A 912353-nucleotide genomic window follows, 5' to 3' on the forward strand; every position below is an offset into this window, starting at 1 on the left:
ACGGTGGTCGTCGTGTGCGAGAAACGCGCCGAGGGCATCCGCCGCATCCGGGCCGAACACCCCGAAGTGGACCTCATCATCATGGACGACGGCTTCCAGCACCGTTATGTGGAGCCGAAGATCAATATCGTGATGATCGACGCGACGCGCCCCATTCAGCATGACAGGATGCTGCCGCTCGGAACGCTGCGCGACCTGCCCGAAGAGCTGCACCGCGCCCACTATTTCGTGGTCACGAAGTGCCCAGAGAAGATGGCCCCCATCGACCGGCGCATCATGCGCAAGGTGCTGATTCAGGTCGCCTACCAGCGGGTGTATTTCACCCGTTTCGAGAGCTTCATGCCCCAGCCGCTCTATCCCGATGCGGCTCCTGACGAACCGCTTCTGCACGGGCGGCAGGTCATTGCGCTTTCGGGCATCGGCAATCCCAAGCCGTTCCTTGCGACGCTGCGCGAACGCTACGAGGTCGTGCAGGAGATGACGCTGGAGGACCACCATGTTTACAAGGTCCGCGACCTGAACCGGCTGCGGGAACTGCTGGCCCGCTGGCCCGGTGCGGTCATCGTGACGACCGAAAAGGACGCCGTGAAACTGACCAACCGCGCCAAGATCCCCGAAGAGATCCGGCGCAGCATATACTATTTACCGATAAATATTTCATTCATAGAGGATTCGGCTACGGATTTTCTGCAAAAACTAGAAGAAGATGTTAGAGGAAATTAAAAAAACGGCGGCTTTCATCGACGCCGCCACCGACTCTTTCGCTCCCGAAGTGGGCGTCATCCTCGGCACCGGTTTGGGCGGCTTCGCCGATAAGATCGAGACGCGCTTCGCCATCGAATACAAGGATATTCCGGGATTCCCCGTCTCCACGGTCGAAGGACACAAAGGCCGTATGATTTTCGGCATGGTCGAGGGCCGCAGGGTCGTGGCCATGCAGGGCCGTTTCCACTATTACGAAGGCTACGGCATGCAGCAGGTGACGTTCCCGGTGCGCGTCATGCGGCAGCTCGGCATCAAATACCTCTTTGTATCGAACGCTTCGGGCGGCATCAACACCTCGTTCCGCGTCGGCGACCTGATGGTCATCACCGACCATATCAACCTGATGCCCAATCCGCTGATCGGCCCCAACATCGCCGAACTCGGTCCCCGCTTTCCGGATATGCACAACTGCTACGACAAGGAGCTGATCGCCAAGGCGACCGCCATCGCCGAGGAGGAGAATATCAAGCTCCAGTACGGCGTGTATGTGGGCGGCACGGGGCCGACGTTCGAGACGCAGGCCGAATACCGCTATTTCAAGAATATCGGCGGCGATGCGGCCGGCATGTCCACCGTGCCGGAGGTGATCGTGGCGCGCCATATGTCGATCCCGGTCTTCGGCGTTTCGGTCATCACCAACTGCGGACTCTCGGACGAAGTGGGCGACCACGAAGACGTGCAGCGTCAGGGCAAAAAGGCCGGAATCAAGATGGAGGTGCTCTTCAAGCGTATGATAAAAGCGCTTTAGAAGGAATGTCGTTTCGGGCCGTGCCGGTTGTGTTGCGGCGTTGGACGGACTGGCCTTCCGGATTTTTGTCACGGACGTTCGCTGCGGAGTCGTCGGGGAGGGACTTGGATCTTCACCGCTGTATCCCGGCTTTGGCGCCGGGCCGCTCCGCAGAAGTGCCGGATGTGGATTTCTCCCGGTCCGTCGTGTGTTTATTGATAATTTTAATGTTATAGATTATGGTAAATAAGGTAATTTTGATCGGCAACGTCGGTATCGACCCCGAAATCCGGACCACCGAAGGCGGCGTGAAGGTCGCACGTATCCGTCTGGCTACGACCGAACGGTTGTTCGACCGGCAGGCCAACGAGGCCAAGGAGCATACCGAATGGCATACGATCACGCTTTGGCGCGGTCTGGCCGACGTGGTGGACAAGTATGTCCGCAAAGGCACGCAGATTTACGTCGAGGGGCGTCTGCGTACCCGTGAATGGATGGACAAGGACAATAACAAACGCTATACGACCGAGATTCTGGCCGATGTGATGAATCTGCTGGGCCGCCGCAGCGACAACCCGTCGTCCGACGGACAGCAGGGCTATGGATCGCAGCAGGGTTACGGTTCGCAGCAGTCCTCTGCCGGACAGTCTGCAGGCGGCTATCAGCAGCCTGCGGCTCCGAAGCCCGCCCCCGCGCCGTCGATTCCCGCCGACGATCCGGACGACCTGCCGTTCTGATCCGGACGCCCTGTCATTCTGATCCGGATGACCTGCCGTTTTTGAAATATGAAAACAAGACCTCCCGGCTCCGCAGAGACCGGGGGTTCGTTTTATCTGCATCGTCTTGACCGCCGGACCCGTTTGGGCCGGAGGCCGACTTTTGTGTGGAATCTGTTTGTGTGGAATCCGACCTCGGTGAAGAACCGGATTTACGGACCGGATGCACCGATAATTCGGGAGATAGGGGGCTTTTCTTGCTGTTGCCGTTCAGCCGCACCTCCGTTTCGTTTTTATGTGTCGGCCTCGTTGAGAGTTTCTGGCGGCACCTTTTCGAGCCGCATCTGTATCGGATACGGTCTGCCGTCGGTCCGCAGGGGTGTAGCCGCGAACCCTTCATTAAGGGTATCTTATTACGGGTGTTTTGCCGTCAGTCGTTCTTGCGGATGTTGAGCCGCTCCCAAAGCCATTCGGGAATCATCTTCCAGAAGAATACCATGACCGCATAGCGGCGATCGATCACCACGCGGCGGCGCTGCCGCTTCAGGACCTTCATAATCCGTGCGGCGACTTTCCCGACCTGCATCAGCATCGGATAATGCCCGTCGCCGGCCAGCAGGGGCGTGGCCACGAACCCCGGTCGTATGTCCGTAAAGCGGATATTCAGTCTCTCCATATGCGCCAACTGCGACAGTGCGTCGATGTAGGTGTTCTGCATGCGTTTGGTCGCCGAGTAGGCCGGTGCGCTGCCGAGTCCTTTGGTGCCTGCGATCGAACTGATGACGGCCAAATGCCCGCCTCCGTGAGCGCGGAAATAGCCGAAAGCCGCCGTCACCATGCGCACGAATCCTTCGCCGTTGGTGCGCAGGGTGTCGATCTCGATGTCGGGATGCAGCTCGGTGTTGCGTTTCCCGATGCCCGAACAGTGCAGGTAAATGTCCATTCCGCCCAGCTTGTCGATCAGGCGTGACAGATGTTCGGGCGCATCGTCGCGCGTGATATCCAGCGATTCGGTCACGATCAGGTCCGGAGCTTGGGTGCGGAGCTTTTCGAGCGCCTCCTCGCGCCGGCCTGCGGCCCCGATCTGCCAACCCGCCTGAATACAGAGTTTTGCGACTTCGAGTCCGATGCCCGATGTCGCTCCGACGATGACGATGCGTTTCATACCGATGCGGTTTTAGTGGTTTATACCTTAAAAGTAATGATTCTTTCCGGGAAATGCAAATCCGCCTTTTGCCGGGGACGCTTTGTGCGTCTGTGAAATAAGGAGCCGCACGCGGCTCCTTATCCGGATTGTTTTTTGGTCTGCACAAGCTGCCGTCGGTCGGAAAGAGCCGGAGACGAAATCATATCGCAAGCCCCTTCACGGTGCATCGCCGTTCCGGTCAGCAATCTTCCATTGCGTGCTGGACGCATTCGATGCCTACTTTGCGCAGCAGATTCAGCCCCTCTTCCGAGCGGTATTCCTCGCAGTACACCACCCGTTTGATACCAGCCTGAATGATCAGCTTCGAACATTCGATGCAGGGGGCGGCGGTGATGTAGAGCGTCGAGCCGTCGCAGTTGTTGGCGCTTTTGGCGACCTTGGTGATGGCGTTGGCTTCGGCGTGGAGGACATAGGGCTTGGTGTGGCCGTTTTCATCCTCGCAGATGTTCTCGAACCCCGAAGGCGTGCCGTTGTAACCGTCGGATATGATCATCTTGTCCTTGACGATCAGCGCTCCGACCTTGCGGCGCACGCAGTACGAATTCTCCGCCCAGATGCGCGCCATGCGCAGGTAGCGGATATCCAGCTGACGTTGTTTTTCTTCGTTGTAGCCCATTTCCGGTTTACATTCCTTTGCCGTGGCACTGTTTGTATTTCTTGCCGCTTCCGCAGGGGCAGGGATCGTTGCGGCCCACTTTCTTCTCGACGTGCATCGGCATCGGTTTCTGTTTGTCCTGCTGCCCGGCCTGTGCCGCCGCCTGCATGCGCGAAGCCTGCAGTTTGTTCACGTCCACCTTGGCGCGCTCCTGACGCTGGCGCTGTACGGCTTCGGCGTTCTGGTCCCGCACCGGAATGTAGGCCTTGTTGAGGATCGACAGCACGTCGCGGTTGACCTTGACGATCATCTTCGAGAAGAGTCCGAACGATTCGAACTTGTAGATCAGCAGCGGGTCTTTCTGCTCGTAGGTGGCGTTCTGCACGCTCTGGCGCAGGTCGTCCATTTCGCGCAGGTGCTCGCGCCATGCGTCGTCGATGGTGGTGAACATCACCACTTTCGAGAATATCTTGTAGATCTCCGCGCCGTCCGTGTTCTTGCATTTCAGCAGGTTCACCGGGACGTTGTAGCCCAGATGGCCGTCCGTAATCGGGAAGTAGATGTTCGAATCCAGCTGATCCTTCTTGTCCTCGTAGATGCGCTCCATGACGGGGCGTACCGTGTCGGCCACGGCCTTGGCACGGCGTGCATAGGTCTCCTTGAGGTCTTTGACGATCAGTTCCACCAGTTCGGCGGGCTTCGCCGAGCCGTAGGTCTCTTCGCCGAACGACGGTTCTACGGCCACTTCGCGGATCAGCTCGAAGCGGAAATCCTCGAACTCGATGCCGCGGTTGGTCTCCACGAAATTGTCGGCGTAGTCGTACATGATGTTGTTGAGGTCGATCTCGATGCGCTCGCCGTAGAGTGCGTGACGGCGGCGGGTGTAGATCACCTCGCGCTGCGAGTTCATCACATCGTCGTATTCCAGCAGACGCTTACGGATGCCGAAGTTGTTCTCCTCGACCTTCTTCTGCGCACGCTCGATGGCGCGCGTCATCATGCCGGCCTGAATCACCTCGCCCTCCTTGAGTCCCATGCGGTCCATCATCGAGGCGATGCGGCCCGAACCGAACAGACGCATCAGGTCGTCTTCGAGCGATACGAAGAACTGCGACGATCCGGGGTCGCCCTGACGTCCGGCGCGTCCGCGCAGCTGGCGGTCCACACGGCGGCTTTCGTGGCGTTCGGTGCCGATGATCGCCAGACCTCCGGCCTGCTTGACTTCGGGCGTGAGCTTGATGTCGGTACCGCGGCCGGCCATGTTGGTCGCAATGGTCACCTGTCCCGAACGTCCGGCCTCGGCCACGACTTGGGCCTCCAGCTGGTGCTGCTTGGCATTCAGAACGTTATGCTTGATGTTGCGGAGCTTGAGCATGCGGCTCAGCAACTCCGAGATCTCGACCGACGTGGTACCCACCAGCACCGGACGGCCCGCTTCGACCAGCTTCACGATCTCTTCGATCACGGCGTTGTATTTCTCGCGCTTGGTCTTGTAGATCAGGTCCTGACGGTCGTCGCGGACCACGGGACGGTTGGTCGGAATCACCACGACGTCGAGTTTGTAGATGCTCCAGAACTCCGAAGCCTCGGTTTCGGCCGTACCGGTCATACCGGCCAGCTTGTGGTACATGCGGAAGTAGTTCTGAAGGGTGATCGTCGCGAATGTCTGCGTCGCGGCTTCGACCTTGACGTGCTCCTTGGCTTCGATCGCCTGATGCAGTCCGTCCGAATAGCGGCGTCCGTCGAGAATACGGCCCGTCTGCTCGTCGACGATCTTCACCTTGTTGTCCATCACCACGTATTCGACATCCTTCTCGAACATGGCGTAGGCCTTGAGCAGCTGATGCACCGTGTGCACGCGCTCCGACTTGATCGAGTAGTCGTTGATCACCTCGTCGCGTTTGCGGGCGCGTTCCTCGGCCGAGAGATCGCTCTTTTCCAGCTCGGCCACTTCCGCACCGATGTCGGGCATCACGAAAAATCCGTCCTCGTTGAAGTATTTCGACAGCACTTCATGGCCTTTGTCCGTCAGTTCCACCGAGTTGAGTTTCTCGTCGATGACGAAGAACAGGTCGTCGGTGATTTCGGGCATGCGGCGGTTGTTGTCCTGCATGTAAGTGTTTTCGGTCTTCTGCATCAGCGCCTTGACGCCCGTTTCCGAGAGGTATTTGATCAGCGGCTTGTATTTGGGCAGACCTTTGTGCGCACGGTAGAGTTTCACGCCGCCTTCGTCGTTCTTGCCCTCGGCGATGAGCTGGCGGGCTTCCGCCAGCAGCCCCGTCACGAGGTTCTTCTGCAGGTTGTAGAGGTGGTCGATGGCCGGGCGGTACTGCTCGAACATCTGGTCGTCGCCTTTGGGCACGGGACCCGAAATGATAAGCGGCGTACGTGCGTCGTCGATCAATACGGAGTCCACCTCGTCGACGATGGCGAAGTGGTGCTTGCGCTGTACGAGGTCGGCGGGCGACGAAGCCATGTTGTCGCGCAGGTAGTCGAAGCCGTATTCGTTGTTCGTGCCGAAAGTGATGTCGGCCATGTATGCCTTGCGCCGGGCGTCGGAGTTGGGCTGCGTGTCGTCGATGCAGGCCACCGACAGCCCGTGGAACTGGTACATCGGCCCCATCCACTCCGAGTCGCGCTTGGCCAGATAGTTATTGACCGTCACGAGGTGCACGCCCTTTTTTGCGAGGGCGTTGAGGAATACGGGGAGCGTCGCCACGAGGGTCTTTCCTTCGCCCGTCGCCATCTCGGCGATCTTGCCTTTGTGGAGCACAACGCCGCCGAACAGCTGTACGTCGTAGTGGATCATGTCCCACTTGAGGTCGTTGCCGCCGGCCATCCAGTGATTGGCGTATACGGCCTTGTCGCCCTCGATGGTTACGAAATCCTTGACGGCGGCCAGATCGCGGTCGAAATCGTTGGCCGTGACCACTACCGTCTCGTTCTGGGCGAAGCGGCGCGCGGTGTCCTTCATGATGGCGAACGCTTCGGGCAGTATTTCGTCGAGTTTCTCCTCGATCTTTTCGTCGATGCGTTTGGTCGTCTCGTCGATCTCCTTCGAGACCTTCTCCTTCTCTTCGAGCGATGTCTCGGCCAACTCCAGCTTGGCTTTCAGCTCCACGATGCGGGCTTCGTCGGCTGCGATGAAATCGGCGATCTGCTTCTTCAGCGCTTCGCTTCGGGCGCGCAGTTCGTCGTTGGAAAGGGCTTCTATGGCAGGGTAGACGGCTTTGATCTTTTCGAGATAAGGCTCGATCTGCTTGCGGTCCTTGTCGGCTTTGGAGCCGAAGATGAGTTTGATTAAACTGGCAGCTATATCCATATTCGTTTTCTGATATTTCGGGGTTGTGGTTGTAAATCCTACAAAGATACTTATTTTTCCCGAATGCACAAAAAAATAGGTCCCTATAAAGGGACCCAATGCGGGGTTTCCGCGATTCGGAGCCGCATTCCGGCCGACGGGTCACCGTCTTTTGTGGAGCCGGTAATAGAGGACGAAAAGCGCGGGGGTGCGGTTTATCAGGAAATGGCGGAAGTTGTATTTGCGGAATGCGAGCGGCATGACTCCCCGCTGCCGGGCGTCGCGCAGCATTTCGCGGGCGTTGCCCTGTCTGCCGAGTATCGTCTGTTTGCAGGCGAAAAACATCGTTTTGCCCACGTGCAGCCGCATCAGGCGTGCGCCTTCCGGATCGCTTTCTTCGATACGGGCCGCGAAGTCGGTCAGGCTTTTCATCGCCCGGACAAAGTCCGAGCGGCGCTTCGGATCGTAGCTTCCCATGAACGATCCGTTGTGCTGCAGGTAGTTGTACACCCGGATCGGGACATATCGGATCCGTTTTGCGAAGTAAATGGCGCGCGGGGTGAACTCTTCGTCCTCGTGCCGCATCGGGAGCATGCCGAGTCCATGCCGTTCGAGCATCGTCCGGTCGTAGACGTAGGCGCAGGCCATGGGCAGGAAGCAGTCCCGACGCAGGAAATCGCGTCCGCTCTGCACCTCCCCGCCGCCGCGTGCGAAAAGCCCGTCGCTCCAGAGCGGAAGGTCGCCGCCGTGTTCGTCGACGCCCGCCATGTCGAAACAGAGCATGTCGAGCCGCTCCCGGTCCATGATCTGCGTCAGCCGTCCGAGAACGCCGGGCGAAAGGTAGTCGTCTGCATCCACGTACATGACATATCTGCCCGCGGCGCGCTCCGTGCCGTAATTCCGGGCCATGCTTACGCCTTCGTTGGGTTTGGCGTGCACTTGGACGTTCGCATGCCCGCAGGCCGCCCGCTGCGCTGCGGCCAACGAACCGTCGGTCGATCCGTCGTCCACCACGATCACTTCGTACTCTTCGGGCGGCAGGTCCTGATCGAGGGCCGAAGCGATACACTTGCCGATCAGCCCTTCGAGGTTGTACAGCGGAATTATGATGCTGATTTTTTTCATGACGCGAGAAGTCGGACGAGGAACAGACGCTTGTGAATCCAGACTCTCCACGACGGATAGAAGAGTCCGCAGGCCATTTTGTACCGGCGCATAAGCTGCCGTTTGAGCAGCTTGGGATCGTGTGAATGCCGGATGCCGGCCTTGTAGAGACGTGTGAGAATGCGGCGGTACGAGGCGAGTTCCCTTTTCTTTACCTCCCCGGTCCGCAGGGAGAAACGGGTGAAGATGCGGGCTTCGTCATCCGAGAGCCGGACGCCCAGTTTGCGCGCGAGTTGTTCCTGCTGGGTAAGCTGGGCGCTGAGGGTCTGGCGGTCCAGTTGGCGTGTCGAGATTTGGTCTTCCCATCGGCGGTAGAAGGTCAGGTACTCCGGAATGTTGGCCATGCGGAGGTGTTCCGAAAGATCGACCCATAGCTGATAGTCTTCGGCCATACACTCCCGGAAGCGTATGCCGGTCCGTTTGAAAGGTTCGCTGCGCAGCATGACGGACGACATGCCGAACGGGCACCCGAAAAACAGTTGGTACTGGATTTCCTCGTGGGTGAGCGGCACTTGGATTTTCAGTTCGTCATTTTCCCCCCCCCTTGTGCCGAACATCGTGTAGTAACTGCCGCAGATGTCGGTTTGCGGGTGTCGTTCGAAGAAGGCGAGCTGTTTGGCGAAGCGTTCCGGAGAGCAGAGGTCGTCCGCATCCATGAAGGTGATGAATTTTCCGCGGGCGGCGTCCAGCGCCCGATTGCGGGTGCGTGCGGCTCCCGAATTGAGTTCGTTGTGCATCAGTACGATGCGGTTGTCCTTTGCGGCGTAGGCGCGTGCGATCTCGGCCGAAGCGTCGGTCGATGCGTCGTCGATGACGATCAGTTCGAAGTCGCCGACCGTTTGCCGGAGGACGTTCTCGATGCTTTCGCCGACGAATCGCTCCGCATTGTAGAGCGGCATGATGACGCTGATCAGTGGTGTTTGTTTTTGCATGGTGGTAGAGTTAGTTGTTTCCGATTTTCAGATTGTTCAGGATGCGCCGCCCGACGGGGCACTCCGCGCACCGTTTGGCGGCGCAGTATTCCGTCGCCAGCTGCAACAGGGCCTGCGACTCGAAGGCGCTGCGGGGCGTCAGCCCCGCGTCGTGCCAGCCGCGCATGTAACGGTTGTCCTCCGCGGGCAGGCGTTCGAGCAGCGTCAGGGCGCTGTCGCGCAGGGCTTCGCGTCCGGTGTAGCTGCCGTAGGCGAATTGCAGCACCGAGACGAGGTTGATGCCGATGATGTTGGCCTTGAAAGTCCCCAGACGCTTGGGCCTGTCGTCGCCTGCGATTCCCGGAATATGGTGCGTCCGCCAGTAATCCGAGGCCTCGACGCAGAAGAGCCGCCGGATCTCCTCTTCCGTGCGGCAGGCCATGGCGCGCTCCATGACGAACTCGTCCTGAGCGAAGAATTCCGCGGCTTGCGCCAGCCGCAGTACGGGGTGGTTGGCCGGGCGTATGTCGCCCAGCTGCCAAGCTCCGGCCTGCATCGGTTCGATGTCGTATTTGGCCGCCAGATATTCGAAATTGCGGGCGAGGTTGAGCGTGTAGGTGTCGTGCGGATAGAGCGCCAGCAGTCCCGACGCTCCGAAAAGCAGCGATTCGACGGCATGCGGCGCCAGCCGTTCGCGCAGAACGGTTTTGTAGGATACGCGCCGCGCCAGCGTGAGGTAGGCTTCCTGATTCTGACGGTCGCCCAGCGTGCGGAAGTAGAGCAGGTAGAAGGTCTGGTTCCAGTTCTCCGCCGCTTCGTGCCGCAGCGCCTCCACCATGCGCATTTTGCGTTCGAGCCGGTCGAAGAGCAGCGACGTGCATATCTCGCTGCGCTGCAAGGCTGACTGTCCCGCGAGGAATCCGCCGCAGGCGTAAGCCCCGGCTCCGGCCCGAAGCCGGTTCATCGCGCGCTGTTCCCGCTCCGCCGTCATGCTAAAACAGATTGAGCTCCAGCAGTGCCTCTTCCGACATCATGCTTTTGTCCCATACGGGATCGAACGTGAGAATCACGTTCACCGACTTCACGCCTTTGACCTTGGCTACCTGCTGGTTTACGTCTTCGACGAGCATGTCGGCCATCGGGCAGTTGGGCGCGGTGAGCGTCATGCGGATGTTGGCGACGCCGTCGGGCGTGTAGTCGATCTCGTAGATCAGTCCCAGATCGTAGATGTTTACCGGGATTTCGGGATCGTATATGTTCTTGAGCGTAAGGACGATCTCCTTCTCGACCTTCAGTATCTCTTTGGGTGTCATCGTGACATTGAAATTAAGCGTTGAAAACTAAAAACCGCCGGAAACTCTCCCTTCCGGCTTTCCGGTTCCGGCCGATTCGCAGGGCCGGACGCCTCTTCTGCCGAAAGAAACGTTGGTTTCCGATTTTTTATTTTTCGTTCGCACCGTCCTTGCTCGCGAAGGCCAGCGCATAGAGCCGCATCTGCTTGACCATTGACAACAAGCCGTTCGACCGCGTGGGCGAGAGGTTTGCGCTCAGGCCGATGGCGTCGATGAAATAGAGCTCCGTGTCGAGAATCTCCTGCGGCGTGCGACCGTTCAGCACGCGGATCAGCAGGGCGATGATGCCCTTGGTGATTATGGCGTCGCTGTCTGCGGCGTAATAGACCCGGCCCTGCTCCATGCGGGCGTCCACCCACACGCGCGACTGGCATCCCTCGATCAGGTACTGCACGGTGCGGTGCTCGGCGGGGATGGCCGGCAACGAATCGCTCAGACCGATGAGGTAGTCGTATTTGTCGAGCCAGTCGTCGAATACCGAGAACTCCTCGATGATCTCCTCCTGTATCTTATCCATGTCCGTATATTTTTTAATCCTTAAAAATCGATGATTTCCGGGAGCACTTCGCCCTCCGACGCCGCAGGTTCGGTGATCTCCAGCACCCGCGCCACGGTCGGCGCCACGGCCGTCATGTCCACGCGGCGCTTCACGCGCAGGGGACCGGCTCCGAAGCCGTAAAATACCAGCGGCACCTGCGTGTCGTAGCCGTACATCGAACCCGACGACGATGCGCAGCGGTCGTTCTCCTCGATCCAGCCGGGCATCAGGTTCATGATCACGTCGCCCGAACGCCGGGGATAGAAGCTGTTCTGCATCTTGCGGGCGTAGCCGCTGCCGAAGTAGCTCGTGCGCATGGCCGTGGCCGAGAGGGCGTGCGAGACGCCGCGGAACTGCATGGCGAAGATCGCCACCTCGTTCTGCACGTCGGCCAGATTGAGTCCCCGCTCGTAGATGAGGTTGTGGTTCAGGTAGAGGCATTTGTCTTCGTACTCCAGCACCCAGTTGCCCATGCCGTAGCGGACGTTCAGGAACCCGTTTACGATCACCTCGAACTGCCGGGCGTTGAACCGGTCGGCCTCTTCGCGGCCCGCGTCGTACGAGGGGCTGGTTCCGTGGTCCGACGTGAATACGACGAGCACTTCGCCGTTCTTGACCTGCGCGAATACGAACGTCAAAAAGTCGGCCAGATCGCGGTCGAGCCGGTAATACATGTCCTCCGCCTCGACCGATTCGGGACCGTAGGCTTCGCTGATGCGGCGCGACGAATCGAGACAGATGTTCAGCAGGTCGGGCGTGCCGTCGGTGCCGAGCTTGAACTGGGCGATGGCCTGCTTGGCGAAGCCGAATACGGCGGTGTTGCCCGCCGGGGTGTAGAGCATCCGGTCGAAATCGGTGGTGAGCTTCAGGCGGCCGCTGCCCGTCTCGTCCTTCTCCTTTTTGTTCTTGCCCGTGAGGATTACGTCCCAGTTGCGGGAGTTGACGTAGCGGCCCTTTTCGTAGAGCGTCCGCCATTCGGGGGCGATGTACGAGAGGTTGTAGCGTTCGCGGTTGCTGCGCGCCACCCATTCGGGAACGTCGGCGGCGTAGTAGGGCGAGGTGGTCCAGCCGCAGCGCGCCGAGTCGAGCCAGAAGACCTCGCCGCCGCGTCCGCCCAAGACGATCGCCGACGTGGCTTCGGCCGCCACGGTGACGGCCTTGCTGCCGGGTTCGTGCTGCAGGAGCGCTTCGGAGAGCGTCGGGGCGATCAGGTTGTAGGGGCCTGCGCCGTTGCGTCCGGCGATCAGTTCCACGGCCTCGTTGGCGACGTAGTCGCGCCAGCGCGAGCCGATGACCCCGTGCGTCGAGGGCATCGCGCCCGTCGATAACGTGGCCAGCGACACGGGCGTGGTGGTCTGCTGGTAGTCGTAACGGCTGTCGGCGAAGACCGTGCCGCCGTCGATCAGGCGCCGGAGTCCTCCTTCGCCGTAATTGTCGGCGTAACGCGAGAGATCCTCGGCGCGCATCGAGCCGACGACGATATTAACGACCAGCCGGGGCCGTGCGGCCGAGACTTCGAGGGCCGCGAAGGCGGCTATGGCGAGTAAAATGATTTTGTGCTTCATGGTGTGCGAATGATAGGCCGCAAATTTACGAATTTATTTCGATACATCGGCGGAAATATTCCGCTTCGGTCCGAAAATCGATCTGCGGCAGCGCCGCGATCTCTTCGAGCCTGCGGCGGCAGAACTCGCGGTAGGTTGCGCTCTGCGGGTTGCGGGGCCGGTGCGCCGCGGCCACGACGATATGGCGGACGTCGGGCAGCAGACGCCGGGCCTGCTCCGAGAGAACCGTCGCCGAGAACTTCTCCCAGACGTATTCCACGGCCTGCGGAGACGGATGCACCAGATCGTCGGCGTAGAACCGGTAGTCGCGCAGGTCGTCGTTGAGGATTTCGTATGCGGGGAAATAGTGAACGTCGGGAAAACGCTCCGCCAGCTCTTCGGCGGCCAGACGGAGTGCGGCTTTGCTCACGGCGTTGCCCGCCAGTGAGTCGCCGAGATGCCGCACGGGGCTGACCGTAAGGATCACCTCCCTGCCGCCGAGCGGACCTGCCATGAGGTCTGCGAAAGCGGTGACGATCTCGTCCACGCCCAGCCTGCGCCGCGTGAACTCCGCGGCGGGCCGGCGGTGGCAGTTGGCGACCACCGCGCCGTCGTGTTCGTAGACCCACGCCGTGCCGAAGGTCAGCACGATCCGGTCGGCCGCGCGCAGCGCTTCGGCTCCGCTCTTCCGGGCGGCGTTCATCGCCGCGAGGGCTTGGTCCGCTTCCGGGGCGGAAAAAGAGCCGTGGAACCCGTAATGGAACCACAATTCGCCGTCGAATCCCAATTCCGAATGTCGTACGGGCTTCTCCCCTGCGTAGCTGCGCAGCGCGGCGGCGATGGAGAGCGGGTTGAACAGAATGCCCGAAGGATTGGCCGTGACGCGGAATTTTGCCTGTGCCAGCCGCCCGGCGATGTGTTCCGCGAAACAGGAGCCGAGGGCCAGTATGCGGTTCTCGTAGCCGATCTTCGTTCCAAGGGGCGCAATTTCGATTTCGGTGCGGAATTTCATACTGCAAAAGTACAAATTTTATATCTTTGCCGTATGATCTTACGGGCAAACTGCAAAATAAATCTGGGGCTGGATATCCTGCGCCGCCGTGCGGACGGTTATCACGACCTCGAAACGGTGATGTTTCCCGTGCGCGGACTTTACGACGAAGTCGAGGTCGTGCGCACGGCCGGGGCGGGCGTGGATTTCCGCGCCGAAGGGCTCGCGGTGGACTGCGAACCCGAACAGAATATCTGTATCAGGGCTTTCCGGCTGATGCACGACCGTTACGGCGTGGACGGCGTCGCTATCCGGCTCGACAAGCGGGTGCCGTTCGGCGCCGGGCTGGGTGGCGGTTCGTCCGACGGCACGGCGGTTCTGCTGGCTCTCGACCGGCTTTTCGACCTGCATCTGCCCGAAGCGGAGCTGATCGCCCGCGCCGCCGAGCTGGGCAGCGATACGCCGTTCTTCGTGCGCAACACCCCGCAGTTCTGCACCGGACGGGGTGAGATCATGTCGCCTTTCCCGCTCGACCTTGCGGGGCTGACCCTCGTGATCGTGAAGCCGGACGAGGGGGTCTCTACGCGCGAAGCCTATGCGGGCGTACGTCCGCGGGTGCCCTCCGTGCCGCTTGCCGAGCGTCTGCGGCGTCCCGTCGCGGAGTGGCAGGAGATTGTGACCAACGATTTCGAACCGCATATCTTCGCCGCGCATCCCGCCATCCGCGCATCCAAGCGGAACTTACTCGATGCTGGTGCCCTTTACGCTTCGATGTCGGGCAGCGGCTCTGCGGTTTTCGGGCTGTTCGACCGTCCCGAAAAAGCAGAGAGCCTGCGGTCGCAGACTCCCTTCATCTTTTCGTTGTAGGCGTTGCCCGGTCTTGGGCGGATGTGATTACGGCGTTTGCCGGTTCGATGTCCGGCTGGCCGTGCCTGCATCGCATCTGTTCTGCCCGCATTCGTTTCTGGTCGCAGGCGTCTCCCGATCGGCTATTTTTCAGCCGCAACGCCGCAGGGTACGGCCATCTTCTCGATACGGTGCTGGTGGCGTCCGCCTTCGAACTGCGCCCCGAAGTAGGCGTCGAGCATCGCCACGGCCTCGTCGTTGGTGATGAAGCGGGCCGGGAAGACGATGATGTTGGCGTTGTTGTGACGGCGGATGAGCGATGCGATCTCCGGTTCCCACGCCAGTCCGGCGCGGATGCCCTGATGCTTGTTGAGGGTCATGGTCATCCCTTCGCCCGAACCGCAGAGGGCGATGCCGCATTCGAATTCGCCTTTCTCGACCGCTTCGGCCAGCGGGTGTGCGTAGTCGGCATAATCGACGCTTTCGGGGGAGCCGGGGCCGAAGTCGTGGACGTCGTAACCCATGGCCGAGAGGTAGCCCACCAGAAATTCTTTCATTTCGTAGCCGGCGTGATCGCTGGCGATACCTATTTTAGTCATCGTATTTTTGTTTTTGTGTTGTTTTTAGGTTCTGTCATACAAAGATAGGCAAAAATAACGGTCGCCGCTCTTCCGGGTTCCGAATTTATGCTATTTTTGCTCCATGAAATTTTTCCTCGCCGCCTTGGGGTGTCTGTCGTTCGTGCTGGGTGTCGTCGGTATTTTCGTGCCGCTGCTCCCGACCACGCCGTTTCTGCTGCTCTCCGCCGCATTGTGGGTCCGCTCTTCGCCCCGGCTTTACGATTGGCTGTTGGCGCACCCCTGTCTGGGCGGGTATGTCCGCAACTTCCGCGAAAATCGCGCCATACCGCTTCGCGCCAAGATCGTTTCGCTCACGCTGATGTGGGGAACGATGCTCTACTGCGTTTTTGCGCCGCTCTCCGGATGGTGGTGGGCGCAGGCCGCGCTGCTCGCCGTCGCCGTGGGCGTTACTTGGCATATTCTTTCGTTTGCGACGCTAAAGAAATGAGGCTTGAAGGGAATGCCGGGCGGATAATGTCGGATGAATGGCGCCGGACGGATGGCGCCGGGCAATAAGCGTCGGATGAATAACGCCGGACGAATGGCGCCCACGAAAACGGCCCGGAGTCCGGAAAGTAAAAGCCGGCCCCTCCTCCGGGTTTCCGGGGATTTACAAAACAATGCTGTAACCTAATAAGTTACAGCGTTGTTTTTTTATGAGGTAATGATTTAGAAACGTAAGTCTCGAATAAACTTACATCGAGGTTCATCCTGTCAAACAACTCTATATAAATATACGAAATATCTGATAAAAAAGCAAATAGAATTTTTATCTCTCTATTTGCCGATTTATGACGGACATCAGCGTCATCGCGGATCATTTTTTCATTTGAGCGGACTGGAACGGTCTGGAGCGGACATGGAAATCGTTTTCTGAAGGCTTGGATTATCTTGCACATCCTTACCGCAGAAATCACCTAAACCCAACAATTATGGATTGCGTCCTTATGGAAACGAGCGCCTATAAAGAGTTGCAGGCGCACCTTCAACGTCTTCTGGAGCGAATAGCTGCGCTCCATTCTCTCTCCGTCCAACCGACAACTGTCCGGGGCTTACGGCCGAGGAGGTCTGCAAGGCTTTGAGCATCACCAAGCGAGCCTTGCAATACTATCGTTCCGCCGGCATCATCCCCTATACGGCCTTGGGGAATAAAGTATTGTTCCGGGACGACGACATCCGGCAACTTCTGGAAAAGAACCTGATAAAAAGCCTGTAGCATGACCGAAGAGATCATCACCCGCGACAGCGCCGCGTTCAAGGAACTGCGCCGCGATATCGTCAAAGCCATCCGTGCCGTTGATATTCTAATCGACACGCACCTCCCAGTCATCGGCAATGAACTGTACCTGACCAGTGAGGAGATTTGCAGCATCTTCAGCATCTCGAAACGCTCCTTGCAGAATTACCGGGACAACCGCCAAATCCCTTATACTACTCTTGGTGGAAAGATTCTTTATCCGCAGTCATCGCTTTATAAACTGCTGGAACAGCATTATATGAAAGCGCAGCGCTGATGCGGTCTGTGAAAAGGGGAAGATCACTTGAACTGCACCCCAAAAGTTGGACATAACTTTTGGGGTGTTTTATGAAGTACAGTTATGAGGAGAAATTAACAGCAGTTTTGTCTGTTGTCAATGGCCAACATTCCGTATCGTCCGCCTCCAAGCATTTTGGAATAAGCTATACGCCTTTGTCGCGTTGGATTGCGCGTTATAAAGAGTTCGGCGAAGCAGGTCTTCGTATACGGCAATATACTTACAGCGGCGATTTTAAGTTGTCAGCTATCAGGCACATGCACGAGAATCACTTATCTTTAACGGAAACAACGGCAAAGTTCGGTATTTACAATGAGAGTACGCTGAGCAGATGGGAGCGTATCTATTATGAAGAAGGTGAATCCGGTCTTTACCGTGATAATCGGGGTAAGATGAGAACCAAACCTAATAAACAGGAACTACAACCACAGGAAGAAAATGACTTGCGAGTCGAAAACCAACGTCTTCGCGCCGAGGTCGCTTACTTAAAAAAATTGAGGATCTTAGTCGAGGAACGCATCGTCCGCGAGAACGGGAACGGGCAAAAGCCATCGAAGAACTAAGACCGGAACATACCCTTCCCACGCTATTGGAAGTTACGGGGATGGCGCGTAGTACGTTCTATTATCATCTGAAGCAGTTAAAGTTCCCCGATAAATACAAACAAGAGAAAAACGAGATTGTAAGTATATACCACGATCATAAGGGACGTTATGGTTACCGCCGTATCACAGTAGAGATGCACAATCGCGGATATTCTATAAACCATAAAACGGTACTTAGGTTAATGAACGAATGTGGAGTTAAATGCCGGGTGCGCCTAAAAAAATATCGTTCATACAAAGGAGAGGTTGGTGCCGTTGTGCCTGACTTGCTGAAACGTAATTTTATGGCGGAACGTCCTAATCAAAAGTGGGTTACAGACCTTACTGAATTTTCTCTGTTCGGCAAGAAACTTTATCTGTCGCCTATTATGGACTTATATAACAGGGAAATAATAAGTTATAATATAGCTGAACATCCGACCTTTTACCAAACAATGAAAATGCTTGAAGATGCCATAAAGGATCTGCCCGATGCTCCGGAACTTATACTTCACTCGGATCAGGGTTGGCAGTACCAGATGAAACGCTATCAATATCGGCTGCGTGAAAAAGGTATTAGTCAGAGCATGTCTCGTAAGGGAAACTGTTTGGATAATGCGGTCATGGAAAACTTTTTCGGACTGTTAAAATCAGAATTATTATATTTGCAGAAGTTCGAGTCTGTCGATCATTTCCGCAAGGAACTGGAGGAATACATAAATTACTACAATAACAAGCGAATAAAGACCGCATTAAACAACATGAGCCCGGTACAATACCGAACTCATGCTATCTGAATTATTAATCAGTCCAAACTTTGGGGTGCACATCATAATATATTTATATACTTTATCGCAAAGTGTCTACACGGAGAATTTCGTTGCCAGTTTCTCCCGGAGCATGGTAACCTCACGGTCGATCATCGGCGGGGTGACTTTCGCATAGATTTGAGTGGTGGTGATATTTTTATGTCCCAGCATCTTCGAAAGCGTCTCCAGACTCACACCGTTCGACAGGCAGATCGTCGTGGCGTACGTGTGCCGGGCAAGGTGGAATGAGAGTTGTTTGTCAATGCCGCACTCCCGGGCGATGTTTTTCAGGCTGTCGTCGATCGAATCGAGTGTAGACATGGCAAAAACACGTCCGTCGCCGGTCAGACCCCGATACTTGTTCAGGATGAACAACGCATAAGGCAGCAACTTGACAACGTATTTGGTTTCGGTCTTCTGGCGGTTGCCGCTGATCCACCACTCGCCCTGCGCATCCTGCTCGATCCGGTCATAGGTCAGCGAGGCCATATCCGCATAGCAGATGCCCGTAAAGCAGGAGAACAGGAACATATCGCGGTTATAGTCCTGACGCTTATACCGCAGCTCGGTAGTCATCATACGCCGGAGTTCATCTTCCGTTAAAAAACTACGTTCCGGATTCGGAGCCGTATATTGATAGAGGGAAAAGGGGTTGCGAGGCATCCAGCCGTTGTTGAACGCGATTTTGACAACGTATTTCAGGCATTTGAGATAACCGCTGACGGTCGTAGGCTTGAGCCCCAGATCGGATTTAAGGTAGACGTGGTATTGCTCGATGAACGACTGTTCCAACTCCGCCAACGGCATATCGCTCACGTTATACTCCTTACGCATGAAAGTCCGCAGATGGTCGATGGATTTATAGTAGCGGTTCCATGTACCGTGGCAGCGGTCGATGCCGACACGTTTCTTGAGGTCGCCGGTGAATTTCTCGAACGCTTCGAGAAGCAGCCGGTATTTCTCTCCGAAGCCGAGATAGGCATTCTTGACCTTTTCGGCCGTAACGTATGACTCCCGGTCGCAGATATCCTGATAGTGCTTGCCGATCTGGGTGCGGATGTTGTCCAGATGACGGTTGATGCGATCCGCTTCGAGACTGCGGCCTTTGGCGCGGCCGCCGCTGACCTCCCAAAGCGTTTCCGGGACGGAGAGCTTCGCGCTGAACTGCGCGATGCTGCCGTTGACCGTGATGCGACCCATGACAGGGACGACTTTCTGATCTTTGTCTTTGTTCCTTTTAAGGTAGAACAGAACCTTGAACGTGCTGCGCATAAACTCTGCTTTTTAGGGTTGCAAAAATAATTTCAGCAGAGTCGTATGTCAAGATGAATAACGATGCAAGAAACTGAAAATCACGTTTCTATGAATAATAGAGCGAAAGAAACGAGGTAACGATTTGGAAACCGAAACCTCGTTTAACATTACCTTATTCTACTTTTTCTCTAAAACAAAGGCACTGAAGAAAAGTGTATAATTATTTGATTATCTTTTGCTTTACACTTTTTTACACCTCTGTTTTTTATCCCCGGAAATCGTAAGAAGGGCCGGTTCTTATGTATCTCTGCCGGTTTACTCCTGCGCCGGCTGTTTGTCCAGCATTTCGAGCACCGAATACTGTACCGTGTAGTATCCTTCGTCCACTCCGACGACCGAGGTGCCGACTTTCAGCTTGTAGCTGTAGCCCTGCTCGTAGTCGAATCCCTCGATCCGGAACGGCCACCGCTGCCAGTCGTTCAGGCCGACTTCGGGGAAACGGACGCTGAGGTACAATTCGCCGTAGTAACTGACGGGTTCGGGGGCTACCTCCATCGTGAACGTGGGGTAGTAGCTGTCGGGAATATTGGACCGCGTCGGGATTTTCGAGATCAGTTCCAGCAGCGAGTACCGTACGGACGATGCGTCCTGCGGCGGTTCGGCCAGCTGCTTGGCCTTGATGCGGAGTTTGTATTCGTATCCGGGTTCGTAGTCGAATCCCTCGATGCCCTCGTATACGGCGCGCCACGAAGTGTCGTCGTTGGCTTTGACGAGCAGCACGGGCTGCAGCGTGTGGAACCCGTGGGAGATGCCCAGCTGGGATGCGACGGTCCATTCCCGGACCGTATAATCGTCGTTCTTGTCGCATGCGCCGAGCGCAAAAGCGGATATGAAGAGCAGTATGATGTATTTTCTCATGGCTTTCCGTGTCGTTTCATTGTATAAATGGAGACAACCGCCTGATACTGCATGGGATATACGAAAAAAAACGGACATATGTCCGTTTTTTGCATCTTTTACCCCAAATAGCGTTCCGCCACGCCGATCAGGAACCCGAACAGCAGGCCGTTGAACACCACGACCGGGATCGCCTTGCGGTCCTTGCCCGAAAAGGTGAACAGCACCGGAATCATCAGCATCAGCGTGACGGCCATGCCGTCGGCCCACCACGGCAGGTAGGGCAGGTCGCTGTAGAAGACGATGACCGCGGCGAAGAAGTAGATGAAGAACGCCGAGAAACACGACCGTGCCGACAAATTCTGGAAAATCATCGGAATCACGTCGAGCGCTCCGGCCACGGCGCCTACCGCCAGCGAAAGGGTGAAGTGGTCCATATCCCGGAGTTTATTTCGATGCCCGTTTGCGGTCCACCTCGTGCAGCAGAATCTTGCGCAGACGCATCGAATGGGGCGTTACTTCGACGTATTCGTCGGCCTGAATGTATTCGAGCGCCTCTTCGAGCGAGAAGATCTTGGGCGGGGCGATCGAGGTCTTCTCGTCCGAACCCGACGCGCGCATGTTGGTCAGCTGCTTGGCTTTGGTGACGTTTACCGTGATGTCGTTCTGGCGCGTGTGTTCGCCGATCACCTGACCTTCGTACACCTGCTCCATCGGGCTGATGAAGAAGCGTCCGCGGTCCTGCAGCTTGTCGATCGAGTAGGCGTAGGCCGTGCCGGTCTCGCCCGAAATGATCGAGCCGTTGACGCGCATCTCGATATCGCCGACCCACGGTTCGAAGCCTTTCAGCCGGTGGGTCATGATGGCTTCGCCGGCCGTCGCCGTCAGCATGTTCGACCGCAGGCCGATGATGCCGCGCGAGGGGATGCTGAATTCCAGCCGCGTGCGGTCGCCGTTCGACGCCATGTTCGTCAGCGTGCCTTTGCGTTTGGTCGCCAGTTCGATGACCGTTCCCGAATACTCTTCGGGGCAGTCCACGGTCAGCTCCTCGATCGGTTCGCATTTTTTGCCGTCGATCTCCTTGACGATTACGCGGGGCTGGCCCACCTGCAGTTCGTAACCCTCGCGGCGCATGGTTTCGATCAGCACCGATAGGTGCAGCACGCCGCGGCCGAAGACGTTGAAACTGTCGGCCGAGGGGCCGGGAGTCACGCGCAGGGCGAGGTTCTTCTCCAGTTCGCGGTCGAGACGATCCTTGATGTGGCGCGAGGTGACGTATTTGCCGTCCTTGCCGAAGAAGGGAGAGTTGTTGATCGTGAAGAGCATCGACATCGTCGGTTCGTCGATGGCGATGGGGGGCAGCGGTTCGGGATTCTCGTAGTCGCAGATAGTGTCGCCGATCTCGAATCCCTCGATGCCCATCAGGGCGCAGATTTCGCCGCAGGGAACTTCGTCCGCCTTCTTCTTGCCGAGACCTTCGAAGACCATCAGGTCCTTGATCTTGGTCTTCTGCATCGTCACGCCGTCGCGCTTGGCCAGCGTGACGTTCTGGCCCGCCTTGAGCGAGCCGCGCGTCACCTTGCCCACGGCGATACGGCCCGTGTAGGAGGAGTATTCGAGCGACGTGATGAGCATCTGGGGCGTTCCCTCGACGATCTTCGGTTCGGGAATCTCGTCGATGATGGCGTCGAGCAGCGGAACGATCGAGTCGGTCGGCTCGTTCCACCTGTGCGACATCCAGCCCTGTTTGGCCGAGCCGTAGATGGTCTTGTAGTCGAGCTGCTCCTCGGTGGCGTCGAGCGAAAACATAAGGTCGAAAACCTGTTCGTTCACCACTTCGGGGCGGCAGTTGGGCTTATCGACCTTGTTCACGACGACGATGGGTTTCTTGCCCAGCGCCAGCGCTTTCTGCAGTACGAAGCGCGTCTGGGGCATGGTGCCTTCGAACGCATCGACCAGCAGCAGCACGCCGTCGCACATGTTCAGGACGCGCTCCACCTCGCCGCCGAAGTCGGCGTGGCCCGGAGTGTCGATGATGTTGATCTTATAATCCTTGTAAATTACCGAGACGTTTTTCGAGAGAATCGTGATTCCGCGTTCACGCTCAAGGTCGTTGTTGTCGAGGATCAGCTCTCCGGATTGTTTGGCGTTGTCGCGCAGAATGTTGCCGGCGAGGATCATTTTATCGACGAGCGTGGTCTTGCCGTGGTCCACGTGTGCAATAATTGCGATATTGCGTAGTTTTTGCATGTGAATAGATTTTGTGGTGCAAAGGTAACAATTTCTCCGGAAAATGTACTAAATTTGTTGGCTTCTTAAAAAAGTTAAAGATCATGAAACCCACCTTCAACGTTCGGGAACAAAGCGAGATTTACATCGGTCCCACGGCCGACATCCTCTCCGGGGTGCTGCCTGAGGGGCGCGTGATCGTCGTTTCCGACGCTACGATCGACCGCCTTTACCATCCGCTGCTGGCGCCGTACGACACGGTGCTCATCGGTGCGGGCGAAAGCATAAAGACCCTGCAGACCGTGGAATCCATCTACCGGCGTTTTATCGAGCTGGGCGCGGACCGCTCCACGTTCGTGCTCGCCGTCGGAGGCGGCATCGTGACCGACGTGGCGGGTTTCGCCGCGGCGACTTACATGCGCGGACTGTCGTTCGGATTCGTCTCGACCACCTTGCTGGGGCAGGTGGACGCCAGTGTGGGCGGCAAGAACGGCGTGAATGTGGACGGGTACAAGAATATGGCCGGAACCTTCAAACAGCCGCGCTTCGTGATCTGCGATCCCGAAATGCTGCGCACGCTCTCCGACCGGGAGTTCCGCACGGGGCTTGCCGAGGTCGTCAAGGCGGCCGTCATCGCCGACGCCGATCTTTTCACCCGGATCGAAAACGTCTCTTTCGAGGCCCTGCGCGCCGATACCGACCTGCTTACGGACGCTATTTCCGCCGCGGTCCGCGTCAAGGCCGATATTGTCGAACGCGACGAGCACGAGACGGGCGACCGCCGCAAGCTCAACTTGGGGCATACGCTGGCCCACGCCATCGAGAAGTGCTCGAACCGGATGAATCATGGCGAAGCGGTGGCCGTCGGCACGGCCCTGATCGCCGACGCCGCGGTGAAGCTGGGCGTTCTGCTGCCTGCCGACCGCGACCGGATCGTGAACGTGCTGGAGAAGCTGGGTTTCGACCTCACGCCGCCTGTCGATGTGAAACGCCTGCTCAAAGAGGTGGGCAAGGACAAGAAGAGCGAGGACGGCATGCTGCGCATCGTGCTGCCCGTGGGAATCGGCGACTGCGAAGTGCGCCCGATGCCGATTGCCGATTTCGCCGCGCTCTTTGCGTAGGGCATACGACGCATATCCATAAACAGAAAGACCCCGCTCGACGGCGGGGGCTTTTCTATATACGACTTATCGTTAAATCTCGGTCATGGTCCTCAGCTTTTCGATGTAGGCGTCCCAGTCCGTGATGGGCTGCCGGGCTACGCCCGATTCGATCGCGGCGCGTGCCACGGCGGGCGTCACGGTGCAGAGCAGACGCGGGTCGAGCGGTTTGGGAATGAGGTAGCCGCGGCCGAATTCCAGTTTGCCCAGCGCATAGGCGCGCAGTACCATGCTCGGTACAGGCTCCTGCGCCAGTTCGGCCAAGGCGCGTGCCGCGGCGAGCTTCATCGCTTCGTTGATCTTCGTGGCCCGTACGTCGAGCGCCCCGCGGAAAATGTAGGGGAAGCCCAGCACGTTGTTTACCTGATTGGGGTAGTCCGAGCGGCCCGTCGCAAAGATGATGTCGGGACGCGAAACGACGGCTTTGTCGTAGGCGATCTCCGGATCGGGATTGGCCAGCGCCATGACGATCGGATTGGTCGCCATCGTGCGCAGCATTTCGGGGGTCAGCACGTCGGCCTTGGATACGCCGAGGAATACGTCGGCGTCGTGTATGGCTTCGGCGAGGGTGGTGATGCGGCGGGTGGTGGCGAATTCGCGTTTTATCTCGTTGATGTCCGTGCGGTAGGTGGTGACCACGCCCTGACTGTCGCAGAAAATCATGTTTTCGCGGCGGACGCCCACGGCGATGAAGAGCCGCGCGCAGGCGATGGCCGCCGCACCGGCGCCGTTCACTACGACGCGGAGTTTGTCGAGCGCTTTGCCGGCGATTTTCGCCGCATTGAGCAGCGCGGCCGTCGAAATCACGGCCGTGCCGTGCTGGTCGTCGTGCATCACGGGGATGTCCAGCTCTTCACTCAGCCTGCGGTCGATTTCGAAGCACTCCGGAGCCTTGATGTCTTCGAGGTTGATGCCGCCGAAGGTCGGGGCGATGGCCTTAACCGTGCGGATGAACGCTTCGGGGTCGGTCTCATCGACTTCGATGTCGAAAGCGTCGATGTCTGCGAACGTCTTGAACAACATGCTTTTGCCTTCCATCACGGGCTTGCCTGCCAGAGCGCCGATATTACCCAGTCCGAGGACGGCGGTGCCGTTCGAAATGACTGCTATCAGATTGCCTTTGTTGGTGTAGCGATACACGTCGTCGGGATTGGCCTCGATGGCGCGGCACGGGGCTGCGACGCCGGGCGAATAGGCCAGTGACAAGTCATGCTGCGTGTGATAGGGCTTCGTCGGTACGACCGCTATCTTCCCCGGACGGCCCTCACTATGATAGCGAAGCGCCGCCTGATCCATTTTGTTACCTTTGCTCATTATCCTAACTGTTTTGTTTGCGTCTAAAAGACAAAACGTTAAATAACCTGCAATTATTGCGCCCGGCCGGCATTAAAAATAGAACCGGATGCCTCCGCCCAGCTGAACCCGGAAGATGCCGGCCAAGTTCAGCTCGGCCCCGTCGTCCACGTCGGGCGAATCGACGATCAGCCACTGCCCGCCGACGGTGACCCCCAGTCCGAGGAAGCGCGTCAGCATGAATTCGGCCGATACCGACTCGTGAATTCCTACGCCGCCCCTGCTGCCAGTCAGGCCGGCGTAGCTGCGGATGTAACGGCCGTAGCCGATACCCGCGTTTTCGCGGAAGAGCCACCTGCGTCCGACGCGCTGCCGTGCGACGAATTCGGGGGCGATGTAATGAATGCGGCTGGTGCGTTCGAAACCTCCGCGCCGGGCCGAGATGAACCCGCCCGAATAGACGACGCCGACGCCCAAACCCCGGCGCGACGTCCAGTTGTATCCCGCGGTGATCTCCAGTCCCTCGTTCAGCGAACCGGAAGAACTCTTGCGGAGGTAGATCGTGGAGAGGATCGCCGTGTACCCGGCGTTGGCGAAGAACGTGTGCTGCGAACGGCCCCGCGGGGCGAGATGCCGGGCGCGTTTGCTCCGGTCGTCCGACGGCGCCGTTCTGAGCGGCGCTTCCGCCGTCCGGGTTTGCACTTCCGCCGTCCGGGTTTGCACTTCCGCCGTCCGGGTTTGCACTTTCGTTGTCCGGCCCCGCTCTCCCGTGGTCCTTACCTGCATTGCCGGTCTCCGGGCTTGCACTTCCGTTGTCCGGCCCCGCTCTTCCGCCGGCGTGCAAGCCGCCGCAGACCCACTCGTGCCGGATACGGCCGCTCCGGGGGCGGCCGCATGGAGCCGCGCGGCGCAGCAGGTCAGCAGGACGAGCGCCGCCGTGCCGCAGATTCGTGAAGCCAGTGATGATCGTTGAATCATAGTCGCATCTGTTTTATGCTAGGTCTCCTGCGAGACTTGTCGCTAAAAATAAAAACGCAGGCCGCCGTTGAGGCTGATGCGCGAAATGCCGCCTTTCTGGTCGTCGTTGTATTGCGACACCGCGTCGTCCATCGAACAGAACCATGTGCCGTAAGCTCCGACGCTGGCCCCGATTCCGACGTTTTGCGTCAATTTGTATTCAAAGCCGGGCGGACGGGTCAGAACAGCAGGGTGTCGCTTCCGCCGGGCGGAGTGAATCCCATGTGGCGGTACGCCAGTTCGGTGGCTTCGCGGCCGCGGGGCGTGCGTTTGAGGAAGCCTTCCTTGATCAGGAACGGCTCGTAAACCTCCTCGATCGTTCCGGCGTCCTCGCCCACGGCGGTGGCGATGGTGTTCAGTCCTACGGGACCGCCGCCGAACTTTTCGATGATCGTTCCGAGAATCTTGTTGTCCATCTGATCGAGTCCGCGCGAGTCTATGTTGAGCGCCGCGAGTCCGATCTGCGTGATTTCGAGGTCGATGTGCCCTTCGCCCTTGACCATGGCGAAGTCGCGCACCCGGCGCAGCAGCGCGTTGGCGATTCGGGGCGTGCCGCGCGAGCGGAGCGCCACCTCGTGCGCCGCGTCGTCGTCGATCGAGACGTCCAGAATGCGCGCCGAGCGTTTGACGATGCCGGCCAGCACCGGAGCGTCGTAGTATTCCAGATGACACTGGATGCCGAAGCGCGCCCGCAGGGGCGAGGTCAGCAGGCCGCTGCGCGTGGTGGCGCCTATGAGCGTGAAGGGCGCCAGCTCGATTTGGATCGAACGCGCCGAAGGGCCTTTGTCGAGTACGATGTCGATTTTGTAATCCTCCATGGCCGAGTAGAGATACTCCTCGACGATCGGACTGAGCCGGTGGATTTCGTCGATGAAGAGCACGTCGCCCGGATTGAGACTCGTGAGCAGCCCCGCCAGATCGCCCGGCTTGTCCAATACGGGACCCGACGTGACGCGCAGCTGCGCGTTCATCTCGTTGGAGATGATGTTGGCGAGGGTCGTTTTTCCCAGTCCCGGAGGGCCGTGCAGCAGTACGTGGTCGAGCGAGTCGCCGCGCATGAGCGCCGCCTTGATGAAGATGCGGAGATTATCGACGATTTTATCCTGCCCGGAGAAGGTTTCCAACTCCTGCGGGCGGATCTTGTTTTCGAATTCGAGATCGCTCTCGGTGTTGCGTACGATAGACATGATGCAAAGATAGCATATGCCGCGGCTAAAAACAAATTTATTTGCGGCGCGCCGGAAGGCCCGGTTTTGGCCTGAAAGGATGGAGTGTTGCGGGGTTTTCGCGGCAAGACAAAAAAATCCGGCCCGCAGATTCTGCGGGCCGGAGCGATCATGTTTCGGGAGTGGCTACTTCTCCTTCGACATGTTGATCTGAAGATATATTACGCCGTTCTGACGGGTGTTCATGCGCAGGATGACACCGCTCATGCCTTCGAGGTCCTCCTTGAACTGATCCAGTTTGAACGAGACGTAACGGTCGTCGTAGCTGTATCCTCCGCTGGTGTCGGTTCCGGCGTCGTGACGCAGTTCGAGGTTGAGGTATCCCTCTTTCTTGTTGTCGGGGTCGATCTGCGTGAAGTCGTTGCGCACGAGCAGGAATTTATGCTTCGAGAGGTCCGAAGCGTTGAATCCGATTCCCACGTTGAGCCAGTTGGCGTTCATGCTGCTGCCGAAATAGCTGGTTTGCGCGTCGGGTAGTTCCTCCACCTCTTCCTGCGTGGTCACGATTTTGGTCTCTCCCGTGTAGATGTTCCGCGCGTCGTAAAGCGCGATGTTGTAATCGTAACCCTCGACTCCCGTTTTCAGCAGGTTGAAGAAGATGATGACGCGCTGGTCGTCTTCGGGCTTGTAGCCGGCTACGCGCGATTTGTCGCTCGGATAGACGGTTTTATTGTCGTCCAGCACGAAGTAGTAATCGTTGCTGTTGAGCGTCTCTGCCGAGGCGAATGCCCAGCTGCTCGCGTAATCCCCGTCCGAGTCGTTGCAGGAGGAGAAGAATACTGCGGTCAGGACCGCAAACGTGATAAATCCGAATCTTTTCATATTTTTATACTATTTTTGTATTATCTTTCATGTCAGTAAACGTATTCTGGAGGATAATACTGCATGCGGATTAAAATTTTTTTTGATCCCGTGCAGTCTTTTGGTCTTTATACCATTTATAAGAGGGAACGCAAATATGGAAATGGAGGAACAGATACTGGCCGAAGGGTGCAGAGAGGGGGAAGATACGGCCCGGCGTGAGCTGTACGACCGCTATGCAGCCCGTTTGCTGGCCGTCTGTCTCCGTTATTCGGGCGACCGGGCTACCGCCGAGGACCTCATGCACGATGCGTTCCTGAAGATATACGGGGCTTTCGACCGATTCTCCTACCGCGGACCCGGTTCGCTGCGCGCATGGATAGAGCGTATAGCGGTGAATGTGGCGCTCGAATGGCTCCGGAACCGGAATAAGCTCAACTTCAGGACGCTCGACGAAGGCCGGGCGCTTCCCGACGTTCCCGAACCCGATCCGTCGGAGGTGGCGCGTATTCCGCGCGACGTGCTGATGGAGTTCGTGGGCGAGCTGCCCGACGGTTACCGTACGGTGTTCAACCTTTACTGCATCGAGGGGTATTCGCACCGCGATATCGCGCAGATGCTGGGGATCAACGAAAAAAGTTCCTCGTCGCAGTTGTTCCGGGCGCGGACGCTGCTGGCCCGCAGGATTGCGGCGTATATGGAGACACATTAGATTATGAAACAAAATAAAGACTGGACAGATGTAATGCGGAGCGCGCTCCGGGACGCTGAGGTAACACCCCCGGCCGACGGATGGGCGCGTCTGGAGCGGGAGCTGAAAACTCCGGCGCCCCGGATTTCCGTATTGCGCAGATATTGGCCGCGGATTGCTGCTGCTGCCGTGCTGATTTTTGTCGGAGGCGGGGAACTGCTGCTGCATGAAAATCGTAGTTTGGGGGATAAAGGGTTTGTTATCGCATCGGCAACAGACGGCGGCAGTTCCGCCGCGGACAATCGGACATATCCGGCCGGGGGGATCGGAACGCTCGAAGAGTCGCTTCGGGCCGTTGTGCCGTCGCAGGAGGCGGTGCAGGCCGAGTCGCTTCCGGGCCGAGAGACCCAAACCCGGCAGGCGGTGCGGGCGGCGTATCCTGCGACTGCCGTTGCGCGGAACGCTGCGCCGGCGGTCGTGGCGGTTGATGTGACGGACTCCCGGCCGCAACCCGTTCCGGAGAATGAAGCTGCCGCAACTTTGCGATCGGAAGAAACGATCGCGCAGAAACAGGCCGCCGCAGAGACTTCCGGCGTGCAGGAACGGACGGCTCCGAAAGAAAACGCTGCATCGGCGAGGACCTATCCGAGCACCACTTCTTATTACGGCGACCAGATCGCCTTCGAGCAGCCGAAATCCCGCAGGCGGACTTCCGTGTCGCTCTTTGCGGCAGGCAGCGTGACGGGCGGGGGAACCGTGTCGGCGGGGCCCGGCCCCGGCATGATGATGTCCGACGCTCCGGTAGGCGGCGGCGCCGGCACGATGGCCCAGCTGAAATACAATTACGACGATTATTCCTTCAAACATCACCAGCCGCTCAGTTTCGGACTCTCGGTGCGCAAGGAATTCGCGCACGGTCTGTCGCTCGAAAGCGGCGTCAATTACACGCTGCTCTGGGCCGACGTCCGCATGAAGTCCAGCCGGCAGGATATCAGTCAGAAACTCCATTTTATCGGCGTGCCGCTGCGTATGAACTGGCAGTTTCTGGATACGGGGCGCTTCTCGCTGTATGCAGGCGCCGGCGGTATGATCGAGAAGTGCGTCTCCGCAAAATTCGGTTCGAGGGCGATGGACGAGCCGGGCGTGCAATGGTCCGTGCTGGGCGCCGCGGGCGCGCAGTACGATCTGGGCGGGCTTGTCGGGCTTTATTTCGAGCCTGAAGTCTCCTATTATTTCACGGAAACCGATCTGCGGACCTCGCGTACCGACTCGCCGCTGGCGCTTACCTTGCGGCTGGGCGTGCGTCTTTCCTTCTGACAATCCCTCTGAAACAAGCTTTTGCAGTGCCTTTCGGGCACGAAATACGACCGGAAAAGTCCGTATCTTCTGTTGCGCGGACTTTTTTCGGTCGTGTCTGAATGTGCTATTAAAAAGCTTAATTGTGCTATTTTCTATTGTCTAATGGAAATTTGTTATTATTTTTGTTGAATAATAGATTGTGACTGGAGTTGAATAAAAAAAACACAAGTGCTTGAATCTCTGCACTTGTGCTTTGTAGTCCCGACGGGAATCGAACCCATATCGTAAGAACCGGAATCTTATATTCTATCCATTGAACTACGGGACCGGGAGTGCAAAGATGCAAATTTTTTTTTAATTATTGCTAAAAAAATGCGAGAAAAGCAGAATAATTGGCAAAGAATCGAGGCCGTAATCAAGTGGGCGAACATGTCGACCAACTATTTTGCGCGTTATATCGGGTTGGCCCGCGGGGAAAACCTTTATCAGATCAAACGTGGCAACAACGGCATATCACTCGATGTCGCCGACCGAATCGTCTCTAAATTTCCTCAGGTGGACAAGTTGTGGCTGCTGACGGGCGAAGGACAGATGTTCTCCGACGAAAAGCTGCGCGGCGTGCAGATACCTTTTTATAATGTGGATGTCGAACAGGCCGTCGCCCATGTCGCGCACCTCGAAGCCGAGAGCAGCCTGATGGTGCCGCAGGCCGGGCAGTGCGATCTGGCGATGTGCTACATGGGACGCGCCATGGGACCCGCGCTGCCGCCCGGTGCGGTGGTCCTGCTGAAAGCCGTGGACCCGGATGCGATTATTCCGGGGGGCGAATATGTGATTGTCAGCCGAAAAATTGTAACTTTGCGGATAGTTCGGCTCTCCGACGGGGACGATAAACTCCGTCTGGTGGCCGGAGACAAAGAGAATTATGACGACATAATTCTGAATGTCAGCGACATAAAGTCGGTCTACAAGGTAAAAGGCAAGTTGATAATTAACAGTTGAGAAGTATGTTTTCAGGTATCGTGGAACGCATGGGGGAGGTCGTGGAGATCCGCACCGACCGTCAGAACAAGGATTTTACGCTTCGCGCGGACTTCTGCAAAGAGCTGAAAATCGATCAGAGCATAGCACATAACGGCGTATGTTTGACAGTTGTGGACATCCGCGACGACACCTATACCGTTACCGCGATGAAGGAGACGCTCGACAAAAGCAACCTCGGCCTGCTGAAGACGGGCGATCTGGTGAACCTCGAACGCTCGATGAAACCCGATGCGCTGCTCGACGGCCACATCGTGCAGGGGCACGTCGATCAGACGGCCGTCTGCACCGCGAAGGAAGACGCCGACGGCAGCTGGTACTTCACTTTCGAATACCAACCGCAGGGCGGCGGTCTCTGCACCGTGGAGAAAGGCTCGGTGACGGTGAACGGCGTGAGCCTGACGGTCTGCGATTCGAAGGAATCCAGCTTCCGCGTGGCGATCATTCCCTATACGTTCGAGCATACGAACTTCTGCCGCATCGAAGTCGGCTCGGTCGTAAACCTCGAATTCGATATCGTGGGCAAATACATCGCCCGTCTCATGCAACAATATACGAAGTAGCTATGGTGTATATTAAAACAAAGGAGGGGGCGTCGCTTCTGGTCGCACTCCTCGCTGCGGTCATCGTCGCCGTGACGACGACCCTGCTCGATGTGGTCTGGTGGATGACGCTCTGCGCCGCCGCCGGCGTTTTCGTCGTCATGGCTCTCGTGGCGCTGTTCATCATCCGCAAGTACGTGGCCTACAAGCTCAAGCCGATTTATTCGATCGTCCTTTCGCGCGACGTGCACACCAACGAGATTTTTTCGGAGCTGAAGGACAAGCACGTCGAGAATATCGGCGAGGAGCTTACGGCGTGGGCCGATACCAACGACAAGGAGATCGCCCGCCTGAAGGAGACCGAGCAGTTCCGCAAACAGTACCTCGGCAATGTGGCGCATGAGCTGAAAACCCCGATCTTCAATATTCAGGGATATATCTCGACGCTGCTGGACGGCGGACTGGAGGACGAGCTGATCAACCGCAAATACCTCGAACGGGCCGAAAAGAGCATCGACCGCCTGATCAACATCGTGAACGACCTCGATACGATCTCCAAACTCGAAAGCAACATGAACCGCCTGAAGATGGAGCGGTTCGACATCGTTGCGCTGACCAAGGAGATCGCCGAGCAGGCCGAGATGGAGGCCGACAAAAAGGGGATCAAGATTTCGGTCAAAGGGGCCGAAAACCTGCCGTCGCCTTTCTGGGTGCTGGCCGACAAGCACTATATCGGTCAGGTGATGGTAAACCTGATCATCAATTCGATCCGTTACGGCAAGGAGGGCGGACAGACGCGCGTCCATTTCCGCGACATGCTCGACAAAATCCTGATCGAAGTCGAGGACAACGGTTCGGGCATCGGCAAGGAGGACCTGCCGCGCGTTTTCGAACGTTTCTACCGCACGGACAAGGGCCGTTCGCGCGAGCAGGGCGGCACGGGACTCGGTCTGGCCATCGTGAAACATATCGTCGAGGCGCACGGCGAGCGTATCACCGTCCGCAGCGAACTGGGCGTGGGAAGCACTTTCTCGTTCACGCTCAAGAAAGTAAATCTGCAGGACATCAAATAACGGCAGAAATCCATAGAACCCATTCCAAATAATATGATACAACCGCTAAGCATCGTCTGGGATTTCAATCCGGTGTTTTTTTCCATCGGGTCGCTCGACATCCGTTATTACGGCCTGATGTGGGCGCTGGCAATCCTGATTGGCGCCAAATTCTTCGATAATTTCTGCAAACGCGAGGGACTTCCGTCGAAAGTCTCCGAGTCTATATTCATATACGGTACGCTGGCGACGATCCTCGGCGCACGTCTGGGGCACTGTCTGTTCTACGACCCGATGGAGTACCTGAGCAGGCCGTGGACCATCATCACGGGCTTCCGCGACGGCGGCATGGCCAGCCACGGCGCCGCCATCGGCCTGCTGATCGGTCTCTGGCTCTTCTCGCGCAAGAACAAGCTGCCTTACGTCTGGTCGCTGGACCGCATTATGATCGCGGTGGGTATCGGCGGCGCCGTCGTGCGTCTGGGCAACCTTTTCAATTCGGAGATTTTCGGCATGGCGACGACTCTGCCGTGGGGTTTCGAGTTCGTCCGCTCGGCCAAATGGGTGAACGAGTTCGCCCCGGCGGCGGTGCATCCGACCCAGATTTACGAAGCGCTCTGCTATCTGGCGACGTTCGGTCTGCTCTGCTGGCTCTATTATGCGAAAGACATGGCCCGCCGCCGTCCGGGCATTCTGTTCGGCATCGGACTGATCGGCATCTTCCTGACGCGCTTCTTCATCGAGTTCATCAAGACCGAGCAGGAGGCGTTCGAACAGGGATGGCTGCTCGACATGGGACAGTGGCTGAGCATTCCGTTCATTCTGCTGGGTATCTATATGATTTACCGGGGTGCGACGCAGCCGGAGGTGGTTCCCGTTGTGCCGAAATCCCCGGCTGCAACTGCCAAAAAGAAGAAAAAATGAGTAATTATCCGATGGTAAACGAGATCAACCGTCTCGTCGGCGACCTGCTCGCCGAGGGCGGAGAGGTGTTCCTGCCGGGTGTGGGATCGCTCTATACGGAACGCCGCGGCGCGCGGCGCATTTCGCGGCGGAGCGTGTTGCCGCCGAGCCGGGCCGTGTCGTTTACCTCGCAGGAGCGGGGCGTGTCGCTGGTCGCTGAAATCTCCGGCGCCGTGCAGTGCGACGCCGCCGAAGCGCAGGATGTATACGACCGCTGGCTGGCCCGCACGCTCGAAAACGGCGTGCTGACGATCGAGGGCGTCGGCGTGCTCAAACTCAAACATTTTACGCCCGATGCGGCGTTTGACAGGCGACTCAATCCGCAGGGGCGTGAGCCGGTGCGGATAAAACCCGCCCGCAAGTTCGACTGGGCCTTGTGGATCGGCATCGCGGCGATTTTGGTCGCCCTCGGTTTCGGGGGGTATGAGTTTCTGAAGCTCTATGACGAAGGCCCGGAGGAGATCGCGCAGACAACCGGTATTCCGGGACCGGATACAAACGCCGGCGCCGCGCCGGCTGACAGTCCGGCCGCGATTCCGGCTGCTGCGGATTCCGGTGCGACGACCGGACCGGCGGCATCTGCGTCCGGTGCGGACGCCGCAAAGGCCGCGGGCACGATGGCCGACACTGCATCGGGGACGAACGCCGAAACGCGATCGGAACCCGCTGCGTCCGGAGCGAATGCCGGCACTGCCGCCTCGTCGGTTGGCGGTCAGGGGAGTGCTCCTGCCGGGCAGAAGGATGTTGCCCCGGCGAAACGCCCTGAAACCCGTTCCGCAGGGACGGCCGATGCGCCCGCATCGCTTGTTTCGGGCCGCCGTTATGTCGTGCTGGGAGTGTTCAGTACGCCCGAAAATGCGGCCCGCGCCGTCGATGCGGCGGCGGAAAAGGATCCTTCGGTGCGCTGCGGAATCTACCGTTTCGGGACGAAATTCATGGTTTCGCCGTTCGAATCGGCCGATACGGAGGCATGTGCGCTCTTCGTCCGCAATTACAGCGACCGGTTTCCGGGCCTTTGGACCTATACCGCCCGTTGATGCGCATTTCCGAGCTGATAATCCGTTTCATCGACTGGTTCTACCGCAAGCCCGTCGCGGCGATCCTGCCGCGGCAGACGTTCCGTTATGTCGTTTGCGGCGGTGCGAACGTGGCGTTCAGCTGGGTGTGTTACTTTCTGGTTTATAATTTCGTCCTCGATAAGGAGCAGCTGGACCTCGGTTTCGTGGTTGTCTCTGCGTATGTCGCGACGATGCTGCTGATCTTTCCCTTCACGTTCTTCACCGGGTTCTGGCTGAACCGCTATGTGACATTCCGTCACTCGCCGCTGCCGACCGGGACGCAGTTGTTCCGTTATCTGCTGTCGATCGGCGGCTCGGTGGTCGTGAATTATGTCGGACTGAAATTTTTCGTGGAGTTCTGCGGCTTGTGGGCCACGCCGTCGCAGATGCTGGCGACTTTCGTCACGATGATCTACAGCTATCTGGCCGCCAAATACTTCACCTTCCGCCATGCGGAGGTCTGACGCCCCTCCCCGATCCTTACTCTATTATAACCTGCCCGGCGCCGTGGGAGAGGGCGAACACGTATTGGTATACGGCTTTCCACGCTTCGTCGCAAAATCCTGCGGGCTTTGCGTAATCGGCGTAAAATACCTGCCCTTCGTGCATCATGGGACACTTCGTGAACCCCGCCCCGGCATATTGGCGGGCGAGGTCCTCGTGGATCGTCGTTTTGAGAATGGTGATTTTACAGCGTTTCATGGTGTGCTGTTTTGCGGGAATTTCCGTTGCCGGTCTCTTCCCTGAGTTTTTGCAGTTCGTACATCCGGTCGCGGAATTTCGCCGCGGCGAGGAAGTCGAGCGACTTGGCCGCACGCTCCATGTCTTCGCGCGCCTTGACGATCAGCGCATCGAGGTTTTCGCTCGCGGCATAAGTCTTCTGCACGTCCGCCGCAGCCATGTAATGATCCTCGGCGATGGGGTAGACCGCCGCGATTTCCGGTACGTCGGTCCGCGTGGTCAGCAACGTGCTCTGTCCCGAACCGCTTCGCTGTGCGCGGCGCGGCAGCATGCCGTGCTCCATGTTGTAGCGCACCTGCTTCTCGCGGCGGCGGTTGCTCTGCTCGATGGCGTAGCGCATCGAATCGGTGCAGGTGTCGGCATAGAGGATCACGTTGCCCTGTGAATGACGCGCCGCACGTCCCGCGATCTGCGTGAGCGAACGCACGTTGCGCAGGAATCCCTCCTTGTCGGCGTCGAGGATCGCCACCAATGCCACTTCGGGCAGGTCCAGACCTTCGCGCAGCAGGTTCACGCCCACCAGCACGTCGAACATGCCGGCCCGCAGGTCCTCCAGAATCTGTATGCGCTCCAGCGTATCCACGTCCGAGTGGATGTAGCGGTTGCGCACCCCCACGCGGTCGAAATATTTGGACAGCTCCTCGGCCATCCGCTTGGTGATGGTCGTCACGAGCACTTTGTCGTCGTTCTTCACCCGCTTGTCGATCTCTTCCAGCAGGTCGTCGATCTGGTTCATCGTTACGCGCACTTCGAGCGGCGGATCGACCAGCCCCGTGGGGCGGATCAGCTGCTCGACGATCACGCCTTCGCTCTTCATCAGCTCGTAATCCGCGGGCGTCGCGCTGACGTAGATCGACGTGCCCTGCAGCTGTTCGAACTCGGCGAAGGTCACCGGACGGTTGTCCTTGGCCGCCGGGAGCCGGAACCCGTACTCCACGAGGTTCTCCTTGCGCGCGCGGTCGCCGCCGAACATGGCGTGCACCTGCGGGATGGTCACGTGGCTCTCGTCCACGACCAGCAGGTAGTCTTTCGGGAAGTAGTCGATCAGGCAGAACGGACGCGTACCCTCGCTGCGGCCGTCGAAGTAGCGCGAGTAATTCTCGATGCCGGGGCAGTAGCCCAGCTCCTTGATCATCTCGATGTCGTATTCCACGCGCTGTTTGATGCGCTGGGCCTCCATCGGCCGCCCGGCCCGCTCGAAGAATTCGATCTGCCGGCCGAGGTCGAGGTATATCTGCTGTACGGCGCCGTTGATGCGCTCCTTCGTGGTTACGAAGAGACTCGTGGGGTAGAGCGTCAGGTTGTCGAGCGAATGGATGCGCTGTCCCGTCACGGGGTCGATGGTCTGGATGGCTTCGATCTCGTTGTCGTAGAACATCACGCGGAAACACTGGCTGCCGAACTCTCCGAACGCCGCCATGATGTCCACCGTGTCGCCGTTCACGCGGAACGTCGCAGGCTCCAGCTCCCGCTCGGTGCGGGTGTAGAGCGCTTCGACCAGCTTGTAGAGGAAGTGCTTGTAGCTGACGATCTGTCCGACCTTGATGTCGATCGCCGTGGCGTGGAAATCCGCGGGATTGCCCGCGCCGTAGAGACACGACACGCTCGACACGACGATCACGTCGCGGCGCCCCGACAACAGCGTGGCGACGGTGCGCAGACGCAGTTTCTCGATCTCGGCATTGATCGAAAGGTCTTTTTCGATATAGGTGTCCGTCGAAGGCAGGTAGGCCTCCGGCTGGTAGTAATCGTAGTAGGAGACGAAATACTCCACGGCGTTTTCGGGAAAGAAGTTCCTGAATTCGCCGTAAAGCTGCGCCGCGAGGGTCTTGTTGTGGCTCAGGACCAGCGTCGGCCGGTTCAGCTGCGCGACGACGTTGGCCACGGTGAAGGTCTTTCCCGAACCGGTGACGCCCAGCAGGGTGTTGTGTTTGGAGCCGTGGCGGATCGAGCCGACGAGCTGTTCGATCGCTTCCGGCTGGTCGCCCATCGGGGCGTAATCCGATACGAGTTTGAAATCCATAGGACAAAAATAACGATAAAATCCGAAATAAATTGCGGCCTGAGCGAATACTCGTTTAAAATACCCGTATTCGGGCCGGGTGCGGCGCCGTCGCCTTTTTACGGGAATTTTGCGCCGAGGGGCCCGCTCTTCCGCTCCTTTTCCCGAATTATTCCTATCTTTGCAGGTATGATTGACAGGGAAACAGTAGACCGCATTTACGCCGCCGCCAATATCGTGGATATTATCGGCGAATACGTCACGCTCAAACGCAAGGGCGTGAACTATCAGGCCTGCTGTCCGTTCCATAACGAGAAGACCCCTTCGTTCGTCGTCTCGCCCTCGAAGGGCGTCTACAAGTGCTTCGGCTGCGGCAAAGGCGGCAACGCCGTCACTTTCCTGATGGAGCACGAGAACATCACCTATCCCGAAGCCCTGAAGATGGTGGCCAAGCGCTACGGCATCGAGGTCAAGGAGAAGGAGATGACCGACGAGGAGGTGCGCCGCAACGACGACCGCGAAAGCATGTTTGCGCTCAACGGCTGGGCTGCCGACTATTTCGCCGATTACCTCCACCACGAGACCGAAGGCATGAGCGTGGGCATGACCTATTTCCGCCAGAAGCGCGGCATGGCCGACGCCACGATCAAGAAGTTCGGTCTCGGTTTCTGTCCGGCCAAAGGCGACCGGATGTCGAAAGACGCACTGGCGGCGGGGTATAAGAAGGAGTTTCTGGTTGCGACGGGACTTTCGCTCCAGCGCGAGAGCGACGGATCGCTCTACGACCGTTTCCGCGACCGCGTGATCTTTCCGGTCCACAATATTTCGGGCCGCATCGTCGCTTTCGGCGGCCGTACGCTGCGTACCGACAAGACGGTCGCCAAGTACCAGAATTCCCCCGAAAGCGAGATATACAGCAAAAAGCGGGAGCTTTACGGACTTTATTTCGCCAAAAAGGCAATCCAGCAGCTCGACTTCGCCATCATGGTCGAAGGATATACCGACGTGATTTCGATGCATCAGGCCGGTGTCGAAAACGTCGTCGCTTCGTCCGGCACTTCGCTTACGACCGAGCAGATACGCCTGCTGAACCGCTTTACGAAGAATATCACCGTCATTTACGACGGCGACTCGGCGGGTATCCACGCTTCGCTGCGCGGTATCGACATGATCCTCAAGGAGGGCATGAACGTGCGCGTGGTGCTGCTGCCCGAACCCGAAGACCCCGACTCCTTCGCCCGGACGCATACGGCCGCCGAACTGCAGGAGTATATCCGCGCCAACGAGCAGGATTTCCTTGCCTTCAAGGCCAGACTGCTGCTGCAGGACGCCGAGGGCGACCCGATCAAGAAGGCGGCCCTTATCGGCGACATGGTGCAGTCGATCGCGCAGATTCCCGATCCGATCCAGCGGTCGGTTTATATCAAGGAGTGCGCCCGCATCATGGACATCGACGAGAACATCCTCATCTCGGAGGTGGCCCGCAAGCGCATGTCCACCACAGGGGACCGCGAGACGGACGAATTCGTCCGCCGTCAGACGGCCCAGCGGCGCGCCGAAGTGCGGGAGCCGGAGGTCGAGTTTGTGAAGCAGGTGCAGGCCGGCAGCAGCGTCGAGGCGCTCGAACGCGAACTGGTGAAATACCTGCTGAAGTACGGCCACTGCTCGTTCGACTTCAAAGAGGGGCGTACGATGGTGGCGTGCAACGTCGCCGAGGTGATCTTCATGGAACTTGACAGCGACGGACTCTCGTTCAGCAACCCGCTGTACGACAAGATTCTGGCGACCTACCGGGAGCAGTGGAAGCTGCTCGGCACCGGAGCGGAGGTGCCGGCGCACTTTTTTCTGAACCACCCCGATCCGGAGGTGTGCAACGTGTCGGTGGACATCCTCACGTCGGACGACAATTATGTTCCCAGCGAGTTGTGGCGGCGCAAGGAGATTCATATCGACACCGATGCCGAGATGCTGGCCGTGGGTGTGCCGAAGGCCGTGACGCTCTACAAGTCGAAGGTGATCGAGGGCTATATCAAGGAGTGGCAGGCCAAACTTGCCGACGAGAGCCTGACCGAGGAGCAGCAGAACGAGGTGATCCAGCGGCTGGCCGGCTTCAACAAGGTGAAGGTGACTATTGCAAGGAAATTGCAGCGGCTGATCTTGTAGCCGCCGGAATAATATATGTGGTGTTTTGAATTTTTAACGAAAAAAGGGGCGGGTATCGGGTCGTACACGTATCACTACGCATACCGTGTGCAAACAGAAAATAAACAGAAAGATGTGTAAAACATATCAAAGATAAAAGAATTAGTTACCTTGACCGATTCCCACCCCTGCGAATAAATGGGCAATTATTGTGCCGTTTCCGAGTATATGAGTGAACAGAAAAATATAAATATCCGCAACAAGCGCGCGACGTTCGACTATGAGATTCTGGAAGAGTACGTTGCGGGCGTCGTATTGGTCGGCACCGAGATCAAGTCGATCCGTGCGGGCCGGGCTTCGCTGACCGATTCGTTCTGCTATTTCGACCGCGGCGAGCTTTGGATCCGCGGCGTCAATATCGCCGAGTACGCGTGGGGCACCTGCAACAACCACACGCCGCGCCGCGACCGCAAGCTGCTGCTCAACCGCCGCGAGCTGGACAAACTCCAGCGCGCCGGACAGGACAAGGGCCTTACGATCGTGGGCCTGCGCATGTTTCTCAACGAGCGCGGGCTGGTGAAGATCGTCATAGGACTTGCCCGCGGCCGCAAAACCTACGACAAACGCGAATACCTGAAGGAAAACGACGCCAAGCGGGAGATCGACAAGGCGATGAAAAACTACAGACGATGATACGGGCGATTTTTCTGGATGTGGACGGGACGCTGATCAGTTTCAGTACGCATGAAATTCCCGCTTCGGCGCGCCGGGCATTGACGCAGGCGCATGAGCGCGGCGTACGGCTCTTTATCGCCACGGGGCGCGCCGCGAACGATCTCGGACCGCTCGAAGGAATTCCTTACGACGGCGTGGTGTCGCTCAACGGCGCCCGTTGTGTGGCCAACGACGGGCGTGTCGTCAGCCTGCATCCGATTCCGCGGGCCGATTTCGAACGCGCTTTGGCGCTCTCCGAGGAGCAGGACTTTGCAATGGGGCTGGAACTGGAGGAGGGCGTTTTCGTCAATCGCGTGACGCCCGACGTCAAGCGGGTCGCGCATATGGTGGCGCATCCGGTGCCCGAACAGACCGACCTGCGCGAGCTTTTCGGCCGGGTCGAATGCTGTCAGCTCTGCTTCTATTTCGACGCGGAGACCCAGCGGCGGGTCATGGCCGAGCTGCCGACACTCGTGGCGAGCCGCTGGTGCCCGATTTTCGCCGATGTCAATGTCGCCGGCATCGACAAGGCGACCGGAATGGAGGAGTTTATGCGCAGTTACGGCTTCTCGGCGGCCGAGGTCGCGGCGTTCGGCGACGGCGGCAACGACGTGGCGATGCTGCGTGCCGCAGGAGTAGGCGTGGCGATGGGCAACGCCTGCGACGAGGCGCTGAACGCCGCCGACTACGTGACCGCTTCGGTCGATGACGACGGTATCGCAAAGGCGTTGGCGCATCTGGGGGTGATTTGACGGGGCGGCGCATGCGCCGGCGGGAACGGAAGTTGGTGAGGTAAATTACAAAATCATATGAGTCTTATTCTTTGTATCGAGACCGGCACGGACATCTGTTCGGTCGGTATTGCGAAAGACGGGGAGTTGCTTTCGCTGCGCGAGAGCGACGAGGGGCGCGATCATGCCCGCAAGGTCGGCGTATTTGTCGATGAGCTTCTGCGCGAGACGGGTATTGCGCCCGACGAGCTGGACGCCGTGGCGGTCGGCAAAGGTCCCGGCTCCTATACGGGACTGCGCATCGGCGTGTCGTTCGCCAAGGGATTGTGTTACGGATTGCAGAAGCCGCTGATCGCCGTGGGATCGCTCGACGCGCTGACGGAGGTTGCCCGCGAAGATTACGAAGCGGGTATTCTTTCTGTTTCCGACTGGGACCGTGCGCTGCTCTGCCCGATGGTCGATGCCCGCCGCATGGAGGTTTATGCGCAGGTCTTCGATGCGGAGGGCCGTCCGCAGAACGAGGTTACGGCCGAGGTGATCGATGCCGGCAGCTTCCGGGAATTCCGGGAGCAGGGCCGTCCGTTCGTGATTTTCGGCAGCGGCGCTCGCAAATGCGCCGAGGTGCTTGTCGGCGCCGAGTTCGTCGAGGTGGCCCCTTCGGCCCGCGGTCTTGCGCGGCTGGCCCAGCAGGCGCTCGACGAAGGCCGTACGGAGGATATCGCTTACTTCGAACCTTTTTACCTGAAGGATTTCGTCGTCACGACCTCGAAGAAAAGTCTGTTTTAGTTCCGTTGCCGACATATGACCGAAGCGGAACTGGTAAAGAGTCTTTCGGAGCGGTTCTATTCGGACTTCGCAGATACGGTGGCCCGGCGGGTGCGCGATGCGGGGGCGGTGGAGCTGCTTTATCGGGTGGCGACCTCGCCGTATGCTAACCTGCCGAAGCCTGCGAGACACAAAGCGGCTTTCCGGAGCGCCTATGTGCTCGAAAAGATCTATTTCGCCGCTCCCGATGCGTTCATGCCCTTCGCCGGAGCGTTCTGCGACAGGGACTTCCCCGCTTGTACGGACCGGAGCGCGCAGCGCCATTTCGCAAAGATCATGGCCGACCTGCTGGGACGTTATACGCCCGATTCCTCTTCGCTGGAGCGGATCGCCGAGACGGCGGCGCAGTGGGCCGCCGATCCCGGCACGAAGGTCGCGGTGCGGATCTGGGCCGTCGAGGTGCTGAAACACTGCCGTGAGCGGGTCGGCTGGGTAGCGGAGGCGTGGGACGATCTTGTCGAGACGATGGCGCACGGCGCGACGCCGGGCATCGAATGCCGGATGCGCAAGAGCTGGAAGCCGGGCCGGAGCGACAAAGCCTGAAAAAATAATCCGGGATTAATTCGGACCCGGGATGAGTCCGGAGCATGTAATACCTCGGAAAACAAAAATCCCCGTGAACTTGCTTCGCGGGGATTTTTGTTGCGGTATGTCGTCCGGTTATTTCACGCTGCCGATCACGGCCTTCAAGCGCTGCTTGAAGTTGTCGCCGATAATGGTCATGGAATCGGTCTTTTCGAACAGTGCGGCCTTGTTCTTCGCATAGGCTCCGATGAATTCGGCGATGCGGAACGGCTCTTCGAGGATGAAGTTGGGGCACTGCGAAACGCGCAGGTACTCTTCGGGCAGCATCAGGTAGGGTTCGCTGTGGGCGCCCTGCTCGGTCTTGAATTCGACGGTCAGGTCGAGACAGCGTTTGAAGACGCCGCTCATGCCGTACAGGTCGGCCTGATGCGCCGTCGCATAGTCGTCGAACGCGAGTTCGATCTCCACCGGAGCGTCGCAGGCCGTCGTGCCCGTGTAGATCACCGGTGCGAGCGTGTAGCCGTCGTAGGTCCACTCCCCGGCCTTCGGAAAGCGCGAGTAGGCCAGTTCTTTGCCGTTGACCTTTACAGACTTGGGCGGGAAGACGGCCGGGAAGCGCAGCTCGTAGCTGCGGTTGTCGGACGCGCCCGCAAACGAACCCTCGCGGGGCGAAATGCGTACGCGCACCGTGTTGCCCTCCTGCTTTTTGCTGACTGTTGTCACCGCGTAGTTCGTCTTGTACTGCTGGCTCATGCCGTCGTCCTCGTAGTGGCGCAGCTGCCCGTCGCCGCCCGGAATGAAGGTCAGCACCAGCGTATCGCACGGCTGCTGGAGGTTCTTCACCGTAGCCGGGTTCATCGGAATGATCGAACCTGCTTTTGCATAATGGGGATTCTCCGCCAGCGTGTAGTGCAACTCTTCGGTGCGGCCGCCTTCGTACATCGAGCCGGTCGCGCAGTCGAACCACGCCCCTTCGGGGAACCAGATCGTGCGGGGGGCCAGACCCGTTATGCTGTCCACCGGCTGGGTGATGGTCGTGGCGAGAATGTCGTTGCCGAACATGAACTGTTCGGGCGTCTCGTACGCCTTGTCCGATTCGGGATAGTCGTAGTACATCGGGCGGCACATGCCGACGCCCGTGTCGTAATTCTCGCGGGCCGCATTATAAATATAGGGTGCCAGCGTGTAGCGCAGGCGGATGGCGTCGCGCATGAGGAACATATGGTCGGGAAAGCACCAGATGCAGCGTTCGATGCGCGGGTCTTTGGTCGAATGGGTTTTGAAGATCGGAGTGAATACGCCGTATTGCAGCCAGCGCGTGTAAAGTTCCGGGTCGGTCGCCTTCTGTGTCTTGTGGAACATGTGGCCGCCGATGTCGTGGCCCCACCAGCCGTAGTTGACGTTCGAAGCCGTAGCCGTGAAGTAGGGCAGGTAGGCGAGCATGGGCCATGTGGCGTAGGTGTCGCCCGAAAATGCCAGCGGATAGCGGTGGCTGCCCAGCCCGCCCCAGCGGTGGTAGATGAAGGGGCGCAGTCCGGGGTTCTGACGCTCCGCATGGTTGAAGAAGGTGTGGTTGAGCCAGAAGGTGTTCGACAGTCCGGGGGTGTATTTCGACTCTTTCCACTGCTGCCAGTCGAGCCACCAGAAGTCCACGCCGTCGCGTTCCATCGGTTCGAGTACGGTTTTGAAATAGGCGTCGGCCCATTTCCGTTCGTCGATTTTGAACGGTACGCTCTTGCCTTTCTCAGACCATCCGTATTCCTTGGTAAAGTCATCGTATACAGCCTCGTAAGGTTGGATACCTGAAGCGGGATGGAGGTTGAGCGCCACCTTCAGCTCTTCGTTCTCGGTCCACTTGAGGAAGTTCGCGGGCGAGGGGAACAGCTCCTTCTGCCACGTGTAGCCCGTCCAGCCGATGCGCTGACCGTATTCGTCCTTCGGCGAATTGCTCTTGCGCAGGCCCCATGTCTCGTGCCAGTCCATATCGACGATCAGCACGTCGATCGGCACGTCCATCGACTTGAGTTTGTTCACCAGATCGACGAATTCGTTGTCCGAATACTGCCAGTAGCGGCTCCACCAGTAGCCCAGCGTATATTTCGGAGGCATCGGCGCGCGGCCGGCGACGAGCGCGTAGTCGGCCAGCGCCTGTTTGTAGTCGTGTCCGTAGGCGAAGAGGTAGAGGTCCTGACGGTCGCCTTCGGGACGCGCTTCGATCCACTCTTCCCATTCGGAACCGTCGGGCGTCAGCACATGACGCTGCGAATCGTCGATCAGGGACCAGCCCGCGCGGGAGAGGATGCCCTGCTCCATCGGCTCCTTGAGTTTCGAACCGTCGGCGCCGTCGAGCGTGCGGGTCGTGCCCAGCAGGTTCTGCGGATTTTCCATGCCGGGAGTCCAGACCACCTCCTTGCCGTTGAGCGTGAATACGGCTTTCAGGTTTTTGTCGCTGAACTTGCCGTTCTTAAGATACGTAAGCGTCAGCGCCGGGGTCGTGATCGTGAGTTTCGATTTGCTTTCGCGGACCTTGAATTCGGGAACCGGAGTCTCGCGATTGACGAACGTCAGCGTCGCACGGTCTTCGAATTGTCCGTCGGCACTCCACTCCATACGGATCAACTGCGGTGTGAGCACCGTAAACCGGGCGTTTCCCGAAGTTACGACGGCTTTGGCGTCGGCCTTCGGGTTGTCTGCGATTGCAGGCGACAGCGTGCAGGCGAGCGCTGTCAAGAGGACAAGAAATCGTTTCATCTTTATTTGATTAGCTTGGTTACCGGGTAAAGGTACGCAATTCGGAACGAATCCGCAAATATTTTTCTTTCGAAACGAAAATTATTGGTTTCGGAAAGCAAGTTTTGCCGGAGGGCTATTGCGCCGTCGTATCGGTCGCAGCGGCTTTCGCCGCGGATTTTGCAGCAGTTTCCGCCGCGGATTCCGTTGCGGAGAGGGCCGCCGGGTCTTCGTCGGCTCCGGCGATTTCGAGCGTGCGGGCCGAATGGCGTTTCTTGGTTTGCAGGCTCGCCGTTTTGCGCAGCCGTTCCCCGACGCGGACGATGTTGTCGTTGCCCGTGCAAAGCCGCTTGTGGGCGTCTTCGTATGCGTCGCGGGCCTTGTCGAGCGCGGTGCCGACCCCTTCGAGCGAAGAGGTGAAGGCTACCAGCTGTTCGTAGAGTTTCAGTCCGCAGGCGGCGATCTCCTTGGTGTTCTTGTCCTGATCGTTGTATTTCCAGAGGTCGGCCACCAGCTTGAGCAGGGCGAAGAGGTTCGTCGGCGAGGAGACGATGACTTTCCGGTCGTAGGCGTCCGCCCAGATCGCCGGATCGTTCTGCAGGGCGGCGAGGAATGCCGGTTCGTTGGGTATGAACATGATGACGAAGTCGGGCGAGTTGAGCCGCCGCTGGTACTCCTTGCGGCCCAGCTCGGCGACGTGCTGGCGCACCGAGGCCACGTGCGCTGCGAGGTGACGGCGGCGCTCCTCCTCGCTTTCGGCCGAGGTGTAGCCGACGAACGCCGTGAGCGAAACCTTCGAGTCGATGACGATGTCCTTCTTTTCGGGCAGGTGCAGCACTACGTCGGGGCGCAGGTTGCGGCCCTCCTCGTCCTTGATGTTGTATTGGGTCTGGTAATGTATGCCTTTGATGAGGGCCGAGCTGTCGAGGATGGTTTCGAGCAGCATCTCGCCCCAGTCTCCCTGCACCTTCGAGTTGCCTTTCAGCGCGTTGGTGAGGTTGGTCGTCTCGGCCGTGATGCGGCGGTTCAGCTCCATGAGGTTTTTCAGCTCGGCTTTCAGCTCGCCCCGCTGCGAGGTCTGCGTGGTGTAGATCTCTTCGACCCGCTTGCGGAAGTCGGTGATGTTGTCGCGGAAGGGTTTCAGCAGACTGTCGATCTGCTCCTGACTGGTTTGGCGGAAGCGCACCGAGTGTTCGCCCAGAATTTCGGTCGCGAGGTTTTTGAACTGCGCCCGGAAGGTCTCCTCCAGCTTTTCGCGCTCGGCCTTCTCGGCCGCACGCTCCTCGGCGTTTTTCGCCCGCAGCGACGCGAGTTCCGTCTCGGACGAGGCCCGGAGCGCCGCCAACTCCGCTTCGGTGCGGGTCCGCTGTTCGGTCAGTGCTTGTGCCTGCGCTTCGTACCGCTGGCGAAGCTCCCTTTCGGCCGACACGGCCTGCTCGGCTGCGGCCAGCCGGGCTTCGGCGGCCGAAAGACGGGCGGCGGCGGCGCGTTCGCGCGCTTCGGCGTCGGCGTTCGACGCGCCGAGACGGCGGGATTCCCGGTGCCAGAGCAGCAGGACGATGGCGAGGATGGCTGACAGGCAGCAGATTGTCAGTATGAAAAGCGAGATCGGGGTCATGGCTTGTGCGGTAATCTATTCCATGCAAAAATAGCAATTTATTCCCGGAAAACGAGCCGTTCGGAGCGCATGCGGAATATTTTGGCGCCGAATGCGAATTTATTTGCCTGAAACAGCGTGCGGTTTGCCGATTTTTTATAGTTTTGTTCCTTAATCGGATTCATTTTAAATTTGAAGCATATGAAGAATTTCTTACGACCTTTGAAGCTGGTCTGCCTTGCGGCGGCGTCCATGCTGATTGTTTCCTGCGGCAGCGGCGCGGATTACCGCAGCATCCTGCCCGCAGACTCGTTTATGACCGTGTCGGTCAATCCCGCATCGCTGATGCAGAAGTGCGAAGCCGGCGATTTGGACCAGCATCCGCTTTATGTCCGGATCAAGGCCGAACTGGATAAAGACCAGAACCTCTCCGCCGAGGAGAAGGAGTACCTGCTCGCCTTGTTGAAGAATCCGGGCGAATCGGGTATCGACGTGAAAAAGGATTTCTTCTTCTTTGCGGCGATGGAAGGCACTGTCGATGCTCCCGTTATGCGGGGCGGTCTGCTGCTGCCGATCGGCGACAAGGCCAAATTCGACGCTCTGCTTGCGCGGATCAACGAAAAGAGCGGTGTCGCGCCCGAAACCAAGGGCGGCGTTTCGGTCGTCGATCTGGGTAAAGAGGGCGATGCCGGCGTTTTGTGCGCCTACAACGACATCGCGTTCATGGTCTATTTCGTGCAGAACGGCGTTGACGATCTGGCCGGCGACGTGCGCAAGCTGTTCGCCCAGCAGAGCGGCGAGAGCCTGATGGGCGACAAGGCCGTTGCGGAGCAGCTCGCCCGGAAGAACGACGTCAACATGGTGCTTTCGTACGGTGAGATACTCCCCATGATGAACAATCCGATGCTCAGCTCGATGCCCATGATGGATGCGCTGAAGGGGGCGACGATGGTCGGTTCGGTCAATTTCGAGAAGGGCCGGATCGTTACGGAGGCCGCCGTGTCGTACAAGGACAAGGAGAGCGAAGCCAAGATGATGGATTTCTATGCCTATGTCAAGCCCCAGACCGGAGCGCTGCTGCGCTATGTGCCGGCCGCTTCGATCGGCGCGATGTCGCTGGGACTCAACGGAGAAAAGCTCTATTCGATGCTTTCGGCGATGCCCGGTTACGGCATGCTGATGGCAAATCCGATGGTCAAGCAGGTGATGGAACCCTTCGACGGCGACTTCCTGCTTTCCTTCTCAGGAATGGGCATCGACGGCAAATATCCCGTGGCGTCGATGCTGGCGCAGGTGAAAGACCCGGCCGTGCTGCAGACGATCGTCACCAACTTGGCCGGCATGCCGGTTCAGCAGACCGCCGAGGGTGAATACACGTTGAACATGGGCGGCGTGACGATCCTGTTCGGCGTGAAGGGCGACGTGCTCTACTGCACGACCGACGCGGTCGTGAAGATGGCGCTCGACGGCGGCGAAATCGCGTCGATGGAGTCGATGGATAAGATTTTCAAAGGTCAGTCCTCGACCTTCTACCTCGATTTCGAGGGGCTGAACGCGATGATCGCCCAACTGCTCGGCGGCAATGTCACTCCGCAGGCGGAAGCGGCGCTCTCCGTGCTCGGCATGTTCGACGACATGGAAGCCTATGGTACGATGAAGGGCGGCACGATGATCGTAAACATGGTGGACAAGGAGCAGAACTCGTTCAAGACCATTTGCGGCAAGACCGGCGAGCTGATTCGTCAGTACGTGCCGGAAGCGAATTTGTAATATCCGTGGAAACAGAGAAAAGCGGCCGTCCTCGAAGAACGGCCGCTTTTCCTGAAACAGATGATGTATGGAGTCGATTACTTTGCAGCAGGTGCTGCCTGACGCCTTTGCGGGCAATCCGGAGCCGCCGAAATCGGACTTGTGGCTGCATGACGTGACATTCCGCAAGGGGGAGTATTATCTGGTCGAAGCCGCTTCGGGAACCGGAAAGTCTTCGTTGTGCAGTTTTCTGTACGGGGCCAGAACCGACTATGCGGGCCGCATCCTGTTCGACGCTGCGGACTGCCGGACGCTTTCCGTGGCGCAGTGGGGCGAACTGCGCCGCCGGTCGCTGAGCATGCTCTTTCAGGACCTGCGTCTGTTCGGGGAGCTGACCGTGGCGGAGAATCTCGCGCTGAAGAACGAACTTACCCACTTTTTGACACCGGACCGGATCGAGCGCCTGCTCGAAGCTGCGGGGATCGCCGGCAAGCGGGATACTCCGGCCGGGAAGCTCTCGTTCGGACAGCAGCAGCGCGTCGCATTCATCCGCTGTTTGTGCCAGCCCTTCGATTTCATCCTGCTCGACGAGCCGGTGAGCCATCTCGACGCCGCCAACGGGGAGGTGCTCTCGGCGTTGCTGCTGGAGGGCGCGCAGGCGCAGGGAGCGGGAGTGATCGTCACCTCGGTCGGCAGTCGGCTCCGGCTGCCGTACCATAAAATCTTTACGTTATGAGGTTGCTTTGGAAATTGCTGCGCTGTCATCTGAGCATGGCCCAGACCGTCGGATTCACTCTCGCCGGATTGGTCGGCATGGCGATCGTGCTGACGGCTTTGCAGGCATACCGCGACGTCCTGCCGGTTTTCGACCGGCCCGATTCGTTCATGCGGGGCGATTATCTGGTGCTGTCGAAGCAGGTCGGGGCGCTTCAGGCGATCGGACTGGGCAGCAGCGACTTTACGGCTGAAGAGCTGGCCGACCTGCGGGCGCAGCCCTTCGTGCGCGAAGCCGGGGCCTTCACGCCTGCCGATTACCGGATAAAGGGAACGGTCGGCATGGGCGGCGTGGAGCTTTCGACCTACCTGTTTTTCGAGTCGGTGCCCGACCGCTTCCTCGACGTCGGGGCCGAAAATTGGGATTACAAGGCCGGGGACAGGGACATCCCCATCATCATTCCGCGCAACTACCTGAACCTCTATAATTACGGATTCGCCCGGTCGCAGGGACTGCCGCAGATATCGGAAGGCATCTTCCGCCGGGTCTCACTCGGCATCGAGATTGCGGGTAACGGACATCGGGAGCAGTTCCGCGGGCGGATCGTCGGGTTGTCCAACCGTTTGAATACGATTCTGGTGCCCGATGCGTTCATCCGCTGGTCGAACGGGCGCTTCGGGAGCGGAGCCGCGAAACAGCCGGCGCGGATTATCGTCGAGACTGACCGTCCGGTCGATGCGGCCGTGACGGATTACCTCGCCCGCAAGGGCTATGAAGCCGAGGGGGACCGCCGGGACGACGGCAGGGCGGCCCGTTTCCTGCGGATCGCCGCGGGCGGCGTGGCCGGCGTGGGACTGGTGTTCAGCGCGATGTCGTTCTATATCCTGATGCTGAGTATCTTCCTGCTGTTGCAGAAGAACAGCGGCAAAATGGAGAACCTGCTCCTGCTGGGATATGCCCCCTCCCGTGTGGCGCGCCCCTACCAGCTGCTGACGCTCGGACTGAATCTGGGCGTGCTGTGCGTGGCTCTGCTGGCGGTGTGGCTGGTGCGTCTCTGCTATTTGCCCTCGCTGGCCGCCCTGCAGGAGGATTACCGGCCTGCGGGATTGGGGCTTACGGTTTTGTGCGGCGTTGCGCTTGCGCTTCTGCTTTCGTTGTTCAACGGGGCGGCGATCCGCCGGAAAATCAATAGCCTGAATCGGGTGAGGCGCTGAGGCGCGGCAGTCCGGGCGGTTTGTCCGGAAACGCATGGCCGCAGAGCCTGCCGAATTGTATATTCCGCGGCGCAATCCCGCTCCGGAGTGCGGGAATCTGCGAAAAATGACTATCTTTGTCTGTAGAACACGATATTAACCGAGCAATGAACAGAATAGTAGCACCTTCGATGCTGTCGGCCGATTTCGGCCATTTGGAGCGCGATACGCAGATGATCGACCGCAGTGCGGCCGAATGGGTCCATATAGACGTGATGGACGGTGTTTTCGTGCCGAATATCTCTTTCGGATTTCCCGTGCTGAAAGCCATTCGCAAGGCGACGGCGAAGTGTCTCGACGTGCATCTGATGATCGTCGAGCCGGAACGTTACGTGGCGCGCTTCGCCGAGGCGGGCGCCGACGTGGTGACGTTCCATTACGAAGCCACCTACAACCCCAAGGGATGTATCGAAATGATCCGCAACGCGGGTGCAAAGGTGGGGGTGTCGATCAAGCCGGCCACTTCGGTCGAGGTGTTGCGCGACATTCTGCCGCAGATCGATCTGGTGCTGATCATGAGCGTCGAACCCGGTTTCGGCGGACAGGCGTTCATTCCCGCGTCGCTCGAAAAGATCGCGCAGCTGCGCGCATTGGCCGACGAGCTGGGGACGGAGACGATCATCGAGGTGGACGGCGGCATTTCGTCGCACAACGCGCACGAGGTTTTCGGAGCGGGCGCCGACGTGCTGGTGGCCGGCAACGCCGTGTTCGGGGCCGAGGACCCGCAGGCCGAGATCGTGAAGATGCTCAACGCCTGACGTGCCGTCCGGTCTCTTCGTCGAGTAGCAGCCGCAGATCGCTTAGCAGTGCTCCGTCGTCGAAGTATTCGCTTCCGTAGGTGAGGTTGAATGCGTAATCGAATCCGGCGGGATTGGCGCCCTGATTGTGCTGGATGATCGTTTCGGCCTTGTCGAGGGCCTTCACCCAGCGTGCCTCCGGCGTCTGGCAGGCTTCGTACTCTTCCCATATTTCCCGTATTGTGGCTCCCGCTTCCGGCGGGAGCAGTCGTGTCAGCCGCTCCATGGCCGCCAGCTCCGAGGCGGCTTTGACTCCGGGCGCGGTCTGCGCAATGGCCGGAACGTCGCCGTCGAAGGCTTCGCCCAGATCGTGAATCAGACACATCAGCACCACCCGTTGCATGTCCAGTTCGGGCCGCTCGCCGGTCAGCACGGCGGCCAGCAGCGCCAGCCGCCACGAGTGTTCGGCGGTGCTTTCGTGCCGTCCTTCCGAGGTGTAGGCGGTGCGCAGTACGTTTTTCAGCCGCTCGGCTTCGCGGATGAAGCGCAGGTATCGGATCAATTTTTCCATGACAGACTTCGTTTCGGATTTCAAAGATAGCGAAAACCGGGAGACAAGGCGGAATTTATTTCGGGCTTCTCCGGGGAGTATCCTATCTTAGGACTTGCAAAGATAGCGATATGTCGGATTAAATCATTAACTTTGCGGTGATTTTACAGATGCCATGATTTCGTTAGACAACCTTACTGTAAGCTACGGGGGCTGGACCCTCTTCGACAATATCTCATTTCTGATCAACCCGAAGGACCGCATCGGTCTGGTGGGCCGCAACGGTGCGGGAAAAACCACGCTGCTGCGCATCATCACGGGCGAACAGCAGCCCACGTCGGGCCATGTGACCCTGAACGGCGAATGTACGATCGGCTATCTGCCGCAGACGATGCGCGTGGCCGACACCACGACGCTGGCCGAAGAGACGGCCAAAGCCTTCGATGAGGTGCTGCGGCTGGAGGCGGAAATCGCCTCTCTGACGCGCGAGATCGCCGAACGCACCGATTACGAAAGCGCCGGATACGAACAGCTTCTGCATCGTCTGAACGACGCGCAGGACCACTACCATATCCTCGGAGGCGACACCCGCGAAGCCGACATCGAAAAGACGCTGCTGGGCCTCGGATTCAAGCGCACGGATTTCGGCCGCGCCACGAGCGAGTTTTCGGGCGGCTGGCGCATGCGTATCGAGCTGGCGAAACTGCTGCTGCGCCGTCCTTCGATCTTTCTGCTGGACGAGCCGACCAACCACCTCGACATCGAGTCGATCCAATGGCTGGAGGAGTACCTGAAAAACTACAACGGGGCGGTGCTGCTCATCTCGCACGACCGCGCTTTTCTGGACAACGTGACCAACCGCACGGTCGAGTTGTCGCTGGGCAAGGTTACCGACTACAAGGTCTCCTATTCGAAATACGTCGTGCTGCGCGCCGAACGCCGGGCGCAGCAGATGGCCGCTTACGAGAATCAGCAGCGGATGATCGAGAAGACCGAAGAGTTCATCGAGAAGTTCCGCTATAAACCCACCAAGTCGAATCAGGTGCAGTCGCGCATCAAGCAGCTGGAGCGGCTGGAGCGGCTCGAAATCGAGGAGGAGGATCTTTCGACGCTCAACATCAAATTCCCGCCTGCGCCCCGTTCGGGACAGATCGTGGCCGAGATCAACGAGGCCGGCATGTCGTTCGGGACGAAGCATGTCTTCAGCGGTGCGAATTTCATCATCGAAAAGGGCGACAAGATCGCGCTGGTAGGGCGCAACGGCGAGGGCAAGACCACGCTGGCGCGCATGCTGATCGGCCAGCTGACGCCGACCGAGGGTTCGGTGCGGCTCGGTGCCAACGTCAATATCGGTTACTACGCCCAGAATCAGGACGACCTGATGGACGGCGAATTTACGGTGTACGATACGCTCGACCGGGTGGCGGTGGGGGATATCCGCACCCGCCTGCGCGATATTCTGGGAGCGTTCCTGTTCCGCGGCGAAGACATCGACAAGAAGGTCAAGGTTCTGTCGGGCGGCGAGCGGGCGCGTCTGGCGATGGCCCGCATGATGCTCGAACCGCGCAACCTGCTGATTCTCGACGAGCCGACGAACCATATGGACATGCGTTCGAAGGACATCCTGAAGAGTGCCATCATGAAGTACGACGGCACGGTCGTGGTCGTTTCGCACGACCGTGAATTTCTGGACGGCATGGTGCAGAAGGTCTACGAGTTCCGCGACGGCGGGGTGAAGGAGTACCTCGGCGGTATCTATTACTTCCTTGAAAAGCGCAAGCTGGAATCCCTGCAGGAGATCGAACGCCGCGACGCTCCGGCAAAACCGGCGGCGAATCCCGCGGCGAAATCCGCCGCGCAGCCCGCTGCGAACAGGGACGCCGCGGCGTCGGGGAAACTGACCTACGAGCAGCGCAAGGAGCAGGAGAAGCAGCTCCGCAAACTGCGCCGGGCGGTCGAGACGGTCGAAGCGGAGCTGGCCGAAATCGAGAAGCAGATCGCGGCGTATGATGCGAAATTCGCCGCCGCGACCGAATACAACGAAGCCGACTACAAGGCTTACAACGACCTGAAAGCCCGCTACGACCACCAGATGCACGAGTGGGAGAAGGCGTCGTACGAACTTGAAATAGTCGAAGAGCAGGGATAGCCTGCTCGGCCGCATCTCCGGTGTGCGGGATAGGCGATTGGAAAACAGTAAATCATACGGATATGGACAATATCATTTTCGGGATACGTCCCGTGGCCGAAGCGATCGAGGCCGGAAAACAGATCGAAAAGCTCTACATCCGCAAGGGCGCCGAGGGGCAGTTGATGTCGGAGTTGAGAGACCTCTGCTTCCGGCATAAGGTGCGTGTGCAGGAGGTGCCGGTCGAGAAACTCAACCGCCTGACGCGCGGCAACCATCAGGGCGTCGTGGCGCAGATCTCGGCCATCGAATATGTCGGGCTGGCCGATATTCTGGAGCGCGTGCCCGAAGACGAAACGCCGCTGGTGGTGATTTTCGACGGGGTGACCGACGTCCGCAACTTCGGAGCCATCGCCCGCTCGGCCGAGTGCGCCGGGGCGCACGGGCTGATTACGCCGCTGAAGAATTCGGCGCCGGTGAACGCCGAGGCGATCCGCTCGTCGGCGGGGGCGCTGACGGCGATTCCGGTCTGTCGCGTGGGTTCGATCCGCAATACGGTCAAACTGCTGCAAACCGAGGGATTCCAGATCGTCGCCGCGACCGAGAAGAGCCGCAAACTGCTTTACGACGCCGATTTCCGCAAGCCGACGGCTTTGGTGATGGGCGCCGAGGATACGGGCATCTCGAAAGAGGTGCTGAAACTCTGCGACGAGCAGCTGGCGATTCCGCTGATCGGCCATATCGAGTCGCTGAACGTCTCGGCGGCCGCCGCCGTGATGCTGTTCGAAGCGGTGCGCCAGCGAATTGCCGAATAATTCATCGAACCGTATAATTGACCGAAGACCATGAAAGCGAAACTGGAACGTTATCTGCGCTGGCTCCGGGAGGGGTTTCTGCAGATGCTGCGCCTGCATCCCGTCGAGAGCGCGCTTACTGTATACGCCTGCGCCGGATGCCTGCTCACCTATGAGTTGGATTGGGACCACTCCCTTCCGAAACTGGCCCTCGCGGCGTTGTTTTTCGCCGTCGCGCTGGTCGTCAATAACCTTGCGGGCCGCGGCCCGTGGCGGCGCGTCTACTGGGTAAGCTGGACACCGATCGTCCCGCTGTCGCTCTGGGGAGGACTCGAAGCGTGGATAGTCTCGGAGCCGGCTTTCCTGACCTTCGGCATACTGGTCCCGCTGGCGCTGCTGATGTGCCGCCGCGCCGTGCACAACGAACGTTTCGTCTGCGACGCGCTTTTGTGGCTGCGGTCGGGCGTGCTGGCGGTGTTCTTCGCCAATGTCGCCCTCGGACTGTTCGGGGCGATTCTCTTCTCCACGACCTATATCTTCGGGCTGGAGGGGGCGTGGATCGACCATGTGTGGACCTATGCGCTGATCGTTTTCGAGACCTTCGCCGTGCCGGTACTCTTCCTGATGATGGCGGACCGCTGGCGGGAAGCCGGGTACGAGAGCAACCGCATTCTCGAAATCCTGCTCAACTACATCGTCGCTCCGGCGCTGCTGATCTATACGGCCATTCTCTACCTCTATATGGCCAAAATCCTCGTTACGTGGTCGCTGCCCGAAGGCGGCGTCGCCTATCTCGTGTTCGGATTCACGCTTTTCGCGCTGGCCGAGAAGGCGCTGCAGTTCCTGATGCGGAAGCGGCTTTACGACTGGTTTTTCGACCGGTTCAGCCTGATCTCGCTGCCGACGCAGCTCCTGTTCTGGGTCGGTGCGATTCGCCGTACGAGCGAATACGGGCTTACCTCGCCGCGTATCTACCTGCTTGTCTGCGGCGGTCTGATGACCCTTTGCGTGGTGCTGTTCCTCTTCCGGCGCGCGGGACGCTATATGTATGTCTGCCTGACGGCTTTCGCGGTCTTCGCGGCGTTCGCTTACGTGCCGTCGCTCGAACCCGAACGGCTGGCCGTGCGCTCGCAGGTCGGCCGCGCCGTCCGCATCGCCGAATCCCTCGGACGGCTCGGCGACGACGGGCGTTTGATCCTGACCCCCGTGCCGCCGGCTGACAGCGTATATCGGGAGGCCTATCACGGACTTTATGAATCGCTGAAGTTCGTCGAGAGGCGCGATACTGCGGTCTTTGCCCGGTTCGGGACCGACCTCGACGGGTTTGCCGCGATTTTCCCGGAGCGGATGCGCAGCTACGTGAGGTGGGGTTACGATTACTGCAATTCATATTGCGTCAATAATATCATCGAGCTGGAAGCGCCTGTCAATGCCCGGTTCGAGGTAAATGCCGAATATCCGCATTACTATATGAATCTCCGGGGCTGGAGTGACAGCAGCTATCATTTCGGTGGTGATACGCTCCGGCTGTTTCTGGGCGAGGAGCGTGCCGTACACCGGATTCCCTGCCGGGAACTGCTCGAACGCCAGCTGAAAGAGAGCGGATTCGAACCCTCCGAAGGGTGCGAGCCGACGTCCGATCAGCTGCTGCGGCTGCTGGACTACCGCGACGACCGTTGCCGGATTCTGTTCGAGAATATCAGGTTGGAACGTACGGATTCGGCCGTTGTGATACAGGGCATGTCGATCAACGCAGTGCTGATGCGATGATTTCGACCGTGACGCATCCCCGGCTGGGCGAGGTGACTCTTTCCCGGACGCGGCGCGCACGCCGCATCTCGATCAGCGTGCGCGGTACGGGGGCTGTGCGGGTCTCTTTTCCGTACGGCGTTTCGGTCCGCAGGGCCATGGAGTTCCTCGACCTGAAGGCCGACTGGGTCGAGCAGGCCCGCGTACGTATGGCGGCACGGATGCCTGCGGAACCCCCGCTTCCGCCCGCCGAGGCCAAAGCCCGCATCGAAGAGCTGCGCCGGGCCGCCAAAGCCGATCTTCCGGCGCGTATCGAGCGGCTGTCGCAGCTGACGGGGCTGAAATACGCCAAGCTCACGATTCGGGCTTCGCGTACCAAGTGGGGGAGTTGTTCGGGGCGTAATACCATTTCGCTGAGCCTTTTTCTGATGACCCTGCCCGAACACCTGCGCGATTACGTGATCGTCCACGAACTCTGTCATACCGTCCACCACAACCATTCGCCGCGTTTCCATGCGCTCGTGGACCGCATGGTCGGGGGCAATGAAAAAGCCCTTAACCGTGAGTTAAGGGCTTTCGCAATTCGTTGAGTCTCGGCAGTCCTATTTCTGGCCGAGTATCTCCTTTTCACCCTTGTAGGTGAACGCCATGAATACGATCGAGAGGAAGCAGGCCGCGATGAGCAGGATAAACGTCCAGTCCCAGCCTGCGGCTTCGGCCACGGAGCCGATCACGATATTGGCCAGAATGGCCGTGCCGAGGAAGTAACCGAAGAATCCGGTCAGTCCGGCGGCCGTTCCCGCCGCGTTTTTCGGAGCGAGGTCGAGCGCCTGCACGCCGATGAGCATTACCGGACCGTAGATGAAAAATCCGATGGCGATCAGCGACATGGTGACGATGAAATAGTTCGACGAGAACTGCCAGTAGAGGAAGATGAATACCGCGACGATCGCCATGAAGAGGATCGTGGGAACGGCGCGCCGTCCGTGGAACACCTTGTCGCTCAGCCAGCCGCAGATCAGCGTGCCGGGAATGGCGGCGAACTCGTAGGCGAAGTAGGCCCAGCCGGCCTGCTTGATGTCGTAACCCTGCGCGTCGCGGAGGTAGGTCGGGGCCCAGTCGAGACATCCGTAGCGTACCATGTAGACGAAAGCGTTGGCGATAGCGATGAACCACAGCAGTTTGTTGTTCAGGACGTATTTGAAGAAGATTTCGCGGGTCGTGAGCACTTCCTCCTGCTTGGCGCTGTAATTTTTCGGGTAGTCGTTGCGCCATTTCTCCACCGAGGGAAGGCTGCACGACTGCGGCGTGTCGCGGATGAGCACGTAGGCGAGGATGGCGATGAAGATCGCGACGACCGCCGGGAAAAGATAGGTTCCTATCAGGAAATAGAGTTCCGTGTGGCTGCCGCAGAACCATGAGCCGAACCAGATGGCGCCGTAGACGGCCATCGGGCCGACCAAAGCCCCGCCTACGTTGTGGGCGCAGTTCCAGATCGACATCTTCGTGCCGCGCTCCTTGATCGAGAACCAGTGGGTCATGACGCGGCCGCACGGAGGCCAGCCCATTCCGTTGAACCAGCCCACGAGGAAGTTCAGGACCGCCATGATGAAGATGGCCAGCCGCTTGTGCTCCGGGCCGAGCAGCGTAACCGGAACGATCATGAACATCATCGACAGGGCGGCCAGCACCAGTCCCAGCGGCAGGAATACGCGCGCGTTGCTGCGGTCGGAGACGCTTCCCATCAGGAATTTGGACAGGGCGTAGGCCACGGCGTTCATCGCCAGCACGATGCTCAGTTCGCTCTGGTCGAAGCCGAGCAGGGCGAGCTCCGGGATCGCCATCGAGAAATTTTTCCGGACGATGTAGAATCCGGCGTACCCGATGAAGATGCCGAGAAACACCTGCAGACGCATGCGTTTGTATTTCGCATCGACCTTGTCGGCCTCCATTTCCGGTTTATAGGCAGGGGGTTGAAGAATTTTCCACATAATTGACGTGGGGCTCGACGCAGGAACCCGATTGAGTTGAAGTTGGTATTGGTTCATTCATGGCGACGTGCGTCCCTGCGTCGGACCCGCGTCGGGGCGTTCGGCTACGCCCGGTCATTTTCCAAATCCTCCCGAATCCCTCCTCGCGGAGAGGAGAAATTCGGGATTCTTCGGATTTGTTCCCTATAAAAGTTGTTTCGTTCGTTCGGAACTCCGTTCGGCCTAAGCCTCGGCTTCGCCTGCAAAGATATAAGTTTTCGCCAATTCCGTGAAATCTTTTACCTGCCCGTCGATCCATGCCTGATCGCGTCCGAGTTCCTTGGCCATGAGTTGCGCCACCTTCGGAGCCGCGGCCATAGCTTCGCGGGCGTCGACGAAGAGCAGGCGTACGCGGCGCGAAAGCACGTCTTCGACCGTCATGGCCATCTCTTCGCGTACGGCCCAGAGTACTTCGGCATAGGTGTAGCCGTACTTCGGTGAGAGTTTTTCGCCCAATTCGGGCTGCTGCTTGATAAGCTCCAGAATCTTCGGCTCGTCGCTGCCGTATACGTACATGTGATCCGTCAGATCGGGATTCTTGCGGTAACCGTGGATGTGCAGTTTCTTGGTGACGCACTTGCGGGCCGGAAGTTTCGCGACTTCGATCGCCTTGTCCACCGTGTCCTCGGCCATCAGACGGTACGAGGTCCACTTGCCGCCCGTGATCGTAACCAGACCGTTGTCCGATACGATGATCTTGTGGCTGCGCGAAATCTCCTTCGTGTTCTTGCCCTCCTTCTTGGGCGCCGCCAGCGGACGCTGGCCCGCGAAGACCGAAAGAATATCCTTGTAGGTCGGAGCCGGGTTCATGTAGAGTCCCGCCGTGCCGAGGATGAAGTCGATCTCCTCCTTGAGCGGGCGCGGGTCTTCCTCTGCCTTGGGGCGTACGATGTCCGTGGTGCCGACGACGACTTTGTCGTGCCAAGGCACGGCGAACAGCACGCGGCCGTCCGAGGTCTTGGGAACCATGATTGCGTAGTCGCTCTGCAGGAACTTCATGTCGAGCACGATATGCACGCCCTGACTCGGCGTCACCATTCTGCGGTGCGTCGGGCTGTCCATGTGCATGATGTCGTCCACGAAGCAGCCGGCGGCGTTTACGACGCTGCGCGCTTTGAGCGTGTGCTCCTCGCCGGTGAGGTTGTCCACGAACTTCACGCCTGCGGCGCGGCCCGCCGCGTCATGCACGATGCCCGTGACGGTAGCCTGATTGACGACCGTGCCGCCGTTTTCGACGCAGGTCTGCGCGAGGTTCACGGCCATACGCGAGTCGTCGAACTGTCCGTCGTGGTACACCACGCCGCCTTTCAGACCCTTCTCGACCGAAGTCGGAATGTATTTCATTACCTTTTTCGCCGAAATGTATTTCGAACGTCCGTAGCCGAAACCGAACGAAAGCATGTCGTAGAAGGTCAGACCGCAGAAATAAAGAAAATTATCCCAATACCTGTAGTTCGAGATCACGAAGGCTTGGTCTTTCACCAGATGGGGGGCGTTCGCCTTCATGCGGCCGCGTTCGCGCAGCGCTTCGAGCACCAGCATGACGTCGCCCTTCTGCAGGTAGCGGACGCCGCCGTGTACGAGCTTGGTACTGCGGCTCGAAGTGCATTTCGCAAAGTCGGTTTTTTCGAGCAGCGCCACGCTCATGCCGCGCGTCGCGGCATCGACGGCGACGCCGAGACCCGTTGCGCCTCCGCCGACCACGACGATATCCCAAACTTTGTCTTTTTCGGATAGTTTTTTGATTTGTGCAAGTCTTTCCATAGTTAGTGAATTTCGTTTCGCAACAAAATTACATATGATTTTTTGTATTTCAAAATAAAATATGTTTTATTTCATAATATTCCGTTTCGATATGCTTCCTTTGCGCAAGAATGGTTATTTCTTCTGCCCGTTTCGGCAGATTTCGAATTATTTTTCTTATCTTGCATTACGAAACGATTAAACTTTACTCACATGAACAAATCCGGCGAAGAGACTATTTTGAGCCTTCCGGAACGTCATAACCGGATTCTTGCGCTGCTTCAGCAGAACGGCTCCATCTCCGTGGCCCAGCTGGCCGAACTGTTCAAGGTCTCGGAGGTCACCATCCGCAAAGACCTCTCCTATCTCGAACAACAGAAAAAATTGTACCGAACTCACGGCAGTGCGATTCTGATCAGTCCCTATATCAGCGACCGCCATGTCAATGAGAAGGAAAAAAAGAACGTCGCGGAGAAGCGGGCCATCGGCGCCAAGGCCGCCAGCCTGATCGCGCAGGACGATTCGATCATCATCGCGTCGGGAACCACCATGGCGTTTCTGGCGCGCGAAATAAAGCCCGTAGGTCACCTGACCGTCATTACGGCGGCGGTGCCCGTCACTTCGATCCTTTCGCAGGACGCCAACATCGACGTGATTCAGCTCGGCGGCATCACCCGCAGCAGTTCGGTGTCGGTCGTAGGGCCTTTCGCCGAACAGATGCTCCGCCACTTCAATTGCAGCAAGCTGTTCGTGGGCGTGGACGGCATCGATCTGGAATTCGGTCTTACGACGACCAACATGCTCGAAGCGACGCTCAACGGGGCGATGATGAACGCCGCCCAGAAAGTGATCGTGCTGGCCGACAGTTCGAAGTTCGGCCGTCGCGGCTTCAGCAAGATCTGCGATCTGGAGGCTGTAGACCGCATCATCACCGACAGCGGCATTCAGCCCCTTTACCTCGAACGGCTCCGCGAGCGCGGAATCGAGGTGATCGTGGTCGATGCCTGACGAGCCTTTCGGCAACTTTTCCATGATCGTATGATTCGTTAAAACAAAAAACAACCGTGATTTTCACGGTTGTTTTTTGTTGTGTTTGAAGAACGCTTGATGGAGTTTCAGGAGATAAGGTGCATATATTCGGCGATTCGGCATGCTTCGATCGAAGTGTCGGCCTTCAGCTTGCTCAGGATATTCTGGCGGTGGCGGTTGACGGTATGGATGCTGATGGAGAGCAGTATGGCTATCTCTTTGCTCATTTTGCCGGCACTGATTAATTGCAGGACCTCCTTCTCCCGGTCCGACAGCAGGTTGTCGGACCGGCGTGTTTCGGGTGATATTATTTCGCCCGTGGCAGAATTGACGAACGTGTAATCCGGCTGAACCGTGCAGACCGAGTCGTAGAGACAGAGCGCCATGCGCAGGCTGCCGTTCGGGGTGCTGCCGATGTAGAACATGCGGTGGCGGATCGGGACGTAGATGTCTGTTGCATCACGCATGCGAATTTGCCCGGAGACATAGTAGTTGACTCGCTCCGCAATCGGGATTTCTTGCAGGAATCCGAAAAAGCGGAGTTCCTGCGTGTGTTTTTCCAGCAGGTCGTCGGGATGTATTCGGTCGAAGATTTTTTCTTCCCAGATCGAAGCAATCGTTTCTTCGGTAGTGTGTTCGGCTAGCCCCAGCCGGACCGCGGTTCTGCCGTTGTAAATACGGCTCGTATTCGATTGCAGGTCACTCAACACGGCCAATGCGTTTTCCGTCCGCACGTATGCAAGTGCCGTCTGCCTGCACTCCTCCCATAGGAGGGCTTCGGAGTGTTCGTCGTCGAAATTCTGACGTAGCAGTTTTTCGTTCAGTGTGCTTACGATATTCATAGTTTGGGAATGGTTACTAATCAGTATTGCTCCGGTCGTTGGGATGCCGTACCTTTGCAAAGGTAATTTAATCATCAAAAAATCCGAACATATGAGGAAAATACTTTTGGCTTGCTTGGCTTTGGCGGTTGCAGAAGTCACATGCGCCCAGAGTCTTGAAAAGATTCAATGGTTCAACGAGCCGGAACGGTGGACGGCCGAGGACGGAATTCTTACGATGCAGGTTCCGCCGCATTGCGACTACTGGCGGGTTTCACATTACGGTTTCACGGTTGACGACGCTCCGTTCTGTTATGCGACCTATGGCGGGGAGTTCGAAGCGAAAGTGAAAGTGACGGGTGATTACAAAACCCGTTTCGATCAAGCGGGACTGATGCTGCGCATCGATGCCGAGAATTATATTAAGGCGGGCGTCGAATTCGTTGACGGAAAATTCAACCTCAGTACTGTCGTGACTCATGGAACCAGCGATTGGAGCATCATTCCGCAGGATGGAGCGGTTCCGTTTGTGTGGATCAAGGCCGTACGGCGGCTCGATGCCGTGGAGATATTCTATTCGTTCGACGATAAGGAGTATGTGATGATGCGAAATGCATGGCTGCAGGACAACACCCCGGTTATGGTGGGGCTTATGGCTGCCAGTCCCGATGGAGAGGGATTCGAAGCGAAGTTCGAAAACTTTTCTGTAAAACATCTGCCCGATATGCGGCGAATGGAATGGTTGAAGCGGAATGCCGAATAAGGCGGACGGGCTGGAAGTTGGCTCGTAAAACAGGAGCGGTCCGGGAAAACCGGACCGCTCCTGTTATATATAAGGCCACAATTGTTATTTCAGCAGCGCCTGCAGGCGTTCGGGGTAATCGGTGGTGATGTAGTCCACGCCGAGGTCGATGAAGTAGCGCATGTCCTCCTCCGTGTCCACGGTCCAGACGTTGACTTCGAGGCCCTCTTTATGGGCCTGCTCCACCCACTTGGGATTTTTGCGGAGCACGCTCATCGAGTAGTCGATACCGGTCAGGCCGAGTTTTTTGATGCTGCGGGGAGCCAGATCGCCGTTGAGGTAGAAGATGCGGCCGTCGGGCATCAGCTTCTTGAACGCAAGACAGGCATTGATCGAGAAGGCGATGATGTCCGTGCGGTCGAGCAGGTTGTATTTGCGCAGGGCTTTGATGATCTTTTCAGCTGCGAGATCCTCGCGCTTGAGGTCCGAAAGCGACTTCATTTCGAGGATCAGGCGCGTATTGGGCTTGGTGGCTACCAAACGCAGGTAGGCGTCGAGCGTCGGAATGTTCTCGCCGTTGGGGAGCACGATCGAGGTGATCTCCTTGAGCGTCGATTTCTCCATATTGATGTCGGTGCCCTTGTAGACGCGGTCGTGGTTGACGATCAGCTTGTCGTCGGCCGTGAGCCATACGTCGATTTCCGAGCCGAAAACGCCGACCGAATCGGCCTTCGTGAACGAAGCCAGTGAGTTCTGGGCCGAATTGGGGGCGGTCCAATAGCCGCGGTGCGAAATTACTTTGGGTTGTGCGGCGACCGCGGCGCTTCCGGTGAGGAGCATGGCGGCTGCAAGGATGAGTTTTTTCGTCATATCGTTTGAAATGTTGGTTGAGTGCTTATAAAACGAAACTTTCACAAAGTTAGAAAACATTTCCGGAATAACAAGCTGAAAGCCCTGCAAAGCGTAATTTTTCGTAATGATCGGCCGCTTTGGTCTCTTTCGGTGCATTTTGAAACGAAACTGAAAATGACGAATAGATGGATTTTTCGGTCGGAAAATGCTGGAAATTCAGGATTTTTTTTCTATCTTCGTATGATGCAGAGACGATTTATTAACTTAAAAAACTTCAATAACCAATGAAAGAAAAAGTCAGTAAGAAGTTCGGAGAGCTTTACGGCTCCGGGGCTATCCTCTTCGCTTCGCCGGGTCGTATCAACCTGATCGGCGAGCACACGGATTACAACGGGGGCTTCGTTTTCCCCGGCGCCGTCGATAAGGGTATCGTCGCGGCCATCAAGCTCAACGGCACGGACAAGGTGCGCGCCTATGCGCTGGACCTCGGCGAAAGTGCGGAGTTCGGACTGGACGAGGCGGACAAACCCGCCCAGAGCTGGGCCTGTTACATCTTCGGCGTCTGCCGCGAGATTCAGAAGCGCGGCGGCAAGATCGGCGGCTTCGACACGGTATTCGCGGGCGACGTTCCGCTGGGCGCCGGCATGTCTTCGTCGGCGGCGCTCGAATCGACTTACGCTTTTGCGCTGAACGATCTCTACAGCTGCGGAATCGATAAATTCGAGCTGGCGAAGATCGGCCAGTCCACCGAACACAATTACTGCGGCGTGAACTGCGGCATCATGGACCAGTTCGCTTCGGTGTTCGGCAAGAAGGGCAACCTGATCCGTCTGGACTGCCGCTCGCTGGAATATGCCTATTTCCCGTTCGATCCGAAAGGCTACAAACTCGTCCTGCTCGACTCGCGCGTGAAGCACGAGCTGGTGGGGTCGCCCTACAACGACCGCCGCGCGTCGTGCGAGCGCGTTGCCAAGATGCTCGGACAGGAGTTCCTGCGCGGAGCTACGATGGAGCAGCTCGACGCCATTAAGGATAAGATTTCCGAGGAGGATTACAAGCGCGCCCGCTATGTGATCGGCGAGGAGAAGCGCGTGCTCGACGTTTGCGAAGCGCTCGAAAAGGGCGATTACGAAACTGTCGGCAAACGCATGTACGAAACCCACTGGGGCATGTCGAAGGACTACGAGGTATCGTGCGAGGAGCTGGACTTCTTGGCGGAGGTCGCCGAGGCGTGCGGCGTCACGGGTTCGCGTATCATGGGCGGCGGCTTCGGCGGCTGCACGATCAATCTCGTGAAAGACGGGCTTTACGACAACTTCATCGCTACGGCCAAAGAGAAGTTCAACGCCAAGTACGGCCATGAACCCAAAGTCTATGAGGTGGTGATCTCCGACGGCTCGCGTCGGTTGGAGTAACTCCCCGAAACCTATCAAGCAAAGGCCCCATCCGAAGATGGGGCCTTTTTATGTCGTTACGATCGTTTTATTCGGGCAGCAGGGACTGCGTGGTCAGCGGATGCTGGATATAAATGGGGTTGGTCAGGGCGATCATGCTGCCGTCCTCGGCGCGGAGTTCGGCCCGGATCCAGAGCGAACGCTCTGGAATGGAGACGACGACGGTGCCCGGCGCGATCGAAGTGTCGGAGAACCATCCCTGCTGGTCCGTAAGCCGCAGCCGGCCGGCGGTGTTGCTCCGGAACTCGGCCTGCATCTTGCCGCTGCGGAGCAGGGTGTCGCCGATGTCGGCATGCTGTACGGGCGTCGCCGAATTGCGGACCTGCATGCCGATCTCGACCGAGGTGTCCCGCGCCATGTAGCTGCGGCCTGCGGCGATCGCGTCGATGACCGCCTCGGCGGAAAGCGCTTCGGCGCGGACGACCGTGTGGGGCGAGGCGATGTTGCCGCCGCGATGGAAGTCGGTCGAAGCGACGGCGAATTTGCGGTTGCCGCCCACGAGCAGGGTATGCCATAATTCTACGGCCCGTTCGTTGGCGGGACTCCATGCGCTGTTCCAGACCTCGATGCCGTCCATCGGGGTTACGTCGTACAGGAAGTCGAGGTTGTAGGGGTGGTTGGCGACCAGCAGCCGTCCGGCCTTTCGGGCTTTGGCCACGGCCTTGCGGTAGCGGAGCGTGTCGTTGTGGTGAATCCGGAAGTCGATCCATGCGTGCGGGTCGAGACCGAAGATGTTCCAGTGTCCCTGACCGTAGGTGACTTCCATGCCGTTGATCACGAGGAATTCCGGGTCCTGAACTTCGCCCCAGTGCAGGAGGGCCGAGGTGGTGTTGTGGTCGGTCGAAACGATGCCGTCGAGTCCCGAAGCCTTGCCGAGCGCGATGACTTCGGCCGGCGTCAGCCGTCCGTCCGAGTGGACCGTATGTACATGGGGTGCGATGCGGTACCAGCCGGGTTTGTCGTTCAATTGCGGAGCCGCGTACGACGGCGCGGGGAGTTTTTTTGCCCGCGGACCTTCCGTAAGGGTGATTTTCAGCGTCCAGTCGGTGGTGCGCCCTGCCGTCGTGGGCATCTGGATGACGGTCCACCGGCCCGGATTGATCCGCCCGGCGAGATAGCCGGGCGTGGCTTCCGTTTCGCCGATTTCGAAACTGCGGCGTGCGCCGCCCGACCAGCCGCGGAATCCCGGACCTTCGAATCCCGCTCCCCGCTCGTCGAAGATGCCGAGGTCCAGATTGCCCGGACGCGCTTCGCCCGAACCGAGATGCTGGGTTACGCTGATCTTTACGATGCCTTCGGGTACGGTGAACGAGGTGTAGACCGGAACATAGTATTGTTCGGGAGTAGCCTTGCCTGAGAAGGTGAGTTCATGGGTTTTGGGTGCTTTGCCTGCGCCGAATGCGGCCGGGTGCGGCGTCAGCAGGCCCGATATTGCCAGCAGGAGCGCTGAAATCCGGATGCGGGTGTTTGTCCTGGGTGGAGCGTTTATGGGGCGGATTGTATTGCGATCGTTTATCCGAGGATTTTCTGCAGCAGAATTTCATCGCCGTAGCCGCCCGGCCGCCATAGCCAGTCGCGTTTGACGCCGACTTCGGCGAATCCTGCGCTGCGGAACAGTCGCAGGCTCGCTTCGTTGTCGGCCCCGACGTTGCACCACAGCTGGTGCAGGTTCAGCACCTCGCGGGCGTAACGGCATGCCGTCTCCACGGCATCCGACGCATAGCCTTTGCCGCGCAGCGCGTCGTCGTGGATCAGGATTCCGATGCCTGCCCGGCGGTTGATCGGGTCCAGCTCGAAAAAGTCGAGCGCCCCGACGGGGATGCCGCCGAGGGTCTCGATGAAGAGCCGCTGCTGGCGGGTCTGAAAGATGTCGAACTGTTGTTCCTGAATGAACCGTTCGAGCGTGTGGCGCGAAAAGGGGGTCAGCGTGCCGCTGACGCTCCATACCGCCGTGTCGTTCTCCCAAGCGTACATCAGGTCGATGTCGCCCGGTTCCAAGGCTCGCAGCCGCGTTGTCCGGCCTTCGAGGTTCATCAGATGCCGATGATCTTGTTGCGGATAAGCATCGCCACGCCCCAAGCGTTGGCATTCTCGGTCATCTTCGATACGCGGAATTTGGTATCCTTGTAGACGAGGTTGAGCGAGTATTTGTTGGTCGCCGATTTGAGGGGCAGCATGATATAGTCGCCGGCCGCGGCCATGTTGCCGCCGACGATGACCGTTTCGGGATTGAACGTGTTGATGAGGAAGGCGACGGCCTTGCCGACCTTTTCGCCCGCCTCTTCGATCAGTTCGATCGAAAGGTTGTCGTCGTTCTTCGCCGCGGCGATGATGTCATCGATATGGATGCTCTTCTGCTTGTCGTACTTCTCCTTGAGGATCGTGTTCACGCCTCTTTCGATCAGGTGGCTCATCTTGTCCTCGATGGCGATGCCCGAAACCTCGGTTTCGAGACAGCCTTTTTTGCCGCACGAGCAGATGATTTCGTTGTCGAAGAACGGAATATGGCCGAACTCGCCTGCGAAGCCGCTTTTGCCGTAGTACAGCTGTCCGTCCACGACGATGCCGATGGCCACGCCGCGGCCCATGTGGAGGTAGAGCACGTTGCTCTCGTCCTTCGACTTGCCGCAGGTATACTCCGCGTAGCAGCGGGCGCGGGTGTCGTTTTCGAGCAGGACGCGGATGCCCACGCGCTCTTCGAGCAGGTCGCGCAGCGACTGTTCGCTGGTGGTGAAGTATTTGTAGCTGCGGCCCGTGTCGGGATTCACGCGGCCCGTCATGCAGACGCCGAGTCCCAGAATCTTGCCGCGGTCGATGCCGCAGGTGGCGATGAAGTTTTCGATGTTGGTGCAGATGCGTTCGATGCACTGCGGACGGTCGAGCAGTTCGAACGTGTAGTCGTACTCCTCCTTGATGATGTTGTTCTGCAGGTCGGTGATCAGGAACGTCATGTTGTCGCGTCCGACGTTCACGCCCGCGAAATAGATAGCCGAGTTGGCGAGACCGAAGATGTTGGGACGGCGTCCGCCGGGGGTCTCTACCTTACCCAGATCCGTGACGATGTTCTCATCGACCAGCTCCTGCACGAGTTTGGTGATTGTCGGCACGCTGATATGCAGCTCTTTGGTCAGCTCCGAAAGCGTGCATTCGCCGTTCACCGCCATGTGGGCGATGATGTTGCGCTTGATGATACTGTTCTTGTGTGAAATACCCTTCAGGGTATCGTCTTCGTGTTTGTTGAAAAATTCGGTGAGTGATGTCATCCGTGCTATCCCATTTTTAACTAAACCTTTGCAAATATAATAAGTATATTTAAAAAACGCAACATGTTTTTAATAAAATTTAATAAATTTTGTTTCAAAAGTTTTTAAACGAAAAGGAACGATCTGATTGTCAGACCGTTCCTTTTACCGTTGCGCCTTTTTATTTTATAGTGTCGATTTCGATTCGACCGTTGCTTCGGGGTTTACTTTCTTGATAAGACCCTGAAGTACAGTGCCGGGGCCGAGTTCGGTGAACTCCGTCACGCCGTCGGCGAGCATGTTCTTCACGATGTAGGTCCAGCGTACCGGAGCCGTCAGCTGTGCGATCAGGTTCGCTTTGATCTGGGCGGGATCGGTATAGGGTTTTGCGTCCACGTTCTGGTATACGGGGCAGACGGGTGCTTGGAACGGCGATTCGTTGATCGCCTTCTCCAGCTCCTGCTTGGCGGGCTCCATCAGCGGCGAGTGGAACGCTCCGCCCACGGGCAGACGCAGTGCGCGGCGGGCGCCTGCGGCTTTGGCTTTCTCGCAGGCGGCTTCAACAGCCTCTACGGCGCCTGAGATGACGAGCTGTCCGGGGCAGTTGTAGTTGGCGGCCACGACCACGCCGTCGATCGACGCGCAGATATCCTCGACGGTCTTGTCGTCCAGACCGAGGATGGCGGCCATCGTGCCGGGCTGTGCCTCGCAGGCGGCCTGCATGGCCAGAGCACGTTTCGATACGAGTTTCAGGCCGTCTTCGAACGAGAGCGCTCCGGCGACGACCAGCGCCGAGAATTCGCCCAGCGAGTGTCCTGCGGCCGCATCGGGTTTTACGCCGAGCGCCTTGGCCATGATTACCGAGTGGAGGAATACGGCAGGCTGCGTTACCTTCGTCTGCTTCAGCTCCTCGTCCGTACCTGCGAACATGATGTCCGTGATGCGGAAACCGAGAATCTCGTTGGCTTTCTCGAACAGCTCCTTCGCTTCGGGTACGTTGTCGTAAAGGTCTTTGCCCATACCGACTGCTTGGGCACCCTGACCCGGAAATACGTATGCGTGTTTCATAATCTTTGCTTAAATTTTTTGTTAGCGACGGCAAAGATACGAATTTATTTCCTAACTTTGCACCGCAATGGTTCACAAAGGGCCGGGCAAGGCCCCGTGTGATTAAATGGGAATGCCGTGTAAATCGGCAGCAGTTCCCGCTGCTGTAAGTTCCGTCAATTGCCGCACACTCTTTAGCCACTGGCTCCGGCCGGGAAGGCGTAGCGGCAGGAACGAGCCAGAAGACCTGCCTTGCGTCTCCCGGTGGGAGAATTCTCGATTTTCGGACAGGCTCTGCGGAGAACGGAGCGCTTCGGACGGTGGCACTGGGTGTCGGACGTTTGTTGTGAAGGCGGCATATATAATAGGTATGCGCCGGGCTGTGTAAAACGGGGATTCGATTCCGGGAGTTCGGGACCGGATTTTTTTATTTTATACAGATAACTTAAACAAACGAAAGATGAAAAAACTTTTACTGATCGCTTTTGCGGCGCTTGCGTTCGCGGCCTGCTCGGACGATGACAAGACGCCGACCCCCCCCCATGTTGAAACAATAACTTTTAGTGATGCCGAACTTGGTGCTGACGGATACTTGTGGGGTAAGAAGCTGGCTACTGATGAGGATGGCTCGTTGGTGTTCGAAGGGGTTATTTATAAAGAAGGCAAGGCTTCCTTCCTGTCTTATTTTTCAGATTTCGGCGGCGTATGGGATACTTGGTGCAAGTTTGCCATATCCGGCTGCCATGATAAGGTGACCGAGGGGACAGATAATCAATTTAGTGTTTATACGACAGTCGATGACGGTCAGAATAAATTTGCGGTTGCATACGATATGAAGGGAATGGGCCCCGGATATACATTTAATCCTGCAGTTGAGTTTTCGACGCCTGTTTCTCCTGTTTCGGTTCGTGTTGCCAATAATACGTGGACCTATCTCCACCTTAAGGGTGATTATAGTGATTACAGCGTGTCGATTATTGGCTTCGACGGTGAAACCCAGACCGGAAAAGTTGATGTCCCCCTTGCTGCGAATAACAAAATCGTTGCAGATTGGAATACCGTGGGACTGGATAAATTGGGAGTGGTGACAAAAATAATTTTTTCTGTCGAGTGTAGTGACAAGATGGCTCCGACGTATTTCTGTATCGATGATCTTGTTTATTCGGAATAATTTTTATTTATAGAATCGTGATGAAAAATTTAGTTTGAATTTTTATAGCTGCTTGCATTTTTGCCGCCTGCTCGGACGATGACGGCCCCAAGACGCCGCCCGTCGAGTACGATGTGATCTCTTTCGAACCCGCGGAGGGGATGCTCGACTTCAAAGGCAACGCCGCTGCGCTCCGGACCGTGACGATCGTCGGAGAATGGGCCGGCGGCTCCTTCGACGATGTGTTGTGCGGCAGGGAATACATGAACGAAGAGGATGCCAACGGTAATTTTTTCGACGGACTCCTCTTCACGACTGCTGACCGAAAGATCGGTTTCGGCTCCTATTTTTGCGACATGTCGAAAAACCAGTTCGGAGCCTATGACACTTGGGGCGGTTTTGCGCTTTCGAAGAACTATTCGCAGACTCCGACGGCCGACGGGTCGCCAGATTACAAAGGGAGCCATTTTTCGGCGTGGACCAAGTCGGGAGCCAACAATACCGCGACATTCGCCCTCGCTTATTTCAACGATTACGGCGCTTATGATTACAATACGCCCAAGATCGAATTCAGCGAGAGGCGGGAAGTCGCCCATCTGTATATGGCCAACGCGACCGTAACGGGACAGTCCCAATCCTCCCTGAGCGATTACTGGTTCAAGGTTTCGGTGACCGGATATAGCGGAGGTGTCAAAGGAAAAACGATCGAGCAGGTGCTTATCAGCGGGAAATCCATCGTTTCCGATTGGGTGAAGGTCGATTGCTCGTCGCTCGGTGCTGTCGATGAACTGCGTTTCGGTGTGATGTCGAACGATGTGAGCGGCGGATTTCTGAATTGCCCCTCCTATTTCTGCATCGACGAGATCGCTTTGGTGAAACAGACGAAATAAGTTGAGCCGCGCTGTTTGGAGATTAGTACAGCTCAAACGAATTCCCCGTACGGACTGCCTTGCCGTACGGGGAATTTTATTTGTATGGGAGCGTCCGGATGCCGGGGCGAAATCCCGCCGGAAATCCGGGCCTCCGGAATGTGCGGATACGGTTTCGGACGGGTCGTACGACCGTCCGAAGGGCCGCTCCGGCATTATCAGATCAGGTTCTCTTTCTCGATGTCCTTGAAATAGCGGTACGTGCCGACTTTCAGTTCGACGGTCGCGGGTTCGTCGCATACGACGATTCCGTGCGGGTGTACCTGCATGGCCGAAATCGTGCAGACATGCGAGTAGGGACCTTCGACGCACTGCTGCAGGGCGCGGGCTTTCTTGTGGCCGAGCGCGAGGATCAGCACCTGCTTCGAATCGAGCACCGTGGCGACGCCTACCGACATGGCCTGCTTGGGAACCTTGTTCACGTCGTTGTCGAAGAAGCGCGAATTCACGACGAGCGTGTCGTAAGTCAGCGTCTTGACGCGCGTACGCGAGTTGAGCGACGAGAACGGCTCGTTGAACGCCAAGTGTCCGTCTTCGCCGACACCGCCCATGAAGAGGTCGATGCCGCCCGCCTTGCGGATTTTCTCCTCGTATTCGTCGCACTCCTTCTGCAGGTCAGGGGCGTTGCCGTTGAGGATATTGACGTTGTCCGGGTTGATGTCCACGTGGTTGAAGAAGGTGTTCCACATGAACGAATGGTAGCTTTCGGGGTGCTCTTCGGGAAGCCCGACGTACTCGTCCATGTTGAACGTAACGACATCCTTGAAGGAGACCTTTCCGGCCTTGTTCAGCGCGATTAGCTCCTTGTATGTCGTCAGCGGGGTCGAACCCGTAGGAAGTCCCAGTACGAAGGTGCCTCCGGCCGCCTGTTTCTTGTTGATTTGCTCTACGATGTAGCGCGCGGCCCAGCGGCCTGCGTTTTCCTGCGTGTCTTCGATAATCAGTCGCATAGATTGAATGGTTGAATTATTGGGTTATGGATTGTTTTTCATTTGCGGGGTCTCGTCAGAACATCTTCACGAATACCTCGATCGCCTGATACTCCGCCATGCCGAGCTTGTCGTAAAGCTTGGCGGTGTTCTGCGTGCGCTCTTCGGCGCGCTGCCAGAACTCGCGGGGGTCGCTGCCGGGGAAGGGCATGATGTCCTTCTGCGAGAGGTGGCGGTAGATGGCGTGACGCTTCATGATCAGCTCGTCGGGCGACAAGGGCACCGCCATATCGACCATGCCGAGGTCCCATTCCATCCATGCGCCGCGGTAGAGCCAGAGATGGCACTCCTTGAGCCATTCGTCGTCCTTCACCACGTCGAGCGCGCCGAGCACGGCCTCCATGGCGGTGCGGTGCGTGCCGTGGGGGTCGGCGAGGTCGCCGGCGGCGTAAATCTGGTGGGGCTTCACCTCGCGGAGCAGTTTGACGATGATTTCGATGTCCTTCTCCGTGAGCAGTCCCTTCTTGATGCCGCCCGTCTCGTAGAACGGCAGGTTGAGGAAATGGGCGTTGGTGTCGGGGTTCAGCCCGAACGAGCGCACGGCGGCGCGGGCCTCCGCACGGCGGATGGCGCCCTTGAGGTCGAGCAGCGGACGGGGTTCGGGTTCGCCCTTCTTCTTGCCGGCGATGATCTTCTCGACTTCGGCGTAGTGGTTGCCGTAGCCCAGCTCGCGGGCCGTGTCGATGTTCTGGAGCACCACGTCGTCGTGTACGGCGACATTGCCCGATGTTTCATACGCCACGTGCACGTCGTGTCCCTGCTGCACCAGACGGATGAACGTGCCGCCCATCGAAATCACGTCGTCGTCGGGGTGGGGCGAGAAAATCACGATGCGTTTGGGATACGGATTCGACGGCACGGGGCGCGTCGAATCGTCGGCGTTGGGCTTGCCGCCCGGCCAGCCGGTGATGGTGTGCTGGAGGTCGTTGAATACGTCGATGTTGATCTGGTCGTAGGCGCGGCCCTGTTCGAGCAGTTCGCCCAGCGAATTTTCGATGTAATCCTTGTAGGTGAGCTTCAGGATCGGTTTCTGCACCACGCCGCAGAGCCACACCACGGCCTTGCGGGTGAATTTGGGCGTCCATTTGCAGGGGCCTACCAGCCACGGCGTCTGCTCGCGGGTGAGCAGCTGGGCGGCGTTTTCGTCGATTACGACTTCGATGTTGGGGTGGGCCTGCAGGTTCGATGCCGGCACTTGGGTCGTGATCTCGCCTTCGACGACCTTCTGGATGATCTGGGCCTTCTCTTCGCCCCAAGCCATCAGGATGATCTTGTCGGCCCGCATGATCGTGTCGATACCCATCGTGATGGCCAGCTTCGGGGTGTAGTCCAGTCCGAAGAATGCGCCCGACTGGATTTTGCGGGTGTTGTGGGTCAGCTGCACCAGCCGGGTGCGCGACTTGGCGTAGGAACCCGGCTCGTTGAATCCGATCTGGCCGTCTTCGCCCACGCCGATAATCATCAGGTCGATCTTGCGCACCGAATGGTCGTACGAGGCGCAGTACTCCGAAACCTTGTCCTCGGAGATGGTGCCGTCGGGAATGTGGATGTTTTCGGGCAGGATGTCGATGTGGTTGAGGAAATCCTCGTGGATGCGGAAGTTGCGGCTCTGCTGCTCGGTCGAGCGGATGGGGTAGAACTCGTCGAGACTGAATACGGCAACGTTGCGGAAGCTGACGAGACCCTCTTTGTGGCGTTTCACCAGCTCGCGGTAGAGTCCCAGCGGCGTGCGGCCCGTGGTAAGGCCCAGCACGAAGGGCTGCTGCTCTTCGTAGACTTCGTTCGAACAGTGGAGTTCGTTGTAGGTGCGGATCGCCTTGACGATGGTGTCGGCAACGTACTGAACGCCCAGATATTCGTTTTCATAGACCGTCGTGTGAATTTTCTCGTAACGATGGATGATGTCGCGCGGCGTCGATTCTGCGATCAGGCCGCCGTCTTTCGGAAGTGAATATTTGTTGTTCATATCTCTGAAAATTTAATTTGTTCGAAAAAATCGGGCCGGTGGAAGTCGGGTTTCGGCGTCTCGATCGGCTTCCACGAAAGGAAATGGGGCTGCGAAAGTTTGTCGCCGCATTTGTAGAGGTTCACCGATGCCTTCAGACCGCTCCAGTCGCTCAGCTCGTGCATGAACAGCGCCTGCGGGGGAATGGCCAGCACGACCGACCAGCGGTTGTCTCCTTCGTGTTCGGGGAACGGCCGCAGTCCGAGGCTCGGATTCCGCAGGATGGCGGCCATCACCTTGGGCGCGGCGTGCGCCGGGTGCTCGCGCTCCTTGCGGAAGCCCAGCAGCAGGCGTCCGATGCAACTGCACTCGAAGTTGTAGTAATAGCCGCTGTCGTCGGGGGCGATGAAGAACTCCACGCACGAATCGGTCCAAACTTCGCCGTTGTCCTCCGTGACGCGGGCCATCGTGCAGCGTTCCGCGACGTCGAAGCGCAGCATCAGGTAGTCGCCCGTGTGGAACATGCGGAACGAAACCTCCGGCGCGTAAGGAAATTGGTCCGGCCAGTTGCAGCAGGCTAGGGCCTGCGGTTCGATGCCGGCGAAAGCCGCTTCGACGGCAGCCTTGTTCGTGGGGACGATGCCCGTGATTTTGCGTATTTCCGTCATGCCTTGCGGTATTTGTCCACGGTTTCCCGTACGATGCGGCACATTTCGCCGTAATGCTCCTCCATGCTTTGCAGCAGGCGGTACTGGGCGTGGGTGCGCACAAGGTTGTGACCGGGGTATTTGATTTTATAATAGGTGTCGCCGTCGATGTAGTCCATCAGGAAACGCAGGACCTGTTCGAAGGTGATGTATCGGGCCGAGAAAGCCAGATGGTCGATTTCGGAGTCGGTGAGCTGTTTGGCCCGCTGCGAGAGGTAGCCCTCGGTGTAGGCCCGGAACATTTCGAGTGACAGCCCGACGCGCGAAAGGTCGCGGTCGTCCTCGTCGCCCGTGTTGGCGTAGGAGCGGATGGCGTCGCCGAAGTCGTTGAGCGACGTGGAGGCCATCACCGTGTCGAGGTCGATGGCGCAGAGCACCTCGCCCTGCCTGTCGAAGAGAATATTGTTGATCTTGGTGTCGTTGTGCGTCACGCGCGTCGGAATCGTGCCGTCCTCGACCTTGGACCAGAAGCCGAGCATCTCTCCGCGCCGCGATTCGATCCAGCCGATCTCCTCCGAAAGCTCCTTTTTGCGGCCTGCGGCGTCGCGCTTCAGCGCCTCGTCCCACTGCACGAAGCGGTGGCGGATGTTGTGGAATCCCTTGATCGTTTCGGCCAGCGGCTCGGTGAAGTCGGCCAGCTGGGCTTGGAATTTGCCGATTCCCTCGCCGCCCTTGCGGGCCAGTTCGGGCGAATCGGCCTTGTTGTAGGCGACGGTGTCGTCGATGAAAACCGAGACGGCCCAATATTCGCCGTCGCCGTCGATGTGGTACAGCGCGTCCTCTCTGGTCGGGACCACGGTCATCACTTCGCGCCGGGGATCGCCGCCTGCCGCGATGACTCCGCGGCGGATGTGGTCGGTAACCCGGCGGATGTTGTCCATCATGGCCGGAACGTCGGGAAATATGTTTTTGTTCTTGCGCTGAAGAATGTAATCGGGGGCCTCCCCTTCGGTGCGGATGATGAACGTATCGTTGATAAAACCCTCGCCCAGCGAGTCTATGGCCGCGATGCCTCCCTCCAAAGCGAAGTGCGATGCGATCTCTTGCAGTTTCTTCTCCATGTCGTAAGATCCTCTGTTTTTTAGTGTTTCGGTTGCACCTCCAAAGGTACTAAAAAGAACGGAGTCCTGCAACGGAATTTTGTTAAAAGAAAATTTTTTCCTCGATTTGCCGAGGCGGGCGATTATTTTTACGATGCAATGAGCCGATGAAGATAAAATTTATTATCGGGGTTGCCGCGGAAAATGAAAAAATCCGGCAGTCGGAACCGCCGGATTTATCTGTCAGAGTGCATTCCATTTACTTGATGCAGCTGGTCAGCATTTTGAGCTTCCCTTCGGGGACGACGCGGAGCGACTTCACGGTAGCCGGAAGCAGTACCGTCTCGCCCTGATGGATCGGCATTTCGTTGCCGCTGTCGTCAGCGATCATGCCTTTGCCTTCGACGCAGATCACAACGACGAACGAGTCGAGCGCCGCGTAATCGAGCGTCAGCGGAGCGGTCAGGTCGCAGAGCGACGTGGTGAAGTAGGGACACGACACCAGTTCCGTTTCGCGGTCCTGCACCTGCTCGTACTTGGTGCGGTAGTCGGGCAGCACGGTGTAGTCGATGGCTCCCTTCGCCAGCTCGGTGTGCAGTTCGCGGGTATTGCCGTCGGCGTCCTTGCGGTTGAAGTCGTAGATACGGTAGGTGATGTCCGAAGTCTGCTGAATCTCGGCGATGAACGCGCCCGCGCCGATACTGTGGACGCGGCCTGCCGGCAGGAAGAAGAGGTCGCCCGGATGTATCTCGTACTCGGCGAGGATGTCGGTGATGGTGTTGTCCTCGACGCTGGCTTCGTACTGGGCGGGCGTCACCTGCTTGGCGAATCCCGACCGGAGCCGTGCGCCCTTGTCGGCGTCCACGACATACCACATTTCGGTTTTGCCTTTCGACTTGTGACGCTCCCACGCCAGCCGGTCGTCGGGGTGTACCTGAATCGAGAGATCCTGCCGCGCGTCGATGAACTTGATCAGCAGCGGGAACTCCTCGCCGAAACGTTCGAAGTTGGCTTTGCCGAGCAGTGCGGCGCCGTGGCGGGCGATCAGGCCCGGCAGGGTAGTGCCCGCTTCGGGACCTCCGGCCACGACCGATTCGTTGCCTTTGACGCCCGAAAGCTCCCAGCTTTCGCCGACCTGCGTCTGGCCGGATGCGATTTGTTTGTAAGGGACGATTTTTTCGCCGCCCCAGATCGTCGATTTGAGAATGGGTTGGAACTTATACATAATAGTTTTATTGTGCTTTTTGCGCGTCGAGCTGGCTCAGGGCGAACGCGTATGCGCCCACCGAAATGGCGTTGCTCGCGCCGAGTTTCGAAATAGCGACGCCGATGCGCTTCTGGGGGTCGTAAGCCACGTAACGGTCGGTTCCGTAGACCTTCAGCGTGCGCTGATCGCCTTTGGCGAACTCCTTGAACTCCTCTTCGCTGTCCAGATCGTAAACCTTCATCTGCACGCGGTTCAGCTCGTCGCCCGCGATGGTGTGCATCTTGCTGCGCAGCTCTTTGAGCAGGCTGGGCATGATCCATTTGCGGGCGCCCGTGATGCCGCCGCCGATGACGATCAGACCGTCGATCAGCGTCACGGCCGTAGCCATGGCGTCGCCGGCGATCTCGCCCATCTCGGCGAAAGCCTTGCGGGCGGCTTCCGTGTCGCCTTCGCGTTTTCCGTCGGCGATATCGCAGAGGTCCTTCGGTTCCAGCCCGTGGTTCGGGTTGCCCGTCAACTCTCCGTAGACGCGCTTCACGGCGCGGATCGCGGCGCCGTCTTCGACGATAATGTCGGGCATCTTCTTGTGCTTGAGACAAAAGGTCTCGACGCACGAGTTGTCGCCGCGGTTGAGTTCGTTGTTCACCACGATACCGATGCCCAGACCCGTGCCGAACGTGTAGCCCACCAGATTCTTGTAGCGTTTGGGGCTTCCCAGCGCTTCGAGCCGGGCGTTCACTTCGGGCAGTGCGCCGCCCAGCGCTTCGCCGTAGGAGAAGAGGTCGCCGTCGTTGTTGATGAAAACCGGAATGCCGAATTTGTATTCGAGGAACGGCCCCAGCGCCACGCCTTCGCGGAACGAGGGGAAGTTGGGCAGATAGCCGCCGATGATTCCGTTCGGGTAGTCGGCCGGGCCGGGGAACGCGAAGCTGATGGCGACGGGTTTCTCCTCCAGTTTGTCGATGATGGCCTGAAAGCCTTCGACCATCGTTGCCAGACATTTGTCCAAGTTGTCGGCGTTCGACGGCAACGTGATGGGATCGACGATGAATTTGTTGGCCTGCATGGCGCCGAACACCAAGTTCGTGCCGCCTGCGTCGAGTGTGATGACCACACGGTTGTCGTATCTGTACATGGTATTTTGGTTATTTGTTGGCTTTGGATTTGATGCTGTATGCGCAGAAGGTCAGGTATACGGCGCAGACGGTCAGGATGATGAGCGAGCCGACCTGCGATCCGACGGTTTCGGTCAGCAGCCCCATCAGCGGGGGGATGATCGCGCCTCCGCAGACGCCCGTAATCATCAGGCCCGAAATTTCATTGGCCTTGTCCGGGCGGCGGCGCAGCGCCAGCGAGTAGACGATCGAGAAGACGCACGAGAGGGCGAAGGCGAAGACGCCCACGCAAATCAGTATCTCGATGTAGCTGTTGGCGAAATAGAGCACGCCCAGCGCCGCGAGCATCACGATGAGGTTTACGCGCAGGTAGCGGACGTCCGAGAGACGCGCCAGCAGGAATGCGCCGATGAATGCGCCGGCCGTACGGCAGAAGAAATAGACGCTCGATCCGAGTCCTGCGTCGGTGATTTCGAGTCCGCAGCGTTCGATCAGCAGTTTGGGCGTCAGCGTGTTCATGCCCACGTCGAGACCTACGGTGCAGAGGATGCCGATGAAGAAGAGCAGGATATGGCTGTCCTTCAGCAGCGAGAACGTTGCGCCGACCGAACTGCCCGACTGTAGGGAAACCTCCTCTTTGGGAATCGAGGTCATCATCAGCCAAAGCGACGAGAGAAGCGTGATCGCGGCGAAGATCGGGAAGAGGTACTGCCAGTTGCCGAAGACGTTCACCGCGAAGACGGCGATAATCGGACCCATGAACGACGAGACGGCCTTCACGACCTGTCCCGCCGTGAGCGAGCTGGTAAGCGATTCGCCCGACACGACATTCGTCAGCAGCGGATTGAGCGACACCTGCAGGATCGTGTTGCCGATTCCCAGCAGCGCGAAGGCCACCATGCAGGTCGCGAAATTATACGATACGAACGGAATCAGCATGCCGACGATCGTGATGACGTTGCTGATCTGGACGGTGCGTTTGCGTCCGACGCGGTTCATTGCCAGTGCTACGGGGACCGAGAGCAGCAGGAACCAGAGGAATACCATCGACGGAATGAATCCGGCGAGGGCTTCGCTGAGGTTGAAATCGTTTTTGACATAGGTGGTCGAGATGCCGACCACGTCGCAGAATCCCATCACGAAGAAGCTGAAAAGGATGGGCATTACTTTGGTTACGGAGGTTTTACGGGCTGATTCCATAAGTTTGGTTTTTTGCACCCCAAAGATAGTAAAAATATGGCGAACCCCGTATCCTCAAGCCTGAAAGTGTACTAATCCGGCAGAAAAATTTACTTGCGGAAGTGCGGCCGGAGGGGATTTCGTGCGTTTTTTATATCTTTGTTCGATTTCTAACCCGTTAAACGATCCTTTGAAATGAAGAAATTGCTGATTCTCGCGCTGTTTGCCGCCGTGACCTTTTGTGCCGCTGCTCAGGAGCTGACCGTGGCCACCTATAATATCCGCAACGCCAATCGGGGCGACGCCGAACGCGGCAACGGCTGGGAGCGTCGCGGCCCGTGGGTGTGCCGCCTGATAGAATTCCACGGCTTCGACATTTTCGGCAGTCAGGAGGTGCTCGACGGCCAGCTGCACGACATGCTGGCGCAGCTTCCCGACTACGACTATATCGGCGTCGGCCGTGACGACGGAAAGACGCAAGGCGAATATGCGCCCGTATTCTATAAAAAGGAGCGTTTCCGCCTGCTGGACGAAGGCCACTTCTGGCTTTCGGAGATCACCGACCGTCCGAACAAAGGCTGGGACGCCGCGCTGCCGCGCATCTGCACGTGGGGGCATTTCCTCGACCTGCAGACCAAGCGCCGCTTCTGGTTCTTCAACCTGCATATGGACCATATCGGGGTGCAGGCCCGTGAGGAGAGCGCCAAGCTTGTGGTGGCGAAGATCCGTGAAATGTGCAAACCCAAAGAGTTCGTGATCCTGACCGGAGACTTCAACGTCGACCAGAACAATCATATCTATACGACCTTTGTCTCGTCGGGCATTTTGGCCGACTCGTACGAGACCGCCGGAAGACGCTACGCCCCGAACGGTACGTTCAACAGCTTCAACCCTTCGCTGAAGACCGACAGCCGCATCGACCATATCTTCGTGACGCCGTCGGTTCGCGTGCACGATTACGGGGTGCTGACCGATACCTACCGTACGGAGACCGCCGCCAGCGGCGAGGAGATCAAGTCGGGCGCCTTCCCCAAGGAGGTTTCACTGCACAGTTACGAGGCGCGCACGCCGTCGGACCATTTTCCGGTCGTCGTGCGTCTCGAATTCCGGAAATAGCGTCATCCCTGCGGAACCCGTTGCCGGATAGAAAACCGGGCAAGCCTTAGTCGGACTTGCCCAGTTCTTTGTTTGTCTGTTTCTGTCCTTGTTTGTCGGCAAGGGGCGGCCCGGTGCCAGTGTCCCGTCCTGAAAAAGTTTGTCCCGTCCTGAAAAAGGTTTACAGAAAAGAGTAAATCTTATGCAGCAAAAAACGAATTCAGACTTATCACGTCATTATTTACCGCGTCAGTTGCGTCATCTGATTTTACAGGAGTATTTGAGCGGAGTCAAGACGGCTCGCCAACTCTCCGAAGAACATGGTATTCCCATGTCTACGATTCATAAGATGGGTCAGCGGTGGAAAGCGAAAAACAGTTGTAGCTTTGTGAGTACCCCTAATCCTTATCCGATCATGTCCCGCGTTACGAGTGAAGAAGCCAGTGAATTATTATCCGAGAACAAAGCCCTTCGGCGGCGCTTGGAAGAGGCTTTATTACGTCTGGAAGGCTATGAGATCATGGGAGATATCCTCCAAGAAGAATACGGTATCGACCTGCTAAAAAAATCCGCAGCCGGACAGTCCAGCGTCTCAAAGAAAGACACACAGCAATGAGCCTGTCGTTTCTGTGCGGGTTGTTCGGCTATACCCGTCAGGCCTATTATAAACATTTACGGCGTAATAGGGAAGGATCCTTGTCCGACACCCTTCTTTTGGAGCGGGTGGGTTACTACCGGAAACTGATGCCCAGGCTCGGCGGTCGCAAACTGTGGCATTTGCTGCAACAAGACGGATTTCCGGTCAGCCGGGATCGGTTATTTACGCTGCTTTCGGAAAACAATCTTCTGGTCAAACGTCGGAAGAAATACAGCGTTACGACCTGCTCGCGGCACTGGATGCGTAAATATCCGAATCTGATCCGGGGTTTCGACCTCGAGCGGCCGCATCGTTTATGGGTCGGAGATATTACGTACATTTCTTTGAAAGAAGGATTTGCATATCTGGCTTTGATAACGGATGCCTATTCCAAACGGATCGTAGGCTATGATCTGAATACGACATTGGAACGGGACGGAGCGCTCCGTGCACTGAGGATGGCCATAGACCAGACTCCGCAGCAAAAACGGCAAGGGTTAATCCATCATTCGGACAGAGGATGCCAATATTGTTCAAAAGAATATGTGAAATTGCTGACCGATAATGGGATTCGCATCAGCATGACTGAAAAGGGCGATCCGTATGAGAATGCCGTTGCCGAACGGGTGAACGGTATTCTGAAGAGCGAATGGATCGACGAGGAATGTTTTGAAAGTTTTCAGGCAGCAAAAGAACGCATCGATGAGATCGTTATCCTTTATAATTCATTCAGACCTCATGCCAGCTGCGATTGGCTTACGCCCTTGGAAGCGGAACTTAGAACCGGGAAACTCAAACATCATTGGGGCCGAAAGACGGTTGTTCGGAAGGCATATGTAAACTTATATCAGGACAATATTTTTTGAACCAAAATGTTTATCTTTAATTATCAATCACTGTAAACCTTTTTCAGGACGGGACACGGCATCTGATTTTAACTCCTTTTACCGGAACAAAAGCACCTGCATAATCATCGTAAACTCTGATAGTTCCCTCCGGTCTGCGTTTTCCGCGAGTTTCCGGTTCCTGTTCTTCAAGGGGGTATCCAAGACTTAAAAAAGCAGCTTCCTCCACATTTATAATACCCCCGCGAGTGGGTGAGATTGTTTCATCTTCTGCCGGAATATAGCATTCTTCAATCACCTCATAAGGTATTTCTTTGGGAAATGCGAAGTCTGGCTTTACGGTTGTATACAACCAAGTAAAACTACCCTCCGGAATAGTCGGGTCTTGATAAACCGCATCTTCCGGAAGTTCGATATTGAGCGGATAGTCGAACAGTTCGAGGTCATAATCGTTTTTCAGGGCAATAAGTTGTAAACTGTCCTGCGGTAAGAATCTGACGTACAAATCCGTCGGTTCAATAGTTTTAGAAACATTATACGAATCGTAAACACCCTGTATGACATCAACCGTGTACGGATTCGGTAAAAGTTCATATTCTACCATATCACTTCCATCCGAACGGGTTTTTGCGAGTGCCGGCGCGTTGGAATTATCATCGGTCATAATGTCTGTTTCGTCTTTGGTACAAGAGGACAGCATCACAGCCAATAATAATATCACCGAATATATTTTCTTCATAAAACAGTTTTATGTAATTCCGTCAAAATTCAATGATTTCCTATTTCCCGGCGGCTTTTAATTGACTTTCCAATGCAGCGACGCGCGCGGTTAATTCCTGAATGGCGCCCGTCAGAATCGGGATAAGGGCGGAATAATTGACAAGACGGTCACCCTCTTCTGTCATGGCGACTGCTCCGGGAATGATAGCTTCTAATTCCTGCGCCAAAAAACCGTATTCCTCCACACCGCTTTGCACTGGACGAATATTGAATCTTTCGTATTCGCTTTCATCCCTCCAATGATATTTCACGGGATTCAATTTCAGCACCATATTCGTTGACGGGTTAGATTGTGCAGTCGCTATGTTAATGGAAAAAGCAGACCGGGAAACGGGTGTCGTTTTCAATGAGCGAATATTGGTTTTCAGTTTTTCATCCGAAGTCTGATACATCGTGCGGCAATAAAGGTCGATATACAAGGACCTGTCGCTATCCAAAAACACAAGTTTATTGGTTGTAGTAGACATACGGGGATCGGCTGCATGAATGTGCATTTTGATACCGTTTTGGTCCGTGGACCCCCAATAGTGCGCCCATCCCGCCCAACTCGTCGTATAGGTTTTATACATACCTCGTCCTACGGTGAGTTTGCCGTCCTTATAGGTCATTTGGGCCAAGCAGTTAATCGTAACTGAAAGAACAAACAGAATGGTGAAGATCGTTTTTTTTCATAAGACAAAATTTTAAGGGTTAAAAGTTATTTTGAGGTTTGGAAATTGGCGTTTTGAATATTGTGGACACGATCATTTTCCGAACGTGCGGGTATATGAAACCGACGGCATGATAGGTATTAGCACCGTTGCCTTATAGCTGCCCCGGTAAGGATAAATGCTTACGGGGTTTTTGTGCCATGTGGCGTTGATGATCGAGAACTGCCAGTTGCGCACGCCGTTGCGCTTGCAGCGCTCCATGTTGTAGCTGACATCGGCGCGGAAATAGTTGTGCATCCGCATCGTGGGATAGGCCGTGATGCCGATGATCGGATTACCGTCCGTATCCGGATAGCTTTCGTTCGTCAGGCGATACGGAAGCCCGGAACGCCATGCAACATTGAGTGAAAAGGTATGTTTTCGGCCCGGTCGCTTCACCACGTCGTAGCTGACGAACGCATTGAAATCGTGCGGTACGTCATATTCAAACGGATAGGTTACGCCGTCCGAGCGGCGGCGGGAATCGGTATAGGTATAGGAAGCCGTCAGGCTCAGGCGTTCGGTCTGGTACTGGAGCATTGCTTCAATGCCGAACGCTCGTCCCGTGCCGTAAATGAAGCCGCCGTTGCCGAGCAGGTAATCGTCGCTGTCGTAAATCAGCGGCAGGTTGCGCATCCGTTTGTAATAGCCCTCCACCGAAAGGGTCAGGTTTTCGTGCAGCTTCGCACGGCCGCCGAGCGACACCTGCCATGCGTGTTGTAACCTGCCGTCCCGAAACGGGGTCCAGAAGTCGATCGGCATCGAGTAGTAATAGCGGTTGAATTGAACAAGTGCCTGTGAATTTATCGTCCCCGAAAGCCAGACCGCATTGTCGCGGCCAAAATCATAGGATAGCTGCGCACGCGGCTCTACGGCATATTTTGTCTGCTCCGAATTGTCATAGACCGCGCCCCGCACACCCACGTCGGCCCGCCAGCCTCCCCATTGAAAGCGGTTGTTCAGGAACAGCGCCCCCGAAACAAGCTGCTCGGAAGAATAGCCGCGGTCCTTGTGCTGTCCGTTGATGATGCTTTTTGTGTGCATCGGTTCGAACCGCTGGTGCGAAAACGTAGCCCCGTATTCCAGCGACCAGACACGCGAAAGCCGTTGGTCGAACGTCATGCGTGCTCCGAACTCGTGGGTTTTGAAAGTCGTTTTGCCCCAATTACTGAAACCGTCGTCTTTAAATTCTGTTTCCTGACGGTTTTGCAGGTAGGTATAGTAGGCCACCACCGAGGAGCGCAGATTATCATTCCAACGCGATTCCAGCCGCAGGGATGCCGTAGTATTGCCCCAGCCGAACCCGTTTTCTGCGTGATCTTCCTTGTTCTTCATGTGGTCGTCGCCGGAATAGATTCCGAGCGAAAGCGTATGATTTCGGTGAATGTCGTAAGTCAGTTTCCCCGTCACGTCGTAGAAGCCGTAGCGGACAGCGTTATCGACGATTGCAAGCACCGCTTCGGGAAAGAAGTAACGTGCTGAAATGAGGTAGGAACCCTTATCGCGTTTGATAGGCCCGTCGAGGGTCCCGGCCAACGACAAGGTTCCCACCGTGAGCGACTGGCGGTGATTCCGTCGGTCGCCCTCGCGTGTGCGAATCTGCGTCAGGGCCGAGAGCCGGGAGCCGTAGGCGGGCGATATGTAACCTTTCGACATCTCGGCCGATTGCACCGTTTCGCCGCTGAATATCGAGAGGATGCCGTAGGCATGCGCCTGATTGTAAATCGGCACGTCGTCGTAAAGAATTAATGTCTGGTCGTTGCTGCCGCCGCGTACCAGCAGACCCGACATACCGTCCTTTCCGGCCGAGACGCCCGGAAGCAGTTGCAGGAATTTGAATATGTCTTTTTCGCCCGCGAACAGCGGAGCGTATTTAAGCTGCTCGATGTCCACGGCGATATTGCCCGTCTGCTTGTAGACCATCAACGGCCTGCGGGCGGTGACGACTACCGAATCTATCGCTTCGGTGCGTGAAATGCTGTCGGCGGGAGTTTGCGCCGTAAGTAAGGCGGGAATGCAAAGCGCCAGACAGCCTGCGAGCAGTTTCCTCATAATTCGGGCGTCGTGTAATAGTTATATCCGGCGAAGATGCCGATACCGTTGTCAATGTTCGAGTAGACCGTGATCTGCTCGATAAAGGGATTTTCCTGCGCACTTTCTCCCGTATTCAGCTCATGTTTATATCGGGAGCGCATATAGCGGTCGTAGGTGTCGGACGCCGCAATAATCTGAAATGTGTGCCTGTTTTCAACGGCTCCGAAAACCGAGAAGCGGAGCGGGAATGCTGCGCCGAGATTTTCGCGGGCGACACGCAGAAAATATTCGAAATCTATGGTGCTTCCTTTTTCGTCGGATTCGTAGGCGTCGTTCGCGCCGTTCACCTGATCGACAAATACGGAAGTCGTATAGAACGCATATATATCTTTTTCTCCGTTATTGTCCTGTTCCGTACCCCGGAGCCAGATAGCTTTGGCATCCACGCCTGCAGTAAGGTCCGTCATGTCGAAATGCCGATACCATCCCTTTTGGTGCGCGAACGATATGCGGGCTGCGGGTGCTTCGGGAATCGTCGTCCGGGCGGATAACTCGCCGTAGCCGGGGACCGACACGACAAGACGGTATGAGCGCCCGGCAACAGCCCGGAACGTTGTTTGGGTCGTGCCCTCCGGATCGGCCGGACAGCGCACAACCTCGGTATTATCTTCGTACAGGCGGATTTCGGCTTCCCCAACGGGAGTAAACCCGCTTTGGGCCGAGTAGCTGCGGCTCCAATGCAGGCGTACCGCAAAGGGTTCCTGCGGCGAGATCAACGCATTGACAACCACGCGGGGCTTAAAATCCTTTTCGCCGAACGAATAATCGACCTCGCAGGCCCAGCAGATAAAAACTACAAAGAATACCGAAATGCAGCGCAGCATGGTTTATTTAACCTTAATTATCAACTTATCTCCCTTACGGCTTTCCGGACTGCATTCGTCATAATAGCCGTAATCAAGACGTAGCACGATTTTTTTACCGGACGTGCCGCCGCTGATATTTACTCGTAAAGGAAGTTGCAGGACATCCTTATTCCTGAAATTGAAAACCTGCTCGCTGAGAATGAAATCACCGCCGGGTTTTGCCGTGGATAGATTCTCCTCGACAATGACCTTTACCGTCTGTTTGGGATGAGCTTTGGCTGCAAAAGCATTGCGTGTAACCAATAAATCCACCTGCGCACCGGGTCCGACAGTTATTTTCGTAACAGGTTCAACCCAGCCCTCCTGCGATGGATCGTTATGCAGGAAATAAAACATGTCCTCGAAGCTCCAAACATGTTTTTCATCGTTGCAAGAAATGAATCCGATGGCAAACGCAAGCAAGAAAAGAATCTTTTTCATAATAAATTTTAGAGTGTGGAATAATCAAGGAAACAGAGAATTATGTCCCTGTTTCCTTGATATGGAATAGTTAGATACATTCGGGAACCGGCAGGTAAATTCCTTGGCAGCAATTAATATCTGTAACAACTCCGCAATTACCCATCTCACGGCTTCGTGCCCTATGTACAATGCAGTTGAATCCGCTCGGCATAGGTACTTCCGTAGGGGTCATGTTGAATTGACCGTTTCCGAAACCGATGGTCGCATACAGGTTCTTTGTGGATTCCGTTTTCGAATAATTATTTCTGTATGTTTCGAAAGAAATTCGTTTCCCGGCGATGGTTAAATCCCAATGCAGATTCTCAATATAAAAGCGGTCATTGTAGGTATTCCATCCTATCAGGGTCTTCTTCTTTTGTCCCGAAACATGCACCTGAATAGCAAAGGAGGTGTTATAGTATTTCTGTCCATTTACCTCTTGTACAACAGAGTGACGCAATACGTTGGTGCGAGAGAAAACTTTGTACTTTTTTGTTTCACGACGGCGATCCGTATACTTCTGCGAAATCTCTCCTCTGGTCTGGGTTTCATCGAATACAGGCGCAACATAACCTATTTCTTCAACTTCAACAGCCCTTGTTTTTGCATCGGTCCTCTCGATAGTTACGGATTCCGCGTTCACGGTATGTTTGACATCACCGACATAAAAAACTCCATTAATGTCGGCAATGCTGGCATAACCGACAGAAGTGATAACAGGCATCAGGCGGTCATTATCCATTTTAAGATAGCCTGCGCAGGTTTCAAGAACCGCTTGGTACTCCTCCGGAGTTTCACAGGCGATAATATCATCCAACATACCATCCGTGAACGAACGCCACGAGGTGAAATTATGCGCTTTCTCGAAAGCGTGCAGAGATTCTTCCGAAGTCAGCGATTCCAAAGTGTTCAGGCAAACTTCACCTGATGAAAAATGCAGCGTGCCATTGATGCACTGAATCTCGTCATTCTCCACAGGCACCAGCGTTTCCGGGGTGACGGATGATGTATCCACACTGTCACTTTTCGCACAAGCATAAGCTGCAAATGCAACTATAGTAAAAATACAAATTTTGGTAATCTTCATAATCGTATGGGTTTATTATTTTAACTACTCGTAAAGTTTTTCGGCTTCCTCTTTTATTAGAAAGCTATTTACGTCCGCCGCCAAATACAACTCCTACGGAAATATTGAAATGCCGGTTGGCCTTTTCTTCCAATTTATAATTGAAGGTTACGCGAAGATGGTGAAACAACTCCACGCCAATACGCGGCATGAAACAGAAAGACCCCGTCTTGGTTCCCGTCGAGAATCCGCCCCAGTTGGGCTGCGAGTCATCAAAGGTAATCGGAGCCGAATTATCCAAAGAGGCATAACCCAAACCGATACCCGCGAAGAATGAAATTTTCTTATAACGCCGAAAATTGTAATCCGTCACAGCCATCACGTTCCATGTCTTGAATTTCAGCTGTCCAGCATTGACGGACTCTCGGTGGAAAATTGTCCCTCCTACCTGTACACCGACATCCAACGGAACGCGCTGTATATTATATCGCACTTCAGCATAAAATGTTGCGCCGAGTTTGTTCTTGTCGAAATTCAGTTTGTCGGCACCGAAAGCAAAGCCTCCGCCGATTTCACCCTCGATACAGCCAACCTTACGATCTGCAACTGTGGATTGGCTGGTTTGAGCATTACCCTGCATGAAACATAGCAGGGCAAATGCAAAGATTAACTTTTTCATACTTGATAAATAATAAACGCTGGAAATATACTTATTTTGTTTCAATTACGCAAGCGCGCCACTGATTGTCGTATTTGACGGCTCCGTATATGCGCCCTCGAATGATAGATACATCTTTTGCCGGTGAGAAACTCGAATTCTTATAATGGAATCCACCTCCGGACATATTGGACTTGAAGCCAATCATGAAATTACCGGAGAACCACTGCTTGTCCCATCTTACAACCTCTCGTCCAGTGTGATAATCCACCTCTTCGCTTTGTGGGAATATTACTCTGATTTTGCGATCTCCGTCACGAGTAGTAAACAATCCGCGAGGATTATTCAAGAGTCCCTTGTTCTGAGAATCATTGAACCAACTATTTATGCTACTTGCCAATTTCTTCATTCCGGCAGCCATTGCTCCGTTCACATCACCTGTTGTAACATCATAATTTGCAAGCGGAATATGAAAAAGGACAATTTTGGAGTTTGCAAACGGGAATTTCTTTGTCATTCCGGTCGGATATTTATTGTATTGCGGCAAACCATTCGGCATTTTAGGAGGGTCGATGAAGGTCGGAGACGGGAATTTATATTCACATTCGATGGCCGACCATCCATAACGAAATTCTTGAGCTTTTTTTCGCCACCAGATGCCTAATGTGCGTTTTTGCATACGAACCGTCATACCTACAGCTCGGTAGATAATATAATCCTGTTCGTACATACGCAATTTCATGCGATGACGCTTATTGTAGTTGTTCGTTATAGTTACATTCAGCCCAAACCATCCGGAGAGACCTTGCGCCAGCCAACTTCCGTTGCCGCCACCTTTCGTGTAGGTTGCGCGGCGAATCCTGTCCTTCGGAATCTTCATACCGTTCGTCAGCGTAATACTTCCATCATAATTATACGTTACCGAGCTATTATTTCCTGAATTACCAGAGCCGACTGACGAGAAGCCGCCTCCACCTGAATTACCCCCATCAATGATAACGCGATCTTGAAGGATTAGATCTTCTTTGATATAATCGACTTTAACAAATTGCGCCTTAACTCCCTTTGTGTCTGCTATTTCAACAACTTGACCATGAGAACATTGACTCGACGGCTAATTTCTGTTCCACCAAATTAGGGTCGAAAAGCACCTTTTCGTTAGCATCGTACATCATCATACCATCCTCAACGAAGCGACAAATCTTATCGCCGACCTGCACCTCACGCTCGCCATTGAGAATTGCTGTCATGTACGGATCTACGATGAGGCTGTCTTCAGGTTCGTATTCCAAAGAATCTGCGGCGATTTCAGCCAATTCTACATCCGTAAACTCTCGAAGACCTTGATCGAGCAAGTGCTGGCGGAGCGAAACGAACTCTCCGTTCAACGCTTGAGCTGCAGCGCGGGTCGCTGGAAGATGTTTGATGTCGAAAGCCTGTCTCTCTTTCATCTGAGAAATCGTGGAGGATAGATCATCAACAGAGTTAAAATGTAAGACTCCTGACTTAACCGGTGCTGTCGTTTCATCTGATTGAGGCTGCATGTTCTCATTTTGTGTGAGATCCTGTGTACATGATGACACATACAATGCCATCACAAACAATAATAAAATTTTCTTCATAATTGATACGTTAAAATTGGTTGAAATTTATTTCAATTAAAGTTACTTCACGGAAACTATACAATGAATAGAGTCCATTGCAATTGGAGAAACCCGTACTATATAAATAAATTAATCGTTACCCAACGATTTATCTGCGGCAGGAAGTCTCACTCAAATTGGTCGGATCTATTCTGTAAATTCGATCTGTCCTGTGTAAATCGTACCGTTTTCATATTCGACGGTAATCAGGTAAACCCCGCAGTCGAGGTCCGACACGTCGAGCGTCGCAGTCTGATCGGTGAAAATCACCATTTCCGTAAGATAGGTTCCATTGCCGGAGATCGTAACGAATGCCCGGTCGCAATTCTCCGGAGAGTGGAGCGTAATGGTGTTGCCATCTGAAGAAAGCACCGCATTAATCGGCGGCATGACGCTGCGCGGACCCTTAACCGTCATTTTCTTTTCCAGATAAACGGACGTGGTTTTCGGTCGTTTCCGATTTGCATACGCTTCAAAGCAAATTCCGGCTCCGATGCAGCACAGCACAAGTAATAAAAGTAATTTTTTCATGTGATAAGATATGTGGGTTAGACAATAGTAAAGTTAGGCTTTCGGTTTCTTCCGATAGCAAAATCAGCGCCGATAAAATCTATCACACAAAGCCACTAAATAATTGATATACAAATAAATAAAAACTGCAAGAATTGCATAAATCTCGCAGTTTTTATAATGTATGCGATAATTGCCTGAAAAACAAAATATTACATGTTAATTTTTTTGGAGTTTTTCAACGGAGGGGGGGGGTAATTTATTTGACAATCAGTGTGTTACTACATTTTCTGAATAAAAAAGTCCTTTTCGGCCGAATCCGACGCCGCAATTCGGGCTTTCAATCTCGATTTGCGGTTGTAGACATTCGATACCGAATCGCCGATTATAACGCTGATGATTTGCGCCGAGAATCCGGCGTAGATGTAACATAGCAAATCTATATCCGCAGGTTTGAATTTCGGGAACTGCTTCCGCAGTTTCACGATGATATTGTCATTTACCGTGTTTACGATCTCCTCCAATTCTTTTTTGGTCGCGGGATTGGATGCAAGGTTCGTAAAGAAGTTTCTCACTTGTTTGTAAATGACCTCCTGCTGCGCTTTTGTATTGTTTCGTTCATAGAACGCCCGGCCGAGTTGGTCGAGGAACTCGAAGCGGGACAACACCAATTCTTTAAGTTGCACCTCCTGTCCCTCCTTGACGGCAAGATGTTCGAGGATGCGGTTTTTTGATGCCCGGATGGTGTCAACGGCCAACATGTAGCGTTCAACCTGCTGCTGCTTTCGTTTCATGCGTTCCCGATAGTAGTAGATCAGGAAAATTGCGACGGTGCAGATCAGCAGTCCGACAATATATTCAAAGTAAGTTCGTACTTTCAGGCGGTAACTCGCAAAAGCAGTTTGCTCTTTATAATATTTCCCCTCGGCGGCGGTTGCTGATTGAGATACCACCATGCGGGATATGGAATCGCTCAACCAGATATATTCGTTGATCGAATTGGCTGCTTCCTCTGAATTTCCGGATGCCAATTCAATTTGAATAGATAGATATGCCAGTTGTGCATCGTCCCGAATATCCTCCGCCAACTCCGAAGCGATATTGAAATAATATCGTGCGCTGTCTATCTTGTGTTGCAGATAATATACTTTGGCTAATACTCTATATTGATAAATTGAAAGACCATCTGGAGCGGTCCGTTCAATTTCCTTTACGGCCTGCAAGGCTTTTGGATAATCGCCCTCATTTACATAAATATCCCCCAAATTGCTTAAACAAGCAATAACCATATCGTTATCTTCCTGCTGTGCGGCTGCTTGCAGAGCTTGCGAATAGTATTTCACGGCATTGTCGTTATCGCCCAAACTGGAATAGGCATTGGCGATATTAAGTGTCGCATTATTCATAAACGCAGGCTTGCGTAGTTTTTCCCAAGCGCCATAAGCATTCCGATAATATTCCAGCGCTCCGTTAAAATTCATCTGCTCGGAATAGACCTCCCCGATACGGGAGTATACCAAACCCAGATAATAATTCTTATGCGCCGCGAAAGCGTATTTTTCCGCAGTCAGATAATAGCGCATGGCTTCCTGATAATCGTCGCCGTTTTGATAGATTCGCCCATAGTGATAGTTAATCAGAAACTTCACCGAATCCGAACAAATCCGGTTGTCGTAATACCGGTATGCAATGCGTATCAGCGAATCATCATCGGCATCCACATAATTTTTATCGAGTGCCGCGGAATACAAGAGAGCGTATTTTGCCCGCGTGCTGCGCCGCAGAATCCGGTCGGGGTCAATGTTCTCGATGATGCGCAACGAGCTGTCCGGTTCGATGCGTAACAATCTTGTCGCAGTAGACAATTCTTGCTCGATTTGCCTGTTGCTGCCACAGCCGCATAGGAGCAAAACCATTGAAAGAGATAACAGATATTTCATACAATTGCCGGAATTGATCTGAAATATAGCAAAAAAACAGAGAACATGCAACCTTATTCGCTATACTGCGGACCGGGATTTTTATTCCCGTTCTGTTTCCTGCGCTTCGATTCGTTCGATGATTGCGTCGTAATTCTCCACGTCGAAAATATCGAACTCGATCAGGGGCCGTCCCGCTTCCCTCATTCCGAAAATGTAATTCAGCAGCAGGATATATATTCTTAAATCCCCGCCCGCGATTTCCATTTCGGCGTCGTCGAATGTCGATATATCCCGGTTGAAGCGTTTTTGTAGAACGTGGTCGAACACGAACACAGGCAGTTGAGTTTGGGACAACGTATCGTTTTGGCGGGCAAAACTGCGTTTGTATTCCTCCGCCTGCTTCTCGTCCGGCATCGGCATCAGCCACTTTTGAAGCAGGTCGTCCGGCAGTTCGGTAGACAGAACCCGGTAACGATGCTTACGCAGATAGGCGTAACTCTTTTGAAGCAGTATCAGGAACTCCCCCAAAGGGATTACGCCGCCCGAAGAAAAGGGGCCGAAAAGTCTGTTCAGTAATTTTCGCAGCATGCAGCGTTCTTGTTATTTCAACTCCTGATATTGGAAAATCCGGCGCATAATCTCCCCGTAGCGCGGAAAGTCGAAGATATTGAAGTCCGGGATTTCGATGTTGTGCGCCCGCGTAAGCCGGATAATACGCAGGATATTTTGGAACGTATCGAAGTATTCGCGGCTCTCCCTCCAACACTTTTCCGGCAGGGCAAGATTCGTTATCACCGAATTCGAAAGCGCATAGAAAAATACCCGCAGGGGCAACAGCTTCGGGTCGCAGACTCCCGTATCGCGCAGCAGCACGACGGCGGTTTCTTTGGGTGCTCTGAAATACTTCCTCAATTCGTCCGTGTCAGGCGCAAGCCAGTCCTGCAGGTAGATTTTATCAATACTATTCGCCATGACAACCAAATCCCGTTCGCGCATATAGCGTAGGCTGGCTTCTTTTGCCACGAACGCCCGGCCGCTCTTGTCCGACAAGTCGCAGACATTTTTCCGCGGGTGCTGCTGTTCCAGATAATAGGATATGAATTTGTTTCGGAAATCGTCGCGCAACTGCGTAGAATAATAGAACAGCAAATCGCTCTTATCGACGATATGGCGGTCGCGGAGCCTTTCGGCTTCCAGCGGTGTTTTCCCCTCGATAATTTCCACCTTGTCGGCCTGTTCGATGATGCGGTGTGCTTCCGAAAGCCGGAGATTGTCGCGTTTATAACGCAGATAGGTTTTGTACTTGCCCTGCGTTATGGCTATGTGCAGCTTTATTTTCAATCCCTCGCCGCGCAGCCGCAGGGTCGCAGCCGCACAGCCCATTTCAAAATTTCCCTCGATGCCAGTCAAAACCGTTCTGTAACCCAGCGGAACATTGCCGCGGATCAACTGTCCGAAAGCATCGTCAGGCAGCCGACGCGCATGTTTGGGATTATTGCCGACGAATCCGAGTATCAAGCCTTTTCTCATAATCGAACGTGCGGGAAACAGAAAGCACGGGGAAAGTGCTGTTTACTCCAAACAGGTACGCCCATACCCACCAGATATACAGACCTAAACCCCGTGCCGCAGCACGAAATTAAATCTGCATGACAATCTGGTCTTACAAAGTGGGCGTTTTGTTGGAGATCAGCAGTTTATTCCGTTATGTAGATTCTATTATCCCATGTTTTACAGTTTGTTGTCGTTATTTCATTTTCATAGCCCCAGCCGCGGTGTTTCAGCTTACCGGCATTTGGGCATCTTCCTCCCCGTTTTGCATTGCGACGATCCGGTCCAATGCTTCTGTCATGTGCTCACTCATGGCAGCCATCATCCGCTCGTCGTAATAGGTGGACAAATCCGTCTCCGGCAGCACGTCCGACATGGCCATCGCCATCAGTTTGGAACTTAATACCGTCAGGTAGATAAGCGGGATATACGGGGGCCTGCTTATCCCGTCGGTCCGCACCGTGATCCGCTGCTGCGGAGCCGCCAGACGCCCCGGTTTCTGGCCTTTTTTCTCGATGTTCCACAGTACGTTCTCTTCGGCCTGCGTGACATAAAGGTTGAATGACAGATCATCGACATACTCCGCCCGGTCAACCCAAAAATCGACGCCGTAATCTTCGGCCGTGGGGTCGGCGCAGATGCCGCAGTCGGGCATGTCGCACATAATGGCCCGCAGGATGATGTTTTTGTCGGCCAGCTCCGCAGACCGCATTCTGCCCAATGCCGCGATGCAGATACTAACCTGCGTCGTGTAAAAGTGGTCGATGGCCCGCAGGGTTTGTTCTTCTTCGGTGTGCTGCTCTATCATAATCTGTAAAAAACGGGGCGGAACAAATTTTCGACGTATCAAGCCTTTGTATTATGGAAAAGACAGTCCCGCCCCGTGCTTATTCGTTTTTAAAACAGGGTGCAGGTCGCTGCGGGGTCTAACCATTATGAAAAAATCTAATTCGACGCTGCACCCTGAACCCGGACGCGTTACCCCATGCGCCGGGGCGGTTCTTTGGAACGGTACGTATTTCGATTGGTTGGTGGGGCGAGGGAAAGGTCCAAAAAATGGAACAGCCGCAATTCCGTGCCACCCGTCCTACTTGTCGGGTTTGTTACGGCTGTTCCGCCGCCAGTCGGATTACTCCCTTTTGCAATCTTGTGCTTATGATGCGCTGACCGACGGTTTAACGTTTCCCGGCCATCGGACCGGGAATATAGGGATATAGGGTTCTTGGCGAAGAAAGGGGCGGCAATGATCCGGCCGCCCGTAAGTGCCGCGCAAACATGCGTGCCATTTCCATACGGAGCAGGACAGCAAGACCAGATTTTAAAGGGCCAACCTTGCAGGCAGGATTTATTAGCTGCGACCGAAAGGCGGGATTTGCTTTTTTGCACGGCAAGACCCGGCGTCCGGTTCCACGCCGGAGCCGCCGTAACATACCGATTCCGCCTGCTCCCGGTTCGGGGGCAGGTGCAATCCGCAGGTGCGGCGATATTACGCATGGACGGCAGGACGCGACGGGGTTCCATAAACTCGTGGGATTTTGGAAATATGCGTCCCGGATAGGCATAAAAAAAGCAAGGGACGCAGATACATTTCGCGTTGAAGGTATTAGGAAACCCAATCAGAAAATGCACCGCGCCCTTGCAAGTCCCGTCCGTAAGGACGGAACAAAACAAGGGCTGGCAACATTTATACCTCTGATTATGAAAAGTTCCTAATTTTTCAACACGGTATAAAGAGTTGCTGCTCTTTATTATGTCCGTCGGCTATGCCGAGCTATGATAATTCCTTAAAGTTAGCATGGTAATTGCCTTTTCAGTTTGTTCTCGGACAACCTATGTTGCCCCGGTTCAACGAAACTGCCTTTAAGGAATCGTAAGGCAAATATACAAAGAAAATCGAATCTAACGCAGTCCGGCCGTGTGTTTTTGGAAAAATCTTGCTAAATTTGTGGGTATGAAGCAATCCATTGATTTTCTGCCCGAACGTAAACAGCGGGATTTACATGAACTGGTCGGCCTGATCCGCGATGAAGTAAAGGATGTCGTAATGATTATCTTGTATGGCAGTTATGCCCGCAACACCTATGTTGAACTGGATATACGGCGGGATTACGGCGGCGGTAAAATCCAATATATGAGCGACTATGATATTTTGGTTGTGTCGAAAAAAAGGCTGGGTTCGCGCACGGTTACGGTATCGAGCCGGGTTAAATCCAATTTCTTAAAAAATAAAAATGCCAATACTCAAACCCGTCCGTCGATTATCAACGAAAGCATAACCAAATTCAATAATGCTCTTTCCGAGGGCCGTTATTTCTATGTAGATATTCTGACCGAGGGAATTGTGCTTTACAATTCGGGAGAGTGTCAATTAGCCACGCCACGCGACTTGAATTTTTCTGAAATCTTACAAATGGCGGAAGAATACTATAATGGAAAACTAAATCGGGCTGTAAGCCATTATGAGTATTATCAATTAGATTATTCAAAAGAAAGGTATACTTATAGCACATACAATCTTCATCAGGTCGTTGAACATCTTTTGAAAGCAATTCCGTTGGTATTTATTCTATACGGACATAAAGAACATGAGCTGGATACATTGATAGAAAAATGTAAGGCTTATACATTGGAATTAGTAAAGGTGTTTCCATTAGACACCGAAGAAGAAAAACACCATTTCGAATTGCTCGAACGCTCCTATATCGAAGCACGCTATAACGACAAATTCGTTGTACCAAAGGAGGTTGTAGACGCGCTTGTCCCCAAAGTGGATTTATTGTTTAATATTGTAGAGGATGTTTGCCGTAAACAATTCGACTACTACAAACAGCAGAGCAAGAAACAACTCCCGAAAGAAAGAGGGTAAAAATGTAATTCTCTTTTAGATTCAATTCTATCCAAATTTGAGCATGAAGAAGTGGACAAAACATGAGGCATTAGGCTATTTAGATAAACAAATAGAGGTTATACATACGCTAAAATTAGGTCGGCGCGGTTCTTCGGAACATGTAAGATGGCTGACTAACACATTAGTCTTTTTGGAAGAAATATTCGGTTCTGATTCCTATTATTATTGTAATATTAAGAATCTTACGTGGCAATTTCATGGGCAACGCATATATAGAGGTTGGGATATTGACGGGGCAATGGAAGCATACAATCAGGAAGCTTATGTAGAGCAACTTGAACAAGCTAATGGATTCTTGTTAGCCGCAAAAGATTACCTTGATGCAAATGATATTGATACTGTTTACAGCGCATCGGTCGAAAAACAAGCTACCGGAGATTTAATGAAAGTTCTTTCATTGTCAGAACATAAATTAAGAAAAGTTATTCGCACCAAGCCTGAACGTGAAAAAGAAATACAAGATCAATTTGAAAACCTTTTAATCGGAGCAGATATAGATTTTGAGAGAGAGGGACCGCACATAGATTATTCGTCAAAAGCGTATATTCCTGATTTCAGTTTTAATAGCATAGATTTAGCAGTAGAGATCAAATTATGTAAGACAGAAGAAAAGACATTTATTCAACAAATTAACGACGATATTTTGGCCTACAAAACAAAGTTTAACAATCTGCTTTTCATAATATATGATTTAGGGGTCATACGTGATGTTGATACATTTAAGCAGTCGTTCGAGGAAACGGAAAATGTTATTGTTCATGTCATAAAGCATTAATCGGTAAGTTACAAACAGATGACCCAAAAACAAGCTATACAACTTTTCGAGGAACGCAAGGTGCGGACCGTCTGGGACGACGAAACCGAGAAATGGTATTTTGCGATTGTCGATGTTGTCGCAATTCTGACCGAAAGTGCAGATGCCGCCGCCTATTGGCGTAAACTCAAACAGCGACTTAAAGCGGAGGGAAATGAAACCGTGACAAATTGTCACGGTTTGAAAATGCTGGCTGCCGACGGAAAGATGCGTCTTACCGACGTGGCGGACACGACACAGCTTTTCCGCCTGATTCAGTCGATCCCCTCGCCGAAGGCCGAACCTTTCAAACAATGGATGGCGCAGGTCGCCAGCGACCGTTTGGACCAGATGCAGGACCCCGAAATGTCCATCGAGCAGGCAATGGCCGATTACAAACGGCTGGGATATTCCGAGAATTGGATAAACCAACGCCTGAAAAGCATGGAGGTCCGCAAGGAACTCACCGACGAATGGCAGCGCCGGGGCGTAGAGGGCCAGCAATTCGCAACTCTGACGGACATTATCACCCAAGCGTGGGCGGACCGCACGACAAAATCCTACAAGCAGTTCAAAGGGTTGAAAAAGGAAAACCTGCGCGACAACATGACCAATATCGAATTGGCGTTGAATACGCTGGCCGAAGCGTCCGTTACGGAGATTTCCAAACAACGCCGTCCCAAAGGATTCCAGCAGAATGTTAAAGTCGCCCGAAGCGGTGGCAGCGTGGCAAAGGCCGCGCGGACACAGCTTGAAAAGCAGTTAGGCCACTCGGTCGTTTCCCCCATCAACGCCGCACAGGTATTGGCCGCCAAAAAAACCGAGCAGATCGAGGGCGAAAAAGACAAAGATTGACCGACGCAGTTGTTTCCAAATTGGAAATAGCTGCAATAATGTCAAACCGGGACCGCAGGGTTCCTGTTTTTTGTTCAAATAGTTTGTTTCTTATCCAAAATTCTTATCTTTGTAAATGAATACCTTATATTTCGGACGATATGCGCAAGGATGCCGTGCCGAAATAAAAATCGGGAACGCTATTTGATCGTCAAACTGAAAAACCAAAGCTATGAAAAAGATCGTTTGTCTTATCGCAATGGCTCTGTTTACCGCGACGGGTTGTACGTCCGTGGAGATGAATCAAACAAAGACTGATACCCCAGATGATAATACACAGGGAAAGGCTACTACTTTGTCCTGCGCCGATTATACGCTGAATCCTCTTTGGAACTGGGCTGAAACGCCCGCCAATCAACTGATCGTGATTCGCAGCCAGGCGGAACTGGCGGATTTTATATTTCCCAACGACAAATTGCCCGAAGATATAGACTTCGAAAAGAACACGCTCCTTTTGGTTGCAGGACAGGCCACAAACGGAATCGAAAGCGTCAAAAAGAACTTTGTAAAGGCGGATGCTCAATATATATATTCCGTAACCTTTCTGCTGAACGACACCACCGAAGCCCCGAAATGGCGTGTAGCGCAGTTGGTTCCGTCTGTTCCGAACGAAGCGAAAATATCGCTCGATCTGGAGGTTAATTAGCCCCCTCCTGCATTGCCAGCAGACAGTAGCAGGTCGTCGTGAAAAAATTTCTCACATAAGGTATTTTCCCGATAACGGGAGATAGTATGCGCGGTTTCAATCCGAATTTCACCTGATAATTCGGGTTTATGAAATATAGCCGCTGATTCACTATGCGTAGTCCCGTTGCCGTTACTAATTTATGGAAACCCTCGATAGTGATGCGCGTATCCCGGATTTCGAAAAAACATTTCACCGTGCTTTCCTTTTCGCCGCATGCCCTGAACACGAAACGGAAAAGAGGTCGGGGCAGCAGGTGGATGTAAGGACAGTTGGCGATAATCCGGTTCTTCGCCATTTGCTGATGTCCCCCGAACGGCATTTGCCATGCGGGGAATCCCAGATACAAAAGGCCGTCAGCTTTCAGAAAGGATTTTAAATGCAACATCAACCGCTCCTTTTCGGGAATATGCTCCAACGCATCGTGTAGGATAATCAGGTCGTAAGGTTGTGTGTCGCTGTAATCGAAAATATCCGAACAGATAAACGTTCCTTTCAACCCCCTTTCGGCGAAAAGTGTCTTTGCGGTTTCGATTGACGGTTTGTGAATATCTATTCCCGTTACCGTGGCCCCCATTGCCGCAAAAATAGAAAGGATGCCGCCAATGCCGCAACCGACCTCCATTACCCGGCACTTACGACCGAATTTCAAAGACGTATGCTGTTCAATATAAGGCAGATAATAATTGCGGCAGGAGGTGGCTGTTTCTTCAAAATAGGCGGAGCGGTCTTGATGGCGTGTCTGCATGGTGAAAATCCTATAAAAACCAAAGGCGGAGAATCCGATTCTCCGCCTTATCGGTAAAAATTACTGTAAAGAAAGTTCTAATGACGAAGTGAGTTCGACGGTAAAAGGTTGAGTGATAATAATACTCTTGGCGTTGGTAAACGTCAGCTTGGCATTGTTCTTAACGGTTACGTTCGTCGCAGATATTTCGCTGCCCGAAACTACCGTATTCGTGGTAACTGTCTTGTCATTGAAATAGACCGTCGTACTTGCATTTTGAGCTTCCATTACGGCAGCATAGGCGTCGATCAGGCCGTAACCAACTTCTGTATGCCATGTGCCGTTCGGTCTGCCGCTAACCGTCGAATAGCTATATCCGCCGACCTTGCGGGCTGTTTTCTCGATGATCGTGGCTACCTCCTTTTGGGTCAGGTTCGGATTTACCGACAGTATCAAAGCCGCTACTCCGGCAACATGCGGGCAAGCCGATGATGTGCCGTTAAAATTTGGCATATAATCGCCCGAAACATACCCGACACTTCCGGTTCGGTCCGTAGTATAAATAAGAACGCCGGGAGCCATTATATCTAACTGCGTTCCGTAATCACTTCCCCACCAGCCTTCGTTATCAATAGTCGTTGAGGATTTACGTTTACCCGAAAGACTTAACGCTCCGACGACGATAATATCGGGCAACGATCTCGCAGGATAGCCCACGGTATTCGAATCATAATTACCTGCAGAAAAAGTTACGACACACCCCAGACCGTTACGTCCATTTGTCATGGCCGACTGTATCGCATCTTCTAACAACTCCGAGAACGTCGATGATCTCCAAGAATTTGAAATAACAGACGCACCGTTTCTCCAAGCCCAATTAAATCCGTCAGCCCTTTTCTGGGGAGCATCCGATGTTCCCATTAATTGATTGCTGATCGACATAACGGGACAGTTCGGGGCGATGCCCGCAACCCCCAGATTATTGTTGGTTTTGGCAGATATGATTCCGGAACATGCTGTACCGTGGTTGCCCCAAATCTGACTTGGCGACCTCCCTGTTTCGGTGTCATAGCTTTTCGACGAAACATTCAAATCGGGGTGATCCAACTGTGTGCCGTGGTCCAATACCGCGACGATAATATCGCTGCTTCCCTGCGTTACCTCTCTGGCCGGGAGATAGTTGATGTCGATTCCTGCAGTTCCTTGATTCTGCCCCGTATTCTTCAACGCCCATTGAGCGGAAAACAACGGGTCATTCGGGGCTGCCGTAGTTTCGTCCTCGCTGATGAAACAAGGCTGGCAGGCGGCAAACGGGCCATCTTCATAAAACTTATTCGCCATTTCCAGCGCGTTTCCCAGCGATTCGTTCGTACAGGAAAGCGTGTACCAAAGCGGCAGGTATTCATTGTTTCCGAGTAAAGTTACCTTATTCTCCGTTGCAAGTGTTGTCAGGATTCTTACGTCGCGTATGGACTTCACTTTGACATAAAACAAATGGCTCAAACCCAAATCAGCGCCGTCGGAAGTCTTGAAATAAGGTGCGCTGTAAACCAATGCCTTATCTTGTGCGTTTACGTCCGCAGTTGCAACTTCGGCCCAATACAGGTTATCGTTGGCCGCTGATCGTGTTGCATCTTGCAACTGGAGCCGGGAAGATAAAGTTACTTTTGCCGCACTCAATCCCGATTTGGAGTTCAGGAGAGGTAACTGCAAATTCGCTTCATCGGAGGATTCAAAAAGAATGTACGATTTTGTCGTATTAATTGTAATCGGGATTTTGTTCCCCTTATACCAATAATAGTGCGTACCGGAACTTAATTGTGCCCTTGTTTGCGGGGACATTTCCATTTCGTCCTCCGTAAAATTCTGGCATCCAGTGAAAACTATTATCGACAGAAAGAAAATACCGATTATATTCAGTATTCTTTTCATAATAATAATCGTTTAATTATTTTCCAGATTTGAGCGCTTCGATTTCTGCTTTCAGGGTTTCGATCTGGCCGTTAAGCTCCTGAATAGACTTCGTAAGCAGCGGAATCAATGCGCTGTAATTTACGACACGGTGGCCCTCGCAATCCACGGCCACGATGTCGGGAAGTACCTGCTCGATCTCCTGGGCAATGAATCCCATTTCTTTGGGATTGGAAACGCCCGTCGAACGTCGGCTGGTCTTGAAATAATGCGCCTTATCGGCCCATTCGAACGACACGGGACGCAGTTGCGTGAGGGTTGCCGTTGCGCTGCCTAACGACTGGATATTTGTTTTCGACGCAGCGTCGGAGTTCGTATAGACGTTGCGGGCGTACAGGTCGATGAAACCGCCGTTCTCCGTATCGTAGAGTACGAGTTTGTCGGAGTTGCTGGAAACGCGCGAATCTGCGGGGCCGAGGTCGAATTTAATCATTCGATTCCCGAATTTCCAGCAATGCGCCCAGCCCTCCCAGTTGGTCATATATCCGTTGTAACGCTCCATAGCGTTATAAACCAAATAGCCGTTCTGATACTTTAATTGCGCATGGCTATTAAATGCGATGAAACACAATACGATTAATGCTAATACTTTTTTCATGGCCTTGAAATTTAAGTTGGTAGTGATTTTTGTGTGAGCAAACAAAGACGTTACTCACAGAGAGTTTTGGTTTAGTGGATTAGCTGTCAGACAAAAAGTTAGTTGCTGCTTCTGTCATCTATTCGTTTCCCCTTTCTTTGTCCTACATTCTATGTCATTCGATAAAAAAATCGCCTGCGAAAACATTTTTGTCTATTGACAGTTCAATCGTGTAAAATCCCGGTTCCAGTTCGGGGATTGGAATGATACTTTTTCCATTGAAAAGGTCGAAACGTTCACATGCAACCGTGCCAAAGTTGCCGGAAATTATCAACTGCCCCGTCTTGCTCTCTGCGCCCGATGCAATGACCTCTACTATACTCATAGAACTATCATAGAATACGAGCGGGATATTTTCCGATAGGCAGACGGGGCCGCCGCCGACTTTTACCTGTTTGACAATAACTGCCGTCTTGCCGCCGCCATAGACCGAATAAATACCTGCGAATAGCATAAACAAACCGACAATTACAGACATTGCGGGAGAGAACTTTTTCATAGGCTTAAATTTGAAAGTGAGTATGAGATATTCGTACATTTCAAAAGTAGAGCGATTGTTTCCGAAAACCAAGAAATCAGAGCCTCTAAAATTTTTCAACCGCAAAGTGATTTCGACTGAAAAACAAACAGTTACGCACACAAAAAAGCCCGAAAATTTTTCAGTTTTCGGGCCTTGCTCTAATATGCTCTAAATCAGCAAATTACCAGCAAATCTTTATTGTCAACAAGTTTTGCTGGCAAAAATATTGATTATCTGATATTTACGAAATAATATTGAGAATCACATCTTTGGTTGTAATATGCGAAGCTATTATTTTCTTTTTCAAATGGAACTTCCGCATGTATATTGTTTTTAGCGTTTCATTGGTAATAACGCTTATCTGTTGCGGTGAAAATCCGGCATAGAGCAGGCATAGCAATTCCACGAAACATGGCTTGATTTTCGGATATTCGGACTTGAAATTAGAAATCACATTATCGTATTGTTGATTTAGGGTATTCTCTAAATCCGATATTATCGTTTTATCCAAAATCTTTTCGGATAAAATGCCTTTGACTTTCTTGGTAAGAGCCGGGGAATTTTCAAACTCGTAATAGGTTTTTGCAAGTTCTTTCAGGACTTGAAAGCGCGTATTAAGCAGTTCACTAATTTTTGCGGCATCGGGTATTTGCAATTTGGTCTTATTTAGTTCTTCAATCAGCGTCAGATATTCCTCGATTCTTTGTTTCTGCATCTTATTTCTGCGGCGGAAGATATAAATAATGCCGCAGATCGCTATGACTGATACCAAAGCGATAATATAAATTACATTTTGTCTTACGCTGGAGCGGTAGCGTTCAAATTCCAAACGCTCGTTTTTATATCGCAGTTCGGTTTCTGCCGCAGAATTATTCATATAGCTTAAATGTATCGAATCACATAAAGCAAGACACTCCTTTTGCATCGAGTAGGCCGCTCGGTAATCTGCATTCATCGTATAGGCTTCGGCAAGGAGAATTTTAGCTGCCGCATCGTTTTCGCGCGGCCCACCAATATTGGCTGAAATCGCTGCGTTCAAATAATATTCGGCGCTGTCCGGTTTATTGATACGCAAATAATATTCTCCCAAAACACAGTAATCATTCGGCGATAAATCATCCGACAACTGGAGAAAACGACCTACATAATTGTAGGTTTCGTTGGTTACGCCTTTGTTCGAAAGAATCCCGATTAGGCAACGCAGGCAGTACACCTGAAAATCCTCATACCCGAATTGTTCGGATAGATTCAATGCTTCCCGATAATCCCGGAGCGCGTTATCGTTATCGTTCTCCATGTAGTAAACAGCGGCAATGGCAGTTTTAGCGCTGACTTGGTGTTTGGTCTTATTTGCGGCCTGATAGTTTTCGTAGGCTTCTTGGTAATAAAACAAAGCCCTTTGATAATTATTCTGCTTCAAATTCAGTTCTCCTAACACGAAGTTACACACTCCGATCAGGTAAGGATCATCTATTAGGTCCTGATACTCCAGCGCTTTAAGATACGATTCGGTTGCTTTCTGATAATTATTTGCGCTGTATTCCATGCGTCCCAGACAATACCAAGAAAGGAACTTTTGCCGATTCGTGCCTTTCCGCAGAAAATAGTTTACGGCAGGACGAAGCATCGAATCGGAATCTATGGTTTGCCCTGTTTTATCCAACGCCAGCGAATAAAGAAGCCCGTAATGCGCTTTTGTCGATTTTTTGCAAATACTGCCGGGAGCAATAGCTTGCAAGGAGCGTAACACGCTGTCCGGATAATCGTTAATTATTTCCTCCGTTCGATTCAGTTCTTCGGATATGTGTTTGCTTTCGGAACACGAATACAAGCATAGAAAGACACAAACATAAATAAATATTTTCATAATCAGCCCACAATAATATTACCCAATATACGAAAAAATAGCGATTCAACCTGCATTTGGTAAAGCTGACATGACATAATTCGTTACATTTGCTATGAGGACTAATTCGGGAGGATCATACAATTCAAAAGGGTCTGCGCATTGCGCGCAGGCCCTTTTCACTCTCTCTTACACTTAAAATCTTCAAAGAAAAAACTCCAAAAACAATCACCTCACAAAGATATGATGCCTACATCTTTGCTTTTGCACTTGCGTTATTCTTCTAACGAATTGAACAAACCTTTATATAACTTGAATCATTGCAAATATAGCTTTTCAGTTCTATAAATCAAACAATTAGCCATAATTATTATTTATCGGAAGCAACACCCGGATCACCCATGCGAATAACGTTTAATTTGCACCGATAACGATATAATTCATAATAATTTAACGGTCATTCTTCGTATTAGGGCAAGAAAAGAAAAACGCGGGGAACGGCGAAAGGAATCAGGCACGGCAAAGAGCCACGAAACAGACAGCCGAACCCCGCGCCGTAAAAGCACGAAGTTCGACCTGTCCCGCCTGTTTCTCAATCAAATTTTTGCCGTTTCGATTCCTTACTGAACAGGCCGCGAGTATGTGGGCGTACCCTTGTTGCAATGACAAAGGTAGCAAAATATCTTAAAAATGTACGGGGAACAATCTGCGGCAGTCAGGTCGTGGAAAACCCGGAAACAGTCAGACCGAACCCCGCACAAACGATGTACGAAGTTCAGCCGTCCCGCCTGCTTCCCATTCAAATTTCCACGTTTGACTGCCGGGAACAGGCTATGATGAATATTCAGGCATGCACCTTTCGAATATTCGCCTACAAAGGTATAGATTTTTTCCGATTCCAGACATATCCCGTAGCCAATTAGGGCGAACGAGGGCGAACGGCAGCCTACAACGTCGGGAATTGTCGCGTCCGACTTACTTTTGCCGCCGAAACCAAAAACTATATTTATGCAACAAGAAGATGATTTGAGGGCGCTGGCAAAGATTGTCGCGTTCATTTTGGCCGTAGGCATTATCTGCAATGTTACCAACATTTATTGGTTCTGTTACGAATGACTGGCCGACAACGGCTGAACATTCGGGATTATCGACCGTATTCTGCATGGATTCCAGCAGACGACGGGATTCTATTCCTCACCCCTCTACTCAAAACTGTTCGCCTTTCTGCTGCTCCTGATCGCCTGTCTGGGTTCACGGGGCGTTAAATCGCAGAAAATCGGCTGGCCGCATATCATCACGGCGGGCTTCGCTGGCTTCTTCCTCTACTTTTTCAACGATTGGCTTTTGCATATACACGCAATGCCCGGCGTGCGCGTGGCATGGTACACCGGAACTCTGTTCGCGGGTTATCTGCTCATGCTTACGGCCGGAATATGGATATGGCGGCTTCTGCGGCACGACCTCTTGGACGACGTTTTCAACGACGAAAACGAATCCTTTATGCAGGAAACACGCCTGCTTTCGGACGAATATTCGGTGAACCTGCCGACGCTGTTCCGTTATCGGGGACAAAATTTTCGCGGCTGGGTGAATATCGCGGTTTTTCGTAGCTGCATGGTGGTCGGCTCACCGGGCAGCGGAAAATCATTCACCGTAATCAATAATTACATCAAACAACTCATCGAGAAAGGATATAGTCTGTATCTCTATGATTTCAAATATCCGGATTTGAGTATGCTGGCTTACAACCACCTGCTGCGTTTCACGCACAAGTACGAAGTAAAGCCGCAGTTCTGCGTGATAAACTTCGACGATCCCCGCCACTCGCACCGCTGCAATCCCATCAATGCCGATTTTCTGACCGACATTGCGGATGCCTATGAAGCTGCTTACGTCATAATGATCGGTCTGAACCGTTCGTGGGCACAGAAGCAGGGCGATTTTTTCGTCGAATCACCCGTCGTGCTGCTCACGGCGATTATCTGGTTTCTGCGTATCTATCAGAACGGGAAATACTGCACCTTCCCCCACGCAATCGAACTGCTGAACAAGAAATACGAGGAGGTTTTCACCATCCTCATGGCCCGGCCCGAACTGGAAAACTATTTGAGTGCGTTCGTCGATGCTTGGCAGGGCGGCGCACAGGAGCAGTTACAGGGACAAATCGCGTCCGCGAAGATCCCGCTGTCACGGATTATCTCGCCCGCGCTCTACTGGGTCATGTCGGGCGACGACTTTTCCCTCGACCTGAACAATCCCCAAGCCCCGAAAATCCTTTGCGTGGGCAGCAACCCCGACCGCCAGAATATCTATTCGGCGGCATTGAGCCTTTACAACTCGCGCATCGTGAAAACCATAAACCGCAAGGGAAAACTCAAATGCGGCGTCGTGATCGACGAGCTGCCGACCATTTTCTTCAAAGGTCTGGACAACCTCATAGCCACGGCCCGAAGCAACCGCGTAGCCGTATGTCTGGGGATGCAGGACTTTTCCCAACTTACACGCGATTACGGCGAACACGAAAGCAAAGTCATACAGAATATCGTAGGAAACGTTATTGCCGGGCAGGTCGTAGGCGACACGGCCCGCATCCTCTCCGAACGCTTCGGAAAAATCGTGCAGCAGCGGCAGTCGCTCAATATCAGCCGTGAAGATAAATCCACGGGGATAAACACCCAGCTTGACAGCGTGATCCCCGCGTCGAAAATCAGCAATCTTTCGCAGGGCGTGTTCGTCGGAGCCGTGGCCGACAACTTCGGGGACAATATTCCGCAGAAAATGTTTCACGCCCAGATTGTCGTCGATGTCGAAAAGGTCAAAGCCGAAGAAAAACAGTATCGTCCGATTCCCGTGCTCTCCGACTTCACCGACGAAAACGGCAAGGACCGAATGGCCGAGGTTATCGAAGCCAACTACTACCGCATAAAGCAGGAAGCGGCCCAGATCGTAGAGGACGAACTGCGACGCATAGCCGACGACCCGAAGCTAAAACACCTGTTTAAAGGCAACGAAACCGTAGCCAATTAGGGCGAACGAGGGCGAACGAGGGCGTAAAGAGTATCTTTTTGATGATGGCGGATATACATTCGCAGAGCAAACAGTTTCACATAATAACTTAAAATTCAAATTATGGCAGAAGAACAACAACAGTCGCCCGGTGCTGCGCAGCAGCCCAACGACAATTCACTCAACGAGCCGAGTATCGGCATGATGTACGACAAGGAGAAAGACCAGGCAAAGGTCTTTTCCCAGAACCCCGACGGGAGTATCGGCACGGTGGACCCGACCCCGGAAAATGAAAGCCTGTTTTTTGTCATGGACAAGAACATTCCGCTGAACTTCTACAAGAATTTGCAGAAGTATCACAACAACCCCACCATCAACATTTACGTTCTCCCGCGGCGTGCGCTCGGACGCATGAAAGATGCGCTGAAACGGTATTGGAAAAATACCACCCGCGACGACGTGAAACTCTATTACAACTACAAGATACACCCGGACGGAAAATTCGAGTGCAAGATGAAAACCCGCGGCATCCCCGTTGCCGAAATGCCGTGGGACACGCTCAACCGCATGGGGTACAGCTTCGGCGGGCTGGAAAAGATGAACTATCTCCAAAAGTTGCAGAATTACGAACAAACGGGGATGCACAAGCTCAAATACCATGACGATATAATCAACTATATCGGCGAGGGTAAAATCCGGCTCAAAAAGAGCGGCAACGGCTACAAAGTCGATGTGAAAAGCTATGCCCGGATTCTCGACGAGGGACTTTTCGATCAGAAATTCACCGAAACGGATATGAAGAACCTCGAAATGTACGGCAACCTCGGCCGCGTGCTGGAAACGTCCGAGGGTCCTCTGCTCGTGTCGCGGGACTTCGATACGCGGCAGTTGGATTACACGAATACTGAAAATGCTTTTGTTCCCCGATACATCCGCGGCACGGAACTCACACAGGAGGACATCAACAGCTTCCGTCGCGGTGAAGTGCGCGAAATAGCGATTGTAAACAGGGACGGCAGCGTGAACATCGTGCCCTACCAGTACAACGCGGTTTTCCGCAAACCTATGGAGGTATTGACCATTGAGCAGCGGAATGCGCTGGCAACCAAACTGCGCGAGCAGCGCGACATGGAGCGTATCATTTCCTCGATGCCCGAAACCGCCGACGGGCGGACCCAATACCCGCAGGCCCCCAAGCAGTCGGCAGAACAGACCGCCGAGACCGCCGGACAGGGACAAGCACCCGCAGCCGTGCCGGAGCAGAACCAGCAGGGGCAGGCCGCCGAAACGGCCGGGCAGGGACAAACTCCCGCACCTGACCTTTTCGGCGCAGGCCAAACCACGCAAGGCAAAACCCCGGTGCAGGGCCAGACATCCCCGCAAGGTCAGAAACAGCCGCGAGCCGGGCAGAAATCACCGCGTCCGGAGGTAGCGACGCCCACCCCCAAAGCACAACGGAAAACAGGTCAACACGTTTAGCGCTATGGAAAGATTCGATGAATCGGCTATTGACTGGGTAGCCGCCGCCAAGCGCGGCATAAGTCGCCGGATGCTCAAAGAATACGGTTTTCTGGAATTGCTGCTGGAGGGCGGCACGACACCCGTAATTCCCTTGACGCTAACCCTCGCGGACGTGACTATAAAACTGGACGGCACGCTTCGACTGACCGAGGACTGCGACAAAAACGTGCGTTTCGAAGTCCTCGGTTACGGCTGGGAAGAATAACCTCCTAAATCCTAAAATATGCGAAAGTGACGATTTTCGCCCGGAGAGCACCGAGGGTGCGGACCGGGACAGGACGGAGCGGCCCTGCCGCAGACAACAAACACAACATCAAAACTTTAATTCACAGCAAATTACACTCAAAACACAACGATTTAACATGAAAAAGATTCTTTTCGCGGCCTTTGCCGCACTTTCGATGATCGCCTGCAACAAAGACGATGCAACGACTGTCATTCCCGACATCGACAACACCCTCAACGGCGCAATCGTCGCCATGAGGTTCACCGACGAAACCCCGACCCGTGCGTTCTTCGCCGAAGCCGCGGCCGCCGAAGCGTGGGAAAAATCCCTCTCCTCGCTCTCCGTGTACGTGTTCAACGCCAAAGGTGACCTTATCACCCTGCGCGACTTCACCGCATCGGAACTCACGGCCCGCACCGCGACCTTCGCCCTGCCGCACGCCACAGCCGGAACGACCTGCGACTTCTATGCCGTAGCCAACATGTCCCTGACGGGCGTCACCACGAAATCCGCGCTGCTGGCAAAGCTGGAAACATCCGCCGCCGACTATAACGGGACATTCGCCGAGGTTTCGACCAAAGCCAAGCGCAGCGGCGGCTTCGTAATGACGGCCGGAGTGAGCAAGGCCATCGCCGAGGGCGGCACGACATCCGTAGCCCTGACACTCAAACGCACCGTCGCCAAAGTCGCCGTGCAGACCTCCGTCGATGCGTCGTTCAATAGCAAGTATTCCGGAACGCTGACCGTAACGGGAACGAAGGTGGTGCGTGCCGCCAGCCAGACGCCGATCATCGCCCCGGCCACACCGACGCCCGGAGCCATGACCTACACCCATACGCAGGCCCCGGCAGCGGCATCCGGCAAGTATAACAACCTTTTCTACATCTTCGAAAACGGAGCTTTGGCAGAAGCAAGCCGCGTCGCGCTGGAGATCACCGCGACCTATGACGCCGACGGGAACGCTTCGACAACGGCCGACCGCATGGAAGTCGTCTACACCGTTCCCCTCACGGGCAAGGCCGGGGGTGAAATCGCCCGCAACGGCTACTACCGTGTGGCCGCCAACATCACGGGTCTCGTGGGGCAGGATTGCCAAGTCAGCGTGTCGGTCGCCGAGTGGGAAACACCCGTAACGCAGTCGGTCGATCTGGGCGCATAAACAACCTATTCATTAACCGCCGCCCGCACCTTTCGGGGCGCGGGCGGTTATCATAAATCCCGATGAAACAAACCATATTCATTTTGCTCGCCCTCGCTCTTTGCTGGGGCTGCATTACCGACCGCGAGCCGACCGCACGGTCGAAAGTGGCCGTAGAACTGACCGTCAGGTCCGCCCCCATGACAACGACGACCCGCGCGACCGACGAAACGACGATCCGCGACCTGAATTTCTACCTTATGGACAAAGCGGGCCGCGTAGTGGTATTCCGCTATCTCACCACGACGACGCTGCGCTTCGAATGCCCTCCGGGCGTCTACCTGATGCGCATTGCCGTCAACGTCGGCCGCAGTCTGGGTGAAAGTGCCGACCTTTCCCGATACATGGTAACATACCAGCAGGATTATGACACACTACCGATGTTTTACGAACAGGAAACGACGATCTCATGTTCGTCCGGCAGCGTAGTGCAGTTACCGCCGATAAACGTTAAACGCTTCGTGTCGAAAATCTCCTACAACCTCACCGCAAAACCTGCCGACATGGAACTCAAATCCGTGCAACTGCTCACCGTTCCCAGCACCGCGGCGCTCTTTGCAGGGAACGGCCCGGCATCCGGCAATCCCGACGACTACACCCACGGCCCGGAAATGCTCCTGACGGGACGGCAGGCCGCAGGCAGCTATTACATGCTGCCCAATCTTCAAGGCGTGAGGACCTCGATCACCGACCAGAAGCAGAAGAATGCCGACAATGCGCCCCCTTGTGCATCGTGGCTGCTTATCCGCGCCACGCGGGGCAGTAAGGTGCTGGCCTACTCGGTCTATCTGGGCGAAAACAATACGTCCGATTTCAACGTCCGGGCCAACTGCCATTACAGGCTCAATATAACCCTGCTGAACGACAACACCGCAGACACCCGAATCGCGGCATATACGGCTGCCGTGTACGACGATTTCGACGACGGCAATATCGGCGGCTACTGCGTGTACGACCCGGATTACAGCCTGCATGTCGATATGGTGAACGAAAACAGCTCGCTCGCTATCAGCGGGCGGCTGGAGGTGACACAAGGCGACAGCGACTATTTCGAATTTGACCGTACCGACTGCAATAACAGCTTCGACTTTGAAATCTATAACCCCAAAGGAGGTAATTACTTTTACCTCGATTACGGCCCGTCCGTTTTCACCAAAGACAATTCAACGCTGGCCTACCGCGTAACGCTGACCGACGAATACGGATTCGCACAGTCTTACGATTTCAAACATACGATGGCAAATATAGTTTACGCCCATACTTCCGCAGGCGGGAGCGTCACGGCAGACAGATGCCTATATACCCAAACTGCGAACGAGGGCGGCGGCAAGCGCACCGCAGCGTTATGCCACGAGGACGGATGCCGACTGACCGCCGCAGCGACGGGGTCCTATGCTTTCGTGGGCTGGTACGCCGACGCCGCATATTCCCGGCTCCTTTCATCGTCGGAGAGCTACAATTATGTCCCCCGCGATTCGCATGCCGACATATATGCCCGTTTTCGGGTCATGGAAACACCCCTCGACAGTAAGGGAACGGCGAACTGCTACATAGCCCCGGCCCTCGACACCCGCTATTCGTTCGATGCGACGGTGCAGGGCAACGGCAAGAATACGACGAATATCTGGCCGCAGCAGCTTCACGGAGTTTCCGCCCGCGTGCTTTGGGAATCGGGGACATTGAGCGAAACGGTTGTCAAAGATGCGGCGTACTCAAACGGCCGTATATCCTTTTCGACGGGAGCCGTGCGGGGCAACGCCGTGATCGGGTTGTTCGACGCTGCGGGAAACTGCATCTGGTCGTGGCATATCTGGTCGGTCGATTACGACCCGGCAACAATGGCGCAGACCTATTCGTCCGGGGCTGTCTTTATGGACCGCAATATCGGAGCACTCACCACCGACTGCACGCAGCCCTCATCGCGCGGGCTTTACTACCAGTGGGGCCGCAAAGACCCCTTTCCGCATCCGGCGACTTGTCAGGATATAAACAAACGCGCCGACGCCGTATATGCCGAGGGATTCGAATACGCTGTCAGCTATCCCCGAAACGCCGGGACTGAAAGCCCTTATGACAATATGACCGTGGAGTGGTCGATTGCTCACCCGACAACCTTTATGAGCGATGCCATGTACGAAGATTGGGAAGAGTGGACATCAGTAGCCGATTGGCTTTATAATCATCATCCGAATCTTTGGGGGAACGTCACGACAAGCAACAACAATATTAGCAAGGTAAGCCTCAAATCAATTTATGACCCGTGCCCCGTTGGTTGGAAAGTCCCCAGCCCCGAAGATTTTGCCGGAATCGAGCGGGTAAGTCAGTCGTCGCCCTATTATGTAACGATTCATTACAACGGTAATCGCACCACGAATATCCCGACTGGAGGGACTTTCGTTGAAACACGCTTTATGAATAACGGACAGCTCGGACGGCTTTATACCAATGCGCCCTACAATATGCACTGGGGAACGTGGGCTTGTCGATATGGCGATATTTCCTGCACCTCGATTTTTTTCTCGACGGGTTCCGTACCATCATTTATCGGCACAACAGATTATTACCGCTATGCCGCAAATCCTATCCGCTGTATTCGGGAGTAGGCTTCCAAAGAATTACAACCATGAAAAAAAGACACATCATCACCTTAATGCTCTGCCTACTGGCTTTGTGGGGCAAGCCCCATCGGGTCGCAGCGCAGTTTTTCAGCGCCAAAGTAAACGCGTTGGCCGCACTCACCGCAACGGTGAACGTAGGAGTGGATGCCGCCGTCGCGGACAAGTGGACGTTAGACCTTTCCGCCTACTGGAATCCCGTAAACTCCGATTCGTTCAGTTGTCGGCTGTATGCCGCGCAGATCGGCACGAAACGCTGGCTTTACGAAGCGTTCGTGGGCCATTTCATCGGCAGCCAGCTAACCTATGGAAATTACCTGTACGGCGGTTCCCGACGCTACTACAAAGGCGGAATGGCCGGGCTGGGATTCAGCTATGGTTATGCTTGGCTGCTCTCGAAGCGTTGGAACGTCACGGCCGAAATCGGCATCGGGGTCTTTTACATGAAAGACACCCGCCGCGACCGCATCCCGCCCGAATACGAATCCATCTTCATACACCACTACAAGCGGTGGGTTGTAGGCCCCTCGCGGGCAGAGATCAGTTTTAACTACTTATTCTAAAAGCAGCATGAAAAAACTTATTTATACCGTCGTCTGCATGATGCTTTTTTGCTGCGCCTGCTCGGATGCGGACATAGAGCTTAATCCGGCGACGCAGGCCAAACAGCAGCTTGCAATGACATTCCGCTGCGGGGCCATGTCCCCGACACGCGCCGCGACGAACGACACCCGCATCGACGACATCAATCTGTACTTGTTCCCCGTAAACGGCGGTCAGGCCCGGCACGTCTATATTGCTCCGGTGCGCCCCGTCGTGCTGGAACTGCCCAAAGGCGACTATACGCTTTACGCCATTGCCAACCTCGGACACGACGCGGGCGAGCGGACGCAGGATTTCGTTCGCTCGCTGCGCGTCGAACGGGAGCCTGCGGCCCTCGCGGATGCTCCCTTTCCCATGTCCGCGCAGCAGGCCGTCACCGTGCGCGGCGACACGCAGATCGCCGTATCTTTGCTTCGCGCCGTGGCAAAGGTCAATTTCAGCTACACCGTGGCTGCTGATTTCGCAAAGTCTTTTCATGTGAAGTCCGTGCAGTTTCGCAGCGCACCCCGTTCGGCGGCTCTCTTTGACTTCAGCCGCGCCGAGAGCAGCGAAGCCGTTGCCGACATGCCGCCCGTCGAAGCGTCGGCAACGGCCTATGCCGCGACCTGCTATTTATTGGAGAACAGGCAGGGAGAGGTTGCAGGCATCGGCTCCCAGCAGCAGAAAGATCAAACCCGCGCCCCGGAACATGCCACCTACATAGCCATAGCGGGCGAAGCCGACGGAACGCAGGTTGTGTACCGCATCTATCTCGGAGAAAACAACACGACGGATTTCAATGTCGGCCGCAACCGGGTTTACAACATCGACGCCCGCATCCTCGGTCTGAACACCGTGGACTGGCGGGTATCGACGGCAGAACTCACCGTCACGCCATTTGCCGAAAACCATGCACCGGGGGAACCTGCGACAACCGAACTGCGGCTTACATCCACGAACAACCCCGAAAATGTCTATTACTTGTCCTATCATATCGACGCCGGGACGGGGATAGTCGCCATCGACGGCGTGAATCGGAACCCCGGTACGCCTTATCCGTTCTTTTCGGGCAACGGAACAGTAACGGCCGGTATCAGCTATACGCAGGCAGAGCCGGGCGACGTGCGGCTCCGTCTGACGGTTACGGACAAATACGGATTCAGCATGGAGCGTGTGCTGACAACGGTATTCAAAAACCCGGAACTGACGATAACCTATGCCCAGCAGGGAAATGAACTGACGGTTTATGACCGGGCATATATCGACTATACCGTGTCACAACCCGGTTACTCCGGGAACTACACCGTAAAAGTGGAAGGTGTTCCGTCCGTGTACTATGGTCGTTATGGCTCCGACGTTCCCCTGACGACATTCACCCAATACGGGAACGGCACAAATACATTACGGGTGAAGCCAAATATGCTTGGGCCGAACCCGCTGAAAATAACCGTAACCGACACCGACGGCCACAGCGCGGAGATCATCACATCGGTAATGGGTATTAAGACCACCGCCGACCTCCAACCGACATTCAGCACATCGGGGGGCTTGCTCTATGTTACCGTGGAATCTTCGCAGCCCGTAGTGGACGACCTGACCGTGAAAGTGACGGCCAATGCCGACATATATTCTTTCGGTGGGGCCGTGACAAAAAAGCAGTATATCGTAACGGTGAAGATTGAAGCCGACCATACGACAGGAAAAGGGTCTGTATCATTGAGCGGGTTAGGGAGTTACGCCACGTTCACAGTAACGTCTTATTCCGCGGAATTTAAGCGCACATCGGATAACGGATTGGTCGAATATAAATTGCAGTAGAAAATGAAAAGGATAATGAAAACTATTGCCGTATGCTTGGCCGCGTTGCTTTGCGGCTGTTCGATAACCGGGCATCTGGAGCGTCGCCAATACTGCGCCGACGTGTTGCACGTCAGCCGCGAACAGCGCGAACGCGAGCAGCAGACCTACCAGCCGCCCGCCTTGAAGATCGAATGGGACAGCAACCGTTTCTACCTCGTGCCGACCGAAGTACAGGAGAACGGCGAACGTATAATGGCAATGCAGATTCAGCAGGTAACCATACGCGCCAAAGCCCGAACGCTTCCCGAACGGCTGGGAAAGGTCATAATCGACTTCGTGATCGACATGCCCCGGCAGTTGCAGGGCGCATGCCGGAGCGTCATCGTAACCCCCTATCTGCACAAGTACGGCGAAGCGCATGCTTTGCAGGACATCACCATTCGGGGCGGGCTGTTTTCACGGGTGCAGCAGCGCGACTACTGGCAGTTCGGCAAGTATGTCCGGGCTTTCGCACCCGACAGCAGCGCCGAAGCCCGCGCTTTCGCCCGCTTCGTGAAATATCCCTATCCGGAGGGCGTGCGGCTCGACAGCGTGGCGGCCCATCCCGGCCATATCTCGTACTACTATTCGCAGGAGGTCCCGACAGACGAAACGTCGAAAACGATGCTTGTAACCTTACAGGGCCGTGTCGTGGCCCTCGACGACAGCAGCTACACGCTGCCCCCGTCCGATACGCTGACCTATCACGTTTCGTCGATGCTCTCGTTCGTCGATACCACGACGCGCTACAAAATAAAGGTCATAAACAAGTACGCCACCGTGCAGGACCGCAACTACATTCAGTTTTTGGTGAACGACACCCGTGTACTCGACACCCTCGGCAGAAACACCGCACAGCTCGGTAAGATTCAGGCACGCATGGCCGGACTGATCGCCCAGCAGGAATTTTTCGTCGATAGCGTCGTGCTCACGGCCTCGGCATCCCCGGAGGGAAGTTTTGCCCGCAACCGTAGTCTGGCGCAAGGCCGCGCCCATGCCCTCAAAGGCTACCTGCGGGAGCGCATCGGCCCCCAGGTCGATACGCTCGTTCGGGTGCGGTGGGTGGCCGAGGACTGGCCCGAACTGGCGGCCCGCATCCGTGGTGACGAAAGCCTGCCGCACCGCGCCGAAATACTGGAGTTGATCGCCGCCGAGAAAGACCCCGACCGACGGGAGCGGCTGATCCGCGAACGATACCCGGCGGATTATCGCTATCTTAAAGAAAGCGTCTATCCGTGGCTGCGGGCCGTGACATTGCGTTACGACCTGCGCAGGCAGGGAATGATAAAGGACACCATTCACACCCGCGAGGTCGATACGGCTTATATGCGGGGTGTGGACCTGCTGCAAAAGCGCAGGTATGCGAAAGCCCTTTACATCCTGCATGAATACCACGACCGGAACACCGTTGTTACGCTCCTTTCGCTCGGCCATGATGCACAGGCGTTTGAAATGCTCGACGGGCTGGAACAGACCGCGACCGTCGAATACCTCAAAGCCGTGGCCTGCTCCCGCCTGGGCCGCAAGGCAGAGGGCCGCGAACATTTCCTGACGGCCTGCGGCATGGACGAGCGGATGCAGTACCGCGGGAACCTCGACCCCGAAATAACCGAACTTTTAAAGGAATAAGCCATGAAGATAGGACTGATAGACGTAGACGGCCACCACTTCCCGAACCTTGCCCTGATGAAACTTTCGGCATGACACAAAGCGCACGGCGACAGCGTGGAGTTTGCCGACCCCATGTTCGGGCAATACGACCGGGTGTATATGTCCAAAGTATTTACATTCACACCCGATTATCCGTACGGATTCCCCTGCGAGGTAATAAAGGGCGGAACTGGGTATCGGGACTATGCGACCGTGCTGCCCCCGGAGGTCGAACACACCTGCCCTGATTACGGGCTGTATAACTATCCTGCGGCAATAGGTTTTCTGACCCGCGGATGCGTGAATCGCTGCCCGTGGTGCGTGGTTCCCCGAAAAGAGGGCGCATTGCGGGGAAACGCTGACATAGAAGAATTTCTGGACGGACGCCGCAATGCCGTACTGCTCGACAACAACGTACTTGCGTCCGGGTGGGGACTGGAGCAGATCGAGAAGATTATCCGGTTAGGGGTGCGCGTAGACTTCAATCAGGGACTTGATGCCCGGCAGATCGCCCGGAATCCCCCAATCGCCGAACTGCTCTCGCGGGTGAAATGGATGCGTTATATCCGCATGGCTTACGACAGCACCGCCGTCCGCGACGATGTGCGCAAGGCCATAGAACGGCTGAAAAAATGCGGTATGAAGCCCGCAAAGATGTTTTTCTATGTGCTGGTCCGGGAGGTGGACGACGCGCTGGCCCGCATCGAAGAACTGGACGCGCTGGGATGTCAGCCCTTTGCACAGCCGTACCGCGATTTTGAGAATAAGATACGCCCGACACCCGAACAGCGGCGACTGGCCCGCTGGTGCAACCATAAACCGACGTTTCACACCGTGAACTACAAAAACTACAAAGAATAACGCTATGAAAAGGAAATCATTCGTAAGCATTTTAATCGTGCTGCTGGCCCTGTTCAGCCTGACCCGCTGCAAGCTGGCAGAGGTCGAAACAATCGACGAAATACCGTGCCCCGGAGTGGGGATAGACACGGTGATAATCCCCGGCTGGGACAATCAGCCTGATGACTAAAACAAATGTCCAGCCTTTCAGGGCTGGACATTTGTTATTTGAACGGATTAAGTTTTGCATCGTGTGCTTTTTTTTCGATCAAATTCTGCCTTTCTTTTTCGAGAATTGATAACACATTTGGCTTGATGTTGGCATTGCGTTTTTTGCATTCCTCTTTTAAGAGGTTAATTCTTGTTTTGACTTCTGAAACAAGAAATTTAATATCCTCTTTTACTCGTTCTTTCCATTCATCGCTTAGTGGGATGCGTGTATATTCTGTTATAATGGTTAAGGTTAATCCATTTGCATTTGCACTTCCCTTTATAGGAGCATAGTGTGTATCGGTAGGAGTATTGAAAAAGAAAGTATAATCACCTTGGATTTTGAATTTATAATCGACTGCGACAAAATCATAAAACTCATGGATTGCACCAATTCGTAATTCTGGTCGTAACGCTTCTCGCGAAATGGGCATAAGATAACTAATTGGCTCAACATCTTCTGTTGTAAACTCCGTGTCGCAGATAATGCTATATTGTTGTTCTATTCTGTCCGCGATCTTTTGCAAGTCGCAATTTAATAGCTCATTATCTGTTATTTTGTTAAGTTCGGATGCGATTTTCTTATCGCTTTCATCGAATCGGGTTTGAATGGGAGTATTGTTGAAGAGATACATAATAGGAATGGGTTAGTGTTTCACAAATGTATGAATAATTATTTTTTAAGCTAAAAAGTTTTATTGATTGTTGTGAGAGTATAATTTCTCTGCATATAATCCATAGGTATGTGATTGTTGTCTGAATTTATATACATCAAATTTCTTTTCTTTTGCTATATTGATTATAGTATCTATGTTACCGTCAAATTTGCATCCTAAATACACTCTATTAATCAAGTTACGCATTTGTAATTTTACCGGTTCGTCTAAATTCAGATAGGGATTAGGAGTTTGCCGCAGTATCAGACGATACTCCTTTTCATGTTCCCACCACTTCGCTTTTGTCGATAGAAAACCGTTGATTTCGTTCTGGGCTTTTTTGGATGGGGTGTTATCAATCCGGGGTGTCTGATAGTCAAATGGTACTATATTGATAAGATTTAAATCTGGAAGTTTATTTTTGTATACAACCTTTCTGAATGAGAGGTAACTATTGATTTTATCGTGAAAATGGTTAATTAAAGAGGTATAAATGTCTTTCATATTGACACCTATACACATGCCTTTGTGCTCGTTGTAATAACTCCACATCAAAAAGGTGGTAGCAGTTTCACTTAAACTACAAATTCCGAAATATTTGGTGAGTTCATTTAAGTCAAAGGACACACTAAATTCCGGGTATTTTCCCTGACATTCGTGCGAAAGGTAACAATCGTAAGGGTCATTCAGAAAGCCTGTTCGCCTGAACCATAATTCTTCTTTTTGCAGCATGGATAAACCACCAGTGGTATCAATGTACTTATATAGAATAGCAGGATGTTGGTCTTTATTGGTCATAGTAGATTCTTGCGCTTTAAATCGTTGATAAAGATACAAAAAAATGCCATTTACCATTAAGATATTTTCACTACCTTAATGGAAAATTTGAACGATATGTTTGACTTGAATAACCTTATCGGTCGTCTCCGGCGAATTGAAAATGATCCTGCAGCTCAATTCGAAGATATTGAAGATGCGTTTAATGATATGATAGGGCAGCCGATTGTTGCGCCAATTATAACCATGCCTGCCGGGATATTGGTATTACGCGCTCGTCAGGTAAAATCATTTAATGAAGTTCAGAGTGAAGAACAAATCAGCTATTTGCCGCAGCAACTTTGTGAAAAATTCGGACGGGCGAATATGCCGGATAATCCCTTATTCTATGGTGTTCTTGTAAATCGAGATAACGAAGAAGAAATCCCGCGTCTAACAAATAGTATTATACTGTCGCTATTTGAAGCCTGTCCCTTTTTTCGAGGACCGATGATAGATGAAGAATATCGTGCTGTTGTCGGATGTTGGGAATCATATAAACCACTTGACGGATTGACGATTATAAATCCAGATTTACGTGAAAACAGGTCCGGGATTAATCGTCAGGTAGCGAATGGACTTTCGAATTTCTTGGCAGAAATTGAAGAATTGCGTAGGGCTGGAGCGGATTTCTATTCTGATGACGAAATAATAAATTTTCAACGATATATGCACCATAAATTTACAGATAACGTTAATGCAGACAGAGAGTACTGGATTCCCGCAAAATTTACGTTTGATGTGTTAGTGCAACCCATTATTGACGGAATATTTTACGAGAGTTCACAAGGACGTGTAGACGATCGACTGAAGGATTGTATTAGTGTTGCGCTTAAACCGCAATCAGTAGATACGAAATTGCATTTTCTTGGGGTCTATGATGTTCTGATAAAAAATGATGGGGAGAAAGTTACGATTTCTGCACCTATATTTCGGAACCTTTAATTGTATAAATTACATGGCCTTTACCTGAATAATGTCGTCCCAACTGGTCGTATATCGTTGGGAAAGGTGTTCGCGGTTCATGCGGTAGGGCGGTGTCGCGCCCTGCGTGGCGAGGCTTATCTTGTTTCGGCCGTAGGTCTTGTTCAAGGCGTCCATGACCGCCATGATCCGCGTATGTTTGTCCCGGTCAATCGGGTCGAACATATTGATTTGTACTCCTTCGTTCGACCGAATATCCGAAAGAACCACGCCCGCACGTTTGTAGCCGTAGCCTTTGGAGTACAAGTCCCGCAGTATCTTGCCCGCATATTTTACCAATTCGATGGTGCTGTCTGTCGGGTTGGGCAGTTTCAGCAGCGCATTTTCATAGCTTTGCGGCTTGTCGGGGCGGTGGCGGTTCGTCAGGATGAACACCCGGATTTCCCCGCAGACGGATTGCTGCTTGCGCAGCTTTTCGGCGCTGGTGGCGGTGAAAAGCGCGATATTACGGTGCAGTTCGCCGTAATCGGAAACGTCGTTGTGAAATGTTCGGGAGGTGCGTATCTGCTGCTTGGGCTGCGGCATATCATCAAACCCTATACAAGCTTCGCCCCGCAGCTCTTTCCACATGCGCAGAGCCGTAATGCCGCCCATGTTCAGGCGCACCCACTCCGGGGATAACTGCGTGAAGTCGTATGCCGTGGCGACGTTCGCGGCCAGCAGCTTCTTTTCGAAGCGTCTCCCGATGCCCCATACGTCGCCGATAGGGAACCGCCGCAGTACTTTCTCTATATCTTCCGGGCGGTGCATGTAGCAGCAGCCCGCCAGCTTCGGATATTGCTTGCACAACTTACTGGCGATCTTCGCCAGCGTTTTGGTCGGAGCGATACCCAAGCTGATCGGGATGCCCGTATTCTTTTTCACTCGTTGCACGATCTCCAGCCCGAAGTCCCGCAGCGTGGCCGGGTCGATGCCCGTGAAATCCATGAAACTTTCGTCAATGGAATAGACCTCGGTAGCGGGGGAGTACGATTTAAGGGTATTCATAACCCGCGTACTCATATCCCCGTAGAGTTCCAGATTGGAAGAAAAGACAGCGACATTATTTTGCCGGAGAAATGCAGCCTGCTGAAAATAGGCATCGCCCATCTTCAAACCGAGCGCTTTTGCTTCATCGCTGCGGGCAATGATGCACCCGTCATTATTCGACAATACGACAACAGGCCGCCCGTTTAGATCGGGGGCGAACATTCGTTCGCAGGATGCGTAGAAATTATTGCAGTCCGCAAGGCCGTACATTATTTTTTGACTTTCTTTATTACATACCGGACAACGCCCCACACACGGAAGTCGCAGTCCGTAGTGACCTCGATAGGCTTGTACTTTTCATTGGCAGGGACAAGCCAAACCTGCGCCCCTTTAAACCGGATCGTTTTCAGCGTAAATTCCTCGTCGATAAAGGACACCACGACATCCCCATCGAGCGGATCGGCGGACTTATCGACCGCCAGCAAATCGCCCTCCTCGATATGCGCGTCTTTCATGCTGTCCCCGACAACACGTGCGAAAAATGTAGCGTTCGGATTCGGGGCTACCAATTTATTCAGATCAAGCGGTTGTTCGATGCTGTCGTCCGCAGGGGAGGGGAACCCTGCGTGTACGCCGCTATCCATCAGAGGAACCTCCAACGGTGCAGTAAGGTCCGGTTTAAACCATTCCAATCTTATGTTTTCATTCATAGTCGAAGCAAATGTATATAGATTTTATATTCTAAACAAGCCAGAATATAACGAAAAAAGCCGCCCTGAAATTGCAGGACGGCTATTCGTTTGAGTGTTTGCTATTTCGGTTTGCGGGTGATTGTATGCTTTACTTTCAGCACGACAAGGTTGCACTCGATTGTCGTTTCGGACTGCGTGGTTTCAAAAGCATCGTCCAGCAAATCGCTGATGATACGGCTGCCTTTCTCGGCAAGCCGCTCTTGCAGATGCGGGTCGTTAGGTTCTTGCAACGCCGACATCGTGCGAGACAGTTCTTTCACCTTTGCAAAGGTTTCGATAATTCCGATTGTCGTCTGTGTGGCAACAGGCGATTTCAGGATTGTCGCCAGCATATAAAGTCCCTTTTCGGTAAAGGCTTTGGGGGCATAGCGGACCTTTGCGGATTTTGTGGTCGAAATTTTCGACCGCAAATCTTCCCATTCTGACGGGGTAAGCTGGAGAATGTACCCGTCCGGGAATTTGTCGGGGTTGTTCTTGATCGCTTCGTTTACGCGCTTCGTTTCGACGCCGTAAAGGGCTGCTACGTCGCTGTCGAGAATCACCTGACGACCCTGAACAACGATGATTTTGTCTTTGATTGCTGTCTGAACTGCATCCATAATATAGTAGTTTATTGGTAAAGAGTTTGTAATGTTTGCGTTGCCGTGTTCAAAACGTTAATGTCTTTGATGATCTTTTCGGGAAGAACGCGGGCGTAGTGCTGCGTCATTTTCATATTCGCATGTCCCATTGTCTTGGCGATGGTGGCAATAGGAACGCCGAAAGACATGGCGGTAGTGGCATAGGTATGCCGGGCCATGTGGAAAGTCATATTCTTTTTGATGCCGCAACTACTTGCAATTTGCTTCAAGTAGGCGTTTACGTGCTGATGCGGGGAACGAGGTAGTACGTAGCTGTCATTCTGATTCTCGTATTTCTTAATTATGGATTTCGCAATATCCATAACCGGGATGATCGACGGAATATTTGTTTTCTGACGGGTAATTTTAATCCACATATCCCCGTTTTCAGCAAGCGTAATGTTTTCACGTTTTAGGTTCATGGCATCGACAAAAGCTAAGCCCGTAAAACAGCTGAATACGAATAGGTCTTTTGTCGTTTCCAAACTTCGCAATGAAAATTTCTTTTGGATGATTAATTTAAGTTCATCGACCGTCAGGAAATTCGGGTCCACAGGGTCAAACTTAATTTTGTAATCGCTGAACGGGTCCTTTTTCAAAAGACCTTTCTTGATGCAGATTTTTGTAACATGTTTGAATACCTGCATGATTTTTTGAACTTGATTGTTTGAAACCTTATACGTAGTGAATAGATAGTCTGAAAAATCATCGACGAAAGAACCGTCGATCTCCGCGGCGTACATATCCGAACGGTGATGTTTTACCTTGATGAAATCCGCCACCCGGTTATATACAAGGGTAATACGTTTGTAGGTCGAAAGAGAACGGCATTTGCCGATCATATCCTTTTGATGTTGCTTGTACTCTTGGAAAACGCTTAATAGGGTAGTGCTGGAATCATCAATCCCTAAAAAAGCATTTTTAACTTGCTCGGCAGACAGCACAGGACCGCGCAGAAACATTTCCTGATAGGTAGTTCTGATTCTTGCTTCGATATTGCGCAGTTGGCTATTTAGGGAACTTGCTCCCTTTCCATTGATTTTCTTTGTTTTGCTGTCCCATTCCGTAGTTTGCGGGTCAATTTCCAACTGCGTGAAGAATTGTGTCGTCTGCTTATTGACAGTAATACGCCCCATAATGGGCAATAATCCGCTCTTTTTCTGTTGCTTTTTTACATAAAAAAGCACGCTAAATGTGTTTTTCATGGTTACTTTTTTTGGTTACAAAATTAGTCTAATTGTGCCTTAAAACTCTGACAATCAGCGGACAACTGACGGACTTTTCAAGGAATTCGTAACCAAAATCGGGGAAAATTCGTAACCAAAAATATTTTTGGGTTTTGGTTACGAATTAGTAACGATTTTTTGTCGCAGTTTGGCATTCTGCTGTCGTAACCGCAAAAGAAAAAAGCCTTATAGTAGACAACTATAAAGCTTTTACGTTGCTTTGGCCGTTGTTTGGCACTTATTTGTGCCGGCTTTTAGCATTTTCTGTACCCCCTCAGGGGCTCGAACCCTGGACCCCAACATTAAGAGTGTCGTGCTCTCCAAGCCACCAAAACGCTCCGCGTTTCGGCGTAACCAACTGAGCTAAAGAGGCATCAATCATTATCTGATTGCGAGTGCAAAGGTAGCTATAAGGTAAGTGTTAAACAAAGTGTTAAACAATAAATGCGGATAAACCTGCTTGCAATTAATATATTAAGTGAATTAGTATTATTGTAGTCAAAGGAAAACCGCATTTTTTCGGCCAGCCCTTAACCTTTTAAGATATATAGTATATATAACTCCATTTTTTGTGGAGTAATATTCTTTATCTCTAATACGTGCGTCTGTTCCGTACTACCGTACGGTTCCTGCCGCTACTTTGCAAACTGCATCAGATAGTTTTCGCAGAATCCCGCTAACGGGAATTTCACCATCTCGTCCCGTCCGTCGGGCGTGGTGTAATGAAATATTATAGCGTTCGCTTTGACAAGGCAGTCGAATAAATTTACCGTTTCGCTCATGCCCTCCATCTTCATCTCGTTGGCGATTATTATTCCTATTATATCGTTTATCTCTTCAAGGTCGCTTTTCCACCCGATTATTCATTGTTTGTTCTTTACAAGTGCGATTTCAACGGGTTTATTTATGTCCGCTGTTTCGGGAGAGAAAACAAAGTAAAACATTTCGGGATAAATCTCATTTTGAGGTTTTATGACAATTAAGCCTATTCCCTCTGTCTTGCTCCATTCGACCAACTTGCAAATAGCTTGTTTATCCTCTCATGCTTTGGTCATTCATTCCGTTTTCGGTTGTTTGTATTTATTCATCATTAACGTAATTTCAATTATTATTAAGTAATTGTCACGATAATCCTTAATTACCATTCTATGTTACCGCGACATTCAATTTCGGCCTGCTCCTCCCAATCTATCTCATAAGGATTACTACTCTTTATGTATTCTTTTGAATCTCTCATATCACGTTCATTCCGTTGTTGCCAATATTTGGCAGACGCATTATCCGTGTGTTTTATGTTTATGCGCCATTCATTTTCTTCAAATATCCATTCCCAATCTACTCCCTCTTTCAATCCTGTTTTTATTAATCTATGTGCTATAATATGTTCGCTCAAGTTATGATTTAGCATTGTATCAATTATATGTTTTGCTTTTTCACTATGGCCAATCAAAGAGTATGGTAGCCAAATCCCAAAGAAATTAGGGTTGTCGTTAAGAATGCGAAGAAGCTCATTTTTTGAACCGCGCGAGTAACCTTCATATCGTTCAAGGTTTTCATAATATATTTTTCGATAACGCTCTAATAAATCAGCATAATCTTTTTCTGAAATATAGTATTGTTGTTTTTCATAATCTAAAGACCATCGCAGTACAGACATAGTGTTTAATTTTTAGAGTGTTAATCGGTTGAATGTTATGTAAATATAGTGAATATTTCTCAATATAGCAAGTAATATAAAAGTGACAAACTCTGCAAAAGGGTCTTATAGATTAACCTTTTCACAAAGTCTGTCACTTCATTGCTTTATGCGGATTTTAGTTTCCGCAATATTTCCACATTTCCTTTAACTCCTTTTCCAACTCTTCATCATCTGTTAACTGAAAACTGGTATAAATATCTTTGCTTGCCGCTTTCTTATCATCCATTTCAATGTAAATCATAGCTCGAAGATAATAAACGTAAGCGTCTTTTTTGAAATCATTAGATGATATAAGTTGATCCATATCAGTTAATGCCGATATATAATTATTTAGTTTGCAATATGTCATAGCTCGATGATAGTAATAATCGGGTTGAGCAGGATCTATTTCAATGGCTTTAGAAATATCTGTCAATGCAGATTGATAATCTTTTTTTGCTTCCGAGATAGCAAAACGATTCAAATAAGAAAGTACATTTAAAGGATTTTCTTCTATGGCTGTATCAAAATAGGACATAGCATCCATTTGATTATTCGCAATATATGAGATAAGTCCTAATCCGTTCAAGCAATCAACGTCTGTTGGATTATCATTCAGTATTTCTTGGAACATTTGATATGCACCACCCAATTCGCCTTCTTTCATTTGGGACATTGCATATAATTTTTTGTATAGATTCATATCTACAGATAGATTATTTCGATAGTAATTCAAATCTATATCTGTAAATCTCCAAGAGCGAGAATCGTCTCCATTGAAAATGTCTATTCTTTCGAGTTTATTCTTTATAGTAGGAAAATAGACTTGGAATTGATAAGAGTCACAAAGAGGGACATCCGCTCCATTGGCTTTATTCGCTCCTATTGATGATGAAACGATATAATATTTTTTATCGCCAGCTTGATCTTTAATGCAGAATCCGTGGTCGTTTTCATCCTTATATAATTCATTCCATATTGTTACTGCGTCTCCGTACATAAGGTTCATGTTGATAAATGTAAAATAGGCCGTTGTTTGGTTTTTACCAAATTCGATAGCATTTAAGATAATGTCAGACCCATTGTCACTTGGAAGATTAAGGATAACAAAATCGTCTTTTAAATTGAATTTTCTGTTTTCTTTTTCAAAGTCATTAGATGAAAGTTCATCTACATTTTTTGTGGCAACAGCAAAATTCAAGTTCTGTCCTCCAACTCGATTAAAAGTTGCAATGCCAATAACTTTACCGTTCTTTGTAAGGACAGGACTTCCGCTATTTCCTGGCGAAATAGGTGCTGAAATTTGGATAACATCTCCATGAGACCTGTCGGTTCGTAATGCGGATATAATGCCCGTCGTTACTGAATTAGTTAAATCAAGAGGGCTACCTATCACAATAATTTCATCTCCTTTTTCGTAATTGCCCCGATGTAAGGACAAATTAGGCAAATCTACATTGTCGGGGTTGTTTATCGTAAATTTGACAATATCTTTATTTTTATCGGACATTAAAATATCTTTAATTTCATAAGAGTGCCCGTCTATTGTTTCGATATATGCCTTTACCGCCCCGTCCAAAACATGATAATTAGTAAAAGCCGTACCTTCATCATCAATAAAAAAGCCTGTTCCTGTACCGCTTGGAGCCCCGAACTTATCGTATGTATAGACGGTAAAAACGGCTTTCTCTGCATCTTGAATTGTATTCTTTATCGAGCAGGAAGATAATATTAGGATGCATCCAATTACTGCAAAATATTTTGTAATCTTCATGGTTTTATTCTATTTTAAAACTTTTATCTTTAATGAGCTGTGTTGATTTTTTAGCGTTGGTACTTGTCGGATTTTGTTGTGTTTTTATTATTTTCTGCAACATTTCTTGGCCTTCGGCTCCGCCATTTTGAAGATATTTCCTATAGTCAGATTGCCCAAGTATGTATTTGAGCCCACCACAACGCATATTAATTTCTTGAAAAACTTTGGCATCCAGACTATCTGTAAAATTTGCTATAATTAGTTGATAATTATTTACTGCTGACAAAGCGTAAGGTTTCCAATTTTCCCGTTGCTGGCTGTAATCGAAATCAAAATTAGCTTTAAGATAAAGAGCGTCTAATATCGCATCTTTATAATTTGCTAAATATTCGGAGATAGGGGTGAAATATTTTACTGCTCTATTCGCAAATCCATAAGCATCATCCATTTTGCTCAAATGATAATATGAAAAAGATAAATATATGTAAACAAGCCCTATTTCATGTTTTTCAGTCCCCAATGAATGTAAGAAATATTCAATCGCTTCGGAATATTTTTCTTGTTTGTAGTTTTCAATTCCTTTATCAAAGTTTGGGGTCTTTGGGGTCTTTTGTTCATTCTCGGTTGAAGGTGCATCATCGGAGAAAGAGAAATCACATGGGAGTGTGTATCTAACTCGTACAACTTTGCCTTTTTGTGTGCCAGGAGTCCACGCTGGCGCCAATAGCAAAACTCGCATAACTTCTGCCGACAATATCTTATCTGGAGATTGAATAATCTCGATATTACTTAGACTGCCATCTTTCTCAATAACAAAAGATGTGACTACGCGTCCCGATATGCCATTCTCTAAAGCTAATTGAGGATAGACAACATTGGCATTTACCCATTTGCGGAAAGTGTCTAAATCTCCGCCTTGAAAAGAAGGCATAACATCAAGGGACGCCTTATTTCCATCGAATATTCCCAAGTCATCAGGAATTTGAGTAAACGCTGCAAGATGAGAAAAAATGCCAAGCCGAGAGCGGTGTCAGTAGCTTTTTCATGATAAGTAGTTTTATGTTAGTTGCTATTAGTGCTTTTATTTTGATTCTAAACAAGCTATAAGAAATCTATTTGCATGAATGAAATTATCTTTTTGAGCTATCCATGAAACAACTGCTTTGTTCCCATGAAACAAATTATTACGGTATCGATAAATAATAATAATGATAGCTAAAACCGTTTCACTTTCATTATTTATTTTGCCCAATAGTACATCTTTAATCAAAGGTTCATTATCATTGTGTCTCAATCGTAAATTGGCATAGTAAGGAGTTGTTGCATTATTGGCTATGTAGCGATTTCTAAAATATGTAATAGTGTCAGTAATCAACTGTTTATCCAATTGTAGTGATTGGCTTTTGTGAATCGCTTTTAGATTGGAATATGACCCTTGAAATAATAAGGATTCGAATAGATTCCATAAGATCATGAAATTACGAACTTCCTCGAAACTCGGATTATCAATATCCGAAATTCCCAAATATTGATCAATCCATTGGGTGCTAACAGGCGTTTCCATTATAATTTCCCGCCGTTCCAGCCCCCGTAACGGCAATAATTAAAAGAGAAAGCGCAGGGCTGAAAGCTCATTTGAGGATAGTAGGCCGTAGGATTGCCCGAACATTCAAATAAGCAACAACCCCGCGCCGTATCCGTAAAGGATATGACGGGAGATAAGGTCTGCCTATTCTCATGTTCAATGAATTTCCTACGTTCACTATCCGAGAATAAACTTACGCTTCCGTAAATTTCAATATGTCATCCACAAAGGTAAAAAACATATTCTGAAAACGCAATGACCTTATCCCGCTTTTCGGGATTGTTGCCGTATCAAATTTCTGAAAAACAAAGTTTCTATCCAATAGCAGGGAGTATGGAATCGAAACTTTGTTAGTTGTAAGTTGGGTTAATCGTCCCCGCAGATTTCTTGTATTACGCCGTCCATGTAAATCGCCTGTCCGCTGGATTGTCTGCCCCACCAGTAGCAACCGTATTCCTCGATGATAACCTCGCCTTGCGCTTTCAGTCGTTCGGCCAGCCATGAATCAATCAGCCACCATTCCATAACATCATCCGCGAACGGATAAAGATATTCTTCGGAAATAAGGTTTGCCCGTATCATTTCCTCGATAACTGTGCTTTGATTCTTCAAAACACAATTCTGTACTATTCGTTGCGCATTCATATAATCGGTTTTTGCGAGTTCATGCGTATTAGCCATCGGTTTGCAAAATTTGTGTGGTCTGCCTGTCGTTCCTCGGCGCAATTCTCCATTCCGTTTTCAGTCGGGTACGCACTATGCGATTCAATGCGGAGAGTTTTGTTGCAGTAATAGTACGGGATAAACTGCTTTGTACTTGTGTCAAATGCAAAATTCATTTCTGTATTCTGCGCAAGTTTACCTTTGGATTCGTAGTATTCTACCAGCGAAATAAGGTTGTACTTTCCATTGCGCCCAATCATTGCGGCACGTAAGCGTGTGTAAACTCCGTTTCCGTGGTCGATTCTGTAAGCCCGCACGGCTAACAAGGCTTGCAGAATTTCTGTCGCCCTTTCATTTAATGTTTTCATGGTCTGTAAAGTTTAGAGTTATTCCCCATTACTTGTAAAAAGATAACTCCATTCATAACCAACTAAACAGGGCGGCATATCTCCATGTAAGAATAGCTTTCCGATTCTATATAATTCCGATAATTCTATGCTGTTATATGGTTTCGGGCATAAATAGGGGGTGGTCTGTTTTATGTGGAATCCTATTAAATAGTAAGTAAAAAATTCGGTTTTCCATCCGAAAATGGGGAGGGGTGAAAAATAGGGATTGTCCGCGCGGGATGTTCGTCGGCAGGTGGTCGGGCGAAGCCCGGCCACCGCTTCGCGGGGCCGTGGCTCGCCCTCTATCTTCTCACGAATTTGTCCCTGATAATTGTCACACACGCGGTCGGTTTACCCTCTATTCGTGTCGGCGCATCCTTTATCTCGTATCATTGCGCAAGGTCTGTCGCTTTGGCTTTTCGTTGCAGACCCAGCGTGTCGTAAATCTCCTGCAAGCGTTCTTTGGCCTTGTTCTTGGCAATCGGCGTCTGTTTCTGAAATGCGTCGTTTATCATCTTCACGATTTTATAGTCGTCGCCGATTGAAAGCCCCTTTACCAACTCGCGGCGGATGTTGCCTACATGGTATTTCAACGCCTGCACTTTGGCCGTTCCCAACTCGTCGTAAGCCTGCTTCACCAGCGGATGCCGCTGTTCTATTACAGCGCATAATTCGGCGGGGCTTTCTACCACGAAAAATTGCTCGGTCATTGTTTTCAGTCGGCTGTATTCATCGAACAACTCCTGAAAAGTAGTCCGCGCCGAGGGATTGGCCGCGAGGTGCTCCACGACTTTGCTGTATGTCTGCACCGTTACCTTGTAGCCGTTTCGTTGCAGTTCGTCGGTAAGGTTTACATAGGTTGCGTAAATATGTCGGCTTATCTTAAAATTCACGATGTCCATGTTGGCGAGGTTCTTTTCCACGATTAGGCGGTTATCGGCTATCCGCACATATTGTTCATTGATGTAGGGAATCTTCGATAGGGTTTTAACCCGTGTAGCTTCACTCAACGAGTTTATCTCGGCGGCATAGCTTTCGGCGTCTGCAAGCGTCCGCTGGGTAGCCGCAACAAACTCGTCGAGCGTTACGGCCTTGCTGTATTTGGTCGTGGAATAGACGTGCACGATTTGCGCCTTGTAACGGGAATCTCGGATGCGTCCGCATATCTGCGTAAAGAGCGTTGAAATATCCAACAGCGTGTGCGCCTTTCGTCCGTCGCTGACGATGAATGTAACGCCGTCGGGGTCGAAGATGTCGCACCCCTCGAAGCAGGTCGAGGTGTAAAAGTTTATCTTCTTCGCAGGGTCGGAGGGCTGGCCGATGGGATAGGCATTGCCTAATTTGCGCTGGTTCTCCTGCCTACTCTCCCCGCTCGTAGAACACACCACTTTGACGGCTTCGGGAGCGAGTTTGAGCGTGTCGATAACCTTTGCGATAAATTCCACGCTGTTGACGAAGATATGCAGGTTGTAGGGCAATTCGTCGCGCAGGACTTTGACGCACTCCGACACGATGTATTTATCGGGTTTGTTGGTCTGCCGCGAACGCACCTTAACCTCCGTAAGGTCGGGTCAGTCGATTTCGCAGGTCGGCAGGTGTCGCAGTTCCTCCAACATGTATTCCCGCTCTATGGGTGTCGCCGTCATATATGTTGCCTTATCGAATTTAGCGGCTTCTGCAAGTAAATTCTTAATGGCATTATGTCGGAACGAATAGGAGTTGAACAGCACGTGCCACTCGTCCACCAGCAGGAACAGCTCTTTGTAAGGGTCTATGCCAATGCTCTGTAAAGCGGAAACGACGCGCGGCAGGGAATCGTAAGTCGTGGCTATCTTTAAGGGGGAATGGGTACGGGCGAATTGCGTGATGTCCCACTCGGTAATGTCTTCGTAAACGCCCAGCACCTCTATATCGTCGGTGCGGCAGACGGTCTTGTTCTTCACCAATGCCACGTAAGGCATAGCGATAAGGGTTGGAATGGAGTTGCGGATAGCCAGTTCGGTAGCCCCGCACCCCGTCTTTTTCTTGTTAAAAAGGCAATTCACGGGAATTTCGGTCATAAAGTCCCGAAGAAAGTTTGCACCTTTGGGTGCGTCGATGGTTCAATTTTGCATAAGTAATTCGTTTTTAGTGAAATAAAATCTGTAATTATTTTTAATCTTGTATAGTCTTTTAAAATGTGTTATTATTCTTTCTCTGGCTCAACAATTTTAGGCAAGGATGCGTTAATGAATAGTTTAGCAACAATAGCCCCATCGTCGGTAAATGAATAAAAAGAACCACTTTTTTCTATTAAATCGTGTAAAACTGCATATTCAACAATAGCACTATCAGGTACGTATTCCTCTGCTTTAATTAGGTGGATTAACCTTCTAAAATCATTATCTAAATTCTTCTCTTGAATATCCTTTAATATCTTATGATAGTGTATATTTTTCTCCTTATTTATAGTATCATTATTTGGAATGGTTATTTCTAGGTGCGGATTATCAATGCTTTGCGGATTAGAGACAGCTTGCTCATTTTGTAATTTAATAAACTTCTTTTGTAATTCATCTATTTCATCCTCTGCCTCCATGCGCTTCTTTCGCTCGTCATCTGCTTTTGTTTGCAAAGCAGTAATTCGAGATGCCAATTTTTCATATTCGGCTTTGTCTACTACTAATCCTTTATCAACTTGTTTCAGTAGCCATGGTTTTAGTCGCAACTCAAACCAATTTGAAAGGTACCCTGAAGCATTCAGTAATATATAATAAATTATAAATGGGATAAATGCAATTAATGCACATTTTACAAACAGCCATGACAATCCGCCTTCTCGGCTTATATAATCAGCGATAATGCTTATTCTAGTATCTCTTGTCTCGTAAGAGCTAAATGTAAATAGCGTGTATATAAGTTCCCAATTATCTATTAATAGAACAGCGATATATGTTCCAAAATATGGATTACTTACGCGCTTAACAATGCTGTCTTCGCATGATTCAAATATCTTCTTAAACATAAAGAATAATTTTTTTCGAAATTAGCTATAAAAATATGGATGCCAAAAAATCTGTAATTATTTTTAATCTTGTATTGTTATTATTAAAGAGAAAGTCCATTTCGGAATCAAAAAATATTACACTCGGAAACAAGAAAAAGAGGTGCTGAAAAACACCTCCCGATTATGGACGGACTCGACATTAGGACTGCTCCTTTTTCGTATTATAAAGATAGCACCTTTTTTATTGGGAACAAAGGTCGGACAGCAATTAATCCGAACATTTTTATCTATGTCTTAGATGGCATTATTTGGCTGTTTACGGGGTAGCGGAGTGTGTTCGACGGGGAAATTAATGTGCAAAAAGTAGTATTAGCGGGTATTTTACATAGCTCGTTGTTCTAAAACACCTTTCGTGTCATGCAATTCAGTACTATTAGCGGTTCGGTACATGGTGCGGCTGTTCTGAAATTCCTCTCGAACATGTGTTTTAAGTGCTAATAGCGGTTTTTGCATGGTAAATAAGTGCGATGTACATGTAAAAAGCCGTAAATTTGGGTGTAAAACGCTATTTTATGAATGAAAAGGATGTCGATGCCATCCGTGAGAGTATGTATGAATCCTTACTGATGGATGAAAACGATAAGATTGTGCATTGGGATTTCGACCCGATGCGCCGTGAGTTGCGCGAGTATGTCGATATTGCCTGCGGATGTGATGAACAGACGTATGGAATCCGCACACCGCAATTCGAATATCGCTATTGTACGGGGAAGATTAAGATGCCCTTTGCCAAGTCGGATTATCTCGCTAACGACGATATAATCGCTACGGTTATGGGATTGGGGCTGGATGTCGAGAAATTCTGGTTTGCGCTGGTCTTTATTTACGATTATGTCGAAACCTCGTTTAAGAACTGCGGCCTTGTGAAACCCGCGTCTTTGGATAAGGCGGTGCAAAATCTGTTCAAAGAGTTGGGCGAGGATTTCACGGACGATGATATTGAAATAACCCTTAAAAAGAACAGAAAGAAAGTCGAGGTTCTGCCCGTTATAAAGCGTGGGATTTTGGACTGGCTGCGGGAAACCTATGAACGGGAATGCAAAGGCAGGAAGATTCACTATTACGGGATTGACACGGGTAATTTCGACGAAACCTATCCGAGTACGTCGTTTCGGATTTATCGGACTGTGGAGATGTATCGGGATATGCTGAACACCTTATTGGGGGACAACCGCCCGAAACAACCCGATAAGAGTGTTTCATTGAATCGGCTGTTGCTGATTTCGCGTATCTGCTACCTCTATGAATTTACCTATAACGACAGCTTTTTGTATAGCGACGATTCGTTAAAAGGAATAATTAAGTCCTGCAAAGGGCGCATGCCTGCAACTTATTCCGCTGTTTATCTGTAATTTGCAAAGGGAGAGTAAAAACGCCCTTTATTTCACTCCCCGTGTTTGGGGTGCGAAAAGTCAAATCTTTGTAGTGTCGAAAGGGATAAACCCGACGACCTGCAAACGCTTGGGCAAGGGATGCAGAATAATTTTAGCCCCTCCCGTAAGGGAGTACTTAAAAGATATGGCAAATGCTATCATTCCCGCAGCCGAGGTCGCTGCAACCAACCAAGTAACGGCTCCTGCCGCAACCATCCTGACTGCCCCTGCCACCGAGCAGAAAGAGCCGCAGACAAATTCGACCTCGCGCCGCCGCCGTTCGACTACGCCCCCGATGTGGCGGGTAATGACGCAGGCGCGGCCCGTTTTCGATGTCCAACTGAAAAAGGATAACGAAATAAAATTGGCCTGCATCGACAAATTCATGAATGCGGCTTACTCGGATGCGAACAAATTCTGGGCTGATTTCATGGAGCAGGTAAATATCCTGCTTGACAGCCGCAGGTATTGCCGTGAGTGCAAAATCTTGGGCTTGAAGCCTGAATATGTCGCGGAACATATTGTGTTCCTCGGTAGTGCCACGATGAAAAAGGTGCTGAAAGACGGTGTATCCCGCACATTAGGGGCTGATGTGCAACTTTACGGGAAACGCTTCTCGCCCGAAGATGCGGACAGATTTCTGTCGGAAGATATAAAACGTCTTCCCGAACAAACGACGGTCGCCTAATTTCAGCCTGCTGTCGTTGAAAAAAAGGACACTCCGTATATTCGTCGGAGTGCCCTTTTTCGTTCACAATAGATTCTGCATCGCCGCGTCGATTTGGCTGTTTTCAAACGAATCCAAGTAAATCTGTGTCGTGGATAAGTCGGAGTGCCCCAGCGATTCGGAAATGATTGCAATATTCACTCCCGACCGCTTCAAAACCGTTGCGAACGTGTGCCGAGCGACATAGGTAGTCAATGGCATTTCCAATCCTATCTGCTCTCCCAGCGTCTTTAATTCCCGATTGACTTTCCGCAGAACCTTGTGTGTGCGGTTGAAAATCTGTTGTGCTGTTTTGTGTTCCGAGCGGTCGAGAATAGGGAAGATATAATCTTCCTGTGCGTGGTTGGCCTTGCTGTATTTCTCGATAATCTGCAAGGCGTTCGGTACGAGTTGAAAGGACAGCAATTTCTGCGTTTTGTGGCGGGAATAGTAAATTCTGCCATCCACAATATCGCAGTAGCGCAGGGTAGCCATATCCGTAAAATTAATGCCTGCCGTGTAGTAGGAGAACAGAAAGATGTCTCGTGCAAACTCGGCATAGTCCGTTCTATAATTAGGGGCTATCTCCAATGCAACGAGTTTCTGTATATCTTCTTTCGTGATGGCTCGCTTTCTCGTCCGTGTCCATAGGCTCCCAACCTTGTATTTGGTGAATGGGGTAGTTTTAGGCACGAATAAACCCTCGGCGAGTGCCTTGTTATAGGCGGCCTTAAAGATAGCGTATTTGGTGGCTATGCTGTTGTTTGTGTTGCCCTCTTTACGCAGGAACAGTTCAAAATCGTGAAGATATGCAAGGTCTATTTCGTCAAATCGGATATTCAGCGATCGAAATTGCGAAAGGCGGGATAACAAAGAGCGGTGTTTGGATGCCGAGCCGTATTTGCCGAGTGTTTCCAGCCGTTCAATGGTCTGTTTCAAATATTCGCCGACCGTGCAGTTGATTTTCCGTCCGTTGGTTTCTAAAAGATTATCGAGAGTAACCTCTACCTCTAATGCTTCCAAGCGTTTGATTTTGCGGCGGAGTTCGTCGATTTTGGTGTCGATGCGGAGTTGTAACGCCTGCAATTCGGGAGTTTGGCCCATAACACGTTGATTTTCAAAATCCCATTCATTAATGTTGAGTGTTACACCCGTGCTGATGTGTTTAAGTTTTCGGTTTTGTGTTAAACGCAGGTGAACGGGCGCGGCGTTTTGGCTGTTCAGTCTGTCTTTGCGAAAGACGGCGTTAATGCTGATATTCATTTGTTTGCATTGTTGCGCAAACAAGTTTAACCAACCGATTTAGTGTTAAACAAAGTGTTAAACATTTCCCCGAAAACACCCTCTTTCCCGCCCGAAAATGCCTGATGATAGGGCAGACGCACAAAAACAAAAAGACCGATAATCATTGATTATCAGTCTTTTGCTTTGTACCCCCTCAGGGGCTCGAACCCTGGACCCCAACATTAAGAGTGTCGTGCTCTACCAACTGAGCTAAAGAGGCATCAATCGTTATCCGATTGCGAGTGCAAAATTAGTGATAATTTTTATTATTGCAAAAAAATCCTGAAAAATTTTCAGGATTTTTTTTCGCATATCCGCCGACGGACCTGATGCAGATGCGTTTTCGGGTCGTTTCGGATTATTCCAGTTTCAAACCGTCGCTGTTCCACTCGCCTGCAGCGTCGGGATAAATGAAGGGCCGGGTCTCGCTGAACTTCTTCATATTCAGATAACTCTCATAGAGATTGATGCCGTTGGCCGATTTCGTTGCCAGCGAGAAGGCGATTACCGACGGGTGGCGCTTCGAAGTGTGATAGCTGTCTTCGGTCCGTTCGACGTAGGCGTTCTGCCAAGCGGGATCGTTCGACGGGTTGCCCCCGATGCGACGCGATTCGCCGCTGCTGCGGGTGTCGATCGGAGCCTGCGGGATCACATACATGCCCATCGTGTCGCAAACAGCATACAGCGCCGGCGACACGGGCCCCGGCAGGAGCCTGAGGGTGTTGAATCCCTGCTCACGGAGCTTGGCTATCTCCTCCGCCGGGAACTGGGGCGGAACCTCGCGCGTGCGGAGTGCGACGGGATTGCCGTTTACCGCCAGCTGCCCGTTGCGCAGTTCGACGGTGCGGAATCCGAGCGGCAGTTCGATGTACTCCATGTAGCGGCCTTCGTGCTGGGTTTTTACGCGCAGCGTGTATTGCGTCGGCCGTCCGGGGTTCCACAACATGCTGTCTGGAATGCGGGCCAGAAAGCGCACGGTGTCCTCGCGGCGCATGTCGAGTGTGACGTCCTTGTATCCGATGGCGGCATTGGAGCCTGCCGGAGTGAGCAGTTCATAGTGGATGCGTGAAGTGCGCGGATTGAGGGACTCGGTTTTAACGACGAGGGCGATTTCAGCCATGACCTTGTCGTTCTCCTCGCTGCTGCGCCACGATTTGGTCAGTACGTCGCGTACGCGCAGCGTGGGCTGGCTCATGACCCATGCAGGACCTATTGCCGGGGCCGGATCGCTTTTCCAGCTTTCGAGACGCGCCACCTGCGACGGAGCGCTGACGACGATTTCCAGCGTGTTGCGGCCCTCCTGCGCATGGCGCGTGAGGTTGAATTCCGCCGGAGCGCTGCAGTCGCTGTCATAGGCCACGGCTTTGCCGTTCACGCGCACTTCGTAATCGGCCGAAGCCCATCCCAAATGGAAGAATACCTGCCGGTTGGCCCATGCGAACGGCACGGTGAACTCGGTCGAGAAAACGTTGCCTTTTTGCGTCCAGTCCGCCAGACGGGTGAAGTAACGGGTGTCGCCCGCAAAGGCTGCGGCCGCTTCCTGCGCCGTGGGGTAGGCGATCACTTCGCCGCGCGGCAACTCGCGGCCGTAGGTCGGAATATACTCCTGCGCCGCCAGCGTGCAGCACGAGAAGAGTGCTATGATCGAAAGAATACTCCTCATATATTCGCTTTTTTAACCTTCATTTTCGCCGCCCGGCGAAACGAGTTTCTCTGCTCGGCTCCCGCTTAACGAAAATGTTCGTATATTTGTGCAGGTCAAAGATAGTAAATTTTCCGGAACTAAAGATGTCAGAACTTCCCAAACTCAACTTTCCTGCCATCCGGCTGCGTGCCCGCCGCCGCGGTGAGCAGGTTGAAGTGTGGGACGACCTGCGGGGAATTTACCTCGTGCTGACGCCTGAAGAGTGGGTGCGGCGTCATCTGATCGCCTACCTCGTGTCGCACTGCGGGGTGCTGCCTAAACGCATCGTGCAGGAGTATGCCGTGCCGGTCAACGGACAGCCGCAGCGCGCCGACGTCGTTGTGGTCGGCGACGGCGCCGAACCGCTGGTGCTGGCCGAATGCAAGGCCCCGGAGATACGGATCGACGAACGGACCCTTTCGCAGGCCGTGCGTTACAATTCGGTGCTGGGGGCGCAGTTCGTCATTCTGACCAACGGCCGGAGACACTATTGCTGCGAGTACCGCGACGGCCGGTATGTCCAACTGGCGGGATTCCCGGACTTCGCGGCTTTATAGATTCTTGAAATTGGCGTCGATATAACGCTGAAAGCTCTCCTTGTAATTCTCCCCGATGGGCACGTACTCCGTGTCGCTCAAAAACACGCGGCTGCGGACGTAGCCTTTGATGCAGCGCAGATTCACGATGTAGGAGCGGTGTACGCGCATGAACATCTCCGACGGTAGCGCCGTCTCCATGTTCTTGAGACGGAACAGGGTGGTGATCGTCGAGCCGTCGGCCAGATGCATGCGCACGTATTCGCCTTCGCTTTCGAGATAGACGATGTCGCTGATTTTCACCAGCGATACCTTGTAGTCCGCCTTCACCGAGATATACTCCTTGTCTTTGGGCAGCGCCTCCGGAACGGGTTCCGATGCGTCGGCCGGTCGCTGGTTGTGGCGCAGTTCGTAGAGCGAGTTTGCCTTGCCCGCCGAACGGCTGAAGTCGGCGAAGCTGAACGGCTTGAGCAGGTAATCCACCGCGTCGAGCTTGAACCCTTCGACGGCGTATTCCGAGTAGGCGGTGGTGAAGATCACCATCGGCCTTTCGACCAGCGAACGGACGAACTCCACGCCGCTCAGGTCGGGCATGTTGATATCTACGAAGATCAGGTCGGCATGCTGTCCGGCGAGAAACTGCTGGGCTTCGAGTGCGTTGTTGCACGAAGCGGTAAGCTCCAGATAAGGAATCTTCCGTATGTAACTTTCGATCTGACGCAGAGCCAGCGGCTCGTCGTCAATGGCGATACACTTAAGCATTGAGGGTCGGTATTACGAGTTTTACGGTGTATGTCGTAGTGTTTTCTTCTATGTCGAGCGTGTAGTTCCGGGGGCCGTAGATCAGTTCCAGACGCTTGCGGACATTGTCCAGTCCGATTCCGGCGCTGTGTCTTTCGCCTTTCTGCGTGTGGCGGCTGTTGCTGATCGTGCCGGTGACCTTGCCGTCGGCGTAATCGACGTGCATGTGGATGAACGACGGGTTGTTGTAGCTCACGCCGTGCTTGAATGCGTTCTCCACGAAGACGATCAGCAGCAGCGGCGGAATGGAGACCTGCGTCGGCAGGTCGTGCGGATACTCCACCCGGATGTCCACGTCGTTGGTGTAGCGGATGCGCATCAGCCCGATGTAATTCTGGATGAACTGAATGTCCTTGTTGAGCGAGATGATTTCGCGTCCCGAATCGTAGAGCACGTAGCGCATCATCTTCGAAAGCTCGATCACGGCGTTTTTGGCATATTCCGTGTCGATGTCGATCAGCGCATGGATGTTGTTGAGCGTGTTCATGAAGAAGTGGGGATTGATCTGGTACTTCAGATAATCCATTTCGGCCTGCATGTTCTGCTGTTTGAGCTCCTCCATCTGCTGTTCGTCGCGTATCGACTGGTACATGAGCTTGATGCCCGTATTGGCCCCCGACATGAAAAATCCCAGAATCACGTTCCAGTACATTTCCAGATCGGTGAACGACGCCTTGCGGTGCTCGATGAACTGGTCTTCGGAGAGGTCCGAGAAGAGCAGGCTGTCGGTGATGTGCTGTTCGTAGAAGTCCACGAACCAGAACGTGCCGATGATCAGCGTCAGATTGGTTATCAGATACTTCCAATACTTGTGCTTGAGCATGAACCGCGGCGCGATGACGCTGTTGTGGACGATGAATATGATGAGGTAGGGCGCGATCTTGCGCCATGCGATCAATACGTTTTCCCAGCTGACGTGAAGCTCTGACATCATCAGCGAGTTGAGCACCGGCACCAGAATGATGGCCGACCAGACCATCACATAGAGCAGGTTTTCGCCGATCGTCTGTTTCTTGGTGATTTTCATGCCGTAAAGATAGAGTTTTGAATGATAATATGAAAATTCAATCTAAAAAGAAATATGTGGGTATATTTCAAGAATATTTTTTAGATGAAAATATTGATGAAGAAATTATTTTCATATTTTTGTAAAAAAGTGTTAAGTACATGACAAAATTTTGAATACATCGAATTTAGGTGTGTATGTCGGTCGGAAAAGCACGTTTGAGATTTCCTCAAGACCATACTTGACCAAAGACTTAGCCCTTCGTCCATGCTTCAGAATTTTTATCGGTTTAACGTATATATCTTTATGTTCACCAACTAGATACGCCCATACAAAAGCAATGCAGACTATCGCAAACAGACGCGCGATGCGCCCTCTGTCGCGCAGGTGGGTGTCCTCGATATTGAAGCCCGAAGATTTCATGGCACGGAATGCCGTTTCAATCTCCCAGCGTTTTTTATAGGTCGCAACTCCATCTTCAGGTCGGTTGAAACAGAGCAGAATCTGAAGTTCGGGTATCCCGTCAGAGTTCTTGATTCGACTTCCGGCGAGATAGACATACTGCCCTTTGTGCAAAAAGAGCTTGTTGTAGAATTTCTCCTGTCCGACTTTGAGGGAATTGAAGAGCGACCATGCTCTAATTCTTTCTCCTGTGGAAGGCTTGACAACCCAAACGTCCTGCCGGATACGGATATAGTATCGAATTCTGTTGTCGTTAAGCCAGCCTATCCACTCCTTGCCGATAAACTCGCGGTCGGCCACAAGGCAGTCGGTACAGTCATGTCCAAAAAGTCGGAAGAACCGCTCCATGATATCCTTGCGTTCTTCCCAATTGGAATTTCCGCGCTTGTCCAAAAGGCTGAACAGCAATGGAAAGGCAATACCCTTGTAGGTGATGCCGAGGGTGAGTATATTGATGTAGAACTCTCCGAACTTCCAGTTGGTGCGGTCCATACTCAGAACCAAACCGTCCTTAACAGGAAGCAACGAGAAGATCATCCTTGCTACCAGGTCGAGGTTCAAGGCATAGTTGGCAATGAATCGCTGAATGCGGCGCAGATTGGAATCACGCTCAACCGACGTAGGCATTGCCGAAGCCAGTTTGTGAAGGCTCACAGTCTGCACCACACAAAGTGCATGGAGCATGTAAGCCATAAGCTTTATGCAGGCCAGATTCATCGATTTTCCAAAATACTCTTGCATAATCGGGAGGATTTGGTTAACTTTGACCAAGTCCTTGGAATCAGTAGCCTTCATGGAAAAAGCAGCGAACTTTTCTTTAAAACTACTAATTTTCAGGGACTTTTGCAAATATAATCTATTAATAATTAGATGTTTAACAATAGAATTTTAACTTTTGTCATCTACTAAAAAAAAAGTGGTATATGATTTATGTAGTATTTATCGTTTTTGCTGTAATCGTAATTTTTATCATTAATATTAATAATACGAAGAGTAAGGAAGATGCGAATAAGCAATATTTTAGTGAGTCGATAAAGTCATATGAAAATTTTAATCCAACTTATATAAAATATGGGTTAGATAGTGAGTATATTTTTGCAATTGATGAGCATGCTAAGATGTTATTATATCATAGGGTAAATACAGAACCTGTTTTTTTAAGATATGAAGATATAATTGATGCCGAGTTATTAGTTGAAGGGAAGGTTGTATCTAAATTGTCGTCTGTTGGTATTGGGAGTGCAATAGGAAGTTTTGGAGTGGAATATGGAATAGGTGCAATCAAAGATAAGGCAAAAATAGATGCTCTAGGAGTTAATATACTTGTGAATAATATTACTATGCCTCGTCTATTAGTGGTGTGTTATTCTGGGTATACAATTTCTAGTAGCGGAATTACTGCCATTACATTTAATCAAGTACTTGATGATGCAAATTGCATATTGGACCGTTTGAAGATTATAGTTGCTCGACACCAAATTTACCAACAAAAGGAGTTAAGTCCAGAGTTCAGATCATCGACTGTAGATCAAATATTAAAATTAGTGCAATTGAAAGAATTAAAAGTAATAACAGAAGAGGAATTCCAAGTCGAGAAGCGAAAGGTGTTGAAAAATAGTTAACAAAGATAGATGTCTGCAAAAAATAAAACCTTCGGGATTTACCCCGAAGGTTTTATTTTAAAAAGCAGGTAACCGAACTATTAGTGACGCCTCATTGTTGGAATTGGATTCAGTGACTATGAAGAATTTGGGATAGAGAATCCAAAGTATGCGGTTACCTGCTGAGACTTGTTTTATTTGGTCAATAGCGACGGACTGTATAGATAACGTTTGATACTGCGTTTTGGTGTTTTTTCGAACTCGGTCGGATAAATTGCCAGCTCCGAGACGCGTTCGTACGCCGCCAGCAGCGTATTCAGCTCCGTGAGGTTGTTCTGCATGATCTGCGGCAGGTCGTTCTTGTCCACGCCTTCCAGCTCGGCCTGCTCGTAATCGGGGACGACCAGCGCCTTGAGCTTTCCGTTTTCGGTTTCCAGTATGAGCGACTCCAGCACGAGATACATGTTGTTGAGCTTGTCCTCGATCTCCTCCGGGTAGATGTTCTGTCCGCTGCCGGAGAGGATCATCGTCTTCGAACGGCCCCGGATGTAGAGCGTGCCGTCGGGGTCCATCGTGGCCATGTCGCCCGTATGCAGCCACCCGTCGGGTTCGAGGACCTTTTCGGTGTCCTTTTCGTTCTTGTAATATCCCTTCATCACATGTTCGCCGCGGACGATGATTTCGCCCGCTTCGTGCTGCGGGTCGGGCGAGTCGATCTTCACTTCGAGCTGTTCGTGCAGGTAGCGCCCGCACGATCCGGCCTTGAACTCGTTGTCGGGCGTGAAGCTGATGAGCGGCGCGCACTCGGTCATGCCGTAGCCGATGGTGATCGGGAACTTGATCTTCATCAGGAACGCTTCGGTCTCCTGATTCATCGGTGCGCCGCCGACGATGAATATGTCTACGTTGTTGCCGAAGGCCTCCAGCAGTTTTTTGCGGATCACCGAGTAGATGGCCGTGTTGAGCAGCGGAATCTTCACGGCGATCGACATGGGGCCTTTTTCGAGCATCGGCATCACCTGCTTGCGGTAGACCTTTTCGAGAATCATCGGCACGCAGCAGATGACCGTCGGTCTTACGACGCCCATGGCTTCGAGCAGAATCTTGGGCGACGGAATCTTGCCCAGCAGGGTGATGTGTCCGCCCACGGCCAGCGGCGAAAGGAAGTCGAACGCGCAGCCGTAGGCGTGCGCCAGCGGCAGGAACGACAGCGTGCGCCCGCCTTTGCGGAAATAGAAGGTGCCGGTCTGGGTGTTGATCATCCGCTGGGCGAAAATCACGTTGCCCGTCAGGTTGTTCACCGTGAGCATGACGCCCTTCGAGTATCCCGTGGTTCCCGACGTGTAATTGAGCAGGATCACCTGATCGTTGGGAATTTCGGGGTATTTGATGTCGTTTATGCTGAATCCGCGCGGATATTTCGAGCGGTAATTCTTCAGGATGTCGCGCTGGAACTTGGTGAGCGCCTTGCCGTCGCGTTCGTAAATGGTATGGAAGTCGGTCAGCGAAAAGACGGCTTCGATCTGCCGGATCTGCTCCTCTTCGATATTGTCCCAGAAGTTGTCGCCCAAGAAGAGCATGCGGCTCTCCGAGTGGTTGATGATGTGGATGATGTCGGCGGGGGTGAAATCCTGCAGGATCGGGACGATGACCGCTCCGTATGTGATCGTGGCTATGTAGGTGATGCACCAGCGGGGATTGTTGCGGCCTATGAGGGCGATTTTGTCGCCCTGCCTGATGCCGGCCTTTTTGAAGAGGAGGTGCAGCTTGGCGACCTCCTTGGCCATCTCGTAATACGAAAAAGTTTCGCCCTTGAAATAATCGGTCAGGGCGGGCATTTCACGATTGTCGCGGAAACTGGTTTCGTATATTTTGATCAGATTCTCCTGTAACATGGTCGCGTCCTAATTGCTGAGCAAAGATAGGCGAAAAAAACGATTTTACCGCCAAATCGCGGTATTTTTTATCCTATATTGCCTATGTTTTGAACCGTAAGCCCTGCCGCAGAGCTTTTTGAGCCGTTTTTATTCCTCTTTCTTTTCCGGCTTGGGGGGCTGCTGTTTCACGTGGCGGGGTTTCCAGATGTAGATTTTCGATTCCGTGCCGGCCTTGAGCCTTTCGATATTTTTGCGGTGCGTGTAGATCAGCAGCACGGCGATGATGAACGAGAACACGACGAACGGAACCAGATGGTTCACTTTCGGCGAAATGAGCGTGAAAATGGGGAAGCTGCACCCTGCGACCATCGAGGCCAGCGATACGTAGTGCGTAATCATCAACACGAGGAACCAGACGCCGAAGCAGAGCAGCACCAGCGGGGCGTTTACGCCCATGATGGCGCCGACGAGCGTCGCCACGCCCTTGCCGCCGCGGAATCCGGCGAAGATCGGGAAGATATGCCCCAGAACGGCGGCGAATACGGCGATGAAGCGCAGGATGTAGAACCACGTTTCGTTTGCGCCGTCGGCGAAAACGCTGTCGTATTTCATCAGGTCGATGATCGTCACGGCGACGAATCCCTTCAGCACGTCCAGTCCGAAAACGGGCAGGGCCGCGCGCTTGCCCAGCACGCGCAGCATGTTGGTCGTGCCGGCGTTTTTGCTGCCGTGTTCGCGGATGTCGATGCCGTAATATTTTTTGCCGATCCACACGGCACTCGGAATCGAACCCAGCAGATAGGCGATGATAATCAGGGTCGTGGCGGTGTAATATGTCAGAATCATAGTGACTTTTCCGGGGTTTGTATAATGCAAATATAATAAAAAAATCGTATTTGCAGCTTCCGGATGAAAAATCCGGCGCAGGGACGTCGGGTTTTCGGAGAATTGCGTTATCTTTGCCTAAAAATATACCTTTATGAATACAAAGGCTTTGCTGGAGCCGATGGGGTCGTGGGCGTGGTGGCGCTCGTGGTTCCTGATTTTTCTCGGCTGTTCGATCATGGGCGCGGGTTTCGTGCTGTTCGTCAATCCCTACAATTTCGTGCCGGGAGGTGTCTACGGTATGGGTATCGTACTCCACAACATTTTCCCGTCGATTCAGGTCGGTACGTTCGGCTATATGTTCGACGTGCCGCTGATGCTCACCGCGATGCTGGTTTTCGGCGGGCAGTTCGGTACGCGCACGGTGCTGGCTGCGCTCTATACGCCCGGTTTCATGAACGTGCTGACGCGGCTGGTCTATCCCGACGCCGCGGCCGTCGAGAGTCTCGATCCGGCGTTGTTGCTGGGCGGCCGGCTCGACCTGTCGAACGACCTGCTGCTGACGTGTATCATCGGCGCCGTGGTCATCGGTATCGGGCAGGGCGTCGTCGTGCGCCAGCAGGCGACTACGGGCGGCACGGACATCGTGGCGATGCTGCTGCAGAAGTTTGCCGGCATCAAGTTCTCGACCGGCATCCTGCTCGCCGACGGTTTCGTCGTGCTGTCGGGTCTGGCCGTTATCGGTTTCGGACTGGGTACGGGCGACGCTGCTTCCAACGGCTGGATGTTGACGCTCTATTCGCTCATCACGATCTACATCACCTCGCGCGTGATCGCCTATCTGCTGAACGGCGCGTCGTACGACAAACTGCTGTTCATCATCAGCGACCACCACGAGCAGCTCAAGCGCTTCATCATCGAAGACCTTGACCGCAGCGCCACTTATATCAAGTCGAAAGGCATGTACACCGACGCGCTGCGCGACATGATCTTTTTGGTGGTCAGCCGCAAGGAGGTGCGGCTCGTGCAGCACAAGATCAAGGAGATCGACCCTTCGGCGTTCGTGGTGGTGACCGACGCCTACGAGACTTTCGGCGAGGGCTTCAAGCAGTTCCCCGACAAGAACGAGATTCATGCCGAATAACAGAAACGAAAACGTGGAATTAAGACTCGATACGAATACATTGCGCCCCCTGTCGGGCGCCGGACGCAAACTTTTTGTCGAAACCTACGGCTGCCAGATGAATGTCGGCGACACCGAGATCGTGGTCTCCGTGATGCAGCGCGAAGGGTACGTATATACCGAGCGGATCGACGAGGCGGACGTTATCCTGATCAACACCTGTTCGATCCGCGACAATGCCGAACAGCGCATCTGGGGCCGTCTGGCCGAGATGAAACGCTACCGCCGGGCCAACCCCGGACTGGTCGTGGGTGTCATCGGCTGTATGGCCGAGCGCCTGAAGGAGAAGCTGGTCGAAGGACCGCACGGCGTCGATGTCGTGGCCGGGCCTGACGCCTACCGCGACCTGCCCCGGCTTGTGCGCGAAGCCGAAGCGGGCGGCAAGGGCGTCAATGTCCTGCTCTCGACCGAGGAGACCTATGCCGAGATCGCTCCCGTGCGGCTCGACCGCAACGGCGTAAGCGCCTTCGTCGCCATCATGCGCGGCTGCAACAACTTCTGCTCATACTGCGTGGTGCCCTATACCCGCGGCCGCGAACGCAGCCGCGATCCCGAAACCATTCTCGCGGAGGTCCGGACGCTGTTCGGGAACGGCTACCGCGAGGTGACGCTGCTGGGGCAGAACGTCAACTCCTACCGCTTCGGCGAGGTGGACTTTCCCGGCCTGATGCGCCGCGTGGCCTCCATTTCGCCCCTGCTGCGCGTGCGTTTCGCCACGTCGCACCCCAAGGATATCAGCGACCGCCTGCTGGAGGTCATGGCCGAAATGCCCAATATCTGCCGTGCGATCCATCTGCCCGCCCAGTCGGGTGCCTCGTCGATGCTCGCGCGCATGAACCGCAAATATACCCGCGAATGGTACCTCGACCGGGTCGCGGCCATCCGCCGCTACCTGCCCGACTGCGCCGTTACGACCGACCTGATCGCCGGATTTTCGGGCGAGACGGAGGAGGAGCACGCCGCGACGCTCTCGCTGATGCGCGAGGTCGGCTACGAGTTCGCCTATATGTTCAAATATTCGGAGCGCCCCGGCACTTACGCGCACAAGCACCTGCCCGACGACGTGCCCGAAGAGGTGAAGTCGGCGCGGCTGGCCGAAATCATCGCCCTGCAGAACGAACTGAGCCGCGCGAGCAACCTGCGCGACGTGGGGCGCGAATTCGAAGTGCTGGTCGAGGGAACGTCCAAGCGCGACGAGAACCAGCTTTCGGGCCGTACCTCGCAGAACAAGGTCGTGGTCTTCGACCGCGGCGGCCACGGCGTCGGCGACTATGTGCGGGTCCGCATCACGGGCTGCACTCCCGCGACGCTTTTCGGAGAAGAAATTTCAGAAGGATAAAATTAAGATACGTAAAATGCGATTTGACGAACTTGAGTTGGAGGATGAGATCCTCGACGGACTCTACGATATGAATTTTCAGGAGATGACTCCGGTGCAGGAACACACGATCCCGGTGATTCTCGAAGGCCGCGACATCATCGGATGCGCGCAGACGGGAACGGGCAAGACGGCGGCCTACACGCTGCCGTTGCTGAACCGGCTGCTGCTCGAAGGCAACGAAGACAATGTGATAAAATCGGTGATCATCGTGCCCACGCGCGAACTGGCGCAGCAGATAGACCAGCAGTTTCAGGGCTTTTCCTATTACCTGCCCATCTCGACCACGGTCGTTTACGGCGGCGGCGACGGCAAGGGCTGGGACGTGCAGAAGCGGGGTATGCTGATGGGGTCGGACGTGGTCATCGCCACTCCCGGCCGCATGATTTCGCATATCCAGAACAGCGGCATCGACCTCTCGCATGTCGAATGCCTGATTCTCGACGAAGCCGACCGCATGCTCGACATGGGTTTCAGCGAGGACATCATGAAGATCGTCTCGTACATGCCAAAGGAGCGGCAGACGATCATGTTCTCGGCGACGCTGCCCCCGAAGATCCGCGAACTGGCCAAGACCATTCTGCGCAATCCCGCCGAGGTGAATATCGCCATTTCGAAACCCAACGAGGCTATCGACCAGTCGGCCTATGTCTGCTATGAGAACCAGAAGCTGGACATCATCCGCGAGATGTTCGCCGAGCCGACCGAGTCGAAGACGATCATCTTCTCGTCGTCGAAGATGAAGGTCAAGGAGCTGGCCCATACGCTCAAACGCATGAAACTCAACGTGGCGGCCATGCACTCCGATCTGGAGCAGGCCCAGCGCGAGGAGGTGATGCTCGACTTCAAGAACAACAAGGTCTCGATCCTCGTGGCCACCGACATCGTGGCGCGCGGCATTGACATCGAGGACATCGGACTGGTCATCAATTACGACGTGCCGCACGACCCCGAAGATTATATCCACCGCATCGGCCGTACGGCGCGTGCCGCGGCGACCGGCGCTGCCGTGACCTTCGTCAGCGAGGAGGAACAGGGGAAATTCCACGCCATCGAGAAGTTTATCGAGCGGGATATCCGCAAAGCCGAACTGCCCGCAAGCGTGGGCGAAGGCCCGAAATACGCACCCGACGAAAACCGCGGACGTTTCGGCCGCGGCGGCAGGGGCGGCCGTGGGGGATCGGGACGCGGAGGTTCCGGCCGCGGCCGTGGACGCGGCGATAAAGGCGACGGAGGACGCTCAAGCAGGGGCGACGGCGACCGTAACCGCGACCGTCGCGGCGACAGAGAGCGTGCAGCTGCGGCGCCGGCCGAAAACGGCGCCGGGACTCCGCAGGCTGCGCCGGCGGATAACGACCATGCATCGGGCCGCGGCGAAGGCAACCGCGGAACGCGCGACCGCAAACGCCATCGCGGCGGCCGTAACCGCAATCGCAACCGCGGCGGAAATCCGCAGGAGGGCGGGGCTACGCCGGCGGCGAATTAGACCGGCGGACACTTCAAGATAATAGAGACCGGACTCAGTCGGAGTCCGGTCTTTCTGTTTTCCTTCCCGTTTGAAGCCGGGTTACTTCCGCCGGGAATGGACCTGCACAGGTACTCCGGAGTATAAAAAGTCCCCCTTTGTCAAAGGGGGACTTGGCGGGATATCGGTTCCTGATTTCGCTGTGCGAAAGAGGTCCGGTAGCCTTGTATTGCGGCCGTCTTACTTCTGCCGGAAATAAATCTGCATCGGCACCCCGGCGAAATCCCAGTGGTCGCGGATGTTGTTTTCGAGGAACCGGCGGTACGGCTCCTTGATGTACTGCGGCAGGTTGACGAAAAACGCGAACTGCGGCGTGGGCGTCGGGAGCTGGGTCACGTACTTGATCTTGATGTATTTGCCCTTGGTCGCGGGGGGCGGATAGTTCTCGATCAGCGGCAGCAGGAAATCGTTCAGTTCCGAGGTCGAGATGCGGCGTTTGCGCGACTGGTAGACCCGGATCGCGGTCTGGAGCACGTCGAATATGCGCTGTTTGCTGAGTACCGAGGTGAAGATGATCGGAATGTCGTTGAACGGCGCGAGTTTCTTTTTCAGGAACTCCGTCCACTCCTTCATCGTGTTGTTGTCTTTCTCTATGAGGTCCCACTTGTTGACCACGATCACGCAACCCTTGCGGTTGCGGACGATCAGGTTGTGGATGTTGAGGTCCTGCGATTCGAGTCCCTGCTGGGCGTCGAGCATCAGGATGCAGACGTCGGAATTCTCGATGGCGCGGATCGAGCGCATCACCGAGTAGAATTCGAGGTCCTCCATCGCCTTGCCCTTCTTGCGCATGCCTGCCGTGTCCACGAGGTAGAAATCCATGCCGAACTTGTTGTAGCGGGTGTGGATCGAGTCGCGGGTGGTGCCGGCGATCGAGGTCACGATGTTGCGTTCCTCGCCCAGCAGCGCGTTGGTCATCGACGACTTGCCGACGTTGGGACGGCCGACGATGGTGATATGGGGCAGGTCCTCGTCCTCTTCGGGGACGGTCTCCGCGGGCAGCGCCGCGAGGATGGCGTCCATCAGGTCGCCCGTACCGCTGCCGCTCATCGAACTGATGCAGAACGGATCGCCCAAACCGAGGGCGTAGAACTCGTGCGAGGAGTAGATCTGGTCGTTGTTGTCCACTTTGTTGCAGACGAGGATCACCTTTTTCGAGGTGCGGCGCAGGATATCGGCCATCAGCTGGTCGAGGTCGGTGATGCCGGTCGCAACCTCCACCAGAAAGAGGATCACGTCGGCCTCGTCGATGGCCAGCAGTACCTGACGGCGGATTTCGTCTTCGAAAATATCCTCCGAATTGACGGTGTAGCCGCCGGTGTCGATCACCGAAAATTCCTTTCCGTTCCAGTCCGTTTTGCCGTAGTGGCGGTCGCGGGTGGTGCCGGCCGTCGCATCGACGATGGCCTTCCGCTGGCCCACCAGACGGTTGAAGAGGGTGCTTTTGCCGACGTTAGGACGGCCCACGATTGCTACAAGGCTCATATTCTTTTCTTTTTTCTTAGGGCAAAGATAGTGCAAGTCGGGCGCAATGCCAAATTTATTTGAGCATTGTCCGTACGCCGCCTGTATGCTGCACGGATAGTGCAGGTCGGGCGCAAAACCAAATGCGCGGGACTCTTGCGGAACACACTCTGTAAAAACTGCAGGACAGAGAATACTCGTCCGGATACTTATTATATATACCAGCTCTCCGTGTCGCCGGCCTGTACGGGGTAGACCAGTACGAAGCTGTTGTCGGCGAAGAATTGCTCCATGCAGGCGGGGACCTTGCTCATGGCGGGGTGGTAGGAGACCCGCTCGCGGCGGCTCATCACGACCCACAGGCAGTCGTCGCGTTTGGTCTCGTAAGTGAGCGCCGTGAGGTCGTCCCACGGGTTGGAGACCACGTATTCGGCCTTGGCCGAGCGTTTGCCGCGGGTGGGGCGCAGGTACTGCATGGTGCTTTCCGGGGCGTAGAACACGATCCGGGCGCCCGAATTGTCGGCGATGTTGCGCAGTTTCTGAATCCACATCTGGAACCCGGCCTCCTTTTCGGCCTTCTCCGGTACGACCACCAGATGCCGCTTGATGGTCGGCAGGGGTTGCGCGGGGTGGTAGAGATAGGTGGTGACATTGCTCTGTCCCAGCACGTCGGCGGCCATGCGGCCGATGCCAGAACCGCCCGGCGTGCGGTCGTGGTGCATGCCCATCACGATGTCGGTGATGCTGCGCTCCTTGACCACGCTGACGATGGCGTTGGCGATGTTTACGTCGTAGCGGAGCAGCGCCTGCAGGTAGTTGTCCGACGCGGCGGCGGCTTTGGCGGCCGTGTCGAGGATTTTGCGGCCCCGCTTTTCGACCGTGGGGTCCTCGATCTTGTTGTCGATGGCGTTCAGGGCGTAGAGTCCGTTGCGGGATTTGGCCTTCTTGAGGGTCGTGCTCAGGCTTACCAGCTCGCTCACGGTCTGCTCGTTGGCGACCGGAATGAGGATGTGGTCCTCCTGCTGGGGCTGTTCGTCGTCGTCCTGCGCATTGCGCATGGCGATGTTGTGCGCGCCCCGCTGCGTGGCGAAGGTCGAGACCGTGCAGGTGGCCAGAATCATCAGGATCGTGCCGTTGAGCACGCTTTCGCTCAACAGGCGGATCGGCTCGCCGTCGGGCGTGTGTCCCAGTATGACGTTGTAGCCGACCATCACCGCCGCGAGCGTCGCCGCGACATGGGCGCTGCTCAGTCCGAAGATCACGGTGCGCTGGTCCGGTGAGAGACGGAATGTCTTCTGCGTGAGATAGGCGGCGATGTATTTGGCGGCCGTGATCAGGACGATCATGATCAGCGCCACTTCGATGCTCTCCCAGTCGCGGAAGAAGGCCCGGTAGTCGATGAGCATGCCCACGCCTATGAGGAAGAAGGGGATGAAGATGGCGTTGCCCACGAACTCGATGCGGTTCATCAGCGGCGAGGTGCGGGGTATGAGCCGGTTGAGGGCCAGACCGGAGAGGAAGGCGCCGATGATCGGTTCCAGCCCCGCGAGCTGTGCGAGGTAGGCGCCGAGGAAGACCATCGCCAGCACGAAGATATACTGGGATACGTTGTCGCTGCACTGTTTGAAGAACCAGTGCGCCAGCAGCGGAAAGAGGAACAGGATGATGCCGATGCACAACAGCACCGAGGCGCTGAGCCTCCACCAGAAGCTTTCATCCACGTTGCCTGTGGCCATGCCGACGATCACCGTGAGCAGCAGCAGGGCCAGCGTGTCGGTGATGACCGTGCCGCCGACGGCGATCGTGACGGCCTTGTCGCGCGAGATGCCGAGCTTGCTGACGATGGGATAGGCTATAAGGGTCTGGGAGGCGAAGAGTCCGGCAAGCAGGATCGAGGAGTAGATCGGGAATCCCATAATGTAATAACCTGCCAGAATGCCGAGCGCGAGCGGTACGCAGAAGGTGTAGAGTCCGAAGACGAGACTGCGCCAGCCGCTTTTTTTGAAGTCGGACGTATCCATGTCCAGTCCCGAAAGAAACATGATGTAGAGCAGGCCGGCGGTCCCCGAAAGGATGATGCTGCTGTCGCGCAGCACGAGGTTGAGTCCGTGAGGGCCGATAACCGCGCCGGCGATTATCAGCCCCAAAAGATAGGGGATCTTCAGCTTGTTCAGGAGCAGCGGCGCCGCCAGAATGATGATCAGAATCAGCAGAAACTTCAGGATCGGGTCTTCGAGCGGCAGTGTTATCGGTGCTATATGGGCGAATTGAAACATCATGCGATCATTTGGCTTTCCTACAAATATATAAAAATCTGCGGTTAAAAACAAGCCCCTGCCGCATTTTGCTGCGGCGGAGTCCGAACGGCCGATCCTGCGGGCTGTTTTTTGCGTGAGTGAATGGCGAGGGGCAGAGTTTGCGGGGAAAGGCGGGACATAAGGCGTGGAGAGTGGAACGGCGTTTCTCGCACGTTTTTTGTCGGTCGGGATTCGGCGTCGGCGCCGCAAAGAGAAAAAATTGTGAAATAATCGCGGTCCGGAAATCGGTTTTTATGGAAAAAAATGTAACTTTGAAAAATTGTATACCTGAAATTTCGCCGCTCATGCGTGTCGGTAAAGTAGATAAACGAGTGCTCGGCCCCGTGCTGATGGGCTTCTTCATAATGGGTTTCTGCGATATGGTGGCCCCGATCACGGGACGTATCGCACTGGAGTTTCCCGCGTCGCGGCAGGCGGCCGTGAGTTTCCTGCCCACGATGGTTTTCCTGTGGTTTCTGGTGCTCTCCACGCCGCTGGCCGCGCTGATGAACCGCATAGGCCGCAAGGCAACCGCGCTGATCGGCTACGCCTTTACGGTCGTCGGTCTGATGGTCCCCTACGTTGCGGGCGAAGGGTGCGCGCTGGGGTGGTATTTCGCCGGCTTCGGACTGCTGGGCGTGGGCAATACGGCGATTCAGGTGGCGATCAACCCCCTGCTGGCCACCATCGTACCGGGCGAGCGGATGACCAGCTACCTCACCGTGGGCCAGATCTTCCGCAACACCTCGCTCCTGCTGCTGGCGCCGATCGTCACCGCACTCGTGGCGCTCACCGGATCGTGGCGTCTGCTGCTGCCGATCTATGCGGGCCTTACGGTGCTGGGCGGCATCTGGCTGCAGGCGACTTCGGTAGCCGAACCGCCGCGCAGCGACCGCGCCGCGGGCATGGCCGACTGCTTCCGGCTGCTGGGAAACCCGACGGTGCTGCTCTGCACGCTGGGCGTGGCGTGTTTCATCGCGGGCGACGTGGGGATCGGATTCCTCTCGGTGCGGCTGATCGACAACCCCGATTCGATACTCACCACCACGGGCTTCTACGCCTGCCGCATCGTCGGCACGCTCGTCGGGGCGTGGGTGCTGGTGCGGGTGTCGGACGTGAAATACCTGCGCTGGAACATGGCGGGGGCTTTGGCGCTCTGCGCCGTGCTGCTGCTGGTGCGCGGCGAAACGGCGGTCTACGCCGCCGTGGGGCTGACGGGATTCGCCATGGCCTGCGTTTTCGCGACGTTCTACGCCGTGGCGACCAAGGCCGTGCCCGAAAAGGCCAACGAAGTGGCGGGACTGATGATTCTGGCCATCTCGGCGGGAGCCGTTTCGGGACCCGTCTGCGGGGCCATTGTCCGCTGGAGCGGCGATGCGCACTGGGGCATGCTGTTCGTCGCCCTGTGCGTGGGCTACATGCTCTGGGCGAGCTTCAAACTGAAAATAAAGCAATAAAAACTGAAAACGATGATTCGTAAGATCGTAGTAACCTCTTTGCTGGTCGTTTGCGCGCTCTCTGCCGCGGCGCAGCGGCCCCGCGCCCGGATCGAATGGGGCGTATTGGGCGGCATCAACATCCCCGACTATACGACCAACATGTCGGGCACCGACGTCAAGAACAAACTGGGCTGGCAGGCCGGTATCACCACGGCGGTCAATCTGGGGGCTTTCGCCGTCGAACCGCAGATACTCTATGTGCGTCAGGGACTCCGCATCCGCCCCGAAGGGCAGAAGGAGATCAACCTCAAGTCCAATTCGATCGACGTGCCGGTGCTGTTGTCGTTCCGCCTGCTGCGTCCCGTGCGGATCTATGCCGGTCCCGTCTTTACGGTGATGAACGACTGCAAGCAGAAGTCGGGCGGCGACCTGCTCGATTTCGGCCGCGTGCGTCCCACGATGTCCTACACGGTGGGCGCGGGAGTCAAGCTGCTGGGCCATCTGCTGGTGGACCTGCGCTACAACGGCCAGTTCAAAAGCAAGAAGGACGTGGTGCTTCCCGACGGCGGCAAGCTCGACAAACTCCGCACGTATAACGTGGCGCTTAACTTCGGATACCTTTTTTAGCCTATGACAGACGCAGTCGGAAAAGAGATACTCATCGAGGGCGCAGACCCCCGCGAGCTGTACGGGCCCCGGAATGTCTACCTCGATCAGATGAAATCGCTTCACCCCCAGCTCAGGATCGTCGCGCGGGGCTCTTCGCTCAAAGTCCTCGGTTCCGAAGCCGAGACGCGGCGTTTCGAGGAACGCATGGAGGGGCTGGTGGCCTATTATCTCAAATACGGACACATCTCGTCGCAGGTCATCGACCAGTGCTTTGCGGGCGGCATCGCTGCGCAGGAGGCCCCGGTCGACAAGGACGTGATCGTCTACGGCAACAACGGCAACATCGTCCGCGCCCGCACGGTCAACCAGCTCAGGCTGGTGAAACTTTATGACAGGAACGACCTGCTCTTCGCCGTGGGACCCGCCGGATCGGGCAAGACCTATACGGCCATTGCGCTGGCTGTGCGCGCCCTGAAGGAGAAGCAGGTGCGGCGCATCATCCTCACGCGCCCGGCAGTTGAAGCGGGCGAGAAGCTGGGTTTCCTGCCCGGTGACATGAAGGAGAAGCTGGACCCCTACCTGCAGCCGCTGTACGATGCGCTGAACGACATGATTCCGCCTGCCAAGTTGGCGAAGTATCTGGAGGAGGGCACGGTGCAGATCGCGCCGCTGGCCTACATGCGCGGCCGCACGCTCGACAACGCCTTCGTCATTCTGGACGAGGCGCAGAACACGACGCTCTCGCAGATCAAGATGTTCCTGACGCGCATGGGCCGCAACGCCAAGTTCATCGTCACGGGCGACGTGACGCAGATCGACCTGCCGCGCAAAAGCGACAGCGGGCTGGTGCGCACGATGGAGATTCTGCGCGAGGTGGAGGGCATCGGCATCGTCGAATTCGACGTGCGCGACATCGTGCGCCACCCATTGGTGAAGCATATCGTCGAGGCGTTCGACAAGTGCGGGACGGACCTGTCCAAAGTTGAAAAGTAAGGACGGAACCGCTCCGGGACGGGCCTTCCGGCCGCATGCGGGAGGTTCCCGCCGGGGAGAGGATTACGGCGCGTCGCCGAAGCGGCAGGCTAGGGGAGAAGCAGACCTGTAAACGACGCCAAAGGCGGCGGCAACGACGGCAGGGCTGAACGAGAATGAAAGAATACGCAAAACGATAACATATCATTAAAACCTACTTTTATGAACGACACACGCAATCTCGCGGCCCTGAAGCCGGCGCTGGTCTGGAAGCATTTCGCTCAGATCGTACGCATTCCGCGCCCCTCGTCGCACGAGGAGAAGATCCGCAAATACGTCATGGATTTCGCACGGGAGAAAGGACTCGAATGCAAGGAGGACGCCGCACATAACGTCTATGTCCGCAAACCCGCCTCGAAAGGCATGGAGGACCGCAAGGGCGTGGTCCTGCAGGCCCACCTCGACATGGTGCCCCAGAAGAACAACGACAAGAAGTTCGACTTCACGAAAGATGCGATCGACGCCTATGTCGACGGCGAGTGGGTGACGGCCGACGGCACGACGCTCGGTGCGGACAACGGCATCGGCGCGGCGGCCATTCTGGCCGTGCTGGAGGACGATTCGCTGGTACACGGTCCGCTGGAAGCGCTCTTCACGGCCACCGAGGAGACGGGGATGGACGGCGCGTTCGGGCTGAAAAAGGGGCTGCTGCACGGTGACATCCTGCTGAATCTCGACTCGGAGACCGAGGGCGAGCTGTACGTGGGCTGCGCCGGAGGGTTGGACGCGAACATCGTCTTCAAATATGCCGCCGAGCCGACGCCCGCGCGCAACTACACCGCGGCCCGGATCACAGTCAAGGGACTCAAGGGCGGCCATTCGGGCATTCAGATCGTCTGCCAGCGCGCCAACGCCAACAAGGTGCTGTTCCGTTTCCTGAACGCCGCGTCGGCGTCGCGCGATCTGGTGCTCTGTTCGGTGGACGGCGGCGGCCTGCGCAACGCCATTCCCCGCGAAGCCGAGGCGGTCGTGATGGTCAAAACCAAGGAGTACGAAGCTTTCGCCAAGGAGCTGAAAGCCTATGAAAAGGTCATTAAGGCCGAATATGCCGGCATTGAGGACGCCGTGTCGATCAAACTGAAGGAGTGCGAAGCCCCGAAGGAGCGGATCGCTGCCGACGTGGCCGCCCAGCTGACCAAAGCCGTTGTGGGATGTCCCGACGGCGTGCAGCGCATGTCGGTGTCGATGCCCGGACTGGTGCAGACTTCAAGCAACCTCGCGCGCGTGGTCTCCGACGGCAAGAGCGTCAAACTGCAGTGCCTGCTGCGCAGCTCGGTGAACTCGGAGAAGGCCGCGCTGGGCGAAGCGATCGCCGCGGTATTCTCTCTGGCCGGGGCCAAGGTACAGCTCACGGGCAGCTACGACGGCTGGAATCCGAACATGGAGTCGCCGATCCTCAAGGCCATGACTGCTTCCTACAAGGCCCTCTACGGCAAGGAACCCGCCGTGACGGCGATTCACGCCGGACTCGAATGCGGCATCATCGGCAGCAAATATCCCAAGATGGACATGATTTCGTTCGGACCCACGATCTGCTATCCCCACTCGCCCGACGAGAAGGTGGAGATCGCGTCGGTGGGCAAGTTCTACGACTTCATGGTCGATACGCTGCGCAATATTCCCAAAAAGTAGTGCGCTTTGGAAGCCGACAAGGTCAAATGGTTCGTCATTGTCAATCCCGTGGCTGGAGGCGGCCGCGGGCTTGACCATTTTCCGCAGATATCGAAGCTCCTGCGCGACGCTCATATCGTCTGCGAACCGGTCTTCACGGAGCATAAGTTCCACGCCACGGAACTTACCGTGTCGGCCGTCAAGGAGGGTTACCGCAATATCATCGTCGTGGGCGGCGACGGCACGCTACACGAGGTGGTGAACGGACTTTTCATCCAGCAGGAGGTCTGTCCCGACGAGGTGCTGCTGGCGGTGATCGCCGTGGGAACGGGCAACGACTGGGTCCGCACGTTCGGTATTTCGAACCGCTATCAGGATGCCGTGAAGGCCATCGGCGAGGGCTACTCGTTCCTGCAGGACGTGGGCGTGGTGTCGTACGAGGAGTCGCACTACCGCCAGAGCCGCTATATGGCCAACGTAGCGGGCGCGGGTTTCGACGCGCGGATGGTGCGCAAGCTTTCGCACCTCAAGAAAAAGGGCCGCAAAAGCCGCTGGCGCTCCACGTGGTGTCTGGTCAAGAACTTCTTCCGCTACAAGTCGACGGGCGTGAAGGTGTGGGTCGACGACCGGCTGGTTTACAACAACCTGCTGTTCAGCATCGCCATCGGCATCTGTAAGTACAACGTCGGCGGCATGCAGCAGCTGCCCGACGCCGTGGCCGACGACGGTATGCTCGACGTGTCGCTGGTGCGTCCCGTGCATTTCTGGCACCTGCTGTTCCGCTTCCACTACCTGTTCAACGGCGGCATCTACCGCATCCGGCATATCCTGCAGGAGAGGGGGAGCTGTATCCGCATCGAGTCGTCGCCCGAAATTTCGGTCGAGGTGGACGGTGAGCTGCTGGGCGAGACGCCGCTCGAATTCTCGATTCTCCACAAGGCGGTCCGGATCGTCGTGGGCCGGGAGTTCTACGACCGGCAGGAGCGCGGCGAGTGCCCGTGCGAGGGCAAGTAGCGGCCGCGGCCGGAATTTGCGCCGGAAAACGGCGTGCGGCAAGCGGTCGTGTCGGGCGGCGTTTCCGGGAAGAAGCGGAAAATAATACGTTAGTCTCTTTAAAAACGATGTATAACACTCGGAAGCCGCTTGGAAGGTAAATCCGAACTATAAATCAAGCATGATTATGACGCCTAAAGAAGTTTTGGAAAAGTGGATAGACCGCTTTAATGCCGCCGATGCGGTCCGTCTTACGGAGCTGTATGCCGAAGATGCGGTAAACCATCAGGTTGCGAATAAACCGGTGGTAGGAAAAACGGCGATCCGTGAAATGTTTGCAAATGAATTTGCAACGGCTGAAATGGTTTGTATCGTAGAGAATATTTTTGAAGATGGAGAATGGGCGATAATGGAATGGAAAGATCAGCTCGGACTTCGCGGATGTGGATTTTTTCATGTGAAAAACGATAAAATCGTCTTTCAGAGAGGGTATTGGGATAAACTCTCGTTTTTGAAACAGTACAATCTTCCTGTTGAATAATGCTGTGAATTCGTCGCGGCTGTTTTTTGACGTTCCGTTATCGGGTTGTTCGTCGATCGGGTATGTGAACCGATGAGAATCTGAAACAAAAAAAGCAGGCTTTTGCAAAAGCCTGCCTTTTTTGTGCGCGGACCGTGCGGCTGCGCGTCGTTTGCCGTGCGATTCCGGTTGTCCCGGTTATGCGGTCCCGGTTCTGTCAGTCGGCGGTCTCGGTCACCTCCACTTCGGTAATCACCCAGTCGAAGAGGTCGTTGGCGCATCCGGCTTCCATCTGACGAATCTGCGACATGTCGGTCGTGTCGGCCAGTATGGCGTTGAAGAACTGCGACATGGTGCTGTAGGCAGCGTTCACCTTGCCAGCGAAGCAGTTGTAGAAAGCCTTCTGCTGCTGGTGGTCCAGCCCGGCGGGGAGCACGCCCTGCGCCACCAGATAGTTGTACGGATAAATATGGCGCATGTTGTGTGCGTCGGCGTTCAGTTCGTCCACGATGGTCGTGACGACGATCATGTCGACCGTGTCGGTCACGCCCGGCATTTCGACGAAGGTCGTATAGACGGGGTAGGCCCCTTCCAGATCACCGGCCACCTCGTCGGTAAAGAGCACGAATTCATCGTCCGAAAGGTCGTCGAGATAGACCATCTGACGGTAGCTGCGCAGGGCTTCGCGCATCGCTTTGCGCTGTTCGTGATTCCATTGCCGCTGCTGCGAGCAGCCGACCAGACCCGCTGCGAATGTCGACAGCAGGCAGATACAGAGGAGAATTTTTTTCATCGTTTCCTTGATTTTGGTTTTACTTGGGAGCAGGACGCAATACGTGTGCCAAAAATTATATATCTTTGGGTGGCGAGTAATTCCGGCCGGCCGTGGAAATGCGCCGCTGCGACGGAATTGTGCCGGACCGGAACGAAAAAACGATCGATTATGGATGTACTGACTTTCCGCGACTACTGTCTGTCGCTGCCGATGGCCGAAGAGACTACGCCCTTCGACGAAACGACCCTTGTCTACAAGGTCGGGGGCAAGATGTTCGCCTGCGCCGACATGGCCGAATTCGAATGGGTCGCCGTGAAATGCGATCCGGCCGAAGCCGTGCTGCTGCGTGAGCAGTACGACGAGGTGAGTGCGGCGTGGCACTTCAACAAACGCCACTGGAACGCCGTCCGCACCACGGGCGACCTGCCCGACGGCTTTATCCGCGAGCAGATTCGCAACTCTTACCTGCTGGTGCTGCGGTGCAGCGTGACGCCCAAGGCGCTGCGCGAGGAGATCCTCGCCTATGTCGGGGAGCACGGCCTGCCGGAATAGGGACGCGGAGAAGGTTTTCGGGGCAGGCTTCGCTCTTTGCCGGGCAGGGACTCCGATGCGCCGGAGCGTCGTCTTTCTCAGCGAACAAGAACCGGATGCAATAACGCAGTAACGTGGGACTTACCCTGCGTTACTGCGTTATTCGTAATGGTCGCCGAGTTTCGGCGGCCCAGTGCCGGCGCCGTTCCGCGTTGTGCGGCTCTGCTGTGTCTCACTCGCGTTGTGTTGCTCAGCGTCGGCGGCGCCTTGTGCCGTAGTGATTCTTCGCCTGCGTTACTTTGCGGCGCCGGTCGTTTCTTGTGCCGCGAGCTTGCGCCAGCGCAGGTATCCGGCCACGGCCAGCGCCGAGTAGAGGGCGTAGAGTCCCGCGGTGAGGGGGATTCCCTTGTAGAGATACAGCCCGATCGTTATCAGATCGACGGCCAGCCAGACGAGCCACTGTTCGATGTATTTGCGCGAGAGCATCCACATCGCCACGATGCTTGCCGCCGTGGTCATCGCGTCCCAGAAGGGCACGGTACTGTTGGTGAATCGGGAGAGCAGGAAATAGATTCCGGTGTGCGCCGCGGCGTAGACTGCGGTCAGTCCTGCTGCATAGCACAGGGGCGTATGCCCGATCCGGACGGCGGCGGGTTCTGCGCTCCGGGCTGTTTGGGCCGCTTCGGGTCCTGCATTGCAGGCCGTTTGGTCGCTATGTCCCGCCGTTGTGTTCCGGTCCGGTTGGCTGTTGTGTCCCCCCGCGAGTGCTTCGCTTCCGGCTGTTTGGGCTGGTTGTCCTGCTGCCGCGTTCCGGGCCGTCTTGGCTTTTTTGTGTGGGGCGTTTCGCCACACGAGCCATCCGTAGAGTCCTGCCAGCACGTAGTAGACCTGCATCGAGCAGTCGGCGTACAGCCCCGCCTTGTAGTAGAGCGCGCCGTGGACCAGCGGCATGACGAGTCCCACGATCCACAGCCGGATGTCGGCGCGGTATTCGAGCCAGAGATAGAGCAGCCCCAGCATCACGCCGGCGATCTGCAGGATAAGTTTCCAATCCATCGTTTTATCTGCGTTGCGTCCATCCGGATCGGGTTCCGGGAGGACGGAATTTGCCCGTCAGAACTTCACCGTGACGTTGGCCAGCACGTTCAGGGGCGCCTGCGCGAAGTAGTAGGCCATGTCGATGCGCCGGGGCGTGGGCTCGCTCCACGTGTCCATGTACGAATAGCCGTAGCCGTTGCTTTCGTACTCGGCGTTGAAGAGGTTGTTGATCTGCAGGCCCAGCCGCACGCTCCGGGCGGCGCGGGTGCGGAACGTGTAGCCCAGATTGAGGTTGGTGACGCAGTAGCGGTCGAGCGAGAGTGTCTCGTTCTCGTCATTGGTGAAGTACTGTTTGCCTACGGCCTGCGTGTGCAGCACGGCTTCGAAGCCCCGGTAATGGAAGTCCAGAAACAGCGACCCCATGGCCGACGGCGAGTAGGAGATGGTCCGCTCGCCCAGATTCTGCCCGTAGGTGGGGCTGTTCGAGAGTGCGTCCACATAGTTCTCGATCCGGTTCTGGCTGAAGGTGGCGTTGGCGCCGGCGGTGAACCATCCGGTCACGCGCCACGAAGCCGTCAGCTCGATGCCGCGGCGGTAGCTGTCGGGCACGTTGACGTTCAGTGCGTCGGAGCTGTCGTTGACCATGCCCGTATGCACCAGCTGGTCCTTGTACTTCATGTAGTATAGGTTCACGCCCGCGCTGAAACGGGGCGACGAGTAGTCATAGCCCAGTTCGTAGTCGTAGAGTTTCTCGGACGAGGGGTACGAGTCGTCGCCGGAGAACATGTAGCGGTCCGTGAAGTCGCTGCGCGTCGGCTCCTTCTGCGCCACGGCGAACGAGAAGTAGAAGTTGTGACGCTTGGCGAGCGTGTAGCTGACGCCGGCGCGGGGGTTGAAGAAGTGGGATGTCTCGTCCACGTCGATGGGCTGCATGCCCCCGCTCGCTTCGTCGTAGTTGTCGTTCACGCCCCATGCCTTGTAGTGAACGTAGCGGTACTGCATGTCGGCGAAGAGGTTAAGTCCGCGGGCTACGGTCCAGTTGGCGCGTGCGAAGAGGTTGGCGTCCTGCTTGTCCACGTCGTTGTCGTACCAGCGTTTGCTGCGGTAGTCGGCGGGATCGGTCTCCTGCATCCAGTCCAGCTCGCCCCAGTGGGGACAGCTGTAATAGCTCCACGAACCGCCGAAGGCGAGGTCGAGGTTGTCCGCGGCGTAGGCCGCCGCAGCGTTCAGGCCGCCCAAGTGGTTGCGCATGAGTTTTTCGCGGATCAGGTCCCTGCGCACGGCGATGCGTTCGCCGTCGCCGTCCGTCACGAAATTGCCTTGGTCGTCGGTCTGGTAGGCCAGATGGTCGGGGAAGAGGTATTCGAAGAGCTTGGCGTCGTCCTTGTACTGCTTGTAGTAGCCGTAACCGTAGGTGTAGAAGGCCGTGGCGCTCAGCGTCCATCGGTCGCCCAGCCGCTGGCTGAGGATCAGCTGGTTGTTGATCTGCAGGTAGTTGTCGGTCTCGTCGTCGTAGAAGTTCACCTGCTGCCACTCCCCGTCCTCGCTGTTCCAGATGCGGTGGGAGTAGGCGTCCGAGGTAGAGTACATGCCGCTGCTGTTGTAACGGCGGCCATTGAGACGCATCTCGTCGCGCGTGGCGCCGTTGTAGCTGAGGTTGGTTTTGGCCTTGCCGCCGAACGAAACCAGCTTGAGCATCGTGTTGCCGTTGTAATAGCCGCCTTGGAACATGTAGGAGGTGAGGGAGGTCCCTCCGCGGCGGATGTAGCCGTCCGAGGAGAGGCGCGTCAGGCGTGCGTCCACCGTCCAATGGCCGCCCATCAGCCCCGACGAGACGTGCACGGCCTGTTTGTTGGTGTTGTACGATCCGTACGAGAGCGAGACGTCGCCGCCGAACTCGGTTTCGAGCGGGGCCGTGGACATATTGACCGCGCCGCCGAAGGCGCCCGTGCCGTTGGTCGAGATGCCCGCGCCGCGCTGGATCTGCATCGTGCCGACCGACGAGATGAGGTCGGGCGTGTCGTACCAGTACATCGAGTGCGAGTCGGGGTTGTTCATCGAGACGCCGTTGATGGTGACGTTGAGCCGTGTGGCGTCGGTTCCGCGCAGGCGCATCGACGTGCCGCCGATGCCGATGCCCGTTTCGTTGGTGGCGATCATCGAGGGAGTCAGCGCCAGCACCGACGGAATGTCGAATCCGTAGCTGTTGCGGGCGATCGCTTCGTGCGAAAGGTCGGTATAGGCGACCGGCGTGCTGCCCGATGCGCGCGTGGCGGTCACCTCGATCTCCTGCAGGCGGTACATGCGCACGGAGTCTTCGGGCCGGCCCGGCCCGGCGGCTGCCGTGATCGCTTCGCTTGTCTTTGCAGGGGGAACGGCAGCTGCCGTGACAAACGCCGCGGATCGTGTCGCGTCTGCGGCGGTTGCGGCGTTCGTTACGCCTGCGGTGAGGGAGACGGCAGCCGGAGTTTCGGCCGCAGCGGTAATTACGGCGTTTGCCGGATTCTCGGCGTTTGCCGGATTCTCGGCGTTTGCCGGATTCTCGGCGCTCGCCGTGTTTGCGGCGACGCAGAGCGCGACGGCCGCGATGGGAAGTAGAAACCTTTTCATGTCTGAACTTTTAAAAGTTAATGAACTGAAAAGGGGTATGCGTTGAAAGATTATGCATCCCGGTTTCGGCATTACCCGTATCCGGTTCAATGGGTATAATCTCAGCCTGATAGTAAGGCACCCCTTCGAAATATCGACGGCAAAGGTAATAAAAGATTCGGGAAATCGGGAGCGGGATGTGAAGAATTTCTGAAAAACTCAGCAGGTGCAAGCAGGAACGGTTGTCCGATGGTTTCGTGACGATAATGCAACGACGCGGGCATGTGCCCGCGTCGTTGCACTGCGGCCGATGACTTTTCCTTGCGAATCGGGTTCGGACTGCTCTTTCGGCTCTTTTGGTCCGTTGTTCTGCTGCCTGCGTTGCCCGGTTACGCCTGCGTATCCGCCTGCCCGCCGGCAACCTGCGATGCTCCCGGCTTTCGGATTGCGCCTCCGGGGTCCTTGCTGTCGGAGATGGCCGGGTGCCTGAGTCTCCCGGCCGGGACGCTCTGTTACCGGCAATGCCCGGTCTCAAGGTCCGCCCGGTCCGGTTGCCCGTTGTTGCGACGTCCGGTTTTTGCCGCGGCTCAGTCGCCGTTTTTCCGCCAGAGTTTCGACATCTCTTCGAGGGTTCTGCCCTTGGTTTCGGGTACCCATTTCCAGACGAAGAGTGCCGATGCGAGCGCCATCAGGGCATAGATGCAGTAGGTGCCACCGACGCTCCATGCACTCAGCGACGGGAAGGTCGCCGAGACGAGGAAATTCGAGATCCACTGCGCAGCCACGGCTACGGCCACGGCCTGCGAGCGGATCGTGTTGGGGAAGATTTCGGAGATCAGCACCCAGCAGATCGGGCCCCACGACATCATGAACGATGCGGTGTAGATGATGATGAAGACCAGCGCCGCAATGCCGATCGACCCGGTGAACGAAAGCGCCGCAAGGGCGGCCATGCCGATCATCATACCCGCCGAACCGACGATGAGCAGCGGTTTGCGGCCCACGCGGTCCACGGTGAAGATCGCCACGACCGTAAAGAGGATGTTGACCACGCCCATCACCACGGTCTGGAGCATCGAAGCGTCGCCCGACGCGCCCATTCCGGCGAAGATGCGCGGGGCGTAGTAGAGCACGACGTTGATGCCGATGGCCTGCTGGAAAAACGAGAGCAGGATGCCGATCAGGATCACCGCTGCGCCGTAGGCGAAGAGCCGCTCGGTCTTGGCGTGTACCGTCCGGCGGATTTCGGTGTGAATCGTGCGGGCCTCGGCCGCGCCGTTGATGCGCGTGAGCACCTGCAATGCCTTCTGATCGCGTCCGGTGAGGGTCAGGTAACGCGGGGTTTCGGGCACGAAGAGGATCAGCAGCAGGAAGGTCGCCGCGGGGAACGCTTCGCTGAGGAACATCCTGCGCCAGCCGACGGAGACCCTGGCGGCCTGAATGGCTTCGCCCGTGTCGCCCAGCTGGTTGCGGATCAGATAGTTCACGAAGTAGACGACCAGCATGCCGAAGATGATGGCGAACTGGTTGCACGAGACGAGCGTGCCGCGGATCTTCGCGGGCGAGATTTCGGCAATGTACATCGGACACACGGCCGAGGCAAGTCCCACGCCGATACCGCCCAGAATGCGGTAGATGTTGAACGACGCCAGCAGCGGCAGCGACGCCTCGCCGTAGGGCAGGATGCCGCTTTCGGGCCGCCACGAGCCGACGGCCGAGACGAAGAACAGCACGGCCGCCGCGACGAGCGTGCGTTTGCGTCCCAGACGCGAGGCCAGCAGGCCCGACAGCGCACCGCCGACGATGCAGCCCACCAGCGCGCTCGATGCGGTGAAGCCGTGCATCCACGGCGTGTAGGTGAAGTCCGCCGCACTGCGGAAGAACTGGTCTAGGGCCTGCTCGGCTCCCGACACCACGGCCGTGTCGTAACCGAACAGCAGGCCGCCGATGATGGCCACCAGCACGATCGAAAGCAGATAGGCGCGGCTCCCGGTTTCTTGGGTTTTAGTCATAAGGTCAGATATACATGTTCACGATCGCTTCGAACAGCTCCTGTTTGCCGCTGCGCTGGACGGGTTCGTGCCGGCGGGCGTAGTCGGCGACCTGCTCCAGCGTGAGCTTGCCCTCCTCGAAGAGCCGGCCTTCGCCTGAGTCGTAGGAGGCGTAACGTTCGGCGAGCATCTTTTCGTAGGGCGAGTCGTCGAGAATGTCGGCGGCGATGAGCAACGCGCGGGCCATGACGTCCATCGCGGCGATGTGGGCGATGAAGATGTCTTCGGGGTCGGTCGAATTGCGGCGCGTCTTGGCGTCGAAGTTCGTGCCGCCGCCCTGCAGGCCGCCGCCGCGGACGATGACCATCATCGCTTGCACCATTTCGTAGAGGTCGATCGGGAACTGGTCGGTGTCCCAGCCGTTCTGGTAGTCGCCGCGGTTGGCGTCGATCGAGCCGAGCATCCCGGCATCGACGGCGCACTGCAACTCGTGCTCGAAGGTGTGTCCGGCAAGCGTGGCGTGATTGACCTCGATATTGACCTTGAAATCCTTGTCCAGCCCGTGCGCCCGCAGGAACCCGATGACGGTCTCCGTGTCGGCGTCGTACTGGTGCTTCATCGGCTCCATCGGTTTGGGCTCGATCAGGAAGTTGCCCTTGAACCCCTTCGAACGGGCGTAGTCGCGGGCCATGCGCAGCATGGTGGCCATGTGCTCCTTTTCGCGCTTCATGTCGGTATTGAGCAGCGACATGTAGCCTTCGCGTCCGCCCCAGAAGACGTAGTTCTCGCCGCCCAGAAAGATCGTGGCGTCGATGGCGTTCTTGATCTGCAGCATGGCGCGGGCCGCGGCGTCGAAGTCGGGGTTGGTCGCGGCGCCGTTCATGTAGCGGGCGTGGCCGAAGACGTTGGCCGTGCCCCATAGCAGTTTGATGCCGGTTTCGTCCTGCTTCTGCTTGGCGTAGGCTACGATCTGGCGGAGGTTCTTTTCGTACTCTTCGGGCGTCGCGGCTTCGTCCACGAGGTCTACGTCGTGGAAACAATAGTACTCGATGCCGATCTTCCGCATGAATTCGAAACCCGCGTCCATCTTGGCTTTCGCGCGCTCGATCGGACATGCGGACTCGTTCCACGGGAAGGTTTTGGTGCCGCCGCCGAACTGGTCGCCGCCTTCGGCGCAGAGGGTGTGCCACCACGCCATCGAGAAACGGAACCAATCCTTCATCTTGCGGCCTTTCACGACTTTTTCGGGGTCGTAGTAACGGAAAGCCATCGGGTTCTTCGACTCCGGGCCTTCGAATTCGATCTGTCCCACGGTGGGGAAATACTGTTTTGATGCCATGATATTGAATGATTTGTTAAGTTGTTATTCCATTCTTTTCTCCACTTCCCGGACCCATGCCCGGTAACCTTCTTCCAGCGTCTCTCTGTCAGCTTCGGCGGGTTCCACGACCTCCAGCCTGCGCAATGCGGCGAACGCTTCGCCGCGCGTCTTGTAGTAGCCGGCGCCCAGCGCCGCGCCGCGGGCTGCGCCCAGCGCGCCGTCGGTATTGAACAGTTCGATGCGGGCGCCCGTGAGCGTCGAGAGCGTCTGCCGGAAAAGCGGCGAGAGGAACAAGTTTGCTGCGCCTGCGCGGATGACGTCGGGGCGCACTCCCAGCCCGCGCATGATGTCGATGCCGTAGCGGAAGGAGTAGGCGATGCCCTCCTGCGTCGCACGCAGGAGGTGCGCCGTGGTGTGGCGGTTGAGGTCCAGTCCGATGATTCCGGCTCCGGGGCAGCGGTTGCAGAGCATCCGTTCGGCTCCGTTGCCGAAGGGTACGACCGACAGCCCTTCGGAACCTGCCGGGACGCTTGCGGCCAGCCGGTTCATCTCCGCATAGTCGAGCCTCTCCTGCGTGACGTTGCGGCGTATCCACGAGTTCATGATGCCCGTGCCGTTGATGCAGAGCAGAATGCCGTAACGGGGATTGCTGGCCGTGTGATTGACGTGGACGAAGGTGTTCACGCGCGACTGCGGGTCGGCTTGGCGTTTGTCCGTGACGCCGTATAACACGCCGCTCGTGCCGCCTGTTGCGGCGACTTCGCCCGCCTCCATGACGTTGAGCGAAAAGGCGTTGTTGGGCTGGTCCCCGGCGCGGTAGGAGATCGGAGTGCCTGCGGGGATGCCCAGCAGCCGTTCGGCCGCTTCGTCCGTGCAGGCCTCCGTGCCGATCGAGACGCCGGCTTCGGGGATCGTCTCCTGCGGAATGCCGTACCACCCGGCCACGAAGTCGGCCCGCCGCTCCTCTTCGAAGTCCCAGAGTATCTGCTCCGAAAGGCCGCTGACGGAGGTGGACATGCGTCCCGAAAGGCGGTAGGCGATGTAGTCGCCGGGGAGCATGAATTTGTATATCTGCGCGAATATGCCGGGTTCGTTGCGCCTTACCCACGCCAGTTTCGACGCAGTGAAGTTGCCCGGTGAGTTGAGCGTATGCGCGAGACAGAACTCCCGTCCGATGCCTTCCAGCGCTTCGGCCCCGATCTCCACGGCGCGCGAGTCGCACCAGATGATTGAGGGGCGCAGCGGGCGTCCTTGCCTGTCGAGACAGACCAGTCCGTGCATCTGGTAGGTGATGCCCACCGACACCACGTCGCTCATTGCAAAGCCCTGCGCCGCAATGGTCCGAATGCCTTCGCAGACGTAATGCCACCACATTTCGGGGTCCTGCTCGGCCCAGCCGCTCTGCGGCGATCCGATGGGCATTTCGGTCGCGGGGTTGGCGGACGAGGCCGCGCACTCGCCCGACGCGATGTCCAGCAACGATACCTTGACCGACGAAGAGCCTATGTCTATGCCTAAACTTTTCATATGTTATCTGTTGTTATGGATCAATACCTCCAGTTGTTGATGAATCCCAGCTTCAGCTTCGCCTTGAGCGCCTTTTTGTAGGCGTTTTTATTAAAGGTATAATATTGCGCCGGCTTGTGGGCTACGCCCTGTTCCCGTTCTGCGGTCGGGGTCAGAAACCCCGACGCGAGTATCTTCTTGCGGAAGTTGCGGTTGTCGATTTCGATGCCCAGCACTGCGCTGTAGAGGTTTTGGAGCGCGCGGATGGTGAGTTTGCGTGGCAGCAGTTCGAAAGCCACGGGCGATTGCAGCATCTCGCGGCAGAGAACCGCCAGCGCCGCCGAAAGTATCTGCTTGTGGTCCATCGCCAGCCGCTGGATCGAATCGACATCGACCCATTGCGCGCCCTTGGCCGTGGTGTAGGCGACGGTACGGGTGTCGAGCTTCACCAGCGCGTAATATCCCACCGTCACCACGCGTTCGGTCCGTATGCCGTGATAGCGGTTGATCCACTCCAGCTCCTCACCGCTCACCCGGTTGGGATCGGAGAATATATCCATCTGTTTGAGGTATACGTCCCGCAGTCCGGTGGCCTCTTCGAGCACACGGTAGGCGGCCTGCGGCAGCGTCTCGTTGTCGAGAATCATGGCGCCCGGCAGTTTGAGCTTGTCGAGACGGGTGTCGGGGGCATAGTAGCGCCGCTCGATCAGCAGCACTTTGAGCGACTTGCCGTTGAAACCGAACACGGCGCAGTCTACCGACAGCGATTGGTTCATCTGGATGGACATGGGGCTGGTTTTAGGTTGCAGACGTAAAATTATCCATTCGGCGGATGAAAAACAAACTTACGGCCGTTTTTACGCTAACTGTTCGGCGCGTATGCGCCCCTCGGCCCGGTGAGCGTCCGATTACGGGCGTCGGACAATAGTCGCTTTTTTACGCTAAGTCATTTCCGGCTGCGCGGCGGATCGTAAGTAACGCGGATAACGCAGTAACGCGGGCGTATGCCCGCGTTACTGCGTTATTGCCGAGCAGCGTATCTGCCCGTGTCCGGCCGGTGCCGGGAGTTTGTTTTGGTTGCGCCGCGGTTCTCCGCCGCCTATGCGAAAGTCCCGAACCGGAATACGATTTTCTGACAGTAGGTTTCGCCGGGTCTGAGCAGCGGCGACGGGAATTCGGGGTGGTTGACGGCGTCGGGGTGGTTTTGACATTCGATCGCCACGCCGTCGTAGTCGTTGTAACGGCCGCCCGACTTGGTTTCGGGGCATCCGCCCGCGAGCCAGTTGCCGGTGTAGATCATCACGCTGGGCTGCGACGAAAGCACCGTCACGCAGCGGCCCGAAGTATGTTCGCGCAGACAGCCGACCTCGCCCAGAATGTTGGGCTTCCAGCCGTCGATGACGAACGGGTGGTCGTACCCCTTGAAATCGCGGATGTGGTTGAACTCCGAGTCGATGCCGGGGCGGAACGGACGGAATTCGCGGAAGTCCTGCGGCGTGCCCGCTGCGTCGAGCAGCCGGCCTGTGGGGATCTGCTTGTCGTTCATTTCGAGCACCTGCGAGCTGTTCAGGCGCAGCTGGTGGTCGAGGACCGACCCGCTGCCTTCGCCCGCGAGGTTGAAATAGACGTGGTTGGTGAGGTTCACCACCGTCGTTTTGTCCGTCCGGGCCAGATAGGTTATTTCGAGCGCATTCTCATCGTCGAAATCGAACACGGCCTCGACGTTCAGTTCGCCGGGGTAATTCTGGTCGCCGTCCTCCGAAAGGAGCGACATGACCACGCGGTTGGTCTCCACACGGCTCTCCCAGATGCGGTTGGCGAAGTTCTTCGTGCCGCCGTGCAGGTGGTTGGGGCCGTTGTTCACTTCGAGCGCGTACTCCTTTCCCTCGACGGTCATGCGGCCGAAGGCGATGCGGTTGGCGCAGCGGCCCACGCTCTTGCCCGACGCGGCTCCGTCGAAGAAGTAGCCTTCGGGATGCTTGTAGCCCAGCACCACGTCGGCCATGCGGCCCTCACGGTCGGGCATCGTGACGGAGACGATGGCGGCCCCGAAATTCGAGATTTTCACTTCGGCGCCCTTATCGTTGCGCATCGTGTAGAGGATGATGGCTTCGCCCTCCGGCGTCATGCCCCATACGTGTTGTTCGATCTGTACCATTATTCTGCGGGTTTTAAGGTTGCGAGGATATGGTCGATGCGGCGCAGGGTCTCTTCGCGGCCGATGAACGCCGTGACGTCGTACATGCCGGGACCTTTGCCCGCGCCTACGAGCGCCAGCCGCAGCGTGTTCATCACCTGTCCCATGCCGTATCCCTTCTCTTCGATCCAGCCGTGGACGATTTGTTCGGTGTTCTCTTTCGAGAAGTCGTCGATCGAGGCCAGTACGCCGCGCAGCTCGCGCAGGATTTCGGGGTTTTGGCCCTTCCAGTACTTCCGGGTCTGCTTCTCCTCGTATTCGGCCGGCGCCGTGAAGAAGAACGACGTGAGGTCCCAGAGGTCGGTGATGAACGTGGCGCGCTCCTTCATGATGCCTGCGGCCCGGCCTGCGACCTCGTCCGCGACTTCGATACCGTGGTCGCGCAGGATGGGCTGGAACAGCGCAGCCAGCTCGGCGTCGCTCTTGTGGTGCATGTACTGGGCGTTGAACCATTTGGCTTTGTCGGGCTGGAAGCGTGCGCCCGATTTCGAGACGCGCTCCAGCGAGAAGCTGTCGATCAGCTCTTGCATCGAGAAGATCTCCTGTTCGGTGCCGGGGTTCCAGCCCAGCAGCGCCAGCATGTTGATGAATGCTTCGGGGAAATAGCCGTCCTCGCGGTAGCCGCGGGCCGTTTCGCCCGTCGGGGAGGTCCAGAAGAGCGGGAATACCGGGAATCCCATCTTGTCGCCGTCGCGCTTCGAGAGTTTGCCGCCGCCCGTGGGTTTGAGGAGCAGGGGCAGGTGGGCGAAGCGGGGCTGACGCTCCTGCCAGCCGAAGGCCCGGTAGAGCAGGTAGTGCAGCGGCAGCGAAGGCAGCCACTCCTCGCCGCGGATGACGTGCGAGACCTCCATTAGGTAGTCGTCCACGATGTTGGCGAGGTGGTAGGTGGGCAGTGCGTCGGCCGATTTGTAAAGCACCTTGTCGTCGAGCGTCGAGGTGTTCACCTCCACATGGCCGCGGATCAGGTCGTCCATTTCGACGGTCTGGTTTTCGGGCATCCGGAAGCGGATCACCCACTGGTCGCCGCGTTCGATGCGTGCCTTCACCTCGTCGGCCGGCAGCGCCAGCGACGTGGCCAGCTTTTCGCGCACGGCATAATTGTAGGCGAACGCTTCGCCGCGCTCCTCGGCTTCGCGGCGCAGGGCGTCCAGCTCTTCGGCGGTGTCGAAAGCGTAGTAGGCCCAGCCTGCATCGACGAGCTGGAGGGCGTATTTGAGGTAGATTTCGCGGCGTTCGCTCTGGCGGTAGGGGGCGTGGGGACCTCCCGCGCCGACGCCTTCGTCGATCTCGATGCCGCACCATTTGAGCGATTCGAGGATATACTCTTCGGCGCCCGGCACGAAACGCTGCGAGTCGGTGTCCTCGATGCGGAGGATCATCACACCGCCGTGCTGACGGGCGAAAAGGTAGTTGTAGAGGGCCGTGCGGACGCCGCCGATGTGGAGCGGCCCCGTGGGGCTGGGTGCAAAGCGCACTCTTACGGGTCTGGACATAATGATATGCTGTTTATATATTGTTCCGTGTTTGGTCTCTCTTCGGGTCAGACGTTGAACAGGAAGTGCATGATGTCGCCGTCCTGCACGACGTACTCCTTGCCTTCGACGCCGATCTTGCCCGCGTCGCGGCAGGCTTTTTCCGACCCCAGCGTCACGTAGTCGTCGTATTTGATCACTTCGGCGCGGATGAATCCCTTCTCGAAATCGGTGTGGATGACGCCGGCCGTCTGCGGGGCCTTCATGCCGCGGACGTAGGTCCATGCGCGCGACTCGTCGGCGCCGGTGGTGAAGAACGTTTCGAGGTTGAGCAGTTTGTAGGCCGATTTGATCAGGCGCTCGACGCCCGACTCTTCGAGGCCGAGGTCTTCGAGGAACATCTGCCGCTCCTCGTAGCTTTCCAGCTCGGCGATGTCGGCTTCGGTGGCGGCGGCGACGATGAGCATTTCGGCTTTTTCGTCGGCGATGGCCGCACGGACCGCCTCGGTGTAGGCGTTGCCCGTAGCGGCGCTCTTTTCATCGACGTTGCAGACGTACAGCACCGGTTTGTCGGTCAGCAGGTTGAGGTCGGCGACCAGTTTGCGGTCCTCCTTCTCCAGTTCGACCGTGCGGGCGCTGCGGCCCTGCTCCAGCACCGATTTGTATTGCAGCAGCAGTTCGACCTGACGTTTGGCGTTCTTGTCGCCGCCCACGGCCGCCTGCTTCTGGGTCTTGCCCAGCCGGTTTTCGATCGTTTCGAGGTCCTTGAGCTGCAGCTCGGTGTCGATGATGCCCTTGTCGCGCACGGGGTCGATCGAGCCGTCCACATGGGTGATGTTGCCGTTGTCGAAGCAGCGCAGTACGTGGATGATGGCGTGCGTGTTGCGGATGTTGGCGAGGAACTTGTTGCCCAGTCCTTCGCCTTTCGACGCGCCTTTGACCAGTCCGGCGATATCGACGATTTCGATGGTGGTCGGAATCACCCGCTTGGGTTTGTCGATCTCGGCCAGCCGGACGAGCCGCCGGTCGGGGACGGTGATTACGCCCACGTTGGGTTCGATGGTGCAAAAGGGAAAGTTCGCCGCCTGCGCCTTCGCGTTGGACAGGCAGTTGAAAAGGGTCGATTTGCCGACGTTCGGAAGACCCACGATGCCACACTGTAAAGCCATTGAATTATCTTGTTTGTTTCGAATCGGTTGTCTGCGGCCCGGAGCGTTCCGTACGGACGGCGGTTGTCGCGTGTCCGGCATCTTCCGCGCATCCTGCACCGCAGGCGGTGCGGGCGACGGTTGCTGCGTGTCCTGCGCATTAAGCGTGTGCGGACGGAGGTTTGCGTGCGTTCAGCATCCGCTGCGCGTCCTGCGCGGACGTCGGCGATGCTGCCCGGCAGCATCCGGCGGGAACTCTCCTGCGGGCCGAAGCGCAAAGATACTAATTTCTTTTCATATATGTATTGGCTCGCTCTCCGATGATGAAAAATATTGCTCCGGCTTAGGGGCTGTCTGTGGCGCGGGTGTGTATTATCGTGAACGGTCCGGCCGGCCGCTGGTTTCGGTTCGGAAGTTTTTATTTCCGATCCGATGCTTTTCGGAATATTTTTACTTTCTTTGCATAAACCATTAAAACTTCAACCCGATGAAAAAAACTCTTGTTGCCGTGCTGGCGGTCGCGTTCGTATCGTCCGCCGCCGCGCAGCCTATCCCGCCGCAGGCCAAAGAGCGCGCCGCCGAACTGGTCGGACAGATGACTCTCGATGAAAAAATCGATTATATCGGCGGTTACAACGAATTCTATATCAGGGCCGTTCCGCGTCTGGGCATTCCCGAAATCCGGATGGCCGACGGTCCGCAGGGCGTACGCAACAATACCCGCAGTACGATGTTCCCCTGCGGCGTGGCCGCCGCGGCGACTTGGGACCGGGCGCTGGTGCGCGATATGGGACGCGGTCTGGGGCAGGACGCCCGCGCCCGCGGCGTGCATATCATGCTGGGACCCGGCGTCAATATCTACCGTTCGCCCCTGTGCGGCCGTAACTTCGAGTACTTCGGCGAGGACCCCTATCTGGCGTCGGAGACCGCCGTGCAGTATATCGAGGGCATGCAGTCCGAAGGAGTTATGGCGACGATCAAACACTTTGCGGGCAACAATCAGGAGTGGGACCGTCATCAGGTGAGTTCCGATATCGACGAGCGTACGCTCCATGAAATTTATCTCCCGGCCTTCCGCAAGGCGGTCGAGCAGGCCGGCGTGGGCGCCGTGATGTCGAGTTACAACCTCGTCAACGGCCAGCATGCGACCGAGAACGAGCAGCTTGCGGTCGATATTCTGCGCGGGATGTGGGGCTTCGAAGGAATCTTCATGTCCGACTGGAACGCCACCTATTCGGCCGAGGGCGCCGCCAACCGGGGACTCGATCTGGAGATGCCGAGCGCCCGGTTTATGAACGCCCGCAACCTGCGTCCGCTCATCGAATCGGGCGTGGTGTCGGAACGTACGATCGACCTGAAATGTCAGCATATCCTCCAGACGCTCATCGCGTTCGGATTTTTGGACCGCCAACAGCTCGACCCCGCTATTCCCGAATGCAATCCCTTCTCGGACGCTGCGGCGCTCGACGTGGCGCGCGGGGGTGTGGTGCTGCTCAAGAACGACGGGGCTTTCCTGCCGCTGACCAAACAGCGCGATATCGTGGTGCTGGGACCCAATTCGGGCAATATCCCGACGGGCGGCGGCAGCGGTTTCGTGCATCCCTTCTCGACGGTTTCGGTCGGCGAGGGCATGCAGATGATGGGCAAGAAATACAGGGTGACGGTTTTGGGCAATCTCCCTTCGGCGAGCGATATGGCCGCTCAGGGCATGGTCTACACCTCGGCCGACTGCAAAACGCCGGGACTCAGGGGCGAGTACTTCGCCAACAAGCGTTTCGAGGGAACTCCCGCGCTGACGCGCGTCGATACGAGAATCGGCTTCAACTGGAAGGATAAGGCGCCGGCCGAAGGGCTTCCCGCCGACGGCTTCTCGATCCGCTGGACCGGCGTGTTCGTTCCCGAATCCGACTGCACGGCTTCGCTGGTCATGCGCGGCGACGACGGTTACCGGCTCTTCGTGGACGGCGAAGAGGTGCTCGCCGACTGGGGCAACCACAGCGCGACGACCCGCAAGGGGAGCGTCGAAATGAAGGCCGGCCGGAAATACGCGCTGCGGTTGGAATATTTCGACAACGCCTCGTCGGCCGAGGTGTCGTTCGGCTATATGACCGCCGATCCCCGCGCCGAGGATGCCCGGATCGTCCGGGCCGACGCCGTGATCTACTGCGCCGGATTCGACAGCTCCAACGAAAAGGAGAATTCCGATCGGACCTTTGCGCTGCCCGAAGGGCAGTCCGAAGAGATCGCCCGGCTCGCGGCGCTCAACGAGAATCTGATCGTGGTCGTCAACAGCGGCGGCGGTGTCGATTTCTCGACGTTCGACGATAAGGCTAAAGCGATTCTGATGGCGTGGTATCCCGGACAGCAGGGCGGTCAGGCGATCGCCGAGATCGTAACGGGGCGGATCTCGCCCAGCGGCCGCCTGCCGATCTCCGTCGAGCGCCGCGCCGAGGACAATCCGACGCTGGGCAGCTATTACGAGAATGTGGCGCGCACCCACCGCAAGAACACCCTGCAGAAGCGCGTTACTTATAATGAAGGCGTGTTTGTCGGCTACCGCGGTTACGAGCGCAGCGGGGTGAAGCCGCTCTATCCCTTCGGTTACGGACTGAGCTATTCGACGTTCGAGTATTCGGACCTGAAGGTCGAGAAGTGCGACGGCGGGGTGGTCGTGTCGTTCGCCGTGAGGAACACGGGCGGTATGGACGCCGCCGAGGTGGCGCAGGTCTATGTGGGCGACGTCGAAGCCAGCGTGCCGCGTCCTGCCAAGGAGTTGAAAGGTTATGAGAAAATCTTCCTGAAGAAAGGCGAACAAAAGCGCGTCGAAGTGATGCTGACCGACGAAGCCTTCCGCTTCTACGACATCTTCTCGCACGGGTTCGTGACCGAGCCGGGCGACTTCAACATCTTCGTGGGATCGTCGTGCGAGGATATCCGCCTGCGGGGCGGTGTGACGCTCTGACCGCAGGACGGTCGAACAGAACTAAGCGGCGGCCTTTGAGGGGCCGCTGCTTTTTTTTGTGCATGGATTTGCGGGGCGGTTGGCGGGTATGACAGTTGGCCGTATAATTAATGAAACCGGCGGAAAAGACAGGAGGGGAGGTATTGGGAATTCGGGCGCCCGGATATTGGGAACGGCCCGCCGGGCGGATCACCGTCTTTTGGGCGCGAACTGTTCGCGGTATTCCGAGGGGGTGATGCCCTTGAGCTGGCGGAAGGTGCGCGAGACGTTCTTGATGTCGGAGAACCCCAGCTCGGCGGCCGCTTCGGAGACGCTCTGGCCTTCGCAGAGCAGCTGCATCATCTTTTCGATGCGGACCTGTATGATATAGTCGTAGATGGAGGTGCCCATGCTCTTCTTGAAACGGGTTTCGAGCAGGCGGCGCGACAGGGGGACCAGCTTCACGAGTTCGTTGACCGTGATTTTCTGGCTGATGTTCTCATGGATGTAGCGCAGCACTTCGGCGATGTGCGGATCGTTGTTGGCGTAGATGTCGGTCGATTGCCGCGTGACGATGTGGGTCGGCATCACCATGACGTCCTCCCACTCCGCTTCGGGGTTACGGATCAGCCGGTCGATCAGGCGCGCCACGTCGTAGCCGCCCTGCTCGACGCCCTGATTGAGCGACGAAAGGTTGGGGGTGGAGAGCTTGCAGATCGTCTCGTCGTTGTCCACGCCCAGAATGGCGATGTCGTTCGGGATGCGGGAATTTCCCCCCCCCTCGATCTGCAGGCACGCCTCGGTGATATGATATGCTTGGTTGTCGTCGCACGCCATGATCGCCACCGGCTTGGGCAGCGACTGCAGCCACGTGATGAGCTGCGTCGAGTCGTAGTACCACAAATCGTTCTGGGCGCTGCTGCGCAGCGACGAAAAGGTGAATTCGGGATTCGCCGCCTCGATCGTCTCGCGGAAGCCCTGACAGCGTTCGTCCGAGAAGTCGATGCCCCGCGTGCCGTAGAAGGCGAAGTTGCGGAAGCCCTTTTGCAGAAAATACTCGGCGGCCATCCTGCCCGCCGAATAGTGCGGTCCGGTGATGTTGGGGATGGTGGTGAAGCGTTTCTTGAAGTCCTGTGCGATGGCTATGATCCCGTTTTTGCGGAACAGTTCGACGTTGTCGGTGTTGTAGAACTGGCCGATCACGGCGTCGGCCTTCATGCGCACGGCCCACTCCACGACGGCTTCGATGCCGAATTTGTCGCGTATCGACAGCGGCAGGCGGCACAGGCTCCATGCCTGCGCCGTGTCGTGCGCATAGCGCGCCATGCCGAGGAGCAGTTCTCGTGCGTACGCTTCGGAAAAGTCGGTCAGGAAAATTACGCGTGCCATCGTTCGGGTAGTGTCCGTTCGACGGTAAAGGTAGCTTTTTTTTCGGAAATCCGGGCGGTTTCTGCGATTTTTCGGCGGCGGATCGGGGCGTTTCGGGGGCGCCGGGCGGGAAATGACGGTTCTGCGCGATTTGAGGAAGTAAAAGCGCAAATAGCCACGGCAGGGTGCAATCGCTTCTCTATATTTGTATGACCTAAACTGCGACCGGCTTCGGACAGACGAAGAGAGAAGGGCGCGGAGTTGCAATATCGCTCCGGAATCCGTACCTTTGATTTGTATTTTCCGGACGGTTCGCACTACCGACTACTGTTATGACCAAAAAACTTACCCTTCTGCTGCTGGCCCTCGCGGCCCTTGGCTGTTCGCCGCGGTCCGCCGATCCCGTCGATTATGTGAACCCGTTCATCGGCACCGGATTCCACGGGCATACCTATCCGGGCGCGACCACGCCTTTCGGCATGGTGCAGCTGAGTCCCGACACCCGCGCCGGCAACTGGGACGCCTGCGCCGGCTACCATTACAGCGACACGACGATCGACGGCTTTTCGCATACGCACCTGAGCGGTACGGGATGCGCCGACCTTGCGGACATTCTGTTCCATCCGACCACGCGCGAAATCGTGATCCACGACGGCGAGTGCGTCTTGCAGCCCTATTTCTTTTCGCATGACGACGAGCGGGCTTCGTGCGGCTACTACGCCGTGACGCTGCCCGACGTGAATGTCGGGGTCGAACTGACCGCCGCGCCCCGTACGGGCGTACACCGCTATACCTTTGCGGGCAAAGGTCCCCGGCGGGTGATCGTCGATCTGCTGCATACGGTCACCGAGGAGAAGATCGACCTGTGCGAACTCCGCCGGACGGCTCCCTACGAGCTGGTCGGCATGCGCCGCACGCAGGGGTGGGTGCCCGATCAGTATGTATTCTTCGCGGCCCGCTTCTCGGAGCCGTTCGCCGACGTGCAGCTGTTGGGGGACAAGCAGGCCGTGCTGACCTTCGCGCCCGACGTGCGGACGCTCACGATCGCCGTGGGATTGTCGTCCGTCAGTGTCGAAAACGCCCGTATGAATTCGCTTGCGGAGGTTCCCGAACTGGATTTCGACGCCGTGCATGCCCGCGCCGTCGGGCAGTGGCGCAAAGCGCTGGGCGACATCGTCGTCGAAGGCGGCTCGCGCGACGAGATGACCAACTTCTATACGGCGCAGTACCATACGAAACTGACGCCCAACCTGATGAGCGACGTGAACGGCGAGTACCGCCGCCATGACCAGACCGTCGCGCGGATGCCCGAAGGGGAGTCCTACTACTCGACGTTCTCGCTGTGGGATACTTTCCGGGCGTGGAATCCGCTCCAGACGCTGGTCGATACCGCGCTGGTGAACGACATGATCCGCAGCATGCTCGACATGTACGATTCAACGGGCGAACTTCCGATCTGGCCGCTGGCTTCGGGCGAGACGGGCACGATGATCGGCTACCATGCCGTGTCGGTCATCGCCGACGCCTACCTGAAGGGAATTCGCGGCTATGATGCCGACAAGGCGCTGGAGGCGATGATCCGTTCGTCGAACATCAATAAGAAAGGTTCGGACTATTATACGGCGCAGGGGTATATTCCCTCCAATATCAAGCGCGAATCGGTCTCCTGTACGCTGGAATACGCCTACGACGACTGGGCGATCGCCCGCATGGCGCAGGCTATGGGCCGCGACGACGTGTTCGGGGAATACGCGCGGCGGGCGCTCAACTATGTGAATGTTTTCGACGGCTCGATCTGCTTTTTCCGCGGCCGTCAGTCCGACGGCAACTGGTCCGCGCCGTTCGAAGAGTTCGCTACGGGCCGCGACTATACCGAGGCCACGCCGTGGCACTACCGCTTCTTCGTGCCGCACGACGTGAACGGCTTGATCCAGCTTTTCGGCAGCCGCGAGGCGTTCATCCGTGAAATGGACCGGCTCTTTACGCTCGAATCGGACGAAATGCAGCTCGACGTGAGCGACGTGACGGGGCTGATGGGGCAGTACGCCCACGGCAACGAGCCGAGCCACCATATGGCTTACCTTTATAATTATGTGGGACAGCCGTGGAAGACGCAGGAGCTGACGCGCCGCCTGCTGCACGAGATGTACGCCCCGACGCCCGAAGGCATCATCGGCAACGAGGACTGCGGCCAGATGTCGGCATGGTACGTCTTCTCCAGTCTGGGCTTCTATCCCGTATGTCCCGGCTCGAACGAATTCGCGCTGACCGCGCCCCAGTTCCCGAAAGCCGTCGTGCGGCTGGCCAACGGCCGTACGCTGACCCTTACGGCCGACAATCCGCGCCGCAGCGTCTATATCGCTTCGGTGACGCTCGACGGGAAGCCGATCGACCGGAACTACATCACCTACGACGAGCTGATGCAGGGCGGCGAGCTGCACTATGCGCTCCGGCCGCGCCCCGATTACGAACGCGGGACGGACGATGCGGCCGCGCCCCATTCGCTGACCCGCGGCGAGGTGGTTTCGATTCCCTATACCACGCAGAACGTGAGCCTGTTCACCGAGCCGCTCGCCGTCGCTCTGGCGACGACGACCTCCGGAGCGGAAATCCGCTATACGCTCGACGGCTCGGAACCCACCGAAACGTCGGCGCTCTACGCCGCTCCCGTGCCGGTGGACCGTTCGCTGACGCTCAAGGCCAAAGGATTCAAACCCGGCGCTGCGCCTAGTCGTACGCTGACGCTCGAAGCCGAGAAAGCGGTGTTCCGCCGGGGTATGCCCGCAGAGACCGCCACGCGTCCCGGCGTCGCTTACAGCTATTACGAAGGCGTTTTCTCGTGTGTGAACGATATTCGGAAGGGAAAATACGTGTCGTCCGGCACGATGCCTGCGCCCTCGATCGCCCAAGCTCCGCAGGAGGACCACTTCGCCTATGTCTTTACGGGATTGATCCTCATTCCGGAGCGGGGCATTTGGGAGTTCATGACCAAGAGCGACGACGGCAGCGTGCTGATGATCGGCGACCGTAGGGTGGTGGACAACGACGGGTCCCACGCTTCGGTCATGGCGACCGGACGCGTGGCGCTCGAAGCGGGACTGCACCCTTACACGCTGCTCTATTTCGAGGATTACGAAGGACAGGACCTCGCGTGGGGCTGGAAAGCGCCCGGAGCGGAGGGCTTCGAAGCGATCCCCGAAGCGAATCTGCGGCTGACGAATTGACGGAAATATTGTATTTACATAAAAAAACAGGGGACTATGAAACGATTGATCTATCTTCTTGCGGCGGTTGCGTTCACCGCCTGCGGCTCGGCGACTTCGCTCAGCGTGATGACCTTCAACATGCGTTACGACAATCCCGAAGACGGGCAGAACAACTGGCGTTTCCGCCGCGAACGGGTCGCCGGGGTGATTAAGGCGCAGGAGGTCGATGTGCTCGGCACGCAGGAGCTGCTTTCCAACCAGTTCAATGATCTGAGCGGTCTGCTGACCGGGTATCAAGGAGTGGGCGTCGGACGGCTGGACGGCGCCGAGTCGGGCGAATACTGCGCCGTGTTCTTCAGGAAGGACCGCTTCACGCTGCTCGATTCGGGAACGTTCTGGCTGAGCGAGACCCCCGAAGTGGTGGGGTCGCTGGGATGGGACGGCGCCTGCGAGCGAATCGCCACATGGGTCGTGTTGCGCGACAGGGACGGCCGGGAACTCTTCTTCATCGACACCCATCTCGACCATGTCGGGCAGGTGGCGCGCGACGAGGGCGTGAGCCTGCTGATGAAGCGCATCGAAACCCTGAGCGGAGGACGTCCTGTGATCCTGACGGGCGACTTCAATTCGGAACCCGGATCGTCGGTGGTGGCCCATGTGCAGAAGGACGGCGTGCTGCACGACGCGAAGGCGATCGCGGCGCAGCGGTCGGGAACCGACTGGAGTTTCTCCGATTTCGGACAGATTCCCGAAGCCGAGCGTCCCCTGCTGGATTATATCTTCGTGAGCGGCGACATCGAAGCCGTCCGCTATGAAGTGCTGCCCGACACCTTCGACGGCGGCTATGTTTCCGACCACGCTCCGGTGATGGCCGTTGTCAAAATCGCTAAATGACTCCGACGATGAAAAGGATACTGAAAAGCTGGCTGCTGGCTGCGGCATTGTGCTTCTGCGTAACGGCTGCGGCCGAACGGCCCGTGCTGATCCATTCGCACAACGATTATTGCCGCCGCGCTCCTTTCTGGCAGGCGTACGCTCAGGGAGTCTATTCGATCGAAGCCGACGTGTTTCTGCACGACGGTAAACTGCTGGTCGGACACGATGTCGAGGACCTTTCGCCCGATATGACTTTCGAGTCGCTCTATGTCGAGCCGATCGTGACGCTTTTTAAGCGTAACGGCGGCCGTGCATGGAAAGATTCGGACGAGCAGCTGCAACTGATGGTCGAACTCAAATCGGCGACCGAACCGACGCTGCAGGCCGTTACGGCGCTGCTGGGCCGTTATCCCGAAGTCTTCGACCCGACCGTGAATCCCGAAGCCGTGCGTATCGCCGTTACGGGACGGGTTCCTGCGCCTGCGGATTTCGGCAAATATCCCGCCTATGTCCGTTTCGACGGCAACTGGGAGGTCGATTACACTCCGGCCCAGCTGGAACGTATCGCCCTTGTAAGCGCCGATTTCAAGGATTATTCGCAGTGGAACGGCAAAGGCTCGATCATTCCCGTCGAGCGCGTGAAGCTGGAAAAGATCATCGACCGCGCCCACGGCTGGGGCAAGCCCGTGCGTTTCTGGGGCGCTCCCGAAGGAACGACGGTCTATTATACGTTCTACGACATGGGGATCGACTACATCAACACCGACCGTCCGGAGGTCTGCGCCGGATTCTTCGACGATTTCGGCAACAAGAATTTCCAGATCGGCCAGCGCCGTACGTCCGTCGGTGGCGTGACCGGCACGAAGCGTCTGGACAAGACCACGCGCGATTTCAGGGGATTTCAGAACGATAAACTGCAGCTCACCGAGGGTATCGACGTTTACACGCCGACCTATCGAAACGACGGCGGCAGGGGGAAAGTCAAAAACGTGATCTACCTGATCGGCGACGGCATGGGCCTTTCGCAGATCGTGGCCGCGTTTTATGCCAACAAGGGGCTTTCGACGCTGCAGATGAAGTATATGGGCCTGCAGCAGAATAATGCGCTGGATGCCTTCACGACCGACTCGGCCGCGGGCGGCAGTGCGCTGGCGACGGGCGAACGTCACGATAACCGCCATATTTCGATGAGTTCCGAAGGCGAGCCGTATCCTTCGCTGAGCGACTTTTTCCATGACAAGGGGATGCCGGTGGGCGTGCTGACGCTCGGCAATGTCGCCGATGCCACGCCGACGGCCTTCTACGGACATTCGGTCGAACGCGACAACGCCGACGAGCTGACCCGCTGCCTGATGGACGGCCGCGTGGACCTGCTCTGCGGCAGCGGCATCCGCGAATTCACCCGCCGCAGCGACGGCGTGGAGCTGATCTCCGAGCTGAAAAAACAGTATGACTTCGTGCGTTCGGTCGACGAGATCAAGGCCCGGAAAGGCAAGGTGATCTGCATTGACGAGACGATGGACGATGCCGCCGAGCAGGCCAACCTCACCTTGCTGGCCGACGCCACGAGGGCTTCGATCGCCAAACTGCAGGAGCAGGGCGGCAAAGGCTTCTTCCTGATGGTCGAGGGCGCCAAGATCGACTATGCCGGCCATTCGCGCTGCCTGCCCGGCTCAATTATCGAAATGCTGAGCTTCGACCTCGCCGTGGCCGAAGCGCTGAAATTCGCCGACCGAAACGGCGAGACGCTCGTCGTGGTCACGGCCGACCACGAGACGGGCGGACTGGTGCTGGTGGACGGCGACGAGCGGACGGGCCGCGTGATGGGCGTCTATGTCTCCGACGACCATACCCCCGCGATGCTTCCCGTATTCGCATACGGTCCCGGAGCCGACAAGTTCTGCGGTACGTATATGAATACGGAGATCGCCCGCAGGATCAAATCGCTGATAAAATAAACCGCATATTATGACGCTACGCAAACAAATCGCGGCGCTTCTGCCGCTGGTCTTCGCAGCGGGAGCGGCCGGAGCGCAGGGCCTTAAATCGGGTCCTTACGAGCTGCCTTACAAGAATACCTATGTAAAGGAGGTCTTCGTGGCCGAAAACGAATTCCGGACCGCCAAGCCCGAAACCATCAAGCCCCGTTCGTTCGCCGAGGCCCGCAAGATCCTGCCCGCACCCGTGTGGGAGGGGCACGACAAAGAGATCGAGATGTACTGGCATGCTTGGCGGATCGCCGTGGGCAACATCCGCCAGCCGCAGGAGGGATCGGAATTCGTCTCGCCGTATCTGGATATCGCCTACAACGGCAATATTTTCATGTGGGACGCCTCGTTCATGATGATGTTCGCCCGCTACGGCTACCGCTTCTTCCCGTTCCAGCGTTCGCTGGACAACTTCTATGCGAAGCAGCACCCCGACGGCTTCATCTGCCGCGAAATCCGGGCCGACGGCTCCGACTGTTTCGAGCGTTACGATCCGACTTCGACCGGCCCGAACCTGCTGCCGTGGGTCGAGCTGACGTACTACCGCCAGTTCGGCGATATCGACCGCCTGCACAAGGTCTTCCCCGCGCTGTGCGCCTACGCCAAATGGTGGCGGCTCAACCGCACGTGGCCCGACGGCACCTATTGGTCGAGCGGCTGGGGAACGGGCATGGACAACATGCCCCGCGAGAAGCCCGAATACAACCCGATCTTTTCGCACGGACATATGGTCTGGCTCGACACCAACCTGCAGCAGATGCTGGTAGACGAGTCGCTGCTGAACATCGGTTTCTATATCGAACGCTGGCAGGAGATCGAGGATATGGAGGACGAGATGAAGCGGCTGCGCGCCTATGTGAACGAACATCTCTGGGACGAGCGGACGGCTTTCCTGTACGACCGCTACGGCGACGGAACGCTCTGCACGACCAAGGGAATCGGCGCATTCTGGGCTTTGCAGGCCGATGCGCTGGACAAGGAGCGGCTCGACCGCATGGTGGCGCATCTGAGCGATACGACCGAGTTCGACCGTCCGCACCGCGTGCCGTCGCTCTCGGCCGACCATCCGAAATACAATCCGCTGGGCCGCTACTGGCAGGGCGGCGTATGGCCCGGTACGAATTACATGACCATCGACGGCCTTTACCGTAAGGGCTATCACGACCTTGCGCGGGAGATCGCCGCGAACCATTACGCCGCAGTCTTCGAGGTGTGGAAGAATACCGGCACCTTCTGGGAGTACTACGCCCCGGAGAAGATCGAACCCGGATTCATGGCACGCAAGGACTTCGTGGGCTGGACCGGACTTCCGCCCATCGCCGTCTTCATCGAGTATATCCTCGGCGTGAAGTCGGATTACTCCGAAGGCCGCATCGTGTGGGACATCGAGCATACCGAGGCCCACGGCATCGAACGCTATCCCTACGGGCCGGACGGCGTCGTGGGGCTGAAGGTCAAACGGCGCGCTTCGGCCGGCGAGACGCCCTCCGTGAGCGTTGAGACCAACGTGCCCTTCGACCTGACGGTGACGTGGGGCGACGGCCGGAGCCGTACGGTCCGCGTGGAGAAGAGTGGCAGCGTGAAACTGAACTGAGCAACCCAACCTGCTTATGAAAAAGATAACGACACTTATGTGCGCCGTTGCCTTGTGGTGCTCGGCGCAGGCGCAGAGGCCCGCTCTGGAATTCAACGGGGAGGGGAAATTCAAGATCGCGCAGTTCACCGACGTGCACCTCGATCTGGGGAATCCCTACCGGCAGGCGCAGGCGGAGAAGACGATCGCTCAGATGCGTTATATCCTCGATGCGGAGCGGCCCGATCTGGTCGTCTTCACGGGCGACGTGGTGACGGGAAAACCTGCCGCCGAAGGGTGGAAGCGCGTGCTGGCGCCCGTTGCGGAGCGTAACCTGCCGTTCTGCGTGGTGCTGGGCAACCACGACGCCGAACAGGATATTCCGCGCGCCGGAATCGGCCGCATCGTCACTTCGTATGCCGGGACGCTCAACACGCTGAACGCCGACGGCGAACTGGCCGACGTGGTGCTGGAGATCGCCGGGAAGAAATCGCCTGCGGCGTTGCTTTACTGCCTCGATTCGCACGACTATTCGACTGTCGAGGGTATCGACGGTTACGGCTGGTTCACGCAGGATCAGATACGCTGGTACCGCGACCGGAGCGCCGCCTATACCGGGGCCAACGGCGGGAAACCGTTGCCGGCGCTGGCCTTTTTCCATATCGCCCTGCCCGAATACGTCGCGGCGTGGCGCAATCCCGACAATACGCATATCGGCCGCGCCGCCGAGGACGAGTGTCCGGGCGAGCTGAATCCCGGCATGTTCGCGGCAATGGTCGAGAGCGGCGACGTGACGGGGGTGTTCGTGGGGCATGACCACGACATCGACTACGTCGTTGCCGAGAAGGGTATAGCGCTCGGATACGGACGTTTTTCGGGCGACGATACGACCTACAACAACTTGCGCCCCGGCGTGCGTCTGCTGGTGCTGACCGAAGGCGAACGGGGCTTCGAGACGTGGATTCACGAGCGCGACGGACGGATCGTCGATCACGTGGAGTTCCGCGACGGCAGGATCAGCAAAGTCAAGAACAGCAATTAACAGACAAGAGATGAGAATAGGCGTGGATTTGGGCGGCACGAACGTGCGCGCCGGCCTTGTGAAAGACGGACATATCGTGCGGCTGCTTTCCGAACCCTGCAAAGCCGACCGTCCCGAAGGGGAGGTGGTGGATCATATCGCATCGCTTATCGGGGAGCTTATGCGACCTGAGGTTTCGCGGATCGGTATCGGCGTGCCGTCGGTGGTGGACGCTGCGCGGGGAATCGTATATAATGTGGTGGGCATCCCTTCGTGGCGCGAGGTTTACCTCAAAGACCTGCTCGAAAAGCGTTTCAGCGTGCCGGTGCATGTCAACAACGACTGCAACTGTTTTGCGCTGGGCGTCTGCCGCTTCGGCGAGGCGAGCGCGTTCAGCGACGTGGTGTGCGTGGCGCTCGGCACGGGCGTCGGCGCGGGAGTCGTGATCGGCGGGAAACTCTACTGCGGCCGGGACACCGGGGCGGGGGAGATCGGAAGCATCCCGTATCTGGACCGGGATTACGAATACTATTGCAGCAGCCGCTTCTTCGTGGGCCGCGGCACGACGGGCAAGGAGGCTTACGAGCGCGCCGCGGCGGGCGATCCCGAAGCGTTGGCGCTTTGGCGCGAGTTCGGGGGGCATGTCGGCCAGCTGGTGATGCTGGTGCTCTATACGTACGACCCCGAAGCGATCGTCTTCGGCGGCAGCATCGCCCATGCGTTCGGCTTTTTCCGTGAAGCGATGTACGAACAGCTGAAACGGTTCCCCTATGCCAAGACCGTCGAGGGACTGCATATCTGCTGTTCGAATATCGACCACGTAGGACTGCTGGGAGCTTCGGCCTGCGAATAAATGAGGCGGTGCTTTGGCGAAATCCGTTTTTTTGTTATATTTACCGGGTAAGTTGCACCGAAACCCACGAAAACGATCCGATATGAAGAGACTTTTACCTGTTTTGGCATTGTTCGCCGTATTGTGCGGCTGTTGCAGTTGCGGCAGGGTGATTCCGACCGACGGCGAAGTGGCTGTCGTGCCGCTCCCGGAGCATATCGTGGAGGGGCAGGGCACCTTCCGCCTGACCTCCGACGCCGAGGTGGTCCTGCTGTTCGACGACGAGCGTCTGTCCGGCGTGACTGCCGCGCTGAACAAGGTGCTGATGCCGCTGTTCGGCCGCGGCCCGCGGGTAAGGCATGCCGACAAGGCTGCGGACCATGCGGTGAACGTCACCCGCGACGAGACGATGCCTGCGGAGGCCTACCGCCTTTTCGTAACTCCCTGCCGGATCGATATCGTCGCCGGAGGAGCGCAGGGGGCGTTCTATGCCGTGCAGACGCTGCGCCAGCTGCTTCCGGCGGCAGCGTACGAAGCCGACGACGTGCGGGCCGTCGAACTGCCCGTCGTCACGATCGAGGACAAACCGTGTCTGGGCTACCGGGGCATGATGCTCGATGTCGGCCGTCACTTCTTCACGGTCGATGAGGTGAAGGAGGCGCTCGACATCATGGCCCTGCACAAACTCAACGTCTTCCACTGGCATCTGACCGATGATCAGGGGTGGCGCATCGAAATCAGGAAATATCCGAAACTCACCGAAATAGGTTCCGTACGCAGCCGTACGCTGATCGGCCGCGATCCGGGCGGCACGTACGACGAGAACTGCAAATTCGACGAAACGCCTTACGGCGGTTACTATACGCAGGATGAGATCCGCGACGTGGTGAATTACGCTGCGGAGCGTTTCATCACGGTGATTCCCGAAATCGAATTTCCGGGGCATGCCGTCGGGGCGCTGGCCTCCTATCCGTGGCTGGGCTGTACGGGCGAGCAGTACGAAGTGCGCCAGACATGGGACATCGACGACCGGGTTTTCTGCATCGGCAAGGAGACGACGTTCGAATTCATCGAGGGCGTGCTCGAAGAGGTGTTGGAGCTGTTTCCCTCGGAGTATATCCATATCGGCGGCGACGAGTGCCCGACGGTGATGTGGAAGAAATGCCCGCATTGCAAAGCGCGCATGAAGGCCGAGCGGCTGAAGCGGCCGCGCCGGTTGCAGAACTATGCCACGGCCCGCGTCGAGAAATTCCTCAACGCCCACGGACGCAGGCTGATCGGTTGGGACGAGATACTGGAGGGCGAAGTGACGCCGACGGCCACGATCATGTCGTGGCGGGGCGCCGAAGGCGGCATCAAGGCTGCGAAGATGGGCAACCACGCCATCATGGCTCCGACGACGCACTGCTATCTGGACTATTACCAGACGCGCGATACGGCTGGGGAACCGCTCGCCATCGGCGGTTATCTGCCTGTGGAGAAGGTCTATTCGCTCGATCCTTACGAGATGCTGACGGCTGACGAACAGCGCTGTATACTGGGCGTGCAGGCCAACCTCTGGACCGAGTACATCGCCACGTGGCCCCATGCCGAATACATGCTGCTGCCGCGCCTGAGCGCGCTGGCCGAAGTGGGGTGGAGTCTCGACCGGAAGGATTACGGCGACTACCTGCGCCGCGTACGCCGGCTGGCGAAGATTTACGACGCCTGCGGATATAATTATGCGAAACATATCTTCGGGAAGTGACATGTTTTCCGCAGACGGAATAGGGGGACGATGCGTATGCCGTCCCCTTTTCCGTTTCCCGGCGGCAACGGGGAGGGGCTGCGATATTATATGGGTGATTCCGCTGGGTAGTTCGTAAATTTTTCCTATCTTTGAGGGCAAAAAGTGTACGGATCATGGATTTGAAATACGTGCGGAGCGAATTGCAGAAGCTCTCTGAAATCATAGACAATTGGGACACCCCGCAGGAGACCGCGGCCCTCGAACGGGATCTGGTGCTCGAAAAACTGCGGAAGTTATACGATGCCGTGCGTTTCGGCGCGGATGCGGACTTTGCGGCTGTCCGCGAAGATGCGGCGGAAGAGGCCGTGGCGGAGCCTGCTCCGGCCGAAATTCCGGTCAGCATCGATCTCGGCGAAATGCTTTCGCTCGACCCGTTCGCGGTTGAGGCGCAGGCCGAACCGGATGCTGCCGCCAAACGGGACGCTGTTGGCGAAGCGGGTGCGGCTTTTGAGTCGGAATCTTTTGCCGAGGCGGGGGCGTCCTTTGAGTCGGAGTCAGTCGCCGAAGCTGGTGCGGTCTCCGAGTCGGAATCCGTTTCCGAGCCGGAACCGGAGACGGTGCCGGAATCGAAGTCTGAGTTCGGGTCCGGACAGGCCGTCGAAACGGGCGTAAATTTCGCAGGGCATTCCGAACCTGCCGAAGAACTGGCTGCCGAACCTGAAGTTGTTGTCGATTCTGCCGAAGCATTTGTTGCGCAGTCCGATTCCGACGGCGGGACGAACCCGATTTCAGAACCGGAAATCTCTGCCGCTGAACCCGTGACCGAATCCGGACCGGTTGCTTCTGAGCCTGAATCCGAGCTTTCCATTGAGGAGACGGCTCCGGCAGAACCCGTTGCCGGAAATGCCGCGGAACCAGCCGCCGAGCAGTCAGTGCCGCTGCCGGAAACTGTCCGAGAACCGGAGGAAGCGTCCGAAAAGCCCGAATTCATTGCTGAACCCGTCGTCGAATCCGCGACCGAATCTTTCGCAGAGTCGCTTTCCGAATCCGTTGCGGAGTCCGTCTCAGAACCCGCTGCCGAGTCGGTTGTCGAGTCCGTTGCGGAGTCCGTCGTCGAGTTTCCAGCCGACCCCGTCTTAGAACCCGCTGCCGAGTCGGTTGTCGAGTCACATTCCGAGTCGGTTGCAGAGCCTGCCGCCGAATCAGCCGCCGCACCTGCGCCGTCCGTCGATGCGGAACAGACTTCGGCGCAGGAAGCTCCTGCCAAAGCCGAAGCGCATTCCGCGCCGGGAACTCAACCCATAGCTCCGACACTGTTCGAACTGGAAGAGGAGACTGTCCGTCACCGCCATAAACAGCGCGTCATCATGTCGCTATATAATACGGAGCCTGCGGCGCCTGCCCCGAAACCCGCATCCGTTCCGGCCCTTGAGCCTACCGGAAAACCTGTTGCGGGAGGGAAGCCTGCGGCCGAAGCGTCGTTCGCACAACCGGCGGTGGCCGGTTCCGCGTCATCCGGTTCCGCAGCGTCCGACTCTGCATCGGCCGGAACTGCCGCCGCCGGAGTCTCCGTTTCCGACGCAACTGCCGGAGCCGCCCTTTCTGCAACTCCATTTACGGCGCCCGTGACGGAACCCGCAGCATCCGCGACAACTCCTGTCGGCTCTGTGACAACCTCTCTCGGCTCCGCGACAACCTCTGCACCCGGACCGGACGCTTTTGCATCGCGGACTCCGGTTGCCGCTCCGCAGCCGAAAGCGGCCGAAACGACTGCGCCCGACAATGCCGGGGATGACGACGAGCCTGATTTCGAAGAGATCACGCTCGAAGCGAAAAACACCTCCGGCGCCGTATTGGGCGAGGTGATCAACCACAATGTGCAGACACTGGCCGACACGATCGCGCCGCCGCGCGACGTGGCGTCCGAACTGCGTCGCAGCGAACACGTTACCGACCTGCGCCGCGCCATCGGCATCAACGACAAGTTCCTGATGATCCGCGACTTGTTCGGCGGCGATGCAGCGGCTTACGAGGCGGCGATCGGAACGCTCAACGGTTTCGACGATTTCGACGAGTGCATGATTTATATCGCCGAGAATTATGCGTGGAACGCCAATTCCGACGGGGCCAAATTCCTGATGGAACTGCTGGAACGTAAATTCGCATAGCTGCATGGCAAAGCTTTATATCGTTCCCACCCCGATCGGCAATCTCGACGACATTACGCTGCGTGCGGTCAATGTCCTGCGCGACGTGGATTTCATACTCGCCGAGGATACGCGGACGACTTCGTTCCTGCTGAAACATCTCGGCATCGAGAAGAAACTCTATTCCCATCATAAATTCAACGAACACGCCACGGTGAAGATGGTCGCCGAGTCGATCGCGGCCGGACGCAATGCGGCGCTGGTGTCGGATGCGGGCACGCCCGGCATCTCCGATCCCGGTTTTCTGCTGGTGCGGACCTGCGTCGAAGCGGGGATCGAGGTCGAGACCCTGCCCGGCGCCACGGCGCTGATTCCGGCGCTGGTGCAGAGCGGGTTTCCGTGCGACCGGTTCTGTTTCGAGGGTTTCCTGCCCCAGAAGAAGGGCCGGGCCAAACAGTTGCAGTCGCTTGCCGCGGAGGAGCGCACGATGATATTCTACGAGTCCCCCTACCGCGTGGTGAAGTGTCTCGAACAGTTTGCCGAGGTGTTCGGGCCGGAACGCAGGGTTTCGGTGTCGCGCGAGCTGACCAAGAAATTCGAACAGACCGTTCGCGGTACGGTCGCCGAGGTGCTGGAACACTTCCGCACGACGGACCCCAAGGGGGAGTTCGTGATCGTGCTGGCCGGAAAACCCAAACCGAAGCGGGAGACGGCGGCGGACGAAGAGGAATAAATGAAAGATAGTGCATATTGAAATGGAAAATACGAACGATACGCATAATGTAAAACGCTCTTTCTCGCTCTGGGTGGGGGAGATGCGTGAATTCCTGCGGGGGCGCTTCAGCCTCGACGAAGACAAGGCGCAGCGCGACGAGGTCGTGGCGGCCATCAGCAAGGGCGTGGTGTTCCGCGGGGTGAACCTTTGGGTGCTGATTTTTGCGACGATGATCGCGTCGCTCGGCCTGAACGTCAATTCGGCGGCCGTAATTATCGGCGCCATGCTCATTTCGCCGATCATGGGTCCTATTATGGGCATCGGCCTTTCGCTGGGCATCAACGATTTCGAGCTGCTCAAAAAGGCGCTGCGCAACTATGCGCTGATGTTCATCGTGGCGATTATCACCTCGACGGTTTATTTCCTCGTGTCGCCCCTCTCGTCGAACAGCAGCGAGCTGCTGGCCCGCACGGTGCCGACGACCTACGACGTGCTGATCGCCCTGTTCGGCGGTCTGGCAGGTATCGTGGCGCAGACGCGGCAGGACCGCACCTCGACCGTTATCCCCGGCGTGGCGATCGCCACGGCGCTGATACCGCCCCTCTGCACGGCGGGATTCGGTCTGGCAACGGGGCAGATAAAATTCTTCGTCGGGGCCTTTTACCTCTTTTTCATCAACTCGGTCTTCATCGCGCTGGCGACTTACCTCATGGTCCGTTTCCTGAAGTACGAGAAGAACGCCTTTATCGACAAGGTGCGCGAACGCAACGTCAAGCGGCTGATGATGGTTATTACGCTCGTGACTTTCATTCCGAGCGTCGTCATCGGTTTCCATATGGTCCGCGTCTCGCTGTTCGAAGCCGTGGCCGACAAATACGTCGCGCAGGTCTTCAAGTTTCCGCATACGCGCGTGATCGAGTGCAACAAGCATTATGCGCACGGCAAAGACCCCTCGCAGATCGAACTGCTGCTCGTGGGAGAACCCATCGGCGACGAAATTATCGAGAATGCCCGTGCGCAGATGCGCAACTTCGGACTGGAGAAGGCCGAACTGGTGGTGCGTCAGGCCAACAAGACGGACGAGATAAACGTGGCGTCGCTGCAGCAGAGCTACCTCGAACTGCTGGAGGAGAAGAACCGGCGCATCGGCGAAATGACGGCTCAGCTGAAACGCTACCGGGTTACGAACGTCGAAGTGGACGACATTTCGCGCGAAGTGGGCGTCATGATGGAGAATATCAAGGCCATATCGCTGATGAAGGGCATTACGTTCGATGTCGCGGGTACGCCGCTCGATACGACCCTCGTATGTGTCGTTACGCCCAAGGCGCCCGCCGATTCGATCGACCGGACGACGCTGGCCAGCTGGCTGAGGATACGCACCAAGGTGGATAACGTGAAACTTTTTGTCGAACCCTAACGCCTTGCCGGATGAAACGAGCTGAGCTGAATTTTGCGCAGAAGGTATGGCTGGAGTCTTTGTGGCTCGGCGCCCGTTTCTTTGCCGTGCTGCCGTACTGGTTCAAATATTACGTCGTCGAGAACCTGCTCTTTTTCATACTCTACTACTGCCTGCGTTACCGCATGAAGGTCGTGAACGAAAACCTGCGCAATTCGTTCCCGGAAAAGAGCGTCGGGGAGCTGGCCGTCATCCGCCGCAATTTCTACCGGACGCTGGCCGAGATATTCGTCGATACGGTCAATATGGCCCATATGGGCGAAGAAAAGGCCCGCACGGTACTGACGGTGAAGGGATTCGACGAACATTACAAGGCCGTGCACGGCCGCGACTGGATCGCTATGACGGCCCATTTCGGCTGTTGGGAGTATTGTTCCTACTGGGGGCTTTACGAACGCTCGCAGATGTTGGTGGCGGTGTATCATCCCCTGCGCAGCAAGGTCATGGAGCGGCTTTACCAGCGTTTGCGCAACTATGAAAATTCGATGACCGTGGCCATGAAGGATTCGCTGCGCTTCTACCTGCGCAACCGGGAATGCGGCGTGGACGGCAAAAACCTCGTCATGGGGCTTATCGCCGACCAGAATCCGCCGCGCCGTCCCGACAGCCACTGGTTCCGCTTCCTCAATCAGGATACGATTTTTTTTGACGGCGGGGAGAAGCTGGCGCTGCGCTGCAAACTGCCGGTCTATTTCGTCAGGATGGACCGTCTGCGGCGGGGCCGCTACCAGATGTCGTTCGAGCCGATTTACGACGGTGAAGAGCAGGTCGCCGAATACGAAATTACGGAACGTTACGTTAGGAAGCTGGAAGCGATGATCAGCGAACACCCGGAACTCTGGATGTGGTCGCACCGCCGCTGGAAACACAAACGTACAAATGCCGGTCGCTAAAATAGTCATACTCAACTGGAACGGCGCGGAGCACCTGCGCCGTTTCCTGCCCAGTGTCGTCGCTGCGGCCCCAGCCGGCGTGGAGGTCATGGTCGCCGACAACGGCTCGACGGACGATTCGCTGAGGGTGCTGGCGACGGAATTTCCTTCCGTCGGGGTGTTGCGTCTCGAAGCCAATTACGGGTTTGCCGGAGGGTATAACCGGGCTTTGAAGCAGGTCGAGGCGGACTATTATCTGCTGCTCAATTCCGACATAGAGACGCCCGAAGGGTGGCTCGCTCCGATCCTCGACGTGCTGGAACGCGAACCCGACGTAGCCGTCGTCTCTCCGAAACTGATCTCATGGACCGACCGCACGGAATTCGAATATGCAGGCGCTTCGGGCGGATTTATCGACTTTCTCGGCTATCCGTTCTGCCGGGGCCGCATCCTCAGACAGGTCGAGGCCGACGAGGGCCAGTACGACGACGCCCGCGACGTTTTCTGGGTCAGCGGCGCCGCATTCTGCTGCCGGGCCGATGTTTTCCATGCGCTGGGCGGCTTTGACGCCGACTTTTTCGCCCACATGGAGGAGATCGACCTCTGCTGGCGCATGCAGTTGGCCGGTTACCGGGTACGGGTCGTGCCGCAGAGCAGGGTTTACCACCTCGGCGGCGGTACGCTCACGACCGATTCGCCGACCAAAGTCTTCTACAACCACCGCAATAATCTGGCGATGCTCTACAAGTGCTCTTCGTCCGTGCAGCGGGTCACGGTTGCCGTCGTGCGTCCTGCGCTCGACTTGCTGGCGGCCCTGTCCTATCTGGTGCAGGGGCGGAGCGACAATTTCCGGGCGGTGTTCCGCGCCTACCGCGATTTCCTGCGGTGGCACCGCGATCTGTCCCGCAAGCGGAAGACCATCCGGCAGAACCGCAAAGGGTCCGCGGAAGAGAAGATTTACCGGGGCTCGGTGGTGTTGCGTTATCTTTTAGGCAGGAGGACTTTCGGGCGGATGATGTAAGGCAAATTCGCAAAATCGGAAAAGTCCGTTTCCCCGGCGGAGAATACCTTTGTCGCCGAGATGAAGAACAAACCAGCCACGACAGCCGATTATCAGCGGCGGATCAACATCGTCGTCGAATACATCCGGACCCATCTGGACGAAACGCTCGACCTGCGTACGCTGGCCGAGGTGTCGTCGTTTTCGCCCTGCCATTTCCACCGTATCGTTTCGGCCTTTCTGGGCGAGCCGCCGGGGGAGTTCATCGCCCGCACGCGCATCGAGACGGCGGCGCGCCTGCTGCTTTACTCCGATCTTACGGTCGCAGAGATCGCCTACCGCGTGGGGTACGACGCCCCGTCGTCGCTGACCAAGGCTTTCGGACGGTTTTTCGGCATCTCGCCAAAAGAGTACCGAACCGCTAAAAACCTTCCGTCCATGACAACACGCATGCACTCCGACGCCGGAATCCGGTTGTCGAAACCCAAAATGCTGGAAATTCCCGAAAAGACCGTGGCCTATCTCCGCGCTCAGGGGGATTACGGCGAAGTCGATTACGGCGACTGTTTCGCCCGGCTCTGGCAATACGTCAAAGAGCAGAAACTCTTCTCGGCGGGGATCGAGTCCATCGTCGTTTACCACAACGATCCCGACATTTCGAAATCCGGCGACCTGCGGTGCGACGTATGCCTGACGATTCCCAAAGGCCCGGTGGCCGTCGGCCCCGTGGGCGTCAAGACGATCGCCGCAGGCCGCTATGCGATGTTCGTCCATACGGGTCCTTATGCCGGATTGGGCGGCGCCTATCACAAAATCTTTCGGGAGTGGCTGCCCCGAAGCGGCTGCGAACTGTGTGACAGCCCCGGTTTCGAACGCTACCGCAATAATCCCGACCGGGTGCCGGCGGAAAAGCTGAAAACGGAGATTTATATTCCGCTGAAATAGAAGCCGGTCCGGACTGAAAACCGGTCCGGATGCATGAACCGACCGCCTGACAGGGGCGGTTGGTCCGTCGTACGAAAAAGCGGCCCGCTCAGCGGGCCGCTTTTCGCGGGGAGCGTGTCCCCGTTCGGTATCGCAACTCGATTTTCAGCCGATCTTTACTTGTTGATCTTCGCCCATGAATCCTTGAGCGTCACCGTGCGGTTGAACACGAGGTGTTCGGGCGTCGAGTCGGTGTCGGGGCAGAAGTAGCCCACGCGCTCGAACTGAACGGCCTGACCGACCGGAACGTCGCGCAGCGACGGTTCGAGATAGCCTTTGATTCGGACCATCGATTCGGGGTTGAGATTGTCCTCCCAAGTCTGCCCCTCCTCGACGTCGTCGGGGTTCTCCTTGGTGAAGAGCGGGTTGAACAGGCGGATTTCGGCTTCGACGGCGTCTTTGGCCGACACCCAGTGGATGACGCCTTTTACGCGGCGGCCGTCGCTCGACGAGCCTTGGCCCGACATCGGGTCGTAGGTGCAGCGCAGTTCGGTGACGTTGCCTTCGGCATCCTTGATCACCTCCTCGCATTTGATGAGGTACGAGTAGCGCAGACGCACTTCGCCGCCCGGCGAAAGGCGGAAGAACTTCTTGGGAGGCTCCTCCATGAAATCGTCGCGTTCGATGTAGATCACCTTCGAGAAGGGAACCTGACGTGTTCCGGCCGTTTCGTCCTCAGGATTGTTGATCGCCGTGAAGAGTTCCGTCTTGTTCTCGTCGTAGTTGGTGATGACCACTTTCAGCGGGTTGAGTACGGCCATGCGACGCTGGGCGACCTTGTTCAGGTCTTCGCGGACGCAGTATTCCAGCTTGCCGAGGTCGATGACGTTGTCGCGTTTGGCGACGCCCACCATTTCAGCGAAGTTGCGCACCGAAGCCGGGGTGTAACCCTTGCGGCGCAGGGCGCAGATGGTCGGCATGCGGGGGTCGTCCCAGCCCATCACGGCGCCTTCCTGCACTAATTTGAGCAGTTTGCGCTTCGACATCATCGTATAGGTGAGGTTCAGACGTGCGAATTCGTACTGATGCGAGGGGAAGATCTCCAGCGCTTGGATGAACCAGTCGTAGAGCGGACGGTGTACGTCGAATTCGAGCGTGCAGATCGAGTGGGTGATCTGCTCGATCGAGTCGCTCTGGCCGTGGGCGTAGTCGTACATCGGGTAGATGCACCACTTGTCGCCCGTGCGGTGATGCTCGGCGTGGATGATGCGGTACATGATCGGGTCGCGGAACAGCATGTTGGGGTGGGCCATGTCGATCTTGGCGCGCAGGACCTTTTCGCCGTCGGCGAATTCGCCTTTCTTCATGCGCTCGAACAGGTCGAGGTTCTCCTCGACGGAGCGGTCGCGCCACGGTGACGGCGTACCCGGAACGGATACCGTGCCGCGGTTTTCGCGGATCTGCTCCTGCGTCTGGTCGTCCACGTAGGCCAGCCCCTTCTTGATAAGGACCACGGCCCAGTCGTAGAGCTGGTCGAAATAGTCCGACGCATAGCGCTCTACGGCCCAGTCGAAGCCGAGCCAGTGGATGTCGCGCTTGATCGAATCGACGTATTCGACGTCCTCCTTGACGGGGTTCGTGTCGTCGAAGCGCAGGTTGCACTTGCCGCCGTATTTCTTCGCCAGTCCGAAGTTGATGCAGATGCTCTTGGCGTGTCCGATATGCAGGTAGCCGTTCGGTTCGGGTGGGAAACGGGTCTGTACGCGCGTTTCGCCCTTGGCGATCGACTCTTCGATGATCTCTTCGAGGAAGTTCAGCGACTTCTCCCGTGTTTCGTTTGTTTCGCTTGCCATATGTTTCGCTTGTTGTATTTTTATTTTTTAGCCTTGGGGCCGATGTTGAACAGCTTCTGGATGTCTACCGAGAGCTTGACCATCTGTTGCGTGCCCATGCCTGAGCCGTCGTAATGGAAGACCATGCCCGCCTCGACGCCCATCGTTCCCTTGAAGAACCGGCGGTCGTAACCGATCCACGTGCGGTTGTAGATATGGTCGGTGGTCGAGTAGAACTGTTCGCCGGCATAGAGCGGTTCGCCGACATAGGCGTACCGGAACGGCTGGAGGTTTTCACCCAGATAGAGGTTGTTTTCGAGTTTCACGCCCCATTTGGTCATGACGAAGTCGATCTGGGCGCCCTTCTGCTTTTTCCATCCCGACTCGATGCTGCGCGCCCGCTGGGGTGCGAACAGAAAGCCCGCCTTGATGTCGAAGTCGAAGTAGGCGTTGAACTCCCAGCCCGCATAGGGATTGACCAGCAGGTTGTCCGTCACGTTCTCGTTGCCGATCTTTCCGGCGAAATGGAACATCGAGAAGGCGTAGCCGAAGTAGAACCCCTTGTCGAGCGTGTAGCGGCCCGCCGAGATGATGCGGAACATTTCGCGCGACTCCTCGGAGTACATGCCCTCCCAGTCGATGGCCATTTCAACATAGGTGTTCCTGCGTTCCGTGGATTTGTAGTGTCCCAGAAAACCCGAAAGGCGGTTGTGGTAGAACGCCGTCGAATCCCCGAAGAACGCCAGCGAGTAGTCGCCCAGCAGCTCTTTGCGGTCGAAGATGCCGGCGTTGGCCTGCACGTTCCTGCTGTTGAACTGATAGTAGGCCGAGGGGCGCGCCTTGCTCAGGAATTTGGTGTCGTCGCCGAAGTTCTGCAAGAGGTCCACGCCGACGATCAGCCGGTTTTTGTCCATCCATTCCACGCCGATCCGGGGTGTGAGCCGGGCGCTGAAGAGCGTCTGCGATTCGTTGAAATCGTTGTTGGCGTACTCCCGGTTGTCGAAACGGGTCGTAAAGTCGGCGCCGACGATCAGCTTCTGCGCTTGGAGACCTCCCCCCGTAATGAAGAGAGCGAGCGCGAATGTCAAGACTTTTTTCAGAGACATAGTGTTGTGTTGATTAGGACCCCAAAAATAGGTAAAATATTTTTTATTTGACTACTTTTGACCCCGAAATCACTTATTTGAACACGTTATGCGAAAAATCACCAACGAGGAGCTGGGGCGTCCCACGGCCGGAGAGTTCGCCGCGATGGAGAAAATGCCCGTTACGGTCGTGCTCGACAACGTCCGTTCGCTGCAGAACGTGGGGGCGTTCTTCCGTACGGGGGACGCTTTCGCCGTGGAGCATATCGCCCTGTGCGGGATTACGGCCGTGCCGCCCAACCGCGACATTCATAAAACGGCGCTGGGCGCGGAGCTGACCGTGCCGTGGAGCTATTACGAGACCACCGAAGCGTGTATCGACCGCCTGCACGCCGACGGCTACGAGGTGCTGGCCGTCGAGCAGGTCGAGGGCGCCGTGATGCTCGATGTCTTCCGCGCCGCGCCCGGCGTGAAGTATGCGCTGGTCTTCGGCAACGAAGTGATGGGCGTGGGGCAGTCGGCCGTGGACCGGTGCGACGGCGCGATCGAAATCCCGCAGGCCGGGACCAAGCATTCGATCAACGTCGCAGTTTCGGGCGGCGTCGTTTTGTGGAGTTTTTTCCGCCGGATCGGGCCGGGACGCTGACCGGGCCGGGAGAATGGCCGGCGGACGGCCGGGTTCAAATAAATTTGGCATTGCGCCCGGCTTGCGCTATATTTGCCCCGATTTACAGGAGATAACAGTAAGTCTTCCTTTGCAAAGGGAGGTCCGGGAGGTATTGTCGATATGGAATAGGCGTTTTTGCGCCGTAATACGAATCCGATGGATTCCATGTCGGAACCTTGCGAACGAGTGAAATGTTAAATGCTCCATCGGGTTCGCAGTGAACTATGTCTGTAGAAAGTACTGTCAGGGCCGTTACGACCTACCGGCTGACGGAGATGAAACAGCGCGGCGAAAAGATCGCCATGCTGACCTCGTACGACTATTCGATGGCGAAGATCGTCGATGCCGCGGGTATCGACGTGATTCTTGTCGGCGATTCGGCGGCCAATGTGATGGCCGGTTATGAAACGACGCTTCCCATCACCCTCGATATGATGATCTATCACGCCTGCTCGGTCGTGCGCGCCGTCAATCGCGCGCTGGTGGTCGTCGATCTGCCGTTCGGCACTTATCAGGGCAATTCGAAGGTGGCGCTCGATTCGGCCGTCCGCATCATGAAGGAGACCGAAGCCGACGCCGTGAAGATCGAGGGCGGCGAGGAGATTCTCGAATCGGTCAACCGCATCCTCTCGGCCGGTATTCCGGTGATGGGGCACCTCGGACTTACGCCGCAGTCGATCCACAAGTTCGGCACTTACAATGTGCGTGCGAAAGAGGAGGCCGAGGCCGAGAAGCTGGTGCGCGACGCCCACCTGCTGAGCGAAGCGGGCTGTTTCGGCATCGTGCTCGAAAAGATTCCCGCCGCGCTGGCCGCCCGCGTGACGGGTGAAATTCCCACCCCGACGATCGGCATCGGCGCCGGCGGTGCCTGCGACGGTCAGGTGCTGGTAATTCACGACATGCTGGGCATCAACAAGGGATTTTCGCCCCGTTTCCTGCGCCGCTACGCCGACCTGCACGAGTTGATGACGGGGGCTGTACAGCAATATATCAAGGATGTGAAGGAGTGCGACTTCCCCAGCGAGAAGGAGCAGTATTAGGAGATATTTTAAAGTGAATTGCGGGGCGCGGAACGGCGCCCCGTTTTTTTGCAGCGGCGGATCGCCGGGCTGTTGCCCGCAGTCCGACCGCAAAGGCGGTGGCGATGCCTGCGGTCCGTATCGCGTTGAGATACGGCAGGCTGTTGCGTTTATCATAAATTGTTGATAAAAAAATCGAAGGGAAGGCCCGGAATTTAGGCCGTTTCAAAAAAAAATGATTACTTTTGCATGCAACAAAAATCCACGTTCATTATGTCTTTTATCAATGAAAGGGTTCAGCCCGAAGGACTTACCTTCGACGATGTGCTGCTCGTACCCGCCTATTCGGAAGTGTTGCCGCGAGAGGTCAATATTCAGACCCGTTTCTCGCGAAATATCAAACTCAACATCCCCATTGTGTCCGCCGCCATGGACACCGTTACGGAAGCGCCGCTGGCTATCGCGCTGGCCCGTGAAGGCGGAATCGGCGTGATTCACAAGAATATGTCGATCGCCGAGCAGGCTGCGCAGGTCCGCCGGGTGAAACGCGCCGAGAACGGCATGATCTACGATCCGGTGACCATCTCCAAGGAGAATACCGTCGGCGACGCCCTGAACCTGATGCGTGAGAACAAGATCGGCGGCATCCCGGTCGTGGACGGCAATAACATCCTGATCGGCATCGTCACCAACCGCGACCTGCGGTTCCAGCGCGACATGATGCGCCGCATCGAAGAGGTGATGACTCCGGGCGACCGGCTGATTACGACCCATAGCACCGAATTGTCGCATGCGTCGGAGGTGCTGCTCAACAGCAAGATCGAAAAGCTCCCCGTGGTGGACGACAAGGGCCATCTGGTGGGGCTTATTACTTATAAGGACATTACCAAGGTGCAAGACCATCCCAATGCCTGCAAGGACGCCAAGGGCCGCCTGCGCGTGGCCGCCGGCGTGGGCATTACGCCCGATGCGCTGGAGCGTGTCAAGGCGCTGGTCGCCGAAGACGTCGATGCCGTGGTGCTCGACTCCGCGCACGGGCATTCGATCGCCATGGTGCGCAAGCTGTGGGAGATCAAGGAGGTTTATCCTTCGCTGGAGGTGATCGCAGGCAACGTGGCTACGGCCGAAGCCGCCCGGTTCCTGATCGAAAACGGGGCCGACGGTGTGAAGGTCGGCATCGGGCCGGGCTCGATCTGCACGACGCGCATCATCGCGGGCGTGGGCGTTCCCCAGCTTTCCGCGATCTTCGACGCGGCTTCGGCGGCGGCCGGAACCGGCGTGCCCGTCATCGCCGACGGCGGTCTGCGCTATTCGGGCGATCTGGTGAAGGCACTGGCTGCGGGCGGCGACTGCGTGATGATCGGCTCTATGTTCGCCGGCACGGAGGAGGCTCCGGGCGAAACGATCATCTACAACGGCCGTAAATTCAAATCCTACCGCGGCATGGGGTCGATCGACGCCATGAAGGCCGGATCGGCCGACCGTTATTTCCAGAAAGGGTGCGAAAACAACTTCAGCAAACTCGTTCCCGAAGGCATTGCGGCCCGTGTGCCGTTCAAGGGAACGCTGAGCGAGACGGTCTATCAGTTGGTCGGCGGCGTTCGCGCCGGCATGTTCTACTGCGGTGCGAAGGACATAGAGACCCTGCAGCGCGCGCGCTTCGTCCGCATCACCTCTTCGGGTATGCACGAGAGCCATCCGCACGATGTGGCCATTACCAGCGAAGCGCCCAACTACAGCAGCGAACGTTAGTTATGAATCCCGAAATCGCGGCCTGCGGGCTTTTTTGCGGGAACTGCCGCAAATTCGGCAAAGGAAGCTGTCCGGGGTGCCGCCCGAACGAAAAGGCGTCGTGGTGCAAGGTGCGGGCATGCTGCATCGAACACGGCTGGCAGAGCTGCGCCGAATGTACGCTGATGCCGCCTCAGACCTGCAAAAAGTTCGACAACTTTATCGCCAAGGTCTTTCAGGTCGTTTTCCGTTCCGACCGCCGGGGATGCGTCGAACGTATCCGCGAAGTGGGGCAGGAGGCTTTCGCTGCGGAAATGCGCCTTTCGGGAAGCTACAACCGTCCGGTAAAGAAATAGTAATTAAAGGATTCGAAGTCTTCCTTGACAAAGGGAGATCAAGAGGGATTTTAAGCATGAAACCGGCGTCTGAGACGCCGTAACGTGAGTCCGACGAGTTTCATGGCTTGTAAACCTTCCGAAATTGATGAACCCAGATTCGTCGGACTTACGTTATATTATGGAAAAAATCCTGATTCTCGACTTCGGTTCGCAGTACACGCAGCTCATCGCGCGGCGTGTGCGCGAGTTGAGCGTCTATTGCGAAATCCACCCCTTCAACAAGATTCCGGCGCTCGACGCTTCGGTGCGGGGTGTGATTCTGTCGGGCAGCCCCTTCTCCGTACGGGACGAGAACGCTCCGACATCCGATCTTTCGGCCATTAAGGGCAAACTGCCCCTGCTGGGCGTCTGCTACGGCGCGCAGTTCCTCGCATCGGCCTTCGGCGGCGAGGTGCAGCCCGCCCCCAGCCGCGAATATGGCCGCGCCATGCTCACGGTGGGCGATGCTGACGACGCGCTGATGCGCGGCCTGCCCAAAACCACGCAGGTATGGATGTCGCACGGCGATACGATCACGTCGGTTCCGGCGAACTATAAGATCGTCGCCAGCACGGAAGACGTGCGCGTCGCGGCGTTCCATGTCGAGGGCGAGCAGACGTGGGGCATCCAGTTCCACCCCGAAGTGTACCATTCGACCGACGGCATGCAGCTGCTGAAAAACTTCGTCGCAGGTATCTGCGGCTGCAAGCAGGAGTGGACATCGGAGAGTTTCGTGGAAGCCACCGTGCGCGAACTGCGCGAAAAGCTGGGCGACGACAAGGTCGTGCTCGGACTTTCGGGCGGCGTCGATTCCTCGGTGGCGGCCGTGCTGCTGCACAAGGCCATCGGCAAGAACCTCTATTGTATTTTCGTGGATTCGGGCCTGCTGCGCAAGAACGAGTTCGAGGACGTGCTCGAATCCTACAAGAACATGGGCCTGAACGTCAAGGGCGTCAAGGCCGGCGCGAAGTTCCTCGGCGATCTGGCGGGCGTCAGCGATCCCGAAACCAAACGCAAGATCATCGGCCGCGATTTCGTCGAAGTGTTCAACGAAGAGGCTGTCCAGATCAAGGAGGTGCGCTGGCTGGCGCAGGGGACGATCTATCCCGACGTGATCGAATCGGTGTCGGTGAACGGTCCCTCGGCTACGATCAAGTCGCACCACAACGTCGGCGGCCTGCCTGAGAAGATGAACCTGCGGATCGTCGAGCCGCTGCGCCTGCTCTTCAAGGACGAAGTGCGCCGCGTGGGACGTTCGCTCGGTATTTCCGAGCAGCTGATCGGCCGTCATCCCTTCCCCGGACCCGGTCTTGCGATCCGGATTTTGGGCGATATTACGCCCGAAAAGGTCGAAATCCTGCAGAACGTGGACAGGATTTATATCGAAGCCATGCGCGATGCGGGTCTTTACGACAAGGTGTGGCAGGCGGGCGCGATTCTGCTGCCCGTGAAGAGCGTGGGCGTCATGGGCGACGAGCGCACCTACGAAAGCTGCGTCGCGCTGCGCGCCGTGACTTCGACGGACGGCATGACCGCCGACTGGGTGCACCTGCCCTACGAGTTTCTCGCCAATGTGTCGAACGACATCATCAACAAGGTCAAGGGGGTGAACCGCGTAGTCTACGACATCTCCTCGAAACCGCCCGCAACGATCGAGTGGGAGTAGGGGCCTGTGAAGGGTGAATACCCTGATCGGAGGTGAAATGCCCTGACGATAAAGCCGCCCGGTTCTCGAATGAACCGGGCGGCTTGTCTGTTGGGCCGTGTTTGGGCCGTTTTTCGGTCTGTCTATAGGTTCCGGTTATTCGGAATTGCTATGCGGCCTGCTTTTTCTTTCTGTTGAGGAGCGGGAGGAGGAACGAAATCACGGATGCCGCGATCCAGAAGATCGCCGCCTGCGAGAAGTCGTATATCTTCTCGCCGTTCTCCGCCACCGTAATGTTTGCGTCTATGAGCCATCCGCTCGCCACGTCCTGCAGTCCCGCCGCGATGTAGCTGGCCACGCCTACCACTCCCAGCGCGGCACCCGTCGCCTTCCGCGGCACGATGTCTACGGCCATCAGCCCGCCGAGGAAACAGATCAGCACGCCGATCGCAATGCCGAACAGCACCATGCTGAGGACGTTCACCCATAATGCGTCGCCGCCGTATATGAACAGAATCAGCGCCACGGAATTCAGTACGCCGAATATCAGGGCGGGCATATGCCGGTCCCCCTTGAACAGCTTGTCGGAAAACCATCCGGACAATACGGTTCCGATGATTCCCAGCAGGGCGTTTATCGATACGATGGATATGGCTTGTGCATCGGAGAAGCCTTTCGCCTCCTGCAGGAACAACACGCCCCACCCGTTGATGGCATAGCGGGATATGTACATGAATGCGCTCGCGGCCGCGAGAATCCACACCGCAGGCGTCCGCAATACCTGCTTCTGAATCTCTTTTACGGATAACTCCTGCCCGGTTGCCGGCTCTTCGTGCGCCAGCGTCTCCACGGGCGGCAGTCCCTTCGATTCGGGCGTGTCGTGGAGCATCAGCAGCACGATGACGGCTCCGATGGCGCCTGCAATCGCAGACCCGAAGAATCCGGCCTGCCAGCCGGCTATCGAAACGATGCTCCCCACGAAGATGAAGGAGAAGAACTCGCCGAGGTTGTGGCTTGCCGAGAAAAATCCGTAATAGGTTCCCCGCTCCTTGAGCGGATACCAGCGCGAGAGGGAGATGATTGCGGGCGGCGCACCCATGGACTGCGCCCAACCGTTCAGACCCCACATCACGGCGAATGAAATGAAGATGACGGCTGTCGGAATCACCGAGTGTGCGACGCCGAGCGCTCCCATGAGCATGTTCGCCACGGCCGATACGATCAGTCCTGTGGCCATGAAACGCTTGATGTTGCAGTAGTCTGCGATGAATCCGTTCACGAACTTCCCGACGGCGTATGCGAACAGGAGGGCCGAGCTGATCACCCCGATCTGCGTGGCGTCGAGCGTGCCGCTGTCGAGGATAGGCTTTTTCATGACGTTGAGCGACGTCCTGCACACGTAATAGAGACTGTATCCGAGCGTTGCGGCGATGAATGCCTGCAGCCGGAGCCGTTTGTATAGTTTCTGCTCTTGTGCGGGATCGAGCTGCCGGCGGGGAACCGGTGAAGAGATGCGGTAAAAACGGGTAAGGAAATTCATTGGCTGAAGTCGGTAGTTTTGGTTTATCTGTTTAAGCGGGTGCATGCGGCAGCACCGCACTATTGACAGAACACTTCAGACGTGCCCGATACGTAACGGGAGAGCGGATTTTTCCCTATAAAACGGCAGCGCCGCCGGAGTCCTCACTCCGGCGGCGCTGCTTTCGCCCTGCGGCGGGGCGGTTAGCGTATGCCGTATTTGCCGAGTATCTTGCGGATCTGCGGCTCGATACGGTCGAGCATGTAGGTAAATCCGAGATCGGTCGGATGCGTTCCGTCGGCCGTGGCGATATGGTCGCTGCCCAGCAGATCGCCCGGATCGACGAAATAGATGTTTTTGTCGGTCTTCATGCGGTCGCGGACCTGCGCTTCGGCGGCGGCCTGCTTCTCGCGTTCGAATTTCTCGATCCGGGTGCTGAAGTTGCGGGTTTCGCGCCGGATGGTTTGCAGGAAAATCAGCGGCGTGGTGGGATGCGTGCGGCGGATGGTATCGACGAAAGCGTCGAAACGTTCGTTGATGACCTCGGCGCTGGGATTCGAGAAACAGTCGAAGACGAAGGCGTCGGCTTCGACGCGGGACAGATACGATGCGAATTCGGGCTGCATGGTGCACTGTCCGCTGAAACCCAGATTGATGCAGTAAAGTCCCGTGTCGCGTCCGAGACGAGACGAATAGGCCATGCCTGCGCGTCCGGCCGCGATTCCGTGCGTAATGCTCGAACCGTGGACGACGATCTTGTGGCGGAACGGATTTTCCATCGGGGTGATGACGCTCTTTTCATCGACGCCGATTTCGAGCTTCTTCAGCTGGTCGTAAAGCGGCAGATAGAGCAGGCACTCCTTTTCGCCCTCCGCCATATTGCTGATTATTGCGGCGTCGTGGCGGTCGTTCTTGCCGTTGATCTTCGGTCTGCCGACTCCGGCGAAGACCCACTCTCCGTTGTTGCGGATGTAGAGGTCCAGCCCTTTTTGTGCGACGGCGGCCATGTTGTCGCTCGGATTTTTGCCCGACGTCTCCCAGCGGGCGCGGATCGTGCGGCTGTCGGTGCGGAACACGACGGCCAGTCCCGTCGGGTGGTAGCAGTAGCCGGGGGTCTTTGCGGGCACCCGGAAGCGGGTGGTGTCGATGCGGTTGTAGGGCTGTTCGGTGGGAAGCGCCTTGCCGATGACGGTCAGCGTCGCGGCGTCCACGTAGCGGACGGGGTCTGCGGAGCGGGCTGCCGATGCGGAAAGCAGGCCACCGAGCAGCAGAAGCAGGGGTAGGTGTTTCATAATAGGTAGTGTTGTTTTGGTATTCAGGAATACAAAGATAGTATAATTATAATCGGATATAATCGGACGATATTCGGCCAGCTAAAATTTTTCCAGACCAAGCCCGCCGCGACGGTATGGTTGCGGGCGTTCTGATTGTCAGGCGGGCGATATGCCGGCGGTTCCCGGCGCTGGCCGCCGGAGCGTTGTAACATATTTGAAACGTTCCTCTCTTCGTATTGTCATCGGGGCGTCGCAACGGCGAAACAGGGGGAGCGTAGTTTTGCGGTGTCGAAAGAAAACCGCTCTCCGGATTCCCGCCGACGGCGAATCTATTGACCGATCCTGAAAACTTCACCCCTCCCGTTCGCAATGAACGGGATTTTTTTGCGTTTGCAGGGTGCGGCCGCCGCGGAAAATGCCTATATTTGCGGCGGCGACAAGTCCCGGAAAGCGATATGAAAGATTTTGCAGCGATAGATTTCGAAACGGCCAACGGCAAGCGCACGAGCGTCTGCTCGGTGGGCGTGGTGGTCGTACGCGGCGGCGAGGTGACCGATTCGTTTTACAGCCTGATCCGCCCGCGACCCAATTTTTACAGCCGCTTCACCACGGCCATCCACGGCCTGACCTATGACGATACGGCCGAAGCGCCCGATTTCGAAACGGTGTGGAAACAGATCGCCCCGCGCATTGAGGGCCTGCCGCTCGTGGCCCACAATTCGCCCTTCGACGAAGGGTGCCTGCGCGCCGTCTTCGAACTTTACGGCATGCCTTATCCCGGCTATCGGTTCTACTGTACCTGCCGGGCTTCGCGGCGGACGTTCGGCACGCAGCTGCCCAATCATCAGCTGCACACCGTCTCGGCCGCCTGCGGTTTCGACTTGGCGAACCATCACCACGCTCTGGCCGATGCCGAAGCCTGCGCCCGGATCGCGCTCAAAATCCTGTAAAAGCATACGGTTCTATTGAAATGCACCCCAAAGTTATCTCGCTTTGGGGTGCATTCCATTTGAAAGTGGGTATTTCGTATCAGAGTCCCAGTTCCAGCTGGAACCGGATCTCCCAGCGGTTGTAATTGGGGTCGATCGACTCGCTGCGGTGGTTGTAGGACATGTCGGCCTGCACTTTCAGGCTGTGTCCGATGATGTAGCGGGTAACGCCGAAAGTCGTCTGGTTCCAGCGTTTGTAACCGGCGAAAGGCTGCACCTCGCTTTCGGGGAAGAGCGTCGAGTTGCGCAGGGCGATCTCCCATTTCTTGTCGAAGAGGTAGCTGGTCTGCACGTTGAGACCCTGACCGTTGTACACGAAGGCGTTGCTCCGGGGATCGAACAGCGGTTCGTCGCAGCTGCGGCCCATGAAGTCGGTATAGAATGCGAATCCCCGGTATTTGAGGATGAAGTCGGCGAAGTAGGAACCCAGATTGCGGGTCGCGTCGTCGGGCATGACGGCGCCGCGCTGGCCCTTCAGGCGCGACGCCTTGTGGTTGTAGGAATAGGCTCCCGCCAGCAGTATCTTGACCCGTTCTTCGCCTTCGAAGTCGCCTTCGAGCACGTCGCCTTTCGATTTGAACCGTCCCAGCGGATAGAGTTCCAGACGTCCCGTGTAGGCCACTCCTCCGATCGCCGAACTGCCCCAGTTGCGGCCTTCGCCCAGCGTTACGGAGCCTTTGGCCGAGAGGTTGAACCCCTCGCCCTGACGCATGTTGTATTCGCCGAAGAATCCGAAGCCGCGGTCGAGATTGAATTCGCTGTTGACGATGCTCCGGTCGATGAACTGCAGGGCGCTCGACGAGTTGGTGCGCGCCCGGTTGGCCTTGATCTTGGTCTGGCCGAATCCGATGTTCCATTTGGGGCTGGGCACATAGTAGACGATGGCGTCGCGGACGATGTTCATGTTGCCGTTGGGCAGCGGTTCGGTATCGTACGAGGTGAAGCCCAGTTGTATGGAGTAAACCAGTTTCGGGGAGTAGATGTGTCCGTCGAAACGCAGCCGCAGGCGTTTTACTTGCGCGTCGGTTTTGGCGAGCGTAAAATCCTTGTCGAACGACAGTCCCACCATGTTCTGCATGCGGAAGCGCATGGTCAGCGAGAACCAGTTGCTTTTGGGGCGGAACGTGATGCCCTTGCCCACTTCGAGGTTGGGCATGTTGCGCAGGCGTTCCCGCAGTTCGGCGTCGTTGTCGAGCGAATCGGCGGTAATGACTTCGGTGCGCCTGAGCGGCGAGCGCTCCTGTGCCGCGGCGATCGAGCAGCAACTGGTCAGCAGGAGCAGGAGGAGTGTTTTTTTCATTTCGGTCTTGTCTGTTTTTTCCGTTCGTCCGGTTCCCCGCAAAAATACAAAAAATATGCGCGTCCCGGTTAATTTGCTGCAAAGTTGGAAAGTAAACCTGAAAAGAATATGAAACAGACTTTGGAATCCTGCCGGAAAGGAATTAAATTTGCTGGAGCGGACGGGAGGATCGGACTGATTCGGAGGACTCCCGGCCGCCCGGCCGAAAAACAATAAACCCCGGCCGGGGACGTTTAATAATATAACCGTTAAAGTAAACTGTCATGTCAGAGACAAAATTCAAAGGTTCGCCCGTGCGTGTCGCCGGCGAATTCATAACGGCGGGCGCCGAAGCTCCCGCTTTCGAACTGGTTAAGAGCGATCTCTCGCCCCTGCGTCTGAGCGACCTCAAAGGCAAGCGCGTCGTGCTGAACATCTTCCCAAGTCTCGATACGAGCGTATGCGCGACTTCGGTGCGCAAATTCAACAAGCTGGCCGCTTCGCTGCCCGATACCGTCGTTGTGGCCGTGTCGAAGGACCTGCCTTTCGCGCATGCCCGTTTCTGCACGACCGAGGGCATCGAGAATGTCGTGCCCGCATCGGATTTCCGGGCATCGGGATTCGACGGGGCTTATGGCGTGCTGATGGCCGACGGACCGCTGGCCGGCCTGCTGGCGCGTGCCGTCGTGGTGATCGACAAGGCGGGCAGGGTGGTGTACACCGAGCTGGTGCCGGAGATTACCGAGGAGCCTGACTACGACAAGGCCGTCGAAGCCGTGAAAGCTAACTAACAGACCTAAATAGATACGATCATGATAAGACTGAATGTTTTTATCCGCACGACCGAATCCAACCGTGCGGAAATACTCTCCGTGGCAAAAGAACTGGTGACCGCTTCGCTCAAGGACGAAGGCTGCATTGCGTACGATATTTTCGAGAGTGCGACGCGTCCGGACGTGCTGATGATCTGCGAGACGTGGAGCGACGCCAAGGCGCTGGCTGCACACGAACAGGCGTCGCATTTCACGACGCTGGTGCCGCGTCTGCATCAGTTGGGCGAAATGAAACTGGAGAAGTTTGTTTTCTAAACTCCGGCAACGGTAGACATACCCTCCGCATCAAGATGCGGAGGGTATGTTGTTTTTGCAGCAGGTGTGTTTTGTCCGGGGAAATGGACAGGATGCGGGGGAGGGCTTGTGCGGACCCGCCCCCTATGGCACTTCCTGTTTTGTCTGCTGGATTTGCTTCTCGTTTTGCAGATTATCAACGCGAAGGCGAATCCGGTGCGATGGAAAAATGAAATTTTGACTGCATTTCTTTGTATTTCGTCAAAAAGATTCTATATTTGCACACCCGTTTCAGGATAAAGGCCCGGAACGGCGACCGGAGAGTTGGGTGAGTGGCTGAAACCACCAGTTTGCTAATCGCAAAAAGAGGCCAAACGGCAAAAAATACGCAAATCATTCATTTGCACTGATTTTTAACTAATTAACAGCGTTCGAATTATGTTCGGACGCTGTTTTTTTGTTGCATAATCAGCAGTTGAAAGGTACATTTGCTGTAAGAAGTTTTCTAATAGTTTTATAAAAATTTCTTGCCTTATGCCGACTTTTAAAACCGTTATTCATCCCCCGTACAAAAGAGCAGACGGGACGTTCAGAGTGAAAATTCGAATCACTCACAATAAACAATCGCGGTATCTGCCGACCCCCTACTACGCCAGCGCAGCAGAAGTAAACGACAAATTCGATTTCAAACGGGGAACCTCGTATGTTGATGATACCCGTCCTATAATTGATAAGTATAGAAAGGTCTGCAACAAATACGCCGATAAGATCGACACGATGGATGTCGGGCAAATCGTCGAATTAATCCAGAATTTCAAAGACGAGGAAAATTTCAAATTGGATTTCTTTGCTTATGGCCAATTACACATAGAGCGGCTCAAGGCAACGGGGCGCATACAAAACGCCACTATGTACGGAACGGCGTTAAGTGCGCTCCGGCGCTTCATTGGCCGGGATAATTTAGACATTCGGGAAATCACGTCTAAATTCGTCGGCAGATTTATAGATTTTCTTATTCAAGAACCACCGCGCCCCGGCCATAAGAAAGGCCGTCGGGCACCCTCTCTATATTTTTCGACGTTACAAGCCCTGCATAATGCAGCTAAAAGGGAATATAACGATGAAGATTTGGGGATTATCCGCATTCAACTCTCGCCGTTCTCAAAGGTGAAAAAGCCACCCATCCCGACAACAGACAAACAGCCTTTGAGTTTAGCACAATTCAGAAAACTACTTACCATCCCAGATGATACGTCATTTGTACGCAAAGGAGATTGCAATTTACAGGATTTAGGCCGGGATGTAGGCATCCTAACGTTCCTGCTCATCGGAATAAATACCGTAGACTTATACGAAGCAAAGGGAATACAAAACGGACGCCTTATATACAATAGGAAAAAGACCAAAAATCGCCGAACAGACAACGCACGGGTCAATATCCGTATTGAGCCAGAGGTAATGCCGCTGATCGAAAAATACCGTGATCCGACCGGGGTTCGCCTTTTCAACTTTCATAGGCTATACAAGAGTGTAAATAACTTTAACCGATCAGCGAACATAGGGCTTAAACGGATCGGAAAGATCATCGGATTTAAGGATTTAGAAACCTACACTTTCCGTCGAACATGGGCATCCTTTGCATGGAACTACTGCGGTATCCGGGATGATATTATAGATTTCGCGCTCGGGCACTCTCCGCGCAGCGCATCAAAACTGGCTCACATATACATTACCGAGGATTGGGATGTCGTCGATCAAGCCAACAGGCTTGTAATCGACTGCATTTTCAGCAATCGAGTGAATACAATCATTAAAAACACAATTCAGACCCAGCAGATTACCCTAATTGCCCCGAACAATCCATCCAGCACATTGGGGCAACGACTTATAGCGTCCCGATAAACCTCTTTGTTAAAATTCATTTTTTCGCCTGTTGCCCTAAAAAGCAGCAGGCGCATTTTATTTGATTGTCAGTCTTTTAGATATGTCGAGACCTTTTTAAATTGCTTGTATGCTATCTTTTCATTTTGTACCTTATAGTCACCGCAAAAATGTGATTTTTACATATTTCACACAACCTAAAACAAATATACAAAATGGACTACGAGCACATCAAACAGGGCGAATTACCTCGAACATGGAGTGATATTTTAGGGGGATTTGGCTGCGGGGAGATTAAAAGATTCCCTTTAGAGGGACAAGCATTAACCAATGCCCGGCACGCTATACCGCGCATGGGCCGTAAGGGGTTGAAATTCCGCACACGTTCAAAAGGCGATCATTTCTACATCCTTTGCACCGCCCACCAGCAGGATGGAGCTCGTCTTTCTCGCAAAGAAATTCAACAACTGTTCCGGAGCCTCGAACTCGGAGAATAACCCCCATGCCCTTATGCAAACTCAATGGCATATCAAGATTGACTGTGACTGGCAGACAATCACACACGAAATCACCCCGCGCGTTCGGGTGATTGTCGATCTGTCACACGCAATTCGAACAATAGCGAAAGACGGACAAGCCATCGACACTTGCCAATTTGGGCCCGACATCCTGCGACACTATCAATGGCTACTCCGAATAGCTGAAGATGCCGAACAGGTGAACACACAAAACTATGGATGATCTATTCGAACAGAAGAACCTGATAATGGAAAGCGCCGCGCTGGGTGCCTCTATCGCCCTCAACCGTTTGGGGCTGATTAAGGACGAAATTTCACAGCGTGAAGCGTTCCGTGTCTACGGAGAGAGCCTCGTGCGAACGTGGTTAAATCGCGGCTGGATAACCCGTATAAAACCGGGTGCCGGGAATACGAAAGTAACCTATTCCCGAATCGAACTCGACACCGTAAAGCAACTTTACAACAAAGGAAAATTGCGCTAATAACATGGCAGGCAGAAACGTAAAACGGGGTTTAGTGTATTTCCGGATGGACTGCGACATCTTCCAAGACCGGAAATTAAAACGGCTGATGCGTCGATGGCAAAACGACGGGCTGGCTGTCTACCTCGCCCTGCTATGTGAAATCTACCGGGACAAAGGGTACTATGTTACTGCGGACGACGATCTGATCGCCGACATCGCCGACACCTGCCTGCTCGACGATGAGCGCACGACACTTATATACAACGACTGCATAGACCTCGGCCTATTTGACCGCGAAATACTCAAGCAACAAGGCTTACTGACATCCAAAGGCATACAGGCCCGCTACCTCGACATTATGACCGTTTTGCGGCGTAAAGGCGGTATAGATGCAGCATTATCCCTCATTTCTTCGGAAGAAATAACCGAAGATGCGGAAAGAATACCCGAAAATTCGGAAAGACGGGCGAAAACTGACGAAACTATCCGAAGAAATGCACAGCAAACCCAATTTCCACCGAACAATGCGGAAGCTGTACCGGAAAATTCCGAAGAAACGGCTATTAACTCCGACAATAGAGAAAGAGAAGATAATAAAGCAGATGATAATTCAGAAACAAACCTACATACACATAGTGAAAAATGGAAAGGGGTTAAAGGGGAAAACCAAATCGAAAACGACCGGGCGGCCCTTGCCATGTTCAACCGCAGTTGGAACGAACTCGCCAAGCACGAACGAATGTATATCTGGGTTCGTCGCCACTATCCGATCATGTTGGAATTTGAACGGCCTTTGACCCTCGACAACTGCCGCAGCATCACGGACAGAATAACCGACTGGCACGATGTCGAGCGGCTTATGGAGAGCATAGCGAATCGCCGGAACGTATTAACCGCCCACACCAGCGCAATAGCCACATTCAACAGTTTTGCCCGGATGGATGTTGTATTGCAACGAAAGCAGAAGATATGACAGAACTGTACGACACAATATGCCGAATTGTTGAAGAAAAACGAGCGGCACGCCGCCATCCGACAATAGCCCTGTCGTTGGAAATATCCCAGCGTACAGGATGGCCCGTGTTCATCATAGAGTGGGAAATGCGCGAGTTGGAGCGAGCCGGGATAGTTTATGTCGGCAGAACCGCAGGCCCGGACTATGCCACTCCCCGGTGCGCTATATCGAAACAAATAAAGGCGTCACGCCCTTACATAAATCATTAACTAAAAAACAACCCAAGCCAATGACAAAAAAAGAGTTAGTAGACCTAATCGCGGACAAGCGAGATTTGAGCGCCCAGATGGTGCTTACGGTCGTAGAAGATTTTATGAAAATCATTCAAAGTAGCGTGGCCGATGGCCAGCGCATTTTTCTGCGTGGCTTCGGTGTTTTTCAGCCGAAAGAGCGAAAAGCCAAAGTAGGCCGAAACATCACACGAGGGGAACAACTCTCTATTCCTCCGAAACGTGTACCCCAATTCCGCCCTTACCCCCACTTTAAAAAAGTCGTGGAAAAGGGTAAGTAAAAACTCCAGCCCTGTCCTCGTGGCAGGGCTCCTTTAAGAAACGAAATGAGTGCACTCGAACATAAGATCGCATATTCCATCGCACTTCTCCGACGTGGTGAGGCGTTGGCCTTACGCATGTCCCCAGACGGCTATCATTTAGCATTCTCCGGCGGGAAAGATAGTATGGTATTATACCACCTCGCAAAGATGGCCGGGGTCAAATTCAAAGCCCACATGCAGGTAACAACTATTGACCCGCCGGAGCTCATGCAGTTTGTTCGGGCCAACTATCCCGACGTGGTGTTACACCGCCCGACGATCAACTTTTACGATCTGATCGTAAAGAAACAGATGCTCCCTTTACAGCATGTTCGGTACTGTTGTGCTTATCTAAAAGAACAGGCAGGAGCAGGAACCGTCACACTTTTGGGCATCCGAGCAGCAGAAAGTACCCGCCGGGCAGCACGCAACGAGTTAGAGGTATCTGGTCATAAATTCAGCGGGAGCCTCGACCAATTCAACCGACGATCTGATCGCAGCTTCGCGTGTGTGAACGGCAAAGACAAAATTATGCTTTCGCCGATTTTCCGCTGGTCGGATGCTGATGTCTGGAATTTAATTCGTGGACAAGGCTTACCATACTGCCGACTTTATGACGAGGGCTATCATCGTATAGGCTGCATATTCTGTCCAATGGCATCAACAAAAATTAAAGCCAAAGATCGCATGCGTTATCCCGGAGTTGAAAAAGCAATTAAACGCAGTATCCAACATCTAATCGACAATAATGGCTATATGAATAATTATCAAGCAACAGCAGATGAGATTTTTAATTGGTGGGTATCGAACACGTCCGCAAAGGAGTTTTTCGGAATGTTGAGGTTTCAGAGAACAATAGACTTTAACGATATATGAAACGTATTATCCGCGTGTTCCCAGCCCGAACCCATGCTACACCAGACGACGATCTGGTGCGCATCAACGCAATACCGTCTCTCTTTGACGAGGCCGACGAGGTGCACATCTCGGTCGCCTTTACATGGCACCTCAAATGGGCGGAATGGGCAGCGAAACAATGGGCTTGCGTTGCGCCGGTGAAAGTCGGCGGCCCAGCCCTCAACGAGCCGGGCGGGGACTTTATACCGGGCATGTACCTAAAGAAAGGCTACGTTATCACCTCGCGCGGCTGCCCAAACCGTTGCTGGTTCTGCGCTGTTCCCAAACGTGAGGGCGGCCAGCTTCGGGAACTACCTGTTACGGACGGCTGGATTGTCTCGGATGATAATTTACTGGCCTGCTCTCCCCGACACATTGACGAGGTATTCTCCATGTTGGCCAGACAACCACATCGGCCTATATTCACGGGCGGATTAGAAGCCGCCCTTATGACCTCTCAAATGGCCGCGCAGCTATACCAACTACACCCCCAAAGGCTATTTTTCGCCTACGACACACCGAACGATCTGGAACCGTTGCAAGAAGCAGGTAAGATGCTGACCGATGCAGGATTTTCGAAATCCAATCACGCGCTGCGCTGCTACATACTGATCGGCTACAAAGGTGACACAATGGAGAAAGCCCATAAACGGATGGGCGAAGCATGGCGGGCAGGGTTTATGCCCTTTGCCATGCTATATAGAGATAATAGCGGTCAGTTCGACCCTGCGTGGAAATGGTTTCAAGGGCAATGGGCCAATCCAAGAATAACCTATTGCAACTGTAAACGAGATTTCGGAGATTAACGCACCCCGTGAAAACGAAAAAATATGAGCGGTAACAAAGATAAACTGATCGCATTTAATTATTTCGGAGGAAAATTCGTCTGGTTAGAATACCTCTACGACAATTTTCCGCCCCACTTTACGCACCTGATCGACCTTTTCGCCGGCTCCCTTTGTGTATCGCTGAACTATCGGGGCCGGGTTATACGGACAGCCAATGAGATCAACGGGGAAATAACCAACTTTTTCGAGATACTGCGCGACCATGAAGAAGAACTTATCCGACGATTATCACTCACGCCCCACTCGGAACTGGAATATTTGAATAGCTGGGGCAATACAAATTCGGGTAAGATCGAGCAGGCGCGACGCTTCTATGTCCGGGCCCGGCAATCGTTCTACGGATTAGGGGCCCAAGCACAATCGAAAGGCTGGCATATGACCAAGCAGCACGTAAACGCTCAAGGCGGAGAAACGATTAGCCGGTGGAATAACGGAATTGGAAAGTTGCATACAGTAGCCGCCGAGATCCGCAAAAATTTCCAGATCACCAATACCAGCTACGACGACTGTATCGACCGGCTCGACTTTCCGGGCGCGTTCTTCTATTGCGACCCGCCCTATCCGTTGGCATCCCGAAACTCCCAGAACGACTACCATTTCGATTTCACGGACGACGATCACCGGGCGCTGGCGGCGCGGCTCCACTCGATTAAAGGTTACGCAATGGTGAGCAGTTATGATTGCCCGCTGATGCAGGAGTTATACGGCGATTGGTACATGGTGCGGTTCCCCAGAAAACGAAACAACCTACGTTCTACCGTTGTAAACGGCAGCGGGACGCTCGTACAGGAGTGCGTTTGGTGTAATTATACGCCCCCTGTCGTAACACAAAAATTATTCTAACCACAAAAAAATCAAAGCTATGAATGAAACACTTGTTTTTCTGGTTTCGGGCGTGATCGCCGCCCTTATTTCGGCTATGGTCTGTCTGCTGTTCCGCCTCTGGGACAGTCAGCGGGCCAAATGCAATGCCGTACAACGTCCTACTGCCGACACCCTCGCCCGGGGCGGTTCCCGTGGAAAATGAAAACATGGGTTAGCTTCCGGATCGAACGGACAAAAATCGGGATAATCAACTACAACAAAAAGACAACGGCTGGCAAAACGCCAGCCGTTGTCTTACATTAATCTATTGCATGTTCGAGAGCGTATTCGTAATCCTCTTTTGTGAACACAAAGACTGCCAATGATAAGCCATCGGAAACCTCAGAACATTGATATCCATATTCAATAAAAATGCTTCTATTATCCGGTAGTTGATTTGCATAGATTCGGATAATATCATCAAATTCTAATATACAAAGTTCCTTTGCCTGAAACGGGAAAAATCCGGGTCTGTGTTTTGAATTTCCCCATGAAAAGCTTTCTTCATTCTCCAATATCAGCGGATTCGGAAAATTACCATATTCATCTATTAACTGGATTGTTAATTTATGTCCGCTTTGATTTTTAAACTCATACTCAAATACAGGTGGTTCGTTTCGGCTGCTATTGTCAGAACAGCCCAAACAGAATATTACTAAAAAATAAAATAGACATAATTTACTCACTGGCATATAGACGGCTTTTAATGTTTCAAAGTTATAAATAAAATTCAAATAAATCGTCCAATGATTTATCTGTTATTCCATATTGTCCTTTGTATTCTTTCAATGCTTCTTTGAGTTGGGGGATGGTCTTAGATTTATATAATACCTGCTGCAACTTATCAATATCGTTCAAGTAAATATTATCATTGACATATATCATTGCATCGGTATTTGGTCTATACTTTTGATAATACACCCTTTGATTTGAGCCGTCATAAATATCAATAAAAATTGGTGTATATTCTCTGCCATAATCCGTATTTATACTGTATTTCGACCAACTTTGGAAATTATACTCATCAGGCACTTCAAAAAGCATGTGATACATTGGCGGCTGGAAAAATGTTTCGTATTTATGCACTTCATGGGCATATCCACGTAAGGTATATTCATTTTCCGTTACTGCCCACCCGATCAAATTAGACCAACTTTCTCGTATCGTATCTACATAGCCTTTATAAGCATTTCTTCCATTGACACGATAGAAAAAAGCACAATGGCCCAATTCATGAAATGCAGTTTCAAGAATACCGTATGTGGGACGCCAACCACCTGCATCTTCTCCATAGATAACTATATCCGGTTGAATACCTCTCAATGCTTGGGTTTTAAAATGTCCTCTTTCATCTCCTTTTTTATGTCGATAACAGATTTTAATTTTCCGTAAAGTCAAAATCTTATCGAATAGATAGGGCCCAAAGAAATGATGATAAAGTGCCCTTGTTAGCGTTGCATAACGCAAAGATTTACCCCCTCCGATATTTAAATTCCAATATCCACGCTGTTTGGGCCCATTGTAAAATGCTTGCACAATGCTTCCATCTCTAATATCCCAATAATTACTTTCCCAACAAATAGAATAATTAGCAGGCCGTTCAAAACCATCGCCGCGACACAGATAATGTCCATTTCTATCCGTATATCCTACACGAGTGGTAAACCAACGACGGGCTCGAACTTTTACACCACCAATAGGAACATAATCCTGCGCTATATCATCCCACGCTTTAATATATCCTTGTGGATAATATCTACTTGCACGAGTTTCTGGTTCCGTATCAATATTTCCAGTTAATTCAAGTGATTTATCTACAAGAGCCTCAATAAAATTAGAAGAAACCATACCGGGACGTGTAATAGGTTCGTCATCAAGATTTTCGTCTGGGATATACAATTCTTCAAGTATAGAATATGGAACATTAGACGGCAGTGTTTTTCCATATGGCCACGAGGCATATAACGATTCGACTTGGGTATCTTCAAGGGCCCCCGCAGTGTCAAATACGCCCGTGCCTATCAGTTCATAATCAAGAGGATAACTATAAAATTCAATAGTCGTATCTGCTTTTAAAATATCAAGTTGTTCCTTTGATTCTGGCGAAAATTCAATGTATAAATGAGTGGGATGAATAGATGATTCTGGCACCTCAATTTCTATATTACCTGTTGCTTTAAGAGCCCTTACAGCAGCTTTCATATTCCTTACAGAATAAGGATTTTCCAGTTTATTCCCAAGTTTTACAGTAGGCTCAACAGATTCATTGGCTAACATCGCAGAGCGTGTCATAATTTCCTGTTTATTGGCGGCTTTATCCTGATTAGGAAGCACATTATCAGTCAAATCCTCTGAACATGCATAAAAACCAATAATCATTAGGAGAAATAATAATTTTTTCATGATGGGATAGTGTTATTATTTTTTAAGGGCAACCAACAGTTTATCACAACCTCCTTTCCTAAAAACTGTTTTTATATGCTATATACAATATAAATATTATTATTTTAACCAAACATATATAACAAGACTTTAATAGCATCTTACATATATGTAGTAGTAATAAGACGAAATAGAACATAATATAACATAATGTAACACTCTACCGGAGCCGTCCCACAAAACGCGGGTAGAACTCGACATCGACACTGGTGGTCGAAATCCGACAATTAGCTGTCAGATGCAGTCGCAGCCGGAAAAACTTGTATGATAGAGGTGTCCTGCGCAACCTCGCATCCATGCCCTGAACGTTACACCATGCGTCACGGAGAACGCTCCATGTGTTACAGTCGTTCGACCCCTCGACGATAATATGGGCGAAGCAATCCTGCGACATAATGCGTGCTACGACGGTTTCAAGACGTTTAAACTCCGTTGTACCGAGTTTCAGAGGTCGTGTTACGGCCCAACATTCGACCGGCTCGATCATCTGCTCGTCGGTAAGTGTAGCGAGAGCATGGGCCGTCACAACCTCGTCATTGTTGAGCACTCGCCCGGCCATGTCGCGTGTCGCCCAGACGCCTGCTGCTATGGAATATACATAAGCATAAGAATAGGCACGGTTAAAGACGATCAGATCGCCGTATTTGAATTGAAAATAGATACGGGCTTCTGTAAGATACTCGGCCAGTTCGCCGGGGTATTGCTCCAGTTCGCGGGAGATCACCTCGGAAGAACGTCCCCGCAGGGCATGAACGCCCCGTGAGGTGATATAATATACTGTTTCAAGGGCCGCACAAGTATTCGGGTTTACGATCTGATCGTGATTCACCGGCAGAATGTTCGAATAGAGCACCTCGCCGGTGCCGCTTTCCAGCGACCACACGCCCCGGTCGGTAAAGACATACAGCGGGAACGCACCAAACCGGGTGGCTGACAGTTCATCCACGACGGTCGCAATGGCAAATATGGTTTCTTCGTTCAGTCCAACACGATACGAGTTTGCAAAGGGCTGCGAAAACAAATTGTTCAACGCCGACACCTGTACCCGATTAGGCTCTGTATATACATCGTCCTCTTTTTCAAAGATTTCATGCTCTATCGGGGTTTCGGGCATCCAGAACGACGGATATTTAGACCGTGAGGTCGGCGATGGAATAGCATAGGCATAGTTATTCCCCTTACAGGATTCAAGGTTCACATCCAACCACCAAAGCTGCGCCATAGAGCCGGGATCGTTGGTACAAACCGCAAATTTAATGGCTCTGTAATCGGGGTATGACACTACACGCCGGATTCTTGTAGGTTTGAAATTTCGAATTGACTGGCACACCTGCTTTCGGGTGTTATCAATATCCACTGTACAAATCATTTTCGTTACAAAATTCGCAGCATCCTCGCCGTCATTTCCCAAACAAAAACGCGAATATCCGGGGAATAGCTGCGTGCGTAAATTCGCCTTATGCAGCCTGCCGTTGTACTCATAGTAACATTTCCCCACTTGCGTATGGTGTGATTGTGTAGGCTCGTAGACAGGCATACTTTCGACATTTTTCATGTCATTATAAGACAATGATTCCGAATGTCGATTGTCTACAAAGTCCCGGATTTCTATTTCTTTGATCCTATATAACGGTTCTTGCATTAAATCAACATCTTCCGTGAACAATTTTCTAAAATCATAAGTCTGATAATAACCGCCACCGCCGCGATCTGACAGGCTCCAGTTATCTTTCCACGTTTTTTCAAAATCGTAAATTGGGACGATACGAGTAGAGCATATTACGACACTTTGAACGATTCGGGTATCTATTCCTGCGGGAATTTTGATTGTTACCTGCGGTTCAATGTAGAACGTATTGCTTCCCGGCGAAATTTTTGCCTTACAGCCAAAGAAAATGCCCGTTCTGTATTTTTCCGGCACGTAGTTAGGCATCCCGTCGGCCACAACATCGCCATAATCCTCTTGCCAACCGTCGTCTCCGGCGTCAGAGGCAAATATCATCAACTCAGAGTTAGCAACGACCGTTCCGTCCATCATCCTATAAGCCACCATTAGAGCAATAGCCCCCTGCCAGTATTCTCCGTTGTACATGGGCAGGTGTAGCGTTTGATTCACACGGTCGGTTATTCTCGTATAATAATATCCACCGTCCGGGGCTATATTCGGATGCCGCGCGAGGTTGTCCCCGTCTGCAAATTCTTCTTTTATATCATGGTTTTCCCAATACCTACGATAATAAAAATCAACTCCAAAACGAACTTTATCCGCCTTTGATTCGCTTATATCCGGTGGATCGGGCATCTCAAAGCGGACATATTCGCCCCCATACAATACAAAATAAAGCTCTTTATTATCCGTGACAATAACAAGTACATGTCCGAACGAAAAGACGGTAGAAAGGCCCGAAACTGCGGGCATGATCGTCTGCGTCGAGGAGAAAGCTCCATCCGCATAGCGTACCTCGTGAACGGCTCCGGTAGTGTCAATAGCGATATACAGATCGTCAGCCGTCATGGGATGCTTATAGAGTAGTTCGAAACCGTGAAAATCTGTCACAGCCCCGATACGCCGAAACGCTTCGACATTGCGCCAAGCGCCCGCGTCATAACGCAGGTTGTGTAGCGTTTCGCAGCTTCCGTCCTTAACCGTCAGATCGGTTTCCGCCCGATTGATTCCCAGCACCGGGACTGGTTGTTTCATTCGTTCCATCTTGTAAGTAGTAGTTGTTATTGATTTCCTTATGAATACGTTGATTCAGCACCATAAATAGGCTGCCGGGCTCCGTCTGAGGCTGCTCGGCCCCAATGCTGATGTCGTGCAGGGTTTTACAGGCTGCTATCAGGTTCTTATCCGTCATTTTGTTGCGATGCACAATATTGGTCAGCCGATTGTAGAGCTCGTTGATTGCCGCATTTCGGGCCTGTATCACCCGTTCCAGATAGTCCCCGGTGAGCTCGCTTTGCACGATCACCGTTTCAACCTCTTGCCGAACCTCTTCGACCGATGCCCGTATTACCTGCTGCTGGTCGCTGCCTATGCTATCCCATAACCGCTTTACTCGCATCGCACTTATTCCGAACTCGGCAGCAACGGCGCGTAAACTCCCCGTCTGCACGTATCTCACACAGACTGCGTTCTTTTCATCGTCGTCGAGTGTTTTGCGCGACATAAGTAGCTGATTTATTGATATATTCCGATCAAAAATAAGGATAATTCTTATACACGCGGTCGCTAATTTTACAGAGTGATAAAATTTAGACACTATGTTTCCATTAATCGCATTGGCCGCCATTTCCGTCGCTTCGTCGATTGCAGGCGGCATTTCTGCCAATAAAAAGCAACGTAAGGCCGATCAGATACTCAGCGACCGCGAGCGGAACCTCAAGGAGTGGTACAACTCCGAAATGAATATGCCTTACCTCGACCGAGCTGATTCACGGGCCATGCTGAAACGCATCCGGGACTACAACGAGGACGAACTAAAGGCCATGAACACCAACGCCGTGAAAAGCGGCGCTACGGACGAGGCAAAAGTTGCCGCCGCCAACAAGCTCAACAAAAACTATTCGCAGACCCTCGCCCAGATCGCGGGGCTTGGAGAACAGCACAAAGATCAAGTGCGCCGCGACTATCAAGCCCGCATGGACAACCTTACAGGGACGCGCTATCAAGCGCAACTTGGCAAGGCCGCAGGCACGCAGAATATGATTAGCGGCATCGGGAGCTCCCTCGGCCAGTTAGCCATGCTCTACGGTATGGGCAGCGGTTCCGGCGGCGGTTTAGCAAATTTTGCAGGTGGGAAATAGTATGGAACAGGAGAAGCCAACCACACCGGTATTCTCGATTGCTGACGAGATACAGCGGCGACAAAAAGAAGCCGACGAACGCCGCGCCACATGGGAGCAGAAACGCCAGCGAGCTACCGACCTGTACCGGGACGGCCAGAACCCGATTTTGGCCTTCATCGACACGATGAAGCCCCAGCAGGACACCGACCGGATAAAACGCGCGGAAAAGGCGGCAAAGATCACGGCGTGGTCGAATTTCTTATCAGCGCTGGGTACGGGTATTGTCGGCATGGCCACCGAGGGCTACATTCCCAAGACCGGCACTGATGCTCCGATGAAGATGCTTGGAAAGATCGACGAGTGGGATAAACTCTACAACAGCCAGAACCGAGAATACCAACAGTTACGCCTGCGGGCACTTATGGGCCAGCAACAAGGCGAGCAGCAAGCCGCCAACATGGACGCTACCGCCGCCGGGCAGGATTACACGTTGGCCCAAAAGCAATACGACACATTGATCGGCAACCTCTGGAAAGCCCAGCAGGAAAAAGAGAAACGAGCCGATACTTTGGACGATAAAATGAAAGTCGAAAAATTACGAGGCGAAAACAACATCAAAGCAGCCCAAGTGCGGGCCGCAGCTTCGGCAGCGGCAGCCAGCGCCCGATCTGCTGCGGCAGCGGATAAATCCGCCGTTCAATTCCTCGATCGGGACGAACAGACCGTCGTAAGGCTCAATCCGGCACAAGAAAGCCTGCTATACGAGAAAGGCCGCGAAATGGGTATAATTCCCGAAGATGGCACCCCGACAAAAGAACCGACATACACGGGTGAAAAGGTACCGCAGTTCGTCTTTGGGAAGCTCAAACCGGCACAGAAAGCCCAGATATTACGTGCCGTCTACCTCAAGCTGAACGGCGTAAAGCAGAAGCCGCAAGCCCCTGCCGATCTGGGGCTCCTGTTCCGCCCCGAGAAACGCTATATCGCGGGCCCGGTTTCGAATGATGTGCGCAAAGTGCTGGAAACTCCGCAGGCTGAACGGATGCGTGAGGCTGGTTACAGCGACCAACAAATTATCAACTACTATCTGGATTACGAATAGCTATGCCACTCCCCGAACTCACACCTGAACAACTCGAACAGCTTAATGCGATCTCCGGTCTGGGAAAGACCCGCAAACGCAAAGATGCTCCGTCTGGAGACAACCTGCCGGACGTTGCACCGGCAGACCTTATGCAGACAGCCTTACAGCAGGACGATAACGCCGGATTTGAGCCGTTTTCACTCCCGGAGCGCACCCCGGATATGGATAACGAGGTATACGAGGGGCTTATTAAAGAGAGTTTACAACAGCAGTTAGGGGCGATCTATGACCGAGCCCGACAGCGGGCTGATGCCAACAGGACAAAGATGCTGGCACCCTTTGACGAGGCAATCGAAGCTGATATACCGGCATGGAAAAAGGCATTTATCGCTCAAGCCAAATCAAGCACGCTCCGTAGTCCGTCCGGACTGGGCGGAGATGATACCTACCTAATGCAAGCGACAGAGCGGGCATTGAAGCTCCTAAACCAGAAAACCGTAAAGGACAAGCAGGCCGGGGACAAATCATCCGGCATTGCCCGTGAGGTGTTCGATTGGGGCACCCTCGGCGACCTCGCTACAATGGGGTTTGGGGAGTTAGGCGAGAATATCGCCATCACACGGGCGCTCAAGAAAGCCGCAAAAGGCGAACATCTCACACCTACGGAGCGGGACATGATAGACCTTCTCCGGTATGGGGAACTGATAAACCAATACACGGCCCAACGGGGCGGGCCAACGACCGGCGCAAAGGTCGGCAGCGGCATTGCCGCCTCATTACCTTATATGGCGGGCTTCGGGGCCACCAGCAAGATCGGCAGCAGCGGAGCCAACACCCTCGGCAAAATGCTGCTCAAAAAGGAAGCGAAAACGCTCTTGGGGAAAGGGCTTCGCAAGCTGGGCGAATACACGGCGAGCGCGGCTGTAATGACACCCTTACAGGCGGGTACCTACTCAAACTACCATGAACGGGCGCAGGGACAGTACGAGGTTAAGGACAACGGCGAGGTTGTCGAACACCTCGAACCGCAGTACAACCTGATGTATAAGGCCGCCGCAGATTCATTCACGGACGTATTTACAGAGCATATCGGCGGGGAGCTCGGAGCCGGAGTGAAAAAGGTGCTGGGCTGGCCCGTGGAGCAGATCGGGCGACGCTTGGGTATAAAACTCTCGCTCGACCGCTTCCTGCCGGGATATACCCGCAGCAAGTACCTTACCGATTTCCGAAACCGTACACTTTGGAACGGCCCCGTAGACGAGTGGTTAGAGGAAGTCGCCGGGGGTGTCATGTCCCCGCTGCTGACCGGGGAGCATGAACGCTGGAAAGAAAATCTTTCCGGCGAGAACCTCTGGACAACATTTCTCACAACCTCGCTGATGGGTGCGGGGTTCTCGGCCCTCGAACTGCCGAACGTCGCATCCTACGCCCACAAGAACCATGTTTTGAAAACGCAAGAGAAAAAGGCGCTTTCAAGCATTGAGAATGAAACCTTACGGGCGCAAGTATTCGAAGCGATGCAAAAACCGACGATGGCCGAGCAGTCGCAAGCGCTCGCCGCGATTGATTGGCAGGCGGCAAACATCAACCAGATTGACGCGGCGCACGCTGCTGACTATACCCGGTTTCACATCGAGCGGCAAATCCTCGACGGCATGGAGCTCGGGGATACACAAGGCAAACAAATCCAGCAGACAGCGCAAACTGCGAACGCATGGGCCTACCGTGGTGTTGATGGTAAAAGTCCCACCGAGGACATCATCACTGGACAACGCGCCGACGGGAAAGCCTACGTCGTTCTTTCCGGCAACCTCGATACCGAGGGCCCCGACGGAACATTATTCGTCCTCGATACCGAAACGGGCACGCCGACACAGATCGACCGGGCGGAGTTCGAGAGCTTCGCAAGCACGCCCGTTGCGGAGTTCTCGGCAGAACAGTTACAAATCTCCGAACAGCAGGCCGCAGCGGAACACCAGAAGCGTCAACAGCGACAGGACATGGAGATCGGCACCGAAGCGGGCATAGACCCCGACGAGGTAGTGCGCGTTGTGGCACCCGAAGCTCCGCAGTACACGAATGGCGACGAGGTTGTAACGACAGACGGTGTGCGTGGCCGCATTACCGGCAAACATGGCAGTAGCTATGTGCTCCAACTGGACGACGGACAATTTGTTTCGGCACCGCTCCACACAATCAAAGGGCCCGCAAGCCAGATTCAAGAAACAGACCCCACCGAGGCAGCTATACCCCTCGGCAACAATGACACGAATAGCGGACAAGCCGACATCATGCCTACGGACGTTACACCCCAAGAAGATGTAGCTGCACGGCTCGCAGAAACCATGCAGGCCGCCGTGGGCAAAGACGAGGCCCCGCGTGCTATTCAGCGTATGATCGACGGCACAACAGACGCGAACCAAGTGCAGATTTATTCCGCTGCGTTGGAACGGCTGCAAAACAAAAGTAAGGGCATGCCGAGATCCACGCAATCGCCCGTTGCCGAGGGGCCTGCCGCTGCGGTTCCCGCCCGGAATCCCCGGCCCGATATTCCGAAATTCAAGCGTGAAACCCCGACCCCGTATGCGAAACCCGCTGCGGAGTTGGGCGACTACCTATCCATTGAGGACGTGATACTGCGCGACGTAGCCAGCGGCCTTAAATTCGCATGGAAAGATAACGGTCAACGGCGCGGACTTGCCCGCGAGTTGGGGTTCTCCGGTAGCGAGAGCGAGCGTCGCTCCCGCGTCGGCATCCTATCCCCCGACGGTATGACACCCGACCAATATGCGGAGAGGCTTTATTTTCAGTATGGGGCCGGAAACAACGAGGGGAACGGCTACCGCTGGGATATGGACGACATGACGATCAAAGATGCCGTTCTGGATGTCCTTTCGCGCATACACTCACCCCGGCAGGCTTACATGGCCGCAGCACAGCTACACCAGATCGAGCCGCACCCATACGATGACATGACGGGCGAAGAATACGAGCAGATGCAGGAGCATGAGGCACGGGTGGCGCAAATGCAGGATGAACTACTATACGACAGCGCATTTGTCGAATGGGCCGGACAGACTACACCCGAACAATGGGCCGAGATTGACAATTTATTTACCGAGGGAACGGATAATTTTGCGGAAAATGCTAACTTTGAAGCGTTGGCCGCCAAACCAGCCCCGACAACAGAACAAACACCAAAGACTACATCCAATGACAACAATTCGCAAAGAACCGAGCAACCTGCGCCTGCGGCGGATGGCGAAAGTAGTAGCGACGTTGGCCGAGGCGAACGGAGTGACCCCCGAACAGGTGATGATGCGGATTTCGGACAACCGGAAAGCGAACCGCGAGCAGTTCGACATGGACGCGGACTGGACGCAATATCCGGCGACCTTACCGACGAAGAACGAAAGGTAGCCGAGGACGCCGCCGCATCCACCGATGCCACCGTAGAGCAACTCCGGGCGGCACTCAAACGCAAACAGGCCCAATACACAAGAGAAAAGCAATCTATCGGGAGCGCATACAACGAGGATAACCAAACTATCCTTTTCGAACAGCCGCAAAACACGGCAGAGGGCAACTTGTTTGACGTTCCGCGCGATTTCTCCCAGCAGGTCGTTGAAACTATCCTAAAACCTTTACAGGCTGAAATAGACAACCTGCAAGAAACCATATTCAAAGTAGAAGCGTCGAAAGGAAAGATCATTGCCGATGCGATTGCGGCCCACCGTGCGCAACAACGCCTATCATTCAATGACACGCCCCAAGCAGCCCCGCAAGCCCCTGTCGGGCCAAAGTCCACCGATGCAGAGTTTACCCCGGCTGTCAGAACAGAATATAACCAATACCTTACCCATGCAATCAAGACCTTTCCGGATAAGGTTTTCAGCATCTTACATAATGATCTGATAAAAGCCGGATTCGTGCGGGATGTTCGGCGACTGGCAAAGAAAGACGCTACCGCTGCTATCAAGCTGGTTGCCGAGGTCAATGCCGCTGCCGAGAAATATGCCGGGAAACAAGTACTCACATCCCGCCACAGCATATTTGCGGAATTAGAGAAAATGCAGGCCGCCCAAGCCAGCGCCAGCATGAAAGCTACGAGCCCATCGACGGAGCAAAGTTCGATCTTCAAGCCAACAGAACATACACGACACTCCAAAACCGGGGCCGAACTCTACTCCGTAAAACTGGCCGACCGGGTAGAGCGGGCTATATTCGACGATCTGAAAAAAAGGGCCAAAGCACATGACGGCTATTATAGCAGTTACACCCGTAGTTTTCTATTCAACACCTCTGAGGATGCAGAAGCATTCCGAGCCGAGCAGAAGCGCCCCGACATGCAGGCAACACCGGCCCCTCTAAATGACATGCCAGCAGCCCCCGAAACATACACCGGCAACAACGCAGGACACCTCGTCCCGGCGGTAAGTGCAGAGAAAAAAAGCGATACAGAATACAATGCCGCAGAAAAGCCGACCGAGTACGGAGCCCAGAACAAGCTGGTAACGTCGGAGCGATACGAAGAATTGAAACGGCAGATGCGGGCCAAGCTCGGCCAGCTTAACACCGGATTCGACCCCGAAATACTCGCTATCGGTACACAAATGGCTGCGTTCCATGTTGAGGCCGGGGCCCGAAGATTCGCGGATTATGCCCGGCGGATGCTCGCCGATTTGGGGGAGGCTATCCGGCCTTACCTCAAGCCGACCTATGTAGGCGCACTCCACATGCCGGGCATGGAAGAATATACCGCGCAAATGGACACATACAGCGACGTGATGCACTTTGATCTGGACAGCCTCGACAAGCCGCAATCTGCGGCAGGACAGGGAGCAGCACCGAGCCCGGCCATAGTCCCCGAAGCCGACACACAGCGCCGTCTGGCAGGCCGCTATGACACTACTGGAACCACGGAGAAAGACATACACGAAACCGGCAATCTGCGGCCCGAGAAAAAATTCCGCAAAGACCTTACGCAGTTCAGTAAAGAACTCGTAAAGGCGCTGGGCTGGGAACATAAAACAGACAAAAAAGGTAAGACGTTATATGCCGAAACTAATATCGCACCGGCAGGCGGCGACGGCTCCATCACGCTCTTGCCGGCGGATTCCGAATACGGAATATACATAAATATTCCCGTTCATCCCTCTGGATATATAGCCAGTAGCGACTATACTGATGATTTGGTAATTGAAGATATATTAGGAGCCGGTAGCCCCATCCTATACCGTGTCTGCACGACCACAAAATCATACCTGCTCGATGCTCCAAACCGCTATGCCCCGGCAGATATTACCGTCGGTGAAATGGCCGAACTTGCTAAAAACGAATTAAATTCATATATTCGCCGTAAGAACGCACCGGAACCCACTACTCCCGATGCCTCGGACGGCACAAAACCAAACAACCATGAAAACCCTGCGAACAATACAGACCGAATGGGCCCGGACAGCCCTTTGGGAAATGGCCGAATACCTGCCGGGGATGCTTCTGCGTATGTACCGCGAGGAACCGAGGGAGTTGGTAACGTGGATAGAGGAAACCGTAGACAAAGCGTTGGATTGGAAGAAAGCGGCGCTGGCGAACGGGAGCGACCCGCAGTTAGTCGAAGAACTGTTCCGGGAACGTCTGAAACCGGACTACTGTCCGGAGGAACCCGAGCCAATCACGATCAGCGAGGAACAGATGGCCGAGATCGTCGCCGATCTGGAAAAAATAGCCGAAACCATGTAATAGAGCGCGGGCGCGACATCGCGCCCCACGGCGAGGTCAGCAAGATCAAAGCGAACCTGTCGGCTATCCGATTGGTAAAACAGCTTGAAGCCGAGGAACGCGAAGCAACTGCCGACGAAAAGGCCGTATTGGAGCAATTCACGGGCTGGGGCGGCTTATCATCCGTATTTAAAGGGGGTAATTCCTATTTCAACGAACTACAAGAGTTATTAACCCCCGAGGAATACGAGGCGGCCCGAGCATCCACGACTACATCATTCTACACACCGCCCGAGATCGTTTCGTCCGTCTGGGACATGATCGAGCGGCTTGGATTCGCCGGTGGCTCCGTGCTGGAACCGTCGGCAGGTATCGGACACTTTTTCGGGCTTATGCCTGCTGCGTTGAGTGCAAAATCCAACCTTGCGGGTGTAGAAATCGACGAGATTTCCGGACGCATCCTGCGGGCACTCTATCCGGATGCAACCGTAAGGGTTGAGGGTTTCGAACAGCAGCGCATCCCCAATAATCGGTACGACCTGATCGTTACGAACGTGCCGTTCGGGGCGATCAAAGTACACGACACGTTCGACAAAGACCTGTCGGCCAAGTTCGACATTCACGACTATTTCATCGCCAAAAGTGTACGCAAGCTCAAACCGGGCGGGCTGGGGGTGTTCATCACCGCCACCAGCACGCTCGACCGCAGCACAGCTCTGCGTAACTGGGTCGTTGCCGACGGCAACGCCGATTTTATCGGGGCTGTACGTCTGAATACAGCGACATTCAAACAAGCTGCGGGTACTGAAACATCCGCAGACATCATCATCATCCGTAAACGGGACGAGGCCGGGCAGTCGTCATACGCGGCGAATATGCAGACCACGGTTTTGGAGCGCGAGGCTCCATATATTAAGTACGTCAAAAATGATAAAGGTCGATTTACAAGCGAAGATGCCACGGCACGGATGGTTTACAACAAATATTATTTCGATCATCCCGAGTTCATGGCCGGGCAGATGCGGTTCGGCTTCGAAAGTGGTGTAGAAATCCGTCCCACCGAGCAGCGCTGCATTCCGGTTGTGGCTATCGACCAAAACCAAGTTATAAAACAATTCATCGCGTCACTCCCGACTGATCTGTATTCCGTAACCCCCTCGGTTCCGGAACAAACTCGGACTATGATAGCCCCAGATGGCACCAAAGAGGGTGCCCTTACGCTGATCGACGGCAAACCGCATATAGTCCAATTCGGGTCTGCAATCCCTGTGGATTGGAACCGCCAGAACGTAAAGGGCCGTAGTAAAACCGTAGTATTGAAAGAGTATTTGGAGCTTAAAAAGACCATATACGACCTACTCGATGCAGAAAACAAAGACCTGCCGAATATCGAACGGTTACGGGCAGAACTTAATAATCTTTACACCAAATTCACCCACCGGTACGGTACACTTTCAAAGAATACAAGCCTTACATTTCTGCGGGACGACGTAGACTATCCCGCAATCGCAGCTATTGAAAATGTCGAAGAATCGAATAATCCGGGTGAAAAGAAAAGATTTACCATAACCAAGTCTGATATTTTCTCTCGCAGGGTCATTGAGCCAGTACGTCAGCCAAAAGCCGAAAACGAGAAAGATGCAATCGCACTTTCGCTTTATCACCGTGGCCGCCTCGACCTGCCCTACATCGCCGAATTACTCCATAAGTCGCAAGAGGACGTACAAGATGCAATGCTTACGCAGGAACTTGCATATATCAACCCCGTTACAGGTCTTGTTGAGGAACGCAGCGAATACCTATCCGGCAATGTCCGCGACAAATTATTACAGGCAGAACAGGCCAATGAAAACGGCCTGTTCAACGCCAACATCCGCGCATTGTCGAAGATCATCCCGCTGGACGTTCCGTTACCGCAGATAAAAATTTCGCTGGGTAGCACATGGGTTCCAACCGAGCTATACGAACGTTTTTTTCACGAGAAGTTCAACGTTGAGGCGAAGATCACCAAAACTGCGGCTAACAAATATATTGCACGAATAACCAACAAAGGGAACACGGTCGATGCGAGCATGGGTGTAGCGGATGCCCCCGGCAGCAGGCTCGCGCTTGACCGAATGAACAAGACCCAAACCTACCTATCAAAAAAGGAGTGGGACAGCCTTACGAACAAGGAAAAGAAAGTTAAAGACCCCGAAGCTATGGCGCAGGCAGCCATAAAGCAGACGGAACTGGATGAGGCTTTCGAGCAATGGTGCAAGCAACAAGACGAGGCGACCACCGACAAACTGACTGAAATATACAATACGGCATTTAACAGTATCGTCGAACGTCAGATCGACGTTTCGACATTCGACTATTTCCCCAATGCCGCGCACACGAAGAAACCCCGTGAACATCAAAAAATCGGGGTTATGCGTGGGTTGCAAGGCCCGACCTTACTTGCGCATGAGGTCGGCACCGGAAAAACGATCACGCTCATTTCGACGGCAATGGAAATGCGGCGGCTCGGAATAGCTCATAAGCCCTGTATCGTCGTTCAACGTTCGACCTATGAGCAGTTTGTAAACGAAATCAAATCATTATATCCCGCGGCCCGCGTGCTGGTACCCTCCGCCAAAGACCTTACGGCATCCCAGCGGCAACAGCTTTTCGCCAAAATCGCCTACAACGATTGGGATATTGTCGTTTTGTATCACGGTTATCTGGATGCTATACCCGATGATCCTATTAGGGTCAATCAGTATATCGACGGATTGATCGAGGAAAAGGTAGAGCAGTTGAAAGAGGTTGAGGCAAGCAATCCCGACAATGCGAAACGACTGGCCTACGGCATTAAGAAAGAAATTGAGGGGCTGGAGAAGAAAAAAGTAGGTAGCGAAAAATCAATAAAAGAGGAGGAAAAGGTAAAATCTAACGCTCGGGCCCAAGCTCAACGGCTACTCGACCGTCGCACGGATGAAACCATGACCTTTGAGCAGTTAGGCATTGATGCGTTATTGGTAGACGAAGCACATGCCTATAAGAAACTCGGTTTTACAACCGACCTGCAAAACATTAAAGGAATCGACCCGGCAGCGTCCCAGCGGGCACAAAGTCTACGGCTGAAATCAACCTATATTCTTGAAAATAATAGCGGGAAAAATGTTGTCCTCGCCACCGGAACGCCGATTTCCAACACGATGGCGGAAATGTGGACTTTCATGCGCTACCTGCTGCCGCAAAACGTATTACAGGAATACAACATAGACACTTTTGATGCCTTTGCAAGCAATTTCGGGAGTATCGAAGAATCTGCGGAATTTGGAACAAACGGGAAATTTAAGGTCGCTCAGCGTTTCGCCAGCTATTCGAATATGCCGGAATTACTGGCGATCTGGCAGCAGATCGCGCATGTCGTATTGACGGAGGATGTATCCAGCTTACGCGAGGGGGTTGGCACACCGCGCCTCGACGGGGGTAAGCCGACAGATATAATGCTCGATCAAACCCCGGCCCTGCGGAAAGTCATGCGCAGCATCCGGGATACGCTTGAACGTTTCGACGCTATGCCCGCGAAACAGAAGCGGGAAAACAGCCATATCCCGTTGGTGATGTTCGGGCTGGCAAAGCGTGCAGCTATTGACGTTCGGCTGATAAATCCCGATCTTCCGGATGAACCGGGCAGCAAGGTTAATAATGCCGTGCGGGAGATTCTCGCCGATCTGAAATCCACCGACCACTATAAGGGTACCGCAGCTATCTTCTGCGATTCTTACCAAAGCCGCGACCGGCGGTTCAATGTCTTTGAGGACATAAAGCGGAAATTCATTGCTGCAGGTATTACTGCCGAACAGATCGCTATTATCCACGACTACAACACAGACGAACAGAAAGCGCGACTTTTCCGGCGCGTGAACAATGGCGACGTTCGAATAGTAATGGGTACTACTGAAAAACTCGGTATCGGAGTTAATATGCAGGAGCGTTTGCACCTTCTCGTAAATCTCGACGTGCCTATCCGTCCAATGGACTATATGCAGCGGGTTGGTCGTATCATCCGGCAGGGTAATTCCCATCTGAAAATGGATTTACCGGTGCGTATTCTGCGGCTGGGCGTAAAACAAACGCTTGATGTAACCGGCTATCAACGCTTGAAGATCAAAGAGGCGTTTATCCGACAGGTGATGAAAGGCGATATATCATCCCGCACGCTGGAGGAACCCGACGCCGAGAGTAGCGACAGCACGAATTTCGGACAGATGATGGCGTCATTATCCGGCAGCCAAGCGGCACTTGCGTTGTCGCTTGCACAGAACAACCTGCGCAAGTTGAGAAATGCCCGCGACTACCACTACCAGCATCAGGCATACGTTACCCGCAACCTCAAATGGCTGCAAAATATACTTGACACGACACCGGGCGTTATAGCAACACTTGAAAAGCAAGGGAACGAATTTCGGAAGATATTTCCGGACAATACAATCGTATCAGTAGAATATGGCTCACAGAAAGCCGAAAATGGCGATTATGAAAAACTCTTTGCCCCACTAAACAAGCGCATCGAGGCCGAAGCCGATGCACTACGGAAAACGCCCGAACGCGATCACGCAGAGCTAAAAACTACAATCCGTATCAACGGAAAGACATTTGATATAAAGATAGGACTTAAAAAAACGTGGGCTTTATCAAATGAAAAAGATGTTCGGATATTCCGCGGCATATCCTATGTATGCGAGGAAGCACCTGAAATAAAAGGCGATGCCGGAGCCAAAATATCGAATGTTTTAGAGCAGGTTGCCTATACTATTTCTGGCAAGTGGTACATACAGGAAATAGAATCCCGCCAACTTGGATTGGAAACAGCAAAGCAGGACTATGAACGGCTGCAAGCGCAGGTTAGCGGGGCTTTTCCGAAACAGGCAGAACTGGAAGCAACAGAGGCCCGGATAGCGGAATTAGAGGCACAGATGGCCGCAGAACTGGCTGAGATCGAAGCCCAACAAAAGGCCGATACGGACGAAGAAGCGATAGACATTGACCCGGATGAACTGCTCGACGATGCCGCAGGCGACAGCATCCGGTTCCGGGATGGCAGTAGTTGGTTTGACCCCGAACGTCCCGCGAGTGACAACACCATAGCGCACGCGGCAACCCGTCTTGCAAAAAAGCTCAACACACCGGTTGAGATCGTCGCCGACCTTACACACATCACGGACAACGACCCGCTGGCCCTGCGGAGGAAACGTCGGGCCAAAGGCTACTACGACCCGACCACAGGCCGGGTGGTTATTGTCATGCCGAATATTACGACCCGAGCGGATGCCGAGGCGACCGTATTACACGAGATCGTCGGCCACATGGGGCTGCGTTCCCTGCTGGGTGAACGGTTCGGGCTATTCCTCGATAACGTTCATAAGTCGCTGGATGAAACCGGCGTTCGGGCCGTGGCCGACATGATGGCCCAAGAGCAAAAACAACGTTCCGGCAAACTGACGGCTGTTGAGGCCCGGCGGCTCGCCACAGAAGAATATCTTGCGCGGCTGGCCGAAGGGAACATCACCCCGAGCCGCTTTGCCCGCATCATTGGGCGCATACGCTCCATGCTCCGCGAGGCGTTGAGGTTGCCGCTGCGCATCAGCGACCGGGACATCGCCTATATGCTATGGTTGTCGAAGCACCGTCGTATGACGGCCAAGACCGCAGGCGCAGCCGTAACCGAAGCTGCCACCGCACACCGCATCCGGCAGCAGCTTTACAGCGTTCCCGGCGACACCCGTTACCGCGTGATCTTCGACGATGCCATCCCGGAGAATATCGAACGATATGCCGTTGAGCAATATGTTAAGGAACGACACATTATCGGAACATTATTCGAGAACGAACACGTTGCGAACGATTTCGCATTACGAGCCTATGCCCTAATCGACGACATGGGCCGAACGATCATCGACCACATGGGCCCCGACCGGCTCAAATCCATGCGCAAATACCTCGCACTATTTGATCTGCAAAAATTGACCGACAAAGACAGTTACCGGCGGGTGATCGACGAACTGGTAGCTACACTCCCGTCAGCGACCAAGCAGGAGATTATGCGCACCATGAGCCGACACCTGCAATTTGTCATGTCGGATAAGTACCGCAGCCCCTTACGGCGGCGGACGATGGCCAGCGAACGCCCGCTGCCGGAGAATTTCAAGTATGCCGGAGAATTTGTTGAGGAACTACTCAAACAGAAGCGCAAACAACCCGAAATGGCCCCCAGCGGCAATATCGAACCTACGGTGATTTACGACAAACAAAGTTGGAAAAACCGTCAATACACCCGGCTCATAGACAGCACGCTGCCCGTGCAGCAACTACAAGAGGTGATAAAGCAGCGCGGCGGCCAGATCGACGATCTGACAGACCTACACAAGCACTTAAACCACTTATCAAGCGTCACAAAGACCGCGATAGACAAGTACACGAAAGAGTATTTAGACCCCATATTGGATTGTATTGTGGGTATCTCCAAGCAGACCGGAATGACCGAGGATAATATCATTGACTATATCACAGCCGAATCGTCACTCGAACGCCATGCCTCGGGCATCGCGGCGCTCTCCGAAGATCAGCGCGATCCGTGGAATGATAAGTATGCCCGCAAGCTGGTTGCCGACTTTCGCCGTCGGGCCGGAGACGAACAGACACAACAGCTATGGCAGGCGATCAATGCGGCCAATGATCGGGTACTCGACATTCTCGTTGAGGATGGGATGCTCGCTCCTGAACACCGAAAGTTGATAAAGGGCCACGGCTGGGCATATTATGTACCCTTATGCGATTACGACTACAACTTTGAGGACAGCGAGGGGAACCCGCAAGCGTTCGACGCAACCGAAATATACGACTTTATGGACGAAATCCGTGGCCCGCGACCGCTACGGCAAGTACTACATGAAGCCGAGGGCCGCACGAATAAGCCCCGAAACCCCGTGGCCCAAATGGTAAACATCGGCATTGGGGCTATCATCGCGGCCAAGACCAACCGGGCACGGCAGGCGGCTCTGCGTTTGGCACAGAACAATAGCCGGGGCTCGGATGATCTGTTTCGCGTAGATAAGGTCTGGTTGGCAAAGGGGCTTGGGAACCGCTGGGTAACAACGACTATTAACCCGTCCGTTGAGGATATAGAAATATCGCAGGCTGCACGCAAAGAAATCGCACGGCTGAAAAAGGAACTGGATGCGGCGTTAAATGCCCATGACGACGAATTGGCCGTTTACCTCGAAAACCGCATCGACGAAACCGAACGCCTAAACATCGTGCGACCGGCAGAGGCCGACAGCCGTTTTGAGAACGAGGGGCACATGGGCCAATCCATCGAGCGACAACGCAATATAGAGTGTTTCGTAAACGGGATTCGGTACATGGTAACATTCGCCGATCCAGCCGTGGCCAATGCCATCAATCAGTACAACCGACTGACTATCCCAAAATGGCTGGACGACACCGTGGGCAACGCGACACGCTGGCTGGCCCAAGCGTTCACATCCCGAAATCCGGCATTTGTAGCAGCGAACTTTCTGCGTGACGTGCAACACGCCGCGCTGATACATGGCATCGACCCCGGCGGCGACCTGCGCGGATTCATGCGCAACATTCCCCCGAGCATGGCGACGATCACGCGGAACGTGCGCGGTAAATCCGCACCGCTGAAGGTGGCAGAGCTCGGGCGGCTCGACATACTCAATACCGCCGACCGCAAAATGTTGATCGAGCAATACGGGCCCGAGCGTGTGATGGATGCACTCTACGAATATTTCCGGGATAATGGTGGAGAAACAGGTTTTGTGCATAGTAAAGATGTAGCCGAGGCTGAAAAGGAGATCAAGCGTTATGTAGCGTTCCGCACGGGCCGCGTTGCGGAGCTCGCAAAAGCAGCGCAGCCCAGCGAGCGCCCCGGCATCTGGCTCTCCTATGCAGCGCAGAAAAGCGGTGCGAAAGCGATAGCTACGGGATTGGAAAATGCGTCGAAAGTCGCCGAGAACACCTCGCGTTTCGCTACATTCCTCGCGTCACTCGATCAGGGCAAATCGCTGCTGGTAGCTATTGACGAAGCGAAGAACGTAACGGTGAATTTTAACCGGCGCGGAACGGCAACACGTCCGCTGGGTATGTTCTACGTCTTTTTCAACGCATCAGTACAAGGAGCCGCCCAGATTGCCCGCGTAGCGTTCAAAAACCGTAAGCGATTTGCGAAAGTCGTTGCTTCATTGGCCGCTGCCGGGTTCCTCGACAGCCTGCTACTCGATTTCTTTTTGGCGGGTTCCGGCGACGATGGCCGCGATCTGGTCGTTTCGGAATACGAGAAGCGGAACCACCTTATAATCCCGTACATGGGAAAGAACGGTTTTTTAAAAATTCCACTTCCGCAAGGGTTCCGGGCATTTTATGGTATAGGCTCGCTGCTGCATGACCTCTACCGGGGCAAAGTTAGGGCCGAAGATGCTGCCCGGACAATGCTGACGCTGCTGTACGAGGATTTCTCCCCCGTGGCTTCACCGTCCCCCAAAGGAGATGCAACCCGCGTGCTGATACCTACGGCCCTAACTCCGTGGTATGACATCTGGTATGCCGGTGAGGATGCTTTCGGTTATCCGGTGGGGCGTCGCTCCTATGGCACAACCAACAACTACCCACTATCTGAAATGGGCCTTAAAAACGTGAATAAGGCCATATACTATCTCTGCCGAGGCATCAACCGATTAGGAGGTGGCGACGAGAATACACCGGCTGGCCAGCGCAAGAATGGCGAGATAGACCCGTTATTGCGGGGTATCTTCGAATGGAACCCCAGCCACGTTGAACACGTCTTAACCTACTACGGCGGCGGTATGGGGAAGTTTGCCAAAGACATGGTACATACGACACAGGCCATACTGACCCCCGGCGAGGAAATCAGTAGCCGTGATCTGCCGATACTCAACCGGTTTTACGGCACCGCCCGGCCCGAGAACCCAGCAGGCAGCTATTACAACCTCAAAGACTGTTTAACCAACATTGCGGCAAAGTACAAACGGCTCGGCCCAGCGCTCGACCGCCAAGACCCCGAGGTGCAGCGGAACCTGCAACGGATTACGATTTTTAAAGCCCACCAAACCGCCGTGAACAAGCTACGGAAAATCCTATCTGACACCCGCCCCAACACACCGGAATATGACCGGCTCCGGGAAGAACTGAACGAAACGATGGTAAAAACTCTCAACGAGGACGAAAATGTTACAGAATATTGACACCAAAAAACTGAAGCTATTGGCCCAAGCCAGCAAAGGCATCGCGCAGACGTGCTGCGAGCAGGAGCGCAGCGGACTGCGGTATTCGAACGAAAACCTTTCGCTGTTGTGGCGTTGTGCGCAAGATTGGGATGCTATGCTCTACCTGCGCAAAGAGCACGCCCGGAACCTGCGCTACAAGAACGGCGACCAATGGTGCGACAAGGTGCCCGACCCGGAGAACCCCGGCAAGATGATACGCGAAGATGCCCTTATTTCCCGAAGCGGCAAAATTCCGCTCAAACACAACTATTTACAGCAGTACATCCGAAACATCCACGGGCAGCTTCTTTCATCGCCGACACAGACTGTCGTATATGCCCGAAGCAAAGACGATCAACCGCTGGGCGAAATGCTTACGAATGCGTTGCAGTCGTGTCACCAGCTAAACAAAGTACGAAAACTCGACATTAATGTTGTTGAGGAATTATGTCTGACGGGGTTGGCTTGCGCAAAAGTGCGCTTTGACTATTGGAGTACCAAGAACCGCACCGACGGAAAAATCGACCTCGTGAACATCAACCGCCTATTCTTCAATAAAGACATCGAAGACCCCCGGCTAAACGACATCCGGCGCATCGGCGAGATCCACGACTATACGTTCGACGATCTGGTACGCAATTTCACAATAAACCGCGAAGACGTGCAGGCATTACGCGAGATTTACGGCGTTTGCCACGACCCCGCAAAGCTGGAAAGCATCTACATGCAAACCGCCGAACGGCTCCAAAACCTAAATTTCCTTTTCTGCAACGATCTCGGGAAATATCGGGTAATTGAGGTCTGGGAACGGGTCGGACGCTGGGTGCTTTACGTCCACGACTACGCAGACGGCACCGAGGAAGTTTACACCGACCTTACTATGCAAGAGGTCGAAGCGATCAACAACCAACGGCTCGAACAGGGCACGGCGGTAGGGCTCGCTCCCGAAGCGGTGAAACTGGTCTATGCGCAGGAGCAATACGAATACTACTGGCGCGTGAAATACCTTACCCCGAATGGACATTGTATCAAAGAAATGGAAACGCCCTACACGCATGAGGAACATCCCTATGTCCTCGCAGCCATGCCGATCATCGACGGCCAGTTTAAAGCCGTCATGTCGGATATTGTCGATATTCAACGATATATCAACCGTCTGCTGACCCTGTTGGATTTCATTATCGGCTCGTCGGCAAAGGGCCTGCTTATGGTACCGCAGGAATGTATTCCCGACGACATGGACATCAAGGATTTTGCCCGTGAATATGTAAAGGTAAACGGAGTTATCCTACTGAAAAAGGGAGCCGGGGATAAGCTGCCGAAGCAGATTGCCACGAACAGCACGAATATAGGTGCGTGGGAACTGTTCAATACCGAAATGACCATCATGCAGCAGATCAGCGGCCTAAACGGAGCGATACAGGGCCAAACCCCACACGCTAACACTCCGTCAAGCCTCTATGCACAACAGGCGCAGTACTCCGCGCAGAATTTCGTGGTGCTCTTTGAGAATTACAATATGTTCTGCGAAGAACGCGACGAAAAGTTACTCAAGGTGCTGATGCAGTTTTACACGACACGCCGCTATGTAGATATTAACGGTAAATCGGTCAGCGAACTGGCGAAATACTACGAGCCTGAAATGGCCCGGAAGATCGTGGATTTCAACCTGACGACATCCAAATCAACCGATACGCCGGTGTTCCGGCAACTGACGGACGATCTACTTATGAAGCTATTGGAGAGCGGGCGCATTCCCCTCGAAATATTCCTAAAAAACTGCTCTATTCCGGGAGCGGAGAAGATACAAGCCGAGCTAAAAACGTTCAGCGAACAGGCTGCCGCCGGGCAGATCGACCCCGACCGGTTACAAATGCTACAACAGGCAGCCCAGCAAAACGCCGACCCCAAAGCGATGGATATGCTGAAACGATACATGGATGCAGCGCAATAGAGCCAATATACACGTAATTTGTTGATAATTTGTGCATAAAAGAAAATAAATAAAATAGGTTTTCGGTAAATTTCGCCCCTATTTTGCTACATGATTTTTATATTATTTATTATGGATATATCATCAATCTGGGGCATGATCAAGGATGCCGTAAATGTAAGCCGTATTTTTTCACACACGGAATTAAAACAGAAATTTATTGAGGTTAGCAATACCGCTCTTAATCTTCAAAAACGCAATGACGAATTAGAGCGAGAAATTCGCCAATTACGTGAACAACAAGATTTAAGACACAAGATCGAGCGTACGACCGACGGATATTTTACGCTTAAAGGAGAAAACCCCAACATCCGCTATTGTATACATTGCTGGGATGCAAAACACCTGACCATACAAGTCGGGGAAGATTCAACACCCGGCAGTTTTTTCTGTCCGGAATGTAATGCGTCCGGGGTGTATGATAAACAACAATTTGATAAGTCCCGTGCAGAACGTCAAACCACGTATATTGTACGCAGGAATATAAGTCGTTATTTAGGATAGCATAACCATCGGCCCGGCAGTCGCCGGGCTTTTTTATTTCGGTCAATACGAATTAGATATGAAAACTAATTCCCCGAACCAGAACAATTATTCATTTTTCTGTTATCTTTGTGATAAAGATTGCGTTACCATGTCAGAAAAGCACACAAAGACGATTTCGGTTGAGGGCACCGAAATAACTATTTTGCAGATCGACGATACCGATTATATCTGCATTACAGATATGCTCAAAGCCAAAGACGGTGATTTTGTTGTCAAAGATTGGCTGCGGAACCGGAACACGCTGGAATTTCTCGGCATCTGGGAAAAAGTCTATAATCCCGATTTTAATTGGGGCGAATTCGCCCTAATTAGAAACCAAGCCGGGTTGAACAGATTCCGGATTAGCGTTAAGGAATATGTAGAGAAAACCAATGCTATCGGCCTCAAAGCCCGAGCCGGGCGCTATGGCGGAACCTACGCTCACAAAGACATCGCTTTTGAGTTTGCTATGTGGATCAGCCCGGAATTTAAAGTATATTTGGTGCGCGACTTTCAGCGGTTGAAAGAGCAGGAGCAGGCTCGGCTGGGTTGGTCGGCCAAGCGGGAGCTTACCAAGATAAACTACCGCATCCACACCGACGCGGTGCAACAAAACCTAATCCCAAAAGAGCTTACGCCGGCACAGGCCAGCCGAATCTATGCAGACGAGGCCGACGTTCTCAATGTGGCCATGTTCGGCATGACCGCGCGGGAATGGCGGGATGCGAACCCCGGCAAGAAAGGGAACATCCGCGACTACGCCTCGATCAACGAATTGATCTGCCTATCAAACATGGAAAATCTTAATTCGGTCTTTATTTCCGAGAGCCGGCCCCAACGGGAACGGCTGTTACTGCTAAACCAGATCGCCATGCGGCAAATGGAGATTTTAGAAACAGGCCCGGTAAACAAGGTGCTGAAATAACGAAAAAGGCTATCCGACCGGATAGCCTTTTTAAATGTCTATATCTTTAAAAAATTCGTCGAGCGTTATATTATAGTATTCGCACAACCGCTCAAGGGTGGTAAGGGTAACATTTTTCCGCGCTCCCTCAAGGTGGCCCATATTCAGCCCGGTTTCCGCCGATACTGTTTTCTGCAATAGGCCAGCCTTTCGCCGCAATAACCGTAACTTTGCGGCGATCTTTTGTAGAATTTCATTATTTCGTTCCAGATCGAGCATATTTCATTCCCTTAAAAAAATCCTCTAACGAGGTGTCGTAAGTACTGCACAATTCCACCAGCGTAGCGATGGTAATATCCTGCCGTCCGTTTTCTATATTCGAAAGGTGTATGTTTGTTTCAAACAGCACTTTTTCCTGCGACAGCCCGCGTGCTTCCCGCAGTTCCCGCAATCGCATCCCCGCAGCCCTTATCAGTTTTTCGTTACGATGTCGCTTAATCATGGTACAAAGGACAGAAATTTAGACTTTCTATTTATCACTATTAAAGTCTGCGGATAGACCTAAATTATATATTCGTATAAAGTATTGTCTTTCAACGGTTCCGACCGATCTATTTTGTAATTTTGTTTTTATATTTGTGTGGGAAATTATAACCGCATGACTGTTTTTGCAGATAGTTGCAGGCTGGCCGTACAAGGCAGCCATACCGCAGGCAAATAAGTCCATATCCCCTCTACACATACGGGCAATGGGCTTTTAGGCCCGGCGCGAATATTGCAAAGTACCCTCTATATTCGGTGATTTATGCCTATGCAAATCACGGGACATACCAAGGGTATCCAGTATGCTGTTTGGATTGAATGATAACAAAAGGACGCCACAATAGATAAAAAATACCTGCGCATCGTTGCCCGGATAGAATTTTTATACTACTTTTGGGTAACGATTCGCTGAAAGGGCGAATTGTAGCTTTGTTCCACAGAAAACCGCTAAATTTTCATTGTTCGGAGCAAAGACACATAGACGCTCCCACGGATCGCCGGGTCTACGACCGGCGGCGCGGGGAACAAACTTTGTGGACACCACACGCTACCGGCGTGGGCTCTTGTGTCTTGTATTTTCGAACGGGCTTTAGCGGGCCTTCTGTGGAGTACTTGGCACAATCCCACGCCCTTTTTATGCGGGTTGCATAACTAAAACCGAAAAAGTTATGTTATATTCGCACAAAAATACGGCTTTGCCGTGACATATTAGGGAAACAAATTGTATTGATTACCGAACTCGCGCCCATCCTCGGATGGTGTTCACCAAATCAAAGACAACTTGTTACCTCGGTTCGTGTCTGTCTATCCAGCACTCCGGGGCGCAAGTACGATCTTGATTTGGGGGCTCGCGAGGCCCGGTAGTCGGATTGCTACAAGCGTCCCTTTCTTTTTCCGGGCCGCAAATCATACCCAAACTTATGTCACGGTCTACCAACATCCAGCAAAACTCACTACGTTCCGGCGGTTCGACATCGCCGGGTGTCGGTATGCGTTTGATCTGGCAGATCGTGACGGGGACGGTCGGTGAGGCTCTAAAATCTGGTATGGTAATTAATGTGAACCCGCGCCGCGTCCCCCTTTCTGCAAATTCATTCACTCCATATACTCAATTAAGGAATCTCCCAAAATTTAGCAAAGGACAAGTCACCGGCCCAATCCCCTTTGGGCCACGGGTGCGGGGCCAAATCTGTGTGAATTGCGTCACTACCTCAGCCCCGCACCCTTTATTATTTTCATCCAACATTAATAGCCACACCCGACGTAAACCGGGGGCGGTTGAGGTATTCCGGTATAGCATCTACAAAAGGCTTTCAAAGGGGACAGCATTTGCGGGGATTATTACAACTGATGGCATTACGAATAACTGGAGTGTTGCCTCCTATTTTACCAGCAAAAACACATACAGGGGCATCCCGTCGATCATGGCAATTTGTTCTTTTCCAGCAAGATTTCATAGTCATTTTACAAAGGCGGGGGCCCCTGTTTTTTCATGCGGCAAGGTAAATTCTAACTACCCAATTTTGCCGCACGGAGTAGTCGGCCTATGCGTTAGGGCGCATAATAGGCAATCGGCTATTCCTTTCTTACAAACGAACAAAAAATATTATATGTTTGCTTCGATAAGCAGGCTGAAAAATTGTGGGGCAGCAGAGCCCATTGCACCCTGCCCAGTTCTTAATATTTCAATCTACACCATCGCACACCTGCAAGCAACACACATAAGGGCTGCCCGGAAATCGACCGATTATTTTTTGCGCACAAAACTCGCCGTGTTTGAGGGGCACGGCGGGGCAGCCCCACACGCCGCAAAACCGAGAGTACGCAAAAGCAAGGATTACGACATCTTCCGTGAAAGCTCACCCCTTATAGGACAGAGGCGGGGCAGTTCCGGGCCCACAACCGCAACAGACCGGGACTGCCCTTATACTATCACAACACCCACAAGCAACCCACGGCAAAACGGCCCTGTACTAAGGCGTAACAGGGCATCTACGAGGCGAAGCAATGTCCGGGGTTGCTTTTTTAACCAGCCACTTAAATGTGGATTAATAGATAATGCGTCGCGCACTCCTTTTGCGCGACCCACGGGCAGGCGTCGAGTTTTGAGAACAAATGAGGCGTCACTAAAGTTCAAAAATCTTCATACACAAGCGCCTGCCCGTTCCTTTTTGAAAAAAACGTTTTGCTTTATATCTGGTACTGCTAACCATGAACCGGAACTTTCCTTAACGACCAAACCAAGTATAACAGCAAGACCGGGCCGGGAACATTGGGAGTGCCACTCGCAAACTCCCGGCCCAAACATACCGGGGGATAGGAGATCATCCACCATAGCGGCATTACGTTATCAAACAGATCATTGTCAACCTATCCCCCGTTTTTTAGATGCCAGAAAGCGGGAGCACCCAAAAAAATTGTCATTGGCTTGACGATGTAAGGATTCTTTCCATACACTTATATTGGGGCTCTCGCCTTTCTTCACTCTCCTATATGCCGTCGTTAGCCGCAGGTGTGTTTTGCCTCGGTTGGATGATCGGTCAGCATATCCAACGGTGCCGCATATACACACAACATAGACGGGCAAATACCCCGAACATTACGCAACTGGTTACTACCATATAAGTGATACAACTATGACCAAGACTACAAACGAACAATGGGAATACCTCTTTGAAATCATCCAAAAAAGTGAAACAAAATATACTAAAGCGAGACAGCAAGTACTTGCTTTCGGGGCGAGAATCGGCTTAGAAGAACGACAAAAACTATTTCAGATAAGAGATCAGCAAGCAACAATAACATGGCCTCTTGCCATGCAAATCCTCAATACTTTGCCGACCACAGACCCCTACCGGCTTATGGGGCTAAAGCGGCCACCTATGACAGGCACACTCGCCGGAGCATGGACACATCATATTCTCAGTTCTTACAGAAACGGATTCTGGGAAGATGCCAACATTTGGCTGGGCGGCCATGAAGAATATCTATTTTCAAAGGACAACACCGTTGAAATAGCCACACAATACAATAACAGCATCCAAACCTATTCATTCGACCGCAAGACAAGATATTTACAGATCGGAGAAAGGCGCTACTATGTCGCCAAACTAACCGACAAACACTTGGAAATTATTTGGGGAAATGGGGAATCAGTATACAAGCTGCAACTTGATCGTTTACTTGACGGGAAACTACATATCATACAAAAACAAAGTGATGAGATTTCGTGTGACAACTTGCCGTCCGGTTACTGGCGCGTTGAAAAAGAGTATAGCCGCGAAACCGAAAATGAGAATTGGGTGTTAGAGAAAGACTATACCCAAAAGGCAGGATTCTGGGTTTGGGATTTTAAACTCAACTCCCGTGATATTGTTGAGTATAAATTCGGCCAAAGGGGCACTTACCAAGCCGCGAAACCAGTAACCCCGCATATTATCTATTTTTTCTTTAACCAAAAACGTTATTTCAACGGCCAAATAATGTTTGACGGCAAAAATAATTTTTGGTTATATGTACTTACCGATCAAACGGGCACACCTGAAAACAGCCTGAAAATGTATCGCTTCACCCGGTGGGATAGCAGTAGTTTACAGGTTATAGGCCGTAATATATGGTGGGCGGAAACTTACCCGGTCTTTGCCATGAACACGGATAACTTTCCACTTGAACATTTGGAATTGTGGCATAACGCGCCAAGTGATGCCGCAACTCTATTCGACACGATGGATTTTATAGAACGGCCCAGCGAATATGCAGACGAGAAATATGCGGGGGCTTACGTCTTTGCCCATGCGTTCAAACAAAATAAAAAAGTGCGGACAGCAGCCGATGCAGGTTTACTCTACCGTCAATTTCTCGCCATCCTCGACATGTGGCTACAACTCCGCAGCAAGGCCATAATAATCAGAAATATTCGGTTATTTGCATTCAAAAAATATTCCGAATATATAAATAAATTACAAGCTGAGATTGACCGGCTGAAACAAGAATAGAAAAAACCATAGCCCCACAACGGAAACCCCGGCAGTCAGTCTGTCGGGGTTTTTACATGGATGCTTCCGACAATATGACGTTACCGGGCGGTGGCTTGATACTCTGCCGAATCTCCACGGGTAAATCCATAAGTTGTGAAACTTTGAGTACAATGCCCCGGCTCATATAAATATCGTCATGCTTTCCATCAACAGCCCCATAGCTGCCGTCGGGCTTGAGCTCGTACCAGCCAATTTCATCCAACGCCCGTTTATCCCGCTCAATGTAGAGAATTTCGCGTAGCCGTTTCGTCATTTGGGTTACAAGATCGGTCTTGCTGGCCGCGTTGGTGTGAAAACCATATTTCACCGGCTGGCCCTCTCGGATGCGCGTAGGGTCTGACCGCGAGAACAGGTTGTCGTAATGCTCTTTGATCGTGTCGAGGATTGTCAGCGTATGGTCGCCCTCTTGCCCTTTGGGGTTGAGGCTATTCGCTTCGACGGCCAGCAGCGCATGACAGTACCATTCCGCGACCTGCACGGCCCGCCATACGGTTAGGTCTTGGTCGAGGTGGAATCGGTAGGTAGCGATACATTCTTCCACACCCCCGTCCATCATGGCGATACGGTCGAGTACCGAAATAACACTCCAGTCGGCATTGGGACTGCGCCCGCCAATGTCGAGCGCCACCGCATAGCGGTTGGCGATACGCCGCGAGGTATCAGGCAGCTTCCAAAGGTGAAAATCTCCGGTGGCCGTTGGCACAAAATGTAAATTTTGCAGAGCTTCGGGCCCGTAGGTCGCATCGGCGAGCAGTTCCCCGACATACAGCGGTTCCCGGACAAAGGGCCGCTGCTGGCGGACATACAGCGGGTCATGCGCCGGGCGTCCGGTAGTTTGGAACGCTTCATCGGCGGTTGAGGGAAACTCGCTGCACATCTGCCAATCGGTCGAATACTCGCGTCGCTTCTCCCGGTACCAGTTGAGGCCCTCCAACGTGGCCCCCGCATAGAATCGGGTTAGTTCGTCGCGCGTCATGGACTGTATAAACTCGATCTTCTGCTTTTCGTTGATGAACGGTTTATAGTAAATGTCAATTTCAAACCACGGTACGAATAGCGGAGTATAGGCCGATTTCCCGTCTACCGCATCGCACCATGTATCGTGAAAGAAATTACCGATGCCCTTTGCCGTCGATTCCAAAACCACGACGGTAAACGGTTCCCGTGGCACCGACCCGAGGATAGTCTGTATCACATCCTCGGGGCTCTTCTCTTTTGTCCGCTTCCATAGGCCCACCTCTGAAAGATGGGCCATTTTTATATCCCCTGCTCGCAAACTATCGGGTTTCTGCATGGAGCCTATCGAAACGACACAATCCCGATCTACCAGCATTTTATTCTTGCTCGAACCCTCAAAATTGCAAAACCGTACCGGGCATATTTCTACCGGATGCCGCAGGGCCATGCGCGAGTACATAGAGCGAATCGTTCGGGATTGTTCTTCCACATCAGACACGATTACGCTATTCCAGCCCGAACGGTGGAATATCTGCACCCACGCCATAAGCATCTGCGTAACGGTGGAACCTCCCCATTGTCGCGCCTTAACCAGCACGACCCGGACAGGCTTCCCCGCGAATAAATCAGTAAGGAGAATATGCGCCAGCTTGAGTTGGGCCCGGCGGAGTTTGAACGGGACGAGGCGGCCCGTGGTCTTGTCGAAGATTTTAACGCAGGAGATACACCAAAACTCAAAATCATACACAGCCCGGAGCCGATGCACGACGCCACACATGACCTCAGCAGCAATGCCCTCGCGTGCGGCGTATTGTTCGACACCCCCAGCGTCGATGATTGCAGCAACCGTCGGGGTCTGGGCCATGTATGTCGGTATCAGTACATAGGATTCCGACGAGAAATAAAGCCGGACACGTTCGATGGGCGATCCCTCACCTGTAAGCGGATTGTAGGGCGCAAACAAACGGGACTTATGCTCCTCGTTCTGGGTAAGCAGCGACGGTATATCAAATTCGCCCATTGATGATACGCCGTACATAGTTCGGGCTCAATCCGATTACAGGGTCTTTGCAGAGCATTTCGACAAAATATGTCTTTGATAAGTATTTCAGCCGTTCGGGATTCTCGGCGCGTTCCCGCGCAAGCATTTCTTCATAGCGGCGGCGTATCTCATTGTGCCTCTTCAAAATCTTCTCGGGCACCTCGTCCCGTACCCTCGTTTTCCTGCTCATAGTGATACATTTTGTGCAACTATCGCAAGTTTAATAATAATTATAACATCTTGAAAATTAACAAATAAGATACTTTTACATCGAAATCTATCACACACAAAATCAATGTGAAAAAATGCGAGAGGAAAACACAAATCAGCAGCAGGCGGAAGCTCCCCGCGTATCGCGTGTTCGGGAGTATATGACTGCAAAATTCCCCGACCGGCAGTTCGCCGACGAGGACGACTACGAAAACACCCTTTACGACTACCTCGCAGAGAGCGACAAGAAAATCGCCGGACACGAGGCGGCCAACAAAACGATCATGGAGGTAGTACAGGCATACCCCGAGTTCGCGCAGATCATCGAGGACGTGGCGAACGGTGTGCCGGTGCAGGTTGCTATTGCCCGACAGTTCGATCCGTCGGAATTGGCCGTTCCAGAAGGTGAGCCCGATTATGACGCATACAAAAAGGCAGCAACCGAGCGCAGCCAGCGCCTCGCGGACATGAAAGCCCGCACCGAAGCCCGCGACAAGAACATCGCCCAAAGCAAAACCGACGTAGATGCGTTCTTCGCCGAACATGGGCTCGACGAGGCCGAACAAAAACAGTTCGTCGAATGGGTAGATAACGAGATTCTTGCAAACCTGCTCGACGGCAAGGTGAATAAGGGAATCCTTACCAAACTCTATCAAGGTTGGATATATGACGCAGCCGTAGCCGACGCGCTCGAAACAGGCAAGGTGGAGGGGCGCAACGAGCAGATCGAGGCCAAGCGCAAGCAGGCCCGCAAGACGGACGGCCTGCCTGCCGACGGCGGAAGCGTCGAAACACCCGAACAAGCGGAAACCCCCAAAGATATGTTCGACGAGGTAATCGAGCGCCGTAACAAACGTAAGTTCTAACCAAAATTCAAACTATTATGAAAATTAACAAATTCCTGTACGGCGTTCTGGCGATCTGCGGATGCGTCGTTTCCGTTTACCTGTTTCGTGAATTGCTCGCGTTCTTCTCTCCCGACGACCTCGGCACGACGCTGATGGCCGTGAGCGGCGCAGCAGCGACCGCCGGTGAAACCATGCGCGGCACCGTCACCACGACTAAGCCGGCGAAAGCTGACGGAACGGTGGACGATCAAGACATCAACCGCCCGACAATTTCAAAGAAGATCACAAAGATCAATCCCTCGCTGTTCCCGATGGACACGCTGTTGCGGGAACTCGAAAACGTCCCGTGCAGTTCGTTCGAATATCAGTATTACAGCGTCCGGGGCCGAGGCGTGCAAAGCAAAGTAAAAACAGCCTACACCGTGACCGCTGGAAGCGAGAGCGGGGCAAAGCAAATCAACGTAATCAACGCGCACATCTTTTCGCAGGACGGCAATGTCTTGTTCCCCACGATGAACGTGGACGACACCACAAAGGTCGCCACGCCGGTAGCCTCGGGTGGGTTCTCGCTCAATCCGCTGATCTGCCACATCGTCGCTACCGATTCTATTGCACAGGACAAAATCACGATCTACCCGATCAACGCAGCAGTACTCCCCGCGCTGCCCGCTGACACTCCGATTTACCGGCTCGGGGTGGCAAAGCACGAGAACGCGGGTATGTCGGAAGACCCCAGCCAAATGCCCTATTCGGACAGTAACTACTGCCAAATTCACATGACGACCGTAAGCGAGGGCCTCTACCAACGCCTTTCGGAAAAGGAGGTGAATTTCGGCATCCTCGATATGCGCGAACAAGCTCTGCTGGATTTCCGCATGACCAACGAGGCCGATGCGCTTTTCGGTGTGAAAGAGCGGTTCGTAGACCCCGTGACCCGGAAAGTAAAGTACATGAGCGACGGCCTCGTGCGTAAGATCGAAAAGCATCTCGACATGGGAGCCGAGAGCAAGATCAGTAACGACCTGCTGTATGGCTGGTGTAGCGACGTATTCTGCGGCAATAACGGCAGCGAGCGGCGCATTATGTTCTACGGAAAAGATTTCGGGAGGCAGATGGCCGGGGCCTCGACTGTTCAGAAACAGTTAGAGGCGGGCAGTACCGAGGTCGTATTCGGTATCACGTTCCACCGTATCAGCACTCCGGACGGCGAGTTGTTGATGAAACCGCACGACCTGCTGAACGAATACGGCTATTCGAAGGCCGCCATCGTGATTGACCCGGCAAACGTCTATCGGGCCATACAGAAACCGCTGGAAGCCACGGAGCTCGACCGCGACAAAACGGGTCTGTCCCGCTCAAGTGATGTTCGTATCGACGAGAGCCACACTCTCGCCGTGACGAATCCCGACGCACACGCACTGCTTACGGTGAAATAAGCTACTCACAACGACGGGAGCGGGCAACTGCTCCCGTCATAAAACCCACGACACATGGCAACATTTTTCGTTCTCAACCACAAGAAATACCGCACGTCCGTCCGTTGCGCTGACGGGCGATTGGAAGCGGTACGCTTCGAGCCCGAGGTATATTTCGGCGGGGTCGGAGAAAGCACCTACACCACATCCGACCCGGCCATCATCGACGCGCTGCATGAGCATCCTGCCTATCAGGTGACATTCTGGGAAAAGGCCACCATCACAACCGCCCCTATCGAGGAAACAACACCCGGCAACCCGGCGACCGATCTGGAAACGCTGCTGTCCGACCCGGCCACGGCCACTCGCGAGGAAACGGTAACGTCAGTAGCGGCAGCGCGGGCATGGTTACAGGCCAACCTCGACTATGTGGTGCCCGCAGGTATGAAGAAAGACGACATCAAGATCGAAGCGGCCAAACGCAACATTCTTTTTATTAACTGGTGATGAAGCGCGAGCAGATCATAGCACAGGCGCTTCGGTGTATCGACGAGATTTATCCCGAAGATAACGCAGCTAACAGCCCGAATTTCCCGCTTGCTGATTTCATTGACGAGGCGGGCAGGCGTGTTTTGCTCGCGGCCCCGTTGCATACGATTTCATCGGTAGAAAGTCTTGCGGAATGTCCGTTGAGGCCCAATCCCGACGGGAGCGGCGAAATTGATCTGCCCGCTGATTTCTTACGCCTCGCCCGGTTGCGTATGGACGGCTGGCAACGGCCCGTATTAGTTGCTCTGCCGGAAGATCACCCGGCAGCGACCTATCAGTATCACCCCGTTACACGAGGCGGTATGGCAAAGCCTGTCGTCTTACTTACGCATGGCGGCACCAAGCTGCGCTATTCCAGTATTACGGGCACCGATCACCACATAGCCGAGGGCGAGTACATCCCTTACAAGGGGATCAACGACATCTATCCCGAAAAACTGATCGACGTAACCGCATGGACGCTCGCCGCGCTGGTACTGGGTGTTTCCAACGAACCAGCCGGAGCACAGGCCGCAGATAAACGCGCATCGGAAATATTATCGCTGCTATGAATTTCGACGTGAAAATAGATTGCCGGGCACTTTTTAACGAGTGTGTCGATCAGACATTACTGGACTACCGCAACCGCACGACGGAAGCCGGGCAGAGTATGACTGCGACACATACACTCGAACTCTCCCTGCTCGATGCGTTCATGTTCAATTTACAGAGTGTCGCCGAAGCTCTCCGGGCTCGTATCAGTAAAAACGTAGAACGGCTGTTATTCATTCCCGACCTGCTGTTATTCCGTATGCGCGATATTCTCGACATGGCCCCGGAAGCAACAGCCATCCGCATAAAAGACGCGCTGAAATTCGGGATGCTCATGTGGTGGTATGGTGGTAAGGATGCCCCCTTATTCCAGTATTACCAAATCCTTTTTGGAAATGCGCTCGATGATTTGCGAAGCAAACTTATCGGTTCCCACACCGAACGACCATACCGGATGCTATGATTACACGGGAGAACAAGATTATTCGGTTGTCATGGGCCAAAGCTGACCTGTTCCAAACAATATGCACGGAAACGGCCTACAATGCCCGGACGCTGGCCGACGATAAGGGGTTGCCTCTATTCGACAGGTACGCCATAACTGCTGACGAACGGGCCTTTTTCGATCAACACATTGCCGAAGCCCTCACCACCTTATCGCATCACTTTCGGCGTATCGTTCCGGATAGTCAGCCGATGGCGGTTGAGGGCGACACCTGCGGCCTTACGTTCACGGCACGTCTGGCGGACGACGGACGGGAGCTATACGGACTATCCGAGCTCGACGCAGTAGACCATAGTGCAACCAATGTATTATGTTATTTGATTGTTTCCGAGTGGTATTTATCCGTACAGGCCAGCGATTTATGGAAAACTTATTTACAAAAACTCGCCATCGCTGCTGCTGAATTATCAACGCTTTTATTCCGATTCTACCGTCCGGCCCTAAAACAGTCGTTCATGGTAGCTCCCGACCCGAGCGAGGCCCCACCTAAAGATTATGAAATAAACATCGACGCAGGAACAATCTAACAATATGGAACAATCCGAAATATTACAGTACCTCGCCGAACTGACCGGCATAGAGGGACACGCTTTCCACCGGGCGATCTTGCTGGAGGTCGTCGTATGGTTCGTAATGATAGCAGCAGTTATCATCGACTTTTCCACCGGCATCCGCAAGGCGCGTGTTCTCAAAATCCCGAGGGACAGCCACGGGTTCCGGCGGTCGTTCGAGAAATTCGGCGACTACGGAAAAGTTACCGGAATGTTAATGCTATTTGACCTGCTGGCCATACTGTTCGGCATCTATTCGCTCCCGTATGCTTCCGGGCTGGCCGGGGTCGGTGTGGTTTACACGGAATACAAATCCGTGCGGGAGAATCTCACGGCAATACGGTCGGCAGCGGTGAAAATGACAACCCTTGTCGAACTACTCGCCAATGCCCACGACCCGAAAGAAATAACCGGCTTATTGTTGAAATACAACGAGGTCAAAGACAGCGCCGACAAAGGCAAAGCGCGGCGCGATCAACTCAACACGTTACTAAACCTTACGCAAAATGAAAATATTGATTGACAACGGCCACGGGAAAGAAACGCCCGGCAAGCGTTCTCCGGTATGGCCCGACGGCTCACAGCTTTACGAATACGAATTTAACCGGGATATTGCCCGGCGGGTATATGCAGTACTGACGGCCCGAGGCGTGGACTGCGAATTAATCGTGTCGGAGATCTGCGACATATCATTGGCCGAGCGGGTGCGGCGAGTGAACAAGATCGCGCGAGTTGTCGGCCCAAGCAACTGTCTGTTGGTATCAATACATGCGAACGCGGGCGGCGGTACCGGCTGGGAAGCGTGGACATCCATCGGACAGACCGAAGCCGACAACTATGCGACGATCTTTTACGAGGAAGCCGCCCGCGCATTTCCCGAGAAGCGGATGCGCAAAGACATGACCGACGGCGACCCGGACAAAGAGGAAAATTTCTACATTCTCAAGCACACGTCCTGTCCGACGGTCTTAACCGAAAATTTCTTCATGGACACGAAGGATGATTGCAAACTGATCTTTTCGGGGTCGGGCCGTCAGCGTGTGGCCGACATGCACGTTGCGGCCATCGTCCGCTGTATCGAATATCACAACAACAAATAACCTACAACTATGAAAGTCTATTACAACTCCAAGCTGGCAAAGCGCCTCCTTTTCGGCAATTTCAAAACCTGCATGTTTTTCGGGACTGTCATCACCAAACTCGCACAACTCTCGGCCCGCACCAAGCGACACGAGGGCATCCACATCCGCCAGTTTTGGGAGTGCTGCGTATTAGGAGCCGTCCTCTGGTGCCTCGGGCATGGAGCCGCGCACCTGTTCTGCGGGCACCTTTCGGCAGGATGGCTCCTGCTGGTGCCTTTCACCTACTACCTGCTTTACGGCGGAGAGTGGGCAATATCCTACGCATATCACATGATACGAGGCGATGCCCGCGACCGATGGAACGACGAAGCCTACCACGCTTCGGCATTCGAAATGGAAGCCTACGCCCACGAGAACGAGCCCGAATACCAACATAAGCGCCGATGGTTTGGCTTTGTAAAATATTACGGAAAAATCTGACCCCATGCGCACCGCGACATTCATACTCTCGTTTGCCATCGTCGGACTTGCAAGTTGCTCGGCACCCCGGACACTCATCCAGAGCAGCCGCACCGATAGTGTGGGTATAGATCGGAAAGTAGACATCCGCACACGCATCGAATACGTGCCGATCATCGTGCATATCCCCGACCAGCGGGCAAGCGCGATCATCGAGCCGTCCGACACGTCGCACCTCGAAACGGATTACGCCGTTTCTGACGCTTTTATCCGTCCCGATGGTAAGTTATACCACGACCTACGGAACAAGCCGCAGGAGAAGCCGATAAACATCCCTGTTGAGGTTACAGACACGACGACAACCCAGACAATCGACCGGCAAGAGCGCGAACGCATCGAAATCCCTGTACCTATGCCGCTGACATGGTGGCAGCGGTTCTGGCTCACCTCGGGAAAAATCGGCTGGGGACTGCTGACCGGGGCGATCATCGGCATAATCATCCGCAAAAGACTATAACAATGAATTGCTGGCGCACAAAAGCGATAATTGCAGGCACAAGTTTCGGGATGCTATTCACGGCCATAAAGGACGAGATAGACATACCAGACGTGTTGCCCGAGATCATCCCGTCAGCATGGTTTGACAATCTCGACCGATACCGAATTACGGCCCAGCTTTCGACATCACGACGCGGCGTGTGCATCGTAGCACGTTCGGACACATCGGCGGATTTGAAGATCGAGCGACGCGACAGCGCCCACTACTTTATAAATGTCCCAGCTTCAGCCACGGTCGATATGGACGAGGGTGAAATCGTACTGACGATTGAACTCCGCGACACGCTGACCGATGCAGTACTCAAGGCCGAGCGTCGGACAATCCCCCTAATAAAAGCACGCGAAATACGACCATGAAATTGATTTGCACAATCCAGCAGGGCAATCTAACGGTTGCGGACGGCTCGGCGCTTTCGCATCGGCTGTATTTCGATTTTGTAACCCGTATTGGAATCGACGGAAAAGATGGCATAACCCCTCATGTCGGCCCAGACGGGAATTGGTGGATAGGAACACAAAATACCAACATCCCAGCCGAGGGACTGCGCAGCTTTCAAACATACCACAACTTTCCAAACATCGGAAATCCGAACATGTTGTATCTGGATATGCAAGCCAGCAAACTATATCGGTGGGATGATGAACACTTAACTTACTGCGTCATTGGAAAACACTATGACGAAATAGACATTATCGACGGAGGAAACGCATAAAAACCTATCATTATGGCAAACGTAACATTAAAAGCAAAGCTCGTTCTTCGCAACGATACCGAATCGAATTGGATAAAGGCCAATCCGGTACTGATAAAAGGAGAAATGGGATATTGCACGGACAAGCAGTATCTAAAAATAGGCGATGGCACAAAGGTATTCACAATGCTGCCTAAAAATACTCTTGGGAAAGTCATTCTTTTTGATGATCCCCCAACTGATGAAGACGCGAAAAAATGGGAACCGGGAACAATCTTCATGCACATTATGACAACGCCACCTACGCTGTATATGGTGACATGGAGTGACGATTTGGAAAGGGTATTACAGCAAATTGTTACCGTCGAAAGTTTCGACGCCCTCGGGGTGATGCAGCAAGATAAATATGCGAAATCAGCAGGAGCGGGGCCCGACACCGGATATGTCGATAAGGCATTGATGGCCGACAAACTGAAAACAGCCCGGACAATCGCCCTTACAGGCGGCGTAGGTGGTAGTGCCTCATTCGACGGAAGCGGTAATATTTCAATCGCAACGACTTTATCAATTACCGAAAACGACGTACCATCGCTGCCCCTCTATAAAATCCGGGATGCAGGTACGGCGGCATCGCGCAATGTCGGCACCACCGCCGGACAGGTACCGATATTGGATGCTTCCGGCAAACTAAACACGTCTGTATTGCCGCAGCTTGCGATTGTAGATGTCGTAGAAGCCGCCAGCGACGCGGAAATGTTAGCCAAAACCGTACAGAAAGGTGACATCTGCTTGCGAAGCGATGCGCCGGCAGGGGCGTTTATCCTCGCAGGTAACGATCCCAAAGAACTGGCGAACTGGAAGCGCATACCCGTCCCGGCCAACGCCGTATTATCCGTAAACGGAAAAGTCGGCGTTATAACTCTTACGACTGACGACATAGCAGAGGGCAGCCGTCTGTACTTTACGCCTGCACGCCTCACCAGCTATTTACAGGATGCGAACAATACTTTCATCATGGACGGCGGTAACGCATAGAAACAATGAATCAAATTATCACTATTCATACGCGGTTTCAGCAGCGGCGCGGAACTGCGGCACGCTGGGCCGCGGTCAATCCGATATTACAAGAGGGCGAGATCGGGCTGGAGCTCGATACGCGGCGCATCAAATTTGGCGACGGCGTTACGGCATGGAACGACCTCGAATACAGCACACAGGAATTATTCCCGGCTTCAGCTACCCAATTAGGTGGTATTATTGCCGCAGACAAAGGAAAGAACTACACCGTTGAGGTGCAGATAGACCCCAAAACGCATCGACTGTATATCCCGGCATATCCGACTATGCCGGAGCTGGCCGCCGTCGCCACAAGCGGCGACTACAACGATTTGGATAACACCCCGGCTCCGTATGAACTACCCGCAGCCACAGAAACCGTTATTGGTGGAGTGGCCGCAGCGCAGATAACAACCGGCTACACCGTTGAGGTAAAAAAAGACCCGGCATCCCATAAACTTTACGTCCCCGCAGCCAGCGGCGGCGGGAGTGTTGAGGACGACGGTAAATTACCGGGGTTGGTTATCCGCGTGATCTATAAACAACAAGACAAAAGTACGCATTTCACCAATGAAACCGGAGGGCTGCTTAATGCGGACATCTATTTTCGGCCCATGTGTAGCACGGAATATTTCAACCGGATTATGCCTAAACTATTCATAGGACTTGCTCGATGCACGTCACGGCACCGGCAGAAGCGAGACAAAATACCGAACCGCTCTATAATGGGCACTCAATGGCATTTTGTAGGGGCCCCGTCGATCAACAACACCCTTGCCGAACGTTATCCCAGAATATCGACATTTACAAACCCGACGTTTAATGAAGCTCCACGGTGGACTTACGATGATGTTGTCCCGGTGCGAGTAGCAGACCTGATAAGTAAATATAGTGGAGAATGGATAAGATTTCCGCACGATCTGGAAACAATAGTCAGAAGATTTATCTATATCTATCAGGTGCGCGATACCATAACCCCGCATCAATACTTAATACTCCCAATTCACACGATGCAAAGAACTACATTAGTTAATCGGGGGTATATAAAGATTAGCGGCCAGCGGAATCGTACCGTACTTTCAAAGGCGCGGACTAAACCAAGTGAATTTTACGCCTCTGTAAATCTTGGGTTCTGTTTCGCAAAATACATAGAACATCCACCCAATTTGCGGCATTACATTTTTGGCCCTATTGCTCAAAAACGGGCAATGGCCGTCAGCGCCAAAGCAGAAAATACAATCTGCTATTTTCTGAAAGACATGGATAAAAAAGCACGAATACTATAAATTAGGGCAGCAGGTGAGCATAAAATAAATTGTGTCGGGATGCCGACTCGCGTAAGCATAGATTAGGAGCCTTCGGGAACTTACGAAAGATCAGCGTCGTCTGCGCCCTTTTTACAGGTGGGGATTATCCCCACCTTTTTTTGTAGATAATTTTTTTCTGCACGTTTATTTGGTTATTCACCTTTTTTCATTTACTTTTGTCCCGCTTAACAATAGCAATATTTAGTTTTAGCTGCCCGGAGAGGTGCGTGAGTGGCTGAAACGACCGGTTTGCTAAACCGGCAAGCGGGTAAACTGCTTCACGGGTTCGAATCCCGTCCTCTCCGCAAAATTGAAACCGCCGATTTTTTCGGCGGTTTTTTATTTTCCAAAAGTTTTATAATAGTTTTATAAAAATCATTTTCCTCTCTATAATTTTCATTTTTAAGGTTGAATATACATTCAATAAATTTGCATTTGCAAAAATTATAACATACTTTTGTAGCGTTACTTACAACGATTTACTGGACGCTGTATAGTGTAAAAATATTTTTGCAGAAATTTTTTCCGTACACTGGTTTGCTAAACTGACGTACGGGATTACTGTACCGGGGGTTCGAATCCCCCACTCTCCGCCAAGGAAAGGGTGTCGTACCGGCAGCCTGAAATAAAGACGACCAGAGGGCCGTCTTTATTTTTTTTAGCTCCCCGTTCATCCCGCTTTTTTGCCGTTTTGCCCGCTCTGGACCCAGATTTGCTCTGCTGCGTTATGAAAATGTGAATTGATTTTGTACCTTTGTACGATATTTCGCGCATAATGGCAGAGAAAGATAAAGACATACTGGAGAATATCGGAGAGCAGGAATATAAGTACGGCTTCACCTCGGATATCGAGACCGAAACCATCGGCAAGGGACTGAGCGAGGATGTCGTGCGGCTGATCTCCGCCAAGAAGGGCGAACCCGCATGGATGACCGAGCGGCGCGTGGCGGCCTACCGCCACTGGCTGACGATGGAACCGCCGACGTGGGCCCACCTGACGATTCCCGAAATAGATTTTCAGGACATCATCTATTATGCCGCCCCCAAGCAGCAGAAAAAACTCGATTCGATGGACGAAGTCGATCCCGAACTCAAACGGACCTTCGACAAACTGGGCATTCCCCTCGAAGAGCAGATGGCGCTGGCGGGCGTGGCGGTCGATGCCGTGATGGACTCGGTGTCGGTCAAGACCACCTTCAAGGAGGTGCTGGCCGAGAAGGGCATCATTTTCTGTTCGATTTCCGAAGCGCTGCGCGACTTCCCGGATCTCGTGAAGAAGTATCTCGGCAGCGTCGTGCCCTATACCGACAATTTCTACGCCGCGCTCAACGCCGCGGTCTTTTCCGACGGTTCGTTCTGCTACATTCCGAAGGGCGTCCGCTGTCCGATGGAGCTTTCGACCTATTTCCGCATCAACGCCGCGGGGACGGGGCAGTTCGAACGTACGCTGATCGTAGCCGACGAAGGTGCTTACGTGAGCTATCTGGAGGGGTGTACGGCCCCTCGCCGCGACGAAAACCAGCTGCATGCCGCCGTGGTGGAGATCATCGTCGAGAAAGACGCCGAGGTCAAATATTCGACGGTGCAGAACTGGTATCCGGGCGACAAGGAGGGCCGGGGCGGCATCTATAATTTCGTCACCAAGCGCGGTATCTGCCGCGAGAACGCCCGTCTGTCATGGACGCAGGTCGAGACCGGGTCGGCGATCACGTGGAAATATCCGAGCTGCATTCTCGCCGGCGACAATTCGGTGGGCGAGTTCTACTCGGTGGCCATGACCAACAATTTCCAGCAGGCCGATACCGGTACGAAGATGATCCACATAGGGCGCAACACCCGCAGCCGCATCGTGTCGAAAGGCATTTCGGCCGGGCGGAGCGAAAACTCCTACCGCGGTCTGGTCCGCATGGCGAAGGGGGCTGAGAACGCCCGCAACTATTCGCAGTGCGATTCGCTGCTGATCGGCGACAAATGCGGGGCGCATACCTTCCCCGTGATCGACAGCCGCAACCGCACGGCTGTGGTCGAACACGAAGCCACGACCTCGAAGATTTCGGACGACCAGCTCTTCTACTGCAACCAGCGGGGCCTTTCGACCGAGGACGCCGTGGGGCTGATCGTGAACGGCTATGCCCGCGAGGTGCTGGCCAAACTGCCGATGGAATTCGCTGTCGAGGCGCAGAAACTGCTTTCGATCAGCCTCGAAGGCTCGGTCGGATAACGGGCGGGAAAGATGAAAGTGCTGGTGCTCAACGGCAGTCCGCGGCGCAACGGTCTGGTCTCGCAGATGCTGGAACATATTGCCGGCAGTTTGCCGGAGACGTGCGACGTCGAGCGTATTTTCGTGCACGACCTGACCGTAAGACCCTGCACGGGGTGTATGAGCTGCCGCTCGAAACTCCGTTGCGCGCTGCCCGAAGACGATGCGCACCGCGTCGCGGAGGAGATCCGCACGGCGGAGATTGAAAAATGTAAAAAACTGGCAAGAAAGATATGTTAAGCGTAAAAAATCTGCATGCGTCGGTCGACGGCAAAGAGATTCTGCGGGGCATCGACCTCGAAGTGAAAGCCGGCGAGGTGCATGCCATCATGGGGCCTAACGGCTCTGGCAAATCGACGCTCGCGGCGGTGCTCGCGGGCAATGAGAAATTCACGGTGACCGAAGGCTCGGCCACGTTCCTCGGACGGGACCTGCTGGAGATGCCGATCGAGGACCGGGCGCGTCTGGGGCTGTTTCTGGGTTTTCAGTATCCGGTCGAGATTCCGGGCGTCACGATGGCCAACTTCATGAAGCTGGCCGTGAACGAGCAGCGCAAGTTCCGCGGCGAGGAGCCGCTGACGGCCGCCGAATTCCTGAAACTGATGCGCGAGAAGAGCGCCGTCGTGGAGCTGGATTCGAAACTCACCTCGCGCGCCGTGAACGAAGGCTTTTCGGGCGGTGAGAAGAAGAAGAACGAGATTTTCCAGATGGCGATGCTCGATCCGAAGCTGGCCATTCTGGACGAGACCGATTCGGGACTCGACATCGACGCCTTGCGCATCGTCGCCACGGGCGTTACGAAACTGCATACGCCCGAAAACGCGACGGTGGTCATTACGCATTACCAGCGATTGCTGGATTACATCGTGCCCGACGTGGTGCATGTGCTCTACCGGGGACGCATTATCCATACGGGCGACAAGACGCTGGCTCTCAAACTCGAAAAGGAGGGCTACGACTGGCTGATTAACGATTACAGGGAATGACGGCGATACTCGATATAATCCGTGATTTCCGCACGGCGCAGGGCGAAGTGTTCCGGATCGAAGGGACGCAGGACGGGCCTTATGCGGCGGTCGATCCCCGGCGCATGCGCATCGAGGCCGCCGCGGGCGCGTCGGGACGCATCGTGGTGGTGCATACCGCGCCCGACATGTCGTCGCTGGAAGTCGTCGCGGCGGAGGACGCCCGTCTCGAAATAACGGAGGTGTTCCTCGCCGAAGCTTTCGCGGAGGTTGCGGTGAAGCAGTCCGCACGCAGCCTGTGCCGCCTGACGGCCGTGCAGCTTACGAGCGCCAACGTCTCCTATACGATCGATCTCGACGGCCGCGATGCCGAGAACATGCTGGGCGGGGTGTTCCTTGCCGGCGGTGAAGAACACTGCGTCGTCAAACTGCGCACGAACCACAACGTGCCCGACTGCCGCAGCAATTCCTATATTAAAGGCGTTGCCGGCGGTTCGGCCCGCGGCGAGTTCTGCGGACTGGTCTATGTGGCGCCCGATGCGCAGCATACCGACGCGCAGCAGCAGAACCGCAACATCCTGCTGAGCGAGACGGCGCATATCGCCACCCAGCCCCAGCTGGAGATATATGCCGACGACGTGAAGTGCTCGCACGGCGCGACGGTGGGGCAGATGGACTCGGAAGCCGTGCTGTATATGCGCCAGCGCGGCCTGAGCGAGGTGCAGGCCCGCCGGCTGCAGATCGAAGGGTTCGTGGGCGACGTCGTACGCCGCTGCGGCGTGGAGCCGTTGTGCGAGACGATGATGGAGGCCGTTAGGGCCAAAATGGAAAAATTGTAACCATGTTCGACGTTGAAAAAATACGCGGGGAGTTCCCGATTCTCGGACGCGAGGTTTACGGCAAGCCGCTGGTCTACCTCGACAACGGGGCCACGGCCCAGAAGCCGCTGGCGGTGATCGAGACGATCGATTACCTCAACCGGGAGCTCAACGCCAATATCCACCGCGGGGTGCATTACCTTTCGGAGGAGGCCACGACGCTCTACGAAGCGTCGCGCGAGCGGATCCGCGCCTTTATCGGGGCGGCGGAGAAGGAAGAGGTGATTTTCACGGCCGGCGCGACGGCTTCGCTCAATACGGTGGCCTATGGGTGGGGCGAGAAATTCGTCCGTGCGGGCGACAACATCGTCGTCAGCGAAATGGAACACCACTCCAATATCGTTCCGTGGCAGATGCTGTGCGAACGCAAAGGGGCCGAGATCCGGGTGCTGCCCTTCGACGACGAAGGGCGTCTGCGCACCGAACTGCTGCCGTCGCTGCTCGACGGGCGGACGCGCGCCGTCGCCGTGACGCAGGCGTCGAATACGCTCGGCACGCGGCCCGAACTGCGCGGGATTATCGACGCGGCGCATGCCGTGGGGGCGATCGCCGTCGTGGACGGATGTCAGGGCGTCGTGCACGGGGGCGCGGACATGCAGGAGCTGGATTGCGATTTCTACGCATTTTCGGGACATAAGCTCTTCGCTCCGACGGGTATCGGCGTGCTGTACGGCAAACGCGCGCTGCTGGAGGCGATGCCGCCGTTTCTGGGCGGCGGGGACATGGTCGATACGGTGACGTTCGCAAAGACGACCTATGCGCCCGTTCCGCTCAAGTTCGAGGCGGGAACGGCCAATTTTTCGGGCGCCATCGCGCTCGGCGAAGCAGTGAAATTCGTCCAGCGCTTCGATCCCGAAGAGGTCGAGCGGCACGAGCAGGCGCTGCTGCGCCGTGCGACCGAACGTCTCGCGGCGATCGACGGCCTGCGGATTTACGGCACGGCGCCCGGCAAATGCGCCATCGTGTCGTTCAACGTCGAGGGCGTGCATCCTTACGATATGGGGATGATTCTCGACAAGCTCGGCATCGCCGTCCGTACCGGACAGCACTGCGCCGAGCCGGTGATGGACCATTACGCGACGACGGGCATGTGCCGCGCTTCGTTCGCGCTTTACAACACGCAGGCCGAAGCCGATGCGCTGGCCGACGGGGTCGAACGGGCCGTGCGGATGCTGCGCTGAGAAGAGGAAACTACCATAACTACCACAAACGGAAATAAAACAGGCAACCTATGTTCATTGTACTCGAAGGATTGGACGGAGCGGGCAAATCGACCCAGATACGCATGCTGCGCCAGCTGTTTGCCGACAGGGGCGTCGAGAGCGAGTATGTGCATTTCCCGCGCTTCGATTCGCCCGTATACGGCCAGCTGATCGCCCGGTTCCTGCGCGGCGAATTCGGCGGCGTGCAGGAGGTCGATCCCTACCTCGTGGCGCTGATTTTTGCGGGCGACCGCGCCGACGCCGCGCCGCAGATACGGCAGTGGCTCGCCGAAGGAAAAGCGGTGGTGCTGGACCGTTACGTCTACTCGAACGTGGGTTTCCAGTGCGCCAAACTTCCCGCCGGCGAGGAGCGCGATCGGCTGGCCGACTGGATCGTGAACCTCGAATTCGGCCATAACGCGCTTCCCCGTCCCGACCTCTCGCTGTTCCTCGACGTACCGTTCGCCTTCACCGAGCGCAAGCTCTCCGAAGTGCGCGAAGGCGACGACCGCGACTATCTGCAGGGCGGACAGGATATCCACGAGGCGTCGTTGCAGCTGCAGCAGGACGTGCGCAGCGTCTATCTCGCCTCGGCGGCCAAGGACCCGTCGCTGCGGGTCGTCGATTGCAGCGACGCTTCGGGTGCGATGGAGTCGCCCGAAGGCATCTTCGCCAAAATCCGTGCGGAACTAACCCCAATACTTGGAGCAGATGCGTAAAACACGGGTATTCAAACTGATAGCCAACGTTTGCCGGCTGATCCTCGCCTGCACTTTTATTCTTTCGGGTTTCACGAAGGTTATCGACCCGTGGGGCACGGCGATGAAGGTCAACGAGTACCTCTCGATCTACGGTGTCGAGTCGCTGCAGCCTGCGAGCATGGCTTTTTCGATCTGGTTGTGCGGCGCCGAGCTGATGATGGGGTGCATGCTGCTGTTCAAGGTCCGCATCCGTCTGATTTCGATCTTCGCCGTGCTGTCGATGCTGTTCTTCACAGCGCTGACATTGCTGAGCGCCACGCTGATTCCCGTCGAGGACTGCGGCTGTTTCGGCGAGGCGCTGAAACTGACGCCGTGGCAGACTTTCTTCAAGAATCTGGCCCTGCTGCCCATGGCCTTCGTGGTCTGGTGGCGCTACCGTCCCGACAAGATTTTCGCCTTCAACGCGCTGGAAATCGTGCTGACGGTCACCTTCTTCTTCCTTTCGATGTATCTGGGGTACTACTGTTACCGCCATCTGCCGCTGATCGACTTCCTGCCCTACAAGGTCGGGGTCAATATCTGGGAGGGCATGCACGCTCCGGCCGTCGAACCCGGCGAGACGGAGACCGTGCTCGTTTACCGCAATCTCGAAACGGGCAAACTGCACGAATTTTCGCTCGAAGACACCGCATGGCAGGACGCCGGGAAGTGGGAGTGGGTCGATACCCGGACTACCGAGGAGATGCCCGCCATACGCCCGCTTATGAGCGAATTCGCCCTGCGCGATGCCGAGGGGGACGCCACGGAGGAGATACTGACCGCTCCCGGCCGCGTGTATATGCTTTGCGTCACCTCGTTCGACCGCCTGCCGCGCGCCTGCGCCAAGCGGTTTGCCGCTCTCATACGGCGTGCGCAGAGCGAAGGCGCGCGCGTCGTCTGTCTCACGCCCCAGCCGTTGTACGGCGTCGCCTATCACGATTTCGGATCGGGCGAGGTACGCTGCTATAACATAGACGCTTCGACCATGAAGACCATGCTTCGCGCCAACAACGGCATGGTGCTGCTCGAAGAGGGCGTGATCCGCGCTAAAAAGAATTGTCGCGATATTCGTCCATAGGGACTTTTTGCGGCGAGTGGTATGAAAGTTGACCCCGGAAACGGAGTCAACTTTCTTATTATGCGAACTTTCCAAACTTTATTCATTCTTCTCGCGCTGTGCGGCTGCGGCCGCCGTCAGCCGGCGCCTGAGACGGTCCGCCCGGTGAAGGTCGTCACGGCGTCGGGCGCCGGGGTCATCGACAAGGATTTCGCGGGCATGGCTACGCCCGACGACGCCGTGAATCTGGCGTTCAAGCTTTCCGGACAGGTGCTGGACGTTCCGGTGTCGCAGGGCGAGAGCGTGAAGAAGGGGGCGCTGCTGGCCGAGCTCGACCCCCGCGACATCCAGCTGCAGGTCTCCGCCGACCGCTCCGCATACGAAGAGGCCCGCTCGCAGCTGCAGCGCATGCAGCGGCTGCTGGAGCACGAAGCCGTCTCGCAGCAGGAATTCGAAGCTTCCCGAACCCGCTATGCGCAGGCCCGCTCTGCTTATGACAACTCTCTCGACATGCTCAAGGAGACCAAGCTCCGGGCGCCTTTCGCCAGCGTCGTCGAGCGCAAATACGTCGATAATTACGAACGGGTGCAGGCCGGACAGACCATCGTGCGCGTCGTGAATCCCGTGACGACGCAGGTGCAGTTCACCCTGCCCGAAAGCGCTCTGCCGCTGCTGGCCTCCCAATCCACGCGCTTCGAGGTGGAATTCGACAACTACCGGGGCGTGAAGTTTCCGGCCGTGCTGAAAGATTACGCCAAGACTTCGTCTGACGCGTCGGGATTTCCCGTATCGCTTCGCCTGACCAATGCCGATCCGGGGCGTTATCCCGTCTCTCCGGGCATGTCGTGTACGATTACCATGCAGAGCGCCGACCCGGTTCCCGACGCCGTGTCGCTGCCCGTGTCGGCGATCTTCGCTCCGGCCGAAGGCGGCACCTACGTCTGGATCGTGACCGGCGACGGCCATGTCGTGCGCCGCGAGGTGACGCTGGGCGAGCTGTACGGCCGCGACCGCGTCGTGGTGGACAGCGGCGTGGAGCCGGGCGAGCGCGTCGTCACGGCGGGCGTTTATCAGCTGCGGCAGGGCGAGCGGGTGCGAATCCTAAAGTGATACGGTCATGAGTCTGCCCGAATATTCGCTGAAAAATAAAAAAGTCGTCTGGTTTTTCCTTTTCGTCCTGCTTGCTGGCGGCGCCCTCGGCTTCGTCACGCTGGGCAAAAAGGAGGATTCGACGTTCGTCATCAAAAGTGCGTCGCTGGTCTGCACCTATCCCGGAGCCACGCCGCTGGAGGTCGAACAGCTCATTTCCGAGCCGATCGAACGCGAGGTGCAGTCGATGCGGCTGGTGCATAAAATCACCTCCGAGTCCTATTACGGACTTTCGAAGATCATGGTCGAACTCGATCCTGCGACCGGCGCCGCGGAGATTCCGCAGTTGTGGGACGAGCTGCGGCGCAAGGTGCTCAACATCCAGCCCCGGCTGCCGGCCGGGGCTTCGCCCGTTACCGTGGCCGACGATTTCGGCGACGTGTACGGCATCTATTACGGCCTTTCGGTCGACGGCGGATTCACATGGTCCGAACTGCGCGAGTGGGCGCAGCGGATCAAGACGGCGCTGGTGACCGTGGACGGCGTGCAGAAGGTGACGCTCTTCGGCGAGCAGACGCCCGTGGTGAACGTCTATGTCAGCCTTGCGGCGCTCGCCAACTTCTCGATCCGCCCCGAATCGATCGTGAGGACCATCGGCCAGCAGAACACGATCGTCAACAGCGGCGAGAAGCAGGCCGGGGCGCTCGAAATACAGATCTTGGAGGACGGGGCCTATAAGGACCTCGGCGACATCTCCAACCAGTTGCTCATCTCCTCTTCGGGCAAGCAGTACCGGCTGGGCGACATCGCCCGCGTGGAGCGGGGATACGCCGATCCGCCGCAGACGCTGATGCGCGTGAACGGCCGCAGGGCGGTGGGCATCGGCATCTCGACCGAGGCTGACGTGGACGTGGTGAAGGCCGGGGAGAAGATCGGCCGGGTGCTCGGCGGCCTTACGCGCCAGATGCCCGTGGGCATGGACCTCACGGTGCTTTATCCCGAAGACCGCATTGCCCGCGAGGCGAATTCCACCTTTATCCTGAACCTCGCCGAATCGGTGGCGATCGTCATCCTTATCATCATGCTCGTCATGGGATTCCGCGCCGGGGTGCTGATCGGCAGTTCGCTGCTGTTCTCCAAAGGCGGTACGCTTCTGCTGATGCAGTTTCTGGGCGAAGGTCTCAACCGCACCTCGCTGGCGGGGTTCATCATCGCGATGGGCATGCTGGTGGACAACGCCATCGTGGTGACCGACAATGCGCAGCAGGCCATGCTGCGGGGCGTCGCGCGGCGGCAGGCCGTCATCGACGGGGCCAATGCTCCGCGCTGGAGCCTGCTGGGAGCGACGCTGATCGCCATTTTCTCGTTCCTGCCGCTTTATCTGGCCCCTTCGTCCGTTGCCGAGATCGTCAAGCCGCTGTTCGTCGTGCTGGGGCTTTCGCTGCTGCTGAGCTGGGGGCTGGCCCTTACGCAGACGCCGCTTTTCGGCGATTTCATGCTCCGCGTCAAACCTGCGGCGCACGATCCCTACGATACGAAGTTCTACCGGAAATTCGACCGGCTGCTGGCCGGGCTGCTGCGCTGGCGGTGGGGCGTCGTTGCGGGCGTCGTCGCGCTCTTCGCCCTTTCGCTGGCGGTAATGGGTCTCATGCCGCAGAATTTCTTCCCGTCGCTGGACAAGCCCTATTTCCGGGCCGACGTGCTGTTGCCCGAAGGGTATAACATCCGCGATACGGAGCGCAACCTGCGCCTGATGGAGGAGTGGCTCCATGAGCAGCCCGAAGTGAAGACCGTGTCGGTGACGATGGGCTCCACGCCGCCGCGCTATTATCTGGCCAGCAGCAGCATTTCGCTGCGGCCCAATTTCGGCAATATCCTGATCGAACTGCACGACCGGAAACAGACCGAGGAGGTTGAAAACCGTTTCAATGCCTACGTCGTGGCGAACTGTCCCGACGTGTGGCTGCGCTCGTCGCTTTTCAAGCTCTCGCCCGTGCCCGACGCCGCGATCGAATTCGGGTTCATCGGCGACGATATCGACACGCTCCGCCGGCTGACGCAGGCGGCCGAGGACATCATGTGGCGTACGCCCGGCACGGCGAATATCCGCAACAGCTGGGGCAACCGCGTTCCGACGTGGCTGCCGCTCTACTCGCAGATGAAGGGCCAGCGCATCGGCGTCACCCGCAGTCAGATGGCGCAGGGCATTACCATCGCCACGCAGGGCTACCGGCTCGGCGAGTACCGCGAGGGCGACCAGTTCATGCCGATCCTGCTCAAGGACGAGAATATCGACGCCTATAATCTGACCAACCTGCAGGCGTTGCCGATCTTCACGCCTGCGGGCAAGGTCTACTCCATCGAACAGGCGACCGACGGTTTCCGCTTCGAATACCGCGGCGGGGTGGTGAAGCGTTACAACCGCCAGCGGGTGATGAAGGCGCAGTGCGACCCGGCGCGCGGGGTCAATACGATGGAGCTGTTCGCCGCCCTGCGCGATTCGGTGACCCGCGCCGTGCCGCTGCCCGAAGGCTATTCGATGAAGGTCTTCGGTGAGCAGGAGAGTCAGCAGGAGTCCAATTCGGCGCTGGCCGAGTACATGCCCCTGACGATGATCCTGATCTTCATCGTCCTGCTTCTGCTGTTCCGCAACTACCGCGAACCGGTCATCATCTTGCTGATGATCCCCCTGATCTTTATCGGCGTGGTGCTGGGGCTGGCCGTTACGGGCAAGGTGTTCAACTTCTTTTCGCTGCTGGGACTGCTGGGGCTTGTGGGAATGAATATCAAGAACGCCGTGGTGCTTGTCGAGCAGATCGGCGTCCTGCGGGCCGGGGGCAGAGGGCCTTACGATGCGCTGGTCTCCGCCACGCGCAGCCGTATCGTGCCCGTTGCGATGGCTTCGGGGACCACGATCCTCGGCATGCTGCCCCTGCTGTTCGACTCGATGTTCGGGGCGATGGCCGCGACGATCATGGGCGGACTGCTGGTCGCCACGCTGCTGACCGTCTGCGTCCTGCCGGTCGTCTACGCCATTTTCTATAATATCCGTGAATCATGAAACCGTTTCTGCTGTCAGTCATTCTGTTTTTTTGCCTGCCGCCGACGCACGCTCAGACCACGCTCGACGATTACCGCCGCGACGTGACCGAGTACAGCCGCCGGCTAAAAGTCGCCGTCGCCGGGAGCGATGCCGCCGCCGAAACCGTGGGGCAGGCGCGGACGGGCTACCTGCCGCGGCTGTCGCTCGACGGGAACTTCACGGCCACCGTCCATCATTACGACGGCGTCGAACGTTGGAACTTCAGCGTGCTGCCCCAGCTGGTGCAGGTCGTCTACGGCGGCGGAGCCGTGCGTGCGGCTTACCGGCAGGCCGAATTGGGATACGACATCGCCCTCTGCGACGAGGAGTTCACCCGGCTCGATGTCCGCTATACGGCCGAGTATACCTACTGGAACCTTTCGGCCATGGCGCTCTATGCCGCTTCGATGCGGCAGTATGTCAGCATCATCCGTTCGCTCAAGGAGGTGGTGGACCGCCGGTTTGCCGAGGGGTATATCGCCAAGGGCGACGTGCTGATGATCGACACGCGCCTGAGCGAAGCGCAGTACGAACTGATCTCCGCCGAGCGGAATTACACCGTGGCGCTGCATAATTTCAACATCCTGCGGGGCGCCGATCCTGCGCTCGGCGTAACGCTGGCGCAGGGCATCCGCGATTCGCTTCCGCAGCCCGTGCGGGTGCCCGCCGCCGAAGCGGCGGCATTCAGACCCGACTATGCCGCCGCGCAGCTGCGCAGCGACCGGGCCGAAGCCGGCATCCGCGCAGCCCGTGCGGCCTTCAATCCGCAGCTGAGCGTCGGCGTCGGGGGATCGTGGCAGCCCTATTATCCCAACCGCACGGGCGCTACGACGGTGGACGGCTCGGCGTTCGTGAAACTCTCGCTGCCGATATTCCACTGGGGCGAACGCCGCCGCGCGACGGGCGTCGCACGTGCCGTACAGCGGCAGAGCGAATGGGACGCCGCGCAACTCTACGACGATATCGTGCGCGAAGAGATGAACGGCTGGACGGCGCTGGTGAACAGCCGTGCGCAGGTCGAAGCCATGGAGCAGAGCCTGCGCATCGCCGGCGAGAACCTCGACATCAGCACCTATTCCTACGGCGAGGGGCTGGCGACGATTCTCGATGTGCTGCAGGCGCAGCTGAGCTGGATTCAGCTCTATACCAACGCCATCAAGGCGCATTACAATTATGCCGTGGCGGTGTCGGATTACCGGCGGATTACGGCGCAGCAGTAGCCCGGAAATAGAAATCGGAGGGTCCGTCGGACCCTCCGATTTTTTCGCCGGTTTGCGGTGTCAGGCTTTCGCCGGTTCGGTGCTGACCACCGCGATTTCGTGAGATACCGGGGCGATCATGCGGAACATGCGCATGATGCCGCAGTATTTTTCGTGCGTCAGCGTCGCCGCCCGGCTCACCTTGGCCTGATCGTCCTCGGTGTCGCATTCGATGTTGTAGACGACGTGGAACGACTTGAATACGCTTTCGGACCGGACCTCTTCGGTCGAAAGTTCGCCCGATACGCTGATCTCGAAGCGCTTGGGACGCAGGCGCTCCTTCTTCATAATCATCAGGGCCGTCATTCCCGAACATTTGGCTGCGGCATAGAGCAGCAGGGTCTTGGGATTCATCTCCCCGCAGTCGGGACCGTTTTCGGGTACGAGTTTCGAATCCCCGGTCAGCTGCAACGTTACTTTTTCAATCATATGGCTGAATTTTTATTGAACAACGTGCTGCGGGCAAGAATCGTACCTTACTGCCGCATTCCGGCCGTCTCCGCAGGCTCCCGCCGCGGAGCCGCTTCAGGCCTGCTCAGCGGATGCTGAATCGTGAACCGGGTGCCTTTGCCGGATTCGGACTCGACCGAAATGGCGCCGCCCAGATACTCGGTGATCGTGCGGCAGATCGACAGTCCGAGCCCGACGCCTTTGACGAACGAGTCGGCCTTGTAGAATCGTTCGAAAATCCGGTCCAGATGCTCCTGCGCGATGCCCTTTCCGGTGTCGTGGACGAACAGTTCGACCTGTTCGCACCCCTGCGGGGAGCGGAAGCCGAAGGTGATGCTGCCGTCGTCCGTGAATTTCGCGGCGTTGTTGATGAGGTTGTTGACGACCTGCTTGAGCCGCGACGCGTCGGTGACTATCGGTGTGTCCGCCTGCGGCATGTCGAGCCGCAAACGGACGCCTTCCGGCATGCAGAGCCGCTGAGCCTGATAAATATCCGTCAGCAGGGCGTGCAGCGAGTGCTCCCCGAAATGGAATTCCATGGTGTTCGATTCGATCTTCGAAAGGTCGAGGATGTCCGAAATCAGGCGCAGCAGTTGGTCTCCGTTGCTCGTTATGAGCCGGCTGTACTCCTGCTTCTCCACCTCGCTGAACGGGATGTCTTCGCTGGTGAGCAGGTTGGCGAAGCCGATGATGGCGTTGAGGGGCGTGCGTATCTCGTGGCTCATGTTGGCCAGAAACGCGCTTTTCAGACGGTCGCTCTCCCTCGCCTTGTCGCGGGCTGCGCGCAGTCCGTCTTCGGAGGTCTTGTGGTCGTGGATGCTCTGGCATATCCCCACGATGCGGTAGGGCGATCCGTCGCCGGTCTGTCCGAGGTATACGGACTGCTCCTCGAACCACTCCCACGTACCGTCACCGCGCCGGAGCCGGTACGTGAACGTGTCGGGATTCATCTCTCCTGCGAGTTGTTTTGCGAAGGCGTCGGCCAGCCTGCCGCGGTCTTCGGGATGCACGAGCCTGAAGAAATCTTCGGTGCCGATCGTGCCGTCGCCCGCCGGAAGACCCAAGTGGGCGAACCAGCGCTCGTCGATGACCATCCTGTTGTGGCCGAGGTCGAAAAACCACGGGAATATTTTCGTCTGCGACAGGGCCATGCCGAGGATGAATTTGCGGGTGATCTCCTCCTCGGTGTTGCGGAACAGAAAGACGATCCGGCGCAGTTGCCGCCGCCGGTCGTAACGGCCGACGAAACGGCCTTCGATGTAGAATTTCAGGTTGGAGTTCCGAAGCCGGATATAGCTCCATGGCGGCAGGTCTCCGTAGCGGTGCCGTTCCCTGAGCCGGGCGAAAATGCCGGGCAGAAGGTCCTGCCGGTCGTGACAGACCGAAAGGATGTCGGAGATGTTCAGCGGATGTGAAAAATCCCCCCCCCGCGGATGCGGAGTTCGTCGCATGCCCGTGCGTTGATTTCCGTAATTTCCCCTTCCGGGGTGAGCGTGACGGCGCCGACGGACAGCATGCTCAGCGTGTCGGTATCGGACTGGGCGCCGGTGCGGGAAGCTGCGCGCGGGTCCTTGTGATGAAAAAGACGCGATTTCATCGAATGGAGGTTTAGCGAATCAGTGACGCCGCAAGGTAGGGATAATTTTCGACAGATGCAAAAGCGGCGGTTTGCGGAGAATCCGGCAACGGCATATATTTCGTTTCCCTATGTGAGAAAAAGGTAAATTTTCGTATATTTGCCCTTTGTAAGAATCTAAGTCTCGTATGCGGAAAAATCTGAATTTATTGCTGGCCTTTGCCGTGTGTGCGTTGTGCGCGTCCGGAGCGCAGGCCGGAACCCCCGAATCTGCTGCTTTTATCGACCGCGGCAGGTCGCTGTTCGACTTCGGTCGCTGGACCGACGCCCGGCATGAGTTCCTGCAGGCGCGGGAGACGCTTTCTCCCGCCGACCGCGAGGCGGCGCAGACGGTCGACTTCTATCTGGCGGCCTGCGCCGTCGAGCTGGGCAGCCGTGACGCCGAGGCCGCGCTCCGCCGATTCGAAGCGCGTTACCCCGGATCGGTCTATGCCAACGACGTGCGGTTCTCGCTGGGCTCCTACTATTGCGCCGAGGGCGATATGAAACGTGCCCGCGAAGCTTTCGAAAAGACCGATTACAAAGCCCTCGGCCGGGCGCGCAAGGAGCAATACGACGTTCGCATGGGCTATGTCGAATTCACCGACGGCGATTACGACAAGGCGTTCGGCTATTTCGACCGCATCGGCCCGCAGAGCGAATATGCCGACCACGCGCTTTATTACAAATCCTATATCGACTATGCCGAAGGCCGTTACGGCCGTGCCAAGCAGGGCTTCACGGCTTTGCAGCGCAGCGACGCTTACCGCGACGTGGTGCCGTACTACCTGCTGCAGATCGAATTTCACGAGGGCAACTACCGCTATGTCGTCGAGAACGGCGGCAAACTGGTGCAGCGGGCCGTTCCCGAACGGCGCAGGGAGTTGGAGCGCGTCATTGCCGAGTCGTGGTTCCGGCTGGGCGATTTCAACAGGACGATCGAACATCTGGACGCTTTTGCTGCGGCCGGCGGCGAGCTGGACCGCGACGGCAGTTACCTGATGGGCTTCTCGCTCTACCGCACGGCCCACTATCCCGAAGCGGCGGAATACCTGCGCCGAGCGTGCGGCACCGAGGATGCGCTGACGCAGAATGCCTCGTACCATCTGGCCGACTGTTACCTTCGGGCGGGCGACAAGCGGGCCGCCATGCACGCTTTCGCCATGGCCGCGGACGACCGCTTCGACGCGACGATCGCCGAGGATGCGCTGTTCAATTACGGCAAACTGCAGTATGAGCTGGGCGGCGGAGCCTTCAACGGCGCGATCAACGTGCTGACGCGCTATGTGGAGCAGTATCCCTCGTCGCCGCGCGTGGGCGAAGCCCGCACGCTGCTGATCGCCGCTTACTACAATTCCAACGATTACGACGCGGCCTACCGGGCCATCAAATCCTTCCCGACGCAGGATGCCGACATCCGCGCCGCGTTGCAGAAAATCACCTATTTCCGCGGACTGGAAGCCTATAATGCCGGCGACATGCGCGCGGCGCAGCGCTATCTTGCCGAGTCTGCGGCGATCAACGTCAGCCCCAAATATTCGGCCCTCAACTCCTTCTGGCAGGGTGAAATCGCCTTTGCGCAGGGCGACTATACGGTTGCGGCGGCCAAATACAACGCCTACCTGAAGCGTGCGCCCCGCAGCGAAAAGGAGTATGCCATGGCGCTGTACAACCTCGGCTACTGCGCCTTCTCGCGTATGGACATGGCGCAGGCGCGCGGCTCGTTCGAGAAATTCCTCGCCGTCTATCCCGCACGTGACCGTTACCGCGCCGACGCCTGCAACCGTCTGGGCGACATCCGCTACTCCGACCGGGAGTTCGAAGCGGCGGTAGCCGAGTACGACCGGGCTGCGGCCTTGGGCGGTCCCGAAAAGTATTATGCGCAGTACAAGCGCGCCGTGACGCTCGGCATTCTGGGCCGCACGGAGCAGAAGCAGCAGGCGCTGCGGCAGATCATCACCGCGGGGGAGGGCGATTATGCCGACGAGGCCTCCTATGAACTGGGACGCTCCCACATAGCGCAGGAACAGTACGCCGAAGGCGCCGCGCAGCTGGAGAAATTCGTGGCCGACTATCCTTCGTCGCCGCGCCGGGCGCAGGCCCTCTCCGATCTGGGCCTTGCATACCTCAATCTGGGCGACAAGGAGAAATCGCTCCGCTATTACGACATGGTCGTCGAGACGGCTCCGCAGTCGTCCGAAGCCAAGGGCGCGATGGAAGGCATCCGCGAGATTTACGTTTCGGAGGGCCGGGTGGACGACTACTTCGACTATGCGCAGAAGGCGGGGCTGGAGAGCGATCTGACCGCCGTGTCGCGCGATTCGCTGTCGTTCGCCTCCGCGCAGAAACTTTACCTTGCGGGCCAGACCGATGCCGCCGCCAAATCGCTGCGCAGTTACGTCAAGAGCTATCCCAAGGGCTATTACGTGAACGATGCGCTCTATTTCCTGAGCGACTGCTACCTCCGCTCCGATCAGCGCGACGACGCCATCGAAACCCTGACGACGCTGGCCGGGCAGGGAACGAACCAATATACGGTCACGGTGCTCGAAAAACTCTCGGATATGACCTTCGAGGACAAGCGTTACGACGAAGCTGCCGCCGCTTACCGCCAGTTGTACGACGTTACGACGACGGTCGCCGGGCGTGAGGACGCCATGAAGAGCTATGTGCGTGCGACGCTGGCCGGGGGCGATGCGGCGAAGATCGAAGCGATGGCCGCCGATGTCGCGGCGCATCCCGACGCCGGGGCCGTCGCGCTGCGCGAGTCGAAATTCGCATGGGCCGAGCTGCTGCGTCGGCAGGACCGCCGCGCCGATGCCGTGAAACTGTATAAGGAACTGGCGTCCGACGTCCGTACAAAGGAGGGCTCTGCGGCCGCTTATTACGTACTCGAAGATGTTTTCGCGAGCGGCGATATGGACAAGGCCGAGAAGGCGATATTCGCCTATTCGGAGCGTGAGCCGCAGGCGTACTGGTTAGCCAAGGCCTTTATCCTGCTGGGCGACGTCTATGTCCGCAAGGGCGACAATTTCCAAGCTAGGGCGACCTACCAGAGCGTTGCCGACGGCTATTCGCCTGCCGACGACGGCATTGTGGCCGAAGCGAAAGAACGGATCGCAAAACTGAACTGATGATGAAACGCATATTGTTTGCCGCCGCGCTGCTGGCGGCGCTTCCCTGTAGCGTGAGCGCGCAGGTGGAAAAACGGGTCGAAGTGACCAAAGCCTATGTTCCGAGCGTCGAAAGCGCCGCGAAGCTGGCCGTCGTGCCCGATATGACCGATACGGTGAAGATGCGGCCCGAAATCGACTATACGATCACGCCGCTGTCGCTGCAGACGACACTCGCCACGCGGCCTATCCGTCCGGCGACGGTGACCTATTGGGAATTCAACCGTCCGCTGCCGTTCTACCTGAAGGCCGGGGCGGGCTATCCGCTCAATTCGGTGCTGGATTTCTACGCTTCGAGCCAGAACCCCGGTACGGGTTATGTTGTGGGGTACGTGAACCACGAGGGCCGCTATGCGAAGATCAAAAACGACTTCGGCATCAGAAACAACTCGACGCGGATGCTCAACCGCATCGGCGCCGCGGCCGGCAAGTATTTCGGCAAACACATTCTGGAGGGCGATCTCTCGTATGAAAACCGTATGTATCACCGTTACGGGATGTATGTCGCGTCGGACGTCACGTCGGACATGGCCCCCGGCGCAATGGCCGATTACGGCGATGCGAATATCGCGGTGCGTTTCGGCGATGATTTTCAGGACCTGAGCCGTGTGAATTTCGAAATCGCGATCCGCGGCGGGCTGTTTTTCGACCACTCCGAGTGGCCGGATTACAACGACAAAGCGCGTCAGACCACGCTGGAGACCCATGCGAAGATCGCCCGCGGATTCGGCCGCCACCAGCTTGCGGCGGAGTTCGGTTATACGCGGCTGGCCGGACAGAAAGCGATCGGCCTTTATAATCAGCAGCTGATCCATGCCGCCCTGCGTTACGGTATCGAGGGCGGGGTAGTGCGTCTCGAAGCGGGCGCCGACTATTACCACGACAAGGTCAAGACCGTCGACGCGGAGAATTACATCATTCCTTTCGTCCGGCTGAACCTGAACCTCGGAACGGACGGACTTTGTCCCTTTTTCGAGATGGACGGCAGTGTGGACGACAACGGCTTCCGCTCGCTGACCCGGCAGAATCCTTACGTCGCCGCAGCGTTCTGGCAGACCAAGAGTTCGGTCGATTACAACGGCCGTTTCGGTATCGGCGGCAGTATCTGGCGCGGAAAGTTCGACTACAGGGTGTATGCCGGATTTTCGGTCCGGGACAACCATCCCTATTGGTATGTTTCCGACAATTATGCGATCGACGGGGAAAAAACGGCCGTCGCCGGAGCCATGCGCCCGGCACTGGCCCGTCAGACCGTACTTTCCTTCAACGGCGAAGTGACGTGGCGTCCGGTGAGCAGTTTCCGGACGGAATTGGGCGTACACGGATATATCTACAACGACGACGAAACCAAATTGCACAACGGCGCGCCGTCCTTCGACGGTAGTCTGTCGGCGCACTACGACGGCCGCAAGATTTCGTTCGGCGCGGGAGTCTACTTGCAGAGTGCCCGGAAGTGGAGTGCGGTTTTCGAAAATACGGGGACGGAAACTGCGCCCGGTGAACCTGTGATGCAGTACGATACTTTCGAAGCGCCCTTCGCCGTCGATTTGCGCGTCAATTTCGACTGGAAAGTTTCGGGCCGCGTGACGCTCTTCGCCGAGGGCCGCAACCTGATCAACCGCCGCCTGTACGAATATCCGTTCTACCCCGAATACGGGGCTAACTTTACGGTCGGCGTGAAGGCGAACTTTTAAAAAGATTTCCTCTCCATGCCGGTTGGGCGCATATAAATTGTCTGTGAAGAGTATTCATGGAGGTAAATTTGCTATTTTTGGGAAATAATATTGATTTTGTCAATCACAAACTAATTTAAACGCAATATTTCTTTAATAATATTTATGGCTACACTGAAGAACCTCCCCAAAATATGTCCCTCCTGCGGTAAACGTTTGAGCGTGCACGCGATGCATTGCAACGGATGCCAAACACATATCGAAGGCAATTACAGTCTTCCCGTGATGATGCAGCTGTCAGCACCCGACCAGCAGTTCGTACTCGATTTCGTGAAGAGCAGCGGTTCGCTGAAGGAGATGGCCCATAAGTTGGGATTGAGTTATCCGACCGTGCGCAACAGACTGGACGATATTATCTCTCAACTAAATAAATTCGAAAGCGATGAACAAGATTCTTAACCCGTTCGAATACCTGTCTACAGGGAAAGCGCTCGGTTGGGGCCTCGCGGGAACGCTCTTCTCCATCTGCCTGCTGACCGCGGTGAGTTGGCCCGTCGAGGGCGACGTTTCCAAGATTATCACGATTCTGTCGTCGAATTTGCTGTTGTGGCTGCCCCTCTCGCTGCTGTTGTACGTGATGGCGCTGGTGCTCTCGCCCTCCCGCATCCGGGCCGTGGATATCTTTGCCTCCAACCTGTTCGCGATGCTGCCGATGATCGTTATTCTGGGAGTGCTGAGTCTTTGTTCCATGTGGCTGGGGAGCATTGTCTGCGAACCCCGCAGCGCCTGCGAGGTCTTGAAGCAGGCAGCCTACAATCTGATCGTGATCGTCCTGTCGGTTTCGATGGTCTGGTCGATGGTCTGGGGCTGTTTCGCCTATCTCGTTTCGGCCAATATGAAAGGATGGAAAAGCATCGTCGTTTTTGTGATCTGCTATGTCTTCGTGAGTGTGGTCAACCAATTGCTGATCGAATACACCAAATAGGGCGGAGTGCCGTCCGACGCTATGCGGAACCCCTGCCGGGTTCCGTTTTTCGTTTCGGCCCGACGATGGACGGCCATAAAAAAAATATGGAGCTGCAAACCGGAATTTGCAGCGCCATATATGGTTGGGTGAGCTGATTATATCGCACCGCTACAACCACATACCCTTGCTCGATTCCTCGCCTGGGGGATTCTGTAGGAGCTGGTCGTATAAGACTCACCCGGCACAAAAGTAGGAATTTTTTATATCTTTGCAAAAATTTTCGACCAGATGCGTAAAAAAACTTTGCTCTATATCTTTTTTGCGGGCCTGTCTGTTCTGCTGATCGCGGGATTCGTCCTTCGTCAGCAGTTCTACGGCAATGCCGTGAAGACGGAACGCGAACTCTTTGTCAGCAGCCGGGCCGATTACCGTGCGCTCGTCGATTCCCTGCTGCCGGAGTTGAAACACCATTGGGCGTTCGGGGTCTATGCCCGGCGCATCAATCTGGCCGAGACCTTCAAGCCCGGACACTATCTCCTCGAACGGGGCATGAGCGTCATCCGGGTGGCCCGGATGCTCAAACTGGGCATGCAGACCCCCGTGCGGGTGACGATCAACAACGTGCGGATTCCCGCCCAGCTGGCGCAGAAACTCGCCGGTCAGATCGACGCCGACTCCGCCGCGATCATGCGGGCGCTGACTTCGGACGAAGTCGCCCGAAAAGCGGGTTTCGACAGCCTGACCCTTTTTTCGATGTTCATTCCCAACACCTATGAATTCTATTGGACGGTGACGCCCGAAGAGTTCGTGGAGCGGATGAAACGCGAATACGACCGTTTCTGGACGCCGGAGCGGGACGCGCTGCGCAAACGCAGCGGCCTGAGCCGGTTCGAAGTCATGACCCTTGCGTCGATCGTCTATGAAGAGACGCGCAAGACCGACGAGATGCCCCGCGTCGCCGGCGTATACGTCAACCGGCTGAAAAAGGGAATGCCCCTGCAGGCCGACCCGACGATCAAATACGCGATGCAGGATTTCGGCCTGCGCCGCATCCTGTACAAGCATCTGAAATATGAATCTCCGTATAACACCTATCTGAACAAGGGCCTGCCGCCGTCGCCTATCTGCATGCCGGGCATCAATGCCATTGACGCGGTGCTGAATTACGAAAAACACGACTATATTTTCTTCTGCGCACGGGAGACGTTCGACGGCTACCACAATTTTGCGAAGACCCTGCGCGAGCACAACGCCAATGCTCAGGCGTACAGCAGGGAGCTGAACCGGCGCAAGATTAAATAATTTTTCGTACATTTGTATTCATGCTGACGAAAATATACGAACAGAACCCCTCCGAAAGGGAGTTGCGGAAAGTGGTCGATGCGTTGGAGGACGGCGGAATCATCATCTATCCGACCGACAGTGTCTATGCTTTCGGTTGCTCGCTGCGTTCGCCCAAGGCCATCGAGCGGCTGCGCCGCATGAAGGGCAAGGACGCCGAGGCCTTTACGGTGGTTTTCGAAAATCTGGCTCAGGCGGCCGAGTACTGCCGGGTGGACAATGCGGCGTTCCGCATCCTGAAGCGCAACCTGCCGGGGCCTTTCACGTTCGTATTGACGGCATCGTCGGGCATGCCCGACAAGGCGCTCGAAAAGCGGCGTACGATCGGAATCCGTATTCCCGGCAACGCCGTTCCGCGGGCTATCGTCGCGGCGCTGGGATGTCCGCTTATCACCACCTCGGTGAAGGACGACGACGAAGTGGTCGAATACACCACGGATCCCGAACTGATCCACGAGCGGTACGGCCGCGATGTGGCGCTGGTGATCGACGGCGGCGTCGGCGACAATGTGCCGACGACGGTCGTGGATCTCACGGGCGACGAACCCGAAATCCTGCGCGAGGGCAAAGGCGAGCTGCAATGATTGGGAACTGATAATTCTGAATGATATAATGGAAAAGCAAAATTTCTGGAACGATGCCGCGAAATGCGGCGCGATTATCGGGGCCATACTGGCCGTTTCGATGATCTTGGAGACGATGATGACACTTTCGGGCAGCATGAAGTACTATGCCCTGATGACGGTCGAATGGATCGGAGTCGTCGTCCTGCACTATTACCTGCTGCACCGCTTCACGCGAAACCGTTCGAAACTCTATTCGGCCGAGGAGGGATTCTCCTTCGGACAGGGATATCTCTTCGTGCTGGCGGTGTCGGCCTTTGCTGGCGTCATCGTCGGAGGCGTGCAATATATCTACCTGCACCTGATCATGGGTTATTCGAATTACACCTCCCGGCTGGTCGAAGCGCTGACCGACATGATGGCGTTGGGCGGCGGCGTGCCGGCGTCGATGGAGTCGGTGATGGCCCAGTCGCTGGAGCAGATTCAGACCGCGCCTGCCCCCTCGGTGCTTGCGACCGTCTGGGGCGGTATCTGGGTAAGCCTGCTCTTCGGCGCTGTTTTCGGCCTTATCATTGCAGGTGTGCTTTCGCGCGCTCCGCGGCCGTTCGATACGCAGGCCGGTGAGTAAGAACTGTAAAGCAGAAGATGAATAAACTCGACATATCGGTTGTAGTGCCGCTCTACAACGAGGCGGAATCGCTGCCCGAACTGGTCGCATGGATCGACCGCGTGGCGGCGGAGCACGGCTATACCTACGAAGTTATCTTGGTGGACGACGGTTCGTCCGACGATTCGTGGAGCGTCGTCGAATCCCTCAAAAAGCAGTATCCGGCGGTGCGGGGCATCGGGTTCGCCCGCAACTACGGCAAATCCGCGGCCTTGTACTGCGGTTTTGCGGCTGCGGAAGGGGAGGTCGTCGTCACGATGGACGCCGATCTGCAGGATTCGCCCGACGAGATTCCCGAATTGCGCAGGATGATCCTCGAAGAGGGATACGATCTGGTTTCGGGCTGGAAGAAGAAGCGCTACGATCCGATCGGCAAACGCTGGCCCAGCAAGTTTTTCAACTGGACGGCCCGCACCGTGTCGGGAATCGGGCTTCACGACTTCAACTGCGGCTTGAAAGCCTACCGCCGCAAGGTCGTCAAGGCGATCGAAGTCTACGGCGAGATGCACCGTTTCATTCCGATACTGGCCAAGCAAGCCGGTTTCCGCCGCATCGGCGAGAAGCCGGTGGAGCACCGCGCCCGCAAATACGGTCGTTCGAAATTCGGTCTCGAACGTATGCTGAAAGGTTATCTCGACCTGATTTCCGTACTCTTCATGTCGCACTTCGGCCGCTCGCCGATGTATTTCTTCGGCAGTCTGGGGACGCTGATGTTCCTTATCGGCGGCGGCACGACGGTCTGGATCATCGCCGCCAAAATCTGGAAGCAGGTCCACGAACTGCCGCTGAGGGCGGTTACCGATCAGCCGCTTTTCTATTTGGCGATTCTGGCGATTATCCTCGGAGTCCAGCTGTTTTTGGCGGGATTTTTGGGCGAGCTTATCAACCGCGGCTCCTCCGACAGGAACAAATATTTGATAGATAAAACTTTATGACCCTATGATACAACGAATCCAAACGCTTTACATGCTGATTGTCACGGCGCTTATGGCCGTTACGCTTTTCGCTCCGCTTGCGTGGTTCGCCGGCGAGGCCGGAGAGTTCGGGCTGTATGCCTTTTCTTTGAAAACCGCTGCCGGCGAAGCCGTGCAGCCGACGGTTTATATGGGCGTCGTGCTGGCGCTGGCCTGCGTGCTGCCGTTTATTACGATTTTCCTGTTCAAGCGCCGCCTGCTCCAGCTCCGGCTCTGCGTGGTTGAAATGGTGCTGCTCGTCGGCTCCGCCGTTATGGAAGGCGTGTACTACTTTCTCAGCTACCGGGTGTTTGCGGAACAGACGTTCCATACGCAGGTGCTGAAACCTGCCGTCGTGCTGCCGCTGGTTTGCCTGCTTTTCGCATACCTCGCCGCACGTGCGGTTTTCCGCGACGAACTGATGGTGCGCGCGGCCGACCGCATCCGTTGATCCCGAAAGACTATTAGCCCCGGAATATGCAGAAACGTGCGTATTCCGGGGCTTTTGTCTCCGATTGTGTCCGCATTGGACGCCGATGTCCGCTAATTAACCTAATCGTAATATAAAAAAGGCGTTTAGGCTTTTGTCGGTCCGGAAAATAATGTTAGATTTGAGGCATAATATTACCATTATGTAAGGAATCGTAAGTTTTTTTAGAAATAAAATAAAAGTTTTTAATCAATTTTAAACAACTCTTCTATGAAAAAGTTAAACCTTTTGAGGTTATTGTTCGGTGCGATGTTCCTGATCGCCGCGACGGCGTTTACATCGTGTGTGGATGATAACGATGACGACGGGATGCCTTATCTTGAGGTTGCTCCCGAAGCATTGACCTTTTCCGCCGAGGGCGTGGCCGAAGGTGCGTCTGCCGTTACGGTGAAAAGCAATCGTCCGTGGACGCTCGCTTTCGAATCGGGCGCAGACTGGGTGACTCCTTCCGCGACCGATGGAAAAGCCGGTACGACCGAGGTCGAATTCTCGATCCCCGCAAGCAACGAGAGCCGTACGGCAACGCTGAGTTTCCAGCTCAAGAACTCCTACGGCGCCTATTTCACCAAGACGGTTACCATTAACCAGGGTGAAGTCGTTCCCGAAAAACTTGTTTATAAAGAAACTTTCGGAACGACGGGAGATAAAACTCCGGTTGCTTCATACGATGGCTGGGATAAGACCGGTGAAGGCTCTTCGACCGTAACTTATGCCGGTGAAGGGGTTGATATTCGCAGTAATCTTTCCAGTGTCGGCAACGGAAGTGCCTATGAAGGTTCCGGTGGTTCTAATTTGATGTTTGGCACCGGAAACACTTATTTTACGGTTCAGGATATTACGCTTCCTCAGGGCCAAACCGGATATACTTTGACTTTCGGCGCAAGTTATTTCAATGCTCCCAATATTGAGATCTACGATCAGCTGACCGTTCAATTCAGTAAAGACGGCGAAAAATGGACCAATGCCATTCCCTATACTTTCGAAAACTTTGTGGCTGAGAAAAACTGGAATCTTGCAACGTTGAACTTTACGTTGAAGGAATTCTCGGAGCATCTGTATATTAAATTCTTATCCACTAAGAAGCCTGACGGCAACTATCGTATTGACGATGTTACTTTGGTGACGAGTGCCGGTGGACAGCAGGTCGATTTGGATAATGGCTCCGTGACACCGCCTGTCGGTGATGTAGAGCTTCCGACTACTGTTGTGACGCAGTTTGGCGACAGTTTCAACGATGTTATTAGTGGTGTTGTTTACGATTCTCCCAATTGGGCGTTTACTTCGAGTGATGCTGGGTATCCGGCCAATCCTAAATTGGGATGGTTCGGCAGTGTATTTGGAGACACGTTCTATCTTCAGTGTGCTCCTTACAGCTCAACGCAGAAGACCGTTACGGCTTATGCTATAATGACTCCGTTTAATGTGAAAGCTGCGGATAATAAAGTGTTGACGTTCAAACTGGCATGGTATTTCAATGCAACGGCAAGTGCAGCTGACGACAGCAAGATTGAGATCGTAGCTTCTACTACGGTAACAAACGAAACGATTACCGATCCCAGTGTATGGACTGTTGTTAAGACAATCGAGTATAAAGAGGGGGTAAATGAGATCAACGTGTACTTTGACGAGTCTGCCGATCTTTCGGCTTATGCCGCTTCTGATAAAGTATATGTAGCTTTCCGTTATGTAGGGCATAACAACACCTATCGATTGGATGATGTCTCGTTCAATGGGGGAGCTACCGGATCGCTTGTTGTCGATCCTACGGCCATTTCTCTCGGTGATGCAGCCGGAGCGACGGCAAAAATTACGGTTACGTCTACCGGTGACTGGAAAGCGACTGTTTCCGGTTCAGGCTTCTCGATCGACAAAACTACGGGTACGGCTTCCGACACTTCGATTACCGTAACTGCTTCTGAGGCCAATGCTTCTTCGGAAATAAAAAATCTGGGTTCGATAGTCGTCAGCAATGACTTTGGCACCAAGACGATAGCGGTATCACAGAAGGGGGTGTCGAACGACATATTCTATGAATCGTTCGGTGATTTGGAACAGAAACTCGACAAGTGGCCTTATATCAATGAAAGTCCGTATGTGATTCGCAGCGGATTCGGCTATGTTTCCGGTACGTCAGACTATAAAACAGCTTACGCTTCGAACCGTTGGACGGCAACAACGGCTTCTCCGACAAGCGCGGGCTTTTCAGGTAAAGGCTTGATGTGGTTGCAGGCAGGTAAGAATGCATATTTTACGGTGCAGGATCTTGTTCTTACAACTGAAAAGAATCTGTCAATCCGTTTTGGATTGTATGGTAATACTGATGCTTTCGATCCCCAAAAGGATGTCATTAAACTCTATCTTTCGTCAGATGCCGAAAATTGGACTGAAATAGCGTATAATCTGGAAAATGTAGATGCAACTCCGGCTTGGAAATGGGCATCGGCTGATATTACGCTGAAAAATACTGTTTCACGTCTTTCTTTGAAAATTGAATATCCGAGTGGTGCGACCGGAACTCGTGTTGATGATGTCCGTATTTTCGTTGGCACGGGTGGGACAGAGATCGATTTGGGCGGCGGTGCCGCTACGCCTGCGGTTACGACGGCCAACGCTTCGAATGTAGCCGAGACGACGGTGACGCTGGGCGGCTCGATCGCCAATGCCGATCTGGCCGACTATTCGGCCGTCGGCGTGGAGTATGTGGTCTTCGCCACGGGAAATACGCCCGATTGGACAGGCTCCGTGAAAGTTCCGGCCGCAACGAAGGCTGCGACATGGACCGTAGACGTTACCGGCCTGACGAAGGAGACGCAGTACGCTTTCCGCGCCTACGCGACTCCCAACACCGGTGATATTCTTTACGGCGATCATAAGACGTTCGTAACGACCGGCGGAAGCGGCGGTGCGACAACAATTACGATTCCCGAACTCTTGGCCAAGATCACGGCGACTTCTGCTGCCGAGGTGATCGACGAAAATGTGACTTATACCTTCGAAGGTGTAATTTGCGGTGATCCCAAAGCTGGCAATGCTTCTTTCGGTACGCTTTACGTGATGACTCCCGGAGCTACGACCGGTGGAAACGGTATTTCGCTTTACAACTCGGTATTTTGGAGTGAAGGTGACTATAAACTGGGCGATAAAGTGCTCGTCACGCTAACGGCAGGTGTCGCAAAAGGTCAGATCCGCAATTCGATTCCTCAGGTTTCGGAAATCGGGACCGGTGAAGTGATCGTGCAGTCGAGCGGTAATGCAGTAACTCCTATCAAGGTGAATTCGGTCGCCGATATTTCGAATTATTTCAATATGCCCGTCACGATCGAAGCTACGACGAGTGCTGCCGGCATGTGGATGGACAGCGGAGCGAATACGACCCGTACGCTGACGGCCGGAGGAGCTAACTTAGCCGTATACCTCAATAAAAATGCTTGGACAACTTTCAAAGATCAGCCTTATATCGCAACGACTGCCGAAATTACGGGTATCGGTGCGGTGTATTCCGGTCAGAACCAAATTCTTCCCCGTAATCTCGACGACGTGAAGAACTTTAAGTCTACGGCCCCTATGATTATCGATGTAACTCCTTCTTCGTTATCGTGGGCGTCGGATGATACGGCTGAAAAGACTGTGACGATCGAAGGTGTGAATTTCAATGGATTTACGTTATCTTCGCTGACTTCCTTCAACGCGTCGGTCGAGGGAACGACCGTGAAGATTTCGCCTAAAACCGCCAATACGGGCGATACGGACATTAAAGAGACTCTGACTATTACGGCTACCGGAGGAAACGATGCTACAGTTGCTTTGACGCAGTTGAAAAAATCGTCGGGTGGTGAAGTAACTCCCGGTGTTGCATATGTTTGGAGCCTTGTAAATGGTGATTTAGGTTCGAAAGCCGATGGTGTGACCATCGTTAAAGGTACGCCAGAGTTGGAATGGATTACGAGTCCTACTTGGTCGGGATCATCGTTCTACTTTGGAAACGACAATAATAAAGGTGTTCAGGTTGGATCTAAGAATCAACCGGCCAGCCAATTTGTATTGAAATCCACGGCATATACTGGTGGGGTGAAAAAGATTGTTGTTAATAGCAGTGGAGCTGCTAGTGCTAATGTAACTTTGAAGGTGCAGGTCGGATCTACGACATTTGTTTGTGATGGAAATAGCACTGCTGATTTGACGTCTTTGGCTGCCGAATATACATTTGAAAATGCAGTAGCTGTTGAAGGTGACATTGTTTTAACATGGGATAATGCAACTAGTGTAGCAGGAAGCGGTAAGGCTTTTTATATTAAGTCTGTTGCTATCAACCCGGCAGAATAACCGAATATCGACACTCCCTCTCCCGGCAGGAACATCCTGCCGGGGGAAGGTTGTCTTAAAATGCGTATTTTCGCACTTAGTTTTTAATTGAATGACGTTGATATATAAATATAGTTCGCGGATGTTTGCCGCTTCCCTTGCGGCGATGGTGCTGATAGCTGTCGCCTTTACGGGGTGCGGTAAGGATTCCGACAATAAGGGAGGCGGGGGCGCCAACTCGGTGGAGTGGGACCCTGCCAAGACCGTGCATCCCGATCAGGAGGGCGCTGCCGTGCTGCTCGTGACCGGAGATACGGGGACGCCGTGGACGGCTGAAATCATTTCGGGAGCCGAATGGATTTCGTTTAACCGGACAGCGCCGGGAGGCCAGACTGTCAAGACGGGAAAGGTCGGAACGAGTTTGTCCGACAAGAATCAGTATGTCTATTATTGGCCGAACAACACCAAGGACGAGCGGCATGCCCTGATCAGGTTCGAGTTCGAAGGCGAGATGCCCGTCGAGCTTGAACTCGTCCAGTACAGTACTTCGTCGAACGACAATGTATATGAGACCGGTCACAATCTGGTTTGGCCTGAGATTCCTGCCGAAAAGGTGAATAGCAATTATATTTATGTATCACATTTCGCTCAGCTCAAGAATCAGAATACGAATCAGTGGTATAACGCCCGTAACTATACGTTGTGTCTCGACAAAACCAAGTATGCCGCATGGTGGGTGGCTTATCCGCTGCATAGTTCGTATACGGGGTCGGGACGCGTGGAAACATGGGCGTATGATCCCAAGATCGCAGCTGAATATCAGGCTAATTTGACCCGTAGTTATCCTGCGGCGAATTACGACCGCGGCCATCAGATTCCCAATGCCGACCGTAGCGGAAATGCCACGATGCAGGCGCAGACTTTCTATTTCTCGAATATGACGCCCCAGAACTCCAGCCTGAACCAGCATCCGTGGGCGGACCTTGAGAAAATGGCCCGTGACCATTGGATGTGTTCCGACACGCTGTATGTCGTAACCGGTGCATATTGGAATCCCGGTAGTACGCTTACGACGGCAGACCGCGACGGTAAGTTATGTCCTGTGCCGAATTACTATTTTAAAGTATTTGTCCGCACGGTAAAGGGTAACATCCGTCAGGCTGGTGATAAACTAGGTGATTATTCGGCCGGCCAGCTCAAGTCCATCGGATTCTGGGTGGCCAACGAAGGCGGTCAGGGTGAGGCCAAAAGCTGGGTGAAGAGCGTCAAGGAGATCGAAGAGCTGACCAAGTTCGAATTCTTCCCCACGCTGCCTGCCGAGGTCAAGGAAAAGACAGATGCCGCCTCTTGGGGATTGTAAAACCTTAAAATTTCAGAACGATGAAAAAACGACTGATATTCACTTTGTTCTTGGCGGCGTTCGTCGTAATGTGCTTTGCGCAGAAGCCCTGCAAGGTGATGTTCTATAACTTGGAGAACTTTTTCGACACCATCAACGATCCGGAGGTGCATGACGACGAGTTCACGCCGGAAGGTCCCAAGAAGTGGAATTCCGCCAAGTATTTCAAGAAGCTCGGCAATATCGAGCGGGTGCTTTTCGACATTGCTGCCGCAGACAAGAATTATCCGGCTGTTATCGGCGTCTCGGAAGTCGAGACGCGCTCGGTGCTGGAGGACATTGTGGCGACGCCCAAATTGGCCCCCGGCAACTACCGTATCGTGCATTACGATTCGCCCGAAGCCCGCGGCGTCGATGTGGCTTTCATGTATCGTCCCGATGTGTTCAAACTGGAGGGCAGTTTCCCGGTGAAAACCGTCGTGCCGCAGCTTCCCAACTTCAAGACCCGTGACATCCTGACGATGTGGGGAACCATCGAGAACGAACCCTTCTTCTTTATGGTTGCGCACTGGCCTTCGCGGCTGGGCGGCAAGGACGCTTCGGAATTCAAGCGCATTGCCGTCGGGGAGCAGATGCGCCGCATTGCGGATTCCGTGCTGAAGATCAACCCGGCGACCAAGGTCGTAGCCATGGGCGACTTCAACGACGATCCTACGGACGAGAGCATTGCCGAGGGGTTGGGTGCCAAAGCCAAGATGAAGGATCTCAAGCCGGGCGATTTCTACAACCCCTTTGCCGATATGCTCAAGGCGGGACTCGGAACGCTGGCTTACGGCGATGCATGGAATCTCTTTGACAATATCGTGGTCACGGAGAATCTGGCTACGGGTTCCGAAGGCAGGCTTCGTTTGCAGAAGGCTCCCGGATCGAAGTTCTACGGCAATATCTTCAAGCGGTACTACATGCTGCAGAAAGAGGGACAGTATAAGGGATATCCCCTGCGTACGTACGTGGGAAATAACTTTCAGGGCGGTTACAGCGACCACTTCCCGGTGTATATCTATTTTGCCAAATAAATTACTTACATAGTCTATGAAAATCAAGAGTCTACTAATTTTAGTGCTGTCGCTTGTGACGCTGACCGCCTTTGGACAGGACGGCGGTATCAAGGGCAGGGTCGTTTCGCGTGCGGGACGCATTGCACTCGGCGACGTGAAGATTACGATGACGCCGGGCGGTACGACAACGGTTTCGGATGCGCAGGGTAACTTCGTTTTCGAAAATATTCCTGCGGGCGAATATTCGCTGCAGTTCGAAACTCCCGAATTCGAGACTTCGAATATCGCCGTACGTGTCGGTTCGCAGATGCGCGACATCAATGCGGTGATCCTCGTGCCCGATACGCAGCGTCAGATGATCGACGACGCGGTCTTCGCGGAGTTCGACACCGAAACCACCGACGACGCGCAGGCTTTGCCCACGTCGCTCTCGGCTTCGAAAGACCTCTTCAATAACATCGCGTCCTACAAGTTCAGCGAAATGCGTTTCAACGTCCGCGGTTACGATTCGCAGTATCAGGACGTGTATATGAACGGCATTCAGCTCAACGACGCCATGACGGGCTATACGCCGTGGTCGTTGTGGAGCGGTCTGAACGACGCTACCCGCAATCAGGAAGTTACGTCGGGCATCGTGGCGTCGGACGCCGGTCTGGGCGGCATCGGCGGTACGACCAATATCGTGACGAGTCCTGCGCAGATGCGTCAAGGCCTGCGTGCGAGCCTCGTAAACGGCAACTCGATGTACCGTTTCCGCGCGATGGTCACCTATGCTTCGGGCTATCAGGACAACGGGTGGTCGTATGCCTTTTCGGTTTCGACCCGTCAGGGCGGCAACTCCTATGTCAATGGCGTCTATTACAACGCTTTCGGTTATTTTGCCGCTGTCGAGAAGCAGTTCGGTCAGCGTCATCGTCTGGCGCTGACCCTGCTGGGCGCTCCTACCGAACGCGGTGCGCAGCAGGCGGCGACGCAGGAAGCTTACGATCTGGTCGGCAATAACTATTACAACCCCAACTGGGGCTGGCAGGACGGCAAGAAACGTAACGCCCGTGTGCGCAACAACCACGAACCCGTCGTGATGCTGAACTATACGTTCGACATTTCAGACCGTTCGAAACTCGATCTGGCCACCTCGCTGCGCTTCGGCATGAACGGTTACTCGGCGCTGACGTGGCAGAATGGTCCCGACCCGCGCCCGGACTATTACCGTTATCTGCCGAGCTACTTCGCGCTCGACAAGAATATGCTGGGTGCGGCTTGGCAGCAGGTTTACTGGCAGGCCAACTACCAGAATATCCGCCATTTCGACTGGGATAAGATGTATCAGACGAACTATATCCAGAACGATCCGGTCGATGAGGCGCAGTACGGTCCGGGCCGTCGTTCTAACTATATGGTCGAAGAGCGTCACACCGATCAGCTGGACTGGAATCTGGTTGCCAACTTCTCGCATATCTTCCGCAATAACTCCAAAATCTACGGAGGCCTTTCGCTGCGCCGGAACCGTACGGAGTACTATTCGGAGGTCAAAGACCTGCTTGGCGGCGACTATTGGGCCGACATCGACAAATTCGCCGAGCGCGACTTCGGTTCGAACGCCATCGCATATCAGAACAACCTCGACTATTACTATCGCCACGGTCATGCGCACGCAGCCAAAGTCGGCGACAAATACGGCTATGACTACTATGCGCACGTCCTCCGGACGAAGGCATGGGCTGCCTATAATTTCAATGTCGGCGGTCTGGGCGTAACCGTCGGCGGCGAAGTGGGATATGCTTCGCAATGGCGCGAGGGTCTTTGGCGCAAAGGCTTGTTCCCCGACAATTCGAAGGGCGATTCCAAGAAACTCGACTACCTGACCTACAAGGCCAAAGGCAACTTCAGCTACCGCTTCTCCGCGGCTCATACCGTCGAAGCGAATGTCGTTTACCTGCAGGACGCCCCCGAATTCCAAGCTTCGTTCGTGTCGCCCCGTACGCGCAACACCACGACTCCGGGGCTTTCCGCCGAACGTGTCTTCGGTGTGGATGCGTCGTATAACCTGCGTGTCGGCGACCTGAAAGCGCGCGTTTCCGGTTACTATACCCGCATTTACGATCAGTCGAAAGTGATTTCGTACTACGACGACGTGGCCGCGACCTTCACGAACTTCGCCATGAGCGGCATCGACAAGCTCCACTTCGGTCTCGAAGCGGCCGTTTCGATTCCCCTGTACCGCAGCCTTGCCCTGAACGGAGCCGTTAGCTGGGGCCAGTACACCTACGATTCGAATCCCTATTACCTGCAGACGCAGGACAACAGCGGCGATATCGTCTCCGACGGCTATGTTTACTGGAAGAACTTCCGCGTGGAGAGCACCCCGCAGCTGGCCGCCAACGTCGGTCTTTCGTACCGCAGCAACAACAACATCTTCCTGTCGGCCGACTTCAACTATTACAACAACATGTATCTGTCGATGAGCCCGATCTATCGCACCGATGCGGTGATTACCACCGGCATGACGGCCGAGGACATCGCTCACCTGCGCCGTCAGGAGAAGTTCGACTCGGCTTATACGCTCAACGCCAGCATCGGCAAGAACTGGTATATCCACCGCCAGTATACGCTGGGCTTCAGCCTCGAAGTCAAGAATATCCTGAACAATCAGGACATCCGCACCGGCGGTTACGAGCAGACCCGTCTGACGAAGAACACCGAGACGACGGTGACTACCTATCAAGCCTTCGACTCGAAGTATTTCTACATGTTCGGTACGACCTATTATCTCAATCTCTACTTCCGTTTCTGACGGCTAACGAATAAAACACGAATATTATGAACAAAGTATCTAAACTGTTTCTGATCGCCGCGGCAGGGCTGTTCTTCGTTGGCTGTTACAACGATTACAGGAACCCGAAGGCGGCCAAGATATATACCCGCGCCGATTTCGAGAAAGAGGGGCTGGAATATATATCGATCAAGGACCTGAAGGCGCAGTTCAAAGCCGAGAATCCCGGCATGAACGACGGGACGGTCGCTTCGTGGACGGTGGATGAGCCGATTTTCACCTCCGGCAAGGTCATCTCCACCGACCGTTACGGCAATGTCTATAAATCGGTCTACCTCTACGATGCGGAGTCCGAATCGGCGATCGAGCTTAAGCTCAATACGGGCAACTACCTTTTCCACCCCGCAGGACAGATCGTTTTCGTCAAACTGCAGGGGCTGGTGCTCGGCAACTACCGCGGTATGACCAGCATCGGTACGACCTCCTCCAACGCCAGCTATTCGAATGACAACATCGAGAGCAAGATCATGCAGGACGAGCACATTTTCTCCGGCGAACAGCAGCAGATGCTGAAGTCGGATACGCTGGTGGTTACCAAGGATAACTACAAGACGGCGATTTCGGATGCCGCTCTGGGCCGTCTGGTGCGTTTCGAAGGGCTGGAAAGCAAGTTCGGCACGGCGCCGTGGGGCTACAAGAATACCTTCCCCAACTATTTTGCGAATTCGACGTCGTACGACGTGAACTCTCCCGGCTGGTCGGACATCAACGAGTGGGCGACTTGGGCTACGAAACGCAGGCTGGAAGGCGCTAACGCGGAGACCTATTTCTACGGCTCGGCATGGTTTACCTACGACGCGGCGGCGACCGGCTCCGGTACCAATGCGGCTCCGGGCAACTACGTGGTGCGTACGAGCGGTTACAGCCAGTTCCGCGACAACAAGATTCCCGAAGACGGCTGGGTGGTGAACCTTACGGCGATCTACACCAAGTTCACGAACGGTTCGGGTAATTATGGGACCTATCAGCTGACGCTGAATACGGACAGGGACGTTACCGTCGTCGAGAAGTAGCGGATCCGACCGTAAAAGAGAGACCCGTCGTTGCAATTTGCAACGACGGGTCTCTCTTTTTGTCCGTTTCTCAGCGTTTGTTCCATTCGCCCGAAGTCTGGTAATAGCCGACGGCGCGGGTTACCAGCTCCCGGTTCTTCTCTTCCATCGGTTCGAGGTTGTGGGGATTCTCCGCCGTCGGAACGACGCGGTATTGCTCGAACCGCCGCACGGGCGAGAGGATGGTGAACACGTCGCCTTCGAGGTAGCCCAGATCCTGATAGGTGGCGATGAATGCGCGGTTGACGTACTGCTTGTCGTATATGCTGCGGCCGAAGAAGTGCGAGTCGTAGCTCATGTTGAGCAGCGAGAGGAGCGTTGGCATCAGGTCGATCTGCGAGACGATGCCGTCGACGCACTGCGGCTCCACGAAGCCCGGAGCGTAGATCAGGGCCGGAATGTGGTACTTGTTCAGCGGAATCTCGGTGCGGCCGGCGCTCGATGCGCAGTGGTCCGCCGTGACGAGGAAAATCGTGTTGTCGAACCACGGCTGCCGCGAAGCCTCCGCGAAGAACTCACCGAGGGCGTAGTCGGTATACATCACGCCGCCGTTGCGGGACTTCGAGTCGTGGGGAATGCTGATCTTTCCGGCCGGGTAGGTGAAGGGGCGGTGGTTGCTGACCGTCATGACGTGGGCGAAGAAGGGCTTGCCGCTCTGCGCGTCTTCGTTGAGCGTGCGGATGACCTTGCGGTAGGCGTCTTCGTCGCATACGCCCCAGATGTTGGCGAAAGTGATCTCTTCGGGCGCATACTGCCGCTGGTCCACGATGTCGTAGCCGTTGCCCGAAAAGAAGGTCTCCATGTTGTCGAAGTAGCTGTTGCCGCCGTAGAAATACTTGACGTTATAGCCCTTTTCGCGCAGCAGCGCACCCGTGGAGTGCATGCCGGCATTGTTCGGCCGCTTGATGATGCTCTGGCCGGGGCAGGGCGGCAGCGAGAGGGTTACGGCTTCCAGTCCGCGCACCGTGCGGTTGCCTGTCGCGTATACGCGGTCGAAGGCGAGTCCCTGCTTGTAAAGCGAGTCGAGTACGGGCGTCAGACGGTTCGTGTTGCCGAAACGCTCCATGAACGAAGCACTCATGCTCTCGATCGTAATCAGCACGATATTGCGGCGGATTTCGGGTCCTTCGCAGCGTACGGCGTGCAGGTTGTCGCCCGTGCTGCCGTAAATCCCATGGACGAAGGCTTCGGCCTGCTCTTCGGGTTCGGTGATGTAGAATTGCTTGTAGTTGAGTTCGTTCTTGACGAATGCGTCGTAGAATTTGTAGAGTCCGTTGGCCTGCAGCTCGTTTACATAGACGTTCTGGCTGTCCTGAAACCGGGTGTTGAAGTTCAGCAGTCCGACGGCGAGGAGCACGGCGGCGATGTACGCCGGTCCTGCTACCGCTTTCCAGCGCCAGCCTTTCAGCCGGTCGGCGAGGGCCAGATCGCGGCGGAAGAGATACCATGTCACGACCAGCGTCACGAGGATCAGCCCCAGCGTCATCGGCACGACGGGGTAGGACTCCATGATGTTGCCGACCACCTCGTTGGTGTAGACGAGGTAGTCTACCGCAATGAAGTTGTAGCGTACGCCGAATTCGCTCCAGAAGAAGTATTCGCTGAGTCCGTTGAAGAGGATGGCGCCCACGTAGAGCGTGATGATGAGCGCGAACCATACCGTGGTCCAGTAGCTGCGGAAACCCTTGAAAAAGAGACGCAGGGCGAACGTGCCGGCCCAATAGCCCAAAACGGCGGAGGCGATTTGCGGCGCGACGCTGCCGTATTCGTCGAAGATCGTGTTGCAGAAGGTCACGTAGCAGAATGCCGCAACGAGAATTCCGAGGATGATGTAGCCCCACGGTTTGCCGTACTTGGTTTCGGAGACGCTCATCGAGAAGAGCCATAGGAACGCGAATCCGATCGTCGCGGCGCAGAGGTCGTTCACGGCGCCCAGCAGGAAAACCTGCAGCCATTCGCCGAATGAGAAACCGAGGTCGGTGGTCTGCTCGTTGAAGAGCAGTACGATGCGTAACAGGAAGCCTACAGCGATTGTGAGCAGGCTAAGTTTGAGATACAGGCCGGAAACCAGCCGAAGACTTTGGCGCATAGGTGATAACTGATTGTTTTAATTGTCTGCAAAGTTAATGTTTTTCGTCGGGCTGACAAATAAAAAGCCAGCCGTTGCGGCGGCTGGCTTTTTCAGCGGATTCAGGTCTGTTATTCGGCCTTTTCCTTCGCGGGGCGCATGACGACCTTCACGAGGTTGTTGTCGCCGAGGACCTTCTTGGCCATGGCCTGTACGTCGGCGTTGGTGAGCGACCTGATCACCTGCTCGTAATCTTTCAGGTATTCCAGTCCCGGACCGTATTTGGCCTGAATGTAGTTCATCCAGCCGGCGTTCTGCTCCAGACTGTTTTTCCAGCTCTTGAGCATGAATTCGCGGTTCTTCTCGATGTCCTCGGTCTTGGGGCCGTTCTCGGCGATCTCCCGGATCTCCTTCATCACGATCTCGCGCAGCTCGTCCGCCATCTCTTCGTTCGTGTCGAAGCGGATATCCAGCTTGTAGGTCTCGTCGGGAATATACTCAGTCGAACCCGAAACCTGCACGCCGTACGTGCCGCCCTTCTCCTCGCGGATCGAAATCAGGTAGCGCGAGTTGAGCGCCTGCGTGAGGAACGTCAGGGCCGCTTTGTCCTTGAGCGTGTAGGGCATCTTGCCGGAGAACATGTAGTGTACCGAGACTTTCGGCTGCTGCATCGGCGCCGTAAACTCCTCCGTCACGTCGCCCTTGACGGGGGCGCACTTGTCGTCAGCGAACGTCATGGCCTTCTTCGACACGGGAATCGAACCGATATACTTCTCCACGAGCGGTTTCAGCGCGTCGAGGTCCACATTGCCCACGATGGTGAACGTAAAGCTGTTGGCATCCGGATAGAGCTTTCTGTAGATCGCCGGCAGGGCTTCGAAGCTGAACTTGTCGATGATCTCGGTCGAAATCATCTGGCGGCGCGGGTTGTTGCCGTAGGCCACGTCGATGAATTTCTCCTCCATCAGGTAGTCGGGATTCGACTTCACGTTGTCGAGCTGCGAGCGCAGCATCTTCATCAGCGTGTTGTAGTCGTTCTGGTCGAAGCGCGGCTGCGTGAAATTCAGGTAGAGCAGCTGCATCATCGTTTCGAGGTCTTTGGGCGAGCAGTAGCCGTTCACGGCGCTGGCATAGTTCTCCACCGAGGGCTGAACCGAAGCCGACTTGCCCGAAAGCTGTTTCTTGAGATCCGTCGCCGAGAATTTGCCGACGCCCGACATCGAGTTGAATGCAGGCATCATCTCGCCCATGTAGAACTCCTCGTCCGAGAGGATCGACAGTCCGCCTTTGGCCACGGCGCTCATGCGCACCTCGTCGGCCTTGTAGGTCGTGGGCTTCACGACTACCTTCACGCCGTTGGCGAGCGTCCACTCGGTCGTGCCGAGCGTGGCGTCCTGTGCCGTTTTCTTTACGGGCGAACCTTTCAGTACGGTGCCTTCCGGGATCAGCGGCTCCTTGACGGTGTTGTCCTCATACGCCTCGATTTCGGCGTTGGCGACTTTCTCGCGGATGGCGAGCAGCTCCTCGGCCGTCGGATTCACGATGCCTTCCTTTTCGGGCGCCGTGACGACGATCACCTGATTGCGGGGATATATGACCTGCTGGGCGAATCCGTTGACCGCCTCGACGTTGATCATCTTGATCAGCATGCTGTCCAGCTGCCACTCGGTCTCGGCGTCGGGCATCGGGGTGTTCTTCGAGTAGTTGTTCAGATAGGTCTGTACGAACTCGCCGTTGCGGCGGTCGTTGCGGTTGGCGTAGGCGCGTTCGGCGCGGCGCATCAGGTCGTTCTGGGCGCGTTCGAATTCGCCCTGCGTGAAGCCGTAGCGGCGGACTTTCTCCATTTCGGTGTAGATGGCTTCGAAACCTTCGGCCAGTTTGCCGTCCTGCGTCATGGCCACGAACGTCGTCGCGTTGAGCGTCGGAATCACGCCGATTTCGCCCGAACCCATGCCTGCGCCGAGGAACGGTGCGTCGGGTTTCATCGAAATCTCCTGCAGACGGGCGTTTTCCATGGTGGTCATGTAGGCCTGTATGACGTCGAACATTTCGCCGTATATCAGGTTGTTCATCTGTTCGGGAAGCGCCGGACGCTTCACGAAGAGTTGGATTTTGGAACCCTGCATTTCGGGATCGGTGTAGATGCTGATGATCGGGGCCTCATTGTCGGGAACGGTGATCGTCTCTTTCCGGGCGGCGTCGGCCGCGGGAGTCGGAATGTCGCTCATGAGCGTCTTGATCTTGTTTTCTACGGCATCCACGTCGATGTCACCGACCACGACGACCGCCTGATAATCGGGGCGGTACCACTGGTTGTAGAAGTCCTCCAGCTCCTTGTGGTGGAAGCCCTTCAGTCCGTCGAGGTAGCCGATCAGGTTGCGGTGCTCGTATTTTGTGTCCTTACCGAGCGCCTGAAGCATCTTCATGGTCGAACGCCACGACGCGCCGTCGCGGGTGCGCAGCTCCTCCATGATGACGCCGCGCTCGGAGTCGATCTCCTCAGGTTCGAGCGCGATGAAGTGCGACCAGTCGTGCAGGATCAGCAGGGCGCTGTCGATGATGCCTTCGCGCGAAGTGGGGACGTCCTTCATCATGTAGGTCGTCTGGTCCCAGCCGGTGCCGGCATTGAGGTTGGCGCCGAATTTCACGCCTACTTTTTCGAGATACTCCGTCAGCATCTTGCCGGGGAGGTTCTTGGTGCCGTTGAAGGCCATGTGTTCGAGGAAGTGGGCGAGACCCTGCTGGGAATCGTTCTCCTGAATGGCGCCGACGTCGTGCAGAATGTAGAAGTCGGCCTGTCCTTTCGGCTTTTCGTTGTGGCGGATGTAGTAGGTCATTCCGTTTTCGAGCTTGCCCGTGCGGACGTCCTTGTCCGCCGGAATCGGCTGCTGCGGATTGAACTGGGCCGCTGCGCTTGTCACTGCGAATGCCGCGATGACGAGCATGGTGATTTTTCTCATAATTGATCGTATAAAGGGGTTTTTGTTACTCTTCCGACGGCTGGTCCGGGCGGTATTCGATGATGTCTCCCGGCTGGCAGTCCAGCTCGCGGCAGATCGCTTCGAGCGTCGAGAACCGGATGGCTTTCGCTTTCCCGTTTTTGAGGATCGAGAGGTTGGCGGGCGTGATGTCCACGCGTTCGGCGAGTTCGCCGAGCGACATCTTGCGCTTTGCCATCATGACGTCTATATTGATGATTATAGCCATAATGTCGTCCCCCCCCCGTTATTTGTCGTTCCTGTCGTTATCATGGTAATTACGTTGTTTTTAGATAGTCAGTTTCTGCTCTTCGCTGAGCTGCGTGCCGAGTGAGAGCACTTCGGCCATGAAGAGGAACAGAATGCCGACGATCACGTTCCAGTAACTCAGCGGAAATGTCTGCACGACTTCGAAGGAGGTTCCTTCGAGCAGGCGGACGGCCTCGTTGTTGTTGAGGTACTTCATGAAGGCTTCGCTCAACTCGCCCACGAGAATTAGGATGCCGATGGCGCGCGTGCGCAGGATGTTGCTGTGGCGTAGCGGCTGCTCGTCGCGGATCGACTTGCGGAGCGAGTTGATGATCAGTGCGATCAGTACGAGGATCGTCAGGTACGAAAGGCCCGTGATGACCATCAGCAGGTAGCAGAAGCTGTTGTTGCCCATCACCTTGAATGCGTTGCCCAGCGTGTAGGCTTCGTCCACGGTCACCTTCAGGTCGAGACGGCTGATCGTCGGAGTGATGTTCTCCGGCAGGTTGTCGATGCCTATAGGTTCGCCGGCGGAGCGGATGACCGGAGCCGAAACGTAGTAGGAGCGTATGCCTCCCTGCGGAATTTCCATCTCCAGCGTATTCTGCGCGTTGCGCCATCCCCGCGAAAAGTCGGGCACGAAACTCGCGGCGAAGCCGACGATCAGCGCCGCGAAGTAGATGATGTAGATCATCAGCAAATGTTTGTGCAGTCTCTTTTTGTTCTGCATAGCTTCGGTTTTTAAGTTTCGATAGTGCAAATTTAGTATTTATTTTCGAAAAACAAATAATATTTATCGTTTTTCGATAAAATATTTGGTCCTAGACAAAAAAAGACGACCCGCAGGCCGTCTTTGGGAAATAGTGCCGTAAACTTATTCCACGTTGTCTTTCAGCTGTTTCCAGAACGATGCGTCGATCGCCATCCGGACCGAAGCCGCGAGCACGATCAGGACGAACATGACGAGGAAGGTGATGAAGCCGACGTTGATGGCCAGACAAATGGCGTACAAGATGCCGAACACGATGCCCACCATGATGCCGAATACCAGCGTCACGAGAAACATCGTCCACTTGCTGCCGTACGTCGCGTCGTTCGACGCCTTGATGGCCTGCATCGGTTTTTTGCCCTTGCCGAGCAGGAAATAGAACGAAAGCGCCCATGACAGGGACAGCACGATGCCCGGCACGATCATGAATACGAAGGCGATGTAGATCGGAATCACCATCAGGCCGGCCGTGATGAGGTACTCGCCCATGTAGCGGCGGTATTTGCTGTCGAAAATTCCGAGCGGGTTGATTACGCTGCCTTTGGCCAGTTCGACCGGCAGCAGGCTGATGGCGATGGTCGTCCCTATATTGATATAGGGTATCCAGATCGTCACGAGCCACAAGGCCACTGCCACGACCACCGACGGGGCGTTTTTCACGCCGATGGCGATCGAATCCTTCAGCGTTTCCGCGAAGTCGAGTTTTTTCATTTCCATAACTAACGATTTTTAATAAGGGTTAATAGTCAAACAAATATATGAAAATATCTGCAAAAAACGTATCTTTGTCGGGACGCAACGTTAAAAATCAGCAATATGGCAGAAAAATCGCATTATAATTACCGTGTCGAACCGCAGGACGTGGATTTCACGCTGAGGGCTACGATTCCCTCGCTCGGTTCGGCCATCCTCAATACGGCGGGCGTCGACGCCCACGGCAAGGGCTTCGGCGTGGACGCGCTGAACGCCGACAACCACTCGTGGGTCCTCTCGCGCATGGCTGTCGAATTTGACAGCCAGCCCACGCAGTATACCGATTATACGATCGCCACGTGGATCAACGAATACGGCCGGGTGCTCTCCACGCGTAACTTCACGCTGACCGATGCGGCAGGGACCGAATTCGGCCGCGCCGTGACGCAGTGGGCGATGATCGACCTTAAGAGCCGTTCGGCGCTCGATCTGTCGTGGGTGGGCGACGCCCACGCCGACGCCATCGTCGACGCTCCGTCGCCGACCGACAAGCCCCGCAAGATCCGCGAGGTGAATCCTGCGCAGACGGTCGAACACAAGGTGGTCTACAGCGACATCGACTTCAACCGCCACGTCAATACGATGCGCTATATCGAAATGATGATCGACATGCTGCCCGTCGAACTGCTCATGCAGGAGACGCCGGTGCGCTTCGACATCCATTTCCTGCGCGAATGCCGTTACGGCCAGACGCTTAGCGTCGGTTACGAGCAGCGTGGCCGCACGGCGCTTTTCGAGATACGCAGCGACGAGGGCACTCCGGCCGTGCGCGCCTCTATCGAGTGGAAATAAGCCTGCGGGGCGTGTCCCGCATCTGCTTCGTGGAACGGGTTTTGCAGTTACGGCTGCAAAACCTTTTTCATTATGGAAAACGCAGTTAAAACACAAAACAAGTATCAGGTGAGCATCGACCTGCTGAACGATGCCGTGGGCAAGGAAATCGCCACTTCACTCCAGTACATGTATTTCCACACCCATTTCGAGGATGACCGCTATCAGTACCTTTCGAAGATCATGCGCGAAATCTCGATCGCCGAGATGCGCCATATCGAAGAGTTCTCCGACCGCATCCTCTTCCTGCAGGGCGACGTCGATATGAACGCTTCGTTCCGCACCCGGCAGGTGACCGACGTCAAGGACATGCTCCGTTTGGCGCTGCAGCTGGAGCAGAGCACCATAGATTCCTACAACGAGGCTTCGCGCATCGCTTCCGAGCACAAGGACGCCGTCACGCACAAGATGTTTCAGGACATCATCGCCGAGGAGGAGCAGCACCTCGACACCTTCCGTACCGAACTGCAAAACGTACTCGACTACGGCGAGGAGTACCTCGCGCTGCAATCCGCCGCGGGAAGCAAGCATGCCGCCAAGAGCTTCGGACACCCCGGCGACGGAGAATAGTCCGTCCTGCCGGACCGGTACCGCGGATGTCTTCCGGGCCGGATCCCGTTTTTTAATCGTATATGCGTTTCTGCCCTCTGCGGCACGGGAAGTCCCCGCTTCGGCGGGGATTTTCCGTGCCTGCGGGCGGCCGATCCGCCGATGCGCCCTCTGCGTCGGCGATAAAGAGCGGGAAAACGGTTGCCATGTCGCATATTTTCCTATATTTGTACTATGAAAATTACGATTTTAGGACCTGCGCACCCCTACCGCGGGGGATTGGCTTCGATCATGGAGATCATGGCCCGCACGTTCCGGCTGCGGGGCAATGAGGTCGATATCAAAACCTTCACGCTGCAATATCCTTCGCTGCTCTTCCCCGGCAAGAGCCAGACCGTCGATACGCCGCCTCCCGCCGACCTCGACATCTGCCGGTGCGTCAATACGGTCAATCCCTTCAACTGGCTCCGCGTGGGCCGGCGCATTCGCCGGGAGCGGCCCGACTTCGTGCTGATGAAGTACTGGACGCCCTTCATGGCGCCCTGCTTCGGCACCATCGCGCGCATCGCGCGCGGCAACGGCCATACGAAGGTCCTCTGCCAGATCGACAATGTCGAGCCGCATGAACGCCACCTGACCGATAAGCCCTTCAACCGTTACTACCTGCGGGCCGTGGACGGCTTCGTCTATATGTCCGAGCAGGTGCACCGCGAACTGGAAGCCTACAGCAAGGCTCCGGCACTCTTCTCGCCGCATCCGCTGTTCGAAAATTTCGGCGAGCGGGTGGCGCGCTCCGAAGCGTGCGTCCGGCTGGGGCTCGATCCTGCGGTGGGTTACGCGCTGTTTTTCGGCCTGATCCGCGATTATAAGGGACTCGATCTGCTGCTCGATGCGTGGGCCGAATTGAAACGCGCGGGGCGCGCCGAAGGGCGCAAACTCATCGTCGCCGGCGAGTTCTACACCCCGAAGGAGCGTTACCTGCGTCAGATCGCCGACAACGGCTTGCAGGACGACGTGATTCTTCACGACCGCTTTATTCCCGACGAGCAGGTGAAATACTATTTTTCGGCCGCCGATTTCGTCGTGCAGCCCTATAAAACGGCCACGCAGAGCGGCGTGACGCAGATCGCCTATCAGTTTTGCGTTCCGATGGTCGTCACCGATGTCGGGGGGCTGGCCGAGATCGTGCCCGACGGACGGGTAGGGTATGTGTGCGAACCGACGGCGCGGGGCGTCGCCGAAGCCGTTGCGAAGATGTACGAGGGTGACGCGATCGAGCGTTTCCGACTGAACTGCATCGAGGAGCGCAAGCGTTTTTCGTGGGAAGAGATGTGCAGCCGCATCACGGAGCTGTACGAACGGGTCCGCTGATCGGCAGGTCCGCTGATCCTGCGAGTCCGCTGATCCCGCGGGGCATTGGGATGCGGGCCGCATCGAGTCGTTGCGGAGCGTATCGAGATGCTGGCGCGGGCGTGCCTTAATCGTAGCTGCCCTCCGAACCCAAAAAAACACGATCGCCCGAAACATTTGTTTCAGGCGATCGGAATAGAAAGAGGGGTGTATCTCGCGGCGGAGCCGGACCTCGGTCGCAGGAACAGCGCCCGGCCAAGTTCCCGAACTGCAGCCCGAAAACTCCGGGTAACCCGAAAACTCCGGGCAACCCTGCAGATTCCGGGCAATTCAGCAAGGTGCTGGTATCCGGCTGGCTCCGGAAATCTGCCGGCGGATAGGTCCGCCCCGGCGGGGATTACCGTTTTTCATCCCCGTTGCGAATCTCCTTGCGTCGGATTTTGCCGCTGATCGTCTTGGGCAACTCCTCCACGAATTCGATGATGCGCGGATACTTGTAGGGCGCCGTGATCCGCTTCACGTGGTTCTGCAGCTCTTTGATCAGCGCTTCCCCGGCCTGCGTCCTGTACTTTTCGCCGAGGATGATCGTCGCTTTGACCACCTGTCCGCGGATTTCGTCGGGCACGCCCGTAATGGCGCACTCCACCACGGCGGGGTGGGTCATCAGCGCGCTCTCCACCTCGAAGGGGCCGATGCGGTAGCCCGAACTCTTGATCACGTCGTCGGCACGTCCCACGAACCAGAAATAGCCGTCCTCGTCGCGCCATGCCACGTCGCCCGTGTAGTAAACTCCGTCGTGCCAGACTTCGCGCGTGAGTTCGTCGTTCAGGTAGTACTCCTTGAACAGCCCCAGCGGTTTTCCCTTGTCGGTGCGGATTACGATCTGCCCCTGTTCGCCGTCCTCGGCCGAACGTCCGTCGGGCGTCAGCAGGTCGATTTCGTACTGGGGGTTGGGCACGCCCATGCTGCCGGGCTTCGGCTACATCCACGGGAATGTGGCGAGCGTGAGCGTCGTTTCGGTCTGCCCGAAACCCTCCATCAGCCGGACGCCCGTCAGCTGCTTGAAGGTGTCGTAGACGGCTCCGTTCAATGCTTCTCCGGCCGTGGTGCAGTATTCGAGCGACGAGAGGTCGTATTTCGAGAGGTCTTCGCGGATCAGAAAGCGGTAGATCGTGGGTGGGGCGCACAGCGAGGTGATGCGGTACTGTTCGATCTTGTGCAGGATGTCCGCCGGCGTAAATTTCTCGTGGTCGTAGACGAAAATATTGGCCCCGGCCAGCCATTGCCCGTACAGCTTGCCCCAAGCGGCCTTCGCCCATCCCGTGTCGGCGATCGTCAGGTGCAGGCTCCCGTCGTGCAGGTTGTGCCAGAAACACCCCGTGCTGATATGCCCCAGCGGATAGGTGAAGTCGTGCGCCACCATTTTAGGTTCGCCCGTGGTTCCCGATGTGAAGTACATCATCATGATATCGTCGTTGGCGTTCACCCGCTGCGGACGCACGAAAGGGGCGGCGTTTGCGATTCCCGCGTGGAAATCGAGGAATCCTTCGGGAATTTCCGGCCCGACGCTTATCAGCAGTTCGGTCGTCGGGCTTTCCGGCATGGCCGCCGCCACGTGGTCGGTGATCACCCGTTCGCCCGCCGCGACGATCGCCTTGATTCCGGCCGTGTTGCACCGGTACACGACGTCTTTCTTGGTCAGCAGGTGAGTCGCCGGAATCACGACCGCCCCCAGCTTGTGCAGGGCGAGGATCGAAAACCAGAATTCGTATCTCCGTTTGAGAATCAGCATCACCACGTCGCCCTTTCCGATGCCGAGACGCTGGAAATAGGAGGCCGTGCGGTCGGTCTCCCGCTTCATGTCGGCGAACGTGAACTGAATCTCCGCACCCTGATCGTTTGTCCAGAGCAGCGCTTTCCGGTCGGGCTGTTCCTCCGCGTAGGCGTCCACCACGTCATACGCGAAGTTGAAATTCTCCGGGACGCGGATATGCAGGTTCTTTCTGTAATCCTCCTGCGAGCGGAAGGCCGTTTGCTGTAAGAATCTCTCTACCATAGCTTACATGATTATCGCCAGAAAGCGGACCGGCCGCCCGTCGAGCGCCTTCATTCCGTGCGGCAGGCTGGAATCGAAATAGAGACTGTCACCGACGTTCAACATCAATTCTTTCCCGTTCAGGCTCAGCAGCAGACGCCCTTCGAGCACGTAGTTCATCTCCTGCCCCTCGTGACTGTTCAGGTGCATCGGGGCGTCGGCCGGAGTGGGTTCTACCGTCACGATGAAAGGATCGGCTTTCCGGTCGCGGAATCCCGACGCCAGCGCTTCGTACTTGTAGGCTTTGCGCCGTTCGACCGACACGCCCGCACCCGCACGGGTGATGAAATAGGCGTTCATCTTGGGCTCTTCGCCGAACATGAGCACGTCCAGACTGATTCCGTAACGGCGGGCTATGGTCTGCAGGACGTTTACCGAGATGTCGCTTTCGCCGCTCTCCAGCGCCATATACTCTTCGACCCGGAGATGACAGCTCTCCGCCACCTCCTGCGCCGAGAGTTCGAGCACTTCGCGCAATCCGCGCAGGCGGTTGGCGATTGATTTGATGGGATCACACATTGTTTTTTCGTTTTAATCGAACAAACCGTATCCGCCCCGCTTCCGCCGGGTGCGAAGTCTGAAGTAACAAACTGTAAGTTCGTTACGCTGATTTTTACGTTTTATCCTGTCTGTTTTAACCTAACAACTTGGTTGTAAATATAGTAAAAAATATTACTAACAGCAACCTTCGGCTGTTTTTCTCTCCCTCGATGCGGTGCCGCCGCTTCGGCACTGTACGATTAACGGGCTATGTAGCAGTAAATTATAAAGGGCCGCCGTGCATCGCACGACAGCCCTTCCTCTTCATTTACTTATCGTAGTTTGGCTACTTCTTGATATTGGGCAGTTCAAGCCCGTAATGTTTCCTGCGGTCCTCGGCTTTGAGCCATATGCCGAGCAGCATGGCGACGACGCCGCAGCTTGCGAAGATCACCATCGGAAGCGTATAGTTGTAGGCTGTACCGTCGATATGGCCGGGGTTGCTGAATTTGAGCGCATAGCCGATCACGGCCGGGAAGAGGCACAGCCCGATGTTCTGAATCCAGAAGATCAGCGAGTATGCCGAACCCAGATAGCGGGTCTCCATGATCTTGGGAACCGAGGGCCAGAGGGCCGCGGGAACCAGCGAGAACGAGATGCCGAGAATGATGATCGCGCCGTAGGCGATCAGCGTGCTCGGATAGGCCGGAAGTACGAAGGCGAAGATCAGGTGGCAGACCGTCATCAGAATTGCACCGAAGATCAGCATCGTAGCGCCCTTGCCCTTATGGTCGAGGTAGCTGCCGAGCAGTGGCGTGATGGCCGCGGCGCCCATCGGGAACCAGCGGAAGATGTCGGCGGCCGTCTGGGCCGAGACGCCGAGGTTGCTCTCCAGCATGTTCGTGGCGAAACGCTGGAAGGGGAAGATCGCCGAGTAGTAGAGCACGCAGAGCATGGCGACGATCCAGAAGACCTTGCTGCCGAATATTTTGCCGAGGTCGCTGACGCGGAACTCCTCTTCCGAGCTGTTGTTGCCTTTGGCGTCGAGTCCCAGCTGTTTGTCCAGCTTGCGGTCCATGAACGTAAAGACCACGTAGGTCAGCAGGCCGATCAGCAGCAGCAGGGTGCAGAACGCCACCGGACGTACGACCGTTGCCGGCGCCATGTTGGCCAGCCACGGCGAGATGGTGAACACGGCGAATACGCCCACGCGGGCGATGGCCATTTCGAGTCCCATGGCCAGTGCCATCTCCTTGCCTTCGAACCATTTGGCGATGGTCTTCGATACGGTGATGCCGGCCATCTCCATGCCGCAGCCGAAGATCATGAATCCCAGCGATGCGAGTTTGGCGCTGCCCGGAAACGATACCCACCAGCTGTTGAGCCACGTTTCGATGCCCGAACCGATGAAGGCGTCGCTCACTCCGTAATACTTGATGCTGGCGCCGATGAACATCAGGGACGCCGAGAGCACTCCCGTGAAGCGTATGCCCATCTTGTCGAGGATGATGCCCGCCAGAATCAGGAATCCGAAGACGTTGAAAATGAACTCCGAGCTTCCGTACATGCCGAAGACGTCGGGCGTCCAGCCGCGCTGGGCCTCGATCATGCTCTGCAGCGGCGACATCATGTCTACGAACATGTAGCCGAAGAACATCGTCAGCGCGATCAGAATCAGCGCCGTCCAGCGGACGAATGCCGAATCGTTGAGTTTTCGTTGGATAATTTCCGTCATAGTTATTTGATTTGAGTTAGCTTACTTCTCCGTCGGCGCGTAACGTTTCAGCACCTCGTAAGCCTCGACGATACCCAGTTCGCCGGCCTTCGAAATGTCGAGACACCCTTTGCGCGTGTCCTTCATGAATATCTGTATGATGCCGCGGTTGTAATACGCCTCGGCGAAATTGGGGTTGAGTTCGATGGCCTTCGTGTAGTCTTCGAACGCTTCGGGCAGGCTTCCCGACAAGGCCCGCAGGTTCGCACGGTTGTAGTAGCTGTAGGCCAGATCGGGGAAGAGCTTGATGGCCTTGTTCAGGTCGGCTACCGCCTCGTCGTAGCTGTACGTGCGTTTGCTGTTGTTGTTCAGCCGGTTCGCCGGGTCCGAGTCGATGGTGATGCGCTGGTAGGAGTTGTCGATCGACGAGATGAAGTCGATCATCTCGGCGCGCGTGGTCGAGCGGTTCAGGTAGAGGAACGGGTTGCTCGGATTCAGCTCGATGGCCGACGAGAAGGTATTGACGGCATTGGTGTACTGCTTGATGAGCGCCTGCGAGACGCCGCGCTCGAAGAGCACCGTCCACGAGGTTTCCGCCGCTTTCAGCTCCTCGACATACTGCTTGTCGAGCATCACGAGCGTGTCGGGTGCAATGTTGGTTTCGCGCCACGAAAGCGTCAGGAATTCGTTGTCCACGCGTTTCTTGAAGTCTTCGACGCGCTGCACGTGGTAACGCTCCACGGCCGGCACGGTGTCGGGGCGCATCAGCGTGAATTTGAACAGCGGCAGCAGGCGCATCTCTTCGCGTCCGCCGTTGTGGCCCGTCACGCGGTCGAAACTGCCGCCTGAGAATTTGCTGTCGAATGACAGCAGGCGGTCGAAGCGCTGCGTCGTATCGGCGAATATCGAATAGGTGCTGTCGCTCAGGCGCGAGCGGTATTCCGCGATTTTCTTCTGCGCCGTGTCGCGGTCCTTCTTGGCGCCCTGCGGGTCGCGCAGCAGCTCGCGCAGGCGGCCGCGGTAGATATAGGCGTTGGCGAAGTCGGGATAGAGCTTGATGGCCGAGGTATAGTCCTCGGCGGCTTTTTCGATCTCGCCCAGCTGGGCGTATACGCCCGCGCGGTTGTAGTATACCAGCACGTTGTTGGGCGAATAGAGCGCCACTTTGTCGTAATCCTCCAGTGCGCGGTTGTAGTCGCCGATCTGCGTGCGCAGCATGGCGCGGTTGAAGTAGGTCAGCGAGTTGGTCGAATCGAGCTGGATCACCTTGTCGAAGTCCGACAAGGCCAGCATCGGGCGGTTGGTGTTCGAGTAGACCAGTGCCCGGTTGAAGTATGACAGCAGGTAGGTCGAGTCGCACTCGATCGCCTTGTTGAAGTCGGCTTCGGCTTCGGGATAACGCTTCTGCTCCATGTAGAGACCGCCCCGGCGGTTGTAACCGTTGGGGTTCTCGCGGTTGGTGCGGATGGCGGTGTTGAAATTGTCGTAGGCGCGGACCGTGTCCTTGAGATGCAGGTAACTCAGGCCGCGGCAGATAAAGGCGTCGGCGACCTTGTTCTCCTGACGGATGAACTTGTCGAAATCGTCGATGGCCTCGGTGAACTGCTGGTTCAAAAGACGCGTGACGCCGCGGCTGTAATAGGGTCCCGGCAGGTCGGGACGCAGCTCGATGGCTTCGCGGAAGTCCTGCAGCGCGTCGTCGTAGTTGCCCAGCCGCGAGCGGGTGATGGCGCGGTAGGTGTAGGCCTGCGTGTAGACCGGATTCATGCGGATCGCGGTCGAGAAATCGGCTTCGGCGCCCAGCAGGTCGTCGAGGTTGTATTTGGCGATGCCGCGCAGGAAATAGCCTTCGAAGGCGTTTTCGTCGAAACGCAGCAGGGTGTTGAGCGTGCGGATGGCCTCTTGGTAATCGTTGTTCATCATGCACGAACGTCCGACCCAGAAAAAATATTCCCGGTTGTATTGTGCATACGATTTCGTCCCGCACATCAGCGCGGCGGCAAGGGCGATTCCCAAGATATATTTACGCATTTTCCGACTCACTTGTCCCTCTAACGTTCTTTTCGGGCTGTTTATTATTCCGGTTTATTCCAATTCATATCCGAAACGGCGCAGCTGGCGCTCGTTGTTGCGCCAGTCGTCGCTTACCTTGACGAAAAGCTGCAGGAAGACCTTCTTGCCGAGGAACTCCTCCATGTCCTCGCGTGCGGTCTGTCCCACACGCTTGAGCTTTTCGCCCTTGTGGCCGATCAGTATGCCTTTCTGCGAGTCGCGGGCGACGTAGATCGTCGCGGCGATGCGGTCGATCGTCGGTTCCTCCCTGTAGCTGTCGATCTCGATTTCGCAGCAGTAGGGGATCTCCTTGTCGTAGAATTTGAGGATCTTTTCGCGGATGATTTCCGATGCGAAGAAACGCAGCGTCTTGTCCGTCAGCGTCTCTTTCGGGTAGAACGCCGGACCTTCGGGCAGCAGGGCGAGGATGGTTTTGAACAACCCCTCGATATTGAAGTTTTCCTTGGCCGATGCGGGTACGATCTGCGCTTCGGGCAGCTCCTGTCGCCACTTGTCCACCAGCGCGTCGAGCGCTTCGGGCGTCGAGAGGTCGATCTTGTTGATCACCACGACGGTCGGAATGCCGCTTTCCCGGATGCGGCCGATGATTTCGGCCGAACGGTCGCCCTGCTCCACGGTGTCGGTGACGTAGAGGATGACGTCGGCGTCGGTCACGGCGCCGGTCACGAATTTCATCATCGACTCCTGCAGTTTGTAACTGGGTTTGAGGATGCCCGGCGTGTCGGAGTAGACGATCTGGAAATCTTCGCCGGAGACGATGCCCATGATGCGGTGGCGCGTGGTCTGCGCCTTGGAGGTGATGATCGACAGTTTTTCGCCGACCAGAGCGTTCATCAGTGTCGATTTTCCGACATTGGGATTTCCGATGATATTTACAAAGCCCGATTTGTGCATTTTCTTTCTGGGATATGATCCGGACAAAGGTAACGATAAAATGCACCCCCTCCAAACACGGGAACGATTAATTTACCCGGCATTTTTCCCGATTGGACCCGTCCTGCCGCATTTCCCGATTTTTTCGTTTATATTTGCCGTAAGTGAAATCCCGATGCAACCGCCTATGAAAACCTCGAAAACTCTCTTTTTCCTGCTCGGCGCCCTGCTGGCGGCCCTGCTGACGTGGTGGCTGGCCGGCGACAAACAGGCCGCCGCCGGCACCTCCGCCGTTGGAATGCCAGCTGCGGGAATCTCTGCCGCCGGACTGCCGGCCGCGGGGGAGCGGAGCGCCCTCGACGTGATTGCGACGCGCACGAGCGTTCGCGCCTACCGGGACTGTCCGGTAGGGGCCGATACGGTCGAACTGCTGCTGCGTGCGGCGATGGCCGCGCCTTCGGCCATGAACCGCCAGCCGTGGGTCTTCGTGGTCGTGGACGACAAGGCGCTGCTCCAAAAATTTGCCGACTCCCTGCAATACGCCAAGATGGCGGCATCGGCGCCGCTGGCGGTCGTCGTCTGCGCGGACCTCACCCGCAATCCGGGCGCTTCCGGCGACTGGTGGGTGATGGACGCTTCGGCCGCTTCCGAGAACCTGCTTCTCGCAGCGCATGCCGTGGGGCTGGGGGCGGTGTGGACGGGCGTATATCCCCGCAGCGAGCGGGTGAAGGCCGTTCGCAGTATTCTGGGACTGCCGGGGTCCGTCGTACCGCTGAACGTGATTCCGATCGGGTATCCGGCCGAGACCCCGGAGCCTAAACAGAAATGGAATCCGGACAACATCCGTTATAACGGCTGGACGGAGTAGCCCGGTCCGAATTTAAAAATCCCTGCACCGAATCGGTCGTGCAGGGATTTTCTGATTTTGTTTCGGAAACTTCGGATTTTCCGGGACGGCGGGACGGCTTGTCGTCTGAATTACCGCCGCATGCCGGGCATCTTCGGCATCTTCATACCGCCTCCGGCCACGGCCTTCATCATCTTGCGGGTGTCCTCGAACTGCTTCATCAGACGGTTCACGTCGGCCATCGTCGTGCCGCTGCCTTTAGCGATGCGTTCGCGGCGGCGGGCATTGATGATTTCGGGGCGTTCGCGCTCGGCGGGGGTCATCGACGAGATGATCGCCTCGGTCTGCTTGAAGACGTCGTCCGGAATGTCCACGTTCTTGAGCATCTTGCCCATGCCGGGAAGCATCGACGCAAGGTCTTTCAGGTTGCCCATCTTCTTGATCTGCTGGATCTGGCCGATGAAGTCGTTGAAATTGAACTGGTTCTTGACCAGCTTCTTTTTCAGCTTGCGGGCCTCCTCCTCGTCGAACTGCTCCTGCGCGCGCTCCACGAGCGACACCACGTCGCCCATGCCCAGAATACGGTCGGCCATACGTTCGGGGTGGAAGACCTGCAGGGCGTCCATCTTCTCGCCGCTCGAAATGAATTTCAGCGGTTTGTTGACGACCGAACGGATCGAGATCGCGGCGCCGCCGCGGGTGTCGCCGTCGAGTTTGGTGAGCACCACGCCGTCGAAGTCGAGCCGGTCGTTGAACTCCCGTGCCGTGTTCACGGCGTCCTGACCCGTCATGGCGTCCACGACGAAGAGCGTTTCCGAGGGTTTCACGGCGGTTTTGATGGCCGTGATCTCCTGCATCATCGCCTCGTCTACGGCCAGACGTCCGGCGGTATCGACGATCACGACGTTGAACGCGTGCTGGCGTGCGTATTTTATGGCGTTTTCGGCGATCTGCACCGGGTCTTTGCTGCCCTCTTCGGTATATACCTCGACGCCGATCTGCCCTCCGAGCACCTTCAGCTGGTCGATGGCTGCCGGACGGTAAACGTCGCCGGCGACCAGCAGTACCTGCCGGCCTTTCTTGCTCTTGATGAACGAAGCCAGCTTGCCTGAGAAAGTGGTTTTACCCGAACCCTGAAGACCCGCGATCAGAATCACGGCGGGATTGCCCTCCAGCCGGATGTCCGTCGCCGTGCCGCCCATCAACAGGGCCAGCTCGTCGCGTACGATCTTGGTCATCATCTGGCCGGGCTTCACCGCCTTCAATACGTCCTGCCCCAGCGCCTTCTGCTTCACTTCGTCGGTGAACGACTTGGCTACCTTGTAGTTGACGTCGGCGTCGATCAGCGCACGGCGAATCTCCTTGAGGGTTTCGGCGATGTTGATCTCCGTGATGCGGCCCTCGCCTTTGAGGATTTTGAACGACCGTTCGAGTTTATCCGTTAAATTTTCAAACATAGGTCTGCGAAATTTTGCCCACAAAGATAACGAATAATTCACAAAGAGCAAGGGCCGCGGCAATTTTCGGCGCCGCTGCCGCCGCCGACCGCACTTTTCGGCGTAAATGTTTGGCAGTCCGGCCTATTGTGCTACCTTTGTGACCGAAGCAAACTATGCATTATGAAAAAAACAGCTTTTGCGGTACTCCTCGCGCTTCTGTGTTGCGTCAGCGGGGCGGCCCAGACTCCCGACGAATGGCAGCCCCCGAAGGGCCTGCCCTACGGCAACGAAATCGGCATCCGCTACGGCGCCCAGATCCAGCTCGGCAACGGCGGCCGGCTTTCGCCCGACCTGCAGGCGTTCAGCATCGACTATGCCCGCTACAACTACTACAACATCGGCTTCCGCACGGGTCTGAACGTCTTTCTGGACTCCGACGTCTTCGACTACTATTCCATCCCGATGCAGTTTACATGGCGGACGGGACGTATGGTGTCGGCATGGCGCAGAAGCAGGGACGAAGGCTATCCGAACAACGACCCTTATGGCAACGATTATTACGGGTATTACGGGGAGAGCAAACCCGACTGGGGCAGTGCGTTCCTCACCACGCTGTTCTCGATTCTCCCCTCGGCGTTCGAAGTGCATACGGGTTTCACACCGGGCATGATGTTCGGGCCGCTGAGCCTTCCGCCCTATGACGGGGGATTTCTCGTCAGACACCGCTTCAGCTGTACTTTCGATGTCGGCGCGCGGCTGATTATTCCCATCTGGCGGTTCAATCTCTACGGAGATTTCACCTACCATTGTTATATTACGGATAATTTCGGATTCCGATACGGAGACTTCCGTCCGACCCGCTCCTATATGGGCGTCGGCGTCGGCCTGTCGTTCAACTTCTGACCGGATTGCCGGGTCGCCGCAATCCGGTTGCCCAGCCGTCGCAGCCCGGTTGCCCCAGCCGGTCGCTTACCGCAGCAGTCCGGCTTCGTAATAAATTACGATCTGTTCGATCATCCGGTCTTCGTTCTGCTTGTCGTATTCCGACTTGAGGTTCTGTCCGAAGATGCGCGACACGCCCTGCCAGAATCCCGCCACGAAGCCGCCCCGGAACTCCTTCAGCACCTCGTAGGCGGTGTATTCCGTTTCGCGGTCGATCAGTTTCAGCAACACTTTGCCCTGCGTGCGGGTCATGTGCTTCAGCACCGGCGTATACTCCTCCTTGATTTGGTTGTAAACCTGTCTGATATAGGCTTTCTGCGCCTTCTTCGTCGGCAGGCGGCACAACTCCTCCTCCATGGCCGCCATCTTGGCTTTGGCGATCCGGGCGATGGGGTAGACCTTCTTCACGGCATCGACCAGCTTGCGGTAGCGGCGCAGGTCCACCGGGCGGCTAAATACGTAAACCGGAAGAATGTGCACCAGCGGCACGGAGTCGCCCTTTTCCACGCACCACTCCTGATGCCAGAAGCCGCGGCCTCCCTGCGCCTGCGCTCCGGGGAGTGCGGCGGCCAGCGTTATCAGAAGCAGAAGCCACTTTTTCATGTCCGTAAAAAATTGTTACCTTTGCGAAGGTAATTATTTATCGGTTAAACGTCATACGCCAGAACGATATTATGCTCGAAAAAGGATTGTCGGCCCAGAGCCGCACTACGGTAACGAACGAAAATACGGCCGCCGCGATGGGATCGGGCGACCTGCCCGTATTCGCCACGCCTTCGATGGTGGCGCTGATGGAAAACGCCGCCATGACAGCCGCGGCGGCCGCATTGCCTGCCGGCTCGACGACCGTGGGCGCGGAGATGAACGTCACCCATATCAAACCTTCGGGGCTGGGCGCCGAAATCACCGCGACGGCCGTGCTGACCGAAGTCGAGGGACGCAAGCTGACTTTCAACGTCGGCGCGCGCGACGCCGGGGGGATGATCGGCGAGGGCGTGCATATCCGCTATGTCGTGGACTGCGAGAAGTTCATGGCCAAACTGGGCTGACCGTGGACCGACCAAGTGCCGAACCTCGGCGCCGCAGCCGCTTCCGTCTGTGGTGCGGACGTCTCTGGTACACCTGCCTGCGTTACGGGTTGTGGTACTTCGGCGGCCTGCGTTTCGCCCGTAAATCCGGCTCTCCGAGCTGCGACTATTCGCACTTCCGGCACCGGACGCCCTTGCTGCGCAGGCTGAAGGACGTCGACATGCAGTACCAATACAACAAGATCACCAATCTCCGGCTGGCCGCGGCGCGTCTCGACGGCGTGGTGCTGCGTCCGGGCGAGACGTTCAGCTATTGGCGGCTGATCGGACGTCCCTCCCGCCGCAAGGGCTATCTCGACGGCATCGTTCTTTTCTGCGGCACGTTCCGCCCCGGAGTCGGCGGCGGACTCTGCCAGATGTCCAACCTGATCTTCTGGATGACGCTCCATACGCCGCTGACCGTTGTCGAGCGTTACCGCCATTCGTACGACGTATTTCCCGACTGCGGCCGCACCAGCCTTTCGGAAGCGGCGCGACCTGCGTTTATCCCTACCGCGACCTGATGATCCGCAACGATACGCAGACGACTTTCCGCCTGCATGTCACCGTAGGCGGCGAGTTCCTCGAAGGGGAGTGGCGCGCCGACCGGCGGCCGGAATACTCCTACCGCGTGGTCGAACGGGATCACTGCATGCAGAGCGAATACTGGGGCGGATACAGCCGCCACAACAAGCTCTACCGCGAGGTGTACGACGCCGAAGGCCGCTGCGTCGATGTGCAGTACGTCACCCGCAACGACGCGCTGATGATGTATTCGCCGTTCCTTGCGGAGAACGCTCAGCCCGGAAAACGGCCGGCCGACAATCAGCGGCCCGGCTATGAATAACCGCCTGTAAATGAAAAGGGCGCAGGGGAAAATCCTCCGCGCCCTTTTTCACATCGCTCCTCTCCGGTCATAGCCCGATCAGCAGGTGTTCGAGCAGGATGACCAGAATGCCCGACAGATAGCCGACGAACGCCAGCAGCGTGATTTTCTTGAAGTACCACGCGAAGTTGATCTTTTCCAGCCCCATCGCCACGACGCCCGCCGCCGAACCGATAATCAGCAGACTGCCGCCCACGCCTGCGCAGTAGGTCAGCAGGTGCCAGAACAGTCCGTCCTGCACGAACGACTGCATGTAGGCCGGATCGGCGCTGGCCGCAACCGCCGCCGCGTCCATGACCGGATACATGCCCATACATGCGGCCACCAGCGGTACGTTGTCGATGACCGACGAAAGCACGCCGATGACGCCCGCGATCGTGAAGACCTCGTGCACCTGCTTGTCGAGCCAGTTGGCCACGTCGGTCAGCACGCCCGCGCTCTGCAGTGCGGCCACCGACATCAGGATGCCGAGGAAGAAGAGAATCGTCGGCATGTCGATATGCTTGAGCACTTTCGAAACGCGGCATTTGATCGACTCCTCGATGCCGCGTTTGCGGTCGTAGATGATCTCCGTCAGCACCCACATCACGCCCAGCGAAACCATCATGCCCATGTAGGGCGGCAGGTGGGTGATGCTCTTGAATACGGGTACGAACAGCAGGCTGAGGACGCCCGTGACGAGGATGAACTTGCTCAGCCGCGGACCCACGCCCTTGGGCAGCTCCGCTTCGAACGCGCTTTCGTCCACGGGGGCCGCGTCTTCGTTGCCCACGTAGCGCATCGCGATCGCCGTCGGGATGATTACCGATACGATGCACGGCACGAAGAGCGTTCCCATCAGGGCCGCCGCAGTGACGTTGCCGCGCATCCAGAGCATGATCGTCGTCACGTCGCCGATGGGCGACCATGCGCCGCCGCTGTTGGCCGCGATGACGATCAGGCTGGCGAAAATCCAGCGCTCCTTCTGATCCGCAATGATTCGCCGCAGCAGCATTACCATGATGATCGTCGTGGTCATGTTGTCCAGCGCCGCCGACATGAAAAACGTGATGATGGCCAGCAGCCACATCAGCTTGTGCTTGTTGCGGGTGGTAATGTGGTCGGTGATGACGTTGAAGCCGCCGTGCGTGTCGATCAGATCGACGATGGTCATGGCTCCGATCAGGAAAACCAAGATTTCGCACGTGTCGCCCAGATGGTCTACCATCTCGTGGCTGATGTTGCTGTCGTGTCCCCACAGGCTGAAAACCGTCCATATCGCGCCGCACATAAGCAGTGCGATGGCCGATTTGTCCACTTTTACCTTATGCTCCAGCGCGATGAACGTGTAACCCACCACGAAGAGCAGAATCATTGTCAGAATCATGCTTTATGTGTTAAAAATCATATTCTCCGGCGCGGAAGACCTTGATCTCCCCGGTCGGCTGCCGGTTCATCAGCACCTGCGCCGCAATAAGCGAGCCGCTGTCCGTCCGGTAGCAGATGACCTGAGCCGCGGGCTGGTAGCTGCGGGGCAGATTCTGCAGTACCGCAAAGTTGCCGCATTCGATCGCCGACTGCACTTTGGGCAGATCGTGCGCCTCGAAGGAGTATTCCGAGCGGTAGAGCCGCTCGCGGCTCCGCTTCTCGACCGGGGCCGACGAATCGCCGAACAGCCGGTAGCAGATCATCACGATGCCCGTGCAAAGGATGCAGGAGCTGATCAAAAGGTTCCACTGTGACAGCATGTCGTTCTCGGTAAAGAGACTGGCATGGGAGTTGGCCCACAGCAGGGTGATGCTGCCTGCCGTCAGCACGATGCCTAATGACGGGTTGTAACGGCGGCATGCAATTTCGGGCGATGCGGAATAAATCGCATCATCGATCATATTTTTCATTGATGAGTTTTCGTTTGGTGAAAGATTCGTGAAAGTATTGTCCGCATGTAGGAGCGTGCGGTTCGAACGTGAATCCTCCGCTAAATGATGATCCTCCTCAAATAATAAATATACCGATCGGCCCTGCGTATGCTGGGCGGGCGTACGCCGCATTTTCCGACAGCCGGTGCGGCCGGGTGCGGATTGCCTGCGCAGGCGTACCCGCGGGTCCCCGCCACGATGAAATTCTCCGCGTGGCGGACGCTTCGTCCTGCGCCCTGTTCCGCTCCCGAAAGCTGGGTGCAGCCCGTGCAGGCGGTAGCCAGCAGGGGTGCGTTGTCGGTCTCGAAACGTTCGCTGTCGGCCTGCGAGAGAACGGCGGCGGTGATTTCGGTCCGGAGCGTACGGGACTGACTCTCCCCGGCGGCGTTTACCGTCGCCGCCGCCCAGCACAAAGCCAATATCATCAACCACTGTTTCATCCTTGCAAAAGTAATAAAATTATACCGACTATGCACCTTGATTTGCAGCATTTTTCGCTTCCGGAATTGTATTTTGGGAAAATTTGCTTATCTTTGTGCCGCTTTCGAGCAACGGATTGAGCTGTGGTGTAATGGTAACACAGCAGATTTTGGTTCTGTCGTTCCAGGTTCGAGTCCTGGCAGCTCAACTCACACAAAGGGAGACTTTCGAGGTCTCCCTTTTGTGTTATCGCGCTGTCCATCAGCTGTCTACACCAGTCCGGCACGGCTTTTGCCGGAGGGTTCCGGCGTCATTTCCCGGATTTCTCCGGCTCCGGATTTTCGTCGTCCGTTCCGCCGCACTGCGTCGCATTGTCGAGCATGCCGGTCAACAGTTCCATCGTTTCGATATTTTCCGCCTCTGCGGTGTCGGTCTTGTCGGTTTTCAGTGTGTCCATGATCGAATGATTTAGGTTTATCGGATTTTCTTGCGCGTTATGACGGCGGCGATCCACAACAGCGCGACGGCGCCGATGACCGAAGTCGCCAGACTGCCGAGCGAACCTATCGGCGCAGGTCCTACGGGCGAGAAGAGCCAGCCTCCCAGCACGCCGCCGACGAGTCCTACGATAAGGTTGATGATGAGCCCTGAGCCGTCGCCCTTGACGATGAGGTTGGCGATCCATCCGGACGCCAGACCTAGCAGGAGGTACCAGACAAAATACATAGATTTCCAGTTTTGATCTTATGTACCTGCCGCGTGCAAAATTCGTTCCCGATGTTGCGCCGGGGCGCTAAAGCGCCTGTTTCAGCGCTTTTGCCAACTGGTCGGGGCACGACGTGCCCTTGCCGCGGCAGTCGATGCCTTCGAGCCGCGCGACGGCATCTGCGGCTTTCATGCCGCGTACGAGCGCGGCGATGCCCTGCGTGTTTCCGGAACAGCCGCCCGTGAAGGTTACGCTGCGGATAACGCCCTCTTCCAGTTCGATGTCGATTTGCCGGGAACAGGTCCCGACGGTGGGATAGGATATGTGCTGGGTCATGGTGTCTGATATGAAAATTCGACCGCAAATATAGCAATAAACGGCGAAACGGGAAATCTTTTCTGAATGTAGGGGAGGTGCTTTCGCGGCCGCGGCTGTTGCGGGAATGCGCCGACCTGTCGACCTGCGGATCGTCTGGCTGGCTGGCTGGCTGGCGCTTGACCGGTGGATCGGCGGCCGAAGGGCCGAAGATCGGCGTGTCTCTTTGTGTGAAGGGCCTAAAAAAACATTGCCGAAAAGGGGGTAATCTGTAAGAGGCGCTTAAAAGATTCCCCCCCCCTCGACAATGTTATTGGGATCGTGCCCGGATTGCTCCGGTTGCTGGTGCAAATATAGGGATAAATTCCTAACCGACAAACAAAAAAGCTGCAAAATTTGCAGCTTTTTCTGTTTTCGCGTATTCTGTTTACTGACGCTGGAGGTCGCTGTTGTCGGCTACCACCATGTTCTTGTCGATGCGCAGCGTTACGTTGCCGTCCACTTCGATCAGCAGGGTGGTCTCCTTGATCTCCTTTACCGTGCCGTAGATACCGCCGGCGGTGATGACCTTGTCGCCCTTTTTCAGCCCGTCGCGGAAAGCCTGCATCTGCTTGCGGCGCTTGGCTTCGGGACGCCACATGAAGAGCCATAAAACCAGCACCATGAGGCCGATCATAATGATGAAACTGTACTGCTGCATGAAACCCGGCTGGGGTTCTACGGGCGGCACCTGAAGAAAATTGATCATACGTCGTTATGTTTTAGTGTTTAATTTCTGTAACGGGACAAATATACGAAATATTGTCGAATACGCAACTATTTATTCCACTTCGGCTTCGATAAACAGCCGGAGGGGACTGCGTGCCCCGGCGAACGAGACGTCGAGCGTCTTGAGCTGCCAGCCCCATTCGCCCCTTGCGTCGAAAGTGAGCGTCACCTGCTGCGCATCGCCGGCGTTAATCGGCTGATTGTCATATTCGAGCGTCGTGCATCCGCAGCTGCGGCCGTATTTGGCGATGACGACCGGTCCGCTTGTCTCGTTGGCCAGCCACAGACGCAGCTGGGCGATTTCGCCCGAATGCAGGCGTCCGAAACGCACGGTGTCCGTACCTCCCGTGTCGAGAATCTTGTCCGTGAGGGTGATAATCCGGCCTTTGCGTTCGGTCTTCACCTGCCGGGCGCCGCATGCCGCGAGCGACGCGGCCAGAAGCAGCAACAGACAGACACGCAGCATCGGACCTCAGATCAGGCCGCGGCCCGCTTTCTTGATGCGGCCTTCGGCGGTGAGCGAATCGACGATCTTGTCCAGCACGCCGTTGATGAAAGTGCTGCTGCCGGGTGTCGAGTAGTATTTCGAAATCTCGATGTACTCGTCGAGCGTCACCTTGACCGGAATCGACGGGAACGAGGTCAGTTCGGCCATCGCCGTGCCGATGATGAGGTTGTCCATGAAGACGATGCGCTCCACGTCCCAGTTGGAGGTGAATTTCTCGATATAATCCTGATAGGAGTCGTAATTGACGAGCGATTTTTCGAACAGCGTCCGGACGAACTGCGGGTCCTCGTCGCTCTTGAATTTCGCGGGAACCTTCAGCTCCGTGTGCGTCGGGCGCAGGTTCGAGAGCGAACGCAGGATCATCATCACGATATAGGGCAGGTCGTCGCTCCAGAGGATCGACATCTCCTCCAGCACGTTGTCCAGCGGTTCGCAGCTCTGAAGCTCCTTGAAGAAGTCTTCGAGCAGTTTGCGGTCGTCGGCGAACGAACGCTCCGGACGCGCCATGTAATCCTTGAAGTAGTCGCTTTCGGTCAGCTGGGTGTAGAGCGTGCGTATCAACTCCGGATACCGCGTCCAGTTCAGCTTGCGGGCCGCCGCATAGTCGTTCACCGCGTCGCTGTTGGCGATTACGCGGATGATCTGGTTGTCGACGAATTTGGTGTTGGGGTTGAGGTCTTCGTGTGTCGGCAGTTTTTTCTGCTTGGCCAGCTCCTGACGCTGTTCGGCGTAACGGGCGATTTCCACGGGCAGGATCAGTATCTGGAAGTAGAGGTCGTAGGCCTTGTCGACGGACGTCATCAGCGTTTTCTCGGACGCAATCATGTTGTCTGCACCCGATTTGAGGTGCGCGAACAGCGCTTTGACGACCTTAATACGAAGTAATCTTCTGCTCAACATATCTTTTAGAACGGTTTTAACGGCCGCAAAGATAGAAAAATTTTTCCGTAAAGAAAGAATTATTGCCTATCTTTGCGGTCGTATGGAGCAATTGGAAGAAAAAGAGATCATACCGTACGACGTCATCGTCGTCGGTGCGGGGGCTGCGGGCATGATGGCCGCAGGAACCGCCGCGCGCAACGGAAAACGTGTGCTGCTCATCGAGAAGATGGAGAAATCGGGCCGTAAGGTCCGCATCACGGGCAAGGGCCGCTGCAACGTCACCAACGCCCGCCCTGCCGAGGAGTTCGCCTCGCAGGTGCGGATCAATGCGGAGTTTTTCGCGCCGGCCTTCGCCGAGTTCAACAACCGCGCCGCCATCCGCTTCTTCGAGAGGGCGGGCGTGAAGCTCGAAATCGAGCGCGGCGAACGGGTCTTTCCCAAAAGCGGCAAGGCGTGGGACATCGCTACGGCCCTGTTGGAATATTGCTTCGAGAACGGCGTCAAAATCATATACAATACGCGCGTCACCGGGATTATGACCTTGGGCAGCAAGGTCTTCGGCGTCCGCTATATCAACAAGCGCGGTTTCGAACGCAAGGAGGAGTGCCCGAACGTCATCGTCGCTACGGGAGGGCTTTCCTATCCCGCGACGGGTTCCACGGGCGACGGATACGCCTTCGCATCCGACTTGGGGCACTCCGTAGAGCCGGTGCGCCCTTCGCTGACGCCGCTCGTCTCGTCGCATCCGCAGATCAAATACCTCGACGGCCTTCTGCTGCGCAACGTCCGGGCGACGCTTTGGATCGACGACCAGCCCGTGCGCGAGGAGTTCGGCGAACTGGGATTCTCGCAGCGCGGCATCGAGGGCGCCGTGGCGCTGCGGATGAGCCGCGACGCGGTGGATGCGCTGATCGACCAGCGGCGCGTGAAACTGGTCGTGGACCTCAAACCCGCGCTTACCGAAGAGGTGTTGCGCGAGCGGATCGCGCGCGAGATCGCCGATATGGAGCCGACCGAGTTTTTCACCGAACTGCTGCGTAAGCTGGTTCCGAAGCCGCTCGTCTTGACTCTTGTGCATGAAATGGACGTCAACGGCAAGAATTACGTCAGCAAAATCACCGAAGAGCAGATCGGCCGCCTGATAAAGACGCTCAAGGGATTCACCTTCCCGCTTACGGATTATGCGCCGTTCGAATATGCCGTCGTTACGGCCGGCGGCGTCTGCTGCGACGAGGTGAACCCCTATACGATGGAGTCGCTGAAGGTCCGGGGACTTTACTTTGCGGGCGAGGTGCTGGACCTCGACGCCAATACGGGCGGATACAACCTGCAGATCGCCTTTTCGACAGGCCGTCTGGCGGGCATGCTGAAAAAATAGGGGAGATGAGGATCGGCGGCCGCACTATCGGACTGGGTTTTTACGGACGGATCGCAGAACTGCACAACCGACTTGTCCGCGCCCGTTATTTTCGGGGGCACGGAGTCCATTCGCCCTTCGTATATAATATTGTACGGGAGGTCTTCATGCGCGGCGAGCTGCTGCCGGGCGACCGGCGGCTGTACCGGGCGCTGCGCGGTGCCGGAGTGCCCGAACGCCGGGCGATACAGTTGCAAAACGTGGCGATTCATTGCGGTTACGGTACGTTTGGCCTGAATCGTGCGGATGCCGAATTCTGTATCCTGACGCGGGACCTGCCCCGTGCGGAGACGCTGGCGTTGGTCGCCGCCGCGGGCGAAGCGGGGCATACCGTCGCCCTGATGTCGCCCTGCGAGGGACAGGATCGCCAGATGTTGTGCCGTCAGATCGTGGCGGCGCATCGTTCGACGACGGTGGACAATAGGGGATACCTGCTGATTTTCAATAATAATTTGCCGAAACAACATTTCCGGATATGAAAATATACACCAAAACGGGCGACAAGGGGACCACGTCTCTGGTCGGCGGCGAGCGGGTTTTCAAGACCGACGAACGGGTCGAAGCATACGGCTCGGTAGATGAATTGGCGGCTTTTACGGCGTTGTTGTGCGACAATATGCGCTCCGATGCCGCACTGACGCCGTATGTGGACGACCTGAACCGCATCCTTTCGCGGCTGATGACCGTCGAAGCCCTGCTGGCCCGCGGGAAATCGGGCTGCGAGAAGGTCGCTCCGCTGGCGCCCGAAGCCGTCACGTGGCTCGAAGGGCGGATCGATGCCTTGCAGGCTGCCGTACCGCCGATCGACAAGTTTACGATTCCCGGCGGCAACGCCGTCGTTTCGATGTGCCATGTCTGCCGCACGGTTTGCCGCCGCGCCGAACGCGCCGCACTGCGCGCCGACGAGAAATACGGCACGGACGCCGAGGCGCTGATGTTCCTGAACCGGCTGTCGGATTACTTTTATGCGCTCGGACGCATGCTTACGGCGCATTACGAGGTCGATGAAACCTTGTGGATTCCGTAATTCGTTGATTGCAAGCGTGTTTATCCTGCACCGGCGATGTTTTGTTGTTTTTTCTTTGTTTTTCTCGTTTTTTTTATACTTTTGCAAATCAGTGATGGCGGAACAGTCCCGTTTTTGGTTTGGCTAATCCGCTGATATTTGGGAACTTAAAAACATTGAATTTATGTACTGGACACTTGAATTGGCATCGAAACTCGAAGATGCCCCTTGGCCTGCCACGAAAGACGAACTGATCGACTATGCAGTACGTTCGGGTGCACCTCTTGAAGTGCTTGAAAATCTGCAAGAAATAGAAGACGAAGGCGAGATATACGAATCTATCGAAGACATCTGGCCCGATTACCCCTCGAAAGACGATTTCTTCTTCAACGAGGAAGAGTACTGAAAAGAATTTTGGGCTGAAATAGCTCAAAATGATATAGTTAAATTACTCGACGGCACGATTCATAATCGTGCCGTTAGTATTTAAGGGACATTTCCGGTTAAATAAAATTGACAAAAAATTGACAATTTTTGGATTCATCTTTGTGATGGTAAAAAATCGGAAATTATGGGTAGACTTAAATCAGAATGTCCCTCTGGCAACTTTATTGTGCGCACCAAGCCGAACGCAAAAGGGGAAGTTGCATCCCGTTTCATTCTAATTTTTAAGCATACTCTTGTTGCTATGGAGTAATACTTATTTCTGAGACGTAAGAACGACGGCCAATGTCCGCCCGGTCGGGGATCGTCTGCTATGACGCGAATTTGCTCGGCTGTAGACGAATAAAACGGCCGCTCCCGAAAGAAGCGGCCGTTCTGTTTGCTGTCCGATCCCGTTTACTGAACGATCGAGATCGTGGGGTTGATATTGTTTTGTACGGATATGCGGTGCGTACCGCCGTTGGGAGCGGCTAAGGCTCCCTTTCCGCTGGCCTGCCAGTTGGCCATGCAACGGAGCCGGATCAGAATATCCCCGTTATTGATGGCATGCTCGAACGTCATGTTGCGGTCGATCAGGCAATGGTCCGTATTCATCATTTCATAATTGTAAGAGAACGTCTGCGCCTGATCGCCCTCTCCGACGGTCGTCGTCTGCAAGGGCGCTCCGGGCTTCCATTCGCCGCCGTCGTAGTACTCCAGCATCCAGTATTTCATACCGGTTCCGGATGCGCGTGCGTGGAACTTGGCGTTGATGACCGTTCCGGCCTTTATGGTCATTTCCGGAATGGTGAACAGCCACCAGTCGCCCGGCCATCCGCCCGTGATATAAGGCTCGCCGGCCGTATTGGCGCGGGCTATCTTGTTGTTTACGTCGAGTGCTGGATCGCAGTTGCTGATATAGCTGATATAGCCCTTTCCGGTTGCCGACGGCATTTTGTTGTCCACGACGAACTCATCGACGTTGACGCCCTTTGTAAATACCCATTGCGCCGGCAGATTCGAAGGAATTTCCCGTACGATCGTCTTCTCGTAGACGCCGCCGAACGGATCCGTTACGACGACCTTGATCGTCGAGCCGGGAACCTGCGCTATGGCGGAGAACATATGGGCATTGTAGCCCGTGAGGTAGGTGCTGTTGGGCGATCCGGGGGCGTGGGCCGGTTCCAGTACGTCTTTCTGCCATGTGTAGTGCGTCGGGTCCTTGCGGTATACGCGGGTCGCTGTGAGCGGCTGTCCGTTTTCGGTCACGGATACCGTCCAGTCTTCGTCCCAGTTCCAGACATTGACCAGCACTTCGTTGGCCTTGGCGCCCACGGCGCTCTTGTAGTCGCTCTTCACGAAATTCATGTCGTATACGGCGAACTGCTCGTTGCGGGCCACCTCGATCCCCTTATAGTACCACTGCACGGCCGTTCCGTTGAATTTGAATACGCCGTATCCCGTCGGGGAGCCGTCCTTGCACAAGTCGTAGTCGGCGCCTCCGTTGGCGCTTTTCACGTTGAACCACCACGTGCCGCATACGGCTGCGACGTTATGTTCGCGTACGCCTTCGGCGATCTTCGCGTGGTGATTGGTGTGCGTATGTCCGGTGAGGAATTCCACCTGATAACCCTGCAGCAGACCGAGCAGGTCGTTTCCGCCCGAAAGCGTCACGATCGGGTTCAGACCGGCCGAGGTCATCGGGGCATGCATGGCGACCACGATCTTCTTGGACTTGTCCACGTATTTCAGGTCTTCGGCCACCCACGCCATCTGCCATTTCTGCGGGTCGGAGTCGCCGAGCAGACCGATCCGCTCGATGCGGCTGCCGCCGTTGTAATTGTCGTACTGGTCGTTGTCCAGAACGATGTAGTGTACGTCGCCGATGTTGAACGAATAGTAGGTGGGGGCTATGTGCTGCTTGAAAGGCAGTTCCGTGAAATAGTCTCCGACTACCTTCGGATCGTTGTCGTGGTTGCCGATCACGTTGAAAACCGGGCAGGGGAAGTTCTTCATCAAGTCCTTGTAGTTCGGCAGCTGGTAGCGTACCTCCACCATGTTCTCAGGACCCTGATTCATGGTTTTGTACCAGAACGCATCCCACGTGATGTCGCCCAGACAGAGCGCATACACGTTCGCATACTGCGCCATTTCGGCCGTGATGTCGGGCATGAACTTGTTCTTGTACTGGTCGATGTCGGCATATTTGCCTGCCGTGTTCGGGGTCTTGCTCGCCAGATGAAGGTCGGTGAATACCATCATCACATGGTTCGTGTTTCCGCCGGGGATCTCCGTAAGCGCGAAATCGTGCTGCTCGTTGTCTTCGTTGAGCAGCTGCTGGCTCATGGCCGGGAAGGCCGGATAACCCGCTTCGCTCTCGATGTTGTATCCGGAGGGGATGGAAACGAATACGTACCCCATTTTCTTCTCCGAGGGCAGGTAATAGACGCCGTCCTTGTCGGTCTTGGTGACGATGACTCCGTCGGACACCACCACGTCTGCGACCGCCTTTTTCCCGCAGTAGACGCGGCCCTTGACGGTCATGCCCGCCTGATCGGGAATCGCGGGGAAGTGCGCCTTGTAGATGGTCATCGGACCCAGCACCTGCTGCTTGTTGTAACGCTTCAGGATAAGCTCGTACGAGCGCAGGTCGATCGTTTTGGGAACGGTTATTATGACGTAATCCTCGGCCACCTCGCTGATCTCGGCCTGAAAATATTTGGTCTCCTCGGCAGGGTCTTCCGACGTGGAGCGGAACAGGAATACGTCGTATTTGTCGAATCCGGTTCCCATGATCTTGATGGGGTCCTCCGGGATGAAGATCTCCTCCGCATCGGGCATCACGAGATCTTCGATGAAGACGGCGGGGATAATTTCCTCCTGTTCGGGCGTCGGTTTGGTCCATGTCGGATCTTCCGAACAGCTGATTCCGATGCACAACAGCAGAAATGCGGCTGCGAACAGATACGGTAATCTGAATTTTATCAATCGTTTCATTTTTCTCATTGTTTAGATTTTTGTCTAATCCTGCCGAATCGCTCCGGGAGGGGAGCGGTTCGGCAAGATTATCCTGCGTTACACCGGATTAATTGACTTTTTTCTTCAGGCTCGTATAGATCATGCGGTTCGTACCCGTCGCGCTGTTGGCTGCCTTGCCGTCCACGCGCTCGTCGGAATTGACGCGGAACCGCAGCCAGAGCGAAGACTGGTTCTTGCAACCGTCGGGCAGTTTGAAGGCGAAGTTCTTGGGACCGGGTATTACCTCCCAGTTTCCGGCCTTGTAGTCGGTTACGAAGGTCCACGGACCGGCCTCGGCCGCAGCCCACTCGATCGAGAAGGGACCGGGACCCGACTGCGAGCTGGTGGTGCAGAAGCATACGTAAAGGTCATCCGAAATGCCTGCCGTCGAAGTCTCGAAGTACCATGCCTTCTGGGTCGGCGTATAGGTGTCGTTCGACTGGGCGCCCCAGCCGCCGCAGTTGGCGGAATAGTATCCCTTCTCGGTGCCGTTGACCGACGCATCGACACGGACATAGGCGGCGCCGCTGTAAAGGCGGAAGGTGGTGCTCTGCGCGATGACGGCCTTGGGGGCGAAGTTCACGAACAGCTGTCCCGTGCCGACTTTGGGAACGAGTATCTCCTTGTCGGGAAGCGTTTCGGGCCAGTAGAATTCGGTGACGGGCACGTAACGCCGGGCTTCGGTCAGCTTGTCGCGGTCGTTGATGTTGCGCATCCTGATCGCCCATTCGTTTTCGACCTTGATCAGAATACCCGTTATATCCAGCATCGGATCGTCAGTCAGCAGTTCGTAATGTTTGAACATGGCGCCCGTCTCGACGCTCGTGCCGCCGTAGACGTAGTGGCTGATCGTGTTGCCGTCGCGGTCCAGAAGCAACTGGGCGAGGTCGGTAGGACGTCCGCCGCCGTAAATGGAGCCTTCGTTGGCGTTGTAGTAGGTTCCGTGCGGGAATACGAACTGGAGATTTCTGATCGTTACCAGCGTACCGAGCATTTCGTCCGTCAGGCCCTGCGTGCTTTCCATCACCTTCGGTTCGATCGGAGCGCCGCCCGTGGTGATGACGTCGCGGATGCGTTCGGTCGAAATGGTGATGTAGGGCTGTCCGTCGTCGTCGATCACCGACTGCGTATTCATGAGCGGTATGGTCACCAGCGAATTGAGCTGGAGCGAGTGCGAGCCTTCCTGAACGCGGAACTGAATGGCGCGTCCGCTGGCGTCCTGAACGAAGAACGCGGCGGGATTCGGGCAGTTGCCGGATACGCGGTCGCTGATCACGGTGCCCTGTATCTTGACGTTCTCACGAACGGTTCCCTGCAGGCCGCCCAGCTTCTCGTACACCTCGGCAATGGTCTTGAGTTCGGCGTTTTCGCCGATATCCAGCGGAATGCTCTGGTAGACGATCAGCTCTACCGTCGTCATACGCTCGGTGGTGGCGTTGAATTCGATACGTCCCGTGCGGGGCACCGTTCCCGCATATTTGGGAACGGAGAACTTGATTTCGTTGTCGCTGATCTCGTCGATCGTGATCCAGCCCTCGCCGGAGTCGCCGACCTTGGCCGTCCACTCCACGTTGCAGGTGACGCCTACCGAATATTTCTCCTCGCCGTTGCTGTTGATGACCACCTTGGGAGGCGTCGTGGTCACTCCGAGTTTGAGCGCCGGATCGACGTCCCGCTGCGAAATCGTGATTTCCTGAATGATGTTGTCGTGCTCGTGCTTGCCAACGACGCGGAAGCGGGCCTCCCGCAGTACGGGGTCCTTGGCCGGCTGTTTGGATACCTTCACGGCGAAAACGCCGTCGTCGGAACCCTCCTTGGGCCAGATATTGACCCACGTCTGGGAGGTGTCCGCCATTTCGACCTTCCAGTCGATATTGGAATACACGGTGAAACTGTGCGTCTCTCCCGCTGCGTTGTACAGGAAAGCGTCTTCCGACAGCGTGATATGGGGATCCTGGACAACGTCGGTCTCGTCGTCCTTGCAGGCGACGAATGCCGTTGCCGCCATCGCGCAGAGAGCGAGCGCCTTCAGGCCGGGCCATCTTCCGGAGATGAATTGTTTTATTTTCATATGAATTGTTTTTTCGTTATTTACGGGTTAAATTCAAAACTCGACCGGGATGCTGCGTTGCCTTTCCGGTTGCGATTCGTTTTACGGACACTCTTACCATTTGATGTCCGCATCCCATTTGTGGCCGGTGTAACCGAGGTTGTTGTCCTCCTCCGGATTCTCCAGTTTGACGGCCTTGCGGCTCCACCACACCGGCGTTTTCATGTTGTCTTCGCCCATTTTGGCCAGCTGGGTCGCATAGTTCTTGTTGGACGAACGCAGCACCAGCGGGTAGGGGAAACGGGTCGGATGCACGCCGTCGTTGCGGATGGCTTCGCCCATCACCAGCAGGGGATAACCCGTCCGGCGGTACTCGTGCCAAGACTCGTAGCCCACCGTGAACAGCGAAACGTATTTCTGGGTTATGATGATTTCGGTCGTAGCGTCGTAAGCCACGGCTCCGTTCTGCAGGAAGGTTTCGACGGCCGATTCTGAGATGTCGGGAATCCACTGCTTGAGCGACGCCGTGACCGCAGCATAGTAGGTCTCCGATGCTTCGCCGTCCATCATTCCGCGCTGAATGGCCTCGGCCTTGATGAACAGCACCTCCGAATAGGTCATGAACGTGTACGGGGAGGTGTACTGCCTGAAAGTCGTATTGTTGCTGTTGGACGCGCCGTCGGCCGACTGTTTGGAGATGACCGAAGCCGGGGCGCCGCTCGTGATTCCCACGTAACCGCCCGCGTTGGCTCCGGAGCTTACGCGGTTGCAGTAAACCGAGATGCGGGGGTCGCTTGAGTCCACCATGATGTTGATGAAACGTTCGCCCATCGCGCTGTCGTCGGTGGCGTTGTCGCCGAAATCATTGACGAACGGACGCGTGCCGCTGTATTTCAGCGTGGCGTTGTCGTCGTTGCTCTCGAATATGGGGTACTGCGAGGGGTTCTCGAATACGGTCTTGATGCGTTCCGCCGAATTCATGTCCCTGCGGTTGCTCACGCGCATCAGCAGGCGCAGATAGAGCGAGTTGGTGAACTTCCGCCATTTGGTCACGTCGCCGTTGTAGAGCAGGTCGCGCTTGGCGTCTATGGTCGAGGTCTTCGTGTAAAGCGTGTTGGCCCGTTCGAGGTCCATCAGCAGCGAGTCGTAGATGACTTTCTGATCGTCGAATTTCGGCTGCATGATGTTTTCGTCGATGCCTTTGAACGCCTCCTTGAAGGGCATGTCGCCGAACAGGTCGGTCATGTTCGAAAGGTAGAGCGCCTTCATGGTCAGGGCTATGGCCTGCGCGTTGGTATTCTCCTCCTTCTCCGCGAGCTTATACATCTCTATGGCATTGACGGCCCAGCGTCCGCAGAAGTTCCACGCGCCCTTGAATTCGCTGTCGGTGAGCACGAAGCGGTGCAGCTGATTCAGCGTGCTGGTCTCCACCGTATACTGCATGAACTCGTTGTTGTGGCGCCACGTGCGGTATTTCATGCTTCCGGCGCCCTCGAAAATCAGGTCTTCGAGCATCTGGGAGGAGTTGGCCTTGCCGACCTCCGCCCGGTTGGGGTCCTTGTTGTAATCGTCGAAATTGCTCGTACAGCCGCACAATCCCAAGATTATCACTCCCCCGGTCAATATATATGAATTGATTCGTTTCATCGTCTTATTAGAATTGAAGTTTAAGATTAACGCCATACGTGCGTGTCATCGGGAACGCCGCGGTTTCGAAACCCTTGGTGATTTCCGAACCGTTCATCGTCGCGATCTCCGGGTCGAACTGCGGCCAGTTGGTCCAGCAGAAGAGGTTCGTGGCGAAGAAGGCGATCGAAGCGCCCTGCAGCACCTTGGTCTTGGCCGCGATCTTCTTGGGAAGCGAATATTCGAGACGTATGTCCTTCATCTTCAGGAACGACGTGCTGAAGGTGTTGTTCACCACGTTGTCGCGGTTGAACACGCGCAGGTTGTAGTAGCTCTCGATGCTGGCCGTCACGGTCTTGTTGATCGAGTAGGTGCCGTCGGCGTTCTGGTTCACGCCCTTGTGGATCAGACCGTCATAACGGCCGGGAAGCGTCGCTTTTATCTTACCCTGATAGCCCAGCATGGCGTTGGTGAAGGAGTAGGCCTGCCCGCCCCATTGCGCCGAGAACGAGAAGCTCAGGCGGAAATTCTTGTAGGAGATCGAGTTCATCCAGCCCGCCTTCCAGTCGGCCTGCGTGTTGCCGAGGTTCTCGAATTCCGAAGCCAGTACGGGATAACCGTCCGAATCGACGATGTCCCAGCCCGATACGTCGATCGTCGATCCGTCGTCGGCCGTGACGTAGGAACCCTTGGGGGCCTTCTCGTAGCCCGAACCGTACAGGTCGCCCAGCGATCCGCCCGGAACGGCGCGGATTTCGCCGCGGGGACCGGTTGCGATGGTCCAAGAATCCAGATTCGGGGCCAGCTCCACGACCTTGTTGCGGTTGCGCGACCACGTGAAGTTCATGTCCCAGCGGATGTTCTTGTTCCTCACGGGCTGTATGCGGGCCGATACCTCCCAGCCGCGGTTGTTGATTTCGCCCGCGTTCACGATCGTATTGTAGACGCCGGTGGTGATGTCTACGGGCACCGAAATGATCTGGTTCGTGGTGGTCGCGTTGTAGAACGCCACGTCGAACGTCAGACGGCTGTCGAAGAAGCGGCCCTCGACGCCGAACTCCCAGCTCTCGACGTTTTCGGGTTTGAGGTTGTAGTTCGCCTTGTTGGTCGGCATGTTGAAACCGCCGGTGAAGGAGGAGTTGTTGTAGTAGTTGAGCAGCTGATAGGGCGACGTGTCGTTACCCACGTTGGCCCACGAAGCCCGCACCTTGAGGAAATTGACCATCGGGGTGTCGATGTGCAGCAGGTCGCTGAGAATGACGCTGCCGCTGACCGAAGGATAGAAATAGGAGTTGTTGCCCGGAGCCAGCGTACTCGACCAGTCGTTGCGGCCGGTGACGTCGAGGAATATCATGTTGCGCCAGCTGGCCGATATGAGTCCGTAGAAGCTGTTGATCGACTTCTGACGGCGTATGGAAGTCACTTTGGGACGGTCCACCGAGTTGCTCAGGCGGTAGTCGCGGTCCACGACCAGACTTTCGGCCAGCGAGGTGTTCGAACGGTAGGACTGCATCATGTTGTTGCCGCCGAACGATGCGCTCAGGTCGAAGTCGTTCAGTTTCTTGGTATAGCGCAGCAGGAAGTCGTTGTTCATCTCGTAGTCGAACACGGTCTGCTCCTTGTACATACCGTTGATGTAGGTCTTGGCGCCCTTGGGTTTCTGCTGGGTGCGGAAATCGTTGTTGAGGTCCATGCCGCATCGCAGGATCAGCGAAAGCTCTTCGGTGAAGTTGATCGTCGCTGCCAGATTGCCGAACACGCGGTCGCGGTCGAGTTTGTTGAGCTGTTCGTAAGCCGTGTAGTAGGGGTTGTTGCCGTTGGCCGATACGTGCTGGGTGCTTTTGCTCAGGTCACCGCCTTCGCGCACCCATTTCTTGTAGTCCGCCTTGAACCACTGGGCGTCCACGTTGGGCGTATTCCACAGCAGCGGATACATGATCGACGAGCCGCCGTAACCGGTCATCGGCAGGTTGTCGCTGTCCTTGCGGTAGTAGTTCACCTTGGCGTCCAGCTTGATGTACTTGTTGATCTGCTGCGAGAGCGATATCGAGAAGGTCTGCTGTTTGTAACCGGTGTTGGGAACGATCCAGTCGTTGCGCACGTCGGTTACCGAAACCCGGACCGAGGTGCCTTTGCCGTTGTTGCCGCTGACCGAGATGTTGTTGTTCCACGTTACGCCGGTGTCGAAGAATCCCGCGAAGAAGTTGCGCGGACGCCACTCCATCATCGTATAGGTGCCGTCGTCGTTCAGCGAAGGCCACTCGTAGGTCAGATGGCCGTCGAACTTGTCGCCGAAGGCATAGGACGACCAGTTGCGCGACACGCCGTCTACGCTGTAGAACGAATAGGGGTTGCCGCCGAAGCGTCCTGCGCCGTATTCGTACTGGAAATCGGGCCAGAATCCGGCTTTCTCGAACGAAACCGACGAGCTGAACGTAACGCCTATGCCTTTGGTGGTGCGACCCGACTTGGTCGTGATGATGATGGCGCCGTTTGCGGCGCGCGATCCGTACAATGCCGTTGCGGCGGGACCTTTCAGTACGGATACGTTCTCGATGTCTTCGGGGTTGATGTCGCCCGCGGCGTTACCGAAGTCTACGGCGCCGTCGGTCGAGTTGTATGCGCTTTCCGACGTGCTGGAAGTGGTGCTGCTGGTGATGGGCACTCCGTCGACCACGAACAGGGCCGTGCCGCCGTTCATGTTGATGGAGGTTTCGCCGCGGAGAGTCACGCGCATCGATCCTCCGGGACCCGTCGACGCCTGATCGAAGTTCAGACCGGCGACCTTGCCTGACAGAGCATTCATCCAGTTGCTCGATACCGTGCTGGTGAGCACATCGTTGTCCACCTTCGTAACGGCATAACCGAGCGCTTTTTCGTCTCGCTTGATACCGAGTGCGGTTACGACGACGCCTTCGATTTCCTGACTGTCGGCCTCCAGCGTGACGTCTATCCGCGTTTTAGGGCCTATTAGTATCTTCTGGGTCTTATAACCCAGCGAAGAAAAAACGAGGGTCTGAGTTTCCCCCCCCCTTATTTTGTACTTGCCGTTGATGTCCGTGATAACACCTGTCGGTGTTCCCTCGATCGTTACGGCGCAGCCTACCGCCGGGGTAGTGCCGTCCGAATCGTAGACGGTTCCTGTGATATCCGCTTTCTTCTGGGCGTAGAGCATCGTCGATGCCAGCACCAGAAACAGGGATAACAAAAACCTCTTAACGTAGAATTTAAAATTCATAAGCATTTGTTTTTGGTTAAATGTTTAAGTTGTTTGAATGTTGTCGGTTAAATAAATATAGGTATGGTCGCCAATGGCTCTGTATGGTGCGGGAAGCGCCGGAAGCGATCAGCGGATTCGAGATTCGATTCGGTTTTTTCCGGCAGGGAATGCTGCCGGTGCGGTCCGAAACCGCGTTGCCTGCGGTTGTCGCAGGGGCGTGGAACCGGCATTTTGCTGCGGGTACAGGTGCCGTCGCATCGGCGGCGGCCATTGCTGTTGTTCTTATTCCGGCAGGTTCCGGAATCCGGTTTGGCGGCAGTTTCGATTTCATGGTCAGTTGTTTAGGCGGCGGTCCATATCAGCGTTCATTTTCCGCTCCCGAAGCGACTTGTTAATTTCAATATGAAAATAATACCTTTCGTTTCAAAACAAAAATACGAATTAGTTTTTACTGTGCAAAATATTTCGTATTTTTTTTAGTTTACAAAACGAAAAATATCCTGTTACGGAGGTTTCGTGTAATAAGGGCGTTGTTCCGGGCGGAAAAACGGCTGCTTTTTTATTATTCACCTCGCTGGATTTCAAATATTTGTCAAATGTCGCCCCGCAGTTGACCGCTGCGGCCGCTGATTTCGGCGGCGCAGCCTGCATGTCGAATGTAGGTCCGGGACAATATGACAAGGGCCGCCCCGCAGTGGGGCAGCCCTTGGTTTTTATCAGATGATTCCGTCTATTTTTCCGCCACGAAGAACAGATCGAAACTCTCGTCCGTCACGGGGCCGATCCGGTAGTCGTCCATGCGGATCGAGGTCGTGAGATCGGTGTTGGACTTCAGGAGTCTACGGCGGTTTATGCGGTTGAGAACGTCGTAGGGGAATTGCAGCAGACAGCGGGGGAGCCGGTGCTGCAGGTCGAGGATGTCGAAGCGCGTGATGCGCTTCACGCTGCGGCGGTTCTGTTCGTAATATTCCATGACCCGCGCGTTGCCCGAAACGCCGAGCGCCTCGACCGACGAAAATTCGCTGCCGAGCAGGCTGCGCAGCTCCGCGGCGGTGTATTCCCGGATATGCCACGGGTTGCGCGTGAGCGACATCGGGGCGTTCGGGGTTGTCACGATGAACTTTCCGCCCGGACGCAGCACGCGTTTCACTTCGCGCACCAGTTCGAGGTCCCGTTTTATGTGTTCGATCACCTGAAACGAGATCACGAAGTCGAAACTGTCGTTTGCGAAGGGCAGCGGCGGAACTGTCGCCTGCCGGAATTCGACGTTCGGGAGCTGCGTCGGTTCGGGCGCGGGGGCCAGTTTGTCGATGGTGACGAAACTCCGGGCGCGGGGCGCCACGACCTCGATGCCGTAACCGGCCCCCGTGCCTATCTCCAGCACGTCGCCGCTGATGCGCTGCGCCGCGGCATGGTAGGCCAGCAGCGAACGCTGGAATACGAAATTGTCGGAAGCTTCGCGCGAAACCCGTTCCGCGGTCGTTATCTTGGCCATTACTCGTTGATCTTTATTCCCTGTTCGTCCACCGTGACGGCGCCGCGTTTGAGCAGCATGCCCAGCGAACGTTTGAAAACCTTCTTGCTCGTCTGCGTCAGCCGGTTCACCTCTTCCGGGGCGCTGTCGTCGTTCAGCGGCAGGAAGCCGCCGTTGTCGCGGACCAGCTGCAGCAAAACCTCCGCCGAGTCCTTCACCTGCGCGAAACCCTCCTGCTGGAGGCTGACGTCGATGCGGTTGTCTTCGGTGAGTTTGCGGACGTAACCTTTCGTCCGGTCTCCGACCGCTATGGGGCGGAACAGCTGGTTGCGGTAGAGCATGCCCCAGTGCCGGTTGTTTATGATCACGCGGTAGCCGATCGGACTCTCCGAAGCCACGAGCAGATCGACTTCCTGACGGGGCGCCACCGTGATGCTGTCGTTGTTGATGAAGCTCTTGAGCTTGCAGGTCGCCACGCAGCGGCCCGTGACGCTGTCTTCGTAGAGGTAGACGATGTAGCTCCGTCCTGCGATGATGCCGCCCTGCTGGTTGCGGTTCGGAAGGAAGAGGTCTTTGCCGTACAGCCCCCAGTCGAGGAACGCCCCGTGGGCCGTCTTGTCCACGACGCGGAGATAACCCGCCTCGCCGACGCGCAGCAGCGGCGTTTCGGTCGTCGCCACCAGCCGGTCTTCGGAGTCGTGGTAGAGGAAGACCTCCTTTTCGTCGCCCGGCTTGTCTGTAAGGGATATGTAACGGTTGGGCAGCAGAACCTCGTTCTGCTCCTCGTCCGCAAGGTATAATCCGTAATCCGAGATGCGGCTTACGGTGAGTTTCTGGATGCGTCCTGCTCTGAGCATATTGTCGTTTGTCGGAATTGACCGACTGCAAAAGTACGTTTAATTTCGCGGCTGTGCAACTTTCCGCGCGGGAATAGATCGGACCCGCCGCTTCGAATGAATCCGATTTTCCGCCACGGCTTTGGCTATTGCGGAAAAAAGCGTACCTTTCGGACACTAACCGAAAACTCCCGACCATGAAGCTGCGCCTATTTTCCGCACTCCTGCTCGCAGGATTGCTCACGGCGGCCGCGGCCTTTGCCCGGCAGCCCGTCGATGAACTGTACGACAAGGCCGAATACCGTATCGCGATGCGCGACAGCGTGAAACTCTATACCGCGGTCTATACGCCCAAAACGGATGCCAAAGCCCCCATCCTTATTTTCCGCACCCCCTACGGCTGCGCTCCCTACGGTCCCGGCGAGTTTCCCCGCGGCTTCGGAAGCGGCTATATGCGCAGTTATATCGACCGCGGCTATATCGTCGTCATGCAGGATGTGCGGGGCCGCTTTATGAGCGAGGGCGAGTTCGTCCATGTCCGCCCTGCGGGATACGGCGAAACGGACGAGACGACGGACAGCTACGATACGGTCGAGTGGCTCGTGAAACATGTGCCGCACAACAACGGCAGGGTAGGTTTCGCCGGCAGTTCCTATCCGGGCTTCTACGCCATGATGGGCGGTCTCTGCACCCATCCTGCGGTGAAGGCCGTTTCGCCGCAGGCTCCTGTCACCGATTGGTTCATGGGCGACGACGTCCGCCACAACGGCGTGCTGATGCTCACCGACTCCTACCGTTTCCTGAGCGGCATGAACACCCCTCCGGGCCATACTCCGACCGAAAAGATGCCCCCGATGTCGAAGCGGACCCGCCCCGACGAGTGGTCGTTCTTCCGGGAACATGCGACGCTGGCCGAACTTACGGAACTTCAGCGTCCCAATCCTTTCTGGGAAGAGCTTGCCGAACACCCCTCCTACGACGCATGGTGGCAGGCGCGCGACCTGCGCAGGGCCTGCTACAACGTACAGCCGGCCGTGCTGGTCGTCGGAGGGACGTTCGACGCCGAGGATTGTTTCGGGGCGTGGAACCTCTACCGGGCCATGGTCCGGCAAAGTCCCGCAACGCCGTGCCATCTGGTCGTGGGACCTTGGGCGCACGGAGCATGGCGCAACGGCAGCGGAAAACTCGGAGCGTTCGATTTCGGGCGCGAAGCGGCGTGGGAATACTATATGGAGCATTTCGAACTCCCTTTCTTCGACCATTACCTCAAGGGCGAGGGCGCCGCGGACCCGCTTCCCGCCGCCGCGGTTTTCTCGTCGGGCGACAACCGCTGGCATGCTTTCGACCGCTGGACGCCGCGCGAAGCGCGTAAGCTCACCTTCTACCTCTCCGACGGCGGACGTCTCGAAACCCGCCGCCCGACGGCCAAAAGCTCCGCCTCCGCCTATACGTCCGATCCGGCCGATCCCGTGCCCTATATCGAATCCTTCGGCGAACGCCGCCCCAAAGAGTATATGCTCACCGACCAGCGCTTCGTGTCGGACCGTTCCGACGTGCTGACCTTCGTCACCGAGCCGCTCGACGGGGATATGACCCTCGCGGGACCCGTCGATGTCGAGCTGGAGGTGATCCTTTCGACCACCGACGCCGATTTTGTCGTCAGGCTGATTGACGTTTTCCCCGACGACGATCCGCAGTCCGGCTGCCGGATGCTCGTGCGCGGCGACGTGATGCGGGGGCGTTTCCGCGACGGGTTCTCGCGTCCCAAAGCCTTTACGCCGGGCGTTCCGGCCCGCGTGCCGTTCCGCATGACCGACATCGCGCATACGTTCCGCGCCGGACACCGGGTGATGATTCAGGTGCAGAGCACATGGTTCCCGCTCGCGGAGCGCAGCCCCCAGCAGTTCGTCGATGTCTGGACGTGCGGCGCTTCGGATTTCGTGCCCTGCAAAGTCTCGGTGCTGCACCAGCGGAGCAACGCTTCGTCCGTTACCGTGTGGCGGCTTGAAGAAAGCTGATCCGGTTCGCCGCTCTGTTCCGGCTTACGCCGCGCCGCGTCGGTATGCGCGGATCGCATGAAATTTGCGGGATGTCTTACAGGATGTCCCGCTTTTTTCTTGCAAAAAGTGCAAACTGTAAGAAAATTTCATATATTTGTTACAAAAGAGAAGTTTCCTATGAAAATACGCGTAGCTATCTGTCAGGTCGATATGGAGTGGGAAAACACCGCCCGGAACCTGAAACGTCTGGAGCCGATCGTGGCCGCGGCCGATGCCAATGTCGTCGTGCTGCCCGAAATGTTCGCCACGGGATTCAAACTGCGTCCGTCCTGCGTCGCCGAACCGGCCGACGGGCTGGTCGTCACGACCATGCGCCGCTGGGCAGCGCAGTACGGCAGGGCCGTCGTGGGCAGTGTCGTCGTCGCCGAGCAGGAGCGGTTCCGCAACCGGATGTTCTTCGTCAAACCTTCGGGCGAGACGGCGTGGTACGACAAACGCCATCTGTTCCGCCCCGGCGGCGAAGCGCGCGACTATACGCCCGGCGACCGACGCGTGATCGTCGAATACATGGGCTTCCGCTTCCTGCTGCTGGTCTGCTACGACCTGCGCTTTCCGGTGTGGAGCCGCAACCGGGGCGATTACGACGCTATTCTGTGCAGTGCCTCGTGGGCCGACGACCGGCGCGAGGTGTGGCGCACGCTGCTCCGCGCCCGTGCCATCGAGAACCAGTGCTATCTGGCGGGCGTGAACCGTGTAGGTACGGATCCCGACGCAAGCTATGCGGGCGATTCGGCGCTGATCGACTTCGCCGGCCGTACGCTGGCCGACGCCGGCGACCGCGAACGGACGCTGACCGCCGAATTCGACTCCGAAGCTCAGGCGGCCTTCAAGGAGAAATTCCCCGCATGGATGGATGCCGACGACTTCGAACTGAAGTGCTGAGGCTCTGACGGCTTTCCGGTCCCAGCTCCGTCCTGCCTGTCCGCGGCTCCGCTGTCTTTCGGAACCCCGGCTTGGATTCTCGCAGTTCCTCGGCGTCCGGGCCTGCTTTTTCTCGGAGTGCCGGGCCTGTTCTTCCTCGGCATCCGGACCTGCTGTCTCTTCGGAATTCCGCCTTGCTTTTCTTCGTATTCCGGCTCTGTCTTTCCGGCAGTTGCGCCGCATCTTGTCCCGGCCGAATTTTCTTCCGTTCGTTTTGTTTTGCGCCGCATATGTCGTATCTTTGTACGATATTCCCGCCGGAAAAATCCGCTCCGCTCAATAAACGGAGCTTCCGGTGCGTTTAATTACGATGATGAAAGAAGATACGATCAAAATACTGGGCGCACGGGTCCACAACCTCAAGAATGTCGATCTGGAGATTCCGCGCCGCAAACTGGTTGTCATAACGGGTCTTTCGGGTTCGGGCAAATCGTCGCTCGCGTTCGACACGATCTACGCCGAGGGGCAGCGTCGCTACATGGAGACGCTCTCGATCTATGCGCGTCAGTTCGTGGGGACGATGGAGCGTCCCGACGTGGACAAGATCACGGGTCTCAGCCCCGTGGTGGCCATCGAACAGAAGACGACCAACAAGAATCCCCGTTCGACCGTCGGCACGGTTACCGAGATCAACGACTTCCTGCGTCTGCTCTATGCGCGCGCGTCGCGCGCCTATTCGCCCGTCACGGGCGAGGAGATGGTGCATTACACCGACGAGCAGATCGCCGAGCTGATCATGACGGGCTTTGCCGGACGTAAAATCGCCCTGATGGCTCCCATCGTGAAGGGCCGCAAGGGCCACTACCGCGAACTGTTCGAGTCGCTGGCTAAGAAAGGATATATCTATGCGCGCATCGACGGCGAGATCCGCGAGATTTCGGCCGGCATGCGTCTCGACCGCTATAAAATCCATACGATCGATCTGGTCGTGGACCGGCTCGTCGTGGCCGAGGACGCCCGCGACCGCGTGATGACTTCGCTCAGGGAGTCTATGCGGCAGGGCAAGGGCACGATGGCCGTTTACGATTACGGCACCGAGCAGCAGCGCTTCTATTCGCGCCATCTGATGTGCCCCTCGACGGGCGTGGCTTTCGAGGACCCCGCGCCGCATACTTTTTCGTTCAACTCGCCGCAGGGCGCCTGTCCCCATTGCAACGGTCTGGGCGAGGAGGCGGTGTTCGACGTCGGGAAGATCATTCCCGACATGAAGCTTTCGCTGCGCGAAGGGGCCGTCGAACCGCTGGGCAAGTTCCGCAACAACATGCTTTTCGCCATCCTCGAAATGCTGGGCCGCCGTTATGACTTCACGCTCGACGACCCCGTCGGCACGCTGCCCGAAGCAGGTCTGAACGCTGTTCTCTACGGCGATTCCGAGCCGCTGCCGATCAACCTCTCGGAGTTCAGTTCGTCGGGCGGCAACCACCTCGTTTCGTGGGAGGGCGTCGCCGAATACATCGGCCGCACCGAGGACGACGACTCCAAACACGGCCAGAAGTGGCGCGAGCAGTTCCTCGTCTACCGCAAATGCTCGGTCTGCGGCGGCACGCGCCTGAAAAAGGAGGCCCTGCAGTTCCGTATCGGCGGCCTGAGCATCGCCGACGTTTCGGCCATGTCGATTTCCGAATTTTCGGAGTGGGCCGCCCGTATCGAGGAGCATATGACCGACAAGGAGTGGAAGATCGCGCAGGAGGTCGTCAAGGAGATCCGCGAACGCCTGCGCTTCCTGATGGACGTGGGGCTGGGCTACCTGTCGCTCTCGCGGTCGTCGCGCTCGCTGTCGGGCGGCGAGAGCCAGCGCATCCGGCTGGCTACGCAGATCGGCTCCAAACTGGTCAATGTGCTCTATATTCTCGACGAACCGTCGATCGGCCTGCATCAGCGCGACAACCGCAAACTGATCCGCAGTCTCGAAGAGTTGCGCGACGCGGGCAACTCGGTGATCGTCGTCGAACACGACGAAGACATGATGCGCGCCGCCGATTTCATCGTCGATGTCGGTCCCCGCGCGGGCCGCAAGGGCGGCAATATCATTGCGGCCGGAACGTTCGATGACATTCTCAAATCCGACTCCATCACGGCCGATTACCTGACGGGCCGCCGCCGCATCGAAATTCCCGAAACGCTCCGCAAGGGGACGGGCCAGAGCATCGTGATCCGCGGAGCCAAGGGCAACAACCTCAAAAACGTGACCGCCGAATTCCCGCTGGGCAAGTTCGTCTGCGTCACGGGCGTCAGCGGTTCGGGCAAATCGACGCTCGTCAACGAGACCCTGCGGCCGATCCTCTCGAAGGAGCTTTACCGCTCTTTCGCCCAGCCGCTGGAGTATGACAGCGTCGAGGGCCTCGAACATGTCGACAAACTGGTCGTCGTCGATCAGTCGCCCATCGGCCGTACGCCGCGCAGCAATCCGGCGACCTATTCCAATGTCTTTTCCGACATCCGCAAACTCTTTGAAATGACGCCCGACGCCCAGATCCGGGGCTTCAAGGCGGGCCGCTTCTCGTTCAACGTCAAGGGCGGCCGTTGCGAGGAGTGCCGCGGTGCGGGCGTGCAGACCATCGAAATGAACTTCCTGCCCGACGTTTACGTGCGCTGCAAGGCGTGCGGCGGACACCGTTACAACCGCGAGACGCTCGAAGTCAAATACAAGGGCAAGAATATCGACGACGTGCTGAACATGACGGTCAATATGGCCGTGGAGTTTTTCGAAAACATTCCCAACATCTACCAGAAGCTCCGCGCCATTCAGGAAGTGGGACTGGGCTACCTGACCCTCGGCCAGCCCTGCACCACGCTGTCGGGCGGCGAGAGCCAGCGCATCAAGTTGGCGAGCGAACTTTCGAAGCGCGACACGGGCCGCACGCTCTATATCCTCGACGAGCCTACGACGGGACTCCATTTCGAAGATATCCGCCTGCTGCTGGAGGTGCTGAACAAACTCGTGGAGCGCGGCAACACCGTCATCGTCATCGAGCACAACCTCGACGTCATCAAGGTCGCCGACCATATCATCGACATCGGACCCGAAGGCGGAGCCGCGGGCGGCGAGATCGTCGCCGCCGGTACGCCGCATGAGATAGCCCGCTGCAAACGCAGCTACACGGGCGAATTCCTGAAAAAACTGGGACTTTAGTCACTACGCTAAGCAGTTAGGCACCGATTTTGCACTTCATAGCCGTACAAATCTTTTATGTGCTATGAAAAAAACAGTTATTATCGTCGTGGGCCTGCTGCTCTGCGTAGTCGGCGCTACCGTGATCGGACAGAAAAAGAATCTGTCGCCCAAAGAAGAGCGCCGCGAGGTGCGTGAGAAAAGACGTGCGGACCGTATCGCCAGTTTTGAGAAAACGATGGATTCGGTCATCCTTTCGCGCAATTTCCAGTTCAACCCCCAGACCATGCAGCGCCAGCCGGCCGGCCCCATGCGTCAGATCATGAATCCGGCCTTCAACGTCGGAGTATGGGACGGTACGGTGGACATCTGCCTGCCTTACATCAAAGGCTACGTGCCGCCTTACTACGTCATGATACTCAACTATACGGTTCCCAACGTGCAGGGATATACGACCGAGCAGACCCACGAAGGCTGGATGGTGACCTTCTCGACTTCGCTCTTCTCGGCTTCGACCTATACCTTCACCTTCGAGATCTTCACCCGTACGGGCGGCGCCAACCTGACGATCACCAATCCGTGGTACAACCCCGTGGAGTACTCCGGAAGCATTTCTCAGCTCTATTAGTATGAAATCCGGGTTGCAAAGCCGGACGGGGTTCCGCACCCCGTCGCCGGAGGGCAGGGCAGTGCGCCGCGCCGCCGTGCCGGCAAGTCCGGAACGTTTCCGGCGGCATCCTGCGGAAGACCGCACGCCGGACGCTGTGCCGGAACCGCAGGAATGCAGTCCGCAGTCAGAACCCCCCGCTTCGGCGGGGGCTTTTGTCCTGCGGCGGTTGAAAACAGGCCGGGCGCTCCTCTGCGCGGCGGCTCTTTTCTGGCTGATGCCGGTCGCCGCCCAGTCTCCGCAAGCGGCTGCACCGTCTCCGCAAGCGGCCACCCAATCTCCGCAAGCTTCATCCTCTCCGCAGGTTCCGTCCTCCCCGCAGTTTTCGCTGGGCACTTCGGCCGTGGACAGCGTGCCGCAGACGACCGTGGTTCCCGTCCAGCAGCAGCCCGTGCAGCTCGTCGAGCACACGACGGTCTATGAAGACCCAGCCCGCGGCATGACCCGCCCCGAACGCCGGGCCTACCGGGCCAGACTCTATGCGCAGAAGATCGACTCGCTGGTGCAGTCGCGCGACTACATGTTCTTTCCGAACAGCATGCAGGAGATTCCCGGCGGCCTTATCCGCAGCATCTATGCCGACTACTTCTTTTTCGGCATGTTCGTCGATCACGTCGAAATCCACCTGCCTACCGAACGGGGCGTTACGCAATACGTCGAAATGCTCAATTTCGACTCGATGTCGATCCGCAGTTATCAGGCCGCGCGCTTGCAGTGGGGGTGGTGCATCTCGTTCGATGTCGCCGACGGCAATAGGGTCTATCACGCCGAATTTGCCGTTTCGACGGCTACCGGCGAGACGGTGCTGACGCTGCTGACGCCCGACGTTACGATGCGTTACGTCGGCTGGCTGTGGAACAAGCGGATGGGCGATCCGAAGTTCCGGCGGATAGACTGACGCCGGCGGAAAATCCCGGAACAGGCGGAGCGGCCCCGAAAAGCCGCTCCGTTTTTTTATTCGCCAAGCCGTTTTGGCTCAGCTTTTGTAGATCAATGCCACGGCCGAGACGGAAACTCCCTCCTCGCGCCCTTCGAAACCGAGATGCTCTGTGGTCGTAGCTTTGACCGACACCCGGTCATCGCCTACGCCCATTGCACCGGCCATTGCGGCGCGCATCGCGTCGATATGGGGCCGGAGCTTGGGCCGCTGCATCCGGATCGTACAATCGACATTCCCGATTTCGTATCCCCGTTCGCGCAGCAGCGCCGCAACCCTGCGGAGCAGAATTTTCGAATCTATTCCCGCGAAGTCGTCCGACGTGTCGGGGAAGTGCAGCCCGATGTCGCCCAGCGCCGCGGCGCCCAGCAGCGCGTCGCATACGGCGTGTATCGCCACGTCGCCGTCCGAATGCGCGACGCATCCTTTCGTGTGGGGAATCTCGATTCCGCCCAGTACCAGCCGCAGGCCGTCCGCCAGCGCATGCACGTCGTATCCGTGTCCTATCCTGAAATCGGTCATATGGTCTCCGTTTTTTTGCGTAAAGATAATCGAACCGGCATGTAAAAGCAAATTTATTTGCCCGCCGCGTTTCCGCTGCAAAAAACAGGACCTGAGATACCGAAAATTGCGCTGTTTTTAATATCTTTGTAAAAAATACCCTCGCTCTGCGGAGCCGGATTCGCAGAACGTTCCGGAAATCCGGCGGGGGATGAAGAACGGACTTTAATTTATCATAGGATATGTCAGCAATTACCAATCTGGAACCCCGCATCGTCTGGGAGCAGTTCGACGCCATCACACGGGTTCCGCGCCCCTCGAAGAAGGAGGGCAGGATCATCGAATTTCTGGTCGATTTCGCCCGGAAGCACAATCTCGAATACAAGAAGGACGCCATCGGCAACGTGGTGATGCGCAAGCCCGCCACGCCGGGCTTCGAGAACCGTCCGACGGTTATCCTCCAGTCGCATATGGACATGGTCTGCGAGAAGAACTCCGACGTGGAGTTCGATTTCGACCGGGACCCGATCCGCACGCGCATCGACGGCGGGTGGGTCAGGGCCGAAGGCACGACGCTCGGCGCCGACTGCGGTATCGGCATGGCCGCCGCGCTGGCTGTCCTGATCGACCCCTCCGTGGAGCACGGCCCCGTCGAAGCGCTCTTTACGGTCGACGAGGAGACGGGCCTGACCGGAGCCTTCGAGCTGGGCGAAGATATGCTTACGGGCAAATACCTCGTCAACCTCGATTCGGAGGACGAGGGCGAGATCTTCATCGGCTGCGCCGGCGGCATCGACACGGTCGCCACGTTCCGCTATACGATGGAGGAGGCTCCGAAAAACTACGCCTTCTTCCGGGTTGATGTCTCGGACCTGCAGGGCGGACATTCGGGCGACGACATCGACAAGGGCCGCGTCAATTCCAACAAGACCGTCGCACGTCTGTTGTGGGACGGCATGCAGAGCTACGAGCTGAAGCTGAGCTGGTTCGACGGCGGCAACCTGCGCAATGCGATTCCCCGCGAGGCCTATGCGATCTTCGGCGTTCCGGTCCGGTTCAAGGATGAGTTCATCAAACGCTACAAACTTTTCGCCGCCGATCTCGAAGCCGAGTTCCGTCTGCGCGAACCCAACTTCAAGATCACGCTCAACGAAATGCCGCAGGTCGATCGGGTGCTCGACGCCCGGACGCAGTTCGGACTGGTCTATTCGCTGGTGGGCGTGCCCAACGGCGTGATCGCCATGTCGTTCGCCGTGCCGGGGCTGGTCGAGACCTCCACCAACCTCGCTTCGGTCAAATTCGTGGGGGACGACCGCATCGTCGTCACCTCGTCCCAGCGGTCGTCCGTCGAGAGCGCCAAGACCTATGTAATGCAGATGGTCGAATCGGTATTTGCGCTGGCCGGAGCCGATGTCGCTCACTCCGACGGCTATCCGGGCTGGACGCCCGACCCGCAGTCGGCCCTGCTCGCAAAGACGGTCGATGCCTACAAACGGCTGTTCGGCGCCGATCCCAAGGTCCGTGCGATTCATGCCGGACTGGAGTGCGGCCTGTTCCTCGAAAAATATCCCGAACTGGAAATGGTCTCGTTCGGCCCGACCCTGCGCGGCGTGCACTCGCCCGACGAACGGCTCGAAATCGCCACGGTTCCCCAATTCTGGGACCTGCTGCTCGAAGTGCTTAAAACCGTCTGATTCCGACGATTATGTTATTCGAACCGGGAGACCCTTTGAAAAGGTCTCCCGGTTTTGTGTCATTCGGTCGCCAGCGGGTATACGTATCCTTTGAAATTAACAATATTTTGTCCGGAATGTCCTCTATTGATATTAACAAAGCATTGATTCGTATTTTTATATAATATAATTATTAGTTCTCTGTCCTGCCATTTCTCAGCACCTTTAATTAGCATATGAAATTGTATGTCGCCGTTCTTTTTGGCTGAACCTTTCGTTATTTCGGCATTATCGCTTTCCGTATTCCGGTTCGAGGGAATCTGGGATGGAAAATCCTGTGACATCCGGATAACGGCGTGACTGCCTTGCATGGATACATAGCTGTTCGTGGAATTGACCGGGGCCTTGTCCGACGGAAAATGGAACTCGTCGATTTTAATGATAAAATTCCGCTCTTCCAGTGCTTTCAAAGCCTGCGTATAAAGTACCTCTTCCGCTGTGCTTTTACCGGGGGTATTCCCGCTCTTTTGTGCCGCACAGCCTGCCAGTGCCATAATCAGTATAATTATAGACAGCGGTTTTAATATGGTTTTCATAGTTGGAATGGTTTAATCGGTATAAACTGCCCAACATAATTGATTGAGCAGCTCATGTGGTATTATCTGCATGTCGCAAACGCTTTCACGGCGGCTTCGCTGGCATCAAGTATCCCCGAACCTTTAAATCCCGTTAAGTTTCGCCCTTCGTTGAGTAGAAATCTTGTGTATTCTCTTTCTACGGTTGTCGAATTGTGGTATTTAGGATAGAGAATCCGCACGGTCCGATACCATGCGTATTCGACTGCTTCCGCATAGCCCGGTGTCAGTCTGTATTGCGAGGAATTTCTAAGTTCGTTGTAATACTTCATGGCACAGGGGGTCTCGTACCACGGCTCCGGTGCGAATTTCGGAAATTTTCCATTAGGTAATTCGATTCGGTTATAATCAAATCCCGCACCACCACCTCCTCCCGTGTCGAATCCTACGGTGTTCTTAATGTAATCGGCAAATGTGAGAATCAAAATACCGTGACTATCGCTGTATTCTTCTTTACATCCGGGTCTGCCACAATGACTTTGCCAACCCGCATTTAGATCGAATCCGCATTTGGAATCTGGACAGGTCCAATGGAATGCACTGGATCTTGTTGCGACCACGTCATCCGGAACTGTCCGATCGACGGTCAGATCGTCATTACTGCAATTGCTCGAAAGCAATCCGCTACCTGCAACCATAAAGGCTGTAAAGAAGTTTTTTTCTGAATTCTGAAAGTTTTTTCATAGGAAATAAGTGTAAGTGGGTGGTGAATATTATACAAGCTATTCATTAACTTTATGAGCAATATAATAAAATAAATTGAAACAAACTAATAATAAATTGATTATTTTTTTATCGAACCGTCCTTTTCGGCGTCAAATACCATCAGTCTGAACATCGCTGCTGCAAACACTTCGGTTTTTTATTGGGAAAGTAACAAAATTAGTTATATTTGTATTCCGAAAAGTCGCTGCGCATGATCCCGAAATACGGTTGTCTGCTGCTCGGTCTGCTCACCGTATGCGGTGCCGCGGCCCAGCATCCCGATGACGAATATTACCCCTATGCCGCCCGGCAGGAGGAGCGTACGCCGCTTCTGCTGACCGACTCGACGCTGTTTTACCGCGCCGTGCAGACGACTTCCGACCTCTATGCCGAACATACCGCCTTCAACCTGCCTTATGTCTCCGTGAAACGCCGGGGCCTGAATTACCGCGACGAATCCGCCTCGGTCGGGGTTGTACGGCTTTCGTCTCGGTATTTCGGGGCGATGCGCCTGTTGGGGGCCGATGAAGTCCGCTATGGCGGTCTTGCCGCGGCAGACGGCACGACGGGCGGTCTCGGCGGCCTGCGTTTGTTCCGTTTTGCCGACGATTACCCGCAGGCGTCGCGCTATGCCGCCGTCAGTTTTACGGACCGCAACTATCTGGCCGGGACGCGGTTGTCCGTCACCGAACCGCTCGGCCGCGGCTGGAGCGGTACGACGGCTCTCGACGCCCGTACGGGGCGCGACATGCACGTCGAAGGCGTCTTCACCAATGCGCTGACTGCGAGCCTGCGCGCCGCGAAGCGGTTCGGCGACGATCACAACCTGAGCCTGACGCTCATCGTTCCGCCCTCGGTCCGGGGTACGCGTCTCTCCTCGGCCGAAGAGGCGTTCCGGCTTACGGGCGACCGGCTCTATAACCCCGCATGGGGATTCCAGCACGGCAAGGTTCGCAATTCGCGTGTGCGGCGGGAGTTCGTGCCGCTGGCGGTCGTCTCCTACCGGGTGCCGGTTTCGCAATCGACATCGCTTGCCGCCGATTTCGCTGCGGAATACGGCATGCGCAAATACAGTGCGCTGGGATGGTACGACGCCCGTACACCGATGCCCGACAACTACCGCTACCTGCCCGGTTATACCGGCGACCGCGAGACCGAACAGGCGTGGCGGGCCGGCGACGCGCGCTATACGCAGATCGACTGGGACGAACTGATCGCCCAGAACCGCATGGCGGCGGGCCATGCCGTCTATGCCCTCGAAGACCGCGCCGAGCGGCTCGGCGACCTGAACTTCAGCGCCCTGTTTACGACTGCGCTCGACGCCCGGCTGACACTGCGTTACGGCTTGGTTCTCCGCCATGCGCGGTCGCGCAATTACAAGCAGATGCGCGACCTGCTGGGTGCGGAGTATATCACCGACATCGACCAGTATCTGGTGGACGACGATACCTACAGCAACCTTCTGGAGAACGACCTGCGGCGCCCCGGCCGTACGATCCGCAAGGGCGGCAGGTTCGGCTACGATTATGCGCTGACGACGCGCCGGGCCGATGCGCGGCTGCATGCCGAATACCGCTCCGACCGCTTCCGCGCCGATCTCGTTCTTTCGCTGGGCGCCGCCGCAGTCTGCCGCCGCGGGTATTACGAGAAGGAGCTTTTCCCCGGCGCGCAGTCGTACGGCCGTTCGCGCCGGGTGCGGTTTACGCCCTATACCCTCAGGGCGACCGCCGGCTGGGCCTTCTCGCCCCGCAGTTACCTCGAAGCGTTGGCCGCCGCCGAAGCCGTGCTGCCCGACGCCGCGGACCTTTTCTATCAGCCGCAGTACAACAACCGCGTCATCGACGATCCCTGTCCCGAACGCCGTTATGCCGCCGAAATCAATTACAGCCGTACGGGCGAAACGCTGACCCTGCGGCTCTCGGCCTATCTCTTGGCGATGTTCGACGGCGTCGAGACCCGCCGTTACTACGACGACATGGCGGGCGTGTTCTGCGACATGGCCGCGACGCGGATCGGACGCATGGCCTGCGGCGTCGAAGCCGCCGCCGACATCCGGCTCTCTTACCGTTGGAGTTTGTCGCTCGCCGCATCTGCGGGGCGTTACAAATTCATCCGCAACCCGCGGATAACCGTGATCTCCGACGTCGATAATTCGGTCGTGGACGCCCGTGCCGTGAGCCACTTGAACGGTTGCACGCCCGGCGGCGCGCCGCAGCTGACGGCCTGCGCCGAACTGGGTTACTTCGGCCCGAAAGGATGGGGATTCAAAACTTCGGCGGGGTACGCCGGCGCGCGTTACGTCGAACCGTCGCTGCTTCGGCGCACCGAGCGGATCGCCCGTCAGGGCGGCACGACGCGGGAGATGTTCGACGCCTTCACCCGCCAGCAACGGCTCGGCGACGCCTTTACCCTCGACGCGGCGCTTTTCAAAACCTTCTGGTTCGACCGTTCGCGGCTGACGGCGTCGTTGATCCTGCGCAATCTGCTGGGCGACGGCGACACCGTTTACAGCGCTTACGAGTCGCAGCGCGTGCGCCGCATCCGTTCGGGCGACACGCTCTGCTATGCGCCCCATGCGACGCGCCTTACCTATGCCTATCCCCGTTCGTTCTATCTTACAGTCTCTTACCGATTTTAAGACGTAAGTAAAAAAATGGCCGATTTTTTTGGATTTCGACATGGAATTCGTAACTTAAAGGTCGAAAAACCATTAAAACTTCAAAATTCCATGATTATCGGTATTCCCAAAGAGATCAAGAACAACGAGAACCGCGTTGCTCTCACCCCCTCCGGCGCTCAGGAGCTGACCAAACGGGGTCACAAGGTTTATGTGCAGGCTTCGGCCGGTGTGAACAGCGGTTTTGCCGATGATGCCTATACGGCGGTAGGGGCGGAGATGCTTCCCACGATCGAAGACGTCTACGCCCGCGCCGAGATGATTATCAAGGTCAAGGAGCCGATCGCACCTGAGTACAGGCTGATCCGCAAGGACCAGCTGGTCTTCACCTTCTTCCACTTCGCCAGCAGCGAACCTCTCACCCGCGCCATGATCGACAGCGGGGCGGTGTGCTGCGCCTACGAGACCGTCGAACGGGCCGACCGCTCCCTGCCGCTGCTGATCCCGATGTCCGAGGTCGCGGGCCGCATGGCCACGCAGGAGGGCCGCTACTTCCTTGAGAAACCTCGCGGCGGCAAGGGCATTCTGCTGGGCGGCGTTCCGGGCGTGAAACCCGCCAAGGTCTTCGTCATCGGCGCAGGCGTGGTCGGCACGGCCGCGGCGCGTACGGCCGCCGGAACGGGAGCCGACGTCACGATCTGCGATATTTCGCTGCAGCGTCTCACGTACCTTGCCGACGTGATGCCCAAGAACGTCAAAACCCTGATGTCTTCGGAATACAACATCCGCGAGGAACTCAAGCACGCCGATCTGGTCGTCGGCTCGGTGCTGATTCCGGGCGCCAAGGCTCCGAAGCTCGTCACGCGCGATATGCTGAAGGAGATGGAACCCGGCACGGTGATGGTCGACGTGGCCATCGACCAAGGCGGCTGCTTCGAGACGTCGCGGCCTACGACGCACGAGGACCCCGTCTATTATGTGGACGGCATCCTGCACTACTGTGTGGCCAATATTCCGGGGGCGGTGCCCTATACTTCGACGCTGGCGCTCACCAATGCGACGCTTCCCTACGCCATCCAGCTGGCCGACAAGGGGTGGCGGCGGGCCTGCCGGGAGAACCGCGAACTCGAACTGGGACTCAACATCGTGCAGGGCAAGGTGGTCTACAAGCCCGTCGCCGATGCATGGGGACTCGACTACGAGCCGCTGACGCTGTAGTTTCCGCCGTGCGATTTTTGCTGCGTGATTTTCGCCGTGCGATTTCTGCCGTGCGATTTCTGCCGTGCGATTTCTGCCGTGCACTTACTCCCTACGGCGGTTGCGCCGCATCCGTCCGTCTCGTATGCCGTCGGCAAGGCGCCGGTCCGCCCGGCGCCGCAGTTTACGGGTCCTGCGATCCGGCGGGGCGTGGCGCAGCGTCGTTCGTGCGGCGGGCCGATTCGGACGGCCGTGTGCAGTTTTATTCGTTCAAGGATACGGAGAAGTCCTGCTTCTCCGTTTTTTATGCGTATATTTGAACGATGATCCGCCAACTCCTGCTCATACTCCGTTTTTACTACTCGGCCATGTTTTTCTTCTGCGCGGCGGTGAGCGTGGCGCTTGCGTGGCTGGTCAAGGTGCACGGTCCGGAGATCATTCCGATGTGCATGCTCGGCAAGGCGGCGGTCTATCCGCTGTATCTCTATGTCTGGATCGTACAGCGTTACGGCGATGAATTCTTCTATTACCGCAATCTGGGCGTCCGGCGGCGCGAACTGCTGGGCGTAAGCTGCGCCGCGGACTTTGTCTTGTGCTGCGTATTGTTGAAACTGACGGCCCTGTTCCTGTATGAACCCCTCTGAAAAACATACCCTCGAAATCGACTCGGTCGAATTGTCGTTCGGCGACCGGCGTATCCTTTCGGGCGTATATCTGGCGGTCGAGACGGGCGGCGTCTCTGCCGTTCTGGGCCGCAACGGCTGCGGCAAGAGCTGTCTGATGAAGATTCTCTGCGGCTCCCTGCGGGCCGGTTTCCGGTCTATGCGCATCGACGGCGTGTGGCACGACCGCTTCCGGGCCGACGAAGTGCGTTACCTGCCGCAGCAGGGTTTCATTCCCGGCTGGCTGACGCTGGACCGGGTGCTGCGGGATTACGACACGACGCGCGGCGACCTGCTGAAATGGTTTCCGCTCTTCGAAAAACTGTTCGGAACCAAGATTTACGCGATGTCGGGCGGCGAACGGCGGATTCTGGAGTGTTACCTGATCCTGCGCAGCCCCACGCGGTTCATACTGCTCGACGAGCCTTTTTCGCAGGTTGCGCCCCTGCATGTCTCCGCGCTTAAGCGACTGATCCTGCAGGAGCGGGCGTCCAAAGGCATTCTCCTGACCGACCATATGCACCGCCACGTCACCGACCTCGCCGACCGCCTTTACGTCATGGCCGACGGCCGGGCCTACCTCGCGCAGGGCGAAGAAGACCTCGTCAGATACGGTTATCTGACGCATTTATAGCGATTGTGCGGCCGGCCGATTTGTTTTTGCGCCCGGCTTGCACTATCTTTGCCGCAAACAAACTCCGGCTTAGACAGGCTGCGCTCCGGCATAGCCCAATGAATTTGGCTTTGCGCCCGGCTTGCACTGTCTTTGCACCCCAATACGGCACATTATGGCAGGATCGAATTTTGTAGATTACGTAAAGATATTCGCCCGTTCGGGTCACGGCGGAGCCGGCTCGGCGCATTTCCGCCGCGAGAAATTCGTGGCTTTCGGCGGTCCCGACGGCGGCGACGGCGGCAAGGGCGGCAGTATCGTCCTGCAGGGCGACAGCCAGTACTGGACCCTGATCCACCTCAAATACCAGCGTCACCAGTTCGCCGAGGACGGCCAGTGCGGTTCGGGCGCCCGTTCGTCGGGCAAGGACGCCAAGGACATCGTGATTCCCGTGCCGCTGGGTACGGTTGCGAAACGGATCGTCACGCAGGAGGACGGCACGGAAACCGTCGAGACGGTGGGGGAGGTTACCGCCGACGGAGAACGGCTGGTGCTGCTGCATGGCGGCCGCGGAGGTCTCGGCAACTGGCATTTCAAAAGCGCCACCAACCAGACGCCGCGCTACGCCCAGCCGGGCGAAGAGGGCGACGAAGGGGCTTTCATTCTCGAACTGAAGGTGCTGGCCGACGTGGGACTGGTGGGCTTCCCCAATGCGGGTAAGAGTACGCTGCTCGCGGCTGTTTCCGCCGCCAAACCCAAGATCGCCAACTATGCCTTCACCACGCTCGAACCCAATTTGGGCATCGTGGAGGTCCGCGACCATAAATCGTTCGTCATGGCCGACATTCCCGGCATCATCGAGGGGGCGCACGATGGCCGCGGACTCGGCACCCGCTTCCTGCGCCATATCGAGCGCAATTCGGTGCTGCTGTTCATGATTCCCGCCGACAGCGACGACGTCCGGCGCGATTACGAAGTCCTGCTGGGCGAACTGACGCAGTACAATCCCGAACTGCTCGACAAGGAGCGTCTGCTGGCCGTCACCAAGTGCGACATGCTGGACGAGGAGCTGATCGAACAGATGAAACCCCACCTGCCCGAAGGCATTCCCTCGGTCTTTATTTCGTCGGTTTCGGGGCTGAATATCGCCCGGTTGAAGGATATGCTCTGGGAAGCCCTGCAGCGTTAGCGAATTCGACGCGCCGCTCCGAGACACGGAGCGTGTATTTCCCGTTGAAATAGTCGATAATTCCATATACGGAACCCGTGCCCTGCGGTACGGGTTCCGTTGCGTATGCGCATGTCCCCAGCGTCCGGACCCGGAATGTCCGGCCTTGGGCGTCGGTCAGCGTCCGTTCGGAGGTCTGCGGTTCCGAGGTCTCCGGATCGGTGTCGCACCACGGCCCCGCTTCGGTGAACCGTACTCCTTCGAAACATACGTAGGTGTCTGTCTGCCGGGGGCCGATGGCGTCGAACGTACATACGGCCGGCCGCGGCCGGCGGTCCTTGTCCGGATTGCGGCGCAGATAGCGTCCTAGCTCTTCACGCGGAATCCGCCCTACGCCGTAATCGCCGTCGGGCGCGACTCCGAGCTGAATCTTGCCGCCGTAATCGCCCAGCGTAAGCCCGTTGCAGAAGATGGTGACGGCCGCTCCGACCGGGTAGTCGAAAGCGAGTCGGGTGCCGTCGATCAGGACCGAAATCCCGCCGCTGGCATCCTCGACGACGAGCGTCTTGTAAAATTCGCCGTAGAAATCGTTGCCCGTGACGACGCCTTCGAGCGTGATGTCCTCCGTTACGGCGACGCTGTTTGCGGTGCAGCGCGCCTTGAGGTCCGCAATGGTGTGCACGCCGCCGGGAGCGCCGCCCTCGAACGAGAGTTTCGACGTCCGGTCGCAGGCCGCCAGCAGCAGGAGCGCCAGCAGTTTAATACATGCAGTCGTTTTCATTGCGGAGTTTGAGCAGGTAACGGCCTTTGCCGGCGTCGTCGTATTGCAGAATGCCCGTGAGCGAACAGCTCTTTCCGGCGGGGACCTCTTCGCCGGCGAACCCGGCGTAATTGCGGACATAGGTGTATATTTCGGCTCCTCCGGCGTCGGTGAAGCGTTTGTACCCCGCCCATGTACCGGGCGTAAGGTCTTCGGGCGTGTAACTCAGGCCGTCGATCCGCACCAATGTCCCGCACCGCTTCGGCGTGAGTTCCGCAATCGTCAGCAGGGCGGGTGCGACCGGCTGCGGGGCTTCGCCGGTGCGACTTGCGGCGGCGTCCAGCGCGGCTTTCGAGCCGAGGTAATCCGTTGCGAAGCCGCTTCCCGCTGCGGGTTTCCGCCCGACCTGCAATATGCCGCGGCTTTCGCCCAGCGCCAGCCCCTTCAGCCGCAGCGTGACGCGGCTTCCCGGCGGAAAGTCGTTGTGCAGATGGTCAATACCCGCCATTACCTCAAGTCCCGCTCCATCTTCCTCGACGCAGAACGTGCGGTAGAAGTTTTCCTCCGCATCGCTGGTGTTCACCCGGCCCGACACCACCACGTCGGTCGCAATCACGAACGTCGTCCCGGCGTACAGTTGGCGCAATTGGGCGATGGTCGCCGTCGCCGGTTCCGGCTCCTCGCCGCCGCTCCGTTCCCCGAACCGGGAGTCGTAACATCCGGTCAGCAGCAGAAAGGCGCATAACAGCGGCAGGCGTCGCATAAGCTCCGTTATTCGATGCGTGAATCCTTCAGGCCGAGGAAGTAGAGGATGCCGTCCAGTCCGATGGTCGAGATCGACTGCCGGGCGGTGGCCTTCACTTTGGGTTTGGCATGGAAAGCGATGCCCAGACCGGCGAGATTGAGCATCGGCAGGTCGTTGGCGCCGTCGCCGACGGCTACCGACTGGGCGATGTTGATCTCCTCGAACTGGCAGAGCAGGCGCAGCAGCTCGGCTTTGCGGCGGCCGTCCACCACCTCGCCCACGTAGCGGCCCGTGAGTTTGCCCTCCTCGATTTCCAGCTCGTTGGCATATACGTAGTCGAATCCGTATTTCTGGCGCAGGTAGTTGCCGAAGTAGGTGAAGCCGCCCGACAGAATGGCCGTCTTGTAACCCACGCGCTTGAGGATGGTCATCATGCGCTCCAGCCCTTCGGTGATGGGCAGGCTGCGGGCGATCTCCTCCATGACCGAGACGTCGAGACCCTTGAGCAGGGCCACGCGGCGCGAGAAACTCTCGCGGAAGTCGATTTCGCCGCGCATGGCGCTGGCCGTGATCGCCCGCACCTCTTCGCCGACTCCGGCGCGTTCGGCCAGTTCGTCGATCACCTCGGTCTCGATCAGCGTCGAATCCATGTCGAAGCAGATCAGGCGGCGGCTGCGGCGGTAGATGTCGTCCTTCTGGAACGAGACGTCGAGACCGATCTCCGAGAGATTCATGAATCCCTCCTGCATGGTGCTGCGCTCCTCGTCGGTGAGCGACCCGCGCACCGAAAGCTCGATGCAGGATTTGGCCGCACGGTCGTCCTCGCTGAGCGGGATGCGGCCCGTCAGACGCTTTATGGCGTCGATGTTGAGTCCGTGTTCGGCCACGACGCTGGTCACCTCGGCGATATGCCGCGCCGTGACGGTGCGTCCCAGCAGGGTTATGATGTATCGGTTTTTGCCCTGACGGCCTACCCAGTCCTCGTATTTCCGCTCCGCAATCGGCGTGAAGCGGATCATCACGCCCAGCTCCGAAGCCTTGAACAGCAGCTCTTTCATGATGTTTCCCGACTTGTCGGACGTGGTCTTGAACAGGATGCCCAGCGTCAGCGACTGGTGGATATTGGCCTGACCGATGTCGAGGATGAAGGCGTCGTAGCGCGCGAGTATTTCGGTGAGCGAAGAGGTCATTCCCGGCTTGTCTTCGCCTGAGATGTTTATCTGGATAATTTCAACGTTGTTCTGCATCGTTTCCTGTTTCCTTTTGGTAAATTCGTAGACAAAGTTAGTAAACTTTCTTTTTTTTGGTTATTTTTGCATGATAAACTTAAAAATCGGACTTTATGTGGTCTTTTCTCGTGCCGTTTTTTACGGAAACGCCCGAAGCGCCTTTGATTCTGCCCGACAGCGTGCAGAAAGCCAATCTCGCCGAGGCGGTGAATAAAATCATCCATCTGGACGTGGGCGACATGCTGCGCTCTCTGCTTTCCGAATCCGTCTGGATACTGGTGAAGATCCTGATCGCGCTGGCCATCTATTTCATCGGCCGCTGGATCGTGCGCCGCATCGTGCGGCTGCTCGACGCCGCTTTCGAGCGCCGTCAGGTGGACACTTCGCTCCGCTCGTTCCTGCGCAATACCGTCAAGGTGGTCTTCACGCTCATCCTGCTGATGATCGTCGTGCAGACCCTCGGCGTCAACGTCACTTCGCTCATCGCCCTCTTCTCGGCCGCCACGCTGGCCATCGGTATGGCCCTGAGCGGCACGGCCCAGAACTTCGCGGGCGGCGTGATGATCCTGCTGATGAAACCTTACCGAGTCGGCGATTTCATTTCGGCGCAGGGCCAGTCGGGCACGGTGCGCGAGATCAAACTCTTCTCGACGGTCATCACCACCGGCGACAACCAGACGATTTATATTCCTAACAATTCCATTGCCACGGCGATCATCGACAATTATTCGACCTCCGAGACGCGCCGCGTGGACTGGACGATCGGCATTTCGTACGGCGACGACGTCGATGCGGCGCGGAGGGCGCTTCTCGACCTGCTGGCCGCCGACAGCCGTGTGTTGACCGACCCGGCTCCCGTGGTGTGGGTTGCGGCGCTCGCCGACAGCTCGGTGAACCTTTCGGTGCGCGCATGGGTGAAAAACGCCGATTATTGGGACGTGTTTTTCGAGAACAACGAAAAAATCTACAAACTGCTGCCGCTCAAGGGCATCAGCTTCCCCTTCCCGCAGATGGACGTACATGTGAAACAAAACTAAGTGAGGAGTATATGAAAAAATTATTGTTTGCCGCAGCCGCAGTCTGGCTGCTGGCCGCCTGCAACAAGGAGCTTGGTCCCGAATACGAGACGCCGCCCGTTTTCGACGAAGTGACTTTCACGACGGCGACGCAGCCGGACAAAATCACCGAACCGGTGAAGGTGGACGAGGTCGTGTGGGTGAATGCGACGGTATCCTGCCCGTACAAGGTCAAACAGGTGTGGCTTGCCTACTTCGTGGACGGCGACGAGTCCAATGTGGTGACGACTACGCCTTTCAATTACGACGCCACCACCGTTACGTTCAGGGAGCGGATTCCGGGACAGAAGGCCGGAGCGAAAGTGTCGTTTCAGGTGCTTACCCGTTCCGATTATGTCTTCATGTGGACCCAGACGTATACCTATAAGGTCGAGGGCGGCGAAGACGAAGAAAAGCCGAATCCCGACCTGCCGGACGAAAACTAATTTTTATCAGAGATATCGTTTATGGAATTAAAAGAAATTCTGGCCATTTCGGGCCAGCCCGGACTTTATAAATACGTGGCGCAGTCCACCAACGGCGTGATCGTCGAATCGCTGCTCGACGGCAGGCGGATGAACGCCTCGGCGTCGTCGAAGGTCAGCTCCCTGACCGAGATTTCGATGTTCACCGAAGGCGAGGACATTGCGCTGGCGGACGTCTTCACCAAAATCTATGCGCATACGGGCGGCAAGGAGGCCATCAGCCCCAAGGAGGCGCCTGAGAAGCTGAAAGCCGCTTTCGCCGAGGTCCTTCCCGAATACGACCGCGACCGGGTGCACGTATCCGACATGAAGAAGTGCTTCGCGTGGTACAACATTCTGGTCAGGGCCGGTTTTACGGAGTTCAAACTCCCGTCCGAAGCCGAATAGAAAAAGTCCCGCTCTCGGAGCGGGACTTTTTCGTTGTATCCGGTGTGATTCCGGCTTTTTTCATGCCGCCGAATTCGCGGTTTATATTATCTTTGTGCAATAGCGAAACAAACATTCAAGCAACTGACATTATGGAACGAAGGACGAAAGTGCTGGCATTGGTTGCCCACGACAACATGAAGCACGATCTGGCCGAATGGGTGGACTGGAACAGCAAAAAACTCAGCCGTCACCATCTGGTCTGCACGGGTACGACCGGCAAGATGGTCGAAAAAACGCTGCGCGACCACCGGGAAGAGTACGAGGGTGAGGAGGAGATCGAAGAGCTTCCCGATCTGAGGATCACGCTGCTCAAATCCGGTCCGCTGGGCGGCGACCAGCAGCTGGGTTCGCTGATCGCCGACGGCAAGATCGACGCCCTTATTTTCTTCTGGGACCCGATGTCGGCCCAGCCGCACGACGTGGACGTCAAGGCCCTGCTGCGTCTGGCCACGCTCTACAACGTGCCGACGGCCATCAACCGTTCGTCGGCCGATTTTCTGATCTCTTCGCCGCTTTTCGAGGACGATGGGTACGTACCCGTCGTCAAGGACTACAAAGCCTATGTCGAGCGCGTGCTGAAATAGGGTGGCGCGCCGTTTTACAGGTCGTGCGACAGCGGGGCGGGAACCGTCCCGCTTACGTCGAAGTCGCCCCAGCGCCGGGCGATCGAGTCGAGTGTGTCGAACAGTTCGGGGATGTCGAGCGACGTGACGAGCTTCAGGCGCGTCGGCTTGAAGTCGGGCAGTCCCTTGAAATAGTTGGACAGATGGCGGCGCATTTCGAGGATGCCCACGAATTCGCCCTTTACTTCGAGCGACTTGCGCAGATGCTCCTTGGCGATTTCGACCCGTTCGCACACCGACGGCTGCGGGAGCACTTCGCCCGTGGCCAGATAGTGCTTCACCTCGCGGAATATCCACGGCCGGCCGTAGGTCGCCCGGCCGATCATCACGCCGTCCACGCCGTAGCGGTCGAACATCTCCGCGGCCTTCGGTCCCGAATCCACATCGCCGTTGCCGATGATCGGGATCTGTATCTGCGGGTTGTTCTTCACTTTGCCGATCAGCGTCCAGTCCGCTTCGCCGCGGTACATCTGGGCGCGTGTGCGGCCGTGAACGGTGAGCGCGGCGATGCCCACGTCCTGCAAGCGCAATGCGATCTCCTCGATGTTCTTCGACTCCTCGTCCCAGCCCAGCCGCGTTTTGACGGTCACGGGCTTGCGCACCGCCTGCACGATCCGGCGCGTCATCTCGACCATCAGCGGCACGTCGCGCATCATGCCCGATCCGGCGCCGCGCCCGGCGATTTTCTTCACCGGGCAGCCGAAGTTGATGTCTATGATGTCGGGACCGGCCGCTTCGGCCATGCGGGCCGCTTCGACCATCGGTTCGATCAGGTGGCCGTAAAGCTGGATGCCCACGGGACGCTCCGCCGCGTCGATTTCGAGTTTTTTGAGCGACTTGGCCGCGTCGCGGATCAGCCCGTCCGACGAAATGAATTCCGTGTAGACCACGTCGGCCCCGAACCGCTTGCACATGTAGCGGAACGAAGGGTCGGTCACGTCTTCCATCGGCGCCAGCAGCAGGGGCTTTTCGCCGAGTTCTATATCAGCTATTTTCATGGGTTCTGGTTCGTTTTTTCCGATGTTTCGCAGGCGAGGATCTTGTCTATGCGGGCGCCGTCCATGTCGACGATCTCGAACGTGAAGGTGTTCCACCTCAGTTTTTCGCCCGTCTGCGGAATATGCCCCAGCTCGTCGAGGATCAGGCCGCTGAGGGTGTTGTAGAGGTTGTTCGGGTAGACGTCCTCCAGCCCGTAGCAGACCAGAAAATCGTAAAACGGGCACTGCCCGTCGATCAGGCAGCTGCCGTCCTCCCGGTGAACGATGTCCGGCTCCTCCCGCTCTTCGGGAATCGAGCCTACCAGCGCTTCGAAGATGTCGTGCAGGGTGACGATGCCCTGCGTCACGCCGAATTCGTCGCAGACGATGCCGTAGCCGACCTGCTCGCTGCGGAGTTGTTCCAGCGCGGTGTACACTTGGGTCTCCTCGTGGAAGAATTTTGCCGGACGCAGTATGGATGCGACGTCGAAATCCTCCTCGCCGATGTGCGTGAAGAGGTCCTTGAGGTATATCACGCCGGCCAGCCGGTCGAGGTTGCTGCGGGCGGCGGGGTAGAGCGTGTGGGGTTCCCTGCCGACCAGCTCGCGGATCTCTGCGGGCGTCATGGCGGGGTCTATCCATGCGATTTCGCTGCGGTGCGTCATGATCGAACCCACCTTGCGGTCGCCGAGCGAGAATACGCGGCCGACGATCTGCTGTTCGACGATCTGCACCTCTCCGTCTTCGGTTCCCTCCTGAATGATCGACTTGATCTCCTCCTCGGTGACCTTGCTCTCCGTATCCCGTATTCCGAGCAGGCGGGCGATAAGCTCGATGCTGCGCGAAAGCAGCCATACGAAGGGCGACGTCACCTTGGCGAGCACCTGTATCGGCCGTGCGACGAGTATGGCGACCCGTTCGGCGCTTTTCATGCCGATGCGTTTGGGCACCAGCTCGCCGAAGACGATCGTGAGGTAGGTTACGACGATGACGATAAGTATCTGGGCGACCGGAACGGCCGTGCGGAGCGGCATGCCCAGCGATGCGAGCATCGCGCCGAAGCGGCCGGCCAGCGCTTCGCCCGAATAGATACCCGTCAGGATGCCGATCAGGGTGATGCCTATCTGAATCGTGGAAAGGAATCTGTCCGGGTCCTGAGCCAGCTGGAGGGCTTTGGCGGCCGCCTTGTTGCCCTGCTTGGCGCGTGCCGTCAGGTTCGAGCGGCGCGCCGAGATCAGCGCGATTTCCGACATTGCGAAAAGCCCGTTGAGCAGGATCAGCAGGATAATGATGATGATTTCCATGAAAAGCGTGTAATGTAGCGGCAAAGATAAGCATTGTTTGGAATTTCGGGGGCGCCGCGGCCGCAATTTGTGAGAATTATGGCTTTGCGGGATTGGTTATTAGCCGAAAAACGCTAAATTTGCAGGCAAATCTTTTGTGTTATGAATATTGAAAACTTTATTTCGGATGCGGTCCGCCGTTCGGTGGAGGCGCTTTACGGTCCGCTCGACGGCGAACAACTGCAGATTCAGAAGACCCGCAGGGAGTTCGAGGGCGATTACACCCTCGTGACGTTTCCGTTGCTGCGACGAAGCCGCAAGTCGCCCGAAGCCACCGCGACCGAGATAGGCGAATATATGACGGCCAACGTGCCGGAAGTCAAGTCGTTCAACGTCATCAAGGGTTTCCTGAACCTGACCCTCGACTGCGCGTTCTGGGCCGCCCGTTTTGCGGAGATCGCCGCCGACGCGAACTTCGGGCAGGCTCCCGACACGGGACGTACGGTGATGATCGAATACTCGTCGCCCAACACCAACAAACCCCTGCATCTGGGCCATATCCGCAACAACCTGCTGGGTTACTCCGTGGCGCAGATACTCAGGGCCAACGGTCATAACGTCATCAAGGCCAATCTGGTGAACGACCGCGGCATCCATATCTGCAAGTCGATGCTGGCTTGGAAGCTTTACGGCAACGGCGAGACACCCGCTTCGTCGGGCATGAAGGGCGACCACCTCGTCGGCAAATACTACGTCGAGTTCGACAAGCATTACAAGGCCCAGATCAAGGAGCTGACGGCGCAGGGCCAAACCGAGGAGGAGGCCAAGAAAAACGCCCCTGTGATGCTCGAAGCGCAGGAGATGCTGCGCAAATGGGAGGCCAAGGACCCCGAAGTCTATTCGCTCTGGGAGACGATGAACGGCTGGGTGTACGAAGGTTTCGACGTGACCTACAAGGCGCTGGGCGTCGATTTCGACAAAATCTATTACGAGTCGCAGACCTACCTGCTGGGCAAGAGTCTCGTCGAGGAGGGACTCCGCAAGGGCGTGTTCTACCGCCGCGACGACAATTCGGTCTGGATCGACCTTACGGCCGACGGACTGGACGAGAAACTGCTCCTGCGCGGCGACGGCACCTCGGTCTACATGACGCAGGACCTCGGCACGGCTTACCGCCGCTTCGAGGAGAACAGGCTCGACGACATGATTTATGTCGTGGGCAACGAGCAGAACTACCATTTTCAGGTGTTGAAGCTCATCCTCAAGAAACTGGGCTATGCCGACTGGAGCGACCATATCACGCACCTTTCCTACGGCATGGTGGAGCTTCCCGAAGGCAAGATGAAGTCGCGCGAAGGCACGGTGGTCGATGCCGACGACCTGATCGCAGACATGGTATCCACGGCCCGCGAGATGTCGGACGAGCTGGGCAAGCTCGACGGCTGTACGGAAGAGGAGGCCGACGCCGTTTCCACGATGGTCGGATTGGGCGCGCTCAAGTATTTCATCCTGAAGGTGGACCCGAAAAAGACGATGCTTTTCGATCCGCGCGAGTCGATCGACTTCAACGGCAACACCGGCCCGTTCATCCAATATACCCATGCGCGTATCTGCTCGGTGCTGCGCAAGGCCGCCGAAGCCGGCATCGACTTCTCCGGTGCGGCGCAGGCGGATTACCTGCCCGAAGAGATCGCCCTCGTGAAATCGCTGACCGAATATCCGTCGGTCGTTGCCGCCGCAGGCGAGAACTTCGCGCCTTCGATCGTCGGCGCCTATGTGTACGAGCTGGCCAAGCAGTTCAACGGTTACTACCACGACCATTCGATTCTCAAGGAGGAGAACGACGAAACCCGCAGAATGCGTCTCCAGCTGGCTCAGCAGGTCGCCCGCGTCATCCGCAGCGGCATGAAACTGCTCGGCATCGACGTTCCGGAACGGATGTAATTCTCCGGCGCGGATGTAATTTGCCGCACCGTCCGGGCGGAATGCCTTTTTTTGTGCCGAGACCGGGACGAAGAGGGTGGGGTGTTGCCGCGGCAGAATCCGGCCGGGTTTCCGCCACTTTCGGACGCCGAGCCTGAGCACGGCGTCTCCCGGATGAAAGGCAAAAACCTGGGCCGTCCGTTTCTTCGGCTACGATAAAAAAGAGGAAGAACGTGAAGTGCACCCCAAATATTGGACGGATTAGTATTTGTTTAGATGGCATGAGTTCGGTATTGTACCGGGCTCATGTTGTTTAAGTATTTCTTTATCCGCTTGTTATTGTAGTAGTCGATATATTCTTCCAATTCTTTTCGGAAATGGTCTATGGATGAGAATTTTTGCAAATATAATAATTCGGACTTCAATAATCCAAAGAAACTTTCCATAGCAGCGTTATCCAGACAGTTACCCTTGCGCGACATGCTCTGTGTAATACCTTTCTGTCTTAAACGGAGCTGATACTGCTTCATCTGATACTGCCAGCCCTGGTCGGAATGCAAGACAATACCCGGAGAATCCGGTATTCTGGCAAACGCATCGTCCAGCATCTTCATGATCTGCATAAAGTTAGGGCGTTCAGCTATTTTATAGCTAATAATCTCCCGGTTATATAAGTCCATAATCGGCGATAGATATAACTTTACGCCGCAAACCGAAAATTCCGTAAGGTCAGTAACCCACTTCTGATTCGGTTTTTCGGCTGCAAAGTCGCGTTGCAGAAGATTGGGCGCTATCCGTCCGATCTGTCCTTTGTATGAACAGTATTTACGGAGCCTGACCTGACTTTTTATCCCGCAAATATTCATCAGCTTAAGTACGGTTTTGTGATTTATCGCATATCCGATCTTATTCATTTCAACGGTAATGCGCCGATAACCATAACGCCCCTTATGTTCGTGATATAACCTTATAATACTCTCTTTTTCGCGAGCATATTTATCGGGTTGTTTTGATTTTCTGAAGTGATAATAAAATGTGCTTCGCGCCATCCCTGCGGCTTTGAGCAATACTGAAAGCCGGCACTGCGGCCTTAGTCCTTCGATGGCTTGGGCTCTTTCCCGCTCTCGCGGACAATGCGCTCCTCGACTAAGGCCTGCAATTTTTTTAAGTAAGCATTCTCGGCACGAAGATACTCCAGTTCCTTAAGCAACTCTTCGTGCGGAGTCGTTTTGAGTTTGACTTTTTTAGTCTTCGATTTACTCATGGCCGGCCTCCTTCTTTGCGGTTTACGCCGCAGGCCTTCAGCACCTTGGTTTTGATAGAGCCGCTCCCATTGACGAATAACAAAAGGGCCCGGAATGCCGAAATGCACTGCTGTCTCCAGCAAAGATAGATGATTTTGGTGCATATGCTTCAAAACTGACAACTTAAATTCTGCACTGTAGCTACCGTGGCGCAGCTTAAGGCCGGCAAGGCCATGGCGCTCGAATAATGTTACCCACAAGTGAACTTGCGAGCGGCCACAGCCCAAGTGACATCCGGCTTCCCTAACCGAAAGTCCGCCTTCGAGTACCAGTTTTACGGCCTTTAAACGAATCTCATAATTATATTTCATAAAAAACACCCCAAAAGTGTCCAACTTTTGGGGTGCAGTACACGATTTGTCCGCTTTTCTTCGGCCGGCGCTCCGCCCGCTTCCCATGCACCGCCCCTCCTTGACGCTCCGTTCTTTCATATCCGGTTTTGCGCCTTATCCGAAAATCCGTGCGGAGAATCTTTCCGGCGCGGGTGCGCAGTCGCCATATTTTTACTATTTTTGTCTGCATGAAACTTACCTTTCTGGGAACGGGCACCTCGCAGGGTGTCCCTGTCATCGGATGCCGCTGCCGGGTCTGCACTTCGTCCGACCGGCGCGACGACCGTCTGCGCACCTCGGCCATGGTCGAGGCGGGGGACGTGCGCATCGTCATCGACGCCGGACCCGATTTCCGCTGTCAGATGCTGCGCACCGGCGTCCGCCGTATCGACGCCATTCTGCTGACGCACGAACATAAGGACCATATCGGCGGGCTGGACGACGTGCGGGCCTTCAATTTCGTCGATTACCCGCCGACGATCCACCGCATCGACCTCTATGCGGCTCCCCGCACCCTCGATGTCGTGCGCAAGGATTTCGACTACGCCTTCGCGCAGGACAAGTACCGGGGCGTTCCGGAAATCGAACTGCACGAGATCGACGTTACGCGGCCTTTCAGCGTCAAAGGTGTCGAAATCCTCCCCGTTTCGGGACACCATTCGGAACGCTTTGCAGTGACGGGATTCCGCATCGGCAGGCTGGCCTACCTGACCGACTTCAAGACCATTGCGGACGCCGAAGTCGAAAAACTGACCGGTCTCGACGTGTTGGTGGTCAATGCGCTCCGTTTTGCCGAGCATTATTCGCACTTCAATGTGGCCGAGGCGCTGGAGCTGATCGCCCGTGTCTCGCCGCGCGAAGCCTACCTGACCCATATGTCCCACGACATCGGCCTGCACGCCGAGACGGAGCCGACGCTTCCGCCCCATGTGCATATGGCCTACGATACTTTGGAAATTGAAATAAACGATTGATATGAAAAACTTTAAGGATAAAGTCGTCATCGTGACGGGCGCTTCGTCGGGCATCGGCGAGGCGATGGCACGCGAATTCGCCGCGCAGGGCGCGCGGGTAGTGCTGGGTGCGCGCAGCGTGCAGAAACTGCAGCTCATCGCGGGCGAAATCCGCTCACAGGGCGGGCAGGCCGCCTACTGCGGCGTCGATGTGACGAACGTCGACGAGTGCCGCCGGTTGATCGAGACCGCCGTGAACGAGTTCGGCGGAATCGACGTGCTGGTCTGCAATGCCGGGCTTTCGATGCGTGCGATCTTCGACGATGTGGACCTCGGCGTGCTTCACCGCCTGATGGACGTCAACTTCTGGGGTACGGTCAATTGCTGTAAATTCGCGCTGCCGTATCTTCAGCAGTCGCACGGTTCCATCGTCGGCATCTCGTCCGTCGCGGGGCTGCACGGTCTTCCGGGGCGGACGGGCTATTCGGCGTCGAAATACGCCATGACGGGTTTTCTCGAAACCCTGCGCATCGAGAATCTCAAAAAGGGCCTGCACGTCATGATCGCCTGCCCCGGCTTCACGGCTTCGAACGTCCGCTTCTCGGCCCTCACGGCCGACGGGTCGGCGCAGGGCGAAACCCCGCGCAACGAGGCCAAGATGATGACTTCCGCCGAGGTCGCCCGGATCGTCGCCCGCGGCGTCCTGAAGCGCAAGCGTCTCTGCCTGATGGAGAGCGAGGGGCGCGCCACCCATTTCGTCAAGAAATTCGCGCCGGGTTTCCTCGACAGGATGTTCTATCTGGTGATGTCCAAAGAACCCGATTCGCCCTTGAAATAGCTCCGGACTCCGGCGAAAAATGGAGCGGAAATGGACCGGGCGGTTGCATGTCCGGCACGGCTGAAAGAAAAGGCGTCCTGTTTTCAGGACGCCTCTTTTGTTCGTTCGGAGTCTATTTCCCCTCCGTTGTTGTTCCCTCCGTCCCGGAGCTTCTCCGCAGCGTCCGTTCCGAAATCCGGATGCTGTATTCGTACAATCCGAACAACGGCAGCAGGACCAGAATCATGCTGAATACGTCGGGCGGGGTGATGACCGCCGAGAGAATCGCCAGCGCGACGAGGGCGTGGCGGCGGTAGCGGCGCAGGAAATCGGGGCTTACGAGACCCATGCGGGTCAGGAAATAGACCAGCAGCGGCAGCTGAAACACCACGGCGCAGGCGATCGAGACGTTGAGCACGGTCGAGAGGTAGGAGCCGACGTCGATCATGTTGGTCACCTGCTCGCTGACGCTGTACTGAGACAGGAATCCGATCGTCAGCGGCGCGATTACGAAATAGCCGAACAGCAGTCCCGCGAAAAATCCCGCCGAGACATAGAACACGAATCTCCGGCATCCGCGCAGTTCGCGCTCGGTAAGCGCCGGGCGCGCGAAGCGCCACAACTCCCACAGCAGGTAGGGAAATCCGATGCAGAAGGCCGCGACCATCGAGATTTTGAGGTGCAGGTTGAACTGTCCGGCCATCGCCGTATTGATGAGCTGCATGCGCTCGATCCCCGGCACGAATTCGATCCCTGCCAGTCCGGCCATCCATACCAGCAGCCGGTTGGTCGGAAATCCGGCCGACATAGGGCCGAACAGCACTCCGTCGATCAGCAGCCCTTTGCAGAGGAATGCGGCCACGGCCAGCGCCAGTATCGCCAGCACACCGCGCACCAAATGGGGCCGGAGCGCGTCAATGTGCTCGGCAAAGGTCATTTCGTCCGTGTCGCTGCGTTTTTGGCCGGACATGCGGGCTTATTTCTTTTCTTCGGGGGTTTCTTTCCGGGATTCCTGCGGCGCGGCCTGCTCTTTCCCGTTCTTCTCGTCGCCTGCCGCGGGATTTTCCATGGCGTCCTTGAACTCCCTGACGCCGCGGCCCATGCCGCGCATCAGTTCGGGTATTTTCTTGCCGCCGAAGAAGATGACGACGATCAGCAGGATGACCAGTATTTCCGTCAGGCCGATTTTGCCCAGAAACAGCGGGTGAATGAACATCATTGTTTTATCGGTTTTCGTTCGTTGCGGGGCGGAGTCTCCGCCTCAGCGCAAATGTAATAAGAATTTCCGAAACCTCCCTCTTCCGGTTGAAAAAAGCGGAACGCATTTGTGATGCGTCCCGCCCTGTACGGTTTGCGAAATGCGTTCCGGCTCCGAAACGCATTTACGCTGAATCTTCTCTTTGGAGTTGCCGGCCGAATCTCCGCTACAATGCACCCGCCCGAACCGGTTCGCCCTTTGGGGTATTCCTATTTGAAGAATATCGACGAAATTTCCTTGTAGTTGTGTACGCGCTCGATCACGTCGGCGAACATGTCGGCGATGGTCAGCACCGTGAATTTGTGCAGGTCCTTGTCGGGGTTGAGCGGAATGGTGTCCGTCACGATTACCTCCTCCAGCGCGCTGTCGTTGATGCGCTCGTAAGCCGGGCCCGAAAGCACGGGGTGGGTGATGGCGGCGCGGACACTCTTCGCCCCGCGCGACATGAGCATGTCGGCGGCCATGCAGATCGTGCCCGCCGTGTCGATCATGTCGTCCACGATCAGGATGTTGCGGCCTTCGACCTCGCCGATGGCGGTCATTTTGCCCACGACGTTGGCCTTGGCGCGCTCCTTGTGCGAAATGATGATCGGGGTGCCGAGCAGCTTGGCGTAGGTGTTGGCGCGTTTGGCGCCGCCCATGTCGGGAGCGGCGATCGAGAGGTCCTCGATTTTCAGGCTTTTGATATAGGGAATGAAGATGCCGCTGGCATAGAGCGCATCGACCGGAACGTCGAAGAATCCCTGAATCTGGTCGGCGTGAAGGTCCATCGTCATCACGCGGTCCACGCCTGCGGCCATCAGCAGGTTGGCTACCAGTTTGGCGCCGATCGGCACGCGGGGACGGTCCTTGCGGTCCTGCCGCGCCCACCCGAAGTAGGGGATCACGGCCACGACCTTGTAGGCCGAGGCGCGGCGTGCGGCGTCGATCATCATCAACAGCTCCATCAGGTTGTCCGAGGGCGGGAACGTGGACTGGATGATGAATACCGTGCAGCCGCGGATCGACTCGTTGTAGCAGGGCTGGAATTCACCGTCGCTGAAGCGCAGGACTTCCGATTGTCCGAGTGTCGTACCGAAACTTGCCGCGATTTTCTCGGCCAGATATTCCGAGCCGCGACCTGAGAAAATTTTGATTTTGTGGATAGCCATAGAAGATGGATTTTTGATGGTGCAAATATAGGACAACGCGGCGAAAAAACGTTCCCTCCGGACGACCTTTTTTCAACAATCGGTTAAACATTCAGGCATTCGCCGATAAAACCGAGTATCTCCTCGCGTCCCGTGCCGTGCTGGCTCGACGAGACGAACATCCGGGGCAGCTCCTCCCACTGCTCCGCGAGCGCCGCCCGGTAGCGTTCGACGCTCTTTTCGCGCTGCGTTTTCGAGAGTTTGTCGGCCTTGGTGAATATCACGGCGAACGGAATGCCGTTCATGCCGAGCATTTCGATGAACTGCAGGTCGATCTTCTGGGGTTCGAGCCGGATGTCCGCCAATACGAACAGGAAGTGCATCTTCTCGCACTTGAGCACATAGTCGGTGATGATTTTGGAGAACTCGCTGCGTTTGGTTTTCGACGTGCGGGCGTATCCGTAGCCGGGCAGATCCACCAGATACCATGCGTTGTCGATCAGGAAGTGGTTGATGAGCCGTGTCTTGCCTGGCGTTCCCGATACTTTGGCCAGCCCCTGCCGTCCGGTGAGCATGTTGATGAGCGACGACTTGCCGACGTTGCTGCGCCCGATGAAGGCGATGTCTTTCAGCGCGTCTTTGGGCACCTGCGAAATACGCTCGGAACTGCACTTGAATTCGGCTTTGTTGATCTGCATGTTGTCGGAGTTTGCGGCAAAGACAGTGCGGGCCGGGCGCCGGGCCGCTGTCTGTCTGAGCGGATGTCTGCTGCAAAGATAGCATTTTAGCATCTATATACAAATTATACCGCATGGGAAAACCGCCGGTCGTTTTCGCCGCCTTCGGCGTCGTTTGCAATTCTGACCCACCCCCAAACCCCCGCCTCAGGCAGGGGCTTAGTGCCGCGAAGCGGCAAAATAGGTGCTGACGAACGGTCGTGTAAAATGGTATATGGGGCCCCTGCTCCGGAGTCTACCAGACGAGCGACACCCACAGCGGGCAGTGGTCCGAAGCGACGGTGGTGTAATCCACCGTGCGTTCGGCGATTTTCGCCGACTGCGGCAGGCCGCGGCCCAGTATGTAGTCGATGCGTATCGAAGGACGGTCCGAGGGGAACGTAAGCTGCGCGGTGTCCGACAGCGGCCTGAATTCGCCGCCCAGCCCGCCGAGTACCTTCCCGGCGTCGTCCATGTTGAAGTCGCCCGCCAGCAGCACGGGTTTGCGGCAGGTGTCGGTGGCTTGACGGATGATCGGCAGCGATGCTCGCTGGTCTTCGGGCGTGAGCGATAGGTGCGTGACGCAGACCACATAGCCGGGAAATTCCGCCATCAGCAGCACGCGCGCCTCTTCGCGCCCCGGAAGCGGGATGCGGCGCACCGAGAGCGGCTCGGCGCGCGACAGCAGCCCGATGCCGTAACCTCCGCCGTCGTAATCAATCGCGCGGCAGAAACGGGCGTGCATGCCCGTCATCCGGCCCAGCTCTTCGGGGATGAAGCGGCCGTTCATGCGTCCCGTCACGCTGTCCACCTCCTGCAGGGCCACCACGTCGGGCGCGACCCGGCCGATGACCTCGGCGATGCGGCCGAGGTCCTGTACGTCGTCCGCTCCGCGGCCGTTTCGGATGTTGTAACTCATGAATTTCACGGCCGTGGTCTGCGTCGTGCAGGCCGCCGGCATCAGGGCGCAGAACAGAACTGCCAGTGCGACGGAAAAATATTGCTTCATGACTTTTCGGGATTTTCCGCAAAGGTAATACAACCTCCCCTGAATGGCAAATAATCCGGCCCGCCGTTGTGTCCGCCGTTGTGTCCGCCGTTGTGTCCGCCGTTGCGTCCGGCGTTGTGTCCGGCGTTGTGTCCGGCGTTGTGTCCGGCGTCCTCGTCCGGCGTTCCTGTCCGGCGTTCCCTTCCGCCGTGACCGCGGCGTGGGTTCCGGCGGCGATGGTTAATGCAGACTAAAAACCGGATATTCAGATTTTTCGGACTTTTCCCGTTGTTATTCCCGGTAATTTTTCGTACCTTTTAGCATCCGATTTGCATCTTGCATCGGAGTAAATACATCTATGCTTATGAAAACACAATTTCTGACCGTGTTCGGCGCCGCTGCGCTGGCCGTTTTTCCCGCAGAACCGGAAGCCTGCACGCGCGCCGTCTATCTCGGTCCCGACGGCATGACTGTCACGGGACGCACCATGGACTGGCGCGAAGACCCGCTGACCAACCTCTATATCTTCCCGCGCGGCACCGCCCGCCGCGGAGCCAATACGGACGACACCGTTTTCTGGACCTCGAAATACGGCTCCCTTTCGGCCGCGGGCTACGACATCGGCATCACCGACGGCATGAACGAGGCCGGGCTGGTCGCCAACCTGCTCTTCCTGCCCGAATCGGTCTACGAGCGGCCGGGCGACACGCGGCCCGTCATGGGACTGAGCATCTGGACGCAGTACGTACTCGACAATTTCGCCACGGTGGACGAGGCGGTCGCCGAACTCTCGAAGGAGAAATTCCGCATCGACGCGCCCGACCTTCCGAACGGCGTGCAGTCGCGCCTGCATCTGGCCGTCTCCGATCCTTCGGGCGACAGCGCCATCTTCGAATACATCGACGGCCGGCTGGTGATTCACCACGGCCGCCAGTATCAGGTGATGACCAATTCGCCCTTCTACGACCAGCAGCTGGCGATCCTCGATTACTGGCAGCAGATCGGCGGTCTGACGATGCTTCCCGGCACCAACCGCGCTCCGGACCGCTTCGTGCGCGCGTCGTTCTACATCAACGCCGTCGTGAAGAGTCCCGATCCGAAGATCGCCGTCCCGGCCGTGATGTCGGTCATGCGCAACGTCTCGGTGCCTTACGGCATCTCGACGCCCGACAAGCCCCACATCTCCTCGACGCGCTGGCGCACGGTCTGCGACCAGAAAAACCGGGTCTACTATTTCGAGCCGACGCTGGCCATGGAGACCTTCCGGGTCGATCTGGCGAAGATCGACTTCGGCAAGGGCACGCCCGAACGGGTGTTGAAGCTGGTCGGCGGCCGGACCTACACGGGCGACGCCACGGCCGAATTCCGCAGGAGCGACAAACCCTTCGTCTTCCTGTTCGGGGTCTGACGGGCCGGAATATCCGACCGATCCGCATGTGCCGTGCAGTTCCCTGTCCGGCGCATGCGGATTTTTCGTATATTTGTCCGCTCAATAAACACAATATGAAAAGTTTCGAACATTTAATCATCACGCGGTTCAATCTGAACCTCTATGCGCGGGACAAACACGACGCTCCGACGCGCACCGAACGGTGGCTCGAACATCGTTTCGAGATCTTCGAACGCTATTGCCTGCCTTCGGTGGCGGCGCAGACCAACCCGAATTTCAGGTGGCTCTGTCTTTTCGACGCGGCGACGCCCGCGGCTTACCGCCGCCGCATCGGCGGTTACCAGTCCGTCTGTCCGCAGTTCCGGTCCGTATTTTACAGCGCCGGGCAGGCCGGACGCCTGACCGAAAGTCTGCGCACTACGATTTCAGGCCTGCTGGCCGGGCGTGAAGAGCTGGCCACCCCCCCCCTCCGCAGCTGCTGATTACTACCAATCTCGATAACGACGACGCATTGGCCGCCGACGCCGTCGAACTGCTTCAGCGCGAAATCCGCTTCTCCTCCGGCAAACGCATCTACAGCCTTCTTTACGGTTACCAGTATTTCACCGACCGGCGCTTCGCGCTCAAAATGCGCTACACGAACAATCACTTCCTGACGCTCGTCGAGCCGTTCGATGCGCACTCCGAAACCATCGTTTCCTACCGTCATACCAAAGCCATCCGCCAGCAGCCCACGGTCTACCTCGCCACCGATAAGGGCAAGTGGCTCGAAATCGTGCACGAGGACAACGTCAGCAACGATTTTCGAATCAATATCAAAGTTGTGGTATATTCCCCTGCTCTGGGGCCGCCGGTTCGCCGATTTCGGCCTGCCTGACCTCCATGTTCCGGGACTGCGGCAGTGGTTCTGCACGCTGTGCGTCGTTCCCGCGCGGTTTCTGGTCACGGCGGTCCTGCGCCTGCGCCGCAAGTGGGCGCTGCGGCGGGCTGCGTTACCTTAGTACCGGGTATTTGTTGTTGAAGCGGAATCCCACGCCCAGCATCAGGTAGTTCGGGGTCTGGAAATCCTTGAGACAGTAGCCTATGTGGACGAACGTGCGCCGTGTGGCAGCGATCTTGAGCGTCAGCATCTGATAGAACGACTTGAGGTCGCCGCCCTTGTGCAGGACGTTGACTCCCAGTCCGATGCCGACCGTGAAGTAGGGCATGACGAATTCGGCGCGTCCCGATATTCCCAGTGCGATCTGCCGGTCGATCGACGGGGTGTAGAACGTGTAGCCGGGATCGCGGCCTCCGACCTCGACGATATAATCTTCGGTGTAGACGTTGGCGCTGCCGTCGTAGACGCCGTCCAGCGAGAGACCCGCGCGGAATTTATAACCGAAGTTGTACATCGTCGCGAAGTTGAAGCCCGCCACGCCGTAGGCGTTGGGCGAAGCGTACTGCTTGTCGCCGACCTCCACGCCCTTGCGGCGCCACGATCCGAACAGCACCAGATCGTAGCTGAAATGGCGGGGGAAATCGGGCGCGAGAAGCGGCCTGCGCGGTTTTACGAGCGGATCGTCGGCCCGGCCGAAACAGTAGAGCAGGCCGAACTTCATGCCGATCGAGTTGAGTCCCGCATTGGGAAATTTGGTGTTGCCGTTCGAAAAGTGGGTCATCGAGAGTCCCGCCGAGAAATCCAGCTCGCGCGTGAGCGTCACGTTGAGGTAGAAATCGGCGTTGATGTAGGCGTTTATCTTCGACCCCATCATTATGTTGGCCGGGTTCATCTGCGCGTCGTAGGGTTTCCAGCCGAACGACAGTCCGAAATTCCACTCGTAGTTGAACGACAGCCGCCGGCTTATCCGCGCGATGCGCGCCCCTTGGAAAATATAGAACGCCACGGGCGTGCCCAGCTCCTCCCGGTTTTCGAAACTGTAGTAGGAGAACCCGATTCCCTGATAGGCGCCTCCGTATATCCGGTCGGGACGCGATCCGGGCTGGAAGCGGAACGAGTAGCGCAGGTGGGCGGCCAGCGACAGGTCGATCGGCTGCCGGGCCAGATTGTCGCCCGCGAGGAACGGATTGGTCGGACACACGTATTCCGGACGGAGTTCCAGCCCGATACCGTGGACGAAGCGACGGCGGGGGAATGCTGCCGTACTGTCCGTACGGGTGTTGGCGCCCGTCGCGGAGGCTATGCGGGTGCCCGCGTTTGGCACGAAACCGGTGCTGGAACCGTTGTTGCCGTCGCCCGTCGCGGAACTTCTGTCGGAGTTACCGCTGTTTGGCGCGGATCCGCCCCAGTTGCCGGCGCCCCCGCTCTCTGCCGTGCCGGACCCGGATCCCGGACCCGTTCCGGATGCGCCGTCCGGATGTTTTCCCACTGCCCCCGATCCGGCACTGAACCCAGCCTGAAATCCGGTTTCGTATCCGGTGCGGTAACCCCTTTTATGTCCGTCTCTGTATCCTGCGTCGTACCCTGCGGCATATTCGGCCGAACGCGCCGCGCTCTGCGCCGACGGCTTTGCCGGCCGGGGCGTCGTCGTTTCGGGCGAACCGTTCGCTGTGCCGGGAGCGGATTCGACTGTCGGTTTGGCGTCGGATTTTGCGGTTTCGGGGGATTGCGGAGCGTCCGTTTTACAGGCGCCGGGACCGCTTGCGCCGGTCGGACTGCCGACTGGTTCATTAATCGTACTGTTGACCTGATAGAGATCTGCTGTCGGGGATTCCGTTGTTGTCGGATCGCCGCCGCGGTTTGCGTTCGCCGGGGCAGACGGAGTTTCCGAAACACCTGCCGTCGTCAGATCCTTACGGCTCTCGTCCGCCGCTTCTCCGGCTGTGGCGAAGCCGGACAGAAAGAGCATGCTTCCCGCAAGAAGCCCCGTCAATCCTTTCCGTATTTTACATTCCATAATGGCCTATCCCCGTTTTGATCGCACAAGATACGAATTTTTGCCGGAGCGCAAAGCGACAATTCGAAAAAATCCCGCCTGCAATGCGATTTTCAGCGGCTTCCGATAGCATTTCCGGGGCCTAATCGCCGGCAATACGGACTGTTATTTGGTTTCTTCGATTATTGTCTCTATCTTTGTACCCGAACCAATATCCGCTCCGATGAGAATAAACGATTAGTAGGTCGGTTTCATTAAACCGACGCCGTGCCGTAAAACAACCCGGTCTGAGGTTTAACAGGTCCCCATTCTGCGGGACCGCTATTAATCGTTTTCATATGAGTATTATCCTTAGCGGTGTTTCGTACCGCTACCGCAATCAGCAATTTCTGTTCGAAGGAATAGACCTGTCCGTCGCCGCGGGCGCCAAAGCTGCCGTCGTGGGCGACAACGGCGCCGGCAAATCGACGCTCCTTAAACTTGTCGCGGGCGAACTCGCTCCCGCCGCGGGAAGCATCGCCTGCTCCTCGCGTCCCTACTATGTGCCTCAGCACCTCTCCGCCGCCGGCATCTCCGCCGTCGGCGTTTTGGGCGTCGCGGACAAGCTCGATGCGCTCCGCGCCATCTGCGGCGGCAGCGCCGATCCCCGCTGTTACGACATTCTGGCCGACGATTGGGACGTCGAAGCCCGCTGCCGCGCCGCCCTCGACCACTGGGGACTGCCGCACGTCGGCCTGACCGACCCGGTCGATGCGCTGAGCGGCGGCGAGCGGACGAAACTCTGTCTGGCGGGGATTTCGGTCCATAACCCCTCTGTCATTCTGCTCGACGAACCGACCAATCACCTCGACACGTCGGGCCGCCGCAGGCTCTATGACCTGATCCGTGCCAGCCGCGCGACGATCGTCGTTGTGAGCCACGACGTCGCGCTGCTCAACCTGCTCGGCACGACCTGCGAACTCTCTGCGAAAGGACTGAAAGTCTACGGCGGCAACTATGATTTTTACCGCGAACGCAAACGGATCGAGGAGGAGGCGCTGGCCCAGCAGGTCGATTCCGAACAGACGGCCCTGCGGCTGGCCCGCAAAAAGGCGCAGGAGGTCCGCGAGCGACAGGAGCGGCGGATGCGTCAGGGCGAGCGGCACAAGGACCAGCTTCCGCGCATCCTGCGCCGGACGATGAAGGACAGCGGCGAACGGACCAAGGCGCAGCTCGTCGGGAAACATGCGGAGCTGATCGACGGCAGTCGGGAGCGGCTGGACGAACTGCGCCGCCGGCAGCGGACGCAGTGCGAGCTGAAAATAGATTTCGACGACGCGCAGCTTCACGACGGCAAACTGCTGGTCCGGGCCGACGGCCTGAATTTCGAATATGCGCCCGGCCGCCCGTTGTGGCGCGAACCGCTTGCGCTGGAGATCCGCAGCGGCGAACGTATCCGCCTGACCGGCGACAACGGCACGGGCAAAACGACCCTCGTCCGGCTGCTGACCGGCGAACTGGAACCCACTGCCGGACGCATCGGCAGGGCTGACTTCTCGTATGTCTGTCTCGATCAGCAATACAGCCGTGTGAACACCCCGCAGAGCGTGCTGGAACTGGCGCAGAGCTGCAATCACGGCAATCTGCAGGACCACGAACTGAAACTGCGGCTTCACCGTGCGCTGTTTGGGCAGCAGATGTGGGACAAGCGGTGCGATACGCTGAGCGGCGGCGAACGGATGCGGCTCTGCCTCTGCAGCCTGATGATCGCCAACCACGTTCCCGATCTCTTTGTCCTCGACGAGCCGACCAACAACCTCGACCTTTCGAGCCTTGCGATCCTGACCCGCACGGTCCGCAATTATCGCGGCACTCTGCTGGTCGTCTCCCACGACGACAATTTCACCCGTGAAATCGGAATTACCCGGACGGTCGGACTGGAATCGCCGCCGGCCGAATAAAAAGCGGAACCCCGGACCGGAAGAACGGGACTCAGACGGCAATAATAAATCCGGCCCCGTTGGAAAGGGCCGGATTCATTGTCAACGGGGCCGGGCATTATTTGTTTGGTGCCGCGTCTCGCGTGCGGACTAATATCCGAGTATTCTCAGCATCGAGCGGTAGGACTGCTCCTTGGCGAACAGGCGCGTGTAATACTCGTTGTCGCTCTTGTCGCGGTCGATGATGATGTGCTTGGGCGCGGGAATCAGACAGTGCTGGATGCCGCCGAAGCCGCCCAGCGACTCCTGATAGGCTCCCGTGTGGAAAAATCCGATGTACTGCGTGTTGCCCGGTTCGAGCTTGGGCAGGAAGATGGCGTTGGTGTGCGACTCGGCGTTGTAGAAATCCTCGCTGTCGCAGGTCAGTCCTCCGAGCAGCACGCGCTGGTACTCCTTGTCCCAGTTGTTCACCGCCAGCATGATGTAACGCTGGTTGATGCCCCATGTGTCGGGCAGGGTAGTGATGAACGACGAGTCGATCATGTACCAGTTCTCGCGGTCGTTCTGCTGTTTCTGGTTGACGATCGAATAGAGCGATGCGCCGCTTTCGCCCACCGTGAAGGAGCCGAACTCGGTGAAGATGTTGGGCTCTTCAGTGTCGTTGCGCTGGCAGATGTTCTTGATCTGGGCGATGATCTCTTCGGTCAGGTACTCGTAGTCGTACTCGAAGTTGAGCGAGTTCTTGATCGGGAATCCGCCGCCGATGTTGAGGCTGTCCAATTCGGGGCAGATGGCCTTCAGCTCGCAGTAGACGTTGATGCACTTCGACAACTCGTTCCAGTAGTAGGCCGTGTCCTTGATGCCGGTATTGATGAAGAAGTGCAGCATCTTGAGCTGGAACTTCTTGCTGTTCTTGAGTTTGGCCTTGTAGAAGTCGATGATGTCGTTGTAGCGGATGCCCAGACGCGAGGTATAGAACTCGAACTTGGGTTCCTCCTCGCAGGCGATGCGGATGCCGACCTTGCATTTCTTGGTGAACGAATCCTCGAACAGCTCCAGCTCCTCCTTGTTGTCGAGCACAGGAATGGTGTTCACGAAGCCGTCGTTGACCAGCTGGGCGATGTTCTCCACATACTGCGGCCGCTTGAAACCGTTGCAGATGATGTAGCGGTCCTTGTCGATGATTCCGCTGTCGTAGAGCGCATTGATGATATGAATGTCGTATGCCGACGACGTTTCGAGATGAATGTCGTTCTTCATTGCCTCCTCCAGCACGAACGAGAAGTGGCTCGACTTGGTGCAGTAACAATAGTTGTACGAGCCCTTGTAGTCCACCTTGGCCATCGCCACGTTGAACATACGCTTGGCCCGGTTGATCTGCTGCGAGATCTTCGGCAGGTAGGTTATCTTGAGCGGCGTGCCGTACTGTTTTATCAACTCCATGAGCGGAATGTCGTGGAAATTCAGCTCGTTGTCTTCGACCGAGAACTCATCCTGCGGGAAGTCGAACGTCTGTTCGATGAGGTCGATGTACTTGTCCTTCATGGCTCGTTTGTCGTGGTTTTTACAATCCGTCCCGTCTACATCCGAAATTTTCGGGCAATGTAGCTCGCCCGGATTTTCCGAAAAAACGGGATGCAAAGTAGGCGAATATTTTTCGTATAACCAACACTTTGCCGGATTATTTTGAAAAACTCCCCCGAATTTTGGTTTTTTCTTCGAAAAAAGGTACTTTTGCTGCAAATTTCAAGCAAGATTTCAATCGTGTTGATTCGCACCATATCGCAATATCTTGAGTCGCACAAACGGCTCGTCGTTCCCCAGCTTGGGACGTTTATCGTCAAGGAGCCGGGCGTAAGCATCGTTTTCTCGGAACTTCTGAAGCGTGACGACGGGACGCTCCGCCGTCTGCTTATCGACGGGGGGCTGAGCGAACTGGAAGCGGCGGGGGAGATCGACCGCTTCGTCTTCGAGGTGCGCCACGCCGTGGAGCACGGCGCCGAATTCCGGCTCGACGGTTTCGGCGTGATGAGGCCCGGTCCCAACGGCACCATCGCCTTCGCTTTCGAATCCCGCCGTGCGGAGTCCGCATCCGGCGCATCCGGACTTCCCGGTGCGGCCGCGGCGTCCGACGGACAGCCGAAGCCCGCCCGCCGGCCCTACGACGAACCCCGCATTTCGACTTCGGCCAAGATGGCTCCCGATCCTTCGGTGCGCGGCCTGCGCTACGGCAAGCCGCCAAAAAACACCGACGCCTATACTTACGTCGACCGTCCTCCGCGCCGCCGCAAGGCGGACCGCTTCATCTGGATCGCCCTGATCGCCGCGGCCCTCGCCGTCGCGGCCATCGCGTTCGGCTATCTGCGCGAGGCGAAGGACCGGGAGACCGAGATGCAGTACCTCGAACAGCCTGCCGACACCCATACCGCGGCGTCCGGCGATGCGGCACAACCAGAACAACCCATTACGGAATAAATGACGGATATCACCACAGTCAAACAACGCTTCGGCATCATCGGCGCTTCGGAACTTCTGGACCGGGCGCTGGAGGTCGCCGTGCGCGTGGCTCCGACCGACCTGACGGTACTCGTCACGGGCGAAAGCGGCGTGGGCAAGGAGTTTTTCCCGCAGGTCATCCACGCTTACTCGGCCCGCAAACACAATAAATATATAGCCGTCAACTGCGCGGCCATTCCCGAAGGCACGATCGACTCGGAGCTTTTCGGCCACGAGAAAGGCTCCTTCACCGGTGCGCTCGAAGCCCGCAAGGGCTACTTCGAGGAGGCCGACGGGGGAACGATCTTCCTCGACGAGGTCGCCGAACTGCCGCATCCGACGCAGGCGCGCCTGCTGCGCGTGCTGCAGACGGGCGAATTCATCCGCGTCGGTTCGTCGAAGGTCCAGAAGACCGACGTCCGCGTCGTCGCGGCCACGAACATGAATTTGCAGCAGGCCATCGCTTCGGGCCGCTTCCGCGAGGATCTCTATTACCGCCTGAGCACGGTGCCGATCACCGTCCCGGCGCTGCGCGAGCGTCCGCAGGACATTCCGCTGCTGTTCCGCAAATTCGCCGCCGACGTGGCCGTGCAGTACCGCATGCCCGCCGTGACGCTCGATCCCGCGGCGCGCGAGATGCTGATGCATTATTACTGGCGGGGCAATATCCGCCAGCTGAAAAACGTTGCTGAACAGATATCGGCCATCGAGCAGACGCGTCTCATTACGCCCGACGTGCTGGCCAAATACCTGCCGCCGCAGGGCGGGGGCGCTCCCGTCATGATGGGCGGGGCGCCGGTCGACGATGCGATGTCCACCGAACGCGAACTGCTCTACAAGGTGCTTTTCGACATGCGCGCCGACATCAACGACCTGAAGCGGATGATGTCCGAGCTGCTGCACAACCCCTGTCAGGAGCCGGTCCGCGACGTCAAGGCGCTGCTGTCGACCACGGCGCAAAGCTCCGCGCCCGTCTATGCAGCAGGCTCGGTTCCGGTCTTCGCCGAGAGCGAGGAGGTGACCGACGAGCCGCCGCGCGAGATGACCAAGGCTGACATGCAGCGCGAGCAGATCATCCGCGCCCTGCGCCGCAACAACGGCCGCCGCCGCGAAGCCGCCGCCGAGCTGTTCATGTCCGAGCGCACGCTCTACCGCAAGATCAAGGAGCTGGGCATCGAAGAGAACTGACGGCCCTCCCCGGATCGTCCGGCGGAGTGCACTGAAAATAACCGGTTCCGAACCGGAGTAAAACGATAGAATTTCGGCATGAAGATAAAATTCGCAATCACGGCCCTTTGCGCCGCCCTGCTGACGGGCTGCGGCGTGGCCATCAAATATTCGCTTTCGGGTGCTTCGATTCCGCCCGACGCCAAGACCTTCAGCGTGGCCTATTTCCCCAACAACGCCACGATGGTCGCGCCGATCCTCAGTTCGACGCTCACCGATGCGCTGGTCGACATGTTCACCCGCCGTACCCGCCTGATGCAGGTCGAGGAGGGCGGCGACTTCGCCTTCGAGGGCGAGATCACCAACTACATGTCGGCGACCTCGTCGGTTTCGACCGACGACTACGCGGTGCTCAACCGCCTTTCGATCACCGTCAAGGTGCGCTTCACGAATGCGCTCGACGAAAAAATGTCGTTCAACCGGACGTTCACGGCTTTCGAGGATTACGAATCCACGCGGCTGCTCTCCGAGGTCGAGGGCGAGCTGATCCCCCAGATCGTCGATAAACTGGTTACGGATATTTTTCAGGCTTCGGCCTCCAACTGGTAAAACCTGCGCGGCATGACGGATTTCAGACAATACCTCGCATCGCCCGCCACCGCGGAGCGCCCTTCCGCCGGGGAGCTGGACGCCCTCGCGGCGCGTTACGAATGGTTCGCTCCGGTCCGTATCGCACGGGAGATCGTAACCGGGATATGCGATCCGCGGCTGGCCGTCACGGCCCCGTGGCGGGCGCAGAGTTCGCTGCTGCGCCGACCGATCGACGCGGAGGCCGTCCTGCGGCTTTCGTCGGACGACATCATCGACCGCTTTCTGCAGGAGGACGACCTGCGCATCGTCGCGGCCGACGGCGAACCGGAGGAGGAGGTCCGCACGGCCGCCGAGCTGGACGACGACGACGAGGTCGTGAGCGAAGAGCTGGCCGAAATCTATCTCGCGCAGGGGCTTTGTGACAAAGCAATAGCGATTTATCGCAAATTAAGTTTGCTAAATCCCGAAAAAAGTGTTTACTTTGCCGAGCTAATTGGCAAATTGGAAAACAATAATTAAAATTCAACGATATGTTATACACGATTTGCATTGCCCTGATACTCATCGCGAGCGTATTGATCATCCTTGCGGTATTGGTGCAGAACCCCAAGAGCGGCATGGCCGCCAACTTCGGCGCGTCGAACCAAGTGATGGGCGTGCGCGAGACTTCGGACTTTTTGGAGAAATTCACGTGGACGATGGCCATTGCTATCGTCGTGCTGAGTCTGGTCGCTACGCTGGCTATGGACAAAGGCCTTGTCGCCGAGAGCAACAGCGAGATTTCGAAGGACGTTAAGGCGCTTCAGGAGCGCGTTATCGAGTCGGAAACTCCTGCCACGATGCCGCAGGCCGAGATTCCCGCCGCCGAAGTTCCCGCCGAGCAGTCGGCCGAATAGGGGCTGGGTTTCAGCCGGACAGTGCCGGCCGCGAGGAACGGGGTTCCCGGCCGATGCGGGTGCTGTCTGATATTTTACAAGCCGTGGATTTTCCACGGCTTTTCGTTTTTCCCGTATTCGGTCGTACGTCCTGCGCCGAAGTATTGTCGGGTGCAGGACAATCGCTCGAATCCAAAATCGGTTATTATGACAACGGAAAGTGGAATAAAGTATTTTGAAAACCGCGAGGAGTGGCGGAGATGGCTGACTGACAATTTCGATACGGCCCGTGAGATATGGTTCGTGTTTCCGCATAAGTCGTCCGGTAAGAAAAGCATCGTATATAATGATGCGGTTGAAGAAGCCCTTTGTTTCGATTGGATCGACAGCACGATAAGACCCCTCGACGCAGAGCATAAAATTCAGCGTTTCACCCCCAGAAATCCCAAAAGTCCTTACTCGCAAGCCAATAAGGAAAGACTTAAATGGCTCATGGACAATGGAATGATACACCCGAAATTCGAGGAGAAGATACAGAAGGTGCTTTCCGTCCCTTTTGTATTTCCGGACGATATCATCGACCGGCTGAAAGAAGATCGAACGGTCTAGAGAAACTACTGCCGTTTTCCGGAAACCTATAAACGCATCCGAATTGCCTATATCGAAGCTGCGAGGTCGCGTCCCGAAGAGTTCGGGAAGCGGCTGAACCACTTCATTTGCAAGACGAAGGAAAATAAGACGATACGGGGATTCGGCGGAATTGAAAAATACTATTCGAAATAAAATTCCGGTGCATGGCCGGACGGGCTGCCCGCTCTTGCGGCTGCCTGTTGAGCCAGCCATCCGGCCGCTTCCGGTTTTCTGCTTCCGGTTCTTCGTTTCTGTTTTTTCCGCTCTATTCTTTCTTCTATTTCTCCGTTCCGATCAGGTAGAGCACATGCCGTCGCAGGGGATGGCCTTCGGGCAGGGCGGGGTGGTCGAACTCGCACAAAAGCTCCATGCCGAGCTTCTGCATGACCCGCTGCGAGCGCAGGTTCGTGACGGTCGTGAAGGCTACCAGTTCTTCGATGCCCAGCTTTGCGGCGAGCGCTACGCAGGCCTGCGCCGCTTCCGTCGCATAACCCTGATCCCAGAACTCGGCCCGCAGGCGCCAACCGATTTCGATTTTATCCTTCATGCCCGTAAACGTTACGCGGTGCAGCCCCGTATAACCGAGCAGCTCGCCGTCCTCGCGCCGCTCGACGGCGTACAGGCCGAATCCCTCGGTCGAGAACTCCTCGCGTATGCGTTCCATGAATTCCGCCGACTGCTCCGGCGCCAGCGGTGCCGGAAAGTACTCCATCACGCGCGGGTCGGCGTTCATGGCCGTAAATGTTCCGAGGTCTTCTTCCCGCCATGCGCGCAGCACGAGCCGGGGTGTAGGTGCTGGAAAAATCATTTCGCAAATTCTGTTTTGAATTGGTGGATGTAGATACCGTATTCCGAATGCCGTTCGGATCTCGGCTTCGCATCGCAGCCGGTTCCGCCGCCGTGTGTTTTCCGGAACCGGATCGGCTGCTTCCGATTGCAGTTGTCTGCCGGGCGTTTGCCGCTCCCGGCCGCGGACATTTGTCCGCCTCTTTTTTTATTCGGTCGGGACTTCTGTCCTGCCGTTTTTCGTTTTGTCGGGAGCCGTCCGCTCTTCAACAGCGTCCGGATTCAGCCGGCCCGGTCGTCCGCTCTTCTGCGGCCCGGAGGAAACAGCCCTCCCTTTCTGCGGCCCTACTCGGCCACCTCTTTTTTCGAACGCTTGCGGGTGTTGATCGTCAGATAGCGTTGCAGGGTCTGCTGCAACCGTACCGGATCGATGTCACGGCGCAGTTCGCCGCTCTGTGCGATCGAAATGCCGCCCGTCTCTTCGGAAACGACGATGATGATGGCGTCCGAAATCTCGCTCATGCCGATCGCGGCGCGGTGGCGCGTGCCGTACGATTTGGGAACGTCGCTCTGCGTTACGGGCAGGATGCACTTCGCGGCCACGATGCGGTCGCCTTCGATGATTGCGGCGCCGTCGTGCAGCGGGGCGTTCTTGAAGAAGATATTGCGGATCAGCGGCGTCGAAACCTTTGCGTCGAGTGCGATGCCGCCCTCGGCGATCAGCCGCAGGTCGCTCTGCTGTCCGATGACGATCAGCGCGCCGGTTTTCGTCTCCGACATCTCGCGGCAGGCCGTGACGATCGGCACGACGTTGGTCTGCACCGCATCGTCGCCCGTCGAGAAGATGCGGGTGATGAAGTTGAAATGTTTCTGGCGCATGCCGATCATCTGCAGGAAACGCCGCAGTTCGGGCTGGAAGACGATGATCAGCGCAATGGCTCCGACCGAAATCAGCTGTCCCAGAATTGTGGAGAGCAGTTCCATGTTGAGCGTCCGCACGACGACCCATAGCAGGTAGATGGCGATGATGCCTGAGAGAATATAGGGCGCGTTGGTGCCTTTGGTCATGCGGTAGATCCAGTACATGATCACGGCGACCAGAATGATGTCTATGAAATCGACGAATGTGAACGGAACGAAACCCATTGCGTGTGCGTTGCTTTTTAGTTTTCCTGCAAATGTATAAAAAAATACGGACTTTTCCTCGGTCGGGCCTCAATAAGTCGTGCCGATGTGCTGCCGGCCTGCCGGTCGCCGCAGCCCGGCAGGCATGTTTCGGCGGTTCCCCACGCAGGCGCGTCCACGAAAAAAGCCGTCCCGCAGGGGACGGCTCTTATTCATGCAGCGGAACCGGATTGCTTATTTCTTCTCGGCTTTCTGGTCGGCCGCATACAGCTCGTTTACCTTCGCCAGCACGGCGGGGGTGATGTTGAGCGTCGTGTCGGCGTCGATAAGGGCCGTCGAGTTGATGATCAGCTTGTACTTCTTGCCGGCGTTGATATCCTGCACGGCGCGGTGCAGCAGATCCTGCGCCCGGTTGGTGAATACGAAGTTCTCTTCGTCGAGCGCCTGCGCCTCTTTCTGCGCCGAGGACTGGTAGGCGGCCACGCGCTTTTCGATGCTCTGCTGCTGGGCCTGCGCGTCGTTGGTCGTAATCAGTCCCTTCTGATACTTCTCCTGTAACTGGGCGGCTTCGGACTGAAGGTTCTGCTCCTTCTGCGCCCAGCTCTTCTGCGCCTTCTGGGTCTTCTCCTGCAGGGCCTTGCCTTCGTTCAGGAAAAGATCGCACTGAGCCAGCACGGCTTCCACCTGTACATAGGCGATGTCGCTTGAGCCGATTTCGCGGGTCGCCTCTTCTGCGGCGGCCGCCGTCTCAGTGGTTTTCGTACCGCAGGCCGTCATGGCGCAAGCCGCAACAAGCGCCGTAAAAAGCATTTTTTTCATGTCGTTTTTTATCGGGTTTAGTTAAATATTCCGCTTTTGAATCACAAAGGTAAAAAAAAATCTTTATTTTTGCCCCACGCCTTGTAAATTTTGACTCCATGTATGAATACATCAGCGGTCCGGTGGCCGAAGTCGCTCCCGCATACGCAGTTATAGATGCCGGCGGGGTAGGTTATTACCTCCATATCTCGCTTGAAACGTTTTCGGCCATCGAGCACACCGAGACGGCCCGTCTGTACGTCCATTACGTCGTGCGCGAGGACGCGCAGCTGCTCTACGGTTTCGCGACCAAAACCGAGCGCGAACTCTTCCGCCATCTGATCAGCGTGTCGGGCGTCGGCGGCAATACCGCCCGGATGATCCTTTCGACCTATTCGCCGCGCGAATTGCAGGGCATCATCACTTCGGGCAACGCCGTGCTGCTGAAAAACGTCAAGGGGCTGGGGCTGAAAACCGCCCAGAAAATCATCGTCGAGCTGAGCGGCAAGCTCACCGGACTGGGCGACGCCGACGCCGCTCTTCCGGCTGCCGGCAACGGCGAAAAGCTCGAAGAGGCGCTCGCGGCGCTGGTCATGCTCGGCTTTGCCAAAACTGCCGCCGAGAAGGCTCTTCGCGGCATTCTGCGCGAAAATCCGGGGGCTTCGGTCGAGGATTTGGTGCGAATGGGCTTAAAAAGCCTATGAAAAGTCTTTTTTCATCAACGAAATCGAATAATTCCCCCCCCCGTTTGTTTGGTTTGGTAAGATATTTGCTATACCTTCGCACCCGTTACTTGATATTATTGATTTATGGAAGAACAAATCCCTCTTGGCTTTATCGGTATCCTGCTAGGGGTGTTCGCCTTTGCCTTCCTGATCGGTGTAGGCGTCATATATCTGAAGCAACGGCGAATTCAACGTCTCAAAAATCCCCGGAAAGACTATTATCGGTAGCATAATCGACGGCTTCGGCCGTCTTTTTTTTGCCCCGGCATGCTAACCGGGGCTTTTTTTGCGTTTCATGCTGTAAAATCGGATTGTTTTTGTAAATTTGCACGATTATACGACGATGAGCAGAGTTTTCATATCCATATTCGCGGCGCTGGTGCTGCTGGCCGGATGCTCCGACGAGGAGGACATCCTGCCCACGCAGAAGACGAAGATCGTCTCCTACCTGACCGGCACCCATTCGCCCAAGCTCGTGGCCTATGAGGAGCTGGAGGAGGGGAGCGACGAGCCTTACTTCACCACTTCGGGCAACGCGGTCTACCGCTACATCGCGGGGATCAACAACCCCGACCGCGTGAACTGGACCGAGGTGACGCGCACCTCGAAGGTGACCGTCACTTTCAGCGCCTACGTCTTCACCTTTGCCAATATCGTGACGCCCGCGACGTCCACCACCAACCTTACGGTGCCCTATTATTCGAACGATCCGGTGCTGATCGCGGCGATGGAAGATCCCGAAAACGGTCCCGGTCTGACGCCGGGCGCGTGGTCGTCCGAACCGCTGGAGATAGATATGCGCGGTTCCGGCATAATAAAAGGGCTTTACGAAGCGTTACTTGGTTGTCGTGAGGGCGACTATGTCGAATCCTACATGACCTACAATATGGCTTACGGCGACATCAACTTCAGTACGATCCCGAAGGAGAGTCCCGTCGCTTATTTTTTTACGGTAAACAGTGTCGAGTAAAATACAAACCGAAAATATGAAATTTATTACCCGTTTTTTATGCGTGCCGGTTGCCGGCCTTCTGGCGCTGACATCCTGTGCGAAAGACGAAGACGAATCGTACGTTCAGTTCGAGAATCAGGCGCTCGAAGCGTGGATGACCCAGCACCGTCCCGATCTGGTGAAGAACTACCAGCCCGACGGCGGTTATTATATCGACGTACTCGATGCCGGGGAGCCGGATAAAGATCCGCTCAACAAGGAGCCGATCTGGGTGTCGTTCGACTTCACGGGGCGCGATCTGGCCGGCAATATTATCCTCACACGCAGTGCATCCGACGCCAAGCTGACGGGCGCTTTTTCCAAGTATACCCATTATGTGCCGTTTTACCGCTATTGCGGCACCGAAAATACGGGACTGATGGAGGGCACGTGGCTGGCCATGCGCAACACGCTGAAACTCGACCAGGAGTATTTCGACAAGTATAAAAACGATCCCGAGCGCCGTCTCACCTCTACCGAGCTGCAGCTCCGCATCGGCTCCAAGATACAGCTTTACATGCCCTCTACCGTCGTCGGCAACGGCGTCGAGGGTACGGGAGGCTATGAAGGGCAGGGTTCTCCGAGCAAATATACGCTGAGCGCCAACCGTCCGTTCATTGTCACGATGGAGATCCGCGATACGGTCAGCAACCCCCTCGAACGCGAGGGTAAAAACGTGGACGAATTCAGCGACGGCAACGGCGGCCGGCTGGTCTACGGCAAGGAAGCCGACGAAAAGACGCAAACCGTCGTTCGTCCGACCGATCCCGAAGACCCGAACCACGCCTATGTGACCGACAAACGCTGGGTCAGCGCCTGCGATACCATTCCGCAGCTCTATGTGAACGTGCGCTATGATCCGACGCAGGCCGCAGACCGGCTGGATTATCCGGCTCCGTACCACTCGGGATACGAACCCTATGTGACCGAAGAGTCCGTAAAAACGATCGATGAGAAGATCGCCGAAGCGCTGAAAAAGCGTTTCTATCCTGACGACGACGATAAATACGAAGGCGTCGTGAAGCTCGACGCCGATTCGGTGACGCTCGAAGGTACAGCCAAAATCTGGTATATCGGGCGTTTCCTCGACGGCTTTATCTTCGATACGAATATCGACGAGGTGAAGAAGATCATTTACGGCGAGGTCAAATCCGCCGGTTCGGCGCTCTCCTATAAGCCGTCGGAAAGAAAGATGATCGAAGCCTTCCACTACACGATTCCCAACCTCAAGTACGGCCAGTGGGCCGAGCTGATCACCACTTCGACCAACGCCTATGGCTCGTCGGGCAAGACCGGATCGACCAGCTCCTCCACGTCGGGCACGAGCGGTTATTCGTCGAGCTATTACGATTACCTGAACTACCTGAATTACGCCAACAGCTATTACGGCAGCGGCGGCTATTACGGCGGTTACTACAATAACTATTACGGCGGTTACGGCGGCTACTACGGCGGTTATTACGGCGACATGTACGGCAGCGACTACAACAGCTCCAGCACGGGAACTACGGTCAAGACCATCAATACCGAGATTCCCTCGTTCACGCCGCTTATTTTCCAGCTTTACATCGAGCCGAAGGAGTAATCCGGCGCCGGATACGAAAACTGAAACCGCACTTTCCGTCGGGAAAGTGCGGTTTCTTTTTTATTATCTCCCCGTTTCGTTTTTATTACACATTTTTAAGGCAGAAATTTTGCAGTTCACCAAAAATGTATTAACTTAGTGATGCAGAACTTCAACTTAAAATTCAACTGATATGATTATCACATTTAACGAGTTGCGCCGTATCAAGGACAGACTGCCCAGCGGCAGCTCGCAGCGCATTGCAGATGAGTTAGGAATCGATGTAGACACCGTCCGCAACTATTTCGGAGGCAAGCACGAGGCGAAAGAATGCGTGGGTGTCCACTTCGAGTCGGGGCCGGACGGAGGCGTGGTTACGCTGGACGATACGACGATTCTCGACGTTGCGATGCGTATTCTGGGCGAGCAGAAATAAATATTGTATGCCGGCCTTCGGGCCGTGTCGTCGGGCCTGCGGTTGCGCAGGCCTGTTTTTTTTGCCGCCTGACTCCGCTGTCCTGTCTGTCTTCGTTGCATCGCTCTTTGCGCTGTCTTCCTTCCTGTCTTACGTTTTCCTCTTGCCGGCCCGTAGCTCCCTCTGCCCGTAGCTCCCTCTGCCCGTAGCTCCCTCTGCCCGTAGCTCCCTCTGCCCGTAGCTCTCTCTGCCGGCAGCTCGCCAGCTTTGTCGGTCCGTCCTCCGGCGTCTGTATTCCGTCTGGTTTTTCTTCCGCCATTCCTTACTTCTTTCGCCCGCCGTCCATCGCCGTCCATCGCCGTCCATCGCCGTCCATCGCCGTCCATCGCCGTCCATCGCCGTCCATCCCCTCGCCGCCTGTTGTCCGTCGCCCGTTGCGCCGTCCATCGTCCAGCGCTTGCCGTTTGTTGTCCGTCGCCTGTACCCCGTCGCCCGCCGCCGCACCTCTTTCCGTTGCCGTTCGGTCCGGACCACGGCTTTTGTATCCGCGGAATCCCGGCCTGCATGTCTGCGGGAGCTGCTTGCCGTGTCGTTCCGCAGCGGTTCCGTCGGTCTGCCTTTCCTCGAAAAAGCCTCCGCCTTCCGCAGCTTGGTCGCCGCGCCGTTTCTGACAAAATAACACCTTGCGTCCTGCTTTCCGGGGCGATATTCCCGGCCCGGTCTGCCATTCTGCTGACAATTTGGCAGAGATTGCCGTTTGGTACAACCTTTGTTCAAATTCAGGACGTGACCGGCGCTCCGGACCCGCAGGGCGGAAGAACTCCGGCGGCACGGACAGAAAACGGAAAAAATATAAACAATTAAACTCATATACGATTATGGCAAAGATTATTGGTATCGACTTAGGAACTACTAACTCCTGCGTGGCAGTGATGGAAGGCAGCGAGCCTGTCGTTATTCCCAACTCCGAAGGACACCGCACGACTCCGTCGGTAGTGGCTTTCGCGGCGGACGGCGAGCGCAAGGTGGGCGACCCCGCCAAGCGTCAGGCTATCACCAACCCCAAACGCACGGTCTTCTCGATCAAGCGTTTCATGGGCGAGCGTTACGATCAGGTGGCCTCCGACATCGCACGCGCTCCGTATGAAATCGTCAAGGGCGACAACAATACGCCCCGCGTCGATATCGACGGACGTCAGTACACGCCGCAGGAGATTTCGGCGATCATCCTTCAGAAGATGAAGAAGACTGCCGAGGATTACCTCGGACAGGAGGTTTCGGAAGCCGTCATCACGGTTCCTGCCTACTTCTCCGACTCGCAGCGTCAGGCCACCAAGGAGGCGGGCGAAATCGCAGGTCTGAAGGTGCGCCGTATCATCAACGAGCCGACCGCTGCCGCACTGGCTTACGGTATGGACAAGAAGAACAGCGACATGAAGATCGCCGTGTACGACCTCGGCGGCGGTACGTTCGATATTTCGATCCTCGAACTTGGCGACGGCGTCTTCGAGGTGAAGTCCACCAACGGCGATACGCACCTCGGCGGCGACGACTTCGACCACGTGCTGATCGACTATATGGCCGAGGCGTTCAAGGCCGAGCACCAGATCGACTTGCGTCAGGACCCGATGGCCCTCCAGCGTCTGAAGGAGGCCGCCGAGAAGGCGAAGATCGAGCTCTCGTCCTCGACGACGACGGAGATCAACCTCCCGTATATCATGCCCGTAAACGGCATTCCGCAGCACCTCGTGATGTCGCTCACGCGTGCCAAGTTCGAGCAGCTCTGCGATCACCTGATCCGCAAGACCATCGAACCCTGCAAACTGGCGCTGCGCGACGCGGGGCTCGACGCTTCGCAGATCAACGAGGTGATCCTCGTGGGCGGTTCGACCCGTATTCCCGCGATCCAGAAGATCGTGGAGGAGTTCTTCGGCAGGACGCCCAACAAGAGCGTGAACCCCGACGAAGTGGTGGCCATCGGCGCCGCAATTCAGGGCGGTGTGCTCACGGGCGAGGTCAAGGACGTGCTGCTGCTCGACGTTACGCCGCTGTCGCTGGGTATCGAGACGCTGGGCGGCGTGATGACCAAGCTCATCGACGCCAACACCACCATCCCGACCCGCAAGTCGGAGGTCTTCTCGACGGCTGCCGACAACCAGCCTTCGGTCGAGATCAACGTTTGTCAGGGCGAGCGTCCGCTGGCCCGCGACAACAAGTCGATCGGCCGCTTCCACTTGGACGGCATTCCCGCCGCACCGCGCGGCGTGCCGCAGATCGAGGTGACGTTCGACATCGATGCTAACGGCATCCTGAACGTATCGGCCAAGGACAAGGGTACGGGCAAGGAGCAGAAGATCCGCATCGAGGCCTCTTCGGGCCTTACCGAGCAGGAGATCCAGCGCATGCGCGACGAGGCGAAGGCCAACGAAGCGAAGGACAAGGAGGAGAAGGAGCGTATCGACAAGATCAACGCCGCCGACTCAAACATCTTTGCGACCGAGAAACAGCTCAAGGAGTACGGCGACAAACTTCCTGCCGACAAGAAATCGGCGATCGAGGGGGCTTTGGCCAAGCTGAAGGAGGCTCACAAGAACGCCGACGTCGCGGCTATCGACACGGCTATCGCTGAACTGAATGCCGCATGGCAGGCCGCTTCGCAGGACATCTACGCCCAGCAGCAGGCGCAGGGCGCCCAGCCCGGAGCCGATGCCGGCCAGCAGTCGCAGGCTAACGCCGGCAATGCGTCGAACGGTGACAGCTCGCAGCCTGAGGACGTCGAGTTCGAGGAGGTGAAGTAATTCCGAAGTGTTCCGAACACTTCAGCCGTAAGGCTCACATATATTTTTCGAGATGCGGTCCGGATTTCCGGACCGCATCTTTTTTTGCTATTTTCCGACTGTCAGTTCCACGATGCAGTCCGCTCCCGCAGGCTTTTCGCCCAAGCGCAGCGTCACGCCCGCCTTGTCCTGCGAGAAGGCGACCGCGCGTTTGTCGGCGAAGCGTACCGCCTGCCGGATGCGTTCGTCTCTGACGGGCACGAACAGCTCTTCGTCGGGCCAGTCGAGAATGTGTACGTAGATTTTGTCGCCGCGGCGCGTGGTCACGCCCCAGCTGCGCGGGCTTACGGGTCCCGCCTGCGTGCCGTAGATGGTTTCGCCGTTCGCGCGCAGCCAGCGTCCCATGCTGTCGAGCCGTTCGAGAGCCGCCGCGGGCAGCGCGCCGTCGGGCTGGGGACCGATGTTGAGCAGCAGGTTCGCGCCGCGTCCTGCGGCCCCTGCGAGATAGCGCACGAGCGTCTGCGCCGATTTGTAATTTTGGTCGGTGATCTTGTATCCCCACATGCCGTTCATCGTCTGGCACGTTTCGAGCGGCAGGCGGCTGATCTCCTGCCCCGAATATCCGGCCGTGTTCTCTCCCGGCAGGTCGCGTTCGAACGCCTGCGCGTCTTCGCCTTCGAACGGTGCGAGATGGTGGTTGTTGATGATCAGGCATCCGGGCTGCAATTTGTGTATCAGCCCGTAGAGTTCGCCCAGCCGCCAGTCGAAACCGGGATTCTCGTCCTGATCCCAGATGCCGTCGAACCAGATGGCGCCCACGTCGCCGTATTGTGTCAGCAGTTCGGTGAGCTGCGCCTTCATGAAGCCGAAATAGGCGTCGGCGTCCTCCTTTTCGGCCGGGCGGCCCGTGCCGAGTCCCGTCCGGCCGCGCGGGGCGTCTTCGCGCCACCAGTCGATCAGCGAGTAGTAGAAGTGGACGCGCAGTCCGCGGCGGTGACACGCGTCGGCCAGCTCCTTCACCGCGTCGCGGGCGAAAGGCGTGGCATCGACGATGTTGTAGGGCGTCTGCGCCGTGCGGAACATCGAGAATCCGTCGTGATGGCGCGTCGTGAAGCAGACGTAGCGCGCTCCCGCTTGGCGGAAAGCCTCGGCCCATGCGTCCGCGTCGAATTTCGAGGGATAGAATCCTCCCGCGAGCTTTTCGTACTCCCGGTAGTAGAGGTTGTGGTTGGTCATCGCCCATTCGCCCTGCGCGAGCATGGCGTAAAGCCCCCAGTGGAGGAATATGCCGAACCGGCAGTCGGCGAATTGGCTGCGCGACAGGAGGTTTTCCGGGGCCGGGCGGTAGCCGGCCTGTGCGAAGGCGCCCGTGGCGATCACGAGGGCGCAGAAGGAGGTGAAGAGTCGGGTCATGGTGACGGTCGGGTTTGGTGATACGGACAAATTTAGCAAATAATTTGCAATCCGCACAATGCCGCCGCCGTCGGATGACCGGAACGAAGGGCCGGACGCTCCGCCGCAGGGACGGAGACGGTGGCGGGGTTTTCTATTCCGGCTCCACCAGCACGTCGACGCTCAGCCCGACCCCGGCCTTGCGCATCTTCCACGGCGCCTGACTCGTGTCGCGGGTGTAGGTGCGCGCGAGCAGCCGGGCGCGAATCCAGTATTTCGCCCCCGCCGGCATGTGTGTCAGGTTCTCGACCGAGATCAGGAAGTCGCCTCTTACGAATATCTCGTAGGGCCGCAGGTCTACGGTCGTCGTCTTGTCGGCCTCCGACGCCGGAACCGAGAAATAGACCGGTTCCGCGAGCAGGTTTTTGCGGATACGGTCGCCCCGCATGGCGTAGACGTTTATGCGCATGTGGAGCGTGTCCACGCCCTTGCATCCCGCCAGATTGAGCCGCACCCGCTGCAACTCACCCCGGAGCTCTCCGAGCTTGCATTTCACGCCCATCTCGCCGCCTTCCTGCCCGGCGCGGAACGCCGCGCTGAAACGGTTTTGCTGCCGATGCTGCGGCCGAAGGTATAGCGTTTGCGGGGAATATGGGTTATCACGGGGCTCAGCGGTGTCTGGGGCTGCTCCTGCAGCCGTATCTCCAGCGGCCGTGCGTCGTGTCCGGCGGCCGGAATCTCCCGTGCGGCATACCCGATGCAGGATATGCGCAGCGTGTCCCGGACGCTCAGGTCGGGAATGCGGAGCGTAAACGAGCCGTCCCGTTCGGATACGGTTCCCGCGGGGCGGTTCTTGAGTCCTATGTTGGCGTAGGGGACCGGTCGGGCGTCCGCTCCGACGATGCGTCCGGAGAGTGTTTGCGCCTGTATCGGCAGGGCCGCGAATGCGGCGCAGACGAGTAGGAATTTCAGCATGCTGACTTTGCGGGTTTATCACGGAACGTCGGGCCGTGGGATTTTATTGCCCGATGCGGGCCGCCGTTCCGCCCGCCACATGCCGTAGAGGATCAGGGCCGCTCCGGCGAGGCCGCCGCGGTGATCCGTTCGCCGATGCAGAGCGCGGCCGTGACGATCGTGACCAATGGGTTGAAATAGATATAGTTCGTGGTTCTTACGGCTCCGAGCCGGTGCATGGCGGCGTTCCACAGGATGTAGCAGAGCATCGACGCGATGATGCCCAGAAACAGCAGGTTGCCCCACACCGCGGGACGCGCCAGTACCTCCGCGCCGACCGAGAAGGGCTGGAAGGCGAATACCGGAAGAATCGTCAGCAGTCCGTAGAAGAAGACCTTGCGGGTGATGAAAACGGCGGGGTAGCGCCCTCCGATGCGTTTGACCGCCAGCGAATAGACCATCTACAGCAGCGCCGCGGACAGGGCCAGCAGATCGCCTTTGGGCGAGAGGTGCAGCACGAAACGGTCGTTGAGAACCACCAGCACCATGCCCGCGAACGCCAGCGCCGATCCCCCGATCTGCCGCCGCGTCATCCGCTCGCCGCGGTATGCGAGGCTCAGCAGCAGCGCGGTCCATACCGGCGCCGTGCAGACGATCAGCGACACGTTCGACGCCGGGGCGTATTCCTGCGCCATGTTTTCGGTCAGGAAATAGAACGATCCGCCCGTCACCCCGGCCGCGGCCAGCAGCGCTTCGTCGCGCCATCCGTCGGCCCGCAGGCGGCCTTTCGACAGGGGCCAGATGCAGACGTAGGCCAAGGCGAAACGCAGCAGGAATATCTCCGCAGGCGTCAGCGAATGGGCGATCAGCACCTTCGTCGATACGAACGTCGCGCCCCATACCGCCACGGTGAACAGCGCCGCTGCATGGTACTTGTATTCGGTATATTTTATCATACGGTCCCAAAAATACAGATTTTTTGCCGTCCGGGCGCAAATCTTAATTCTTAATTTCCGATTTTCAATTCTTTTTTCCTATCTTTGCGTGCTATTGTGCGTAATGACAATAATTACAACAAATAATAACAAAATTTTTCAACTCAAATGCAAAGTAAAGGTGCTATTAAATTACTCGCGGTCCTTTTGGCTCTTGCGTGTATTTACCAGCTCTCCTTCACGTTCAAAACGCGGAGTGTAGAGAAAAAAGCGGCCGAGTACGCCGCGCAGTTCCCCGTCGGACAGCAGTCCGAGGCGGAGCAGCATTACCTCGATTCGGTCCAGAATGTCGGGGTCTATAACCTCGGATTCAAGAAATTCACCTACAAGGAGTGCAAGGAGAAGGAGCTGAACCTCGGTCTGGACCTCAAGGGCGGTATGAACGTCATGCTGGAAGTGCAGGTCGAGGACGTCATCAAGGCGCTTGCCGGCGACAGCCAGAACGACCCCGCATTCGTCGAAGCCATCGCCGAGGCGAACGCCGCGCTGAAGGAGGGCACCTCGAAAGACTATATCTCCGACTTCGTGAAGGCTTACCAGCGTCTCTCCAACGGCGGTTCGCTGGCTGCGGTTTTCGTCAGCCCCGACCGTAAGGACATCACGCTCGAAAGCTCCGACGCCGACGTCGAGAAGATCCTCAAACGCGAGACCGACGCCGCCATCGCCGCGTCGTTCAACGTGCTCCGCAGCCGTATCGACCACTTCGGCGTCACGCAGCCCAACATCATGCGCCTGCCCAACTCGCACCGCATCCTCGTCGAGCTGCCGGGCGTGAAGGAGCCGCAGCGTGTGCGCGACCTGCTGCAGGGTACCGCCTCGCTCGAATTCTGGCTGACCTACGACGCCCGCGAGGTGCTTCCCGCACTGGCCGCCGCCGATAAGTTCATCAAGGCCGAGCTGAGCGAAGCTCCCGCCGCCCAAGAGCCCGAAGTCGCTTCCGTCGAAGCCGCTGCCGCCGCCGGGACTCCCGCAGGCGAAGCCGAGGGCCTTCTCGCCGAGATCGGCTCCGACACCACGGCTGTTGCCGAAGCCGAGCACACCGACCGTTACGACCGTGCGAAGAACCCGCTCTTCGCGGTTCTCGATCCCGGTTTTGCGGGCGGCGCCGCCATCGGTGCGGCCTACAAGGCCGACATGGCTGCCGTAAACGAATATCTGGCCAATCCTGCGGTCCGCGAACTCTTCCCCGCCGACATCGCCTTCAAGTGGGGCGTCAAGGGCGACGACAAGATCGACGGCCGCTTCTACCTCTATGCGATCCGCATCTCGACGCCCGACGGTAAGGCTCCGCTTGACGGCAGCGTCGTGACCGAAGCCCGCGAGCAGTACGCCCAGCGCGGCGCCAACGCCGTGGTTTCGATGTCGATGAACGGCGAAGGCACGCAGGAGTGGGCGCGTCTGACGGGCGAGAACATCGGCAAGTGCATCGCCATCGTTCTCGACGGCTACGTCTACTCGGCTCCCCGCGTGAACACCAAGATCGACAAGGGTTCTTCCGAAATTTCGGGCGACTTCACCATTCAGGAAGCCAAGGACCTCGCCAACGTGCTCAATTCGGGTAAGGTTCCCGCGCCCGCCAAAATCATTCAGGACACCGTCGTAGGTCCCTCGCTGGGACAGGAGTCGATCAATGCGGGTATGCTCTCGTTCCTGATCGCCTTCATCCTCGTCCTGCTCTACATGGGTCTGTTCTACAAGACCGCAGGCTGGATGTCCGACATCGCCCTGCTTACCAACGTCTTCCTGCTGATGGGTGTTCTGGTGTCGTTCGGCGCCGTGCTGACCCTGCCGGGTATCGCCGGTATCGTGCTGACGATGGGTATGGCCGTCGATGCCAACGTCATCATCTACGAACGTATCAAGGAGGAGCTTCGCGGCGGCAAGGGCCTTTCGCTGGCTATCAAGGACGGTTTCTCGAAAGCCTACTCGGCCATCATCGACGGTAACCTGACGACCATCATCACCGGTATCGTCCTCTTCATCTTCGGCAACGGTCCCGTGCAGGGCTTTGCCACGACCCTCATCATCGGTATCATCACTTCGTTCTTCAGCGCCGTGTTCATCACCCGTCTCTTGATCGAGTGGATCGTCGCCAAATGGGGCAATATCTCCTTCTCGCGCAAGTGGTCCGAGAACTTCCTGACCAATACGCATTTCGACTTCATCCGCGTCCGCAAGCTCGCCTACACCGTCGCGGTCGCCCTGCTCGCGCTGTCGTGCATCTCGTTCGTCGCCCGCGGTCTGAACCTCGGCGCCGAGTTCACCGGCGGCCGTGCCTACGTCATCCGCTTCGACAAGCCCGTTTCGGCCGAGGAGGTTCGTCAGAATCTGGGTCAGGTCTTCGCGCAGCACGCCGACGCCGACGCTTCGGCGATCAGCTTCGAGGTCAAGCAGTACGGCAACGAGAACCAGATGCGCATCGTGACGCAGTACCGTTACGACGATACGTCGGACGAAGCTACGGCCGAAGTCGAGCAGATCATCTACGACGCCATGAAGTCGCTCTACTCCTACGACATTTCGTTCGAGCAGTTCCGCAATACCCAGACCGACGTCAACGGTATCCTGACGGCCGACAAGATCGGTCCCTCGATCGCCAAGGACATGACGTGGAACGCCATCTACTCGGTGTTGTTCTCGCTCATCGCCATCGGTCTCTACATCACCTTCCGCTTCAAGCGCTGGCAGTGGGCTTCGGGCGCCACGATCGCCCTCGCGGTCAACGCCCTGTTCATCATCGGTCTCTTCTCGATGCTCTACGGCTTCGTGCCCTTCAACCTCGAAGTCAATCAGGCCTTCATCGCCGCGATCCTTACGATCATCGGTTACGCCATCAACGATACCGTGGTGGTCTTCGACCGTATCCGCGAATATCTGGGCATGTATCCCAAGCGCAACCTCAAGGAGAACGTGAACAACGCCATCAACTCGACGCTGTCGCGTACGATCAACACTTCGGGCACGACGCTCGTGACGCTGCTGGCGATCTTCTTCTTCGGCGGCGAGACCATCCGCGGCTTCATCTTCGCGCTGACCGTCGGCGTTATCGTGGGTACCGTCGCGACGATCTTCATCGCCACCCCGATCGCCTACGACCTGATGTCCAAACGCGCCAAATTCGACAAGGAGGCGTAATACACCTTATATCTATTCGAATAAAATGGACTGCACGGTTTGTTGCAGTCCATTTTATTTTTACCTTTGCATCATGGAACTTCAACGCACAATGGATAATTTGCTGAAATGGATGCACCGCTACGTCTCGCCGGTCTTTCTTGCGCTGCTCGTCGCGTCGTTCATTTTGTGGTATATCGCCAAACTGAGCTATACCTATACCACCGAGCAGGTCGTGCGTGTGAGTGTGGACGGGGAGCCTTTCGAGGTGACGTGCGTCGTCGAGGGCGTCGGCACCAACCTGTTCGGCTACCGGGTCTACATGAACAAGACACTGCGCATCCCGCTCTCGGAACTCAAATACAAGCGTTCGCGCGAGGAGGGGCACGAGGGCAAGGTGGTGATCGACCCCCAGTCGTTGCAGAGCGCCATTTCGGTACGCTACAGCGATATCAAGGTGGTCTCCATCGGCGCTGTTCCCGAACTGGATTATCCCGAAGAGAAACCATGATGAAAATCGGAGTAACGGGCGGCATCGGCAGCGGCAAGAGCACTGTATGCCGCCTTTTTGCACAAAAGGGCATTGCGGTTTACGATTCCGACGCCGCGGCCAAACGACTCATGCAGCAGGACGACACGCTGCGTATGCGGCTCACCGAACGTTTCGGAGCCGACACCTTCCGCGACGGACAGCTCGACCGGAGCCGCCTCGCAGGCGTTGTCTTCAGCGATCCGCAGGCGCTCGCCGACCTCAATGCGCTGGTGCATCCCGTCGTGATGGCGGATTTCGATGCGTGGGCCGCCCGGCAGGAGGGGCCTTACGTGATTCTCGAAAGCGCGATCCTGTTCGAAGCCGGTCTCGAAACGTGCGTCGACAAGACCGTCGCGGTCCTCGCGCCGCGCGAACTGCGCATCGAGCGCACCTGCCGCCGCGACGACTGCGGTCCCGATGAGGTAGGCCGCCGCATCGCCGCCCAGCTGGACGACGATACGCTGAGCGGCCGTGCCGACTACGCGATCGTCAATATCTTCGAGGAGGACCTCGAACCCGCCGTTGTCAAACTCGACCGCATATTCAGCCATGAAGCAGCACGACATTGATCTCGACCTCTCCCGGCCGCAGGTGATGGCGATCCTGAACGTCACCCCCGACTCGTTCTTCGCCGGCAGCCGCATGCCCGACGCGACGCATGTCGAACGCCGCGTGAAGGAGGCCGCCGCCGAAGGCGCCTCGATCATCGACGTGGGGGGCTATTCGTCGCGCCCCGGCGCCGACGAAGTCCCTGCCGACGAGGAGTGGCGGCGCGTGGAGCTGGGCATCGGGGCCGTGCGGCGTCTGGCGCCCGGCGTCCTGATTTCGGTCGATACCTTCCGCAGCGAAGTCGCCGCCCGTGCGATCGAAAAATTCGGTCCGCTCATCATCAACGACATCTCCGCCGGGGAACTCGACCCGCAGATGCCCGCCACGGCTGCGCGCTGCGGCGTGCCCTACGTCGCCATGCACATGAAGGGCGATCCCCGGACCATGCAGACCCTCACCGACTACAAACGCGACATCACGGCCGAGGTCACGGCCTATTTCGAAACGAAGACCGCCGACCTGCTCGCCGCCGGGATCAAACGCGAGAACATTATCCTCGACCCCGGCTTCGGCTTCGCCAAGACCACCGAACAGAATTACGAGCTGCTTGCGGGCCTGCACTGTCTCTGCGCATTGGGGTATCCCGTACTGGCGGGCCTTTCGCGCAAGTCGATGATCTACCGCGTCCTCGACGCCACGCCCGCCGAATCGCTCGCGGGCACCGTCGCCCTCGGCTGGGAGTGCCTGCGTCAGGGGGCCGCGATCCTGCGCGTGCACGATGTGCAGGAGGCCGTCGATACGGTCAGGCTCTTCGACGCATACGAACGGAACCGCAAATAACCATCGCAACCGCATGATAAAAGTTACCGACATACACAAGCGTTTCGGCGACCTCGAAGTGCTCAAGGGCGTCTCGCTCGACGTCGCCGAAGGCGAAGTCGTCTCGATCGTCGGCGCCAGCGGCGCGGGCAAGACTACGCTGCTGCAAATCGTCGGCACGCTTTCGCGCCCCGACGCGGGCCGTGTCGAGATCGACGGACAGGACGCCTTTTCGCTGGGCGACAAGGCGCTGTCCCGCTTCCGCAACGAACGTATCGGCTTCGTCTTCCAGTTCCACCACCTGCTGCCCGAATTCACGGCTTTCGAGAACGTCTGCATTCCGGGGTTTATCGGCCGCCGTCCGCGTGCGGAGGTCGAACGCCGCGCCGCCGAACTGCTGGAGATGATGAACCTCACGCCGCGCCGCGGCCATAAACCCGGCCAGTTGTCGGGCGGCGAGCAGCAGCGCGTGGCTATTGCCCGCGCGCTTGTCAATTCGCCCGCCGTACTGCTGGCCGACGAACCTTCGGGCAACCTCGATTCGCACAACCGCGACGAGATACACCGCCTTTTCTTCGAGCTGCGCGACCGGCTGGGGCAGACCGTCGTGATCGTCACCCACGACGAGCATCTGGCGGCGATGGCCGACCGGAAGATCACCATGTCGGACGGCCGGATTCTGTAATGCCGCGTTTTATGGACGACGAACTGAAAGAGCTGCTCGAACGGCTCCACGACAAATACAACCGCCCTGAGTTTATCGAGGACGACCCGATTTCGGTGCCGCACCGCTATACGGACCGCGCCGACCGCGAGATCGCGGGGTTCCTCGCCGCCACGATCGCGTGGGGCAACCGCAGGGCGATCGTCACGAGCGGCCACCGCATGATGCGCTGCATGGACGACGCTCCGGCGGACTTCGTGCGCAATGCTTCCGACCGGGAGCTGGCGACGCTCGAAACCTATGTCCACCGCACCTTCAACGGCCGCGACCTGCGCGATTTCGTGCTGGCCCTGCGCCGCATGGACCGACGCTTCGGCGGCCTCGGCGTCTTTTTCGAGGAGCGCTATGCGGCCGTGCAGAGTATTCCGGCGGTCCTTTCCGAATTCCGCCGCGAATTTTTCAGCTGCGACCATGCGCTCCGCTGCGAGAAACACCTCTCGTCGATCGACAGGGGCGCGGCCTGCAAGCGGCTTTGCATGTTTCTGCGCTGGATGGTGCGCCGCGACGAGCGGGGCGTGGACTTCGGCCAGTGGACGCGGATTCCGATGTCGGCCCTTTACATTCCGCTCGACCTCCATACGGGCGACATGGCCCGCGCGCTGGGGCTGCTCTCACGCCGCCAGAACGACTGGCGGGCCGTGGAGGAGGTCACGGCGGCGCTTCGCGGATTCGATCCCGCCGATCCCGTGCGCTACGATTTCTCGCTTTTCGGCGCCGGCATCGACGGTTATCTGAAAGAGTGTTGACGATGTTCCGCTTCAAACGATTCACCATACGTCAGGACCGCTGCCCGATGAAGGTCGGAACCGACGGCGTGCTGCTCGGCGCATGGGCCGGCGTGCGGCCTTCGGACCGCCGCATCCTCGACGTCGGTACAGGCACCGGGCTGATCGCCCTGATGATGGCCCAGCGCGCTCCCGAAGCCCGGATTACGGGCGTCGATGTGGAGAAGGTCTCTCAGGCCCGCGAAAACGCCGCCGCGTCGCCGTGGGGCGGCAGGGTGGCGTTCGAACAGTGTCCCGTGCAGGAATTCGCGCCGGACGAACGCTTCGACCTGATCGTCTCCAATCCGCCCTTCTTCGTCGATTCGCTGACCTGCCCCGACGAGGGCCGCACCACGGCGCGTCACGCCGTGCGCCTGCCCTTCGACCAATTGCGCGACGCGGTCGTGCGCCTGCTCGCCGCCGAGGGCCGCTTCGCCGTGATTCTGCCGACGGACGAAGCCCGGCGTTTTGTCGACGTCTGCCGCGGATTCCTCGCGCTGACCCGCTCTACGGGCGTACGCACCACGCCACGCCGTCCGGTCAAACGCCTGCTGATGGAATTTGCGCACGAAAACGCCTGCTCCGGCCTGCGCTCCGATTCTCCTCCTGTCTGCTCCGAACTGGTCGTCGGCACGGGCGAACACGAGCAGTACACCCCCGAATACCGGGCCTTAACCCGTGATTTTTACCTGAAATTTTGATAGCACGGCAAAATAAATTACATTTGTATCAGTGAATAAAAACTTCGAGACCATGAAACTCAGACTTCTCGCCCTCGCCCTCGCCGTATGCGGCGGCGCGGCGGCGCAAAATCCATACATCGCCCTGCAGGGCGCGAACGAAACCGCCGACGGCATCGTCGTCTCCCAGCCTCGCACGGTGCTGGCCGTGGACGTCACCGTCGAGAAGGACGTGACCCTCAGCGGTCCTTACGCCCGTTATGCGCAGAAATTCCTCGGCGTCCGCGCTCCGCTCACCGACAAGACCGGCTGGGCCGTTACCGGAGCCGCCGTGGCTCTGCTCGATGCCAAGGCATGCCTCGACGCACCCGCCCCGGCCGAGCTTTCGCGCCGTGTCATGACCCATGCTGCGTCCGACGACGAATTCGCCCGCCTGCAGGCCGACAAGAACGACATGACGGTGCTGGCGCTGGAAGACGCCGCCCGCGAAGCCGCCAATACGATCTTTTCGCTCCGCAAGCACCGTCTCGAACTGATTACGGGCGAAGCCGGTGAAAACGTCTTCGGCGAAGGACTCAAATCCGCCCTTGCGGAGATCGAACGTCTGGAGCAGAGCTATCTTGAGCTGTTTCTCGGCAAACGCATCGTGACCACCGAAACGCGCCGCTATGTGGTTTATCCTCAGGCCGACAAGAAGCAGTATATCGTCTGCCGCTTCAGCCCGGCCGCAGGTCTGCTCCCTGAGAGCGATCTTTCGGGCGACATGGTGCTGTTGCAGATCGAACCTTCGGGCAACACCTCCAATGCGCTCGAAGCTTCGGCCAAGGAGACCAACGTCGTCGCATGCCGCGTGGCCGATCCTTCGGTCTGCACGGTCATCGCCGGCGGCCGCGAATATGCCCGTGCGGTGCTGCCCCTCTTCGAGTTCGGCCGTACGATCAACGTGGCGCTTCCCCGCCGCAAATAATCCCGTCCATGGACTTCACGTCGCGTATGGTGGCGCTGCTCGGCGAGCTGCGCCGCGAGCGGAACGGCGCCGTCGCCGATGCGATGCGCTGTTACGGCGCACCGTACGGTCTCAACTACGGCGTGAGCCTGCCGACGCTGCGCAAACTCGCGCGCGCCGAGACTCCCGACCACGATTTCGCCCGTTATCTTTATTTGCAGGAGGTCCGCGAACTGCGCCTTGCGGCGCTGCATATCGCCCGGCCCGAATCGCTTACGCCCGATGAATTTCCGGCATGGGCGGCCGGGATCGTCAATTCCGAAGTCGCCGAAGAAGCCGCTTTCGCTTTCCTGAGCCGCTCCGCAGCGCTTCCGGCCTTGTTCGACGCATGGATCGCCGACCCGAATCCGCTGCTTCGATACGCCGCCTTGCACTCCGCCGCCCGCAGCGATCTTCTTACGGCGGCATGGATCGCGCCCGCCGTCGAAGCGGTCCGCCGCGCCGCCGTATGCGCCGCCGAATCCCTCTCCAAGCCTGCCGCCGCTCCGCTTTCCGCATCTTCGGCCGCCCGCCTGATCGCGCAGGGGGCCGTCGCGCTGCTGTCTGCCGTCGGCGGCCTGAACGAGGAGAACCGGCAGGCGGTACTCCGCGCAGCCGGTTCTCTGGGTAAGCTCCCTGCCGAAGACTACGTCCACGAGGAGCTTACTTGGCGTCTGGAAGCATAGCTTCCGCCTGTCAGCGCTGCCCCACCTGCTCGCGCTGTTCCAACTCCCTGAGTACGTTCGCCAGATGGTCGTAGCCGATGCGGCCGCTTTCGCGCCACAGCACCTCGCCGCGGCGGAAAAACATCAGCGTCGGTACCGACATGATGTTGTAGCGGTGTACGATTTCGAGCATGTCCCGGTCGTCTATGTCCACCTTGTAGACATCCACGCGGCCGTTCATCTTCTCCTGAAACCGGTCTATGACGGGGTGCATCATCTGGCACGGCCCGCACCATGTTGCGAAGAAATCCACGAACGTCAGTGCGTCCCGCCAGATAATCTTGTCAAAATCCGTTGCTGTCATATTTGTCGTGTTTAGTTCATTTCCGCCCATGTAAGCTCCGTGTAGACCTTGTCTGTCAACTCTTTTTCTGCATAGCTGATCGTGCGGCGCAGCCCCTCGGCCAGCGGCGTGCGGGGCGTCCAGTCCAGTTCGCGGCGTGCGGCCGAAATGTCGGGTATCCTCCGCCGCGCATCGTCCGGACGTGCCGCCCGGTGTACGATCCGCGAGCGGCTTCCCGTCAGGGAGATGATCTTTTCGGCCAGCGCGCGTATCGAGATTTCGTGGTTGCTGCCCAGATCCAAGGTGTGGGTCTGCTCCGAAGGCGTGGCTTCCATCATCCGTACAAGTCCGTCCACCATGTCCTCGACCCAGCAGAAGGTGCGCATCTGTTCGCCGCTGCCGTTGACCGGGATGTCGCGGTTCTGCAGCGCCGCCACGATCATCTTCATCACCACGCGCTGGTCCATGATGTCGGCCCCGCTTCCGTATGTGTTGAAGATGCGTGCGATGCGTGCGTCCACGCCCAGCTCCTCCTGATAGGCCCGGTGCAAGGCTTCCGCCGCGCGCTTGCCTTCGCTCAGAATGTACTGCCCCGAATATCCCGCCGCTGGATCGGTCGCCGGATCGCGGTATCCCGCGCCGTATACGCAGCCCGACGAGGCGAACAATATCCGCGCATGCTCCATGCGCGCGGTGTCGAGGGCGTTTATCGTGCCCTGCATGTTGATCCGGAGCGTCTCGACGGGCAGCGCCTTGTTGTAGCGCACGCGCGACGACGAAGTGAGGTTGTAAATCTCGTCGCAGCGGATTCCGAATGTATTGATGATGTTGTGGTGGACGTACCGGAACAGCGGATGCTGCAGTACGCTGCGCAGCAGCGGCGAATTCACGGCGTCGCGGATATCGACACAAAACACTTCGTGGCCCTCTTCCAGAAGGCGCAGACAGAGGTGTGTGCCGATAAATCCCACTCCGCCCAATATGACAATTCGCTTTTGCATCTTTTACTCCTTTTTGCAGGAGTACAGAGCAAAATCTATTCCACAAAGAGCGCGCGGGGCAGCTGATCGATGCTGTTTATCGTGACTATTTCGATTCCTTTGGGACGTTTGCCGCCCTTGCCGAGGTAGCCGGAGACGATGATGCGTTTGAAACCCAGCCGTGCCGCCTCGCTGATGCGCTGTTCGGTCCGGGGTGCGGGGCGCACCTCGCCCGAAAGCCCGATCTCTCCCGCGCAGCAGACGCCCTCGGCCACGGGGCGGTCATAGTAGGAGGAGATCACCGCCGCCACGACCGCGAGGTCCAGCCCCGGATCGGCGACCTTGAATCCTCCGGCGAAGTTCAGGAAGACGTCTTTCTGAAACATCTTCATTCCCACGCGCTTCTCCAGCACGGCCAGCAGCATGTTCATGCGCTTGGTGTCGTAGCCCGTGGTCGTACGCTGCGGCGTGCCGTACGCCGCGCCGCTCACCAGCGCCTGCACCTCGATCAGGTAGGGGCGCACGCCATCGGCCGAAGCGCCTACCGCGATGCCGCTCAGCGGCTCCTCGTAGTGCGTGAGCAGAATCTCCGACGGGTTGTCCACGCCGCGCAGTCCGTTGTCGAGCATCTCGAAAACCCCGATTTCGAACGTCGCGCCGAAACGGTTCTTGATGCCGCGTAGGATGCGGTATATGTTGTTGCTGTCGCCCTCGAACTGCAGCACCACGTCCACGATATGTTCCAGAATTTTGGGTCCGGCGATGGTTCCGTCCTTGGTGATGTGGCCGATGATGAAGATCGACGTGCCGGTCGATTTGGCGTATTTGAGCAGCGTCGCCGCGCATTCGCGTATCTGCGACACGCTTCCCGCCGACGAGTCCAGCAGGTCGGTGTAGATGGTCTGTATCGAGTCGATCACCACCAGATCGGGCCGGTGTTCGCCGATCTGGTTGACGATGTTTTCGAGCAGCGTTTCGGGATAGATCAGACATTCGTCGTTGCCGATGCCGATGCGTCCCGCGCGCATCTTGATCTGCTCGGCCGACTCCTCGCCCGAAACATAGAGCGTCTTGAGTCCGTTCGCCGCCAGCGCGAGCTGCAGCGAAAGGGTCGATTTGCCGATTCCCGGCTCTCCGCCCAGCAGAATCAGCGACCCCGGCACCATGCCGCCGCCCAATACGCGGTTCACCTCGCTGTTGCCGAGGTCCATGCGGCGGTGTTCGCTCTCGCGGATGTCGCGTACGCGCTGGGGCTTGGCTGCGGGCAGGGAGCCTGCGACATTGGCCGGCACCGAGCCGCTTTCGCGGGCGACGATCTCCTCGGTGAAGGTGTTCCATTCGCCGCACGAGGGACAGCGGCCCAGCCATTTGGGAGCTTCGAATCCGCAGTTTTTGCAGAAGTATGCCTTTTTGACTTTTGCCATCGCGTGTCGGTTAATAGGGGTGCGACGTGTATTCCTTCCGGATCACCTGCGTGATGCCCGCATCGGGATAGAGCTGTTTGTACTCCTCGGTCAGATCGACGCTGAACAGCGTTTTGCGTAGGTCGTCGGTGTCCGTATAGCCCGAAACCTTGCAGGTGTAGGCCTGTTCTCCGAACGTGAAGTGCAGCTCCTCCGGTTTGTCCGGCTCTTTTATGAATGTGCCCGTGACGGTTTCGGCGTCGGCCGCAGGCCGGACGACGAGCGGACCGCCGTTGTGGTGCGTAAAGTCGAGCCGGTAGCTGCCGCCCGCCTGCACGGGAGCCTTGGCCAGCGCGTCGTTCCGGATCTCCTCCAGCAACGGATTCTCCGGCTCTTCCGGATTCTCCGGCTTTTCCGTCTGCGAAGTTCCTGCGTCCGGATTCTCCGGATCGGGATTTTCCGGATCGGGATTTTCCGGATCGGGATTTTCCGGATCGGGATTTTCCGGATCGGGATTTTCCGGATCGGGATTTTCCGGATCGGGATTTTCCGGATCGGGATTTTCGGGGTCGGGATTCTCCGGATCAGGGTTTTCAGGATCCGGCTTTTCCGGTTCGCTCAGGCTTACGGATATCTCGATCCGGGCGACGGGGTAGGAGGTCGTGTAGAAGACGTCCGAATCGTCGCCGCAGGCCGTGAGTGCGGCTGCGAGAAGCAGCGCTGTCAGTATTTTCAGTTTTCCCATAGTCCGTATATCGCTAAAGTCCCAAATCTTGGTCGATCAGCACCACCAGCACGCGCTTGTCCGGCCAGCAGCGCAGCATCTCCATGCGGGTGTTGCATACCCGGTCGGGCGAATTGCAGTCCGAACATACGCCGGTCTTGGCGCAGGGCGTGCGGAATCCGGGGTGGCGCGCTATGTTTTGCGGCGCCGCGATCGTGCGGATGCGCTCTTCGGCCTCGTCCCGGTTTGCGACGATCTTGTTGCGTCCCGCCACGATAATCACCTTGCGAGGCCCGAACGCCACGGGAGCGATGCGGTTTCCCACCTTGTCGAGCCAGTGGAGCGTGCCTTCTGCCGTCACGGCGTTCACGCCCGTGATGAAGAGGTCAGACATCAGCGCCTGCCTGCGTATTTCGAGCCGCTGCGGGTACGTCATCGCGGGGTCGAATCCGTCCAGCAGCCTGTACCTTCCGTCGCCGCGCAGCCATTCGATGACGCCCGTGGCGCGCATGCTCATCGAATCTCCGAACGATACCGTTTCCGGCCGTTCGGTCTCGACGGCGGCCTTTATTACGGCGAAAGCTTCGTCCGTGTCCCGGACCGTCTCAACCTCGAAATGGTGCCGCCGCAAGGCATCTGCGCAATTTGTTATTTTCATCTTATTTTATGAAAAACCGGTATATGTCGTTGCCGTTGGCGTACAGCAGCAGAAGCAGGATGATAAACAGCCCCACGTACTGCGCGCCCTCCAGTATCTTGTCGCTCACCTTGCGGCCCGTAATCATCTCCCAGAACGTGAAGATGGCGTGCCCGCCGTCGAGTCCCGGTATCGGCAGAATGTTCATCACGGCGAGGATGATCGACAGAAACGCCGTCTTCATCCAGAAATCCTCCCAGTTCCAGTCTCCGGGGAAGATGCTGCCGATGGCGATGAAGCCGCCCAACTCCTCGTACATCTTGGTCTTGGGCTGTACGATCATCTTCAGTTGTTCCCAGTAGGACGACATCACCTTGCCCGCCTTGCTGATTCCTGCCGGAATCGCCTGCCAGAAGGTGTATTTCTGCGTCCGGAGCTTGTAGGGATTGAGCGCCGTCACGCCCAGTCTTCCCTCGTCCGACACCGGAACGACCAGCTCCAGCAGCATGTCGCCTTCGCGTTTGACGGTCAGCGTCACATCCTCTCCCGCATGGGCCTTCAGGTACTCCCTGTAAGCGGGGTATTCCAGCCCCTGTGCATCGTTTATCGCCACGATCTCGTCGCCGCGCCTGAGCGCCGACGCCGTTTCGTACACCGCGCTGTCGATCAGGAACGGCATGCGGAGCGCCAGCAAGTCTTCGTAACCTTTGTTCTGGCGCATTTCGATCAGCTCGCCCAGCGGCAGTGTCAGCTCGACCTGCCGGCCCTCGCGTTCCACCACCACGCGGCGTTCGCCTTCGGTGATAATCAGCGCATTGACGATCTTGTTCACGTTGTCCACCGCCTCGCCGTCGATCGAAACGATCCTGTCGCCGTCTTGGAATCCGAGCTTGCGGCCCGCTTCGTTGAAGGTGTATCCCCAGCGCGCATCTTCGTTCGAGAAGTAGTTGTCACCCCACGTGTAGCAGATTCCGATGTAGATGAAGATGGCCAGCAGAACGTTCATCACCACGCCGGCTATCATCACCAGAAAACGCTGCCATGCGGGTTTGGTGCGGAATTCGTCGGGCTTGGGGGGCAGTTTCATCTGCTCCTTGTCCATCGACTCGTCGATCATGCCGGCGATCTTGCAGTATCCGCCCAGTGGCAGCCAGCCCAGCCCGTATTCGGTGTCGCCGCGCTTGAACTTGAAGAGCGAAAACCACGGGTCGAAGAAGATATAGAACTTGTCGACGCGGATTTTGAAGACCCGCGCCATGAGGAAGTGTCCCAGTTCGTGAATGCCCACCAGAATGGTGAAGCAGAGGAAAAATTGAATGATCTTGATGATAATATCCATGTCCGTGTTTTGGTTACAAGGCTAAAAATTCCGCGGCCAGCCGGCGTGCTTCGCCGTCCGCCGCCGCATAGTCCGCGAGGGTGGGGGCCGCAGCGAACGATGCGCGATTGAGCGCATGTTCGATGGCGCGCACGATGTCGAGCCATGCGCACCTGCCGCCGAGGAACGCCGCGACGGCCACTTCGTTGGCGCCGTTCATCGTGCAGGCCGCCGTGCCGCGCCGCCGCAGACAGTCGTAGGCGATGTCCAGCGCCGGGTATTTCACCCGGTCCACCTCGGCGAATGTCAGCTGCGGATGCTTCAGGAAGTCGAACCGCTCGCCGGGACGGTTCGCCCGTCGGGGGTACATCAGCGCGAGGCTGATCGGCATGCGCATGTCGGGCGTTCCGAGCTGGGCCTTGATCGCCCCGTCCTCGAATTCGACCATCGAATGGATGATCGACTGCGGATGCAGCACCACCGAGATTTTCTCGGCCGGCGTGCCGAACAGCCAGTGGGCTTCGATCACCTCGAAACCCTTGTTGACCAGCGTCGAGGAGTCGATCGTGATCTTCGCGCCCATCTCCCACTGGGGATGGCGCAGCGCCTGCTCGGCCGTCACTCCGGCCAGCTCTTCGCGCTTCAGGTCACGCAGCGCGCCGCCGCTGCAGGTGATTATCAGCCGCCGCACGGGGGACTGTTCGCCCGCCAGACACTGGAAAATCGCCGAGTGCTCCGAGTCGATCGGCAGGATCGGCGCACGCTTTTCGGCCGCCAGCCGCATCACGTATTCGCCGCCCACGACGAGCGATTCCTTGTTCGCCAGCGCGAGTTTCTTGCCCGCTCCGAGCGCGGCCACCGTGGGCGCCAGCCCCGCGTAGCCGACCAGCGCATTGACTGCTACGTCGGTGTCGCCGCCCGCCGCGACCTGCGCCACGGCCTCCTCTCCGGCGTAAACCTTGACGTCGGTGTCCTCCAGCGCGTCGCGCAGCCGGGTGTAATATCGTTTGTCGGCGATGACCGCCGTGTCTGCGTCGAATTCCCGCGCCTGCGCCGCCAGCCGCTGCCAGTTGCTGTTGGCCGTCAGCACGCGCACTTCGAAAAAATCGGGGTTCTCGCGTACGATGTCGAGCGTCTGCACGCCGATCGAACCGGTCGAACCCAGTATTGCCAATCGTTGTTTCATGCGGATCTATTGGAAGACGATATATCCTTCGGGATCGACGGGCTTGCCGTTGTTCCAGAGTTCGAATTCGAAGAGTCTCACCTCGCCCTGCTCGGCTTCGGCGTTGTAGCCGATCAGCTCGCCCGCGCGGATGGTCTGCCCTTTGGTCACCAGCGACTGCGAGAGTCCCTTGTAGACCGACAGCAGATTCCCGGCGTGCTGCAGTTCGACCATGTAGCCCGTTTCGGGGGTCCAGAGGCTCAGCACCACCGTGCCGTTGTCCACGGCCGCTATGCGGTCGCTGGCCGCCGCCGCAATACGTATGCCGAAGTTGCCGTTGCGGATGTCGAACCGGTCGGTGATGATGCCTTCGACGGGCGTCGCCAGCTCGATCGCTTCACGCACCGAGCGCCGCGAGCCGCCGCTGCGGCCCGTGACGGCGTACTCGCCGTCGCCCTCCATCTGCGCCCTGAGCACCGAATCTTCGGGCGAGGGCATCACCAGCACCTTCGTGGCCCGCGTGCTGTCCGAATTGGCGAGCACCCGCGCCACGGGCGTCTTGCCCTCCATGATCAGGGCTATGTTCTGGTTGTAGGTGAGCATGTCGTTCATCATGCGCTCCATCGAGTCCAGCCGGATGATGTTCTGTACCAGACTTTCGCGCGAGCGGTCGGCTTCGGTGCGGTAGCCCGGCAGGAATTCCAGTACGGGGCTGTACGCCACCAGCGTGAGGATGAGGATAAAGAGCAGCAGTGCGAATGAAACGAATGCTGCGAAGATGCTGGCCGGCGAGAGGTGCATGTGCCACTCTTCGCTGTTGTCCGTAGCGTTGAGCATGTTGAAGCGGCGTTTGCGGAAAAAGCTGCGCTGCCATGCCCGTATGTTCTTTAAAAATTTCATCAAACCATTGCAATTATCCATGCAAAGATAACCAATTTCATAGAAAACCTTTGCGGAACGCGGTGAATTTTTTAACTTTGTAATCGTTTTGATTTTAACGCCAAAAACAGATAAAAAGTATGGTAAAACCTACATTACTGGTCCTCGCCGCAGGCATGGGTTCGCGCTACGGCTCGCTCAAGCAGATGGACGGGGTCGGCCCCAATAACGAGGCCATTATCGATTATTCGGTTTACGACGCGATCCGCGCCGGTTTCGGCAAGGTCGTATTCGTCATTCGCCACTCCTTCGAGAAGGAGTTCCGCGAGGTCTTTTCGGCCGAGCGTTTCGGCGGCCGCATCGCCGTCGAGTTCGTCTTTCAGGAGTTGGACTATCTGCCCGAAGGCGCTTCGGTTCCCGAAGGCCGCGTCAAGCCGTGGGGCACGAACCATGCCGTGATGATGGCTGCCGACGCCGTGCACGAGCCGTTCGCCGTCATCAACGCCGACGACTTCTACGGCGCCGAAGCCTACCAGACCATCGGCGACTACCTTTCGCAGCTCGGTGACAGCAAAAACCGCTACTGCATGGTCGCTTACGATCTGAACCGGACCCTTTCGGACAACGGCACCGTATCGCGCGGCGTCTGCGGCGTGGATGCCGACGGCAACCTGACGTCGATGGTCGAGCGTACGCAGATCGAGCGCATGCCCGACGGCCGAATCCTCTTCCACGACGGCGGCGCCGACGAAGAGCTTGCCGAGGATACCCCCGTTTCGATGAACCTCTTCGGCTTCACGCCCGACTTCTTCGCCTATTCGAAGGAGTATTTCAAGACGTGGCTCGCCGAGAACCGCGAGAACCTCAAATCGGAGTTCTACATCCCGACGATGGTCAACAAACTCATCGGCGAGGGCGCGGCGTCCCTGCGCGTGCTCCGTTCGGCGGCCCAGTGGCACGGCGTCACCTACAAGGAGGACAAACCCGCGCTGATGGCCTCGATCGAGAAGATGATCGCCGAGGGCAAATACCCCCGCAATCTCTGGGCTTAGTTCCCGGCGTTATAATAAGGGGCGGCCCGAAAGCCGCCCCTTATCTTTTGTCCCGCATTGTCCTATTGTTTTCCGACGTCTTTTCGGCTGCCTGTCCCTGTTGTCTTTGTCCGCGGTTGTCTTGCCGTTTTTTCTGCCGCTTTCCGTCTGCCGCTTCTCGTCTGCTGTTTCTTTCGCAGCTGTTATCCCGCCGCCTTTTCCGGCGCCATTCCGTCCGGGCAGGACCTTCCGTACCTTTCATCCGTTCCGCAAAATAAAAAAACAGGACTCCGAAAAGTCCTGTTTTTATCTTTGGTTAACAACTGTTGGGAACCTGTTGCGCAGCCGTCGAACAACCTGCGGCCGGCCGGTCAGTCCAGAAATCCCTCCCGTACCAGCTGCTCCCGGATCTTGGTCCAGTCCGCCACCGGCCGTTTCACGCCGTCCACGAACCGGATCGGACAGCCCAAGTTGCTGTCGTCGATATAGAGGTCCGCATGAATCTTCGGCGACGAAGTCCAGCGCTGCTGCGACGGGTTTTCGTTGATGGCGTAGAGCGGGATTTCCCGGTCCCTGAACCACTTGACTGCCTTGTCGAGCAGTGCGCCCGAACGCATCGTGTAGAGTATCAGCCGGCATCCGTTGTCGGTGAGTTCTTTGAGTACGGCAACCGCGCCTGCATCGTCCCCGATTTCGGGGTAGGCGTGCGTTACCACCGTGCCGTCGAAATCCACGGCGATCAATGCATTGTGTATAGCCATATTATTTCTTTACTTTACGTGCGAGTTTGCTGAAGAAAAGTTTGATCCGCTTGCGGTAGCTTACCTCCTGATGGTCGTCGCCATAGCCGTATCCGTAACCGTATCCATACCCGTAACCATAGCCGTATCCGTACCCGTAGCCATGGCGGCGTGTGCGTGTGCCGTTGAGCACGATGCACATGTTATGGAACTTCTTCTCGCGGTAGAGCCGTTCGATGTCGGGCAGCTGACGGCGGTCGAGCACGCCTTCGCGCACGATATAGATACAGAGGTCGGCCAGACGGTCCGTAATCACCGCATCGGCTACCGACATGGCCGGTGTGCTGTCAATGAATACGAAGTCGTAACGCTCCTTCAGCTGCTCTACCAGCTTGTCGAGCCGGTTCGAGAGCAGCATCTCGGTGGGGTTGGGCGGCTGTATGCCGGCGCAGATCACGTCGAGGTTCTCGTGGAAGCCCATGTTCGTCACCAGCTGGTCGATGTCGGTGATCGTTCCGGCCAGATAACCGGACATGCCGTTCTTGCTGTTGCTGCGTCCCAAGTGCGTCGTGAGCGCGTGAAGGCGCAGGTCGAGGTCTATCAGCACGACCCGTTTGCCCGCCATGGCCAGCGTCATTGCCAGATTCATCGCCACGAACGTCTTGCCCGCATGGGGGGCCGACGAGGTGAAGAGCACGCACTTGATCTCCTTGCCCGACGAGACGTTCATGAACGTCATGTTCGAGCGCAGGATGCGGAACGCCTCCGACAGCGCGTCGCGTCCGGTTTCCCGGACCACCACGCCGCCCTTGTTGTCCCCTTCGAGGAAGGGTATGTCGCCGAGGAACGGTGCGCTGAGGTTCTCCTCCACGTCCTTGCGGCCGCGGATGGTCGTGTCGAGCATGCCGATCAGGTAGAGTATGCCGAACGGAATGGCCAGACCTGCCAGCAGGCTGATGCCGAGGATGATCGTCGAGCGGGGCGATACGGGGCGCGCGCTTCCGTACGCCATGTCGATCGTGCGCGAGTTGCTCTCGGCCACGGCGTAGTTGAGCTGCGTCTCCTCCTGCTTGTTGAGCAGGTAGAGGAACAGCTCCTCCTTGATTTTCTGCTGACGCATGATGTCGAGCATGACCTTCTCCTGCGAAGGCATGGTCGAGATGCGGCGGTTGACCTGCGCCTCCTCCTTGCGCATGGTTTCGAGCTGTATCTCCAGCGTCGAAATGTGCGAGTTGAGCGAGGCGATGATCGAGCGGCGCACGGCGGCCAGCCCGTTGTCTAGGTCCTGAATGACCGGACTGCGCTCCGAGCTGTTTTCCAGCAGCTTCTCGCGGCGCAGGATGGCCTCGTTGTATTCCGATATCTGCGCGACGATGCCGTTGTTGGTCATCGAGGCCACCATCGGGATCAGGTCGCCCGCATGCGACGGGTCGTTGAGGTATTCGCGGATGAAGTCGGCGACGCTTATCTGATTCTCGATCGTCAGGCTTTCGGCCTTGTAGCGCGTGCTCTCGGTGATGGTGCGGGTCGCCTCCGAGGTGATGTCGATCATCTTGTTGCTCTTCTTGATGTCCTCGATGTCGCGGTCCACGTCTCCCAGCTCGCGGCCGATTACCTGCATGCGCTCCTTGATGAAGTCGGCCGTCACCACCGACAGCTGGCGCTTGTCGGCGATGGCGTCTTCCTCATAGACGGCGATCAGCGTGTTGATCACGTCCTCGGCGCGGCGCGGCACCGAATTGTTCATCGAGATCGTCACGATCGACGCCTGCTTGTTGGCCACGTCGCTCTTCACCGCGGCGCGGTAGGCGTTGGTCGTCGCCGCGAGCGAATTCTTGATTACGGTGATGGGTTTTTTCAGATAGGTCGAGTCCATGAACAGGGTCTTGTGCACGACCACCTGCCCGACGGGCGTGGCGACCGTATCGCCGTATTCGGCCAGAATGACCCGCTTGGTCTCCTGCCGCGTCACGAACTTGTCCTCGAAGTCCGTCAGCTCGATCTTGCCGTTTCTGAGCGGGGTGACCTCCAGCGAAAGCTTCTGCTTGGAGTTGTCGTTGATGAAATCGACTTCGATCGGCGAACGGCCGTACAGGTCCGCCGTGCGCAGCCCTTCCCGCACCGAGTAGTTGACTGTCAGGTGGAGGCGCTTGACCACCTCCGACATCAGCCGGTGCGACTGGAGGATGTAGACCTCGTTGTCTACGTTGCGGCGGTTCTGGAATCCCACCAGATCGCTGAACGCGCCCAGATCCGTGTCGCCGCCCTTGCGGCTGTCCTTCACGAGGATGGTCGCCGTCCGGCTGTATATTTTCGGGGTGCTTGCCAGATAGTAATAGGCCGTTCCCAGACAGATGATCGCCGAGAGCGCGAACCAGTACCAGTTGGCCAGAACCATCTGAATCAGGTCGTGGAGCGTGATGCCGTTCGTGTTTTCGGACTCTTCGTTCAGCAGATGCGGATTGATGTTCTGTTCTGTCATGGCCGGTCTTATTTGGTCAGGGTTATGATGAGCGTCGCCACGGAAATAGCCGTACCCACGAGCGAAAGGTAGAAGTTTCGGTTCTGGCTGATTTCACCGGCCTGCGCCTTGTATTTGTTGGGCTTGACGTAGATCACGTCGTTCTGCTGGATGTAGAACGCGGGGGAGTTGAACAGCTCCTTCGACGTGAGGTCGAGGTACTCGATGGTGCGCACTCCGTCCACTTCGCGGGCCACGGCCACGTCGGTGCGGATACCGTAGATCGTCAGGTCGCCGGCCATGGCCAGCGCGTCGAAGATCGAGAGTTTGTCGCGCGTGACGTCGTAGTGTCCCGGACGTGCCACCTCGCCGATTACCGAAATCTTCATGTCCGCGAACTGCACGTTTACCGTCGGGTCGTTGATATACCCGCCCTCGACGATCTTGTCGGCTATGGCCTGCGCCAGTTCGCTCCGGGTTTTGCCCTTGCACTCGATCTTTCCGATCACGGGCATTTCGAGCTGTCCGTTTTCATCCACCGTGCGGATTTGCAGCGACTGGTTGGTGGCGCTTCCGTAATTGGTCGCTCCGGTCAGGGAGCTCAGCGACGACGACGAGTTGAACGGCACGGCCAGTTCGGGGTCCTTGCTGTTGACGACGATCGTCAGCCTGTCGAGGGGCTTGATGCGTATCTGGCCGTTTTCTGCGATCTGTTCGGGCGTGAACGGCTGGGCATCCTGCAGGTACCATGCACGCTTTTGCGAGGCGCATGACGTGACGAGTAGAGCCGTCAGTACGACCGGCATAAGGAGACGTAAATGTTTCATATTTGATTAAGGCGTTTTTATAATCGTGCGCAAAGGTAAGAATTTTCCATGAAATAAATGCGCCCTGAGTCAGCTATTTCCGTCGAATTATGCCTGTTTTTGATCGGGGCGGAGCGTTTGTCCGGAAAAAAACGTACATTTGACACCCCGAAAACCGACCTTTTTATTTAAGCTATGGAAATGTTACATCCCGAATGGAGTTATCAGGCCGTGCTCTATGAAATGAACGTGCGCCAGCTGACGGCCGAAGGCACGCTGCGCGCCGCGGCCGCGAAACTGGGCTTCCTGCGCGACATGGGCATCGACGCCGTGTGGCTGATGCCCGTCTATCCGATCGGCGTCGAGGGGCGCAAAGGCTCGCTCGGCTCCTATTATTCGGTCCGCGACTATTGTGCGGTCGATCCCTGTCTGGGCACGATGGAGGATTTCGACGCCTTCGTCGTCGAAGCGCACCGGCTGGGTATGAAGGTGCTGCTGGACTGGATCGCCAACCATACGGCGCGCGACGCCCGCTGGGTGACCGAGAAGCCCGCTTCGTGGTACGAGCGCGACGCTTCGGGAGCGCCCGCCGTGCCTTGGGACTGGACCGATACGGCCAAACTCAACTATGCCGAACGCGAAGTGTGGCGCGCGCAGGGCGACGCCATGGAATTCTGGGTCCGCGAACACGGCGTGGACGGCTTCCGCTGCGACATGGCGATGCTGGTTCCGATCGAATTCTGGAACGAGACGGCGCAACGCCTGCGGCGGGTGAAGCCCGATCTGTTCATGCTGGCCGAAGCCGAGGAGACCTACCTTTTCGACGGGGGAGCCTTCGACGCCTGCTATGCGTGGGAGATGCACCACCTGATGAACGACGTGGCGCAGCAAAGGGTCCGCGTCACGTCGCTGCGCGACTACATCTATGCCGACCGCCGGCGCTATCCCCGTTCGGCCATGCGGCTGGCCTTCACCTCCAACCACGACGAGAATTCGTGGAACGGCTCGGAGTTCGCCCGCATGGGCGCCGCCCGCGAGATCATGGCTGTCTTCACCTTCGTCGTGCCGCGCGGCCTGCCGCTGATCTACACCGGTCAGGAGATCGGCTACGACCATTCGTTCGCCTTCTTCGACCGCGACCCGCTTCCCGCCTACGGCTCCAATCCCTTTTCGGAGTTCTACCGCCGTCTGACGGCGCTGCGGCACGCCAATCCGGCGCTCGCATCGGGCGAACGGGGCGGCGAGATGATCGAGATACGCAACAACGCCGAGGACTGCCTGATGATTGCGGTCCGCGAGGCGGAGGGCAACTGCGTCGTCGCGGTCATGAACCTCTCGCCCTATGCGATCCATGCCGATTACTATACGGGCATCTACGCCGGCATGTACACCGACGCCATGACGGGCCGCCCCGGCGAACTCCGCGGCCACGTCGAGGAGGATATGGCGCCGTGGAGCTACCGCATCCTGACCCGCTGACGCCTCTGTGCCGCCGAAAAAAGACCGCCGCGCGACAGGGCGGCCTTTTTTTTGCATTTTGTCCGGTAACTTCCTGCCGGAATCCGTTCCGGTTCCGGAATATTTGCTATTTTTGCCGATGAATATGAGACGCTTTATCATTCTTTGCCTGCTGCTCTTTGCGAGCCTTGCGGCGCAGGCCCGGAGCTACCGCGCCGAGGATATCCCCAATGTCCAGCGCGCCGACCGTACGCGCTACGTGTCGAATCCCGACGGTATCCTTTCGCCCGGCGCCGTAGCGCGTATCGACTCGGTCTGCGGGGCGCTCCGCGACCGGGCGATTGCTCAGGTGGCCGTGGTGGCCGTGGACGACATTGCGGGCGGCGACGTCTTCGATTTCGCCGTCGATCTCTTTACGCAGTGGGGCGTGGGGCGCGCCGAGAACGACAACGGGCTGGGCATCCTGCTGGTCAGGGACCGGCGTGAAATCCGCTTCGTCACGGGCGGAGGGCTTGAAGGCGTGCTTCCCGACGCCGTCTGCAAGCGGATTCAGCTGAAATACATGCTGCCCGCCTTCCGCGAGGGCGACTACAGCCGCGGCATGGTCGCGGGCGTCGAAGCCGCGGCGCAGCTGCTCGAAGGCAGCGAACTGGATCTGGGCGGTACGGATACCGCGGACGGGGAGCTTCCGTCGTGGGCCGTCTTCCTGATCGTCGTCGGATTCGTCGTCCTGCCGCTGGGCGTCGTCATGCTCGGCTATTATGCCCGCAAACGCTGCCCGAAGTGCCACAAACCGACGCTTCGGCAGCAGTCGAACCGTATTTTGCAGGTGACTCCCAGCTACCGGCTGGTCGAGTACACCTACGTCTGCTCCAACTGCGGGGCCGTGGTGAAGCGGCGGGCCAAAAATCTGCGCGACGACAATTTCGGCGGTGGCGGCGGGACGATCATCGGCGGCTTCGGCGGCTTCGGCGGTTTCGGCGGTTTCGGCGGTTTCGGCGGCGGATCGCGCGGCGGCTTCGGCGGCGGTTTCGGCGGCGGGTCGTTCGGGGGCGGAGGCGCCGGATCGCGCTGGTAGGGGCGGATGTCCGTTCGCCGGTCCGGAGACCGCCGGTTCGGCCGTCCGGTCGTCCGTCGGTCCGGGAAACCGCCGGTTCGTTGGTTCTCCGGTCCGGCAGCTCGCTTGCTCGGTTGGCCGCCGGTTGGTTTGTTCTGCAGACCGGTAGTTCCGCCGTCCGGTAGTTCCGCCGTCCGGTCGTCCGGCTGTCCGATAGTCCGTCGGCTGTCTTCACCCGTAATTCCGGCCGCGTGCGGCGACTCTTTTCGCCGGGGGCTTAGGGAGGACCGATTTGAGATTCGTGAGTGACGCCGAAGGCGGCTGCAGCGGCCGAAGGCGGAAAGATATGACTGAAAATTGTGTATTAAAAATAAAAAATTGTCGATTATGAAAAAATGGATTTGGATTGGAGTCGCCGCCCTCGTGGTGATCTTCTTCTATGCAACGTACAACGGATTCGTCAACAAGGAAGAGGGCGTTAAGACCGCATGGGCCAACGTCGAGACGCAGTATCAGCGTCGTGCCGACCTGATTCCCAATTTGGTGAATACGGTCAAGGGCTATGCGGCCCACGAGACGCAGACCTTTACCGAGGTGACCGAAGCCCGCGCCAAAGCCACCTCGATCAACTTGTCGGCCGACGACCTGACGCCCGAAAAGCTGGCCGAGTTCCAGCAGGCGCAGGCGCAGGTGCGCTCGGCGCTGGGCCGCCTGATTGCCGTGTCGGAGAGCTATCCCGACCTGAAGGCCAATCAGAACTTCCTCGAACTGCAGGCGCAGCTCGAAGGCACCGAAAACCGTATTTCGGTGGCCCGCAAGCAGTTCAACGAAGTGGCCCGGACCTATAACGTCTCCGTGCGCCGCTTCCCGGCCAACCTCGTCGCCAAAATGTTCGGTTTCGAGCAGAAGCCCTACTTCGAGTCGGCCGAAGGCTCCGAAGCCGCGCCGCAGGTACAGTTCTAAAGGAAATGGCGAACGCTAAGTCGCGCGGCTGCGTGCTGGGTGCCGTGGCCGCCGCCAGTTACGGATTGAATCCGCTCTTCACGTTGCCCCTCTACGAGGCGGGCATGGGAGTGGATTCGGTGCTTTTCTACCGTTATCTGCTGGCTGCGGCGATGCTGGGCGCGTTGATGCTCGTCCGGCGGCAGTCGTTCGCCGTGCGCCGCCGCGACCTTGTGCCGCTGGCGGTCATGGGACTGCTCTTTTCTTTCTCGTCGCTCTTCCTGTTCGAGAGCTACAACCACATGGACGCGGGCATCGCTTCGACCATCCTGTTCCTCTATCCCGTGCTGGTCGCGGTCATCATGGCCGTCGGTTTCCACGAGAAAGTGAGCCGGATCACCATGCTCTCGATCCTGCTGGCCTTCACCGGCATCGCCATGCTCTACAAAGGCGGCGGTGAGCCGCTCTCCTTTCTCGGCGTCGCGCTGGTTTTTCTCTCGTCGCTCTGCTATGCGGTCTACATCGTGGGCGTCAACCGCTCGTCGCTGCGCGGCCTGCCGACCGAGAAACTCACCTTTTACGCTCTGCTGTTCGGCCTGAGCGTCTATGTCGTGCGCCTGCGCTTCTGCGCCGACCTGCAGGCGATCCCCACGCCCGGACTCTGGATCAACGCCGTCTCGCTGGCGCTCTTTCCGACGATCGTGTCGCTGGTGACGATGGCCGCCGCCATCCGCGCCATCGGCTCTACGCCCACGGCGATTCTCGGTGCGCTGGAACCCCTTACGGCCCTCTTTTTCGGCGTCGTGGTCTTCGGCGAACGGCTCACGCCGCGCATCGTGCTGGGCGTGGTGCTGATTTTGGTTGCCGTGACGCTCATCATCGCCGGTCGGTCACTGCATATTCCCTTTCCGCACCTGCGGTTCCGCCGGGCGCGGTAGGGTAGTGGCGGAGTATGAAAGAGAATGCGGCATTAAGCCGCATTCTCTTTTTCCTGTCCGCCATGGTCGTCAGGGGTGGTTGCCGCGCGGACGATCTACAACCGGCTCTTCTCGTCGGCCGAACCCGCCTCGACGGCCCTGCGCTTGAAGGCCTTGCCCGACTTGAAGTTGTAGCTCAGCGAAATGCGGAATTCTCGGCAGTTCCATTGCTGGGACACATCCACCCTGCGGACGAATCCTTCGCCGCGTGCGCCGACGTGCTGCGGGCGGTCGATCAGGTTGCGCACCGAGCATGCGGCGGTGAACTTGTCGCCGAACCGTTTTTTGATCCCCGCATTGAGGAAGTGCATCGGCTCCACCCAGCAGTTGCCGAAGTCCATGCGGCCCTGAAGGCGGTACGACAGGTCGATGTAGAACTTCGCGGGGAGCGTGAAGGTGGTCGAAGCGTTCGCGAAATAGAAGTTGTAATGCGCTTCGGGCGTATGCTGGTCGACGCGCTGGCCCTGACGGATGTAGGTGGCGTTGAGGTTCATGGTCCACCATTTGGCGAACTGGCACGGCGCATTGGCCGAGACGTAATAACTCTTCGTCGTGTCGTAATTGACCCACGCTATGCACAGCCGCTTCGGGTCGTCGGCGTCGGGACGCATCGTCTGCTGTATTTCGCCGGTCTGGACGACGGTGCCGCCCGTAAGCGTGTATTTGTGTTTCAGCACCAGCGTCAGGCTCGCGTCGTGCTTGTAGGCCGGATCGAGTTCCGGATTTCCCGTCTGATAGGTGTAGTCCGAAATCTGGAACCGCTGCGGGTTGAGGGTCCAGAACCGAGGCCGCTCGATTGTGCGGGCGTACTGTGCGATCAGCGAATAGGCGCCGTCCTTGGTGAGTGCATAGGAGACGTTGGCGTTGGGGAACAGACTGAAATAATTCTGCGCGATGCCGTGCCCTTTGCCTTCGGTGCGGGTGTACTCGCCGCGCACTCCCGCCACCAAGCTCCAGCGTCCGAGATTGGCCGACGCGATGCCGTACGCCGCGGCGATGTTCTCCGTGTAGTTGATCGTGAAACTCTGGTTGTCGTTGCGCGCCCATGCGTCGTCTTTCAGGTATTCGTACAGCGCGTCGTTGTGCATGTCGTTGTAGGTGTACTTGGCGCCGGCCCGCAGCGACCAGCGGGGCGAGAATTTCTTGTCGAAGGCCAGCGTGGCGGTGGTCACGTTGTAGACCGAGACCGAATTGTCGCGGTAGGCCGAGTCTGCGGCGGGCGCGGGGGCCGGAGCGGTTATGCGGCTGAAGTTGTCGTTCTCGGCGTCCGTGGTGCGGCGGTTGTAGTCGGCCAGCACCTTGAGCGTCGAACCCAGCGAGTCGATCTTCCAGATGTAGTTGAACGTCAGCGAGTAGTTGTTGCGCGCTGTGAAATTGTCATAGCGGCTGTCGGTGCGGGTCACCCCCTCTTCGGCCGTGAAGTCCGTGTAGGAGTCGTTGGGACCTTTTTCGCGGTTGCGCCAGTATTCGAACTCCGCGCCGACGCTCTGGCGGGAATTGATCTCGTACACCGAACCGAAGCTCGCGCCGAAATTCCGGTCGCGTTCGAATTTTTCGGAGTGGGCTTCGAGACTGTTGCTCCCCGACGTGTAGCGGGTGTTTTCGTCCGATTCGAATTCGTCGGTTTCGAGGTTGAACCACGCCAGCCCGTAGAGGTCGAGCCGTCCCGAATGGTAGTTGACGCGCGCACGGGGATTGACCGACCGCACCCAGCGGCCCAGCCGCGAATCGACCGACAGCGACCCCTCCATGCCGTTTTCGCGGCGTTTGCGGAGCGTTATCCGGATGATGCCGCCCGACGAATCCGCATCGTAGTCCGCGCCGGTCGTGGGCACGACCTCGATTTTCTGGATGTCGTCGGCGCGCAGCGAACGCAGGTAGGTCAGCAGCTGCGCCGGTTCCATGCGCAGCTCGCGGTCGTTGACGTACACCTTCGAACCGCTCTTGCCGTTGATCGAGATCTTCTCGTCGTCCACCCATACGCCCGGAGCGCGCTCCAGCAGTTCGATGCCATCCTTGCCGATCGCCGCCGGGGCGTTGGCCACATCGACGACAAAGCGGTCGGCCTCGCGGCGGATCAGCTGCGCCTTGACCACCACGCCCTCGATCTGCGTCGAGGAGCTTTTCAGCACGATGTCGCCCAGATCGTTGTCCGCATCGACGCGCACCTGCCGCAGGACGGGATCGAAACCCAGATACTGGATCGAGAGGGTGTATTCGCCCGTCGGGACCTTCAGCTCGAAACGTCCGGCGTCGTCGGTCGCCATGCCGGCCACCTGCTCGCCGCCCCTGAGCAGTACCACCGTCGCATACTCCACGGCCTGTCCCTGCGCGTCCACGACGCGGCCTCCGGCCGGATACATGCGGGCCGCTGTTGCGTTCGCCGCAGCCATTGCGAGCAGCAGGATAAGGAGGATAAGTTTTTTCATAATATTCTGCGTTTAATTGTAATCTGCGTAGCATTTTAGTTGACGTGGCAAAGATATGTAAAAATGTTTATACTTTGCAATGCATAGTACTGTATTTTTGCAGAAAATTTTGATACATATATAAATAAGACCTCCGTACCGGCAGGGTACGGAGGTCCGAAAGGGTAGGACGGCGGGGTTACCTGCCTGCCGGAATCTGAATTTCGGTCAGCCACTCTTCCTCGCTGTCCTTGTTCCAGATGCCGTCGATATAGCTGAACCGGGGGCTTCCCGCGAGCTTGTATCCCTCTTTTTCGACGTATGCGTAAAGCTCGGCGAAGGTCTGCGGCAGGGTGTCGTAGTTTCCGCGGTGATACATGCACACGGCCGTCGGCACGGCCTCCAGCTCCTTGAATTCAATCAGCTCCGACTCCTCTTTCCGTTCGGTCACCGCTTCGCAGTATTCGATGTCGATGTCCCGTTCCCTGAATTCGCAGGTGTGGTCGATCGTGAAGCAGTAGCCCGGTTCGGAACATTCGCAACCCAGCCGCGCCATCTCCGGTCCGATGACATTGGGGCAGAGGTCGAACAGTTCGTCGTAGCCCCTGACGACCCGGCGGTGGCTGGCGACGACGACCGCCGGCAGCTCTTTGATAAATGCTTTTTCCATTTTCTTCGGTTTTGCGAGTTCTTTTCCCAGCCTTTCCAGCTCCGTCATGCGCCGCTCCAGCCGGAGCAGCGTCTCCCGGCACTCCGCGGTTTTGGCCGCGATAAGCTCCGGCGACGGGCGCGTCCGCCCCTCGTCGAACAGCTCTCCGATCTCTTCGAGCGTGAATCCCAGCTCCTTGAGGTAGCGGATAGTGTTCATCCTTCCCAGCTGGCATACGTCGTAATAACGGTATCCGGTCCACTTGTCCACTTGGCTCGGTACGAGCAGTCCGATCTCTTCGTAGTGCCGCAATGTCTTGACGGTAACCCGGTTGAGCTTGGAAAATTCTCCGATTTTGAATTTGATTTTCGTTGTCTTCATAAACTCTGCGCAGTGTTCATGCGGCAAAGATACACCCTGACCTTGGGGACGGGTCAACTGTTTCGCATTATTTTTTTTCGGCGGCCTGCGAAAAAAAAGGTCCGGCCCGACGGTCATCGTGAATATTTTGTTGAAAAATCGTTGCTCCCCGATTTAGGATTCCTGCGAATAATTCCTAAATTTGCAGATTGAATTATTATGGCTCATTGTCCCCTGACGTTATTCCGAACGCTCCGCTATGCCGTTTTCCGCCCGATACGGCGTCCGGACGGGTGCGGCGGGGTGCGGCGGCCGGGCCTTAAAGACTGATTTTATGATAAGCGCAGTTTACTATATCTTTCTGGTCTTCCTCTGCACCTTTTTCATGGTGCTGTCGGCCGTCGCTCTGGTCGTGTGCTATCCTTTCGACAAGGGCCGCCGCGTGGTGCACGAACTGTCGCGCATTCTGGTCCGCATCTTCTTCGCCGTGCCTCCCCGGTGGCGGCAGCGGGTGATCGGCCGGGAGTACGTGGACCGGAAGAAGAGTTACGTCATCGTGCTGAACCACAATACGGTGATCGACATCCCGACGCTTTACTACATTCCGCTCAATTTCCGCTGGGTCTCCAAGCGCGAGGTCTTCAAGACCCCCTTCTTCGGGCAGTACCTCGTCCTGCACGGCGACATCTGCATCAACCGCGGTCGCGCTTCCGAAGCGCTGGAGCAGATGGTCCGCGACGGCAAACTATGGATTTCGCGCGGCGCTTCGGTGGCCGTATTCCCTGAGGGTACGCGCTCCAAGGACGGCGAGATTCACCGTTTCAAGGCGGGAGCCTTCACGCTGGCCAAGGAGGCGGGCGTGGAGATTCTTCCCGTGGTGCTCGACGGTACGAAGACGCTCATCAAAAAGAACGCGCTGTTCAACTGGGGCAACCGGATCACGATCCGGGTGCTGCCCCCCGTCTCCGCCGGGCGGGTCGCCGCGGCCGAGACGCACGAACTGATGCAGGAGGTGCACGACGCCATGTGCGCGGCCCTCGCCGAGATCCGAAACAAAAAATAGACTATGGCAGATTTACTCAATACGAATCCGAACGACAATTACGGCGACGACGCCATCGTCACCCTCTCGCCGCGGGAGCACATCCGCCTGCGGCCCGGTATGTATATCGGCAAGCTGGGCGACGGCGCGCAGGCCGACGACGGCATTTACGTCCTCATCAAGGAGGTCGTGGACAACTCGGTGGACGAGTTCATCATGGGCGTCGGCCGTCAGATCGACATTTCGATCGCCGACAACGTGGTTTCGGTGCGCGACTACGGCCGCGGCATTCCCCTCAAGTCGCTCGCGGCGGCCGTCAGCGAGATGAACACCGGCGGCAAGTACGGCGGCTCGGCCTTCAAGAAGACCGTCGGCCTGAACGGCGTCGGCGTCAAGGCCGTCAACATGCTTTCGAGCGAATTCACGGCCCGTTCGGTCCGCGACGGCGAAGCCCGCACGGTGACCTTCGCGCAGGGACTCGAACAGAGCGATACGTGGGAGAGCGGCGTGAGGGAGAAGAACGGCACTTTCATCTCGTTCCGCGTTGACGAGGAGGTTTTCGGGCAGTACGCCTACAACCTCGAATACGTCGAGCAGATGATCCGCAACTACACCTACCTGAATCTGGGTCTGACGTTCAATTTCAACGGCAGCAGCTACGTCTCGAAAAACGGCCTGCTGGACCTGCTGAACGAAAACATGACCGAGGAGCCGCTCTATCCGCCGATCCACCTTTCGGGCGACGACATCGAAGTGGCGATCGCCCACGGCACGGGTTACGGCGAGAGCTACTTCTCGTTCGTCAACGGCCAGTACACCTCGCAGGGCGGCACGCATCAGGCGGCGTTCCGCGAGGCCATCGCCAAGACCGTCAAGGAGTTCTACCACAAGGATTACGACCCTTCGGACATCCGCACGTCGATCATCGCCGCCATTTCGGTCAAGGTCACCGACCCGGTCTTCGAGTCGCAGACCAAGATCAAGCTCGGTTCGAAGGAGATCGAGCCGGGCGTGTCGATGCGCAACTTCGTCGTGGACTTTCTGGGCAAGCACCTCGACGACTACCTGCACAAGCACTCCGAGACGGCGCAGATTCTCCAGAAGAAGATCGTCGAGAACGAAAAGGAGCGCAAGGCGATTTCGGGCATCCAGAAGAAGGCCCGCGAGACGGCCAAAAAAGTGTCGCTCAACAACAAGAAACTGCGCGACTGCAAGATACACCGCACCGACAAGCATGAGCTGGCCGAACAGTCGATGATCTTCATCACCGAGGGTAATTCGGCTTCGGGTTCGATCACCAAGAGCCGCGACGTGCGTACGCAGGCGGTCTTCTCGCTGCGCGGCAAGCCGCTCAACTGCTACGGACTCACCAAAAAGGTCGTCTACGAGAACGAGGAGTTCAACCTCCTGCAGGCGGCGCTCAACATCGAGGAGGATATGGATAACCTCCGCTACAACAAGGTGATCATTGCCACCGATGCCGATGTCGACGGCATGCACATCCGCCTGCTGATGATGACCTTCTTCCTGCAGTTCTTCCCCGACGTGATCCGTCAGGGCCATCTGTTCGTGCTGCAAACGCCGCTTTTCCGCGTGCGCAACAAGAAGGAGACGCACTACTGCTATTCGGAGGACGAACGCCTGAAGGCCGTCTCCCGCTGCGGCGCCAACGCCGAAATCACGCGATTCAAAGGTCTGGGCGAGATTTCGCCCGACGAGTTCCGCGAATTCATCGGCGAGGGGATGCGGCTGGACAAGGTCCGCATCACCAAGGACGACCCGATCCACGACCTGCTAGAGTTCTACATGGGCAAGAACACCTACGAGCGGCAGGGCTTCATCATCGACAACCTGCGCATCGAGGAGGATATCGTCGAGCAGGACCTTGCAATCAGTTAAAGGAATATGGCAGAAGAAAAAGATATCATCGGGCGGGAAGAGCCGCTCAACGAGGACGCATCGACCCCGGAAACGGCCGACGAGGCAGCCGACGAAACCCCGGCCGCCGGGCCTCAGGGCAAGGCGGGCAAGTTCGACCGGCTGACGCAGGACGAGGGGGGCGTGCGCAAACTGACGGGCATGTATAAGAACTGGTTCTTGGATTACGCTTCGTACGTGATCCTCGAACGCGCCGTGCCCCATGTCGAAGACGGTCTGAAACCCGTTCAGCGGCGCATCCTCCACGCCATGAAGGTCGTGGACGACGGCCGCTACAACAAGGTGGCCAACATCGTGGGCCAGACCATGCAGTACCACCCGCACGGCGACGCGTCGATCAAGGACGCGCTGGTCCAGCTGGGCCAGAAGGACCTGCTGATCGACTGTCAGGGCAACTGGGGCAACATCCTCACGGGCGACGAAGCCGCCGCGGGCCGTTATATCGAAGCCCGCCTTTCGAAATTCGCCAACGAAGTGGTCTTCAACAAGAAGACCACCGAGTGGATGCTCACCTACGACGGCCGCAAGGAGGAGCCGGTCACGCTGCCGATCAAGTTCCCGCTGCTGCTGGCGCAGGGCTCGGACGGCATCGCCGTAGGTCTGGCGTCGAAAATCCTGCCCCACAACTTCGTGGAGCTTATCAACGCCTGCATCGCCCATCTTCAGGGCCGCGAATTCCAGCTTTACCCCGACTTCCCGACGGGCGGCATGGCCGACGTGAGCCGTTACAACGACGGTCTTCGCGGCGGTGCTGTGAAGGTCCGCGCCAAGATTTCGAAGATCGACAAACGTACGCTGGCCATCACCGAAATTCCCTATACCACGACCACCGAGTCGATCAAGGATTCGATCATCAAGGCCAACGACAAGGGCAAGATCAAGATCAAGAAGGTCGATGACAATACGGCCGACCGGGTCGAGATCGTCATTCAGGTCTCGCCCGACGAGTCGAGCGACAAGACCATCGACGCGCTTTACGCCTTCACGGACTGCGAAGTCTCGATCGCCCCGAACGCCTGCCTGATCTGGGAGGACAAGCCCCATTTTCTGGGCGTGAGCGAAATCCTGCGCCGCTCGGCCGAGCATACCAAATGGCTGCTGGGCCGCGAGCTGGAGATCCGGCTCGGCGAGCTGAACGAAGCGTGGCACGCCGCGTCGCTCGAACGCATCTTCATCGAGAACAAGCTCTACCAGCTCATCGAGGGCAGCAAGAGCCGCGAGGAGGCCTACGCCGCCGTGGACAAGGGGCTGGAGCCGTTCAAGAAACTGCTCCGCCGCGAGGTGACGCTCTCCGACGTGCAGCGGCTTACGGAGCTGAAGTTCATCCGTATTTCGCGTTACGACAGCGACAAGGCCGACAATGAAATCCGTCAGATCGAGGAGGACATCAAGTCCACGCAGTACGATCTGAACCATCTTACCGAATATGCCGTGGCCTATTACGAGCGTATCCGCGACAAGTACGGCAAGGGCCGGGAGCGCAGGACCGAACTGCGCGAATTCGACAATATCGAAGCCACGAAGGTCGCCGTGACCAACGCCAAGCTCTACGTGGACCGCGCCGAAGGCTTCTTCGGCATCGGCAAGTCGATGAAGGACGCCGAGCTGGTCTGCGACTGCTCGGACATCGACGACGTGATCGTCTTCACCAAGGACGGCCGCTACGTCATCACCAAGGTCAGCGACAAGGCCTTCTTCGAGAAGGGCATCTATTATATCGGCGTCTTCAAGCGCAACGACGAGCGCACGATCTACAACGTGCTGTACCGCGACGGCAAGAACGGTCCGATCATGATGAAGCGCTGCGCCATCAAGGCCATCACGCGCGACAAGGAGTACGACATCACCAAGGGCACGCCCAAGAGCGAGATCCTCTATATGTCTGTCAATCCGAACGGTGAGGCCGAGGTGCTCAAGATTTACTTCAAGCCCCGTCCGCGTCTCAAGAAGGTGATCGTGGACCTCGACTTCTCGACCCTCGCCATCAAGGGCCGCCAGAGTCAGGGCAATCTCTTCTCGCGCTACGGCATCCACAAGATCGTCCTCAAGGAGCGCGGCACTTCGACGCTCGGCGGCCAGAACGTCTGGTTCGACGAGGATGTCCGCCGCCTGAACGCCGACGGCCGCGGCACGCTGCTGGGCGAGTTCAAGGGCGACGACAAGATCATCGTCTGGACCTCCAAGAACCAGTACTACATCACGGGTTACGACCTCGGCCAGCATTTCCCCGACGAGACCGTGCGCGTGAGCCGTTACGAAGCCGACCGCATCTACAGCGTCTGCTATTACGACCGCTCGCAGCAGTACTACTATATGAAGCGTTTCACGGCCGAGATGAGCGACAAGATGCAGTTCTTCCTCGACGAGGAGGGACAGGCCGATCTGGTCGCCGTGACGGAACGTACGGGCGCCAAGCTCGAAATCACCTACAAGGGCGCGCATGCGTCGCGCCCTGCGGACGAGATCGACGTGGACGAATTCGTGGGCGTCAAGAGCCACCGCGCCAAGGGCAAGCGCCTGACGACCTACGACGTCGTCGCGCTGCGCTTCATCGAACCCGAACTGCCGCCCGAACCCGAACCTTCGGACGACGACGCTCCCGACGATACGCCCTCCGGCGGCGGTGCTTCGGCCGGAGCGCAAGGCGGTTCCGGCAACGGTGCGGCCGACGGTGCGGACAACCGTGCGGTGGGCGGTTCGAACGGTGATGCGGCTGATCGCGGCGCAGCTCTTTCCGGTGGAGTTGGTTCTGCCGTCTCTTCCGGTGCGAATTCCGCCACGGAAGGCCCGGACTTTGCGCCGGCCTCTTCCGCCGCGGACAACCCCGGTGCGCCGGGCAGACCGGGCGGCGATACGGCCGCGCCCGCGCATGAAAAACCTGCGGCCGCCGACAAACCGGCTGCGAAAGACAAACCTGCGGCAAAGACCTCTGATCCGAAGAAAACGCCCGCGTCGTCCGCCGGCCTGCCCCGTACGGGCACGACTTCGGGCGGCGTGGAGTTCGAAATCGAACGCGCCAAAGGCGATGCCGACGAGGTGATCGACCCCGAACAGCTGAATCTGTTTTAACCTCCGGCGATGAAACCTCTTTTTCTGATCGGTTACATGGGGTGCGGCAAGAGCACCCTCGGACGCAGGCTCGCACGCCGTCTGGGTGCGGAGTTCGCCGACACCGACGCGCTGATCGAACGGCGCGAGGGGGCTTCAGTGGCCGATGTTTTCCGTTACGAAGGGGAGGAGCGTTTCCGCGAGGTGGAGCGCGAAGTGCTGGAACAGACGCTCGCCGGAACCGCCGCCGTGGTCTCCACGGGCGGAGGACTTCCCGTCTGGCGCGACAACATGGCCCGCATGAACGCTGCGGGATTTACGGTCTACCTGCGCCGCGAGGCGGAGCAGATTGCCCGGCGGCTGAGCCCTTACGGACGGCAGAAGCGTCCCCGCCTGCGAGGGCTGGACGACGCCGAACTGGTCGAGTTCATGAGCCGTGACATGGCTGTGCGCGAACCGTTTTACGCGCAGGCGCAGCTGATCGTCGATTGCGGCGAGCTGTCCGACGACGAGGTGGTCGAAACGATCCTTCGACACACGATGCAGAACGAATAACCTTCCTCCGCGGCGGTTGCTTTCCCCGAAGCGGACGGAGTGACAAATACACAGAAACGAATGAACGATGCTCCCATAGGTGTTTACGATTCGGGGCTGGGCGGACTGACCGTCTGGCGCGAGGTGCGGCGCATGCTGCCCTCCGAATCGCTCGTCTATCTGGGCGACGGCAAAAACTGCCCCTACGGATCGCGCCCCCGCGAAGAGGTGCGGCGGCTCGCCGACGAAGCCGTTGCCAGCCTCGTCGCGCAGGGGTGCAAGATGGTCGTCGTGGCCTGCAATACCGCCACGGCCGCCGCAATCGACTTCCTGCGGGAGAAATACGCCCCGATGCCGATCGTGGGCATGGAGCCGGCCGTGAAACCCGCCTGCCTGAATACCCGCAGCGGGGTGGTCGGGGTGCTGGCCACCGAGCGGAGTCTCGACGGCGAACTTTTCCGCCGCACGGCGGCCAAATACGGCAGCGGCGTCGAACTCATCACCGCCCCCGGCCGCGGTTTCGTCGAACTGGTCGAGAGCGACCGCGAATCGACGCCCGAAGCCGAGCAGGCCGTCCGCGACGCCGTCGCGGTGATGCTGGAACACGGCGCCGACCAGATCGTGCTGGGATGCACGCACTATCCCTTCCTGCTTCCCGTGCTGGAACGCGTCGTCGCGGGCCGCGGCGTCGAAATCGTCGATCCGTCGCCCGCCGTCGCCCGCCGCGTCGTCCAGCTGCTCGACCAGTACGGCCTGCACGCCGCCCCGGACCATGTCCCGTCCTATACGTTCCGCACCTTCGCCGGCGAAAGCTACCGCCTGCGTCTGGAACATAAGGCCGCAGAGTCGCTCTGAGCGGGCGCGGGATTCAATAAAATTCCCCCTGATACCCCGAATGTCGAAAAAAATGCGTAACTTCGCTTGATAAAATCAAGCGTAACACGAAATGGCATCTAAAAATACGACAAATACAACTGCTTCTAAAAACGGACGTCAGCGCATCGAACGCTCCAACAGCGACAGCGCCCGCTGGATCGCGGGCCTTTTGCTGCTGTTCGTCGGCGTGTTCGCCGCGTCGTCCGTGCTGTTTTCGTTCTTCAGCTGGGCCGCCGACCAGAGCGGCCTGCAACTCTCGCCTGAGGAGCGGCTGACGCTGGGCGTCGAGCCGGAGAACCTCTGCGGCTGGGCGGGCGCGAAGCTGGGACGCCTGCTGGTCGATAATTCGTTCGGCGTCTTCGGCATCCTGATTCCGACGATGATCATTCTCGTCGGCGTGCGGATCATCCGCCAGCGTCCGCTGCTGTTCAACCATTCGATTCTCTCGCTCTTCCTGATCATGATCCTCGGTTCGCTGACGCTGGGCTTCGCCTTCGGCGACAAGTGGAGCCTTTGCAGCTCGACGGGGTGGGGCGGCGCTTTCGGCATCGAGACCGGCGCCCTGCTGCACACGCATATCGGCGTCTTCGGCACGCTTATCCTGCTCGTGGGTTGCTGGATACTGACGGGCGTCTTCATCAACCGCAATTTCATCAACAAGGTCAATCGCGCGGGCAACGTCATGGTGGACAAGAGCGGCCGGATCGTCGAGATCGTCAAGCATAAGGTCGTTCCGGGACACCTCCACGCCGAGGAGGCCGACGGGGCCGTTTCTGCTGCCGCAACGCCGGCCGCGCCGGATGCCGCCGGGGCAGCCGGAACGGAGCGTGCCGCCGAACCCGAAATGCCGCGCGCCGTGCGCGTGCCGGAGCCTGAAACGCCGCGCGCCGCACGTACGCCGGACCCCGAAATCGTACGTCCCGCCCGTGAACCGGAAGCAGCCGCGACGCAGATCGTTCGCGGCGAAGAGGACGATCCCTTCGTCGAAATCTCGTCCGACGGCACTCCCGTCGGCTCGGAACCCGCCCGCGAAGCGGAATCCGCGGTAAGGACCGACGAGGACGGCGAATTTATCGAAGTGGACCTCTCGCGTCCCGAAGGGCGGCTGGTGCTCGGCCCCGGCGGACTCGTCGAGCTGGAGCGTCCCTCGACACCCTCGGCCGCACCTTCCGCCGGAACTCCGGTCCGCAATATGCCCGTTTCCGACGGTCCGTTCACCGAACTTACCGTAGGCGGAGATGCCGGCGCATCTTCTCCGGCTGCCCTCGCCGGAGCCGCTCCCGAATCCCTTTCCGGCACCGCATCTCTCGCCGGCACCGCATCTCTCGCCGGCACCGCATCTCTCGCCGCGGCTGTTTCCGCATCCGGAGATGCGCCTGCGCATGGAGCCGGCTCCGCGCCCGAATATGAATCCGCACCCGCCGACGCATCTGTTTCCGCGGGTTCGGCCGGTGCCGAAGGCGTCGTCGTTACGGTCGAAGCCAACGAGGCCCGCATGGTCGACGAGCGGGCGATCACGACCGAGAGCTACGATCCGCTGAAGGACCTCGTGAACTACAGCAAGCCGCCCGTGACGCTTCTGGAGGACTACCAGTCCGATTCGGAGGTTAGCGACGAGGAGATTTTCGACAACAAGACCCGCATCGAGGAGACGCTCAAGAATTTCGGCATTCCGATCCAGCGCATCAAGGCCACCGTCGGTCCCACGGTCACGCTCTATGAGATCGTGCAGGCGCAGGGCGTCAAGATTTCGAAGATCCAGAGTCTCGAAAACGACATAGCCCAGAGCCTTAAGGCGCTGGGTATCCGCATCATCGCGCCCATTCCCGGCAAGGGCACCATCGGCATCGAGGTCCCCAACCGCGACAAGCAGGTGGTGTCGATGTACTCCGCCGTGCGTTCGCTGCGTTTTCAGGAGTCGAAGGCCGAGCTTCCGGTGGTGATCGGCCGCACGATCCAGAACGAAAACTACGTCTTCGATCTGGCCAAGATGCCGCACCTGCTGGTCGCGGGTGCCACGGGTCAGGGTAAGTCGGTGGGACTCAATGCGATCATCACCTCGCTGCTCTACCGCAAACACCCCGCGCAGCTGAAGTTCGTGATGATCGACCCCAAAATGGTCGAATTCTCGCTCTACGCCAAGATCGAACGGCATTTCCTCGCCAAGATGGAATCGGAGGACGATGCGATCATCACCGATCCCCGCAAGGCGGTCTATGCGCTCAACTCGCTCTGTACGGAGATGGACAACCGTCTGGAACTCTGTAAGAAGGCCGGGGCGCGCAATATCGCCGAATACAACGAGAAGTTCACCTCCCGGCGGCTCAATCCGCATAACGGCCACCGCTACCTGCCTTATATCGTCGTCGTCGTCGATGAGTTCGCCGACCTGATCATGACCGCCCGCGAGGTCGAGGGACCCGTGATGCGTCTGGCGCAGAAGGCCCGCGCCATCGGCATCCACCTGATCATCGCCACGCAGCGTCCCGACGTGAAGGTCATCACGGGCGGTATCAAGGCCAACTTCCCGGCCCGTATCGCCTTCCGCGTGATGCAGATGATCGACTCGCGCACGATCATCGACCAGCCGGGCGCCAACCAGCTGATCGGCCGCGGTGACATGCTCTTCTCGAAGGACGGCGAGCTGACCCGTATCCAGTGTGCGCTGGTCGAGACCAAGGAGGTGGAGCGCGTCGTCGATTACATCTCCCGCCAGCAGGGCTATACCGAAGCCTACCCGCTGCCCGACTATACGCCCGATGCGGACGGCGGCGGCAGCAGTCTGGGCAGCGAGGAGTCCGCTCCGGTGAAATACGACTCGCTCTTCGCCGAGATCGCCCGCGACGCAGTTTCGGGCGGCAATATTTCGACCTCGATGATCCAGCGCAACTACGAAGTCGGCTTCAACCGCGCCGGTCGCATCATGACGCAGCTCGAACGTGCCGGCATCGTCGGCCGCCAGCAGGGGGCCAAGCCGCGCGACATTCTGTTCCACGACCTGCCGTCGCTCGAAGCCAAACTGCAGGACCTCGGTTTATTCTGATGCTTACGCCCATGAAACGACTTTTGTTCGCAATAGTGCTGCTGTCAGCGGCCCGGACGGCCGCCGCCCGCGGGATGCTTTCCGAAACCGCCGCCGTAACCGAAACCGCCGCCGCGTCCGCTGTTTCCTCAGCGTCAGCCGAAACCATTGCATCTGCTGTTGTCTCGTCGTCTGCCGAAACCATTGCATCTGCTGTTGTCTCGTCGTCTGCCGAAGCTGTTGCGTCTGCTGTTTCCACAGCGTCAGCCGAAACCGCCGCATCCGCTGTTTTCTCAGTGTCTGCCGAAACTGCCGTGTCGGGTCTTCGTGCGGTTTTCCCGGAAACCACCGTATCCGCTGTTCCTGTGGCCGCAGGTGATTTCTTCCGTTCCGGCGTTCCGGCTGCTGCTGCATCTCCCGCAGCCTCCGCGGCGGTTGCCGCCCTTGCGCCTTCTGCCGACGGACGGGCCGCTGAGATTCTCGAAAAACTGGCTGCGGGATTCCGTGCGCTGGGCGCTTACGGAGTGGCGTTCGAGGTCAGCTCGGACGAATACACCACCCGCGGCCGTTATGCCGTCGAGGGTGAAAACTACTATATCGCGGTGGGGGAGGCGGAGGTCTACTGCGACGGCAAAATCCGCTACGAGATCGACAACCGCCGCCGCGAAGTGACCATCGACGACGTGGATACTTCAAGCCGTAATCTGCTCAGCAACCCGGCCCATGCCTTCGACTTCATCGGTACCCAGTATGCCCCCTCGCTGGTGAGCGACGCGGAGGGCCGGGCCGTCGTGCGGCTGACCCCGACTTCGGCGGACGCCTCGCCCGCCGGGGAGATTCTCGTTACGGTCGATACCGCCGCGATGCGCCCCGAATCGCTCCGCTACGATTACGACGGCGAGCAGGTCGGCATCGCCGTTCTCGGCGTTGCCCCGCTCGACACGCCGCTCAAAGCCTTCTCCAAAGGGGACTACAAAGGTTACGAATTTATCGACTTCCGCTGATACGCCTGCGCGGATATACTCCGGCGGATACTTTCCGTGGATACACTTAGTGGATACGAACGGCGTGCGTATGTGACGGCTCATGCCCCGGATTGCGCGCCGGACTGCCGCGTCCCTGCTGCCGCAGGAATTTCCTGCCGCTTATTTCCGGTTGAGATACCAGTACAGCCCGCCCACGAAGAGCCCGCCGCCCACGATGTTGCCGAGCGTGGCCGGAACCAGATTGCCGGCGAACAGCTCCGCCGCCGATACCGGTGCGCCGAGCAGCATGCCCAGCGGGATGAAGAACATGTTGGCGATGCAGTGTTCGTAGCCGATCACCACGAAGCACATGATCGGGAAAAACAGCCCCGGCATACGTCCCGGCACGTCGTTGGCGCTCATTCCGAGCCATACGGCCAGACATACCAGCCAATTGGCGCCCACGCCGCGCAGGAAAACCGTGCTCCACGGCAGCGATACCTTCGCCTGCGCAATATTGCAGGCCGCTTCCCGCCACATTTCCGACGACAGCACGCCGGGCAGAACCACCAGAAAATAGGTGAAGAAGAGCGCCCCTGCTAAATTCCCCATCCACACGAGCGTCCAGTTGCGCGCTACTTTGCCCCAGCCGTACCGGCGGGCGAGCGCCCCCGGCATCAGTACGGCGTTGTTGCCCGTGAACAGCTCGGCTCCGGTGAATACCACCAGTATAAGTCCCAGCGGGAATACCGCGCCCGACAGCAGGCGCTGGAATCCGGGCGCTTCGGCCGCTCCGGGGAACCCGAATCCCGCCATCAGCGAGAACAGGCCGCCTATGGCGATGTATGCGCCGGCCAGAAATGCGAGTATGAGGGTCTTGCCGGCCGTATTTTGCAGTTTGTCCGCCGCGGAGCTTCCGGCCAGCGCGAGGACCTCTTTGGGGGTATTGATTCGGGTCATAAAATTCGGGTCGAAGCCGCAAAGGTAAAAAAATCCTCCCGAAACGGCAAAAAAGCGGAGCGTGCTTCCCGGAAATCGTTTTTTCCGACTTTTCCCCTGCGTCTGAAAACGCATGCGCCCCCACCCGGCCGCGGCCGCCGGCTCTCGCCCGGCTGCAAACAGGCTCGTTTTCTCCCGACACCTCGTCGGGAGATTTTTTTCAGGCCGTCAGATCGGCGGAAAAGGGGCAAAAACGGGGTGCCGGTCCGGAAATCTTGTGCGCCGGCGTCAGATTTATCGCCCTAAAGTTGCTCAGATCGGAAATAAATCGTATTTTTGTTCGTTAAAAGACCGTAATTTCAAGAGACAAGATGCTAACTGAAGAAGAAAAGAATGCCGGTTTGGTAGGACGTATCATTCCTATCAATATCGAAGAGCAGATGAAGTCGGCGTACATCGACTATTCGATGTCGGTCATCGTGTCGCGCGCGCTTCCCGATGTGCGCGACGGCATGAAGCCCGTACACCGCCGCATCCTCTACGATATGAGTGCGGAGCTCAACCTCTACTCCGATAAGCCCACCCGTAAGTCGGCCCGTATCGTCGGCGACGTGCTCGGTAAGTTCCACCCCCACGGCGATACGTCGGTCTACGACGCCATGGTGCGTCTGGCTCAGGACTGGTCGATGCGTTATCCGCTGGTCGACGGTCAGGGTAACTTCGGTTCTATGGACGGCGACTCGCCTGCGGCCATGCGTTACACCGAGGCCCGCATGAAGAAGATCACCGACGAGGTGATGGCCGACATCGACAAGGAGACCGTGGACTGGACGCTCAACTTCGACGATACGATTCCCGAACCCACGGTGCTTCCCACCAAGATTCCGCTGCTGATCGTCAACGGCGCGAGCGGTATCGCCGTCGGCATGGCCACCAACATGGCCCCGCACAACCTGAGCGAGGTCGTAGACGCCTGTTGCGCCTATATCGACAATCCCGAAATCACGGGCGAGGAGATGCTGCAGTATATCAAGGGCCCCGACTTCCCGACGGGAGGTATCATCTACGGCTACGAGGGTGTCCGCGAGGCGATGCTTACGGGCCGCGGCCGCGTTATGATGCGCGCCAAGACCGATATCGAACATACCCCCAGCGGCCGCGAGTGCATCGTCATCACCGAGATTCCCTACATGATCAACAAGGCCGAGATGATCAAGAAGATCGCCGACATGATCAACGAGAAGAAGATCGAGGGCATCTCCTACATCAACGACGAATCGGACCGCAACGGCCTTCGCATCATCATCATTCTCAAACACGACGCCGTCGCCAGCGTCGTGCTGAACACGCTCTTCAAGAATACGCCGCTGCAGACTTCGTTTGCAGTGAACAATATCGCGCTGGTGAACGGCCGTCCCCAGATGCTGCCGATGCGCGATCTGGTCAAGCATTTCGTCGATCACCGCCACGACGTGGTGGTGCGCCGTGCGCGCTTCGACCTGAAGAAGGCCGAGGAACGCCTGCATATCGTGCAGGGTCTGCTGATCGCGCAGGACAACATCGACGAGATCGTGCACATCATCCGTTCGTCGCAGACGCCCGACGCCGCCAAGCAGACGATGATCGAGCGCTTCAACCTGAGCGACATTCAGGCTTCCGCCATTATCGAGATGCGCCTGCGCGCCCTGACCGGACTCGAATACGGCAAGCTGATCGCCGAGCGCGACGAACTTACCAAGCAGATCGCCTACCTCAAGGAGGTGCTCGAAAACGTCGGCATGCAGATGCAGATCATCAAGGACGAGCTGCTCGAAATCAAGGAGAAATACGGCGACGAACGCCGCTCGGAGATCGTTTACTCTTCCGAGGAGTTCAACCCCGAAGATTTTTACGCCGACGACGACATGGTCATCACCATTTCGCACATGGGCTATATCAAGCGTACGCCGCTTGCCGAGTACCGCACGCAGAACCGCGGCGGCGTCGGCGCCAAGGGCAGCGCCACGCGCGACGAAGACTTCATCGAACATATCTACGTGGCCTCGATGCACAATACGATGCTCTTCTTCACGGAGAAGGGCCGCTGCTTCTGGCTCAAGGTGTACGAGATTCCGGAAGGCGCCCGCTCTTCGAAGGGCCGTGCCATCCAGAACGTCATCCAGATCGAACCCGACGACAAGGTCCGCGCCTACATCAACGTCAAGCGTCTGAACGACGAGGAGTACGTCAACAACAACTTCATCATCATGTGTACCAAGGACGGTACGATCAAGAAGACCAAGCTCGAAGCCTACTCGCGTCCGCGTCAGAACGGCGTGAACGCCATCGTCATCCGCGAGGGCGACCAGCTGATCGAAGCCAAGCTCACCAGCGGTCAGGCCGAGGTGATGATCGCGGCCCGCGACGGCAAGGCCATCCGCTTCAACGAGAGCACGGTGCGTCCTATCGGACGTGTCGGTGCGGGTGTCCGCGGCATCTCGATCGAGGAGAGCGACGAAGTGGTCGGCATGATATGTGTCGAACCCGATTCGAAGCAGGACGTACTGGTGCTGAGTGAGAACGGTTACGGCAAACGTACCGATCTGGACGAATACCGCATCACCAACCGCGGCGGCAAGGGTGTGAAGACGATCAATGTAACGGAGAAAACCGGCAAACTTATCTCCATTCAGGCCGTTACGGACGACAACGACCTGATGATTATCAACCGTTCGGGACTTACCATACGTACGGCAGTGTCGCAGATCCGCCTTGCGGGCCGCGCGACGCAGGGCGTGCGTATCATCAACCTGCGCGAGGGCGACGCCATTGCTTCGGTGATGGCCGTACCGGCAGCGGGCGATGAAGACGAAGAAGTACAATCCGCAGAGGTCGCTGCAACCGGGAATGACGCCACTCCCGAAGCGGACCGTCCGGCGGAGGAGTAATGAAGAAATGACTTTAAAACATTAAAATTCAATCTGTTATGAAAAAAGTATTTTTGACGGTCCTTGCGGTGGCTCTCGTAGCAGTTACTGCCGTTCAGGCCCAGAAAGTAAACAAGTCGGCGCTTGTATCCAAGATCGAGAAGAGCGACGCCGACATCGCCGATGCGAAGAAGGGCGCCAAGGCTGCGACGTGGATCAACCGCGGCAAAGCCTTCTACGAAGCGGCTATCGAACCGACGAAGAGCCTTTTCGTCAATATGGACGCCGCGATGCTCAAGCTGGCCGTGGGCGAACCCGCCTCGACCGAATCGGTGACGCTCGTCAATGTTCCCTACGAGGCTTGGGTCTATCCTTGGTTCACGGCATATATCAAGGACGGCAAGATCGCGACTTGGAGCCAGACGCAGTGGGTGATTGAAGACGCTCCCGCCAAGGCTATAGAAGCCTACAACAAGGCTTATGAAATGGCCCCCAAGACGGCCGATAAGGTCAAGGAGGGGCTCAAGCAGATCAGCGACTTCTGCTCGCAAGTGGGCAATACGGGCATCGACACCGGCAATTATGCCGATGCCGCCGACGCCTATGCACTGGCTTTCGAAGCCCAGTCCAGCCCCGCTCACGGCAATCCCGAACCCGCGCTGCTCTACTATGCGGGTTATCTGCGCACGGTGGACGGCGCTGCGAACCCTGCATCGTACGTCATCGGTGCCGATTACCTGAACAAGGCGCTCGATCTGGGCTATAACGACGAGGAAGGCAATATCTACTACTACCTTTTCCACTGCTACTACGGCCAGAAGGACGCCGACAAGGCCAATGTCCTGAAAGCCAAGGATGCGCTGGTCGCCGGTATCAAGAAGTTCCCGAAGAACGAGCGTATTCTCGACGGTCTGGTGCAGCTCTATACCAATCCTGAGGATTCGGTGGGCGACCCCGCCGACTTGGTGGCGCTGATCGACGCGGCTATCGAGAGCAATCCGGAGAATGTGGATCTTTGGTTCGGCCGCGGCCGTATCTTCTTCGCGCTGAAGCAGTACGACGAAAGCATCGCATCGTTCCAAAAGGTCGTCGAACTGAAACCCGAACTCTTCGAAGGCAACTACTATCTGGGCGTGTTCTACACGATCAAGGCCGACGAGATGAACAAGGTGATGAACGAGAAGCAGTACAGCAGTCAGGCCGCTTACGATGCCGACCTGAAAGCCGCCAATGCGGTCTATATGGAGGCTATTCCGTGGTTCGAGAAGGCCCACGAGCTGAAAGCCGACGACTTCAATACGCTCGACATGCTCAAACAGCTCTGCTTCCGTCTGCGCGACGAACCCGGCATTCAGGAGAAGTATGACAAATACTTCCCGCTCTGGAAAGCCGCCAAGGGCGAATAACCGCCGCATAACGGGCGGGACAGCCCTCCGGCAATATAGAACCACCCGACTCGCAGGAGCCGGGTGGTTTTTGTTTGCGCTCTTTTGTCCGGCGCTTTATCCGATGCTATGTCCGGTGCGCACTCCGAATAAGGAATAGCCCCCGAACTTAATTCGGGGGCTATTCCTTCTCCAGCTCCATCTGTCGCAGTATTCCCCGGCGGTCGAGGATAAAACGCTTCATCAGCCGGAAGTGGGAGGTCTCCTCCAGCTCGGTCGGTTCCAGCCCGCGGTCCGTGATTTCGTATATCTCGGCGTCGGGGTAGGACATGACGATCGGCGAGTGGGTGCTGATGATGAACTGCGATCCCTGCTCGGCCAGCTGCTTCATCCGGCACAGCATGTACATCTGGCGCGAGGGTGACAGTGCGGCTTCCGGCTCGTCGAAAATATAAAGTCCGTGTCCGAAGAGCCGGTGTCCGAGCAGCGCCAGAAAACTTTCGCCGTGCGACTGCTGGTGCAGCGACTTGTCGCCGTAATATTTCAGTACGCCGTCGGCGACGTTTTCGATTTCCGTCGCCACGTTGTAGAAACTCTCCGCCCGCAGGAAATAGCCGTCGCGCGGCTGGAGTCCGCGTCCCAGAACGACATGTTCGTAAAGGTCCGAATGGCTGGCGCGCGTTGCGAACCGGAAGTTCTTGGACCCTCCTTCGGGATTGAATCCCGCCTTGACGGCTATGGCTTCGAGCAGCGTCGATTTTCCCATGCCGTTCTCGCCCATGATGAAGGTCACGGGCCTGCGGAATTCCAGCCGCCGGAAGTTGGCCAGCGCCGGAACGGTGTACGGATAGGTCTGCGGCGTTTCGTCCTCCTCTTTCAGGCGGACGTATTTGATGTAGAGCGAATCAGGGGTCAGTTCCATGGCGGTCAGACTGTCGCTTTCACATAGATCGACCGCAGGCGGTGCGTCATGAAGTATTGGAGCACCCCGCGCAGGAACATGTAGAGCGTGAACGCCAGCCAGAGCGCGTTGTTGCCGATTATCGCGTAGCCGACGTAGAAGATGCCGAAGTAGGCCGCCGTGGCCCAGAACATCGAGTTGCGCATGACGCGCGTCTCGGTCGCTCCGACCATGATGCCGTCCATGATGAAGGGCATGGCGCTGGCGACCGGAATCAGGATGATCCATACGATATACTCTCCCGCCAGCTCCACGATCGTCGCGGCATTGGGCGCCGTGCTGTCCACGAACAGCCCCACCAGTTCGCGCCACCAGCCGATATAGATGCCTACGAACAGCACCGACACGACCGTGCCCCACGCGATGCAGCGGCGCAGGCAGTCGCGCAGCGCCCCTTCGTCGCGTGCGCCGATGAATCGGCCCGTCAGGGCTTCGGCGGCGTATGCGAATCCGTCGTTCATGTACGAGAAGAGCGTAAACAACTGCAGCAGCAGCGTGTTGACGGCCAGCAGCGCCGGTTCGTCCATGCGGGCCGACGCCCCTGTGAAGAAGGTGTAGACGGCCACGATGCAGAACGTGCGCAGCATGATGTCGCGGTTTACGATGAAGAAGGTCCTGAGCGGTTTCAGGTTCACCACCTCCGCCCAGTCGATTCCGGTCAGTATCCTGCGGTAGCATGCGAAGAGCAGCAGGGCGGAGAGGGCCACGCCCGTCCACTGCGCGATTACCGAGGCGTAGGCGATGCCGACGATCCCCATGTCCAGTCCGAATGCGAACCAGAGGCTGCACAGCACATGGACCACGTTGACCGTGATGGCCGTGAACATCGGTATCAGCGCGTTCTGCATTCCCGTAAACCAGCCGTTGAAGCCGAACAGCAGAATCCCCGCCGGCACGGCCCAGATGCGGGCGTAGAAGTACTCGCGCGTCATGTCGTTGCCGTTGAGTCCCCACAGGGCCAGCTCGCCCAGCGGGTATTGCAGCAGCAACATCAGCAGGCCCATTCCTCCGGCCACGAGCAGCGCCCGGACCAGCATGTTGGTGCATTCGCGGAAGTTGCCCGCGCCGAATGCCTGCGCCGTCAGTCCGCTGGTCCCCATGCGCACGAACGAGCAGTTCCAGTAGATGAAGTTGAAGATCGACACGCCGATGGCCAGCGCGCCGATCGTTGCGGCCGTATCCGAACCCCAGTGCCCGGCGATCGCCGTCGAGACGATGCCCATGAGCGGCACGGTGATGTTCGAGACGATATTGGGGAGCGCAATGCGCAGTATTTCACGGTTCATGTTCATGGAAAGCGACGGGGGAAATACCCGGCAAACGACGCCGGGCATTGTTTATGGACGCAAAGATAACGCAAAAGCGGCGAATTTGTAACGGCCTGCGGCTTTTATCTCCGAATCGGGCACGCAATATGCTTTTATCCGGAAAATTCGATTAACTTTGCCGCGTAAACATTCAAACTGATTATGAAAGACTTTAAAAACGACTCGACCTCGGTGCTTACGCGTTTCGGACGCGACAAGCGTCAGCGTACCGTGACCGCTACGGCGGAGCGTGTCGAGCGTCGCCCGCGTTTGCAGCGTGATGCTGCCGATTCGGAGCAGCCGTCCGATGACCGCAAGCCCGTCAAGCGGGCGTCGTACAATCCCCACTTTACGGAGGACAACCGTCCTGCATTCGACAAACCGCGCCGCAGTTTCGGCGACGAACGGCAGGGCGACCGCGCCCGTTCGGACGAACGTTACCGCGACGGCGACAAACCGCGCCGCTCGTTCGGCGATAAGCCCCGCGGCGAAAAACCCGCCTACGGCGACAACCGGGGACCCAAGAAATTCGGCGACCGCAAGTTCGGCGACAAACCCTACGGCGAACGTAAATCCGGCGACAAGCCCGCCGGCGACCGTCGGTTCGCAGACAAAAAGTCCGGCGATCGCAAGTTCGGCGACAAACCCTACGGCGAACGTAAATTCGGCGACAAGCCCGCCGGCGACCGTCGGTTCGCGGACAAAAAGTCCGGCGACCGCAGGTTCGGCGACAAACCCTATAAGCCCGGATTCCGGAAGCACGACGACAAGCCGGCTTCCTATCCGAAATTCACGCCCGAAAAGCAGATCGGCGAAATGCGCCTGAACCGCTTTCTGGCCCAGTCGGGACTCTGCTCGCGCCGCGAGGCCGACGATTTCATCACGGCGGGTCTGGTGACCGTCAACGGTCAGATCGTCACCCAGCTGGGCACCAAGGTGCTGCCCACCGACGAGGTGAAATTCAACGACAGCCGCGTGCAGGGCGAAAAGAAGGTCTATCTTGTGCTCAACAAGCCCAAGGGCTATGTGACTTCGCTCGACGATCCGCATGCGGGCAAAACCGTCATGGAGCTGGTGCAGGGCGCCTGCACGGAACGCATCTACCCGGTGGGGCGTCTCGACAAGAACAGTCTCGGACTGCTGCTGTTCACCAACGACGGCGATTTGACCAAGCAGCTCACCCATCCGGCCTTCCGGAAGAAGAAAATCTATCAGGTGTCGCTCGACAAACCCCTGACGCGCGCCGACATGGACCGCATCGCCGAGGGCATTACGCTCGAAGACGGCGAGATTTTCGCCGATGAGATTTCCTATGTCAAGGACAACAAGCAGGAGGTCGGCATCGAGATCCATTCGGGCCGCAACCGCATCGTGCGCCGTATTTTCGAGTTCCTCGGCTATACCGTCACCAAGCTCGACCGCGTCTACTATGCGGGTCTGACGAAAAAGAACCTCAAGCGCGGTGCATGGCGTTTCCTCTCCCGCGAGGAGGTCGAACGGCTCAAGTCCGGCCAGTACGAATAACGAAAAAGGGTGATTCGCAAGAATCACCCTTTTTCATTCAATGCGTGTCCCGGTACCAGCTCGTCTGCTTGTTCTCCTCGACGTATTTGTCCGACGGTTCGCTGAACGACACTCCCGAATAGTAGGCGACGGGGTTCATCCGGCCGTTGTACGCCGAGTAGAATCCCGGTGTGCTGAGCCGTGCGGCTTTGGGAAACGCCTTGTCCAGCTGCGCTTTGAAATCCTCTTTCAGCTTCGCGTCGCCGCAGGCCAGTTCGACCCAGTGGCCCAGATCGTAGAATATGTGCGAAGACATTCCCTCGTAGCTTTGCAGCTCTTCGGCATAAGACTTTTTCGGCGCGGCGTTGATGCGCCGCATGACCTCCTTCATGCCCTCCATTTCCGACATCACGGCCAGCGAAATGCAGCCCGATTGGGTCGTCGCGTCGTTCATGTAGAAGTTCCAGAATGCTTCGCATACCTTTGTCAGATCGCGTCCTTTGCCGCCGTCGGTGAAGAACCACGGCATCGCCCGGTCGTAGGGGAATCCCTGTCCCATGATTTCGCAGGGCGCGGCAATCACGTAGTCCGTGCATTCGCGCAGGTCGTAAAGCGTCTCGATATTGGCCATGAAGCAGGCGTCGAAAAGCAGGTAGTCGGTCCTGTAATTCTGGGCCTTGACCGCCGCTGCGAAGTCCGTAATGTCGATCGACCGTCCCGTGTCGCCGAACGAACGGGTCGTCAGCGCTCCCGGCGCCGGGGTCCATAAATCCTCCAGCTCCTTCGACATCCGGGCCGAGTAGCTGAGCGCTCCCTGATTCGCGGGCACCCACGCCTTGCCGTGACAGCCGACGATGATCCCGTAATGCTGCGCCGGGGCGAGCGCCTCCACGTCGGCCAGCATGCGCTGTACGCATGCGGGATCGGCCGCCGCGAAATCGTCGTAGCTTTTCAGCAGCGCGAATGCGGCCGCCTGCTTTTCGGCGTTGAAATACGCCTCGTACATTTCGGCCTGCGAGTGCGCGTTGGGCTGATAGCAGACCAATACGCGGCCGTCGCCCGGAACGTTCGCATCGACGGCTTTCAGGACGCCGTCGATATTCTGCTTGTAGAATTTCAGCAGATCCCGTCCCGGCATGTAGAGCAGCATGGTCTGCGTCGCCGTCGCCGGACTCTGCGACACGGTGACGCTGCACTGCGCGCCTCCTGCGTTCAGAGTCAGTGCGACCGTCCCCAGCTTGACGCGGCTGCGGCCCGGATTCCCGTCCGACGCCGTCACCGTTACCGTCGTCTCGCCCCGGCCCCCTGCGGTGGGGGAGATGCCGAATCCGCTGCCCGTGGTGGTCAGCGTCCACGGTCCGGTCGCCGTCACGGTGAACGCCGCTGCCGATCCGGCCGTGCTGCGCAGCACCGCTTCTTCCTGCGAACTCGCTATTTCCGCCGGCTCCCGTTCCTTTTCGCAGCCGGCGAAAACCGCCAGCGCCAGCAGCAGGGCGAACGTGCGCCGGATTATTTGTACGTACGGGGTTTGAGGTTGTTGAACTGCCATGTGCGGTCGCGTTTATAGGTATAACCTTCGGGTTTGTTCCAGTATATGCGTCCGAAGTCGTAGTAGAGTCCCTTGCGCTTCTTGCCCTCCACCGTGTAGGGTACGGTCAGCGGGATGAACTCCACCGTTCGGCTGATGATGCGGCTCTTGTCGTACGAAAGCCCTTCGGTGGCCATCACGTCGAGCGCGTGGTCGAACATCAGGATATGGCGCGGCGTTTTCTGCGTCAGCGCGTCTCCCGACTCCCGGATCGCCCGGATGACGCCCTGCATCCGGTTGTAGTACATCTTTTCCTGCAGTTTGTTGCCCAGCGCGCCGTGGGCGTAGGCCATCAGGTTGAGGATCTTGGGGCTGAACGGATCGCGGGCCAGTGCATCCTCGCCCGTGTAGAGCATCGCTTCGAGCGTCTCGACGGCCGGTTTGTCGGGATCGAGTCCCGAAGCCATCAACAGCAGCTTGTCCAGATCGGGATTCGAGTCCAGCGGTTTGTAGCTCTCCTGATAGGCGTAGCCGTAATAGAGGTAGTGGTAATCCTCGTCGGTCAGCGTTTCGTCGCCGGCGTTGTAGCGCATCATCAGCGACGGATAGTAGAACGGCGACTCGGCGTCCATCGTCTTGTTCTGAATATCCTCCTCGTCGGGAACTTTCGCCGCGGCCAGCGCCGGAAGCAGAAGCAGTAACAGCAGTAAGTTTTTCATATCCGTGTTTTAGTCCGTATTTTAGACACTAACGCGGAATCAGCGCAAATCGTATTCCGCAATCAGCCGGCTGAACTTTTCGCGCAGCGCCTGCGAACCCTCGACCAGCGGCAGCCGCATCGTGGGGCCGATTTTGCCCATCACCGAGAGCGCGCATTTCGCACCCACGGGATTCCCCTCCTCGAAGAGCGCGTGCACCGCTTCGTCGAGCGCCCTGTACTCCTCTTCGGCGCGGTCGAAATCGCCCTGCTTGGCATGACCGACGCACTGCATGAAACGTTTGGGAAATACGTTCGCCGCCACCGAAATCACGCCTTCGCCGCCGCGGCGCATCAGGTCGAGCGTCATGCCGTCGTCGCCCGACAGCACCAGAAACCCTTCGGGGCGGTTGTCGAGGATGCGCTGCATCTGCTCGATGTCGCCCGACGCCTCCTTGATGCCGATGACGTTCTTCATGTCGCGCGCCAGCCGCAGCGTGGTCTCGGCGGTCATGTTCACGCCCGACCGACCCGGTATGTTGTAGAGTATCACGGGCAGGGGCGAATGCTCCGATACGGTGCGGAAATGCTGGTAAAGTCCCTCCTGCGAGGGTTTGTTGTAATAGGGCGTCACGCTCAGAATGGCGTCCGCGCCCCGCAGGTCGAATTCGCGGAGCTGGTCCAGCACCTCCGACGTCGAGTTTCCGCCGCAGCCCATCACCAGCGGCACGCGGCCTGCGATATGGTTGGTGATGAACATGGCGATCACCGCGCGTTCGGGCATGTAGAGCGTCGGGGTTTCGGCCGTGGTGCCGAGCGCCACGATGTAATCCACGCCGCCCTCTATTACGTAGTCTATCATGCGCGCCAATGCCTGATAATCGACGCGTCCGTCCGATGTGAAGGGGGTTATCATCGCGACCCCCACGCCTGTCAGTTTCTCTCTTATCATCGTATTCCGGTTTTGTTCGTAGTTTCTTTTCCTGCGGCCGTCTTCCGCGGTCCGGCGCTTACGCCGTTCCCGCCGCCGCGTTTCCTGCTTCCGCTGTTGTATTTCCTGCTTCTACCGCCGCATCTTTGTTTGCCGCCCTGCGTTTTAGCCTTCTTTCTGCATTGCGTCTTCTGCCTTCACTGCTGTGTTTTCAACTTCCGCCGCCGCGTTTCCTGCTTCCGCTGTTGTATTTCCTGCTTCTGCCGCCGCGTCTTCGTTTGCCGCCCTGCGTTTTAGCCTTCTTTCGGCATTACGTCTTCTGCCTTCACTGCCGTGTTTTCAACTTCCGCCGCCGCAGCATCTTCTGTTCCCGCCGTTGTCGTCTCTTCCGTTCCCGCCTCCGTTTCTTCGTACCGGCGGGGACGGCCTATCCGGTTGCGTCTGCCGGCTAAAACAGCTTCGGCTCGGCCACATCCTTGTGCGCCGCGCTCCCTTCCGCGCCCCCTTCCGTCCGCTTTTCCGCCGCATTTGCGGCGGGTATTTCGTCGCTGCCGATCATGGCGATAAAATCCTCTTCGGAGATGATCTTCACGCCCAGCTTCTCGGCTTTCTTGAGCTTCGCCGGCCCCATATTCTCGCCCGCCACGATGTAATCGACGTTCGCCGATACGGCCGCGAGGTTCCTGCCGCCGTGTATTTCGATCAGCTCTTTCAGCTCGTCGCGGCTGTGGTTCGAGAATTTGCCCGATATCACGAAACTCTTTCCCGCGAGCGACTCCGACGCCAGCTCGCGCGCTTCGGCTTCGAACTTCACGCCCGCGTCGCGCAGGCGGCGGATGATGGCGAGGTTCTTCTCGTCGGCGAAGTATTCGATGATCGCGTCGGCGATGCGTCCGCCCACTTCGTCGGCTTCGGTCAGCTCCTCGCGCGTGGCTTTCATCACCGCGTCGAGCGACCGGAAGTGTTCCGCGAGGTATTTGGCCGTGGTTTCGCCCACGAAGCGGATTCCCAGCCCGAACAGCACGCGCCTGAAAGGCACTTCGACCGATCCCCGGATACTCCGGATGATGTTGTCGGCCGACTTCTCGCCCAGCCGCGGCAGGCACGCCAGCTGCGGAGCCTGCAGGTCGTACAGGTCGGCCACGTCGCGCACCAGCCCGTTTTCGTAAAGCAGTTCGACGGTCTCTTCGCCCAGCCCCTCGATGTCCATCGCCTTGCGGCGGATGAAGTGGATGATGCGTCCGATGATCTGCGGACGGCATCCGCCCTGATTGGGACAGTAGTGCTTCGCCTCGCCTTCGTATTTCACCAGCGGCGTGCCGCATTCGGGACATACCGTGATGTACTCGAACGGCCTGCTGTCTGCCGGCCGCTGCGAAAGTTCCACGCCCGTGATCTTGGGAATGATTTCGCCGCCTTTCTCGACGTATACCATGTCGCCCGGACGTATGTCCAGCAGCGCCATCTGTTCGGCGTTGTGCAGCGTCGCCCGGCGTACCGTCGTGCCGGCCAGCAGCACCGGTTCGAGGTTGGCCACGGGCGTTATGGCTCCCGTGCGTCCCACCTGAAAGGCCACGCTGTCCAACCGCGTCAAAGCCTGCTCGGCCTTGAACTTGTAGGCCACGGCCCATTTCGGGGCCTTGGCCGTGAATCCCAGCTGCCGCCGCACGCCGAAGTCGTTTACCTTGATTACCACGCCGTCGGTGGGGAAGGGGAGTTCCCTGCGCGCTTCGTCCCAATGGGCGATGTAGGCGTCTATCTCCTCCGCACTGCGGCATATGCGCATCTGGTCCGAAATCTTGAATCCCCATTCGCGTGCCTTCTGCAAACTCTCCCAATGGTTCGTGAAGGGCAGGTCGTCGCCCGCCAGCTGGTAGAGCGTGCAGTCCAGACCGCGCCGCGCGACCACCGCCGAAGCCTGCTGCTTGAGCGTTCCGGCCGCGGCGTTGCGCGGATTGGCGAAAAGCGTCTCCCCGGCCGCCTCGCGTTCGGCGTTGATTTTGTCGAACGAGGCGTAGGGCATCAGTATCTCGCCGCGTATTTCGAAATAGTCGGGCCAGTCGTCGCCCCTGAGCCTGAGGGGCACTGTCCGCACCGTGCGGACGTTGGCCGTCACGTCGTCGCCCTGCGTGCCGTCGCCGCGCGTCACGGCGCGCAGCAGCCGGCCATGTTCGTAGGTGAGCGATATGGCCGTGCCGTCGAACTTCAGCTCGCAGACGAATTCCGTGGGGCCCGTCTCCTTCTCGATCCGCTCGATGAACTCGTGCAGCTCGTCCGGCGAATAGGTGTTGCCGAGCGAAAGCATCGGAAACCGGTGCTTCACGCTTCGGAACTCCGCGGTGATGTCGCTTCCGACGCGTACCGAAGGTGAGTTGGGGTCGGCCATTTCGGGATGCGCGCGCTCCAGATCCTGCAGTTCGCGCATCATGGTGTCGAATTCGAAGTCGGAGATTTCGGGGGCGTTTTCGACGTAATATCTGAAGTTATGGTACTCAAGCTGCCGCCGCAGCTCTTCGATTCTCTCGCGTATCATAATATAATTATAACCTGCGTAAAGGTACGTATTTTGTTCGTAACTACCTGCAAATTCAAAAAAAATGCAAAAAAAAATTGAGTATGTGGTGCGATATGTAAATTTTGCTTATAATTGCAGAAAATTTCCAAGCATTATTATGGCTAAACAGAATACGACGAAGAAACATATCGTAACGAGCTTCCATAATCTGGCCCCCGAACTGCAGGAGGCCGTCAAGCAGAAATACCCGCTGGGGTTCACCGAAGCGATGATGCGCGTGGACAAGCCCAACGGAGATTTTTTCTATGCCGTACCTTTCGATACGGACGAAATCGCCTACATGGTTAAGATCGACGTCAAGATCGACGACAATGCGCAGGAGGACGACGACAAGGACTACTACGACGACGAGATCAAGGGTGCCGACGAGATTCAGGACGACGGCAATTCCGACGGCGGCGACGACTCCGACGACGACGTAAACATCTGAGGCCTATGACCCGCTTCGTTCCTCTCCTCGCGTTTGCGCTTCTTGCGGCCTGCGGCCTTGCGGACGACGAACGCGACGACAAGAACAAGCGCGTATACATCACTTTTGCAGATCCCGCATTCGAGGCTTACTGCCTTGAGCATTTCGACATCGACCACGACGGACGCATTTCGCGCTACGAAGCGCAGCGCGTCCTGAAAATGGACTGCCCTGACCGCGGCATCGCGCATATGTGGGAGATCGGCGAATTCTCGCGGCTCGAACGGCTCGACTGCAGCGGCAACGACCTCACGCAGCTCGATTTGCGCAAGTGTACGCTGTTGCAGACGCTCGATTGTAGCCGTAACCGCATCGCTTCGCTCGATCTGGACGGCCTGCGCGCTCTTCTGGAGCTGAACTGCGCGGACAATGCGCTCACGCTGCTGGACCTCAAATCCGCCGGAGCGCTCCGTCTGCTCGACTGCAGCGGCAACCGGCTCGTGACGCTCGACCTGCGGCCCTGCTCGGACCGGCTTAAGGCCGACGCGGGCGGCAATCCTCCGCTCACGACCGTCTACTGCCGCGCATCGCAGAGCGTCAGCGCCGACGGACATACCGAAATAATCGTCCGCTGATTCCGTATCGTCTTTTTGGTTGATCCGCTCCCGTCCGATCTGCTCCCGGTTTCCGCTCCCGTCCGGTTTCTCCGGGGCGGATTGTCGTTTTTTCTTCGCCTGCGGCATGATTCAGTCCGGCGTTTTGCGAATCTTCCGAATGGCGATGCGGGGTCTCTGCAGTCCGTCCGCTCTGCTTGCCTTTCCGTCCGCTCTGCTTGCCTTTCCGTCCGCTCTGCTTGCCTTTCCGTCCGCTCCGTCCGCCCATCCGTCCGCCCATCCGTCTGCCCATCCGTCCGCCCATCCGTCCGCTTCGCCCGTTTTGGCCGTTTCGTCTTTCCGTCTGTTTGGTTCGTCTCTCCGCCCGTCCGCCCGTCCGCCCATTCGCCCTGTCCCCGTCTGTTCCGTCCGTCCCGTCTGCTTTGTCTCTCCGTTTGTCAGCTTTGTCTGATCCCTGTCTATCCTTTTATCCATTCTGCCCGCCCATCTGCCCGCCCATTCGTCCCGTCCCGTCTGCTTCGTCTCTCCGTCTGTCAGCTTTGTCTGATTCCCGCCTATTCCTTTATCCGCTCCGTTCGTCCCGCCCTCCTGCTCTGACCTTTCTGTCTGCTCCGCCTGTCCACCTGTCTGTCCATCTGTCTGTCCACCTGTCTGTCCACCTGTCTGTCCACCTGTCTGTCCACCTGCCTGTCCGCGCTTCGTCTCTCCGCTCATTCGTGTCCGTCCGCTCCGTCCGCTCCGTCCGCTCCGCCTGCCCCGTCCGCCTGCTCCGCCCGTCCCGCTCCGGAGCCGCCGAATTTTATTCCGCCGATTTCGCACAGTGCTTTGTTTTTTCGTCGCAGGATGTTTTTTCGCACCCGATTTCTGATACATTGTTGAAAAGTCGCCGCGGCGAATTGGGTATTTCGGATAATAATTAGTACCTTTGGATGCAAAAAATGTCTTTTGCACACAAAAATACAACCGGATACAATGAAAAAAGTTGACGTTATCCTCGGCCTGCAATGGGGTGACGAGGGCAAGGGAAAAGTCGTGGATGTGCTGACGCCTGCCTACGAGGTCGTCGCCCGTTTTCAGGGCGGTCCCAATGCCGGTCACACGTTGGAGTTCAACGGCGAGAAATACGTACTCCGCTCGATTCCTTCGGGCATATTTCAGGGCGGAAAAACCAACATCATCGGCAACGGCGTTGTCATTGACGCCGTCCTCTTCCGCGAGGAGGCCGAGGCGCTCGCAGCCAGCGGCCACGACCTGACCAAACAACTCTGCATTTCGAAGAAAGCCCACCTGATCCTGCCGACGCACCGCATTCTCGATGCGGCTTACGAAGCGGCCAAGGGCAGCGCCAAGATCGGCACCACGGGCAAGGGCATCGGTCCGACCTATACCGACAAGGTGAGCCGCAACGGCATGCGCGTCGGCGACGTGCTGAGCGCCGATTTCCGGCAGATTTATGCACGGGCCAAGGCGCGCCACGAGAGCATTCTGCGCGGTCTGGGTTATGAATATGATATTGCGGAACTGGAACGGAAGTGGTTCGAGGCCGTCGAATACCTCAAGCGTTTCAACATCATCGACAGCGAATATTTCGTCAACGAGTGTTTGGCTCAGGACAAGAGCATTCTGGCCGAAGGCGCTCAGGGCACGCTGCTCGACGTGGACTTCGGATCGTATCCGTTCGTCACCTCCTCGAATACCGTCTGCGCCGGCGCCTGCGTCGGTCTGGGCATCGCCCCGAACCGTATCGGCGAGGTCTACGGCATCTTTAAGGCCTATTGCACGCGCGTGGGCAGCGGCCCGTTCCCTACGGAGCTGTTCGACGAAACGGGCGCCCGGATGCGCAGTATCGGCCATGAATACGGCGCCGTTACGGGCCGTGAACGCCGCTGCGGCTGGCTCGACCTTGTCGCGCTGAAATATTCGATCATGATCAACGGCGTGACGCAGCTCATCATGATGAAGTCCGACGTCATGAACGACTTCGAGACCGTCAAGGTCGCCACCGAATACGAGGTCGGCGGCGAGCGCACCGCGCATTTTCCCTACGAGATCGGCGACGACCTGAAACCCGTCTACCGCGAGTTCGAAGGCTGGAAGTGCGACCTGCGCGACTGCAAGAGCTACGACGACTTCCCGGCCGCATTCAAGGCGTACGTCGAATTCATCGAGCGCGAGACGGGCGTTCCCGTGAAGATCATCTCCGTCGGTCCCGACCGCGGCGAAACGATCGTCCGGTAGGGGAGCCTTTGGGCCGCCGCATGTCGCATGCTGCGTATGCTGCGCCGAATGTATCCCGCATGCCGTATTGCGGCCGGAGATGCGGCCCCGTGCGCGGAGTTTTCCGCCTGCCGCGGCGTCCGAAACAACGAAACCGATTTAATTTTGTAACTATAACCTTATGAAAAAAGCACTTAAAATTGTCGTATTGGCCAAGCAGGTGCCCGATACCCGCAATGTGGGTAAGGATGCGATGACCCCCGAAGGGACGGTCAACCGCGCGGCGCTGCCGGCCATCTTCAATCCGGAGGACCTCAATGCGCTCGAAATGGCGCTCGCGCTGAAAGACCGCACCGAAGGCTCCACGGTTCATATCCTTACGATGGGTCCGCAGCGCGCCGCCGACATTATCCGCGACGCCATGTTCCGCGGGGCCGACGGCGGCTATCTGCTTACGGGCCGCGAGTTCGCCGGTTCGGACACCCTCGCCACGTCGTACGCGCTCTCTTGCGCGCTGAAAATGATCGCTCCCGACATCATCTTCGCGGGCCGTCAGGCCATCGACGGCGATACGGCGCAGGTCGGACCTCAGGTGGCCGAGAAGCTGGGCCTGCCGCAGGTGACCTATGCCGAGGATATTACCGAAATCAAAGCGGATTCGCTGGTCATCAAACGCCGCCTGAACTGCGGCATGGAGACGGTCGAGACGCCCGTTCCTGTGGTCGTTACGGTCAACGCGTCGGCTCCCGAATGCCGTCCGCGCAACGCCAAGCGCGTGATGACCTGCAAATTCGCCCTCGCCAAATCGGAGATCGCCGCAGCTCCCGACTCGCCGGCCGCCAAGCGCGCCGCCGCCAAGGAGTACCTGCAGATCGTCGAGTGGGCCGCCGCCGACGTCAATCCCGATCCGCAGCAGCTGGGCCTTGCGGGTTCGCCCACCAAGGTCAAGAAGATCGAGAACGTGGTGTTTCAGGCCAAGGAGGCCAAGAAACTCACGTCTTCCGACGAGGATATCAATTCACTGATGGTCGAACTTATCGCGAGCCACACGCTCGGTTAAATCCGCAGAAGTAATCCATGAACAATATATTCGTATATATCGAGAACGAGGGCGGCAAGGTCGCCGACGTGTGTCTCGAACTGCTGACCAAAGGCCGCGAACTGGCCACGACGCTGGGTGTGAAGCTCGAAGCCGTAGTGCTGGGCGAGCATCTTGCAGGTATCGAGACCGAACTGGCCAAATACGGCGCCGACACCGTCTGGGTCGCCGACGACAAGATCTTCGCACCTTTCCGCACGCTGCCCCATACGGCCGTCATGTGCGGCCTGATCGAACAGGAGAAACCCCAGATCGCGCTGTTCGGCGCGACCTGCAACGGCCGCGACTTCGCCCCGCGCGTATCGTCGGCCCTCTACAGCGGTCTTACGGCCGACTGCACGCAGCTGGTGATCGGCGACCACAAGGACGCCAAGACCGGCAAGGAGTATAAGGACCTGCTTTACCAGATCCGTCCCGCCTTCGGCGGCAACATCATCGCCACGATCGTCAATCCCGACAACCGTCCCCAGATGGCTACCGTCCGCGAAGGCGTCATGCGCCGCGAGTACGCCGCTACGCCGGGCGCCGGCGAGGTGAAGAAGATCGATTGGCAGAAGTTCGTGAAGGACACCGATCTGGCGGTGCGGATCCTCGACCGCGAGATTTCGGAGAGCAAGATCGACATCAAGGGCGCGAGCGTCATCGTCGCCGGCGGTTACGGCATGGGTTCGAAGGAGAACTTCGATCTGGTGTTCGAGCTTGCCGACGTGCTGGGCGCCGAGGTGGGCGCCAGTCGCGCCGCCGTGGACGCCGGCTTTGCCGACCATGCCCGTCAGGTGGGCCAGACCGGCGTTACGGTCCGTCCCAAACTCTACATCGCCTGCGGTATTTCGGGTCAGATCCAGCATACGGCGGGTATGGACGGTTCGGCCATGATCATCTCGATCAACACCGATCCCGAAGCCCCGATCAACAAGATCGCCGACTACGCCATCACGGGCGACGTCAATGAGATAATCCCCAAGATGATTAAGTACTACAAACAAAATTCGAAGTAATGGCAAATTTCTTTTCAGATAACAAAGATTTGCAGTTCCACCTTGGGCATCCGATGATGCGCAAGATCGTGGAGCTGAAAGAGCGCGGTTTCGCCGAAAAGGACCTCTACGATTTCGCGCCGCAGGATTTCGAAGACGCTATGGACTCCTACCGCCGCGTGCTGGAGATCGCGGGCGAGGTCTGCGGCGAGGTCATTGCTCCGAATGCCGAGGGCGTGGACCACGAAGGCCCCCGCGTGGTGAACGACCATGTGGAGTACGCTTCGGGTACGGTTCGGAACATGAAGGCGATCGTCGATGCGGGCCTGAGCGGCATGACGCTTCCGCGCAAGTACGACGGTCTTAACTTCCCGCTGGTCTGCTTCGTGATGGCCAACGAAATGGTGTCGCGCGCCGACGCCGGCTTCGAGAACATCTGGGGCCTTCAGGACTGTGCCGAGACGCTCAACGAGTTCGCTTCGGAGGAGATCAAGGCCAAATTCCTGCCGTGGGTTTCCGCGGGCGCTACCTGCGCCATGGACCTCACCGAGCCGGACGCCGGATCGGATCTGGGTGCCGTGATGCTCAAGGCCACGTGGTCCGAGGAGAAGCAGACGTGGCTGCTCAACGGCGTGAAGCGTTTCATCACCAACGGCGACGGCGACGTTTCGCTGGTGCTGGCCCGCACCGAAGAGGGCACGACCGACGCCCGTGGGCTGTCGATGCTGGTCTACGACAAGCGCGACGGCGGCGTCAAGGTGCGCCGTATCGAAAACAAGATGGGTATCAAGGGATCGCCGACGTGCGAGCTGGTCTTCACCAATGCTCCGGCGCAACTGGTCGGCGACCGCAAGATGGGCCTTATCAAATACGTGATGTCGCTGATGAACGCCGCCCGTCTGGGCATCGGCGCCCAGTCGGTGGGTCTCTGCGAGGCCGCCTACCGCGAAGCCCTGAAATATGCCCACGAGCGCGAGCAGTTCGGCAAGCCGATCATCCGCTTCGCCGCTGTTTCGGAGATGCTCTCCAACATGAAAGCCAAATTGCAGGGCGTCCGCGCGCTGTTGTACGAAACCACGCGCTTCGTCGAGGTTTACAAGCAGTACGGCCATATCGCGCACGAACGTTCGCTCGAAGGCGAGGAGCGTCAGGAGATGAAGTTCTACAACCGCCTTGCCGACGGCTTCACGCCGCTTGTCAAGCTCTTCTCGTCGGAGTACGCCAATCAGCAGGCCTACGACGCCATCCAGATCCACGGCGGTTCGGGCTTCATGAAGGATTACCCCTGCGAGCGTCTCTACCGCGACGCGCGCATCATGAATATCTATGAAGGCACTTCGCAGCTGCAGGTCGTCGCGGCTATCAACTCCGTGACCAAAGGCACCTTCATGGAGCAGATCGAGCGCTACGCCGCCGCCGAATACAGCCAGCCCATGCAGCCCGTCGTTGCGAAGCTGAAGGAGCTGACCGCGAAATTCGCGGAGATGATCGCCCGCGTCGAAGCGGGGGACAAGGAGCTTTGCGGCTTCAAGGATTTCCACGCCCGTCGTCTGGTCGAGACCGCCGGACATATCATCATCACCTACCTGCTGGCGCGTCAGGCCGGCGAGTCGGAGGAGTATGTCAATTCGGCGAAGGTCTTCTGCAAGCTGGCCGAAGGCAAGATTTCGGAGGCATACACCTACGTCATGAACTCCACCTTGGAGGACGTCGAGCTGTTCAAGGCCGTTATCGAAGAGACGGAGTAGTCTGTCCGATACGCACTGTAAAAAAGGTTCCGCCTCTAAGGGCGGAATCTTTTTTTATTTGTGCGGTTCTGTTATTCGAATAAGATGATCTTGCAGTCGGAAAGTTGCAGAATAATCAGTTGTCTTTCGTCGGATAGTCGAGCGGCGCGAAAAATTCGCCGAGGGTGATATTGTAAAACTTGCAAATAATCGAAATTGTCGTCAGATTTGGGAAATTCTTGCCTGATTCGAGTTGTGCGATGCTTAATTCCGTTGCTTCGGCCAATTGTTCCTGCGATTGGTGGTCGTGCATGTGCCTTAGTTCCTTCACCCGCAAAATGATTTTTTGAAGCAATTCTTCGTCGCGGCGTTGTTTTTTCCGTTCCATTACCCTCCCCTTGTGAGTCTTATTTAATAAATTCACATATTCGGATTATTCGACAGGGTAGTCGCTCTCGCCGAAGAATTCCCGGAGGCTGATGCCGTAGAAGCGGCAGAGTATTGTCAGTGAGATAAGGGTAGGAAATTTTGATCCGCTTTCAAAATGGAAAATATCCAGACCGGTATTTTCTATAACGTATTCCTGGGAATAATTATGATCGCGGCGCAACTGTTTCATTCGCGAAATGACATATTGAGCCAATTTTTCGTCCGTTCGTTTTGGTTTCATCTGCTTCATTTATACAAATGAAAGGATCAATCTAATTTTCTGCTCTGTCTATTTGTTCAGAATGAAAATTTTACTATCTTTGTGAGTGCAAACAGAAACTCCGAATACAGAAATTATGCTAACTTTGCGAAACGATACGGCTCCGCCGTAACGACATATTATAAGGTTAAGACAACCTTTACGCCGTTGACGAACTTCCGACTGTTTATATAACAGGTTTATGCATGGTGTAAACATTGTCTGAAACCCTTGTCATGTCCCGGCCTTGCGCCGGGACGGGCTTGGGCGTAAGGACAACTGCCATGCAAGGCTCGGAAGGCCGGTCAACGGGAGTTGCACCTGCGCCCTTGCTTTTTTTTGCGCAGGCCGATATTACCGGGTACGGTTCGGGCAAAGAATTCTTCTAGTCTGTGAAATGCGTCACTTGTCAGCCCTGCCGTACCCGTTTTGCGCTTTTGGGGAATCCGGTAGCCGCCGCATTGCCGGACGGATGATGCGCCGAAGGCGGCTTGGGCGTTTCAGGTTCGTTTGTCGCCGGGGTGCGTTATCAATTCTGACGGACGGCGTATTCCCGTCCGATAGAAAAGGGGCTGCACTTCGGAGTGCAGCCCCTTTCGCCGTACATTACCGCTCGGCCTATGCCTTTGCGGGTTCCTTTTCGGCCATCACGCAGCGCGTCGTGCCGAAGATATTGAGGTTGAGGTGCCCGGCGACATAGGCCAGCGCCTTCTGCGCCTTGACCGAGTTGCCGGCTTCGTCCAGCGGGGGAGCGAACGCCGCAACGCCCATCACGCCCGGAACTACGCCCATGATGCCGCCGCCGACGCCCGTCTTGGCCGGCAGGCCCGTCGTGAAGAGCCAGTCGCCCGTGTGCTCGTAGAAGCCCACCGTCGCCATCAGCGATGCGATCTTCGGCGCCAGTTCCGGTTTGAATACCGGCTGCTTGGTCACGGGATTCACGCCGCCGTTGGCGATCGTCGCGGCCATCGTTGCGAGTTGCTTGGCCGTCACGCCGATCGAACACTGGCGCGTGTAGATGTCCAGCGACATGTCGGGATCGTCGTAAATCCGGTTGTAATTCTTCAGCAGCCATGCGATCGACTTGTTGTTGAAGTTGGTCGCCGTCTCCGATTTGTACAACTCGTCGATCACTTCGACCTGCGATCCGGCCAGCCCTTCGATAAAACCGACGATCGACTTCCATTTGCCGTCGCTGTCGCCGACGGGTTTCACCATCGAGCAGGCGCTGATCGCACCGGCGTTCACCAGCGGCGTCGAGGGGTGGTCGTTCTCCAGCAGGATCGCCATGATCGAGTTGAAAGGCAGTCCCGTCGCGTCGGCGCCGATCTTGTCGAGCATCTCCTGCGCGCTGTACTGGTTCATGGCGAGTATCGCCGTCGGCACCTTCGATACCGACTCGATGCCGAATTTGTAATCGGTGTCTCCCACGGCGATCACTTCGCCGTCGGGCAGGCAGGCCGCGATGCCGAAGAGGTTCGACGGCACGTTGGCCAGATAGGGGATATAGTCGGCGTTCTTGCCGCCCGTTTCGTTCTTGCAGCGCTCGTATGCCTGCTGTACGGCCTCGCGGACCGTAGCGTTGTCTATTTTTTGAATCATTGTCCGATCTGTTTATCGATTTATTTGTTGTGAAGTTCCGTCTCCGAAGGTTTCGCCGTCGGTTCGGGAGTGTTCGTATGCACCGGAGCCGCTGCGACGGGCTGCGTTTCCCAATGGAACGGCGCGAACTCTGCAGCAGCCTGCGGGTCCTTCCACGAGGGTTTGCGCAGTGCATAGATGACGAACGGCGCGCCTACGACCACCACGCAGCCGATAATCAGCACCGAGAACCATACGGTGTTGCTTCCGGTCGAGATCTGGCTGGGTGGCACGAAGCTCAGCACGAACGCCAGCAGGGCGCCGCAGAAACCCATACAGCCGAGGAACCACATCAGCCCGTTGCCCTTGCCCAGACGGAACGGACGGTCGGTGTTCTTCATCTTGTATCGCAGGACGATGGCGGCCGAGAACATGAGCATGTACATGATCAGGTACAGCAGCACGGTGAGCTGCGACAGAATCTGGTAGAACGACTGCACCGAAGGCATCACCACGAACAGCAGCGCCAGCAGCGTCACGACGCATCCCTGAATCAGCAGGATGTTTTTCTGCACGCCGTTTTTGTTGGTCTTCTGGAAGAACGGAGGCAGATAGCCCGCCTTGCCCACGGCGAAAATACCCTTCGAAGGACCTGCGACCCATGTCAGCACGCCCGCCAGCACGCCGAACATCAGGGCGATGGCGATAATCGGGCCTGCCCACGACATATGCAGGTAGTGGAAGTAGTTGTCGAAGCCCACCAGCAGCGACTGCGTCAGGCTGATGTCCTTTGCGGGAATGATGAAGCCCAGCGAGAAGGTGCCCAGCACGAAGATGCAGACCGTGACCAGCGAACCGATGATGATTGCCTTGGGGTAGTTCTTCGACGGGTTCTTTACGTCCATGACGTGTATGCCCATCATCTCCATACCCGCATAGAAGAGGAAGATGCTGCTTGCCAGCACGAGGTTGTCGAATTTCGAGAGGTCGGGGAAGAATCCCTGCGACATGTCCATGTGGTTGTGGCCGCCGGTCGAAATGTAGATGATGCCCAGCAGGATCAGCAGACCCGCGGGAATGATCGTGCCGATCATGCCGCCCCATTTGCTGATTTTACCTACCCATCCGAGTCCCTTGAGCGCGATGAACGTGGCGATCCAGTAGATTGCCAGCACCATGCAGAGCGTGAAGACCTTGTTCGAGGCCAGCGCCGCGTCGTGCACGTCGTTCATGCCGATAAAGGCGATCGACACGGCGCCGAACGTCAGTACGGTGGGGTACCAGATGGTCGATTCGATCCATTGCAGCCAGATGGCAAGGAATCCGGTGCGTGCGCCGTAAGCTTCGCCGACCCAACGGAAAACGCCGCCCTGTTTTGTCGAGAACATCGCGGCCAGCTCCGCGGCGACCATGGCCGTGGGGATGAGGAACACGATGGCGGCAAACAGATAGTAGAATGCCGACGAAAGTCCGTAGACGGCCTCTGCGGGCAGGCCGCGCAGACTCACTACGGCAGTCACGTTCATAATTGCGAGTGTCATGACACTCAGTTTGAACCCGGTACTTGTGGTAGTTTTCTTTACATCCATAATTCAATGAAATTGAGAATTGATTTTAACGGATGAAAACGTTGCAACTACCGTGCAAATCCGCCGGATGAACCTCTTTCGCCGGGAGGATGGTAGGATTGTAGCCGAAAAAAAACTATATTTGCACATAAAACACTCCTTTTATGTACCGTATTGTTGTTATTTTGCTTGCGGCCCTCTGCGCCGTTTCGTGCGGTCGCCGTTCGTCGCGGCAGCAGACCTCCGCCGCTCCCCAGATGCGGGTTTTCCTTCCGGCCATCGCGCCTTCGAGTCTCTCCGACGACGCGAAGCGCGACTACCTGCGCTGGCATTACTGGGACCGTTTCGACTTCGCCGACACCCTTTTTATTCGCGAGGTTGATACGGTACAGATGGTCGAGGCCTATGTCCGCTGGATCGCGCTTATCTCCGACCGTCCGACCGACGGCGTGCCGATGGATTCGCTCATGCGCCGCGCTTCGGCTTCGCGTCCCATGCTCGACTACTTCACGATGCTGGCCGAGCTGGTTATCCACGACCCCAATTCGCCGCTGCGCAACGACGAATTCTATATTCCCGTTCTTCGGGCCGTGCTGGCGAGTCCCTATTACGACGAGTACGAGCGTATCGGCCCCTCCTACGATCTCAATATGGCGATGCAGAACCGCATCGGCGAGCGCGCCAACGATTTCCGCTATACGCTCGCTTCGGGCGCCACCGGAACGCTCTACGGCGTGAAGGCCGAGTACGTCTTGCTGTTCATCAATAACCCCGGCTGCCCGATGTGCAAACAGCTGCGCGAGCAGATCGGCGGTTCGCCGATGCTCTCCGTGATGATCAAGCGGGGCCGGCTGAAGGTCGTCGCGCTTTATCCCGACGAGGACCTCGCCGAGTGGCGCGAATACCGCGGCCATATTCCGCCGAGCTGGATCAACGGCTACGATGCGGGCTGCGTCGTGCGCGAGAAGAGTCTCTACGACCTCCATGCGATTCCGACGCTCTACCTGCTCGACCGCGACAAGCGCGTGCTGGTGAAGGATTCCACCGACGTGCCTTATATCGAGGAGGTTATCGACCGCCGGGGCTGACTATAAGCAGGGCTTATCGTTCTATAAAAAAAGACAATCGTTTTTATATGCGAATTTCGCCCCTAATCGTTACCTTTGCACCACACAAACAGAATATAAACAATAAACATTACTGCGATTATGGCAAAGAAATGGCGTTGTACCGTATGCGGTTACATCCACGAAGGTCCTGAGGCACCTGAGCAGTGCCCGATGTGTAAGGTAGGCAAAGAGAAATTCGTCGAAGTCGTCGAAAAGGAGGGTGACCTCGAATTCGTGACCGAGCACGTTATCGGCGACGGCAAGGGCGCCAGCAAGGAACTCTGGGAGGGCTTGCAGAACCACTTCATGGGCGAATGCACCGAGGTGGGCATGTATCTGGCCATGAGCCGTCAGGCCGACCGCGAGGGTTATCCCGAAATCGCCGAGGCTTACAAGCGTTACGCATGGGAAGAGGCCGAGCACGCTTCGAAGTTCGCCGAGCTGATCGGCGAAGTGGTATGGGACACCAAGACTAACCTCGAAAAGCGCATGAACGCCGAGTGCGGCGCGTGCGAAGACAAGATGCGTCTGGCCCGCATGGCCAAGGAGCAGAACCTCGACGCCGTACACGATACCGTGCACGAAATGGCCAAGGACGAAGCGCGCCACGGCAAGGGCTTCGAAGGTCTCTACAAGCGTTACTTCGGTAAATAACGGCTGATTCAATCGGAGTTTCCACATATTTGCGAGGGTGAACGGTTTGCGTCTGAAACGCCGTTCACCCTTTTTTCATCTCCCTGCCGTGCGGTTTGCCGGAGTCCTCTTTTTCTTTGTTTTTCTGTTTCTCAGTTTCCCGGTGTCCTCTTTCGAACTTTACCTGCGTGTCAGGGGTAGCTGTACGAAAGCATATGTCCACGCGGACTTGCATCTGTAAGGTTGCCGTCCTGTCACAAAAAAACGCCGGTGCAATCCCTTGCACCGGCGTTTTTTCCTACCTTATCTGGATCTTCTGAGGAACGAAAGGAACGAAAACTTGTCGGATAACCAGTCATACCCCTCCTTGATCCGGGAAGCGACCTCGTAGACCGTTTCGATCCGGTCCCGGATGTAGTTCAGGGCCGAACGCACGGCCAGCAGATAGACCACGGCTGCGATTACGGCGAAGAACCCTCCGGTAATGAGTGCTGCGACTGCGACGGACCCGGTCAGCGACGCGAGCCACATGACGAACGCATCGATGAAGAGGATGATCGCAATGGCAGCCGTCACACCGAAAAAGATCAGCGATGTGACGATGTTTCCGGTTGGCGACGGGCTATCTTTCATGGGGCGGTCCCGTTTATTCGTCCTTGTCGCAATCGCAGTCAAGACCGTTGCAGTCGCAATGAATTTTGTCAATTTCATTTTTCAGCTTGCGGGTGCCTTTTTTAGCCATATCGCGGATGTCCTCACGGAATTCGGGTCCCGATTTGGGGGTTACGAGCATGGCGACGACGGCTCCTACCAGAGCGCCGCCCAGAAAGGAAGCGAGACAATTTGCAGAATGTTTCATATTCGTATAAAGTTTTAAATTCAGCAGGAAATCTTGCAAAGTCCGGGCCAAAACGCTACCTTTGGATGTATGACCGAAGACCGCCTTACCACCGTCGCTTTTACCGGCCACCGCACTTACGGGGGCCAAGCCGCTGCGGCTCTGCGCGCGACGGTGGGGGAGTTGTACGCCCGCGGCTTCCGGACCTTCCTCTGCGGCATGGCCATGGGCTTCGACCTCGCCGCCGCCGAAGCGGTCCTCGCGTGCCGCGATTCCCAAACCGCATCGGTCTTTTCTCCTGCCGCGGCTTCCGCTGCCGCCTTTCCCTCCGTTGCGGCTTCTGCTGCTGTCCCTCCCGCATCGGCCTTTTCTCCTGCTGTGGATTCCGTTTCGGCCTTTTTTCCGGAACCGCACTCTCCGCACATGCCGATGCCCGGTTTGCGGCTGGTCGCCGTAATTCCTTTCCGGGGACAGGAGAGCCGCTTCCCGGCCGTGGACCGCGAACGCTTCCGGCGTGTGCTGGCTGCCGCCGACCATAGCGTGACGCTCTCCCCGTCCTATCATGCAGGGTGTTATGCCGTGCGTAACAACTACCTTGTCGAGCACGCCGCACTGCTGGTCGCGTGGTACGACGGTTCCCCCGGCGGCACACATTACACCGTTCGCCGCGCTTTGGGCCGGGGACTCGAATTCATCAATCTCCATCCGCATCCTGCCGCACTCCGGCAGGCAGAACCGACGCTGTTCTGACACTCTCCCGACTCGGAAGCCACGCACTGTACGGCGCTGTTCCGGCCCGTACTTTCTGCTGTCACCGTTCGACTTTTCTGCCCTCGCTGTCCGGCCTTTTGCTGTTGTCTTCTTCCTTTCTGCTGCCGTAGCCCTCCCCGGCCTTTCCTTTCATCGCCGCTCGGTCTTTCTGCAGTTGCCGCCCGTACTCTCGCCGTCGGCATACGCTTTCCCGATGGTCTTTCCCGCATTGCCTTCCGCTTCCTCTAATAAAAAAGGACGGCATGCAAGTGCCGTCCTTATCCGTTTTCGCAGTATCCGCGCAGTTATTCCAATTCGATGCCTTTCAGCAGGCTTTCGATCCGCAGGCGGGTCTCCCGCTTGCCGTAATCCTTTTTCTCGTACCTGAATGTCGCCGTAACGAGCGATCCTTCGTAAAGCATGTCGTAAACGGCATAAACCAATTCCGGATTCTCCGTTATGTATCCTTCGCTGCACAACATTTCGCGGCCGTCGATTTCGGTGCGCTGCGTCGGCGCGATGAATCCGCCCGTGTAGAAGGCCGAATCGCGTTGTGCGCAGTGGTCCGAAATCTCATCGACGGACGTGATCTCCTCCGGAATCATATCCACGACCTTGCCCAGACTGTAACCTATCCGGTCGTTGTAGGTGTCGAAACCGTAGTAGGCGTAGGTTTCGTCCGTTTCGGGCTGCACGGTTTCTTCGAGCAGGGTGTATCCGGCGGGAATTTTTGCCTTGATCCCCTGCGCACCCGTGTAGATTTGTTCGGTATCCACCACCTGCATCTCTTCGCCGCCGGCCAGCCGCACCGACAACTGTCCCAGATAGAGCAATGCTGCGAGCGAACACGCCGCCAGCGCCGCCGTGCGCCAGAATGCCGTGAAACGTCCCTCCTGATGCTGGATTTTCAGGATGACGACGAGACCTTTGATCGCCTGAATCGCGCCCCAGATAATGGCGCCTGTTGCGACTACGTACCGGCCCCCGGCTGTCGCGAAATAGTAGGATAAGAAACTGAAAGCCAGTCCGCCGACGCACCAAAGCGCTCCTGCAAGCAGGTTCTTCTTTGCTTCGGCCATCTTCTGCGACCGGTTGCCGTCCGCAGAGTTTTCCGCCGTAACCTGTGCGGCAGCCTCTTCCGGCATCGGTTCGAACACATCGTTTTTGTTTTCCGGTGTCTCCATGGATAAAGGTATTTTTAAGGGTTAGGGATCTAATGCGGCAAAGATACGGGTATTTTTCCTTTTCCGCCTGAAAAAGTTGGAAAATCACCGCCCTCAACCGTCCCGGCCCTTCTGCCGTCTCCGCTCAGTTTTCCTGCGATCACCGTCCGTTCTTTTGTCGTTGCCGTCTTCCTCCATTCCTCCTTCTTTGGCTTCTCTGCCGTCGCCGGCGGGTCTTGCTGTCATCGCCGTCCGTCCTTTTGTCGTTGCCGTCTTCTTCCGTTCCTCCTTCTTTGGCTTTTCTTCCGTCGCCGCTCGGTTTTTCTTCCGTCGCCGCTCGGTTTTTCTTCCGTCGCCGCTCGGTTTTTCTTCCGTCGCCGCTCGGTTTTTCTTCCGTCGCCGTCCCGGCCCTTCTTCCGTCGCCGCTCCGGTCCTTCCGCCGCTGTCCCGGTACTTCTGCCCTCAACCGTCCGGCCTTTCCGTCCTTGCCGCCGGCTCTCTTTCCCGGCCTGCATGAAAAATCCCCGGAAGCCGCGCTTCCGGGGATTTGCTGAAATCCTGTTTCGGAAAGGATTATTTCCAGTTGAGGATCTTGTGGAAATCGTACTCCTCCGGATTGGGGACATACTGTTTGGCAGCCTCGTAATCCGCGGGCGTGATGGCGTTGAGGATGGTCTCCACCACCGACGAGAACTTGTCCGACTTGATGTCCACCAGACGGGGCGGAATCTTGCCCGTCGTGGGATCCTGCAGGTCCTTGAGGTAGAGCGGACTTACATTGCCTTCCGAATCCACGTAAACCATGCAGCCGGTCTTGCCTTCGGCGAAGAGCTTGTGCACGCCGATACCCAGCTCCGAGCAGTACGTCAGGTCGTATGCGATCGGGGTCTGGCAGCGGATCTCGTAACCCAGCTCCACGGGGCGGCTCTTGACCTTGATGCCCAGCTCTTTCACCTTCTTCTCGATCATCTCGTTGAAGATGTGCGCCTTCGATACCTTGCCCAGTTCGGGGTGTCCGTGCTCGTCATAGGTGAAGTGGATGCCGCTCTTGCGGATCTCCTCGTCGCTCAGCGCGTGGAATACGCCTTCCGAGATAACGGCAGCTCCGTAGTCCATGCCCATGATCTTGCGCTTGATGATCGACGAAATCACGAGGTTCACGATCTTCTCGACGGTGATTTCCGTCTTGTCGAACATTTCGGGAATGACGATCATCGGGTAGTGGCAAGCCTCGCCGATGCCGAATGCCAAGTGGCCGGCGCTGCGGCCCATGGCAGCCAGTACGAACCAGTTGCCGCTCGTGCGGGCGTCTACGTAGACGGCACGTGCGATAACGGCGCCCTTGTCCTTGGCCGACTCGTAACCGAACGTCGGCGTGCCTTTCGGCAGGGGCAGGTCGTTGTCGATGGTCTTCGGGACGTGGATGTTGGCGATGGGGTATTTCTTGGCCTCCAAGAACTTGGCGATGCGGTTCGCGGTCGAAGCCGTGTCGTCGCCGCCGACCGTCACGAGCAGTTTGATGTTGTTGTCGGTGAAGAACTTGAGGTTGAAGTTGTTTTCGAAATCCGAATCCTTGGGTTTGAAACGGCTCATCTGCAGGAACGAACCTCCCTGATTGAAGATACCGTCGGCCATGGGGTAGTCGATGTCCACGGTTCGGGGCGAGGGGTTGAACAGTCCCGTGTAGCCTTCGTGCAGGCCGATTACGCGGTAACCTTTGCGGAGGAAGGTCTTTGCGACGCTGCCCACGACGGTATTCATACCGGGTGCGGGTCCGCCGCCAGTCAGAATTGCGATTGCTTCTTTCATGGTTGTGTTTGGGTTTTTATGTTTGAACCTGAATTAACCTAAAATTGACGCCCAAAAGTACGATTATTTTTTCAAACGGGCAAAAAAAAGCCGTTTCGATTGACCGATGCGGGCCGTGTAATGTCTTTACGGAATAAATAGGAGCATCCTGCGATTTGCAAATCGATATTTTTTCTATATTGCATAACCATATTGCGTCTAACTCTCACATCTAAAACCTGTTGTTTATGAGAAACCATTTACTGCCATTGTGCGTGACGCTCTTCCTGATTTTTGCCGGGGGAATGACTGCCGGCTGCGATAAGTTGGATGATAAATACAAGTCGGAAAAAACGATCACGCTCACCATCGCTTCCGTCAAGCCCGCTGCTGCCGATGACGACTATGATTGGTTGCAGGGGTTGCCTGTCTATATTTACAAAGAGGAGAGTCCGGACTGGCGGTTGTGGTATTCGCATGATCCGATCCGGGGCTTCGATGAAATCTATGAGGAGGGATATGAATACGTAGTCAAAGTCCGGAGACTGACACTGGCCGATCCTCCTCAGGATGCAGGCGCATATGTATACGAATTGAAAAAGATCGTTTCAAAGACGCAAAAGGATTCCGAAGGTGTTCCCGAATCCTATCTTCGGTGAGGAGAGGAACGAAAAACGGTGTTCGGATCGTGTCCGAACACCGTTGAATACATAAAATTCAGTACTGATGAATATGCTGAGTTTCTGTTGCTCTTATTCCCTGAATTTAGAGAACGCCGTGGGGCTTACTCAATTACCGTAACGTTCACAGCCTGCTCGCCTTTGGCACCGCTGCCGACTTCGAATTCGACTGCCTGACCTTCGTTGAGCGACTTGAATCCGTCCGTTACGATACCGGAGAAGTGAACGAAAATCTCTTTGCCGTTCTCTCCCGTAATGAATCCGTAGCCTTTTTTGCTATCGAACCATTTTACCTTACCTGTCATAAAAATTGAAAATTAAATAGTTTGTACAGGGCAAAGTAAAGTAAAAATCACTGGCTTTCAAAACTTTTTGGCATGTTTTTTTCAGGTTCGGTCGAAATTTTTTTATCTTTGCTCTGTAACAATGACCTTAATGACGATGCGATATGAATAAAAAACTGAAACTCGCTCTGGCTGCGCTGCTTGGCTTTTCGACTGCCTGCTCGACGGTCAAAAACGCTCCGGCGAAGGGTGCAGAGGAACAGAAGCAGGAGACCGGATCGCAGGAGATTCAGGACTCGGTGAAGGTGCCGCCCCGCATTGTCGTCATGTACGGCGTGCGTCCTCCGGGACAGGCCGGACCTGCTACGGGCGTGCATATTCCCGATGCGAAGGTGCAGTCCGCCGAACCGGAGGAGCTGGATCCCGTTGCGGAGAAACCGACCGAGGATACGCCCGTCATGGACACGAAGAAGGGCGCCAAGGCTCCTGAGAAATAATCCATGGCGCGCCGCCGTCCGGGCCTGCGCAAACGGCTGGCCCTCAATATCTTTTCCGATCTCTACGCTTCGACGGTCGCCGAGCACCGGCTCACGACGCTCTTCTGGGAGTGTACGCTGCGCTGCAACCTTTCGTGCCGTCACTGCGGCAGCGACTGCCGCGTGGACCCCGGTGTGCCCGACATGCCGCTCGAAGACTTCCTGAAGGTGCTCGACGAGGAGATCACGCCCCATGTCGATCCCTCCGAGGTGCTGATTATCTTTTCGGGCGGCGAGGTGCTGGTGCGCGACGATCTGGAGCGTGCCGGAGCCGAAGTCACCCGCCGCGGCTATGCGTGGGGCATGGTCACCAACGGCATGGCCCTGACCGAAGCGCGCTTGCGAAGCCTGCTCGACGCCGGACTGCGCAGCGTTTCGGTCAGTCTCGACGGCTTCGAACGCGAACACAACCATATCCGCGGCAATTCCCGCAGTTACGACCGCGCGCTGGCGGCCCTGCGCATGATCGTCCGCGAACCCTCGCTGACCTACGACGTGGTGACCTGCGTCACGGGCGCCATGGTGCCGCAGCTCGAAGCGTTCCGCGACATGCTGATTGCCGAGGGCGTTGCATATTGGCGGCTCTTTTCGATTTTCCCCATGGGCCGGGCCAAGAACGATCCGTCGCTGCGCATGACCGACGCGCAGTTCCGCGAAATGCTGGAATTTATCCGCCGCACCCGCAAGGAGGGCAGGATCGGGACCAGCTATGCCTGCGAAGGCTTCCTTGGGGACTACGAGACCGAAGTCCGCGATTACTTCTACCAATGCGCCGCCGGAGTCTCGGTGGCTTCGATCCGTGTCGACGGCGCCATTTCGGGCTGCACGTCGATCCGTGCCAACTTCCATCAGGGCAACATCTACCGGGATAAATTCTGGGACGTGTGGCAAAACCGCTTCGAACCCTTCCGCAACCGCGATTGGGCGCGGCGCGGCGCATGCGCCGACTGCAAGATGTTCCGCTACTGTCTGGGCGGCGGCATGCACCTCCACGGCGACGACGGCGAACTGCTGTACTGCCACTACCACCGACTGTAGATACACCGTATCGGAATTATCATCCTGATATGCTGCTGCGAATCGTTACACGCTCTTTGCCCCACATCTGTCGTGAAAGGCGCTCAAAGCCTGCTTTGGGTTCCGGTTTTTGCCGACTAACTGCACTGCGGCAACACTTCCGGCGGCGGATAGCCGCTTATTGTCTTCGCGTGAATCTGAAATTAAGCCGTTCGGGGCGATGATTTCACGAACCGCCTGCAAGACCGATTTTGGGACAAAAGTTTGCCGGAAAGAAAAAAGCCGCTATCTTTGCATCCCGGAATCGTGACGGTTCCCCCGGCCGGAAGAGTCCGGGATTGACACGAAAAGCCCTGCGGGGCCGATGTAAGGCCAATCACGGGTTGCAGGGCCGGGAACGACGGGGTGTAGCGCAGTCCGGTTAGCGCACCTGCTTTGGGAGCAGGGGGTCGTGGGTTCGAATCCCGCCACCCCGACATGAAGAAAGTTGCTGTGAATTAATATTTGCAGTGACTTTTTTTTTGTTTGGGTATAGTACTGAAACAACGCCGTTTTCAGGCAAATTTCACACAAAAACGGCAATCGGACACCAAGCGCGGTCTGGGGCCGGAAGTTACAGTCTGTCGGAAGTCGTGCGAGGAAACGGGAAGCAGGTACGATCGGATCGGAAAGGGCCTAAGCAGGGCGGAAGATAAAAGAAGCGCATAATTTTGCGGAAATAATTTTGTCTTTTCAGATTTTCGACTTATCTTTGTGCGCTCTTAAAATGATAAGGGTCCCAAATGTTCGGGGTGTAGCGCAGTCCGGTTAGCGCGCCAGCTTCGGGAGTTGGAGGTCGCTGGTTCGAATCCAGTCTCCCCGACAAATTGTAAAAGGTTTAGAATGAGGAATCTCATTTTAAACCTTTTCTGCATATATCCCGCTCTTTATCGGCCGGGGGCCCGTTTTCGCTCTCTATTCGGCCGGAATATACGCATCGGCTCCGGCCGCAGGCGGAGTTGCTTCGCTTGTCGAACCGGCTGCTTCCGCAGCTTTTTCCGAAGACTCCGTCCCGTGCGACCGCAATGGGATTTGTGTCCGTCGCCGTATCCGTTGCCTTGCCGGTTCCCGCCGCTTCTCTGCCGGGGCGGATGCGGCCATGTGTCGAATCCGCCTGAACATTCCCGGCGATATCCTGCATCCGTCACGGCATCCGTCACGGCATCCGATTCTGTATTCAGTTCTGTATCCGCCCCGGCATCCTACTCTGTATCTGTTCCTGCATGCGTTCCTGCATTCGTCTCGGTATCCGATTCCGTATTTGTCCTTGCATCTGTCTCGGCCTCCGTCCCCGCATCTGTACCAGCCCCTGCGTCAGTTCCTGCTCCCGCGTTGCCGTCGTCCGCTTCGACCTCCACGGTCTCGCCGTCCACTTCGAGGGCGATCGTGTAACGGTCGCGGCCCGCGTAATTCGGCAACGCCAGCGAATCCATCGTCTGCACCCGGAACGCCGGAGCCGTCGCGCCGTGCGTGGACTGCATGTAGTCGGTCAGCGCCTTGTTGCGTGCGGCCATCATGCGGGCCAGCTGTCCGGCGGCTTTTTCGCGGTAGAGCGCCAGCGCCTTGTCGTCGGACGAAAGTCCCTGCGGCGAAATTCCCCGCTGGGCGAGCAGCGAATCGGCAAAGGACATGATCGCCGGAGTGCGGATGTCGGTCTGCTGGATCTTTTCGTATTCGAGCATCGACATAGGCTGGCGGCCGGTCGTGTCGGCGCTCTTCAGATGCTCGGCATAGGCCATTCGGAGCGCGCCGGCCGCCTGCCGGGGCAGGGCGCGGCGCATGTTGACGCGCTGCGTCAGGACGATGTGCATGTCGGGCTTGTCCTGCAATGCCTGCGCGATCTTGTCCAGCGAAGCGTACTGCTCCGACGTGAAGACGTATTGCAGCGGGTCGATATTGATGTATTCGAGGTTCTCCTTGTTGCCCGACAGGAACGAGAAGGGCGCCGTCACGACTTTCAGCAGGACGTTGCCGATCGCCTTCAGCACGATCTTGCGGTAGGAGAACTCCGGCGAATCGAGACTCCCCTTGACCGGAAGGTCCATCTTCACATGGCCTTTCTTGTCTTTCAGGACGTATAGCCCCTGTTTGAGCGGAATATTCATCTCGGCCTTGATCTCCCTGCGTTTTTTGTCCACCTTCGGTTCGAACATGTCGAGGTGGTTGGTGCCGTCGAGGTAGCGGTTGCGGATTACGTTCTGGCTGCGGAACGTGAGGTTGCCCTTGGTCAGCGGATAGGCCGTGTAATGTTCGCAGTAGGGACCGAAGTCGCGCAGGTCGAGGTTGGTGAGCCAAAGCGTGATGTTCTGGTTGTTCATGTCGTCGAGCGTCCCTTCCCAGCGCAGCTTCGCCGAGCCGGTCTTCTGCATCCGCGCATCGACGGTCATGCTGTTGCGCTTCGAGGGGGCGAAATCGCGGCTGCGCATGCGGATTTCCGAGACGGTATATTCGAACGGGCGGTGCATCGTCAGGTCGCGCACCGTGACGCGGCCGTTCGTGATTTCGAGGTCGGCGATCCGGAGCGTCGGACTCGGCGTCGCGCTTCCCGCAGTGTCGGACGTCGTGATTTCAGCCGCCGGGGCGGGATTCGCAGCAGTCGGGGCAGGCACGGCAGACGTCGTGATTTCAGCTGCCGGAGCGGGGGCTGCTTCCGGAGCGGGATTCGTTGCCGCAGAGGCGGAAACGGTGGTCGGCGAAGCGGTTTCTGCCGCCGGGGATTTCATCAGAGCGGCGAGATTATTACCTTCGGGCGTCATTTCGAACAGCGCCGAGAGTCCCGAAACGTAGATGCGGTCGAAGACGAAGCGCATTTTGCCCAGATCGCCCTCGGCGAGTTTTACGCCCAGCGTATCGACGCCCGCCACGGGCCGCTGCTGCCGGTCGCGCAGGGCGAAGCCCGCCAGCGAAGCCGTACCCTCGGTCGTGAGCGAAAGCAGGTGTTCCGTGTTGCCGCGCAGGCGGATGTCGGCCGACAGGCGGCCGTCCACGGCCGTGACGTCGAGCGACTGCCGGAAATAGGGCAGCGTGCCCGCCAGTGCGAAATCCTGCAGCCGGATTCCGATGTCGAATTCCGAGCTTTCGATGTTGTAGCCCACGTCGGTCGAGAGCGAACCGCCCTCGGCGAAGTTGAGCACGGCCCCGACGTCGGTTTTCTCGCCGGAGAAATAGACGCCCGGAATATGCAGGTTCAGGTCGTTCATGCCCCACTCGGCATCGAGCGCGAGGTCCTTGTAAAAGACCCTGCCGTTGCGGATCGAGATGTCGTAAATCCCGATTTCCCACGGCTTCGAGGTTTTTTCGGGCGTTGCGGCGACGGCTGTCGTGTCGCCCGCGAAGCGGGCTGTGATGTCATCGAAACTGAAGGCGTTGCCCCGCTGGTAGATCTTCACGTCGGGACCTGCGAACGAGATTTTTTTCACGAGCACACGGTTTCCCAGCAGCGGCCATAGCCGCATGCGCATCTCGAAGCTGTCCAGTCGGAAAAACGTCGTCGAATCTTCGCTTCCGCCGATGCGGAGTCCTTCGATGCGCAGGCGTCCGGTGAAAATGTTCATCCGCAGCCGCTCCATGCGGATCGAGCGGCCGATCAGTTCGCGGTCGTGTTTCTCGATGTAGTTCTTGGCTACGGGCGAAACGGCGATCGCAGCTATGACGATCAGCACGGCCAAGACGGCCGCGGCGATCAGCGTAATTTTAATCCATTTCTTCAGGGTTCGTTCTGTTTGTGGTCAGTGCGGCATCCGGGAAATCCTCCGCAGCCGCCTTGTGTCGTATCGTTTTCATTTCAGGTTTACGCGATCTTCCGCGAAGCCTCCCATCTTACGTCCGGGCGTTCGGAAGCCGACCCGAACGCTGTCGGAGAGCTGTCAGCATGTTGTCGGACCGCTGTCGGAGAGCCGCCAGCCCCCTGTCGCATGCTTCCGGGCGGCTTCGGGACCTCCGCCGGAAATCAGGCCGTGCGGTTGGCGGCTGCGTTCGGGAATCTCCCTCCCCTGCGATCCCTCAGCGTGTTATCTCCTCGAACAGATGCCCGAAATCCTCTCCCGGCGCGGGCATGTAGACGGCGAAGCCCAGCGCCTGCGCGGCGTCAACGTTCTTCCGGCCGTCGTCGATGAAGAGCGTTTCGGAGGGGATCACGCCGCTGTCGGCGATCACCTTGCGGAAAATCGCCTCCGAAGGCTTCAGCTCGTGCAGTTCGTACGAAAGGTATATCTTGTCGAAATAGTCGTCCATCGTATGCCCGTCGGCCGTAAACGCGCCGCGGATGGCGACCATCGCCGCCGGATTGTTGTTCGAAAGCACATAGGTGCGGACGCCCGCCTCGCGCAAACGCATGATCTGCCGCAGTTTGGCGACCGGAATCCCCACCAGAAATGCGCTGTATGCCGCCGCGATCTCGGAATCGGTCACTTCGGGCCGCCCGTCCAGCCGGCGCATCTCGTCGCAGGCTTCGCGGAACGAAATGTCGCCCCGCTCCAGCCGGCCGATCATCTCGGCGGGATAGTAGGGATTGATAAGGTCGGCGACACGGGGCATGTCCAATGCGCGGAACGCGGCGGTGCAGCGCTCGATGTCGAGGTCCACGAGGACGCCGCCAAGGTCGAATATTACGTTTTTAATCTCATTCATAAGCTGTTGTGATTTTTGTTCTTGCACGGCCTGCCGTTACGGCCGCCGTTTTGCCGGCCGTTGCATCTGCTATTCCGCCAGCCGTTTAGTCCGTCGTTGCGCCAGCCGTTCCGTCAGCCGCTTGGCTTCCGATCGTGGCAGACCGCGGGCCGTGTTATTTCTGGAATTGCATCGTGAACCTGCGGATCGGCCGCAGCACCCACATCGGCAACGCTTTGCAAAGGGGAATCCATGCCCGGTTCCACCAGTCGGGCACGATGCAGCGGCGGCCCCGCCACAAAGCCCGCAGTCCCCGCCGCGCGCAGTTGTCGGGCGTGATAAGCACGCCGAGCCGTTTGCCGATGCGCTGCCAGCGGGGCGTCAGCCCGTAAAGGTCGGTCGCCACGCCTGCCGGACAAACCGCCGTGACGCGGATGCCGCGGTCGCGCACCTCCTTGGCGAAAGCCACCGAGAACGACCGCATGTAAGCCTTAGACGCGCTGTACAAAGCCAGCCCCGGAAACGGCATCCACAACGAGTAGGAGGACATGTTGAGAATGTACCCCCGCACCCCGCGGCGGACCATGTCGGCGGCATAAAGGCGGCAGAGCTGCGAGACGGTCAGGTCGTGCAGCAGGATGATGCGTTCGATACGCTCGGCGGGCGTCGTCAGGATGTCGCAGAACGAGAAGATGCCCGCGTTGTTTATCACCACGTCGATTTCGATCCCTTCGGCCGCTGTCCGGTCGTGCAACTCCTGTGCTGCCCCGACCCGCGCGAGGTCCATCGGCATGACCCGGACTTCGGGAAAGGATGCGGAAGCGTTCGCCCCCGCCGCACGGCGTATCTCTCCGGCCACGGCTTCGAGCGGCGCGGCGTTGTTGCCGACGATCACCAGCCGGTAGCCCAGCGCCGCCAGCCGCAGGGCGTAACAGCGTCCGATGCCCGATCCGGCTCCCGTCACCAGCGCCCATGCGCTTCCCGGCCGGACTTCGCCGCGCTTCATCCGCCGGGAATGCCGTGCCGTCTCCTGCCCGGTGCGGATGCCCGGCGCCGTTCCCGTCGTCTCTTGCACGGCGCGGGTGCCCGGCGCGCCTTCGCCGGGCGTATGTCCCGATTGCTTGTCCATCGGGTTTGTGTCGTTCTTATGTTCCATGTTTACGGCAGTTTTGCCAGCTCTTCGCGGATTTTGCGCGGCAGGTCACCGCAGTGCTTGCAGCACTTCATATCCACCGAGTACATGCGCGCGATGCAGTAGTTGCGGTGGTCGCACTCGCTGCGGGTCGCGGCGTCGCCCTCCCGAAGCTTGTTGACGAACGCAGGGTCGTTGACCAGCGCCCGCGCCATCTGCACCAGTTCGAATCCCGCGTCCAGCGCCCTGTCAATGCCTTCGCGGCTCACCAGCCCGCCCACATAGACCAGCGGACACTTCAGCTCGGCGCGGAACTTCTTGGCGTCCTCCAGAAAATAGCACTCCTCGAACGGGAACTGCCGGATCATCCACGGCCCGCACCAGCGGATGAAGTAACGCAGCCACAGCGGCGAGTAGTAGCTCATCGTGTAGATCGGAATCAGCCCCCGCATCACGGCCATCGGGGCCTTCGACACGAATCCGCCCGACAGCACGATGCCGTCCACGCCGAAACGCTCGATCTCGCGGGCGATTTCGAGACTTTCGGGGATCTCGATGCCGCCCTTGAATCCGTCGTACATGTTGTGCTTCACCAACACGGCCGTTCCGGTCTGCGCCGCGGCTTCCATGACCTCCTCCAGACACATCCGCATGAAACGCATGCGGTTTTCGAGCGATCCGCCGTACTCGTCGCGGCGGCGGTTGGTGTAGGGCGAAAGGAACTGCGAAATCAGGTATCCGTGCCCGGCGTGTACCTCCACCGAGTCGAATCCCGCGTCGTGGGCCGTATGGACGGCCCGCCCGAAGTCGCGGGCCACCTGCTCGATCTCGCCGGCCCGCATGCCGCGGACCGGCGTGTAGGCGTAGAGGTTGAAACCCGTGGACGCGCCGATCGGAATCTGCCCCGCGGTGGTCAGGTGGGTCATGTTGCCGCAGTGGCCGATCTGAATTCCCGCCGCCGCGCCTTCGCGGTGCACGGCGTCGGTGATGTCACGCAGCCCCGGCACGATTTCGGGCCGCAGCCACAGCTGCTTGTCGAACGAAAGCCCGCTGCGGCAGACCGCCGCATAGGCCAGCGTAGTCATGCCCACGCCGCCGCGGGCCACCGATACGTGGTAATCCTTCAACTGCTGCGTCGGGCCGAAATGGCGGCCCATCGACTCGAACGCCGCCGAACGGATCGTGCGGTTGCGCAGCGTTACGGGTCCTAACTTATAGGGGGTGAAAAGCGATGACATAATCGGGTCAGTAAATGAAAGGTATGATCTTTTTGCGTCCGAGCGACGTGAATTCGTCGCCGAACTCCTTGGCATAGCGTTTGTTGAGCGATGCGGCGCGGGGCGCGAGGTTGGCGAAGGTCCACCACGCGAACACCGCTCCGGCCCACGACCACGAAGCCACGGCAAAGCCCGTCCATTCGAGCAGTTCGCCGAAGTAGTTGGCCGACGAGACGTAGCGGAACATGCCGCCGCGCGGAATGTAGTGGCGCGTGTCGCCCGGCCGGCGCAGGTTGCGGATGATGTGATCCGAATGGAGATTCACGGCCATTCCCGCGAGGAACATCGCCCCGCCGATATAAATATAAGGTTGCGCGAACCAGTCGGCGTAGTAGCCTTCGGGCGAGACGTAGAAGATCCACCCGCCCTGCATCAGGGCGTTGAGCGTGTTGAAGCACATGCCCATCAGGACGATGCCGAGCGGCATTTTCGACGCGCCGCGCATGAGCAGCGGAAAGATGAACGCCCGTTGCAGGTAGTGGGCCTGAAAGAGCGCGAAGAGCGTCAGCGGCCCGGCTTCCCACGTCCTTTCGGAGAGCAGCCACAGCACGCACATCGCCACGAATACGGGCGACTCCATCAGCACCCAGCCGATCTTGTTGGGCACGGGCGGCCCGTATTTGGGGTTGAAAAGATAGCCGTATCCGGCTTCGAAAAAATGCAGGGCAGCGAAGACCACCAAGGCCAGCAGCGCCATGACGATCAGGAATATATCGAATGTTTGGGCCATATCGGAACGGTTTCGGTAAAACGGCATAAAGATAATAAAACTTTCCCGCTCCGACAAGTCCCCGAAAGGGCCGTTTTTGTTCTTTTTGACAGTTGGGAAACGGGTTTCCTCCCGCTTTTTTTGCACTCTTTTCGCGGCCCATGACGGCTCTGCCTTCCCACCTGCCGGCTTTCTCGTTTTTCGGCGGTTCTCTTTTTTTCTCCGGTGGCCTTTTTTGTCCCGTTGCTGTTTCCTCCTCTTCCCGCCAGCAAACTTTCTTTTTCTTCGGCGGTTCTCTTTTTCGTTCGGCAGTCTTTTTTGTCCCGCAACGGTTTTTCTCGGTGTTTTTCAGGGTAGGGGGAGGCTGCATTTCGCCCGTCTCTTTTTCGCGGCTTGAAATATTGCAAGAGGCCTGATAAAAAAGGCGGCCGCCGCTGTATGCGGAAGCCGCCTGTCAAGTTCCCGTGGCGCCCGGAAAGTGTGCGTGTCGCGGTCGTGCCCGCCGATCCCCCGAAATCGGACCGAAGCCGGAAGTGTGCTCTTTCGACCGCCGTGACGGGGCGCAGAACCGTGAAAACGAGCTGCCTGCGAGAAAGCGCCGCCTCAGGGCGCACGGGAGTTTGATGTGGTAGCCGAAACCCCGGTCTTGCCTGCCGCGGAACGGGCTGGATCGACCTTTTCCGCAATCTCTGCGACGGACTCCGGGGCGTGTCGGCGCACCGGGACAAAAACCCCTGCCGAAGCAGGGGCGCCGGAAGCGACGGCCAGCCGGCGGCGTCCCGCCGTTGACTGAACCTCAATAAATGGGAGTCTTTCCGCCTTCCGGCTGTAATGCCGGTCCGGAAACCGGCCGGAAGTCCGGGGCGAACCCCGGACCGCCGGTCCGGATCCCCGATTCTAGTGCGTGAATACCTTGCCTTTCTGGTGTTCCATGTTGTCGTACTTGATGCGCGACGTAGTGGGGTATTCGAGCTGTTCGAACTCTGCGACGGCGTTGCGGATGTCGCCCATCAGCATGTCGGCCATGTCGCGCGACATGCCCTGACGTACCACGATGCGCATCACGACCACGTTCTCGATGTTCTTGGGCATGGTGTACGCGGGAACCATCCATCCGCTCTGCTGCAGTTTGGCCTGCAGGTCGAAGAGCGTCCATTTGGCCTTCTTGTCGTATTCGGGATCCATCATCCAGATGAAGAGCGGATTGACGACCTCCTTCGAGTAGTTCTTGAAGCACTTCATCGTGCCGATCTGCTGGTGGCAGTACTTGGCGACGTCCATCGAGTTCTGCTGAATCTCTTTGTAGCCCTCGAATCCCAGCCGGATGAAATTGTAGTACTGGCCCAGAATCTGCGCCGCGGGACGCGAGAAGTTCAGACCCACCTGCGTGATGTTGGCTCCGAGGTAATTGACCGAGAACGACATTTCGTCGGGCAGATACTTCTTGTCCTTCCAGACCACCCAGCCCAGACCCGGATATACCAGACCGTATTTGTGGCCCGACGTGGAGATCGACAGCACCCATTTGAGGCGGAAGTCCCACTTCTTTTCGGGTTTGAGGAACGGCAGGATGAAACCGCCCGACGCGGCGTCCACGTGGATCGGAATTTCGTAACCCGTCTTGGCGTTGTATTCGTCGAGCGCCTTGTCCAGCCCCTCGATGTCGTCGTCCAGACCCGTCCACGTCACACCGGCTATGGGCACGATGCAGATCGTGTTTTCGTCGCACATCTCCAGCGCCTGCTTGGGATCGAGCGTGATGTGATCCAGCGTCAGGGGCACGGTGCGCAGTTCGATCTGCCACAGCTGGCAGAATTTCTCCCATACGACCTGAAATCCGGCGCTCATCACCAGATTCGGCTTGTCGAAGGGTTTGCCTGCGGCCTTGCGGCGGTTGCGCCAGCGCAGCCATGCGGCCACGCCGCCCAGCATGCAGGCTTCCGACGAACCGATGCCCAGCGCTCCGGTCTTCCACTCGGCCTTTTCGGGGGTGTTCCACAGATTGGCGACGATATTCAGACAGCGGCCGCACATCACCGCGACACGCGGATACTCCGTCTCGTCGATATAGTTGACGTTGATCGCCTCGTTCATCAGGCGCGTGGCGTAATCATCCATGTAGGTCGTCACGAAGGTGGCCAGATTGAGCCGCGGCTGCGTCTGCGGATAGGTTTCGTCCTTGACTAACTGGTAGGCGATTTCGGGCGATGTCTTGCCTTTGGGGATAAACTCCGTGGGCGCGGGATTGCGCATCTCTTCCGAACCGAAAATATCGGTCAGCGTGTCCTCGTTGGTGTGTCTTTGCTGATTCATAACGTAAATTTATTTTTGGTTTACGAGCATACGACCTTGCATGAACCGTGCCGTGGTGAGGTTGCCCGGACCTGAAATCCGGCGTGCTTTTTTTGCCTGAAAACCTCCGTCTGCGGCCCGCAAGCCCCTTTCCGCTTTGTACTCAACCTGCTGCCGGACCAACCTCCCGCGGGTGATGCCGTTTTCGGCTCCGAACGGTTGATTTTTTTTGCATCATTCCGTCCTGTTCTGTTCCCGTTTCTGCTTGTTTGCATTCCGATCCTGCCCCCCCCCTGAAAAAAGCGGGGGAATATTTGGAATCCCGGAAAAATTCGATATATTTGTGATATCAAAATAATATCACCTAAAACTTACGGATATGGAGAATGGAAATTTTGTCTACAAGGGCTGGAAATGCAATGGTTTTCTGGCTTTGACGCTGATCTTCGTCGGGTTGGCGCTGGGTGTGTGCGCGATCGTGTTCGGCGCGCAGCGTATCGACGCAGGGCTGGCGTTCGGCGTCGGGCCGGTCGTGATCGGCTCGGTCTGGTGTCTCTGCATGCTGATCTGCATGGCGGGCTTCATGCTGCTCGAACCCAACGAAGCCCGCGTCATGGTCTTCTTCGGCAAATACAAGGGCACCTTCTACGAAACGGGCTACTGGTGGGTCAATCCATTTATGTCGGCCAAGCAGATTTCGATCCGCGCCCGCAACCTGAACGTCGATCCGATCAAGGTGAACGACAAGACGGGCAATCCGATTATGATCGGTCTGGTGCTGGTGTGGAAGATCAAGCGCGACGATATCTATAAGGCGGTCTTCGAGATCGACGCTCCGACGACTGCCGGACAAACCGGGGTTTCGGCTTCGGCCCGCATGAACATCCTCGAAAATTTCGTGGGTGTGCAGAGCGACGCTGCGCTGCGTCAGGTCGCCGGTTGCTATGCTTATGACAATAACGGGGTTAAGGACGATGAATTGACGCTGCGCTCGAATAGCGAGGCGATCAACGACCAGCTCGAACACACGCTCAACGAACGCTTGGCGATGGCCGGCATCGAGGTGGTCGAAGCCCGCATCAACTATCTGGCCTATGCTCCCGAAATCGCCGCCGTGATGCTGCGCCGTCAGCAGGCCGACGCCATTATTTCGGCCCGCGAAAAGATCGTCGAGGGCGCCGTGTCGATGGTCCACATGGCCTTGGAGCGTCTGGGCAGCGAACATATCGTCGAACTGGACGAGGAGCGCAAGGCGGCGATGGTCACCAACCTGCTCGTCGTGCTCTGCGCCGACGAAGCCGCGCAGCCGGTAGTCAATGCCGGAACCCTTCACCATTGATTTAACTGCCGATGGCTAAAGAGAACAATAACAAGAGTTTCGTGCTTCGCATCGACGCCGCGACCATGGAGGCGCTCGAAGGGTGGGCGGCCGACGAGTTCCGCTCGATCAACGGGCAGCTGCAGTGGATCATCGCCGACGCCCTGCGCCGCAGCGGCCGCCTGAAAAAGCCCCGTCCCGCCGGACCGGAGTCCGGCGATTCGACGGGGCTTCCGTCGGGCGATGCCGCTTCTGCAAAACCCCCGGTTCCGCCCCGGAGCGATTATCCCGACGATATTTAACCGATACGCTAATTGATATGTGCAATCTATTGAGCAAAAATCGAATAGGATTGTGTGGAAAACTCCGTGGCTCGCAATCAGACCGGGGCATGTCCGCTTTGCGTCCGGGGCGGGGCATGTCCGCTTTGTGTCCGGTTCGGAGCGTGTCCGGTGTGCGTCCGGGTCGGGGTGTGTCCGGTTTGCGTCCGGGGCAGGGCATTTCCGCTTTGCGTCCGGTTCGGAGCGTGTCCGGTGTGCGTCCGGGGCGGGGTGTGTCCGGTTTGCGTCCGGGGCAGGGCATTTCCGCTTTGCGTCCGGTTCGGAGCGTGTCCGGTTTACGTCCGGTTCTGGGTGTGTCCGGTTTGCGTCCGGGACGGAATATGTCCGGTCTGCGGTATGGGCGGATTGTCTCCGGTTTGCAGGTCGTGGGCGGACTGCTGGTCTTTTTTCTCCTGCTTCGGCCCGACTGGCTGCCCCGCTGGGTCTATTGGGGTGTGCTGGCGCTGGGCGCCGCCCTCGCCCTCGGCGAAATGGCGCTCGATTACCGCCGCCGTCGTCCGCGCCGGCGGTGGCGCGATGCGGGGCTGGTGCTGTTGTCGCTTTCGGTGGTCTGGATTGTCATTTTGCCGCCGTTCTTTTTCTGGGGAGTCTCCGGCGAGAAGGAGTTGACCCGCGCCACGCTGGGATTGGGTGTCGCTGCGCTCGTCGCATGCGTCGTCTGCCTGCTGCGCTGGCGGCGTTTGCGCGCCGAGGCTGAAATGCGCCTTTGGAAGCTGAAAGCCGAACGCCGAAGACGCGACATGCTTTGCGCCCGTGCCGCGGCGGAAGGAGGTGGGCGATGAGACTCCGGAGATGGTTTTATGCGATTGCTTCGGTGTTTGCGGTCGCGCTGGTGATGTTCCCGCTCAATTTTTTGTGGGTGGGGCAGTCGCCGCTGCATGCGGCGGTAAGTTCCCTGCTGTTCGGCCTGCCCGCATTGCTCTCGGCATGGACGCCCAAGGAGCGGCGTACCGGCAGGCGCAACGAATCCCGTGGGACTGCCGTGTGTGCGCAATCCCGCAGATGTGCCGGAGCCGGCATCCATGCCGCACCTGCCGGGCGTATTGACTCCGCCGCGAATGCCGGGGCCGCCATGCCAGCCGGGGTCGCAAGGTGCAGCGAATCCGCCGGTCGTGCCGGCGCTGAAAGGTTCGGCGAATCCGCTGCGCATCCGGAATCCTGCGGCCGCACTGCGTCCGCGGACGGCACCGAACCCGCCCGGCGGAAATCCCTGTTGTCGAAAGCCGCGCTGGGGATCGCTTTTTGTGTGCTGGCGGCGATGCTGGCGTACGATATTGTGACCGAAGGCGTGGCCGTCGGTGTTACGAAATCGGTCGGATTCGTCCTGTTGATATTGGTTGCCGCATTGGGAAGTAGATTGGGTTACCTAAAGTTTTAGTTTATGAAAAGAATAGTCGTTTTTACGGGCGCCGGGGTGAGCGCCGACAGCGGCCTTGCCACGTTCCGCGATTCGGACGGCCTGTGGGCCGACTACCGTATCGAGGATGTCTGCACGCCCGAAGCCTTGGCGCACAACCGCGCCACCGTGATCGAATTTTACAACAAACGCCGCCGCGAGATGCTTGCCGCCGAGCCGAACGCCGGGCATCGGGCCATCGCGGAGCTGGAGCGGGATTTCGAGGTCGAGGTGCTGACGCAGAATGTCGATAACCTCCACGAGCGCGCCGGATCGTCGCGGGTGACGCATCTGCACGGCGAGCTGATTCGCCTGCGTTCGTCGCGCGATTCCGGGCTGATCGTCCCGATCGAAGGGTGGGAGCAGCGGCTCGACGCCACGGCTCCCGACGGGTCGCTGCTGCGGCCGCATATCGTCTTTTTCGGCGAGTCGGTGCCGATGTTCGAACGTGCGGCGGAGATCGCGCAGACGGCGGATATCATGGTCGTCGTGGGTACTTCGCTGGCGGTCTATCCTGCGGCGTCGCTGGTGCGTTACGTGCGGCCCGACATTCCGATTTACGTCGTCGATCCCGGCAATCCCGATACGGCGGGCATCCGCAATCCGCTGACCCTGATCCGCAAACGCGCTGCCGAAGGCATGCCCGAACTGGCCGCCCTGCTACGGGAACGCTATGCCGGATAGATAGGGTGTTGCTACGAAAGAGGGTGTCTGCACTGCGGCAGACACCCTCTTTTTTGTTCGTATTTCTCCCAGAAGTTTCCGCAATCCGCAGTTCGCGCGGCGTGCGTCGGCCGGAGGACTATTTCAGGTCCTTGAAATAGATGTCCAGCAGCTCTTTGGCGGCGATGAACGACGAGATCTTGTCGTCCAGCACGCGCTGTTCGTATTCGGCGATGCGCGATTCGACCGCGGGATCGTGGTAGAACGAGTTGCGCAGCACTTCGTTGATCGACTCGTACATCCAGTATTTGTTCTGGCGGTTGCGGTTGTGTCGGAAGTAGCCGTTGGCCTCGATGTGGTCGAGGAACTCCTCGACGCCTTTCCATACCTCTTCCAGTCCCGTTCCGGCTACGGCCGAGCAGGTGTAGACTTTGGGCCGCCAGCCCGATTCCGGCAGAGGGAAGAGCCGCAGCGCCCCCTGAAACTGGGTTTTGGCGAGTTCGGCCTTGTGGATGTTTTCGCCGTCGGCCTTGGTGATTACCATGATGTCGGCCATCTCCATGATGCCGCGCTTGATGCCCTGCAGCTCGTCGCCCGCGCCCGAAATCTGCAGCAGCATGAACATGTCGACCATCGAATGTACGGCCGTTTCGGACTGTCCGACGCCCACCGTCTCGATGAAGATCACGTCGAATCCCGCGGCTTCGCACAGCACGATCGTCTCGCGCGTCTTGCGGGCCACGCCGCCCAGCGATCCCGCCGAGGGCGAAGGGCGGATGAAGACGTCGGGATTGCCCGAAATGCTCTCCATGCGGGTTTTGTCGCCGAGAATCGAGCCGCCGCTGCGTTCCGACGAAGGGTCGATGGCCAGCACGGCGAGCTTGTGCCGCAGCGAGGTGACCATGTTGCCGACGGCTTCGATGAAGGTCGATTTTCCGGCTCCGGGGACGCCCGTGATGCCGATGCGGACCGATTTCCCGGCGTGCGGCAGGCAGCGCTCGATGATCTCCTGCGCCTGCGCGTAGTGCGCAGGGTTGTTGGACTCGATGAGCGTGATGGCCTGCGAAAGGGTGGTGATGTTGCCGGCGAGAATGCCCTCGACGTATTGGTCGGTCGAGAGCTTCGGCTTCTTGCGGCGCGTGAAGTAAGGGTTTACGATCGGCTGATCTTCAACGCCTTCGGTGACGTTCAGAGCCGTGTCGTGGTGCATGTCGGCGTACTCTTTTTCGTAATGGTTTATCTTGGTGAAAGACATGTTGTTATTTGCTTGATTTATCGATGATTTCGGGTGTCAGGTGAAGTGAATTTCCCTGCCAGAGCGCCCTGTTTTTGGAATCGACCAGCACCCCGAACGGAACGTACTGCACGCCGAACGCCGTGAAGATCTTGCCTCCGGCGTCTATCGCCACGGAGATTTGCGGCGATAGGTAGGGTCTGAGCAGGGGGCCTATTTTGTCCTCTTTTTCCTGCGTTATGACAACCACGCGCAGTTTGGTACCCAATTTGTCCGTCATCGCCCGGAGCTGTTTGAGCGACGTGATGCAGGCCGCGTTCGACGACTGGAAGAACTCGACGTAGGTCAGCCGCGGCGTGGCCGCGGGTTTCTGTCCGTCGAGCCATGCAGGGACTTTCAGTTCGGGCACACGCTCGCCCAGAGCGATATTCTGCGCGTCGGCCGCCGCAAAAGGCAGCAGGGCCGCGAGGAGTAAAATAAGCAGTATTTTCTTCATAAGAGCGGACTTATTTTTTAGCGAAGATAACAATTATTTGCCACATAGACGAAATTTTTTACTTGGACTTATGAAAATCGGATTCGACGACACCCCGGCCGCACCTGCCGGAACCTATTCCCAACACCTTGCCAGACTTTTGGCCGAGTATGCCCCGGAGCATGAATATATCATTGACGGAAAGCGCTGTAAGGAGTTCGACCTCTACCACGGCTTCCGGCCCGGACTTCCCTTTCCGGTGCTGCTGCGCCGCATACCGTGCGTCATGACGGTCCACAACCTCAATTTCCTGCGCTACCCGCATCTCTATTCGCTGGGCGAGCGGCTGGTGCTGCTGCGCCTGTACCGGCGGATGCTGCGTTCGGCCAGCCGGGTGATTACGGTCAACCGCGACGCGCGGGAGGAGCTTTCGGACCGGCTGCGGATCGACCCCGGCAGGATCGAGGTCGTGATGCCGCTCGCGGCGCGTATGCCGCAGAATCCGCCCGACGGCGCCGAGCTGGAAGGCGTGCGGCGCAAATATGCGCTGCCGCGCGATTTCGTGCTGATGCTGGGGACGGTCGAGCCGCGCCACAATCAGGAGGTGCTGTTCGAGGCGCTGGCCCTGCTCCGGGAGCGGGAGCGCGAGATGCTCGAAACGAGAGGGGCGGAGATGCCGACGGCAGCGGAACGGACTGAGGTGCGGGCTGCGGAGCGAACCGGGGCGCAAGCCGGGATGCAAAGCGGGACGGAAGCTGGGACAGAAACCGGGGCGGAAACCGGGACTGAAGCTGGGGCGGAAACTGGGATGCGAACCGGGGCGCGGACCGGGGAACAACCTGCAGGAGATGCTGCGGAGCGAACCGGGGAGCGGGCAGCCGGACGGAATGTGGAATCGGTTGCGGAAGAGGGGGCTTTTGCGGAGACTGTTGCGCGATCCGTGCGGGAGCCGGACGGCGGCGGGGACCTGAATCCTGAAAATGCAGGCTGGCGCGACGATACGGCGTCGGATGGCGTCGGAGGGTACGGCGACGTGGAAGCCGGAGCCAGGTTGGCGATGCGCGGCGTCGGTGCGGACACTCCGGATGCGAACCGGAATACGGTCGCGGAGTTCGCCGCCGCCGGTCGGGAGCATCTCCGGCCCGCGGACGGAACCGCACGGAGCGGCGGCGCCGAAACCGCCGAAACCGCCGAAATCGCCGAAATCGCCGAAACCGCCGAAACCGTCGGAGTCGGCGAAGCCATTGGAGCCGCGGACCGCGGTGCCGACATGTCGGTCGGAGGTGTCTGCCGCAGTGCCCGTACATCCGTCGGAGATGCGGGCCGCGACGTCGGTGTATCCGTTGCGGATGCGGGGCGCAGTGACGCCGCCGTTGCCGCAGGGCGGCGGGGCGCTGCCGGAACCGACGGCCGACCTCCGCTGCCGCAGCGCGTCGGAGTTGTGGTGTGCGGCCGCCGCACGGCGTATGCCGACTTCCTGCTGGGCTATGCACGTGAGCGGCATATGGCGGCGCGGGTGGATTTCATCTACGAACTTTCGCCCGAAGACCTGCCGGCGCTGTTCCGGCTGGCCCGGACTTTCGTCTACCTGCCCGACGCCGAAATCGAGGCTTCGATCGTGCCCGTGGTCGAAGCGCTGAGGGCCGGGCTGCCGATAGTGCTGAGCGATACGCGGCTCAACCGCGAAGCGGCCGGAGACGCGGCAGTTTATGTCGATCCCGAAGCGGTGGGAGAGGTCGCCGCGGCATTGGAAAACGTGCTCTGGGACGAGACCTTCCGCAGCGAAATGCGCCGGCGCGAACGCCGCCGCGCCGAGCTTTTTTCGGAATACGCCGTCGCCCGCCGTCTGATCGATATTTACACTTCGTTGTGAAGCGCGCGGCCGGCCCGAAAAGTGACAGATATTCCGAAAAAAATACGATAAAAGGCTTGGGTATTTCGAATTTAATGCCCTATCTTTGTGTTCGTTTTATAACAGTGCCTTGAAATGACACGGAACATCCACTAACTTAAATTAATATTTTGCTATGAAAGTTTCTCATATCGAGCATCTTGGCATCGCGGTGAAGAGCCTCGATGAAGCAATTCCCTATTGGGAGAACGTTTTGGGCCTGAAGTGCTATGCCGTCGAAGAGGTCGCAGACCAGAAGGTCCGCACGGCGTTCTTCATGCTCGGTCAGACCAAGATCGAACTGCTGGAGCCCACTTCGGAGGAGTCTACCATCGCCAAGTACATCGAAAACCGCGGTGTCGGCATTCATCACATGGCGCTTGCCTGCGAGAATATCGAGGAGCAGCTCGCCGACGCCGAGGCCAAGGGCATCCGCCTGATCGACAAAACCCCGCGCAAGGGCGCCGAGGGCATGACCATCGCCTTCCTGCACCCCAAATCGACGCAGGGCATCCTCACCGAGCTTTGCGAGAATAAGAACAAATAGGAACAACGAGCGTTCGTATCGCTCCCTCGGCCCCGTTTTTTACGCCGCCGCCGGCGAAGAAGTCCCCGCCGAGGCGGGGATTTGGGGGTGGGTCAGACCAGTAAACGCGGCCGACGGCCGCGGGGCGGGACAGTCCGGAACGAACGTGCATGAAACTATACTAACAAGCATACTTATGAGTGAAATTCAAAACAAAATCAACCAGCTCATCGAGAACCGTGCCACCGCACGTCTCGGAGGTGGTCAGAAGCGTATCGACGCCCAGCATGCCAAGGGCAAGTTCACGGCCCGCGAGCGTATCCAGATGCTGCTTGACGAAGGCTCATTCGAGGAGTTCGACATGTTCGTGACGCACCGCTGCTATGATTTCGGCATGGACAAGAGCCACACCTTCGGCGACGGCGTCGTAACGGGTTACGGTACGATCGACGGACGTCTGGTCTATGTCTTCGCACAGGACTTCACGGTAACGGCCGGTTCGCTGTCGCTGTCGATGTCGGACAAGATCTGCAAGGTGATGGACATGGCGCTGCGCAACGGCGCGCCCTGCATCGGCATCAACGATTCGGGCGGCGCCCGCATTCAGGAGGGTGTCAACGCGCTGGCCGGCTACGCCAACATTTTCCAGCGCAACGTGATGTCGTCGGGCGTGATCCCGCAGATTTCGGCCATCTTCGGCCCCTGCGCCGGCGGCGCCGTCTATTCGCCCGCGCTGACCGACTTCATCATCATGAAGAAGGAGACGTCGAACATGTTCCTCACGGGCCCGAAGGTCGTGAAGACCGTGACGGGCGAGGACGTGACGCAGGAGCAGCTGGGCGGCGCCACGATGCACACCACCAAATCGGGCGTGGCGCAGTTCGCCGTAGATACCGAGGAGGAGGGCATCGCGCTGATCCGCAAGCTCATTTCCTATATGCCGCAGAACAACATGGAGGACGCTCCGCTGGCGGTCTGCACCGACAAGATCACCCGTCTGGAGGATTCGCTCAACGAGATCGTTCCTGACAGCGCCAACAAGCCCTACGACATGTCGGAGGTCATCAAGGCGATCGTCGACAACGGCGAGTATCTGGAGTCGGCTCCCGGCTATGCCAAGAACGTCATCACCTGCTTCGCCCGTTTCAACGGCCAGAGCGTGGGCATCGTCGCCAACCAGCCCAAGTTCATGGCCGGCGTGCTCGATATCAATGCCAGCCGCAAGGCTGCGCGCTTCATCCGCTTCTGCGACGCGTTCAACATTCCGATCGTGACCCTCGTGGATGTTCCGGGCTTCCTGCCGGGTACGACGCAGGAGTACGGCGGCGTCATCACCCACGGCGCGAAACTGCTCTTCGCATACTGCGAGGCTACGGTGCCCAAGGTTACCGTTACGCTGCGCAAGGCTTACGGCGGCGCCTATATCGTGATGTCGTCGAAGCATATCCGCGGTGACATCAACTACGCATGGCCGACGGCCGAGATCGCCGTGATGGGCGCCAGCGGTGCCGTCGAGGTGCTCTACGGCAAGGAGGTCGCAGCGATCGAATCGCCCGAAGAGAAAGCCAAGTTCGTGGCCGAAAAGGAGAAGGAGTACAACGACAAGTTCTCGAACCCCTACAACGCCGCCCGCTACGGCTATATCGACGATGTGATCGAGCCGCGCAACACGCGTTTCCGCATCATCCGCGCCCTGCAGTCGCTCTCTACCAAACGCCTGCAGAACCCGGCCAAGAAACACTCTAACATTCCGTTGTAGTATGAAGCGTGCGATTTTAACAGCAGGATTGCTCTTCGCGGCTCTGGCTGCTTCGGCTAAAGGCGCCGATACGATCCTCGACAAGGACCCCGTCGGCATCTACGTTACGATCGTTTCGGTGGTGACGGTGCTTTCGGCGCTGATCGTCCTCTTTCTGCTGATCCAGCTTTTCGCCAAAGTCATGGTGAAGAGCGCGCAGAAGAAGGCCGCCAAGTCGAAGACCCGCGGCATACTGGTCGACGACATGAAGGTCTCGGTGCCTGCGGGCTGCGACAGCGTGGTCAACGGCGAGATCATCGCCGCCATCGCGCTGGCCGTGAAGCTCAACAAGGCCGAGATGCACGACCGTGAGAGCGACGTGATTACTATCAACAAGGTGGCGCGCGTCTACTCGCCGTGGAGCTCGAAAATCCACGGTCTGACCCCGATGCCCGAACGAATCAGAAAATAAATTTAGAGAGCGCTCCGCAAGCCGTCCGAAATCCGCTTTCCGCCGCGGGCATGCCGGCCCCGCCGGGGCGATCCCGATCGGTGCGAACGCCGGAACCGGGACTGCGGTCCGGAACCGGAAGACGGCGCGGAATTAAACAAACGAATTTTATGAAAGAATACAATTTCAAGATCAACGGTAACGACTACACCGTCGGCATCGAGATTCTCAACGACACCGAGGCCGATGTGATCGTCAACGGCGCCTCCTATTCGGTCGAGGTGCTCGACACGACCGTGAAACCCAGCGTGGCGGCCAAACCTCAGGTGGCGGCCGTTCCCGCTTCGCATCCCGTGCAGCCTTCGACCGTTCCGGTTACGAAGCCTGCCGCGGCGGCTCCTGCGGCTGCGGGCGAGTCGCCCGTGAAAAGCCCGCTGCCGGGCGTCATCCTCGACATCCGGATCAAGGAGGGCGACACGGTGGCCGTCGGCCAGACGCTGGTGGTGCTCGAAGCCATGAAGATGGAGAACAATATCGACAGCGACCGCGCCGGCGTTGTCAAGTCGATCAAAGTCAACCGCGGCGACTCCGTGCTGGAGGGCGACGTGCTCATAACTCTCGGATAGGCGTATGTTAGACTTCCTTTCATCGTCGTTCCTCGGCGAAAGCGTATCCAAGTTCGTGCACGAGACGGGATTTGCGCAGCTCTTCCTGCAGGAGGGCGGCTACAAGTACCTCATCATGATCGCCGTGGGGTGCTTCTTCCTCTATCTTGCCATCAAACACAAGTTCGAGCCTATGCTTCTGGTGCCGATCGGCTTCGGTATCATCATCGGCAATATCCCGATGGTGACCGGCCACGGAATCGGCATCTATGAGGAAGGCTCGGTGCTCAACTACCTCTATTTCGGCGTCCGTTACGGCGTCTACCCGCCGCTGATCTTCCTCGGCGTGGGCGCCATGACCGACTTCTCGTCGCTGATTTCGAACCCCAAGCTGATGCTTATCGGCGCTGCTGCGCAGATCGGTATCTTCGCGGCCTACATGGGCGCTCTGGCGCTCGGATTCCCGGCCAATGAGGCCGGTTCGATCGCCATCATCGGCGGCGCCGACGGTCCTACGGCCATCTTCCTGACGAGCCGTCTGGCTCCGGAGTACATGGGCGCCATAGCTATCTGCGCCTATTCGTACATGGCTCTCGTACCGGTCATCCAGCCGCCCGTGATGCGTCTGCTGACCTCGTCGCGCGAACGCCTTATCAAGATGCGTCCGCCGCGTGCCGTCTCCTCCACCGAGAAGATTCTCTTCCCGATCATCGGTTTCCTGCTGACGACGTTCGTCGTGCCTGACGCGATTCCGCTGCTGGGTATGCTCTTCTTGGGCAACCTTCTGAAGGAGTCGGGTGTGGTGAAGCGTCTGGCCACCACGGCCAGCAACCAGCTGATCGACATCATGACGATCCTGATCGGCATCACGGTGGGAGCTTCGACGCAGGCGTCGGTCTTCCTGACTCCCAAGACGCTGGGTATCTTCGTGCTGGGTGCATGCTCGTTCTTCATCGCCACGATGGGCGGCGTGCTGTTCGTCAAGTTGATGAACCTCTTCCTGAAGGAGGGCAACAAGATCAACCCGTTGATCGGCAATGCTGGCGTTTCGGCCGTTCCGGCCGCCGCGCGCGTGTCGCAGGATATGGGTATCCGCTACGACCGTTCGAACTACCTGCTGATGCACGCCATGGGTCCCAATGTGGCCGGTGTGGTCGGGTCGGCAGTCGCCGCAGGTATTCTGCTCTCGTTCCTCGGATAGGGGATTTCGATATTGACAGGGACGGCTTCGGGGCCGTCCGGTGTAAAGAGGGTTTCGGGTTGCCGAAGCCCTCTTTTCGTGCGACAAGGCGGAGTCGGAGTTTTCGGTGTGCGGGGGCCGGAGTTTCGGTGTTCGTGGCCGGAGTTTTCGGTGTGCGGGCCGGGGGTATGGGACGGAGTTCGCAGATGCCGGGGGGGGCGGTTGTGGTTGTGGTTGTGGTTGTGGTTGTGGTTGTGGTTGTGGGGGATGTGCGGGCGACGGGCTTGCAATTTCTCCTTTGTATGTTTTCGCTGTTTTTCGTATTTTTGCAAACTGAAAAAACGTTTTTATGAACCGGGTGAAGTGGATATTGCTGGGGGTATGTCTCTTCGGGATGCTGATCGGGGCGGCCGTGGCGTATTCCGGCTATGTGAAAAAGCGGCTGGATGCCGATGGGGCGGAGACCCGTGCGGTGCTCACCGCGAGTTTTTCGCGGACCGAATGCGTCGGATACCGGCCCGGATACCGGGGACGGATGCACCGCAATTTCCGTGAAAAGCGCACCGTCTATTATTTCAGATACCGGTTCAGGGTGGGCGGGACCGATTATACCGGCAAGGTCCGCAAAACGGAAAATCTCATGACGGCCCGCATCGGCGATTCGGTCGTCGTGCGTTATCTGCCGGACGATCCCGACGTACATCGCTTGGTCCGCAGCGAGGGCGGCAAATACAGGGTGATACGGCCCCGGCCGCGCAGCCGCGCCCGTCGTTCGGCATCCTGATTCCTCCTGTCTCCGTGGCCGTGCCCGCCGTTCGGCGTCCTGACCCGTCCTGATCCGTCCCCGTCTCCATTGTTGTGTCTGCCGTGCGGCGGCGTGACCCGCCCTGTCTCCATTGCCGTGCCCGCCGCTCCGGCCTTCGGTGCGTTCGCGGCATGCTTTTTTAGCTGTTGCTGGGACTTTAATTGCCTTAAAATAAGAATTTTTCGGCGATTGTTCAAGTTTTTTGTTTTTCGGATTTATTTGTTTTTGCAGTTCGGAAACTTTTTCGTACCTTTGCGCACCCGCTTTCGTGCGGGAAACGGATTACAATAAGTTAAATTAAACGTAAAACAAAGTGGATTCATTAAGCTACAAGACTATCTCGGCCAATGCATCGACGGTGACCAAGGAATGGATCGTCATCGACGCTACGAACGAGGTATTGGGACGTCTTGCATCGCAGATCGCGAAGATCCTCCGAGGCAAGAACAAGCCCAGCTACACGCCCCACGTGGATTGCGGTGACTACGTCATCGTCATCAATGCGGAGAAGGTGAAGCTCACGGGCAACAAGATGACCGAGAAGGTCTACACGCGTCACACCGGATATCCCGGCGGCCAGCGTTTCGCTACCCCGGCCGACTATCTGGCAAAGAAACCGACGTTCATCGTCGAAAAAGCAGTCAAGGGCATGCTGCCCCGCACCCGTCTGGGCGCCGCCCTGCTCAAAAACCTGAAGGTATACGCCGGCTCGGAGCATCCGCACGCCGCGCAGAACCCGAAGACCATTAAATTAAACGAGATTAAGTAAGAGTTATGGAAGTTGTAAACACCGTAGGTCGTCGTAAGGCCGCTGTGGCTCGCGTATACGTGAAGCCGGGTAAGGGTCAGATTACAATCAACCGCAAAGCGCTTGAAGTTTACTTCCCGCTCGAAATTCTCCAGTATCAGGTGAAGCAGCCGCTGCTGGCTACCAACACCGTGGAGAATTACGACATCGCCATCAACCTCGATGGCGGAGGTATCACGGGACAGGCTTCGGCCGCTCGCTTGGGCATCGCACGCGCATTGTGCGAAATCGACGCCGAGATGCGTCCGGTACTGAAGAAGGCCGGATTCCTCACGCGCGATCCCCGCGAGGTTGAGCGTAAGAAGCCCGGTCAGCCCGGAGCACGCCGCAAGTTCCAGTTCAGCAAGCGTTAATCCGAACGACCTATTTTCGGCAGGCACGGCGAGGGTTACAAACCGGAACGACTACCTATATATTATATATATCGCGTATTACCTTCAGGTTGCCCCGCCGCGGAAAATCCGCGGGACCGGCAAGGCCGCTACCCGCCGGATTGAAGAAAAGAGAATTAAAATTATTAAACACATTGAATTAAAATGTCACGTACAGATTTTAATACATTACTGGAAGCCGGTGCGCACTTCGGTCACCTGAAGCGCAAATGGAACCCTAAAATGGCTCCTTACATCTTCATGGAGAAGAACGGCATCCACATCATCGACCTGCACAAGACCGTGCTGAAGATCGATGAGGCCGCTGCAGCCATCAAGCAGATCGCCAAGAGCGGTCGCCGCGTGCTGTTCGTAGCCACCAAGAAACAAGCTAAGGAGATCGTTGCCGAAAAGGTGGCAGCCGTCGGTATGCCTTACGTTACGGAACGTTGGGCCGGCGGTATGCTGACAAACTTCCCCACCATACGTAAAGCCGTCAAGAAAATGTCGACCATCGACAAGATGAACAGCGACGGCACGTTCGATAATTTTTCCAAGCGCGAGAAACTCCAGATCGCACGCCAGCGCGCGAAACTTGAGAAGAACCTCGGTTCCATCGCCGACCTGACGCGCCTTCCGGCCGCCCTGTTCGTCGTTGACGTACAGAAGGAGTCGAATGCGGTAAAAGAGGCCAAGCGCCTGAGCATCCCCGTATTTGCAATGGTAGACACTTGTTGTGATCCGACCGACATTGATTACGTTATCCCTGCAAATGACGATGCCACCAAATCGATTGCCGTAGTGCTCGATGCCATGTGCAGCGCTATCGCCGAAGGTACCGAAGAGCGCAAGCTCGAAAAGGAGAAGGAGGCGCAGGAGGCTGAGGCCGGTGCCGACGCTCCCGTGAAGAAGGAGGGCAAACCCCGCATCAAGAAAGCCGTGAAGGCCGCTATCGATGCCGAGGAGGCCGCCGTAGCCGACGTCGTAGCCGCTGTCGAGACTCCGTTCGAGGAGCCTGCTGAGGTTGCGGCCGAAGAAGCTGCCGTTGTTGCCGAGGAGGCCGCTGCGGTTGCAGCCGAGGAGGTTGCCGAGGCCAAGGCCGAGTAATTCGGGCCTTTGGGAAAAGAAATTAATCACCTAAAAGAAAGGAAAAGTATTATGGAAATCAAAGCTGCTGATGTAATGAAGCTCCGCAAGATGACCGGTGCCGGTATGATGGACTGCAAGAAAGCCCTGATCGAAGCCGAAGGTGACTTTGCACGCGCTCAGGACATTATCCGCGAGAAAGGTAAGCTCGTCGTTGCCAAGCGTGCCGACCGCACCGCTACCGAGGGTGTCGTCGTTACGAAGATCGTAGGTCAGAAGGCCTATATCCTCTGCTTGGCGTGCGAGACCGACTTCGTGGCTCAGAATGCAGAATATACCGCTTCGGCCGAGGCGATGCTGGAGGTTGCCGTAAACAGCGACGCCGCAGACCGCGACGCCCTGATGGCTGCCAAGAACGCCGAAGGCCACACCGTCGAGGAGATGGTGACCGAGAAATCGGGGCAGACGGGTGAGAAGATCGAGCTGGCATACTATGCCCGCATCGAGGCTCCCTACTGCGCTGCTTACGTACACTTCAACAAGAAGCTCGGTACGATCCTCGGCTTCAACAAGGAGGTTCCGGCAGAGGTTGCCCACACCGTCGCCATGCAGGCCACGGCTATGGCTCCCGTGTCGATCTCGGAGGCCGACTGCCCCGCAGAGGTTGTGGAGCATGAGCGCAAGATCGCCGTCGAGGCGATGAAGCAGGACCCCAAGAACGCCAACAAGCCCGAAGCCATCCTTGAGAAGATCGCCGAAGGCAAGATGCGCAAGTTCTTCGAGGAGAACACGCTGCTGGCTCAGGCCGTAGTGGGCGAGAAAGAGTCGATCGCCGACTTCATCCACAAGGCAGACAAAGAGGCGACGGTTATCGCTTACAAGCGTTTCGCACTGGGCGAATAATCCGACCGAAGGACGGCAAGAAGACCGTTCGTATATTGTGAAAGACCGGAACTCTCCGATGAGTTCCGGTCTTTTCGTGTGTATGGTCTTGTGGGAGCCTTTTATAGGATGTTTCATAGGATGTTTCATAGGAGGCCGGCTTCTGTGCGGAGTATGCCTGACGTATAGTCGGCAGCGGCCGGAAAGAAGCCGAATGGCGATTGCCGAAGGGTGTCGGCTTGGCGGTTTCTTGTGTCCTTATGCCGAACGAACGTACGGCGCTTTGCGCTTGCCGGAAATAACGCTGTCCGGATTTTCCCGGAGCGTTTTCCGGTTGTTCTCGATTGTCTGTTTTGCCCGGCTGTATTATGTCGTCGGCTGTTTTTGCGTCGTCTCCGGTTGCGCCCGATCTTTTCGGCCAATCGGTCGGAAACGACCGAAAGGCGCTTTCCCGGTTATTCACGCTCTGTTTTCAAGACTTTTTCGGATGCCGCAAATCCCGGTTCTATCTGATCCCCAGCCGCCAGAGCGCCCGCAGGATGAAGCGTCTGACGGCGGCGGGCAGCGTCAGCCAACAGCGGGACTGTCGTCGCCACCGGCGGGAAGCGGTGGAGACGATGCGGCCGGAAGGGCGGATGACAGCCGTCATAACGGCCGCTATGTCTGTCGCTGCGCAATGTTCGGTCATCCGGTGGTTGCCGTCGCCTGCGAGGGTGAAACGAAGCCGGGGCGGGGCAGGTGCCGTTTCTGCGGGTGTTTGGCCGGGATTGCTGGTCGCTTGGGGATTTTCGGAATTTTCGGGGCGTGCCGGAAGCGGAGGGGTCGCCTTGCCGGTTTCCCGGAGCGCGGGGAGCGGAGCGGGAGTATCTCCGGCGTTGGAGGCCGTTGCCGACGCAGCTGTTGTCGCCGCTTCCGTTGTTGCGGCCGTTGGTATTGCCGACGCTTCCGGTGTCTTTGTTATTGTCTCTACCGTCGTGTTTGCCGATTGCGGGGGCATCTCCCCGCTCTCCGGTTCGATGCGGAGAATGCGGTGGAGGATATGGCGTCCTTCGCAGCGGAACAGCACCACGTCGCCCGGTTGCAGGGCCTGACTTCCGGAGGGAAGACGGTCGGGGTGGGAATTTGCGGCGGTGTCGGGGGCGGTTTCGTTTCGCGCGAGCCTGTTTTGCTTTCGGGCGGCTGCTGCCGTTTCGGAATTTCCGGTGTATCGGGCGATCGGAGTCAGTACTGCGATGTCGCGTTCGCTGCGCAGCAGGGGCCGCATGCTGTGGCCCTTCATGCGGATCTGGACTTCGTGTCCTTCGGCGAGCATCGCTTCGACCTGCTCGAAAAACAGACGGTTCGAAAGCTGCATCACGGGCGGGGATTTGCGGATTCGCCGCCGAAAATCGTGCGGCAGGCCAGTTCGGCGGCCGCGGCGTCGGGCAGGCATTCGAGGTGGTAGACCGGGACCTGCGCCACCACGGCCGAGACGGTTGCGCATACGGCGTCTTCCAGCGTTTCGTCGTGGGCGAACGACGGCGGGCACGAGGGCAGCAGCGCGCCGATGGCCTCGATCGCCCGCAGGCGGCGAATCCGGTTGTGCGGAGCCTGTGACAGCCGTACGATGGCCCGGATCGGTTGGCATACGTTGCGGTAGCAGGGCGTTTTCCCGCTCCACGGCGCACCGAAGACCATGGCCTGCGGTTTTGGGGCGCCGGTTGTCGCTGCGCTTGCGTCCGGAGTTTCAGCCGCAGCTGCGGGGGCGTTCGCCGGATTTTGGACGGCTCCGCAAATCGGGTCTGCATCTGCGGTCTGCACGATGCGGACGATCGGACTGTCGTCGTTGAGCAGCTCCGCGCCGGGGATATGTTCACGCCACAGACGGGTGTGGGTGCTTTTGCCGGTGCCCGATTCGCCGAGGAACAGCACGGCCCTGCCGTTCAGGCTGATGACCGACGAATGGATGGCTACGGCCTGCCGCGCCACGGCGGCGATGTTGAACATCGACCATAATCCGAAGCGGAACAGCGCCGGGTTGTGCCGCAGTGTGACGTCGGTCGTGACGAGCGGTGCGCCGAACGCCTTGCGGAAACGGGCGGCGGCGCAGCCGTCGCGCGGCGTCATGGTGAGCAGGTAACCTTCCGAGTCGCGGCCGAAACGGCAGTCGGCGTCGGCATCGGCGAAGTCGAATTCGTCGAGTTCGCGGTAGCCGTCCGCTTGGCGGATTTCGCCGCGGGTTTCGACGCTCAGGTCGGCCGGGCCTTCGTCTGCGGCGGCGAAGGGCGCCAGCGCCGTGCCGAAAGACCCTGCGGTGAATTCCTGCGGGACGGCGATGCGTATGCCTGCTATGATGTATTCCATAATTATTCTCCTATTGTGATGATTCGGGTGCAGTATTCGAGCGAACTTTCGCGGTGGGCGATAACCACCAGCGTCAGCCCCTTGTCGCGCGCCGCCAGCTCGGCGACCGAACGGTTGATCTCCTCCTCGGTGCGGCTGTCGAGCGCCGAGGTCGCCTCGTCGAAGAAGAGCACGTCGGCCCGACGGTAGAGCGCGCGGGCGATGCCGATGCGCTGGCGCTGTCCGCCCGAAAGGCGGCAGCCGCATTCGCCGACATGGGTGTCCATGCCTTTGGAAAGTCCCGCGACGAACTCTCCGAGCCGGGCGGCTTCCAGCGCTTCGGCTACGCGGCCGCGGTCGATTTCGTCGTCGGGAACGCCCAGCGCGACGTTGGCCGCGAAGCTTCCGTCGGCGATGAAAAGGTTTTGCGAGACGTAGCCGATGCGGTTTTGCCATGCGCGGCGGTTGGCGGCGGTGAGGGGCGTGCCGTCGATCGTTATTTCGCCCCCGGTCGGTTCGTAAAGTCCCAGCAGCAGGTTGAAAAGCGTCGTTTTCCCTGCGCCCGATGCGCCGCGGATGCCGATGCGTTCGCCCTTGCGGATCGAGAGCGTAAGGCCGCGGAAAAGCTCGTGCCCGTCGTCCGCGAAGCGGAAGCCGAGGTTGCGGACGGCGATTTCATGTTCGAAAGACAGTATTTCGGACGCGCATGCTCCGGATGTGCCGCCGGCCGAAACGGATTTCGTTGATTTTGCGGTGCAGGGCTGTTTGGCCGGGGCTGTTTGGCCGTAAGGAGCCGTTTGTCTGCCGGATGCGGTTCGTTTGTCCGGAGCCGTTCGCCTGCCGCGGGCGGTCTCGCCGCTCTCCGCCGCGGAGTATTCCGACGGCGGGATAGCGGCGGCATCAGTATGGGGGCCTTTCCCGGCTCTCTCGGCGGCTCCGGAGAGCGTGTCCGGCGATGCGGAGGAAGGTTCGTCCCCGGCCGTTGCGTCGCGCAGGACGGCGATCGTGTAGCGGTTGTACTTGATCGAGGTCCAGCCCGCCATGATGCTGCGCACCGAAGGCATCAGGCGCAGCGCGGCTACGGCGAAGACGCCGAAAAGCAGCTGTGCGCGTCCTTCTTCCGCGCCCAGACTCAGCGCGACCAGCAGGGCCATGCCCAGCGCCAGCCCGATTTCGGTAAAGGCCTGCGGAAGCATGCCGATCGCCGTTTCGCGCAGGCGCGTGCGAATCACCTGATCCATCGCCCGGTCGAACGAACGGAGCATCATCGGGAAGGCGTTGTTGATCTCGATGTCGGCATAGCCGCGGAAGGTCTCGGCCACGAGCCGCGCCTTTTCGCGCTGGGCCTTGTTTTCCAGCTCGCCGTAGCGGTTGATGCGGTTGCGCACCAAGCCGTAATAGATCCAGATCGAAGGCAGGAAGACCGCAACGGTCAGAACCGCCGCAACGGGCGCGTACCAGAGCAGCGCCCCGAAAAGCAGCGCCAGCAGCAGCGCTTCGGCGGCGATGGCGGCGGCGGGTTTCAGCACGCCGGCCGTGAAGGCCAGACAGACGACATTGACGTTGCGGGCCAGCACGGCCGAGTTCGACGACTTGACGAACGGCAGTCCCCGGTCGTGGTAGGTGACGTAGAGCCGCCGCGAAAGGGTGCGGTAGAGGTCGTAGATGTAGTTGCGCTCGATGCGCGCCAGCCAGAGATTTGTCAGGCATTTGAGGACGATAACGGCCACCACGGCGGCGCAGACCGTCAGCGCGAAACTGCGCGGCGACGTGAAGCCCAGCGCCGTGTAGATGCGGGCCAGCTGCCCGCCGCCGTCGAGACTCCGGGCGTCGAGCGCCAGCGCCAGCACGGGCAGCAGCACGGCCAGTCCGAGGAAGTTCAGCCCTGCGCGCAGCAGCAGCGTGCAGGCCATGCCGAAGCCCCTGCGGCGGAATTTGTGCGGTATGATGCCGATGATTTCGTTCATGTCATTCCTCCACCTTTTCGATTCTTCCCAGTTTCACGTACCACAAATACCCCTCGGTTTCGGTGTAGCCCATCTGCCGCAGCAGGGCGAGGTATTCGCGCACCTGACGGCGGTAGCGTTCGGGTTCGCGGCCGCCGAACTTGTAGTCCACGACCACGGCCCGCGTGCCGCGGATCATCACGCGGTCGGGACGCCGCGCGGAGGAGCCGCCGGGAATGATGATTTCGTTTTCGTTGCGCACGCGCTCCCAGTCCCCGGCGAACCACTCGCGGGCCGCGGGGTGTTCCAGCGCGCGGGCGATCATCCGCCGCAGGGCGGCGGCTTCGGCGGCGGAAAGCGTGCCGTCGGCCTGCATCCGCTCCACGGCGAGGCGTATCTGCTCCTCGTCGTCGGCGTTTTCGAAGGCCTTGTGCATCAGGATGCCGAAATTGCGGGGCGAGAGTTCCACCTCTTCCTCCTGCTCGAAATAACGCTGCGAGGGGAGCCGCAGGCGCAGGTCGGCGCGCGCCGTGGGGTAGTTTTCCAGCACGACGTGCTCGGCGCCGGACGTTTTGCCGCCGTCGGCGACCGGGCCGCGGAACTGGCCGAATTCGAACCGCTCGCCCGTTTCGGTGACGGTGTAACGCCCTTCGGCACTGCCCGCGAGGACTTTGTCGCCGTCGGTGAGGATGCTTTGGAGGAGCAGTCCGCCGACGGTTTTGCCGCCTTTCTGCGGGATGAAGACATGCAGCGATTCGGCGGCGCGCGTCAGCGCCACGTACAGCAGATTGACGTTGTCGACGTGCGAGTAGACCAGTTCCCGGTAGTACTCCGCCGAGAATCCCGATTCGGCCATCGACTTCTTGTATTTCACCGGAAAGCGTCCCACGGCTTCGGCGTCGCCGTGCGCCTCGGCCCAGACGATGTTGGTCACGTTGCCGCCCGACTTGGGGTCCAGCTGCCACGAGCAGTAGGGGATCAGCACCACGCGCTTTTCGAGTCCCTTGGCCTTGTGTATCGTGGTGATCTCGACGGTCGTTTCGCTCTCCTCGACGCTCAGCGAACGGTTCTGCCCCTGCTGCTCCCACCAGTCGAGGAACAGCGCGATGTCGGCGATCTTGCTGGAACAGAAGCCGATGATCTGTTCGTGGATCGCCTGCAGGTAGGCCGTCTGCTGTTTGTCGTCCTGCAGACCGTGCCGCATGACGATGCGTTCGAACGCCTCTTCGGGCGACAGCAGGCGGATCGAGCGGAAGAACGTCCGTTCGTCGTCGGACAGCGGGCGGTCGAAGCCGCGGCCGAGGTAGTGGTTGTAGACGGCGCGGCTCAGCGAGTCGTCGGGGTTGAGCGACAGCCGCAGGGACGCGGCGATGAACGAACTGACGGGGGCGTTGCCCACGATCAGCGCCTCCTGCGTCATCACGTCGAAACGGTAGCGGGGATCGGTGTTGCAGCGTTTGAAGTCGAGCAGCTCGGCGGCGACCTTGGCGCCGTCGGTGGCCCCGCGTACCAGTATCATGATGTCGCGCGGCCGGAATCCCTTGTCCAGCACCTCGCAGATGCGCTCCACGACGGGCGGCTGCTCGGCGAAGGTCGAGACCGAGACGTAGCCCGGCCGGTCGCTCCGGCGGCGGGGAGTCTGCGCGTGTCCGCGATAGGCGTCGCGCAGGGTGTCGTGCAGTGCGGCCGCCGCCGCGGGGTTGATGCCGCCCTTTGCGGCCGCTTCGTCGAGCGTCTCGTTCAGCGCCCGGTTGTCGGTCTCGACCACGCGGCCGATGATCTCGTTGTTGAATTCCACCACGGCGGGCAGGCTGCGGTAATTCTCCCTGAGTATCTCCACCTCGGTGCTGGCCGGGTCGAGCTGCGCCTGCGCCTGCGAGTGGAGGATTTTCCAGTCGCCGCCCCGCCAGCGGTAGATCGACTGCTTGATGTCGCCCACGATCAGCACCGACGTCGCCTCGCTCTGCGACATGGCGTTTTGCAGCAGGGGCAGGAAGTTCTCCCACTCCTTGACGGAGGTGTCCTGAAATTCGTCGATCATGAAGTGTTCGAAGCGGTTGCCGACCTTCTCGTAGATGAACGGCGCGTCGTTGTGGCCGATGAATTCCGAGAGGATGTATTTGGTCTCCGAGAGGAGCATCATGTTCTGCTCGTCGCACAACTGCTGCACCTTGGCGTAGAGGTCCGACAGCAGCGCGAAGCTGCGGTAGTTCTCGCGCAGCAGGTCGCAGGTGTTCCACGAGCGGACGTTGGCGTCGTACAGATCGCACATTTCGCGCAGCAGGGGTTGCAGCCGGGCGGCGAGCGGCGCGGCGGGCGATCCCTTGGGCGCCCAGCCTTCGGTCGTCAGGCTCATTTTGCCGACCGTGGCGGTGTAGGGTTTCAGCTCTCCGGCCGCGACCGTGAGGAAATAGTGGGCGAAACTGCGGCTCTTGCCCGTGAAGTCCGCCGGGCCGACGCCCGCATCGGCCATGATCCGTACGGCCTCGGCCGCACGCTCCCGCATCTGCTGCTTGGTCGCCGCGGCGCGCGCCGTCGCTTCGCCGACGATGCGGCCCAGCTCCTCGCGCGAGCGGGCGAGGGATAGAGCCTCCTTGTTCTTCTCCTTGAACAGTTCGCCGCCGAGCGTCAGGATGCCGTCGCGGACGTCCCACTTCTTGCCCTCGTCGATGCGCTCCTGCACGAAGTCCGTGAGCCAGCGCTGCAGGTCGCGGTCGGTGGTTATCTGCTCGATGAGCGTGTCGGCGCTCTTGGTCAGCACCGAGGCGGTCTCGATCTCGACGTTGTAATTGAGGTCGATGCCCAGCTCCTTGATGAAGGCGCGCAGGATGCGCTGGAAAAAGGTGTCGATGGTCAGCACCGTGAAGCGCGAGTAGTCGTGCAGGATTTTCGAACGCACCTCCGCGGCCCGCCTGCGCACCGTGGCGGCGTCCATGTCCAGTTCGCGGCAGAGGTTTTCGAGGTAGGAGCTTTCGCCGCCCGAAGCCAGCAGGTGTATCTCCTTGAGGATGCGCGACTTCATCTCCTCGGTGGCCTTGTTGGTGAAGGTCACGGCGAGGATGTGGCGGTAGATGGAGGGCTGTTCGACCACGTCGCGCACGTATTTGTATGCCAACTGGTAGGTCTTGCCCGATCCGGCGCTCGCGTTCAGAATTTTCGCTCTCACTGTCCGAAATGTCGTTTTAGGTAGTAAAAGTACAAAACAAATCCCGAACGGCAAACCGAGGTTTGCAATAATTTCGTAAATTAGCGACGTATTAAAACCGAAAAGTATGAAGAAGATGATTCTGAGCGCGGTGATGCTGGTTTTTGCCGCATCGGGTTATGCGCAGGAAACGGGCGCTGCGGGCGCCGGAGAGCGCAACGAGTGGCTGCCCACCTTCGAGGCGGTTGCGGTCGATGCCGATCTGGACGTCAAATTCGTCCGGGTTCCCGACACCGAGGCCCCGAAAATCGTATACGACACCAAAGGCTCTTACACCACCAAGTTCCGCGCCGAGGTCAAGGACAAGACCCTGCGCATCAGCGAGAAGCCCGATTCGCGCCGTCCCGAACGCACCGAGGTGACGGTCTATTACAACGCGCTGCGGGCCGTTTCGCTGTCGGGCGCGGCCGCGACGTTCGAGGGGACGCTCGACGCCGCGGTGCTCGACGTGACGGTCAACCGCAAGGCTTCGCTGACGGCGAAGCTGGACGTCAAGGACCTCAAGATGGAGCAGACGGGATACAGCACGGCGAACCTTTCGGGTTCGGTGCGTTACCTGACGTTGTATGTATCGACGGGCAAGGTGGCCGCATCCGATCTGGAGGTGATGTCGGCCGAGGTCAATGCCCAGAGCAAGGCCGAGGTGTCGTTGTGGATCACCGACCGTTTCGTGGGCAAGACGACGACCAATGCGCGGATCAGCTACAAGGGCGATCCTAAGATCGTACGCGGCGGCGCGAAGTTCATGGGCGGCGAAATCAACCGCGTGGAGTAGCGGATGAAGGGTTTTCGCATATCGGCCCGCCGGAGCGCTCCTGCGGCGGGGCCTGCCGGCTTCTCCGGGCGGGGTGGAACGGGTATTCCTGCGGCGGACGGCGGAGCTGTCTGGCTTTGCCGGTGTAACCGGCGCACCTGCCGGGATACGGAGACGATTCGGCGGGGGCCGGTGGGGATGCCATTGTTTTACGGGACTGAAAACACTGTAGGGCGGCTATGAAAGGATTTCTGGAAGAGGTCGCCGGGGACCTGTATGCCCGATACGGCGAGGGACTGTCCGAGAGGGCCGTGCTCTTTCCGTCGCGGCGTGCGCGGCTGTTTTTCGTCGATGCCCTGACGCGCATCGCCGGGCGGCCCATGTGGCAGCCCGAATGGGTGACCGTCGACGACCTGATGAGCGAAATATCGGGCCTGCATGCGGGCGACCGCGTGCGGCTCATCACCGAACTCTATAAGGTCTATTCGGAATTCCACACCGAGCCGTTCGACAAGTTCTATTTCTGGGGCGACATGCTCCTCACGGACTTCGACACGATCGACAAGTACCGGATCGACGCGCAGATGCTCTTCCGCAACATCTCCGAAATCAAGGAGATCGAAGCCGACATCTCCTACCTGACGCCCGCCCAGCTGCAGATTCTGTCGTTCTGGTCTTCGCTGGGCGAGGAGGCCGATCTTTCGGAGGAGAAACGCCGCTTTCTGGCGATCTGGAAGACGCTCGGCCCCGTTTACCGCAAATTCCGCCGGCGGCTCGTGTCGCTCGGCATCGCCTACAACGGCATGGTCCAGCGGGCCGCCGCCGACCGCATCGCCGAAGGCGCGTTCGCCTTTCCCGAACCGCGGAGGTATGTAGTGGCGGGATTCAACGCCCTGTCGGAGTGCGAAAAGCAGCTCTTCAAATTCCTTGCTGTTGCCGCCGAAACCGATTTCTACTGGGATTACGACGCTTATTATAAGGACAACCCCGAACAGGAGGCCGGGATGTTCGTGCGCTCGAACGTCGCGCTGTTTCCGCCCCGGACCGAATTCGCGCACGACAACATGCGGGGCGAAAAGGAGGTCGTCTCCGTGGCCGCCGTGTCGAACGCCGTGCAGTGCAAATACGCCGCGGCGATTCTCGCGGACCTCGCACGCCGCCGCGCGCAGGAGGACCCCGAAGTCGCCGCCGGGCTGAAGCCCGCCTTGGGCAAGGAGACCGCCGTGGTGCTGACCGACGAAAACCTGCTGCTGCCGCTGCTGTACGCCCTGCCCGCCGATATAGGCCGTGTGAACGTCACGATGGGTTTTCCCCTGCGGCAGAGCCTTGCCTACACCTTCGTCGAACGCCTTGTGGAGCTGCAGAACCACCGCCGCAAAAAGGGCGGCGGCTGGACCTTCTACCATGCCGACGTGGCGGGTATTCTGGCGCATCCCTATGTCGCCGAGTGCGACGCCGCGCTGACCCGCACGATGCACGAGGAGATCGTCCGCGACCGGCGGATTTCGGTCGATGCCGCATGGCTGGGCCGCAACGAACTGCTGAAACGGATCTTTTCGCCCGCGGCGGAGTGGCGCGAGCTGTCCGATTACCTGCTGGGCGTGATCGCCGCCGTGGCGCGCCAGCCCTACGAGGGCGACGACGCCAGACAGCGGGTCGAATTTCTGGCCGTCATCGCCGAGCAGGTGACCAAACTGCGCAACTCGCTCGACGAATGCGACATCGAGCTTGCGACCGAGGTGTATACCTCGCTGCTGCGCCGCCATTTGCAGACGCTGCGCATCCCCTTCGAGGGCGAACCGCTGGAGGGGATTCAGATCATGGGTATTCTGGAGACCCGCAATGTCGATTTCGAGAACGTCATCCTTCTCTCGATGAACGACGACAATTTTCCGGGCAACCACGTCGCGCAGTCGTCGTTCATTCCCTACAACCTGCGTGCGGCCTACGAACTGCCCACGCCGGAACACCACGAAGGGGTCTATGCCTACTATTTCTACCGCCTGATCCAGCGCGCGAAGAGCGTGCATATGCTCTACTGTTCGCATGCCGACGACAAATCGACGGGCGAGCCGAGCCGCTATATCTACCAGCTGGATTACGAGAGCGGCTTCGACGTGCGCAAGATCGAGGTGGGGGTGGACGTGAACCTCGCCGAGACGGCTCCGATCGAGGTGGCGAAGGACGGGGAGGTGATGCGGCGGCTGGAACGCTTCGTCGATGCCGAAAGTCCCGCCGCGCTTTCGCCGACGGCGTTTTTCCGCTACGTGGCCTGCCCGCTGCGCTTCTATTTCCACTCCGTGGCCCGGCTCGAAGCCGACGACGAGATTTCGGAGGAGGTCGATGCGCCGATGTTCGGCACGATCCTTCACGCCGCCGTGCAGACGCTCTACGCCCGGATCGTGGGCGAGGAGCATCCCGGCCAGACCCTGCGGGCGATGATCCGTTCGGGCGAGGTCGCCGCGGCGGTCGAGCGGGCGATCAACGAAAATTATTTGCAGGACGAACGCGCTTCGGCCGAAGATTATACGGGCAACCTGCTGCTGGTGAAGGATATCGTCACGCGCTACCTGCGTGGCGGGGTGATGCCTTACGATGCGGCGCACGATGCGTTCGCCGTGTCGGGACTGGAGGAGCGGGTGGCTTATTCCTTCCCGTTCCGCGCCGGGGAGCGCGAGCTGGAGATGAAGTTCGGGGGCATCGCCGACCGTATCGACATGCTCGGCGACGGCGCGCTGCGGGTCGTGGACTACAAGACCGGGGCGCCGCATCTGGAGTTCGACGGCGTGGAGAGCCTTTTCACCGGAACCGGCAAACAGCGGCTGTCCAATATCCTGCAGACGCTGCTCTATTCGATGATCCTGCACCATACGCGGGGCTGCGACGCCGAACCCGCGCTCTACTACGTCCGCAGCATGAACCGCCCCGACTATTCGCCGCAGCTGGACGACAAGCAGCTGGGCGTCAGGGGGGCGCGCTATACGCTTTACCGCGAACGTTTCGAGGAGCTGCTGCGCGCGCAGCTGGCCGAAATGTACGACCCTGCGGTGCCGTTCCGCCAGTGCGAGGACGCCGATACGTGCAAGTTCTGCGATTTCCGGATAATCTGCAAACGGGGCTGAGACGGTTCAGAGTTTCACCCTGAAATACGACGCTCCGCTGCGGCGGGCCGCTTCGAGACCGATCTCGGAATCCTCGAAAATCAGGGTTTCGCGCGGCGTGCAGCCCTCGCGGCGCATGGCTTCCAGAAAACAGTCCGGGGCGGGTTTGCTGCGCGCGACGTCGGCGCCCGAAAGAATCCCGTCCACCGCGTTTTCCTCCGGCAGTCTCTCTCCTTTGCGTGACGTGTCTTCGTCCGGCGTTTCGAGACGCCGGACGGCTTGCGGTCCGGCGATTCCCAGATGCCGCATGGCGTTGTCGATATTGGCGCGGCTGCCCGTCGAGACGATCCACACGCGGCCGCCCTGCGCACGGAACTGCCGGCAGAAATCCCATAACGGCCTATTGAGCCGCACGGTGTCGAAAAACGTGGGGTAGAGCGCGATCTTGCGCAGCCGCAGCCGTTCGCGTTCGGCCGGGTCGGCGATGCCGATCCGGGTCAGGAAATCGTCGCACCGCATGCCGAAATAGCGGGCCGCATACTCCTCTTCGGTGAGCGTATAACCCGCTTCGCGCAGCGTGGCGACATAGGCGAGCGTGTTGGCACGCCGGGTGTCGGCCAGCGTGCCGTCGAAATCCAGAAGGATCAGTTTTATTTCGGAGCCGGGGTGTGTCATGTCGTGGCGGAAAATAGGGAACGCCGCAGAAGGCGCGGTTTTTTGAGTTTCGGTGCAGGCTGTCAATCGAACGACTGCATGCCCGACTGGGCGATGCGCATCAGACGCTGGTATTCGGTGGGCGAAAGCTCCATGAAGAAGTAGTGGATCGGGTCCACGCGCATGCCGTTGTAGCGGACTTCGTAATGGAGGTGGGGCGCCAGCGAAAGGCCCGTGTCGCCCGAAAGGGCGATGATGTCGCCGCGGCGCACCTGCTGGCCCTTGCGGACGTTGATCTTCGAGAGGTGGTTGTACGAAGTCTCGTAGCCGTTGCCGTGGTCGATGACGACGGTCTGTCCCGACGTCGAGTTGCGCTGGGCCACCTCGCGCACCGTTCCGTCGGCCGTGGCGAAGACGCGCGACCCTTCGGGAATGGTGTAGTCCACGCCCTGATGCGATTGCAGCGTCTTGTAGAAGGGGTGGATGCGCATGCCGTACGAAGCCGTGAGCAGCGTCAGCTGCTTGTTGATCACGGGCTGGATCGACGGGATGTTGTCGCACCGGCTGCCGGCCGAGTCGATGCGCGCCTGCAGGTCGAGGTAGGTGTCGTTCAGCTCGTCGAGCCGCGTCTCCATTTCGGCCACGCGTTCGCGCAGCTCGCGTTTGAGACGGCGCGACGAACGGTTGAAGATGTTTTCGTAGGTGGCGGCCTGCTTGCGCTCGTACTCCGAGTCGAAGTCGTAGGGGTCCGACTCGAAGAGGATGCGGAAGACGTTGCGGTCGCGTTCCGAGAGGTTGCGCATCACCGTCGTCAGCGTGTCGTATCGCTGGACGAGGGCCGTGTATTCGCGGCGCAGGCGGTCGGTCGAGTGCTTGAGCTCGTACTCGACGGGCGTGTCGAAGAACACCGAGAAACCGATGTAGTAGAGCACGGCGACGCCCGCCCATACGAAGAAATGGATCGTGGCGCGTATGATGTTCTGTTTGCGGCGCTTACGCTTGCGAAGCCGTATCAGGTCCTTTTTTCCGGCCATACGTTACATTTCGAAATTGGTTTCACGCATCCGCGCCATCAGGTCGTCGTATTCGGCGGCGGTCATGTCGCGGTTGAAATAGTTGACCGGATTCACGGGCGTACCCTTGTGAATCACTTCGTAGTGGAGATGGGGGCCTGTCGAGCGGCCCGTGTTGCCCGTTTCGGCGATCACCTGACCGCGGGTCACGCGTTCGCCCGGTTTGACCAGCACCTTGCTCAGGTGGGCGTAGCGGGTCTTGTAGCCGAAACCGTGGTTTACGAGCACCTGATAGCCGTAGCCGCCGTTGTAGCCGCTGCCGACGGCCAGTTCCACCTCGCCGTCGCCGGTGGCGTATACCGGCGTACCCCGGTCGCAGCCGAAATCGACGCCCGTGTGGGCCTGCACGCGGTGGAGTACGGGGTGGTAGCGGCGCGGCGAGAATGCGCCGATGTGGTTGTTGTGCAGCGCCGAACGGTCGATGGGCCAGATGGCCGGAACCGCCGCCGACATCTTCTCCTTGTCCTGCGAGAAGGCCTGCAGTTCGTCGAACGACACCGATTCGAGGTAGAGCGTGCGGGCCAGCGCGTCGAGCTGCCGCCACGTGCCGACCATCAGCGGGGCGTAGTCGTCGTCGAGCAGCGCGGCGTATTTGGTGTCGGGGTAGGGCTGCCAGACGCCTTCGATCGACATCGTGTCGGTCGAGAAGAGCGAACGGTAGACGTAGTTGTCGCGGTGGCGTATTTCGTCCACGTGGCGCTGCGCCGTGCGGATGCGGTCCTGCAGGATGCGGTATTTGATCACCAGATCGCGGTTCTCGCGGATGATGCGGTACATCTTCGGGGTGTAGAAGAAGTAGGAGAAGAGTACGTTGGCGATCGAGACGAGAATGAAGCCGATGAGTATCTTGCGGATCAGACGGTAGGTGCGCAGGCGGAACGGGGCGGTGACCACGTCGCGCGTCAGTGTCTGCGCCTCGTGCGTCAGCGTGTGTGTATCCGATCTTTGCCCTTTTTGCCCCATCGTGGAAAAAACTCCTGTTAATAGGATGCAAATTTAACTTTAATTGTGTAATTTTGCAACCCGAAATCACAAACGAAAGAATCGGATAAAATCTTATATATGGAATCGAATAAAATTCGCCGCGCCTTTCTCGACTTCTTCGAGAGCAAGGGCCATGTGATCGTGCCTTCGGCGCCGATGGTCGTGAAGGGCGACCCCACGCTGATGTTCACCAATGCGGGCATGAACCAGTTCAAGGACATCTTTCTGGGCAACGCGCCCCGCAAATATCCGCGTGCGGCCGATACCCAGAAGTGCCTGCGCGTGTCGGGCAAGCACAACGACCTCGAAGAGGTGGGCCACGACACCTATCACCACACGATGTTCGAGATGCTGGGCAACTGGTCTTACGGCGACTACTTCAAGAAGGAGGCGATCGAGTGGGCGTGGGAGCTGCTGGGCGGCGTCTACAAACTGCCGGCCGACCGCATGTACGCCACGGTTTTCGAAGGCTCGGAGGAGGACGGCGTGCCCTTCGATCAGGAGGCTTACGACTACTGGAAGCAATTCCTGCCCGAAGACCACATCATCCGCGGCAACAAGCACGACAACTTCTGGGAGATGGGCGAGACGGGTCCCTGCGGTCCCTGCTCGGAGATTCATTTCGACCTGCGCGACGAGGCGGAGATCGCCGCCAAGCCGGGCCGCGAGATGGTCAATGCGGGCCATCCGCAGGTGATCGAGATCTGGAACCTCGTCTTCATGCAGTTCAACCGCAAGGCCAACGGCTCGCTGGAGCCGCTGCCGGCCCGCAACGTCGATACGGGCATGGGCTTCGAGCGTCTGTGCATGATTCTGCAGGGCAAGAAGTCCAATTACGACACCGATGTCTTCCAGCCTACGATCCAGCGTATTTCGCAGCTGTCGGGCAAGGTTTACGGCGCCGACGCCAAGTGCGACGTGGCGATGCGCGTCATCGCCGACCACCTGCGCGCCATCGCCTTTTCGATCGCCGACGGCCAGCTGCCGTCGAACGTCAAGGCCGGTTACGTCATCCGCCGCATCCTGCGCCGCGCCGTGCGTTACGGCTATACCTACCTCGGCTTTACGGAGCCGACGATCTGCAAGCTCGTTCCCGGACTGGTGGAGCAGATGGGGGAGCAGTTCCCCGAACTGAAGGCCCAGCAGTCGCTGATCGAAAAGGTGATCGAGGAGGAGGAGGCTTCGTTCCTGCGTACGCTGGCCACGGGCATCAACCTGCTGGACGGCGTGATCGAAAAGACCAAGGGCGAGGGCCGGGAGCTGATTTCGGGCAAGGACGCCTTCGAACTCTACGATACGTTCGGCTTCCCGATCGACCTGACGGAGCTGATCGCCCGCGAGCAGGGCGTCGGCGTGGACCTCGCGGCCTTCGAAACCGAACTGCAGGCCCAGAAGGAGCGTTCGCGCAACGCTGCGGCCGTCGATACCGACGACTGGGTGGAGCTGTTCCCCATCAGGGAGAGCCTCTTCACGGGGTACGATACGCTGACCGAGCAGGTCCGGATCGCCCGCTACCGCCGCGTGACCTCCAAAGGCAAGACCTCTTACCAGCTGGTCTTCGACCGCACGCCGTTCTACGGCAATTCGGGCGGTCAGATCGGCGACATCGGCTATATCGAGAACGCCGACGAGCGCATCGCGGTCGTGGCCACCGAGAAGGAAAACGGACTGATTATCCATATCGTCAGGGAGCTGCCCGAAAATCCCGCGGCCGGGTTCACGGCCGTCGTGGACGCCGCGAAGCGTCAGTCCGCGGCCAACAACCATACGGCCACGCACCTCATGCACGAGGCGCTGCGCAAGGTCCTCGGACAGCATGTCGAGCAGAAAGGTTCGATGGTGACGCCCGAAATCCTGCGTTTCGACTTCTCTCATTTCCAGAAAATGACCCCGCAGGAGCTGCGCGAGGTCGAGATGCTTGTAAACCGCGCCGTGCGGGCCAACTATCCGCTCGAAGAGAACCGCGAAGCCACCAAGGAGGAGGCTGAGAAATGCGGTGCGATGATGCTCTTCGGCGAGAAGTACGGCGACAAGGTGCGCATGGTCCGCTTCGGCTCGTCGGTCGAGTTGTGCGGCGGTACGCATACCAGCGCCACGGGCAACATCGGCTTCTTCAAGATCCTGAACGAAAGCGCCATTTCGGCCGGCGTGCGCCGTATCGAGGCCGTGACGGGCGAGCGCGCCGAGCAGATCATCTATGCCGCCGAGGATACGATGCGCGACATCAGCGACTATCTGCATAACCCGCAGGTGCTGCAGGCCGTCAAGAAGATGTTCGAAAGCAACGAAGCGCTGTCGAAGGAGGTCGAGACCATGCGCCGCGAGCAGGTTGCGCAGTGGGCCGATAAGATCATCGCCTCGACGCCCGAACGCCGCGGCGTGCAGCTGATCGCCACGCAGACCGACCGTACGCCCGAATTCGTCAAGGATCTGGCCTATTGTCTGCGTGCGCGTGCTCCGAAACTGGTGCTCGTGCAGGGTTCGGTCAACGACGGCAAGCCGATGCTGACGGTGATGCTCGGCGAAGAGATCACGGCGCAGGGCGTAAATGCCGGAGCCGTGGTGCGCGAAGCTGCGAAACTGATGCAGGGCGGCGGCGGCGGTCAGGCGTTCTTCGCCACGGCCGGCGGCAAGAACCCCGACGGGTTGCAGGCGGCCATCGACAAGGCCGTGGAGCTGATAATGGCGCAGCTGCATTAGGCCGTCCGATTCCGGCGGCGAACCGCCTTTTGGCAAGTTGCCGGCTGATGAATTTGCGGCGGGGCGGTTGTGATTTTCCGGCGATAATTTCCGGCGGCGAATTCCCGGTCGCAATGTCTGGCGGCGGTTCCGACACGGTTCCCGATCGCGCTGCGGCGGAAATTTGCCGGGTGGGGAATCGGCGGTGCGCAGGCCAAACGGTGCGACGGCATGGGCCGGAGCGAAACAGATGAGATAATTACTAAAAACAAACGATTATGAATAACAAGGTATTATTGATGATCCTCGACGGCTGGGGCAACGGCCATCACGACAAGGCCGATGTGATTTCGACCGTGCATCCCGAATATATCTCGGCCATGACGGAGAAATATCCCCACGCCCAGCTGCGCACCGACGGCGAGAACGTCGGCCTGCCCGAAGGACAGATGGGCAACTCGGAGGTCGGACACCTCAATATCGGCGCCGGCCGCGTGGTTTATCAGGATCTCGTGAAGATCAACCGCGCCTGCCGCGACAACTCGATCATGGAGAATCCTGAGGTGAAGGCAGCGTTCGAATACGCCAAAAAGAACGGTGTGAACATGCACTTCATGGGGCTGGTGTCGGACGGCGGCGTACACTCGTCGCTGGAGCACCTCTTCAAGTTGTGCGACATTTCGGCGGCCTACGGCCTCGACAATACCTACGTGCATTGCTTTATGGACGGCCGCGACACCGACCCGCGCAGCGGCAAGGGTTTCGTCGCCGACCTCGAAAAGCACCTCGCCGCCACGACGGGCAGGATCGCTACGGTGATCGGCCGTTATTACGCCATGGACCGCGACAAGCGCTGGGAGCGTGTGAAGATCGCATACGACGCGCTGGTCAACGGCATCGGCGAACGTTCGTCGGACATGGTCGAAGCCGTCCAGAAGTCCTATGACGAGGGCGTGACGGACGAGTTCATCAAGCCTTTCGTGCGCATCGACGAGAACGGACAGCCCGTCGGCATGATCCGCCCGAACGACGTGGTGATCTTTTTCAACTACCGCAACGACCGCGCCAAGGAGCTGACCGTCGTGCTGACGCAGGAGGACATGCCGGCCGAAGGGATGCACACCATGCCGCTCTACTACTGCTGCATGACGCCCTATGACGCCAAGTTCACGGGCCTGCACATCCTCTTCGACAAGGAGAACGTACCCAACACCATCGGCGAGTACGTCTCGAAGCTGGGCCTGCGGCAGCTGCGCATCGCCGAGACCGAGAAATACGCCCACGTCACGTTCTTCCTGAACGGCGGCCGCGAAGCGGAGTTCGAAGGCGAAGAGCGTATCCTCGTGGCGTCGCCCAAGGTCGCCACGTACGACCTCCAGCCCGAAATGAGCGCTCCGGAAGTGGCTGACAAGCTGGCCGCCGCGCTCGGTGAGCGGAAGTTCGACTTCATCTGCCTGAACTTCGCCAACGGCGACATGGTGGGCCATACGGGCGTTTACGAGGCCATCGTCAAAGCGGTGAAGGCCGTAGACGGATGCGTCGCCAAGGTCGTCGAAGCGGCCAAGGCCAACGGTTACGAGGTCGTGATGATCGCCGACCACGGCAATGCCGACAACGCCGTCAATGCCGACGGTACGCCCAATACGGCGCACTCGCTCAATCCGGTGCCCATCGTGGTCGTTTCGGACCGCGTGAAGTCGGTGCACGACGGCATCTTGGCCGACGTGGCTCCCACGGTGCTCCGCCTGATGGGCCTCGAACAGCCTGCCGAAATGACCGGCAAGGCGCTCGTGGAGCTGAAATAGCCCGCTTGCTGACACAAAAAATCCCGCACCGTAAAGTGCGGGATTTTTGTTTCGGGGCGGAATCCGGTTCCGGGTGCGGAACGGTTTCCGGCCGGATGCTTCGCGCTGCTCTTAGTCGAGCTCCTCCTTGAACTTCTCGATCCGGCCGGGTAGGAGACGCAGGGCGTGCGCCATCTGGTATTCGGTATTCGTCCGGTTGTTTGTGATGAATTCCATGGCGACCTTGAAGCAGTTGTCCTCTCCGTCTCGCTCCGCCGAACACTTGCAAACGAATTTGTCCCGGTTCTGATCGTTGGAAATCGCCAGCAGTTTGTCATAAGGGACGTCGGCAGTGAAATTCGCCGATACCTCCACGTAGGCGTAATCCATGTCCGCCACTTCTTTTATGATGGCGTAGTAGTTGATTCCCTGTACTTTGAACAGAATGTCCCTGTCTTCGTCGAACGTCGGGACATAGCCTTCGCGCTTCAGAAAAGCGAAGATATCCTCCCGGACGCTCTGCTGGGCGAAGAGCGCGGAAACCGTGCCGAAAATCAGGAGCAGGGTGAGCGTAAATTTCTTCATGCCGATTCTTTTTTTTGGGTTTTGCAATAGTCAAAGATAATGAATTCCTGCGCATGGTGGAGCGGAACCGGACGAAATTTGTGCGGGTGTGGGTTCCTCCGAACAACGTCTGCTGTTTCGGCAATCGTACCGCTTTCTGCAGAAGCTTCGCGCCGCGGACCTCCGGGGCTGCCTTGGGTGATGGCGCGGACCGGAAGTTTTTCGTCTGCGGCGATCGCTGCTGCGCATGACGGAGTCAGTAGAGTTCGATGAATTCGTACGTATTGCCTACGGCGGCGAGGTAGCGCAGGAACTCGCTGCGGGAGACGACCACCGTGGCGCGGTTGTCGTTGGGGTGGAACGAATAGGCCGGGAATCTCTCCAGATTCCGGTCCAGAAACAGGTGTACGTGGCGCTCCGGGTCGTTGATCAGCCCGAAGGGCGACACCGAGCCGGGACGCAGTCCGAGCCAGCGCTCCATGCGCTGTTCCGACGCGAACGAGAGCTTGCCCTGCCGCAGGCGGCGTTCGAGGTCGTGGATGGCGAGGTTCTGCTCGCAGTCGAACGCCACGAGGTAGTGGCGGTTGCCCTTGTGGTTGCGGAAAAAAAGGTTCTTGCAGTGCTTCGAGCCGTCGTCGCGCCAGTATCGGCGTGCGATTTCGATGGTCGGGGCTTCGGGGTGTTCGTACCACGTGTAGGCGATGCCGTGGCTGTCGAGCCAGTCGAAGACTTTTTGGCGTCGGTCGGTCGTGGGGACCGTGGCTGTTGAAGTGCCTGCTTCCGCAGTTGTTGTCGGTCCTGACGTTGTCCCCGATGTGCTCGCGGTCTTGCCGGATTCTCGCGCAATTGTATACGTTTCTGCCGATTCTCTCGTCTCCGCCGCATCCGATTCCGTTCTCCTCTGTGCTGTTGTTATTGTGGCCGGCTCCGTTGCCGGTTTCTGTGCCGGTGTTGCCGCATCCGATTCCGCGGCGGTTCCGGGGAGAGCCGTTTTCGTCTTTTCCGTCGTCATGGCATCAGTCGTTGCCATAAAATGTTTTGATATTCTCCTCGACGCATCCTACCAGCACGTCCACGGCTTCGCGGGGCGACCATGCGTTGTGGGGCGAGAGCAGCAGGCGGTCGGGTTCGCGGATGCCGAGCAGCGGACTGTCGGCGGCGAAGGGTTCGCGCGAGAAGACGTCGAGGGCCGCGCCGGCGATCGAACCCCGGTCGAGCGCTTCGGCCAGCGCCGCTTCATCGACGATGCCGCCGCGGGCGACGTTTATGAGGAGGGCCGAGCGTTTCATGACCGACAATTCCGGCGCGCCGATCAGTCCGCGGGTGCGGTCGTTCAGCGGGGCGTGGATCGAGACGATGTCGGAACGGCCCAGCAGTTCGGTGAGCGGAAGCGCGGGGTAAGGCTCTTCGCGCACGACGCCCGACGTCGAGGTGTAGCATACTTCGCAGCCGAATGCCGCCGCCAGCCGCGCCACCTCGCGGCCGATGGCGCCGAGTCCGACGATGCCCCATTTCGAGCCGTAGAGCTGGTGGGTGGGCAGTGCGAAATGGAACTGCTGTCCGGCGGCGGAGTAGGCGCCGCTCTTGACGTAACGGTCGTAATAGACGATGTTGCGACGCAGTGCGATGGCCGCTCCGAGGGTGGTTTCGGCCACGGAGTGCGTCGAGTAGCCTGCGGCGTTCTTTACCTCGATCCCCAGCTCGGCCGCGGCTTCGAGGTCGATGTTGTTGGTGCCGGTGGCGGCTACGCAGATCAGCCGCAGCCGGGGCAGGGACTGAAGCGTTTCGTGGCGCAGGACCACCTTGTTGGTGATTATCACGTCGGCTTCGCGGCAGCGGTCGGGAAGCTCTTCCGGCGTCGTGCGGGCGTAACCCTTGTATTCGCCCAAGGCTTGGAGCCGGCCGAGGTCGGCGCCTCCGAGTGTGTACTCGTCCAGAAATACGATGTTCGGTTTCATAAGGATATGCGGTTTTAGTTCATTTCTCCGATCAGGCCTCGGATTACGACCGACGCGCAGCCGATGCCGAACAGCGCGGGGATGTAGGATATGGTGCCGACGTTCGACTTCTTGTTCTGCTCCTCGCAGAGGATCAGCGCCCCTTCGCGCATCGGTTCGGGCGAGTAGACGGCCCTGAAACCGCTGCGGACGCCGATTTTGTGGAGCCGCTTGCGCAGCATGTGGGCCAGCGGACAGTGGTGGGTCTTGGAGATGTCGGCGATCTCCATCTTCGTCGGGTCGGTCTTGGCCCCTGCGCCCATCGAGCTGACCAGCGGCAGCGAACGGTCCAAAGCACCCTTTATCAGCGCCAGTTTGGGCGAGAGGGTGTCGATGGCGTCCACTGCGTAGTCGTATTTCGCGGCGTCGAGCAGCAGGTCGGTCTCCTCGTCCTTGATATAGCGGCTGACCACCGTGAGTTCTATCTCCGGGTTGATGTCGCGCAGGCGTTCGGCCAGAATCTCGGCTTTCTGGCGGCCGACGGTCGAGTGGAGGGCGACCAGCTGGCGGTTGATGTTGCTCGGCGCCACGGCGTCGGCATCGGCGATGGTCATGCGGCCCACGCCGGCCCGGACGATCATCTCGGCGGCATAGGCGCCCACGCCGCCCAGCCCGACGACCAGTACGTGGGCCTTTCGGAGCAGGTCGAGTTTCTCTTTGCCGAGCAGCAACTCGGTGCGTTCAAGCCAATTATCCGTATTCATTTTCAATTGCTGTGTTCGTTTTATCGGGCCGGGAGCGGCGGCGTTCCGGCCGCCTTGTCCTGCCCTTGCGGCCCGGTCGTAAATATCCGTCCGTAGTTTTCCAGCGTCGCCCGTTGCAGTTCCTCCGGCGTGACGCCTTTTACTTTCGCGGCGCGCGCGTAGATTTCCTCGATCGGGACGTCGCTGTCGTCGGTTTCGAGAAAAAGCTGCGAGAGGGGCGTTTCGCGCAGGGATTCCAGCGTTTTGGGCGATGCGAAGGCACGCAGGCCGAACGAGAGGTAATAACCTTTTCCGACGGCCCGGCGGGCCTGTTCGGGCGATCCGATGAAGCCGTGGAAGATCGCTGCGCGGGGCCGGCAGGCGTCCAGTTCGCGCATGACCGGCTCGAAAGCCCTGACGCAGTGCAGAACCACGGGCAGCCGCCGTTCGCGCGCCAGCGCGAGCTGCGCCCTGAACGCCGCCAACTGTGTTTCACGGTCGGCGCCATGCACGAAATCGAGTCCCGTTTCGCCGACGGCCTGCACGTCGCCGAGCAACGGCACGATCGTGCTAACGTCTTCTTTGTCAGCATTCCACGGATGAATTCCGGCTGTCCGCAGTTCGATGCCGCGGCCGGTCGGGCGGTGGGTGTGTATGTTGACGAATCGATCGGTCATCGCGACAAATGTACGAATTTTAAGTAAATTAAAAAATAATAGATATTGCATACCGGATTCTCGGAAAAAATTCGTATTTTCGCACGCGAATTATGGCTGTTAGCACACTAACAACGCACGACGAACCCAAAATATATCCAAACATAACAATCAAAATCTTTAACCATGTCGAAAATCATTACACTACGCAAGGGTCTCGACATCAATCTCCGGGGAAAGGCTCAGGAGTCTCTGGCCGACGCGCCGCTGGCTTCGGAGTATGCCCTCTCGCCTCTCGATTTCGAGGGCGTGACTCCCAAGTTGCTGGTTAAGGTGGGCGATGAGGTGAAAGCCGGTACGCCGCTGTTCTTCAACAAGTACAGCGAGCGCATCCTCTTCACGTCGCCCGTCAGCGGTACGGTTGCGGCCGTCAACCGCGGCGAGAAGCGCAAGATTCTCTCCGTGACCGTGACGCCGGCCTCCGTACAGAGCTACGAGGAGTTCGCGAAGCCCGATCTGCAGAAGGCTTCCCGCGAGGAGATTGTCGAGCTGCTGCTCAAGTCGGGTCTCTGGCCCATGATCGTGCAGCGACCCTACGGCGTTATCGCCGACCCGAACGACACGCCGAAAGCGGTCTTCATCTCCGCCTTCGATTCCGCGCCGCTGGCTCCGGACTACAACTACGTCCTGCGCGCCGAGCAGAAGAACCTCCAGACCGGTATCGACGTAATGCGCAAACTCACTTCGGGCAAGGTGCATCTTTCGGTGCGCGCCAAGGCCGAGGGGCAGATGACTGCGCTCAAGGGCGCCGAGACGCATGCCTTCGCGGGCAAGCACCCCGTCGGCAACGTCGGCGTGCAGATCCACCACATCGACCCCGTGAACAAGGGCGAAGTCGTGTGGACGGTCAACATTCAGGATCTGGCGATCATCGGCCGTCTGTTCAACGAGGGCCGCGTCGATATGACGAAGATCATCGCCGTGGCCGGCTCGGAGATCGAAAAGCCGCAGTACTGCCGCATCATCGCGGGCGCCAAGGTCGATTCGATCCTCAAGGGCAACGTGAAGCCTCAGAAGGAGGGCGACCATGTGCGCATCATTTCGGGCAACGTGCTCACGGGTACGAAAACCGTGGCCGACGGCTTCATCGGTTTCTATGCCAACCAGCTGACGGTGATTCCCGAAGGCGACAAGTTCGAGCTGCTGGGCTGGGCGATGCCCCGTTTCAACAAATTCTCCGTATCGCGCGCCTACTTCTCGTGGCTCTGCCCCAAGAAGGAGTACAATCTCGATACCAACATGAACGGCGGCGAGCGTCCGTTCGTGGTGACGGGCCTTTACGAGCGGTATCTGCCGATGGACATTTACCCGATGTACCTGCTCAAGGCGTGTCTCGCCGGCGACATCGACAAGATGGAAAACCTCGGCATCTACGAAGTGGTCGAAGAGGATTTCGCGCTTTGCGAGTTCGTCGATCCCTCGAAGATCGAGATTCAGCAGATCATCCGCGACGGTATTAACTTAATGATTAAGGAGGCTTAACGATGAGCGCATTACGCAATTTAGTAGACAAGCTCAAGCCCACGTTCACCAAGGGTGGCAAGCTGGGCTTCTTGGAATCGACGTTCGATGCGTTCGAAACGTTCCTGTTCGTACCCGACACGACGACTTCCAAAGGCGCGCATATCCGCGACTGCAACGACATGAAGCGTACGATGATCATGGTGGTAGTCGCCCTGATGCCGGCGCTTCTGTTCGGTTTCTATAACACGGGTTACATGCACTTCCTCTCGCAGGGCGTGCAGCCCGAATTCTGGGCTTCGCTCTGGTTCGGATTCCTCAAGGTGCTCCCCCTGATCGTCGTTTCGTACGTCGTGGGTCTGGGCATCGAGTTCGCATTCGCCCAGTTCCGCGGCCACGAGGTCAACGAGGGCTTCTTGGTGTCGGGTCTGCTGATCCCGATGATCATGCCGGTGGACATTCCGCTCTGGATGGTGGCTCTCTCGACCGCCTTCGCCGTCGTCTTCGGCAAGGAGGTGTTCGGCGGTACGGGCATGAACGTCTTCAATCCCGCGCTGCTGGCGCGCGCCTTCGCCTTCTTCGCCTATACGCCCTCGATGTCGGGCGCGACGGTGTGGATCGCGGGCATGACCTCCGGCGAGGGCGTGGTGGACGGCTTCTCCGGCGCAACGGCGCTCGAAAACCTGAGCACCACGGGCCAGATGGGCTATTCGGCCATGGACGCCTTCCTCGGTTTCATTCCGGGCTGCGTGGGCGAGACTTCGACGCTGGCGATCCTGATCGGCGCGGCGATCCTGCTCTTTACGGGCGTCGCTTCGTGGCGCACGATGGTCTCGGTATTCGTCGGCGGTCTGGCGATGGGCTATCTCTTCCAAGCGCTCGGCGTGACGACCTATCCGGCATGGTGGCACCTGATCGTCGGCGGTTTCGCTTTCGGTGCGGTCTTCATGGCCACCGATCCCGTCACCTCGGCGCAGACCGACAAGGGCAAATACATCGTGGGTCTGATGACCGGTGCGCTGGCCGTGCTGATCCGCGTGGTCAATCCGGCCTATCCCGAAGGCATGATGCTGTCGATCCTCTTCATGAATGCGCTGGCTCCGCTGGTGGACTACTATGTGGTCGAGGCGAACATCTCGCGCAGAAAGAAACGTGTTAAACTGGCAAAATAGGGGAGAATATGGCAACGAAAAAATTCAAATGCACCGTTTGCGGCTACATTCACGAAGGAGACGCCGCACCCGAAAAATGCCCGGTCTGCATGGCCCCCGCCTCGGCGTTCGTCGAACTGAAGGACGAGAAGAAAAAGGGGCTGTTCAGCGACAAGAACGGCAACGCATATATTATAATGTACTCGACGGTGATGGTGGTCATCGTAGCGACGCTGCTGGCCGTGGCCGCACTTTCGCTCCAGTCGCGCCAGTACGCCAACGAGCTGAACGAGAAGAAGCAGTCGATCCTTTCGTCGCTCTCGGCGCAGGGTGAGAATTACGACGCCTTCATCAAGGGCTACGTGCTCGACGCCGACGGCAACGAGCTCGAAGGCGAGGATGTCTTCGAGCTGCTGAAGGACCTTCAGGGCGCTTTCGACGACGGCAAGTTCCCCGTATTCGAAGCCGCCGACGGCCGCGTGGTGATTCCCGTGACCGGCATGGGCCTCTGGGGACCCGTCTGGGGTTATATCGCCCTCGAAAAGGATATGGACACCGTGGCCGGTATCATCATGGCCCACAAGGGCGAGACCCCCGGTCTGGGTGCCGAGATCGCAACGCCGAAATATCAGGCGCAGTTCGTCGGCAAGAAGATCTTCAAAGGCGACGAGTTCGTCTCCGTGAAACTGCGCAAGGGCGGCGCTCAGGACCCCGAACATGAGGTCGATGCCATTTCCGGCGGTACGAAGACCTCGGACGGCGTGACGGCGATGCTCTACAACAGCATGGAACACTACCTGCCGCTGCTCGAAGCCAAGCGCAAGGCCGCGGTCGAGCAGGTCGTATTTGCTCCCGTGCGGGATGAGTCTAACGAAGAAAATGTAGAAAACAATGAGTAAGAACGAAAAAGAGCCTTTGTTTTCGGCTAAGAACATGAAGTTCCTGACGGGGCCGTTCTCCGCGAACAACCCGGTCATCGTGCAGATTCTGGGTATCTGCTCGGCGCTGGCCGTCACCGTACAGCTCAAACCCGCCATCGTCATGGCCTTGTCCGTGACGGTCGTGACGGGATTCTCGAATCTGGTGATGTCGCTGCTGCGCAACGGCGTGCCCTCGCGCATCCGCATCATCGTACAGCTGGTGGTTATCGCCGCGCTGGTAATTCTGGTCGATCAGGTGCTTAAAGCCTACGTTTTCGAGGTTTCCAAGCAGCTGTCGGTTTACGTGGGCCTTATCATCACCAACTGTATCGTCATGGGCCGCATCGAGGCCTTCGCGCTGGCCAACAAGCCGTGGGCGTCACTGCTCGACGGTATCGGCAACGGTCTGGGCTACGGCCTGATTCTGGTGATCGTGGCTTTCTTCCGCGAGCTTTTCGGTTCGGGTTCGCTGCTGGGCTTCCGCATCGTTCCTGAGAGCTGGTATATCGCCGAGGGCGGTTTCTACTCCAACTGCGGCCTGATGCTCTTCCCGCCGATGGCGCTGATCATCGTGGGCTGCATCATCTGGGTGCACCGTTCGCGCAACAAGGATTTACAGGAAAAATAGGAGAATAGCGTATGGAATCATTGAATATCTTTATCCGGTCGATCTTTATCGACAATATGGTCTTCGCGTTCTTCTTCGGCATGTGTTCCTACATCGCCGTTTCGAAGAGCGTCAAAACCGCCCTCGGCCTCGGCGCCGCCGTTACGTTCGTAATGGTGATGACCGTGCCGCTGAACTACTTCCTGTATGAATACGTACTCAAGGCGGGCGCCCTCGCGTGGGCCGGGCTTCCGGACGTCAATCTGGACTTCCTGACCTTCATCGTCTTCATCGCCACCATCGCGGCTTTCGTGCAGCTGGTGGAGATGGCCGTCGAGAAGTTCTCGCCGACGCTTTACAGCCAGCTGGGCATCTTCCTGCCGCTGATCGCCGTGAACTGCGCCATCATGGGCGGCTCGCTCTTCATGCAGCAGAAAGTCGATGCGCTGGAGCTTACGTCGCTCTGGCAGTCGATCGTCTACGGTCTGGGCTCCGGTCTGGGCTGGTGGCTGGCTATCGTGATGATGGCCGCGATCCGCGAGAAGACGACTTACTCGCAGATTCCTGCGGCGCTCAAGGGGCCGGGTATCGCCTTTATCATCACCGGCCTGATGGGTATCGCCTTCATGATCTTCTCCGGTATTCAGTTCTAACCTTAAAAGAGATTCGGAAAACATGGAATTGACTATTATAGTTGCAATCATTGCCTTTCTGGCTGTAACCCTCCTCTTGGTGGGGCTGCTTCTCTTCGCAAAGGCTAAACTGACCTCGTCGGGCGAAGTGACGATCGACATCAACGACGGCGAGAAGGTCATCACCGCCGAGAGCGGCTCGACGCTGCTTTCGACGCTGGCCAACAACAAGGTGTTCCTGCCTTCGGCCTGCGGCGGCGGCGGTTCGTGCGGCATGTGCAAATGTCAGGTGCTCGAAGGCGGCGGCGATATTCTGCCGACCGAAACCGGATTCATTTCGCGCAAGCTGGCCAAGGACCACTGGCGTCTGGGCTGTCAGGTCAAGGTGAAGGAAAACCTCAGGATCAAGGTGCCCGAAGCCGTGCTCGGTGTCAAGAAGTGGGAGTGTACGGTCGTCTCCAACCGCAACATTTCGACCTTCCTCAAGGAGTTCGTCGTGAAGCTGCCCGAAGGCGAGAACCTCAAGTTCCGCAGCGGCGGTTACATTCAGATCGACATCCCGAAGTACGACGCCATCAAGTTCTCGGACATGGACGTCGATGAGAAGTACCGCGCCGACTGGGACAAGTTCAAGATGTGGGATCTGGTTACGACCAACCCCGAAGACACGTTCCGCGCCTACTCGATGGCCAACCACCCGGCCGAGGGCAATATCATCATGCTCAACATCCGTATCGCCACTCCGCCGTTCGACAAGGCGACGGGCGGCTTCATGAAGGTCAATCCGGGTATCTGCTCGTCGTATGTCTTCTCGCGCAAGCCGGGCGACAAGATCACGATTTCGGGTCCTTACGGCGAGTTCTTCCTGCCGGACGACCTGCCCGATACGCAGGAGCTGATCTTCATCGGCGGCGGCGCCGGCATGGCGCCCATGCGCAGCCACCTGATGCACCTGTTCAAGACCGAGAAGACCAAGCGTCCCGTTTCGTTCTGGTACGGCGCGCGTGCGCTGAAGGAGGTTCCCTATCTCGACGAGTTCCACGCCATCGAGAAGGATTTTCCCAACTTCTCGTTCAATCTGGCGCTCGACCGTCCCGATCCCGAAGCGGACGCCGCAGGCGTGAAGTACACGCCGGGCTTCGTCCACAACGTGCTGTACGAGAATTACCTGAAGAACCATCAGGCGCCTGAGGACTGCATCTACCTCATGTGCGGACCTCCGATGATGATCGCTTCGGTGGTGAAGATGCTCGACAGTCTCGGCGTGCCGCCCGAAAATATCCTCTACGACAACTTCGGTTCGTAATCCGATTTGTCGGTATTCGAATCCCCGGACAGCTGTCCGGGGATTTTTTTGTGCTACGGAACGGTCCCTTTGCGGGGACGCCGTTTCGGGAATTTTCGTATATTTGTAGTAATAACCGATTTACCAACTTAAAACCAAATTCTATTGAAATGAACATTCCTTCCATTTTCTGGTTCATTCCCGCTGCCGCGGTTATCGCCCTGTTGCTGGCTTGGGCGTTTTACCGTGCGATGAAGCGCGAGGATGAAGGCACGCCGCGCATGCGCGAGATCGCCGGGCACGTGCGCCGGGGCGCCATGGCCTACCTGCGCCAGCAGTACAAGGTCGTCGCCATCGTATTCGTGGTGCTGGCGCTGTTTTTCGCCTATCTGGCCTACGGCGCCGGGGTGCAGAACCCGTGGGTGCCCTTCGCCTTCCTGACGGGCGGATTCTTTTCGGGACTGGCCGGCTATTTCGGCATGAAGACCGCGACCTACGCTTCGGCGCGTACGGCCAACGCCGCGCGCCAGTCGCTCGACCGCGGCCTGAAGGTCGCATTCCGCAGCGGCGCGGTGATGGGGCTGGTCGTAGTGGGGCTGGGCCTGCTCGACATTTCGTTCTGGTACGTCATCCTCGAATATTTCGTCGATGTCACCGGACCGCAGAAACTCGTCGTCATCACGACCACCATGCTGACCTTCGGCATGGGCGCTTCGACGCAGGCGCTCTTCGCGCGCGTCGGCGGCGGCATCTATACCAAGGCGGCCGACGTGGGCGCCGACCTCGTGGGCAAGGTCGAGGCGGGAATTCCCGAAGACGACCCGCGCAATCCCGCGACCATCGCCGACAATGTGGGCGACAACGTGGGCGACGTGGCCGGCATGGGCGCCGACCTTTACGAAAGCTACTGCGGCTCGATACTCGCCACCGCGGCTCTCGGAGCCGCCGCCTTCGCTTCGGCGGACGGGATGGCCATGCAGCTGCGCGCCGTGCTGGCGCCGATGCTGATCGCTGCCGTGGGCATCGTGCTTTCGATCATCGGCATCTTCCTCGTGCGCACCAAGGAGGGCGCCACGATGCGCGAACTGCTCCGTTCGCTGGGTGTGGGCGTCAATTTCAGTTCGCTGCTGATCGCCGGCGCGACGTTCGGCATCCTCTATCTGCTGGGAATCGAGAACTGGATCGGACTGTCGTTCTCGGTCATCACGGGACTCTTGGCCGGCATCATCATCGGGCAGGCCACCGAGTATTACACCTCGCACTCCTACAAGCCGACGCAGAAGATCGCCGGAAGCGCACAGACGGGACCCGCCACCGTGATTATCGCGGGTATCGGGTCGGGCATGATCTCGACGGCTGTTCCGGTCCTGACGATCGGCGTGGCGATTATCCTCGCCTACCTTTGCGCCATCGGCTTCGACATGGAGCATATCATGTCTGCGCAGAGCATGTCGCTGGGCCTTTACGGCATCGGCATCGCCGCGGTCGGCATGCTCTCGACGCTGGGCATCACCCTCGCCACGGACGCTTACGGCCCGATCGCCGACAATGCCGGCGGCAATGCCGAGATGAGCGGGCTGGGACCCGAAGTGCGCAAACGCACCGATGCGCTCGACGCGCTGGGCAACACGACGGCCGCCACGGGCAAGGGCTTCGCCATCGGTTCGGCCGCGCTGACGGCCCTTGCGCTGCTGGCCTCCTATATCGAAGAGATACGCATCGGACTGCTGCACAACGGCGTGACGGCCCTCGACCTGCCCAACGGCACGACGCAGCTGGTCGAGAAGGCTTCGCTCCTCGATTTTATGGAGTATTACCACGTGTCGCTGATGAATCCGACGGTGCTGATCGGCGTGTTTGTCGGCGCGATGATGTCGTTCCTGTTCTGCGGCCTGACGATGAACGCCGTGGGGCGTGCGGCCCAGAGCATGGTGAACGAGGTGCGCCGCCAGTTCCGCGAGATCAAGGGCATCCTTACGGGCGAGGGCACTCCCGACTATGCCCGGTGCGTCGAGATTTCGACGCGCGGCGCCCAGCGCGAGATGCTGCTGCCGAGTCTGCTGGCTATCGCCGTGCCGGTGGTCGTCGGCTTGGTGTTCGGCGTGGCGGGCGTCATGGGACTGCTTGTCGGCGGCCTGAGTTCGGGCTTCGTGCTGGCCGTGTTCATGGCCAATGCGGGCGGCGCGTGGGACAACGCCAAGAAGATGGTCGAAGAGGGGCATTTCGGGGGCAAAGGCTCCGACTGCCACAAGGCGACCGTCGTGGGCGATACTGTGGGCGATCCCTTCAAGGATACGTCGGGTCCGTCGCTCAATATCCTCATCAAACTGATGTCGATGGTCTCGATCGTCATGGCCGGCCTGACGGTGGCTTTCCACCTTTTTTAGTCTGCCGGAATCCCTTGCTGCGACGGCTGCCCGCAAATGCGGGCGGCCGTCGCTGATTCGGCGGGAGTGCAGATTCGAGACGGAGCATGCCGTCTGCCGTTTGCCGTTGTCTGTTTACCGCATTCTGCCCGGCGCTTTATTGTTCGCTTTTTGCCTGCGGGGTTCCTGTGCCCGCTGCTTTGCGTCTGTCGCTTAGCGTCCGTTGTTTCTTGGTTGCCAGTCCGCTGCGTTGTTGTTTGCTTTTCCGCCGGTTGTCCGCAGCCGGCCTCTCTCCGGCGGCGGTTCTCTGCGCGTCGCTTTGTATCTGCCGCACCGCCGTCCGCCACCATATGTGAAAAAGCCTTTCGGCCATTAGGGCCGAAAGGCTTTCGTGTGTCGGAAGATCGCGTTTGCGGAGGTGCCGTTATTTCTTGCTCGCGCCGCTTTCGAGAATCGAGACGATGGAGTAGAGCGTGAAGCAGATGGCGCCGAATCCCGTCAGTACGCGCGCCGGGACGAAGTATTTGGTTTCGAACAGCGCCGCTTCGTAGAGGAACGCGGCGAGGAAAAGGCACGCCAGCGCCGTGAGTACCGGAATGATCGGAATGCGGTTGGCCAGCGGGAAATCGGCGTGCCAGATTTTCGCCAGCAGGATCACCTTGCTCGAAATGCTCCAGCAGATCAGCGCCAGTCCGATCAGTACGAAGCCCACGAAATTGATCGACTCGCCCCGGAATGTGAAGATCAGGATCAGCCCCAGCACGAAAGCCAGTCCGCCCATGCAGAGCACCAGACTCATCCAGCGGCGGCGTTCGCCCATCGTGTAGCTGCCCCGTGCCTGACGGGCGATGCTGGCGACCAGCGCGATCAGCGAGGTGCAGACGCAGGCGATGCCGAACATGACGCTGCCCGCGACGATATGCGCCGGGAGCGTCCCGATCGAAAACAGCAGGATGCACCAGAGCCATGCTCCGGCGGCCACGGCCGATACGATGAAGATCAGCAGCGAGCTTTGTCCGCGCGAGAATCCCGCAGGATTGATCGAGAAACTGCTGTCGCCTGAGTTTTTGGGGATCAGGCTGAATCTGGTCGAGGAGGTGGCGGCCGTCGAGACGCAGGCCGTGATGAGTCCGAGTCCGCAGACCACATGCCCCGTGACGTATGCGCCCGTCATGTTCGACGTGATGATGAAGATTCCGCAGATGACCGTCATGGCGGCGAAAGCGTAACCGACGGCCGGGAAAAGATACTTCGCGGCGGCGCTGTAGGTGCCGATGATCTGGCGGATGATGGTCGCGGCCGTGCAGTAGAGCGCGACGCAGATCGAGCCGAGGAAAAAGACGACGGGACCTGCGGTCAGCCGTGAAGGATCGCTTCCGGCGGCGAAGACGTAGGCTCCGTAACCGAAACAGAATGCCGCCATCGCGAGGGGTATGGCGCGGAAAAGAATGCTTATGCCGTGGTTCATAAACTGAGTTTTTGTTCGAACGCAGACCTGCAAATCCCGAACCAAAGAAAAAATGGCTATCTTTACGCCATGAAAAATATCGTTTTCGACCTCGGCGGGGTGCTTTTCGCCCGCGACAAAAATAAGTCCACGCAGGAATTCCATGAATTTTTCAGCTTCATCCGCTCGGAGCGGATGCCCCTTTTCTGGGAGGAGTACGACCGGGGCGCATCGACGCTCGGCGAGGTGACCGACATTCTCGCCCGGACGACCGGCTGCCCGCGCGAAAAGTGTGAACGTTTTCTGCTGCTGTCGATCGACATGCAGGAGCCTGTCGCGCCGACCGAACGGCTCGTCGGCGACCTGAAGGCCGCGGGGTACAGGCTTTACGTGCTTTCGAACATGTCGCGCGAGTTCATCGCCTTCCTGCGCCGTTTTCCCGTCTACCGGCTTTTCGACGGCGAGGTGGTCTCCTGCGAGGAGGGGACGGTAAAGCCCGAACCGCGGATTTACGAAATCCTGCTGGAACGCTACGGACTCGATCCCGCCGAAACCCTTTTCATCGACGACCGCGCGGCGAATATCGCCGCCGCCGAAGGGCTGGGCATCGCCGGATACCTTTTCGACCACCGGAATCCCGCCGCCGCATGCGACGAGCTGCGCCGCAGGCTGCTGTAACAATAGGAAGCGATAAAAATAAGAGAGGCCGGTGAAAACCGGCCTCTCTTTGCATTGCAGTCTTTCGGAGACTTAGTTGAACGTGTAGCGGATGCTGAACATGGCTGACCAAGTCGCAACCGTGCTCGCATACTTCGACCAAACGGGCTTGGTGAAGTTGTAGGCGTTGGTCTTGGTGTTGTATTTCAGAATCTGCGACGATTCGAGACGGTCGATGCCGCACCAGTTGCGGTTGATCAGGTTGGCGAGGTTGTTGATATCGACGCCCAGCGTGATCGTGTTGCGCTTGCCGTTGATATTGATGTAGAAATCCTGCGCGAATTTGAAATTCACCATGTGCTGCCACGGCATCACGGCGCCGCCGCGCTTCGAGTATTCGCCGATGTGCTTCGACAGGTAGGAATCCTTGTTGATGAATGCCCAGAAGTCGTTTTTCTGGTCGGCGGCCGAGTAGATGACCTTGCCGTTGTCCACCAGATCGGCGAACGTCATCTTGTCGAGCTGTTCGCGGGTCGGGATGTAGAGAAGCAGGGCTGCACCGCCGTCGCCGGTGACGTTACCCATCGTATAGGAGTAGCGCGAGTAGGAGTAACCGCCGATATAGCCGTGCTGGAACGCTTCGTAGTAGAGTCCGAAGTTCGATGCGCCGTTCTTCTGCGCCAGACGGTAGCCTACGTTGAAGAGAATGCGGTGGGGCGATACGTACGATGCGTATCCCAGTTCGGGCGTGTTCGAACCGTTGCGGTTGAACGTATTGGTGTTATATGCCGAAGTCACTTGGTCGCCGATGCCGTCGATCACGTTCTTGGCGCTCGAATAGGTGTAGGCAGCCATCAGCGAGAGACCGAAGCCCCAGCGTTTCGACACCTGAGCGGAAACCGATGCGTAATATCCGTCGATATCGGCGTTGTTGATCAGGTAAGGATTGATGGAGTATTTCTCTTCGGGATTCTTGTTTCTGATATTCTGGCTCTTCCATGCCTTGCGCAGAGCAGGTTCGCCCGGAAGCTGAATGCCTGCGGGGTTCTCTTCGATACCGAGTTTGGTTACGGTTACCGAGTTGAAATCCTTGTTGTAGATTCCCTCGATATTCAGGTCAACGTCACCCGGCAGTTTCAGATCCAGCGCCAGCGAGGTCTTCCACGTGGAGGGCATCTTGAGCTTCTTGTCCAGAATGGTAGGCTGCGTGTTGGCCGCCAGATCCTGCTGTTTGTAGGTGCCGCCGTAAATGTTCTTCAGCATGTCGTTGACGTTGGTGTGGAAGCTGGGCATGCGCGAATCGCCCTTGTAGAGCGAGAGTCCGTTCTGGATGCAGTTGCTGTTGCCGGCCACCGACACCAGCCATACGAACGGCAGACGGCCGTTGAAGACGCCCGTACCGCCGCGGAGAATGTATTTGCGTTCGCCGGTCATATCCCAGTTGAAACCTACGCGGGGAGCTACGGCCAGACGTGCTTTGGGCATGTCCGAGGTCTTATAGCCGCCGTAGTTGGCGAAAGCCTGCGTGAAGTCCTTGTTCTCGTTGTTGTCGATGGAGGGGTAGGAGGGCACCTCGAAACGGATGCCGACCGTGGCCTTGAAGCGTTCGCTGAAATTGATCTCGTCCTGCAGGTAGATCGAATACTGCATGTAGGTGAACTGGGGATACTCCTGAGCCAGTGCGTCGTTGTTGCCGTGGGCGATACGGAACGCCAGCGGTTCGCGGTCGTTCTTGAAATCGTCCCATGTCTCATAGACGTAGTAGCCGGCGCCGCCCTGCAGGTAGCCGTTCTTGGCCACGTTGTGCTCGAACTGCAGACCGGCGACGAAACGGTTCTTGCCGACCGTATAGCCGATTTCGTCCGTCACGACGTGCGTGCTGACCTCGCGCAGGTTGCCGTACGTGAAGGGGTCGAGACCGAACGAGGCGTATACGGCGCGGTTGCCTTGGTATTCTTCCAGAATGTCTACGGTCGGGAAGAGCTTGCCGTCGTAGCTGCGCGGCTCGTACTGATGCGAGTAGGTGTAACGCAGCGTGTTGGTCAGACGGCCTTCGAGGAAGCGCGAATTCAGCTCGGCGGCTACCGACGTGAAGTTCTGCTCCTGATAGTAGCGCGAATTCTGGAAATACATGGCGTAATTCGAAGTACGGCCGTAGTTGTTGCGGTCATAGGCCAGTTTGCTGTCCAGCGGGCTGATCGAACTGGACGGCGACGACGAATACTTGTTCTGCGTACGGCTGAAGCGTACGTTGAGCGAGTTGTTGCGGTTGATGTTCCAGTCTACGCGGGCCATGAGTTTGTAGCCGGGCGTTTTTACCGAATAGCCTTGGTAGGGACCGGGGTTGTAGCCGTATTTGTCGATCAGGAAATTGCTGATTTCGTCGAGTTTTTCGACCGTCGGACGGTTGTACTGCGAGCCGCCGCCGAAGCTCTGGCCCTCGCTGGTGCGTGCCAGACGCGACGTTCCCGGCGTGGTGTTCCACTCGCGCTCGAAGTTGGCGAACACGAAGAGCTTGTCCTTGACGATCGGGGCGCCGATGCTGAAGCCGAGGGTGGTGTTGCGCATTTCGCTCAGCGACAGTTTGCCGCCGTCGTACTTGTCGCCCTGAAGCTGGTCGCTCTTGGCGAAAACATATGCCGAAGCCTTGAATTCGTTGGTTCCCGACTTGGTTACGGCGTTGATCGCACCGCCCGTAAAGCCGCTCTGGCGAACGTCGTAGGGGGTGACCGATACCGACATCTGCTCCAGTGCGTCGAGCGAGATGGGCGAGCCGCCTGCGGGCAGGTTGCCGCCGATGCCGAAGGCGTTGTTGAACGCGGCGCCGTCGACCGTTACGTACGACTGACGGTAGTTACCGCCGCCGATCGCCAGACCCGACGTGGTGGTCGAAGCCTGCGGCGTGAGTTTCATGATGTCGTTCATGCTGCGGCTTACCGAAGGCATCAGCTCGATCTGCTCGCTGGAGATGCTCGTAACGGCGCCTGCGCGGTTTACGTTCATCGAGCTGTTGCGGCCGTCGGCCGTAACGACTACGGCTTCGAGCGTCTGGCTGTCCTTCAGGAAAGCGTTGCGCGTGAGGGTTTCGCCCAGCTGCAGTTCGAGTCCGGGGAACTCGACGCCCTGATAACCCACGAACGAGAAGGTCACGGTGTAGGGACCGCCCGTACGCAGGCCCTGCAGGTTGTAGCGGCCGTCCTTGTTGGTCACGGCGCCGTACTGCGTACCCGAAGGGGTGTGCACGGCGATAACGGTGGCGCCGGCGAGGGGCTGGCCCTGTTCGTCGGTAACCGTACCGTTCATGCCCGAAGTCGTCACCTGCGCGGAAGCCGCGGCGACGGTGAAAATCGAGAGCATCAGAATGAAAAGTTTCTTCATACCAAATAATTTAGTTAATAAAAAAGGGTTTTGTTATGGTTTTCGTTGCATTTGCGATTCGCTTCCCTGCCGCAGACTCCTGCAAGGCCGTTTTCCGGAGTGTCCGTAAAAGCAGAGAGGGATACACCTCGTCCGGAGTATCCCTCGTTACTTATATTATATAGTCACGATGATCTAGTTGCGTTCGTTTTCGCACGTTATAAAAGCCACCCCCCCCCGCATATATACGGAAAAGATGCGAACAGACCGATATGTTGACTAAGTCAGCCATAAGTTTCATAGCACAAATATAAATCAAATATTCCGACGCCGCAATAGAACATGCGAAATTTTTATCAAACAAATTTTCAGTGCGTTGCCGGGGCCGTCGGGAGGGCTTCCGGCACGTTCCTTGCGCCCGCTGCGGCGTATGCGGAACTTCAGGGAAAGATACTGGCGCTATTCGCTTTTCGTGCTGATCCTCGGACTGGGGATCACGATCTGCATCGAGCTGACTCCGTTTCTGGGCGGTCTGCTCGGCGCGGCGACGATCTACGTGCTGCTCCGGCGGCAGATGCAGGTCCTGACGGCCTGCCGCCGCTGGCGGCGCAGTCTTGCCGCCTCGCTGCTGCTGGCCGAGGCGGTGCTCTGTTTTCTGGTCCCCATCAGCCTGATCGTCTGGATGGTAGTCAATCAGGTGCAGGACATCACGCTCCGGCCCGATTTGATCATTACGCCGCTCAAGCACATCGCGGCGCTCATTCACGAGAAAACCGGCTACAACCTCTGGCAGGAGGAGAACATCTCCTCGATGATCGGCATGATTCCCAAGCTGGGGCAGTGGGTCGTGTCGAGCATTTTCGATTTCGGGATCAATATCGTCGTGCTGCTGTTCGTGCTTTACTTCATGCTCATCGGCGGCCGCCGCATGGAGGATTACTGCCGCGAGATACTTCCCTTCGACAGCTCGGTGAGCGGCAGCGTCATGCGCGAAGTGCATATGATCGTCCGCTCGAACGCCATCGGAATCCCCCTGCTGGCCGTGGTGCAGGGTATCGTGGCCTACATCGGCTACCTGATCTTCGGCGCTCCCAGTCCGCTGTTCTGGGGCGTGCTGACCTGCTTCGCGACGATCATCCCGATCTTCGGCACGGCGCTGGTCTGGCTGCCGCTGGCCGGATACATGGCCCTTGCGGGCGAGTGGGGGCCGGCCGTGGGGCTGACGCTGTACGGCGGACTGGTGGTGACGCACGTGGACAACGTCGTGCGTTTCGTGATGCAGAAGAAGCTGGCCGACACGCACCCGCTCGTGACGATCTTCGGCGTATTCATCGGACTCTCGCTCTTCGGGTTCATGGGCGTCATCTTCGGTCCGCTGCTGCTTGAGATGTTCGTCTTCTGCGTCAATATCTTCAAGAAGCGCTACCTCGACGGCACGCCTGATAAACAGCTCTTTGTGCCCGGCGGCGCTGTCAGGGCGCATGGCCCGGAAGCCCCTGCGGGGCGGGGTGTTTACGAAAAGTAATCTTTTCGGTCGTTTTTTGTGAAAATTCCGTGCAAAATAGTTGGAATTTGAAATTGTTTATTATCTTTGTTATTGGAATAACAGTAAAGACGGGAAACAAGAACCCTTAATTCAAATATCACAATGGCGAGAAATCTCAAAATCAGAGACCTTACGTTGCGCGACGGACAGCAGTCCTCGTTCGCGACGCGCATGTCGCAGGCGCAAGTAGACCGCTGCCTGCCGTACTACAAAGATGCAAATTTCTATGCGATGGAGGTCTGGGGCGGTGCCGTGCCCGACTCGGTGATGCGCTATCTCAATGAGAATCCGTGGACGCGTCTGGAGACCATTTACAAGGCCGTCGGCAATGTGTCGAAACTCACGGCCCTGTCGCGCGGCCGCAACCTGTTCGGCTACGCTCCCTATCCCGACGACGTGATCGACGGCTTCTGCCGCAACTCGATCGAGAGCGGGCTGGGCATCATGCGTATTTTCGACGCCCTGAACGACGTGGACAACGTCAAATCGACGGTCAAGTACGTCAAGCAGTACGGCGGCATCGCCGACTGCGCGGTTTGCTATACGGTCGATCCGAAATATCCCGAACCCGGTTTCTTCGCCAAGCTCATGGGCAAAAAAGGCCATGAGCAGGTCTTCACCGACGCCTATTTCCTCGACAAGGCCAAGCAGATGGCCGCGTTGGGCGCCGACATGATTACGATCAAGGACATGTCGGGTCTGATTCCGCCGCGCCGCGTCGCTACGCTGGTCAAGCTGTTCAAGAAGAACATCGACATTCCGGTCGATTTCCATACCCACTGTACGCCCGGCTACGGCCTTGCATCGGTACTTGCGGCGATCATCGCCGGCGTCGATGTCGTCGATACCAACTGCTGGTATTTCGCCGAAGGTACGGGCGCCCCGGCCATCGAGCTGGTGCACGTCTTCTGCAAGAAGCTCGGCGTCGATACCGGTGTGAACATGGAGGCCGTCGCCAAGATCAACACCCAGCTGCGCGAGATCCGCAAGGAACTCAACCAGTCGGTATTCGGCACGGAGAAACCCGAACCCAAGCCCTTCAATCCGCTCACCGACACGCTGCCCGCCGAGATCGACGCGCTGTTCGACAAGGCGATCAAGGCCGCTCAGGCCGACGATGAGGCCGCGACGATCGACGCCTGCCGCAAGATCGAGGCTTACTTCGGCTTCCCGGCACCCAACGAACTGGTGCAGAAGGCCGAGATTCCCGGCGGCATGTATTCGAACATGGTCGCCCAGCTCAAGCAGCTCAAGGCCGAGGACATCCTGCCGCGCGCCATGGAGCTGATTCCCTCGGTGCGTCTGGCCGCGGGTCTGCCGCCGCTGGTGACCCCGACTTCGCAGATCGTGGGCGCGCAGGCCGTGAACTGCGCCCTCGACGAGAAGGCCGGACGTCCGATGTACACCAACAAAAGCTCGCAGTTCGTGGGGCTGGTGAAGGGTGAGTACGGACATACGCCCGTGAAGATCGACCCCGAATTCCGCTTCAAGATCTGCGGCGTCCGCGAGGAGACTCCTTACGATACGTCGAAATACCAGATGCAGCCCAATCCGGAGCTTCCCGAAGCCGGCGGCGTGAAACTCGCCGCAAACGAGAAGGAGGTCCTGCTGCTCGAACTCTTCCCGCTGGTCGCCAAGAACTTCCTGACGGACATGAAGGTCAAGGCCTACGCCGCTTCGAAGCCCGCGGAACCCAAGGCCGAGGAGAAGAAGGCCGAGGAGAGTGTTGCGGCCGCCATTACGGGCAATACCGTTACGGCGCCGCTGCCCGGCCGCATCATCGAATTCAAGGTGAAGGTCGGCGATACGGTAAAAGCGGGTCAGGAAATCGTTGTTCTCGAAGCCATGAAGATGGAGAACTCCGTGACGACCGATTACGCCGGCACCGTCAAGCAGATTCTGGCGCATCCCGGCGACAACGTGGCCACCGACGCCGTGCTGGTCGAGATCGTATAGTTCCCTCCGGCCTGTTTATCCGAAGAAAAGCTGCCCGCGCCCTGCGGGCGGCTTTTTTTGATTGCGGATTCGGTAAATATCGCTATATTTGTTCCATCGATTAATTTAACCTCAGATTTATGGCATTTTTCAAAGAATTCAAGGAGTTTGCCCTCAAGGGAAACGTGATGGACATGGCCGTCGGCGTAATCATCGGCGGCGCTTTCGGCAAAATCGTGTCGTCGCTGGTGAATGACATCCTGATGCCGCCGATCGGGGCGCTGATCGGCAATACCGACTTCTCGCAGCTGCGGCTCGATATTTCGAAGTTCCGCGACATGACTTCGAGCGCCGTGCATGCCGTCGGCGATGCCGTGACGGGTGGAGGCGAGACGGTGGCGCAGGCCGCCGTCGAACCCGTCTACTGGAATTACGGCGCTTTCATCCAGCAGTGCATCGACTTTACGATTCTGGCGTTCTGCGTCTTCATGATGGTGAAATTGATGAACCGCCTGATGAAGAAGAAGGAGGAGGCCCCTGCGCCCGCCGCCGGGCCGGTGCTGTCCAAAGAGGAGCAGCTGCTCACCGAAATCCGCGACCTGCTGAAGGCGCAGAAGAAATAGGGGATGTCTCCCCGAAAAGAGGAGTCCGGCCTATTGGTCGGACTCTTTTTTGTGCGAGTACTCCTGCAGTACGTAGGTCGTGAAGATCGGGAAGAACATCATGCCCAGCGAGGGGAGCATCACGCAGAATATCTTGCCGATGGTCGTCACGGGGAATATCTCGGCCCCGACGGTCGTGACGTTCATCCACGCCCACCACAGCGCGTTGCCGAAACCGTGGAGCTTGCTGTTCACGAGTATTTCGTAATCGTAGAAGACCAGCGCCGAAATATAGGTGAAGACGACCACGGTGAAGATGTAGGCGAAGAAGAGTTTTCGGACCTTGTTGTCCACGAGCCACTGCACCACGATGTAAAATGCGAGGAACGCCCGCATCAGCGGCATGATGCCGATCAGCGTGGCCCAGTAGCGGGGGAGTTCGGCGCCGCTCCAGTCGATGATGTTCAGATAGGGTATCGAAATCAGCAGTACGAGGAAATTGCGGGCGAAGAAGCGGCCTTTGCGCTCCGAGGCTGCCCACCGTACGAAGAAATCGCATAGGAAAAGGATGCAGACCACGAGCTGGATGATCAGGTAGTTGCGTGAAAAGTGCATGTGGTCGCCGGCGATTATTTCCCACGAAATGGCGGCGAGCAGAACCACTCCAGCGATTACTTTGAGGATGCTCAGGCAGTTACGGATCTCCGTGCGTGTAGATTCTGACAGGGACATATTTTCGGTTTACGTGCACTCGGCTCAAAATCAGTGCCAAAGCGTCGGAATGCGAATTTTCCGTCGATTTTTTGCCCGAAGATTTTGCACGATCGAAAATTTCTATTACCTTTGCACTCGCTTTGATAGCAATGGCGGGTTAGCTCAGCTGGTTAGAGCGCATGATTCATAATCATGAGGTCCCGAGTTCAAGTCTCGGACCCGCTACGGAAAAAAGCGACCGCGACATTTGTCGCGGTCGCTTTTTGTTTTTGCGCTGTTTGTTTCCCTCCTCAGCTGTGCCGCCGGGCCAGCTCTTTTTCGAGGTCGGCGACCGAACAGCCGGTCGCTTCGAGCAGCACCAGCAGGTGGTATACGAGGTCCGACGCTTCGTAAATCATCGCCTCGCGGTTACCCGCCACGGCTTCGATCACGGTTTCGACGGCCTCTTCGCCTACTTTCTGTGCGATTTTGTTCACGCCGCGGTCGAACAGCCTGCTGGTGTACGATCCTTCGGGCATCTCGGCGTGCCGGCCCCGAATCACGCTCTGGAGGTAACGGATGAAGCCTTCGGTTTCGGGCGCGGCCCCCGCGAAGCAGCTCTTGGCGCCTGTGTGGCAGGTCGGGCCGTGGGGGATGACGCGGATCAGAAGCGTGTCGTCGTCGCAGTCGGCCGTGACCGAAACGATGTCGAGATAGTTGCCGCTGGTCTCGCCTTTGGTCCAGAGACAGCCCCGCGTGCGGCTGTAGAAGGTGACGCGGCCTTCTGTCAGGCTTTTTTCGTAGGCTTCGCGGTTCATGTAGCCGAGCATCAGCACCTGCAGGGTGCGGTCGTCCTGTATGACGGCGGGAATCAGCCCGTCGGTCTGTTTTGCGGAGTCGAGTTCCGCAAAGGGTTTTGCTTTGATTTTCATGGCGTTTATAATCTTACGTTGATGTTTTGCCGGTGCAGTTCCCGTTTGAGCGCGGGAATCGGAATTTCGTTGTAGTGGAAGATGCTGGCCGCCAGCGCCGCGTCGGCCCTGCCGAGCGTCAGCACGTCGGCGATATGCCGCACCGAGCCTGCCCCGCCCGAAGCGATGACCGGAATGGGTAGTTCGGCCAGCCGTGCGAACGTTTCGCAGGGGTAACCGTCGCGGGTGCCGTCGTGGTCCATCGACGTGAAGAGAATCTCGCCCGCGCCGCGCCGCCATACTTCGTGCGCCCACGCGAACAGTTCGCGCTCGGTGAGCCGCTTGCCGCCGTGGGTCGTGACGCGCCACACGCCGTCGATCTTTTTGGCGTCGATGGCCGCGACGACGAACTGTGAACCGTATTTCGACGCGATGGCGTCGATCAGCGCCGGATCGCGCACGGCGGCGCTGTTTACCGTGACCTTGTCGGCTCCCGCGTCGAGCAGCCGGCCTGCGTCCGCGACCGACGCGATGCCGCCGCCCACGGTGAACGGAATGTCGATGCGCGCCGCGATGCGCGACACCAGCCCGGTGAAGGTGCTGCGCCCCTCCTCCGTGGCGCTGATGTCGAGATACACCAGCTCGTCGGCCCCTTCGGCCGCGTATTTCGCACCGAGTTCCACCGGGTCGCCGACGTTTTTCAGCTCTGCGAAGTTGATCCCTTTGACCGTCTGCCCCTCGCGGATGTCGAGACAGGGAATTATGCGTTTTGCAAGCATCGCTTCAGTTCTTCGAGTGTGATACGTCCTTCGTAGAGGGCTTTGCCGACGATGACGCTACGCAGGCCCGCGCCGTCGAGCGCCTCGATGTCGGCCATCGAGCCGATGCCGCCGCTTACGGTGATCTCCACGCCGGGAAAATTGCCCTGAAGTGCGGCGTAAAACTCCGCCGATGCGCCGCAGAGCATGCCGTCGCGGGCGATGTCGGTGCAGATTACCTGCGAGAGTCCCTGCGGCGCGAACTGCGCGATCAGCTCCTGAGCCGAGAGTTCGGACGCTTCCGTCCAGCCCTGAACGGCTGCTTTGCCGTCGCGTATGTCGGCTCCGAGAATCAGCTTTCCCGGCCCGAATTCCGCGAGCCATCCGGCGAAAAGCTCCGGCCGGCGTACGGCGACGCTTCCGCAGATGGCGCGGCGTGCGCCCGCGTCGAATACGCTGCGGAGCGCCTCGGTGCTTTTGATGCCGCCGCCGTACTGCACTTCGAGCGCGGTTTTCGACGCTATGCGTTCCAGCACGGCGAGGTTGCGGGGCTGTGCGGCCTTGGCGCCGTCGAGATCGACCATGTGCAGGCGGCGTATGCCCGTCTCTTCGAAGCGGAGCGCCGCTTCGAGCGGGTCGCTGTAATAGGTCGTCCGGCGGCCGTAGTCGCCCTGCGTCAGCCGCACGCAGGCGCCGCCGATAATGTCCGTTGCGGGTATGATTTCTATTTTCATCGTGTTACGGTTTTAAAAAGTTGCGCAGGATCCTTTCGCCCGCCGAACCGCTCTTTTCGGGGTGGAACTGCGTGCCGAAAAAGTTGCCGCGGCCCAGCGCGGCGCTGAACTCCCCGCCGTAATCGGTGCGGGCGATCGTCGCTTCGCAGACCTCCGCCGCATACGAGTGGACGTAATAGACGTAGGTCTCTTCGTCGATTCCTTCCAACAGCGTTCCGCGCAGGCCGCCGACGGTGTTCCAGCCTACATGGGGAATCTTCAGCCCGTTTTCCGCGGGTTTCAGCCGCCTGACGTGCGCCGGGAAAATCCCCAGACAGCGGGCGTCTCCCTCCTCGCTGTCGAGACACAACAGCTGCATGCCGATGCAGATGCCCAGTACGGGCTGCGTCAGGGTGGGGATGACCAGATCGAGTCCCCGCTCGCGGAGTTTGGCCATCGCCGACGAAGCTTCGCCCACGCCGGGCAGCAGCACCCTGTCGGCGCCGCGCAGGAGCGCGGGATAGGCCGTGATCGTGAATTCGGCCCCGATGCGCCGCATGGCGTCGGCGACCGACCGCAGGTTGCCCGTGTCGTAATCTACTATCGCCGTCATAATACTCCTTTGCTGCTGGGTATGTCGTATCCGAATCCGCTGCGGGCCACGGCCATGCGCAGGGCGCGGGCGAAGGCCTTGAAGATCGCTTCGGCCTTGTGGTGGTCGTTGTCGCCTTTGGCCGCAATCTGCAGGTTGCAGCGCGCGGCGCAGCAGAGCGAGTGGAAGAAGTGGCGGAACATCTCCGTCGGGACGTCTCCGACCCGCTCGCGGCGGAATTCGGCGTCCCACTCGAAGTCGATGCGTCCCCCGAAGTCGAGCAGCACCAGCGCGCGGCAGTCGTCCATCGGCAGGGCGAATCCGTAGCGGCCTATTCCGGCCTTGGAGCCCAAAGCCCGATCGATGGCTTTGCCCAGCACGATCGCCACGTCCTCCATCGTGTGGTGTTCGTCGATGTCCAGATCGCCGCGGGCCTCCACTTCGAGCGCCACGCCGCCGTGGTGGGCGATCTGCGCCAGCATGTGGTCCAGAAAACGCAGTCCGGTCGAAATCCCGTCGCCGCAGTTTCTATTGTCGCCGTTCCCGTTGTCGTCGTTCCTTTCGTCACTGCTGCTGTCGTTGATCCTGCTGTTGTCATTTCCGTCGTCGCGGTTTCTGTTGTCGCCGTTCCTTCCGTCACTGTTGTTGTCGCTGTCGCCGTTTCCGTCGCCGCTGTTCCTGCCGGCGTCGTTCCATTCCCCTGCCGGATTTTTCGCCCCGGCCCGGTTGCCTTCCGGTCCGTTGTCTGCGTCCGGATCAACCGGGTTTTTCGTATCCGCGCCGTTCTCCGGAGCGCCGCCGGTTCCGGCGGCCGGACGGTCTGGCGAAACGCCGCCGAACCCTTTGCCGTCGAGGTCGAGCCGGACGGTGATCCGCGTTTCGCGGGTCTCGCGCGTTACGACCACCCGCCGTTCGCCGCGGCGGATGTACTCGGCGATCTCGGACCACGAATCGCTGATCAGCACGCAGGGCTCTTCCGCTCCGGCTTCGCGCAGCATCCGGCGGCCCGCCGTCTCCTGTGCGAACAGAATTCCCCGCGCTCCGAGATTGCGGGCCAACAGGATGTCGGTCGCGCGGTCGCCGACGACGTAACTCGCCGCGAGGTCGTACCCTCCGCCGGTGTAGCGGCCGAACATTCCCGTGCGGGGCTTGCGCGTCGGGGCGCCGTCGCTTTCGAACGTGCGGTCGATCAGCATGTCGTCGAACAGCACGCCTTCGCCCGCCAGCGTGCGGAGCATCTTCTCCTGCGGAATCCTGAAATCCTCCTCAGGAAAGGAGTCGGTTCCCAGTCCGTCCTGATTGGTGGCCATCACCAGCTCGAAATCGAGTCCCCGGAGGACTTTGAGCGCCGAAATGGCTCCGGGCACGAATTCCAGCTTGGCGAGGCTGTCCACCTGCATATCCACGGGCGGCTCGACGATCAGCGTGCCGTCGCGGTCTATGAACAGTGCTTTTTTGAGTGCTTTTTTCATGGTCTGAAGTTTTTGACGGTTTCCAGCATGCGCCCGTTTTCGGCGGGAGTCCCCACGGTGATACGCAGGCAGCCCTCGCATCCCGCGATCCGCGTACGGTTGCGGACGATCACCCCTGCGGCGATCAGTTCGCCGTAAAGCCGGTCGGGATCGGCGGTCTTCACCAGCAGGAAGTTGGCCTGCGACGGGTAGACCCGCTCGATGCAGCCGCATCCGGCGAGCGCCGCCGCCAGCCGTCCGCGTTCTTCGCGGATTTGCGCGATCTGCGCCGCAATGTTCCGGCGCAGACACTCGGCCGCGGTCTGCTGGGTGAGCGTATTGATATTGTAGGGATACTTGACCTGCCCGAACAGCGCGGCGATCCGCTCCGACGCGAAAGCCAGTCCGAGCCGCAGTCCCGCCATGCCCCAAGCTTTGGAGAGGGTTTGCAGTACGATCAGGTTGGGAAATTCGTCGAGCCGCGGCAGGAATCCCCGCCCTTCGGCGAAGTCGATGTAGGCTTCGTCGAGCACCACCACGCCGTCGAAGCGGCGCAGCAGCTCTTCGATCTCCCGGTCGGGGAATGCGTTTCCCGTGGGGTTGTTGGGCGAGCAGAGCCACAGCAGTTTGGTGCGCCCGTCGGCCGCCGCCAGCAACGCCTCGACCGGAAGCGAGAAATCGGCTCCCAGCGGTACTTCGCGCAGTTCGACGCCGTTGGTCTGCGCCGCCACGCGGTACATGCCGTAGGTCGGCGCGATCGAAACGGCGTTGTCGCGGCCCGGCTCGCAGAAGATCCTGAACGCGAGGTCTATGGCTTCGTCGCTGCCGTTGCCGAGGAATATTTGTCCGCTCCGCACGCCCTTCAGCGCGGCCAGCTGCGCCTTCAGCTCCCGCTGGTGCGGGTCGGGGTAGCGGTTCACGCCGTTGTCGTAGGGGCTTTCGTTGGCGTCGAGCCAGACGCCGATCCCGCCGCCCGCATATTCGTCGCGGGCCGTGGAGTAGGGTTGCAGCGCCAGAATGTTGGGCCGCACGAGCTGCGCCAGCGGTTTCATCGCGCACCTCCTTCCGTCCGGATGCGCACGGCGTTGGCGTGTGCGTCCAGCCCTTCGGCTTCGGCCATGGCCGTAATCGTCGGCGCGAGGGCTTCGAGTCCGCCGCGCGTCAGTTCCTGATAGGTTATCTTGCGCATGAAGCTCTCCGTGTTCACGCCGCTGTAGGCCCGCGCCCAGCCGCCCGTGGGCAGCGTGTGATTGGTTCCCGAAGCGTAATCGCCCGCGCTTTCGGGCGAGTAGCCGCCGATAAATACGCTCCCCGCGGCCGTGATCCGCGCCGCGGCGTCCCATGCGTCCCGCATGGCGACAATCAGGTGTTCGGGGGCGTAGGCGTCGGCGAACGCGATCTGCTCGTCCGGGTCGCTGAAAACCACGATCCGGCTGTTGGCCAGCGAATTGCCAATTGCGTCGCGGCGGCTGAGCCGCGCGGCCTGCTCCCCGACGGACGCTATTGCCCGCTGTGCGAACTCCTCGCTGCGGCAGACCAGCACGGCCTGACTGTCATCACCGTGTTCGGCCTGCGACAGCAGGTCGGCGGCGGCGAATTCGGGCCGGGCGTCTTCGTCGGCCAGCACCAGCACCTCCGAAGGCCCCGCGGGCAGGTCCACGGCGACGTCGGCTGCGCCGGCCAGCTGTTTGGCTTTGGTGACGTAGCGGTTGCCGGGACCGAAAATCTTGTCGACGCGCGGAATGCTCTCCGTTCCGTAAGCCATGGCCGCCACTGCCTGCGCCCCGCCGAGGGCGAAGACGCGGTCCACGCCGCAGAGGTCGGCCGCATAGAGAATTTCGGGTGCGATCCGCCCGTCGCGGCCGCACGGCGTGCAGAGTATCACCTCGCGGCATCCGGCGATCCGGGCCGGCAGGGCGAGCATCAGCACCGTCGAGAAGAGCGGGGCTTTGCCGCCGGGGATATACAGCCCCGCGCGGCCGATCGCCACGGCGCGCTGTACGCACCTGACGCCCGGCATCGTTTCGACCTCGACCTGCGCCGGGAGCTGCGCCCGGTGGAAGGCTTCGATGTTGGCCTTCGCCTGCTCCAGCGCGGCTTTTAACTGCGGCGATACGGCCTTCGCGGCTTCCGCACGCCGTTCGCGCGTCACTTCGAACGTTTCGGGGAGGTATCCTTCGATGCGGCGGACGATCCGGCGCAGGGCCGCGTCGCCGCCCGTGCGCACCTCGGCGAGGATCGCGGCTACGCGCTCCCCGATCTCCTCCTCCTGCCGCGTACAGCGGGCCGTCAGCGCCGGCCATTCGCTGCGCGGGGGATTTACATAGATTTTCGGCATTTCCATTTTTTCGGGTCGTTTTTAGGGGTCAGCGGATCATGTTTTCGAGCGTCAGCACCAGAATTCCTTCCGCGCCGAGGGCCTTGAGCCGTTCGATGCGCTCCCACAACTGCGATTCGCAGATCACGGCGTGTATCGAGCACCATCCCTCCTGCGCCAGCGGCAGGACGGTAGGACTGCGCATGCCCGGCAGGATCGTGATCGCTTCGTCGAGCTTCTCCTGCGGGAGGTTCATCAGCACGTACTTCATGCCGCGGCTTTCGAGTATCGAGTTGAAGCGGAACGTGAGTTGGGCCGTTTCACGGCGTTTATCCTCATCGAGTTCCGGATTTGCAATCAGCACCGCTTCGGAATAAAATACCTTCTCCACTTCGACCAATCCGTTCGAGATCAGCGTGCCGCCCGACGATACGATGTCGAATATCGCGTCGGACATTCCCACGGCGGGGGCGATTTCGACCGACCCTTCGATGGTGTGTATTTCGGCGTCGATGCCCTTCTCGGCGAAGAACCGCGCGAGGATGTTGGGGTAGGAGGTCGCCACGCGCTTGCCGCGGAAGTAGTCCAGTCCGTTGTAATCCGCCGTCCGGTCCACGGCCAGCGAGATGCGGCAGCTGCCGAATCCGAGGTCCATGGTCCGTTCGACCGGGAAGTTCTTCTCCGCGACCTCGTTCAGCCCCACGATCCCCAGATCGGCGACGCCCATGGCCACGGCCTGCGGAATGTCGTCGTCGCGCAGGTAGAGCACCTCCATCGGGAATCCGTCGGCGCGGGAGATGAGTTTGCGCTTGCTTTCGGCGACGCCGATGCCTGCTTCCGAGAGCAGGTCGATGCTCTGCTCGTTGAGTCGGCCTTTGGCCTGAATTGCTATTCTCAGCATGTTTGTTTGTTGTTTTTCAGACACCCGCCTGCGGAACGGACATGAAAAAAGCCCATCCGCAGGGGATGAGCTTCGTTATGATATATAATCCTTATTTACATATGCACATCGATCTTACCCCTTCGGAAAGTGGTTGTGATGATGATGGATATGGTTGAATATTGTCATTTGCAATGTCGTTGGGACAAATGTATGTATTTTTGGATGAAAAATCAAAATTTCTGCCGAAAAGTTTTCGATAATCTTCCGCCGGTGCCGCCGAAAACCCTCTTTGCTTTCGGTGTTCAGTCGTTTGTTGTTTTGATTGTCAGTTGTTTGAGTCGTTTGTAGATTCGCTGCGTCTTTTCGGTTCGCGGGCCGGTGATTTGTCGTCGGACGGCCGCGAATGGCCACCGCCGAGCCGCGAAAGACGGGGTTGCCGGTTTCAATATACGGATTATGCTTATCTTTGGAGGTCTGCCTAAGCAGTCTTTAGTAAAATATTGTTGTTATGGAAACCGAAAAGAAACGTATCGAATATACCAACGGCGAGATCGTCGTGGTCTGGCAGCCGCACCTCTGCATCCATTCGGGCGTCTGCGTCCGCATGCTTCCCGAAGTTTACAACCCGCAGGAGCGGCCGTGGGTGAAACTGGAAAACGCCACGACCGACCGGATCGTCGCGCAGGTCGAAAAATGCCCTTCGGGAGCGTTGTCCTATCGTAAGGCGTGACGCCCGCTCATCCCGTTGAAAAGCCGCCCATGGATGCTGAATTCGTCGATCTGACGGCCTAAAACCTTGCCGACGAGCATTTGTGCTGCATTATCCGCACGAAAAAGGCCCATCCGGGCGTAGAGGCGAAGCGGCGGTGGCTTTCCGACCGGCTCCGCGAGGGGCACGTCTTCCGGAAGCTGAATGCGAAGGGCGTGGTCTTTATCGAATACGCGCCTCTCGAAACGGCATGGGTGCCCGTGATTGGCGACAACTATTATTATATCTATTGTTTGTGGGTTGCGGGTCCTTACAAAGGCAAGGGCTATGCAAAGGCGTTGATGGAACATTGTCTGGCCGATGCGCGGACGCATGGAAAATCGGGCGTCTGCATGCTCGGTGCGGAAAAGCAGAAAGCGTGGCTTTCGGACCAGTCTTTTGCCCGGAAGTTCGGCTTCGAGGTCGTCGATACGACCGACAACGGCTACGAGCTGCTGGCGCTTTCGTTCGACGGAACCACTCCGCAATTCGCGCACAATGCGAAAAAACAGCGTATCGAAAGTCAGGCGCTGACCGTCTATTACGATATGCAGTGCCCCTTTATCCCCGGCAATCTGGAAATGATAAGACAACACTGCGAAGCGCACGGTGTCCCGGCGGATTTCATCGAGGTGGATACGCTCCGCAAGGCCAAGGAGCTGCCCTGCGTATTCAATAACTGGGGCGTCTTCTACAAGGGAAGATTCGAAACGGTGAATCTGCTGGACGCCGCGGCCTTGGAACGGATCCTGAAAAAGTGATTCCCGCCGGGACTGTCTCCCTATATCGGCCCTCCCCTCGAAAAAATCTCCGAACCCTTCGTCGTTCCGGATGCTCCATCCCGCCCGTCCCCGCATTATTCTGCTTTTTTTGCCCGCTTTTTCGGGACTCTTTTCGTATATTTGTAATTCGAATCTGAACTTACGCTTATGACATCCGCCGCCGTTATCGCTACCGTTCTGGGCTACATAGCCGTCCTCTTCGCCGTAGCATGGGTCTCCGGCCGCCGCGCCGACAACGCCGGGTTTTTCTCCGGCAACCGCCGCACGCCGTGGTACATGGCCGCCTTCGCCATGATCGGCGCCGCCATGTCGGGCGTGACGTTCATCTCCGTTCCCGGCTCGGTCGCCGTAGACGGCTTTTCCTACATGCAGATGGTCGCGGGCTTCACGGTCGGACAGCTGATCGTCGCTTTCGTGCTGATTCCCACGTTCTACCGCCTGAAGGTGGTGTCGCTCTACGAATACCTCGACGACCGCTTCGGCGTGCGGTCGCACCGTACCGGGGCGTGGTTTTTCTTCGTCTCGAAGATGCTGGGGGCGGCCCTTCGCATCTATGTGGTCTGCGCCGTGATGCAGTTGCTGGTCTTCAGCCATTACGGACTTCCGTTCTGGCTCAATGCGGCGGTCACGATGCTCTTCGTATGGCTCTACACCCAGCAGGGCGGCGTCAAGTCGCTGATCTGGACCGATACGCTCAAGACGGTGTGTCTGGTGGGAAGTCTCGTGCTGTCGATCGTCTTCATCATGCAGGCGCTGGGCATGTCCCTGCCCGAAATGACCCGCGAGGTCGCCGCGTCGCCCTATTCGAAGATGTTTTTCTTCGACGACCCGGCTTCGGACCGCTATTTCTGGAAGATGTTTGCGGCGGGCATCGTGCTGCTGATCGCCATGACGGGACTCGATCAGGACATGATGCAGCGCAACCTGAGCTGCGCCACGCCGCGCGACTCGCAGAAAAATATCGTCCTCACGGCCGTCAGCCAGATTTTCGTGATCTTCCTGTTCCTCGTGCTGGGCGTGCTGCTTTACATCTACATGGACCGCAGCGGGCTGGCGATGCCCGAAAAGGGCGATCAGGTCTTTTCGCAGGTCGCAGTCAACGGCGGATTGCCGGTATTCGTTGGCATACTGTTCGTTATAGGACTTATTTCAAGCACCTATTCAGCCGCAGGATCGGCCCTTACGGCCCTCACGACTTCGTTTACGGTCGATATCCTTGACGGCACGAAACGTTACGGCGAACGACGTCTGACCCGCCTGCGCCGCATCGTCCATGTGGCGATGGCCCTCGGCATGGCGCTGGTGATCCTCGCCTTCGAATACCTTGCCGACGACAGCGTCATCAATCTGGTCTACAAGGTCGCCAGCTACACCTACGGCCCGATTTTGGGTATGTTCGCTTTCGGTATCTTCACGCGTCTCAGGGTGCGCGACGGCTGGATGCCCCTCGTGGCGCTCGCCGCTCCGCTGCTGAGCGCCCTGCTGCAATACTGGGCGTATGAGGCGTGGGGTTACCGGATCGGTTTCGAACTGTTGATTTACAATGCCGCATTTACGATGGCCGGCATGCTTTTACTGGTCAAACGACATGAAAAATAGACTGTTGTATATTCTCCTGCTGCTCGGTCTGTGCGGGCAGGAGGTCTCGGCCGCCGGAATCGACGGCCCTGCGCGCCGCGAAATCGGACGCACGCTGACGCGCATCGTCGCCCGCGAAGTGTCGGGCGGCTATGTCCGCATCGAGGGGGTGGACGCCTCGCGCAAGCGGGTGCGAATCTACACCTCGGTCGGCCTTTCGTACTATCCGTTCCGCGAAGAGAACCTGCGCGCCATGCGCGACTCGGTGCGTCTGCTCATGCCGCCGGAGTTCCGCAAGGCGGACATCGAACTTTATTCCGACAAGCGGGAGGTCGGCGAGCTGATTCCGATGGCCTGCCGAACCGGGGCGGAATACCGGAAACTTTTGCGCAAGAAGAAGATCGTGCCCTTTACCAACCGCTCCGAGCGGCCGCTGGTGACCCGTTCTTCGGCGCCCGTGGTGCCGTCGCAGGGACTCGCCGGGCGGCATATCGCCTTGTGGCAGAGTCACGGCCGCTATTTCGACCAGCCCCAGAACCGCTGGAAATGGCAGCGTTCGCAGTTGTGGCAGACCTGCGAGGACCTCTATACCCAGAGCTACGTGCTGCCGTATCTGGTTCCGATGCTCGAAAATGCCGGGGCCTGCGTGATGCTGCCCCGCGAACGCGACGTGCAGAAGTACGAGATACTGGCGGACAACGATGCCGCCGGGCAGTACCGCGAGGAGGAGGGGCCTGAGAAATGGCAGCCGGGCGGCATGGGCTTCGCGCATGTGCAGCAGGTCTACACGACGGGACAGAATCCCTTCCGGGACGGCACGACGCGCCGCGTGAGATCGGTGACCGGCGGGGCGGAGAGCCGCGCCGTGTGGACGGCCGACATTCCCGAACGGGGCGAATACGCCGTTTACGTGAGCTACGATTCGACTCCGCAAAACGCTGACGACGCGCAGTATACGGTGCATCACCTCGGAGGGGACAGCAGCTTCGCCGTAAATCAGACCATGGGCGGCGGAACGTGGATCTACCTCGGCCGCTTTCTGCTCGACGCCGGTTCGCAGGAGGTCGTGACGCTTACCAACCGCTCGCGTCAGGCGGGCCGCATCGTCTCGGCCGACGCCGTGAAGATCGGCGGCGGTTACGGCAACATAGCCCGCACGGTGTGCGATTCGCTGCGCCGGCCCGGCATGGTGTGCCATTTGGAGACGAGCGGTTATCCCCGTTTCTGCGAGGGCGCCCGCTACTGGCTCCAGTGGGCCGGATTCGACGAAAAGGTCTACTCCCCGAAGGAGAACCGGGACGATTACAAGGACGACTACATGTCGCGCGCCCATTGGGTCAATGCCCTGACGGGCGGTTCGGAGCGGATGCCCGACAGCGCCGGGCTGCGCATTCCGGTCGATATGGCGCTGGCGTTCCACTCCGATGTGGGCGTGCGGCTCAATGACGACATCATCGGCACGCTGGGCATCTTCTATACGCGCGAGAACAAGGGCAAGTTCGAAGGGGGCGCCGACCGCTACCGTTCGCGCGACCTCACGGATATCGTCATGACCCAGATCGTCGAAGATATCCGCAGCACGTACGAACCGGCATGGAGCCGCCGCGGGCTTTGGAACCGCGCCTATTACGAAGCGCGCGTGCCGGGGGTGCCGACCATGCTGCTCGAACTGCTGTCACACCAGAATTTCGCCGACATGCGCTACGGCAGCGATCCGCGTTTCAAGTTCCTCGTGAGCCGTGCCGTCTATAAGGGTATCCTGCGCTATATCAGCTCGCAATACGGATTACCTTACGTAGTGCAGCCGCTGCCCGTGGAGTCGCTCGCCGTGCAGTTCGCCGAAGGTGGCAAGGCGGCGGTCACTTGGTCGCCCGTGATGGATTCGCTCGAAACGACCGCGGCTCCGACGGGGTATGTGGTCTATACGCGCATCGACGACGGCGGCTTCGACAACGGCCGTTACGTCGATAAACCCTGCCTGCTGACCGCGCAGGAGCCGGGGCGCATCTACAGCTACAAGGTGACGGCCGTGAATGAGGGCGGCGAGAGTTTTCCGTGCGAGACCGTCGCCGCATGCCGCATGCCCGACGAGAAGGGGACGGTGCTGATCGTCAACGGCTTCGACCGCGTCAGCGCGCCGCTGAGCGTGCGCGCCGATTCGCTGGCGGGGTTCTATACCGACATCGACGGCGGCGTGCCCGACCGGCAGGATATTTCTTTCATCGGCGCGCAGCACGTATTCGACATGCAGATGGCCAAATGCGAGGTAGACAGCATCGCTTTGGGTGCCTGCGCCTGCGATTACGAAACGGAGGTGATCGGCGGCAACACGTTCGACTATCCCGCCCTGCACGGACGTTCGGTCGCAGGGGCCGGATATTCGTTCTGCTCGGCGTCGGTGCGCGCCGTCGAGCGCGGCGAGGTGTCGCCCGACGGTTATTCCGCCGTCGATCTCATTCTGGGCGAACAGCGTTCGACGACCATCGGACGCGGGGTGACGGGCTATGCCTTCAAAACCTTCTCCCCGGAGTTGCAGGCCGTTCTGCGCCGGTATATGGCCGGCGGCGGTGCGCTCTTCGTGTCGGGAAGCTATGTGGCGACCGACCTCTGGACGGGCGGCGAGGCCTCGGACGACGACCGCAGGTTCGCCGAGGAGGTGCTGCACTACACCTACGACGGCGGCCGGGCGGCGCAGCGCGGACGGGTGCGGGTTGTGACTTCGCATCCCGGATTTTCGCGCGACGAGTACCGTTATGTCAATGAATACCGTCCGGACCGCTACCGGGTCGAGTCGCCCGACGCCCTGCGGCCCGCCGGGGCGGGGGCCTTCTCGGTGATGCGTTACGTCGAAAACGGCCGCACGGCGGGCGTGGCCAGCGAAGCGGGCGGAACGTTCGTCATGGGATTTCCGTTCGAGTCCATCGAGAGCGACGTGCAGCGCGACCGGCTGATGCGCGACGTGCTGGACTTCCTGCTGAAGCAAAAGGATAGATGATTTGTGTATTTATTTAAAAATAGTAATTTTATGTCACTCGAACAACAGATTTCGAAAGGGATCATGGAGGCCATGAAGGCCAAGGATACCGTGCGTCTGGGCGCACTGCGCAATGCCAAGAAATACATCATCGAAGCCAAGACGGCGGGACCGGAAATCACCGAACTGCCCGACGCCGACGTGCTGAAGATCATCTCCAAGCTGGCCAAGCAGGGGACCGACTCCGCGGCGATCTTCACCGAGCAGAACCGCCCGGACTTGGCCGCCGAAGAGCTGGCGCAGGTGGCCGTATTTCAGGAATTCCTGCCCAAGCAGCTCACTGCCGAGGAGCTTGCCGCCGAGGTCAAGGCCGTGATCGCCGAGGTCGGCGCGACGTCGATGAAGGAGATGGGCAAGGTGATGGGCGTCGCTTCGAAGAGGCTCGCAGGCCGTGCCGACGGCAAGGATATTTCGGCCAAGGTCAAGGAGTTGTTGGCGTAGGGCGGCGGATGAGACGGTTGCTGCTGGTTGTTTGCTGGCTTGCCGCGGCGCAGACGGTCTGCGCCCGCAAACCCGCCGTGCGCTTCGACCTGCCTTACACGCTCGAACGGGGCAAGTATGTCGTGACGGTCGAGACCGCTGCGGGACCGCGCCGCTTTGCCTTCGACACGGGGGCTTCGAAGACCTGCATCAGCGAACGGCTCAGCCGCGAACTGGGACTCGCGGCGTCTGGCCGTGGGACGTCGGGCGATTTCGAAGGTCATCGTCATGCGATCACCTATGTCCGGGTGCCGTATCTCCGGATGGGCGAGGCAACCTACTCCGACCGGCAGGTGATCGTGCTGCCCGACAGCTCCTATATCTTCCGCTGTCTGGGCTTCGACGGCATTGCGGGCAGCGATCTGCTGCGCGGCTTCGTCGTGCGGATGCCCAATGCCGACTCGACGATCACGCTGGCGGGCGACCTGCGCCAGCTCGGCGGGTTCCGCTGCCGGGGCGGTGCGCGGATTCACTTTGCGGGAAACGCTCCTGTAATCGCCGCCCGTGTGGGCTGCGGCAAGTCCCGGATGAAAACCTACATGAAATTCGATACCGGCTCCGGGGCCTTGTTCGACTGCCGTTACGACGAGTGCCGGGCGATGATCGAAAAGGGGATTTTGCGGGAGGTGCGCCGCACGGAGGGACACTCCGGCAATCTGGGGTGGACCAACCGGTCGGTCGTCGGTGAAGCCGTGCGGGGTGTGATTCCCGAATTCGGACTGGCCGGAAATACGCTTGCCGGGATGCCCCTCGAAGTGACCCACGGCGGACACAGCAAGCTCGGATGCGGAGTTTTCCGCTGGGGAACGGTCGTGATCGACTATCCCGGCCGCCGTTTCTGGCTGCTGCCGCATGCCGAACCGCCCGGACCGCCCGATGTGTCGGTAAGCGGCGTCACCGTCGCGCTGGACGGAGGACGGCTGGTCGTGGGGCAGGTCTGGGACGAGACGCTTGCGGATAGGGTGGCTCCGGGCGACCGGATCGTATTTCTCGGAACGGTGGATGTGTCGCGGGTCGATCCCTGCGCCGTAATCCGGGGTGAAATCCGCGGCGACAAACCCCAGATGACGGTCGAACGCAAGGACGGTACCCGTGTGACGGTTCCGGTAAAAAGGATGAAATAAATGCACGTATTGGAATATCTGCACCGCAATGTCAAGACGGTCGCCATGCCCTCGGCCATGGTGGCGGGCGCCTTGCTGTGCCGTCCGGTGACGGCGCTCGAAGCGTGGACGCACCAGATGATTACGCCCTCGCTGATCTTTCTGATGCTCTTCGTCACCTTTTGCCGGGTGAAACCCCGCCAGATGAAGCCGTCGATGCTGCACGTGTGGCTGTTGCTGTTTCAGGTCGTGGTGAGCGCGGCGCTTTATTTCACGTTGCTGCCGCTCGATGCGATCGTGGCGCAGGGTGCGATGATCTGCGTGCTGGCACCCGTGGCGATGGCCGCGGTGGTGATTGCGGGCATGCTGGGGGCCAACGTTCCGACGATGGCGACCTACAGCCTGCTGTGCAATATGGCGATCGCGTTGATCGCGCCCGTCGTGCTTTCGCTGGCCGGAACCGGGGCCTGCTCTTTCACGCAGATACTGGCCCGCATCGCGCCGCTGCTGATCATGCCTTTCGCAGCGGCGCAGTTCTGCCGTTTTCTGCTGCCGAAGACCGCGAAATGGATCGGCGACCACAGCCAGATTTCATTCTATATGTGGCTGGCGTCGCTGGTCGTGATTATCGGACGCACGACGGCATTCATCATCGACCTGCACGATGCGTCGCTCTCGGTCGAGCTGTGGCTGGCGTTCGCCGCACTGGCGATCTGTCTGGTGCAGTTCAAGGTGGGCCGCATGCTCGGCCGCCGTTACGGGGACGCGCCGGCGGGCGGGCAGTCGCTCGGCCAGAAGAACACGGTGCTGGCCGTATGGATGGCGCAGTCGTTCCTCGACCCCATCTCCTCGATCGCCCCGACGGCTTATATCGTGTGGCAGAACTTCGTCAATTCCTATCAGATTTATCGCCACGATCAGCGGAAGTCGGATTGAGCGCCTTCGGCGTCGGGCTTTTCTTCCGCCTGCAATCGTCACGAAAAATAGGACAGCCGCGATTTCGGGTCGCGGCTGTCTTGTGTGTATGCGAGGCTGTTACCGGACGAGGGTTATTTCCGGAAGATGAAATAGACGGCCAGAATCAGGCAGAGGAATCCGGCGAGGTGGTTCCAGCGCAGGGTGTCGGATTTCATGAAGACCAATGCAAAGAGCGTGAATACGGAAAGCGATACGACCTCCTGTATCACTTTAAGTTCCCAGATGGAGAACGGGCCGCCGAACTGCGCGGAGCCGATGCGGTTGGCGGGGACCTGAAAGCAGTATTCGAACAGGGCGATGCCCCAGCTCAGCAGGACGATCGCCAGCATGCCGAAGCGTTCGAGTTTCGATTTGAATGCGATATGCCCGTACCATGCGAGCGTCATGAAGGCGTTCGATATGACGAGCAGAACGACGGTGGAGATTCCTTTGAACATATATGCGTCCGGGTTAAAAATCCCGCAAATGTATCAAAAATTTCCGTACGATATCCGCTTCGGGGAAATATTTGCGTCGGCCGGCCGAATCCCGAATCCGGGAGGAGCAGAGGGAAGGTAATGCTGAGGAGGTTGCAAAGGGGGCGCGAGGGGCAGGAGGCGGGGCGTTTTCTTGGGTCGGGCTTCTGAGAGGGGGCAGCCGATCCGCATGATCCGCCGAAGGGGCGCCGGACAAAAATCCCGACCCTATTGAGGTCGGGAATTGCGGCGGCCTTTTGCGGGGCCGTGCGCTTATTTCAGCAATGTTTCGAGGTTGGTGATGTCGCGGAAGTCGCCGATGATGACGTCGGCGTCGGTTTCGGCGGCCAGCATTTGGCGGGAGTGCGTGGACGCCAGCGCGACGATGCGGCCCGCGCCGGCCCGCCGTGCCGACTCGATGCCCGCCTTGGCGTCTTCGAAGACGACGCATTCGGCCGGTGCGAGTCCGAGTGCGGCCGCCGCCGTCAGGTAGATTTCCGGATCGGGTTTGCAGCGCGTCACCATGTCGCCGTTGATTTTGGCGTCGAAAAAGGATTCGATGTCGCACTTCTCAAGCACGAAATCGACATTGGCCCTGCACCCCGACGAACCTACGGCGCAGCGTATGCCCGCATCGCGGAGCTTGCCCAGCAGGGCGACCAGTCCCGGCATGGGTTCGATTTCGGGAGCGTAGATTTCGCGGTAGATGGCCTCCTTCTCGTCGCCAAGCGCCGCAGTTCCCTTCTCGCGGATCACCTCTTCGGGCATGATGAGCCGCATGATGTCGTCGTTGCCCCTGCCGAAAGCTCCTCCCAGTTTCTCCTTCCAGCCGCGCACGCCGTAGCGGTCGCAGAAGATTTCGAACGCCCGGATGTGGACCGGCGAATTGGCCACGAGCGTACCGTCCATGTCGAATATGGCGCCTTTTATCATATGATTCCGTATTTTAAGCCCCAAAGGTAGTCAAAATCTTCGACACAAGGAACCCTATGTCAGAATTTGAGGTGCATGCTCAGGTTTACGGCGAAGTTCTGCACGTCCTGTCCCGGCTTGGGATCGCGGTGGGTGAGACGCCAGATGCAGTCCACGCGCAGCAGGCGGAAGATATTTTCGACGCCGAAGCCCATTTCGACGTAAGGGTCCGAAACCGACGTCATGCCGCGGGGGAAGAGCAGTGGGGCCTGCGTGTCGGGCAGACTGCCGTCGTTCTCCTTCGAGAGCGTGCCCCACACGCCCTTGCAGACCAGCACTTCGCGCCACTTGAGTTTCTTGACGAGCGGAATGCGGCCCAGCAGGATGCCGTTGAAGTGGTGTTCGAAGAAGAGCGCCACCCATGCGTCCGATGCGAATTCGTAGAAATTCATGCACGAGAAGGCATTGGGATCGTAGAAGTAGGTGCCGTTGCCTTCGTGGAGCTTGAGCAGCGGATAGGGGACCTTGCCGAAGATTTTGCCGCCCTGCAGCGTGATGTTGGAATAGCCCAGCGGCGGCAGTTCGGGTTTGTAGTGGATGCCCCCTTCGAGCCGGTAGTATTCGTAGCTGTCGTTCAGCATGGCGGGAACGCCGGCCGTGAATCCGAGCGTCAGGACGGGGTAGACCGTGCCCATGTACTGCTTGTCGAAGGGCAGGCGGTAGATGCTCTCGTTCTTCGAAATACGCATCCCGACGTGCAGCGCGGCGTCCGATACGGAGTTTACGATCCGGCCGTCGGGACGCACCAGCGGCACGTAGCGGTTGCCGAAGATCTTCTGGATGCGGGCGCCGAGGAAATTGCTGGTGCCGTGGCTCCATTCGTGTTCGTAGCCGATCTCGCCGCGGTTGACCATCGAAAGCCGGGAGTCGCCGCGCGAGAGCAGCGAGCTGAGGATGTTGCTCTCCGTGAGCGCGTTCTGTCCCGCGCCCAGCTGCATCACGTCGTGCCGGCCCGAAACGGTGAGCTTGCGCGTCAGGCGGCGGTTGAAGGCCAGTTCGATGCTGCCGCCGCCCTTGAACATGCCGTCGCGCGTGCCGTAGGCCGCATATCCTGAGAGACGTATGCGTTTGCTGACGGCCGTGGTCGTGCGGAATCCCGGCTGCATGCGGAACCCTTCGAGTTTGTTGAAGCTGGCCAGTTTGTAATAGGGGCCGATACCGATGTATTTGGTGTTCCAGTAACCGACGATCACGGTGTTGATGAGCGTGTAGATGTTGCGGTAGAGCGGCACGTTCTGCACCGAATCGACCATCGAGTAGATGCCCTTCTCCTTGTCGCTCAACCGGTAGGGGCGCACTTGTTCCCAGAAGGCTTCGTCCGTGCGGCTGACTCCCTCTTCGTCGCCGATGACGACGTTGTTGTCCATGCGCGCGACTTCGTCGGGAATGGGAACCCCGACGCGCACGTCGGAGTAGACCACTTCGCGCGTGCCGATGAACGAGGTCAGCTTCGACGAGTCGCCCGTGGCGATCGAAAATTCGGCCGACACCCGGTCGCGGTGGCGGAACCACGTGCTGTCGGCGACGATGCGGTTGTCGTTTTCGAGCCGCAGGTGCTTGATCCAGTTTACATTGACGCCCTTAGGCATGCGCGCCGAGGCCGACTGCAGGGCGTACGACGCCGAGTCGATATTGACTTCGCCGTCGAGTACGGGCGTGGCGAGCCGCTTGGGATGGAAGCGGATTTTGTAGGTTTTGCGCCCCTCCACCTGCATGCTGTCCACCAGAAAATAGTCGTAGAAGGCCAGACCCGAATCGGAGAGCGGACTGGCGAAGCGGACGTTGAAGATGTCGATGTAATTGGCGTAGAAATTGACGTTGCCGTGCATCCGGCCCGTGAACTGGGCGATGGCGAAGCTGTCCTCGACGCCCGACACGCGGCTGGCGCGGATGATTTCGCGCGAAACGGCGGGGGTGCGCCTGCTGTGGTAATAGTCGGCCGTGGCTTCGGAGATCATGGCCGGCAGGTAGGCCTGTCCGGTGAGCGCCGAGGTGTCGATGTAGTCGAAGACGAACCCGAAATTGCGTTGCAGCCGCTTGCTGCGGAACCGGGGCTTGATGTTCGTCAGGTCGAGCTGCATCTTGGTATAGGTGGCGCAGGTGTAGCTGTCGTACAGGTCGGGATCGTTCTGGGGCTTGCGGCGGATGACGCCCCGCAGAATCGGATGCGCCGGGTTGTCGCCGGGGGTGATGACGACGCTGCCGATGCCGAACTCCACGGCTTCGAGGGCGAAGTCGATCTGGTTGAAGCCTCCCTGCACGAGCGGCTTGGTCTGCGAGGCGTAGCCGACCATCGAGGCCTGCACGCGGCTCACCGTGTCGCGGGTTTCGAGTGTGTAGATGCCCGCCTCGTCGGTGGTGATGCCCGTCGTGGTGCCGGGAAAGACGACGCTCACGAACTGCATCGGCGTGCCGTCGGCGGCGTCGGTGACGCGCCCGCGGACACGGGTGCTCTGCGCCGGCAGGACGGTGGGGAGGAACAGAACCGCGATGAGAAAGGCGAGCGGTTTGTATGTGATTTTTCGGCGAAGCATCTGACAAATGTAGCTAAAATGCGACAATCCGGGTAAAATAAACTACCTTTGCGCAACTTAAGCCGAAAAATTGAACATCAAGAGCTGAGATGGCACACGGAAAAGTCGAAAAGACGAATGCGGCGCGGCTGCTCGACCGTGCGAAGATAAATTACGAGCTCGTTCCCTACGAGGTGGACGAAGAGCATCTGGCGGCGACGCACGTCGCTGAACAGCTGGGCGAGGAGATCGCCACGGTTTTCAAGACCCTCGTGCTGAAAGGCGACCGGACGGGATACTTCGTCTGCGTGGTGCCGGGGAATCACGAGGTCGATCTCAAGGCCGCGGCCCGCGTGTCGGGCAACAAGAAGGCCGATCTGATTCCGATGAAGGAACTGCTGCCCGTGACGGGTTATATACGCGGCGGCTGTTCGCCGGTCGGCATGAAAAAGCGCTTCCCGACTTATATCCACTCTTCGGCCGGGGAGCATCCGTTCATCTATATCAGCGCCGGCGTCCGGGGCCTGCAACTGAAAATCGCCCCGGCAGAGCTGATAGCATTCGTCGGGGCGACCGTGGCTGAGATCAGCCGGGAAGGGTAGTGTCTGAGTTTACCGTTCCGGCCGGGGCTTTGCGCATTTTTCATATACTGCGGCCGTTTGTTCGGCGATAGCGTCCCAGTCGTATTTTTCCATCGGATATTCCTTTTGCCGATAGGGTGCGTCGATGTTCTGCTGGAGCTTCTGCGCCAGCGCGGCTATGTCGCCGACGGGGAAATAAGCCTCTTTTTCAAGACCGACCTCCAGATTGGCCGGAATGTCGCTTACGATGACGGGCAGTCTGTAACTCATCGCTTCCAGCAATGCGATCGGAAGCCCTTCGTGCGAAGAGGGCAGCACGAAGCAGCGGGCGTGGGTGAGAAGGGCGTGCAGCTTTTTCCCCTTGATGAAGCCGGTCAGGACGACGCCCTGTTCCCGTGCGTATTTTTTGAGTCCTGCGGAGTACTCGTCTTCGAAATCCGTATCTCCGGCCAGCACCAGTCTGCACCCCTTGTTGTCGGTCTTCGAGAAGGCTTCGATCAGGTGGTGCAGGTTCTTTTCCGGGACGAAGCGGCACATGCTGAAGATGTATTTCCCCTTTTCGACGCCCGTTTCTTCGAGATATTCCGGAAAATCGACGATCTGGGGAGCCGGAACCCCGTTGTAAATCAGGTGACACTCTTTGCGGTGGTATTTGCGGATCAGCATGTCGTTTATGACGTTCGAAATCACGATGATTTCATTGGCGAAGCGTGCGCCCATCATTTCACCCAGTCTGAGTACCGTTTTGGCCGCCGCACCCCATTTGTCCCGGTCGTAATCCGGTCCGTGGTGGGTAAATACCACCTTCAGTCCCAGCAGGCGTGCGACCGGCGTCAGCAGCGCCGGGCCGACGGCGTGGATGTGGATGATCTCGGCTTTCAGCTTTTTGGCTTCGAGGACGGCCCGGAACGTATGGACGATCGCTTCGAACGACTTCTTTTTCGGGGTTGCGAGATCGACGAGCGTGATTCCCTCGTATTGCCGCAGCGTGTCGTGCACGTAGCTTTTCCGCCGTATTACGGTTACGTCGAATCCCTTCCGGGCGATACGCGGAAACAGCTCTTCGCAGTGCGTTTCCACGCCGCCCATGATGCCGGGAATCCCACGGGTGCCGGTGACGACTATTTTCATAGCCGGAAAACGGTCATTCTTTTTGGCATTCACGACTTGGTTAGAATTTTTCCCGCAAATCGCCCTGCATCGGGTCTTGGCCGACATCGCACCACTTCTTGTCCAGACTGGCCGGTTTTCCCCGCAGGCTGCGGAGCTTGTTTCTGAGCGCCCACCTCAGCGGGTATTTCATGTATTTGTGCATTACAGGACTGGCCGTACCGACCATCCAGCAGTTTTTCGGGCATTTCCGGACCATGGCGCGGACTTCCTGCGCCCGGTCGCTCTCCCAGATATTCATGAAGTCGGGCGTTTCGTGGATATTGCCCATAGATTTCTGCCAGTATTTCTCTTCGAGACCGTTGCACGGATACACCTCGCCGAAAGGATCGATGAAGAAGTTCGCCGAACCCGCTTCGCACGGCAGCATGCGGCGGCCGCCTTCGATGTAGTTGATCAGCCCCATATTGAACCATGCGCGGAACCAGCTTTTCGGATGGTTCTCCTGCAACTGCCATTCGATCAGCTGTTCGAAGTTTTTGCACACCTCGTCCTTGTTGGTGATTACGTTGTCGTCCTTGTGGAAATAATAGGAGTTGTGGAAAGCCGCCGTAGCGAACTCCATGCCCAAGGACAGCGACAGCTGATAGAGCGAGAGCATATCCTTGGAATTGTTGTTCGATACGGTGCAGCCGAATCCGATGTCTTTCAGCCCCATTTGCTTCAGCGTGAGCAGTGTTCTCAGCCCTTTGTCGAAGCCGCCGGCATGTCCGCGCAGCTCGTCGTTCTTGCAGCTCAGGCCTTCGATCGAGATGCGGATGCCGATGTTCGGGAATTGTTTGGCCAAGGCCACGACTTTGTCTTCGAACCATCCGGACGTGGAGATGACGATGCGGTCCGTATGTTTGTAGCACTCCTCCACGATCTCCGCCAGATCTTCGCGGACGAAGGGTTCTCCGCCGGTCAGGTTGATGAATTTCAGGCGCGGCAGCGTACGAAGGTCCGCAGCTTTGATTTCGTCGTCTTTTTTCGTGGGGTTGAACCAGATGTTGCACATCTTGCATTTCATCGGACAGCGATAGGTCAGGATGATGCTGGCGTCGGTGGGGTGCGGGATATTTTCAGCAGACATGATTTTGACAGATTTGTATGAATCCAAGGTTTGAATTATAGATTGTACAGCTGTATGAGCTGTTTATAGTATGTTTCCGAATTATAGCGCTTTTTCGCTTCGAGGGCGATGGCGGCATGGTCGAACGGTGCGTCATACATGGCCTGAATTTTGGCGGTCAGATCGTCCGTATCCCTGCTTCTGAAATACAAACCGTTGAAGTCCTCCTGAATCAATTCGGGAATACCGCCGATTTGAGCGCCCAGTACCGGCGTGCCCAAGCATTGGGATTCGATGACGGAAAGCGGATTGTTCTCATATGATTCGGACGGAATGACGCAAAAGCGGGCCTGACTGACAATTCGTTTTATTTCATTCCACTGCTTGAATCCGGCGAATTCGACATTTGGCCCCGCGAGTTTCTTCATTTCGGCATCCAGCGGACCCTTGCCGATGATTACCAATTTGTAAGGCAGTCGGTTCGCGGCGTCGATCAGAGTCTTTATTCCCTTTTCATGCGATATGCGCCCGATGTAGCAGTAGTAATCTTTTTTCAGATAGGCTGCGTCTGCACATTTTTCAACGTCGATAAAATTGCATAATGTATGCAGTTTGCCTCTATCGAAACCGCCTTGTATCATTTTGTCGGCTAGGAACTGACTGGGGCAGATAAATGAATCGGTGCAGGCCTCAAGCCTTTCCCTGTTCCATTTCCGGGCTTCTTTATACGCCAATATACTCACCAGCCACGAGTTTTTCATGCATTTGTTCTCCAATACCTTGTGTTTGTCCGTGAAACATGCTTCGCAGATCGTTTCCCCGTTGCGCAGGCAATCGTACCGGGGACATAGCAGTTTCAGGTCGTGCAGCGTCCATACGACTTTGATACCTCTCCGATGGGCGAGTTCGGCGATCAGAGGGGATAATTGCGTGTGGATATTGTTCAGGTGAACGACATCCGGCTGGAAATCATCCAGCAATGCGTTGAATTTCCGTTTTACCTCTTTCGAACCGAATGGCCGTCTAAAGGTTTCAAGTATGTTGGGACCCGGCGAGAAGCGTATTTCGCTCGGAAAATATTTGCTCCACGGAGTCGGGAAATTTTCCGGATGTTGCATGGCGAATACCGCAGTATCGTGATTGTGGTCTTTAAGCAACTGTTCCAGATTCAGCGTGCATACGCAGTCTCCGCCGCGGCGGTAGTAGAATTTATTGGCGAGCAGAACTTTCATAAAAAACGATCGGAGGTAAGACGGAGAGTTTTCAATTTGCATTTTATATCGGCCGCAACTATTTCCGTATAGGCTCTTGCACCGTTGTCGTTCAAATGCGATGAATCGGCAAAATATGTTTTGTTGTTTGCGAAGCGTTTGTCGCTTAGATAATTATAGTAGGGAATGCTGTACTTTGCACATATGCCTTCCACGATGTCTGGCCAGTCGGCATTGCTCCCGTATTCGGGCGATATGAATACGAACAGGGCGGAATGTCTTTTTACTTCGCAAATGAATTGCTCAAAATAACGGATTTTGACAGGATCTGTTTCGTTTTTCTTTGCGGTGGATTTTGACGGCTCGTAAGTCATCGTATCGTATAAAGGCATGTAGCCGTTATCGGAAGATACGGCTCGATCCGATAGATTATCCATTAGAATGCTCAGGAATTTCGAATTGAACCGGTAGGAATTCGACATCATTTTCCAACGTTCGGACGGATTTATGTCCCAGAATAATGAATCGACTCCCGGATATTGATAATACGGCCGCAAGGGAGCCAAGTATTTGCAATTGTCGTTTCTAAACAGATCGAATGTAGGCTGGATGTCCAGTATGACGATTTTGGGATAGTACCGGGCCGTAATCGTTTTTAGCTTTCCATACCCGTATATGATGCCGTTGCCGTCCATTCCGCAGTTATAGCAACTCATGTCCAATGAATCGGACAATATCGAAGGGACGTAGTGATGAGCGGCCCGCGACGAGCCGAAAATCAGGATGTTTGCATCGACTTCGTCGGATATGAAATTATCCCGTTTTGTATATCCGCCGGTTGCATGGACTGTCAGATAACCGAAGATTTTGCCCAGACCGAAGTCGAGCAGACCGCATAACGCAAGAAATATGGCCGATTTGATCAGAAAATTCCGCATGCGTTAGAAGTTTACATAAATGAATTGTCCGGAATCCAATACGCCTGTCAGAAGGATTAGAAACATTAGAAACAGATAGGAACTCCACCTGATTGCTATGTTTCTGTTTTCGAAGAAGAGAAACCGGCGTGGGAAGAATTCGTCGCGCATGTCTTTAAAAAACAATATGCAGACGGCGACGAGCATGTAGATCATATTGCTGTTGTTTGATAAAAACAGGGTAGTCCCGAAATCCGTGAATATTTTGCCGATGACCTTGCATGCGTCCGTTATCGAGGGCATCCGGAAAAATATCCATGCGAAGTTGACGATAAGGAATGTGATGATAATACGAAGCCGGCGATTCCCCCCCCCTTCATACTTCTGAAGACGCAATGCCTTTTCGGCTATTTGCGCGACTCCGTGAATAATTCCCCATATGATGAATGTCCAATTCGCGCCGTGCCAGATTCCGGAGACCAGAAAAGTCGCGAAAATATTCCAATAGGTGCGTAATTTGCTGCATCTGCTGCCGCCTAGCGGAATATATACGTAATCACGGAGCCAGATGGACAGCGAAATGTGCCATCGGTGCCAGAAGTCGGTTATGCTGGTTGCGAAATAGGGGCGGTTGAAGTTATTGATCAGATCGAATCCCAAGACTTTGGCTACTCCGATAGCCATTAACGAATAACCTGCAAAGTCTCCGTATATTTGCAGCGAATAACACAAACTGGCGACGAACAGGGAGAACCCCGTCTGATAGGTGTAATTGTCATAAATGCTGTCTACGTACAGACCTAATCGGTCTGCTAACACGACTTTTAGGAACAAGCCCCATAACAACAGTTTCAACCCCTGTGTCGCTTTGTCGGCATCGAAAGTTTTGAGACTTTTGATTTGCGGCAGCAGGTCCTTCGCCTTGCTGATAGGCCCCGAAGCTATTTGCGGAAAAAATGAAATGAACAGTGCATAGTCCCGGAGGTTGCGTTCGCAGTCGGTCCGTCTGTAATATACGTCCGCCAGATATCCGTATGCCTGAAATGAAAAGAAGGATATGCCGATGGGAGCGGCCCAATGCATTGTATTTATTTCGATGCGCAGGTGGAGGGTCGTCAATATATCGTATACGATGCCATTTATAAAATTGTAGTATTTGAAGAAAAGCAGCGGCAGCAAGGTCAAAATTCCTGCGACGGTCATTTTTAGCTTGTTCTTGGGGCTGTTGCGGGATATATAATGAGCGCCGGTATAGGTCGTCAGAGTTACCCACAAGAGGATCAATGCGTATACGGGCACCCAGTTCATATAGACTGCATAGCTTATCAGCAATAGAAGCCAGCTGCGCCATTTTATCGGACAGAGATAATATGCGGCGAAGATTGTCGGGAATGCAAGTAGAAATACAAATGAATTGAACAGCATGCTGAGGCTCTCTAGTTAGGCGTTGCGTCTGATATGTCGGAAATGGTATTTTACTGTTTTTGAATTGATTTTTTATAGATGTCCGTTAATAATTGGGCGGAATGGATATTCGTTAGGTTTTCCCGGTAGCCGATACAATTTTTGACATAAAAGGAATTGTTGTCGATGATTTCTTTTAGCTCGTCTACTCCCCATTGATTCTTGGCTATTCCCAGCTTATTCGCTTGGATGTAGCCGGCTGAAGCCGGTTGAGTGTTTGTCAGAATCGGGGTCCCTGAAACGATGGATTCCGGAATGGAAACCATATTCAGATCTTTTCGCGTATTGATAAGAAAGCAAAGAGATTCTCGGATATATTTATTCAGTGTTTGCTGAGGTAAAAATCCAAGAAATCGGACACTTTCCGAGAGTTTTAATTCCGACACTAATTTTTTTAAATTTGCTTCTTCTTCACCTCGCCCGGCTATCAACAATTTAATGTCTTCATATGCTTCCATTTCATGGAATTGCTGGAAAATCCGAATTATTCCGTCGATATTTTTTCTGAGAATCAATTGGGACGAACTGATTATTTGGCGTTCTTTTTTTTCGGAATAGGTGAATTTATCGACATTAATTCCATGATCAACGATTTGCTTTACTGTTTGCGGCATATATTTGCTAATAAATTTGTAAGCTGGCCCTGAGCGGGGAGCTACTGCTGCAATCCTTTGCATGAATAAACGAACAATGACATTATGCCATATTTTCGATGGAAGTCGATGGAATTTGTTTTGATGATCGGTCAGTTCTTGCCAAATTATAGTTTTTTCGGGACAGATTCTTGCTGCTAATAAAGACTGGAACGAAAATACTTCGCTGGAGATCAGCAAATCGAATGATTTTTCATTTTTTTTGATATATGGCCATAGCTCAGGAGAAAAGGGCAACATGGCCGGCGGGAAAATTCGTTTAAAGTCCGATTTAAAAAAAAGAATTTCGAAATCATACGCTTCTTTTTCCGCAGGAGCATACTCTTCGGCGGCGGCTAATGTTACATCGTGTCCCAGTCGTTTGAATCCTAGACACATGTTGTAAATCATCGTGTCTTTTATGGATTTGACTTGCGGAATTACATTGTTGTCCGCCGTAAAAAGGATCGGATTCAATATCAATACCTTCATGGCATCACATCTGTTTGTTCGCAGGGGATGAGTACAGATTTATATAGTCTTGTTCCAATATATTCTCTGAATAGAATTCTGGATACAGATTCGCATTTGTGCTGGCGCTGCCGGAATCCAATGCCTGCTGCAGCTTGTCGGCCAGATCTTCGACATTTCCGGCTTTGAAGAACAGCGAGTCCCGGTTGGCGTATTCTTTGAAAAAAGGCACGTCTGACATCACGACTTTCTTCCTGAAATAGAACGCAAGGGAAAGCACGCCCGACATGGTGGCCGAACGATACGGATAAACTACGATTGCGGCTTTGGTGAATAGATCTCGGACTTCGGCATCCTCGATGAACCGGTTCAGTCTTATGATGTTTGGCTCGGTTATTTTGTCTAAATTACCCAAACCGGCAATGACTAATTTATGTTTGTCGGATTCGGGGTGTCGATTGTAGGCACTGATCAATATGTCTACTCCTTTGTAATGATCGACAGCTCCGAAAAATAAAATATAGTCGGATGTATTTTTTAATTCAGCAACAGCCATCGTTCCTTTTTTTATTTCTTCTGTAACCAATGTGGGGAAGTGGGTGAAAAAAATCTGTTTATTCGGATATTTCTCGCATAATACTGCATACTGACTTTTTGATGAAGTTGTTAAATGAGGTATTATTTCCCGGATATTTTTTGTACACCAATATAGGTATTTATGAAATATATAACTGCAAAATCCCTTGTCTTTAGATTCATGGGGATATAAATCGTGAATTGTGTAATAAAATTTTTCTTTTTGTGGATTGAATAATAAATATGTGAACAGACTGAAGTCTCCTGTTAATAGGTGTACAGCATCTATTTTCTGAGATTTAGTGATTCTTTTTATTTCTCGAATAATTCTTATCGGATAGAATTTGTATATTAATTTGAGAATTTTTGTCTTCGGGTATTCGATGTGTCTTATTTTTCGGTTTACTATGACACTCTTGCTGAATGACCTGTTTGGCGAATTTACAACAATAGCAAACACTTCGAATTTTTCACTGTTGGACAATGTGTTAATTATTGAAGACGCGTATGGGATCATTCCCGGAGCAAATTCGGTCGCTATTAATAAAATTCGCTTCATCTAACTGTGTATGGTAATTTACAGCCGTGATATTCTGGACTGATTTTTCGATATTTCTGAGCGTTGGCGGACTGCCTGTAATACAATTCATAAAGATAAAAAAGTAACCCATGGAAGAAGAAGGAACCTACTCGATAGAATTCTACGGTAGTGAAACTTGACAGCAGCAGAAAAATATAGAAAAATTTCAAAAAGAGAATGTTGTCGTCGCATTTTCTTCTGATGATCCGAAAGACGGGGAAGAGAAGGGCCAATACGGTCGGAATTCCGATCATCCAGCTCAGTCCGACGATCCCCCAGTCATGCCATCCGTTATATGGACCTAATGCAGGATCGACAGTATAGAACGGCTGACCGTATTTTGTTCTGGGGTTGGGGATTCCGCTTCCGAATACATATTCGACGGGGGATTTGAAATGCTCTTTTGTAAAATAGTTGAACTGGATGACTCGTATGTAATCCTCATTGGCGAATGTGGCGCCCGCTTCCTGCCGCTTCATCATGTTGTTTATGGAGTTCTGAACGACCGAAGTTTGGGAGAGAACACCTATGACAATAAGGAAGAGAAACATATATTTTACACTGGCGATTTTCTTTACCGAGTAGGTAAATAGGCCCAATGCCAATAATATGGCAGCCATCTGGGTTCTGAATCCTGCTATAAAAAGGACGAAGAACGCGGGCAGTATGTATAACAGGTATTTGGTCTTGCCTGAAAATAAATATTTCCCGTAAAAATAGAATAGACAGATATAGGCGATCAGTTGTCCGTACATGGTAAATCGTCCGATGTCCATATAGTCCGTTGCCAAATTGAATATTTTGTCGGGATATATCAGTTGGATTGTGAAGCAGCATAGAAAAATAACGTAGGCGATTGCTAATGCCTTTTCTATCTCTTTTATAGAATATTTGCCGGATAAGAAAACAAAATAAGACAGAATTGTGAAAAATTGCAGGCAGGCAATTGAGCTGAATGTTTTGAGTAGGCTTTGCTGTTCGTAATATGAGCTTGAAAATCCGCTGATTATGAAAAAGATGAAATATATGATCAGGTGTTTCTTAAACATTCCGGATTGCCTTTCCAGAATGGCTTTTATCATGTAGAACAACGCGAGAATCACCGGAAGCAAAACAAACTGAGGAGTGAGTAATCCCCAGCAACATGAAAAAAGCAATATCCAGATTATGAGTTTGTTGACATTCGAAATCATCGGCGGTTTGCACTTAGGTCGTTGAACAGTTCTTCCCAATTGTTGACAATCTCTTCTACGCAGAACCTGCGGCAGGAGTGCAGGCCCTTCATTGCCAGTTTTTCCCGAAGGGAGGTGTCTGTCATCAGCTCTTTCATTTTGTTTACATAGCCCGTAAGGTCTTCATTGGAAACGATGATGCCGTTGTATCCGGTTTCGACGATGTCGTGCAGCGACAGGTAGGAATCCATTACAACCGGAACGACACCGCATTGTTGTGCTTCGACCAATGTCATGGGAAACCCTTCGAAGGCAGAGGTCATCATGAAAATGGCGGCCTGCTTGTAATAGGGCTGCGGATTTCGGAAGCCTTCGAACGAAATCCGTTTTAATCCTAACGCCTCCGCCAGTTGTTTATACATGGCCAAATCCGGTCCTTCGCCGACAATCCGGAAGTTCCACTCGTCCAAGCGGGGATCGTTTTCAATAGCGCGCCATATTTTGATTGCCCGCGTTATGCGTTTCTGGATTTCCACCATCCGACCTACGAGAAGAACGGTCTTCTCTTTCGACTGCAAATCTTCGGGCCGCATTTCGTTCGGGTAAACCAGCGGATTGGGGATGGCACCCAACTGGCTATTTGTATTTTTATAGTTGGCAAATTGCTCGTACTGACGTTGAAAGGCTGGAGACAGGAAAATATATTTATCCGTATGCGGTAGGAACTTTGTCACCTGCCTGCAACTATGTCTCTTTTTCCAGAATTTATACAGCGAAGTGCATCTTTTTTTCAGGAATCCGTTTATTCCCGTTCCCTCGATCATTGGGGTATAAAGTGCCTGATGGAGACATGTGATGATCTTTGTCTTATACCGTCCCCTTATTCCACGGATATATTCGACCGGCCACCATTGATTGACAAGATAATGGATGTCGTTTTCCTGAATATATTCTTTCAGATAGCCGGTTACTTTGTCGGCATCGGGAAAGCGTGTCGTAAACTCGTCGCAGCGGATATCGGGTATTTGAACGGCCTTTATGGCTGGATCGATGAAAGGCAGGTCGGCCCGCGTATTGTTTTTAAAATACAAGACGGATACATTCCATCCTCGCTTTATCATTTCGTTGGCAAGGCAGATCGTTACGGTTTCTCCGCCGCCGTATACGGGCCACAGACGTAGCAGAAAGGTTATATTCATCAGTCGGATTTTATTGTTCGTCTCTTGCAGTAAGCGCATTTTCGAGGAAGCACATGGATTTTGAACGCATTTCTTCCAGTTTCGCATTTATGGGCTTCCAGTCTATGGATTGTCTTATGGGGCAACTCTCCAATCCGTTTGAATCGGATAGGGTTCTGTTCTCTATCTTGAACAGCTTCAACAGCGACTCGAATCGTGCGACGCCTCTGTTTCTGTTGACGTATAATACGAACGGTTTGTTGAACAGAATGGAAAAAACGCAGCCGTGAAAGGAGTCCGTGAAAATATAATCGGCATAATACATCGCCTTCAGCCAGTCCGCTACGGATGGCGCTATTCTTTTTTCGAGAGGGGCCAGTCTGTCTTCGGTTTCCGTCGCTGCAAAGTTGTAGTCCATGGCTAAAACTTTCGAGACTTTTTTCAGCGCCGCCAGTTTGTCGTCGGAACGGTCTAATATGAATGCCGTTATTTTGTTTGCGTACTTTTCGGCACCTCCTTCGCCGATGAGTGCTCGATAGTCCGCAGGTGTCAGAAGCATTGTCGGATCTAAAACATGTTCAGCGGTATGGTTGAGATGCCTTTTGCATAATTCCATACCAGAATCTTCCCGTACGCTGACTGCGGTGAACTCCTTTAGCTTCTGGGTGCAGAATCGGGTCTCTTTCTTCGAATATGCCCATTTGTCGATACCGAATGACGCCGCATAGGCAATTAATTTCGCTGTACGGCCGTCGATCGGGGAGAAGTAATAATCTTTGATTTCCTCCATACACCCTTTGCGCCATACCTGATCAGAACCTACGATGTAGGCGTCGCATTTTAAGTCGCGGATGCTTTTGTATGCACTGCTGTTATAATAGACCGGTGAAAAGGGTTGCAGCCATTTGTCGATAAATGGTTGCGTGTGTTGTGTAATTACGGGGTATTCGTCGTAGATTTTCTTGTCGTAGAAAACGCAGGCAGGTTTTCTGAATATGTATTTTTTGACACTTCGTTTTAAGATGTTCCAGCCGTTGAACCGCTTTTTTTTAACGAGACGGCGAATGAGTATGACTTCGTGCCCTTGCCGCGTCAATACCGTTTTCAGCGCATATGCCTGCAATATGCTACCGTATCCTGTTTCCAAGGGCAAGGTCAGCAAGCCGATTCGCATATCTTTTGATTTTGTTTATTAGTCTCAGTTTTTTGCTCTGCCGGTGCAGCGAAGACTTTGCAACCGCCTTATAAAAAGTATCTCTTCTCGGATCCTTGATAAGACTGGCGGTGATCATCGGATTTTGTTTGATGACTTTCTCATAGGATTGCTCCGAACGTAATGTGCCGGTAATATATTTGCTGCCTTGATCCGTATTGATCAGCAACAGACTTATACCGTTGTTGTCATCCGGAAAGTCCTTGGTGCCGCGGAATCCCCAAAAATCGCCGAGTGTGATGTCGCTGCCGCTTTTCAGTTCTTTTGCCGGACAGGCGTAGCATGAATATCTTTCGGTCACATGCGACAGGAAGCAGTAAAAGAATGGATCTTTATAGTGTATTCTGGACACGTCTGCCGTCTCCGGAAGACCGGACCCGGTCTCTCTGCGGAATGAGAACCGCAAACTGTAATGCTGCCATCCGGTCGTCTTGTCCCTGAAATTGATGCCCGTAATTTGGGATGTGGACCGCAACTCGGAATTTGGATGTCGGCCCCCCCCCGTCGCTATTATTTCATGTAAATATTGTCGCCAGATTTCGGGGCTGGGAACACCGTGGCAAACTAAATCTACAGTCAATAGATTTTCATATTCTTTTGCCAAAAAAAGCTTTAAACCTCTTATTTGACAGGGAGTGCCCGAAAAGAGCACCGGACGGCCGGATTCCAGAAATTCTTTTGCCTGCCGGTAAGTGCGGCCGATACGGCTTTGCACATACTTGCTGCCCCGCATGGCCGCGAGTCCTTCGAGCGTTTCGGTACAGGCGTGTTCTACAGCCCAATTCTCGTCGAAACGGGCACCGAAAACCACGCCGTTCTTCTGAATGATCTGTTCCGCTATATGGGTGAAGATACCTCCCGAAGAACTTTGCAGCCGAATCCGAGTCTTTGTGTTTTTTGCCGCATATACATGGAGCGGCTTCCGCTTTTCGCCCTGATTGAGTACCGGACATACTTTTTCGCATAGGCCGCAACCTATACATTTCGACGTGTCTGTTTGCGGATAAAGAAATCCTTCCTCGTCTTCACGCATTACGATGCAGGACGTGGGGCAGCGCTGTTCGCATGCAGCGCAGCCGCAGCACATCTCCTTCGAAGCAATGGAAATCATTTTTTGAATTTTGATGCGATGGATGAGACTTTCGAGCAGATATAGATTTTCTCGCCGGGCGTAAGTCCGAACCAGTAAACGGACATGCTTGTCGATATGGCGCAAATCAGGCAGATCGTCAGAAGGTTCCATATTCCTTCTCCCGGCTGCCAGTATGCCACGGCCAGAGGCGCTGCAAGCGCGATTGCCGTAACTTTGGATATACTCCAGATCACTTTGGCAAAGTATTCCCGCAATGACAACCGAATCATTCGCCGCAGCATCAGCAGCCGGGCGAATTGGGCTGTAATCTCCATGACAAAATGTACGATAAAGACGCTGTATGCAGGGAGCCCGAACCGCAAACAGAGATAGGAAATCGGTAGGATCAGCAGCAGCAACCCTCCGACGACACTTTGGTATAGTTTGATCTTGCCGGTGGCGGAAGCGGCTGTAATCAACGGATTGGAGACGGCATACACCCATGTCGTGCATAACATGATCCGCAGGAATACGACTGTGTGGTCCGGGACGATTTTCAGCCAGAGCGTCAGTATCGCTTTTGTCTCGATAAGGACGGGAAGCGATAACAGCAGCAGCAGGAAAAATGAAAATTTGGCGCTCCGGAAAATCAGGCCATGCATGTATTCCATGTCGCCGGTCGCGTATGATTTGGTTATTTGCGGGTTGAGGGCCGTCTGGAAGTTGCTGCTGAATTGACCGATGGCGGTTTGGGCCTGCACGGCGATACCTCTGGCAGCGTTGACAACCGGACCGAAGAACATATTCAGCAGCAGGTTCAACCCCTGTGTAAATGTGATGGCCGCCAGACTGCCGAACATATTCCAACTGGCAAATCCTGTCATTTCCTTGAATAACCCCTTGTCCCAGCTCCAGCGATATTTTGTTTCGTTGAAATGCCGGTTGCAATACCAGCTGTAACATAGACGTATGAGGAACTGGACAATAACGATTAACGCGGCGTACAATATCAGTTTGTCGGTGTGAAAATACCGAAGGAAACAGACGATCAGCAATTTCAAAGAGACTTCGATAATCGATATATAGGCAAATGCGCTCATTCTTTCATGGGCGATGATGGCCGCATTATACGGTACGCTCATGATCATGATCACCGATGCCGCTACCGAGCACTGGAATACCCAGAAAGCGGCATTCATGCGGTCGGCCGGAATCTGCATTTTGTTCCATAAGAACCAAAGCCCGACCGTTTCCGCCAGCACTATTATCAGAAAGGATATGATGCCATGTATTGAAAGGCTGGTCGAAAAAACCTTTGTCAGTTGCGCCCGATTGTTCTGTCCCAGCTCAAAGGTCAGGTACCGCTGTGTCGCAGAGGTCATGGATCCGTTGATGAATCCGAACATGGCGACGATTCCGCCCACGACATTGTAGATGCCGAAGTCCTCCACCCCTAGAATATTCAATACCACCCGGCTGGTGTAGAGACTTACCGCCATGGTAACAAGCATCCGGAAGTAGAGCAGAAGCGTATTCTTTGCTATTCGTTTGTTGTTAGAGCTTATTTCCTGCATTTCGGAGCCGATGTTCATCCGTTAAGCGCCATATCTACCTCTCCTTATACATGCTCTGATAGTATTGCTGGTACTCGCCTGAGGTTATGTCGTCCATCCACGATTGGTTCTGGAGGTACCAGCGGACCGTCTTTTCGATCCCCTCCTCGAACTGCAGGCTGGGCTGCCAGCCCAGCTCGTCTTTGAGTTTGCGCGAGTCGATGGCGTATCTCAGGTCGTGGCCCGCGCGGTCGGCGACATACGTGATCAGCTTTTCCGAAGCGCCTTCGGGATTGCCCAGCAGCCGGTCCACGGTTTTGACGATCACCCGTATCAGGTCGATGTTCTTCCATTCGTTGAAACCCCCGATGTTGTACGTGTCGGCGACCTTGCCCTTGTGGAAGATCACGTCGATGGCCCGCGCGTGGTCCTCGACGTAGAGCCAGTCGCGGACGTTCTCCCCGCGGCCGTACACGGGCAGCGGCCTTCGGTGGCGGATGTTGTTGATGAACAGCGGAATCAGCTTCTCCGGGAACTGGTAGGGCCCGTAGTTGTTCGAGCAGTTCGTAACCAGCGTCGGCATGCCGTACGTGTCGTGGTAGGCCCGCACGAAGTGGTCCGACGAAGCCTTCGACGCCGAGTAGGGGCTGTGCGGGTCGTACTTCGTCTCCTCGGTGAAGAACTCCTCCCCGAAAGGACCGCCGCCGCTCTCGCAGCCCGCAGGGTCCCCCGCGGGGCGGGTCAGCTCCAGCGCACCGTACACTTCGTCGGTCGAGATGTGGTAGAACAGCTTGCCCGCCCAATTGCCGTTCCAATGCTCCCGCGCAGCTTCGAGCAGCGACAGCGTGCCCATGACGTTCGTACGCGCGAAGGTGAACGGATCCCTGATCGAGCGGTCCACGTGGCTCTCGGCTGCGAGGTGGATCACCCCGTCGATGCCGTACTGCCGGAACAGTTCACGCATCGCCTCGAAGTCGCAGATGTCGCCCCTGACGAAAGTGTAGTTCGGCCGCTCCTCGATGTCTCGAAGGTTGGCGAGGTTGCCAGCATAGGTCAGCTTGTCGAGGTTGACGATCCGGTAATCGGGGTATTTGGTCACGAAAAGACGGACCACATGCGAGCCGATGAAGCCCGCGCCGCCCGTGATGAGGATAGTGCGTTGCATAGTGATTGGATTATTCGGCGAGTTGTTTCAGGCAGTAGATCATTGCCTCCCTCCAGTGGGGGATGTCCATCTGGAAGGTGGTCTTGATCTTGGTTTTGTCCAGCACCGAGTAGGCCGGGCGTGCGGCCTTGGTCGGGAATTCCGACGTGTGGCAGGGGATGATGTGGCATGAGTCGTGACCCGCAGCCGCGGCGATCTCCGTCGCGAAGTCGTACCACGAGCAGACGCCCTCGTCGGTGAAGTGGTACACGCCCTCGTTGCCCGCGTAGCGTTCCGACTCGATGATCGAGAAGATCGCAAGCGCCAAGTCCCCGGCGTAGGTCGGAGTGCCGATCTGGTCGAAGACCACCTGCAGCGTATCCCGCTCCGAAGTCAGACGCAGCATCGTCTTCAGGAAGTTGTGTCCGTACTCCGAATAGAGCCACGCCGTGCGGAAGATCAGATACCGGCACCCAGATGCCATGACGGCGCGTTCGCCCGCAAGCTTCGTACGCCCGTAGGCTCCCAGCGGCGAGGGAGCCGTATCCTCCCTGTAGGGCGTATGGGCCGTGCCGTCGAAGACGTAGTCCGTCGAGACGTGGAACAGCGTCGCGCCCGTCGCCTTGGCCGCCGCCGCGAGATTGCCCGCAGCCTTGTGGTTCAGCAGGTCCGCACGCGGTTCGTCCTCCTCGGCCCGCTCCACGTCGGTGTAGGCCGCGCAGTTTACGATAACGTCGATGCGCCGCTCCTCGACCGTTCGCAGGACGGCAGCCGCATCGGTGATGTCTAGTTCCGCGACATCCGTACAGAAGTAGTTGTGGGGCGAGACGCCGCCAAGACGCCGCAGGGCGCTGCCAAGCTGACCGTTCGCGCCCGTAATCAGGATATTAAGCATAATAGTCTTCGTTATAGTCGAACAGTTCCCCGGCCTCCGACAGCAGCGGGTGGGCGCTGTCCTTGGGCGAGAGGACGACATCTTCGGGGGCCAGACGCCAGTCGATGCCCAGCGACGGGTCGTTCCATGCAATGGCGCCCTCCGATTCGGGGGCGTAGGGGTTGTCGCACTTGTACTGGAACGTCGCTTCGTCGCTCAGCACGGCGAAGCCGTGCGCGAAGCCCCGCGGGATGAAGAACTGACGCTTGTTGTCTTCCGTCAGCTCCACCGCCACGTGGCGGCCGAACGTGGGGGAGCCACGGCGGATATCCACCGCGACGTCGAGCACGCGGCCCCGGACCACGCGGACCAGTTTCGACTGGGAGTACCGCCCTTTCTGGAAATGGAGGCCCCGCAGCACGCCGTAGCGTGAGTGCGATTCGTTGTCCTGCACGAAGCGCACGGGACGGACCTGTGCGTCGAAGCGGCGCTGCGAGTAGCTCTCGAAGAAGTAACCCCGCGCGTCGCCGAAAACCTCCGGCTCTAGAATAACCACGCCCTCTATGGCGGTTGTCAGAACTTTCATGGGATTATTTTTCGTCGAGGAGTTTCAAAAGGTATTGTCCGTACTGGTTCCTGAGCATCGGCTCGGCAAGTGCGCGCAGCTTGTCCGCCGTGATCCACCCGTTGCGGTAGGCGATGCCTTCCAGACAGGCGATCTTAAGTCCCTGACGCTTCTCGATGACCTCCACGAAGATCGAGGCCTCGGCCAAGGAGTCGTGCGTGCCCGTATCCAGCCACGCGAAGCCGCGCTGGAGCGTCTGCACCTTCAGCTCGCCGCTTTGCAGGAAACACTGGTTCACGCTCGTGATCTCAAGCTCCCCGCGGGCCGAGGGACGGATGCCCTTGGCCACATCCACGACCTTGTTCGGATAGAAGTACAGGCCCACGACTGCGTAGTTAGACTTCGGATGGGCGGGTTTCTCCTCGATCGAAAGGCAGTTGCCCTCATCGTCGAACTCCGCGACCCCGTAGCGGCCCGGATCGTCGACGCGGTAGCCGAAGACCGTGGCCTTGCCATCCTCCTCGGCCGTACGGACGGCCTCGCGAAGAAGACCCGTGAAACCGGAACCGTAGAAGATGTTGTCGCCAAGAACGAGGCACGCGGAATCGCCGCCGAGGAAATCCTCGCCGATCAGAAAAGCCTGTGCAAGACCGTCCGGAGATGGCTGTGCCGCGTAGTCGATACGCACGCCGTAGTCGGAGCCGTCGCCCAGCAGACGCCGGAAACCCGGAAGGTCCTCCGGAGTCGAGATCACGAGGATTTCGCGGATGCCCGCTAGAAGAAGCGCCGAGAGCGGGTAATAGACCATCGGCTTGTCGTAGACCGGAAGCAGCTGCTTGCTGACCCCCTTTGTGATCGGGTACAGCCGACTGCCGCTGCCGCCCGCCAAAATGATGCCTTTCATTATTCAAGTGAATTAATATGCGTTTTCATCCCGCTTCAGCGCATTCCACACCGTCAGGAGCATGATGCGTATATCCAGCAGCAGCGACCAGTTTTCGAGATACCAGATGTCGCGGCGCACGCGGCCCTCCATCTGGCTCAACTCGTGGGTCTCGCCGCGGTATCCCGTCACCTGCGCCCAGCCTGTGATGCCGGGCTTGATCAGGTGGCGCACCATGTATTTATTGACCAGCTTGGAGTAAAGCTCGGTGTGCTGGAGCATGTGGGGACGGGGACCGACGATCGACATCTCGCCTTTCAGCACGTTGATGAACTGGGGAAGCTCGTCGATGCTCGATTTGCGCAGGAAGCTGCCGAAACGGGTCTTGCGCGGATCGTTCTTCGTCGCCTGCACCCGGTCGGCCTCGTCGTTTACGCGCATCGACCGGAACTTGATGCAGCCGAACGTGCGGCCGTTTTCGCCGCTGCGCTCCTGAATGAAGAATACCGGGCCTTTCGAAGTCAGCTTGATGCCCAAGGCCACGAAGAGATAGACGAAGGGGAAGAGCGTGCAGAGGAAGACGCCGGATACCGTGACGTCGAACGCGCGTTTGACGAAGCGGTTCGAAACCTGCCGCAGCGGCTCTTCGCGGATATAGAGGATCGGTACGTTGCCCAGCAGTTCGAGGTTCATCGCGCGTTTCATGTAGTTGCGCAGGTTGGGCACATAGTAGAACCGCACGAAATTGTTTTCGCAGTAGTCCATGATCGGGAATATCTCTTCCAGATAGCGGTCGGTGGAGAGGCAGCAGTACACCTCGTTGACCGGGTGGCGTTTCAGCCACGGCAGGGCTTCGTCTACGCTGCCCAGACACGGGGTGTTGCCGGGCAGGGCCTTGTCGTCGTGGTTGCTGAAAAAACCGAGTACGCGGTAGCCGGTGCTGCTGTTGTCCACCATTTCGTGATACACCTCCAGCGCATTGTCCTTGCTGCCGACGATGATGACCCGCCGCGAGTTGCGTCCGTGTCCGCGGGTGATCTTGACCGCCATGCGGCAGATGTAGCGCCACAGCATCAGCGCGACGGTGAGCGATATGTAGAAGGCGCCGGTCAGCCGGAGCGGCAGCAGGCCGTAACTCCACACGGTCTGTATCAGTGTGAAGAATCCGATGTGGCAGAGTACGACGTAAAACACGCGGCGTATGATCTCCTCGTAGGGAACGATCCGCGAGGAGAGGATCACGCCGAACCATGAAAGTCCGGGGATGAAGCAGATGTTGAGACAGGCGAATATCTCCAGCGAGTGGGCGACGTATGCCGGCTGGGGAAACAGCGTCAGCGCGAATATCCAAGAAAGATTGAGTAGAAATAGATCACCGATAATTACAGGAAGCTTGATCAGCAGGGATTCCTGCATGACTTGTTTCATAAATCGAAAATTTAGAGGCGTTAATTTCCGTATTGAACGTATGTCGGATTACGTATGGATATAAAATGAATTGCTAATCTATCTTTGCGATGTATTTCAGCGGAATATAGGCCGTCAGGGCGGTTGCGACGTTGCGGATCGCCACGGCGACCTTGCTGTGTCCCTTGTGGCGGATGTAGCGGCCTTCGATTCCTGCGAACATGCCCTCCGTGACGCGTACCGGATCTCCCTTTTCCAGATCCACGTCCTGCGGCGCGACGATTTCGACGTGCTCGTTCTGCGTGGCGACGACGGCCATGAAGTCCTGCATCTGCCGCTCCGGAATCACCGTCGGCGATTTGCTTTCGCGGTCCATGATGTAGCGGATCGGCAGGGTGGTGGTCGCTTTTATCTCCCGCAGCCGGTCGGCCGACGTCCGGATGAACAGCAGGTTGTGGATCAGCGGTTCCCAGACCTTGCGTCTTTTGCCGCCGTAGGTCCGTTCGGCGAAGTGCATGGGTACGTAGCTCTCGATCCCGATACTGTCCAGATAGCTCTTTGCGGCCATTTCCCGGCTGTACGTGACGCGGATTGCGTACCATTGCTGTTCGTTTTGCGGCTCTTCACACATGGGCACACCTTGGGGACACCTCCGCAGACGGAGTGCGGTTGTCAGTCGTTTTGATTCGGTTTGTTGAAAAAACTTGCTCGCGTGCATTCCTACCCATAGGACCTGCACATCCTTTCGTCCGGTGCAAATATAAGCAATTTTCCCCATACGGCAACATCGCCGCAGGTCGATTCCGTTTGCAGCCTAAACAATAAAGGGCACAAAAAGGTCCGGAAATTCCGGATTCGCGCCTCTTTATGTCCTTTGTCGTACCGGCACGCACCAAACGGTGCATATCGGTTTTCCTTTCGGACGCAAAGTTAATCTTTTATTTTTAATTGGCAATAAACGGACGATTTTTTTTGATTTTTAGGCGAAAGAAGACTTCTTCGCCGGCCCGGCGGCCTGTTCGGCGTATTCGCGGCCGCCGCCGGGTGACGGGCGCCGGTCTGCCGCCCTTGCCGTGCCGATGCGGCGGGCCGTACGGCGCTGCGTCCGCACTTCCCTGCGCGGCCTGCGGCGCATTATCGGAACAGGGTGAACCTTTCGTTCCACTGGGCGCGTATCGTGTCGTAATAATAGCGCCACGGGGACGTCCGCAGGACGCGGCGCAGCCGCCAGCGGTTGTGTATGGGGCTGAACAGCTTGAAATAGAGCTTGGGCAGCGTCCGGGTCGGCATGGGGCGCATGGCGTATATTTCCCGCATGAAACGCTCCAGCATGCCTGCATCGCAGTCCGGCTCCGGAACTTCTGCGCCCAGATACCGGACGGCGGCGGCCGTCATCAGCGCTTCGAAACGGTCCAGCCGGTAGTCGGCCAGCGCCTTGTGGAACAGTTGCCGGTCGATTTCATGGCCGTGCCGCTCCAGAAAGCAGGCCCAGTCGCAGAGATGCCGGACGGCGATTCCCTCCTTCTGGTAGTGTACGGCCGCGTGGCGGAGCAGGTATATCGCGTTGAAGGTTGCCGGCGGGACGGCGATGTTTTCGCCGATTTCGCACACGCCCTCCTGCTCCAGCACTGCCGTCAGCAGGGCGTTCAGTTCCCGTTCGTTCCGGTTGCGCCGGACATTGAGAATGGTCCGGTGATTTTCGATCAGAATGCCGTCCCACGTATGGGACGAATGTTTCGGAACGTCGAAATAGGGCTGCGCCCCCATTTGCAGCAGCAGGCGGTCGCCTTCGTCGGAGGCCCCGAACAGGTAGATGTCGATGTCGCCGCACTCACGATGCGCCGGAACGGGGTAGTCCCTGCTCAGCCCCAGCCCCTTCAGTACGAGCATGCGGATGCCGTTTTCGGCGAAGGCTGCCGCCATCTTCGCGGTCTTTTCCTGCTGGCGGCGGTAGCGTTTCTCCTGCCTTTCGGCCGTCAAGGCCCAGCGGAGCCGAATATCCCGCGGCGGCCGTAGCTTTTCGGGCAGACGCTCCATGCCGTCTCCGATCACCGCGCATACGCCCTGATCGGCCGCCATGCGGAAGATGTCGTCCCATTGCCGTGCTGAGATTTTCCCGGTGACAGCCGGAGCGCAGTCCGGTTTCAGCCCGCTGCGCAGCAGCTGAAAGAAGTGGCGGGTATCGTTTTCCGAATACATAAGATGCTTTTGAGTGTTGCGGTGGTGTAGTGTCGTTGCCGTGCAAAGATAGCGGATTTCCGCAAATATTCAAGATCTTGCCGAACGGCCGGAGTTTTGCGGAGCGGGGCAAATGAAAAAACGTCCCGAATGATTCAGGACGTTTCGCCGAGTTTCGGACTCTTTTCTGTGATCCCGCTGGGGCTCGAACCCAGGACCCCAACATTAAAAGTGTTGTGCTCTACCAGCTGAGCTACGGAATCTCCGATACCAAGAGGGGTGTTTCCCGTTTTTGGTGGTGCAAATGTATAGAATATTTTTGTTTTACCAAAATAAAACGATATTTTTGTAGGCGTTTAAGTGAAAAAATTCAATTCTAAACTCATATTACCTATGTGTAAAGCGTTAATTATCGGTGCCGGAGGCGTCGGAACGGTCGTAACCCAAAAAATCGCCGCCAATCCCGTTTTTACGGACGTGATGCTGGCCAGCCGTACCAAATCCAAGTGCGACGCCGTTGCGGCGGCTATCGGCGGCGGCCGTGTCAAGACCGCGCAGGTCGATGCCGACAATGTGGCCGAATTGTGCGAACTCTTCCGCGCGTTCCGTCCCGACATCGTGGTCAACGTGGCCCTGCCTTATCAGGACCTGACGATCATGGACGCCTGCCTTGAATGCGGCTGCAACTACCTCGACACGGCCAATTACGAGCCCAAGGACGAGGCGCATTTCGAATATTCGTGGCAGTGGGCCTATCAGGACCGCTTCAAGGCCGCGGGGCTGACGGCGATCCTCGGCTGCGGCTTCGATCCGGGCGTTACGGCCATCTTCACGGCCTATGCCGCCAAGCACCATTTCGACGAGATTCATTACCTCGATATCGTGGACTGCAACGCCGGCAATCACGGCATGGCTTTCGCCACGAACTTCAACCCCGAAATCAACATCCGCGAGGTGACGCAGAAGGGCCGCTATTACGAAAACGGCGAATGGGTCGTCACCGAGCCGCACGAAATCCACCGTCCGCTCAACTATCCCGGCATCGGCGAGCGCGAATCCTACGTGATCTACCACGAGGAGCTTGAATCGCTCGTCAAGAACTATCCGACCATCAAGCGCGCCCGTTTCTGGATGACCTTCGGTCAGGAGTACCTCACGCACCTGCGCGTGATTCAGAATATCGGCATGGCGCGTATCGATCCGATCATCTACAACGGCGTCGAGATCGTCCCGATCCAGTTCCTCAAGGCGGTGCTGCCCGATCCCAAGTCGCTCGGCGCCAACTACCACGGCCAGACCTCGATCGGCTGCCGCATCCGGGGCGTCAAGGACGGCAAGGAACGCACCTATTATATCTATAACAACTGCGACCACGAGCAGGCTTTCAAGGAGACCGGCACGCAGGCCGTCAGCTTCACCACGGGCGTTCCCGCGGCGCTCGGCGCGTCGATGTGGGCCAAGGGCCTTTGGCGCGGCGCCGGCGTCTTCAACGTCGAGGAGTTCGATCCCGATCCGTTCTTGGCCGAGCTGGGCGAGCAGGGGCTGCCGTGGCACGAGCTTTTCGATACCGATATCGAGCTTTGATCCGCAGACCCGTTTCCGATATTCCCCGCAAGGTGCGACAATCCGCAAAGCGCGAACAGACGATTCTGTTTGCGCTTTTTTCATACCCGGCAGCGGCCCCTCCCCGGCGCAGATTTCCGCCGGGTTTTGTATTCAGATCGTGGCCCGTCCTGCTGGGGCTGAAGATTATCTCGGTGTGCACAGCCGACCGCGTCGTGGTCGTCGATAGATATTGAACCGGGGCGCGCTCCGCTATGCCGAATCGCGGTCCGATACCTCCGCCGCAGGTCCGCGCTTTTTCCGGAGGGAGATTTTTCCGGCTGAGTATGTATAATATATGATACAATTTTATTATCTTTGGCTGTCAATTAACCCACTTGATAGTTATGAAAATGAAATGTATCCTATGTACGTTAGGCGCGCTTGTGATGTGCACGGCGCCGGTTTTCGCACAAGCTGCGAATAAGCAAGAGAAATCGGAATTCAACCCGCACTGGTTTATGCAGGTGCAGGCCGGAGCGTCCTATACGCTCGGCGAAGGGCCTTTCGGCAAACTCGTATCGCCCGCCGCGGCATTGTCGGCCGGGTATCAGTTCTCGCCCGTCTGGGGGCTGCGTTTCGGCCTGAGCGGCTGGCAGAGCAAGGGCGCATGGGTGTCGCCCCAAACTACCTATCAGTATAAATACCTGCAGGGCAATGTCGAAGCCACGCTCGATCTGGCCAACCTTTTCGGCCGCTTCAATCCCCGCCGGACGGTCAATCCCTTCCTGTTCGCCGGTGTCGGCCTGAACGGAGCGTTCGACAACGACGAGGCCAACGCCCTGAACGACAGCGGCTATCGGCTGGGCAACATCTGGTCCGGAAGCAAAGTGTTCGTTGCGGGCCGTCTGGGTCTCGGCGTGAATTTCCGCTTGTCGGACTGTGTGCTGTTTGGGGTGGAGATGAATGCCAACATGCTCTCCGACAAGTACAACTCGAAGAAGGCCGGCAACCTCGACTGGCAGTTCAACGCGCTGGGCGGCTTCACGTTCCGCTTCGGCAAGAACCATAAGAAAGCCCGCACGGCGGCGGTCGTTCCCGCTCCGGCCCCGGCCCCTGCGCCGGAACCCGCTCCCGCTCCCGTCGAGGAGAAACCCGCGGTGAAGGAGACGCCTGCTCCGGCTCCTGCGGCCGTTGCCGAGCGACCGGCCGAGCTGCGTGAAAACATCTTCTTCCGGATCGGCTCGTCGCAGATCCGCACCACCGAAGAGGCCAAGGTCGGCGCGCTGGTCGAGTACCTGAAGGCCAATCCCGAAGCGAATGTCGAAATCCTCGGCTATGCCGATGCTGCGACCGGTTCGCATGCCGTCAATCTGAAAATTTCCAAGCTGCGCGCCGAGAGCGTCGCCGCCGCCCTGAAGAAGGCCGGTATCGCCGCCTCCCGCATCAGCGCCGAGGGCAGGGGAGACACCGCCCAGCCGTTCCCCGGCGTCGAGAAAAACCGCGTCAGCATCTGTATCGCGAAGTAGGGGACTGCACCCTTACCGGCTTGTAGCGGCTGTCTGACGACTCCCCGAAATTGAAAATCACCCCTGTCAGAACAAATTCTGACGGGGGTGAAATCGTAAGAATAGGACTTGTTGGACAGCCCGGCGGCCGGTTTCACATCATCTCCCTTATCGGCCTGTGTGCTTCCCGCATTCCTGTTCCGATTTGCCGCGTGCCGTCCGACGGCTAAGTATAAATACCTATTTGATGGCAATTCACACCCTGAGCCGTGCGGTTTTAGCAGGGAAATTGCTATTTTTGCAACTGTTTTGAAATAAAACGACTCGATGATTGACTTCTTGAAACTGCCTTCTCCGTGTTACGTCCTCGACGAAGAGTTGCTGGACCGTAATCTGGCGATAATCGACCGTGTGCGCCGCGAATCGGGCGCTGAAATTATCGTGGCTCTGAAGGCCTGCGCCATGTGGAGCATCTTTCCCGAACTGGCCCGCCACAGCGACGGCGCGACGGCCTCTTCCGCCGCCGAAGCGCGTCTTGTTTTCGAGGAGTTCGGCCGCCCCGCCCATACCTACGCCCCGGTCTATACCGACCGCAATATCGAAGAGATACTTCGCTGCAGCGACCATATCACCTTCAATTCCGTCGCCCAGTTCGAGCGTTTCGGACCGATGGCCCTGCTGCGCGGCATTTCGTGCGGACTGCGTATCAATCCCCAGTATTCGCCCGTCGAGACCGACCTCTACAACCCCTGCGTTCCGGGTTCGCGTCTGGGCGTTACGGCCGACCTCCTGAAGGAGCTGCCGGCGGGAATCGACGGTCTGCATTTCCACGTGCTCTGCGAGTCGCGTCCGCACCACCTGCGGCTGGCGCTCGAAGCCGTCGAAAAACACTTCGACCAATACCTCGACCGGATCAAATGGCTCAATATGGGCGGCGGCCACCTGATGACGCACGCCGAGTACGACTGCGACGAGCTGATCGCGCTGCTCCGGGAGTTCAAGGCCCGCCATCCGCACTTGCGGCTGATCCTCGAACCGGGCAGTGCATTTACTTGGCGCACAGGCTATCTGGTGTCGACAATTGAAGACTTGGTCGAGAACGCCGGCGTGCATACCGCCATGCTCGACGTGTCGTTCGCCTGCCATATGCCCGACTGCCTCGAAATGCCCTACAAACCGGCGATTGTCGGGGCGCACGAACCCGCCGAAGGCGAGAAGCGCTGGCGCATGGGCGGCACGAGCTGTCTTGCGGGCGACTATTACGGCGACTGGGCCTTCGACCATGAGCTGAAAGTGGGCGAGCGCATCGTTTTCGAAGATATGATCCACTATACGATGGTCAAAACCACGATGTTCAACGGCGTGGCGCATCCCGCCATCGTCATCGCCCGCCGCGACGGCCGCATCGACGTCGTCCGCGAATTCGGCTACGAGGACTTCAGGAACCGCATGTCGTAAATAACACAAACACAAATAAATGAAAGATTTTACACCTACTCCCTACACGCTTGAGTGCGTCGCCACGGGGCGCGAATTCGAAGATACGGGCTGGATGCTTGCCGATCCGCAGTGCAAGACGCCGTCGCTCGTGCGCGCCAAGTACGCCCGCAGGCAGCTCGAAGTGAAACCCGACGAATACGGTTTCTACAAATTCTGCGACTGGCTTCCCGTCCGCCGCATGCTCAAAGGCTCTTCGGCGCCCGTCACCTACAAGAGCAAGGGGCTTGCCCGGCACCTCGGACTTGAGAACCTCTACATAACCTTCAACGGCTACTATCCGGCCATCGGCGCCACGATGTCCACCTGCTCGTTCAAGGAGACCGAAGCTTTCTCGGTCTGCGCGCGTGCCGCCGAGGACGAAGAGCGCGTGCTGGTGGTGGCCTCGGCCGGCAATACGGCCCGCGCCTTCGCCAAGGTATGCTCCGACAACCACATCAAACTGCTGTTGTCGGTGCCTTACGACAATATCGAGGCCCTCTGGTTCGAGCATCCGCTCAACCCCTGCGTAAAACTCATTTCGTGCGAGAAGGGCGGCGACTATTTCGACGCCATCCACCTGAGCGACATCGCCCTTAAGGGCCCCGGCTTCTATGCCGAGGGCGGTGCGAAGAACATCGCCCGCCGCGACGGCATGGCCACGACGGTTCTTTCGGCCGTGACGACCATCGGCCGCATTCCCGACTACTATTTTCAGGCCGTGGGCAGCGGTACGGGAGCCATCGCCGCATGGGAAGCCAACATGCGCCTGATCGAGGACGGCCGCTTCGGTTCGAACACCATGAAACTCATGGTGTCGCAGAATGCGCCCTTCGTGCCGATGTACGACGCATGGCAGGCCGGTTCGCGCAAGATGCTGGCCTACGAGGATGACAAGGCGCGCCGCGATGCGGAGATCATCGACGCCAAAGTACTCTCGAACCGCCGTCCGCCGTACGGCATTACGGGCGGTCTGTACGACGCGCTGAAGGCTACCGGCGGCGAATTCTTCGTCGCCACCAACGCCATGGCCCGCAAGGCCCGCAAACTCTTCAAGGAGCTGGAGGGCGTCGATATCTACTCGGCGTCGGGCGTCGCGCTCGCGTCGCTTGTCAATGCGGTCGCCGCGGGCAAGATCGAGAAGGACGCCGTCGTCATGCTCAACATCACGGGCGGCGGCGAGGAGCATTTCAAGGAGGACAAGGAGCTGTGGTACCTCAAGCCGAGCCACGTTTTCCCGCTCGAACCCGACACGGACGACGTGGTCGCCAAGGTCGAGGCGCTGTTTGCGAAAAACATTGCAGAATAGTACGATACATAGATTGTCTGCACCTTCGGTTGCAGCGGTCGCCGATTGGTTCCGGGGAGAAAATTCTCCCCGGAATTTTTTTTGCAGGGTTTCCTCGGCGGGAGTGCGCTCCCGTTTCTCCGGACCTTTTTCGAACCGGCAGGGGATGCGGCCCTTCCCGGCTCGCGCCTTTCCCGATGCCGGCAGCTGCCGGTGCGGCGTGCTTCCCGCGGCTCGCCGCTTTGCGCCGGCGCTGACGGCCGTAAACGCGGATGCGGACCTACCCGCCCATGCCGCTCAGCCGGCGGCCGGGAGCGCATAAGCGCGCAATGTTGAAAAAGAAATGGCTGCAAAAGTCGGAAAGCTGCCGGAAAAAGTTACCTTTGCAGCGGTTTGAAAAGCGGGGGCGCAGCCGGACCCGCTTTCCGACCGCTGTAAATTATTTTATCAACCCAACAAAAAACAAGATGAAAAACATCCAAGCAAAGCAGACTCCCTGCTTCAGGCGTTGGAGCCGCAAAGGCTGGTCGGCCTTTGCGAGCCTGCACCGCCATGTAACCATCGGAGTCCTCGCCGCGACGATGTCGATCCTCTTGCTCGCGACGCAAAGTGCGTCTGCGCAGCATGCCGACACGGCCGCCGTCCTCCGTACGCTGAGGATCGACGAGGTCGGCATATCGGGCAGCCAGACTGCCCCGACGCGCAACGTACAGTCGCAAACCCCGCTTTTCGACCGGAAAGCACAGGCCGCAGCGCCCGTCCAGACTCTGGAGTCCGCCCTGCGCCTCGCACCTTCGGTTGATATCCGCGAACGCGGGGGCAAGGGCATGCAGGCCGACATCTTCATTCGGGGAGGCTCTTTCGACCAGACGATGGTCCTTCTCAACGGCATTGATTTTACGGACGCCCGCACCGGGCACCAGTCCCACTCGCTTCCGGTCGATCTCGACTGCATTTCGGCCGTCGATCTGCTGGACGGCGTGCCGGGCGTCGGGGCCTACGCCGGGGCGGTCAATATCCGCACGGCTCCCCTCAGGCCGACCTACCTGCGTTTCGAGGGTACGGGCGGCCAGCATGGCTACGCCTATGCCAACCTTTCGGGCGCCGTGACTGCGGGCCGCTTCTCGCTGCTCGCCGCAGGTTCCTACCGCCGCAGCGACGGCTACCGGCACAACACCGATTTCACCAACGGCAACGCCTTCCTGCGTGCGACCTACGAGACGCGGCGGCTCGGATTCTTCGATTTCCAAGCCGGCTGGCAGAACCGCGGCTTCGGCTCCAACGGTTTCTATGCGGCCTACAATCCCGACCAGTGGGAGGGCACCTCCACTTCGCTGGCGTCGCTGCGGTGGCTCAGGCAGGCCGGACGCTTCTCGCTGGGGGCCTCGGCGAGCTACCGCAAGAATTTCGACCGCTACGACTGGACGCGCGGCACAGTGATGAACCGCCATAATACCGACAATGCGGGCGCGCGGCTCTGGACCGACTTCGATTGGGCCGGCGGTACGACCTCGCTCGGCGGCGACTATGCCTTCAACCATATCTACAGCACCAATCTCGGTGAAAAGCTCTCCGTACCGCACGGCCATTACACGCATGCCAAGGCCCGCCATACGGGCAACGTCTGGCTGCGTCACGCCAAGCAGTGGCGGCGCTTCGATGCGGCCGCTTCGGCCGGCGTCAGCCTGACGCCTTACGGCACTTCGGCGTTGTGGAACGTTTCGGGCGGTTGGCGACCCGCTGCGGGACTGCATCTGGCAGTCGGGGCGTCGCAGTCGATGCGTCTGCCTACCTTCACCGATCTCTATTACTCCTCGCCGGCGCAGATCAACAACCTCGACCTGATTCCGGAAAAGGCTGTGACATACCGCATTGAAGCCGATTATGTAAAGGGCCGCTGGAACGCTTCGCTGCGCACCTACTACCGTGCCGGACGCGACATCATCGACTGGGTGTGGCGCGAGGATATGGACGGCAAGTGGCACTCCGAGCAGACCAGCCGTCTCGATACCTACGGTGTCGAGCTGACGGGCGGCTATGCCGCCGCCGAAGGTTTCCTGCGGCGTGCGACGCTCTCTTACGGCTACATCACGACCGACCGCAATACGGAGGTCGTCGCCCGCAGCGCCATGGACTTCATGAAGCACAAGGCTGCATTGGCCGTCGAAGTGCGTTTCCTGCGCCGCATGTCGCTGGCGCTGACCGCTTCGGTTTACGACCGCAACGGCAGTTATACGGACTATCCGACGCCGGGCGACGCTTCCGTTTCTCAGGTGCGCGACTACGAACCCTATTTCCTGCTCGACGGCCGTCTGTCGTGGGGAAAAGGCGTCTGCCGGCTCTATGTCGATGCCACGAACATCACCGATACTCGTTACTGCGATCTGGGCGGCATCCGCCTGCCCGGCGCATGGGTCACGGGCGGCGTGGTGCTGACCATCGGCCGCTGACCTCTCTCCGGCCGCGCTCCCGCCCGCCGCATAAGGCGCGGGAACCCGGTCGCTCTCCTTTTTCCGGCTGCAATCCTGCCCGTCGCCTCGTGCGGCGGGCTTTTTTGTCGCCGGGCGGCTTTCCCCGGCGGGACCCTCCTTCGGCGGTTTTCTCCGGCGGCTGCGGACGCCCGCTTTTGTACGATAATTCCCCGATGGTGTCATTTCAGCATGTGAACCTCCTTTTTTCCTTACGAATTTTTCAGTTTTGTCCGGGTTTTTCTTATCTTTGAAAAGAAGAATCAATATAACCGCACAACATATGGAAAAGCGTATCGTGGAATGCGTCCCCAACTTCAGCGAGGGACGCGACAAGGCAGTAATCGGCCGGATCGTATCGGCCATCGAAACCTCCGGGGGCGTCAAAGTGCTGGACGTCGATCCCGGCGAAGCGACCAACCGCACCGTTGTCACGTTCGTCGGCTCGCCCGAAGCCGTCGTCGAAGCGGCTTTCGCGGGGGTGAAAAAGGCCGCCGAGCTGATCGACATGCGCAAACACAAGGGGGCGCATCCGCGCATGGGCGCTACGGACGTGCTGCCGCTGATCCCGATCGCGGGCATCACGCTCGAAGAGTGCGCCGAACTGGCCCGCAAACTGGCCGAGCGTATCGCCGGGGAACTGCATGTCCCGACCTATTGTTACGAAGCCGCGGCGTTTACGCCCCGGCGACGCAATCTGGCCGTCTGCCGCGAAGGGGAATACGAGGCGCTGCCCGAAAAGCTGGCGCACGAGGAGTCGGCGCCCGATTTCGGGGCGCGTCCGTTCGACGAGGGGGTAGCCCGCACGGGCGCCACGACCGTCGGTGCGCGCGATTTCCTGATCGCCGTGAATTTCAACCTCAATACCACCTCCACGCGCCGCGCCAACGCCATCGCCTTCGACGTGCGCGAAAAGGGCCGTCCCGTCCGCGAGGGCAATCCGATCACGGGCAAGGTGGTCAGGGATGCCGACGGCAATCCTCTGATGCGGCCGGGTACGCTCCGGGCGACCAAGGCTATCGGCTGGTTTATCGAGGAGTACGGCATCGCGCAGGTTTCGATGAACATCACCGACATCGCCGTAACGCCGCTACATGTCGCTTTCGACGAGGTGTGCCGCAAGGCCGATGCCCGCGGCGTGCGCGTGACGGGCACCGAAATCGTGGGGCTGGTGCCGAAACGCGCCCTGCTGGAAGCGGGGCGGTATTTCCTCCGCAAACAACAGCGTTCGGCGGGCATCGCCGAGGAGGAGATCGTCCGCATCGCCGTCAAGTCGATGGGGCTGGACGACCTGAAACCCTTCGATCCCAAGGAAAAAGTGATCGAATACCTGCTTGAAGCGGAGGATCAGAAGAAGCGGCTTATCGACATGACCTGCAAAGGGTTCGCTGAGGAGACGGCGAGCGAATCGCCCGCTCCGGGCGGCGGTTCCATCGCGGCCTATATGGGCGCGCTGGGCGCGGCCCTCGGCACGATGGTAGCCAACCTCTCGTCGCACAAGGCGGGCTGGGACGACCGCTGGGAGGAGTTCTCCGGCTGGGCCGAGAAGGGGCAGGCGTTGCTGCGCGAGCTGCTGCATCTGGTGGACGAAGACACTGCGGCGTTCAACCGCATCATGGACGTTTTCGCCATGCCCAAATCGACCGACGAGGAGAAGGCGGCCCGCAGTGCGGCTTTGCAGGCGGCGACGCTCTACGCCACGCAGGTTCCGCTGCGGACGATGAAAACGGCGTTCGAGGTCTTTGCGATCGTGCGCGCCATGGCCGCCGAAGGCAATCCCAATTCGGTCTCCGATGCGGGCGTCGGCGCGCTTGCGGCCCGCAGCGCGGTGCTGGGGGCGTGTCTCAACGTCAAGATCAATGCCGCCGGCCTGAAAGACCGGGCCGCGGCCGACGCGCTCGTCGCTGAGGCGAACGCCGTTGCCGCCGCCGCCGAACGGGCCGAGCGCGAAGTGCTGGAAATCGTAGAACGTAAAATCTGAACCATATGACACTGCAAGAGTTCCAAAACGATATTTGTGCGGGTATTCCCGACCGGCTGCCCGCCGCGAAACCTTATGACAGGCAAATCAACCACGCTCCCAAGCGCAAGGAGATTCTGACGCCTGAGGAGCAGGTGCTGGCGATCAAAAACGCCCTGCGTTACTTTCCCGCCAAACACCACGCCCTGCTGGCCAAGGAGTTTGCCGAGGAGCTGCGCAAATACGGGCGTATTTATATGTACCGCCTGCGTCCCGATTACGAGATGTACGCCCGACCGATCGACCAATACCCCTGCAAGTGCCGTCAGGCCGCGGCGATCATGCTGATGATCCAGAACAACCTCGACAAGGCCGTGGCCCAGCATCCGCACGAGCTGATCACCTACGGCGGCAACGGCGCGGTATTCCAGAACTGGGCGCAGTACCGCCTGACGATGAAATACCTCTCGGAGATGACCGACAGCCAGACGCTGGCGATGTATTCGGGCCATCCGCTGGGGCTGTTCCCGTCGCACCCCGACGCTCCGCGCGTGGTGGTGACCAACGGCATGGTGATTCCCAACTACTCGAAACCCGACGACTGGGAGCGCATGAACGCCCTCGGCGTGTCGCAGTACGGACAGATGACCGCGGGTTCCTATATGTATATCGGGCCGCAGGGCATCGTTCACGGGACGACGATCACGGTGATGAACGCCGCCCGCAAACGCTTCACCGCCGATCGCCGCGACGCTCGCGGCATGCTCTTCGTCTCGTCGGGACTGGGCGGCATGTCGGGCGCGCAGCCCAAGGCGGGGACCATTTCGGGCGTGGTGAGCGTCATCGCCGAGATCAACCCCAAGGCGGCGCAGAAGCGTTACGAGCAGGGCTGGGTCGATGAACTGCACCATTCGCTCGACGAGCTGATTCCCCGCATCCGCCGGGCCTGCCGGGAGCGCGAAGCGGTTTCGATGGCCTATGTGGGCAATGTCGTGGACCTTTGGGAGCGGCTCGCCGCCGAAGAGATTCCGGTGGATCTGGGTTCCGATCAGACTTCGCTGCATAATCCGTGGGCGGGCGGCTATTATCCGGTGGACGTGAGCTACGAGGCTTCGAACAAGATGATGGCCGAGGAGCCTGCCCGTTTCCGCGAATGCGTGCAGGAGTCGCTGCGCCGTCAGGTCGATGCGATCAATAAGCTGACGGCTCGCGGCATGTACTTCTTCGATTACGGAAACGCCTTCCTGCTGGAGGCTTCGCGCGCCGGAGCCGCCGTGATGGGCGAGGGCGGCCGGTTCCGTTATCCCTCCTACGTGCAGGACATCATGGGACCGATGTTCTTCGACTACGGCTTCGGACCTTTCCGCTGGGTCTGCACGTCGGGAAAACCCGAAGACCTCGAACTTACCGACCGCCTCGCGGCCGAAGTGCTGGAGGAGATCCGCCGCACGGCTCCCGCCGAAATCGCGGGCCAGCTCGACGACAACATCCACTGGATCCGCGAAGCGGGCCGCAATCGGCTCGTCATCGGTTCGCAGGCCCGTATCCTCTATGCGGACAGCGAAGGCCGCACGAAAATCGCGCAGGCTTTCAACCGGGCCATCGCCGACGGACGCCTTACGGCTCCCGTGGTGCTGGGCCGCGACCACCACGACGTTTCGGGCACCGATTCGCCCTACCGCGAGACCTCGAACATCTACGACGGGTCGAACCTTACGGCCGACATGGCCGTGCAGAACGTCATCGGCGGCTCGTTCCGCGGTGCAACGTGGGTCTCGATCCACAACGGCGGCGGCGTAGGCTGGGGCGAGGTGATAAACGGCGGCTTCGGCATGGTGATCGACGGTTCGGAAGCTTCCGACCGCCGCATCCGCGAAATGCTGCTGTGGGACGTGAACAACGGCATCGCCCGCCGCAGCTGGGCGCGCAACGAGGGGGCTGTGTCGGCGATCCGGCGCGAGATGGAGCGCACGCCCGGCCTGCAGGTGACGCTGCCCAATGCCGCCGACGAAGAAATGATACGCAATGTCTTGAAAGAAAACGAATAAACAAGGATTACCTCATATGGAACATCATCTTATCTCCGCGCAGCATCTTTCGATCGACCGCATCCGCGAAATCCTCTTCCGCCGTCTGCCGCTGGCCCTGAGCGACGATGCCCGCGCACGCATCGTCCGCTGCCGCGAATACCTCGACCGCAAGATGGAAAACCCCGAACGCCCGGTTTACGGCATCACCACCGGTTTCGGATCGTTGTGCGACATTTCGGTAGGGTATGACGAGCTGGCCCAGCTGCAGAAGAACCTCGTCATGTCGCACGCCTGCGGGACGGGCGAGCGCGTCCCCTCCGAGATCGTGAAACTGATCCTTCTGCTCAAGATACAGTCGCTCTCCTACGGCCATTCCGGCGTGCAGCTGGCGACCGTGGAGCGGCTGATCGACTTTTTCAACAACGACGTACTGCCCGTGGTCTATCAGCAGGGGTCGCTCGGCGCTTCGGGCGACTTGGCGCCGCTGGCGCATATGAGCCTGCCGCTGCTGGGACTGGGCGAAGTGGAGTGCGAAGGCCGTGTCCGGCCTGCCGCCGAGGTGCTGGCCGAGCGGGGCTGGCAGCCGATCCGGCTCGAATCCAAGGAGGGGCTGGCCCTGCTCAACGGCACCCAGTTCATGAGCGCATACGGCGTCTGGTCGCTGATCGGGGCGCGCCGCCTGAGCGAGTGGGCCGACCGCATCGGCGCGCTGTCGCTCGACGCTTTCGACGGCCGCATCGAACCCTTCTGCGACGAGGTGCATCTGATCCGCGCGCACAAGGGCCAGCTCACCACGGCCCGCAACATCCGCCGTCTGCTCGAAGGCAGCGAGCTGATCGCCCGTCCGAAGAAGCATGTGCAGGATCCCTACTCCTTCCGCTGCATCCCGCAGGTGCACGGGGCGTCGAAAGACACGATCGACTATGTGGAGGGCGTGCTGACGACCGAAATCAACAGCACCACCGACAATCCGACGGTCTTCCCCGAAGAGGATATGGTCGTCTCGGCGGGCAATTTCCACGGTCAGCCCATCGCGCTGGCGATGGACTTTCTGGCCATCGCGCTCGCGGAGTTGGGCAGCATCTCCGAACGCCGCACCTACAAACTGATCTCCGGTGCGCGCGAGTTGCCGGCCTTCCTCGTCGCCAAGCCGGGGCTGAACAGCGGCTTCATGATTCCCCAGTACACGGCGGCCTCGATCGTCAGCCAGTCGAAGGGGCTCTGCATGCCTGCGTCGGTCGATTCGATCCCCTCGTCGCAGGGGCAGGAGGACCATGTGAGCATGGGGTCCAACGCCGCGACCAAACTCTACCGCGTGGTGTGCAACACCGAACGGGTGCTGGCCATCGAGCTTTTCAACGCCGCGCAGGCGCTCGAATTCCGCCGTCCGGCGCGCTCGTCGGAGACGCTCGAACGTCTCGTCGCCGAATACCGCAAAGAGGTGCCCTTCATCGACAACGATTCGGTGATGTACCCGCATATCGAATCATCCATCCGATTCATCCGCAAATCATGAGACTTCTGGTAAAGAACATCGGCAAAATCGTCGGTATCGAGACCGCCGGACGGCTTCGGCTCTGCGGCGGGGAGATGGACCGCTTGGAGACGCTCGACGATGCGTGGCTGCTGGCCGACGACGGCCGGATCGCCGCATTCGGGCGCATGGAGACGCTCGGTGAAATGGCCGCGGACAGGACCGTTGACGCCGAAGGGGGCATGCTCTTCCCATCGTTCTGCGACTCCCACACGCATCTGGTCTATGCCGGAAGCCGCGAACGGGAGTTTCTCGACAAGATCAACGGCCTGAGCTACGAGGAGATAGCCCGCCGCGGCGGGGGCATCCTCAATTCGGCCGACCTGCTGCACGAAACTTCGGAAGAGGAGCTCTACGCGCAGGCGATGGAGCGCGTGCGCGAGATCGCCGCGAAGGGAACGGGCTGCGTCGAGATCAAGAGCGGCTACGGCCTGACGACCGAAGACGAGCTGAAGATGCTGCGCGTCATCCGCCGCATCCGCGAGACGGCTCCGCTGGCCGTGCGCGCCACGTTCCTCGGCGCGCATGCCGTACCTCGGAGCTATATCGGCCGGCAGGAGGAGTACGTGGAGCTGGTCTGCAACGAAATGCTTCCAGCCGTGGCGGCCGGGAAACTGGCCGATTTCGTCGATGTCTTCTGCGACGAAGGGTTCTTTACCGTGGAACAGACGGCCCGCATCATGAAAGCCGGACGCAAGCTGGGCATGCAGCCGAAGATTCACGCCAACGAACTGGCCGTTTCGGGCGGCGTGCAGGTGGGCGTGGAGTACGACGCCCTCTCGGTCGATCACCTCGAACGCATGGGCGAAGCGGAGATTCGGGCGCTGCGCGGCGCGGTGACCTCTCCGACGATGCTGCCCGGCGCGGCGTTCTTCCTCGGCATGAGCTATCCGCCGGCCCGCGAGATGATCCGCGCGGGGCTGGGCGTGGCGCTGGCTTCGGACTACAATCCCGGCTCGTCGCCTTCGGGCGATATGCGCATGGTCGTATCGCTGGCCTGCATCCGCATGAAGATGACCCCGGCCGAAGCGATCAACGCCGCGACGCTCAACGGCGCCTACGCCATGGGCCTGAGCCGCAGCTACGGTTCCGTTACTGTAGGTAAAGTCGCCAATTTCTTCATCACCAAACCGATACCTTCGGTCGAATTCTTGCCTTATGCCTATACGACGCCGCTCATCCGCCGGGTATTCCTGCGCGGCGAGGAGTATGTGGCGTAGTTTTTGACCCGGAGGGATTCGTATGCGATTATTGATTTTAACAATCGGTCTCCTGCTGTCGGGAGCCGTAAACGGACAGAATATGAAACCGCTGACACCGGAAGAGCGACGTGTGATCGTCGACAAGGGTACCGAAGCACCCTTTACGGGCCGATATTATGACCACCGCGAGGCGGGCGTATACCACTGCCGCCAATGCGGCGCGCCGCTGTACCGTTCCGCCGACAAGTTCGACGCGGGGTGCGGCTGGCCCAGTTTCGACGACGAGATTCCGGGCGCCGTGACGCGGACGCCCGACGCCGACGGACGGCGCACCGAGATCACCTGCGCCAAATGCGGGGCTCACTTGGGACATGTGTTTGTCGGCGAGGAATTTACACCGAAGAATACGCGCCACTGCGTCAATTCGGTTTCGCTTCTCTTCGAACCCGAAGCGAAAGCCGGCGAACAGCCGGCCGCCGGAGGGGAGCAGGCGCAGAAAAAGGAGGGGCCCGAAACCGCGATTTTCGCCGGAGGCTGTTTCTGGGGCGTGGAGTACCTGCTGTCCAAGATGCCCGGCGTGCTGAAGGTCGAATCGGGCTACACCGGCGGCAGGACCGAAAACCCCACCTACGAGCAGGTGTGCAGCCATACCACGGGGCATGCCGAAGCGGTGCGCGTGACGTTCGATCCGGCGAAGGTGTCGTATGAAAAGCTGGCGAAGTTCTTTTTCGAGATTCACGATCCGACGCAGCTCGACGGGCAGGGCCCGGATCTCGGCGACCAATACCGTTCCGAGATTTTCTATACGACGCCCGCCCAGCAGCAGACGGCCGAAAAGCTGATCGGCGAGCTGCGCCGCAGAGGGTACGACGTCGTGACCGAGGTTACCCCTGCAGGCCGGTTCTGGCCCGCCGAAGATTATCACCAGCAGTATTACAAGCGCAAGGGTACGCTTCCGTACTGCCACGCCTATACCAAACGGTTTTAGCCGGCCTGCCGCTGCGTCGGCCGGCCGGGAAGAAAGCCGGCGCGTTTTACAGGCCGGAGAAGACTCTATGTCCGATCCGGTGTGAAAACCGCGGCCGGGTTGCCGGAAAATAAGGCTCTCCGCTTCACAGCGGGGAGCCTTGTCGTATATGCAGGCCGGACTGCGAACCTTCTGAGTTCCCGAAAACCGTCGTTGTTGTATGATCGCGTCGGATCGCCCGGCGAACCATACGGCTCTGCTTGCTCTCGAACCGTATGCAGGATGTCGGCCGGGAATTCTCCTGCGGAATTTATCCGCAGTGCCGTCTCGCCTGCCAGATCACACCAGCTTGTCGATTTCGCCCCGCATGATGCGGGGCAGGTTTGCGCGGATCTTTTCGACCGGCCAGTTCCACCATTGCAGCTCCAGCAGCCGTGCGGCCGCTCTGTCGTCGAAACGCGGCCGTATCGTTTTGGCCGGGACGCCGCCCACGATCGTGTAGGGCGGAACGTCCCGTGTGACGACGGCCCGCGCCGCGATCACGGCGCCGTCGCCGATCCTGACGCCCGCCATGATGACCGCTTCGTAACCGATCCATACGTCGTTGCCGATGATGATGTCGCCCTTGTTGTCCCACGCCGCGGCGACGTTCGCCCGGTCGAGTTCCCACTCCTCGAAGAAGAGCGGAAAGGTGTAATTGGCCAGCGAGCCGAGCGTGTGGTTCGCGCTGTTGAACAGGAACCGCGCGCCGCAGGCGATGGTGCAGAATTTGCCGATGACCAGCCGGTCCTTGTTGATCGGGTAGTGGTAGAGGACGTTGTTCTTTTCGAACTCTGTCGGGTCGTTCACGAAATCGTTGTAGATCGTGTAGTCGCCGACCTCGATACAGGGGTTGTCAATCACCGTATTCAGATAGATCGTCCGGCGGTCGTTCGTGCGGGGATATGTTTTCGTATTCATCGTGTGTTTCGTTGCGCCGCCTTTGCCGGGCCGCCGCATTTCCTGCAAAATTGCGAAAAAATCCCCGCAAACCGGCGGTCCGGCGACGAAATATTTCCGTTGCAGGAATTTGCCGCAGTATCTTGGCAGGAAAGGAGCTGCGCGGAATGCGGCTTCCGGCGGCAATTCCTGCATCGGGGGAGTATCAACCGGGGATATATTTTCTACATTTGCAGCCGTAAATCCGTTTTATGGAACGTGCAAAAGGTATTCTCTATGCGGCGCTGTCGTCGTCCACCTTCGGATTGGCGCCGCTCTTCACGCTGCTGCTGCTCGCCGGGGGCTATTCGCCGTTCGAGGCGCTGTCCTACCGCTGGGGCGTCGCGGCGTTGTTTCCGGGTGCACTGGCCGTGTGTTCGGGACGGAGTTTCCGGCTGGGACGCCGCGAATTGGTCACCGTCTTCCTGCTGAGCCTTTTTCGCGCCGCCACGTCGCTGAGCCTTATCATCGCCTATCAGCATATCGCCAGCGGCGTCGCATCGACCATTTATTTCATGTATCCGCTCGCCGTGGCTCTCGCCATGATGTGTTTCTTCCGCGAGAAAGGCTCTGCGTGGGTTTTCGCCGCTATCGGCATGTCCGTCGTCGGCGCGGTGCTGCTCTCGCTGGGGAATGTCGATTTCACGGTGGAAAATAGCGCGCTCGGCATGGTTTCGGCCTGCGTTTCGGTCTTTTCATACGGCGGCTATATTGTCGGCGTGCGCAAGAGCCGGGCCGTGGAGATCGACTCGGCGGTGCTGACTTGCTATGTCATGGGGCTGGGGGGCGCTCTATTTTATCCTCGGCGGCCTGCTGACGGGCGGCGTCCGGATCGAAACCGACGGCATGACGTGGCTCTGCATCCTCGGTCTCGCGCTTCCCGCCACGGCCCTCTCCAACATGACGCTGGTGCAGGCGATCAAGCGTATCGGGCCGACGCTGACTTCGATCGCCCGAATCGCCCGTGCCCTGCGCGACCATACCGCGAAGTGCATGCTCGGATTTATCGACCATTATCGTCATATTCGCGGTGCGCTGGGTGAGTTGGGCGTCGGGCCGCTGCGCCGGGACGAGATCGAAGTCATGGCGCAATCGTTCGTCCGGACGCTGGAACCGTACCCGGTTGCGCTGGAAACCTGCACCGTGAAGGTCGATCTGCGTCATCTGGGGATTCCGTCCGGAATGTGCATCGACCGCGGGCTGGTCGAGCGGATCGCCGGTTATCCCATAGCTGCGAAAAAAGACAAAAACCAACGGCAGGTGTGCAACTGCATCGAAAGCATCGACGTCGGCACGTACGAAACCTGCCTGAACGGTTGCGCCTACTGCTATGCGATCAAAGGCAACTACAACACGGCGGAATACAACCGCCGCAGGCACGATCCCGACTCCCCGCTGATGATCGGCCGGGTGGGCGGGGATGACGTGATCAGGGAGCGCGAAATAAAGAGCCTGCGGTGCGAACGGCGGCTGCCGTTTTAGCGCGCCGGAACCTCTTCCGCTTCGTGTCGTTTCGATATTTTGCCCCGAAGCTGTTCGTAGGTGCAGTTCAGGATTTCATAGCGGTCGATTGCCTTGGTTTCGCGGTTGGTCTGAACCAGATAGCAGCGGCGTCCCCAAGCTTCGATCGTGTAATTGCACTTCTCCGATTCGCGGACCATCGAGTGTCCGTCCATCAGGTTCCAGAAAATGTGCCTCAGTACATTGGCGTAGCCTGCGAAAGACATCTGCTGTCCGCGCAGGTCTTTGAAATAGACGTCGTTGAAGTTTTCTCTTGCCCGTCCCATAATCGTTCGGTTTTAAGTTTCGGCAAAGATACGCGGCGGGAATGACAGGTTTTGACACGCTGCCGATTGTCGTCGCAAATATCGCCATACCGCCTTTTAGCTATTTCCGCAATTCGAGCACCTTCCGCAGCCGTTCGAGTTCTTCGGCGAGCAGCGTGCGCGGGCAGGCGATATTCAGCCGGATGAAGCCTGCGCCCGCCGCACCGTACATCGTGCCCGAATTGACGCGCAGTCTGCCCTCGGCGAGCAGACGTTCCGCCAGTTCGTCCGACGCCAGTCCCGCGGCCCGGCAGTCCGCCCACACCAGATAGGTGCCTTCCAGCGGCAGTACGGGGTACTGCGGCAGGTGCTGTGCGAAGTACTCCCGCAGGAAAAGGTAGTTGGCGTGCAGGTATTCGTTCAGCGCGTCGAGCCACTCCGCGCCCCGGTCGTAGGCGGCGATCAGCGCGTCGATCGCCAACGGACCGATTTCGCCCGTTTCGTTGATGCGTAACGCCTTTTCGATTTTTGCGCGCACCGTTTCGCCGGCCGCGATGATATTGGCGACCTGCAGTCCGGCGAGGTTGAACGCCTTGCTGGGCGAGCAGCAGGTGACCGAATTGTGCAGGAACTCTTCGCCGAGCGATGCGAACGGCGTGTAGCGGAATCCCGGCATGACCAGCTCGCAGTGAATTTCGTCGGCCACGACGAAGACGCCGTTGCGCAGACATATTTCGCCGATCCTGCGCAGCTCCTCCGGCGACCAGACACGCCCGGCCGGATTGTGCGGGTTGCACAGCAGCATCGCTTTGACCTCAGGATCGGCTGCCTTGCGCTCCAGATCGGCGAAGTCGATCGTATAGGCGCCGCCGCGGTAGGTCAGGTCGTTTTCTGCCGTCCGGCATCCGCTGTTGCGGATCGAGATGAAGAAGTGGTTGTAGACGGGCGTCTGAACCAGAATCTTGTCGCCCGGTTGCGTCAAGGCTTTCAGAATGGCCGAAAGCGCCGGAATCACACCCGTCGTATGGAGTATCCACTCCGGCTCCGTGTGCCAGCCGTGACGCCGTTCGAACCACTTCACGACCGCATCGTAATAGGCCTGCGGCGCCTGCGCATAGCCGAATATGCCGTGCTCGACCCGCCGCCGCAGCGCTTCGACGACGGGCGGCGCCGTACGGAAATCCATGTCGGCCACCCACATGGGCAGTATGTCGGGATCGCTGTCCAGCTCCCATTTGACCGAGTGCGTCCCGCGGCGCGGGACTATTTCGTCGAAATCGTATTTCATCGTCGCATGTTCTTCGTTGTTATATAATACGTCGTGCCGCCCGCCGATGTTTCAGCGGGGCGGGGGATTTTTGCGGCGGGGCGCTATTCCTCCCGGTAGACCTCGCCCCGCAGGGCGTCGTCGGAGTAGACGTGCAGGCTGTGGCCCGTGTCGCTCAGGCAGGTGATGCGGTGTATGTGGTTGTCGAAACGCCCCGGCGCCCCTACGGCGAAGAATGCGCAAGGCCCCTCCACGACGGCGCTCTCCGTCAGCCGCGCCGCACCTCCGGCCGCAGGTTCGAATATTTCGAGCCGGAAGGTGCCGTCGGCAATGTGATAGCCCGCGAATTGGGGATGCGCATGGATGCTGGTCCGGTTGCCGTTTTTCCAGCTCATCACGATCGCCTCCCAGCCGGTGGCGGGGCAGCGTCCGAGGTAGGTGCGCCGGTATGCCGTGTCGGAATAGTCGTCGAACGCGGTCAGGGGATGCGTTTGCAGCCAGCCGAGGACATACGCCCGAATCTGCTGTCCGAGGGCGTCGTCTATCGTTTTTGCGGCGGTCGTCTCCAGCAGGCCGGAGAAGAAATCCCCGAAGCCCGCGGCTGCGGCGGAACATTCGGGCAGGTTGTCGGCGAGTGTCGTCTTTTTCATAATCCGTGTGAAATCCGATATGTTGCAAAAATAGCGGAAATAGGGCGGGCCGCCTACAGCAAAAATACTTATTTCCCGTCCGGCGGCGCCGAGACCGGAACCTGCGGGGGCAGGGCGGTTCCGCCGCCGCGGCCTCCCTGCGGCCGTTCTATTCCCTGCGCAGGCAAAAAAGCAAACTTTTTCATGCAATAATCACTTCTGACAGACAGCGAGTTATGAATCTGTGCGGTTTTCTTTTTTCGAAAAATCCCCGAAAGCATTTGCCGATTAAAAAAATTACACTATCTTTGCACTCGCAATAACCGGAATGGTGCGTTAGTTCAGCTGGTTAGAATACGTGCCTGTCACGCACGGGGTCAGGGGTTCGAGTCCCCTACGCACCGCACCGCTCCGGGAGCCGAAGAGCGAATAAAATCCGGCTCATACATAACCATGGTGCGTTAGTTCAGCTGGTTAGAATACGTGCCTGTCACGCACGGGGTCAGGGGTTCGAGTCCCCTACGCACCGCCAGCCGACCGGGGTCGGCAAATGAAAAACCTGCAACTCCAAGTTGCAGGTTTTTTCGTATGCAGGGGTGCCGGGCGGAAGATAGGGCGGATTTTTGCGGGCAGCTCCCGTATGCGGGGATGTTGCCGATTTTTCCGTTGTCCCGCCGGCGGGGCGTATGAAATCGCTTGTCTGCAAGTATGTTGGGACGTGTCGGCCGCCGGGGAGCCGGATTTTTCCGCTAAAAGGGGCGATGCCCGATACCTGTTTTGCCCGATACCTGTTTTGCCCGTGCCGCCAAGAGGGCCGGACAGCTGCGGGGGCTGGCGCCGAATCCCGGTCCCGACGCTTAGGGTTTCCGGAAGAAGGAGAACTGCACGCTCCCGTAGCTCCTTTGCTGCCAGAATTCCGGATATGCGGAGAAGTCCATCTGCTTCGAATGTTCGAAAATCAGCACGCCTTCGGGGCGCAGCAGGTCGTTTTCGAGCACCAGCCTTACGACCTGCTCGCTGCCCGCCAGATCGTAGGGGGCGTCCGAGAAAATCACGTCGAACTGTTTCGGACAGCTTTTGAGGTAGAGGAAGACGTTGGCTTTGACCGCATAGAGGTTCCCGATGCCCAGCTGCGCCGCCGTCTGGCGGATGAAGTTGTAGTGTACCGGATTGATTTCCACCGAGGTTACGCTCCGCGCTCCGCGCGATGCGAACTCATAGCTGATCGAGCCGGTTCCCGCGAAGAGGTCCAGCACGTCGCACTCCTCGAAATCCAGCAGATTGCCGAGGACGTTGAAGAGGTTCTCCTTGGCGAAATCGGTCGTCGGCCGCGCCCGCAGGTTGCGGGGCGGGTTGATGGCCCGGCCCTTGTATTTTCCGCTTACTATTCGCATACGATCTGTCTGAAATATCCGCCGAGCTTCCGTTTCAACGCCCGGCCGTCGCCGCTTCCGATGCGAAGCGTGTAATCCCTGAGCCGGAATTCGCTTCCGAGCCGTTCGAGCATGTATAGCAGGTCGGCCTCGTCGGGGGCGGGTACGACCTCCGCAAAACGCAGTTTGCCGTCGTATACCTTTATATATAACAGTCCCGCGGCGTAATACATCCACACGGTCGGAACGCTTGTCTGCGGTACACAGAGCAGCGGGGTGGTGTAGCGCGCACGGCCGCCGAGGCGTTCATGCACCGCAGCCAGCGCATTTTCCGCCGCGGCCATGACGGCGACGGCATTCTGCTGCGGCGCGCTCCATACGGGGCACTCTCCGGGCAGTGCGGCCATGCCGGCGGCGGCCAGCAGTTCCCCGGCGCACGCTTCGTCGAAAAACTCCTCCGGCACGAGCGTCGTCCGGGGCGTCAGCAGTTCGACCTCCACGAGACCGTCGCCCGGAAACTCCCCGGACAGCGCAGGCGCCGAAAAAGAGTGTCCATCCAACGTTAGCTGAATGGACACCTTGTTTATGGATTGCGGAGTGTTACTCCCAGTTGCCTGCTTCATTGTTGGCTGCCTCCATTGAACCGAACTTGACACCGGCGTAGCGGTTGAAGTTGTTCTCCTCGTCGTCGATCAGGTTGATGATCTCCTGACGGTAAGCCACCGTGTCGAGGAACATTTTGTACGGCGCGCGGCACTCCACGATGGGCACCGTCACGTTCGATGCGACGGCAGAGCCGGCCTCCATGATGAACTGAGCCTGCTTGTCGGTGGTGGGGATATACCGCAGGTCCTCTACATCCTGACGCGAAAGGCGTTTGGGCGAGAAGATGGTGTCGATAACGGCGACCGTGAATTTCTCGACGTTCTTTTTGTTCATCTTCTTCAGCATGGCCATGGCCACCGAGTCGTCCTCGTCGACAATCTTACGCTCAAGCTCCAGAGAGTCGTTCAGGATAAACGATGCGAGTGTATCGAAGCTGCCCGTAAAGCGCTGGTACTTCGACTTGAACGCGCGCTGCGCAGTACGGATGTCCTTGATGCGGTCGATGACCTGGGCTTTCTTGGCCTTCATCTCCTGCTCGAAACGGATCGGGGTAGAAATCTGGTCGTAGATAACGTAGACCAGCGCCACGATAACTACAGCAAGAATGATTTGAGCGATTTTTTTCATTTTTTAAGCTAATCTAATATTTGTTTGTAATTTTGTACAAAATAAACCGACGCATGTTTAGCACACGTATTGCGACCCAAATTTACGCTAAAATTTGTTTTGAAACAACTTCTGGGCAAAAAAAAATTATAGAAAAGTTGTCCGAATATCTCGCAGACGACGATTTTTCCCGGATTTTTGTCCTGAACGGGTATGCGGGTACGGGCAAAACGACTCTGATCGCGGCGCTGGTCGGTGCGCTTAAGGATTTGAATATCAAACCCGTTCTGCTGGCTCCGACGGGCCGGGCCGCCAAGGTGCTGGCCCAATACGCTCAGGAAAAGGCACTTACCATCCACAAGCGGATTTACCGTCAGCGGACCAACGCCGATTATGAATCGAAATATTCGCTCAACATCAACACCGAAAAGGGGGCCGTTTTCATCGTGGACGAGGCTTCGATGCTGTCAGACACTCCGGGCGACGGGGCGCTGTTCGGTTCCGGATCGCTGCTGGAGGACCTCGTGCAGTATGTCCGCAGCGGCCGCGCGTGCCGTCTGATTTTGGTCGGCGACAGCGCCCAGCTGCCGCCCGTGGGGGCCGATTGCAGCCCGGCGCTCGACCCGTCGGTGCTGGCCCGCTTCGGCGACGTGGAGTACGGTACGATGGACGAGGTCGTGCGTCAGGAGGCCGAGTCGGGCATTCTGTTCAACGCCACGCTGGTGCGCTGCATGCTCGAAAACGGCATCTACGAGATTCCGCACTTCGAAACGGACTATCCCGACATCGAGGCGGTCGAAGGCGGGGAGTTTCTCGACAAACTGCAGGATTGCTACGCCAAGTACGGCCGCGACGAAACCATCGTCATCACCCGCTCGAACAAGCGCGCCAACCGTTATAACGAAGGTATCCGCCGCAACGTGACGTTCGCCGAGGAGGAGATCGAAAGCAACGACATGCTGATGGTGGTGAAGAACAACTACTATTTTACGGAGCGGAACAAGGATTGCCCCATGCACTTCATCGCCAACGGCGACATCGCGCGGCTCAAGCGGCTGCGGCGCTACGAGGATTTCTACGGCTTCCGTTTTGCGGACGTCGTGCTCGAATTCCCCGATTACGAGGATGCCGAGTTGGAGTGCAAGATCCTGCTCGACACCATCGCTTCGGAATCCCCGTCGCTTACGCGCGAGGAGTCCACGCGCCTTTTCTACGAGGTCGAGAAGGATTACCTCGATGTGAAAAGCAAACTGAAACGCTTCAAGGAAATACGTGAAAATCCGCACTTCAACGCCCTTCAGGTGAAGTTTTCCTACGCCGTGACCTGCCACAAGGCGCAGGGCGGACAGTGGCGGGCGGTCTTCGTCGACCGCTGCCTGTTCGGCGACGAGCCGATGACGCGCGACATGCTGCGCTGGCTCTATACGGCCCTGACGCGTGCCACGGATAAATTGTATCTTGTAAATTTCGATGAAAAATTCTATGAATAGCGAACTCCATCCGCTCGAACCGTTTCTTCCCGCCAACGCCCGCATCCTGATGCTGGGCAGTTTCCCGCCCAAGCGCATCCGCTGGTCGATGGACTTCTTCTATCCCAACCTGCAGAACGACATGTGGCGCATCGTGGGCTACCTCGCCGCGGGGGACAAGTCGCACTTCCTGATGCCCGGCGGGCGGAAGTTCGACAAGGAGCGCATCGAGGCGTTCTGCCGCGAGCGGGGGATTGCGCTGTACGATACGGCGGTCGAAGTCATCCGACTGAAAGACAATGCGTCGGACAATTTTCTTCAAGTGGTGCGCGAGGTCGATCTGGCGGCTTTGCTGGCGCGTATTCCCCACTGCCGCACCCTCGTTACGACGGGGCAGAAGGCGACCGATACGCTGCGCGCCATTACGGGCTGCGGCGAACCTGCGGTGGGCGAAAGCGTAGCCTTCGAATATGCCGGGCGCAGCATGCGGCTCTGGCGCATGCCGTCGTCGTCGAGGGCCTATCCGCGCCCGGTCGAGTGGAAGGCAGGATTTTACCGCAAAGTATTCGAAGATAATGAAATTCTGTAATATACGGTGCGCCTTCGTAGCAGATAACCCGAAAATAATTTCCCGTTTAGGCTTGGCGGGACCGTTAAATTCCGTTATCTTTGTGTGAAAATAACATACAATTTTTTATTGTGAACGCAGAGAAGAAAATAGAAAAAAAATATGTCGAGACCCCCCTGATGAAGCAATATTACTCCATCAAGGCGGTGCATCCCGACGCTATCCTGCTTTTCCGGGTCGGCGACTTTTACGAGACGTTCGGCGAGGACGCGATCAAGGCCAGCGGCATTCTGGGCATCACGCTCACACGGCGCGCCAACGGCTCGGCCACCTATGTCGAGCTGGCCGGATTTCCCTACCACGCCATCGACACCTACCTGCCCAAACTGGTGCGGGCGGGCGAACGTGTCGCCATCTGCGAACAGCTGGAGGATCCCAAGCAGGTCAGAGGACTGGTCAAGCGCGGCGTTATCGAGCTGGTGACGCCGGGCGTGGTGCTGGGCGACAATATTCTGGCCAACAAGGAGAACGCCTTTCTGGCGTCGGTCTATTTCGGCCGTCAGACCACGGGCGTGGCGTTCCTCGACATCTCGACGGGCGAGTTCTACGTGGCCGAAGGTTCGGAGAGTTACATCGACAAACTCATCTCCAACCTCGCGCCCAAGGAGGTCATCTACCAGCGCGGCTACGAAGATCGTTTTTCCGACGCTTTCGGGTCGAAACTCTATACTTACCGCCTCGACGAATGGGTTTTCTCCGAGGAGGTGAACCGCGAAAAGCTCTGCAAGCAGTTCGGCACCCGCTCGCTCAAGGGATTCGGCGTCGATCACTTCACCAGCGGTCTCTCGGCCGCCGGGGCGATTCTCTACTACCTCGAATTCACCGAGCACCGTGACATCGCGCACATCACCTCCATATCGCGTATCGATCAGGAGGATTACGTCTGGGTCGATAAGTTCACGATCCGCAACCTCGAACTCTTCTCGTCGAACGGCGCCCGCGAGAAGTGCAGTTTCGCCGACGTCATCGACCGTACGCTGACGCCGATGGGCGGCCGTCTGCTGAAACGGTGGATCGCCATGCCGATCAAGGACCCCGTGAAGATCGGGGAGCGGCTGGACGTGGTCGAGAAATTCGTCCGGGACGCCGATCTGGCCGACGTCGTGCGCGAGCAGGTGGCGCTGGTGGGGGATATGGAGCGTATCGCTTCGCGCATCGCCGCGGCGCGCGTCACGCCCCGCGAGCTGGTGCAGCTGAAAAACTCGCTTTTCGCCGTCGAGCTGCTCAAGGCCGCGCTCGAATCGACCGACGACGCGCAGCTGCACGCACTGGCCGGACAGATCGACCTGCTGGAAGGGGTGCGCGACCGCATCGCCCGCGAGATCTATCCCGATCCGCTCAACAACCAGATTCAGAAGGGCGGCGTGATCGCCGACGGCGTGGACCCCGAACTGGACGATCTGCGCCGCATCGCCCTCCACGGCAAGGACTATCTGGCCCGCATCCAGCAGCGCGAGAGCGAAGCGACGGGCATTCCTTCGCTGAAAATCAGCTACAACAACGTCTTCGGCTACTATATCGAGGTGCGCAACGCCCATAAGGAGAAGGTGCCGGAGACGTGGATCCGCAAGCAGACGCTGGCCAATGCCGAACGCTATATCACCGAGGAGCTGAAGGAGTACGAAGAGAAGATCCTCGGCGCCGAGGAGAAGATGCTCGTCATCGAACAGCGCATCTATGCCGACATCATCGACCACATAAGCCGCTCGCTGTCGCATCTCCTGCGCGATGCGGCCGTCGTAGCCCGTATCGACTGCCTGCAGTCTTTCGCCCGTCTGGCCTGCGAACGCCGTTACGTGCGTCCCGTGCTGGACGACGGCAAGCTCATCGACATTCGTCAGGGACGCCATCCGGTGATCGAGACCCTGCTGCCCGTGGGCGAGGAGTATGTTCCCAACGACGTGATGCTCGACGACAAGGAGCAGCAGATCATGATGATCACGGGTCCCAACATGTCGGGTAAGTCGGCCCTGCTGCGGCAGACGGCGCTGATTATCCTCATGGCGCAGATGGGGTCGTTCGTACCCGCCAAGTCGGCCCATATCGGCGTCGTGGACAAGATCTTCACCCGCGTCGGAGCTTCGGACAACATTTCGCAGGGCGAATCGACCTTCATGGTCGAGATGCTCGAATCGGCCAGCATCCTCAATAACATATCGGACCGCAGCATCGTCCTGCTGGACGAGATCGGCCGCGGCACGAGCACCTACGACGGCATTTCGATCGCATGGGCCATGGTCGAGTACCTGCACAACCATCCGTCGGCGCATGCCAAGACGCTTTTCGCCACGCACTACCACGAATTGAACGAGATGGAGCAGATGTGTCCGCGCGTAAAGAACTTCCACGTGAGCGTCAAGGAGATGGGCAACCAGATCGTCTTCCTGCGCAAGCTCGAAAGGGGCGGCACGGAACACTCGTTCGGTATCCACGTCGCCCGCATGGCCGGCATGCCGGTGTCGGTGGTGTCGCGCGCCGACGAAATCCTGCGCAACCTCGAACTGGTCTACGGCAACAACGAAATCGTGCCCAGCCGGAGCATCAAGAACCGGGGCAAGAAACCTTCGCCTTCGGTCAAGGAAGCTGCCGAAAACGGAGCGCCGCAGAACATGCAGCTGTCGATGTTCCAGCTCGACGACCCCGTATTGGTGCAGATCCGCGACCAGATCAAGGGACTCGACATCAACTCCCTGACCCCGATCGAAGCGCTCAACAAGCTTAACGAAATCAAGAAGATAACCGGGATATAGGCTGGCGTCGTTTATTCCGGTTCGACCGGTTTCGCGACCAGCCTGCCGCACGGTCCCTGAAATCGTGCTGCGCCGCTCCGTGTGAGATTTTCCCTTCCGTGCGAAATCTCTCTTTTTGCGGCCGTGCCGGCGCAGCGTCAAATATAAATCCCGAATCTCGCCGGAGATTCGGGATTTGTAATGAAACAGGGAAGGGGTACTCCGTGCTATTCGTTGCGTGCGATCAGCGAACTGATGTTCTGAATCAGCATCGCTACGGCCACCGAGTTGAAGCCGCCTTCGGGAATGATGACGTCGGCGTATTTCTTCGAAGGTTCGACGAACTCCTCGTGCATCGGCTTCACGGTCGAGGTGTACTGCGTGATGACCGACTGCATCGTACGTCCGCGCTCGCAGACGTCGCGCAGGATGCGCCGCGCAAGGCGGATATCGGCATCCGTATCGACGTATACCTTGATGTCCATCAGATCGCGCAGCTCCTTGTTCTCGAAGATCAGGATGCCGTCCACGATGATTACCTTCGAAGGCTTTACGCTCACGGTCTCCGTCATGCGGTTGTGCTCGACGAACGAATAGACCGGATGTTCGATCGGAACGTTCTCCTTGAGCGCCTTGATGTGGTCCACCAGCATCTGGGTGTCGAATGCCTGCGGGTGGTCGTAGTTGAGCTTCGTGCGCTCCTCGTAAGTCAGTTCCGGATGCGCCTTGTAGTAGTAATCGTGGCAGAGCGTTACGACGTCGTCGCCCTCGAAAGCCTCCTGCAGACGCTTGACGAGGGTCGATTTTCCTGAGCCGGTTCCTCCGGCGACTCCGATAACGGTAACTTTCATAGTGTCGGCCAATTAGTGCGGTTATATAAAGAAAAGGATCGCACCTTTCGCAAGGGCAATCCTCTTCCTGATTTCGATTATGCGTCGATGTTCGCGTAATGTGCGTTCTTCTCGATGAACTCGCGGCGGGGCGGCACTTCGTCGCCCATCAGCATCGAGAAGATACGGTCCGCTTCGGCGGCGTTCTCGATATTGACCTGACGCAGAATGCGCGTGTCGGGGTTCATCGTCGTGTCCCACAACTGATGGGCGTTCATCTCGCCGAGACCTTTGTAGCGCTGTATGTGCACGCCCTTGCCGAATTCGGCCGAGATGGTATCGCGCTCCTTCTCGGTCCAGCAGTAGCGCTCCTGCTTGCCCTTTTTCACCAGATAGAGGGGCGGGGTGGCGATGTAGACGTGGCCGTTCTCGATCAGCTCCTTCATCTTGCGGAAAAAGAACGTCAGCATCAGCGTTGCGATGTGGCTTCCGTCGACGTCGGCATCGGTCATGATGATGATCTTGTCGTAGCGGAGTTTCTCCAGGTTGAGCGCCTTGCTGTCCTCTTCGGTGCCGATCGTCACGCCCAGCGCCGTGAACATGTTCTTGATCTCCTCGTTCTCCCACATGCGATGCTCCTGCGCTTTCTCGATGTTCAGGATCTTACCGCGCAGCGGCATGATGGCTTGGAAGTTGCGGTCGCGGCCCGATTTGGCCGTGCCGCCTGCCGAGTCACCCTCGACGAAGAAGATTTCGGCGATCGAACGGTCGCGGCTCGTACAGTCGGCCAGTTTGCCGGGAAGTCCCGCGCCCGAAAGCACGGTCTTGCGCTGTACCATTTCGCGGGCGTGGCGTGCCGCATGGCGTGCCGTGGCGGCCAGAATGACCTTCTGCACGATGGCCTTGGCATCCTTGGGATTCTCCTCCAGATAGTGGCCCAGCGCCGAGGACATCGCCTGATCGACGGCGGCCGAAACCTCGTCGTTGCCCAGCTTGGTCTTGGTCTGGCCCTCGAACTGCGGCTCCTGCACCTTCACCGAAACCACGGCCGTGAGACCCTCGCGGAAGTCGTCGCCGTTGATGTCGAACTTCAGCTTCGAGAGCATGCCCGAATCCTCGGCGTACTTCTTGAGCGTACGGGTCAGCGCACGGCGGAAGCCCGTCAGGTGCGTACCGCCTTCGATGGTGTTGATGTTATTTACATAGGAGTGTACGTTCTCCGAGAAGGAATCGTTGTACTGCATGGCCACCTCCACCGGGACGCCGTTCTTCTCGGTGTCGAGGTAGATGATCTGGTCGATGATCGGCGTGCCGCGCGTGGCGTCGAGATACTGCACGAACTCCTTGAGACCCTCTTCCGAGTAGAAGTTGTCGTGGACGTATTCGCCGTTCTCGTCCTTGCTGCGCTTGTCCGTCAGGTTCAGGTGGATTCCCTTGTTCAGGAACGCCAGCTCGCGCAGACGGTTGGCCAGAATTTCGTATTTGTATTCGGTCGTGAGCGTGAAGATGCTGCCGTCGGGCTTGAAGGTGATGGTGGTGCCCCGGTCGGTGCACTCGCCGACCACCTCGACCTGCGAGGTGGGCGCGCCCTTGCTGTAGCTCTGGCGGTAAATCTTGCCGTCGCGGCTGTGAATCTCCGCGATGAGCAGGGTCGAAAGCGCGTTCACGCACGATACGCCCACGCCGTGCAGACCGCCCGAAACCTTGTAGCTGCCCTTGTCGAACTTGCCGCCGGCATGGAGCACGGTCAGCACCACTTCGAGCGCCGATTTGCCCTCCTTTTTGTGGTAGTCGGTCGGGATGCCGCGGCCGTTGTCGCGTACGGTGATGGAATTATCTTCGTTGATCGTCACGTCGATGTCGGTACAGTAGCCGGCCAGCGCCTCGTCGATCGAGTTGTCGACTACCTCATAGACCAGATGGTGCAGACCCTTCTCACCAATGTCGCCGATATACATGGCGGGGCGCTTGCGCACCGCTTCGAGGCCCTCAAGGACCTGAATATTCGACGCGGAATATTCTTCTTCTTGCTTTTTTACGTTTTCTAATTCGGTACTCATCTGTTGTCTTTAAAATATCGTACAAATATACGAAATATTTCCGGATAATCCAATAGCCCAAATTCCCAAGATCAGCCCAATTCCGCCTTGAGGTCCACTTCGCGGATTTTGCCCTGCGAGAAGAGGATGGCGCGGGCCGGATGGTTCTCTATGAGGGCGGTGTTGTGCGTGGACATCACCACGGCGCAGCCGCGGCAGGCGATCTCCTCGAAAAGCTGCATGATGCCCTCGGCCGTCACGGGGTCGAGGTTGCCGGTAGGCTCGTCGGCCAGCAGCACCTGCGGGTCGTTGAGCAGGGCGCGGGCGATCACCAGACGCTGCTGCTCCCCGCCCGAAAGCTCGAAGGGCATTTTGTAGCTTTTGGCCCCCAGATCGACCAGATTCAGCACCTGATCGATCCGCTCGCGGATTTCGCTCTCGTGTTTCCAGCCCGTGGCCTTCATCACGTAATAGAGGTTCATGAAGACGTTGCGGTCGGTCAGCAGCTGGTAATTCTGAAACACGATGCCGATTCTGCGGCGCAGGTAGGGGATGTCGCGCCGTTTGAGCCTTCGCAGGTCGAAGCCGGCCACGCGGCCTTCGCCCGTGAGCAGCTGCACTTCGGCGTACAGCGTTTTGAGCAGGGTGCTTTTCCCGCTCCCGACGCGGCCGAGCAGATAAACGAATTCGCCCGGCGCGACGCACAAATTCACATCGGACAGCACCATCTCGCCCCGTTGGAGCAATTTGGCTTCGGACGTGCTGCCGAACGGATTGTCCGCATAATAAATAGCCGCGTTTTTCAGTCTTACAACGTATTTTTCACTCATAGGGCCGCTCTTTGGAATTATTTTTCAAAGATAGTCAAAATATTCGTTCCGAAAAGTTCCCGGAACGAAAAAAAATACCTCCGCTGGGCCTCGGTCCGGTTTCGGAGAGGCGTTTGCGGATGTTTTTGTTTAATGAATCAGCCGTTTGTTTTCATAAAATAACCGCAATAATTTGCATATCCGCCCCGGCATGCCTACTTTTGTATAGACGTGCCGGGAGATTCCGGCCTGACAGTGACGCTAAAATTTATCGAATGAAAGAATACGAAATCCTGCAGGAGATCATGCGGGATGCCAAGATAGGTTGGTGGCAGGCCGACCGCAAACGTCGTATGTTCCACATATCGGAAGGGCTTCGCGATCTGCTGGGGCTTTCGACGTGCGACGTGAGTTACGAAGAGTTTCGGGATATGATAAACCCGACCTACCGGGAGTATGCCTTCGCTTCGGTCGGGGTGCGCGGGGGAGATTTCGGAAACGAACACCTTTATCCGCTGCGGGGGCCTAAAGGCGAAATCTGGTGTTACCGGAAACTGCTGCGTGAGGAGACGGCCGAGGACGGCGGAATGCTGCTGACGGGATATTTCAGGGTGACCGATCCCCCGCAGGAGGCCAATTCGCCCGAAAAGCAGCAGATCAACGACCTGCTGTACCGGCTCAACAGCATTTCGCATACGCTGCTGTCGCTGCTGAAAACCAACGATCTGGATGTCGTCATCGACAAGATACTCACCGACGTGCAGACCATGTTCCACGGCGGCCGGGCCTATATCATCGAATTCGACCGCGAGCGCAGGACGCACGACTGCACATACGAGGTTACGGCCGAGAACGTCACGGCCGAGCAGGATTTGGTAAACAGCCTGTCGATGGACGAGGTGCCGTGGTGGACCCGGCGTATCGAGAACGGCAATCCCATCATCATCTCCTCGCTCGACGAACTGCCCGACGAAGCGTTCCGCGAAAAGGAGGTGCTCGCCATGCAGGACATCAAATCGCTGATCGCCGTACCGCTCGCCTCGCGCGACAAGGTGTGGGGATACGCCGGCATCGACATCGTGAACGAACCCCGGACGTGGAGCGGGGAGGATTACCAGTGGTTCGCGTCGCTGATGAACATTATCAGCCTTTGTATCGAACTCCAGCGCTCCGAACGGGAGGCGCAGTCCGAGCGGACCTATCTCGAAGGCCTTTACCGCCACATGCCGCTGGGTTACGCCCGGCTGCAGATGCTGCGCGACGACGCCGGCGAGCCGGTCGATTTCAGGATTCTGGATGCGAATTATGCCGCCGACAAGATTTCGGGCGTGTTCCGGGAGCAGTATATAGGCAAACGCGCCTCCGAGCTGGGACTCGACACGCGCTTCTACATGCCGATTTTCCTGCAGGTGTTCGACAGCGGCGATTACATCGAACATGACAGTTTCGACGAGAAATCGAAACACTGGATACATTCGATTCTCTATACGACCCACGAGAACGAGGTGATCTGTCTCTTTTCCGACACGACGGACGTGCACAACGCCCACGAAGCGCTTTTCAACAGCGAAAAGCTGCTGCGCAACATCTTCGACAACGTGCAGGTCGGCGTCGAGCTGTACGACCGGGAGGGGTATCTGGTGGACCTCAATAACAAGGACCTCGAAATCTTCGGACTCAAAACGAAGGAGGCGGTGCTGGGCGTCAATTTCTTCCGCAATCCGCTCGTTCCGCAGGAGATCCGCGAAAACGTGCGCAACGGACAGGAACAGGCTTTCAAACTCGATTACCATTTCAACCGGCTGGACGGCTACTATCCCTCCGAAAAGAAGGGGAACGTCCAAATATACACGACGGTCACCATGCTCTACGACATGTACGGCGAGCTGATCAATTTCGTGGTCATCAACATCGACAACACCGAGATCAACGAAGCCTACAGCCGTCTTGCCGAGTTCGAAAGTTCGTTTTCGCTGGTGAGCCGCTTCGGCAAGGTGGGCTATGCGCGATTCGACCTGATGACGCGCGACGGCTATGCCGTGCCGCAGTGGTTCCACAATATCGGGGAGCGGAGCGATACGCCGATGCCGCAGGTGATCGGGGTTTACGACCATGTGGATCCCGAAGACCGCGCCGCCATATTCCGGGAGATCGGGCGCGTCAAGGCGGGCGAATCCAACGGCTTCACGCTCGACCTGCGCGTCACGCCCGAAGGCGAACCGACGGGATGGACACGTGTCAACGTGGTGCGCAATCCGCTGAACACCGACCCGTCGAAGATCGAGATGGTCTGCGTCAATTTCGACGTCACGGAGCTGAAGCAGACCGAGAAGAACCTGATCGAGGCCAAGAACAAGGCCGAGGTCAGCGACAGGCTCAAATCGGCTTTTCTGGCCAACATGAGCCACGAAATCCGCACGCCCCTGAACGCCATCGTGGGATTTTCGAACCTGCTGGCCGAGACGGACGACATCGGGGAGCGGCGTGAGTACATGCGTGTCGTCGAGGAGAACAACGAGCTGCTGCTCAAACTCATATCCGACATTCTGGACCTTTCGAAGATCGAAGCAGGCACCTTCGAATTCAATTACGGCCGGGTGGACGTCAACCGCATGTGCGAGGAGACGGTGCGCTCGCTCAGTCTCAAGGTCAAGGACAAACCCGTCGAGCTGATCTTCGGGGAGCACGACGCGCAGTGCTGCGTGGTCGGCGACAAGAACCGGCTGATTCAGGTCATCACCAACTTCATCAACAATGCGGTGAAGTTCACTGACGAAGGCTCCATTACGCTGGGGTACCGTACGGAGGGCGGCGAGTTGCTTTTCCATGTCGAAGACACCGGATCGGGCATCTCCGAAGAGCATAGGCAGAGCATCTTCGACCGCTTCGTCAAACTCAACAGCTTCGCGCAGGGCACCGGACTGGGGCTTTCGATCTCGAAGAGCATCGTCGAGCAGATGGGCGGCCGTATCGGCGTCGAATCGGAGGTGGGGCGCGGCTCCCGGTTCTGGTTCACGATTCCGGTCGTGACGTGCGACGCGCCCGAAAAAAAGGGCGCCGCTCCCGCACCGCGTCCGGCGGCGGTGCATGGCGACGGACGGCTGCCGCGCCTGCTCGTGGCCGAGGATACCGACAGCAATTACCTGCTGGTGTCGCTGATGCTCCGCAAGGAGTTCGACATCGTGCGCGCTTCCGACGGCGAAGAGGCCGTGAAGATATGCCGGGAACTCAAACCCGCCGCGATTCTCATGGATGTCAAAATGCCCGGCATGGACGGTCTCGAAGCCACGCGACAGATCCGCACCTTCGATCCGTCGGTGCCGATCGTCGCCGTCACGGCGTTCGCCTACGACCGCGACCGGCAAAAGGCGCTCGACGCCGGGGCCAGCGAATATCTGTCTAAACCCCTTAACGGCGAACGGCTGCGGCAGACGCTCCGCGAGCTGCTTTCGGAAGAATAGGACAGCTCCGGAAACAGTGGCCCTGCGGTATGCCGTCCGGCGGGATTCGGGCTGTCATGGGTGTCGTTGCGGCTCTCATACTCTGCTCATGCAGGTGCGCCCGGCCGGAAACGGAAAACGGGCCGTTGCCCGACCGGCTCATAAGCGCATCACGGAGTTTTCCGCAAACAGAGACCTGTCTGCGCCCGGTTCAGCCACCCTTCCCGGCGGCGACTTGTCGCGGTGCAAGGAGACGCTCATGCAGTTGCGCGCAGTTTTTCCTGCCGGGCCGGACAAGTGCGTGAACCGGGACCGGATTCCCCGGCGCAACGCCCTTGGGCGGAGCCGAACAGACGATTTCTCCCGGTGCGGCTGCATTATTCCGAAAATTTGTACTATCTTTGCAATGTTTCCATGAGACTTTGTTTCGCAAAACGGGGGTGCCCGGTTTTGACAGCAGGCAGAGTTTGATTGTAAGCACGCCGAGCGCTGTGTGGCGGCTCGTTAATCCCGATGCTCGATTTACAAATGGCAATAACAGCTATGCACTCGCTGCCTAATTTTCAGAGAAAGTTAGCTTAATCGCCGGGTCCAAGGAGGCTTGGCGACGAGTATCCCGGAGAGTGGTTCCGCTCTTTAACCGCTTTCCATACGGGGTATCATCGATTTAGAGATAGTGCGCCGGACCGTCCCGGCCGGCGTGCGAAATTCAGGGACTGGGACCTCGGTTAGGCGGCCGCCTGCCGGACCGGGGTAGAAGGATCAAGTGGCGGCTAAGCGTGTAGAAAGCTTTCGGGTTCCCTGTTTGGACGCGGGTTCGACTCCCGCCACCTCCACAATTATTAAACGCATCTGCTTTATTTACAAGTAGATGCGTTTTGTTGTTGTATTATCCGTTGTATTGTTCGGTCTCCTGCATGAAAAATGGATGCCGGCTCAACATTTCGGCATTCTCTTGCGCAGACACTTTTATGTATTTTAAGAATGTACTCTCTTTCGTGTGCCCGGTAATTTTCATTATGGCAATAGTTGGAACTCCCGCTTTATAGGCGTTCGTCGCAAAGGACCGACGGGCGGTGTGAGAGGAGACGAGTTTATATTTCGGGATAATTTTTTCGACGTTCTTTCCTCCTTCGTTCTTATTGATTAGAACATCTTCGGTAATTCCCGCCAGCCGGCATAATTCTTTGATCTGCTCATTGAACTTTTGGTCGCTGATCGTATTTGTGAGATCAAATCCGCTTTCAATGATTTCCCGGACTACAGGGTGAATAGGAATAACGACCGGGATGCCGGTTTTATGGGTCTTGATCGTGATATGCCGTCCGATATGAGCGGCACTCAAACGCGAGAAATCGGACACCCGTAGTCCGGTGTAGCAGCCGATCAGGAACAATCCCCGCGCCCGGCTTAAAGCTGCGATTTTGCGGGGAATATTCTCTCCTTCTTGGGCTTTGTTGCAAGCGGCATCCTTCTGAACCGTGGAAGGGATATCGAGGGTGTATATTTTCTCCAGCTCTTTCTGGTCGAGATATACATTATCTACCGAATCCTTTGGCGCTATAAAATCCCGGTGGTCGGTTCCGTGTTCATTGTGAAGGCGGTCGCATACGCGTGATTCCCTATATACCTGCTTCACTATTTTTATAATGTTGCCAAAATAATTTCGGGAATACCCCTGCTCGTAAAACCAATGCTGGAACCGGTTGTAAAAATCAATGTCGATTTCACTGATTTGCAGGTGATGCCGTGTGTCTTTCTCGAAGTCTCGTAATTTATGAAGCGCCTGCGTATATTTCACGACTGTCAGTTTCTCTCTGGCTATGGAATAGCGGGGGATATATATCTTTTCCAAATAATCGGTGAAAAATCGCTTCTCGGCATCCGATGCCTCTTCATTGGTTGCGGTCAATTCGGCAATCTTATCTGCAAATTCTTTCGCAGCAGGGGAAATCCGTGAGTCTGTGAAATATTTCACCGTTCTTTTCCCGATTTCTTCCCACCGGTCGATTTCATCGTTTATCTCGTTTCCCTCCTTGAAATCGGCCGTCGTCCGGGCGCGCTTCTTGGAATCGTTCCAATACTTCACCGGCACACCGATTCCGATGCTCTTCTTGTACTGTTTGCCATACAAACTTACGAGCATCACGATAGTCGCTTTCGGACGGTGCTTGTTGGTGACCGTAAAGGTTATCATAGTCTGGATTCATTATGGAGCGGTAGCGTAAATTATTGCACTTCGCTGACAATAATTATCCGCTCGTATATTTTGCCCTCAAAGGTATATTCTTCGGTCTTGCCGAGAACCCAGCGCCAGTCGGTGATTCGTTTGGCATCGTAGATCGACTGCCATTTACTCCAGTCTGTAGCCTTGAATTTGAAACGAAGGTTGGCTACTTGGTAAAGCTTTATTTCTCTTGATTCGCTGACGTCCGGTCGAGATGTGTCGGTCGGAGCAATTTGAGCAAAAACTTCATCGTCGGGGAAAATGTCATATGGAAGCCGGTCGTCAATGCTTAATAGACTGAATCCTCCACTTACGTGTTTCCCTTGAACATAGAACGTCTGTACATATTCATGTCCGACTTTATACTTGGTCGTATAGGGAACCGGATCGTTGCTGCTGTCCTTGCTGCAAGCGAAAAGCAGAGGAACAAGTAAAACAATAAGAATTTTCTTCACCTTATATTTCGTCTATTATTCGTTGCTCTTTTAGAACTTCATGCTGAGCACTATTTATTTTATCGGTATAATAAATCGCTATTGTTCCTTCTTTTGAAATGCTAATCATAATATCTCCGTTAGGGGTATTCCACATGGTCATAAAGTGTGCATGATCTGTTTTGACAGCTGTCATTTGCATATCAGTAGTGCCGTCGAAAGGATATTCAAATTTATTGACCGAATTTGAGGGTGAACCATATTTTTTTGAGTATAATTCTACGAGTGAGAGGTATTTTATATATAAGCGATCCCAACTCTCTTCTGGCTTGGTGGATGCAATGACCATATGCACTAAATCAGCCCCTTCAACACAGTAAATGAATATATCACACTCATATCCTGCAAAATTGCCCTGCAAAATATTTTCGTGACTATCTGTAGGTTTATAGCCCTTTTCAATTAATTTACTCCGGAAAGTTGCAAGGGAACCGTCAATTTCGATTCCAGCAAATTTAAGATGGGAATTTACTTCTTGATGTATCTGGAGATTAGCTTTATCATTGTTTGTATCTGCGGTGGTTACATCATCTGATTGAGCCTCAATATCGCGTAACATTCCACTAAAAATAGCCTTGCGAATTAATCCGTATTGGCCTATATTGCCAACATATATTCCAAGCGATCTGGCGCCCACATCGTTTTTGTAAAACCCTGTATTACCATCCGGCAGACCCAAATCAAATGAATCTCCTTTTTTTGCTGTTTCTATTGTCTCGATTGCTTGATGTATAAATGAAATAGCCTGTTGCTTATTTCCCAGACTCACAAGCAAAAAGCGTTTGGAGGTATATTTTCGGTCCCGCATATCAAAATGATATGTAGTTCCTTGGGGTGTTGTTGTTTTGTATAAATGATAGTTGCCTAGATCATACGAACCTATTTTTTCTGCATTCGACATCTTAGAAAATTGCGCGAATACAGAAAAAGGAATTGTAAGCGCCAATAAAATTGCGTATAGGATTTTTTTCATACAACTAATGTTTTCAAGTGATTGAAAAGCCTCTGGAATATATTTTACATTATATTTCTCTTGATTACCCCCGTCACCCGCAGCAATCGACGCACGTCCTCGAATGGTATCTCGCTAAGGCACCGGAAGGCCGATTTGTATTTATATTATTAACATACAACGTCAACATATGTACAAATATATAAAAAATATGGACGAATTATGAAAAGCGGATATCACGTACTTTATTTTAAAACAGAATAATTTAAAAAAGAGAGTATGAGAAGAACTAAAGATAGCAGGAATGCAGATAAAACGATGATTGGGAAATTGGGATTCATTTTGGAAGCGGCCCGTAAACGAATCTTCCGGTTTTTCTCCATCCTTCAGGATTATACAGTAATCATTCTAACCGGCTCGGTACTTCTGCAAATGGACTATGTCGAATGCAGGCTTCGTAAGGGCATATGTCGAGAATAAGCTTTGCACTTATGTTCTCGCTATCACAAAAAAAATACGACCTGCCGTCACTGCGGCAGGTCGTATTTGTCTGAAGAGCGGAGTATTATTTCTTGTACCAGTCTTTATTCTTTTCGCCGTTCGTAGCGGCCCATTCCGCATAAGCGGGGTAGACCTGATCGATCGGGGACTTTTCATTTGTCTGGTCGAGCAGTTTGGCCACGTCCCCGTCGTTCGCACCCGAAAGGAAGAACGCGAACGGATAATTCTCGGCGCGTACGTAGTAGATGCCTTTTTCGGGAATCGACTTGTCGTCGTTCGTGCCGAAGAACGACATCTCGGCGCGTGCCGTCGGCGCTTCGTAGGGGATATGCACCTCCCAGCGTTTCCCTGCGGTCAGCCCGTCGCGGTCGGTGCGGTAGATAAACGGCTTGATCGTTCCGGCCTGCGCCTCGGCGACCGGCGCGTCGTATTTCGCCGTAATCCGGTAGGTCGCACCCATCGTCTCCTTAACGTCGGGCGTCAGCAGCACGACCTTGCCGTCGCGCTCGAAATCCGCGGCTTCGAACGTCTCGGCACCGGGCTTGCGGACGCTGAATTCGAGTTTTGCGTCCGCCGCCGCTCCCGTAAGGGTCACGGCGAGTCCGTTGGCGTTGCCTGCGAAGTTGGCGAAGGTCTTCAGCATGAACGACTCCTCGAAAACGCCCTTTTCGTTGAATACCTTCTCGTAATCGCTGCGGACCATCACGTCGTTCATGTCGTAGTCGCCGCGGCTGGGCCAGAGGTCCTCGAAGGCATAGATGCCGCGCAGTACGTTGGCCGTCTTCTTGCCGTCGTTGACATCGACCGACGGAATGTCCGTCACGGCGTCCACGGGGTTGGAGGTCATCGTGAATACCACGTCGCTGAAGTTCTCGTCGTTGGTGTGGTCCTCGAACGAGAAGAGCACCGAATTGATGCCGCTTTTCTTGTCCGTATAGCGGAATACGGCCGTGCGCGGCGTCTGATAGGCGACACCGTTGTTATTGACGCTCAGACCGTCGGAAGTCGCGGCGCGGTACTTTTTGTCTCCGGCTCTCAGCCGGTTGGTCCATGCGTTGGTCGCCAGCACGAAGCCGATGCGGTAATCGGCCGGGAATACGGTCGTAGCTCCGGCCTTGCTGCCGTCGGCGATTTCGGGATAATAGATCAGCTGTACGGCTGTGCCGCGCTCCACGCCCTGATAGAGCCGTGATTCCCACGGCGAGTTGCTCCACCGGCCGTCCTGCGTGTTGGGGAAGATCATCACCACATTGGCGTCGGCGAGCGACTTGGGCTTGTTGCCGGTCTTATAGTAATAATAACCCATCGAGCTGTTCCAGCAGGTGTTGCTGCCCAGTAGGGTGATGACTACTTCGGCCGATTTTTCGAGATAGAGGTCGCGCGAGGAGCGGTACTCCTTCGGACACTTTTTGGTCGTGTCGAACACGCTTGCGTGCGCCTTGAGGAGCGCTCCGTAATTCTTGACCTTCAGATCGCCGTCGTATTCGTAGCCGATGCTGCCGTAGGTCGTGTCGTAGCTGCCCAGCCATGTCTTCCAACCGTCCCGCTCGACAGCCGTCGAATGATACTCCTTGGCGCGCGTCGATGCGGGGGCTGCGTTGGCAGGTGCTCCCGATTCGGCCGATGCGGTCAGCATATCGCCGCTGCGGGTCGCTTCGAGCAGGGTGCGCGCATAGAAGGCGGGGGTCAATACATAAGCCTTCCGGATATACGCGGGCAGTTCGATCGTCCCTTCGAAACGTCCCTGCCCGTCGGTATAGCCGGCATAGAGCGGCTCGACACCTGCGATTTTGGCATAGGCCGTTTCGGTCTCTTCGACGGGACAGGTGTCGTAGACCTCGAAATAGACGTTGGCCGGCATCCCGGCCATGTCGCCGTAATCGACGCAGAGCGTGACCGGGACGGTCGTCGTGAAGCCGAATTCATTGAATTCCCCGCCCTTTGCGGGCGGTTCGGGCGACGGGGTGGGGTTGTCGTGGGAACAACCCGCCGCAGCGGCCATCGCCATGGCCGCAATCGTTAGGATAGTGACGCTTTTCATTATCGTTGTCAATTGCACCTGCTCTGTTTTGTGTATATTTTGAGCGAAAGTGTATATTATACCGCAAAAGTATGCAAAAAAAACGTACGTTGTACGCCGACGCACGAAAAATTGCAGGAAATTATTAAAAATAAGATTTATAGACCCGTTTATGGTATCCGGAAGATCTTGCCTTCGGCGAAAGTCGCCCAGAGGGAGCCGTCGGGAGCCTGCGCGAAATCATTTCCGCCCGAATTGCAGCATTTGACGCTCCACAACAGCGTGCCGTCTTCGCCTACGGCGGCAACGGTGCCGTGACGGCCCGCGACATAGACCACGCCGTCGCGCACGAATGCCGGACAGGAGTTGTACTCATACCCCCAGCCGAGGTCGGTGCACCATAGTTCGCGGTACCGCTCCGCCGAGGTGTCTATGGCCGCCAGCTCGCCGTCCATCGTCTTGTAGTAGAACCTCCGTCCGTCGCCGCTCAGTCCGGTCGTTTCGCGCGATTTGCGGCTGTTGTCGCGCCATAGCTGCTTCCCGGTGGCGAGATCCAGACAGGTCACGACGCGGTCCGGGGCGACGATGAAGACCTTGCCGCCGGCGATGCGGGGTACGACGTGCCCCGGCGAGAAGAAGAGACTGCCGCTGCCGTTGTTCCACTTCCAGAGCAGTTCGCCGGTGCCGGCGTCGAGACAATAGAGATGGCGGTCCCATGCGCCGAATACGAGCCGTCCGTCGGCCAGCGTCGGACGGCCCTGCGCCTGCCCGCAGCCGTAATCGTGCCGCCACAACAGCCTGCCGCTGCGCAGGTCGATCTTGCCTATGGAACCGATTCCCAGACCTATGTATAATGCCCCGCCGTCCGTAAGTCCGTCGCCCACGACAGCGCTCTGCGTCGGAAGGTGCCATTTCTCGCGCCCCGTCCGGGCGTCGAAAGCCCATATGCCGCCCGATGCGGCTCCCGCGATCACGAGTCCTCCGGTGCAGAGCGGAGTGGTGTAAAGCCCGTCCGGAAAGACGTGCCGCCACAATTCGCGTCCCTTGCGCGTGTCGTAGGCGCGCAGTACGCCCTGCGAATTGCCGTAACAGAGCACCTCGCCGCAGAATGCCGCTCCCGTCAGCACCATGGCGCTGTCCTGCACGACCAGCCGCATGCGGCCTTCGGCGTCGGGCGCCGGCGGCAGCGGGTCGCAGGGGAGCGCCGATATCTGCGGATCGTCTTTCAGGCAGACCGTATACCGGGTGACCGGGGGCATGCCGAGCGGCTTCTCGCGTATGCGCACCGAGTCGGCGAAAAAGTCGAGCAGCGTATACCCCGGCGCTTCGCCCCTTTTGCCCGCGAGTGCGCGGCCCGGAATCCCCGCAATCCCGTCGAAGTTGCGCAGCTGCAGCTGGTGGTAATGGCCGTACAGCGATGCCGTGACGCCCACGCTTTTCAGCGTCTCGGTCACCTCCTGCCGGTTCGTCAGATCCCCGTTGAGCGGGTAGTGGCAGAGGCTTACGATCCGCTCGCCGGGCCGTGCGGCGGCCGCTTGGCGTTCGAGCCATGCGAGGTCTTCGCCCCGTATCATTCCGTCGGCCATTTTCATATAAGGCCCGCTGGCATAGCCCAGAAAGAGATAACCCTTGGCGCGGGTGGCGACGCATCCCGCATGTCCGAACAGACGGCGGAATGTCGTGCAGCCGCTTTCGGACCACGTCGTTTCGTGGTTGCCCGGCACCGTGAACCACGGCTTGCGGAGCTGCGACATGAGTCCGTGCACATGCGCCAGCTCGCGGTCGCTCCCCATGTTCGTCAGGTCGCCCCCGAAGATGACCAGATCGGCGTCCGAAGCGTTCGCCTCCGCGACGGCGATCCGGAAGAGCGAATCCTGCGCGTTGCCCGGCGTGACGTGTATGTCGGTGAAGAAGACGGTGCGGAGCGTATCGGCGGGCGGGACCTCCCCGGCCGTTTTCGCCGCGGCAGGCTGCGGCGCCAGCAGGGTCAGGCACATGCAGCCGCATAATTCGATGAACGGGTTTTTCATGGTTTCGGAGCAGTTTTATCATTACAAGGTACGAATTTAGGCCGAAAAAACATATCTTTGCGTCACTAAAAAAACAGAAGTCCATGAAAAAAATAATGCTGCTCGGTTCGGGTGAGCTGGGCAAGGAATTCGTGATCGCGGCGCAGCGGCTGGGACAGACCGTCGTCGCCTGCGACTCTTATGCGGGCGCCCCCGCCATGCAGGTCGCCGACGCATGCGAAGTGTTTCACATGCTCGACGGCGACGCGCTGGCCGCCGCCGTCGGGAAACACCGTCCCGACATCATCGTGCCCGAAATCGAGGCGATCCGCACCGAACGGCTCTACGAGTTCGAAAAGGCGGGCGTGCAGGTCGTGCCGAGCGCCCGCGCCGTCAACTTCACGATGAACCGCAAAGCCATCCGCGACCTTGCGGCCAAGGAGCTGGGGCTGAAGACCGCCCGCTATTTCTACGCGACGTCGTACGACGAGCTGAAGCAAGCCGCCGCGAAGATCGGTTATCCGTGCGTGGTGAAACCCCTGATGTCGTCGTCGGGCAAAGGCCAGTCGCTCGTCAAAGGACCCGAAGAGCTGGAGCACGCTTGGCGCTATGGCTGCGAAGGGTCGCGCGGAGACATCCGCGAGCTGATTATCGAGGAGTTCATCCGCTTCGACAGCGAGATCACGCTGCTCACCGTAACCCAGAAGAACGGCCCGACGCTCTTCTGCCCGCCGATCGGCCATGTGCAGAAGGGCGGGGACTACCGCGAAAGCTTCCAGTCGCCGCACATCGCGCCCGAACATCTGGCCGAAGCGCAGCGCATGGCGGCCGCCGTCACCGAAGCGCTGACCGGCGCCGGGCTGTGGGGCGTGGAGTTCTTCCTGAGCCACGAAAACGGGGTCTACTTCTCCGAACTCTCGCCGCGGCCCCACGATACGGGCATGGTGACGCTGGCCGGCACGCAGAATCTCAATGAATTCGAACTGCACCTGCGGGCCGTGCTGGGGTTGCCGATTCCGGCCGTCACGTTCGAGCGTCTGGGCGCCTCGGCCGTCGTCCTCTCGCCGGTCGCCTGCGCCTCGGCGCCGCGTTACGAGGGCATCGACCGCGCACTGGCCGCCGATCCCCGCACCGACGTGCGCATCTTCGGCAAACCCTCGGCCCGCGTGAACCGCCGCATGGGCGTGGTCACGGGCTACGCCCCGCTCGACGGCGATCTGGAGGCCCTGCGCGAACGGGTCAAGGCCGCCGCCGCGGAAATCAAAGTTCTGGAACCTTAATTTTATCGAACGATATGGCACAATACGCAATTATTTCGACCGAGAAAGGCGACATGAAAGCCGAACTCTATACCGATGAGACGCCGGGCACGGTGGCGAACTTCGTAAAACTCGCGGAGAGCCGTTTCTACGACGGACTGACTTTCCACCGGGTGATTCCGGGATTCGTCATTCAGGGCGGCTGCCCCAAAGGCGACGGCACAGGCGGTCCGGGTTACACGATCAAATGCGAAACCTCGGCTCCGCGCCAGTACCACGACCGGGGCGTACTCTCGATGGCCCATGCGGGACGCGACACGGGCGGCTCGCAGTTCTTCATCTGCCACACCCGCGAAACGACGCAGCATCTCGACGGCCGTCACACCTGCTTCGGCCGCGTCGTCGAAGGGCTGGAGGTCATCGACGACATCCGTCCCGGCGACCTGATCCTCTCGGTCCGTATCGTGAACGAGTAGCGCGCCGCTGCAATCGCAGATTATCCCTGAGGTCGCAGAATTCGCCAAAGGCTCTCCGTACGGAGAGCCTTTTTTCGTCGCGGGAAGATCCGTTGCCCGCAAGAGGAGACCGCACGGCGGCCTGTCCTCCTCTTTTCCGCATCGTCGGCATCAGCGTGGAGCGGCACGAAGAGAGGGTGTCGCCGGTCTGATGCTGCGGGAACCGGCAATGCGCTGCCGCCGCGTCATATCTTCCGGATCATTTCGAACTGCTTTCCCTGCGGCACGATGTTTTTCGCTTGCAGGAATCCGGTTATCGAGCCGCACGAGACGTCGGTATTTATGATTTTGAGGGAGTCGTTCCTGTTCAGCCGGAGCATCTCCCGCAGCAGCAGGCCGGCGATTCCCTTTCTGCGGTACTGCCGCTTCACCGCGATCTGCGCGACGTCGCCCGACGCGGGTTCGAAAACGCAGTAGCCGGCGAGTTCCTCTTCGGTGAAGACGCCCAGACTGACGAAATCTCCGGCGGCTCTTCCTATGGATTCGAAACTGTTCTGCCACGAGGGCGTGAAATCCCAAAAGGAGGAGATCGAAGCGAATTTTTCGGGATCTATCCGTCTCACCGAGTGGGGCAGGCGGGGCGTATCGCCCCGGTCGACGATTTCCGTGTTCGCCCGGCAGAAATAGTTGAACTCCCGAACCGTCTCGAACCCCAGATTCCGGTAAACGGACACGGCTCCGGTGTTGTGCTGCAACACCTCCAGCAGATACTGTCCGACGCCCGCCCGCCGTAGGTGCGGCATCGAGTGTCTGAAAATCTCCGTGGCCAGTCCCGTGCCCCGGTACTCCTTGAGGGTCCCGGTTCCCGTGTCGTAAGCCGTCGGCACGCCGTTGAAATTGCCGATGCCGTTCAGCGTGAAAGCCGCGATCTGCGCTCCGTCGAATGCGGCGAACGACAGGGTGGGATCGAAACCGCGCCGTGTCAGCATGGCCCGCAGCTGTTCCGCGTTCAGCTGCACCTCGTAGTCGGCGAACGCCCGGCCGAAAGCCCTGAACAGCGTGTTGAAGTCTGTCTTTTCCAGTGATTTTATCTCCATATGCGTCGGTTTCGGCGGAAAAATGGCCGCCCGGCAAGGCTATGCCCGCTCTGTTTCAAAGATAGTGATTTTTACCGATCTCCGCTTCCCGAATTCCGCTTTTTCACCGCAGCTCCGGTCCGTGCGACGGCCGGGAAACCCGCAGCAAAAAAAAGAGACCGTCTCAAAACGCTGAGACAGTCTCTTTGTCATTCGGTTCTTGGACCGTATCGCCTCCGGATTATTTTCCGAACTTGGCCTTGATGTTTTCCGTCGCCTTCTTCAGCAGCTCCTCTGGGCAGCAGAGCGTGATGCGGATGTAACGCTTGCCCTCCGAGCCGAAGATGCCGCCCGGAGTCAGGAACACGTCGCACTTGTCCATCACCTCGTCCGAGAATGCGAAACTGTCACCCTCGTACGACTCCGGCAGTTCGGCCCATACGAACAGTCCCGCCTGATGCTCGCGGTATTTGCATCCCAGCGCGTCGAGCAGCGCGTACGCCTGCTTCTCACGGCCGTAGTAGATGTCGTTCAGCTCCTTGAACCACTCCTCGCCCAGCGCCAGCGCCGTGTCGGCCGCAGCCTGAATGGGGTAGAACATACCCGAATCCATGTTCGACTTGAACGTGAGGATCGAGTCGATCCACTCCTTCTTGCCTACGACCACGCCCACGCGCCAGCCGGCCATCGAATGGCCTTTCGACAGCGAGTTCATCTCCAGCGCCACGTCGCGCGCGCCTTCTGCCTCCATGATCGAGATCGGAGCCGCCGCGTTGCGGATGAAGCTGTAGGGGTTGTCGTGCACGATCAGTATGTTGTGCTTGGCGCCGAAATCCACGATCTGCTGGAACAGCTCCATGGTCGGGGTCTGTCCCGTCGGCATGTTGGGGTAGTTTATCAGCATCATCTTCACACCGTCCAGCCCGGCCTTCTCGATCGCCGCGAAATCGGGGTAGAAATTCGTCTCCTTGTTGAGCGCATAGGTCACCATCTCGCCGCCGGCCAGACGCACGGCCGCCGAGTAGGTGGGGTAGCCGGGGTTGGGCACCAGCACCTTGTCGCCCTTATTGAGGAACGTCATGCAGATGTGCATGATACCCTCCTTCGAACCGATCAGGGGCAGCACCTCCGAATTGTAGTCCAGCTCGGTGCGGTACCATTTCTTGTACCAGTCTGCAAAAGCTTTGCGCAGGATCGGCTCTCCCTTGTAGGACATGTATTTGTGCACGTCGGGACGCTGCGCCTCTTTGGCGAGACGGTCGATGACCGACTGGTGCGGGGGCAGGTCGGGGCTGCCCATAGCGAGTTTCACGATCTGACGGCCCGTTGCCGCTTCGATTTCGGCGATCTCGCGCAGACGGCGCGAAAAATAGTACTCTCCGATGCCGTCCAACCGATGGGAACGGGCGATGTTGACTGCTTTTGCCATAGTGTAATCAGGTGTTTGGATTTGCTGTTTGCAAAGATAGGTATTCCTATTAAAAATTAAAAGCCATCGTTGAATTTTATCTCCCTTCGGACTCTCTCCGCCGCTTCGTTTCCCGCTCAGACCTGCTTCGGGGCGGTATGTCGGGCGGGTAACAGTTCGTAACATTTTTTACGAACCGTCCCCTTTTACAGCGCGAAGAGAATGAATATCTGCGCCGTCAGCACGCGCAGGAACATCACTACGGGATAGACCGTCGAATAACCCACGGCCGGCATGTCGTTGCCCGCCGTGGCGTTGGCGTAGGCCAGCGCCGGGGGATCGGTCGTCGATCCGGCGATAAGTCCCATCAGCGTGTAGTAGTTCATCTTGAGCCACAGCCGCGCTACCAGCGCGACGATTATCAGCGGCAGGACGGTGATGATGACGCCGTATCCGATCCAGCGGTAACCGCCGTCGACGATGGCGTCGATGAATCCGTCGCCCGCGCCGATGCCCACCGCCGCGAGGAACAGCGCGATGCCGATTTCGCGCAGCATCAGGTTGGCGCTCATCGTGGTGTAGGTGACCAGATGGAAATGCGTACCGAAGCGTCCGATCAGGATGGCCACGATCAGCGGGCCTCCGGCCAGTCCGAGCTTCACGGGCTGGGGCACGTTGAGCAGCGGAATCGACCCCAGCAGCACACCTAAAGCGATACCTACGAAGATCGTCACCAAATTAGGCTGGTTCAGCTTCTTGAGCGAGTTGCCCAATACGTCGGCCACCTGCGCCACGGCCTTCGCGGGTCCCACGACCATCACGCGGTCGCCGACCTGCAGTTCCAAGCCCTGATAGGGGATCAGATCGACGCCCGCGCGGTTTACGCGCGTGATGGTGATGCCGTATTTCGTGCGCAGGCGCAGGTCGGAGAATTTCTTGCCGTTGAGCGACGATTTCGTGATCAGGATGCGGCGCGACACCAGCTCGGCGTTGGGCGTATTGTTGCCCCACTGCTCGTCGGTCATCTCCACGCGGCGGCCGAAGAAGGCCACGATCGCCTCGATGTCCTCGGCCTGCGAGATCACCCACAGCCGGTCGCCGAGGTGTATCACGCTATCCGCATCGGCCATCGAGATCGTTCCGTCGGGACGCAGGATGCGCGATATGACGAACTGACGGTTGATCAGGTCGCGGACATAGGCCACCGTGCGGCCGTCGAGCGTCTTGTTGGTGAATTCGACCGACACCTTGTCGGCGAGCTTGTGCTCCCGGCTCAGCGCCGCCAGCCCCTCGTCCTCCTTTTCGAACTTCACGCGCAGGGCGTAGCGGATGAAGATCATCGTGAATATGATGCCCACGACGCCGAGCGGATAGGCCACGGCGTAACCCAGCGCGATCGTGGGGTCTTCGATCCCCGACGCATCGGCGTAAGCCTGCTGCGCGGCGCCCAGTCCGGGGGTGTTGGTCACGGCGCCCGAAAGGATGCCGACCATCGTCGGAATCGGCGTGCCGGTCACCAGATGGACGACATAGGCCGTCGCCACGCCCAGCAATACGATCGCCACGGCGCACATGACCAGCGTCATGCCGCCGTGTTTGAACGATGCGAAAAATCCCGGTCCGACCTGCAGACCGATCGAGAAGACGAACAGAATCAGCCCGAATTCCTGCACGAAATGCCTGACCTCGCCGTCCACCGTCATTCCGAAATGACTCAGGACGATGCCCACGAACAGAATCCACGTGATTCCGAGCGAGACGCCGCCAATTTTGACTTTTCCGAGCAGAATGCCGATGGTGATGACCAACGCGAAGGTCAGCACGGCATGGGCGATGCCGTTGCCGAAGAACAAGGTGTGTAACCACTCCATATTAACCTACTTTTGTACGAATTGCCAGTAATTGTGCAAAAGTAGTATTTATTATAGAATTTAAAAAACTTTGATGCGACTTTTATGGTGCCGATATACGTCCGTCCGTCCGCCGCAGGGGTTGCGGCTAATACAGATACCGCTCCATCAGCGGCATGAGCAGCGCCGTCGCCAGCCCCATCAGGGCCATGGCCAGCCCGCTCAGAGCGCCCTCCACGGCGCCTATCTCGATGGCGCGCGCCGTTCCGATGCCGTGTGCGGCGGCTCCCAGCGCAAATCCCCGCGCTTCGGCGTCCCGCACCCCGCAGCGGCGCAGAATCCACTCGCCGAAGATGCTGCCGAAGATTCCGACGCAGAAGACCACGACCGACGTGATCGGCACGATGCCGCCCAGCGGTCCCGACACGGAGACGGCGATCGGCACGGTGACCGATTTGGGGGCTATCGAGGTGAGGATTTCGCGCCCTGCGCCGAACGCCATGGCGATATAGACGACGCTCAGCACGCCCGTCACGCATCCCGCGAGGGTTGCGACGCCCACCGGCAGCAGACTGCCGCGCAGCTGTTCCATCTGTTCGTAAAGCAGGTATCCCAACGCCACGACCGACATGCCCAGCGCGAAATCGAGCGCCGAAGTCGCCTGCTTGTAGCGGGGATAGTCGATGCCCGCCGCGCTGAGGAAGACGATCACCGCGACGAACGTCAGCAGTACGGGATGCAGCAGCGGCACCCGCAGCCGTCGGTAGACGGCGCAGCCCAAGCAGTAGAGTCCTACGGTGAGCGTCAGCAGGAAGAGATCCGAGGAGAGGAATGCCTTGTCAATCATGGTCGGGAGTGTTTGGAGCGGTTTCGCGCAGATGCCGGATGCGCCGCAGGCGCGAACGGCGGTTCAGGCTTTGGAAGGTCTGCCCCGTGACGAGCAGGACGACGATCGTCGAGACGATGCCCGAAATCACGATCGCCCACAGATTGTCGAGAATCACCCGGTAGGAGTCCATCAGCCCCACGCCGTAGGGGACGAAGAAGAGCGCCATGGCTCCCAGCAGGAATTTCGCCGCCGGACGCACGGTCTCGGCTTTGACCCAACGCATGCAGAGCGCCGCGAAAAGCAGGATCATGCCGATGATGTTACCTGACACATAACCTCCGGTCAGGATGCTCAATGCGTTGCCGATCAGCCAGAAAAGGAGTATGTAAAAGAGTCCGAGCATAATTTCTGCACATGTTCGCCTGCAAAGGCATAAAGGCCGTGTACAGCGGCAAAATTAGTCGTCTGTGCACAAGCGGCCTGTTTCGGCGAAATTTATCTGCCGCAAAGATAGCGTTTTTGGCCGTATGTTGTACCTGCAGGAGTTGATTTGTGAGCGGTCACGGTCTCCTGTCGCTTCGTCTGCGTCCCGGAGGATGTCGCGCGCAGATGCGGCGAGCCGAAATCGTCCATCGCATATTGATTTGCAGTTGCCGGGCGGCAAAACGCCACGCCGGCGCATCCTCCCGCGATCAGACGGGGTGCAGGGGCTTCGCCGTTTATCGTTGCGCCGCACCGCTTTGAGCGGACACTGCGCACTGGCGCACGACGCGCATCCGCCGCGCCTGCGCCCCCGGAAGAAGCACCGGAGCCGCCGTGCGAGCAACACCGCGACCGCCGCTCCGATCGCCCATACCGTATAATCCTGCCATCCCATATCAGAGCCACATGACCAAATGATAGACGGCCCATGCCGCCAGCCATGCCAGCAGGGTGTTGTATGCCACGCTGGCGACGGCCCATCGCCAGCCCGCCTCCGAGCCGATGGCCGCGACCGTGGCGATGCAGGGGAAGTAGAGCAGGATGAATACGAGGAACGCCAGCGCCGAGGCGTGGGTGAAATCGCCGCTCGCCGTCAGACGTCGCGCGAGATTCGCCGTCTCTTCGTCTCCGTCCGCCGCGGCATCTTCGGCCGCCGTTCCCGGATTTAGGCCCGGCCGGCCGTCGGCCGTCTTCGCTATGTAGATGGCCGTCGGGCCGTCCGCGCCGCCGATCACGGCGACCTTGCCGTTTGGCAAATCGTTGATCGACAGCTTCGCGGTGTCTGCCATCTCACCCGATTCGGCAACTATTTCGATCGTCCCGGAAGGCTGCGCCGCCGCAGGAGCCCCTTCGGAGTAGAGTACGCCGAGCGTACTGACGATGATCTCCTTGGCCGGGACGCCCGACAACAGGGCCACGCCCGCTTTCCAGTTCAGCCCCAGCGGACTGAACACCGGCTCGCAGGTGCGTCCGAGACGTCCGAGGTAGGAGTTTTCGTAATGTTCGGGCGTATTTCCGGCGTCGGTGCGGGGGTAGTAGCTCAGGAACCATACGACCACCGACGCGACCAGAATCATGCCGCCCATCTTGCGCAGATATTGCGCGCACTTGTCCCACATATGCCTGAGCGTCGTTTTCCATGTCGGCAGGCGGTAGGGCGGCAGCTCCATGACGAACGGCGTTTCGTCCACCGGGAACATGAACCGCCGCATCAGCCGCGCCGTGAAGACGGCCAGCACGACGCCCAGCACATAGAGTCCGATCATCACCAGCCCGGCATTCTCGGCAAAGAAGGTGCCGGCCAGAAGCAGGTAGATCGGAATTCGCGCGCTGCATGACATGAAAGGGGTAATCAGTATGGTAATCAGCCGACTGCTGCGACTCTCGATCGTCCGGCAGGCCATGATCGCCGGGACGTTGCAGCCGAAGCCCATGATGAGCGGAATGAACGATTTGCCGTGCAGGCCGATGCGGTGCATCACGCGGTCCATGATAAAGGCCGCGCGGGCCAAGTAGCCCGAATCCTCCATGAACGAGATGAACAGGTAGAGGATCATGATGTTGGGCAGAAAGACGATCACGGCGCCCACGCCGCCCACGATGCCATCCACCAGCAGGTCGCGCAGCGGTCCGGCGGGCATCATGTAGTCGATCGCACCGCCGATCCAGCCCACCAGCGCGTCGATCCACTCCTGCGGATAGGCGCCCAGACTGAACGTGCACCAGAACATGAACCACATCAGGAAGAAGAAGATCGGGAATCCCCACAGTTTATGCGTCACGAAGGTGTCGATCTGCGCCGTGGTCGAAGCCTCCTCGCGCTTGCCCGGAGTGAAGGTCTCCCTGAGCGCGCCCTGTATGAATCCGTATTTCTGGTTGGCGACTGCCGTTTCGACGTCTTCGCCCAGCGCTTCGCTGATGCGCTTGGCTTCCAGATCGCGGATCGCGGCCCATTCGGGCCAGCGGCTGCAGCCGCGCAGCTGCTCCTCGACCTGCCGGTCGCCTTCGAGCATCTTCATCGCATAGTAGCGGGGCGGGAAGGCTTTGGGCAGCTCGCCGCGGAAAGCGTTCATGTCGCCGTTCAGGCGGCGCAGTCCCTCTTCGATGACGGACCCCATGTTGATGTGGATGTGGCGCACGCGCTCGTCCTGATTCTCGTATACCGCGATCACCGTGTCGAGCAGCTGCTCGATGCCCTTGCCGTTGCGCGCCTCGACGGGCACCATCGGCACGCCAAGCATGCGGCCCAAGTTGTCGTAATCCAGCTCTGCACCGCTTGAGTTAAGCTCATCGAACATGTTGAGCGCCACAACCATGCGCGGGTTTATGTCGATCAGCTCCGTAGTCAGGTACAGGTTGCGTTCGAGGTTCGACGCCACCACCGAGTTGATAATCACGTCGGGAGTCCTCTCGGCGATGTGGCTGCGCACGTAACGCTCTTCGGGCGTGTAGGCCGAAAGGGCGTAGGTGCCCGGCAGGTCGGTCACTTCGAAACGGTAGCCGCGGTAGCAGCGGTGCCCGATCTTGGCGCCGACCGTCACGCCGCTGTAGTTGCCGACGTGTTCGTGACCGCCCGAAATGGCGTTGAAAAGCGAGGTCTTGCCGCTGTTGGGGTTGCCCACCAGTGCCACGCCGATCGTGCGGCTGTGACGGTTGATGACTTCGTCGATCGTCGCGCAGCCGTCATCCGGACCGGGCGTCTCGGCCGTCGGGTATTCCGGTTCCGCGGGCTGTCCGTCGGCGCCGCATCCGCAGTGCCGGCGGTGGTGTTCGTGGTGGTGATGGTGCGAGCCGCCCCCGGCGAGGTATTCGCTGGCTTCGCTGTCTGAGAGCACGACCACCATGTCGGCTTCGCTGCGGCGCAGCGAGATGTCGTAGCCCATGATCTTGTATTCGATAGGGTCCTTCAGCGGGGCGTTGAGAATCACTTCGACCCGCTGTCCGCGGACGAAACCCATCTCCATGATGCGGCGGCGGAAACCGCCGTGTCCCGTCACTTTGAGTATCGTGGCCGATTCCCCGGTCTTAAGTTCGGATAGACGCATTGTCGCTCTTTGGTTTTTGGCTCCAAAGATACGATTTTACGCCGGGATGTGCAATCCCCAAAAATGGGTATTTCCGGATTGTTCACGGGATGATGCGCGGCGGGTGTCCCGTCTTTGCCATACTATTGAATTATATTGTTATATTTGCCTGAATAATTTTCTTGACGCCCATGACACGAATACATTATCGCTTGCCGGCGCTGCTTTGCGGATCGCTGGCGGCCGCCGGCGTGACTGCCGCCGACGGCAAAAACAAAGGCGCTGATCCGAAACGCCCGAACATCTTGGTGCTGATCGCCGACGACATTTCCCGCGACGATTTCGGATGTTACGGACATCCGGTTATCCGCACGCCCAACATCGACTCCCTCGCAGCCTCCGGAGTGCGCTTTACCAACGCCATCCTGACGACCAGTTCGAGCAGTCCGAGCCGCGCGAGCATCCTTACGGGGCGTTATCCCCACAACACGGGGGCCTGCGAACTCCATTCGCCGATCGGTGCGGAGCAGGTTACCGTCGCCGGAGCGCTGAAAGCGGCGGGGTATTATACGGCGCAGGCCGGAAAGTGGCATTTCGGCGATTCGTCGGCGATCCCCGCAGGGCCGGTACTGCATGATTTCGACCGGACGGGAGGCGGCTCCAACGACGGGGGCGGTCCCAGCGGGGCCGAACGCTGGGTGGAATACCTGCGCGACCGGCCTGCCGACCGGCCCTTTTTTATGTGGTTCGCATCTCACGATGCCCACCGCGGCTGGGATGACGACCGTTCGCTGGAACGCTATAGCCCCGAAAACGTTGTCTTACCGCGCTTCTTTGTCGATGATTACCCTTCACGGGAGGATTTCGCCAGCTACTATTACGAAGTGTCGCGCTTCGACCGTTTCGTCGGCGAGGTCGTCGCCGAACTCCGGCGTCAGGGCGTTTTCGACGACACGTTCATCGTCGTCATGGCCGACAACGGCCGTCCCTTCGCCCGTGCCAAGACACGGCTTCTACCCGATGGCATCCACACGCCTTTTGTCGTCCGTTATCCGGCCGGAATGCGTGCCAAAGCGGAGGTTTGCAACAGCTTGGTGAGCGTTGTCGATCTCGCTCCGACGCTCACCGACATTGCGGGCGTCGCAACGCCCCGCGCATTCCAAGGACGCAGTTTCGCATCCCTGCTTGCTCATCCCGACCGCAAATTCCGTACATACGCTTTCGCCGAACACAACTGGCACGATTTCGAAGCCTGCGAACGGATGGTCTGCACGGAACGCTACCTGCTGATCGAAAATGCCCGCCCGTGGTTGAGTGCCGTAGGGGCGGCGGACGTTGTGAACAGCGCTTCGGGACGCTCGCTGTTCGAGGCCTATGCCGCAGGCCGGCTGGATTCGCTTCAGGCCGACATATTCATCACGCCGCGCCCTTCGGTCGAGCTGTACGACTATCGCGCCGATCCGGAACAGCTGGAGAATCTCGCCGCCGGGAAATCCGCCGTAACGGCGAAGCTGCTTGCCGTACTGCGGAAATGGCAGGCAGAAACAGGCGACACGACGCCCGACAGCCTGACCCCCGACTGGCGTTCGCGGGAAACGGCCCGAAAACTCCCGGCATTCGGGGAGCGCCGCGAGATGCCGGGAAAAGCTGCCGGAGCCGCCCTGATTACCGCTCCCGGACCATTTTAGCGTTCCATTGCCGGGGTGTGCGCTCACCATCCGCCGCCCAGCGCCTTGCAGAGATTGACGTAGTTGATATATTGCTGCGCCACCAGATTGACGAACTCCATCTGCGACTGATAGAGGCTGCGCTGGGCGTCGATCACGTCGAGGTAGTCGGACAGGCCGCTGCGGTAGAGCGCCTGCGTCATCGCGGCGATGCGGTCGTTGGCGAGAACCAGCTCGCCGTAGCGTTCGGTCTGCCTGCGGTAGGTGGCGATGGCCACCAGCGCCTGCTCGACGTCGGAAAAGGCCGTCAGCACGGTCTGCTCGTAGGTCAGCGCCGACTGCGTGTAACGTTCCATGGCGGCCTGTTCCGCGCGGCGAAGTCTGCCGAAATTGAAGACGGGGAGTGTCAGCGAGCCTAACGCATCCCACGCCCAAGGGTTGGCCGAAGTTAAACCTTTGATCGAATTGGATGCGATTCCGCCTTTGGCCGTCAGAGCAATGGACGGGAACCGGTTGCCGCGTGCGATGCCCACTTCGGCGGCTGCGGCGAGCATATCGTAACGCGCCTGCATGATGTCGGGCCGCCGTTCGAGCAGCTCCGAGGGCAGTCCGACGGGAATGTCCGCCGGACGGTAATCGGTCAGCAGGCGCAGTCCAGCCCCCGCGCTGTCCGTTCGCCGCGGCGTTTCGCCCAGCAGGATGTCGAGTGACAGCCGCGTCTGCGCCACGGCCCGTCGGTACTGCGGAATGTCCGCTTCGGCGGTGTAGACCAGACTCCGGGCCTGCTCCAGCGCCACGCCGTCCGACATGCCGTAGCGGAACATCGAGTCGATCAGGGCCGCCGATTCGCGCCGCAGGGCGCAGCTCTGCCGGGCGATCGCCAGATCGCGTTCGTATTCGAGCAGGGTGAAATAGGTCGTGGCGACTTCGGCCGCCAGCGCCAGCCGCACGCCCCGCAGCGCCCACTCCGACGAGGCTATCTGGGCTTTTGCGGCGCGTTTGGCATTGCGCAGCTGCCCGAAGAGCGCCACCTCCCACGAGAGCGACGGCTCGACGGCGTACGACTGCACGATCTTCGTGGCAGGCGTATATTCGCCTTCGGCCGTGACGCCCAGCCCGACCTGCGGCAGGTACTGCGCCCGCACGCTCTTGAGGTTCAGCCGCGCTTCCTCCACGCGCGAGGCCGCCACGGCCACGTCGCGGTTGTTGTCCAGCGCCCGTGCGACGAGGTTGTTGAGCACCGTATCGCCGAACAGCGTCCACCATTCGGGGCCGAAGCGGGTCGTGTCCTCCGAGAATCCCCGCCCGTAGATGTAATCGTCGGGCACAGAGACGCGCGGCGGGTAGAAGCGCGGCGTGCAGGCCGCCGTAAATGCTGCGAAAATGATTATGAGGTATCCGGCTTTCATGACTGTTCCTGTTTTTTGCGTTCGCGGCGGCGTTCGAAACCGCCGATGCGTCCCACGAAATAGTAGAGCGCGGGGTAGACGAAGATGCCCAGCAGCGTGGCGAACAGCATGCCGCCCACGAGCGCGACGCCCATGATGTTGCGCGCCGTGGCGTATACGCCGCTGGCGAAGATCAGCGGCATGACGCCGAGGATGAAGGCGAAAGCGGTCATGATGATCGGCCGCACGCGCAGTTTGGCGGCCCCGATCGCGGCGTCCATGAGCGAGGCGCCCTGCTCGTTGAAGAGCCTGTCGGCGTACTCCACGACCAGAATGGCGTTTTTGGCCGCCAGTCCGATCAGCATCACCAGCGAAATCTGCATGTAGATGTCATTGACGTAGAAGGCGTTGAGCAGGTGTGAGACGCCGATGAAGAGCACGGCGCCCAGCACCGCCACGGGAACGCTCATCAGAATCGCCAGCGGCAGCCCCCACGATTCGTACAGGGCCGCCAGCGCGAGGAACACGAAGACCAGCGCCAGCAGGTAGACCAGTCCTCCGGTCTTCGAAGCGTTGGCTTCCTGAAAGGAGGTGCCGCTCCATGCCGTGCCGACGTCGTCGGGCAGTACCTGCGCGGCCGTGCGGGTGATGTCCTGCATGACGGTCGTCGTCGAGGTGCGGGCCGCGGGGGTGACCGTAAGTCCGATCGAACGGTAGAGGTTGAACTGCGAGACGTATTCGACGCCCACGGTATCCACGACCTCGACCAGCGACGAGACGGGGACGCTTTCGCCCGACGAGGAGGCGACGTAATAGCTGTCGAGCGAGCGTTTGTCCATGCGGTAGGCGGGGGCGGCCTGAATGTAGGTCTGGTAGAGCTTGCCGAAACGCGAGAAGTTGTTGACATAGGCGCCGCCCAGCAGGGTCGTCAGGTCGCCGTAAAGTACGCCCAAGTCCACGCCCGAAGCCAGCGCCTGCTCCTTGTCGATGCGCAGCCGCCGCTGGGGGACGCCCGCGTTGAACTGCGTGGTCACCGACGCGACGGAGGGCAGCTTGCGCAACGAGTCCATCAGCCGTTCGCTCTGCTCCAGCAGGTAGGCCGTGCCGCGCCCTTCGAGGTCCTGCACCTCGACCGAAACGCCCGACGTGATGCCCAGACCGGGGATCGACGGCGGGATGAAGGCGAAGCACTCGGCGCCCGGAACCGCCATGTAAAGCTCGTCGGTGAGTTTCTGGGCGATCTCCATGGCCGTCAGTTTGCGGTCGGAATAACCGACCAGCGACACGAAGATGATGCCGCTGTCGGTCGAAGCGATGCCCGCCATCATGTTGAATCCCGCGGCGAACGAGGTCGAAGCGACTTCGGGCAGCGTGCGGATCACTTCGTCGGCCCGGATCATGGCCTTCTGTGTCACCTGCAGCGACGAGGCTTCGGGAGTCGAAACCATCACCATCACGTATCCCTGATCCTCTTCGGGCAGGAATCCGGCGGGCAGTTTGCGCCACACGAGGAAGATGACGGCCAGTACCGCGGCGATAAATACGCCCGTGCGGGCCACGTGGCGGATCAGCGTCGGCGTGAAGGCCGTATATTTGTCCATCCGCCGGGCGAACCAGCGGTTGAAAGCGGCGAAGAATCCCTTCTTGGGCGGTTCGCGGCGGCGCAGGAGCAGGGCGCACAAGGCCGGGGAGAGCGTCAGGGCGTTGAAGGCCGAGATCACGACCGACACGGCGATCGTCACCGAGAACTGCTGGAACAGCCGCCCCGTGATGCCGCCCGTAAACGATACGGGGATGAATACGGCCAGCAGGACGACGGTCGTGGCGACGATGGGCGAAGCCACGTTCTTCATGGCTTCGAGCGCCGCGGCGCGGGGTTTCATCCCGTTGGCGATATTGACCTGCGCGGCCTCCACGACCACGATGGCGTCGTCCACCACCAGACCGATCGCCAGCACCAGTCCCAGCAGCGAAATGATGTTGATCGAGAACCCCAGCAGCGGAAAGAGCGCGAAGGCGCCGACCAGCGACACGGGGATGGCGACCAGCGGAATGACCGTGGCGCGCCAGTCCTGAATGAAGAGGTAGATAATGCAGATCACCAGCACGAGGGCTATGATGAGCGTGGTGAAGATGTCGCTGATGCCGGCGTCGATGCTGGTCGTGGTGTCCACGACCGTCGATGTCGTGATGCCGTCGGGCAGGCGTTCGCCGAGCCGCGCCATTTCGGCCTTGACCTTGTCGCCTACGGCCACGGCGTTGCTGCCCGGCTCCTGATAAATGACGATAAGGGCCGTAGGCTTGCCCTCGAAGAGCGAGCTTACGCCGTAACTCTGGCTTCCGAGCGATACGTCGGCCACGTCGCGCAGGCGGATCTGTTCGCCCTCAGAGGTGGTCACGACGACGATGTCGCCGAACTGCTCGGCCGTGGTGATCTGCGGGGGCATGGTCACCGTATAGGTATAGGAGGTGCCGTCGGGCGCTGGTTCGGCTCCGAACTGTCCGGCAGGGTAGATGCCGCCCTGATTTTCGATGGCGGCGGTGACGGCCGAAACCGGGATGCCGTAGTATTTCAGCACGTCGGGCCGGAGCCATACGCGCATGGCGTACTCTCCGGCGCCCATGATCGAGACCTTGCCCACGCCGTTGATCTTCAGCAGTTCGTTCTGAAGGTTGATGTAGGCATAATTCGAGAGGAATTCGTCGTCGTAGCGTCCGTCGCTGTGCAGCGAGAAGACCAGCAGGAAACCCGTCATGGTCTTGCGCGTGGTGACGCCCTGCTTGGTCACCGTCGCCGGAAGCTGGGCTGCGGCCGAGGATACGTTGTTCTGGGTGAAGATGGCGTCGAGGTCGGGATCGGACCCGATGTCGAAGGTCACCTGCATGACCATCGAACCGTCGTTGGCGCTCGTGGTCTGCAGGTAGAGCATGTCGCTGACGCCCATGACGCTCTGTGCCACGGGCGTGGCCACGGCGTTATTGACCGTCTCGGCGTCGGCGCCGTCGTAGGTCGCCGAGACCTCGACCACCGGAGGCGTGATGTCGGGATACTGCTCGATCGGCAGGTTCAGGATCGAGATCAAACCCACGAGTACGATGACGATGGCCAGCGAGATGGCGAAAATCGGACGTGAAATGAAGAATTTCTCCATGACGTCAGCGTATTACGGGGATTACCTTCATGCCGTTGCGCAGTTTCTGCTGGCCTGCCGTAACCACCTGTTCGCCCTCGGCGAGCCCCTCGTCCACGCACCACATCGTGCCGTAGGTGTCGCCCAGCACCACGCGGCGGTAGGCCGCCGTGCTGTCGGGCCGTACGACCCAGACCGAATTGACGCCCTGCGCCTGACTGACGCTCTGCTGAGGCACGATCACCCGCGGCTGCACGGGGCCGACGTTGGCCGAGACGCGGGCGAACTGCCCGGGTTTGAGCGACCGGTCGGGGTTGGGGAACATCACCACCAGCACGAGCGTTCCCGTGCTGCTCGACACGTCCTTGCGCGTGTAGTCGTAGAGTCCCCCGTAAGGGTAGCGCGTGCCGTCGGCCAGCGTCAGGCGAATGTCCGAGAGCAGCCCCTCGTTGTCGTAGATCGAACCGCGTCCTCCGGCCGCCCTGAGGTATTCGGCCATCGGAATGGCCACATCGACGGTCAGCGTGTCGATATTCGAAATGCTCGTCAGCACGCTGAACTGCGTGCCGGGACCGACGTAGTCGCCCACATGCGCCGCCGTGTGTTCGATGATGCCGTCGATGGGCGAGCGCAGCTCGGTGTAGCCGACGTTCATGCGGGCGCTGCTGAGCGTCTGCTCGGCCGAGCGCACCGAGGCTTCGGCGGCCTTGTACTGCGCCGTATACTGATCGAGCTGCGCCTGACTGATGGCGTTGATCTTGGCCAGCGGCACGGCGCGCTCGTAGTTGTTCTGAGCCTCCAGCGCCTGCGCCTTGGCCGACTGGAGCGCGGCTTCGGCGGCGAGCATCGTGGTCGAAAGCTGGTCGGGGTCGATCGTGAAAAGCAGCTGCCCGCGTTTTACGGGCATGCCGTTCGAAAACCGCTTGGATAACAGAAAGCCATTGATCCGGGGCTGGATCACGGCGTCGAAATTACTCGAAAGGTAACCGATGAAGCTCATGCGGTTGGGGATGCTGTCCGTAACGGCGCGGGCCGTTTCGACCTGCAGGGGCGGCATTGCGGGTTTCGGCTTGTGCCGGCCGCACCCGGCGGGCAGGAGCGCGGAAACGAGTCCCGCCACGATTAAAAGTCTGTTCATACCGGAATGTTTTACGCTCTTGCGGGGACAAAAAACGTACCGCGAACCGGGTGACAGGCTCTTGGAAAGGGGGTTTTATGCTAAAAAACGTTGAATTTTTTGGCAATAAATGATGATGTTTAGATAATTTTTATATCTTTGCGTTGATAACAAACCCAATTAATAAAAAAAGTTATGAAAGAATTAGTAGCAAAGATCAATGCAGAGTACGAAGTATTCGCAGCTAATGCAGCAGCACAGGTAGAGAAGGGCAACAAGGCCGCCGGTACGCGCGCCCGCAAGTCCGCTCTCGAAATTTCGAAGCTGATGAAGGAGTTCCGCAAGGTTTCCGTAGACGCTGCGAAATAATTACAGACACAATGACGCAACAAAGGCTGTCCCCAGGGGGCAGCCTTTGTTGGTTTCATACGGGCCGTGAACTTGCCTAAAGTTTGATGCCGAAGCGGGCGAAAACCTCCATGTCCTCCGGTTCGAGACCGGTTTTGCGGAAGGGAACGGCCTCGTTGTGGTCGTTCAGGTAACGGCGCGGACGCTTGCGGTCGTAGTCGGGGTTCACGAGCGATACCGTCGGATCGACGAAGCGGCCCCGGATCGAGGCCATGTCGGCCATGGTGTGGAACAGGGCGTGGGTCGTGGCCGGCGCCGTCTCATTGATCCCGGCAGCCGCGGCTTTGGCGGGAAAATTCCGCCGGTAGGCGTCGGAGAACCACGCCAGCGAGGCCACGTAGAGCTGATAGGCGGTCGTGGTGGGCGAGGCGTGCAGGAAGCGTTCGCGGTCGTCGTCCAGAATGTCCTCGCCGTGGTCGGCGCAGTAGAGCAGCGCCGAGGAGGTTTGCCGCAGTCCGCGCAGGAAGGCGATCGTCTCGGCGAGAAAATGGTCCGTGTAACAGATCGAATTGTCGTAAGCGTTGCGGAGCGTGTGCGCATGCTCCCGCGAGATCGCCACGTCGTCGTCGGGTTTGAAACGTGCGAATTCGCGCGGATAACGCTGGTGGTAGCTGAAGTGGGAGCCGTAGCAGTGGAGGATGAAGAGCATCTTCTGCGCCGGGGCGGTCTCGACGATGCGGCGCATTTCGTCCAGCAGCTGCATGTCGTGGCGCGGCGAGCGGATATAGATCAGGTGATCGGCGTCGCGGGCCAGCTTGTCGATCATGGCGCCCTGCGGCGACTGGTTGGAGATGAACCACGTTTCGAAGCCCGCTTCGTTGAAGAGGGCAGGAAGCCCTTTGCGGCGGTAGAGCTGGTCGTGCTCCTCGGTCGAGACGGAGGAGAGGATGAGCGGCACGCTCTTGTGCGTGGTGTTGCTCTGCGTCAGCACATCGCGGAAAATCACCAGATCGTCCACCTGCGAGAGCCGGGGATTGGTCTCCCGTTCGTAGCCGTAAAGCTCCCAGCTCATGGCGCGCGACGCTTCACCTATAATATATACGTAAATCTCGCGTCCGGGCGCTTCGGCCTCGCGGCTGGCCTCGTAGGTGAAATCCGCCGAGGTCTTTTCGAAATTGTAGGCCTTGCGGAATTCCGAGGCGCTCAGGTAGACGTTGTAGGCCACGTTGAGCGGGAAAATCTCGTCGCGCAGCACGTGCCGCTGTTCGCTCACATGATAGGCCGGCCACAGGGCCAGCATGCCCAGCGCCATGAGCGCGGCGCCCGAAAGGCCGACGTTCATGCGCGTCGTGCGCGAAATGTAGCGTTTGTGGCCGATCTCGCGCGCCGCGAACCACAACAGTGGCAGATACATCACGCAGACCAGAATGACCGAAGGGTAGATGTTGCTCAGCAGTTCGCCCGCCTCTCCGGGATTGGTCGTCACCAGATTGGTGAACATGTCCGTGGCGATGATCGAGTTGCCGAACAGATAGAGCAGCACGATCTGGAACGCGCAGAGGAAGATAAAGGGAAATCCCAGCCAGATCATCACGCCGGAACGGCTCAGCGCCACGCTCCACATCATGTAGAAGCCCAGCGGCATCAGAATCAGCGCCTCGACCGTCCAGCCGGAGTAGGGCTCGGTATTGGCCAGCACGCAGTTGGGGATAATCAGCGCGACGAAGAAATAGACGGTCAGCAGCGTGGTGAAACGGCTGCGGGTTTTGACCGTGCGTCGTCTGTTTACCCTATTCGGATCAGCATTCATATCGTTACACTAACCTAAAAAGCTTCGTTTATGCTCAGCAGGAAGCCGCTCGTCTTCTTGCCGAAGCCGTAATCGAGTCGCACATTGACCCGTTTCTTCAATTCCCAGCGCAGGCCGACGCCGTAGTTGGGTAGCGTCTCGGACCAGTCGAACCGCTCCAGATCGCTGAATACGTTGCCTGCGCCGCCCCAGAAGGTGCAGCCGATGCGCCGCCAGATGCGCTGGCGCAGTTCGACCTGAAACGTTATCATGTCGTTGTCCGTATAGCGGCCCTGATAATAACCGCGCATCCGCTGCGAGCCGCCCATGCGGGCCAGCATCGGCCACGGGGTTCCCTCGGAGTTGAACTCCGCGTAGAGGTCCGCCGCGAGGATGCCGCCCTTCCACACCTGCCTGTAGTAGTCGGCTGTGAAGGTCGTGCGCCACAGCGAACGTCCGCAGTTGCCCAGTCCCTTGGGAAACAGCGTCTCCTGCAGACTGACGTAGACGCCCCGGAAGGAGTTGGGTATGAAGTCGCGCGAGTCGTATTCCAGAATCGCCCCGACGCCCGTGGCGGTGTAGTGCGTCTTCTGCCCGTAGAGGTAGCTCTCGCCCAGCGGCTTGAACTTCTTGCCCTGCGTATGCTCGAAACTGAGGATGCCGCCCACATAGGTGTTGGGCAGCACCCGGTGCAGGTAGCTTGCCTTTATCAGGTAACGTTTCTCGTTGTAGGAGCTCTCCTCGTTGTAGCGGCCGTCGTTATAGCCGATGCCCCACATGTCGCGGGGCGCCGAAGCGAACATCACCGTATAGTCGATGCGCTTGCCGTTGCGGGAGAAGATGTTGTTGCCCGTGACGCCCAGCGCATAGAATCCCGAAATCGAGACGTTGGCGAAGATCGAAATGTCCGACGGCGAAGTGACCGAGTCCGTACGGTCTATGCGGTAGAGTCCGGCCGCCAGCAGTCCGATGCCGAGACTCGTATTCTTCGAATAGCTGGGGCCTCCGGCGAAGGTGAAGTCGATTTTCTTCTCAAACGTGCGGTCGCGCGTCGATCCCTCGAAATATTTCACCACGCGCCGCGGGAACGAGAGCCGTTTCTGCGGCTGGGGCTGTTCCGGAAGCGGGGTATAGCTGTAATGCAGCGTGTCGCTGCCGTTGATATACACTCCCTCTTGGGCCGCTCCCTGCAGCGCGAAGCAAAGGGCGAAAGCCAGAACGGCGGTTTTGCGCAGCATCCGGTTATTTGTACTTCTCGATCGTTTCGTAGAAATCGGCCTTGTCCTGCTCCGAGAGAACCCCCTTGCGCAGGAAGACCAGCTCTCCCTCCTTCGATACGATCATCAGCACGAACTGGTTGTTGCAGTCGCCCAGCTCCCAAGCCTTGCTCAGGATACGGTCCTGATCGGCGAGCACCAGCGCGCCGTTCTTGGCCGTGCGTTTCTTGGCCATGTTGCGGGCCATGCCGTTGGGGACCATCGGGGCGTCCTTGAGGTTCATCACGCCGAAACCGAAAATATTGTCGCTCTGGGCGCGGTGGTTCTCCTCCAGTTCGACCGTGAAATCGTTGTTCTGCTTGTGACGGTCGGGGTCCACGTAGAATATCATCAGGTTCTTCTCGCCCCAGTGCGGCAGCTTGGCCGGATTGCCGTCGAGGTCGAGCACTTCGACATTATTCACTTTGCGGGGCAGCTCCTGAGCCGCCGCTGCGGATGCGGCGAGCGTGAAGGCGGCCAGCATCCCAATTACTTTCATCTTCATAGTAATCCTGTTTTTTGGTTTCAAAAGAAAACAAATCTGGGCAAAGTTACAACTTTTCCGCCAACATACGGACAATCAGCCGTTATAATATTGTCCGTATGGTTCACTTTTTTGGTTTGGCAGGTGCCAGAGCCGTGTCGAAGGCGTAAAGTCCGCCGCCGGAAATAATCAGGAAGACGTAGACGCCCAGCCACACGAACTCCAGCTCCCCGGCGCCGAATCCGCCCCACGCGAACATCAGCAGGATGCCCAGCGAGAGAATCAGCGCCGACATCCGCACCCAGATGCCCATGATGATCGCCACCGCCAGCAGCACCTCGGCCACCGTCACGACAACGAACGTCGCCGCGCTGCCGGCCGAGGCGAACGACGGGTACGAATTGACGATTTCGTTGTAATCCTGCATTTTGCCGATATTGTGGAAGAGCATCATGCCTCCCGCGAACAGTCTCATGTAGAGCACGGCCCAATCCATGTGCCGGTATTGCCCGATCCAGTCTTCGATTCTTTTTCCCATGCTCCGGCATCGTGCAATTTGTATTCCAAAGGCGTTCCGGGAGCGATTCGCACCCGGCCTGCGCCGTTCCGGGCGCGCTCCCGAACCGCAGACGGCCCGGCATGGACGGATATTTCCGCCCCGAAGTCCGGAGCCGCCGATGACACGGATGCCGACCGGCCTCCTTGACCGACACAAGGTCTCCGGGCGGATATTTCCCGTCCGCCGCCCGCTTCGACGCGCTCCCGGACAGCCTGTTCCGGCAGAAACGGCCCTGAATTTTCGTCTTGTCGCCCGATTTTCGTTATCTTTGCGCCCATGAAGACCAATATCCTTTTCGTCTGCCTCGGAAATATCTGCCGCTCCCCGGCGGCCGACGGCATCATGCACCACATCGTCGAAGAGCGGGGACTCAGCGGCCGGATCGGAATCGACTCGGCCGGAACCTACGCGGGGCACACGGGCGAACTGCCCGACGCCCGCATGCGCCGCGCCGCCGCACGGCGGGGTTACGACCTCGGCCACCGCGCCCGGCAGATCCGGGAGGAGGATTTCGACCGGTTCGACATGATCGTCGTCATGGACGACATGAACTACGAGAACGTCCACCGGCTCGCGCCGTCGCGCAGGGCCGCCGAAAAGATCTTCCGCATGCGGGAGTTTTTCCGCCGCCACTCCCGTTGGGACCATGTTCCCGACCCCTATTACGAAGGCGCCGAAGGCTTCGAGCTGGTGCTCGACATGCTGGAGGACGGCTGCGGGGGAATTCTCGAATACCTCGAAAATCCGCAGTGACATGCAGAAAAAAAGCAATCCGGAGACGTCCCGTCCCCGGATTGTTGTTTTCGCAGCGGCTTGCCGAAGCCGCCGTATCGAGACCGCGCGTCAGAAGTCGAGTCCGAAACTGATGCTGTAGGTATTGTGCAGCAGCGTCTGCTTCTTGGCGATCAGGTAGGCGAAGTCGAGACGCAGGTGCAGGAACCGGACGCCCGCGCCGACCGAACCGTAGGAAGGGTAGTAGTCGCGGCGCTCGCCGTAGTGATAACCCGCCCGGAGCTGGATGAGCTGCATCAGGTTGTACTCGGCGCCGACCGACATCTGGAATCCCCGGACTTTCGAAGGCGAGAAATAGTAGCCCAGATCCGCGCCGACGGTTATCTCGTGCACGTCGCTGAGGAACGTATCCAGCGCCACGCCCGCCGTCAGGTCCATCGGCAGGGTGTAGGGCGTGTCTTTCAGATAGCCGCCCAGATTGCCCAGCTTGGCGCCCGCGCGCAGCGTCGAATAGCTCCCGACGTTTTCCAGCGGGTGCGACCATGCGGCGCTCAGGTCCACGGCCAGCGCGTCCGCCGAGGTTTCGGGACGCTTGAGGTGCATGTAGCGGGCCACGACGCCGACGGCCCAGTTGCCGCCGATGCGGCGCGAGTAGCCCAGATCGACCGCCATGTCGTTGTTGCCCCGCTCGCGCAGGTACTGCCGCCAGCCGATCTGCGCCAGATTGACGTTGTCGAAACGGCAGAATCCCGTCACGGCGTAGTAGTCGAACTGCCCCTGCCCGTAATAGGACGAGGATATCTGCGACGGCATCTGCGAGAAAATGGCCGTCGCGGAGTTGTTGTATATGGCGTGCGACCCAGACAGGGTCGTCATGGCGACGCCGCCCATGCCGAGCGTCTTGGCGTCGGGCGTCGGCAGGGTCGCTTCCTGCGCTGCGGCGCAGAGCGTCGCGGCGAGCAGTGTCAGTGTGGTTATCAGACGTTTCATACGGCAAATATAGCGAAAGGCGGGCGGCAAAACGAAAATTTGTCTCCTGATTTGTCCGGAACGCCTTCCATGTGCGGCAAATATAGCAAAAAAGATGCAAGTTCCACCGGTGCGCCCGGCCTGCGATCGGGCTTCGGGACCCGCCGCTCCGGACGGGCCGCGACGCCGGCGTGCGGAGCATGATGCCGTCAGGCAGAAATCTGCTTCAGGCACTCCTCGACCAGTTTGAAAAACCGGGATATATGCGCGCCGTCCACGAACGCGTGGTTGACGAAGATCGAGAGCGGCATCACGAGCCGCCCTTCGCGCATCACCGCCTTGCCGGCGTTCATCAGCGGATATTCCGTCGGCTGGCCCGGCGCTCCCTGCGCGTAGGTCAGGGAGGTGAAATAGAGGTCCGGCGTGGCGCTCAGCAGGAAGACGTCGTAATCGCCCTGCGCCTGCAGCACCTTTTCGGCGCCGTAGGGATCGCCGTCCTGCGGAATGTCGGTGACGATGGCACGCGCCTCGGCGTAGAAGCGCTCGAAATCGGCATGGTATGGGATGCGGACGGTGTAAAACGTACGGCCCGGAACGGCGATGGGCGAGATGACGTCCACCGTGTCGTGCCAGATCACGTTTCCGCGGCTGTCCGTGCGGTAACGGAACTCCTTGATTTCATTGACCGCGCGCAGCACGGCGTAGAGGTAATAGAGGAAGAAGGAGCGTCCCGCGGCTTTGGCCGCCGCACGGGCTTCGGTGCAGTCGATCTCGGTCGCCACCGAAATCCACGAATTGAGGAAGTTGCGGAAAAAGGCGTAATTGTCCCGCCGCTCCCAAGTTTCGATGTCTACGGTATGTTTCATAAGGTATGGCGTTAAATAAAACGTCCGCTCAAGCAGACTTGGCGGACGCTTTTATTGTCGGTCGATGCCGCGGGGCACCGAACCGCTGCTGTTTTCCGATTGCCGGGAGATTCCTAACAGTTCATCGCGCCGCAGCAGTGGATGACTTGTCCGCTGACATACGACGAAAGATCCGATGCGAGGAACAGCGCGACCTTGGCCACGTCCTCCGGCGTGCCGCCGCGGCGGAGCGGAATCTGCTTGTACCAGCCCTCCTTCACCTCGTCGGGCAGTTTGTCGGTCATCTCGGTCATGATGAAGCCCGGAGCGATGGCGTTGGCGCGGATGCCGCGGGGCCCCATCTCCTTGGCGATCGACTTGGCAAGACCGATCATGCCGGCTTTCGACGCCGAGTAGTTGCACTGGCCCGCGTTGCCGCTGACGCCCACCACCGACGACATGTTGATGATCGAGCCGCCCTTCTGACGGGCCATGACCGGCGTCACGGCGTGGATGAAGTTGAACGCCGACTTGAGGTTCACGGTCAGCACGGCGTCCCACTGGGCTTCGCTCATGCGCATCATCAGGCCGTCCTTGGTGATGCCGGCGTTGTTCACGAGAATATCGATGCGGCCGAAATCCTTGACGATCTCTTCGATGACCTTGTGCGTCTCTTCGAAATTCGCCGCGTTCGACGCATAGCCCTTGGCCTTGACGCCCAGCGCCGCGATCTCGGCTTCGGTGGCTTTGCCGTTGTCGTCGATCACGAGGTCGGTGAACGCCACGTCGGCGCCCTCCTTGGCGAATTCGAGTGCGATGGCCTTGCCGATACCGCGGGCCGCGCCCGTGACGACAGCCACTTTACCTTCGAGTAATTTCATAGCTTTCAAAGTATTAAGAATGTTTGCAAAATATTCTGTTTTTCCTTTTTTCGTCCGAAAGACGAACAAAGTTAAGAAAAATATTTTGAAACGCTCCGCCGCCGCCGGAATTTCGCCAAATATTACTAACTTTACCGTCCGTAAACGAATCATCACAAATCCTTAGAGATATGAAAAGAGACACCCAGATTTTCGATCTGATCGCCGCCGAGCGCAGCCGTCAGATGCATGGCATCGAACTGATCGCCTCGGAGAACTTCGTAAGCGAACAGGTCATGGAGGCCATGGGCTCCGTGCTGACCAACAAATATGCCGAGGGTTATCCCGCAGCGCGCTATTACGGCGGCTGCGAAGTCGTGGACAAGGTCGAGACGCTGGCCATCGAGCGCATCTGCCGTCTCTACGGCGCCGAGTACGCCAACGTGCAGCCCCACTCCGGCGCGCAGGCCAATATGGCGGTATTCTTCGCCGTGCTGCAGCCGGGCGACACCTTCATGGGACTCGATCTGGCGCACGGCGGCCACCTTTCGCACGGTTCGCCGGTCAACATGTCGGGCAAATACTTCAACGCCGTGGGCTACCAGCTCGACGAGGCGACGGGCGTGATCGACTACGACGCCATGGAGCGCAAGGCGCTGGAATGCAAGCCGAAACTGATCGTCGGCGGCGCTTCGGCCTATTCGCGCGAATGGGACTACAAACGCATGCGCGAAATCGCGGACAAAGTCGGCGCGCTGCTGCTCGTGGACATGGCCCACACGGCCGGCCTGATCGCCGCAGGACTGCTGGACAACCCCGTGAAATACGCGCATATCGTCACTTCGACGACCCACAAGACCCTGCGCGGACCGCGCGGCGGCATTATCCTCATGGGCAGGGATTTCGAAAACCCGTGGGGGCTTACCACACCCAAAGGCGCGGTGAAGATGATGTCGCAGATCCTCAACTCGGCCGTATTCCCCGGCATTCAGGGCGGTCCGCTCGAACACGTCATCGCCGCCAAGGCCGTGGCTTTCGGCGAGGCGCTCGACCCCAGCTACAAGGAGTATCAGACGCAGGTGCAGAAGAACGCCAAGGCGATGGCCGAAGCATTCGTGAAGCGCGGCTACAAGATCGTTTCGGGCGGCACGGACAACCACCTGATGCTGGTCGATCTGCGCACCAAGTTCCCCGAACTGACGGGCAAGCTGGCCGAGAAGTGTCTGGTGGCGGCCGACATCACGACCAACAAGAACATGGTGCCGTTCGACAGCCGCTCGCCGTTCCAGACTTCGGGTCTGCGCTTCGGCACGCCGGCCATCACCACCCGCGGCCTGAAGGAGGACAAGATGGACTACATCGTCGGGCTGATCGACCGCGTACTGCACGACCCCGAAAACGAGGACAACATCGCCGCCGTACGCAGGGACGTGAACGCCCTGATGGCCGATTATCCGCTTTTCGCTTGGTAATATGAAAGAGGTAATCGACTTTTTCCGCCGCCTGCACGACAACAACGACCGTGCATGGTTCGACGCCCACCGCGCCGAATGGACGCACGTGAAGGGGCGGTTCGCCGCCTTCACGGAGCGGCTGATCGAGGGAATCGCCGAGTTCGACCCTGCGGTGCGCGGCCTGCGGGTGCAGGACTGCACCTACCGCATCGCCCGCGACACGCGGTTCAGCCCCGACAAGTCGCCCTATAAGACATATATAGGTGCGTACGTCGCTCCGAAAGGCAAGAAGTCGGGATTCGCCGGTTACTATTTTCATATCGAACCGTGCTGCGACAGCCTGATTTGGAGCAACGCGCTTTCGGCGGGGCTTTACTGCCCCGAACCGGTCGTGCTGCGCAGCGTGCGGGACGAAATTACGGACAACGGCGCGGAAATTGCAGCGGCGATCCGGAAAGCCAAAGGGTTCGACCTTGTCGAGGAGAACAAGCTCAAGCGGGTGCCCACGGGATTCCCCGCCGACAGCGAGTACGCCGACATGCTGAAGCTCAAGGATTTCTACATCGCCAAGCGGATCACCGAGGAGTTCCTGCTCGCGGACGACCTGCTGGAGAAGACTTTGGCGGAGTTCCGCCGCACGCAGCCGTTCGTAGCGATTCTGAACCGCGCCGTGCAGTTCGCCTACGAGGAGATGATGTAATTTTATGCAGACGATATGAAACGGATTCTTGTATTATTCGCGCTCTTCGCCGTTGCGGCGGGTTATGCGCAGACGGTCGAAAAGCAGACCTTCGTCTATGCCGTCAAGCAGACCGACACGCTGCGGCTGGACCGCTACGTGGCGCTCACGCCCGACAGCCGGACCAAACCCTGCCTGATGTTCGTCTTCGGCGGCGGTTTCGTGGGCGGCCGGCGCGACAATGCGAGCTTCCTTTCGTATTTCGAATATTACGCCCGGAAAGGGTATGTGGTCGTGTCGATCGACTACCGGCTCGGCATGAAGAAGGCCATGCAGGCCGGAACGCTCAGCGAGGAGACCTTCCCCGAAGCTTGGATCACGACCCTTGCGATGGCGACCGGCGACCTCTACGACGCTACGGCCTACGTCTGCGACCATGCGTCCGCGTGGGGCGTGGACAAAACCCGGATCGTGGCGAGCGGTTCGAGCGCCGGAGCCATTACGGTACTGATGGGCGAATACGGCATCTGCAACGGGCATCCGCTGGCGCAGCAGAAGCTCCCGCAGGACTTTAACTATGCGGGTGTAATATCCTATGCAGGAGCTATTTTCGACACGCAAGAAGAGCTACGCTGGGCCAAGACTCCCGCGCCGATGATGCTCTTCCACGGCGATGCCGACCGCAACGTCCCCTACGACGCCGTGCTGTACGACGGCAACGGGTTCTTCGGCTCGAAGCATATCGCCGATATGCTTACCGAACGGCGCATCCCGCATTGGTTTTACTCGGTCGCCAACACCAATCACGTCATGGCGACCCGCCCGATGTACGACAACCGTTACGAGATCGACGCGTTCCTTGAAAAGCTCGTCCTGAAGCGTGAACCGCTGGTGATCGACACCTACGTCACGCCGCTGGAAGCCCCCGAACTGCCGAAGGCCTTTACGCTCTCCGATTATATCGACGCCAATTACGGCAAATAGCCGGCTGTCCGTTCCGTTTTATACGACCGTCCTCCACAGGAGGACGGTTTTTTTTATGAAAAGCTCACCGTTTTTTTCGGTTTCGAATAGGTGATAGTCCCGTTTCGCTTGTATATATAAGCAAGAAACGAAGTTATGCGACAACAAATCCAGCAATTCGGCAGGACCCTGAGCGGCATGGTCATGCCCAATATCGGCGCGTTCATCGCGTGGGGATTCATCACCGCGCTTTTCATCCCGGAGGGATGGTGGCCCAACGGACAGCTCGCACAACTGGTCGGGCCGATGCTGACCTACCTCCTGCCGCTGCTGATCGCCTACACCGCAGGGCGCAACGTCGCCGGGGAGCGGGGCGGGGTAATCGGCGCCATTGCCGCCGTCGGCGTGATCGTCGGCAGCGACATTCCGATGTTCATCGGCGCGATGATCATGGGGCCGCTGGCGGGATATGCAATCCGCCGGTTCGACCGCATGGTCGAGGGGCGCGTGAAGGCAGGCTTCGAAATGCTCGTCAGCAACTTCTCGATCGGCATTCTCGGCATGCTGCTGGCAGTTCTGGGCTACTATGTCGTCGGCAGCGTGGTCACCGGCCTGACGATGCTCATAAGCAGCGGTGCCGAGCTGGTCATACGCCACGGACTGCTGCCTCTTGTGTCGCTTTTCGTGGAGCCGGCCAAGGTGCTGTTTCTCAACAACGCCGTCAATCACGGAATCTTCTCGCCGATCGGCATCGAACAGGCCCGCGAAACGGGGCAGTCGATCATGTTCCTGCTCGAAACCAACCCCGGTCCCGGATTGGGCGTACTGCTCGCATACTGGCTTTTCGGCCGGGGAAATGCGCGCCAGTCGGCTCCGGGAGCCGTGATTATCCAGTTTTTCGGCGGCATCCACGAAATCTATTTTCCCTACATACTCGCCCGTCCGGTGCTGATCGTTGCCGCAATCGCGGGCAGCGCCGCGGGACTGCTGTTTTTCTCGCTCACCGATGCGGGGCTGGTGGCTCCGGCGTCGCCCGGAAGCATCCTCTCGGTGCTGGCGATGGCCCCCAAAGGCAAGACGCTCATCGTCCTGCTGGGCGTCGTGATCTCCGCAGCCGTGTCGCTGGTCGTCGCCGCGCCCTTTATCCGGCGCGCGTCCAAGACCGAAACGGAAGGCGATCCAGCCGTCGGGAAGCTCCCGCAAAGCACAGCGGGCATATCGCCGCATGCAGCCGGACGACCCGTCCGCAAAGTGATCTTCGCCTGCGACGCGGGCATGGGATCGAGCGCCCTCGGCGCGACCCGTTTCCGCAAACGCTTACGGGACGCGGAAATCGGCGTTGCGGTGGGCAACAGTGCGGCGGACCGTATTCCGTCCGATGCCGATGTGGTCGTATGTCAGTCCGTACTGGCGGAGCGGATCGCCGCGGCCGCAAAAGGCGCCGAGCTGATCGTAATCGACAACTTCCTCTCCGATCCCGGTCTGGACGCCCTGTTCGTCCGGCTGGAGGAAGCGGAACCAACGGCGGCAGGCCCCGAAACCGTATCCTGCGGCGAATCGGACTCCGATATGCCCGCCGCCCGGCTTGCGGAAGCCGTATTGCCTTCCGACGTCTGCGACGCCCGATCTGCCGGAGCGACGCCCTCTTCCGAAACATCCGCGTTCCGACCGGCAGAAACAACAGCGTCTCCCGACATGCCCGCCGCCCGGCTTGCGGAAACTACGCCCTCTTGCGGTGTATCCGGTTCCCGGTCCGCACAATCCGCACTCTCTTGCGACCAATCCGGTCTGCGGGGCGCCGCGGCCGATTCGGCCCCGCAACCCGAAGAAACCGCATCCGCCCCCAAGGACGCCGCTCCGGACGGCGCCATCCTGCAACCCGGAAATATCCGGGTCGGACTGCCTGCGGAGCCGAAGGAGGAGGCGATCCGGCGGGCGGGCGAACTGCTCGTCGCGGGCGGATATGCCCGGCCGGAGTATGTCGATGCAATGCTGCGCCGCGAAAAGCTGGCGACGACCTGTCTGGGGATGGGGCTTGCGATTCCGCACGGAACCTCCGATGCCAAGGAGCGCGTACTGCGCTCCGGCATCGTGATCCTGCAATACCCCGACGGCGTGGATTTCGACGGCGAGAAAGCGCACCTGATCGTGGGAATCGCAGGCGTGGGGGAGGAACATCTGGAAATCCTTGCCCGGCTGAGCGCATCGTTCGAGGACGAAGAGCTGTTGCAGCGGCTTATGACCGCGACCGACCCGCAGGTGATCTACGACGCGCTGAAATAGCCGCAGGATGCACAACCGAAAAATCGACCGAACCAACAACGACTTATATGACATCGCAAAAAGTAACGATTACGGCTCCCAACGGCATGCACGCGCGGCCGGCCGGGGAGCTGGCAAAACTTGTCAAGGGCTTTGCGCCCGTCAGGATCACTTTCCGCACCGCCGCTAAGGAGGTCAATGCCGCGAGCATGCTCGCCCTGCTGTCGCTGGGGCTGAAGTGCGGCACGGAGATCGAAATATGCGCCGAGGGCGGCGACGAAGCCGCCGCCGTGAAGGCCGTCGCGGCGTTCATCGCAAACATGAGCGAGTGATGCGCGTGCTTCGGACCGGAATCCCGGCGGCGGGAATTGCCGCAGGAACGGCGTTCGTCCTCGAACGCCGCGTTTCGGCCGCACCGTCCGCCGCGCCCGGAGATCCGGCGGCCGAAACGGCCCGCTTCCATGCCGCGCTGGCGCAGGCGAAAACGGAGCTGGGCGTATTGGCGGCGGAAAACGACATCTTCGCGGCGCACTTGGAGATGGCCGACGACCCGATGCTGGCGGAACAGGTCGAAGAGCGGATTTCGGAACACGGCTTTTCGGCCGAACGGGCTTTGGACGGAGCCTGTGAAGAGGTGTGCGGCATGCTCGCCGCGCTCGACGACGAATACCTCGGAGGCCGCACCGACGACGTGCGGGACGTATGCGGCCGCATACGCCGTATTCTCACGGGCGAAACGGCCGAAAATCCATTCGCCGGACTTGCTCCCGGAACGATCGTCGTGGCCGAGGAACTGGCGCCGTCGGATACGGCGCTGATGGATTTCAGCCGCATCGCGGGCGTGGTGACGGCCCGCGGAAGCGTCACGAGCCATGTCTGCATCATCGCCCGCGCCAAAGGAATTGCGGCGATGGTCGGAGCGACTGAATGTATGCTTGAAATAAAAACAGGCGACAAGCTGATAATCAACGGAGAAACCGGCGAAATAATCGTCGCTCCCGATACCGCAACCGAACGGCGATACCGCGCCCTGATCGCATCGCGGGAACGGCACGGCGCACATTGCCTGAAAGGTGCGCATACGCCCGCCGTGACGCGCGGCGGACGGCGTATCGCCGTGCTGGGGAATGCCGGCAGCGTCGCGGAGGTGCGCGCGGCCCTCGATGCGGGAGCCGAGGGAATCGGGCTGTTCCGCAGCGAATTCCTCTACATGCAGAGCCGCGGCGGGTTTCCGGACGAGCAGACGCAGTTCGAAGCCTACCGGCATGCGGCGGAGTTGTGCGGCGAACGGCCGTTAGTTATACGAACGCTCGATATAGGCGGGGATAAAGCATTGCCGTACATGGATTTCGGACATGAGGAAAATCCGTTTCTCGGATGGCGCGCCATCCGCGTTTCGCTCTCCATGCAAGACGTGTTCCGTACGCAGCTGCGGGCGTTGCTCCGGGCGAGCGTATTCGGCAACCTGCGGATCATGTTCCCGATGATTACGTCGGTCGGGGAGTTCCGCCGGGCCGAAGCCGCCGTGCGGGAGTGCATGGCGGAGCTGGACGCGGAAAAAGCCGCTTACAATCCCGGAATCGAGCTGGGCGTGATGATCGAAACCCCCGCCGCGGTCATGGTCGCCGACCTGCTGGCCGCGGAAGCGCGGTTTTTCAGCATCGGGACCAACGACCTTACCCAATACGTCATGGCCGCAGACCGGGGAAATCCGCGCGTGGCGCATCTCTGCGACCCGTTCGATACGGCCGTGAAACGCTCCGTCGCCATGACGCTCGCGGCGGCGCGCAGCGCGGGCATCGAAGCCGGCATGTGCGGCGAACTGGCTGCCGACCCGGAAGCCACGGCGTGGCTGCTCGAAGCGGGACTGGAGGAGTTCAGCGTCAGCGCACCCGCCGTCGCGCCGCTCAAAGAGCGGATCCGGACGCTGGACCTGCCTGAGGTGCGAAAAACACCCGGTGCAGCCGAATAAATTTGCCGCGGCACGCGGTTTACACTATCTTTGAACCCGATTTACCTGTTTAATCCAAAACAAAATAAACTGCAAACCATGAAAAAAACACTGCTCCTGCTGGCCGCCCTGACCTTGTCGCCGGCCCTTTATGCGCAGGACTACCATGTCGTACTCTGGGACAACGCGACGGCGCCCACCTCCAACGGCCTGACGGGCGAGGAGATTCAGCCCAAACCCGGCCAGTGGTCCAACACCCAGAAAGCCGAAATGTGGATCTACAAGGCCGGAGACAATGCCACGGGACAGGCGCTGGTATTCTTCCCCGGCGGCGGATACTCGACGCTTTCGGTCGGCAACGGCCACAAGGAGGCCAAGTGGTTCGCCGAAAACGGCGTCACGGCCGCCGTGGTGAAATACCGCCTGCCCAACGGTCACGGCGAAGTTCCGCGCAACGACGCCGACGAGGCGCTGCGCGTCATGCGCGAAATGGCCGCTGAGCTGAACATAGACCCGGCGAAAGTAGGGGTGTCGGGCACCTCGGCGGGCGGCTATCTCGCCGGCAGCGTGGGAACGCTTTCGGAAGTGAAACCCGATTTCATGATCCTCTACTACCCGGTGATTTCGGCCGACGCCGACAAACGCCACAAGGGGACGTTCGTGCAGCTGCTCGGCGCCGACGATGCCGACAAACCCGTCGCGCAGGAGTTCTCGCTCGAAAAGAAGGTCGATGCCCGGACCCCGCCGACGCTGCTGTTCCACTGCGACGACGACAAGGTGGTGCCTGCCGTGAACAGCGCGCTTTTCTACCAGAAGCTCAAGGAACACGGCGTCAAGGCTACGCTCCACATCTATCCGTCGGGCGGCCACGGCTGGGGCATGAACCCGAAGTTCCGCTATTACGGAGACTGGCAGAAAGCCACGCTCGACTGGCTCTCGACGCTGTAACGCAGTTGCAAAAACATGAAAAGCCTCGCCGGAAAGCGGGGCTTTTTGTATGCGGTTTGCTCCGGATGCCGGCGGCGGGGCAGCATCCGGCTGCAACCCCGACCGGCGATGCGGCGGAGCGACGTTATTTCTGGCGGAAGATCACCTCGCAGTGTTCGCCCGTCATGTACTCGACGATATTGAGCACCTCTTCGAGCGAGTTCGAACGCTGGTAGTTGAACGCATAGCGCTTGTCGCCGTAACGGCCCGGCACCGAAATCCGCACGCCGTAGGTCGTTTCGATATGCGAGATGATTTCATGCAGGGTGGCGTTGGCCATCGTCACCAGATCGTATTGCGAAAGCACGAGGTGCGAAGCGTTCACGTGCGAGATTTCGAGGTTGTCGGCCGCCGCGTCGTACAGCGCGCGCTGGTCGGGCTGCAAGGTGACCAGATTGACGCCTTCGGGGGTTTGCAGGCGCACCGAGCCGTGTTCGAGGACCACTTCGGCCTGCCCGGAGTTCTCGTAGGCCTGCACGCAGAAAGCCGTGCCGAGCACCCGGACCCGCAGGTCGTCGGTCGCCACGGTGAACGGCGCCGCTTCGTCCCGCGCGACTTCGAAGAAGGCCGCGCCGGCGAGTTTCACGTTGCGCTCGGTCGGACTGAAAGCCTTGGGCAGCGTCAGCCGGGTGCGGGCGTTGAGCCATACCTGCGTGCCGTCGTCGAGGGTGACGGTCGTCACGGTTTCGGTATTGTTCTCATAGACCCGGTAAATGTCGGGACCTGCGAGGAAATGCCATGCGAATCCCGCACACACCACCAACAGTACGGCCGCTGCAGCGCTCATCGACCAGCGCAGCAGACCGCGGCGGCGACGGGCACGCTCCTCGCCGGCGATTTTCGCGATCCGGGCGTCGGTACTGCGCATGAAGGCCGCGAACCGGCCGAGGTCGGCGCTTTCGGCGAAGACGTTGCGGGCGTTCCAGATACTTTTAAGCTCGAAAAAGTATTTCCGGTGCTCCTCCGACTCCTCCAGCCACGCCATGAGGAACTGCTCCTCCCGATCGCTGGTCTCCCCCGCAAAGTATTTATTGATGACTGCATCCATTATAAGCGTATCTTCCATTTTGGTTTTGCTACTTACTATACAATCCTCAGGGTGAATCTACCCAAAGGACTGCGAATTATTACAGAGGAAAATGAAAAACAGGAGCATCAGCAGTTCCGATTTCGACAATTTCGACCGCAGAGCCTTCAGCGCGAGGTAGATGTGGTTTTCGACCGTACTCTGCGCGATGCCGAGCCGCTCGCTGATTTCGCGGTGCGAGAATCCCTGCAGGTAGCTCAGCGTGAAGACCTCGCGGCACTTTTCGGGCAGAGCGGCCACCGCCGCGTCGATGCCGGCGCGCAGGTCCTGCGAGTAGATCTTTTCGATGATGGGATTGTTGTCGGGATCGTAGTAGGCGTATCCGATGCTTTCGATCCGCTCCTGATGGTAGGAGCGGTAGTTGCCCGCATGGCGGTTTTTGTTCACGTAATTGACCGACTGGTTGTAGACCGAGCGCAGCAGGTAGCCGTAGAGCGACTGCCGGGGATCGAGTGTCTCGCGCCGAATCCAGACGTTTACGAAAACGTCCTGCACGATGTCCTGCGCCCAGTTTCCTTTCAGAAAGAGACGGGCGTAAGCCATCAGCGGCGCATAATAACGGCCGCACATCTCGTCGAAAGCCTCGCGGCTTCCGTCGCGGATCGCCGCCGTGAGCCGGGCGTTGTCTGTCGGAATGGATTCCATGTCTACAAAGATACATAAATCTTACGTATTCGCCACTCCGCACCCGGTTTTTTCACCCTCCTGCAACAAAACGACGGCGCCGGAACACATCGCTGCATTCCGGCGCCGAAGCTGTCAGAGGACGAAAGGCGTCAGTTCTTGACGACCGAAATTTCGTCGAGGTAGTAGCGGCTCTTCTTGGCACCTACGCTGGTGAACATCAGCTTGTCGGTAGGCAGCAGCCCCTCGATCACGACGCTGTGCGATTTCCACGCCAGTTCGTTTCCGGCATCGCCGACCGCGATCGTATCGCCGACCTTGACTTTCGTTCCGTCGTCGTGGACCACATACAGCTCCATCGACTCGAACTGGTCGCGGCACCAGCCCGCCTTGAAGACAACGGCCGGGGCGGTGGTCGAAGCCGCGGTCCAGACGTTTACGGCGGTCTTGAAGGTCACCGTGACATTCGCCGCCGCAGTGAGTCCGCTCATGGCGGGCGTCTGGACATAGCTCTGGTTCGCGTTGTCGCCGCCGAGACGGAAACTGCCGCAGAAGGCATTGTGAACTCCGTTGCCCGTAACCAGCGCACCGGTTTCCCAGCCGTCGTCCTTGAAGAACATCAACCGGTAGGGATCGCCGTAGGTGCCGCTGCCGGCATTCATGGCGCCGCCGCCTGCCGACCAGTCGGTGTAGGTGAACTCGGTCAGCATGGTCGAAAGCCCGGCCTCGCTGGTCACCTTCTTGGCCGATTTGACGCCGACGGCGGTCATGACGGCGTCGCCGCCCATAAAGCGGTCGAAGTCTTCATAGAACACTTCGCCGGCAGGGGCCGTGCGGCGCGCTACGGTGCCCGTAATGTCGTTCGACCACGCCGAATCGGAATCTGCGGCGCCGGCCTTCACCCTGAGCCTGTAGCTTGCCGAGGGTGACAGGGCGGCCGAAGCCCACTCCGTGCCTACATAGTTGAAGGCGAAACGCAGGGGGATGCTTCCGTATCCCGAAGCTTTCGACCAGTCATAGGTGAACCGGGCGCTGCGGGAGGGATCGCCCTCCTCCTCGATGGCCACCGTATATTGCGAGACGTCTCCCGCCTGCTCCCATTCGAGGATGATGCTCGACGTGGTTACGGCGGCTATCCTGACGTAAAGCGTCTTCGACTGCAGCGTCGCCGCATCGGAGTTGTCCGCGGCGAGCGCGGCGAGCGCCACGACCGAGAAGTCGTGCGAAGTGCCCGCCGTCAGCCCGGTCGCCGTGAAGGCGTTGTCCGTCACGGTCTGCGGCGTGCCGTTATCGACCGTCACGCTGTATCCCGTGGCACCGGAAACGGCGTCCCATGTCAGCGCCACGGTCGAGAATCCGGGTTCGGCCTTCAGGTTGGCGGGTGCGTCGAGCTTGCCCTGCGAAGCTTCGGCGGTGGTTGCCGAAGCCTTGGCCGACCAGTCGGAGTCGGTGGCCGTGCGGCCGGCTACGGCCTTGACCTTGGCGTTGTATTTGGTTTCGGGCGTCAGCTTGTCGAGCGTGCAGGCCGTGCCGTCGATCTTTTCGACCAGCGCAGCCTTGCTTTCGTCGGTGCCGTCGGCCCAGCAGGCGACCGTATAGGATGCCGCGCCGCTCACGGCGTCCCATTTGAGCGTCAGCTTGTCGGGCTGAACGGCTTCGGCGTCGAATTTCACGTTCGCCGGGGCCGCGAGCTGCTCAAGATGCGTTTCGCCCTCGCAGGTGACGACGATGTCGTCGAGCAGGAAGCGCGTCTTGTTGGCGCCGGCCTGCGCCGGATTCGAGGAGAAGGCGATGCGCGACGCCGGGGTGAGTCCTTCGAGCGTCACGGTGTAGGTTTCGAACCTGCCCACGGCGGACGAGATGTCGACCGTTTTCGACACGAAGGCGGTGCCTTTCTTGCTCACGACGTTGTTCGAGCCGAATTCCGCCCCTTCGACGGCTTCGACGACGATGTCGCTGCCGTAGACGTTTTCGCCTTCGGCATAGGCGCTGGCCGAGAAGCTGACCTTGACGGTCGTGTTCGCGGGCAGGGCCGTCAGCTGGGGCGTGTAGAGGATGCCGATGCCGCCGCTTCCGCCGCCGCACTTGATGTAGCCCGGACGGGTGGAGGTGTTGCCCGACGAACCCCAGCCCTTCATGCCGAGCGCTTCGACGTATTCGGCCGACGTGCCGCCCGTGTGGATGTGGAACTCGGTCGCCCAGTTGCAGAGGGGACGGTCGCCGTCCGCCTGCGGATTCACGCCCTCGGCCTTCTCCCACGTCTTGCGGAAGTCGGTGCCCGAAACGGCGTTGTAACCGGCCGCCGAATTCACGATGTCGCCGCCGTGGATGAAGGCGGAGAAATCCTGCGCCAGCACGATGTCACCGGCCTTCGCGGGGGTGTTCGCAGCGGCTTTCGGGCCGGCTTGGGCCGTGGTTCCGGCCACGACGGGAGTCTGGATATCGGCAAAACTCAGGTTGGTGATCCGGGCGTAATAGGTCGTTTCGGGATCGAGCCCTGAGAAGGTGTAGCGCACGACGGGGTAGCCGGCCAGCGCGGTGAAGATGCCTTTGCCCGACGAGAGTTTGCCGTCGGCGAGCCAGCTGACGTAGAGATCGGTGCAGGCTTCGTCGCGGAAAAGCTCGACATTGTAGCTGCGCGCAGCATCGGTCGCCTTGTCGTCGGTGTAGGACCACTCGAAGGTCAGCGTCGAACCGCTCGCCGCATGGAGTTTCAGCTGCGGATCGAGGTCGAGGATGCCCACCGAAGCCATCAGCATGGCCGGTTTGTCGTGCTCGGTGACGTACACCCAGTCCGAAGTGGCGGAGTAGGGGTAGTTGGCCCGCACGCGGCCGTAATAGATCCGGTCGGTCGGCAGGTCGGTGAATTCATGGTAGTCGATGTCGGCGGTAGTCATGCAGAGCGCTTCGCTGACGGGGTTCATGTCGCCGTCCACGAGCTGCACGGTGTACGATGTCGCGCCGCGGACGAAGTCCCAGCAGATCGTGAGCGACTTGTTGCCGTATTCGAGCAGTTTCACGTTTTTCGGGGTCTTCGACTTGTAGGCGTCCGAAATCTCCACGCCGTCGTCCTTGCAGGCCGTGAGCGAAACCGCGGCCGAGAACGAGAACAGGGCGAACAGAATGTATATGATGCTTTTTTTCATGGTTGTTGTCCGGTTTTAATATACGAGCTTGATGTCGTCCACATACCAGCGGCCCGCCTTCACCGTCGATCCGGAGAACCAGCTGTCGGCCGTGGAGATGAAGAGTGACGGATTGGCCAGCGATCCGGGGTTGGGGATGACGGCCGACACTTCGACCCACGTGTAGGCCGGGATGTCGAGCGAAACGTAGCTCTTGGTCGAAGCGACGATCTTGCTGAGCGTGCCTTTCGAAATCCAGAAGCCGTCGTTCTTCTCGCAGATGCCGACCATGCCCTGATCGGGTGCGGCGGCCCAGATGCCGACCTTGAAAGTCAGCAGCATGTCATAGCCCGCGGGAATGTTCAGCACCGGGGAGATGATGTTGCCGGGCTGTCCGTCGGCGTTGTCGCTCGCCGCTCCGAACTGCATGTAGCCGGGGCACATGTAGTTGAGGTAACCCGTCCAGCCCTCCATGCCGATGGCGCGGTAGAACGAGGGATTGCCGTTGCGTACGGTCGAGGTGATGCCGCCGATGCTGGCGTTGGTGCCCGCCGTGACGCTCACCGTCTCGTTGTCGAGGCTGAGGTTGGCGACGGTCTTGTCCGCCGAGGTCACGCCGGCTTTCTGGCCGATGCAGTCGCCGCCCCACGGGAATTTGTTGAAGTTCTGGACCAGCAGCGGCGTCTCTTCGCCCGCTTGGTCGAATCCGGCGCGGACGATGGTCGAAATCTCGCCGAAGTCCGTTTCGACGCCCGCGGCGTCGGTGACTTTCAGCGCGAAGGTCACGATGCCCTGTTTGGTCGCGGTGCCCGTGAGGGGTATCTCGATGAAGCCGTTGCCCGGCGAGGAGATCGAATAGCTGCCTGCGGCCGCCGTCAGCCCGTTGCCGCCCGTCTGGGTCACCGAAACGGTGTATTTCTCCGTGCCGACGGCCTTGATGTAGGGGATGCGGAGGCTGGCTTCGGATTCGGCGTTCAGTTTCAGCAGGCCCGACACGCCGAACCGCTGTCCGTTGTCGAAGGGCTTCCATTCGAAGATGCCGTTCTCCTGTTTGATGGCGATGGCGACGTTCTCCTCGCCGCAGCCGTGCAGGTAGATGGTCGCCGTGCGTTCGTCCGAGACGTTCTGGTCGCAGGTGACCGTGATTTTCTGATAGGTGTCGGGGCTGCCTTTTCCCGACAACCGGTCCACGTGCACCCAGCTGTAGGCGCCGGTCCACTCCCGGCTGTCGGGCACATCGCTGATATACCAGTCGCCCGTGGCGCGAATCGTAAACGTATTGCTCGATTCGACGTACGAGAAACTCATCTCGCGCAGGTTGCGTTTGAGGAACCCGCTGTCGTCGTCGCTGCATGCAGTCAGACCGCCGATCCCCGCCAGCGCGAGAATTATCGTCAGTTTGTGAAAAAATTTCATAATGATTGATCGTTAGTTTTGTTTTAAACCGATAAAAAAAATCAGAAACCGACTCCGGGTCCTGCCGGACGTCAATTTCCTACGCGGTTTCTAACGATATCGAATGACTTGCACGACAAATATAGCGAATTTTCCGGACTTCCAAATAAAAACGGCAAAAATTTCACGACCTTCCCGCACGAAAGTAAAATATTGATAAACATAGGTGTGAATATTTAAATTACAAAACGATAAAAAAAGGGTTTTCGTTTGGGTAGTTTCCTGCGGTCGCTTGTATCTAATGCAAACCGGACCCGAAAAGTCCGGCCGCCAACCGAACCGACAGCAACTGAAACACGCAATATTAACTGAAAACAACCTAAAAAACGACCCAAGCGATGCCTACCTAATCAATCACAATCGGCACTACACGGTTTTTATCGGACGACGGATGACTTGCAAGGTTCCGCAGACCGTATGAAAACGAACACGCTCAGGCCCGTCCCGCAGACGGCGCCGGGATTTCATTTTGCACCGGCCGCAGGAAGTAACCATAATTAACCGAATTGAAACTATGAAGAATTTATTCCATAAAGGACTCTGTCTGGTCATGGCGCTCTGCTGCATAGCATTTAAGGGCTATGCGGGAGGAGGAACGCTTCCCGACGCCCAAGGGCACGACCTGAAGCTGTCCTATTCCCGAACGACGCTCAAAACCGTTGCCGACGCGATCACGCAGCAGGTGGGCATCGTATTCTCCTATGAAATCGCACTGGCCGATTATCCGATGGAGAACCTCTACGTTACGGAACAGGGGGCCGCGCTCGACGCCATCCTCAAAACGGTATTCACGCCCCGCGGCATCGATTACCGCGTGGTGGACAAGGTCGTGGTGCTGACGCGCAGCGCGCATCCCGCACAAACCGTCAGGGCCGCTCCGGCCAAGGCGCAGGTGACGGGCGTGGTGCGGGACGCCGCAGGCAACCCGATGATCGGCGTGACGGTCACGATCAAAGGCACGCTGGTCGGCGTCTCCACGGGCGTGGACGGCAGCTACACCATTCCGGCGGACAAGGACGCGATGCTGCTCTTCTCGTACATCGGCTACCGCAATCAGGAAGAGCCGGTGGGGCAGCGCACCCAGATCGACGTCACGATGCAGGAGGACCAGCTGATGATGGACGAAGTGGTCGTCGTGGGTTACGGTACGCTCAAGAAGCGCAACATCGTGGGCGCCGTCGAGAATCTGGCGGGCGACGCGGTGGAGAACCGTCCGAACGCCGACATCACCCGTTCGCTTCAGGGCCAGATTCCGGGTCTGAACATCGTGCAGACCGACGGTAAGGCCGCCCACGGAGGTCAGGTGACCATTCGCGGCGTGAACAACAGCTTCAAGGCCCGCGTCAACGACGGGCAGAAGGAGAACAAACTCGGACAGGGCGGCAGCGCGCTGGTGCTCATCGACGGCGCCGAGGGCGACATGAGCTCGGTGAACCCCGACGACATCGCCTCGATCTCGGTGCTCAAGGACGCTTCGTCGGCAGCCGTTTACGGCGCCCGCGGCGCATTCGGCGTAATCCTTATCACGACCAAGAATCCCGAAAAAGGCAAGGTGCGCGTGAATTACAACGGTTCGGTGTCGCTGCACCGCCGCACGGTGATCTGGGAGGACAACGTGGTGACCGACCCCGTGCAGTGGGTCGAGGCGTTCCGCGAATCGTATCTCAACTCGTCGCCGACGGCCACCGTCCCGTCGCTGTTCAACAACTACATGCCTTATTCGAACGCATGGTTCGAAGAGCTGAAACGACGCCGCGCCGATCCGACGATGGACAACTACAGCATCGACGCCAACGGCAACTACAGCTATTACGGCGAGACGAACTGGCTCAAGGAGATTTACAAGTCGGTGAACTACTCGACCACGCACGCCGTCAGCATTCAGGGCGGCCGCGAGGGCGTGAGCTACTACGTTTCGGGACGCTATTACAATCAGGACGGCATCTACAAGGTGGGCGAGGAGACCTACAAGAAGTACAACCTGCGCGCCAAAGGCTCGATCCGCATCCGCCCGTGGCTGACGCTCGACAACAACACCAGTCTGATGAGCAGCAAGTACCATCAGCCGATGATGCACTACGGCCAGCAGATGATCTCGCGTCAGATCGACATGTTCGCCTTTCCGTTCGCGCTGCTGAAGAACCCCGACGGCACATGGACGCAGACCGCCGCCAAGAGCGGATACGCGGCCTTCGCCGAGGGTACTTCGTGGCAGGAGGACAACCGGCTTGAGGTGGCCAACACCACGACGTTCAACTTCGAATTCGTCCCTGAGGTGTTCAAAGTCTCGGCCGACGTGACCTACAAGGGCGCACGCTGGACGCGCGACCGCATGGAGAACCTCTACACCTACTATACGGGCGTGAACGTTTCGGGACAGGACAACAGCTACTCGTCGCTCGAAAACTGGAACTACATTTCGAACTACATCTCGACCAACATCGTCGGCACCCTCACCCCCAAACTGGGACGGGACCACGACCTGAACGTCGTGGCCGGATGGAACCTCGAAGATTACGACTACCGCGCGCAGAAGACCTACCGGCAGGGCAACCTCTATCCCTCGAAGCCCAGCTTCACGCTGATGGACGGCGAGTATTACTCGACCACGTCGGGCGGTTACACGTGGGGGCTGGTCGGCTTCTTCGGACGTATCAACTACGCCTACGCGGGCCGCTATCTGGTCGAGCTGAGCGCACGCTACGACGGTTCGTCGAAATTCCCGGCCAACTCGCAGTGGGGATTCTTCCCCTCGGCATCGGTGGGCTGGCGCCTCTCGGAGGAGCCGTGGCTCAAACCGCACGTGGAGGGATGGCTCGACAACTTCAAGATCCGCGCGAGCATCGGTTCGCTCGGCAACGCCAACATCGACCCCTATCAGTACCTCGAAACGATGACGGCCACCAACAGCGCCTCGATCGCCAAGTCGTCGGTCATCATCAACGGTCAGAACGTGCCTTACACGTCGGTTCCCGACCTGATTCCCGACGACATCACGTGGGAGAAGGTGACCACCTACAACATCGGTCTGGACCTCGACCTGTTCAACAACCGGCTCTCGTTCACGGGCGACTACTACCGCCGCAACACCACCGACCTCTACACCGTCGGTCCCAACCTCCCGCAGGTGCTGGGCAGCGCGGCGCCCTACGGCAACTACGCCAGCCTGAAGACCAAGGGCTGGGAGGTCAGCCTCGGCTGGCGCGATTCGTTCAAGCTGGGCGGCAAGCCCTTCAACTACAGCCTCCGGGCCATGCTCTGGGACAGCCGCAGCTGGATTACGGACTACTACAACGAGACCGGCGACCTGACCACCTACTACAAGGGCATGGAGATCGGCGAGATCTGGGGCTTCCGCACCGCGGGCATCTACGCCAGCAACGCCGAGGCGCTCAACGGCCCGGCCTACAACTTCTTCAAGAACGGCGAGATGTTCCGCGCCTACGCCGGCGACCTGCGGTTCGTCGACGTGGACGGCGACGGCATCATGACCAAAGGCAACCGCACGCTGTCGAACCACGGCGACATGGAGATCATCGGCAACCAGTCGCCCCGCTACCAGTACAGCATCAACATGTCGCTGAACTGGAACGGCATCGGCCTTTCGATGCTCTGGCAGGGCGTGGGCAAGCGCGACTGGTATCCGTGGACCGAATCGGGCTTCTTCTGGGGCAAGTGGAACCGCGCCTACAACTCGCTGATGAAGACGCAGACGGGCGACAGGGTAGTGAAGATCGACAAGAGCACCGACAACTGGCGCGTGACGAACATGGACAAGAATCCCTACTGGACGCGCATGGTGTCGCTCGCCGCCAACCGCAACGACGGTCCGCTGACGTGGGAGAACGACCACTACCTGCAGGACGCCTCGTACATCCGTCTGAAAAACATCACGGTCGATTACACCTTCCCCAAGCACATATGCAAGAAACTGCGCATCGAGGGGCTGAAGATCTACGTGTCGGGCGAAAACCTCTTCACGCACTCGCCGATGTTCAAGTATACGGACATGTTCGACCCCGAAGTAATCACCAGCGGCGACTCCGACTTCGCAAGCACCCAGAAATCGGGACTCGGCGGCACGGGTAACGGCTACTCCTATCCGATGCTCAAGACCGTGACGCTGGGCGTAAACGTAACATTTTAACCGACTGCAACCATGAAAAAAATCCTATTATACACGCTGATGACCGTGGCGGCCGCAGGAATGACCGCCTGCGAGGACTTCCTGACGCGCGACACCTACGACCAGATCGGCAGCGACGAATTCTGGAAATCGGAGACCGATCTGGAGCTATACGCCAACGGATTCATCCAGAAGATGATCCCCGGCGACGGAACCATCACGCGCGGCGACATCGACGCCGACTACTGCGCCGTGGACATCGCCACCGACCTGCTGCGTCCCGACGGCAACGTCTCGCCCGACAATCAGGGCGGCTGGACCGAAAGCAGCTGGACCAACCTGCGCCGCGTAAACTACATGCTCGACAACATGCACCGCTGCCGGGGCCGCGTAAGCGACGAGGTCTACAACCATTACGAAGGCGTGGCCCGCTTCTGGCGCGCATGGTTCTACTACGACAAGGTGCGGACCTTCGGCGCCGTGCCTTGGTACGACTTCACGATCTCGGCCAGCGACAAGGAGGCTCTGACCAAACCCCGCGACAGCCGCGAATACGTCATGGACAAAGTGCTCGAAGACCTCACCTTCGCCAGCACCTACTGCCTTGCCGACGCCAAGTACACGAAAGGCTCGGCCCTGATCAACAAGTGGGTGGCGCTGGCCTTCAAGTCGCGCGTATGTCTCTACGAAGGCACCTTCCGCAAGTACCATTCGCGCGAGCCGTCGTCCGACAAGCCGTGGCAGAACGACGTCTACAACGCCGATAACAAGTTCCTGCGCGAAGCCGCCGCGGCAGCCAAGGAGATCATGGACAAAGGTCCCTTCTCGCTCGTGACGGGCGACGTGAAGACCGCCTACCGCTCGCTGTTCACCAGCGCCGGGCTGCTGACCCAAGAGGTGATCTTCGGCCGCGAATACAGCAAGGAGCTTTCGGCCTTCCACGAAACCAGCTGGTATTACTATTCGCCGACCTACGGAACCAAGATCGCCATGACCAAGAAGTTCATGAACACCTACCTCACGACCAAGGGCACGCCCTTCACCGACATCGACGGCTACAAGACCGTCGACTTCATCCACGAATTCGACGGCCGCGACGCCCGCATGGCGCAGACGGTCATCAGCCCCTCGTACCAGATGAAGATCAGCGGCCGCACGGTGCCCTATTCGCCCAACTGGAAGGTGACCCGCACGGGCTACCATCCGATCAAGTGGTCGATCGACGACGATGCCGACAACGTGCTTTCGAAGGCGGCCAGCTGGAACTCGCTGCCGATCATCCGTTACGCCGAGGTGCTGCTCAACTATGCCGAAGCCAAGGCCGAGCTGGGCGAAATGGACGCCGCCGTCTGGGATCAGACCATCGCGCCGCTGCGCAGCCGCGCCGGCGTGACGTCGGTCATCCCCGCCAAGGCCGATCCCTACATGGAGGCTTATTTCCTCAATACGGTGACCGACAAATGGATTCTCGAAGTGCGCCGCGAACGAGGCATCGAACTTTGTCTCGAAATGGGTCTCCGCTGGGACGACGACATGCGCTGGCACATGGGCGACCTGCTGACGAGCGACAACAACCCGTGGACGGGCATCTACATCGGCAGCACGAGCTATACCTACGACTACACGGGTCTCAGCACCGACGACAACGGCGATCCCGTGCCCGACTTCTACATCCGTCCGGGCGAGGACACCAAACATTCGATCGCCATTTCGAATACGGGCGCCAACCAGACCTTCTCGCTCAACGGCGAGGGCAACATCGTCTGGGAATACCGGCGCGTATGGAGCGAAAAGAAGTACCTGCGTCCGATTCCGCTGACGGCGATCACGCGCAACCCCAATCTCGAACAGAACGCGCTCTGGAAGTAAGAGGACAATAAAAACGACAAGATATGAAGACAAGAATCATGTTATTCTGCTGCATGGCGGCCGCGCTTCTGCTGGCGTGCAGCAACGACAAATCGGACGGCGAGGGCCGCGAACCCGGCGTCGAGACCGAGCTTAACGGCACGCAGCTCGGCGAGGGCACGACCCTCTACGGACTGGTGACCGACACGTCGGGCAACCCCGTGCAGGGCGTGGTGGTGTCGGACGGCTACAACTGCGTGGAGACCGACGCCAACGGCGTCTATCAGATGATCCGCTACAAGAAGGCGCGCTTCGTCTGGTACAGCACGCCGGCAGGGTACGAAATCAACACCTCGGCGGACAACTATCCGCTGTACTATGCCGAAATCGTCCACAAGAACATCGCCGACCGCCACGACTTCGTGCTCAAGCCGCTGGCCGCTCCCGAAACCGACTTCACGCTGCTCTGCATCGCCGACCCGCAGTGCGCCAGCACGGCCGACATCAGCCGTTACGTCAACGAGACCATTCCCGACATCGAGGCGACGGTCGAAACGTTCAAGGCCAAAGGGCGCGCCGTGTACGGCATCACGCTCGGCGACATCGTCTTCGACACACCCGACTTGTGGAGCAACATGAAGGAGGCGATGGCCAACCGCAACCTGACGATCTTCCAGACCATCGGCAACCACGACCACCTGAAGACCGAGACTTCGGACGACAAGGCCGCCGCCAACTTCGAATCGCAGTTCGGACCGCGCAACTACTCGTTCAACCGCGGCAACGCCCACATCGTCTCGATGGACAACGTCTTCTACGTCGGCGGCAGCACCCCGTCGAGCAACTACAAGGGCGGCATCACCGACCAGCAGCTCGAATGGCTCCGTCAGGACCTGTCGCACGTGGCGAAGGACAAGCTGGTGATCTTCTGCGCCCACATGCCCTTCCGCGGCGGCACGAGCGAAACGGACGAAAGCCACATGAATCACGCCGGGGTGCTCGACCTGCTCTCGGAGTTCGCCGAAGCGCACATCATGATCGGGCACACGCACTACCAGCAGAAGTACATCCACACCCGCAACGGCAAGAAGATCTTCGAACACATCCACGGAGCGGCCTGCGGCGCGTGGTGGACCTCGACCCTCTGCGCCGACGGCACGCCGAACGGATACGGCGTGTATGAGATTTCGGGCAGCACCGTTCCCAACCAGTATTACAAAGCGACCAACAAGGCCGCCGACCACCAGATCCGCGCCTACTCGGCCAAGCAGGTGTTCGGCACCTCCGGCAGCACGACGTTCGGCTTCGCCGCCAACGCCTCGGCCATGAACGACGCGAAGTGCATCGTGGCCAACGTCTGGAATTCGGACACGGGCGGCGACTGGAAAGTGTCGCTCTGGCAGAACGGCGCGAAGGTGGGGGATATGACCCGCATTTCGACCTGCGACTACTGGGCCTACGCCTACCACGTGCTCTACTTCAGCAAGAGCGTGGGCAGCACGTGGGGCAAGAAGCTCGACCACTTCTATTACGGCAGGCTGACCTCCGGGACGCCCGAAACGGCCGATTTCGAGATCGTCGTCGAGGACGGCATGGGCAACACCTACCGCACGTCGAAACTTCAGACCGACTTCATCGGATTCTGATTCCGGCCTGCAAAAAGCGATGCCGCGCTCCTTTCGGGGCGCGGCATTTCTTTCATGCGGAAATCCGTCAGCGGAGTCCCAGCTTGTCCATCATCCTGAGGGGATAGTTCGTGATGCCGTAGACATCGCTGCGGATGCCCTGATACCACTGCATCTGCTCGTCGGTGTCGATCTGCCACAGGCTCAGCCGCACCTTGTTTTCGGGAAAGCTCTTGGCCCGCTTGGTGTCCAGCCCGAAATCGGCGAGCTTCATGTTGGCCCACGGAATGTCTCTGGCGATGAAGTCGCCCGGTTCGTAGGCCGCCGCTCCGTACGACACGGACCACGCCGAGCGGACCGCGGGAATCACCTTGTCGCGTATGGCAAGACGGCCGACGATGAATCCCACGAAATTCTTGGCCCTCTTCTCGTGGACGATTTGCGCGGCGGCGATGCCGGTCCGGCTCGCTTCCGCATTGCCGCCCGCCTCGTCGCCGAGCGTCTTGACGTCGATCCACAACTGCGTGCAGCCGCCTTCGAGCACCACGTCGATGAACTCCTCCAGCAGCGGCAGTTTCTCGCCGTTGGCCAGCGTGCCCTTGGCACACAGCTCGGCATAGGTGGCGTCCTTGAAGCAGGTGTTGCCGAGGTAATAATCGTCGTGGTAGACGACCACTTTGCCGTCTTTGGTCAGGTGGATGTCGCACTCCGAGGCGAAGAGCTTCATCTCGACGGCCTTTTTCAGCCCGGCGACGGAGTTCTGCGGAAATCCGGTCTCGGCATAACAGCCGCGGTGCGCCACGACCTTGTTATCGACGGGTTCGGGTTCGGGATAGACCGCCGGTTCGCCCGTCTGCTCCCACCACCAGTCGGGCAGCGGTTCGTAATCGTCGTCGGAGCATGCCGCCAGCCATACGCAGGCCGCACAGCACACCATCAGCAGATATTTCAGCTTTTTCATCGTTCTTGTCGTTTTTGGACCGGGGAGCGCCCTTCGGCGGGCCGCACCCCGGTCGGTTGATTACTTCTTGACTTTGTAGTTTTTCACGCAGCGGATGCCCACAGCCGGGTTGCCGGCGTCGAGGTTGTCGTTGAACCAGTAGTTGCTCGTCGCCTTGACGTTGTTCAGACGCCACGTCTTCTTGGCCGAGGAGCCAATCAGCGGCACCCACGAATGGGCCGTGTCGCCGTACTGCCCGTAGCCGTTCTTGTTGAGCCGCCATCCGGTCGGATAGAGGTTGAAGTCGAAGGCGTCGGCGCCCGCGGCACGGGCGGGAGTGCTCGTCCAGCCCTCCTGCGTGCGGAGCCACGGAGCCACGTTGTTGGCGTTGGTGGCGACGAGTTTGGCGATGGTCAGCATCTCCTCCCGGACGGGATAGGTCCCATCGCCGCGCGAAGCTTCGAGCGCAGCATAGGCCAGGTCGTACCAGTCGCGGAAGTTGGCGATATGCCAGCCGTAGGGGCAGATGCCCTGAATCTGGGCCGAGAGCGCCGGATTTTCGGCGAAGAACCGCTCGTCGTCGGTCACGGCTTTCATCTCCGCGGACTTGAAGACGCGCGCCGTGATCTGCGTGCCGACGGCATCGACGAATGTCGAACCGACATTGTAGGCCGAAGGCCATTCGATCGAGGTGATGCCGCGGCCCAATCCGCCGGCGGGCGTGCCCAGCAGGATTTCATCGAGCGTATAGAGACGTCCGTGACGGTCCGTGACGGCCTGATCGCCCTTGACCGATCCGCCGCTCTCCTCTTCGTCGTAGGCGGGATTGCGCTCGATGTAGGGGTCTTGGGGATCGTAGCCGCCCGACGTCGCCGAGCCGGAATAGGCCGGCACCAGACGCGACCCCAGTTTCATCGCGCCGATCTCCGGACCGCCGTTCCAGTTCAGGTTGCGGGTCATCCATATCTTCACGCCGCCGTCCTTGGTCCGGAACGCCTTCGACGGGCAGGCGGCCGCCGCGTCGTCGGGCATGCAGTTGGCGATCGCTATGCGCGACAGGGTGTAGGTCATCGCATTGAGGTCGATGGTCAGCGTACGCATGCCGTCGATGTCGATCGCAGGCCCCGCGGGAACCGCATCCGCCGCCGAATTGAGCGTGACGATCCGCCCGTCGGCCGCAAGCGCGTAAGCGGGGTAGTAATCGGCGCGCAGCACGGTGTTGACGCGGATTTCGGGTGCATTTCCGGCAGTGAAATAGGCGTCGAAACGGTAGACGCCCGTCTCGGACTTGGTCATGCGCCGGGCGAGTTCGAACCGGTCGTAATCGAACAGCGACGCACCCCAGACATAGCAGTAGAGGTCTTTGGCCAGCTGCGTGACAGGAATCTTCGCCGTGGCGGCGCTCGTCTCCCCGCTGCCGACCGTGATATAGACGTTGGCCGTGCGCGGCTGCTCCTCGTCGTCCCACGGCGCGGCCGTGAAGCGGATCACGTTGCCGCCCAAATCCTCCCACGAAATCCAGTCGGCGTCCTCGTCTCTGGAGACCGCATAGACGTCGCCCATGTTGGTCGTGAAGCTGACATCGACCGGGACGATCTCGTCGGCGTTGAACTCGATCTGCTTCGGGTCCACCGTGACTTCGGCGTCGGGGTAGACGCCCGTCTGCACGACCCGGAGCGTCTCCTGCGTGCCGTCGGCCGCCGTCAGGGTAACGGTTGCCGTGCGCTTGTAGGCCGTATTTTCGGTCGCGGTGATCCGGAATCCGCGGTGCGTGACGCCGTCGGCGTCGGTGACGCTGCACTCCGTCAGCGTGCACCACGTTTCGGTTTTGTCCGTCTCGGCGCTCCATGCCATCGACCTGCGTGCCTTGGGGTTGAGCGTGACGATGACGTTCTGTCCCTGATCCTCCTCGGCGTTCCGCCCGGCGTTGTCGAGGGTCACGACTTCGGGCGAGAAGGCGATGCGTGTGGCCTGCACGTTGTTGTCCATGTCGTCGGTGTCCGCCAGCGGATTGCAGGCGCATGCGAGGGCCGCGGCGACGAGCGCAATATAACAGTTGATTTTCATTGTCGTTCGTTTTTCGGGTTATGTATCAATACCAGCCCTCCGTCTGTTTGAGCTTGGAATTCTTGATGATGGACTCCTGCGTGATGGGCCACAGGAGAATGTTGGCGTTGCTTTCGCGCTTGTCGGCGACATCCTTGTTGTACTCCCAGACCGCGTCCAGACGGATCAGCGTCCACCACGTGCGCCCTTCGCCGACCAGCTCTTTGAGACTCTCCTCGACGATGGCCCGTTTTACGGCCGCCTCGCTCTGATCGGTGTAGTGGGCGGCGTTGCCGTAGGCGCGCTTGATGATTTCGCCCAGCGCCGTCAGCGCCCCGCCGTAGTCCTTCCGGTAGTATTTGATTTCGGCATCCATCAGGAAGGCCTCGGCATAGCGGTAGAGGATGAAGTCGGAGTCGAAAATGCGCGCGCCGCTTATCATCTGCCCGACGCCCTTTTCGGTCCACTCGATCGACTTGATCGTCGTGCCGTAATCGGCCCTGTTGTAGGTCAGCTTCGTGCGCGTATCGCCCTCGACCGAGGTCAGCAGCGCCTTGTAGCGGTCGGTGTACCACCACCACTGGTTGCCGCCGGTGATGGGCACAGGGTTGTTCTGGTAGGCCGCTTCAACGTAGTTGCTGTTCCAGCCGAGGTAATACCCCGGTCCGTTGACGGCTTCGCCGTTGGCCTGATGGACGGCGAAGATCACCTCCTTGTTGAGCTTGTTGGCCGAGGAGAAGACCTGAGCGTAGTCGCTTTCCAGACGCGACGCCGAGAGGTTCAGCGCCTCGATGGCCTTCTCGGCCATGGTGAGGTACGACGAACCGCCTCCGGCGACGCGGTACATCCACAGCGCGTAGTCAGCCTTGAGCATCTGCACCGCGGCGGGCGTGGCTACGGCCTTGTCCGAATTGTCGGTCACGTACCGCTCGGCTTCGGTCAGGTCGCTTTCGATCCGGGCGAAAATCTCTGCTTTCGGCGCGCGGGGCAGGTAGAGGTCGCCGCCCGTGGATTCGTACCCCGTAAGGGCCAGCGGAGCGTCGCCCCAGATGCGTGCGATCCAGAAATAGCACCATGCGCGGGAGAAATAGGCGTTGCCCAGACTGAAATTGCGGACCGATTCCGAAATTCCCATCTCCGGCACGTGCTTGAGAATCAGGTTGGCCTGATTGACGGTCTTATACATGACGCTCCAGTCGGCATAGGCGTTGCTCGAAGACATGGTGCTGGTGCGCACCTGCGTCTGGTCCACGCCCGACAGCGTTTTGTTCGTGCCCGCGCCCCAGAGACCGTTGCGAAATTCACCCCAGCAGAGGTAGATGTCGTGTACGCTCTTGAGCGCGTCGCGCATGTAGAGGTAGATGCCGTAGGTCGCCGTCTCGGCGTCGCTTTCGTCGATCCACATGTTGCTGGCCGAGAGCTTGTTGTCCTGCATGATATCGAGGTCGCCGTGGCAGCCGCTCATCGTGCACGCCGCAGCCAGCAGGGCAGTCAGTATCTTTTTGCATTTCATGGTTTGGTAGTTTTAAGGGGTTAGAACGTGAATTTGGCGCTGAACAGGATCTTGCGCGCGGGCGGATAGGGGCTGAAACCCGTGGCATAGGTCGAAGCCGAATTGTAGAGTCCCCCGGTGGTCGCCGCTTCGGGCGATACGCCGTGCACGGCCGTCCAGTAGTAGAGCGTGTTGCCCGAAACGGTCAGGGTCACGTCTTTCATGCCCAGCCGGCTCGTCCAGCGCACGGGAAGCTTGTACGAAAGCGAGATGTCGCGGATGCAGAGGTAGTCGCCCTTCTCGACGAAAACGTCCGACATGCGCGAGAAGTTGCGGTTGCCCCAGTCGGGGTCGTTGGCCGTGAAACGGGCGTACTTGGTCTTGTCGCCCGGCTGCGACCAGCACTGCTTCACGTCGTTCACCAAATTCCAGTTGCAGTTGCCCATCGTCGCCATGAAGTAGCGCATCTGCATCTCGTTCTGGATCGAGTGGCCCAGCGCATAGTCCATATAGATATTCAGCGACCAGTTCCGGTACCGGAAAGTATTGCCGATGCCGCCGGTCGAGTGGGGCGTGGCGTAGCCGAGCAGGAACTGGTCCTCCTCGTTGATGATGTCCCGGCCGTCGCGCTGCGTCGATCCCGCGCGGTTGACCCATTCGTAGTCGCCGATGTCCTTGCGTCCGGCGATCTGCCTGCGGTCCGAGCGGCGGTATCCGCGCGACGAAGCGTCGTACATCGCCGCATCGGCGTCGGCCTGCGTCTCGATGATGTGATCGACCTTGTAACCGTAGATGCGGCCCATGCGCTCGCCCTCGGCGATGCCCCCGAACTGGCTGCCGTCGCCGATGGTGATGCCGTCCATGCGGTTGCGCACGTTGCCGTTGTCGGGCAGCTTCAGCACCTTGTTCATGTTGAAGTTATAGGTGAAGTCGGTGGTCCACGTGAAGTCGCCGCGGCTGATGTTGACCGACGAAATCGCCAGATCGACGCCGTAGAAGCGGACCTTGCCCACGTTGGAGACCACCGAACCGTAACCGGTGGTGTTGGGCAGCGTCACGTCGAACAGCAGGTTGCGCGTCACTTTGTCGTAATAGTCGAAACTCACGCGCACCCGGTCGTCGGCCAGCCCCATGTCCAGACCGGCATTGACCTGCGTCGTGGATTCCCATGTCAGGTTGCTGTTCGGCATTTCGCCGGTCGTGGTGGTGGACATGCCGTTGTACTGGTACGCCGAGTTGTAACTGCCGTAGGTGTCGTAAAGCCCGATGCCGTTGTTGCCCGTCAGACCGTAGCTGGCCCTCAGTTTGAGCGAGCTGACCACCTTGTTCCGCGGCCAGAACGCCTCCTCGTCCACGATCCAGCCGGCCGAAGCCGCCGGGAAGTAACCCCAGCGGTTGCCCGCGGCGAATTTCGACGAGCCGTCGGCGCGCATGGTGAACGACAGCAGGTATTTCTCGCGGAAGTTGTAGTTGACACGTCCGAAGTAGGAGATCAGCACCTCGTCGGTCCGCGTGCTGGTCGGGTAGTTGGTGATGTTGGAGGTCCCGACGTTCAGCGTCGGAATCTTGTCCGATGCCGCCCCCTGCACGCGCGCGTCGATGCTGTTGTTCTTGTCCTTCATGTAGTCGTAACCGGCCACCACGTCGATGTTGTGGTCTTCGGCGAAGGTTTTCTTCCAGTTCAGGTAGGTCTGGAAGTCCATGCGGTTGGTCTCCGTGAAGGCCTCTTTCGTGGGCCGGATGTTGGTGCCCGTCGTGGGGTTGTTCTTCACGAAGAAGTGGCTGCGCGAATGGCGGTTGTGGTTCGAGAACTGGGCCACGGCGCGCAGGCCGTCCACGATCGCCCATTCGAGGTTGATGTTCACGCTCGACCGCTTGGTCGTCTCGCCCGTATCGCTGTAGTAATAGTTGTAGTAGGCGGCGGGCAGCGTGGTGTTGTTCGGCCCCATGGCGGGCGTTCCGGCCAAATCCTCCCCGGCTTCGGCGTCGTACCAGTCGCGGTGGGTGGCGGGTACCGAAAGGCCGCGGATCACCGAATTGCGCTTGTTGAGCGCCCCTCCGTCGAGCATCTGCCGCTCGATCTGCGAATAGTCGAAGGTCGTGGTCGCCGTCAGGCGTCTGGTCACCTTGAACGAGGTGTTGCCATGGAAGGTGAAGCGGGAGAATCCGGTGGCCATGCCGATGCCGCCGTCGTCCGTATAACCCGCCGACGCGGCATACCGGATGTTCTCGCCGCCGCCGTTCACGCCGATATAGTAGTTCTGCCAGAAGGCGTCGTCGAACCACTGGCTCTGCTGGTCGTTGTCTTGGAAAACGATGATCTTGCCGGGGTTCACCGGGTCTTCGATCCATTTGTAGCCTTTCGGCAGCGATTCGCCCGGATTGAGGTAGCGCGTCGTCCAGCGCGAAGCGGCGCTGTTGCCGGCTCCCGCCGATTCGGCGCCGTCGAGAATGCTGAGCGGGTCCGCGCCGCCGCAGTAGCCTTCGGCGATCGCCGGGCGCAGCGTGAGCAGGTAATCCCGGCCGTTCATCAGGTCGAACTTCGTGGCCGGACTCTCATAGGCCCACTGCCCCTCGAAAACGATCTGCGGTCCCTTGTGGGGCGCGCCCTTCTTGGTGGTGATGAGAATCACGCCGTTCGATGCGCGCGAACCGTAGATACCGGCCGACGCGGCGTCCTTGAGCACCTCGATCGACTCGATGTCGTTCGGGTTCAGGCCCGCCATTTCGCGTACGGCGCCGTCCACCAGCACGATCGGATCGTTGGAGTTGTTGATCGACGAACCGCCGCGGATCAGGAATTTCGGCGCCGAACCCGGCGTTGCGTCGGTCGTGGCGACCTGCAAGCCGGCGATACGGCCTTTCATACCGTCCCCGACGAGGTTCACGGGCATGCTTTCGAGGGTTTTGCCGTCCATTTTCGAGATCGCCGAAGTCACGGTCTTGCGCGTCTGCGTGCCGTATCCCACGACCACGACCTCCTCCAGCACCGACTGGTCCTCCTGCATCGTGACGTCGATCATCGAACGGCTTCCGACCGGCTCTTCGCGTTCCGTGTAACCGATGTACGAGAAGAGCAGGACCGCGCCGGGCTCCGCCTCGACCGAATAGGTGCCGTCGGCCCCAGTCGTCGTGCCGCGCGTGGAATCCTTCACCAGCACCGTGGCGCCGACCAGCGGGCTTCCCGCCGCGTCGCAGACACGGCCCGTCACGCTGTTCTTCCGCTGCGGCTCCGCAGTGCGGTCGTATGTCAGCACGACCGTGCGGTCCACGATTTTGTAGCGGAATCCCCGTTTGGTGAATACGTTATTCAGAATCCGCTCCAGCGGGGCGTTGCTCTCGCGTACCGACACGTCGCCCATCGGCATGGACGCCAGCGCCGATTCGTAGGAGAAAAGCACGCCCGTCTGCTTGGTGAAAGCGTCCGTAAAAGTCTGTAGGGTAGCGGACTTGACCGTTAGGTCCACATCGTGGTTTTTCCGGAAAGGGGAGCCTCCGTCGTCTTCGGCATAGGCCCTCAGGCTCAAGCCGGTAAACAAAAGAAGCATCGCCACTCCCCAACGGAAGATGGAATTTTTCTTCATGATTTTAAGGTTTGCGAAAAAGGTTAATTTGGGTGAAAAGCCCCGTCCGCGGCGGCCGTCCGCGGACGGGACAGAGGATAGCTAGTTACCGCGCACGACCTCGCAGCGCTGTCCGGTCATGAATTCGACGATGTCGATGACCTCTTCGAGCGAGTTGGTGCGCAGGTAGTTGATGTCGTATCGTTTCCGGTTGTCGGGATCGGCTATGCGTATCCGCACGCCGTAATTCGATTCGATGCGGGCGATGATTTCGCCGATCGTGGCGTTCTTCATCGCCACGAGGTTGTAACGCTCCGTCACGAAATGCTCGGCGTAGATCTCTTCCACCTCGATGTCGTCCTTCGCGGCGTCGAACACGGCCCGCTGGTTGGGATGGAGCCGCACGAGATTATAGCCTTCGGGGGTCTGCAGGCGCACCGAACCGCGTTCGAGCACCACTTCGGTCAGCGGATCGGCGGCATGCGCCCTGACGTTGAACGCCGTGCCCAGCACCCGCACCGACAGGTTTTCGGTCTTCACCACGAAGGGATGCGCTTCGTCGTGCGCCACGTCGAAGTAGGCTTCGCCGTCGATGCGCACGATACGCTCCTCCGACCCCGCGCCGACCGCATATTGCAGTTCGGTCCCGTCCTGCATCCACACCTGCGTGCCGTCTTCGAGACGCAGGGCCGCAATTTCGCCGCTTTCATTCAGATAAGTACGGAACAGCTCGTCCCCCGGCGTACCGATGCTGGCGAACCACGCCGCGGTTACGGCGACGGCGACCACCGCCACTGCGGCCGCAGCCAACGCCCAGCGGCGCCATGCGGGACGCCGCCGCTTCACCTCGCGGCGCATCGCTTCGTCGGCGTCGATCCGCGCGTTGAGCCGGCGCATCATGGCGTCGCAGCGCTCGCCGAGCTGTTTGGACGAAAGGGTTTTGTGGGCGCTCCAGATCGCGGCGATCTCGAAATAGAAGGTGCGGTGCTCCTCCCGTTCTTCGAGCCATGCGTAAAGCCGCCGCTCTTCGGCCTCGGTCGTTTCGTGATTCAGGTGCTTGTATAATACAGAATCGATGCTGTACAATACGGTGTCGTCGGTGTGTGCCAATGCGTATCTTTTTTAGGTGCTTGCATAATAACATACAGGCACCCCGGAGAAAATACCTACTCGGTACGGCAAATTTTTTCCTATCGCATGAACAGCAGGGCGAGCAGCAACAGCAGCTGCTCCTTGGAGAGCTTCCGGCGCAGTTGTTTGAGCGCCGCATACATATGATTCTCGACCGTACTTTGCGAGATGCCGAGCCGTTCGCTGATCTCGCGGTTCGAAAGGTCTTCGAGGTAGCTCAGTCTGAATACCTCGCGGCATTTGGGCGGCAGCGACTCGATCGCCGCGTCGAGACTCGCGCGCAGGTCGTCGGAATAGAGCTTACGGATGATCGGACTGTTGTCGGGCGCATAGTAGGCGCTGCCCATCGAGGCGATCCGCTCCTGATAGTAGGCGCGGTAATCGCCGGCGCGCCTGTTCTTGTCCAGATAGTTGAGCGCGCGGTTGTAAACCGAACGCAGCAGATATTTATACAGGGAGTTCGAATCGTCCAGCGCCGCGCGGTTCTGCCACACGTTGTAAAAGACGTCCTGCACCACGTCCTCGGCCCAGTCGTCCTTCATGAAAAGGCGGGCGTAGGAGACCAGCATGGCATAGTACCGGCCGCAAAGTTCGTCGAAAGCCTTGCGGTCGCCGTTGCGGATCCGTGTCGTAAGCAGAATTTTCTCCATCGGACAATCTGATTCGCCACAAAAGTAAACATTCTGAATTTATGAAACAATCCCCCGTGTTATTTTTAATTTTTTTGTAATTCCGTTAGGTGGTTTCGTCCGATCGGTTGTATTTAATATGTCACAACCGAACTACACGACCGATGGGAAAAAACCTCTTTCCGGCGCCGGACGCCGCAGCGCAGTCCCCGGCAGCCATGCTCCGGCAGTACGGCGGCACCTGCCGCCGCGTTTTCCCATCTCCGGCGCAGACACATCATGCGATTCTGATAATCATCAATCATAGATAGAATGAAAAAAGCTATTCAATTCGGAGCGGGCAACATCGGACGCGGATTCATCGGCGCCGTGCTGGAAAAGGCGGGCTACCATGTGGTGTTCGCCGATGTGAACGAACAGATCGTGGACCGGATCAACCGGGACAAGGGCTACACGGTGCAGATCATGGACACCGTATGCGAGGAGGTGCGCATCACCGACATTTCGGCCGTGGATTCGCGGAGTCCCGAACTCGCGCAGCAAATCGCCGAAGCGGAGATCGTCACCACGGCCGTCGGCCTTACGATCCTGCCCCGCATCGCAGGAGCCATCGCCGCGGGCATCGAGGCCCGCAGGGAGCAGGGCGTCGAGCAGCCGCTCAACGTCATCGCCTGCGAAAACGGCGTCCGCGCCACTTCGCAGCTCAAAGCCGCGGTGCTGACGCACCTCGACGCCGCCGGACAGGCCTACTGCGAGCAGTACGTCGGCTTCCCCGACTGTTCGGTGGACCGCATCGTGCCGCCCGTCAAGAGCGAAAACCCGATCGACGTGGTCGTCGAACGCTTCTTCGAATGGAACGTCGAGCGCGCCGCATTCAAGGGAGCCGTACCCGAAATCCCCGGCATGAATCCGGCCGACAACCTGATCGCCTACATCGAGCGCAAGCTCTTCACGCTCAACACGGGCCACGCCATTACGGCCTATCTGGGCCGCATGAAGGGCTACATGACCATCTGCCAGAGCATTTCCGACGAGCAGATCCACGCCGTCGTCAAAGCCGCCATGCGCGAGAGCGGGCGGGGGCTGGTGGCGCGTTACGGCTTCGACCGCGACGCCCACTTCGCCTATATCGACAAGATCATCGGCCGCTTTACGAACCCCTACCTCTGCGACGACGTGACCCGCGTGGGCCGCGAACCGCTCCGCAAGCTTTCGGCGGGCGACCGGCTCGTAAAACCGGTCCTCACGGCCCGTCAGTACGGCATCGGCACGCCCAACCTGCTGCTGGGCATCGGTGCGGCCCTGCACTACGACAATCCGGAGGACCCGCAGAGCGTGGAGATGATCGCCATGACCGCACGGCTCGGCGCGGCGGCGGCCGTAGCCGAAATCGCGGAACTGCCCGCCGGCGATCCGCTGCCCGCGCTCGCCGCGCAGGCGTACGCCGAAGTAGAACGAATCATCCGCTAATCCCCGCCTGCGACATGAAAAACACGAAACTGCTACTGCTGGCCGCATGCTGCGCCGCAATCATGCCCGCCTGCGCCCAAGCCCCCCGGCTGCACACCGTGAAGATCAATTCGATCGAGGAGCTGCAGGCCTATTTCACCTACGATCCCGCGCGCGACGTGATCGTCAGCGGCCACCGCGGCGGCATGATGCCCGGCTATCCCGAAAACTGCATCGAGTCGTGCGAAAAGACGCTGTCGCTGATGCCTACCTTCTTCGAAATCGACTTCAGCTTCACCAAGGACAGCGTCATGGTGCTCATGCACGACCTGACGATCGACCGCACGACCACGGGCAAGGGCCTCGTCGCCGACTACACCTACGACGAACTGCGCCGCCTGAACCTCGTGGACCGCGACGGCAAAGTCACGCCCTATAGGATTCCGCGCCTGAAGGATGTGCTGGAGTGGGGCAAGGACAAGGTGGTCTTCAACTTCGACAACAAGTACATCAACACCAAAGGCGTGAGCGACGAGGTGCGCCGCGCGAGTCTCGACTACTATATCAGGCAGCTCCGGCCCGGCGGCGAGTGGTCCATGTACCACAACATCATGCTGAGCGTCCGCTCGATCGAAGAGGCGCTCTACTACTGGAACCACGGTATCCGCAACGTCATGTTCTGCGTCGAAATCAGTTCGATGGAGCACTTCCGGGCGTACGAAGCTTCGCCCATTCCGTGGAAATACATCATGGCCTATATCCGTCTGGCGGTCAATCCCGAACTCCAACAGGTCTACGATCTGCTGCACGCCGAGGGCGTGATGACGATGACCTCGATCACCGGATCGTCCGACAAGGTGAAGAATCCCCACGACCGCCGCGTGGCCTACATGCGCGAACTGCTGGCCGAACCCGACATCATCGAGACCGACTATCCCTCCGAATTCATCGGCCTGCCGTGGTCGCGCGACGCGATCCACGCCCTGCAGGACGCCGCCATCCGCGGCAACAGAAGCTCCACCGACCTGAAGTAAAACCCGAACCAACCTGAATAAATGTCTGTAAAACAACTCAATCCGGCATATGCCGGCATGACCGACCAACAGGTCAAACGTTTCAAATACTGGGAATTCCGCACCATGGCGATGTGCATCTTCGGTTACGCGCTCTTCTATTTCGTGCGCAAGAACCTGAGTATCGCCATGCCGTATCTCAACGAGGAGATGGGCATTTCGAAATCCGACCTCGGCCTCTTCCTCACGCTCCACGGACTGATCTACGGACTCTCGAAGTTCGTCAACGGCATCTGGGGCGACCGCAGCAACGCACGCTACTTTCTGGTCACGGGACTCGTTTTCTGCGGCATCTGCAACCTGCTCTTCGGATTCAGCTCCTCGGTGCTGGCGCTGGGCATCTTCTGGATTCTCAACGGCTGGTTCCAAGGCATGGGCGTCCCGCCCTGCACGCGGCTGATGACCCACTGGATCGTCCCCGAACGGCTGGCGACCAAGATGTCGGTCTGGAACACCTCGCACTCGATCGGCGCCGGACTGGCCATCATCTTCTGCGGCTATGTCGTCAGCCTGAACTGGGGCGCATGGTTCGACGCTTCGTCGATGCTCTCGCAGCACTGGCGCTGGTGCTTCCTGCTCCCGGCGACGATCGCCCTGCTGGGTGCGGCCGTCGTCTGGGCCTTCGTCCGCGACACGCCCTCGTCGGTGGGCCTTCCCGAACTCAAGACCGGCAAAACGGCCGAAAAACCGCAGTCCAAAGCGGAGGAGAAGGCCGAATACAAGGCCTTCCTGCGCCGCAAGGTCTTCCTGAATCCGACGATCTGGATCATCGCCGTGGGCAACTTCTTCGTCTACATCGTGCGCTTCGCCGTGCTGGACTGGGGACCGACGATGCTCAAGGAGCACCTGCACATGGACATCAGCCATGCGGGCTGGACCGTCGCGGCGTTCGAAATTGCCGGTATCGCGGGCATGCTGGCCGCAGGCTGGGCCACCGACCGTTTCTTCGGCGGCCGTGCGCCCCGCACGTGCGTCATCTGCATGCTGATGGCCGCCGTGTGTCTGGTGGGACTCTATTCGCTCAACGAGCATACGCCGCTGATCGTGGCCGTTGCGATTCTGATGGCCGCCGGATTCTTCATCTACGGCCCGCAGGCGCTGGTCGGCATCGCCGCGGCCAATATCGCCACCAAGCGCGCCGCCGCTACGGCAGGCGGTTTCTGCGGGCTGTTCGGCTACGGCAGCACGATCGTTTCGGGCTGGGGACTCGGCATGCTGGTGCAGTACACCGACTGGAGCATCGCGCTCTATACGCTGGTGGGCATGGCGCTCGTCGGCACGGCGATCTTCGCCGCCGCATGGAAAGCCAAACCCAACGGCTACGACGACTGACACGAGGTTTTAGGTTAATGATAATGTGTGAGCGAAATCCCCGCAGCCGCGTACGGCTGCGGGGATTTCCATGTTCAGCTATTTTCCGGTGCCGGGGCTATTCCACCGTCACGGACTTGGCCAGATTGCGCGGCTGGTCCACGTTGCGGCCCTTGTTTACGGCGATATAGTACGCCAGCAGCTGCAGCGGCACCGAGACGACGACCGGCATCAGGCAGTCGGTTATCACCGGAACCTCGATCGTGTAATCGGCGCTGCGGCGCACGTGCGTATCGTCGCGGGCGATCACGGCGATGATCTTGCCGCCACGGGCGCGGATCTCCTCGATGTTGCTGGCCGTTTTTTCGTAGGTATTGTCCGGCGTGGCGATGGCGACCGTCGGCATTTCGTTGTCGATGAGCGCGATCGCGCCGTGTTTCATCTCGGCGGCGGGGTAGCCCTCGGCGTGAATATAGGAGATTTCCTTCAGTTTGAGCGCGCCTTCCATCGCCGTGGGGTAGTTGTAGCCGCGGCCCAGATAGATGAAATTGTGGGCGTAGGTGAAGATCTTGGAGAGGTCTTCGATCCGCGGGCCGAGCTTCAGCACCTCTTCCAGTACGGCCGGAAGTTCCAGCAGGCCCTTCGCCACCTCACGGTAGTACTCCTCCGTCACGGCGCCCTTCTCGCGGCCCACGGCCAGCGCCAGCATCGCCATCACGGTCACCTGCCCCGTAAATGCCTTGGTCGAAGCCACGCCGATCTCCGGTCCCACATGGATATAGGCGCCCGAATGGGTGGCGCGGGCGATCGAGGAGCCTACGACGTTGCAGATGCCGAAGACGAAAGCCCCGGCCTTGCGGGCCAGTTCGACGGCGGCCAGCGTGTCGGCCGTCTCGCCCGACTGAGACACGGCGATCACGATGTCGTCCTCGTAGATGACCGGATTGCGGTAGCGGAACTCCGAAGCGTACTCCACTTCGACCGGAATCCGGCAGATATTCTCGATCAGGTGTTCGCCGATCAGCGCCGCGTGCCACGACGTACCGCACGCCACGAAGATGATGCGGCGGGCTTGGAGGAATTTCCTGCGGTTGTCGATCACGCCAGACAACTTCACCTCGCCCGTTTCGGGGTTGATGCGGCCGCGGATGCAGTCCACGATGGTCTTGGGCTGCTCGTAAATCTCCTTGAGCATGAAATGCGGATAGCCGCCCTTTTCGAGCTGCGAAATGCTCATCTGCAGCTTCTTGATGTCTATTTTGCCTTCGTGGTTGTCCAGCGTGACGATTTTCAGCGGCTTGTTGCGGTTGATAACGGCGATCTCCCCGTCGTTCACGTAGACGAAATCCTGCGTATACTCGATGATCGACGCGGCGTCGGAACTGAGAAAGTACTCGCCCCGACCGATGCCGATGGCCATGGGGCTGCTCTGGCGCGCCGCGATGATCTCGTCGCGGTTGTTCTTCTCGACCACGGCGATAGCATAGGCGCCGACCACCTGACGGAGCGCCTGCTGCACGGCTTCGAGCAGCGAACAGGCGTTGGTCGAGCGGATATATTCGATCAGGTTCACCAGCACCTCCGAATCGGTGCTGCTGCGGAACGTGTAGCCGTTCTCTTCGAGCGCATCTTTCAGCACCCGGTAATTTTCGATGATTCCGTTGTGTATCAGGGCGATATTCTCCGACTCGGAGCAGTGCGGATGGGCATTGACGTCGTTCGGGACACCATGCGTCGCCCAGCGCGTGTGCGCGATGCCGATATTTCCGCCCAGCTCCTTCCCCGCGAGGAAATGTTCGAGGTCCGAGACCTTGCCCTTGCATTTGTAAACGTTGAGCGCACCGTCCTCATCGACCATCGCCACACCCGCGCTGTCGTAACCGCGGTATTCCAACCGGTGCAAACCTTTCAACAGGATCGGACAGGCTTCGCGCCCGCCGACATATCCTACAATCCCACACATTGTATATTTGTAATTAGTTAATTAAATTTGAATAGTTAAGACATCAGAGTATGGAATAAGTCCGATCTCTCATTGGTTTTCTAAACCGGGAATTATGTTCTGACCCCATACTCTTTACATCAGAATCCGGATAGTTCGTAAGGTGTCTGAGCCCGTATTCGCAATGAAGGACCAAGATGTAAGCGATGTCGTTAAAACCAAAAAATGAACGGCCATGAGGTACATTGGAATCGACGTGAGCAAGGCTACATTCGTGGTAGCTTACTCCTCCGACAAAGGCGGGGAGATCCGTACTTTTAACAACACGACCGCTGGTATCAGACAGTTTATCGGGACTCTCCCCAAAGACGGCAGTATCCACTGTGTTATGGAGGCGACAGGGAATTACAGCGCCTTGCTGCTGTATATGCTCAATGTCGCCGGAATTACTGTCAGCATGGAGAATCCGCTGAAGGTAAAGAACTTCGCCAAAGCCTTGCTCTCTACGGTCAAGACCGATAAGAGCGATGCACGACTCATTACCTTGTACGGAGAGAAGATGAACCCGCGTCCTTTCAAGGTACAGGGAGAGGCCATCCTGCGGCTCCGACAGAAAAGAACCGTCATTCGCCAACTTACTAAGCAGATTACCGCCATGTCGAACCTTCGTGGCTCTCTTGCATGTCTGCCTGTCCCGGACAAAGGTGCAACTCATACCGTAGACGAAACTATCAAGTTCCTTGAAAAGAAGCGTGACAGGCTCCAGGCGGAACTCACGGATCTTGTCGAAGTGGAGTTCAGCCGACAACTCGCGCTGCTGACGACCATCAAAGGGATAGGCATAACGCTTGCCACGGCGCTCATCATCACTACTGGAGGCTTTACCTACTTCCAAAATGCCAAGCAGGTGTCCCGGTATCTCGGAATTTGTCCCACTTACGAACAGTCCGGAACTTCGGTAAACATCAAAGGGCATATCAACCGAAACGGAGACGCATACACTAGAGGACTTCTCTATATCGCCGCTTGGCCTGCCAGTAGGTTCAATGCCCAATGCAAAGAGACCTATACGAGGCTCAGGCAAAACGGAAAATCGGGAAAACTCGCTATGATCGCTGTCGCAAACAAGCTCATCAGGCAGGCTTTTGCTGTTGTCGCGCACGATAAAGAGTATATCGACGGATTCGTCTCCAACAGACCTTAGTAGGAACCATTCTCCGATATTATTACTCTTTTTCCGCATTTTTTAATATAGTTCGTAATTCTTTCAGCATTTTTATCCCGTCAAAAATAAGAAAATATTTTAAAAACGATATTCGGACACCCCGAAATAAGAAAAAAAGCACCGAAACCGGTGCTTAAATGACATATTTCAGAATCTCCCGCACGAGCGTTTCATTGCCCGCGGCCTGCGACACTCCGCGGTCGGGCCTGAAGTCCGCAACGACGCCCCCGGCCTCCCGGACGATCAGATTCGCGGCGCACACGTCCCACTCGTGCAGATCCAGCTCCCAATAACCGTCCAGAAGTCCCGCCGCGACACAGCTCAGGTCGTAGGCCGCCGACCCCAGCCGCCGCACGTCCCGCACGTAGGGGATGATGCGCGCGACGTTGTCGCTGTTGTTGTCCGGATTGACGTCCTTGTCATACGGAAATCCGGTGGCGATGACCGACGTGGCGAGGGTCTGCTTGTCGGAGACGTGCAGCCGCTTCACCTCGCCTGAGCGGCTCTTCATATAAGCCCCGCCGCCTTTCGACGCCCAGAACAGCTCGTTCAGGTAGGGCGCGTAGACAACTCCGGCGATCGTCTCGCCCCGGTATTGCAGGGCGATCGAAACCGAGAAAACAGGAAGCCCCTGACTATAGTTCGTCGTGCCGTCGAGCGGATCGACCACCCAGCGGTAATCGCTCCCGGCACGCCCCATCGAACCGCCCTCCTCGCCCAGTATCTCATGGTCGGGCCAGCGTTCCAGAATCGCCGCGGCGATGTAGGCTTCGCTCTCCTTGTCGGCGCGCGTAACGACGTCGTAGACATTGGATTTCGTGCGGATCGCCAGATCGTCGCCCCGGAAGTAGGCGAGCTGGATCTTTCCGGCGCCTTCGGCGAGCGGAAAGATGAAATCGAGAAATTCCCGATACATGGCCGCGCGCTACTTCTGCTCCGCGAAATACTTGTAGAACAGCGGAATGGTCTCGACGCCCTTGTAGAACTGTTCGAGTCCGTAGCTCTCGTTGGGCGAATGGATCGCGTCTTCGGCCAGTCCGAAGCCGATGAGCAGCGACTTGATGCCCAGAATCGACTCGAAACCGCTGATGATCGGAATCGAGCCGCCCGAATAGAAGGGCAGGGGTTTCTTGCCGAAAGTCTCCGCCACGGCCTTCTCCGCCGCCTTGTAGGCCGGCATGTCGGTCGGCGCGACGTAGGGCATGCCGCCGTGCAGCGACTTGACCGTGACCTTCACGCTCTTGGGTGCGATCGATTTGAAATATTTTTCGAACAGCTTGCTGATCTTGCGGTAATCCTGATTCGGCACCAGCCGCATCGAAATCTTGGCCGACGCCTTCGACGGGATCACCGTCTTGGTGCCCTCCTCGATATAGCCGCCCCAGATGCCGTTCACGTCGAGCGACGGACGCACGCCCGTACGTTCGAGCGTCGTGTAGCCCGCTTCGCCCTCCACGTCGCCGATCGAGAGCGACTTCTTGTAGGCCGCGAGGCTGAACGGCGCCTTGTTGAAGGCCTTGCGCTCGGCCGGAGTGAGTTCGCGCACGTCGTCGTAGAAGCCGGGAATCGTCACGCGCCCCTCAGCATCGACCAACTGCGCCACAAGGCGCGTCAGCACGTTGGCGGGATTGGCGACCGCACCGCCGAACAGCCCCGAATGCAGGTCCTTGTCGGGTCCCGTCACCTCGACCTCCATGTAAGCCAAGCCCCGCAAGCCGCAGGTGATGGAGGGGGTCTGCATCGAGATCATCGAAGTGTCCGATACCAATATAATATCGGCCTTGAGCATCTTTTTGTTCTGCTCGCAGAATTTGTAGAGACTCGGCGAGCCGATCTCCTCCTCGCCCTCCAGCATGAATTTCACGTTGCAGGGCAGGCACTCCTCGGCGCACATCGCCTCGAACGCCTTGGCGTGCATCCACAGCTGGCCCTTGTCGTCGTCCGCGCCGCGGCTCCAGATACGGCCGTCGCGGATGACCGGCTCGAACGGCTCGGTCCGCCACTCGCTGCGCGGATCGACGGGCATCACGTCGTAATGACCGTAGACCAATACCGTCTTGGCCTTGGGATCGACCGTCTTCTCGGCGTAAACCACCGGATTGCCCTCGGTGGGAAATACCTCGGCATGGTCGGCGCCCGCCTTCACGAGCGCCGCGGCCAGCCATTCGGCGCACCGCGTCATGTCGGGCCGGTGCTCGCTCTGCGCGCTGATCGAAGGGATGCGCAGGAGGTCGAACAACTCGCTGATAAAGCGATCTTTATTTGCGTCTATATATTTCTTTACTTTATCCATTTTTCCGGGGTGTTATTCGGTCTTCTTCAATACGTAGTTTTCGTCCAGCGGACCCGTCACGGGCTGCTTGTCGGCGTCGAGCCGGCGCAGGCGGTTCTCCTCGACCTTGTAGTACTCGACGCCCTCGCCGTTTTCGGGAGTCAGGGTCAGCAGGTTGCCCCTCACGGAGTAGCCGCCCTTCGTATCGAATTCCGCGTCACGGTCGATGTATTTCATGTGCAGGTCGAAAGTGCCGTCCTTTTTCAGTGTCAGACGGGTCTCGATGCCCGGACAATCCGCTGCCGGAAGCGTTCCGGCATAGGTGCCCTGATAGTCGAGCGAGGTCTCGGCCGTATGCATGTCGGGCGCTTCGGCGACGGTTTCGGCACCGCCGGAAGCAGCTTTTTTCTGTGTATTTCCGCCGCAGGCCGCAAGCAGGGCGGCCGCCGCGAGGATCAAAATTCCACTTTTCATAATCTATAAATTAAATGTTGCATATCGCTTTTATCTCGCCGATGAAACGCTGCGCCAGCGCATCGGCTTCCGCTATGGATTTCGCCTCGGTGTAGACGCGGATGATCGGCTCGGTATTGGACTTGCGCAGGTGTACCCAATTTTCCGCGAAGTCGATTTTAACGCCGTCTATATCGTTCACGTTTTCACTGGCATAACGCTCCTTTATCTCACGCAGTACTTTATCCACGTCGATCGCCGGCGTCAGCTCGATCTTGTTCTTCGAGGCAAAGTACGAGGGGTAGGTGGCGCGCAGCTGCGTCATGGTCATCCCCTTGTGGGCGAGCCACGTCAAAAAGAGTGCCGTCCCGACCAGCGCGTCGCGGCCGTAGTGCAACTCCGGATAGATCACGCCGCCGTTGCCTTCGCCGCCGATCACGGCGCCCGTCTCCTTCATCTTGGCCACCACGTTCACCTCGCCGACGGCCGACGCGGAGTATTTGCCGCCGTGCCGTTCGGTAACGTCGCGCAGCGCCCGCGACGAGGAGAGGTTCGAAACGGTGTCGCCGCCCGGATTCTTCGACAGAATATAGTCGGCCACGGCAACCAGCGTATACTCCTCGACGAACATCGAGCCGTCCTCGCTGACCAGCGCCAGCCGGTCCACGTCGGGATCGACGACGATGCCCAGATCGGCTTTCTCGCGGCGGATCGTCTCCGCGATTCCGGTCAGGTTTTCGGGCAGCGGTTCGGGGTTGTGGGCGAATTCGCCCGTCGGGTCGCAGTTCAGCTCCACGACTTCGCACCCCAGCCGCCGCAGAAGCTCCGGCATCACGATGCCGCCCACGGAATTCACGGCGTCCACGACCACCTTGAAGCGGCGTTTGCGGACCGCCTCGGCGTCCACGAGCGGAAGCGCCAGCACCTGCTCGATATGCGTCCGGTTGAACGGTTCGCGCGAAAGCACATGCCCGATGCCGTCCACGCCGGGGTACTCGAAGCCCTCCTCCTCGGCCATCGCCAGCACGCGCTTGCCCTCGGCGTCGGTGAGGAATTCGCCGTCGGAGTTGAGCAGCTTCAGGGCGTTCCACTGACGCGGGTTGTGCGACGCGGTGATGATGATGCCGCCGTCGGCCCGCTTGGTGATGACGGCCATCTCGGTGCCCGGCGTGGTGCAAAGCCCGACGTTGATCACGTCGGCGCCGCAGGCCAGCAGGGTGCCCTCGACCAGATCGGAGACCATTTCGCCCGAAATACGGGCGTCGCGGCCTACGACTATGGTAAGTTTTTTGCCGGGATTCCGCTCGGCGATCAGACGTGCGTATGCGGTGGTGAATTTCACGACGTCGGGGGGCGTCAGGTTCTCGGCCTGCGCCCCGCCCACCGTGCCGCGGATACCGGAAATGGATTTGATGAGTGTCATATTTTAAAGAGGTTTATCTATACATATATTTATGAAAAATTGTCTTCGAAGTTTTGATATTCGAGGTAAATATATTACTTTTATGCCAATTATGAAAATTAAAAAACGACTATTATGAGAACGATTCCTGCTTCCGAATTGATTATCAACGACGACGGTTCGATTTTCCACCTGCACCTGCTGCCGGAGCAGCTCGCCGACACGGTGATTCTCGTCGGAGACCCCGGCCGCGTGGCCTTGGTTGCGGAATTTTTCGACACCAGAGAGTGCGAAGTCTCCAACCGCGAATTCAAGACCGTAACGGGCACCTACAAGGGAAAACGCATGACGGTCCTTTCGACGGGCATCGGCATCGGCAACATCGACATCTCGGTCACGGAGCTGGACGCGCTGGCCAACGTCGATTTCGCCACCCGGCAGGAGAAGGCGCAGAAACGGCAGCTGACGCTGGTGCGTCTGGGCACTTCGGGCGCCATCCAGCCCGACATCAAGGTAGGGGAGTTCGTCTTCTCGCGCACGTCGGTGGGCTTCGACGGCCTGCTGAACTACTACAAGGGCCGCAACGACGTCTGCGACCTCGCCATCGAAAAGGCTTTCATGGAGCACGTCGGCTGGAACGAACTGCTTCCCAAGCCCTACTTCATCGACGCCGACAAGACGCTGTTCGAGCATTTCCGCGACGTGACGCGCGAGGGCATCACCATCGCCGCTCCGGGCTTCTATGCGCCGCAGGGCCGCTGGGTGCGCCTCGAACCGCAGGACGCGCGGCTCAACGAGAAGATCGAATCGTTCGACTACCACGGACGCCGCATCACCAACTTCGAAATGGAGGGTTCGGCGCTGGCCGGTCTGGCGGCCCTGATGGGCCACCGCGCCGCCACGATCTGCACGATCATCGCCCAGCGCATCGCCCAGAACGTCGATACGGACTACAAACCCTTCGTGCGCAAGATGATCTCCACGGCGCTCGACAAACTCGCAGTTTTAGAATAACAGAAACCATAACAGAAAATAAAGAAAGGAAACAAACGTATGAAATTTTCAGTATCAAGCTCGGCCCTGCTCTCGCTTCTGGCTACCACCGGCAAGGTTATCAGCAATAAGAACACGCTTCCCATTTTGGATTACTTCCTGATGGAGCTGAGCGGCAACGAACTGAAGGTCACGACTTCGGACCTCGAAACGACGCTCATCGGCTCCATTACGGTAGACAGCGTGGAGAGCGAGGGAACCATCGCCGCACCCGCCAAACTGATGCTCGACTCCCTGAAGGAGTTCTCCGAACTGCCGCTGACCATCGACGTAAACGATAAGAATTGGGAAATCACGATCAACTGGAAGAGCGGTTCGCTATCGATTCCCGGTGCGAGCGCCGTGAGCTATCCCGCCGTACCGCAGCTGAGCGCCGAGAAGAAGGAGCTGAGCATGGACGTGGATACGCTGGTCAACGGCATCAACAAGACGATCTTCGCCACGGCCGACGACGAACTGCGTCCCGTGATGAACGGCATCTACATCAATCTGGCGCCCGGCGCGCTGACGTTCGTGGGCACCGACGCGCACAAGCTCGTGAAGTACGAGTCCGAGACCGCGAACGAGGTCACGGCTTCGTTCATCCTGCCCAAGAAACCGGCCAACCTGCTCAAATCGGTGCTGCTGAAGGAGGACGACGCCATCGAGATGAGCTTCGACTCGAAAAACGCGCTCTTCAAGCTCAAGAGCCACACGCTCGTCTGCCGTCTGATCGAGGGCAACTACCCGAACTACAACGCCGTGATTCCGGCCAACAACCCCAACAAGGTGCTGGTGGACCGCGTCGAGCTGGTGAACGGCATCAAGCGCGTGGCGGTCTGCTCGAATCCGACCACCAACCTGATCCGCATGGACATCGGCGACAACCGGATCAACCTCACGGCGCAGGACATCGACTTCTCGGTGTCGGCCAACGAGACCATTTCGTGCAGCTACGACGGCGAGGAGATCACGATCGGCTTCAAATCGACGTTCCTCGTCGAGATACTCTCGAACATGGACACGCCGACCGTGGTGATCGAACTGGCCGACTCGACCCGTGCCGGCGTCTTCAAACCCGTATATGACGACAAGCAGACAAGCTCGACGCTCATGCTGCTCATGCCGATGATGATCAACGCATAACGGCCCCTCAGATGAAGTTAAACCTCAAGCGCCCGATCATCTTCTTCGACCTCGAAACGACCGGCGTGGACACCGCCAAAGACCGCATCGTCGAGATTTCGATGGCCAAGATCATGCCCGACGGCGAAGAGATCGTCAAAACCCGCAAGCTCAATCCGGAAATGCACATTCCGGAGGAGGCTACCGCCATCCACGGCATTACGGACGAGGACGTCAAGGATTGCCCGACCTTCGCGCAGGTCGCCAAATCGCTCGAACAGTTTATCCGCGGCTGCGACTTCGGAGGGTTCAATTCGAACCGCTTCGACCTGCCGGTGCTGGTCGAGGAGTTCCTGCGCGCGGGAGTGGACGTGGACTTCAAGCGCCGCAAATTCATCGACGTGCAGAACATCTTCCACAAGAAGGAGCAGCGCACGCTGGTGGCGGCCTACAAGTTCTACTGCGACAAGGATCTGGACGACGCACACTCGGCCGAGGCCGACACGCTGGCGACCTACGAGGTGCTCAAGGCCCAGCTGGATCGTTATCCCGATCTGGAGAACGACATCGACAAGCTGGCCGAATTCTCGACCCGCGCCGAAACGGCCGACTACGCCGGACGCATCCTCTTCAACGAAAAAGGCGAGGAGGTCTTCGGATTCGGCAAATACAAGGGCCGCAGCGTGGAGGAGGTCTTCCGCATGGAACCGAGTTATTACGCATGGATGATGAACGGCGATTTCCCGCTCTACACCAAGAAGGTCATCACCGAAATCCGCATGCGCGAAAAACTGAAATGACGATGAAGCGACTTTGTGCGACAGTCTTGCTGCTCCTGTTGAGCGTGTGCGCCTTCGCGGTGCAGAAGTCGGGAACGATCGTTTACATCAACGGCTCGAAATTCTACATCCATACGGTGCAGCCCGGCGAAACGCTTTACGGGCTGTCTAAGGCGTACGAGGTGGGCGAGAAGGTGATTCTTCAGTACAATCCGTCGGCAGGCGGCGGGCTGAAGGCGGGGGAGAACGTCAAGATACCTTTCGTGACGGCCGTGCCCGAACCCAAGTCGGAGCGGAAGCTGCGCAGGACCTTCGACTCCCACACCGTCGCGCAGGGCGAAACCCTGTACGCCATTTCGCGCAAGTACGAAATCCCGATCCAGACCGTCATCGAGGACAATCCGAGTCTCGATCCGACCAACCTGCGGCTCGGAGAGCGCATCCTGATCCGCAAGAAGGAGATCGGCTCCGAAGACGAGGCCGGCGCCAAGGAGCAGTGGGAAGCCTACCGCAATACGCTCAACAGCGTCGCCGAGGAGGGCTATGCCTATCATATGGTCAAGCCGGGCGAAACCTTCTATTCGCTGTCACGCCGCTTCAGCATCACCGAAGAGCAGCTCGGCTCGCTCAACGGAGGGCTGAAACCCGCCGACCTGAAAGCCGGAGCGATCATCAAGGTTCCGGGTTCCCCCGAAGAGCTGGCCGCCGGGGAGCGGCAGCCTGCCGACACCGTGCGCGCGGACTCCGTCCCCGACCTCTCCGCCGACAACAGGGTGAAGGAGATCGAATTCCGCGCACTGCGCCGTAGTGCGACGCTCAATGTCGCCCTGCTGCTGCCGATGGACGCCGGCACCCCCAATCCCAGCTATCTGGAGTTTTATCAGGGATTCCTGCTCGGACTGGACAGCGTGAAGACCAAATACGGCTATTCGGTGAACGTCTGTCTGTATAACACGGCCCGCGATGCGGAGAAAATCCGCGAAATCACCGAGAGCGACGCCTTCCGCAATACCGACCTGATCATCGGTCCGGTCTACGAGGAGGGGCTGTATCCGGTCATCCGGTTCGCCGAGGAGCACAACGTGCCCGTCGTTTCGCCGCTGGCCAACATCACGGGCATGAACAGCGACGTGCTGTTCCAGATGGCGCCCGACCCGGCGCACAAATGGGAGAAGGCCGCCGAACTGGTGAACGGGGACCGGCAGGTAACGCTGATCTACACCGAAAGTACGGACAAGGAGTTCGAGCAGGAGATGCTGACGCTGCTCGGCGATTCGGACTATAAGAAGCACACCTATAAATATGTCCATCCGTCGGCCCGCACGAACAGCAATTCAGGCGATCTGACGCCGCTGCTGGACAACGGCGCCGACAACGTATTCATCGTCATGTCCGACAACGAGGTGGACGTGGACCGCATTCTGGCGGCCATCGCTTCGGCCGACACCAACATATCGAGCCGCGGCCGCACGGCCCCCCGGTTCGTCGTGCTGGGCAATACGCGCTGGAACCGCATGAACAACATCGACCGCACGATGTTCTTCAAGGACCGCGTGATCTTCATCTCGACCTACCACGCCAAGCGCGACTCGCAGACGATTCTCGACTTCGACAGCGCCTATATCCGCTCCTTCGGGTCGCTGCCCACGCTCTTCTCGTACCGCGGCTACGATGCGGCGGCGGTCTTCTGCCCCGCGATGTACAACGACATCGAATACGACATGGAAGGCCGGAGCTACACGCCCCTTCAGACCTCCTACCTATTCGGGCAGAGCGAGGAGCGCCACAACCACGTCAACCGCAGCTGGATGAGAGTCAACTACAACAGCGATTTCACGATAACCGTCGAATAGTAAGACCATGGCATCTTTGACAAACGCAATACCCGAAAAAACCATCGAGCGCCTGAGCGAATACCGCCGCACGCTGCTGGCCAGCCACAAGCAGGGGATCACGCATATCTTCTCGCACGTGCTGGCGGGCATCCACGGCATCACGGCCGTGCAGGTCCGGCGCGACCTGATGCTGATCGGCTTTTCGAGCGACACGAAGAAAGGGTACGACGTGCAGGTGCTCATCGAATACATCAGCCGAATCCTCGACAGCCCCTCGCAGATGAATATCGCCGTGCTGGGCATGGGACACCTCGGACAGGCCATCACCAAATATTTCAACGGCAAGGGACTCAAGCTGAAAATCACCGCCGCGTTCGACGTCGATCCCGGCAAGGTCGGCAAGACCATCGACGGCATTCCGTGCTACCACATGGATACGTTCGAAGAGGTCGTCGAGGACAAGGACATCAGCATCGTGATCGTCTCCTCGCCGACGCAGGTGGCGCCGAGTCTGGTCGTTCCGATCATCAACGCCGGAATCCGTGGCGTGCTGAACTTCACCTCCACGCCGCTGAACTTTCCGCAGGGCATCGTGGTCGAGAATTACGACATCACCACGCTGCTCGAAAAGGTAGCCTATTTCGTTAAGGAGAACGAAGAGAAAAACAGCAGCAACACCTAAAAAAGAGCGGCAGGAGAGAGAGCAATGAGGGTTTTTCACGGTTTCGAAGCGCTTCCGCATTTCACGCATCCGGCGGTGACCGTCGGATCGTACGACGGCGTGCACAGCGGCCATCTGAAACTGCTGCGCACCGTGACCGCCGCGGCCCGCGGGCAGGGCGGCGAAAGCATCGTATTCACCTTCGAGCCGCATCCCCGCATCACGCTCGGCAAGGCCGACGGCCTGCGCCTGCTGACGACGCTCGACGAGAAAATCTGCCTCCTCGAACGGCTGGGGATCGACAATCTGGTCATCATCCCCTTCGACAGAGCCTTCAGCCGGCTGGCTCCGGACGAATTCGTCCGCGACTGTCTCGTAGGCCATACGGGAGCCGAAACGCTCGTCGTAGGCTTCAACCACCGCTTCGGACACAACAAGCAGGGCAGTTACGATTATCTGGACAGCCACGGATTCGGCCTGCGCGTAATAGAGGTTTCCGAATGCGACGTGGACGCCGAAAAAGTAAGTTCGACGGTGATCCGGCGGTTGGTCGAAAAGGGCGAAATGGCGCGCGCCGCGCATCTGCTGTCGCACCCCTATCTGGTAATCGGCCGGGCGCAGCGGAACCGCATCCGGGTGGACGATCCGCTGAAACTCCTGCCCCCTCCGGGCGAATACGACGCACACATCAACGGCAAGCCGGCCCGGCTCACGGTCGATGCCGCTCAGGAACTGATAACCCGCGACATACTGCCCGAAGGGCGTGTCGTCATAACATTTTAAACCATGCTGAGTTACGACTGTCAAATAAGGGTTTGGTACAAGCATACCGACCAGATGGCGATCTGCCACCACTCGAACTATATCTGCTATTACGAAGCCGCGCGCAGCGAATTGCTCCGCTGGCTGGGCATGTCTTTCGCCGAGGTCGAGAAGCGGGGCATCATGATGCCGATTCTGGAGGTGCAGTCCAAATACCACCGTCCGGCCTATTACGACGAACTGCTCACCGTACGCATCATGCTGAAAGAGCTTCCCACGGCCCGCATCAACTTCTTCTACGAAATCTACAACGAAAAGGGCGACCTGCTCAATACGGGCATGACGCAGCTGGGCTTCATCCACAGCGACACGCGCCGCCCGTGCCGCGTTCCCGACTGGTTCCTGCAGCTGGTCACCAACAAGTGGACGGAGGAGTAGAAGCGGCAGCGACACCTCCGATGATTCCCGCTACGGCAAGGCTCCGGAGCGACGCAATGGCGGAGACTCCAACGGAACGATACTGAAAAACACCGCATACGAAAGAACCGCACCCATCGGGATGCGGTTCTTTTTTCCGGAACGCGACTTCGGCTATTTTTCGATCAGCGAAATCGAACGCTGGATGAAGTCGGTCAGGTTCTTGCCCTTGAGCATGCCGTTGGTCAGCAGCGCAAGGTCGATGATCTGCTTGACGAGCCGGTTTTCGCCGCCGATCTCGCGCAGCCGCTGGTCGCGTTCGTCGCGCAGCGTGACGATCTTCTTCGACAGCTCCTCGCGCGTCGATTTCTCTTCGGGAGTCAGCTCATCTTCCTTCTTGCCCTTCACCACCTCGTCGAAGCGGTTCTCCTCGGCGACCGCCGCGTCGATCTTCTTGGTGATCGACTTCAGCTTGTCGCCATAGGCCTTCTCCGCGTCGGAGAGAATGTCGGCGACGATGGGGTGGTTGCCGTTTACCGCAATGGTGAAGTTGTCGGGCATCTGTCCGTAGAACTGGCTCATGCCGCCTCCGCCGCCCATCGCGGCCATCTCTTTCATACGGCGCATGAATTCGTTCTGCGTGATGACCACGGGCGCTTCGTCGGGCGACATGGCCTCGAACGAAATGTTGTAATGGATCTTGTCGTCCTTGGGCATCTGGCTCTCGAATACCGGGCGCAGCAGCTCCTGCTGGGCTTCGGTGAGCGACATCTTGATATTCTCCTCCTTCTGGATCAGCTTGTCGATCACGTCGCTGTCCACACGCACGAAACGCGTCTCCTTGTTCTTCGACTCGTACCAGTTGATATAGTGGTTGTCCAGCTGACCGTCCATCAGCAGCACGTCGTACCCCTTGGCCTTGGCCGCTTCGAGGAACGTGTGCTTCTCCACGGGATCGTCCACATAGAGGAAGACGACCGTCTTGTTCTTGTCGGTCTGGTTCTCCTTCACCTTCTCCAGATACTCCGCAGGCGTGAAATACTTGCCCTCGATGTTCTTCCAGAGCATGAACTCCTGCGCCTTCTCGGAGAACTTCTCGTCGGTGAGGATGCCGTATTCGATGAATATTTTCAGATCGTCCCACTTCGCCTCGTAGTCCGCGCGCATGGTGTTGAACAGCTCCTGCAGACGGTCGGCGACCTTGCGGGTGATGTAGCTCGAAATCTTCTTCACGTTGGAGTCGCTCTGCAGGTAGCTCCGCGACACGTTGAGCGGAATGTCGGGCGAGTCGATCACGCCGTGCAGCAGCGTCAGGTATTCCGGCACGATGCCCTCGACCTGATCCGTCACATACACCTGATTCGAATAGAGCTGAATCTTGTTCTTCTGTATCTCGAAGTTGTTGTGGATCTTCGGGAAATAGAGGATGCCCGTCAGGTGGAACGGATAGTCGATATTCAGGTGGATCGAGAACAGCGGCTCGTCGCTCAGCGGGTATAGCTCATGATAGAACTCCTTGTACTGCTCCTCGGTAATGTCGGCGGGTTTGCGCGTCCAAAGCGGATCGACGTTGTTGATGATGTTGTCCTTGTCGGTATCGACGTACTTGCCGTCCTTCCACTCCTTGACCTTGCCGAAGGCGATGGGCACGGGCAGGAACCGGCAGTATTTGCGCAGCAGCTCCTCGACCTTCGAACTTTCGGCGTACTCCAGCGAATCCTCCGAAAGATGCAGGACGATCGTCGTGCCGCGGTCATGCTCCGCATCGGTCTCCTCCATTTCGAATTCGGGCGTGCCGGTGCAGCTCCAATGCACGGTCTTGGCCTCTTTCTTATAGGATTTGGTGAAGATCTCGACCTTGTCGGCCACCATGAACGACGAGTAGAAGCCCAGTCCGAAATGACCGATGATCGACTGGTTCTTGTACTTCTCCATAAACTCCTCGGCGCCTGAGAAGGCGATCTGGTTGATATACTTGTCCACCTCTTCGGCGGTCATGCCCACACCGCGGTCGGTCACGGTCAGCGTTTTGGCCTCCTTGTCCACGGCGACGTGAATCGTCAGGTCGCCCAGCTCGCCCTTCATTTCGCCGATCGACGAAAGCGTCTTCAGTTTCTGGGTAGCATCGACCGCATTGGAAATCAGCTCGCGCAGGAAAATTTCATGGTCCGAATAGAGGAACTTTTTAATCACGGGGAAGATATTCTCCGTCGTAACCCCGATTTTGCCGTTTTTCATAGTTTTATATTTAGCTGTATTTTGATTCATTTCATCCGACCATCCATCAACAAACCGTGTGCCACCGCCCGTTTTCTGCCAAACTGTCAGTCGGGCATGACAAAGGCCGCCGTAAAAAGTTGCCGCGGCGGGATTTTTGCCGTATATTTGTCCGACTTCAAACAGTTACCACTATGGATTTTCTCTCTCTGGCAAAAAAGCGGTACGCATGCCGCAAATATGCCCCGGCAAAAGTCGAGCAGGAAAAGCTCGACATCATTCTGGAGGCGGGCCGCGTGGCTCCTACGGGCGCCAACCGCCAGCCCCAGCGGCTCATCGTCGTACGCTCGCAGGAGGGGATGGAGCGTCTGGCACGCTGCACCCGCGACTTCGGCGCTCCCTGCGCCGACACCGGCGAAGCATGGACCCGCAAATACGACGGTAAAACGATCAGCGACATCGACGCTTCGATCGTCACCGACCACATGATGCTGGCCGCAGCGTCGCTGGGGCTCGACACGCTCTGGATCTGCATGTTCAAACCCGAAGCCGTCCGCGAAGAGTTCCGGCTCCCGGAACATGTGGAACCCGTCAATATCCTGCTCATCGGCTACGGCATCGGCACTCCCGCCGATCCCGACCGTCACGACCTGCTGCGCAAACCGCTCGCGGAAACAGTCGTATACGAAACCTTCTGACCGGAACGGAAGCCCAAAATTCCCCGACGGCAAAGGCGGCGGTTTTTGCGAACCTCCGCATCCGCGCACACCGGAAGATTCCGGCTACAACCGACAGCAAAAAATAAGCGAAGGCCTCACGGGCCTTCGCTTATTTCGTATCTGCGCCGGTCAAGCGCGTTATTTGCTGCGCACACAGCGCACCATCATCGCCGTAGCAGGTACGACCCCGCCTGCGGAAACCGACGGATTGTTCGTTGTGCTGGCCGTAGACCATGCCAGATAGCAATACTGTCCCGGCTTGGTCGCGCTCTCATCGGCCGTCCATACTGAGATGATATTCGGCAGCATGGTCTTCGTACCGTCCTTGTACAACTGTCCGGAAGGCACCATGTAGATATTCTGCATGCCGTCGCTGCACATTCTGAACGCATAAGGCTCGAATTCTTTCGCCCCGTCGGCGACAAGTTCCAGAAGCTGCTCCGAAGTGGGCATACGCCACGTTCCGGCAGGCGCCACGAGCGAACACGGGTCTACATCGCCGTAGGGGACGTCCGCATAGTTCGGAATCGACTGTTCACCGGGTCCGTAAACCACACCCTGATATTTCGTCGAACTCGAAACCGTGCCTTCGAACTTGATGCCGTACTTGCTCTTCCACTTGAAGTACATACCGCGCTCCTTGGGTTCCGCAAAGGTATAGGCTCCGTCAACGACAGTCAGGTAGCCTTCGCTCCAAGTCACCGAGAAGGCGTTCGTCGCGGGGTTGGCCTCCTGCCGGACGCTCTTTCCGGTATCGGAGCCGTTGACCCAGATGGCGAGCGTGCGCTCCTCGCCCGAATTTTCGGGAACCGAGAACGAAACGGTCGGATTCTCCTTCGATCCGTTCTGCGTCAGCTCCAGCCCGTCGCTGCCTTTGATGACCACGGGGAACGACGCAAGGTCGCTCTCGCACTTTACGCTCAGCGTAAACGCTTCGTAGGTGGCTTTCGACGGAGAGTGGGATATGTAATCCACATAGTTTTTCTTTCCCGGCTGCACGAACGAGACGCCCGAATAAACCCGGTTGATGAACAGCCGCCATTCGCGGTTTCCGACTTCGTCGTTCTTGGGCACAGTCAGCGTAACCTCCGTCTCGGACGGCGATGCGTCGATGGACCGAATCTCCCCGTCCTCGGCTTCGATATCGACCTCGTAAGCCGGGAATTCACCCGGATCGGTCTTGACGGTAAGCTTGAACGAAGCATTGTCCGTCACCGAAGCCGGCGTATGCGACACATAAGAAGGCTGGCGGATATTCTTCACGCAGCGGAGCGAAGCCATGTTCGTGCCCGCAAGATCGTAATCCACCATCGAATAGTCGGCGTTGAGTACATAAATCACACCTTCACCCGCATAATTGGCGCCCAGTCCCCAATATCCGCCGAACTGAGACTTTCCGCTGATCTGCCCCGAAGCAAGTTCCAGCGCGCCGCAGAAAGGCATGAAATAGTCCGAGCTGAGATACCCCATGCCGGTAATGCCGTCCAATACATGCTGGTTCATGTAGTCTTCCCGGTCGTAAAGACAGAAAAGCTCCATATAAGTCGGCGTACGCAGCCCGGCATCGATCATCGTGCACGGATCGGTATTCGGCTGGCGGTAGGGGATGTCGGCCAGCGCCACCTGCACGGCTTCGGGCGTATAGGCCGTTCCGGCGTACGAACCGCCGTCCGACGGCACGCCGTATTTGCTGCCCTGACGGAAATAGAGTCCGAGGTCGGACATCTTGTCGGCAACGGCGAATTTACCGTCCATAAGCGTAACGTTGCCCTTCGCCCAATAGAAACCGGCCGTCAGTACGAGCGCGGCCTCCTGCCGGGCTTCGACGATCTTCGTCCATTGGGGTTCCGCACCCGCATCGGCCATCTCCACAACGATATTGCGTTCGTTCTCGGTATAGTTGCCCGCGATTTCGACGTCGATGCTCTCGGTCCGCTCCGTCACCGCCACCGGATCGCCGACCTTGTCGCCGAGCGTCACGCGGTACTGCCATTCGACGAAAATCGGATCGGCCGCACGGGTCTCGATGCTCGTGGTGAAACCGAGTTTGTAACCGCCGCCGTTGTAAGGAACCGTTTCCGGAATGGTCGTGGAGTCGTATTCGGTTACACAATAGTCTTTTAAGGCAGGCTCCTGTTCAGCCTCGACGATCCGAATCCACCGGGGGGGGGTAGCGGCATCCTCTGTTACAGCCATTTCCACGACGACCGCCCGCGGTTCCTTGCTGTAGTTGGAACCGATGACGACCGATACTTCCGTTTTGGGTTCGGTCACGGCTATCGCATCGCCGACAGCCTCACCGAGCGTCACACGGTACTGCCACGGTTCGAATACGGGAACGACCGGCTGGGAGCGAGTTTCGGTGCGGGTCGTAAAAGTCATCGTGTAGGCACCGCCTTCGGCAGGTATCGTCTCAGGAATGGTCGTCGATGCGAATTCGGTCACCGTATACTCCGTTTTTTTCGTCGGTTCCGTATTGTCGTCCGAACAGGCCGACAATACGACACACAACATGCCTAACGGAAGGCACAAGCATTTGAGTAAATTTTTCTTCATAGTACAAATTAAAAAATGAGTGGACGGCTAAAGTAGTGATTTTATTCCTCGCAAACAAACCCGGACGAACAAAAAAGTATAATCCGCACAAAATGAGAGATCGGCTAAATCCTTGTAAATATTGATATTTATTACGATTTATCGCTGCCAAGCCGAATCATGCTTACATGTTTTCCGCACATCAGATCAAAATAATACAAATCCGCAGCAAAACACGCCCCGTTGCAAGCCGAAAACCATAATACAAAAAATACCGCTCATCTTGAACGTCCATGACACTTTTTTGTAACTTTACAAGGCAGGAAGGTCCACCGGAAACTGCGCCGGATGCGCGACGAGCGAAAGACAACGGAAAAAGCAAATACGGAACTACAAATCAAAGCAATATGAAGACTAAAAAATCAGGAATACTAATTTTATTCCTTTGCATATTCTGCGTCGTCGGCTGCGACAATGACGAAAAAAAAGGACGAGAAGTAACCGATTACAAAGAATATATTCTTACCGTTGCATCCAGAAAAGTTCCGGGAGTATTGACTTCCGACGGACACAATTATCTGACAGACGTATATGCCGTAAAAAAAGAGCTGTCCGATGAATGGATTCCCTTCGGCAATATCGAAGGATTTGACTTTGAAGAAAAATACGAGTGCAAAATAAAAATCAGCGAAACGAGCTACTTGGATTACGGCATGGGAGAACCCGCATGGACGGAATATGAACGGCTTGAAGTAATATCCAAAGAGAAAAAGGATTCGGAGGAGATGCCGTTGCACTTTATTCCCAAATGGTATTATGAAAACCGTCCCCTTCCTCAATACAGATATGCAATAGAATCTGAAAACAAAGAGCTTATCGAAGAAGTTTTGAAAGCCAATCCCATCCTTCCCTTGGATTATCATTATTTGCTTTATCGGGATGAGGATAATCACCCGAAAGGGATTGCGATAAAAGACGACGACGATTTATTCGGTCCCAGCATTATAAAAAGCACAAATAGAAATCCGGAAGAAATGCCGGAGTCCTACAAGCTGCTTCCTCCCGAAGAACAGGTGCAAGGTTTCATGGAATGGACATTTTCAGATGAATCGGGAAATGCAACCGATTACCCGTCATTCGATGTGTTTGTCGCCCATTCTTCTCGATCGAGGAGCGTTGGTCCCGCACCCGACCTTGTCTGTCTCTATAAAGACCTTACAGAACATTACAAAAACCAATACCCCGATGCCGGAGTAAAAACGGTTGTCGTTTCTTTCACAATAGACATATAACAAAATAAAGGCAACGCCCTAAAACATGTCAATCCGCTGAAACTCTGGAACCGAAACCGGCACGCGGCACGGACATCCCTCAAAATCACCTATAGCGCAAAAAGACAGCGGGCCGAAATTCGGTTCGGTATTTGTAGGTAAGAGAAAATGCAGAAAAGAGTAAATATCTTGTTTACAGGTATTTAATTCTCTGTTCTGCATCTGTTCCGAGCAATAAAATTGCAGAATCGGGCAGGTTTGACGGTGAGTTTTGTTACTTATCCGTTACCTGCCCGAAATGCTTTTGTTTGCATTAAGGCGTTTGTTTTCAGTTTGTTGCATCGGATTTCCGCATAACAAATAACTTGACTTAACGTTTAACCCATCCACAAAGTTCAAGTTATTATGCAACGCAGCACTTTCAAAGTCCTTTTCTATGTAAAAAGGCAGTCGGAAAAACACGGTCAGGTTCCCGTTATGGGCCGTATCACCATCAATGGCACGATGTCGCAGTTCAGCAGCAAACTCTCCGTTCGTTCCAGCCTTTGGGATGCCAAAGCCAACAAAGCCTCCGGCAGAAGTCTTGAAGCCCAGCGTCTCAATGAAAAGTTGGAGAACATCAAGACCAATATCGGCAAGCAGTACCAACGTCTCTGCGACCGTGATTCATACGTTACGGCCGAAAAGGTCCGCAACGCTTTCCTCGGTATGGGTGACGACTGCCGCCTGCTGTTGCAGACCTTCGACGAATATCTTGCAGATTTCCGCAAGCGCGTGGGCAAAGACCGCGCTTATTCCAGTTATGAGGACTACTGCAAACGCCGCCGGCGTCTGGCCTCCTTCCTCGAATACGAGTACCGCGTCAAGGACATTGCGTTCAAAGAGCTGAAGCGGGATTTCATCGAAAAGTTTGTGGTCTACCTCTCCTCGGTACAAGGGATGCGCTCCGGGACGATCCATTCTACGCTCAAGAAATTGAAGCTGATGACCTACACGGCGTATAAGAACGGCTGGATTGCCGCCGATCCTTTCGCAGGGTTCTATGTCAAAGCGGAATACGCTGAACGACGTTATCTATCCGCTTCGGAATTGCAGGCCGTGATGGATGTCAGGCTCCCCAATTACCGAACGGGTATCAACCGGGATGCCTTCGTCTTCTGCGCCTTTACGGGTTTGAGCCATGCGGACGTAGTGAAACTCACCCACGCGGACATCCATACGGACGATAACGGAGAGCGGTGGATTATCGACAAACGGCAAAAGACAGGTACGCAGTTCCGTGTTAAGCTCCTTCCCGCCGCTGAAATGCTCTACAAGCGTTATAAGGATACATATCGCACAAGCGAGAAGGTTTTTCCGCTTAAAGGCACTTATAAAACACTGAACATGTCGTTACGTCATGTTGCCAGACATGCCGGTCTGTCGTTCAACCCGACGATTCATATGGCGCGTCATACCTTTGCCACGACGGTCACGCTTACGCAAGGCGTGCCTCTGGAAACGGTCAGCAAGATGCTGGGGCACAAACGGATCACCACGACCCAAATCTATGCTAAGATCACCAATGATAAAATCGGACAGGATATGGCGGCATTAAGCGAGAAACTCAGCAGCGTCTTCAAGGTCGCACGGTAATGGCCTCCTATCTTACAGCTAATTCGATTCCCGATCTTACTTCGTCAATAGCAGGGTAATTTTCGATGTAAGTTTTCCCGCCGGCAGGGAATTTATCGTCAGAGATGGAAATATGCAAGGCCATGCGAATCGCCCGAGGGGCGAGCCTTGCGGATTTCCATCCCCGGCGTTTTGCTGGTCGCATGTAGATTTGCAGCGTGATGTAATCACAGGTAATTTCGATATGGAGTCGCAGTGAACCGGGGCTTGTCGTAAGCTTTGAGGCTTGGCGGTAGATTTGGACTGCGACTCCATTAACCAGAGAGAATGGCTGTTTAGAATTGTAGGTTTGAAGACCTGGTACATGTGATAGCATACGACTCTCACAAAACTAACAAGTTATGCACTATTTGTATTATGTGGGTCTGGATGTGTCGAAAGAGACTTTCGATGCGTCTTTGGTCGCCTTCGAGGATGCAAACGAGATGGCTCACCGCAAATTCGCCAACTCCCGAAAAGGGATCTGCTCGTGTCTGCACTGGGTTGAGAAGCGGCATGGTATTCGGCTCGACGATGTGATTTTCTGCGCCGAGGATATGGGGAGCTACATATCCGAGATGGCGGTTTGTGCTTCCGACAGGACGCTGAATTTCAATTTTTCACTGATCTCGCCGTTGGTAATCAAGTATTCGATGGGTATTGCCCGTGGCAAAACAGACAGAGTGGATGCCCGGCGTATCGCCGAGTATGCGATCACTCACTATCGGAAGATAGCCCTTTATCTGCCGGCAGAGAAGGAACTGTGTCAGTTGCGCACATGGCTGATCTTAAGGGCTCATCTGGCAAAACAACGTGTAGCGAAACTGGTGTTGCTCGAAAAATTAGACTACAAAGAGAAATTCGCGGATGTATCTATTCAACGTTCCATGCTCCAGGAGGAGATCGCGTATGCAGAAACTCATATGAAAACCATCGAACGGGAAATGAAGGAACTGATAGCCGCCGACAGCAACATTTGCCGGAACTACAAGCTGCTGACCAGCATCAAAGGTGTAGGGCCGATCACGGCCATTGTGATGCTCTGTTCGACGCTTAATTTCACCAAAATCACAGACCACCGCAAGTTTGCCTGCTATTGCGGGCTGGCTCCGTTCGAACATAGCTCCGGCACAAGCGTTCGCGGGGGATGCCACACATCGAGCATGGCGAATCGAGACATTAAAGTACAACTGAACCGCAGTGCACTGATTGCCATCAGGTGTGATCCGCAACTAAAGGCATATTACGAACGCAAAGTGGCTGAAGGTAAACATAAATTCAGCGTCCTGAATGCTGTGAGGGCCAAAATCGCCGCCAGATGCTTTGCCGTCGTAAGGCGTGGAACACCATATGTAGCGTTGCAGATATAATCCGGCATACATATCTGCCATTCGATAAGATTTTGAGATCATTCAAAATCTCAAAATCTTATTGTCGGAACAGTCCGTCTAATTGGGAGCCGAACCTACTCATAATTAATGTATTGTCATTTCCGTACTCCGCAAATTAACGATTCTGACTATGGGATGCAAGGCTATACAAGCGCTTCGCGGCCTTGCATCCCATAACCAGAATCATTTTGCTAAACGCTACGACAAAAAATGACAATTTCCGGGCATGAAACTTTTTGCAGCTTTTATTTGGTTTTATCTTAGAATTCTACCGTCGGAATAGGCGGCTTTCTGCGGCCCGGACGCTACCCTGCGGACTGCCCCTCCAATAGCCATAATCCACGACACGCACGTCATATACCCCAATAGGCATAACAACCGCTCCCGACGTTTCGTTCAGCTGTCCGTTATAATTCGCATTGTCTGTTCAAAACGGTCGTCTGTTGTTCTTCTTCTCGTGGAGATAATTCAGCTCACCGCTGTAAATGTCCATGACAAATCGCAGCATATTGTCGACCAAGGCCGTAAGCCTTGTACTCTCATTCCCTAACAGGTGGAGTATTTCCGATACTTTGTGCTTGGTTCGGGTACTGACATAGATCGCAGAGCGGTTGCGGCAATCCACCGGAGCGAAGAACGTGCGTTCAAAATCCGGTAGCGTGAGCTTTTTCCGACGGAAACCGGAATGTTCTTTTACGGTACTCGCAGTGGAGTCTATGCCTGTTTTCTCAGCAGTCGGTGCCGATGCTCCGGATACCGTTTCCGATGTGTTTTCCTCAAGAGCGTTCGTATCTTCCTCTTCCGGCTCGGGAATCCTGCGGACGACTTCCGAGTCCAAAGGGGCTTGTCCGGCGATCATCTGACGCATCAGTTCCTCGTCGACTTCGATACGGGGACGCTTAGCAGGATTGGGTGCGGGGTTGTCTTTTTCCTTTAATGAATCCATGGTGCAACGTTTTTGAGATTGATTGTCAGCCATACGAGCATAGAGTATGTATGTCTGGTTTATTGGGTTAAACCATTCAAAATACCGTTTTCTATTTCATGCAGTTTATATCGGGATAATGAACGCAATAAGAAAATCGACCTTTCATGCTGCAAGATACAACTGGGTGAAATACCTCGGTTCCGATGTCCGCTCCAGACCGCTCCAGTCCGTACCGAGGGTTTGTTTTGGCGCTGTCCCGTCCTGAAAAAGGTTTACAGAAAAGAGTAAATCTTATGCAGCAAACAACGAATTCAGACTTATCACGTCATTATTTACCGCGTCAGTTGCGTCATCTGATTTTACAGGAGTATTTGAGCGGAGTCAAGACGGCTCGCCAACTCTCCGAAGAACATGGTATTCCCATGTCTACGATTCATAAGATGGGTCAGCGGTGGAAAGCGAAAAATAGTTGTAGCTTTGTGAGTACCCCTAATCCTTATCCGATCATGTCCCGCGTTACGAGTGAAGAAGCCAGTGAATTATTATCCGAGAACAAAGCCCTTCGGCGGCGCTTGGAAGAGGCTTTATTACGTCTGGAAGGCTATGAGATCATGGGAGATATCCTCCAAGAAGAATACGGTATCGACCTGCTAAAAAAATCCGCAGCCGGACAGTCCAGCGTCTCAAAGAAAGACACACAGCAATGAGCCTGTCGTTTCTGTGCGGGTTGTTCGGCTATACCCGTCAGGCCTATTATAAACATTTACGGCGTAATAGGGAAGGATCTTTGTCCGACACCCTTCTTTTGGAGCGGGTGGGTTACTACCGGAAACTGATGCCCAGGCTCGGCGGTCGTAAACTGTGGCATTTGCTGCAACAAGACGGATTTCCGGTCAGTCGGGATCGGTTATTTACGCTGCTTTCGGAAAACAATCTTCTGGTCAAACGTCGGAAGAAATACAGCGTTACGACCTGCTCGCGGCACTGGATGCGTAAATATCCGAATCTGATCCGGGGTTTCGACCTCGAGCGGCCGCATCGTTTATGGGTCGGAGATATTACGTACATTTCTTTGAAAGAAGGATTTGCATATCTGGCTTTGATAACGGATGCCTATTCCAAACGGATCGTAGGCTATAATCTGAATACGACATTGGAACGGGACGGAGCGCTCCGTGCACTGAGGATGGCCATAGACCAGACTCCGCAGCAAAAACGGCAAGGGTTAATCCATCATTCGGACAGAGGATGCCAATATTGTTCGAAAGAATATGTGAAATTACTGACCGATAATGGGATTCGCATCAGCATGACTGAAAAGGGCGATCCGTATGAGAATGCCGTTGCCGAACGGGTGAACGGTATTCTGAAGAGCGAATGGATCGACGAGGAATGTTTTGAAAGTTTTCAGGCAGCAAAAGAACGCATCGACCAGATCGTTATCCTTTACAATTCACTCAGACCTCATGCCAGCTGCGATTGGCTTACGCCCTTGGAAGCGGAACTTAGAACCGGGAAACTCAAACATCATTGGGGCCGAAAGACGGTTGTTCGGAAGGCATATGTAAACTTATATCAGGACAATATTTTTTGAACCAAAATGTTTATCTTTAATTATCAATCACTGTAAACCTTTTTCAGGACGGGACACGCCCGCATGGTTGTAATATTGCAGAGGGAAACGACCCACCCTCGGAAGCCGTAGCGGAGGTTTGGCATAGATTTTTCGAAAATTTTTCCGCCGCGGATTTTTCGCCTCACTTGAGGCGAGCGAGCTGTACCTTTGTATGCCGAAAATTTTTTCGGCATACGAAAGGAGCTCGCTCTGCGAGGCCGGGCGTTCTCCCGAGTCGAACGCCTTTTTAACCGATATCATGAATACCGACCCAAAACAGACAAACAGAAATGCCCGGAAATCTGAAACACCAAGCTACAAGTACTCTTTCTGGTTCAATGAAGAGCACATCCGCTTCAAGAAGCTACTCTGCAAGTCCGGATTGGAGCATAACAGGAGCCAGTTTATCGTAAAACGCATTTTCGGAGAAGAGTTCGTCGTCATCAAACGCGACCCGTCAAAGACGCAGTTTATCGCCCGGCTGAACGACTTTTATTTTCAGTTTCAGAAACTCGGCAATAACTATAATCAGATTGTAAAGGCTGTCAATTCGCACTTTTCCAACGTCGCTATCCCGCATCAGATCGCTATGTTGGAGCAGCGAACAAGAGAATTAAAGGCTCTGAGTATCGAGATTCTGAGCTTTGCGAAACATACTGTGGAGTGGTTGCAAATACGACCTGCTGGGACAGATCACCGAGGACGGTCCCATGTCACAGGAGGAGTTCGAAGCCATGCGCCGAAATCTTTCACGCAAGCGAAAGCCACGGCGAAAACGGACTATATCACGCTAAATGAACAGGCCGGAACATTTATTCCGGCCTGTTGCTAATGTGAAGTGTGCGTCATCAACGGAGGAGCTACAAAAGAGCAATGTCCTCCGGGAGAATATTAAAAACCCACGAGAAGTTTAATTGATCGCTATGACTATATTTTTTCGTATATAGCCGCCAATAAGATTCATTGAAGAATTGTCTGCCCTCTGCGTTCCGGTCTATATATTTCCATATTTTCAGTAATTGACCATCTTTGGAACAGATGCTTATACACCATTCTTGTTCCGGCTTACCGTTCCACGCATCGTAAAATGTGTCAAAAGTGGGTTCTCCTAAATATTGAAACGGACTGAAGCTATGAACTAATACCGAATCTCCGGGATCGACAACAGCATCAGTATCAATGAACGGTGACGTAGTAATAATTAAAATCTGATCGGTATTGTTTTTTGCATACCATGAAGTTGCATGCGTAGCCACCCATTTCTTCGGGTCGCATGATATGCTAATTAGTGTAATCGCAAATATGAAAGCAATCTTTTTCATGGCATTTGTAAGTTACTTAATGTCTGTGGGGTAAATATCGAAAACCCATGTAAAGTTTAATTCGTCGCTATGGCTATATTTTTTCATATATAACCGCCAGTAAGATTCATTGAAGAATTGCCGCTCCTCTGCGTCTCGGTCTGCATAATTCCAACTCTTTAATAAGCTCCCTTCATTCGAAAGAATATCAGTATGCTGATCTTGGACCGCTGTTTTTTTCCAAATGTCATATAAGCCGTTGAAAGACGGAATACCCCAATGTTGCGGAGGACAAAATGAATGAAAACAGACGGAATCACCCGAAATAATTGTTAATATCGACATTAAATGTCCGGGAACAGTTGTTATACTTATTGGCTCATTAGTTGCGTTTTTCACATACCAGTAGGTATAATGAGTCTTTAAATGCTCAGGTGGATCACATGAGACACCACCCAGAATGATTATACATAGGACGAATATTTTTTTCAAAATAGATTGATTTTAATTTATTACAAACTCATGGCATTTGTGAACTACTCAATATCTGCGGGGAGAATGTCAAAAACCCATGCAACCTCACAAGTAGATACATGTTGGAGTTGTGGTTTTTGATAAAATCTCCATGAAGTTTCTTGGAATATTCTTACTGACGGATCATTTTTATCCGAAATTTTCCAAGTTTTAAGTAATTGCCCATTTTCTGACAGGACATCCAGATTTTGTTCCACCCCATTCCCGTTCACGTTCCATAATTCATAAAATAGATCAAAAGAGGGAAATCCCAATTTTTGCATAGGTAATCTATGAAAAACAGATATAGAATCTCCCGGATTCAATAGCCGTTCCGTCCTGAAATCACGCTTCTTAATTACAATTGGTTTCCAAGTCATATTTTTTACGTACCAATGTGCACTATTGGTCGGCTCGGTAGTATGAAATATTCTGCATGATACGAACAAAGTAAGGCTGATAACAGCAAAAATTATTTTTTTCATAGACCATAGTTTTCGTGTAAAGATACAAAGGTTCAGGGAACAATGTCCCTGAACCTGTTAAATATATTAATTACCGCAAGTTATTTCAAGCTGCGCGCCTTGATTAATTGTAAACGGAGAGTTTATAGTAACAGACTTGTTGGCCCGAAAGGTCAGTTTCGCACTATTCGTTACAGTAACATTCCGCGTAAGAATATTATTCCCTGAAAAAACGAAAGACGAAGAAACCGTTTTGTTGGTATAAAAGGCATCATGCGTCAAATCTCCGGTATCAGGTTTGGGGACATTCGGGGTAATCCCGTTGTCCGTAAATGCCTTTTCGATCTCATCAGCCTTTTCGGGATATTTTTCGTACATTTTTGCGACTAATCTGTCATAGGTATCGACCCCAACGACCAAACAATCATATATCTGCTTCTTAGTTAATACTTTATCCCTTTGCAGGTCCCAAAACACATGAGGTTTAAGCCAAGTATGCACATCCGGATAATCATCCAAAAGACCTGACGGATTGTATTTTTCATAGGCCCGGATATGTCCCATTGAGTAACCCCACATTTCACCAATTCCACAAAGTTCTGCATTCTTACCCGTCCCGTTTCCATAAGAACCGTATGTCATAATATAGCTGATATACTTCGCCCAATGCGCACTTCCTACTTGACTGAAATGACTGGCGTGGGACAACTCGTGATTTACAACGTCATAAACCTTCCGGTAAGAGTGTCCACCTGTTCCTATCGTAATATCAGGTAGAACCTTTTTTAGCATTTGATTCAGCACCGTTGCAAGAGTACCGTAACCGATATTGATAAAAAAGTTTTTCCACGATGAATTACCGTTATACCCAATAGGATGTACAATTCGGCGCAACATAGGTGTCGAGGATGTCGTCCAGCGTTTGAAAACCCAAATTTTAAGATTACGGGGCGGTTTGGCAATTCCTGTTTCTTCGCACATTTTATAGTAATCGTAGGTTGCATTATTAACAGCCGCCCAATCCCAAGCAAAACTTCCAGCATTTATATCGCGTGAGTGTCCTCGGTTACTATGCCAACCCATATTAAGATTGGCCCGTGCAATCGGCCCCCAATTACCCCAGATGTCAAAACCTTTCCTGTTGTCAAAAACAATCGCGTAATGCGGTCCGAATCTGAATTTGCTGTCCATTGTATAATGGCCGCTTTCGTCCGTAAATGTCGTAGACCATTTAATAAATCTATGGCATCTGATTTTAACTCCTTTTACCGGAACAAAAGCACCTGCATAATCATCGTAAACTCTGATAGTTCCCTCCGGTCTGCGTTTTCCGCGAGTTTCCGGTTCCTGTTCTTCAAGGGGGTATCCAAGACTTAAAAAAGCAGCTTCCTCCACATTTATAATACCCCCGCGAGTGGGTGAGATTGTTTCATCTTCTGCCGGAATATAGCATTCTTCAATCACCTCATAAGGTATTTCTTTGGGAAATGCGAAGTCTGGCTTTACGGTTGTATACAACCAAGTAAAACTACCCTCCGGAATAGTCGGGTCTTGATAAACCGCATCTTCCGGAAGTTCGATATTGAGCGGATAGTCGAACAGTTCGAGGTCATAATCGTTTTTCAGGGCAATAAGTTGTAAACTGTCCTGCGGTAAGAATCTGACGTACAAATCCGTCGGTTCAATAGTTTTAGAAACATTATACGAATCGTAAACTCCCTGTATGACATCAACCGTGTACGGATTCGGTAAAAGTTCATATTCTACCATATCACTTCCATCCGAACGGGTTTTTGCGAGTGCCGGCGCGTTGGAATTATCATCGGTCATAATGTCTGTTTCGTCTTTGGTACAAGAGGACAGCATCACTGCCAATAATAATATCACCGAATATATTTTCTTCATAAAACAGTTTTATGTAATTCCGTCAAAATTCAATGATTTCCTATTTCCCGGCAGCTTTTAATTGACTTTCCAATGCAGCGACGCGCGCGGTTAACTCCTGAATGGCGCCCGTCAGAATCGGGATAAGGGCGGAATAATTGACAAGACGGTCACCCTCTTCTGTCATGGCGACTGCTCCGGGAATGATAGCTTCTAATTCCTGCGCCAAAAAACCGTATTCCTCCACACCGCTTTGCACGGGACGAATATTGAATCTTTCGTATTCGCTTTCATCCCTCCAATGATATTTCACGGGATTCAATTTCAGCACCATATTCGTTGACGGGTTAGATTGTGCAGGCGCTATGTTAATGGAAAAAGCAGACCGGGAAACGGGTGTCGTTTTCAATGAGCGAATATTGGTTTTCAGTTTTTCATCCGAAGTCTGATACATCGTGCGGCAATAAAGGTCGATATACAAGGACCTGTCGCTATCCAAAAACACAAGTTTATTGGTTGTAGTAGACATACGGGGATCGGCTGCATGAATGTGCATTTTGATACCGTTCTGGTCCGTGGCCCCCCAATAGTGCGCCCATCCCGCCCAACTCGTCGTATAGGTTTTATACATACCTCGTCCTACGGTGAGTTTGCCGTCCTTGTAGGTCATTTGGGCCAAGCAGTTAATCGTAACTGAAAGAACAAACAGAATGGTGAAGATCGTTTTTTTCATAAGACAAAATTTTAAGGGTTAAAAGTTATTTTGAGGTTTGGAAATTGGCGTTTTGAATATTGTGGACACGATCATTTTCCGAACGTGCGGGTATATGAAACCGACGGCATGATAGGTATCAGCACCGTTGCCTTATAGCTGCCCCGGTAAGGGTAAATGCTCACGGGGTTTTTGTGCCATGTGGCGTTGATGATCGAGAACTGCCAGTTGCGCACGCCGTTGCGCTTGCGGCGCTCCATGTTGTAGCTGACATCGGCGCGGAAATAGTTGCGCATCCGCATCGTGGGATAGGCCGTGATGCCGATGATCGGATTACCGTCCGTATCCGGATAGCTTTCGTTCGTCAGGCGATACGGAAGCCCGGAGCGCCATGCAACATTGAGTGAAAAGGTATGTTTTCGGCCCGGTCGCTTCACCACGTCGTAGCTGACGAACGCATTGAAATCGTGCGGCACGTCATATTCAAACGGATAGGTTACGCCGTCCGAGCGGCGGCGGGAATCGGTATAGGTATAGGAAGCCGTCAGGCTCAGGCGTTCGGTCTGGTACTGGAGCATTGCTTCAATGCCGAACGCTCGTCCCGTGCCGTAAATGAAGCCGCCGTTGCCCAGCAGGAAATCGTCGCTGTCGTAGATCAGCGGCAGGTTGCGCATTCGTTTATAATAGCCCTCTACCGAAAGGGGCAGGTTTTGGTGCAGCTTCGCACGGCCACCGAGCGATACCTGCCATGCGTGTTGTAACCTGCCGTCCCGAAACGGGGTCCAGAAGTCAATCGGCATCGAGTAGTAATAGCGGTTGAATTGAACAAGCGCCTGAGAATTTATCGTCCCCGAAAGCCAGACCGCATTGTCGCGGCCAAAATCATAGGATAGTTGCGCACGCGGCTCTACGGCATATCTTGTCTGCTCCGAATTGTCATAGACCGCGCCCCGCACACCCACGTCGGCCCGCCAGCCTCCCCATTGAAAGCGGTTGTTCAGGAACAGCGCCCCCGAAACAAGCTGCTCGGAAGAATAGCCGCGGTTCTTGTGCTGTCCGTTGATGATGCTTTTCGTGTGCATCGGTTCGAACCGCTGGTGCGAAAACGCAGCTCCGTACTCCAGCATCCAGATATGCGAAAGCCGTTGGTCGAACGTCATGCGTGCTCCGAACTCGTGGGTTTTGAAAGTCGTTTTGCCCCAATTACTGAAACCGTCGTCTTTAAATTTTGTTTCCTGACGGTTTTGCAGGTAGGTATAGTAGGCCACCACCGAGGAGCGCAGATTATCATTCCAACGCGATTCCAGCCGCAGGGATGCCGTAGTATTGCCCCAGCCGAACCCGTTTTCTGCGTGATCTTCCTTGTTCTTCATGTGGTCGTCGCCGGAATAGATTCCGAGCGAAAGCGTATGATTTCGGTGAATGTCGTAAGTCAGTTTCCCCGTCACGTCGTAGAAGCCGTAGCGGACAGCGTTATCGACGATTGCAAGCACCGCTTCGGGAAAGAAGTAACGTGCTGAAATGAGGTAGGAACCCTTATCGCGTTTGATAGGCCCGTCGAGGGTCCCGGCCAACGACAAGGTTCCCACCGTGAGCGACTGGCGGTGATTTTGTCGGTCGCCCTCGCGTGTGCGAATCTGCGTCAGGGCCGAGAGCCGGGAGCCGTAGGCGGGCGATATGTAGCCTTTCGACACCTCGGCCGATTGGACCGTTTCGCCGCTGAAAATCGAGAGGATGCCGTAGGCATGCGCCTGATTGTAGATCGGCACGTCGTCGTAAAGAATTAATGTCTGGTCGTTGCTGCCGCCGGTGTACAAGGCTTTCAAGGTGGGGGCAAACCTTAATTACCGGAATCTAAACCGGGATCTGGTAAAGGCAAACACCGTGACGGTCGGCCCGGAGTTGGCCTATTACGCCCTGAAAGGACGGAAATTCTCGCTCCTGGGGATCGCAGCCGGGACGATCGGCTACCAAAAAGCCAAGGCGAAAAGCGATCTTGTGTACCTGGCGAAAAGCAAGGCTTTCGTGTATGGATACGAGGTCGGGATAAGGCCGGAAATGTTGCTAAGCCCGAAAGTGGCTCTTTTTGCCGAATACAGGTTTGAAATGTTGTTTAACTCCATTCTCCGGAATAACAACCATGTCGGCCTGGGGTGCGTGATCTATTTATAAACTTAAATAATTGAAGGTATGAGAAAGTATTTGTATTTGTCGGCCGTATGCGTGTGCATGGCATTGTGTTTCGTCGGTTGCAGCAAGGACGACGACGAACCGGGAGGAAAAGGGGCGATGTATGAGGTAACGATCGAGCAGTCGGGAGATTTCCGCAGCTTCATTAAGTCGGTCGTGGTAGTCGCCAACGGTACGCGGTTGAAAGACGGGGCGACGGGGGAAAGCCTCGCAAGCCCGTTGATTCTAAGCGATGAAGAACTGGCCGTCGAAAAGGTGACGTTAACCACGACGGGAAAGGCGATCGAGTTCGCCGTTTCCGGTAGTGTCGTGGACGGGGAGGACGGTGTCGTGAACGAGCCGATGCAGTGGGTTGTGACCGTTTACAAGAACGGAAAGGAGATCGAGAAAAAGAGCCTTTCTTTCCGGGACGGGAAGGAGATCGGTATGGATGATCTTAATCTGTATTATAATTGACGTGACGACCTGAATGTCCCCCGGATGAATGTTCGGGGGATTTTTTTTCTTTTGGGCGTTCCCGTGGGACGGTCGGGCTTTACGTTTCAAGTCCTCGCCTAAAGGCTGTGGGCTTTACTCTGCAATCCCTAACGCATGGCTGAAAACTCCTCTTGCCGGTGGTGTTCTTCTTCATACAGCCTCATGCGTTCTTGTAATGCTTCTTTTAAATTGTCGCTTTTTTTCAGTCCGAGTTTGGCACGTATGTTCGCTCGTTGGCTGGTTATGTTTCCGCTACTCCGATGTAATAATTCGCATATTTGGCTGACGGTCTTGTCTTGCAGTATTAAACGGCAGATGTTTAATTCGGACGGGGATAAATTGGGATATATTCTCCTGATTGTATCAAGTTTACTTTTTTCCTTTTTCTGGTATGCGGCAAGGGCTGTAAAAAGATTTTCTTTGGATTGTTCCCCTATTATGTTTAACAGGGAGCTTGTCTTTTCTTCCGGGTTATTCTCGCTTAACAACTCGGCGAACGCGAATAGTTCTTCCTTTTTCATTTGGAGACGTTTCAAAAGCATTTCCTCTTCCTCTTTTAGCAAGTTGCTACTTTTTAGCAAGCTGCTGATATTACTGTGTAAGGATCTTCCTAATAAGGGGATCATGGTGTATATGATGATGATCAAAGGCAGATAACTGTATAGGAACGGTTCGTCGGTGATAAGTGTGCAGATTGTATAGGAAGCTATGGTAAGGGAGGACAATAGGATGGAGATATTACTCATATAGGCACAGATGGAAAGCATGGTAAATAAGAGAGAGATAGTAATGTTACTCATTATCAATGCTCTTTGATAACTATATTCATATCCGCTACATATTGAGCAATAAATTATCTCGATAAAAATCTCGATATGTATGGCTATCAGTATAATGGAAAAGGTCGTGGTCAGATTTACTCTCTTTTTAAAATAAGCGAGAGTGCACATAATGATAAACAGGAATAATACGCTGTTAATATAATAAAACTGTTCATTGGGAAATGGAACTGAATATATGTATATGGGTGCGCATAAGGCCAGCATGAGCAGGGATAGATGAAAGACACGTTTTTGTTGATACGTTATTATCATTTCGCTTTCTTTTTTGTCGTAAGTTTGAGTTTTTATTGAACTTAGAAAAGTAGCGGCTTTTGTGCTGAATTTCATGTGTTTTATTGTTTTAAGTGTTATTAAGTATAATGTTTCCTGCAAAAATAACTGTTTTTTTTGTATGTTTAAGTACTTTTCTTTATGATGTTAAGTGTTTTTAATTGTTGTGTAAGCGTGATTGGCTGCTGTGGTAAGTGTTGTAGCTGTTGTGTGGTTGTCTTTTTAAGTATTTATAAGTTTAAAATACTTGTTTTTTGCTTTGGAGGTTGGTTTATAGGTGCATATCTTTAGCGGTTGAAATTCAGGGGGTGTAAAAGCCTGGGTTTGGATTGTCATATTAACAAATGATTAAATGACGAAAAGAGGTTTTTATATTAAATGTGTATTGTTCGTGCTCGTGTTGAGTATAAGCGGAGAAATATCCGCTCAGGAGAAGCGTGATTCGGTAAGGATCTATTTTCATCAAGGAAAGGTAAATATAGATACATGTTTACTTGACAATGGGAACGAGATGGAGCGGTTTGCTAAAATCTGTTCCGCATTGAACGACTCCGTCCGTCTTATCAGGAAAATTCAAATAATAGGAGGAGCTTCCCCGGAAGGAGGGGGGCTGTTGAATGGAAGGCTGTCTGAAAAACGAGCAGAGGTTTTGTGGCGGTATATATCACCTTATATAAAGATTCCGGTATTGGAGAGGGATTTTCATTTTTCGGGAAGCGACTGGAACGGACTTATAACGATGGTGAGAGCGGATGTGAATGTTCCGGAGAGGGAGGATGTCCTTCGTTTGTTGGAGAAGATCGTCCGTTTGGAAAACCAGGACAGCCCTTATTTGGGGGGAGAACTGAAAAGACTGAAAGGGGGGAGGCCATACTCATATTTGTATAAATTCCATTTTCCGAAACTTCGTTCGTCGATGGTGAAAATATGCTATGATAGTGATCCGATAAATCCCGTCAGAGATACGGTATATATACATACACGTGATACGTTGTGCATCCGTGATACCGTTACCGTCATAGCTCCGGTAAAGAAACGGCCGTTTTGCATGGCGGTGAAAACAAACTTGCTTTATGACGCTGTTTTGATACCTGACATCGGGGTTGAGTTCTGTTTGGGGAAGAACTGGTCTGTGGCCGGGAATTGGATGTATGCCTGGTGGAAAAGTGATCGGAAGCATAATTATTGGCGTATCTATGGGGGAGATGTGGAGTTGCGCCGCTGGTTCGGTCGGAGAGCGGTGGAAAAACCGTTTTCCGGGCATCATGTCGGATTGTACGGGCAGATCGTCACCTATGATTTCGAATTGGGTGGGAAAGGTTACTTGGGGGATAAATGGAGTTACGGGGGAGGCGTGGCTTACGGCTACTCGTTACCTGTGGGACATCGGTTCAATGTGGATTTCACGTTGGGAATCGGCTACCTTGGAGGATTGTACAAGGAGTACATCCCTTTGGACGGTCACTATGTATGGCAGACCACTAAAAAACGCTGCTGGTTCGGCCCGACCAAGGCGGGTATCTCTTTGGTGTGGTTGATCGGGCGGGGGAATTATAGCCGGAAGAAAGGAGGCAGGCAGTGATACTGATACGCTTTAGTCTGGTGTTCATATTTTTATGGATGGGACTGACGGCTTGTGAGCATAAGGATTTATGTTACGATCATCCGCACTTTGCCACGGTGCGGGTAGTATTCGACTGGACCAAGATTTCCAATCATGACAAGCCTGAAGGCATGAGGGTCGTATTTTATCCGACCGATGATGAAAGCAACACGTGGATATTTGATTTCCCCGGAGGAGAGGATGGGGAAGTGGAGCTCCCCGAGAATGATTACCGGGTAATTTGCTTCAACTACGATACCGACGGGATGGTTTGGAAAGAAAACGGCAGTTACACGCTTTTTACTGCCGATACGCGTGATGTTCGGTCGCCGGATAACCAGACAATGGCCGTCACCCCACCCTGGCTGTGTGGCGACCATATAGACAGAGTTATCCTCAAGGACATTCCGGAAGGAAGCACGAAGGTAATACGGCTAACTCCCGTAAACATGGTATGTCACTACACGTATGAGGTGAACGGAATTCGGGGACTGGACAGGGTGGCGGATTTGCGGGCCGCTCTTTCCGGCATGTCCGGCTCGCTTAACATGTCCGGCGACAGTTTGCCCGCCGATCTTTCGGAGAGCCTGCTCTTTGATGGAATGGTTTCACGGAATCAGATTATAGGCGGATTCTATACGTTTGGACATTCCGCACTTGAAGGAGAGCCCAATGTTTTCCGGCTGTATCTCAAGAACCGTTCAGGCAGCATGTCTGTATTGGAACAGGACGTGAGCGACCAAGTGCATGATGTCCCGGTAGCGGGGCATATCGGTGATGTGCATCTGGTGTTGAATTTTGATTATGAGGTACCATCCGAGCCGGGAAGTGGCGGTCCGGGATTTGATGTGGACGTTGATGATTGGGATGATGTGAATGTGGATATAGTGTTGTAATCGAGTTTTATTAATTATATTTATTAACAATTTTATTCATTTTATGAAAAAAAGTACAGTAATGTTTTGGGCAATCTTTGGAGTACTACTGATGAGTTGCTCAGAAGAGGAGATTGCGAATGTGGAAACCTCCTCACGAAATGCGATTGGTTTTAACGTGTTAAGTAATGCGGCGGAAACGAGGGCTACCCCTACTACCAACACCAACTTGAAGAACACCGATTTCGACGTGTTCGCTTTTACGGCGGATGGTACTGCCTTCATGGGAAAGAACGACACGGAATTTGCACATGACGGAGTGAAGATCGTGTACAAAAATGGTAAGTGGGATTATGACAATGCGAGCGACCTTCGTTATTGGCCTACCGAGGCTTTGGACTTTTACGCGTTCAATCCCGGAACGGTTAGTGAAGACATGATGGTGTTTTATAGTTGGGAAGCCACCAAGGATGTCCAAAAGATAAGTTATACCTGCATGGATGAGTATGGAGCCGGTACTCATGAAAACTACGACGTGATGTATGCCATGGCCAAAGGCCAGACAAAAGACATGAACAACGGAATAGTGAAATTTAATTTCAAACATATTCTGTCACAGGTCGTATTCAAAGCAAAGACCCAATACGATAACATGCAGGTGGACATCGACGTGATCAAGATTCATAATTTCAAATTTGCCGGCGCCTTCACATTGCCTGCGGCAGCCGATGGAACGGGAAGTTGGAGTTCGTCTGATTTAGCATTTCCACACGCATTTACCGTAGTGAAAAACGCAAACATCACGGTCAATAGCAATACCGAAGCTACCGATATTACCACAAATACTCCTATGCTGAATATACCACAGAAGCTGACTGCTTGGACTGTTTCCGGAGCCAGCAAAACCAAGAAGGGTGCCGACGATGCGAAGCAATGTTATCTGGAGATCTCCTGCAAAATCCGGCAGTCCGGAGTTTATCTGTTGGGTTCAGCAAGCGAATACAAAACAATTTATGTTCCGTTCGGAGATACATGGGAACAGGGCAAGCGTCATATCTACACGTTGATTTTCGGTGGTGGTTATGATGATCAGGGAGAGGCTGTGTTGAATCCGATCCAGTTTGATGCAGAGACAACAGGCTGGGTTGATGCAGATAAAGACGTAAACGTCCAACCTTAATCCAAACGTTTATTAATATCGTACCCGTTGGCAGGTTAAACATACGCAAGATTAACCCTGCCAACGGGTTTTTTATAGGGAATCGCATTTTCAATATACTTTTTGATGTGTAGGGGTGCTTTTTGCGTACCTTTTTCCTGGAGAATTTCTTTTGTGGAGTGTTTGCCCTGTATATTCCCGATACGCTGTTATAGCAGGGAACTGTTTTTATCCAAGTAGTCAGATATAGCCTCTTGCAATACCGATTTTAGCGAATCGCCTTTGCGGATCGCGATCAGCTTTAAGTTCTGGTGATAGGTTTCGTCCATGACAAAATTACAATGCACGGTTTTCGCTTTCTTCGGCTTTTGAGCCTCTTTTTGCCCGGCCGTGGATTGGGTCAGGCTGTCTAATCCCCCGGTCAGCCCGGCCGACATACTGTTTTTTAAATCGTTCTTCTTTGCCATATGGTTACTTTATTTCTGTTAGCAGTTCGTTACATACCTTCTCGTAGTCCTCTGCCCCGGCAGATTTTGGGGCATAGTGAAAAATATCCTGCCCTTGTGTCGGGGCTTCGGCCAGCGTAATGGCGTTGCGTATATGGGTGCTGAACACTTTGCCCTGGAATGTTTCCTGTACCAGTTCCGAAACGCTCTTGTTCAGGTTCTTTCTTCCGTCGTACTGGGTTATCAGGACCCCGGCGATCGAAAGATCCGAGTTCAAACGTTGCTGCACCTTGTGGACGACCTGCATAAGTTTGGCCATTCCACGCATTGCCAGGAATTGAGCCTGAACCGGGATAATCAACCGATCCGAGGCCGTCAGTGCGTTAAGCGTGAGCAGCGACAGCGAGGGGGGGGGCAGTCGATCAGGATATAATCGAATTTTTCCTTTTGGCCCTTGATAAGGTGGGCTAAGATAAGTTCCCGCCCGGCCTCGTTGATTAACTCCGTTTCAACGGCCGAGAGATCCAGGCAGGAGGGAACGACGCTAAGACCGTCCTTATGCTCGTAGATCGGCAGGTCGTATTCGCCTTTCATCGCGCCGTAGATCGTTTGGGGAAGCTCCGCGGAGAAGCCCAGCGATTCGGTCAGGTTGGCCTGCCCGTCAAGGTCGATCAAAAGAACCTTGTACCCTTTTTGACGTAACGCGCCGCCCAGGTTGATCGTGGTTGTGGTCTTTCCTACTCCCCCCTTGTGATTCAATACGGAGATTACTTTTGCTTTGCTCATAAATTCAGTTTTTTAAATGGTTGTCATGTCCGCAAATATAGTTAAAATACTAATATACTAAAATACTAAAAGTAGTATTTCTCGTTTTTTGCGTGTTTTTTGTACCGATCGGGGAAGCGTACCGAAATAAATCCTGTTTCCATCTTTCGGTACGTTTTGTTTCTGTACCGGAATTAATCAAAGATTAGAATAACCATAAATGTTTTTATACGTTAATCATACGTATGTATATATGTATATATTTGTTTTTGAGTATCTTTGTGTGCTATAAATAAAAAATAAAAGACATGAGCACTTATTCGTATAAAAATCCGAAGTTTATAAATTCCCCTAAAGGGGTGGTTGAAGTTGTAGAAGTGATTTATGACGGCAAAGATGATCCGGCCTATTCACTGGCTATTATTAAATGGGAAAATACCTATAAATTAGGTATTCGTTGGAACATCGCTTATAGTGAATGGGACGATTACCGCAAACAGAACGGGCAAGATGAATGTATAGGTAATCCACAGTCGAGAGGTATTCCCACCTGGTTTGTTTTGCCCGATGATATGATGTTTGGTGAGAAGTTCAGCGGTGCGATGCAGAGGCTTGATGAATTAAGAAAAGGTAAGTAAGCAATGGAACAGGGAGAAATCATATTATACCAGCCGGATGAAGCGGTCAAGTTGGAAGTGAGGTTGGAAGATGAAACCGTTTGGCTGACACAAGAACAAATAGCCGACTTGTTCGGGACTAAAAGGCCAGCTATTACCAAACATTTGAACAACATTTACAAAAGCGGCGAACTTGATATAGATAGCACATGTTCCATTTTGGAACATATGGGTAATGACGGCAAACAGAGATATACTACTAAATATTATAATCTTGATGCGATTCTGTCAATAGGATATCGGGTTAATAGCAAGAACGCAACCCTTTTTAGGAAATGGGCGAATAGTGTATTAAAGGATTATCTTTTAAAGGGGTATTCCATTAATAAACGTTTGTCAGAACTTGAAAGGACTGTCGCTCAACATACCGAGAAGATAGACCATGATCCGCTTCAGCTTTCCCAGCAGCCCGTCTATCAGCAGCCTTGTCCTGTAAAAGCCTGTCTGGTGCGAGAGCTTTGTCAGTTGGTTCAGATTGTTCGCCATTCCCGCCAGGCTGCGCAGCAGCGCATTCTCTTCAGGCGTATGCCTTGCCGTAACGGTGGCCGCCAGTGCCACCTCCCTGATATAGACCGCCAGACTCCGGCCGGACTTCCTTGCCCTGAATCTGAGAGCCTCGTAGCTGACGGGGGAGAACTTCACTGTCACTCCCTTGGTCAGCTTCCGCGTCCTGCCCAGTGCCGGACGGCCGCGTTTTTTCTTCATCTCATTCATATCCTTTGTCATATGTTTTTTCTTTTTCGTCCGTACTTCTTTCATTCCAAAATCTGCGACCGGCGGGAGTGGATTTACCCTCCCTGCAACCGCCGGGCGCTGGGGAGCAAGGGTTTTCGGGAATCCGGAAACATAACCTTGCTATTACTATTACAGAATCCACCCTTCAAAACAACAGGAAATATTAATATCAATGGTTTCAGATAACCGTTTCCATTCCTGGTCCGGAAGGTGACAATGAAAGTATATCCGCCGGAGGTGTACATATATTTTCTACAGTCATCCGTTCCGGCTGATATACGACCGGCAGTCATTCACACGGTCTGACAGTCACCGGTACTCTAAAGTTTCCTCCAGCGTTCGATGTCTTGCCGGTAGGTTTCAAGATGCCGTCTTGCCAGATTCTCCAGCAGCCCGGATACGCTCATTCCCCGGCAGCCCAGTCTCAGGACGATCATGTCCAGGGCACTACGAGTTTCCTCACTGATGAACACGGCTTTAGGTCCCTTGATTTTAGGGGGAATGAGATAAGTTTCCCGATACTTTTCCAAAGCCGGGCGCTTCGGTGCCTTCTCCGGCTTTGCCGGCTGTGGGCAGGTTCCGTCAAGTATCTCCCTGAGGGTACTTCCCAACTTCTCACACAGGACGGCCATACGGTGCGTATGTCCTTCCGCCATCGTTTTTCCCACAAGGGGCATGTCTTCTTTTCCTTCTTTCATAGAAACTTGGATTTACGTTGATACGATGGTTTCCCATATACCGGGAAACCGATTGTCGCCGGCAAATAAAACGATAAAAAACAGACGGATCGACACTTAGGGTTCTGTTGGCGTATTCTTCTGTATCATTCTCTGCTTCAGGGTGTACGGACGGTGAGAACTTCATTATTATACGCATCGGAAGCAGGGCATGAACTTTACGGATGCAGTTGCAATCACTAAAGACCGATTGCAACCATTAATGATTATAACCGGTCATTAATGGTTGGTTATAATTATTAATGGCCGGTTACAAACACTGATGCCCGCATCAGTGTTTGTCCGGCAGGCATCTTTCAGTCCGGATATGGAAGAACATCCTGATAACCGGCCTCTTTACCGGAATGGGACAAAACTGATGGACATCCGTCATGTTCATAAGCGTCTCCACGATAACATTTGGCGCATCTTTCTATTGTATAAATCAATAAAAGTACATCTTATGAAAAAGAAAGATCGCTTCGATTCCAATTGAATATCTATTCCGGACATCTGATGACATATAATGACATCTGATGAAGGGCCGGAACCATATCCGGGAACAATCATTTACTTTGCGGATGAAACAGGCACGCATATGGTGTCAAAGGTAGTCATCCTGTCTTGAAATTCAGGATGTTCCGCTGGGATTCACTAAATTGCGGCACGGAATCCGGATCCGAAGAGAGAATGAAACAGATGTCAAACCTGAAATTACAGTGATTATGGAAATAGTGAACATTGAGGCAAGGACCTTCGAGGCGATGCTCTCGGCCTTCCGGACGTTCGCGGACCGGCTGGACACCCTCTGCCGGCTGTACGGCGACATAGAGGAGAAGAAATGGCTGGACAACCAGGAGGTGTGCCTGCTGCTGAAGGTCAGCCCGAGAACCCTGCAGACCCTCCGTGACAACGGCACGCTGGCATATACACAGATCTGTCACAAGACTTATTACAAGCCCGGGGACGTGGAAAGTATCATCCGGATAGTGGAGGAGCGCCGCAAGCGGGCTGAAAGTATGGGAAGGTCGATCTGAAAGGCCATGAAAAACGAATGTCGAACAAAAAAAGATCAAGTCATGATGAATACCGATAACCGTCTGCTCACCCGTGAGAGCAGCGAGCATATAAGAGAGTTCTTCTCTACCGTCGAGCGTCTCTCCGTTTCCATGGAGCGTCTCTTTGCCGGCAGGTCACCGGCGATGGCGGGCGAGAACTTCTATACGGACCGCGAACTGGCTGAAAAACTGAAAGTGAGCCGCCGCAGCCTGCAACAGTACCGGGACAGCAGTCTGCTTGCCTTCACCCGGCTAGGCGGCAAGATACTGTACCGTTCTTCCGACATCGAGAAGCTGCTTGACGGCTGCTACAGGGAGGCGAGAACCAGACCGGAGGAACTTTAGAAAAGTTCCGTACGGGATCGTGAATGAAGGGGCGGGCGGTTGTCATACCGGCCGTCCCTTCGTTTTCTTTCCACCGGATGAACGACTTTAATTTGCTCATAAAGTATTTATACACAGAGTGTTTTCTTTATAAATTATGATCCGGTGACGACATTGGCATAACATGGCGGGACATGGAAACATTTTTCCGGTATGGCAATAAGATACGGGGATTCCATTATAAAAAAAGACCCTTATTTTATTATGTCATTATGTTATTCTGAAATTGGGGCGGGCTGCCCGTGTATCGGTGGAACGGTCCGTTCCTGTAATGGCGGCACATCCCGTACTGATATCATTATCCGCCGGCAATGTTGTTTCCCGGTCTTGCCGGAGTGACCTTATGCCGGCCGGTGACAACCGCATGTCCGTGTGTAAACATGGCGGCGCATAAAAACAGGCACACCCTCCGGGCTCCTGTCCCGTCGGATGCGCCTGTCTCCATCATGTCATATACAGCCGGACTACTCCGGCCCATGCCTCTATCTGAGTATCGGATTCGAGAGCAGTATCTTGTAATAGGCCACCCCGCCAATCTCTACCGGCATCCTCGCCATCATGAACTGCACGCTCTTCCTCTCCACCTTCGCCTGCCGCATGAGCCTCTGCACGATAAACCCGGCCGAGAACCTTGCGCATCTTTTATCCTTCCAGACGATGAACCCCTCGCTGTCGTCGGCCCGGCAGATATACCAGTCACCCGTCTCGTCATCGTGGGCGAAGTTCACCCGTCCACCGCCGAGGATTCCCAATTCGATTGACATCGTCTTTGACAGATAGACGGTTCCCCTGCTGTCAAGGTTGATGGTCCGCTTTCCCTTGTATGTGACTTCCTGCGGACGGGAGTTTTCCCTGTTGTATACTATCAGTGCCATAATTGTCTTTCTTTTATCGGTTGAACTGTTTTCGTTTTTCAATACATGAAGCTTTCCACCGCCAGCATCCGGCTTCTCCATGCGAAACCGCTGTGGGTACGTACCGCGTCCACTATCCTGCATACTTTCTGCGATATGGCCGATGCCGAGATACCCATGCATTCCGCCAGTGCCTTGAACGAGAACTGCGCCTCATAGAACCTGAGCATGAACATCCGGTATTCCTCGTAGGAGAACTTCTGCCTTACGAAACGCAGTATGTCCTTAACCAGCCTCTCGCACCCGTTCAGGTCGTCCTCGGAAAGGAATTTTGCCTCCTCGCCACATCGGAGGAAGAAATCATCTTCAGGGTGTGCATACCGGTTCTCCCTTTTAATCTTTACCAGGGCCGCCTTTTTGTAGCATCCGATGAAATACGCGTCATAGTCCGTTATGTCCTTTCCGGGAACCAGCACCTGCCTTCTTACGAAAAGGTAGGTGTCATGGAAATTGTCCTCGTCCAGCATTCCGTACCGGCGTAACGTCCCTCTCAACCTGTCATAGGATTTTGTGAACCACTCGTTGAACAGTCTTTCCTTTTCTGCGCTCTTGTCTGCCATAGCCTTATGTTTTTTTTGAGTCGTACATTTGTACGTTATACATGGCCTACACGGGTAGGCATTCTTATTTCTTGTGCTTCCTCCAGTTTGTTTTTCGGCGGTCTCCGGCAAGGCTTGCCGTGAAAAAATACGCTCACGCGAAGCGTGAGGAAGATTTTTTCACGAGCAACCAGCCCGCAGGGCCGCCTTGCGGGACCGGCCTGAAAAACAACTATTTTTGCCGCAAGAAATGAGGATGACAGATTACTTCCTTCTATCTATTGTCTGTCCGGTGAGAATTTAGATTCCATGCAGCTTTTCTGTCTTCGGTATGTTTGGAGAAATATTCAAGGATATGAAATGAGAACGGCAATACGTGATGTTGCGGAAGGAATGGATATGGGATTGGAAACAGGAAGCGTGCCCGGGCTTTCATGCAGTTTATACGGCGGTGTTGATTTTGAGGAGGATGACAGGGAAGTGACAGGATGGTCGGCTGTCGGAAAAGAAGCAATACCGGCGGACGTGGATATGGGCAAAACCACCCGTACATGCAATGCAGAGGGAGCAGGAGAGCCTTCACCACAGCCGGAGCCCCTTTTCATGCCGTATCCCGACATGAAAAGGGGCTCCTGGACAATTCTTTTCCTTTTTCCTTGTCGCACATGCACTACGTCGGTCGCAGTTTTCGCCTTCTGAATCAATTTTCCCGTCCGTCACCCGCGCATTCGGAGCGTTTTTCCGGCAGAAAATTTCACCGTACGGAAATTTTCTGCCGGAAACCGGAGGGAAAACGCGCAGATCCGCGGGGACGGCGGAACTTTGATGAAGAAGGGGAAAAATCACTCGTCCCGTAAATGCCTTCCCTCAGATGGCATCGCATATCTCCTTCTCCATCTTTTCCAGCTTATGGGACAGGACTTCCATGTCGCTGCTGATCTTCTGGTTGGTTATCCGGGCATATATCTGGGTGGTTTTCAAATCCGTATGACCCAAAAGACGGCTTACGGTCTCGATGGGCACACCGTGCGAGAGCAGCACGGTGGTGGCGTTCGTATGCCGGGCAACATGGTAGGTCAGCCGTATCTTGAAACCGCACTGCCTACCAAGTTCCTTCAATATGACGTTGCATCTGCTGCTGCTCGGTACCGGAAATACATGATCGTCCTTGGACAGCCCCTTGTACTTCTCTATGATGCGCCTGGGAACGTCCAGCAGGCGGATGTTGGACTCGGTGTTCGTCTTCCGCCGGCGGGTGATGATCCAGAGGTTGCCGTCGAAGAAGGTCTGGAGCCGGTCAGTCGTCAGCGCCTTCACGTCTGCGTATGCCAGTCCGGTAAACACCGAGAAGATGAAGAGGTCACGTACCAGTTCGCAGGTCCCGCTTTTCACCGGGACCTCCATCAGCGTCTGTATCTCACGCTCCGTCAGGTAGCCCCGGTCAACGCTCTCGAAGGAGTTGATGTACCCGGCGAAGGGATTGAAGGGAAGTGCACCGCTGTTGCGGGCGATGGAGATGATGTGCTTGAGCCCGATCATGTAACCCCATACGGTATTGGTGCGGCATTTCTTCTCCGTACGCAGAAAATACTCGAAGTTGTTGATGAAGGTCAGGTTGAGTTCCTTCAGGGGGATGTCGTCACGTCGGTACACTTTCGGGACGAACTCGCACAGGTGCTTGTATATGGTACGGTAGCGGTTGTATGTCCCCTGTACGCGGCTGTGTCCCACTTTCTTGATGAACTCCTCGTTGTGCTGTTCGAAGAGTTTCAGCAAAGTCTCCCGTTTCACGCCCAGTCCGAGGTAGACATCCCTCAGCCTGGCAGCAGTGACATAGCCGTCGGACTGCATCAGTTCCTGGTAACGACGGTTCACGTCCACACGTATCCGGTCAACCGCCGCATTGATTTTCTGTGCCTCGACGCTCTTGCCGGTGGCACGTGCCGTTTTCACGTCCCAAAGTTTCGGGGGTGCGTCCAGCTTGCAGCTGAACTGCTTGATTTCGCCGTCCACCGTAAGACGGCACATCAGGGGGAGATAGCCGTTGGCTCTCTCGCTGCCCTTCTTCACGTAGAAGAGGATTTTGAAAGTCGATCTGCTCATACTCGTTTTCATACTTTTTTGATTGTTACAAAGTTAATATCAAGCGAGTTGTCTCCAAGTATGAAAAATTGTGCAAATTACTGAAATATAACCTGTTGTACCGTTTCTTGTTCCTATTATATCAGTAACGATATGGGAACTGAAGTCTTTCGCAACTTTTATCGAACCTCCTTTTTCAGCTTATGCAGTATTATGAGCTAAACACCTAACTGATTAGTGGACTGCATTTTTGCTGTATTATCATTAACCTTGCCTTTTTCTTTTACGTTTATTTTAACTACTCGTAAAGTTTTTCGGCTTCCGCTTTTATTAAAGAGCTATTTACGTCCGCCTCCAAATACAACTCCTACGGAAATATTGAAATGCCGATTGGCCTTTTCTTCCAATTTATAATTGAAGGTTACGCGAAGATGGTGAAACAACTCTATACCGAAACGAGGCATGAGACAGAATGAACTACTTGAACCACCGATGTCGTATGAGTTATCGCCAATTAAAATTATGGGTGCTGCGTTTTCATGAGAAGCAAGCCCTAAACCCATACCAGCGAAGAATAAAATATTTTTCGATCTTCGAAAATTGTAGTCACCAACAACAAGATAATTAACAGAGGTGAATCCTAATTTCCTGACTTCATCAGATTGACGGTGAAAAACATTTCCGGCGACTTGAACTCCGATATCTATAGGCAAATGCAGAAAATTGTAGCGTATTTCCCCAAAGCCCATTCCCCCGGATTTTGCATTGTCAAAATTAAGCTTACTGGCGCCAAAAACTACGCCGCCACCAATCTCGACTTCTATTTGGCGAATTTCTCGATTCTGCTTTTCCGTAGGTCGGTAAGATTGGGCATTGACATTGAGGAGGTGCAGTAAGGAAAACAAGAAAATAATCTTCTTCATAGATGAACTGATTTGAGGTCTAAAAAAATGTGAGAAAATTATTACGATTTTTTTACGATCGTCATTCCGCCCCAACTATTGCCAAGACGTCCGGCAACATACACAGTCCCGAATTTGAGATTCTTCGGTTTGATTTTGAACTTACCTTGATTGATAATTTTCGCCCACTCCTTGAAAGATTGAGGCATGTGATTCAGATCCAAGTTAATCGTAAATGAAACTTCGCTTAAAAATATCTCCCTTACTTTTTTTACATCGCCTTTGCGCTTTTGTCCACCGGGAAGAATCGTAATGACTTTATCTGCGGAGAAGCATTGGATAGCATCGAGTTGAGTGATATCAACGTTGCTATTTTCTACACGCAACTTAAACCAATTTCTAATTTGTATAGGGTTCATCAGCGAAAGCTGTTGTTGCTGCAGAGCAGTAATATCCAATCCGACAATCGTAAGTACCATGCCTTGATGATTGAAACCGGGAATCGTTTTATATTCCGTACTGACAATCGAAGCCTCTGCATTTTTTGGATAATCGGGAATTCGCTTATAGCCTTCTGAAAAAATAATATTGCTCCACCCTATGAGTAATTCGCTTGCCTGTTTTCCACTCCAACCGATCCAATTCTTTTTCTGCATTTCTGCCGACGCTCCGAATTCCGTATAAAATTTATAGTTGTAATAATAAAATTTGCCCTTCATCCGATGCTTTTTCGATAATTTGTATGTATATCCACGGTTACGCCCGAAGATGCTTTGCCATAGTTTCCCCAACCATGTTTTGGCATCTGCATTGAATCTCGGAAATCTTTCAAAAGGAGGTATTTGTGTCGTAACAGTTCGTGTTGTCATGTTGAGCGTATTAACAATATTAGTCGAAAGGTCGTCGTCGTCGAGAACACCGGGAAGATCATCCGGCAGATCTTCGGCTTCAGCATCCAACACTTCAGTTATTTCAAATGTATTGATACGGTAAATATCCTCTGCTAATTGGTAGGTATTCTCTTCCATCTGGATTCCCTCTTCGGTTTCGAAGCGTTCATAATTACTCTCAAAGAATTTTTGTTTCGATTCCGGGAAGTAGTAGGTTCCTCTCGGTGAGATTTTATATATTGTCTGATCTACCATTACCTCTGCGCGAGCGTTAAGAAGTTTTGCTACTTTGATATTTGGCACAAGAGAATCATAACCTTTAGCTATATAGAGCGACATATCGTTATTTTCGATAAGTGCTTGTTCCTTGAGCGGTCTGCAATCCACACGCAGAATTGGATCAGTTGCAATGGGGAGGTTTTGGACTGGTTCCAGCAGATCAACATATTTTTCATTTGCAGTTAATCCTCCTTGTGCTTTAGTTGCAAAACATGCGCGTGTTGTAACATCATCATCTTGTTGATTCAGGGCCGCGATAAAATCTTCCTCCGATGAGAAAGACAACATGGCGATATTCGCTATATCCGTATTATTCCCATTTTCAGTTTTTGCCCCATCGAATTTTTGACATGAATAGATAGCTAATATACAGACAACAAAAAATAAGCATTGATATTTTTTCATTTTGGTAATTGATCAACTTATGATTAGTGTTATATTTCTAAGAATTCAATATGCCCTGTGTAAATCGTACCGTTTTCATATTCGACGGTAATCAGATAAACCCCGCAGTCGAGATCCGACACGTCGAGTGTCGCAGTCTGATCGGTGAAATTCACCATTTCCGTAAGATAGGTTCCATTGCCGGAGATCGTAACGAATGCCCGGTCGCAATTCTCCGGAGAGTGGAGCGTAATGGTGTTGCCATCTGAAGAAAGCACCGCATTAATCGGCGGCATGACGCTGCGCGGACCCTTAACCGTCATTTTCTTTTCCAGATAAACGGACGTGGTTTTCGGTCGTTTCCGATTTGCATACGCTTCAAAGCAAATTCCGGCTCCGATGCAGCACAGCACAAGTAATAAAAGTAATTTTTTCATGTGATAAGATATGTGGGTTAGACAATAGTAAAGTTAGGCTTTCGGTTTCTTCCGATAGCAAAATCAGCGCCGATAAAATCTATCACACAAAGCCACTAAATAATTGATATACAAATAAATAAAAACTGCAAGAATTGCATAAATCTCGCAGTTTTTATAATGTATGCGATAATTGCCTGAAAAACAAAATATTACATGTTAATTTTTTTGGAGTTTTTCAACGGAGGGGGGGGGTAATTTATTTGACAATCAGCGTGTTACTATATTTTCTGAATAAAAAAGTCCTTTTCGGCCGAATCCGACGCCGCAATTCGGGCTTTCAATCTCGATTTGCGGTTGTAGACATTCGATACCGAATCGCCGATTATAACGCTGATGATTTGCGCCGAGAATCCGGCGTAGATGTAACATAGCAAATCTATATCCGCAGGTTTGAATTTCGGGAACTGCTTCCGCAGTTTCACGATGATATTGTCATTTACCGTGTTTACGATCTCCTCCAATTCTTTTTTGGTCGCGGGATTGGATGCAAGGTTCGTAAAGAAGTTTCTCACTTGTTTGTAAATGACCTCCTGCTGCGCTTTTGTATTGTTTCGTTCATAGAACGCCCGGCCGAGTTGGTCGAGGAACTCGAAGCGGGACAACACCAATTCTTTAAGTTGCACCTCCTGTCCCTCCTTGACGGCAAGATGTTCGAGGATGCGGTTTTTTGATGCCCGGATGGTGTCAACGGCCAACATGTAGCGTTCAACCTGCTGCTGCTTTCGTTTCATGCGTTCCCGATAGTAGTAGATCAGGAAAATTGCGACGGTGCAGATCAGCAGTCCGACAATATATTCAAAGTAAGTTCGTACTTTCAGGCGGTAACTCGCAAAAGCAGTTTGCTCTTTATAATATTTCCCCTCGGCGCGGTTGCTGATTGAGATACCACCATGCGGGATATGGAATCGCTCAACCAGATATATTCGTTGATCGAATTGGCTGCTTCCTCTGAATTTCCGGATGCCAATTCAATTTGAATAGATAGATATGCCAGTTGTGCATCGTCCCGAATATCCTCCGCCAACTCCGAAGCGATATTGAAATAATATCGTGCGCTGTCTATCTTGTGTTGCAGATAATATACTTTGGCTAATACTCTATATTGATAAATTGAAAGACCATCTGGAGCGGTCCGTTCAATTTCCTTTACGGCCTGCAAGGCTTTTGGATAATCGCCCTCATTTACATAAATATCCCCCAAATTGCTTAAACAAGCAATAACCATATCGTTATCTTCCTGCTGTGCGGCTGCTTGCAGAGCTTGCGAATAGTATTTCACGGCATTGTCGTTATCGCCCAAACTGGAATAGGCATTGGCGATATTAAGTGTCGCATTATTCATAAACGCAGGCTTGCGTAGTTTTTCCCAAGCGCCATAAGCATTCCGATAATATTCCAGCGCTCCGTTAAAATTCATCTGCTCGGAATAGACCTCCCCGATACGGGAGTATACCAAACCCAGATAATAATTCTTATGCGCCGCGAAAGCGTATTTTTCCGCAGTCAGATAATAGCGCATGGCTTCCTGATAATCGTCGCCGTTTTGATAGATTCGCCCATAGTGATAGTTAATCAGAAACTTCACCGAATCCGAACAAATCCGGTTGTCGTAATACCGGTATGCAATGCGTATCAGCGAATCATCATCGGCATCCACATAATTTTTATCGAGTGCCGCGGAATACAAGAGAGCGTATTTTGCCCGCGTGCTGCGCCGCAGAATCCGGTCGGGGTCAATGTTCTCGATGATGCGCAACGAGCTGTCCGGTTCGATGCGTAACAATCTTGTCGCAGTAGACAATTCTTGCTCGATTTGCTTATTGTTGCCACAGCTGAATAGGAGAAAACCCGTTAAAAAAGATAATAAACCTATTGGCGGAATTAAATTATAAAAGATTTATGTTTAAAAAGTTGTGCATATTATTGATATTTAGTAAATTAAATGAGATCAAACATTTAATAGACAAATATCGTATGCACAACTTATATGCAATATTCGCAAAATTACTGAACATATGCAAACAAATTGCCGGCAATTTAGTCAATGAATCTGGGAATGTGCCAAGACGAGGAGTCGTCCCTAAATTCTCAGACCTTGAAGTAGTGGCTTTGAACATGGCATCAGAGGCTGTTGGTATTGACAGTGAGTCGCTGTTATTTGCAAATCTACAGGAATATAGAGTTGAAATACCCAACCTTATTTCCCGCCGACAATACAATGACAGACGTAAAATAACTTCCTCCCTATGTAATGCAATCCGAGAAAGAATGGTTGCTAAAATGGATGGTGGTGAAGACTATTTCTGTATTGATTCGAAACCGATAGAAGTATGTCGTATTGCCCGTTCCAAACGTTGCAGTATGGGAAAGAAGGATTTTAGTAAAGCACCTGGGGTAGGCTACTGCGCATCACAAAGCATGTATTACTATGGGTATAAACTCCATGCAGTCTGTGGGTTAAGTGGTGTCATCCACTCCTTTGACCTCACTAAGGCAAGTGTGCATGACATTCATTACCTGAAGGATGTGAAAGTGGATTATAGTAATTGTACAGTCATAGGGGACAGAGGATATATAAGTGCCCAAGTGCAATTGGATCTGTTTGAAACTGCCAATATCAGATTGGAGGTACCATACAGATGTAATCAAAAAGAATGGAAGCCAACATTCCCAGCTTTTGCCAAAGCGAGAAAAAGAATTGAAACCCTATTCTCGCAATTGTGTGACCAGTTTATGATTATAAGGAATTATGCGAAAGATACAGATGGATTGTTTGCCCGGATTATCGGGAAGATTAGCGCACTTACAATCCTCCAATATATTAATTACAAAAATGAAAAGCCTATTGGCAGAGTTAAATATGCGCTATTTTAATTCCGCCAACGGGTAATAAGTATTTCATAATTGTCAAATCTAATCATAAAAATACATATATTTTTTGACATCTATTTCTGAAAGAAAATTATATCGAAAAATTCTTAAATTTGATAATATATTGACTTGCCATTTTATCATCGATATATTTTATTCATCTTAAATAAAAACAGAAGACGAGTACAAGGTTCAGCACTTTGTAATCGTCCAGCTGTTATATTGTTATAAAGAATATTATCTAATTTTATTACCCTTGATGCTTTTCAGTATAATTTGCCTATCGCGAAAATTTTCCGTATCTTGCAAAAGGTTATTTGAAACGCGGTATTTCAGCGCAACAGACTGAAAACAAACCGTTGCCTTTTCGTTACCTACTATCTTATACAAAAATGTAACGACCCGATGAATCAGGTCGTTACATCACTTTAATCCCACACCCCGAAAGGCCCGCTGTCTGCCTTGAAGAATCCGTACGGATTCCCCGTTTCGTAAAGGCAGGTCACTTGGCATACAGCCGGAACTTCATGCGCCAGCTTTCGCCCGGAGCGATCGCCTGAAAACCTTCGGCCGCAGGGTCCGCGGCGTTCGGGGCGTTCGTCGTCCACGACTGCGGTTCGGGACAGCAGTAGGGCACCCGGCCGCCGTTGTTCCAGATCGTCCAATAGGTCGTCTGCCGATCGACCTCGTAGAAAGTGCGGACGCCCGTACGGAGATTCTCGACCAGCGCACCCCGGAAAGGCTTGCCGTCCACCTCGATTTCGCGCAGCGTGAAGCCCGCTTCGATCGGTTCGCAGTCCGTTACCCGCAATCCGCCTTCGCGCAGTCTGGCGAACTGTTCCGACAACGGCAACTTACGCCCTGTCGGGATATTACGCCCGCTCATCTCAACTTGTTCTCCAACTGCGACGCGCATCACATAATCCGCCGCCTCACCGCCCGCAAAGGGAATCTGCATCGGCGTATGAAACCCGACGCCCACGGGCATCGACTCCGCACTGCGGTTGGCGAACATCACCTCCTGCTCCAGCCCTTGGGTCGTAAGGCGGAAAGTGATCTTGCATTTGAACTCATGCGGAAAATCGCGGAAAATCGCGTCGTTTCCGGCGTTCGAATAGTAGCGGCACTCCACCAGCACCTCCTCCCCGGTCTCCCAAGCCTTCGACACGGCGAAAGGCTGGCTCTTGAGGATGCCGTGGTGGTAATGGTGCTCTTTGGCGTTCGTGATGGGAAAGCGGTAAGTCCGGCCGCCGAACGTATAACGCCCGTCCTCGATCCGGTTGGGCGGAAACAGGATCGGCAGTCCGAAGACATGCGGCCGTCCCTTGAACGTTTCGACCTCGTCGTCGGCCGGCGCCCGCAGAATCTCGGCGCCCAGCCGCGTATTGGTCAGCCGGATGAGGTTTGCGCCCATGCCCGGAATCAGCAGGGCCGTATAGTCGCCTTTCGAGAACTCGACGGCCTGCATCCCATGCCAGTCGGTACTGCGGAGCATTTTAGAGCAGTTTTTCGATCTTCTCCGCGAGTGCGGCCTTCGACGCGGCGCCGACCTGCTTGTCGACCAGCTCGCCGCCCTTGAGGAAGACGATGGTCGGGATGTTGCGCACGCCGTATTTCATCGTGATCTCATCGTTCTCCTCCACGTCGCATTTGCCGATCAGCACGCGGCCCTCGTATTCGGCGGCGAGTTCGTCCACAATGGGAGCGATCGTGCGGCACGGACCGCACCACTCGGCCCAGAAGTCGATGACGACGGGGAGCTCCGATGAAATTACTTCCTGAAAATTCTCTTTCGTGATTGCTAAAGCCATAATTATTAAGTTTTAAAATGTTATTATGCGATGGAATACTTTATCTCGTTATCGTCCAGATACGAAACCAGCGACTGCGTCAGGCTCACCTTGTGGCTCTTCGAGAAGAGACTGAGCGAAACATGCGCTTCGCGGTCGATCACGCTGATGCGGAAAAGGGTCTCGCCCTTTGCCTCCTTCACCTTCTCCGTCAATTCGCGTACCAGCGTCGGGGTTACGTCCTCGACGGGCAGCAGCACGTTCATCTCCTTGATCATCGTGTCGCGCATCTCCGAGAGCTGCACCATCGAGATGATCTTGAACTCCAGCTCCTTGTCGTTATAGGGTTTGGGCTGGACCCGTCCCCGGACGAAGAGGAAATAATCCGAGAAGAGGTACTTGCGGAAATTCTCGTAATCCCTGCTGAACAGCGCGAATTCATGCGTGCCGTTGTAATCCTCCAGCACGAATTTGCCCCACGGCTTGCCGGTCTTGGTGATGAGGTTCTGCACGCTGACGACCATACCCGCGACAGCTATCTCCTGCCCCTTGAGCGCTTCGAGGTTTTCCAGCTCCGTGAGCTGGGTCTTGCACATGTGGTTGATGATGATCTTGTAGTCGTCGAGCGGGTGCGCCGAGAGGTAGTGACCGATCATCTCGCGCTCCTTGGCGAGCGTTTCGAGCTGGCTCCAATCGGCGCATGCGGGCAGCACGGGGCGCTGGATGTCAACGTGTCCGCCGCCGCCGAAGAGGCTCTGCTGGGCGTTGTTCTTCTCGGCCTGAAAACGCTGGCCGTAACGCATCAGCTGCTCGATGAAGGTCACGCCCGTATTGTCGCGCGCGTCCGCACCGAAGAACTTGCCGCGGTGGAAGCCCGATATCGAGTCGAAACCTCCGGCATAGGCCAGATTCTCGAAACACTTGCGGTTTACGGCCGAGAAGTTCACACGCTCCATCAGGTCGTATATGTCCTTGAAACGGCCGTTGGCGTTGCGCTCCGCGATGATGCTCTCCACGGCGGCTTCGCCGACGCCTTTCACGGCCTCCAGACCGAAGCGCACGTCGCCCGCCTTGTTGGACGAGAAGGTGCGCATCGACTCGTTGATGTCCGGACCGAGCACACGGATTCCCATGCGCTTGCACTCGTTCATGTAGAGCGTGAGCTGCTTGATGTCCGCGAGGTTTCGGCTCAGCAGGGCCGCCATGAACTCCGAAGGGTAGTGGGCCTTCAGGTAGCCGGTCTGGTAAGCGACATAGGCATAGCAGGTCGAGTGCGACTTGTTGAAGGCATAGGAGGCGAACGCCTCCCAGTCGCCCCAGATCTTGTCGCAGATCTTCTCGTCATGTCCGCGCTGCTTACACCCCTCGATGAACTTGGGCTTCATCTTGTCCAGCACGTCGCGCTTCTTCTTACCCATGGCCTTGCGCAGCGTGTCGGCCTCGCCGCCCGTGAAGCCGGCGAGTTTCTGCGACAGCAGCATGACCTGCTCCTGATAGACCGTGATGCCGTAGGTGTCGTTCAGATACTCCTCCATGTCGGCGATCTCGTAGGTCACCGGCTCCTGCCCGTGCTTGCGGGCGATGAAGTTGGGAATGTACTCCATCGGGCCGGGCCGGTAGAGGGCGTTCATGGCGATCAGGTCCTCGAAGCGGTTGGGCTTCAGGTTGCGCAGGTGCTTTTTCATACCGGGGGACTCGAACTGGAACAGGCCGGTCGTGTCGCCGCGGGCGAAAACCTCGTAGGTCGGCGCGTCGTCGAGCGAAATGCCGTCTATGTCCACATCGACGCCGTGCACCGCCTTGACGTTCTCCACGGCGTCCTTGATGATCGACAGCGTGCGCAGTCCCAGAAAGTCCATCTTGATCAGGCCGACGCTTTCGACCTCCTTGCCCTCGAACTCCACCACGTTCAGCTCGGCATCCTTGGCAATGGCCATCGGCGCGAACTTTTCGAGGTCGTCCTGACCGATGATCACGCCGCAGGCATGCACGCCCGTCTGGCGGATCGAGCCCTCCAGCTTCTCGGCGTATTTGAGCGTATTGCGGATCAGCTGGTTGGGCGACTCGCGCTCGGCGGCCAGCTCCGGAGACTCCTTGTAGACGAAATCGAACGGCGTCTCGCCGTGTTTCTTGTCGGGCGTGACCTTGTCGGGCACCAGCTTCGAAAGGCGGTCGCTTTCCGAGAGGGCCAGCTTCTGCACGCGGGCGACGTCCTTGATGGCCATCTTGGGGGCCATCGTGCCGAACGTCACGATCTGGGCCACGCGCTTCTGGCCGTACTTCTGCACGCAGTAGCGCAGCACGTCGGCGCGGCCGTCCTCGTCGAAGTCCACATCGACATCGGGGAGGGAGATGCGTTCGGGATTGAGGAAACGCTCGAACAGCAGGTCGTATTTCAGCGGGTCGATATTGGTGATCTTCAGACAGTAGGCGACCACCGAACCGGCGGCCGAGCCACGGCCGGGTCCCACCGACACGCCCATTTCGCGTGCGGCGCGGATATAGTCCCACACGATCAGGAAGTAGCCCGGAAATCCCATCCACTCGATCGTGCTCAGCTCGTATTTGATGCGCTCCTCGGTCTTTTCGTCCAGCACGTCGCCGTAACGCATGTGCGCGCCCTTGTAGGTCAGGTCCTTGAGGTAACAGTACTGTTTGGCGACCATCAACCGGTCCGAAAGCTCCTTGTCGCCGGCCACCAGCTCCTCCAGCTCCGGAACGGTGGCGCAGGCGCCGATCTTCGCCAGCATCTCCTCGTCCTCGATCTTCTTGACGAACGACTCGCGCAGTTCGCCGAGGGCGATCGGGAAATCCTCCGGCGGCGGGAAGTTGGGCATCAGCGGGGCGTGCGTCAGCTTGTAATCCTCGCACTTGTCGGCGATTTCGAGCGTCGTGGCCAACGCTTCGGGATGGTCCGGGAAGAGCGCCGCCATCTCTTCGGGCGACTTGAGATACTCTTGAAACGTATAGCGCATACGGTTCGGATCGTCCAGATCGCGGCCCGTATTGAGACAGATCAGATGGTCGTGCGCCACGGCATCCTCGGCGAGGATGAAGTGCACGTCGTTCGAACAGATATACTTGACGCCGTATTTGGCCGCCAGCTCCAGAATCACCTTATTGACGCGCAGCTGGTTTTCGTAGACGTCCGCGTCCTTCTGCGGATCGCCCGAAGGGTGCAGCTGCAGTTCGAGGTAATAGTCTTCGCCGAAGATGTTCTTGAACCACTGGACCACGCGCTCGGCCTCCTCGATGTCGTTGTGCATGATGGCCTGCGGCACTTCGCCGCCCAAGCACGCCGAGCAGCAGATCAGCCCCTCGTGATACTGTTCGATCAGCTGCTTGTCGATACGCGGCTTGTAATAGAATCCCTCGGTAAACGAGTAGGAGACCATCTTGCAGAGGTTGTGATAGCCTTCGAGGTTCTTGGCCAGCAGGATCAGGTGGTCGCCGGCCTTCTCGTCCTTGTCCTTCTCGAAGCGGTTTTTCACCACGTAGACCTCGCAGCCCAGAATCGGCTTGACCCCGGCGTCCGTGGCGGTATCGTGGAAGTTCTTGACGCCGTACATGTTGCCGTGGTCGGTAATGGCGATGGCGTTCATGCCGAGGGCCTTGGCCCGCTTGATGAGCGGCTTGATGGCGGCGGCGCCGTCGAGGATCGAATACTGGGTATGTACGTGCAGATGGACGAAATCGGGCATGGTTCTAACTCCTGTTTTTATGGCTGAACAAAGATAGCGATATTTCCGCAGATTTCGTGGCAGGGCTATTGCATTTTATCAACAAAATGCTTAACTTTAAATATCCAACCAATACCGAGAAATTATGCAAGACGAAACCATGGTTGTATTAGCGGAATACAACACCATCACCGAAGCCGAGATCGCCAAATCGATGCTCGACAGCGCAGGTATCTGGTCGATGATCCGCAACGAATATATGTCGGCCATATACCCCATAGGCACCATGCCCGCACAGGTCGTCGTCCGCGAGGAGGACGCCGAGAAAGCCAAAGCGATGCTGCGGCACAGATAGAACGGCAAGAGCTTCCGGAGGTTCCGGAAGCTCTTGTTTTATCGTCGGGGCGGTCGGCCCGCCAACGGGACGGTCTCACGCTTCCGCCGGCCGGATTCGTCTCCGCCCGGCGTTCCGGGAGCGTCATTCGGCCATCCCCAGAAAATTGACCCCGTATTCATAGGCGGTCCGCTGGGGCACTCCGCGCACCTTGCGGGGCGTCCATTTGCCCTTACTGCTCCTGATGACGCGGATCATCTCGCGCGACAGCTTCTCGTCGGGCGACTTGATTACCTCGCCGATGGTGATTTTCCCGTCGGGTTCGATGTAGAAGCGCACGCGCACGACGCCTTCGCCCTTCGCGCCGCGGCCGGTGAACCTTCCGTCATAACGCAGGCGCATCGTCAGCCGCCAGCTGTAGGTCGTCGGCTTCCCGTCCTTCATCGCCGGAGTCCACTTTTCGAGCCGCCCCAGCGCCTCGGTCATCGCCTCGCGCGTGGGGGGCGTCGCCGGCTCCACGCCGACCGAATCCTTTCCTTCGCACGTGTTGTCCAGAAACCGCCACTGCGTCACATTTCCCGTCTCATCGACCGTAAAGCCAACGACGACCTGCGACGAAAACTCGGCGGCGGGAATCTGCGCCGCATCGACGATCTTCTCGGTCTCGCCGATAAGACGCGCCATAAAAACGCTTCGCATCCGACCCCTGAAAGCGGGGCGGCACGGTCTCCTGAGCCGCGGCGCCGCACCACACGGCCAGCGCCGACAAACAGATAGCCATTCGCTTCATACTGCTGTTGTTTTTCAAGGTCATTCGTTCCAAATCCGCCACGAGGCCTCGGCCTGTTCGCACAGCATCGTTTCGCCGTTGAGAATATGCGCCCCCCGCTGACGTCCGTAGTCGAGGAACTGCGTCAGGGGCGGGTTGTACACCAGATCCAACAGATAGTGTCCGGGCGTCACGAAACCGTAGGGAATCCGCGGCGCGGCATCGACGGCGGGGTAGGTCCCCACGGGCGAAGCGTTGACGATCAGACGGCTCCGCTCCACGACTTCGCACGGCAGATCGTCGTAGGTATAGTTGCCCTTCGCCGTGTCGCGCGACACCAGATCGAACGGGATTCCGCGCTCGGCCAACACATACTGCACGGCCTGCGAAGCGCCGCCCGTCCCCAGCACCAGCGCATGTTCGGGCTGTTCCCCGCCCAGCAGTTCGTCGAGCGAGGCGCGCAGTCCGACCACATCCGTATTATGGCCCGTCAGCGAGCCGTCGGCCGCACGGCGCACACAGTTCACGGCCCCGATCATCCGGGCGTCGTGGGAAAGGGCGTCGAGCAGCGGCATCACCTCGCGTTTGTAAGGTATCGTGACGTTGAATCCGCACAGGTCGGGCGTACGGGCCAGCAACCCCTCCAGCGCGCCGATGTCCGGCAGTTCATACAGCGCATAGGCGCAGTCCGCAATCCCTTCCCGCTCGAATTTGGCGGCGAAATAGGCAGCCGAAGCCGAGTGCCCCAGCGGGCGTCCGATCAGTCCGTAACGACGCATGGCCTACTCCTCCCGTTTTTTCACGACGATACGCGCCGCCAGCTCGATGCAGTAGATCGTGAGAAACCCCACGACGCAGAGCACGACGGCCTCGCCCAGCAGGGCGTCCTGCTGCGCAAGGGCTTCGAAACGCCCCGGCGCGACGTTGCGCTCAACGAGCGGCATGATCTTGCCGTGGCTGTCAGTATAGGTCTCGACGACCTCCTTCCACGGCCACACCTTGTTGAGCGAACCGACCATGAACCCCATGAGCACCGCGACCGTCACGTCGTGCCAGTGCTTCAGCAGCCATGAGAGCAGGTGCGAAAAGCTGATGATGCCCGCCGCGGCGCCCACGACGAAAATCACGATGACGGGAACGTTCAGATCGCCCACGGCCTGCATGATGAACTGGTACTTGCCCAACAGCAGCAGGATGAAGGCGCCCGAAATACCGGGCAGAATCATCGCACAGATGGCGATCGCGCCCGAAAGCAGGATAAACCACCACGTATCGGGCGTCTCGGCGGGCGTGGCGACGGTGATCCACCACGCCGCGGCGGCGCCGATCAGACATGCCGCGACGGTCTGCACCCGCCAGCGTCCGATCTGCTTGGCCACCAGCAGCGCCGAAGCGACGATCAGACCGAAGAAAAACGACCAGATGGCGATCGGATGGTTCGTGAGCAGGTAGGTCATCAGCCGGGCCAGCGAGAAAATCGCAATGGCGATGCCCAGCAGCACGGGCAGCAGGAATCGGCCGTTGATATGCCGCCAGAATTCTTTCAGCCGCAGCGTGCCGAGCAGCCGCAGGGCGGTGGCGTCGACGCTTTTGATCGATTCGATCAGTTCTTCGTAGATGCCCGAAATGAAGGCGATCGTGCCGCCCGAAACTCCGGGAACGACGTCGGCCATGCCCATGGCGCAGCCCTTGAGCGTAAGTAACAGATATTGGGAAAACTTCATAATCCTGATTTTAGCCACAAATATAATAAAATTGCGGGAATCGCACACACTCCGCCAACAGACGCTCCGCACGAAGAGAGCGTGCGACAGGTTTCCGGCATCGAAAACACCCCTGCCAGAGCCAAACTCCGACAGGGGTGGAATCGTTGAAACCGGACATGCCCGACAGCCTTATTCCGGCCGGGAAGGCTATACGCCGACCTTCTCGCGCTCCCGGCGCTCGAAGAATTCGGGTTTGCTGCGCCGGATAAAAGCGACGACCTCGCTCAGTCCGTCCGAAAATTTCTCGAAATCCTCCTTATACAGGAAAATCTTGTGCCGGTCGTACGAAAAACTGCCGTCGGGGTTGGTCACCTTGCGGCTCTCGGTTATCGTCAGGAAATAGTCGCCGCCGCGCGTGCCCCGCACATCGAAAAAGTAGGTGCGCCGGCCGGCTTTCACGGCCTTGGTCAGAATCTGGTCTCCATATTCCTCCGCGTCGCGGCGAGGCGTTGTCTGGGGTGTCATGGCGTGGTAGTTTTGGGATTGGGCTAGGATTAATTTTGTATAACGAATATAAGCAATTTAATCCTAAAATCCAAAACTTTCCGCCTTAATTTTCAGGCATCAGCAGCGGGGCTCCCTCACGTTCCCAGCCGCCGAGAATCTCCACCGCACGCCGATAGGCGCCGTTCTGCGCCGGGTTCATCACCCGGTAGAAAGCCCCCGTATCGAACAGCCGCTGCGCCACGAGCGCCTTCAGCTGGACGCGCATCAGCGGCTCCGATGCCGCAAAACCCGCCTCGTCGAACTCCACGCCGCGCTCCGCCCCCAGCGCCGTCAGGCCCGTGAGCATCTCCTTCCCGACGCCGAAAGCGGCGTCGAAAGCGGCGAAATCGGGGTAGGCGCGCTCCAGCCTGCCGCGCTCGCGGTCCATGTACGAGATGACGTATTCATTGACCACGCCGCGGCGGATCAGATTGGCGTAGTAAACCGAGAATCCCGCAGTATCGGCTTCGACCATGACATCGGGACGGATGCCGCCGCCCCCGTAGACCGTGCGGCCCGTGCGCAGGGTCCGGTACTCCGGCGCCCCGGCGTCGAGCGAATCGCGCACCGCATCGTCGTAGCGGCGCAGGTGGTCGAGGTAGTATTCGCGGCGTTTGCCCTTCTCGTAGGGACGCTGGATCACACGCCCCGAAGGGGTGTGGTAACGGGCCACGGTGATACGCACGGCCGAGCCGTCGCCGAGTCCGATCTGACGCTGCACCAGCCCCTTGCCGAAGCTCGGACGGCCCACGACCACGCCGCGGTCCCAATCCTGCACGGCCCCGGCGACGATCTCGCTGGCCGATGCCGAGTTCTCGTCGATCAGCACCGCCAGAGGCCCGTCGGGCGCCTCACCGTCGTGCGGATTGCGCAGCGACATCGGCGGCACGGCGCGTCCTTCGGTCGAGACGACCAGCGCGCCCCGCGGCAGGAAGAACCCGGCCATTTCGACCGCCTGCTCCAGCAATCCGCCGCCGTTGCCCCGCAGGTCGAGGATCAGGCTGCCGGGTTTGCCCAGTTTGTCGAACGCCTCGCGGAACTCCGACATCGTCGTACGTCCGAAACGATTGACCTTGATATAGCCCACGCCGTCGGCGGCCATATAGGCCGCATCGACCGTGTTGAGCGGAATCTTGTCGCGGACGATCACGAAATGCAGCGGCGCCGGCTCCCCGTGGCGCACGACGTCGATTTCGACCCGCGTGCCGGTCTTGCCGCGCAGGTGCTTCGGCACGTCGGTCTGCTTGAAGCCCACGGCGTCGAGCGTGTCAATGCGCACGATGCGGTCGTTGGGCATGACGCCCACGCGCTCGGCAGGCCCGCCGACGATCGTATTGACCACGATCACCGTATCCCGCAGCACATTGAACTCGATGCCGATGCCGCTGAACTCACCGTCGAAACTCTCCTGCACGCCCTTCATATCCTCCGCGCCGATATAGGCCGAGTGGGGGTCCAGCTCTTCGAGCATCCCCTCAATGGCGCTTTCGACCAGCGGCCCCATCTCCACCTCGTCGACATACAGCCCGTCGAGGTAGCGGTAAACCTGCATCAGTTTCCGCAACTGCTGTGCGGCCCCGGTCTCCTGCGCCGCGAGAGGCAGGGCGAAAAGGGCGGTGAAGAAAAGTAAGACGATACGCATAGCGATAGAATTTTAAGATTCGACAATTTAAAAAACCGGCCGTACTGCTCCGGACAAGCCGGTGCCGCAGCACGACCGGGATATCGGTTTTCGGGGTGCGCCTAACGCCGGGACTCCAAATCCGCTGCCAGAGCGGCGAAAGGTACCTGACGCTGCTCGCCCGAACGCATGTCCTTGACCGTCGCGGCCTGCGTCTCCAGCTCCTGCGAGCCGATGATGACCACGTAGGGGATGCTCCGGCGGTTGGCGTACTCCATCTGTTTCTTCATCTTGCCGCACTCAGGGTAGATTTCGGCGGCGACGCCCGCATCGCGCAGCGAGCGGAGCAGCTCCAGCGACGCGGCCTCCTCCTCGGCGCCGAGGTTGGTGAAGAACACCCGCGTCGTGAAGCTGACCTCTTCGGGGAAAAGGTTCAGCCCCGTCATCACGTCGTATATGCGGTCCGCGCCGAACGAAATGCCCACGCCCGACATGTTGGGCATGCCGAAAATGCCGGTCAGGTCGTCGTAACGGCCGCCGCCGCAGATCGAACCGATGGCGAAATCGAGCGCCTTGACTTCGAAGATCGCCCCGGTGTAGTAATTCAGTCCGCGCGCCAGCGAAAGATCCAGCTCCACCGTCAGGCCGATGCCCGACCGCTGCACGTAGCCGAACACGGTCTCCATCTCCTCGATGCCTTTCAGGCCCGTCTCCGAGACCGCCAGCACCTCGCGCAGTTTCGTGAGCTTCTGCGAATTGTCGCCGCTCAGCTCAAGTATCGGTTGCAGTTTGTCGACCGCCTCCTGCCCAAGTCCGCGCTCCAGCAGTTCGGCCTTCACGTTGTCCAGCCCGATCTTCTCCAGCTTGTCGATGGCGACGGTAATGTCCATCATCTTGTCGGCGTGGCCGATCGCCTCGGCGATGCCGAAAAGAATCTTGCGGTTGTTCATCTTGAGCGCCACGCGGATGCCCAGCGCACGGAACACCCGCTCGACGATTTCGATCAGCTCGACCTCGCACAGCAGCGACCGGGTGCCGATAACGTCCACGTCGCACTGGTAGAATTCGCGGTAACGGCCCTTCTGCGGCCGGTCGGCGCGCCATACGGGCTGCACCTGATAACGCTTGAACGGGAACGTCAGCTCGCCCTGATGCTGCACGACGTAACGCGCGAAAGGCACCGTAAGGTCGTAGCGCAGGCCCTTTTCGCAGATTCTGGACGCCTGACGCACCTCGTCGTCCGACAGCCCCGCGGCGTAATCGCCCGAATTGAGGATCTTGAACAGCAGTTTGTCGCCCTCCTCGCCGTATTTGCCCAGCAGCGTCGAAAGGTTCTCCATCGAGGGCGTTTCGAGCGGCGCGAAGCCGTAGGTGCGGAACACCCCCTTGACGGTGTCGAAAATATACTGGCGGCGCATCATCTCCGCAGGGGAGAAGTCGCGCGTGCCCTTGGGTATGGACGGTTTTTGTATTCCCATTTTATTTCGTGTTTATCAATCTTTGTGCGGACTACTCTTCGATCAGTTTGCGGTATTTCACGCGGTGGGGCGTCGTATCGCCTCCCTGCGCCTTCTTCCACTCCTCGTACTCGCTGTACGATCCCTCGTAGAAGACCACCTTCGAGTCGCCCTCGAAGGAGAGGATGTGCGTGGCGATACGGTCGAGGAACCAGCGGTCGTGGGAGATCACCACGGCGCAGCCCGCGAAGTTTTCGAGACCCTCCTCCAGCGCACGGAGCGTATTGACGTCGATGTCGTTGGTCGGCTCGTCCAGCAGCAGCACGTTGCCCTCCTCCTTGAGCGCCAGCGCCAGATGGAGACGGTTGCGCTCGCCGCCCGACAGCATGCCGCACTTCTTCTCCTGATCGGCGCCCGAAAAGTTGAAGCGCGCCACGTACGCGCGGGCGTTGACCTGCCGGTTGCCCAGCATAATCAGGTCCGTGCCGCCCGAAATCACTTCGTAAACGGTTTTCTCAGGGTCGATCGACTTGTGCTGCTGGTCCACATAGGCCAGCTTCACGGTCGGCCCCACGCGGAACGATCCGCCCGTCGGCGTCTCCAGCCCCATGATCATCCGGAAGAGGGTGGTCTTGCCCGTACCGTTGGGTCCGATCACGCCCACGATGCCGGCGGGCGGCAGCGAGAACTCCAGATGCTCGTACAGCACCCGGTCGCCGAACGCCTTCGACACGTCGTGCGCCTCGATCACCACGTCGCCCAGACGCGGACCGTTGGGAATGAATATTTCGAGTTTCTCCTCTTTCTGCTTGGCGTCCTCGTTCATCATCTTGTCGTAGGCCGACAGACGGGCTTTCGACTTGGCGTGACGCCCCGACGGCGACATGCGCACCCACTCCAGCTCGCGTTCGAGGGTCTTGCGGCGCTTCGACTCCTGCTTCTCCTCCATGGCCATGCGCGTGGTCTTCTGATCGAGCCAGCCTGAGTAGTTGCCCTTCCACGGAATACCCTCGCCGCGGTCCAGTTCGAGAATCCAGCCCGCCACGTTGTCGAGAAAGTAACGGTCGTGGGTCACGGCGATGACCGTACCCTTGTACTGCTGCAGGTGCTGTTCCAGCCAGTCGATCGACTCGGCGTCGAGGTGGTTGGTCGGCTCGTCCAGCAGCAGCACGTCGGGCTGCTGCAACAGCAGGCGGCACAAAGCCACGCGGCGGCGTTCGCCGCCCGACAGCACCTTCACCGACTGGTCGGGATCGGGACACCGCAGGGCGTCCATCGCGCGCTCCAGCACGCTGTCCAGCTCCCAGCCGTTCACCTGATCGATCTGCTCGTACAGCTCGCCCTGACGCTCGATGAGCTTGGCCATCGTGTCGTCGTCCATCGGCTCGCAGAGCTTCATGTTTATCTCCTCGTACTCCTTGAGCAGGGCCACCGTCGCGGCGCAGCCCTCTTCGACCACCTCCCTGACGGTCTTCGAGTCGTCGAGCTTAGGCTCCTGTTCCAGATAGCCCACCGTGTAACCCGGCGAGAAGACCACTTCGCCCTGAAAGTTCTTGTCGATGCCCGCGATGATCTTCATCAGCGTCGATTTACCCGAACCGTTCAGACCGATGATGCCGATCTTGGCTCCGTAAAAGAAAGAGAGGTAGATGTTGTTAAGGACCTTTTTCTGATTGGTGAACGTCTTCGAAACGCCTACCATCGAAAAGATGATTTTTTCGTCTGCCATATTATTATTGTTCGTTGTTCCGATTTTCCTATCCGGCAAAGATAATAAAGATTCCGCAATCTTCCGACACGAAACGACAAATTAGGGTCGGGAACCGCACACCGTTCCGACCGAGAGAGAGCCGGCTTTCCGGCAGGGACTCCCTGCGCCGCAAAAAAAGCGGCCCTGCACCGTTCCGATACAGGGCCGCCAGCTTGCGAACTCCGTCAATAGTTCTCTTTCTTCGGCTCGAAGTAGGCCTGCGGATGCTTGCAGGCGGGGCAGAGCTTGGGAGCCTCTTCGGCTTCGATGACGAAACCGCAGTTGCGGCACTGCCACCAGATCTTGCCGTCGCGCTTGAAGAAGTTGCCGTCCGTCAGGCGGCTCAGCAGCTTGAGGTAGCGGCGCTCGTGCTCGGCCTCGACGGTCGAGATCATCTTGAAGGCCGTGGCGATTTCGATGAAGCCCTCTTCCTCGGCCACCTTGGCGAACTCACGGTAGAGAACATCCCACTCCTCCTTTTCGCCGTGAGCGGCAGCCAGCAGGTTCTCGGCAGTGGTTCCGATCGGACCGGTGGGGTAGCTGGCCGTGATCTCCACGTCGCCGCCCTCAAGGAACTTGAAGAAACGCTCGGCGTGCTCCTTCTCCTGTTCGGCCGTCTCGGCGAACACGCCTGCGATCTGCTCGTAACCCTCCTTTTTCGCCTTGCTGGCGAAGAATACGTAACGGCTGCGCGCCTGACTTTCGCCGGCAAACGCCTTCAGCAGATTCTGCTCGGTCCTTGTACCTTTAATGCTCTTTTCCATAATCTTATATTGTTTAGTGTGTGTCGTTTATTTCCGTACAGCAAAGATAGGAAAATCCCCGACAATTCGCCAAATTATCTTCATCGTTTGTTTTTATACGGCTATTCGGATTACTTATAGACCCGATCGAGCATCTCCGCCACGTCCTTCCGGAACAGGGAATAGGCCGCCGGCAGAGCCATCGTGTCGCCGACCTCAGGCGGAACGATCCGGTAGCCGGGCATCGCCACCCACACCGGCACCGGGTCGAGCGTATAGGTCATACGGCCGTCGGGATGCCGCACGGCTTCGATTTCGGCCATCAGCCCTCCGTCGCAGTAGCGGCGGCGCTGATTGGAGACGAAGTTGCCCAGCGAATAGAGCACCACGTGCGACGAATCGGTCTCGAAGGGCTGCACCACGTGCGGATGGCTTCCGACGATCAGGTCCGCGCCGTTGCGGCGCAGAAAGCGCGCCAGCCGCCGCTGTTCGGCATTCGCCTGCCGTTCGTATTCGTTCCCCCAGTGGATGCAGACCGCGATGCAGTCCGGCGATCCCTCGCGCGCCGCGGCCAGATCGGCCGCCATGCGCAGCGTGTCGATCAGGTTTACCCGCACGCCCTCCGGCACGGGGATTCCATTGGTGCCGTAGGTGTAGTTGAGCAGTGCGAAGCGCACGCCGCAGTGTTCGAGCCAAAGCGGATTGTTGGCCGCACGGTCGAGGCTGTCCGTAAATACGCCCGTATGCCGGATGCCGCACCGCCGAAGTTCCGCGACGGTCGTATGCACCCCGGCGCCGCCGCCGTCGCAGCAGTGGTTGTTGGCCAGCACGGCCACATCGACCCCGGCGTCGCGCAGTGCGTCGGCCAGCGCCGCCGGAGAGCGGAAACAGGGATAGCCCGTATAGCGGTCGGTGCGGGTGAGCGTCGTTTCGAGGTTCACGATCACCAGATCGGCCGCACGGAAGCGGCGGTGCAGATGAGCGAACACCTCCCGGTAGTCGAACCCCGTTTCGCGGCGGGCCGCCGTGACCTGCGGCAGATGCTGCATCACGTCGCCCCCGAACAGCAGCCGCACGCGCACCGGCTTGGGCGGCGGAAGGGCAGGCTTCCGCTCCGACTGCTTCGCCGGAACGCAGCACGCCGCCGCCAGCAGCAGCCATGGAAGAATATGTCGAGCGGATATTTTCATGGTATGCGCCCCAAAGTTAGCTTTCCGTACGATAAAATCCAAAAACCGCACTATATTTGCCGTCCCGAACCGCCGAGCACGGTTTTTGCCGTCGTTCGGGATGCCGCGCGGCGCAGGCCGCGGCAAAAACGCGCAGCGGTGCGGCGGGCCGCTTCGCAACGCCGCCGTGCACCGCAGGCTCCGGCCCGCACCCGCCGTTCCGCATCTGCCGGCGGCGGAAGGGAGCGCACCGCGTGCAGACACGGTGCAGCCATGACAGACGCCAACGCGAAAAAACGTCGAACATATGCGTAACATAAGTAATATAAAGGGAGTGCTCTACGCCGTTGTCTCTTCGGCCACGTTCGGGCTGATCCCGCTCTTCTCGATCCCGCTGCTTCATGCGGGCATGGCCTCGCCGACGATTCTCTTCTACCGCATGCTGCTCTCGGCGGCCATCATGGCGGCGGTGGCGTTGCTGCTGAAACGCAACTTCCGCATCTCGCGGCGCGACTTCGGCGTACTGGCCGGCCTGAGCCTGATGTACGCCGCCACGTCGCTGGGACTGCTGCGCTCGTACGATTACATACCGAGCGGCGTGGCCACCACCGTCAATTTTCTCTATCCGCTGGTGGTGACCATCGTCATGACGCTCTTTTTCCGCGAACGCAGTTCGGTGTGGATCGTCATCGCAGTCTTCATTTCGCTCGTCGGCGTGGCGCTGCTGGCGTGGGGGGACGCGGGAAACAACGATCCGGGACGCGGCCTGATCTATGCCGGGACGACCGTATTCACCTATGCGGTGTATATCATCGGGGTGATGAAGAGCCGCGCCGGACGGCTCGACCCGCTGATCGTGGCGTTCTACGTGCTGACCTTCTCCGCCGCGGTGTTTCTGGTCTACGCCCTCTCAACGTCCGGCATCGCGGTAGTCCACACATGGCACATCTGGCGCAACCTGCTGTTGCTGGCCCTGCTCCCGACGGTGCTCTCCAACCTGACGCTGGTGCTGGCGATCAAGCATATCGGCTCGACGATGACTTCGATCCTCGGCTCGATGGAACCCCTGACGGCCGTACTGGTCGGCGTCGTCCACTTCGGCGAACGCTTCGACCTCGACTCCGCGGCCGGACTGATTCTGGTCGTCACGGCGGTCATCATCGTCATTCTCCAGACCAATCACACGCCCCAGACGCCGCCGGCAAACATTCCGCCCACGCAGCCGCAGGAGTAAGACGCTTCCGCCTTACACAGCCGAAAATCGCGGCCGCAGCCCGCGCCATTCCGCGCCGGACGGCGACTCACTGCCCGCAGGCGATCCGCCGCGTCGCGCCGACTGCCGTTCAGGACCGGCTCGGCGGCAGGCAGACGCAACGGCCGGATCATTTCTTCTTCCGGTTCGGATTGGCCGGGAACCATCCCTTCGCCACACGTCCGCGCTGCTCGAACAGCTCGCCGATCGACCAGAGCGACGACGCGCCCCAGACGGCCAGCAGGGTGGACCAGAGGATATGCCGCACGGCGACCGACGCCGCGATCGCCGCGACGCCCATCAGCAGGAAAAACCACCAGCAGCGTACGCCGAAGTAATATTCGCCCTTGATTACGAAGGGGTGGAACAGACCGATGATCAGAAACGTAGCGACGCCGATCACCAGCCCCGTAAGGTTGTATTCCGTCAGAAATTCCATCATGATTCAGCAACAGTTTGAAAGCAAATATACGAAAAAAAAGAGCGGCCCGCACCGGACCGCCCGAATAAATGACGCCGACAAGGCCGTCAGAAGCTGTACTGCACCATCACGTTCACGCGGTTGGCGTGGTTCTTCATGCTGTTCATGTCCTTGCGCGAACCGTAGAGGTACTCGCCGGCCACCTTGCAGCGCGGCGTGAGCGAATAGAAGATGTTGCCGAAGATATACTGCCCCTGCTTGTACTGGTCGTCGGTGTAATAGCCGTGGCTGCGCTGCACGCGGACGGTCGAATAGCCGCCCGAAACGAACAGGCGCGGCGTGATGTTGATCTGCCCGGCGGCCTGCCAGCCCCACATCGGCATCATGCGCACGAGCGACGGATCTTCGGGATTGGGCGTGAAGTCAAGTCCCGAACCCGTCAGGTCCTGAATATAGGGGGTGATGCCCTCGCCGTAAACGCCGTTCATGAAGAGCCGGAACCAGTCGCAGCACTTGATCGTACCGCTGAACTGCACGCCCCAGCCGAGCAGCGAGGTGGTCGAATTTTTCGAGACCTTGTGCATGTAGGGGTTGCGGATGACACCCGACGCGCGGATATGGCTGCTGCGGTCGTCACCCCACGCATACTGCAGATACATCGGGAAGTCGGGCACGCGCTGGTGCATCGGCTTGAAGTTTTCGCCGTAGGTCGCGCTCACATTGGGCATTTCGGCCGCGACGCCGAAGGTCATGTGCCGGCGGGCGAACGAAACCTCATAGCGGATCATCGTGGCGAAATTGAAGTTGTAGGCGTTCGGTCCCTGAAAGTCGATGGTCGTGGGCGCGGCCTGCAGGTCGCAGAACGTCGTCACGTCGCGTCCGAGGGTCAGCCCCTTGAACGACACGTAAGCCGAGCGCAGGCGGGGCGTATAGCTGCCCTCCGCGCCGCCGCGGAAGTCGGCGTCCATGTAAATCACCACGCGGCCCAGCGCCCGCGTGTTGGTGATCGCCTTCATGAAGAGACGCGAAGTCGAGGCGTCCATCATCAGCTTCTGTTTCGAATTGTAATTGCCCGGAACGGGAATGTCGTAGGGCACGAAGTCGATATTGTCCACGATGCCGTCGAAGTCGTATCCGGCGCGCAGGCTCACGAAGCCGCCCAGCGAGAACGAGAACCGGTTGTTCTTCGACGCGAATACGAACTGGGGCTTCTCGGACTGCTGGAAACCGGGGCGGTGCGTCTCGATATAGTCCTGCGTGGCATTGTCCATCGCCAGCCGGTTGAGCGCCGCGGCCTGACGGCTGCCGCAGCCGCCGCAGTTGTAAACCGTGTCCACTTCGTGCACGGAGATAAGGTAGACCGTGGGCGAATACTCTCCGTTGCGGCCGTCGCGCATGTGTCGCTGGGCCGAAGCGGAAGACGCAAGCAGCAGAGCCACAATCAAAAGTCGAAATGTTTTCATAAGCTGAATTGATTTGGTTTTAAATTTGTCCGATATGTTTTGTTTTTGGAGCACAAGCAGTTGATGTTCAAACCCCCGATCAGCAAGTTATATGCCAAAGGATCCCGCACGCCATTCGATCTGCCGGAACGCGCGGCGCTTCCGTCCTGCGGCAAAAGGCGCTCCGCCGGCTCCGGACGGGCTTGGTTTGCACGCGGTTTTCATTATCTTTGCCGAAGATAAACTCCCGCACGGACAGGCAGCGTCCCCGGCAGCGGCAAAACGATTTGCCCCAGCCCCCGACTTGCACTATCTTTGCCGTGGATAAACCGCCGCACGGACAGACGCCCGGCAAACCGGTTCCGCACCCGGCCCGCATCGTCTTCGTGCGTTAATTAAAATAAGGTATGTTTCTCTGGTTTATTTCGATTCTGACGCTCGCGGCCGCAGCCGCAGACATCATACACTACCGCCGGCTGCGGCGGCGCGGAACCTCCGCACGCAACCTGCGCCTGTTCGTCGCGCTGGCCGCCGCCACCGACGCCCTGCCGCCGGTCATCGCCCTGACCGACGCCCTGAGCCGCGACAACACCACGGGATTCATGCTCTTCGCCATGTGGGCGTTCTGGGTATGGATGATCACCGTCCTGCCGCGCATCGCCTGCTATTTCTTCCGGCTCATCGGCCTGCCGCACGCCGGCATCGCCGCCGGCATCTGCGTGGCCGCGCTCCTGATCTGGGGCACCACTCGGGGCAGGACGCAAATCCGCGTCAGCCGCACCGAAGTCTGCTCCGAACGGATTCCCGCGGGATTCGACGGTTTCCGCATCGTCCAGTTCTCGGACGTCCACCTCGGCACGCTCGTCTGCCCCGAAGCGGAGCTGAGCCGCATCGCGGACAGCATCAACAGCCTGCATCCCGACCTCGTCGTCTTCTGCGGCGATCTGGTCAATATCCGCGGTTCGGAGTTGGACGCCCGCGCCATGCGCCTGCTGGGCGGCCTGCGCGCACCGTACGGAGTCGTGTCGGTCACGGGCAACCACGACGCCGGAGTGTACATCAAGGACAGCATCGCGCATCCCGCCCAAGCGAGTCTGGCCGAGGTCGTCGCACGCCAGCGGGAAATGGGGTGGCGCGTGCTGGAGGACACGACCGTCTACCTGCGGCGCGGCGGCGACAGCATCTCGCTGACGGGCCTTTCGTTCGACCCCGCACTGCGGCACCTGCGCCACGCTCCCGACCTGCCGCCCGCGAACCTGAACGCCGCCTACCGCGGCGTCCCCGACTCGCTCTACAACATCACCGCCGTGCACATTCCCCAGCTCTGGGACCAAATCGCCGGAGAGGGATACGGAGACCTGACCCTTTCGGGCCACGTACACAGTATGCAGCTGAAAATACGCCTTTTCGGACACGCCTTCTCTCCGGCGCAGCTGATCTACACGCGGTGGAGCGGTCGCTACGACGAAAAAGGCCGCACACTCTATATCAACGACGGCACGGGGTACGTCGCATTCCCGATGCGTCTGGGCGCATGGCCCGAAATCACACTCATAACGCTGAAAAGATGCGGGTAACACTTTCCGCCGCGGTTACGGCCGACGGCTTTCTGGACGACAACAGCCCCCGGAGGCTGATTATTTCGACGCCCGAAGACTGGGCGGAGGTCTACCGTCTGCGCGCCGCGCACGACGCCATTCTGGTCGGCGCCGAAACACTGCGGCGCGACGACCCGTCGCTGCTCGTGCGCGACGAAGAGGTTCGCGCCCGCCGCAGGGAGCGGGGATTGCCGCCTGACATCGCCAAAGTGACGCTAACCGGCACGGGCGAACTTTCGCCCGGACTGCGTTTCTTCACCGAAGGCGAGGCCGAACGCTATGTGTTTTCTCCGCACGAAATAGATAGTTTACAGAACATTGAAACGGTTATATCAACCGGAGAACCAATTACGGCGAAGCTGATCGTCACCCAGCTGGAGAAGCGGGGCGTCGAACGGCTGATGGTCGAGGGCGGGGCGGCGGTCCTCCGCATGTTCCTCGGCGAAGGCATGGCCGACACCCTGCGGCTGGCCGTCAACCCGCAACTGCGGCTCGGCTCGGCGGGCGGCGCGGAATTCCGCTTCACACCGCCGCAGGGCACTCCGCAGACCCGTGAAAACTTGGGCGGCATGGAGGTCACGACCTACACGCTGCATCCCGACACCTCCGCCGCAGACCTGCGTTTCCTGAAGCAGGCCGTGGACGAAGGCCGCAAATGCACTCCCAGCGCCACGTCCTACTGCGTCGGCGCGGTCGTGGTCACGGCCGACGGCCGGATCTTTGCAGGGCACACGCACGAAACCTCGCCGACGCACCACGCCGAGCAGGAAGCCATCGCCAAGGCGCTGGCGGCCGGAGCGGCGCTCCGCGGAGCCGCCATGTACTCCTCGATGGAACCCTGCTCGCAGCGGGCCAGCGAACCGGAGAGCTGCACGCAGCTCCTGCTGAAATACGGATTCGCCCGCGCCGTCTTCGCGCTCTACGAACCCGGCTGCTTCGTCTGCTGCCGCGGTGCGCTCACCCTGCGCGAAGCGGGCGTCGACGTACGGGTCTATCCCGGACTGGCCGGGGGAGTGTGGGAAGCCAACGCCCACCTGAAGCGCTGAAACCGGCGCAATTTATGTCCATAAGGGCCTAAAATTGGCCTCTTTTGCCGGAAAATCGCGCAACATATCGGGATAACTTATATATTTGTGTTTTAAACGTATTGATGAATATGAAAACAGCAGTCGGAATAGCTTTTGCGGCGGCATTCGCAACCGTCGCCCCGCTGTCGGCGCAGGAGGTCAAGCAGACGCTTTCGCTCGACGAGGCGATCGCCGTCACCCTCACGGAAAATCCCGCGATGAAGGCAGCCGAGTTCGAGGAGAAGGCCGCGATGCAGGAGCGTCGCGCGGCCATCGGCCTGCGCATGCCCAAAATCAACGTCACGGGCGCCTATGCCTATCTGGGCAAGGACATCGGATTCGACTTCAACGAGATGAAGGGTCCCGCCAAGAACCTCGCGGGACAGCTGCTGGGAAGCGGGCTGATACCGCCCGAAGCGATCCCTTCGATCAACGGCCTGCTCAACCCGCTGCTGAACGCCGACTGGTTCCTCACGCTGCAGGACCGGAGTCTGGGGTTCGTGGGTGGCGGGGTGACCATGCCGATCTGGCTGGGCGGTAAGATCAACGCCGCCAACCGCGCCGCACGCATCAACGAACGCACCGCCGCAGAGCAGGGCAACCAGACGCGCAACGCCCTGATCTCCGAGCTGGTGGAGCGTTACTTCGGCCTTGCGCTCGCCATGCAGGTCGTCGAGGTGCGCCGGCAGGTCGTGGACGGCGTGCGCCGCCACCTCGAAGACGCCATAGCCCTCGAAAAGAACGGCATGATCGCCCAGAGCGAACGGCTCTACGTCGAATTCAAGATGGCCGAGGCCGAGCGCGAGCTGGCCAACGCCAAGCTGCAGGCCGAAACCATCGCCAGCGCACTCTCCAACACGCTGGGACGCGAAAACGCATGGCAGCCCGTGACGTCGATGTTCATGATCGACAAGGTCGAGGAGCTGGCTTACTATCAGGATCTGGCGCAGGACCGCAACCCGCTGCTCAATCAGGTTTCGCTCAAACGCCAGCTGGCCGAGGAGGGCGTCCGCGTCCAGCGCGCCGAATTCCTGCCGCAGGTGGCGGCCATCGGCGGCGGTTCGTTCTACAACTATCAGGTTTCGGGCATCGTGCCCCGCTGGGCCGTGGGCGTGGGGGTCAATATCAAGATCTTCGACGGCCTGAACCGCGAATACAAATATTCGGCGGCCAAACAGACCGCCCGCCGCGTCGGCGCCCTGCAGAACAAGGCCGGCAAGGATATTTCGGTGCTGGTCGAGAAGCTCTACAACCAGATGATGAACTACCGCAACCAGATGACCTCGATCGACGCGTCGCTGAACTTCGCCGAGGAGTACCTCCGCATGAAAAACGCCGCCTTCCTCGAAGGCATGAGCTCGTCGTCGGACCTGATCGACGCCGAGCTGAACCTCGCGGGAGTGCGCACCGAACGTCTGCAGGCGGCCTATAATTTCGACCTGCTGCTGGCGCAGCTGCTCGAAACCGCAGGTATCAGCGACGAATTCCCGGCCTATGCGCGCCGCAGCGACGCACGGCCCGTTCTGTTCGATAAAAAATAAAATCCGAAAAATATGAAACGCAGCAACATCATTGGAATCATCGCGGCCGCCGTGGTCATCATCGTGTCGGTCGTACTGATCAGCTGGTACCTCCGCAGATCGACCCCGACGCTGATTCAGGGCACGGTGGAGTGCACGACCTACAAGGCCTCGTCGAAAGTGCCGGGCCGTATCGACGACATGAAAGTCGAGCAGGGCGACCGCGTGGAGAAGGGGCAGCTGCTCTACACGCTCTCGACGCCCGAACTGGAAGCCAAGCTCCAGCAGGCCGAAGCGGTCAAGAGCGCGGCCGCGGCGTTGGATCAGGCCGCCATAGCCGGCGCCCGCATCCAGCAGATCGAAGCGGCCATGAACATGTGGGAGAAGGCGCAGGCCGGGCTGGAACTGGCGCGCAAGACCTACGAGCGCGTGAAAAACCTCTACGAGCAGGGCGTAGTCCCCGAACAAAAGATGGACGAAGCGTCGGCCAACTACAAAGCCATGGAAGCCACGGCGATGGCTGCCAAAGCGCAGTACAATCTGGCCATGGACGGCGCCCGCAAGGAGGACAAGGAGGCCGCCGCGGCCCGTGTCCGTCAGGCCGAAGGAGCCGTCAGCGAAGTCGAATCCTACATCAGCGACGCCATGGTCTATTCGCCCGTGACGGGCGAGGTCTCGACCATCATCGCCGAGCAGGGCGAGCTGGTCGGCAGCGGCTATCCCGTGGTGGCGATCCTCGACATGAGCGACATGTGGGTGACTTTCAATATCAAGGAGACCCTGCTCCCCGCGATTCGGGTCGGCACCCGCATGAGCGGCTACGTGCCGGCGCTGGGGTATGACGTGGAGTTCGAGGTGACCTATATCGCCGTGCAGGCCGACTTCGCGACGTGGTCGGCGACCCGCACGCAGGGCGGCTTCGACATCCGCACCTTCGCCGTCAAAGCCAAGCCCACGACGCATATCGAAAACATGCGTCCGGGAATGAGCGTACTCGTGGACTGGGACCTGATCGGGAAGTAGGAGAGTGCGATGCTGAATTTCCTGCGTAATACTTATGCCGTTCTGCGGCGGGAACTGACGCGCCTCGCGCACCAGCCGATGTATTTCGTGCTGATGCTCGTGCTGCCCGTCGTGTCGTTCGCGTTCTTCGCCCTGCTGTTCAACAAGGGCGTGGCGCGCGACATTCCGATCGCGGTACTGGATCAGGACCACACCTCGCTCTCGCGCAAGGTCACGCAGATGATCGACGACACGGCGACGGCAATGGTGTCGTACGGCATTCAGGACATGGACGAAGGCGAAAGGCTGATGCGCGAAGGCAAGATCATGGCGATCGTGCAGATTCCGGCATTCTTCGAGAAAAATATCCTGAGCAACAGCCAGACCCATATCGAGACCTACATATCGGGAACGAACATCACGGTGAACGGCCTGCTGTCGAAAGACATCCAGACCGCCGTGACGACCTTTTCGGGCGGCATCCAGATCCAGCTGCTCACCAAACAGGGACTCACCGAGCTGCAGGCCATGGCGCAGCTGATGCCCGTGCGGTTCAACAAGCACGTATTGTTCAATCCCTATATCAATTACGGCTATTACCTCTCGCCGAGCTTTATGCCGATGATGCTCCTGATCTTCATCGTCATGGTGACGGTCTTCACCATCGGCACGGAGCTTAAGAAGGGTACGGCGCGCGAATGGATCGAGACGGGCAACGGCTCGGTATCGGCCGCACTGCTGGGGAAGGTCCTGCCAGTGACGGTGGTGATGTTCCTCATGTCGCTGGTCATGTTCCTGATCATCTTCAAGGTCGTCGGCGTGCCCCTGAACGGCAGTCTGACGGTCATCCTGCTGAGCACGCTGCTCTTCGTGATGAGCTATCAGGCCATCGCGGTCTTCATCGTCTCGCTGCTGTCGAACCTGCGCCTTTCGCTCTCGATCGGCGGCGGCTATTCGGTGCTGGCCTTCACCTTTTCGGGACTCACGTTCCCGATCATGGCCATGTGGCCCGCCATGCAGTACCTGAGCAGGCTCTTCCCGTTCACCTACTACACCGACATCTTCGTCGATCAGATGCTGCGGGGCGCCCCGGTCGTCTGTTCGCTGCCCGACATGTGCTACATGTCGCTGTTCATTGTCTTACCGCTTCTGTGCCTGCCGCGCCTGCGGACCATCTGCACGGAGGAAAAATACTGGGGGAGGTTATAGCATGAGCCGTTTCACACATCAGATGACCTCTTATTGGCAGCAGATGCTGTCGGTCATGCGCAACGAGTTCCGCACGATCTTCACCGATGCGGGCGTGGTCCTGATCCTCGTTCTCGCGCTGATCATCTACGCCACCGTCTACTCGATGGCTTACGGGGCGCAGGTGCTCCGCAACGTGCCGATCGGCGTGGTGGACGAATGCCGCACGCCGACCAGCCGCAGCCTGATCGAGACCTTCAACGCCGGGCCGAACACCTATGTGGCCTACAACCCGACGAGCATGGAGGAGGCCAAGGATCTCTTCTTCAAACGCAAGATCTACGGCGTGGTCTACATTCCGTCGGATTACGAGGAGAAACTGCTCGGCGGCCTGCAGGCCAACGTCGCGATCTACGCCGACGCCAGCTACTTCCTCATGTACCGGCAGGTGTTTCAGGAGGTCGTGACTTCGATCGGCGCCACGGGCGCGATGGTCGAATTCCAGCGTCTGATCGCCAAGGGAGCCAACCTCCCGCAGGCGCAGGCCACGACCCAGCCGGTCATCTACCAGTCCCACAACCTGTTCAACCCCTATCTGGGCTACGGCACATTCGTCATGCCCGCGATCATCATGGTCATCATCCAGCAGACGATGCTCATCGGCATCGGCATGATCGGCGGCACATGGCGCGAATTCGGGCTGTACCGCAAACTCTGTCCGCCCGACCGCAAGCGGATGTCCACGCTCCCGATCGTGCTGGGCAAAGCGCTGGTCTACGGCATGATCTATTCCGTGACGACGTTCTACATCCTCGGTCTGCATTACAGGCTGTTCCACTATCCGATGAACGGCGCGACGGGCACAATCGTGGTCTTCATGCTGGCGTACATGGCGGCCTGCATCGCGCTGGGAATCGCCATTTCGACGCTCTTCCGCTACCGCGAGAATTCGCTGCTGCTGTTGTTGTGGACCTCGATTCCGCTGCTGATGCTCAGCGGTGTCTCCTATCCCCGCGAAGGCATTCCCGACTGGCTGTTCAACTTGGGGCAGATATTCCCCAGCAGCCACGGCGTAAACGCCTTTATCCGCATCCAGAGCATGGGAGCGTCGCTCTCCGAAGTGCTGTCCGAAATCAGGATGCTCTGCATTCTGGCCCTCGTATACGGCGGTCTGGCCTGCATCGGCATCCACTTGGTGCTCAACCGCGCGGACAAGGACGACATCCCGGCGCCGCACACCTCCGAACCGGAAAAGTGACGGCGACGCCCAAGCATCCGCAGGAACCGCCCCGTCCCGTCCGCAAAAAGGGACGGCCATCGGCCCGGCACACCGGCACAAGGACGAAGCGGAAGCAGGCTTCCGGCATAATCACAAAAAAGACGTCAGGCATTGCACCTGACGTCTTTTTTGTCCGAACCGCACTGGTTACCGCGGACCGTGGAAGATACCCGGAGGCGGCCCGCCCGGACCGCCGGGTCCCATGCGGCGGGGTCCCGACTGCACGGCCCCGTCGTAATCGGAGATGTTCTTCGAACCCTTCTTGCCGAAGCGGCGCAGGTTGTAGGTGAACTGCACCATGTAATAACGGCCGATCACGCTGTTGGTCGCATTCTGCGTCCATCCCGAACCCGTCGTGCGGGCGAAAGCCTTGTTGCGGTTGAGCAGGTCGTTCACGCCGAACATGATCTCGCCGCGCTTGTTCTTGAATATCTTCTTGCCGATCCATGCGTTGCAGAGCAGGTACGAATCGTCGTAATCGTTCGTGAAACCGATATACTGCGTGTAAGCCACGCTGCCCGTAAAGGTGAAGCCCAGCGGGAAGACGAACTTCATGTTGCCCTGCGCCCGGTGGTTGAAGTAGCGGTTTTTGGAACCTGACTCGCCCAGCGAGTTGGTCGCCTCGTTGTAGGTGCCGTTCCACGAGAGCGTGAAGTCCACGTTTTCGGAAATATTGCTGCCCAGCACCGTGTTGAAGTCGTAGCCGATATTGCTCGTGTCGTTGCGCTTGCCGCCCGTGATGAATCCGTCGGCGTCCACCTCTCCGCCCAGCATGCTCGGCGTAAGCGAGTAGCTGACGCCCGCCATCACGTTGAAGTTGCTCTTCAGGAAGCCGATCGGAAAACCGTAGCTCAGGTGCGTCCGCAGGCTCCAGTAGCCGTCGAGATTGACGGGCGTGGAGTAGTAGTTGGGCTTGTACTGCACGCCGCCCAACGTGATCGTGCCGGGATTCGACACCACGTGCGTCGCATTGTAGTCGGAGGTGTTCTGCATCGAGAACATCCACATGAAGGTCCGGCCCTTCTCGACGTTGGAATTGATGTAGTGGAAATTGACGCGGTGGCTGTAGGTCGGATTCAGATCGGGATTACCCTTGGTGATATTCTGGGCGTCCGATACGTCGGCCACGTTCTGCAGGTCGGTGATCGACGGGTTGTCGGTATAGGACGATACGTAGAGCCGCAGCGAATTCTCGCGGTTGATGTTCAACTGTCCCATCATGAAATAGGTCACGTTGTTGTACGAATGCCTGATCTTGTCGGCGTCGTCCCGCACGATCTGCCCGTCGAGCGACGAACGCTGATAAAAGACATTGGCGATGAACGTATTGCGCTCCTTCGAATAGCGGAAGCCGGGACCTGCGCTCTGCGTCAGGTAGTTGCTCCGGTAGGAGTTCGAAAGCGCTCCGTCGGGCGCCAGTCCCGCGATCGAATAATCCGCGCCGGTGATATACGACTTCTTGTCGCGCTCCTGATAATCGTACGAAATGCGGTACTGAAGGCTTACCTGCGCATATTTGGCGACGGGTTCCGTGTAGGAGAACTGTCCGCGCAGGCGGTAGCTGCTCGACGGCGCGAGGTCGCGCAGGTAGCGCAGGCGCGTGTAGCCCGTCGTGTCCCATCCCCACGGCGCGTCGACGCCGTCGGGCCGGAGGTCCGAGAGCGGCAGCACGTTCGAGAAGGAGTTCGAGTTGTTGGTGTTGTCCGAGTAGTTCACGTCGCCGTCCACGGTGATCGTACGGCCGTCCTTGCCCAGTTTGGTGCGGTAAACGGCGTTCGTCCGCACGTTGTAACCGTGGCGCAGGGCGTCGCTGCGGTTCTCGGTGCGGCTGTAACCGCTTTCGCCGAACTGCCAGCCCTGCGTCGTGCTCAGCGGGTCGTTCGACTGGTAGCTGAAGCTCGGACGGACCATCAGATTCTGGTTGTCGGAGATTTTCCACTCCAGACGGGCGTTGAAGCGGTGGTTATACGACTCGGTATCCGAGTAGCCGCGCGTCGAGAGCGTATCCACGGGCATCGGCGACTCGTACCATTTGTCGATCGTCGAACGGTTTCTCGTGTCGGTATTGTTGAAGAAATAGCTGCCCTGAAACGACACCTGATCGCGCTTGCCCCACGTATCGGAGTAGTTTACGCCGATGGCGTTCACCGACGCCACGCCGCTTTGGGGGCGCACCATATACTGGCCCACGCCGCCGCGGCGTCCGCGCCCCGAACCGCCCGAAACGCCCAGAATATCCTCGAACGAGAAGTTCTGCTGGTTGATGTTGTTGAACAGGCCGATGACCGACACGCGGCTGCTGCCGCTGAAGATATTGGCGTTGCCGCCCACGACGTATTTGTTCTTGGCTTCGGTCTTGGTGTCGGCGTCGTAACCGTAACCGGCATAGAGCTTGCCGAACTGCCCCTGACGCATGTTGGCGTGCGTAACGATGTTGAGGGCCTTGTAGCCCTCGCCGTCGTCCATGCCCGAAAATTCGGCCGCGTCGCTCAGCTTGTTATAGACCTCCACACGGTCCACGGCCTGCGCCGGAAGCGACTTGATGGCCGTCGTCACGTCCTCGCCGAAGAACTCCTTGCCGTCGACGAAAACCTTCTTGATCTGCTCGCCCTGCGCCTCGACCGTACCGTCCGACACGGTGATGCCGGGCATCTTCTTCAGCAACCCCTCGACGTCGGCGTCGTTGGTGACCTTGAAGGCTCCGGCGTTGTAACTTACCGTATCGCCCTTCTGCGAGGTGCGCAGCGCCTTGGCCTCCTTGACGACCGTTTCGATCTGCACGCCGGGCTTGAGTTCGATCCTGCCGATGTTCTGTTTGCCGGCCGCCACCCGGAAGGTGGTTTCGTAATTGTTGTAACCGAGGAAGGAGACGGTGAGTCTGTATTCGCCGTAGGGCAGCGAGGGAATCGCCACGGCGCCTTTATAGCCGGAAGTGAAATACTGTTTCTGATCCGGAGTCTTGACCGGAGCGACCTCCAGTACGGCTCCGGCAACGCTTTCGCCGGTATCGGCGTCAAGCACCGTTCCGCTGACCGCACCCTTTTGGGCGAATGCGGCCACGGCGAAAAACAGGAATAGGGTTGAGAGTAGTAGCCGTTTCATCTTAATGTTCTGTGTACTTTCTGATTTTGCGCATGCGAAAATAACTTTTTTCCCGCATACGGCCCTCCGACAAGGGGTGAATCGACAAAAAAAGGGCGTCAGCCGACAACCGACGCCCCGACTGCAACAAACCGGTCGATTTTCCTAACCTCACTTTTTCTCCTTTCCGGAGCGCGGTCCGTCGCATTTCCTATCCCCCGCGCAGGGGGCGCACTTGCGGCCTTCACGCACGGCGGCCTTGTCGCCCCGGCCGTCCTTCATCCGGGGACCGCGGTTCATGCCGTGACGCGGCCCCTGCATCTGCTTCCACTGCTCGAACTGTTCGGGCGTGAGGATGCCTTTCATCTTCTCGGCCTGCGCCTTGCGGTATGCGCGCATCTGCTCGGCCTGCGCCTGCATCTCCTTTATATCCTGCAGGTTGACCTCATAGAGCTGCTTCGACTGCTTTTCGCTGAGGTTCAGCTTCTCGGTCATGCGTTCGGTCCTGCGCTGGGCCATCTGCTCGGCCGTCGGCCGCTCCTTCATCATCGGAGCCTTCTTCGAATCCTGCGCAAAAGCGCCCGTTCCGGCCAGCAGGCACAAAGCCGCGGCGACTGCAAAAATTCTCTTTTTCATAATCTCAAATATCAATGGTTAATTCAATCCGTCAATCGGACCCGTTTCGGTCCCCTTACGATGCAAAGGTAAGGCCAAACCGGAAAAACGGAACGGCAATGCGGGTCAAACGCCCGAAGCTCAGGGTCAAACGCCTATTCGGCGGGTTGAACGGACGTGAGCCACGCCTTGAATTCGGGGACGCGGGCCTTAGAAATGACGATGCGCTCAGGAGTTTCGAGCACGAGACTCAACGAAAGACGGCTGCCGAACCACACGGCGATCTCCTTCACGGCGCGGCGCGCCACGATGAACTGGCGGTTGGCGCGGAAGAAATCGGCTTCGGGCAGGACGGCCTGCAGCGCTTCGAGCGTCTTGTCGAGCGGATAGGACGCCCCGGCGAAGGTATAGGCCGTCACCTTCTCGTTGCAGGTATAGCAGAATGCGATATCCTCGCGTTTGAGCGGAATGATCTTGTCGCGGACATGCACCAGAAAGGTCTGCTCGCGGCGCGCCGCGGCCAGCGTGCGCACGCGCGAACCGTAATCGCTGCGCTCGCCCTTGGACAGCCGCATGAGCTTGCCGAGCGCCCGCTGCACGTCGGCCGCATTGAGCGGCTTGAGCAGGTAGTCGATGCTGTTCACCTTGAAGGCCTCCAGCGCATAGCGGTCGTAGGCCGTCGTGAAGATCACCGGCGCCGTGACCTCCACGGCGTCGAATATGCGGAACGAATCGCCGTCGGCCAGATGGATGTCCATGAACAGCAGGTCGGGCTGGGGGTTGGCGCGCAGCCAATCGACGCTCTCCTCGACGCTTTCGAGCGTATCGACGACACGGATGTCGGGAGCCGCCTGTTTCAGAATGGCTTTCAGGTTCAGTGCGGCGGCGGTTTCGTCCTCTATGATCAGTGCTTTCATCCTGCAAGGGGGGTATGCAGCGGCATCCGCACGACGAACTCCTTGTCGGTGTCGATGATTTCGATGTCGCGGCCGGTTATCAGGTGCCAGCGGTTGCGCAGGTTCTCCAGTCCGATGCCGGTCGAAGGTTCGGGTTCGAGCTTCGGCACCTTGGGATTGGAGACCACCAGCCAGCCGTTCTCGGTGCGGATCGAAATATGGAACGGCTTGCTGCGGGTTATGGTATTGTGCTTGACGGCATTGCCGATCAGCGGCTGCAGCGAGAGCGCCGGAAGCGTCCACGTGCGGTACTTCTCCTCGATGTCGATGTCGAAGAAGAGCTTGTCGGCATAGCGTATCTTGAAGAGGTAGCTGTACGCCTCGACGAATTTCAGCTCCTCGTCGAGCGTCATCAGCGTACTCTGTCCGTTCTGGATGATGTAGCGGAACGTATAGGAGAGCTGGTCGATGTAGGTCAGCGCCTTCTCGTCGTGCTTCTCGCGCACGAGCATCGCCAGCGAATTGAGCGAATTGAAGAAGAAGTGGGGGTTGATCTGTCCCACGAGCATGTTGTAGCGGGTCGTGAGGTTCTCGTTCTTGAGCCGCTCGTTCTCCATGACGACGGCCTGCTGCTTCGAATTGAGCACGTAGACCCAGCCGTAGAGCATCGACACCGCCACGGCGAACGAACACTTCAGCAGCAGCATGTAGTCGAAAATATGGTCGCCCATGCAGTTCAGCATGATGCGTCCCGAACGCCACTCCGTGACCGGCGCGACCATATACAGCGCGGCGGCGGCCAGCACGCACCATATGCAGTGGCGCACGAAGCGGCCCGGCGTGTACCTGCGGCGGACGGAGGTGAGGATTGAAAGCATGATGAACGAAACGACCAGATAATAGAAGAGCTGCAGCGCGAGTTCCGTCGTTTTCGAAGGCCGGTTGAAAAGCGTGCTGTAATCGAACTCCTCGCCGTTGCGCATGCGCAGTTCGGTCATCACCGGATGCGCCCCGTGACGGCGCGGCGCGGCCAGATTCGCCACCAGACGGTCGCCGTCCTTCAGGTTCATCCGGTAGATGCGCTGCATCATCACATAGACGCTGTCGCCGTTCTCGTAGACGATGTAGCCGTGGCCGTCGGGACTTACCCGCAGCGTTCCTTCCTCGCCGCGCGCAATGACGCTCGCCTTGGCCGGACGCGGCTGTCCGTCGCTCTTCTGATCGACGATCAGCAGCAGCACGTAGGAGAAATTGACGACCAGACTGACGGCCAGCGCCACCAGCAGATTGAGAATCAGGTCGGAATATTTCGGTTGCAGCCCCATCCGCCGTTTACTCCTCCTCTTTGAACCACGACGCATAGAGCATGTAGTCGCGGGCCGTGCGGCGGATGATCTCCTCGCGCTGCTGGGGCGTCACCTCCTTGACCTTCTTGGCCGGCACGCCCGCATACACCGAATTGGGTTCCAGCTGGGCGTTGGAGAGCACCAATGCGTTGGCCGCGATGATGCAGCCCGACGGAACCACGGCGTTGTCCAGCAGGGTAGCGCCCATGCCGATCAGGCAGTTGTCGCCGATGCGCGCACCGTGAATGACAGCGTTGTGGCCCACCGACACGTCGCTGCCGATAATGGTCTGCGACGGATGCGGCGAACCGTCGTAAAGCGTGTGCAGGACCACGCCGTCCTGAATATTCGTGCGGTCGCCGATGACGATTTTGTTCACGTCGCCGCGCAATACGGCGTTGTACCAGATCGAACAGTCGCGGCCGATGGTCACGTCGCCCAGAATGACGGCCGTCTCGGCCAGAAACGTATTTTCACCGATTGCGGGCGTATGTCCCCGCACCTTTTTAATCAAAGCCATAAGTTTATATGCTATTAAATGTCACTTCGCTTTTGTATCGTCTCCGCGTGTCCGAGGGCGGACATTCACGGCAAAGCCGTGTTTTCAGGTCTGACCCTCCCCTAAATCCCCTCCTCGGAGGGGACTTGGCATTAGTGCGGACACATGCTGTTAAATGTCTCTTCGTGTTTGGCCTCCTGCCAGTACTCCTCCATCTTTTCGAGCGGAAGCTCGTGGAGCGTATGTCCTTCGGCGGCAGCCTTTTCCTCCATGCAATTGAAGCGGCGGATGAACTTCTTGTTCGTACGTTCCAGCGCCGATTCGGGGTCGATGCCGTAGAGCCGCGACGCATTGACCAGCGCGAAGAACAGGTCGCCGAATTCGCCTTCGAGCTTCTCCCGGCAGCCGGGGGCTTCCGAACGCATCTCGGCTTCGACCTCCGCGATCTCCTCCTTCACCTTGTCCCACACATCCTCGCGCCGCTGCCAGTCGAAACCCGTCGCGGCGGCTTTCTCGCCCACGCGGAAAGCCTTGACCATGGCAGGAAGCGAGCGGGGTACGCCGCCCAGCGTGCCGCTCTTGCGGTTTTTCTTGCGGAGTTTCAGGGCTTCCCAGTTCTCCTTGACCGCGTCGGGCGTATTGGCGTGAATATCGCCGTAGACATGCGGATGACGGTATATCAGCTTGTCGCACAGGGCATCGGCGACCTCGCCGAAATCGAAGGCTCCCGCCTCCTCGCCCAGCTTGGAGTAGAACACCACATGCAGCAGCAGGTCGCCCAGCTCCTCCTTGATGCCCTCCATATTGTGGTCGGTGATGGCGTCGGCCAGCTCGTACGTCTCCTCGATGGTATTGCTCCGCAGCGAATCGAAAGTCTGCTCGCGGTCCCACGGACACTCGCGGCGCAGCGTATTCATCACTTCGAGCAAACGGGCCGTAGCCTCCAGTCGTTTATCTTCCATGCTCAGTTACAGTTTACGGCAATGGCTGTTCGGGAAGCGGAGTCGGCCGATCTGCCTGAGCGCGCCCGTCCATGCCGGAATTTATTTTCAGCAAAGGTAGCAATTCGGCGGAAAAAAAGTAACTTTGTCCGAAACAAAATTCCGTACCGCCATGAAACTGCGATACCTGCTGCCCCTCGCGGGTGTGCTCTGCACCTTCCTCACGGCACATGCCCAGCCGTCGCCGGCCCGTCAGGCTTTCTACGAGGGCGCCTGCCGCATCAGCCCCCGGACGATGCTCTGTTACGAAACGCCGCTGGCGCCGCTGGCCGCCTACCTGCGCGAATATATCAACGTCGAAACGGCCAGCGACAGTATGTCGGCCGACGACGCGATCGTGCTTTCGACCGATCCGACGCTGGGCGGCGAAGCCTTCCGCCTGACGGTGCTCCCGCAGCGGATCGAAATCGCGGGCGGTTCGTACGGCGGCGTATTCAACGGCGTGCAGGCCCTGTTCAGGCTGCTGCCCGCCGAAATATACGCCAAGAACTGTCCGCTTCCGGTCGAAATCGCCTGCACGAAGGTCGAGGACGCGCCGCGCTTCCCGTACCGCGGTATGATGCTGGACGTGGCCCGCACGTGGATCGACGCAGCTGGAGTGAAGCGTTACATAGACTTGCTTTCCTATCATGGAATCAACAAATTGCATCTTCATCTTTCAGACGACGAAGGGTGGCGTATCGAAATCAGATCGCATCCCGAACTGACCGAAATCGGCGGCTTCCGCGGCGGCGATTCGCCCGTGCGTCCGGTTTACGGCAAGTGGGACGAGAAGTACGGCGGGTATTATACGCAGGACGAGATGCGCGGCCTGATCCGCTATGCGGCGGCGCGCAACATCGAGATCATCCCCGAAATCGACCTGCCGGGGCACAGCCGCAACATCGCGTCGGTGCATCCCGAAATACGCTGCAACTATCCGCCCGACACGGTTTCGACCAACGGTTACGACTACCGTTCGGCGTGGTGCGTGGCCCGCGAAGAGAACTACGCGTTGCTGGCCGACATTCTCGGCGAGTTATGCGCGCTGTTTCCCTCGGAGTACATACACGTCGGCGGCGACGAGGTGGACATGACCCAGTGGAACCGCTGCCCCGACTGTCAGGCGCTGATGAGCCGGCGGGGCATGACCGATCCGCACCGATTGGAAGACCTCTTCATGGAGCGCATGGCGGCGATTCTCGCGGCCAACGGCAAGCGTCCCGGCGTGTGGAACGAAGCCGTGACCACGGGCGGCCTCTCGCGCGAATGTCTCGTATACGGCTGGCAGAGCGTCAAGGCGTGTCTCGACGCCACGGCGAAAGGCTACAAGACCGTGGTGATGCCGGGCGAATACTTCTATTTCGACATGCGGCAGACGCCGCAGGAGGAGGGGCACGACTGGGCGGCGGTCTTCGACGCCAAAAAGGTCTTCGGATTCGACTTTACGGAAAAGGGCTTCAGCGATGAACAGATGCGCAACGTCGTCGGCCTGCAGGGGACGTTCTTCAGCGAAGCCTACGTTTCGCACGAGCCCGAAAAGCCCGACTATCTGGACTACATGTGTTTTCCGCGCATCTGCGCGCTCGCCCGCATAGCTTGGCGCGGCAACTGCGAAGGCTGGGACGCCTATTACAGGGAGCTGACCGACCATTACGACCGCATGGCGGCCATGGGCATCCGCTTCCGGCTTTTCCCGCCCAAGGTAAGCTACAAGGAGGGCGCCTTCACCGTCGTGGCGGACGACGGCTCGAAAATCTTCTACCTCGAAGGCGATTCGCCCGAAGAGCATCGGTACACCGGCCCCGTCAAAACCGAAAAACCGCATCTCTACCGCTTCCTGACGCGCTACAAGACGGGACGCAGTCCCTACGTGGCCGACAAATCCTACTACAGGACCCTTGCGCCCGCCGTGACGATCACCACCTCGATGGGCGAAAGCACGCAGTTCCCCTACACGAACGCCTCGGCCTACAAGGGACTTGCGCGCACGCGCCGCGCCTGCCGTCAGCAGGACTGGATACTCTACACCTATGAACAGCCGGTGAAGTGCCGCGAAATGTTTTTGCAGACGGGAAACCGCCAGCTGCCCAAAACCATTATAACCACCGGTTATGCAGAGGTGTCGTACGACGGCACGACATACGAGCATGCGGGCGATCTGAAAAAGGGCAGTATAACTTTAAAGCCCGGCCGGCCGGTGAAAGCCGTCCGCATCGTCTCGACCTGCGACGACAACGGCACGCCCTACGTCACGATCCAGCCGCCGCAGATAAAGCCGGTACTGTAAAGAGACGACGCAATCACCGGAAAACCGACAAGAGCAGTATATAACTGTAAATCAATGTTATTTTTCCAATCCGATTAAAAGGATCGGAACGGTTAGCACACTATAGAAATTCTCCAAATACCACTTTACCCGTTCAAAGGAGACTATCGAACAGTGATCTTTGGAAACATATTTCAAAAAGTCCTTTGTCCCACAGACATAGATTCCTACATTAATCATATTCTTGATTTCGGCCCCCGCTTGCAACCTCAGCAAATCACCACCGATAAACGATCTGTGATTGAATGCCACATCGACACCTATGTTATTTTTCCAGAAATCAATTACCAAATCGTTATCCGAATCGTTGAATACTTTCTTCTCCCCTTCCCAACCTTTTTCTAAGAAGAGATCTTTAAGAAGAGCGTTTATCGCAGGTTGTCTTCCCTTTTGAATTTTCTTGCCGATATTCTCTTTCTCCCGATTGATTTCATCAAATTTCAACTCTATATTGCTAAAATTCAGCTGATCCAATATACCGTCGATTTCATTCTTGATCGTATATTCCGAGTTTAAAATAATATCAGCATATCTATGTGCATATTTTTTACATTTCATGTCTATAAGATTATACGCAAATATATAAAATAGATCGACAGAATGACATGCTCAGTTTATTTTATTTCGACAAAAGCAGCCCCAAGCAAGACAGTCTGTTCCAAACAGTCGCAGTCGATCGGTTAAAATCGTGGATCTCGCACCCGAAAAACGGCCTGCATTTCAACGGCCGTATCAATGCGGGGAGTCGGAAAGAGTCGCCGCTCTGACGGCAAAGAGGTAGAAGAGATATTGCGCGGCATAATAGGTAATCATCACGACACAGGTCCGGCAGGGAACGGGCGCGACGAAGCGTCCCCATGCGATCACGGAGTCGGAAAAGACGAACAACAGGGCCGCAAGGCGGAACCATGCGGCATACGCTCCGCGGTACTGAAGCGCGCTGTACAGCATGCCCGCGATGACGAGTCCGTAGACGGCGACGCCCGCGCGTTCGGCCGGATCGGCGGCGCGGGGAACGATGCAGACGAACAGAAACAGCAGCAGGGCCGTCAGCACCGGCCAGACAAAAGGCCGGGGCGCAAGTTGCGCCTGCGGCAAGAAGTAGCACATGTAGGCTCCGTGCGCCAAAGCGAAAAACAGCATCTGCGGAATGAACATCCCTCCGGCGCCCGCCGCATCGCCGACGGCCGACAACAAGAGCGCCGCGCCGACCGGAATCAGCGGTTTCAGCCGGAGATAAAAGAGCGACAGCGACAGCAGCAGGACCGGATAAGCGACCTTGTAGGGAATCACCGCCGCCTTGGTAAAGAACAGCGCGGCGCCGGCTGCGAAAAGCAGCGTGGTCAGGCAGAGCGTTCGGGAGGTTCGTTGCATGGTTTCGGTAAAAAAGCCGCCTGTACTTACGAACAGGCGGCTTCGATTATGGTCAATAAGCTCGTCGGCATGACCGTGGCGGGCGTGTACCCGCACCGAGATGCGACGAGCGGCATTCGGATTGGGATCAACCGCGGACCTGAGCTCCGCACCGCTGTTCGAACTGCGCGGTGAGGTTCCTCATCGCCTTTTCGATCGTCTTCTCGTCGAGCGTGCGGGTCTTGTCTTCGAGGATGAAGCTCAGGGCGTAGGATTTCTTGCCTTCGGGAAGTTTGTCGCCCTCGTAGACGTCGAACAGCGAAACGCTCTTGAGCAGTTTGCGCTCAGTGGCGAACGCCACGTCGCGCAGCGCCGAGAAGGTCACCTGCTTGTCGATCAGAAGGGCCAAGTCGCGTTTCACTTCGGGGAACTTCGAAAGCTCCTCGGCCGCAATCTTATGCTTGCGGGTCGATTTCACGAGCGCGTCGAAATTCATCTCCAGATAGTAAACATCCTGCTTGACATCGAGTCGACGGCGGATTTTAGCACTTACCGTGCCGATCTGCAGCAGCTCCTTGCCGCCAAGCGACATCGAGAGCGCCTCGCCGAAGAGGTCGTTTTGCAGCGTCTCGGTCCGGAGCGCATAGATGTCGATGCCGAAGCGGCGCAGAAGTTTCTCGGCCACGGCGCGCAGCGTGAAGAACGACGCAGCCTGCGGCCGGGCGTTCCACGACGCAGGCTCGGCCACGCCCGTCACGGCGATCGCCAGACGGTACTCCTCGGAGTAGGCCGCGAGGCGGTTCTCCTCCGAGCGTTTCGACTCGTCGTAGAAATAGCAGTTGCCGAACTCGTAGAGTTTCAGGTCGCCGTTCTTGCGGTTGGCGTTGAGCTGCACGGCTTCAAGCATGTTGAACAGCAGCGTCTGACGCATCACGTTCAGGTCGGCGCTCAGCGGATTGAGGATGCGCACGCAGTTTTCGGCCTTGTAGGACTCCAGCCCCTCGTAGTAGGCCGCCTTGGTCAGCGAGTTGGACATGATCTCGGTGAAGCCGTTGGAGGTCAGGAAATCGGCCGCGAGATTCATCAGCTTGCTGCGGTCGGGCTTCGGCGCATAGGAGAGCGTCGAGCGGACGCGCGAGGGAATCTCGACATTGTTGTAGCCATAGATGCGGAGAATATCCTCGACGAGGTCGGCTTCGCGCTGCACGTCCACACGATAGGGCGGCACGGCGACGCTCAGCACGCCCTCTTTCTCGGCGAGAATCTTCACTTCCAGCGCGGCGAGGATCGTGCGGACCGTATCTTCGGGAATCTTCTTGCCGATCAGCGAGTCGATGCGGGCGAAGGAGATGTCGAATTTGAAGTCTTCGACAGGATTGGGATAGATGTCGGTAATGTCGCTCGAAATCTCGCCCCCGGCCAGCTCCTTCATCAGCAGGGCGGCGCGCTTGGCGGCATAGACCTGCATGTTGGGATCGACGCCGCGCTCGAAACGGAACGACGAATCGGTGTTCAGGCCGAAACGCTTGGCAGTCTTGCGCACCCACACGGGGTTGAAATAGGCGCTCTCGATAAATACGTCGGTCGTCGTGTCGCCGATGCCCGAATCCAGTCCGCCGAAGACTCCGGCGATGCACATCGGACGCTCGGCCGAGCAGATCATCAGATCGTCGGCCGTCAGTTTTCGCTCCACGCCGTCCAATGTCACGAAAGGCGTGCCTTCGGTGCAGGTGCGGACCACGACTTCGCGGCCTTCGATCTTCGCCGCGTCGAACGCGTGCAGGGGCTGCCCCAGCTCGAAGAGCACGAAGTTGGTGATATCGACCAGATTGTTCTTGGGGTTGATGCCCGCGGCGCGCAGGCAGTTCTGCATCCACTCAGGCGAAGGGCCTATTTTGCAGTTCTTCACCGTCACGCCCGCGTAGCGGGGGGCCGCTTCGTGGTTCTCGACGCGGACGGTCACCGGCAGGTCATGGTTGTCGGGAGCGAAGGCCGAGACGTCGGGCATCTTCACTTCGGCGTTCAGGCCCTGACTCCTGAGGTAAGCCGCCAAATCGCGCGCCACGCCGATATGCGACGCGGCATCGACGCGGTTGGGGGTGAGTCCCACCTCAATCAGGTAGTCGTCCTCGATGCCGAGGTATTCTTTGGCCGTCATACCGACGCGGGCGTCGGCCGGAAGTTCCATAATGCCGTCGTGCGAGGCCCCGATGCCCAGTTCGTCCTCGGCGCAAAGCATGCCGAGCGACTCCACGCCGCGGATTTTGCTGCGTTTGATCTTGAATTCCTCGTCACCGCCGCCGGGGTAGAGCACCGTGCCGACCGTGGCGCAGAGCACCTTCAGCCCGGCCCGGCAGTTGGGCGCGCCGCAGACGATCTGCAGGGGATCACCGGCGCCGACATCGACCGTCGTGAGGTGCAGGTGGTCCGAATCTGGATGGTCCGTGCAGGTCAGCACCTCGCCGACCACGACGCCGTGAAGCCCGCCCTTTACGGTCTCGATCTTCTCGAAACCCTCGACTTCGAGTCCGATGTCGGTCAGTATCCGTGCGATTTCTTCGGCCGGAAGATCGGTGTCGAGATAGCGTTTAAGCCAGTTATACGAAATATTCATAATTAAAAGCTTTAATGTTCCTCTTGCAGTTCAACATGCCGGACCGCCTTCCCCGCGGCGGAAGGCCGCGTTTGCAGGTCCGGCCGCCCCGGAATCCCCGCCTTGGCGGGAAGTGCCGCCGTCACAGCGTCCGGAACGGCATGCTAAAATCGAACAAAGATACATAAAAATTGTTAATCTCGTCGAGATTGGCGCACTAAATCGCGCCGGCGCTTCGGACCGGCATTTCGGCAGGCGGGCACGGAAAAGGGAGCGACGCCATATATGTAGGTATCGAAAATATCCGCCGAAAAATTTGGATTTAAGGATCGGACCCGTTATATTTGCCGAAAAGAATATGATTCGCAATTTCAACATACAGGCTTGGTGGTGGCGCTCGTTGACTCTCGTGGACAATGAGTGCGGCTCCGTGCGTGTATAGTTGAAACCTGATACCAGCCACAAGCCCGTTGTTTACGAGAGAGTAAACAGCGGGCTTTTTCTTTTGCACTTTCACGAAACAAACGGAAAAATAAAAAAGACTATGAAAACGAAAAAATTCTGCCTGACCGAGAATCAGATGCCCGCGCAATGGTACAACATCGTGGCCGACATGCCCAACAAACCGCTGCCCCCGCTGCATCCCGCGACCAAGCAGCCCGTAACCAAAGAGCAGATGAGCGCCATTTTCGCCGAAGAGCTGATCGATCAGGAGATGTCCGCGGAGCGGTTCATCGACATTCCCGAAGAGGTGCAGGAGATTTACAAAATATGGAGACCCACGCCGCTCGTGCGGGCTACGGGGCTGGAGAAGGCGCTCGGCACGCCCGCGAAAATCTATTTCAAGAACGAGAGCGTCTCGCCGGCCGGATCGCACAAGCCCAACACCGCCGTGCCGCAGGCCTACTACAACTACAAGCAGGGCATCCGCCGCCTGACCACCGAGACGGGCGCGGGGCAGTGGGGCGCGGCGATCGCATTCGCGGCCAAGCACTTCGGCATAGACCTGCAGGTTTACATGGTCAAGGTCAGCTACGACCAGAAACCCTACCGGCGGCTGATGATGAACACTTGGGGCGCCGAGTGCATCGCATCGCCCAGCACGCTCACGGCATCGGGCCGTGCGGCGCTTGAACGCGACCCGAACTGTTCGGGAAGCCTCGGACTGGCCATTTCGGAGGCGATCGAAGTGGCGCTGCAACACCCCGAAGATACGCGGTACTGTCTGGGAAGCGTGCTGAACCACGTCATCCTGCATCAGACCGTGATCGGACAGGAAGCCGTGGCGCAGATGGAGATGGCCGACGCCGAGCCGGACGTGGTGATCGGATGCTTCGGCGGCGGCAGCAACTTCGCGGGACTGGGATTCCCGTTCCTGCGCAAGAACCTCACGGAAGGCAAAAAAATCCGGATCGTGGCGGTCGAGCCGTCGAGCTGCCCGAAACTCACGCGCGGCAGTTTCCAGTACGACTTCGGCGACGTGGCGGGATTCACGCCCCTGCTGCCGATGTATACGCTGGGGCACGATTTCCAGCCGTCGGACATCCACGCGGGCGGACTGCGTTACCACGGCGCGGGGTCGATCGTCAGCCAGCTGCTCAAAGACGGACTCGTCGAAGCGCAGTCGCTGCCGCAGACCGAGACCCTCGCCGCAGGCATTCTCTTCGCCAAGACCGAGGGCATCATCCCGGCGCCGGAATCGACGCACGCCATCGCCGCGGCCATCCGCGAAGCCATGCAGGCCAAAGAGGAGGGGACGCCCAAGACGATTCTGTTCAACCTCTCAGGCAACGGCGTGATCGACCTCTACGCCTACGAACAGTATCTGGCGGGAGCGCTGAAAGACTATGCGCCGGGGGATGCGGAAATCGCAAAGACGGTCAGCCGGCTGGAGCAGCTGATATGACCGGAGCCGACGATACCGCAAATAAAAAAGACAGCCCGCAATGGGCTGTCTTTTTATTTTGACACCGGCGGTTTCGGAACCGGCTTCCGGTCTGCGCCCAAACGGAAGGGTGTGCATGCAAATCCCGCGCTTCGACACGGCCGTCATTACCTCGACCCCAGCCAGAGGAAGAACATGCCGACGAGGATAAAGGCCAGATCGAAGGCTTTGGAGCGGAGGTTGTGCTCGCGGAACAGCACTGCCCCGCACAGGAAAGAGACGACGACCGAACTGCGGCGGACCATCGACACGACGGAGACCATGGCGTCGGGCTGGTGCAAGGCGTAGAAATAGGCGAAATCGGCCAGCACGAGGAAGAACGAGATCAGCGGAATGGCCCAAGTCCAGTGGAACGGGGTGGTCGTACGGCGACGCGGCCACCAGAGGATGCCGACGACGACCGACATCAGGCCGAACAGATAGAGGTTGCACCAGCCCTGCACGAAGACCGGGTCGAGACGCGCCATGATATATTTGTCGTACAGTCCGCTTACGACGGCGGCCAGAGCCGCCACCGCGATACAGAGTATCCAGACGTTGTGACGGAAATCGACCCCTTCGCGGCGGCTCGAACGGCTCAGCAGGAAGAGCGAGAGGAGGGTCAGCACGACGCCGGTCCACTGGCAGGCGTTGAGCCGCTCGCCGAAGATGAGCATGGCGCCGACAAGCACCATGACGGGGCGCGTGGCATTGATCGGACCGACGATGGTAATCGGCAGGTGCTTCATGGCGAAATAGCCGAAAATCCACGAAGTGAGGACGATGACCGCTTTAAGCAGCACCAGTCCGTGCGCCCGGAGCGTGCCCGAAGAGGCGGCCAGTATCGTGCCGTCGAACCATCCGAAGCCGCACTCGGCCGAGACGATCATCGGCAGCAGGAAAAGCGCCGAGAAGAGGGTGTTGAGCAACAGCACCGGAAGCACCGCATTCCCCGTGAGGGATTGCTTCTTGGCCGCATCGTAAAAGCCCAGCAGCGCGGCGGAGGTGAAGGCGAGGGTCAGCCACATAATGCGAATTCGGCGGATTGACGTCCGGTTCGGTTCGGGAGCGTTCGGCGGTTCGGGTTACAGACGGCCCGTCTACCGGATTTCGTCGCTGTAAACCGCGCCCGGAAGGTCGTGGAGGTTGTAGCGCGACGCCATCGACATGCCGTAGGCCCCGGCCGACTTGAGGGTCAGCAGATCGCCGCGGCGGGTCTTGCGAAGCGTGACGTTTTCGTCGAATACGTCGGTCGATTCGCAGGCCGTGCCGACGATGGTGTACTTTTCGCGCACCTCGTCTTCCGAGGTGATGTTTTCGATGTTGTGGTACGAACCGTAGAGCGCAGGGCGGATCAGCTCGGTCATGCTGGCATCGACGATCACCAGCTTGCGGCCCGTGGCGGTGGTCTTGTTGAAAAGCACCGTCGTAATCAGCTCGCCGCACTCGGCGACGATCGAACGGCCGAACTCGAAATGCACTTCGCGGTCGCCGACGGCGAGGTGGTTGTGCACGATCGAGAAGAGCGACGCGAAGTTGGGAATAGGCTCGTTCTCAGGCACGTCGTAATTAACGCCCAAGCCGCCGCCGACATCGACGAAGCGGAACGAGAAGCCCAGCTTTTCGAGGTTCTCGACGATGACGTTCACCTTGTTGCACATGTTCTCGAACACATGCAGCTCGCGGATCTGCGAACCGATATGCAGGTGGATGCCTACGATATTGATATGCTTGAGCGACTTGATCTCCTTGGCATGCTCAAGCACCTCTTCATATGAAATTCCGAACTTACTGTCGGCCTGACCAGTATCAATGCAGTGATTGGTCTTGGGGTCGATGTCGGGGTTGATGCGCAGCGCCACGTCGGTCTTCTTGCCGGCCTCGCCCGCAAGCCGGTCCACGAGCTCCAGCTCCTCGATCGATTCGCAGTTGATCGCCATGATCTCCTGCCCGATGGCGTAACGCAGCTCCTTGTCGCGCTTGCCGACGCCGGCGTAAACGATGCCCTTGGGGTCGAATCCGGCTTCGACGGCCTTGCGCAGCTCGTTGCCGCTCGCGCAGTCGATGCCCAGCCCGTATTCGCGGATAATAGCCAGCAGATGGTCGTCATAGTTGGCTTTGATGGCATAATGCACCTTGTAGCCGTACTTTTTGGACTCGTAGACGACGCTTTCGAGGGTCTGGCGCAACAGCGCCGTATCATAGAGATAGAAAGGGGTTTCGTAGCCCCGAAGCTTTTGTGCGATTTGTCTGCTCAGCATTTTATCCTAACTTTTACCTGATTGAAGTTGCAAATATAAGCTATTTGGTTTATTTGAGCAAATCCACGATTATTCCGGCGGCCAGCGTGAGGCTCGCAAGGCCGTTGAGCGTGCCGAAAGCGATGCCGATATTGCGCTGGCGCGAGGGCGTCACGAGCAGGTGTTCGAGCACCAGCAGGCCCGTGAAAATCCCGGCTCCGGTCCAGAACCACGCCGAACCGGGGCAGCAGGAGGCGAACCACAACAGGGCGGCGACGCTCACAGCGTGCAGACCGCAGCTCAACGCCAGCGCCGTGCGGGCCGAAAAGCGCGCGGGAATGGAGTGCAGGCCCCTTTCGCGGTCGAAGGCGGCGTCCTGCAGGGCGTAGATGATGTCGAAGCCGCCGCACCACGTCATCACCAGCAGCGAGAGGATGCAGGGTTCGAGGGCGATACGCCCCGTGACGGCGATATAGGCCCCGACGGGCGCGATGCCGAGCGAAAGCCCCAGCACCAGATGGGCCAGCGCGGTAAAGCGTTTGCAGTAGCTGTAGAACAGAATGATGAACAGCGCCACGGGTGACAGCAGGGCCGTCAGCAGGTTGATCGTCGAAGCGGCGGCGATGAACAGCAGGGCATTGACCGCCACGAAGCGGAGGGCATGCCGGGCCGGAATCACGCCGGCGGGGATTTCGCGGCCCGCGGTGCGGGGATTTTCGGCGTCGATGCGACGGTCGGCCCAGCGGTTGAAGCCCATGGCCGTATTGCGGGCGAAGACCATGCAGAGCAGGACCTGCACCGCGCGCGTGAGCCACCACGCCGCGTCGTGCGCCCCGGCAGGCAGCGTCGCATAGGCGTAGACGAAGCCGACGGCGGCGAAAGGCATGGCGAAGATCGTATGGGCGAACTTCACCAGCGAAAGGTATTTCGATACGGTATTCATGCGAAAACGGTGTTTGCGGCTGCAAAGATAGCGAAAGCCGAGGGCAATCGCAAAACGAGTTCGGATTGCCGGGACGGGCCGGAAAAGCGGGGCGGCACCGGCGCGACGAAAGGGGAAAATCAGGATCGCACGATTTTCCGGCGGGGCAGGGCGGACGCATCCCCGGAAATCCAAAATAATTCGTATATTTGCACACATTTTTAGACGAATATATGAAGAACATACGCAATTTTTGCATCATAGCCCACATCGACCACGGAAAGAGCACATTGGCGGACCGTCTGTTGGAAAAAACCAACACCCTGAACCAGCGCGAAATGCAGGCGCAGGTGCTCGACGATATGGACCTCGAACGCGAAAAGGGCATCACCATCAAGAGCCACGCAATCCAGATGGAATACAAGGCCCGCGACGGACAGCTGTATACGCTCAACCTGATCGACACTCCGGGACACGTGGACTTCTCGTACGAAGTTTCGCGCGCCATCGCCTCGTGCGAAGGCGCGCTGCTGGTGGTGGACGCCACGCAGGGCATTCAGGCGCAGACCATATCGAACCTCTATCTGGCTGTGGGACACGACCTCGAAATCATCCCCGTACTGAACAAGATCGACATGGACTCGGCCATGATCGACGAGGTGAAGGATCAGGTGATCGACCTGATCGGATGCAAAGACGAGGACATCCTGCTGGCGTCGGGCAAGACGGGGCTGGGCGTCGAGGAGGTGCTCGAAGCGATCGTACAGCGCATTCCGGCGCCTGAGGGCGACGAGAACGCACCGCTGCAGGCGCTGATCTTCGACTCGGTGTTCAACCCGTTCCGCGGCATCATCGCCTATTACCGCGTCTTCAACGGCCGGATCCGCAAAGGCGAGCACGTGAAGTTCTTCAACACGGGCAGTCAGTACGATGCCGACGAGGTGGGCGTGCTGAAACTCAAGATGCAGCCCCGCGACGAGATCAAGGCCGGAGACGTAGGATATATCTGCTCCGGCATCAAGACCTCGTCGGACGTGAAGGTCGGCGACACGATTACGACGGTGACGAACCCCGCGCGGGAAGCGATCGCCGGATTCGAGGACGTGAAACCGATGGTCTTCGCGGGCGTCTATCCCGTCGAAGCCGACCAGTACGAAGACCTGCGCGCGTCGCTGGAGAAACTCCAGCTGAACGACGCGTCGCTGACATTCGAGCCGGAGAGCTCGCTGGCGCTGGGATTCGGATTCCGCTGCGGATTCCTCGGACTGCTCCACATGGAGATCATTCAGGAGCGCCTCTACCGCGAATTCGACATGGACGTCATCACGACCGTGCCCAACGTGTCGTACCGCATCACCACGACGCAGGGCGACGTGGTGGAGGTGCACAACCCGTCGGGACTGCCCGAAGTGACCAAGATCGCCAAGATCGAAGAACCCTATATCCTCGCGCAGATCATCACCAAGTCCGAATTTCTGGGCAACGTCATCAAACTCTGCATCGACAAGCGCGGCGTGATGAAAAACCAGACCTTCATCACGCAGGACCGCGTGGAGATCAACTTCGACATGCCCCTTTCGGAGATCGTCTTCGACTTCTACGACAAGCTCAAGAGCATTTCGAAAGGCTATGCGTCGTTCGACTACCACCGCACGGGATACCAGCCGTCGAAGCTCGTCAAGCTGGACATCCTGCTCAACGGCGAACCGGTCGATGCGCTTTCGTCGCTCACCTATACGGACCACGCCTACGACTTCGGACGCAAAATGTGCGAGAAACTCAAGGAGCTGATCCCGCGCCAGCAGTTCGACATCGCCATACAGGCCGCCATCGGCGCCAAGATCATCGCCCGCGAGACGGTGAAAGCCGTACGCAAGGACGTGACGGCCAAGTGCTACGGCGGCGACATCTCGCGCAAGCGCAAGCTGCTCGAAAAACAGAAGAAGGGCAAGAAGCGCATGCGCCAGATCGGCAACGTGGAGGTGCCGCAGTCGGCATTCCTCGCCGTATTGAAAATGGACTAAACGAACCGACCATGAAGAAGACCATCATCGACCTGTTCGAAAGCTCCGTGGAGAAATACGGTGCCAAGACATTCCTGCTGGAGAAGAAACACCGGGCGTTCGAGCCTACGACCTACGCCGAGACCAAGGAGTTGGCCTTGGAGACCGGGGCCGGGCTGGCCGCGATCGGGATTCGCCCCAAGGACAAAGTCGCCATACTGGCCGAAGGGTCCAACGCATGGATCGTCTCGGAGCTGGGCATGTTCTACGCCGGGGCGGTCAGCGTGCCGCTGTCGGTCAAGCTCGAAGAGTCGAACGACCTGCTGTTCCGCATGCGCCACGCCGAAGTGAAGGCGCTGTTCGTATCGAAATACCAGCTGCCGAAAATCCGCCGCATACGCGCCGAGCTGCCCGAAGTCAAGCATATCATCGTCATAGGCCACATACCGCTGGAGCCGGGCGAAACCGCGCTGGGAACGCTCCGCAGGCTGGGCCGCGACTATCTGTCGAAGCACCGCGAGGAGTTCCTCGCCATCGGGCGGGGGATCGGGAACGACGACTATGCGACGATCACCTACACGTCGGGCACCACGGCCGACCCCAAGGGCGTCGTGCTGACGCACCGCAACTACACGGCCAACGTCGAGCAGTCGCTTTCGCGCATCGACATTCCGTCGTCGTTCCGGACGCTCATCATACTGCCGCTGGACCACTGCTTCGCACACGTCGTGGGGTTCTACATCATGATCGCATGCGGCGCCACGGTGGCGACGGTGCAGGTCGGAGCGACGCCGATGGAGACGCTCAAGAACATTCCGCAGAATATCCGCGAAGTGCGCCCGCACTTCCTGCTGTCGGTGCCGGCGCTGGCCAAGAATTTCCGCAAGAACATCGAGGGTTCGATCCGCGCCAAGGGCCGCTTCACGGAGCGGCTGTTCAATCTGGCGCTCCGCACGGCCTACCTATATAATAAGGACGGCTACGGCCGGGGGCAGGGCTGGCGCGTCCTGCTGTGGCCTGCGGTCAGGCTGTTCGACGCCGTGCTGTTCCGCAAGGTACGCGAAGCCTTCGGCGGAAGCCTGCGCTTCTTCGTGGGCGGAGGCGCGCTGCTCGACGCGGAGCTGCAGCGGTTCTTCTACGCCATCGGCATTCCGATGTTTCAGGGATACGGACTTTCGGAGGCCACGCCCGTCATCTCGACCAATTCGCCCAAATACCACTGGCACCGTTTCGGCTCGTCGGGCAAAATCCTGATTCCGCTCGACCTGAAAATCGTGGACGAAGCGGGCCGGGAGGTGCCGCGCGGGGAAAAGGGCGAAATCGTGATCCGCGGCGAAAACGTAATGGCCGGTTACTGGAAGAATCCCGAAGCTTCGGCCGAGACCGTCCGCGACGGATGGCTGCACACGGGCGACATGGGGTATGTCTCGAAGGACGACTTCCTCTATGTGCTGGGCCGCTTCAAAAGCCTGCTGATCGCTTCGGACGGAGAGAAATACAGCCCCGAAGGAATGGAGGAGGCGATCGTGGACAAATCGCCCTACATCGACCAGATCATCATACACAACAACCAGAGTCCGTTTACGGGCGCCATCGTCGTGCCGAACCGCGAAGCGCTGCGGCGGGAGCTGGACAGCCGCGGAATCGCGGGCGAAAAGCGGGCGGAGACGGCGGCGGAGATCCTCGGCGGCGAAATCGACCGTTACCGGGCCGGCGGCGTATTCGGCGGGGAGTTCCCCGAACGCTGGCTGCCGGCGGGGCTGGCCATCGTGGACGAGCCGTTCACCGAGCAGAACGGGCTGGTGAACAGCACGATGAAGGTCGTGCGCAACAAGGTGGAAGCGCATTTCGGCGACCGTCTCGATTACCTTTACACGCCCGAAGGCCGCAGTCTCAAAAATGCGAAAAACCTCGCATCGCTGAAAAAAATCGTGGCGTAAAGGTAAATTTACCGCCCCGAAACCTTGAAAAATCGAAAAATGCGGAGTATATTTGTACTCCGAAATGCGGGAGTAGCTCAGTGGTAGAGCATCAGCTTCCCAAGCTGAGGGTCGCGGGTTCGACCCCCGTTTCCCGCTCATAAAGCCCTGCGAAAGAGGGCAAACGTGCAAAAGCCCTGTGTATCGACGATACGCAGGGCTTTTCTCGTTCAAATCCGATAACGACAGAAACAAAAAGCGCAAAACGCCCCGTCAGATCAACCGGCCGGACAATTCGCCGAGCCGCTGCGGCAGGGCGCATATTTTCAGCAGGGAGTCGTAACGGGCGAAATCCAGCAGGTCGTGATTACCGATGTCCACGCCGGCTTCGCGGGCTTCGGCGACCAGCTCCAGCAGACGGCGGAACTGCCTGTAGAGGACGGAATTGCTTGTAGAGGACCGCCGCCGCGGTCTACGGATGCGTCTATATCTGCGGCTGACCGGAGACGCGACACGATGAAAACGACCCTCGACGGGGTCGTTTTTTTGTTGCCGCACGTGTCAGGTCATGCAAAAAACGGAGTTTCACCGCAGGCGGATTTTCCCCGGACCGAGCGGAGGGCGAGGAAACGGCATGCGCCGTTCGGGCGAGTCGGCAGGGCAGCGGGTGGCGGGCGGCAAGGCGGCAGGACGGCAAGGTGGCAAGGCAGCGGGCGGCAGGCTACAAGGCAGCGGGCGGCAAGACGGCGGGCGGCAAGACGGCGGGCGGCAAGGCGGCAAAGTAGCAGGACGGCAAAGTGGCAGGGCGGCAAAGTGGCAGGGCGGCAAAGTGGCAGGGCGGCAAAGTGGCAGGGCGGCAAGGCGGCAAAGTAGCAGGACGGCAAAGTGGCAGGACGGCAAAGTGGCAGGACGGCAAAGTGGCAGGGCGGCAAGGTGGCAGGACGGCGGTCGGCAGGGCGGCAGAAAAAGAGGGGATTGCGATTTTTTTTGAAAAAAAATTAAAAACCATTTTGTCCGAAAATCATATGTCCCCGCATCCCGGAGGCAAGGCCGCGTCATCGCAGCGGACAGATCCGGGGCGCCGCCCACACAAACAAAAAACGGGCGAGACCCATAACGTCCCGCCCGTTTTAGCACCGGGATTCCAACCGCCGGGAGCCGCCGGACAGCGAAAAAGCGCACGGAGAAGCAGCCCGGCATCTGCAAAAGGCCAACGCACAGGTTCTCAATACGCTGTTCGGACACCGGGAAGGGTGCAATATTATCCGCACGGCCGCCGTTAGTAAAATAATAGAACGCAACTTTTCGATCTTTTTACATTCCGATCATTCTTTCCAAGCGCACAGCCGGCCCCTTCCGTGGTCTTTCCCGTTCCCGGAACTGTGCCCGGAGGCCGAGCGGGTCTCCGTTTCCGCAAATCTTCGCAGGCATCGTGCGGCCTTTGATTTGCGGTTTTCTATCTTGTGCACGATTTCACACAAAATTCTATTCTATGACGTATTCACCGGATTCAGTCGGCATGCACCGACACACGTTTACGGGGCGGCCCGCATTCACGGGGCAGCCCCGCAGTAAAACGCCCCCCGATTTCATGTCCTGCTTCGCACTCCACGTCGCCGAGTGCGAACAAACGGGAAGAGACGGTTCCGCCGCAAACTACCTGACGGCATACCGCATGCTCGTCAAATACATGAACGGCCGCAAACTGCTGCCCGAACAATTTACCGCCGAATGGCTCGAACGTTACGAACGATGGCTTCTGGCAAGAGGACTGGGGACAAACAGCGTCGTGTTCCACATGCGCTACCTGCGGGCCGTCTACAACAAGGCCGCGGACAGGGGCAGCTTCATCGCATCCCGCGGCAATCCGTTCTACCGCAGGCATATCAGGCAGGTGGCGACCCGCAAGCGCGCGCTACCGCGCGAAACGCTCAGGCGGATCAGCGACGCCGACCTGTCAGAACTGCATCCGAAATATGCGCTGGCGCGCGACCTCTTCATGTTCAGCTTCTACACCCGCGGCATGTCGTTCGTGGACATGATCTATCTGCGAAAAAGCGACATCAGCGACGGTGTGCTGACATACAAACGAAAGAAAACCGGCCAGACACTCACGCTGCGCATCGAACCGCCCCTGCAGCGCATCATCGACCGTTACAACGGCGATTCACCTTATATACTGCCCGTGCTCGCCCGCGACGACAGTTACCGCGCCTACCGTCAGCAACAGCGCGAACTGAACAAATTCATCCGGAAGATCGGCGCGATGCTGGAAATTTCCGAACCGCTGACATTCTATGCGGCACGCCATTCATGGGCGACACTGGCACGCGACTGCGGCACGCCGCTGACGGTCATCAGCGCCGGCATGGGACACACCTCCGAACGAACGACGCGCATCTATCTGGCGCAGCTCGATCACGACGTCATCGACAAGGCCAATCGGAAAATCATCAACCTGTAACGATCAGGCCGATTCAGGCAGCGTTCGGATTTTTCTGGTATCAGGAAAAAATTTTGCAGAAGCGAGAAACAAGGCCCATTACTGTAAATAATGGGTCTTGTTCGTGTAAAATGCTGGTTGTCAGATGCTAAATAGCAGATTCGGACACAATTGCGGGAGAAAAAATCGAATGCGGTGTCCGGATTTTCGATTTTTTAAACAAGGGACGGGTTATTACGCTAAAAGTCAATTAATTAGCTGTGATGCGTAAATTTTTTTGCATGAAATGTTTGGTTGTGATTATAAATAATCCTATTTTTGCCGATGACGGGAAATGATTATAAAACAATTGTTTACGTTCCGAAGACCCATTATTTACAGTAAGGGGTCTCGGAGACGCAGTGTAACTATCTGACTAAAAGGCTGGTACAAATTGACACTTTCACTTAAGATTTTATGGGCAGTAAAGATTCTGCTCGCACTCCGCAAGGCGTCGGAAGCCGGCGCCCCTCCCATGAAGAGCCGCGAACTGATGGCGGCATGTCTGAATCCGGGCGCGGACACCTACATGTACCGCCGGGTCCTGCGCGAACTCGCCGCCAAAACCGACTATGCGACCTGCATCATCCAGTCGGGAAGGACCTACTATGAATGGAATCGCAACCTGCGGCCGACGCTCTACGACCTGACGCTGCGGCTGGAGGGCGGAATGCACGAGGTCACGAACGGCTTCTGGTCGTGCGAGAACCGCCATGTCATGCAGCCTTTATACAAGGCCAACAAGCAGTACGAATCGCTGACGCGCGAATATCTTTCCAATATCCATATCGACGAACTCGACTCCCCGGCGCTCTCCGCGCGCAACCGGGCCAAATAGCCGCACACATACCTGCCTGCGGCCGGACCGACGGAACGACACATCAATCACCAATAAACATTAAAAAATGAAACGTCTCTACCTCATTGCATTATTCGCCCTCGTCTGCGGCGGCGCTTCGGCGCAGGAGAACGGCAACCGGGATGCGCAAAACCGCGTCGTACGCGGCCCCTACGAAACCAACCGGCTCTCCGACAACATCTTCGTCGGCGTCGCCGGAGGTATAAACCTCTATTTCGGCGAGCACGACTCTCAGGGAAAATTCGGCAAACGGCTGGCTCCGGCGCTGGACATTCACGTCGGCAAGTGGTTCACCTCCTCGATCGGCGCGCGCGTCGGGTACACCGGCCTGCAGGCCAAAGGCTGGACCACCGCCGGAACCATGTACGCAAAAAAACAGGACGGCGACTGGTTTCAGGAGAAGTTCGGCGTGTCGTACCTGCATGCGGACGCTCTGTGGAACTTCTCGAACGCCGTGAGCGGCTACAAGGAGGAGCGCACGTGGAACTTCATGCCTTTCGCCGGCGTGGGCTGGGCCCGCTCCTACGGCAACGACACCCATGACAACGAAATCGGATTCGACGTCGGTCTGCTGAACGTCGTGCGTCTGTGCAAGGCGCTCGACCTCACGCTCGAAGCGCGCTGTCTGCTGGTAAACCAGCGTTTCGACGGCGTATCGGGCGGCCGCATCGGAGAGGGAATGCTTTCGGTCACCGCAGGTTTGGCGTACAAATTCAACCGCCGCGGATTCACACGCGTCTCGAAACCGCAGGCGGTGGATTTCACGCCTTACCTCGACCGGATCAGGCGTCTCGAAGAGAACAACAACGACCTCGCATCGAAAAACACGGCGCTCAGCGACGAGAACGAGAAGCTGCGCAACATGCCGCCCAAGGTCGTAGCAGAGAAGAAGGTCGCCGCATCGCCCGTAGCGCTCTTCTTCAAGATCGGCAGGGCCACGCTCGACAGCAAGGAGCTGACGAACCTCGAATTCTATGTCAGGAACGCCATGAAGGCCGACAAGGAGAAGACCTTCACGCTGATCGGTTCGGCGGACAAGGCCACGGGCAGCAAGGAGCTGAACCAGCGTCTGAGCGAACAGCGGATGGAGTATGTCTACGACCTGCTGAAGAACAAATACGGCATCGCGCCCGAACGCCTGATCAAGAAGGCCGAAGGCGATACGAACAACCGTTTTGCCGAGCCGGAGCTGAACCGCGCCGTCATCGTGGAATAACCCCCGAAAACGACCGATTCATGTCCCGGACCGCAGCAACCGTCACGAATGAAACGCCCTCCGGGGCGGCGCATCACCTGCTGGCATATCTGGAGGAGGGGAGGGTGCGCGTGTACGCTCCCCGCCGGCAGAGCCTCTGGATCATGCAGCAGCTCCCGCAGGCGGAGGAGCTGAGGATCGAAACCCAGCTCCGCGAACTGCACCGGACCGGGCGGCGGACGGCCGTGGTGGAGGTGCAGCTCCGCAGGGACGAAGAGACGTTCCGCGTAAGGGTGCTCTGCGTAAGGGCCTGATCCGCACGAATCGGAAACGCACGAACAGATAAAATCAACGCCACACTCATCAATTAAAAAAAGCAATGACCATGAAAAAACAATCAATGCCCTACGAAGCACCGGAGCTAGTTCAGATCTCCGTGCGCGTCGAAAAAGGATTTGCCGTAAGCAGCGACATCGAACCGGGAACCGGCGGCGGCGAGCTGGGAGGCACGCGATCGCTCTCCTACGACGATTACGAATAGCACTCCGAAGTCCCGAAAATTAACGTTCAAAACAAAAAGCCTTATGAAAAAACTATTCGTTATAGCGATGCTCGCCGCAGCCGGCATGAGCGCATGCAGCAAAGAAGAGACTGCGACGACTCCGGCAGAGGCGAAATACATTCAGGTAACCATTCCAGAGGATGCGGTCGCCGGCGAAACCCGCACCGCCGTAGACGGCACGGAGACGACTTGGGTGCAGGGCGACAAAGTCGCCGTATTCCTCTACAACGGCTCCACGACGCAGAAGTTCGAATTCACGGCCGACAAAACGGGCGCCACAACCACCTTTACCGGCGACGTGCCCGTAGGCAGCTACTCGCTGGCGGCGGCACACTATCCGTACAGTTGCGGCGCCACGTTCGACGCCGTAAACAAGGTCTTCAACCACACGTGGGGCACATCCTACTGTACGGAGAATCTGGCCGACTACGACTTCATGTACACGAACGTCTGGGAGACCCCGTTCGAAATCAACGAGGATTCGACGGTGCTGCCCGTCAACTTCACCTTCCGGCCGCTGATGGCACGCATCAGGATGAGTCTCGGACTGGAAAGCAACGAGACGCCCAAGAAGATCATCATCAGCACCAGCGGCGACGTAATGCCGACCGCGGGCACGATCGACCGTCTGGGCAACTTCACCGCATCGTCGGTAACCAATTCGATCACCATTCCCACGGACCGGAAGGAGTTTACGATCGGACTGCTGCCCGTAAGCATCCATTCGACGATGAACGTGCAGGTCATGACCGCCGACGGACTGACCTATTCGGACAAGTCGTTCACCCTCGCCGGCCTGAAGCGCAACCACCACTATACGATGAGCGTACCGTGCAACAGCAAGACGGTCACGATCGGGGTACCCGACGCGGTCGACAAGAAGTACGGCACCGGGACGTGGAAGGACAACGGATTCTATTTCGTCGATCCCCAGTACGATCCCGACGGAATCTTCGACGGCTGGTACTTCTACCGCGGAGAGCTTAAGAATGACAAGAACGACGACGACAAACTCAAGAAGAACCGCATCCAGCTGCAGGTTCCGGCAGGATTCAACGACGACAACAACGGCGCGTTCGTGACGGCTCCGATCCAGTGCGACGGTTCGAAAACCGTGAAAATATCCTTTGAAGTAGCGACCAACCGGGCATTGGTGAATATAAAATATCGGATCGGCGTAACGGGCAACGGCCCGATTACGGAAGTTTGGCTCCGCGACCGGAATAACATTCTGAACGGCAACGACAGGGAATGCAAGTCGGGAGTTCAGACCCACACGTTCACGGTCACGAACGGACAGCGGATCATGGTCAAGATACTGAGCACGGGCGGCGCCTACCACGTCGAGTTCGCGGACTTCACCTACACGGTCGAATAGTTTCGGCGACATGAATGCAGCTATCGGGACGGAGGTGACAGCCGTCCCGATTCAGTTGTAAAAATACCTATCTGATGAAAGCAGCTTACACAAAGCCGGAACTGGAGATACTCACGGTCAGGACGGAAGCGGGATTCGCGATCTCCCAGCCCCACGGCGGCGAACTGGGTCCGAGTTCAGCGGATTATGCAGACGACTGCGAGTATTGACCGAACACCAATTCAAACCAGACACCATGACACATAAACCTATTTTCCGCCTGTTGATACTCGCAGGACTGCTGTCCGGCTGCGGAAAGGATACGACGGAACAGCCCGGCCCCGGAAAGACGGCGGCCGGAGGCGACGCCGTCAGCTGCCGTCTTGCGATCGGCAACGACGAGACGTCCGGACAGGAAAGCGAAACCCGCACGGCCTACGGTCCCCTTACCGACGGTTATTTCCCGATTTACTGGCGCACCGGCGACCGGGTGGGAATCATCAGTCCGCAGACGACTCCGCAGTGGGCCGAAGTGGAGGTCACCGTGTCGGGCGCGACCGAAAGCGAAGCCGACCTGAGCGACACGGGAATGGCATGGGGCAGCGACTCGCATTACGACTTTTATGCGTTTTACCCGGCCGACGCCGTACAGACCAACAGCGGTTCTATCATCGTAACGGCGATTCCGGCCGTACAGACCTGCAACAACGGCGAATGCAACATGCAGTACGCCTACATGGCGGCATGTACGAAAGGTGTGGAACGCGGCGCGGAGGTGCCGTTCTCGTTCCGCCCGCTGATGACTACCGTGACGGTAGACATAAGATTTTCGGAAGCGGCCGAGGTGCAGAAACTCGTCCTGTCGAGCGAAAACGATCCGGTAGCCGGGGCCTTCACGTTCGACATCGAAACACATCGGGCCGCCGTCATTGAGGACAGATGCTCCAAAGTGCTTGCGTTGCACATGCTGACGGGGGAGGAGCCTTACATCCGGATCGGCGCCGGATCGAAGATCATGGTTACGGCATTCATGCTGCCGCAGGACATTCGGGGACTGACGCTGACGGCTGTCACGACGGAGGGGAAAACCTACAGTTACACGACTCAAGCGACACTTAAGGCAGGCAATCGTTATTCGTTTACGATCAGCGACATGCAGAAGCAGGCGCAGCAGACCACGGAGGACTATTCCGACTGGATGAAATACCTGCCCGACAACGTATACCTGTCGCAGGTATCCATGCCCGGCTCACACGACGCATGCACGATGTACGGCTCGCATTATGAATACAAGAGCGGCATGCCCGGCGAAAGGTATCATTTCAAATGGCTGCAAAACGTCGTATTCGGCTACATGAACGTAACCAAGATCATCAAGGCGCAGGAACTTTCGATCGAGGAACAGCTGGCGGCCGGTGTCCGCATGTTCGACCTGCGTCCGTCGGCGTCGGGCAGTTCGCTGCAGGACCTTCCGATTCATCACGGCATCGCCGCGCTGGGCGACCCGACCCGCGGCGGCTACACGCCGGGCGGTTCCGGGCGGCAGGAGCTGTCGCCCTTCATGCTCTCGCACCTGCTCGACCGCTTCGTGAACTTCCTGAACGAGCATCCCGACGAGACGGTGCTGATACATATGAAATACGAGAACACCAGCGGCACCGGAAAAACGGGCTGGGACAAGAGCGTCGTAGACCTGATAAAGTCGCACTGCAGCGGACATATCGCCGATTTCCATCCCCGGATGACGCTGGCCGACGCCCGCGGCAAGATCCTGTTCATGATCCGCGAAGACTACAAGTCCGCCAACGGCGGCCGGTATCTGGGCGCCTACCTGAACTGGACGCACGACAAGGTCGTGTTCGAGACCACGCTCCACGGCAATACGGGCGAAACGGCGCCGATCAAGGTCAATGATCTGTACAACATCAAGAACGGCTCGTCGGACGGCGTGAGCAAGTACGCCGCGATCGACGAGTGCATCGCCTACACGTACGGCGCGACGGACGTCACGCGCTGGTGCATGAACTACGTGAGCTGTTACGACACGGCGCACTGCAGCGTATCGGGCATCAGTATATTCGGAGCCGTGGGGGATTACGACTACTGCGCCAACCTGTATAACAGATACACGGCGGACAAACTGAACCGGAAGGACTTCCGCGGAAACGCCGGTATCGTCCTGATGGACTTCGCCGGAGCCGAAAACGCCACGATGACCTACGGACAGACCTACTCGAACATGCGGGTATACGGCGACGATCTGGTGAAGGCCGTCATCGGCGTCAACAACAAATGGGACCTGCGCCGCAACGCATAATAACCGCCCTCCGGACCGCGCATTTTCCGCTCCCCGTCCGAAACACCCTTACCCCCCCCCAAAAAAACCTCCCGGCCTTGGAAAAGCCGGGAGGTTTCGCACACACAAACATTAACAATACAAACAACGCGAATGGCTGAATTATTTGTTCGGTACAAAGATGCGGGTATTTTCCGAACGGCGCAATCGCCAATAATGGGGATTTTCGGAGCGGCGGCTCCCGAATTATGGTGAAAAGGTCGGACGGAAAGAGGTGAACAGCAACTTTTTATTTTGAATTTCGAAATAATGCACTATCTTTGCAGGCGAATTCCAACACGCCCGGCGACCGCCGGGATTTTCGAAAAAATCACTTTGAAATAGAAATATATGCAGGATTTGAAAGCGCTCGAAGGGAAAAGTCTCGCCGAACTGCGCGAAATCGCCAAAGCTCTCGGCATCGAAGACGTCATGGTAAAGAAGCGCGAACTGATTGAAAAGATCACCGGAGGTTCCGCACAGGAGATCCCCGCAGAGAATAAAGGCAAGCGAGGACGAAAGAAAGAAACGCCCGCGGCGGAAACTCCGGCCGTGACCACGCCTGAAACAGCCGTGGCAGAAGCGGCTGCGAAAACGGCCGAGACGCCAGCGGCGGAACCGGAACCGATGGCAGCGGAAGCTCCGGCTGCGCCCGCGAAACCGCGGGGACGCAGGCCGCGCATGACCAAGGCGGAGAACACCGCACCGGTACAGCCGCAAACGGCGCTGACACCGGAAATGCCCGCCGAACTGGAGTTCCCGACGAATGGCGCGCAGAACGAACCTGCGGCGAAGCCCGTGCAGGAAACAGCCGCTCAGCCGGAGCCCAAGCGGCGCGGCCGCAAGCCCAAGCAGGAGCAGGGACAAGAGCAAGAATCCGCACAGGCGGCTCAGGGGCAGACTCAGGCGGAAGAGACTCCCGCACCCCGGCCGTTAGAGGAGGAGGTGATTACCAAGGACGACTTCGCCGGAGAAATCGAAGGCGAGGGCGTGCTGGAGATCATGCCCGACGGTTACGGATTCCTGCGTTCGGCGGACTACAACTACCTGAACTCGCCCGACGACATCTACGTTTCGCCGTCGCAGATCAAGCTTTTCGGACTCAAGCCCGGCGACACCGTGAACGGAGCGATCCGTCCGCCGAAGGAGGGCGAGAAATATTTCCCGCTGGTCCGCGTGAACGAAATCAACGGGCTGGCGCCCGAATACATCCGCGACCGCGTACAGTTCGAATTCATGACGCCGCTCTTCCCTAGCGAGAAGTTCTGTCTGACGGGAAACGGACACAACAACCTCTCCACCCGCGTCGTGGACCTCTTTTCGCCCATCGGCAAAGGCCAGCGCGCCCTGATCGTGGCGCAGCCCAAGACCGGTAAGACCGTGTTGCTGCAGGCCATCGCCAACGCCATCGCCGACAACCATCCCGAAGTATACATGATCGTACTGCTGATCGACGAACGCCCCGAAGAGGTTACGGAAATGGCGCGCAACGTCAAGGCCGAAGTCGTGGCATCGACCTTCGACGAACAGGCTTCGCGCCATGTGAAGGTGGCCGAAATGGTACTGGACAAGGCTAAACGCATGGTAGAGTGCGGTCACGACGTGGTGATCTTCCTCGACTCGATAACCCGTCTGGCGCGCGCCTACAACTCGGTGCAGCCGGCGTCGGGCAAGGTGCTTTCGGGCGGCGTGGACGCCAACGCGCTCCACAAACCCAAGCGTTTCTTCGGCGCAGCCCGTAACACGGAGGAGAAAGGTTCGCTGACGATCATCGCCACGGCCCTGATCGACACCGGGTCGAAGATGGACGAAGTGATCTTCGAGGAGTTCAAGGGTACGGGCAACATGGAGCTTCAGCTCGACCGCAAGCTCGCCAACAAGCGCGTATATCCGGCCGTGGACGTCATCGCATCGGGCACGCGCCGCGAAGACCTGCTGCTGCCGCGCGACGTGATGAACCGTACGTGGGTGCTGCGCAAATACCTCTCGGACATGAATCCCGTCGAAGCGATGGAATTCCTCCAGAAACAGATGAGTCTCACGGACACCAACGAGGAGTTCCTCGCAACGATGAACCACTGACAACCGATCCGCCCGCAACACAAATCCCGAACATAAATGAAAAAGCTGCTTATTCTCTTTTCCTGCGTCCTTTTCGCCCACGGCGCATTCGCATGGGGACAGAAGGGACACGACGTCACGGCCTACATCGCCGAATGTCATCTGACGCCCGAAGCGGCGGAAAAAATCGACAAGGCGCTGAACGGACATTCGCCGGTATACTATGCCAACTGGCTCGACATCGCCAGCCACACGCCGGAATACGCATACACGAAAACATGGCACTACCGGAACGTGGACGAAGGCAAGACGATCGACACGATGCCGGGAAACCCGGACGGCGACGTGCTGAAAGCCGTTACGACGCTCGTCGCAGAGCTGAAGGCCGGCGGACTGCCGTCCGAAGAGGAGACGCTCAAGCTCAAGATGCTGATTCACCTCGTAGGGGACATGCACTGCCCGATGCACGCGGGACGGCTTTCGGATATCGGCGGCAACCTGCGTCCGGTATTGATGTTCGGCAAGAAAACGAACCTTCATTCGGCATGGGATACGGCCATTCCCGAAGCCGCCCGCAAATGGAGCTATACCGAATGGCAGGAGCAGATCGACCGGCTGACGGACGACGAAGCGATGCTGATTCAGGCCGGCGAACCTTACGACTGGCTCAAGGAGACGCACGCGATATGCGTCGGCATCTACGCAGATTCGCCCGAAGGCACGAAGATCTCCTACGACTACGTATACAAGTACACGCCCGTAATCGAACTGCAGTTCCTGCGCGGCGGCTACCGGCTGGCACGTCTGCTGAACGAGATTTATCGATAATCCGGCCGGATCAAACGACGAAATTACGGAAAAATCCCCGCATATGTTGCGGGGATTTTCGTATGCAGGGACCGACTACAGGACCGAAAGGAGATATGACCCAGGCAGGTGCGGGATTAAAGTAATGTAACGACTTGATTTATATGGTAGTTACATTTTTGTATAGGAGAGTAGGTAACGAGAAGGCAACGGTTTGTTTTCAGCTTCTTGCGCTCAAATACCGCATTTCAAATAACCTATCGCAAGATACGAAAAATTTTCGAGATGGGCAAATTAGGCAGGGTCAACCGGCGAGTGCAATTTTAAGAAATTAGTTTAAAGAACTTTTTTAGACGAAGAAAATTTTAATTTTCCCGATGTCTTCTGTTCATTGTATTGCACTTGTTTAATAAACTCTTCCGTTAACACAAAGAAATCTGCCCCATTCAGTATATATTGCCTGATGGTTTATTCTGATTTTCAATTGCCCCTTTTCTGTCAGGGGAAGCATATGAATCGACAAAACATACTTTTGTACCGATAGTTTTTGCAATTTTCTTATGACAAAAGAATTCGCTGCCATGGTCGCTGTGTCGCAATGGTCGGGGACGGCATCAACGACAGTGCGGTGCTGGCGCAGGCCGATCTGGGCATTGCCATGGGGCAGGGGAGCGACATTGCGATCGACGTGGAGAAGGTCACGATTCTTTCGTCCGACCTGACGAAGATCGCCGCGGCGGTCCGCCTTTCGGCCGCGACCGTGCGCACCGTTCGGCAGAACCTTTTCTGGGCGTTTATCTACAACCTGATCGGCGTGCCTGTCGCCGCTGGCGTGCTCTATCCGCTGACCAGGTTTCTGCTCAATTCGATGCTCGTCGGGGCCGCCATGGCCCTGAGTAGTGTGAGCGTTGTGGCCAATAGCCTGCAGCTGAGTACAAAACGGCTCGGCACGAAAGCCGTCCATAAAATAAATACAGAATTTATAACCAAAAAACAAACAGCCATGAAAAAAGAGTATCGTATCGAAGGAATGATGTGCAACCACTGCCGGATGCATGTCGAAAAGGCCCTGAACGGCATCGAGGTCTCCGTGCCGTTGTTACTCTCGATCCTCCTGCCGCGACGGTCGAATTCACTGGGCGGGAGCCGGAGCTGGCCGAATTGCAGCGGGTGCTGGGCGAAGATTATAAGATCACGGAGCGTTGAAACCCCGGTCTCGGAGCGGCCGCTATCCATCTATAAAGGTATTGCGGCTCCTGAAAACCCCTAAAATTAGGTATTGCCGTTCCCGGCGTAATGTCGTTTCTTTGTATTACTAAAATCTGCCGAGACGCTGCGGGACGGCCCGTTGCGCCGAATGCGGAAAACGAAGAAAAAATTCAAACCGATTATGAGACATTTCGTTTATTGTGCGGCGCTTGCAGCCGCCGTATTTTTCCTTGCTGGGTGCGGCGGGAACCCGAATAAAAAGAACGCTTCGGAGACTCAAACCTCAGAAACGCAGAGTTCCGTCATGGAGGTCGATAACCTGCTCGCCGATGCTGAGAAGTTGACCGGCGGCAAGGTGACGGTCGAGGGCGTCTGCACGCATATCTGCCGCCACGGGGGCCGCAAGATTTTCCTAATGGGAACCGACGATACGCAGGTGATCCGCATTGAAGCCGGAGAGAAGATCGGCAGCTTCAAGCCCGAATGCGTGAACAACGTCGTGCGGGTGACGGGCACGCTGGTCGAAGACCGGATCGACGAGGCTTACCTTGCCGAGTGGGAGCTGCGGCTCAAGGACCAGATCGCCCGGCAGCACGGCGAGGGCGAAGCCGGATGCAGCGCCGAACATCAGGCCCGCGGCGAATCGGTTGCCAGCAGCACCGAAAAGCGTATCGCCGACTTCCGTGCCCGTATCGCCGACCGCAAAGCCAAAGAAGGCAAGGAATACCTTTCGTTCTACCATGTGGACGGCGGGAGTTATGAAGTTTTGAAATAAGAAGTTTTGCACGTCATGGGGACACGGTCGTTTATGTCCGCCGTGAGGAAATGGAGCAGGCCCGTTCACCGCGACCTCTCCTTTTTCTTTTCGGGCGTACTGCTGATTTATGCGGTTTCGGGCTTCATGCTCAACCACAAACGCGATTTCAATTCCGATTATTCGGTGCGCCGGACCGAGCTGGTCTTCGCACAGGAGATACCGCGCGCCGAGCAGGAGTGGACCCGTGCGCGGGCCGAGGAACTGCTCCTGCGCGTCGGCGAGGAGGGCAATTACCTGAAACATTACTTTCCCGAACCGGACCGGTTGAAAGTCTTTATCCGGGGCGGCAGTTCGCTGACGGTCGATCTGGCGTCGGGACACGCCGTCTACGAGTCGATCCGCAAGCGGCCCGTGCTGAGCAGTCTGAACCGGCTGCATTACAATCCGTCGCGCTGGTGGACGGTCTTTTCGGATGTCTTTTTAGCGGGATTGATCGTAATCGTGCTTTCCGGGCTGGTGATGATGCGCGGCCCGAAAGGATTGCGGGGCCGCGGAGGCGTCGAGCTGATCGCGGGGATTCTGATTCCGCTGCTGTTTATTTTCCTGACCTGATCCGGGAAACTGCGTGTGATAAAAGGGCGGACGTCGAAAACGTCCGCCCTTCTCTTGCGTATGGGTTTGTTGTCATCGTTTTGCCGTGCCGAATACCAGCAGCGGGACGAAGAGGAAGAGTCCGAACAAGACGACGCCGACGGTCTGCCAGAGCCGTCCGCCGGGCGATCTGCGGCGGATGAGCGCATAGAACGCGCCGAGCGCGAGTCCCAGCCAGAGGGCCTGAAACGACACCTCCGCAATCCGGGGCTTTACGTAGCCGTCCAGCGGCGAGGTGAACGACAGTTCGAAGGGAAACAGGTATTTTGCGTACTCGGCCCATGCCTGCGGTTTCTCTTCGGGGCGGTATTCGTCCGCCAGTGAATAGTCGCGGGCGTTCACGGCGACATAGCGTTTCGATTCGGCGCCTTGGATGGTGACCGTCCAGTAGAACATGTCGCCGATGATCATCATGTTCTCCCGTGTGGGGCCGAATTTCCCGACGGGAATCTCGTGCAGTTTGTAATCCTCCGCACCGAGCGTATAGAAACGCTTTTCGCTGTCCACCAGAAAACCGAGACTTTTGCGGTCGGCGAACTCCGTGACGAAAATCTGGCCGATTTGCAGCGAGTCCGCAACGTCGGTACGGCGCACGAACGGGCGGCCGCGGACCTGCTTCATGTGGTAGACGCGCTGCGCGTCGTCCACCAGCAGGTAGCCGTTGTCGTACCGCTTGCGCGTCGAGGGGTTGCCGGAGACGACGCGGGCCGGGAACGAAAATCCCTTGTCCCGCAGGACTTTGGTGAATGCCGCGCTCTTCTTTTGGTCGATGGTGTTGGTCTCCATATCGACGAACTCGATTCCCTCGCCGGTGATGCGGAACACGTCCGTCGCCGGTTCTAAATCGATGCGGTCGGGCATCGATTCCAGCAGTTGATAGACCGTCGGTCTGCGGCGGTTGATTTCGCCGGGCGACGTGCGGAACATGAAGTTCGTGCGCTCCACGTCGCGCGATTCGACCGCCACGCCCTCGATTTCGGACGGAAACCTCCCTTCGGCGGCGAGTTGGCGGTAATAGAACGTCGGCAGGATACTGTCGAACTGCTGCTGGGTGTAGGTGTTGCCCTGCAGATCGCGTCCGGCGACGTTGTTTTCGCGGTCGAAATCCACCGATGCGAATCCGTGCGTCACGCAGCTGTAGAGCGTGAACGGCGACCACGAAGGCGATGCGAACACGAACGCGTAGCACCACGGCAGCAGCCATGCCAGCAGAAGCGCCGCAAGGAGGATTATTCCGGTTTTGATACTCTTTATCATAGATTTGTCGTTTTGCGGGTTAATCCTGACATCCCTGCTTGAAACGGTATACCGAAAGCAGCGGGAAGAACAGCGAACATACCAGCAGCAGCGCCAGCCACGGCAGCATGCCGTCGTAGGCCTGCGGGGTGTCGGAGAGGAAGAAGATCCGGCAGACGCCCACGGCGATCAGCAGATTCGCCAGCCGCCGTTTCCATGTGGGTTCGAGACAGATCCATGCCGTCAGCAGGTAGAGCGTCAGCCCGGCCAGATACCACGGCAGCGCCGTCAGCAGAATCCGCGCGACCAGTTCGGGCGCCAGCAGGGCGTGGAAGTACCCCCACAGCACGGCGGTTTGCACGATGAACAGCAATGCCAGCGCTCCCAGCCCGATGCCTGACATCAGCAGAATCATCTTCCACTGTGGAAAGGGCAGGTGAAGCGTCAGCTTCAGCCGTTTCTGGGCCATTTCGGGGACGAACTGAACCACTGCGAGCAATACGCCCAGCAGGGCCGGCAGGTATTGGAGAATGTCGATGAAGACAACTTCCTTTTCGAGCATCACCTCCCAGACGTGCGCCGCACCCTTGAAGGTTATCACCCGTTGGACGCGCAGCAGCGCATAGGCGGTGGCTCCGAAGAGGAACAATGCGCTCAGCGGATAGAAGCAGCGCATTTTGATCCACTCTTTGTAGAATATGGCTTTGATCATAATTCGGGTTTAGTATTTTCCGGTCAGTCCGATGAAAGCGTCTTCGAGGTTCAGCGTTTCGCCGCGCAGGTCGCTGCAGACAATGCCCGCGCGCTCCAGCACGCCCTGTACCGTCGCAGGGGAGTCGAACGAATAGAGTTCGGCGCGCCCGTTCACGACGCTCGGGTGGTAGAGGCCGTCGCCGGCGGGGATCGTGACGTCGGCGCCCGGCGTGAAGGTGTATCGCCGGAACGTGCCGAGCAGTTCGCCGACGGGCATCTGTACCAGAATGCTTCCGTAATCCATGATGATACAGTCGTCCACGAGCTTTTCCATGTCCTGAATGATGTGCGAGGTAAGGAAAACGGTCTTCTCCTCGCTCTGCGCATAGTCGCGCAGGTATTCCACGAACAGGCGGCGGTAACCGGGGTCCAGCCCCATCGAGAAGTCGTCGAGCACGAGCAGATCGGCGTTCTGGGCGAGAATCAGCCCTAAGGCCACCTGCGAACGCTGTCCGCACGACATGCGCGAGATGCGCTGCCGGGGCGCCACCTTCAGCATTTCCATCAGTCCGTAATAGGCGTCGCGGTTCCAGCGGGGATAAAACCGCGCATAGAACCGTTCGATCTGCTCGATGGTCATGAAGGCGTACTGCACGTGTCCCTCGATCAGCAGGGCGATCCGGGCGCGGGTTTCGGGCCGCATCGTGCGGATATCCTCGCCGAAGATCAGACACTGTCCGGCGCGCGGTTGGAGATAGCCGCTCAGAATGTTGATGGTCGTGGTTTTTCCGGTGCCGTTTTTACCCAAAAGTCCGAGGATCCGCCCGCGCGGAACCTCGAAACTCAGGTCTTTGTATATCAGCCGCTCCCCGTAACAATGGGTGAGGTTGCGGCATTCGATGACAGAATCGGTCATAAAGAATGGTCGTTCTTCCGGCTTACTTGATCAGCGACGCCTTCGTATTGGACTCGAAGTCGTTGGTCGAGTTGTTCGAGTCGATGAGTTTGCCGCTGGAACCGCTCTTGCGGATCACCGACTTGCCGAAGCGGCCGGCATCTCCGTCGGCCGTACCGCACCATGCGTAACCTGCGTCGAGCGAAGCGTCCCACGGGGCGATGTAGTATGCGTCGCGGCAGCCTGTGTTCACGGCGTCGAGTATCCATTCGTTAGGCACGCGGTAGCAGTTGCGCAGCGGCAGCGTGTAGTCCGAGCCGTTCGGGGAGTGGAAGATATACTGGGCGTCTTTGAGCGGGTATTCGGCGAGGAACTGCTCTGCAGTCAGGCCGACGGGCGGCATGGCGATAGCCACGGCGTTGAAGCCGCGGTTGTGGAGCACTTGGACCGTCAATGTCGAAGCGTACCATTTGTCGAGGTTGGGCACGTCGGGGTTGTCGATATCCAGATAGTTCTCGTTCGACGAAACGTCGTACCACTCGAAATCGGCTTTCGTGGCGTCCCACGAGTTCGGGTTGCCGATGGTGTGGTTCTGGGCGTTGTTGACGACGATCAGCGACTCGCCGGCTTTGACCAGCACATCCTGTCCGTTGCCGGGAATGCAGTAGAACGCATTGCCCGCACAACACTCCTTGCGGAAGTCCTTGCCTTCGATCATCTCGCTGTTCATGCCCGAATTGAGTCCGCTCGAAAGGATCAGCATCATGCCGTCGGCATAGAGGTCTTCGTCGGAGTTGTTACGGATCTTGATGTACTGGTCGCCCAGCCACCTGTCAGGCTTTCCCGTTTCGGGAAGCGCCGTGCCTGTGAAGTAGATCTCCTCGATCACGAATTCGCCGGCTTGCAGCGTGATGTCGCTCTGTTTGATGGTTACGGTCGCCAGAACGGTGCTCTTGCCGCTCCGCGTCACGTTCACGACGGTCGAACGTTCCGTCCCCGTTTCGTTCTCATCGACGGACAGCACCAGCGCTTTGCCCGAAGATTCGGCTTTATTGATCTGAACCCACGACGCAGCATCGGCGGGAATATTCACGTCGAAATTTTCCTCGGGCACGTTTACCAGCACATTGCCGCCGAGCGCGCGCAAGATTTCGGATACGACGACGGGATTGACCGTTTCTTCGGGATCGTCGGTGCAGGATGCGAAGCCCGCTGCGAAGAGGGCCGTGGTGAGAATTAAGAAAAGCTTTTTCATAATTGGTTTTTATTATTGGTTTGACAAATATTGGTTCGATCGTTTAGAACAGGATGCCGAACGTCGCCGTCAGAACGTGTTCGGACAATCCTCCGCTGTAAAACCGGGGCGTCCACCCCGCCTCGGCGAAGCAGGCCAGATTCCGGCTCAGGCGGCGTTCGGCCCGCAGGGACACCTCGGGGGAGACGGCCCGGCCGCTCAGCCGCGCCGCCGTGTAAGTCAGGTATTCCGAAATGTTGTTCAGCACGTTGCTGAGCGAAACCTCCTCGTCGGGCGAGACGTAACAGCCGATTCCTGCCGTCGCTTTCACGCGCCACTGCGGACGGAGCCATTCTGCGCTGCCGCGTACCGCTCCGCAGAACTGCGCGAGCCGCATCCGCCGTGCCGGATAGGCGTACGTGGCCGTGGACTGCCGCCATTCCGCGCGGGGACTGAACATGTAATTCACCGTGCCGCACCGCCATTCGACGGTCGCTTCGGCGTCGGCGTGCCAGATACGGTTCTTATACATCGCCTGTTCATCGACGATGACGCTGTGTCCCGTACGGTCGGCTATCATTTCGATACTGCGGCGCAGTTCATAGCCGCCTCCGGCGCGCAGGCTCCAGCGGCCGCTGCGGTAGGCTGCGGAGAGGGTCGCCTGACGGGTTTTGAGCCGGGTTATGGGGACCGTGTTGTTGGATTTGTTGAGCCGATCCGTCGTAAGGCTTTCGAATGCGGCACGGGCATACCAGCCTTTCGCGTGCCGCGGCATGAGCTGTGCCGCCAGCAGACAACCCTTTCCGTCATAGCCGATGTTGAAACTATCGCTGTTCAGTGAATAGCGGGTGTAATAACTGCCCAGTCCGGTCATATACAGCTCGGAAGAGCTGGCGCCGGGCGGATAGAAAAAGTCTATGTCCTGATCCTGTTTATAGAGCCGCCCCTGCAGGTCCAGCCCCAAAACGTACTGAGGGAACTGCATGCCTACGCCGAGTTTGATCGTGAAATCCGACACGACGTTGTGGGGCCGCGGATCGACCTGACGGTATTCCTGTCCGGCGCGGTAGTCGCCCCGGATCGCAAGGTCGAAGCGTCCCACCCGGTGGACATAGCCGCCGCCGAAAGCATATTCCTCGGTCGAGAGGTTTCCTCCGGCGGAATCCGCCGTGATGCAGGGATAGAGCAGCAGGTAGTCGGCCGTGGAGTTCCAGCAGACGTTGCGGCGGTTGCCGCGGACGTACCGGGCGTCTGCCCACGCTGCCGACCGCTCGCTGAGCCGCCGGTAGCTTTCGGCATAAAATCCCCCGTCGAAGGCTCCGTCGCCCAGCGGTTGCAGCAGCGCCTCCTGCTCACGGCGCAGGTCGATGCGGAGCGAGATCTGCGAAAGCGACTGTTCGCTGCGGTAGAGCATCATCGCGGGCGACTCCGTATGAAATCCGGCTACGGCCCGTTCGTCCTCCGCGCTGAAAACGGAAGAACGCTCCAATACGCCGAGCGTATCGCGCTGGGCGGAAGCGGCGGCGGGCAGCAGCGCCAGTATCGACAGAAAAAGGGCCTTCATCATCGTCAGATCGATTTTAGTAACAACACGATCGATTCGCTGTCCTCTACCCAAGTCATTGCTGCTGGAATCTGATTGTAATCCGTGCAGCGCAGAATCTTCTTTTCTCCGGTCGAATAGGTCGCGTCGGCTTCGACGATGAACGTGTAAACCCCTTTGCGGAGCCGTATTGTCGCGCTGTTCTGTTCGGCGGCGGGAAATGGCACCCGCTCTCCGGAGTTGATATTGTCGAAGTAGGAGATGTCCGTGCGTATTTCCAGCTTTTCGACGGGGCGGCTGTCCGGCATCACGAACCGGATGGACAGTTCGGTGAAAATCGAATCGTCTTTTTCGCAGGCCGAAAACAGCAGTGCGGAGAGCAGAAACAGGGTCCGTATGGTAGATTTCATCATCATCGCATTACAGTTTGAAGTTGAGTTCCATGCCGAAATAGGGGCTGGAATAGCGGCGTACCAGTGCGCTGGTCTCGTTTCTGTACGAAGGACTGTATGTGAACAGCCGGTTTACGAAAATCGCAATGTTGAGCCGGTCGCGGTAAAGCCGTTTCGAGATTTTGAGATTGACGTTCATACTGAAAGGCGTGAGACGGTAGAGATAGGCTTCTTTCGATACGTTGTCGTGGATCATATGCTGCAAAATACCGTCGGCTGCCGACTCGGCCGTAAACGGATGTTCCTGTAACTGCAGGTCGAGGTAGCTGGTCGGCGCAGGATTGCACCATTCGGCCTTCATGCCGGAAAACCACTGGCATTGGAACGACGTGGAGAAAATCAGCCCCAGTTTGGGAATCTGGGTGTCGAGCAGGAAATTGGTGTTGCATACTTCGTGAAACGTGTTGTCGTCCTGATCGTAAAGCCCGATGTAAGGATAGGGCGTCCCTTCTGCGAGCTGTACGGTCGTCAGGACGTACTGGGGTTCGCTGTTCTCATAGCGGGTTTTGAAATAGGCGCCCGAGACGATGAGTTTCGTGGCCAGCCCCCGGATGCGCCGCGTGGAGAGCGAGAATTCGATGCCCTGCTTGAATGTGCGGCTTCCGTTGGTCTTGACGCCGACGGTCTGGAATACCGTTTTGTCCTTGTAGGGAAGCCATTCGAGCTGCGGCGGTCCGGTGAACTCCATATCCTTGAGCGGTCCGGTGTCGTATTCGCGGTAGGTCCGGGTGAGTACGTCGGTCGAGGTGCGGAATCCCGAGGTCATATTCTCCCGGAAATAGGTTACCGACAATCCGTATCCGTTCCACTCCGCATTGCCGCGCACCTCCCATTTGAAGTTCCGCGCCGCCTTCAGGTCGTAATTGGTGGGGTCGTGCTTGAAGACTTCCACATTGATACGGCGTTTCGATTCGTCGTCCGCCGGGAAATAGTTGAGCCGCGTGTAATAGGAGTAGTCCGGTTCGGGGAAGAGCTGGTCGAGCGTAGGCGTTTTGGTGTGCCATCCCGCGCCGCCCGCGAATGTGATGCGCATCGGGTCGCCTGCCATGTCGAACGCCGGAAGCGTCACCGAGAGGTTGGCACGCGGATCGAAATGGAATTTGCCCTGCAGGGTGTAACGGCTTCCGAGATTGGCCATGGCCGTCGTACGCAGTCCGGCCATTATCTCGATCCGCCACTCGCCGGCCGTAATCGTCGTATTGTCCTCCAGAAACGCCGAGAGCCGGTGCAGCGCCGGCAGGGCGTCGTAACGCCGCGGATGGGAACTCATCAGGTCGGTAAATGGGCGCGTCACGTCGTAAAGCAGACCGCCGCCGTAATTTTTCGACATGTTCCATTCGGCTCCGATGCGGATCGTGTTGCGGCTCAGCGGGGTGTCGGCTCCCAGCAGGGCTACCGCCTTGGCGTTGGCGTAGAACGGTTTGTTGTCCACCTGCAGGGTCGCTTCATAGCGGACCGGCAGCACTTCCATATCGAAGACGCCCTCTTCGACTGCCGTGCGTATAGGGACGTTGCCGCTGTTCGCTCGGTAACGCCAGCGGTCGATCAGGTCGAATTCGGAAGAGACGGAAGCGGAAAAATCGAAGCTGCGGAAAAAATTCGCACCCTTGGATTCGGCGGTGAAATTCACCGCCGCGACGACGTTGTTGTAACTCGATTTGTAGCGTTCGAGGGGGATGCCCGCCGGGCCTTCGTCGATATCCCGGTCGCTTTTTTGGCGGTCGAAAGAGCCGGTGTAGTCGAGCGATCCGCCCAACGTGTAACGGTAGGCCGAGGTGCTTTCCCAGCGTTTCTTCATGCGCCACGATCCGGTCGCACGCTGGTAGTTCTGGCGCGTATTGCGCGGGTCGTCGTGGGAGTTGAGCCATGTCGCGCCGACGTTCATCGTCAGCAGGTCGGCCGGAGCGCCCCATTCGAATCCTTTGCCGACATAGAGCAGCTGGCTGCCCAGATCCGCTTTGAAGCGGGCTTCGAGGTTGCGGCCTCCCTCCTTGCGCTTGATCTTGATCAGTCCGCTGGTCAGATCGCCGTATTCGACCGACGGAATGCCCTGCTGAATCTCTACCGAAGCTATTTCATCGGTCGGCATCGTGCGCATGTCGACGCCTCTGTTCAATGAAATATTATTGCCGACGGTCGTTCCCGAATTGTATGTCATGCCCGCGTCGTTCGACATCGGAATTCCGTCCATGACGAACGAAACGCCGAGCGATGTAGTCTGGTAATCGCTGTTCGAGGTGCCGATCTCGCGCAGATGAATGTGGTTCGAGGAGGAAAACGAGGGGTCGGAGGCCCGTCCGCCGGGCAGCAGTTCGAGCAGGTCCCCGAAACTCGACGGCTGGATGTGGTTCATCGCGTCCCGGCCGATATGCACGCCCGAGACCGGTCCCCGCACTTGGGTCGCCGTGACTACGACCTCGCGGATCTGCGTGTCGCTTGTCCGGAGCCGGACGGTCCGCAGCATGTCGCTGCCGCTGACGGGCCGTACCTCCATCCGTTGGGAGACATATCCGATATATGAGATATCCGCATTGTAGGTATTCGCGGGCAGGGTGAAACGTGCCCGGCCCTCCTCATCGGTCGTCGTCGCGTAGGCCTTTCCTCCCCCCGACATAGGAGTCAGCGCCACCGTAGCATACGCCAGCGGATTGTGCAGGGAATCGGTAACTTCGAACGTGATCCCGGCGTCGGGCCGGCCGGACTGCCCGTACGTGTACGCAGGCAGCAGGATAAATAGCAAATATTTCAGGAGTAGCCGCATAGTTCTGTTTTCACGGGACAAAAGTATAGCGCCCCGGCATATGCGGCAATCGCCATATCTTGGTAAATTGCATTGCAATCATCACCAATAATAATGAGTTGCGTTCGTGCGGCATCCCATCATAATGCTATCCGGCCGCGCCAAAACCCCTAAAATCCGGTATTGACGATCCGGTGGGAATGCTGTTTCTTTGCCGTAAACCAAAAACGACGAAATTATGACTGGTATCTTTTTCGGCAGTACGATGGGCACGACCGAGGCCGTGGCTGCGGATATTGCCAAACAATTGGGCGTCGCGGACGCCGATGTACACAATGTGGCCGATACGCCGGCCGGCGAAGTGCAGAAATACGACCTGCTCGTGCTGGGTTCTTCGACGTGGGGCGCAGGCGAATTGCAGGACGACTGGTACGGCTTTTTGGATCAGCTGAAGGCGCAGGATCTGAGCGGTAAAAAGGTGGCGCTTTTCGGCTGCGGCGACAGCGGTTCCTATCCCGATACGTTCTGCGATGCCGTCGGGCTGATTTACGACGGCTTGCAGCAGAGCGGCTGCACGTTCGTCGGAGCCTATGCGCCCGAAGGGTATGACGAAACAGGTTCGCTGGTCTGCCGCGGCGGAAAGTTCGTGGGACTTGCCGTCGATGAAAGCGCGCCCGACAAGACCGACCGGCGGGTTGCCGCATGGTGCGAACAGATTAAAAACGAGTAACGATGAGCGCCGAGGAGTTCAGCCGTTACGATTCGATGAAGCTGTTCCTGCACCAGATTTACGAGTTCCAGAAAGGTGTACGGAGTCTGGTGCTCTGCACGATGTGCCGCACCTGCGCTTCTCTGCTCTCCGAGCGGCTGGAAAGGCTGGGTATCGCTTACCGGATTCAGTCGGTGACCGACAGCAAGGTGAATCTTTACTTCGGCAACCGCATGTGTCTGGAGACCGTGGCGACATTCATCCACAAGCCGCTCAACGAACTCTCCGCCGAGGAGGATTTCATGCTCGGCGCGATGCTCGGCTACGACATCGCCGGGCAGTGCGAACGTTATTGCAAACGAAAGTCTCCGGGTGTTTCATCAGAACAAGCGGCGGTCAACTGACCGCCGCCTATTCCTTTCTGATCTGCGCCGTGAACGAATCCCCCGCGCCGACACCGTCGGCCACTTCGACGTGCGGCGTGGCGACGTACGACATGCCGTCCGGAGTGAATACATGGCTTCCGACGGCGCCGCAGGTGAGTATCACGGTACGGAGTCCGTATTTTTCGAGCAGGTCGCGGCACTGCGCCTGTATGCCGAACATCCGGCTTACGACGGTCAACTCCTCGTCGTTTGTTTTCAGAATATTGCTGCGGCAGAGCGAGTCGTGGACCACCTCCGGCGAATAGAAATGCTGCCGCAGGTTGATGTCGAAGATCTTATAATGTCCCGCTGCGCAAAAAACGGAACCGCGGAAAAGCCACAGTCCCGATTCTTTGCCGTTGCTCTCCGTTATTCTGTTTCGAAATCATGCGACAGCTTATGTCCGTTCTCATCGACACGCAACGATACCAGATGGAGATGCTCTCTGGAAATGTCATTATGCTTGAAAACAATATAAGGTTGATCTCCATATCCCATACGTTCCATATACTCCTTGGCGGTTTCCCGTAACTGTTCGCCTGTCAGTTTGTCTTCGGGCGAAGGATTCAGTAAAACATGGAATACCGTATTGGTCGTTCTGCGGTTGGCTTCGAGGTATGGCCGGAAACTATCCATACAAGCGTCGATATCCATTCGCCCGTGTTTATCGAACGGTTCGAGCATCTTCTGCCAGAGGAGCACTTCGGCTTCATCCTTATCCACTTTCTCCTTGTTATAATACAACGCTCCACTGGGCGAGGGGCGCGATCTTATATTCGCAACCATTCCTTAGCTTGTTTGGCAAGGTTCAGTATCTTGATACTAAAGGCTTTCAATTCCCTCATGCGCTGTTCCAATGCGGCGATCTGATGCGGAATCGTGACGTTGGAAAAGTGCGAATTGACGACCTTTACGACCTGATTATGCAGGCTAAGTACCCGGCGCCTTGTCTTATTTCCAAGATAGGTTTCCCAATACTCGCCTCCGAACCGGACGTACATCTTCCAGCGTATCCGGCTCTCCGCTAATATTGTCAGTCTAAAACGTTCCATGATGTATCTTTTGATGACAGCTTCCGCAAACGGCCATAGTCTTACGCCGTCTGGCAATCATCAGTTTTTCCCAATTCTCCTTGCCTTTCAGTTCTCCGAGTTTACGCACATGGTGCATAACCAGATTATCCGTAGCACCGCACAACTCACATTTCTGAGCTTTCAGCCTATCTATAAGGCTTGTGGTGCTGACGCCGGGCATTGGATTCGGGCATCTGTCAACCGACCGATCATAGGAAGGTCTTTTTCTTTTGAACCCTTCATTGTATAGGCGACGTTCTTTTGCTTTGCCGTTTTTTACCGTATACCCGACTGTAAAGACTCCGTTGCGTTTGTATTTCCGGCAAATTCGTCTTACTGTGGTTCGGTATTTCCCGGCAAAGGTTTTGTACATACTGTACTGCATGATGTAGTGAAAAGTGTTCAGTTCAGAAGCGTTGTTAGCTATCGAGTAATAGTTGTAAAACCCTCTGATCTCGGCATTGTAACTGTCAAGGATTTCAAGGTCGTCATTATTGATAAGTTCCGACCGGTGTTTGGGAATCCATTGCTCGTGCCCGTTATGATAGCTGAATTTCAGCACGCCGAGTTCCAGCAATTTTTTCTTTATTACTTCGGTCGTCACCTTTAATCTGACCTTGTTTCCATACACACGGGACAGGCTTCCCCGTTTGTTCCGTTTTTGCAGGTTCGACTTGCGGACAGTCACCTCATATCCGAGGAATTTTGCAGGCTTTTCAGTATGAGTGACGAGCGTTTTCTCGTCCGATAGTTCCAATGCCAGTCTGTCTGCAAGGAAACGCTTTATATCGTCCTTGATCTTTACTTTACTTACGATAATTCCAATGAGGAAGTCGTCGGCATACCTCACATATTTAAGCCTCTTGAAGTTTCCGTCCATAGGGTCGAAGCACGGCATCGCGGATCGGGTTTTGTCTATCTCTTTGAGCCGTTTGACGAGCACTTTTCTTTCTACATCATTTGTCGCTGTTTTGAGTTCACGCATAACCAGCCTCTTTTGGTAAGTGAGAGCTTCGTATTCACGGCACGCTCTTACCCTGTTACCCCTGTCGAATCCGGTGGCATATTCTTTCATGTACTTATCCAGCTTGTCCAAGTAAATGTTCGCCAGTACCGGACTGATAATTCCGCCTTGCGGCATGCCGCTGTACGTTCCATGAAATCGCCATTGTTCCAGATAACCCGCCCTGAGGAACTTCCGGATAAGCCGTATGGATCGTTCGTCGGAGATACGTTCCTTCAAGATGTCGATCAGAATATCATGATTGACATTGTCGAAGAAACCTTTTATATCTCCTTCGATGAACCACTTCTTACCCGTAAAAGTCTTCTGTACGGCATTCAATGCGGTGTGGCAGCTGCGATGCGGACGGAAGCCGTGCGAAGTATCTTCAAAGTGACCTTCGTAAATAGCTTCCAGTACCATTCGTACTACCTCCTGCACCAGTTTGTCGTCGAAAGAGGGTACGCCGAGAGGTCGTGTCTTTCCGTTTTTCTTCGGGATGTGTACTCTTCTCGATGGCTGGGGAGAGTAGCTTTCGTCTTTCAACGAAAGGATCAGTTTCTCAATGCGGGGAAGGCTCATACGGTCGATGGTTTCTCCGTCTGCACCTTGTGTCATATTACCCGGCTTGGCATATATTCGCTGATAAGCCAGATAATACATTTCCTCATTGAAAAGAATACGATAAAGCCTCTCAAACCTGTATTCCGTGGTTTGACTATGCTTTGTCAGACTGTTTAATACTCTTGCGGGACTTCTCATAATGCCTCTCGCATTTTCCGTTAATCGTATTAATGAATATTAGCTGCCGCCCTTCGCCTTGTACGAGGCTTTCCCCCGCGCGGACTACTACGGCGGCTCCGTTACCATACCGGATATTCATAGACCTTCGTCCAATAGCCTTACGGCATTCCGGTTTAGGTAATCCCCGTTTACGATATAATAACTATGGCACGACAGATTGTCGGATATGACGTCCGCCTTTTACTGCTTATTGCAGTTGCGTCGTGATAAGTTCTTGCTCTCTCTGTACAACTACCACAATGAGAGTATCACGATATGACGAGTATAGTTACCCTAACGTCACAGTTTCGGCAGGTACCGCTCAGGCTGTCATTCAATCAATCCGGATTTTATCCTCATATCTGTCTTTCATCACCCCATTCAGTCGCAGTCCGATAACTGACTGACTTATGGTTTACCCCGACATGCTACACTCCCTGTCCGGTTTCCCTCTCAGATAAGTCGGTTGATGATAGGTTATTTGCAAAGAACACTTACCTAATAGCTTGCCATCGCTATATTTATTATATCGCCTTGACGGGCGCACAGTTATTGGCCAGTTTCTGAAATTGAAAATAAAACTCGTTCAGCCGGGCAATAAACTGCGTCTTCGACGGGTCGCGTTTGATGACGACAAACTCCTCGGCGAAGATTCTTTTGACGATAAAACGGCTGCGGTTATGCTCCGATCCGGCTTTGCAGAGCAGTTCGTTGAAGCGGATGTTTTGCTCCTCGTTAAGCCGAAACGAGTATTTATAACTCGGCGTTCGGGGCTTCTTGTCGGTCTGTTTTCGGTTGGTATCCATATATAGCTTGAAAAAGGGGCGCGACTTGGGAGCGGCCCCGGCCTCGCAGAGCGAGGACCTTTGTCGGACAAAACGCAGTTTGTCGGACAAAGGTACACCTCGCTGTTATCTGGCGATAACAAAAATCCGCGCCGGAGAATCTCTGACCAAAGTTTCGAAAATCCTCCGTTGCGGCTTCCGGAGCCGGGTCGGTTCCCGGTGCAATATTACAACCGTTTCGGGGTGTCCCGTCCTGAAAAAGGTTTACAGTGATTGATAATTAAAGATAAACATTTTGGTTCAAAAAATATTGTCCTGATATAAGTTTACATATGCCTTCCGAACAACCGTCTTTCGGCCCCAATGATGTTTGAGTTTCCCGGTTCTAAGTTCCGCTTCCAAGGGCGTAAGCCAATCGCAGCTGGCATGAGGTCTGAGTGAATTGTAAAGGATAACGATCTGGTCGATGCGTTCTTTTGCTGCCTGAAAACTTTCAAAACATTCCTCGTCGATCCATTCGCTCTTCAGAATACCGTTCACCCGTTCGGCAACGGCATTCTCATACGGATCGCCCTTTTCAGTCATGCTGATGCGAATCCCATTATCGGTCAGCAATTTCACATATTCTTTCGAACAATATTGGCATCCTCTGTCCGAATGATGGATTAACCCTTGCCGTTTTTGCTGCGGAGTCTGGTCTATGGCCATCCTCAGTGCACGGAGCGCTCCGTCCCGTTCCAATGTCGTATTCAGATCATAGCCTACGATCCGTTTGGAATAGGCATCCGTTATCAAAGCCAGATATGCAAATCCTTCTTTCAAAGAAATGTACGTAATATCTCCGACCCATAAACGATGCGGCCGCTCGAGGTCGAAACCCCGGATCAGATTCGGATATTTACGCATCCAGTGCCGCGAGCAGGTCGTAACGCTGTATTTCTTCCGACGTTTGACCAGAAGATTGTTTTCCGAAAGCAGCGTAAATAACCGATCCCGACTGACCGGAAATCCGTCTTGTTGCAGCAAATGCCACAGTTTACGACCGCCGAGCCTGGGCATCAGTTTCCGGTAGTAACCCACCCGCTCCAAAAGAAGGGTGTCGGACAAAGATCCTTCCCTATTACGCCGTAAATGTTTATAATAGGCCTGACGGGTATAGCCGAACAACCCGCACAGAAACGACAGGCTCATTGCTGTGTGTCTTTCTTTGAGACGCTGGACTGTCCGGCTGCGGATTTTTTTAGCAGGTCGATACCGTATTCTTCTTGGAGGATATCTCCCATGATCTCATAGCCTTCCAGACGTAATAAAGCCTCTTCCAAGCGCCGCCGAAGGGCTTTGTTCTCGGATAATAATTCACTGGCTTCTTCACTCGTAACGCGGGACATGATCGGATAAGGATTAGGGGTACTCACAAAGCTACAACTATTTTTCGCTTTCCACCGCTGACCCATCTTATGAATCGTAGACATGGGAATACCATGTTCTTCGGAGAGTTGGCGAGCCGTCTTGACTCCGCTCAAATACTCCTGTAAAATCAGATGACGCAACTGACGCGATAAATAATGACGTGATAAGTCTGAATTCGTTTTTTGCTGCATAAGATTTACTCTTTTCTGTAAACCTTTTTCAGGACGGGACAGGGCAAAAAAAATCCATCGGTGCGGACTGGAGCGGTCTGGAGCGGACATCGGAACCAAGGTATTTCACCCGGTTGTATCTTGCAGCATGAAAGGTCGGTTTTCTTATTCCGTTCATTATCCCGATATAAACCGCATGAAACGGGAAACGGTATTTTGAATGGTTTAAAACATAAAACCAAACACACGAGCTTTATGACCGTATAACGAATATTCAATCTCAAAAACATTGTACCATGGATTCATTAAAAGAAACTGACAAACCTGCAACAAACCTTCCGAAGCATCCCCGTATCGAAGTCGATGAGGAGTTGATGCGTCAGATGATCGCCGGACAAGCTCCTTTGGACTCGAAAGTCGTCCGTAGGATTCCCGAGCCGGAAGAGGAAAATACGGACGCTCCCGAGGGAAACACATCGGCACCAACTGCTGAAAAAACAAATGTCGACACCCAAACGACTACTGTAAAGGAGCCTGCTGGATTCCGACGGAAAAAGATCATACTGCCGGATTTCGAACGCACCTTCTTCGCTCCGGTAGATTGCCGTAACCGCTCGGCGATTTATGTCAGTGCGCAAACCAAGCGCAAAGTGTCGGAAATCCTCCACCTGTTGGGGAATGAAAGCACAAGGCTTACGGCTTTGGTCGACAATATGCTGCGCTTTGTCATGGACATTTATAGCGACGAGCTGAATTATCTCCATGAAAAGAAAAATAAAAGACGGCCGTTTTGAAAAAGCAGAGGAATTTCGACGGCAGATCACAGGACGGGATGAAATCCGCCGATCGCGGCTGAACATCAGAACCGGATCGTCAGGAGCCGCAGAATGTCGCCTTTTCCGACGGTAGCGACCAGCAAAACGCCGAAGAGGGAAATACGCAAGGCTCGCCCCTCGGGCGATTCGCATGGCCTTGCGTATTTCCATCTCCGGCGATAAATTCCCTGCCGGCGGGAAAACTTACATCGAAAATTACCCTGCCATTGACGAAGCAAGATCGGAAATCGAATTAGCTGTAAGATCGTAGGTCATTACTGCGCGACCTTGAAGACGCTGTCGAGTTTCTCGCTTAATGCCGCCATATCCTGTCCGATCTTGTCATTGGTGATTTTGGCATAGATTTGGGTCGTGGTGATCCGTTTATGTCCCAGCATCTTGCAGACCGTTTCCAGAGGTACACCCTGCGTAAGCGTGACCGTTGTGGCAAAGGTATGCCGCGCCATGTGGATCGTCGGGTTGAACGACAGACCGGCATGTCTGGCAACATGACGTAACGACATGTTCAGTGTTTTATAAGTGCCTTTAAGCGGAAAAACCTTCTCGCTTGTGCGATATGTATCCTTATAACGCTTGTAGAGCATTTCAGCGGCGGGAAGGAGCTTAACACGGAACTGCGTACCTGTCTTTTGCCGTTTGTCGATAATCCACCGCTCTCCGTTATCGTCCGTATGGATGTCCGCGTGGGTGAGTTTCACTACGTCCGCATGGCTCAAACCCGTAAAGGCGCAGAAGACGAAGGCATCCCGGTTGATACCCGTTCGGTAATTGGGGAGCCTGACATCCATCACGGCCTGCAATTCCGAAGCGGATAGATAACGTCGTTCAGCGTATTCCGCTTTGACATAGAACCCTGCGAAAGGATCGGCGGCAATCCAGCCGTTCTTATACGCCGTGTAGGTCATCAGCTTCAATTTCTTGAGCGTAGAATGGATCGTCCCGGAGCGCATCCCTTGTACCGAGGAGAGGTAGACCACAAACTTTTCGATGAAATCCCGCTTCAGCTCTTTGAACGCAATGTCCTTGACGCGGTACTCGTATTCGAGGAAGGAGGCCAGACGCCGGCGGCGTTTGCAGTAGTCCTCATAACTGGAATAAGCGCGGTCTTTGCCCACGCGCTTGCGGAAATCTGCAAGATATTCGTCGAAGGTCTGCAACAGCAGGCGGCAGTCGTCACCCATACCGAGGAAAGCGTTGCGGACCTTTTCGGCCGTAACGTATGAATCACGGTCGCAGAGACGTTGGTACTGCTTGCCGATATTGGTCTTGATGTTCTCCAACTTTTCATTGAGACGCTGGGCTTCAAGACTTCTGCCGGAGGCTTTGTTGGCTTTGGCATCCCAAAGGCTGGAACGAACGGAGAGTTTGCTGCTGAACTGCGACATCGTGCCATTGATGGTGATACGGCCCATAACGGGAACCTGACCGTGTTTTTCCGACTGCCTTTTTACATAGAAAAGGACTTTGAAAGTGCTGCGTTGCATAATAACTTGAACTTTGTGGATGGGTTAAACGTTAAGTCAAGTTATTTGTTATGCGGAAATCCGATGCAACAAACTGAAAACAAACGCCTTAATGCAAACAAAAGCATTTCGGGCAGGTAACGGATAAGTAACAAAACTCACCGTCAAACCTGCCCGATTCTGCAATTTTATTGCTCGGAACAGATGCAGAACAGGGAATTAAATACTTGCAAACAAGATATTTACTCTTTTCTGCATTCTCGTTTACCTACAAATACCGAACCTTGCGGGTCCGCCCCGGAAGTGCAGCCACCTTCGCGGCAGAAAAAAACTCCGGTCAATCAGTCGATTGACCGGAGTTTTGCGTACTCGGAGCGGGAATCGAACCCGCACGACCATTGCTGGTCACAGGATTTTAAGTCCGGCGTGTCTACCTATTCCACCATCCGAGCCACTGTCTTTCGGCGAAAGACGTCGGCAAAAGTACGATTTTTTTACGATTTACCAAAATCTATGTAACTTATAATCGCGTCGGTTTCGTCGGGCCGGAACCAGCGGATCTCCCCGTCGCGGCGAAACCACGTCAGCTGGCGCTTGGCATAGCGGCGCGAATTGCGCTTGATGAGTTCGACGGCTTCGTCGTACGAAATACGCCCGTCGAAATAGTCGAAAAACTCGCGGTAACCGACGGTTTGCAGGGCATTGAGACTGCGGTAGGGGTACACGGCGCGCGCTTCGGCTTCGAGTCCGTCGGCAAGCATCCGGTCAACACGGCGGTTGATACGGTCGTACAGCTCCCCGCGGGGCATATCGACGCCGACCTTCACGATGTCGAACCAGCGCGCGCGGCGCATGCCGGTCCGCAGCTGAGAATAGGGCAGTCCGGTCAGCAGGCAAACCTCCAAAGCCCGGACGACACGCGCGGGATTGCTGCGGTCCACTTCGGCGTAATAGGCCGGATCGAGCGTCCGAAGCTCTTCGGCAAGCCTCTCCACGCCTTCGGACGCCAGCCGCGCGGCGAGATTCCGCCGCAGGGTTTCGTCGGCCTGCGGAAGGTCGTCCATGCCTTCGCACAAGGCGCGGACATAGAGTCCGGAGCCGCCGACGGCCACGACGTAATCGTGTGCGGCAAACAGTTCGCCGAGACGCGCCAACGCCTGCGTCTCATATTCGCCGCAGTTCAAGTTGTCATTTATGTCATGGGATGCAATAAAATGATGCTCAACAGCCTGCAACTGTTCGGGCGCAGGCTGGGCCGTGCCGATAGGCAGCCCACGGTAGACCTGCCGCGAATCGGTCGAGAGAATCGGGGCGTCGTAGTTGAGCGCAAGGCGGATGCTCAGGTCCGTCTTGCCCGATCCCGTCGGTCCCACGACGACGATAAGCCGTTTGTCACTCATCGTCGTAATTGTCGTCCCCTTCGAAATCGCTGAATTCGCTCATCACGTCGTCGAAAATCGAGCCTTCGCCCGAAACGACATTCTTGGACGGATCGTACTGGTCGGGGGCTTCGGCCTGCGCATAGATCTCGCGCGGGTAGGAGATGCCGGGCTTCGATTCGAAGCTGCCCGTCAGTTCGAGGAAATAGGCCCGGTCGCCGAAGATGTCGAACAGATAGATGAGCCGGTCGCGGTTGTTGTGGATGATCTGCCCCAGCGTCACCTTTTCCATCGCCAGCGGGGCGTCTTCCGCACCGTCGTCCATATCCATCCGCGTGAATTCGCGCAGTTTCTCCCAGCGGTCGTCGGCCGTGAAGAAGGACGCCATGCACTCCTCGTATTCGAGCGAACGCAGAATGAAATCATGAAATTCGAGCAACGTCGTGTCGTACAACACTTCGTAATCGCGCACGAAGTTGTCGTTTTCATCGCTCAACATCCGGAATCGGAAAACCATCGACATAGCTGTAGGTGTTTAGAATATATCTCTATACAAATATAATACTTTTTGTCAATTCAGCGCCGCGAGAAACGCAATTACATCCCGGTCGTCGGGATAATCGGTCAGCGCCGGGAACTGGGCGCGGCCGAATCCCGTGCGGCGGCCGTGGGAAACGCACTCCGAAACGACGCATTGCAGTTCGGCGTCGTGCTGCGCGAGCCACGCTTCGACTTCGCCGAGCGTTTTGTAGCGCGAGCAGGCGATGCGGCTCAGCGCGGCGGGGAAAGCCCGCTCTTCGACGGCGACGGCGCTCCCCAGATCCCGGAAAGGACGGCCCGTCATCGTCAGCAGGGCTTTTTGCTGGCGGTAATTGTTCCGGTATTTTTCGTTCACCGCAGGCATCCGCAGCCGCAGGTCGTACCCCTCCGGAACGAAAAGCAGCGACACGCTGCGGCACCCAAGCCCCGAATAGGCCCAGATATCGTCGGCAAGGCCCTCCAACTGCGCTTCGGTCTCGCGGCCCGACAGCACGGCGACCGACTGGCGGCTGCCGCGCAGCAGGGCGGGGATTCCGGCGTACTGCGTCCGGAAATAGCGGTTGGCGTTGTCGCTGCCCGTGGCGATCACCGCATCGACCGGCGACGAGCCGTCGCAAAACCCGACCGGAACTTCGGGATCAAGCTCCCGCAGCATCCCGACGACGTATTCCGTCAGCACCCGGTCCTTGGCCGAAGGCTTCACCAGACAGCGATGGCCGGCGGCCAAGACGCACAACAAGTCGAAGAAGCCGACCAGCGGAATATTCCCGGCCATGACGACCAGCACGCGGCGCGGCACGGCGACCGGAACGGGGTAGGGGGCGAGCCATGTTTCGAGCCGGTCGCGGCGAAGCATGCCGTCGGCGATTGCGGCCACGGCGCGGCGGACATCCGCAGGCGTGAACCAGCCGTTGGCCCGGCAGGCACGCTCCGCGACCTCCTGCGTAGGGGCGTCGCCGCCGAAGTCGGCCAGCCTGCGGCCCAAGGCCGAAAAGAGTTCGATTGCGCTTTTCATGGGGACAAAGATAGTGAAAGCCGAACGGCAAAAAGAAAAACTCGTTTGCATTTTTTTGCCTGAGGCGCATCCTATTTTCCGTAAAGATCGTGAAAACCGCATAAAATATCCAAAGTTGTGCTATATTTGTATTATACGGAAAGTAAAACTCACGACTATGGAAAGAACATTCAAAGAGGCACTCCGCCACCGCCGCAGTTATTACGCGCTGGCCCCCGAATCGCCCGTCGAAGACGCACAAATAGAGGAAATCGTACGCTTCGCAATCAAGCACGTACCGTCGGCCTTCAATTCGCAGTCCACGCGCGCCGTGCTGCTGCTGCACGAACACCACGAGGAGTTGTGGAAAATCGTGAAGCGCACGCTGCGGGCGATCGTTCCCGAAGATGCGTTCGCACGCACCGAGGAGAAAATCGAGCGCAGTTTCGCGGCGGGATACGGCACGGTGCTCTTCTTCGAAGATACGAACGTCGTCCGCGACCTGCAGCAGAAATTTCCGGGTTACGCCGGCAATTTCCCCGTCTGGTCCGAACAGACCTCGGCCATGCACCAGCTGGCGATATGGACGATGCTCGAAGACGCTGGGTTCGGCGCGTCGTTGCAACATTACAACCCACTGATCGACAACGAGGTACGCAAACGCTGGAGTCTGCCCGAAGAGTGGAGGCTGATAGCGCAGATGCCGTTCGGCACTCCGGCGGGCGAGCCGGGCGAAAAGACGTTCAAACCGCTGGACGAACGCATCCGGGTGTTCAGATAAGGGCATTCAGGCCGGTTTCGCAATAAAAAATCCGCAGAACCCGCAGAAAAAATTTGGAGTTTCGGATTTTTTGTTTACCTTTGCACTCGCAATTGCGAAACACGCCATGCGGAAATAGCTCAGTTGGTAGAGCGCAACCTTGCCAAGGTTGAGGTCGCGGGTCCGAGTCCCGTTTTCCGCTCTCGTAAATGGTTGATAATCAGTCGATTATCAACCATTTTCTTTTTTTCGAAAAATACGGAAGACGGGCAGAATGTTTGCCATAACAAGCAAAACGGCGGATAAAACAAGCCGGGCATCAGAGTTATAAACTGCTCCGATGCCCGGTTATTATTTTTGCAATCACATTATTTCTTTTGTCCTTTTGGATAGGTCATTCCCGCAAAAAAATCTTCCAAAGAAATATCGTAAAATTCGCAGAATTTAGAAATCGATCCTAATGAGGGGAATTTTTGTTCACTTTCATAATCCCATATCTTTAAGTGAGTATTATTGGATAAATACTCTTGTGTATGGTCATGCTGTTCCCGAATTTCACGCATTCGTTGAGCGACCAAATTTACTAATATGGGATTTGTCGGTTTCAGTTCGCTGAATTTTTTACAAAAAAATCACCATTTCAATCTTTTTCATTACCCCATAAAGGGGAAATTCGTTTTTTTGTTTATATTTGTAGACCAAACTTTAATGTATGCAGAAATTATGCTAACTTTGCAATTGTATAATTCGGCATAGCCGACGGACATAACATATAGAGAGCAGCAACTCTTTATGCCTTACTGAAAAATTAGGAACTTTTCGAGAATGAGGTATAAATGTTGCCAGCCCTTGTTTTGTTCCGTCCGTAAGGACGGGACTTGCAAGGGCGCGGTACATTTCTCATTCGGGGTCTCCTAATACCTTCAGTAAGGAATGTTATCGCGTCCCTTGCTTTTTTTATGCCTTTGCGGGGCGCGGATTCACACCAACGAAAACCGAAGAAAATGTCCCGCCGCATCCGATTCCGGAATTACCCGAAGGCCCAAAATCCCCATTATATTTTACTGCTCTGGCACAATACGGGCCGGACGTTCCTGCCGCAAGGTTCTGCGCGGCAGGACGTCCGTTTTTGGGCCGGGGAGCGGGGGAACGCCCTCACGCCGCACGATCCGGCGCGGCGGGCGTCATAAGGTTCTCTGAGCGACACATACAATCCCGCATTCCGGATGCAGCCGGCAGGCATTGCGCCGGAAGCGGTCCCTGAAATCTGGCAGCCGGGGCGGTCTCCGCATTGAATTCTTCCTAAAGTGAAGTTGCGTCACTTGTTCGGTCGGAACCGCCCCTTTTTCAAACCCAAAACCACGCGATGAACGAAGAGGACCCCGAATTCGAGAAGACCCTGCGGGCCATCAACCATTATTACATAACGCAGGTGGGCATCTGCACCGCGGCGCTGAGCAAACTGCGGTCGGCGGAGCTAAGCGACAAGAACATCATCATCCGGGCGATCATGTGCGACATGCCCGACTGCGGCGTCGAGACCGAAGCGTCGGCCGACGATTGCGGCGTCGATCTATGGGCCGACCGGGCGGAGTATGTGAACGAGACGTCGTTCAATCTCTACGTCACGCAGGCCGAGGAAAACGTGCTCTGGAACGCCGGGGAGAAAGGCCGGAAACCGGGGCGTCTGGCGGTTCCGCAGCAGCGGATCACGGTGCGGAGCGACGGGATGGGCACGGCGCCGGTCATTCCGCTCATCTACCTGACACTGCTGAGCGCCAAACTGCTGGCGATGGCGTTTCCCGACGGGTGCACGGACGCGGAATTGTCCGGCTACAACGACGAGCGGACGATGGCGGCCCTGACGGACCGTGTGATGACGGTACTGGAGCAGCTGGCCCTGCGGGACGGGGAGGAGGAGACCCGAAGCCCGGCAAGCTGAGCGGGGACGGGCAGGGTAGAGTGCGGAGCAGGCGACGGGGAAACGGGCCGGGCCGGAACGCAGGGCAGGGACGCAGAGCAGGGACGCAGAGCAGGGACGCAGAGCAGGGACGCAGAGCAGGGACGCGAAGCGGGCGGCCGGGAAACAGGCGCCGGGGCCGCGGATGCAAACGGGAGGGGCGCAAGAGGGCGGGCGGAGACGGACGACGGAAGCGGGCAGCAAAGCGGGCGGCGAAAGCGGGCGGCGAAGCCGGCGAAATACGGCAGAAGAGATGAAAAGTGGGGTTCATGACCGATTTGAACCGCACTTTTCGTATATTTGCATCCTGTAAAAGCCAATTCACCCCAAACAACAGCAAAAACAACCACCCATGTCGGAAACAAAAGTCTCTGCGGCGGCATTTGCAGATACGAAACCCCACTACAACATACTCGACGGATTGCGCGGCGTAGCGGCGCTGATGGTCGTCTGGTTTCACGTGTTCGAAGCCTTTGCGACAAGTCACGTCGATCAGAGAATCAACCACGGCTATCTGGCCGTCGATTTCTTCTTCATTCTGTCGGGGTTCGTGATCGGCTACGCCTACGACGACCGGTGGAAACGAATGACGGTAAGGGAGTTTGTCACGCGACGGTTCATCCGTCTGCATCCGATGGTGGTAATCGGCGCGGTGATCGGAGCCGTCATGTTCTACTTTCAGGGCTGCTCCGTATGGGACGTCTCGAAAGTCTCGGTGACGATGCTGCTGGCAGCGACCCTGATGAACGCCTGCATGATTCCGGCCACGCCCGGCATGGAGATCCGGGGCGTGACCGAAATGTTCCCGCTGAACGGTCCGAGCTGGTCGCTGTTTTACGAGTATATCGGCAACATCCTCTATGCGCTGTTCATCCGCAGGCTGCCGACCAAGGCGCTCGCGGCGCTGGTGCTGCTCGCCGGATGCGGACTGGCGGCGTTTGCCGTATGGGGTCCCTACGGCGACATATGCGCGGGGTTCTCGCTGACGGGCGACAACATAGCCGGAGGGTCTCTGAGGCTGTTGTTCTCGTTCTCGGCGGGACTGCTGATGTCGCGCGTATTCAGGCCCGTGAAGGTAAAGGGGGCGTTCTGGATATGCAGTCTGGGCGTCGTCGTCCTGCTGGCCGTGCCGCGAATCGGCGGAGAGGAAAACTACTGGATGAACGGGCTGTACGACACATTGTGCTTTGCGCTGGCCTTTCCGCTGCTCGTCTACCTCGGAGCGTCGGGCAAGACGACGGACAGGACGACCGCAAGGATATGCAAATTCATGGGAGACATATCGTATCCGCTCTACATGGTGCACTATCCGTTCATCTATCTGTACTATGCGTGGGTGAAAAACGGGAACCTGACCTTCGCGCAATCGCTGCCCGGCGCAGCGGCGCTGGTCATCGGGTCCGTGCTGCTGGCATACCTGTGCCTGAAACTGTACGACGAACCGGTGCGCAGGTTCCTGACGAAGCATCTCCTGCGCACGCAAAAGCCGGTACGGCAGACACCCTGAGCCACATAACACGAAACAGACCATGCACCGCATCCGCCTCGCCATCCTCCTGTTCCTGTGCGTCTCAGCCGCAGGCTGCCAGCCCGTTCCCGGCGTTCTGCTCGACGCCGAAGCGATCGTCATGGAGCACCCTGACAGCGCCGCACGGCTGCTGGAGGGCGTTCCGGCTCCGGAGAAAAGACTCTCCCGACGCAACTATGCGCATTATGCGCTGGTGCTGACCCAAGCCCGGTGGCTCGCGGGGGAGAACATGATCGACGACACGCTTTCGGACGTAGCCCTCGACTATTACCGCACCCACACCGACGATTTCGCCGCAGCGCACAAGGCCTATTATTATGCGGCCAAGATCGCCCATCAGCGCCGGCAGCCGGAGGTGGCGATGACGCTGCTGCTCAAAAGCCGCGACATGCTGCCCCCGAAAGGGGAGTGGAGGCGGCATTACGTCGTGGAGACATGGCTCGGCGTATTCTGCGGCCAGCAGCATCTCTTCGAGGAGAAGATACGTCACGCGCAGCAGGCGTACGCCTACGCCGACAGCATGGAGCGTTACGACTGGATGTGCATATCGCTCGGCGACATGGCGCACGCCTATATGGGGCTGGACAATTATGACAGCATGGAATACTATGCGATCAAGGCGCTCAGGCTCGCCGAAGAGAAGGGCATAACCGAAAACACCTCCCCGAAGTGGGCCATGCTGATCGAAAGCGCCCTGAAACGGAAAGAGTACCGCAAGGCCGAAGAGTATTGGGAAAAGGGGTTCGGGCACGCCCCGGCATGGACCCGGTATTCATGGCTGAGCACCAAGGCCGACATCTGCAACCGCACGGGCCGCTACGACACGGCGCTGGAGCTGACAGACAGTTCCCGCCGCATGTGCGCCGACACGACGCACCTCACCTCGCGGGCGTTATGGGCGCTCAACACCTCGAACGCATGGGAGGGGAAAGGCGACGCGGCAAGAAGTCTCGAAGCCCTGAAGCAGTACATCCGGTTCAAGGACTCGATCGACGAGAAGGTGCACAGCGCCGAAGTGCTCAATATCCGCAAACTCTGGCGTTACGAACAGCTCAAAACCCAGAACGCCGCCCTTCAAAGCCAGAAACAGCACCGCGAACGCATCGTCTACGAGACGATTCTGATTTGCGCGGCGCTCATGCTGCTCGGCGCATGGTTGGGACTGCGCATGTGGCACCGCGCCAAATTGCGGGAATTCGCCCAGCAAAAGCGCATCCTGCGGCAGGAAAACGAACTCGACGCCATGCGGCGCAAGGAGGAACACCTGCGCACGACCTTTTTCCGCCAGCTCAACAGCCGTTTCATCGCGCAGGTCCGGCAGGGCGGGGAGAGCAGGAAATGCCGCATGTCGGACGAAGACTGGAAGACGATCTTCACCCATGCCGACGCCGTATTCGACAATTTCACGGTCCGTCTCCGCGGGCAATTCCCGGCGCTGAACGAGGAGGACATCCGCTATTGCTGTATGGTGCGCATGCACCTGTCGCAGGCCGAAATCGCGAGCGTCGTCTGTCTGGAAAAGGATTCGGTGAAAAAACGGCTGAAGCGCATCCGCACCGAGAAGCTGGCTTCCGCGAAGGGTTCGACGCTGGAGGAGATCCTCTCGCGGCTGTAAAATATACCCCCGGCTGCCGCCCCCGACGAATGGAAACAGCAGGCGGTCAGTCTGTTGAAAAACGCCCCGTACATTGCGATATCCCCCTGCAAACCTCCGGAAATAGCCGCGGGGCGTTTAACTTTGCACACGAAACAAGCCCTGCAATCCGGCTCCCGCAGCAGACCCGGAGAGACATACGGCAAGATTTACTAATCCCAAATTCATAGAAAAAAATGCAGAAATTCAACTACACCCCCAGCAACCCGTTCAGCGGCTCGGTCTCCTCGCTGGCCATCGGAGCAGGCATGGTCGTCGTACCTTTGGTCTATCCCTTCGGCATCCGCATCGGCCGCATGCGCATCCTCGGCCCGACGGCCGTCACGATCATCTTCGTGATCGGCGGTCTCGCGCTGCTGGCATTCACGGTCCGCGAAATCATGCAGGCCCGCAAACTCATCGCCCAAGGCGGCGAGATCACCGTGGAGGGCGGCAAGGTGACGATTCCCGTCGTCCGGAAAAAAGAGGTCGTCAACGAGTCGTTCCTGCTTTCGGAGGTGGAATACACCAAATTCGACGAGGAGGAAAACGAATTCAAAATTTCGCTGCCCGCCGACCATCACGTCATCCGCGGCGCGTTTTTCGAAAACGCGGAGGCGTTCGACGCGTTCAAGTCCATTTTCGACAAATAGCATTGCCGGCCGGAAATTCCGGCCGGTCTGCAAACACGACGTACGGAAACCTGCGCCGCTGAAACTTACCGTATAAAACAAAACTCAAACGAATATGACAATGCGCCCAATTATCAGACTCCTCGCCGCAGCCGTCGCCGCTGCCGCAACGATCCAGTCCTGCTCCACCCTGACCGGTTATCCGACCGACGCCGAAGCCAGCTACGCCAAGGCCATCGAACTGACGAAAAAGAGCGTGGACACCGACAAATTCAAAATCTACTCGCTTTCGATCATGGAGGGAGAAACGCTCTCCGACAACCTGTTCCTCGTGACGGTGAAACTGGTGAACAAGGACGATCAGGCATTCAGCCAGAGCTACTACATGAACGGTCTGGAGCCTACCGACCTGCGCGACGTACAGAGCACGTTCGAAGCTCCCGAATACGAAACGACCGTCGGCATCGACCTGTCGGAACTCGATCCCGCCCGGATCGCCGCCCAGATCGCCCAAGCCAAAACGATGCTTCCCGAAGGACACTCCTACAAATCGGTAGGCCGCTACGAAATCGAGGAGGAGGTTCCGGCCGGCAATTCCGCATTCAACCGCAACCGCAAACCGGGCCAACAGCACACCTCGTTCATCGTCCGCTTCACCGAGGACGGCAAGGAAACGGAGAGCAGCGCGGGCAAAACCTCGTACATATATTACGAAGCCAAAGTGACCGTGGGGCCGGACGGCACGCTCACGATCGAAGAAAATTGAGATTTCGATCCGAAAAAACGGGAAGTTTCCCGTTTTTTTTCTAATTTTATATCCCGATGCCCCGCCGGGACATTCCGATAATACCAAAACTATGAAAACTACACACTCATTCGTCGCTCCGGTACTGAACTCCACGCAGAGCAAAGTCAATACGGAGGCCTATGAGCAGGCTATCGACAACTATAACGAGGGCAAACACCTCGAAGCGTTCCGATTGCTGCTCGATCACCTGAACCCGGAATTCCGCACGAAATACGGCAACGCCGAAGGTACGGAATTCCATATTCCCCACGGTTCGATTCTGGTAAACATCCGCATCGGGGAGGGGAAGCTGCACATAAGCGCGGACTTTCTGGAGCTGCCCGAAAAGGGCCACGTCGCCATGCTGCGTCAGGTCGCCGACCTGAACATCAACCGGCTGATGCTGCCGCGCTTCCGCAAGGAGGGCGACAAGCTGAAGATGGAATACGTGTGCCCGCTCTCGCAGAGCCATCCGCACAAGCTTTATTTCATCCTGCGCAACATCTGCCATATCGGCGACCGCTACGACGATGAATTCTGCGCCAAATTCGGCGCCAAGCGCAGTTACGAACCGCAGGTGACGCCTTATTCCGAGGAAGAGGTGACGCGGGTCCACGAGGCGGTGCGGCAGACCTGCCGCGAAACGCTCGAAGCCGTGAAGGAGTATGAGGCGGAACGCAAATACGGCTACTCATGGAACGTGATCGACATCGCGCTCTACAAGATTTCCTATTTCGCCCAGCCGCAGGGCCAGCTGATGAACGACCTCGACAAGGCCGTCGATGACATGGACAAGGAGCTGCCCGTAGCCGAGCTGGTGACCAAAGGCAAGGCGTTTCTTGAACGCCTGCTGGCGATGCCCCGCGAAGAGCTGGCGCGCGACCTCTATTTCGTCGATACGCTGGTTTCGGCCAAACGCCGCTCGTCGCTGAACAACGTGCAGGAGAATTTCAAGGAGGTCTACAAGGAGGCCGCGGATGCCATCGAAGCGGAGAACTACGAACGGAGCGCGGTGCGCATACTCTACAAGTTCTATGAGATGTACTTCTACAACGACGTGCAGGACGACCTGAACGCCGTGATCGCCAATGCGCTGCGCAAATCGGCCGGAAAGTCGATGGAGGAGGCGTCGGAGATTCTGTTCGAAGCGCTCGAAAAGGTGATGGACGACGATCTGACGACGGACGACGACGACGAGGAGACCGGAGAGCAGGGAGCCGCCGCGGCCGCAGCCGTGGAACAGGTACAGCAGATGGCAGCCGCCATGCAGGGCGAGATCGTTCAGATGCAGGCCGCCATGCAACAGGCGCTGATGAAGGGCGACATGGCCGAATACATGCGTCTGGCGCAGGAATTCCAGCAGAAAATGATGGAACAGGCACTCGGACAACAAAAATAACAGCTCAAAATCCGTATATCCATGGAACATAACAATATCTACAAGTCGGTATTCAAAGTAACCCACTCAGGCGGCTCCGGCAGTTGTTTCTACCTGAAAAACTACGATCTTTTCGTAACGAATTACCATGTGGTCGAAGGGTACCGCACCGTCGCCGTACACGACAACGACCGCAATCCCTATCTGGCGAAGGTCGTGCTGGTCAATCCGGCGCTGGACATCGCCCTGCTGGCCGCCGAAGGCGACTTCTCGGCGCTGCCCGAAATGACGCTCGCAGCGGACGACTCGCTTACCATCGGCCGCAAGGTATACGTCGCGGGATACCCCTACGGCATGCCCTTCACGATCACCGAAGGTTCGGTATCGTCGCCCAAACAGCTGATGGACGGCAAATACTACATCCAGACCGACGCCGCGGTGAACCCCGGCAACTCAGGCGGTCCGATCCTGAACGACGCGGAAGAGGTGGTAGGCGTGACGGTCAGCAAATTCACGCAGGCCGACAACATGGGCTTCGGCATCCGCGTCGAAACGCTCCACGGCCTGCTCGAATCGCTCGGCGAGCTGGACCGCACGGCATTCCAAGTGCAGTGCGGCAGCTGCGAGGAGCTGATCTGCGAGGAAGAGGAGTTCTGCCCCTCGTGCGGCGACAAGCTGCCCGAAGGCGTTTTCGACGAGCGCGAGCTTTCGCCGCTGGGCGGATTCGTCGAAAGCGCAATTCGGGAAATGGGCGTCAATCCGGTGCTTGCGCGCGACGGATACGACTCGTGGCTCTTCCACAAGGGCAGCTCCGAAATCCGCATCTTCGTATACGACGGCAACTACCTCTTCTCGACCTCGCCGATCAACCTGCTGCCGAAGAAGGAGGTGGAGAACGTACTGGACTATATGCTCAGCGAGGATTTCGGCCCCTACAAGCTGGGAATCGAAGGCCGGCAGATTTACATCGCCTACCGCATCCATCTGGCCGACATCACGGACGAATCGGAAGACGAAATCCGCAAAAACATCGTCGGACTCGCACTGCGGGCCGACGAGATGGACAACATGCTCGTAGAGCGTTTCGGCTGCGAATTCTCGGAATATTCGAAAACCGACGCCGAGGCATGACCCTCGACAGCGAACGGAAAAGCCGGACCTTTTTGAAAAGGTCCGGCTTTTTCGTATCCGCGTCCCGGCCGGGTGCGCAGGGTCTACCGCGGCGCAAGTCCGCTCAGCGGAAAATCTCCTTCATTTCGAGCCAGAGATTCATCGGCCGGCGGCCCTTGTAAACGCAGTGCTCCGACAACGCTTCGCACAATCCGTCATAGTTTTTGAGGTAGAACGCGGAGACGCGGACGACGCGCCTGCCGGCCTTCATCAGATAGCGGTATTCGTACGCGCCGCCCCGGCTGACGAGTATCATCGAAGTGATGGCGTCGAAACTTTTCAGATCGTACCTGCGCGTAAAACCCAGCCCCGCAAACGATGTAACGGCAAGGGTGCCGCCGTCGATACGCAACCTTACGGCCGAGCGTCTCAGCTCCCCGAACACCAGCCAGCAGACACAGAACAGCATCAGGAGCGTCACGCCGTAAACCGGCAGCCGGGATGCTCCCTCCGCCCGGACGGCACCGCAGATGAACAGGCCGCAAAACCCGATAAAGAGCAGGGCGGCCGCCACGACGAAATACACCTGCCACGAGAAGCGGGAAACGACGGCGTTACGGCCTGCGGCGGGTGCATGATCGCGCACGAAAATCGCCGTCCACAAAAAAAGAAGCACGCCCGCAAAAGCATATACGATCCGCCTCCGGCCGGGCGTCGCAGACTCAGTACCTTCGGGACCGGCTTCGCCTTTCAGCCAGACGACGTAAGAGGGGGCTTCGAACGGTTTTCCGCCGAACGACAGCCGCGGCGTAAGGATATGTTTTCCGGGGGTGTCCACGTCGATCCGGTATCGGTAAATACACTCTTCCCGCCCGTTCCTGCTGGAATAAGCGGTCGAAAACGGGGTGCAGGTCTCCGTATCGTCCAGCACCAGCACCGGATCGGCCTTGTCGGGCTTGCGATCGCAGACCAGCCGGACGATACAGCCGCCCATGGCCGCCATAGCCGCCGAATCCGGTTCCAGCCGGCACTGCGGCTCGCAATGCGCCGAATCGGGAAGCACCGTAATCCTTTTCCGCTCAAAACAACATTCGCGACCGCCGACGACGGCCGTCGTTCCCGGCACGAAGACCTCGCCGCTCACGCGCGAACGGACCCGGTAGCGGTAAGAGAAGAGTTCGGAGTCGGTCCGGACGCCGTTCACGATCGACAGCTGCGAGCCGTGCGACTGTCCCAGTTCGCGGACCAGCGTCAGAGCACCCCAGCGCGGCGGCGCGATCGACTCGATCTCACGGTCCGCCGTGTATGCCACCTCGAACTCCTGAAATACCGTCGGACACGCAGGCGTGACCTCGACGCCGAGCCGCTGCGCCCTCAGGGCGACACTCCAAGACAACGCCGGCAGGAGCATGAACAGAAAATAAAGCTTCCTCATTGCGGGATTTCGTAATTGCACCCCAAAGATACGAATAACCGGCTGAAATTGCGCAATTTCACGCCGCTTTCCTGCAACATTATCCACCCGGAACGCTAAGGCGCCAGCAGTTCGGCGACGGGCTTGATATGGGCGACCATCACCGCAACGAACAGCGCCAGCATGCCGTAACGCAGCCACGGCAAGGCACGGGAATAGGTAAAACGGTTTTTGCGCCGTTTGCCGCCCGCCCACGAAGCGACGTCCTGAAAGACGCCCAGCGGGCAGATCACCGAACAGTAGACCCGTCCGAACAACAGCGTCAACACCAAGAGCGCCGCAACGACGGCGACATTGACCGCCAAAACAGCGGGCAGCAACTGCACTCTGGCCATCCAGCCGAACCACGCATGCAGCGTCCCCGTGAAATCGAGGAAGAGCAGCGTAATCATCGTAAAGAAAACGGCCGCGGCCGCGATTCTGATTTTTCGCAACATCTGGTATAGTTTATTTTGTCAGATTCAATCCCTGAACCCACTTCCGCACGACGTCCCGCGAGTCTTTCACGGCCCCGCCGCGTAGGGGAAGCCCGCCGAGCAGGGTAGCGCCCGCACAAAGTTTCCGAATATCCTCTTCGCTGCGGCCCATGCGGCTGCCTTCGTGGGTCATAAACGGCACGACGGTCTTGCCCGCCCAGTCGCAGTCCGCGAGGAACGTCGCCACCGGCGGCGCGACCGTGGACCACCAACAGGGCGAGCCGACGAAAATCACGTCGTACGCCCCGACATCGGGCAGCCGGCCTTTCAGCGCAGGGCGGACGCCGCCGCCGATCTCTTTCTTGGCCTGATCCACGACGGCTCCGTATTCGGCGGGGTAGGCCGCGGCCGGAACGATCTCGAAAAGATCGCCGCCCGTCGCTTCGGCGATCTGCCGCGCCATGGCGCGCGTATTGCCGCTGTGGGAGAAATAGGCCACCAGCACCTTCGTGCCGGATGCGGTCTGCGCCTGTGTATTCATATCGGGTAAGAACATCGTCATAATCGCTATCAAAACAATCCGTTTCATTTTGTTCTCTATTTTAGGTTTACACCCGGCGGCCCAGCTCATAGACTTCGTCCATCGCAGGCATTCCTTCGATTTCACCCGCCTGCCAAGCTCCGACGCCGTAAACGACACCCCGCTCTTCGGGGTCGTCGAGACAGTCGAGAAATCCGCGGAAACACTCCACGGTGCGCTCCATCATCTCAACGCTCTCTTCGGCGGCCGTCAGGATGAAGTAAAACTCCTTGCCGCCCATCTCCGTATAGCGGGCGCAGGTGCGGTCGATCAGGGTCTTCATCTGCGCGCAGAGCGTATAGAAGTAAACCGGCGTAGCCATCACGATCACCTCCGCGCCGATCATCTTGCCGACCACCTCGGCCGCATCGTCCCGCTGCGGACAGGGCTTCGCCCCGCCGTAACATACGCCGCAGCCCGTGCAGTAATTTATCTTCTTATCCCGGAGGAAAATCTTCTCCACGTCGTGTCCGGCCTGCTGCGCCCCGGCCATGAAACGGTCGCACAACAGATCCGAGTTGCCCCCGCGCCGCGGGCTGGAGGAGAGGATCAATACTTTCTTCGCCATATCTATTTCTTCTTTTTTATTCGTTTTCGGGTATCGCTTCGTTCAGGCAGGCGATCGCATTCAGCGTACGCGGATAGCCTGCATAGGGCAGCAGCTGGGTCACCACAGCCAACAACGTCCGCTTGTCGTTGCCGACATTCAGGTTGCCCTGAATATGTCCCCTGAGCTGGGGTTCGCAGCCGCCCAGCGTGAGCAGCATCGAGAAAGTCAGCAGCTCGCGCACCTTCGCATCCAGCCCGCCGCGGGAGACGTAATCGCCGAAACAGTTGGCCGACAGGTAGTCCTGTATATGTTGCTGGTTCTCCGGCGCGGCGGCGCGCATCGCATCGATCCGCTCCCCGAAAATAGCCTTCTGCACCGCCAGTCCCTTTTCGAAGCGGGTTTCGGGCGAAGTCGCCGACTGGCCTTCGAGCGGAAGCGCAACGCCCCGCGCCGTCAGCACCCCGTTGACGATATGCACGAAATCGACCGTCCGCGCCATGCCGACGTAGGGAACCGCCTGATAGACCACCTCTTTCGCTTCGACGGGCGTCACACCCACGTTCAGCGCGCCTTCGAGCATCGTCCGAAACTCGGTCTGCGCGGCTCCGGCAATGCACGACGCGAGGATGCACATCATCCGCGTCTTAACGTCGAGATCGCCGTAGCCGAGTACTTCAGCGAACGTAAAGTTATCAAAAATTTCGATTAATTCGGGATCGGTCGCCGCAAGTTCCGATTCGCACCCGGAAAACAGCTGCGCACGGGTCTCTACGGCCGCGGCGCGCAGGCGCGGAGCCGCGCTCTTGGCCGAGGACAGGGGCGCTGTTGCGGACATGGACATTGCCGCAGGAATGGGCGCTGCGGAGGACATGGACATTGCCGCAGGAATGGGCGCTGCGGAGGACATGGACATTGCCGCAGGAATGGGCGCTGCGGAAGACATGGACATTGCTGCGGAAACGGCCGCGACCGAAGATTCGGCAGTCGCAGCAATCCCGGCAGCGGGCGCGGTCGCAGAGGCGGGTGTGGAGGCGATCGCGGCAATCCCGGCGGTCGCAGCGGAATAGTGCGCGTCGTCCACCGGTCCGAGCCACGTATTGCGGTTGATCTGCGGATTGGTTTCGATCGCCAGATGCGAGAACCAACTGTCAGGAGCCGCGCCGTGCCAGTGCGCCGCGTCGGGAGCGATCTCGACCACGTCGCCCGGCAGCAGCTCGCGGGCCGGCTCGCCCTCGGCCTGATAATATCCCCGGCCGCCCACGGCGACGAGAATCTGGCCGCCCGTATGGCTATGCCAGTTGTTGCGGCATCCGGGTTCGAACGTGACGTTCGAAATCGGGCAGTTGAGCGCCCCGTTCCGCGTCAGCCGGGCCAGATAAGCCTGACCGACAAAATATTTCGAGAATGTTTCGGGCAGTTTATCCCCGACGGGGAACACGCTGATTTTCTTCGGTTTTTCCATATTCCGAGCATTTATCCGGTTACACGTTCCGGCCGCAAGCAGTGCGGCCGCAATTATCAAAAGAAGTTGCTTCATCGTTTCGCGTTTTCATCATATCCTCAGTTGCCGATCAGTCCATCTCGTATTTCATCGTCCCCAGCCACTTCACGGTCTCAGGATCGCGGTGTGACAGAAAACAGCTCCGCCGGGTGTCGAGCGTTGCGATCAGGTCCATGTCTTCCGGCGCGAGGTGAAAATCGAAGACGTCGATATTTTCGGCCATGCGCTCCGGACGCACCGACTTCGGGATCACGACCACGCCGCGCTGGATCAGCCAGCGCAGGACGACCTGAGCGACCGATTTCCGGTATTTCGCGGCCAGCGACACCAGCGTCCCGTTGCCGAACAGATTGTTACGCCCCTCGGCGAACGGCGCCCACGATTCGATCTGCACGCCCTCAGAGGCCATCACCGCGGCCGCTTCGGTCTGCTGGCAGAAGGGATGCGTCTCGACCTGATTGACGGCGGGGACCACCTCGTTATGAAGGATCAGGTCCACCAGCCGGTCCGGCTGGAAATTGCTCACCCCGATGGCCCGGACGGCCCCTTCGCGGTAAAGCTCCTCCATCGCCCGCCACGAACCGTAGACGTCGCCGAACGGCTGATGGATCAGGTAGAGGTCGAGATAATCGAGCTGCAGGCGTTCGAGCGACTTGGCGAAAGCCCGCTTCGTGCTCTCGTACCCGGCATCCTGCACCCAGAGTTTCGTCGTGATGAAAAGTTCCTCGCGGGGTACGCCGCTCCGCCGGATCGCCCGGCCCACGGCCCGCTCATTGAGATAGGCCGAAGCGGTGTCGATCGAACGGTAACCCGCCGCAATCGCATCGCATACACACTGTTCGCAGACCGTCTCTTCGACCTGATAGACGCCGAAACCCAGAACCGGCATTTCGACGCCGTTGTTTAAAATTCTATGCTCCATTTTTTCTCCTTTTATTGATTTCAAACCCGTATTCCGACCGACGGAACCTCCTTTCGTTTTCCCGGTTTATCGGGTTCGGGTCCGTTTCACACTGCAAAAGTAGGGCGATTCCGGCGGGGCGTGTCATTACCCGAATTACGGTTCGTCATACCATTATTACCGATTCGGCCGCGAAGGTGCGGCGGGCATGAAAAAAAGCATTAACTTTGTGACAGACAACAATAATCGAAGCATATGGACGAGATCGTAAAAATGGAGCACGTCTACCAGTACAACGAAATGATGGGGCAGGAGACGCTCCATCCGCTGGTCAGCGTCATCGACTTTTCGAAATGCCCGAAGGCCCGGCACGCCCGGCGCATGTACGGATTCTACTGCGTCTTCCTGAAAGACGTCAAATGCGGCGACATGCGCTACGGACGCCACTATTACGACTATCAGGAGGGAACGCTCGTATTCATCGCACCGGGGCAGGTGGTCGGCATCGAGGACAACGGCGAGGTGTTTCAGCCCAAAGGCTGGGCGCTACTGTTCCACCCCGACCTGATCCGGGGCACGTCGCTCGGACGCAGCATGGACGAATACACCTTCTTTTCGTACGAAGCCAACGAAGCCCTGCATCTCTCGGAGCAGGAGCGGCTCGTGGTGCTCGAATGCCTGCAGAACATAACGGGCGAATTGAACCATGCCATCGACAAGCACAGCAGACGGCTGATCGTCTCGAACATCGAACTGCTGCTCAACTACAGCATACGCTTCTACGAGCGGCAGTTCATCACGCGCAGCGAGGTCAACAAAGACGCGCTGTCCCGGTTCGAACGGCTGCTGAACGACTATTTCAAAGGCGACACGCCCCAGCGCGACGGGGTGCCTTCGGTACGCTGGTGCGCGGAACAGCTGCACCTGTCGGCCAACTATTTCGGCGACCTGATAAAGAAGGAGACCGGCAAATCGGCGCAGGAGTACATTCAGCTGAAGGTGATCGACATCGCCAAGGAACGGATATTCGACGCGACGAAGTCGATCAGCGAAATCGCCTACGAACTCGGTTTCCGCTATCCCCAGCACTTCACCCGGTTGTTCAAGAAGTGCGTCGGCATGTCGCCCAACGAATACCGGACGACAAACTGACGCCGCAACGAAGCATTATCGCATTCAGGCGGCGGCAACCGGAGCCACCCCAGAGGATCGCATCACCCGCGCCGACGAAAAGCCCCCGCTCGCAATGAGCGGGGGCTAAAACATGAAGGCCGGGAATCCGGCACGGCCGGGAATTCTACTTTCCCGCGCCGGAATTCGCGCCGTGCTATTTCCGACCCTGATCGGCGACGGCGGCCATCAGCGCAGCGATCTCTTCGGGATCGCCGAGGAAATAATCCCTGACGTAATTCAGCCCGTCGTCGAATTCGAAGACATAAGGCACGGCGGTCGGGAGATTGAACTCCGAAATCGCTTCGTCGGAGATGCCTTTCAGGTGTTTGATGATGCCGCGCAGGCTGTTGCCGTGGGCCACGACCAGCAGGGAGTCGTGGCGGGCGAGCGCCGGCAGGATTTCGCATTTCCAGTAGGGCATGATGCGGCCGACGGTGTCGAGCAGCGACTCGGTGCGGGGCAACTCCGCTTCGGGTACGTCGCGGTAGCGGGGATCGAAGCGCGGGTTGCGCGGGTCCTCTTCGCCGAGCGGCGCCGGAGCCACATCATAACTGCGGCGCCAGATGTGCACCTGCTCGTCGCCGTATTTCTCTGCCGTTTCCTTTTTGTTGAGTCCCTGCAAAGAGCCGTAATGCTTCTCGTTGAGCCGCCAGCTCTTCGAAACCGGCACCCAATCCTGATCCAGCTTGTCAAGTACGACGCCGAGCGTCTTCACGGCCCGTTTCAGGTAGGAGGTATAGGCATGCCCGAACAGAAAGCCCTCCTCGCGCAACAGCAGGCCGGCCTTTTCGGCCTCGGCGACGCCTTTTTCGCTCAAATCGACGTCCGTCCATCCCGTGAACCGGTTTTCCCGGTTCCATGTGCTCTCGCCGTGGCGGAGCAAAACAACTTTTTTCATCGTTCAATTCATCGTTTTTTCCGGTTCGGCGCGCACCTCGTTCCGCAACTCCCGGTGCACAGCGAAATCGTTGATATTCTGCAAAGTGGTGTGCGCTATATTATCCAGCGCTTCACGTGTAAAGAACCCCTGATGGGAGGTCATGACGACATTGTTGAACGAGAGCAGGCGCGCCAGCACGTCGTCGTCCATGATCCGGTCCGACGTATCCTCGTAGAAATAGGCGGCCTCCTCTTCGTACACGTCCAGTCCGGCCGCACCGATCTTCTTCTCTTTCAGCCCCTCGATCAGCGCTTCGGTGTGGATCAGCTGACCGCGGCCCGTATTGATGAGCATGACGCCGGGTTTCATCCTGCCGATGGCGGCGCCGTCGATCATGTAGCGGGTTGCGTCGGTCAGCGGGCAGTGCAGCGAGATGATGTCGGAGCGGCGGTAAAGTTCGTCCAGCGACACGTATTCTATCTGCGCCCGCACGGCATATTCCGGGTCGGGGTAGATGTCGTACGCGAGGACCTCCATGCCGAATCCCTTGAGGATGCGGATCAGTTCGCGGGCGATCTTTCCGGTGCCGACGATACCCGCCGTCTTGCCGTACATGTCGAATCCCAGCAGGCCGTGCAGCGAGAAGTTGCCGTCGCGCGTGCGCCAATAGGCGCGGTGGACCTTGCGGTTGAGCGTCAGCATCAGCATCACGGCGTATTCCGCCACGGCATGCGGCGAATAAGCGGGAACACGCACGACGGGAATGCCGTATTCCGCCGCGGCTTTCAGGTCCACGTTGTTGAATCCCGCGCAGCGCAGGGCGATCAGCTTCACGTCCATCGCCGCCAAAGAGCGTATCGTGGCGGCATCGGCCGTATCGTTCACGAAGATACAGACCGCATCGGCCCCCTGCGCCAGCGAAGTGTTGTTGCCGTTCAGGTGGCTGCGGTGGTAATTGAATTCGAATCCGTAACGCTCGTTGGCGCGGTCGAACGACTCCCGGTCATAGGGCTGCGTGCCGAAGAAGGTTATTTTCATAATGCACGATTTTATCTTTTTCTTACTTATATAGAACGGTATACGCCGGGCCGTTATTACGCGATCGTCACTTCGGGATCGAGATATACGTCCTGAATGGCGTTGAGCAGGGCTATGCCTTCGTCCATGGGCCGCTGGAAAGCCTTGCGGCCGCTGATGAGACCCATGCCGCCGGCGCGTTTGTTCACCACGGCCGTCATGACGGCCTCCTGCAGATCGGACGCGCCGTGCGACTCGCCGCCCGAATTAATCAGCCCCACGCGGCCCATATAGCCGTTGGCCACCTGATAGCGGCAAAGGTCGATGGGGTGGTCGGTGGTCAGCTTCGTGTAAACCTCGTCGCGGGTCTTGCCGAAACCGATGGCGCGGAAACCGCCGTTGTTCTCCGGAAGCTTCTGCTTCACGATGTCGGCCTTGATGGTCACGCCCAAGTGATTCGCCTGCCCCGTGAGGTCGGCCGAAGCGTGGTAATCGACGCCGTCCTTCCTGAAGCTCCCGTTGCGCAGGTAACACCACAGGATCGTCGCCATGCCCAGCTCGTGGGCATAATCGAACGCCTCGGCGATCTCGACCAACTGGCGGCGGCTCTCCTCCGAGCCGAAATAGATCGTGGCGCCGACGGCGGCGGCGCCCATGTTCCAAGCGTCGCGCACGGTGCCGAACATCACCTGATCGTAGGAATTGGGGTAGGAGAGCAGTTCGTTGTGGTTGAGTTTCACGATGAACGGAATCCTGTGCGCGTATTTGCGCGCCACGGCGCCCAGCACGCCGAAGGTCGAAGCCACGGCGTTGCAGCCGCCCTCGACAGCCAGCTTCACGATATTCTCCGGATCGAAATAGGCCGGATTCGGAGCGAACGACGCGCCGGCCGCATGTTCGATGCCCTGATCCACGGGCAGGATCGACACATAGCCCGTACCGGCCAGACGGCCGTGGGAGAGTATCCACTGCAGGCTGCCGAGAGTGCGGATATTGCGGTCGGACTCCATCCAGACCCGGTCGACGGTGTCGGGCGCGGGAAGATACAGCAGTTTCTTGTCGATGGTCCGGCACACATGGGAAAGGTAGTATTCGGCCTTTTCCCCAAGAATTTCAATCGTCTTGCTCATAATCTTTCGTATTTTACGACATGCCCTGCAATTCAGGGTCCAAACACGACAGACGGCGCGAAACAAAAACTGCCCCGGTATCGGGGCTGCTTATTTTTTCGTGTTGCGGTACTCGGTGGGAGACTCGCCCGTATGCTTCTTGAAATAACGCCCCAGATAGGACTGGTCGGGAAAATGCAGGCGGTAGGCGATCTCCTGCACCGACAGATCCGTCGACTGCAGGAGCATCTTGATCTCCAGCAGCACCGAGCGGTCGATGAACTCCTTGGCCGAGCTATGCGCGATATTGCGCACGATGGTCGAGAGATAACGTGTCGAAATGCAGAGTTTGTCGGCATAGAACGACACCTCGCGCTGCTGCGAACTGTGTTCGTGCACCAGCGCGACGAAACGGTGGAAAAGCTCCGTCTGGCGCGTCGTCGTTTCGGGCGTCTGCTGCTGCATGTTGGCGTAACGCTGCAATTTGTCGTAAATCTCCAGCAGCACGTTCTGCAGGCGGTTGCGGATGATCGTATTGCGGAACACATTGTTGCGGTCGCGGTAGGTGTATGCGGCCATCTGAAACCAAGTACTGGCGCCTTCCACGATGCGGGCGGGCGGATAGGTGATCGGATTTTCGCGCAGGATTCTGAAAAACGACGGTTCGAGACGGAAACCGGCTTCGGCGAAAAGGTCGCGCGAGAAGGCGCAGAAGGTCATCCGGAAATCCTCCGTGCGGTTGGTCAGCATCAGCAGCGAGCCGGGCAGCACCAGAATCAGCGTGTTGCGCCGCACCTGACCGCAATATTGGTTTACGGTGGCGTCGGCGCTGCCCTTGCGGCAGTAGAGAATCGCCCCGCCTTCGCAGCGGCTCGCATAATTGCCGAAAAAGGCGAAATCGGACTCTCCGACGACGAACTGTTCTTCCGGTGTGGTTATTATGGGGTTAGTCGCTGACATAACAATTCTTTTTTCGAACAAATTTAACGCTTTTTTCATTAATTTCCTAAATTTTGTTCCGGAAAACACCAACACTGTTCGCAATATAATGGCACATCGTCGGCCTTTTTACGGTACTTTTGCACCGTAAAAAGTTTTTTTAGTTTAAAAAAGAGGAGAATTATGAAGCAAACATTTGTGAAAGCAGCCGTCATGGCCTGCTTCATGGCAGCCGTTTCGTGCGGACAGGCACCGACGGCAATGGGCCCCGCGGAATACGCCGTGATGACCATAGCCACTACCGACCGCGAAATCCCGATCAACTACTCGGCGACCATCCGCGGACGTCAGGACATCGCCATCTATCCGCAGGTTTCGGGAACCATCTTCGAACTCTGCGTAAACGAGGGTCAGACCGTTTCGAAAGGCCAGCCCCTTTTCATCATAGATCAGGTGCCGTACAAAGCGGCGCTGCAGACCGCAGAAGCCAACGTGGCGGCTGCCAAAGCCGGCGTAGCCACGGCGCAGCTCACCTACGACAGCAAAAAGGAGCTTTACGCCAAGAACGTGGTTTCGCAGTACGACCTGCTGACGGCCGAAAACACGCTGCTGACCGCCAAGGCCCAACTCGCGCAGGCCGAAGCGCAGCGCGTAAACGCCGCCAACAACCTCTCCTATACGGTCGTGAAGGCTCCGGCCAACGGCGTGGTGGGAACGCTGCCGTACCGTGTCGGCGCGCTGGTCAGCGCATCGATTCCGCAGCCGCTGACGACCGTATCGGACAACTCGGACGTATACGTCTACTTCTCGATGACCGAGAACCAGCTGCTCAACCTGACCCGTCAGTACGGTTCGATCGCCAACACGCTCAAGAACATGCCCGACGTACGGCTGGTGCTCAACGACGGTTCGGTCTATGACCGGACGGGCCGCATCGAGTCGATCAGCGGCGTCATCGACACCTCGACGGGCAGCGTACAGCTGCGCGCCGTGTTCCCCAATGCGGACGGCCTGCTCCATAGCGGCGGCGCCGGCAGCGTGATCGTGCCCAACATCCACAAAGACTGCGTAGTCGTACCGCAGGTGGCGACCTTCGAACTGCAGAACAAGGTATACGTATATAAGGTAGAGGACGGCAAAGCCACATCGTCGATGATCGACGTGGAGAAGATCAACAACGGCAGAGAGTATATCGTCAAGTCCGGACTTACGCCGGGCGACGTGATCGTTGCCGAAGGCGTAGGTCTGCTGCGTGAAGGTACGCCCATTGTCGTCAAGGGGCAGGGCGCCGCAGCACAGACAGCTCCTGAGGCCGCAACCCAAACCGAAAAGGAGGAATAACCTATGACACTGAAACATTTTATCGAACGACCCGTACTGGCGTCGGTCATATCCATCGTAATCGTAATCGCCGGTCTTATCGGTCTCGCGACGCTGCCCGTCGAGCAGTATCCCGACATCGCTCCCCCGACGGTGATGGTGCGCGCCTCCTATCCGGGAGCCAGCGCAGAGACCATCCAGAAATCGGTCATCGTACCGCTCGAACAAGCTATCAACGGGGTGGAGGACATGACCTATATGACCTCCAGCGCCGCAGTCGGCAGCGCATCCGTAACGGTTTACTTCCGTCAGGGAATCAATGCCGACATGGCCGCCGTCAACGTGCAGAACCGAATATCGCGCGCTACCGGACAGCTGCCCTCGGAGGTGACGCAGATCGGTGTGACCACCATGAAGCGCCAAACCTCCATGGTGAAAATATTCTCGCTTTACAGCCCCGACGACTCCTACGACGAGACGTTCCTGTCGAACTATCTGAAGATCAACATCGAGCCGCGCGTTCTCCGTATCGCGGGCGTCGGCGAAGCCTTCACGCTGGGAGCCGACTACTCGATGCGTATCTGGCTCAAGCCCGACGTGATGGCCCAGTACAAGCTCATCCCGTCGGACGTAACGGCGGCCCTCGCCGAGCAGAACATCGAGTCGGCAACCGGTACGCTGGGTGAAAACTCGCAGAACACGTTCCAGTATACGATGAAGTACCGCGGACGTCTGATGACTCCGGAGGAATTCGGGGAAATCGTACTCCTCGCACAACCCGACGGTACGATCCTGCACCTGAAAGACGTCGCCGACATCGAGTTGGGCAGCGAATCCTATGCCTACAAGGGCTACACCAACGGCCATCCGGGCGTTAGCACGATGGTCTTCCAGACTGCCGGTTCGAACGCCACGCAGGTCGTCAACGAGATCAACGCACTGCTCAAAGAGGTCGAAAGCGAACTGCCCAAAGGCGTCGCCATCGCACACCTGCAGAGCGTGAACGACTTCCTCTACGCCTCGATCAACGAAGTGATCAAGACGCTGATCGAAGCCATCCTGCTCGTTATCCTCGTGGTATACGTCTTCCTGCAGGATATCCGTTCGACGCTGATCCCCACGATCTCGATCCTCGTGGCGCTGGTCGGAACCTTCGCGTTCCTCTCGGTGGCCGGGTTCTCGATCAACCTGCTGACGCTCTTCGCGCTCGTCCTTGCCATCGGTACGGTCGTCGACGACGCCATTATCGTGGTGGAGGCTGTCCAAGCGCGTTTCGACGTGGGATATAAGTCCTCCTATATGGCAACCATCGACGCCATGTCGGGTATCACCTCGGCGATCATCACCTCGACGCTGGTCTTCATGGCCGTGTTCATTCCCGTAGCCATGATGGGCGGAACGTCGGGCGTATTCTACACGCAGTTCGGCATCACGATGGCCGTGGCCGTCGGTATCTCGGCGATCAACGCCCTTACGCTCTCCCCGGCCCTCTGCGCACTGCTCCTCAAACCGTATCTCGACGAGAACGGCGAAATGCGCGACAACTTCGCGGCACGCTTCCGCAAGGCTTTCAACAGCGGATTCAGCGCCATGATCAACAAATACAAGCACGGCGTACTGCTCTTCATCAAGCACAAATGGCTGATGTGGTCCACGCTCGGACTGGCGTTCGCCGCCCTTGTCTTACTGATGAACACCACGAAGACGGGTCTGGTGCCCGACGAGGACCAAGGTACGATCATGGTCAACGTCACAACGGCTCCGGGCACTTCGCTCGCCGAAACGCATCAGGTCATGGAAGAGGTCTCCGCCCGCATCAAGGCCATTCCCCAGATCAGGGACTTCATGCAGGTGGCCGGCTACGGTATGATCGCCGGTCAGGGCTCGTCCTACGGTATGTGTATCATCAAGCTGAAGGATTGGGAGGAACGTCCCGAAAAAACGGATGCCGTAAACGCGGTCATCGGTCAGATCTACGGACGCACGGCCGATATCAAGAACGCGCAGATCTTCGCCGTGGCGCCGCCGATGATTTCGGGTTACGGCACCTCGACCGGCTTCTCCATGCACCTGCAGGATAAGTCGGACGGCAGCCTGACCGACTTCTACAACATCTACCTGCGGTTCATCGGAGCGCTGAACCAGCGTCCGGAGATCGCAATGGCCTACTCGACCTTCAACATCAACTTCCCGCAGTACGTCGTAAGCATCGACGCGGCGAAGGCCAAACGCGCCGGCGTATCGCCCAACGCGATTCTCTCGACGCTTTCGGGTTACTACGGCGGCCAGTACGTTTCGAACGTCAACCGCTTCTCGAAGATGTACTATGTGACGATTCAGTCCGACCCGAAATACCGTCTCAACACCGAGTCGCTCAATAACGTCTTCGTGCGTACGAACAACGGGGAGATGGCTCCGCTGGGACAGTTCGTGGACCTGACGAGGGTTTACAGCTCCGAAGTGCTCAACCGCTTCAACATGTACAGCTCGATCGCCGTGAACGGCACCGCCGCCGACGGATATTCGTCGGGCGACGCCATCCGCGCCATTCAGGAAGTCGCGGCGCAGGTGCTCCCGAAAGGCTACGGTTACGACTTCGACGGCATCACCCGCGAGGAGGCGCAGACAGGCAGCAACACGACGATCATCTTCGGCATCTGTCTCCTGCTGATCTACCTCATCCTGAGCGCTCTGTACGAGAGCTTCCTGATTCCGTTCGCCGTCATTCTCTCCGTGCCGTGCGGTCTGCTGGGTTCGTTCCTCTTCGCCAAGATGATGGGGCTGGAGAACAATATCTACCTGCAGACGGGTATCATCATGCTGATCGGTCTGCTTTCGAAGACCGCCATCCTGATTACGGAGTACGCCGCCGACCGACGCGCCGCGGGCATGAGCCTCACGCAGGCCGCCGTATCCGCCGCCAAGGCCCGTCTCCGTCCTATCCTGATGACCGTCCTCACCTGCGTATTCGGTATGATTCCGCTGGTGTTCTCGCACGGTGTGGGCGCCAACGGCAACTCCACCCTCGGTTCGGGTGTCGTGGGAGGTATGATCGTCGGAACGCTGGCGCTGCTGTTCCTCGTACCGACGCTGTTCATCGTCTTCCAGACCCTGCAGGAGAAGGTCAAGCCGCTGGAGTTCGATCCCGATCCGCAGTGGGCCGTGCGCGCCGAGCTGGAGGAGTGTAAAAACGAGAAAGAGTAACAAGATGAAAAAGCTTATTATCATACTGGCCGCAGCGGCCATGACCGGCTGCGGCATCTACAAGCCCTATACGCGTCCCGAAGTGAAAACCGACGGACTCTACGGCACGGCCGAAACCGCCGATACGATGACGATCGGCAATATCGGCTGGGAAGAGATGTTCTCTGATCCCTACCTGCAGACGCTTATCCGGCAGGGACTGGAGAACAACACCGACCTGCAGTCGGCGCAGTGGCGGGTAAAGGAGGCCGAGGCGACGCTTAAATCGGCACGTCTGGCTTACCTGCCGTCGTTCAACTTCGCACCGCAGGGCAACCTGAGCAGTTTCGACTGGGCGACGCCGTCGAAAACCTACAACATTCCCGTGACGGCAAGCTGGCAGATCGACATTTTCAACGGTCTGACCAATGCCAAGCGCAAAGCCAAAGCGCTCTACGCCCAGAGCCGGGAGTACGAGCAGGCCGTGAAGACGCAGCTGATCTCAGGCATTGCAAACCTCTATTACACGCTGCTGATGCTCGACGGGCAATATGAGGTAACCGAGCAGACCGCCGTGAAATGGCGCGAGAGCGTGCGCACGATGCGGGCGATGAAGGAGGCCGGCATGGCCAACGAAGCCGCCGTCGCCCAGTACGAAGGCACCTGTCTTTCGATCGAAGCGTCGCTGCACGATCTGGAATACCAGATCCGTATGGCCGAGAACAGTCTCTGCACGCTGCTGGCCGAAGGCCCGCACCAGATCGAGCGCGGCCGGCTCGAAGGACAGCGGCTGCCCGACGACCTGACGGTGGGCGTGCCCGTACAGATGCTTTCGAACCGTCCCGACATCCGCAGCGCCGAGTATTCGCTCATGCAGTCTTACTACGCCACCAGCGAAGCACGTTCGGCCCTTTATCCCACGATCACGCTGAGCGGCACGCTCGGTTGGACCAACAACAGCGGCATGGGGATCAAGGATCCCGGCAAGATACTGTGGTCGGCAGCGGCATCGCTTCTGCAGCCGATCTTTAACGCCAATGCCAACCGCGCCCGCGTGAAGATCGCCAAGGCGCAGCAGGAGGAGACCAAGCTGGCGTTCCAGCAGGCGCTGCTCAACGCCGGCGCAGAGGTGAACAACGCCCTTACGCAGTGCCAGTCGGCCCGCGCGAAGGCCGATCTGCGGGTACAGCAGATCGAAGCGCTGGAGCGCGCCGTGGAGAGCACGGAACTGCTGATGAAGCATAGCAGCACGACCTATCTGGAAGTGCTGACCGCCCAGCAGTCACTGCTTTCGGCCCAGTTGTCTCAGATAGCCGACCGCTTCGACGAAATACAAGGCGTCGTGAACCTCTATCAGGCTCTCGGCGGCGGTCGTGACATGGCTGAGGAGGCGAAATAATGAAGCGGGGAGCGACCAAGGAGGAGATCATCCGCATTACACAGGCGCTCATCGCCCGGAACGGCATCCGTGCCGTCCGGGTGGATGAGATCGCCCAGACGCTGGGTATCTCCAAGCGCACCCTGTATGAAATGTTCGCCGACAAGGACGATCTGATAAACGCCTGTCTCGACGCGATGAGCAGCAAGCAGCGCGAACGCATCGCAACGTACCGGAAACAACGCAGCGGCAGCGCCCTGCAGAGGACTTTCAAGCTGGCATACGAATATATCGCCAACCTCTACATGGTCGAAAGCAGTTTCCTGTCGGACCTGCGCCATAAAATAATTTATGCGGACCATTTCGACGAACACCGCGAGTTCTGGCGCCGCGAGCTGGCGCACCACCTCGAAGCCAGCAAGGAAGAGGGGTTGCTGCTTCCCGAAATCGAGGGCGCAAGTTTTGCAGACCGCATACTGGAGACGATTCTGGAACTACGGCTCAACAACGCCACGCGAGAGGAGGTTTACCTTTTTTGCAGAACGATTCTGCGCGGTGCGGCGACCCGGCAGGGCATCGAACGCATCGACAGAAAACGATAAACCGTATTTCGTAACATCAGAACGCTTCGCAACGATTCGTTGCGGAGCGTTTTTTTCGACGGTTCAATAGAGGAAGAGGAAGGTCTCCCCACACAAAACAAGCCCGCAGGAAAAACCTGCGGCCTTGCGGTTCGGAATAACCGATACGAATCTTTAATAGAGCATATCCTCGTCGGCTTCGTCCTCGTACCAATCCACATGCTGGGCGCCGCCCGATGCGGCCCATGCGTTGAAATAGGTATAGGCGGTGCGGATGTCCTTGCGCTCGGCAGGGTAGCGGAACTCGCCCGAAATCATCAGCGCCCACATCATGTAGTTGTCCTTCATACCCGTTCCCTTCGACACGAAGTATTTGTACGGCTCGGCTTCGGCGAACGTATTGCCCGAAACGACCGCGAATCCGGTCGGCTTGTAGGTCGGCATATGCACCTCGGTATCGCGGCTGAATACGCCCGAACTCTTCGAATTGACGACGATAAAGGCGTTGACGGCCGATTCCAGCACCGCAGCCGCATCGACGGGCCGGGTGAAAGTCACGGTAGTCGTATGCTTCACGGTCGGAACGGGCGCCGTACCTTTGGAGGTATTGATGTAGGTGCCTTCGCCGAGAATCTCCTGCGCGGTGTTGAAGAGCGGAATGACGGCATATTCGTTGCCGGATTCGAGACCCGGTCCAGCGAATGCCCCCTTGCCGAAGGCCGTGTTCGTCGTCTCGACACTGGCGACCTGCGAAGCGGCGACCTTGTCCAGCTGCACGGCGAACGCATTGAGGTGCGCGGCGCCGGCGGCTTTCAGCTCCCAGTTGATGCGGATGGAACCCACCTTGCCGCTTTCCTTGTTCACGAGCCGGTCGATGCCGGTCACGACGACCACGTCGTTCATATCGTAATCGCCGATCCACGGCCAGCCGTCCTCGAAACAATAGGTGTAGGGCGCACCGATCACCTCGATGATTTCGGGTTCCGGCTCCGGATCGGGAGTCACAGGCTCCTTGCCTCCGTTGCATTTGCTCTCGGCAATCACGACCGTCTGCTTGTCGCGCATCACGGCGCCGCCAATCAGGCTGCCGGCGTCGATGACGTATTTCGCATCGGCCGCATTGTCGTAGACGACCTCCATAAGTCCCTCGAACTTGGTGCCGTAATAACGCGAGCTGACGCCCTTTTCCCGGATCACGACCACGGCCATCGGCTGGTCGGCCTGCGCCTGACTGACGATGCGCACGTTGCCGCCCGATCTGCTCGCATTGTATTCGTTCATGGAGAAGATCGAACCGGCTGCGGCATACAGCTCCGTATTGCTGTTGAAATATACCGTTCCGGCGTCGAGACCCGAACCCGAAGCGATGTAGAATTTCGCACCTTCGGCAATGACGTCGTCCGCTGCGGTATAGCAGTTCACGTAAAGCGTACCGCCGCCGCGGGCTTCGAGTTTATCCATCGTGGCCACACCTTTCTGGTAGGTCACCGAATAGTTGGTCACGTAGAAGGTCCCGTCGATGGCAACCGTGCCGTTCTCGCAGTTGTGAAGCTCGGCGTAGGTATTGAGCCGGAAATCGGCGCTTTCGACCTTGCCGTCATTGTAGAGCTTCGCCTTGTTGGTGACTTCGACTTCACCCGCCTGCAATGCGGCCGACGCTCCGTTGTAGAACTCGCAGGAGGTGTTGACGTTGAACAGTCCGTTGACAACGAACGTGCCTTCGTTGACGATGGTCTTGCAGGAGAAGCTCGTCTGATCGGTGGTGAAAGTACCGCCCTCGAATACATAGATGGCCGGATAGACCGCATTCTGCTGGAGGTTGGCTTTCGCCTCCCTGATATATACTTCACCGCCCGGAAGCACCGCAAGGGTCGCCTGTCCGATAGTAACCGACGCATTGAGCGTCAGTTTGCCCGCCACGTAGAGAACCGGAGCGGAATGGGGCGAGAACTTGCCGTTCAAATTGATATTGCCCGTAATCTCGGCGCCCGCGGGAATGTAATATTCCGCCGCCGCGGCATAGGGTTTGGCGATCCAGATGGCTCCGAGGTCGATATTGCCCGCCGGCGTCTGGCGGATAACCGCGCCTTCGGCGAAGTCGCTTTCCGTCTTAACCGGCAATGTCGGATAATCGGGCATCGACGAGCTTTCGCTGCGTGTAGCAGCGGAAGTGCGGATTTTGTGCGCTTCGGCGCTTTTCATCACGGCGCCCGCAACATTGAGAGCCGCGGAAACCGGCTGCATGCTGACCGACACGGTACCGTCGGGCAGGGTAGTCTGCACATAAAGGTTCCTGACCCCGGCGGGCAGCGTCATGGCCGTCGAGAAAACAGGCTGCGAAGCCTTTACCTTGTGCATTGCGCACATTCTTCGAGACAAAGATAAACATTATTTTCAACTCCAAATCATTTCCGCTCATTTATTTAACAAAACAGGCCACAATCGCATCTTTGGCATGCAAAATTCCGACCGAGGGAAAGGTTTTTCCAAAAAAATATCCCGCGGCGAGCGTAAAACTCAAAAAAACCGCTATATTTGCACCATTGGAAACAGATCCGAAGCTGAAATGACTGCAATGAACACATACGACAGCCCGTACCGCGGAACACTCCGCGGTATGATGACCATGGGTATGATGTGCATGCGCAGCCGATTCCGCCGGGTGTAACCTTTCCGTATGCACGAACGACACAATCCGGCTTCCTTTGAGGTCGGATTTTTTTGTAACGAACAAACAGCGAAATATGACTCCGAAAAACTACCGATTCGAAACGCTGCAGGTACACGCAGGCCAGCAGCCCGATCCCGTGACCGGTTCGCGCGCACTGCCGATCTACCAGACCACGTCCTATGTTTTCGACAGCGCCGAACAGGGCGCGGCACGCTTCGCCCTGCGCGAAGAGGGTAACATCTACACCCGTCTGAGCAATCCCACGACTTCGGTTTTCGAAGAGCGCATGGCTGCGCTCGAAGGGGGCACGGCGGCCGTGGCCGCCGCATCGGGCATGGCCGCCCAGTATCTGGCGTTCAGCAATCTGGTCGAAGCGGGCGACAATATCGTCAGCACGTCGTTCCTCTACGGCGGCACGTTCAGCCAGTTCAAGCATACGTTCGCCCGCATCGGCGTCGAAGTGCGCTTCGCTCAGGGCGACGACATCCGAAGCATCGCATCGCTCATGGACGACCGTACGAAAGCGGTTTATCTGGAAACGATCGGCAATCCCGAATTCAACGTACCCGACTTCGAACCCATCGTCGCGCTGGCGCACAAGCACGGCATTGCGGTAGTGACCGACAATACGTTCGGCGCGGGCGGATTCCTCTGCCGGCCGATCGAATGGGGCGTGAACGTCGTGACGCACTCGGCGACCAAGTGGATCGGCGGGCACGGCACGAGTCTGGGCGGGGTAGTCGTGGACGGCGGCAACTTCGACTGGGGCAACGGCAGATATCCGCTGCTGAGCGAACCCTCGGAGGGATATCACGGCTTTAATTTCTGGAAAGAGTGCGGCAAAACCGCCTTTGCGACCCGCACCCGCTGCGAAGGGCTGCGCGACATCGGCCCCTGCATCAGCCCGTTCAACGCGTTCCTGCTGACGCAGGGACTCGAAACGCTCTCGCTGCGCGTACAGCGCAGCGTGGACAACGCACTTGCGGTCGCGGAGTGGCTGGAAAAGCATCCCAAGATCGAACACGTCAGCTATCCGGGACTCAAAAGCAGCAAGTACCACACGCTGGCGAAGAAATACCTCCGCAACGGTTTCGGCGGCGTGCTGACGTTCCGCGTGAAAGGCAGTGCGGAGCAGGCGTCGAAGATCGTAGACAACCTCGGTCTGATCAGCCATCTGGCCAACGTCGGCGACGCGAAAACGCTGCTCATACACCCCGCATCGACCACCCACGCCCAGCTCGGCGAACAGGAACTGGCCGCTTCGGGCGTATATCCCAACCTGCTGCGGCTTTCGCTCGGCATCGAGCATATCGACGACATAAAGGAAGACCTGAACGAAGCGCTGAAACATCTGTAATGGAACCCCGCATTTACATAGCCCCCGGACCGTTCCGGCTGGAAACGGGACACACGCTGCCGGAGCTGAAGATCGCCTATCACACCTACGGCGAACTGAACGCCGCGCACGACAACGTGGTGTGGGTATGCCATGCGCTGACGGCCAATTCGGACGTCGCGGACTGGTGGCCGCACACGGTCGAAACGGGGAAGTTCCTCGATCCGGCGCGTCATTTCGTCGTCTGCGCCAACATCCTCGGCTCGCACTACGGCACGACGGGACCGCTTCATACGAATCCGCAAACCGGCACACCGTACTACCGGGATTTCCCGCCCTTCACGATCCGCGACATCGTGCGGGCGCACATCCTGCTGGCCGACGCCCTCGGCATCGGACGCATCGGCGCGCTGGTCGGAAGTTCGGTGGGCGGATTTCAGGCCGTCGAATGGGCCGTCACGGAGCCGCAGCGCATCGGCAAACTGGTGCTGATCGCCACCTCGGCCAAGGCGTCGCCGTGGAGCATCGCCATCGACGAGACACAGCGCATGGCCATCGAAGCCGACCGGACGTTCGGCGAGCCGCGCGACGACGCGGGAATGGCCGGTCTTGCGGCGGCCCGCGCCATCGGCCTGCTGACCTACAGGGGATCGCTGGGCTACAACCTCACGCAGCAGGACCGCGAGGAGCTTCCGGCCGTGCACCGCGCATCGAGCTACCAGCAGTATCAGGGAGAGAAGCTCTGCAGACGCTACAACGCCTACTCCTATTACGCCATTCTCAACGCATTCGACACCCACGACGCAGGACGCGGACGCGGCGGGGTAGCGGCCGCCCTGAGTCGGATCGCGGCTCGCACGATCGTCGTCGGCATTACGACCGACATCATCTTCACCCCGACCGAGATGCGTGACCTGCAAGGCATGATCGCCGGAAGCGTCTACCACGAAATAGACTCGCCGTTCGGACACGACGGATTTCTGGTCGAGCACGAACAGCTGAACGACATCCTCCGTCCGTTCATGAATAACGAATAATCAACAAACATGCAGCATATGGGTAAAATTAAAATCGGCCTGTTCGGATTCGGCGTCGTCGGACAAGGTATTTACGAAGTGGTCCGCAAATCGAAGAACGCCAATGCCGAAATCGTCAAAATCTGCGTCCGCTCGCTCGACAAACCCCGTTCGATCGACCGTTCGCACTTCACGGACTCTCCGGCGGAGATCCTCGACAATCCCGAAATCGACCTGATCGTCGAGGTGATCGACGACGCCAAAGCGTCGTACGACATCGTGAAAAGCGCCCTGCTGAAAGGGATTCCCGTCGTTTCGGGCAACAAGACGATGCTGGCGCACCACCTGCCCGAAATGATCGAAATCCAGAAAAAGCACAACGTGGCGCTGCTTTACGACGCTTCGTCGTGCGGTTCGATTCCGGTCATCCGCAACCTCGAAGAGTATTACGACAACGACCTGCTGCTCGAAGTGAAGGGTATCCTGAACGGTTCGTCGAACTACATCCTCTCGCGCGTTTTCGACCACAAGGATTCGTACGCCAACGCACTCGCGCAGGCGCAGGCGCTGGGATTCGCCGAAAGCGACCCGTCGTTCGACATCGGAGGCTACGATTCGCTGTTCAAGCTGGTAATCATCACGGTACACGCACTGGGCACCTATGTCGCGCCGGAGCGTATCTTCACGTACGGCATCTCGACGATTCACGATGCGGACATCCAGTACGCCCGCGAGAAAAACGTCAAAATCAAGCTGGTGGCGCAGGTCGTGAAGGTGAGCGACGAACACTTCACGATGTTCGTCATGCCGGAGTTCGTGACGCCCGCCAAGTATATCTACAGCGTTGACGACGAGTACAACGGCGTGGTGATCCGCGGCGAGTGCTACGACCGGCAGTTCATGTTCGGCAAGGGCGCCGGAAGCCTTCCGACGGCTTCGTCGATCCTGAGCGACATCATGGCCCGCCTGCACGGCTACCGCTACGAATACAAGAAGCTGAGCTATATCCAGAAGCCCGACTATACGACCGACATCACGCTGAAGATATACGTCCGGTACACGGATACCGACATTCACGGCATCCTGAACTTCACGAAGATTCACGAACAGTACACCAGCGAAAAGAGCAACTACGTCATCGGCGACATCCTGTTGAGCGAACTGATCGCCAAACGCGACCGGCTCTGCGGCGACGACGTGTTCGTGGCCAATATTCCGATCTTCTTCCTGAACCGCGACTGACGCCGGGCGCGACCGGGCAAAACACAAAAAACGCAGTGCAACCGCACTACAGAAAAGGTCCCCGTTTTCGGGGACCTTTGTTTCGTTGCAGCGCTTCAGCGCACTATTTCGCGTCTTTCACGCAGCGAAGCGAAACTCCGTTACCCGCCGGCAGCGATGAAGGCGACGGATTGCCGCCGGACGCATAGAACAACAGCGCACTGTAGCTGCTTCCCCCGTCGTCGGTCGCGGCGCTCATCAGATAACCGCTTTTAGCAGACGAGACATAGTTCTTTGAAACGGAATTCCACATGCCGGCGAGCGTAAATCCGCAATCGGGACCCACGGCCAGCGTTTGCAGTTCGTCGATATAAGGTACATGCCAGCCCTCCGGGCAGATTCCCCGGACCGGAGCGCCGGAAACGGCCTGTGCGCCGCCCAGCGCCACAGTAAAGCTGTACAGCATGCCGTGTTCGCGGACGTACTCCGCATCTTCGTTGCCGTCGGGATACCAAATGCCCTTCGTCAGCAACGCTTCGTCGGGCACATAGCGCAGGTTCTCGGCCATCCAGACCGTCTCCCCGACAGTCGTCGTCCGGTAGGTCACGCCCCCGTAGGAGAGCGTCTGCGAATCGTCGCCGTCGTCACCGCCGCCGCTGCCGTCGAGCGATCCGCCGTCTTCCCAATCACCGATATCGCCGCTGAGCGAAATTTGGATCTCCTCGTTGGTAACGAGAACCGACATATCGTACCGTCTGCCGCTTTCGAGCTGTGCCGAAGAGAGGGTTTTAGTGTGGCTCCTGCCGTCGTCCGTGGTGACCGTGACGGTCAGGGCGGCCTGCTGGGGCGCCAGTATCACGCGATAGGTAGCGCCGGGCTTCACCTCGCAGGCTTTGACCTCCGCAGCGGCAACGCCGCTTTTGGCCGCCGCCTTCGGCATCGAATAGTCGATCTCGGCCGTCGGAACGAGTCCGCCGACGCTGACTCCGGTCACCACCGCACTCGAACTGTTGGAGACCACGATCGTCAGCTGCGACATCACATGGTAGAAAATCATGCCGACAGGCGCCGAAACGGGCGTAACATCGGTTTTCACGGCCGCCAGCAGGTCGGACGGCCCGTTGCCCTGCGTCTGGTCCGAGGAGACGGTGAATTCGTCGGGTCTTCCGCCTTCGGCATAGGGATAATAGGCCGTCAATACGGACTTTTCATTCAGGTCGTTGTACCACGACAGCCCGGACGCCGTAAAAGCCGTGCCGTCGTAGGTCATCGGCACGTTCTCGGCGTACGGGGCACTCCCTTTGGAGATCGTCAGACCGATACGGTCGCCGGTATCGAAATGCAGACCCGTGACGCGCGTACGGATAGCCGGAGCGATCTTCACGCAAAGCGTACCTTTCTCGGACTCCGCGCAGCCGGCCGCAATAAGGACCGCCAGAGCCATGAACAAAATCTTTCTCATCTCTTGATAATCGTAAAAAGTGACTTTTCAGTACAAAAATAAACCTTTTTACGTTATTACCAAGTGTTTCCGCTAATTTTTGTAATAGGATTCGTCGAGTCCGAGAATGAAATCGTCCCGGCGGCGGAACGTGACGAGCGTGAGCGCCAGCACCAGCGCCGCATTGAAGAAAAACGGGAAACGGTCGCTGTGGGTTCCGAACAGATGCCGGAAAAGGTCCACGATAAAGGGACAGACCATCACGGCCAGATAGTTCATCGCCATCACGAACGACAGCGCCAGCGTCGCCGAGCGCGGCGGAGCGATCGTCGCCGCCTTGTCGTAAATGACGGGCTGGATCACGCCGTAGCCGAAGCCCGCGCACAAAACCCCGACGACGAGCATCGTCTTGTCGCGGAAAATACCCACGCAGAGCAGCCCGGCGCAGATCAATGCGAGCGAGACGAGATTGACGCTGCGCGTCAGCCGCCGGATAATCTTGTCGATGAAGAGTCCCGGCACCATGATCGCCAGAAAGAAAAGCGAGATCAGCACGCCGGAGAACGAGCTGTCTATCTTGTAGTCGTCGACAAGAAACGAGGCGTAGAACGTCACGACCAGCACGGCGTAGGTGGCGAAAAAATAGAACAGCATCAGCCCGACGAGCTTGCGGCGGTCAATCATCTTATGGCGCATCTGGATGCTCTGCTCCGGTTCGGGAGTGGAGCGTCCGCGCCTGAGGAAAAACGACAGGGCCAGCGAGACGCCCGGCAGGGTATAGACCAGAAAGGGCAGATGCCAGTTCACATCGGCCAGATAGCCGGCGACGACGGTGGCCAGCACGAGGGTCAGGTTGTTGATCGCCGAACTGTAGCCCAGCTGGCGCACGCGGTAATCGCCCGTGAAATAATCGACCACGAGTCCCGTCGAAAGCGGAATCACCATGCCTGCGCCGATGCCGAGAATACAGCTGATGACGATCAGCCACGCCATGCTCTTGGCAAAAATGCAGGCGACGCCGCTCAGGAAGAAGACCGCAAGTCCGACGGTGAGAATCCGGAGTTTGTCCCTGCCCACGGAGAGGCGTCCCGAAAGCAGCACGAAGGGGATGATAAGCAGCGACGGAAGCGAGGTCAGCATCTGAATTTCGAGGTCGGTGGCTTTGGGAAATATCCGGTTCAGATCCCCCAGAATCGGAGATATGGCAAGTCCCGGCAGCGAGGCGATCGCCGACACGGACCAGATCGCCAGCAATACCGTAAGCGTGATCGTACCTTTTCCTGTTTTGATTTTCATTGCCCGGCAGTTTACCGCCCGACACCGCAACTGTTATACCAAACAACAACAGGCCGGCATGCTGCCGGCCCGTTGTCTTGTCTTGCATATCGGTCGTCTACAGATTCTTCACCTTCACGCAGCGCACCTGCATGCCGTTGGCGCGGGCATACGCTTCGGCAGGCGCGATGCCGCCCGTCCCGGTGAGCTTCTCGTACCAGAAATGAAGCGCGTGCGACTGCGTGCCGTTCACGGCGGTAGTCCAGTAAAGTCCCTCCCAAGGCTGCGCGATATCCGCACGGGTATACAACTTCATCTTCGCTTCATCCTTCGGAATATAAATATTCTGAATCTTGCCGTCGTCGTAGCGGCGGCGTCCGCCGCCCATGAAGAACGATTCGGCTTTTCCGTCGGTCAGCGTCCAGCCGAATTTCTCCTCGTCGCCCGCGGCGGGAGTTCCGACGATCTCAAGCCCGGCAAAAGCGGCCGAAGGAGCGACGCGCCAGCCGTAGGGGCAGGGGTCGTTCACGCTCTTTGCGCCGGCATCGCCGTCCGACGACCAGCCGGCATCGGACTTGCTCCAGAGCCAGTCGTTATTCGACTCGGCGACGCCCGTAACAAAGGTAAGCGGGTGTTTGACGGCATAATCCATCGTTCCGGTCTCGGCACTCGACGCGACCATCGTCACATAGGTGCGGCTGCCGCTGTCGTTGTACATCGCGGCGCCCTGACCGCTGGAGATCTTATAGGTGCTCGGCCCGATGAACGGATCCTTGCGGCCCCACTGGTAATAAAGACCGTAGGAGGCCAGTATCTCGGACGTCGTCGCATTGCCGTTGGCCAGCGCGCCCAGATTGCGGGTCATCATCGTATAGCCGTTCAGCTCGACCGAACCGTTTTCGCCTTCGGGATCATAATCCGTCGCCCAGACATGCCAGCTCCAGATCAGTTCGTCGTTGGCATCGTAAGCGCCGATCACGGCGTTGCCCTTGAGAATCTTGTTGCTGTCTTCGGTGTCGGCTCCGATGTAGAACGACGCCTTGCCGTTCTCCATCTGCAGATACTGCACCAGTCCCGACGCAGATTTCCAGATAACGCCCAGATGATCCGTCGCCAGCGGCGAACCGTCGCCTTTGTGCATGACGTCGAACAGGTAGTTGGTCTCTTTCACGGATGCCATATAACTGTTGGCCACGCCCGCCGCGCTCAGGTCCACGGTCTTTACGACGCCGACGAAAAGCACGCCCGAAACGCTCGTCCCGCCCGGAGTGACCCCGGCCAGCACGACCGTACCCGATTCGACGGCCGTACCCTTTTCGAGTGCCGTGGCCGAAGGAGCTATGACCGTAAGCATGCCCGTGGTTTGGTCGAGCATCGGCTCGTCCCAGCCCGTGGGCTGGCTCGTAACGGAGAGCGTCTTGATGTTCCGCAGGGTGAAGCCCACTGTAGCCATGCCGCTCGGCGCGTCGATGAAGACCGCAGGTTTGTCGAACGATACGGCGCCCGAATCCTTGTCCTTACTGCACGACACGGCAAACGCCGCCGCAGTCACGACCACGGCTATCAGTTTTACGAATCCTTTCATATTGCCCAAATTTACTTTATGTCAGTTTAAAAAATCTCTGCAAAGATACCAAAAAGCGGGATAAATCCTATAAAGGCATCCCAAATATTTCATCCGTCGGGATTTGGGAATAATTATTGCCGCCTACACCCAAACGAAATATAAACTCAAATAGTATGTCCAACATGTCCAATTTGAAAATTGAAACGGGAAGCTCCCCCGCAGAGGAGCGGTTCAGCATCACCGTAACCGAAACTGGCCCCTATCTGGTATACGGGCGGCCGCCGCTGGCCGAACAGTTCATCATGCCCGACGAGTCCAACGACAGCTGGTATTTTCAGGAGGGCAGGCACTTCTCGACCGAATCGGAACCCACGGCGCTATGCCGCTGCGGAGCCTCCCGCCGCAAGCCCTACTGTGACGGCAGCCATGAAAAAGCCAGCTGGGATCCGCGACTCACGGCGCAGCGGGATGCGCTGCTCGACAATGCCGAAGTGATCGACGGCGGCACGCTTCAGATGACGGACAACGAAAAATACTGCGTCTTCGCACGCTTCTGCCACCCGCATGGCGACGCATGGTCGCTCACCGAGCAGTCGGACGATCCCGAAGCGCGCAGGCTGGCCGTCCGCGAAGCTTCGATGTGTCCCAGCGGCCGTCTCATGGCATGGGACAAAGAGACGATGAAACCCTACGAATTCCGGTTCGAACCGAGTCTCGGCCTGATCGAAGACATTACGATCGGCGCCAGCGGCGGTTTGTGGATACGCGGCGGCATTCCCATGCGGCGCGAAAACGGGCAGACGTACGAAATCCGCAACCGCGTCGTCGCATGCCGCTGCGGACAGTCGGCCAACAAGCCTTACTGCGACGGCACGCATGCCGCAATCAAGTGGCGGGACGAACTCAACGGCGAACCGGTCGGCGAAACGCTCCCCGAAGAGGTGTACTGAACCGGCGGCGACGGGACGGAGGCTTCCGCGCCGTAGCGCCCCCGGCATCCGAAACGGGAAATCCGGCGCCCGGCTCCGGCGTTATCCGGCAGGGCCGCCTGCGATCCCGCCACAACATCTTCCACGATACGGAAAGAGAGGACCGTCCGGGACGGTCCTCTCTTCGTATTTCAATCCGGCACAATCCCGGAAACGCAGATTCCCGCAGGCTTTCCGGCCTTGCGGGAATCCGGAGTTCTGTCATTTGCAGAGAAAGTCGATATAATCGACAATAGCCTTGCTGCAGACCGGACAGAGCTCGTCCGTTTTGTGCAGGTTGTTCATCAGGCAGTTCCGCCACGGGCGGTAGACACCCTCGGCGGCATACCCGCCGCCTTCGAAAACGCCCACGACACCGTCGTACTCCTCCGTGTCGGGCGTCGGCACGGGAGTTCCCTCCGCCACCATCCGGCTCCAGAATTTATCCCCGAACCCGACGAGCGTCGTCAGGTTGGGTTCCCACGGTTCGATACTTTTCGCGTACATGTCGTCATAGGAGGTCGTGCCGACATATTCGTCGCCCAGCCCCAGCAGCAGATGGCCGAACTCGTGGACATGGATTTTTCCGGTGCGCGTGGGGTGGTGCGCGGCGCTGATGCCGTAAAAGTTGAAAATCCCGCCGCCACCGTATTTCTGTGTGTTCGAAAGCACATAGATATAATCGTAAGGCACATGCGCCGCCATGTCGCGCAGACGCTGGAAATCGGTCACCATCTGGTAGCGTTCCGAATCGAAGGTATAGAAACTCGCGCCGCAGGCCGTATTGCGCCAGACGTTTTCACCGGGGATGGTCACGCCCGAATCGTCGGAGGGAGCCCACACGGCGCGGACGTTGAAGCGCGCGGCGTTCTCCTTATAGGGCGAATAGCTGAAAAATTCGTCGGCGAACGTGCGGCAGGCCGACTCGAATTTGGCCCGCTCGCCGGCCCCGTAGCCCTCAGGCAGCAGGACGATGTCCACACGCTGCGCCGAATTGCCGGAATACATCACCTCGAACGTCTCGCAGCGGGGCGTGAACCGCTCGATAAAATAGGAATCGGGGTCGATATTCTGGCTGAAACGCTTCTCGAAACGCCCTTTGCCGTTGCGGGTGAAAATCTCGATCCGGCACGGACGTTTGGGATAGGGGAATACCACCGATTCGGGATAGGAGCGGCGCACGCTGTCGGCTTCGGGCGTACTCTGCCACTCGTTGAAAAGCGTGCAGAAGCCGCGGGAATAGATCTCCCGGCCCGACGCCCGGTCCACGATACGGAAAAACTGGTTGCCGTATCCGGTCGTATCAACCAGCGAGACCTTAGACCCTGCCCAGTAAGGCTCCTCCTTCAGCGCGTCGAAGAAATACTCCTCCGAGCGGCTGTCTCCGGCGTGATAGTAGTCGAAGCGCATCGTTTTGTCGAAAAAACAGTCGGCGAACGGCGTCTGCGCAGCGGCGGAGACGCCGGCTCCGAGAAACAGCAAAATAAAAATCTTCTTCATGGTTCGCAGCATTTCAGGGCGACAAAAAAGGGGTACGCACAGACGTACCCCCGAATCGGCCCGTTACGGGTTATTTCTTCTCCGGCCGTGCGATCGTCTCGCGCATCGTCGTGTCGGCCATGATGTTTTTCATTTTGTAGTAATCCATGATCCCCAGATTGCCGTTGCGGAACGCTTCGGCCATGGCCAGCGGCACCTCGGCTTCGGCGAGAATCACCTTGGCGCGGGCGTCCTGCGCCTTGGCCTTGTTCTCCTGTTCCAAGGCGACGGCCATGGCGCGGCGCTCCTCGGCCTTGGCCTGCGCGATGTTCTTGTCGGCCTGCGCCTGATCCATCTGCAGCTGGGCGCCGATGTTCTTGCCCACGTCGATATCGGCGATGTCGATCGAAAGGATTTCGAACGCCGTGCCGGCGTCGAGTCCCTTTTCGAGCACCACGCGGGAAATCGAATCGGGATTCTCCAGCACGATCTTATGCGAAGCCGCCGAACCGATCGACGAGACGATACCCTCGCCCACACGCGCCAACACGGTTTCCTCACCGGCGCCGCCGACCAGCTGTTTGATATTGGCGCGCACCGTAACGCGGGCCTTGGCGATCAGCTGGATGCCGTCCTTGGCGACGGCCGCTACGGGCGGGGTGTTGATGACCTTGGGGTTCACCGACATCTGCACGGCTTCGAACACGTCGCGGCCCGCGAGGTCGATGGCCGTGGCCATCTTGAAGTCGAGCATGATGTTGGCTTTCTGGGCCGATACCAGTGCATGCACGACGCTGGTGACGTTGCCGCCCGCAAGGTAATGGGCCTCCAGTTCGTTGGGATCGAGACTCAGGCCGGCTTTCGTGCTCTCGATCATCGAAGAGACGATCGTCGAGGGCGGCACCTTGCGCCAGCGCATCAGGATAAGCTGCAGCAGGCTGATCCTCACGCCCGACACCAACGCCGAGAACCAGAGTCCTACGGGTATAAAATAGAAGATGAGCCAGATCGCAAAGAGGCTCACGAAAATTATAAGAACGATCAATCCACCCTGAAAATCCATAGTTTTTTGTTTTTATTTGGTTGTTTTTACGATGACGCTGAAATTCTCGAACCCGACGACTTCGATCTCCTTCCGGGGGTCCACATAGGCGCCCAAGGATTTGGCCTCATAAGTCCGTCCGTTCACCTCGATCTTGCCCATCGGCGAAAGGCGCGAGAGGGTCGTGCCGCGGTCGCCGACGCTCAGCTCCTGTTCGGGCAGGGTAGGCATGCTCGACGAATTGATTTTCTGTTTGAGCGAGAAGCGCTGCCACGTCTTGGCGCGCAGCGAAACGACGGTGGCGATCAGCGACAACACCAGAATAACCAGCACGACCACCGAACCGGCCACGGGGCCGAGATCGCGGAATGCGAGGTAGATCGAACTGCCGTAGCAGACCAGCGCCAGAATCGCGCCGATCGACACGCCCGGCAGCAGGACCAGCTCCGCCACCAGAAAGAGCAGGCCGAAAAAGATGAGGAGTACAATATAGAACATCGTCATAGGGAAGTTGTTGAATATTGGACTAAAGATAGGAATTAAAATCAATTATTCCGCAATTTCAGCGACTTTTATTTCCAAAGCCGGGTCGGTCTGCGTCACCGCGGCCGCCACGCGGTCGGCCACGGCCTTGTCGTCGAACGTCCCGACGACGAAGAGCTGCTGTCCCACGCGCGAAAGCTCGCACCCCTCGGCCGTATCCGTAATCGCCGCCTTCACCGCGTCGGAAAGCGCTTCGGAGCTGACGATCTCGACCCGGTAGGCGATATGCTGCGCTTCGGGGTCCTTCGAAAGATTGCGGTACTCGCCGTCGGTCCACACGACGATTTCGGGGCGGACGAAACCGCGGGCCTTCAGCAGCTTTTGGGCCGCTTCGGCCTCCTCCCTCGTGGCGAAACCTCCGGCGTAGTAACACCATTTCCTGTCATCGTTGACCAGATAGGAGAGCGGGTAAGCGCCCCGGAAGGTCGATACGGCGCGCTTGGTATTGAACGTGCCGAGCAGGATGCGGTATATCGTCCCGTGCTCGTAGACCTTGCATTCGGGAATGGGGTGCTGATAGCTGTACTTCGGCGTCGAGGAGAAGGAAACGCTGTCGTAATCGAGGAAATAACGCTCTGCGACGTCGATCCGGGGCAGCCGGAAGTCGATGCCCTCCAGCTGCGCCGTCACGCCACGCAGCGAATCGCGCGCGGAGGTCAGCCCCAGCATATCGGCCACGGAGGTTTCATACCCGACGAGCACCTTCTTGCGCAGGAAATAGTCGGTCACGGCGTCCGAAGCGGTCTCGCCGCGCAGTTCCGAGAGCTGACGGGCGGCCTCCGAGAGCCGCTCCTCCTCGCGGGAAAGAATCTCGTCCCGCCCCAGCTTGTCCATCAGGTAGCCGTAAGCATAGCTCTTGTTGTCGAAGATGTAGTTCCATGCGTCGGAGAGCGAATCGGCCAGCACGCGGTTGAAGCCCTGCAGAGTCTTGTATTTGTCGTAAATCTCCGCCGCATCGGCTTCGGCCTGAGCCGCGGCGTAGGCTTCGGCCAGCTCGGAAATCGTGCCGTAATTGGCAAAATAGCGGTTCACGTAATCCACGGCATCGAATTCCAGCCGCTGCGCTTCGACGAGCGCGGCATAGTCGGCCTCCGGGAGCTGTTCCCGGAAATAGGGATTGCTGACCAGATTGCGCACCTTGAGCGAATCGGGAATCTCCGCCGCCGGATTTTCCGCGGCAGGCCCCGCCGGCTGCGACGCCGCGCCGTTCAGGTTGGCGAGCACCCACTCCTGCTCGATGGTGTTGATACGGTCGATCAGGCGGCCCTTAGCATTGCGGATTTCGAATATCCGGCTTTCGAGCTGCAGAATATCCTGCGAATACTGCTGGCGGGCCGCCGGGTTCTCGCGCAGCTGCCGCCGGGCGCGTTCCACGGCATTGACGATCGAATCTTCGCGCATCTGCAGCTGCGCATCCTCGCGCAGAAGCGACATATACTCCTCGTTGCTTTCGAGCCCCGCGATGCGGGCTTCGACTGAAAGCTGCTGCGCACGCAGGCTTCCGGCGCCCAGAAGCGCCGCGAACAGAAACAATATGCAAGTTTTACGAACCAACATTCCGGTTACCTCCACCATTTAATGAAAAAGAGTTGTATAAGCCCGAAAATCTCCAGACGCCCCAGAAGCATCAGCAGCGAACTGGATATCTTGAAAACGCCCGGCACGGACGAAAAATTATCCATCGCCCCGACTTGGCCGAATCCGGGACCGACATTGCCGATCGAAGCCACCGAGCCGGAGAAGCTGGTCATCAGATCGACGCCGAACATCGTCCCCAGCACCGTGCCGGCGAGAATCAGCATCAGGTATGCGACGATAAATATCATGACCGAATGGAGCGCTTCGTTCTCCTGAATGACCCCGTCCAGCTTGATGCGGATGATCGCGTTGGGGTGCTGCTGCTGGCGCAGGCGCGTGCGCATCATCTTCATCGCCAGCACCAGCCGGTTGGTCTTGATGCCGCCCGCGGTGGAACCCGCGCAGGCACACACGATCGAACCGAAAATCAGCAGGATAACCGCAAACGACGTCCATTGGTTGGAGTCGGCCGTGGCGAATCCCGTCGTCGTAACAAGCGACACGAACTGGAAAAGCGCATGATGGAACGCGGCCGAAAACGTAGGGTATATGTTGGCGGCGAAGAGACTGACGGCGATCAGCAGGCCGCCGCCCAGCAGCATGACGAGGTACCAGCGCGTCACCTCCGAACGGAATATGTTGTTGCGTTTGCCGGTCACCGTCGCATAGATCAGTCCGAAGTGGATACCCGCCGTAGCCATGGCGAAGATCAGGATCGTATCGATCATCGGACTGTTGAAATAGGCGATGCTGGCGTTCTTGGTCGAGAAACCGCTCGTGGCGCACGCCGACATGGCGTGGCAGAGCGAATCGAACCAGTTCATGCCCGCCATTTTGAGCAGCACCGTCGTCAGCACCGTAAGCCCCACATAGACTACCAGCAGTATCTGCACGATGATCTGGGTCCGGTAGCGGTAATTATCCTTGGCCAAGGTCGAAAGCTCGACGCTCGACAGCGTCATCTTGTTGCGCCCCAGCGAGGGGAGGATCAGCAGGGCGAACATGACTACGCCCATACCCCCGATCCACGTCGAGGACATGCGCCAGAACTGCAGCCCCCGCGGCAGCACCTCGATATCGTTCAGGATCGTCGATCCGGTCGTCGTAAAGCCCGAAACGCTTTCGAACCAAGCGTTCACCAGACTGAACTCCCCGCCCCAGATCAGGTAGGGGAACATGCCGACCAGACAGGCGACCAGCCACGAGCCGACCACGATGCAGAATCCCTCCTTGTTGGTGATCTGCTGCGTACGTTCGACGAAGATCAGCGGAAACGCCCCCAAGAGGGCCGTGAGCAGCGACGCGAGCAGCAGGGGATAGAACGCCGAATCCATGCCGCTGACAAAGGAAATCCCCGCCGACAACAGCATGAACAGCGCAATGAAAAGCATCACGACCCCGACATATCGCAAAACCACGTCTACTCGCATCGCAATCAGGATTTTGGCTGCTTGGAAACGGTTATCAGGGTCTCGATCTTCTCCTTCAGCTCCAAGACCTCGTCCTTGCAGTCGGCCTTGACGGCGAACGGCACGCGGAACGAGAGGTAGTCGCCCAGCCCCTTGTTCATCCGGATGATGGGGTTGACGCAGTAGACCGACATGAAGTAGTAGAGCATCAGCACGATGGCGATCATCACCACGAGCGAGATCAGCACCGGCGTAACGGCCCGGTAGGCGTTTTTCTTCATCTGCTCGGCACGCGGAGCCAGCGAACTCTGCGTCGAAGTCATATAGTTCTTGATGGCAGCGGTCAGACGGCCGTAGAGGACTTCGTATTCGCTGTCATACCAGCTGCGGCCCACCGAATCGGGCGCGGCCGGATTCGCCGCGGCATGCGCTCCGAAAGCGAGGTAGTTGTCGGTCAGCAGGCGCAGCTCGGTCGTCGCGAAAGCCAGCGAGTCGAGAAACGACTTGTCGAGGGCTTCGCTCTGGGCCACGAGCAGCGTGTTCTCAAGCCGCTCCATACTCGACCGGCAAAGGCTGTCGTAGGAGTTGTCTCCGAACACCGAAAGGCGGATAAGCGCCACGTTCTGCTCATAGGCGGCGTCGAGCATCTCCTTGGCCAGCTCGATATTACGCTTGTTGGCCTTCAGGATTTCGCCCGTATCGCGGCTCAGGTGGCTCAGTTCCACGAACGAGACCATCCCCGAAAAAAACAGCAGGCAGACGATACTCAAAAAACCGATCGTCACTCTTCTGCGCATACCCGTCATACTTCTTTTGATTTTATCAATGCAAATATAGTGAATTAATCGAGAATATCACCCATCAGATCGTGAGATTCGTCCATCGCCCCGAAGCGCACCCGGCAAATGGCGTTGATGCGCGTCCGGTCGTAGGGGGCCTTCACCCGGCGGTAGCTGCCCGTATAGCCGAACATCATGCCGCCGCGCAGGGTGCTTTCGAACAGCACGGTATCCTCGGAGCCGACGGCTTTGGCGCAGAATGCGCCGTGCAGCCGCCCGCAAAGTTCTTCCAGTTCGGCGACGCGGCGCGTCGCCACCGACGGCTGCACCTTGCCGGGCATATCGACGGCAGGCGTTCCGGGACGCTCCGAAAAAGGAAATATGTGAAGGAAAGCGGGCTTGAGTCCCTCCAGAAAATCGTACGTCGTGCGGAAATCCTCCTCGGTTTCGCCGGGAAAGCCGACGATGACGTCGATGCCGATGAAGGCGTCGGGCATCAGCGCCCGCACGGCGGCGATGCGGTCGGCGAAACGCGCCGTGGTATAGCGGCGGCGCATCAGTCCGAGAATTTTGTCCGAGCCGCTCTGGAGCGGAATATGGAAGTGATGCTGGAATTTAGGTGACGCGGCGCAAAACGCTATGATTTCGTCCGTTAGAAGATTAGGTTCGATGGACGAAATCCGGTAGCGTTCGATGCCTTCGACTTCGTTGAGCGCACGCAGCAGGTCGATGAAACGCTCGCCCGTCGTACGGCCGAAATCCCCCGTGTTGATTCCCGTGATGACGATCTCCTTCTGTCCGGCCGCGGCGATCTGGCGGGCTTCGGCGACGAGGTCCGCGATCGGCATATTGCGGCTGCCGCCGCGGGCATAGTGGATCGTACAGTAGGCGCACTTGTAGTCGCAGCCGTCCTGCACCTTGAGGAAAGCGCGCGTGCGGTCGCCGCTCGAAAAGGCCGCAAAGAACGAAGTGAGCGATTCGGTATCGCAACTGTAGATCTGCGCACGGCCCTTGCCGGAGAGTTCGACCACCCGTTTATATAACATTCCTTTATCATTATTGCTCAGCACGATATCAACACCTTCGATTGCCGCTATTTCCTGCGGTTTGAGCTGCGCGTAACAGCCCGTCACGGCGATGATGGCACCGGGATTGCGGCGGTGGAGTTTGCGGATCAGGTTGCGGCATTTCTTGTCGGCGTGTTCCGTGACCGAACAGCTGTTGATGACGCATATGTCGGCCTCGGCGTCGGGTGCGACGCGCACGAAACCGCCGCGCTCGAACTCCCGCGCGAGGGTCGAGCTTTCCGAAAAGTTGAGTTTGCAGCCGAGGGTGTGGAAATTTACTCTGCGTTGTTGCATAAATTGTCGTTATTTACCGGGCGAAATTACGAAAACTGTGCGAAAAGGGAGGGCTTTTCCGAGAAAAAAGCGTAAATTTGCGCGCAATATAAGGAGCGAGGCATGGAATTTTTCAGCGACCTGATTCAATACGGCTACTTGTCGAACGCGCTGGCGGCGTGTGTCCTTTCGGGCATAACGTGCGGCGTGATAGGCACCTATGTCGTATGCCGCCGGATGGTTTTCCTCGCCGGAGGCATCACGCATTCCTCGTTCGGCGGACTGGGCATCGCGTTTTACCTCGGCACCGACCCGATCGCCGGGGCGATGATCTTCGCCGTACTCTCGGCGCTGGGCATCGAATGGGCCGGCAGCAGGGGCCGCATCCGCGAAGATTCGGCCATCGGCATCATCTGGTCGGTGGGCATGGCCGTCGGCGCGCTCTTCATGAGCCTGCGGCCGGGCTACACGTCGGGCGATCTCTCCGCATACCTGTTCGGCAGCATCGTCACCGTGACACACGGCGACGTCGCGGCGCTGACCGCTCTGACGCTGTTCATCATCGCCGGAGCGCTGCTATGGCTGCGGCCGGTGATGTACGTGGCCTTCGACCGCGATTTCGCCCGCAGCCGGGGCATTCCGACCCGCGTGATCTCCTACGTGATGGCGGCGCTGATCGCCGTGACGATCGTCCTCTCGATCCGCATCATGGGAATCGTCCTGCTGATTTCGCTGCTCACGATGCCCGTTGCCATAGTCAATTCGCTCTCGCGCTCGTACCGGACCATCGCGCTCTGCGCGCCGCTGGTCGCCGTGGCGGGCAACGTCGCCGGACTCGTCGCAAGCTACAATTTCGAAGTTCCGCCCGGAGCAGCCATAATATTTACACTCACCCTTACGCTTATTGTAGTAAAACTATTACCTTTGCGTAACAAAAAAGCCGGTGCCGCCGCATGAAAACCATCCATAAACTCGTACTGAAAGCCTACTTGGGGCCGATGGTCCTCACGTTTTTCATCGTGATGTTCGTCCTGATGATGAACATCGTGTGGCGTTACATCGACGAGCTGGTGGGCAAAGGACTCAGCGCAGGCATCATCATCGAGCTGATGACCTACTTCATGGCCAACATGATCCCGCTGGGACTGCCGCTGGCCATGCTGCTGGCGGCCATCATGACCATGGGCAATCTGGGAGAGAACTACGAGCTGCTGGCCATGAAGTCGGCCGGCATGTCGCTCATACGCATCACCAAGCCGCTGATTATTCTGGTAAGCCTGATCTCCGTGGGCAGCTTCTTCATCGGCAACAACCTCGTGCCGTACGCCAACAAAAAGGTGTTCAGCATCCTGTACGACATCCGCCAGCAGAAACAGAGTCTCGAATTTCAGGACGGACTGTTCTTCAACGGCATCGACAACATGTCGATCCGCGTCAGCAGGCAGGAACCCGAAACGCATCTGCTGCACGACGTGCTGATATACGACAACCGCGCGGCCAACGGCGACATGAACACCATCGTGGCCGATTCGGGATACATCCGTCTTTCGGACGACAAGAAATACCTGCTGGTGACGCTTTTCAACGGCGAGACCTACGAGCAGACCCGCAGCAGCCAGTGGTTCACCCAGAGCAAACTGCGCCACCATATCTTCGAAAAGCAGGATCAGGTGATCCCGATGGAGGGCTTCGCGATGGGCCGCACCGACGCCAACCAGTTTTCGAACAGCCAGACGAAGAATATCAACGAGCTGCAGCACGACATCGACTCGCTCGAAAAAATGGTGAACAGCGCGACGACGCGCTCGTACGAACCGCTGCTCAAGGAGCAGATTTTCTCCCGCGACAACTCGGTGCTCCCGCAGCCCGACAGTCTCCGCATCGACAAGAGCCGGTTCCGCGACATGGCGACGATGGACTCCATCGCTACGCTGCAGATGCGGGAAAAGGAGCGCGTATGGAATCAGGCGCGCACGCTGGCCAAGAACTCCCGCAACATGTTCTCGTTCGACGAGTCGGCGGCAAAAGAGGCGCTCAACCAGCTCTACCGCAGCAAAGTCGAATGGCACAAGAAGATGTCGCTGCCGGTGTCGATCATGATCTTCTTCCTGATCGGCGCACCGCTCGGCGCCATCATCCGCAAGGGCGGACTGGGACTTCCGGTCGTCGTGTCGATCATCTTCTTCGTGATCTACTACATCATCAGCCTGTCAGGCGAGAAACTGGCCAAGGAGGGGAGCTGGGACGCCGTATACGGCATGTGGCTCTCGACGTTCATCCTCACGCCCATAGCGATCTACCTGACCTACAAGGCCACGAACGACTCGGCGCTGCTCGACACGGACTGGTACGCCGGAAAATTCAAGGCGCTCTACGAACGCATGCGACCCGCGATCAACAAATTGAAAAACGCTATAAAACTCAAACGAAATGGCAAAAAGCACGATTCTGAATAGTGTGGAAGAGGTTATCGAAGATTTCCGCAACGGCAAAATAGTGATCGTCGTCGATGACGAAGACCGCGAAAACGAAGGCGACTTCATCGTAGCGGCGGAGAAAATAACCCCCGAAATCGTGAATTTCATGCTCAAGGAGGGCCGCGGCGTACTCTGCGCACCGCTTTCGGAGGACCGCTGCGCCGAACTCGGCCTCAACATGATGGAGGAGAACAACACCTCGCTGCTGGGGACTCCCTTTACAGTGACCGTCGATCTGCTGGGCCACGACTGCACAACGGGCGTCTCGATCCACGACCGTGCGGCGACGATCCGCGCGCTGGCCGACCCGGCCACGCGGGCCACGGACTTGGGCCGTCCGGGACATATCAACCCCCTGCGCGCACGCCAGAAAGGCGTACTCCGCCGTCCGGGACATACCGAAGCGGCGATCGACCTTGCGCGGCTGGCAGGCTTGCAGCCCGCGGGTGCGCTGATCGAAATCATGAACGAAGACGGCACGATGGCCCGTCTGCCGCAGCTGATCGAGATCGCCAAGAAATTCGACCTCAAAATCATCTCGATCGCGTCGCTGATCTCATACCGGCTGAAGGAGGAATCCATCGTCGAGAAGGGCGAAACCGTGGACCTGCCGACCGCATGGGGCGATTTCCGCATCACGCCGTTCCGCCAGAAGAGCAACGGGCTGGAGCATGTGGCGCTGACCAAAGGCGAATGGACCGAGGACGAACCGGTGCTGACCCGCGTACACTCGTCATGCGCCACGGGCGACATCTTCGGCTCGTGCCGCTGCGACTGCGGCGACCAGCTGCACGAAGCGATGCGCATGATCGAAAAGGAGGGTAAGGGCGCGATCATCTACCTCCAGCAGGAGGGGCGCGGCATCGGACTCTGCAACAAAATCAAGGCATACAAGCTTCAGGACGAGGGACTGGACACCGTGGACGCCAACGTGCAGCTGGGCTTCGGCGTGGACGAGCGCGACTACGGCATCGGCGCGAGCATCATCCGCGAAATGGGCATCAAGCACATGCGGCTGATGACCAACAACCCGCTCAAAAGGGCCGGGCTGGAGGGCTACGGACTGCGGATCGACGAGATCGTGCCGGTGGTCATCGCCCCCAACGAGCACAACCTGCGCTACCTGAAGACGAAGGAGGAGCGCATGCACCACACGCTCGGACTGGACAAGAAATAACCCGGCTCAGAAGGCCCGCATTCCAAATATAACACACGAAGAAGAATGAATCCGAAAGAGCTGCGCATCGTATTTATGGGTACGCCCGAATTCGCCGTACCGTCGCTCCGGGCGCTGGTCGCCGGGGGCTACAACGTCGTGGCCGTGGTCACGACGCCCGACAAACCCGCCGGACGGGGCCAGAAACTGCATCAGAGCGAGGTCAAGCTGGCCGCGCTCGAACTGGGACTTCCGGTATTGCAGCCCGAAAAGCTGAAAGCGCCGGAGTTCGTCGAAGCCATGCAGGCGCTGAAACCCGATCTGGGGATCGTCATCGCGTTCCGCATGCTTCCCGAAGTGATCTGGGCCATGCCGCGGCTGGGAACGTTCAACCTGCACGCCTCGCTGCTTCCGCAGTACCGCGGGGCTGCGCCGATCAACTGGGCCGTCATCAACGGCGAAACCGAGACCGGCGTCACAACGTTCCTGCTCAACCACGAAATAGACAAAGGCGCGATCATCGCGCAGGTGCGCGTGCCGATTCTTCCGAAAGACAACGTGGGCACGATGTACGACAAACTGATGCACACCGGAACGGCGCTCGTGACCGAGACCGTGGACCGCATCGCCGCAGGGGATGTCCAGCCCATGGAGCAGACGGGAATCGACGAGAGCCGCCTGCATCCTGCGCCCAAAATCTTCAAGGAAGACTGCCGGATCGACTGGTCGTGGGAGGGACGGCGGATCGTGAACTTCGTGCGCGGGCTTTCGCCCTATCCGGCCGCATGGACCGAAATGCGCAAAGAGGGCGAAACGGCATCCCTCACGGCGAAAATTTATGCGGCGGCGTTCGAAGCGGCGGCGCACAACGAAGCGGCAGGAGCCGTCGAAAGCGACGGACGCACCTTTATCCGCGTGGCATGCGCCGACGGGTGGATCACCCTCGGCGAGTTGCAGATAGCCGGTAAAAAACGGCTTCCGGTGCGCGAGCTGCTGCTCGGACTGCGGGAGATCGGACAGTACCGGTTTCAGAAATAACCTCATCCGGCGATCGGCAGGAATATATCAATAAAAAAGGGGCTTGCGCAAGCCCCTTTCGATTATCCTTTGATTTCGTATCCTTTGCCGAGTTTCTTTTCGATCTCTTCCTTCGGCAGCGGGCGCGTGCAGAAGAACCAGTCATAGCACTTCACGCCTTCAGGCTGGTCGTTCATGTCCTCGCCCTTCATCGGAACGATCACCTCGTCGCCCGGACGCCAATCGGCCGGCATCGCCACGCCGAACGCGTCGATGGCCTGCAGGCCCACCAGCACGCGCTTGATTTCGTCGAAATTGCGGCCCAGCGCCAGCGGATAATAGATCATCGCCCGCAGCACGCCCTTGGGATCGACGAAGAACACGGCGCGCACGGCAGCGGTCTGGCTTTCGCCGGGCTGGATCATGCCGTAGAGATTGGCAACCTTCATCGACACGTCGTCGATAATCGGAAATTCCACCTTTATATCCTTCATGCCCTTGTATTCGATCTTTTCGCGGATCGTGCGCAGCCACGCGATATGGCTGTTGCGGCTGTCCACCGAAAGACCGATCAGCTCGCAGTTCAGCGCCTTGAACTCCGCAGTGCGGGCGCCGAAAGTAAGCACCTCCGAGGTGCAGATAGGCGTGAAATCGGCAGGGTGGCTGAAAAGAATCACCCATTTGCCTTTGTAATCGGCCGGGAAGCTGACCTTCCCCTGCGTCGTCATCGCTTCGAATGCCGGAACGGGTTCGCCCAGACGCGGCATTTGCTGTTCGTTCTTGTCCATAACTGAATGATTTAATGTATATGTCCGGACATGCAAAATCAATGCCCCGCATCCGCAAATTCTTCGTCGTACGCTAAGATAATAATTTTAAGAATATGTTATTCACCGATTTACGTTCCTGTACGGATCGGTCTACACAAACGGCGGATTCGCTTACGACCGCAAAAGGCAACCAATACGTCCGGTCCGAAAAATGCGAAAAAGCGGCATTCGGAGACTTCACTTTTTGAAATTATTCGTATATTTGTTCGAATAACTCTAAAAAGCGTTGCCTATGGATATATAGTAATGATTAACTTATCGAAACACACGTACCGTCTCCGCACTAAAAGCGCCGGTACATACATATAAAAAGCGTTAGCTTTATTTCTTGCTTATCGAAACTTCGACAATTTCAGAGCAGACAAGAGTAAAGTGTAAACGCTCACGTTCCAACGTGGGCTTTACTCATTTATTTGTCTGCAAGGTAGTCGAAGACCTCGATAAGCAAATAAAAGTTTAGCCTGCGTTTTTTATATGCCTCTCTCTTTTTTTCAAACTTCTAATTTTGTATTATGGCAACTTGGATTATCAAAACATTGTTCGACATTCTTTTACCCGATGGCACCAAAATATCAAAAGGAACCGGGGTCAATATTGTTGGGAATCATATTAATCCCATGTTCACTAATGCCGGAAGAGAAGCCGTCAAAGAAGCTTTTAAGCGCCAATACGGTGTTGACATTCCCTCGCATAAAATTAATAGTGGAAACATGAAATAGCAAAAACGGGAAACATTTTTGTTTCCCGTTTTTCAATCAATACCATAATAGCATCATCGCACCTTGCGGATGATCTCGCCGCCGTGGCGGATGGCCTCCTCGTTGGCCGGGAGCATCTTCCACGCACGTTCGGGAAGCGACTTTTTCAACCCGACCATCACATTCTCCATCTCGACCACGGGGCGCACTTTCAGATACCCGCCCAGGATCATCGTGTTGAACAGCTTGGCCTGGCCCATCTTCGCGCACTCGGCCGTGGCGTCGATCGAGTAAACCTCGATGTCGGTACGCACGGGGTGGCGCGTGATGCCGTTGGTATCGTAGATCAGCACGCCGCCCGGCTTTACCATCGGTTCGAATTTCTCCATCGACTGCTGATTCAGGATGATCGCCGTATCGAATTCATGGGCGATAGGCGACGAAATCTTCCGGTCCGAAAGGATCACCGTCACGTTGGCCGTGCCGCCGCGCATTTCGGGACCGTAAGAGGGCATCCACGTAACTTCGAAATCCTGCATGACGCCCGAATAGGCCAGTATCTTGCCCATCGAGAGGACGCCCTGTCCTCCGAATCCTGCGATAATTAAAGTCTCTTTCATATCGGTCCTCTTATTTTACGTCCTTGATATCGCCCAGCGGATAGAAGGGCAGCATGTTCTGCTCAAGCCACTCGTTCGACGCGACGGGCGAAAGTTTCCAGCCGCTGTTGCAGGTCGAAACGACCTCGACCAGCGAGAAGCCTTTGCCGGCCATCGAATTCTCGAACGCCTTGCGGATCGCCTTCTTGCACTTGCGCACGTTAGCCGGCGTATGCACGCTCTGACGCGTGATAAAGGTAGCGCCGTCGAGGTGGGCCATCATCTCGGCGATCTTGTAGGGATAGCCGTTCAGACGCGGATCGCGGCCGTAGGGGGTCGTCGCGGTCTTCATGCCCAGCAGGGTAGTCGGAGCCATCTGGCCGCCCGTCATGCCGTAGATGGCGTTGTTGATGTAGACCGCCACGACATTCTCGCCGCGGGCGGCCGCATGGATCGACTCCGCGGTACCGATGGCCGACAGGTCGCCGTCGCCCTGATAGGTGAAGACCAGATTGCCGGGATGCAGCCGTTTGACGGCCGTAGCGACGGCCAGCGCGCGTCCATGCGCCGCTTCGATCCAGTCGATGTCGATGTAATTGTATGCGAATACGGAGCAGCCCACGGGCGAAACGCCCACGGTCTTCTCTTCGAGACCCATCTCTTCGATGACCTCCGCAATCAGTTTGTGTACCGTACCGTGACTACAGCCGGGGCAGTAGTGCATGACGTTGTCGGTAATGAGCTTCGGTTTGACATAAACCAGATTCTCCTTTTTGATTTCAACCTCTGCCATAGTCTTTACTTTTTAATCAGTTTTTCCTTGAGTGCGGCAAGCACCTCGTCGGGGGCGAACATCATACCGCCCTGACGGCCGAAATGCTCGACGGGAGCCGCGCCGTTCACGGCCAGCCGAACGTCCTCGACCATCTGACCCGCATTCAGCTCGGCGGAGAGGAAGCCCTTCACGCCGCGCGCGGCCAGTTCGGCAAGCGGCTTCTTGGGGAAAGGGTAGAGGGTGATCGGACGCAGCAGGCCGACCTTGAGTCCTTCGGCGCGCGCCATCTCGACCGTGGCCGAGCAGATGCGGGCCGACGAGCCGAACGCCACGATGACGTAATCGGCATCGTCGCAGTCGATCGCTTCGTAGCGCACCTCGTTCTCTTCGAGGGCCTTGTATTTCTCCTGAAGGCGTTTGTTGATGATCTCCATCTTCTCGGACTGCAGTTCCAGCGATGTCACGATATTGCGCTGACGGTCGGCGGGTTTGCCGTAGGTCGCCCACGACTTGCACTCGGCGGCGATCTCCTCGTCGGTCTTGCGGGGACGCTGCGGCGCGAGCACCACTTTCTCCATCATCTGTCCGATGGCGCCGTCGGCCAAAATCAGCGCCGGATTGCGGTACTTGAACGCCAGATCGAACGCGACGGCCACGTGGTCGTGCATCTCCTGCACGGAATTGGGCGCCAGCACGATCAGGTGGAAGTCGCCGTGACCGCCGCCCTTGCAGGCTTGGAAATAGTCGCCCTGCGAAGGCTGGATGGTGCCCAGCCCCGGACCGCCGCGCTGGCAGTTGATAATCAGGCAGGGCAGCTCGGCGCCCGCCAGATAGCTAAGCCCCTCGGACATCAGGCTGACGCCGGGGCTAGACGAGGAGGTCATCACCCGTTTGCCGGTCGATGCGCCGCCGTAGACCATGTTGATCGACGAGATCTCCGATTCGGCCTGCAGCACGACCATGCCCGTGGTTTCCCACGGTTTGAGTTCCATCAGCGTCTCCATCACCTCCGACTGGGGCGTGATCGGGTAGCCGAAATATCCGTCGCAACCGTAACGGATCGCCGCATGGGCGATCACTTCGTTGCCTTTCATCAGTTTTACCTCTTTCTCTGCCATAGCTTACTCGATTTTTTGACGATAAACCGTGATGACGCTGTCCGGGCAAATCACCGCGCACGAAGCGCAGCCTATGCAGGCGTCGGGATTTGCCATCCGGGCCACGGGGTAGCCCTTGCTGTTCACCTCAGCCGACATGCCCAGCACATTGCACGGACACGAAGCGACGCACACTCCGCATCCTTTGCAGCGTTCCTTATCGACAACGACTGTTCCTTTTATTTTAGCCATAAGCCGTAGTTTTGTTAAGTTCCTTACAAATATATAAAAAAATCCCGAAGATTCTAAACGAATGCAACAAATCTTATCACGAAAAACGGATAAGTGAAAGCAGTGCGGCCGGAATCCAGCATCCCGAACGCTCTGCACACAAAACATTTCGGAGGTTTTATTCCGCCTTGGGATCGGGTCCGTATTTATTTTCGCCCCTATGGCCGCCGATGCAGAACCAGACGAGGAAAAAGAGGCTCCACACGGAAAAGACCAGCATTACTGCAAGATAGCGATTCCGGCGCATCCGCAAAAAAAAGACAGCCCGAAAAGGCTGTCTTTCAATCGAACGCGGACGGCGGCTACTCCTCGAAGGAGTGGATCACCACGCCGGAGCGGAGTTTCGGCTCGAACCACGTCGTCTTCGGAGGCATGATGTTGCCCGTGTCGGCGATGTTGATGAGCTGCTGCATCGAGACGGGATAGAGGGCGAAAGCCGCCTTCATCTCGCCGCTGTCCACGCGGCGTTTCAGCTCGCCCAGACCGCGAATGCCGCCCACGAAGTCGATCCGCTTCGAAGTGCGCAGGTCTTTGATGTCCAGAATCCGGTCCAGCACCAGATTCGACAGCACCGTGACGTCCAGCACCCCGATCGGGTCGTTGTCGTCGTAAGTGCCGGGCTTGGCCGTCAGGCTGTACCAACGGCCGTCGAGGTACATCGAGAAGTTATGCAGTCCCGAAGGGCGGTACTCTTCGGCGCCCTTGTCCTCGACGGTGAAGTTTTCGGCCAGCTTTTCGAGCAGCTGGGCGGAGGTCAGACCGTTCAGGTCCTTCACCACGCGGTTGTAGTCGATGATGCGTAGCTGGCCCGCGGGGAAGGTCACGGCAAGGAAGTAGCAGTACTCCTCACAACCCGTATGGTCGGGATTCCTGCGCTGGCACTCCTGTCCCACACGCGCCGCGGCGGCCGTGCGGTGATGGCCGTCGGCGACGTACAGCGCCGGAATATCCTTGAAAATCTCCGTAATACGGTTGTTGGTCTTCCTGTCGCGAATCACCCACAACTTATGTCCGAAGCCGTCGGCGGCCGTAAAATCGTACTCAGGAGCGTTGTTTTCCACCACGCCGGCCACGATGGCGTCGATCTCGGCGTTGTCGGGATAGGCGAAAAACACCGGTTCGATATTGGCTTTCTGGTTGCGGACGTGGATCATGCGGTCCTCCTCCTTGTCGGGGCGCGTCAGTTCGTGCTTCTTGATCGCGCCCGAAAGGTAATCCTCGTAGTTGCAGCACATCGTCAGACCATACTGCGTACGGCCGTCCATCGTCTGCGCATAGATATAATAGTACTCTTCGGGATCCTGTTCGAGCCAGCCCTTTTCGCGCCATGCGCGGAAGTTTTCGACGGCCTTGTCGTAAACCTCCTGCGAATGTTCGTCCGCAATGGGGTCGAAGTCGATTTCGGGCTTGATGATGTGCAGCAGCGAACGCTCGGTGGCTTCGGCCTTCGCCTCGGCGGAGTTCAGCACGTCGTAGGGACGCGACGCCACCTCGGAAGCGTACTGTTTCGGGGGGCGTATTCCCCGGAAAGGTTTGATTCTTACCATATGTTATGATTCATATGTTATACACTATTTGTTCACCTGAAACCGGGTATTGCCGTTCTTGAAGAAGTCCACGATCTGATTCGCGGCGGCAAGGCCGGCGTTGATGTTGGCTTCGGCGGTCTCGGCGCCCATCTTCTTCGCCGTGGCGAACACCCGCCTGCCGAATTTTTCGTTCAGCTCGGACTGGATGCCGGCGGCGATGTCGGTAATGTATTTCAGGTCTTCGCGTTCGGTCAGGGCCTTCATCACTCCCTGCTCGTCAATCACCTCCTTGCGGGCGGTATTGACCAGCGTCGCGCCCTTGGGCATCGACATCAGCAGGTCGTAGCCGATCGAGCCTTTGGTCTGCTCCGTCGCGGGGATATGCAGCGAGAGGTAGTCCGAGTTCTTATACAATTCTTCGACCGAATTCACTTTTTTCACGCCGTCGGCCTCGAAAACGGCCGAATCGGTGATAAAAGGATCGTAGGCGATCACGTTCATGCCCATCGCCTTGCCCTTGCGGCCCACCAGCCGGCCCACGTTGCCGTAAGCATGGATACCGAGGGTCTTGCCCTGAATCTCGGAACCCGTGCCGGGCGTGAAGCCGTTGCGGGCCATGAAAATCATCATGGCGAGCGCCAGTTCGGCCACGGCGTTGGAGTTCTGGCCCGGAGTGTTCATCACCACGATGCCGCGTGCGGTAGCCGCCGCGAGGTCCACGTTGTCGTAACCGGCACCGGCACGCACCACGATCTTGAGGTTCCGCGCCGCTTCGATGACTTCGGCCGTCACCTTGTCGCTGCGGATAATCAGCGCATCCACGTCGGCCACGGCCGAGAGCAGTTCCGATTTGTCGGTATATTTTTCGAGCAGGGCCAGTTCGTATCCGGCGCCTTCGACGATCTGACGGATGCCGTCTACGGCCTTCTTGGCAAAGGGCTTTTCCGTCGCAACCAATATTTTCATACCTGTATTTTCGATTAAATGAATAAAATCTATGTCCGACGCCGCACGTTTCCTCGGTGTAAAGGTAAAAAAATGCGCCATGGACGGATGTTATTTCGCGTGTTTGGCGGCGAACTCCTGCATGCACTCCACAAGCACCCTGACGCTCTCGACGGGCAGTGCGTTGTAGCACGAAGCGCGGAAACCGCCCACCAGCCGGTGGCCCTTGATGCCCACGATGCCGCGGCTCTTGGCGGCCTCCATGAATTCGGGAGCCAGCTCCTCGTAACCGTCGGCCATCACGAAACAGATGTTCATCAGCGAACGGTCCTCCTTGTCCACCGTGCCGCGGAAGAGCGGGTTGCGGTCGATCTCGTCGTAGAGCAGCGCGGCCTTGGCCTGATTGCGGCGGTAGATTTCGGGAACGCCGCCGATCGACTTGAGCCACTTGAGGGTCTCCTTGAGCACGTAGATCGGGAACACGGGCGGCGTATTGAACATCGAGCCGTTCTCGACATGGGTGCGGAACGAAACCATCGTCGGCAGGTCGCGCACGATCTTGTCGAGCATATCCTCGCGGATGATGGCGAACGCAACGCCCGCAGGGGCGAGGTTCTTCTGCGCGCCGCCGTAGATCATGGCGTACTTGGTCACATCGACCGGACGCGAAAGGATGTCCGACGACATGTCGGCGATCAGGGGAACGGGCGAAACGAGGTCCTCGTGGTACTCGGTGCCGTAGATCGTATTGTTGGAGGTGATATGCACGTAATCCAGATCGGAGGGGATGGCGAAACCCTTGGGAATATAGGTGAAATTGCGGTCTTCGGACGACGCCAGCAATTCCACTTCGCCGTAACGCTTGGCCTCCTTCATGGCTTTCTTCGCCCAGACGCCGGTATTCACGTAACCTGCTTTCTTACCGAGGAAGTTGGCGGGCACCTCGTAAAAGAAGGTGCTGGCGCCGCCGCCGATATAGAAAATCTTGTAGTTCTCAGGAATGTCGAGCATCTCGCGGAAAAGCGCGTCGGCTTCGGCCATCACGTCGTCGAAATCCTTGGTGCGGTGCGAAATCGAAAGCAGCGAAAGGCCCGACCCGTTGAAATCGATAATCGCTTTGGCCGCATTTTCAAGTACTTCGTCTGCAAGGATCGACGGTCCCGCGTTGAAATTGTGCTTTTTCATAATATTCTGATGTGAATTTAGGGTTTCGGAACTCCATTCTGTTAGTTTGCTAACACAAATATAAATAAAATATTCCTGAGAATACAACACTTGTGCAAAACTTGTTCAAAGAAATTTCACCCGGCGTCCCGAACACCCGGCATTTTTGAATTGTTTTTATTACTTTTGCCGAAACTTAACATCCGCCGCAATGGTAAAATCGATGACGGGCTTCGGCAAAGGCGAAGCCGCTCTGCAAAATAAAAAGATCACGGTAGAAATCCGCTCGCTCAACTCCAAACAGCTCGACCTCGGACTGCGGCTGCCGGCCGTATACCGCCAGTCGGAATACGAAATACGCAACATCATCGCCCGCACGATCCAGCGCGGCAAGGTCGATGTCTTCGTGACCGTCGAGTCGCAGGCCGTGGAGACGCCGGCGCGTATAAATAAAGAGGTGTTCCGCGAATACCTGCGCCAAATGACCGACACGCTGGCCTTCGCGGGCATCGACGCCGACTACGACGCCATCGTGCCCGTCATCATGCGTCTGCCCGAAGTGGTATCGACCGAAACGGAGAGCATATCCGACGAGGAGCATGCGGCGCTGATCGCCGCGACGGAAGCCGCCGCCGCCCGGCTCGACGCATTCCGCATGCAGGAAGGCGCCATCCTGATCGCCGACCTGCTCGGCCGCGTGGACAGGATCGAAAGCTACAAGGAAGAGGTCGTGCCTTTCGAAAAGGCCCGCACGGAGACCATCAAGGCCCGGATTCTGGACAACCTCGAAAAGCTGCAGGCCGACGTGGACCGCAACAGGCTGGAGCAGGAGATGATCTTCTACCTCGAAAAGCTCGACATCACCGAAGAGAAGGTCCGCCTTGCGAACCACTGCAGATACTTCCGCGAAGTGGCCGCGGGCGAAGAGGGCGCAGGCCGCAAACTGGGCTTCATCGCGCAGGAAATGGGCCGTGAGATCAACACCATGGGGTCGAAGGCCAACGAATCGAACATCCAGATTCTGGTAGTCAAGATGAAGGATGAGCTGGAAAAGATCAAGGAACAGGTACTGAACATATTATAATGGGCAAGGTCGTAATATTCTCCGCTCCGAGCGGTTCGGGAAAAACCACCATCGTACGCGAATTGCTGAAGCGTTTTCCGCAGTTCGAATTTTCGGTTTCGGCGACCAGCCGCGCACCCCGCGGATGCGAACGGCACGGCTGCGACTACCACTTCATGACGCACGAAGAGTTCATGCAGGCCGTGGCCGAAAACCGGTTCGTGGAGTGGGAAGAGGTTTACAAAGGCACCTGCTACGGCACGCTGCGCTCGGAAGTTGAGCGCATCTGGGCCAAAGGCAACATCATCGTTTTCGACGTGGACGTGATCGGCGGCATCAATCTCAAGCGTATCTTCGGCGGCGACGCATGCTCGATATTCGTCATGCCGCCTTCGGTCGAGGAGCTGCGCCGCAGGCTCGAAGGCCGCGGCACGGATGCCCCGGAGGTGATCGACCGCCGCGTGGCGAAGGCCGAATTCGAGCTGACGAAAGCCCCCGAATTCGATCACATCGTCGTGAACGACTCGCTCGACGAAGCCATCGCCGAGACCACCCGCATCATCGACGAATTCATAACCGGCCGGTCATGAAACGCGTAATGCTCTATTTCGGGTCGTTCAACCCCGTACACAAAGGCCATATCGCCTTGGCCGAATATGTCGTGGAGCAGGGATTGTGCGACGAAGCGGTGCTCGTCGTCTCGCCCCAAAGCCCCTACAAGCGGGCCGCCGAACTGGCGCCCGAAATGGACCGCTTCGAGATGGCGGAAAGGGCCTGCGCCGCATCGCGCCTGCCGGAGCGGATCAAACCTTCGGTGGTGGAGTTTCTGCTGCCCAAACCCTCGTACACAATCGACACGCTGCGCTATCTGACCGAGAACCACGGCGCGGAGATGGAGTTTTCGATCCTGATGGGCGCCGACCAGCTCGAACGGCTCGACGGCTGGAAGGAGTACGAAAAAATACTCGAATACCCGATATACGTCTATCCCCGCCGCGGCGAGCAGGTCGGGCGTTTCGCCGGACGCATCACCGTGCTGGAGGATGCTCCGCTGCAGGATTTCTCCTCGACGGAGGTGCGCGGACGGATCGAGCGGGGCGAGGACGTCTCGCAGATGCTCGACGCGGGAGTCGCGGAGTACATCCGCCGCAAAGGGCTTTGGAGCCCGGCGGCACGCAAGGCCGCACTGACGGCGCAGATCGCCGCGGAACCCGAAAATACGGAACTGTACACCGAGCGCGGCAAACTCCATTACCGGCTCAACGAGTGGGGCGCGGCGCTCAACGACTTCAACCGCGTGCTGCAGCTGGACGACAGCCACGCCGAAGCGCGGCAGTATGCGCAGATGGTGCAGGAAATACTGGAATTCAGATACAAAGACATATACAACCCCTGACAATGACACGTTTGAAGATTGCCCTCATGGCGGGCGGCGATTCGCCCGAACGGGAAATCGCGCTTCAGAGCGCCGCGCAGATCGAATCGGCGCTGGACCACGAAAAATACGACATTACGGTCATAGACCTCCACCACCGCGACTGGCACTACACGGCCCCCGACGGCCGCCAATGGCAGGTGGACAAGAACGACTTCTCGCTGACGGTGGAGGGCGAACGCAAGGTTTTCGACTATGCGCTGATCATCATCCACGGCACGCCCGGCGAGGACGGCAGGCTGCAGGGTTATCTGGACATGATGGGCGTTCCCTATTCGTCGTGTTCGATGACCTCTTCGGTCATCACGTTCGACAAAGTCACCACCAAGCGCACCGTGGCGGGCCGCGGCATCAACCTCGCCCGTGAAATTTTCCTCTGCAAGGGCGAGACCGCGGACCCGGACGAAGTAATCGCCGAATTCGGGCTTCCGCTTTTCATCAAGCCAAACGCCAGCGGCAGTTCGTTCGGCGTGACGAAGGTCCACACGCGCGACGAGGTGCTGCCCGCCGTCGAAGCGGCTTTCGCCCAGAGCGACGAAGTGCTGATCGAAGAGTGCATCGAAGGCCGCGAAATGGGCTGCGGCATGATGGTGGCGGGGGGCCGGGAATATCTGTTCCCGATCACGGAGATCGTCTCCAAGAAGGACTTCTTCGACTATCAGGCCAAATACACCGAAGGGTATTCGGACGAGATAACCCCGGCGCAGATCGCACCCGAAATCGCGGAGGAGCTGCACCGCATGACACGCATCGCCTACAAGGCGTGCCGCTGTTCGGGCGTGGTGCGCGTCGATTTCATCGTCACGCCCGAAGGCAAACCCTATATGATAGAGATCAACTCCATTCCCGGCATGAGTGCGGGAAGCATCGTGCCCAAGCAGGCGAAGGCCATGGGCATGACGCTGGGGGAGATGTTCGACCTCGTTATCGCCGACACCTGCCGCAAATGATCGAGATAGACGACAAAATCGTAAGCGCCGACCTGCTGCGCGAGTGCTTCGCATGCGACATCGCGGCCTGCAAGGGCATCTGCTGCGTCGAAGGCAACGCCGGAGCGCCGCTCGAAGCGGAAGAGGTCGATATTCTCGAACGCGAATACGAAGCCTACAAGCCCTACATGACGCCCGAAGGCATCGAAGCCGTCGAGCGGCAGGGCTTCATGGTCGTGGACGAGGACGGGGACCTGACCACGCCGCTGGTCGACGACGCCGAGTGCGCCTATACCTACCGGGAGAACGGCATCACGCTCTGCGCCGTGGAAAAGGCGTGGCTGGAGGGGAAGACGGCGTTCCGCAAGCCGATCTCATGCCATTTATATCCGATCCGGCTCATGCGGTTTTCGAACGGCACGGTAGGGTTGAACTACCACCGCTGGTCGGTGTGCGCCCCGGCGCGCGAGTGCGGACGGAAACTGGGAATCCCGGTCTACAAGGCACTCAGGGAGCCGATCGTGCGACGCTTCGGTGAGGAATTTTACAAGGCGCTGGAAGCCGCCGAGGAACTTATCAGACAACAATAGACTGCGTATGAAAAAATACTGCCTTACATGTATGGCCGCCGTAGCGGCGCTCACGGCCGCGGCCGCCGAACCGCAGGCCGCGGAGAAAACCGATTCGCTGCACGTCGCAGCCCTGTCGCCCGAAGAGGCCGCAGCGGTGGATTCCATCGCCGCGCTGCGCCTGCGGCTGGCGCCCAAGCAGATCGAGTCGATTTTCGATACCAACGACGTCGTAGTCCTCGACACGCTCGACTCAGGCAACGACGCGGTGCAGGTGGTGCTCTACAGCAACAACACATGGAAATACGTCCGCAACCGCGAAGTGGCCAAGGACAGCACCATCTTCGAGAAATACTGGGACACGAAGACGCTCTTCCCCTACAAGGAGGTAGACATGTCGTCGATGCCCCAGTCGGTGGTCATCGACCTGATCGACTCGCTGACCGGCTACCACTGCCCGTATCAGGGCTCGGTGCATCCGCGCGGCAAGTACGGTCCGCGCCGTCGCCGCCAGCATCAGGGCGTCGATCTGCCGCTCAAGACGGGCGATCCGGTTTACGCCACATTCTGCGGCCGGGTGCGAATCTCGGAATACAACAAGGGCGGGTACGGAAATCTGGTCATCATCCGCCACGACAACGGGCTGGAGACCTATTACGGCCATCTTTCGGAGCGCATGGTCGAGCCGAACCAGTGGGTCGAAGCGGGACAGATCATCGGTCTGGGCGGCTCGACGGGACGCTCGACGGGTCCGCATCTGCATTTCGAGACGCGCTATTACGGCCAGTCGTTCGACCCCGAACGGCTGATCGACTTCAAGAACGGCATCCTGAGCCGAGAAACGTTCCTGCTGAAGAAATCGTTCTTCAGCATCTATTCGAACGCGGGGCAGGACTTCGACGACGAGATCGCCAACGAGGAGCAGGACAAGAAGGAGGCCGCCGAAAAGGCCGCCATGAAGTATCACCGCATCAAGTCGGGCGATACGCTGGGTGCAATAGCCCGCAGATACGGCACGACGGTAAACAACATCTGCCGCATGAACAATATCAAATCGACCACGGTGCTGCGCATCGGCCGCTCGCTGCGGGTGAGGTAGGGCGGCGCACCGCATACGGGGCTCCCAAGCCCCGGACACGAAATAAGCCGGAGTCTCGGACTCCGGCTTATTTCGTCAAAAGACCGCGCCCCCAAGGAGCCGTCTCCCAGACCGCAGGGGTATCTATCTGTACTTCGCAGGCTTCGAAGAGAGCTCCCGCACGAAGAATCGCAGCACGGCATCCTGCTGTCCGGGCGTCAGGGTGAGCACCGTATGCTTTCCGCGCGGCGTCGGCGTGAAATAGGTGTATCCCTGATCGTCCACGCAGATGATTCCCGGTTCGGACACCCCGAACATTTCGGGACGCAGGACATACAGCACCGACATCATGTCCCATGTAGGACGGTCGTAAGGCATCTTGCGGTAGGCTTTGTAGCCCTCGACCATCGGGTGCTTTCCGGCCCACGCAAAATCGGTTTCGATACTGGCTCCGGGATAATTCACCGTCTTGCCCAGTTCGAGCGACACGACCGCCACGGGTACGGGACAGAGCGCGAAAAGCCGCTTGGCGTTGGGGATGTCGTTCACGATATTGTATTCGGCGCGGGGCTTGTCGCCGAAGCTTCCGCCCATCACCGAACAGAACTTCACCTTGCGCTTCACCAGTTCGATGCCGTCCAGCGGCGAATATTTGTCGCCCCAGCTCTCCAGCAGGCGGCCGAGATTGGTCGAGAAACCGACGGAGACGACCACGACCGAGCTGTCGGGACTCTCGGCCAGCAGGCGGCGGTAAAGGGTTACGGGATCGCCGTAGTCCCGGTCCCTGCGGCTGCGGGGGAAAAGTCCCGACTCGCAGACAGCGCGCGCGTAGTCGTCGCGTTTGAGCACCACGCCGTCACGGACCCTTCCGACCGGTATTTCGGGATAGCCGTACCACGTATTCATCATATCTATATAGCGGGGCGAGAATTCGGTATCCTTGCTGCTGAGGATGCCGAGCAGGATGATTTCACCCCGGTCCACCGCCTTGTAAAGCATATCGAGCGCCAGCGGATCATCCACGTCGTTGCCCATGTCGGTATCGAAAATCACCCGCAGGGGTGCGGCGGGCGTCTGCTGCGCCCGGACCGCCGGCATACAGAGGGCAGCAAGCGCCGCCAGAATCAAAAGTTTCTTCATCGTTTCAGGTTATTCAGTTGCCTCCGGAGAGAATGACACATGCCAGACCGAGAATAAAGAAGAGGAACATGACCGCCAGCAGCCAGCCCACCGAGCGGCCCGCGCCCCGGAACTCCTTTCAGACGAAAACGCCCCAGACGGCGGCGACCATCGGCGCACCCTGTCCCAGCGCATAGGAAATGGCGGCCCCGGCCTTACCTGCGGCGATATAGCTGAACGCCGTACCCAGACACCAGACCGCGCCGCCCAGCATCCCGACCAAATGGGTGCGGGCCGAGCCTTTGAAATAGGCGTCGTAACCGACCGGCGTACCGACGAAGGGCCGTTTCATGACGAGCGTGTTGAAGACGAAGTTGCTCAGCAGAACGCCCACCGAGAAGATGAAGATCGCCGAATAGGGCGTCAGCATGCCGGGGGTGGGGGATTCGAAGTTGTCGAGGTCCATCGCCGCGCCCACGAAGCGGTAGAAGAACGACATCAGGACGCCGGCCAGCACCGCCAGCAGAATGCCTTTGCGGTTTTGCGCCGAGGAACCCGGCTCCTTCCGGACCCGTCCTGAAGCGATTCCGTTGCAGACGATGGCGATGACAATCAGCACCACGCCGAGGAACAGAATGACGGGGTCGCCCTTCGGCGCTCCCATGTAATTGATGACCACGCCCAACACCAACGCCAGACCCACGCCCAGCGGAAAGGCAACGGCCAGTCCGGCCAGCGACACGGAGGCGGAAAGCAGGATGTTCGAGGCGTTGAAGATGACGCCGCCGAGCAGTACGCTGCCGAGGGCCTTGGGCGCAGCCTGCGCGAGATCTTCGAGGAAGGGACGCCCTTCGCTGCCGATGCTGCCCAGCGTAAAGCAGAGGATCAGCGAAAAAAGGAGCATGCCGACGACATAGTCCCAGTAGAAGAGTTCATAACGCCATGTCCTGCCTGCCAGTTTCTGGGTGTTGCCCCACGAGCCCCAGCACAGCATCGTGACAATGCAGAGTATCACGGCTGTCGCATAATTGTTTACTACAAACATATTCGAAGTTTTAAAGGGTTGTCATTCGGTCGGCGGATCGGCCGTTATTCGCAAAACGGGCGTCGTCCACTTCGCGGCGCGTCGGAATCGAGCTTTGCGCCCCGATGCGGGTCACCGAGAGGGCGGCGGCGTGGGTGGCGAAGCGCGCGGCGTCCAAGAGCGGCAAGCCTTCCGCCAGCGCCACGGTCAGCGCCCCGTTGAAAACGTCGCCCGCCGCGGTCGTATCGACCGCCGAAACACGGCATGCGGGCACCACGGCGCAGGTATCGGCATTTTTCACGAGCGCGCCGCGCGAACCGCAGGTGACGATCACGTTCTTCACCCCCTTGTTCAACAGCGTCTCCGCTGCGGCTGCCGCATCCGTCCCGTTCAGTACGGGACGTCCCGTAAGCAGGGCGCACTCCGACTCGTTGGGCGTAAGGAGGTAGACGTATTTCAGGTACTTTTCGTCGATCTGCGCCGCAGGCGCCGGATTGAGAATCACCCTCACGCCCAATTCGGCGGCGGTCTGTATCGCGTATTCCACGGTTTCGAGCGGTATTTCGAGCTGGATCAGCAGATAGCCGGCCTTCGCCAGTTCGGGCCGGACGTCGTCGATATCCTTTCTGGAAAGCCGCGCATTCGCACCGGGAGCCACGACGATGCAGTTTTCGGCCGAATTATCGACCGTGATGAGCGCCACACCCGTAGGGGCCTGAGAATCGCGGACGACATGCGAAGTATCCATCTTTTCCGCGGTGTAGCGGGCCATCAGCTCATCTCCGAAAAGGTCGGTCCCGATACGCGCCACGAAAAGGGCGTCGCCGCCCAGCCGCGCGACGGCGACGGCCTGATTGGCGCCTTTGCCGCCGGAAACGATCCGGAATTCGCCGCCGAGAACGGTCTCGCCGGGCGACGGAATCCGGTCGGCCCGGACGATCAGGTCGGTATTGGCGCTGCCGACAATCACAATTTTTTCCATAGGTTATAATTTCAGATTATCAATGTCAAGTGTTGCGCAATCGTTTGTGCAATCACATATGCAAGTATAAAGACAATAAAAGAAAATTGCAAGCTTTTTTATGGTATTTTTTCATATGCCTATCATTATTTTCTTGCCGCATCCGAAAAAATGGCTACTTTTGTTCGGAACAAAAACCGGGCAACAATACGCACCGGCCTATTCGGGCAGGCGGGACTGCCGGCCGGAGAGCCGGTTGAAGAGCAGGTCGGGAAGCAGGTCGGAGAGCAAGTTAAAGAGCAGACCGGGGACAGACCGGGGAGCAGACCGGAAGGACCGGAAGGACCGGAAACGGGGCCGGCAGCCATACGGGTTCCGGCAGCCATAAGATAAGATAATATAACAGAACGCCGCATGAAAGAGACGCTGGTCACCATATCCAAACGGACCGGATTCGCCATATCGACCGTTTCGCGGGTGCTGAACGGACAGGCGGAGAAATACCGCATCAGCCGGAAAACCGTCGAGCTGATCCTCGCCGAAGCCAGACGGTGCGACTACACGCCGAGCCTTCTGGCGAAAGGACTGCGCATGAAGCGCACCAATACGCTGGGCTTACTGATTCCGCAGGTGTCGAACCCCTATTTCGCCGACATCGCCAGCGCCATCATCCGGGAAGCCCGCAGCCACGGATATACGGTAATGGTGGTCGATACCATGGAGAACGAAGAAAACGAGCAGGAGGGCATCCGGACGATGCTTTCGCGCCGGGTGGACGGCATCGTGGCCGTTCCGTGCGGCCGGACGCCCGACCACCTCGAAAAGGTGGACCGCTCGGTTCCCGTCATGCTGGTGGACCGCAGTTTCGAGCGCACCTCGCTGCCGTACGTCTGCACCGACAACTACCGCGGAGGCGTGGAGGCGACCCGGATTCTGCTGCAGAGAGGACACCGCAGAATCGCCTGCATACAGGGCGTTCCCCATTCGATGCCGAACCGCCGGCGCGTGCAGGGTTATCTCGACGCGCTCCGACAAGCGGGACTGCAGGAGGAAGCCATCATAACCGGCGACGCATTCTCGCTGGAGAACGGCTACCGGCAGACCAAGCTCGCCGTGGCAGGTCCCGACCGCCCCACGGCGATATTCGCCCTGAGCAATACGATCCTGCTCGGCGCGGTCAAAGCCATACGCGAATCGGGTTTGCGGATCCCCGAAGATATTTCCGTGGTGTCGTTCGACGACAATCCCTATCTGGATTTTCTGGTTCCGGCCATAACCCGCATCGGCCAGCCCGTCGAAGAGATCGGAAAAACAGCCGTCAGGCTGCTGCTGGAGAGCATCCGGGAGGAGGTACGCTGCCGGACGCAACTGCAACTGCCGCCTGAAAGGATCGTCCGCGACTCGGTCGCAAACCCGCGTACCGCAAAGTAACGTCCGCTCCGGACATACCCCCGCCGCAGTCACAAGACAAGCGCCGGCATCCAAGTCCGGTCGAACGCGCACGACACGTCCTTCGCGGCGCTCCTGCACACTGACATGACAGACAAAAAAGCCCGGACGTCCGGTCCGGGCTTTTTTAGATAAAATCCGATTACTTTTTGTTCTGAATCGCGTCCACGGCGTCGATCACCGCGCCGCGGAAACCTTTGCGTTCGAGTTCGGCGACGCCGACGATCGTCGTGCCGCCGGGCGAACAAACCGCATCCTTCATCGCGCCGGGATGCTGTCCCGTCGCCAGCTGCAATTTGCCCGTGCCGACGACCATCTGGCTGACCATGCGGTAGGCGTCGGCGCGTGCGATGCCGTGTTTGACGGCGGCGTCGGCGAGCGCTTCGATGAACATCGCCACGAACGCGGGACCGCAGCCGCAGATCGTCCCGGCAAGTCCCAGCAGGGGAGTATCGACCTGCATCACCAGCCCGACGTGCGAAAACAGCCGCTCCGTCTCTTTCCACTCGGCATCGGAGAGCGAGTGGAGACGTTCGCAGACAACGATTCCCTCGCCGACGGCGACCGGCGTGTTGGGAACCGTACTGAGATGGTGCGTTCCGGGCGCAAGTATGGTTTCGTACTTTCCGAACGTCATGCCGGCAGCCACCGAAACGACGATTTTCCCGGCCAGCAGCTCCTTCACGGGCGACAAAACCGCTTCGACCTGATGGGGTTTCACGGCTACGATCACCATGTCGGCGAACTCCGCGACACGGGCGGCATCGTCGAAAGCCAGAAAGCCTTTCGGCTCCGTATTGCGCCGCAGTTTGGCCCGGTCGCGGGCGCAGGCGCCGATCTGGCAGGGCTTCAACGCCCCCGTCGCGGCAAACCCTTCGGCAAGAGCCTGCGCCATATTTCCGAATCCGATAAATCCTACCTTCATAATACGATTCATTTTTCAAATTTAGGCTTCATTCCGGCTGTCCGCCGTTTATAATCCCGCTCCTGCGCACCTCCGGGGATTTACCGCGGCCGGAACGGACGGCTTCTCCGTTTACTTCGCGTAGTCCCTCTCCCCGAAAATCAGCGACCCGACGCGCACCATGTTCGACCCGCATTCGACGGCGAAGGGGTAGTCGTGCGACATGCCCATCGACAACACGTTGAACCGCGCCCCGAAATAGGGCTGCAAAAGGTCGAAACAGCGTTTCAGCTCCGTGAAATCCCGGCGGATAACCTCCCCGTCGTCGGTATTGGTCGCAATGCCCATCACGCCGCGGACGCAGACATCGGGCATCCGGGCGAAGGGCGCCGTGCCGACATACCGCATAAGCTCCCCGATCTCCCAGCCCGACTTGGTCTCTTCGTCGGCGACATGTATCTCCAGCAAAATCTCGATCGTGCGGCCGCATTTGGCGGCCTCGCGCTGGATGGCTTCGGCCAGACGCGCGCTGTCCACCGAATGGATCAGCGAGACGAACGGCGCAATATATTTGATCTTGTTGGTCTGCAGGTGGCCGATCATGTGCCACTCGATATCTTGGGGCAGCGCCTCGTATTTTTCGCGCAGCTCCTGCGGACGGCTCTCGCCGAAGACGCGGTGTCCCGCGTCGTAGGCTTCGCGTATCGCCTCCACGGGGTGGGTCTTCGACACGGCGACCAGCGTGACGTCTTCGGGCAGCGTGCTGCGCACGAACGATAATTGACATGCTATAGACATAGTAAGCTTGATTTCGATGCGTAAAAATACGCAAAATTCGTACAAGACGGAACAAGCCCGGAAAAATTCCGGGCCTGCATGCCGTTATTTTCCCGCAGGATCAGCGCACCAGCACGATTTCCGTACAGTAAACGGTCCCGGAAAAGATGTCGAGCGACTTCGCCGCACGGTCGTAGACCTGCACCCGGCTTCCGCCGTCGCCCAAGTCGCAGAGCATGTAAATACGATCCTGAATATCGCTGTCGGGGAAGGTCACGGCCGTTACCGAGCGTACGGCGGCCGGCACTGCCGCCAGCACCTCTCCGAAGGTCATCGCCACGGGATCGTACAGCCGGAGTTCCGTCGCGCCGTCCTTCACCACGGCATAGCCGCAGCAGACGGAGTGTTTCGGTCCGGCGGCATCGGACGCGGATTCCACGATCCAGAAGGGGATCATCCCGTCGGCATAGACCGGATCGCCGAGCCGCGCTTCGGCGCCTGCCGAACGCATGCCGAACACCATCGGCGTATAGCATCCCTCGGCGTTGTTCACGGAGAGCATCACATAGCCGTCGCTGTTCATCACGAAGGGACTGCCGGTCAGCATTCCGGCGCCGATACCCTCCGGCATCCGCCACGAAGGCGGCACGACGACGCTGGTGCGGGTTTCGGTCATGCCCAGAATGATGCAGTAATTGTCTTCGCACAACAGGTAGGCGGCTTCCGAATTGGGCAGCACGCCGGTCGTCACGACACGGTCGCCGCCGGAATTTCTGAAATAGCGCATCGTCAGGTCGTAGAAGGCGGCCGACCGTTTTCCGCCGTCGAGCGAGAGTCCGAAGATGCAGTTCGAACCGGGGCGGTTCACCGGATGGATGAAGTGGCTGCCGGGGAACCGTTCGGTGCGGACGATTTCGCCCGTTTGCATGTCGAATTCGCTGATTGCGACCTCGCCCGTATCGTCATTGCAAACCCCGTAGAGCGTATACGACGCAGGTGGCGTGCCGTCGGAAACGGAGATCCTGCCGAGCGGCATGGCTTTGCCGCGGCGGAAAAGCTTCACCTCGGCCGTACCCGCAGGATAGCCGCCGGGAGCGAGGAACGTGATGCTCGACTCGGTGCGGGAGGTCACTACGCCCCAGACGCCGTCGGCGTAGCCTTCGCTGATCGCCGCGTTGGTCAGGGGCCACGCGATGCGCAGCATGATGTCGTCGCCGGCTTCGAATCCTTTGGCCGAAACGGTCACCTCGTCGCCGGGGGCGAACGTCCGCGCCTCGGAGGGCATCACCACGTCGGTTACGAAAGGGATTCCTTCGCCGTCGTCCGAACTGCATGCGCAGAGGAAAGTTCCGAGCAGCAGCAAAAGCAGGTATTTCTTCATCGTCGTCAGTCTGTTGTCATCCTCCGGCACCGGGGGAGGGCCGGAATACGACCGGTTCGCATTCGACGCAAAGATAAGGTTTAACGCCCTTATATCCAAATAAAATCGCGCTTTTCACCCGCGCGGCGTTTTGCCGTTTAGGATTTGTTTCGTACATTTGGAATCAAAACCTTAGAAATCTATGAAAAAACTCCGCTATTGCCTTGCTGCAACGGCCGTATTCGCCTACGGCGCGGCAGCGGCCTGCACCAATTTCATCGTCACCAAGGGAGCCTCGACCGACGGTTCGGCCATGGTCTCCTATGCCGCCGACTCGCACGCGCTGTACGGCGCGCTGTACCACACACCCGGCGGAAGCCACAAGGCCGGCACCATGATGCCCGTCTACGAATGGGACACGGGACGCTATCTGACCGACATTCCCCAGCTGCGCGAGACCTACTCGACGGTGGGCAACATGAACGAACATTCGCTCATCATCGGCGAGACGACATACGGCGGCCGGCCGGAACTGGCCGACTCGACCGGACTGATCGACTACGGTTCGCTGATTTACATCACGCTCCAGCGTGCGAAGACGGCCCGCGAGGCCATCGCCACGATCGCCGAGCTGGCCAACACCTACGGCTATGCGTCGAGCGGCGAATCGTTCTCGATCGTCGACCGCGACGAAGTGTGGATCATGGAGCTGATCGGCAAGGGATACAAGGCCGACGGCAAGGGCGGCAACGCCAACAAGGGCATCGTATGGGTCGCACGCCGCATTCCCGACGGATATGTTTCGGCGCACGCCAATCAGGCGCGCATCACGACCTTCCCGAAGAACGACCCCGAAAACTGCCTTTACGCGCCCGACGTCGTTTCGTTCGCCCGCGAAATGGGGTATTACGACGGCCCCGACGCGGATTTCAGTTTCTGCGACGCATATGCGCCGCTCGACTTCGGCGCCCTGCGCGCCTGCGAAGCCCGCGTCTGGGCCTTCTTCCGCACGGTGGCCGACGATATGGACCGATACGCGGATTATGCGATGGGCCACAACGCCGCGAACCGCATGCCCCTGTGGGTCATGCCCCGCGAAAAAGTGTCGCCCAAAACGGTCTTCGACTGCATGCGCGACCATTACGAGGGAACCCCGATGGACATGACCGCCGACATCGGCGCGGGCGGCAGTGCATGCCCTTACCGCTGGCGTCCGATGGAGTTCGAGGTGGACGGCGTGAGCTATGTCAACGAACGCGCGACGGCTACGCAGCAGACCGGATTCTGGTTCGTGGCGCAGGCCCGGCCGTGGAATCCCGCCGACATGGGCATCCTCTGGTTCGGCGTGGACGACGCGGCGACTTCGTGCCTGACGCCGATCTACTGCTCGGCGCAGGAGGTTCCCGCATGCCTGAGCGAGCAGAACGGCTCGATGCTCGAATATTCGCCCACGGCGGCGTTCTGGCTCTTCAACCGGGTCACCAACTTCGCCTACATGCGTTACGACATGATTTCGGCCGACATCCGCAAAGTCGTGGACAAGTGGGAGAACGGCATGCTGAAAACCGTACGCGAGGTGGACGCCGAAGCGCTGTCGCTCTCGCCCAAAGCGCGCGGCAAGTTCCTCACGGCGTTCAGCACGGCGACGGCGCAGCAGTTGTTCGACCGTTGGTCTAAGCTGGACAAATACCTGCTGGTGAAATATATGGACGGCAACGTCAAGAGCGAGAAAGCCGACGTGCTGACCTTCCTCGACGGCGACGGCGGACCGGCGCACTTCGTGGACAACGGCAACGGCAGGAACATTCCCGACAAGATCCAGTTCCCCGGTTACAACGAGAAATGGAAGCGCGCCGTGGCGAAGGACAACGGAGAAATCCTCCGGGTCGTAAAATAACGCGGCAAAGCCCCTTCCGGCAAATCCCGTCCCGACGGGCCGGACCGAGAGGGGAACGGTAACGGACAACAAACATTCAACCGAATTATGAAATACGATATTATCGTCGTGGGAAGCGGACCGGGCGGCTACGTCGCCGCCATACGCGCTTCGCAGCTGGGCCGCAAAGTGGCGCTCGTGGAGCGGGCCGAAGCCGGGGGCGTGTGCCTCAACTGGGGCTGCATCCCGACCAAGGCGCTGCTGAAAAGCGCGCAGGTTTACACCTACTGCAAATCGGCCGCACATTACGGGCTCGACCTCACGGGCGAAGTGAAGCCCGATCTGGAAAAAATCGTGGCCCGCTCGCGCGGCGTGGCCGAGACCATGAGCAAAGGCGTGGCCTTCCTGCTGGGCAAGAACAACATCGACCTCATACCGGGATTCGGACGGCTCACGGCCCCCGGAAAGCTCGACGTGGACGGCACGGAGTACGAAGCCGACCACATCGTTCTGGCCACGGGGGCGCGCCCGCGCGAAATGGCGTTCATGCCCATCGACGGCGAGCGCGTCATCTCGTCGCGTCAGGCCCTGACGCTTGCGAAACTGCCCGAAACGATGATCGTCGTGGGTTCGGGCGCCATCGGCAGCGAGTTCGCTTGGTTCTATGCGGCGCTGGGGGTCAAAGTCACCGTCGTGGAGTACATGCCCCGCATGATGCCGCTGGAGGACGAAGAGGTGTCGAAGACCATGGAGCGCGCATTCCGCAAACTGCGCGCTGCGGTGCTGACATCGACGACCGTAAAGTCGGTCCGCGTCAATACGGAAGGCCGCTGCGAGGTGGAGATCGAGGGCAAGAAAGGCGCTGAAACCCTGACGGCCGACATCGTGCTTTCGGCCGTGGGCATCAAATCCAACATCGAAAATATCGGTCTCGAAGAGCTGGGCGTCGCCGTCGAGCGGGACAAGGTAGTCGTAGACCAGTTCTACCGCACCAACGTTCCGGGCGTTTACGCCATCGGCGACATCGTGGGCGGCCCCGCGCTGGCGCACGTCGCCTCGGCGGAGGGAATCTGCTGCGTGGAGGCCATATGCGGCCTCAATCCGGCTCCGGTGGACTATTCGACCATTCCGTCGTGCGTCTTCACCTCGCCCGAAGTGGCGTCGGTCGGCATGACCGAGCAGCAGGCGCAGGAACGGGGCATCGCCTACAAGACGGGGCGTTTCCCCTTCACGGCGTCGGGCAAAGCCACGGCCGCAGGCGACCGCGACGGCTTCGTGAAACTCCTCTTCGGCGAGGACGACACGCTGCTGGGCGCCCACATGGTCGGCATGAACGTAACGGAGATGATCGCCGAGCCGACGCTGGCACGGATGCTGGGCGCGACGGGGCACCGGATAGCCCGCACGATCCATGCCCACCCGACGATGAACGAGGGCGTCATGGAAGCTGCCGAAGCGGCTCTGGGCGCCGCGATCCATTTGTAAGGCCGAAACAGATCAAGCCGATAAACAAAAGAACCGCCCCTCTCCTGCCGGAAGGGGCGGTTTTCGTATCCGCGGCGGCCGGCCTCGCCTTAAAGCGCAACCACGAGACGCATCCCCCGCCCCGGAACAAAAAAAAGAGTCTCGTTTCCGAGACTCTCCGCAGCTTATCTGAACCACTCTTCCAGATGGTTGCGGCCGTAAAAATAATAGACCGCAAGTCCCAGCCAGCTGGTCAGCAGTACCACGATCGCGGCAATGACTTTGCCGGCGGTCGAAATGTTTTTCTTGAAGATGTCCATGACGCACCAGATTGCGCAGGCGACACCGATCAGCCAAATGATAGTTCCGATCATAATTTTAAAGTATTAGAGTTTAGTAAAACGTTTTTCGTTCGAATACGCCGGGCGGGTAGACCACGTCGCTCAGAAACAATCCCTGCGCCGGAGCGCCGCCGCTCGACCGCGAAAGGTCGCGGCTCCCGACGATCTCGCGGAAGCCGTCGGGCGTATAGCGCCCGCGTCCCACATCGACCAGCGTCCCGACCAGCGACCGGACCATGTTGCGCAGAAAACGGTCGGCGCGGATCGTGAAGCAAAGCACGCCACGCTCGTCGGCCGTCCATGCGGCGTGCATGATGCGGCAGATATTGGTCTTGTTGTTCGAATTGAGCTTGGCGAACGAGGTGAAGTCGTCGTATTCCAACAGCGAAGCCGCCGCCTCGTTCATCCGTTCCATGTCCAGCGGCACGTAATACTGCCACGTCGCATCCCGCGTAAAGGGATTCTTGCGCGGTTCGATATAGTAACGGTATTCGCGTTCGCGGGCCGCGAAACGCGCGTGCGCATCCGCTCCGACGGGCGTCATGCTCCCGACGGCGATATCGCCCGGAAGCAGGAAATTCAGTTTGTAGACGACCTGCGCCGGATCGGGCACCGGTTCCTCACAGTCGAAATGCGCCACGTAATAGGAAGCGTTGACGCCCGTATCGGTGCGGCCCGCCCCCGTCACCTCGATTTTTTCGCGCAGCAGGGTAGTGAGCGCCCGCTCCAGCGTCTGCTGCACCGACGGCATGTCGGGCTGGCGCTGCCAGCCGCAGTAGGCGGCTCCGTTGTACCGAAGTTCGAGAAAATAACGCATGGCGATCAATGAGGTTTCCGCAAAATTACAAAAAATTTTCTAACGCCGCGGCCTGATATTCAGTTTTACGGGACGGATCATGTTTTCGGGTTTCAGCACCTCGTCCAGCTCCTCGCGGCTCAGGATGCCGTGTTCGAGTACCAGCTCGTAAACGCCGCGCCCGGTTTCCAGCGCCTCCTTGGCGATTTTCGTCGAATTCTTGTACCCGATGATCGGATTGAGCGCCGTCACCACGCCGATACTGTTATGCACGTACTGCAGACACCTCTCCTCGTTGGCCGTGATGCCCTCGACACAGCGGATGCGCAGCGTGTCGAAGCCGTTGACAAGCAGTTCGGCGGACTCGAAACAGCACTGGGCCATCACCGGCTCCATGGCGTTGAGCTCCATCTGCGCCGCTTCGTCGGCCATCGTCACGCAGAGTTCGTTGCCGATGACCTTGAAGGCGATCTGGTTCATCACTTCGGGAATCACCGGATTGACCTTGCCGGGCATGATCGACGAGCCGGGCTGGCGGGCCGGCAGGTTGAATTCGCCCAGCCCGCAGCGGGGACCCGAAGAGAGCAGGCGCAGGTCGTTGCAGATTTTGTTCATCTTCGAGGCGATGCGCTTCATGGCCGAAGAGTAGCCGACCATGCAGACCGTGTCCGAAGTGGCCCCCACGAGATCCTCGGCCTGTTTCACGTCCCACCCCGTAATCTCCCGGATGGCGGCCGTACAGCGCTCGGCATAGCCCGGTTCGGCGCAGATGCCGGTACCGATGGCCGTGGCGCCCATGTTGATAGACAGAAACTCCGAAGCCGCATGGTCGAGGTTCTCGACTTCGCCCTGCAGGACGCTCGCAAAGCCGTGGAAAGTCTGGCCGAGGGTCATCGGTACGGCGTCCTGCAACTGCGTGCGGCCCATCTTGAGCACGTGGGCGAACTCTTCGCCCTTGCGGGCAAAGGAGGCGATCAGCTCCATGAGGTGTTTGCGCAGTTCGAGGTGCGTGGCATAAAGTCCGAGGTGGATCGCCGAAGGGTAGGCGTCGTTGGTAGACTGCGAGCAGTTGACATGGTCGTTGGGCGAGCAGTACTGGTATTCGCCGCGCGCGTGCCCCATGATCTCCAGCGCACGGTTGGCGATCACCTCGTTGGCGTTCATGTTGGTGGTGGTGCCCGCACCGCCCTGAATCATGTCCACGGGGAAGAATTCGTGGAATTTGCCCTCCATGATTTCACGGCAGGCCTGCGAAATGGCGTTGAAAAGCTCGTCCGAAAGCAGCCCCATGTCGTGATTGGCGACGGCGGCGCCCAGTTTCACGATCGCCAGCCCCCGGATAAAGAGGGGATACTCGCACAACCGGAACTTGCTGATCGGGAAATTCTCCAGCCCGCGCATGGTCTGCACGCCGTACAATACGTTTTCCGGCACCTCAACACACCCAAGCAGGTCGCACTCGGTGCGTGTCTTTTTCTGTTCTTTTTCCATACTCATTACAAACTATAAAGATTAAAGCCTTCTTTCATTTCGAATTAAAATCGAACAACCATTTAAAGTTAATAAATATTTCCCGAACAGAAAAATATTTTCCCGTTCTTCGTCCGTTCAGCGTCCATTGGAAAGATAAACGCGCCCGCGGCGGCAGTTGAAAAATTTGGCAGTGCGGCCGGGTTGTATTATCTTTGTACGAATTTGCACGACAATAAAGACGGAAAGCATGAAAGCAGCTATCATAGGTTACGGCAAAATGGGCCGCGAGATCGAAAAAATACTCATCGAACGCGGTCACGACGTGACGCTCGTGATCGACACCGACAACGCCGCGGACCTCAACGCCGCGAATCTCGCCGGAGTGGACGTGGCGCTGGAATTCACCATGCCCTCGACGGCCTACGCCAATATCCGCACCTGCATCGAAAACGCGACTCCCGTGGTGAGCGGCACCACGGGCTGGACCGACCGCTTGGGCGAGTTGCAGCAATTGTGCCGCGAGAAGGGCGGGGCGCTGTTCTATACTTCGAATTATTGTCTGGGCGTAAACCTGATGTTCCGCCTCAACCGTCAGCTGGCGGCGATGATCGACCGCGTCGGCGGCTATGACGCGAAGATCGAAGAGGTACATCACACCCAGAAGAAGGACGCTCCGAGCGGCACGGCCATCACGCTGGCCGAAGGCGTCATCTCGGAGCTGCACGACAAGACCGCGTGGGTGAACTACGCGCCGGGGATCGAACACGCGACGAACCGGATCGAAACTCCGGCGGACGCCGCCGCGGACCAGCTCGAAATCCGCTCCGTGCGCGAAGGCATGGTTCCGGGCATACACACCGTGACCTACGAATCGGCAGACGATATTCTGGAACTGAAACATACGATTAAGAACCGCCGTACGTTAGCAATGGGGGCTGTCATAGCCGCCGAGTTCTTATGCGGCAGGCAGGGCGTCTACTCGATGGACGACCTGCTGAAATAAATTTACGAATATGGGAAAAATCAAGGCATTCTTCCGCAACAAATGGGTCGGCTTCGCGCTCGCCTCGCTGCTTTACACGCTCTGGTTCGTCGTATGGACCGGCAATCTCTGGATGCTGCTGGGGCTGGCGGTGATCTTCGACCTCTACATCACGAAGTTCTTCTACCGCTACGTCTGGTGCCACAACGCGCGTATGTGCCAGCAGAGCAAGGTCTACAAGACCGTATACGAATGGGTAAACGCCATCATCTTCGCCACGGTCGTGGCTTCGCTGGTGCATATCTTCGTCTTCCAGATGTACGTCATCCCGACCTCGTCGATGGAAAAGTCGCTGCTGATCGGCGACTATCTCTATGTGAGCAAGGTGACCTACGGACCGCAGATGCCCAACACGCCGCTGTCGTTCCCGTTCGTGCATCACACGATGCCCTTCTCGCAGACCAAAAAATCGTTCTCCGAAGCCGTCAAGTGGCCGTACCACCGGCTCAAGGGGTTGCGCAAAATCAAACGCAACGACGTGGTGGTCTTCAACTTCCCGGCGGGCGACACCGTCCTTCTGGAGAATCAGAACGCCACCTATTACGACGTGCTGCGCAGCTACGAGGATTCGTTCGGCAAAGAGGAGGGACGCAAGCGTCTGGCCGAAAAATACACCATCATCAGCCGCCCCGTGGACAAACGGGAGAATTACATCAAACGCTGCGTGGCCGTTCCGGGCGACTCGCTCGAAATACGCAACGGGCAGGTGTGGGTGAACGGCGCGCCGCAGGAGGGGATTCCGGGCATCCAGTACCAGTACGCAGTACAGGTGTCGTCGCCCCTTTCGCAGTACGCCATCGAGAATCTCGGCATTACGGAGTACCGGGGCAACGGCTCGGTATACGACATGTTCCTGACCGAAGAGGCCGCCGGGAAAATCGAAGCCCTGAACAACGTGATCTCCGTCCGCCGCTACATTTTCTCCCCCAATACGGAGGTCTTCCCGCAGTGGAAGGAGCCGCACTGGAGTCAGGACAACTACGGACCGATCTGGGTGCCCAAGAAAGGCGCGACGGTGGAGCTGACGGCCGAGAACCTGCCGCTGTTCCGCCGCATCATCGAGACGTACGAGGGGCACTCGCTCGAAGAGCACGACGGCAAAATATTCATCGACGGAGCCGAGGCCAACAGCTACACGTTCGGCATGGATTACTATTGGATGATGGGCGACAACCGCCACAATTCGGCCGACTCGCGGTTCTGGGGCTTCGTTCCCGAAGACCATATCGTCGGCAAGGCTTCGTTCGTCTGGCTGTCGCTCGACGCGAACAAATCGTTCCCGGCGAACATCCGCTGGAACCGTCTGTTTACAAAGGTGCGGTAGGGTGGAACCGGAGGACAGCTATCTGACCATTGCGGCGCCCGCCGAGGCGGCGTCGAGGGAGCGGAGCAGCAAGTTCCTCGCCTATGCCTACCCCGTGCAGCAGGAGGAGCAGATACGCGAAATCCTCGACGGACTGCGCAAGAAATACTACGACGCGACGCACCATTGCTACGCATGGCGGCTGGGGCCGGGAGGCGCCGCATTCCGGGCCAACGACGACGGAGAACCGTCGGGAACGGCCGGGAAGCCGATTCTGGGACAGCTGCTTTCGAACAACCTGACGGACTGCCTGATCGTCGTGGTCCGCTACTTCGGCGGCACGAAACTGGGGGTTCCGGGGCTGATCGCCGCATACAGGGAATCGGCGGCGGAGGCGATCGCGGCGGCCCGAATCGTCGAACGCACCGTAGACCGCACGATCCGCGTCGATTTCCCCTACATCGCCATGAACGACATCATGCGCGTCATCAAGGAGCAGCAGCCTAAAATCGCATCGCAGGAGTTCGACAACCTCTGCACGATGGTGCTCACCATCCGCGAAAGCCGCGCCGGGGAGCTGACCGAAAAACTGAAAAAAGCCGGAGGAAGCATCGCCGGCGAGGACATTTGAGAATCGAAAGTTAAAAATCGAAAACCGGAAATGCGGTCCGCCGCATTCCGCGGTTTCAGCGATACGAAATGACACACGAAAAATCCATCTATATCAAAGGCGCGCGGGTCCACAACCTCAAGAACATCGAGGTCGAGATTCCGCACGACAAACTGGTCGTCGTAACGGGCCTTTCGGGTTCGGGAAAATCGACGCTGGCCTTCGACACCATCTTCGCCGAGGGACAGCGCCGCTACGTCGAGAGCCTTTCGGCCTATGCCCGGCAGTTTCTGGGCAAAATCAACAAACCCGACGTGGACATCATCACGGGCATCGCGCCGGCCATCGCCATCGAACAGAAGGTCAATACGCGCAACCCCCGTTCGACGGTGGGCACGACAACCGAGATATACGACTACCTGAAACTGCTGTTCGCCCGCATCGGACACACCTTTTCGCCCGTATCGGGACAGGAGGTGCGCTGCTACAGCGTGGACGACGTGGCGACATACATTCAGGAACTGGGCGAGGGGAGCCGCGCCGTCATCGCCGCGCCGCTCGTGCTGGCCGAAGGGCAGGGAATCATCGAAAAACTGACGCTGCTGCTCTCCGACGGCCTGATGAGAGTCTACACCGACGGTCAGACGCGCCTGATCGAGGAGATACTCCCCTCGATCGACGAAACGACCGGAGCCGCGGATATTCAGGTCGTGATCGACCGCATGCGCATCGCGCCGGACGACGACACGCAAACCCGCATCCGCGACTCCGTGGCGCGCGCCTTCTCCTACGGCGACGGCATCTGCACCGTCATCTCGGACAAGGGCGCGGCCGAATTCTCGTCGCGCTTCGAGGCGGACGGCATCGAATTCGAACATCCGTCGGAACACCTTTTCAGCTTCAACAACCCGCTGGGGGCATGTCCCCGCTGCGAGGGATACGGCAAGGTGATCGGCATCGACGAGGATCTGGTGATTCCCGACAAGGGCAAGACCATCTACGAGGACGCCATCGCCTGCTGGCGGGGCGAGACCATGCGCAAATGGAAGGAAAAGCTGGTGGAGAACGCCTATAAGTTCGATTTCCCGATCCATACGCCGTTTCACGAGCTGACGCAGGAGCAGAAACGGCTGTTGTGGCGCGGCAACCAATATTTCCACGGTCTGGACGAGTTCTTCGCCTACATCGACTCGGAGCGACGGAAAATCCAGTTCCGCGTGATGAAGGCGCGCTATACGGGCAAGACGACCTGTCCCGAATGCGGGGGCAGCCGCCTGCGCAAAGAGGCGCTTTACGTCCGCATCGGCGGCCGGAACATCGCCGACCTCGTGGTGATGCCGGTGGACGAGCTGATCGTATTCTTCAACGGACTGCAGCTCGACGAACACGACACGAAAACCGCGGCCCGCATCCTGATCGAAATCCGCAGCCGCCTGCAATACCTCACCGACGTGGGACTGGGCTATCTGACGCTCGACCGGCTTTCATCGACCCTGTCGGGCGGCGAGAGCCAGCGCATCAACCTCTCGACCTCGCTGGGCAGCAACCTCACCGGCTCGCTCTACATCCTCGACGAACCCTCGATCGGCCTGCATCCGCGCGACACCAACCGGCTTATCAAGGTGCTCAGACAACTGCGCGATCTGGGCAACACGGTGATCGTCGTCGAGCACGAGGAAGAGGTGATCCGCGCCGCCGACTACATCGTGGACATCGGTCCCAAGGCGGGTTACAACGGCGGCGAAGTGGTTTTCAGCGGTACGCTGGCGCAGCTTCTGAAAAACAAAAAAAGCCTGACGGCGGATTACCTGACGGGCCGCCGCGCGATCGCCCCGCCCGCCGCGGAACGCGGATGGAGCAGTTCGATCGTCATAAAAGGCGCCCGCGAGAACAACCTGCGCAATATCGACGTGCGGATTCCGCTGGGCGTGATGACCTGCATCACGGGAGTCAGCGGCAGCGGCAAATCGTCGCTGGCCAAGGGAATACTCTATCCGGCGCTGCGGCGCATGCTCTTCGACACGGGCGTCAAGCCCGGCGACTTCGACGGCATCGTCGGCGACGTGCAGCTGCTCAAATCGGTCGAGATGATCGACCAGAACCCCATCGGCAAGTCGTCGCGTTCGAATCCCGTGACCTACATCAAGGCCTACGACGAAATCCGGCGGCTGTTCGCCGACCAGCCCTACGCCCAACATACGGGGCTGGGGGCTTCGGCATTCTCGTTCAACATCGCGGGCGGCCGCTGCGAAGAGTGTCAGGGCGAAGGGGTCATCAAGGTCTCGATGCAGTTCATGGCCGACGTCGAACTGGTCTGCGAAGCCTGCGGAGGCAAACGCTTCCGCGACGAGATACTCGAAGTCAAATACCGCGGCAAGTCGATCTACGACGTGCTGGAGATGACCGTGGACGACGCGATCGCGTTCTTCGGCGAGGAGAAGAAGGATTCGACCTGCAAACGGATCGTCGAGCGGCTCAAACCGCTGCAGGACGTGGGGTTGGGCTACATCAAGCTGGGCCAGTCCTCTTCGACCCTGTCGGGCGGCGAGAGCCAGCGCGTGAAGCTGGCGTCGTTCCTGACCAAGGACAGCGCGCAGGGCGGCGTGATGTTCATCTTCGACGAACCGACGACGGGACTTCATTTCCACGACATCAACAAGCTGCTGGCGGCATTCAACGCGCTGATCGAACGGGGACACACGATCGTCATCGTGGAACACAACATGGACGTCATCAAATGCGCCGACTGGGTTGTGGATCTCGGTCCCGAAGCGGGTACGGGCGGCGGAAGAGTCGTATTCGAAGGCACTCCGCGCGCATTGGAACAGTGCCCGGATAGCTATACGGGCAAATTTCTCAGCCTGCGCACGAAATTATAATCATGGAATTCTTCACATACAGATTACCCAACGGCATCCGGGGCATCCACCGTCAGGTGAAAAGCAACGTGGCGCACTGTGCGCTGGTCGTCAATGCCGGAAGCCGCGACGAACACCCCGACCAGTACGGGCTGGCGCATTTTACGGAACACGCCTTCTTCAAGGGCACCCGGCGCCGCCGCGCATGGCAGGTGAACTGCCGGCTGGAAAACCTCGGCGGCGAACTGAACGCCTTCACGACCAAGGAGGACACGACCATTCACGCCACGACCCTGCGGGGCGACTTCCCGAAGGCCGTCGAGCTGATCGCCGACATCGCCTTCCGCTCGACGTTCCCCGACCGGGAGCTGGAACGCGAAAAGGAGGTGATCGCCGACGAGATCAACACCTACAAGGACTCGCCCGCCGACCTGATATACGACACGTTCGAAGAGATGCTGTTCGCCGGCTCGGAGCTGGGCCACAACATTCTGGGCCGCAAAGCCGCGCTCATGCGCTACGACGGCGACGCGATCCGCGCCTTCACCGGCCGCACGCACACGACCGACCAGATGGTCTTCTCTTCGATCGGCAACTTCTCGGCCAAGACGGCCGAGACCGTCGCGGCGCGCTATTTCGCGCAGCAGGCGGCCACGACGCGCGGATTCGTCCGGGCCGCGACCGCACCCCGGCCGCCGTTCGAGAAGACCGTGGTGAAGCATACCCACCAGACACACTGCATCATCGGCGGCCGCGCGTACGGCATCGGCGAAGAGAAACGCCTGCCGCTGGCCCTCGTGACCAATATTCTGGGCGGGCCGTGCGCCAATTCGCTGCTGAACGTCGTGGTGCGCGAGAAAAACGGACTGTCGTACAACATCGAAGCCAGCTACACGCCCTACAGCGACACGGGGATCGTGGCCATCTACTTCAGTTCGGAAAACGGCAACACGGCGCAGTGCATCGACCTGATCGAAGGGGAGCTGCGCAAACTGCGCACCGCGCCGCTGACGGGCCGCCAACTGTCGATGGCCAAAAAACAGTTCATCGCCCAGCTCGCCATTTCGAGCGAGAGCAACGAGGGCTACATGCTCGGCGCCGGAAAAAGTTTCCTGACGCACGACGACGTGGACACGATGGAACAGGTCTACGCCAAGGTGCGTTCGCTGACCGCCGTGCAGCTGACCGAAGTCGCCGAAGAGGTATTCTCCGGCATGTCGAGACTGATTTATAAATAAGGTTATGGAAAAAGAGATCGTATTCGTCCTGCTCGACGAATTTGCAGACTGGGAGGCGGCGTTCCTCGCCCCGGCCCTTTGTTCGGGCGTCATGCCGGGCCGTCCGGGTTCGTACGCCGCAAAATACATGTCTCCCGACGGAGAGTCCGTCCGGTCGATCGGCGGATTGCGCGTAACGCCCGATTACGACGCTTCGACGCTACCGGAAAGTTGCGCCGGGCTGATTCTGGTCGGCGGCATGCAGTGGGAGTCGGCCGCCGCCCGGCGGATCGCGCCGCTCGCAGGCGAAGCGCTGAAGCGCGGGATTCTCGTCGGCGCCATCTGCAACGCAGTTTCGTTCATGGCCGCGAACGGCCTGCTGAACAGCGTACGGCATACGGGCAACACGGTCGAAATGCTGAAACAGTGGGGCGGGGCGAACTACACGGGCGACGCGCTCTACGAGGAGCGGCAGGCCGTGCGCGACGGCAACGTCGTGACGGCAAACGGCACGGGGTATCTCGAATTCACCCGCGAATGCCTGCTCGCGCTCAAGGCCGACACGCCCGACCGGATCGAGGCATCGTACAAGTTCAACAAATACGGATTCTGCAGGCAGTAATGGACGCGCTCGAACAATATATCCGCGACCACACCTCGCCCGAAGAGGAGTTGCTGCACGAACTGGACCGCGAGACCAACCTGCGGGTCATACAGCCCCGCATGCTGTCGGGCCATATTCAGGGCCGCCTGCTGGAAATGCTCGTGCGGATGCTACGCCCGCGGCGGGTGCTCGAAATCGGGACTTTCACGGGTTACTCGGCCCTCTGCATGGCCGCAGGGCTGGAAGGGGAGGCCGAACTGCATACCGTCGAGGTTGAAGACGAACTGGAAGAGCTGGCGCAATCGTTCTTCGACCGCAGCGCGCACGGCTCCCGCATCCGGCTCCACATCGGTTCGGCGCTGGATATAGCTCCCGGACTGGGCGGTGTGTTCGACCTCGTATTCATCGACGGCGACAAGCGCGAATACCCGGACTACTACCGGATGCTGATGGGCGACGACGGCGGCTGTCCGCTGGTGCGCAGCGACTCGGTGCTGATCGCCGACAACATCCTCTGGTCGGGAAAAGTCGTGCAGCCGATCGCCCACAACGACCGCCACACGCAGGCGGTGATGGAGTTCAACCGCATGGTCCGGGAAGATCCGCGCGTCGAAAACGTAATCGTACCGCTGCGGGACGGCCTGAACCTGATTCGGATAAAATAAGCCGGAAACAACCGATTAGGATATTGTAAAATGACTTTTTCCTGCTTTCCCCGACACGGAGAAAGCGGGATTTTTTCGTACCTTTCGGAAAAATCAACGGACAAATGGAACTAAGCGAATTACAGCGACGGGTCGATGCGTGGATCAAAGAGTACGGAGTGCGCTATTTCAGCGAACTGACCAACATGGCCGTGCTCACCGAAGAAGTAGGGGAGCTGGCCCGCATCATGGCCCGCAAATACGGCGACCAGTCGTTCAAGGAGGGGGAGAAATGCAATCTCGCGGACGAGATGGCCGACGTATTATGGGTGCTGACGTGTCTGGCCAACCAGACGGGCGTGGACCTCACGGCGGCCATGGAAGCCAACTTCGCCAAAAAAACCTCGCGCGACAAAGAGCGGCACCGCAGCAATCCGAAACTCTGACGGAGCGCATTCTCACACAAGCGGAGCGGCGACTCGGATTAAACTTCCCGACAGGCCCGCTCCGCTATTGCCGTGGAACGTGCCCGGCACGGTACAGCGCGTTTGGTGCGAGCTTTCGCGCGGGGGCCAGCAACTCTTCGTCGTCGGCAATCCTTCGGGCCGAAATCACTCCACGATGTCGATGCAGATCGCACCGTATTTCCCCCGCACGCCATAGGTCTGCACGGCTTCGACGGGAAGCATGTAGAAATAGTGCATCGGCACGTCCGCCGACACCGAGAAGGCATCGGCCCGGCACATCTTCAGCCACGATTCGATCGAGGAAAAAGCACCGTTGAAAACCACGAGCGGCACCCGGTCGGGATAGATGTCCCCGATAACGACGCCCCGGCCGGCGCCGTAGCGCGCCATCGTCGCAGAGTCGGTGTATATTTCGAGCGTGCGCAGGATCAGCCCGTCGATAAACTGGAAGCTACTGCCCGGAACCCGCTCCCCGTCGAGCAGATAAACGGCGTCGGGCGGCAACGTACGCCAAAGTTCCTTGGGAACCTTGAATAGGGAGAGCTCGCCTCCGGCCCTGCGCACCGAATCGTATTCGTCGCGCAGCGTGTAGGCGGCGATATGCTTTGGGGCGCTGCGCCACTTGTGTCCGGGTTCGTCGTATACGTCGTCGGCCCACGTATATCCCGCAACGTTGCCCAGCAGGTGCGGACGCACGCCTTTTTTCCGGTTGCGCTCGGTAAAGAATTTCAGCAAACGCACTTTCTCGCGCCGGGTAGTGTCCGACAAGCGCATCCGGCGGTTTTTAGCCTTCACCTTACGCACGTTCCACAATGTCACCGCATCGTATGCCGCAGCTTCGGTCGTACGCCGCCGGTTGAGTTTATAGGCGAACGGACGCGCGGCGGCCAAGGAATCGGCCGCAAAAGCGGGGGAGGGCAGATCGGCGATCGCTTCCTGCCGCGCCTCGTCGAAGCGCAGCTGCGCTTCAGGCCTGCGGGGTTCCTGCGCCGCCGCACTCCCCATATATATACATGCCGCAACCAAAGCCGCCGTACGGATAAACATATTTTTCATTTCAAAAGCTACTAAAATTTTAGTAAAAGTAATACTAAATTTTTAGAAGTGCAAATTCCAACCGGGGTAATATGACAAAAAGCGCCCCGGCCTGAGGACCGGGGCGCTTTTGTCGGACTGGGCAGCCGCGGCTACTCCAGTTTGAGGTCTTTCTTGATGGCTTCGATCTTGGCGTCGAGTTCCGCCTGCACCCGCTCGAAATCGGCGACCGATTCGAGCGGAGCCTTTACTCCGAAGTAGAACTTAATCTTGGGCTCCGTTCCCGAAGGACGCACCGAGACGATCGAACCGTCCTCGGTGAACCACTGAAGCACATTGCTCTTATCCTGCTCGATAGGGCTCTTCGCACCGCTCTTCACGTCGGTCGTTTCGAGCGACAGGAAGTCGTTGATCTTCACCACGGGCGATCCCACGATGGTCTTGGGCGGGTTTTCCCGGAATTCGACCATCATCTTCTGAATCAGCTCGGCGCCCTCCTTGCCCTTGCGTACGACCGACACGAGGCCCTCGCGGAAGAAGCCGTACTTCACATAAAGCTCCTGCAGCCACTCGTAGAGCGTCAGGCCCATCGTATCCATGGCCCAAGCCGCCGCCTCGGCCGCCAGCGAGCAGGCCGACACGGCGTCCTTGTCGCGTACGTAATCGCCGGCCAGATAGCCGAAGCTCTCCTCGCCGCCGCCGATGTATTTGGCCTTGCCCTCGTTCTCGCGGATAATCTTGGCGATATACTTGAAGCCCGTCAGGCAGTCGTAACACTTCACTTTGAAGTAGTCGGCCACGGCGTTCGCCATCTGCGAGGTCACGATGGTCTTCACGACATACTGGTTGCCGTCCAGCTTGCCGCGCTCGGCCCAGCGAGTCAGCTGGTAGCTCAGCAGCAGCACGAGGGTCTGATTACCGTTCAGCAGCACGTATTCGCCCTTCTTGTTGCGCAGCGCAACGCCGATGCGGTCCGAATCGGGGTCCGTGGCCAGCACCAGATCGGCGCCCTCCTTGGCCGCAAGGTCGATGGCCATCGACATGGTCTTGCGCTCTTCGGGATTCGGCGACTCGACGGTGGGGAAGTTGCCGTCGATAACGGCCTGCTCCGGCACGAGCTTCACGTTCGTGAAGCCGAACTTCTTGAGCGACTCCGGCACCAGACGCACGCCCGAACCGTGCAGCGGGGTGTAGATGATCTTCATATCGTGGTGCTTTTTGACGCTTTCGGGCGACAGCGACAGCTCATGCACCTTATTTAAATAGATTTCGTCGAACTTCTCGTCGAGGATCGTGATGTTCTGCGGGTTCTTGCCCAGCTGGATCATGTTCACGTCGGTAATCTTGGCGACCTCGGCGATGATGTTCTTGTCGTGCGGCTCGGTCACCTGCGCGCCGTCGGTCCAATAAGCCTTGTAGCCGTTGTACTCCTTGGGGTTGTGCGAAGCGGTAACGACCACGCCCGAATGGCATTTCAGCTCGCGGATGGCGAAGCTCAGTTCGGGCGTCGGACGCAGTGCGTCGAACAGAAAAACGGTGAATCCGTTCGAGGCGAAAATGTCGGCGACGCGCTCGGCGAACATACGCGAATTATTGCGGCTGTCATGGCCCACGGCGACCCGGATCTGCTCGCCCGCGAAGTTCTTGCGCAGGTAGTTGGCAAGCCCTTGTGTGGCAGCGCCTACCGTGTAGACGTTCATGCGGTTGGAACCCACGCCCATGATGCCGCGCAGGCCGCCCGTACCGAATTCGAGGTCTTTGTAAAAGCTCTCGACAAGTTCTTTCATATCGTTGTCCATCAGGTATTTAACCTGCTTCTTGGTAGCTTCGTCATAGTGGCCGTCAAGCCATGCCTGCGCCTTTTTCAGCACCGATTGTTCTAATTCGTTAGCCATAAGATTATTAGTTTTACTTATAATTTAAATGTATATTAATTTAAAAAATTTATATGCAAATATACAAATTATATTTCTATTATTCAATATCAGGGAGTTAAAATTGAGTGTCCGGAAACCGTTGTTTTTCTATATATAAAAAAAGTGAAATTGCAACATAAATTCGGAAATCTTTTTG

The 912353-nt window shown here is 57.3% G+C and carries 776 protein-coding genes, 14 tRNA genes, 1 other RNA gene, 15 pseudogenes and 1 riboswitch (1 of these 807 only partly in view); of the genes and pseudogenes, 403 read left to right on the top strand and 403 right to left on the bottom strand.

The window, feature by feature from the left end; translation table 11 throughout:
- From lpxK to ALFI_RS12170, 3 genes are all read left to right on the top strand, one after another.
- Positions 1 to 723, top strand: the 3' portion of a protein-coding gene (lpxK, locus tag ALFI_RS12160) for a tetraacyldisaccharide 4'-kinase (protein WP_014776028.1). 321 nt of this gene lie to the left of the window's left edge; only the last 723 of its 1044 coding nucleotides appear in the window; the start codon falls outside the window, past its left edge; the stop codon is at positions 721 to 723.
- Positions 707 to 1513 (top strand): purine-nucleoside phosphorylase, encoded by an 807-nt coding sequence (locus ALFI_RS12165; protein ID WP_014776029.1) that lies wholly within the window; start codon positions 707 to 709, stop codon positions 1511 to 1513. The genes lpxK and ALFI_RS12165 overlap by 17 nt, the downstream gene beginning before the upstream one ends.
- A gap of 218 nt (positions 1514 to 1731) precedes the next feature.
- A complete protein-coding gene (locus ALFI_RS12170; protein ID WP_009598352.1) occupies positions 1732 to 2229 on the top strand; it encodes a single-stranded DNA-binding protein in 498 nt (165 codons plus the stop codon).
- A 409-nt stretch (positions 2230 to 2638) separates the two neighbouring features.
- Here ALFI_RS12170 and ALFI_RS12175 read toward each other — a convergent pair whose 3' ends face one another.
- The 10 genes from ALFI_RS12175 to ALFI_RS12220 form a co-directional block, all read right to left on the bottom strand.
- The gene (locus tag ALFI_RS12175; RefSeq protein WP_014776030.1) at positions 2639 to 3373 is read right to left on the bottom strand and encodes an SDR family NAD(P)-dependent oxidoreductase; all 735 of its coding nucleotides are present in this window, start codon (positions 3371 to 3373) and stop codon (positions 2639 to 2641) included.
- A gap of 220 nt (positions 3374 to 3593) precedes the next feature.
- Positions 3594 to 4031: a deoxycytidylate deaminase gene (locus tag ALFI_RS12180; protein WP_009598343.1), complete on the bottom strand. Its 438-nt coding sequence runs from the start codon at positions 4029 to 4031 to the stop codon at positions 3594 to 3596.
- 7 nt (positions 4032 to 4038) lie between these two features.
- A complete protein-coding gene (gene secA / locus ALFI_RS12185; RefSeq protein WP_014776031.1) occupies positions 4039 to 7332 on the bottom strand; it encodes a preprotein translocase subunit SecA in 3294 nt (1097 codons plus the stop codon).
- 141 nt (positions 7333 to 7473) lie between these two features.
- Positions 7474 to 8436, bottom strand: coding sequence for a glycosyltransferase (locus ALFI_RS12190; protein ID WP_014776032.1), 963 nt, complete (start codon positions 8434 to 8436; stop codon positions 7474 to 7476).
- Positions 8433 to 9407, bottom strand: a complete 975-nt coding sequence (locus ALFI_RS16665) for a glycosyltransferase family 2 protein (RefSeq protein ID WP_014776033.1) — start codon at positions 9405 to 9407, stop codon at positions 8433 to 8435. Before ALFI_RS16665 ends, ALFI_RS12190 begins: the two co-directional genes overlap by 4 nt.
- Before the next feature lie 10 nt (positions 9408 to 9417).
- Entirely contained in the window at positions 9418 to 10377 is a 960-nt protein-coding gene (locus ALFI_RS12200) for a DUF2851 family protein (RefSeq protein ID WP_014776034.1), read from the bottom strand.
- Between the two features lies 1 nt (position 10378).
- A complete protein-coding gene (locus tag ALFI_RS12205; RefSeq protein WP_009598369.1) occupies positions 10379 to 10699 on the bottom strand; it encodes a metal-sulfur cluster assembly factor in 321 nt (106 codons plus the stop codon).
- Between the two features lie 127 nt (positions 10700 to 10826).
- Positions 10827 to 11255 (bottom strand): SufE family protein, encoded by a 429-nt coding sequence (locus ALFI_RS12210; protein WP_014776035.1) that lies wholly within the window; start codon positions 11253 to 11255, stop codon positions 10827 to 10829.
- A 20-nt stretch (positions 11256 to 11275) separates the two neighbouring features.
- Entirely contained in the window at positions 11276 to 12841 is a 1566-nt protein-coding gene (locus ALFI_RS12215) for an alkaline phosphatase family protein (protein ID WP_009598362.1), read from the bottom strand.
- A 25-nt stretch (positions 12842 to 12866) separates the two neighbouring features.
- Complete coding sequence (locus ALFI_RS12220) at positions 12867 to 13832, bottom strand: GSCFA domain-containing protein (RefSeq protein WP_014776036.1); 966 nt, start codon at positions 13830 to 13832, stop codon at positions 12867 to 12869.
- 33 nt (positions 13833 to 13865) lie between these two features.
- On the opposite strand from ALFI_RS12220, the gene ispE reads away from it, so the two are divergent.
- The gene (gene ispE, locus ALFI_RS12225; RefSeq protein WP_014776037.1) at positions 13866 to 14678 is read left to right on the top strand and encodes a 4-(cytidine 5'-diphospho)-2-C-methyl-D-erythritol kinase; all 813 of its coding nucleotides are present in this window, start codon (positions 13866 to 13868) and stop codon (positions 14676 to 14678) included.
- A 122-nt stretch (positions 14679 to 14800) separates the two neighbouring features.
- Here the strand turns inward: ispE and ALFI_RS12230 are convergent, their stop codons facing one another.
- Positions 14801 to 15256, bottom strand: coding sequence for an RpiB/LacA/LacB family sugar-phosphate isomerase (locus ALFI_RS12230; protein WP_014776038.1), 456 nt, complete (start codon positions 15254 to 15256; stop codon positions 14801 to 14803).
- A gap of 103 nt (positions 15257 to 15359) precedes the next feature.
- On the opposite strand from ALFI_RS12230, the gene ALFI_RS12235 reads away from it, so the two are divergent.
- From ALFI_RS12235 to ALFI_RS16670, 4 genes are all read left to right on the top strand, one after another.
- Entirely contained in the window at positions 15360 to 15725 is a 366-nt protein-coding gene (locus tag ALFI_RS12235; RefSeq protein ID WP_014776039.1) for a YbaN family protein, read from the top strand.
- A 651-nt stretch (positions 15726 to 16376) separates the two neighbouring features.
- Positions 16377 to 16493, top strand: coding sequence for a hypothetical protein (locus tag ALFI_RS17490; protein WP_240046649.1), 117 nt, complete (start codon positions 16377 to 16379; stop codon positions 16491 to 16493).
- A 1-nt stretch (position 16494) separates the two neighbouring features.
- Positions 16495 to 16791, top strand: a complete 297-nt coding sequence (locus ALFI_RS12245; RefSeq protein WP_014776040.1) for a helix-turn-helix domain-containing protein — start codon at positions 16495 to 16497, stop codon at positions 16789 to 16791.
- Positions 16792 to 16862: 71 nt separating this feature from the next.
- Positions 16863 to 18193, top strand: a protein-coding gene (locus ALFI_RS16670) for an IS3 family transposase (protein ID WP_370803655.1) whose coding sequence is annotated in 2 segments (ribosomal slippage) — positions 16863 to 17307 and positions 17307 to 18193 — 1332 coding nt in all. Because the reading frame shifts where the segments join, the coding sequence is not laid out codon by codon here.
- A 66-nt stretch (positions 18194 to 18259) separates the two neighbouring features.
- On the opposite strand, the gene ALFI_RS12260 is transcribed toward ALFI_RS16670, so the two are convergent.
- The 4 genes from ALFI_RS12260 to typA all read right to left on the bottom strand — a co-directional run bounded on the left by ALFI_RS12260 (position 18260) and on the right by typA (position 22606).
- The gene (locus ALFI_RS12260) at positions 18260 to 19477 is read right to left on the bottom strand and encodes a site-specific integrase (RefSeq protein WP_014776043.1); all 1218 of its coding nucleotides are present in this window, start codon (positions 19475 to 19477) and stop codon (positions 18260 to 18262) included.
- Between the two features lie 297 nt (positions 19478 to 19774).
- Entirely contained in the window at positions 19775 to 20377 is a 603-nt protein-coding gene (locus tag ALFI_RS12265) for a DUF4377 domain-containing protein (RefSeq protein ID WP_014776044.1), read from the bottom strand.
- Between the two features lie 98 nt (positions 20378 to 20475).
- The gene (locus ALFI_RS12270) at positions 20476 to 20793 is read right to left on the bottom strand and encodes a hypothetical protein (protein ID WP_009596943.1); all 318 of its coding nucleotides are present in this window, start codon (positions 20791 to 20793) and stop codon (positions 20476 to 20478) included.
- A gap of 10 nt (positions 20794 to 20803) precedes the next feature.
- Positions 20804 to 22606, bottom strand: coding sequence for a translational GTPase TypA (gene typA, locus ALFI_RS12275; RefSeq protein ID WP_009596982.1), 1803 nt, complete (start codon positions 22604 to 22606; stop codon positions 20804 to 20806).
- 83 nt (positions 22607 to 22689) lie between these two features.
- Here typA and aroB point away from each other — a divergent pair, with 83 nt between their 5' ends.
- Positions 22690 to 23706, top strand: coding sequence for a 3-dehydroquinate synthase (gene aroB, locus ALFI_RS12280; protein WP_009596939.1), 1017 nt, complete (start codon positions 22690 to 22692; stop codon positions 23704 to 23706).
- A 72-nt stretch (positions 23707 to 23778) separates the two neighbouring features.
- Here the strand turns inward: aroB and ALFI_RS12285 are convergent, their stop codons facing one another.
- From ALFI_RS12285 to ALFI_RS12300, 5 genes are all read right to left on the bottom strand, one after another.
- A complete protein-coding gene (locus tag ALFI_RS12285) occupies positions 23779 to 25059 on the bottom strand; it encodes a malic enzyme-like NAD(P)-binding protein (protein ID WP_009596951.1) in 1281 nt (426 codons plus the stop codon).
- A gap of 72 nt (positions 25060 to 25131) precedes the next feature.
- Positions 25132 to 26016, bottom strand: a complete 885-nt coding sequence (locus ALFI_RS12290; protein ID WP_014776045.1) for a hypothetical protein — start codon at positions 26014 to 26016, stop codon at positions 25132 to 25134.
- Between the two features lie 42 nt (positions 26017 to 26058).
- Complete coding sequence (locus tag ALFI_RS16995; protein ID WP_155835664.1) at positions 26059 to 26208, bottom strand: hypothetical protein; 150 nt, start codon at positions 26206 to 26208, stop codon at positions 26059 to 26061.
- 26 nt (positions 26209 to 26234) lie between these two features.
- The gene (gene ruvB, locus ALFI_RS12295; RefSeq protein WP_009596942.1) at positions 26235 to 27242 is read right to left on the bottom strand and encodes a Holliday junction branch migration DNA helicase RuvB; all 1008 of its coding nucleotides are present in this window, start codon (positions 27240 to 27242) and stop codon (positions 26235 to 26237) included.
- Positions 27243 to 27407: 165 nt separating this feature from the next.
- The gene (locus ALFI_RS12300) at positions 27408 to 28103 is read right to left on the bottom strand and encodes a NigD1/NigD2 family lipoprotein (protein ID WP_014776046.1); all 696 of its coding nucleotides are present in this window, start codon (positions 28101 to 28103) and stop codon (positions 27408 to 27410) included.
- Between the two features lie 142 nt (positions 28104 to 28245).
- Here ALFI_RS12300 and ALFI_RS12305 point away from each other — a divergent pair, with 142 nt between their 5' ends.
- Positions 28246 to 28794, top strand: a complete 549-nt coding sequence (locus ALFI_RS12305) for an RNA polymerase sigma factor (protein ID WP_009596971.1) — start codon at positions 28246 to 28248, stop codon at positions 28792 to 28794.
- 3 nt (positions 28795 to 28797) lie between these two features.
- Positions 28798 to 30090, top strand: a complete 1293-nt coding sequence (locus ALFI_RS12310; protein ID WP_042493715.1) for a porin family protein — start codon at positions 28798 to 28800, stop codon at positions 30088 to 30090.
- Positions 30091 to 30328: 238 nt separating this feature from the next.
- Here ALFI_RS12310 and ALFI_RS12315 read toward each other — a convergent pair.
- Positions 30329 to 30400: transfer RNA gene (locus ALFI_RS12315), tRNA-Arg, on the bottom strand.
- A gap of 44 nt (positions 30401 to 30444) precedes the next feature.
- Between ALFI_RS12315 and ALFI_RS12320 the strand changes: the two genes are divergently transcribed.
- From ALFI_RS12320 to ALFI_RS12345, 6 genes are read left to right on the top strand one after another with little or no spacing between them, the layout of a single operon-like run.
- A complete protein-coding gene (locus ALFI_RS12320; protein WP_014776048.1) occupies positions 30445 to 31074 on the top strand; it encodes a S24/S26 family peptidase in 630 nt (209 codons plus the stop codon).
- Positions 31075 to 31079: 5 nt separating this feature from the next.
- Positions 31080 to 31676, top strand: coding sequence for a riboflavin synthase (locus ALFI_RS12325; protein ID WP_009596983.1), 597 nt, complete (start codon positions 31080 to 31082; stop codon positions 31674 to 31676).
- 2 nt (positions 31677 to 31678) lie between these two features.
- Positions 31679 to 32728 (top strand): sensor histidine kinase, encoded by a 1050-nt coding sequence (locus ALFI_RS12330; protein ID WP_009596968.1) that lies wholly within the window; start codon positions 31679 to 31681, stop codon positions 32726 to 32728.
- A gap of 33 nt (positions 32729 to 32761) precedes the next feature.
- Positions 32762 to 33631 carry a prolipoprotein diacylglyceryl transferase gene (lgt, locus tag ALFI_RS12335; RefSeq protein WP_014776049.1) on the top strand — a complete coding sequence of 290 codons (870 nt, stop codon included), beginning with the start codon at positions 32762 to 32764 and terminating at the stop codon, positions 33629 to 33631.
- Positions 33628 to 34707 (top strand): hypothetical protein, encoded by a 1080-nt coding sequence (locus ALFI_RS12340; RefSeq protein WP_014776050.1) that lies wholly within the window; start codon positions 33628 to 33630, stop codon positions 34705 to 34707. The genes lgt and ALFI_RS12340 overlap by 4 nt, the downstream gene beginning before the upstream one ends.
- Positions 34707 to 35192: a GtrA family protein gene (locus ALFI_RS12345; RefSeq protein WP_014776051.1), complete on the top strand. Its 486-nt coding sequence runs from the start codon at positions 34707 to 34709 to the stop codon at positions 35190 to 35192. The genes ALFI_RS12340 and ALFI_RS12345 overlap by 1 nt, the downstream gene beginning before the upstream one ends.
- 25 nt (positions 35193 to 35217) lie before the next feature.
- On the opposite strand, the pseudogene ALFI_RS12350 reads toward ALFI_RS12345, so the two are convergent.
- Both ALFI_RS12350 and uvrB read right to left on the bottom strand, forming a co-directional pair.
- Positions 35218 to 35430: pseudogene (locus ALFI_RS12350) on the bottom strand (TIGR04076 family protein); the annotation flags it as partial.
- Entirely contained in the window at positions 35417 to 37492 is a 2076-nt protein-coding gene (gene uvrB, locus ALFI_RS12355) for an excinuclease ABC subunit UvrB (RefSeq protein WP_014776053.1), read from the bottom strand. The gene uvrB and the pseudogene ALFI_RS12350, both read right to left, overlap by 14 nt.
- A 168-nt stretch (positions 37493 to 37660) precedes the next feature.
- Between uvrB and dnaG the strand changes: the two genes are divergently transcribed.
- The 5 genes from dnaG to ALFI_RS12380 all read left to right on the top strand — a co-directional run bounded on the left by dnaG (position 37661) and on the right by ALFI_RS12380 (position 42426).
- Entirely contained in the window at positions 37661 to 39634 is a 1974-nt protein-coding gene (gene dnaG / locus ALFI_RS12360; protein WP_009596976.1) for a DNA primase, read from the top strand.
- A 207-nt stretch (positions 39635 to 39841) separates the two neighbouring features.
- Positions 39842 to 40306 carry an SsrA-binding protein SmpB gene (gene smpB / locus ALFI_RS12365; RefSeq protein ID WP_039939792.1) on the top strand — a complete coding sequence of 155 codons (465 nt, stop codon included), beginning with the start codon at positions 39842 to 39844 and terminating at the stop codon, positions 40304 to 40306.
- Positions 40303 to 41079, top strand: coding sequence for a Cof-type HAD-IIB family hydrolase (locus tag ALFI_RS12370; protein WP_009596973.1), 777 nt, complete (start codon positions 40303 to 40305; stop codon positions 41077 to 41079). The genes smpB and ALFI_RS12370 overlap by 4 nt, the downstream gene beginning before the upstream one ends.
- 57 nt (positions 41080 to 41136) lie before the next feature.
- Positions 41137 to 41844: a tRNA (adenosine(37)-N6)-threonylcarbamoyltransferase complex dimerization subunit type 1 TsaB gene (tsaB, locus tag ALFI_RS12375; RefSeq protein WP_014776055.1), complete on the top strand. Its 708-nt coding sequence runs from the start codon at positions 41137 to 41139 to the stop codon at positions 41842 to 41844.
- Between the two features lie 15 nt (positions 41845 to 41859).
- Positions 41860 to 42426 carry a hypothetical protein gene (locus tag ALFI_RS12380; RefSeq protein WP_009596965.1) on the top strand — a complete coding sequence of 189 codons (567 nt, stop codon included), beginning with the start codon at positions 41860 to 41862 and terminating at the stop codon, positions 42424 to 42426.
- Between the two features lie 117 nt (positions 42427 to 42543).
- Here ALFI_RS12380 and ALFI_RS12385 read toward each other — a convergent pair whose 3' ends face one another.
- Positions 42544 to 45159 carry a glycoside hydrolase family 31 protein gene (locus ALFI_RS12385; RefSeq protein WP_014776056.1) on the bottom strand — a complete coding sequence of 872 codons (2616 nt, stop codon included), beginning with the start codon at positions 45157 to 45159 and terminating at the stop codon, positions 42544 to 42546.
- Positions 45160 to 45274: 115 nt separating this feature from the next.
- Positions 45275 to 46756, bottom strand: coding sequence for a DNA recombination protein RmuC (locus ALFI_RS12390; protein ID WP_014776057.1), 1482 nt, complete (start codon positions 46754 to 46756; stop codon positions 45275 to 45277).
- A 180-nt stretch (positions 46757 to 46936) separates the two neighbouring features.
- Here ALFI_RS12390 and ALFI_RS12395 point away from each other — a divergent pair, with 180 nt between their 5' ends.
- From ALFI_RS12395 to rpe, 4 genes are all read left to right on the top strand, one after another.
- Positions 46937 to 48505 (top strand): DUF4836 family protein, encoded by a 1569-nt coding sequence (locus tag ALFI_RS12395; protein ID WP_014776059.1) that lies wholly within the window; start codon positions 46937 to 46939, stop codon positions 48503 to 48505.
- Positions 48506 to 48572: 67 nt separating this feature from the next.
- Positions 48573 to 49220 (top strand): ATP-binding cassette domain-containing protein, encoded by a 648-nt coding sequence (locus ALFI_RS12400; protein WP_009596981.1) that lies wholly within the window; start codon positions 48573 to 48575, stop codon positions 49218 to 49220.
- Positions 49217 to 50413: a hypothetical protein gene (locus tag ALFI_RS12405; protein ID WP_014776060.1), complete on the top strand. Its 1197-nt coding sequence runs from the start codon at positions 49217 to 49219 to the stop codon at positions 50411 to 50413. The genes ALFI_RS12400 and ALFI_RS12405 overlap by 4 nt, the downstream gene beginning before the upstream one ends.
- Positions 50414 to 50559: 146 nt before the next feature.
- The gene (gene rpe, locus ALFI_RS12410; protein ID WP_009596956.1) at positions 50560 to 51210 is read left to right on the top strand and encodes a ribulose-phosphate 3-epimerase; all 651 of its coding nucleotides are present in this window, start codon (positions 50560 to 50562) and stop codon (positions 51208 to 51210) included.
- On the opposite strand, the gene ALFI_RS12415 is transcribed toward rpe, so the two are convergent.
- Entirely contained in the window at positions 51200 to 51760 is a 561-nt protein-coding gene (locus tag ALFI_RS12415; RefSeq protein ID WP_009596952.1) for an HD domain-containing protein, read from the bottom strand. The two genes, rpe and ALFI_RS12415, sit on opposite strands and share 11 nt — an antisense overlap.
- Before the next feature lie 154 nt (positions 51761 to 51914).
- Between ALFI_RS12415 and abc-f the strand changes: the two genes are divergently transcribed.
- The 4 genes from abc-f to ALFI_RS12435 all read left to right on the top strand — a co-directional run bounded on the left by abc-f (position 51915) and on the right by ALFI_RS12435 (position 57000).
- Entirely contained in the window at positions 51915 to 53888 is a 1974-nt protein-coding gene (gene abc-f, locus ALFI_RS12420) for a ribosomal protection-like ABC-F family protein (RefSeq protein ID WP_014776061.1), read from the top strand.
- A 62-nt stretch (positions 53889 to 53950) separates the two neighbouring features.
- A complete protein-coding gene (gene rlmB, locus ALFI_RS12425; protein ID WP_009596975.1) occupies positions 53951 to 54682 on the top strand; it encodes a 23S rRNA (guanosine(2251)-2'-O)-methyltransferase RlmB in 732 nt (243 codons plus the stop codon).
- 30 nt (positions 54683 to 54712) lie between these two features.
- Positions 54713 to 56431 carry a DUF4153 domain-containing protein gene (locus ALFI_RS12430; protein WP_014776062.1) on the top strand — a complete coding sequence of 573 codons (1719 nt, stop codon included), beginning with the start codon at positions 54713 to 54715 and terminating at the stop codon, positions 56429 to 56431.
- Complete coding sequence (locus ALFI_RS12435; RefSeq protein ID WP_014776063.1) at positions 56428 to 57000, top strand: M48 family metallopeptidase; 573 nt, start codon at positions 56428 to 56430, stop codon at positions 56998 to 57000. The genes ALFI_RS12430 and ALFI_RS12435 overlap by 4 nt, the downstream gene beginning before the upstream one ends.
- A gap of 12 nt (positions 57001 to 57012) precedes the next feature.
- On the opposite strand, the gene pgtP is transcribed toward ALFI_RS12435, so the two are convergent.
- Both pgtP and ALFI_RS12445 read right to left on the bottom strand, forming a co-directional pair.
- Positions 57013 to 58401, bottom strand: a complete 1389-nt coding sequence (gene pgtP / locus ALFI_RS12440; protein WP_014776064.1) for a phosphoglycerate transporter protein PgtP — start codon at positions 58399 to 58401, stop codon at positions 57013 to 57015.
- A 222-nt stretch (positions 58402 to 58623) separates the two neighbouring features.
- Positions 58624 to 60204: a glycerol-3-phosphate dehydrogenase/oxidase gene (locus ALFI_RS12445; RefSeq protein ID WP_009596940.1), complete on the bottom strand. Its 1581-nt coding sequence runs from the start codon at positions 60202 to 60204 to the stop codon at positions 58624 to 58626.
- Between the two features lie 192 nt (positions 60205 to 60396).
- On the opposite strand from ALFI_RS12445, the gene ALFI_RS12450 reads away from it, so the two are divergent.
- Complete coding sequence (locus ALFI_RS12450; protein WP_009596954.1) at positions 60397 to 61191, top strand: DeoR/GlpR family DNA-binding transcription regulator; 795 nt, start codon at positions 60397 to 60399, stop codon at positions 61189 to 61191.
- 107 nt (positions 61192 to 61298) lie between these two features.
- Here the strand turns inward: ALFI_RS12450 and ALFI_RS12455 are convergent, their stop codons facing one another.
- Complete coding sequence (locus ALFI_RS12455) at positions 61299 to 62054, bottom strand: response regulator transcription factor (protein ID WP_009596947.1); 756 nt, start codon at positions 62052 to 62054, stop codon at positions 61299 to 61301.
- A 91-nt stretch (positions 62055 to 62145) separates the two neighbouring features.
- Between ALFI_RS12455 and ALFI_RS12460 the strand changes: the two genes are divergently transcribed.
- Positions 62146 to 62796, top strand: coding sequence for a DUF1349 domain-containing protein (locus tag ALFI_RS12460; RefSeq protein WP_014776065.1), 651 nt, complete (start codon positions 62146 to 62148; stop codon positions 62794 to 62796).
- An 84-nt stretch (positions 62797 to 62880) separates the two neighbouring features.
- Here ALFI_RS12460 and ALFI_RS12465 read toward each other — a convergent pair whose 3' ends face one another.
- Positions 62881 to 63645 carry a glycerophosphodiester phosphodiesterase family protein gene (locus tag ALFI_RS12465; RefSeq protein ID WP_014776066.1) on the bottom strand — a complete coding sequence of 255 codons (765 nt, stop codon included), beginning with the start codon at positions 63643 to 63645 and terminating at the stop codon, positions 62881 to 62883.
- Positions 63646 to 63911: 266 nt separating this feature from the next.
- Here ALFI_RS12465 and galK point away from each other — a divergent pair, with 266 nt between their 5' ends.
- Complete coding sequence (gene galK / locus ALFI_RS12470) at positions 63912 to 65042, top strand: galactokinase (RefSeq protein ID WP_014776067.1); 1131 nt, start codon at positions 63912 to 63914, stop codon at positions 65040 to 65042.
- A 67-nt stretch (positions 65043 to 65109) separates the two neighbouring features.
- Here the strand turns inward: galK and ALFI_RS12475 are convergent, their stop codons facing one another.
- Positions 65110 to 66153: a CehA/McbA family metallohydrolase gene (locus tag ALFI_RS12475; protein ID WP_052312793.1), complete on the bottom strand. Its 1044-nt coding sequence runs from the start codon at positions 66151 to 66153 to the stop codon at positions 65110 to 65112.
- Positions 66154 to 66205: 52 nt separating this feature from the next.
- On the opposite strand from ALFI_RS12475, the gene ALFI_RS17000 reads away from it, so the two are divergent.
- Positions 66206 to 66400, top strand: coding sequence for a hypothetical protein (locus ALFI_RS17000; protein ID WP_155835665.1), 195 nt, complete (start codon positions 66206 to 66208; stop codon positions 66398 to 66400).
- A 193-nt stretch (positions 66401 to 66593) separates the two neighbouring features.
- On the opposite strand, the gene ALFI_RS12480 is transcribed toward ALFI_RS17000, so the two are convergent.
- The 3 genes from ALFI_RS12480 to fabD form a co-directional block, all read right to left on the bottom strand.
- Positions 66594 to 67115 carry a GNAT family N-acetyltransferase gene (locus tag ALFI_RS12480; RefSeq protein WP_014776068.1) on the bottom strand — a complete coding sequence of 174 codons (522 nt, stop codon included), beginning with the start codon at positions 67113 to 67115 and terminating at the stop codon, positions 66594 to 66596.
- Complete coding sequence (locus ALFI_RS12485) at positions 67115 to 68344, bottom strand: ROK family transcriptional regulator (protein WP_009596990.1); 1230 nt, start codon at positions 68342 to 68344, stop codon at positions 67115 to 67117. Before ALFI_RS12485 ends, ALFI_RS12480 begins: the two co-directional genes overlap by 1 nt.
- Positions 68345 to 68509: 165 nt before the next feature.
- Entirely contained in the window at positions 68510 to 69391 is an 882-nt protein-coding gene (gene fabD / locus ALFI_RS12490) for an ACP S-malonyltransferase (RefSeq protein ID WP_014776069.1), read from the bottom strand.
- 50 nt (positions 69392 to 69441) lie between these two features.
- Positions 69442 to 69639: riboswitch (cobalamin riboswitch) on the top strand.
- 191 nt (positions 69640 to 69830) lie between these two features.
- On the opposite strand from fabD, the gene ALFI_RS12495 reads away from it, so the two are divergent.
- Positions 69831 to 70541: a DUF4465 domain-containing protein gene (locus tag ALFI_RS12495; protein ID WP_009596984.1), complete on the top strand. Its 711-nt coding sequence runs from the start codon at positions 69831 to 69833 to the stop codon at positions 70539 to 70541.
- A gap of 140 nt (positions 70542 to 70681) precedes the next feature.
- Positions 70682 to 71410: a DUF4465 domain-containing protein gene (locus ALFI_RS12500; RefSeq protein ID WP_009596974.1), complete on the top strand. Its 729-nt coding sequence runs from the start codon at positions 70682 to 70684 to the stop codon at positions 71408 to 71410.
- A gap of 197 nt (positions 71411 to 71607) precedes the next feature.
- On the opposite strand, the gene nagB is transcribed toward ALFI_RS12500, so the two are convergent.
- The 7 genes from nagB to ALFI_RS12535 form a co-directional block, all read right to left on the bottom strand.
- Positions 71608 to 72399: a glucosamine-6-phosphate deaminase gene (gene nagB / locus ALFI_RS12505; RefSeq protein ID WP_014776070.1), complete on the bottom strand. Its 792-nt coding sequence runs from the start codon at positions 72397 to 72399 to the stop codon at positions 71608 to 71610.
- Positions 72400 to 72454: 55 nt separating this feature from the next.
- A complete protein-coding gene (locus tag ALFI_RS12510; RefSeq protein ID WP_009596991.1) occupies positions 72455 to 74404 on the bottom strand; it encodes a 6-phosphogluconolactonase in 1950 nt (649 codons plus the stop codon).
- Entirely contained in the window at positions 74401 to 75051 is a 651-nt protein-coding gene (locus tag ALFI_RS12515) for a carbohydrate-binding family 9-like protein (protein ID WP_014776071.1), read from the bottom strand. Before ALFI_RS12515 ends, ALFI_RS12510 begins: the two co-directional genes overlap by 4 nt.
- Positions 75048 to 76151 (bottom strand): phosphotransferase enzyme family protein, encoded by a 1104-nt coding sequence (locus ALFI_RS12520; RefSeq protein WP_014776072.1) that lies wholly within the window; start codon positions 76149 to 76151, stop codon positions 75048 to 75050. Before ALFI_RS12520 ends, ALFI_RS12515 begins: the two co-directional genes overlap by 4 nt.
- Before the next feature lie 238 nt (positions 76152 to 76389).
- Positions 76390 to 77355, bottom strand: coding sequence for a type I phosphomannose isomerase catalytic subunit (locus ALFI_RS12525; RefSeq protein ID WP_009596958.1), 966 nt, complete (start codon positions 77353 to 77355; stop codon positions 76390 to 76392).
- 7 nt (positions 77356 to 77362) lie between these two features.
- On the bottom strand, positions 77363 to 78472 hold the full coding sequence (locus ALFI_RS12530; protein WP_009596960.1) for an ROK family protein: 1110 nt from the start codon (positions 78470 to 78472) through the stop codon (positions 77363 to 77365).
- Positions 78473 to 78482: 10 nt separating this feature from the next.
- A complete protein-coding gene (locus ALFI_RS12535) occupies positions 78483 to 79652 on the bottom strand; it encodes an MFS transporter (protein WP_014776073.1) in 1170 nt (389 codons plus the stop codon).
- Positions 79653 to 79826: 174 nt separating this feature from the next.
- Here ALFI_RS12535 and ALFI_RS12540 point away from each other — a divergent pair, with 174 nt between their 5' ends.
- The 3 genes from ALFI_RS12540 to ALFI_RS12550 all read left to right on the top strand — a co-directional run bounded on the left by ALFI_RS12540 (position 79827) and on the right by ALFI_RS12550 (position 82229).
- Entirely contained in the window at positions 79827 to 80747 is a 921-nt protein-coding gene (locus ALFI_RS12540) for an endonuclease/exonuclease/phosphatase family protein (RefSeq protein ID WP_014776074.1), read from the top strand.
- A gap of 181 nt (positions 80748 to 80928) precedes the next feature.
- Positions 80929 to 81342, top strand: coding sequence for a hypothetical protein (locus ALFI_RS12545; RefSeq protein WP_014776075.1), 414 nt, complete (start codon positions 80929 to 80931; stop codon positions 81340 to 81342).
- Entirely contained in the window at positions 81339 to 82229 is an 891-nt protein-coding gene (locus ALFI_RS12550) for an IS3 family transposase (RefSeq protein WP_014776076.1), read from the top strand. The genes ALFI_RS12545 and ALFI_RS12550 overlap by 4 nt, the downstream gene beginning before the upstream one ends.
- 43 nt (positions 82230 to 82272) lie before the next feature.
- Here the strand turns inward: ALFI_RS12550 and ALFI_RS12555 are convergent, their stop codons facing one another.
- The 14 genes from ALFI_RS12555 to ALFI_RS12620 all read right to left on the bottom strand — a co-directional run bounded on the left by ALFI_RS12555 (position 82273) and on the right by ALFI_RS12620 (position 95236).
- Positions 82273 to 82947: a hypothetical protein gene (locus ALFI_RS12555; protein WP_014776077.1), complete on the bottom strand. Its 675-nt coding sequence runs from the start codon at positions 82945 to 82947 to the stop codon at positions 82273 to 82275.
- A 40-nt stretch (positions 82948 to 82987) separates the two neighbouring features.
- A complete protein-coding gene (locus ALFI_RS12560; RefSeq protein WP_009598107.1) occupies positions 82988 to 83596 on the bottom strand; it encodes a tail fiber domain-containing protein in 609 nt (202 codons plus the stop codon).
- 135 nt (positions 83597 to 83731) lie between these two features.
- Positions 83732 to 85729, bottom strand: coding sequence for a TonB-dependent receptor plug domain-containing protein (locus ALFI_RS12565; RefSeq protein ID WP_014776078.1), 1998 nt, complete (start codon positions 85727 to 85729; stop codon positions 83732 to 83734).
- The gene (locus ALFI_RS12570; RefSeq protein WP_014776079.1) at positions 85726 to 86595 is read right to left on the bottom strand and encodes a DUF4249 domain-containing protein; all 870 of its coding nucleotides are present in this window, start codon (positions 86593 to 86595) and stop codon (positions 85726 to 85728) included. The genes ALFI_RS12565 and ALFI_RS12570 overlap by 4 nt, the downstream gene beginning before the upstream one ends.
- Positions 86596 to 86598: 3 nt before the next feature.
- Positions 86599 to 87057 (bottom strand): hypothetical protein, encoded by a 459-nt coding sequence (locus ALFI_RS12575; protein ID WP_014776080.1) that lies wholly within the window; start codon positions 87055 to 87057, stop codon positions 86599 to 86601.
- A 70-nt stretch (positions 87058 to 87127) separates the two neighbouring features.
- Positions 87128 to 88165, bottom strand: a complete 1038-nt coding sequence (locus ALFI_RS12580) for a hypothetical protein (protein ID WP_014776081.1) — start codon at positions 88163 to 88165, stop codon at positions 87128 to 87130.
- A gap of 64 nt (positions 88166 to 88229) precedes the next feature.
- On the bottom strand, positions 88230 to 88823 hold the full coding sequence (locus ALFI_RS12585) for an outer membrane beta-barrel protein (protein ID WP_009596664.1): 594 nt from the start codon (positions 88821 to 88823) through the stop codon (positions 88230 to 88232).
- A 31-nt stretch (positions 88824 to 88854) separates the two neighbouring features.
- Positions 88855 to 89682 (bottom strand): hypothetical protein, encoded by an 828-nt coding sequence (locus tag ALFI_RS12590; RefSeq protein ID WP_039939683.1) that lies wholly within the window; start codon positions 89680 to 89682, stop codon positions 88855 to 88857.
- Between the two features lie 199 nt (positions 89683 to 89881).
- Positions 89882 to 90424 carry a hypothetical protein gene (locus ALFI_RS12595; RefSeq protein ID WP_014776082.1) on the bottom strand — a complete coding sequence of 181 codons (543 nt, stop codon included), beginning with the start codon at positions 90422 to 90424 and terminating at the stop codon, positions 89882 to 89884.
- A gap of 168 nt (positions 90425 to 90592) precedes the next feature.
- Positions 90593 to 90976: a DUF3244 domain-containing protein gene (locus tag ALFI_RS12600; RefSeq protein ID WP_130064081.1), complete on the bottom strand. Its 384-nt coding sequence runs from the start codon at positions 90974 to 90976 to the stop codon at positions 90593 to 90595.
- A gap of 260 nt (positions 90977 to 91236) precedes the next feature.
- Positions 91237 to 92895, bottom strand: coding sequence for a tetratricopeptide repeat protein (locus ALFI_RS12605; protein ID WP_155835666.1), 1659 nt, complete (start codon positions 92893 to 92895; stop codon positions 91237 to 91239).
- 81 nt (positions 92896 to 92976) lie between these two features.
- Positions 92977 to 93465 carry a hypothetical protein gene (locus tag ALFI_RS12610; protein WP_014776085.1) on the bottom strand — a complete coding sequence of 163 codons (489 nt, stop codon included), beginning with the start codon at positions 93463 to 93465 and terminating at the stop codon, positions 92977 to 92979.
- Between the two features lie 12 nt (positions 93466 to 93477).
- Entirely contained in the window at positions 93478 to 94407 is a 930-nt protein-coding gene (locus ALFI_RS12615) for a hypothetical protein (protein WP_014776086.1), read from the bottom strand.
- Between the two features lie 250 nt (positions 94408 to 94657).
- The gene (locus tag ALFI_RS12620; RefSeq protein WP_014776087.1) at positions 94658 to 95236 is read right to left on the bottom strand and encodes a hypothetical protein; all 579 of its coding nucleotides are present in this window, start codon (positions 95234 to 95236) and stop codon (positions 94658 to 94660) included.
- Between the two features lie 1143 nt (positions 95237 to 96379).
- Here ALFI_RS12620 and ALFI_RS12625 point away from each other — a divergent pair.
- From ALFI_RS12625 to ALFI_RS12640, 4 genes are all read left to right on the top strand, one after another.
- Positions 96380 to 97294, top strand: coding sequence for a HEPN domain-containing protein (locus tag ALFI_RS12625; RefSeq protein WP_014776089.1), 915 nt, complete (start codon positions 96380 to 96382; stop codon positions 97292 to 97294).
- Positions 97295 to 97337: 43 nt separating this feature from the next.
- Positions 97338 to 98111 (top strand): PD-(D/E)XK nuclease domain-containing protein, encoded by a 774-nt coding sequence (locus ALFI_RS12630; RefSeq protein WP_014776090.1) that lies wholly within the window; start codon positions 97338 to 97340, stop codon positions 98109 to 98111.
- A gap of 18 nt (positions 98112 to 98129) precedes the next feature.
- The gene (locus ALFI_RS12635) at positions 98130 to 98984 is read left to right on the top strand and encodes a BRO-N domain-containing protein (protein ID WP_009598564.1); all 855 of its coding nucleotides are present in this window, start codon (positions 98130 to 98132) and stop codon (positions 98982 to 98984) included.
- A gap of 211 nt (positions 98985 to 99195) precedes the next feature.
- Entirely contained in the window at positions 99196 to 99669 is a 474-nt protein-coding gene (locus ALFI_RS12640) for a hypothetical protein (protein WP_014776091.1), read from the top strand.
- On the opposite strand, the gene ALFI_RS12645 is transcribed toward ALFI_RS12640, so the two are convergent.
- The 5 genes from ALFI_RS12645 to ALFI_RS12665 form a co-directional block, all read right to left on the bottom strand.
- Positions 99662 to 100456 (bottom strand): class I SAM-dependent methyltransferase, encoded by a 795-nt coding sequence (locus tag ALFI_RS12645; protein WP_009598561.1) that lies wholly within the window; start codon positions 100454 to 100456, stop codon positions 99662 to 99664. The two genes, ALFI_RS12640 and ALFI_RS12645, sit on opposite strands and share 8 nt — an antisense overlap.
- 60 nt (positions 100457 to 100516) lie before the next feature.
- Entirely contained in the window at positions 100517 to 102367 is a 1851-nt protein-coding gene (locus ALFI_RS12650; protein WP_014776092.1) for a S8 family peptidase, read from the bottom strand.
- Positions 102368 to 102383: 16 nt separating this feature from the next.
- Positions 102384 to 103004, bottom strand: a complete 621-nt coding sequence (locus ALFI_RS12655) for a tail fiber domain-containing protein (RefSeq protein WP_014776093.1) — start codon at positions 103002 to 103004, stop codon at positions 102384 to 102386.
- 154 nt (positions 103005 to 103158) lie between these two features.
- A complete protein-coding gene (locus tag ALFI_RS12660) occupies positions 103159 to 103542 on the bottom strand; it encodes a hypothetical protein (RefSeq protein ID WP_227042945.1) in 384 nt (127 codons plus the stop codon).
- Between the two features lie 262 nt (positions 103543 to 103804).
- Entirely contained in the window at positions 103805 to 105430 is a 1626-nt protein-coding gene (locus ALFI_RS12665) for a tetratricopeptide repeat protein (protein WP_014776095.1), read from the bottom strand.
- A 987-nt stretch (positions 105431 to 106417) separates the two neighbouring features.
- On the opposite strand from ALFI_RS12665, the pseudogene mobC reads away from it, so the two are divergent.
- The 10 genes and pseudogenes from mobC (at position 106418) to ALFI_RS17165 (ending at position 119076) form a co-directional block, all read left to right on the top strand.
- Positions 106418 to 108436, top strand: a pseudogene (mobC, locus tag ALFI_RS12675) (conjugal transfer protein MobC).
- A 102-nt stretch (positions 108437 to 108538) separates the two neighbouring features.
- Positions 108539 to 109894: a DUF4099 domain-containing protein gene (locus ALFI_RS12680; protein WP_014776096.1), complete on the top strand. Its 1356-nt coding sequence runs from the start codon at positions 108539 to 108541 to the stop codon at positions 109892 to 109894.
- A gap of 4 nt (positions 109895 to 109898) precedes the next feature.
- Positions 109899 to 110141, top strand: coding sequence for a DUF4099 domain-containing protein (locus ALFI_RS12685; protein ID WP_014776097.1), 243 nt, complete (start codon positions 109899 to 109901; stop codon positions 110139 to 110141).
- 157 nt (positions 110142 to 110298) lie between these two features.
- Positions 110299 to 111321 carry a fimbrial protein gene (locus ALFI_RS12690; RefSeq protein WP_009598551.1) on the top strand — a complete coding sequence of 341 codons (1023 nt, stop codon included), beginning with the start codon at positions 110299 to 110301 and terminating at the stop codon, positions 111319 to 111321.
- Between the two features lie 62 nt (positions 111322 to 111383).
- A complete protein-coding gene (locus tag ALFI_RS12695; RefSeq protein WP_042493722.1) occupies positions 111384 to 113963 on the top strand; it encodes a DUF4906 domain-containing protein in 2580 nt (859 codons plus the stop codon).
- A 20-nt stretch (positions 113964 to 113983) separates the two neighbouring features.
- Positions 113984 to 114538, top strand: coding sequence for a DUF3575 domain-containing protein (locus ALFI_RS12700; protein WP_009598547.1), 555 nt, complete (start codon positions 113984 to 113986; stop codon positions 114536 to 114538).
- Positions 114539 to 114545: 7 nt separating this feature from the next.
- A complete protein-coding gene (locus tag ALFI_RS12705) occupies positions 114546 to 116375 on the top strand; it encodes a DUF4906 domain-containing protein (RefSeq protein WP_014776099.1) in 1830 nt (609 codons plus the stop codon).
- Positions 116376 to 116390: 15 nt separating this feature from the next.
- Positions 116391 to 118025 (top strand): hypothetical protein, encoded by a 1635-nt coding sequence (locus ALFI_RS12710; RefSeq protein ID WP_014776100.1) that lies wholly within the window; start codon positions 116391 to 116393, stop codon positions 118023 to 118025.
- 141 nt (positions 118026 to 118166) lie between these two features.
- Entirely contained in the window at positions 118167 to 118907 is a 741-nt protein-coding gene (locus tag ALFI_RS12715; RefSeq protein WP_227042201.1) for a radical SAM protein, read from the top strand.
- 4 nt (positions 118908 to 118911) lie between these two features.
- Positions 118912 to 119076 (top strand): hypothetical protein, encoded by a 165-nt coding sequence (locus tag ALFI_RS17165; RefSeq protein WP_009598549.1) that lies wholly within the window; start codon positions 118912 to 118914, stop codon positions 119074 to 119076.
- Between the two features lie 34 nt (positions 119077 to 119110).
- On the opposite strand, the gene ALFI_RS12720 is transcribed toward ALFI_RS17165, so the two are convergent.
- Positions 119111 to 119731, bottom strand: a complete 621-nt coding sequence (locus tag ALFI_RS12720; RefSeq protein WP_009598546.1) for a hypothetical protein — start codon at positions 119729 to 119731, stop codon at positions 119111 to 119113.
- A 60-nt stretch (positions 119732 to 119791) separates the two neighbouring features.
- Positions 119792 to 120550: a DUF2971 domain-containing protein gene (locus tag ALFI_RS12725; RefSeq protein WP_227042200.1), complete on the bottom strand. Its 759-nt coding sequence runs from the start codon at positions 120548 to 120550 to the stop codon at positions 119792 to 119794.
- Between the two features lie 96 nt (positions 120551 to 120646).
- Here ALFI_RS12725 and ALFI_RS12730 point away from each other — a divergent pair, with 96 nt between their 5' ends.
- Positions 120647 to 121513: a hypothetical protein gene (locus ALFI_RS12730; RefSeq protein WP_014776102.1), complete on the top strand. Its 867-nt coding sequence runs from the start codon at positions 120647 to 120649 to the stop codon at positions 121511 to 121513.
- A gap of 9 nt (positions 121514 to 121522) precedes the next feature.
- Here ALFI_RS12730 and ALFI_RS12735 read toward each other — a convergent pair whose 3' ends face one another.
- The 14 genes from ALFI_RS12735 to ALFI_RS12790 all read right to left on the bottom strand — a co-directional run bounded on the left by ALFI_RS12735 (position 121523) and on the right by ALFI_RS12790 (position 134194).
- Entirely contained in the window at positions 121523 to 122791 is a 1269-nt protein-coding gene (locus tag ALFI_RS12735; RefSeq protein WP_009598553.1) for a Y-family DNA polymerase, read from the bottom strand.
- On the bottom strand, positions 122791 to 123231 hold the full coding sequence (locus tag ALFI_RS12740) for a LexA family protein (protein ID WP_014776103.1): 441 nt from the start codon (positions 123229 to 123231) through the stop codon (positions 122791 to 122793). Before ALFI_RS12740 ends, ALFI_RS12735 begins: the two co-directional genes overlap by 1 nt.
- 101 nt (positions 123232 to 123332) lie before the next feature.
- The gene (locus ALFI_RS12745) at positions 123333 to 123872 is read right to left on the bottom strand and encodes an ORF6N domain-containing protein (protein ID WP_014776104.1); all 540 of its coding nucleotides are present in this window, start codon (positions 123870 to 123872) and stop codon (positions 123333 to 123335) included.
- A gap of 11 nt (positions 123873 to 123883) precedes the next feature.
- Entirely contained in the window at positions 123884 to 125098 is a 1215-nt protein-coding gene (locus ALFI_RS12750; RefSeq protein ID WP_009598544.1) for a site-specific integrase, read from the bottom strand.
- Positions 125099 to 125386: 288 nt separating this feature from the next.
- Positions 125387 to 125492, bottom strand: a tRNA-Lys gene (locus ALFI_RS17005).
- Between the two features lie 765 nt (positions 125493 to 126257).
- Positions 126258 to 126776, bottom strand: coding sequence for a hypothetical protein (locus ALFI_RS17010; RefSeq protein ID WP_014776105.1), 519 nt, complete (start codon positions 126774 to 126776; stop codon positions 126258 to 126260).
- A 157-nt stretch (positions 126777 to 126933) separates the two neighbouring features.
- Positions 126934 to 128571 (bottom strand): trypsin-like peptidase domain-containing protein, encoded by a 1638-nt coding sequence (locus ALFI_RS16235; protein ID WP_014776106.1) that lies wholly within the window; start codon positions 128569 to 128571, stop codon positions 126934 to 126936.
- Between the two features lie 4 nt (positions 128572 to 128575).
- Entirely contained in the window at positions 128576 to 129523 is a 948-nt protein-coding gene (locus tag ALFI_RS16675; protein ID WP_244264976.1) for a TonB family protein, read from the bottom strand.
- 111 nt (positions 129524 to 129634) lie between these two features.
- A complete protein-coding gene (locus tag ALFI_RS17015) occupies positions 129635 to 130117 on the bottom strand; it encodes a hypothetical protein (protein ID WP_014776108.1) in 483 nt (160 codons plus the stop codon).
- A gap of 387 nt (positions 130118 to 130504) precedes the next feature.
- Positions 130505 to 130783, bottom strand: coding sequence for a hypothetical protein (locus ALFI_RS12770; RefSeq protein WP_042493731.1), 279 nt, complete (start codon positions 130781 to 130783; stop codon positions 130505 to 130507).
- Positions 130780 to 131169 carry a DUF6908 domain-containing protein gene (locus ALFI_RS12775; protein ID WP_014776110.1) on the bottom strand — a complete coding sequence of 130 codons (390 nt, stop codon included), beginning with the start codon at positions 131167 to 131169 and terminating at the stop codon, positions 130780 to 130782. The genes ALFI_RS12770 and ALFI_RS12775 overlap by 4 nt, the downstream gene beginning before the upstream one ends.
- A gap of 410 nt (positions 131170 to 131579) precedes the next feature.
- Entirely contained in the window at positions 131580 to 132740 is a 1161-nt protein-coding gene (locus ALFI_RS12780; protein ID WP_244264977.1) for a hypothetical protein, read from the bottom strand.
- A 21-nt stretch (positions 132741 to 132761) separates the two neighbouring features.
- Complete coding sequence (locus tag ALFI_RS12785) at positions 132762 to 133235, bottom strand: hypothetical protein (protein ID WP_244264978.1); 474 nt, start codon at positions 133233 to 133235, stop codon at positions 132762 to 132764.
- A gap of 140 nt (positions 133236 to 133375) precedes the next feature.
- Positions 133376 to 134194 carry a hypothetical protein gene (locus ALFI_RS12790; RefSeq protein ID WP_014776111.1) on the bottom strand — a complete coding sequence of 273 codons (819 nt, stop codon included), beginning with the start codon at positions 134192 to 134194 and terminating at the stop codon, positions 133376 to 133378.
- 554 nt (positions 134195 to 134748) lie between these two features.
- Here ALFI_RS12790 and ALFI_RS12795 point away from each other — a divergent pair.
- The gene (locus ALFI_RS12795; RefSeq protein ID WP_042493735.1) at positions 134749 to 135588 is read left to right on the top strand and encodes a hypothetical protein; all 840 of its coding nucleotides are present in this window, start codon (positions 134749 to 134751) and stop codon (positions 135586 to 135588) included.
- Between the two features lie 166 nt (positions 135589 to 135754).
- Complete coding sequence (locus ALFI_RS12800; RefSeq protein ID WP_042494118.1) at positions 135755 to 136297, top strand: hypothetical protein; 543 nt, start codon at positions 135755 to 135757, stop codon at positions 136295 to 136297.
- Between the two features lie 63 nt (positions 136298 to 136360).
- On the opposite strand, the gene ALFI_RS12805 is transcribed toward ALFI_RS12800, so the two are convergent.
- From ALFI_RS12805 to ALFI_RS12815, 3 genes are all read right to left on the bottom strand, one after another.
- Positions 136361 to 137578 carry a site-specific integrase gene (locus ALFI_RS12805; protein WP_014776115.1) on the bottom strand — a complete coding sequence of 406 codons (1218 nt, stop codon included), beginning with the start codon at positions 137576 to 137578 and terminating at the stop codon, positions 136361 to 136363.
- A gap of 168 nt (positions 137579 to 137746) precedes the next feature.
- Positions 137747 to 137819: transfer RNA gene (locus ALFI_RS12810), tRNA-Lys, on the bottom strand.
- Positions 137820 to 137957: 138 nt separating this feature from the next.
- Positions 137958 to 139262: a glycoside hydrolase family 2 TIM barrel-domain containing protein gene (locus tag ALFI_RS12815; RefSeq protein ID WP_009598025.1), complete on the bottom strand. Its 1305-nt coding sequence runs from the start codon at positions 139260 to 139262 to the stop codon at positions 137958 to 137960.
- A 125-nt stretch (positions 139263 to 139387) separates the two neighbouring features.
- On the opposite strand from ALFI_RS12815, the gene ALFI_RS12820 reads away from it, so the two are divergent.
- Positions 139388 to 139840 carry a type I restriction enzyme HsdR N-terminal domain-containing protein gene (locus ALFI_RS12820; protein ID WP_009598102.1) on the top strand — a complete coding sequence of 151 codons (453 nt, stop codon included), beginning with the start codon at positions 139388 to 139390 and terminating at the stop codon, positions 139838 to 139840.
- On the opposite strand, the gene ALFI_RS12825 is transcribed toward ALFI_RS12820, so the two are convergent.
- The 3 genes from ALFI_RS12825 to ALFI_RS12835 all read right to left on the bottom strand — a co-directional run bounded on the left by ALFI_RS12825 (position 139835) and on the right by ALFI_RS12835 (position 142883).
- Entirely contained in the window at positions 139835 to 140581 is a 747-nt protein-coding gene (locus tag ALFI_RS12825; RefSeq protein WP_014776117.1) for a LytR/AlgR family response regulator transcription factor, read from the bottom strand. The two genes, ALFI_RS12820 and ALFI_RS12825, sit on opposite strands and share 6 nt — an antisense overlap.
- Positions 140574 to 141647, bottom strand: coding sequence for a sensor histidine kinase (locus tag ALFI_RS12830; protein ID WP_014776118.1), 1074 nt, complete (start codon positions 141645 to 141647; stop codon positions 140574 to 140576). The genes ALFI_RS12825 and ALFI_RS12830 overlap by 8 nt, the downstream gene beginning before the upstream one ends.
- A gap of 132 nt (positions 141648 to 141779) precedes the next feature.
- Complete coding sequence (locus ALFI_RS12835) at positions 141780 to 142883, bottom strand: IS4 family transposase (protein WP_042493737.1); 1104 nt, start codon at positions 142881 to 142883, stop codon at positions 141780 to 141782.
- 128 nt (positions 142884 to 143011) lie between these two features.
- Here ALFI_RS12835 and ALFI_RS12840 point away from each other — a divergent pair, with 128 nt between their 5' ends.
- A complete protein-coding gene (locus tag ALFI_RS12840; RefSeq protein ID WP_014776120.1) occupies positions 143012 to 143710 on the top strand; it encodes a hypothetical protein in 699 nt (232 codons plus the stop codon).
- A gap of 173 nt (positions 143711 to 143883) precedes the next feature.
- Here ALFI_RS12840 and ALFI_RS12845 read toward each other — a convergent pair whose 3' ends face one another.
- Positions 143884 to 145584 (bottom strand): AMP-binding protein, encoded by a 1701-nt coding sequence (locus ALFI_RS12845; RefSeq protein ID WP_014776121.1) that lies wholly within the window; start codon positions 145582 to 145584, stop codon positions 143884 to 143886.
- Between the two features lie 129 nt (positions 145585 to 145713).
- Positions 145714 to 146412: a glycerol-3-phosphate 1-O-acyltransferase PlsY gene (gene plsY, locus ALFI_RS12850; RefSeq protein WP_009598022.1), complete on the bottom strand. Its 699-nt coding sequence runs from the start codon at positions 146410 to 146412 to the stop codon at positions 145714 to 145716.
- A gap of 133 nt (positions 146413 to 146545) precedes the next feature.
- Between plsY and ALFI_RS12855 the strand changes: the two genes are divergently transcribed.
- Genes ALFI_RS12855 through ALFI_RS12865 form a run of 3 tightly spaced genes read left to right on the top strand, consistent with a single transcriptional unit; the run spans position 146546 to position 150438 of the window.
- Entirely contained in the window at positions 146546 to 147535 is a 990-nt protein-coding gene (locus tag ALFI_RS12855; protein WP_014776122.1) for a YitT family protein, read from the top strand.
- Positions 147525 to 148913: a tRNA (N6-isopentenyl adenosine(37)-C2)-methylthiotransferase MiaB gene (miaB, locus tag ALFI_RS12860; RefSeq protein ID WP_014776123.1), complete on the top strand. Its 1389-nt coding sequence runs from the start codon at positions 147525 to 147527 to the stop codon at positions 148911 to 148913. Before ALFI_RS12855 ends, miaB begins: the two co-directional genes overlap by 11 nt.
- A gap of 16 nt (positions 148914 to 148929) precedes the next feature.
- Positions 148930 to 150438, top strand: coding sequence for a DEAD/DEAH box helicase (locus ALFI_RS12865; RefSeq protein WP_014776124.1), 1509 nt, complete (start codon positions 148930 to 148932; stop codon positions 150436 to 150438).
- 219 nt (positions 150439 to 150657) lie between these two features.
- Here the strand turns inward: ALFI_RS12865 and der are convergent, their stop codons facing one another.
- Both der and ALFI_RS12875 read right to left on the bottom strand, forming a co-directional pair.
- Positions 150658 to 151962, bottom strand: a complete 1305-nt coding sequence (gene der, locus ALFI_RS12870; protein WP_009598014.1) for a ribosome biogenesis GTPase Der — start codon at positions 151960 to 151962, stop codon at positions 150658 to 150660.
- Between the two features lie 191 nt (positions 151963 to 152153).
- Positions 152154 to 154217: a cation:proton antiporter gene (locus tag ALFI_RS12875; RefSeq protein WP_042494122.1), complete on the bottom strand. Its 2064-nt coding sequence runs from the start codon at positions 154215 to 154217 to the stop codon at positions 152154 to 152156.
- A gap of 326 nt (positions 154218 to 154543) precedes the next feature.
- On the opposite strand from ALFI_RS12875, the gene ALFI_RS12880 reads away from it, so the two are divergent.
- The 6 genes from ALFI_RS12880 (at position 154544) to ALFI_RS12905 (ending at position 160463) form a co-directional block, all read left to right on the top strand.
- Positions 154544 to 155695, top strand: a complete 1152-nt coding sequence (locus ALFI_RS12880) for an MFS transporter (protein ID WP_014776126.1) — start codon at positions 154544 to 154546, stop codon at positions 155693 to 155695.
- A 12-nt stretch (positions 155696 to 155707) separates the two neighbouring features.
- Positions 155708 to 156304 (top strand): porin family protein, encoded by a 597-nt coding sequence (locus tag ALFI_RS12885; RefSeq protein ID WP_009598037.1) that lies wholly within the window; start codon positions 155708 to 155710, stop codon positions 156302 to 156304.
- Positions 156305 to 156307: 3 nt separating this feature from the next.
- Entirely contained in the window at positions 156308 to 157279 is a 972-nt protein-coding gene (locus ALFI_RS12890; protein ID WP_014776127.1) for a PhoH family protein, read from the top strand.
- A gap of 201 nt (positions 157280 to 157480) precedes the next feature.
- Positions 157481 to 158950, top strand: coding sequence for an aminoacyl-histidine dipeptidase (locus tag ALFI_RS12895; RefSeq protein ID WP_009597900.1), 1470 nt, complete (start codon positions 157481 to 157483; stop codon positions 158948 to 158950).
- 6 nt (positions 158951 to 158956) lie between these two features.
- The gene (locus ALFI_RS12900; protein WP_014776128.1) at positions 158957 to 159943 is read left to right on the top strand and encodes a diacylglycerol/lipid kinase family protein; all 987 of its coding nucleotides are present in this window, start codon (positions 158957 to 158959) and stop codon (positions 159941 to 159943) included.
- Between the two features lie 166 nt (positions 159944 to 160109).
- The gene (locus ALFI_RS12905; protein ID WP_014776129.1) at positions 160110 to 160463 is read left to right on the top strand and encodes a nuclear transport factor 2 family protein; all 354 of its coding nucleotides are present in this window, start codon (positions 160110 to 160112) and stop codon (positions 160461 to 160463) included.
- Positions 160464 to 160659: 196 nt separating this feature from the next.
- Here the strand turns inward: ALFI_RS12905 and ALFI_RS12910 are convergent, their stop codons facing one another.
- Positions 160660 to 161235 carry a hypothetical protein gene (locus ALFI_RS12910; RefSeq protein ID WP_014776130.1) on the bottom strand — a complete coding sequence of 192 codons (576 nt, stop codon included), beginning with the start codon at positions 161233 to 161235 and terminating at the stop codon, positions 160660 to 160662.
- A 150-nt stretch (positions 161236 to 161385) separates the two neighbouring features.
- Between ALFI_RS12910 and ALFI_RS12915 the strand changes: the two genes are divergently transcribed.
- Positions 161386 to 161769, top strand: coding sequence for an MmcQ/YjbR family DNA-binding protein (locus ALFI_RS12915; RefSeq protein ID WP_009598023.1), 384 nt, complete (start codon positions 161386 to 161388; stop codon positions 161767 to 161769).
- Positions 161770 to 162042: 273 nt separating this feature from the next.
- Here the strand turns inward: ALFI_RS12915 and pnuC are convergent, their stop codons facing one another.
- The 9 genes from pnuC to ychF all read right to left on the bottom strand — a co-directional run bounded on the left by pnuC (position 162043) and on the right by ychF (position 175031).
- A complete protein-coding gene (pnuC, locus tag ALFI_RS12920) occupies positions 162043 to 162804 on the bottom strand; it encodes a nicotinamide riboside transporter PnuC (RefSeq protein WP_014776131.1) in 762 nt (253 codons plus the stop codon).
- A gap of 57 nt (positions 162805 to 162861) precedes the next feature.
- The gene (locus tag ALFI_RS12925; protein WP_014776132.1) at positions 162862 to 165396 is read right to left on the bottom strand and encodes a TonB-dependent receptor; all 2535 of its coding nucleotides are present in this window, start codon (positions 165394 to 165396) and stop codon (positions 162862 to 162864) included.
- A gap of 566 nt (positions 165397 to 165962) precedes the next feature.
- Positions 165963 to 167387: a D-xylose transporter XylE gene (gene xylE / locus ALFI_RS12930; RefSeq protein ID WP_014776134.1), complete on the bottom strand. Its 1425-nt coding sequence runs from the start codon at positions 167385 to 167387 to the stop codon at positions 165963 to 165965.
- 4 nt (positions 167388 to 167391) lie between these two features.
- Positions 167392 to 168705, bottom strand: a complete 1314-nt coding sequence (gene xylA, locus ALFI_RS12935) for a xylose isomerase (protein ID WP_014776135.1) — start codon at positions 168703 to 168705, stop codon at positions 167392 to 167394.
- Positions 168706 to 168729: 24 nt separating this feature from the next.
- The gene (locus ALFI_RS12940) at positions 168730 to 170214 is read right to left on the bottom strand and encodes a xylulokinase (protein ID WP_014776136.1); all 1485 of its coding nucleotides are present in this window, start codon (positions 170212 to 170214) and stop codon (positions 168730 to 168732) included.
- Between the two features lie 20 nt (positions 170215 to 170234).
- Positions 170235 to 170981 carry an NUDIX hydrolase gene (locus ALFI_RS12945; RefSeq protein ID WP_014776137.1) on the bottom strand — a complete coding sequence of 249 codons (747 nt, stop codon included), beginning with the start codon at positions 170979 to 170981 and terminating at the stop codon, positions 170235 to 170237.
- A gap of 311 nt (positions 170982 to 171292) precedes the next feature.
- Positions 171293 to 172351, bottom strand: a complete 1059-nt coding sequence (locus ALFI_RS12950) for an aldose epimerase family protein (RefSeq protein WP_014776138.1) — start codon at positions 172349 to 172351, stop codon at positions 171293 to 171295.
- Positions 172351 to 173883 (bottom strand): glutamate--tRNA ligase, encoded by a 1533-nt coding sequence (gene gltX / locus ALFI_RS12955; protein ID WP_009597959.1) that lies wholly within the window; start codon positions 173881 to 173883, stop codon positions 172351 to 172353. The genes ALFI_RS12950 and gltX overlap by 1 nt, the downstream gene beginning before the upstream one ends.
- 47 nt (positions 173884 to 173930) lie before the next feature.
- On the bottom strand, positions 173931 to 175031 hold the full coding sequence (ychF, locus tag ALFI_RS12960) for a redox-regulated ATPase YchF (RefSeq protein ID WP_009598048.1): 1101 nt from the start codon (positions 175029 to 175031) through the stop codon (positions 173931 to 173933).
- Between the two features lie 466 nt (positions 175032 to 175497).
- Here ychF and ALFI_RS12965 point away from each other — a divergent pair, with 466 nt between their 5' ends.
- Complete coding sequence (locus tag ALFI_RS12965; protein WP_014776139.1) at positions 175498 to 177972, top strand: beta-glucosidase; 2475 nt, start codon at positions 175498 to 175500, stop codon at positions 177970 to 177972.
- Between the two features lie 189 nt (positions 177973 to 178161).
- Here ALFI_RS12965 and ALFI_RS12970 read toward each other — a convergent pair whose 3' ends face one another.
- Positions 178162 to 179340 (bottom strand): AraC family transcriptional regulator, encoded by a 1179-nt coding sequence (locus ALFI_RS12970; protein WP_014776140.1) that lies wholly within the window; start codon positions 179338 to 179340, stop codon positions 178162 to 178164.
- 311 nt (positions 179341 to 179651) lie between these two features.
- Between ALFI_RS12970 and ALFI_RS12975 the strand changes: the two genes are divergently transcribed.
- The 13 genes from ALFI_RS12975 to ALFI_RS13035 all read left to right on the top strand — a co-directional run bounded on the left by ALFI_RS12975 (position 179652) and on the right by ALFI_RS13035 (position 197682).
- Positions 179652 to 182543, top strand: a complete 2892-nt coding sequence (locus ALFI_RS12975; RefSeq protein WP_014776141.1) for a GH92 family glycosyl hydrolase — start codon at positions 179652 to 179654, stop codon at positions 182541 to 182543.
- A gap of 36 nt (positions 182544 to 182579) precedes the next feature.
- Positions 182580 to 183419, top strand: coding sequence for an endonuclease/exonuclease/phosphatase family protein (locus tag ALFI_RS12980; protein WP_014776142.1), 840 nt, complete (start codon positions 182580 to 182582; stop codon positions 183417 to 183419).
- 8 nt (positions 183420 to 183427) lie between these two features.
- Positions 183428 to 185359: an alkaline phosphatase gene (locus tag ALFI_RS12985; RefSeq protein ID WP_014776143.1), complete on the top strand. Its 1932-nt coding sequence runs from the start codon at positions 183428 to 183430 to the stop codon at positions 185357 to 185359.
- 10 nt (positions 185360 to 185369) lie between these two features.
- The gene (locus ALFI_RS12990; RefSeq protein WP_014776144.1) at positions 185370 to 186983 is read left to right on the top strand and encodes an MGH1-like glycoside hydrolase domain-containing protein; all 1614 of its coding nucleotides are present in this window, start codon (positions 185370 to 185372) and stop codon (positions 186981 to 186983) included.
- Between the two features lie 16 nt (positions 186984 to 186999).
- The gene (locus tag ALFI_RS12995; RefSeq protein ID WP_039940285.1) at positions 187000 to 188004 is read left to right on the top strand and encodes a metallophosphoesterase family protein; all 1005 of its coding nucleotides are present in this window, start codon (positions 187000 to 187002) and stop codon (positions 188002 to 188004) included.
- A gap of 10 nt (positions 188005 to 188014) precedes the next feature.
- A complete protein-coding gene (locus ALFI_RS13000; RefSeq protein WP_009598085.1) occupies positions 188015 to 188836 on the top strand; it encodes an ROK family protein in 822 nt (273 codons plus the stop codon).
- Positions 188837 to 188918: 82 nt separating this feature from the next.
- Positions 188919 to 190562, top strand: a complete 1644-nt coding sequence (locus tag ALFI_RS13005) for a beta-N-acetylhexosaminidase (protein ID WP_014776145.1) — start codon at positions 188919 to 188921, stop codon at positions 190560 to 190562.
- Between the two features lie 155 nt (positions 190563 to 190717).
- Positions 190718 to 192712: a hypothetical protein gene (locus ALFI_RS13010; protein WP_014776146.1), complete on the top strand. Its 1995-nt coding sequence runs from the start codon at positions 190718 to 190720 to the stop codon at positions 192710 to 192712.
- 4 nt (positions 192713 to 192716) lie between these two features.
- Positions 192717 to 193424, top strand: coding sequence for a 16S rRNA (cytidine(1402)-2'-O)-methyltransferase (gene rsmI / locus ALFI_RS13015; RefSeq protein ID WP_014776147.1), 708 nt, complete (start codon positions 192717 to 192719; stop codon positions 193422 to 193424).
- Positions 193425 to 193446: 22 nt separating this feature from the next.
- Positions 193447 to 194826, top strand: coding sequence for a DUF389 domain-containing protein (locus tag ALFI_RS13020; RefSeq protein ID WP_014776148.1), 1380 nt, complete (start codon positions 193447 to 193449; stop codon positions 194824 to 194826).
- A gap of 11 nt (positions 194827 to 194837) precedes the next feature.
- Positions 194838 to 195758, top strand: coding sequence for a lysophospholipid acyltransferase family protein (locus tag ALFI_RS13025; RefSeq protein WP_014776149.1), 921 nt, complete (start codon positions 194838 to 194840; stop codon positions 195756 to 195758).
- Positions 195745 to 196758 (top strand): glycosyltransferase family 2 protein, encoded by a 1014-nt coding sequence (locus tag ALFI_RS13030; RefSeq protein WP_014776150.1) that lies wholly within the window; start codon positions 195745 to 195747, stop codon positions 196756 to 196758. The genes ALFI_RS13025 and ALFI_RS13030 overlap by 14 nt, the downstream gene beginning before the upstream one ends.
- A gap of 60 nt (positions 196759 to 196818) precedes the next feature.
- Positions 196819 to 197682, top strand: a complete 864-nt coding sequence (locus tag ALFI_RS13035) for an AraC family transcriptional regulator (RefSeq protein ID WP_014776151.1) — start codon at positions 196819 to 196821, stop codon at positions 197680 to 197682.
- Between the two features lie 155 nt (positions 197683 to 197837).
- On the opposite strand, the gene ALFI_RS13040 is transcribed toward ALFI_RS13035, so the two are convergent.
- Positions 197838 to 199514 carry a glutamine--tRNA ligase/YqeY domain fusion protein gene (locus ALFI_RS13040; RefSeq protein WP_014776152.1) on the bottom strand — a complete coding sequence of 559 codons (1677 nt, stop codon included), beginning with the start codon at positions 199512 to 199514 and terminating at the stop codon, positions 197838 to 197840.
- 20 nt (positions 199515 to 199534) lie between these two features.
- Positions 199535 to 200599 carry a hypothetical protein gene (locus tag ALFI_RS13045; protein WP_014776153.1) on the bottom strand — a complete coding sequence of 355 codons (1065 nt, stop codon included), beginning with the start codon at positions 200597 to 200599 and terminating at the stop codon, positions 199535 to 199537.
- Positions 200600 to 200687: 88 nt separating this feature from the next.
- Between ALFI_RS13045 and ALFI_RS13050 the strand changes: the two genes are divergently transcribed.
- The 5 genes from ALFI_RS13050 (at position 200688) to guaA (ending at position 206038) form a co-directional block, all read left to right on the top strand.
- Positions 200688 to 201224, top strand: a complete 537-nt coding sequence (locus ALFI_RS13050) for a TrmH family RNA methyltransferase (RefSeq protein WP_014776154.1) — start codon at positions 200688 to 200690, stop codon at positions 201222 to 201224.
- Positions 201225 to 201469: 245 nt separating this feature from the next.
- Complete coding sequence (gene panB / locus ALFI_RS13055) at positions 201470 to 202285, top strand: 3-methyl-2-oxobutanoate hydroxymethyltransferase (RefSeq protein WP_009597956.1); 816 nt, start codon at positions 201470 to 201472, stop codon at positions 202283 to 202285.
- 252 nt (positions 202286 to 202537) lie between these two features.
- A complete protein-coding gene (guaB, locus tag ALFI_RS13060) occupies positions 202538 to 204016 on the top strand; it encodes an IMP dehydrogenase (protein ID WP_014776155.1) in 1479 nt (492 codons plus the stop codon).
- Positions 204017 to 204018: 2 nt separating this feature from the next.
- Positions 204019 to 204351: a DUF3795 domain-containing protein gene (locus tag ALFI_RS13065; protein ID WP_014776156.1), complete on the top strand. Its 333-nt coding sequence runs from the start codon at positions 204019 to 204021 to the stop codon at positions 204349 to 204351.
- 157 nt (positions 204352 to 204508) lie between these two features.
- Positions 204509 to 206038 carry a glutamine-hydrolyzing GMP synthase gene (gene guaA / locus ALFI_RS13070; RefSeq protein WP_042494129.1) on the top strand — a complete coding sequence of 510 codons (1530 nt, stop codon included), beginning with the start codon at positions 204509 to 204511 and terminating at the stop codon, positions 206036 to 206038.
- Between the two features lie 148 nt (positions 206039 to 206186).
- Here the strand turns inward: guaA and ALFI_RS13075 are convergent, their stop codons facing one another.
- Both ALFI_RS13075 and ALFI_RS13080 read right to left on the bottom strand, forming a co-directional pair.
- Entirely contained in the window at positions 206187 to 207557 is a 1371-nt protein-coding gene (locus ALFI_RS13075) for an MFS transporter (protein WP_014776158.1), read from the bottom strand.
- Between the two features lie 182 nt (positions 207558 to 207739).
- Positions 207740 to 208828, bottom strand: a complete 1089-nt coding sequence (locus ALFI_RS13080) for an SGNH/GDSL hydrolase family protein (protein ID WP_014776159.1) — start codon at positions 208826 to 208828, stop codon at positions 207740 to 207742.
- A gap of 437 nt (positions 208829 to 209265) precedes the next feature.
- Here ALFI_RS13080 and ALFI_RS13085 point away from each other — a divergent pair, with 437 nt between their 5' ends.
- The gene (locus ALFI_RS13085) at positions 209266 to 209760 is read left to right on the top strand and encodes a 3'-5' exonuclease (RefSeq protein WP_009598029.1); all 495 of its coding nucleotides are present in this window, start codon (positions 209266 to 209268) and stop codon (positions 209758 to 209760) included.
- 79 nt (positions 209761 to 209839) lie between these two features.
- Here the strand turns inward: ALFI_RS13085 and ALFI_RS13090 are convergent, their stop codons facing one another.
- Complete coding sequence (locus tag ALFI_RS13090; protein ID WP_014776160.1) at positions 209840 to 211099, bottom strand: porin; 1260 nt, start codon at positions 211097 to 211099, stop codon at positions 209840 to 209842.
- A 263-nt stretch (positions 211100 to 211362) separates the two neighbouring features.
- Between ALFI_RS13090 and tpx the strand changes: the two genes are divergently transcribed.
- The 11 genes from tpx (at position 211363) to ALFI_RS17020 (ending at position 219327) form a co-directional block, all read left to right on the top strand.
- Entirely contained in the window at positions 211363 to 211869 is a 507-nt protein-coding gene (tpx, locus tag ALFI_RS13095) for a thiol peroxidase (protein ID WP_009597966.1), read from the top strand.
- A 21-nt stretch (positions 211870 to 211890) separates the two neighbouring features.
- A complete protein-coding gene (locus ALFI_RS13100) occupies positions 211891 to 212166 on the top strand; it encodes a putative quinol monooxygenase (RefSeq protein WP_009598086.1) in 276 nt (91 codons plus the stop codon).
- Positions 212167 to 212679: 513 nt separating this feature from the next.
- Positions 212680 to 214047, top strand: coding sequence for a site-specific integrase (locus tag ALFI_RS13105; RefSeq protein WP_014776161.1), 1368 nt, complete (start codon positions 212680 to 212682; stop codon positions 214045 to 214047).
- 194 nt (positions 214048 to 214241) lie between these two features.
- Positions 214242 to 214523 carry a hypothetical protein gene (locus ALFI_RS13110; RefSeq protein ID WP_014776162.1) on the top strand — a complete coding sequence of 94 codons (282 nt, stop codon included), beginning with the start codon at positions 214242 to 214244 and terminating at the stop codon, positions 214521 to 214523.
- A gap of 236 nt (positions 214524 to 214759) precedes the next feature.
- The gene (locus tag ALFI_RS13120; protein ID WP_014776163.1) at positions 214760 to 215026 is read left to right on the top strand and encodes a hypothetical protein; all 267 of its coding nucleotides are present in this window, start codon (positions 214760 to 214762) and stop codon (positions 215024 to 215026) included.
- A gap of 4 nt (positions 215027 to 215030) precedes the next feature.
- A complete protein-coding gene (locus ALFI_RS16240) occupies positions 215031 to 215981 on the top strand; it encodes a DUF4373 domain-containing protein (RefSeq protein ID WP_014776164.1) in 951 nt (316 codons plus the stop codon).
- A gap of 271 nt (positions 215982 to 216252) precedes the next feature.
- A complete protein-coding gene (locus ALFI_RS17170) occupies positions 216253 to 216534 on the top strand; it encodes an HU family DNA-binding protein (protein ID WP_014776165.1) in 282 nt (93 codons plus the stop codon).
- A gap of 45 nt (positions 216535 to 216579) precedes the next feature.
- Complete coding sequence (locus ALFI_RS13135; protein ID WP_014776166.1) at positions 216580 to 217431, top strand: phosphoadenosine phosphosulfate reductase family protein; 852 nt, start codon at positions 216580 to 216582, stop codon at positions 217429 to 217431.
- Positions 217428 to 218258 (top strand): radical SAM protein, encoded by an 831-nt coding sequence (locus ALFI_RS13140; RefSeq protein ID WP_014776167.1) that lies wholly within the window; start codon positions 217428 to 217430, stop codon positions 218256 to 218258. Before ALFI_RS13135 ends, ALFI_RS13140 begins: the two co-directional genes overlap by 4 nt.
- Positions 218259 to 218282: 24 nt before the next feature.
- Complete coding sequence (locus tag ALFI_RS13145) at positions 218283 to 219143, top strand: DNA adenine methylase (RefSeq protein WP_014776168.1); 861 nt, start codon at positions 218283 to 218285, stop codon at positions 219141 to 219143.
- A 19-nt stretch (positions 219144 to 219162) separates the two neighbouring features.
- Positions 219163 to 219327, top strand: a complete 165-nt coding sequence (locus ALFI_RS17020) for a hypothetical protein (protein ID WP_014776169.1) — start codon at positions 219163 to 219165, stop codon at positions 219325 to 219327.
- A gap of 97 nt (positions 219328 to 219424) precedes the next feature.
- On the opposite strand, the gene ALFI_RS17025 is transcribed toward ALFI_RS17020, so the two are convergent.
- From ALFI_RS17025 to ALFI_RS13160, 4 genes are all read right to left on the bottom strand, one after another.
- Positions 219425 to 219856, bottom strand: coding sequence for a hypothetical protein (locus ALFI_RS17025; RefSeq protein WP_155835667.1), 432 nt, complete (start codon positions 219854 to 219856; stop codon positions 219425 to 219427).
- Positions 219857 to 219881: 25 nt separating this feature from the next.
- Positions 219882 to 221567, bottom strand: coding sequence for a hypothetical protein (locus ALFI_RS17030; protein WP_014776170.1), 1686 nt, complete (start codon positions 221565 to 221567; stop codon positions 219882 to 219884).
- A 199-nt stretch (positions 221568 to 221766) separates the two neighbouring features.
- Positions 221767 to 224316: a hypothetical protein gene (locus tag ALFI_RS13155; protein WP_155835668.1), complete on the bottom strand. Its 2550-nt coding sequence runs from the start codon at positions 224314 to 224316 to the stop codon at positions 221767 to 221769.
- On the bottom strand, positions 224249 to 224776 hold the full coding sequence (locus ALFI_RS13160; RefSeq protein WP_014776172.1) for a sigma factor-like helix-turn-helix DNA-binding protein: 528 nt from the start codon (positions 224774 to 224776) through the stop codon (positions 224249 to 224251). Before ALFI_RS13160 ends, ALFI_RS13155 begins: the two co-directional genes overlap by 68 nt.
- 94 nt (positions 224777 to 224870) lie before the next feature.
- Here ALFI_RS13160 and ALFI_RS13165 point away from each other — a divergent pair, with 94 nt between their 5' ends.
- The 6 genes from ALFI_RS13165 to ALFI_RS13185 all read left to right on the top strand — a co-directional run bounded on the left by ALFI_RS13165 (position 224871) and on the right by ALFI_RS13185 (position 244924).
- Positions 224871 to 225413, top strand: coding sequence for a virion core protein, T7 gp14 family (locus ALFI_RS13165; protein WP_014776173.1), 543 nt, complete (start codon positions 224871 to 224873; stop codon positions 225411 to 225413).
- Between the two features lies 1 nt (position 225414).
- Positions 225415 to 226497 carry a hypothetical protein gene (locus tag ALFI_RS13170; protein ID WP_014776174.1) on the top strand — a complete coding sequence of 361 codons (1083 nt, stop codon included), beginning with the start codon at positions 225415 to 225417 and terminating at the stop codon, positions 226495 to 226497.
- A gap of 2 nt (positions 226498 to 226499) precedes the next feature.
- Positions 226500 to 241460, top strand: a complete 14961-nt coding sequence (locus ALFI_RS13175; RefSeq protein WP_014776175.1) for an LPD38 domain-containing protein — start codon at positions 226500 to 226502, stop codon at positions 241458 to 241460.
- On the top strand, positions 241444 to 243435 hold the full coding sequence (locus tag ALFI_RS13180) for a portal protein (RefSeq protein ID WP_014776176.1): 1992 nt from the start codon (positions 241444 to 241446) through the stop codon (positions 243433 to 243435). The genes ALFI_RS13175 and ALFI_RS13180 overlap by 17 nt, the downstream gene beginning before the upstream one ends.
- Positions 243436 to 243546: 111 nt before the next feature.
- Positions 243547 to 243978 (top strand): hypothetical protein, encoded by a 432-nt coding sequence (locus tag ALFI_RS17035; protein WP_155835670.1) that lies wholly within the window; start codon positions 243547 to 243549, stop codon positions 243976 to 243978.
- A 130-nt stretch (positions 243979 to 244108) separates the two neighbouring features.
- Entirely contained in the window at positions 244109 to 244924 is an 816-nt protein-coding gene (locus tag ALFI_RS13185) for a KilA-N domain-containing protein (RefSeq protein WP_014776177.1), read from the top strand.
- Positions 244925 to 244954: 30 nt separating this feature from the next.
- Here the strand turns inward: ALFI_RS13185 and ALFI_RS17810 are convergent, their stop codons facing one another.
- Entirely contained in the window at positions 244955 to 245182 is a 228-nt protein-coding gene (locus ALFI_RS17810; RefSeq protein WP_042493753.1) for a helix-turn-helix domain-containing protein, read from the bottom strand.
- Positions 245160 to 245405 carry a helix-turn-helix domain-containing protein gene (locus tag ALFI_RS13195; RefSeq protein ID WP_014776179.1) on the bottom strand — a complete coding sequence of 82 codons (246 nt, stop codon included), beginning with the start codon at positions 245403 to 245405 and terminating at the stop codon, positions 245160 to 245162. Before ALFI_RS13195 ends, ALFI_RS17810 begins: the two co-directional genes overlap by 23 nt.
- Before the next feature lie 2677 nt (positions 245406 to 248082).
- On the opposite strand from ALFI_RS13195, the gene ALFI_RS13200 reads away from it, so the two are divergent.
- The gene (locus ALFI_RS13200; protein ID WP_042493755.1) at positions 248083 to 249441 is read left to right on the top strand and encodes a hypothetical protein; all 1359 of its coding nucleotides are present in this window, start codon (positions 248083 to 248085) and stop codon (positions 249439 to 249441) included.
- Positions 249442 to 249493: 52 nt separating this feature from the next.
- Here the strand turns inward: ALFI_RS13200 and ALFI_RS13205 are convergent, their stop codons facing one another.
- On the bottom strand, positions 249494 to 251461 hold the full coding sequence (locus ALFI_RS13205) for a terminase large subunit (RefSeq protein WP_014776182.1): 1968 nt from the start codon (positions 251459 to 251461) through the stop codon (positions 249494 to 249496).
- Complete coding sequence (locus ALFI_RS17270; RefSeq protein ID WP_014776183.1) at positions 251448 to 251672, bottom strand: hypothetical protein; 225 nt, start codon at positions 251670 to 251672, stop codon at positions 251448 to 251450. Before ALFI_RS17270 ends, ALFI_RS13205 begins: the two co-directional genes overlap by 14 nt.
- 115 nt (positions 251673 to 251787) lie before the next feature.
- Here ALFI_RS17270 and ALFI_RS13210 point away from each other — a divergent pair, with 115 nt between their 5' ends.
- From ALFI_RS13210 to ALFI_RS13330, 25 genes are all read left to right on the top strand, one after another.
- On the top strand, positions 251788 to 252558 hold the full coding sequence (locus ALFI_RS13210; protein WP_014776184.1) for a hypothetical protein: 771 nt from the start codon (positions 251788 to 251790) through the stop codon (positions 252556 to 252558).
- 17 nt (positions 252559 to 252575) lie between these two features.
- On the top strand, positions 252576 to 253976 hold the full coding sequence (locus ALFI_RS13215) for an SU10 major capsid protein (protein WP_014776185.1): 1401 nt from the start codon (positions 252576 to 252578) through the stop codon (positions 253974 to 253976).
- 54 nt (positions 253977 to 254030) lie between these two features.
- Positions 254031 to 254462: a hypothetical protein gene (locus ALFI_RS13220; RefSeq protein ID WP_014776186.1), complete on the top strand. Its 432-nt coding sequence runs from the start codon at positions 254031 to 254033 to the stop codon at positions 254460 to 254462.
- Positions 254462 to 255055: a hypothetical protein gene (locus ALFI_RS13225; protein ID WP_014776187.1), complete on the top strand. Its 594-nt coding sequence runs from the start codon at positions 254462 to 254464 to the stop codon at positions 255053 to 255055. Before ALFI_RS13220 ends, ALFI_RS13225 begins: the two co-directional genes overlap by 1 nt.
- On the top strand, positions 255052 to 255498 hold the full coding sequence (locus ALFI_RS13230) for a hypothetical protein (protein ID WP_014776188.1): 447 nt from the start codon (positions 255052 to 255054) through the stop codon (positions 255496 to 255498). Before ALFI_RS13225 ends, ALFI_RS13230 begins: the two co-directional genes overlap by 4 nt.
- On the top strand, positions 255495 to 256067 hold the full coding sequence (locus ALFI_RS13235) for a hypothetical protein (protein WP_014776189.1): 573 nt from the start codon (positions 255495 to 255497) through the stop codon (positions 256065 to 256067). The genes ALFI_RS13230 and ALFI_RS13235 overlap by 4 nt, the downstream gene beginning before the upstream one ends.
- A gap of 4 nt (positions 256068 to 256071) precedes the next feature.
- On the top strand, positions 256072 to 256614 hold the full coding sequence (locus ALFI_RS13240; RefSeq protein ID WP_014776190.1) for a hypothetical protein: 543 nt from the start codon (positions 256072 to 256074) through the stop codon (positions 256612 to 256614).
- A complete protein-coding gene (locus ALFI_RS13245) occupies positions 256598 to 257191 on the top strand; it encodes an N-acetylmuramoyl-L-alanine amidase (protein ID WP_014776191.1) in 594 nt (197 codons plus the stop codon). Before ALFI_RS13240 ends, ALFI_RS13245 begins: the two co-directional genes overlap by 17 nt.
- 9 nt (positions 257192 to 257200) lie before the next feature.
- Positions 257201 to 257653, top strand: a complete 453-nt coding sequence (locus tag ALFI_RS16245; protein ID WP_014776192.1) for a hypothetical protein — start codon at positions 257201 to 257203, stop codon at positions 257651 to 257653.
- 4 nt (positions 257654 to 257657) lie between these two features.
- Positions 257658 to 258149, top strand: coding sequence for a hypothetical protein (locus ALFI_RS13255; RefSeq protein ID WP_014776193.1), 492 nt, complete (start codon positions 257658 to 257660; stop codon positions 258147 to 258149).
- A 2-nt stretch (positions 258150 to 258151) separates the two neighbouring features.
- Positions 258152 to 258547, top strand: a complete 396-nt coding sequence (locus tag ALFI_RS13260; RefSeq protein ID WP_014776194.1) for a hypothetical protein — start codon at positions 258152 to 258154, stop codon at positions 258545 to 258547.
- Positions 258544 to 258903 (top strand): hypothetical protein, encoded by a 360-nt coding sequence (locus tag ALFI_RS13265; RefSeq protein WP_014776195.1) that lies wholly within the window; start codon positions 258544 to 258546, stop codon positions 258901 to 258903. Before ALFI_RS13260 ends, ALFI_RS13265 begins: the two co-directional genes overlap by 4 nt.
- 12 nt (positions 258904 to 258915) lie before the next feature.
- Positions 258916 to 259917: a hyaluronate lyase N-terminal domain-containing protein gene (locus tag ALFI_RS17275; RefSeq protein WP_014776196.1), complete on the top strand. Its 1002-nt coding sequence runs from the start codon at positions 258916 to 258918 to the stop codon at positions 259915 to 259917.
- Positions 259918 to 259922: 5 nt separating this feature from the next.
- A complete protein-coding gene (locus ALFI_RS16250) occupies positions 259923 to 261224 on the top strand; it encodes a hyaluronate lyase N-terminal domain-containing protein (protein ID WP_014776197.1) in 1302 nt (433 codons plus the stop codon).
- Positions 261225 to 261462: 238 nt separating this feature from the next.
- Positions 261463 to 261550: transfer RNA gene (locus ALFI_RS13280), tRNA-Ser, on the top strand.
- 470 nt (positions 261551 to 262020) lie between these two features.
- Entirely contained in the window at positions 262021 to 263466 is a 1446-nt protein-coding gene (gene sufB, locus ALFI_RS13285; protein WP_014776198.1) for a Fe-S cluster assembly protein SufB, read from the top strand.
- A 12-nt stretch (positions 263467 to 263478) separates the two neighbouring features.
- The gene (locus ALFI_RS13290; protein WP_014776199.1) at positions 263479 to 263745 is read left to right on the top strand and encodes a flavodoxin family protein; all 267 of its coding nucleotides are present in this window, start codon (positions 263479 to 263481) and stop codon (positions 263743 to 263745) included.
- Positions 263739 to 264491: a Fe-S cluster assembly ATPase SufC gene (gene sufC / locus ALFI_RS13295; RefSeq protein WP_014776200.1), complete on the top strand. Its 753-nt coding sequence runs from the start codon at positions 263739 to 263741 to the stop codon at positions 264489 to 264491. The genes ALFI_RS13290 and sufC overlap by 7 nt, the downstream gene beginning before the upstream one ends.
- Positions 264488 to 265309, top strand: coding sequence for a SufD family Fe-S cluster assembly protein (locus ALFI_RS13300; protein ID WP_014776201.1), 822 nt, complete (start codon positions 264488 to 264490; stop codon positions 265307 to 265309). The genes sufC and ALFI_RS13300 overlap by 4 nt, the downstream gene beginning before the upstream one ends.
- A gap of 2 nt (positions 265310 to 265311) precedes the next feature.
- Positions 265312 to 266529, top strand: coding sequence for an aminotransferase class V-fold PLP-dependent enzyme (locus tag ALFI_RS13305; RefSeq protein ID WP_009598088.1), 1218 nt, complete (start codon positions 265312 to 265314; stop codon positions 266527 to 266529).
- 50 nt (positions 266530 to 266579) lie between these two features.
- A complete protein-coding gene (locus tag ALFI_RS13310) occupies positions 266580 to 267269 on the top strand; it encodes a dTMP kinase (protein ID WP_014776202.1) in 690 nt (229 codons plus the stop codon).
- On the top strand, positions 267262 to 268368 hold the full coding sequence (locus ALFI_RS13315) for a BT_3928 family protein (protein WP_014776203.1): 1107 nt from the start codon (positions 267262 to 267264) through the stop codon (positions 268366 to 268368). Before ALFI_RS13310 ends, ALFI_RS13315 begins: the two co-directional genes overlap by 8 nt.
- Before the next feature lie 60 nt (positions 268369 to 268428).
- The gene (locus ALFI_RS13320; RefSeq protein ID WP_042493759.1) at positions 268429 to 269457 is read left to right on the top strand and encodes an efflux RND transporter periplasmic adaptor subunit; all 1029 of its coding nucleotides are present in this window, start codon (positions 268429 to 268431) and stop codon (positions 269455 to 269457) included.
- A 7-nt stretch (positions 269458 to 269464) separates the two neighbouring features.
- A complete protein-coding gene (locus ALFI_RS13325; protein ID WP_014776205.1) occupies positions 269465 to 272497 on the top strand; it encodes an efflux RND transporter permease subunit in 3033 nt (1010 codons plus the stop codon).
- Positions 272494 to 273738, top strand: coding sequence for a TolC family protein (locus tag ALFI_RS13330; protein ID WP_014776206.1), 1245 nt, complete (start codon positions 272494 to 272496; stop codon positions 273736 to 273738). The genes ALFI_RS13325 and ALFI_RS13330 overlap by 4 nt, the downstream gene beginning before the upstream one ends.
- Before the next feature lie 60 nt (positions 273739 to 273798).
- On the opposite strand, the gene ALFI_RS13335 is transcribed toward ALFI_RS13330, so the two are convergent.
- Genes ALFI_RS13335 through ALFI_RS13345 form a run of 3 tightly spaced genes read right to left on the bottom strand, consistent with a single transcriptional unit; the run spans position 273799 to position 275824 of the window.
- Positions 273799 to 274206 (bottom strand): OsmC family protein, encoded by a 408-nt coding sequence (locus ALFI_RS13335; RefSeq protein WP_014776207.1) that lies wholly within the window; start codon positions 274204 to 274206, stop codon positions 273799 to 273801.
- Between the two features lie 47 nt (positions 274207 to 274253).
- Complete coding sequence (locus ALFI_RS13340) at positions 274254 to 275678, bottom strand: PAS domain-containing sensor histidine kinase (protein WP_052312796.1); 1425 nt, start codon at positions 275676 to 275678, stop codon at positions 274254 to 274256.
- Positions 275630 to 275824: a hypothetical protein gene (locus tag ALFI_RS13345; protein ID WP_042493761.1), complete on the bottom strand. Its 195-nt coding sequence runs from the start codon at positions 275822 to 275824 to the stop codon at positions 275630 to 275632. Before ALFI_RS13345 ends, ALFI_RS13340 begins: the two co-directional genes overlap by 49 nt.
- Before the next feature lie 167 nt (positions 275825 to 275991).
- Between ALFI_RS13345 and ALFI_RS13350 the strand changes: the two genes are divergently transcribed.
- The 14 genes from ALFI_RS13350 to ALFI_RS13415 all read left to right on the top strand — a co-directional run bounded on the left by ALFI_RS13350 (position 275992) and on the right by ALFI_RS13415 (position 296214).
- Positions 275992 to 278976 carry a tetratricopeptide repeat protein gene (locus ALFI_RS13350; RefSeq protein WP_014776208.1) on the top strand — a complete coding sequence of 995 codons (2985 nt, stop codon included), beginning with the start codon at positions 275992 to 275994 and terminating at the stop codon, positions 278974 to 278976.
- Between the two features lie 2 nt (positions 278977 to 278978).
- The gene (locus tag ALFI_RS13355) at positions 278979 to 280709 is read left to right on the top strand and encodes a hypothetical protein (protein ID WP_014776209.1); all 1731 of its coding nucleotides are present in this window, start codon (positions 278979 to 278981) and stop codon (positions 280707 to 280709) included.
- Positions 280710 to 280853: 144 nt separating this feature from the next.
- Positions 280854 to 281147, top strand: coding sequence for a DUF2089 family protein (locus ALFI_RS13360; protein WP_009597946.1), 294 nt, complete (start codon positions 280854 to 280856; stop codon positions 281145 to 281147).
- Positions 281131 to 281673 (top strand): hypothetical protein, encoded by a 543-nt coding sequence (locus ALFI_RS13365; protein ID WP_014776210.1) that lies wholly within the window; start codon positions 281131 to 281133, stop codon positions 281671 to 281673. Before ALFI_RS13360 ends, ALFI_RS13365 begins: the two co-directional genes overlap by 17 nt.
- 270 nt (positions 281674 to 281943) lie before the next feature.
- Positions 281944 to 282957 (top strand): endolytic transglycosylase MltG, encoded by a 1014-nt coding sequence (gene mltG / locus ALFI_RS13370; protein ID WP_014776211.1) that lies wholly within the window; start codon positions 281944 to 281946, stop codon positions 282955 to 282957.
- Positions 282958 to 282977: 20 nt separating this feature from the next.
- A complete protein-coding gene (locus ALFI_RS13375) occupies positions 282978 to 283580 on the top strand; it encodes an L-threonylcarbamoyladenylate synthase (protein ID WP_014776212.1) in 603 nt (200 codons plus the stop codon).
- A gap of 28 nt (positions 283581 to 283608) precedes the next feature.
- On the top strand, positions 283609 to 284187 hold the full coding sequence (locus ALFI_RS13380; RefSeq protein ID WP_014776213.1) for a DUF4199 domain-containing protein: 579 nt from the start codon (positions 283609 to 283611) through the stop codon (positions 284185 to 284187).
- A gap of 17 nt (positions 284188 to 284204) precedes the next feature.
- Positions 284205 to 285161 (top strand): glycosyltransferase family 2 protein, encoded by a 957-nt coding sequence (locus tag ALFI_RS13385; protein WP_014776214.1) that lies wholly within the window; start codon positions 284205 to 284207, stop codon positions 285159 to 285161.
- A gap of 4 nt (positions 285162 to 285165) precedes the next feature.
- Positions 285166 to 285630 carry a DUF4293 domain-containing protein gene (locus ALFI_RS13390; protein WP_009597980.1) on the top strand — a complete coding sequence of 155 codons (465 nt, stop codon included), beginning with the start codon at positions 285166 to 285168 and terminating at the stop codon, positions 285628 to 285630.
- Positions 285631 to 285879: 249 nt separating this feature from the next.
- Complete coding sequence (locus ALFI_RS13395) at positions 285880 to 289992, top strand: DUF5689 domain-containing protein (RefSeq protein WP_014776215.1); 4113 nt, start codon at positions 285880 to 285882, stop codon at positions 289990 to 289992.
- Positions 289993 to 290113: 121 nt separating this feature from the next.
- Positions 290114 to 291331 carry a DNA/RNA non-specific endonuclease gene (locus tag ALFI_RS13400; RefSeq protein WP_009598052.1) on the top strand — a complete coding sequence of 406 codons (1218 nt, stop codon included), beginning with the start codon at positions 290114 to 290116 and terminating at the stop codon, positions 291329 to 291331.
- A gap of 20 nt (positions 291332 to 291351) precedes the next feature.
- Positions 291352 to 292386, top strand: coding sequence for an endonuclease/exonuclease/phosphatase family protein (locus tag ALFI_RS13405; protein WP_009597929.1), 1035 nt, complete (start codon positions 291352 to 291354; stop codon positions 292384 to 292386).
- A 16-nt stretch (positions 292387 to 292402) separates the two neighbouring features.
- A complete protein-coding gene (locus ALFI_RS13410) occupies positions 292403 to 295162 on the top strand; it encodes a TonB-dependent receptor (RefSeq protein WP_014776216.1) in 2760 nt (919 codons plus the stop codon).
- A gap of 26 nt (positions 295163 to 295188) precedes the next feature.
- Positions 295189 to 296214, top strand: coding sequence for a DUF5689 domain-containing protein (locus ALFI_RS13415; RefSeq protein ID WP_014776217.1), 1026 nt, complete (start codon positions 295189 to 295191; stop codon positions 296212 to 296214).
- A 70-nt stretch (positions 296215 to 296284) separates the two neighbouring features.
- On the opposite strand, the gene ALFI_RS13420 is transcribed toward ALFI_RS13415, so the two are convergent.
- The 5 genes from ALFI_RS13420 to ALFI_RS13440 all read right to left on the bottom strand — a co-directional run bounded on the left by ALFI_RS13420 (position 296285) and on the right by ALFI_RS13440 (position 303034).
- Positions 296285 to 298342: an LTA synthase family protein gene (locus ALFI_RS13420; protein ID WP_014776218.1), complete on the bottom strand. Its 2058-nt coding sequence runs from the start codon at positions 298340 to 298342 to the stop codon at positions 296285 to 296287.
- A gap of 110 nt (positions 298343 to 298452) precedes the next feature.
- On the bottom strand, positions 298453 to 301266 hold the full coding sequence (locus tag ALFI_RS13425) for a M16 family metallopeptidase (RefSeq protein ID WP_014776219.1): 2814 nt from the start codon (positions 301264 to 301266) through the stop codon (positions 298453 to 298455).
- 40 nt (positions 301267 to 301306) lie between these two features.
- Entirely contained in the window at positions 301307 to 301528 is a 222-nt protein-coding gene (locus ALFI_RS13430; protein ID WP_009597909.1) for a helix-turn-helix domain-containing protein, read from the bottom strand.
- A gap of 60 nt (positions 301529 to 301588) precedes the next feature.
- The gene (locus ALFI_RS13435) at positions 301589 to 302278 is read right to left on the bottom strand and encodes a DUF2975 domain-containing protein (RefSeq protein WP_009598053.1); all 690 of its coding nucleotides are present in this window, start codon (positions 302276 to 302278) and stop codon (positions 301589 to 301591) included.
- A gap of 144 nt (positions 302279 to 302422) precedes the next feature.
- On the bottom strand, positions 302423 to 303034 hold the full coding sequence (locus tag ALFI_RS13440; protein WP_009598091.1) for a hypothetical protein: 612 nt from the start codon (positions 303032 to 303034) through the stop codon (positions 302423 to 302425).
- A gap of 99 nt (positions 303035 to 303133) precedes the next feature.
- Here ALFI_RS13440 and ALFI_RS13445 point away from each other — a divergent pair, with 99 nt between their 5' ends.
- From ALFI_RS13445 to ALFI_RS13455, 3 genes are all read left to right on the top strand, one after another.
- Positions 303134 to 303862 carry an acyl-[acyl-carrier-protein] thioesterase gene (locus ALFI_RS13445; RefSeq protein WP_014776220.1) on the top strand — a complete coding sequence of 243 codons (729 nt, stop codon included), beginning with the start codon at positions 303134 to 303136 and terminating at the stop codon, positions 303860 to 303862.
- Positions 303863 to 303934: 72 nt separating this feature from the next.
- Positions 303935 to 304471 (top strand): ferritin-like domain-containing protein, encoded by a 537-nt coding sequence (locus ALFI_RS13450; RefSeq protein ID WP_009597968.1) that lies wholly within the window; start codon positions 303935 to 303937, stop codon positions 304469 to 304471.
- A gap of 213 nt (positions 304472 to 304684) precedes the next feature.
- Positions 304685 to 305821 (top strand): glycosyltransferase, encoded by a 1137-nt coding sequence (locus ALFI_RS13455; RefSeq protein ID WP_014776221.1) that lies wholly within the window; start codon positions 304685 to 304687, stop codon positions 305819 to 305821.
- Positions 305822 to 306197: 376 nt separating this feature from the next.
- Here ALFI_RS13455 and ALFI_RS13460 read toward each other — a convergent pair.
- The 5 genes and pseudogenes from ALFI_RS13460 to era all read right to left on the bottom strand — a co-directional run bounded on the left by ALFI_RS13460 (position 306198) and on the right by era (position 313056).
- Positions 306198 to 307856 (bottom strand): annotated as a pseudogene (locus ALFI_RS13460) (AMP-binding protein).
- A gap of 3 nt (positions 307857 to 307859) precedes the next feature.
- Positions 307860 to 308414 (bottom strand): helix-turn-helix domain-containing protein, encoded by a 555-nt coding sequence (locus ALFI_RS13465; RefSeq protein WP_014776222.1) that lies wholly within the window; start codon positions 308412 to 308414, stop codon positions 307860 to 307862.
- Between the two features lie 307 nt (positions 308415 to 308721).
- A complete protein-coding gene (locus ALFI_RS13470) occupies positions 308722 to 310110 on the bottom strand; it encodes an MFS transporter (RefSeq protein WP_014776223.1) in 1389 nt (462 codons plus the stop codon).
- A gap of 21 nt (positions 310111 to 310131) precedes the next feature.
- Positions 310132 to 312120, bottom strand: a complete 1989-nt coding sequence (locus ALFI_RS13475) for a tetratricopeptide repeat protein (protein WP_014776224.1) — start codon at positions 312118 to 312120, stop codon at positions 310132 to 310134.
- Between the two features lie 54 nt (positions 312121 to 312174).
- Complete coding sequence (era, locus tag ALFI_RS13480) at positions 312175 to 313056, bottom strand: GTPase Era (protein ID WP_009598058.1); 882 nt, start codon at positions 313054 to 313056, stop codon at positions 312175 to 312177.
- A 166-nt stretch (positions 313057 to 313222) separates the two neighbouring features.
- Here era and ALFI_RS13485 point away from each other — a divergent pair, with 166 nt between their 5' ends.
- Positions 313223 to 313903, top strand: a complete 681-nt coding sequence (locus ALFI_RS13485; protein WP_229100509.1) for a nitroreductase family protein — start codon at positions 313223 to 313225, stop codon at positions 313901 to 313903.
- 110 nt (positions 313904 to 314013) lie between these two features.
- Here ALFI_RS13485 and ffh read toward each other — a convergent pair whose 3' ends face one another.
- A complete protein-coding gene (gene ffh / locus ALFI_RS13490) occupies positions 314014 to 315339 on the bottom strand; it encodes a signal recognition particle protein (protein ID WP_014776226.1) in 1326 nt (441 codons plus the stop codon).
- A 162-nt stretch (positions 315340 to 315501) separates the two neighbouring features.
- On the opposite strand from ffh, the gene ALFI_RS13495 reads away from it, so the two are divergent.
- Positions 315502 to 316224, top strand: coding sequence for a hypothetical protein (locus tag ALFI_RS13495; RefSeq protein ID WP_014776227.1), 723 nt, complete (start codon positions 315502 to 315504; stop codon positions 316222 to 316224).
- A gap of 66 nt (positions 316225 to 316290) precedes the next feature.
- Here the strand turns inward: ALFI_RS13495 and ALFI_RS13500 are convergent, their stop codons facing one another.
- Positions 316291 to 316866 carry a DUF4294 domain-containing protein gene (locus tag ALFI_RS13500; RefSeq protein WP_009598013.1) on the bottom strand — a complete coding sequence of 192 codons (576 nt, stop codon included), beginning with the start codon at positions 316864 to 316866 and terminating at the stop codon, positions 316291 to 316293.
- Between the two features lie 71 nt (positions 316867 to 316937).
- On the opposite strand from ALFI_RS13500, the gene ALFI_RS13505 reads away from it, so the two are divergent.
- Genes ALFI_RS13505 through ALFI_RS17500 form a run of 3 tightly spaced genes read left to right on the top strand, consistent with a single transcriptional unit; the run spans position 316938 to position 318177 of the window.
- Positions 316938 to 317312 carry a thioesterase family protein gene (locus tag ALFI_RS13505; RefSeq protein WP_009598069.1) on the top strand — a complete coding sequence of 125 codons (375 nt, stop codon included), beginning with the start codon at positions 316938 to 316940 and terminating at the stop codon, positions 317310 to 317312.
- A gap of 2 nt (positions 317313 to 317314) precedes the next feature.
- Complete coding sequence (locus ALFI_RS17495; RefSeq protein ID WP_227042165.1) at positions 317315 to 317854, top strand: VanW family protein; 540 nt, start codon at positions 317315 to 317317, stop codon at positions 317852 to 317854.
- Positions 317854 to 318177, top strand: a complete 324-nt coding sequence (locus tag ALFI_RS17500; RefSeq protein WP_227042164.1) for a hypothetical protein — start codon at positions 317854 to 317856, stop codon at positions 318175 to 318177. The genes ALFI_RS17495 and ALFI_RS17500 overlap by 1 nt, the downstream gene beginning before the upstream one ends.
- 67 nt (positions 318178 to 318244) lie before the next feature.
- Here ALFI_RS17500 and nhaD read toward each other — a convergent pair whose 3' ends face one another.
- The 3 genes from nhaD to ALFI_RS13525 all read right to left on the bottom strand — a co-directional run bounded on the left by nhaD (position 318245) and on the right by ALFI_RS13525 (position 320554).
- Complete coding sequence (gene nhaD / locus ALFI_RS13515; protein ID WP_009597990.1) at positions 318245 to 319582, bottom strand: sodium:proton antiporter NhaD; 1338 nt, start codon at positions 319580 to 319582, stop codon at positions 318245 to 318247.
- Positions 319583 to 319592: 10 nt separating this feature from the next.
- A complete protein-coding gene (locus ALFI_RS13520) occupies positions 319593 to 320093 on the bottom strand; it encodes a hypothetical protein (RefSeq protein ID WP_009598089.1) in 501 nt (166 codons plus the stop codon).
- Positions 320094 to 320173: 80 nt separating this feature from the next.
- Positions 320174 to 320554 (bottom strand): hypothetical protein, encoded by a 381-nt coding sequence (locus ALFI_RS13525; RefSeq protein WP_227042163.1) that lies wholly within the window; start codon positions 320552 to 320554, stop codon positions 320174 to 320176.
- A gap of 117 nt (positions 320555 to 320671) precedes the next feature.
- Here ALFI_RS13525 and ALFI_RS13530 point away from each other — a divergent pair.
- Positions 320672 to 320742, top strand: a tRNA-Gln gene (locus ALFI_RS13530).
- Positions 320743 to 320844: 102 nt separating this feature from the next.
- Here ALFI_RS13530 and ALFI_RS17180 read toward each other — a convergent pair.
- From ALFI_RS17180 to ALFI_RS13555, 6 genes are all read right to left on the bottom strand, one after another.
- Complete coding sequence (locus ALFI_RS17180; protein WP_014776230.1) at positions 320845 to 320991, bottom strand: hypothetical protein; 147 nt, start codon at positions 320989 to 320991, stop codon at positions 320845 to 320847.
- A 17-nt stretch (positions 320992 to 321008) separates the two neighbouring features.
- On the bottom strand, positions 321009 to 321260 hold the full coding sequence (locus ALFI_RS13535) for a GlsB/YeaQ/YmgE family stress response membrane protein (RefSeq protein ID WP_014776231.1): 252 nt from the start codon (positions 321258 to 321260) through the stop codon (positions 321009 to 321011).
- A 67-nt stretch (positions 321261 to 321327) separates the two neighbouring features.
- The gene (locus ALFI_RS13540) at positions 321328 to 321576 is read right to left on the bottom strand and encodes a TIGR03905 family TSCPD domain-containing protein (protein WP_014776232.1); all 249 of its coding nucleotides are present in this window, start codon (positions 321574 to 321576) and stop codon (positions 321328 to 321330) included.
- 406 nt (positions 321577 to 321982) lie between these two features.
- Positions 321983 to 322303 (bottom strand): preprotein translocase subunit YajC, encoded by a 321-nt coding sequence (gene yajC / locus ALFI_RS13545; RefSeq protein ID WP_009598011.1) that lies wholly within the window; start codon positions 322301 to 322303, stop codon positions 321983 to 321985.
- Between the two features lie 72 nt (positions 322304 to 322375).
- Entirely contained in the window at positions 322376 to 322789 is a 414-nt protein-coding gene (locus ALFI_RS13550) for a DUF1573 domain-containing protein (RefSeq protein WP_014776233.1), read from the bottom strand.
- Positions 322790 to 322795: 6 nt separating this feature from the next.
- The gene (locus ALFI_RS13555) at positions 322796 to 323731 is read right to left on the bottom strand and encodes a transcription antitermination protein NusB (protein ID WP_009598045.1); all 936 of its coding nucleotides are present in this window, start codon (positions 323729 to 323731) and stop codon (positions 322796 to 322798) included.
- Positions 323732 to 323813: 82 nt separating this feature from the next.
- On the opposite strand from ALFI_RS13555, the gene ALFI_RS13560 reads away from it, so the two are divergent.
- The 4 genes from ALFI_RS13560 (at position 323814) to ALFI_RS13575 (ending at position 326542) form a co-directional block, all read left to right on the top strand.
- Positions 323814 to 325091, top strand: a complete 1278-nt coding sequence (locus ALFI_RS13560; RefSeq protein ID WP_014776234.1) for a BaiN/RdsA family NAD(P)/FAD-dependent oxidoreductase — start codon at positions 323814 to 323816, stop codon at positions 325089 to 325091.
- 5 nt (positions 325092 to 325096) lie between these two features.
- Positions 325097 to 325609, top strand: a complete 513-nt coding sequence (locus tag ALFI_RS13565; RefSeq protein WP_014776235.1) for a hypothetical protein — start codon at positions 325097 to 325099, stop codon at positions 325607 to 325609.
- A complete protein-coding gene (locus ALFI_RS13570; RefSeq protein WP_009598082.1) occupies positions 325606 to 326157 on the top strand; it encodes a cob(I)yrinic acid a,c-diamide adenosyltransferase in 552 nt (183 codons plus the stop codon). The genes ALFI_RS13565 and ALFI_RS13570 overlap by 4 nt, the downstream gene beginning before the upstream one ends.
- 163 nt (positions 326158 to 326320) lie before the next feature.
- The gene (locus ALFI_RS13575) at positions 326321 to 326542 is read left to right on the top strand and encodes a DUF2795 domain-containing protein (RefSeq protein ID WP_009597992.1); all 222 of its coding nucleotides are present in this window, start codon (positions 326321 to 326323) and stop codon (positions 326540 to 326542) included.
- Between the two features lie 434 nt (positions 326543 to 326976).
- On the opposite strand, the gene ALFI_RS13580 is transcribed toward ALFI_RS13575, so the two are convergent.
- From ALFI_RS13580 to ALFI_RS13605, 7 genes are all read right to left on the bottom strand, one after another.
- Complete coding sequence (locus ALFI_RS13580) at positions 326977 to 329556, bottom strand: calcineurin-like phosphoesterase C-terminal domain-containing protein (RefSeq protein ID WP_244264979.1); 2580 nt, start codon at positions 329554 to 329556, stop codon at positions 326977 to 326979.
- Positions 329557 to 329644: 88 nt separating this feature from the next.
- The gene (locus ALFI_RS13585) at positions 329645 to 331648 is read right to left on the bottom strand and encodes a DUF5689 domain-containing protein (RefSeq protein WP_014776237.1); all 2004 of its coding nucleotides are present in this window, start codon (positions 331646 to 331648) and stop codon (positions 329645 to 329647) included.
- Between the two features lie 93 nt (positions 331649 to 331741).
- Positions 331742 to 333274 (bottom strand): SusD/RagB family nutrient-binding outer membrane lipoprotein, encoded by a 1533-nt coding sequence (locus ALFI_RS13590; protein WP_009598098.1) that lies wholly within the window; start codon positions 333272 to 333274, stop codon positions 331742 to 331744.
- Positions 333275 to 333281: 7 nt separating this feature from the next.
- The gene (locus tag ALFI_RS13595) at positions 333282 to 336491 is read right to left on the bottom strand and encodes a SusC/RagA family TonB-linked outer membrane protein (RefSeq protein WP_009598004.1); all 3210 of its coding nucleotides are present in this window, start codon (positions 336489 to 336491) and stop codon (positions 333282 to 333284) included.
- A gap of 16 nt (positions 336492 to 336507) precedes the next feature.
- Complete coding sequence (locus tag ALFI_RS17280; protein ID WP_130062600.1) at positions 336508 to 336804, bottom strand: hypothetical protein; 297 nt, start codon at positions 336802 to 336804, stop codon at positions 336508 to 336510.
- A gap of 399 nt (positions 336805 to 337203) precedes the next feature.
- Entirely contained in the window at positions 337204 to 337968 is a 765-nt protein-coding gene (locus ALFI_RS13600) for a class I SAM-dependent methyltransferase (protein WP_014776238.1), read from the bottom strand.
- Positions 337968 to 338804, bottom strand: a complete 837-nt coding sequence (locus ALFI_RS13605) for a CvfB family protein (protein WP_014776239.1) — start codon at positions 338802 to 338804, stop codon at positions 337968 to 337970. The genes ALFI_RS13600 and ALFI_RS13605 overlap by 1 nt, the downstream gene beginning before the upstream one ends.
- Before the next feature lie 176 nt (positions 338805 to 338980).
- On the opposite strand from ALFI_RS13605, the gene ALFI_RS13610 reads away from it, so the two are divergent.
- The 5 genes from ALFI_RS13610 (at position 338981) to ALFI_RS17505 (ending at position 346441) form a co-directional block, all read left to right on the top strand.
- A complete protein-coding gene (locus tag ALFI_RS13610; RefSeq protein ID WP_014776240.1) occupies positions 338981 to 340801 on the top strand; it encodes a CocE/NonD family hydrolase in 1821 nt (606 codons plus the stop codon).
- 159 nt (positions 340802 to 340960) lie between these two features.
- Positions 340961 to 341725, top strand: a complete 765-nt coding sequence (locus ALFI_RS13615; protein WP_014776241.1) for a nitrilase-related carbon-nitrogen hydrolase — start codon at positions 340961 to 340963, stop codon at positions 341723 to 341725.
- Positions 341726 to 342074: 349 nt separating this feature from the next.
- Positions 342075 to 344897 carry an excinuclease ABC subunit UvrA gene (uvrA, locus tag ALFI_RS13620; protein WP_042494156.1) on the top strand — a complete coding sequence of 941 codons (2823 nt, stop codon included), beginning with the start codon at positions 342075 to 342077 and terminating at the stop codon, positions 344895 to 344897.
- A 64-nt stretch (positions 344898 to 344961) separates the two neighbouring features.
- On the top strand, positions 344962 to 345504 hold the full coding sequence (locus ALFI_RS13625; protein ID WP_009598015.1) for a DUF4251 domain-containing protein: 543 nt from the start codon (positions 344962 to 344964) through the stop codon (positions 345502 to 345504).
- Position 345505: 1 nt separating this feature from the next.
- Positions 345506 to 346441, top strand: coding sequence for a hypothetical protein (locus tag ALFI_RS17505; RefSeq protein WP_014776243.1), 936 nt, complete (start codon positions 345506 to 345508; stop codon positions 346439 to 346441).
- A gap of 78 nt (positions 346442 to 346519) precedes the next feature.
- On the opposite strand, the gene ispF is transcribed toward ALFI_RS17505, so the two are convergent.
- Positions 346520 to 347002: a 2-C-methyl-D-erythritol 2,4-cyclodiphosphate synthase gene (ispF, locus tag ALFI_RS13635; RefSeq protein ID WP_014776244.1), complete on the bottom strand. Its 483-nt coding sequence runs from the start codon at positions 347000 to 347002 to the stop codon at positions 346520 to 346522.
- Between the two features lie 221 nt (positions 347003 to 347223).
- On the opposite strand from ispF, the gene ALFI_RS13640 reads away from it, so the two are divergent.
- Positions 347224 to 348675, top strand: a complete 1452-nt coding sequence (locus ALFI_RS13640; RefSeq protein WP_014776245.1) for an aminoacyl-histidine dipeptidase — start codon at positions 347224 to 347226, stop codon at positions 348673 to 348675.
- 59 nt (positions 348676 to 348734) lie between these two features.
- On the opposite strand, the gene ALFI_RS13645 is transcribed toward ALFI_RS13640, so the two are convergent.
- Positions 348735 to 349250 carry a DUF4251 domain-containing protein gene (locus ALFI_RS13645; protein ID WP_009598010.1) on the bottom strand — a complete coding sequence of 172 codons (516 nt, stop codon included), beginning with the start codon at positions 349248 to 349250 and terminating at the stop codon, positions 348735 to 348737.
- A gap of 62 nt (positions 349251 to 349312) precedes the next feature.
- Positions 349313 to 349927 carry a hypothetical protein gene (locus tag ALFI_RS13650; protein WP_014776246.1) on the bottom strand — a complete coding sequence of 205 codons (615 nt, stop codon included), beginning with the start codon at positions 349925 to 349927 and terminating at the stop codon, positions 349313 to 349315.
- 254 nt (positions 349928 to 350181) lie between these two features.
- Here ALFI_RS13650 and ALFI_RS13655 point away from each other — a divergent pair, with 254 nt between their 5' ends.
- The 5 genes from ALFI_RS13655 to obgE all read left to right on the top strand — a co-directional run bounded on the left by ALFI_RS13655 (position 350182) and on the right by obgE (position 356272).
- Positions 350182 to 352632 carry a TonB-dependent receptor gene (locus ALFI_RS13655; protein WP_014776247.1) on the top strand — a complete coding sequence of 817 codons (2451 nt, stop codon included), beginning with the start codon at positions 350182 to 350184 and terminating at the stop codon, positions 352630 to 352632.
- A 90-nt stretch (positions 352633 to 352722) separates the two neighbouring features.
- Positions 352723 to 353829 carry an alanine dehydrogenase gene (gene ald, locus ALFI_RS13660; protein ID WP_014776248.1) on the top strand — a complete coding sequence of 369 codons (1107 nt, stop codon included), beginning with the start codon at positions 352723 to 352725 and terminating at the stop codon, positions 353827 to 353829.
- 302 nt (positions 353830 to 354131) lie between these two features.
- Positions 354132 to 354452, top strand: a complete 321-nt coding sequence (locus ALFI_RS13665) for a hypothetical protein (RefSeq protein WP_014776249.1) — start codon at positions 354132 to 354134, stop codon at positions 354450 to 354452.
- Positions 354439 to 355104 carry an ATP-binding cassette domain-containing protein gene (locus ALFI_RS13670; protein WP_014776250.1) on the top strand — a complete coding sequence of 222 codons (666 nt, stop codon included), beginning with the start codon at positions 354439 to 354441 and terminating at the stop codon, positions 355102 to 355104. Before ALFI_RS13665 ends, ALFI_RS13670 begins: the two co-directional genes overlap by 14 nt.
- 154 nt (positions 355105 to 355258) lie before the next feature.
- Positions 355259 to 356272, top strand: a complete 1014-nt coding sequence (gene obgE / locus ALFI_RS13675) for a GTPase ObgE (protein WP_014776251.1) — start codon at positions 355259 to 355261, stop codon at positions 356270 to 356272.
- Here obgE and ALFI_RS13680 read toward each other — a convergent pair.
- From ALFI_RS13680 to serB, 3 genes are read right to left on the bottom strand one after another with little or no spacing between them, the layout of a single operon-like run.
- On the bottom strand, positions 356202 to 357032 hold the full coding sequence (locus ALFI_RS13680) for a DUF5689 domain-containing protein (RefSeq protein WP_014776252.1): 831 nt from the start codon (positions 357030 to 357032) through the stop codon (positions 356202 to 356204). The genes obgE and ALFI_RS13680 overlap by 71 nt on opposite strands.
- On the bottom strand, positions 357010 to 357774 hold the full coding sequence (locus ALFI_RS13685; protein ID WP_014776253.1) for a DUF5689 domain-containing protein: 765 nt from the start codon (positions 357772 to 357774) through the stop codon (positions 357010 to 357012). Before ALFI_RS13685 ends, ALFI_RS13680 begins: the two co-directional genes overlap by 23 nt.
- A gap of 8 nt (positions 357775 to 357782) precedes the next feature.
- Positions 357783 to 359003, bottom strand: a complete 1221-nt coding sequence (gene serB, locus ALFI_RS13690; RefSeq protein WP_014776254.1) for a phosphoserine phosphatase SerB — start codon at positions 359001 to 359003, stop codon at positions 357783 to 357785.
- Between the two features lie 95 nt (positions 359004 to 359098).
- On the opposite strand from serB, the gene ALFI_RS13695 reads away from it, so the two are divergent.
- The 4 genes from ALFI_RS13695 (at position 359099) to ALFI_RS13710 (ending at position 361538) form a co-directional block, all read left to right on the top strand.
- On the top strand, positions 359099 to 360022 hold the full coding sequence (locus ALFI_RS13695; RefSeq protein WP_009598016.1) for a mechanosensitive ion channel family protein: 924 nt from the start codon (positions 359099 to 359101) through the stop codon (positions 360020 to 360022).
- 11 nt (positions 360023 to 360033) lie between these two features.
- Complete coding sequence (locus ALFI_RS13700) at positions 360034 to 360486, top strand: hypothetical protein (RefSeq protein WP_009597954.1); 453 nt, start codon at positions 360034 to 360036, stop codon at positions 360484 to 360486.
- A gap of 21 nt (positions 360487 to 360507) precedes the next feature.
- Positions 360508 to 360912, top strand: coding sequence for a DUF5606 family protein (locus tag ALFI_RS13705; RefSeq protein ID WP_009598040.1), 405 nt, complete (start codon positions 360508 to 360510; stop codon positions 360910 to 360912).
- Positions 360913 to 361043: 131 nt separating this feature from the next.
- On the top strand, positions 361044 to 361538 hold the full coding sequence (locus tag ALFI_RS13710) for a methylglyoxal synthase (protein WP_014776255.1): 495 nt from the start codon (positions 361044 to 361046) through the stop codon (positions 361536 to 361538).
- 14 nt (positions 361539 to 361552) lie between these two features.
- Here the strand turns inward: ALFI_RS13710 and dusB are convergent, their stop codons facing one another.
- Together dusB and ALFI_RS13720 are read right to left on the bottom strand one after the other, a co-directional pair.
- Positions 361553 to 362575, bottom strand: a complete 1023-nt coding sequence (gene dusB, locus ALFI_RS13715; RefSeq protein ID WP_014776256.1) for a tRNA dihydrouridine synthase DusB — start codon at positions 362573 to 362575, stop codon at positions 361553 to 361555.
- The gene (locus ALFI_RS13720) at positions 362572 to 363858 is read right to left on the bottom strand and encodes a hemolysin family protein (protein WP_014776257.1); all 1287 of its coding nucleotides are present in this window, start codon (positions 363856 to 363858) and stop codon (positions 362572 to 362574) included. Before ALFI_RS13720 ends, dusB begins: the two co-directional genes overlap by 4 nt.
- A gap of 141 nt (positions 363859 to 363999) precedes the next feature.
- Here ALFI_RS13720 and argS point away from each other — a divergent pair, with 141 nt between their 5' ends.
- The gene (argS, locus tag ALFI_RS13725; protein ID WP_009598030.1) at positions 364000 to 365781 is read left to right on the top strand and encodes an arginine--tRNA ligase; all 1782 of its coding nucleotides are present in this window, start codon (positions 364000 to 364002) and stop codon (positions 365779 to 365781) included.
- A 251-nt stretch (positions 365782 to 366032) separates the two neighbouring features.
- Here the strand turns inward: argS and ALFI_RS13730 are convergent, their stop codons facing one another.
- Together ALFI_RS13730 and ALFI_RS13735 are read right to left on the bottom strand one after the other, a co-directional pair.
- Positions 366033 to 366920, bottom strand: a complete 888-nt coding sequence (locus ALFI_RS13730) for an IS3 family transposase (RefSeq protein WP_117615371.1) — start codon at positions 366918 to 366920, stop codon at positions 366033 to 366035.
- Positions 366851 to 367375, bottom strand: coding sequence for a helix-turn-helix domain-containing protein (locus ALFI_RS13735; RefSeq protein WP_032558195.1), 525 nt, complete (start codon positions 367373 to 367375; stop codon positions 366851 to 366853). The genes ALFI_RS13730 and ALFI_RS13735 overlap by 70 nt, the downstream gene beginning before the upstream one ends.
- Positions 367376 to 367584: 209 nt before the next feature.
- On the opposite strand from ALFI_RS13735, the gene ALFI_RS13740 reads away from it, so the two are divergent.
- Positions 367585 to 368370: an MBL fold metallo-hydrolase gene (locus tag ALFI_RS13740; protein ID WP_014776259.1), complete on the top strand. Its 786-nt coding sequence runs from the start codon at positions 367585 to 367587 to the stop codon at positions 368368 to 368370.
- Position 368371: 1 nt separating this feature from the next.
- Positions 368372 to 369187 carry an SDR family oxidoreductase gene (locus ALFI_RS13745; RefSeq protein WP_009596236.1) on the top strand — a complete coding sequence of 272 codons (816 nt, stop codon included), beginning with the start codon at positions 368372 to 368374 and terminating at the stop codon, positions 369185 to 369187.
- A 112-nt stretch (positions 369188 to 369299) separates the two neighbouring features.
- Here ALFI_RS13745 and tatC read toward each other — a convergent pair whose 3' ends face one another.
- From tatC to ALFI_RS13770, 5 genes are all read right to left on the bottom strand, one after another.
- Positions 369300 to 370136: a twin-arginine translocase subunit TatC gene (gene tatC, locus ALFI_RS13750; protein WP_009596241.1), complete on the bottom strand. Its 837-nt coding sequence runs from the start codon at positions 370134 to 370136 to the stop codon at positions 369300 to 369302.
- A 6-nt stretch (positions 370137 to 370142) separates the two neighbouring features.
- On the bottom strand, positions 370143 to 370385 hold the full coding sequence (locus ALFI_RS13755) for a Sec-independent protein translocase subunit TatA/TatB (protein ID WP_009596234.1): 243 nt from the start codon (positions 370383 to 370385) through the stop codon (positions 370143 to 370145).
- Between the two features lie 248 nt (positions 370386 to 370633).
- Positions 370634 to 371575, bottom strand: a complete 942-nt coding sequence (locus ALFI_RS13760) for a ribose-phosphate diphosphokinase (protein WP_014776260.1) — start codon at positions 371573 to 371575, stop codon at positions 370634 to 370636.
- 83 nt (positions 371576 to 371658) lie between these two features.
- Positions 371659 to 372252 carry a ribosome biogenesis GTP-binding protein YihA/YsxC gene (gene yihA, locus ALFI_RS13765; protein ID WP_014776261.1) on the bottom strand — a complete coding sequence of 198 codons (594 nt, stop codon included), beginning with the start codon at positions 372250 to 372252 and terminating at the stop codon, positions 371659 to 371661.
- Positions 372253 to 372526: 274 nt separating this feature from the next.
- Positions 372527 to 373279, bottom strand: a complete 753-nt coding sequence (locus tag ALFI_RS13770; RefSeq protein WP_014776262.1) for an endonuclease/exonuclease/phosphatase family protein — start codon at positions 373277 to 373279, stop codon at positions 372527 to 372529.
- Positions 373280 to 373622: 343 nt separating this feature from the next.
- On the opposite strand from ALFI_RS13770, the gene ALFI_RS13775 reads away from it, so the two are divergent.
- The 3 genes from ALFI_RS13775 (at position 373623) to ALFI_RS17645 (ending at position 375525) form a co-directional block, all read left to right on the top strand.
- Positions 373623 to 374666, top strand: a complete 1044-nt coding sequence (locus ALFI_RS13775) for a linear amide C-N hydrolase (RefSeq protein ID WP_208854094.1) — start codon at positions 373623 to 373625, stop codon at positions 374664 to 374666.
- 95 nt (positions 374667 to 374761) lie between these two features.
- Positions 374762 to 375130 (top strand): glycosyltransferase, encoded by a 369-nt coding sequence (locus ALFI_RS17640; protein ID WP_042494158.1) that lies wholly within the window; start codon positions 374762 to 374764, stop codon positions 375128 to 375130.
- Positions 375131 to 375159: 29 nt separating this feature from the next.
- Positions 375160 to 375525, top strand: a complete 366-nt coding sequence (locus ALFI_RS17645) for a hypothetical protein (RefSeq protein ID WP_022044055.1) — start codon at positions 375160 to 375162, stop codon at positions 375523 to 375525.
- Between the two features lie 115 nt (positions 375526 to 375640).
- Here ALFI_RS17645 and ALFI_RS17520 read toward each other — a convergent pair whose 3' ends face one another.
- Positions 375641 to 376831 carry an acyloxyacyl hydrolase gene (locus tag ALFI_RS17520; RefSeq protein WP_237958641.1) on the bottom strand — a complete coding sequence of 397 codons (1191 nt, stop codon included), beginning with the start codon at positions 376829 to 376831 and terminating at the stop codon, positions 375641 to 375643.
- A 1031-nt stretch (positions 376832 to 377862) separates the two neighbouring features.
- Here ALFI_RS17520 and ALFI_RS13795 point away from each other — a divergent pair.
- Positions 377863 to 379464 carry an ATP-binding cassette domain-containing protein gene (locus tag ALFI_RS13795; protein ID WP_014776265.1) on the top strand — a complete coding sequence of 534 codons (1602 nt, stop codon included), beginning with the start codon at positions 377863 to 377865 and terminating at the stop codon, positions 379462 to 379464.
- A 129-nt stretch (positions 379465 to 379593) separates the two neighbouring features.
- Here the strand turns inward: ALFI_RS13795 and ALFI_RS13800 are convergent, their stop codons facing one another.
- Complete coding sequence (locus ALFI_RS13800; RefSeq protein WP_009596543.1) at positions 379594 to 380988, bottom strand: type III PLP-dependent enzyme domain-containing protein; 1395 nt, start codon at positions 380986 to 380988, stop codon at positions 379594 to 379596.
- Positions 380989 to 381177: 189 nt separating this feature from the next.
- Here ALFI_RS13800 and ALFI_RS13805 point away from each other — a divergent pair, with 189 nt between their 5' ends.
- From ALFI_RS13805 to ALFI_RS13830, 6 genes and pseudogenes are all read left to right on the top strand, one after another.
- Positions 381178 to 381918, top strand: coding sequence for a hypothetical protein (locus ALFI_RS13805; RefSeq protein ID WP_014776266.1), 741 nt, complete (start codon positions 381178 to 381180; stop codon positions 381916 to 381918).
- Positions 381919 to 383127, top strand: coding sequence for a sigma-54 interaction domain-containing protein (locus ALFI_RS13810; protein ID WP_009596552.1), 1209 nt, complete (start codon positions 381919 to 381921; stop codon positions 383125 to 383127). It begins immediately after the preceding gene.
- A 78-nt stretch (positions 383128 to 383205) separates the two neighbouring features.
- Positions 383206 to 383715 (top strand): LptE family protein, encoded by a 510-nt coding sequence (locus ALFI_RS13815; RefSeq protein WP_009596529.1) that lies wholly within the window; start codon positions 383206 to 383208, stop codon positions 383713 to 383715.
- 12 nt (positions 383716 to 383727) lie between these two features.
- Positions 383728 to 384216 (top strand): hypothetical protein, encoded by a 489-nt coding sequence (locus ALFI_RS13820; protein WP_009596612.1) that lies wholly within the window; start codon positions 383728 to 383730, stop codon positions 384214 to 384216.
- Between the two features lie 11 nt (positions 384217 to 384227).
- On the top strand, positions 384228 to 384593 hold the full coding sequence (secG, locus tag ALFI_RS13825; RefSeq protein WP_009596569.1) for a preprotein translocase subunit SecG: 366 nt from the start codon (positions 384228 to 384230) through the stop codon (positions 384591 to 384593).
- A gap of 186 nt (positions 384594 to 384779) precedes the next feature.
- Positions 384780 to 385355, top strand: a pseudogene (locus ALFI_RS13830) (YdeI/OmpD-associated family protein).
- A gap of 124 nt (positions 385356 to 385479) precedes the next feature.
- Here the strand turns inward: ALFI_RS13830 and ALFI_RS13835 are convergent.
- From ALFI_RS13835 to ALFI_RS13845, 3 genes are all read right to left on the bottom strand, one after another.
- The gene (locus tag ALFI_RS13835; protein WP_014776267.1) at positions 385480 to 386010 is read right to left on the bottom strand and encodes a GNAT family N-acetyltransferase; all 531 of its coding nucleotides are present in this window, start codon (positions 386008 to 386010) and stop codon (positions 385480 to 385482) included.
- 323 nt (positions 386011 to 386333) lie between these two features.
- The gene (gene cdaA / locus ALFI_RS13840; RefSeq protein ID WP_009596597.1) at positions 386334 to 387134 is read right to left on the bottom strand and encodes a diadenylate cyclase CdaA; all 801 of its coding nucleotides are present in this window, start codon (positions 387132 to 387134) and stop codon (positions 386334 to 386336) included.
- Positions 387135 to 387347: 213 nt separating this feature from the next.
- Positions 387348 to 387932, bottom strand: coding sequence for an OmpH/Skp family outer membrane protein (locus ALFI_RS13845; protein ID WP_009596572.1), 585 nt, complete (start codon positions 387930 to 387932; stop codon positions 387348 to 387350).
- Positions 387933 to 388030: 98 nt separating this feature from the next.
- On the opposite strand from ALFI_RS13845, the gene ruvA reads away from it, so the two are divergent.
- The 6 genes from ruvA to dnaK all read left to right on the top strand — a co-directional run bounded on the left by ruvA (position 388031) and on the right by dnaK (position 394404).
- Complete coding sequence (gene ruvA / locus ALFI_RS13850) at positions 388031 to 388615, top strand: Holliday junction branch migration protein RuvA (protein WP_009596600.1); 585 nt, start codon at positions 388031 to 388033, stop codon at positions 388613 to 388615.
- A 105-nt stretch (positions 388616 to 388720) separates the two neighbouring features.
- Positions 388721 to 388864, top strand: coding sequence for a hypothetical protein (locus ALFI_RS17190; protein ID WP_009596561.1), 144 nt, complete (start codon positions 388721 to 388723; stop codon positions 388862 to 388864).
- Between the two features lie 115 nt (positions 388865 to 388979).
- Positions 388980 to 389606, top strand: coding sequence for an FKBP-type peptidyl-prolyl cis-trans isomerase (locus tag ALFI_RS13855; protein WP_014776269.1), 627 nt, complete (start codon positions 388980 to 388982; stop codon positions 389604 to 389606).
- A gap of 16 nt (positions 389607 to 389622) precedes the next feature.
- Positions 389623 to 391212: a hypothetical protein gene (locus ALFI_RS13860; protein WP_014776270.1), complete on the top strand. Its 1590-nt coding sequence runs from the start codon at positions 389623 to 389625 to the stop codon at positions 391210 to 391212.
- Positions 391213 to 391384: 172 nt separating this feature from the next.
- Positions 391385 to 391627 (top strand): hypothetical protein, encoded by a 243-nt coding sequence (locus ALFI_RS13865; RefSeq protein ID WP_014776271.1) that lies wholly within the window; start codon positions 391385 to 391387, stop codon positions 391625 to 391627.
- An 857-nt stretch (positions 391628 to 392484) separates the two neighbouring features.
- Positions 392485 to 394404, top strand: a complete 1920-nt coding sequence (gene dnaK, locus ALFI_RS13875) for a molecular chaperone DnaK (protein WP_014776273.1) — start codon at positions 392485 to 392487, stop codon at positions 394402 to 394404.
- A gap of 87 nt (positions 394405 to 394491) precedes the next feature.
- On the opposite strand, the gene ALFI_RS13880 is transcribed toward dnaK, so the two are convergent.
- The 4 genes and pseudogenes from ALFI_RS13880 to ALFI_RS13895 form a co-directional block, all read right to left on the bottom strand.
- Positions 394492 to 395796, bottom strand: a complete 1305-nt coding sequence (locus ALFI_RS13880) for an alpha-L-fucosidase (RefSeq protein WP_014776274.1) — start codon at positions 395794 to 395796, stop codon at positions 394492 to 394494.
- Between the two features lie 133 nt (positions 395797 to 395929).
- The gene (locus tag ALFI_RS13885; protein WP_009596615.1) at positions 395930 to 396337 is read right to left on the bottom strand and encodes a hypothetical protein; all 408 of its coding nucleotides are present in this window, start codon (positions 396335 to 396337) and stop codon (positions 395930 to 395932) included.
- Entirely contained in the window at positions 396328 to 396750 is a 423-nt protein-coding gene (locus ALFI_RS13890; RefSeq protein WP_022043890.1) for a carboxypeptidase-like regulatory domain-containing protein, read from the bottom strand. Before ALFI_RS13890 ends, ALFI_RS13885 begins: the two co-directional genes overlap by 10 nt.
- 18 nt (positions 396751 to 396768) lie before the next feature.
- Positions 396769 to 397685 (bottom strand): annotated as a pseudogene (locus ALFI_RS13895) (DMT family transporter).
- 147 nt (positions 397686 to 397832) lie between these two features.
- Between ALFI_RS13895 and secDF the strand changes: the two are divergent.
- The 9 genes from secDF (at position 397833) to ALFI_RS13940 (ending at position 406577) form a co-directional block, all read left to right on the top strand.
- Complete coding sequence (gene secDF / locus ALFI_RS13900; protein WP_014776275.1) at positions 397833 to 400859, top strand: protein translocase subunit SecDF; 3027 nt, start codon at positions 397833 to 397835, stop codon at positions 400857 to 400859.
- 91 nt (positions 400860 to 400950) lie between these two features.
- Positions 400951 to 401349: a hypothetical protein gene (locus ALFI_RS13905; RefSeq protein WP_039939635.1), complete on the top strand. Its 399-nt coding sequence runs from the start codon at positions 400951 to 400953 to the stop codon at positions 401347 to 401349.
- Positions 401349 to 401939, top strand: coding sequence for a dephospho-CoA kinase (gene coaE / locus ALFI_RS13910; protein ID WP_014776277.1), 591 nt, complete (start codon positions 401349 to 401351; stop codon positions 401937 to 401939). The genes ALFI_RS13905 and coaE overlap by 1 nt, the downstream gene beginning before the upstream one ends.
- Positions 401920 to 402759, top strand: a complete 840-nt coding sequence (folP, locus tag ALFI_RS13915) for a dihydropteroate synthase (RefSeq protein ID WP_014776278.1) — start codon at positions 401920 to 401922, stop codon at positions 402757 to 402759. Before coaE ends, folP begins: the two co-directional genes overlap by 20 nt.
- Positions 402760 to 402772: 13 nt before the next feature.
- On the top strand, positions 402773 to 403423 hold the full coding sequence (locus ALFI_RS13920; protein ID WP_014776279.1) for an ABC transporter ATP-binding protein: 651 nt from the start codon (positions 402773 to 402775) through the stop codon (positions 403421 to 403423).
- A complete protein-coding gene (locus ALFI_RS13925; RefSeq protein WP_014776280.1) occupies positions 403423 to 404208 on the top strand; it encodes a TIGR02757 family protein in 786 nt (261 codons plus the stop codon). The genes ALFI_RS13920 and ALFI_RS13925 overlap by 1 nt, the downstream gene beginning before the upstream one ends.
- A gap of 2 nt (positions 404209 to 404210) precedes the next feature.
- Entirely contained in the window at positions 404211 to 404927 is a 717-nt protein-coding gene (locus ALFI_RS13930; protein ID WP_014776281.1) for a tRNA1(Val) (adenine(37)-N6)-methyltransferase, read from the top strand.
- Between the two features lie 52 nt (positions 404928 to 404979).
- Positions 404980 to 405873 carry a DUF4831 family protein gene (locus ALFI_RS13935; protein ID WP_014776282.1) on the top strand — a complete coding sequence of 298 codons (894 nt, stop codon included), beginning with the start codon at positions 404980 to 404982 and terminating at the stop codon, positions 405871 to 405873.
- A gap of 8 nt (positions 405874 to 405881) precedes the next feature.
- Positions 405882 to 406577, top strand: a complete 696-nt coding sequence (locus tag ALFI_RS13940) for a DNA alkylation repair protein (RefSeq protein WP_014776283.1) — start codon at positions 405882 to 405884, stop codon at positions 406575 to 406577.
- A 10-nt stretch (positions 406578 to 406587) separates the two neighbouring features.
- Here ALFI_RS13940 and ALFI_RS13945 read toward each other — a convergent pair whose 3' ends face one another.
- Genes ALFI_RS13945 through ALFI_RS13980 form a run of 8 tightly spaced genes read right to left on the bottom strand, consistent with a single transcriptional unit; the run spans position 406588 to position 414026 of the window.
- The gene (locus ALFI_RS13945; RefSeq protein WP_009596611.1) at positions 406588 to 406920 is read right to left on the bottom strand and encodes a thioredoxin family protein; all 333 of its coding nucleotides are present in this window, start codon (positions 406918 to 406920) and stop codon (positions 406588 to 406590) included.
- Positions 406921 to 406931: 11 nt separating this feature from the next.
- Positions 406932 to 407900 carry an NAD-dependent epimerase/dehydratase family protein gene (locus ALFI_RS13950; protein WP_014776284.1) on the bottom strand — a complete coding sequence of 323 codons (969 nt, stop codon included), beginning with the start codon at positions 407898 to 407900 and terminating at the stop codon, positions 406932 to 406934.
- A gap of 35 nt (positions 407901 to 407935) precedes the next feature.
- A complete protein-coding gene (gene radA, locus ALFI_RS13955) occupies positions 407936 to 409303 on the bottom strand; it encodes a DNA repair protein RadA (RefSeq protein ID WP_009596568.1) in 1368 nt (455 codons plus the stop codon).
- A gap of 10 nt (positions 409304 to 409313) precedes the next feature.
- Positions 409314 to 410027: a hypothetical protein gene (locus ALFI_RS17525; RefSeq protein ID WP_014776285.1), complete on the bottom strand. Its 714-nt coding sequence runs from the start codon at positions 410025 to 410027 to the stop codon at positions 409314 to 409316.
- A 13-nt stretch (positions 410028 to 410040) separates the two neighbouring features.
- On the bottom strand, positions 410041 to 410664 hold the full coding sequence (locus ALFI_RS13965; protein ID WP_009596599.1) for a lactate utilization protein: 624 nt from the start codon (positions 410662 to 410664) through the stop codon (positions 410041 to 410043).
- A 1-nt stretch (position 410665) separates the two neighbouring features.
- The gene (gene rseP, locus ALFI_RS13970; RefSeq protein WP_009596564.1) at positions 410666 to 411982 is read right to left on the bottom strand and encodes an RIP metalloprotease RseP; all 1317 of its coding nucleotides are present in this window, start codon (positions 411980 to 411982) and stop codon (positions 410666 to 410668) included.
- 13 nt (positions 411983 to 411995) lie between these two features.
- Positions 411996 to 413147 carry a 1-deoxy-D-xylulose-5-phosphate reductoisomerase gene (dxr, locus tag ALFI_RS13975; protein ID WP_014776287.1) on the bottom strand — a complete coding sequence of 384 codons (1152 nt, stop codon included), beginning with the start codon at positions 413145 to 413147 and terminating at the stop codon, positions 411996 to 411998.
- Between the two features lie 6 nt (positions 413148 to 413153).
- A complete protein-coding gene (locus tag ALFI_RS13980) occupies positions 413154 to 414026 on the bottom strand; it encodes a murein hydrolase activator EnvC family protein (protein ID WP_009596604.1) in 873 nt (290 codons plus the stop codon).
- A 119-nt stretch (positions 414027 to 414145) separates the two neighbouring features.
- Between ALFI_RS13980 and ALFI_RS13985 the strand changes: the two genes are divergently transcribed.
- Entirely contained in the window at positions 414146 to 415057 is a 912-nt protein-coding gene (locus ALFI_RS13985) for a nucleotidyltransferase family protein (protein ID WP_009596562.1), read from the top strand.
- 350 nt (positions 415058 to 415407) lie between these two features.
- On the opposite strand, the gene ALFI_RS13990 is transcribed toward ALFI_RS13985, so the two are convergent.
- From ALFI_RS13990 to ALFI_RS14000, 3 genes are read right to left on the bottom strand one after another with little or no spacing between them, the layout of a single operon-like run.
- The gene (locus tag ALFI_RS13990; RefSeq protein ID WP_009596573.1) at positions 415408 to 415797 is read right to left on the bottom strand and encodes a hypothetical protein; all 390 of its coding nucleotides are present in this window, start codon (positions 415795 to 415797) and stop codon (positions 415408 to 415410) included.
- A gap of 1 nt (position 415798) precedes the next feature.
- Positions 415799 to 418258 (bottom strand): GumC family protein, encoded by a 2460-nt coding sequence (locus tag ALFI_RS13995; RefSeq protein ID WP_014776289.1) that lies wholly within the window; start codon positions 418256 to 418258, stop codon positions 415799 to 415801.
- 8 nt (positions 418259 to 418266) lie between these two features.
- Complete coding sequence (locus ALFI_RS14000; RefSeq protein WP_014776290.1) at positions 418267 to 419064, bottom strand: polysaccharide biosynthesis/export family protein; 798 nt, start codon at positions 419062 to 419064, stop codon at positions 418267 to 418269.
- A gap of 174 nt (positions 419065 to 419238) precedes the next feature.
- On the opposite strand from ALFI_RS14000, the gene ALFI_RS14005 reads away from it, so the two are divergent.
- The 4 genes from ALFI_RS14005 (at position 419239) to ALFI_RS14020 (ending at position 423438) form a co-directional block, all read left to right on the top strand.
- Positions 419239 to 420522 carry an alpha-amylase family glycosyl hydrolase gene (locus ALFI_RS14005; RefSeq protein WP_014776291.1) on the top strand — a complete coding sequence of 428 codons (1284 nt, stop codon included), beginning with the start codon at positions 419239 to 419241 and terminating at the stop codon, positions 420520 to 420522.
- Between the two features lie 124 nt (positions 420523 to 420646).
- Positions 420647 to 421579: a TPM domain-containing protein gene (locus ALFI_RS14010; protein WP_014776292.1), complete on the top strand. Its 933-nt coding sequence runs from the start codon at positions 420647 to 420649 to the stop codon at positions 421577 to 421579.
- 366 nt (positions 421580 to 421945) lie between these two features.
- The gene (locus ALFI_RS14015; RefSeq protein ID WP_009596617.1) at positions 421946 to 422521 is read left to right on the top strand and encodes a LemA family protein; all 576 of its coding nucleotides are present in this window, start codon (positions 421946 to 421948) and stop codon (positions 422519 to 422521) included.
- Positions 422522 to 422526: 5 nt separating this feature from the next.
- A complete protein-coding gene (locus ALFI_RS14020; RefSeq protein WP_009596571.1) occupies positions 422527 to 423438 on the top strand; it encodes a DMT family transporter in 912 nt (303 codons plus the stop codon).
- A gap of 95 nt (positions 423439 to 423533) precedes the next feature.
- Here the strand turns inward: ALFI_RS14020 and ALFI_RS14025 are convergent, their stop codons facing one another.
- Entirely contained in the window at positions 423534 to 425906 is a 2373-nt protein-coding gene (locus ALFI_RS14025; RefSeq protein WP_014776293.1) for a TonB-dependent receptor, read from the bottom strand.
- Positions 425907 to 426084: 178 nt separating this feature from the next.
- Positions 426085 to 426915: a MerR family transcriptional regulator gene (locus ALFI_RS14030; protein WP_175282384.1), complete on the bottom strand. Its 831-nt coding sequence runs from the start codon at positions 426913 to 426915 to the stop codon at positions 426085 to 426087.
- 313 nt (positions 426916 to 427228) lie between these two features.
- On the opposite strand from ALFI_RS14030, the gene ALFI_RS14035 reads away from it, so the two are divergent.
- From ALFI_RS14035 to ALFI_RS14065, 7 genes are all read left to right on the top strand, one after another.
- Positions 427229 to 427957, top strand: a complete 729-nt coding sequence (locus ALFI_RS14035) for a lysophospholipid acyltransferase family protein (RefSeq protein ID WP_195290684.1) — start codon at positions 427229 to 427231, stop codon at positions 427955 to 427957.
- Positions 427958 to 427960: 3 nt separating this feature from the next.
- The gene (locus tag ALFI_RS14040; protein WP_009596528.1) at positions 427961 to 429835 is read left to right on the top strand and encodes a DNA topoisomerase IV subunit B; all 1875 of its coding nucleotides are present in this window, start codon (positions 427961 to 427963) and stop codon (positions 429833 to 429835) included.
- Between the two features lie 6 nt (positions 429836 to 429841).
- Positions 429842 to 432943, top strand: a complete 3102-nt coding sequence (locus ALFI_RS14045) for a DNA gyrase/topoisomerase IV subunit A (RefSeq protein WP_014776294.1) — start codon at positions 429842 to 429844, stop codon at positions 432941 to 432943.
- Between the two features lie 9 nt (positions 432944 to 432952).
- Positions 432953 to 433477 (top strand): shikimate kinase, encoded by a 525-nt coding sequence (locus ALFI_RS14050; RefSeq protein ID WP_014776295.1) that lies wholly within the window; start codon positions 432953 to 432955, stop codon positions 433475 to 433477.
- Between the two features lie 60 nt (positions 433478 to 433537).
- The gene (gene murI, locus ALFI_RS14055) at positions 433538 to 434311 is read left to right on the top strand and encodes a glutamate racemase (protein WP_009596574.1); all 774 of its coding nucleotides are present in this window, start codon (positions 433538 to 433540) and stop codon (positions 434309 to 434311) included.
- Positions 434312 to 434402: 91 nt separating this feature from the next.
- Positions 434403 to 437375, top strand: a complete 2973-nt coding sequence (locus tag ALFI_RS14060; protein ID WP_014776296.1) for an FtsK/SpoIIIE family DNA translocase — start codon at positions 434403 to 434405, stop codon at positions 437373 to 437375.
- Between the two features lie 344 nt (positions 437376 to 437719).
- Positions 437720 to 438358 (top strand): LolA-like protein, encoded by a 639-nt coding sequence (locus ALFI_RS14065; protein ID WP_244076533.1) that lies wholly within the window; start codon positions 437720 to 437722, stop codon positions 438356 to 438358.
- A gap of 141 nt (positions 438359 to 438499) precedes the next feature.
- On the opposite strand, the gene ALFI_RS14070 is transcribed toward ALFI_RS14065, so the two are convergent.
- Entirely contained in the window at positions 438500 to 439279 is a 780-nt protein-coding gene (locus ALFI_RS14070; RefSeq protein WP_014776298.1) for a formate/nitrite transporter family protein, read from the bottom strand.
- 350 nt (positions 439280 to 439629) lie between these two features.
- Here ALFI_RS14070 and gyrA point away from each other — a divergent pair, with 350 nt between their 5' ends.
- Together gyrA and ALFI_RS14080 are read left to right on the top strand one after the other, a co-directional pair.
- Positions 439630 to 442185 carry a DNA gyrase subunit A gene (gene gyrA / locus ALFI_RS14075; RefSeq protein ID WP_009596570.1) on the top strand — a complete coding sequence of 852 codons (2556 nt, stop codon included), beginning with the start codon at positions 439630 to 439632 and terminating at the stop codon, positions 442183 to 442185.
- 38 nt (positions 442186 to 442223) lie between these two features.
- Positions 442224 to 443570, top strand: a complete 1347-nt coding sequence (locus ALFI_RS14080; RefSeq protein ID WP_014776299.1) for a tetratricopeptide repeat protein — start codon at positions 442224 to 442226, stop codon at positions 443568 to 443570.
- A gap of 160 nt (positions 443571 to 443730) precedes the next feature.
- On the opposite strand, the gene ALFI_RS14085 is transcribed toward ALFI_RS14080, so the two are convergent.
- Positions 443731 to 444471, bottom strand: coding sequence for an AAA family ATPase (locus ALFI_RS14085; RefSeq protein WP_014776300.1), 741 nt, complete (start codon positions 444469 to 444471; stop codon positions 443731 to 443733).
- 5 nt (positions 444472 to 444476) lie between these two features.
- Entirely contained in the window at positions 444477 to 445802 is a 1326-nt protein-coding gene (locus tag ALFI_RS14090; RefSeq protein ID WP_042494164.1) for an MATE family efflux transporter, read from the bottom strand.
- A 177-nt stretch (positions 445803 to 445979) separates the two neighbouring features.
- On the opposite strand from ALFI_RS14090, the gene ALFI_RS14095 reads away from it, so the two are divergent.
- Positions 445980 to 447341, top strand: coding sequence for a pseudouridine synthase (locus ALFI_RS14095; RefSeq protein WP_014776302.1), 1362 nt, complete (start codon positions 445980 to 445982; stop codon positions 447339 to 447341).
- 37 nt (positions 447342 to 447378) lie between these two features.
- On the opposite strand, the gene ALFI_RS14100 is transcribed toward ALFI_RS14095, so the two are convergent.
- The 4 genes from ALFI_RS14100 to ligA form a co-directional block, all read right to left on the bottom strand.
- Positions 447379 to 448869, bottom strand: a complete 1491-nt coding sequence (locus ALFI_RS14100) for a clostripain-related cysteine peptidase (RefSeq protein WP_014776303.1) — start codon at positions 448867 to 448869, stop codon at positions 447379 to 447381.
- Entirely contained in the window at positions 448830 to 449567 is a 738-nt protein-coding gene (locus ALFI_RS14105; protein ID WP_009596581.1) for a DUF4919 domain-containing protein, read from the bottom strand. Before ALFI_RS14105 ends, ALFI_RS14100 begins: the two co-directional genes overlap by 40 nt.
- Positions 449568 to 449606: 39 nt before the next feature.
- A complete protein-coding gene (gene dapA, locus ALFI_RS14110; RefSeq protein ID WP_014776304.1) occupies positions 449607 to 450497 on the bottom strand; it encodes a 4-hydroxy-tetrahydrodipicolinate synthase in 891 nt (296 codons plus the stop codon).
- 427 nt (positions 450498 to 450924) lie between these two features.
- Positions 450925 to 453009 carry an NAD-dependent DNA ligase LigA gene (gene ligA, locus ALFI_RS14115; protein ID WP_014776305.1) on the bottom strand — a complete coding sequence of 695 codons (2085 nt, stop codon included), beginning with the start codon at positions 453007 to 453009 and terminating at the stop codon, positions 450925 to 450927.
- A 139-nt stretch (positions 453010 to 453148) separates the two neighbouring features.
- Here ligA and ALFI_RS14120 point away from each other — a divergent pair, with 139 nt between their 5' ends.
- From ALFI_RS14120 to ALFI_RS14155, 6 genes are all read left to right on the top strand, one after another.
- On the top strand, positions 453149 to 453481 hold the full coding sequence (locus ALFI_RS14120) for a hypothetical protein (protein WP_014776306.1): 333 nt from the start codon (positions 453149 to 453151) through the stop codon (positions 453479 to 453481).
- 5 nt (positions 453482 to 453486) lie between these two features.
- Entirely contained in the window at positions 453487 to 454095 is a 609-nt protein-coding gene (locus ALFI_RS14125) for a leucine-rich repeat domain-containing protein (protein ID WP_014776307.1), read from the top strand.
- A 951-nt stretch (positions 454096 to 455046) separates the two neighbouring features.
- Positions 455047 to 456312 (top strand): adenylosuccinate synthase, encoded by a 1266-nt coding sequence (locus ALFI_RS14140; RefSeq protein WP_014776308.1) that lies wholly within the window; start codon positions 455047 to 455049, stop codon positions 456310 to 456312.
- 160 nt (positions 456313 to 456472) lie between these two features.
- Positions 456473 to 457351, top strand: coding sequence for an electron transfer flavoprotein subunit beta/FixA family protein (locus ALFI_RS14145; RefSeq protein ID WP_014776309.1), 879 nt, complete (start codon positions 456473 to 456475; stop codon positions 457349 to 457351).
- A 17-nt stretch (positions 457352 to 457368) separates the two neighbouring features.
- Positions 457369 to 458388: an electron transfer flavoprotein subunit alpha/FixB family protein gene (locus tag ALFI_RS14150; protein WP_014776310.1), complete on the top strand. Its 1020-nt coding sequence runs from the start codon at positions 457369 to 457371 to the stop codon at positions 458386 to 458388.
- Entirely contained in the window at positions 458388 to 460115 is a 1728-nt protein-coding gene (locus ALFI_RS14155; protein WP_014776311.1) for an acyl-CoA dehydrogenase family protein, read from the top strand. The genes ALFI_RS14150 and ALFI_RS14155 overlap by 1 nt, the downstream gene beginning before the upstream one ends.
- A gap of 115 nt (positions 460116 to 460230) precedes the next feature.
- On the opposite strand, the gene ALFI_RS14160 is transcribed toward ALFI_RS14155, so the two are convergent.
- The 4 genes from ALFI_RS14160 to gadC all read right to left on the bottom strand — a co-directional run bounded on the left by ALFI_RS14160 (position 460231) and on the right by gadC (position 463952).
- Positions 460231 to 460482 carry a helix-turn-helix domain-containing protein gene (locus ALFI_RS14160; RefSeq protein WP_009596606.1) on the bottom strand — a complete coding sequence of 84 codons (252 nt, stop codon included), beginning with the start codon at positions 460480 to 460482 and terminating at the stop codon, positions 460231 to 460233.
- A 45-nt stretch (positions 460483 to 460527) separates the two neighbouring features.
- Positions 460528 to 460764, bottom strand: coding sequence for a helix-turn-helix domain-containing protein (locus ALFI_RS14165; protein WP_014776312.1), 237 nt, complete (start codon positions 460762 to 460764; stop codon positions 460528 to 460530).
- Between the two features lie 636 nt (positions 460765 to 461400).
- Positions 461401 to 462384: a glutaminase A gene (gene glsA / locus ALFI_RS14170; protein ID WP_014776313.1), complete on the bottom strand. Its 984-nt coding sequence runs from the start codon at positions 462382 to 462384 to the stop codon at positions 461401 to 461403.
- A 20-nt stretch (positions 462385 to 462404) separates the two neighbouring features.
- Positions 462405 to 463952, bottom strand: coding sequence for a glutamine/gamma-aminobutyrate antiporter GadC (gene gadC / locus ALFI_RS14175; RefSeq protein ID WP_014776314.1), 1548 nt, complete (start codon positions 463950 to 463952; stop codon positions 462405 to 462407).
- A 143-nt stretch (positions 463953 to 464095) separates the two neighbouring features.
- Here gadC and ALFI_RS14180 point away from each other — a divergent pair, with 143 nt between their 5' ends.
- Both ALFI_RS14180 and ALFI_RS14185 read left to right on the top strand, forming a co-directional pair.
- Positions 464096 to 465019: a DUF5106 domain-containing protein gene (locus ALFI_RS14180; RefSeq protein ID WP_009596533.1), complete on the top strand. Its 924-nt coding sequence runs from the start codon at positions 464096 to 464098 to the stop codon at positions 465017 to 465019.
- Between the two features lie 120 nt (positions 465020 to 465139).
- Positions 465140 to 465694 (top strand): NADH peroxidase, encoded by a 555-nt coding sequence (locus ALFI_RS14185; RefSeq protein WP_009596576.1) that lies wholly within the window; start codon positions 465140 to 465142, stop codon positions 465692 to 465694.
- 282 nt (positions 465695 to 465976) lie between these two features.
- Here the strand turns inward: ALFI_RS14185 and ALFI_RS14195 are convergent, their stop codons facing one another.
- Both ALFI_RS14195 and ALFI_RS16700 read right to left on the bottom strand, forming a co-directional pair.
- A complete protein-coding gene (locus ALFI_RS14195; protein WP_014776315.1) occupies positions 465977 to 466306 on the bottom strand; it encodes a hypothetical protein in 330 nt (109 codons plus the stop codon).
- Between the two features lie 13 nt (positions 466307 to 466319).
- The gene (locus tag ALFI_RS16700) at positions 466320 to 466532 is read right to left on the bottom strand and encodes a YtxH domain-containing protein (protein WP_014776316.1); all 213 of its coding nucleotides are present in this window, start codon (positions 466530 to 466532) and stop codon (positions 466320 to 466322) included.
- Between the two features lie 69 nt (positions 466533 to 466601).
- Between ALFI_RS16700 and ALFI_RS17530 the strand changes: the two genes are divergently transcribed.
- Positions 466602 to 467261, top strand: a complete 660-nt coding sequence (locus ALFI_RS17530) for an LOG family protein (RefSeq protein ID WP_014776317.1) — start codon at positions 466602 to 466604, stop codon at positions 467259 to 467261.
- 305 nt (positions 467262 to 467566) lie between these two features.
- Here ALFI_RS17530 and ALFI_RS14210 read toward each other — a convergent pair whose 3' ends face one another.
- Together ALFI_RS14210 and ALFI_RS14215 are read right to left on the bottom strand one after the other, a co-directional pair.
- On the bottom strand, positions 467567 to 468445 hold the full coding sequence (locus tag ALFI_RS14210; protein WP_014776318.1) for a hypothetical protein: 879 nt from the start codon (positions 468443 to 468445) through the stop codon (positions 467567 to 467569).
- A 552-nt stretch (positions 468446 to 468997) separates the two neighbouring features.
- Complete coding sequence (locus tag ALFI_RS14215; RefSeq protein WP_009598504.1) at positions 468998 to 470233, bottom strand: 6-phosphofructokinase; 1236 nt, start codon at positions 470231 to 470233, stop codon at positions 468998 to 469000.
- Between the two features lie 227 nt (positions 470234 to 470460).
- Between ALFI_RS14215 and ALFI_RS14220 the strand changes: the two genes are divergently transcribed.
- Complete coding sequence (locus ALFI_RS14220; protein WP_014776320.1) at positions 470461 to 470871, top strand: DUF4377 domain-containing protein; 411 nt, start codon at positions 470461 to 470463, stop codon at positions 470869 to 470871.
- A gap of 125 nt (positions 470872 to 470996) precedes the next feature.
- Here ALFI_RS14220 and ALFI_RS14225 read toward each other — a convergent pair whose 3' ends face one another.
- Complete coding sequence (locus tag ALFI_RS14225; RefSeq protein ID WP_014776321.1) at positions 470997 to 471197, bottom strand: cold-shock protein; 201 nt, start codon at positions 471195 to 471197, stop codon at positions 470997 to 470999.
- A gap of 143 nt (positions 471198 to 471340) precedes the next feature.
- On the opposite strand from ALFI_RS14225, the gene ALFI_RS14230 reads away from it, so the two are divergent.
- From ALFI_RS14230 to ALFI_RS14245, 4 genes are all read left to right on the top strand, one after another.
- On the top strand, positions 471341 to 471673 hold the full coding sequence (locus tag ALFI_RS14230; RefSeq protein ID WP_014776322.1) for a hypothetical protein: 333 nt from the start codon (positions 471341 to 471343) through the stop codon (positions 471671 to 471673).
- Between the two features lie 3 nt (positions 471674 to 471676).
- Positions 471677 to 472750 carry a TIGR04133 family radical SAM/SPASM protein gene (locus tag ALFI_RS14235; RefSeq protein ID WP_014776323.1) on the top strand — a complete coding sequence of 358 codons (1074 nt, stop codon included), beginning with the start codon at positions 471677 to 471679 and terminating at the stop codon, positions 472748 to 472750.
- 380 nt (positions 472751 to 473130) lie between these two features.
- A tRNA-Pro gene (locus tag ALFI_RS14240) sits at positions 473131 to 473205 on the top strand.
- Between the two features lie 311 nt (positions 473206 to 473516).
- Positions 473517 to 473591, top strand: a tRNA-Pro gene (locus ALFI_RS14245).
- Between the two features lie 379 nt (positions 473592 to 473970).
- Here ALFI_RS14245 and ALFI_RS14250 read toward each other — a convergent pair.
- The 6 genes from ALFI_RS14250 to gad all read right to left on the bottom strand — a co-directional run bounded on the left by ALFI_RS14250 (position 473971) and on the right by gad (position 482807).
- On the bottom strand, positions 473971 to 476478 hold the full coding sequence (locus ALFI_RS14250; RefSeq protein ID WP_208854106.1) for a DUF748 domain-containing protein: 2508 nt from the start codon (positions 476476 to 476478) through the stop codon (positions 473971 to 473973).
- 292 nt (positions 476479 to 476770) lie between these two features.
- Positions 476771 to 477397: an HAD family hydrolase gene (locus tag ALFI_RS14255; RefSeq protein WP_009598507.1), complete on the bottom strand. Its 627-nt coding sequence runs from the start codon at positions 477395 to 477397 to the stop codon at positions 476771 to 476773.
- A 154-nt stretch (positions 477398 to 477551) separates the two neighbouring features.
- Positions 477552 to 478532 carry an SDR family NAD(P)-dependent oxidoreductase gene (locus ALFI_RS14260; protein ID WP_014776326.1) on the bottom strand — a complete coding sequence of 327 codons (981 nt, stop codon included), beginning with the start codon at positions 478530 to 478532 and terminating at the stop codon, positions 477552 to 477554.
- Positions 478533 to 478534: 2 nt separating this feature from the next.
- Positions 478535 to 479746 (bottom strand): NADH:flavin oxidoreductase, encoded by a 1212-nt coding sequence (locus ALFI_RS14265; RefSeq protein ID WP_014776327.1) that lies wholly within the window; start codon positions 479744 to 479746, stop codon positions 478535 to 478537.
- Between the two features lie 7 nt (positions 479747 to 479753).
- A complete protein-coding gene (locus ALFI_RS14270) occupies positions 479754 to 480515 on the bottom strand; it encodes a DUF1295 domain-containing protein (RefSeq protein WP_014776328.1) in 762 nt (253 codons plus the stop codon).
- A gap of 876 nt (positions 480516 to 481391) precedes the next feature.
- Complete coding sequence (gad, locus tag ALFI_RS14275) at positions 481392 to 482807, bottom strand: glutamate decarboxylase (protein ID WP_009598473.1); 1416 nt, start codon at positions 482805 to 482807, stop codon at positions 481392 to 481394.
- Between the two features lie 358 nt (positions 482808 to 483165).
- Here gad and ALFI_RS14280 point away from each other — a divergent pair, with 358 nt between their 5' ends.
- From ALFI_RS14280 to ALFI_RS14300, 5 genes and pseudogenes are all read left to right on the top strand, one after another.
- Complete coding sequence (locus tag ALFI_RS14280; RefSeq protein ID WP_014776330.1) at positions 483166 to 484125, top strand: SPFH domain-containing protein; 960 nt, start codon at positions 483166 to 483168, stop codon at positions 484123 to 484125.
- Positions 484126 to 484136: 11 nt separating this feature from the next.
- A pseudogene (locus tag ALFI_RS14285) lies at positions 484137 to 484316 on the top strand (type II toxin-antitoxin system antitoxin); the annotation flags it as partial.
- A 449-nt stretch (positions 484317 to 484765) separates the two neighbouring features.
- A complete protein-coding gene (locus ALFI_RS17535; RefSeq protein WP_014776331.1) occupies positions 484766 to 485227 on the top strand; it encodes a hypothetical protein in 462 nt (153 codons plus the stop codon).
- The gene (locus ALFI_RS14295) at positions 485224 to 485823 is read left to right on the top strand and encodes a hypothetical protein (RefSeq protein ID WP_014776332.1); all 600 of its coding nucleotides are present in this window, start codon (positions 485224 to 485226) and stop codon (positions 485821 to 485823) included. Before ALFI_RS17535 ends, ALFI_RS14295 begins: the two co-directional genes overlap by 4 nt.
- 3 nt (positions 485824 to 485826) lie before the next feature.
- Positions 485827 to 486525: an SIR2 family NAD-dependent protein deacylase gene (locus ALFI_RS14300; protein ID WP_009598508.1), complete on the top strand. Its 699-nt coding sequence runs from the start codon at positions 485827 to 485829 to the stop codon at positions 486523 to 486525.
- Between the two features lie 118 nt (positions 486526 to 486643).
- On the opposite strand, the gene meaB is transcribed toward ALFI_RS14300, so the two are convergent.
- Both meaB and ALFI_RS14310 read right to left on the bottom strand, forming a co-directional pair.
- On the bottom strand, positions 486644 to 487759 hold the full coding sequence (meaB, locus tag ALFI_RS14305) for a methylmalonyl Co-A mutase-associated GTPase MeaB (protein WP_009598497.1): 1116 nt from the start codon (positions 487757 to 487759) through the stop codon (positions 486644 to 486646).
- A 4-nt stretch (positions 487760 to 487763) separates the two neighbouring features.
- Positions 487764 to 488234: a TlpA family protein disulfide reductase gene (locus ALFI_RS14310; RefSeq protein ID WP_014776333.1), complete on the bottom strand. Its 471-nt coding sequence runs from the start codon at positions 488232 to 488234 to the stop codon at positions 487764 to 487766.
- 70 nt (positions 488235 to 488304) lie between these two features.
- Between ALFI_RS14310 and ALFI_RS14315 the strand changes: the two genes are divergently transcribed.
- The 11 genes from ALFI_RS14315 to tsf all read left to right on the top strand — a co-directional run bounded on the left by ALFI_RS14315 (position 488305) and on the right by tsf (position 498577).
- Entirely contained in the window at positions 488305 to 490086 is a 1782-nt protein-coding gene (locus tag ALFI_RS14315) for a glycosyltransferase (protein WP_014776334.1), read from the top strand.
- Between the two features lie 154 nt (positions 490087 to 490240).
- The gene (gene mce / locus ALFI_RS14320; RefSeq protein WP_009598511.1) at positions 490241 to 490651 is read left to right on the top strand and encodes a methylmalonyl-CoA epimerase; all 411 of its coding nucleotides are present in this window, start codon (positions 490241 to 490243) and stop codon (positions 490649 to 490651) included.
- A gap of 175 nt (positions 490652 to 490826) precedes the next feature.
- The gene (locus ALFI_RS14325) at positions 490827 to 492389 is read left to right on the top strand and encodes an acyl-CoA carboxylase subunit beta (RefSeq protein WP_014776335.1); all 1563 of its coding nucleotides are present in this window, start codon (positions 490827 to 490829) and stop codon (positions 492387 to 492389) included.
- A 1-nt stretch (position 492390) separates the two neighbouring features.
- The gene (locus ALFI_RS14330) at positions 492391 to 492840 is read left to right on the top strand and encodes an OadG family protein (protein ID WP_052312797.1); all 450 of its coding nucleotides are present in this window, start codon (positions 492391 to 492393) and stop codon (positions 492838 to 492840) included.
- Between the two features lie 149 nt (positions 492841 to 492989).
- The gene (locus tag ALFI_RS14335) at positions 492990 to 493445 is read left to right on the top strand and encodes a biotin/lipoyl-containing protein (protein WP_009598478.1); all 456 of its coding nucleotides are present in this window, start codon (positions 492990 to 492992) and stop codon (positions 493443 to 493445) included.
- 4 nt (positions 493446 to 493449) lie between these two features.
- Positions 493450 to 494625, top strand: coding sequence for a sodium ion-translocating decarboxylase subunit beta (locus ALFI_RS14340; RefSeq protein ID WP_009598515.1), 1176 nt, complete (start codon positions 493450 to 493452; stop codon positions 494623 to 494625).
- A 328-nt stretch (positions 494626 to 494953) separates the two neighbouring features.
- Positions 494954 to 495388, top strand: coding sequence for a DUF3592 domain-containing protein (locus ALFI_RS14345; RefSeq protein ID WP_014776336.1), 435 nt, complete (start codon positions 494954 to 494956; stop codon positions 495386 to 495388).
- 334 nt (positions 495389 to 495722) lie between these two features.
- Positions 495723 to 496178 carry a 50S ribosomal protein L13 gene (rplM, locus tag ALFI_RS14350; protein ID WP_009598490.1) on the top strand — a complete coding sequence of 152 codons (456 nt, stop codon included), beginning with the start codon at positions 495723 to 495725 and terminating at the stop codon, positions 496176 to 496178.
- 5 nt (positions 496179 to 496183) lie between these two features.
- Positions 496184 to 496570 (top strand): 30S ribosomal protein S9, encoded by a 387-nt coding sequence (rpsI, locus tag ALFI_RS14355; protein WP_009598525.1) that lies wholly within the window; start codon positions 496184 to 496186, stop codon positions 496568 to 496570.
- Between the two features lie 183 nt (positions 496571 to 496753).
- Entirely contained in the window at positions 496754 to 497695 is a 942-nt protein-coding gene (gene rpsB / locus ALFI_RS14360) for a 30S ribosomal protein S2 (RefSeq protein WP_009598479.1), read from the top strand.
- 51 nt (positions 497696 to 497746) lie between these two features.
- Complete coding sequence (gene tsf / locus ALFI_RS14365; RefSeq protein ID WP_014776337.1) at positions 497747 to 498577, top strand: translation elongation factor Ts; 831 nt, start codon at positions 497747 to 497749, stop codon at positions 498575 to 498577.
- A 484-nt stretch (positions 498578 to 499061) separates the two neighbouring features.
- Here the strand turns inward: tsf and ALFI_RS14370 are convergent, their stop codons facing one another.
- The 4 genes from ALFI_RS14370 to ALFI_RS14385 are packed head-to-tail and all read right to left on the bottom strand — an operon-like array spanning position 499062 to position 505990.
- On the bottom strand, positions 499062 to 499910 hold the full coding sequence (locus ALFI_RS14370; protein WP_014776338.1) for a hypothetical protein: 849 nt from the start codon (positions 499908 to 499910) through the stop codon (positions 499062 to 499064).
- Positions 499910 to 500899, bottom strand: a complete 990-nt coding sequence (locus ALFI_RS14375) for a hypothetical protein (RefSeq protein WP_014776339.1) — start codon at positions 500897 to 500899, stop codon at positions 499910 to 499912. Before ALFI_RS14375 ends, ALFI_RS14370 begins: the two co-directional genes overlap by 1 nt.
- 2 nt (positions 500900 to 500901) lie before the next feature.
- Positions 500902 to 502845, bottom strand: coding sequence for an ATP-binding cassette domain-containing protein (locus ALFI_RS14380; protein WP_014776340.1), 1944 nt, complete (start codon positions 502843 to 502845; stop codon positions 500902 to 500904).
- A gap of 1 nt (position 502846) precedes the next feature.
- Positions 502847 to 505990 carry a UvrD-helicase domain-containing protein gene (locus tag ALFI_RS14385; protein ID WP_014776341.1) on the bottom strand — a complete coding sequence of 1048 codons (3144 nt, stop codon included), beginning with the start codon at positions 505988 to 505990 and terminating at the stop codon, positions 502847 to 502849.
- Between the two features lie 106 nt (positions 505991 to 506096).
- On the opposite strand from ALFI_RS14385, the gene ALFI_RS14390 reads away from it, so the two are divergent.
- On the top strand, positions 506097 to 506804 hold the full coding sequence (locus ALFI_RS14390; protein ID WP_042493792.1) for a GIN domain-containing protein: 708 nt from the start codon (positions 506097 to 506099) through the stop codon (positions 506802 to 506804).
- A 218-nt stretch (positions 506805 to 507022) separates the two neighbouring features.
- Entirely contained in the window at positions 507023 to 509905 is a 2883-nt protein-coding gene (locus tag ALFI_RS14395) for a PD-(D/E)XK nuclease family protein (protein WP_014776343.1), read from the top strand.
- Positions 509906 to 509911: 6 nt separating this feature from the next.
- Here ALFI_RS14395 and ALFI_RS14400 read toward each other — a convergent pair whose 3' ends face one another.
- The 3 genes from ALFI_RS14400 to ALFI_RS14410 all read right to left on the bottom strand — a co-directional run bounded on the left by ALFI_RS14400 (position 509912) and on the right by ALFI_RS14410 (position 512574).
- The gene (locus ALFI_RS14400) at positions 509912 to 510559 is read right to left on the bottom strand and encodes an HAD family hydrolase (protein ID WP_014776344.1); all 648 of its coding nucleotides are present in this window, start codon (positions 510557 to 510559) and stop codon (positions 509912 to 509914) included.
- A gap of 62 nt (positions 510560 to 510621) precedes the next feature.
- Positions 510622 to 511572, bottom strand: coding sequence for a M23 family metallopeptidase (locus ALFI_RS14405; protein ID WP_014776345.1), 951 nt, complete (start codon positions 511570 to 511572; stop codon positions 510622 to 510624).
- A gap of 3 nt (positions 511573 to 511575) precedes the next feature.
- On the bottom strand, positions 511576 to 512574 hold the full coding sequence (locus tag ALFI_RS14410) for a M23 family metallopeptidase (protein WP_009598512.1): 999 nt from the start codon (positions 512572 to 512574) through the stop codon (positions 511576 to 511578).
- 99 nt (positions 512575 to 512673) lie between these two features.
- On the opposite strand from ALFI_RS14410, the gene alaS reads away from it, so the two are divergent.
- Positions 512674 to 515295, top strand: a complete 2622-nt coding sequence (gene alaS / locus ALFI_RS14415) for an alanine--tRNA ligase (protein WP_014776346.1) — start codon at positions 512674 to 512676, stop codon at positions 515293 to 515295.
- A 257-nt stretch (positions 515296 to 515552) separates the two neighbouring features.
- Positions 515553 to 517079: a 2,3-bisphosphoglycerate-independent phosphoglycerate mutase gene (gene gpmI / locus ALFI_RS14420; protein WP_014776347.1), complete on the top strand. Its 1527-nt coding sequence runs from the start codon at positions 515553 to 515555 to the stop codon at positions 517077 to 517079.
- Positions 517080 to 517190: 111 nt separating this feature from the next.
- Here gpmI and ALFI_RS14425 read toward each other — a convergent pair whose 3' ends face one another.
- From ALFI_RS14425 to ALFI_RS14445, 5 genes are all read right to left on the bottom strand, one after another.
- Positions 517191 to 517643: a hypothetical protein gene (locus ALFI_RS14425; protein ID WP_014776348.1), complete on the bottom strand. Its 453-nt coding sequence runs from the start codon at positions 517641 to 517643 to the stop codon at positions 517191 to 517193.
- A gap of 235 nt (positions 517644 to 517878) precedes the next feature.
- Positions 517879 to 518325 (bottom strand): prolyl-tRNA synthetase associated domain-containing protein, encoded by a 447-nt coding sequence (locus ALFI_RS14430; protein ID WP_042494177.1) that lies wholly within the window; start codon positions 518323 to 518325, stop codon positions 517879 to 517881.
- A gap of 313 nt (positions 518326 to 518638) precedes the next feature.
- Positions 518639 to 519580 carry an NAD(P)-dependent oxidoreductase gene (locus ALFI_RS14435; RefSeq protein ID WP_014776350.1) on the bottom strand — a complete coding sequence of 314 codons (942 nt, stop codon included), beginning with the start codon at positions 519578 to 519580 and terminating at the stop codon, positions 518639 to 518641.
- A 14-nt stretch (positions 519581 to 519594) separates the two neighbouring features.
- Entirely contained in the window at positions 519595 to 520323 is a 729-nt protein-coding gene (locus ALFI_RS14440; RefSeq protein WP_175282412.1) for a tRNA threonylcarbamoyladenosine dehydratase, read from the bottom strand.
- A 20-nt stretch (positions 520324 to 520343) separates the two neighbouring features.
- Positions 520344 to 520979, bottom strand: coding sequence for a TatD family hydrolase (locus tag ALFI_RS14445; RefSeq protein WP_014776351.1), 636 nt, complete (start codon positions 520977 to 520979; stop codon positions 520344 to 520346).
- A gap of 165 nt (positions 520980 to 521144) precedes the next feature.
- Here ALFI_RS14445 and ALFI_RS14450 point away from each other — a divergent pair, with 165 nt between their 5' ends.
- The 7 genes from ALFI_RS14450 to ALFI_RS14480 all read left to right on the top strand — a co-directional run bounded on the left by ALFI_RS14450 (position 521145) and on the right by ALFI_RS14480 (position 529461).
- Positions 521145 to 522500 (top strand): Na(+)-translocating NADH-quinone reductase subunit A, encoded by a 1356-nt coding sequence (locus ALFI_RS14450; RefSeq protein WP_014776352.1) that lies wholly within the window; start codon positions 521145 to 521147, stop codon positions 522498 to 522500.
- 2 nt (positions 522501 to 522502) lie between these two features.
- Positions 522503 to 523651, top strand: a complete 1149-nt coding sequence (locus ALFI_RS14455; RefSeq protein ID WP_009598532.1) for an NADH:ubiquinone reductase (Na(+)-transporting) subunit B — start codon at positions 522503 to 522505, stop codon at positions 523649 to 523651.
- A gap of 8 nt (positions 523652 to 523659) precedes the next feature.
- Positions 523660 to 524529 carry an NADH:ubiquinone reductase (Na(+)-transporting) subunit C gene (nqrC, locus tag ALFI_RS17650; protein ID WP_009598541.1) on the top strand — a complete coding sequence of 290 codons (870 nt, stop codon included), beginning with the start codon at positions 523660 to 523662 and terminating at the stop codon, positions 524527 to 524529.
- Positions 524522 to 525178 (top strand): NADH:ubiquinone reductase (Na(+)-transporting) subunit D, encoded by a 657-nt coding sequence (locus ALFI_RS14465; protein WP_009598523.1) that lies wholly within the window; start codon positions 524522 to 524524, stop codon positions 525176 to 525178. The genes nqrC and ALFI_RS14465 overlap by 8 nt, the downstream gene beginning before the upstream one ends.
- An 11-nt stretch (positions 525179 to 525189) precedes the next feature.
- A complete protein-coding gene (gene nqrE, locus ALFI_RS14470) occupies positions 525190 to 525810 on the top strand; it encodes an NADH:ubiquinone reductase (Na(+)-transporting) subunit E (RefSeq protein ID WP_009598469.1) in 621 nt (206 codons plus the stop codon).
- Between the two features lie 22 nt (positions 525811 to 525832).
- Positions 525833 to 527095, top strand: coding sequence for an NADH:ubiquinone reductase (Na(+)-transporting) subunit F (nqrF, locus tag ALFI_RS14475; protein WP_009598516.1), 1263 nt, complete (start codon positions 525833 to 525835; stop codon positions 527093 to 527095).
- Positions 527096 to 527244: 149 nt separating this feature from the next.
- Positions 527245 to 529461 (top strand): sodium-translocating pyrophosphatase, encoded by a 2217-nt coding sequence (locus ALFI_RS14480; protein ID WP_014776353.1) that lies wholly within the window; start codon positions 527245 to 527247, stop codon positions 529459 to 529461.
- A 403-nt stretch (positions 529462 to 529864) separates the two neighbouring features.
- Here the strand turns inward: ALFI_RS14480 and ALFI_RS14490 are convergent, their stop codons facing one another.
- Positions 529865 to 530908, bottom strand: a complete 1044-nt coding sequence (locus ALFI_RS14490; RefSeq protein WP_014776354.1) for a DUF2776 family protein — start codon at positions 530906 to 530908, stop codon at positions 529865 to 529867.
- A 69-nt stretch (positions 530909 to 530977) separates the two neighbouring features.
- On the opposite strand from ALFI_RS14490, the gene ALFI_RS14495 reads away from it, so the two are divergent.
- A complete protein-coding gene (locus ALFI_RS14495; protein ID WP_014776355.1) occupies positions 530978 to 531565 on the top strand; it encodes an HAD family hydrolase in 588 nt (195 codons plus the stop codon).
- A 72-nt stretch (positions 531566 to 531637) separates the two neighbouring features.
- On the opposite strand, the gene ALFI_RS14500 is transcribed toward ALFI_RS14495, so the two are convergent.
- Entirely contained in the window at positions 531638 to 534922 is a 3285-nt protein-coding gene (locus tag ALFI_RS14500; protein WP_014776356.1) for a TonB-dependent receptor, read from the bottom strand.
- Positions 534923 to 535331: 409 nt separating this feature from the next.
- Between ALFI_RS14500 and ALFI_RS14505 the strand changes: the two genes are divergently transcribed.
- The 3 genes from ALFI_RS14505 to mscL all read left to right on the top strand — a co-directional run bounded on the left by ALFI_RS14505 (position 535332) and on the right by mscL (position 539005).
- A complete protein-coding gene (locus ALFI_RS14505; RefSeq protein ID WP_208854096.1) occupies positions 535332 to 536426 on the top strand; it encodes an AI-2E family transporter in 1095 nt (364 codons plus the stop codon).
- Between the two features lie 123 nt (positions 536427 to 536549).
- The gene (locus tag ALFI_RS14510; RefSeq protein WP_014776359.1) at positions 536550 to 538403 is read left to right on the top strand and encodes a biotin/lipoyl-containing protein; all 1854 of its coding nucleotides are present in this window, start codon (positions 536550 to 536552) and stop codon (positions 538401 to 538403) included.
- 119 nt (positions 538404 to 538522) lie between these two features.
- Positions 538523 to 539005, top strand: a complete 483-nt coding sequence (gene mscL, locus ALFI_RS14515; protein ID WP_014776360.1) for a large conductance mechanosensitive channel protein MscL — start codon at positions 538523 to 538525, stop codon at positions 539003 to 539005.
- Between the two features lie 30 nt (positions 539006 to 539035).
- Here the strand turns inward: mscL and ALFI_RS14520 are convergent, their stop codons facing one another.
- A complete protein-coding gene (locus ALFI_RS14520; RefSeq protein WP_014776361.1) occupies positions 539036 to 539716 on the bottom strand; it encodes a potassium channel family protein in 681 nt (226 codons plus the stop codon).
- A 133-nt stretch (positions 539717 to 539849) separates the two neighbouring features.
- Here ALFI_RS14520 and ALFI_RS14525 point away from each other — a divergent pair.
- Positions 539850 to 539923, top strand: a tRNA-Met gene (locus ALFI_RS14525).
- Positions 539924 to 539988: 65 nt separating this feature from the next.
- On the opposite strand, the gene hisIE is transcribed toward ALFI_RS14525, so the two are convergent.
- The 8 genes from hisIE to hisG are packed head-to-tail and all read right to left on the bottom strand — an operon-like array spanning position 539989 to position 547320.
- Positions 539989 to 540609, bottom strand: a complete 621-nt coding sequence (gene hisIE / locus ALFI_RS14530) for a bifunctional phosphoribosyl-AMP cyclohydrolase/phosphoribosyl-ATP diphosphatase HisIE (protein ID WP_014776362.1) — start codon at positions 540607 to 540609, stop codon at positions 539989 to 539991.
- A gap of 5 nt (positions 540610 to 540614) precedes the next feature.
- Entirely contained in the window at positions 540615 to 541367 is a 753-nt protein-coding gene (hisF, locus tag ALFI_RS14535) for an imidazole glycerol phosphate synthase subunit HisF (protein ID WP_014776363.1), read from the bottom strand.
- Positions 541349 to 542080, bottom strand: a complete 732-nt coding sequence (gene hisA, locus ALFI_RS14540) for a 1-(5-phosphoribosyl)-5-[(5-phosphoribosylamino)methylideneamino]imidazole-4-carboxamide isomerase (protein ID WP_014776364.1) — start codon at positions 542078 to 542080, stop codon at positions 541349 to 541351. Before hisA ends, hisF begins: the two co-directional genes overlap by 19 nt.
- Positions 542081 to 542084: 4 nt before the next feature.
- Positions 542085 to 542672, bottom strand: coding sequence for an imidazole glycerol phosphate synthase subunit HisH (gene hisH / locus ALFI_RS14545; protein WP_014776365.1), 588 nt, complete (start codon positions 542670 to 542672; stop codon positions 542085 to 542087).
- The gene (hisB, locus tag ALFI_RS14550) at positions 542669 to 544123 is read right to left on the bottom strand and encodes a histidinol-phosphatase (protein ID WP_014776366.1); all 1455 of its coding nucleotides are present in this window, start codon (positions 544121 to 544123) and stop codon (positions 542669 to 542671) included. Before hisB ends, hisH begins: the two co-directional genes overlap by 4 nt.
- Entirely contained in the window at positions 544120 to 545154 is a 1035-nt protein-coding gene (gene hisC / locus ALFI_RS14555) for a histidinol-phosphate transaminase (RefSeq protein ID WP_014776367.1), read from the bottom strand. Before hisC ends, hisB begins: the two co-directional genes overlap by 4 nt.
- The gene (hisD, locus tag ALFI_RS14560; protein WP_014776368.1) at positions 545151 to 546446 is read right to left on the bottom strand and encodes a histidinol dehydrogenase; all 1296 of its coding nucleotides are present in this window, start codon (positions 546444 to 546446) and stop codon (positions 545151 to 545153) included. The genes hisC and hisD overlap by 4 nt, the downstream gene beginning before the upstream one ends.
- 22 nt (positions 546447 to 546468) lie before the next feature.
- Positions 546469 to 547320 (bottom strand): ATP phosphoribosyltransferase, encoded by an 852-nt coding sequence (gene hisG, locus ALFI_RS14565; protein ID WP_009598221.1) that lies wholly within the window; start codon positions 547318 to 547320, stop codon positions 546469 to 546471.
- 490 nt (positions 547321 to 547810) lie between these two features.
- Here hisG and ALFI_RS14570 point away from each other — a divergent pair, with 490 nt between their 5' ends.
- The 7 genes from ALFI_RS14570 to ALFI_RS14600 all read left to right on the top strand — a co-directional run bounded on the left by ALFI_RS14570 (position 547811) and on the right by ALFI_RS14600 (position 555963).
- Positions 547811 to 548032, top strand: coding sequence for a (4Fe-4S)-binding protein (locus ALFI_RS14570; RefSeq protein WP_009598285.1), 222 nt, complete (start codon positions 547811 to 547813; stop codon positions 548030 to 548032).
- A gap of 80 nt (positions 548033 to 548112) precedes the next feature.
- Entirely contained in the window at positions 548113 to 548811 is a 699-nt protein-coding gene (locus tag ALFI_RS14575; protein ID WP_009598204.1) for a GNAT family N-acetyltransferase, read from the top strand.
- Positions 548812 to 548979: 168 nt separating this feature from the next.
- Entirely contained in the window at positions 548980 to 550431 is a 1452-nt protein-coding gene (locus ALFI_RS14580; protein WP_009598277.1) for a sodium:solute symporter, read from the top strand.
- Complete coding sequence (locus ALFI_RS14585) at positions 550421 to 553405, top strand: golvesin C-terminal-like domain-containing protein (RefSeq protein WP_014776369.1); 2985 nt, start codon at positions 550421 to 550423, stop codon at positions 553403 to 553405. Before ALFI_RS14580 ends, ALFI_RS14585 begins: the two co-directional genes overlap by 11 nt.
- Before the next feature lie 30 nt (positions 553406 to 553435).
- Positions 553436 to 553885: a GatB/YqeY domain-containing protein gene (locus ALFI_RS14590; protein ID WP_014776370.1), complete on the top strand. Its 450-nt coding sequence runs from the start codon at positions 553436 to 553438 to the stop codon at positions 553883 to 553885.
- An 8-nt stretch (positions 553886 to 553893) separates the two neighbouring features.
- Complete coding sequence (locus ALFI_RS14595) at positions 553894 to 555048, top strand: retropepsin-like aspartic protease (RefSeq protein ID WP_014776371.1); 1155 nt, start codon at positions 553894 to 553896, stop codon at positions 555046 to 555048.
- Positions 555049 to 555963, top strand: a complete 915-nt coding sequence (locus ALFI_RS14600) for a transporter (protein WP_014776372.1) — start codon at positions 555049 to 555051, stop codon at positions 555961 to 555963. It begins immediately after the preceding gene.
- Positions 555964 to 556076: 113 nt separating this feature from the next.
- Here the strand turns inward: ALFI_RS14600 and ALFI_RS14605 are convergent, their stop codons facing one another.
- From ALFI_RS14605 to ALFI_RS14615, 3 genes are all read right to left on the bottom strand, one after another.
- On the bottom strand, positions 556077 to 556442 hold the full coding sequence (locus ALFI_RS14605; protein ID WP_009598150.1) for a DMT family protein: 366 nt from the start codon (positions 556440 to 556442) through the stop codon (positions 556077 to 556079).
- 291 nt (positions 556443 to 556733) lie between these two features.
- Positions 556734 to 557393 (bottom strand): HAD family hydrolase, encoded by a 660-nt coding sequence (locus tag ALFI_RS14610; RefSeq protein ID WP_014776373.1) that lies wholly within the window; start codon positions 557391 to 557393, stop codon positions 556734 to 556736.
- Positions 557394 to 557452: 59 nt separating this feature from the next.
- Positions 557453 to 559966: a DUF5686 family protein gene (locus tag ALFI_RS14615; protein WP_014776374.1), complete on the bottom strand. Its 2514-nt coding sequence runs from the start codon at positions 559964 to 559966 to the stop codon at positions 557453 to 557455.
- 89 nt (positions 559967 to 560055) lie between these two features.
- On the opposite strand from ALFI_RS14615, the gene ybaK reads away from it, so the two are divergent.
- Positions 560056 to 560547 carry a Cys-tRNA(Pro) deacylase gene (gene ybaK, locus ALFI_RS14620; protein WP_009598127.1) on the top strand — a complete coding sequence of 164 codons (492 nt, stop codon included), beginning with the start codon at positions 560056 to 560058 and terminating at the stop codon, positions 560545 to 560547.
- A 9-nt stretch (positions 560548 to 560556) separates the two neighbouring features.
- Here ybaK and ALFI_RS14625 read toward each other — a convergent pair whose 3' ends face one another.
- The 20 genes from ALFI_RS14625 to ALFI_RS14720 all read right to left on the bottom strand — a co-directional run bounded on the left by ALFI_RS14625 (position 560557) and on the right by ALFI_RS14720 (position 582100).
- Positions 560557 to 561657 carry a glycosyltransferase family 4 protein gene (locus tag ALFI_RS14625; protein ID WP_014776375.1) on the bottom strand — a complete coding sequence of 367 codons (1101 nt, stop codon included), beginning with the start codon at positions 561655 to 561657 and terminating at the stop codon, positions 560557 to 560559.
- Positions 561658 to 561697: 40 nt separating this feature from the next.
- Complete coding sequence (locus ALFI_RS14630) at positions 561698 to 562768, bottom strand: radical SAM protein (protein WP_014776376.1); 1071 nt, start codon at positions 562766 to 562768, stop codon at positions 561698 to 561700.
- A 35-nt stretch (positions 562769 to 562803) separates the two neighbouring features.
- Positions 562804 to 563979 carry a glycosyltransferase gene (locus tag ALFI_RS14635; protein WP_014776377.1) on the bottom strand — a complete coding sequence of 392 codons (1176 nt, stop codon included), beginning with the start codon at positions 563977 to 563979 and terminating at the stop codon, positions 562804 to 562806.
- Positions 563976 to 564896, bottom strand: a complete 921-nt coding sequence (locus ALFI_RS14640; RefSeq protein WP_014776378.1) for a hypothetical protein — start codon at positions 564894 to 564896, stop codon at positions 563976 to 563978. Before ALFI_RS14640 ends, ALFI_RS14635 begins: the two co-directional genes overlap by 4 nt.
- A 3-nt stretch (positions 564897 to 564899) precedes the next feature.
- Positions 564900 to 566300: an MBOAT family O-acyltransferase gene (locus ALFI_RS14645; RefSeq protein ID WP_014776379.1), complete on the bottom strand. Its 1401-nt coding sequence runs from the start codon at positions 566298 to 566300 to the stop codon at positions 564900 to 564902.
- Positions 566301 to 566350: 50 nt separating this feature from the next.
- Positions 566351 to 567463, bottom strand: coding sequence for a glycosyltransferase (locus tag ALFI_RS14650; RefSeq protein WP_014776380.1), 1113 nt, complete (start codon positions 567461 to 567463; stop codon positions 566351 to 566353).
- Positions 567464 to 567467: 4 nt separating this feature from the next.
- Positions 567468 to 567998: a glycosyltransferase gene (locus ALFI_RS17550; protein WP_244076595.1), complete on the bottom strand. Its 531-nt coding sequence runs from the start codon at positions 567996 to 567998 to the stop codon at positions 567468 to 567470.
- 575 nt (positions 567999 to 568573) lie between these two features.
- Complete coding sequence (locus ALFI_RS14660) at positions 568574 to 569680, bottom strand: hypothetical protein (RefSeq protein ID WP_208854097.1); 1107 nt, start codon at positions 569678 to 569680, stop codon at positions 568574 to 568576.
- 107 nt (positions 569681 to 569787) lie between these two features.
- On the bottom strand, positions 569788 to 570969 hold the full coding sequence (locus tag ALFI_RS14665) for a glycosyltransferase (RefSeq protein ID WP_014776383.1): 1182 nt from the start codon (positions 570967 to 570969) through the stop codon (positions 569788 to 569790).
- A gap of 10 nt (positions 570970 to 570979) precedes the next feature.
- Complete coding sequence (locus tag ALFI_RS14670; RefSeq protein WP_014776384.1) at positions 570980 to 572122, bottom strand: polysaccharide pyruvyl transferase family protein; 1143 nt, start codon at positions 572120 to 572122, stop codon at positions 570980 to 570982.
- A complete protein-coding gene (locus ALFI_RS14675; protein WP_014776385.1) occupies positions 572076 to 573272 on the bottom strand; it encodes a Coenzyme F420 hydrogenase/dehydrogenase, beta subunit C-terminal domain in 1197 nt (398 codons plus the stop codon). Before ALFI_RS14675 ends, ALFI_RS14670 begins: the two co-directional genes overlap by 47 nt.
- A complete protein-coding gene (locus tag ALFI_RS14680; RefSeq protein WP_014776386.1) occupies positions 573269 to 574825 on the bottom strand; it encodes an MATE family efflux transporter in 1557 nt (518 codons plus the stop codon). Before ALFI_RS14680 ends, ALFI_RS14675 begins: the two co-directional genes overlap by 4 nt.
- A 16-nt stretch (positions 574826 to 574841) precedes the next feature.
- Positions 574842 to 575951 (bottom strand): dTDP-glucose 4,6-dehydratase, encoded by a 1110-nt coding sequence (rfbB, locus tag ALFI_RS14685; protein WP_014776387.1) that lies wholly within the window; start codon positions 575949 to 575951, stop codon positions 574842 to 574844.
- A gap of 10 nt (positions 575952 to 575961) precedes the next feature.
- Positions 575962 to 576825: a dTDP-4-dehydrorhamnose reductase gene (gene rfbD, locus ALFI_RS14690; RefSeq protein ID WP_014776388.1), complete on the bottom strand. Its 864-nt coding sequence runs from the start codon at positions 576823 to 576825 to the stop codon at positions 575962 to 575964.
- Positions 576818 to 577390, bottom strand: coding sequence for a dTDP-4-dehydrorhamnose 3,5-epimerase (gene rfbC, locus ALFI_RS14695; protein ID WP_014776389.1), 573 nt, complete (start codon positions 577388 to 577390; stop codon positions 576818 to 576820). The genes rfbD and rfbC overlap by 8 nt, the downstream gene beginning before the upstream one ends.
- Positions 577391 to 577394: 4 nt before the next feature.
- On the bottom strand, positions 577395 to 578273 hold the full coding sequence (gene rfbA, locus ALFI_RS14700) for a glucose-1-phosphate thymidylyltransferase RfbA (RefSeq protein WP_014776390.1): 879 nt from the start codon (positions 578271 to 578273) through the stop codon (positions 577395 to 577397).
- A 12-nt stretch (positions 578274 to 578285) separates the two neighbouring features.
- Entirely contained in the window at positions 578286 to 579680 is a 1395-nt protein-coding gene (locus tag ALFI_RS14705; RefSeq protein WP_014776391.1) for an undecaprenyl-phosphate glucose phosphotransferase, read from the bottom strand.
- A 73-nt stretch (positions 579681 to 579753) separates the two neighbouring features.
- Positions 579754 to 580290 (bottom strand): UpxY family transcription antiterminator, encoded by a 537-nt coding sequence (locus ALFI_RS14710; RefSeq protein WP_014776392.1) that lies wholly within the window; start codon positions 580288 to 580290, stop codon positions 579754 to 579756.
- Positions 580291 to 580793: 503 nt separating this feature from the next.
- Complete coding sequence (locus ALFI_RS14715) at positions 580794 to 581858, bottom strand: nucleotidyltransferase domain-containing protein (RefSeq protein WP_014776393.1); 1065 nt, start codon at positions 581856 to 581858, stop codon at positions 580794 to 580796.
- A 169-nt stretch (positions 581859 to 582027) separates the two neighbouring features.
- Positions 582028 to 582100 (bottom strand) — tRNA-Lys (locus ALFI_RS14720).
- Positions 582101 to 582230: 130 nt separating this feature from the next.
- Here ALFI_RS14720 and ALFI_RS14725 point away from each other — a divergent pair.
- The 10 genes from ALFI_RS14725 (at position 582231) to ALFI_RS14770 (ending at position 597833) form a co-directional block, all read left to right on the top strand.
- Positions 582231 to 583421 carry a saccharopine dehydrogenase family protein gene (locus tag ALFI_RS14725; protein ID WP_014776394.1) on the top strand — a complete coding sequence of 397 codons (1191 nt, stop codon included), beginning with the start codon at positions 582231 to 582233 and terminating at the stop codon, positions 583419 to 583421.
- A gap of 365 nt (positions 583422 to 583786) precedes the next feature.
- Positions 583787 to 584908, top strand: a complete 1122-nt coding sequence (locus ALFI_RS14730; protein ID WP_014776395.1) for an OmpA family protein — start codon at positions 583787 to 583789, stop codon at positions 584906 to 584908.
- Positions 584909 to 585214: 306 nt separating this feature from the next.
- A complete protein-coding gene (gene nspC / locus ALFI_RS14735) occupies positions 585215 to 586345 on the top strand; it encodes a carboxynorspermidine decarboxylase (protein WP_014776396.1) in 1131 nt (376 codons plus the stop codon).
- Positions 586346 to 586364: 19 nt separating this feature from the next.
- Positions 586365 to 587672 (top strand): cysteate synthase, encoded by a 1308-nt coding sequence (locus ALFI_RS14740; protein ID WP_014776397.1) that lies wholly within the window; start codon positions 586365 to 586367, stop codon positions 587670 to 587672.
- A gap of 446 nt (positions 587673 to 588118) precedes the next feature.
- Positions 588119 to 590101, top strand: a complete 1983-nt coding sequence (locus ALFI_RS14745) for a TonB-dependent receptor plug domain-containing protein (RefSeq protein ID WP_014776398.1) — start codon at positions 588119 to 588121, stop codon at positions 590099 to 590101.
- Between the two features lie 301 nt (positions 590102 to 590402).
- On the top strand, positions 590403 to 592100 hold the full coding sequence (gene ftcD, locus ALFI_RS14750; protein ID WP_014776399.1) for a glutamate formimidoyltransferase: 1698 nt from the start codon (positions 590403 to 590405) through the stop codon (positions 592098 to 592100).
- Positions 592101 to 592105: 5 nt separating this feature from the next.
- The gene (locus ALFI_RS14755) at positions 592106 to 594127 is read left to right on the top strand and encodes a urocanate hydratase (RefSeq protein WP_014776400.1); all 2022 of its coding nucleotides are present in this window, start codon (positions 592106 to 592108) and stop codon (positions 594125 to 594127) included.
- A 16-nt stretch (positions 594128 to 594143) separates the two neighbouring features.
- A complete protein-coding gene (gene hutH, locus ALFI_RS14760; protein WP_014776401.1) occupies positions 594144 to 595625 on the top strand; it encodes a histidine ammonia-lyase in 1482 nt (493 codons plus the stop codon).
- The gene (gene hutI / locus ALFI_RS14765; RefSeq protein ID WP_014776402.1) at positions 595622 to 596863 is read left to right on the top strand and encodes an imidazolonepropionase; all 1242 of its coding nucleotides are present in this window, start codon (positions 595622 to 595624) and stop codon (positions 596861 to 596863) included. The genes hutH and hutI overlap by 4 nt, the downstream gene beginning before the upstream one ends.
- Positions 596864 to 596945: 82 nt before the next feature.
- Positions 596946 to 597833: a bifunctional methionine sulfoxide reductase B/A protein gene (locus ALFI_RS14770; RefSeq protein WP_042493801.1), complete on the top strand. Its 888-nt coding sequence runs from the start codon at positions 596946 to 596948 to the stop codon at positions 597831 to 597833.
- A 318-nt stretch (positions 597834 to 598151) separates the two neighbouring features.
- Here ALFI_RS14770 and ALFI_RS14775 read toward each other — a convergent pair whose 3' ends face one another.
- Positions 598152 to 598772 carry a CatB-related O-acetyltransferase gene (locus tag ALFI_RS14775; protein ID WP_042494186.1) on the bottom strand — a complete coding sequence of 207 codons (621 nt, stop codon included), beginning with the start codon at positions 598770 to 598772 and terminating at the stop codon, positions 598152 to 598154.
- 230 nt (positions 598773 to 599002) lie between these two features.
- Between ALFI_RS14775 and ALFI_RS17860 the strand changes: the two are divergent.
- Positions 599003 to 599741, top strand: a pseudogene (locus tag ALFI_RS17860) (DMT family transporter); the annotation flags it as partial.
- Positions 599736 to 600272 (top strand): annotated as a pseudogene (locus ALFI_RS17865) (DUF1848 family protein); the annotation flags it as partial. The pseudogenes ALFI_RS17860 and ALFI_RS17865, both read left to right, overlap by 6 nt.
- Here ALFI_RS17865 and ALFI_RS14790 read toward each other — a convergent pair.
- The 3 genes from ALFI_RS14790 to ALFI_RS14800 form a co-directional block, all read right to left on the bottom strand.
- Positions 600269 to 600577, bottom strand: a complete 309-nt coding sequence (locus ALFI_RS14790) for a hypothetical protein (RefSeq protein WP_014776406.1) — start codon at positions 600575 to 600577, stop codon at positions 600269 to 600271. The pseudogene ALFI_RS17865 and the gene ALFI_RS14790 sit on opposite strands and share 4 nt — an antisense overlap.
- 100 nt (positions 600578 to 600677) lie before the next feature.
- Entirely contained in the window at positions 600678 to 601844 is a 1167-nt protein-coding gene (locus ALFI_RS14795; protein ID WP_014776407.1) for a MalY/PatB family protein, read from the bottom strand.
- 83 nt (positions 601845 to 601927) lie between these two features.
- The gene (locus ALFI_RS14800; protein WP_014776408.1) at positions 601928 to 602473 is read right to left on the bottom strand and encodes a cupin domain-containing protein; all 546 of its coding nucleotides are present in this window, start codon (positions 602471 to 602473) and stop codon (positions 601928 to 601930) included.
- A 309-nt stretch (positions 602474 to 602782) separates the two neighbouring features.
- On the opposite strand from ALFI_RS14800, the gene ALFI_RS14805 reads away from it, so the two are divergent.
- Positions 602783 to 602856 (top strand) — tRNA-Asp (locus ALFI_RS14805).
- A 51-nt stretch (positions 602857 to 602907) separates the two neighbouring features.
- Positions 602908 to 602984 (top strand) — tRNA-Asp (locus ALFI_RS14810).
- A gap of 325 nt (positions 602985 to 603309) precedes the next feature.
- On the opposite strand, the gene ALFI_RS14815 is transcribed toward ALFI_RS14810, so the two are convergent.
- The 3 genes from ALFI_RS14815 to ALFI_RS14825 are packed head-to-tail and all read right to left on the bottom strand — an operon-like array spanning position 603310 to position 605058.
- Entirely contained in the window at positions 603310 to 603846 is a 537-nt protein-coding gene (locus ALFI_RS14815; RefSeq protein ID WP_014776409.1) for an RsmD family RNA methyltransferase, read from the bottom strand.
- A complete protein-coding gene (locus ALFI_RS14820) occupies positions 603837 to 604403 on the bottom strand; it encodes a hypothetical protein (RefSeq protein WP_244264981.1) in 567 nt (188 codons plus the stop codon). Before ALFI_RS14820 ends, ALFI_RS14815 begins: the two co-directional genes overlap by 10 nt.
- Positions 604404 to 604425: 22 nt before the next feature.
- Positions 604426 to 605058 carry a hypothetical protein gene (locus ALFI_RS14825; RefSeq protein ID WP_014776411.1) on the bottom strand — a complete coding sequence of 211 codons (633 nt, stop codon included), beginning with the start codon at positions 605056 to 605058 and terminating at the stop codon, positions 604426 to 604428.
- A 53-nt stretch (positions 605059 to 605111) separates the two neighbouring features.
- On the opposite strand from ALFI_RS14825, the gene ALFI_RS14830 reads away from it, so the two are divergent.
- From ALFI_RS14830 to mutS, 3 genes are all read left to right on the top strand, one after another.
- Entirely contained in the window at positions 605112 to 606527 is a 1416-nt protein-coding gene (locus ALFI_RS14830) for an ATP-dependent DNA helicase (RefSeq protein ID WP_014776412.1), read from the top strand.
- Entirely contained in the window at positions 606520 to 607095 is a 576-nt protein-coding gene (locus ALFI_RS14835; protein WP_009598292.1) for a uracil-DNA glycosylase family protein, read from the top strand. The genes ALFI_RS14830 and ALFI_RS14835 overlap by 8 nt, the downstream gene beginning before the upstream one ends.
- 158 nt (positions 607096 to 607253) lie before the next feature.
- Complete coding sequence (gene mutS / locus ALFI_RS14840) at positions 607254 to 609884, top strand: DNA mismatch repair protein MutS (protein ID WP_208854098.1); 2631 nt, start codon at positions 607254 to 607256, stop codon at positions 609882 to 609884.
- A 206-nt stretch (positions 609885 to 610090) separates the two neighbouring features.
- Here the strand turns inward: mutS and udk are convergent, their stop codons facing one another.
- The 3 genes from udk to ALFI_RS14855 form a co-directional block, all read right to left on the bottom strand.
- The gene (gene udk / locus ALFI_RS14845) at positions 610091 to 610714 is read right to left on the bottom strand and encodes a uridine kinase (RefSeq protein ID WP_014776414.1); all 624 of its coding nucleotides are present in this window, start codon (positions 610712 to 610714) and stop codon (positions 610091 to 610093) included.
- Between the two features lie 77 nt (positions 610715 to 610791).
- A complete protein-coding gene (gene gyrB / locus ALFI_RS14850; protein WP_014776415.1) occupies positions 610792 to 612753 on the bottom strand; it encodes a DNA topoisomerase (ATP-hydrolyzing) subunit B in 1962 nt (653 codons plus the stop codon).
- 71 nt (positions 612754 to 612824) lie between these two features.
- On the bottom strand, positions 612825 to 613562 hold the full coding sequence (locus tag ALFI_RS14855; RefSeq protein WP_014776416.1) for a cell division ATP-binding protein FtsE: 738 nt from the start codon (positions 613560 to 613562) through the stop codon (positions 612825 to 612827).
- A gap of 254 nt (positions 613563 to 613816) precedes the next feature.
- Between ALFI_RS14855 and ALFI_RS14860 the strand changes: the two genes are divergently transcribed.
- Together ALFI_RS14860 and ssrA are read left to right on the top strand one after the other, a co-directional pair.
- Positions 613817 to 617002, top strand: a complete 3186-nt coding sequence (locus ALFI_RS14860) for an ATP-binding protein (protein WP_014776417.1) — start codon at positions 613817 to 613819, stop codon at positions 617000 to 617002.
- A gap of 415 nt (positions 617003 to 617417) precedes the next feature.
- Positions 617418 to 617820, top strand: a transfer-messenger RNA (tmRNA) gene (gene ssrA, locus ALFI_RS16710).
- 50 nt (positions 617821 to 617870) lie between these two features.
- On the opposite strand, the gene ALFI_RS16260 is transcribed toward ssrA, so the two are convergent.
- The 5 genes from ALFI_RS16260 to ALFI_RS14890 form a co-directional block, all read right to left on the bottom strand.
- The gene (locus ALFI_RS16260) at positions 617871 to 619178 is read right to left on the bottom strand and encodes a site-specific integrase (RefSeq protein ID WP_014776418.1); all 1308 of its coding nucleotides are present in this window, start codon (positions 619176 to 619178) and stop codon (positions 617871 to 617873) included.
- 32 nt (positions 619179 to 619210) lie between these two features.
- On the bottom strand, positions 619211 to 619663 hold the full coding sequence (locus tag ALFI_RS14870) for a hypothetical protein (protein ID WP_014776419.1): 453 nt from the start codon (positions 619661 to 619663) through the stop codon (positions 619211 to 619213).
- Between the two features lies 1 nt (position 619664).
- Positions 619665 to 620675: a hypothetical protein gene (locus tag ALFI_RS14875; protein WP_014776420.1), complete on the bottom strand. Its 1011-nt coding sequence runs from the start codon at positions 620673 to 620675 to the stop codon at positions 619665 to 619667.
- A 544-nt stretch (positions 620676 to 621219) separates the two neighbouring features.
- Positions 621220 to 623196: an LruC domain-containing protein gene (locus ALFI_RS14885; protein WP_014776422.1), complete on the bottom strand. Its 1977-nt coding sequence runs from the start codon at positions 623194 to 623196 to the stop codon at positions 621220 to 621222.
- Between the two features lie 149 nt (positions 623197 to 623345).
- A complete protein-coding gene (locus ALFI_RS14890) occupies positions 623346 to 625205 on the bottom strand; it encodes an outer membrane protein assembly factor BamB family protein (protein ID WP_014776423.1) in 1860 nt (619 codons plus the stop codon).
- Between the two features lie 83 nt (positions 625206 to 625288).
- Between ALFI_RS14890 and purT the strand changes: the two genes are divergently transcribed.
- Together purT and ALFI_RS14900 are read left to right on the top strand one after the other, a co-directional pair.
- Complete coding sequence (gene purT, locus ALFI_RS14895; protein WP_014776424.1) at positions 625289 to 626464, top strand: formate-dependent phosphoribosylglycinamide formyltransferase; 1176 nt, start codon at positions 625289 to 625291, stop codon at positions 626462 to 626464.
- A 14-nt stretch (positions 626465 to 626478) separates the two neighbouring features.
- Entirely contained in the window at positions 626479 to 626919 is a 441-nt protein-coding gene (locus ALFI_RS14900; protein WP_014776425.1) for a peptidylprolyl isomerase, read from the top strand.
- A gap of 224 nt (positions 626920 to 627143) precedes the next feature.
- Here ALFI_RS14900 and ALFI_RS14905 read toward each other — a convergent pair whose 3' ends face one another.
- The 6 genes from ALFI_RS14905 to feoB form a co-directional block, all read right to left on the bottom strand.
- Positions 627144 to 627995: a GNAT family N-acetyltransferase gene (locus ALFI_RS14905; protein WP_014776426.1), complete on the bottom strand. Its 852-nt coding sequence runs from the start codon at positions 627993 to 627995 to the stop codon at positions 627144 to 627146.
- Between the two features lie 220 nt (positions 627996 to 628215).
- Positions 628216 to 629403, bottom strand: coding sequence for a pyridoxal phosphate-dependent aminotransferase (locus tag ALFI_RS14910; protein WP_014776427.1), 1188 nt, complete (start codon positions 629401 to 629403; stop codon positions 628216 to 628218).
- Between the two features lie 185 nt (positions 629404 to 629588).
- Positions 629589 to 631253, bottom strand: coding sequence for a putative transporter (locus ALFI_RS14915; protein WP_009596645.1), 1665 nt, complete (start codon positions 631251 to 631253; stop codon positions 629589 to 629591).
- A gap of 127 nt (positions 631254 to 631380) precedes the next feature.
- Positions 631381 to 632079: an LrgB family protein gene (locus ALFI_RS14920; RefSeq protein WP_009596643.1), complete on the bottom strand. Its 699-nt coding sequence runs from the start codon at positions 632077 to 632079 to the stop codon at positions 631381 to 631383.
- On the bottom strand, positions 632072 to 632464 hold the full coding sequence (locus ALFI_RS14925; protein WP_009596636.1) for a CidA/LrgA family protein: 393 nt from the start codon (positions 632462 to 632464) through the stop codon (positions 632072 to 632074). Before ALFI_RS14925 ends, ALFI_RS14920 begins: the two co-directional genes overlap by 8 nt.
- A gap of 475 nt (positions 632465 to 632939) precedes the next feature.
- Complete coding sequence (gene feoB, locus ALFI_RS14930; protein WP_014776428.1) at positions 632940 to 635588, bottom strand: ferrous iron transport protein B; 2649 nt, start codon at positions 635586 to 635588, stop codon at positions 632940 to 632942.
- Between the two features lie 170 nt (positions 635589 to 635758).
- Here feoB and ALFI_RS14935 point away from each other — a divergent pair, with 170 nt between their 5' ends.
- Positions 635759 to 637255: a sulfatase family protein gene (locus tag ALFI_RS14935; protein WP_014776429.1), complete on the top strand. Its 1497-nt coding sequence runs from the start codon at positions 635759 to 635761 to the stop codon at positions 637253 to 637255.
- Positions 637256 to 637278: 23 nt separating this feature from the next.
- Here ALFI_RS14935 and ALFI_RS14940 read toward each other — a convergent pair whose 3' ends face one another.
- From ALFI_RS14940 to ALFI_RS14950, 3 genes are read right to left on the bottom strand one after another with little or no spacing between them, the layout of a single operon-like run.
- Complete coding sequence (locus ALFI_RS14940) at positions 637279 to 638643, bottom strand: efflux transporter outer membrane subunit (RefSeq protein ID WP_009596650.1); 1365 nt, start codon at positions 638641 to 638643, stop codon at positions 637279 to 637281.
- The gene (locus tag ALFI_RS14945; RefSeq protein WP_014776430.1) at positions 638640 to 641774 is read right to left on the bottom strand and encodes an efflux RND transporter permease subunit; all 3135 of its coding nucleotides are present in this window, start codon (positions 641772 to 641774) and stop codon (positions 638640 to 638642) included. The genes ALFI_RS14940 and ALFI_RS14945 overlap by 4 nt, the downstream gene beginning before the upstream one ends.
- A 4-nt stretch (positions 641775 to 641778) precedes the next feature.
- Entirely contained in the window at positions 641779 to 642891 is a 1113-nt protein-coding gene (locus ALFI_RS14950; protein ID WP_014776431.1) for an efflux RND transporter periplasmic adaptor subunit, read from the bottom strand.
- Positions 642892 to 643065: 174 nt separating this feature from the next.
- On the opposite strand from ALFI_RS14950, the gene ALFI_RS14955 reads away from it, so the two are divergent.
- The gene (locus tag ALFI_RS14955; protein ID WP_009596623.1) at positions 643066 to 643239 is read left to right on the top strand and encodes a histone H1; all 174 of its coding nucleotides are present in this window, start codon (positions 643066 to 643068) and stop codon (positions 643237 to 643239) included.
- 76 nt (positions 643240 to 643315) lie between these two features.
- Here the strand turns inward: ALFI_RS14955 and ALFI_RS14960 are convergent, their stop codons facing one another.
- The 4 genes from ALFI_RS14960 to ALFI_RS14975 all read right to left on the bottom strand — a co-directional run bounded on the left by ALFI_RS14960 (position 643316) and on the right by ALFI_RS14975 (position 647285).
- Positions 643316 to 645028: a phosphoethanolamine transferase family protein gene (locus ALFI_RS14960; RefSeq protein WP_014776432.1), complete on the bottom strand. Its 1713-nt coding sequence runs from the start codon at positions 645026 to 645028 to the stop codon at positions 643316 to 643318.
- 14 nt (positions 645029 to 645042) lie between these two features.
- Positions 645043 to 646245 (bottom strand): BamA/TamA family outer membrane protein, encoded by a 1203-nt coding sequence (locus tag ALFI_RS14965; RefSeq protein WP_014776433.1) that lies wholly within the window; start codon positions 646243 to 646245, stop codon positions 645043 to 645045.
- A 4-nt stretch (positions 646246 to 646249) separates the two neighbouring features.
- Positions 646250 to 646768, bottom strand: coding sequence for a hypothetical protein (locus tag ALFI_RS14970; RefSeq protein WP_009596622.1), 519 nt, complete (start codon positions 646766 to 646768; stop codon positions 646250 to 646252).
- A 103-nt stretch (positions 646769 to 646871) separates the two neighbouring features.
- Positions 646872 to 647285, bottom strand: coding sequence for a DoxX family protein (locus ALFI_RS14975; RefSeq protein WP_014776434.1), 414 nt, complete (start codon positions 647283 to 647285; stop codon positions 646872 to 646874).
- 297 nt (positions 647286 to 647582) lie between these two features.
- On the opposite strand from ALFI_RS14975, the gene ALFI_RS14980 reads away from it, so the two are divergent.
- Positions 647583 to 648059 (top strand): low molecular weight protein-tyrosine-phosphatase, encoded by a 477-nt coding sequence (locus ALFI_RS14980; protein WP_009596646.1) that lies wholly within the window; start codon positions 647583 to 647585, stop codon positions 648057 to 648059.
- 90 nt (positions 648060 to 648149) lie between these two features.
- Here the strand turns inward: ALFI_RS14980 and ALFI_RS14985 are convergent, their stop codons facing one another.
- The 3 genes from ALFI_RS14985 to fabG form a co-directional block, all read right to left on the bottom strand.
- Positions 648150 to 649028, bottom strand: a complete 879-nt coding sequence (locus ALFI_RS14985; protein WP_014776435.1) for a PorV/PorQ family protein — start codon at positions 649026 to 649028, stop codon at positions 648150 to 648152.
- Positions 649029 to 649216: 188 nt separating this feature from the next.
- Complete coding sequence (locus ALFI_RS14990; RefSeq protein WP_014776436.1) at positions 649217 to 649873, bottom strand: chloramphenicol acetyltransferase; 657 nt, start codon at positions 649871 to 649873, stop codon at positions 649217 to 649219.
- 113 nt (positions 649874 to 649986) lie between these two features.
- The gene (gene fabG / locus ALFI_RS14995; RefSeq protein WP_014776437.1) at positions 649987 to 650733 is read right to left on the bottom strand and encodes a 3-oxoacyl-[acyl-carrier-protein] reductase; all 747 of its coding nucleotides are present in this window, start codon (positions 650731 to 650733) and stop codon (positions 649987 to 649989) included.
- 170 nt (positions 650734 to 650903) lie between these two features.
- Here fabG and glyA point away from each other — a divergent pair, with 170 nt between their 5' ends.
- The 7 genes from glyA to ALFI_RS15030 all read left to right on the top strand — a co-directional run bounded on the left by glyA (position 650904) and on the right by ALFI_RS15030 (position 658969).
- Entirely contained in the window at positions 650904 to 652184 is a 1281-nt protein-coding gene (gene glyA, locus ALFI_RS15000) for a serine hydroxymethyltransferase (RefSeq protein WP_014776438.1), read from the top strand.
- Position 652185: 1 nt separating this feature from the next.
- Positions 652186 to 652866, top strand: a complete 681-nt coding sequence (locus ALFI_RS15005; protein WP_014776439.1) for a DUF2461 domain-containing protein — start codon at positions 652186 to 652188, stop codon at positions 652864 to 652866.
- 15 nt (positions 652867 to 652881) lie between these two features.
- Positions 652882 to 653829: an alpha/beta hydrolase gene (locus ALFI_RS15010; RefSeq protein ID WP_014776440.1), complete on the top strand. Its 948-nt coding sequence runs from the start codon at positions 652882 to 652884 to the stop codon at positions 653827 to 653829.
- Between the two features lie 135 nt (positions 653830 to 653964).
- A complete protein-coding gene (locus ALFI_RS15015) occupies positions 653965 to 656091 on the top strand; it encodes a PTS mannitol transporter subunit IICBA (protein ID WP_014776441.1) in 2127 nt (708 codons plus the stop codon).
- Between the two features lie 47 nt (positions 656092 to 656138).
- On the top strand, positions 656139 to 656402 hold the full coding sequence (locus ALFI_RS15020; protein WP_014776442.1) for an HPr family phosphocarrier protein: 264 nt from the start codon (positions 656139 to 656141) through the stop codon (positions 656400 to 656402).
- Positions 656402 to 658042 carry a phosphoenolpyruvate--protein phosphotransferase gene (gene ptsP, locus ALFI_RS15025; RefSeq protein WP_014776443.1) on the top strand — a complete coding sequence of 547 codons (1641 nt, stop codon included), beginning with the start codon at positions 656402 to 656404 and terminating at the stop codon, positions 658040 to 658042. Before ALFI_RS15020 ends, ptsP begins: the two co-directional genes overlap by 1 nt.
- 78 nt (positions 658043 to 658120) lie before the next feature.
- The gene (locus ALFI_RS15030; protein ID WP_014776444.1) at positions 658121 to 658969 is read left to right on the top strand and encodes an alpha/beta hydrolase; all 849 of its coding nucleotides are present in this window, start codon (positions 658121 to 658123) and stop codon (positions 658967 to 658969) included.
- A 124-nt stretch (positions 658970 to 659093) separates the two neighbouring features.
- Here ALFI_RS15030 and ALFI_RS15035 read toward each other — a convergent pair whose 3' ends face one another.
- The 4 genes from ALFI_RS15035 to ALFI_RS15050 all read right to left on the bottom strand — a co-directional run bounded on the left by ALFI_RS15035 (position 659094) and on the right by ALFI_RS15050 (position 665260).
- Complete coding sequence (locus ALFI_RS15035) at positions 659094 to 660074, bottom strand: FecR family protein (RefSeq protein WP_014776445.1); 981 nt, start codon at positions 660072 to 660074, stop codon at positions 659094 to 659096.
- A 39-nt stretch (positions 660075 to 660113) separates the two neighbouring features.
- A complete protein-coding gene (locus ALFI_RS15040) occupies positions 660114 to 660740 on the bottom strand; it encodes an RNA polymerase sigma-70 factor (protein ID WP_014776446.1) in 627 nt (208 codons plus the stop codon).
- 131 nt (positions 660741 to 660871) lie between these two features.
- Complete coding sequence (locus ALFI_RS15045) at positions 660872 to 663865, bottom strand: fibronectin type III domain-containing protein (RefSeq protein ID WP_014776447.1); 2994 nt, start codon at positions 663863 to 663865, stop codon at positions 660872 to 660874.
- Between the two features lie 15 nt (positions 663866 to 663880).
- Entirely contained in the window at positions 663881 to 665260 is a 1380-nt protein-coding gene (locus ALFI_RS15050; protein ID WP_014776448.1) for a BACON domain-containing protein, read from the bottom strand.
- Positions 665261 to 665813: 553 nt separating this feature from the next.
- Between ALFI_RS15050 and ALFI_RS15055 the strand changes: the two genes are divergently transcribed.
- From ALFI_RS15055 to ALFI_RS15065, 3 genes are read left to right on the top strand one after another with little or no spacing between them, the layout of a single operon-like run.
- Positions 665814 to 669446, top strand: coding sequence for a SusC/RagA family TonB-linked outer membrane protein (locus tag ALFI_RS15055; RefSeq protein WP_014776449.1), 3633 nt, complete (start codon positions 665814 to 665816; stop codon positions 669444 to 669446).
- 12 nt (positions 669447 to 669458) lie between these two features.
- On the top strand, positions 669459 to 671294 hold the full coding sequence (locus ALFI_RS15060; protein ID WP_014776450.1) for a RagB/SusD family nutrient uptake outer membrane protein: 1836 nt from the start codon (positions 669459 to 669461) through the stop codon (positions 671292 to 671294).
- A 23-nt stretch (positions 671295 to 671317) separates the two neighbouring features.
- Positions 671318 to 672919 (top strand): calcineurin-like phosphoesterase C-terminal domain-containing protein, encoded by a 1602-nt coding sequence (locus ALFI_RS15065; protein ID WP_009598980.1) that lies wholly within the window; start codon positions 671318 to 671320, stop codon positions 672917 to 672919.
- 67 nt (positions 672920 to 672986) lie between these two features.
- Here the strand turns inward: ALFI_RS15065 and ALFI_RS15070 are convergent, their stop codons facing one another.
- From ALFI_RS15070 to ALFI_RS15095, 6 genes are all read right to left on the bottom strand, one after another.
- On the bottom strand, positions 672987 to 673859 hold the full coding sequence (locus ALFI_RS15070; RefSeq protein ID WP_014776451.1) for a glycerophosphodiester phosphodiesterase: 873 nt from the start codon (positions 673857 to 673859) through the stop codon (positions 672987 to 672989).
- Positions 673860 to 673919: 60 nt separating this feature from the next.
- Positions 673920 to 675905 carry an FISUMP domain-containing protein gene (locus ALFI_RS15075; RefSeq protein WP_009598973.1) on the bottom strand — a complete coding sequence of 662 codons (1986 nt, stop codon included), beginning with the start codon at positions 675903 to 675905 and terminating at the stop codon, positions 673920 to 673922.
- A gap of 25 nt (positions 675906 to 675930) precedes the next feature.
- Complete coding sequence (locus ALFI_RS15080) at positions 675931 to 677397, bottom strand: RagB/SusD family nutrient uptake outer membrane protein (protein ID WP_014776452.1); 1467 nt, start codon at positions 677395 to 677397, stop codon at positions 675931 to 675933.
- Positions 677398 to 677417: 20 nt separating this feature from the next.
- Positions 677418 to 680960: a SusC/RagA family TonB-linked outer membrane protein gene (locus ALFI_RS15085; protein ID WP_014776453.1), complete on the bottom strand. Its 3543-nt coding sequence runs from the start codon at positions 680958 to 680960 to the stop codon at positions 677418 to 677420.
- Positions 680961 to 681041: 81 nt separating this feature from the next.
- Positions 681042 to 682049 (bottom strand): FecR family protein, encoded by a 1008-nt coding sequence (locus ALFI_RS15090; RefSeq protein ID WP_014776454.1) that lies wholly within the window; start codon positions 682047 to 682049, stop codon positions 681042 to 681044.
- 80 nt (positions 682050 to 682129) lie between these two features.
- Entirely contained in the window at positions 682130 to 682720 is a 591-nt protein-coding gene (locus ALFI_RS15095; RefSeq protein ID WP_014776455.1) for an RNA polymerase sigma-70 factor, read from the bottom strand.
- A 291-nt stretch (positions 682721 to 683011) separates the two neighbouring features.
- On the opposite strand from ALFI_RS15095, the gene ALFI_RS15100 reads away from it, so the two are divergent.
- Genes ALFI_RS15100 through ALFI_RS15110 form a run of 3 tightly spaced genes read left to right on the top strand, consistent with a single transcriptional unit; the run spans position 683012 to position 686553 of the window.
- On the top strand, positions 683012 to 684169 hold the full coding sequence (locus ALFI_RS15100; protein ID WP_014776456.1) for a mannitol-1-phosphate 5-dehydrogenase: 1158 nt from the start codon (positions 683012 to 683014) through the stop codon (positions 684167 to 684169).
- 14 nt (positions 684170 to 684183) lie between these two features.
- Positions 684184 to 685182: a glycerophosphodiester phosphodiesterase family protein gene (locus ALFI_RS15105; RefSeq protein WP_014776457.1), complete on the top strand. Its 999-nt coding sequence runs from the start codon at positions 684184 to 684186 to the stop codon at positions 685180 to 685182.
- A gap of 21 nt (positions 685183 to 685203) precedes the next feature.
- Positions 685204 to 686553, top strand: coding sequence for an MFS transporter (locus ALFI_RS15110; RefSeq protein ID WP_014776458.1), 1350 nt, complete (start codon positions 685204 to 685206; stop codon positions 686551 to 686553).
- Between the two features lie 97 nt (positions 686554 to 686650).
- On the opposite strand, the gene glmS is transcribed toward ALFI_RS15110, so the two are convergent.
- Complete coding sequence (gene glmS / locus ALFI_RS15115; RefSeq protein WP_009598971.1) at positions 686651 to 688495, bottom strand: glutamine--fructose-6-phosphate transaminase (isomerizing); 1845 nt, start codon at positions 688493 to 688495, stop codon at positions 686651 to 686653.
- 214 nt (positions 688496 to 688709) lie between these two features.
- Between glmS and ALFI_RS15120 the strand changes: the two genes are divergently transcribed.
- Complete coding sequence (locus ALFI_RS15120; RefSeq protein ID WP_014774638.1) at positions 688710 to 689678, top strand: IS110 family RNA-guided transposase; 969 nt, start codon at positions 688710 to 688712, stop codon at positions 689676 to 689678.
- Positions 689679 to 689832: 154 nt separating this feature from the next.
- On the opposite strand, the gene ALFI_RS15125 is transcribed toward ALFI_RS15120, so the two are convergent.
- From ALFI_RS15125 to glmM, 4 genes are read right to left on the bottom strand one after another with little or no spacing between them, the layout of a single operon-like run.
- Entirely contained in the window at positions 689833 to 690615 is a 783-nt protein-coding gene (locus ALFI_RS15125; protein ID WP_014776459.1) for an inositol monophosphatase family protein, read from the bottom strand.
- A gap of 9 nt (positions 690616 to 690624) precedes the next feature.
- Positions 690625 to 691992 carry a dipeptidase gene (locus ALFI_RS15130; protein ID WP_014776460.1) on the bottom strand — a complete coding sequence of 456 codons (1368 nt, stop codon included), beginning with the start codon at positions 691990 to 691992 and terminating at the stop codon, positions 690625 to 690627.
- A 12-nt stretch (positions 691993 to 692004) separates the two neighbouring features.
- Positions 692005 to 692445, bottom strand: a complete 441-nt coding sequence (locus ALFI_RS15135; RefSeq protein ID WP_014776461.1) for a copper resistance protein NlpE — start codon at positions 692443 to 692445, stop codon at positions 692005 to 692007.
- Between the two features lie 10 nt (positions 692446 to 692455).
- On the bottom strand, positions 692456 to 693847 hold the full coding sequence (gene glmM / locus ALFI_RS15140; protein WP_014776462.1) for a phosphoglucosamine mutase: 1392 nt from the start codon (positions 693845 to 693847) through the stop codon (positions 692456 to 692458).
- A gap of 111 nt (positions 693848 to 693958) precedes the next feature.
- On the opposite strand from glmM, the gene ALFI_RS15145 reads away from it, so the two are divergent.
- From ALFI_RS15145 to ALFI_RS15175, 7 genes are read left to right on the top strand one after another with little or no spacing between them, the layout of a single operon-like run.
- Positions 693959 to 694840 carry a nucleoside phosphorylase gene (locus ALFI_RS15145; RefSeq protein WP_208854107.1) on the top strand — a complete coding sequence of 294 codons (882 nt, stop codon included), beginning with the start codon at positions 693959 to 693961 and terminating at the stop codon, positions 694838 to 694840.
- A gap of 39 nt (positions 694841 to 694879) precedes the next feature.
- On the top strand, positions 694880 to 696004 hold the full coding sequence (gene dnaN / locus ALFI_RS15150; RefSeq protein ID WP_009598983.1) for a DNA polymerase III subunit beta: 1125 nt from the start codon (positions 694880 to 694882) through the stop codon (positions 696002 to 696004).
- Between the two features lie 11 nt (positions 696005 to 696015).
- A complete protein-coding gene (locus tag ALFI_RS15155) occupies positions 696016 to 696783 on the top strand; it encodes a 3'-5' exonuclease (RefSeq protein ID WP_014776464.1) in 768 nt (255 codons plus the stop codon).
- Positions 696780 to 698615 carry a LysM peptidoglycan-binding domain-containing protein gene (locus ALFI_RS15160; RefSeq protein ID WP_014776465.1) on the top strand — a complete coding sequence of 612 codons (1836 nt, stop codon included), beginning with the start codon at positions 696780 to 696782 and terminating at the stop codon, positions 698613 to 698615. The genes ALFI_RS15155 and ALFI_RS15160 overlap by 4 nt, the downstream gene beginning before the upstream one ends.
- A 7-nt stretch (positions 698616 to 698622) precedes the next feature.
- Positions 698623 to 699279 carry a redox-sensing transcriptional repressor Rex gene (locus tag ALFI_RS15165; RefSeq protein ID WP_014776466.1) on the top strand — a complete coding sequence of 219 codons (657 nt, stop codon included), beginning with the start codon at positions 698623 to 698625 and terminating at the stop codon, positions 699277 to 699279.
- Between the two features lie 24 nt (positions 699280 to 699303).
- Positions 699304 to 700041: an FAD synthetase gene (locus ALFI_RS15170; RefSeq protein ID WP_014776467.1), complete on the top strand. Its 738-nt coding sequence runs from the start codon at positions 699304 to 699306 to the stop codon at positions 700039 to 700041.
- Positions 700042 to 700044: 3 nt separating this feature from the next.
- Positions 700045 to 700458: an acyl-CoA thioesterase gene (locus ALFI_RS15175; protein WP_009598976.1), complete on the top strand. Its 414-nt coding sequence runs from the start codon at positions 700045 to 700047 to the stop codon at positions 700456 to 700458.
- A gap of 153 nt (positions 700459 to 700611) precedes the next feature.
- Here ALFI_RS15175 and htpG read toward each other — a convergent pair whose 3' ends face one another.
- Positions 700612 to 702675: a molecular chaperone HtpG gene (gene htpG, locus ALFI_RS15180; protein ID WP_014776468.1), complete on the bottom strand. Its 2064-nt coding sequence runs from the start codon at positions 702673 to 702675 to the stop codon at positions 700612 to 700614.
- 173 nt (positions 702676 to 702848) lie between these two features.
- Between htpG and ALFI_RS15185 the strand changes: the two genes are divergently transcribed.
- Entirely contained in the window at positions 702849 to 703352 is a 504-nt protein-coding gene (locus ALFI_RS15185) for a nitroreductase family protein (RefSeq protein WP_014776469.1), read from the top strand.
- A 159-nt stretch (positions 703353 to 703511) separates the two neighbouring features.
- On the opposite strand, the gene ALFI_RS15190 is transcribed toward ALFI_RS15185, so the two are convergent.
- Entirely contained in the window at positions 703512 to 705929 is a 2418-nt protein-coding gene (locus ALFI_RS15190) for a hypothetical protein (protein WP_014776470.1), read from the bottom strand.
- A gap of 386 nt (positions 705930 to 706315) precedes the next feature.
- Here ALFI_RS15190 and ALFI_RS15195 point away from each other — a divergent pair, with 386 nt between their 5' ends.
- The 3 genes from ALFI_RS15195 to ALFI_RS15205 all read left to right on the top strand — a co-directional run bounded on the left by ALFI_RS15195 (position 706316) and on the right by ALFI_RS15205 (position 710202).
- Entirely contained in the window at positions 706316 to 707200 is an 885-nt protein-coding gene (locus ALFI_RS15195) for a DUF4377 domain-containing protein (RefSeq protein WP_009598944.1), read from the top strand.
- Between the two features lie 384 nt (positions 707201 to 707584).
- Entirely contained in the window at positions 707585 to 708814 is a 1230-nt protein-coding gene (locus ALFI_RS15200; protein WP_014776471.1) for a site-specific integrase, read from the top strand.
- Between the two features lie 380 nt (positions 708815 to 709194).
- Positions 709195 to 710202, top strand: a complete 1008-nt coding sequence (locus tag ALFI_RS15205) for an IS110 family RNA-guided transposase (RefSeq protein ID WP_014774945.1) — start codon at positions 709195 to 709197, stop codon at positions 710200 to 710202.
- 448 nt (positions 710203 to 710650) lie between these two features.
- On the opposite strand, the gene ALFI_RS15210 is transcribed toward ALFI_RS15205, so the two are convergent.
- The gene (locus ALFI_RS15210) at positions 710651 to 711169 is read right to left on the bottom strand and encodes a DUF3408 domain-containing protein (protein WP_009596716.1); all 519 of its coding nucleotides are present in this window, start codon (positions 711167 to 711169) and stop codon (positions 710651 to 710653) included.
- Positions 711170 to 711354: 185 nt separating this feature from the next.
- On the opposite strand from ALFI_RS15210, the gene ALFI_RS15215 reads away from it, so the two are divergent.
- The 3 genes from ALFI_RS15215 (at position 711355) to ALFI_RS15225 (ending at position 713598) form a co-directional block, all read left to right on the top strand.
- Positions 711355 to 711858, top strand: coding sequence for a hypothetical protein (locus tag ALFI_RS15215; protein WP_244264956.1), 504 nt, complete (start codon positions 711355 to 711357; stop codon positions 711856 to 711858).
- Complete coding sequence (locus tag ALFI_RS15220) at positions 711855 to 712745, top strand: IS3 family transposase (RefSeq protein ID WP_014775986.1); 891 nt, start codon at positions 711855 to 711857, stop codon at positions 712743 to 712745. Before ALFI_RS15215 ends, ALFI_RS15220 begins: the two co-directional genes overlap by 4 nt.
- Before the next feature lie 280 nt (positions 712746 to 713025).
- On the top strand, positions 713026 to 713598 hold the full coding sequence (locus ALFI_RS15225; protein WP_227042975.1) for a plasmid mobilization protein: 573 nt from the start codon (positions 713026 to 713028) through the stop codon (positions 713596 to 713598).
- A 28-nt stretch (positions 713599 to 713626) separates the two neighbouring features.
- On the opposite strand, the gene ALFI_RS15230 is transcribed toward ALFI_RS15225, so the two are convergent.
- The 6 genes from ALFI_RS15230 to ALFI_RS15245 form a co-directional block, all read right to left on the bottom strand.
- Entirely contained in the window at positions 713627 to 714088 is a 462-nt protein-coding gene (locus ALFI_RS15230; protein WP_042493819.1) for a hypothetical protein, read from the bottom strand.
- 12 nt (positions 714089 to 714100) lie between these two features.
- Positions 714101 to 714559 carry a hypothetical protein gene (locus ALFI_RS16715; RefSeq protein WP_081488119.1) on the bottom strand — a complete coding sequence of 153 codons (459 nt, stop codon included), beginning with the start codon at positions 714557 to 714559 and terminating at the stop codon, positions 714101 to 714103.
- A gap of 44 nt (positions 714560 to 714603) precedes the next feature.
- Positions 714604 to 715065, bottom strand: a complete 462-nt coding sequence (locus ALFI_RS17070) for a hypothetical protein (protein WP_009598106.1) — start codon at positions 715063 to 715065, stop codon at positions 714604 to 714606.
- 66 nt (positions 715066 to 715131) lie between these two features.
- On the bottom strand, positions 715132 to 716949 hold the full coding sequence (locus tag ALFI_RS15235; protein ID WP_014776474.1) for a hypothetical protein: 1818 nt from the start codon (positions 716947 to 716949) through the stop codon (positions 715132 to 715134).
- 40 nt (positions 716950 to 716989) lie between these two features.
- Entirely contained in the window at positions 716990 to 717661 is a 672-nt protein-coding gene (locus ALFI_RS15240; protein WP_014776475.1) for a tail fiber domain-containing protein, read from the bottom strand.
- A gap of 71 nt (positions 717662 to 717732) precedes the next feature.
- Positions 717733 to 719466 carry a TonB-dependent receptor plug domain-containing protein gene (locus ALFI_RS15245; RefSeq protein WP_155835675.1) on the bottom strand — a complete coding sequence of 578 codons (1734 nt, stop codon included), beginning with the start codon at positions 719464 to 719466 and terminating at the stop codon, positions 717733 to 717735.
- A gap of 1 nt (position 719467) precedes the next feature.
- On the opposite strand from ALFI_RS15245, the gene ALFI_RS15250 reads away from it, so the two are divergent.
- A complete protein-coding gene (locus ALFI_RS15250; RefSeq protein WP_167537974.1) occupies positions 719468 to 719812 on the top strand; it encodes a conjugal transfer protein TraO in 345 nt (114 codons plus the stop codon).
- An 18-nt stretch (positions 719813 to 719830) separates the two neighbouring features.
- Positions 719831 to 720286, top strand: a complete 456-nt coding sequence (locus ALFI_RS15255) for a DUF4425 family protein (protein ID WP_014776477.1) — start codon at positions 719831 to 719833, stop codon at positions 720284 to 720286.
- A gap of 128 nt (positions 720287 to 720414) precedes the next feature.
- On the opposite strand, the gene ALFI_RS15260 is transcribed toward ALFI_RS15255, so the two are convergent.
- Positions 720415 to 721476: a helix-turn-helix domain-containing protein gene (locus ALFI_RS15260; protein ID WP_007756689.1), complete on the bottom strand. Its 1062-nt coding sequence runs from the start codon at positions 721474 to 721476 to the stop codon at positions 720415 to 720417.
- A 295-nt stretch (positions 721477 to 721771) separates the two neighbouring features.
- On the opposite strand from ALFI_RS15260, the gene ALFI_RS15265 reads away from it, so the two are divergent.
- From ALFI_RS15265 to ALFI_RS15275, 3 genes are read left to right on the top strand one after another with little or no spacing between them, the layout of a single operon-like run.
- Complete coding sequence (locus ALFI_RS15265) at positions 721772 to 723001, top strand: DUF3575 domain-containing protein (RefSeq protein ID WP_014776478.1); 1230 nt, start codon at positions 721772 to 721774, stop codon at positions 722999 to 723001.
- Complete coding sequence (locus tag ALFI_RS15270) at positions 722998 to 723918, top strand: DUF5119 domain-containing protein (RefSeq protein WP_014776479.1); 921 nt, start codon at positions 722998 to 723000, stop codon at positions 723916 to 723918. The genes ALFI_RS15265 and ALFI_RS15270 overlap by 4 nt, the downstream gene beginning before the upstream one ends.
- A 43-nt stretch (positions 723919 to 723961) precedes the next feature.
- Entirely contained in the window at positions 723962 to 725077 is a 1116-nt protein-coding gene (locus ALFI_RS15275) for a fimbrillin family protein (protein ID WP_042493827.1), read from the top strand.
- A gap of 188 nt (positions 725078 to 725265) precedes the next feature.
- On the opposite strand, the gene ALFI_RS15280 is transcribed toward ALFI_RS15275, so the two are convergent.
- Together ALFI_RS15280 and ALFI_RS15285 are read right to left on the bottom strand one after the other, a co-directional pair.
- The gene (locus tag ALFI_RS15280; protein WP_004328504.1) at positions 725266 to 725523 is read right to left on the bottom strand and encodes a hypothetical protein; all 258 of its coding nucleotides are present in this window, start codon (positions 725521 to 725523) and stop codon (positions 725266 to 725268) included.
- A 4-nt stretch (positions 725524 to 725527) separates the two neighbouring features.
- Positions 725528 to 726288: pseudogene (locus ALFI_RS15285) on the bottom strand (ParA family protein).
- A gap of 287 nt (positions 726289 to 726575) precedes the next feature.
- Here ALFI_RS15285 and ALFI_RS15290 point away from each other — a divergent pair.
- Positions 726576 to 726905, top strand: a complete 330-nt coding sequence (locus ALFI_RS15290) for a hypothetical protein (RefSeq protein ID WP_004327465.1) — start codon at positions 726576 to 726578, stop codon at positions 726903 to 726905.
- A gap of 3 nt (positions 726906 to 726908) precedes the next feature.
- Positions 726909 to 727325, top strand: a pseudogene (locus ALFI_RS17815) (virulence RhuM family protein); the annotation flags it as partial.
- On the opposite strand, the gene ALFI_RS17820 reads toward ALFI_RS17815, so the two are convergent.
- On the bottom strand, positions 727281 to 727670 hold the full coding sequence (locus tag ALFI_RS17820; RefSeq protein ID WP_014776481.1) for a plasmid mobilization protein: 390 nt from the start codon (positions 727668 to 727670) through the stop codon (positions 727281 to 727283). The pseudogene ALFI_RS17815 and the gene ALFI_RS17820 sit on opposite strands and share 45 nt — an antisense overlap.
- Positions 727671 to 727999: 329 nt before the next feature.
- On the bottom strand, positions 728000 to 728377 hold the full coding sequence (locus tag ALFI_RS17825; protein WP_004330044.1) for a DUF3408 domain-containing protein: 378 nt from the start codon (positions 728375 to 728377) through the stop codon (positions 728000 to 728002).
- 743 nt (positions 728378 to 729120) lie between these two features.
- Between ALFI_RS17825 and ALFI_RS15305 the strand changes: the two genes are divergently transcribed.
- Both ALFI_RS15305 and ALFI_RS15310 read left to right on the top strand, forming a co-directional pair.
- The gene (locus ALFI_RS15305; RefSeq protein ID WP_004330047.1) at positions 729121 to 729432 is read left to right on the top strand and encodes a helix-turn-helix domain-containing protein; all 312 of its coding nucleotides are present in this window, start codon (positions 729121 to 729123) and stop codon (positions 729430 to 729432) included.
- A gap of 42 nt (positions 729433 to 729474) precedes the next feature.
- Positions 729475 to 729798, top strand: coding sequence for a helix-turn-helix domain-containing protein (locus ALFI_RS15310; protein WP_009597325.1), 324 nt, complete (start codon positions 729475 to 729477; stop codon positions 729796 to 729798).
- Between the two features lie 521 nt (positions 729799 to 730319).
- Here ALFI_RS15310 and ALFI_RS17205 read toward each other — a convergent pair.
- Together ALFI_RS17205 and ALFI_RS15320 are read right to left on the bottom strand one after the other, a co-directional pair.
- Positions 730320 to 730712, bottom strand: a complete 393-nt coding sequence (locus tag ALFI_RS17205) for a hypothetical protein (RefSeq protein WP_004320820.1) — start codon at positions 730710 to 730712, stop codon at positions 730320 to 730322.
- 38 nt (positions 730713 to 730750) lie between these two features.
- Positions 730751 to 731311, bottom strand: a complete 561-nt coding sequence (locus ALFI_RS15320; protein ID WP_004330050.1) for a sigma-70 RNA polymerase sigma factor region 4 domain-containing protein — start codon at positions 731309 to 731311, stop codon at positions 730751 to 730753.
- A gap of 288 nt (positions 731312 to 731599) precedes the next feature.
- Between ALFI_RS15320 and ALFI_RS17830 the strand changes: the two genes are divergently transcribed.
- Positions 731600 to 731989, top strand: a complete 390-nt coding sequence (locus ALFI_RS17830; protein WP_227042927.1) for a hypothetical protein — start codon at positions 731600 to 731602, stop codon at positions 731987 to 731989.
- A gap of 168 nt (positions 731990 to 732157) precedes the next feature.
- On the opposite strand, the gene ALFI_RS15330 is transcribed toward ALFI_RS17830, so the two are convergent.
- The 6 genes from ALFI_RS15330 to ALFI_RS17580 form a co-directional block, all read right to left on the bottom strand.
- Positions 732158 to 733405 carry a site-specific integrase gene (locus tag ALFI_RS15330; protein WP_039940021.1) on the bottom strand — a complete coding sequence of 416 codons (1248 nt, stop codon included), beginning with the start codon at positions 733403 to 733405 and terminating at the stop codon, positions 732158 to 732160.
- Between the two features lie 305 nt (positions 733406 to 733710).
- Entirely contained in the window at positions 733711 to 734295 is a 585-nt protein-coding gene (locus ALFI_RS16745) for a hypothetical protein (protein WP_014776483.1), read from the bottom strand.
- Positions 734296 to 734336: 41 nt separating this feature from the next.
- Positions 734337 to 735848 (bottom strand): hypothetical protein, encoded by a 1512-nt coding sequence (locus tag ALFI_RS15340; RefSeq protein WP_009597326.1) that lies wholly within the window; start codon positions 735846 to 735848, stop codon positions 734337 to 734339.
- Positions 735849 to 735877: 29 nt separating this feature from the next.
- Positions 735878 to 736264, bottom strand: coding sequence for a DUF3244 domain-containing protein (locus ALFI_RS15345; RefSeq protein ID WP_149881037.1), 387 nt, complete (start codon positions 736262 to 736264; stop codon positions 735878 to 735880).
- Positions 736265 to 736524: 260 nt separating this feature from the next.
- The gene (locus ALFI_RS17575) at positions 736525 to 737037 is read right to left on the bottom strand and encodes a hypothetical protein (RefSeq protein WP_244264983.1); all 513 of its coding nucleotides are present in this window, start codon (positions 737035 to 737037) and stop codon (positions 736525 to 736527) included.
- Between the two features lie 83 nt (positions 737038 to 737120).
- Complete coding sequence (locus ALFI_RS17580; RefSeq protein ID WP_244264984.1) at positions 737121 to 738107, bottom strand: tetratricopeptide repeat protein; 987 nt, start codon at positions 738105 to 738107, stop codon at positions 737121 to 737123.
- A 98-nt stretch (positions 738108 to 738205) separates the two neighbouring features.
- On the opposite strand from ALFI_RS17580, the gene ALFI_RS15355 reads away from it, so the two are divergent.
- Positions 738206 to 739180, top strand: coding sequence for an IS982 family transposase (locus ALFI_RS15355; protein WP_014776486.1), 975 nt, complete (start codon positions 738206 to 738208; stop codon positions 739178 to 739180).
- A gap of 499 nt (positions 739181 to 739679) precedes the next feature.
- On the opposite strand, the gene ALFI_RS15360 is transcribed toward ALFI_RS15355, so the two are convergent.
- From ALFI_RS15360 to dnaE, 3 genes are read right to left on the bottom strand one after another with little or no spacing between them, the layout of a single operon-like run.
- Positions 739680 to 740672 (bottom strand): aldose 1-epimerase, encoded by a 993-nt coding sequence (locus ALFI_RS15360; RefSeq protein ID WP_014776487.1) that lies wholly within the window; start codon positions 740670 to 740672, stop codon positions 739680 to 739682.
- A 1-nt stretch (position 740673) separates the two neighbouring features.
- The gene (gene trxA, locus ALFI_RS15365; RefSeq protein WP_009598939.1) at positions 740674 to 740988 is read right to left on the bottom strand and encodes a thioredoxin; all 315 of its coding nucleotides are present in this window, start codon (positions 740986 to 740988) and stop codon (positions 740674 to 740676) included.
- Positions 740989 to 741011: 23 nt separating this feature from the next.
- Positions 741012 to 744668, bottom strand: coding sequence for a DNA polymerase III subunit alpha (gene dnaE, locus ALFI_RS15370; RefSeq protein WP_014776488.1), 3657 nt, complete (start codon positions 744666 to 744668; stop codon positions 741012 to 741014).
- A 124-nt stretch (positions 744669 to 744792) separates the two neighbouring features.
- On the opposite strand from dnaE, the gene ALFI_RS15375 reads away from it, so the two are divergent.
- Entirely contained in the window at positions 744793 to 745002 is a 210-nt protein-coding gene (locus tag ALFI_RS15375) for a putative signal transducing protein (protein ID WP_009598952.1), read from the top strand.
- A gap of 123 nt (positions 745003 to 745125) precedes the next feature.
- Here ALFI_RS15375 and ALFI_RS15380 read toward each other — a convergent pair whose 3' ends face one another.
- From ALFI_RS15380 to ALFI_RS15420, 9 genes are all read right to left on the bottom strand, one after another.
- Entirely contained in the window at positions 745126 to 745665 is a 540-nt protein-coding gene (locus ALFI_RS15380; protein ID WP_014776489.1) for an energy transducer TonB, read from the bottom strand.
- Between the two features lie 126 nt (positions 745666 to 745791).
- On the bottom strand, positions 745792 to 746529 hold the full coding sequence (locus tag ALFI_RS15385; RefSeq protein WP_014776490.1) for a shikimate dehydrogenase family protein: 738 nt from the start codon (positions 746527 to 746529) through the stop codon (positions 745792 to 745794).
- 3 nt (positions 746530 to 746532) lie between these two features.
- Positions 746533 to 747474, bottom strand: coding sequence for a polyprenyl-phosphate transporter (locus ALFI_RS15390; RefSeq protein ID WP_009598979.1), 942 nt, complete (start codon positions 747472 to 747474; stop codon positions 746533 to 746535).
- A 189-nt stretch (positions 747475 to 747663) separates the two neighbouring features.
- Positions 747664 to 747981 carry a DUF3276 family protein gene (locus ALFI_RS15395; protein ID WP_014776491.1) on the bottom strand — a complete coding sequence of 106 codons (318 nt, stop codon included), beginning with the start codon at positions 747979 to 747981 and terminating at the stop codon, positions 747664 to 747666.
- 85 nt (positions 747982 to 748066) lie between these two features.
- Entirely contained in the window at positions 748067 to 749644 is a 1578-nt protein-coding gene (locus ALFI_RS15400; RefSeq protein ID WP_014776492.1) for a S41 family peptidase, read from the bottom strand.
- Positions 749645 to 749745: 101 nt separating this feature from the next.
- Positions 749746 to 751101, bottom strand: coding sequence for a histidine--tRNA ligase (gene hisS, locus ALFI_RS15405; RefSeq protein ID WP_014776493.1), 1356 nt, complete (start codon positions 751099 to 751101; stop codon positions 749746 to 749748).
- 31 nt (positions 751102 to 751132) lie between these two features.
- The gene (ettA, locus tag ALFI_RS15410) at positions 751133 to 752809 is read right to left on the bottom strand and encodes an energy-dependent translational throttle protein EttA (RefSeq protein ID WP_009598991.1); all 1677 of its coding nucleotides are present in this window, start codon (positions 752807 to 752809) and stop codon (positions 751133 to 751135) included.
- 206 nt (positions 752810 to 753015) lie between these two features.
- The gene (gene rbr / locus ALFI_RS15415) at positions 753016 to 753594 is read right to left on the bottom strand and encodes a rubrerythrin (RefSeq protein WP_009598975.1); all 579 of its coding nucleotides are present in this window, start codon (positions 753592 to 753594) and stop codon (positions 753016 to 753018) included.
- 110 nt (positions 753595 to 753704) lie between these two features.
- Positions 753705 to 754763 carry a CapA family protein gene (locus tag ALFI_RS15420; RefSeq protein WP_014776494.1) on the bottom strand — a complete coding sequence of 353 codons (1059 nt, stop codon included), beginning with the start codon at positions 754761 to 754763 and terminating at the stop codon, positions 753705 to 753707.
- A 286-nt stretch (positions 754764 to 755049) separates the two neighbouring features.
- Between ALFI_RS15420 and ALFI_RS15425 the strand changes: the two genes are divergently transcribed.
- Positions 755050 to 755976, top strand: a complete 927-nt coding sequence (locus ALFI_RS15425; protein WP_014776495.1) for a DMT family transporter — start codon at positions 755050 to 755052, stop codon at positions 755974 to 755976.
- Between the two features lie 148 nt (positions 755977 to 756124).
- Here ALFI_RS15425 and ALFI_RS15430 read toward each other — a convergent pair whose 3' ends face one another.
- The gene (locus tag ALFI_RS15430) at positions 756125 to 756433 is read right to left on the bottom strand and encodes a DUF4491 family protein (protein WP_009598945.1); all 309 of its coding nucleotides are present in this window, start codon (positions 756431 to 756433) and stop codon (positions 756125 to 756127) included.
- An 89-nt stretch (positions 756434 to 756522) separates the two neighbouring features.
- Positions 756523 to 757878: a DcaP family trimeric outer membrane transporter gene (locus tag ALFI_RS15435; RefSeq protein ID WP_014776498.1), complete on the bottom strand. Its 1356-nt coding sequence runs from the start codon at positions 757876 to 757878 to the stop codon at positions 756523 to 756525.
- 386 nt (positions 757879 to 758264) lie between these two features.
- Here ALFI_RS15435 and ALFI_RS15440 point away from each other — a divergent pair, with 386 nt between their 5' ends.
- The 6 genes from ALFI_RS15440 to ALFI_RS15465 all read left to right on the top strand — a co-directional run bounded on the left by ALFI_RS15440 (position 758265) and on the right by ALFI_RS15465 (position 765490).
- Positions 758265 to 759434 (top strand): metallophosphoesterase, encoded by a 1170-nt coding sequence (locus ALFI_RS15440; protein WP_014776499.1) that lies wholly within the window; start codon positions 758265 to 758267, stop codon positions 759432 to 759434.
- Positions 759425 to 760501, top strand: a complete 1077-nt coding sequence (locus ALFI_RS15445) for a dihydrofolate reductase family protein (protein WP_014776500.1) — start codon at positions 759425 to 759427, stop codon at positions 760499 to 760501. The genes ALFI_RS15440 and ALFI_RS15445 overlap by 10 nt, the downstream gene beginning before the upstream one ends.
- A gap of 104 nt (positions 760502 to 760605) precedes the next feature.
- Positions 760606 to 762063, top strand: a complete 1458-nt coding sequence (locus tag ALFI_RS15450; protein WP_014776501.1) for a TolC family protein — start codon at positions 760606 to 760608, stop codon at positions 762061 to 762063.
- Between the two features lie 12 nt (positions 762064 to 762075).
- Positions 762076 to 763065 carry an HlyD family secretion protein gene (locus tag ALFI_RS15455; protein ID WP_014776502.1) on the top strand — a complete coding sequence of 330 codons (990 nt, stop codon included), beginning with the start codon at positions 762076 to 762078 and terminating at the stop codon, positions 763063 to 763065.
- A 9-nt stretch (positions 763066 to 763074) separates the two neighbouring features.
- Entirely contained in the window at positions 763075 to 764253 is a 1179-nt protein-coding gene (locus tag ALFI_RS15460) for an ABC transporter permease (RefSeq protein ID WP_014776503.1), read from the top strand.
- A 1-nt stretch (position 764254) separates the two neighbouring features.
- The gene (locus ALFI_RS15465; protein WP_014776504.1) at positions 764255 to 765490 is read left to right on the top strand and encodes an ABC transporter permease; all 1236 of its coding nucleotides are present in this window, start codon (positions 764255 to 764257) and stop codon (positions 765488 to 765490) included.
- A 168-nt stretch (positions 765491 to 765658) separates the two neighbouring features.
- Here the strand turns inward: ALFI_RS15465 and ALFI_RS15470 are convergent, their stop codons facing one another.
- The 6 genes from ALFI_RS15470 to mazG all read right to left on the bottom strand — a co-directional run bounded on the left by ALFI_RS15470 (position 765659) and on the right by mazG (position 772910).
- On the bottom strand, positions 765659 to 768613 hold the full coding sequence (locus tag ALFI_RS15470; protein WP_014776505.1) for an outer membrane beta-barrel protein: 2955 nt from the start codon (positions 768611 to 768613) through the stop codon (positions 765659 to 765661).
- Between the two features lie 150 nt (positions 768614 to 768763).
- Positions 768764 to 769228 (bottom strand): DUF4890 domain-containing protein, encoded by a 465-nt coding sequence (locus tag ALFI_RS15475; RefSeq protein WP_014776506.1) that lies wholly within the window; start codon positions 769226 to 769228, stop codon positions 768764 to 768766.
- Between the two features lie 134 nt (positions 769229 to 769362).
- Positions 769363 to 770124: a LytR/AlgR family response regulator transcription factor gene (locus ALFI_RS15480; RefSeq protein WP_009598997.1), complete on the bottom strand. Its 762-nt coding sequence runs from the start codon at positions 770122 to 770124 to the stop codon at positions 769363 to 769365.
- The gene (locus ALFI_RS15485; protein WP_009598958.1) at positions 770121 to 771428 is read right to left on the bottom strand and encodes a sensor histidine kinase; all 1308 of its coding nucleotides are present in this window, start codon (positions 771426 to 771428) and stop codon (positions 770121 to 770123) included. Before ALFI_RS15485 ends, ALFI_RS15480 begins: the two co-directional genes overlap by 4 nt.
- A gap of 7 nt (positions 771429 to 771435) precedes the next feature.
- Positions 771436 to 771969, bottom strand: coding sequence for a gamma carbonic anhydrase family protein (locus ALFI_RS15490; protein WP_014776507.1), 534 nt, complete (start codon positions 771967 to 771969; stop codon positions 771436 to 771438).
- Between the two features lie 131 nt (positions 771970 to 772100).
- Entirely contained in the window at positions 772101 to 772910 is an 810-nt protein-coding gene (mazG, locus tag ALFI_RS15495; RefSeq protein WP_014776508.1) for a nucleoside triphosphate pyrophosphohydrolase, read from the bottom strand.
- A gap of 151 nt (positions 772911 to 773061) precedes the next feature.
- Here mazG and ALFI_RS15500 point away from each other — a divergent pair, with 151 nt between their 5' ends.
- The gene (locus ALFI_RS15500; RefSeq protein WP_014776509.1) at positions 773062 to 775218 is read left to right on the top strand and encodes a beta-N-acetylhexosaminidase; all 2157 of its coding nucleotides are present in this window, start codon (positions 773062 to 773064) and stop codon (positions 775216 to 775218) included.
- A 57-nt stretch (positions 775219 to 775275) separates the two neighbouring features.
- On the opposite strand, the gene ALFI_RS15505 is transcribed toward ALFI_RS15500, so the two are convergent.
- From ALFI_RS15505 to pheT, 3 genes are all read right to left on the bottom strand, one after another.
- The gene (locus ALFI_RS15505) at positions 775276 to 775815 is read right to left on the bottom strand and encodes a BglII/BstYI family type II restriction endonuclease (protein WP_014776510.1); all 540 of its coding nucleotides are present in this window, start codon (positions 775813 to 775815) and stop codon (positions 775276 to 775278) included.
- Positions 775816 to 775989: 174 nt separating this feature from the next.
- Positions 775990 to 776631, bottom strand: coding sequence for a lysoplasmalogenase family protein (locus ALFI_RS15510; protein WP_014776511.1), 642 nt, complete (start codon positions 776629 to 776631; stop codon positions 775990 to 775992).
- 127 nt (positions 776632 to 776758) lie between these two features.
- Positions 776759 to 779224, bottom strand: coding sequence for a phenylalanine--tRNA ligase subunit beta (gene pheT / locus ALFI_RS15515; protein ID WP_014776512.1), 2466 nt, complete (start codon positions 779222 to 779224; stop codon positions 776759 to 776761).
- Positions 779225 to 779747: 523 nt separating this feature from the next.
- Between pheT and ALFI_RS15520 the strand changes: the two genes are divergently transcribed.
- Positions 779748 to 781109, top strand: a complete 1362-nt coding sequence (locus ALFI_RS15520; RefSeq protein WP_014776514.1) for a TrpB-like pyridoxal phosphate-dependent enzyme — start codon at positions 779748 to 779750, stop codon at positions 781107 to 781109.
- 146 nt (positions 781110 to 781255) lie between these two features.
- Here the strand turns inward: ALFI_RS15520 and ALFI_RS15525 are convergent, their stop codons facing one another.
- The 3 genes from ALFI_RS15525 to ALFI_RS15535 all read right to left on the bottom strand — a co-directional run bounded on the left by ALFI_RS15525 (position 781256) and on the right by ALFI_RS15535 (position 784310).
- Positions 781256 to 782155: an EamA family transporter gene (locus ALFI_RS15525; RefSeq protein ID WP_014776515.1), complete on the bottom strand. Its 900-nt coding sequence runs from the start codon at positions 782153 to 782155 to the stop codon at positions 781256 to 781258.
- Between the two features lie 72 nt (positions 782156 to 782227).
- Positions 782228 to 783388, bottom strand: coding sequence for a diaminopimelate decarboxylase (gene lysA / locus ALFI_RS15530; protein WP_014776516.1), 1161 nt, complete (start codon positions 783386 to 783388; stop codon positions 782228 to 782230).
- Positions 783389 to 783437: 49 nt separating this feature from the next.
- Positions 783438 to 784310 (bottom strand): UbiA-like polyprenyltransferase, encoded by an 873-nt coding sequence (locus tag ALFI_RS15535; protein WP_014776517.1) that lies wholly within the window; start codon positions 784308 to 784310, stop codon positions 783438 to 783440.
- Between the two features lie 212 nt (positions 784311 to 784522).
- On the opposite strand from ALFI_RS15535, the gene lepA reads away from it, so the two are divergent.
- The 3 genes from lepA to ALFI_RS15550 all read left to right on the top strand — a co-directional run bounded on the left by lepA (position 784523) and on the right by ALFI_RS15550 (position 788370).
- Entirely contained in the window at positions 784523 to 786313 is a 1791-nt protein-coding gene (lepA, locus tag ALFI_RS15540) for a translation elongation factor 4 (protein ID WP_014776518.1), read from the top strand.
- A gap of 11 nt (positions 786314 to 786324) precedes the next feature.
- Positions 786325 to 788232 carry an AMP-dependent synthetase/ligase gene (locus ALFI_RS15545; RefSeq protein ID WP_014776519.1) on the top strand — a complete coding sequence of 636 codons (1908 nt, stop codon included), beginning with the start codon at positions 786325 to 786327 and terminating at the stop codon, positions 788230 to 788232.
- Between the two features lie 66 nt (positions 788233 to 788298).
- Positions 788299 to 788370: transfer RNA gene (locus tag ALFI_RS15550), tRNA-Gly, on the top strand.
- A 114-nt stretch (positions 788371 to 788484) separates the two neighbouring features.
- On the opposite strand, the gene ALFI_RS17085 is transcribed toward ALFI_RS15550, so the two are convergent.
- The gene (locus tag ALFI_RS17085; protein ID WP_009598964.1) at positions 788485 to 788769 is read right to left on the bottom strand and encodes a hypothetical protein; all 285 of its coding nucleotides are present in this window, start codon (positions 788767 to 788769) and stop codon (positions 788485 to 788487) included.
- Between the two features lie 934 nt (positions 788770 to 789703).
- Between ALFI_RS17085 and ALFI_RS15560 the strand changes: the two genes are divergently transcribed.
- From ALFI_RS15560 to ALFI_RS15610, 13 genes and pseudogenes are all read left to right on the top strand, one after another.
- Entirely contained in the window at positions 789704 to 790675 is a 972-nt protein-coding gene (locus ALFI_RS15560) for a site-specific integrase (RefSeq protein ID WP_009598960.1), read from the top strand.
- 412 nt (positions 790676 to 791087) lie between these two features.
- A complete protein-coding gene (locus ALFI_RS15565; RefSeq protein WP_014776521.1) occupies positions 791088 to 791531 on the top strand; it encodes a hypothetical protein in 444 nt (147 codons plus the stop codon).
- Positions 791532 to 791598: 67 nt separating this feature from the next.
- On the top strand, positions 791599 to 792768 hold the full coding sequence (locus ALFI_RS15570) for an OmpA family protein (RefSeq protein ID WP_014776522.1): 1170 nt from the start codon (positions 791599 to 791601) through the stop codon (positions 792766 to 792768).
- A 20-nt stretch (positions 792769 to 792788) separates the two neighbouring features.
- Positions 792789 to 793061 (top strand): hypothetical protein, encoded by a 273-nt coding sequence (locus tag ALFI_RS15575; RefSeq protein WP_009597718.1) that lies wholly within the window; start codon positions 792789 to 792791, stop codon positions 793059 to 793061.
- A gap of 71 nt (positions 793062 to 793132) precedes the next feature.
- A complete protein-coding gene (locus ALFI_RS17090) occupies positions 793133 to 793288 on the top strand; it encodes a hypothetical protein (protein WP_014776523.1) in 156 nt (51 codons plus the stop codon).
- A 43-nt stretch (positions 793289 to 793331) separates the two neighbouring features.
- The gene (locus ALFI_RS15580; protein WP_014776524.1) at positions 793332 to 794687 is read left to right on the top strand and encodes a fimbrillin family protein; all 1356 of its coding nucleotides are present in this window, start codon (positions 793332 to 793334) and stop codon (positions 794685 to 794687) included.
- Positions 794688 to 794761: 74 nt separating this feature from the next.
- Positions 794762 to 794896, top strand: a complete 135-nt coding sequence (locus ALFI_RS17655) for a hypothetical protein (protein ID WP_014776525.1) — start codon at positions 794762 to 794764, stop codon at positions 794894 to 794896.
- Between the two features lie 26 nt (positions 794897 to 794922).
- Positions 794923 to 796983: a fimbrillin family protein gene (locus tag ALFI_RS15585; RefSeq protein ID WP_014776526.1), complete on the top strand. Its 2061-nt coding sequence runs from the start codon at positions 794923 to 794925 to the stop codon at positions 796981 to 796983.
- 369 nt (positions 796984 to 797352) lie between these two features.
- Positions 797353 to 799083 carry a transcription termination factor Rho gene (gene rho / locus ALFI_RS15590; protein ID WP_014776527.1) on the top strand — a complete coding sequence of 577 codons (1731 nt, stop codon included), beginning with the start codon at positions 797353 to 797355 and terminating at the stop codon, positions 799081 to 799083.
- Positions 799084 to 799119: 36 nt separating this feature from the next.
- Positions 799120 to 799890 (top strand): S1/P1 nuclease, encoded by a 771-nt coding sequence (locus ALFI_RS15595; protein WP_014776528.1) that lies wholly within the window; start codon positions 799120 to 799122, stop codon positions 799888 to 799890.
- 559 nt (positions 799891 to 800449) lie between these two features.
- Positions 800450 to 801075: pseudogene (locus tag ALFI_RS15600) on the top strand (heavy-metal-associated domain-containing protein); the annotation flags it as partial.
- Between the two features lie 151 nt (positions 801076 to 801226).
- Complete coding sequence (locus ALFI_RS15605; protein ID WP_009597723.1) at positions 801227 to 801853, top strand: OB-fold nucleic acid binding domain-containing protein; 627 nt, start codon at positions 801227 to 801229, stop codon at positions 801851 to 801853.
- Between the two features lie 33 nt (positions 801854 to 801886).
- The gene (locus ALFI_RS15610; RefSeq protein WP_015547716.1) at positions 801887 to 802447 is read left to right on the top strand and encodes a PepSY-associated TM helix domain-containing protein; all 561 of its coding nucleotides are present in this window, start codon (positions 801887 to 801889) and stop codon (positions 802445 to 802447) included.
- A 72-nt stretch (positions 802448 to 802519) separates the two neighbouring features.
- Here ALFI_RS15610 and ALFI_RS15615 read toward each other — a convergent pair whose 3' ends face one another.
- The 7 genes from ALFI_RS15615 to ALFI_RS15645 are packed head-to-tail and all read right to left on the bottom strand — an operon-like array spanning position 802520 to position 811300.
- Positions 802520 to 803743 carry a DUF4857 domain-containing protein gene (locus tag ALFI_RS15615; RefSeq protein ID WP_014776531.1) on the bottom strand — a complete coding sequence of 408 codons (1224 nt, stop codon included), beginning with the start codon at positions 803741 to 803743 and terminating at the stop codon, positions 802520 to 802522.
- Positions 803744 to 803762: 19 nt separating this feature from the next.
- Positions 803763 to 804434, bottom strand: a complete 672-nt coding sequence (locus ALFI_RS15620; RefSeq protein WP_014776532.1) for a hypothetical protein — start codon at positions 804432 to 804434, stop codon at positions 803763 to 803765.
- Between the two features lie 9 nt (positions 804435 to 804443).
- Positions 804444 to 805331: an ABC transporter ATP-binding protein gene (locus tag ALFI_RS15625; RefSeq protein ID WP_009597708.1), complete on the bottom strand. Its 888-nt coding sequence runs from the start codon at positions 805329 to 805331 to the stop codon at positions 804444 to 804446.
- Between the two features lie 22 nt (positions 805332 to 805353).
- Positions 805354 to 806565: a DUF4876 domain-containing protein gene (locus ALFI_RS15630; protein ID WP_014776533.1), complete on the bottom strand. Its 1212-nt coding sequence runs from the start codon at positions 806563 to 806565 to the stop codon at positions 805354 to 805356.
- 43 nt (positions 806566 to 806608) lie between these two features.
- The gene (locus ALFI_RS15635) at positions 806609 to 808111 is read right to left on the bottom strand and encodes a DUF6850 family outer membrane beta-barrel protein (RefSeq protein WP_014776534.1); all 1503 of its coding nucleotides are present in this window, start codon (positions 808109 to 808111) and stop codon (positions 806609 to 806611) included.
- Positions 808112 to 808113: 2 nt separating this feature from the next.
- On the bottom strand, positions 808114 to 808503 hold the full coding sequence (locus ALFI_RS15640) for a hypothetical protein (RefSeq protein ID WP_009597716.1): 390 nt from the start codon (positions 808501 to 808503) through the stop codon (positions 808114 to 808116).
- 4 nt (positions 808504 to 808507) lie between these two features.
- Positions 808508 to 811300 (bottom strand): TonB-dependent receptor, encoded by a 2793-nt coding sequence (locus ALFI_RS15645; protein ID WP_014776535.1) that lies wholly within the window; start codon positions 811298 to 811300, stop codon positions 808508 to 808510.
- A gap of 217 nt (positions 811301 to 811517) precedes the next feature.
- On the opposite strand from ALFI_RS15645, the gene ALFI_RS15650 reads away from it, so the two are divergent.
- Together ALFI_RS15650 and ALFI_RS15655 are read left to right on the top strand one after the other, a co-directional pair.
- The gene (locus tag ALFI_RS15650; RefSeq protein WP_009597720.1) at positions 811518 to 812009 is read left to right on the top strand and encodes a flavodoxin; all 492 of its coding nucleotides are present in this window, start codon (positions 811518 to 811520) and stop codon (positions 812007 to 812009) included.
- 2 nt (positions 812010 to 812011) lie between these two features.
- On the top strand, positions 812012 to 812392 hold the full coding sequence (locus tag ALFI_RS15655; RefSeq protein WP_009597722.1) for a DUF2023 family protein: 381 nt from the start codon (positions 812012 to 812014) through the stop codon (positions 812390 to 812392).
- Positions 812393 to 812417: 25 nt separating this feature from the next.
- Here ALFI_RS15655 and ALFI_RS15660 read toward each other — a convergent pair.
- The 7 genes and pseudogenes from ALFI_RS15660 to ALFI_RS15690 all read right to left on the bottom strand — a co-directional run.
- Positions 812418 to 812720: pseudogene (locus ALFI_RS15660) on the bottom strand (PfkB family carbohydrate kinase); the annotation flags it as partial.
- Between the two features lie 62 nt (positions 812721 to 812782).
- Positions 812783 to 813136, bottom strand: a complete 354-nt coding sequence (locus tag ALFI_RS15665) for a relaxase/mobilization nuclease domain-containing protein (RefSeq protein ID WP_227042824.1) — start codon at positions 813134 to 813136, stop codon at positions 812783 to 812785.
- 47 nt (positions 813137 to 813183) lie between these two features.
- On the bottom strand, positions 813184 to 813465 hold the full coding sequence (locus tag ALFI_RS17585) for a plasmid mobilization protein (RefSeq protein WP_244264985.1): 282 nt from the start codon (positions 813463 to 813465) through the stop codon (positions 813184 to 813186).
- Positions 813452 to 815251 carry a reverse transcriptase/maturase family protein gene (locus ALFI_RS15675; RefSeq protein WP_014776537.1) on the bottom strand — a complete coding sequence of 600 codons (1800 nt, stop codon included), beginning with the start codon at positions 815249 to 815251 and terminating at the stop codon, positions 813452 to 813454. Before ALFI_RS15675 ends, ALFI_RS17585 begins: the two co-directional genes overlap by 14 nt.
- Positions 815252 to 815820: 569 nt before the next feature.
- Positions 815821 to 816078: pseudogene (locus ALFI_RS15680) on the bottom strand (plasmid mobilization protein); the annotation flags it as partial.
- Between the two features lie 279 nt (positions 816079 to 816357).
- Positions 816358 to 817248, bottom strand: coding sequence for an IS3 family transposase (locus tag ALFI_RS15685; protein ID WP_014774758.1), 891 nt, complete (start codon positions 817246 to 817248; stop codon positions 816358 to 816360).
- On the bottom strand, positions 817245 to 817748 hold the full coding sequence (locus tag ALFI_RS15690) for a hypothetical protein (RefSeq protein ID WP_081488122.1): 504 nt from the start codon (positions 817746 to 817748) through the stop codon (positions 817245 to 817247). Before ALFI_RS15690 ends, ALFI_RS15685 begins: the two co-directional genes overlap by 4 nt.
- A 185-nt stretch (positions 817749 to 817933) precedes the next feature.
- Between ALFI_RS15690 and ALFI_RS15695 the strand changes: the two genes are divergently transcribed.
- Positions 817934 to 818431, top strand: a complete 498-nt coding sequence (locus ALFI_RS15695) for a DUF3408 domain-containing protein (protein ID WP_014774946.1) — start codon at positions 817934 to 817936, stop codon at positions 818429 to 818431.
- A gap of 296 nt (positions 818432 to 818727) precedes the next feature.
- On the opposite strand, the gene ALFI_RS15700 is transcribed toward ALFI_RS15695, so the two are convergent.
- From ALFI_RS15700 to ALFI_RS15720, 5 genes are all read right to left on the bottom strand, one after another.
- On the bottom strand, positions 818728 to 819957 hold the full coding sequence (locus ALFI_RS15700) for a site-specific integrase (protein ID WP_014776539.1): 1230 nt from the start codon (positions 819955 to 819957) through the stop codon (positions 818728 to 818730).
- A gap of 345 nt (positions 819958 to 820302) precedes the next feature.
- A tRNA-Leu gene (locus ALFI_RS15705) sits at positions 820303 to 820388 on the bottom strand.
- A gap of 42 nt (positions 820389 to 820430) precedes the next feature.
- Positions 820431 to 821336, bottom strand: a complete 906-nt coding sequence (gene miaA, locus ALFI_RS15710; RefSeq protein ID WP_014776540.1) for a tRNA (adenosine(37)-N6)-dimethylallyltransferase MiaA — start codon at positions 821334 to 821336, stop codon at positions 820431 to 820433.
- Positions 821329 to 821838, bottom strand: coding sequence for an IS1096 element passenger TnpR family protein (locus ALFI_RS15715; RefSeq protein ID WP_009598246.1), 510 nt, complete (start codon positions 821836 to 821838; stop codon positions 821329 to 821331). Before ALFI_RS15715 ends, miaA begins: the two co-directional genes overlap by 8 nt.
- Before the next feature lie 48 nt (positions 821839 to 821886).
- Positions 821887 to 822870, bottom strand: coding sequence for an acyl-CoA reductase (locus tag ALFI_RS15720; protein WP_042494220.1), 984 nt, complete (start codon positions 822868 to 822870; stop codon positions 821887 to 821889).
- Positions 822871 to 823027: 157 nt separating this feature from the next.
- On the opposite strand from ALFI_RS15720, the gene ALFI_RS15725 reads away from it, so the two are divergent.
- Together ALFI_RS15725 and ALFI_RS15730 are read left to right on the top strand one after the other, a co-directional pair.
- The gene (locus ALFI_RS15725) at positions 823028 to 823630 is read left to right on the top strand and encodes a nitroreductase family protein (RefSeq protein WP_014776542.1); all 603 of its coding nucleotides are present in this window, start codon (positions 823028 to 823030) and stop codon (positions 823628 to 823630) included.
- A 108-nt stretch (positions 823631 to 823738) separates the two neighbouring features.
- A tRNA-Gly gene (locus tag ALFI_RS15730) sits at positions 823739 to 823811 on the top strand.
- 166 nt (positions 823812 to 823977) lie between these two features.
- Here the strand turns inward: ALFI_RS15730 and ALFI_RS16755 are convergent.
- Complete coding sequence (locus tag ALFI_RS16755; protein ID WP_009598271.1) at positions 823978 to 824172, bottom strand: helix-turn-helix domain-containing protein; 195 nt, start codon at positions 824170 to 824172, stop codon at positions 823978 to 823980.
- An 803-nt stretch (positions 824173 to 824975) separates the two neighbouring features.
- On the opposite strand from ALFI_RS16755, the gene ALFI_RS15735 reads away from it, so the two are divergent.
- The 7 genes from ALFI_RS15735 (at position 824976) to ALFI_RS15765 (ending at position 832658) form a co-directional block, all read left to right on the top strand.
- On the top strand, positions 824976 to 825551 hold the full coding sequence (locus ALFI_RS15735; RefSeq protein ID WP_014776545.1) for a hypothetical protein: 576 nt from the start codon (positions 824976 to 824978) through the stop codon (positions 825549 to 825551).
- Between the two features lie 370 nt (positions 825552 to 825921).
- The gene (locus tag ALFI_RS15740) at positions 825922 to 827076 is read left to right on the top strand and encodes an acyltransferase family protein (protein WP_014776546.1); all 1155 of its coding nucleotides are present in this window, start codon (positions 825922 to 825924) and stop codon (positions 827074 to 827076) included.
- Positions 827077 to 827098: 22 nt separating this feature from the next.
- Positions 827099 to 828712 carry a hypothetical protein gene (locus ALFI_RS15745; RefSeq protein ID WP_014776547.1) on the top strand — a complete coding sequence of 538 codons (1614 nt, stop codon included), beginning with the start codon at positions 827099 to 827101 and terminating at the stop codon, positions 828710 to 828712.
- Positions 828713 to 828927: 215 nt separating this feature from the next.
- Complete coding sequence (locus tag ALFI_RS15750; protein ID WP_009598148.1) at positions 828928 to 829383, top strand: hypothetical protein; 456 nt, start codon at positions 828928 to 828930, stop codon at positions 829381 to 829383.
- Positions 829384 to 829483: 100 nt separating this feature from the next.
- Entirely contained in the window at positions 829484 to 830128 is a 645-nt protein-coding gene (locus ALFI_RS15755; RefSeq protein ID WP_009598194.1) for a hypothetical protein, read from the top strand.
- A gap of 91 nt (positions 830129 to 830219) precedes the next feature.
- The gene (locus ALFI_RS15760) at positions 830220 to 831548 is read left to right on the top strand and encodes a hypothetical protein (RefSeq protein ID WP_014776549.1); all 1329 of its coding nucleotides are present in this window, start codon (positions 830220 to 830222) and stop codon (positions 831546 to 831548) included.
- A 21-nt stretch (positions 831549 to 831569) separates the two neighbouring features.
- Entirely contained in the window at positions 831570 to 832658 is a 1089-nt protein-coding gene (locus ALFI_RS15765) for a serine protease (protein WP_014776550.1), read from the top strand.
- Positions 832659 to 832761: 103 nt separating this feature from the next.
- On the opposite strand, the gene ALFI_RS15770 is transcribed toward ALFI_RS15765, so the two are convergent.
- The 6 genes and pseudogenes from ALFI_RS15770 to ALFI_RS15795 all read right to left on the bottom strand — a co-directional run bounded on the left by ALFI_RS15770 (position 832762) and on the right by ALFI_RS15795 (position 838080).
- Positions 832762 to 834072 (bottom strand): hypothetical protein, encoded by a 1311-nt coding sequence (locus ALFI_RS15770; RefSeq protein WP_014776551.1) that lies wholly within the window; start codon positions 834070 to 834072, stop codon positions 832762 to 832764.
- Positions 834073 to 834170: 98 nt separating this feature from the next.
- Positions 834171 to 834548 (bottom strand): annotated as a pseudogene (locus ALFI_RS15775) (4Fe-4S binding protein); the annotation flags it as partial.
- Positions 834549 to 834558: 10 nt separating this feature from the next.
- Complete coding sequence (locus ALFI_RS15780; protein WP_009598160.1) at positions 834559 to 835116, bottom strand: flavodoxin; 558 nt, start codon at positions 835114 to 835116, stop codon at positions 834559 to 834561.
- Positions 835117 to 835135: 19 nt separating this feature from the next.
- Complete coding sequence (locus tag ALFI_RS15785; protein WP_009598263.1) at positions 835136 to 835675, bottom strand: flavodoxin family protein; 540 nt, start codon at positions 835673 to 835675, stop codon at positions 835136 to 835138.
- Between the two features lie 16 nt (positions 835676 to 835691).
- Positions 835692 to 837194, bottom strand: coding sequence for a cupin domain-containing carboxymuconolactone decarboxylase family protein (locus ALFI_RS16765; RefSeq protein WP_014776552.1), 1503 nt, complete (start codon positions 837192 to 837194; stop codon positions 835692 to 835694).
- A gap of 34 nt (positions 837195 to 837228) precedes the next feature.
- A complete protein-coding gene (locus tag ALFI_RS15795) occupies positions 837229 to 838080 on the bottom strand; it encodes an aldo/keto reductase (protein ID WP_014776553.1) in 852 nt (283 codons plus the stop codon).
- A gap of 234 nt (positions 838081 to 838314) precedes the next feature.
- Between ALFI_RS15795 and ALFI_RS15800 the strand changes: the two genes are divergently transcribed.
- A complete protein-coding gene (locus ALFI_RS15800) occupies positions 838315 to 839211 on the top strand; it encodes a helix-turn-helix domain-containing protein (RefSeq protein WP_009598129.1) in 897 nt (298 codons plus the stop codon).
- 175 nt (positions 839212 to 839386) lie between these two features.
- Here ALFI_RS15800 and gpmA read toward each other — a convergent pair whose 3' ends face one another.
- The 4 genes from gpmA to ALFI_RS15820 all read right to left on the bottom strand — a co-directional run bounded on the left by gpmA (position 839387) and on the right by ALFI_RS15820 (position 843198).
- Positions 839387 to 840130, bottom strand: coding sequence for a 2,3-diphosphoglycerate-dependent phosphoglycerate mutase (gene gpmA, locus ALFI_RS15805; RefSeq protein ID WP_009598232.1), 744 nt, complete (start codon positions 840128 to 840130; stop codon positions 839387 to 839389).
- 3 nt (positions 840131 to 840133) lie between these two features.
- Entirely contained in the window at positions 840134 to 841150 is a 1017-nt protein-coding gene (locus ALFI_RS15810; protein WP_009598270.1) for a 2-hydroxyacid dehydrogenase, read from the bottom strand.
- Between the two features lie 56 nt (positions 841151 to 841206).
- Positions 841207 to 842259 carry a class I fructose-bisphosphate aldolase gene (locus tag ALFI_RS15815; RefSeq protein ID WP_009598180.1) on the bottom strand — a complete coding sequence of 351 codons (1053 nt, stop codon included), beginning with the start codon at positions 842257 to 842259 and terminating at the stop codon, positions 841207 to 841209.
- 90 nt (positions 842260 to 842349) lie between these two features.
- On the bottom strand, positions 842350 to 843198 hold the full coding sequence (locus tag ALFI_RS15820) for an AraC family transcriptional regulator (protein WP_009598196.1): 849 nt from the start codon (positions 843196 to 843198) through the stop codon (positions 842350 to 842352).
- Between the two features lie 162 nt (positions 843199 to 843360).
- Between ALFI_RS15820 and ALFI_RS15825 the strand changes: the two genes are divergently transcribed.
- From ALFI_RS15825 to ALFI_RS15840, 4 genes are read left to right on the top strand one after another with little or no spacing between them, the layout of a single operon-like run.
- On the top strand, positions 843361 to 844518 hold the full coding sequence (locus ALFI_RS15825) for an efflux RND transporter periplasmic adaptor subunit (protein ID WP_009598234.1): 1158 nt from the start codon (positions 843361 to 843363) through the stop codon (positions 844516 to 844518).
- A 3-nt stretch (positions 844519 to 844521) separates the two neighbouring features.
- Positions 844522 to 847701, top strand: a complete 3180-nt coding sequence (locus ALFI_RS15830) for an efflux RND transporter permease subunit (protein ID WP_009598268.1) — start codon at positions 844522 to 844524, stop codon at positions 847699 to 847701.
- Between the two features lie 4 nt (positions 847702 to 847705).
- A complete protein-coding gene (locus tag ALFI_RS15835; RefSeq protein ID WP_014776554.1) occupies positions 847706 to 849079 on the top strand; it encodes a TolC family protein in 1374 nt (457 codons plus the stop codon).
- The gene (locus tag ALFI_RS15840; RefSeq protein ID WP_014776555.1) at positions 849079 to 849660 is read left to right on the top strand and encodes a TetR/AcrR family transcriptional regulator; all 582 of its coding nucleotides are present in this window, start codon (positions 849079 to 849081) and stop codon (positions 849658 to 849660) included. The genes ALFI_RS15835 and ALFI_RS15840 overlap by 1 nt, the downstream gene beginning before the upstream one ends.
- A gap of 153 nt (positions 849661 to 849813) precedes the next feature.
- Here ALFI_RS15840 and ALFI_RS15845 read toward each other — a convergent pair whose 3' ends face one another.
- Positions 849814 to 851997, bottom strand: coding sequence for an LruC domain-containing protein (locus ALFI_RS15845; RefSeq protein ID WP_014776556.1), 2184 nt, complete (start codon positions 851995 to 851997; stop codon positions 849814 to 849816).
- On the opposite strand from ALFI_RS15845, the gene ALFI_RS17095 reads away from it, so the two are divergent.
- From ALFI_RS17095 to ALFI_RS15865, 4 genes are all read left to right on the top strand, one after another.
- A complete protein-coding gene (locus tag ALFI_RS17095) occupies positions 851954 to 852307 on the top strand; it encodes a hypothetical protein (protein WP_155835676.1) in 354 nt (117 codons plus the stop codon). The genes ALFI_RS15845 and ALFI_RS17095 overlap by 44 nt on opposite strands.
- 76 nt (positions 852308 to 852383) lie before the next feature.
- Positions 852384 to 853667 carry an O-acetylhomoserine aminocarboxypropyltransferase/cysteine synthase family protein gene (locus tag ALFI_RS15855; protein ID WP_014776558.1) on the top strand — a complete coding sequence of 428 codons (1284 nt, stop codon included), beginning with the start codon at positions 852384 to 852386 and terminating at the stop codon, positions 853665 to 853667.
- Positions 853667 to 854683, top strand: a complete 1017-nt coding sequence (locus ALFI_RS15860) for a homoserine O-acetyltransferase family protein (protein WP_014776559.1) — start codon at positions 853667 to 853669, stop codon at positions 854681 to 854683. Before ALFI_RS15855 ends, ALFI_RS15860 begins: the two co-directional genes overlap by 1 nt.
- 18 nt (positions 854684 to 854701) lie before the next feature.
- Positions 854702 to 855904: a homoserine dehydrogenase gene (locus ALFI_RS15865; RefSeq protein ID WP_042494227.1), complete on the top strand. Its 1203-nt coding sequence runs from the start codon at positions 854702 to 854704 to the stop codon at positions 855902 to 855904.
- A 103-nt stretch (positions 855905 to 856007) separates the two neighbouring features.
- Here ALFI_RS15865 and ALFI_RS15870 read toward each other — a convergent pair whose 3' ends face one another.
- The 3 genes from ALFI_RS15870 to ALFI_RS15880 all read right to left on the bottom strand — a co-directional run bounded on the left by ALFI_RS15870 (position 856008) and on the right by ALFI_RS15880 (position 860184).
- On the bottom strand, positions 856008 to 857345 hold the full coding sequence (locus tag ALFI_RS15870) for a fimbrillin family protein (RefSeq protein WP_042493850.1): 1338 nt from the start codon (positions 857343 to 857345) through the stop codon (positions 856008 to 856010).
- A gap of 72 nt (positions 857346 to 857417) precedes the next feature.
- The gene (locus ALFI_RS15875) at positions 857418 to 858620 is read right to left on the bottom strand and encodes an MFS transporter (protein WP_009598138.1); all 1203 of its coding nucleotides are present in this window, start codon (positions 858618 to 858620) and stop codon (positions 857418 to 857420) included.
- Between the two features lie 97 nt (positions 858621 to 858717).
- Positions 858718 to 860184 carry a hypothetical protein gene (locus tag ALFI_RS15880; protein ID WP_014776562.1) on the bottom strand — a complete coding sequence of 489 codons (1467 nt, stop codon included), beginning with the start codon at positions 860182 to 860184 and terminating at the stop codon, positions 858718 to 858720.
- A 164-nt stretch (positions 860185 to 860348) separates the two neighbouring features.
- Between ALFI_RS15880 and ALFI_RS15885 the strand changes: the two genes are divergently transcribed.
- On the top strand, positions 860349 to 861116 hold the full coding sequence (locus ALFI_RS15885) for a CDGSH iron-sulfur domain-containing protein (RefSeq protein WP_009598144.1): 768 nt from the start codon (positions 860349 to 860351) through the stop codon (positions 861114 to 861116).
- A 240-nt stretch (positions 861117 to 861356) separates the two neighbouring features.
- Here ALFI_RS15885 and ALFI_RS15890 read toward each other — a convergent pair whose 3' ends face one another.
- The 7 genes from ALFI_RS15890 to mtaB all read right to left on the bottom strand — a co-directional run bounded on the left by ALFI_RS15890 (position 861357) and on the right by mtaB (position 869325).
- Positions 861357 to 862634: a M64 family metallopeptidase gene (locus ALFI_RS15890; protein WP_014776564.1), complete on the bottom strand. Its 1278-nt coding sequence runs from the start codon at positions 862632 to 862634 to the stop codon at positions 861357 to 861359.
- Between the two features lie 70 nt (positions 862635 to 862704).
- The gene (gene floA, locus ALFI_RS15895; RefSeq protein WP_009598185.1) at positions 862705 to 863676 is read right to left on the bottom strand and encodes a flotillin-like protein FloA; all 972 of its coding nucleotides are present in this window, start codon (positions 863674 to 863676) and stop codon (positions 862705 to 862707) included.
- Between the two features lie 12 nt (positions 863677 to 863688).
- The gene (locus ALFI_RS15900) at positions 863689 to 864159 is read right to left on the bottom strand and encodes an NfeD family protein (protein ID WP_039940405.1); all 471 of its coding nucleotides are present in this window, start codon (positions 864157 to 864159) and stop codon (positions 863689 to 863691) included.
- 45 nt (positions 864160 to 864204) lie between these two features.
- Positions 864205 to 865773 (bottom strand): SPOR domain-containing protein, encoded by a 1569-nt coding sequence (locus tag ALFI_RS15905; protein WP_014776566.1) that lies wholly within the window; start codon positions 865771 to 865773, stop codon positions 864205 to 864207.
- Positions 865761 to 867206, bottom strand: a complete 1446-nt coding sequence (locus ALFI_RS15910) for a TrkH family potassium uptake protein (protein WP_014776567.1) — start codon at positions 867204 to 867206, stop codon at positions 865761 to 865763. The genes ALFI_RS15905 and ALFI_RS15910 overlap by 13 nt, the downstream gene beginning before the upstream one ends.
- Positions 867207 to 867211: 5 nt before the next feature.
- Positions 867212 to 867991: a hypothetical protein gene (locus tag ALFI_RS15915; protein WP_009598253.1), complete on the bottom strand. Its 780-nt coding sequence runs from the start codon at positions 867989 to 867991 to the stop codon at positions 867212 to 867214.
- 35 nt (positions 867992 to 868026) lie between these two features.
- Complete coding sequence (mtaB, locus tag ALFI_RS15920) at positions 868027 to 869325, bottom strand: tRNA (N(6)-L-threonylcarbamoyladenosine(37)-C(2))-methylthiotransferase MtaB (protein ID WP_009598199.1); 1299 nt, start codon at positions 869323 to 869325, stop codon at positions 868027 to 868029.
- A gap of 102 nt (positions 869326 to 869427) precedes the next feature.
- Here mtaB and ALFI_RS15925 point away from each other — a divergent pair, with 102 nt between their 5' ends.
- From ALFI_RS15925 to fmt, 4 genes are read left to right on the top strand one after another with little or no spacing between them, the layout of a single operon-like run.
- On the top strand, positions 869428 to 870261 hold the full coding sequence (locus ALFI_RS15925; RefSeq protein WP_009598273.1) for a metal ABC transporter permease: 834 nt from the start codon (positions 869428 to 869430) through the stop codon (positions 870259 to 870261).
- Positions 870258 to 871760 (top strand): LptF/LptG family permease, encoded by a 1503-nt coding sequence (locus ALFI_RS15930; RefSeq protein ID WP_014776568.1) that lies wholly within the window; start codon positions 870258 to 870260, stop codon positions 871758 to 871760. The genes ALFI_RS15925 and ALFI_RS15930 overlap by 4 nt, the downstream gene beginning before the upstream one ends.
- A complete protein-coding gene (locus tag ALFI_RS15935; protein ID WP_014776569.1) occupies positions 871735 to 872958 on the top strand; it encodes a bifunctional 3,4-dihydroxy-2-butanone-4-phosphate synthase/GTP cyclohydrolase II in 1224 nt (407 codons plus the stop codon). The genes ALFI_RS15930 and ALFI_RS15935 overlap by 26 nt, the downstream gene beginning before the upstream one ends.
- Before the next feature lie 45 nt (positions 872959 to 873003).
- Positions 873004 to 873975: a methionyl-tRNA formyltransferase gene (fmt, locus tag ALFI_RS15940; protein ID WP_014776570.1), complete on the top strand. Its 972-nt coding sequence runs from the start codon at positions 873004 to 873006 to the stop codon at positions 873973 to 873975.
- Positions 873976 to 874037: 62 nt separating this feature from the next.
- On the opposite strand, the gene ALFI_RS15945 is transcribed toward fmt, so the two are convergent.
- Positions 874038 to 874742, bottom strand: a complete 705-nt coding sequence (locus tag ALFI_RS15945; RefSeq protein WP_014776571.1) for a peroxiredoxin — start codon at positions 874740 to 874742, stop codon at positions 874038 to 874040.
- A gap of 554 nt (positions 874743 to 875296) precedes the next feature.
- Here ALFI_RS15945 and ALFI_RS17100 point away from each other — a divergent pair.
- Positions 875297 to 875503, top strand: coding sequence for a DUF6140 family protein (locus tag ALFI_RS17100; protein ID WP_021979595.1), 207 nt, complete (start codon positions 875297 to 875299; stop codon positions 875501 to 875503).
- Positions 875504 to 875556: 53 nt separating this feature from the next.
- On the opposite strand, the gene ALFI_RS15950 is transcribed toward ALFI_RS17100, so the two are convergent.
- The 7 genes from ALFI_RS15950 to serC form a co-directional block, all read right to left on the bottom strand.
- Positions 875557 to 876102: a 2-oxoacid:acceptor oxidoreductase family protein gene (locus tag ALFI_RS15950; protein ID WP_014776573.1), complete on the bottom strand. Its 546-nt coding sequence runs from the start codon at positions 876100 to 876102 to the stop codon at positions 875557 to 875559.
- A 10-nt stretch (positions 876103 to 876112) separates the two neighbouring features.
- Complete coding sequence (locus ALFI_RS15955; RefSeq protein ID WP_014776574.1) at positions 876113 to 876874, bottom strand: thiamine pyrophosphate-dependent enzyme; 762 nt, start codon at positions 876872 to 876874, stop codon at positions 876113 to 876115.
- A 5-nt stretch (positions 876875 to 876879) separates the two neighbouring features.
- Positions 876880 to 877974 carry a 3-methyl-2-oxobutanoate dehydrogenase subunit VorB gene (locus ALFI_RS15960; RefSeq protein WP_014776575.1) on the bottom strand — a complete coding sequence of 365 codons (1095 nt, stop codon included), beginning with the start codon at positions 877972 to 877974 and terminating at the stop codon, positions 876880 to 876882.
- A 3-nt stretch (positions 877975 to 877977) separates the two neighbouring features.
- Entirely contained in the window at positions 877978 to 878205 is a 228-nt protein-coding gene (locus ALFI_RS15965; protein ID WP_009598251.1) for a 4Fe-4S binding protein, read from the bottom strand.
- Between the two features lie 341 nt (positions 878206 to 878546).
- Entirely contained in the window at positions 878547 to 879791 is a 1245-nt protein-coding gene (locus ALFI_RS15970) for a DUF1015 domain-containing protein (RefSeq protein WP_014776576.1), read from the bottom strand.
- A 24-nt stretch (positions 879792 to 879815) separates the two neighbouring features.
- A complete protein-coding gene (locus ALFI_RS15975; protein WP_014776577.1) occupies positions 879816 to 880739 on the bottom strand; it encodes a 3-phosphoglycerate dehydrogenase in 924 nt (307 codons plus the stop codon).
- 90 nt (positions 880740 to 880829) lie between these two features.
- Positions 880830 to 881903 carry a 3-phosphoserine/phosphohydroxythreonine transaminase gene (serC, locus tag ALFI_RS15980; RefSeq protein WP_014776578.1) on the bottom strand — a complete coding sequence of 358 codons (1074 nt, stop codon included), beginning with the start codon at positions 881901 to 881903 and terminating at the stop codon, positions 880830 to 880832.
- A gap of 202 nt (positions 881904 to 882105) precedes the next feature.
- On the opposite strand from serC, the gene ALFI_RS15985 reads away from it, so the two are divergent.
- From ALFI_RS15985 to ALFI_RS16010, 6 genes are read left to right on the top strand one after another with little or no spacing between them, the layout of a single operon-like run.
- Positions 882106 to 882966, top strand: coding sequence for a YicC/YloC family endoribonuclease (locus ALFI_RS15985; RefSeq protein ID WP_014776579.1), 861 nt, complete (start codon positions 882106 to 882108; stop codon positions 882964 to 882966).
- The gene (gene gmk / locus ALFI_RS15990; RefSeq protein WP_009598274.1) at positions 882966 to 883535 is read left to right on the top strand and encodes a guanylate kinase; all 570 of its coding nucleotides are present in this window, start codon (positions 882966 to 882968) and stop codon (positions 883533 to 883535) included. The genes ALFI_RS15985 and gmk overlap by 1 nt, the downstream gene beginning before the upstream one ends.
- On the top strand, positions 883532 to 884341 hold the full coding sequence (gene nadD / locus ALFI_RS15995; RefSeq protein WP_009598231.1) for a nicotinate (nicotinamide) nucleotide adenylyltransferase: 810 nt from the start codon (positions 883532 to 883534) through the stop codon (positions 884339 to 884341). Before gmk ends, nadD begins: the two co-directional genes overlap by 4 nt.
- Before the next feature lie 2 nt (positions 884342 to 884343).
- Positions 884344 to 885330 carry a D-alanine--D-alanine ligase gene (locus ALFI_RS16000; protein ID WP_009598162.1) on the top strand — a complete coding sequence of 329 codons (987 nt, stop codon included), beginning with the start codon at positions 884344 to 884346 and terminating at the stop codon, positions 885328 to 885330.
- Positions 885327 to 885899: a DUF3109 family protein gene (locus ALFI_RS16005; RefSeq protein WP_014776581.1), complete on the top strand. Its 573-nt coding sequence runs from the start codon at positions 885327 to 885329 to the stop codon at positions 885897 to 885899. Before ALFI_RS16000 ends, ALFI_RS16005 begins: the two co-directional genes overlap by 4 nt.
- Positions 885900 to 885930: 31 nt before the next feature.
- Positions 885931 to 886977 carry a peptidoglycan DD-metalloendopeptidase family protein gene (locus ALFI_RS16010; RefSeq protein ID WP_014776582.1) on the top strand — a complete coding sequence of 349 codons (1047 nt, stop codon included), beginning with the start codon at positions 885931 to 885933 and terminating at the stop codon, positions 886975 to 886977.
- A 123-nt stretch (positions 886978 to 887100) separates the two neighbouring features.
- On the opposite strand, the gene ALFI_RS16015 is transcribed toward ALFI_RS16010, so the two are convergent.
- From ALFI_RS16015 to rbsK, 3 genes and pseudogenes are all read right to left on the bottom strand, one after another.
- A complete protein-coding gene (locus ALFI_RS16015) occupies positions 887101 to 888096 on the bottom strand; it encodes a nucleoside hydrolase (RefSeq protein ID WP_014776583.1) in 996 nt (331 codons plus the stop codon).
- Positions 888097 to 888109: 13 nt separating this feature from the next.
- A pseudogene (locus ALFI_RS16020) lies at positions 888110 to 889120 on the bottom strand (multidrug DMT transporter permease).
- Between the two features lie 10 nt (positions 889121 to 889130).
- On the bottom strand, positions 889131 to 890081 hold the full coding sequence (gene rbsK / locus ALFI_RS16025; RefSeq protein ID WP_014776585.1) for a ribokinase: 951 nt from the start codon (positions 890079 to 890081) through the stop codon (positions 889131 to 889133).
- A gap of 393 nt (positions 890082 to 890474) precedes the next feature.
- On the opposite strand from rbsK, the gene ALFI_RS16035 reads away from it, so the two are divergent.
- Positions 890475 to 891491 carry a LacI family DNA-binding transcriptional regulator gene (locus ALFI_RS16035; protein ID WP_014776587.1) on the top strand — a complete coding sequence of 339 codons (1017 nt, stop codon included), beginning with the start codon at positions 890475 to 890477 and terminating at the stop codon, positions 891489 to 891491.
- Between the two features lie 160 nt (positions 891492 to 891651).
- Here ALFI_RS16035 and proC read toward each other — a convergent pair whose 3' ends face one another.
- The 3 genes from proC to ALFI_RS16050 form a co-directional block, all read right to left on the bottom strand.
- Positions 891652 to 892434, bottom strand: coding sequence for a pyrroline-5-carboxylate reductase (gene proC / locus ALFI_RS16040; protein WP_014776588.1), 783 nt, complete (start codon positions 892432 to 892434; stop codon positions 891652 to 891654).
- 111 nt (positions 892435 to 892545) lie between these two features.
- Positions 892546 to 893211, bottom strand: a complete 666-nt coding sequence (locus ALFI_RS16045) for a YggS family pyridoxal phosphate-dependent enzyme (protein WP_009598301.1) — start codon at positions 893209 to 893211, stop codon at positions 892546 to 892548.
- A gap of 100 nt (positions 893212 to 893311) precedes the next feature.
- A complete protein-coding gene (locus ALFI_RS16050) occupies positions 893312 to 894571 on the bottom strand; it encodes a WD40-like domain containing protein (RefSeq protein ID WP_042493859.1) in 1260 nt (419 codons plus the stop codon).
- Positions 894572 to 894752: 181 nt separating this feature from the next.
- Here ALFI_RS16050 and ALFI_RS16055 point away from each other — a divergent pair, with 181 nt between their 5' ends.
- A complete protein-coding gene (locus ALFI_RS16055; protein ID WP_014776590.1) occupies positions 894753 to 896447 on the top strand; it encodes a C69 family dipeptidase in 1695 nt (564 codons plus the stop codon).
- 87 nt (positions 896448 to 896534) lie between these two features.
- A complete protein-coding gene (gene lpdA / locus ALFI_RS16060) occupies positions 896535 to 897911 on the top strand; it encodes a dihydrolipoyl dehydrogenase (RefSeq protein ID WP_014776591.1) in 1377 nt (458 codons plus the stop codon).
- Between the two features lie 164 nt (positions 897912 to 898075).
- Here the strand turns inward: lpdA and ALFI_RS16065 are convergent, their stop codons facing one another.
- Genes ALFI_RS16065 through ALFI_RS16075 form a run of 3 tightly spaced genes read right to left on the bottom strand, consistent with a single transcriptional unit; the run spans position 898076 to position 900518 of the window.
- Complete coding sequence (locus ALFI_RS16065; protein ID WP_014776592.1) at positions 898076 to 898264, bottom strand: PLDc N-terminal domain-containing protein; 189 nt, start codon at positions 898262 to 898264, stop codon at positions 898076 to 898078.
- A 19-nt stretch (positions 898265 to 898283) separates the two neighbouring features.
- Positions 898284 to 899048, bottom strand: a complete 765-nt coding sequence (gene truA / locus ALFI_RS16070; RefSeq protein WP_014776593.1) for a tRNA pseudouridine(38-40) synthase TruA — start codon at positions 899046 to 899048, stop codon at positions 898284 to 898286.
- Between the two features lie 39 nt (positions 899049 to 899087).
- Entirely contained in the window at positions 899088 to 900518 is a 1431-nt protein-coding gene (locus tag ALFI_RS16075) for an aspartate ammonia-lyase (protein ID WP_042494236.1), read from the bottom strand.
- A gap of 229 nt (positions 900519 to 900747) precedes the next feature.
- Here ALFI_RS16075 and dapB point away from each other — a divergent pair, with 229 nt between their 5' ends.
- From dapB to ALFI_RS16115, 8 genes are all read left to right on the top strand, one after another.
- Complete coding sequence (dapB, locus tag ALFI_RS16080; RefSeq protein ID WP_014776595.1) at positions 900748 to 901503, top strand: 4-hydroxy-tetrahydrodipicolinate reductase; 756 nt, start codon at positions 900748 to 900750, stop codon at positions 901501 to 901503.
- A 10-nt stretch (positions 901504 to 901513) separates the two neighbouring features.
- Positions 901514 to 902866, top strand: coding sequence for a signal peptidase I (gene lepB / locus ALFI_RS16085; RefSeq protein ID WP_014776596.1), 1353 nt, complete (start codon positions 901514 to 901516; stop codon positions 902864 to 902866).
- A 1-nt stretch (position 902867) separates the two neighbouring features.
- Positions 902868 to 903476, top strand: coding sequence for an IMPACT family protein (locus ALFI_RS16090; protein ID WP_014776597.1), 609 nt, complete (start codon positions 902868 to 902870; stop codon positions 903474 to 903476).
- Positions 903477 to 903544: 68 nt separating this feature from the next.
- A complete protein-coding gene (gene uvrA, locus ALFI_RS16095; protein ID WP_014776598.1) occupies positions 903545 to 906334 on the top strand; it encodes an excinuclease ABC subunit UvrA in 2790 nt (929 codons plus the stop codon).
- 2 nt (positions 906335 to 906336) lie between these two features.
- Positions 906337 to 907551: a M16 family metallopeptidase gene (locus ALFI_RS16100; RefSeq protein WP_014776599.1), complete on the top strand. Its 1215-nt coding sequence runs from the start codon at positions 906337 to 906339 to the stop codon at positions 907549 to 907551.
- 4 nt (positions 907552 to 907555) lie between these two features.
- Positions 907556 to 908152: a type 1 glutamine amidotransferase family protein gene (locus tag ALFI_RS16105; RefSeq protein WP_014776600.1), complete on the top strand. Its 597-nt coding sequence runs from the start codon at positions 907556 to 907558 to the stop codon at positions 908150 to 908152.
- Positions 908152 to 908799, top strand: coding sequence for an O-methyltransferase (locus tag ALFI_RS16110; protein ID WP_009598302.1), 648 nt, complete (start codon positions 908152 to 908154; stop codon positions 908797 to 908799). The genes ALFI_RS16105 and ALFI_RS16110 overlap by 1 nt, the downstream gene beginning before the upstream one ends.
- A gap of 104 nt (positions 908800 to 908903) precedes the next feature.
- A complete protein-coding gene (locus ALFI_RS16115) occupies positions 908904 to 909224 on the top strand; it encodes a nucleotide pyrophosphohydrolase (RefSeq protein WP_009598235.1) in 321 nt (106 codons plus the stop codon).
- A gap of 165 nt (positions 909225 to 909389) precedes the next feature.
- On the opposite strand, the gene ALFI_RS16120 is transcribed toward ALFI_RS16115, so the two are convergent.
- Positions 909390 to 910301: a hypothetical protein gene (locus ALFI_RS16120; protein ID WP_227042145.1), complete on the bottom strand. Its 912-nt coding sequence runs from the start codon at positions 910299 to 910301 to the stop codon at positions 909390 to 909392.
- Between the two features lie 131 nt (positions 910302 to 910432).
- Positions 910433 to 912175 (bottom strand): phospho-sugar mutase, encoded by a 1743-nt coding sequence (locus ALFI_RS16125; RefSeq protein ID WP_014776601.1) that lies wholly within the window; start codon positions 912173 to 912175, stop codon positions 910433 to 910435.
- Positions 912176 to 912353 lie beyond the last annotated feature (178 nt).

Origin of the sequence: Alistipes finegoldii DSM 17242 (genome assembly GCF_000265365.1) — a bacterium.
Taxonomy (GTDB): domain Bacteria; phylum Bacteroidota; class Bacteroidia; order Bacteroidales; family Rikenellaceae; genus Alistipes; species Alistipes finegoldii.

Excerpts from the sequence above, each read along its gene's own strand:
- ALFI_RS12165 (WP_014776029.1), top strand. The coding sequence starts at position 707 with ATGTTAGAGGAAATTAAAAAAACGGCGGCTTTCATCGACGCCGCCACC.
- ALFI_RS12170 (WP_009598352.1), top strand. The coding sequence starts at position 1,732 with ATGGTAAATAAGGTAATTTTGATCGGCAACGTCGGTATCGACCCCGAA.
- ALFI_RS12175 (WP_014776030.1), bottom strand. The coding sequence starts at position 3,373 with ATGAAACGCATCGTCATCGTCGGAGCGACATCGGGCATCGGACTCGAA.
- ALFI_RS12180 (WP_009598343.1), bottom strand. The coding sequence starts at position 4,031 with ATGGGCTACAACGAAGAAAAACAACGTCAGCTGGATATCCGCTACCTG.
- secA (WP_014776031.1), bottom strand. The coding sequence starts at position 7,332 with ATGGATATAGCTGCCAGTTTAATCAAACTCATCTTCGGCTCCAAAGCC.
- ALFI_RS12190 (WP_014776032.1), bottom strand. The coding sequence starts at position 8,436 with ATGAAAAAAATCAGCATCATAATTCCGCTGTACAACCTCGAAGGGCTG.
- ALFI_RS16665 (WP_014776033.1), bottom strand. The coding sequence starts at position 9,407 with ATGCAAAAACAAACACCACTGATCAGCGTCATCATGCCGCTCTACAAT.
- ALFI_RS12200 (WP_014776034.1), bottom strand. The coding sequence starts at position 10,377 with ATGACGGCGGAGCGGGAACAGCGCGCGATGAACCGGCTTCGGGCCGGA.
- ALFI_RS12205 (WP_009598369.1), bottom strand. The coding sequence starts at position 10,699 with ATGACACCCAAAGAGATACTGAAGGTCGAGAAGGAGATCGTCCTTACG.
- ALFI_RS12210 (WP_014776035.1), bottom strand. The coding sequence starts at position 11,255 with ATGGATAAGATACAGGAGGAGATCATCGAGGAGTTCTCGGTATTCGAC.
- ALFI_RS12215 (WP_009598362.1), bottom strand. The coding sequence starts at position 12,841 with ATGAAGCACAAAATCATTTTACTCGCCATAGCCGCCTTCGCGGCCCTC.
- ALFI_RS12220 (WP_014776036.1), bottom strand. The coding sequence starts at position 13,832 with ATGAAATTCCGCACCGAAATCGAAATTGCGCCCCTTGGAACGAAGATC.
- ispE (WP_014776037.1), top strand. The coding sequence starts at position 13,866 with ATGATCTTACGGGCAAACTGCAAAATAAATCTGGGGCTGGATATCCTG.
- ALFI_RS12230 (WP_014776038.1), bottom strand. The coding sequence starts at position 15,256 with ATGACTAAAATAGGTATCGCCAGCGATCACGCCGGCTACGAAATGAAA.
- ALFI_RS12235 (WP_014776039.1), top strand. The coding sequence starts at position 15,360 with ATGAAATTTTTCCTCGCCGCCTTGGGGTGTCTGTCGTTCGTGCTGGGT.
- ALFI_RS12245 (WP_014776040.1), top strand. The coding sequence starts at position 16,495 with ATGACCGAAGAGATCATCACCCGCGACAGCGCCGCGTTCAAGGAACTG.
- ALFI_RS12260 (WP_014776043.1), bottom strand. The coding sequence starts at position 19,477 with ATGCGCAGCACGTTCAAGGTTCTGTTCTACCTTAAAAGGAACAAAGAC.
- ALFI_RS12265 (WP_014776044.1), bottom strand. The coding sequence starts at position 20,377 with ATGAGAAAATACATCATACTGCTCTTCATATCCGCTTTTGCGCTCGGC.
- ALFI_RS12270 (WP_009596943.1), bottom strand. The coding sequence starts at position 20,793 with ATGGACCACTTCACCCTTTCGCTGGCGGTAGGCGCCGTGGCCGGAGCG.
- typA (WP_009596982.1), bottom strand. The coding sequence starts at position 22,606 with ATGCAAAAACTACGCAATATCGCAATTATTGCACACGTGGACCACGGC.
- aroB (WP_009596939.1), top strand. The coding sequence starts at position 22,690 with ATGAAACCCACCTTCAACGTTCGGGAACAAAGCGAGATTTACATCGGT.
- ALFI_RS12285 (WP_009596951.1), bottom strand. The coding sequence starts at position 25,059 with ATGAGCAAAGGTAACAAAATGGATCAGGCGGCGCTTCGCTATCATAGT.
- ALFI_RS12290 (WP_014776045.1), bottom strand. The coding sequence starts at position 26,016 with ATGATTCAACGATCATCACTGGCTTCACGAATCTGCGGCACGGCGGCG.
- ruvB (WP_009596942.1), bottom strand. The coding sequence starts at position 27,242 with ATGTCTATCGTACGCAACACCGAGAGCGATCTCGAATTCGAAAACAAG.
- ALFI_RS12300 (WP_014776046.1), bottom strand. The coding sequence starts at position 28,103 with ATGAAAAGATTCGGATTTATCACGTTTGCGGTCCTGACCGCAGTATTC.
- ALFI_RS12305 (WP_009596971.1), top strand. The coding sequence starts at position 28,246 with ATGGAGGAACAGATACTGGCCGAAGGGTGCAGAGAGGGGGAAGATACG.
- ALFI_RS12310 (WP_042493715.1), top strand. The coding sequence starts at position 28,798 with ATGAAACAAAATAAAGACTGGACAGATGTAATGCGGAGCGCGCTCCGG.
- ALFI_RS12320 (WP_014776048.1), top strand. The coding sequence starts at position 30,445 with ATGCGAGAAAAGCAGAATAATTGGCAAAGAATCGAGGCCGTAATCAAG.
- ALFI_RS12325 (WP_009596983.1), top strand. The coding sequence starts at position 31,080 with ATGTTTTCAGGTATCGTGGAACGCATGGGGGAGGTCGTGGAGATCCGC.
- ALFI_RS12330 (WP_009596968.1), top strand. The coding sequence starts at position 31,679 with ATGGTGTATATTAAAACAAAGGAGGGGGCGTCGCTTCTGGTCGCACTC.
- lgt (WP_014776049.1), top strand. The coding sequence starts at position 32,762 with ATGATACAACCGCTAAGCATCGTCTGGGATTTCAATCCGGTGTTTTTT.
- ALFI_RS12340 (WP_014776050.1), top strand. The coding sequence starts at position 33,628 with ATGAGTAATTATCCGATGGTAAACGAGATCAACCGTCTCGTCGGCGAC.
- ALFI_RS12345 (WP_014776051.1), top strand. The coding sequence starts at position 34,707 with ATGCGCATTTCCGAGCTGATAATCCGTTTCATCGACTGGTTCTACCGC.
- uvrB (WP_014776053.1), bottom strand. The coding sequence starts at position 37,492 with ATGGATTTCAAACTCGTATCGGATTACGCCCCGATGGGCGACCAGCCG.
- dnaG (WP_009596976.1), top strand. The coding sequence starts at position 37,661 with ATGATTGACAGGGAAACAGTAGACCGCATTTACGCCGCCGCCAATATC.
- smpB (WP_039939792.1), top strand. The coding sequence starts at position 39,842 with ATGAGTGAACAGAAAAATATAAATATCCGCAACAAGCGCGCGACGTTC.
- ALFI_RS12370 (WP_009596973.1), top strand. The coding sequence starts at position 40,303 with ATGATACGGGCGATTTTTCTGGATGTGGACGGGACGCTGATCAGTTTC.
- tsaB (WP_014776055.1), top strand. The coding sequence starts at position 41,137 with ATGAGTCTTATTCTTTGTATCGAGACCGGCACGGACATCTGTTCGGTC.
- ALFI_RS12380 (WP_009596965.1), top strand. The coding sequence starts at position 41,860 with ATGACCGAAGCGGAACTGGTAAAGAGTCTTTCGGAGCGGTTCTATTCG.
- ALFI_RS12385 (WP_014776056.1), bottom strand. The coding sequence starts at position 45,159 with ATGAAACGATTTCTTGTCCTCTTGACAGCGCTCGCCTGCACGCTGTCG.
- ALFI_RS12390 (WP_014776057.1), bottom strand. The coding sequence starts at position 46,756 with ATGACCCCGATCTCGCTTTTCATACTGACAATCTGCTGCCTGTCAGCC.
- ALFI_RS12395 (WP_014776059.1), top strand. The coding sequence starts at position 46,937 with ATGAAGAATTTCTTACGACCTTTGAAGCTGGTCTGCCTTGCGGCGGCG.
- ALFI_RS12400 (WP_009596981.1), top strand. The coding sequence starts at position 48,573 with ATGGAGTCGATTACTTTGCAGCAGGTGCTGCCTGACGCCTTTGCGGGC.
- ALFI_RS12405 (WP_014776060.1), top strand. The coding sequence starts at position 49,217 with ATGAGGTTGCTTTGGAAATTGCTGCGCTGTCATCTGAGCATGGCCCAG.
- rpe (WP_009596956.1), top strand. The coding sequence starts at position 50,560 with ATGAACAGAATAGTAGCACCTTCGATGCTGTCGGCCGATTTCGGCCAT.
- ALFI_RS12415 (WP_009596952.1), bottom strand. The coding sequence starts at position 51,760 with ATGGAAAAATTGATCCGATACCTGCGCTTCATCCGCGAAGCCGAGCGG.
- abc-f (WP_014776061.1), top strand. The coding sequence starts at position 51,915 with ATGATTTCGTTAGACAACCTTACTGTAAGCTACGGGGGCTGGACCCTC.
- rlmB (WP_009596975.1), top strand. The coding sequence starts at position 53,951 with ATGGACAATATCATTTTCGGGATACGTCCCGTGGCCGAAGCGATCGAG.
- ALFI_RS12430 (WP_014776062.1), top strand. The coding sequence starts at position 54,713 with ATGAAAGCGAAACTGGAACGTTATCTGCGCTGGCTCCGGGAGGGGTTT.
- ALFI_RS12435 (WP_014776063.1), top strand. The coding sequence starts at position 56,428 with ATGATTTCGACCGTGACGCATCCCCGGCTGGGCGAGGTGACTCTTTCC.
- pgtP (WP_014776064.1), bottom strand. The coding sequence starts at position 58,401 with ATGTGGAAAATTCTTCAACCCCCTGCCTATAAACCGGAAATGGAGGCC.
- ALFI_RS12445 (WP_009596940.1), bottom strand. The coding sequence starts at position 60,204 with ATGGAAAGACTTGCACAAATCAAAAAACTATCCGAAAAAGACAAAGTT.
- ALFI_RS12450 (WP_009596954.1), top strand. The coding sequence starts at position 60,397 with ATGAACAAATCCGGCGAAGAGACTATTTTGAGCCTTCCGGAACGTCAT.
- ALFI_RS12455 (WP_009596947.1), bottom strand. The coding sequence starts at position 62,054 with ATGAATATCGTAAGCACACTGAACGAAAAACTGCTACGTCAGAATTTC.
- ALFI_RS12460 (WP_014776065.1), top strand. The coding sequence starts at position 62,146 with ATGAGGAAAATACTTTTGGCTTGCTTGGCTTTGGCGGTTGCAGAAGTC.
- ALFI_RS12465 (WP_014776066.1), bottom strand. The coding sequence starts at position 63,645 with ATGACGAAAAAACTCATCCTTGCAGCCGCCATGCTCCTCACCGGAAGC.
- galK (WP_014776067.1), top strand. The coding sequence starts at position 63,912 with ATGAAAGAAAAAGTCAGTAAGAAGTTCGGAGAGCTTTACGGCTCCGGG.
- ALFI_RS12475 (WP_052312793.1), bottom strand. The coding sequence starts at position 66,153 with ATGCCCACGACGGCAGGGCGCACCACCGACTGGACGCTGAAAATCACC.
- ALFI_RS12480 (WP_014776068.1), bottom strand. The coding sequence starts at position 67,115 with ATGAACCTCGAAGGCCGGACAACGCGGCTGCGAGCCTTGGAACCGGGC.
- ALFI_RS12485 (WP_009596990.1), bottom strand. The coding sequence starts at position 68,344 with ATGACATCACTCACCGAATTTTTCAACAAACACGAAGACGATACCCTG.
- fabD (WP_014776069.1), bottom strand. The coding sequence starts at position 69,391 with ATGAAACACGCATACGTATTTCCGGGTCAGGGTGCCCAAGCAGTCGGT.
- ALFI_RS12495 (WP_009596984.1), top strand. The coding sequence starts at position 69,831 with ATGAAAAAACTTTTACTGATCGCTTTTGCGGCGCTTGCGTTCGCGGCC.
- ALFI_RS12500 (WP_009596974.1), top strand. The coding sequence starts at position 70,682 with ATGCTCGACTTCAAAGGCAACGCCGCTGCGCTCCGGACCGTGACGATC.
- nagB (WP_014776070.1), bottom strand. The coding sequence starts at position 72,399 with ATGCGACTGATTATCGAAGACACGCAGGAAAACGCAGGCCGCTGGGCC.
- ALFI_RS12510 (WP_009596991.1), bottom strand. The coding sequence starts at position 74,404 with ATGAACAACAAATATTCACTTCCGAAAGACGGCGGCCTGATCGCAGAA.
- ALFI_RS12515 (WP_014776071.1), bottom strand. The coding sequence starts at position 75,051 with ATGACGGAAATACGCAAAATCACGGGCATCGTCCCCACGAACAAGGCT.
- ALFI_RS12520 (WP_014776072.1), bottom strand. The coding sequence starts at position 76,151 with ATGGAGAAGAAACTGCAAGAGATCGCATCGCACTTCGCTTTGGAGGGA.
- ALFI_RS12525 (WP_009596958.1), bottom strand. The coding sequence starts at position 77,355 with ATGTATAAGTTCCAACCCATTCTCAAATCGACGATCTGGGGCGGCGAA.
- ALFI_RS12530 (WP_009596960.1), bottom strand. The coding sequence starts at position 78,472 with ATGTACAGATACGACAACCGTGTGGTCATCACACTCGACGCAGGCGGC.
- ALFI_RS12535 (WP_014776073.1), bottom strand. The coding sequence starts at position 79,652 with ATGGAATCAGCCCGTAAAACCTCCGTAACCAAAGTAATGCCCATCCTT.
- ALFI_RS12540 (WP_014776074.1), top strand. The coding sequence starts at position 79,827 with ATGAAGAAATTGCTGATTCTCGCGCTGTTTGCCGCCGTGACCTTTTGT.
- ALFI_RS12545 (WP_014776075.1), top strand. The coding sequence starts at position 80,929 with ATGCAGCAAAAAACGAATTCAGACTTATCACGTCATTATTTACCGCGT.
- ALFI_RS12550 (WP_014776076.1), top strand. The coding sequence starts at position 81,339 with ATGAGCCTGTCGTTTCTGTGCGGGTTGTTCGGCTATACCCGTCAGGCC.
- ALFI_RS12555 (WP_014776077.1), bottom strand. The coding sequence starts at position 82,947 with ATGAAGAAAATATATTCGGTGATATTATTATTGGCTGTGATGCTGTCC.
- ALFI_RS12560 (WP_009598107.1), bottom strand. The coding sequence starts at position 83,596 with ATGACCTATAAGGACGGCAAACTCACCGTAGGACGAGGTATGTATAAA.
- ALFI_RS12565 (WP_014776078.1), bottom strand. The coding sequence starts at position 85,729 with ATGAGGAAACTGCTCGCAGGCTGTCTGGCGCTTTGCATTCCCGCCTTA.
- ALFI_RS12570 (WP_014776079.1), bottom strand. The coding sequence starts at position 86,595 with ATGCTGCGCTGCATTTCGGTATTCTTTGTAGTTTTTATCTGCTGGGCC.
- ALFI_RS12575 (WP_014776080.1), bottom strand. The coding sequence starts at position 87,057 with ATGAAAAAGATTCTTTTCTTGCTTGCGTTTGCCATCGGATTCATTTCT.
- ALFI_RS12580 (WP_014776081.1), bottom strand. The coding sequence starts at position 88,165 with ATGAAGATTACCAAAATTTGTATTTTTACTATAGTTGCATTTGCAGCT.
- ALFI_RS12585 (WP_009596664.1), bottom strand. The coding sequence starts at position 88,823 with ATGAAAAAGTTAATCTTTGCATTTGCCCTGCTATGTTTCATGCAGGGT.
- ALFI_RS12590 (WP_039939683.1), bottom strand. The coding sequence starts at position 89,682 with ATGAAGATTCCGAAGGACAGGATTCGCCGCGCAACCTACACGAAAGGT.
- ALFI_RS12595 (WP_014776082.1), bottom strand. The coding sequence starts at position 90,424 with ATGAAGAAAATTTTATTATTGTTTGTGATGGCATTGTATGTGTCATCA.
- ALFI_RS12600 (WP_130064081.1), bottom strand. The coding sequence starts at position 90,976 with ATGAAAAAATTACTTTTATTACTTGTGCTGTGCTGCATCGGAGCCGGA.
- ALFI_RS12605 (WP_155835666.1), bottom strand. The coding sequence starts at position 92,895 with ATGAAATATCTGTTATCTCTTTCAATGGTTTTGCTCCTATGCGGCTGT.
- ALFI_RS12610 (WP_014776085.1), bottom strand. The coding sequence starts at position 93,465 with ATGCTGCGAAAATTACTGAACAGACTTTTCGGCCCCTTTTCTTCGGGC.
- ALFI_RS12615 (WP_014776086.1), bottom strand. The coding sequence starts at position 94,407 with ATGAGAAAAGGCTTGATACTCGGATTCGTCGGCAATAATCCCAAACAT.
- ALFI_RS12620 (WP_014776087.1), bottom strand. The coding sequence starts at position 95,236 with ATGATAGAGCAGCACACCGAAGAAGAACAAACCCTGCGGGCCATCGAC.
- ALFI_RS12625 (WP_014776089.1), top strand. The coding sequence starts at position 96,380 with ATGAAGCAATCCATTGATTTTCTGCCCGAACGTAAACAGCGGGATTTA.
- ALFI_RS12630 (WP_014776090.1), top strand. The coding sequence starts at position 97,338 with ATGAAGAAGTGGACAAAACATGAGGCATTAGGCTATTTAGATAAACAA.
- ALFI_RS12635 (WP_009598564.1), top strand. The coding sequence starts at position 98,130 with ATGACCCAAAAACAAGCTATACAACTTTTCGAGGAACGCAAGGTGCGG.
- ALFI_RS12640 (WP_014776091.1), top strand. The coding sequence starts at position 99,196 with ATGAAAAAGATCGTTTGTCTTATCGCAATGGCTCTGTTTACCGCGACG.
- ALFI_RS12645 (WP_009598561.1), bottom strand. The coding sequence starts at position 100,456 with ATGCAGACACGCCATCAAGACCGCTCCGCCTATTTTGAAGAAACAGCC.
- ALFI_RS12650 (WP_014776092.1), bottom strand. The coding sequence starts at position 102,367 with ATGAAAAGAATACTGAATATAATCGGTATTTTCTTTCTGTCGATAATA.
- ALFI_RS12655 (WP_014776093.1), bottom strand. The coding sequence starts at position 103,004 with ATGAAAAAAGTATTAGCATTAATCGTATTGTGTTTCATCGCATTTAAT.
- ALFI_RS12660 (WP_227042945.1), bottom strand. The coding sequence starts at position 103,542 with ATGAAAAAGTTCTCTCCCGCAATGTCTGTAATTGTCGGTTTGTTTATG.
- ALFI_RS12665 (WP_014776095.1), bottom strand. The coding sequence starts at position 105,430 with ATGAAAATATTTATTTATGTTTGTGTCTTTCTATGCTTGTATTCGTGT.
- ALFI_RS12680 (WP_014776096.1), top strand. The coding sequence starts at position 108,539 with ATGGCAGAAGAACAACAACAGTCGCCCGGTGCTGCGCAGCAGCCCAAC.
- ALFI_RS12685 (WP_014776097.1), top strand. The coding sequence starts at position 109,899 with ATGGAAAGATTCGATGAATCGGCTATTGACTGGGTAGCCGCCGCCAAG.
- ALFI_RS12690 (WP_009598551.1), top strand. The coding sequence starts at position 110,299 with ATGAAAAAGATTCTTTTCGCGGCCTTTGCCGCACTTTCGATGATCGCC.
- ALFI_RS12695 (WP_042493722.1), top strand. The coding sequence starts at position 111,384 with ATGAAACAAACCATATTCATTTTGCTCGCCCTCGCTCTTTGCTGGGGC.
- ALFI_RS12700 (WP_009598547.1), top strand. The coding sequence starts at position 113,984 with ATGAAAAAAAGACACATCATCACCTTAATGCTCTGCCTACTGGCTTTG.
- ALFI_RS12705 (WP_014776099.1), top strand. The coding sequence starts at position 114,546 with ATGAAAAAACTTATTTATACCGTCGTCTGCATGATGCTTTTTTGCTGC.
- ALFI_RS12710 (WP_014776100.1), top strand. The coding sequence starts at position 116,391 with ATGAAAACTATTGCCGTATGCTTGGCCGCGTTGCTTTGCGGCTGTTCG.
- ALFI_RS12715 (WP_227042201.1), top strand. The coding sequence starts at position 118,167 with ATGTCCAAAGTATTTACATTCACACCCGATTATCCGTACGGATTCCCC.
- ALFI_RS17165 (WP_009598549.1), top strand. The coding sequence starts at position 118,912 with ATGAAAAGGAAATCATTCGTAAGCATTTTAATCGTGCTGCTGGCCCTG.
- ALFI_RS12720 (WP_009598546.1), bottom strand. The coding sequence starts at position 119,731 with ATGTATCTCTTCAACAATACTCCCATTCAAACCCGATTCGATGAAAGC.
- ALFI_RS12725 (WP_227042200.1), bottom strand. The coding sequence starts at position 120,550 with ATGACCAATAAAGACCAACATCCTGCTATTCTATATAAGTACATTGAT.
- ALFI_RS12730 (WP_014776102.1), top strand. The coding sequence starts at position 120,647 with ATGTTTGACTTGAATAACCTTATCGGTCGTCTCCGGCGAATTGAAAAT.
- ALFI_RS12735 (WP_009598553.1), bottom strand. The coding sequence starts at position 122,791 with ATGTACGGCCTTGCGGACTGCAATAATTTCTACGCATCCTGCGAACGA.
- ALFI_RS12740 (WP_014776103.1), bottom strand. The coding sequence starts at position 123,231 with ATGAATGAAAACATAAGATTGGAATGGTTTAAACCGGACCTTACTGCA.
- ALFI_RS12745 (WP_014776104.1), bottom strand. The coding sequence starts at position 123,872 with ATGGATGCAGTTCAGACAGCAATCAAAGACAAAATCATCGTTGTTCAG.
- ALFI_RS12750 (WP_009598544.1), bottom strand. The coding sequence starts at position 125,098 with ATGAAAAACACATTTAGCGTGCTTTTTTATGTAAAAAAGCAACAGAAA.
- ALFI_RS17010 (WP_014776105.1), bottom strand. The coding sequence starts at position 126,776 with ATGTCTGTACTGCGATGGTCTTTAGATTATGAAAAACAACAATACTAT.
- ALFI_RS16235 (WP_014776106.1), bottom strand. The coding sequence starts at position 128,571 with ATGAAGATTACAAAATATTTTGCAGTAATTGGATGCATCCTAATATTA.
- ALFI_RS17015 (WP_014776108.1), bottom strand. The coding sequence starts at position 130,117 with ATGGAAACGCCTGTTAGCACCCAATGGATTGATCAATATTTGGGAATT.
- ALFI_RS12770 (WP_042493731.1), bottom strand. The coding sequence starts at position 130,783 with ATGAATGCGCAACGAATAGTACAGAATTGTGTTTTGAAGAATCAAAGC.
- ALFI_RS12775 (WP_014776110.1), bottom strand. The coding sequence starts at position 131,169 with ATGAAAACATTAAATGAAAGGGCGACAGAAATTCTGCAAGCCTTGTTA.
- ALFI_RS12790 (WP_014776111.1), bottom strand. The coding sequence starts at position 134,194 with ATGTTTAAGAAGATATTTGAATCATGCGAAGACAGCATTGTTAAGCGC.
- ALFI_RS12795 (WP_042493735.1), top strand. The coding sequence starts at position 134,749 with ATGAATGAAAAGGATGTCGATGCCATCCGTGAGAGTATGTATGAATCC.
- ALFI_RS12800 (WP_042494118.1), top strand. The coding sequence starts at position 135,755 with ATGGCAAATGCTATCATTCCCGCAGCCGAGGTCGCTGCAACCAACCAA.
- ALFI_RS12805 (WP_014776115.1), bottom strand. The coding sequence starts at position 137,578 with ATGAATATCAGCATTAACGCCGTCTTTCGCAAAGACAGACTGAACAGC.
- ALFI_RS12815 (WP_009598025.1), bottom strand. The coding sequence starts at position 139,262 with ATGAGGAGTATTCTTTCGATCATAGCACTCTTCTCGTGCTGCACGCTG.
- ALFI_RS12820 (WP_009598102.1), top strand. The coding sequence starts at position 139,388 with ATGTCAGAACTTCCCAAACTCAACTTTCCTGCCATCCGGCTGCGTGCC.
- ALFI_RS12825 (WP_014776117.1), bottom strand. The coding sequence starts at position 140,581 with ATGCTTAAGTGTATCGCCATTGACGACGAGCCGCTGGCTCTGCGTCAG.
- ALFI_RS12830 (WP_014776118.1), bottom strand. The coding sequence starts at position 141,647 with ATGAAAATCACCAAGAAACAGACGATCGGCGAAAACCTGCTCTATGTG.
- ALFI_RS12835 (WP_042493737.1), bottom strand. The coding sequence starts at position 142,883 with ATGAAGGCTACTGATTCCAAGGACTTGGTCAAAGTTAACCAAATCCTC.
- ALFI_RS12840 (WP_014776120.1), top strand. The coding sequence starts at position 143,012 with ATGATTTATGTAGTATTTATCGTTTTTGCTGTAATCGTAATTTTTATC.
- ALFI_RS12845 (WP_014776121.1), bottom strand. The coding sequence starts at position 145,584 with ATGTTACAGGAGAATCTGATCAAAATATACGAAACCAGTTTCCGCGAC.
- plsY (WP_009598022.1), bottom strand. The coding sequence starts at position 146,412 with ATGATTCTGACATATTACACCGCCACGACCCTGATTATCATCGCCTAT.
- ALFI_RS12855 (WP_014776122.1), top strand. The coding sequence starts at position 146,546 with ATGAATACAAAGGCTTTGCTGGAGCCGATGGGGTCGTGGGCGTGGTGG.
- miaB (WP_014776123.1), top strand. The coding sequence starts at position 147,525 with ATGCCGAATAACAGAAACGAAAACGTGGAATTAAGACTCGATACGAAT.
- ALFI_RS12865 (WP_014776124.1), top strand. The coding sequence starts at position 148,930 with ATGCGATTTGACGAACTTGAGTTGGAGGATGAGATCCTCGACGGACTC.
- der (WP_009598014.1), bottom strand. The coding sequence starts at position 151,962 with ATGAGCCTTGTAGCAATCGTGGGCCGTCCTAACGTCGGCAAAAGCACC.
- ALFI_RS12875 (WP_042494122.1), bottom strand. The coding sequence starts at position 154,217 with ATGTTTCAATTCGCCCATATAGCACCGATAACACTGCCGCTCGAAGAC.
- ALFI_RS12880 (WP_014776126.1), top strand. The coding sequence starts at position 154,544 with ATGCGTGTCGGTAAAGTAGATAAACGAGTGCTCGGCCCCGTGCTGATG.
- ALFI_RS12885 (WP_009598037.1), top strand. The coding sequence starts at position 155,708 with ATGATTCGTAAGATCGTAGTAACCTCTTTGCTGGTCGTTTGCGCGCTC.
- ALFI_RS12890 (WP_014776127.1), top strand. The coding sequence starts at position 156,308 with ATGACAGACGCAGTCGGAAAAGAGATACTCATCGAGGGCGCAGACCCC.
- ALFI_RS12895 (WP_009597900.1), top strand. The coding sequence starts at position 157,481 with ATGAACGACACACGCAATCTCGCGGCCCTGAAGCCGGCGCTGGTCTGG.
- ALFI_RS12905 (WP_014776129.1), top strand. The coding sequence starts at position 160,110 with ATGACGCCTAAAGAAGTTTTGGAAAAGTGGATAGACCGCTTTAATGCC.
- ALFI_RS12910 (WP_014776130.1), bottom strand. The coding sequence starts at position 161,235 with ATGAAAAAAATTCTCCTCTGTATCTGCCTGCTGTCGACATTCGCAGCG.
- ALFI_RS12915 (WP_009598023.1), top strand. The coding sequence starts at position 161,386 with ATGGATGTACTGACTTTCCGCGACTACTGTCTGTCGCTGCCGATGGCC.
- pnuC (WP_014776131.1), bottom strand. The coding sequence starts at position 162,804 with ATGGATTGGAAACTTATCCTGCAGATCGCCGGCGTGATGCTGGGGCTG.
- ALFI_RS12925 (WP_014776132.1), bottom strand. The coding sequence starts at position 165,396 with ATGAAAAGGTTTCTACTTCCCATCGCGGCCGTCGCGCTCTGCGTCGCC.
- xylE (WP_014776134.1), bottom strand. The coding sequence starts at position 167,387 with ATGACTAAAACCCAAGAAACCGGGAGCCGCGCCTATCTGCTTTCGATC.
- xylA (WP_014776135.1), bottom strand. The coding sequence starts at position 168,705 with ATGGCATCAAAACAGTATTTCCCCACCGTGGGACAGATCGAATTCGAA.
- ALFI_RS12940 (WP_014776136.1), bottom strand. The coding sequence starts at position 170,214 with ATGAAAAGTTTAGGCATAGACATAGGCTCTTCGTCGGTCAAGGTATCG.
- ALFI_RS12945 (WP_014776137.1), bottom strand. The coding sequence starts at position 170,981 with ATGTCCATCCAGATGAACCAATCGCTGTCGGTAGACTGCGCCGTGTTC.
- ALFI_RS12950 (WP_014776138.1), bottom strand. The coding sequence starts at position 172,351 with ATGGTACAGATCGAACAACACGTATGGGGCATGACGCCGGAGGGCGAA.
- gltX (WP_009597959.1), bottom strand. The coding sequence starts at position 173,883 with ATGTCCAGACCCGTAAGAGTGCGCTTTGCACCCAGCCCCACGGGGCCG.
- ychF (WP_009598048.1), bottom strand. The coding sequence starts at position 175,031 with ATGGCTTTACAGTGTGGCATCGTGGGTCTTCCGAACGTCGGCAAATCG.
- ALFI_RS12965 (WP_014776139.1), top strand. The coding sequence starts at position 175,498 with ATGAAAAAAACTCTTGTTGCCGTGCTGGCGGTCGCGTTCGTATCGTCC.
- ALFI_RS12970 (WP_014776140.1), bottom strand. The coding sequence starts at position 179,340 with ATGGCACGCGTAATTTTCCTGACCGACTTTTCCGAAGCGTACGCACGA.
- ALFI_RS12975 (WP_014776141.1), top strand. The coding sequence starts at position 179,652 with ATGACCAAAAAACTTACCCTTCTGCTGCTGGCCCTCGCGGCCCTTGGC.
- ALFI_RS12980 (WP_014776142.1), top strand. The coding sequence starts at position 182,580 with ATGAAACGATTGATCTATCTTCTTGCGGCGGTTGCGTTCACCGCCTGC.
- ALFI_RS12985 (WP_014776143.1), top strand. The coding sequence starts at position 183,428 with ATGAAAAGGATACTGAAAAGCTGGCTGCTGGCTGCGGCATTGTGCTTC.
- ALFI_RS12990 (WP_014776144.1), top strand. The coding sequence starts at position 185,370 with ATGACGCTACGCAAACAAATCGCGGCGCTTCTGCCGCTGGTCTTCGCA.
- ALFI_RS12995 (WP_039940285.1), top strand. The coding sequence starts at position 187,000 with ATGAAAAAGATAACGACACTTATGTGCGCCGTTGCCTTGTGGTGCTCG.
- ALFI_RS13000 (WP_009598085.1), top strand. The coding sequence starts at position 188,015 with ATGAGAATAGGCGTGGATTTGGGCGGCACGAACGTGCGCGCCGGCCTT.
- ALFI_RS13005 (WP_014776145.1), top strand. The coding sequence starts at position 188,919 with ATGAAGAGACTTTTACCTGTTTTGGCATTGTTCGCCGTATTGTGCGGC.
- ALFI_RS13010 (WP_014776146.1), top strand. The coding sequence starts at position 190,718 with ATGGATTTGAAATACGTGCGGAGCGAATTGCAGAAGCTCTCTGAAATC.
- rsmI (WP_014776147.1), top strand. The coding sequence starts at position 192,717 with ATGGCAAAGCTTTATATCGTTCCCACCCCGATCGGCAATCTCGACGAC.
- ALFI_RS13020 (WP_014776148.1), top strand. The coding sequence starts at position 193,447 with ATGGAAAATACGAACGATACGCATAATGTAAAACGCTCTTTCTCGCTC.
- ALFI_RS13025 (WP_014776149.1), top strand. The coding sequence starts at position 194,838 with ATGAAACGAGCTGAGCTGAATTTTGCGCAGAAGGTATGGCTGGAGTCT.
- ALFI_RS13030 (WP_014776150.1), top strand. The coding sequence starts at position 195,745 with ATGCCGGTCGCTAAAATAGTCATACTCAACTGGAACGGCGCGGAGCAC.
- ALFI_RS13035 (WP_014776151.1), top strand. The coding sequence starts at position 196,819 with ATGAAGAACAAACCAGCCACGACAGCCGATTATCAGCGGCGGATCAAC.
- ALFI_RS13040 (WP_014776152.1), bottom strand. The coding sequence starts at position 199,514 with ATGGCAAGCGAAACAAACGAAACACGGGAGAAGTCGCTGAACTTCCTC.
- ALFI_RS13045 (WP_014776153.1), bottom strand. The coding sequence starts at position 200,599 with ATGTCTCTGAAAAAAGTCTTGACATTCGCGCTCGCTCTCTTCATTACG.
- ALFI_RS13050 (WP_014776154.1), top strand. The coding sequence starts at position 200,688 with ATGCGAAAAATCACCAACGAGGAGCTGGGGCGTCCCACGGCCGGAGAG.
- panB (WP_009597956.1), top strand. The coding sequence starts at position 201,470 with ATGTCTGTAGAAAGTACTGTCAGGGCCGTTACGACCTACCGGCTGACG.
- guaB (WP_014776155.1), top strand. The coding sequence starts at position 202,538 with ATGTCTTTTATCAATGAAAGGGTTCAGCCCGAAGGACTTACCTTCGAC.
- ALFI_RS13065 (WP_014776156.1), top strand. The coding sequence starts at position 204,019 with ATGAATCCCGAAATCGCGGCCTGCGGGCTTTTTTGCGGGAACTGCCGC.
- ALFI_RS13075 (WP_014776158.1), bottom strand. The coding sequence starts at position 207,557 with ATGAATTTCCTTACCCGTTTTTACCGCATCTCTTCACCGGTTCCCCGC.
- ALFI_RS13080 (WP_014776159.1), bottom strand. The coding sequence starts at position 208,828 with ATGAAACACCTACCCCTGCTTCTGCTGCTCGGTGGCCTGCTTTCCGCA.
- ALFI_RS13085 (WP_009598029.1), top strand. The coding sequence starts at position 209,266 with ATGAAAGATTTTGCAGCGATAGATTTCGAAACGGCCAACGGCAAGCGC.
- ALFI_RS13090 (WP_014776160.1), bottom strand. The coding sequence starts at position 211,099 with ATGAAAAAAACACTCCTCCTGCTCCTGCTGACCAGTTGCTGCTCGATC.
- tpx (WP_009597966.1), top strand. The coding sequence starts at position 211,363 with ATGTCAGAGACAAAATTCAAAGGTTCGCCCGTGCGTGTCGCCGGCGAA.
- ALFI_RS13100 (WP_009598086.1), top strand. The coding sequence starts at position 211,891 with ATGATAAGACTGAATGTTTTTATCCGCACGACCGAATCCAACCGTGCG.
- ALFI_RS13105 (WP_014776161.1), top strand. The coding sequence starts at position 212,680 with ATGCCGACTTTTAAAACCGTTATTCATCCCCCGTACAAAAGAGCAGAC.
- ALFI_RS13110 (WP_014776162.1), top strand. The coding sequence starts at position 214,242 with ATGGACTACGAGCACATCAAACAGGGCGAATTACCTCGAACATGGAGT.
- ALFI_RS13120 (WP_014776163.1), top strand. The coding sequence starts at position 214,760 with ATGGATGATCTATTCGAACAGAAGAACCTGATAATGGAAAGCGCCGCG.
- ALFI_RS16240 (WP_014776164.1), top strand. The coding sequence starts at position 215,031 with ATGGCAGGCAGAAACGTAAAACGGGGTTTAGTGTATTTCCGGATGGAC.
- ALFI_RS17170 (WP_014776165.1), top strand. The coding sequence starts at position 216,253 with ATGACAAAAAAAGAGTTAGTAGACCTAATCGCGGACAAGCGAGATTTG.
- ALFI_RS13135 (WP_014776166.1), top strand. The coding sequence starts at position 216,580 with ATGAGTGCACTCGAACATAAGATCGCATATTCCATCGCACTTCTCCGA.
- ALFI_RS13140 (WP_014776167.1), top strand. The coding sequence starts at position 217,428 with ATGAAACGTATTATCCGCGTGTTCCCAGCCCGAACCCATGCTACACCA.
- ALFI_RS13145 (WP_014776168.1), top strand. The coding sequence starts at position 218,283 with ATGAGCGGTAACAAAGATAAACTGATCGCATTTAATTATTTCGGAGGA.
- ALFI_RS17020 (WP_014776169.1), top strand. The coding sequence starts at position 219,163 with ATGAATGAAACACTTGTTTTTCTGGTTTCGGGCGTGATCGCCGCCCTT.
- ALFI_RS17025 (WP_155835667.1), bottom strand. The coding sequence starts at position 219,856 with ATGCCAGTGAGTAAATTATGTCTATTTTATTTTTTAGTAATATTCTGT.
- ALFI_RS17030 (WP_014776170.1), bottom strand. The coding sequence starts at position 221,567 with ATGAAAAAATTATTATTTCTCCTAATGATTATTGGTTTTTATGCATGT.
- ALFI_RS13155 (WP_155835668.1), bottom strand. The coding sequence starts at position 224,316 with ATGGAACGAATGAAACAACCAGTCCCGGTGCTGGGAATCAATCGGGCG.
- ALFI_RS13160 (WP_014776172.1), bottom strand. The coding sequence starts at position 224,776 with ATGTCGCGCAAAACACTCGACGACGATGAAAAGAACGCAGTCTGTGTG.
- ALFI_RS13165 (WP_014776173.1), top strand. The coding sequence starts at position 224,871 with ATGTTTCCATTAATCGCATTGGCCGCCATTTCCGTCGCTTCGTCGATT.
- ALFI_RS13170 (WP_014776174.1), top strand. The coding sequence starts at position 225,415 with ATGGAACAGGAGAAGCCAACCACACCGGTATTCTCGATTGCTGACGAG.
- ALFI_RS13175 (WP_014776175.1), top strand. The coding sequence starts at position 226,500 with ATGCCACTCCCCGAACTCACACCTGAACAACTCGAACAGCTTAATGCG.
- ALFI_RS13180 (WP_014776176.1), top strand. The coding sequence starts at position 241,444 with ATGTTACAGAATATTGACACCAAAAAACTGAAGCTATTGGCCCAAGCC.
- ALFI_RS17035 (WP_155835670.1), top strand. The coding sequence starts at position 243,547 with ATGGATATATCATCAATCTGGGGCATGATCAAGGATGCCGTAAATGTA.
- ALFI_RS13185 (WP_014776177.1), top strand. The coding sequence starts at position 244,109 with ATGTCAGAAAAGCACACAAAGACGATTTCGGTTGAGGGCACCGAAATA.
- ALFI_RS17810 (WP_042493753.1), bottom strand. The coding sequence starts at position 245,182 with ATGCTCGATCTGGAACGAAATAATGAAATTCTACAAAAGATCGCCGCA.
- ALFI_RS13195 (WP_014776179.1), bottom strand. The coding sequence starts at position 245,405 with ATGATTAAGCGACATCGTAACGAAAAACTGATAAGGGCTGCGGGGATG.
- ALFI_RS13200 (WP_042493755.1), top strand. The coding sequence starts at position 248,083 with ATGACCAAGACTACAAACGAACAATGGGAATACCTCTTTGAAATCATC.
- ALFI_RS13205 (WP_014776182.1), bottom strand. The coding sequence starts at position 251,461 with ATGGGCGAATTTGATATACCGTCGCTGCTTACCCAGAACGAGGAGCAT.
- ALFI_RS17270 (WP_014776183.1), bottom strand. The coding sequence starts at position 251,672 with ATGAGCAGGAAAACGAGGGTACGGGACGAGGTGCCCGAGAAGATTTTG.
- ALFI_RS13210 (WP_014776184.1), top strand. The coding sequence starts at position 251,788 with ATGCGAGAGGAAAACACAAATCAGCAGCAGGCGGAAGCTCCCCGCGTA.
- ALFI_RS13215 (WP_014776185.1), top strand. The coding sequence starts at position 252,576 with ATGAAAATTAACAAATTCCTGTACGGCGTTCTGGCGATCTGCGGATGC.
- ALFI_RS13220 (WP_014776186.1), top strand. The coding sequence starts at position 254,031 with ATGGCAACATTTTTCGTTCTCAACCACAAGAAATACCGCACGTCCGTC.
- ALFI_RS13225 (WP_014776187.1), top strand. The coding sequence starts at position 254,462 with ATGAAGCGCGAGCAGATCATAGCACAGGCGCTTCGGTGTATCGACGAG.
- ALFI_RS13230 (WP_014776188.1), top strand. The coding sequence starts at position 255,052 with ATGAATTTCGACGTGAAAATAGATTGCCGGGCACTTTTTAACGAGTGT.
- ALFI_RS13235 (WP_014776189.1), top strand. The coding sequence starts at position 255,495 with ATGATTACACGGGAGAACAAGATTATTCGGTTGTCATGGGCCAAAGCT.
- ALFI_RS13240 (WP_014776190.1), top strand. The coding sequence starts at position 256,072 with ATGGAACAATCCGAAATATTACAGTACCTCGCCGAACTGACCGGCATA.
- ALFI_RS13245 (WP_014776191.1), top strand. The coding sequence starts at position 256,598 with ATGAAAATATTGATTGACAACGGCCACGGGAAAGAAACGCCCGGCAAG.
- ALFI_RS16245 (WP_014776192.1), top strand. The coding sequence starts at position 257,201 with ATGAAAGTCTATTACAACTCCAAGCTGGCAAAGCGCCTCCTTTTCGGC.
- ALFI_RS13255 (WP_014776193.1), top strand. The coding sequence starts at position 257,658 with ATGCGCACCGCGACATTCATACTCTCGTTTGCCATCGTCGGACTTGCA.
- ALFI_RS13260 (WP_014776194.1), top strand. The coding sequence starts at position 258,152 with ATGAATTGCTGGCGCACAAAAGCGATAATTGCAGGCACAAGTTTCGGG.
- ALFI_RS13265 (WP_014776195.1), top strand. The coding sequence starts at position 258,544 with ATGAAATTGATTTGCACAATCCAGCAGGGCAATCTAACGGTTGCGGAC.
- ALFI_RS17275 (WP_014776196.1), top strand. The coding sequence starts at position 258,916 with ATGGCAAACGTAACATTAAAAGCAAAGCTCGTTCTTCGCAACGATACC.
- ALFI_RS16250 (WP_014776197.1), top strand. The coding sequence starts at position 259,923 with ATGAATCAAATTATCACTATTCATACGCGGTTTCAGCAGCGGCGCGGA.
- sufB (WP_014776198.1), top strand. The coding sequence starts at position 262,021 with ATGGCAGAGAAAGATAAAGACATACTGGAGAATATCGGAGAGCAGGAA.
- ALFI_RS13290 (WP_014776199.1), top strand. The coding sequence starts at position 263,479 with ATGAAAGTGCTGGTGCTCAACGGCAGTCCGCGGCGCAACGGTCTGGTC.
- sufC (WP_014776200.1), top strand. The coding sequence starts at position 263,739 with ATGTTAAGCGTAAAAAATCTGCATGCGTCGGTCGACGGCAAAGAGATT.
- ALFI_RS13300 (WP_014776201.1), top strand. The coding sequence starts at position 264,488 with ATGACGGCGATACTCGATATAATCCGTGATTTCCGCACGGCGCAGGGC.
- ALFI_RS13305 (WP_009598088.1), top strand. The coding sequence starts at position 265,312 with ATGTTCGACGTTGAAAAAATACGCGGGGAGTTCCCGATTCTCGGACGC.
- ALFI_RS13310 (WP_014776202.1), top strand. The coding sequence starts at position 266,580 with ATGTTCATTGTACTCGAAGGATTGGACGGAGCGGGCAAATCGACCCAG.
- ALFI_RS13315 (WP_014776203.1), top strand. The coding sequence starts at position 267,262 with ATGCGTAAAACACGGGTATTCAAACTGATAGCCAACGTTTGCCGGCTG.
- ALFI_RS13320 (WP_042493759.1), top strand. The coding sequence starts at position 268,429 with ATGCGAACTTTCCAAACTTTATTCATTCTTCTCGCGCTGTGCGGCTGC.
- ALFI_RS13325 (WP_014776205.1), top strand. The coding sequence starts at position 269,465 with ATGAGTCTGCCCGAATATTCGCTGAAAAATAAAAAAGTCGTCTGGTTT.
- ALFI_RS13330 (WP_014776206.1), top strand. The coding sequence starts at position 272,494 with ATGAAACCGTTTCTGCTGTCAGTCATTCTGTTTTTTTGCCTGCCGCCG.
- ALFI_RS13335 (WP_014776207.1), bottom strand. The coding sequence starts at position 274,206 with ATGATTGAAAAAGTAACGTTGCAGCTGACCGGGGATTCGAAACTCGTA.
- ALFI_RS13340 (WP_052312796.1), bottom strand. The coding sequence starts at position 275,678 with ATGCGACGAACTCCGCATCCGCGGGGGGGGGATTTTTCACATCCGCTG.
- ALFI_RS13345 (WP_042493761.1), bottom strand. The coding sequence starts at position 275,824 with ATGAAATCGCGTCTTTTTCATCACAAGGACCCGCGCGCAGCTTCCCGC.
- ALFI_RS13350 (WP_014776208.1), top strand. The coding sequence starts at position 275,992 with ATGCGGAAAAATCTGAATTTATTGCTGGCCTTTGCCGTGTGTGCGTTG.
- ALFI_RS13355 (WP_014776209.1), top strand. The coding sequence starts at position 278,979 with ATGAAACGCATATTGTTTGCCGCCGCGCTGCTGGCGGCGCTTCCCTGT.
- ALFI_RS13360 (WP_009597946.1), top strand. The coding sequence starts at position 280,854 with ATGGCTACACTGAAGAACCTCCCCAAAATATGTCCCTCCTGCGGTAAA.
- ALFI_RS13365 (WP_014776210.1), top strand. The coding sequence starts at position 281,131 with ATGAACAAGATTCTTAACCCGTTCGAATACCTGTCTACAGGGAAAGCG.
- mltG (WP_014776211.1), top strand. The coding sequence starts at position 281,944 with ATGCGTAAAAAAACTTTGCTCTATATCTTTTTTGCGGGCCTGTCTGTT.
- ALFI_RS13375 (WP_014776212.1), top strand. The coding sequence starts at position 282,978 with ATGCTGACGAAAATATACGAACAGAACCCCTCCGAAAGGGAGTTGCGG.
- ALFI_RS13380 (WP_014776213.1), top strand. The coding sequence starts at position 283,609 with ATGGAAAAGCAAAATTTCTGGAACGATGCCGCGAAATGCGGCGCGATT.
- ALFI_RS13385 (WP_014776214.1), top strand. The coding sequence starts at position 284,205 with ATGAATAAACTCGACATATCGGTTGTAGTGCCGCTCTACAACGAGGCG.
- ALFI_RS13390 (WP_009597980.1), top strand. The coding sequence starts at position 285,166 with ATGATACAACGAATCCAAACGCTTTACATGCTGATTGTCACGGCGCTT.
- ALFI_RS13395 (WP_014776215.1), top strand. The coding sequence starts at position 285,880 with ATGAAAAAGTTAAACCTTTTGAGGTTATTGTTCGGTGCGATGTTCCTG.
- ALFI_RS13400 (WP_009598052.1), top strand. The coding sequence starts at position 290,114 with ATGTTTGCCGCTTCCCTTGCGGCGATGGTGCTGATAGCTGTCGCCTTT.
- ALFI_RS13405 (WP_009597929.1), top strand. The coding sequence starts at position 291,352 with ATGAAAAAACGACTGATATTCACTTTGTTCTTGGCGGCGTTCGTCGTA.
- ALFI_RS13410 (WP_014776216.1), top strand. The coding sequence starts at position 292,403 with ATGAAAATCAAGAGTCTACTAATTTTAGTGCTGTCGCTTGTGACGCTG.
- ALFI_RS13415 (WP_014776217.1), top strand. The coding sequence starts at position 295,189 with ATGAACAAAGTATCTAAACTGTTTCTGATCGCCGCGGCAGGGCTGTTC.
- ALFI_RS13420 (WP_014776218.1), bottom strand. The coding sequence starts at position 298,342 with ATGCGCCAAAGTCTTCGGCTGGTTTCCGGCCTGTATCTCAAACTTAGC.
- ALFI_RS13425 (WP_014776219.1), bottom strand. The coding sequence starts at position 301,266 with ATGCTCGTCATCGCGGCATTCGCAGTGACAAGCGCAGCGGCCCAGTTC.
- ALFI_RS13430 (WP_009597909.1), bottom strand. The coding sequence starts at position 301,528 with ATGGCTATAATCATCAATATAGACGTCATGATGGCAAAGCGCAAGATG.
- ALFI_RS13435 (WP_009598053.1), bottom strand. The coding sequence starts at position 302,278 with ATGCAGAACAAAAAGAGACTGCACAAACATTTGCTGATGATCTACATC.
- ALFI_RS13440 (WP_009598091.1), bottom strand. The coding sequence starts at position 303,034 with ATGGAAATGAAAAAACTCGACTTCGCGGAAACGCTGAAGGATTCGATC.
- ALFI_RS13445 (WP_014776220.1), top strand. The coding sequence starts at position 303,134 with ATGGCAGAAAAATCGCATTATAATTACCGTGTCGAACCGCAGGACGTG.
- ALFI_RS13450 (WP_009597968.1), top strand. The coding sequence starts at position 303,935 with ATGGAAAACGCAGTTAAAACACAAAACAAGTATCAGGTGAGCATCGAC.
- ALFI_RS13455 (WP_014776221.1), top strand. The coding sequence starts at position 304,685 with ATGAAAATTACGATTTTAGGACCTGCGCACCCCTACCGCGGGGGATTG.
- ALFI_RS13465 (WP_014776222.1), bottom strand. The coding sequence starts at position 308,414 with ATGTGTGATCCCATCAAATCAATCGCCAACCGCCTGCGCGGATTGCGC.
- ALFI_RS13470 (WP_014776223.1), bottom strand. The coding sequence starts at position 310,110 with ATGACGGAAATTATCCAACGAAAACTCAACGATTCGGCATTCGTCCGC.
- ALFI_RS13475 (WP_014776224.1), bottom strand. The coding sequence starts at position 312,120 with ATGCGTAAATATATCTTGGGAATCGCCCTTGCCGCCGCGCTGATGTGC.
- era (WP_009598058.1), bottom strand. The coding sequence starts at position 313,056 with ATGCACAAATCGGGCTTTGTAAATATCATCGGAAATCCCAATGTCGGA.
- ALFI_RS13485 (WP_229100509.1), top strand. The coding sequence starts at position 313,223 with ATGAAAACCTCGAAAACTCTCTTTTTCCTGCTCGGCGCCCTGCTGGCG.
- ffh (WP_014776226.1), bottom strand. The coding sequence starts at position 315,339 with ATGTTTGAAAATTTAACGGATAAACTCGAACGGTCGTTCAAAATCCTC.
- ALFI_RS13495 (WP_014776227.1), top strand. The coding sequence starts at position 315,502 with ATGAAAAAAACAGCTTTTGCGGTACTCCTCGCGCTTCTGTGTTGCGTC.
- ALFI_RS13500 (WP_009598013.1), bottom strand. The coding sequence starts at position 316,866 with ATGAAAAAGTGGCTTCTGCTTCTGATAACGCTGGCCGCCGCACTCCCC.
- ALFI_RS13505 (WP_009598069.1), top strand. The coding sequence starts at position 316,938 with ATGCTCGAAAAAGGATTGTCGGCCCAGAGCCGCACTACGGTAACGAAC.
- ALFI_RS17500 (WP_227042164.1), top strand. The coding sequence starts at position 317,854 with ATGATCCGCAACGATACGCAGACGACTTTCCGCCTGCATGTCACCGTA.
- nhaD (WP_009597990.1), bottom strand. The coding sequence starts at position 319,582 with ATGATTCTGACAATGATTCTGCTCTTCGTGGTGGGTTACACGTTCATC.
- ALFI_RS13520 (WP_009598089.1), bottom strand. The coding sequence starts at position 320,093 with ATGAAAAATATGATCGATGATGCGATTTATTCCGCATCGCCCGAAATT.
- ALFI_RS13525 (WP_227042163.1), bottom strand. The coding sequence starts at position 320,554 with ATGAAACAGTGGTTGATGATATTGGCTTTGTGCTGGGCGGCGGCGACG.
- ALFI_RS17180 (WP_014776230.1), bottom strand. The coding sequence starts at position 320,991 with ATGGACACACTGAAAACCGACAAGACCGACACCGCAGAGGCGGAAAAT.
- ALFI_RS13535 (WP_014776231.1), bottom strand. The coding sequence starts at position 321,260 with ATGTATTTTGTCTGGTACCTCCTGCTAGGTCTGGCGTCCGGATGGATC.
- ALFI_RS13540 (WP_014776232.1), bottom strand. The coding sequence starts at position 321,576 with ATGACCCAGCACATATCCTATCCCACCGTCGGGACCTGTTCCCGGCAA.
- yajC (WP_009598011.1), bottom strand. The coding sequence starts at position 322,303 with ATGATCAATTTTCTTCAGGTGCCGCCCGTAGAACCCCAGCCGGGTTTC.
- ALFI_RS13550 (WP_014776233.1), bottom strand. The coding sequence starts at position 322,789 with ATGCTGCGTGTCTGTCTGTTGCTGCTTCTGGCCGCGTCGCTCGCGGCA.
- ALFI_RS13555 (WP_009598045.1), bottom strand. The coding sequence starts at position 323,731 with ATGTTGAGCAGAAGATTACTTCGTATTAAGGTCGTCAAAGCGCTGTTC.
- ALFI_RS13560 (WP_014776234.1), top strand. The coding sequence starts at position 323,814 with ATGGAGCAATTGGAAGAAAAAGAGATCATACCGTACGACGTCATCGTC.
- ALFI_RS13565 (WP_014776235.1), top strand. The coding sequence starts at position 325,097 with ATGAGGATCGGCGGCCGCACTATCGGACTGGGTTTTTACGGACGGATC.
- ALFI_RS13570 (WP_009598082.1), top strand. The coding sequence starts at position 325,606 with ATGAAAATATACACCAAAACGGGCGACAAGGGGACCACGTCTCTGGTC.
- ALFI_RS13575 (WP_009597992.1), top strand. The coding sequence starts at position 326,321 with ATGTACTGGACACTTGAATTGGCATCGAAACTCGAAGATGCCCCTTGG.
- ALFI_RS13580 (WP_244264979.1), bottom strand. The coding sequence starts at position 329,556 with ATGAAACGATTGATAAAATTCAGATTACCGTATCTGTTCGCAGCCGCA.
- ALFI_RS13585 (WP_014776237.1), bottom strand. The coding sequence starts at position 331,648 with ATGAAAATAAAACAATTCATCTCCGGAAGATGGCCCGGCCTGAAGGCG.
- ALFI_RS13590 (WP_009598098.1), bottom strand. The coding sequence starts at position 333,274 with ATGAAACGAATCAATTCATATATATTGACCGGGGGAGTGATAATCTTG.
- ALFI_RS13595 (WP_009598004.1), bottom strand. The coding sequence starts at position 336,491 with ATGAATTTTAAATTCTACGTTAAGAGGTTTTTGTTATCCCTGTTTCTG.
- ALFI_RS17280 (WP_130062600.1), bottom strand. The coding sequence starts at position 336,804 with ATGAAATCGAAACTGCCGCCAAACCGGATTCCGGAACCTGCCGGAATA.
- ALFI_RS13600 (WP_014776238.1), bottom strand. The coding sequence starts at position 337,968 with ATGGCCAAGATAACGACCGCGGAACGGGTTTCGCGCGAAGCTTCCGAC.
- ALFI_RS13605 (WP_014776239.1), bottom strand. The coding sequence starts at position 338,804 with ATGCTCAGAGCAGGACGCATCCAGAAACTCACCGTAAGCCGCATCTCG.
- ALFI_RS13610 (WP_014776240.1), top strand. The coding sequence starts at position 338,981 with ATGAAGCTGCGCCTATTTTCCGCACTCCTGCTCGCAGGATTGCTCACG.
- ALFI_RS13615 (WP_014776241.1), top strand. The coding sequence starts at position 340,961 with ATGAAAATACGCGTAGCTATCTGTCAGGTCGATATGGAGTGGGAAAAC.
- uvrA (WP_042494156.1), top strand. The coding sequence starts at position 342,075 with ATGATGAAAGAAGATACGATCAAAATACTGGGCGCACGGGTCCACAAC.
- ALFI_RS13625 (WP_009598015.1), top strand. The coding sequence starts at position 344,962 with ATGAAAAAAACAGTTATTATCGTCGTGGGCCTGCTGCTCTGCGTAGTC.
- ALFI_RS17505 (WP_014776243.1), top strand. The coding sequence starts at position 345,506 with ATGAAATCCGGGTTGCAAAGCCGGACGGGGTTCCGCACCCCGTCGCCG.
- ispF (WP_014776244.1), bottom strand. The coding sequence starts at position 347,002 with ATGACCGATTTCAGGATAGGACACGGATACGACGTGCATGCGCTGGCG.
- ALFI_RS13640 (WP_014776245.1), top strand. The coding sequence starts at position 347,224 with ATGTCAGCAATTACCAATCTGGAACCCCGCATCGTCTGGGAGCAGTTC.
- ALFI_RS13645 (WP_009598010.1), bottom strand. The coding sequence starts at position 349,250 with ATGAAAACCATATTAAAACCGCTGTCTATAATTATACTGATTATGGCA.
- ALFI_RS13650 (WP_014776246.1), bottom strand. The coding sequence starts at position 349,927 with ATGGTTGCAGGTAGCGGATTGCTTTCGAGCAATTGCAGTAATGACGAT.
- ald (WP_014776248.1), top strand. The coding sequence starts at position 352,723 with ATGATTATCGGTATTCCCAAAGAGATCAAGAACAACGAGAACCGCGTT.
- ALFI_RS13665 (WP_014776249.1), top strand. The coding sequence starts at position 354,132 with ATGATCCGCCAACTCCTGCTCATACTCCGTTTTTACTACTCGGCCATG.
- ALFI_RS13670 (WP_014776250.1), top strand. The coding sequence starts at position 354,439 with ATGAACCCCTCTGAAAAACATACCCTCGAAATCGACTCGGTCGAATTG.
- obgE (WP_014776251.1), top strand. The coding sequence starts at position 355,259 with ATGGCAGGATCGAATTTTGTAGATTACGTAAAGATATTCGCCCGTTCG.
- ALFI_RS13680 (WP_014776252.1), bottom strand. The coding sequence starts at position 357,032 with ATGAAAACGACTGCATGTATTAAACTGCTGGCGCTCCTGCTGCTGGCG.
- ALFI_RS13685 (WP_014776253.1), bottom strand. The coding sequence starts at position 357,774 with ATGCGACGCCTGCCGCTGTTATGCGCCTTTCTGCTGCTGACCGGATGT.
- serB (WP_014776254.1), bottom strand. The coding sequence starts at position 359,003 with ATGCAGAACAACGTTGAAATTATCCAGATAAACATCTCAGGCGAAGAC.
- ALFI_RS13695 (WP_009598016.1), top strand. The coding sequence starts at position 359,099 with ATGTGGTCTTTTCTCGTGCCGTTTTTTACGGAAACGCCCGAAGCGCCT.
- ALFI_RS13700 (WP_009597954.1), top strand. The coding sequence starts at position 360,034 with ATGAAAAAATTATTGTTTGCCGCAGCCGCAGTCTGGCTGCTGGCCGCC.
- ALFI_RS13705 (WP_009598040.1), top strand. The coding sequence starts at position 360,508 with ATGGAATTAAAAGAAATTCTGGCCATTTCGGGCCAGCCCGGACTTTAT.
- ALFI_RS13710 (WP_014776255.1), top strand. The coding sequence starts at position 361,044 with ATGGAACGAAGGACGAAAGTGCTGGCATTGGTTGCCCACGACAACATG.
- dusB (WP_014776256.1), bottom strand. The coding sequence starts at position 362,575 with ATGAAAATAGCTGATATAGAACTCGGCGAAAAGCCCCTGCTGCTGGCG.
- ALFI_RS13720 (WP_014776257.1), bottom strand. The coding sequence starts at position 363,858 with ATGGAAATCATCATCATTATCCTGCTGATCCTGCTCAACGGGCTTTTC.
- argS (WP_009598030.1), top strand. The coding sequence starts at position 364,000 with ATGAATATTGAAAACTTTATTTCGGATGCGGTCCGCCGTTCGGTGGAG.
- ALFI_RS13735 (WP_032558195.1), bottom strand. The coding sequence starts at position 367,375 with ATGAAATATAATTATGAGATTCGTTTAAAGGCCGTAAAACTGGTACTC.
- ALFI_RS13740 (WP_014776259.1), top strand. The coding sequence starts at position 367,585 with ATGAAACTTACCTTTCTGGGAACGGGCACCTCGCAGGGTGTCCCTGTC.
- ALFI_RS13745 (WP_009596236.1), top strand. The coding sequence starts at position 368,372 with ATGAAAAACTTTAAGGATAAAGTCGTCATCGTGACGGGCGCTTCGTCG.
- tatC (WP_009596241.1), bottom strand. The coding sequence starts at position 370,136 with ATGTCCGGCCAAAAACGCAGCGACACGGACGAAATGACCTTTGCCGAG.
- ALFI_RS13755 (WP_009596234.1), bottom strand. The coding sequence starts at position 370,385 with ATGATGTTCATTCACCCGCTGTTTCTGGGCAAAATCGGCCTGACGGAA.
- ALFI_RS13760 (WP_014776260.1), bottom strand. The coding sequence starts at position 371,575 with ATGGCTATCCACAAAATCAAAATTTTCTCAGGTCGCGGCTCGGAATAT.
- yihA (WP_014776261.1), bottom strand. The coding sequence starts at position 372,252 with ATGCAGATCAACAAAGCCGAATTCAAGTGCAGTTCCGAGCGTATTTCG.
- ALFI_RS13770 (WP_014776262.1), bottom strand. The coding sequence starts at position 373,279 with ATGAAGCAATATTTTTCCGTCGCACTGGCAGTTCTGTTCTGCGCCCTG.
- ALFI_RS13775 (WP_208854094.1), top strand. The coding sequence starts at position 373,623 with ATGAAAACACAATTTCTGACCGTGTTCGGCGCCGCTGCGCTGGCCGTT.
- ALFI_RS17640 (WP_042494158.1), top strand. The coding sequence starts at position 374,762 with ATGAAAAGTTTCGAACATTTAATCATCACGCGGTTCAATCTGAACCTC.
- ALFI_RS13795 (WP_014776265.1), top strand. The coding sequence starts at position 377,863 with ATGAGTATTATCCTTAGCGGTGTTTCGTACCGCTACCGCAATCAGCAA.
- ALFI_RS13800 (WP_009596543.1), bottom strand. The coding sequence starts at position 380,988 with ATGAAGGACAAGTACATCGACCTCATCGAACAGACGTTCGACTTCCCG.
- ALFI_RS13810 (WP_009596552.1), top strand. The coding sequence starts at position 381,919 with ATGACGGATATCACCACAGTCAAACAACGCTTCGGCATCATCGGCGCT.
- ALFI_RS13815 (WP_009596529.1), top strand. The coding sequence starts at position 383,206 with ATGAAGATAAAATTCGCAATCACGGCCCTTTGCGCCGCCCTGCTGACG.
- ALFI_RS13820 (WP_009596612.1), top strand. The coding sequence starts at position 383,728 with ATGACGGATTTCAGACAATACCTCGCATCGCCCGCCACCGCGGAGCGC.
- secG (WP_009596569.1), top strand. The coding sequence starts at position 384,228 with ATGTTATACACGATTTGCATTGCCCTGATACTCATCGCGAGCGTATTG.
- ALFI_RS13835 (WP_014776267.1), bottom strand. The coding sequence starts at position 386,010 with ATGATTTTTCCAGCACCTACACCCCGGCTCGTGCTGCGCGCATGGCGG.
- cdaA (WP_009596597.1), bottom strand. The coding sequence starts at position 387,134 with ATGGGTTTCGTTCCGTTCACATTCGTCGATTTCATAGACATCATTCTG.
- ALFI_RS13845 (WP_009596572.1), bottom strand. The coding sequence starts at position 387,932 with ATGAAAAAAATGCTTTTTACGGCGCTTGTTGCGGCTTGCGCCATGACG.
- ruvA (WP_009596600.1), top strand. The coding sequence starts at position 388,031 with ATGTATGAATACATCAGCGGTCCGGTGGCCGAAGTCGCTCCCGCATAC.
- ALFI_RS17190 (WP_009596561.1), top strand. The coding sequence starts at position 388,721 with ATGGAAGAACAAATCCCTCTTGGCTTTATCGGTATCCTGCTAGGGGTG.
- ALFI_RS13855 (WP_014776269.1), top strand. The coding sequence starts at position 388,980 with ATGAGCAGAGTTTTCATATCCATATTCGCGGCGCTGGTGCTGCTGGCC.
- ALFI_RS13860 (WP_014776270.1), top strand. The coding sequence starts at position 389,623 with ATGAAATTTATTACCCGTTTTTTATGCGTGCCGGTTGCCGGCCTTCTG.
- ALFI_RS13865 (WP_014776271.1), top strand. The coding sequence starts at position 391,385 with ATGATTATCACATTTAACGAGTTGCGCCGTATCAAGGACAGACTGCCC.
- dnaK (WP_014776273.1), top strand. The coding sequence starts at position 392,485 with ATGGCAAAGATTATTGGTATCGACTTAGGAACTACTAACTCCTGCGTG.
- ALFI_RS13880 (WP_014776274.1), bottom strand. The coding sequence starts at position 395,796 with ATGACCCGACTCTTCACCTCCTTCTGCGCCCTCGTGATCGCCACGGGC.
- ALFI_RS13885 (WP_009596615.1), bottom strand. The coding sequence starts at position 396,337 with ATGGGCGTGAAATGCAAGCTCGGAGAGCTCCGGGGTGAGTTGCAGCGG.
- ALFI_RS13890 (WP_022043890.1), bottom strand. The coding sequence starts at position 396,750 with ATGCTGAAATTCCTACTCGTCTGCGCCGCATTCGCGGCCCTGCCGATA.
- secDF (WP_014776275.1), top strand. The coding sequence starts at position 397,833 with ATGCAAAGTAAAGGTGCTATTAAATTACTCGCGGTCCTTTTGGCTCTT.
- ALFI_RS13905 (WP_039939635.1), top strand. The coding sequence starts at position 400,951 with ATGGATAATTTGCTGAAATGGATGCACCGCTACGTCTCGCCGGTCTTT.
- coaE (WP_014776277.1), top strand. The coding sequence starts at position 401,349 with ATGAAAATCGGAGTAACGGGCGGCATCGGCAGCGGCAAGAGCACTGTA.
- folP (WP_014776278.1), top strand. The coding sequence starts at position 401,920 with ATGAAGCAGCACGACATTGATCTCGACCTCTCCCGGCCGCAGGTGATG.
- ALFI_RS13920 (WP_014776279.1), top strand. The coding sequence starts at position 402,773 with ATGATAAAAGTTACCGACATACACAAGCGTTTCGGCGACCTCGAAGTG.
- ALFI_RS13925 (WP_014776280.1), top strand. The coding sequence starts at position 403,423 with ATGCCGCGTTTTATGGACGACGAACTGAAAGAGCTGCTCGAACGGCTC.
- ALFI_RS13930 (WP_014776281.1), top strand. The coding sequence starts at position 404,211 with ATGTTCCGCTTCAAACGATTCACCATACGTCAGGACCGCTGCCCGATG.
- ALFI_RS13935 (WP_014776282.1), top strand. The coding sequence starts at position 404,980 with ATGAAACTCAGACTTCTCGCCCTCGCCCTCGCCGTATGCGGCGGCGCG.
- ALFI_RS13940 (WP_014776283.1), top strand. The coding sequence starts at position 405,882 with ATGGACTTCACGTCGCGTATGGTGGCGCTGCTCGGCGAGCTGCGCCGC.
- ALFI_RS13945 (WP_009596611.1), bottom strand. The coding sequence starts at position 406,920 with ATGACAGCAACGGATTTTGACAAGATTATCTGGCGGGACGCACTGACG.
- ALFI_RS13950 (WP_014776284.1), bottom strand. The coding sequence starts at position 407,900 with ATGCAAAAGCGAATTGTCATATTGGGCGGAGTGGGATTTATCGGCACA.
- radA (WP_009596568.1), bottom strand. The coding sequence starts at position 409,303 with ATGGCAAAAGTCAAAAAGGCATACTTCTGCAAAAACTGCGGATTCGAA.
- ALFI_RS17525 (WP_014776285.1), bottom strand. The coding sequence starts at position 410,027 with ATGGGAAAACTGAAAATACTGACAGCGCTGCTTCTCGCAGCCGCACTC.
- ALFI_RS13965 (WP_009596599.1), bottom strand. The coding sequence starts at position 410,664 with ATGAAAATAACAAATTGCGCAGATGCCTTGCGGCGGCACCATTTCGAG.
- rseP (WP_009596564.1), bottom strand. The coding sequence starts at position 411,982 with ATGGATATTATCATCAAGATCATTCAATTTTTCCTCTGCTTCACCATT.
- dxr (WP_014776287.1), bottom strand. The coding sequence starts at position 413,147 with ATGAAACAACGATTGGCAATACTGGGTTCGACCGGTTCGATCGGCGTG.
- ALFI_RS13980 (WP_009596604.1), bottom strand. The coding sequence starts at position 414,026 with ATGAAATTTTTAAAGAACATACGGGCATGGCAGCGCAGCTTTTTCCGC.
- ALFI_RS13985 (WP_009596562.1), top strand. The coding sequence starts at position 414,146 with ATGGTAAAACCTACATTACTGGTCCTCGCCGCAGGCATGGGTTCGCGC.
- ALFI_RS13990 (WP_009596573.1), bottom strand. The coding sequence starts at position 415,797 with ATGGCTATACACAATGCATTGATCGCCGTGGATTTCGACGGCACGGTG.
- ALFI_RS13995 (WP_014776289.1), bottom strand. The coding sequence starts at position 418,258 with ATGACAGAACAGAACATCAATCCGCATCTGCTGAACGAAGAGTCCGAA.
- ALFI_RS14000 (WP_014776290.1), bottom strand. The coding sequence starts at position 419,064 with ATGAAACATTTACGTCTCCTTATGCCGGTCGTACTGACGGCTCTACTC.
- ALFI_RS14005 (WP_014776291.1), top strand. The coding sequence starts at position 419,239 with ATGGAAATGTTACATCCCGAATGGAGTTATCAGGCCGTGCTCTATGAA.
- ALFI_RS14010 (WP_014776292.1), top strand. The coding sequence starts at position 420,647 with ATGAGACGCTTTATCATTCTTTGCCTGCTGCTCTTTGCGAGCCTTGCG.
- ALFI_RS14015 (WP_009596617.1), top strand. The coding sequence starts at position 421,946 with ATGAAAAAATGGATTTGGATTGGAGTCGCCGCCCTCGTGGTGATCTTC.
- ALFI_RS14020 (WP_009596571.1), top strand. The coding sequence starts at position 422,527 with ATGGCGAACGCTAAGTCGCGCGGCTGCGTGCTGGGTGCCGTGGCCGCC.
- ALFI_RS14025 (WP_014776293.1), bottom strand. The coding sequence starts at position 425,906 with ATGAAAAAACTTATCCTCCTTATCCTGCTGCTCGCAATGGCTGCGGCG.
- ALFI_RS14030 (WP_175282384.1), bottom strand. The coding sequence starts at position 426,915 with ATGAAGACAACGAAAATCAAATTCAAAATCGGAGAATTTTCCAAGCTC.
- ALFI_RS14035 (WP_195290684.1), top strand. The coding sequence starts at position 427,229 with ATGATAAGCGCAGTTTACTATATCTTTCTGGTCTTCCTCTGCACCTTT.
- ALFI_RS14040 (WP_009596528.1), top strand. The coding sequence starts at position 427,961 with ATGGCAGATTTACTCAATACGAATCCGAACGACAATTACGGCGACGAC.
- ALFI_RS14045 (WP_014776294.1), top strand. The coding sequence starts at position 429,842 with ATGGCAGAAGAAAAAGATATCATCGGGCGGGAAGAGCCGCTCAACGAG.
- ALFI_RS14050 (WP_014776295.1), top strand. The coding sequence starts at position 432,953 with ATGAAACCTCTTTTTCTGATCGGTTACATGGGGTGCGGCAAGAGCACC.
- murI (WP_009596574.1), top strand. The coding sequence starts at position 433,538 with ATGAACGATGCTCCCATAGGTGTTTACGATTCGGGGCTGGGCGGACTG.
- ALFI_RS14060 (WP_014776296.1), top strand. The coding sequence starts at position 434,403 with ATGGCATCTAAAAATACGACAAATACAACTGCTTCTAAAAACGGACGT.
- ALFI_RS14070 (WP_014776298.1), bottom strand. The coding sequence starts at position 439,279 with ATGACCCGAATCAATACCCCCAAAGAGGTCCTCGCGCTGGCCGGAAGC.
- gyrA (WP_009596570.1), top strand. The coding sequence starts at position 439,630 with ATGCTAACTGAAGAAGAAAAGAATGCCGGTTTGGTAGGACGTATCATT.
- ALFI_RS14080 (WP_014776299.1), top strand. The coding sequence starts at position 442,224 with ATGAAAAAAGTATTTTTGACGGTCCTTGCGGTGGCTCTCGTAGCAGTT.
- ALFI_RS14085 (WP_014776300.1), bottom strand. The coding sequence starts at position 444,471 with ATGGAACTGACCCCTGATTCGCTCTACATCAAATACGTCCGCCTGAAA.
- ALFI_RS14090 (WP_042494164.1), bottom strand. The coding sequence starts at position 445,802 with ATGAACATGAACCGTGAAATACTGCGCATTGCGCTCCCCAATATCGTC.
- ALFI_RS14095 (WP_014776302.1), top strand. The coding sequence starts at position 445,980 with ATGAAAGACTTTAAAAACGACTCGACCTCGGTGCTTACGCGTTTCGGA.
- ALFI_RS14100 (WP_014776303.1), bottom strand. The coding sequence starts at position 448,869 with ATGGCAGTTCAACAACCTCAAACCCCGTACGTACAAATAATCCGGCGC.
- ALFI_RS14105 (WP_009596581.1), bottom strand. The coding sequence starts at position 449,567 with ATGAAAAACTTACTGCTGTTACTGCTTCTGCTTCCGGCGCTGGCCGCG.
- dapA (WP_014776304.1), bottom strand. The coding sequence starts at position 450,497 with ATGATAAGAGAGAAACTGACAGGCGTGGGGGTCGCGATGATAACCCCC.
- ligA (WP_014776305.1), bottom strand. The coding sequence starts at position 453,009 with ATGATACGCGAGAGAATCGAAGAGCTGCGGCGGCAGCTTGAGTACCAT.
- ALFI_RS14120 (WP_014776306.1), top strand. The coding sequence starts at position 453,149 with ATGGCTAAACAGAATACGACGAAGAAACATATCGTAACGAGCTTCCAT.
- ALFI_RS14125 (WP_014776307.1), top strand. The coding sequence starts at position 453,487 with ATGACCCGCTTCGTTCCTCTCCTCGCGTTTGCGCTTCTTGCGGCCTGC.
- ALFI_RS14140 (WP_014776308.1), top strand. The coding sequence starts at position 455,047 with ATGAAAAAAGTTGACGTTATCCTCGGCCTGCAATGGGGTGACGAGGGC.
- ALFI_RS14145 (WP_014776309.1), top strand. The coding sequence starts at position 456,473 with ATGAAAAAAGCACTTAAAATTGTCGTATTGGCCAAGCAGGTGCCCGAT.
- ALFI_RS14150 (WP_014776310.1), top strand. The coding sequence starts at position 457,369 with ATGAACAATATATTCGTATATATCGAGAACGAGGGCGGCAAGGTCGCC.
- ALFI_RS14155 (WP_014776311.1), top strand. The coding sequence starts at position 458,388 with ATGGCAAATTTCTTTTCAGATAACAAAGATTTGCAGTTCCACCTTGGG.
- ALFI_RS14160 (WP_009596606.1), bottom strand. The coding sequence starts at position 460,482 with ATGGAACGGAAAAAACAACGCCGCGACGAAGAATTGCTTCAAAAAATC.
- ALFI_RS14165 (WP_014776312.1), bottom strand. The coding sequence starts at position 460,764 with ATGAAACCAAAACGAACGGACGAAAAATTGGCTCAATATGTCATTTCG.
- glsA (WP_014776313.1), bottom strand. The coding sequence starts at position 462,384 with ATGATTCAAAAAATAGACAACGCTACGGTCCGCGAGGCCGTACAGCAG.
- gadC (WP_014776314.1), bottom strand. The coding sequence starts at position 463,952 with ATGGATGTAAAGAAAACTACCACAAGTACCGGGTTCAAACTGAGTGTC.
- ALFI_RS14180 (WP_009596533.1), top strand. The coding sequence starts at position 464,096 with ATGTACCGTATTGTTGTTATTTTGCTTGCGGCCCTCTGCGCCGTTTCG.
- ALFI_RS14185 (WP_009596576.1), top strand. The coding sequence starts at position 465,140 with ATGGCAAAGAAATGGCGTTGTACCGTATGCGGTTACATCCACGAAGGT.
- ALFI_RS14195 (WP_014776315.1), bottom strand. The coding sequence starts at position 466,306 with ATGAAAGATAGCCCGTCGCCAACCGGAAACATCGTCACATCGCTGATC.
- ALFI_RS16700 (WP_014776316.1), bottom strand. The coding sequence starts at position 466,532 with ATGAAACATTCTGCAAATTGTCTCGCTTCCTTTCTGGGCGGCGCTCTG.
- ALFI_RS17530 (WP_014776317.1), top strand. The coding sequence starts at position 466,602 with ATGACCGAAGACCGCCTTACCACCGTCGCTTTTACCGGCCACCGCACT.
- ALFI_RS14210 (WP_014776318.1), bottom strand. The coding sequence starts at position 468,445 with ATGGAGACACCGGAAAACAAAAACGATGTGTTCGAACCGATGCCGGAA.
- ALFI_RS14215 (WP_009598504.1), bottom strand. The coding sequence starts at position 470,233 with ATGAAAGAAGCAATCGCAATTCTGACTGGCGGCGGACCCGCACCCGGT.
- ALFI_RS14220 (WP_014776320.1), top strand. The coding sequence starts at position 470,461 with ATGAGAAACCATTTACTGCCATTGTGCGTGACGCTCTTCCTGATTTTT.
- ALFI_RS14225 (WP_014776321.1), bottom strand. The coding sequence starts at position 471,197 with ATGACAGGTAAGGTAAAATGGTTCGATAGCAAAAAAGGCTACGGATTC.
- ALFI_RS14230 (WP_014776322.1), top strand. The coding sequence starts at position 471,341 with ATGAATAAAAAACTGAAACTCGCTCTGGCTGCGCTGCTTGGCTTTTCG.
- ALFI_RS14235 (WP_014776323.1), top strand. The coding sequence starts at position 471,677 with ATGGCGCGCCGCCGTCCGGGCCTGCGCAAACGGCTGGCCCTCAATATC.
- ALFI_RS14255 (WP_009598507.1), bottom strand. The coding sequence starts at position 477,397 with ATGAATGAGATTAAAAACGTAATATTCGACCTTGGCGGCGTCCTCGTG.
- ALFI_RS14260 (WP_014776326.1), bottom strand. The coding sequence starts at position 478,532 with ATGGAACATAAGAACGACACAAACCCGATGGACAAGCAATCGGGACAT.
- ALFI_RS14265 (WP_014776327.1), bottom strand. The coding sequence starts at position 479,746 with ATGTCATCGCTTTTCACCCCCTATAAGTTAGGACCCGTAACGCTGCGC.
- ALFI_RS14270 (WP_014776328.1), bottom strand. The coding sequence starts at position 480,515 with ATGGCCCAAACATTCGATATATTCCTGATCGTCATGGCGCTGCTGGCC.
- gad (WP_009598473.1), bottom strand. The coding sequence starts at position 482,807 with ATGAATCAGCAAAGACACACCAACGAGGACACGCTGACCGATATTTTC.
- ALFI_RS14280 (WP_014776330.1), top strand. The coding sequence starts at position 483,166 with ATGGAGAATGGAAATTTTGTCTACAAGGGCTGGAAATGCAATGGTTTT.
- ALFI_RS17535 (WP_014776331.1), top strand. The coding sequence starts at position 484,766 with ATGTCCGGTCTGCGGTATGGGCGGATTGTCTCCGGTTTGCAGGTCGTG.
- ALFI_RS14295 (WP_014776332.1), top strand. The coding sequence starts at position 485,224 with ATGAGACTCCGGAGATGGTTTTATGCGATTGCTTCGGTGTTTGCGGTC.
- ALFI_RS14300 (WP_009598508.1), top strand. The coding sequence starts at position 485,827 with ATGAAAAGAATAGTCGTTTTTACGGGCGCCGGGGTGAGCGCCGACAGC.
- meaB (WP_009598497.1), bottom strand. The coding sequence starts at position 487,759 with ATGTCTTTCACCAAGATAAACCATTACGAAAAAGAGTACGCCGACATG.
- ALFI_RS14310 (WP_014776333.1), bottom strand. The coding sequence starts at position 488,234 with ATGAAGAAAATACTGCTTATTTTACTCCTCGCGGCCCTGCTGCCTTTT.
- ALFI_RS14315 (WP_014776334.1), top strand. The coding sequence starts at position 488,305 with ATGAAAATCGGATTCGACGACACCCCGGCCGCACCTGCCGGAACCTAT.
- mce (WP_009598511.1), top strand. The coding sequence starts at position 490,241 with ATGAAAGTTTCTCATATCGAGCATCTTGGCATCGCGGTGAAGAGCCTC.
- ALFI_RS14325 (WP_014776335.1), top strand. The coding sequence starts at position 490,827 with ATGAGTGAAATTCAAAACAAAATCAACCAGCTCATCGAGAACCGTGCC.
- ALFI_RS14330 (WP_052312797.1), top strand. The coding sequence starts at position 492,391 with ATGAAGCGTGCGATTTTAACAGCAGGATTGCTCTTCGCGGCTCTGGCT.
- ALFI_RS14335 (WP_009598478.1), top strand. The coding sequence starts at position 492,990 with ATGAAAGAATACAATTTCAAGATCAACGGTAACGACTACACCGTCGGC.
- ALFI_RS14340 (WP_009598515.1), top strand. The coding sequence starts at position 493,450 with ATGTTAGACTTCCTTTCATCGTCGTTCCTCGGCGAAAGCGTATCCAAG.
- ALFI_RS14345 (WP_014776336.1), top strand. The coding sequence starts at position 494,954 with ATGAACCGGGTGAAGTGGATATTGCTGGGGGTATGTCTCTTCGGGATG.
- rpsI (WP_009598525.1), top strand. The coding sequence starts at position 496,184 with ATGGAAGTTGTAAACACCGTAGGTCGTCGTAAGGCCGCTGTGGCTCGC.
- rpsB (WP_009598479.1), top strand. The coding sequence starts at position 496,754 with ATGTCACGTACAGATTTTAATACATTACTGGAAGCCGGTGCGCACTTC.
- tsf (WP_014776337.1), top strand. The coding sequence starts at position 497,747 with ATGGAAATCAAAGCTGCTGATGTAATGAAGCTCCGCAAGATGACCGGT.
- ALFI_RS14370 (WP_014776338.1), bottom strand. The coding sequence starts at position 499,910 with ATGCAGCTTTCGAACCGTCTGTTTTTCGAGCAGGTCGAAGCGATGCTC.
- ALFI_RS14375 (WP_014776339.1), bottom strand. The coding sequence starts at position 500,899 with ATGGAATACATCATAGCAGGCATACGCATCGCCGTCCCGCAGGAATTC.
- ALFI_RS14380 (WP_014776340.1), bottom strand. The coding sequence starts at position 502,845 with ATGAACGAAATCATCGGCATCATACCGCACAAATTCCGCCGCAGGGGC.
- ALFI_RS14390 (WP_042493792.1), top strand. The coding sequence starts at position 506,097 with ATGAAGAAGATGATTCTGAGCGCGGTGATGCTGGTTTTTGCCGCATCG.
- ALFI_RS14395 (WP_014776343.1), top strand. The coding sequence starts at position 507,023 with ATGAAAGGATTTCTGGAAGAGGTCGCCGGGGACCTGTATGCCCGATAC.
- ALFI_RS14400 (WP_014776344.1), bottom strand. The coding sequence starts at position 510,559 with ATGACACACCCCGGCTCCGAAATAAAACTGATCCTTCTGGATTTCGAC.
- ALFI_RS14405 (WP_014776345.1), bottom strand. The coding sequence starts at position 511,572 with ATGGCCGGAAAAAAGGACCTGATACGGCTTCGCAAGCGTAAGCGCCGC.
- ALFI_RS14410 (WP_009598512.1), bottom strand. The coding sequence starts at position 512,574 with ATGGGGCAAAAAGGGCAAAGATCGGATACACACACGCTGACGCACGAG.
- alaS (WP_014776346.1), top strand. The coding sequence starts at position 512,674 with ATGGAATCGAATAAAATTCGCCGCGCCTTTCTCGACTTCTTCGAGAGC.
- gpmI (WP_014776347.1), top strand. The coding sequence starts at position 515,553 with ATGAATAACAAGGTATTATTGATGATCCTCGACGGCTGGGGCAACGGC.
- ALFI_RS14425 (WP_014776348.1), bottom strand. The coding sequence starts at position 517,643 with ATGAAGAAATTTACGCTCACCCTGCTCCTGATTTTCGGCACGGTTTCC.
- ALFI_RS14435 (WP_014776350.1), bottom strand. The coding sequence starts at position 519,580 with ATGAAACCGAACATCGTATTTCTGGACGAGTACACACTCGGAGGCGCC.
- ALFI_RS14440 (WP_175282412.1), bottom strand. The coding sequence starts at position 520,323 with ATGAATACGGATAATTGGCTTGAACGCACCGAGTTGCTGCTCGGCAAA.
- ALFI_RS14445 (WP_014776351.1), bottom strand. The coding sequence starts at position 520,979 with ATGACCGATCGATTCGTCAACATACACACCCACCGCCCGACCGGCCGC.
- ALFI_RS14450 (WP_014776352.1), top strand. The coding sequence starts at position 521,145 with ATGTCGAAAATCATTACACTACGCAAGGGTCTCGACATCAATCTCCGG.
- ALFI_RS14455 (WP_009598532.1), top strand. The coding sequence starts at position 522,503 with ATGAGCGCATTACGCAATTTAGTAGACAAGCTCAAGCCCACGTTCACC.
- nqrC (WP_009598541.1), top strand. The coding sequence starts at position 523,660 with ATGGCAACGAAAAAATTCAAATGCACCGTTTGCGGCTACATTCACGAA.
- ALFI_RS14465 (WP_009598523.1), top strand. The coding sequence starts at position 524,522 with ATGAGTAAGAACGAAAAAGAGCCTTTGTTTTCGGCTAAGAACATGAAG.
- nqrE (WP_009598469.1), top strand. The coding sequence starts at position 525,190 with ATGGAATCATTGAATATCTTTATCCGGTCGATCTTTATCGACAATATG.
- nqrF (WP_009598516.1), top strand. The coding sequence starts at position 525,833 with ATGGAATTGACTATTATAGTTGCAATCATTGCCTTTCTGGCTGTAACC.
- ALFI_RS14480 (WP_014776353.1), top strand. The coding sequence starts at position 527,245 with ATGAACATTCCTTCCATTTTCTGGTTCATTCCCGCTGCCGCGGTTATC.
- ALFI_RS14490 (WP_014776354.1), bottom strand. The coding sequence starts at position 530,908 with ATGAACCACGGCATAAGCATTCTTTTCCGCGCCATACCCCTCGCGATG.
- ALFI_RS14495 (WP_014776355.1), top strand. The coding sequence starts at position 530,978 with ATGAAAAATATCGTTTTCGACCTCGGCGGGGTGCTTTTCGCCCGCGAC.
- ALFI_RS14500 (WP_014776356.1), bottom strand. The coding sequence starts at position 534,922 with ATGAAGAAACTTTTCATTCTGATGCTCTCGATTTTCACCGTCGCCGCG.
- ALFI_RS14505 (WP_208854096.1), top strand. The coding sequence starts at position 535,332 with ATGCGGAACTTCAGGGAAAGATACTGGCGCTATTCGCTTTTCGTGCTG.
- ALFI_RS14510 (WP_014776359.1), top strand. The coding sequence starts at position 536,550 with ATGGCGAGAAATCTCAAAATCAGAGACCTTACGTTGCGCGACGGACAG.
- mscL (WP_014776360.1), top strand. The coding sequence starts at position 538,523 with ATGGCATTTTTCAAAGAATTCAAGGAGTTTGCCCTCAAGGGAAACGTG.
- ALFI_RS14520 (WP_014776361.1), bottom strand. The coding sequence starts at position 539,716 with ATGTCCCTGTCAGAATCTACACGCACGGAGATCCGTAACTGCCTGAGC.
- hisIE (WP_014776362.1), bottom strand. The coding sequence starts at position 540,609 with ATGAAAATCAAAGCAAAACCCTTTGCGGAACTCGACTCCGCAAAACAG.
- hisF (WP_014776363.1), bottom strand. The coding sequence starts at position 541,367 with ATGCTTGCAAAACGCATAATTCCCTGTCTCGACATCCGCGAGGGGCAG.
- hisA (WP_014776364.1), bottom strand. The coding sequence starts at position 542,080 with ATGAAAATAGAAATCATACCCGCAACGGACATTATCGGCGGCGCCTGC.
- hisH (WP_014776365.1), bottom strand. The coding sequence starts at position 542,672 with ATGACGGCGATAGTAGATTACGACACGGGCAACCTGCGGTCGGTCGCC.
- hisB (WP_014776366.1), bottom strand. The coding sequence starts at position 544,123 with ATGAAAAAAGCACTCAAAAAAGCACTGTTCATAGACCGCGACGGCACG.
- hisC (WP_014776367.1), bottom strand. The coding sequence starts at position 545,154 with ATGAAACCGCTGGCGCAGCTCGTGCGGCCCAACATTCTGGCGCTGCAA.
- hisD (WP_014776368.1), bottom strand. The coding sequence starts at position 546,446 with ATGGAAATGCCGAAAATCTATGTAAATCCCCCGCGCAGCGAATGGCCG.
- hisG (WP_009598221.1), bottom strand. The coding sequence starts at position 547,320 with ATGCTGAGAATAGCAATTCAGGCCAAAGGCCGACTCAACGAGCAGAGC.
- ALFI_RS14570 (WP_009598285.1), top strand. The coding sequence starts at position 547,811 with ATGGAAACCGAAAAGAAACGTATCGAATATACCAACGGCGAGATCGTC.
- ALFI_RS14580 (WP_009598277.1), top strand. The coding sequence starts at position 548,980 with ATGACATCCGCCGCCGTTATCGCTACCGTTCTGGGCTACATAGCCGTC.
- ALFI_RS14585 (WP_014776369.1), top strand. The coding sequence starts at position 550,421 with ATGAAAAATAGACTGTTGTATATTCTCCTGCTGCTCGGTCTGTGCGGG.
- ALFI_RS14590 (WP_014776370.1), top strand. The coding sequence starts at position 553,436 with ATGTCACTCGAACAACAGATTTCGAAAGGGATCATGGAGGCCATGAAG.
- ALFI_RS14595 (WP_014776371.1), top strand. The coding sequence starts at position 553,894 with ATGAGACGGTTGCTGCTGGTTGTTTGCTGGCTTGCCGCGGCGCAGACG.
- ALFI_RS14600 (WP_014776372.1), top strand. The coding sequence starts at position 555,049 with ATGCACGTATTGGAATATCTGCACCGCAATGTCAAGACGGTCGCCATG.
- ALFI_RS14605 (WP_009598150.1), bottom strand. The coding sequence starts at position 556,442 with ATGTTCAAAGGAATCTCCACCGTCGTTCTGCTCGTCATATCGAACGCC.
- ALFI_RS14610 (WP_014776373.1), bottom strand. The coding sequence starts at position 557,393 with ATGATAAAAGGCGCCATATTCGACATGGACGGTACGCTCGTGGCCAAT.
- ALFI_RS14615 (WP_014776374.1), bottom strand. The coding sequence starts at position 559,966 with ATGCTTCGCCGAAAAATCACATACAAACCGCTCGCCTTTCTCATCGCG.
- ybaK (WP_009598127.1), top strand. The coding sequence starts at position 560,056 with ATGGCACACGGAAAAGTCGAAAAGACGAATGCGGCGCGGCTGCTCGAC.
- ALFI_RS14625 (WP_014776375.1), bottom strand. The coding sequence starts at position 561,657 with ATGAAAATAGTCGTCACCGGCACCCGTGGGATTCCCGGCATCATGGGC.
- ALFI_RS14630 (WP_014776376.1), bottom strand. The coding sequence starts at position 562,768 with ATGTCTGCTGAAAATATCCCGCACCCCACCGACGCCAGCATCATCCTG.
- ALFI_RS14635 (WP_014776377.1), bottom strand. The coding sequence starts at position 563,979 with ATGAAAGTTCTGCTCGCCAATAAATTCTACTACCGCCGCGGCGGAGAC.
- ALFI_RS14640 (WP_014776378.1), bottom strand. The coding sequence starts at position 564,896 with ATGCGGAATTTTCTGATCAAATCGGCCATATTTCTTGCGTTATGCGGT.
- ALFI_RS14645 (WP_014776379.1), bottom strand. The coding sequence starts at position 566,300 with ATGCTGTTCAATTCATTTGTATTTCTACTTGCATTCCCGACAATCTTC.
- ALFI_RS14650 (WP_014776380.1), bottom strand. The coding sequence starts at position 567,463 with ATGAAGGTATTGATATTGAATCCGATCCTTTTTACGGCGGACAACAAT.
- ALFI_RS17550 (WP_244076595.1), bottom strand. The coding sequence starts at position 567,998 with ATGGCTGTTGCTGAATTAAAAAATACATCCGACTATATTTTATTTTTC.
- ALFI_RS14660 (WP_208854097.1), bottom strand. The coding sequence starts at position 569,680 with ATGATAAAAGCCATTCTGGAAAGGCAATCCGGAATGTTTAAGAAACAC.
- ALFI_RS14665 (WP_014776383.1), bottom strand. The coding sequence starts at position 570,969 with ATGAATATAACCTTTCTGCTACGTCTGTGGCCCGTATACGGCGGCGGA.
- ALFI_RS14670 (WP_014776384.1), bottom strand. The coding sequence starts at position 572,122 with ATGCGAATCGGCTTGCTGACCTTGCCCTTGGAAACAGGATACGGTAGC.
- ALFI_RS14675 (WP_014776385.1), bottom strand. The coding sequence starts at position 573,272 with ATGATTTCCATTGCTTCGAAGGAGATGTGCTGCGGCTGCGCTGCATGC.
- ALFI_RS14680 (WP_014776386.1), bottom strand. The coding sequence starts at position 574,825 with ATGAACATCGGCTCCGAAATGCAGGAAATAAGCTCTAACAACAAACGA.
- rfbB (WP_014776387.1), bottom strand. The coding sequence starts at position 575,951 with ATGCAACGCACTATCCTCATCACGGGCGGCGCGGGCTTCATCGGCTCG.
- rfbD (WP_014776388.1), bottom strand. The coding sequence starts at position 576,825 with ATGCTTAATATCCTGATTACGGGCGCGAACGGTCAGCTTGGCAGCGCC.
- rfbC (WP_014776389.1), bottom strand. The coding sequence starts at position 577,390 with ATGAAAGTTCTGACAACCGCCATAGAGGGCGTGGTTATTCTAGAGCCG.
- rfbA (WP_014776390.1), bottom strand. The coding sequence starts at position 578,273 with ATGAAAGGCATCATTTTGGCGGGCGGCAGCGGCAGTCGGCTGTACCCG.
- ALFI_RS14705 (WP_014776391.1), bottom strand. The coding sequence starts at position 579,680 with ATGAAACAAGTCATGCAGGAATCCCTGCTGATCAAGCTTCCTGTAATT.
- ALFI_RS14710 (WP_014776392.1), bottom strand. The coding sequence starts at position 580,290 with ATGTGTGAAGAGCCGCAAAACGAACAGCAATGGTACGCAATCCGCGTC.
- ALFI_RS14715 (WP_014776393.1), bottom strand. The coding sequence starts at position 581,858 with ATGTATTCGGAAAACGATACCCGCCACTTCTTTCAGCTGCTGCGCAGC.
- ALFI_RS14725 (WP_014776394.1), top strand. The coding sequence starts at position 582,231 with ATGTGTAAAGCGTTAATTATCGGTGCCGGAGGCGTCGGAACGGTCGTA.
- ALFI_RS14730 (WP_014776395.1), top strand. The coding sequence starts at position 583,787 with ATGAAAATGAAATGTATCCTATGTACGTTAGGCGCGCTTGTGATGTGC.
- nspC (WP_014776396.1), top strand. The coding sequence starts at position 585,215 with ATGATTGACTTCTTGAAACTGCCTTCTCCGTGTTACGTCCTCGACGAA.
- ALFI_RS14740 (WP_014776397.1), top strand. The coding sequence starts at position 586,365 with ATGAAAGATTTTACACCTACTCCCTACACGCTTGAGTGCGTCGCCACG.
- ALFI_RS14745 (WP_014776398.1), top strand. The coding sequence starts at position 588,119 with ATGAAAAACATCCAAGCAAAGCAGACTCCCTGCTTCAGGCGTTGGAGC.
- ftcD (WP_014776399.1), top strand. The coding sequence starts at position 590,403 with ATGGAAAAGCGTATCGTGGAATGCGTCCCCAACTTCAGCGAGGGACGC.
- ALFI_RS14755 (WP_014776400.1), top strand. The coding sequence starts at position 592,106 with ATGACACTGCAAGAGTTCCAAAACGATATTTGTGCGGGTATTCCCGAC.
- hutH (WP_014776401.1), top strand. The coding sequence starts at position 594,144 with ATGGAACATCATCTTATCTCCGCGCAGCATCTTTCGATCGACCGCATC.
- hutI (WP_014776402.1), top strand. The coding sequence starts at position 595,622 with ATGAGACTTCTGGTAAAGAACATCGGCAAAATCGTCGGTATCGAGACC.
- ALFI_RS14770 (WP_042493801.1), top strand. The coding sequence starts at position 596,946 with ATGAAACCGCTGACACCGGAAGAGCGACGTGTGATCGTCGACAAGGGT.
- ALFI_RS14775 (WP_042494186.1), bottom strand. The coding sequence starts at position 598,772 with ATGAATACGAAAACATATCCCCGCACGAACGACCGCCGGACGATCTAT.
- ALFI_RS14790 (WP_014776406.1), bottom strand. The coding sequence starts at position 600,577 with ATGGGACGGGCAAGAGAAAACTTCAACGACGTCTATTTCAAAGACCTG.
- ALFI_RS14795 (WP_014776407.1), bottom strand. The coding sequence starts at position 601,844 with ATGAAATACGATTTCGACGAAATAGTCCCGCGCCGCGGGACGCACTCG.
- ALFI_RS14800 (WP_014776408.1), bottom strand. The coding sequence starts at position 602,473 with ATGAAAAAGACGACACTCGCCGACAACCTGCCCGAATGTTCCGCCGCA.
- ALFI_RS14815 (WP_014776409.1), bottom strand. The coding sequence starts at position 603,846 with ATGCGAATAGTAAGCGGAAAATACAAGGGCCGGGCCATCAACCCGCCC.
- ALFI_RS14825 (WP_014776411.1), bottom strand. The coding sequence starts at position 605,058 with ATGAAAAAAATCGCTCAAATCATTCTTGCTGTAGTTATCGTGGCGCTG.
- ALFI_RS14830 (WP_014776412.1), top strand. The coding sequence starts at position 605,112 with ATGTTTAGCACACGTATTGCGACCCAAATTTACGCTAAAATTTGTTTT.
- ALFI_RS14835 (WP_009598292.1), top strand. The coding sequence starts at position 606,520 with ATGAATAGCGAACTCCATCCGCTCGAACCGTTTCTTCCCGCCAACGCC.
- mutS (WP_208854098.1), top strand. The coding sequence starts at position 607,254 with ATGAAGCAATATTACTCCATCAAGGCGGTGCATCCCGACGCTATCCTG.
- udk (WP_014776414.1), bottom strand. The coding sequence starts at position 610,714 with ATGAAAGTTACCGTTATCGGAGTCGCCGGAGGAACCGGCTCAGGAAAA.
- gyrB (WP_014776415.1), bottom strand. The coding sequence starts at position 612,753 with ATGAGTACCGAATTAGAAAACGTAAAAAAGCAAGAAGAAGAATATTCC.
- ALFI_RS14855 (WP_014776416.1), bottom strand. The coding sequence starts at position 613,562 with ATGAGTGAAAAATACGTTGTAAGACTGAAAAACGCGGCTATTTATTAT.
- ALFI_RS14860 (WP_014776417.1), top strand. The coding sequence starts at position 613,817 with ATGAAAGAATACGAAATCCTGCAGGAGATCATGCGGGATGCCAAGATA.
- ALFI_RS16260 (WP_014776418.1), bottom strand. The coding sequence starts at position 619,178 with ATGATAACCTTTACGGTCACCAACAAGCACCGTCCGAAAGCGACTATC.
- ALFI_RS14875 (WP_014776420.1), bottom strand. The coding sequence starts at position 620,675 with ATGAAAAAAATCCTATACGCAATTTTATTGGCGCTTACAATTCCTTTT.
- ALFI_RS14885 (WP_014776422.1), bottom strand. The coding sequence starts at position 623,196 with ATGAAAAGCGTCACTATCCTAACGATTGCGGCCATGGCGATGGCCGCT.
- ALFI_RS14890 (WP_014776423.1), bottom strand. The coding sequence starts at position 625,205 with ATGAAAAACCCGTTCATCGAATTATGCGGCTGCATGTGCCTGACCCTG.
- purT (WP_014776424.1), top strand. The coding sequence starts at position 625,289 with ATGAAAAAAATAATGCTGCTCGGTTCGGGTGAGCTGGGCAAGGAATTC.
- ALFI_RS14900 (WP_014776425.1), top strand. The coding sequence starts at position 626,479 with ATGGCACAATACGCAATTATTTCGACCGAGAAAGGCGACATGAAAGCC.
- ALFI_RS14905 (WP_014776426.1), bottom strand. The coding sequence starts at position 627,995 with ATGGAGATAAAATCACTGGAAAAGACAGACTTCAACACGCTGTTCAGG.
- ALFI_RS14910 (WP_014776427.1), bottom strand. The coding sequence starts at position 629,403 with ATGGCAAAAGCAGTCAACATCGCCCGTTCCCATCGGTTGGACGGCATC.
- ALFI_RS14915 (WP_009596645.1), bottom strand. The coding sequence starts at position 631,253 with ATGGAGTGGTTACACACCTTGTTCTTCGGCAACGGCATCGCCCATGCC.
- ALFI_RS14920 (WP_009596643.1), bottom strand. The coding sequence starts at position 632,079 with ATGATTGACAAGGCATTCCTCTCCTCGGATCTCTTCCTGCTGACGCTC.
- ALFI_RS14925 (WP_009596636.1), bottom strand. The coding sequence starts at position 632,464 with ATGCTCGGACTCTTTTACATACTCCTTTTCTGGCTGATCGGCAACGCA.
- feoB (WP_014776428.1), bottom strand. The coding sequence starts at position 635,588 with ATGCGTCTATCCGAACTTAAGACCGGGGAATCGGCCACGATACTCAAA.
- ALFI_RS14935 (WP_014776429.1), top strand. The coding sequence starts at position 635,759 with ATGACACGAATACATTATCGCTTGCCGGCGCTGCTTTGCGGATCGCTG.
- ALFI_RS14940 (WP_009596650.1), bottom strand. The coding sequence starts at position 638,643 with ATGAAAGCCGGATACCTCATAATCATTTTCGCAGCATTTACGGCGGCC.
- ALFI_RS14945 (WP_014776430.1), bottom strand. The coding sequence starts at position 641,774 with ATGGAGAAATTCTTCATTTCACGTCCGATTTTCGCCATCTCGCTGGCC.
- ALFI_RS14950 (WP_014776431.1), bottom strand. The coding sequence starts at position 642,891 with ATGAACAGACTTTTAATCGTGGCGGGACTCGTTTCCGCGCTCCTGCCC.
- ALFI_RS14955 (WP_009596623.1), top strand. The coding sequence starts at position 643,066 with ATGAAAGAATTAGTAGCAAAGATCAATGCAGAGTACGAAGTATTCGCA.
- ALFI_RS14960 (WP_014776432.1), bottom strand. The coding sequence starts at position 645,028 with ATGAATGCTGATCCGAATAGGGTAAACAGACGACGCACGGTCAAAACC.
- ALFI_RS14965 (WP_014776433.1), bottom strand. The coding sequence starts at position 646,245 with ATGCTGCGCAAAACCGCCGTTCTGGCTTTCGCCCTTTGCTTCGCGCTG.
- ALFI_RS14970 (WP_009596622.1), bottom strand. The coding sequence starts at position 646,768 with ATGAAGATGAAAGTAATTGGGATGCTGGCCGCCTTCACGCTCGCCGCA.
- ALFI_RS14975 (WP_014776434.1), bottom strand. The coding sequence starts at position 647,285 with ATGGGAAAAAGAATCGAAGACTGGATCGGGCAATACCGGCACATGGAT.
- ALFI_RS14980 (WP_009596646.1), top strand. The coding sequence starts at position 647,583 with ATGAAGACCAATATCCTTTTCGTCTGCCTCGGAAATATCTGCCGCTCC.
- ALFI_RS14985 (WP_014776435.1), bottom strand. The coding sequence starts at position 649,028 with ATGAAACGTCTGATAACCACACTGACACTGCTCGCCGCGACGCTCTGC.
- ALFI_RS14990 (WP_014776436.1), bottom strand. The coding sequence starts at position 649,873 with ATGAAACATACCGTAGACATCGAAACTTGGGAGCGGCGGGACAATTAC.
- fabG (WP_014776437.1), bottom strand. The coding sequence starts at position 650,733 with ATGAAATTACTCGAAGGTAAAGTGGCTGTCGTCACGGGCGCGGCCCGC.
- glyA (WP_014776438.1), top strand. The coding sequence starts at position 650,904 with ATGAAAAGAGACACCCAGATTTTCGATCTGATCGCCGCCGAGCGCAGC.
- ALFI_RS15005 (WP_014776439.1), top strand. The coding sequence starts at position 652,186 with ATGAAAGAGGTAATCGACTTTTTCCGCCGCCTGCACGACAACAACGAC.
- ALFI_RS15010 (WP_014776440.1), top strand. The coding sequence starts at position 652,882 with ATGAAACGGATTCTTGTATTATTCGCGCTCTTCGCCGTTGCGGCGGGT.
- ALFI_RS15015 (WP_014776441.1), top strand. The coding sequence starts at position 653,965 with ATGCGACAACAAATCCAGCAATTCGGCAGGACCCTGAGCGGCATGGTC.
- ALFI_RS15020 (WP_014776442.1), top strand. The coding sequence starts at position 656,139 with ATGACATCGCAAAAAGTAACGATTACGGCTCCCAACGGCATGCACGCG.
- ptsP (WP_014776443.1), top strand. The coding sequence starts at position 656,402 with ATGCGCGTGCTTCGGACCGGAATCCCGGCGGCGGGAATTGCCGCAGGA.
- ALFI_RS15030 (WP_014776444.1), top strand. The coding sequence starts at position 658,121 with ATGAAAAAAACACTGCTCCTGCTGGCCGCCCTGACCTTGTCGCCGGCC.
- ALFI_RS15035 (WP_014776445.1), bottom strand. The coding sequence starts at position 660,074 with ATGGAAGATACGCTTATAATGGATGCAGTCATCAATAAATACTTTGCG.
- ALFI_RS15040 (WP_014776446.1), bottom strand. The coding sequence starts at position 660,740 with ATGGAATCCATTCCGACAGACAACGCCCGGCTCACGGCGGCGATCCGC.
- ALFI_RS15045 (WP_014776447.1), bottom strand. The coding sequence starts at position 663,865 with ATGAAAAAAAGCATCATATACATTCTGTTCGCCCTGTTCTCGTTCTCG.
- ALFI_RS15050 (WP_014776448.1), bottom strand. The coding sequence starts at position 665,260 with ATGAAATTTTTTCACAAACTGACGATAATTCTCGCGCTGGCGGGGATC.
- ALFI_RS15055 (WP_014776449.1), top strand. The coding sequence starts at position 665,814 with ATGAAGAATTTATTCCATAAAGGACTCTGTCTGGTCATGGCGCTCTGC.
- ALFI_RS15060 (WP_014776450.1), top strand. The coding sequence starts at position 669,459 with ATGAAAAAAATCCTATTATACACGCTGATGACCGTGGCGGCCGCAGGA.
- ALFI_RS15065 (WP_009598980.1), top strand. The coding sequence starts at position 671,318 with ATGAAGACAAGAATCATGTTATTCTGCTGCATGGCGGCCGCGCTTCTG.
- ALFI_RS15070 (WP_014776451.1), bottom strand. The coding sequence starts at position 673,859 with ATGAAAAAGCTGAAATATCTGCTGATGGTGTGCTGTGCGGCCTGCGTA.
- ALFI_RS15075 (WP_009598973.1), bottom strand. The coding sequence starts at position 675,905 with ATGAAAATCAACTGTTATATTGCGCTCGTCGCCGCGGCCCTCGCATGC.
- ALFI_RS15080 (WP_014776452.1), bottom strand. The coding sequence starts at position 677,397 with ATGAAATGCAAAAAGATACTGACTGCCCTGCTGGCTGCGGCGTGCACG.
- ALFI_RS15085 (WP_014776453.1), bottom strand. The coding sequence starts at position 680,960 with ATGAAGAAAAATTCCATCTTCCGTTGGGGAGTGGCGATGCTTCTTTTG.
- ALFI_RS15095 (WP_014776455.1), bottom strand. The coding sequence starts at position 682,720 with ATGGAGAAAATTCTGCTTACGACACGGATCCGCAACGGCGACCGCAAG.
- ALFI_RS15100 (WP_014776456.1), top strand. The coding sequence starts at position 683,012 with ATGAAAAAAGCTATTCAATTCGGAGCGGGCAACATCGGACGCGGATTC.
- ALFI_RS15105 (WP_014776457.1), top strand. The coding sequence starts at position 684,184 with ATGAAAAACACGAAACTGCTACTGCTGGCCGCATGCTGCGCCGCAATC.
- ALFI_RS15110 (WP_014776458.1), top strand. The coding sequence starts at position 685,204 with ATGTCTGTAAAACAACTCAATCCGGCATATGCCGGCATGACCGACCAA.
- glmS (WP_009598971.1), bottom strand. The coding sequence starts at position 688,495 with ATGTGTGGGATTGTAGGATATGTCGGCGGGCGCGAAGCCTGTCCGATC.
- ALFI_RS15120 (WP_014774638.1), top strand. The coding sequence starts at position 688,710 with ATGAGGTACATTGGAATCGACGTGAGCAAGGCTACATTCGTGGTAGCT.
- ALFI_RS15125 (WP_014776459.1), bottom strand. The coding sequence starts at position 690,615 with ATGTATCGGGAATTTCTCGATTTCATCTTTCCGCTCGCCGAAGGCGCC.
- ALFI_RS15130 (WP_014776460.1), bottom strand. The coding sequence starts at position 691,992 with ATGGATAAAGTAAAGAAATATATAGACGCAAATAAAGATCGCTTTATC.
- ALFI_RS15135 (WP_014776461.1), bottom strand. The coding sequence starts at position 692,445 with ATGAAAAGTGGAATTTTGATCCTCGCGGCGGCCGCCCTGCTTGCGGCC.
- glmM (WP_014776462.1), bottom strand. The coding sequence starts at position 693,847 with ATGACACTCATCAAATCCATTTCCGGTATCCGCGGCACGGTGGGCGGG.
- dnaN (WP_009598983.1), top strand. The coding sequence starts at position 694,880 with ATGAAATTTTCAGTATCAAGCTCGGCCCTGCTCTCGCTTCTGGCTACC.
- ALFI_RS15155 (WP_014776464.1), top strand. The coding sequence starts at position 696,016 with ATGAAGTTAAACCTCAAGCGCCCGATCATCTTCTTCGACCTCGAAACG.
- ALFI_RS15160 (WP_014776465.1), top strand. The coding sequence starts at position 696,780 with ATGACGATGAAGCGACTTTGTGCGACAGTCTTGCTGCTCCTGTTGAGC.
- ALFI_RS15165 (WP_014776466.1), top strand. The coding sequence starts at position 698,623 with ATGGCATCTTTGACAAACGCAATACCCGAAAAAACCATCGAGCGCCTG.
- ALFI_RS15170 (WP_014776467.1), top strand. The coding sequence starts at position 699,304 with ATGAGGGTTTTTCACGGTTTCGAAGCGCTTCCGCATTTCACGCATCCG.
- ALFI_RS15175 (WP_009598976.1), top strand. The coding sequence starts at position 700,045 with ATGCTGAGTTACGACTGTCAAATAAGGGTTTGGTACAAGCATACCGAC.
- htpG (WP_014776468.1), bottom strand. The coding sequence starts at position 702,675 with ATGAAAAACGGCAAAATCGGGGTTACGACGGAGAATATCTTCCCCGTG.
- ALFI_RS15185 (WP_014776469.1), top strand. The coding sequence starts at position 702,849 with ATGGATTTTCTCTCTCTGGCAAAAAAGCGGTACGCATGCCGCAAATAT.
- ALFI_RS15190 (WP_014776470.1), bottom strand. The coding sequence starts at position 705,929 with ATGAAGAAAAATTTACTCAAATGCTTGTGCCTTCCGTTAGGCATGTTG.
- ALFI_RS15195 (WP_009598944.1), top strand. The coding sequence starts at position 706,316 with ATGAAGACTAAAAAATCAGGAATACTAATTTTATTCCTTTGCATATTC.
- ALFI_RS15200 (WP_014776471.1), top strand. The coding sequence starts at position 707,585 with ATGCAACGCAGCACTTTCAAAGTCCTTTTCTATGTAAAAAGGCAGTCG.
- ALFI_RS15205 (WP_014774945.1), top strand. The coding sequence starts at position 709,195 with ATGCACTATTTGTATTATGTGGGTCTGGATGTGTCGAAAGAGACTTTC.
- ALFI_RS15210 (WP_009596716.1), bottom strand. The coding sequence starts at position 711,169 with ATGGATTCATTAAAGGAAAAAGACAACCCCGCACCCAATCCTGCTAAG.
- ALFI_RS15215 (WP_244264956.1), top strand. The coding sequence starts at position 711,355 with ATGTCCGCTCCAGACCGCTCCAGTCCGTACCGAGGGTTTGTTTTGGCG.
- ALFI_RS15220 (WP_014775986.1), top strand. The coding sequence starts at position 711,855 with ATGAGCCTGTCGTTTCTGTGCGGGTTGTTCGGCTATACCCGTCAGGCC.
- ALFI_RS15225 (WP_227042975.1), top strand. The coding sequence starts at position 713,026 with ATGAATACCGACCCAAAACAGACAAACAGAAATGCCCGGAAATCTGAA.
- ALFI_RS15230 (WP_042493819.1), bottom strand. The coding sequence starts at position 714,088 with ATGAAAAAGATTGCTTTCATATTTGCGATTACACTAATTAGCATATCA.
- ALFI_RS17070 (WP_009598106.1), bottom strand. The coding sequence starts at position 715,065 with ATGAAAAAAATAATTTTTGCTGTTATCAGCCTTACTTTGTTCGTATCA.
- ALFI_RS15235 (WP_014776474.1), bottom strand. The coding sequence starts at position 716,949 with ATGAAGAAAATATATTCGGTGATATTATTATTGGCAGTGATGCTGTCC.
- ALFI_RS15240 (WP_014776475.1), bottom strand. The coding sequence starts at position 717,661 with ATGAAAAAAACGATCTTCACCATTCTGTTTGTTCTTTCAGTTACGATT.
- ALFI_RS15255 (WP_014776477.1), top strand. The coding sequence starts at position 719,831 with ATGAGAAAGTATTTGTATTTGTCGGCCGTATGCGTGTGCATGGCATTG.
- ALFI_RS15260 (WP_007756689.1), bottom strand. The coding sequence starts at position 721,476 with ATGAAATTCAGCACAAAAGCCGCTACTTTTCTAAGTTCAATAAAAACT.
- ALFI_RS15265 (WP_014776478.1), top strand. The coding sequence starts at position 721,772 with ATGACGAAAAGAGGTTTTTATATTAAATGTGTATTGTTCGTGCTCGTG.
- ALFI_RS15275 (WP_042493827.1), top strand. The coding sequence starts at position 723,962 with ATGAAAAAAAGTACAGTAATGTTTTGGGCAATCTTTGGAGTACTACTG.
- ALFI_RS15280 (WP_004328504.1), bottom strand. The coding sequence starts at position 725,523 with ATGGCAAAGAAGAACGATTTAAAAAACAGTATGTCGGCCGGGCTGACC.
- ALFI_RS15290 (WP_004327465.1), top strand. The coding sequence starts at position 726,576 with ATGAGCACTTATTCGTATAAAAATCCGAAGTTTATAAATTCCCCTAAA.
- ALFI_RS17820 (WP_014776481.1), bottom strand. The coding sequence starts at position 727,670 with ATGACAAAGGATATGAATGAGATGAAGAAAAAACGCGGCCGTCCGGCA.
- ALFI_RS17825 (WP_004330044.1), bottom strand. The coding sequence starts at position 728,377 with ATGAAAGAAGGAAAAGAAGACATGCCCCTTGTGGGAAAAACGATGGCG.
- ALFI_RS15305 (WP_004330047.1), top strand. The coding sequence starts at position 729,121 with ATGGAAATAGTGAACATTGAGGCAAGGACCTTCGAGGCGATGCTCTCG.
- ALFI_RS15310 (WP_009597325.1), top strand. The coding sequence starts at position 729,475 with ATGATGAATACCGATAACCGTCTGCTCACCCGTGAGAGCAGCGAGCAT.
- ALFI_RS17205 (WP_004320820.1), bottom strand. The coding sequence starts at position 730,712 with ATGGCACTGATAGTATACAACAGGGAAAACTCCCGTCCGCAGGAAGTC.
- ALFI_RS15320 (WP_004330050.1), bottom strand. The coding sequence starts at position 731,311 with ATGGCAGACAAGAGCGCAGAAAAGGAAAGACTGTTCAACGAGTGGTTC.
- ALFI_RS17830 (WP_227042927.1), top strand. The coding sequence starts at position 731,600 with ATGCAGCTTTTCTGTCTTCGGTATGTTTGGAGAAATATTCAAGGATAT.
- ALFI_RS15330 (WP_039940021.1), bottom strand. The coding sequence starts at position 733,405 with ATGAAAACGAGTATGAGCAGATCGACTTTCAAAATCCTCTTCTACGTG.
- ALFI_RS16745 (WP_014776483.1), bottom strand. The coding sequence starts at position 734,295 with ATGAAGAAGATTATTTTCTTGTTTTCCTTACTGCACCTCCTCAATGTC.
- ALFI_RS15340 (WP_009597326.1), bottom strand. The coding sequence starts at position 735,848 with ATGAAAAAATATCAATGCTTATTTTTTGTTGTCTGTATATTAGCTATC.
- ALFI_RS15345 (WP_149881037.1), bottom strand. The coding sequence starts at position 736,264 with ATGAAAAAATTACTTTTATTACTTGTGCTGTGCTGCATCGGAGCCGGA.
- ALFI_RS17575 (WP_244264983.1), bottom strand. The coding sequence starts at position 737,037 with ATGAAACGAAAGCAGCAGCAGGTTGAACGCTACATGTTGGCCGTTGAC.
- ALFI_RS15355 (WP_014776486.1), top strand. The coding sequence starts at position 738,206 with ATGTTTAAAAAGTTGTGCATATTATTGATATTTAGTAAATTAAATGAG.
- ALFI_RS15360 (WP_014776487.1), bottom strand. The coding sequence starts at position 740,672 with ATGCTCCGCAGTACCGACTGGCATGGGATGCAGGCCGTCGAGTTCTCG.
- trxA (WP_009598939.1), bottom strand. The coding sequence starts at position 740,988 with ATGGCTTTAGCAATCACGAAAGAGAATTTTCAGGAAGTAATTTCATCG.
- dnaE (WP_014776488.1), bottom strand. The coding sequence starts at position 744,668 with ATGCCCGATTTCGTCCATCTGCACGTACATACCCAGTATTCGATCCTC.
- ALFI_RS15375 (WP_009598952.1), top strand. The coding sequence starts at position 744,793 with ATGCAAGACGAAACCATGGTTGTATTAGCGGAATACAACACCATCACC.
- ALFI_RS15380 (WP_014776489.1), bottom strand. The coding sequence starts at position 745,665 with ATGGCGCGTCTTATCGGCGAGACCGAGAAGATCGTCGATGCGGCGCAG.
- ALFI_RS15385 (WP_014776490.1), bottom strand. The coding sequence starts at position 746,529 with ATGCGTCGTTACGGACTGATCGGACGCCCGCTGGGGCACTCGGCTTCG.
- ALFI_RS15390 (WP_009598979.1), bottom strand. The coding sequence starts at position 747,474 with ATGAAGTTTTCCCAATATCTGTTACTTACGCTCAAGGGCTGCGCCATG.
- ALFI_RS15395 (WP_014776491.1), bottom strand. The coding sequence starts at position 747,981 with ATGACACCCCAGACAACGCCTCGCCGCGACGCGGAGGAATATGGAGAC.
- ALFI_RS15400 (WP_014776492.1), bottom strand. The coding sequence starts at position 749,644 with ATGCGTATCGTCTTACTTTTCTTCACCGCCCTTTTCGCCCTGCCTCTC.
- hisS (WP_014776493.1), bottom strand. The coding sequence starts at position 751,101 with ATGGGAATACAAAAACCGTCCATACCCAAGGGCACGCGCGACTTCTCC.
- ettA (WP_009598991.1), bottom strand. The coding sequence starts at position 752,809 with ATGGCAGACGAAAAAATCATCTTTTCGATGGTAGGCGTTTCGAAGACG.
- rbr (WP_009598975.1), bottom strand. The coding sequence starts at position 753,594 with ATGGAAAAGAGCATTAAAGGTACAAGGACCGAGCAGAATCTGCTGAAG.
- ALFI_RS15420 (WP_014776494.1), bottom strand. The coding sequence starts at position 754,763 with ATGAAAATATCCGCTCGACATATTCTTCCATGGCTGCTGCTGGCGGCG.
- ALFI_RS15425 (WP_014776495.1), top strand. The coding sequence starts at position 755,050 with ATGCGTAACATAAGTAATATAAAGGGAGTGCTCTACGCCGTTGTCTCT.
- ALFI_RS15430 (WP_009598945.1), bottom strand. The coding sequence starts at position 756,433 with ATGGAATTTCTGACGGAATACAACCTTACGGGGCTGGTGATCGGCGTC.
- ALFI_RS15435 (WP_014776498.1), bottom strand. The coding sequence starts at position 757,878 with ATGAAAACATTTCGACTTTTGATTGTGGCTCTGCTGCTTGCGTCTTCC.
- ALFI_RS15440 (WP_014776499.1), top strand. The coding sequence starts at position 758,265 with ATGTTTCTCTGGTTTATTTCGATTCTGACGCTCGCGGCCGCAGCCGCA.
- ALFI_RS15445 (WP_014776500.1), top strand. The coding sequence starts at position 759,425 with ATGCGGGTAACACTTTCCGCCGCGGTTACGGCCGACGGCTTTCTGGAC.
- ALFI_RS15450 (WP_014776501.1), top strand. The coding sequence starts at position 760,606 with ATGAATATGAAAACAGCAGTCGGAATAGCTTTTGCGGCGGCATTCGCA.
- ALFI_RS15455 (WP_014776502.1), top strand. The coding sequence starts at position 762,076 with ATGAAACGCAGCAACATCATTGGAATCATCGCGGCCGCCGTGGTCATC.
- ALFI_RS15460 (WP_014776503.1), top strand. The coding sequence starts at position 763,075 with ATGCTGAATTTCCTGCGTAATACTTATGCCGTTCTGCGGCGGGAACTG.
- ALFI_RS15465 (WP_014776504.1), top strand. The coding sequence starts at position 764,255 with ATGAGCCGTTTCACACATCAGATGACCTCTTATTGGCAGCAGATGCTG.
- ALFI_RS15470 (WP_014776505.1), bottom strand. The coding sequence starts at position 768,613 with ATGAAACGGCTACTACTCTCAACCCTATTCCTGTTTTTCGCCGTGGCC.
- ALFI_RS15475 (WP_014776506.1), bottom strand. The coding sequence starts at position 769,228 with ATGAAAAAGAGAATTTTTGCAGTCGCCGCGGCTTTGTGCCTGCTGGCC.
- ALFI_RS15480 (WP_009598997.1), bottom strand. The coding sequence starts at position 770,124 with ATGAAAGCACTGATCATAGAGGACGAAACCGCCGCCGCACTGAACCTG.
- ALFI_RS15485 (WP_009598958.1), bottom strand. The coding sequence starts at position 771,428 with ATGGGGCTGCAACCGAAATATTCCGACCTGATTCTCAATCTGCTGGTG.
- ALFI_RS15490 (WP_014776507.1), bottom strand. The coding sequence starts at position 771,969 with ATGGCTTTGATTAAAAAGGTGCGGGGACATACGCCCGCAATCGGTGAA.
- mazG (WP_014776508.1), bottom strand. The coding sequence starts at position 772,910 with ATGGAAGATAAACGACTGGAGGCTACGGCCCGTTTGCTCGAAGTGATG.
- ALFI_RS15500 (WP_014776509.1), top strand. The coding sequence starts at position 773,062 with ATGAAACTGCGATACCTGCTGCCCCTCGCGGGTGTGCTCTGCACCTTC.
- ALFI_RS15505 (WP_014776510.1), bottom strand. The coding sequence starts at position 775,815 with ATGAAATGTAAAAAATATGCACATAGATATGCTGATATTATTTTAAAC.
- ALFI_RS15510 (WP_014776511.1), bottom strand. The coding sequence starts at position 776,631 with ATGCAACGAACCTCCCGAACGCTCTGCCTGACCACGCTGCTTTTCGCA.
- pheT (WP_014776512.1), bottom strand. The coding sequence starts at position 779,224 with ATGAATATTTCGTATAACTGGCTTAAACGCTATCTCGACACCGATCTT.
- ALFI_RS15520 (WP_014776514.1), top strand. The coding sequence starts at position 779,748 with ATGAAAACGAAAAAATTCTGCCTGACCGAGAATCAGATGCCCGCGCAA.
- ALFI_RS15525 (WP_014776515.1), bottom strand. The coding sequence starts at position 782,155 with ATGTGGCTGACCCTCGCCTTCACCTCCGCCGCGCTGCTGGGCTTTTAC.
- lysA (WP_014776516.1), bottom strand. The coding sequence starts at position 783,388 with ATGCTGAGCAGACAAATCGCACAAAAGCTTCGGGGCTACGAAACCCCT.
- ALFI_RS15535 (WP_014776517.1), bottom strand. The coding sequence starts at position 784,310 with ATGAATACCGTATCGAAATACCTTTCGCTGGTGAAGTTCGCCCATACG.
- lepA (WP_014776518.1), top strand. The coding sequence starts at position 784,523 with ATGAAGAACATACGCAATTTTTGCATCATAGCCCACATCGACCACGGA.
- ALFI_RS15545 (WP_014776519.1), top strand. The coding sequence starts at position 786,325 with ATGAAGAAGACCATCATCGACCTGTTCGAAAGCTCCGTGGAGAAATAC.
- ALFI_RS15560 (WP_009598960.1), top strand. The coding sequence starts at position 789,704 with ATGACGTATTCACCGGATTCAGTCGGCATGCACCGACACACGTTTACG.
- ALFI_RS15570 (WP_014776522.1), top strand. The coding sequence starts at position 791,599 with ATGAAACGTCTCTACCTCATTGCATTATTCGCCCTCGTCTGCGGCGGC.
- ALFI_RS15575 (WP_009597718.1), top strand. The coding sequence starts at position 792,789 with ATGTCCCGGACCGCAGCAACCGTCACGAATGAAACGCCCTCCGGGGCG.
- ALFI_RS17090 (WP_014776523.1), top strand. The coding sequence starts at position 793,133 with ATGAAAAAACAATCAATGCCCTACGAAGCACCGGAGCTAGTTCAGATC.
- ALFI_RS15580 (WP_014776524.1), top strand. The coding sequence starts at position 793,332 with ATGAAAAAACTATTCGTTATAGCGATGCTCGCCGCAGCCGGCATGAGC.
- ALFI_RS17655 (WP_014776525.1), top strand. The coding sequence starts at position 794,762 with ATGAAAGCAGCTTACACAAAGCCGGAACTGGAGATACTCACGGTCAGG.
- ALFI_RS15585 (WP_014776526.1), top strand. The coding sequence starts at position 794,923 with ATGACACATAAACCTATTTTCCGCCTGTTGATACTCGCAGGACTGCTG.
- rho (WP_014776527.1), top strand. The coding sequence starts at position 797,353 with ATGCAGGATTTGAAAGCGCTCGAAGGGAAAAGTCTCGCCGAACTGCGC.
- ALFI_RS15595 (WP_014776528.1), top strand. The coding sequence starts at position 799,120 with ATGAAAAAGCTGCTTATTCTCTTTTCCTGCGTCCTTTTCGCCCACGGC.
- ALFI_RS15605 (WP_009597723.1), top strand. The coding sequence starts at position 801,227 with ATGCGGAAAACGAAGAAAAAATTCAAACCGATTATGAGACATTTCGTT.
- ALFI_RS15610 (WP_015547716.1), top strand. The coding sequence starts at position 801,887 with ATGTCCGCCGTGAGGAAATGGAGCAGGCCCGTTCACCGCGACCTCTCC.
- ALFI_RS15615 (WP_014776531.1), bottom strand. The coding sequence starts at position 803,743 with ATGATAAAGAGTATCAAAACCGGAATAATCCTCCTTGCGGCGCTTCTG.
- ALFI_RS15620 (WP_014776532.1), bottom strand. The coding sequence starts at position 804,434 with ATGATCAAAGCCATATTCTACAAAGAGTGGATCAAAATGCGCTGCTTC.
- ALFI_RS15625 (WP_009597708.1), bottom strand. The coding sequence starts at position 805,331 with ATGACCGATTCTGTCATCGAATGCCGCAACCTCACCCATTGTTACGGG.
- ALFI_RS15630 (WP_014776533.1), bottom strand. The coding sequence starts at position 806,565 with ATGAAAAAGCTTTTCTTAATTCTCACCACGGCCCTCTTCGCAGCGGGC.
- ALFI_RS15635 (WP_014776534.1), bottom strand. The coding sequence starts at position 808,111 with ATGATGAAGGCCCTTTTTCTGTCGATACTGGCGCTGCTGCCCGCCGCC.
- ALFI_RS15640 (WP_009597716.1), bottom strand. The coding sequence starts at position 808,503 with ATGATGATGAAATCTACCATACGGACCCTGTTTCTGCTCTCCGCACTG.
- ALFI_RS15645 (WP_014776535.1), bottom strand. The coding sequence starts at position 811,300 with ATGCGGCTACTCCTGAAATATTTGCTATTTATCCTGCTGCCTGCGTAC.
- ALFI_RS15650 (WP_009597720.1), top strand. The coding sequence starts at position 811,518 with ATGACTGGTATCTTTTTCGGCAGTACGATGGGCACGACCGAGGCCGTG.
- ALFI_RS15655 (WP_009597722.1), top strand. The coding sequence starts at position 812,012 with ATGAGCGCCGAGGAGTTCAGCCGTTACGATTCGATGAAGCTGTTCCTG.
- ALFI_RS17585 (WP_244264985.1), bottom strand. The coding sequence starts at position 813,465 with ATGGAACGTTTTAGACTGACAATATTAGCGGAGAGCCGGATACGCTGG.
- ALFI_RS15675 (WP_014776537.1), bottom strand. The coding sequence starts at position 815,251 with ATGAGAAGTCCCGCAAGAGTATTAAACAGTCTGACAAAGCATAGTCAA.
- ALFI_RS15685 (WP_014774758.1), bottom strand. The coding sequence starts at position 817,248 with ATGAGCCTGTCGTTTCTGTGCGGGTTGTTCGGCTATACCCGTCAGGCC.
- ALFI_RS15690 (WP_081488122.1), bottom strand. The coding sequence starts at position 817,748 with ATGTCCGCTCCAGACCGCTCCAGTCCGCACCGATGGATTTTTTTTGCC.
- ALFI_RS15695 (WP_014774946.1), top strand. The coding sequence starts at position 817,934 with ATGGATTCATTAAAAGAAACTGACAAACCTGCAACAAACCTTCCGAAG.
- ALFI_RS15700 (WP_014776539.1), bottom strand. The coding sequence starts at position 819,957 with ATGCAACGCAGCACTTTCAAAGTCCTTTTCTATGTAAAAAGGCAGTCG.
- miaA (WP_014776540.1), bottom strand. The coding sequence starts at position 821,336 with ATGAGTGACAAACGGCTTATCGTCGTCGTGGGACCGACGGGATCGGGC.
- ALFI_RS15715 (WP_009598246.1), bottom strand. The coding sequence starts at position 821,838 with ATGTCGATGGTTTTCCGATTCCGGATGTTGAGCGATGAAAACGACAAC.
- ALFI_RS15720 (WP_042494220.1), bottom strand. The coding sequence starts at position 822,870 with ATGAAAAGCGCAATCGAACTCTTTTCGGCCTTGGGCCGCAGGCTGGCC.
- ALFI_RS15725 (WP_014776542.1), top strand. The coding sequence starts at position 823,028 with ATGGAAAGAACATTCAAAGAGGCACTCCGCCACCGCCGCAGTTATTAC.
- ALFI_RS16755 (WP_009598271.1), bottom strand. The coding sequence starts at position 824,172 with ATGCGTGAAATTCGGGAACAGCATGACCATACACAAGAGTATTTATCC.
- ALFI_RS15735 (WP_014776545.1), top strand. The coding sequence starts at position 824,976 with ATGAACGAAGAGGACCCCGAATTCGAGAAGACCCTGCGGGCCATCAAC.
- ALFI_RS15740 (WP_014776546.1), top strand. The coding sequence starts at position 825,922 with ATGTCGGAAACAAAAGTCTCTGCGGCGGCATTTGCAGATACGAAACCC.
- ALFI_RS15745 (WP_014776547.1), top strand. The coding sequence starts at position 827,099 with ATGCACCGCATCCGCCTCGCCATCCTCCTGTTCCTGTGCGTCTCAGCC.
- ALFI_RS15750 (WP_009598148.1), top strand. The coding sequence starts at position 828,928 with ATGCAGAAATTCAACTACACCCCCAGCAACCCGTTCAGCGGCTCGGTC.
- ALFI_RS15755 (WP_009598194.1), top strand. The coding sequence starts at position 829,484 with ATGCGCCCAATTATCAGACTCCTCGCCGCAGCCGTCGCCGCTGCCGCA.
- ALFI_RS15760 (WP_014776549.1), top strand. The coding sequence starts at position 830,220 with ATGAAAACTACACACTCATTCGTCGCTCCGGTACTGAACTCCACGCAG.
- ALFI_RS15765 (WP_014776550.1), top strand. The coding sequence starts at position 831,570 with ATGGAACATAACAATATCTACAAGTCGGTATTCAAAGTAACCCACTCA.
- ALFI_RS15770 (WP_014776551.1), bottom strand. The coding sequence starts at position 834,072 with ATGAGGAAGCTTTATTTTCTGTTCATGCTCCTGCCGGCGTTGTCTTGG.
- ALFI_RS15780 (WP_009598160.1), bottom strand. The coding sequence starts at position 835,116 with ATGAAACGGATTGTTTTGATAGCGATTATGACGATGTTCTTACCCGAT.
- ALFI_RS15785 (WP_009598263.1), bottom strand. The coding sequence starts at position 835,675 with ATGGCGAAGAAAGTATTGATCCTCTCCTCCAGCCCGCGGCGCGGGGGC.
- ALFI_RS16765 (WP_014776552.1), bottom strand. The coding sequence starts at position 837,194 with ATGAAGCAACTTCTTTTGATAATTGCGGCCGCACTGCTTGCGGCCGGA.
- ALFI_RS15795 (WP_014776553.1), bottom strand. The coding sequence starts at position 838,080 with ATGGAGCATAGAATTTTAAACAACGGCGTCGAAATGCCGGTTCTGGGT.
- ALFI_RS15800 (WP_009598129.1), top strand. The coding sequence starts at position 838,315 with ATGGACGAGATCGTAAAAATGGAGCACGTCTACCAGTACAACGAAATG.
- gpmA (WP_009598232.1), bottom strand. The coding sequence starts at position 840,130 with ATGAAAAAAGTTGTTTTGCTCCGCCACGGCGAGAGCACATGGAACCGG.
- ALFI_RS15810 (WP_009598270.1), bottom strand. The coding sequence starts at position 841,150 with ATGAAAATAACCTTCTTCGGCACGCAGCCCTATGACCGGGAGTCGTTC.
- ALFI_RS15815 (WP_009598180.1), bottom strand. The coding sequence starts at position 842,259 with ATGAGCAAGACGATTGAAATTCTTGGGGAAAAGGCCGAATACTACCTT.
- ALFI_RS15820 (WP_009598196.1), bottom strand. The coding sequence starts at position 843,198 with ATGTCAGCGACTAACCCCATAATAACCACACCGGAAGAACAGTTCGTC.
- ALFI_RS15825 (WP_009598234.1), top strand. The coding sequence starts at position 843,361 with ATGAAGCAAACATTTGTGAAAGCAGCCGTCATGGCCTGCTTCATGGCA.
- ALFI_RS15830 (WP_009598268.1), top strand. The coding sequence starts at position 844,522 with ATGACACTGAAACATTTTATCGAACGACCCGTACTGGCGTCGGTCATA.
- ALFI_RS15835 (WP_014776554.1), top strand. The coding sequence starts at position 847,706 with ATGAAAAAGCTTATTATCATACTGGCCGCAGCGGCCATGACCGGCTGC.
- ALFI_RS15840 (WP_014776555.1), top strand. The coding sequence starts at position 849,079 with ATGAAGCGGGGAGCGACCAAGGAGGAGATCATCCGCATTACACAGGCG.
- ALFI_RS17095 (WP_155835676.1), top strand. The coding sequence starts at position 851,954 with ATGGCCGTCGAGAAAACAGGCTGCGAAGCCTTTACCTTGTGCATTGCG.
- ALFI_RS15845 (WP_014776556.1), bottom strand. The coding sequence starts at position 851,997 with ATGCACAAGGTAAAGGCTTCGCAGCCTGTTTTCTCGACGGCCATGACG.
- ALFI_RS15855 (WP_014776558.1), top strand. The coding sequence starts at position 852,384 with ATGACTCCGAAAAACTACCGATTCGAAACGCTGCAGGTACACGCAGGC.
- ALFI_RS15860 (WP_014776559.1), top strand. The coding sequence starts at position 853,667 with ATGGAACCCCGCATTTACATAGCCCCCGGACCGTTCCGGCTGGAAACG.
- ALFI_RS15865 (WP_042494227.1), top strand. The coding sequence starts at position 854,702 with ATGGGTAAAATTAAAATCGGCCTGTTCGGATTCGGCGTCGTCGGACAA.
- ALFI_RS15870 (WP_042493850.1), bottom strand. The coding sequence starts at position 857,345 with ATGAGAAAGATTTTGTTCATGGCTCTGGCGGTCCTTATTGCGGCCGGC.
- ALFI_RS15875 (WP_009598138.1), bottom strand. The coding sequence starts at position 858,620 with ATGAAAATCAAAACAGGAAAAGGTACGATCACGCTTACGGTATTGCTG.
- ALFI_RS15880 (WP_014776562.1), bottom strand. The coding sequence starts at position 860,184 with ATGAAAGGATTCGTAAAACTGATAGCCGTGGTCGTGACTGCGGCGGCG.
- ALFI_RS15885 (WP_009598144.1), top strand. The coding sequence starts at position 860,349 with ATGTCCAATTTGAAAATTGAAACGGGAAGCTCCCCCGCAGAGGAGCGG.
- ALFI_RS15890 (WP_014776564.1), bottom strand. The coding sequence starts at position 862,634 with ATGAAGAAGATTTTTATTTTGCTGTTTCTCGGAGCCGGCGTCTCCGCC.
- floA (WP_009598185.1), bottom strand. The coding sequence starts at position 863,676 with ATGGATTTTCAGGGTGGATTGATCGTTCTTATAATTTTCGTGAGCCTC.
- ALFI_RS15900 (WP_039940405.1), bottom strand. The coding sequence starts at position 864,159 with ATGACGATGTTCTATATTGTACTCCTCATCTTTTTCGGCCTGCTCTTT.
- ALFI_RS15905 (WP_014776566.1), bottom strand. The coding sequence starts at position 865,773 with ATGGTGGAGGTAACCGGAATGTTGGTTCGTAAAACTTGCATATTGTTT.
- ALFI_RS15910 (WP_014776567.1), bottom strand. The coding sequence starts at position 867,206 with ATGCGAGTAGACGTGGTTTTGCGATATGTCGGGGTCGTGATGCTTTTC.
- ALFI_RS15915 (WP_009598253.1), bottom strand. The coding sequence starts at position 867,991 with ATGACGGGTATGCGCAGAAGAGTGACGATCGGTTTTTTGAGTATCGTC.
- mtaB (WP_009598199.1), bottom strand. The coding sequence starts at position 869,325 with ATGCAACAACGCAGAGTAAATTTCCACACCCTCGGCTGCAAACTCAAC.
- ALFI_RS15925 (WP_009598273.1), top strand. The coding sequence starts at position 869,428 with ATGGAATTTTTCAGCGACCTGATTCAATACGGCTACTTGTCGAACGCG.
- ALFI_RS15930 (WP_014776568.1), top strand. The coding sequence starts at position 870,258 with ATGAAAACCATCCATAAACTCGTACTGAAAGCCTACTTGGGGCCGATG.
- ALFI_RS15935 (WP_014776569.1), top strand. The coding sequence starts at position 871,735 with ATGGCAAAAAGCACGATTCTGAATAGTGTGGAAGAGGTTATCGAAGAT.
- fmt (WP_014776570.1), top strand. The coding sequence starts at position 873,004 with ATGAATCCGAAAGAGCTGCGCATCGTATTTATGGGTACGCCCGAATTC.
- ALFI_RS15945 (WP_014776571.1), bottom strand. The coding sequence starts at position 874,742 with ATGGACAAGAACGAACAGCAAATGCCGCGTCTGGGCGAACCCGTTCCG.
- ALFI_RS17100 (WP_021979595.1), top strand. The coding sequence starts at position 875,297 with ATGGCAACTTGGATTATCAAAACATTGTTCGACATTCTTTTACCCGAT.
- ALFI_RS15950 (WP_014776573.1), bottom strand. The coding sequence starts at position 876,102 with ATGAAAGAGACTTTAATTATCGCAGGATTCGGAGGACAGGGCGTCCTC.
- ALFI_RS15955 (WP_014776574.1), bottom strand. The coding sequence starts at position 876,874 with ATGGCAGAGGTTGAAATCAAAAAGGAGAATCTGGTTTATGTCAAACCG.
- ALFI_RS15960 (WP_014776575.1), bottom strand. The coding sequence starts at position 877,974 with ATGGCAGAGAAAGAGGTAAAACTGATGAAAGGCAACGAAGTGATCGCC.
- ALFI_RS15965 (WP_009598251.1), bottom strand. The coding sequence starts at position 878,205 with ATGGCTAAAATAAAAGGAACAGTCGTTGTCGATAAGGAACGCTGCAAA.
- ALFI_RS15970 (WP_014776576.1), bottom strand. The coding sequence starts at position 879,791 with ATGGTAAGAATCAAACCTTTCCGGGGAATACGCCCCCCGAAACAGTAC.
- ALFI_RS15975 (WP_014776577.1), bottom strand. The coding sequence starts at position 880,739 with ATGAAAATATTGGTTGCGACGGAAAAGCCCTTTGCCAAGAAGGCCGTA.
- serC (WP_014776578.1), bottom strand. The coding sequence starts at position 881,903 with ATGAAAAAGCACAATTTCAACGCGGGACCGTCGATCCTTGCAGACGAA.
- ALFI_RS15985 (WP_014776579.1), top strand. The coding sequence starts at position 882,106 with ATGACGGGCTTCGGCAAAGGCGAAGCCGCTCTGCAAAATAAAAAGATC.
- gmk (WP_009598274.1), top strand. The coding sequence starts at position 882,966 with ATGGGCAAGGTCGTAATATTCTCCGCTCCGAGCGGTTCGGGAAAAACC.
- nadD (WP_009598231.1), top strand. The coding sequence starts at position 883,532 with ATGAAACGCGTAATGCTCTATTTCGGGTCGTTCAACCCCGTACACAAA.
- ALFI_RS16000 (WP_009598162.1), top strand. The coding sequence starts at position 884,344 with ATGACACGTTTGAAGATTGCCCTCATGGCGGGCGGCGATTCGCCCGAA.
- ALFI_RS16005 (WP_014776581.1), top strand. The coding sequence starts at position 885,327 with ATGATCGAGATAGACGACAAAATCGTAAGCGCCGACCTGCTGCGCGAG.
- ALFI_RS16010 (WP_014776582.1), top strand. The coding sequence starts at position 885,931 with ATGGCCGCCGTAGCGGCGCTCACGGCCGCGGCCGCCGAACCGCAGGCC.
- ALFI_RS16015 (WP_014776583.1), bottom strand. The coding sequence starts at position 888,096 with ATGAAGAAACTTTTGATTCTGGCGGCGCTTGCTGCCCTCTGTATGCCG.
- rbsK (WP_014776585.1), bottom strand. The coding sequence starts at position 890,081 with ATGGAAAAAATTGTGATTGTCGGCAGCGCCAATACCGACCTGATCGTC.
- ALFI_RS16035 (WP_014776587.1), top strand. The coding sequence starts at position 890,475 with ATGAAAGAGACGCTGGTCACCATATCCAAACGGACCGGATTCGCCATA.
- proC (WP_014776588.1), bottom strand. The coding sequence starts at position 892,434 with ATGAAGGTAGGATTTATCGGATTCGGAAATATGGCGCAGGCTCTTGCC.
- ALFI_RS16045 (WP_009598301.1), bottom strand. The coding sequence starts at position 893,211 with ATGTCTATAGCATGTCAATTATCGTTCGTGCGCAGCACGCTGCCCGAA.
- ALFI_RS16050 (WP_042493859.1), bottom strand. The coding sequence starts at position 894,571 with ATGAAGAAATACCTGCTTTTGCTGCTGCTCGGAACTTTCCTCTGCGCA.
- ALFI_RS16055 (WP_014776590.1), top strand. The coding sequence starts at position 894,753 with ATGAAAAAACTCCGCTATTGCCTTGCTGCAACGGCCGTATTCGCCTAC.
- lpdA (WP_014776591.1), top strand. The coding sequence starts at position 896,535 with ATGAAATACGATATTATCGTCGTGGGAAGCGGACCGGGCGGCTACGTC.
- ALFI_RS16065 (WP_014776592.1), bottom strand. The coding sequence starts at position 898,264 with ATGATCGGAACTATCATTTGGCTGATCGGTGTCGCCTGCGCAATCTGG.
- truA (WP_014776593.1), bottom strand. The coding sequence starts at position 899,048 with ATGCGTTATTTTCTCGAACTTCGGTACAACGGAGCCGCCTACTGCGGC.
- ALFI_RS16075 (WP_042494236.1), bottom strand. The coding sequence starts at position 900,518 with ATGGAAAAAGAACAGAAAAAGACACGCACCGAGTGCGACCTGCTTGGG.
- dapB (WP_014776595.1), top strand. The coding sequence starts at position 900,748 with ATGAAAGCAGCTATCATAGGTTACGGCAAAATGGGCCGCGAGATCGAA.
- lepB (WP_014776596.1), top strand. The coding sequence starts at position 901,514 with ATGGGAAAAATCAAGGCATTCTTCCGCAACAAATGGGTCGGCTTCGCG.
- uvrA (WP_014776598.1), top strand. The coding sequence starts at position 903,545 with ATGACACACGAAAAATCCATCTATATCAAAGGCGCGCGGGTCCACAAC.
- ALFI_RS16100 (WP_014776599.1), top strand. The coding sequence starts at position 906,337 with ATGGAATTCTTCACATACAGATTACCCAACGGCATCCGGGGCATCCAC.
- ALFI_RS16105 (WP_014776600.1), top strand. The coding sequence starts at position 907,556 with ATGGAAAAAGAGATCGTATTCGTCCTGCTCGACGAATTTGCAGACTGG.
- ALFI_RS16110 (WP_009598302.1), top strand. The coding sequence starts at position 908,152 with ATGGACGCGCTCGAACAATATATCCGCGACCACACCTCGCCCGAAGAG.
- ALFI_RS16115 (WP_009598235.1), top strand. The coding sequence starts at position 908,904 with ATGGAACTAAGCGAATTACAGCGACGGGTCGATGCGTGGATCAAAGAG.
- ALFI_RS16120 (WP_227042145.1), bottom strand. The coding sequence starts at position 910,301 with ATGAAAAATATGTTTATCCGTACGGCGGCTTTGGTTGCGGCATGTATA.
- ALFI_RS16125 (WP_014776601.1), bottom strand. The coding sequence starts at position 912,175 with ATGGCTAACGAATTAGAACAATCGGTGCTGAAAAAGGCGCAGGCATGG.